This is a genomic window from Sorangium sp. So ce426 (genome assembly GCF_051475585.1).
Lineage (GTDB): Bacteria > Myxococcota_A > Polyangia > Polyangiales > Polyangiaceae > Sorangium > Sorangium cellulosum_B.
The window spans coordinates 9,360,991-10,283,736 of the sequence record NZ_CP150341.1 but is presented as its reverse complement, the minus strand read 5'-3'; the positions used below and the strand labels follow the sequence as shown (position 1 = coordinate 10,283,736).

The window sequence follows — 922,746 nt, the reverse complement described above, 5'->3', positions numbered from 1 at the left end:
CCGCCGTGGAGCTCGATCACCGATCGCGCGTGGCTGAGGCCCAGCGTCAGGCCGCGCCCCCGGGCCGTGGTCTGCCGGCTGAACAGGGCCTCGAGCTCGTCCGGCGGCACGTCGCGGCTGCCGTACTCGATGTCGATGCGGACCTCGTTGTTGAACTCGCCGGCCATCGTCGCCGTGAGGCGCACGAGGCGCGCCGACGGGTCGGCCGCGCCCGTCCGGAGCGCGTGCGCGACGATGACCGCGATCGCGCGCGTCGCGTAGGCTTGATCGACGGGGATCAGCGGCAGGGTGTCGCCGACCTCGATGACGACCTCGCCGCCGGCGTCGCTCGCGAGCTCGCGCGCCTTGCGGAGCGCGCCCGCGATGAGCCAGCCGACGGACGTCGGCTGAGGCTCGAGCGTGAGCTGCCCGGCCTCGACGCGGGCGGCGTCGAGGATCGACTCGATGAGGCCAAGGAGCTCCCGGCCGCGCGTCGCGATGAGCTCCAGGCTCTCGCGCTGCGCGGGGGTCAGATCCTCCTGGCCCACGAGCTCGGCGAACCCGAGGATGGCGTTCAGCGGGCTCTTGAGGTCGTGGCTCACGCTCGCGAACAGGAGGCCGCGCATGCGCTGCGCCGCCTCGCGGGCCTCGAGCGCGCGCTCCTGCGCCGCGGCGAAGACGCGGAAGCGCTCGGCGAGGTCCTCGATGGCGTGCCCGAGCCGGGCGACGACGGCGAACCGGGCGGGGCGCGCGATCTGGGTGGCGCCGCGCAGCACGCTGTCCGTGCCGAGCAGGCGCACCTGCTTCGTGGCGTGCACGAGATCGGCCGCCAGGACGCGGCCGAACAGGTTGCCGAGCGCGCCGGCGACCAGCACCGCGAGCAGCGCGACGAGCGCGCCCCAGATCGCGGCGGAGGGCTCGAGGTCGGCGGAGAACCGGGTGTTGACGCAGCCGTAGTCGAGCGGCGTGATCACGGCGATCTGCCCGTCGGCTTCGCGGCCGAAGGAGGGCTCCGAGCCCACGCAGTCGTGCTCCACGCGCGCGAGGAACCCGAACTCCGCCGCCGAGGCCACGACGTCGTTGCGGCCGGCCGCGTCGATGGCCCCGAGCGACGGGTCGAGCGCCGTGCGCGCGATGAGCCCCGCGGTCGAGCGCCGGCTGCGCTCGATGAACGTCTGGAGGTGCGCGTTCGCGATGAGCACCGCCCCGACGCCGACGAGCAGCACCGGCGTGGCGACGGCCAGGAGCAGCTTGGAGGTGACCCGCCGGCGCGGCGTCTGGTAGAGCTCGGCGGTCTCGAGCAAGGCGCCGATCGCCTCGGCCGGGCTGATCTCGAAGAGGCTGAACGCCGCGGCGCGCGTCAGCACGTAGTGCGGGATCGCGGACGCGCTGAGGATCGTGATCGCGAGGATGAGCAGGCTGACCGCGCGGCCGTCGTCGAGCTTCTCCGGCCTGATCCCGGGGATCATCATGAGGCCGGAGATCGTCGAGCTCGCCAGCACGAAGCGCAGCGCCAGCGAGGTCGGGAGCCCGGCGAACCGCTCGAGCTCCTCGTGATCGATGTCGCGCGAGCCGATCACGAGCGAGCGCAGCAGGTCCTCGTGGGTGCGCAGCCGGAGCAGCGTCAGCAGCGTGGTCGCGCAGATCGCGGCGAGCGCGATCTTGGCGCCGACCGAGAGCACGCTGGCGGCGACGCGCTGCTCGAGGATGAGCAGCTTCGGCGCGAGCGCCGCGATCGCCCCGAACGCGGCGACGCCGACCAGCGCCTGGCGGACGAGCACGCGCCTCGCGAAGTGGATCGCGTCGTCCCTCATGCGCTCCTCGGTCATACGATCCTCCCCTGGGGGCCGCCGGCGCCGGGGTCGTTCCCCGGCGGCGCCGCCACGTCGGGCGCGGGCGGGGTCGGCGCGAACAGGGGCTGCTGCACGATCCACATCGGCAGGGTGATCGTGAAGGTCGAGCCCCGCCCGAGCTCGCTCTCCAGCTGGATCGTCCCGCCGTGCATCAGCACGAGGCGCCGCGCGATCGAGAGCCCGAGCCCCGTCCCGGCCCGGCGCGAGCGCACGTCGCCGGTCTGCCGGTACTCCTCGAAGACCGCCGACGTCTCCTCCGGCGGGATGCCGGGGCCGGTGTCCTGGACGACGATCGCCGCGTAGCGGCCGCGCCCCGTGATGTTGACCGTCACCGAGCCGCGCGCCGTGAACTTGACGGCGTTCGAGACGAGGTTGGTGAGGATCTGCCGCACCCTCCGCGGATCGGCGTGCGCGACGAGGGCGTGATCCCCGGTGACGCGCAGCTGGAGGGGCTTGTCGCGCGCCGCCGCGGACGCCTCCCGCATCACCTGATCGACGAGGGCGCGCAGGTTGACGGCGCGGCGGGAGAGCTGGAGCTTGCCCGTCTCGAGCGCCGACAGGTCGAGGATGTCGTCGATGAGCGTGCGCAGGTGCTCGCCGCTCTGCCGGATGACCGACAGCGCCTCGCGCGCGTCCTGGCTGAGCGGGCCGTCGACCTCGCTCTCCAGGACGTGCGCGAACCCGAGGATGGCGTTGAGCGGCGTGCGCAGCTCGTGGCTCAGCCCCGCGAGGAACGCCGAGCGCTCGCGGTCCATCGCGGAGGCCTGCTGGAGGTCCGCCCGGTAGGTGCGCTCCGCCGCGGCGAAGCGGGTGATCAGCAGGTTGAAGGCCGCCGTCAGGAGGCCGACCTGGTCGAGCGATCGGATCGGAACAGGCTCGGCCTGGATCACGTCCGTGGGCAGCGCGCTCTGGCCCTGTCCGCGCGCCATCGCCGTGATGCGCTCGCGCAGGTAGTCGACATCGTCGCGCGCCGACTTGGTGAACGAGAGCGCGACCGCGACAGCCACGCCGAGCAGCAGCACCGTGAGCGCCGCGACGGCGTTGCCGAGCGCGATCGAGTCGGGCGGCGGGCTCGGCGCCGAGACGAAGGTGAGCACCGAGAGGTGAGAGAGCGGCGGGTGCAGCGGGCGCGCCGCGAACCGGACGCGGCCGAGCGAGGTCGTCGTCTCGCCCTTGCCCAGGGTGAGCATCTGGACGATGCCGGCCCTGGCCGGCGCGCTGAAGCTCTCGTTGATCAGCACGTGGCCGCCCTGATCGACGAGCAGGATCTCCGACCCAGCCCGCCGCGCCGCCTCCCGCAGGAACGCCGCCCGCTCCCCCTCGATGGTCCCGCGGAGCCGCGCCGAGAGCGTCGCGGCCAGCACCTCGGCGCGCAGGCTCGCGGCCTGATCGCTCATCCTCGCGAGCTGGCCGATGCCGATCAGCGCGATCGCCACCGCCGTGGCGATCCCCACGACGATCACGATCGCGGGCGCGAGCGGCACGAGCGGCGTCGTGCCGCGGGGCCAGCGGATGAGGCGACGACGGCGGGCCACGGCGGAGTCAGGATGCTAGCGCGCTTCGGGCGGCGCACGGGCTACCTCGGGCGCGCGGAGGGAACTAGCGAGCGAGCGCCCTCGTGGGCGGCTTTACCTGGGATCGGTCGCCAGGAGCGCGAAGACGGAGTGGTCGAGCCAGCGGCCGTCGCACCACTCGGCCTGCCGGGCGATGCCCTCGAAGCGGAAGCCGAGCCGGCCGATGACCGCGAGGGAGGGATGGTTGTCCGTCGCGGCCGCAACCCGCACGCGGTGCGCGCCCATGTGGCCGAACGCGAACCCGAGCGCGGCCCTCGCGGCCTCGGTCATGAGCCCGCGCCCGGTCGCCTCCTTGCGGAGCCAGTAGCCGAGCTCGCAAGAGCGGTGCAGGTGGACGCACGCCTCGAGCCCGACCACCCCGGCGAGCGAGCGGTGCGCGCGCTCGCGGATGACGAAGCGCAGCGCCCTGCCGTGATCCCAGTCGGCGGCGCACGCCTCGGCGAAGCGCACGCTCGCGGCCGGATCCGTGTGGAACTGCACCCAGGGAAGCCAGCGCTGGAGGGTCGCGCGCGAGCCGTTGACCGCGAGCCAGAGCTCGGGCCCGTCGGACGGGTCGATCGGCACGAGGATCAGCCGCTCGGTCTCGATGGGACGGGCGCGGACCTCGCTTCGAGGTGGGAGGATGAGCATGGGGTCACCGGCACTGGATGCGGGCGGCGTAGGGCTCGAGATGACCCGCCTCGTAGTCAAGCCAGGCGACATACCACTCTCCGGGCTTCGCGCCGGGGCTGATCGAGGGCGCCGGCTGATCCCCGCTGACGCGGGCGAATTTCGTGGGCGCGCCGATGCCGTCGCGGTTGATCGATGCCGTGAGCATGCGGCCCCCCTCGAACCAGACGAGCTGGGCCTGCCCGCTCGGCGCGATCGCGATCGACGGGCGCGCGCCCGACTTCGAGAACCGCTTGCGCCAGAGCGGCTGGCCCTTGGCCGGATCGATGTAAGCGGCCGACGCGCCCCCGAGCGGCGCCTCGCCGTGCCAGACGACGAAGCAGCCGCCCGCGCCGCAGGCGAGCGAGGGGCTGTCGCTCCGGACCCGATCGCTGTTCACGAGCGACAGGTCGCCGAGCGCGCGGTCGGCGCGCTTGCCGGGGCTGGCCGGCGGGAGCCCCTTGCCGGCGTTCGCGAGCGGGAGGCGCATGTACTGGATGACCCGCGTCGGCTCGCGATCGAAGCGGAAGGCGAGGTGCATCACGTCGTTCGTCACCGCCACCGAGGGGAAGCGGGCGCGCGGCTTCGAGGGGCCCGTCGGGGTGACGTCGGTCAGCCGGATGATCTCGCTCGCCGGATCGAGGTTCGGCGAGAGGCGTCGCATGAAGAGGTCCTCGGAGGCGGTGTCGCCGTCGTCCGACCACGTGATCAGGAACCCCTCGGCGGCGCGCGCGAGCGAGGGCCACGAGTTCCCTCCGCGGGGGAAGGGCGCGACCATCACGGCGGGGCCGTCGATCCGCCCGTTGGCGTCGAGCCAGCGCACGTGCACGCCGGCCTCCGGCCCCTTGCCGTCCCAGTACGTGAGCACCAGCCGATCGCCCGCGGAGGTCAGCTCGGGGCGCCCGATCGCGCGGCCCTCGGGCGTCACGTCGAGCGCCGGCGACGACGGCCGCATCGCGCCGTCCAGCGTCGTCGTGTAGGCGTGCTCGGTGCCCTCGTGCGAGTCCGTCCAGGTGACCACCGCGCCGCGCGGCCCGAGCGCGATCGAGGGCCGGCTGGCCCCGACGACGCGCCCGCCCTCGCGCACCAGATCGTGCGTGCGCGGCCTCGCGAGGCCGGTGAGCGCGCAAGGCGCCTTGCCGCTCGCGTCTTTCAGGGCGACCTGCACGTGCTCGATCAGGGTCCGCGGCACGGGGTGGTTGCCCTTGTCCTGAGCGTCTTTCAGCAGCCTGAGCGCGGCCTTGAGATCGCCGGCGGCGACGGCCTCCTGCGCCTGCGCGACGAGCGGCGGCCACGCCAGGGGGGGCGGCTCGACGCGGGCGTCGGTGCGCGCCGGCACGTTGGCCTTGGCGGACGCCGACGCCGAGGGGGCGCTGGTGGCCACCGACGGCGCCGCGCTGCTCGACGAGACGGGCGGCAGGGCCGTCGGCTTGAGGAACTGGCGGTAACCCGCGTAGGCGCCGCCCGCGGCGAGCGCGAGCACGCCGAACACGACGAGCGCGCGCCCCGCGCCGCCTCGCTTCGGCGTTGATGCGTGCGCCAGCGGATCGGGGACCGAGGTCTCGCCCGAGCCCCCGGAGAACGTGATCTGCTGCCCCGCGCCCTGGCTCATGCGCCCGGCCATCGCGGCGCCGGGCGCGCCCGAGATGTCCAGCCCGGCGAACGGATCTCCCCCGCGCTCCGCCGGACCCGACGGGACGGTCCGCCGCGTTTCGTTGGGGGTCACACGGACGACGCCCGGCGGGTCGAACGACAGGTCGGCCGGCGCGTCGCCGCCCGGCATGACGAGCCCCGCCTGCGACGGCTCCGCGCCGCGCGGCGGCGTCGGCTGCGCGACGCCGAGCGCGACCGACAGCTCGTCGGCGAACTCCTTCGCGGTCTGGAACCGGCGATCGATGGAGCGGTCGAGCGCCTTCTCGAACCACGTGGTGAAGCTCGCCGGGAGGTCGGGGCGGAGCGCCGCCGGCTGCGGCAGGGGCGCGTTGGCGATCTGCGCGAACGTCATCGCGACGCCCTGCTCGGTCTGCCAGACGGTGCGGCCGGTGAGGCACTCGTAGGTGATGCAGCCGAGCGCCCAGAGATCCGCGCGGTGGTCGACCGCTCCCTGGCCGCGCACCTGCTCCGGGCTCATGTACGCCGGCGTTCCGAAGACCGCGCCCTCGCGGGTGAGGCGCGCCTGCGCGTCGCCGCCGTCGACCGGCGCGTAGAACTTCGCGAGGCCGAAATCGAGGATCTTCGCGCAGAGCCGGCCCTCCTCGTCCTTCGTGAGGAAGATGTTCTCCGGCTTGAGGTCGCGGTGGACGATGGAGGCGGCGTGCGCCTTGGTGAGCCCTCGACACACCTGGGAGACCACCGTCACGGTGGTCTCGGGGTCGAGGTACCTGATGACGGTCATCCGCTCGTACAGCGACTCGCCTTCGAGGAGCTCGAGCACCAGGAAGGGCCGCCCGTCGTCGAGCTTGCCCGAGTCGTAGACGTCGCAGATGAAGGGGCTGCGGATCGACGCGGCGGCCCGGGCCTCTCGGAGAAAGCGCTCGACCACGACGGCTGAGGTCGTCAGCTCCTGGGCGAGCACCTTGATCGCCACGCGTTTGCCGATGTCGATGTGCTCGGCCTCGTACACGGCAGCCATGCCGCCGCGCCCGATCTCGCGTGTGATGCGGTATTTTCCGGCGAGGACCGTGCCTACCGGGATCTTCGCTTTGTTCGGCAAAGCCATCAGGCAGGGCTGTCCCGCGACTGGATTCGCCAGCGCAGCCTATTCGAGCCGCGTCACAAGAACAATGGCGAGCGCAGCGTGACCCGTCGGGGAGGGGCGGATCCTCGCCCTGGAGCCGCGCGAGCGGGCTCAGCGGTTCCACGAGAGCACCGTGAAAGTGGATTCCACCCGGGGCCGGTCATGGACCAGGGCATGGCCACCGCTCCGGTGGCGCGGTGCGTAGGCAGGTTCTCACCCCCCGGCGCCGCCGCCGCGCAAGCGAGCTCTGCCTTGCACAGGTAGAGCTGTGAAAAAAGTAAGCGGGCTCTGATTTTCGGACGTCCGATGCACTTTTCTCACGCTCGCACGGTGCGCGAAACATTCCGGAAACATGAGCTTGGGTACACCAGCCTGGACCTTCGGTCGCGCGCCAGCGTCCGGGGTGAAGGGTCGCCGATCCGGCTCTGCTGGATGGGTCCCTGAGTCGTTGACAGTGTCGGGCAAGGCTCGGTGGACCGGGCCCCCCGTCACGGATCGGAAGCCGGGCGGCGCCCGGCACATCGATGGGAGGCCGCCGGCGGAGGTGTCCCCCCTTTACCAGCTCTGCTCCGGCGGGGCCTTTCGGGTGAGCGCCCGGGTCTTTTACCCTGGCGGGCACCCGGTCACCACAGGCGTGCGCAATGAAAAAGGTCGAGGCGATCATCAAGCCGTTCAAGCTCGACGAGGTCAAGGACGCCCTCGCCGAGGTCGGGATTCAGGGCATGACGGTGACCGAGGTAAAGGGCTTCGGTCGGACCGGCGGCAAGAAAGAGGTCTATCGAGGGTCGGCGTATGTCGTCGACTTCGTGCCGAAGGTGAAGGTCGACATCGTCGTGCCGGACAGCATGGTCAGCGACGTGATCGACGCCATCGAGAAGAGCGCCAAGACGGGGCGGATCGGCGACGGCAAGATCTTCGTCGTCCCCGTCGAGGAGGCCGTGCGGATCCGCACGGGGGAGCGCGGCGAGGACGCCATCTAGGAGGCGCGCCGCCGGCAGAGCGTCACAGGGCATTCGCGGCGGGTCACAGGCTCGAGGATCGATAGAACGACAGATCGATTGATCGATAGATCGACAGATCGACAGATCGACAGATCGACGACCGAGAAGCGAGCACGAGCCCGCGCACCGTCGAGTCACATACAGCGAGAGCAGCGAGTCAGCGAGGTAGAGAAGATCATGAAGGCGAAAGATGTCGTCGCGTTTGCGAAGGAAAACGACGTAAAATTTGTCGATCTCAAGTTCATCGATCTGCCCGGCATCTGGCAGCACACGACCATCCCGGCGTCCCGCCTGAACGAGGATCTCTTCGAGGAGGGGATCGGCTTCGACGGCTCGTCGGTGCGCGGATGGCAGCCGATCAACGCGAGCGACATGCTGATGACGCCCGATCCGTCGACGGCGAAGCTCGACCCGTTCCATGCCCAGAAGACGCTGAGCATGATCTGTAAGATCAGCGATCCGGTGACCGGCCAGCCCTACGGCCGCGACCCGCGCTACATCGCGCAGAAGGCCGAGAACCACCTCCGCGCGAGCGGCATCGCCGACACGTCCTACTTCGGGCCCGAGGCCGAGTTCTTCGTCTTCGACTCGGTCCGCTACGAGAGCTCGCAGCGCGGAGCCTTCTACGAGATCGACAGCGAGGAAGCGGTCTGGAACTCCGGCAAGGCCGGCCCGAACCTCGGGCACAAGATCCGGTCGAAGGAGGGCTACTTCCCCGTCGCGCCGACCGACACGCTCGGCGATCTGCGCGGGCAGATGATGTCGACGCTGATCGAGACCGGCATCGGGGTCGAGGTCGGCCACCACGAGGTGGCGTCGGCCGGCCAGTGCGAGATCGGCATCAAGTTCTCGACGCTGACGGCGATGGCCGACAACCTCATGTGGTTCAAGTACGTCATCAAGAACGTCGGCCGCAAGAACGGCAAGTCGGTGACGTTCATGCCGAAGCCGCTCTTCGGCGACAACGGCAGCGGCATGCACTGCCACCAGTCGCTCTGGAAGGAGGGCAAGCCGCTCTTCGCCGGCGACGGCTATGCCGGGATGTCCGACACGGGCCTCTGGTACATCGGCGGCATCCTGAAGCACGCGAAGGCGCTCGCCGCGCTCACCAACCCGACGACGAACAGCTACCGCCGGCTCGTCCCGGGCTACGAGGCGCCCGTGAACCTCGCGTACTCGAGCCGCAACCGCTCGGCGTCGATCCGCATCCCGCTGCCCCCCGGCAACAGCCCGAAGGGCCGCCGCATCGAGGTCCGCTTCCCGGACGCGAGCTGCAATCCGTACCTCGCCTTCGCCGCCATGATGATGGCCGGCCTCGACGGCGTCCAGAACCGGATCGATCCGGGCGACCCGCTCGACAAGGACATCTACGCGCTCTCGCCCGAGGAGCTCAAGGAAGTGCCGCACATGCCGGGCTCGCTCGACGAGGCCCTCGGCGCCCTGGAGCGCGACCACGAGTTCCTGCTCCGCGGCGACGTCTTCACCCGCGACATCATCAAGACCTGGCTCGACTACAAGCGCGAGCGCGAGGTCGACGCGATCCGGCTCCGCCCGGTCCCGCACGAGTTCTTCCTTTACTACGACGTCTGATCGCCCCCACCTCCGAGGGCAGCGCAGGGGCCGGCGCACAAGAAAATTGCGCTGCGCCCCTCGCTGCCTGGTCTCTTCCTCGCTCGCCGTCGTGTCCGGCGAGCGCCGGTGACGCCGAGTCGAAGCGTCGCGGCACCGCAAAATCGACGGATCTCTGCGCCCGCGGAGGCGACGAGACGGGCTATCGCCCCCTCGCACCGCGAACTTTTACTTCCTGCTGGAGCGCGCCGCACCGCGGTACCGCTCGTCCATGGCTCGGGTTATCCTCCGGTCCGGCTCCGATGGGGGCGGCGTCAAGCCAGCTCCTCCTCGGTTCCCTGGTCCCGCGGTCCTCCGGCCCGCCTGTTTCCTCGGTTCCTTCGGTTCCTTCAGTTCCCTCGGCTCCCCAGCGACACCTCGGCGCAGCAGTGAACCCCGGCGATCTCATCCAGTCTCGCTACCGGCTCGTGAAGCTCCTGGGCCAAGGCGCCAGCGGGTCGGTGTGGGCCGCGAAGAACGTGCTCATCGACCGCGACGTGGCGCTCAAGGTGATGAGCCCCGAGGTGGCCGGGGACGCCGTCGCGCTCCAGCGCTTCTTCAACGAGGCGAAGGCGAGCGGGCGCCTGCGGAGCCCGAGCATCGTCGAGATCCTCGACCTCGGCCAGGCCGAGGACGGCTCTCCGTTCCTCGTGTTCGAGCTGCTCGTCGGCGAGGGGCTCGACGAGTGGCTGCGGCGCGAGGGCACCATCGAGCCGGAGGTGCTGGTCGAGCTCTTCCTCGGCCTCGCGCGGGCGCTCGACATGGCCCATCAGCAAGGGATCGTCCACCGCGATCTGAAGCCCGCGAACATCTATGTGCATCGCAACCACCTGGGCGAGCTCGTGGGGAAGATCCTTGACTTCGGGATCAGCAAGGTCCTGGAGAAGGAGCACAACTTCTCGCTGACCCGCACGGGCTGCGTCGTCGGCTCGCCGGCGTACATGTCGCCCGAGCAGGCCGCGGGGCGCGAGGACGTGGACGCCCGCGCCGACATCTGGTCGCTGGGCGTCGTCATGTACGAGGCGCTGACCGGGACGACCCCGCATCAGGCGCCGAACTACAACGCGCTGATGGTCCGGATCCTGAGCAAGGACTGCGATCCGATCGCGGCGCGCAGGCCAGGGCTCCCGCCGCGCCTCTGCCAGCTCGTCGAAGCGTGCCTCCGCCGCGAGCGCGACGAGCGGATCGCCTCGGCGGACGCGCTGGCGAAGGAGCTCGAGGCCGTTCTCCGCGAGCTGCGCGCCGAGCGCTTCCGGGGACAGAAGGGGCGGCGCGCCTCGGACGTCGGCCTGAGCGGCGACGTCGGCCTCGCGCCGGAGAGCGCGGCGGCGCGAGGCGGAGACGCCGCCGGGACGCTGGGGCGGCTCGTGCAGCACGGCAGGCGCCTGCCAAAGGCCATGCTCGTTGCGGCGGGCATCGGGGTGGTGCTCTGGGCAATGGCGCTCGTGCTCATCGGCAGGTACTTGATCCGCTGAGCGTAGCGGCGCCGCAGGGCGAGCGAGCGTGGTCGGCTCGCCCACGGCATGCGCGCCAGGTTGCTCCTTGCGGCGGTGCGCGTCGGGGCCCCATGTTGGCCCCACGTCGAGCCGTCACCCGAGCTCGAAGCGAGCATTGATGGAAAGGATGCAAGTCGATGGACGACCACCAGACGCATGAAGCGCACGCCCATGTTCATGGGCAGGGATGTGGACATCAGGCGTTGCGGCATGAAGACCACGTCGATTACCTGCACGACGGACACCTGCATCACCCGCACGGCGATCACTTCGATGAGCACGTGCTCTCGGTCGGCAAGGAGAACCCCGACGCGTGCACGCCGAGCCACGTGTGCGCCGATCACGAGAAGGCGCACTCGCACGGGGCAGGATGCGGCCATCAGGCCGTGCCCCACGGCGATCATTTCGATTACCTCGTCGGGGCGCACCTGCATCATCCGCACGGCGATCACTGCGATCACCACGGCTCGGTCCAGCTAGGGTGAGCTCCTGAAACGACGTTCCGGGGAGCCGGGCGTCACGCGGGCGGCGCGCCGTTGTCGTGAGGTGCGTCGCTCGCGCTTCTGCGATGTGCGTGCGCGCAGGGCGCATGCGGCTCCTCTGGCCCGGACGCACCGGCGCCGCGCATGCCGCCGAGCCACGCGCGAGGGCCGAGCCTCATGAAGCTCGAGAGCAGGAGCGCGCCGAGCGCGGCCGCGCAGATCCACGCGATGGTGGAGTGCTCCTGCGGCGCGAGGTCGTGGAGGTCCGGGATCGCCGAGAGGGGGACGAGGGCGTTCGCGACGAGGCCGAGCGCGACGGCGAAGGCGACGCTGAAGAGCGCGGCGGCGGCGGCGGCGCGCGCTCCGAACGCCCGACGCAGGGCGCCCAGCGCCGCGATGTGGGTCGCGGGCCCCGCCACGAGGAACGCGAGCGCCGCGCCGACCGGGAGCCCCTTGTGGATCATCACCGCGGCGAGCGGCGCCGCGCCTTGCGCGCACACGTGCGCGGGCACCGCGAGGAGCGCGCTCACGAGGACGTCGTCCGGCGCGCCGAGCGCGCGCGCCGCGGCCGGCGCGATGGCCGCCTCGAGGACGGCGGCGAGCAGAAGGCCCGCGACGTACCAGGCGGCCATGTGATCGAGCGCTGGACCGACGGCCTCGGCGACGGCGGCGCGGAGCCGCGCGCCCGGCGACGCCACGGTCCCGGCGTCGACGGGCGGCGCGCCGCCGGAGGGCGCGGTGATCGAGCCTTTCGTCCTGGCCACCCTGGCGACGAGGAGCGCGACAAGCGCGGCGAGGAGCGCGCCGCCCGCGACGCGCGCCGCGGTGAACGGCAGGCCGAGCATCCGCAGCGAGAGCAGCGCGCCGGCGGGATCGAGCGCCGGCGCGCAGAGGACGACGGCGACGGCCGAGGCGACCGGCGCGCTCGCGCGCGGGAGCCGCTGCATGCGCGGCGCAACGCCGCAGGCGCAGAGGGGCAGCGGCGGCCCGGACGTCACGCCGCGGGCGGCCCGGGGCAGCGCCGCGCCGCCGCGCAACGAGCCGGTCGAGCGATGCAGGGCGCTCGGAGAGAGCGCGCGCAGGAGCCCGGCCACGGCGAGCCCGGCGAGCACGGCGGGCGCCGTCTGGATGAACAGCGGGCCGAGCGACTCGGCGATCGACAGCTCGGACGCGTGCGCGCTCGTGAAGGAGCTCTCCGGGTTGGGGAGCGCGAGCGCGACGCAGAGCCCCGAGGCAAAGGCGATCGCGCTCGCCGTCCGCGCGCGCGCGCCCCGAGGCGGCGCCTCGTGCGTGTGGACCACGAGCCGCAGGAGGACGCCGAGGCCGAACGCGATGAACACCTCGAAGGACTCGTGGGGGAGGCGCTCCACGGCGCCCTGGCCGAGGAGGGCGCCGAGGACGGTGAGCAGCCCGAGGAGCCCGAGGCGCGCGGCGAGCTGCCGCCAGCCCCAGGCGGGCAGGAAGCGCGCCGCGAGCGACAGTCCCTCGGGCAGCCGGTGCACGAGGACGGCGCTCGCGAAGAGCACCCCGTCGGCGCTGCTGTCGGCCGCGGCCACGGCCAGCGCGAGCCCGGCGCCGTCGAGCAGCCCGTGCACGGCGAGCGCCGAGAACGCGATCTCCCGCCCCAGCACCTCGCCGGTGTCACGCCGCCGGTGCTCTGTGAGCCCGAGCGCCGCGTACCCGAGCGCCGCCCAGAGGAGCGCCTGCGCCCCGATCTCCTCGACGACGTGCGGCAGGTGGCGCGTGAGGACGAGCGCGGGCACGAGGCCGAGCGTCAGCCCGTCGAGCGCCGACGTCGGCAGCGCCTGGCGCCGGCCGAGCGCCACGAGGAGCGGCCCCGCGGCGAGGCCGGCGATCGACAGGACAACGACGAGCGCGAGCATGGGCGCGGTGGGCTATGCCCGAGCCCCGTAGCCCAATCAACATCAAATTGGTGTTGCAACCAGGATACGGACAAGCCGCCTGTGGTCGCTGAGCGCCGCGAAGCGCCGCGTCATCCACGCGGCCCGGGGCCGCCGGTGGCCGGGGGCGGCCGATGATCGGGGGCTGCTCCGCCGCTCAGGCCTGCACGCACCGATCGCAGCGGCCCTTGATCTGGATCTGGAGTCCCTTGCGCCGCAGCGCGCGCGGCGCGCCGCGCGCCGCCTTGATTTCGATGCTCTCGTCAGGGAGGCAGAGCACATCGCCGCATGTGTCGCACATGAAGTGCGGGTGCTCGTCCGCCGCGTGGGCTCCGGTGGACTCCCGCAGCTCGAACCGCCAGAGGTGGTCGCCCATGTCGGTGCGGCGCACGAGCCCGGCGTTGGTCAAGTCGATCAGGTTCCGGTAGATGGTGGCGCGATCCCACCCTTTCGGGGCGAGCTCAGCGGCGAGCTCCGCGTGGCTGACGGGCGTCCGCGAGCGGCCGAGGCTATGCAGCACCGCGATGCGCGGCGAGGTGGCCCGCAGGCCGGCCGCCCGGATCTGCTCTCGGAGCTCCTCCGCGGACTGACCTGCTTTCGTACGCGCCATGCCAGACATCTACCGTCGCCAGGAGAGTGCCGCAATCACGATGCATCGCGCCCGTCGGCCGCGCAGCGCCCGGGTCGGCCGCGTGCCAGTGTGAGCGAGATCGCAGGATCGCCGCCGAGCCCGCCGCGCCACCGCCCGCGAGAACGCAGCGTCTGCCCCCGTGCGGACCGCGTGTGCGCGAGCCCGGCGCGGCCCCGACGACAGGGCCGGCGGCGGCGAGCGCCGACCCGGCTCCGAGAGGAGGTGGCAGGCGGAGAGCTTGGATAACGTCGTGCGCCTGGCTTCGAGCGTCGCTCGAGCTGCACTGATCAGGCGGATGGGCGCGCGGCGCGGCGCTCCTCGGGGAAGCGCCGCGAAATCGGGGTGAGCTCCGCGGGCCCCGATCCCGAAGGCGCGGAGGACATGGAACAGGCGGAACAGCCAGGTCCCCGTCGTCGTCTGATCTCGAGTCGAGGGGCGCTCTCTCGGTCCGCGCCGCGCTCGACGTGTGCTCCCTCCTAAAGCGATCGATCCACGTTGGAGCAATCGGCGTGTCCGTTCCACACGGGCCGCTGCGCCCCGTCATCGCTCTGCGTGTCCGGGGGCCTGTCGGCGTTCGGCGAGAGAGCGCAAGACTCGTAAGACGACCAGAACGGCCAGAACGACCAAGACATGGAATCTTCCTTTGTCGTCGCGAGTGGAATCGGCCCTTTTGGAATTGAACCGATTGTGATCGCGGATATATATTCATGCTTCCTTTGCGGGGAAATGAACCAAGGAGAGTGTCCATGCGAGCTCGGACGTGCGCGGAAGTATTTGCCTTAGTCTTGATCGCCGCCTTGGGCGTCGCGTGCGGCGCCGACCCCTCGACCCCCGTGGAGGATGCGCCGGCCGTCGCTGACGTCGAGCCCGAGCAGGTCGAGGCGGAGCCGGCGCCCCTGCGGCGCGGCTGCGCGACCGTCGAGCTGAGCGACGTCGAGAAGGAAGCCGTCGAGCAGTTCGTCCGCAGCCGGATGGCGCTCGGGTTCTCGGTGGGCGCGGCGGTCGAGATCCCCGTGCACGTCCACGTCATCAACAAGGGCATCGGCGTGTCGAACGGCGACGTGACGGACGGGATGATCGCGGAGCAGATCGATGTGCTCAACGAGGCGTACGCGAACACCCGCTTCAGCTTCACGCTGGCCTCCGTCGATCGGACGAGGAACGCGACCTGGTACACCATGGCGTCGGGCTCCTCGGCCGAGCGGCAGGCCAAGGCCGCGCTCCGTATTGGTGGGCCAGACCACCTCAATATCTACACGGCCAATCCGGGCGGCGGTCTGCTGGGCTGGGCGACGTTCCCCTCGAGCTACGCGGCCCGTCCGACCGACGACGGCGTCGTCCTGCTCCATTCCACGTTACCCGGCGGCAAAGCGGCGCCATACAACGAGGGAGATACGGGTACGCATGAGGTCGGCCACTGGCTCGGCCTCTTCCACACGTTCGAAGGCGGCTGCAACAAGAGCGGTGATGGCGTCGCGGACACGGCGTCCGAGCGCAGCGCCGCGTATGGCTGCCCGCTGAACAGGGACAGCTGCCGGGGCGGTGGGCTCGACCCGGTCCAGAACTTCATGGATTACACCGACGACTCCTGCATGGATGGGTTCACTGCAGGGCAGGCCGATCGCATGTCGGCTCACTGGAATACGTATCGTTGATCGGTGGGTGATGGGACGGCGGGCGGCGGGCGACTCCGCCGCTCGCCGGCTGGACAGGCGTCCGGCAGAGATCACATCGACTTGATTTGGGCCCGGCGCTCGAAGCTCCGGCTCTCGGCGAGGACGCGCGGCGCGGGATCGGCAGGCGCCGGCCCCGCGCTCGAGTCCCTGTCTCCCTGCGCCAGGCGCTGCTGGCGGCGGGTGCCGGCCTGGACGCCGAAGTACACGCCGAGGAACGTCACGACGCCCCAGCCGAGCAGGCCGATGGCGATGAGGCCGGTCTGGCGCGACGCATCGCCCCCGAGCTGGCTGATCTCCTCCATCGGCGCCGACAGCTTGCTCACCTCCTTCATCGGCTCGCGCAGCGTCGCGACCTGCTCCATCGGCTGCTTCAGCCCGGCGACGTCGCGCATCGGCGCGTCCAGGGCGGCGACGTCGCGCATCGGCGCGTTCAGGGCGGCGACGTCCGTGAGCGGGCCGCGGATGCCCACGAGGCTCTCGTTCATCGCGGCGATGGTGGCCTCCATCTCGCTCAGCCGGTCCATCGACTCCTTGAGGCGCGCGGTCTCCCGCATGCTCTGCTGCATTGCGTCCATCGACCCCTTGAGCTCGGCCAGCCGCTCCATCGCCGCCTGCATCTCGGCGAGCTTCTCCATCGGCTGACGCAGCTCGGCGAGCTGATCGATGCTCTCCTGCGAGCTCCGCAGCGTCTGATTCGAATCCTCGATCGTCGCGCGCGTCCGCCGCATCTCCTCCGTCGTTGCCTGGATGGAGCGCGTGTTCGTGTCGATCATCGTCGCCATGCCGCAGCCCGTCGACACGAGCGCGAGCAGCATCATCGGCGCAATCCGAAGGATCCTTTCGCAGTGCATACCTGATCGTTGGTTCCTCGAAGGCGGCGCGTCAATGTGTGCTTGACGCGGTGCGCTGAAATATGACATAGCCGTGTCCGAGGGGTGAGGCGCTGTGGGACATCGCGCGCGTTCGCCCGCGATCCGCTTGCGCGGCACGTGCTCTCACGGCGCTGTGAAATGTCGGTGTCGGTCCGGTGGATGTGACGCGCCGAGCGCTGGAAACCGGACGCCGGCGGTGGAAGGGGAGAGGCCGAGTGCGCAGCTGCGATGGACGCGGCGCCGCCAGCGCCGATGTCCGGAGCTACAACGCGGGTGCGGCGCGCTTCATGCCGGCGCGGCGGCGAGAGCTCCGTGGCGGCCGCGCGGAGCAGGGACGCTTTACCGTGCTGGACGGTCAGGCTGCAGGGCGCCGGCGCCGGAGGGTGAGCGCGGCGAGGATGGCGAGCACGGCCGCGCCGAGCCAGGCAGGCGGGCCGGAGGCCTGCGTCCCCGCGGCGAGGGCGCCGTCGATCCACGTGGCGTCGAGCAGGGCGCCGCGCAGGCCTGCGCCCGCGAGCGCGGTGAAGCTCGCGTGGACGGCGACCGCCGCGAACACGCCGCGGCCGCGCAGGAAGAGCGCCGCGGCGAGCGCGCCGAGCGCGGTCGCGAGGGCGAAGCTCGACGGGGACGCGCCCGGCGCGAGCCCGAGCGCGGCGCCGTGCGCGAGGGCGGAGAAGACGAGCGCGGGGCGGGGCGAGAGGCCGGCGCGCGCCGCGGCGGCGAACGGGATGCCGGTGAGCAGGAGCTCGTCGCGGACAGCGAGGGCGATCGCGCGCGCCAGGGCGAAGCCGAAGCTCGCCGAGGGCGCCCCGGCCTCGACGGTCACCCACCCCAGCGCCGCGGAGACGCCGAGCGTGATCAGCACGGCGAGCGCGCCCAGCGCAGCGCCGAGCCCGACGCGACGGGCGAGGCGCGCGCGGCGGCCTGGGCCCTCCGGCTCCAGAGGGTCGGTCCACTGCACGCCGGCCCGCGCCGCGACGACGTCGGCGACGACAGCGCCGGCGAGCGCCGCCGCGAGCGGGCTCGACGACAGGATCACGGACACGATCTGCAGGGCCGCGGCGAGGCCGATGAGCCAGGCCGCGCCGAGCGCGAGCTCCGTCAGGCGGCGCCGCGGTCCGGGGGGATCGGGCCGAGGAGGGGCCTCCTCCGTGGCGTTCAGTGGAGCGTGTGCCACTGGCCGTTGTGCTCCACCTTCGGGACGTCCGCGTCGCCGTCGACCTCGTTGCGGTGACGCGCGCCCAGGGTGGCGACGAGCTGGACCGTGGACGGGCGCGCGGGCCGGTGGCGTACCTCCGACGCCGCGCGGAGCCGGCGGCGCGGCGCGGGAGGCGGCGGCGATCTCCGGCGGCGGAGCCGCTGCACGGCCAGCCGGCCGGAGACCAGCAGCGCGATCGCCATCAGCGAGCCGGCCAGCACCGGGACGAAGCCGTAGCGGCGCGCGACGCTGGTGCGCCACGCGAGCTCGATCTCGCGGCCCGTCGAGACATAGGCGGCCCCGAGCGCGGCCTCGAGCGGCACGCCGCCGCGCACCTGAGCCAGCGCGCGCACGAAGCTCTGCCGCCGCTCGTCCTCGACGAGGAAACGGACGACGTCGGCCGCTTGCGCGTGGGGCAGCGAGCCGGCCGTGTCCTCGGCGCCCGTCAGGCTCGCCTCGAGCTCGTCGAGCGGGAGGAGGCGCCCCCGGAGCGCGGCGACCGAGAGCACCTGCGCGCGACGAGCGCTGCGGTCCCCGGCCACGTGGGCGGCGAACCCCTCGTGGAACCAGCGCGGGAGCGCGGCGCCGCCCGTCACCTCGTCCAGGGCGAGGTGCGCGAGCGCGTGACGGAAGGCGCCCTCGAGATCGGGCGCCTCGGCGCCGAGCCGCGGAGAGGCGCTCAGGACCGCGAGCCGCAGCGCGCCGAACGAGATCGCCGTCACGGGGCCAGCGAGGCCCCCGGGGACGAGATCGTCGAGCTCGGCGGGCACATCCGCGATCCGGACCTTCACGGGGGCGGCCAGCACGTCGCGGCCGAGCAGGGCGCCGAGCTCGGCGCGCAGGTCGCCAGCGCGGGCGATCAGCGGGCGGACACGGTCGCGGGTGGACGGGTGATAGGCGAGCTCGATCCAGCCGAGATCCTCGGTGTGGTACGCCGGCGGCGGCGGCGGCACGGGGAGATCGGCGCTGCCGTCGCGCGTCGCGGCGGGCGCGTCGTAGACGCGGGGCGCGGCGCCGGCGAGCCGCGCGGGCGCGGCGACGATCGCGACGCAGAGGAGCGCGGCGAGCCTCAGCCCGAGCCCCGCCGGGTTGCGCCGGGAGGAGCGCGTCATGGCGCGATCCGGCCCCGGAGGTGCACGGTGTCGCCGTCATCGCCGCCCGTCTGGGCCAGCACCAGCACGACGATCCCTGTCGCGACGACGCCGGCGAGCGGCCCCCAGAACCAGGGGGAGCTCCACGTCGAGCGCCGCTCCGACGGCCCCGACGAGCTGGCGTCGCCGCCCGCGAACCTCGGCGCCGCCTGGACGACGTCGGCGCGAGGTCCGCGAGGTCCCGAGGAGCCCTGGGGCGATGAGGCGGGCGCGGGCGGCGTCGCGGCGCGACCCGCCGCGCCTCCGCTCCGCTCGTCTCCAGCGAGCAGCGCGCGCACGGCCGCGCCCGCGCCCGGCCAGCCGAAGGTCGCCCCGGCGGGGGCGGCCGCGCCGTCGGCGGTCCGCTGGACCGTCGCGCCGAGCTCGAGCGGCGCGTAACTCGCGCCCGCGACCCGGAGCACGCGCGCCACGGGGTGGCCGTGCGCGGTGCTCACCGCGACGACGAGCGCCGCGCCTGCGCCCGCGCCGAGCGACGCGAGCAGCCCGCGCGCGACCGGCTCGGACTCGGCGCGCCCGGCGGAGCGGCGCACCTCCGCGAGCTCCTTCACGGCGGCCGGCGCGTCCGGGCGCGGCGGATCGCCGGCGAGCACCTGCGCCGTCGCCTCGTCGATGGGCGGGCGGAGCGCGGGGTCGCCGTAGATCGCGCGGGCGAGCGAGCGAGCCGCCTCGGCGCTCGCGTCGTCCACCGCCACCACGACGGCGCCGCGCAGGGCCGACCGCGCGGCAGGCGCGTCCGGCGCGCTGCCCGCGTCCGGAGCCGCCGCGGCGGCGCCGTCTCGAGGCGGCTCCTGTGCCTGCGCGGGCGCCGCCGTCAGGCCGAGCGCCATCGCGACGAGGCCCGGGGCAACCGGCGGACAGCGGGACATACGTTTACGGTACGGAGGCCGCGGGCGAGCGTCAAACGGCGCGCGGCGCGGCGTCACGTCACAGCCAGCCATGCTCGCGGTACCAGGCGACCGCGCGGCGCGTCCCCTCCGCCCAGCTCACCTCGGGCGCCCAGCCGAGCTCCCGGCGGGCGTCGCTCGAGTCGCAGACCCAGTGCGACGCGGAGAGCTCGTTCAGCTTGTCGCGCGTGAGCATCACGGCCTTGCCGGTGAGGCGGCCGAGCCCCTCGCTCGCGAGCGCGGCGCCGCGCACGAGCGAGAACGGGACGCCGAGACGGACGAGCGCCCGCGCGCCGAGCGCCGCCTCCACGTCCGCCAGCATGTCGCGCCACACATACACGCTTCCGTCGTCGATGAAGTAGGCGCGGCCGCTCGGCACGTCGCTCTCGATCGCACGGATGCACGCGGCGGCCGCGTCGGAGGCGTAGATGACGCTGAGCGTGTTCCTGCCGTCGCCGAGCATCGGGAGGAAGCGGCGCGCGACGCTCTGGAAGAACGCGAACGACTCCTGGTCGCGCGGGCCGTAGATCATCGGGGGGCGCAGGACGACCACGGGCAACGCGCCCTTCTCGGCGAGGACCAGCCGCTCGGCCTCGAGCTTCGAGCGCCCGTAGCGCGTCACCGGGGCCGGGCGCGCATCGGCGGCGATGGGGCGCCCGTCCAGGCTGGGGCCGATGGCGGCGAGGCTCGAGACGAACACGAACCGCCGAATCGCCCCCGCCGCCTTCGCCGCGTCGAGCAGGTTCCGCGTGCCGTCGACGTTGATCCGGAAGAACTCCGCCTCGTCGCGCGCCTTGACCAGCCCGGCCGAGTGCACGATCGCGTCGACGCCCGGCGGCCCGACGACCGCGCGGCGGACGCTCTCGGCGTCCTCGACGGCGCCGTACGCGAGCTCGACCCCGCGCAGCGACGACAGGAACCTCGTGTCCGACGAGCGCCGCACCAGGGCGACGACGCTGTGCCCCTGCTCCACGAGCTGCTCGGCGACGTGCGAGCCGAGGAACCCGCTCGCGCCCGTGACCAGCACCCTCATCGATCCGCTCCTCCTCTCCGGTCCCGGCGCCCGCGTCGAGCCGCCCGCGCCGATCGCCCGGCGGCGCGCGTGTCCATCACAGCGCCCGCTCGTAGACGCGGTACTTCTTGTGGATCCGGCCGCCCATCAGCCGGATGCCCGCGTTGATGGCGGCGTTGTCCTCCAGCGTCCACCCCAGCTCGCCGCCCTCCATGCCGAGCAGGTGCGCCGCGCGGTTCATCTCGACGTAGAGGAAGGCGCTGAGCCCGGCGTAGCGCCGCACGTGGCGCCACTTCTTGCGGATGCCGAGCACGACGAGGCGCCCGCGCTTCGGGCCGCGCACGCGCAGCCGCCACAGCAGCTTGAAGATGCCGCCAGGGAGGAGCTTGCCGTGGAAGTCCTTGATCAGCTGGTTGAGGTCGGGCAGCCCGAGCGACACGGCGGCCGGCTCGCCGTCGATGAACGTGATCTTGGTGAGCTCGGGCATCAGGATGAGCCGCACGTCCTTCGCCCACTTGACGAGCTCCTTCTCGGTCATCGGGACGAAGCCCCAGTTGTCGCTCCAGGCGTCGTTGTAGACGTCCATGAGGATCCGGATGTCGCGGAGCAGGTTCTTCGGATCGCCGCAGCGCGTGTGCACCTCCGGCATCGCCAGGACCTCGGCGTGGGCCTTCTGCGCCCGGGCGGGGACGTTGCCGACCTCGTAGCCCCACGCGTAGAGGTCCTTCACCTTCTCGAGCCCCGCCTGCTCGATGAGCCGGCCCTGGTGCGGCCGGTGGTAGGGCATCATCATCACCGGCGGGAGCTCGAAGCCCTCGATGAGGCAGCCGATCTCCTCGTTGGTCGAGAGCGAGTAGGGGCCCCGCATGCGCTTCATCCCGCGCGCGCGCAGCCAGCCCGCGGCCTCGGCGAGCAGCGCCCCGGCCGCCTCGGCGTCGTCGATCGTATCGATGAACCCGAACGAGCCGGTCTCGTCGCGGTGGACCCGGAGGTGCTCGTGATCGACCTGCGCGGTGATCCGGCCCGCTGGCCGGCCGTCCTTGTACGCCACCCACGCCGTCCCCTCGGCGTGCTCGAAGAACGGGTTCTTCTTCTTGTCGAGCCGATCGGAGATGTCCAAGTCGAGCGGGCGGATATAGTTGGGCTCTCCCTCGTAGACGGTGTCGACCACGTTCAGGAAGTCCTTCAGGACCTTCTTGTCGCCCTTCCGGAGCTCGCGGATCTCGATAGCCATAGGGCTTGAGCCCGTACCTTCCGAGACGCGGCGCTGCAAGGGGCTCGCACCGACGTGGTCTCGGCCCGATCGCGGAGCGCCGCGCGCCGCGCCGAGCCCCCGGCGGCGCGCGCCGCGCTGACCGCCGGACGCCACGCGCCGCGCTGATCGCACGACGCCGCGCGCGCGAAGCCGGTAAGCTCTCGCGGAGGGCCTGTCTGGCCCCCGGCAACTCAGGTGGACGCAGCATGATGACCCCGAAGGAGTTCCAGAGGCAGTTCAAGCGGCTGCTGATGAGCCGTGTGGAGGGCATGGACTGGGAAGACAAGCTCGCCCGGGTCCGGCAGTACCTGCGCCAGCTCGAGGCACGCCAGAGCCCGGAGGAGGAGTCGGCCGAGCTCTCGCCGTCGCTGGAGCTCATCCCGTTCGAGCCCGGCAAGCGGCCTGTCGACGAGGCGCTCTATCCGGGGCACGGGTGCAGCGAGCGCGTCGGCTGCATCAACACCTCCGGCGACCCGTCGGAGCTCGGCGACGAGGTGTGGCTGCTCTATCGGCTGCGCGATATCTACGCGTTCGTCGCCCCCTTCGAGCGCCCGTTCGAGGTGACCCTGTCGGCGTGGTTCCTCCCCGCGAGCCCCGACGGCGGCGAGCCGTGCCCGGTGCCCGGCCTCATGGACGTGCCGCTCAGCCCGCAGATCGTCTCGACCTCGTCCTACCCCGTCCCGAAGCTCGAGCCCGCCCCGTGGAACTCGTTCCACCAGACGGTCTACGTGGCCACCATCGTGCCGGCGCGGCAGCTCGTGCCGCACCCCCCCGGCGAGGAGACCGGCGGCGGCTATTTCTGGGGCGACCTGCCCGAGTCGTTCCGGCGGCGCGTCACCGACGGCTTCGAGCCGTTCACGTTCGCGAGCCTGTTCCGGCAGCAGCTCCGCGTCGAGCTCAAGCTCAGCGAGGCGGGCAGGACGGTGGCCTCCGAGTCGACGGACATCGAGATCTTCGACACCGGCCGCTTCGGCTCGCTCTACGCGCGCCTGCTCGACCGGCTCGTCAAGGCGGACACGGAGATCCAGCAGCGGGCGCTCGGGATCGACGAGCTCCACGTCGGCTATCACCCGTGGTTCCCCGTGCTGACCATCGGCATGGACAAGGCGCTCCTGTACCTCCGGGCCATCCACCAGGACCTCGAGCAGCACCGGCGCAACCTCCCCGACCCCCGCTGGCTGCTCCGGGTGGGCCTCTACCTCGAGCTGCTCACGTGCCTCGGCATCTTCGAGGCCGTGAAGCACGACTACCCGGACATGCTCTCGCCGGGGGAGCGCGAGGCCTTCGAGGAGGGCGCTGCGTTCGCGCCGATCCGCGCGTCGATCGACGTCGCGGCGTGGGCGCAGGTCTGGGACATGCGGCACATCGCGCCGCGCGCGGCCGGCTTCTTCGCGGCCGGGCCCGTGAGCCTGACGAACCTGATGCGCAAGCAGAAGGCCACGCTCGCGTTCCTGCACGCCCACCACGCGGACCTGCAGAAGGCGATCGAGCTCGCCGGCCCCAACCTGTGGAACGCGCAGGAGACGTGGCACCGGGTGTTCCGCGACGCGGAGCGGGCCGTGCTCAAGAACAACGTGCTCGCGTTCCCGGAGCTCGCGCACATCGATCCGCGGTGGCGCGACTTCGCGCTCTGGCACCAGCGGGGGGACATGCGGTTGTTCGGGCTCAGCCTGATGCCCGAGGCGCTGACGGGGCTCTTCGGCGACCAGGACGGCATCTTCCCCGCGGCGTGCCGGCAGTACCGGAAGTCGATGAACGACGTCGCCCGGTGGGCCGCCGAGCGGAACCTCATGGATTACACGGGCGACGAGTGCATCCCGCGGAACGCGAGCCTGCTCGAGGCGTACATGGAGAAGAACCCGTCGCACCTCGCCGCGCTGCAGCGGCGCGACGGCCACGGGGCCGCGCCGTCGATCGAGCTCGAGGAGCCGAGCAAGGCGGCGCGGGAGGCGAGCGCCGAGGACCTCATGATGCTGCTCCGGCGGACGCCGGTCTTCAAGCCGCTGCTCGATCGCGAGCTCCGCAAGCTCGCCACGAAGGCGCGCCGGATCGAGTACGGGCCGCTCGACCGGATCGTGCTGCAGGGGCAGCGGGACTCGTCGATGTTCGTCGTCGCGTCCGGCGCCGTCGAGGTCCTGGTGCGGCACCCCGACGGGCAGGACTCGACGGTCGCCGCGCTCGAGAAGGGCGCCGTCTTCGGGGAGTTCGCGCTGCTCACGGGCGAGGAGCGCACCGCGACGGTGCGCGCCGTCGACGAGGTGGTGCTCTACCAGATCACGAAGGAGGCCCTGCAGCCGATCATCGAGGCGCGCCCGCAGCTCGTGATCGAGCTGAGCTTGCTCATGGCGTCGCGCCAGGCCCACCTGCGCGACGCGGCCGAGCGCTACCTCGAGGCCGAGGAGAAGGTGCGGAGCCTCGCCGGGCGCATCCGGCGGTTCGTCCTCGGCTGAGCGCGCGCGGCTCTTCGTGGCCGGCCTCGCGCTCAGCCCCTCGTGGCCGGCTTCGCGCTCGGCCTCGGCCCCCTCGCGCTCAGCCCTTCAGGAGCCACGCGACGGCGTCGGCCTCCGCGGTGAAGAACGAGTACTCGGGCAGCCCCATGGCGGCCGACAGGCGGGAGATCTGCATCTTCGAGAGCGCGCTGTTCACGAGGTTCGCCGCCTTGCGCATGCCGTGCTCGACGGCGTAGGCCATGGTCTGCTCGACGTACGGGCTCACCTCGGGCTTCTGCGGGGGGAAGTCCGCGATGTCGGCGAGCACGTACCAGGGCTTTCCGAGGTTGAGCAGCGTCGAGGCCTTCTGGCGGAACTCGTCGAGGTACGCCTTGCCCTCGTCGATGTCCCAGAACCCCCACACCTTCACGTGGAGGACCCCCGTCGACGTGTCGGGCCTGACGGTGAAGCGCCGCTGCGGGGCGCGCTCGCGCCTCGAGGTGACATCCGTCCTCCTCGGCGGTTCGCTCCCGGAGAGGCCCGTCCGGCCCGGCGGGTCGAGGGGTGGCGGCGTCCGGGGTCGGGTCTCCGCGAACTTCGAGGCGGCCGACGGCGCGGGCGGCGCGGAAGAGAACGAGGGAGGGACGGAGCGCGAGGGCGGATGGGGCGCCGACGGCGTGACGGAGCGCGAGGGCGGGCTGGGGTAGGAGGCCGGACCGGGGCGTGAGGGAGGCGTCTTCGACGACAGCTCCGGCACGGTGACGGTCGGCACCTCGGCGAAGCCCTTCGCCGTGCCGGGCTTCGAGGGTAGCGTCGGGTCGGTCGGGCTCGGGTTCGCGCTCGGCGCGGGCGCCGCCGGCTCCGGCAGGAGGATGACGCGCGAGGCCCGCGGGATGGCGACGTCGAGCGCGGCGGCGAGCGCGCCGACCGCGACGGAGGCGCGCTCGAAGCGGTCCTCGGCCTTGAGCGCCGTCGCCTTGAGGAACCAGCCGTCGAACTCCTTCGGCAGCGCCGCCGAGGACCGCCGCGCCGCGCGCTCGCTGGGCGCCTCCATCGCGCCGCGCAGGAGCTCCCCCGCGAGCATGTACGGGGACGCGGTCGCCTCGGCCTCCTGGGCCCAGTACGACTCGCCGACGAGGAGCGCGTACGCGACGTGCCCGAGCGCGTAGATGTCGGCGCGCGGGCCGACGTTGCGCTCGGCGCGGATCTGCTCCGGCGCCATGTACACGGGCGTGCCGAGCATCTGCCGCGTCAGCGTGGAGGCGTGGTGCTGCTCGATGACCTTGGCGATCCCGAAGTCGAGGATCTTCACGCACGGCGAGCCGTCGTCGCGGACGGTGACGAACAGGTTGTCCGGCTTGAGGTCGCGGTGGACGATGCTCGCCGCGTGCGTCTTGTCGAGCGCGAGCGCGGCCTGGAACAGGTAGAGCGCGACGTCCTCGGCGGGGAGGGCGCCGCGCTTCTTGACGAGGCTGCCGAGCTCCTCGCCGCGGAGCAGCTCCATGACCAGGAACGGGGTGCCGGTCTCCTCGTCGACCCCGGCGTCCGAGGTCCTGACGATGTGGTCGCTCTCGATGACGCCGGTGATGCGGGCCTCGAGGGCGAAGCGGGCGCGCAGCTCCTCGCTGTCGAGCAGGCTCGGCAGCATCACCTTGAGCGCGCGGCGCGCCGCGGTGACGTCGTCCATCACCTCGTAGACGGCGCCCATGCCGCCCGCCTTGATGACGCGCAGCACCTGGTAACGGTTGCGAAACCGCGTATTCGGCTGCAACAGGCCGGGCGAGGAGCTCATCCTGCGGCCCTCGGTTCAGGCATGGTTTGCACCACGCTACCAGCGCCGCTTCCCGCGTCGCAAGGCGGTCGGGTGAGGAACGTGCTCAGCGCAGGATCGCGCCTCCGCCGGCAGGCTCGCCCCCGGATCGATCGGCGCGGTCGAGGTGCGGCTCCAGCGCGCTCCAGAGCGAGCGGACGTCCTGGAAGCGCTCCTCGGGGGCCACGGCGAGCGCCCGCGCGACCCACGCGTCGACCTCGGGGAGCAGGTCGGGACGGAAGGCGTGCAAGCTCGGCCGCGGGCCGCGGGCGGCGGCGAGCAGGATGTCGACCCGGCTCGCGCCGGCGAACGGCAGGCGCCCCGCGAGCGCGCGGAAGAGCACCGCGCCGAGCGAATAGACGTCGATCCGGTGGTCGATCTCCTGGGGCCGGCCCTTCCATACCTCGGGCGCGATGTAGCTGGGCGAGCCGGGGATCGCGCCCTCGCGGGTGAGGGGGTCGGCCTGCATGACCTTGACAAGGCCGAAATCGAGCAAGCGCACGCGCCCCCGCGCCGCCGTGCCGGCGCGGGCCGGCGCGCTCCCGCGGTGAGGGGAGGTGGAGGAAGGAACGCCCGTGTCGTGGTCGAGGACGAAGATGTTCGCGGGCTTCAGATCGCGGTGGACGATGCCGCGCGCGTGCGCGGCGTCGAGGGTGTCGACGATCGGGCGGAACAGCTCGCGGATCTCGTCGAGCGGGAGCCGCTGGTTCCGCGCCTCCAGCTGGCGCAGCGCGGTCTCGAGATCGCTGCCCTTCAGGAACTCCATGACGATGTAGAGGGTGCCGTCGGGCGCCTCGCTGAACGCGAAGACGTGCGTCGCGCTGGTGCCGGCCAGCTCGCCCATGGCGCGGGCCTCGCGCCGCAGGCGGGCCTTCAGGGCGGGATCGCTGGCGAACTCGGGCCGCAGGTACTTGACGGCGACGTGCGCGCCGGTTTCCTGGTCCAGGGCGCGGTAGACCACGCCGTGGCCTCCCTGACCCACCACCTCGATCAGCGTGTACCGGCCGTCGATCACGTCGTCGATGTCGTGGTCCATCGGCAAGCCCTCGGTGCTTGAGCGCGCTGCGTCAGCGTGCCGCACAGCGAGCCCAGGTTGTAGCCGCTTCGGCGCGCTGGCGGTAGGGACGGTTGGACGCGGACCTGACTCGTCGGCCGGGGGCGGACCGGAGGCGGAGAGGGGCGGGGAAGCGCGAGCGTCCTGGGACGCGGTCCGCGGGAAGGCGCCTGCGGGGGGAAGAGGCCTGTGGCGAGCGAGCCTGCGGGGGAGCGAGCGTGGCGAAGCGCGCTGGGAGGAAGCGCGACCCTGCGCGGAAGGCGAACGCGCCGAGGGGAAAGCGAATGTGACAGGGACGTCACGGATCGGGTTCAGGCGATATCCTAGGAGCGACGGAAATTGCCTGATGATCGATCCCACTCATCATGACGCAGCCACGAATTTGGTTGGTTTGCCGACCCTGAGATCCCGTGTAGAGTGGCGCCCATCCTCCCATGAGATCCGTCCGACAGAACAGCGACCTTCCCCGGGTGAACGGCGCGCTGCCGGTCGCGCTCGACGTGCAGCCGGCCAGGCCCGGCGCGCAGGAGCTGGAGGAGGAGTGGACCTATGAGGTCGCTCACCACGACTCGCCGCCGGATCTCACGCATGTTGTCGGGGAGAACCTTCGGCGGTTGAGGACGCGGCGCGGCCTCTCGCTGGAGCGGCTCTCGAAGATCTCCGGCGTGAGCCGCGCGATGCTCGGCCAGGTCGAGCTCGGCCGCAGCGCGCCCACGATCAACGTCGTCTGGAAGATCGCCCGCGCGCTCGGCGTGCCGTTCTCGGCGCTCGTCAGCGCCCGCTCGGCGAGCGGCCCCATGCTGCTGCGCGGGGATCGCGCGAAGCGGCTGACATCGCACGACGGCAAGTTCACCTCGCGCGCGCTCTTCCCGTTCGATGCGCCGCGAACGGTCGAGTTTTACGAGCTCTGCCTGGCCCCGCTCGGCGTCGAGAATGCCGATCCCCACCCGCCCGGGACGACCGAGAACATCGTGGTCTGTCAGGGGACCGTTGAAATCAGCGTCGACGGACAGCGGTTTCTGCTCGCGACGGGCGACGCGCTCGTGTTTCAGGCGGATGTCCCGCACGTCTACCGCAACCCGGCGAACGTCGACTCGCTGATGTACCTGGTGATGACGTATTCGCTGCCGGCGCCCTGAGGCGGGCGCGCTCCTCGTCGAGGAACGGGGGAGGGGGGAGGGGAAGGGGCGGAGGAGGGGCGCCGCCGCGCGAGGACGCCGGTGAGCGCCGACGCTCCGCTGCTCCGAGGAGGGATTGCGGCCGCGCTACTTGGTCGTTGCGGGGGTGCACATCATCATGGGCATCCCGCCGCACATCATCATCATGGGCATCCCGGACGACATCATCTTCGTCATGGCCTCGCAGCGCTCCTTCAGCACGTCCATCGACATGCCCTCGGGCGGCATCATCTTGCAGATCATTCCGTCCTTGGTCATCTCACACGACATCTTGCACATCATCGGCATGCCCATACCCGTCATACCTGGCATCATGCCCATCATGGGCATCATCGGCATGCCCATGCCCATCATGCCGGGCATCATCGGCATGCTCATGCCCATCATGCCCGGCATCATGCCCATCATGGGCATCATCGGCATGCCCATGCCCATCATGCCGGGCATCATTGGCATGCCCATCATGCCGGGCATCATGGATGCGCCAGCGGCCATCTCCGGCGTCGCCATCATGGGGGACATCGTCTGCGGCATCATGGGCATCTGCATTGCAGTGGTCATGGGGGCTCCTGTCGTCAGCGCTCGTTGCTTCCGGGGAGCCGTTCTAGCCGGTCGGCGTGCCGTCGCAACGCGTTAACATGGGCGCCTGTCGCTTTGCTCCAGTCTAGCGGAGGCGCCTCCACGGCGTTGGAGGCGCCGGCGCCCTGGGCGGACGAGCATCCACGATAGCGACGGCCGCTCCGCCGGGGGCGCGCGCTGGAGTGGCGTCCGGGCGAGGCCGTGTGTGCAGCGGTCACGAGGATCGAGGTGGCGACAAGCGGGGTCGTGCGAGCGTCAGAACAAAGGGCCCGGCGCTGCTCCGGTACCGATGACGCTGTCTCGTGCGCCGACTCGCCTTTGATTTGAATGCAATCCAGCGGACGGGCGGAGTCACGACGGCGCATAAGCGCCACGGTGACAGGACTAGAGCGACAAATGGGTTGAAGCCGCACGCAAACAGCGAGAAGTTGAGACGCCAGAAGACGCCAGAAGACGTCAGAAGACGTCAGAAGACGCCAGAAGACGCCAGAAGACGCCAGAAGACGCCAGAAGACGCCAGAAGACGCCAAGATTTATTGTTTTCTTGGCGTCTCTTGGCGTTTCTTGGCGTCTTCTGGCGTCCTAACGTCTCATTTCTCAAATTTCCAAGCTGTTCGGTGTTCTAGCAGGCTGCGCCATCGACTTCGGAGCACACGTGTGGGAGATAGCTCCTCGAACTCAGCAGCGTTGATCAGTTGATCTGCAGGTTCGGGGCCGCCTTGCCGTCCTGTCCCGCGCCCGCGGCGCCGCCGCTCGGGGTCGTGCCGCCGGCGCCGCCGTACCCGGGGGCGCCGGTCGAGCAGCTGTTGTCTCCGAAACTGAAGGTGGCGCTCCCGGATCGCGCCAGGCAGGCGCTCGGGCCACCCCCGCCGCCCGCGCCCGGGCCGCCGTCGCCGCCATTGCCACCCCTGCCGCCAACGCCGCCGTTTCCAGCGTCATCGGGACCGGGGCCGCCAGGGCCGCCGTTCCCCCCGAGCTGCGGCGCTCCACCGTTGCCGCCGTTGCCGCCGTTGCCGCCCTTTCCGGTCGTGATCTCGTTGCGGGAGACGACCACCCGTCCGGCCGCCGCGAAGACGCCAAAGCTCCCGCCTCCACCGTGGCCAGCAGTGCCGTTGCGGCCGCCGAGCCCGCCGCATCCGCCGCTGCCGCCGCCACCGCCGCGATCATCAGGGCCTACCTCGCACGAGCCGCCGCCGCCGCCGCCCGCGCCTCCACCGCCGCCGCCGTTGGTTCCCGGTCGCCCGTTGGTGCCGTTCGCGGGCTGATAGACGCCCGAGGCGATGCTGCCGAGATTCGCGCCCCCCGTCCCCGGCATCCCCTGCGACCCCGCCATGCCTGGCGTGCCATTTTGTCCTGGCGACCGGGTTCTGAAGCAGCGCAACGGGGCGCCCCCCGCGCCGCCCGCCGCGCCCTGGCTGCCCAGATGGCCCGCCGCTCCGGTGTTCGGGCCATGTCCGCCATATCCACCTCTCCCACCAGGCTCGTCACAGGTGGGCGCCGGGCCGGCATTGCCGAGGCCGCTGCAGTCGTTGCAGCCCTGCTCTCCCGCCTTCCCCGCCGTCGCCGTCCCCACCATGTGCGCCGCCCCGCTCGTCCCCGCGGCGCCGGCCCGGCCCTCCTCCACGTTGATCTGGTTGAACCGCACGAAGAGATCCGCCGTCCCCCCGCCGAGGCGCACTCCATAGGTGCTCGCGCCGGCCGACGACGGGCTCAGCGCTTCTATCGAGAGACCCTCGATGTGCGTCGGCTGCGTGATCGACGGCGCGTGGAACACCGTGCCTGTCGCGCGCACGGTGGTCGTCACCGAGGGCGTCCTCCGGAACTTGAAGTCAGCGTTGGCGTGATCGAACCCACCGTAGATGCTGATGCCGGACACGACAGTGACCGCCTCCTGGTACAGCTCGCCCGACAGGCAGATCGCCGGCACCGCGCCCGCCTCCGCCACCTGGAGGGCCCTGGCGATCGTCTCCACCGGCGCGTTGCGCGTCCCGCTGCTGGCGTCGTCCCCCGTGCTCGCCGAGACGTAGATGCATCGCTCGACGAGCCCGTCGCCGCCGTCGCAGTTGTCGTCGATGAACTCGGCGTCGATCGGATCCTCGCCCGCCTCTCCCGCAGCGGTCGGCGTACACGCGTATTCACAGCCGCACTCGTCCCCCGTGAGGGGATTGCCGTCCACGTCGTGTGTGCCTGGCAAGCATCCCAGCGCGCATCGATCCGCGCCCCCAGCGCCGCCGCCGCCCGCCTCTTCGCTGCCCCCCTCTCCACCCGAGCCGCCCTCACCCCCCCCGCCCGAGCTGCCCTCACTTCCGCCCGAGCCGCTCGCGGCGGCGGCGCTGCTCGATGACGCTGTCGTGGCGCTGCTGCTCGCGGAGGGCTCGCCGCCCGCGCCCGAGCCGCCTCCCGTGCCCGCGACTGGCCCGATGAGGCCGTCGCTCGAGCTGCTCGCCGCGCAGCCGATCACCGAGAGAAATGCGAGCAGAGATGCCGTCTCGAGGAAGAATTGTGCGCGCATGCTTAATTCTGCACCTTCGCGCGCTTCTCGAAAAGACTTTGTCTTGCTCGTTTCCAATCACCATGGGGCTGTGCGCCACATTGCGGCTGGCATCAACAACGCGTCCGCCCACGTCATGATGTGCTGCGCCGGCGCGAGCCAGCTCACGATTCCGTGATTCGCCCCTCGCGCCTGTCACCGTCTCCGGTACTCTGTGTCTGCGCACCCGCTTCCGCGCCGTCCTCGCTGTCCTCTGTTGATCTCATGCGCCTCGAATCGCTCCACCTCACCTCGCTCGCTTCCATGGTTGGGCTCGCCGTCGCCATGGGGCTCCATGGCGCGTGTGCAGCGGACTCAGGAGCTGGCCTTGTCTCGTCCTCGTCCTCTTCCTCCTCGGACGGAGCTGGCTCGGGCGGGACCTTTGATCCGGATGGAGGGCTGTCGACCGACGCGCCTGTCGAAGCCCTCGATCCGGACGCAGCGTGTGGCCTTGTCACCGAGGAGGCGATCGCGGTCCCGCTCAATCTCTACATCATGATGGACAAGTCGTCCTCGATGGCGGGCGACAAGTGGACCAGCGCGAAGGCCGGCCTGACGGCGTTCGTCAACAGCGCGAGGTTCGCCGGCGCGCGCGTGGCGCTGCGCTTCTTTCCGCGGGTCGCGGACGACGTGCCGGCCTGTGACCACGAGGCGTACAGGGAGCCGCTGGTCCCGTTCGGTCCGCTCCCCGACAACGCGGGCGCCATCGTCGCGGCCATCGAGGCCGAGTCGCCGAACGGAGCGAGCACGCCCGTCTATCCGGCGCTGGGCGGCGCGCTGCTCCAGGGCATCGACGTGGCGAAGAACCACCCCGGCGAGGCCTCGGCGGTGCTGCTCGTCACCGATGGGCAGCCCCAGGGGCCGGCGGCCCAGTGCGCCGGGGTGGACCCGGAAGATCCGGACGCCATCGCGGATCTCGCGGCGGCGGGCGCGCGCTACGGCACCCCCGTGCGCACCTTCGTGATCGGGCTCCCGGGCGTGAACCAGCGCTTCGCCAACCAGGTCGCGGCCGCGGGAGGCACCGACGCGGCCGTCCTCGTCGGGGCGACCAACATCGCCGTCGAGTTCCAGAACGCGCTCGCGAAGGTCACGGGGCAGGCGCTCCCGTGCGAGTTCGAGGTCCCTTCCCAGGTGGCCGGCGGACAGGTCGCGTTCGACGACGTCAACGTCCTCTTCGGGCTCGACGGCGCATCGCAGCAGCTCCTGCCGCAGCGCCCCGGCTGCGACGGTCCAGGCTGGCGCTACGACGACCCGGCCTCTCCCGCGGCCCTCGTGCTGTGCCCCGACACCTGCGAGGCCGCCAGGGGCGCTTCCATCGCGAAGATCCAGATCCTCCTCGGCTGCGAGACCGTGATCCTCTGAATGGGTGAGGCGGCTCACCGCGCTGGTGGCGTGGGGGGCGCGGATCCTGGGGCCGGCGCGAAGGCGTCGGACCGGCGCGCGCGGGCGGCGCCCAGCGTGGTGAGCGCGCCGCCTTGCAACTCTGCACTGCGCTTTGTGGACTCCGGGCCCCCAGAGCCGTAAGAGGACGGAACCATGACGAAGGAGTCCTCCCTCGCCGCCGCAGGCTCGCCGCGGCACGCCGCCCCCGCCGCGCTCCATCCCGCCCTGGTGCTGAGCGCCTACCTCGAGCCGCTCGTGCGCGGCCGGCGGGTCGCGGTGGTGGGTGACGCCACCATCGGCCTCGCCGACCGGCTGCTCCAGCGCGGAGCCCGCCTCGTCCATGCCTACGATCCGGACGCCGCGCGCGTCGCCGAGAAGCTCGCGCGGACGGCGCCCACCCGGCAGCCGCACCCGAACGTCGCCGTGTTCGAAGGCGATCTCGGCGTGCGCGACGGCGCCTTCGACACCCTCGTCATCCCCGATCTCTCCCTCTTCGGCGATCCCGCCGAGGTCGTCCGGCGCGCCCGACGCCTCACCGCCGCGAGCGGCGTCGCCGTCATCGCGTCGCCGAACCCGGAGGCCGCGCGGGGCCTGCTCCCCGCGGGCGCGCGCCGGGGCGCGGCGCCCGGCTACTACGCGCTCTACGACCTCGTGGCGCTCCAGTTCAAGCAGGTGCGGATGGTCGGCCAGGCGCCGTTCGTCGGCTACACGGTCGCGGAGTTCGCGCCGAAGGGCGAGCCCGAGGTCAGCGTGGACACGTCGATCCTCGACGCGTCCGAGGAGCCCGAGTGGTTCATCGCCGTGGCCGGCGAGCGCCTGCCCAGGCTCGACGCGTTCGCCGTGATCGAGCTGCCGTTCGCCGACTTCCCGGGCGCGAGCGCCGGCGCGTCGCCCGAGGCGCTCACCGAGGCCGAGGGCCGCGCGCAGCGGCTCGGGGGCGAGCTCGCGGAGCTGCGCACCCGGCACCAGCGCGATCGCGAGGACGCCGGGGTCCGCGCCGAGAGCGCGGTCGCCACGGCCGCGCGCCTCGCGGAGGCGGAGGCGGAGCTCGGGGCCAGGGCGGCGCGCCTCCGCGACGTCGAGGCCAGGGCGGGCGACGCCCACGTCCGGGCCGAGCGCCTGTCCCACCAGATCCGCGACATGGAGGAGGAGCTCCGCAGCCAGCGCGATCGCGCGACCCGGCTCGCCAAGCAGCTCGACGACGAGAAGCGGGTGCGGACCAAGGTCGAGCTCGAGCTCGGCATGATCCGCAACAAGCCGGAGATCGCCGGCGCCCGCGACCGCCTCGACGCCGCGACGTCCGACCTCGAGGCCGCGCGCGCCCGGATCGCCGAGCTCGAGGCGCGGCCCGCCGTGGCGGCGCCCGACCCGGCGCTCGCGGCGCGCGTGGAGGAGCTCGAGGCCGCCGCCGCGGGGGCGCGGCGGGAGCTCTCGAAGCTCATGTCGGAGCGGGACACGGCGCGCAGGCGCGCGCAGGAGAGCGAGCGCGCGCTGGAGGAGGCGCGGCGCGCGGCGGGGAGGGTCGAGGAGCTGGAGGTCGCCCGCGCCGAGCTCGCGCGCGACCGCGACCGGCAGAAGGAGCGGGCGGACCGGAACGAGCGCGAGAGCCGCGCGCTGGAGGACCAGCGGAGCGCCCTCGACGCGCGCAGGCTGCTGCTCGAGGCGCGGATCGTGGAGCTCGAGCAGACCGTCGTCGCGCTGGAGCAGCGGGCGTCGGAGCTCGAGAAGCGCGACGCAGGCGAGGCGGCGGCCGCGGAGATCGCGGGCCTCGAGGAGGCGCTGCGCGACCGGGGCCACGTCATCGCGTCGCTCATGGCGCAGCTGCGCGAGAGCGAGCGGGTGGGCAAGGAGCTCGTCGACGAGCTCGGGACGGTCTTCGCGTCGGCGCCGGCCGACGACGGCGGGCCGGGCCAGGCGGCGGACGGCGGGCAGGGCGGAGCGCTCACGGGGCAGGGCGGGCCGGGCGGCGCGGTGGAGGCGCTGCGGCAGCAGCTCGACGCGCTGGCGCGGAGCGCCGCCTCGAGCGAGGCCGACCTGCGCGCCGCGGGATGGAAGATCGCGCAGCTCGAGCGCGAGCTGACCGAGGCGCGCGCCACGGCCGGCTCTCCGCCGGCGCTCCACGAGGAGCTCGAGCAGGCGCTCGTCGCCGCGCAGGCGGAGATCGCGGCGCTGCGCCGGGCGGCGGAGCGGGACGACGTGGCGGCGGCGCGCGAGGACGTGGCCGTCGTGCGCGAGGACGTGGCGGTGGCGCGCGAGGACGTGGCGGTGGCGCGCGAGGACGTGGCCGTCGTGCGCGAGGACGTGGCCGTCGTGCGCGACGATGTCGGCGTGCCGCCCGAGGTGATCGAACAGACGGTGCTCCTCCAGCAGGTCGCCAGCGCTGTCGAAGCGAGCGTGTGAGCCGCGGTCTGGACCGGGGCGGGCGGCGGCCCCGGTCCACATCCGACTGCGCGGCCTGCGCGCCGCATCGACCCGCGCGTCAGCCGTGACGCCGACGCGGGGTCCCGGGCGCAGCCCGGCGCGCGGCGCGCGACGTCACGCCGGGCCGGACAGGGTCGTGCTCTCGGCCGGCGACGCGCTGGCGAGCGGGGAGCGCTTCTCGCCCGCGAAGGCCTTCTCCACGAGGTAGTCGCCCGGCTCGCCGCTGTTGCCCTCCTCGAAGCCGCGCGACTCCAGGAGCGCGGCGGTGTCGGCGAGCATCTCCGAGCTGCCGCAGAGCATCAGCCGGTCGTGCGCGGGGTCGAGCGCGGGCAGCGCCAGATCGGCGAAGATGCGGCCGGACTCGAGGAGCGCGGTGATCCGGCCCTCGGTCTTGAACGCCTCGCGGGTGACGGACGGGTAGTAGCGGAGCTTGGGCCGCACGATCTCGCCGAGCAGCTCGTCCGCCGCGAGCTCGTGCTCGAGGTAGCGCCCATAGGCGAGGTCCTGCACCCGGCGGCACGTGTGCGTGATGACCACGCGCTCGAAGCGCTCGTACGTCTCGGGATCCTTCACGACGCTGAGGAACGGCGCGAGGCCGGTCCCGGTCGCCAGGAGCCACAGGGTCCGGCCCGGCCGCAGGTTGCCGATCGTGAGCGTGCCCGTCGCGCGCTTGCCGACGAGGATCGTCTCGCCGACGGCGATGTGCTGCAGGCGCGAGGTCAGCGGGCCGTTCGGCACCTTGATCGAGAAGAACTCGAGCGTCTCCTCGTGGTTCGCGCTCGCGAGGGAGTACGCGCGGACGAGCGGCTTGCCCGCGACAACGAGCCCCATCATGCAGAACTGCCCGTTCGCGAAGCGGAAGCTCGGCGAGCGGGTGGTCTTGAGCGTGAAGAGCTTGTCCGTCCAGTGGTGGACCTCAAGCACCGTCTCTTCTGTGTAACCGGGTACCATGTCGTTCATCCTTGTCGGTGCGAAAGCATCGCGGCGAGGTGGTTCGAAAGAGCGCGCTCCCCGATCAGGAAAGCGGGGCGGCGCCGCGGTGCGCGAGCGCGCCGAGCTCTACCGCAAGGTCGTCTTCCATGAGTTCGCCGCTTCACATAGCAATGATGCAAATGATAATCAAGATCGCCATCGACCCGTGGGGCCGTCCTCGGTGGCTCCGCGGAGCGTCGCCACGTTGTTGCGCACGACCTCGTGGCGCGTCGTTCTCTAGGGGCGGCGGCGCTCCTTGACGATGCCCCTGGAGCCGCTGGCCACACGCCGCGGAGACCGCGTGCCGCGGGTCGGGCGGCGACGGCGGGCCGGGCGGGGCGCTCATGGGCCGGGCGGGGCGCTCACGGGCCGAGCGCTGCGCCGCGCGGCGTCTCTGTGCGCACGCGGTCGCTCGCGCTAAGGACCGGGCCGATGCGCGCTCCTCGCCCCCTCTCCACGCTCGCCCGGCTCGCCGGCGCCGCCGCCCTGGCCCTCGCGCTCGGCGCCTGCGGCGCGGTCACCGCGCCCGGCGCGAAAGACCCCATCGCCTCGCTCCGCGACGCCGGCGCGCATTCGGCCGACGGCGAGGTCGTCGGCCGCTGGCTCCTCGGAGAGCTCCTGGTCCCGGGCGGCACGCCCGCCGGCGCCAGGGAGGCGCGCAAGCGCCTGGAGGGGATCGGCGCGAAATCGATGCTCGCGTCGCTCGGGCGCGCGATCGACGACCAGGGGCACGGCCGCAACGCGCGCGCGGCGGCGGCCTACCTCGATGCGCTGGACGCCGCCCGGGTGAGCGCGCACCCCGACGCCCCGCTCGTGGGCTGGTTCGCCGCGAACCGCCTGCTCGGCCTGCGCTCCAGCGTCGCGGGCCTCTGGAAGAAGTCCCGCGAGGTCGTCCTGCGCGCCATCGACCACCCGGGCAAGCTGGGCTGGCGCGCGCGCGGAGAGCTCGTCGAGTGGTGGAGCCTCGACGGGCTGCCCGACGAGGCCGCCGCGGCGCGCCCGGACGGCGCCGCCGGCACCGCCGACGACGCCGCCGACGTCAGCCGCGCGGCGCCCGCCGTGCCGCTCATCGACCGCGCGGCGCGCCGCTACGGGTGCATCGAGAACGCCCGCTTCGCCGGCCCGTTCGGCCGCCTGGCGGCGAGCGATCACCGCGTCCACTACGAGGCGGAGCGCGCCGGCCCCTGGCCGCCCGTGTTCCCGCGCGATCCCCACCGCAGAGGCCCGCCGCGCGTGCTCGGCGCCGAGCGCCGCGGCTGCCAGCTCTCGGCCGTCGCGCCGGAGGGGCCCGGCGAGGGCGGGGCCAGCGGAGGCATCTTCTACGTCGAGACCTTCATCGACCTGCCCGCCGAGCGCGAGATGCTCATCGCCGTCCAGGGGGCCTACGCCATCCTCGTCGACGACGTCGAGGTGCTGACGCGCGACACGAAGCAGTGGGGGATCTGGCCCCGCTTCGGCGTGCGCCTGCGCCTCGGCCCCGGCCGGCACCGCATCCTCGCGCGTGTCGGGGGCCGCGACACCTCCATCCGCCTGCTCGCGCCCGACGGCACGCCCCTCGGCGTGGCCACGTTCGCCGATCCGACGCCGCCCTATTCGCTCGTCGCACCCGAGGTCCTGCCGGATCCCAACCCCATCGAGCCGTTCCTCACGGCGCTCGGCGTGCCGCCGCAGCCCGCGCCGAAGGTGGCGCGCGCGCTCGGCCTGCGCGGCGCGCCCCCCGCCGAGCGCGACGTGGGCGATCCGATCGCCCGCTACCTCGCGGCGACCATCGCGCACCTCGAGGGCCAGGACGACGTGAGCGCCGTGCTGATCGAGCCGCTCGTGGCCGATCCTGCGCGCGCCACCGGCCCCGCGCTCGCGGCCCAGGCGGTCTTCCTCGAGAAGGACCCGATCTTCCCGGCGTCCGACGGGCGAGACCTCGTGAAGGACGTGCGCGCGCGCGCCGCGGAGAAGGACCCGGAGCTCTGGTACCCCCGCCTCTGGCTCGCGCTCGAGGAGGCCGACAAGGTCGGCCTGTCCGAGATGACCCGCACGATCGAGGCCCTCGCCGGCCGCTTCCGGGAGGTGCCCGACCTCCTGAAGACGCTCGCCGCGATGTACTCGCGGCTCGGCTGGCGCGTCGAGCACGTGCGCACCGTGAAGGAGGCCGCCGCGCGCTTCCCGGACGACATCGAGGTGCTGGGCGCGCTCCTCCGGATCCACGACGGCGACGGGCACATCGCGCAGGCCGACGCCCTCGCCGCGCGCATCCGGGAGCTCGATCCCGACGCGGAGATCGAGCTGGAGAGGGCGATCGATCGCCGCGATTACCCGGCGGCGATCAAGGAGCTCCAGCGCCTCGGCTCCGCCCGCAAGGATCGCAAGGACATCGCCGCGCGCATCGCCGACCTCCTGACCCGCGCCGGCAAGCGCGCCGAGTCGTTCGAGCAGCTCGAGCGCGCGCTCGCGAAGTCGCCGGACGACGCCGACGCGCGCCTCGCGCTCGCGGACGCGCGCTTCGCGCGTGGCGAGCGCGACGCGCTCCAGAGGGCGCTCATCGAGGCGATCCGCACCGGCGCCGACACCTCGGGCCTGCGCGACGCGATCGAGCTGCTCGACGGTACGACGGAGCTCAGCCCGTACCGGCTGGACTCGAAGAAGGTGATCGCCGAGCACGAGGCCTCGGGCGAGGTCATGCCGGGCACGGCGGCGCGCGTGCTCGACTATGCGGCCATGTGGGTCCACGAGGACGGCTCGGCGCGGATGCTCCAGCACGAGATCATCCGGATCCAGTCGCGGGAGGCCATCCAGGAGCACGCCGAGCAGCGCATGCCCGAGGGGCTCGTGCTCAAGCTCCGCACGGTCAAGCGCGACGGGTCGATCCACGAGCCGGAGTTCATCGAGGACAAGCCGACCGTGACGATGCCGCACCTCGAGGTGGGCGACTACATCGAGGTGGAGAACCTGTTCGTGCTGCGCGGCGACGGGCAGGGGGGCCTCACGTTCCAGGGCCCACGCTGGTTCTTCCGCGAGGAGAAGGTCCCCTACTGGCGGAGCGAGTTCATCGTCGTGTCGCCGAAGAGCCGGCCGCTCGACGTGGAGGCCTCCGGCCCCGTCCCGGCGCCGGAGATCGTCGAGTCCGGCGCGCTCGTCACGCGCCGCTACCGGGTCGACAAGAGCCCCGCGCTCCCGGAGGAGCCGGCGAGCGCGCCGATCTCGGAGTTCCTTCCGAACATCCGCATCGGCTGGGGCATCCGCCTGGACAGCACCATCGCGCGCATGGTCGACGCGGCCGCCGACGAGACGCCGCGCGATCCGCGGCTCGTGCGCATCGCGCGGGCGATCGCACGTTCGCCGCGTACGCCGGCGGCGGGCGGCGGCGAGCAGGGGAAGGCCGCCGGCGCCGCGCAGGGCGCGCGCGGCGAGGACGGGGGAGCGGCGCCGTCGAAGGACGAGCAGGCGCGCCGGATCTACCGGTGGGTGCTCGCCAACGTGGAGCCGGGGCGCGAGGACGACGGCCGCCGCGTCGTCATCGGCAAGAGCGGCAACCGGACCGAGGCGTTCCTCTACCTGTGCCGCCTGGTCGGCATCGACGCCGGCTACGGCGTCGTGAGCGACCGGCTCACCGCGCCGCCGCGCGGGCCCATGAGCGAGGCCGAGACGTTCAACGCGCTCGCCGTCCGCCTCGACACAGGGGACAAGCCCGGCGCGGGCGGGGTGCGCTGGATGTTCGTGCGCGACAAGTTCGCGCCGTACGGCTACCTGCCGAGCTCCCTCCGCGGGCAGCCGGCGATCGTGCTGAAGCCGGGGACGCCGCGCGAGGTGACGCCCTCGTCCGGCGCGCACGACGGCGTGGTCACGGAGGGCGTCGCCGAGGTGGCGAGGGACGGCTCGGCCTCGCTGGCGATCGAGCAGCGCTACGAGGGCAAGCTCGCGATCACGCTGCGCTCGGCGCTGGAGTCGCTCCCGGACGCCCAGCTCAGGGACGCCGTCGAGTCGCGCCTCCTGCCGCAGATGGTGCCGGGGGCGCGGCTCCAGGCGATCGAGATCAAGGAGCTGAGCGAGATCGACCGGCCGCTCACGCTGAAGATGAAGATCGCCGCCGCGAGCTTCGCGCGCGCGCAGGGAGGGGAGCTGGTCATCACGCCGCCCTTCGGCGTGCGCGTGGCCAGCCTCGCCAGCCTGCCGGTCCGCGAGACGCCGCTCTACCTGTCGGAGCAGATCGCGACGCGCTCGGAGGTGCGGCTCCGCGTCAAGCTCCCCGCGGGCGCGCGCGTGGTCACGAAGCTCGCTCCGTCGACGGCGGACGACGCGGGGCGCGCCGTGCGGGTGAACGATCGCATGGAGGGCGGCGCGCTGGTCCTCGATCGCTTCCTCGAGCTGCCCGCGGGCCGCGTGCAGCCCGATGCCTATACGAAGTTCCAGCAGTTCGCCCGCGCGGCGGACGGCGCGCTCGACCGGGACATCGTCGTGCAGCTCGACCGCGACGGACGCTGAGCGAGGCGCTCCGCTCGCCCCGCGCCGGGCCTCGGTCGCAGGGATTCCTGTGTGTCAACCCACGCGGGATGGATTACTCTTTTGTTCCCTACGGTGAGCGATCTGGATTCCCAGTACGCGCAGGATGCTGGCCGCCAGCCCACGGATCCCGTGAAGGCCCGGGTGGCGCGCGCCTTCCGGCTCTCCTCGCTGTTCGCGCAGGTGGATCGCGAGGTGCGGGAGGCGGTCACGGACGCCGCGGTGCTCGAGGTGGTGGCGTCCGACGCGGCGATCTTCGAGCAGGGGGCCCCCGCGGACACGCTGGTGGTGCTCGGCCGGGGGCGCGCGCGCGTCGAGCGCGTCAACGAGGCGGGGGCGGCGTTCCCGCTCAGCTACCGCGGCACGGGCGACGTGCTCGGCGAGTCGTGCCTCGGCGGGCTGGAGACGCGGACGGAGCGGGCGATCGCGATGGATGAGGCCGAGGTGGTCCGGGTGCCGCTCGCGCTCGTCCGCGAGCTCTGCGCCCAGCACCCGGGGCTCGGGGGCGCGGTGTTCGCGCTGCTCGTCGCGCGGCAGCGGGAGACCGAGGACCGGATCGAGTCGATGCTCTTCAAGAACGTGGGAGGGCGCCTCGCCGAGTTCCTCCTGCACGCGGCGGAGCGGTGGGGCGTGCCGACGCCGCGTGGGACGCTGATCTCGGCGCCGATCACGCACGCGGAGATCGCCCAGGTGATCGGGTCGACGCGCGAGACGGTGACGCTGACGCTCGGGGCGTTCCGGAAGGAGGGGGTGCTCGACGCGGCGGGGCGGCGCCTCATCGTCAAGGACCGCGAGGCGCTCGCCCGCAAACGCTAGGGCCGGTGACGGCCGGGGAGCCGGCCCGCTCCGCGCCGGCGCGCGCGCCGTTCCCAGTTGACGTGGCGCACGAAGCGTCGATACGCCTTCGCGGGTCGACCCCGCAGGAAAGGACCGCTCATGCCGAAGCTCAGCTCCGGGACAGCCATCGCCGTCGCATTTCTTTTCGGTTGCTCCGCGTCGTACGTCGCGCCGCGCTTCCTGGTGCCGCCGGTGCAGGCGGGGACCGATCCGCCCCGGTGGGAGATTCGGTGCGTGGACGTGGAGACCGCGCGCGTCAGCGACAGTCAGGTGATCGAGGTGACCACCACGTCCGGATGGAACCCGGTCCTCAAGCGGTTCGGGCAGGAAGGCTGGGAGCCGGTGCAGTTCCTGCGCAGCGAGATGACCGCGAAGATCGACGCCGTGTGCTTCAAGCGGCCTCTCCTCTGACATTGCGCACGTTGCGCACGCGGCGCGCGTGGCGCGCGGCCGCCGCGCGCCTGGAGGGCGGTCGCGCCGGGAAGGCCGCCCGCGCCGGGGCACGCCGAGACGGCCGCCGCGCGCCGGGAAGACCGCGGCGAGCGGGCGAGCCCGCCGCCTGGCATTCTTGCGGCGGAAGCCGGCCGGAAGGCGTGCTAGGGGGCGCCGATGGAGTCCGCGATCAAGACGTACCGGATCCGCCTTGACGGCATCCGCTTTCGCGCCAAGCACGGCGTGTCTCGCGCCGAGCGCGACCTGCCCCAGGATTTCGTCGTGAGCCTGGAGGTGGAGCTCCCTGTCTCGCTGTTGCCTCGAGCGGACACGCGCGCGCGCGTCTTCGATTACGACAGGCTCGCGAGCCTCGTCGTCGAATCGGGCACGAGCGCGTCGTACAAGCTGCTCGAGACGCTCGCCGAGCGCATCATCGAGCGCGTGCTCGACGACACGCCGGCCCTCCTCGTGACCGTTCAGGTCAAGAAGTTCGGCCCGCCGACGTCGGTGTCGGTGGATGCCGCATCCGTGGAGCTCTCGGGCCGCAAGGTCGGATGAGCTCGCTCTTGCAGGCGTCTGGAGCTCTCGCCATGGTCACGTCATGGGGGACGACGCGGGGCGGCGGGCGAGGTCGTTGATCGAGCGCAAGCAGGCGTTCGCGGCGCGGCAGGCGGCGCGCGGCAAGGGCATCTTCGACGGGCTCGCGCCGATGGGCAGCGGGCCGCCGAACCGGCACGGGATGCCGAGGCTGCCGGTCGGGCAGCGCGAGGTGAAGAGCTGGCCGGTGCTCGATCTCGGCGATACGCCGGACATCCCGGCCGAGCGCTGGCAGCTCGAGGTCGACGGGCTCTGCGAGGCGCCGCGGACCTACTCCTGGGAAGAGTTCATGGCCCTGCCGCAGACGCTCGACGTGTCCGACTTCCACTGCGTGACCACCTGGAGCCGCCTGGACAACCACTGGATCGGCGTCCGGTTCGCCGCCCTCGCGGAGCGCGCGCGCCCGCTCGCGGACGCGCGCTTCGTGCTGATCGAGGCGAGCGACATCGCGCCCGGCACGCAGACCCCCTACACGACGAACCTGCCGCTCGAGGAGGCCATGCTGCCCGACGTGCTGCTCGTCCACACCTGGGAGGGCAAGCCGCTGCCGCGCGAGCACGGGGGCCCGGTGCGGATGATCACGCCGCAGCTCTACTCCTGGAAGGGCGCGAAGTGGATCCGGCGGATCACGTTCACCGCGGCGGATCAGCCGGGGTTCTGGGAGGTCCGCGGCTACTCGAACACGGCGTACCCGTGGTTCGACGATCGGTACGGCCGCCGCTAGGGCGGGGCGCCTCGCGACGAGGAGGGCGAGCCACCATGCCCGGCGAGGAGAGCGAGGAGAGCGCGAAGCGCACGGAGGCCTACGCGAGGGAGCACCTGGCCAACGAGCGGACGCACCTCGCCTACGTGCGCACGGCGATCGCGCTGCTCAGCTTCGGCATCACGCTCAACCGGGTCAGCCTCTACTTCCTGGAGGCGGGGCCGCCGGCCGCGCCGGGAGGGCCGCGGTCGTTGCTGCGCGAGGTCGTGGGCCTCGGCGCGGGGATGGTCGTGCTCGGGATGGCGCTCATCGCGTGGGCGGCGGTGCGTTACCTGCGCGTCGCCCGCGCCATCGATCGTGGGGAGTACCGCCCCGACCGGACGGCGATCCTGATCTTCACAGCGGCGCTCTTCCTGGCCGGCGCGGCGAGCATCGCCTGGCTGTTCGCCTCGTGAGCCGGAGGCGACGCGTCCCGGTGCGACGCGGCGCGACCCGGTGAGCAGGGGCGCGCGGCCGCGGACGTCCCCTCCTCGCGGCCCGGCGGAGAACACGGTGTCCCTCAGCGGCTTTCCGTGGACGAGCACCGTTTTTCCTCCCTTCGACAGCGCGCCTGCCCTGCTGGGAGGCCGCCTCGCGAGCGGCGCATTCTGGCGAAAACTTGCGTGACGGCGGCGGGCCCGACGCGGCATAGTGCGCGCCTCGGATGACAGGCAAACGACACCCCGGCGGATTGGGGCCGCCAGGGTGCCGGCGCCTCAGCCTCGTGCCGGAGGACTGGAGCATGGGTAGGCCCATCGCGCCTTGGTTTGTTGGTTTCATTCTTCTCATCGGCCCAGCGACGTTCTTTGCATGTGGTGACGTGCCCTATATGGGCGGAGACTGCGCGGTCACGGATGACTGCGAGTCGGACCACCAGTACGTGCCGGGCACGGTTTGCGTCGACGAGCGCTGCGTGTGCGGCGAGCCGGGCAAGGTCATCTGTTGCGCGCGCGGCGAGGAGGGCTCGCGTGGCGAGCCGGACTCGGAATGTTTCAAGGAGTGCCTCACCTGCGACGAGTGCGCGGAGGGCACCGAGGAGGGCACCGAGAAGTGCTCCGGGGTGCCCGCGCCGCCCCTCGGTTGCGAGAGCGACGTGGAGTGCCCTGGCCCGCCCGACCCGCGGTGCGGCGCGGGGCGGTGCGTGGACGGCGCGTGCGCGGTGGAGATCCACGAAGGTCCGCTCGAGTCGCAGATCCGGGGCGACTGCAAGATCGAGGAGTGTACAGCCGACGGCCGCGTGGTCAGGGTGGCGGCCCAGGACATCTACGATGATGGCAACCAGTGCACCCTCGATTTCTGCGAGGTCGATGAGCCGCAGCACCTCCTGTTGAGCGAGGTCACCTGCCCCGCCTCGGGCGAGGGGCGGTGCCATGAGGGCGCCTGCGTGCAGTGTGTCGCCACGGACGCCTCGCTGCGCTGTCCCGGCGGGCGCGCGTGTGATGGCGTCTGGTGCGTGCCGGAGCACTGCGTGAACGATGCGCAGGACGCCGGTCTCGGGGAGACCGGCTTCAACTGCGGTGGCCCGTGCCGGCCCTGCCAGGCGGGGGACCGCTGCCGCGCGGCCACGGACTGCATGAGCGGCGTGTGCACGAACGAGACCTGCATGATCCCGACCTGCAGCGACGGGGTGAAGAACGGCCGCGAGTCCGGCGTCGACTGTGGCAAGCAGTATTGCCCGCGCTGCGAGCCGGGCCGGGGCTGCAAGACCGGCGCGGACTGCAAGAGCGGCGTGTGCTGGGCCGGCGTCTGCCAGGCCCCCACCTGCACGGACGGGGTGAAGAACGGCGACGAGGCCGGCGTCGACTGCGGCGGCGAGGGGTGCGCCGGGCCGTGTCCGGAGTGAGGGTGTCGCCGGCGGCCACCTCGGAGACGGCGATGCCGGGGCTCCCCGGATCACTCCCTGAACCGTGAGCGTTCACCCGCGGGAATCCCGGTTGACGTCCAATTTCACCGTCAGTAAAACGGCTCACGTCGCGCGTCCGCTGGGGGAAAGGGGAGGTACCATGGGCACAAGAGGCTGGCAGAAGATCCCATGGGCGGTCGTGGTCGTCCTCCCGCTCCTCGCCGCACCGGCGCGCGCAGGAGCTCCCGAGATCAGCGCCGGGGCGAGCATCGGGTGGATTGAGATCGGCGACGATTATCGCCCCTCGGTGGGTCCACAAGCGGCGATATCGTGGCGCTTCGAGCGAGACTTCGTGTTCACGGTCCACGACCTGTGCACCATCCACCAGGGGCCCCAGCACGGCGGGCTCGGTGTCTACAATCAGACGTCACTCGATGTCGGCGTCGCGTGGGACGAAGGCAATTTCAGTCTGGGGCCATCGGTCGCGCTCTACGACATGCCGTCGTGCGGCGCCGCCTTGTGCGGGCGCGTCGCCGGGGTGGCGATAGGCGGGCATGCGCAGGTCAACTCGTACTTCGTAGGGCCGCTGGGCTGGTCGACGAGCGCCCATCTGCAGTGGCTCGGCGGGGATAGTCCTGTGCTTCCGGGCCACGTGGCCTTCGTCGTCGTCGCTGGTCCCGTGTTTCGATGGATCATCGAATGAACACGAGGAGACCCCTGTCGTTGATGGCGGACGTCATTCGTCCTCCGTCGCGCCGCTCGCCAGCACCGTCTCTCCACCCTTCTTGCGAAGCTCGATGAGCCGGCAGGGCGTCGCCTTCCGGATCCGCTCCGCCAGCGGGCGGGAGTGCGTCGTGATCCATAGCTGGCTCCGGGATGCCGCGTGCACAAGGAGATCCCCGAGCGGCCCGAGCAGATCCGGGTGCAGGCTCGTCTCCGGTTCGTTCAGCGCCATCAGCAGCGGAGGCCTCGGGCTCAGGAGCGCAGCCAGGAGGCAGAGATAGCGCGCCGTGCCGTCCGAGAACTCGCGGGCGTCGAGCGGCCGCGACATCCCGGGCAACCCGAGCTCGACGCGGAACCGCCCCTGCGTCGAGGAGACCTCGAGCGACGCGCCAGGGAACGCGCTGGAGACGGCTTCCTTCAAGGCGACCCTGTCGCCGATATCGAGGATCGTCGCGAGCGCCGCGGCCAGATCGTGGCCATCGGTGCTGAGCACAGGCGTCCGCACCCCGACCTGCTCGACCCGCAACGGCGCGCCGGAGTCGGTGCGGAAGTGGTGATAGAACCGGAAGTTCATCAGCTGTTGCCGCACCACCGAGAGCAACGGAAAGCGGTGCGGCTCCACCACCTGCGCCAGCACCGACTCCGAGCCCCAGAGCGAGAAGGGAAAGGTCACGCGGTGGCCGTCCGCGTCGCGCGCGAAGGCCGAGCCCGCGGCCCGCTCCAGCATCGGCAGGCGGCGGCGCCTGTCGAGCAGCCAGAGGTTCTCTTCCTTGATGTCCGGGTCCAGCTCGAACGGCCCTCCAGGCGGCGGCGTCAGCCCGCACTGGAGCTCGTAGACGAGCTGATCCAGCCGCACCCGCAGCGTCATCCGCACCGGGCCTTTGCTGCGCTGGCCCGCCCAGAGCACCGAGGGCATCCCCCCCTCCTCGGCCAGCGTGCGCGCAAATGTCCCGCTCGCCGCGGAGCCGAGCAGCACCATGGTGCGATAGAGGTTGGTCTTGCCGACGCCGTTCGGTCCGACGATGACGTTGACCTGGGCGAGGGGGAGGGTCAGCTCGCGGATCGAGCGGTATCCCGCGACGTGGAGCTCCTGGACCGTCATCCCGCCCAGGATAGCCCATCGCGGTGACCGGCCTTGCTACCGCAGGCGGTGCTCGCGGAGCACGTCGGCCGGCACCGCCTCGCGCGCGAGCTCGCAGAGCCGCGCGTGGTGCGTGAAGAACAGCACCTGCGTCGTCCCCGCGAGCTCGCCGAGCACCGCGAGGGCAGCCCGGGCGCGGTCGTCGTCGAAGTGGATCAGGATGTCGTCCAGGATGAGCGGCATCGGCTCGCCCGTCCGCGCGTGGTGCTCGAGGCTCGCGAGGCGCAGCGCGAGGTAGAGCTGGTCGCGCGTGCCGTCGCTCAGGCCCGTCACGTCCACCTCGCGCTGCACCGGCGCCCTCGCGGGCTCCGCCGCTGGGTCCGCGGGCGCCTTCGCGGGCTCCGCCGCGGCGTCCGCGGGCGCCTTCGCGGGCTCTGGCGCCGGGTCCGCCGGAGCCTTCGCGGGCTCCGCCGCTGGGTCCGCGGGCGCCTTCGCGGGCACCGCCGCGCCGTCCGGCGCGGGCGCCCTCGCGGCCGCTGCCCCGCCGGCCGCCGCGCCGGACGCCGCCGCGCGGACGCAGCGGAGGATCGCCTGCTCGCTCTCGTCGTAGCCCACCCGGAGGCCGGCGAAGGCGCCCAGCGTCAGGCGGTGGAAGAGCGCGCTCGCGCGCGCCAGGATCGGGCCCTGGTTGCGCTCGCGGTAGCGCTCGATCTCGCGCTCGAGCAGCACCGCGGCGAGGCGCGCCCGCACGTAGCGGCGCACCTCGCCGCGCAGGTGCGAGAGGCAGATCTGCGCCTCTGCGGCGGCCTCCGCGGCGCCCACCGTCGCCCGGAGGTGCTCGCGCTCCTGCTCCAGGCTCCCGAGCGCCCTGTCGATCCGGCGCCGCTCGTCCTCGAGCGCCGCGAGGCGCTCCTCCGCCCGGTCGAGCTCGAGCGCGAGCGCGTCCCGCTCCACTCCCGCGGTCTCCTGCTCGAGCGCCGCGATGCCCGCGCCCTCGCCCGCCTCGAGGAGCTTGCCCTCGTTCTCGACGAGCTCGCGGTCGAGCCGGCGCGCCTCGCGCGAGCGCTCCTCCGCCAGGGAGAGCGCGGCGACGTCGTCGGCGTCGTCACCGCCGCGCGGGACGCCCGCCGCCTCGAAGAGCTTGGCGAGGCGCGCCTCGGCGGCCGCGCGGCGCGCCTCCTGCTGATCCAGCTCGCGGCGCTTGTCGGCCAGGCTCCGCGCGATCTCGCCGCGCTCGCGCAGGTCGGCGCGCGCCTTGTGGTGGCGCTTGATCAGCTGATCGGCGGCCTGATCCGCCGGCAGCGGGGCGAGATCCGGCGCGTGCCGGGACGCGAGCTCCGCGACGTCGGCCGCGAACGCCCGGGCGTCGCGCTCCATGCCGCGCACCCGGCGGCGCTCGTGGGCGGCGCTGTCCGCCTTGCGGAACAGCGCGCCGAGCTCGTCGAGGATCGCCGTGGCCTCGTCCGCGGAGGCGTCGCCGGGCAGGCCGAGCGGCCGCACGCCCTCGGCCCACTCGGCCCGCCACGCCTCGAGCGCGCGCGCGTGCTGCGCCTGCTCGCGCTCGAGGTCCTCGATCTCGCGCTCGAGCTCCTTGCGCTCCCGCAGGAGCTCCTTGCGCTCCCGGGCCGCGCCCTCGATGGCCGCGAGCTCCTGCTCCGCGGCCTCGACGAGCGCCGGGAGGCGCGCCGGCGCGTCCTCCGGCGCTCCGGCAGCGTCGCCGCGCGGGCTCACGCTCGCCGCGTCGCCGCGCGGGCCCGCGCCGGCCGCGTCGCCGTGCGAGGCGCGGGCGCCCTGGAGCGCCGCGTGGAGCTCGGCGGCGTGCGCCTGCATCCGGGCCCGCAGCGCCTCGGCCTCGGCCTCCGCGGCGCGCAGCCGGTCGACCGTGGCGGTCAAGGCCGCGTAGCGGCCGAGCCAGCCGCGCATCTCCTCGGGGGAGCGCGGGGCGACGCCCGCGGGCCGCCACAGCTCGAGCCACGCGGCCTCGGCCTCCTCGGCCCTGCGCGCCAGCGCGGCGCGCTCCGCGGCGAGCTGCGCCTGGTCCGCCTGGGCCCGCGCCTCGTCCGCGAGCAGCCGCGCCAGGCGGGCGACCCGGTCGGCCTCGCGGCGCAGCCGATCGGCGAGGACGTCGGCGGCGCGGACCAGGTCGGCGTAGTCGTCGGGCTTCCCCCGGGCGGCCGGCGGCTCGTCGCGCGCGGCGAGCGACGGCCTGCGCCGCGCCCCGGGCGAGGCGGGCGCGTCCGCGCCGAGGTCGAAGAGCGAGGCGGTGTGGATCGACGCGGCCGCCGCGCGGGCGCCCGCCTTCGCCTGGAGGGCGCGCACCAGCGCCTTGAAGGCGGCGTCCCGGCGCTCGCGCGCCTCCGCGAGGTCGGCCTCCGTGGGGACGGCGCCGGCGCGCTGGAGCGCGTCGATCTCGCGGGCGCTCTCGCGGAGGCGCGCCTCGATCTCGGCGGCGCGCTCGCCGAGCCGCTCGCGCTCCCGGGCGAGCGCGCCCCACAGCGCGGCCGCCTTGTCGACCGTCTCGGGGAGCGGGACGGGCAGGGCGCTCGCCTCGGCCGCGGAGAGCGGCCGGCCTTCGGGCGCGCCGCCCGCGTCGAGGCGCGCCGGCCGCGCTGCATCGTCGACGTCGAGGCGCGTCCGCTTCGCGGCCACGCCGAGCCCGAGCCGATCGCGCTGCGCGTCGGCCTCGCGGGCGAGCTGCGCCGCCGCGGCGGCGGCCTCGCGGAGGCGGTGCTCGAGGTCGCCCTGCTTCTGCGCGCGAGAGAGCGCGCCGCGGAGCGGGGCGGGGTCCTCGCCCGGCGGCAGCTCGGCCAGCCTGCGCGCGCAGGCGTCGCGCCGCGCGCGGTGCGCCGAGAGCAGCCGCTCCACCTCGCGCGGCTTGGCCTCGGCGGCGCCGCGCTCGCGGGCGAGCTTCTTGATGCGCGCCTCGGTCGCGACGTCGACGCGCATCGCCTCCAGCCGCGCGGGGTCGTCGCCGCCGGCGAGCGAGGCGTCCCGCCCGAGCCTGCGGAGGATCGCGCGCGCGTCCTCCTCGACGCCGTGGAGCTCCGCCCGGACGCGCGGCAGATCGACGGCGGCCTTGCGGTGGCTGCCGAGCCGGGTCACGAGGCCGTCGATCGCGCCCGCGTCGAGGTCGGCGAGCGACGCGGGGACCTCCAGCGCGGCGTGGCGGGCCTCGAGCTCCGCGATGTCGGCGCGGAGCCGCGAGGCCTGGGCGCTCGCGTCGGCGGCGCGGTCCTGGGCGTCCTCGCGGTCGCGCTGCGCGCCCTCGGGCAGCAGGACGACGTGGCCGAGGGCGGCGCGCCGGCCGAGGATCGCGCGCCGCGCCTCGAGCAGCGGGAGCACCCGGAGCGCGCGCCGGAGCCGCTTGTCGGTCGACCGGAGCGCGCGCAGCTCCGCGTCGACGCGCTCCTGCTCGGCCCGCTGCTCGTCGATCTCCTGCCGCTTGCGCGTCCAGTCCGCGGGCGGGTGAGCGGCGCTCCTGGCTCCGTTGCGGGCCGCCTCGAAGGCCTTGATCGCCTCGTTGAGGGGGCGGGTCCTCGCCTGGGGTGTGAAGATCTCGTCCGCCTCCTGGCGCAGCGTGGCGAGCAGCTGCTGCAGCCCCGGCCCGCCGAGCCCCGCGCCGAACAGGCTCTGACCGACGTCGCCCTTGCCCTGGAGCAGGGCCTCGGCGCCCTGGCGGAGCGTCTCGTGGGTGAGCCCGAACGAGGTCCGGAAGAGCTCCTCCGTCACGCCGCCGAGCACCGGCGCGAGCGCGGCGTCGTCGAGGGGGTTGTCGTCCGGGTCGCGGAGCGTCTTCACGCGCCCCTTGCGGCGGACGAGCGCGAGCGCGGCGTCGCCCCTGCCCGCGAGCCGGCCGCCGACGCGGAGATCGGTGTTGTGGTGCAGGTGGGCGTCGGGCGTGATGTGCGGGATGCCGTAGAGCAGGCCGCGGATCGCCCGGAGCGCGGTGCTCTTCCCGGCCTCGTTGGGGCCGTAGACGACGTGGAGGCCCGGCGACGGCGAGGAGAAGTCGAGCCGGAGATCCGTGAAGGGGCCGAACGCGAGGAGGTGGAGCTCTAGGATCTTCACGAGATCGCTTGCCGGGCGCAGGGGGCGGTGCCCTCCCCTGAACGGATAGCAAGTGCGGAACCTCCGGGCGTTGTCAAGCCGCACCGCGCGGCGCCGGGGCGCGTTGCGCGGTGCCCGTCCGTCCGATGACGGAGCGGCAGGTCGTGTCGTCCTGGAAACGGCAGGCGGGCGGAGCCGAGCGTCCGCTCAGCGGGGCTGCGTCGCCGGCGTGTGGAGGAAGGCGCTCCACGAGCCGCGCCGGGGCGCCTTGCCGAGCAGCACCTCGGCGAGCGCCTCGCTGATGGGGAGCCCGGGGTTGCGCTCCAGCCAGAAGAACTCGCCGGACGGGTTGACCTCGAGGAAGACGTGCCGGCCGTCCGGCGTGCGGAGGATGTCGATCGCGCCGTAGTTGAGGCCGAGCTGATCCATCAGCCGGAGCACGCCCGTCTCGACGTCGGGCGGGAGCGTGTCCTTGCGCCAGGCGTCGATGAGCTCGATCCCCTGCCGGCGCCAGTCGACCTCGGCGCCGGGCGCCGCCTGCGAGTCGACCGAGGCCGTGAAGACGCGCTCGCCAACGACCGTGACCCGCAGCTCGCGCGCCTTCGGGATGTTCTCCTGGAACGTCATCGGGCAGAGCGAGAGCCCCCGCATGTCCGCGAGGTCCTCGGCCCCGAGGGCGTTCGTGAAGACCACGTGCTCCTCGCCGTCGCGGTAGACGGCGAACGACGAGAGCATCTTGGCGATCACCCCGCCCGGGCAGGTCGCGGCGAAGGCCCGCGCCGCGTCCGCGTCGTTGGTCGTGAGCGTGCGCGGCGTGTCGAGGCCGACCTCGCGCGCGATGTCGAGCTGCACCTGCTTGTTCGACGCGAAGCGCACCGCCGGCAGCGGGTCGACCTGCGGGACGCGGAACGCCGCGAGCATGCCCTCCGCGGTCTGCTTCGCCTCGTTGACCGACGCGCTCCGGAGCTGCGGATCCATCGACGCGGGCAGCCTGGCGCCGTAGGCGACCCGGCGATACCAGACGGCGGTCACCTCGCCGAGGTCGAGCGCGCCGTCCCGGGTTGTCAGCGTGGAGCGGCCCGCCCCGGCCCCCGACGAGAGCGAGAGCCGCGCCCCCGCAGGGAACGCGTCGGTGTCGAAGCGGAAGGCCCGGCCGCCCAGCCTGGCGATCGCAGCGGCGACGCGGTCGATGCACTCGTTGTCTTCGCTGTGCGTGATGATGAGGACTGTCACCGGTTCTCCGTCGGAGCGAGCAGCGCCTCCGCCAGCGCGTCGGCGATCGGCAGGCCGAGATCCCGCTCCAGCATGCCCCACTCGCCGGCGGGGTTCACTTCGAGAAAGACGTGCTCTCCGTCCGGCGTCCGGATGAGGTCGACGGCCCCGAAGACCAGCCCGAGGGCGCGGAGGAGCGCGCCGAGCCGCGCTTCGACGTCGCGCGGGAGGGCGTCCGGCTCCCACCCGATGCCGGCGTCGATGACGTCCGGGTGGCGCCAGTCGACCGCGATCGACTCGTAGCGGGTCGCGTCGAGCGCGCCCGGGAAGCACCGGCCGTCGACGCAGGCGACGCGGAGCTCGCGCGCCTTGGGGATGCGCTCCTGGAAGATCATGGGGCTCTGGCGCAGCCCCGCGAGGCCGTCGAGGTCGGCCTCCGCGACGGCGTGCGTGAAGACGAAGGGCGCGCCGCCGGCGAGGCTGGTCGAGAACGGCGTGAGCATCTTGGCGACCACGTTCCCCCCGAGGCGCGCGAAGAGGCCGCGGACCTCGGCCGGGTCGTTCGTCACCACCGTCTCGGGGACGCGAAGGCCGACCGACGCGGCCGCCGCGAGCTGGCGCAGCTTGTCCTGGGCGCGCTCCTCGGCCGCGGGCTCGTTGATCCAGCGCCGCGCGGGGAGCCCGCGCAGCCAGCCGGTCAGCGCCGCCATCGACTCGCGCACACACGCGCCGCGGTACGCCTCGGGGATGCCCTCGCCGAGGTTCGGCGCCCAGAGGCGCCGGAGCCAGACCGCGGAGATCTCGTCTCCGCCGATCTCGGCCCCGGCGTCCTCCAGGCGGCGGCGCACGCCGCCCGGCCCGAGCGCCGTCGAGAGCGTGATGTCGCGAGGGAACCGGTCGACGTCCAGGCGGACGGGGCGAGCGCCGCGCCTTCGCAGCGCCTCCGCCACGCGCCCGATCCCGAAGTCGTCCTGGGAGTGCGAGACCAGGAGGACGCCCGCGCTCGCCATCGTCACGTCAGGGTACCTCTCTCGCACGGGCGCGGGCGGTCCATGCGGCGCTCAGATCTCGTCGCTGTCCGAGGGGGCCTTCATCGTGGTGAAGATGGGGTCTTTCCCGCCGCCCCCGCCGTCCTCCTGGTCCGACGGGTACTTCAGCGTCTGGAAGGGCGGCCTGCCGGCCTTGACGCCGGTACGGACGCGCTTCTGATCCTCCAGGAAGCGAGCGAAGAACGGCACCGCCTCGGCGTCGTCCTTCTGCTCCTGCTGCTCGGGCTCACGGTTGTCGATATCGGCCATGGGATACCTCCGGATGGTTGCGTTGCCGCGGCGACGGAGCCGCCGAGGGCAAGAGGGCTAACATAGCGAGCAGCCATGCGGGGGCGCAAGCCCGAGGCGTGATCTTTGACGCTTTTCAGCACGATTGCTGCGACTCGACGTCGCAATTCCGCGATCCCGTGATGCTGCGATTCCGCTGTTGCGGCGATCTTTCAATCTCGGGCGCTCAAAGGTGTTGAATCGTGTTGAGCTTGGTTACGCGTGGTCGCGTGGTCGCGTGGTCGCGTGGTCGCGTGGTCGCGTGGTCGCGTGGTCGCGTGGTCGCGTGTTGTTACGGGGTTACGGGATGTTGCGGGCGATTTCGGTGGGTTCCGCTCGGCCGCGGGCGGTTACCCGCCGCGCGGCGTTCGCGGTTCACTTCAGGGCCAGATCTTCGTCGCCGTCGGAGGGGTACTTCATGGTGACGTTCTCATCCCTGTCCGACGGGTACTTGAGGGTCTGGTAGATGCCGCCGGCTTTGACGCCGGTCCGGATGCGCTTCTGATCTTCCAGGTAGCGAGCGAAGAAGGGCACCGTTTCCGCCTGCTCCGTTTGCTCGTTCTGCTCGCCATCACGATCGATATCAGCCATGGGGGACCTCCAATCCAAATGGAATGACTGCCTTGCGGCGGAGCCGCGGAGGAGAGCATTCATTCGATCGGCCCGCGCTGCACGTGAAGTTTTGCCAGGCTCATCGCCTTCCCCGTCGATGGGTGCGACTTCCTGCGCATCCTTCGCTCGTGTACCTTGGCGCGACCCCTCATGCCCGCCGGGTTCTCACGCTCGATCCACGCGATCGCGACCGACGGCCATCGCGGCTCGATCGTCGGCGCCGCGCTCGGCGCGCTCCTGCTCGGAGGCTGGCTCGCGTGGTTCTTCCTCGCGCGCGTCGGGCAGTACGAGGCGAGCGTGAGCGCGCGCCTCGAGGTGGGGCAGGCGGCCCACCGCGTCGAGGCGCCCCTCGGCGGGAGGGTCGCCGCGGTCCGCCTCGACCTCCTCGGGGCCGAGGTCGCCGCGGGCGACGTCCTCGTCGAGCTCGACGTGGAGCCGCTCCGCCGCGACATGGACGACAAGCAGGCCCGGATCTCGGCCATCGCGGGGCAGATGGGGCCGCTCCGGGCCGAGATCGCGGCCCGCTCGCGGGCGCTGCGCGACGGGGCGGAGGCGGCGCGCGCGCGCATCGACGAGGCGAAGGCGCGGCTCAAGGAGGCGGAGGCGGGCGCGCGCTTCCAGGAGCTCGAGGCGGCGCGGGCCGTGCGCCTGCGGCAGGACGGGCTCGTTTCCGAGGCCGAGGCGGCGCGCCTCGCGGCCGAGGCGCTGTCGCGGCGCTCGGCGACCGAGGCGCTCGACCGCGCCGCCGCGCGGGCCGACGTCGAGCGACGCACCGGGCAGAGCGAGCAGCAGGCCGAGCTCGCGCGGCTCGACCGCGAGGCGGCCTCGCTCGAGGGGGAGCGGCTCGTGCTGGAGGCGACGATCGCGGGGCTGCTCGCCGAGATCGAGCGGCGCAAGATCCGCTCGCCCATCGCCGGGCGCGTCGGTGAGATCACGGTGCTGCGCGCCGGCTCCTTCGTGCGCGAAGGGGACGTCGTGGCCGCCGTCGTGCCGCCCGGCGAGCTCAGGGTGATCGCGGAGTTCCCGCCCTCCTCCGTCGGGCGGATCCGCGCGGGGCAGGCGGGGCGCCTGCGCCTCGACGCGTTCCCCTGGACCGAATACGGCACGCTGGCCACCACCGTCGAGCGCGTCGCCAGCGAGGCGCAGGAGGGCCGCATCCGCGTGGAGCTCGGCGTGCGCCCCGATCCCGCGTCGCCGATCCCGATGCAGCACGGGCTGCCCGGCAACGTCGTCATCGAGATGGAGCGCGTCTCGCCGGCGTCGCTCGTGCTGCGGGCGGCAGGGCAGATCGTGAGGGTCCGCGGCGGAGCGGACGGGTGAGCCAGGGGACGGCGGGCGCCGATCGACGATCTTCGCCACGATCCGCGCCGGAGCGAGCCGCGAGCGCCGATCCCCGCCGCCGGCCGCCGAGCCCGCGGCGGAGGCTCCTCGCGCCGGAGGTCGTGCAGACGTCGGCGATGGATTGCGGGCCCGCCACGCTCAAGTGCGTGCTCGAGGGCTTCGGCGTCGGCGTGAGCTACGGGCGCCTGCGCGAGGCCTGCCAGACCGACGTCGACGGCACCTCCATCGACACCCTCGAGGACCTCGCGGAGCAGCTCGGGCTCGTGGCCCAGCAGATCCTCGTGCCGCCGGAGCACGTGCTCCTCGACGAGGCGCAGGCGCTGCCCGCCCTGGCAATCGTGCGGCAGTCGACCGGGCCGCTCCACATCGTCGTGATCTGGCGCCGGCACGGCGGCCTCGCGCAGATCATGGACCCGGGCACGGGGCGGCGCTGGGTCACGCGACGGCAGCTCGAAGCCGAGCTCTACCAGCACGAGCTGCCCCTGTCCGCGGCGGACTTCCGCGCGTGGGCCGCGAGCGACGGGTTCACGCGGCCGCTCGGGCGCCGGCTCGCCTGGCTCGGCGCTGGGGCGCGGCCGATCGAGGCGGCGCTGTCGGACCGGGACTGGCGAGCGATCGCCGCGCTCGACGCCGGCGCGCGCCTGGTCACGTCGCTCGTGCGCTCCGGCGGCCTCGAGCGCGGACGCGAGGCCGCGCGCGTGCTGGGCGCGCTGCTCGACCGAGACGGCGAGGCCGCCCGGGAGGAGATGATCCCGCCCGGCTTCTGGACGGCGCGTCCGGGGCCGGCCGATCCGTCCGGGGAGGCGATGGTCCTCACGCGGGGCGCCGTGCTCGTGCGGATCCGCGGGCGGCGGCCGCTCGGCTTCGCCCGCGCGCCGGCAGGCCGCGACGGCGCGCCGGGCGCCTCCGCCCCCGAGCCTCCGGCGCACGCCGAGGCGGTCGCTCGTGGTGAGGTGGCTGCTCGCGGTGAGGTGACCGCTGGCGGCGAGGCGGCTGCTCGCGGCGAGGCGCGCCTCCCCCCCGACCTCGCGGCCGCCCTCGCGGAGCGCGAGGTCCCGCCTGCGCGCGCGCTCCTCCGGATGATCCGCGAGGACGGCCTGCTGACGCCCGCCGTGCTCGCCGGCGCGCTCCTGCTCAGCGTCGCGACGGTGGTGCTGGAGAGCCTCCTCTTCCGGGGCCTGCTCCAGATCTCGAGCGATCTCGCGCTGTTCGAGCAGCGCCTCGCCGCCCTCATCGCCCTCGCGGCGTTCCTCGCGGTGGAGCTCGCCCTCGATCTCTCGCTGACCACGGGGATGATCCGGCTCGGGCGCCACCTCGAGGTCCGGCTGCGGATGGCGTTCCTCGCGAAGATCCCGCGCATCGGCGATCGCTACTTCCAGAGCCGCCCGGCCTCGGACATGGCGCAGCGCGGCCACAGCTTGCACGTGCTGCGCGGCCTGCCCGCGTTCGGCGGCCAGATCGCGCGCTCGGCGCTCGACCTCGCGGTGACCACGGCCGCGATCGTCTGGATCGATCCCGGGAGCGCGCGCCTCGCCGTGCCGGGCGCCGCGCTCGCGCTGGCGCTGCCGTTCGCGGGGAACCGCGTCCTCGTCGAGCGAGACCTGCGCGTCCGCACCCACGCCGGCGCGCTCACGAGCTTCTACCTCGACGCGCTCCTCGGCCTCGTGCCGATCCGGGCGCACGCGGCGGAGCGGGCCGTGCGGCGCGAGCACGCGGGCCTGCTCGGGGAGTGGGCGCTCGCCGGCCGCGCGCTCCTCCGCGCCGCCCTCGCCGTCGACGGGGCGCAGGCGCTGATCGGCTTCGCGCTCGCCGCGTGGATCCTCGGCGATTTCCTCGCCCGCGGGGGCGCCCTCTCGCGGGCGCTCCTGCTCTTTTACTGGGCGCTCGCGCTGCCCGCCATCGGGCAGGCGCTCGCGAGCACGCTGCTCCAGTACCCGGGGCACCGCAACACGGCGCTGCGCTTGCTCGAGCCGCTCGGCGCGCCGGAGGAGCTGCGCGCCGGCGCCCCCTCGCGCGCCCCCGTCGCAGCGGCGCCGCTCGCGCAAGGGAGCGCCGGCGGCGCGGGCTGCGCGATCACCTTCGAGCGCGTCCGCATCCAGGCGGCCGGCCACGTGATCCTCGACGGGGTGGATCTGAAGATCGCGGCGGGCAGCCACGTGGCGATCGTGGGCTCCTCGGGCGCGGGGAAGTCGAGCCTCGTCGGGGTCCTGCTTGGCTGGCACCGGGCGAGCGAGGGCAGGGTGCTCGTCGACGGCCGCCCCCTCGACGGCGAGCGGGTGCGCGCGCTGCGCGAGGAGACAGCGTGGGTCGACCCGGCGGTCCAGATCTGGAACCGATCGTTCCTCGACAACCTCCGCTACGGCGCGCCCGACGACGCGGCCGACTTCGGCGCCGTCGTCGAGGAGGCCGAGCTGCGCGAGGTGCTGGAGCGGCTGCCGGAGGGGCAGAAGACCCTGCTCGGCGAGGGCGGGGGGCTCGTCTCCGGCGGCGAGGGTCAGCGGCTGCGCCTGGGCCGGGCGATGCTGCGGAGCGAGGCGCGGCTCGCGATCCTCGACGAGCCGTTCCGCGGCCTTGACCGGGAGCGCCGCCGGGCGTTGCTCGCCCGGGCGCGGCGGCGCTTCCGGCGCGCGACGCTCCTGTGCGTCACCCACGACGTCGGCGAGACGCGATCGTTCGAGCGGGTGCTCGTCGTGGACGGCGGGCGCGTTGTCGAGGACGGGGCGCCGTCCGAGCTCGCGGCGCGCCCCGGCTCGCGCTACCGCGCGCTGCTCGAGGCCGAGGCAGCGGTGCAGCGAGGGCTCTGGTCGAGCGGCGGGTGGCGCCGGCTGAAGGTCGCGCGCGGGCGCATCGCCGAGGCGGCGGGGGAGGACGCCGGAGCGACGGGGGAGGGTGGCGGAGCGCCAGCGGAGGGTGGCGGAGCGCCAGCGGAGGGTGGCGGAGCGCCAGCGGAGGGCCAGCGGAGGTGACCGCCGAGGCGCAACCCGGGTGGGAAGCCCGGCCGGACGGGGCGGAGGCGCAACCTGGGTGGGGAGCGCGGCCAGACCACGCGGTCGATCCGCTCGGCGCCCTCGAGTGGCCGGCGGAGCGCCTCGGCGACGCGCTCGAGGCGCTCGCGACGCAGGGCGGCCTCGGCCCGCGCGCGGTCGCGGCGCCCATCCCGGCCGCCGGGCACCTCCGCAGCGCGGACGCGCTCGGGGCGTGGATCGATCAGGCCGCGGCGTACCTCGGCGTCGAGGCGGAGCCGATCGCGGCGCGCTACGACGAGATCGGCGAGGCGCTCCTCCGCGTCGCGCCCGCGCTCGTGTGGCTGCGCGACGGCGGCGCGCCCCGCTTCCTCGCCGTCGTGGGGCGCAGGGGGCGCGACCTCGCCGCGCTCCGCGCCGACCGCTCCGCGGCGCGCGTCCCGGTCGAGGCGATCGCCGGCCGCATCTGCCGCCCGATCGAGGCGCAGGTGCTCCCGGAGATCGAGCGCGTCCTCGCGCGCGCGGCCGTGCGGCCGCGGCGGCGCGGGCGCGCGCGGCGGGCCCTGCTCGACGAGCGCCTCGGGCCCGTGATCATCGACGGCATCTGGAGCCTGCGCCTGCCGCCGGGCGCGCCGCTCGCGCGGCAGGCGCAGGCCGCGCGGATCCCGCGCCGCCTCCTCGGCCTGCTCGCGGCCCACGCGGCGGCCTACACGCTCTGGATCCTTGTGTGGATGACCGTGGGGCGCAGCATCCTCGACGACCACCTCGACGAGGGGTGGCTCGTCGCCGGCGCGCTGCTGCTCGCGACGGTCGTGCCGCTGCGCCAGCTCATGGCGTGGCTGTCCGGCCTCGTCGCGATCGACTCGAGCGCGCTGGTCAAGCAGCGCCTGCTCTCGGGCGCGCTCGCGCTCGACGCCGAGGAGGTGCGCAGCGAGGGCGCGGGGCGCTTCCTCGGCCGCGTGATCGAGTCCGAGGCGATCGAGGGGCTCGCGATGGGCGGCGGCGTCGCGGCGGTCGCGTCGGCGTTCGAGCTCGCGGCGGCGGCGGCCGTGCTCGCCCAGGGCGCGGCGGGCGCGATCCACGCGCTGCTGCTCGTCGCCTGGGCGGCGCTGGTCCTCGCGCTCTGCGTGCGGTTCTACCGGCGGCGCGCGCGCTGGACCGCCGCGCGGCTCGCGATGACGCACGACCTCATCGAGCGCCTCGTCGGCCACCGGACCCGCCTCGCCCAGGAGCGCCACGGCCGCTGGCACCACGGCGAGGACGAGGCGCTCGCCCAGTACCTGCTGCGGTCGCGCGACATCGACCGGAGCCAGATCGAGATCGGCGCGCTGATGCCGCGCGGCTGGCTCATCGCGGGCATCGCCGGCCTCCTGCCGCCGTTCCTCGCGGGCACCGGCTCCGCCGGGGCGTACGCGGTGGCGCTGGGGGGCGTCCTGCTCGCGAGCCGCGCGCTCCAGGGCCTCTCGGGCGGCCTGTCGAGCCTCGCCAGCGCGGCGATCGCGTGGGAGCAGGTCTCCACGCTGTTCCAGGCGGCCGCCCGCGGCGGGCCGCCGCCGCCGCCGCTGCCCCCCGACGCGGGGCGATCGCCGGCCCGCGCGCGGGGGGGCGACGCCGAGGCCCGCGCCGTGGTCCTGGAGGGGCACGAGCTCTCGTTCCGGCACAAGGGACGGGCGCGCCCCGCGGTCGTCGACGTGTCGGTGCGGATCGCGGCGGGCGACCGCCTCCTGCTCGAGGGGCCCTCGGGCGGCGGGAAGTCGACGCTGAGCGCGCTGCTCTCGGGGCTTCGCGCGCCCGACGCGGGGCTGCTGCTGCTCAACGGGCTCGACCGCCACATGCTGGGCGCCGCCGCGTGGAGGCGCCGCGTGGCCGCGGCGCCGCAGTTCCACGAGAACCACGTCCTCGCCGGGACGTTCGCGTACAACCTGCTGATGGGCAGGCGCTGGCCGCCGAGGCCCGACGACCTCGCGGAGGCCGAGGAGATCTGCCACGAGCTCGGCCTCGGCGAGCTGCTCGGCCGGATGCCGGGGGGGCTGGAGCAGGTGGTGGGCGAGACGGGCTGGCAGCTCTCGCACGGCGAGCGCAGCCGGCTCTACATGGCGCGCGCGCTGCTGCAGGGCGCCGAGGTCGTCGTGCTCGACGAGAGCTTCGCCGCGCTCGACCCGGAGACGCTGGAGCGAGCGTTGCGCTGCGTGCTCCGGCGCGCGCGCACCCTCGTCGTCATCGCCCACCCGTAGCCGCGGAGAGCGCGCTTCATCGCCTTCCATCGCAAGGCCGTCAAGCCCACTTCATCGCCTCTCCCCATCTCGATGGGTCGACTCCTGTCTCGCTTTATCTCTTTCGTGTCCTCGAACACGCGCCTTGCGCACGGAGGAAGCCCAGCGGCGCGCGCGCTTCAGAGCGAGCTCACGTCGCGCAATTTCGCCACACAGACAGCGCTGGCCTCGATGTCGGTTTGCTCCTGATCGCTCTCAGGCAGCTCCGTAAGGCACGTTGCGCTCGACAGCTGAGCAGTGATGTCGGTAGCGTCGTCATGTGCATATAGGCGCTGGACGTCATCTGTGTTGCGCCTAGAATTCATTTCAATGCTGGAGCTCAAGACGGAGAGGCGGTTGCCCATCGGCGCAGAGGTGCTCGTCGGGAAAGGAGTCCACTTCCGTGTCTGGGCGCCAGCCAGGCGCAAGGTCGAGGTCGTCCTGGAGGCCGGGCCGGGGAGCGGCGGGGCCGCCCCGCTGCGGCCCGAGGAGGGCGGTTATTTCGCGGGGCTCGTCGCGTCCGCCGCGAGCGGCACCCGCTACCGGTTCCGGCTCGACGACGGCGAGGCGCTCACTCCCGATCCCGCCTCGCGGTCGCAGCCGGAGGGGCCGCACGGGCCCTCCGAGGTGATCGATCCCGGCGCGTTCTCATGGAGCGACGCGGCATTCCGGGGCGCCCCGCTGAAGGGGCAAGTCGTCTACGAGATGCACATCGCGACCTTCACCCGGGAGGGCACATGGGAGTCCGCCGCCCGCGAGCTGCCGGAGCTCGCGCGGATCGGCATCTCCGTGATCGAGCTGCTGCCCATCGCCGAGGTCCCCGGCCGCTTCAACTGGGGGTACGACGGCGTGAACCTCTTCGCGCCGACGCGCCTCTACGGCAGCCCGGACGATCTCCGCCGCTTCGTGGACGCGGCGCACCGCGCCGGGATCGCGGTGATCCTCGATGTCGTCTACAACCACCTCGGCCCGGACGGCAACTACCTCGGCCAGTTCTCCGGGGACTACTTCACCGATCGTCACAGGACGGACTGGGGAGCGGCGATCAACTTCGACGGCCCGCGATCCGAGGCGGTGAGGGAGTACTTCATCACCAACGCCGGCTACTGGATCGACGAGTTCCACCTCGACGGGCTCCGGCTCGACGCGACGCAGAACATCTACGATGGCTCGAAGGACCACATCCTCGCCGCCGTCGCGCGCCGCGTGCGGGAGGCGGCGAAGGGCAAGGAGACGTTCCTCGTGGCCGAGAACGAGTCGCAGGAAGAGTGGCTGATCCGCGCCGCCGAGCGGGGCGGCTACGGGCTCGACGCGATCTGGAACGACGATTTTCACCACAGCGCCAAGGTGGCGCTCACCGGCCGGAGCGAGGCCTATTACAGCGATCACGAGGGCTCGCCCCAGGAGCTCCTCTCCGCCCTGAAGCACGGGTTCCTCTTCCAGGGGCAGCGCTATCAATGGCAGAAGCAGCGGCGAGGGACGCCGGCGCTCGGCGTCGAGCCGGCCCGCTTCGTCCTCTTCCTGGAGAACCACGATCAGGTCGCCAACACAGCGCGAGGCGAGCGGCTCTGTCACATCGTGAGCCCGGGCAGGCTCCGGGCGATGTCGGCGGCCCTGCTCCTCGCCCCGGGGACACCCATGCTCTTTCAAGGGCAGGAGTTCGGGTCCTCCGCGCCGTTCCTCTTCTTCGCCGACCATAGCCCCGAGCTCGCCCCGCTCGTGCGCAAGGGCAGGGCGGAGTTCCTCGAGCAGTTCCCGTCCTGCTCGGCGCCGGAGGTCCGCGCGCAGCTCGACGATCCGAGCGACCCGCGGACGTTCGAGCGCTGCAAGCTCGATTTCTCCGAGCGCGAGCGGAACGCCGCCCTCTACGCCCTCCACGAGGACCTCATCGCGCTCCGCCGGCGCGACCCGGTGATCCGGGCCCAGCGCCCGCGCGGCGTCGACGGGGCCGTCCTCTCGGCCCACGCCTTCCTCCTGCGCTACTTCGGCGACGACGGCGACGACCGGCTGCTCCTCGTCAACCTCGGGCGGGACATCCATCGAGGGTCGTTGCCGGAGCCGCTCTTCGCCCCGCCGCCCGGGCGCCGCTGGGAGACGTCGTGGTCCAGCGAGTCCCCCCGCTACGGGGGCCAAGGCAGCCCACCTGTCATCACCGAGGAGGGCGTCCACATCCCGGGCGAGGCGGCGATCCTCCTCCACCCCGTGGTCGGGACGCCGGTGCCCGAGAAGACGAGCGCGAGTCCGCGCCCAGAGGAGCCCAGGAAGCATGTACGCTGACGAGATCTGCCGGAGGATGGTCTGGTCCCGGGGCGCCGCCCCCACCTCGCAGGACGACGCCGAGCGCGGCTCGGACCCGCTCACGCGGGAATGGCTCGTCACGAACGGACTCGGCGGTTACGCGTCGGGCACCGTCTCCGGCGCGGTGACCCGCCGCTTCCATGGACTGCTGATCTCCGCGCTGCCGGCCCCCCTCGGCCGCACCATGATGCTCAGCGATCTCTCCACCCGGATCTTCACCGCGGAGGACGGGGTGTACCAGGTGGGCGGTCAGGAGCCCTGGCTCGACGACGGCGCCGCGCAGGTCATCGATCTCGCCGAGTTCCGCCTCGAGGCCGGGCTCCCCGTCTGGCGCTACGAGGGCGCGGGGGTGGCGATCGAGCGGCGCCTCCTCCTGCCCCACGCGCAGAACACGGTCCATGTCACGTACACGCTCGTCGAGGGGACGGGCCCTGTGCGGATCGAGCTCCAGCCGTGGGTGAATTTCCGGCCGCACGAGGGCGCGCTCGATCGGCCGGTGGCGGGCCCCTATGCGCTCACCGTGGTCGAGGATCGCTACGAGCTCGCGTCGCCGGGTGACCTGCCGCCGCTCCGGCTGAAGGTCCAGGGCGCTCGGGCCGAGTTCAGGATCGAGAGCGCCCGCCTGCGCAACGTCCGCTACCGGATCGAGCAGAGCCGCGGATACGACGCCGTCGGCGAGTTCTACAGCCCTGGCCTCTTCAGCCTCGAGCTCCCGGTCTCCGGCAGCGCGACCTTGATCGCGTCCACGGAGGCCTGGGAGACGCTCAACGCCCTCTCCACGGACGAGGTGCAGCGCGCGGAGCGCAAGCGCCGGACGCGGCTCCTGCTCGCCGCGGCGCCCGAGGTCCGCACCGGGCCGGCGGCGGAGCTCGTCCTCGGCGCCGATCAGTTCCTCATCAGCCCCGCGGGCCGCGTCGAGGACGCCGCCCGCGCCCGGGCCGCGGGCGACGAGGTGCGCACCGTCATCGCGGGCTATCACTGGTTCACCGACTGGGGCCGCGACACCATGATCAGCCTCGAGGGGCTGACGCTCGTCACCGGGCGCCACACCGAGGCGGGCTACATCCTCCGCACGTTCGCCCATTACGTGAAGGACGGGCTCATCCCCAACATGTTCCCGGAGGGCAAGAACGACGGGCTCTACCACACAGCCGACGCCACCCTCTGGTTCTTCCACGCGCTCGATCGCTACCTGGCGACCACCGGGGATCGCGAGACGCTCCGGCTCATCCTCCCCACGCTGATCGATATCGTCGAGCACCACACCCGCGGGACGCGCTTCGGCATCCGCGCCGACCCGCAGGACGGCCTGATCCGCCAGGGGGAAGAGGGATTTCAGCTGACCTGGATGGACGCGAAGGTCGGCGACTACGTGGTCACGCCACGCCGGGGGAAGCCCGTGGAGATCAACGCGCTCTGGTACAACGCCTTGCGCCTCATCGAGCGCTGGGCGCGCGAGTCCGACGGCGACGGCGCGGCGAGGCGCTACGGCGCGGCCGCCGAGCAGGTCAAGGCCTCCTTCAACCGGCGCTTCTGGTCCGAGGAGCACGGCTATCTCTACGACGTGATCGACGGCGAGCAGGGCGCCGACGACGCCTTCCGTCCGAACCAGCTCCTCGCGATCTCGCTGCCTCACCCCGTCCTCGATCCCGCGCGCTGGAAGGGGATCGTCGATCAGGTGAAGGAGCGGCTCTGGACGCCCGTGGGCCTCAGGTCGCTCGCGCCGGGGCACCCGGACTACAAACCGAAGTACTTCGGCGACCTCCGCGCGCGGGACATGGCCTATCACCAGGGCACCGTGTGGGGGTGGCTCATGGGCCCGTTCATCGACGCCTGGCTGAAGGTGTATCCCACCGATCTCGCCGGGGCGCGGCGCCTGCTCGAGGGCTTCGCGCCGCACCTCGACGAGGCCTGCGCCGGCTCGATCAGCGAGATCTTCGACGCCGAGCCGCCGTTCACGCCCCGCGGGTGCGTCGCCCAGGCGTGGAGCGTGGCGGAGGTGCTGCGCGCCTACGCCAGGACGGCCCCCTCGGGGGGCTGAGCGCTCGCCCGCTCAGAACGCCACAGGCACCGCCGCCGGGCCGCGGATCGTGGGCCATTCGCTCCATACGATGTCGCGGGGCGGGACGGCGAGCTCGATGCGCGGCAGCCTCCGGAGGAGCGTCGAGAAGGCGATCGCCGCCTCGATCCGCGCGAGCATCGCGCCGAGGCAGAAGTGGATGCCGCCCCCGAAGCCGATGTGCCGGTTCGGCGAGCGGCCGATATCGAAGCGATCCGGATCCGGAAAGTGCTTTGGATCCCGGTTCGCGGCCATGAGCCCCGCCGCGACCCCTTCTCCCGCCGGCACGCGGGCGCCGAACAGCTCGATGTCCTCGAGCGACCAGCGGATCATCGAGAGCTCCGCCGGCCCCTCGCAGCGCAGCACCTCCTCCACCGCGGAGCCGACGAGCCCGGGGTCCTCGTCGAGCCGGCGCCGCTCCGCGGGGTGCGAGAGCAGGAGGAACATGCCGCTCGCGATGAGGTGCACGGTGGTCTCGTGGCCCGCGACGAGCAGCAGGAACACCATGCTCGAGAGCTCCGCCGGGCTCAGCTTGTGCTCCTGCTCCTCGGCGAGCAGGAGGCCGCTGATCAGGTCGTCGCGCGGGGCCTTCCGGCGCGCGTCGGCGAGCGCCCGGAAGTACGCCGCGAACTCCTCCACCACGGGCTGGGCGCGCTCCACGAACTCGCGATCTTTCGCTGGCGCGAGGAGGATCTTGGTCCACCGGCGGAACCGGCCGCGATCCTCGACGGGGAGGCCGAGCAGCTCGGCGATCACCGCGGTGGGGAGCGGAAACGCGAAGTCTGCCACGAGCTCCATCCGGCGCCGGTCGATCACCGCGTCGATGAGCCCGTCCGCGATCTCCTGGATGCGCGGGCGCAGCCCTTCCATCATCCGCGGCGAGAACGCCCGCTGGACGATGGCCCTGAGCCGCGTGTGATCCGGCGGATCGGCGTCGAGCATGTGCTGATCCATGAAGGTCGTGCGGTCGCTGAGCGGGAAATAACGCCGGCGCACCTCGTCGGGGAGCTTGCGGAAGTCGCGGAACAGGCGCGGATCCTTGAGGAGGTCCACGCAGTCGTCGTAACGCACGGCCACCCAGATGGGCACGTCGAGGCGGGGGTGAATGAGGCGATGCATGCGCCCCGCGGCCCGCATGCGCGCGTAGATCGCATGCGGCTCGGCGCGGCTGCTCGGATGGAACAGCTCCGGAAAAGCGTCCTGGTCGACCATGATTCCCCCGTTTCATGGCGTCCGGACGTTCGAGGTGATCTCGCGTCACGCCGGATCGCGAGGTGTGCATGGTGGAGAACCGCGCGCCGTCAAGCCGCGGCCGGAGGGCTGCGCGCCGTCGACCGTCGAGCCGCGGCGTCGGAGCTCGAGCGGGCCGCGCCCGACCTTCAGGGCGCGTCGCTCGCGCCGAGCAGCCGCGAGATCAGCGTGTGCTCCACGTCGTCGAGCGCCTCGCGCAGGAACGCCGGGTCGTCGAGGCGGATCGCGTCGTCCCCCTCGCGCGCCTCGACGGGCAGCTTGCTCCTGAGGCTCGCGAACTCGCGCAGCAGCGAGGACAGGCCCGCCTCGTCGTCGCGCAGCGCGCGCAGCGACCGCGTGAGCTGGCCGATCGCGTCGTCCCGCTCCTCGAGCGCGCCCACCTGGAGCGGCGAGATCGTCCGGGAGAGCACGCGCTCGATCCAGAGCGCGCCGCCGAGATCGTTGGCGATCGCGCGGATCTGCCCCGTCCAGCGCTCGAAATCGGCGCGGAGCGCGGCGTGCGCCTTCGTCGCGCCGCACAGGAAGACCCGCGCGGCCAGCGTGCGCCCGTCCGCCTCGGCGAGGCGCCGCTCGAGCTCCTCCCGCGTCAGATCCACGATGTCGTCCGCGCTCGCGGCCGGGGAGAGATCGACCTCGCAGGCGCTCCAGCGCACGACGTCGAGGGGGCGGTGCTCGACCGAGGTGATGCGGCCGTCGTCCACCGCGACGAGGAGGGCGCCCTTCTCGCCGGTCTCGCGGGCGTGGCGGCCCTGGAGGTTGCCGGGGAACGCGATGTACGGATCGCGCGAGAGCACCTCCCGGGTGTGCACGTGGCCGAGCGCCCAGTAATCGTATCGCTTCCCGACGAGGGTGTTCAGGCTGCAAGGAGCGTAGTTGTCGTGGCCCTCGCGGCCGCCCAGGCAGGTGTGGAGCATGCCGATGTTGAAGAGGCCCGCCCGCGCGTCCGGATAACCTGCGGCGAGATCGTCGGTGACGGCCTTGGTCGCGAAGCTCTGTCCGTGGACGGCGACCCCGAGCCGATCGAAGACGATGGATTCCGGGCGGCGGGGATCGAGCCGCCGGGCGTTCTCGGGGAGCTCCAGGTGACGCGTGATGTTGCTCTCGGCGTCGTGATTGCCATAGAGGAGCACGACGTCCACCCGGGCGGCGCGCAGGCGGGAGAGCTGCGCGGCGAAGAACAGGCCCGTGCTGTAGTCCTTCCAGTCGCCGTCATAGATGTCACCCGCGAGGAGCAGGAGATCGACCTCCTCGGCGAGGCAGAGGTCCACGAGGTTCTCGAGCGCGCGGCGGGTCGCCCCGCGGATCTGCTCGACGGGGGCGCCCGGGTAACGGTCGAGCCCGCGGAGGGGGCTGTCGATGTGGAGGTCGGCGGCGTGGACGAACTTCATGGGCAGACGCGGCCCGAGCTTAGCCGCTCGGCGCCGGGAGCGCTGCTCATCCGATGAGGATCGCGCTCGCCTGAAGCGGCCGAGCCGCGCCCTGGCGAGGAGGCAGGCGGAGCGCGCCCGCGGAGGGCGGCTGACGCGGGCGCTGGCCTAACGGACGCACGTGCAGGCGGAGTGCTCGGAATCAGGCGTGTCCTTGCCCTGCTCGCCCGCCCTGTCGACGACCCGGGCGTCCATGCCGAGCTGTTGCAGGAGCTCGGTCACGAGCGCGATGGCCTCCTGCTTGTCCGCCTGCGTGCGCGGAGACGACCACGCGCCGCTCTTCGCCACGAGCGTCTTCACCAGGGCGTCGATCGGCGCGGGGATGGTCCCCGCGTCGAGAGCAGCCGGCGCGCCGGTCGCTTGCGTGTCCGGCGCCTCGCGGATCGTGCCGTCTTCCCGCGAGCCCTCGCCGCTCATCGTGGGAGCGGTGGTCGCGGTCTGCGGGCCGTCGCTCCTGCCGCTCGCGGCGTCCTGGGGCCGGTACCCTGCGCCCACGTCCGCCGGGTTCGTGCCTTCAGCCGTGGGCCCCTCCGCGCCAGGGCTCACCGGGGACGGCGGACCCGAGAAGAGCTCTTCTCGGCCGAACTCTCTCCGGATCTGCTCGGCCGACAGGACCTTGCCGCCGATGCTCTGGAAGCCGCCGGGGACCTTCGCGAGCTTGTTCACCTCGCTGGGCAGCGGGAAGATGAACTCCACGCCCTCGTCGACCTGGATCTTCGTCGTCTTGCGGACCGTCCGCTCGCGCGGGTTGACGGGCGTCATCCTGTCGCGATTGAGCTCGAGGAAGAGGTTCATCAACGCCGGCGTGAAGGTGAAATTGAACCGCTTGCAGTAGCCGTCGAAGACGAGCGTATAAGGCGTTGTGTGCTGCCCCGCGTGCCTGCTGGAAGACGGCCGCGTCCAGCGCAGCACGGCGCGCGACGGCCCTGGGCTCCCGGCCTGCGCGCCGTGCGAGGCGGCCGCGTCCGCCGCGCTGGGCACCGCGCGCACTCCCCACGTCCCGAGCGATCTCTCCGCCGGACCGGGGTCCCACGACTGGAAAGCCCTCCCGTCGAGCTCCGACAGGTTGAGGGTGGCGACGAGATCCGAGGGCGAAAGCGGCTGCTGGAGCGGCTGGCCTTCGAGCGTCTCCCTGAACAGGCGGCGCGCCACGTCCTCGGGTCCGCGCTCGCCGGCTTGCCTGGGCGCTGCGCCGATGTCGGGGTGATCGTGCAGCCTGGCGATGTGGTCCATGCTCGCAGGGGTCAGCGGCATGGCGGCGATCGAATCGAGATCTCCCAGCGTCGGCAGCGCCAGGCTCAGGTCGCGGCGTGAGCCGAGGATCTTCTCGACCTCGGTCGCGGTCGGCGCGTGGTTGAACTCGCTGGCCAGGGATTCTGCAAGCTGCTCCTCGGTCGTCGGGGGCACGCCGAACCCGCTGAACATCTGCTCGCCGGACCCGCCGCGGCGCCCCAGGTACATCGCGTTCTCTCCGCTCCAGAAGCCCTCCGGGTGGCGCCTGACATAGAGCTCGTGGTTCTTGATGTAGTACCAGCCGCCGCGCTTCGCGGGGCGGGAGCCCGGCGCGTTGCGCATGTCCGCCTCGCCGTCGCCGGTCATCTCCGCCCGCTCCTCGTCATCCAGCGTCGCGGCCTCGGGCGCGAAGAAGCGCTGCAGGGGGTTCTGGGCGCTGAAGTCGCGCTGCAGCATCAGGCGGTCCTCGCTCGGGACGCTGGAGCCCTCGCCGCCGAACCTCCTGTCGAAGTCCTCGTCTCCGACCGCGCGCAGGAGGGTGCGGTAATTGATCGCCTGCATCGTCGTCCCGCACTCGGCGATGGTGAGGTGCTCCTCGGGGTCGAAGAACTCCCGCAGCGCCTTGCTCGCGCTCACGCCGGGCTTCAGGCGCCAGGTGAAGCTGCTCTGCTTCTCGAAATGGTCCGGGTTGAGGAAGCCGGTCCGGGCGTCCGCGAGCTCCTCCTGGACGCCGGCGTTCCGCGCGACCGCCGTGAGCGCGTTCAGGCGCGCGCTCGGCACGTTGAACGAGTAGTGGACCTTGCCCGCATGGTGGAGCTGGTCCATCCCCTGGACGTTGGCGCGCGCCAGCCGCGCCGGCTCGGACATCTCCGCGTCGGCGTCCCCGGACTCCGATCGTCCGGGCACGGCGTCCTCGGGCTCTGACGGATCGCCGTCGAGCTGCGCGCGCGCCCACTGGTCGAACTCGTCCTGCGCGCTCTCCCACGCGTCGAGCTGGTCATGGAGGCCGTGGAGCCGATCCAGGTCGAGCGATCCAGCGTCGGACGCCTCGCCCTCGCTCCGGGCCTGCTCGACCGCCTCGAGCTCGGACAGGAGCTCGACCTCCATCAGCTCGGTATCGGACGGCTCGGATTCCGAGAGCCTCTCCAGCACCTCGTTCAGCCTGCGCGTGTCGTTCATGCGGAAGCGGCCGAGCCGGCGCAGCTCGACGCGCGCTGTCTGTGGATGGTCGTCGTAGAGCCGGAGCAAGAGCCTCGCGGCCTCGGGGGAGAGCACGTCGATTGCCCCGCGCAGATCGTGGGGCTGCCGGATGCGGTGGATCTCGCCGAGCCAGGGGCGCACACCCTCGTTGAAGCGGCGCCAGTCCGCCCGGCTGTCGAAGTCCTGCACGCGGGGGGCCATGCCGGTCAACGCGTCATCCGCGCCGCCTGGGGCCTGCGAAATCACCTCGGCGGAGGCGCCCGTCTGCGGTGTTCGCGCCGGGGGATACGTGCCATAGGCGAACGCCGCGAAGAGCTTCGGCATGTCCTGCGTGGACACCCGCACGGGGAACGCTCGCCCCCAGGACTGGATCGGCACGATGAAGGAATCGCCGTGGATCGTGATCGGCCCGTCGATCGCGACCAGGTGGGGGCTCGAGGTATCAACCTCGGCGAGCCGCGGGATCGTCTCGGGATCCCGGGGCGCCGAGGCGCTGGCCTCGTGCTTCGCCGCTTGCTCCCACAGCGCCTTGCCGTTCATCACGGTCGCGAGCGCGAACCCCGCCTGGTCGGTCTTCCCGAGGGCCTCGTTGATGCGCGCGACGTCGTAGCCCCCGGGGGAGTCGGTGGTCATGAGCTTCGCGTTCGCCCCGAGGGCATCGTTCATGAGGGCCGCGGTCGATCTCGCCGAGACCAGCAGATCGCCTTGCGCCGCGGCGACGCCAGGCTCCTTGGCGCCGTCGGTCTGCTTCTCGAGCGCCGCGACGGCCGTCTCCCCGAGCAGCTCGACGAGCCCGCGGGCGAGCAGGTGGTCGAGGAGGTGGCCGTCCAGCTCCTGGGTGGCTGCGCCTTGCCCCTTCAGGCGGTCGCGCTTGGCCTTGGCGGTCTTGAGGCCGTTGAGGAGCGGTCTGTTCGGAGTCGGCCCGTGCGCTGGCAGGACGTCTCCCTTCATCTGGCTCAGGAGGAGCTCCAGGCCGTGGCTGAGCGCCCGAGAGCGCGAGCCTTGCTGTCCGAAGGTGCCAGCGCCGGGCGCGCCCGCGAGCCGGCCGAGCGGCCTGCCGGCGAAGAGCGCGACGACCAGGTGCGATGCCGTGGCGAGGTCGTTCTTGAGCGTCGTGTAAAGGACGCTGTGCAGCGCGCAGTTGGTGAAGGCCGATTGCGACAGCGAGGCAGGGTCCTTGATGAGCGTGCTCAACCGTTCGACGACGGAGCTCCTCACGCCCTGCGCCTGGAGCAGCTGGCTCAGGAGCTGCGCGGCCTCCTCCCTGTGCTCGCCGTCCGCCGGGCGCGGCCATGTGCTGCTCTGCTCCTCGATCGTGCGGATCAGATCCTCGAGGGGGCTCCCCTGGGGCTGCGCGGCTTGCTCGGCGCTGGATGGGCTGCCGGACGTCGTGGCGGCGGTCGGGGCGGCTTCATGATCGCGGCTGTTCGAGGCGCTGTACCCTGCCAGCATGTCCTCCGGGGCATTCCGTGAGGCGCTCGCGGCGGGGTTGAAGCCGGTGGTGATGGCGCTCGGGCTCGCTGCGCTCGCAGCTGTCGGGGTGCCGGTCCCCGCGGTCGCCGTATCGGCGCTGCCAGCGGCGTTTGCCGGCGTAGCCTTCTTCTCCTGGAGGTCGATACCGAACCCGCTGTCCGCGGAGACGATCCGCCAGGGGGTACCCGCCTTGTCGCGAACCACGATCTCCTCGGAGTAGGGGAGATTGTCGACGTAACCAAGGATCTCGTCGGCCGCGGCTTCGCCGAATTGATCGACGATTTTCGATCGTTTGTCGGCTTGGAAGGACACCTCTTTCGGCTTCGCGTTCAGCTTCTCCTTGATGCGCTCGGAGGCTCTTTCGAACGCGGCGTCGAGCTCGTGCGGCGGAAGCGCTGTGGGCGTCACCTCGATCTCGCGGAAGCGCTTGCCGTTGTGCTCCCGGTCGGTGACCCTGGTGATGCGCATGCGCGAAGGCACCAGGAGGACCTCTTTCTGCGCCTGATTGTAGGCGATCGGGTCCCCGTCCCGCTGCTGGTCGGGGTAGGCGAACATGACCGTCGGGTAGTGGCTCGTGGTGTTGATCTTCATCACGAGCCCGCCGTCCTTGACCCATTGATCCAAGGCCAGATCGGGGGTCCATGAGGTCGAGCTCGGGAGGATCTCGTCGAGCGTACCGCCCTCGCTCAACGCGCTGGTGTCGAGACCGTTGATGACCCTGTAGAGGGTGATGTCCTCTTCGTTCAGGTCCTGGGTCGCTGTGAGCAGGTCCTGAGCGACGCGGGAGAAGTCGCCGATCTTCTGGCGAAGGGTGGTAAGCTCGTCCGGGCGCAGATCGGTGCTCAGCTCACCGTCTTCGCCGCGCTTGCTGGTGAACGCCCCTCCGCCGGGGATCCCCCGCATCGTCTGCGCTTTCGGGGTCGTGTTCGACATGTTGCGCATCAGGTCGTGGAGCGCGTCGATGTGCCGGGACGCCAGGAGACCGGTGCCGCTCCTCTCGGGCGGGGGCTGAGCCGCCTGCGACGAAGACGAAGACGAAGCGGAGGGCTGCCCCGAATTCTTGGCTCTCTTGGAGCTCGCCGGGGCGTCTTGCTCGTCGTCGCCGAGCGCCTGCGCGGCTTTCCGCTTCGTCGCGCTGTCGGGCGCGGGGGTCTCGTCGGGCAGCATTCCGGTGACGCTCGCGGCCTGGTCCTGGGCTGAACCGGACGCGGCGGGCGCCGTCGTCTGCCCTTGCGCCGTGGCGAACGAGCCGTAGGTAACGACGGTGAAGAGCTTCGGCATGACCTCCTTCTTCACGTCGATGGAGAAGGTCTGCCCCCAGGAATAGATGGGCACGGTGTAGTGCGTGCCGCTGTCCGTGATCTTGCCGTTGATGACGACCTGGTGCGTGCTCGACGCGTCGAACGTGCCCGCGTCCTCGAACGGCCTGGACTTCGTTGGATCCTTCGCGAACTCCTTCGCACGTTCGGCGAGCGCCTTGCCGTCGAGGACCGTGGCCAGGGCGAACGGGGCCTGGTCGGGCCGCGAGAGCACGTCGTTGATTCGGTCAACGTCGTAGCCGTCACCGGCGACCATGGTCCGGGCGTCGCCGCCCAGGATGTCGCTGAAGAGCGTCACCAGCGAGTTTGCCGACAGCAGGAGATCGCCGCGCTTCTTGGACGGACCGGTGGCGTCCTTGGGCCTCGTGGCTGCCTTGTCGAGGTAGCCGGGGATGGCGCTGGCGGTGGTCTCGGCGTCGGCCTTGTATTGCTCCGGGGCGAGCTTGCTGAGCATCTTGCCCATGCCCCGGGCGAGGAGGTAATCGAGGACGTGCTTGTCGGAGAGGGCGCCGCCCTTGCGCTCGACGTCAGCGCGCTTGGCCCCGGCCTTCTTGATGCCGTTCTGGAGCAGCTTGTTGCCGATGGGGGCCTGGTCCAGCGGGATCTCTCCGCGGATGACACGCTGGATGGGATCGGCGATCTTCGGGCTCGTGGCAGCGCCGTCTTCGCCCTGCGCAGGCAGCGAGAAGTCGGCGCGCAGCTTGCCTTTGCGATCGAAGAGCTTGCCCGAGAACTCGGCCGCGACCACGCGCGCGAACCCGCCCAGATCGGAGGTGAGCAGCGCGTGGAGCACGCCGTTCAGCGCGCAGATGGCGAACTGGGACTGGGAGAGGGAGCCGGGGTTTTCAATGAGCTCCGCGAGCCGCTCGATGAGCGACTCATCCACGCCCTGAGCTCGCATGAGCTCGCCGAGCAGCGCCGCGGCCTCCTGCTTGTTGTCGTCGGTGGCCGGATGGGACCATTGAGCGCTCTTCTCGTTCAGCGCCTTGAGCTGCGCGTCGATCGACGTCTTGCCGTCGGTCGCGGGGGTGCTGCCTGTCGCGGCGAGGCCGTCGGCGGCCGCGGAAGCGGCGGTTTTGCCTGGAGCTGCGCCTCCGGTGAGAGCGGCACCCTGATTCGCCGTGCTCGGAGCGCCTCCGAGCTGCTTGGTGGTGGCGGCGCTGTCGACCTGGGGGGGCGCGTCGGTCCAGCTGGGCCCCGGGGCCCCGGTCACCGTATCGGCGCTGCCCGCGGCGGCGTCCGCCTTCTTCTCCTGGAGGTCGATACCGAACCCGCTGTCCGCGGAGACGATCCGCCACGGGGTACCCGCCTTGTCGCGAACCACGATCTCCTCGGAGTAGGGGAGATTGTCGACGTGACCAAGGATCTCGTCGGCCGCGGTTTCGCCGAATTGCTCGACGATCTTCGGTCGTTGGTCGACCTCGAAGGACACCTCTTTCGGCTTGGAGTTCTGCTTCTCCTTGATGCGCTCGGAGGCTCTCTCGAACGCGGCGTCGAGCTCGTGCTTCGGGAGCCGTGTGGGCGTCACCTCGATCTCGCGGAAGCGCTTGCCCTTGTGCTCCCGGTCGGTGACCCTGGTGATGATCATGCGCGAAGGCACCAGGAGGACCTCTTTCTGCGCCTGATTGTAGGCGATCGGGTCCTCCTCCCGCTGCTGGTCGGGGTAGGAGAACATCACCGTCGGGTAATGGCTCGTGGTCTTGATCTTCATCACGAGCCCGCCGTCCTTGACCCATTGATCCAAGGCGAGCTCGGAGGTCCATGACGTCGAGCTCGGGAGGATCTCGTCGATCGTGCCGCCCTCGCTCAACGAGCTGGTGTCGAGATCGTTGATGACCCTGTAGAGGGTCAGATCCTCTCGGGGCAGGTCCTGGGTCCTTGTGAGCAGGTCCTGCGCAACGCGGGAGAAGTCGTCGACCTTTGGGCGAAGGGTGGTAAGCTCGTCCAGCCGCAGGTCGGCGCGCAGCTCGCCGTCTTCGCCGCGCTTGCTCGTGAACGCCCCTCCGCCGGTGATCCCGCGCATCGTCAGCCCTTCAGGGCTCGTGTCCGACATCTGCATCAAGTCGTGGAGCGCCTTGATGTGCCGGGACGCCAGGAGGCCGGTGCCGCTCCTCTCGGGCGGGGACTGAGCCGCCTGCGACGAAGACGAAGAGGAGGGCTGCCCCGAATTCTTGGCTCTCTTGGAGCTCGCAGGGGCGTCTTGCTCGTCGTCGCTGTGCGCCTGCGCGGCTGTCCGCTTCCTCGCGCTGGAGGGCGCGGGGGGCTGCAGGTCGCCCGCATCGTCCTCGCCGTCCAGAGCTGGATTGTACCCTGTCGGTACGTCCGCCGGCGTCGCCTTCTTCTCCTGAAGGTCGATACCGAACATGCTGTCCGCGGAGACGATCCGCCAGCGGGTACCGTCCTTGTCGCGAACCACGATCTCCCGCTCGCTGGGGTCGGGGAGCTTGTCGACGTGACGAAGGATCTCGTCGGTCACGGTATCGCCGAATTGCGCGGCGATGTCCGGTTGTTCGTCGAGCTCGAAGTGCTTCTCCTTCGGCTTGGTGTTCTGCTTCTCCTTGATGCGCTCGGAGGCTCTTTCGAACACGGCGTCGAGCTCGCGCGGCGGGAGCTGTGTGGGCGTCACCTCGACCTCGCGGAAGCGCTTGCCGTTGTGCTCCCGGTCGGTGACCCTGGTGATGGTCATGCGCGAAGGCACCAGGAGGACCTCTTTCTGGTCCTGGTTGTAGGCGATCGGCTCTCCGTCCCGCTGCTGGTCGGGGTAGGAGAACATGACCGTCGGGTAATGGCTCGTGGTGTTGATCTTCATGACGAGCCCGCCGTCCCTGACCCATTGATCCAGGGCCAGATCGGGGGTCCACGAGGTCGAGCTCGGGAGGAACTCGTCGATCGTGCCGCCCTCGCTCAACGCGCTGGTGTCGAGATCGTTGATGACCCTGTAGAGGGTCAGATCCTCTCGGGGCAGGTCCTGGGTCGCTGTGAGCAGGTCCTGAGCGACGCGGGAGAAGTCGCCGATCTTCTGGCGAAGGGTGGTAAGCTCGTCCAGGCGCAGATCGGCGCTCAGCTGGCCGTCCGTGCCGCGCTTGCTGGTGAACGCCCCTCCGCCGGGGATCCCGCGCATCGTCTGCGCTTTCGGGGTCGTATTCGACATGTCGCGCATCAAGCCCTGGAGCGCGTCGATGTGCCGGGACGCCAGGAGGCCGGCGCCGCTCCTCTCGGGCGCGGGCTGAGCCGCCTGCGACGACGAGGAGGGCTGCCCCGCAGGCTTCGCTCTCTTGGAGCTCGCCGGGGCGTCTTGCTCGTCTTCGCTCTGCGCCTGCGCGGCTGTCCGCTTCCTCGCGCTGGAGGGCGCGGGGGTCTCATGGGGCGGCATTCCGGTGGCGCTCGCGGTCTGGTCCTGGGCTGAACCGGACGCGGCGGGCGCTGGCGCCTGCATCCCCGTGGTGATGGCCGCGGGGTCCACGGGGCGCCCCGCGGGCGTCGCCTTCTTCTCCTCCAGGTCGATACCGAACCTGCTGTCCGCGGAGGCGATCCGCCAGGGGGTGCCGTCCTTGTCGCGAACCACGATCTCCCGCTCGCTGCGGTCGGGGAGCTTGTCGACGTGACGAAGGATCTCGCCAGCCACGGTATCGCCGAATTGCTTGGCGATGGCCGCTCGATCATCGGCGTCGAAGCTCTTCACCTGCGGCTTCGCGTTCAGCCTCTCCTCGATGCCCTGGGACGCTCTCTGGAACACGTCGTCGAGCTCGCTCGACTCAAGCTCTCTCGGCGTCACCTCGACCTCGAGGAAGTCCTTGCCGTTGTGCTCCCGCCGGGTGACCTTGGTGATGGTCATGCGCGAGGGCACGAGGAGGACCTCCTTCTGGGCCTGATTGTAGGCGATCGCGTCCCCGGGCCGCTGCGCGTCGGGGTAGGAGAACATGACGGTCGGGTATTTGCTCGTGGTGTTGATCTTCATCACGAGCCCGCCGTCCTGGACCCATTGATTCAGGGCCAGGTCGGAGGTCCATGAGGTCGAGCTTGGGAGGAGCTCGTCGATCGTGCCGCCCTCGACCAGCGAGCTGGTGTTGAGACCGTTGATGACCCTGTAGAAGGTCAGATCCTCTTGAGGCAGGTCCTGTGTACGTGTGAGCAGGCGCTGAGCGACGCTGGAGAAGTCGTCGACCTTCTGGCGAAGGGTGGTAAGCTCGTCCGGGCGCAGATCGGTGCTCAGCTTGCCGTCCGTGCCGCGCTTGCTGGTAAACGCGCCGCCTCCGGGGATGCCCCGCATCGTCTGGGCTTCAGAGCTGGTGTTGGACATGTCGCGCATCAGGCCATGGAGCGCGTCCATGTGCCGCGACGCCAGGGCCCTCCCCGGCGCGGGCGGCGCCGGCTGCGACGAGGACGAAGAGGATGGCTCCCCCGCATTTTTCGCTCTCTTGGAGCTCGCCGGGGCGTCTTGCTCGTCGTCGCTCTGCGCCTGCGCGGCTGTCCGCTTCCTCGCGCTGGAGGGCGTGGGGGTCGCATCGGGCAGCATTCCGGCGACGTTCGCGGCCGGGTCCTGGGCTGTACCGGAAGCGTCGGGCACCGGCGCCTGGCTCTGGGCGGGGTCGTTCGCGGCCGGCGCTTGCGATGGGAGATAGGTCCCATACGTGAAGACCGGCAAGAGCGACGGCAAGACGTCCTTCTTCACCTTGATGGAGAAGCTCTGCTGCCAGGTGTGAAGGGGCACGACATAATGATCGCCGTCCTCGGTGATCTTGCCGTTGATGACGACCTGGTGCGTGCTCGACGTGTCGATCGCGCGCGCATCCTCGAACGGCCTGGGCTTCGTTGGGTCCTTCGCGAACTCCTTGGCACGCTCGGCGAGCGCCTTGCCGTCGAGGATGGTGGCCAGGGCAAACGGCCCCTGGTCGGGCCTCGCGAGGGCGTCATTGATGCGGCCCACGTCGTAGCCGGTCCCGGCGACCATGGTCTTGGCGTCGCCGCCGAGTATCTTGTTGAAGAGCGTCACCAGCGAATTGGGTGACAGCAGCAGATCGCCGTGCTTCTTGGACGGACCGGTGGCGTCCTTGGGCCTCGGCGTCGTCTTGTCGAGGTAACCGGGGATGGCGCCGGCGGCATTCTCGGCATCGTCCTTGTATTGCTCCGGGGCGAGCTTGCCGAGCATCTTGCCCATGCCCCGGGCGAGGAGGTAATCGAGGATGTGCTCGTCGGAGAAGGCGTTGCCTTTGCGCTCGCGGTCGGCGGATCCGGCCTTCGCCTTCTTGATTCCGTTGAGGAGCAGCTTGTTGCCGAACCCGGCGTTCTGCGCCGGGAGCTCGCCCCGGAGGACACGGTGGATGGGATCGGCGACCTGCGCGCTGACGGCGGCGCCGTTTTCGCCCTGCGCGGGCAGCGAGAAGTCCGCGAGCAGGCCCCCCTGGCGATCGAAGAGCTTGCCCGTGAACTCGGCCGCGACCACGCGCGCGAACCCGCCCAGGTCGGAGGTGAGCAGCGTGTGGAGGGCGCTGTTCAGCGCGCAGATGGCGAACTGGGACTGGGAGAGGGAGCTCGGGTCGTCGATGAGCTCCGCGAGCCGCTCGACGAGCGCCTCATCCACGCCCTGAGAGCGCATGAGGTCGCCAAGGAGCCTCTTGGCCTCCTGCTTGTTTGCGCCCGTGGCTGGATGAGACCACTGGGCGCTCTTCTCGTTCAACGCCTTGATCGTCGCGTCGATCGAGGCGTTGCCGCCGGCCGCCGGCGGGCTCTGGGTCGCGGCGAGGCCGTCTTTGGTGGTGGAAGCGCGGGGTTCACCTGGAGCGGGACCGTTCGGCGTCTGGCCTGTCGCCTGCCTGCCGAGCTCTGTCGCTGGGCGCCCGGGCGAGGCTCCGGTCACCGCCTCGGCGCTGCTCTCGGCGACGTCAGCGGGCGTCGCCTTCTTCTCCTGAAGGTCGATACCGAACCGCTTGTCCGCGGAGACGATCCGCCAGGGGGTGCCGTCCTTGTCGCGAACCACGATCTCCCCCTTGCTGGGGTCGGGGAGATTGCCGACGTAACCAAGGATCTCGTCGGCCACGGTTTCGCCGAATTGCTCGACGATCTCCGGTCGTTGGTCGACCTCGAAGGACACCTCTTTCGGCTTTGCGTTCAGCCTCTCCTCGATGCGCTGGGACGCTCTTTCGAACACGTCGTCGAGCTCGTCGGACTCGAGCTCTCTCGGCGTCACCTCGACCTCGAGGAAGTTCTTGCCGTTGTGCTCCCGCGGGGTGACCTTGGTGATGGTCATGCGCGAGGGCACCAGGAGGACCTCTTTCTGGGCCTGGTTGTAGGCGATCGGCTCTCCGTCCCGCTGCGCGTCGGGGTAGGAGAACATGACGGTCGGGTATTTGCTCGTGGTGTTGATCTTCATCAGGAGCCCGCCGTCCTGGACCCATTGATTCAGGGCCAGATCGGAGGTCCATGAGGTCGAGCTCGGGAGGAGCTCGTCGAGCGTGCCGCCCTCGACCAGCGAGCTGGTGTCGAGATCGTTGATGACCCTGTAGAAGGTCAGATCCTCTTGAGGCAGGTCCTGGGTACGAGTGAGCAGGCGCTGAGCGACGCTGGAGAAGTCGTCGACCTTCTGGCGAAGGGTGGTAAGCTCGTCCGGGCGCAGATCGGTGCTCAGCTCGCCGTCGGTGCCGCGCTTGCTGGTGAACGCGCCGCCTCCGGGGATCCCGCGCATCGTCTGCGCTTGAGGGCTGGTGTTGGACATGTCGCGCATCAAGCCATGGAGCGCGTCCATGTGCCGGGACGCCAGGGCCCTCCCCGGCGCGGGCGGCGCCTGCTGCGACGAAGACGAAGAGGATGGCTCCCCCGCATTCCTCGCTCTCTTGGAGCTCGCCGGGGCGTCTTGCTCGTCGTCGCTCTGCGCCTGCGCGGCTGTCCGCTTCCTCGCGCTGGCGGGCGCGGGGTCCTGGATGGGCGCCATTCCGGTGACGTTCGCCAGCGCGCCTGCATGGTCCGTGGAGGCGCCGTCGACCTGGGCGTCCGCGTGGACCGGGTTGTGCGCCAGGGCCCCGGTTACCGCCTCGGCGCTGCTCCCGGCGGCGTCAGCGGGCGTCGTCTTCTTCTCCTGAAGGTCGATACCGAACCGCTCGTCCGCGTCGACGATCCGCCAGGGGGTACCGTCCTTGTCGCGAACCACGATCTCCCGCTCGCTTGGGTCGGGGAGCTTGCCGACGTAACCCAGGATCTCGTCGGCTATAATTTCTCCGAATTGCTCGACGATCTCCGGTCGTTGGTCGACCTCGAAGGACACCTCTTTCGGCTTCGCGTTCAGCCTCTCCTCGATGCGCTGGGACGCTCTTTCGAACACGTCGTCGAGCTCGTCGGACTCGAGCTCTCTCGGCGTCACCTCGACCTCGAGGAAGTTCTTGCCGTTGTGCTCCCGCCGGGTGACCTTGGTGATGGTCATGCGCGAGGGCACCAGGAGGACCTCCTTCTGGGCCTGATTGTAGGCGATCGCGTCCCCGGGCCGCTGCGCGTCGGGGTAGGAGAACATGACGGTCGGGTATTTGCTCGTGGTGTTGATCTTCATCACGAGCCCGCCGTCCTGGACCCATTGATTCAGGGCCAGGTCGGAGGTCCATGAGGTCGAGCTCGGGAGGAGCTCGTCGAGCGTGCCGCCCTCGACCAGCGAGCTGGTGTCGAGATCGTTGATGACCCTGTAGAAGGTCAGATCCTCTTGAGGCAGGTCCTGGGTACGAGTGAGCAGGCGCTGAGCGACGCTGGAGAAGTCGTCGACCTTCTGGCGAAGGGTGGTAAGCTCGTCCGGGCGCAGATCGGTGCTCAGCTCGCCGTCGGTGCCGCGCTTGCTTGTAAACGCGCCGCCTCCGGGGATCCCCCGCATCGTCTGCGCTTGGGGGCTGGTGTTGGACATGTCGCGCATCAGGCCATGGAGCGCGTCCATGTGCCGGGACGCCAGGGCCCTGCCCGGCGCGGGCAGCGCCTGCTGTGACGAAGACGAAGAGGATGGCTCCCCCGCATTCCTCGCTCTCTTGGAGCTCGCCGGGGCGTCTTGCTCGTCGTCGCTCTGCGCCTGCGCGGCTGTCCGCTTCCTCGCGCTGGCGGGCGCGGGGTCCTGGATGGGCGCCATTCCGGTGACGGTCGCCAGCGCGCCTGCATGGTCCGTGGAGGCGCCGTCGCCTTGGGCGGACGGGCGGGCCGGGCTGGGCGCCGGGGCCCCGGTCACCGTAGCGGCGCTGCTCCCGGCGGCGTCAGCGGGCGTCGCCTTCTTCTCTTGAAGGTCGATACCGAACCGCTCGTCCGCCGAGACGATCCGCCAGGGGGTGTCCTCCTTGTCGCGAACCACGATCTCCCGCTCGCTGGGGTCGGGAAGATTGCCGACGTAACCAAGGATCTCGTCGGCTATAATTTCGCCGAACTGCGCGGCGATTTCCGGTCGTTGGTCGACCTCGAAGGACACCTCTTTCGGCTTCGCGTTCAGCTTCTCCTCGATGCGCTGGGACGCTCTCTGGAACACGTCGTCGAGCTCGTCGGACTCGAGCTCTCTGGGCGTCACCTCGACCTCGAGGAAGCGCTTGCCGTTGTGCTCCCGCCGGGTGACCTTGGTGATGGTCATGCGCGAGGGCACAAGGAGGACCTCTTTCTGGTCCTGATTGTAGGCGATCGCGTCCCCGGGCCGCTGCGCGTCGGGGTAGGAGAACATGACGGTCGGGTATTTGCTCGTGGTGTTGATCTTCATCAGGAGCCCGCCGTCCTGGACCCATTGATTCAGGGCCAGATCGGAGGTCCATGAGGTCGAGCTCGGGAGGAGCTCGTCGAGCGTGCCGCCCTCGACCAGCGAGCTGGTGTCGAGATCGTTGATGACCCTGTAGAAGGTCAGATCCTCTTGAGGCAGGTCCTGGGTGCGTGCGAGCAGGTCCCGAGCGACGCTGGAGAAGTCGTCGACCTTCTGGCGAAGGGTGTCCAGCTCGTCCGGGCGCAGATCGGTGCTGAGCTCGCCGTCCGTGCCGCGCTTGCTTGTAAACGCCCCTCCGCCGGGGATCCCGCGCATCGTCTGCGCTTGAGGGCTGGTGTTGGACATGTCGCGCATCAAGCCCTGGAGCGCGTCCATGTGCCGTGACGCCAGGGCCCTCCCCGGCGCGGGCGGCGCCTGCTGCGACGAAGAGGAAGAGGATGGCTCCCCCGCATTCTTCGCTCTCTTGGAGCTCGCCGGAGCGTCTTGCTCGTCGTCGCTGTGCGTCTGCTTGGCTGTCCGCTTCCTCGCGCTGGAGGGCGCGGGGGTCTCATCGGGCGGCATTCCGGTGGCGCTCGCTGCCTGGTCCCGGGCTGAACCGGACGTGGCGGGCGCTGGCGCCTGCATGCCGGTGGTGATGGCCGTGGGGTCCACGGGGCGCCCCGCGGGCGTCGCCTTCTTCTCCTCCAGGTCGATACCGAACCTGCTGTCCGCGGAGGCGATCCGCCAGCGGGTACCGTCCTTGTCGCGAACCACGATCTCCCGCTCGCTGCGGTCGGGGAGCTTGTCGACGTAGCCAAAGATCTCGTCGGCCACGGTATCGCCGAATTGCGCGGCGATGGCCGATTGTTCTTCGATCTCGAAGTGCTTCTCCTTCGGCTTGGCGTTCTGCTTCTCCTTGATGCGCTCGGAGGCTCTCTCGAACACGGCGTCGAGCTCGCGCGGCGGGAGCTGTGCGGGCGTCACCTCGACCTCGTGGAAACGCTTGCCGTCGTGCTCCCGCGGGGTGACCTTGGTGATGGTCATGCGCGAGGGCACCAGGAGGACCTCTTTCTGGTCCTGATTGTAGGCGATCGGCTCTCTGCCCCGCTGCTGGTCGGGGTAGGAGAACATGACCGTCGGGTAATGGCTCGTGGTGTTGATCTTCATCAGGAGCCCGCCGTCTTTGACCCATTGATCCAGGGCCAGATCGGAGGTCCATGAGGTCGAGCTCGGGAGGTTCTCGTCGATCGTGTCGCCCTCGCTCAGCGAGCTGGTGTCGAGATCGTTGATGACCCTGTAGAGGGTCAGGTCCTGCTGGGGCAGGTCCTGGGTACGTGTGAGCAGGTCCTGAGCGACGCGGGAGAAGTCGTCGACCTTCTGGCGAAGGGTGGTAAGCTCGTCCGGACGCAGATCGGCGCGCAGCTCGCCGTCTTCGCCGCGCTTGCTGGTGAACGCCCCTCCGCCCGGGATCCCCCGCATCGTCTGCGCTTCAGGGGTCGTATTCGACATCTTCATCAAGCCCTGGAGCGCGTCGATGTGCCGGAACGCCAGCAGGCCGGTGCCGCTCCTCGGCGCCGGCTGCGCCGCTTGCGACGAAGACGAAGAGGAGGGCTGCCCCGCATTCTTCGCTCTCTTGGAGCTCGCCGGGGCGTCTTGCTCGTCGTCGCTCTGTGTCTGCTGGGCTGTCCGCTTCCTCGCGCTGGAGGGCGCGGGGGTCTCGTCGGGCAGCATCCCGGTGACGCTCGCGGCCTGGTCCTGGGCTGAGCCGGACGCGGCGGGCGCCGTCGTCTGCCCTTGCGCCGTGCTGAACGAGCCGTAGGTAACGACGGTGAAGAGCTCCGGCATGACCTCCTTCTTCACGTCGATGGAGAAGGTCTGCCCCCAGGAATAGATGGGCACGGTGTAGTGCGTGCCGCTGTCCGTGATCTTGCCGTTGATGACGACCTGGTGCGTGCTCGACGCGTCGAACGTGCCCGCGTCCTCGAACGGCCTGGACTTCGTTGGATCCTTCGCGAACTCCGCCGCACGTTCGGCGAGCGCCTTGCCGTCGAGGACCGTGGCCAGGGCGAACGGGGCCTGGTCGGGCCGCGAGAGCACGTCGTTGATGCGGCTCACGTCGTAGCCGTCACCGGCGACCATGGTCCGGGCGTCGCCGCCAAGGATGTCGTTGAAGAGCGTGACCAGCGAGTTGGCCGACAGCAGCAGATCGCCGCGCTTCTTGGACGGACCGGTGGCGTCCTTGGGCCTCGTGGCTGCCTTGTCGAGGTAGCCGGGGATGGCCTGGGCGGTGTTCTCGGCGTCGGCCTTGTACTGCTCCGGGGCGAGCTTGCTGAGCATCTTGCCCATGCCGCGGGCGAGGAGGTAATCGAGGACGTGCTTGTCGGAGAAGGCGCCCCCCTTGCGCTCGACGTCAGCACGCTTGGCCCCGGCCTTCTTGATGCCGTTCTGGAGCAGCTTGTTGCCGATGGGGACCTGATCCAGCGGGATCTCTCCGCGGAGGACACGCTGGATGGGATCGGCGATCTTCGGGCTCGTGGCAGCGCCGTCTTCGCCCTGCGCGGGCAGCGAGAAGTCGGCGCGCAGCTTGCCTTCGCGATCGAAGAGCTTGCCGGAGAACTCGGCCGCGACAACGCGCGCGAACCCGCCCAGATCGGAGGTGAGCAGCGCGTGGAGCACGCCGTTCAGCGCGCAGATGGCGAACTGGGACTGGGAGAGGGAGCCGGGGTTTTCGATGAGCTCCGCGAGCCGCTCGATGAGCGACTCATCCACGCCCTGAGCGCGCATGAGCTCGCCGAGCAGCGCCGCGGCCTCTTGCTTGTTGTCGTCGGTGGCCGGATGAGACCACTGGGCGCTCTTCTCGTTCAGCGCCCTGAGCGTCGCGTCGATCGAAGCCTTGGCATCGGTCGTGGGGGTGCTCTGGGTCGCGACGCCGTCGGTGGTGGTGGTGGTGGTGGAAGAGCCGGTGTCCCATGGAGCGGGGCTTCCGGTGACGGTTGCACCCTGGTTCGTGGCGCTCGGATCGACCCCGAGCTCCATGGGTGCCCCGGACCGCTGTTCGACACCCCTGCCGTCCCCCTCGGAGTCGTCCTCGGAATCGTCCTCGGAGTCGCCCTCGGAGTCCTCCTCGGAGTCGCCCTCGGAGTCCTCCTCGGAGTCCTCCTCGGAGTCGCCATCGAAGTCGTCCTCGGAGTCGCCATCGAAGTCGTCCTCGGAGTCGCCGTCGTCACTGCTCTGGTCCTCGTTGCCCGAGTCCTGCGCGTCTGCGTTCTGCGCATTGTTACCGAAGAACTTCGCGTCGACGCCACGCTGGATGTCATCGAGGACGGCCTGGATTCCATCCTCGATGAACATCGCTTGCTGCTCCGGAGTGAGCTGCTCGAAGTGCTCTTCCCGCCGGGTCCTCGCCTGGTCCTCCATGGCCTGCAGCCCATCGTGGTAGGCACGGGCTTTGTCTTGATTGAGCGTCTGCCTGAAGCGCTCCAGGTTGACGAGCTCTGACTGGTAGCCCAGCACCTCGAGCGCCGCCTTCTGCTGCGCGAACGCGGTCTCATGCCGATCTCGCTTGCTCGGTGGCAGGCGATTGAAATCGGCCTCTTTGCCTTCGAGGTTGATGAGCTTGAAGGAGTCGTACTGGTTGGCATGAGAGAGCTCATGGGCGATGGTGAGCACGACGCGCAGCTCGACGAGCTCCGGCGGCAAGGTGACGGGCACTCCAAGGCCGGCCGGGACGACGGTGCTCTCGAAGGGCCCTCGGCCGATGTCCGGGTCCTCGCCCGGTTTCGTGAGCCCATCGGTGGGGAGATCGTCCTTGAAGGAGACGAAATAGTCGAAGTTCCAGCGTTCGAGGATGCTGTCGATGCCGTCTTGCGATGGCCTGGGGCTCACGAGGGAGCGTGGCACGTTCTCCAGGGCGAGCGTCACCATCGAGCCATGCACGTACTCGTCGGGGAGCGCGGTCACGACCAGATCGGAGGTGCTCTCGATGTCCTCCTCGTCGCTTCCGTCATCGAGCGACGACAGTGTCCCCGGGTTCGGGGTCGCGGAGGCTGCCGCGGAGCCCTGCGCGCTGGCCGCGGGCGAGCCGGCCTGCGCGATCATCCCGGTGGTGATGGCCGTCGGGTCCACGGGGCGCCCTGCGGGCAGCTGCGGGGCCGCCTCCGGCCGGGGCTGGCCGGGTCTCTCCGGCGCCTTTTCTTGGGCGCCCTGCGTCGGCGAAGCGCCCGGCTGAGGACTCGAGGCCTCCGGCGCCTTGGCTGTCATCTGCGTCGGGGCAGCACCGGGCCGCTCGCGCGGCTCGTTGTCCTTGGGGGCTGGCTCTGCCCCTCGCTTCGGCTGCTCGGGGGCGCGCCGCTCGGGGTCCTCGGCATCTTCCTTCGGTGACGACGCGCGATCCCCGGGCGGATCGCGGGGCTCGCCGTCCCGCGGCTCCTGATCGGGCCCTCCCGACCGCCGCTCGGAGGCACGCTGATCGGTGTCCTGGATGTCGTCCGGCGGCAGGGTGCGCGGGCCGACGAGCTCGTCGATCGCGTCTTTGCCCCTCTCCGCCAGGTCACGCTCGAACCTCTCCGCTCGGTCCTTGAGCACCCCGGCCCAGTCGTCGCCGAGCTTGCCCAGGTCGACGGTGCGAGCATTCTTGATCTGGTCGTCGCCGATCTTGTCCTGCTTGAGGCCGCCGACGCTGGAGATGGGGTTGGCGGTCTTCTCGGTGGAGCGCCAGTTGTGGATGTAGCCGACGGTGCTGGGCGCGCCCGGCCCTGTCGTCTCGATGCCGATCTGGAGGGCGCCCGGCTTGTCCGACCTGGGCGGCCGGTGGCCGATGAAGATGTGGCCGTGAGCGCCGTCTGGCAGGATGACGTCGCCGTTGAAGTCCTTGAGGCCGAGGCCGCCGATGGCGAGGTTCATGCCGTAGAGCTCGGTGTCGTCGAGCTTGGACTTGATGGCGGCGACGTGTCCTCCTTCCTCCTTGAATTTGCCCTTGCTGAGCGCGATGTGGTGCGTCCCGAAGGCGCGCGGGAACACGCCGGCCTTCGGGTTGCCGTGCCCGTCGGTGATGCCGAGGAGCTCGGTCACCGCGTACGGAGGCGTGCCCGCGGGGATCTGGATGTTGACCCGGCCGCCGTGCGACAGGAGCTTGGCGACGGGGACGTCGCGGAGCGGGACATGGCTCTTTGCGCTGTCGTCGTAGATCTCGGCGCCTTCCTGGAGCAGGTGAAAGATGTTCGTGAGCACCTCGATCGACTGGTTGTACCTGTCGAGGACATCGTCGTTCGAGAGGGTGCCGCTTCCCGTCGGGTTCGGCACGGCGCCTTGCGTGATGGCCTTGGTCGCGTCGTCGTTGGGCGTGGTGTGCTCGAGCGTCTTGGCCCATTCTGCCGCGATGCCCTGATCGATCTCCTGCTCGAGCTCCTTCTTCCTCGCCGGGTCGGTCGTGTGCCTCGCCTCCATCGACAGGGCCACCGCGGCCGGAGGCGTGCCCTCGAAGCGCTGCCCGCCCTCGCCGCTGTTCCTCTGTCGCGAGACGTAGCTCGCGAGGACGACCTTGCTCGGCTTGTGGAGCTGGTGGAAGCCGCGAAATTTCTCGGGATTGTCGTCCTTGTCGTCCGACAGGTACTGCTTGACCTGGTCGAGCGTGAGCATGCCGGAGGCGTTGAGCCAGCGCTGTCCCTGAGGGGTCGAGGAGAGCTGCTCGAAGGCGTTCCACTCGGCTTCGTTGAACAGCGGTCCTTTGGGGAAGCGCTTCCCGAGCTCCTTCTTCGCCTGCGCGGGATGGGCGGGGAAGCCGCCGCTGGTCAGCTGGTCGGCGATGCTCGGGAGGCCTCGCTTCGCCTTCTTGCGGCTGCCTCTACTCGTCGGAGTCCGCCATTTGGACTTCTTGACGGCCTTGTCCGCGATCCATGTCACCTTGCCGTCCTGCGCCGGGTCGGCCGTGGTGGACGAGCTTCCCGGCCCTGGTCCCGAGCCGCCGGGCCCCGGCTGCTGGGAGCCCTGCCCCGCGGGCTGTGACGTCGAGGCGGAGGGCTTGGCGGGCGCGGGCTCCGCGGTGGAAGCGGGTTTACCGGTGGGGGCGCTCTTCGCGCCGGTCTCGCCCGTCTTGGGGGAGGTCTGAGCTGACGTGCTGTCCTTTGCGACGGTCTCCTTCGGGGGCGTCCCTCCGGGCACCTCGCCCCCCTTGGGAGCCGTGCTTCCTGGCGCTGTTGCCTTGGTGTTCCCTTGGGGACCCTTGCCGAGGCCCGGAGATGGCTGGTCGGCAGGCTGTGTGGAGCCCTTGGGAAGGCCGCCATCGGCGGAGCGAGGCCTGACGATGGGCTCGGTGGCCTGAGGCTGTGTGGAGCCCTTCGGGGGGCCGCCATCGGCGGAGCGAGGCCTGACGATGGGCTCGGTGGTCTGAGGCTGTGTGGGGGCCTTGGGAAGGCCGCCATCGGCGGAGCGAGGCCTGACGATGGGCTCGGTGGTCTGAGGCTGTGTGGGGGCCTTGGGAAGGCCGCCATCGGCGGAGCGAGGCCTGACGATGGGCTCGGTGGTCTGAGGCTGTGTGGGGGCCTTGGGAAGGCCGCCATCGGCGGAGCGAGGCCTGACGATGGGCTCGGTGGTCTGAGGCTGTGTGGGGGCCTTGGGAAGGCCGCCATCGGCGGAGCGAGGCCTGACGGTGGGCTCGGTGGTCTGAGGCTGTGTGGGGGCCTTGGGAAGGCCGCCATCGGCGGAGCGAGGCCTGACGGTGGGCTCGGTGGTCTGAGGCTGTGTGGGGGCCTTGGGAAGGCCGCCATCGGCGGAGCGAGGCCTGGCGGTGGGCTCGGTGGTCTGAGGCTGTGTGGGGCTCTTGGGGAGGCCGCCATCGGCGGAGCGAGGCCTGACGGTGGGCTCGGTGGTCTGAGGCTGGGTGGGGAGGCCGCCATCGGCGGAGCGAGGCCTGACGGTGGGCTCGGTGGTCTGAGGCTGGGTGGGGCTCTTGGGGAGGCCGCCATCGGCGGAGCGAGGCCTGATGGTGGGCTCGGTGGTCTGAGGCTGGGTGGGGAGGCCGCCATCGGCGGAGCGAGGCCTGACGGTGGGCTCGGTGGTCTGAGGCTGTGTGGAGCCCCTGGGGAGGCCGCCATCGGCGGATCGAGGCCTGACCGGATCCTGCAGGTTCCCGGCGCTGGAGAGCGGCGGCCTCGGCGTCGCGGTCGGGGAGCTTGGCGCGCTGGTGGGTGCTCGGCCGACATTGGGGCTGTTGTTGCCGGTCGTCGTGCTCCCGAACTGGCTCCCTGATGGACTTTGCGGCGCGGCCGTCGTCGTGGTCGTCGGGCCGGGCGAGCTCGGTTTGCTTGTGCTCTTCCGCGTGACCGGATCCCAGCCGGAGAAGGGGTCTGGCTTCGGGGTCGGGCTGGGCGCCGCGGCCTGGTTCACGGCGCTGGGCGCGGCCGCGCTGCTCGACGTGCTGCCGGCGTCGGTCAGGGGATGCGCGAAATTGCCCGAGCTCTTCACCTGGGCGCGCAGCCCGGAGCGGACCCCTGTGGCTTTCGACGGCGAAGGCGAACGGCTGCGCGAGGAGCTGCGCGAGGAGGGCATGCGCCATGAATGACGCGAAATTCATGCGCTGCCAAGCGCCTCGATCCTCGCTTTCAGGCGGGATATGCCGTGCCATGTCGCTCAGCTCGGGGCCAACCGCGAATCTCTCCGGATCCGCCCTGTGGACCGGGAGATCCCGCACGTTCGCGCCATTGTGGCGCTCCCCGCCGGGGCCGAATCCGCGCATGCATCCAGGGCGACGCGGCGACAAGCATCGCGATTGCCGTCGGTCCGCCGAGCAGGTAACCTGGCGCTCTCATTGCACGCACGGATGTGTCAGTTTTACTGGAATGTTCCGCTGTGGGTGAGCGCTTGCTGCCCCTCCGCTCCCGCGTCCGGCGCGCGGCCTTGCGTCGGCGCGCCCGACGAGGTCGAGGTGCTGCCGAGGCGATTCCAGCGTTGAGCCCGCTCGCTGCGCGGCTGCCGCCGGCGCGAGTTGTCTCGCGCGGCGCGCTTGTGTACGAGGTTCCATCTACGGCAGCGCTGGCCCATGAAGCCGTCGCGCAGGGCCAGGAGGACGAGGAGCCATGAGCGTCACGACGATCGACGTTGCCGAGGTCGCGCCTTCGACGGCGCCGCTGCCCGCGTTCGACGAAGAAGCTTCGGTGCAGAGCCTGCTCGTCTCGCCCGTCGAGGCCGCCTACCGCCATCGCCTGCCCCTCGTCGGACGCACCGATGTGCACCCGCTCGTCCAGGCGGCCTATATGGCCTTTACGCAGCGTTATCCACTCGTGCTCTCGCCCGACGTGATCTGGTTCTGCCTTGCCCGGGGGTTCACGCTCCACGTTGCCGCGAACGAGGAGCAGCGGCGTCAGTTCCTCGTCGAGGACAGCGACTTCGAGCTGAAGATCGATGGGCCGGATTTCACGCTGGGTCACGTCAACCCGTGGCCCGTCGTGTTCCCGGATCTCTCCACCCAGATCGCCGCGCGGGTCGGCCGCCTGCGAGAGCTCGTGACCGCCAATTTCTCGACCACGGGACCGGTGGAGCGCGTGGCGTCGGAGCTCACGGTGATGACGCCGTTCGCGCCGCACTTCGCGTGGCAGCCGCCCTTCCCCGCGGACATGAGCTTTCCGGATCGTGGGATCCCGCGCATCTACCTGTTCGGCACGGCGGACGACTGGCGCTGGGTGCGCCACCGCGCGGCGGCGTTCGGCCCCTTCGGGGCGGAGCGCTGGGCTCACGCCCTCCTGCCGGTGCTCGACCAGATCGTCGCTTCGGCGGAGGGCCGCCAGGATCCAGCGTTCTGGCGCGCCTTTTTCCGGTACGAGAACGCCGCGGATGAGCTCACCGGGTGGATCCACGTGCTCTTTCCCTACCTGCGCGCTTGGCCCGCCGACCACTTCGTTCCGAGCTCCTTCCTCGACGGCTGGCTCGAACGGTGGCGGGCCGCGGAGGCCCGGCGCAACCCGCTCTCCGCGCTGGCGGCGCCGGAGGGGCCTGGGCTCGCTCGGATCCCGCCGGGGCTGACCAGCGCGCCCTTGCGGTTCATCGATGCGCAGCGCCGGGAACACCCCCTGGAGTTCATCAGCGGCCTCATCGGCGTCACGCAGGACCAGCACTCGCTCGCGCTCATCCCGGAGTTCGCGTGGGCCGTCGTGCATGGAGAGGAAGAGCCCGGCACCACGGCCGAGCAGCGCGCCGAAGCGCGCTGAGGGGCGGCAGGGCGCTCGGCGAGGGCCGCGCCGGCCCCTCGCAGCCGGGCGAGCCGGCCCATCGAGCTACCCGAACCGCACCTCGAGCCCCGCGCCCCCGCCCGCCACAACGACCTCCCGATCCCTGCACCCCGGATCCTCCGCCATGCGCGCCGCGATCGGCGTGATCACCCGCTCCTCGATCACCCGCTTCAGGGGCCGCGCCCCGCGCCTCGGATCGAACCCCGCCTCGGCCAGGAAGGATCGCGCCTCGGGCAGCACGCGGAGCCTCAGGTTGCGCCGCACGAGCCCGGTGCGCGCCTCGGCCTTGGCGAGCTCGAGATCGACGATCCTGAGCACGCTGTCCCGCCCGAGGCCCCGGAACTGCACGACGTGGTCGATGCGGTTCACGAACTCCGGCCGGAAGTGCTCGCGCACGCCCGCCGGCGCCCCGCGCCGCGCGCCCAGGGGCAGGGCGCGCTCGTCGTCGCCGCCGAAGCCGACCGGCGCCCGGTCGGCGACGCCGATGTTCGAGGTCATCACGATGAGCACCATCCGGAAATCGACGTGGCGCCCGTCCTCGTCCGTCAGCCGCCCCTCGCCGAGGATCGCGAGCAGGAGGTCGAACACCTCGCGGTGCGCCTTCTCGATCTCGTCGAGGAGCACGAGCGACAGCGGCTCCTGCCGCACGCGCTGCGCCAGTGTCGTCGCGTCCGGCCCCGCCGCGAGCAGGCGCGCCGACGAGCCCGGGAGCCTGTACTCGCTCATGTCGAGCCGGATCATCCGCCCCTCGTCGCCGAACATCGACCGCGTGAGCTCCTTCGCGAGCTCCGTCTTGCCCACGCCGGTCGGGCCGACGAACAGCAGCGTGCCGCAGGGGCGCTCGGGGTCGTTCATCCCGGCCTTGAAGCGCGCCAGCACCCGCGCCGCCGTGTCGCACGCCTCGTCCTGCCCGATCACGCGCCGCTTCAGCCCGCGCGCGATCGTCTCGGCGCTCGCGGGGATCTCGTCGGCGATGAGCTCGATCGGCAACCCCGAGTGGCGCGCGTAGGCCTCGGACACGTCCCGCGGGTACAGCACGCGCGAAGGCGCCCCGCCGGCCGCCTCCGCCTCCGCGCCGGCCCGCGTACCGGCCTCCTGCGCGAGCCAGTCGAAGAAGCGGAACGCCTTGCCGGGGAAGAGCACGTCGCGCCGGAACATCGCGAGGTGCTGCACCAGCCGCTTCTTGCCCGCCGGGTGCAGCCGGACGCGCGTGTCCTTCCGCGCCTCGTACTCCGCGAGCAGCGCCGGCACCGCGGCCGCGTCCGGCTCGCGCAGCCGGACGATCTGGAAGCACGCCACGAGCGAGGCCGCGCGGCGCTGGCACGCCTCGAGCTCCGGCTCGGTGCACTCCGCGATGAGGCTCACCTCCCCGGTCCGGAGCGCCGGCAGGAACACGTCGCCGATCGACGCGCCGTCCGGCTGCGGCCGGAGCAGCGGCAGGAGCGCGCCGACGTGGAGCAGATCCCCCTCGTGCGACAGCTCGCTCACGAGCCTCAGGCACCTCGCCTGCCACATGCCGAGGTACTTCATCCCGGCGAGCAGCCTGTCGGCCGACGTGCTGAACAGCCCCGGCGAGCTCGCGCGCGCCTTGTCCCTGCGCCACGCCGCGAACCGCCGCGCCAGCCGGTGGACCCAGGTCGTCTTGCCGACGCCCGGGCCGCCCACGAGCAGGATCGACGGCATCGACGTGGCGTGCGCGGCGCGCGCCGCGTCGAACAGCGGCAGCGCCCGCTCCAGCTCCTCGGACTCACCCACCGCGAGCGGCAGCCGCTGGCGCGCGGCCTTCTCGACGAGATCCTCGGAGACGGCGTGCAGCGTGGGGCGCTCGTCCTCCGGGCGCCGGGCGCTCCGGCCGGCGCGCTCCATCCGGCGCGGCGACCACGGGCGCACGTACTCGTCTCCCTCCCGGCGAAAATCGAAGAGCGACCGCGGGGACTCGCCGAGCAGCGCGCTCGTGACGAGCTGGCGGAGCACGTCGGGCGCGATCGAGAGATCCTCGAGGACCACGGACCAGCCGAAGCGGGGGAGCATCACGCGGACGCCGCCCTCGGCGAGCTTGCTCGCGAGGTACGTGAGCCGCAGCGGGATCTGGCGCCGGCCGACGACGGCCGTCCGCTTGACCGTGGTCTGCGGGTGGACGTCGACGTCCAGCGAGCGGACCTCGAACGACTCGTCCCACAGGTAGCGATCGAGATCGTCCTCGTCCGTGGCGAGCCTCGCGTGGAGCTCGACCTCGATCGCGCGCAGCACCTCGTCCTCGGAGGCGCCATAGGCGGACGGCGCCGGCCGATCGAAGAGGAAAGCCCACGTGCGCAGCAGGATGCCGGTGAAGCGGCCGTCGTGGTGGGCGATGAAATAGACGCGGAGCGATTTCTTGGTCATACGGTGGCGGTGGAAACGCGCAGCCTGACCGCGCGAGCCTACCACACCCGGGCAACACCCCGCGCCGGGAGCGTCGCTGCGTTGATCGGCCGCGCGGTGGGTTGTTTCGTTGCGCGCGCCGTCGTTTCATTGCTCCCCTCTTCCATTGTGCCATTGTGCCGATTCCGCCGCAGTCGTCCGCGCAGCGCCCCGAGGAGGCCTGTCCCGGCGCGAGGTGGAGCGGCGCCGGAATACGCTGGCGGTCAACTCAACGTCAGATCAACTCCATGCGTCGTGGTGACGGCGTGCGTCAAAGCGGCCGCGCGCCGCGACGCAGGAACAACCGTGCTGCATAATTCTCGCCGTGCGGAGATGTGTAATCTCATCCACCCTGGTCTCCTCGGGAGGTGTAGAGTGGTGTTCATGCCGCAAACGCCTTACTTCACGACGCCTCGCCGCCGCGCGGCTCGAGCCGCCGTTTCCTTGTTCCTGTCGCTTGCCCCGCTCGCGGGGGCCGTGCCCGCGAGCGCTGCTGTGGAGCAGCTGGATGGCACGCGCCTGCCCACGGCGGTCAGCGCCAACGAGATTAACCTCGTGACGGGCCGGGGTTTCCCGAGGGACGCCGTCACGCTCGATGGGCTCTTCGGGTACCGGGGAGAGGACATCGATCCCGTGGCCGACGCGAGCACGGAGCCAGGTGTCTTCTCGCCGCTCTGCGGGTTCTCGGGAGAGCTCGTGCTGCGCGGGGGCGGGTGCAAGGTCGCGTTCGGCTGGTACAACGCGAACGCGAGCGGCACGCGCCCGCCGGACAACCAGATCTACGAGCTGATCCCCGCGGACACCTCGACGGCGTTCAATTGCGAGGACAACGACTTCTGCCCGCTGGCCACGATGGAGACCACCCAGGCGGGGCAGCACGACTGGACGCCGCGGCAGTTCTCGGCGGCGGACATCCGGAACGATGCGCGGTACCAGGGTGGCCTGGTCGGCTTCGCGCTGATCGGCAAGGCGGGCACCTACTGCACCCAGACGAAGTTCTCGCAGCGCGAGCTGAACACCGTCTGCACGAGCTGCACGCCGAACGAGCCGTGGGTGACCACGCTGATCTACACGTCGACCGCCGAGCCCGACGCGTTCTATGTCGCCTTCGAGGACCTGCCCGTGACCGCGACGAGCTGGAAGGGGAACCAGGGCGGGTACGAGAACGACGGCGATTTCAACGACTTCGTCTACTACATCACGGGCGTGACCTGCAAAGGCGGCGGCGAGATCTGCGACACGGGCCTGCAGGGCGCGTGCGCCGTGGGCAGGACGGGCTGCGCGACCGAGGGCGAGGTCCAGTGCCTGCCCGTGCTCGAGCCCGGCGAGCAGAAAGAGACCTGCGACAACATCGACAACGACTGCGACGGCGAGGTCGACAACGGCCAGGGGCTCTGCGACGAGGGCTACGTGTGCAACCGCGGGGCGTGCGTGCCGTACTGCGGGCGCGGCGAGGTGGTCTGCGACCCCGGCCTCGTCTGCAACGACGACGGCTTCTGCGTGGAGCAGGCGTGCATCGACAAGGAGTGCACCGGCGGCCAGATCTGCATCGGCGGCAACTGCGTGGGCGGGTGCGACGGCGTCGTCTGCCCCGCGAACCAGGAGTGCCAGCTCGGGCGGTGCGTGGATCTCTGCGCCCACATCGAGTGCGAGGACGGCGCGGTCTGCGAGCGAGGCATCTGCCAGTCCAACTGCGGCTGCCGCACCTGCCCGACCGGCAAGGTGTGCGGGGGCGACGGCCGTTGCGTCGACACCGGCTGCGACGGCAAGACGTGCGCTGCCGGGCAGGTCTGCGTCGCCGGGAGCTGCGCCGACGCGTGCGCGGGCGCCGTCTGCCCCGGCAACGCGCCGTGCGTCAACGGGGTCTGCGGCGAGCCGGTGGTCCACGGCGGCGCCGCCTCCGCCGCGAGCGGAGGGCCGATCGGACCCGACGTGGGGCTCGACGATCCGGTGGATCTGACCACCGGCTCCGGCTCCGGCTCCGGGTCCGGCTCCGGCTCCGGCGGCGCGAGCGGCGGCACGGGCGGCAACAAGCCCGACGCGTCCTGCGCTTGCCGCGCGGGCGCGACCTCGGAGGCCTCGCCGGCCAGGGTCGGCCTGCTCGGGCTCGGTCTCCTGCTGCTCGCCGGCCGCAGGCGCCGCGCGCGCCGCGCCGCGAGCCGCCCGTAGCCGCGCCGTGGCCCGCCGCGCGCCCGCGTCACCCCGCGGAGCGCGCGGCCATCGCCGCGACGAGGCCCCCCACGACGGCCGCCAGGACCCACGCGAGGCGCGCGCCGTACGGTGACGCGGCCGCGGCGCCGGCGGGCAGCGGGAACACCACCGACCGCACCCGCCGGGACTCCGCGTCGACGAGGAGCACGCCGTCGACGTCGAACGCGACGCGGTACTCGAGCAGCTGCCGCCGCGTCGCGGGCGTGTCGATGCGCGGCGCGAGCCGGCCCGTCTTCACCTCGGCGACATACCGCCTGGGGCCGTGCGCCACGAGGTAGTCGGCGCGGAGCCCGACGCTGACCGGCTCGCCGTCGATCTGGACTCCGTACGAGACCGCGACCTGCCGGCCGACGATGGTGTAGCCGAGCTCGCGGAGGAGCGCCTCGGCGCGGGCCTCTCCCGCGGCGCCCTGCTCCCGGCACCGCGAGAGCCGGCGCCGCTGCCATGCGCGCCTCCACGTGAGCCGGAGCGTCTGGACCAACCCGAAGGAGAGCGCCGCGCTGGCCACGGCCAGGAGGAGCTCGGGCGGCATGTCGCGGAAATCCACGCTGCGCGGGTTTGCTCAGGAATCGGGATACCGGGCCAAGTTTTCTGCGCCGGATCGCCTGCGGCTCGGCTGGCGCGCATGTCCACGTGCTCCTATGACAGGGCCGCAAGAGGCATACCGCCTGCTCGTGCTCTTGTGGGGTGGCGCCGTGTTCCAAGAGCGTGCCCGGCTGATCTGGTCAGGGATGCACACCCATCGTCCGCGAGAGTACCCTCATGCTGGAGCCGAGGGTCGTCTGCCTGTGATCGAACACGAGGAGAGGCACCGTTCGCAGATCCGCGCGCTGACCGAGGCCAGCCGCGCGCTCGCGTCGGCGTGTTCGGCGCTCGCGGTTCAAGAGATCGTCCTCTCCGCGGCGGCGCGCCTGAGCGGCTCCGGCAGGGCCGTCCTGATCCTGAACGACGAGGACGGGCGCCCGGTCGTGCGAGCGGCGCTGGGGCTCGATCCGGCGCTGCTCGCCGAGCTCTCTGGCCGCCCGCTCCCGAGCGCCGACGACGGGATAGCGCGAGCGCTGGACGGCGCGGCCCACGTCGCCGCCGCGCCGCTGATCGTCAGCGGCCGTGTCTCTGGCGTGCTCGCGGTCGAGCGCGCCGCCCCGGCCTCCGGCGAGGATGCCTGGCTGATCGAGGCGCTCGCCGACCAGGCCGCGGTCGCGCTCGCAGGCCCCGCCGGCGGCGCCGCGCACGCAGGGGCCAGCGAGCCGCCCGCGCGCCTGGAGGCGGACGTACAGGACGAGCGCTATCGCCTCCTCGGTCGAGCGATCAAGGACCCGATCTGGGACTGGGATGTCCGGACGGACCGGGTCGAGCGCAACGCGACATTTCACGATGTCTTCCGCTACACGCCCGAGCAGACGGCCCCGACCGGCGCGTGGTGGGTGGACCGCGTGCTGCCGGAGGATCGCGACCGCATGGTGCGCGCGCTCGAGGAGCTCCTCCACGGGGACGCCGACACCTGGTCGGCGCAGTACCGCGTCTACCGCGGCGACGGCTCCGTCGCCCGCGTGTTCGATCGCGGCACGGTGCTCCGGGACGCGGGAGGCAAGGCGATCCGCATGGTCGGCGCCTCGGTCGACCTGACCGAGCGGTTCCGGATCGAGAGCGCGCTCCAGGACCGGGAGGATCGGCTCCGGCTGGCCACGTGGGCGGCGGACGTGGGCACGTGGCGAGTCGACCTGGAGACGCGGTACGACACGAGGGACGCGAGCCTGAACCGCATCCTGGGCCTGGACGAGCGCGAGACGACGCAGCCCATCGGCGACTGGCTGACCCGCGTCCACCCGGAAGATCTCGACGCGGTGATCGCCATGCACGAGCGGAGCGTCCGCGAGCGCTGCATCTACGACATCATCCACCGCGTCGTCCGCGCCGACGGGTCGATCCGGTGGGTCCACGATCGCGGGCGCATCGTCGCCGATCGGGACGGCTCCCCGCTGTTCCTGACGGGCGCCGTCGTCGACATCACCGAGCTGAAGCAGCTCGAGCACGAGCGCACGGAGCTGCTCCGCCGCGAGCAGCAGGCGCTCGCCCAGTCGGAGAAGGACCGCCTCCGGGCCGAGGACGCGAACCGCATGAAGGACGAGTTCCTCGCGACGGTCTCCCACGAGCTGCGGACGCCGCTCACGGCAATCCTCGGCTGGGCGCGGCTGATCAAGGACAAGGCCCTCGCCCCGGAGCGCGTCAAGCAGGGCATGGCGTCGATCGAGCGCAACGCCCACGCGCAGGCGCAGATCGTCGACGATATCCTGACGGTCTCCCGGATCATCACGGGCAAGCTGCGGCTCCGCACGATCGCCGTGGATCTCGCCGCGGTCATCGAGGCCGCCGTGGACACCATCACGCCGACGGCGAAGGCGAAGGAGATCGAGATCCGCGTCGAGCCGGGCGAGGGGCTCAGCCACGTGTGCGGCGACCCGGATCGCCTCCAGCAGGTCATGTGGAACCTGCTCTCCAACGCGGTGAAATTCACCCCGAAGCGAGGGCTGGTCGCCGTCCGGGTGGGGAGGAGCGACTCCCAGGTCGCGATCTCGGTCATGGACAACGGCAAGGGCATCGCCACGTCGTTCCTGCCGTATGTGTTCGACCGCTTCCGCCAGGGCGACTCCTCGCCGACGAGGGCTCACGGCGGGCTCGGCCTGGGGCTCGCGATCGTCCGCCACCTCGTCGAGCTGCACGGCGGCACGGTGGAGGCGGAAAGCCCGGGCGAGGGGGCAGGAGCGACGTTCACGGTGACGCTCCCCCTGCCCGCGGCGCCCTCCGCCGCGCACGAGGGGCCGCCGTCCGCGCCGGGGCGCGCCCCGCTGCGGAGCGGGGAGCCGTCGCCGCTCTTCGGCGTTCACGTCCTCGTCGTCGAGGATGAGCCGGACGCCCGGGAGATGCTCGCGTTCTTGCTGGAGGGAGCGGGCGCGCGGGTCACCACGGCCGGCTCTGCGAGCGAGGCCATGAGCATCCTGGAGCGGCTGAGGCCCGATGTCCTGCTCAGCGACATCGGCATGCCGGGGGAGAGCGGCTATGCGCTGATCCACCAGCTCCGCGCGGCGGGCCGGGACGAGATCCGGCGTATCCCCGCCGTGGCCCTGACCGCCTATGCCCGGATCGAGGACCGGAGGAGGGCGCTTTCGGCCGGCTTCCAGAAGCACGTCGCCAAGCCGATCGACCCGGCCGACCTGGTGCAGGTCGTCGCGGACCTCACGGGCCGCTCGAGCGGCGACGGGACCCCCGCCCGCTCCCGGCGCGGCGCCCTCCTCGGTTGACCCCGCGCGCCCGCTCTAGGCCAGCTCGACGCCGAGCAGCCACAGCATGAGCGCCTTCTGCACGTGCAGCCGGTTCTCGGCCTGATCCCACACGCGCGAGCGCGGCCCTTCGAGCGTCTCGTCGTCGATCTCCTCGCCGCGGTGCGCCGGCAGGCAGTGCAGCACGATGGAGTGCTGGGCGGCCTTCGCCATCACCTTGGCGTCCACGGTCCAGCCGGCGAACGCGGCGCGGCGCTTCTCCGCCTCGGCCTCGTGTCCCATGCTCGCCCACACGTCCGTGTTCACCACGTCCGCGCCCGCTGCGCCCTCGAGCCGGTCGTGGGTGATCGTGACGTGGCCCGTCTTCCGCGCGCGCTCGACCTCGTCCGCGGGCGGCATGTACCCCTCGGGCCCCGTGAGCACGAGGTGGAAATCGAAGAGCGGCGCCGCCTCGAGCCACGAGCGCGCCATGTTGCTCGCGCAGTCGCCGAGGAACGCGACGCGCCGGCCGGCGATGCCGGTCCTGTCCCCGCTCGCCGCGAGCGCCTCCTGGATCGTGAAGATGTCGCTGAGCACCTGCACCGGGTGGCCGTCGTCCGAGAGCGCGTTGATCACCGGAACGCTCGCCTCCGCCATCTCGAGCAGGCGCGCGGTCGACGAGGTGCGGAACGCGATCGCGTCGCAGTACCGGGCGAGCACGCGCGCCGTGTCGCGGATCGGCTCGCCGCGGGCGAGCTGGCTGCCCTGGGTGCTCAGCACGACCGGCTGGGCGCCGAGCTGCGCGATGCCGACCTCGAACGACACGCGCGTGCGCGTGCTCGCCTTCTCCAGGACGACCGCGACGGCCCGGCCGGCGAGCATCGTCGTGCGCCGCCCTTTCGGCTCCTCCTTCAGGCGAGCGGCGAGCCTGAGCACGCGGTGCGCTTCGGCCAGGGTCGTGTCCGTGATCTTGAGGTAATCGCGCTTCGCCATTGTCCCGCCTTCCGCGTCGCCGCCGTCCGGGCGCGCCGTCGTGCCGCGGGCAGCCCGCGACGCGGGGCGCGCCGTACGCCCGTCGTGATGTGGCACAACCGGGACGTCGCCGTCAATCGGCGGCGGATCCGCCGTGGACCGCGCTCAGCGCCAGATCTCGATCTGCCACGCCGCGTCCGAGATCTGCGCGACCGACGCGCGGATCCCGAGGAGATCTCGGAGCAGCCCGAGGTGGGTCGTCGTGTGGGACGACGGGCGCACGGTCCGGAAGGCGCCGCGGCCCGCGAGGGCGATCGGCAAGAGCAGCTGATCGGCCAGGTGCTCGCCCACGGGGACGCCCGCCGCGAGGTAGTCGCGCGCCTCCTCGGCCGCCTTCGTGGCGATGGACTCCGCGCGCACGCCCTTCGCGCCGAACCCGGTGAAGACCTCGGTCACGTGCTCGCTCTCGACGGCGATGGTGAGCACGTTGCCCGGGCCGTTCCCGCCCCTCAGCACGCTGGGCTTGAAGCAGCCCGGCTCCCAGCCGAGCACCGCCGCCGCCGCGTCGAGCTCGCGCACCGCGATGGCGCCCGGGAGGTTCGACACCGTCGCGACCGCCCGCCGGGCGCGGATCTCCCCGCGCTCGAGGAGCTCGAGCGGCGCGAGCGCGGGCGCCGGCGCGATCGAGACGCGGGCCAGCCCGCCGCCGGCCGGGTAGAAGCCGGGCGTCACGAGCGTCGCGGTGACGTCCGGCCCCATCCTCCGCACGAGCGGCAGGTAGGCGAGGTCCAGGAAGTCGAACGGCGGCGCCAGCGGGTTGTGCGTGCCGCCCTCGAGCGTGAGCGCCGACGGCGCGGGCGCGCGGAGCAGCGCTGGCAGGACGGTCTGCAGCACGAGCGTCGTGCTCCCCGCGCTCCCGACCTGGAACGTGTGCTCGCCGGGGACGATCGCGGTCGGTCGAAACACGATCTCCTGCGAGCCGAGCGCGGCGCCCGACACCTCGGCGCGGCCGATCTGGGCCGCGGCCCGGACCGAGGTCAGGTGTTGCCGCATCAGGCCCGGGCGCGCGCGGCCCTTGCGGATCGAGGTGATGCGGACGGGCGTCTGGGTGATCAGCGAGAGGCCGAGCGTCGTGCGGAGGATCTGGCCCCCTCCCTCTCCGATGGATCCGTCGATGGTCAGCATGGCGGTCGGCTCTCCCCTGGATCAGCGATATCACGGCGCCGGGGCGCGCGGCTCACCCCTTCACGCAGACGACCTGCCGCAGGGTGTGGACGATCTCGACGAGATCCTTCTGCGCCCGCATCACGTCGTCGATCGGCTTGTAGGCCGCCGGCGTCTCGTCGATCACGTCCTCGTCCTTGCGGCACTCGACGCCCGCGGTCGCCGCCTCGTGGTCCGCGACGGAGAAGCGGCGGCGCGCCTCGCCCCGCGACATGACGCGGCCCGCGCCGTGGCTCGAGCTGCAGAAGCTCTCCGGGTTGCCGAGCCCGCGGACGATGAACGAGCGCGCGCCCATGCTGCCCGGGATGATCCCGAGATCACCCGCCTGCGCGCGGACGGCGCCCTTGCGGGTCACGAGCACGTCCTTCCCGTAGTGGTGCTCGCGCGCCACGTAGTTGTGGTGGCAGTTCACCGCCTCCACGGTCGCGTCGAAGGGCGGCAGCTCGCCCGAGCCGCGGAGCGCCTCGACCACCTGCGCCATCATCAGCTCGCGGTTCACCGCCGCGAAGTCCTGCGCCCACGACACCGCCTGCATGTAGTCGTGGAAGTGCCTCGTCCCGTCCGGCAGGTACGCGAGGTCGGCGTCGGGCAGGTTGATGAAGAAGCGCCTCATCTCCTGCTTGGCGAGCTCGATGAAGTAGCTCCCGACCCGGTTGCCGACGCCGCGCGACCCGCTGTGCAGCATGACCCAGACGCGGTCCTCCTCGTCGAGGCAGAGCTCGATGAAGTGGTTGCCGGTCCCGAGCGTGCCGAGGTGCTCGACGGCGTAGCCGCGCCCGATGCGCGGGTGCTTCTCGACGATCTGCCGGTACCGCGGCTCGAGCTCGGCCCACGCCGCGACCTGGGCCGGGGGCGGCGAGCGCCACGCGCCGCGGTCGTTCTTCCCGCCGTTGTCGGTGCGGCCGTGCGGCACCGCGCCCTCGATGGCCGCCCGGAGCCCGCGCAGCGCGTCCGGCAGCTGCGACGCGGAGAGGCTCGTCCGCGCCGCCATCATCCCGCAGCCGATGTCGACGCCCACCGCCGCCGGGATGACCGCGCCGCTCGTCGCGACAACGCTCCCCACGGTCGCGCCGATGCCCTGGTGCGCGTCGGGCATCACGGCGATCCACTTGTGGATGAACGGCAGCGCGGCGAGGTTCTTGAGCTGCGCCTCCGCGGCGGTCTCGAACGGCACGCCGACCGTCCACGCCTTGATGGGCACGCCCGAGTCCGTGGGGATGACGTTGTAGCTTCGCTCCATGGCAAGATCTCCGGTGAGGGGTCGAGCCCTCCGGCGCGCGCCGCGGCTCGCGTCCGCGGCGGGGTCCGTCGGTCTCTGTCGTTCCGTCGCTCTGTCGTTCCTGTGTCTGCGTATCGCACGGCGCGTGCCACTCGAAATCCAGGCGATCACGGGCCGCTGGTCCTGCGGATTAGATGTATGTATAAGATGGTTAGAGAACATTCTATGGCGCGCAAGACGACCGTGGTCCTCGGCATGCTGGGCCCGACGCTGGACACCGGGAAGACGGCGGAGCGCTGGTCGCGCTGGCGCCCGAGCGTGGCGCTGTGCCAGCACGAGGACCTGATCGTCGACCGGTTCGAGCTGCTCTACCAGCGCCGCTTCGAGGGCCTGGCCGAGACGGTGATGGGCGACGTGCGGCGCGCCTCGCCGGAGACGGACATCCGCGGTCACGTGGTCGATGTGGACGATCCGTGGGACTTCGAGGCGGTGTACGGCGCGCTCCTCGACTTCGCGCGGGCGTACCCGTTCGCGCCGGACCGGGAGGACTACCTCGTCCACATCACGACGGGCACGCACGTCGCGCAGATCTGCCTGTTCTTGCTCACGGAGTCGCGGTACTTCCCGGGTCGGCTCATCCAGACGTCGCCGCCGAAGCGCGACCGTGAGGAGCTCGCGGCCGGGTCGTTCACGATCATCGATCTCGACCTCTCGAAGTACGACCGCATCGCGTCGCGGTTCCAGAAGGAGCAGCGCGAGGGGGTGTCGTTCCTGAAGAGCGGCATCGACACGCGCAACGCGGCGTACAACCGGCTGATCGAGCGGATCGAGCACGTGGCGATCGCGTCGCGCGCGCCCATCCTGCTGATGGGCCCGACGGGGGCGGGGAAATCGCAGCTCGCGCGGAAGATCTACGATCTCAAGAAGGGCCGCCGGCAGGTCAGCGGCGACTTCGTGGATCTGAACTGCGCGACGATCCGCGGCGACGGGGCGATGTCGGCGCTGTTCGGGCACACGAAGGGGTCGTTCACGGGGGCGCTCCAGGACCGCCCGGGGCTCCTGCGCAAGGCGCACGGGGGGGTGCTCTTCCTCGACGAGATCGGCGAGCTCGGCGCGGACGAGCAGGCGATGCTGCTGCGGGCGATCGAGGAGAAGGCGTTCTTGCCTGTCGGCTCGGACAGGGAGGTGAGGAGCGAGTTCCAGCTGCTCGCCGGCACGAACCGGGATCTCGCGCTGGAGGTTGTGGCGGGGCGCTTCCGGGAGGACCTCCTGGCGAGGATCAACCTGTGGACCTTCCGGCTCCCGGGCCTGAGGGAGCGGGTCGAGGACATCGCGCCGAACCTCGATTACGAGCTCGACGCCTCGGCGCGGCTGCTCGGCGTGCGGATCACGATGAGCCGCGACGCGCGCGCGCGGTTCCTCGAGTTCGCGACGTCGCGAGAGGCGGTGTGGCCGGGCAACTTCCGCGACTTCAACGCGGCCGTGACGCGGATGGCGACGCTCGCGCCCGGGGGGAGGATCGGGGTGCCGATCGTGGAGGAGGAGATAGGGCGGCTGGTGGAGGCCTGGCGGCGAGCGCCGGCGGCGGGCGGGCGAACGTTCGCCGGGGGCGGCGCGGCGGGGGAGGGGACCGACGGGGACGATCTCGTGGTCGCGGCGCTCGGCGCGCGCCGGGCGGCGGCGCTCGACCCGTTCGACCGGGTGCAGCTCGCCGAGGTGCTGCGGGTGCTGAAGGGCGCGCGGTCGCTGTCGGAGGCGGGACGGGTGCTGTTCGCCGCGTCGCGCGCGAAGAAGAAGAGCGTCAACGACGCGGACCGGCTGCGGAAATACCTGGCGCGGTTCGACATCGACTGGAGCGAGGTGGCAGGGGGCGCGTAGAGAGGGCTCTCCCTATCACGGGGCCAGGACCGAGCCCCGGACAACGATGTTGCGGCGACGAACCGTCGAGCCCCGCACGCGCCCGATGCGCGACGCTCCCGTGGGCCGCGCCGCGCCGCGGGCCGTGACATGTCACGCCGCGAGCCGTGACATGTCACGCCGCAGCCCGTGACATGTCATGGAGAATGGGCCTCACGGCGCGGCGGGCGGCCCGTCGTCCAGCGCGTGGAGCGCGACGGATCGAGGCCTCTCGCGCTCTCTGCGCCTGGCACATGGAGTGCTACGTGCCAGTCCGAGCGGCCGAAAAACAGCGTTTTTCACAGCGGCCTGTGCTCACGGGATGACAATGGCAAACCACGAGAACATCAATCTACCGGAGCGCATCAGGTTGTGTCCTTCTGCCGCTGGCAGAGGGAGAAGCACGACGAATGACGGTTCAAGGATCCAGGCGCGGCTCTCACGGGCTCTGGCGCTGGCGGCGAGCGTGAGCGTCGTAGCCTGTGGTACGCCGGAGGGGGAGGCCCCCGAGCAGGCCGAGATCTCCACGGCCAAGCAGGCGCTCTTGAACCAGTTCGAGATTGCGCTCGGGTTCCCAGCAGGCTTTTCACAGAGCAACGTCGCCCTCCATGCATCGCAGTCGCTGCGCATCGCCGGCGGGGTCACGCTGCGCGACGTGAACGGCGCGCCAGCGCCGGCGGTGAACGTCGGCACCGGCCTCCTCGAGGTCAACGCCGCGACGAGGACCGGGTCGCTCGTCAGCGGAGGCAATGTCTGGCTCGGGAGTCAGACGGAGGCCACCGGCACGGTCCAGGCGGCAGGCACCATCACCAAGCAAGCCGGCGCAGCGATCGTCGGGACCGAGCTGGCAGCCACGCCCCTCGGCCCGCTCGGGAACCTGCGCTTCACGATCGACTACCCGTCGCTCGTCAGCGTACCGCCCGTCGGACCGGACACGACCTCGTCGCTGGCCCCGGGAGGTTACGCGAGCGTTTCCGTCGGCTCTCGGAGCACCCTGGATCTCAGCTCGGGCACGTACTACCTCGATCAGCTCCAGATGCAGCCTCAGTCGATCGCCCGCCTCGACACGTCGGCCGGCCCGGTGATCGTCTACGTGCGCCAGCTGCTCGACTTCAAAGGGGGCGTTCAGATCGTCGGCCCGGACAGCAGCTTCTTCCTGGCCTACCTCGGGACCGGGACGGTCTCGCTCGAGTCCGCGTTCAACGGGACCATCGTGGCGCCCAGCGCGACCCTGCGCCTCGCGCCCGTCGGGTCGCCCGGACATCGAGGGTCGTTCTTCGGGCAAACGGTCGAGGCCGCCGAGGCGGGCTCCACCATCACGTTCGACCCCTTCGACCACTGGCACGATGTCCTGAACATCCACCCGGTGGTCAAGTGCGTGCGACGCTTCAAGCACCCTGCGGGGGCCGCGCTCTTCGGCTACGAGAACGAGAGCGACTTCCCGGTCACGGTGCCGCTCGGCCCCCAGAACCAGCTCGTCCCCGCGGGAGACGTGGCGCCGCCCACGACGCTCTTGCCCGGGGTGCACGACAAGGTGTTCTTTGCGCCCTTCGACCTGAGCGGCAGCCTCTCGTGGCAGCTCGCCGGAGAGACGGCGACCGCGAGCTCGTCCAGCCCCGCATGCGATCTGGGAGACGCCCCCCCGGAGCCGGAGCCCGCCTCGCCGCCCGCCCTCGTCCCGATCGAGCGCCCGGGCGTGTCGCTCGCGTCCTTGAGCGTGCAGCTCGCGCCGGAGGTGACGACGTCCGCCACGTCCCACCTGGCTTCGGAGGTGTACGGCGACTTCGTGGGCCCGCAGGTGGGCAACACGAGCAACGAGGAGGCTGGCCCCGCCGCCTTCACGTTCACGGTCACCTCGCTCAACTTCGATGAGAGCGAGGTGCTGTGTGGTACGGTCGATCCGTTCGTCGCCAAGCTCGTCATCGACGGCCAGGACATGGGGCAGACGAGCAGCGGCACGGTGCAGGTCGCCCGCGACCGGGCCACGGTCCACGTCTCGGTCGACGTGGACGACGACGATGCATGGTTCTGCCTGGGGGACGACGACCTCCGGGACTACGGGTTCGACGTCGACCTGTACACCGGCGCCACCGGCGCGAACGAGACGTGCATCGACGGCGGCCGCATGTGCTTCACCGCGACGCCGATCGCGAGCCCGGACATCTGCTTCGACTGGAACGCGCAGTTCATCGACTCTGGACCCTGGACCGGCATCGGCAGCGAGGACTACCTTCCCGGCAAGGCGATGCAGCCGGTCCCGGCGAGCTTTGCGCGCTACCAGATCACGATGACGAACTCGACCGGCGTGCTGTTCGACCGCGGCGGCGTGCTCGACGTCAACGGCTGCGTTCCGAGGTCCAAGCTCCCCGTTCGCTCGCACTGGCAGCTGGGCACCGACCTCCAGATCGCGACCCGCGTCATCAGCCAGCACTGCCTGGACCCGTCGGAGACCAACTGCGCCACGAACGGCTCGACGTTCACCGGGGCCAACGTCGTCGTGCGGCAGACCGGGCAGAGCGGCCCGGCCTCCATGTGCGCGATCTACGCGGAGGACGTCGGGAGCGTCACCGACGCGACATGCTCGGCCCGTCCGATCGATTGGCCCACGATGCCCCCGGCGCCCCTCCGCCCGGTCTTCGTCGAGCACAACTCGATCACCCGAGCCGGCGCGGCGATCAGCCAGATGCTCAAACGTGAACACGAGAGCGATGGCGAGCTCGGCATCAAACGCGCCATGATCTTGAATCGCTACGAGGGTAATGGTCGAGTCGAGATCGTCGTCGACGAATATTGCGAGATCGACGACCCCTGCACGGGGGAGCCCCTCCTGACGAGCTGCAGGAGCCAGGACACGTTGTTCCTCGAGCCAGATGGACTGGCCGCTTCGTCGACCCGCTTCAAGTACGTCGTCGCGCACGAGTTCGGTCACTTCATTCAGGGCAGCGGTCAAGGGCTGATGAGGCCGGAGTACGGCTGCGCGGGCGACGCCGACCAGCCCCCGCTCTGCCGCTGCGATGGCGTCCCCCCCGATCAGCGGCTCCATTGCCTGCAATCGCTGGAGGAGCCGAACGCCGCGCAGGTCGAGGGGTTTGCTCAGTACTTCGCGGCCAAGGCCTTCAACGCCGACATGGAATCGGACTGCACGTTCGTTTACTACAAGCCGATATCGAACACGGCGTGCATGCCGGGCGTGACCGATTGCGAGCAGGACCCGGACACCGGGCTCTACATCAATCAGCCGCCGATCCCGGTGAGCTGCAAGCAGGCCGTCCGGTGGCGCAACACGCACTGCATTGATCAGAGCTCGTCCCCCGACCTCCTCTCGTTCGGCACTGAGTACGACTGGCTGGAGTTCCTCTACGGGGTCGACAACCATCCGACGCCGGAGCTGCGCTGGAGGATGAAGGATCTCTTCGACGCCTACGTCGCCGCGTGCAGTGAATCGGTAGAGAACATCGAATCTTGCAAGGGAAAGCGCGTCAGCTGGAATGGCGGACTGGGCCACGAGAGCCTGCTCGGCGGCGTCGCCTTGCTCGTGACGGAGGGGTTCAAGACTCAGCCCGCAGCGGATCGATTCGAAGTCGTGGGTGCGGACCTCGGGGTCAGCGACGAGCCATGAATACAAGCGGTTCGATGACGTGCGCGATCGGTGTCGCTCTCTGGGCTCTCCTGATCGTCCCCCTCGGCTGCCAGCCCGAGGCGGAGCGCCAGGAGCCCTCTGTCGTCCCGGCCAGCAACGTGGATCCGGCCGGTCCGGAGGTGGCTGGCTGGGAAGCCGCCTCCGCCGATGGATCCGTGTGTCGCCATCCGGCGGTGGTGGCCGAGTGCGCGGATGGTTGGTGTCGCATTCCGCCGGGCTGCTTCATCATGGGCTCGCCAGAGAGCGAGCTCTGGCGTGGTGAGAGCTCCGAGATCCCAAGGGCGGTCACGCTCGAGCGCGGGTTCGAGATCGGGCAGTTCGAGCTGACGCGCAAGCAGTGGTCGGAGCTCGTCAGCGTCATGCCGGAGAAGCCGGAGAAGGTGCAGGAAGGTCCGGTGACCTGCAAGGACGACGCGTGCCCGCTCCGCTATGCGACGTGGTTCGAAGCCCTGCTCTTCGCGAACCTGCTCTCCGCACGTCACGAACCGCCGCTCGCGCCCTGCTTCGAGCTCTCCGAATGTCAAGGCGAGCTGGGCCGCGGCGTGATCTGCGGTCGCGTGGAGCTCACGGGCGACGCGACGAGCGTCTACGAGTGCGAGGGCTACCGCCTGCCAACGGAGGCAGAATGGGAGTACGCCGCGCGCGCGGGGACGAGGACGGCATACTACGGAGGTGACATCACCGGAGCGAATCCGGATGCGCGCTACGACCCCGAGCCGAGCCTCGAGCCCATCGCATGGTATGACGTGAATTCGGGAGGGCGTACGCACCCCGTGGGGACGAAGCGGCCCAACCGCTGGCTCCTGTTCGACATGCTCGGCAACGTCTTCGAATGGACCAGCGATCGACCCGTCTTTCACGACGCCGAGGGGCCCGTGACGAACCCTGCCACGGAGATCGCGCTGAGGACCGACGCGGCCGATCTCCGCGTGGCTCGGGGTGGCAACGCCGCGGGCTCGCGGGATATGCTGCGAGTGGCCGGCCAGAATTACCCCGCCTCGGACGCGGTGTCCCGAGGCGTCGGCTTCCGTCTCGTCCGAACCATCAAGTGAGGCTCAGCCCGCCGGGCGCCTCGTGGCGGAGGGCCTCGTCGGGCTGGGCGTCGGCGGCCGCGAGCCGCCGCCGGTACAGCGCGACTCGCGCTGCGGGCACCTGCCCGAACGGTTGATCCCGACCGTGGGCACCGCCCGTCGCGAGGACCTGCCGTGCCCCCGTCGCGACGGGCAACATCTCTGAATATTTACCGTTTCAGTTGACAGTTTCGCTCGCCGAGGCACTTTCCTTAGCTGCCGCGTTTCGTGGCGCATCGAGCTTGACTTTACCGGTTCATTTGTCGGCATGGTTCGATGACGGAGGTGGTTGATCGTGGCGCCGAACTGCCCCAGAGTGCCCGGCGCTGGAGGTCAGTTGCGATGGCTTTGCGTTCATTTCACCGGTCACCTTTCCTGGTTCTCGCGCTGGGGGCGGCTCTGCTCCTGCCGGCCTGCGCGGACGACGACGGCGGCGGCTCGTCGGCGAGCTCCGGGGGCACGGGCGGCTCGTCGGCGAGCTCCGGGGGCTCCGGGAGCACCACCGCGCAGGGCTCGGGCGGCGCGGGCGGTGGTACGGGCGGCGCCGGGGACACGGGGGGCGGCGGCACCGGGGGCGGCGGCGGCGGCGGCGGCGGCACGGGCGGCGGCGGCGGCACCGGCGGCGGCGCGGGCGCGCAGGGGATCGTGCCCAATCCCATCATCTCTCGCGGCAAGCCGGCCTTCGCCTCGGCGGGGACGGCGTCGGTGATCAACGACGGCAAGTACAGGTCGGCAGGGACCTGGATCGCGGGCAAGCCCACCTCGGCCGCGCCCGCCTGGGTCGCCATCCAGGTCGGCACCGGGTACGAGCGGCTGCTCCTGAGCTGGACGGCCTCGTACAACTACAACTACACGGACGTGCAATACGGGGCGCCGGGCGCCTACCGCGTGGAGACGTCGAGCGACTCGACGAACGGCTCGGACGGCACCTGGACCCAGGTCGCGGAGGTGACCGACAACCCGGTCCGCACGCGCGCCCACAGCTTCGATTTCGGCGGCAAGAGCTGGGTCCGGCTCGTCGTGACCGCGGCCCCCGCGACGACCGACGACACCGGCGTGCAGCTCGACGAGATCGACGTGCACGACATCTCGAAGGGCGCGGAGGACACGTGGTTCTTCCTCGGCGACAGCATCACGGCGTACGCCTACGACCGCGACACCCCGGCCACGCAGCCGAGCTTCGCCGAGAACGTGCACGCGGCGCACCCGGCCCACTATCCGGCGATGATCAACGGCGGCATCGGGAGCGAGCTCACGAAGAGCAGCGACAAGCCCAGCGCGCTCGATCGCATCGATGACGTGCTGGAGCTGAACCCCGACTTCCACTACTTCGCCATCGGTTACGGCACCAACGACTCCTGGGGCCAGACCGACCCGAGCACCTTCAAGGCGAACCTGCAGCAGATCATCGACAAGATCGAGGCAGCGGGCCGCGTCCCGGTGCTCGCGCACATCCCGTTCTCGCCGGACGGCAACCACGACGCGGTCCCTGTGTTCAACGAGGCGATCGACGCCCTGACGCAGGAGAACGGCCTCCCTCCTGGGCCGGATCTGTATACGTGGTTCAAGGACCACCCCGACCGGTTCACCGACAAGGTGCACCCGGATCCCGCCGGGCGGGTGGCCATGAACAAGCTCTGGGCCGACGCCGTGGACGGCCTCTACCCGGCCCAGCGGTAGCGCGACAAGACGCCGGACGACACGCGACCACGCGTGACCGAGCGCGCCCGCGGCGCCGGCGCGAGCCTTGACGCCACGCGGCCGCGGGGGCTAGCTCGATCGGGCGCACGAACGGCGGCCCGGGGAGCAGCGCCCTCGGGAGGGCTCGGCCGGCCCGCGCCCTCCAGGGTGGAGCATCTGGTTCGGGATGAACGATCAGCCCAAGCTGGGCGATCGGCTCATCGGCCGGCTGAAGAAGTAGCGGGCGCCGGAGCGGAGCCGTGATGGACGACGATCGGGACGAGCGAGAAGAGGAGGACACGAAGCGGGACATCGCTCCCTACGTGCCGCGCCGCCCCGTGATGGCGGTGATCGGCAACGGCCTCGCGGTGGACGCGGCGACCGAGGTTGTGTGCGTCGAGCTCGGGCGGCGCGCCGTGGAGGCGGGGTTCCGGCTGGTCACCGGGGGGCTGGGGGGCGTCATGGCCGCCGTGTCGCGCGGCGGGCGCGCGGCGACGACGTGGCGCGACGGCGATATCCTGGGGATCCTGCCAGGGTACGAGGCGTCCACGGCCAACCCGTACGTGGACATCGTCGTCCCGACCGGCATGCAGATCGGGCGCAATATCCTGGTCGTCGCCATGGCCGACGTGGTCGTTGTCGTCGGCGGCGGCGCGGGCACGCTGAGCGAGATCGCCGTCGCCTGGCAGCTCGGCAAGCCGGTGCTCGCGCTCGCGGCGAGCGGGGGCTGGGCGAGGCAGCTCGCCGGGGGGCGCGTGGACGACCGGCGCTCGGATCGGATCCTGTCGGTCGCGAGCGCGGAAGAGGCGGTGGCGACGGCGTGGGAGACGGCGGGCCGCGGCCGCGGCCGGGGGGCGTGACAGGGCGCCGCGCGCGCGGCGCGGCCTCCGCGCGGGCCGGCCGCGCGGCAGCCCGTGCTAGCCTCCGCGCCGATGTCGGAAGCGGAAGAGGATGAGATCCAGCGGCTGAGAGCCCGCGTCGGGACGATCCTCCACGGAAAATGGCGGATTGACGCGCTGATCGGGGCGGGGGGGATGGCGGCCGTCTACGCGGCCACCCACCACGTGGGGCACCGCGTGGCCATCAAGATCCTGCACCCGGAGGGCGCCGTGTCCCGGGAGCTCCGCGCCCGCTTCGAGCAGGAGGCGCTCGCCGCGGCGCGGCTCGGGCACCCGGCCGCGGTGCAGGTCCACGACATCGACGTGACCGAGCGCGGAGAGCCGTTCCTTGTCATGGAGCTGCTCGAAGGCGAGAGCCTCCGCGAGCGCGTGTTGCGGCTCGGTGCGATCGATTCGATCGAGCTCCTCGCCCACATGGACACGCTCCTCGAGGTCATCAAGGCGGCGCACGACGCCGGGATCGTCCATCGGGACATCAAGCCCGACAACCTCTTCGTGACCCGCGATGGGCGGCTCAAGGTGCTCGATTTCGGGATCGCGCGCATGAAGCAGGGCGGCTCGGGGCTGAAGACGCGGACGGGGGCGGTGCTGGGCACGACGAGCTACATGGCGCCCGAGCAGATCCTGGGGAGGAACGTGGACGGGCGGGCCGACCTCTACGCGGTGGGCGCGACGATGTTCACCGTCCTCGCGAACCGTCGAGTCCACGACGACGATGGGCTCACCGAGGGAGAGCTCCTCGTGAAGCGGGGCACGACGCCGGCTCCTCCGCTGTCGACGGTGGCGCCGGGCGTGGATCCGCGGGTCGCGCGCGTCGTGGACCGCGCGCTCGCCTTCCAGGTCGAGCGGCGCTACCCGGACGCGCAAACGATGCTCGCCGACGTGCGCGCGCTGCGACGGGGCGAGGAGCCGCCCTTCGCGACGGGGGAGCTGGCCAGGATGGACGAGCGCACGCGCGCGTACGGCCGGGCCATCCCCGACGGGCCGCCGGTGGGGGCGCAGTTCCCGAGCGCGAGCCCGCCGGGGGGGGTGATGCCGGCGGCGGTGGCCGCCTCGACGGGGGCTCCTCCGGGGCAGCCTTATCCGTGGGCGGCGGGGGCGGGGGCCGCGCTCCGGGGGCGGGGGCCGCGCGCGCCGGGAGCGACGCAGATGGCCGTCGTCGGCGGGGTGGGGGTGCTCCTCTTCTGCGTGGGAGTCGGCATGGTGCTGCTGCTCTGGCCCTCCCGCGACCAGGGCGCCGGCGACGCTGGCGACAGCGGCGCGCCGGTGTCCCTCCCAGATGTCGCGCGGGCCCGGAGCGCTGCGGCGCTCGCGGTCGACCCCGCCGGCTGCCCGCCGGGCGTGCCTTGCACCTGCCCGGGCGGCAGTCCTGGAAACGTGCCGGCGAGCTGCCTGCTGACGTGCGGCGACGCGCCCGGCTGCAAGCCGAGCTGCTCCGATCGAGAGAGCTGCGCGAGCCACTGCGCCGGTGACTGCCAGTCTTCCTGCGCGAGGAGCACGGGGTGCAGCACGACGTGCGCCGACGGCTGCTCCACCGAGTGCCGCAACGCGGAGACGTGCCAGGTCACCTGCGGCGCGGGGTGCTCGATCACCTGCGAGGACGTGAACAAGTGCGCCCACGTCGTGGGCGACAGGAGCGTCGTGAGGTGCAATCGGGTCGGAGGGTGCCAGGTGATGTGCATGGGCTCGTGCGCGGTGACGTGCTCCAATGCCGGGGGAGGATGCCCGGTGACCTGCGTGGGGCAGGGGCCCGCGGTGAAGTGCGGCGACGGCCGCAAGGCGTGCGGGGACGGCTGCTCGCTGCCGCGGTGAGACCGGGCTGGCCGGGCATGCGAGCCCTCGCCGCGCCTCAGAGCCGCGCCTTGCGCAGCGCGAGCAGCCAGTCGTTGAGCTCTCCCTGGTTGGGCGGCTCCTCCGGCAGCACGGCGTGGTCGCGGGCCGCCTCGAGGGTCGTGAAGGCGCGGGCGATCTGCTCGGCCCAGCGCTCGGCGACGTCGGGCGCGAGCGGCGCCTGCTCCCCGGCCCGCTTGGCCTCGACCAGCTCGCGCGCGGCGCTGAAACCGTAGAGATCGAGGAGCGAGGTGACGTCGGTTACGATCTCGCCCGTCCGGAGGGCGTGGGCGCCGGTCAACGTGGTCCGGAGGACGTAGAGGAGCTTCTTCGCCGACGCGCGGCCTCCCGCTTCCCAGGCCCGGAGCTGGCTCGTGGCGAAGCCGACGTAGTGGCGGAAGATCCGGCGCGAGAGCGCGGCGGCGACGAGCGGGCGAAGCGAGGCGAGGTCGGGATCGACGTGGAGCTGGAGGGGGCCGAGGATCCGCTCGATGTAGTTGCCGTTGCCCTGGAGGACGCCGATGAGGACGGGGTGGAGCTCGTTCGACGTGTAGTCGATCTCGACGCCGTCGATGACCTGCATCCGCTCGGGGCTCGCGTTGCTGCGGTGGAGGCCGAGCAGCTTCTCGGTCGGCTCGACGTGGACCGCCTTGAGGTCGAGGTCGCTGTCCGGCGAGGGGAACCCGTACGCGTGGGCGCCGCTGAGGGCGATGACGAGGTGCGAACGCTTGGCCTCCTCCTCGGCGATGACGCGCGCCGCCACCTCCTGCTGCTTTGCTTCGAGCACCTGGAAGTTCATCGGTCGTCCTTTCTCTCCTCGTTGCCGGGCGTGGGGTCGTTGCCGGGCGTGGGGGCCGCGTCTCCGTCGTCCCAGGTTGCGACAGGCGCGGGGGGAGCGTCCTTGCCGAGGGGGCCGGGCTCCGCCGCGAGGTGCCGGCGGGCGATCTCCTGGCGGACCCGCCGGAGGAGCACGTCGGCGCGGGGCACGTCGGGGTGCGGCGGCAACCTGGTTGCGAGCCGCGCGGCCTCCAGCTCGGGCGTCATCGCCTCGGCGAGCTCGATCGTGCGATCGAGCGGCCAGGCGCCGCTCTTGATGGCGAGGAGCGTCTCGCGGAGATCGCCCTGCACGACCAGGTCGACCTCGCCGTCGCGCAGCCAGCGGATGGCGGTCGCGATCAGGCGAACCAGGTTGTAGGCGTTCTTGGGGCGGAGGTCGCGGGAGAGGTCGAGCGACGTCCTGTCCGCCCGGGCGAAGGCCGCGAGCGAGGCGAAGTCGCGCGCGGGCAGCAGGCCCTGGTCGTGGAGGGAGCGGTAGAGCTGCTTGATGTACTCCTTCGCCTGGAGCTCCCTGTCGGCCTCGGTCGGCGCGGCGCGCGGGCTGACGGCGGCGAGCTTCCGGGCGACGTCGTCGAGCGACATCGCGGGGTCGTTCGCGAGCCAGTCGAGCACGCGCTCCCGGTGCTCGGCCAGCCGGTGCGCCTGCGAGAGCCGCTTGAGCTGCGAGAGCGCGTAGCGGCCGAAGCTGCCGTAGATGGCCGAGGAGACGAACGCGCCGCGCGCCTCGAGGATCCAGGCGCCGATCTCGTCGCGCGCCTCGGCGGTGCGGACGAAGAGCAGCTCGAGGGTGTTCGGGTCGGCGCGCAGGGCCTGCCGGATGGCCTTTTCGACCTCCCAGTACGAGGCGCTGCCGTCGGCGCTCACGAGGTCCCGCGGCGGCTCGGCGAGACCCGTGGTCCAGGGGAAGGGGAGGGCGAAGACGCCGCGCCGATCGGTGTCGGACCCCTCGTTCGCGAGCCCCCACGCGCGCGACCCCACGACGGCCTCGAGGACGACGGCGGGGAGGAGCGCGTCCCAGGCGGCGCTGCGCCGCTCCGCGTGCCGCACCTGGCCGGTCTTGCGCGGGACGAGCTCGTCCCGGCGGTAGCGGACGACGCCCACGCCGACGAGCATCACGTCGAGCTCGGCGCCCGCCGAGCCGACGACGCGCCCGATGGCGCCCTGCGGGACGCGGCGCTCCCCGAGGACGCGGTCGACCCGGGTTGTCACCTCGGTGCCGTGGGGCAGAGGGACGGCGAGCGGATCGAGGTGGGTGAGGCCGCGCAGGCGGAGCTCCATGCGAGGACGCTACCATGACGTTGACGACCCGACCCAGGTTGGGAGCGACCGACCGACCCGGATCCGACCCAGGTTGGTGACGCGCCGGGTCCGACCCAGGTTGGCGGTGGGCCAGGTTGGCAGACCGAGGTTGGCGTCCCGATCTGGGTCGGACTAACCGCAACCCAGGTCGGGCTAGGAGTAGTCGCAACAGCTCCAGCTCGGGTGGCGGACCGCCAGGCGGCCGCCACCCACGAAGCTTGGTCGAGCCGCGAAATGATTGATGGAAATCCCTGGCACGGCGCTTGTCTTATTGCGCCTGTCATGAGCCAGCCCCGCGAGATCGTTGCCGGAGCCACCTACCTCATCACCCGTCGCGTCCTGCGCCGGCACCTGCTCTTCCGCCCGGATGCGGCAATCACCCAGCTCTTGGTCTACGTCCTCGCGGTGTCGACTCGCCGTTACGACATCGAGGTCCATGCGCTCTGCGCCATGTCAACGCATCTGCACCTGGTCGTGACCGACTCGAGGGGCGTCCTGCCGCGGTTCTTGCAATTCTTCCATCGCATCGTCGCGCTCGGCACGAAGGTGCTTCGCGGGTGGGAAGGCCCGGTATGGGACCACGAGGCCACGAGCGTGGTGCGGCTGCTGACGCGCGCAGCGGTGGTGGAGAAGATTGCTTATGTCATGGCGAATCCTGTTGCCGCTGGTCTGGTGCAGCATGCGCGCGAGTGGCCGGGCGCCAAGGTGGATGTGGACGAGCTCGGTCGCGGCGTGCTGCGCGCGGCACGCCCTTCGGTGTATCTCGACCCGGAAAACCCCCAGTGGCCCGAGGAAGCGACGGTCTCGCTCGCGCTGCCCCCGGCCATCGAGCAGGACAGCGCGGAGGGCTTTCGCCAGGACGTCTCTGCCGAGCTCGAGCGACACGAAGCGCGGGCCCACGCGGAGGTGCAGCGGCGAGGGCATCGTTTCTTGGGCGCCGAGGGGGCCGGCAAGGTGTCCCCTTACGAGCGCGTGACGAGCTTCGAGCCGCTGCGCGACGGCAATCCGACGTTTGCGGTGGGTCGCGAGCAGGGAGATGCGTGGCGAATCGCTGGTGCCGCTGTGCGTGCGTTTCGAGCGTCGTACCGTGCGGCACTGGAGCGATGGCGTGCCGGCGTACGCAGCGCTGTATTCCCCGCGGGGACGTGGTGGATGCGCACGTTTCACGGCGCCAGCGTGGCCGGCGTCGTGCTCACAGTGTAGAGCCACAGCGGTGGGGCGCCGCAGGGAGGTGGGCAGCACGGGCGAGGGCACCAGTGCCTTGTCGTGGGGCGCCTCCGTATGGGGACGGTGTGTGGGCGGCAGATCGTTGTGCGGCGTTGTGCGCAATAGGATGTGCTGAGACGATGCCGCTCCGAATGCGTATGAGTGGGTCCGGAGGGGTTGCGGTCGGCTCTGCGTGATCGAACGGGGAGCTTCGTACCGGAAAACGAACATAGCGATTAGCCCAGCTTGGCTTTAAGCTCGCCTAGCCGGGGTTCGATCGTGCCACGAATAGAATTCAGCTCGGCCGAAATTGCTGCGTTGCCGGCCGCAGATCAACCCGGGTCCGGCGGGTAGGCTCGCAACCTGGGTCGGGTCGCCCGCAACCTGGGTCGGGTCGCCCGCAACCTGGGTCGGAGTGGGTTGCCGCAACCTGGGTCAGGTCGCCGGCGCACCGGTCGGGTCTACCCGATCTGGCCATCACCGTTCGATCAGCAGCACCGGGCTGCCCGAGAGGGCGAGCGTCGCCTTGCCGCCGCTCGCGTCGGCGGAGGTCTTCGCGCCGTCCCACGCGTGGACCTCGAACCCCGTTGCCGTCGCGAGCTCGACGCTCGCGGACGCGTCCTCCGTGCTGCTCGCCGTCACGGCCCAGAGGGCGATCCGGCGCTTGCCGTCCTTCGTGAACACGGCGCCCCGAGCGCCCCCCGGCAGCGCGAGCGCCCTGGTCGCGCTGTCATCGTAGGACGCGCCGAAAAGGACCTCGTTGAGAGTGGTATACGCCTTGCCGAGGTCGGTCTTCGTCGCCTCATCCACGCTGGCGAGGGCGCCGACGTCGTTGTAGAGACCCATGTGCGCGAACACGTCGTCGCTCCCGTCCTCGCCGTTCGATAGAATGAACCAGTCGACGCCGCCGACGCCGTGCGCCTGCGCCATGGTCATCATCTTGATGAGGTAGTTCCGCGCGTACTCCGGGCTCCCCACCTCCGGGTACTCCGGCGTCGGCGCGAGCGGCGCGCCATTCTCCGAGACATTCCACCCCTGCACCTCCGCCGCGGCGTCGGCGAGCGTCGCGGCGAAAGCGTCCTTCGACGCGAGGAAATCGTCGACGGACGCATCCGAGCTCTTCGGGCTGAAGATCGGGTAATAGTGAAAATCGAGCACGTCGATGTAGGCGCCGCCCTTCTCCGGGTAATCTGGCGTGACCGCCCCCCCGTCGGGGTTGTCGGTGTAGCGCAGGATCGCCGAGAGGAACGAGGGGTATCCGATGCCCCCCGTCGCGATCCGCGCGTCCGGATCCGCCTTGCGCGCGGCCTCCTTCGTGACGCGTAGCATTCGTATATAATCGAATATCGATCCATTGAACCGGGGGAGATCGGCGGCCTTCGGCGGTTCGGTCCTCCAGGTCTCCGTGACGCGCCAGTCAGCCACCCAATCGGGCTCGTTCCACACGTGCCACAGCTTGACCCAGGGCTTGTAGGTGTCGACGGTCCGGTACACGTAAGAGGCCCACGCATTGCCCGGATTCACCGTTCCATCGGCCGAGAAGATCGGCTCGTAAAGGCTCTTCGGGATATAGTACTCGTTCTGCCAGTCCTCCGCGTCGGCCGGCGCCACCGTCAGATCGACCGACTCGGAGCCGATGAGAAACCCGATATGGTCCGCCATGCCCAGGGATGCGTACGATTGAATGTCCCCGACTTCGATCTCGTATCCCCACCTCGCGAAATGGGCCGCTGGCAGCTTGATGCGGAGGCTGCGGACGCCTGCTCGCGCCGCGAGCGTGGCCTCCTTGTCGTCGCCCCAGTCCGCGTTGCGGTGGCCGAGGTTGGCGCCATAGCGAAACGCGTGAGGGAGCCAGCCGCTCCCGCCGTTTCCCCCGTCCCCCCCGCTTCCCCCGTCTCCCGCGCTTCCGCCTCCCCCGGAGCTGATGTCGCCGCCGCCCGACTCCTCGTACCCCGGCGAGTCGTCCCCCGAACCACACGCAACGACAGCTGAAGCGCACAGCAGAACGGACCATCGATGCATGAACATTCCTCCTCCAGGTAGATCCCGGGAGGCCAGCGTAAGGGAGTTTCGCGTCCAATATCAGGAAATCTGCGAAGCAGATTGCACTGTGCTCGCCCAGAGGGCCGTTCGCCCGCTCTACAGCGGCGGGCACGGCGAGGCCGAGGAGAGCGCTCTCGCTGCCGGTGTCCGTGGGCGAGGTGCAGGAGCGCGAGGTGCTCGCCTGTCTGGCTCGCGCCGTGGCGCAGGTTGGCGATCCTGGCTGACGCAAGCGCGTCTCCCACCGGGCGCGCAGCGCGCCGGTGGGGCTTTGCTCGATCGCGCAGGAAATTGCGCGTGCGTGTCTTCCAGCCCGCTCGGCCGGTCCTGCGGTGGCCGAGCGAGAATGCCCGCTCTGCTCAGCGGTTCATGGGCCTCGAGGCGAGACAGGGCACACCTTCGCGGCTGGCACATCGCTTGCCATGGTGTCCAGACAGATGTGACCGACGGCAGAGAGGAATCGAACATGGCCGACGACTGATCGAACGATTCCAGGACCTCACGTCGGGAGAGGGCCTCGCCGAGATCCAGCTCGGCGCAGGCGTCCTCGATGTCGAGGCTGTCGGCCGAGCCGTCGTTGACGAAGGTGTGTCGAGCGATCGGCGGCTGAAATCTGGCGAAGCGGGAGACGAGCGCAAATGTTTGAATGGTTGGTCGACGACCTGATGGACCTCACAGTCGATGAGCACGGCGCCGCGAAGTCCGTCGTCTTTGTCGGCATCGCTGCGTGCAGCAGCAGTAGCAGCATCCTCTGTATCGGTTGATGCGGGCGACGCTGTCCGGCCGGACAGGGCTCCTCGTCAGATGAGGAGCCTCGTCCGGCGCTCCATTGACTCCTGACGGGCTCTGCCCCAGTCATCGTTCTGCGTGCCAGCGCTGGCGGCGCGGTGAGGCCTCGCCGCCAGCTCCGCAGCGCGAAGAAGCTGATGAGCGAGTATGAACAAGCTAGACGACGTCCCCGAGTTCCCCTGTGTCAAGACCTGGTATCGGGTCGCGATCACGGATGATGCGGTGATCTTCCAGCACGGAGAGAGGGCGCTCTGCTTTCAAGGCAAAGCCGCGAGCAAGCTGCTGCCGGTGCTGCTTCCGATCCTCGATGGAACGCGTACCGTCGAGCAAGTGATCGAGTACATGGGAAAGTCCATCGAGCCTGCCACGGCGAACGCCTTGCGGTTGCTGGCCGAGAGAGGGGTGCTCACGAGCGGTGCTCCCGTCGGGGCCTCGGCGCCGCGGCCCGTCCGGGAATCGGCCCGCTTCCACGCGGCATACCGCGATGACGAGCCGGAGTCCCTCGCGCAGCAAAGGTTGAGCGACGCCAGCGTGGCGGTCGTCGGTGCCGGCGTTCTCGCCGACGAGATCGCGCGCCAGGTGAGCCTCTCCGGGGTCACCGCCGTGCAGCGGAGGCCGTTCGATGCCGGGGCGGGCGACCTGGCCTCGGCGGACCTCGTCGTGGTCGCTCCGGATCGAGGCGAGCTCGATTGGATGGCGCACTGGAACGCGGAAGCGCTGCGCCGGCGTATCCCCTGGATGCAGGTGCTCGCGTACGACAGCAGGTTCTCCGCGGTAGGCCCGCTCTACCTTCCGCACGCAACCTGCTGCTACGAGTGCTACCGGCTGCGCCTCGCTTCGAACGTCGCGTATCGCGGACACTACTGGGCCCTGGAGCGCAGCACGCCCAGCTTCCCGCTGCCGAGCGCCGTGCTGGCGATCGTGAGCGGCCTCGCCGCATTGCTCGTGGCCCGCTGGATCGTCTCGCGCGACCCGCTCTTGCCAGGGCGGTTTTACGCGGTCAACCCAGGTCCAACCGTCCGCAGCGACACGCACATGGCGTACCGCGTGCCCCGGTGCTCGGCGTGCAGCGCCGCCGTCGCCGCGAGCGCCCCCAGCCCCTGGTACACCCTGCAAGCAGGAACGGAGCCATGAACATGTTTGCTCCGCTCCGCTTCCCAGGCGACGCGCCGGCGCGTTGTCACGGCACGCCGAGGCGTGTGCAACGCACGCCGCTCGCCGAGGTCGCCCGCAGGCTGCGCACCCTCGTGTCTCCCTATACGGGCGTCGTGCGCGACACCGTGGAGCTGCTCCGCGCTCCGGATGACTGCCGCTTCTTCAATTTTGGCGCCCACACGGGCGACCTTTCGGATCTGGTCGGCGCGCCGACCGAGGTCATGTCCAGCGCCGTGCATCCCGATCGCGAGGCGGCCTGGGTGGCGGCGGTCGCCGAGGCCGTCGAGCGGTATTCGTCGTTTTACGCGCCTGCGGAGGATCTCGTGTTGTCTTCGTATGAGGAGCTGGACGGGGCAGCGCCGGAGCCCGAAAGCTTCGCCCTGTTTCATCCATCGCAGCACGCGTCGAGCGACTTCCCCTATGTGCCCTTCACCTCCCGCACCCGGGTGCGGTGGGTGCGTGGCTGGTCCATCCAGGATGGGATGCCCGCGTGGCTGCCGGCCCAGCTGACGTTCATGGGATCACACCTCGCGCGCGGCGAGCCGCAGATCGCCTACTCGACGAGCAGCGGGACCGCGCTGGGCGGTACGCTGGAAGAGGCTGCGTTCAGCGCGCTGATGGAGGTCATCGAGCGCGACGCGTTCATGCTCGCATGGAACAACCGATTGGAGCTGCCGCTCCTGGATTGGCAGGGAGACGGCTCGCCTCGTCATGACGAGCGCATGGTTCCGGCCCCAGCGGGCATTCACCATGCCGCGCTCGACGCGAGCGTCTTCTTCCGCGTGCCGACCGCCATCGGCGTGACGCGATGCGCCCTGGCCGGGCAACCCGCCCTGACCGTCGGCGCTGCCAGCGCGGCGACCGGTCAGGAGGCTGCACGGAAGGCGCTGCGCGAGGCCTTCCAGACCAGGGTGCTGGCGAAGCAGCTCCTGAGCGCTCTGCCCAGGGGACGGCGCGCGCTGGAGGCGCATCAAGTCCGCACGTTCGACGATCATGTGCTCTACCATGCGCTGCGAGAGAGCGCCGCGTCTTCCGCCTTCCTCGATGCAAGCAGAGAGCGGCGCCACCTCGGCGAGGTGCCCCCCCTGGAGGGCACGGACGTGCTCGGTCAGACCGCTTCGGCCGTGCGAGCGCTCGCGCGGCGAGGCGTCGGTGCGTACCTCGTCGACATCACCTCGCCGGATGTGCGCGACGCCGGGCTGTGGGTGGTGCGCGTGATCTGCCCGGAGCTCTGCCGGCTCGACGCGCCCCACACCGCGCGGTTCCTCGGCGGCAAGCGGCTCTATCATGCGGCGTACGAGGCGGGGCTCCGCTCCAGGCCTCTCTCGTTCGCAGACATCAACGTCCATCCGCACCCGTTCCCGTGAGCTCCTGCGAGAGAGGGACGAGCGGGCGTCATCCACGGCGTCCGTCGTCGAACGAGCTGAAGGGGCGGATCGCGCTGGACGGCGGCACGGCGCCGTGCCGCGCTGACGGGGGCAACAGGGGGACATGATGAAATCGAGTCAAGCCGATGTGGCCACGGTCAATGTCGCGGAGCTGGTCTATGGAGACCAGGTGGAGCTCGATGATCCGGCGGAGACATACCATGAGGCTTCCAAGCTCCATCCGGGCATGCTCGGCGAGGAGGCCGCTGGCAGGGCGCTCCTGGAGACGAGCGCGCAGCTCCAGCGCTCGACGGCGAGGTCGACCAAGCGGTATGTGCTCGGCGAGGCGATTCGACTGCCAGGACCGGCGCTGCCCGATGTGGGCCTGACGGCGCTCCTGCGGGAGCGCAGATCGATCCGTCAGTTCAGCGGCGCGCGGATCGACGCGCAGGCGCTCTCGAGCCTCGTGTACGCCGGGTACGGCGTCACCCACACGGTCCCCGCGAGCCCGATGACGATGCGGACCGTCCCCTCCGGAGGCGCGCTTTACCCCCTGGATCTCTACTGCGCCGTCCTCGGGGTCGACGGTGTTGCCTCCGGCGTGTACCACTACGACCCCTTCGAGCACGCCCTGGAGCAGGTGCGGGCTGGCGACTGCCGGGAGGAGATAGGCGGCTCCATGGTCGCTCCCGGGATCGTGATGGGCGCGTGCGTGGTCCTGCTGATCGCGGCGATGTTCAGGCGAAACCGGTTCAAATACGGCCTCCGAGGGTACCGGTTCGCGCTGATCGAGGCCGGGCATCTGGCGCAGAACGTGCTGCTGGCCTCCCAGTCGCTTCAGGTCGGCGGCGTTCCGCTGGGCGGCTACTATGACCGCGGCATCGACGATCTCCTCGGCATGGATGGGGTGAACGAGTCCGTCGTCTACACGCTCGCCATCGGTGTTCCCGCCTGATCAGGCCTCGACCGGCGCGAGCAGCGCTGCCCGGTGGCGCGCAAGGTAGCTCCGCACGTCCTCCGCGGGCTTGCCGGTCAGCTCCTCCACCGCCCTCGTCGCCACATCGAGCGTTCCGCGGGCGATCGCCTCGTCGAAGGAGGCGAGCAGCCCGGCGATCGCGGCGGGCATCCCGGCCTTCTGCATGCCTTGCTCCAGCGCATCACGCGGCACGGGGACGTACTCGATCGACTTGCCTGTGACGGACGAGGCGATCTGCGCGAGCTCGCGCTGGGACACGGCCGCCGGCCCGGTGATATCGAGCACGCGCTTGCCGTCGAAATCGGACGCCAGCGCCGCGGCCGCGGCGCGGGCGCAGTCCTCGCGCGTGACATACCCGGCCTTGCCGTCTCCGGCCGCTGCGACCAGCTGGCCCGTCGCCAGCGCGCGCCGCAGCGATGGCACGAGGAAGTCCGTATAGAGGTTGTTGCGCAGGACGGTCGCGCCGAGCCCGCTCTCCGCGAGGGCGTCCTCGGTGACCTGGTGGTCGGGCGCGATCGTGATCGGCGAGCCGGGCCCGGGGTTGGTCAGCGACGTGTAGACCACGTGCCGCACGCCCGCCTTCGCCGCGGCCTCGAGCGCGCTCCGGTGCTGCGCGATGCGCCTGCCCGGGCGGTCCAGCGCGTCGGTGCTGATGAGCAAGAGGCGCGCCGCGCCGGCGAACGCCTCCGCGAGCGAGGCGGGAGCATCGAAGTCTGCGCGCCGCACCTCGACGCCGCGGGCGCGGAGCTCGCCGAGCTTCTCCGGGTGCCGGGTCGTGACGAGGAGCGGCCCTGCGCCCTGCGCGAGCAAGAGATCGACGACGCGCCGCCCGAGCTGGCCGTTCGCGCCGGTGACGAGGAGAGGCTGAGACATGGTGAGAGCTCCTGGTGAAGAGGTTGGGTGGATACTTGCCGCTGTCTCTAATCTGGTGCAATACGCATAAATTGGCTACTGTGTGCCGAAATGGGAACAATGGATCTGAACCACCTCTCCGTCTTCGCGGCGGTCGCCGAGACGGCGAGCTTCACCGAGGCGGCGCGCCGGCTGGGTGTGCCCAAGTCGACGGTCAGCCGGGGCGTCGCGTCGCTGGAGGCGTCGCTCGGCGTGCGGCTCTTGCAGCGGACGACGCGCACCGTGGCGCTGACGACGGCCGGGCACGCGCTGGTCGACCGGCTCGGCTCGCGGCTCAAGGCGCTGACGGAGGCCATCGAGGGGATCCCGGAGCTCGAGGACGAGCCGTCGGGCACGCTGCGCCTCACCGCGACGGCGGACTTCGCCACCGAGGTGCTGGCGGAGATCCTCGCCGCCTTCTGCCGCCGCTACCCGCGCATCACGGTCGAGATGCACCTGTCGACGCAGCCCGTGGATCTGGTGAAAGAGGGGTACGACGCTGCGTTCCGGTTCCTCACGAAGCAGCCGCGGGACTCGACGCTGGTCGCGCGCAAGGTGGGCGAGCTGCACCTCCAGTTCTACGCCTCGCCCGCGTACCTGGCCGCGCGGGGGACGCCGAGGACGCTGGAGGATCTCGCGGGGCACGATGGCGTGTCGCTCATCAAGACGAGCCCGCTCGGGCGAGACGAGGTGTCGCGGGCCCGCGCGCGGCTCCGCGTCCGGTGGCTCGTGAACGACGGGTTCTTCGCGCGCGAGGTGGTGCGCAACGGCGGTGGGATCGGCCTGCTCCCGACCTTCCTCGTCCAGCAGGACGTGCTCGCCGGGGCGCTCGTGCGCGTGCTGCCGCGCTGGACGGCGCCGACGGGCGGCGTCTTCCTCGTGTTCCCGAGCGGCCAGCACTTGCCGAGGAAGACCGTCGCGCTGCGCGATCACGTGGTCGAGGCGCTGCGGATGCAGCTCACGGCGCGCGCGGGCCGCGCAGGTGAGGGCTAGCGCCCCATCCGGTTGTCGCGAACGTTACACACGTGGTGGACCCACGGCCGCGCCGCGACGAGATGTGATCCGCGCCTCCACGCGGGCGCCCTTAAGGCTTGATTTGCCGGCAGGTCGTGAGGTTAGGCTGCACAGCCGAGGCCGCCGGCGCATCGCGGGCGGGGCACATGAACATGAGCGCACACGTGGACACTCTCGCGCGATCGCCGCTCGCGGTGGTCGAATACGGGCTGGATCTGGCGATCACGGCGTGGAACGAGAGCGCCGCGCGGCAGCTCGGGTTCTCGAGGCAGGAGGCGATGGGTCGATCCATCGCCGAGCTGCTCCCTGTCCCCGAGGGCGCGGCGTTGTGGCGGCGGCTGCTCGACGAGGACAGCGGGGAGCAGCGCCTGCGTCACGCCCGGAGGGGCGGGGGCGACGTGGCCGTCGTGTGGGTTCATCACCGCGTGCTCGATGCGTGGGGCGAGGCGGCGGGCGTGGTGTGCATCGGCCGCGATGTGACGGCCGAGATCGAGGCGTCGAGGCGTCAGGCGGAGCACCAGCACATCCTCCGTGCCCTCGTCGAGAACCTCGATGTCGTCGTCTGGGCCTGCGATGCCAGCGGCGTGTTCACCTACTACGACGGCAAGGCGCTCGCGGCGGCCGGCATGAAGCCAGGACAGCTCGTGGGGCTGAACAATTTCGACCTCTACAAGGAGCACGAGACCGGGGGGTTGCGCAGGGCGCTTCGAGGGGAGCCGATGCACAACGTCATGGAAGCGGACGGAAAGCCCATCGAGAACTGGTTCGTCCCGGTCCGAGGGGAGGGGGGCGAGGTGGACTCGGTGGTCGGCATCACTCTCGATCTCACCGAGGCACGGCGCGCGGAGAGGGAGCTCCGGGAGCGGCTGGCGATCATCGAGCGGCAGCAGCAGGTCATCCGCCAGCTCTCGACACCCATCCTGCAGGTCTGGAAGGGCGTGCTGGCGCTCCCGATGATCGGCGTGGTCGACAGCGCGAGGACGGCGGAGGTGATGGACAGCCTGCTCCAGGCGGTGGTGCGCACCGGGGCCCGCTATGCGCTGCTGGACCTGACCGGGGTCGAGGCCGTGGACACGAAGACCGCGAGCTACCTCGTCGATCTCGTCCGCGCGATCCGGCTCCTCGGCGCGGAGGGCATCATCACCGGGATCCGGCCGAGCGTCGCCCAGACGATCGTCTCGCTCGGGATCGATCTCGCCGAGATCACGACGCTTTCCGACCTCCAGGCGGGCCTGAGGCATTGCATCGGGCTCACGCTGCGCGAGGCGGCCAGAGGCGGGCGCCCCGACCCCGGGCGCCCCGACCCAGGTTGAGGTTGCCGACCCAGGCGGGCGCCCCGACCCAGGTTGAGGTTGCCGACCCAGGTTGGCGTTGAGGTCGCCAACCGAGGTCGCCGGCCCAGGTTGGGGAGACCCGACCCAGGTTGTGGACGACCCGACCCAGGTTGAGGTTGTCGGCCGATCCAGGTTGAGGTTGTCAGGGGTTGGACGACCCGACCCAGGTTGAGGTTGCCGCCGGGCGGGTTGAGGTTGCCGCCGGGCGACCCGACCCAGGTTGAGGTTGTCGGTTGAGGTTGCCGCCGGGCGGGTTGAGGTTGCCGCCGGGCGCCCCGACCCAGGTTGAGGTTGTCGCGCCCGACCCGACCCAGGTTGAGGCCGGACGCAGGTTGAGGCCGGACGACCCGACCCAGGTTGGGGTCGCCGGGGCATGCGCCTGGCATGGGCCTCGCAAGGCTCCTCTCCCGAAGGAGGCCCCTCATGGATTACGACCGCTTCATCGAGGAGGTGCAGCGCCGCGCCGGCTTCGAGGGCCGCGACGAGGCCGAGCGTGCGATCACGGTGACAGCACGGACGCTCGGCGAGCGGCTGCTCGTGGAGGAGGCGGCCGCGGTCGCCGGTGGGCTACTGGGTCCGGTCGCCGCCGCGGTGCGCGGCGCCACGTACCAGGGCGACTTCGATCGCGACGAGCTCTACGACCGCATCGCCCGCCGCGAGGGCGCGCCGCGCGGCTTTGGCATGGAGCACGCCCAGGCCGTGTGCCAGGTCATCGGCGAGGCGCTGCCCGAGGCCGAGCGCGTGCGGCTCCAGCGGCACCTGCCGGACTGGGCGGACCTCTTCGCGCCGCGCTCGGCCGGAGCTCCCCCGCCGCGGCCGGCGCACGCCGCGTCACCGCCCGAGACCGGCCAGGGCTCGACGCTGGCCACGGGGCGGCCTGGCAGCCGCCACCCCTTGAGCGAGGCGCGCCCCGAGGCGGCCCATGCGCAGTCGGTCGCCCGATCAGACGATCCCCACGCGGATACCAAACTGTCGAGCAGCCCGGGGCTGACGCAGGAGCGCCTCCGAGAGACGCTGGCTGACGGGCGCCCCGGCCCCGCGCACCCCGTCAGCGAAACGCAGCGCTGACCTGCTGGACGACGCAGCGCGGACGCCCCACCCGGCGCGGGGGCCTCCGGCGCCTGCTTGACAGCGGCCGTGCTCCCGCGAACACTTCGTCCCACGGGCTGCTCCGGGCCCGGCTCCTCGCTCGCCGCCGGCACGGCTCCGCGAGGGGCGAAGAGGGCGCTGCCCTTCGGCGGTCTTCGCTCGTGATGCTGCCGCTCTTCCGTCGGTGCCGGCCGACAAGGACCGATCTCGGCAGATCACCTGGACAGGGCCGATGGGGAACCGCCACCACCACAAGAAGCTGCGCGCCGACGTCCGCGCCAGGATGGCCCGGACCGGCGAGAGCTACCAGAAGGCGCTCGCGCAGATCCTCGACGAGCGTTCCGCGCCGAAGGCGGCGCGAAACATCGATCTCGTGCCGATCGATTACTTCGGCGCGCCGGCCGCGCTCGCGACCTTCGAGATCGCTGGAAGGCTCGCGTGTCTCGTCGTCTCGAGCCGCCATCGCGCGCGGCCGTTCCCTCAAAACCCCCTCGTCGCCCTGGCGATGCGTGGGCCTCGGGCCATCCATTGAGTGATCTCCGCGATCCCGGGTGTCGCGGGGTCATGATGAGCACGTCAAACAGAGATCGAATCGACGCCTTTCGCGCGCAAGGCTTCTTCATCATGCGCGCTTTCCTCGACATCGCCGAGCGCGCCGAGCTCCGCCGCGCGTGCGACGCCGCGCTCCTCCGCACGCGAGCGCTCTGCCGGGAGACGGGTCACTCGACCCCCAGGATCTCGCTCCTCACGGACGGCGCGACCTGCTTTCAGGACGATCCCTGCGCGCTGGAGCTGATCTCCGCGTTCGTCGGCTCCCGGCGCGTCTGCGAGCTGCTCGCCGGCCTCTCGCGCGCGGGAGCGGCAAATGGAGAGGAAGACGCCCCGCGCCTGAAGGACGCGCATTACTACCACGAGCAGACAAGGCGCGACTGGGACGGGGACTGGCACCGAGACAGCCAGTTCGGCCAATCCGATCCAGAAATCGAGCGAGCGATCGTCGCAACGACGACATCGGTCCACTTCAGGGTGGCGCTGGAAGACGACGATCGGCTCGAGATCGTCCCCGGATCCCACGCCCGCTGGGACACGCCGGACGAGCTCCGGATCCGCAGGGGCGCCGATCGGACCACGCCGCACATGCCGAACGCCGCGCGCGTCGCCTTGCGCGCCGGAGACGCGTGTATCTTCCACGCGTGGTCGATTCACCGCGCAACGTACCTTCGGGCTCCGCCGCGTCGCACGATCGACGCCCTTTACACCTTCGCTCGTCCGACCGTACGTCGGTGGACGCTGCCGGCGATCTGAGGTGCGGCCACCCGGCGCCCGGACACCGTGGCGCCCGCCCCCTCGCGCATGCGGGTGCCGGCGCCGCCGTCGCGGCGGCCCTCTTCTCGCGCGAGGTCGCCTATCCTTGCCGCCCATGGCGCCCCGCCCGCCCCTGCTCCACCGCCTCGCCGACGGGCTGGAGACCCGCCCCGTCAAGGCCGCGATCTCGCTCCTGATCCTCGTCTCGGTCCTGCCCATCGAGGGCCTCGACGACCAGTTCCGCCCGTATTTCCTGGCGATCTTCGGCGTCGAGCTCCTCTTCCGGGCCGTCCTCCTCCACCAGCGCGGGGACGGGCGGTCGCGCCTCGACGTGCTCCTCTTCGCCTTCGACATCATCGCCTGGGTCAGCTTCCTGCCGCTCGAGCGGATCCTCGACGCGCACGCCGCCCACGCCCTCCCCATGCTGCGGCTCTCGCGGCTCTTCCTGCTCCTGCGCTTCACGCGCGAGATCGCGATCGACCTCTACGCGATCCTGACGCGGCGCGAGCTGCTCGAGCAGTTCGGGCTCGTCACGCTCGCCGTCTGGGGGCTCGCGTTCGGCTCCTCCGTGCTGCTCAGCCACCTCGCGATCACGCACGACTACGATGGCCGCGGCCCGACCCCGGACACCGACTTCATCGACCGGATCTGGTGGTCTTTCCGGCAGATCGAGAGCGCCGACAACCTCGTCGAGAACCTCCGGGTCCACCCCGTCGTGGCCGTCGTCTCGCTCGGCCTCACCATGGTGGGCGTCTTCATCACGTCGTTCATCATCGGCATCGGCGCCAACGTGGTCGACCAGGTCGTGCGCGCGGCGCGGCGGCGGCCGGTCCGCTACGCGGGGCACGCGCTCGTGATCGGCCCGGTGCATGAGGCCGAGATGCTGGTGCAGGAGTTCGTCCGGCTGTACGAGCGCCACCGCGCGCTCCGGAGCATCCGGCTCGCGGAGCTCTGGCAGTGGCTCATCCGCCGCGGGCCCCCGCCGACCCGCCACGCGCTCCCGCGGATGGCGCTCCTCGGCACCGAGGACGACCCGCCCGCCTACCTCTACGCGCCCGGGATGCGCTGGGTGACCTACCGCAGAGGGGACAGCGCGCAGCCGGAGGCGCTCGAGCTCGTGGGCGCCGCCGAGGCGAAGCGGGCGCTGATCCTCGCGCGGCCCGACGCGGGGCCCGACGCCGACGCCCTGACGGCGATGACGCTCTCCTCGTTCCGGACGCAGAACCCGCACGGCCACGTGTTCGTCGAGGTGCAGGAGAGCAAGAACCGCGATCTCATCCAGGAGGTGGGCGGACCCGGGACACACCCGCTCGACATGCAGCGGTTCCTCGGCTTCTTCCTCTGCCAGCACCTGCTCACCCCAGGCGTGGAGTCCCTCTACACCGACCTCATGACCGCGGACGGCTCCGAGTTCTACACGCACATCTTCCTGGGCGAGGAGGCGGTCGGCGCCGTCGGCAAGCTCGGCAAGGCGCCGGAGCACGAGCTCTCGTTCTCGGACATGGCGCGCGCCGCCTGCGAGAAGCAGGTGATCCTCGCTGGGGTGTTCCTCGGGGACGAGGCGGCGGTGCCGAAGCGCGAGGAGGGCAAGCTCGTGTCGGTCGAGGGGCTCGTGCCGTGGCTGAATCCGCTGCTCGATCCGCCCGAGGGGTCGCCGGCGTGGGCGCTCGGCGCGCGGGCAGGCCGGGTGCCGGCGCAGCGGCTCAGGGGGCTCATCGGCGTATCGGCGACCTACGCGCCGCTCCTGGACTACGGACGAGAGCTCTACAGGGGGCGGGGGATCGAGCGCGCCGCGGCGTCGGACGGCGCGACGGCGGCGCACGCGTGGGCGGCGAAGCTCTCGCTGCACCTCGGCGAGATCGAGCGGGTGCTGATCGTCGGGTACAGCCCCGCGCTGCCCTCGCTGCTGCACGCGCTCGCGCGGTTCGTGCCGGGCATCGAGGTGACGCTGGTCCTCGGGGAGCGCGGGGACGAGCGGATGCCGCTCCCCGATCGGCTCGCCTCGCTCGGCGTGACGCCCGGCCCTGGCGGCGCGCCGCCGGGCTCGGACGGGGCGATGCTCTCGCTCCCGCGCGGGGGCAGCGCGACGGTGTACACGCAGCACGGGCACGACCTCGCCTCGCTCGCGGTGCGCTGCGTGGCGCGCGGCGCGCCGCTCTCCGCGGCGGTGTTCCTGAGCGAGCCCGAGGGGCTCGATCGCGACGCGCGCACGGCGATGCGGGTCATCCGCTTCGCGCGGGCGCTGGCGAGCCGGGAGCTCGCGCACGGCGGGGCGCTGCACGTGCTCGCCGAGTTCTCCTCGGTGGCGAAGGGCGAGCACGTCCGGAGCCTCCTTGCCCCCGACAAGTGCGGCCTGGCCGTGCGGGTCAGCCTCGTCAGCACCGAGCGCATCAAGAACTATTTCATGGTCCACAGCGCCTTCGTCCCGGGAGTAACGGCTCTTTACGATGAGCTCCTCGGCGAGGGCGGGCAGGACCTCGTCCGCATCGAGGCGCCGCCGCCCGACGGGGCGGGGCAGGCGGGCGGCGAGCTCCGCTTCGACGACATCCGCAGGGCGCTCGAGCCCCGGGGCGCCATCCCCATCGCGCTGGAGGTCGAGGAGCCGAAGGACGAGCAGCCCGGGGGCGCGAGCCCCGTCGCGCGGCGGGGCGAGCCCCGGGGCGCGAGCCATGTCGCGCCGCCGGGCGAGCGCCGGGTCGTGCACCTGAACCCGCCGCCGGAGAAGGCCTTCGAGACGTCGCTCATCCGCGTCGTGTACGCGCTCGCCCGGCGCCAGGATCTCGTGATCCAGGGGGCGCAGCGGCCGAGGCGGGGCGACGCCGGTGAGGCCGCGCTCGGCGAGGAGTCCCCGCGGATCAGCGCGTGAACAGCGCGTAACAGCGCGTAACAGCGCGTAACAGCGCGTAACAGCGCGCCGCCGCGCCTCTTTTTCGCGCCTCGCCCGAAGTCGCGCGATCTTCGCGGCGAGATCTGTATCCTGGAGGCGTGCCCGAGCGCCCGGACCTGGAGTACGTCGTTCCGATCCTCGCGCGCGAGCTCGCGGGCGCCGCCGTGGCCGCGGCGCGGGCCGAGAACTCGGTGGTGCTGCACGTCCTGCTCCCGGAGCGCCTCGACGCGCTCTTGCCGGGCGCGGAGATCCGGCGCGTGGCGCGGCGGGCGCACGCCGTCGTCTTCGAGCTCGGCGGGGCGCGCGCGCTCGATCTCGTGATCTCCCCGATGCTGGCAGGGCGGTTCTCGATCACGCGGCCAGGAGAGACGCGGATTCCAACCGATCTCGCCTTCTCGCTGACCCTCGGGGACGGCCGCGAGCTCAGGGTCCGAGACGACGTGCAGATGAGCAAGGTCTACGTGCTCGCGCGGGGCGATTTCGACAGGATCCCCGGGCTCCAGCGCGTCGGCCTCGACGTCCTCGATCCTCGGGTGTTCACGCAGGAGGCGTTCCGCGCCGCGGCGCGCGGGCGGCGCGACCTCGCCAAGGATTTCCTGATGGACGGGACGGCGCTCGACTCCATGGGAGACTCGTACGCCGACGAGGTGCTCTTCGAGGCAAAGATCCACCCGAAGGCGACGGTCCAGAGCCTCTCCGAGGAGGAGACCGACCGCCTGCACGTGGCGATCGCCCGTGTCCTCGGCGACGCGACCCGGACGATCGCCCGGCGCGCGCCGGCGCTGGACGAGCGGCTGCGCGACTTCCTCAAGGTCCGCGGGCGCCCGGGCCAGCCGTGCCCGCGCTGCGGCGACAAGCTCCGTCGCGCGAGCGTCCACGGGCACGACGCGATCTTCTGCCCGGCCTGCCAGCCGGAGGCGCGGCGGAGCGCAGCGGGGGATCCGCGCCGCGCCAGGCGGGAGCCGGGCTGAGGCGAGGCCGGCGTCACAGCCCTTCCGGCAGCGGCTCCGGCGGCGCGAGCCCCGCGCTCTTCGCCCTGCACGGGATGCTCACGCCCTGACAGCCGCACTGGTTCTGGCCGCCGTCGGTGATCTTGCCCGCCGTGCCGCTCTCCGTCTCGACGTTGAGATCGATGAAGTTGCACTCGATGGTGCTGCGCGCGAGCGCCACCGAGGCGCCGAAGCTCGCGACGGCGGCGCCGTCGCTCGCCTCGATGCGCACGCCGGTCAACGTGGCCTCCGAGTCGCCGGGGTCCTTGACGATCGTGACGCCGTTTCCCTGGAGCCCGCCGGCTGAGCTCCGCGTGCCGCGGACCGTTGTCTCCTCCAGGGCGGCCGCAGATCCGAAGAGGGCGAGCCCCGAATCGACGCTCTCCTCGACGAGCGACGACCGGAGCACGAGGCCGCTCCGCCCGTCCGGCGTGTCGAGCGCGTGGACCTCGATCCCCCGGCCGAAACGCCCGTCCGACGCCTGCGGGAGCGTGCGGCGGACCGCGACCCGCTCCAGCGTCGCGTCGGCGCCCTCGATGAAGACACCCGCCGTGCGGCTCCCCTCGACCACGGAGCCGCGCGCCGTGACCTCGCCGCGCAGCGGGCCGCGGGAGGCCACCGCGAGCCCGACGCCGTGCTTGCCGTCCCCGTCGCGCGGCAGGGTGTCGCGCACGAGCACGCCGTCGAGCGAGGCGCCGGAGCTCAGGATCGCGACGCCCACGTAGCGGCTCTGCTCGACGACCACGCGCTGCAGGGTCGCCTCGGAGCGCAGGCCCTCCTCGAGGTCGGCGGCGATATAGATGCCCCACCCCGTCGCCAGTTTGTCCGGGTAAGGCCGCGTGTCCCGCACGACCGTGTCCTCGACGACGGCGGACGAGCCCTGGACCCAGATCCCCGCCTCCTCGTTGGCCTCGAGGACGCTGCGCTTCAAGGTCACCTGGCTCGGCTGGCCCCGGCTGTTACGGATGGCCAGCACGCCCATCCCGGCGGCGTTGGTGTCGATTCCGGTGCTGTAGCGGATCACGCTGTCCTCGACGAGCGCCTCGGAGGCGATGAGGTACACGCCGGTTCCGTGGCTCTGCTCGATGATGGATGCGCGCACCGTGATCGAGGCCGGCGTGTTGCCCTCTCCCCTGTTCGCGCCGACGCCCGTCCCCTCGACCTCGCCGGACTCGAGGGTCCCTCGCACGACGGACGACTCGAGGGCGAGCTCGGCGCCCGCGCTGTGCACGCCGACCCGGTGGGCACCTTCGACGAGCGAGCCACGGACGGTGAGCGCCGCCGGGCCTCGCTCGTTGTCCACCTTGATGCCCTGGGCGCCCGCGCCGGCCACCCAGACCTCGTCGATCACGACGCCGCTCGCGCCCGAGACCAGGATACCTTGCCCCGCGCTGCGGATCGCGACGCCCCGTATCTCGGCCGCGTCGGCGCCCGCGCCGACGTCGATGGCCGCGGCCGTGTCCGGCCCCGCCCCGGCGATCGCGACGAGCGCCGGGCACCTCCCCCACAGCCGTACTGGCCTGTCGACGATCACGTCCTCTGGATACGTACCCGCGGCGATCGCGACAACCGCGCCGGGCGCGGCCGCGCGGAGGCCCTCGCCGACGGTCGTCCACGGCCTCTCCGGCGTGCCATCGGAGTCGCCCCCTGCATAGGCGCCGTCGACGTGCTGTGTCTCCTCGTCCAGGGCGATGTCGCCCCAGGGCGCCTCACCGCACGGCGCGACCTCGCGACAGGCGGTCTCCCCCGGCACGGCCATCGTCCCCGCAGGGCAGGGGGCATCCGGCAGGACAGGCGCGCACGCTCGGTCGCCCGGCGTGAAGCCGGCGCCGCAGGCCTCGGGCGGGATGCCCGCGGGCTCGCACCCAGAATCGGTCGTGCGCTCGCCGGCCGCGCACCCCGGCGCGGCCGCCCCTCCTCCGCCGCCGTCAGGCGTCGCGTCCGGCCGAGGTGGGGGGGCCTCCCTGTCGCAGCCAGCCAGGAGCCACGTCGCCGTGAGCAGCAGGAGCGGAGCCCCGTGTCGGTCCATGAATCCGTCCATGAACCGGACCACGACGTCGAGCAACAGTCGACTTGTCGTCCTTCACCGTAAAAAAACGCCGACCCGCCTGCGCTCACGGTCTTCTCTTTGCTCGAACGCGACCCAGGAGACGCGGAAGCTTCACAGGAAGGAGAGAGCAGCGAGCGACGGCCATGCACTCCGCGCCTCTTCTTCTGCGCCTCTGTGGTGCATTTTTCTTCTCACTGCATCGGCGCGCCGGCGCGAGTCGAGCCTTCGTGCGAGGCACGGTGACAGGGAGCGGCATTCTGAGCTACGCTGAGCGCCCCGCAGGAAACGCAGCATGCTTTGCAAATTCCATCACTCTGCACATCGCCTGGCCGGCGTCGCCGTCTTTCTTCTGTCGTTGCCGGGCTGCGTCCTCGACACGAAAGGCACAGGCGGGTCAGGTGAATCCGAAGCTCAACCCGGAGGACCTGGCGGCGCTCCGGCGGAAGAACCCGGCGGAGCCATCGCCGGACAGCCTGGCGGCGCTCCCATCGAAGAGCCTGGCGGCGCTCCGGCGGAAGAACCCGGCGGCGCTCCCGTCGAAGAGCCCGGCGGAGATCCGGTCGAAGAGCCCGGCGGGGATCCGGTCGAAGAGCCCGGCGGGGATCCGGTCGAAGAGCCCGATGGCGCTCCAAAGCCGCTGTGCGGGGCGGCGGCTCCATCGCTGATCGCGTGCTTCGCGTTCGAGGGCAACCCCGACGACGCCTCGCAGCATCACTTCACGCCCGAGCGGGTGCGCAGCCTGCACTACGCGCCTGGCCGCGCCGGCCAGGCGCTCTCGGTGACGATGGGGAGCAAACTCTACTTCCGCCACGACGCCGCATGGACCGCCTCCGCGATGACCATCGATGTCTGGATCAACCCCGCCTCTCTCCCCGAGAAGCGGCGATACACCGTGATCGACAGCGGCGGGAAGCCTTCGCTCTTCCTGATGCCGGGCGGACAGATCCGCTGCACCATGGGCGTCGAGCGGAACGTGACTTACCCCATCGTTCCCGGGCAGTGGACGCACGTCGCCTGTCTCTCCGACGGCCAGACGCAGAGCCTCTACGTGAACGGCGTCGAGGTCGACCGGAGCCCCTCTGGCCCGGTGATCGCCTCCGGCGAACAGCCCGTCCACATCGGCTCGGACGAACCCTCGGGGGAAGACGAGTTCAACGGGATGCTCGACAGCCTCCGCATCTTCGGCCGGACGCTCACGCCCCAGGAGATCTGCGCGGCTGCCGGCGGCGGCTGCTGAGCTGCGCCGTCCGGCGCGCACCCAGCGGGGGGCTCTGGCCCGCGGGGCGGCTCATGCCCGTCACCGCAGGCCGACTGGCGAGCCCCGGCGCGACCGGCCAGGGCTGCCCGACGAAGGCGCGCTCTCGGCGCGCTGAAGGAAGAACGGAGGGAGGGAAGAGCGCGAGAGAGGAGAGAAGCCCCTCAGAAGGGGGCGTCGCGGAGCTTCTCCTTGTACTCCGCCTTGTACAGATCGTGGCAGGCCTTGCAGCTCGCCTTGGCACCGTCGATGTCGCCCTTCTTGGCCTTCTCGATGCCGTCGTTCGAGATCGCGACCCACTTGTCCATGCCCTTCGGCGGCCTCGCCGCCACGTACTTCAGCGCTTCCGCGATCTTCGCGCCGTCGCCGCTCGTGGTCGCCGACTGCATCACCGACTTCATCCAGCCCTGCATCGGACAGGCTTTCTGTCCTTTTGCACCGCAGCCGAAATCCTTCTTCTCGGCGACGGATGCGGGGAGGTCCGTGGTCCCGCCAGCGGCCCACGCGGCTCCAGCAAAGCCAATGCCGACGGTCATCAACACGGCACTCATCAGCTTCTTGCTCATCGACATCCGACGTCTCCTGTGGGTAAGGGCAAGCGCAGCGAGAGACATTGCAGTTCCGCGGGTGGAAGTCAACAGCCACCTTGGTCGCCGAGCCGGCTCGCGAACGCCGCCGAGGCGAGACGGCGTCGGGGGACAAGATCTTCATCACAAACGCCGCCGAGGCGAAGATAACGTCAGGAGAGAAAAACTTCATTCATGATGTCCGCCCAGCGCCGTCTCCGTCCTCGCTCGCGCCGCGCGGACGTCCTGACGCCACGCGGCGGGCGGAGGTGCCGGCCCGCCGGCGAGCGCGCCTCAGGGCCGCCCTCCGGGCGCGTGCCGTCTCCGCGCCGCTCCAGCGCTCCCACCCCGGGCGCCCTCGGCGGGGTCTCGCGTTCGGCGATGGCGCAGGCACGTCCCTTCGCCGGCGCGATGGCGAGGTCCGCGATGCGCCAGACCGACCCATCGACATGACGCGACTACGTGGCTTATCGACATGGCGAGATGCGCTCCTCGATGGCTTTTCAGATGCCTTGAAGCGAGCCCGCAGAACATGGCACCCGGCGGCGCCCTCCCGGCGCCGGCGCCGTCCCCCCATCACAGGCGCCCTCGTCGTCGATGATTTACCCGCGCTCGGCGCGCCACCCGGACGGCCTGCGCACACGCACGTATCCGTCGAGGACCCCCGTTCGCGCCGGCGAGCGGCCAGCGCGTGCGCGGCGCCGGTCCTCCCCGAGCGCCCCGGCGTGCTCTTCGTGAGACTCCAGCCCTGACGCGTCGCATCGCGCGTTCGATCCGGTCGCGGTCGCGCTGGAGGTGAGTCGCCCTACCATCCCGGACCTGTATCCAGACCGGGAGGGCGGCGCGCGTGATATCGCTGGATTCACGGCCGTTGATGCGCGTCGGAGAGATCGTCGACGAGCGGTTCCAGATCGAGGGCCTCGCGGGCTCGGGCGGGATGGGGCACGTCTACCGGGCGCGCGACCGGCGAAGCGGCGACACGGTGGCTCTCAAGGTGCTTCGCCGCGCCGAGAAGGGTGAGCTCAGCCGCTTCTCCTGCGAGGTGGAGGCGCTCTCGGCGCTGCGCGTCCCCGGCGTCGTCCGGTACATCGCCCACGGCGTCGCGGCGGCCGGCAAGCCGTACCTGGTGATGGAGTGGCTCGCCGGGGAGACGCTCGCCGAGCGCATCGCGCGGCGAGGGCTCACCCCCGCCGAGAGCGTCGACGTCGTCGCGCGGATCGCCGAGACGCTCGGCGCCCTCCACGGGCAGGGCGTCGTGCACCGCGACCTCAAGCCGAGCAACCTGCTCCTCGTCGAGGGGCGGCTCGATCGCGCGATGGTGCTCGACTTCGGGATCGCGCGCTTCCGGATCGACCAGCAGCTCACCCTGCCGGGCACCGTCCTCGGGACCCCGGAGTACATGGCGCCCGAGCAGGCGCGCGGCGAGCGGCGCGTCGACGCCCGCGCCGACGTGTTCGCGCTCGGCTGCGTGCTCTTCAAGTGCCTCACCGGGCGCGCCGCCTTCCAGGGCGCCGGGGCGCTCGCCGTGATGGTCAAGGTGCTGCTCGACGAGCCGCCGCGCCTCCGCGAGGTCCGCCCGGACCTGCCGGACGAGCTCGACGCCCTGGTCACCAGGATGCTCGCGAAGCAGCCAGACGGGCGGCCCCGCGACGGCGCGGCCGTCGCCGAGGAGCTCCGCGCGATCGACCTCAGCCGCGCCGGCGCGGCGGACGGCGCCTACCCTGCCGCGCTGGCGCCCGTCCTGGAGCTCACGAGCAGCGAGCGGCGCGTCACGTGCCTCGTGCTCGCCCACGAGCGCTCGGCGCCCGAGGAGGTGACGCGCTCGCAGGAGGAGGAGCAGGCGCGGGCGACGGGCCGCGCCGACGAGCTCTACGCGCTCGCCGAGCGCTACCAGGGCCAGATCGAGCTCATCGACGCGAGATCGCCGCTGCTCGTGCTGACGAGCGCCGAGGCGGCCACCGATCTCGCCGCGCAGGCCGCGCGCTGCGCGCTCTCGCTGCGCGCGTTGCTCGGCGGCGCGCAGGTCTCGCTCGTGACCGGCCGGGCCGAGCTGACGTCGCGCATCCCGATGGGCGAGCTCATCGACCGGGCGGTCCAGCTCCTGCCGTCGCGCGGCGAGCCGGGCGCAATCGCCGCGGTCCGCATCGACGAGGTGACGGCGGGGCTCCTGGGCGGCCGGTTCGAGACGAGCTGCGAGGGCGGCGCGCGCTTCCTCCACGGGGCGCGGGACGACCTCCGGGTGACGTCGGCGCCGGCGCTGCTCGGCAAGCCGGTGGCGTGCTTCGGGCGGGAGCGGGAGCTCGGCGTGCTCAGCGCCGAGCTCGATCGGAGCACCGAGGAGTCGACCTCCGGCGCGCTGCTGGTGGTCGCGGCGGCCGGCATGGGCAAATCGCGGCTGCGGCAGGAGTTCCTCGAGACGGTGTCGGCGCGCAACGCGCGAGCGGCCGATCGCGCGCGCGGCGGGGGCGGCGCCGACCTGGCGGACGGCGCCCCCGTGGAGGTGTGGATCGGCCAGGGGGACCCGATGAGCTCGGGCTCGGCGTTCGGCCTGCTGTCGCGCGCGCTGCGGAGCGCGATGGGCATCGTCGACGGCGAGCCGCTGGAGGAGCGGCGGCGCAAGGTGAGGGCGCGGGTCGAGCGCCACCCGGAGCTCGACGTCGGGCGCGTCAGCGCCTTCCTTGGCGAGCTCCTGGGCGCGCCGTTCCCGGACGACGACATCCGGGTCGGCGCGGCGCGGCGCAACCGGCAGCTGATGGGCGATCAGCTGCGGCTGTCGTGGGAAGAGTTCATCCGGGCCGAGTGCGCGAGGCAGCCCGTGCTGCTGATCCTCGAGGACCTGCAGTGGGGCGACCTGCCCACCCTGACCATGGTGGAGGCGGCGCTCCGGAGCCTGCGGGATCTGCCGTTCCTGGTGCTGGGGCTGGCCCGACCCGAGGTGCACGAGGCCTTTCCGGGGCTGTCGCAGGGGCGCTTCGGCAACCAGATGATGCTGCCGCCGCTCACGCGCCGGGCGAGCGAGCGGCTGGTGCGGGCCGCGCTGGGGGACGAGGCGAGCGCGGAGCTCGTGGCCACGCTGGTGGACCGGGCGGACGGCAACCCGTTCTACCTGGAGGAGCAGGTCCGCGCGGTGGCGGCCGGCCACGGCGCGGACCTGCCGGAGACGGTGCTGGCGATGGTGCAGGCGCGCATCGAGGCGCTCGACGCCGAGGCGCGGCGCGTGCTGCGGGCCGCGAGCGTGTTCGGCCAGGCGTTCTGGCCGAGCGCGGTGAGCGCGCTGCTCGGGGGCGCCGAGGTGACGCGCTGGCTCTCGGAGCTGGAGCGCCGCGAGGTGGTCCACCGGCGCGGCCCCGGGCGGCTGCGCGGAGAGGTCGAGTACCGCTTCCGGCACGCGCTGGTGCGCGAGGCGGCGTACGGGATGCTGACGGAGGCCGACCGGCGGCTGGGCCACGCGCTGGCGGGCGCCTGGCTGGAGGGCGCGGGCGAGCCCGACGCGATGGCGCTCGCGGAGCACTTCGAGCGCGGCGCCGTGCCCGCGCGGGCCGCGGCGGCGTACCTGCGCGCGGCGCAGCACGCCCTGGAGGGCAACGATCTCGGCGCCGCGATCGCGCGGGCCGAGCGCGGGCTCGAGTGCGCGCCGGAGCCCGCGGTGGTGGGGGCGCTCCGGCTGGTCCAGGCCGAGGCGCACGTGTGGCGGGGCGACCTCGCGCTGGCCGAGCAGCGGGGGACGGACGCGGCGCGGCACCTCGCGCCCGGCTCGGCGCCGTGGTTCGCGGCCGTCACGCAGGCCGTCGCGGCCGCGAGCAAGCTGGGCGGCTTCGACCGCGTGGAGCGGTGGATGGGCGCGGCGGTCGTCGTCACCGCCTCGCAGGGCGCCGAGAGCGCGAGGAGCACCTGTCTCTGCATGGGCGCCTCGACGCTGGCCTTCGCCGGACGGCCTGCGATCGTCGACGGGCTCATCGCGGAGGTGGAGCGCGCCATGGGCGACGGGGCGTCGACCGGCGCCGGCGCCGGCGCCGAGGTCGCCGCGGGGCTGCACCAGGCGCGCGCTTTCCGCGCGATGAGCGGGGGTGATCCCGGCGCCTGCGTCACCGGCCTGGAGGCCGCGCTCGTGGCGTTCGAGCAGGTCGGCGACCGGCGCAACGCGTGCATCACCCGCGCGAACCTGGGCTATTCCTACGGCGAGCTCGGCGACTTCGGCGGCGCCGAGGCGGCGCTCCGCTCCGTGCTGGAGGCCACGGAGCGGATGGGTCTGCACGAGGTGGCGGCGGCGGCGCAGGCCAGCCTCGGGCAGGTCCTCGCCTACCGCGGCAGGCTCGCCGAGGCGCGGGCCGTCGAGGAGGCGGCCCTCGCCTCGAGCCAGCGGCTGGGCGACCCGCGCGCCGAGGTGGTGTCGCGCTCGTACCTCGCGAAGATCGCCCTGCTCGCCGGCGATCTCGCGGGCGCGGAGCGCGAGGCGCGCCTCGCCGAGGCGCTGGAGAGCGCGTCGCCGTTCCGCGTCACGGCCATGGCGATCCGCGCCCGGGCGCTGATCGGGCTGGGGCGCGCCGCCGAGGCGCTCGCGGCCGCCGGCGAGGCCCTGGCAGCGCTCGAGTCGCTCGGCGGGATCGAAGAGGGCGAGTCGATGATCCGGCTGGTCCACGCGGAGGCGTTCTCCGCGGTCGGCGACGCGGCCAGCGCGGCGGTCGCCATCTCCTCGGCGCGCGACAAGCTGCTCGACCGGGCCGCCGGCGTCCGCGATCCCGAGTGGCGCGGGCGCTTTCTCTCACACGTTCCGGACAACGCCCGCACCCTGGAGCTCGCATCGCAGTGGGTCGGAGCTGTCGGAGCCGGGCGGAACCGCCGGAACTGAATGTGGCCGAACGTCACGGAACGTGGCCGAACGTGACGAATCGTTGCTGTCCCACGGAGGAATCCGCGGAGGACGTGCAATTTAATGGCTGACAGTCGAAGTGGTTTGCCGTACCCTGATCGTTGACGTGGAGAGTTCCCGGCTGTCGTTGTGTTGAGCGACGCGCCGGAGGGCGTGCTGTGATCGGGGAGCGTGGGCGCTCCCCTTGGCTCGCTACCTGAGGTCTCATCACGTGAAAACCAGGGCTGTACTTGGGTGCGCAGGCATCCTTTTCGTGGCTACCGGCTGCGTCGCGCCCGAGCAGGCGCTCGAAGCGGGGGATGAAACAGAGGAGCTCGGCTCGAGCGCTGACGAGCTCGCGACCGGCAATGCGCTGAGCGCGAATGCGCTGAGCGTGAATGCGCTGAGCGCGAATGCGCTGAGCGTCAACGCGCTCAGCGTGAACGCGCTGAGCCCGGTGGCGGCCTCCGCTCTCAGGGATCCTGGCGCGAGGGGCGATCTCTTCCGGTCGCTCGTGAAGTACACGGTCAGCTGCGCGCTCAAGGAGTCCCAGTCGTTCCGTTTCTCCTGGACCGACCGCGCGGGCGCGACCCACAAGGAGGTCTATCCCGGACACCTCGGCCTCGCGCCCCGGTGGGACCGCCGCCCGCTCGACGACGAGGGCAAGCGGATGGTCTCCGCGTGCCTCGCCGCCCACACGAACCGTTATGGCGTCTCGGTCAGCATCTCGATGCGCTCCCGACAGAACCCGCTGCATCACGAGGTCGGGTGCGGCGAGCTCGACGAGTACCCTCATGTCGAAGGGGCCTTCTGGGGGAACCTCTTCACGGAGACGCCGTACCTGCGCGCCTGTTACAACCCGGCGAACGTCGACGTCGCGCGCGCGGCGAAGCGCGACTGCGCCGCGGGCCAGCTCGGCGCGGACGGCGATCTCGAGGGCTGCGGGATGATCGAGATCGTCGGGCGTTGCAAGGAGTACTGCGGCAAGCTCAACCGCTCCGGGGAGTATTACAAGGAGTGCAATGATCCGGAGTTCGGCGAGACGCGTTATGTGATCACCACCGCGCTGCGGTGACCCCCCACGAGGCGCGCGACGTCGCGCTGCCGCGGCCGCGAGCGGGTGTACGAGCGCGCCTGTCGGCGCCGTCCCGAGCGCTGGTTGGGCCGAGGCGCGCGACCGGCTGCCGGTCGGCCCGCGGTACGCCTCGGGCCGCGGAAACGCGGAACAGGGCAGGGCCTGAGGTGTGCTAGGCTCGTCGGCGTTCCAACCATGGTTGTGCACCTCGGCAGCTCGGGCAGCGGAGCGGACCCAGCTCTTGAAGAGCTGCGCCAGGCCTACCGCGGCGGGGACCTCGTGGCCTTCGCGGGCGCCGGTGTCTCGGTCGCCGCGGGACTGCCCTCGCGCGAAGAGCTCATCGAGCGGCTCGCCGCGCGCTGTCGCGCGCGCGGCGCGGCGGTGGCGAGCCTCCTCGAGATCGCGACGCTCGCCGAGCAGCAGCGGTTCATCGACGCCCTCTCCGCCATCAAGGAGTGCCTGGGTCCGGTCGAGTTCGGCGCTGCCGTCGCGCGTGACCTCGACGATCGGGCCATAGAGCGTCTGCCTGACATCGCCTTGGCGATCGGGGCCCTTCGACCGCTCCTCCGCGCCCTGCTCACGACCAACCTCGATGGCCTCCTCGAGCGCGCCTTCGCCGGCGCTTGGCCAGCGGTCGCCCGCGCCACCGCGGATCTCGCCCAGCGGCGGCAGTATATCCTCAAGCTCCATGGCACGCTCGTGGATCGGTCGACCTGGGTCCTGACCCGGCAGGACTACGACCACGCCATGAACGCCGATGAGAACCTCAAGCAGGTGTTCCGAGCGCTCTTCAACACCTGCACGCTCCTCTTCGTGGGCTACCGGCTGTCCGACGATGACTTCGACGCCGTCCTCGCCCGGGTGCGCGCCTTCGCCGGCGATCAGCCGCCGAGGCACTTTGCGCTCGTCCCCTCCGACGCTGCGACACCTTACCGAAGGAGGCAGCTCGAGAAGGCCGGCGTGCGGCTCGTCCTGTATGACAATGTCGATGGACAGCACCGCGAGGTGGTGCGCATCCTCCGGGAGCTCGCGGGCGGCGAGGGCGCTGGGGCCGATCGCGCCGAGCCCCCCTTCCGCGAGGCCGAGGCAGCCGGGGCGGAGGATACGCCGGTCGAGCGGCTGCGGCAGTGTTTTCTCCTCGGGTTCAGGCTCTCGCTGGCGGCGAGGATCAAGGCGTCCAACCTGGCATCGCCGGAGCGGGCCGATGACTTTGTCGGCAGGCAGTTGAAGCGCGCCAACCAGAACGGGAGACGTCTCGGCTTCACGCAGCCCATCGCGTTGGAGTCGCCGAAGCCGGGCGAGGACAAATCTGCTTATCTGAAACGATGCTTCAAGGACGCAGCGCTGCTCCATGGGGAGCTGGGCCGGCGGCATGGAGTGGGGCCGAAGACGGCGTTCATCCTGGCGTTCGACGTCGGCATGACGCCGGAGTTCGTCGAGCACCTCGACGAGCCGTCGCGGCTCGACGTGATCGCGCGCTATCAGCAACAGCTGCGCACGCTCGGGATCTCCGATGCGAGCCTTCGCTCGCTCGAGCAGGACCTGAAGGCTGGTGACAGCGCCCGGGCGACGGACGCCGTCTTCGAGTTCAAACGTCAGGTGACGGACGCGCTGCACGAGCGGCTATCGGGCAGCGCGCCGAAGGCGCGAGAGCTCGACGTGTGGCTCTATGCGAGCAACGCCGCGGCGATCGCGGCGGCGTACAGCACGGGAAAGCTGGGCCCGGCGGACATGCCGGACCTGGTGCGAACGTCGAACGACGCGGCGGAGCGGCTCGGGCTGACCGTACCGGAGCTCCCGCCACGAAAGGGGGAGAAGATCAGCGACACGGCGGATGTCTGGTTTTACCTGCTCTCGACGCTGTGCCGTGAGAACGCCGATGAGGTCCGCGAGCGCTTCGGCCCGGACGCACTGGCGATCCTCGTACTGGCCGCCAAGCTGCACATGCTGCTCATCGTGTACGCCCCGGAGGACGACATCTCCACGGCGTTGGTGGCCGCGCTCACGCGCGCCTGCCGCGCGCTCGAGGTACCCGACGACGTGTGGATGCCGCTCGTCCGGCGGATCGAGCGAAAGGAGGACTATGAGATGATAAAATCGCAGATATTCGCGTTCAAAAGGCGATTCGAGCAGCACCTCGAGTGGCGTGTCGAAGAGGCGAAACAGCGCGCTGCTCGGCACGGATAGGGCGACCTTCCCGTTCAGATCGGCGCAAACCGCAGCACCACCCCGCGCGTCGTCCCCGCCAGGAGCGCCCGCCCGTCCGGCAGGAAGGCGGCGCAGGTCACGGTATCGGAGCTCGACGCCAGATCGAACGTGTCCAGGAGCGAGGCGCCCGGGATGTCCCAGAGCTGCAACGTTCCACGCGCCGTCGCGGTGACCGCGAGGCGCTCATGAGGACAGACCGCGAGGACGCCGTCGGCGAGCTGCGATCCCGGGAAGCGTCGCTGCTCCGCTCCCGAAGGGAGGTCGCGCAGCGCGAGGCATTGCTCGGTCTGGATCGCGAGCACGGTGCGCCCGTCGCGGAGGAGCACCTGAGGCTGCGTCTTGAGCCGGTCCGGCACGGGGTTTTGCGAGAGCGTCGCGCCGCTCTCCGCGTCCCAGATCTCGAGCGTGCGGTGCGCCGTCGTGACGACCAGACGCGAACCATCGGTCGAGAAGGTCGCCCGTCTCGCGCCCGCCTTGGTCCTCCGCCACACCTCCCTCGACGCCTGGAGGTCCCATCGGAGCACCGACCCGTCCGCGTCGCAGAACACCACGCCCGTGGCGTCGGGCGTCGGCGCGACGACGACGAATGCTGCCATCTTGAGCGCCACCCACGACCACTGGACCAGCCGCTGCCGGGTGGACACGTCGTACGCGCTGCCGCCTGCTTCATCGCCCACGAACACGCGGCGCCCGTCGGCCGAGAAGGCCACCGCGTTCACCGACATTGTGGAGAGTACTCCCATCGGTCCGCCGGTCGCGACGTCCCAGAGGCGCGCCGTCCTGTCCCGGCTCCCCGTGACCGCGAGCCTTCCGTCGGGCGAGATCGCCAGGCACGTGATCGTCTCCTCGTGCTCGTAGGGAGGCCGCACCTCGCCGCGGCGGATCATGTCGAAATGGCAGATCCGCTTGTGGTGCAGCTCTATCCCGAACGCGCGCGACGCGTCGGGGGCGTACGTGACCCGCCATGTGCCGTGGAAGCCCGAGCTGCTCACCCTCAGCCCGTTCGCCAGCGCCCAGTGCTGGTGGCTTAGCGTGCTCACCGTGAAGACCCAGCTCCCGTCGTGGGAGATCGCGGCGTGGTCGATGGGACTCTTCTCTCCCCAGGCATTGGTATTCTGCCCTTTCCACTTGGGCGCTGGCGGCGCCGCGGCGGCGAGCTTTGCCGTCTCCCAGCACCAGAGGTTGCCGTCGTGATCGCCGATCACGATATGCGCGCCGTCAGACGAGCACGCCGCGGCGGTAACCCGGCTCGGCCCAGGGATTTCGTACGCCACGGCGCTCGTCGCGGCGTCGATCACTCGCTTGCCGTCCACGAGCAGCTGCTCGCTGGGCAGGAACGCGACGGTCGCCGCCGCGCCTTCGACACGCTGTATCTCCACCCCCCGCGCAACGTCCCAGACGCGGACTGCAGGGGCCAGCTCACCCGCCGCGGCCGTGGCCGCGAGCCTTCCGGACCGCGAGACAGCGATGCAGCGGATGACAGGGACCGTGCGCTGCCCCTGGTCGACAGCGCTCACCTTCCAGAGGCGCGCACCCTGACCGAGGTCGTAGAGGGCGAGGCTGCCGTCGTAGCGGCCCACGAGCAGGCGCGCGCCGTCGGGCGTGATCGCGCCGACGGCCGGGACCGCGTGCTCCTCGGCGCCAGGCGCATCGAGCGGAAAGCGCCGGAGCGGCTCGCCGCTCACGGCGTCCCAGAGGGTACTATGGAGATCGTGCCCGAGCGTCCATACGCCGCTGCCGTCGGGTGTACAGAGGACATCGGTCAGCGTCGACCAGCCCTTCCACGCATAACTGCCCCACACGCTCAGGAGGCGCATCGCTCTGGTCGTGGGGCTCGCTGCAGGCGCCGGCGCGGGCCGTTCGTCCTCCGCTCGCGGAGGTGGGGGCTCGGCGGTCACCTCCGTCTGACGCTCTGTACGTTCGGGAGGCCTCGGGGCGTCGGTGCCGACCTCGATCTTCCCGTCGGCGACGTACACGACGAGCGAGCGCTGCCGCCCGTCCGGGCGTCCGAGGTGCGGCAAGATGACGGGCGTCAGCTCGCCGTCGATCAACCGCTCCCAGCCCTGCGGGCTCGCCTGCGCGCCGGCCTGGGCGATGAGCCAGTCAACGAGCGTCACGTCCCACGCGAGCGAGAGGCCGTGCTCGCTCCAGCGCTCGGCCAGACCGGCGAGCAGCACCGACTGCACATAGCCCCTCTGCTTCTCGCCAGCGCTGGGCAACTCCGAGCACACGAGATCGCACTGCTCCATGAACGCGGCGCCCAGCGCCTGCTCACCCGCGCGCAGATCGGCGAACCTCGCGGCCACGGAGCCGCTGTTCGCAGCGGCGAGCCTCACCCCCCGCACCGGCGGCGCGGTCGCGATGACGACCACGTCGCTCAGGTAGATGCGCTTGCCTCGCGAATCGGTGATGGATCCCTCCGCGAGCATCTGCACGAGCATCTCGCGCACCCGGTCGTGGCAGCCGTGCACGTTGTCCAACCGCAGCACGCACCACGGCATCTCCGCGACCCGGTGGAGCGCCACCGTGTCCGAGTAGCCGATGTAGCCTGGACGCGCGCCGATGAGGGACGCGGTGTCGGCGGGGTGGACGTAGCTCGCGAAGTCGATCGCAACCACACGGTCGCTGGCGCCGAACAACGCCTCGGCGATGACGTCGCTCAACGCTCTTGCGGACTGGGTGGCGTCACCCAGGAGCAGAACGACGGCGTTCGGCCGCGCGGGGCGGAGATCGAGCCCCCGCATCGTGACATCGAGCCGCTCCACGAGCCTGGTGGCGTCCTCCTCGGCGAGCAGCCCGCGCGACAGGAGCGCCTTGTGCAGCTTTCCGGTGCGCGCCGACAGCGCGACGGGCATGCCGATCATGCGCTGGGCGACGGCCTCGGCGTCGTCCAGCTCGACCACCTTCTTCCCCTTGGACACCGTGTATGCGACGCACTGTTCGAGCAGGTCGACGCCTTTGTCGGGGAAGTGCCTGTTGCGGAGGAACTGCTTTGCGAAGCCGACGAGCCATCGTACGACGTCGTCGCCCGCGCTCACGCCGCGGAGCTTCGCGAGCTCATCGCGCGTCGCGAACATCACGTCGAGCGTCTGCTCTGGCGTCATCTCCCTCACGCGAATCGGCTGGAAGCGACGCTCCAGGGCGGGATCTGGCTCGATGAAGCGCCGGTACTCGTCGTCCGTCGTCGCGGCGATGCACGCGATCTCTCCGCGGGCGAGCGCCGGCTTGAGCTGGCTCGCGACGTCATTGCGGCCGGCCGCGCCGCCTGCGCCGACGATCGCGTGCACCTCATCGATGAAGAGCAGGATGCCATCCTGGCTTGCCTCCGCGAGGACGGCCATCACCCGCTTCTCGAGCTCTCCATGCGCCCGGCCCGCCTCGGCGACGAGCGCGCCCAGCGACAGCGCGAACAGCCGCACACCGCGCAGGAGCTCGGGCACGTCGCCGCGCACGATGCGCACGGCCAGGCCCTCGACGATGGCCGTCTTGCCCACGCCCGCGGGCCCGAGGAGCATGGGGTTTCGCTTGGTGCGCCGGCACAGCGTCTCGAGGACGAGCGCGGTCTCCTCCTTCCGGCCGACGACGGGCGGCAGGGTGCCCGCCGCGGCCTCGTGCGTGAGATCGCGCGCGAACGCGTTCAGGACCGGCGTCGGCGATTTCGCGCGAGGACGCCACGCAGGCGTCGCACTGCGCTTCGCCGTGAGGCCGGCGGGCGCCGCCGGCGCGGAGTCGTCTTCAAACCGAGCCTTGGTGTCGCCCAGGGTGATCTCGTCGCCGTGCCTGAGCGCCGCTCCTTTCTGCACCCGCTCGCCATTGACGAACGTCCCGTTCGCGCTGCCCAGATCCCGGATCGTCCAGCCGCCAGCGCTGAATTCGATGACGCAGTGATCCTTGGAGACCTTGCTATCGTTGACGGGAACGGCGTGGGTCTCGTTCCGCCCGATCGAGGTCACCGGGCGCAGCTCGATCGTCCTCTGGCCGTCGGCCCGGTGCAGGATCAGGCGAGCCTTCGGCTGGCGCTGATCGGCGCCGATACCTCCTGGACGGACCGTGTAGCCGGCCGCCCTCAGAATGACGACGACGATGTCGTGCTCGGTCACGACCTCGGCGCATCGCTCCTCCATTCGCGCTGCTGCGCGCTGCGCGACCGCGGCCCTGCTGAGGGGCAGTCCGGTCTCGCCGCGGCGCAGCCAGCCGCGCAGGTGGGACATCGCGGTTGCGGCGACGAGCCCTTCAGCGCTCGACTCGGCCATCCCGCCGTATCGGTCGAGCACGGCGAAGAGCCAGTGAAAGACGCCGAGGACCGTGCCCGCGCGCTCGGCCTCTTCGTTGGCGAGGGTGACGAGGCCCTGCGCGGCGGCGCTCAACGCGGGTTCGGGAGCGTTGCCCATGACGTACAGGAAGCCGCAGAACCATTGCCGGTGTCAAGCGCGCGTGGAGCGCTTCCGCTCGCCCGAGCGGTGGGTATGAACAGCCCGAACCCCGCCGGCGTCGGGCGCCCTGCGCGCTCGTATTTGACCTTGGAGAGCCCTGGATTCTCCGCGCTCGGCGCGTGGTGAGGCGCGACGCCGCCACGCCGACCTCCTCGCCGGAGAGCACGTCGGCGCCGTCGGTTTGCTCGGCGCCAGTGCGGGCGCCGAGCATGATTGCAGACACAAGGAGCGCGCGCGGCGGGATCACCCTATCGGTCTCGTTCATCTCGTCCTCCTTTCTCGATGGCTCGTGACAATCCGCGTCGGTGCTCGGCCGAGGCCCTGGCGCCCATCGCCTCGACGTCGATGATGCGTTTGTGCCACGGAGGCGCGCGCGTGGATGCCATCGCTGCGAGCGATCGCGCCGCCCTCCTTGGCGCGGGCGGCGTCGCCGGGCGAAGATGCGCGGCCATGGAGATGCATCAGGTCCGGTATTTCCTTGCGGTGACCGAGACCCGCAGCTTCACGCGCGCGGCCGAGCGGTGCGCGGTCTCGCAGCCCGCGCTCACGGCCGCCATCAAGAAGCTCGAGGAGGAGCTGGGCGGGCCGCTCGTCCTGCGCGAGCGCGGCGGCGCCAAGCTCACGGCGCTGGGGCAGCGCGTGCTGCCGCGGCTCCAGCGGCTGCGGGACGAGATGCAGGCCGTCCAGGTGATCGCGGACAACCACCGGCGCCTCAAGCAGGTGCCGCTCCGGGTGGGCATCCTCTGCACCATCGGGCCCGCGCGGCTCGCGGGCTCGCTGGCGGCGTTCCGCGCGGAGGCGCCGGGGGTGGAGCTGGAGATCGCGGTGGCCGTGCAGGGGGAGCTCCTGCGGCGGCTGGAGGAGGCCGAGGTCGACGTCATCGTTTCGAACCTCGGTGACGCCGTGCCGGACTGGTGCGTGGTGGCGCCCCTCTACGAGGAGCGCTACGTCGTGGTCCTCCCGCCCGGCCACCACCTGGCCGCGCGCGAGGGCCTGCGGCTCGAGGATCTGGACGGCGAGCCCTACCTCGATCGGCTCGCCTGCGAGATGCGCGAGCAGGTGACGGGCGTGTGCGCCGCGCGGCGCGTGGACCTGTACGCGGCGTACCGCACCGACCGGGAGGACTGGGTCCAGAGCCTGGTGCAGGCGGGGCTGGGGTTTGCCTTCATGCCCGAGCACTCGGTGCTCCTGACGGGCGCGTCGCAGCGCCCGCTCGTCGATCCGGCCCTCCGTCGCACCGTCGCGCTGGTGCGCTCGGGCGATCGCACGCCGGCGCCGGGCTTGCAGCTCTTCTGGGACGCGCTGCTCTCACGCGCTGCGCGGGCGCGGCCGGTCACCCCTTCGCGGCGATGATGTCCACGTGCTCGATGACGGGCGGCGCGGCGAGCAGCTCCGGCGCCTTGGCCATGAGCGCTGCGGCGATGCGGCCCGCGAGGTGCTCCTTGCGCCCCACCTCGTCCGCGAAGGTGTCGAAGATGCCGAACGTCGACGGCCCGATGCGCAGCGCGAACCAGTGAACCGTCCGCGGCTCCTCGGCGGCGAGGCCGACGGCGGAGCGGAGGAGCGCCTCGACCTCGGCCTCCTTGCCGGGCTTGGCCTCGATGCGGGCCAGGAGGGAGAGCGTCACGGCGGTCGGGAAAGCAGCGGTCATGGGATCCTCCTCTTCGGCGGCGCACGGCGCGCCGCGCTTCGGTGAAGAGAGTTGTAATGACGCGCATCCGGCCGACCATTCGATGTTCTGGATGGATCCATCAGCGCCGTGGATGGGCGCTTCACCGGAGGGATGCCGGCGGCCCTCCGCCATGGCGGCGCCACCCCCTGAGCAGGAGCTCTCCTCGGGTTCTCCCGTGTTTTCGCGCCGGCATGGGGTGTGCTCGAGGTCGAGCGTCATGCCGACGCTCGAGCACAACGCCCTCGTCGAGATGTTCCGTGAGCACCCCGAGCTCGCGCCCCACTGGCTCGCGACGCTCTTCCGCCTCGAGGTGCCGCCACACACCTCGGTCGGAGTCGTCGAATCGTCGCTCGACCAGCTCCTCCCGGTGGAGTTCCGCGCTGATCTGGTGCTCGAGCTTCGAGACGCGAGCGGCGCGCTGGTGCTTGCGATCGTCATCGAGGTCCAGCGCGACATGGATCCGGACAAGAAGTTCTCGTGGCCGACGTACGTCACGGTCGTGCGTGCCAGGAAGCGCTGCGGCACGGTCATCCTCGTGATCGCACCGGACGCCGGCGTGGCCGCCTGGGCGGCGGAGAACATCGACCTCGGCCTGGGCCTCGGCCACGTCGAGCCGCTGGTGCTCGGTCCGGCCGTCGTCCCCGAGATCACCGACCCTGCCGAGGCGGAGAAGGACGCCGAGCTGGCCGTGCTCTCGGCGGTGGCGCACGGCAATGGGCCGAGCGGGCTCACCGTGGTCAAGGCCGCGCTCGTTGCGCTTGGGCGGCTCGACCAGGAGCACGCGATGGTCTACTTTCAGGTCATCTGGAGCGGGTTGCGTGAGCCCATGCGGCGGGCTCTGGAGGCGTTGGTCATGGAACGGCAGATCGAAGACGAGGCGAGGTTTCCGTTCGTGCGGGAGCTGATGGATCGCATCAAGCTCGCGAGCCTACGTGAGGGCGAGCTCAAGGGTCTACGTGAGGGCAAGCTCGAGGGCATGCGTGAGGGCAAGCTCGAGGGGCTACGCGAGGGCAAGAGGGACACGCTGCTGCGGCTGCTTGCGCGTGCAGGGATCGCGCTGACCGTGAACGAGAGCGCGCGTATTCACGCATGCACGGACATCGCGACCCTCGACCGCTGGATCGATAACGTCCTCGGGGCGAAGACTGCGACCGACGTGCTCACCTGACTGGAGCGCGCTGACCGCGAAGACAGGCGAGGAGATCTTCTCTCTCCAGCGCGCCGCCGTCGAGGCGGGCACGCGCTACCTGCTCGCCGTGGACCCGAAGAAGGCGAGCCCGTTCGAGCGCGGGCAGCTCGTCCTCGACGAGATCACCGCGACGCTCGAGTGGCTGTTCGACGATGGCGTCGAGGACGAGAACGACGCGAGGCTCGCCAAGCTCGGACAGGCCCACGCGGGCGACCCGTCCACCGCCGACGCGCTCGCGCTGGCCCTGGACGACTACGCCGCCCTCGCGGCGCCCCAGCGCGAGGCGATGGATGGCCTCGGCGGGTTCGACGCGGCCATGCTCGACGAGGCCGCGGAGCTCGCGGCCGCGCTCCGGGAGCACCCCACCCAGAGCGCCGCGCTCGGTGAGAAGGCGCGCGAGGCGCTTGTCCTCCGCAACAAGGTGATCGGGCTGTTGAGCGCGCGGATATCGACGGTGCGCGCGGCGGCGCGGTTCGTGTTCCGGGACCGGCCGGAGATCGTGCGCGAGGCGACAAGCACCTACGAGCGGCGGCGCCGGGCCGAGGCCAAGCGCCGCGCGAAGAAGGTCGACGCGCCGGCGCCCCTGTGAGCTCGCCTTGACGGGGCGCTGTCCAGTGGCCTCGTCCCGCGTTGAGGGCCCGCGGCGTCAGGCGTCGAACCATGGGGGAGCGGATCCATGGGCCATCGGTCTCGCTGGCGTGATCTCGTGATACGGGCATCGATCCCGGCATGATGCCGTCTCGGGCGGAGATGGCCTGATCCTGCGATCCGTGCTCGGAGATTCCGGCTCGACGGCGCGGGGACCGAGGTTATGGTGCGACCCCGCAGCGCAATCGGGCCGACCCGCGGAGGGGAAGATGAACCAGGAAGAGCGGCAGGACGCAGCCACCTATCGCGTCGTCGTCGATCACGAGAAGCAGTACACCGTCTGCCCTGTCGAGCGCGCGATCCCGAGCGGGTCGCGGGAGGCCGGCAAGCAGGGATCCATCATGGAGTGCCTCGCTTATATCGAGCAAGCATGGGAGCGCCTGCGCGCCCCGGAGGAGGGATGCGCCCCGGCGGAGGTCGCCCGTGCGCGCGCGGAGTGGCTCTCCTGATGCCGGCATGAGGCGCGGGGGGCGGCGATGACAGGGGCGACGTGGCCATGCAAGCGGAGTCCGCGCCGTCCGCCCGGCAGCCTGGTCAGGCTGGACCTGGAGCACGCTGGCTGGGCGGAGAGCCTTGCGCCATGGGGGCCTGCCAAAGCGTGCCAACATGGGCCAGCGGGGAACTCCCGCGCTCGAGTAGCCGCATGAAACAAGGCAAGGATGGCCGCGGAACGGCGATTGCTGAGGGCAGGCCCGGAGGAGCGGATGCGTCACCTCTCTCGCGTCGGTGTTGCCCTCGTTGTGCCCCTGTTCATCGGCTGTTCCTCGCACGTGGACCTCGACGCTGAGAGCGCTTCAGCGGGTGGGTCCGGCGGCGCGCCGACCGGGGAAGGCGGCGCGCCGACCGGGGAAGGCGGCGCGCCGAGCGGGGAAGGCGGCGCGCCGAGCGGGGAAGGCGGCGCGCCGAGCGGGGAAGGCGGCGCGCCGAGCGGGGAAGGCGGCGCGCCGAGCGGGGAGACGACGGTTTCGCCCGGGTGCCCGAGCGAGGTGCTTGTCGAGTCGACTGCGTGTCCTGAGATCGGGAAGATCTGCACGTACACGACGGGCGATTGCGCCCTCGTGTTCGAATGCAAAGCCAATGAGGGTGATCCCGACGATACTCAGAGCAGCTGCGCAGCGCGGCCGGCAGCCTGGCTCAAGACGGAGCAATCGGCGTGCGGCGGATGCTCCGGGGCCAACGCGAGCTGCGTTCCGTGCGAGGGCGCCAGCCCAGGCGAACCGTGCGATGCTGTCGGCTATGCTTGCGAGAACGACTCCGGGGGCGGCAACTGTGGTGGGGCGATGCGCTGCAAGCACGACAAGACATGGGTTGTATCAACGCTCTACCCCTGGTGTTGCATCTAGAACACCAATCAATCATGTTGAAACCCGGAGAATTTCACGGGGAGGCGGGGAGGCGGGGAGGAAGAAAAAATGAATTTCTCCCTCTTGCCGTCTCTCGCTCCCCGCCTCCCCGCCTCCCTGTGAAATTCCTGCTTTTCTCGTGGTTTCAGCCCGTTTGTCGCTCTAGGTAACGAGCGCCGCGATCCCGCCCCGCAGAGGTGGATCCGAGTCACGGCGCGATAAGCCCCATCTGCATCTCGAGCGGATCGATCCCGCGCAGCACGGCGGCGCCGTGCGGTCCGGCGCGGCGACAGGCTTCCTCGACGGGGAGGCCGTGGGCGAGATAGTAGGTGAGGGCGCCGGCGAAGCTGTCGCCGGCGCCGTACTCGCCGAGGACGCGGTCCGGCGCGGGCGGTGCGTCGACCAGCGCGGCGCTCCCCGGGCGGAGGACGCGGACGGGCCGCGGCCCGTCGGTGAGCACCAGCGCGCCGGGACAGGGGTCGTACGCGGTGAGCGGGGCGTTCTCGCGCGGATCGGAGGCGCTGCCGATGACCACGTCGGGGGCGATCGCCGCCGCCCGGAGCGCCGCGCCCCTGCGGGCGGTCACGACGAGGCGACGCGCGGCGCGCGCGAGGCGCAGGCTCTCGGGGTCGGCGCCGGTGAAGTACACGGCGTCGCAGCCCGCGAGGATCGACCACGGGAGCGGGTCGGTCGCGGCGGGCTGGAGCGGGGCCCCGGTGACGACGATGGTGCGACGGCCCTCGGCGTCCACGACGACGACCACGCGCGGGTGATCCACGGCGCGCGCCGCCGCGTGGACGTGCACGCGCCCCGGCGCGACGCGGATGCGCTCCCCGACGGCGCGCGCCGCCGCGTCGTGCCCGAGCGCGGTGAAGAGGTGGATCTCGGCGTCGCTCCGGCAGAGCTGCGCGAAGGCGAGGCCGCCGCCCCCGCCGGGCAGGAAGCGCGCGTCGAGCAGGTGAACGATGTCGCCCGGCTGGGGGACGCCCTCGGTGCGGCCGAGCGTCACGTGCTCGACGTGACCCACGACGGCGATGCGCAGCGCTGCCATGCCGCTCGACATAACACGGCGGCGCCGCGCCGCGCGGGCGCCTCTTGGCCGCCGCCCGGCCGGAGCACGCCCACCTCCCCAGCCCCCCGCGCTCCCCGCCATGCCCGGCGACGCCCCTCGCCGGGTAGGGCCGGCGGCGCGCGCGGGAAAAGAGGATCGGTGCCTGTCAGAAGCCGGACGGCCGCGGCGTAGGAACGGGGGTGGCCGTCGAGCCACGCCCGAGCCGCGCCCCCGCGCCCTCCCGCGCGCCAGGGCCAGCCGCCGTCGCGCGCTGGTGAACGGAGACGCACGCGCGACGGCCGCGCGACGCGCGACCCGCGGCGGAGCGCTGGCCGAAGGGCTTTGTCTGCGCGGCTTCTCATCCTCATCAACGATCCATGTCCAGAGGATATCGACACCGTGCTTCATCACGCATTCGACAGATCCATCCGGTACCCTGCGCCATACCTCGCCGCCGCGCTCGTCGCGGGCCGCGGGAGGACGGGCGCATCATGAGGAGGCTCTGCAAAGGCGCGCTCCTCGCGGCGCTCGCCGCCGGGAGCACCATCGCGAGCGCGAGAGACGCGCGGGCTGCAGAGGGCGCCACCGCCTTCTGGAGCAACGCCGTCGAGGTCCATGTGTCGGGCGGCGCCCTCACCCGCGGCCCGGGCTGGGGCTGGAGCGCCGGCGCCTCGTCGGTCCAGCAGATCGAGGCCGGCGACGGGTTCGTGGAGTTCTCCACGAACGAGGCGGACCGGACCAAGATCGCTGGGTTGAGCCACGGCGATGAGAGCCAATCGTTCTGGGACATCGATCACGGGGTGCTCCTTCGCGCCGACGGGGGCGTGGAGATCCTCGAGCAGGGATACGGGAAGGGCTACTTCGGGACGTACCAGGCCGGCGACGTCTTCCGCGTCGAGGTGCAGAGCGGCCAGGTCCGCTACCTGAAGAACGGGGCCGTGTTCCACACGAGCAGCGCGGCGCCCACGTACCCGCTCGAGCTGGATACAAGCCTGTACGACGACGGCGCGACCATCACGAACGCGTCGGTCTCGGGCGCAGGCGGCGGGGGGGACCCGACCACCGGCTGCGGCGAGGTGGGGCCCGGCGACGAGCTCAGCGGCACGAAGGTGCCCACGTTCTGCAATCACCCCACCACGATGCCGAACGGGGATGCGCCGCCCATGGGGCAGTACTTCGGCCATACGTGCACTTCGGTCGTGCTCCAGACCGTCTATTACACGCACACCTCCGGCAACCACAGCGGGCTCGACTTCTCCGTCCCGGCGCGCAGCCCCTTGTACTCGGTCGGTTATGGAAAGGTCATGTGCGCCGGGCCAGACGCCTGCACGGGCAGGTACCCCACCGCCCGGGGCGCGCCCTCCCAGATCGATCTCACGATCCGCTATGGCTCGGTGTACGTCATCTACGGGCACGCCGCGTCGAGCCTTGTCGCCGAGGGTGATCTCGTCGTCCCGGGGCAGGAGATCGGCGAATCGTCGGACTGGCCAGACAACGATCACCTGCACTTCGAGGTCCGCCGCGTCGCCGACAACAAGGCGCCGAACCCGGTGCCCTTCTTCTCGCCGGACATCCGGAGCTATCTCGAGGGCACCGTCACCGACGCGCACTTCTGCACGGGGCACCTGGATGATCAGGCGGACGTGGGTTTCACGTCGACCACCCAGCTCGACGAGCGGCCGTGCACGGACGCGAACGACGGCACGACCGGACCGATCCGCTGCCAGGAGGTGTGCGACTACAGCCCTGCGGACTGCGAGGTAAAAACCTACTCCAACGGGTACAGGGAGGTGCACGAGTACTGCAGCGTCTTCAGCTGCGGCGGCGGCGCCTTCGCCTGCGGGCTCCGCCGGAACACGGCCGCCCAGGCGTGCCAGTGACGCCCGCGCCGTGACGCCGCCCATCCTCGGCCAGCGCTGTTGAGCCGAGCTCGCCGGCGCCGCCGCCGGGCCCGACATCGACGGCCTCCACCCTCCGCGCCCGCGGGCGAGCGCGGAGGGCCGCGCCGCTCGGGGGGCGGCGGTGCGTCCGAGTTGCCTCGGACGCGAAATCGGATCAATCGACGCCATGGACTCCGCAGCGGCGCGGCGCGCGCCAGAGCTCGGCTCCTCGAGGCGGCCGAGCCTGAGCGCGCTCCTCGGGATCGCGACATTTCTCCTCACGGGCGCGGCGATCGCCGTGGTCGCCGCGCTCATGGCCGCCTCGGCGACCATGCAGCAGGCCACCGGGATCCTCGGCGACGCGATCGAGAGCGTCCGCCTGGTGCACAGCCTGCAGATCGACCTCCTCCGCGATGCACATCAGATCCACCGCGGCGCCGGGTCCGCCAGCGGCGGGCCGAGCTCCACCTTCCACGAGTGGGAGATCGAGCTAAGGGAGGGCCTTGCGGAGGCTCACCGTTACGTGAGCAGCCAGGAAGAGAGCGGCGTGCTCGTCGACGCAGAGCGGCGCGTCGACGAATACCTCGTCGGGCGTCGAGCCGGCGATGCCGGCGGCTCACCCCCCTCGCCGGACGCGCCGGCGCTGGCCACCGATTTGCTCGCTTTCGACGAGGCGTTCGATGCCCTCGACCGCCTGGTCGAGATCAACCTCCATCAGGCCCATGCGTCCCAGGCGCTCATCGAGCGCCTGGGACGGCGCGCGACCACCGCCGGCTTCGCGGCCGTGCTCTTCTTCATGGCGGGCGCGTCCCTGGTCCTCATCAGCGCGCGGCGGCTCGTCTACGGCCCCGTCGTCGCGATCCAGGAGGCGATCGGCCGGTACGGCGCGGGGGACCGCGCCGCGCGCGCGCCGCTCGTCGGGCCGCGCGAGCTCGGGGACATCGCGCGGGCCTTCAACGGCACGGCGGAGTCGCTGGAGCGCCAGCGCGAGGCGCAGTTCGCGTTCCTCGGCGGCGTGGCGCACGACCTCAGGAACCCGCTCTCGGCGCTCCGGCTGTCGGTCGGCTTCCTCAACGACGGAGGCCCCCCGTCGGAGCCGCGCGTGCAGCGGACCATGGCGCTCGTCGGACGGCAGGTCGATCGCCTCGAGCGCATGGTCGGGGACCTCCTTGACGCGTCGCAGATCGAGGCGTGCAAGCTCGACCTCCGGGTCGAGGAGCGCGACCTGCGCGAGCTCGTGCAGGACGCAGCCGAGCTCTACCGCCCGGTGTCGCCGGAGCACCCGATCGAGCTCTCGCTCCCCGAGGCGCCGGTCCTCGCCCGCTGCGACGCGACGCGGATCCAGCAGGTGCTCAACAACCTCCTGTCGAACGCGCTCAAGTACTCTCCCGCCGGCGGTCAGGTCGATGTGGCGGTCCACGGCGGCGGCGGCCGCGCCGAGATCGCGGTTCGCGATCGCGGGGTCGGGATCGATCCGGCGGATCTGGCGCACCTCTTCGAGCCGTTCCAGCGCCTCAAGGCGTCGGCGGGCGCGATCCCGGGGACGGGCCTCGGGCTCGCCGTGGCGAAGCGCATCGTCGAGGCGCACGGCGGCCGCCTCCTCGTCGAGAGCGAGCCGGGCGCTGGCTCGGTGTTCCGGGTCGAGCTGCCGCGCGCGTCCTGAGCGGAGAGGCGGTGCTCGAGGCCGCGACGCGCGGCGCGCCAAGGACGACGCCTCCACGACGTGACCCCGCTCCGCCCGGCCGTGCGCTCAGGCGCCCGTCCCCGCCGCGCGCCGCCATCGGTCCTCGCGGCGCGCCACCCGCCCTTCGCGCTCCAGCTTGATCAGGTGAGCCTCGAGGCTCAGCCGCGCGAGCGGCCAGACGAGCGGCGCTGTGTCTGCATAGACGACCGGCAAGAGCGCCTCGATCGACGTGCCGCCTGCCGACGTGCCGCCTGCGCCGGCCGAGCCGGCCTCGCCGGCCGCCTCGAGCGCCGCGACCACCAGCCGCTCCCTTCCCAGCCGGTGCGCGATGTAGCGCCGGAACAGCGCCTCCGGCGCGCCGATCGGCCCGCCGTGCGCCGGCAGCGCGACCCGCGCCCCGAGCCCCGCGAGCCGATCGAGCTGCGCGAGGTACTCCGCCATGTCCCCCTCCCGGGGATCGATCAGGATGGTCCCCTCGCCGGCCACCATGTCGCCGCAGACCAGGGCGCCCTGCGCCTCGTCGAGGAAGCAGAGGTGGTCGGGCGCGTGCCCGGGCGTGTGCAGCACCCGCAGCGCCGTCGGCTCCGGCCCGCCGAGCCGCACCACCTCCCCGTCCGCGAGGCGGCGCGCGAGCGGGACGCCCGGGAGGCGCGGGGCCGCCTCGGCGTGCCCCCAGACCGGCAAGCCGAGCTCGGCCGCGAGGAAGCGCGCGCCCCCGACGTGGTCGGCGTGGTGGTGGGTCACCGCGATCGCCACGAGCGACCGCCCCTGGGAGGCGAAGCCGCGCGCCCAGGCGAGCCACTCGCGGCGCTCGTCCTCGTACGGCGTGGCCGGCTCGACGAGCAGCACCTCGCCGCCGCCGAGCGCGTAGCTGTTCGTGTGGGTCGCGGGCGGCAGGGTCGGCGTGCGCGCGGGGAAGGCCTCCACGCCGCGCACGCCGGGCCCCACGGGCTGCGGGCGGATCACCGCTCCACGACGACCGCGAGCGCCTCGCCGCCGCCGATGCAGAGCGTGGCCAGGCCGCGCTTCGCGTTCCGGTCCTTCATGGCGAAGAGCAGCGTCGTCAGGATGCGCGCCCCGCTCGCGCCGATCGGGTGGCCGAGCGCGACCGCGCCGCCGCGGACGTTGACCTTCTGGGCGTCGAGCCCGGAGAGCTTGTTCACCGCGAGCGCCACCACCGCGAACGCCTCGTTCACCTCGAAGAGGTCGATCTGGTCCGTCGGGATGCCGAGCTTCTTCGTTGTGTTCGCGATGGCCGCGGCCGGCGCCGTCGTGAACCACTCGGGCGCCTGCGCGGCGCCGCCATAACCGACGATCCGCGCGAGCGGCGTGAGCTTGTGCTCCTTGACGGCCCGCTCGCTCGCCAGCACGAGCGCGCTCGCGCCGTCGTTGATCGACGACGCGTTGGCCGCGGTGATCGTCCCGTCCTTCTGGAACGCGGGCTTCAGGGAGGCGAACTTCTCGGGCTTGCCGGCGGGCGGGCCCTCGTCCTCCTTCACGATCACGGCGTCGCCCCTCTTCTGCGGGACGGAGACGGGCGCGATCTCCGCGGCGAAGAGCCCCTCGCGCTGGGCCGCGACAGCGCGGCGGAAGCTCTCCTTCGCGTACTCGTCCTGCGCCTCCCGCGAGAAGCCGTGCTCCCTGGCGCACGCGTCGCCCGCGGTGCCCATGTGGAAGTTGCCGTACGGATCCCACAGGCCATCGTGGATCATGCCGTCCACGAGCTTGCCGTCGCCCATGCGGTAGCCGGAGCGCGCCTGCGGGAGGTAGTAGGGCACGTTCGACATCGACTCCATGCCGCCGGCGACGACGACGTCCGCGTCGCCGAGCGCCACCGTCTTCGCGCCGAAGATCACGGCCTGGAGGCCCGAGCCGCAGACCTTGCTCACGGTGGTGGCCGGCACCTTGCTCGGGATGCCGGCGAAGATGGCGGCCTGCCGGGCCGGAGCCTGCCCGATACCGGCGGACAGGACATTGCCGAGGAACACCTCCTCGACGGCCTCCGGAGACAGCTTTGCCCGCTCGAGCGCCGCCCGGATGGCGACCTCACCCAGGCGGGGGGCGGGCAAGGGCGAGAGTGCGCCCTGGAACGCGCCGATCGGCGTCCGGGCCGCTGCGACGATGTACACGGGGACGGGCAGGGTCATGATCTCCTCCAGCAGCGCTGATGCCATTTCATTCGATGACGCCAGCCATGCGCCTTGCGAATGTGCCTTGGGTACCTCGGTTGGCCTGGGGGGGCAAGCCGGCCCCGGGGACGCTCCGCTGCCTGCGCGGTCGCCTGCGCGGTTCGTTCGGTTCGCGGGTTCACATCGATCCTCGATCGCCCCCCTGCCTCGCTCCGCCGGCCGGGCTCTTCGCGACCGGGCTCCTCGCGTTTCCCTCGAGATCGTGTGTTCCCACCCAGCCGCCGCGCGCCGCGCCTCGCGGGGCGGGCGCCGCGGCTGTGCGCGGGCGCGCGAAACCGGGAGAGGGACGCAGTCGTCGTGCGGGCGCTCTCGGACGGAATCAAGCTCCGCCCGAGCCGGATCCGGGCTGGCCCTGAGCGCCCGCGCCGTCCGGGCCGAGGCCCCGCCGACTCGTCGCCTGGGCGCGGCGCGCGGCGACGCTGGCGCGGGCCGGGGGGCGCTATGTGGTACGCCGGGGACGTCGCGTGATATCGTGCGCGCCGATGGGGAAGGGGGGCTGTGCTCCCTGCGCCCGGGCGGACAAGGAGCGAACGAGCGATGGTGAATGCAGGCGATCGTGCCCCCGATTTCTCTCTCGAAAGCGACAGCGGTAAGACGGTGGGCCTCGCGGATTTCCCGGGCAAGACGGTCGTCCTCTACTTCTATCCAAAGGACGACACCCCCGGCTGCACGCGCGAGGCCCAGGCCTTCTCCGCGGCCCTGCGCGCCTTCGCCGAGGCCGGCGCCGTCGTGCTCGGCGTCTCCCGCGACTCCGTCGAACGCCACCGGAAGTTCAGGGACAAGTACGATCTCGGGGTGACGCTCCTCAGCGATCCGGATCTCGCCGCGCACAACGCCTACGGCGTCTACGGCGAGAAGTCGATGTACGGCAAGAAGGTGATGGGCACCATCCGGAGCACCTTCATCATCGGCCCCGACCGCGCGGTGAAGCACGCCTTCAGCGCCGTGAAGGTCGACGGACACGCGGACGAGGTGCTCGCGCTCGTGCGCGGAGGCGGCAGAGGCGAGGCGCCGCCCGCGCCCGGAGCACGGGCGCCCGCGAAGAGCGCGGCCAAGGCGCCTGCGAAGAGCGCCGCGAAGAGCGCGGCCAAGGCGCCTGCGAAGAGCGCCGCCAAGGCGCCCGCGAAGAGCGCCGCCAAGGCGCCCGCGAAGACGCGATAAAGGACCAGGAACCGTCGGACAACGACATAGCCGACTCGCGGCGTGCGGGCTGTCGATCGCCTGATGGATGGCATCGCGAGGGCCTCCGGCGCGGGGACGGCGGGCTCGCCAAGCTGGACGGGCCCGGCGCTTCATGAAAGAATCTGTACCGTTGCTTGCAAATCGATGAAACTACCACGACACCAGGGCTCATCTCTCGATCCGCTTCGGGGCAGGTGGAGCGATGAGCGCTGGAGCGAGGGAGCGAGGGAGCTGGATCATGATGTTGAAGCATCCGATGCTACGGACTTTTGCTTTGCTGAGCTGCCTCTCAGCGATCGCCGCGTGCGGCGATGACGCGCCGCCGCCCAAGGTGACCGACGGCGACGGCGGCGGAGGCAGCGGGGGGGAAGGCGGCGGCGGCGGCACCGGCGGCACCGGCGGCGTGCCGGTCGAGACGTGGGATCTCGACCGCAGCAAGCCGCTTTCGGACGTCGAGCCGGAGTTCACGGAGGCGGAGCACCCGCTCGCGCCGGGCGCCGTGCTGGCCGATCTCAAGGCCCCGCTCCCCACGAACGCCACCTGGATGAACTTCGCGCTCGGCGAGGGTGATCAGCGGATCAACGCCGCGCCGTACGACCTCAAGGCGGTCCGACAGGCGCTGTCGATCTCCCGGCCCGGCGTCGTGGTGGAGAACACGACCGTCACCTCGGCGGACCTGACGCAGCTCGCGCTCAGCGCGCGCCAGGCCTTCTCCGGCCACACCGTCAAGTCGGCCGATCTCCTCTCGGTCACCGTGGAGTGGGCGGCGCAGGGCGGCACGATGACGGCGCCCATCGTGTACGGGATGCCGTACGTGACGGCCACGTACGACGGGCTCGCCCCCTCCGTCCGCGCCGGCGACGGCGTGGCGATCACCGAGGTCAACGGCGGGTCGACGAGCCCCACCACGGTCACGGGCGACCGATTCGAGATCTCGCTCAACAACGGCCAGAAGTGGGTGCTCTATGCGTTCCCCGAGATCAGCCTCGAGTGGGACGCCCTCTCCATGACGGCGGACGAGCCGTATGAGGGCTCGCTCCGCCTCGCGCTCGTCCCCGGGCCGAACGCCGCGGCCGTGCTCGACGCCCACGCCGCCGTCATCCCGGTCGGCGGCGACATCGAGGCCTCGGTCACCGAGGACACCGCCACGGTGCGCCTCGTCTGGAAGACCGAGGGCGGGGGCGAGGGCGAGGAGGGCGAGGGCGATCTCCTGACCATGGCGCTGCCGCACCATCTGGATCACCTCGATATGTTCAAGGCGGCGGACGTCTCGTACCCGACCGTGATCGGCCAGATGAAGGGCATCTCCGGCGCGAGCTGGCAGCTCGAGTACCCGCTCAGCACGATCGGCTGGGACGCGCCGCGCCGCGTCTCGGACGAGTGGGGCGCGGACATCATCGCGGCCCTCGAGGAGGACAAGGGCTTCATGCCCGACGAGGCGGTCGCCGGGACAGACCCCTATTTCGGGGGCAAGCAGATCGCGAAGCTCGCGCGCCTCGCGCAGATCGCCGAGGTGGTCGGCAAGGCCGATCTCGCGGAGGAGCTCAGGGCGCGGCTCAAGTCGCGCATCAACCCGTGGCTCAACGGCCAGAACGAAAACCCCCTCGTCTACGACACGACCTGGGGCGGCCTCGTGACGACCAAGGGCCTGACGGACCAGGGCGCCGACTTCGGCCAGGGCTATTACAACGATCACCACTTCCACTACGGCTACTTCCTCTACGCGGCGGCGGTGCTCGCCAAGAACGATGAGGCGTGGCGCGAGGAGTACGGGGACAAGGCGCTCTGGCTCGTCCGGGACATCGCGAACCCGAGCGCCAAGGACAAGTTCTTCACGCCGTTCCGCAACATGGATTGGTTCAGGGGCCACTCGTGGGCGTCAGGGCTGTTCCCGTTCGCGGACGGCCGCAACCAGGAGTCGACCTCCGAGGCCGTCAACGCCTGGTACAGCATGCAGCTCCTCGGCGAGGCGCTCGAGAACGAGGACGTGAAGAACCTCGGCCGGGTGCTGCTCGCCATGGAGACGGCCTCGGCGCAGACGTACTGGCAGGTGACCGCGGACAGCACCGTCTACCCCGAGCCGTTCAAGAACAACGGCGCCGTCGGCGTGCTCTGGTCCACGAAGGCGGACTTCGGGACGTGGTTCGGTCCCAACCCCGAGTACGTCTATGGGATCCAGCTGCTCCCGATCACGCCGATCTCGGAGTCGCTCATCTCCAAGGACTGGGTCCAGGACGCGTGGCCCGTGATCTCGGAGACCACCGCGGAGGCGGAGGACCCCTGGAAAGCGTTCCTGATCGCGGCGCACGCGACCGTCGACAAGGAGGCGGCCTGGGAGGACGCGCAGGCGCTCACCGAGCTCGACGACGGCCTCAGCCGGACCGCGCTCCTCTACTGGATCGCCACGCGGCCCTGAGCCCGCCGCCCTCTCCCTGAGGCATCCCCTCAAGCTCTTCGGGAGATTCACAAGGAGGCGGGGAGGCGGGGAGGGACATCTTCAAGACACTCCCTGTCTCCCCGCCTCCCTGTTCAATTTTTCTCGCTGGAAAGGGCTGCACAATGAGGGAGTCTCAGGCCCTCTCCATCGCAGCGCCCCGTCATCAATCGATCGGCTCGACCCGAACGTCGACCGCGAGGCGCTCCGCCCCGCCACCCACGTAGATCGTGCCCGAGGTCGGCGTCGCGTCCACGTAGTTGCGCCCGACCGCGACGCGGATGTGATCGGTCTGCGTCAGGATCCCGTTCGTCGGGTCGAAGCCCTTCCACCCGATCTCCGGCAGGTACACCTGGACCCAGGCGTGCGACGCCTCGCTCTGCCGCTGGTTCTCGTGCTTCGGCCCCGTGTAGATGTACCCGCACACGTAGCGCGACGGCACGCCGAGCAGCCGCGTCAGGCAGATGAACAGGTTCGTGAAGTCCTGGCACACGCCGCGGCGGTTCGCGTACACGTCGAACGCCGTCGTGAACAGGTTGGTCGACCCCTGCTTGTACTCGTACTCCTCGAAGATCGACGCGTTCAGGTCGAGCAGCGTGTCGAGCAGATCGTAGCCGTTCCGCTCCACGAAGGTCATCGCGTACTCGCTGAGCTCCGCGAGCTCGCTCTCGGCCAGCTCCGGCGGCAGGAGGAACGGCTGCAGGATCTGGCGCTGCCACGGCATCCACACGAGCGGGATCGTCGACCGCGCGCGCAGCGGGCGGAAGCTCAGCGGATCGGTGTCGAGCATCTCCACCCGCGACCTCGACTCGATGACGAGATCATGGAACGGCGTGTCGAGCAGCACCCGCCGCGCGCGGTTGCCGAAGACGTCGTCGTACTCGCGCTGCTGGCCCTCGACCGACACGTCGATCTCGTTGTGCAGCAGCGTCTGCAGCCGGTCGTGCGCAGGCGTCAGCCGCAGGAGGTGCGTGCTGCGCTCCACCGCGGTCGCGTAGTGGTACGACGTGCGGTGCACCACCTGGAAGCGGCGGATCGCCGCGTGCACGGGGCGCCGCACCGGGCGCGACGAGAGCGGCGGCGTGGACGACGACGGCTTGCGCCGGTCGGTGCGCGGGGACGCCGTGGCCCGGAGCGCCCCCTGCCGCAGCACAACGAGGTGCCCCGGCGGCACGCGCTTCCAGGACGCCGCCCGCCCGCCCGCGTGGACCTTGAGCTCCTCCGACGAGACGATGACGCCCTTGCGGCTCTTGACCCCCCGGCGCGTCAGATCGACCTCCAGATCGCCGTCCCCGAACGCGAGGCGCTCGTACGGCGGCAGCACCTCCCACAGGAACGCGTCCCCCTCGCGATCGCGATCCGCGTAGACCACCAGATCGCGGCCGTCGGCCAGGACCGTCGTGAGGGGACCGTGCTCGTTCATCTCGTCGAACCAGTCGCGCAGCACCGCCGGATCGATGTCGCCGATGCTCCGGAGGTTCTCCGACGCCATCCAGCGCATGAGCTCGCACAGGATGAGCTCCGTGTCCGTCGAGCCGACCGGCTGGAAGAGCGACTTCGGATCGACCTCGATCCGGTCGACGAGGCTGCCGCTGTGCGCGAACAGCCAGTCGCGCCCGCCCCAGCTCCGGCTGAACGGCTGCGTGTTGGCGTCGTTGACGCTGCCCCACGTCGCCGTGCGGATGTGCAGCACGAGCAGCGACGACTCGAGGTGCTCCCACGCCTTCACGAGCTCGCTGCGGATGCTCCCCTGCGGCGGCGCCGGCTCCTTGAGCACCGAGGCGCTCGGCTCGCCGCCGGGGTAGTAACCGATGCCCCAGCCGTCAGGCAGTTTGCGTCCGGGCTGCAGGCAGGTGAGATCGAAACACGGGGCGAGCTCGCCCTCGAACGACATCGCGAGGAGATTCGGCATGGGTGCGTCGGCGACTCTGGCGGCTACTGGCTCGTGACCGTGGGGCTACTGTCGGGCGGCCCGTAACCGAGCAGCTCGCGACCGATACCGTCGCAGATCATCGCCGTCTCGTCGACCACATGGGTGAGCGCCGCGTGGACCGCCATCGGGTCGAACGCCTCGGTGGCCCTGTCGGCCACCCACTGGTGCAGGAGCTGGAGCCGCTCGAGGCTCTCGCCGCCGGGGAGCGCCACGCTGTCCGGCGGCCGGATCTCGCAGAGGCGCGCGAACGCCGCGTGGATGCAGTGCCGGATCGAGCGCGGGAAGCGCGGCTCGTACAGGAGGAACTGGGCGACAGCCTGCTCGCTCACGTGACCCTGGTTGAGCTTCATGAACGGCTCGAACCCGGAGCAGGCGCGGAGGAGCGAGAGCCAGAGCGCCGTCTCCACGACGCGGTGCTGCCTGCGCAGCGCGCCCTGCGCCTGGGCGCTCATCTCCGACGGCGGCGGCGGCGGCAGGTGGGTCAGGGCGTGGTGGTGCACGTCGAGCGTGCGCGCGGTCTGCCCGACCCGCTCGAGCAGCACGCCGAGCCAGATGAAATCGAGCGGCGTGTCGTTGAGCATCGTGCTCTGCGTGAGCCCGAGGCAGAGCTGTGTGAGCTGGCGTACGCGCCGGTAGAAGGCGTAGCGGCTCGACCTGAACTCCTCCCGCGCCTCGTCGCTGTTCACCCAGAGGTGGAGCTCGTTGACGGTCTCCCACACCTCGAGGCTGACGACCTCCCGGATCGACCGCGCGTTCCAGCGCGCGGCCGAGATCGAGCGGCGGAGGCTCGTCGGGTTGTCCTCGTCGAAGCTCATGTAGCGCTGCACGAGCTCGCCGTCGGCCGCGGCCTCCTCGCCGTGCTCGGCCCCGAAGTGCGCCTTCTGCCCGGCCACGATGATGACCGGAAGCCAGCACTGGTGCGCCGGGATCTCGGCGTCGAGCGCGAGGTTCTGCGTGACGGCGAGGATGCGGGCCATGTTCTCGGTCCGCTCGAGGTAGCGGCCGAACCAGAAGCAGTGATCGGCGACGCGGGAGATCACGGGGCCTCCGGGGGGGCAGGTCCCGGCGCGGCGCCGGGAGGGTCGTTGTTCGCGGCGGCGGGGCTCGCGTCGGAGCCGCCGATCGAGGGCGTGCGCTGCGCGCCCTCGCCTGGGCCCTTCAGGACCCAGGTGTCCTTCGAGCCCCCGCCCTGGCTCGAGTTGACGACATAGGAGCCCGCCACCAGGGCGACGCGCGTGAGCCCGCCGGGCAGCACCCACGCGCCTTCGCGGCCCGTCAGCACGTAGGGGCGCAGGTCGAGCCTCCTCGGGACCGCGGTCTTCGCGGTCGGGTCCCAGGTGGGGCTCGTCGAGAGCTCGACCCGGTGCTGGGCGATGTAGCGGCGCGGCGTCGCCTGGACGCGCGCCCGGAACTCGTCCCGCTGCGCGGCGGTCGACTGCGGCCCCATCAGCATGCCGTAGCCGCCGGCCTCGTCGACCGCCTTGACGACCAGCTGGTCGAGGTGGTCGAGCACGTAGCGCCGGTCGTCGTCGCGCATGCAGAGGTAGGTGGGGACCTGCTCGAGGACCGGCTCCTCGCCGAGGTAGTAGCGGATCATCTCCGGCACGAACGGGTACACGGCCTTGTCGTCCGCCACGCCGTTGCCGGGCGCGTTCGCGAGCGCGACGTTGCCGGCGGCGTAGGCGCGCATCAGGCCGCGCACGCCGAGCAGGCTGTCGGGGCGGAAGGCCTCGGGGTCGAGGAACGCCTCGTCGATGCGGCGGTAGATGACGTGGACCCGGCGGGGGCCGCGCGTCGTCCGGACGAAGACCTGGTCCTGATCGACGAACAGGTCGGGGGCCTGCACGAGCTCGAGCCCCATCGTGCGCGCGAGGAAGCTGTGCTCGAAATAGGCCGAGTTGTAGGGCCCCGGCGTGAGCACGACGGCGCTCGTGCCGCTCGGGCTCGCGGGCGACACCGAGCGCAGCGTCTCGGCGAGCCGGGCCGGGTAGTGGTCGACCCGCTGCACGCGCGCCTTGTCCAAGAGGTGCGGCAGGACGCGCTTGCTGATGAGCCGGTTCTCCAGGACGTAGGAGACGCCGGACGGCGTGCGGAGGTTGTCCTCGAGGACCCGGAAGGTCCCGGCCGGATCGCGGATGAGGTCGACGCCCGCGATGTGGATGCGCACGCCGCCCGGGGGCCGCAGGCCGTGGACCTGCTTCAGGTACTGCCCGGAGCCGAGCACGAGGTCCCGGGGGACGCGCTCCTCCTTGAGGATGCGCTGGTCCCCGTAGACGTCGTCGAGGAAGAGGCCGAGCGCGCGGACGCGCTGCTCGAGGCCCCGCTCCATGTGGGCCCAGTCCGCCGCGGAGAGCATCCGTGGGATGAGGCAGAGCGGGAAGATCTTCTCCGCGCCGCGCTGATCCGCGTAGACCGAGAAGGTGACGCCCTGGTTGAGCAGGGCGAGCTCCGCGAGCTGCTGCGCGCGCGCGAACTCGTTCGGCGCGAGCGCGCCGAGGAGCGTGGCAGTGCGCAGGAACTCGGGGCGAGGAGCGCCGTCTCGACCAAACAGCTCGTCGTAGGCGCCGGGGAGGGGAGTGTAGCCGGCGAAGAGGCCGGCACCCGGGTTCTCTAACAACACTGGAGTGAAGCTACCGCTGGACGGCCCTGGAGGTCCATGGGCCATTTGCGGTTTCTGCCGCGATGGAGGCAGTGGCGCGGGCGGCGCGGGCGGCGCGGGCGGCGCGGGCGGCGCGGGCGGCCGATCGACTCGGCCTACTCGGCGTCGAGGATTTGCCGCTCTCTGGAGCGCGTGAGCTCGTCGACCGCGGCGAGGAAGGCGTCGTAGTCGATCGGCTTGGGCAGCACCCGAGCGACACCGAGGCTCGTCGCGTCATGTTTTGAAGACGCGGATGAAACAATGACTGGTATACGGGCCGTCTTCTCGTTGTGCCGGAGCGCCGTGAGCAGGCCCCAGCCGTCCATCACCGGCATCATGATGTCGACGACGAGCAGATCCGGCGGCGCGATCTGGTCGAGCAACGCCAGCGCCTCCTCGCCGTTCGAGGCGCAGCGCACCTCGTAGCCGCCCTCGCTCTCCAGGATCATGCTCACGACCTCCTGGATGTTCGGCTCGTCGTCCACGACGACCACGAGCTTGGCGCGGCTGTTCGGCGCGCTCGATCGTGTTCGTACTTCTGCGTTGCGCCGCACCGTCCGACCTCCGAGCGTATCGACCAGCATGCCGTTCTCCCCTGCGCTCTCCGGACCCCGAATTCTCCGGATGAACGAGAGTATTCCCCACGCGCTCCGTTCCGTCGCTGCGTGGAATCCAAGATTGAAAGCTCGGGAGACTCCCGAAAGCGGTGGGGGCCGCACGCTTGCGTCATTACGCCCGAACCACGATCGGGCGCGCGGCGCGACCGGGACATCCGCGCGCGCACGCCCATGACACGCGCGCGTCGCGCCGCGTGTCATGGGCGTGCGCGGAAAGCTGGCCATTCCCGAATTTCCAGGGCGAGCGCGCCGAGCGTCCGCCAAGCGTCGTCGTTGGTCGCCTGTTCCGGAGTTCCTACTTGCCCGCGCTCTCCAGCTCCGCCGTCGCGTCGTGGTAGGCGCGCGTGACGTCGGATTCGTCCAGGATGCCGACGATCTTGCCCTCGGCGTCGGTGACCAGGAGCTCTCGCACCCGCAGCTCCAGCAGCACCTGGAGCGCGTGGTGCAGGTCCTCCGCTTCGCTGACCGAGGCGGGGCTCGCCATCATGTCGTGCGCGATCGCGAGCCCCGAGAGCTCGGGGCTCGTCGCGGTGGCGCGGAGGATCTCGGCGTCGATGGTGCCGACGACCTTGCCGTCCTCGGCGAGCACGGGGAAGGTGTCCTGCCACTCGCACGCCGCGATGCGCTCGACGACGATCGAGGCGGGGGTCCGCGCCTCGAACGACACGAACGGGCGGCTGCGGATGACGATGTCGGCGACGCGGATGCTGCGGAGCACGTCGACGATGAGCTCACCCCGGTGCGCCGGGGACTCGCGCTTGGTCGCGACCTGCGCGCGGTACAGGGTGCTGTGCCGGAGCGCCACGAAGGCGATGCCCTCGCAGAGCATGAGCGGCACGAGCAGGTCGTAGCTGCCGGCGAGCTCGCAGACCATGACGAGCGAGGCGATCGGCACGTGCGCGATCCCGCCGTAGAACGTGCCCATCCCGACGAGCGCGAACGCGCCGGGGTCGATGCGCGGGTCGCCGAGGAGGAGCTCCGCCGCGCGCCCGAAGGCCCCGCCCGTGAGCGCGCCGAGCACGAGCGACGGGCCGAAGTCCCCCGCGCTGCCGCCCGAGCCGACGGTGAGCGAGGTCGCGACGATCTTCGTGGCGAGCAGCACGAGCAGGAGCTGCACCGCGGTCCACCCGCCCGGCAGCCACGCGGCCCCCGTGATCGCGATCTGGGCCGCGCCATACCCCGCGCCGAGCATCCCGAACCCCTGCCCCGGCCTGTCGAAGCGCGGCCCGAGGAGCATGAGCAGCGGGGTCACGAGCGCGCCGAGCGCGAGGCCGCCGAGCGCGGGCTTCGCCCAGGGCGGCAGGTTGATCCGGTGCACCGTGTGCTCCACGGCGTGCAGCGTCCGGAGGAAGACCGTGGCCACGAGCGAGACGACGAGCGCGAGCGCGGCGTAGAGGGGGAGGTGGCTCGGGATGAACGGGTAGCGGGGCGCGTGCGCGAAGAGCGTCGACTCGCCGAAGAAGTAAATGAAGACGGAGTACGAGACGACGCTCGCGAGGATGGAGGGGATGAGCGCGTCGGCCTCGAAGTCGTCGCGGTGCAGCACCTCGACGGCGAGGAGCGCGGCCCCGAGCGGCGTCCGGAACACGGCCGCCATGCCCGCGGCCGCGCCGGCGATGAGCAGGATCCGCCGCTCGCGCGTGTCCACCCGGAGGGCGCGCCCGATGATCGAGCCGATCGCGCCGCCGATCTGCATCGTCGGCCCCTCGCGCCCGCCGGCGCCGCCGCAGCCGAGCGTGAAGATGGAGGCGAGCGCCTTCACCACGGGGACGCGGCGGCGGAATTTGCCGTCCAGGTGGTGGAACGCCCGGATGAAGGCGTCGCCGCCGCCTCCGCGGGTCTCGGGCGCGAGCGCCGTCGTGAGCACCCCGCCGACGAGGGCGCCGAACGCCGGCAGGACAAGGACGAGCCAGGGCCGGAACGCCCCGACGCGCGCGCTCGAGAGCACCGCCTCGCCCTTGGCGCGGAGCGGCTCGTAGCCGGTGACCGCGATGAAGAGCTCGTGCTCGGCGAGCTCGAGGGCGGCGAAGAACAGCGAGCCGGCGATGCCGGCCGTGACGCCGACGAGGATCGCGTGGAGCAGCACCCGACCGACGAGCTGGAACGGGATCAGCCCCCGCGCGCGGGGCATCGGCGTGCGCGCCGCCCCCGTGCGGCTGGGGCGTGATGGGGAGTACTCGCGGGACGACATCATGATCTCGTGGCCCAGGGCCTCCCCCTCGAGCGATGGGCCTGGCAGGAGCGGTAGCTTCCCTGATCTTCGGCGGGTTGCCGCCTGAAATCGCCGCCAGGATCGCCGTCCCGGGAGGCGTCCTCGCGGTGCCGGCCTCCGCTCGGTCTTCGCCCGGTCTCCGCTCGGTCTTCGCGCGGTCTTCGCGCGGTCTCCGCTCGGTTTCCGCTCGGTTTCCGCTCGGTCTCCGCCTCCGCTCGGCTTCCGCTCGGGCCTCCCGCGCTCCATGAGCGAGGAAGGAAGCCTGGCGCGGGCGCGGCATCCGGACCCGCCCGAGCCCGGACGAGGTGGAGTCATGACGACCGATCGGAGCACCGTCGAGTACGGCACCCTCATCACCGGAGACGCGAGCGTCACGATGGGCGACGCGGCCGTCCAGACGACGGACGAGAGCGTCCGCACGACCGCCGAGACCGTTGTCACGCCCGTCGTGGCGCTCGAGCTGGCCGCCGAGATCCTGGCGAGCTCGCTCGGTCCGCTGATCGACGAGGATTACGTGCAGGGCAAGACCCGGTTCCGGGACGTGCTCTGCGACCGGATCGACATCTCGCAGCTCGAGGCGGAGGAGCTTGTCGACGACATGGAGCGGTCGGGGCGGATCCGTTTCATCGGCGTGGCAGAGGGGCGGGGGTGGCACATCCAGCAGGGAGCGGGGTTGCGTTGATCGCCGCTGTCTCGCGCGGAAAGAAAGACGGGCTCGCCGGTGGTGCCTGACGAAACAATTCCCTTGCCGGCGTACTCGACTCGTGGCCTACGCTGAGGCGTCTATGGAGGACGGTACGAAGCCGCGCAAGGCCGTGGTCCCGAGCGCTCCGCCCGCTCCGCTCGTGATCGTGGCCGGTTGTCCTGCCGAGCTCGTCGCCGTGTGCCGGGAGGCGGGGGCCCGGCTCGGGGTGACGGTGCGCGAGTGCGATCTGCGCTCGCTCCGGGCGACGAGCGCGGCGTCGCAGCTGTACGCCGTGATCGTGGGGGAGGAGCTGTACCGGTTCGATCGGGAGGTGTTCGACGCGATCACCCGTCAGGCGCCGGCGTCGCTGGTGCGCGTCGATCGCCGGGAAGCGGACGACGAGTCGGCGCGGCGGCTGCTCGTCGATGCCGTCTTCGAGTCGGCGGCGACCGAGCCGAGCAGCGGGATCCGGTCCATCCTGACGTGAAGCGGCGCGGCGCGGCGGCGCACGGCCGCCGCCAGCGGCCGCGTCAGGGCTTGCGCTTCATGCCGGGGAGGGTGGCCTTCTCGGGCGGCGGCTCGAGGTACTCGATCTGCTCCGCGGACAGGATGCCGTACTTGGGGTTGGCCGCCGCGCCGCCGGTCGACTTCGTGAACGTCACGCCGTAGGTGCCGGTGACCTTGACCTTCGCGCCGACGGCCGGGATCGGGTTCGGCAGCTCCTGGCCCCAGAACTCGTCCGTGAGCTTCGCCTCGCCCTCCTTGCCGCGCGGCGCTTTGTCGATCGCCTCGATCATGCTGTAGATCTGCGCGAAGTTCGAGGCCCAGCCCATGACCTCGACCATGTCCTTCGTCTCGCCCTTCTCGTCGGCGATCGCGAAGCTGGGGACCGGCGCCTTGCAGTCCGGCGGGTCACCCTTGCCCGTCTTGTGCACGGCACAGGTGGGGGCCTCCGCGAGGTTCGTCTTGACGATGTAGCCGACGATCGAGAGCTTCTTGCCGTTCACGTCCTCGAAGTGGACGCGGCTCCGGAGGTCGTGCGTGACGCCCCAGACCGTGTAAGCGTCGCCCTGCTTCTTGTTCTTCGCGGGCAGCGTCGGCACCGCGGGCAGGGTCGCTTTGCGGCCGCTGAAGGCGGGCTTTGCCTGGTAGGGCTGCTCGTCCGTTCCGCACCCTGAAGTGCACGCGACGAGGAGGATGGCGGCGAGGAGGGTTCGACCGAATCGGGCGTTCATGGCATCTCCAAGGTCAGCGTGACGGGCACCTCCAGCAGGAAAGATCCAGCGCTGGAATAGCCCTCGGACAGCGGTGCGCCGCGTGCGGGTCAGGCGCCTCTCGCATGCGCGCGCGACGGCGGAAACGGCTAACACGGCCGCGAGTCGATCGTAAAGAGAAACGGAGACGTCCCCCTCTCTTCATCGAGCCTCGTCGCGCATCGGCGCGCGGCGGAGGGCGGGCGGAGGGCGGTAGAGCGCGACGGGCCGCTGCCGGCGCCGCCCGATCGCGGGGGCGGGAGGGCGCGAGAGGCGGGCTCGGCGAGGCGCGCGGCGCGACCCGCCCGGGCTCCGCCCGGCGCCGCCAGGCCGGGTTGCGCGGGTCTCCGCGGCGTTCTCCCGGTCCCGGGGTTGCCTCGAATACGCGAAGGACGTGTTTCCGCTCTTCGCGATGGCAACATCGATCGAGTACCCTCTCCGTCCCATGCGCGAGACGACCCTGCGCACCGCTTTCGAAGCCTCGAAGGTTTTGGTGATGATCCTTGCTGGCGGCGAGGGCCGCCGGCTCGGCCCGTTGACGCACGATCGGGCGAAGCCGGCCGTGCCGTTCGGCGGCCGGTACCGGATCATCGACATCGTCCTCTCGAACTTCGTCAACTCCGGGCTGCACCGCATCAAGATCCTGACGCAGTACAAGAGCGCGTCGCTAGACGAGCACATCGCCCGAGCTTGGCGCCTGTCGCCGATGCTCGACAGCTTCATCGAGACCGTCCCTGCGCAGCAGCGCACGGGCAAGAGCTGGTTCAAGGGGTCGGCGGACGCCGTCTACCAGACCCAGCACGTCATCACGGACGAGTCGCCCGAGCACCTCTGCATCTTCGGCGGCGACCACGTCTACAAGATGGACGTGCGCCAGATGCTGCACGATCACCTGACGCGCGACGCGGAGGTGACCGTCGCCGCCATCCCGGTGACGAAGGAGGAGGCTCGGGCCTTCGGCGTCATCGAGTGCGACGAGTCGGGGCGCATCCTCGCCTTCCACGAGAAGGTGCAGGATCCGCCGAGCATGCCCGGCAGGCCGGGCATGTGCCTCGCGTCGATGGGCAACTACATCTTCAAGACGAAGGCGCTGCTCGACGTCCTCGAGCACGACGCGGCGACCGAGGACAGCGCGCACGACTTCGGGCGCGACATCATCCCGCGCATGGTCCAGAGCGGCAGCCGCGTCTACGTCTACGATTTCCACGAGAACCGCGTCCCCGGCGAGGACGAGGGCGCGGGCTACTGGCGCGACATCGGGACGATCGACGCGTACTGGGCGGCCCAGATGGATCTCGTGAGCATCCAGCCGGCGTTCAACTTCTACAACCCGCGCTGGCCGATCCGGACCGGGATCAGCCACGACCCGCCCGCCAAGTTCGTCTTTCGCGACGAGGCGAACGCGCGCGTCGGCATCGCAACGGACAGCCTGGTCTCGCTCGGGTGCATCATCTCCGGCGGCAGGATCCACCGGAGCGTGCTCTCGAACCGGGTCCGCGTGAACTCCTTCAGCCACATCGAGGAGTGCGTGCTGTTCGAGGACGTCAAGATCGGGCGCCACGTCAAGCTCCGCCGCTGCATCATCGACAAGGACGTCGAGATCCCCGCCGGCGCCGAGATCGGCTTCAACCTCGAGGAGGACCGCAAGAAGTGGTTCGTCAGCGAGGGCGGGATCGTCGTGATCCCGAAGCGCGCCAAGATCGACTCCCCGTAATGCGCCTGACCAGGGCCCCGCGCGGCGCCGTCCGGGTGGCCGGCGCGTAACTCTCCTGAATTGCTTGTAAAATTCCGATCACGGCGCGCGGCGGCGCGTGGCGCTCGCCGGCGGGGCCGCGCGGCCCTGCCGCGTCCGCCGGGACGGGCCAGGGCGCCCCCCATGGAACGGGCGTCCCTGCTACGTTGGGTGTGCGATGCCGCGCACGATCATCATCGGTGACGTTCACGGCTGCCGGGACGAGCTGGCGCGGCTGATCGAGCACGTGGGCCTCGTATCGGGCGATCGGGTCGTCATGGTCGGCGATCTGATCGTGCGCGGGCCTGATCCGTGCGGAACGCTCGATCTGCTCCGGGAGGTCGGCGCGATCTCGGTGCGGGGCAACCACGAGGATCGGCTGCTCCGCTGGCGTGCTGGGCGGAGCGATCCTCGCGGCGAGCCGCTGGGGGAGCTCTCGAAGGAGACCGCGCAGCAGCTGCGCAAGCGGGACTGGGCGTGGCTCGAGACGCTGCCGTACTGGCTGGATCTGCCGGAGCACGGGCTCCGTGTGGTCCATGCAGGGTTGATCCCCGGGCTGCCGATCGAGCGACAGGATCCGCACACGTTGATGTACGTGCGCTGCCTCGGCCGCTACGGCGAGCCGGTCGAGCGCCGCGGGGGCAAGACGCTGTGGGGCCAGACGTACCAGGGCCCGCCGCACGTGGTGTTCGGCCACAACGCGCGGAGCGAGCCGCAGATGCACGCGTGGGCGACCGGGATCGACACGGGCGCGGTCTACGGGGGGCGCTTGACCGCGATGGTGCTCCACGACGGCGAGCGCGTCCCGCCGCCGGCGTCGCGCTCCGAGGTGCTCGTCTCGGTCCCGGCGCGGCGCCGCTACGTGGGGCGTTAAAAATGCTCCGCGTCTTCCAGCGGTTCCGCGCGATCGGCCGCGCCTCTCTGCGGGAATTTCGTTAGGCTCCCGTCCGCGCCGCGGCCGCTCTCCAGGCCGGCGGCCCGTCACGGAGCAAGCCAGGTGGAGCCTCGATACCCGTTCGTTGCAGTCGATGTCCCCGAGCCGGAGGCCGACGAGATCGGCGCCCTGCTCTTCGAGCTGGGCGCCAGCGGCGTCGAGCAGCGCGACGAGCAGACCCTCGTCCGCGGCGCGCGCTCGGGCCAGGTGACGCTCGTCGCCAGCTTCGAGGATCACGGCGAGGCGATGGAGGCCATCGCGGCGCTCGGGGAGCAGTCGCCGCCGCTCGCCGCGCGGCTCGAGGAGGTGGTGGGCGACGCCTGGCGCGACGCGTGGAAGGAGCACTTCGCGCCGTTCGCGCTGACGCCCACGATCACGGTCGTGCCGCCGTGGGCGGAGCGCGCGCCCGAGCGCGAGGGCGAGCGGGTGCTCCTGCTCGAGCCGGGCAGGGCGTTCGGCACGGGGCTCCACGCGACGACGGCGCTCGTGGCGGAGCTGCTCGACGAGCACGCGGCGGAGCTCCGCGGCCGCGAGATCCTCGACGTGGGCACGGGCAGCGGCATCCTCGCGCTCGTCGCGCTGCTGCTCGGCGCGGAGCGGGCGGTCGCGATCGACAACGACGAGGACGTGATCGAGGTGGTGCTCGAGAACGCGGCGCGCAACGGCCTCGAGGGCCGCATCGAGGCGAGCGCCGGCGTGGTCGAGGGGGTGACGCGGCGGTTCCCGTGGGTCGTCGCGAACATCGAGGCGCGGGTGCTGCGGCCGCTGGCGCCGGAGCTCGCGCGCGTGCTCGAGCCGGGCGGCTGGCTGATCCTGTCGGGCATCCTCGAGAGCGAGCGCGACGATCTGATCGCGCGGTACACGTCGCTGCCGCGCCCGCTCGAGCACGTCGCGACCCGGCCGGATCCCGCGTCGCCGGGCGGCGATCGCAGGGCGGGGCGGGGCGACGCGGGCGGCGAGGGCTGGGTGGCGATCCTGTTCCGCGCGCCGGGCGGCGCGGCGTCCTCGCCGGGATGAGCGGCCCGGGGCTCTTGCGGGTGCCGCTCGGCGCGATCGCGGCCGGCGTGATCGCGCTGCCGCCCGAGGCGGCGAGCTACGTCGTGCGGGTGCATCGCCTCCGCGAGGGGGATCGGTTCGTCGTGTTCGATCCGGAGCTCGGGGTCGAGGCGGAGGCGACGCTCGAGTCGATCGGCCGCCGCGGGGCGGAGGCGCGCATCGACGCGCCCCGCCCGGCCGCGCTGCGGCCTGGCCGGCGCGTGACGTGGATCCAGGCCGTGGGCAAGGGCGACAAGATGGACGCGGTGGTGCGCGACGCGACCGAGCTCGGTGCGACGCGGATCATCCCGGCGATCTCGGCGCGGAGCGTGGCGCGGCCCGCGGAGGAAAAGAGCCAGCGCTGGCGCCGGATCGCGATCGAGGCGGCGCGGCAGTGCGGCCGCGGGGACGCGCCCCGGGTGGAGGCGCCGATGAGCCTCGCGGCGGCGCTCGCCGAGGCGGGGGCGGCGCCGTCGACCGAGGGCGGCGCGCTGGGGATGTGCCTGGATCCGTACGCGGAGACGCCGCTCGGCGCGCGGCTGGCCGCGCTGTCGCCGGGCATGGAGGCGGCGTTCGCGGTCGGGCCGGAGGGCGGGTTCACGCCGGAGGAGCTCGGCATGTGCGCGGCGCTCGGGTTCGAGCGGGTGCGCCTCGGCGCGCTGACGCTGCGCACGGAGACGGTATGCGCGGCGGCGCTCGGAGCGCTGATCGCGGTGAGCGACGCGCGCGCGGGGTGATGGGGCGGCGATCGGCGAGCGGCGCGCTGGCCGGCGCTGGTCGCAGCGCCAGCGGCGCGTCGTCGCGAGGCGCGGCGCGGTGGATCGCGGCGTTGCTCGGCGCGCTCGCGGTCGCGGTCTGCGCGTGCGGCAACGCGGCAGACGCGCCGAGGAGCGCGCACGCGCCAGTGGGCGACGGGGCCGCGCTCGGTCCAGCGGAGCCCGACCCTGTGCCGGCAGCGCCGGCCCCGGCCGTCACCGCCGCGACCGCGCCGCCTGAGCCGGCGCCGTGGCCCCGAGCGCGCCCGCCGCGCGTCGAGACGGACTGGTGCATCGACGGCGTCGACGCGCTCGACGAGGAGACCTGCTACGTCCTGCCCGACGCGCCGACCCGGACGCTGTTGCTCTACCTCCACGGCATCGTCCCGCCGGGGAAGGAGAGCCAGCAGAAGACCAACTTCGAGACGGTCGTGTCCCGCGCCGCACGGCGCGCGGGCGTCGCCGCGCTGATGCCGCGCGGCAAGGTCGGCCTCGCGCCGAAGGGCTACGCGAGCTGGCGGGGCTGGCCGACGGGCGGGCGGGCGTACGACGAGCACGCAGCTTCGTTCGTCGCGGTGTTCGCGGAGAAGCGGAGGAGGCTCGAGGAGCTCGCCGGCGCGTCGTTCTCGCGCGTGTACGTCGCCGGCTCGTCGTCGGGCGCGTACTTCGCCGCGGCGCTCGCGCTGCGCGGCGGGATCGCCGCCGACGGGTTCGGCGCGATGTCCGGCGGGGGAGGCCGCGCGACGCCCGAGCTCGCGACGCTCGCGCCGAGGCCGTTCTACATCGGCTTCGGCGCCCACGACACGGTGGGCGGCTCGGCCCGCGCCCTCGCGGGCGTCCTGCGCGGCGCGGGCTGGCCCGTGCGCGTCGCCGAGCACCCGGTCGGCCACGGCGCGAAGGAGGTGTACCTGGACGAGGCGTTCGCCTTCTGGCGCGAGCACGAGGCGCGCTGATCCCGCGCGTCAGAAGTAGATCCCGAGCGCGTCCTCGCCTCACGGCAGCGCGCCATCGAGGTGCTCCGGCGACGCCGTCTCTCACCCCGAGACGTAGGTCACGGTCGTGCGCGCCAAGGAGCGCCACGGCACGGTCGTGCGAGGGAGATCACTCGCGGCGATCGAGGAAGTCCATCAGCCAGGTCATTGCCGGCCGCATCGTGCCGTCCGGGTACAGGAGGCCCGTGCTGTCCCTCCAGGTGGAGCCGACGACGTAGCCCCAGAGGGTGATGCCCTTCACGGCGCTGTGGTTGTAGAACATCGGGAACTGCTCCTCCATCACCCTGCGTTGCTCGTCGTCGTCCGCGAGGTTGATGTCGTACTCGGTGATGTACACGGGCAGGCCCGTGGCGGCGAGCCTGTCGATGTAGCCCTTCACGGTGCTGGTGTCGATCTTGTACGCCTCGTGGGCCTCCGCGCCGAGGGCGTCGATCGGGGCGCCCGCCTCCAGCGCCGCCTTCACGATCTCGACGAAGTGGTTGTGATCGCTCTCGTACTCGATGTTGTTGTAGTCGTTGAGGATCAAGGTCGCGTCCGGGCAGAACTCGCGAGCCCACTTGAAGGAGTTGACGATCCAGTCATAGCCGCTCTCGCCGGCGCCTCCGATGGCGTTCATGAAGGGAGGCACGGTGTGGGGCGGCGGCTCGTTGACGACGACGATGTACTTCGTGTCGGGGTACCGCTCGCAGAACGCCTGCATCCAGTCCCTCACGGCCTGCCGCTGCTCCTCCGCCGGGAGACTCACGAGCCAGGCCGCGTGCGCGGCACCTTGCACGAAGCTGTGCTGCATGAAGGGGATGTCGTTGTCCTGCGCGTACTCGTAGATCGCGTCGAGCCTGCTCCAGTCTCGAACGCCGCGGCTCCTCTCGACAGCGGGCCACTTGCCCTCGACCTCGGGCGCGATCTGGTTCCAGTGCTGGATGAAGCCGTCGCGCACCTGGCCGTTCGTCGTGAGGTTGCCGACGAACTTGCCGGTGCTGCCGCTCGATCCACCCGACCCGTCGCTGGAACCGCCAGCCCCGGAGCTGCTCGGTCCAGCGGCTCCGGCGCCTCCGTTGCCGCCGTCGCCGGAGCCGCCCGTACCAGAGCCCAGAGCGCCCGTGCTGCCCGTGCCGGCGCCGCCGGCGCCCGTTGCGCCGGCGCTGGCGCCATCGCCCCCCGCTCCCGCCGTGCCGCCCGCGCTCGACGAGCCGCTCGGGCCATCGTCAGCCTTGTTCACCTTGCCAGAGCAGCCGGAGAGGGCCGCGATCCAGAGTGCGATCGAGGTCGTGCCGCACAGCCATCGAGAAGAACGGTTCTTGTTCATGCCAACCACCCGCAAGCTGAAGGATCGTGACCGGTGACTCCCGGAGCGGGAAAGCCAAGGGGAGCAGCGCGAGGTAGACCGCCTGCGCCTAGCGCCACGCACGCCAGACAGACCGGCCCCCTCGAGTTCCCCTTGCCTCTCGGATCTATCACGACCCGTGCGGTGGAGCGATCCTCCACGGTCACGAGCGCGGGCGAACAGCGTGAGGAGCGACGCGCCGCGCCGCACCCTCCGGGGGAGCGTCGCGCGGGTGCGGCGCGCCACGCCCGTCGGCGTTCCATCGGGCGTGTGGCTCGGCGCCCGCCTCGTCCGGGGCTCGGCGCACGCCTCGACCTGGCTCGGGGCGAGCGGCATCGCGGTCCTGGCCGCGAGCCTGGGCTGCACGGGCCTCGGCATCTCGGGTCTCCTCGGCGCAGGCGCCGGCCTGGTCCTCGGCGCTGCGTCTGCGAAAGTGCTCTTGCGCGCTCCGACGTAGCGTCCACGGGGGCTTCCATGGGATGGCGCGCTCGGCGTTCTTACATTCGCTCGGGGCTCGCGGTAGAACGCGAGGCCCGTCAGGTAAGACAGCATGATCTACAGCTTCCCAAGCTATGTGCCCGGCATTGCCATTGCCATCGCGGTGATTGCCGCGTCGATCGGCGTGCTCCTCCTGTGGCGGCGTCAGCCGCTGGTGGTCACCTTGATCGCATTCGGGGTCTCTGCGGTAGCGGGAGGCCTCTTCGCGCCGATGCTGGCGATTGATCGGGTCGTCCTCGACGACGAGAAGCTGGAGCAGACCACGGGATTCTGGTTCGCGCCGACCGTGAAGGGATTTCGTCTCGCCGAGGTCGAGTCCGTCGCGATTGGCACCGCCAGGGATAGAAAGAATCGCGAGTACGAGGTGTGGATCGTGAAGGGGAGGGACGGCGAGACGCGAGAGATCGACCCGGGTGACCTCTGGGAGATGAACGGTCAGGACATCCTCCGGCGCCTGAGAGAAAAAGGGATCGACGTCAGGCGATGAGGAGAGGCGTGCTCGCCTCACGCTCGGTGTCGGCGATCGTCGCGGAGGCGCCGAGGTTGCGCGGCGCCTGATGCCTCAGCCGAGCCACGCTTTTGCGAGCGCCAGCAGCCGAGCGTTCCCGGGGACGTTCGATGACGTCGGCCGCGGGGTACGGATCCGAGGTGAGCGCCTCCACGCCGGGCCTGGGCGGTGTCATGCGTGTAGGCGCGACAAGACGATTCGCACCCTCACCTCGCACCACCCGCGGGGCATCCCGCGCTGACCACGCGCACATCATCCGATGACGATGACCGTCAAGTGTCAACGGATGGGAGCGTTGTCGACGTGGTCGATCCGCTCCCAGCGGCTGCCCTCGAGGCGCACGATGTCCTTCGAGCCGACGACCCAGAGCGCGCCGCCGACGCTGTCGACCGTGTGCGCGTCCTCGATCTCGGGCACGAGCCCGGTCGAGACTCGCCGGAGGCTGCCGCGCTCGTAGGTGAAGAGGCCGCGCGGATTGGCGCCGCTTGCCAGGTAGATCCGGCCGTCGTGCCTGGTGATCGACGTGAACATCTGGCGCCGGCCCGAGACCGCGACCGCGCGGAAGCCTTCGCGCCGGTTGCCGCGGAGGAGCGTGCCTTCGCGCCCGCAGATCCAGATGCGCTTCTCGTCCTCGACGAAGATGCTCACCAGCGCCGCGGCCGTGACGGGCGGGAGAGCGGTGAACGTGGCGCCGTCCCAGACGAGGATCGTGCCGCGCGTCCCGGTGACGTAGATCTCGTCCTCGCGTGGACCGTCGACGCAGTAAAAGACCTTGTGCTCCGCGGCCGGCGAGCTCGGCGCGCGCAGGAGCGCCCGGGCCCGCTCCTCGGGATCTTGCAAGAGCGAGCGATCGAGGTGCTCCCAGCGGCCGGCGCCGAAGTCTCCGCCGACACGGCGATAGACCTGCCCGCCGTCGCCGCAGGCGTAGAGGTGGTCGCCGACAGGGCGGAGGCGCGCGAGGCGCCCCCAGCGCTCGGCGTCGGGCGAGGTGATGCCGGCGCCGGGGATCTTCTCGCGCGGGAACGGTGGCCGCACGAGCACGACGTCTCCCTCGGCGGAGAGCACGCAGAACGAGGTCGGCGCGCCGGGCGCGGGGGTGAAGCGGGCGATCGAGGTGACCGCGACCTGGAGGTCGTCGTAGAACCACTTCACCGGCCCCGCATCGCCGGCATCGTAACGGCAGAGCCGGGTGAACGGCGTGAAGGGCTCCTGGCCGTCTGGCACGCCGGCGACACAGAGGAAGTCCGCGGCAGCGGCCTTGGCGCGGGTAAAGGTGAGCGGCGTCGTCATGGTGATGTCTCCCTCGACCTCAGTAGCGACCGCCCGGGCGCATGCCGGTGCTGAGCGCCTCGTACTGCGGGCTCCCGGCCACGCTCGGCATGAGGGTGGTGCGGCCGAGCTGCGCGCGGTCAACCCCGGCGAAGCCCGCCTGCACCGCGGCGCGGATCTGCGCCTCGCACTCCCGGCGGAGGTTGACGACCTGATTCTCCGAGAGGTCGATGATGCTGCCGATGGCGGTCGTCCCCGGCGGCGTGCCGTTCACGCCCAGCTGGGCGATGCTCGCGTCCACGCCGTGCGCCTCCCAGTGCTCCGAGCCGTCGTCGGCGGCGTTGCCCTGGAGGCAGATGGCGGGCCCGTCGCCGAATGACGGGAAGTTGGGGATGCGCTTCATCCCCGCCTCGCCCTCGGCCCTCGTGCCATAACGAAGGGTGTAGTCGGGCACGATGTGGTGCGCCTGGTAGCCGGGTTCGCACGTGCCGCGGATAGCCCTGTATGGGCCGACGTTGCAAGGCCGGTCTCGCTCGCGCGTCACGCGCACGTTGCCCGCTGCGGCGGCGAGCCGCGCATTTTCCTCCTGTCGCGCGCGCTGCGCCCGCAGGCGCTCGGCGTTCTGCCGGATCTTCTCGGCCGAGGGCCACGGCTGCCTCACGAGCTGCTCGAGCTGCTCGGGCGTCATCTGGCGGAAGTCGACGAGGGTGCCCGCCTTGAGCGAGAGCTGATTGTTGGTGCTATCTACCTGGTTCCAGTACCAGCCGCTCGATCCATACGCGGCGCTCCGCTGGTCGGCGCTCATCTGGCCATAAAGGTGCTGATCGATGCTCCGGGCGAACATGCCTTCATCGCCGATGTAATACTGACCGGCCATCTCCCCGAGGCCTGCTCCCAGCGCACCGAGGCCGAGCAGCGTGTTGAGCCTGGCGGCCGCCCCCATGGGCCCCGCGGCGGGCGCGCTCCCCGGCGTCGTGGCCGTGCCCGTGCCCGTGTAGGCCCCCGTCGTGTCGAGAAAGGCGACCTGGACCGGGCGGTCGCTGGCGCTCATCACCCGCGTGTCCCGCACGAAGATGAGCTTCCCCTCGGTGTTGCGGTCGTTCATCCACCAGGCGTCGTCGTGGCGGATCGCGTTCCTGCCCTCGATGCGCACGGTGGGCGAGTAGGTCTTGGGCTCGCAGACGCTGCCCACCGTGCCCGATTTGACCCCGAGCCCGCTGCCCGGCTCGTCACCCTGGCACGTCGTCACCTTCGATCCCATGTTGTGCGACCGATCGCCGGTCTGCAGCACGGTGGTCGCGGTGTCCACGGCCGCCTGGTTCTGCCTTGCGTAGATCGAATAAGGGATGGGGACGAGCGCCGGGCCGACCGGCGTCTTGCAGACATCCGGGCAGGTCGAGACGATGATGCCTTCGCCTATGTCGCGGCTGCCCTCGCGCGGGATGCTCATGCGTCGCTCCCCGGGCTCACGAGCCCTCGCTCGTCGCACCACGGCAGCGCCGCGGCCTCTTCGAGGCTCGCGGCAGCGAGATCGATACGATCGAAGCCCTGCGACATGGCCGCCCAGGCGCGCCAGGTGAGCTGGACAGACCAAGGCGGCTCGCCGCGGACATCGATGTGCATGCCATCGAGGTGGAGGCGCACCGGGACGCGGCGCCCCCGCTCCCACTTGAACCAGGCCCAGAGCGAGCGGCCGGGCAGCGTGAACGCGAGCGGGCCGCCCCCCGGCGTGAGGCCCTGGAGCTCGACGCGCTCGTCGCCGCGGAGATGGCCGGGCAAGACCAGGCCGGGGTGCGCGGTCTGGTAGAAGCGATAGTCGAAATCGGCGGGGAGCTGAGGGTGGCGAGTCGCCAGCCAGGCGTCGTCGTAGGTGCCGGCGAAGCGGCTGCGAAACTGCCACCAGGGCGGCACGGGCCCGAAGCCCTGCGGTTCTGGCCGCGCCGCCGGGTCGCCCACAGGCTCGGCCTCGCTGTCGATGGTGGGCGCGGGGTAGGCGCGATCGGCCGGCGTGTGGCGGCGATCGAGGACGCCCCGGCCGATGGGGTTGCGCGCGTCGACGTTGCCCTCGGGATCGCCGATGACGACGCCGCCGGCGGCCGATCGGTAGTCGATGGACGCGCGGGCCGCCGGCTCTCCCGTGGAAAGCCGAAACCCGCCGGCGTCCGGCTCGAACGCGCGCGGCGCATACGCCCTCAGGAAGCGCGTGTATTCCCCGACGCGCGCGCCCACCTGCCAGACGTGCGCGGCCACGCCCCCGGGGGCGTGGCCATCAGCGAGGAGGGTGACGTCGGCCGCGGGCTTGAACGGGATGAGCAGGCCGACCCGGAGCATCGGTGTCGCATGCGGATCACCCTCGTACTCGTCGGCGAGGATCAAGGGTTGATCGGGGGCGATCGACAGCCGGCCTTCGGGCGAGAGTAGAAGCGTGCCCCTCGCCGCGACGACGGCCATGGCTGCGCCGTCACGGTGCTTCTGCTCGAACCCTAGCGCGGCGAAGGGGGTCGCGTTGGCGGCCAACATGGCTAGCGGCGGTGGACGGCGACGCGGGTGCCGTCGATGAGGTGCGTCGCAGCAAAGGCGGTTCGATTCACGGCCAGCATGGCACTGCTCAGGTAGGATCGATGACGAGCTCGATCTTGGTCCCTGCACGGACACCAAGAAGGACGACACCGGACGGGACGCCGCGGGGTGTGGCTCGGCATGAAGCTCCGGGCTCGAACCGCTCTCTGCGACCGCATTCAGGGCTAGTTGAGATCGATCGGATCGCCGAAGACCTGGACATGCTCGCTCCCATCGACCAGGATCCTAACGCCCTTGAGCGTGATGTTGCCGTCCTTGTCCATCACGAACTTCGATTTGCCGCACGTGATTTCGATCTTCTCCCCGACGTCGATGGTCTGATTCCGGCCAATCTGCACTACCTCGTCGACACCCACGGCGCGGGCGCGGATCATCCCCACCGCTTCGCGCAGGCTGTTCAGCACGCTCTTCGTGGCGTTGTTGCCGACCGTGACGTCCTCGTTGTGGCCGATCCCCGTCGTCCGGTCGCGGCCGATCGTCGTCTCCTGATCGTTCTTGACCAGCTTGTGGAGGTCCTTCTCGGCTTGCATCCTGACGAGCTCGCTACCGGCCTTGTCCTCGAACATGATCTCGTTGTAGCCGTACGTGGACGGGCTCGAGTTGCTCTTCCAGCCGCTCTGCGTCTTGTTCATGGGCAGCGAGTAGGGCGTCTTCTGGAGGTTGGTGTACACGCGGCCGACGATGATGGGCCGGTCGGGATCGCCGCCGAGGAAGTCCACGATGACCTCCTGTCCGATGCGCGGCAGGTTGGTCCCGCCGAAGCCGGCGCCGCCCCAGGGCTGGCTGACGTGGATCCAGCACGACGAGTCGTTGTTCATCTTGCTCTCGCGGTCCCAGTGGAAGTGGGCGCGCACGCGGCCGAACTCGTCGACGTGGATCTCCTCGCCGGGCGGACCGACCACCGTGGCGCTCTCGACGCCCTGCGCGCGGGGCTTGCGCGTGCGCAGCGGCGGTCGGTAGGGCGCGTCGGCGCTCACGGCGACGCAGGAGTGCTCCCACTCGGCCGGTACCTCGCCGGAGAGCCGGGACTCGAGGACGAGCAGCTTCTTGTCGGGACCGAGCTCGCTCTTCGGGTGCTCGAGGAACGAGAGGACGGCGCCCGGTGCGGGATCGATGACGTTGGTCTTGAACACGATCTCCCGTGCCGAGGCGCGCTTCGCCTCCAGCCGACGCTGAGCGAGCGCCTCGCCCTCGGACTCGTCCGCGCGGTACTTGCCCTGATCGTCGGCTGTCGGCGAGCTCTCGCCCTTTTGACTTTCGAACAGGAACGCGCCAGGCACATAATGGAAGCGCTCCAGCTGATCTTCCACGGGGCCCGCGCCGGAGGCGGTGGCCAGGAGCTTGTAGTTCGCGGGCCTCCGGTGGTCGTGGTCGCGCACCGTGTACTTGCCGGGTCGCAGGCGGCGGCCGACGACGACCTTGGTGACGTGCTCGCGGTCGGCGTCGGTCGGGTGATCGCGGTAAGTGATGGGCACGCGGGCGACGTTCGCCTGGGGGCGGTCGTCGAGGACGAGCCGGCTCTCTCCGCCGTTGTCGAAGTAGAAGCTCACCCCGGCGTCCTCCAGCATGCGGCTGATGAAGGTGTAGTCGCTCTCGCCGTACTGGACGCGGTACTTGCGCTTCTTGTACTCGCCGGCAAGCCGCCGCGTGGGGGAGATGCCCCACTCGCCGAGGAGCTGCAGCACGATGTCGACCTCCGACTTGTGCTGGAACATGCGGTAGTTGCGGCGCTGGGTGGCGAGCCAGAGCCGCGGGACCAGGGTCAGCTCGTAGGTGGAGAGGTCGCGCTCCTCGACGGCCACCTGCTGGAGGTGACTGCACAGTCCGGACCAGACGCGGGTCTGATTCGCGTGCGCGGTGAAGGTCATGGGCTGGCCGATGACGGCTTCGAAGTCGATATCCGGGTTGTCCGATACGGCGACGATCTGGACCTCGAAGAGCGAGGACATCCGCTCGGTGACCTGGAAGCGACGCACATCGAGCATGTCGCCCGACGCGATCTGCGCCTCGACTCGGTAGACCCCCGAGCTCAGTCCGGTTCCCTCGTTTCGCATGCTCGGGTGCGTGTCGGCCATGGGCATTCCTAGCCCGGTCTACCCTGCGCTTGTAGAGCGGACAGCCGATGCTATCCGGCAGCCATCCCTGTCCGCAAGAGGGGCCCGCGCGCATCGTACGCTCAGGGCTCCGCCGGTGCGGCCGTTCAGACGGTCGAACGCCCACACATTGACGCCTCGTGTTGATGGTTGCAGTATCGCCGGCGGAGTGAAGGTCGTCTCCCTTTCGCAGCTCCCCGTTGGCCTGGTCGTGTGGCAACCTCATCCAGGCGCCTGGATGCAGACGTTCGTCTGTAAAAGCACGTTCAAGCTGTACCCCGGTGTGTGTGCCCTCGCGGCCGAGCAGGAGCCGCTCCACCTATCCGACCGCCACTGGCGCGACGACGCGTGCTGGAGTCTCTATGCGGTCTCCGACTTCGTCCCCCACCGCGCCCGGGCGGACGTCGTCCTCGTTGGCCACGCCTTCTCGCCCAACGGCACGGCAGTCCGATCCCTCACTGCCCGCGTGATCGTGAATGACATCGACAAGGCCATCGAGGTGTACGGAGCTCGCAGCTTCACGCAGCACGGCGTCCTCGATCAGAGCTCGCGCTTCACCAGGATGCCGCTGCTCTGGGAGTACGCGGGCGGCGGCCCCGGCACCTCCAACCCCGTCGGCATGCCCCCCCATGCTCGCGACATCCACGGGCGACGCAACCTCCCCAACCTCCAGCGTCCAGGCGTTGTCGTCATCGGGCCGGACGACGTCATCGAGCCCGTGGGATTTGGACCCGTTGCCTCCGGATGGCCCGCCCGCCGGCAGAAGCTGGGGCGCTACGCGGCCACGTTCCCCGGCAACGACTGGCACCGCCAGCCCCTGCCCCCGGACCTCGACGTCAGCTACTTCAACGCCGCGCCGGTCGACCAGCAGACCACCGCGCTCCGCAATGACGAGCGGCTCATCCTCGAGCATCTCCACCCCGAGCACCCGCACCTCGTCACGAGCCTCCCGGGGCTCCACCCCCGCGCCTACGTCGACCGCCCCGGCGAGCCCTTGCAGGGCGTCGCCATGTGGCCCGATCTGCTCTGGATCAACACCGACCGCTGCATCTGCACGGTGACCTGGCGCGGCCAGGTCCCGCTCCGAGAGCCGCAAGAGGCCGGGCTGATCCTGGTCGCGCTGGAGGAGCCTTATCAGACCCTCGTAAGTAACGACAGCGAGGGCGTGGCCAGCAGTTCTGGAGTGGGGCTCGCGAGCGGCCGGGCCGGCGGCGGCGCGATGAGCGAGATCGGGCTCCACGCGCCCTACGACCAGGCGCACGATGGCGATAGCGCCGTGCACAACGAGGATGACCCTGAGGCCTGCACCCTGCCGTTGGACGTGAATCATGATCTCGCCGTCTCCCGGCCGGCCCTACCGTTCCCCACAGTGCCCGCGGGCCAACCTGCTCCCCCGTCGAGCCCGGCGCAGCGCCTCGCAGTCCCCCCCTTCGTGCAGTCCGCGCCGCCGGCGGCCGCGGTACCCCCGTCGAGTCGGGCACAGCACCTCGAGGCCGCGGCCGCTGCGTTCGTTCAGGCCGCGCCACGAGCAGCCGCGGTACCCACTCCGGCGGCGGCGGCGCAGCCGCCCGCCGATGCGCCCACTGCCACCAGCGCGGCTTCACTGGTCGCCGCGAAACCCGCGTTGCCATTCGTGCAGGGCGAGCGAGCTGAGCCTGCGCTACGTCATCAAGCAGAGTCTTCGCCGCGAGGGGCGGAGCCGGCAGAGGCTCCTGACAAGGTGCTGCGTCCGCCGCTTGTCGCGATCCCTCCAGCGCTGTCGCCTGCGCTGCACGCGCCGCCTGCGCCTGAGCGCGATGCGAGGTCTCCCCCCCTGATGGCAAAGGAGCCCGCACCTCCTGCCATGCTCGGCCCACTGGCGAGGCCAGACATGGGGGCGATGGAGCCCTCGGCAGAGGAGGCGCCCGGGCCTGACACCCAGGCGGAAAAGCCTGCTCCGCTCCCCGCGCCGGAGGAGCCCGCACCGCCTCTCGCGGCCTACCCCATCGAGCGTTGCGCAGCCATTGCGGCCAAGCTCGCGCAGCGGCCGGCGGACTGCGACACCATCCTCAAAGCGGAGAAGCTCACGCCGAAGAATTGGCAGTCGCTGCACGAACAGCGGCTTGACGAGATCCAGGACGAGATCGCGCGCCGGAAGAAGAAGCTCCTGTCAGCGTACGACGCGGCCTACGTGGCGGCGCTCGAGAAGGAGCGCGGGCCGATCACAGCGGGCGAGTACGCACAGCTTGTGATCTCGGCCGAGCAGGGGCAGGGCCAGGCGGCACTGGCCGAGCTGGGCCTGCCGGATGAGTCGATGATGCGGATCCGGCGGGTGTGGCTGGAGAGGATCGTGAAAGACAAGAAGGCGGCGGCAGCGGTGCGGGCTGCAATGCGGAAGGCGGACGAAGCTTGAAGGCAGAAGGACGCCGAGCTGGCCGTGCTCTCGGCGGTGGCGCACGGCAATGGGCCGAACGGGCTCACCGTCGTCAAGGCCGCGCTCGTTGCGCTTGGCCGGCTCGACCAGGAGCACGCGATGGTCTACTTTCAGGTCATCTGGAGCGGGTTGCGTGAGCCCATGCGGCGGGCTCTGGAGGCGTTCGTCATAAGGGCAAGCTCATGACAGACGAATGCTGCCAAGCTCCCTGGGCAGCTCGATGTCGCCTCAGCGCCAGCGCGCCAGCTCTTTGACGTCGATGCGATAGACAGGGCTGATCCGCCCCCGCTGCTCGGGATTCGGGCAACGCAGACCGGGGACGTGGTCAACCGAAGCCAGCTGGGGGAAGCTGGTCGCCAGCTGTTGGCTGTCCCGGCCGCCCGGCTTGCGGTTGTATTCCCGCAGCAGGAATGTCACGAACTTGGCTTCGGTCCACTCCGGGTCTTGCGAGTCGAACGTGGTGAAGCGCGGTTCGCCGCCGACGTTGCCGAGATAGACGGCATTGGCACCCTGCCAGGTGGCGAAGGAGCTGTCGCGGTGGCGCTTGACGTAGTCCGGATGATTGTAGAAATACACCCAATCGCCGGGGCGCAGCTGGTCGACGGAGTCCACGGCCAGCGCCACCCGCAGCTTGCTCACGCTGCCCTCGTCTCCCGGCGCGACCTGCACGATGTCCTCGGTGACCGTGTCGAGCGCCGCCGTGCCGACCGTCTTCATGAAGGCGCGCAAGAAGCAGATGTGCAGCGCGCTCATGCACTCGATGGCGATGGGATGGTCGTTCCAGGTGAACAGATCCTCGAGGGCGGCGGACGGGCTGAAGTCGTCGGTGTTGGCGAAGTTCATGGTGACGGAGTGGGCGGGGTGGTCGTCGTCGACGGGCGCGTCCGCCATCCATGACCGGTCCGGGAAGCGATAGACACCGCGATCCCATTCGTTGGCGTAGATGAAGCGTCGATCCTGGCCCGGACGTAGCGCGGTGTTGAGCTCGCGGAGGCTGGCGATCATCCATTGGCCGAACAGAGCCTCTCGGTGCTCGACCACGCAGGTGCGGACGATGTCGACAAGGTCGCGTGCCCGGCCTTGCATGGGCTTCGAGCGGGCGTGGTTTCTGGCCAAGCCCACGAGCAACGAGTGGCGATAGAGCCTGGGCCGGCCTGCGTACTGGGGCGGGATTTGACCTTGCTCCACCTTGGCCAGGCGCCGGAGCAGGATGCGCCGTTCTTTCTGGAGCTTTCGCGCCTTGTTGAGCACACGGCGGATGTGCTGGCGCTCGGCGGGCCAGTCGGTGTTGCCGGGCGGGGCCGTGGTGTGGTCGAGACGGACGAGCTCCTCGTCGATCCGGTCGATGCGCCGCTGGCAGCGCGCGGCTGCCCGCAACAACGCCGCCACGCTCACCGGCACGCGCGCACCCGAACCGCAGCGACACTTGCCCACGCAGCCGCGACCGGGCGCCGTCGCATCGCTTACCCGATCACCAGCTCGTCCGCGATGGCCTGCGCCTTGGCCTCGCTGGTCACATTCCGGGCGCGGAGCGTGGCGACGAGCGCCGCGTACTCCGGCTCTTCCTCGAACGAGTCGCCGAGCTCGAAGCACAGATCCACATAGCTGGTCACGTGGGCCTCGAGGTGAAGCCCGTGGCCCGCCGCCCGCTGGAGCTGCGCCTTCAGGCGCTCAATCAGCGTCTCGTCGTTCGTGCTCCAGACCTGCTCCGGATACATCACCCGCACGCGTTCGAGCAGACGCGGCATGAGCTCGGCGTCCGAGCGCCGGGCCAGGAGCCTCATTTGCTCGCGCCGGATGGTCAGCACGGCGCAATTACGACGGCTTCGTCAACCCGTGTCAAGGACGATAAGGCGAGCAAGGCCGATCCTGCAAGCCCGACCCCGCCGAGCGCGCCTCCCTCGCGCCAACGACGGAAGGACCACACCGCCGAGCCCTCCACGTCCGCGCGAGATCGCCCCCGCGGCGCACTTCGTCCCTCGCGCCCTCGCGGGCGACGCCGACACGCGTACCTCGCGCCCGAGGGAAGCCCGGAAGCCGCTTGTCGGCCGGGAGGGCTGGCACGCCGGTTGCTTATCTGTGGCGTTGGCACACATGGGGTGGATGAAACCCGCGATTCGAGCGTCCTTCGGCCTGGGGCCGCGGCACAACGATCCGGGTTTGGCACACCGGCACACCAGCCCCCGTGCCGCCAAAGGAGAAGGAAAATCCGTGCACACCCAACGAATTCTCTCCACCCTGGTCAGCGTTGGCTTGCTGGCGGCGTGTTCTGGTTCCACCGAACCGGGTGGGCCGGGCCCCGCCGGTCCCGGCGACGAGCGTCCCGCGGAGGTCGGAACCCAGGTGCAGCTCGAGCTCAGCTCGGTCGCAGCGACCGAAGTCGAAGCCCAGGTGGCCACCGCCAAACAACACAACGCGGCATCCCTCCAGGAGGCCTACGCGGTCTCGTTCTCGAACGATCTGGGCTACGGGCTCGCGGACGTTCAGAACCTCGATCTGATCCAGCGATCGGAGCTGGGTCTGAATGACGCGGAGCTCGAGGTCCTGGCCGCGAACGGCTTCGTCGTTTCCAGTCGACTTGCCTATCCCAGCTTTCCCTACGCCTACGCTGCCATCTACGTGCACGATCTGCCGGTCTTCGTGAGCGGCGACATGGTGCTCGAAGCCATGCACCGCTCGTACGACGACATCCTGCAGGCCCTGGAACAGGCCGTCTTGATCCCGCGTGTCACCCGCTTGCTCGACGCGATGCGTTCTCGCCTGGCGTCCGGAAATTCCGGGCTCTCGCAGCAGGCGGCAGCCGACGCGGACTTCTACCTGACCGTCGCGCGCAGCCTGCTGATGGGAGCGCCGAGCGAGCCCGTGGCGGGAGCCAGCAAAGCCGACGTCGCGTCCTTCCTGACTCACGCCGAAGCGGCCGACGGAGAACAGATAAAGTCCATGTTCGGCGTTTCGCGCCGCTTCGACTTCTCGCAGTTCAAGCCGCGGGGCCACTACACGGACACGGTGGCGCTCGAGCGCTATTTCCGCGCCATGATGTGGATGGGGCGCATCGATTTTCGGCTCATCGAGACCATGCCCGATGGTTCGCGTGTCTTCTGGCGCCGCCAGCTCGAGGCGGCGCTGGCGTTGCGTGACTTGATGGATGCCGCGGCGCTGGAAGACTGGTCGGGCATCGATCGAACCGTCACCGCGTTCGTGGGCGAGCACGACTACATGATCGTGCCCGAGCTGGACGAGCTGTTGAGAGGCCTGGGCGTGTCCGATGCGAGCGGGCTCGCTGCCATCGACGACTCGACGATCGCTCAGGCGATCATCAACGGGCGCTACGGCGAGCAGCGCATCGCGAGTCACATCATGCGAAAGGACGGCAGCGATTCCACGTTCCCGCTCAACGCGAGCTTTGCGTTCTTCGGGCAGCGCTACGTGATCGACAGCCACGTGTTCTCCAACGTGGTGTACGACCGCACCGCGAAGCGCGTGGTCCCGAACCCGCTCGACGCCGCGTTCGCCGCCCTGAGGAACGACCACGCGGTGAGCCTGCTCGCGAGTGAGCTCGAAGAGTGGAACTACGCCGGCGATCTGGCGGCCGTCCGCGTCATCGCGGACGCCCACCCGCCGTCGTACTGGGAAGGCAGCCTGTACACGTCCTGGCTCGGGGCGCTGCAGACGCTCTCGGCGAACGCCACGACCCTGGGGCCAGCCGCGGAAGGTCTACCCAGCGTGGCGCGCAGCGAGGCGTGGGGGCGCCGTTTGCTGAACACGCAGCTCGGATCGTGGGCGCAGCTCAGGCACGACACGATCCTGTATGCCAAGCAGTCGTACACCGGCAGCAATGGCTGCGACTTTCCGGATGCGTACGTCGAGCCCTACCCCGAGCTGTTTCAGAGGATCGCCAAGTTCGCCGGCCAGGGCCAGGCCTTGGTCGATACCCTCGACTTCAGCTTGAACGGGAACAACGCGTTGGGGGAGCACGTGAGCGCCTACTTCGGCACCCTGTCGCGCATCGCGACCACCTTGAGTGAAATGGCGGAAGCGCAGCGGACGGGCATGCCGCACTCGGAGGAGCATCTGACCTTCATCAAGCAGGCAATTCACATCGAGGGCGGTGGCAGCGGCGACCCCTGGCAAACGGGCTGGTACAAAGATCTGTTCTTCGATCCCGTCGACGGCCTGAAGAGCGACCCGACCATCGCCGACGTGCACACGGACATCGGAGGTGACCTGCCGGTCCCGCGATCGCCGTCGGTGTTGCACGTGGGCACCGGCAATCCACGCATGATGGTCATGACGGTCGATACCTGTCAGGGGCCTCGCGCGTACGCGGGCGCGGTGTTCGCCTACCACGAGCACCTGGCGGAGGGCTTCACCCGACTCACCGACCAGGAATGGGCTCGGAAGCTGCATCAGGATCCGCCGGCCGACGTGCCGTGGATGGCGCCGGTGCTGGCGGAGTAGAGACCTGCGCGGCCAGGCCTCGGCGCGCTCGAACGCCGGCACCCTTCACGACCGCTCTCGCTCCAGGTTCTCGCGCAGCTTGCGCAGCCCGTCGCGCGCTCGGCCGCGCATCACGCGGCGCAGGAGGGGGAGCGCAAGCCAGCGAAACCACCACCGCTGATTGCGGCTGACCATGCGCCACGCGACGCGCGTCTCGGCGTCGGAGAGCGCCGTGAAGTCCACGCTCATGCGGGGCAAGAGGAAGCCCTCTCCTTCGGTCACCAGACGCTCTCCGACCCGCGCCTCCTTCACCTCGATGTCGATCGTGCCGGTGCGCCCGAAGGGCATGCGCACGGTCTCCTGGTAGCGCTTGCCGACCTGCCCGTGCTCCAGCGTGTCGAGCTCGCGCATGGCTGCGACGCCCGGGAACCAGGTCGGGAAGTTCTCCATGTTGGACACGTACGCGAACGTCTCGTGCAGGGGCCGGCCGATCTCCACCGAGCCCTGCGCCAGGAGCTCCGGCTGCGCGCCGCTCACGAGCGCCTCCTCGGTGCCGTCTTGATCACCATCGGCCTGAGCAGGCTCTGCTCCACGATCCGACGCATCGCGCGGACGTAGCGCGGCCGGGACCAGCCCCGCTCCTCGATGAGCTCCTGCCAGTTCCCGATCGACAGGAGGGTGGCCAGGAAGTCCGCCGCATCCGACGCCGACCACTCCTCGGCCAGCGCGCCTTCGGCCTGGAGCCGCGCCACGAAGCCCGCGCAGACGCCCGTGAAGCCGCGCATGCGGTCGCGCCACGCGAGCTCCGCGTCCTCGTCCGTGGCCCGCGCCGCGCGCATGGCCCGCGCCACGTCGGTGATGTGGGCGACGTAGCCCGCCCACGCACCGATGAACTCGGAGAGGATCGCGCGCGCGTCGGGGGCGCGCTCGCACTTTCGGACCAGGTCGGCGAACCCATGCACCTCGTCGACGTGACGCACCAGCGCGACCAGGAGCTGGGTCCTGGTCTCGAAGTGCAGATAGACCGCCTGGCGCGACACCCCGGCCGCCGACGCGATCTCCGCCATCGAGACGCCGCGGCGCCCCGGCTCGGTCACCAGCCGGCGCGCGGCCTCGAGGATCGCAGCGCGGGTTTCCCCGTCCTTGCTTGACATGGTGTCAACATGGGGCATAGTTTACACTGTGTCAAGTTCGACGGGCGCGCCGGCGTCACGGACCCGGTCGCACGATACCGACCCGTGAACGGTCACCGGCGTTTTGGCCTGCTTTTGCGGGCGGGCGCAGGGCGGTCGTCGCATGACATTTCATGCGCGACGTCGCCGTGGCCATTCCAAGCCTCTGGACCTGCTAGAACACCGATCAGCTTGGAAACCCGAGAAATGAGACGCCAAGACGCCAGAAGACGCCAGAAGACGCCAAGAAAACAATAAATCTTGGCGTCTTCTGGCGTCTCTTGGCGTCTTCTGGCGTCTCAACTTCTCGCTGTTTGCGTGCGGCTTCAACCCGTTTGTCGCTCTACTTTGCTTTCGGGTCCGCGCTGGTACGCCCCCGGGGTGCCGCCGGTCACGCGCCGGAAGGCGCGCGTGAACGAGATGGCCGAGTCGTAGCCGACGCGATGGGCGACCTCGGCGATGGGGACGCCCTCCCGCAGGAGCCCGCGCGCGCGGTCCATCCGGATCCGCGTCAGGTACTCGAGCGGCGTCTGGCCCACCGTGCTCCGGAACCTCTCCGCGAAAGCGGAGCGAGACATCCGCGCGCTGCGCGCGAGGTCCTCGATCGTCCAGCCGCGCGCGAGGTCCTCGTGCATGTCGCCGAGCGGGCGCGCGAGCTGCGTGTCCGCGATCGCCGCGAGGACGCCCCTCCTCGGCCCCTCGCCCGTCTGGAGGTAGGCCCGGACCGCGGAGATGAAGAGCGCCTCGGCGAGGCGGCGGATGATCGGGATCGATCCGATCTCCGACGAGCAGACCTCGAGGCGCAACAGCTCGATGAGCGACTGGAGGCCGTGGCTCCGGTTCTGATCGATGCGCAGGTGGATGAAGCGCGGGAGCGCGACGAGGAGAGGCTCGCCCTCCGTCGGATCCACGTCGAAGGCCACGCTCACCAGCGTGGAGCGCGCGCCTCCGCCTCCGTAGCGGATCAGATAGCCGTCCCGGCGATCCTCGAGATCGGCGCAGTCCACGGTCGCGGAGTCCAGCGAATCGGACAGCACGTAAGGTTCGCCATCCAGAACGAGGAAGAGATCGTGTGCGCCGAGCAGCCTCGGCTCCGGGAGCGCGCGCGTGCGCAGCCAGCACGATCCCGCGATGATGAGCACGAACTTGATGGGGCCGCGGTGCGCGACGCGGTGTCCCCAAGGCGCCGACACCTCGAAGCGCGTGCACAGGGCGCTCTCGACGTGCAGCGAATGAAAAAGTCGGCTGAGGGCGTCCATCGCCTCCTCGCGCAATCCTTCCAGAGGTCGCCGATCGACGTCTCCTTCAACACCTTCCTGATCCACAGGAACGGCAGGACGATCCTCGTCGACACCGGGTGCGCAGAGCTCATGGGCCCCACGACCGGCAAGCTCCCCGCGTCGCTCTCTGCTGTGGGCGTGAGCGCCGAGAGCGTCACCGACGTCTTCCTCACGCACGTTCACCCGGATCACTCCGGCGGGCTCGTGATCGGCGGGAAGAGGGCCTTCCCGAACGCCACCGTCCACCTGAACCAGAAGGATCTCGACTACTGGATGGACAAGGCGCTCGCCGCGAAGTCCTCGGGGATGCAAGCCCAGTTCTTCGCCGCGGCGCAAGCCACGTTGCAGCCGTACCTCGACGCCGGGCGAGTGAAGCCTTTCACCGGAGCGGCCGAGTTCTTTCCGGGCTTCCGCGCGGAGCCGGCGTACGGCCACACGCCCGGCCACACGCTGTACGCTCTCGAGAGCGGCGGCCAGAGGCTCCTCCTGTGGGGCGACCTCGTGCACATCATGGCCGTTCAGTTCGACGATCCCTCGGTGGCGGTGGCCTTCGACGTGAACGCGCCGATGGCCGTGGAAACGCGCAAGAAGGCGCTCGCCGACGCTGCCGACAAGGGCTACCTCATCGCGCACGCCCACGCCCCGTTTCCCGGGCTGGGCCACGTCCGGAGAGACGGAGCGTCCTACCGCTGGGTGCCCGCCCCGTACGTCGACGACGCGAAGAGGAAGTAGCGCGACGCCGCGAGGACGCACGGACGGGCTCACCCCCGCGGATGGCTAACGCGCATGGCCCCCTCTCCCGCGGTGACGTCGCTGGCGAGCGCTTCGAGCGCGCTCGCCAGCGACGTCACCGGCTTCGTGCCCCAAGCGGAAGGCATCCTACCGTAGAGCCGTGCCCTACTGAGCTACCGCCGGGAGCCGAAGCTGGTGCGGACGAGGAGCTGCGAGAAGCTCTCGAGGAACTCCTGCTTCGAGAGCACGTCGTCCCGGCTGGTGTCGCTCGTGCGCAGGAATTCGTGGATCTCCGCGTCGCCGTAGCCCATCGCCCTGAACTTCGCCTCGATCTCCGCCCGGTCGAGGAGCCCGTCGTTGTTCGCGTCGATCTCCTCAAAGACCTGGGCCATGGAGTCGCGGAACATCGCCCGCGAGATGGCTCTGCGGAACTCCCGCTCGACCATGTCGAGGAACGTGTCGTCGCCGAAGTCGGTCAACCATGGGTTCATGACCGTCGACCGCAGGACGGTGACCGCGTGCCCCGGCCCTTCGACGCCGAGGCGGCTCTTGTAGCTCTCCATGAACACCGCGCCGTAATGGACATCCTCGAAGTCCGTGGTCGTCACGATCAGCGGGTGCCCGGACGGGTCCTCGCCGGGCTTGAGGCTGAGGACCTCGTAGACGGCCTTGTTCAGGCGGTTCGCCAGCGCGAGGCTCCGGTTCATGCGTCCGTCAGGATGCTTGAAGTTGAAGGCATACGTGAGGATGTTGAGGTCCGGGCCCAGCTCGGTGAGCAGCCGCATCGCCTCGTCGTCGGCGAGCAGCGCGTCGGTGTCGCGTCGATCGATCCGCTCGCGGATGAACTGGATCTGCGCCGCGACGTCGCCTCCGGTGATCTCGGACGGGAGGCGGGGTACGGGGACCACCACGAAGTTGTCCTCCGGGCGCGCCATGCAGAGCAGGCGGGCGTAGACCCGCCGGCAGTTGAACAGCGCCTTGCGGTGGATGCTGCCGTAGCCGGTCTCGTTCGGGCGGATGACCTTGTGGGCCAGGAACACCGCGGCGACCGCGGCGCCGGGCTTCGAGCCCTCCACGCCGTAAATGCCGACGGACGGCTCGTCGTGGGCGTGCAGGATGTACGGCGCCTTGAAGGTGACCAGATCGCGCATCGCGGCGTTGCGGTAACAGAGCGCGCCGGCGGGGTACGGGATGTACCCCGATTTGTGGGGGTCGACGGTGACAGAGTCCACCTCCTGCAGGACGGCGTATTGTTGCGCCGTGTAGCGGCTGAAGCCGACCTCGGCGCGGCGCGTGGCGCCGGCGGTCCGCCCGGCGCTCGAGTCGTCCTCGTCCTCGCGGAGGATGCTGGCGTGATAGCCGCCCCAGGCCGCGTCGGCGTGAACGGTGAAGTCGAGCCCCTTGTGGCGGAGCTGCTCGCGGAGGGCGAGGATCTCCCGCAGGGGATCGACGGCGCTCTCCTCGGTGCTGCCGACCACGCCGACGACGGTGTAGACCGGCCTCCGCTCGGCGAGGCAGGCCCGCAGGACCCGCTCGAGCTCGGGGACGCTCATCCGGGCGTCCTCGTCGAGCGGGACGTCGAGCACGTTCACCGCGCCGATCCCGAGGATCGCGGCCGCCTTGGGGAAGGAGTAGTGCTTCGTCGCCGGGACCACGATCACCGGCGGGCCGCCGAGCTCGCCGGCGTAGCGCCTGAAGAATTCGTGCATGCCCAGGCTCTGCGGCGAGACCCGAGCCAGCGCCCGGGTCAAGACCTCGGGCGAGACGCCGTGTTCGGCGGTGAGCCGCGCCGGGAGGGCGAGGATGTCGTCGCTCCGCAGGTTGCACAGCGACCAGACGTCGAGCTTGCGGAGGGGGACCGCCTCGCCGATGGGCGAGCGCACGCGCAGATCTCTCGCCGCGGCCAGCGACGGGTCTTCCTCCAGCGCCGCCTGCATGGCGATCGGATAGAGCTTGAGGTTGCGCGCCGACCAGATCGCCTCGATGTTCGCGACCGTGCCGCCGGAGGTGATGTGACCCCAGGGGCGGATGGCGCCGGCCTGGCACGCGGCCCTGTCGGGGAGCGGGTAGCCGAGCATGCGGCACAGATCGTCGCCGACGAGCAGCTCGAGGATCGTCGTGGCGGTCGAGGCCTCGAACGCCACGTTGTTGGGGTTGTACAGCATGGCCGCGAAGTAGCCGAGGACGGCCGGTATCGCGGTGTCCCAGTTCATGTGCCCTTGGTAGCGCGTGCTGAAGAACGGCATCGACTTCTTCAGGAAGCCGAGGAGCGAGCGGTAGCTGTCGGTGAGGACGCCCATCGCCTGCACGTATTCGGGCTGGCGCTTGACCGCCTCGGTGACGAGGGCCGGGTCGCCGGGGTGGAAGTTCCGCCGCCAGAACGCCTGATCGCGGATCGCCTCGACGATCAGGCGCTCGAACTCGTCCGCGTTCTCCGCCTTGGATCCCAGGAACCACGCCTCGGGCGAACGCGTGCCCGGCCCGTCCAGGTAGGGGATCTCCACGTGCCGAAGGAATTGATCGACGGCGCCGGTGGAGACCTGGGGCTCGCGGCGACGAGTGGGTCGTTTGGTCATGACTCGCTCTCCTGTCATCGGTTCTGCCCGCCGACGGCATGTTGTTGAAGACCGCTGCGCCTGCGTCGACGGTGTGGGGCCAGGAAACCCAAACGCGATCCGATGATCAAGCTCCTCGTAGCGGCCGTCCCATCGTACAGCCAGGATGCGCGCACTGCTTGACATGTAGCGTTATATGCGATCTTCCTTTCGCCTGAAGAAAGCGACGCCATGTCAATAACTGATCCACGCATCGAGGGGGCCGCCGGCTGGGACGCCCAGCCGGCGGCCCATGTGGTTCAATCCTTGTGCCGAAGCGCTGGGTCAGCACGCCACGTCCATCTCGACCGGCGCTTCGTTCGAGCGCTCTTCGTTCGGACGCTCCTCGAGCAGGCCGCGCTTTCGCAGCCAGCGGGGCGTGCGCTCTCGGATGCGCTGCACGATGTCCTCGAGCTCCTCGTGCGATGGTGCGCCGATCTCGCGGAAGGCCTGACGCCCGCTACGGGCCGCCGCGAAGACACCCACCAGCGCGATCGCGTGAAAATGGAGCGTCAACCTGACCAGCAAGAGCAAGCGCGTCGTCGTCTATCTCGAGGGCGGCGGCGCCTGCTGGGACGAGGGCACCTGTTATACGCCGAGCCATCCTACCGTAGTGCTGTACCCTACTGGCTCTACCTGCCCGGCCCCCGTTTTCTGCACACCCCTTGAGTACGCCCGCGCTGCCCGGGTTTCACCGAGCATCGTCCACGGCGGCACGCCGGGGATCCATGCTTGACGTCCGCCGCTCTCTTCCCAATGGACACGCTGCCCAGCGCTCCCCCAAGGAGGTCCTGTTGAGCTCCACATTCGCGGAGGACGCGTACCCTTCACCCGATGAGCGCGCTCGGTTGCGCGAGAGCCTCACACGATCGCTGCCCGAGATCCCGCCCGTCTACTTCTACGACGATCTCGGGAGCGAGCTGTTCGAGCAGATCACCCGCCTCGGGGTCTACTACCCGACGCGCACGGAGATCGGCATCCTCGAGCAGCGCGCCGGAGACATCCTGCGCGCCGTCCGGCCGCGGCGCCTCGTCGAGCTGGGCAGCGGCGCGGGCCGCAAGATCCGCATCCTGCTCGACGCCTGGCGGTGGGTGGGCGGCGGCGAGACGTGCACGATGCTGGACGTGAACGGGCTCTTCCTGGAGACGTCGATCAGCCGTCTCCGCGCCGACTACCCGGAGTACACGTTCCGCGGCGTGCTCGGTGATTTCACCACCGACCTGCCGCGGCTCGGCCGGGGCGGGGGGCGCCTCGTGGTCTTCCTCGCGGGCACCATCGGCAACCTCTACCCCGACGAGCGGCGCGCCTTCTTCCGCGAGATCGCGCGCGTCATGGAGCCGTCGGACGCGCTCCTCGTCGGCGCCGATCTGGTGAAGGACACGGCCCGGCTGGAGGCCGCGTACGACGATCCGGAGGGCGTGACGGCGGCCTTCAACCGCAACGCGCTCCGCGTGATCAACCGGCGCTTCGGGGCGAATTTCGCGCCCGACGCGTTCGCGCACCGCGCCTTCTACGACGCGGCGCGGGCGTGGATCGAGATGCGCCTCGTGGCCTCGCGGCGGATGCGCGTGCAGATCCCGGCGCTCGATCTGCGGCTCGATCTCGAGCGCGGCGCCGAGATCCGCACCGAGGTGAGCTGCAAGTTCACGCGCGACTCGCTCCAGGCCTCGGCCCGGGCCGGAGGGCTCGTTGTGTCTTCGTGGCACACCGATCCCGACCAGCTCTTCGCGCTGGCCCTGCTCCGGCGGAGCGACGCGTGACGGAGGCCTCGTTCGAGGCGCTGCTCGCCGCCGCGTGGCGCCGCAGCGACGAGCTGTTCGCGCTCGTCCCGGAGGCGTCGATGGGGCGTCGGCCCATCGCGCTGCGACACCCCTTCTCGTTCTACCTGGGGCACCTCCCGGCCTTCGCGTGGAACCAGATCGGCCGGGGCGTCCTCGGGCTCGGGCCCATGCGGGGCGATTTCGACGTGCTGTTCGAGCGCGGCATCGATCCGGCCGACGAGGACGGCGCCCGCGCCGCGTCGAGGGACGCGTGGCCGGCGATCGCCGAGGTGATCGCGTACCGCGACGAGGTCCGCCGCGCCGTGCTGGCGCGCATCCCCGACGTGCTGGCGCGCGCCGAGGACGTGCTCGGCGCGCGGGGGCGGATCCTCCAGCTCGTGCTCGAGCACGAGCGGATGCACCACGAGACCCTGATGTACATGCTCCAGGAGCACGGCGCCGCGCGGCGCCCCGGCGGCGCGCCCGCGTTCGTGGGCGGCGGGGGGCGCGTGGCCGAGCCGCGGCACGTCCCGGCGGGCCGCGTGGTGATCGGCGCGGACTTCGAGGCGATCCCGTTCGGCTGGGACAACGAGTTCGGGCGCGCGGAGATCGATGTCCCGGGCTTCACCATCGACTCGTTGCCGGTGCGGAACGGCGATTACCTGGCCTTCCTCGAGGTGATGGAAGACGGCGCGCGGGCCGCGCTCACGCCCCGTACGTTCGTGCGCCGGGGAGGTGGGCTTTCGGTGAAGACGATCTTCGGGCCGGTCTCCTTCGAGGTCGCGTCGGGCTGGCCGGCGCAGGTCTCGGGCGAGCAGGCGCGCGCCTATGCAGCCTGGCGCGGTGGGCGCCTGGCGACCGAGGCCGAGCTGCGCCGCGCCGCGTTCGGCGAGCCGAGCGGCGGTGTGCGCGCGCGTCCGTGGGGGCACGCGCCGGGCGAGCCGCGTCATGGCCGGTTCGGCTTTCGCGGATGGTCGCCCGTGCCGGCGGGCAGCCACCCGGACGGCGCCAGCGCGTTCGGCGTCGAGGAGCTGGTGGGCAATGGCTGGGAGTGGACGTCCACGCCCTTCGCGCCCTTGCCCGGCTTCGTCGCGTACGCCCGCACGTACCCCGGGTACTCGGCGGATTTCTTCGACGGGGAGCACGACGTCGTCTTCGGCGCCTCGTGGGCGACCGACGAGGGGTTCCTCCGGCCGAGCTTTCGCAACTGGTATCGCCGGGACTATCCCTATGTCTTTTCGAGCTTCCGGGTCGTACGCGAGGCGCCACGCTCTCGGCGGCGATGATCGAGCTCGAGCAGGTGACCAAGCGCTACGATGGAATCGCCGCTGTCGACGGCGTCTCCCTGCGCGTCGAGCCGGGCGAGCTGGTGGTCCTGCTGGGCGGGTCGGGCTCGGGGAAGACCACGACGCTGAAGATGACGAACCGGCTCATCGAGCCGAGCTCGGGTCGCATCCGCGTCGAGGGCGAGGACGTGACCGCCGTGCCGCCGCACGCGCTCCGGCGCCGCATCGGCTACGTGTTCCAGCGGCTCGGGCTCTTCCCGCACCTGACGGTCGCCGAGAACGTGGGCATCACGCCGGCGCTCCTCGGCTGGGACGCGAGGCGCATCCGTGGTCGGGTGGACACGCTGCTGGAGCTGGTCGAGCTGGATCCGGCCGAGGTCCGCGATCGGCGGCCCGACGCGCTCTCCGGCGGCCAGGCGCAGCGCGTGGCCGTGGCGCGGGCGCTGGCGGCCGAGCCGGGCGTGCTGCTGCTCGACGAGCCGTTCGGCGCGCTCGATCCGATCACGCGCGAGCGCCTCCAGCGATCGTTCGCGCGGGTGCGCCGGAGCCTGGGGTTCTCGGCGATCTTCGTCACGCACGACGTCGTCGAGGCGCTGCTCCTCGGCGATCGCGTGGGCGTCATGCGCGGCGGGCGCCTCCTGCAGCTCGCGCCCGGCCGCGACCTGGTGCGCGCGCCGGCCGACGACTACGTGGCCGATCTGGTGCGCGGCCCGCTCGAGCAGGCGCGCGCCGTCGAGGCGCTGATCGCGGGCGCGCCCGCGCGAACGATCGCGGGAGGCGACGCTTCGTGAAGGAGCAGCTCGCCCTCCTGCCGCGCTACCTCGCCGCCCACCTCGGGCTCACGCTGGTCGCCCTGGCGCTGGGCGTGGCCGTGAGCGTCCCGCTGGGCGTGCTGGTCACGCGATCGCGCCGCCTGGAGGGGCCGGTGCTGGGCGTGGCGAGCGTCGTCCAGACCATCCCGAGCCTGGCGCTCCTGGCCTTCATGGTGCCCGTGCTCGCGGCCCTGGGCGCGCGCAGCATCGGTTACCTGCCGGCGCTGATAGGCCTCTTCCTCTACAGCCTCTTGCCGGTCCTCAGGAACACGGCGGCCGGCCTCTCGGGCCTCGATCCGGCGGTGATCGAGGCCGCGCGCGGCGTGGGGATGACGCCCCGCGAGCAGCTCCGCCGCGTCGAGCTGCCGCTGGCGCTCCCGGTGATCGTGGCCGGCGTGCGCACGGCGGCGGTGCTGACGGTGGGCACCGCCACGCTCTCCACGCCGGTCGGGGCGCCGAGCCTCGGTGACTACATCTTCAGCGGGCTGCAGACGCGCAACACCACGGCCGTGCTGATCGGCTGTGTGGCCTCGGCCGGGCTCGCGCTGGTGCTGGACGGCCTTGTGCGTGGCCTGCTCGCCGGCGTCACGCGCCGCAGCCGCCGCCTCGTGCTGCTGTGTCTCGGCGGCTTCGCCGGGCTCGCTGTCTTCGCGGCCACCCCGGTCGTGCGGGCCCTCCTCGCGCGCGATCAGGGGTCCATCACCGTCGGCGCCAAGACCTTCACCGAGCAGTACATCCTCGCCAGTATCGTCGCCGGGAGGATCGAGCGCGTCGCCGGTGTGCCGGCGCGGACGCTGGGATCGCTCGGATCGACGGTGGCGTTCGACGCGCTGAAGAGCGGCGAGATCGACGTCTACGTCGACTACTCGGGCACCCTCTGGGCGAACGTCCTGCGACGGAGCGCGGAGCGCGCGGACCGCGCGTCGGTGCTGGCCACGGTGGAGAGGGAGCTGCGCGATCGGTACAACGTCCACGTGGCCGCCGCGCTCGGGTTCGAGAACACCTACGCGCTCGCCATGCGGCGGGCCGAGGCCGAGCGGCTGGGGATCCGGCGCATCAGCGATCTCGGGGCGCGCGCGCGATCGCTGCGGGTGGGGGGCGATTACGAGATCTTCCAGCGGCCGGAGTGGCGCGCCATCGAGCGCGTGTACGGCCTCGCGTTCCGCGAGGCGCGGAGCATGGATCCGTCGCTGCTCTACGAGGCGCTGCGAGCGGAGCAGGTGGACGTGATCACCGCCTTCTCGACCGACGGGCGGATCATTGCCGACGATCTGGTGCTGCTGGAGGACGATCGCCAGGCCATCCCGCCGTACGACGCGCTCGTGCTGGCGAGCGATTGGCTCGCGCGCACCCGCCCGGAGGTGCTGGAGGCGCTGCGCGGGCTGTCGGGGACGATCGACGCGCGGAAGATGCGCCAGATGAACGCGGCCGTGGACGAGAAGAAGGGCTCGCCGGCCGCGGTGGCCGCCCGTTTCCTCGATGAACTGCGGCGCTGAATTCTCCTGCGCTGGGCCCCCCGCGGGCCGGCCGTCGGGGCTCGCTCGTTTGGCGCGGCGGGCCGGTTGAGTCGAGGCCGCGATGACGCGGGTTCGTCGGCAGCTAGATCGTGACCTCGTCATCCCTCAGAAGCCCGTCAATCTTGCTTAGCAAATCTCGCTTGACCCGCTGCCGGTTCAGTTCGTCTTCGTAACCGGCCTTGACAGATGCCACCTTGACGACGCCCTTGATCATCATCAGAGCGTCGATCGTTCGCTGCGCCTCATCGTCATCCAGGTCGCGCCGAAAGTGGACAACCAGGCCTTTGATGCTCATTGCAATCCTACTCCCCGCACAGAGATCTCGCTGGCTTCCCGAAGAATTATAAGATTACGCAATTCACCCATGGGTCCCTACCCCCGGAGGTGTCGTGTTCAGGGGAGAGCGCTCTATGTCCTTCTCATCGGCAGGCGTTGCGGAACCCGGCCCGCCTTCCTTCGCCTTGTGCTGTCCGAAGACACCACCAAGATCACCGCCTGGGAGCTGCCGAAGGACAGCTGACGATTCAGCGAAGCTGCCGGAGGAGTGCTTCGCGCTCGGCGACGAACCGCCCACGGGGAAACTCCTGCGCGTGGGTGTTCAGCAGCCGGAGAGCCTCGACGTTCGCCGTGACATTGCGGGCCTCGATGGCCCTCTGGGCCTGGTTGATCAGGCTCCGCTCGCGCTCGCTGTCGGGCGGTCGAACGGCGCTCGCCGGAGACGCGGGCCGGCGATCGGTCGTCGTTGAGGGAACGGGCGTGCTGCTCGCAATCGCCTGAACGCGCGCGCTTCCTTGCGCGTTCGGCGACGACATCCCGCGCGCGATCGGCGCGGCCGGTGCTGGGGCGCTGTGCGCGCCTTCTCCGCCGGCGGGCGCTGCGGCGCTGTGCGCACCGTCTCGCGCAGGCGACGCGGCCGCCTCCTGCGCGGCGGGCGGGGTGGCAGGGACCGCCGCCGCCCCGTACCACGATTGCAGGTCGGGCAGGGACGACACCGAGGAGACGAGCACGCCGGTCAGCACGGCGAGCGCTCCCTGAACGACGATCCTCACGGCCAGGCGGCGCAGCCAGGCCACCCACGACGCACGACGGCCGAAGCCCAGTGCGAGCGGCACGCAGAGGCGATCGTCCCTTCCCTGCGAGCGTTGCTGCGCCTGCCACCGCTCCCGCCGCGCCCGGAGCTCCTGGTGCGCCCGAAAGTGTCGCGTCCTCACCGTGTCCAGCGGAAGTCCCTGCTCGGCCGCGATCTCGGCGAGCGGCACCTCCTGGAGATCGTGCTTGATCACGAGCTCCCGGTACTTGGGATCGAGCTGGTCTATCAGCTCCCGCATGAACTTTTCCCGCTGCCGTCTCCGGAGCAGCTCTTCCGGCGTGGGGCACTCGTCCCGGATCTCGCACTCATCGAACGACGTCAGCACCTCGCCGCGGCAGCGTGCGTCACGGACGTGATTGCGCGCCTGGTTGATGGCGATCGTGACGCGGTACGGGGCCGGGTCTCCCCCCGGGTCGATCCGCTTGTCGGCCTCCAGCCCGCGCAGCAGCGCTTCCTGAGCGATATCCTCGACGTTTCGCTCCGGCACGCCGTGGCGCCTGGCGAGGCGCCGGAACAGCTCGAAGCCGGGGAAGACGGTCGGTGGCTTGCCCACGGTAAGCAGCACACTTGAGCGGGCCCAAACGCTTCAAAAAAAAGAACCCACGAGCAACATTGGTCGGATAATGTAGGTCAAGGTGTCATCTTCGGCCACGCGAAGGCGGGTCGAGAGGACGACTGAGCACATTCCGTCATACGACCGCCAATTCTCGCTCAAACGGCCGTGGCGTCGCGATTCCTGGCGGTTGACGCCGAACGGCCGGCGTCAGTACCGTCCCTGGATGCGTTGCATTGCGCATTCGCTCGCGATTCTCCTCACGCTCGGGGCCGCGACAGGCTTCCCGACCTCGGCAAGCGCCGATGATGCCCCCCCGAAGGCGCAACAGACTTCACGAAGTCTGCCAGCGCCGCCGATGTCCCCTCCGAAGGCGGGACCGAGCGACAGCGCATCGGTGAAGGACCATGTTCGCCGTGGTCAGAGAGCGCGCAATGCCGGGCGGTGGAGCGAGGCATACGCTGCCTACAAGGCTGCTTTCGACGCCGCGGACCCGGCGACCAGCACCGAGCGAGAGCGGGCGGAGATCGCCGGCGAGCTCGGCCTTTGCGAGGTCGCGTTGCACAGGTACCGCGATGCGGCCGAGCACCTTGCCAAGAGCCTCGAACAGCGCGAAGCGCTGCCGGACGCGCTCGAGCGGCGATTCCAGGCAGGCCAGCGCGAGGCAGTGAAGCGCGTCGCTACGCTCGTGCTCTCGGTCGATCCGCCGGACGCCGAGGTGCTCATCGACGGCGAGCGCGTCGGACGGACCGCGCGCACCTATACGCTCTTCTTCGAGCCCGGCAAACACGTCATGGTGCGGGGTCGGGCACCGGGCCACGCAGACGCCTTTCAGGGTTTCCTCGGCGTGGTGGGCGCGGAGCACCAGATGACGATGGAGCTATCCCGCGCGGCGGCGGCGAGCGCCACGGAGGCGAGAAGCAGGAGGGACACCGCGCCAGCGACGCCGCCCGCCTTGCGCACGTTGCCCGCTGAGCGCGCGCTGTCCGCTGCGAGCGCGAAGGCGCCCAGCCCGTGGGCCTCCTGGCCGGGGACGCTGCGCATCACGGGGATCGCGGTCACGACGGCTGGCGTGGCGGTGGGCACCATCCTCATGAGCCACGCCGGCAAGCTCGATGACGACCTGAGCGCCCGGCGTGACTGGCTCCAAAGCGAGCCGTCGTCGAGCACGTCGATGTGCTGGCAAGCGCCTCGGAGCTCGCCATGTGGCGAGCTGGCGCGCCTGCAGGACGCGCGAAACACGTTCGGCCGCGCCGGTCTGGCCACGGTGATCACGGGCGGTGTCGTCGGTGCCGTGACCGCCGCGTCCTTCTTCACGGACTTCTCTTTCCTGAGATTCAAGCCGGCTCAGGATCGGGTCAACGTATCGCCCGTGGCGAATGGAAACGAAATCGGCGCGCGACTCGAGGGTGTATGGTGAGCACGCGAGGGGCCGAGAGAATGGGTCCGCTGGCAGACCGAGGCGCCGTGACGTCGGCCGTCGCTCTCGCTGTCTGCGTGTGGGGAGCTAGCACGCTGACAGCTTGTGCTGCCTATCCCGAGGATTGCTCGGAGAAGCTGGCGTGTGCTCCCGATCCGGAACCTCCGCCCGACCTGTGCGCGGGAGAGCCCGGCAACGCGCCAGCGCTCGACAAGTGCGGCGTGTTCGTCAGCGAGCAGGGCAACGACGACAGCCCCGGAACGAAGGGAGCGCCGGTCAAGACGCTCCAGCACGCGATCGGGCTCGCCGCGCACGGGCGAGGGCACGGCGAGGCGCCGACCCGGCGCGTGTACGCGTGCGGCGGGGTGTTCGAGGAGGCGATCTCGCTCCCCCAGGGTGTCGACCTCTGGGGCGGCCGTCTGTGTGCCGGCGGCGACTGGTCCTACGGAGGGCCGCTCGACGGGCAGAGCGCGTTGACCGTCATCGCTCCGCCCGTGGGGATCCCGGTTCGGGTCCTCGGGGGGGAGGATGCGGTCATCGCGACGGACGATACGACGTCCGTGATCTTCGGCGTGCGCGCGGTGGCGGCCGACGCCTCCGCGAGCGACGGCAAGTCGTCGATCGCGATGCTCCTGAGCCCTGGGGCCAGGGCAATCGTGCGGGCGAGCGAGATCTTCGCAGGCGACGGAAAGGATGGGGAGCCTGGCGAGGACGCGCCGAGCTTCCGCGCGAGCGCCGGCGTGGTGGGGAACAACGGCGTAGACGCCTGCACCGCGGACGTGGCGCTGGGCGCCCTTCCGGTCGTGACCGTGTGCGACGACGGCATCGAGTCGACGGGTGGCCAGGGGGGCGATGGAGGCCTCGAGACGGGCGGCGACGGGACGTCAGGATTGCCGGAGCCGATCGGGACTCCGGACAATCGCGGCCTGGCTGGCGGTGGCGCGTCCAGCATGCCGTGCAAGGATGGCGAGAGGGGAGCAGACGGCGCCGATGCGGAGCGCGCTGCCGGAGCGGTTGACCCTGGTCGTCTGGGCCTCGACGGATGGGTCGGCGTCCGCGGGAAGGACGGGGCGAGGGGCGGTGCCGGTCAGGGCGGCGGCGGGGGTGGCGGCGGCAAGGGGCGCGACGACATGAACGCGTGTCCGGCAGGTCGACCCCAGGGCGGTGCGGCCGGCGGATCGGGCGGCAGCGGCGGCTGCGGGGGCAAGGGGGGCCAGGGGGGCGGCTACGGCGGCGCGAGCATTGCGATCGTGGCGTTGCAAGGGAGCGACCTCACGGTCGATGACGACAGCACGGTCCTCGGGGCCAAGGGCGGCAACGGCGGGGTCGGCGGAACGGGCCAGTGGGGAGGCATTGGCGCCGGCGGCGGCCTCGGCGGAAACAAGCTTCTGACCGACACGTCGCGAGGGTGCGCCGGCGGCGATGGCGGCGACGGCGGTCGCGGGGGCGATGCCGGCGGCGGTCTCGGTGGCCACTCGCTCGGCATCGCTTCCGTGGGCGCCGCCGTGACCATCTTGCCGCATGCGACGGTCTCGCCCGGCCAAGCCGGCACCGGGGGGCTCGGCGGCAATGCAACCCCGGAAAGCCACTCCGGCCAGGCGCATGACGGGACTAAGGTGTTCTGGTACCGGTTCGATGCGCCGGCCCCGGAACCGCCTCAGTGAACCGCCCTGTGCCGGTCGGCGCACGTCAGGAGATGCACATGAAAAAGAGCACCGCGGCGACCTTGGTCCTTCTGCTGTCCCCGTGGGCGATCGGCTGCGGAACTGCGCCCGGCGTGAACGACCCTGGCGTGACGCCTTGTGAAGGCTCCTCATGCGTGGGCGAGCCGCCTCCGGAGTCGGTCTGCGTCGAGCACGTCGCTGCCGATATCATCGACGACGGTTGCGGCGTGTTCGTCGCCGGAGCCTTGGGTGGGGGCGACGACAAGAACCCCGGCACGAAGGCGAAGCCGGTGTTCACCGTCGAGCGCGCCGTCGAGCTCGCGCGCACTGGACGAGGGCGCGTGTTCATCTGCAACGACGGATTCGGGGTGAATCAGATCAGGATGCCCTCCGGCGTGGATCTGCTGGGGGGCTTCGACTGCCGGCGATGGAATCGCGACCCCCGAATCCCGCTGTCCTCGTTTACTCACACGACGGTCTTCGGCCCCATGGTGATCGTCGAGCCCGCAGGCCCCGAGGACAGGGGGGCCGCGGACGGGGTGTCGACGCTCGCCGATCTCTACGTCCGCTCGGCGGGCGAGGTCGGCGTGATCATTCAGTCCAACACGGCAGTGGAGATCGTGCGGAGCGAGATCTCCACCCGCGGAGGAAATGGAGGCAGTCCTGGCGCGAAGTGGCAGCAGTACAGCCAACCGGACGGACCGGATGGCATGTTCGGTGGGGACGCGTGCTCGGCGGTCGTCGTCGCCGGCGGGCCTGCGGTCGTGAACGAATGCGAGAGCGGGCTCACGAGCGTTGGCGGCAAGGGAGGGGATGGGCTGCCCGACGGCGCCGACGATGGAGGCGACGGGGAGCCCGCCGACGCTTCGCCCTCGGGACGCGGTGGTACCGCAGAGCAGGACGACGCCAGCTGCTACGTCGGATCCAAGGGGGGCCCGGGGGCTCCGGGGAAGCAGGGCGCGCCCGGCAAGGGTATCGGACGCCTCACCGAGACCGGATGGGAGGGCGACACAGGGGGCGCAGGGACCTGGGGCACGCCGGGCCAGGGCGGCGGCGGCGGCGGCGGCCGTCGGGGCGGGCTCGCCCTGTGCGACGTGGCCTCCAAGGGAGGCCCGGGAGGAGGCTCGGGAGGGGCCGGGGGTTGCGGAGGCCGAGGAGGCCGCGGGGGAGCGAACGGACAGCCGTCCATCGCCGTCCTCGCGCTTCATGCCCGGGTGACCGTGCGCGACACCAAGATCACGGCGGACTTTGGCGGCAGCGGTGGCGACGGCGGGGAACCCCAGCGAGGCGGCCGAGGCGGCCGAGGCGTACGGGGCGGAGCGCTGGGGGACGGGTTTTACTCCTGTCTCGGCGGCCGTGGAGGCGACGGTGGGCCCGGCGGCTACGGCGGCCCAGGGCGCGGAGGCGACTCCATCGGCATCGCCTACCTCGACGAGGATCAGCTCACGCTCGAGGGCGTGACCATCGAGACCGGACAGCCGGGTAAGGGCGGCATGAGCTGGAACCACGATGGCAGCACGACGGTGGGAGAGAGCGGCCAGGCCCACCCGACGCTTCCCTTTCCCGAATAGCCGAAGTCACGCCCTGGCGAGGACGGCGCAGAGCTCCACGACGGCTACGAGGGAGCTTCGGAATCCGAGTCCACGAGCCAGCTATCCAGGAAGCTGGAGGCCCAAGCGACCATGGAGGCCGGCGGCTCGCCTTCACCGTCCCACGAAGCGACCAGCGCTTCGAGCTCACGCTTGGCAGCCATGGCGGGGAGAGTCTCCGGCGATTCGTCGTGCGGGCGCATGCGCGCAAGCTCCTCCAGCATCTTTTCCTTGTGCAGAAAGCCATCCGTCGACGCTGACAAAAAAAACGCCGCCGACTGTCGTTCTGACTCCGGCAATCTTCTAACCATCGCAGGCCACCTGAGAGTCCATCCAATCTGGTGATGCGCCCGGAGCACAGTAAGCACCGCAACAAACCGATCTGTAAGGCTGCTCTCATCGACCTTTGCGCGAGGTGCCGGCACTTCGGACGGCGATGGCTTCACCCATGTGTAGCGATCCGAAAACAGGCAGTCGTATAGCCTGACTTTCCCTGGAATCCGCAGGTTCGTCGCCACCTCCGGCACGAGTACGGTTCCGACCTCTGGCGGCATGCGCTCGCAACCAAACGTTGCTTCGATCTCGTGGGCGATCCAGTCCGCGTACGGCTGCTCGTCAGGCGACAGATCGAAGGTGACGTATCGCCGGGTTATGGTGACGGTCCTTGGGCTTTCATGGTCCGGGTTCGAGATGAGCCAGGGATCGAGCGGGCTTCGAGACACAATGAATAGCATACCCCGAAAGGAGACCGTGAAAGAGTCCCTTAGCTCCTTCACTATTTCGATCGTGCGCGGACTGTGGATGATGTAGTAAGGAGCCAGAAAGCTCACTTCAAACGAGAGCGTTCGGCCGGCAGACTGTGGCAGATTGATCGTGAAGGAATAGCAACCATCGCAGCCGCCGCTGTGGAGATGTAGCGACTGATCCGTGAGCATGCCGGGGAAGCATTCTCCGATCCGACGCCGCATGGCGTGCCAGCGCTCGTCCTTTGAAGCCTGGATCCGCGCGGCCACTAGCCGGGCGTGCTCTTCGGTCTTGTTGCGGAGCTGTTCGTCGACATCGTCGGTGATTCCAACCCCACGGGGGTAGTATCGGTAGACAATATCCAGTAGTTCGGCAAGGCTGTGTTTCATGGATTCTGGAGTCTGGCACCGAGGGGCTTGTAAAAATCGCTCTCAAATTGCTCTGTTATTCTAGCCTTGAACGTCCTACAGAATATGCCAGGAGGGAGGTTCTCGCCGTCATCCTTATTGTATACTTCATCCGCTGACCAATTCGCCACATCAGCGCTGATGGTGGCCGCCCTCTCCGCCGAGATCTTCCCCCAAACCACGCTTTTTAATGGCATCCCAATGTGAACCATGCACGCATCGTCGCCCTCTTGATTGTGGCCGAAGAACAGATATGCCTTTGCCTCCTGCCAACCACCCGCGACTGCCCCATCGTAGGCAACGATGGTAACAAAATCGAAAGCCCGCGGGTCGATCAGTTTTTTGCCTGTGCACCCCATGGTCGGAGTGCCGCTCTGCTGGCAGGGATCTGGCGGGCTCGTCGGGCTAGCTGTCGGCGTCTCCGAGCTGTCGCTCGGGCGTTCGTCCTCGTCCTCGTCCTCGTCCTCGTCCTCGTCCTCGTCGTCCGTTCTGTTGCACTGGAGCTTGCGCTCGCTGCCGTACTCCGGCCCGCTCGGCGGCTCCGCCCCGAAGTCCCCCGACGCGACGGAGGTATAGACAGGAACGGACGGCCCGACCGGTCCACCTGCACCTTCGCCCTTCACCCACTCCTCGCGGGGATAGCAGTCTCCTACCGTCAAGTTGCAGGCCGCCAGCGTGTAGATGGCGACAGCCAGAATCGGAAACAGTATTAACTTCGCGTTCATTTTATACTCCATCGAAGCACGGGACCGACGACGACAAGCACGGACACGTAACCTGGGAGCACGAGGCTGTTCCCGCCGACCCAGTCCACATTGGCGCTCACCGACACGCCGAGGGGTCCTGCAACGTACGCGTTGGTCTGCGCATGCGCGCCTACCCCCATCCCGGCGACGTGCCCACACAATGTGCTTCCGCAAGCCGGCATGAAGTAGATCGCAACGGATGGTCCAGCGCTGAAATTGCCATTCTTCCAACCATATCCGAGAGCGGCAATGGTGCTATTGTAGGCACCGGCCCCGCCTATCTGGACTGGGGGAATAATGCTGAGCAGATCGTGGACGTTTAAAATGATGTCGCCGTTGATGCGCCACGATATTCCCGCGTGCGGACTCACCGCCAGGCGCGTCACGGTGCCGGCCTGGATCCCCCCGAAGCTGATTCCGGCGCTCAGCTCGGATGCGTCTGCCTGCGTCGGAACGACGACACTGAGCAGGAGACCGAACACTGCCGACGCTGAGATCTGCCGGTCTGTCGTCCTCATCGTCTCCCTCACGGCCGTCCGAAACACGCGGGCAGCGTGGCGACGCGAGCCATTCTTCTCATCACAGGATCGGCGTCAAAGGGAATCTAGACGAGGACACCGCCACGGACGTGGGTCGTACCGTCCAGGGCGTGCGCCAGCGCGCAGCGACCTGCGCGGCTCCAGCGCGTGTCGGCCTACTGGCGCCGGCTGCCCGCCCGCGCCGCCGCGAGAGGGCGCTACCGGCCACGCGCCCCGGGCCGCCCACACACACACTTTAAATCACATCCCATTCTTTTGCTGCCATTCGATGAACGCCGCCTCATCAGGCTCATGCTTCAAGCCTTCATAAAAATGAACTCTATCAGCCATCCCTCTCGATTCTATGTGGCCAAAGAAATCCATCGTTTGAGCCGTGATATCGTATTTGTTACAATAGTTTTGGTCTGTAAATTTTTCGTAGTATCCGCTTACCAGACGCTCTGCATCTTCGAGTGAATATCCATAAGACGATTGTAAATGTTTCACTACACGATCAAACAAGAAAATTCCGTCTTCGTCGGCTGAGATTTTCAACGCCATAAAACTTATCCTTTAGCGGATAGGACAATCAAACGCGTTTCGCAAAGTCAAGATTCTCGGAGCCCTTCCTGACTGGCTCGTCCGCGCACCGGTGGCGCCCACCTCGTTCGGTGGGCGCCGACGTGCGGCTGTAGTACTGGACTGGCACCGTGGATCTCGACCTCTCCGCCGGCCGCTGGACGTGGGCGCTCGCCGGCGCGCTTTCGCTCGCCGGGTGCGCGGCCGCGCTCTCGCCCGGCCCTCAGCGCTCGCCGTCGCCTCCGCCCTCGGCGTCGCCCCAGCCCTCGGCGCAGGCGAGCAACCTGCTGCGGCGAGACTACGCAGGCTCCGCGGCGTGCGCGGCGTGCCACGCGGAAATCCACGAGGCGTGGCGCCGGTCGCCGATGCACCGGATGACGCGGAGCGCGGGCCCGCAGGAAATCCAGGCGCCCTTCGACGGTGCGACCTTCTCGTTCAAGGGCGACACGGCCACCATGGAGACGCACGGCGGCCAGCGGTACATCCGGCTCGCCAGGGCGTCGCGCGGGGAGCAGATCTTTCGCATCACCAAGGTCATCGGCGGGCGCTACCGGGAGGATTACGTCGGCGTCGAGGTGACCGGCGTGGGCCCTCACGATCGCCCAGCGGGCGATCCGCGCGCCGAGCCGGTCATGCCGGTGTCGTGGCTGATCTCCGAGAAGACGTGGCGGTACAAGGGCTACTCCGTCATGGTCCCGGAGCGGAGCGAGCTCCGGCCGGGCACATCGTGGCGGCAGACGTGCATCTACTGCCACAACACCGCGCCGTACCTCGCCAGCCTCTACGACGACCTCCTCGACCGGCGCGCGCCCTACCAGGGGGCGGTGCCGGACCGGCTCCTGCCGGCCTCGCGCCGGTGGACGCTGGACGTGACCGATCCGGACGGGCTGCGGAGGGCGCTGGAGGACGAGATCGGGCACGTCCAGGGCGCGGCCCCGCGGCGCGGGACCCCGGACGACGAGCCGCTGCCCGCGCTCATCGAGGCGGCGCGCAAGGCGTCGCTGCGGCACGTGGACGAGGGCGATCTGATCGAGATCGGGATCGGGTGCGAGTCGTGCCACAACGGCTGCGCCGAGCACGCCCGCGACTGGACCCGCCGGCCGAGCTTCGAGGTACAAAGCCAGCTCGTCGCGGTGCGGGAGCCCGAGGGCCGGGCATCGACGCGCGCGGCCGCGCTGAACCGCGCCTGCGCGCGCTGCCACAGCGTGCTCCTCTCGGTGTACCCGTACACCTGGGAGGGCGGCCGCCGCAACGGAGATGCCGGGGGGAGCTCGATCAACTCGGGCGAGGCGCGCGATTTCCTGCTGGGCGGCTGCGCTAACGCGATGAGCTGCGCGGACTGCCACGACCCGCACGCCGAGGACGACCGCGGCGCGCTCCAGCGGATGGGGACCGTGGCGGGCAACGCGACGTGCGTCCGCTGCCACGCCGCCTACCAGGGCGGGGCGGCGCTGCAGGCGCACACGCACCACCCGCCGGACAGCGCCGGCAGCGCGTGCCTCGCGTGCCACATGCCCCGCAAGAACCTCGGCCTCGCCTACGAGCTCACGCGCTACCACCGCGTCGGCTCGCCGACCGATCGCGCGCGCGTCGAGGGCGACCGCCCGATCGAGTGCGCGCTGTGCCACGCGGACCGGAGCGTCGCGAGCCTGATCGGCGACATGGAGCGGTGGTGGGGCAAGCGCTACCGCGCGGAGGCGCTGCGGGCGCTCTACGGGCCCGACCTCCAGGTGAACGCCCTCGAGGCCACGATCGCGCGCGGCCACCCGCACGAGCAGGTGGTCGCCGCGGTGACCCTGCTGGAGCGCATCGGCGCGCCGGCCCTCCCCAAGGTCGCGGGCATGCTCACCCACGACTACCCGCTGGCGCGCTACGTCGTCGGGCACGGGATGGCCGCGGCCGCGGGGCGGCCGCTCGCGATCGACCTCGACGGGGAGCGCGACGCCATCGCCGCGGCGGCCGCGCTCTGGCTGAAGGCCGCGCCGGCCCCTCGGGGCCGCCCCTCGCCCTGAGTAAGCGGTAGCCCCTACGCCAGCGACGACTACCGCGGAGCGCTCGGGTCGCATGGGCTCATCCCGAGCATGAGCCGCGCTGGCGACTGCTGGGACAACGCCGTGGCCGAAAGCTTCTTCGCGACGCTGAATCGATGTCGAGGTGCGACTCTAGTACTAGAGGACCGAACAGGCGGTGGCGATTCAGATCCTGGAGCGGCAGGTCTCGTTCACCTGTCCGGCAGGACAGGTCGAGGTATTCGGACGACTTACGCCGCGGCGGCGAGGCGCGCCACATTGAAATCGCCGCGATCTTCGTGGGTGAGGACGATCGAGCGTACACGATCATTGTCAGGGTATGACCTTGAGGCAGATTTCGGAGAGGAATCATAGATAGCGCGTCGCTCTACAGGACGACGATCGCGGGGCAGGGGGTGACCTTGACGCGCACGCACGAAGCTGATAGGGCTCGGTGTGTGCATGGGGCAGATCTGGCAGCTCGCGTGCGTTCGGGTGAGTTCTGCGATGGGCTGGACCTCGCAGACCAGGATTACTCGGGCGTCGATCTCTCGGGCGGCCTCTTCTCGAAGTGCAACCTGGCTCGTGCCCGCCTGAACGGGGCAAGGCTCAAGGAGGCCGTGTTCATCGAGTGCGACCTCCGCGATGCCGTCCTCGCGGGCGCCGATTGTCACCATACCGCCTTCCACAAGTGCGATCTGTCGGGTGCCTCGTTCGTCGGGGCCAACGTCCAGCTCACCAAGCTCACGGAGAGCCTGGCGCGGGGGGCCCGCTTCGACGAGACGCCTATCCTCATGCTGACGGTCTTCAGGAGCGACCTGTCCGGCGCCTCGTTCGCGCGGTCGGCCATCGATCGGACGATCATCTCCGAGGCTCCGATGGACGGGATGGACCTCCGGGGAGCCGTCCTGAAGCGCACCTTCGTCTCCGACGTCGACTTCCGGACGATTGCCATCGATGGCCTGCGCCTCGAGATGGCTGTCCTCAACAAGTGCGGGTTTCATGGGATGAACCTCGCAGGGTTCGTCTTCGAGCTCTGCCAGCTCCAGGAGTCGGACTTCTCCGGAGCGATCCTGGAGCGGGCGCAGCTCGTCCAGGCGAACTTCAAGGGGGCCAACCTCTCCGGTGCCAGGCTGGACGAGGCGAGTTGCGCGCGCGCCATGTTCATCGAAGCCAACGCCGAGGGTGCGAGCTTTCGCGGCACCTCCCTCGAACAGGCGCTCTTCGACGGCGCGAACGTCTCGCGGGCCGACTTCTCGGGGGCCCGGCTCCGTGAAGCGGCGCTCCGGGGCATCAATGCGCGCGGCGGCTCCTTCGCGGGCGCTGACGTGACCTACGCCGATCTCTCGGGGTCGAACCTCGAGAACGCGAATTTCATGCGAGCGAAGATGTTTCGCGCCATCCTGCACGGCGTCAAGGATGCCGGCGCCACCATCCCCACGCGCGCCGTGGCGCTCGGAACCGACGAAGAGCGCGCGCGGGCCGAGAACTTCACCCCTTCGCTTTAGGCTTCTCGCAAGCAAGAGGAACGACCATGGTCATCGCAGCCGGAACTGTGGAGAGCTCCCCCGTGCATGTCTTGCCCACCGCGCGATCCGCGCGGGCGCTCTTCCCCACCGAGCCGGACGTGACCACGGATCTCGGCACCGTGCTGGCCCGCGCCGGGCAGAGGGTGCGGGTGGCGACGTCGACGGGCGAGCGAGACACCGAGATCGCCCCTTCCTGCATCGTCTCCCCGGCGCCCGGGGATCGCGTGCTCGTCGTGGGCTCGCGGGACGAGGCGTACGTGCTCGCCGTCCTCCGGCGCGGTCACGCCGGCGAGACCAAGCTGGTCTTCGACCGGGACGTGTCCCTGAGCGTGCCCAACGGCCGGCTCCGCGTCCTCGCCAAGGAGGGCGTCGACCTCGCATCGCCCGAGGCGCTCGGGGTGCACGTCGGCGCGGTTGAGGTCGACGCGGCGGAGGTGAGAGTGGCCTTCTCCTCGCTCCTCGATCTGGTCGGGCACTCCATCACGACGAAGACGAAGAAGGTGCGGGTGGTCGCCGAGACGTTCGACACGATCGCCGGGAGGATCTACCAGCGGGCCGTCAACTTCCTGCGCCGGACCGACGAGCTCGACCGGGTGGAGGCGAAGAACATCGACCGTCGGGCCGAGAACCTCGTCCACATCCACGGGGAGAACGCCGTCACCACGGCGGAGCAGCTCGTGAAGTTCGACGCCGCGCAGGTCCACGTCGGGTAACGACCATGTGTTTCGCCAACACGCAGATGATGGGAGTAGACATGGGCTTTCCCGACGTGTGCCTGACGCCCGCGCCCCCGGCGCCTGCGCCCGTGCCCATCCCCTATCCCAACGTTGGCATGGGGCCCACGGTGACGAAGCCCGTGCCCAACGTGCTCTTCATGTACGCCCCCGCGCACAACATGTCGAGCTCCACCGCGATGTCGAACGGCGACAACGCGGGCGTTGCCACCGGCGTCGCGTCGGGCACCGTCATGGGGCCCAACCGGCACGTCACCGCCGCGTTCACGGTCCTCGTGGGCGGCCAGCCGGCGACCCGGCTCACGAGCGTTGGTATCCAGAACAACACCAACTGCCCGGGCATGCGAGCGGTCCCCAGCCAGGTGATGGTCCTCTTGCTCGCCCCGTAGGCTCCCTGCCCTGGAGGCACCGTCATGCCCCGACTCTATGAGATCTCGGCAGGGTTCCTCCCCGGGAGCGCGATGGTGGTCGCGTTCGACGGCCACGAGGCGCTGAACCGACCTTACCGGTTCCAGATCCGGATCTCCGTACCCCTGGCCGATGGCCTCGAGCTCGGACTCGACGCTGCCACGGGCCAGAGGGCCAAGCTCACCATCCATCACGACCGCCCGGGCGCTCCCCACGGCACCTACTCGGGCACGGTGGCCGCCTTCGAGCTCGTCGAGGATCTGGCGCAGCACTCGATTTTCCGGCTCGACCTCGTGCCGAAGCTGTGGGGCCTCTCGCTGGGCGAGCACAGCCGGGTGTTCATCGACATGGCGCTCCCCGACATCCTCGAGAAGACGCTCCAGGATGGCGGGCTCTCCTCCAGCGACTTCGAGCTGCGCCTGACCGGCAAGTACCCGGCGCTCCCGCACGTGTGCCAGATCCGCGAGAGCCGTCTCGTCTTCCTGACCCGGTGGCTCGAGCGCGTGGGCGCGTACTACTTCTTCGAGCAGGGCGACGGCGGAGAGAAGCTGATCCTCACCGACAGCAAGTCGAGCCACTCGGAGGCTCGCACGGAGCCGGTGAGGTTCGTGCCGCAGAGCGAGGACGACGTCAGTGCGGGGGAGGCGCTGCGGACCTTCCGGTGGCGCCACGAGGTGACGCCCCGGAGGGTCACCGTCACCGATTACGATCCGCTCCACCCCCAGCTCGCGGTCACGGGGTCTGCGGACGCCACCCCGGCGAGCGTGGGAGGGGACGTCCACTTCTTCAAGGTCAACGAAGACCGGCCCGAGCGGTCGGAGAGCCACGCCAAGACGCGCGCGCTAGAATACCTTGCCGGGCGCACCACTTGCCAGGCCAGGGGGCGCGTGTTCGGGCTCATGCCCGGGTTCGTATTCGACCTCGTGGAGCACCCGCGCGGCGAGCTCAACAAGGCTTATCTGGTGACGGAGATCGTCCACAGGGGCAGCGAGGCCCGCGTGGCTGGCGGCCCCGTTCGTGCCGGCGGAGGCGAGACCATCTCCTCCGATCGCCCGCCGTACGAGTGCGAGGTCAAGCTGGTCGACGCGAGCCAGCACTGGACCCCGCCGTCGCTGACGCCCTGGCCTCGGATCTCCGGCACGGTGCGGGCGCGCATCGACGGGAGCGCCGAGTCGGAGTTCGCCCAGCTCGACGGGCACGGGCGCTACCTCGTGCGGCTCCTGCTCGACGAGAGCGGGTTGCCCGACGGCGCCGCCTCCACACGCCTGCGCATGCTCCAGCCGCACGCGGGCAATCCCGAGGGCATGCACCTGCCGCTGCGCAAGGCCACCGAGGTGCAGGTCGGCTTCCTGCGAGGCGATCCAGACCAGCCCGTGATCGTCGGGGTGACGCCGAACAAGACGACGCCGAGCCCGGTGGTCCAGGCCAACCACTCGCAGAACGTGATGCAGACCGGCGGCCTGAGCCGCATCGAGATCGAGGACAAGCAAGGCTCCGAGTACGTCGACATCTCCACGCCGCCGGAGAAGACCTTCCTCCACCTGGGCGCGCACGCCGGCCTGGGCTCGCACAACTACGTCCTCTCGACGAGCGGCGATACCTCGATGCACACCGGCGGCACGCGTGACATCACGGTCGGCGGCAAGCAGAACGAGTCCGTGAAGGGCAACGTCAACGAGAGCTACCACGCCGATCAGGAGACGACGGTCGACGGCTCGCTCACGGAGACCATCGACGGCGGCGCGACGCAGACCATCCACGCCGGCTCCACGCAGACCATCGACGGCGGCGTCCAGCAGACGATCTCCGGCGGCGAGCTGCGCACCGTCGACGGGGGTCAGCAGGAGACGCTCTCGGGCGGCCGGACCCAGACGATCACGGGATCGTCGGTGGAGACGATCTCCGGCGACCTGACCCAGACGATCTCGGGGGGCGCCACCATCTCGACCCCCGCGGGTTACTTCATCACCGCCGCCGGGGGCTTCGAGGTCTCGACGCCCGCGAGCATGACCATGATCGCGACCGGCGGCTTCAACCTCCTCGCCCCGGGTGGGCAGCGGCGCCTCGACAGCGAATTCCAGCTCGCCGGAGGCGAGTACAGGGTCTTCTTCGAGAAGCAGCTCACCATCACCGGGCACAAGATCGACGCCATGGGGCTGTACGTCGAGCTCATCGGCGTCAAGGCCGATGTGTTCGCTCTCAAGCACACCATCTCCAACCACATCAGGTCGACGGCCCTCGCCATGCTGACCACGGACGGGATCGGCGTGTCGAGCCACGCGTTCTCCCAGCACAAGGGCGGGTTCCACGCGTGGGGCGGCTAGGGCGGAGGCTGTGAATGGATCTCTTTACCCTCTCCTGTGATGCCATCCCCGGCCGACCCCGCGTGCTCGCGCTGCGCGGCGACGAGGAACTCGGGCGCTGCTTCGAGTACGACGTCTGCTTCCACCTGGAGGCCGACGACAGCCTCGACCTGAGCCCGGAGGGCCTGCTCGGCGAGCCCTGCACGCTCGCGCTCGGCTCGGACGGGACGGGGGGCGTCGCGGACGCCGGCGTGACGGAGATCGCCGGGCAGATCGCGGAGGTCGAGCTGCTCGAGGACGCCCCGAGCCCCGTCTTCCGGCTCCGCCTCGTCCCCGCGCTGTGGTTCCTGCGGCGCTCGGCCCACAACCGCGTCTTCGTCGACAAGGCCTTCCCGGACATCCTCGGGGAGGTGCTGGAGAAGGCGGGCATCGCGGCGAGCACCTACGCGCTCAAGCTCCGCAAGTCGTACCCGAAGCGTGAGCACGTCTGCCAGTACCAGGAGAGCGATCTCGATTTCATCCAGCGATGGCTGGAGCGCGAGGGGATCTACTACTTCTTCGATCACAAGCACCAGGGGAGCAAGCTCACGTTCTGCGACTCGGCCGCGGACCACGAGCCGAGCAGCGATCACCCGATCCCCTACCATCCGACGATCGGGGCCGACGTCTCGGCGACGCGGCACCTCGGCTTCTTCTGCGCCTCGCAGCGGGCGCTGCCCGCCGAGGTGGGGGAGGCCGACTACAACTACCTCACGCCCGACGCGACGATCGGCGCCTCCGAGCCCGTCGCGCCGGGGCTCTCGGCGAAGGTCCGGAGGTGGGCGCCGAACGAGCTGGATCAGGGCGGGGCCGCCCGCGTCGCCGGTCTGCGCGCCGAGCTGGAGAAGAGCCGGCGCCGGCGCTACCTGGGCGCGGGCCGGGTGCTGCTCCTCCACGCGGGCTTCACGTTCGAGATCGACCGTCACCCGACCTTCGCGCTCAATCGAGCGTACCTCGCCGTGCGCCTCCGGCGCCTCGGTCAGATCGGCGAACGGGATGGTCGGCTGATCTCCTTCTTCCAGCCGGAAGAGACGGCGGCGCTCGCGGGGGAAGCTCTCCGGATCGAGGTCGAGGCGATCGAATCGGACGTGCAGTTCCGCCTGCCGCGTATCACCCCTTGGCCTCGGGCCGGCCTCGAGCTCGGCATGGTCGACGGGCCGGGCAGCGACCGCTATGCGCAGATCGACGAGCACGGCCGCTACCTCGTCAAGCTGATGATGGACGAGAACGCGTCGCCCGCGGGCAAGGCCTCGACGCGCATCCGGATGATCCAGCCGCACGGGGGCAAACAGGAGGGTTGGCACCTGCCCCTCCGCAAGGGGACGGAGGTGCTCGTGACGTTCATCGGCGGCGATCCGGATCGCCCGGTGATCGCCGGCGCCGTCCCCAACAGGCTCACGCCCTCCCCCGTGACGCGCGCCAACAACACCCAGAACGTCATCGAGACCGGCGGCAAAAGCCGCCTCGAGATCGAGGATCGCGACGGACAGCAGTACATCGACGTCTCGACCCCTCCCGAGGAGACGTTCCTCCACCTCGGCGCGCACGCGGGCCTCGGCGACCACAACGTCGTGCTCTCCACGAGCGGCGACGGCCTGATCCACACCGGGGGCAACCGCGACATCACCATCGGCGGCGATCAGAACGAGGACGTGAAGGGGAAGCTGACCGAGGCGTACCACGCAAACCAGTCCACCCACGTCTCCGCCGCGTTCCAGGAGACCATCGACGCCGGCGCCACGCAGACCATCCACGCCGGGCTGAACCAGACCATCACCGGCGGGCTCAAGCAGTCAATCCAGGGGGGAGAGAAGCGCACAGCGTCCGGCGGCGTCACCGAGACCATCAACGGCGGGCGCACGCAGACCATCAACGGCGGGACGACCGAGTCGATCAACGGGGCTCAGTCCCAGACCATCACCGGCGGCGCCGTGGTCATGAGCGGCGGGATGTACACGGTGAAGGCCGACGGCGGCTTCACCCTGAAGACGGACGGGCCCATGAACATGCTGGCGAACTCCTGGCTCATGAACGCCCCCGGAGGCCAGACGAACATCGACAACTTCTTCTTCGCGGTCGCGAACAAAGACACCAAGACCTACAACATCCTGTTCCGGCCGAACGCCATCAACATCAACATCGCCGCCATCGCGGCCGCCGCCACCGGCGCGCGGCTCGACAGGGTGTGGAGGAAGTTCGAGGGCGCAGGGCTCGTGCTCCAGAACAACGGCATTCAGTTGAAGTCGGGGGCGAAGATCGGCACGGTCTTTGGGGCCACCTTCGTGCTCGGGTTCGTGACCTTCCTCTGAGGCGATGGAGGGGAGGGGACCATGAAAACCGACTTCCGCTTCGTCTGTGACGCCCTCCCGGGCGGGCCGTATCGCGTCCTCTGGTTCTCGTGCGAGGAGGAGCTCGGCCGCCCCTACAGCCTTTGCGTGATGGTCGAGCCTGCTCCGGAGCAGACGGTCGAGCCCTCCGACCTCGACGGAGCCCTGGGCGAGCCCGGCAAGCTCATGTACGGCGACGGTGTGCTCCATGGGCTCTTGTTCGAGGTCGCACTGCTGCTCGCCCGCGATGATCACCGGGTCTACCGCCTCACCCTGGCCCCGAAGCTCCACGCGCTCTCCTTCGGGCACCACAGCCGTGTCTTCGTCGACAAGTCGGTGCCCGACATCATCGAGGCCATCCTCCGGGAGAACGAGATCTCGTCGTACGAGCTTCGGCTCGGCGCGGCCTACGCCCCGCGGAAGCACGTCTGCCAGTACCAGGAGAGCGATCTCGACTTCTTGCACCGCTGGATGGAGCGGGAGGGAATCTATTACTATTTCCTGCAGGAGGACGGGGGCGACAAGCTCGTCATCTGCGACGGATCCCGCCGGCACGACGACGCGCCCGCGGGGAGAGTCCGCTATTACCCGAGCGGTTTCGATGACGTCTCGGCCGGCGAGCGCATGATCACGTGGCGCCGCGTGCACGCCGGCGTGACCGCGGACGTCGAGTTCGGCGACTACGACTACCTCAAGCCGGCGCTCGACATCCGCGCCACGCAGTCGAACGTCGCCGTCGGGTTCGAGCGGCTGGTCCGGTTCGAGGACAACCTGTACGATCAGGAGGAGGCCGACCGCCTCGCCTCCGTACGCGCGGAGGCGCAGCGCACGGCCCAGGTCCGCTTCCACGGGCGCGGCCGGGTGGGCGGGCTCCACGCGGGGCTCTGCTTCGATCTCGTGGATCATCCGCGCGACAACCTCAACCAGAAGTACCAGATCTGCCGGATCGTCCACGTGGGCAGGGAGTACGGGGCCGATCCCGCGCTGTCTCGCTACCTGGGCCTCCCGGCCGACGACGACGGCTACCACGTCACCGTGGAGACGCAGCCCGGCGACGTGCGGTACAGGCCCGAGCGGCGCACGCCGTGGCCGGCGGTGCGCGGGGTCGAGAGCGCGGTGGTGGACGGGGAAGCCGAGAGCCCTTACGCGCAGATCGACGCCGAGGGGCGCTACCGCGTGCGCCTCCTGTTCGACGAGGCCAAGAACCCGGCCGGGAAGGCGTCGGCCTGGCTGCGGATGGCGCAGCCCCACGGCGGCGCGCCTGAAGGGTACCACTTCCCCCTCCGGAAGGGCACCGAGGTGCTCGTGGCCTTCGTCCACGGCGACCCCGACCGGCCCTACATCGTGGGCGCCGCGCCCGCGCTGACGACCCCGAGCACGGTCACCTCGCGAAACCCTACGCGGAACGTCGTGCAGACCGGCAGCCTGAGCCGGATCGAGATCGAGGATCGCGAGGGCGAGCAGTATATCGACGTCTCGACGCCGCCCGAGAGCACGTTCTTCCACCTCGGCGCCCACAAGGGGCTCGGCGATCACAACATCGTGCTCTCCACCGGCGGAGACGGGCTGCACAACGCCGGCGGCAAGCGGGACCTCTCCGTGGACGGCACCCAGAACGAGGACGTCACGGGCGACCTGACCGAGACCTACAGCTCGAACCAGACCACCCACGTCTTCGGGTCGTTCACCGAGACGATCAACTCGGGGATGAAACAGACCATCTCGGCCGGCTCGACGCAGAGCATCGACGGCGGCCTCGAGCAGACGATCTCCGGCGGCGAGACGCGCACCGTGAACACTGGCCTGACCGAGACGATCAACGGCGGCCGCACCCAGACCATTTCGGGCGGCACGACGGAGAAGATCGGCGGCTCGCTGGTCCAGAGCGTCTCCGGCGCCATCAACGTCTCCACCCCCGCGACCTATATGAAGAGCGCGTCGGCGGGGATCACGATGGTGACCCCCGCGTCAGGGACCGTGACGGGCCTCGGCGGCGTGAAGCTGATCGCGACGGGCGGTCAGATGACCGTGGACGATTGGTGGGAGGGCATCGGCGGGCAGAACGGGTGGGCTTACCTCTGCAAGGTCGGCATCGGCGTGATGTCGCAATCCCTCACGATCAACTGGATCCGGGGCGTGGCCGTGCACGCCGCCGTCTATGGTGTGAAGATCGATGGCAAGGTCTTCGATGCACGAAACGCCGACGCCGACGAGAAGCTTTACGGGGTGCTCTTCGCGCGTCGGACCGCGCTGAAGGCCAAGCAGTCCGGGCAGACGCAGGTGGGTGGTGGTCCGGGCCCCGGCGGCGGTCCGGGCCCCGGAGGGGGCGGCCCCGGCCCTGGTCCGGGTGGTCCCGGCCCCGGCCCCGGTGCGCCGGGTCCTGGCCCCGGCGGTCCCGGCCCAGGCCCCGGCGGTCCCGGCCCAGGCCCCGGCGGTCCCGGCCCAGGCCCCGGCGGTCCCGGCCCAGGCCCTGGCGGTCCCGGCCCAGGCCCTGGCGGTCCCGGCCCAGGCCCTGGCGGTCCCGGCCCAGGCCCTGGCGGTCCCGGCCCCGGTCCCGGCGGTCCCGGCCCAGGCCCCGGCGGTCCCGGCCCAGGCCCCGGCGGTCCCGGCCCAGGCCCTGGCGGTCCCGGCCCAGGCCCCGGCGGTCCCGGCCCAGGCCCCGGCGGTCCCGGCCCAGGCCCCGGCGGTCCCGGCCCAGGCCCCGGCGGTCCGGGCCCAGGTCCCGGCGGTCCGGGTCCTGGTCCCGGCGGTCCGGGCCCAGGCCCCGGCGGTCCCGGCCCTGGCCCCGGCGGTCCGGGTCCCGGCCCCGGCGGTCCCGGCCCAGGTCCCGGCGGCCCTGGTCCTGGTCCCTCATGAAGTCCCCAGCGCTCGATGCGCCTCCAGACAAGGTGACGACGTGCGTGTCGTAAAGCCCAACCAGATCGGCATCCTCTCCCGACCCTTCGACTACAACAATCGTTACAAGCTCGGCGTGACGGGGCTCATCCTGTTTCCGTTCGCCGAGCCCCGGTATCCCTTGACCGAGTCGGCGTTGTGGCTCCTCGTCGGCAAGATCCTCAAGGAGACACCGCTCGACGCCTCCATGCCCAAGCGCAACGGCGAGATCCTGATACGCGCCACCGCCCATGCGCCGCAGGGCAAGCCGCAGCACGTGGTGCGCGCGGCGTTGGAGCTCGACGGGAGGCTCCTCAAGGAGATCGCTGTCGTGGGCGATCGGGTCTGGAAGCGAGGCGTCCCCACCGAGCCCGAGCCCTTCGTGGCCAAGAGCATCCGGTGGGAAGACGCGTTCGGCGGCGAGGAGTTCAAGCCGAACCCCGTGGGGAAGGGGTACCGGCCCAAGGAAGGTACGCCGCTGCCCAACATCGAGAACCCCAAGAGGCTCATCACGTCGATGTCGCAGACGCCCGACCCGGTCGGCTTCGAGCCCTACGACATCACGTGGCCGCAGCGCATGCAGAAGGCGGGCACGTACGACAAGGAGTGGCTCGACAATTACTACCCGGGGCTCGCGAGACACCTCGACTGGAGCTTCTTCAACGTCGCCCCTCCCGATCAGCAGATCCAGGGCTTCTTCCGCGGCGACGAGGAGCTGGTGCTCAGGAACCTCCACCCCGAGAAATCGGAGCTCAAGTTCAAGCTCCCGGAGGTCCAGCTCCGCTGCATGATGCGGCGGAAGCGGCGGAGCGGCGACGAGGTCGACGCCGACGTCCCCATGTCGCTCGACACGCTCTGGCTCTTCCCGGAAGCCGCGCACGGTGTCCTCGTCTTCCACGGCAGCGCGCCCATCCGCGAGGACGACGCCGCCGACGTGTCGCTGCTCTACATGGCGTGCGAGGATCTGGGCCGGCCCAAGCCGGCGGAGCACTACGCCCGCGTCCTCGAGCGGCGGCTCAGCAAGGAGCACGGCACCATCGCCTCGCTCGACGACCGGCCGCTCATGCCCGATCTGCGGGGCGGCATGAAGCGGCCGCCCTCGCCGCGCGACGAGGTGGAGGATCTCGTGGCGCACGAGAACATCACCTACAAGAACATGATGAAGAAGGGTGAGCGGCACGTGGAGGCCGCGCGCGCCCTGCTCGTCGCGTACGGGCTCGATCCGGACCAGCACGGGCCCGTCCCGACCCCTCCCATCGACACCGACGGCCCGATCGAGGAGCTTCTGGAGCGGGTCGAGCAGATCGAGAAGGATCTCCGCGAGAAGCAGAGGCAGGCCGAGGAGGCCCAGCTGGAGATGGAGGCGACGCTCGCGCAGATCTGCGCGGATAACGGTATCGACTTCAAGGAGATCAAGAAGGAGTGGCGCGGGCCGTTCAAGGGGGGGCCGCCCGAGCCGACCGCCGAGAACGACCTCGCCAGGATGCGCAAGCTGGCGGAGGACGGCCGCGCCGCCGGCTTCGACGCCAGCGAAATTGACGGGTACCTGGCCGATCCAGCGTTCGTGGAGAGGATCCGGGAACAGGACCGTGGCCGGCTCGAAGCCTACCGGATGAACGCCCAGGATCGCTCCGAGCCCGATCTGCGCAGCCCCGGGGAGAGCCGCCGCCTGTGGGAGGAGCTCCGCGCCGCGCACGCCCGCGGGGAGAGCCTGGCCGGCCGGGATCTCACCGGCGCGGATCTCGCCGGCATCGATCTCCCGGGGGCCGACCTCCGCGAGGCGCTCATGGAGCGCTGCAACCTCACGGGGGCCAACCTCTCCGGGGCCAACCTGGAGCGCGCGGTGCTGGTGCGCGCGGTCCTCGTGGATACCCGCCTCGACGGGGCCAACCTCACGGGGGCGAACCTCTCCAAGGCGGAGTGCTCCCGGACGAGCCTCGCCGGCTGCCAGCTCAAGGAAGCCCAGCTCATCGCCACTCGGCTCGCGCGTGTGAGCTTCGACGGGGCGAACCTGGAGCACGTGGTCCTGATCGAGGCTACGATCGACGCGTGCTCGTTCCGCGGCGTCCGGGGCGAGGGGCTGATGCTCGACGGCCTCGATCTCGCCGGGACCAGCTTCCGCGAGGCGTTCCTCCTCGACGCGGTGTTCATGAAGTGCGGGCTCGACCGGGTCGACTTCACCGGCGCCGAGCTCGCCGGCGTCACCCTCTTCGGCTGCCGCGCCTCCGAGGCGGTATTCGCGAAGAGCCACGCCAGGAGTTTGCGGGTGGTGGAGGGCACCGATCTCCGCGCGTGCGACTTCCGCGATGCCGCGCTGGAGGAGGCCTGTCTCCGGGGCACGAGCCTTGTCGGCTGCGACTTCAGCGGCGCGCGCGCGCCGCTGGCCGATTTCAGCGATTGCAACCTGGAGGACGCCCGCCTCTACCACCTCTCCGCGCCACAGTCGCGGTTCATCCGCGCCAACCTCACCCGGGCGAACCTGGTCGGGGCCAATCTCTTCGAGGCCATGCTCTCGAAGGCGGACCTCTCCGGCGCCGACGTCCGCGGCGCGAACCTCTACCAGGCCGATATGGCGCTGGCGCACGCGCACGAGCGGGTCCAGTTCGATCAGGCCATCGTCACGCGCATGCGCACGAAGCCGCTCTACGCGACCAAGGTCCAGGACCTCGACTGAAGCGGGCTAACGGGCGAACAAAGCCAACGCGATGCCACCCGCGAGGAGGGAAGCGAGGATGATCGCCGCCAGGCGGATCGCGGCGCGCCTGCGCTGCGTATGTCGCTTTGCCATCCGGAGCCTGAACTGCTGGAGCTCCTCCTCGTCCCGCTCTCGCGTCCCCGGCGGGAGCGCGCCGCGGAAGCCGGAGATGTCCAGGCGGCCCACGTCGGCCCGCTGGCGCCGGGCTATCTCCGACGTGAGCGCGCCGATCCGCGCCGCCAGCCGCACCATGATGGCGGCCTCGGCGGGATCCTCGACCCAGTGGTACAGGTGGACCATCCAGGCGGTCGGGGTGGTGAGCACGTTGTCAGGCTTGAGCGCCAGGAGGTCACGCCGGACCTCCTCGTCGTCGACGATCTCGCGGATCAGCCGCTCCGGCGCGCCTTCCACCACGAAGGCGTCGTCGAACGACGCGTCGCCGGTCCGGTGCGTCACCGTGAGCCCGCGCTGGATCTCCCGCCGGTCCTGGGACGTGAGCGGCCGGATCGAGAAGTTGATGAGGATCCCCTCCTCGACGGGAACAGTCGCCTCGGTCGACTTGAGGTCCAGGTCCCCGTGCTCCTTCTGCGTCAGCACGACCGTGACTTGCTGATCGCCGATGTAGCCCCGGACCGCCGTGTCCGGATCGAGGATCTCGGCGCGCTCGAGGAAGCCGGCGATGTCCTTCACAGCCCTGCGCACGGGTCCGATCGTATCCGAGCGGCGCCGCATCGCCAGGTCGACGCGGCGCGCACCCTGTGGTATCATCGGCGCTCGAGCATGCACCGCGAGACCATCCTCAGCGGACGCCGGCTCTGGCAGCGAGCGCGCCCTTTCCCCCATATCGTCGGGGAGGGCGTGCTCGCACCGGACGTTTACCGCGACGTGGAGGAGGCGTTCCGCAGCGAGCTCTGCCGCGGTCTCGGCGAGGCGGCCGCCACGTCTCCCCCTACCCACCGCTTCGCGAGGACCGTCCCCGGCTACGGCGCCCACGTGAAGGCGCTGACACGGGAGACGACGGGGGCGCTCGCGCTCTTCGTTTCACGAGGCTGGCACGACATGATCGCGGGCCTCTGGGGCATCGAGGCCACGGGCGACGTCGACGCTGCGCTCCATCATCACCCCGTGGGCAGCGGAGACGGCTGGGTCCACAACGATCTCAACCCGGGGTGGTTCGTCGATCAACCGAAGGCCGACGGGGTGAACCTCTCGGATTCCGCGCTCTGCAACTACCAGCATGGGCCTGCGGATCCCCTCGGCTCGTCGTCGCTCGTCCCGCGCGAGACGGTCCGGGCGGCGGCGCTGCTCTTCTATCTGGCCAACGACCCCTGGTCCCCGGGCGACGGCGGGGAGACGGGCCTCTACTCCAGCCTTCACAGCCCGGTGTCGCGCCCCGCGGCGGTGGTGCCTCCTCTCAACAACTCGCTCCTCTGCTTCGCCTGCACCCCTTTCTCCTGCCACGCGTTCCTGAGCAACCGCCGGAGCCCGCGGAACAGCGTCATCCTCTGGCTGCACGTCCCCCGGGCGCAGGCCGAAGCGCGCCACGGCGCGCGGAGCATCGAGCCATGGCGGAGCCGATGAAGCCGGTCTGCCTCCTCACCGGCGCCGGCGGGGTGCTCGGCTCCGCGTTCTGCCGCACGCTGGCGGCCCGCTTCGACATCGCTGCGGTCTATCGCGCGAGGCACCCCGACACGCCCTCGCAGCTCGAGTGGTTGCGCGACCCGCTCGACCCCTCTCTGCGGGTGCCGGAGAACGATCACCCTGTCTTCGCGATCCAGCAGGATCTCTCGCACGAGGACGGCCCGAGCCGGGTCGTGGATCTCGCGCTCGCCCATTTCGGGCGTGTCGACGTGCTCGTCAACGCCGCGGCGGACGTGACGTTCTGGGGCCCGCTACTCGACGCGGAGCGGCAGAAGGACCGGCTGCGATCGCAGCTCGAGATGAACGTGATGGTCCCCATCCGCCTCGCCGCGCTCGTGGCCGAGCGATTCTGGCGCGACCGCCGGGACGAGAACCTTGCCCGGTCGCGGAGCGTGGTGAACGTGTCGAGCATCTCTGGAGTCCAGATCTTCAAGGGGTGCAACCAGAGCATGTACAGCGCGTCCAAGGCCGCCTTGAACTACCTCACGTGCCACATGGCGGAGGAGTTCTCGTTGTTCGGGGTGCGCGCCAACGCCGTCGCGCCTGGCAGCTTTCCGGGCCAGATCGCGACAGCGCGCGTGGTCTCTGCGATCCTCCGGCTCGCAGAGGAAGACATCGCGGGGAAGGTGCTCGTGATCGACGAGCACGGAGAGCGCCTCACGCCCTGACCTCAGCGGCGGGCGTTCTGCTCGCACCAGGCCCGGTAGACGGAGCACGCCTGCCGGAAGGCGTCGATCTGTGCGGGCTGGACAGCGAACAGCCAGCGAAACTGGACGTCGAGGTGAGCATGCTGCTCGGGCGTCAGCCCATAGCGCCGGGCGACGGCGGCGCGGCCCGCGGGATCGAGCTCGCAGTCGACGCACAGCGAAGCGTACTGCTTGAGGGTCAGGGCCATGGGTGCGTGCGGCGCGGAGGGCGCAGCAGGCGCGCCGTCCGGCGGGGGCGTGGGGGGCAGCGCGCTTGCGCCAGGGCTCCTGAACGGCAAGGCGGTCTCCATGCGGCCCTCGTGGGCTCTCGAAGGAGCGGGCCGGGCTGCGCTCGTCCAGGCGGCGGGGAGGGCCTGCGCGAAGGGAGACATCACGCTCCCGGGCAACGTGCCGTTGCCGTTGATATCGTCCGGCCCGGGAGAACGGGGCGCTCCCGTCGCGCGCTCCTCGACCGCGGGCGACAGGGGCCCCGGCGTACCGGAGCCCATGGCAAAGCGCGGCTCGTCCGCGCGTACCGCTGGAGGTGGACCAGGGTCCGGCACGGTGGGCGAGCCCTCGCTGGAGGCTGCGCTCGTCGAGGCGACAGGGGGAGCCTGTGCGGAGGTTGACGTGTCGTACTTCTTCGACGTTTCGTCGTCGTGCAGCTCAAGATGACGGGACCACTGCCCGATGGACGCGAGGTCGGGGCGCTCTGCGTCGAGGCGCTCCTTCGTCCGCCGGTACGCCTTTGCCATGACGAGCGCGAGCGACGTCTCCTCGCGCTCCACGTCGCGGCCGAGGACGTCCGTCCACTTCTTCCGGGCGGAGAGCAGGTCCTCGGGGCGCACGGCGAGCCGGTCGAGGATCACCGCCTGATCGACGCCCTTGAAATGAATCAGGTAGGCCGACACCTCGCCGAAGCGTTCGAGGGAGAGGGGCGGGTCGTTCGTCGTGTCCGGCATGATGGGGCCCTCAGCGACCAGTTCAGGTAGCGGTGGTCACCCTGACCGCGACCACCCCGATCGGCATCCTAGGCCTTTCCAAAGAGCCCGCGGAAGAGCGCGTCGAGCGCCGCCCGGGTTGTCTGCCGACCTGGCGACGTGCCCGTCGGGCTCGCGACGATCGAGAGCGCGAGCCCTTGGATGACGGCCCAGACGTGCTCCGCGGCCTGTTCGACCGGCACACGCAGCGCATCGCTCTTCGCGCAGCGCTCGACGCGGTGCCGCATCAGCGCGTACGCCTGCGAGAACATCGAAGGGAGCTCGACCGCACGCGCCATGACGGCCGCCGTAACTGCTGGATGCGCGACGACAAATTCGAGCACCTGCTCGCAGCTCGCGCGGAGGTCCGCGACGGGATCGGACGTCTGCGCGAGCGCGCGCTTCTTCGCCATGAACTTCTCGAGCGCGACGGCATGGACCGCCGACAGGAGCCCGTCACGGTTGCCGAAGTGATGGTAGAGGGTCGGCATCGTGACGCCCGCTTCCTCGCAGACCCGCCGTGTCGTGAGCGCGGACGCTCCCTCCTCTTCGAGCACGCGGTACGCGACGTCCAGCAGCGTATTCTTCACATCGGCCATCGATGGAGGGTAGCACAGCTACCCTGGCGCCCCATCGGCTATCAACTCCGACATAGCGCCGTCGCGTCCGAGCAGGCGATCGTGGATCGGATGCCCGGTCTTCGATCGCACCGTCGGGCAAGGGCGCCGCACGATGGGCGTGCCCCTTGATTCCGCCTGAATTGGAAATTTGCGCTCGACAGTCTCTTCGCGGCGCTCCCGAGGCGCCCTCGGCAAATAGTATAGCGACGCTATAGACGCGTCGTATAGCTGTGATATATTAACTCTCGCCGGCCGACACCGGCAGGGAGAGTGCAGAGATGGCCGAGCTCATTTTCGTCACTGGAGGTAGCGGCTTCGTAGGCGCCGCCATCATTCGGGCAATGGTCTCCGCGGGGCACCGCGTGCGTGCGCTCGCGCGCAGCGAGGAGAGCGCCCGAACCGTTTCATCGCTCGGCGCCGAGCCGGTCCGAGGCGATCTCGACGACGAGCGGTCGCTCGCGGCGGGGATGCGCGGTTCGACCGTCGTCGTGCACGCCGCCGCATCGCTGACCAGCGGCGTACGCTATCGCGACCACGAACGGACGAACGTGGAAGGCACGCGAAGGGTACTGACCTGCGCGCGCCAGGCCAAGGCTCGGCGGTTCATCTACGTCAGCGCGGCGTCCATCGTCATCGAGCCGGGCCGCCCTACCCACGGCGACGAGACGCTCCCCGTCGTGCATCACCGGTCGATGCCGTACAGCGCGACCAAGGGCCTCGCGGAGAGGATCGTGCTGGAGGCGAACGGCAGCGAAATGTCGACCCTCGCCGTCCGCCCTCCGTTCATCTGGGGCGAGGGCGCACCGTCGATCGGGCACATCGCCCACGCGTTCCACGAAGGACGCTTCATGTGGATCGGTGGCGGCGAGTATGCCTACAGCGTTTGCCACGTCGACAACCTCGCAAGCGCGGTCGCCCGCGCCGTGGACCATGGCGTGGGCGGAAAGGCCTACTTCGTGACCGACGACGACGTGACGAGCATGCGTCAGTTCTTCACGGACGTGATCGAGGCGACGGGCCAACCGGCCAACGCGCGGGCCGTCCCGTACTGGTTCGGAGCCCTGCTGGCGCGGATGATGGGCCTCGTCTTCGCGCTGTTCAGACCCGGCAAGCAACCGCCTCTCAGCCTCGAGACCGTTCGGCTGATCGGCAAGCGCCTCGAGCTCTCGAACGCGCTCGCGAAGCGCGAGCTGGGCTACGTGCCCGAAGTCTCGCGCGAGGTCGGCGTCTCGCGATTGCGAGCAACGGCGTCGAACAAGCTCGTCCGACACGGCTCGACGCACGCCGCGGCACCCAGACGGCTCGGCGAGCCATACGGGGACATCGTCGACGGGACGGCAAAGGGCTAATGTTCACCGCTCGGGTTCGAGTCCGCCAGCCCACGATCGCGATCGCAGCGGCATTTGTGATCGCCTCGATCTTGAATCCTCGAGCGGCCGGCGCGGTCGAGGCGCCATCGGCGCAGCAGCCTTCCCCGCGCGTCCTTCCAGCTTCCGAGATTCTGTGGCCGCTGCTGCAACTGGTGCCCAGTCCTGAGATCACCTTCGGCGACGGGAGAGTGTCCGGAGGCCTTCGGTGGGAGCTCAGTCCATTTCTCTACTCCTTCGGACTTCGCGAGCCGAGGACGCGCGTTCGGGCGTTCTTCGTCCCGCCTTCGGCTCGGTTCACGGGCTCATTCGAGCTCGTGGGATCGGCCGAATACGCACCCGGGCCGCCTGAAACCAGCGACTGGGGCGGCCGACTGGGCGTGCGCGTCAACGTGCCGCTCGTCGATCGAGGCGAGGCGCTGGCCTTGTCCGTGGGCACCGCGGCATTTCTGAACGATGGCCACGTACGCCCGTCGTTCGACGTGGCCTTGTTGACGTTGTTCGGAACGTGCGGAGTGCGCGCCACATTCTCGCCGGAGCTGGCGGGACGCCAGGTGATCGTGACCCTCGCGCTGAGGTTCTTTTGAAGTCGCTGCGCGCCCTGCCGGCCGTCCTCCTGCTCGGTTGCGGCTTCCCTTTCACGTCGACAGCCCGAAACCTCTCGGCGTTGACGGCCACCTCATCGCCAGCGCCCGTGCGCTCGTTGCCCGAAACATCGGCGGCGGGCGTTTCGGTGCTCTGGGTGGGCCATGCGACCGTCCTCATACGAATGGGCGAGCGCTATGTTCTCACCGATCCGGTGTTCTCACACACCGTCGGGATGCTCTCTCCGCGCCTCGTCGAGCCGGGCATGCCAGTGAATGAAGTCCCGAAGCTGACGGCGACCCTTGTTTCGCACCCGCACTTCGACCACCTCTCGTTTTCGTCGCTCGACGCGCTCGGTGAGCGGACGGGCACCCTTCTTGTGCCTCCTGGGATCCTGGACTACCTGCCCAGGTTTCCTTTTCAGGAGCGTGGCCTCGGCACCTGGTCATCCATCGTCCTCGATGCAGTGAAAATTACGGCGGTACCCGTGCTGCATCCGGGCGGGCGATACGGTCTTGACGAATCCTCGTGCGACGACTGCGCGACGGGATTCGTGCTCGAACACAACGGATGGACGATCTACTTCGGCGGCGATACTGCTTACGCCCCGACCCACTTCGAGGAGACACACCAGAGGTTCCCTCGAATCGACCTCGCGATCCTCCCCATCTGCCCCATCGCTCCTCGCGACTTCATGCGCAAGACGCACATGGATCCGGGCGAAGCGCTTCGCGCCTACCGAATCCTTGGCGCCAGGTGGATGATGCCGATCCACTTCGACACCTTCATCAACTCCGACGACGTCAGGGGCGACTGCTTGAACGAGCTTCACGCGAGCATGGACCAGCTGGGCATCTCCTCGGACGCCGTCGTCGAGCTGAAAATCGGAGAGCGGCGCGTTCTTCTGGAGCGGATCGTACCTCGCGACAAGTAGCCTGGAATTATCTGCGCCCGTCGACTTCGCGTGGGTGCACATGGAGCTGCGCCGGCCCGGCGTGCGGGTCGGCCGGAATACGCACTCCGGCACGCCGTGGCGCCTGGCGAGGCGCTGGAACAGCTCGAAGCCGGGGAAGGCGGTCGGTGGCTTGCCCACGGTAAGCAGCACACTTGAGCCGGCCCAACTGCTTCACAAAAGAGAGCCGAGGAGCAACTTTGGTCGGACAATGTAAGCCAAGGTATCATCCCGAGCCGCGCGGAAGCGGGTCGAGAGGACGACTGAGCACATTCCGTCATACGACCGTCAATTCTCGCCCAAACGGCCGAGGCGTCGCGATTTCTGGCGGTTGACGCCGAACGGCCGGCGTCAGTACCGTCCCTGGATGCGTTGCATTGCGCATTCGCTCGCGATTCTCCTCACGCTCGGGGCCGCGACAGGCTCCCCGACCTCGGCAAGCGCCGATGATGCCCCCCCGAAGGCGGAACCGAACGACAGCGCATCGGTGAAGGACCATGTTCGCCGTGGTCAGAGAGCAGGCAAGCTCGATGACGACCTGAGCGCCCGGCGTGACTGGCTTCAAAGCGAGCCGTCGTCGAGCACGTCGATGTGCTGGCAAGCGCCTCGGAGCTCGCCATGTGGCGAGCTGGCGCGCCTGCAGGACGCGCGAAACACGTTCGGCCGCGCCGGCCTGGCGACGGTGATCACGGGTGGTGTCATCGGTGCCGTGACCGCCGCGTCCTTCTTCACGGACTTCTCTTTCCTGAGGTTCAAGCCGGCTCAGGATCGGGTCAACGTATCGCCCGTGGCGAATGGGAACGAAATCGGCGCGCGACTCGAGGGGGTATGGTGAGCACGCGCGGGGCCGAGAGAATGGGTCCGCTGGCAGGCCGAGGCGCCGTGACGTCGGTCGTCGCTCTCGCAGTCTGCGTGTGGGGAGCTGGCACGCTGACAGCTTGCGCTGCCTATCCCGAGGATTGCTCGGAAAAGCTGGCGTGTGCCCCCGATCCGGAACCTCCGCCCGACCTGTGCGCGGGAGAGCCCGGCTCAGCGCCAGCGCTCGACAAATGCGGCGTGTTCGTCAGCGAGCAGGGCGACGACAACAGCCCCGGAACGAAGGGAGCGCCGGTCAAGACGCTCCAGCACGCGATCGGGCTCGCCGCGTACGGGCGAGGCCATGGAGAGGCAGCGACCCGGCGCGTGTACGCGTGCGGCGGGGTGTTCGAGGAGAAGATCACGCTGCCCTCGGGGGTCGACCTCTGGGGCGGGCGCCTGTGTGACGGCGGTGATTGGTCGTATGACGGGTCGTTCGGCGGACCGAATCACCCGACGATCATCGCTCCGCAGGTGGGTATCCCGCTGAGGGTGATCGCGGATGACAAAGAGCACGCGACGTCGACGGTCTTCGGCGTGCGTGTCGAGGCGGCGGATGCGTCTGCGGACGACGGCAAGTCGTCGATCGCGATGATCTTGAGCCCCGGGGCCAGGGCGATCGTGCGGCAGAGCAAAATCCTCGCGGGCGATGGCAAGGATGGAGAGCCGGGCGAGGACGCGCCGAGCGTTCGCGCGAGCTCCGGCGTGGTGGGGAACGACGGCGCGGACGCCTGCACCGCGGATGCGGCGCCGGGCGCGCTTCCGGTCGTGACCGTGTGCGGCGATGGGATCGAGTCGACGGGTGGCCAGGGGGGCGATGGAGGCCTCGAGACGGGCAGCGACGGAGCTTCAGGGCTGCCGGAACCACTCGGGGATCCGGCCGAGCGCGGCCTGGGCGGATCCGGCGCGGTCAGCATGGCATGCAAGGAGGGGGAGAACGGCGCCGACGGCGCTCCTGCGGAGCGCGCTGCCGGAGCGAATGGCGCTGGCCTCCTGGACGAGTACGGATGGGTCGGCGTCCGCGGGAAGGATGGAGCGAAGGGCGGCGCCGGTCAGGGCGGGGGCGGGGGCGGGGGCGGCAAGGGGCGCGAGCCCGTCCCCGTGAACGCGTGTCCGGCCGGTCGGCCCCAGGGCGGTGCGGCCGGCGGATCAGGCGGCAGCGGTGGGTGCGGGGGCGACGGGGGCCAGGGGGGCGACTACGGCGGCGCGAGCATTGCGATCGTGGCGTTGCAGGGGAGCGACCTCACAGTCGATGCCAGCACCGTCCTCGGGGCCAAGGGCGGCGATGGCGGCGTTGGCGGAACGGGCCAGTGGGGAGGCTTTGGCGCCGACGGCGGACACGGCGGGCACGGTGTTGTGATCGACGCGTCGCGAGGATGCCGCGGCGGCTTTGGCGGCCACGGCGGCCGCGGGGGCGACGCCGGCGGCGGTCTCGGGGGCCACTCGCTCGGCATCGGCTCCGTGGGCGCCTCCGTGACCATCACGAAGCTTGCGAAGGTCGAGCCCGGACGAGCCGGCATCGGGGGGCCCGGCGGCAACGCAACCCCTGGAAGCAGGCTCGGCCGGGCGGACGACGGGATTATGCGGTTCTGGTACCGGTTCGATGCACCGGACCTGGAGCCGCCTCGATGAACCGCCCTGTGCTGGCGGCACACGCAAGAACACGCCCATGAGGAAAACCACCGCTGCAACCTGCGTCCTCCTGTTGTCGCCGTGGGCGACTGGCTGCGGAACTGTGCCCGACGTGCTCGATGCCGGCGCGCCTTGTGAAGGCACCTCGTGCGAAAACGAGCCGCCCCCGGAGTCGGTCTGCGTCGAGCACGTCGCCGCCGACATCCTCGACGACGGCTGTGGCGTGTTCGTCGCCGCAGAATACGGTGGGGGCGACGACGGAAACCCCGGCACGAAGGCGAAGCCGGTGTTCACCGTCGAGCGCGGCGTCGAGCTCGCGCGCGCTGGACGAGGACGCGTGTTCATCTGCAACGACGGATTCTTGGTGAATCAGATCAGGCTGCCCTCCGGCGTGGATCTCCTCGGGGGCTTCGACTGCCGGGAATGGGTCCGCAGCGATCGACCCAAGCGGTCCTCATTGCTTCACCGGCAGATATTCGGCCCCCTGGTGCTCGTCGAGCCCGCGGGCCCCGAGGACAGGGGGGCCGCGGACAAGGTGTCGACGCTCGCCGATCTCTACGTCAGCGCGACGGGCCCGGTCGGCGTGCTCGTTCAGTCGAGCACGGTGGTCGAGATCCTGCGGAGCGAGATCTCCACCCGCGGAGGAATAGCAGGCAGCCCTGGCGAGCGGTGGTCGGCCAGGCAACCGGACGGACCGGATGGCATGTTCGGTGGGGACGCGTGCTCGGCGCCCCTCGTCGCCGGCGGGCCTGCGGTCGTGAACCAGTGCGAGAGCGGTCTCACGAGCGTTGGCGGCAAGGGAGGGGATGGGCTGCCCGACAGCGCCGAGGATGGAGGCGACGGGGAGCCCGTCTACACCTCGCCCTCGCGCGGTGGTATCGGCGAGCGGGACAACCGCAGTTGCTCCGTCGGCTCCACTGGGGGTCCGGGGGCTACGGGAACACAGGGCGCACCGGGCAACGGCATCGGGCGCCTCACCGAGACAGGATGGGAGGGCGACACGGGGGGCGAGGGCACCTGGGGCACCCCGGGCCAGGGCGGCGGCGGGGGCGGCGGTCGTCGGGGCGGGCTCGCCCTGTGCGGCGTGGCCTCCAAGGGAGGCCCAGGAGGAGGCTCGGGAGGGGCCGGTGGTTGCGGAGGCCGAGGAGGCCGCGGGGGAGCGAACGGAGAGCCGTCCATCGGCGTCCTCGCCCTTCACGCCCGGGTGACCGTGCGCGACACCAAGATCACGGCGGACTTTGGCGGCAGTGGCGGCGACGGAGGGGAACCCCAGGACGCCGGCCGAGGCGGTCGAGGCGCACCGGCCGGAAAGCTGGGGGATGAGTTCACCGCCTGTTACGGCGGCCGGGGCGGCAATGGAGGGCTCGGCGGATACGGCGGCCCGGGGCGCGGCGGCGACTCGATCGGCATCGCCTACCTCGACGAGGACCAGCTCACGCTCGAGGGGGTGACCATCGAGACCGGTCAGCCGGGCGTGGGCGGCACCAGCTGGAACCACGATGGCAGCACGACGGTGGGAGAGAGCGGCGAGGCCCACAAGACGCTCAGGTTTCCCGAATAGCAGCGGTCACGGGAGGACGGCGCCGATCTCGGCGACGGCTACGAAGAGGCTTTGGGGGCCGAGTCCACGAGCCAACTTGCCAGGAAGCCAGAGGCCCAAGCGACCATGGCGGCTGGCGGCTCGCCTTCACCATCCCACCCGGCGACCAGCGCTTCGATCTCGCGGATGGCAGCTCCGAGCTCGCGCTTGGAAGCGATGCCGCGGGGAGTCTTCGGTGGATCCATGAGCACCCGAATTTCTGCAAGCACTCTCAGTATTTCTTCTTTGCGCAGGACCCCATCTGTCGTCACGCCTCCGAAGAAAGCGCCCCGCGCCTCTGGCATCAGGCTCCACAAGATGTTGTAGAGCGCTGCCAGCACCTTGAGGGCTGCGACGAATCGTCCTGTCAGGCTGTTCGCATCGATCTCTACCCCTGGCGTCCGCACTTCAGACGGCGAAGGGGGCACCCATTCATGACCGGCCGTAAACAGGCAGTCGCACAGTCTAGCTTTCCCGAGAGCCCGTGGGTTCACCGCGACATCCGGCACGAGCACGGTACCGACCTCAGGCGGCATGCGTTCACAACCGAAGGTCGCTTCGATGTCGCGGGCGATCCACTCTGCGTATGTAGTAAGGGACCAGGAAGCCGATGTGGAACCACAGCCCCCGCGCGCGGAGCGCTCGCGGACCTCGATCCTGCGGCCTGTCTGCTCGAGCGCCATCTACGCCGCCCAGAACGGGCGCCAGCTGGCCGACGCGCGCCGTGCCGACTTCGCGCGCGAGGTCATCCAGGTGAACCTCCACCCGGCGACGGCTCCGCGCGCGGCGGCATCCACCTCGACCCCGCGGCTGCTGTCCACTCCGGCGCCAAGCAGCGCGACGCCGGCGCGATCCCGAGCTCCGTGCACCACACGGCGGCTCTGGCCCTCCGCGGCACCAGCCCTCGGCGGCACCACGGTACGGCCGCAGCCCCGGCGGCACCGTTGGCGGAGGCAGCGGTGGGCTCCCCGTCGGGGTCGCCTTCACCGAGACGTCGGTGTCTGACGAAGGGGACCGGGGGGAGGGGGACCGGGGGGAGATCGATGTTCGCCCCGACGCCGGCCGCACCGAGCTCGCGGCACATGCGAGAGCCGAGCCGCTCGGTCGCACCGTCCGACCGCTCCTCTGGTACACTCGCAGGGTGCGTCCCGCTTGCTATCCCTTCTCAGCTGCCGAGATCCTCCGATCCGTCCCGCAGCGCGACCGCGCCCTGCTGCTCCGGCTCGGCCTCGACCTGGACAACCCCGCCGACGCGGAGCTCTTCGTCGAGGGTGTGCGCGCCGCGGACGACGCCATCGCGGCCCAGGTGCGGTGGGAGCGGGAGCGGCTGGGCTGAGGGCCGCCCGTTCCGTTGACTGCGGGAGCCCATCGATCGCCGGCTCGGCCCAGACCTCGCATCCTGACCCGCGGAGCCCCGGACCCGGCGCCGAGGGCGACCTTCGCAGCTCCGGCCGGCACCCAGCCAATCGGGGCCCGATCCTGGGTCCGAACCGGCGTGCTGGCGCGCTGGCACAGCCTGGAACCAAGCGAGCTGACACAACGACGCGGGAAGGCAGGCGGTGGTCGCGCTCCTGATCTGCGGGCCGGCCTACCCTGGGGGGCCCCTGCCGGCCCTGCCGGGAACGCGCTCCACGGAGCGGCTACCTCGGAGTTGGCCGTGTTCCCGGCCGTCTTGGCAGATACCTGTCACTCCTCCGGCCAAGCCCTGCAGTTACCACGCTCTGATTTCAGCGACCCCACCTCATCAGGATCGTTGGAATACCCGAAGGAACATCTGGCCCTCGAAGAGGGGCGCTCCCTATCCGTGATCTCCAGAGAGAAACGATAGTTTCCGGCGGGCTGAGGGATGTCAGCTCCCTGGGAATTTATTGTCACGAACTCCTTGAGCACATCAGCGAAGAGCTGGGGAATGTCATCGGCAGCTCCGCCCTGCACGAAGCTTCCATGCCCGTAGCTGGCTAGATACTCCAGCTCGCTCTCGTCGACCTCGCTGCCGAGCCCGATGACGTGCACCTCCAGGCTGGGATGCCCTAGAAACGCATCCGCGACAGCGGATCGATCGACGCATGGATATCCAACGGAAGTGTACGGCGCTTCTAGTTTGGCCGTGTGACAGAGGCCGTCGGACTCGTTCGGGCAATTCGGAACCAAGGAGCCGTCCTGGCAACGCGGCCTCGTCGGCGGCGAGCAAAACCCAGGACAGGTCGTCGGGTCAGGGCTCTCCGTGTTGTCCAGCGTGCTTATGTTGTCCTGACCATCCGTGAAGGCGATCATCACATGTTTGTCTCGCTCGCCCGAGGCAACCATTGAATCATGCTGCGCCTTCATCCTGGTGGCGGCAAAATGGGTTGCCCCGAGGAGCTTGGTCTCCGTGCCTGCTCCAGGCGGCGGAAAGTCCATGATCTGCGCGTCCGTCCACTCGCCGTCCGCGTGATAGATCCACTTGTCGAAGAGCGTGAGCTCGACGTTCACTGTCGCGTCTTCGGACTTGTTTCTCCAGATCGTGCGTACTTTATCTCGGCTTTCCGCGGCGGTGGACAGCATGAGCTCGAAGGCATTGCTGGCGGTGTTCGTTTTGTTCTTTAGCGGCTGGCTAAGCATCGAAAAGCTGGCGTCGAGCACCAGGTGTAGATTCAGATTTGCCTTGAGTCGTTTGTCGGCCTTGGTGAGCAGGGATTCGACGTCGAGCTTCTTTGAGTCGACAGATAGCACGACGTCCACGTCAGCGGGTTCGAGCGGCGTCCGATCGGCGCGGCGCACGACAAAGTCAACGAGTACGACTGTCCGGCCGTTGGCAGACTGGACCAAAGGCGTCCGCTGGAATTCTACGGTCAGGGACGGGGTCGAGGGCGGCACGGGGTCGTCCGAGCCGCATGCGAGAGCCGAATGTGCGAATGCCGTGAGCGTAATGGAGTAGAGGATGTTTCTTGCGCATCTCATGCTAATACTCCACGCTTGGAGTGTACGGAGCGGATGGTAGATCATTTAACACATCAATTGGGACAACTTGCATCGCGTACAGGACCTGTTCGAAGTCAACGGTTTCCTGGAGAAGCGCGTCACCACCCGATTCAGCACCGTTGGCTCTCCCACACCTCCGTATATATAGCATACCCGACGGATCCCTCGGTTTGTCAAGAGGGCCCATGGGAGCGTGTCGCCGGGCCTGACGAGCCGCGGGAACTGGACTGGCTCCGATTTTGCCTCTCCCCGCGCTCTTGTCACTCGATCACCGGATCATGCCCGAAGAGGGGCGGACGATCGTCGATTTTCACGACAGGAACCCGCTCGATGGCTGCCAGCGCTTCGCGTCCACGATGCGCGACCAGAATCTCATGGTCGTGAGCCCATCCAGGAACGACATGCGGCGCCCTGTCGACGGCCGGGCGACTGGACCGACGCGCTCCCCGCGTCCCACGAGGGCCTCCGCGGTGACGGGAGGCGGCGGTGATCGCCAAAGACAAGGAGGCTCGGGCCGGCCAGCTCCCGAAGCAGGCCCAGCGGCTCCGCGTGGAGAACGGCGCGGCGCACCCACGAGGACCCGAGGTGGTGCGAGACCTTCCGCCACGCGATCCCGTGAAGCCAGCCGCGGGGCGCCCGGCGCGGGTCCTCCCGCGGATCCGGCCAGTACATCCCTCGCCTCACCGAATCCCAGGCGCCGATGAGCACCTGTTGCTCGACGTCGGCGCGGTGGCGAGCCGGCACACCGCTGGCGATGAGCACGGCCCGGATGAGGAGCCGCTCCGCGAAGATCGCCTCCATCGGCGGGCGCCCTGCGTCGCAACTGACTGCGACGTTGGCCGACGGACGCACATCCGAGACGAATATGTCCGAGCCTCTCTTCAGCGACGCTCTCTGGTTCACAATGGGCACGCACTGTCCAGGAAGGCACTACGTGCTGGGAAACCCGCACACATTTCCGGGCCGGATGATGGCGTGGTGCCCAGCGAAGCGGAAGAGCTTTTTCTTTTCTCTGAGCGATGTCGACGAAGCAGCGAGCGCGGCTAGAGCATGGATGTCGGGGTTCCTCGCAGGCAACGAACCGCCCCCGCCATGTGGCCGTGATGGACAGGTCGACTTCGGCAGTGACGAGTACAGGCGATGGCGCCGGCGAGCGGACGATTTTAGGCGCACCGGCCACTGGTCCCCAGAGGAATGACCAACGAGGCCATACCTTGAGAGCAACCATGGTCACCCTTCACGAAGCTCAGGACGTCGTTCAGCGGTATGCGGAGCAGAGGAAAGCGGTCTGGCTCAACAATTCCGTCATTGACAGAGCCACATATTGGTTCTTTGCTGTTGGACATATTGGGTCGCAGGGCGTCATCGTCGACAAGGCGGATGGTCGTCTCCACATCCTAGGATCCGCCTTGTCACTGGAGGACTGCTTTTGGGCACATGAGCACGGGTTCTCGCCCGAGTTCGTCGCGCTGCGCATCACCCGCGTGCACGACCGCGAGCACACCATCGAGCTGCTCCTCCACATCATGGAGGAGGGGCCGCCACGACTTCCCAATCCAAACCCAAAGCGCGCTTGGCTTGCGGAGCGTATTGACCAGCTGCCGTGCGAGTTCCTCCCGCAGCGCCTGGGGCTCTCAGTTCCGGCGCTACGACGCGCGGCTGAGCTGGGCTGGTTCGAGTATCAGGCGGTAGATCCAGCCACGGAGGCAACTCCGCTTCCCCTTTCTGGCGGAGTCGGCTAAATCGCGACGGTTCGGCACCGCAAATTCGTTCCTCCAAGAAAAGACGAGTGCACTCGTCTCCCGGTGGACGCGGCTCCAAGAAAAGACAAGTGGCACCCGTCTCCCGGTGGACGTGGCTCCAAGAAAAGACGAGTGGCACCCGTCTCCCGGTGGACGCGGCTACAAGAAAAGACGAGTGGCACCCGTCTCCTGGTGGACGTGGCTCCAAGAAAAGACGAGTGGCACCCGTCTCCTGGTGGACGTGGCTCCAAGAAAAGACGAGTGGCACCCGTCTCCTGGTGGACGTGGCTCCAAGAAAAGACGAGAGGCACCCGTCTCCGCGCTGGAGGCGGCAGCAAGACGAGAGGGCCGGTACCCGTCTCGTGGTGGACGTGGCCCCGAGAAAAGACGAGCGGCACCCGTCTCCGCGCTGGAGACGCCGCCCTTCGACCCCGCGATCCCTGGCCGGTCCTTCTCGCCCGCGCTCCGGCGTCGGCCTCCCCCCTCAATGCGGCGTGTCCCATTCCCGTCGAGAGATCCAGATCGCCCTTCGCGAGGTGCGCGCAGCGTTCGCTTCGCCCCCGTCGCTTTTGTGAGCCACCGGGACCCGCTCGCGACCACCTAGTCCAGTTCCCGTGGTCTTGCCCAGCGCAGCCCTCGCCCCCCGGCTCACCCTCGTCCGCCCGAGCTCCCTGGCCGGCCTGGACGACGCCGGCCTCGCCCGCGCGGCAGCCGAGGGCCAGCCAGGCGCCGCCGGCGCCGTCTGGGACCGCTACGGCGCCGTGGTGCACGGCCTGCTCCGCCGTGTGCTCGGGCCGGGCGGCGACGTCGAGGATCACGCCCAGGAGACGTTCCTGCAGTTCTTCCGGGAGGTGAAGAACCTGCGGGATCCCGCGGCGCTGCGGCCGTTCCTCCTCGGCATCGCCGTGCGCGTGGCGCGGTCGGCGCTGCGGCGCCGGCGGCTCCGGCGCTGGTTCTCGCTCACCGACAGCGGCGCGCTGCCGGACGAGCCGGCCGAGGGCGTCGACGAGGGCGCGCGCGAGGCGGTCGCGCGGCTCTACGCGCTGCTCGACAGGCTGGACGACAGGGCGCGGCTCCTCTTCGTGCTGCGCCACATCGAGGGGCTGGAGCTCGCGGAGACCGCGCAGGCGAGCGGGATGTCCCTCGCCACGGCCAAGCGCCACCTGGCCAAGGTGACCGCGCGGGTCCACGCCATGGCCGAGCGGGATCCGCTCCTCGCGGCGTACGTCGAGCCCGCGGAGGAGGCGAGCGATGGCTGATCCGAAGCCCGGGGTTCCGCCGGAGGTCGCCCTGCGGCGGCTCGCGGCGCTGGCGCGCGAGGCGGGGGCGCCCTCGCCGGCGGACCGCGCGCTCGCCCGCGGCCGCGCGCGGCTGATCGACGAGGTCGAGCGCCCCGTGCTGCCGCTCGCGCCGCGGCGGCGCTGGCTCCTGCCGGCGGCGCTGGCGCCGCTGCTCGTGATTCTGGGCCTCTGGGCGCTGCGGCCGGCGGCGCGCCTGTCGTACCAGGTCGACGGCGTCGCGCCGGGAGACCGCGCCGAGGGCGCGGCGCTCGCGGACACCTACGTGCGCGGGGGGACCAGCGGGGCGACGGCGCGCTTCAGCGAGGGGACAACCGTCCGCTTCGCGCCGGGGGCGCGCGGGCGCATCGCCGCCGTGACGGCGCGCGGCGCGCAGATCCACATCGAGGGCGGCGCCGCCCACTTCCGGGTCGCGCACCTGGCCGAGGCCGAGTGGGTCGCGGCGGCAGGGCCGTTCACCGTCAGGGTGACGGGCACGGAGTTCGACCTGAGCTGGGAGCGCGAGCGGCTCGAGCTGACCATGCAGAGCGGCTCGGTCGTGGTCCGCGGCCCGCTCGTCGCGGGTGGCGTCGCGCTCCAGGGCGGCCAGCGCCTGGTCGCGGACGTGGTCCGCGGCGAGCTCACGATCGCGGACCTGAGCGCCGCCGGCGCGCGCGCGCCAGGAGGCGGCGCGCTGCGCGAAGCCGGCGCGCCGGCGAGCACCGACATGCTGGAGGACGCCGGGGCGCCGGCCGAGATGGGCATGCTGGAGGACGCCGGGGCGCCGGAAGAGACGGGCGGGGCAGCCGCGGCGGGAGCAATGGCCGCAGCGGGAGCAACGGCCAGTGCGGGGGCGCGGGCCGCGGCGGGAGCGCCGGCTGCGGCGGGAGCGCCGGCCGCGGCGGGAGCACCGGCCGCGGCGGGAGCACCGGTCACGACCGATCCGATGGCGGCGCTCGCGCCAGCTTCGGCTGCGGTCCCTGCGCCCGCGGCGCCCGCGCCCGCCTCGGGGAGCTGCAGCGAGCATGTCGCCCGCGGCGACTTCGCCGGGGCGATCGCGGTGGCGGAGGCGCGGGGCATCGACGCGACGATCGCCGCGAGCCCGCTCCCCGAGATCGCCGCGCTGGCCGACGCCGCGCGCTACACGGGGCGGAACGACCTCGCGCGGCGCGCGCTGCTCGCCGAGCGCTCGCGCTTCCCAGGCTCGCCCGAGGCGCGCTCGGCCGCGTTTCTCCTCGGTCGCATGGCGGAGGCGGGCTCGCCCGCGGCGGCCATCGACTGGTACGATCGGTACCTCGCCGAGTCGCCGGCCGGCTCGCTGGCCGCCGAGGCGCTCGGGCGGAAGATGGTCGTGCTGCGCGCCTCCCAGGGCGACGGCGCGGCCCGGCCGATCGCCGAGCAGTACCTCGCGCGCCACCCCCACGGGGCGTTCGCGGCCGCCGCGGCGGAGATCCTCCGCCGCCCATGAGGCGCAGCGGGTTCGGGGTCGCTCTTGCGCTGTGCGCCGCGCTCTCCGTGTCCCGGGAGGCGAGCGCCGCCGAGGCGATCGGCGTGATCGTGGTCCGCGCGCCGCACGCCGGGAAGGTCGTCGAGGAGGCCACGGTGCGCCTCGAGGGCGAGCTGCGCGCCGTGGGCTTCTCGGTCCGCTCCCTGGAGGGCGCGCCGGGCGTCGACGGGCGCGCGCAGGTCGAGGGCGCGGGCGGCGTGTTCGCGGCCATCGCCATCCTCGAGACCGACGGCGGCGCCGTCGCCGACGCGTGGATCGCGGATCATGCGACGAAGGAGACGCTGGTCCGCCGCGTGGAGCTCGGCGTTCCGGGCGCCAGCAACGCGGCGAGCGATCTCGCCGTGCGGTCGGCGGAGCTGCTCCGGGCCAGCCTGCTCGAGCTGAGCGGCGAGCAGCGGCGCGAGCTGCCCGAGCGGGTGGCGCGATGGATCGCCGATGCGGCCGCGCCGGCGGGGCGCGAGGAGGCCACCGCGCTCGACGCGGCGCTTCTGCAGCCGCGAGCGGCGGTCGCGTCCGCGGATCGAGCCACGGCGGCGAGCGGGCCAGCCGCACCCGCGGGCGGATCCCGGGCGGCGGCGCGCGGGCCGGTCGCGCCCGCGGGCGGATCCCGGGCGGCGCGCGGGCCGTCCGCGCCCGGGCGACCCGACCCCGGGAGCGCCGCGCCCCGGGCGCCCACGGCGCCCAGGTCCGACGAACGCCGGCTGATCGTCGAGGCGGGGCTCGCGGTGCTCGCCGGCGACGTCGGTGTCGTCCCCGGGCCCTACTTCCGCGTCGGGCGCGATCTGACGGCGAGCGTCTCGCTGCGCGGGACCCTCGTGCCGGCCGTCGTGGCCAGGAACCTCGACGCTCCCGGCGGGCGCGTGGCGCTGCGGCAGACCGCGGCCATGCTCGGCCTGGCGTACGCCGCAGGCCCCGAGGCGTGGCGGATCCATCCGGTGATCTCGCTCGGCGCGGGCGTCTACCATGTGACGGTCGCCGGCCGGGCGAACCCTCCTTACCGCGACCGGCGTCAGAGCTGGCTCACCGCCGGCGTCTCCGCAGGGGGCGGCGTCGGCGTCCGCGTCTTACCGTACCTCGCCGTCCACGCGGCGCTCGACGTCTTCGTGCTCGCAAGAGCGCCTGTCTTCACCATCGCCGGTGTGGAGGTGGGCCGCACGGGGCGCCCGGCGCTGCTCCCGAGCCTCGGCCTGCGGGTGAGCTTCTGAGTCGCCGGATCCTTGTGGATCGTTGATTTTGGTGAGCCACGGAGAGGAGCTCGCGCCCACTTACCAGAGCGAGGCACATCCCGGCTTCGCTTCGAGAGGGAGAGTCATGCGTCATCATCTTCTTTCGCGCCGTCCGCTGCTCGCCGTCGCAGGGCTGTTCTTGATGCAGGCCGCGTGCGAGGTGCGCTTCATCGAAGGGGTCGACTCGCCAGAGGAGAGCACGGGCACGGGGGCGTGTGTCGAATGTTGTTCCTCCTCGACGGACTGCACGACCGGAGGTAGCGCCGTTGGCGGGTCGAGCGCCGTGGGCGGGGCGAGCGCCGTGGGCGGGGCGAGCGCCGTGGGCGGGGCGAGCGCCGGCGCGGTGTGCGGAGACGGCATTGTGGACCCGGAGTGGGAGCAGTGCGACGACGGCAACACGGCTGACGGAGACGTCTGCTCGAGCGACTGCCAGCTCCGCGCAGCGGGCGCGGGCGGGGCGAGCGCCGGCGCGGTGTGCGGAGACGGCGTTGTGGACCCTGAGTGGGAGCAGTGCGACGACGGCAACACGGCTGACGGAGACGCCTGCTCGAGCGACTGCCAGCTCCGCGCAGCGGGGAGCGCGGGCGCGGTGTGCGGAGACGGCGTGGCGGAGCCGCCGCGGGAGCAATGCGACGACGGCAACACGGCGGATGGAGACGGGTGTACGAGCGACTGTCAGATCGGCCCGGCATAGCGCCGTGAGCGTCGTGGGGCGGCGCGGCCCGCCGCCTTCACCCGATCACGGCAGCACCACGCGCCTCGGGCACTCGCCGTCGCCCTGGAAGTCGCCGAGCGTGCGCGCCTGCGCGACCACGTAGTCGTACGCCGTCTCGATCGGGCCGCCGGGCGCGCCGGCGAGGTTGTACTCGTCGCCGAACACGTCGGCGGCGTTCACCTGCTTGAGCTCGTCGATCGTCGTCTCGCCGTCGGCGTCGAGATCGCTGTCCGCGATGTACTGCGCGTAGCGCTTGGTCAGCTCCACGCCCGCGGTGATGTTGTCGAAGAACCAGTGGTCGCCGTGAATGGTCGGCTTCACCGCGACCGTGCCGCTGGTCGGCACGCTGAACCCGTTGAGCCCGTCCTCGGTCGCGCAATCGTCGAACGACGTCCCGGCCGAGAGGCCCCAGCTGAAGCGCACCCGGGCCGCGGGGACGCACGCGCCGCCGGGCGGCGGGCACGACTCGCCGCCCTCCTTCTCGATGAAGCCCTCGAAGAACAGCGAGTAGCCGCCCTCGACCATGAGATCGACGTCGGCCGCCGTGGTGGGCGGCAGCGTCTTCACCCCCGCCTTCGCGTTCGGGAGGTCGAACCCGAAGCGGTCCCAGCGCACCGCGCTCACGCCCTGGAACTCCGCGATCACGTACCTCGTCGCCGGGGCGTTCTTGAGGTCGAGCACGAACACCGATTCATCAGCCAGCGTCTCCTTGGCATTGGAGCGCGCCGCGCGCACGTTGCCGATCGTCACGAGGAACCGCTCGTACGTGACCTTCCAGCCGTCCGCGATGTTCTCCTCCCCCGTGCCCGGCTCGAGGCCCTCGGGGATTGTGTCCTCCGGCTCCACGAAGATCTGCACGGCGCCGGTCTCGGACGTCGCGCCGCTGTCATCGCCGCACCCGGCAACGAGCCCGAGCGCGAGCGCGCACGCCGTCACCATGAACCCTGTCACGTTCAGTCTCTGCATGATCAAGCTCCTGAGTCGTCTCGAAGTCCCGACGAGCGCGCACGGGCGCGCCCGGTGAGCGCAGGCCCGCGCTCCTCGCGCGCCCAGCGCCCGCATCACCCTCTGGCCTCGTGAGATGCTCAGACCGCCGGCGGGGAGCTCTTCGGCGCCAGGATCAGCAAGGGGATGGGCCGGACCTCGGGCGAGGGCCGGATCGAGGCGAGGCGGACGACCTCGAGCAGCGTGGCCTCCGCCACGCGGTGCAACGGCGCGCCGAGCTGGCCGCGCAGCGCGAACGCGTCGCAGTGCTCGTCGCCTTCGTGGCGCGGCGCGAGCGCGCCGCACAGGTCGTCTCCCCCGCCGGGCCGCGCCCCGGGCGCGCCGGGCTGGTCGCCGGGAGGACGGCGCTCGGCGTGCAGCGCCGACGCGGCGACGGCGACCGTCGCGGCGTGGACGAGCTCGCCGTGCTCGCAGCGGGCGTGCCGGACGAGCAACGCGTGCGTCAGGCCGCACAGCTGCGCCGCGAGCGCGAGCGCCACGAGCCAGCGCGCTCGCCACCGGCAGGCGGGGCTCCGGCCAGGCCGCCGCCGCGCTGCGGCCATCGCGCGGGCCGGACGGGGGCTCACCGAGACCGCCTCATGGCGGCGCCGACCAGAGGAACTGCGGCCGGTGCACCGCGATCATGTCGTAGCGCAGCCGCTGGTGCGCGGGCGACCCCGGCGCGATGGCCACGCTGGTCGCGCCTCCCTCGGCCAGGGCGTCGAAATCGACGCTCGCGAGCCACTCGTCCACGACGTCGAAGCGGACCGCGAGGCGGACCGGCGCCGCGCCGACGTTCGCGGCGACCGCGAGGCTCGGGACCGCGAGCAGCCCCTGGCGCTGCGGCACGACGTCGACGTCGGCCTCGAAGTCGAGCGCCTCCGCGCCCCGCGTCGCGCGCCCGCGCAGGTGGACGGAGCTGACGCCGGGAGCCTCCGGCGCCGGCGCGGGCGACGACTCCGTCGAGAACCAGTGGATGCCGTAGTTGAACGACACGCTCCGGATCTCACCCTCGAAGCCGTGCACCTGGCCGAGCGGCTGCGGCGCGGGATCGAGCAGGTTCACGCGCGTGATCGTGGTCAGCTCGGCGATCGCGGTCTCGCAGAGCGTCGACGCGCCGGAGTCCGCGGCGCAGAAGTAGGCCGGGCCAAAGGCGACCGTCGCCTCGTCGAGCGCGATCGTCCACGCGCCCGCGGCGATCTCCCCGGGGACGTCGGCCTCGGCGTGCGCGGCGTACGTGACCTCGGGCTGGCCGGTGCCGGCGCAGGCGATCACGGAGGACGCGGGCGACCCGAGGAGGACGGCGGCGAGGAGGCGGCGCGCGGCCGGGGCGAGGTTCGGGGCGTTCATAGCGAGAGCGTCACGTTCGCGAGGAGGGAGCGCGGCGACCCGGCGCTGATGTGCCGGGCCGGCAGCTCCGAGGGGATCGACGGCCGCGACGCGCCCGCGGCGCCCGGCCAAGTCGACTTGAACGAGTACTCGGCGTCGGCGTACTCGGCGTCGAGCAGGTTCTGCGCCTCGACCCCGACCTCGATCCAGGGGCCGCCCTGCTCGGCGTCTCGGCCGACGCGCAGGCTCCGCCGGAGCGAGAGGGACGCGTCCACCACGAAGACCGGCGCGGCGGTCTGCGCGTACGGCAGCGGGCGCGGCGAGAGGAACGTCGCGCCGTAGCCGAGCCGCCCCTCGACGGGCGCGCCGGCGATCGTGAAGAGCGGCCGCTTCAGCGCGAGGTCGGCGCGCACAACGACGGGCGGCACGAACGGGAGCTGCTGCCCCTTCACGTACGGCGGCGACGGGTTCTCGGGCGTCGGCGGGGGCGGCTCGTCCAGCGTGGCGTGGACGAACGTCGCGCTCACGCCCGCCGTGAGCGCGGGGCTCGGCGCGGCCTGCAGGTAGGCGACGAGCCCGCGGCGGGTCGTCCGGCCGATGCGCACGAGCGCGCCCTCCGCCGCGTCGAACGCGAGGTCGTAGGAGAGGCGCGTCTCGTAGGCGGCCGCGGTCACGCTGAGGCCGCCGCCGGGGCGCAGCGTGGCGCCCGCCTCGTAGCTCTTCACGGTCGCGAACGGCGCGTTGTCCCCGTCCTCGAGCAGCCGCGCCTGCGGCGAGCGGTAGCCGTGCCCGTACGAGGCGGAGACGCGCAGCGCGGGCAGCGGGTCGATCTCCAGCGTCACCCGCGGCCCGGCGGCCAGGCCCGCCGCCGTGCGACGGAACCCCTCGATGTGCGTCTCCTTCTGCGCCGCCGGGATGAAGTTGCCGATGCGATCGTCCACGTCGAAGACGAGCAGGTCGGCGCGCAGGCCGCCGCGGAGGCGCGCGTGGCGCGACAGCTCGAGCAGCGCGTCGGCGTGGGCGCCGACCCCGGTCACCTGGATCGACGCGTCGACGCGCTGATCCCACGTCTCGTTCTGCGGCGGCTGGAGGAGGTTCTGCGCCTGGTCGACGCCGCTCGTCTGCACCTCGGCGCCGACGGCGACCTGGCCGGTGAGCCAGGGCGCGATCGGGATCCGCGGCGTGCGGTAGGCGAGGCCGCCGCCGATCGCGGCGTCCTGGTTCGACTGCTCGACGAGGTCGCCCCTGCCGACCCACTCGGGCCGCCGGCGCGAGCGCTGCGTGTAGCCGGTGAAGTTCATCCGGCTCCGGTACCCGGACGTCGCCGCCCAGAGCCAGGCGCTCTTCTGCGAGCCGTCGTCGTCCGATCGTTCGACGCCCAGCGCGAGCTGTAGCCGGGTCGACGCGGCCGACTGCGCGCGGGCCGCGAGATCCGGGTAGGCGTCGTGGAAGCCGACGCGCCCCGCCTCGATGTCGTCGCGCCGGAGCACGCCCGCGAGGTTCGCGCGGCCGCCGTGGGCCGCGACGTGCAGCAGCGCCGAGTACTCGTCCGGCAGCGGCACCCGGTACTGGCCGACGGCGCCCCCGGAGATCGCCCCGCGCGTGCCGTCGCCGAAGCCGTCGGTCGCGCGCACCACGGCGGCCCCGAACGTGTCCTCCGACTGCGCCTCGGGCGCCCAGACCGCGAGCAGCCGCCGCGCGCCGAACGAGCCGAGCGCGCCCTTGAGCTGGAGCCCGCGCTCCTCGACGCCGAGGTCGAAATACGCGCTGCCCGCGACCGCGAAGTCGCCCTGCTGCGGGTCGTAGACGCCCTCGACGACGCGGAGCGACCGCACCACCTCCGGGATGATCACGCCGAGGTCCGCGTAGCCCTGGCCGTGAACGTGCGAGCGCTGGTTCAGCGGGATCGGCCCGACCCGGAGCTCGACGTCCTGGCCGTGCTCCGCGTCGAAGCCGCGGAGGAAGATGCGCTGCGCGACCGCCTCGCCCTCGGGGTGCGCGACGTGGACGCCGGGCGCCGTGCGGAGCAGATCCGCGGCGGTGGTGTGCGGCGCGGCGGCGAGCGCCGCGCGGCCGATCCGGAAGTCGCTCGCGGCGCGGCGCGGCGGGTTCGGGCGGCCCTGCACGTGGATCTCGATCGGCTTGCCGGGCTCGGCCACCGCGTGCGGGCCCGCGACGCCCCCGGCGAACTCCACCGGCTTCGGCGCCGCCGGCCGGGGCGGCGGGGGCGCCGCCGGGTGATCCGCCGCCTCCGCCTCCGGCGCCTCGGCCGGCGCCGGCGCGGGCTCCTGCTCGTGGGGGCCGGGCGCGAAGTGGAACGGCACGCGGATCCGCGCCCGCAGCGGCGCGCCGCCGCGCATCGCCGGCGAGAAACGCCACCGCCGCACGGCCTTCATGGCCGCGTCATCGAACGCCGCGCCCCCGGACTCGGCCACGACCGCGTCGCTGACCGTGCCGTCCTTCTCGACCGTGACGAACAGCGTGACCGTCGTGTCGATGCCCTCCGCGAGCCGCTCGGGCGGGTACTCCGGATCCACGTGCTCGAGGATCTGCGGCGCCACGGGCGCTTCGGGCCGCGCCTCAGGCTGCCCGAGCGCCGGAGGCGCGGCGAGGGTGGCCGCCGAGAGGCAACAGAGGAAGGACAGCCAGCGCATGAGCAACCGAGCTGAACGCGACTACCACGCCGCACAGCGGCGCCGCAAGCGCCGCACCGCCGCGCTGCGCGCGCAAACGACGGTGACGGAAGCGCGCGACGTCGCGCGACGTCCGCGCGCCTCCTTGGCTCCTCGGGTCCTCGGCGACACGTCACGGCGGTGCAGCGGCGGTCTCGCCGCGGGGCGCGGGGCCGTGTATCGTCTCGTCATGCCGAATGAGACGCTCGTCCAGGCGGTCAAGACCATCGTCGCCCTCGCGCGCGGTGGCGACCTCGACGCGGCCTACAAGGGATACCGCGACCTCTTCCAGAAGCCGGAGTTCCTCAAGCAGCGCCCCGAGGATCAGCGCCAGGTGCTGCGGCTCATGATCCTCGCCAAGGGCGTCCCGTCGACGCCGACCGAGGCGATGATCGACGCCCACCGCGCCGCGGTCCCCGCGCTGACCGAGCTCGTGTCGATCCACGGCGATCCCGGCGACCACGAGCTGCTCGGGCTCTGCCACGTCGTGCTCGGCAACGTCGAGAGCGCCGACAAGATCTTCCGCGCCGGCCTCAAGATCGAGCGCGAGCGCAACCCCCAGAGCGATCTGTGCGGCACGCTGATGAAGCGGATCTCGCTGCTCTAGTTCGCGCTCGTCAGGGACGGGACTAGTTCTCAGCAGCACCCGTCCTGGTAGGATGGCCCCGGGCGCCATGACAGCGCGCCGTCAGGGAGTCCATGCACGTCATCGCGGTCGCGAGCCAGAAGGGCGGCGTCGGAAAGACCACGATTTCCCTCAACCTCGGGCTCGCCCTCGGGCGCGCGGGCAACCGCGCGTTGATCCTGGAGCTCGACGCGCAGGGGAGCCTCGGGCTGTCGCTGGGCCTCGCCGACCGCGCGCGGCCGGGCGTCGCGGAGCTGCTCACGGGCGCCGAGCGGCTCGAGTCGGTGCTGCTCCGGACGCGCGAGCCAGAGCTCCAGGTGCTCACCGTCGGCCGGGTCGATCCCACGACCGTCGCGGGCTTCGAGGACGCGCTCGCCCGCGGGCCCGTGCTCCCGAGCGTGCTCGCGCGGCTCTCGCCGGACTTCGACATCGTGGTCGTCGATTGCCCCGCGGGGCTCGGCAAGGTCACGACGCGGGCGCTCGAGGTGGCGACGCACGCGCTCCTGCCGCTCCAGGCCGAGCCGCTCGCGCTCCGATCGGTCGGCCAGCTGCTCGCGGTGATCGACCGCGTCCGCGCCGAGAAGAACCCGCACCTGTCGCTGCTCGGCATGGTGCTGTCGATGTTCGACCGGCAGGCGTCCGCGTCGCTCGACGTCGCCGAGACGCTCTGGACGAAGTTCCCCGACGGGATCATCCTCGACACGGTCATCCCGCGCGACGAGGCGTTCCTCGAGGCGTCTCTCCGCGGGGCGCCGCTCCTGCTCATGCAGAAGCGCCCTCCGCCGCTCGCGCGCGTCTTCGATCAGCTCGCGAACGACGTGCTGGTTCGCCTGGACCCCACCTCGCCGGACGATGACGATGGCCCGATCTCGCTCCTCCTTTGATGTCGACGGCGCCGTCGTCACCGCGGCGGCGCTGGTCAAGCGGTCGAGGTCGCGGAGGCCGCGGGCGGCGTCGGTCGCGCCCGCGGCCGAGCCGCTCGTGTCGTTCGAGTCCCGGCCGCCGTCCTCGCGGGCGGAGCCGGAGCCGATGTCCTCGTCGCCGCTCTCGCCGTCGTTCGAGGAGCTCGCGCCCTCGAGCGACCTCCTGCCCCTGTCGAGCCCCCTCTCGGGCGCGGGCGCGGGCGGCGAGCTCGGGCTCCGGGGCGCGCTGCCCTCGTCGGCCGACGACGTCGACTCGCGGCGCGGCGGGCCGCTCGACCTGCGGCCCCTGGGCTCGCCGCCCTCGTTCGCGGCGGCGCGCGAGCCCCTCGAGGAGCGGCTCGACGGCGCCATCGAGGCGCTCTCGTCGGGCCGCGCGCCGCGCTTCCCGGACCTCGCCGCCGCGGGCGGGCCGGTCGCGCGCTGCGAGCGGGTGATCGAGTGGATCGCCGAGGCGACGGGCGCCACGGACGTGTTCCTCGCGGACGCGGCCGGGCTCCCGTTCGCCGGCGCGATCCGCGACACGGAGGCGAGGCTCGCCGCCTCGGGCCTCATCGCGTCGGCGATCGGCTCGCTCGTCGCGGCGCTGCCCGGCGCCCCGTCGCAGCGCTTCGAGCTCTGCGTCGGCGACGGGCCGTTCTTCCAGCTCATCGGGTTCCAGGTGCGCTCCGCCGCGTACATCGTCGGCCTGATGCGCCCGGGCCCGCTCACGCCGCGCGAGGCGCACGCCGTCCGGATCGCGTGCCGGCACGCGATCGACGCCGCTGTCGGGGTCATCGGGTGAGCGCGGAGCACGGCGAGCCCTCGTTCGGTCGTGGCGTCGCGGCCGGCGCGGGCGCGCTGGACGACGACGACCCGCTCGCGCCGATCGCGCTCGACGGCATCGGCTACGGCGTCGGCGGCCTCGACGCCATCGTCGTGTTCCACCTCGGCGACGCGCGCGTCCACGCCGTGTTCGTCCGCGAGGGCGCGGCCCTCTCCCCGAGCGACGTGGCCGCGGGGCTGCGCGACGCGTACCTCGGGAGCCAGCTCGCCGCGCAGCGGCTCGTCCCGGAGCGGGAGGGCTCGATCCGCCCCGCCCGCAGCCGCGGCGCGCGGTCGTCGAGCAAGCCGCCGCGCTCGCAGGGCCGCGCGGAGGAGCTCCCGGACCCCGTGGTCACGCTGGAGCTGAGCGGCCGGACCGTCCTCCTGCGCCGCGTCCGCGCGTGCGTCGTCGCGAGCCTGTTCGACGGCACGATGCCGCTCGGCATGGCGCGGCTCGTGGCGCAGCAGCTCGCCGCGACGCTCGCGCCCGAGCTGCCGCTCGAGGAGCCGCCCGAGGAGATGCTGAGCGACCCGTCGGGGCTCTTCGAGGAGCCGCTCAGCGCGGACACGGTGGACGATCTCGTGCGGGGCGTCGCGCGATCGGCGCCGCCGAGGGGCTCGTCCAGCATCCCGTCGCGCCGGACGGGCGGGACGCCGCCGCCCGTCGATCCGCCGTCGGCCGAGGCCGCGCGGATCCAGCGGCTGCTCGCGCTGCTCGAGGCGCGCGCGCCGGAGCCTCACGTGGCGCGGCTCCGGCTCGCCCTGCGCACCGGGCTGACGCCGCTCGCGCTCGAGCACCCCGACGGGCTCGGCGCGGAGGCGATGGTGCTCGTCGAGACGGCGGTCGTGGACATCCTCGGCCTGGAGCGCGCCGCGCTGCGGAGGCTCCTGTGACGGCGCTCCGGCACGGCCTGCGGGGCCGCATCGACGGCCCGCTCGGCGATCTGGTCGGCCCGATCGTCCCGCACGGGCTGCTCCACGTGGCCGATCAGCTGGTTGTCGCGCACTCCCACCACTTCGCGCTCTTCCTGGAGCAGACGATCTTCGACGCGCTCGGCGGGGAGAGCCGCGGCGTGCGCCGGCAGGCGGCGTTCGAGGCGGCGCACGCGCTGCTCGGGCCGCTGTACGAGGACCGCCATGGGGCGTCGCCGCGGGAGAAGCTCGAGCTCGCGGGCGAGCTGTTCGCCGCGATGGGGCACGGGCGTCTGCGGTTCGAGGTGAGCGCGGAGGGCGGCGCGGTGCACGCGGCCTCGCTCTTCCACGGGACGAGCTTCCTCGCGAAGTACGGCGGTCGGATCCAGAACCGGCTGGCGGTGGACGCGTTCGCCTCGGGCTACTGCGCGGCCGCGGCGAGCCTCGCGTTCCCGTCCGACTGGGGGCGGCTCGACGCCGACGAGGTGACGTGCGTCGCGCGGGGCGACGCGACCTGCACCTTCCTGCTGACGCGGCGGTCGGAGCGGCCGCGCTTCGGCGAGGCGCTGACGCGCAAGCAGATCGAGGCGGCGCGGGTGCGCTGGGAGACGGACGGCGGGCCGCTCTCGCGGGCGCAGCGCGTCGAGGGCGCGATGCTCGAGGAGCTCGGGGCGCTGCGGTCCGACGAGCGCGGGCTCATCTCGGCGTACGGGGTGAACCTGGCGCTCTTGCCGGTGGGGTACATCGATCAGAAGACGTTCGACACGGTGCACCTCATCGAGCGGCGGACTCCCGAGCTGGTCCCTGTGTTCGAGGCGCTCGTGCGGGAGGCGGCGCAGACGGGCGCGTTCCACCTGCTCGGGGGGATGCTCTCGTCCTCGTCGTTCGAGGCGGCGTGCGGTCCGGTGGGCAGGGATCAGCACGAGCGCCTGGAGCAGCTGCTCGGGCTCACCCGCGCGCTCGGCTGGGGGGCGCTCTCCGCGCCGGAGTTCCAGCCGGGCCGGGCGCTCGTGCTGCGGGCGCCGATCACGCACGAGAGCGCGTATTACGCCATGAAGCACGGGCCCACGGCGCGGGGGCGGCTCCTGTTTCAACAGGGGACGGCGCTCGCGATCATGCAGCTCCTGCACCGCGTCGATTTCGGGACGGTGCGGCCGATCGACGCCGAGACGTACGGTGGGCTGTTCAAGATGGGGACGCGGTTTCGCGCGCAAGAGACGAAGTCGCCGCTCAGGGGGGATGGCGCGTGCGAGGTGCGGGTGGAGGCGGTCGAGGACAGGTGGTGAAGGCGGCCGCTCCCTCCGCTGTCGCTGGCGCATCGACGTCCGAGCCGGCGGGAAGGGCGGCTCGCGCGCCGCGTGACAGCGCGTTAGATTACGAGGAAGGAGGTCGACCATGGCCGAGCCCGCGCGAAAGCTGACGTTCACGTTCGCCGAGTACCTCGCCCGCGAGCAGGCGAGCGAGGCGAAGCACGAACATGTGAACGGCGAGATCTTCGCGATGGCCGGGGGCACGCCGGAGCATGGGCTCATGGCGGTCAACGTGGCCAGCGTGCTCCGCAGCCAGCTGCTCGAGCGACGCTGCCGTGTGTACAACTCCGATGTACGGGTGCGTATCCCGGCGACAGGGCTCGCGACGTACCCGGACGTCAGCGTGGTGTGCGGGGGGCTGGAGCGCGATCCTCAGGACGAGAACAGCATTCTGAACCCAGTCGTGTTGGTGGAAGTGTTATCGCCGAACACCGAGGCCTACGACCGTGGCGATAAGTTCGCTCATTACCAGGCCGTCCCCTCGCTGCGCGAGTACGTGCTCGTCTCGTACCAGAGGAGGCGCGTCGAGGTGTTGCGCCGCAATGACGATGGCACCTGGACGCTCCATGACGTGCGGGAGAGCGGCGTCGCGGAGCTGTCGTCGATCGGGTGCCGTCTTCCGCTCGACGAGGTGTATCGGGGCGTCTTCGAGGAATCAGCGGGAGAGGCGGGGTGAGCGGGAGCCCGGCGACTCGCCCGGCGAGGCTCGTTTTCGGCTGGCTCGGCGCCGAGCTCACGGCAATGCGAATACGATAGAGATGATTGCCGCTCTTGATCACGCAAAGCCCGAGGCGGTCTTCGCCCGCGGGCAAAGCGAAGCATGAGGTTTTGAGCCGCGAGCTCTCCGGGATGGCCGGAGCACCGGCGGGAGGCATGCCGATGTGCTACGAGGTGCGGCCCATGACAGGACTCGTATTCCCCTCAGGCTCGTTTGTCGCTTACCTCTTTGATTGCGACGGGACGATCGCGGACTCCATGCCGCTCCATTACGAGGCGTGGCTCGAGGCGCTCGCCCCGCATGGGTGCGAGTTCTCCGGCGAAGATTTCTACGGCTGGGCGGGGATGCCGACCGACCGGATCGTCGAGCGCCTGAACGCGAAGTACGGGCTGCGGATGCCGGTGGCCGAGGTCTTCGCGGCGAAGGAGGCGGCGTACCACCGCCTGATACCGACGGTGCGAGGCGTGCCTGAGGTCGTCGCCGCGCTGCGCGACGCTCCTCCGGGCGTGAAGCGCGCCGTCGTCTCGGGGAGCCCGCGGGCGTCGGTGGAACGGACGCTCGAGTTCCTTGGCCTCCGCGGGTACATCGACGTTGTCGTCGCGGCGGAGGATTACGCGCGGCCCAAGCCGGCGCCCGACCCGTTCCTCGAGGCGGCGAGGCGCCTGGGCGTCGAGCCCGCGCGGTGCCTTGTCTTCGAGGACGCCACGCTGGGGATCCAGTCCGCGCAGGCGGCGGGCATGCCGTGGGTCTTCGTCGATCCCCGGGCGCTCGCCGCCGAGCGCGGGTGAGCGGGGCGGAGCGGGCCGGCGGGGGATACCTCGCCTGGCTCGCGTGGAGGCCGCGCGTCAGTGGGCCGCCGCGCGCCGCTCGGGCCGCGCGTTCCACACCCGCGTCGCCAGCGCGAAGCCGACGAGCGCGACCGGGAGCATGGCCGCGGGCCATGGCATCCAGTTCCCCGGGTGCTTCGCCGCGTCGCCCGAGGGCAGGATGCTCGCGTAAAGGAACGATTGCGCCGCGGTGCCCAGGTAGACGAAGCCGTCGATGATGCCGGTCGCGACGCCGGCGTTCTTCCTCCCGCCGAAATCCATGCTCGCGGTCCCGGACAGCATGCCGTGGACGCCGATCACGCAGAGGGACATGAACACGACGGTCCACCCGGCGATGGGGAAGCTCAGCGTGAAGAGGACGATGACCGCGCCGAGCACGAGGCCTGCATACAGCACCGAGGCCACCGGGCCCCGGCGCGAATCGAAGACGTGATCGGAGATGAAGCCGGCGAACACGCCGCCCAGGATGCCGGCGATGCAGAGGAGCACGCCCCAGTGCGCCGACACGAAGCCCTGGAGCCCGGTCTTGTCGGCGAAGATGAGGTACCACTTCATGACGGCGTTGCGGAGGAAGCCGCTGCAGAACTCGATGGCGACGATGAACAAGATGACCCGCTGCGAGAACATGCGCCGCGCGACCTGGATTGCCCCCAGGCGCTCGCCGGTGTCGCCCGAGGACGCGTCAGCGGTGTCGAAGTCCTGAAACCCCGCCTGGCCCGGCGTGTCGCGGATGAGGAGGACGTCGAGCGCCAGAAAAACGAGCAGCAGCAGGGCGGGGACGTGGAACACCCACGGCATCGGCAGGTGTTTGGCGACGAATCGACTCCAGTCGTAGGCGAAGTAGAGCCCGAGCGAGATCAGGATACCGAAGACGCCGCCGAGCATCCCGCGCTCGCGGACGTGGAACCAGGGCGCGTTGACCTTGACGATGGATACGGCGCCGAAGCTCTGGAAGTACATGTTGGCCGAGAAGAGCGCCGTCATCGCGGTGATGGCGGCGCCGTGGTCGAGCCGTCCTTCCAGGGCGAGGCGGACGGCCACGCCCATCAGGACGTTCATGAGCGCGGATCCGCCCGCGGCGATCAGGATGGTGGCGCGCCCGCCCCACCGGTCGGTGAGCGGCCCGTTCAGCAGGAAGGCGACCCCATAAACGGCCGAGCCCCAGCCGTCGATGTTCCCGAACTCGTGCTTGCTGACGAGGTGCAGCGCGTCGAGCTCCGGCGCGTTGGCGGAGAGGTTGTACCGCCCCATGTAGAGGAAGGCGTACGTGAGCCCGAGCGGAAACCAGTTGAAGAACCGCCGGCGCCGGAACTCCTCCGAGTGCCCGAGATCGATCTTCGGCAGCCGCCGCATGACGACCGCGATGGCCGCGAGCAGGAGCACGATCGGCAGCAGCTGATTGAGCCACGCAGGCATCGACGCCCTTCGACGATAACGGCCCTCCGCACGAGCGGCCATGCCTTCGCGCTTCCCGCGCGCGCCCGCTCGCTCGAACTCCGTCCGTGAGGTCCCAGCGCATGCAGTGACGTGTCGCTGTCCCGAGATCTGCCTGAGCCGCCGTCAGCTGCCGTGGAGCCATCGGCCCGCTGTCCCGCGAGCTGCCGGAGGGGGCAGGGAGCGCGTGCGGCGCGCGTGGGGACGGGCCGTGTCTGAGCATGGCCGGTGAATCGCCCCTCAGGGGCGATTCACCGGCCATGCGAGTTCGGCGGGGCCCCGCGCGCGCCGCACGCGCTCCCTGCCCCCTCCGGCAGCCCCTGCAGTCTCCAGGGGCCTCTCCCGAGGCCCCTCCAGGATCACCCCCCCCGCCCGCGGAAGATCGCGTGGCGGAAGAAGTTGATCTGGCTCTTGGCGAACTCCTTCGCCGCGTCCAGCCGGTCCCCTTCGCGCGACGAGCTGCGGATCAAGAGCTCCCCGTTCTCGTAGAGCTCCCGCGTCTTGCTCCGCTGGAGCTTCCCGCTCGAGGTCTTCGGCAGGATGCCCGACCCGACCGCCACCACGTCATCGACGGTGAGCCCCATGGCCTGCTGGACGACGCGGCGCACCTCGCCCTTCAGCGCTTGCTTCTCCTGCTCGTCCGACGCCGGGGTCTCGAAGACGATGACCACGCGCTCGCGGTCGTTGTGCGGCTTCATCGTCCCGAACGCGATCACGTTGCCCTTGCGGACCCCGGAGACGCGGCTCGCCTCCCACTCGAGATCCTGCGGGTAGTAGTTGCGCCCGTTGACGATGATGACCTCCTTCGAGCGCCCGCAGATATAGACCTTGCCCTCCGCGAGGTACCCGAGGTCGCCGGTCCGCAGCCAGCCGCCCGCGAACGCCTCCTTCGTGAGATCCGGGTCGTTGAAATAGCCGGGCATCACGCTCGGGCCCCGCAGCCGGAGCTCCCCGACCTCGCGATCGCCGAGCGGGCGGGCGCTCTCCGCGTCGTCCGACGCGAAGACCGCGATCTCGTGCCCCTCGAACGCCGACCCGCACTGCACGAGCGACGACGCGCCCTCGCTGTCGGCCGGGACGGGCGTCGCCTTGCCCTCCTTCCAGAGCGTCTCGCCGTCCACCGGGTCGGTCTGCAGCCCGGCCCCGAGCGCGCTGAACGACACCGCCAGCGTGCTCTCGGCCATCCCGTACGAGCAGACGAACGCCTTCTCGTCGAAGCCGACCGGCGCGAACTTCTCGGCGAACGCGCGCAGGTTGTCGGCCCGGATCGGCTCGGCGCCGCACCCGGCGACCCGCCACGTCGAGAGATCCAGCCCCGCCATCTCCTGCTCTCGGATCCGCTTCACGCAGAGCGCATAGGCGAAGTTCGGGCCGAACGACACGTTGCCCCGGTGGCGCGTGATCGTCTCCAGCCAGCGCACCGGGCGCTTCAGGAACAGGAGCGGCGGCAGGAACGTGATCGTGTTGACGTAGTAGAGCGGCGCGATCACGAAGCCGATGAGCCCCATGTCGTGGTAGAGCGGCAGCCACGACACGCCCGTGTCGACCGACTCGCGCACCCCCAGGCCGAGATCCACGATCGCCCGGACGTTCGCCGCCAGGTTCGCGTGCGTGAGCACCACGCCCTTCGGGCGCGACGTCGAGCCGCTCGTGAACTGGAGGAAGCACACGTCGTCGAGCTCGACCTTGACGGGCTTGAGCTCCTCGCGGGCGCCCCGGAGGCCCTCCACCGCCACGATCTGCTCGAGCCCCGGCGCCTGCGCCTGGATCGTGCCGAGCATCCGCTTGATCTCGGCGCTCGTGAGCAGCACCTTGGCGCCGCTCTTCGCGACGATGTGCAGCGTGTTCTCGAGGTAGCCGGTCAGCTTGCCGAGGCCGGTCGGCGGGTAGATGGGCACCGGGATGACGCCCGCGCGGATCGCGCCCAGGAAGGCGAAGATGAAATCGGCGTTGTCCGGCAGGATCAACGCGACGCGATCGCCCTTCTGGAGCCCGAGCGCCTGGAGCGCGCCGCCGAAGCGCGCGCTGGCCCGCTCGATGCCCCCGTGCGTGAAGAACGGCTCGTTCTCGCTGGACTCCTCGATGAAGCGATAGCCCGTCTTCGTGCTCGCCGCTGCGTCCTCGATCGCCTGCGCGACCGTCCGCGGTTTCCAAACAGCCGTCATCCCGAGAGCCTTCCTTCGTTCTTGAGCCGGAGCTCGATGGCCTTGACGACGTCGGCGACCGTGTCGACCTCGCGCAACATGTCGTCGGGGATCGAGAGGTCGAACTTATCCTCCATATCCGCGACGATCTCCATCACTCCCAGCGAGTCGAGGCTGAGGTCGGCGACGAGGTGGCTCGACTCCTCGATCTTTACCTCGCCGGCCGTGTGTCCTTCCAGGAGCTGGATGATCTCTGCCCGCAACGTCTCCCGTGTCCACGTCATCCTACGCTCCTACCCCAACTGCGGCGTGGCGAGGAGGGGCTTGCTCGGCCGCAAGGCCGCGGAAATTCGGCGTCGCACCCCCTGACCCGACGCTGGCGCGTGCATCAGGGACGGGCGGCGTCGACGATCTCGCGCAGCCGACTGAGCCCCTCGAGCGCCCGCGCGCCGTACCACATGAGGTCCTTGCCGTCGCACCTGATCACGTGGCCACGGCGGGCAGCGGGGATGTCGAGGGAGCGAAATATTGCCGCGTCGGCGTCGCTGAAGGCGTGCGGCTCATCGGGCAGCAGGACGAGCTCCGGGGCGCGGGCGATCACCTCGTCGAGGGTCACGCGGGGGTAGCGGAGGTCGCGGCCCTCGACGCGCTCGGGGGGCAGCGGCGGCGCCTTGCCCAGGTCGGCCGCGAGCGGGTAGCGCCGGGGCCGATCCTCGAAGACGTTCTGCGCGCCCACGAGATCGAGCATGTCGGAGAGGAACGTCTCGCCGTGGACGGTCATCAGCGGGTCCATCCAGATCGGGACGAAGGCGCGGACCGGCGGGCGCTCGCGGCGCCGCGCCTCGGCCGCGGCGTGGGCGCGGTAGGCGGCCGCGACCAGCTCGCGCGCGGCGGCCGGCGGCGGCTGGCCCGGGGCGCCGTGCTCCACGTCCGCTGAGGGGGCGGGCGCGCCGGGCCTCGCCGCGGCGTGCCCGAGCAGGCGCGCCAGCCGGGCGAGGTGCGCCACGCCGTCGGCGACCCGCTTCGGGAACGAGACGAGCACCCGGAGCCCCGCGGCGTCGAGGCGCTCGATGTCGCGCTTGCTGTTCTCCTCCTGGTTCGCGACGACGACGTCGGGGTCGAGCGCGGCGATGCGGTCGACGTCGGCGTCCTTCGTGCCGCCGACGAGCTCGATGCCCTCGACGTCCTCGGCGGGCGCGACGCAGTAGCGGGTGCGGCCGACGAGCCGATCCCGGGCGCCGAGCCGGAGGAGCGAGTACGTGTCGCTCGGCACGAGCGAGACGATGCGCCGCGGAGGGGAGCGCCACTCGTGCTTGCGCCCCCGGTCGTCGACGATGCGGATGAACGACCCGGCAAAGGCCGGTCCCCAGCCTGCGCTGAACGCCATGCGCCGGATGTAGCCCGCCGCCGCGCGCGCTGCACGCGAACTGACGTGAACTGACGTGAACTGACGGTGAACTGACGTGAACTGACGTGAACTGACGGTGAACTGACGTGGACTGCGCCGCGCCTGAGCAGCGCGCCCCAGGGCCTGAACAGCGCCGCGTCCACTTAGTTGGCCCGCCCGGGCGAAGTCTGCGACGACGGCTCGTGCAGATCGATCGCCTCGATGTGCGTCGCGGAGGCACGCTCCCGTACCCGCCTTCCGGCCTGCCTGCTCTCCCCCTCGGCGCCGCGCGCGAGGAGACCCCCCGCCGCCGGGCGGCGCCCCGCGGGGGGCGGCTGCTGCCGTGCCAGATCGGCCGCTACACGCTGTTCGATCACATCGGCCAGGGAGGGATGGCCGATCTCTACCTGGCCCGGGTGCGCACGGACCTCGGCGCCGCGCGCCTCGTCGCCATCAAGGAGGTCGCCCCGAGGTTCGCGCACGACCCGCGCTTCGTCGAGATGCTCGCGAGCGAGGCCAGGCTCGCTGCGGGGCTGCGCCACGCGTCCATCGTGCAGGTCGAGGACCTCTGCCGCGAGGACGGCTCGCTCTTCATCGCGATGGAGTACGTCGAGGGCCTCGACCTGCGCGAGCTGCTCCGCCGCTGCGCGCGCCAGAAGGTGAAGTTCCCGGTCGCGTTCTCGCTGCTCATCATCGCCGAGGCGCTCCAGGCGCTCGCGTACGCCCACCGGAAGGGCGTCGTGCACCGCGACGTCTCGCCGTCGAACGTGCTCCTGAGCTTCGAGGGCGAGATCAAGCTCTGCGACTTCGGCATCGCCCGCGCGCACGAGCGCTGCGGCGCCATGGACGAGGCGCTGCAGGGCAAGGCCGGCTACATGAGCCCCGAGCAGGCCCGGGGCGAGGCGCTCGACGCGCGATCCGACGTCTTCGCGGCGGGCATCCTGCTCTGGGAGCTGCTCGCCGGCCGGCGGATGTACAGCGCGGGCCCCGGCGCCGCGCTCTCCAAGGAAGCGGCGCGGGGCGATCTGCTCGAGCTCGCGCGGCGCGCGTCGATCCCGCCGCTCGTGGAGCGCGGGCTCCCCGACGAGGCGGCGCTCCACGCGATCGTGGCGCGGGCGCTCGCGGTCGCGCCCGACGAGCGCTACCCGAGCGCGGCGGCGATGCTCCAGGACATCGCCGCCTACGCGGCGGCGGCCGAGCTGACGGCGAGCCCGCTGCGCTTCGGGGCGTGGCTGCGCGACAACTTCGGCGCGGAGCTGGTCGCGCCCCGCCGGGCGCGCGAGCGCGCGGTGCGCGCGCTGGAGCTCGGTCCGCCTGCGGTGATCGAGCCGATCGCGACCGCGGCCATCGCGCCGAGCGCGATGGACATCGGCGCGCAGGGCGCGATGGCGATGGCAGCGCCGCCGGTGATGGAGGCCGCCGCGCCGCCCGCGAGGGCGGCCGGCGCGCAGGGCGCAGAGCCCGCCGCGCCGGCCCTGGCCGAGCCCCCGCCCTGGGCCAGGGCGCAGCCTCCGCTCGCTCGCCCGCGGCAGCGCTGGCTCGTGCACAACGCGCTGCTGTTCGCCCTCGCCGCGCTCGTCATCGCGGGCTGCTATCTCGCGGCGCGCTAGAGCGACAAACGGGTCGAAGCCGCACGCAAACAGCGAGAAGTTGAGACGCCAAGAGACGCCAGAAGACGCCAGAAGACGCCAAGATTTATTGTTTTTTTGGCGTCTTCTGGCGTCTCTTGGCGTCTTCTGGCGTCCATTTCTCGGGTTTCCAAGCTGAACGGTGTTCTAGCGCCCGCTCGGGCGAGGAGGACGTCGCATCTCGCTCCCGTCCGGCGCGCCGGCGCCCCTCGCCGTCAGACCGCGTCGGCGATCGGCGCTTCGGGCACGGGCACCTGCATCTCCGGCCTCCGCTCGCACGCGTCGCTGCCGATGCCGACGCCGTAGCGGTAGATGAGCTCTCCGCCGAGCCAGCCGCTCGCCCCCGCGAGGCCGAACCCCGCGGTCGACAGCGCGATCCCGAGCGGCCGCAGCCCGATCGCCCGGGAGGCGAGCGAGGCGCCGTACAGGCCGGCGATCGCGAGGTTCACGGCGCCGTGGACGAAGCCGATCCGCTTCGCGGGGCCGAGGGTGGTGCTCCAGTCGGCGAGCCCGGCGAAGGTGGCCACGAGCGCCCCGCCGAGGCCGATGGCCGCTGTCGCGTCCGCTCCCCGATGGAGACGACGCCGCCTGCGGCCGACGCCGGCGAGATCGAGCACCAGCGCGCAGGACCAGGCGCCGATGGGGATGGTCACGAGCACCGGGTGCAAGGGGTGCCCGAGGAACTTGCCATGCAGCACCTTGGCGACCGTGGGCGCTCGCCTCAGGGCGGACTGGATGCCGCGCTGAAGCGGGTCGGCCATCCGGTCGATCCAGTCCTGCTCCTCGATTCCCCCCAAGACTGCGCTTCCGATCATGTTCCCCTCCTCCGAGGCGCGTGGCTTCGCGGATTTCCAGCGCATGGCGCCCGCCCCGCCGACCGTCCAGCGGTGAACCCCTGACCGGATCCCGAGCAATCGGCGGACCCGCGGGAGCGGGTCGGGCGTTCCCATCCCCTCCCGCGGCGCGTGCCTCTGCGGCGCTCGAGCAGGCCGCGCAGTTCGCTTCTGCAATGATGTTTTGCCGAAATTTCAGGTTCGAAATCAGCGAGCGCCCCATCTGAAGTGAAATACGTTCGAATCGCGGATCCCGCGGATGGCATGGACGGTGCTCTATGTCCGGCCAGCGCTGCCGGCGCGGCCTTCCCCCCCCCGAGGCCCCGGCGGCGCTTTTTTTTGGAGTCTTTCCTTTCCGGGCGCGGCGCCCGCGCGCACGCCCTGCGTTCCTCGTCCCGGGCGGCGTTCTCTGGTATCTCGCCCGTGCCGCGCCGCGCGCGGCCTCCCGGAGCGATGCCCCTCCTCGCCGACGTCGCGGTGCCCGTCCCGCTCTCGCAGGCCTTCACCTACGAGGTCCCCGCCGCGCTCGCCGGCGAGGTCCGACCGGGGGCGCGCGTCCTCTGCGAGTTCCATCGGCGCAAGCTGCTCGGCGTGGTGCTCGCCGTCAGCGAGCGCAGCGCGGCCATCGATCCGTCCAAGATCAAGCCGCTCGCGGCGCTCGTCGACGCGCGCCCGGCGCTGCCGGCGGAGCTGCTCGCCTTCCTGCAGGAGCTCGCCGCCTACTACTTCGCGCCGATCGGCGAGGTGCTCCGCCTCGCGCTGCCGGCGATCGAGCGCGAGCAGGTGCGCGCGCTCAAGGCCCAGGGGGAGCTCGACGGCGTCCTCGACCTCGGCCGCGCCAAGCAGGTCGGCGGCCGCAAGGTCGCGTACGCGAGCGCGACCGACGTCGTCGAGGAGCCCGGCACGCTCCGCGGGCAGGCCGCGGCGGTGCTCGCGCTGCTCCGGGCGAACGGCGAGCAGCCGGTCGCGCGGATCGAGGAGCGCTTCGGCAACGCGCGCAGCGCCCTGAAGAAGCTCGCCGAGCGCAACCTCGTCACCCTGGACGAGCGCGAGCCGCCGCGCGACCCGTTCTTCCGCCGCGCCGAGGAGCGCGACGTGCCCCCCGAGCTCAACGCGGCGCAGGCCGAGGCCGCGGCGCGCATCGACGCCGCGCTCGCGGCGCTCGCGCCGTCCGGGGGAGGGGAGCACCCCGCGATCGCCCAGCAGGAGCCGCGGCCCGCCGGGCAGGAGCCGCGGCCCGCCGGGCAGGAGCCGCGGCCGAGCGCGTTCCTCCTCTTCGGCGTGACCGGCTCCGGCAAGACCGAGGTGTACCTGCGCGCCATCAAGAGCTGCCTCGAGCGGGGCCGCGGCGCGCTCGTCATGGTGCCGGAGATCGCCCTCACCCCGCAGCTCGTCGCGCGCTTCCGCGCCCGCTTCGGCGACGAGCTCGCCGTGCTGCACAGCGGGCTGAGCGACGCCGACCGCCACGCGATGTGGGCGAGCCTCCACGGCGGCAAGGTGCGCGTCGCCATCGGGGCGCGCTCCGCGCTGTTCGCGCCGGTGCCGGACCTCGGCCTCATCCTCGTCGACGAGGAGCACGACGGCTCGTTCAAGCAGGAGGAGGGCGTGCGTTACCACGCGCGCGACATGGCGCTGCTCCGCGCCCACCGCGCGGGGGCGGTGTGCGTGCTCGGCTCCGCGACCCCTTCCATCGAGTCCGTCGCGCTGGTGCGCCGCGGCAAGCTCGCCGAGCTGCGCCTGCCGGACCGCGCGCACCGCGAGGCCAGCCTCCCCGAGGTCTCGCTCGTCGATCTCCGCCGCTTCCGCGCCGGCCCCTCGGGCGATCCGCTGATCTCCTTGCCGCTGCACCGCGCGCTCGAGAAGACGCTCGCGGCGAAGGAGCAGGCGATCCTCTTCCTGAACCGCCGCGGCTTCGCGCCGAGCGTCGTCTGCGGCTCGTGCGGGACGCTGACCACGTGCGACGCCTGCTCGGTCGCGCTGACGTACCACCGCGGGCGGCGCCGCGACGCGCGCGCACCTTCGCCGGGCGACGCGCGCGCGCCTTCGCCGGGCGGCGCGCCCGCGCCCGCGGCGCCGCTCGACGAGCGGCCGGAGGGCGGGCGGCTGCGCTGCCACTACTGCGACTATGCGGGGCCGCTGCCGGACCGCTGCGGCGCGTGCGGCGCGCGGAACCTGCTGCTCGAGGGGCTCGGCACCGAGCGGCTCGAGGCCACGATCGCCGGCTCGTTCCCGGAGGCGCGCGTGGCGCGCCTCGATCGCGACGTCGCCGGCAAGGATCGCTCGCAGGCGATCCTCGCGAGGATGCGCGAGGGCAAGATCGACATCCTGGTCGGCACGCAGATGGTCACGAAGGGCCATGACCTGCCCAACGTGACGCTGGTCGGCGTGGTGAACGCCGACGCCGCGCTCGGGCTGCCCGACTTCCGCGCGGCCGAGCGCGGCTTCCAGCTGCTCGTGCAGGTGGCCGGGCGCGCGGGGCGGCGCGACCGCCCCGGCCGCGTGCTCATCCAGACGCGCAACCCCGAGCACCCGGCCATCGCGTTCGCCGCGGCGCACGACGTGCCCGGCTTTCTCGAGCGGGAGATCCGCGACCGCGAGGAGGTGGGTTATCCGCCGGCCACGCGCCTGGCGCTGCTCCGCATCGACGCGGTCGACGAGAGCGTGGGGCGCGGCGCCGCGGCGAAGCTCGCGGCCCACGCCCGCACCTGCCCCGAGGGGGTCGCCCGGCGCGTCGAGGTGCTCGGCCCGTCGGCGGCGCCGATCGCGCGGCTGCGCGGGCGCTACCGGTTCCGGGTGCTCCTCCGGGCGCGCGATCGCGGTCCGCTCCGTGGGGCGCTCGCGGCGCTGGCCGGGCTGATAAGGGATGGCCTTGACCGGAACGCCCGGGTGATCATCGACGTGGATCCGGTCGCCATGCTGTGACGGGCGATCTCCCTGGGAGACGGGCGCGCTCGCCGCGCCGGCGGCGCTCTCTACCCGGATCCACGCGCGGTGAGCTCGCCGAGCGCGTCGCGCGACGCGCGCGAGAGCCGCTCGAACTCCGCGCCCAGCCAGTCGAGGAACGCCGCGTCCCACGTCGGCCCTTCCGGGCGGGACGCGACCGCCTCGGCGAGCTCACGGTCCCAGCGGCCGTAGACGTCCCGGAGGAGCGCGTGCGCCCGGCGGCCCTCGGCGGACGCAGGATCCGCCTGGCCGTCCGCGCGCTCGGCGAAGGCGTCCTCGCAGAGGAAGTAATTGCATGTCGCGGCCCGCCGCTCGGCGGGGACGGAGCAGCCGCGCGCGCCGTGATAGACGCACTTCGATTGCCGCGGGGCCGTGCGCTCCTCCCGCTTCCGCACGCGCCGGAGCTCGAGTCCGCGGCTCACGGGGAGCAGGTTGCCTGCGGCGATCTGCTCGAGCAGCCAGCCACGGCCGTCGAGGGAGACGATGCGCCCGATGTCCGTCCAGTCGAGCTCGGGCGGGCTGACGCAGCACCCCGCGGGGCCCTGCGGGCACTGGGCGCACAGCGTCGAGTGCAGCCGGGTGTGCTCTCCTGAAAGCTCCAGACGGATCATCGAACCCCTTGCCGTCCCCCGAAGGGGCCGAGACACGCGCTCGCTACAGCGCACATCCTGCCAGCGAACGCGCCAGGAATGGCAGAAGCGCCCCGCGGCTGCAACCGGCGCAACCGACGCAACCGACGCAACCGGCGCAACCGGCGCAGACCCCGCGTCGACCCGAGCGGCGGCCAAGCGCCCCTCCTCACAGGCATAAGCGATCGAGGAGCGCGAGAACTCGCACTCCCGGGCGCTCTTGGAGGAGCTGAATCAGTTATAGTAAGTAACGGACATCGACGTGCGCCCCGCGCGAATGCAGGGAGAAGCGTGCGATCATGCTTTTCCGGTCGCGGCGGGAGTTGATAGGCTGCGCCGGCCATGAGCGATGCGCTTCCCAAGGAGGTCGGTCGGGCCATTCGCGTGCTCCGGCAGCTGCACGGGCTCACTTACGCCGAGTTCGCCGAGAAAGCGCGCCTCTCGGCGACCTACCTGCGGCAGGTCGAGCGCGGCGAGCGCGATCTCGGGCTCGGCGCGCTGGCGCTCATCGCACAGGGGCTCAACTGCGATGCTCGGCTCCTCCTGCCCGGCGACGGGAGGAGCCCGGTCTCCGCGGTCGTCGCCGATCGCTTCGATCGCGCGCCCGAGGCGCTCCAGGAGGCGCTCCTCTTCCTGTTGATCGAGCCCGACGACTCGCCCAAGAAGCAGGCCATCCTCGCGCTCATCAACGAGGATCCGGAGCGCGCGCGGCTCCGCTCGCGGCCTCGGCCCGAGGAGCGCGGGTCGCGCGGCTCGGCCCCCTCGTCATCGAGCCGGCGCGGACGATGAGCCCCTGAGCCGTCACGTCCGCGCGGGCCAGCCCGCGACGCGAGGTGGCCCGGCGCCGGGCTCCGACGAGCCGCCGCCCCGCGCCTCTTCGCCCGGCATCGACGCGAGGCGCCGCGTGGCCAGCTGCTGAAACGCGGCGAGCGCCCGGCTCCGCCGCTTGTACGCCGTCGAGAGGGGGATTCCCGCCCGGCTCGCGAAGGCCGCCATGGGGACGCCCTCGATGTCGTGGGCCATGAGGATCGCGCCGAGCTCGGCGTCGAGCTCGCGCAGGACCGCGCGCGCGAACAGGCGATCGCACGCCGAGATGAGCTGCTCCTCGGCCGAGGGCTCGTCGAGCTCTGCGTCGAAGTCGTCAGGCAACGGATCCTCCTTCCGGCGCCGCTCGCGCAGCCCGTAGTGGGACGCGGCGTGGACAGCGATCTTGTTCAGCCAGCGGTCGGACGGCCCGAGGTCCGGATCGTAGTTCCCGAAGCTCTCGTGCGCCGCGAGCATCACGTTCTGGGCGATGTCCCAGCGATCCCGGCGCGGAACCCCCAGGAGGCGAAGCCATCGCCGCACGAGCACGATCGTTTTCTTGTTGAAGATCCGCCAGTAGGCCCCTTCTCTGTCGTTCGGCGGCCCTGAACCATGGCCTCCACGCCCCGTTCCCGACATCGCGTAACGATCGTTATCACAAGAAACGGAACTTGCAAAAACTGGTCGTGGCGATCACAGGCGAAATTTGATCGAAAAAGTGGTCAGATGTATGTATATGTGGTCATCTCCTGCGCCGGCCTCCGCCTGGCCAACTGCGCGCATGCAGGCCGAATCGCTCGGGAAAGCGCCGAACGACGATGGTTCTCGCGATGTAACGATCGTTCCTCGCCCGAACCTGGGTCAGGGGACCTCCCGGCGACGTCGGCAACGATGGTGCTCCCTCCCGGCTGATGAAGCGCGATCGCCGGGCGGGCGGGCGGGCGGACTCGGCGGCCGCGGCCTGGTGCGCCGCGGGGGGCGGGCGCCTCCTTGCGCGGGTAGGCAGGCAGGCGAGACGCCCCCGCTTTCCTCGCTGGACTCCGCCGCATCGCGCCGGTAGACAGGCGGCGCTCGATGCACAGCTTCCATCGAAGGATGCCGGCCCCACGGCGGAGCGGCGCGCCCTGTGGGGGGCGTGTCGCGACCGTCCGCGCGGGCGCTGGCGAGGCGCCCATCGCTCATGTCGGCTGACGCGGGGAAGCCAGGGACGGCGCGCGGCGACGACGCGGCGCCCGCGGCGAGCGACGCGGCAGGGGCCCCGGCGGCGCGCCAGCGGGTCGCCTACTTCGGGCGGCCCGGGACGTTCAGCCACGAGGTCGCGTCCCGGCGCTTCGGCGCGAGCGCGGACCTCACGCCCCGGCGCACCATCTCGGAGGTGTTCGACGCCGTGGCCGGCGGCGCGGCGACCTACGGCGTCGTGCCGATCGAGAACGCGGTGGGCGGACCGATCTACGACACCGTCGATCAGCTGATCCGCCGCGAGGGCACGGGCGCGGCGCTCGTCGTGTGCGAGGAGCTCTCGCTGCACGTCACGCTGTCGCTCCTCGGCAGGGCGGGCGTGGCGCCGAAGCGCATCTATTCGCACTTCGTCCCGCTCAAGCACTGCGGCGACTGGCTGCGCGAGACCTACCCTGACGCGCAGATCCTCGAGGCCGAGAGCACCGCCGAGGCGGTCGAGCGCGCCGCGCAGGACGGCGAGGCCTGCGCGATCGGCAACAGGGGCGCGGCGGCCATCTACAAGCTGGAGATCCTCGTGCCGAAGCTCGGCGCGAAGGGCGAGAACATCACGCGCTTCTTCATCGTCGGGAAGGCCGCGGAGCCGCCGGCCTCGGGGGGGCGGACGCTGCTCCTGTTCGGGCTGGACCACCGCCCGGGCGCCCTGGTCGCGGCGCTCTCCGCGCTCGGGAGACACCACATCAACCTCACGCGCATCGTCTCTCGCGCGCTGCCGGACAGCCCTGAAGAGTACCTCTTCCTCGTCGAGTGCGAGGGCAGCACGGAGGAGCCCGCGTTCAAGGAAGCCCTCGCGCTGCTCGAGCAGCACGCGACGGGCGTACGCTCGCTCGGCTCGTTCCGCGTCAGCCAGAAGTACGAGTAGGCGCCCCGGGCCGACCCGGTGACGATCGCCGACCCGCGCGGGCCCTGTCCGCGCGGCGCGGCCGGAACGTCGGATGACCGAGAGTCCACCGCGGCGGACGCGCGCCAGCCGCTCGTCGCGTGGGCGCCCCCACGCGCGGGGAGGACAACGCCGCTGCGAAGATGGGAATATCTTTGCGCGGGGTATCCCGCGTGACTCACGCGCTCTTTTCAATAACCAGTTACCCCTCGCCTGTGACTAGAACGCTCGACAGGTGCGCTCTCGCACTCCTCACTAGGCAAGGTGGCATGGATCTACATTGGCGATGGCTCTTCGTGGTGGTGCCGGCGCTCATGGGTTCTCTGGAAGCGTGTGATGTGGGCCCATGGGAATCGGAGTCGACGGTCGACAGCGAGATGCAGAGCGGCGGGGCGAGCCAGAAGCGCCTCCCCGCCGGCGCGAGCTGCAGCTGCGATGCGGACTGCGACGGCGAGGCGGCCGTCTGCATGCTCGGCATCTGCATGCAGCGCGCGGAGGGGCTGTGTACGGCGCCGAACAGCGAGCAGGGCTGCGCGCCCGGCGCGCGCTGCTTCAACACGGACATCCTGACCGACTCGGGGGTGTGTTATCCCCTCTATGATCCAGAGACCTGCGATGGCGTGCAGAGCCGTCATGGCCTGTGCTCTCCCCGGCGCGGCGGCGGGTGCAACGCGGCCTGCGGCGCGGCGTGCGCGGAGGACACGGTCGGCGCCGGGGAGATCGGCGCGGCCTGCGGCGCCGACGAGGCGTGCTCGCTGCGCGGCGCGACCTGCTATCGTGACGAGGATCCCTCGGCGCCGAACGGCTGGGTGGAGGGGTACTGCCTCGCCTTCGACTGCGAGAGCGATGACGAGTGCGGGCCAGGCGCGGGCTGCTTCCCCGCGGCGGAGGGCGGCTCGCCGGTGTGCATGAACACCTGCGGCAGCGATCTCGACTGCCGGCCTGGCTACGTGTGTCACACCGTCGACGGCGACGGCAGGTCGGCCTGCTACGCCGGCTGCGACGGCGCGTCGACCTGCCCGGAGGGCACGACCTGCCTCGGGGAGCTCTGCGTATCGGACGATGTCGCGTGCTCACCCGACGTCCCGTCCGGCTGGTGTCCGGAGGGCAGCTCCTGCGACGGCGGCGCGTGCCGCAAGGGCCCCTCCGCCTGCGGCGCCGAGGGCGACGTCCTCGAGCCCAACGACGACCTGGGAGCAGCTGTGATCGCGCCCATGGGCGTCACGGGGGACCTCACCCTCTGCGAGGGGGACGAGGACTGGTTCAAGATCGTGGTGCCGGAGCGGACCCTCGTCCGCGTGGGCATCCGGTTCCGTCAGGCCGCCGGGGACATCGATCTGGTGGTCTATGACGGCGTGGGCCGCCTGCTCGGCGCGCGCGACGGCGCGCAGTACCCGTACGCGTACCGCGATCAGGAGACGGACACCGAGTTCTACGGGTTCTACTCCGAGCGGGGTGGCGCCGAGTACTTCGTCCGGGTCGTCGGCCACGACGGCGCGCAGAACGTCTATGGCCTGGACGTGACGTCGACTCCGTATGTCGACGGCCCGAGCTGCGTGGACGCCGGCTTCTCGTTCGACGAGTGCGCCGGCTTCGGCGAGCGCGGCGGCGGGCTCTTGCCGTTCCCGTTCCCCGACCTCGACGACTCGGCGGTCGGCGGCGGTTACATCTGGGAGACGTTCAGCAATTACCGCTTTGCTCGGCGCGAGCTCATCATGCTCGTCCGGGACGCCCTCGCGGAGACGCTGCACGCGTTCCCGGGCACGACGCCGCTCTCGCTGATCGACGTCTGCCAGATCAACGGCGTCACGCCCGGCTACGACGTCGACAGCCCGCGTCACCCCGAGTCGACGCACGACCAGGGGGGCAACATCGACATCGCCTATTTCCAGACGGACGGATCGAACGATGGGGAGATCATCTGCGGAGACGGGTCGAAGCACGAGGACGGGTACTGCTCTTCGGCGGCGAAGCGGAAGCACATCGTCGACCTCGAGCGGGAGGCGTTCTTCATGGCCAGGCTGTTCCGCTCGCCCCGCACGCGCGTCATCGGCGTGGACAAGGTCATCGCGCCGTTCCTGTCGAGGACCGCGGCCAAGCTGAACGCCCTCCCGGCGCGGGATCGGCGGAAGATCACCGACGACGAGCTCGCGAGCTTCTCGGACCGGATGGCGTACGGCGCGGGGTGGCCGTATCACCACCACCACATCCACCTCAGCATGGACTGGTGGCCGAAGAAGACCGCGGCCGGCGGCGGCACGCCGGAGGCGTCGTTCGCGGCGCCGCCCGCCATCCATCGTTCGCCCGCGCTCGCGGCCGAGCAGCGGATGGTGTGGCCCCCGCGGCCCGCGATCGTGCGGTGAAAGGTCGCTTGCGCGACTCGCCTCCCTCCTGGAAAAGTGCGCTGTATCCACAACGCACTCATGCATCGAAGGATGCCTCGTCTTGCTCCACAGCCGCTGCCTGCGGGGCCTTCCACCAGGCGACGTGCAACAAGCGACCGATGCCGGCCTGAGCCATGGGATTCCCGGCGTTGATCGAGGTTCTTCGCACGTGGATCCGGGGTGGCGTGCAGGCCCCTGTCACCCTCGATGCCTGACGCGCCGATGCGCGTGAAACAGCAAAGGATAACTACATGAGGGTAGGAATGTGGGATCAGCTCGGGTCCCATCTTCCACGCCCCGCGCCGCCATGCTTTACTGTCGCCGTTCTTGGGAAGATGTTGCCGCCTTTTCGGCGCCTTGTCCGCCGGACGGACAGGTCATCGACCACCTGAGGAGAGCTGCTTTATGAGCAAGGAACGAGATACCGAGACCCAGGGCCCGTTGTTCAAGGTCGTTGACCGGCGGCAGGCGCTCCTGGGGCTGGGAGTGATTGCCGTCACCGTGTCGTGCGGAGATGGCGGCGAGTCGGGTGACCCCAGCGGCGCCGGCGGAGGAGCTGCGAGCTCCGGGGGCAACGGGACCACGGGTCCGGGCTCGGGCTCGGGCTCGGGCTCGGGCTCGGGAGGCGGGGGGGCCGACCCTGCCACCACCACGGCGGGCTCGGGCGGCGCGGGACCGGGCAGCACCAGCTCCACGGCGGGCTCGGGTGGCTCAGGCGAGGGAGGCTCCGAGCCGGGCACGGGAGGTGGTGGTGGCGCCGGCGGCGGCGACAGCATCATTGCGCCGCCGTTCGACGATGTGCCGATGTGCAGGGCGATCAACAAGACGGACGGCGCCGGTCAGGGCCCCTTCTTCATTCACGAGCTCGAGAAGAACGACGACATCTCCCTGATCCGACAGGACATTCGTGGTCGCTACAACGAGAGCGCGCCGGAGGGCGTGGAGATGCACCTCCACCTGCGCGTTGTCGACCTGAGCGCGCCCGGCTGCGATGGCAAGGGCGTCGGCCTGCCCGATGTGGACGTTTACATCTGGCACACGGACGGGCAGGGGTTCTACAGCGGCTTCGGGACGAGGGGTGCTGCCAGCGAACAGAAGCCCGACTCGCCCTATGCGGGCAGGCCGGGTCAGAACGATCTCAACAACACGGACCGCTTCTGTCGCGGCGTGCAAACCACGGACGCGAACGGCGTCGTCTCGTTCCGGAGCATCTTCCCCGGCTGGTACAACGGCCGCGACGTTCACATCCACTTCGTCTGCTTCAAGAAGGGGTCGATGTCGAAGGGGCGCACCACGTACCAGGGTGGAGACCACATCTTCACGACGCAGTTCTACTTCGATCCCGCCTTCACCGACTCCGTTCATACCAAGTACGAGCCGTACAAGGCGCGCACCACCGGCAACCTGGCGACCTACTACCAGGGCGCCATCAAGGCCGACGAGGCGGGCAACAGCGGCCTTCGTGCCAAGGCCGTGATGGACGGGGACATCGTGATCGCCCAGATGCAGATCGCGGTGAATCCGGGCTAGGCAGGGCGGGCTCGCTCCCTTCCCACAGCTGCGTCGACCGACCGGCGGGCGCTCCTCGCCGGTCCACGCCTTCGGCGACGGCGCTCTCACCCGCGAGAACGTGACGTGGCCTGGCAACGCCGGCGACGGCTATGCACGCTTCCTCTATGCACGAAGGCCGCGCAGCTGAAGGGCGAGCTTGCGCATCTCCAGGAGGCCCGATCAGGGCACGACCGTGATCCGGTCGAGCGCGGGCGGGGAGACGGGTGAGCTCGCCGCGAAGTAGTCCCGCAGCGCGTCCAGATCCAGCGCGCCGCCGAGCCGATCGGTGCCGTCGTTGAGCACGGTGAAGCCGTCGCCGCCCGTCGCCAGGAAGCTGTTCACCGTCACCCGGTAGGTCCGCGCCGCCTCGATCGGGACGCCGTTGATCCGGATCGAGGCGATGTCGACCTTCGCGCCGATGGGCGCGCTCTGGCTGTACGTGTACGTGAAGCCGTCCGAGACCTGCAGGATCAGGCTCTGCTGCACGCCCCCCGCGTCCAGCCGGAACTGCTGCTCCAGCAGCGTGTCGATCTGCGCCCCCGTGAGGGTCATCACGACAAGGCTGTTGCCGAAGGGCTGCGCCGTGAACACCTCACCGAACGTGACCACCCCGTCGATGACCTCGGTGGACGAGGCCGCGTAGGTGAGGTCCGCGCGGATGCCGCCCGGGTTCATGAACGCGATCTCGGCACCGCCGGTCCTCGCGTCGCGCGTGGCGGCGAGCTGGGCGTCGGCGATCACCGCGCCCATCGTGAACAGCCCGGCGCCCATGGCAGGGACCGCGCGGTCGAGCGTCGCGGTGATGGTGCCGACCTGCACGTTGGCCAGCGGCGCCGCGAGGTCCTTGTAGCGTGTCACCAGGGTGCTCACGCCCGCGTCGGGCGCTTCGCGCGTCACGATGACGTTGTTCGCCGCCTTCGCCGTCACGTCGCCCGTGCTCTTGCTGATCTCCAGATCGATGTCCGTCACCAGGCGGCCGAACGACGCCGCGCTCGTCACGATCTTGTCGCCGAGGATGCAGTTGTACGCCTGATGGGTGTGCCCTGAGACGATCACGTCCACGGCAGGGTCGATGTTCGTGGCGATGTCGACGATGGGGCCAGAGAGGCCCGGGCACTCGTTGTAGAGGCCGGTGGGGAGCCCTCCCTCGTGGAGCAACACGACGATCGCCTCGATGCCCTGCGCCTGGAGCTCCGGGACGATGTCGTTCACTGTATCGACCTCGTCCATGAACGTCAGCCCCGCGACGCCGATGGGCGTCACGATGGTCGGCGTGTCCTCGAGCGTCATGCCGATGAAGGCGACCTTCACGCCGTCGAACTCGCGGACGTCGTAGCGCGGAAAGAGCGTCTTCCCGGTCGACGGATCCACGACGACGTTGGCGGCGAGGAACTTGAATGTCGCGCCAACGAAGGGGGTGCCGTCGCTGCAGCCGTCGACCGGGCTGCACCCGCCGTGCTGCATCCGGAGGAGCTCGGAGGTGCCCTTGTCGAACTCGTGGTTGCCGACGCCGTTGATGTCGAGGCCGAGCAGGTTCATGGCCTCGATCGTGGGCTCATCGTGGAACAGCGCCGACACGAGCGGGCTCGCGCCGATGAGATCGCCGGCCGAGACCACCACGGTGTTCGGGTTCGTGGCGCGGAGCGCGGCGACGCGGGACGCCAGGTAAGTGACGCCGCCGGCGTCCACGGTGGTGCTGGTGGGTGTGGCAGATACGGTGATCCTGCCGCTGCTGCCCGTGGGGGGCTCCAGGTTGCCGTGGAAGTCGTTGAGGGCGATGATCTGCACGCTCACGGTGTCGCCGCCGGAGCCGCCGGAGCCGCCAGCGCCGCCGGTGCCGTCCGAGCCGCCGGTGCCGCCGGAACCACCGGAGCCGGCAGCGCCGCCGGAGCCGCCGGAGCCAGCCGCGCCGGAGCCGCCCGAGCCGCCGGCACCGGAGCCGCCGGAGCCGGCATCGCCGCCGGAGCCACCCGAGCCGGCAGCGCCGCCGCCCGAGCTGGTACCCGTCGCGCCGCCGCTGCCGCTGGACACCGAGGCGGTGTTCGTCGCCTCGTCATCGCCGCAGCCCGCGCTGGCGACGGGTGGCACGCACAGCGCGGCTCCGAGGAGCGTGACCCGCCACGCTCGTGCGCATCGCCCGAGGACCCACGAAGCTCCGCTCGATCTCATCTCTGCTCCTCCACGCCGCTGCGCTCGCCGTTCCATGGTGCCACATGCTGGATTCCCCTGGAAACGGCCATGTGAACGCCGCGCGGCGGGCTCATGGCCGGCCGCGGCCGCGGCTCCAGAACGCTACGACGTCCTCTGGCAACTCGCGCTCGCGCAGGACCCGGAGGTCGTCCGCGTCGACGCCGAGCACAGCAGGGATGCCGCGGCTGCAATGGCGGGACCACATGCTCAGCGTGTAAGCCCCCGTGTCGCGGATGAGCACGAGATCGCCGGGCGACAGCTCCGGAAACGCGAGCTCGCGGGCCAGCACGTCGCCGCCGAAACAGAGCGGGCCGCCGAGGGTGCACGGCGAGAGCGGTCCCCCCTTGGGTTCGGCCTCGGGATCGAGCGCCATGAAGTCATGGTGCCAGTCGTCCGGGTGATACGCGCGGCGCAGCAGGAAGTCGGCGCCGAGGTGAAGGATCGCGGTGCGCCCGGCCGAGTCCTTCTTCACGTACTCCACCCGCGAGACCGCGAAGCCGCAGCCCGCCTGGATCCAGCGCCCGAACTCGGTGATCAGCGCGGTCCCCTCCTCGAAGAGCGTCGGCACCTCGCGCCGCAGCGCGGCCGCGTAGTCCTCGAGCGCCGGGGGGCGATCCGTGCTCCTGTAGGCGACCGGCAGACCGCCGCCGATATCCATGGTTCCGGCGGCGAGCGGGCCCATCGCGCGCCGGAGCTCCTGGCGCAGCGCCTCGACGCGGCCGATCCCGTCGATGAGCTGCGAGAGCGCGCACCCCTGCGAGCCGACGTGCACGTGCAGCCCGGCGAGCCACGGGTACCGTGCGAAGGCGGCGCGCACCGCGTCGGCCTGTTCGAGGGGGACCCCGAACTTGGAGCGCCGATCCGCGACGCTGGTCAGGGCGATGCTGGAGGCCCCGACCTGCGGGTTGATGCGCAGCCCGATGCGGCTGGCCGCCCCCCCGTGACCGACGAGCTCGTCGATGCGCCCGAGCTCGTCGAGGTTGTCGGCGTTGAGCCGCACGCCCAGGCGGAGGGCCTCCGCGATGTCGGCGCGGGACTTCGCGGGAGAGTCGTAGACGATGCGGTCGGGAGGGCAGCCGGCGGCCAGCGCGAGCTTCACCTCCTCGAGCGAGGCCGCCTCGAGCCCAGCGCCGCAGTCGACCGCCGCCCGCAGGACCTCGACGAGGGGGTTCGCCTTGATCGCGACGGTGTGGAGGGCGCCCGGCGGAAACGCCGCGCCGATCCGTCCGATGCGCGCCCGCATGCGCCCCAGGTCGTGGAACAGGACCGCCGGCTCCACATCCATCCCGCGGCGCCGCGCCTCCCGGAACGCGCGCGCCATGCTCCCGGGATCCAGCCGATCCGTGTCGCTCATGGAACCTCCCTGCCGCAGTCTGGCGCCCCCGAGGGTGATTGTCCGCCCCGCGCCGGCGCGGCGAACGGCAGAGGTGCCCTGTTTCCTCGAAATTTCGTGACGCTCGGCGAGCAGCGGGCAGGCGCGGTCCCGGCTCGCCGAGGGGTGGCCCGGGTCGAGCCGGGGGCGTGACGCACGGCCCCCGGGCGGGACACCCGTGCGCTCAGGCCTCGACGATGATGTCGAGAATGCTGGTGATCAGCCCCGAGGTGTACGTGGCCGGCATGACCACGCCGCCTGGCGGCGGATTGAGGCTGGATGCCGCGAGGTTCGCCGAGCGAGCCGCGTAGGCTGGCTCCTTCTGGAAGACCTCCGCGCTGAGGTCCGCGTCGAAATAGAGCTGCGTCGTGATCAGCCTGGTCGTGGCTCCGTTGATGCGAGCGACCATGTGGACGTGGACCGGCCGCCCCGCGTCCGACCCGGGATAGATCGACTTGAAGCCCACGATCCCGTTGCGGTCCGAGAGCTGCACGCCGCGGCAGAACCGATCCTGGCTCTCCGGGGTGTGATCGGCCGCGCCCGTGGGCGGCGTGGAGGGGCTCGGATGCTCGAAGCCGCTGGTTCGCCCATCCGCGTCACAGTGCCAGATGTAGACCTCGGCGTCGGGGAGGGGCTCGTTGTTGTTCCGGGCGTCGAGCAGGCGGACATAGAGCCGGAGCTCGCAGCCGGGGTGGTCGTCCCGGATGTCGCTGCGAAACAGGCTGATGTCGTTCGGGATCTCGCTGTCGTCGATGAAGAACGGACCCCCGATGTCCGTGGCGGTCAATCGGCAGCTGCCGGCGCCCTTGAAGATCGACGGATCCAGCGCGTCGGCGCCGCCCGCGCCCACGCCGCCGACGGCGCTGCTCGAGCTGGTGGCGATGGGGCCGGCGGTGCAGCTGCCCGAGCTATCAGGGCCGCTCCACGTGCCCCCCCTGCCGCCGGTGCCGCTCCCGCTCAGGTCGCCGCCCCTCTCGTCGTCCTCCCTGCAGGACACGAGTACGGGCCTGGTGATGGCGAACGCCCCGAGCTTGACGAGGGGCTGCCGACGGTTGAAGACCCAGTCGAGCAGCTCTCGCGGCACGGCTCCTTGGCTATTGCGCATACAACGGTCTCCTTCGATGAGTCGCTGATCTGACCCGTGCAATCACCCTGGCTCGACCGGACAGGGAGCGGCGTCCCGCCCCGGCGCTGCCCATGCTGGCGCCGTGGCTGACGGTGGGGCCGTGGTCGACGCCGCCAGCGCCGCCGGTCGCCGGGGAGGCGCTCGTCGACGCCGCGTCATCGTCATCGGGCGCGTCATCGCCGTTCCCGGTCTCGGACTGGCACGCCACCATGACGAGCGGCGGGATGAGCGCGCCGAGGAGGGGTCGGGGAGCACGGGTACCGAAGCTGCCCGAGGACAGGCTGCCCCATCCGCTGTTCACGGTGAGACAGTGCTTCAAGGACATACGGGCTTGGCCCTCCTAAGTAAGAACCGGGCGACGCGCCGAGGTGCGCGGTAGCGGAGCGGCGTACCGCAAATCGTCTCTTTCTCGCCCCGTCCGGCGCTGCCGTCGCAGAACCAGGGCTCTCATCGAAGCAGCCCTGGTGAAGAAATACAGTGCGCACGGTGCGCACAAGGTTTCCTGGGTGACTCAGACGAATTCCCGGAACGCGCCGATGTGATCACGGCACGGGCTCGAGGAGGGGCCAGGCCGGTCCTTGGAGGCCGCCCCGGGGCACCTGACCAGCGCGCAGCCGGGCCTGGAGGGCTCGGGGGCGCCGCCGGGGACGCGCTCTCCTGTCGGAAGACCGACAAACACTTCTGATTTTGCCGTTTGTGGTGTACTAGGCGCCCCCTCGAGAGCTCGATCCGGACCCCCTGCATGACCCGCATCCTCCTCATCGACGACTCCGCCGCGATGCGGACCTACATGCGCGCGGCGCTCGAGGGGGCGCCAGAGCTCGGGCCGGCGGTCGAGGTCGCCGAGACGGCGAGCGGGTTCGAGGCGCTCCGGCGGATGCACGGGGGCGCCTACGACGCGGTGATCCTCGACATCCACCTGCCGGACATCGACGGCCTGGAGCTCATCCGTTTCATCCGGCAGAGCCGGCACCATCGCGACGTCGCGGTCGTCATCGTCTCGTCGATGTCCTCGCCCCGCGAGCGGGAGCGGGCGTTCCGGCTCGGCGCCAATGCGTTCGTCGCCAAGCCGTTCGCCCCGGATACGCTGGTGGCCGCCGTCCGGCGGGGGGTCGCGTCGAGCCAGCTGGGCCTGCGCGTCGCGACGTAGGCGGGCGCGACGCCTCGCGGCGAGGCTTCCGGCGCGCCGCTCCGAGCTGGTAGGGTGCGCGCCATGACGCTCCTGTCCCACCTACGCCGCTTCCGCGTGGCTGCGCCGCTGGCGCTGCTCGTCGCGACCGCCTGCTCTGCCTCGTCTCCCGCGCCCCGCGTCGAGCCGCCGCCCGCGGCCGCGGCGCCGGCGTCGTCCGGCGCGCCCGGTGAAGTCGGCCCGACCGGGCTGCTCTCGGAGGAGGACTTCAAGGCCCTCCACCAGCTCAGGGCGGACAAGGCCCCGCCCGCGCGAGGACAGACGGTCGAGGTGGCTGGCACGAAGGCGTACCTGAGCCTGCCGCGGGACGCGAAGCCGCCGATCGCGGGCGTCGTCGTCATCCACGAGTGGTGGGGCCTGAACGAGCACATCAAGCACTGGACCGATCGCCTCGCGGAGGACGGGTACGCGGCGCTCGCCGTGGATCTCTACGGCGGCAAGGTCGCGACCACGCCGGACGACGCGATGGCGGCGATGAAGGCGGTCGACGAGGCGAAGGGGATCGAGGTCGTGCGCGCGGCGCACCGCTTCCTCACGACGGACGCGCGCGTCCTCGCGCCGCGCACGGCCTCGATCGGGTGGTGCTTCGGCGGCGCGTGGTCGCTCAAGCTCGCGCTGAACGAGCCCGAGCTCGACGCGGCCGTGATCTACTACGGCCGGCTCGTCACCGACCCCGCGCAGCTCAAGGCGATCAAGGCGCCCGTGCTCGGCATCTTCGGCAACCAGGACAAGGGCATCCCGCCCGAGGTCGTCAACGACTTCGACAAGGCGCTCCACGACGCGGGCATCGAGCACGAGGTGCTCCGGTACGACGCCGACCACGCCTTCGCGAACCCGTCGGGAGAGCGGTACGACACGAAGGCCGCGGCGGACGCGTGGGAGAAGGCGCGGCGGTTCCTGGCGGCGAAGCTGAAGGGGGGATGAGCGGCGAGGCTGGCGAGGAGGGCTCAGGCGGCCATCCCCCTCGCCGGCCAGGCGCTCAGCGGGACCTGAGCCGCTCGATCTCCGCGCGCGCCTGCGCCAGCTCCTTCTCTGTCTCCTCGCGCAGGCGCTGCTCCTCCTCGCGCAGGTGCTGCTCCTCCTCGCGCAGGCGCCGCTCCCTGTCGAGCTCCGCGGCCAGCTCCTCGGTGATGCGCTGCGCGTCCTCCTGGTGGGAGATGACCTGATCGAGCATCCCGCCGAGGCGGGCGATCATCTCGTCCGCGTCCTCGAGAGGGGCGTTGCCCGCGAAGAAGCGGAGGCGAGGGCCGTCGAGCAGCAGATCGAGGCCGAGCACCTCGGAGGCGAACCGGCCAGCCTGAGGTACGATGCGCTGGTAGGCGCGCGGGCGTGAGGGATCGCTCTCCTGGGCCGCGGGCAGCCTGTAGGCGTGCAGGCGCAGGCGGGCGCGGTCGAAGAGGAAGTACTCGTGGATGCCGAGCCGGGCGTAGCGGTCGACGTTGAGCTTGTGATCCTTCGTGCGGCTGCCGGCGACGTGGACCTCGATCACGAGATCGAGCCCCTTGCCCTCGTGGTCGACCACCCACCGCATGCGCTCGTGGGGCTCGACGTCGACCACGGCGAGCAGGTCGGGCGCGAACCGCGGCTCGCCGGGGTAGAAGACGGCGAGCTCGGAAGAGAGGTAGATCTTGCGGGCGGTGCGGCGGAAGAAGCCGTCCAGGGCGTCGAGCGCGTCGCGCTTCGCCTTGCGGTGCGCGTCTCCCTCGGGAGGCATGAGCTCCAGCGGGACCTCGGCGGGGAGCATGTCGACGACGCGCGCGCGCTCGGACGGGGTCATCCGCGCCCACTGCTCGCTCGTCGGCGCGCGCGGATCGGCAGGGTCGAAGAGATAACCGGCAGGGAGGGCCTGAACCACACGCAAAGCCTAGCTCAACCGACCTCGCTCGGGGAGGCTCCCAGGGCGCCGCGCGCCAAGGGCACCCCGTACGGCCAGGCATCGTTTTCCGTTCGATTTTCAGGGGCGGTCGTCGCTCATCGCCTCAGCGGAGCTCGCGCAGCGCTGCGATGAGCTCCGCCAGCGACGTCGCGTCGCTCCGATCGAGCGCCACCGAGCCGGCGGCGAGCGCCTCGGCGAGCGCGCGCGAGCCCCCGGCCTCCGGCGCGGCGGCGGCGACGGCCGACTCGGCGCGCGCTATCTCCGTCACGAGCGCGCCGATCGCCGCCGGGTCGATCGCCGCCGCCCTCGCCGTCGCGGAGAGCGCGCCCGCGGCGCTCTCGACCTGCTCGACAGAGGCGCGCGCCGAAGCGTGGAGCTCCGCCAGGCGCAGCCGCTCGAGCAGCGCGCCGTAGGCCGACTCCATCGCGGCGAGCTCGCGCAACGCGAGCGCCGCCGGGCCCTCCGCTCTTTCTGGACCGGTGGCGCCGTCTTCGCCGGGCGCACCGTCTTCATCGGCCGCGCCCGGCGCGCGCCGCTCCGCGATCTCCACGACCTCGGCGCGCGCCGCCCGCACCTCGCCGAGGAACGCCTCGATCGACGCCGCCGCCGGCGCGAGCGCGCCCGCGCCCAGGGTCGCGAGCGCCTGCGCCGCCTCGCGCGGCCGCCGCCGCAGCAGCCGCCGGAGCGGCGCGTTGCACGCGATCCGCAGCGCCGCGGCCTCCGCGGCGGCGAGCACCCGCTGGCCCATCGACAGCTTCAGCGCGGCCTCGTCGCACGCGCGCGCGAGGTCGTCGGCGAGCGCGCTCGCCTCCGGTCGCCGCTCCGACCGCGGCGCGTCCCGCGCGCCGGCGCGCTTCGCCTCGAGCGCGGCGCGCGCGCCGGCCAGCGCGCCCACCGCGGCGCGCAGCCGCGCGACGGCGTCGTCGGCCGCCGCCGTCTCGGCGGCGAGGTCGTCTCCCTCGGCGTACGCGCGCTGGCTCGCCGCGAGCAGCCGGCGCCGCTCGTCGCCCGCCCGCAGCGCCGCGGCGCTCCGGCGGGCCCGCGCCGCCCCGAGCGCGGCCGCGGCGCGCGCGCCGAAGGTCCACGCGCACGCCGCGGTCGCCCCGAGCGCGGCCGCGGCGGCGATCCCCACGGCGGCCGTCGGGACGGCCGCGCCCGCGCCCGCGCCCACGCGCAGCCCGACCATCCCGGCCGCGAGCGCGCAGGCCGCCGCGCCCGTGCCGACCGCGCGCGCGCCGCGCTGGCGCGGCGCGGCCTCGAGCGCCGTCACGCCGAGGTAGGCCACCGAGCCGAGCGCCACGAGCAGCAGGACGAGCGACAGGGGCGACGTCAGCGTGACGAGGAGCCAGCCGAGCAGCGAGACGTCGATCATGGCAGCGCGCCGCTCGCCAGCGCGACCTCCCGGTCCTTCGCGCCGATCGACCCCGGCGCGCTCGTCACCTGGAACGACGCCCCGTCCCACACGATCGTCGTCACCACGAAGCGCACGTCCCTCCCCGGCGGATCGCTGCGGAACCGGACGCGCCACTCGAGGCGCGCGAGCTCCGGGGCGGGCAGCTGCACCGCCGCGAGCCCGACCGCCGGCGCGAAGGTGCCGTCGCCGAGCGCCGCGTCCACCTGGCCGTCCCGCGCCGCGAGGGCGAGCTCCGCGGCGTAGTCCTCCCAGAGCACGACGCGCAGCGCCCCGGGGCCGCTGAAGAGCTGGAGCTCCTTCAGCTTGCGGGCGAGGCTCTCGGCCTCGGCGCCGGCCGCGGGGGCCGCGCCGCCGCCCCCGGCGAGCAGCCGGCCGATGCGCGCCGCCGACAGGAGCCGCGCCCACGCGCGCGGATCGTCGGGCCCCGGCGTGCCCTCCGCGGCGGCGACCTTGCGCTGGATGCGGAGCGCCTCGTCGACGCGCCCGCTGCCCGCGGCCGCCGCGGCGAGCCGCAGCCAGCCCTGGGGCTCGGCCGGCGCGAGGTCCGTCAGCGTCGTGTACTGGCGGTACGCCGCCGCGTACCAGCCGTGCCGGAGGTAGACGTCGCCGAGCATCGCGCGCGACGCGGGGCTCGTCGGATCGAACTCGACGACCTCCGAGTACGTGCGCAGCGCGTCCGCCTCGAAGCCGCTCGACGCGAGCACGTCGCCGAGATCGAGCGCGAGCGCCGGGCTCATGAAGCCGCGGTCGCGCAGCCGCCGCCCGTAGGCGAGCGCCTCGTCCTTCCGGCCCGCCTCCGCGAGCAGGCGCACCCGCCGGATCTCCCCCTCCGGATCGTCGGGCCGCTCGGTGAGCGCCTGCCGCACCAGCGCGAGCCGCTGGTCCACCGCCGGGAGCGCCGCGAGCCGCTCGTCGAGGAGCGCCCAGCTCACCCTGGGATCGACGCCCCCGAACAGCGTGCGCCGCACCGCCGCGGAGATCGCCGGGTCCACGCTCCGCCTGAGGAGCGCGTGCGCGATGAACCGCTGCGCCTCGGGCTCGCCTTCGAACCGGGCGAGCAGCGCCTCGGCGCCGCCCTCGGTGGACACCTTCGCCTGGAGGAGCGAGAGGAGCGCGGCCCTCGATCGCCAGTCCGGCAGCTCGCAGGTCGTGAGCGCGCCCTCGTAGCGCGCGATGAGCTGCTCCGCCGTCGTGGCGCGGGCGAGGCGCTTCGACCAGACGACGATGCGCTCGGCGAGCGGCCGCCGCGCTGTGTCGCTGCACGGCGCCATCGCGACCTGCGGGCGCCTCGGCGGCGGGGAGGTCCGTGAGGCGGGGCGCACCGCCGCCGGCGCTGCCTTGCGGGCCTTGTCCAGGCGCAGGAAGGCGTCGGGCGGCGTGATCGCACCGCCGCCGCCCGCCGCGCGCTTGAGGCCGGTCGCGCCGATCGTTGCGAGCTCGGACGGCTCGCCGGCCGCCGGCGCGCTCATGGGCGCAGCCGGCGGGCGGGGGGCGACCGGCCGGTTCGCCGCGGCCTCCAGCTTCTGCCGCAGGGGCTCTTGCTTCGCCTCCTCGGCCGGGCGCGCCGCCTCGGGCGCGGGGGGCGGGGCCGCCAGCGTGGCGCCGGGCGAGGCGACATCTCCCTTGGGGCTCTGGTCCCGCTCGTTGCCCTGCTCGGCGATCGCCGGCGCCATCGCTGGCGCTGGCGCCGCGGCCTGCGCCCTCGCGCCGTGGCCGCCTTCCTTCGCCGGGCTCTCCTCGTAGCTCGCGCTCGGCTCGCTCCTCGAGCACCCGGCGGCGACGGCCGCGGAGGGCGGCGCGAGCAGCGCCGCGAGCTCGCGCTCTCGCTGGGGCGTGAGCGCCGTCAGCCGCTCGCCCCGGAGCGGCGAGCGCCGCCGCCGGATCCCCTGGTTCACGTAGGCCTGCTCGCTCTCGAGCGCCAGCGTGCTCGTGAACGGCGTGATCAGCCCGTAGTCGAGCCCGAGCTCGACCACCTTGCCCCGGTGCGCCTCGATGTCGTCGCCGTCCGCGAGCAGCCGCCGCACCTTCTCGGCCGCCCAGAAGCGCGGCACCAGCGCCGCGCCGACGCCCCGATCGAGCTCGATGGGGTGCTCGCGGGTGTACTCCTTCCCCGCGAGCCGCCCCTTCACGATCGCCTTCGTGGGCAGCGCGTGGTGCGTGCGCGCGAGCAGCACCACCTCCTCGCCGCGCGACACCTTGCCGCTCGCGGTGAGCATCGGCTCGTCGAGCCCCGCGCCGAGGTCGATCGCGAGATCGGTGATGGTCGGCGTCTTGATGGCGCCGGCGAGGCGCAGCACCTCGGACGTCGAGCCCTCGGCCTCGTCGATCCGGAACGCCTGTCCTCCCCCGGCGCGCGCGAGCTCGCGGAGCAGCGCGTGGTTCGAGTTCTCGCCGACGCCCACGGTGAAGAAGCGCGCGCGCGAGCCCGTGAGCGAGCGCCGGAGCCGCTCCGCGAGGCGCGCGCCCGTCACCTCGCCGCTCGTCGCGAGCCCGTCGCCGATGTAGATGACCGCCGGCTGCTCCTTGCCGTGCACCCGCCCGAGCGCCGACTCGAACAGCGCGCCGAGGTCGGTCGCGCCCCCGGTCGCGTGCTCGGCCAGCCGCGTGAGCGCGGCGGAGATCTCCTTGTCCGACGCCTCGGCCAGCCCGTCCTTCGGGTGCAGGACCGCCGGCGCCGAGTCGAGCGCGATCAGCGCGAAGTGGTCCGACGGCGACATCGCCCGCAGGATCGCCTCGGCGGCCGCCGCCTTCTGCTGCCGCGCCGACTCGTCGGCCGACGCCGACGTGTCCACCACGACGACCAGGTCGGCGGGCAGCTCCTTGAGCTCGGCCCAGTCCACGTCGGGCACGTACCTGGCCATCACGTAGTCCGCGCGGTCCTCGCCCGCAGCGAAGCGCGACACCCGCAGCGGCGACGGCTTCACCTTGACGGAGGCCTCGAGCTGGAAGTCCGCGCGCGGCTCGTAGCCGCTCCGCCGCATGCTCACCCGCCGTCCGCCGTCCTCGACCACCGCGTCGGCCAGCGTCGCGATCTGCAGCCCCTGGCCGGCCTGGCCGAGATCCACGGACAGGGAGAACTCGCCGATCTGCACGGGATCGCTCGCGCGCATCGGATAAACGTAAGCAAGCTTACCTGATGGCGCGCTGAGCATCTCCACGTAGCGCAGCACGACGCGCCGGGAGCCGCTGGCGGGCACGGGGAAGATGCGGGCGCGGTAGCTGTGTCCGTCGACCCACTCGAGCAGGGCCGGCTCGTGGCCGGTCTGCACGGCGGTCTGGTACCGCTGCGCCGCTTCCTTCCGCTCGATGACCTCGCCCTCGACGAGCACGCCGTTGGTTTCCACGGCGAACGAGCTCACGATCGCCCGCTCGGGCACGGTGAACCAGTACCAGCCCTCGACCTGTCGTCCGCCCGGGTTCGAGAAGGTCTGGTCGACCTCGGTCTCGGCGATGCCGTCGCGCAGGACGGCCCGCACGGCCTGCCGGCTGATCTCGAGCGTGCGCGCCTGCGTCCCGGGGGCGCCCTGCAGGTCGACGCCGTAGATCCGGCCCGATCCGCTGCCTTCGCCTGCGAGCGGCCGGTGGTCGCCCATGCCGCCGGTCCAGTCCTCCCAGTAGGCGAGCGGCGCGACCTTGGGCGCGCCGCTGCCGGCGACCGTCGCCTGCTCCCCTGCGTGCACCTCGACGCGCCCGCCGGGGGCCGCGACGACGGCGAGCCCGCGCGCCACGTACACGCTCACGGCGTCGCCCGAGCGCCTCATCGACAGGCCGGCGTCGGCCGCCGAGACGTTGACGTCCCCGAGCGCGTGCGAGAGCCCGCTGCGCCCTTCGGGCGGCGCGTCGAGCCAGACCTCGCCCTGGGTGATCGAGAGCCCCTCGGCGCGGAGCGCGATCTCCGAGTCTGCGCGGAGGAACACCGCCGAGCCGTCGGCGAGCCGGACGAGCGCCCGCGCGCCCTTTCCGGTCGCGAGCTTCGCCCCGACCGGGACCGGGATCCCGGACACCACCGTCGACTTCCTTTCGCCCTGACCGCTCGCCGCGAGCGTCACCTCCCCCGAGGACAGCTCGAGCCGCGCGCCGATGGCGCTGGTCTTCTCGGGCTTCGTCTCGTGGGTCAGGACGAGCGCGGTCACGCTGGCGGCGAGCGCGAGCGCCCCGAGCGCGAGCCGGAAGCGCAGGCCGCGCCTGCGGCGCGCAAGCTCGGCCCCCGCCCTTGCTGCGCCCTCTTCTGCCGGCGTATCGGCCGGCTCTACCTGTTCGTGCGACGACATCCAAGACCTCCTCGCCGCGGTGGCCCTCGCCCCCGGGAGCCCTGCGCGGGGCCGCATGCAGACGTCCCATGCCCCCCGGCGATCTGCCGAAGCGATCGCGCTGGTCATCGTAACGGGAAAGCGCGGAGGAAGCGTAGCCCCAAGCCGGAGCGGGATGGCGAGCGGCGCGCATCCGGCTGCCGCCTGGTGTGGGGACGAACTGCGAGCCGCACAGACGCCAAGAGAAGAAGACTTAAACGCAAAGGCGCAAAGGCGCAAAGGCGCAAAGGCGCAAAGAGAAGAGAGAAAAGCTCGTGAAAACGCCAGGAGGAGATTGCAGCGCCCGCGCTCCAAGGGAACGATGGAGAAAATATTCTCTCTTGTCTTTTGGCGTCTTTGCGTCTTTGCGTTCAACTCTTCCTCTCCATCCGACCGAGGGCCTCACGCCCTGCGCAGAGCGCCCGGTGTTCCGCGAAGCTGGAGGCACCTCCGAAGACGTTGCGGCGGAGCGCCTGCTGGAGATCGGCGAGGATTGCGTCATCGCCACGAACTTTCCGTGCGGCGCTGGGATCGCGGTCAAGTTCGATGAGATGGGCTGCGCCGTCGGGACACAGGATCCTGACATCGACGCGAGAGCGGCGTCCTGCGTCATCGAGGCCATCACGCCTGCGCGAGATAGACCGCATGGCCACCGCCGCGCTGCGCGCGGCGGCACGACGGAAGAAGAAACTCGTCGAGCGTGACGTGATGGCGCGCATCGTCGGCGACCTGGGACGGACGGCAGCTGACGCTGACCGAGACGATGGCCGCCCCTCGGCGCCGGCGGAGGAACACCTCGTCGGCGCCGGTGGCCACGAACGATGGTGGCCATCGCGAGGCGGCCTGCGGCTCGCGCTCGAGCGATGCCGTCAGGAGTCCTGCATGCAACTGAGCACGTCCGCGATGGCCATCAGTGAGCCTGCTCGGCGGACCACAAGCCAGCCTGAGCGTCAACAGTGCTCTACCGCGGAGTACACCTCCCCCTCCGCGGCGGTTTCCCGTGGAGAGTCGCTGTGCTATCGTTGCCTCTCCTTATGAAGGGCCGTCGCGACAAAATGTACTCTACGGCAGCTGCCTGGGTACGGTCCAATCCCCGCGCACGCGCCCCGCTCAGCCGCTCTCTCAGGAGCGACTACAGGTGGATCGCTGCTCTCGGCGACACCTGGGGCGGCACTCTCGATGCCCTCGGCGCCCCGTGCTACCTGGTCCGGTGCGTCGCCGGACCTTGGCTGAGGGACGTCGAGGAGCGCGAGCGCCGCTACCGCGCTGCGTGCGAGGCGCTCCGCCGTGAGGCCCCGTGGACCGGCGCCTGGCGCGCGCTCCAGGCCACCGGGCGGCCGGTACGGGCGGCGGCGCCGCGGCACAAACTGCGGGCGCTCCCAGTGACGCACGAACTCGGCTCTTCTGACTGTCCGCATCGCAACTTTAGCATTTAGGGTGCACATAATGACTCGAGACAAAGCAGCAACAAGACAACACATTGCAACCGACTGGAGGTGTCACATGCCGAGCGCTCGAAGAATGTCGTCCCTGGCTTGGAAGCTTATGCTCTGCACCGTTGGCTCCGGCTGCGAGTCGTTCATCGGCGCAGATTGGGACAGATACCAAAGAGCAGAAGGGGGAAGCGCTGCAACGCCTGGGGAAGGTGGAGGCGTAGCGTCCGGCAGTCAAACATCCGGCAGCGCCGGCGCTGCGGGGTCCGGGGAAGGTGGAGGCGCGGCGTCCGGCAGTCAAACATCCGGCAGTGCCGGTGCTGCGGAGTCCGGGGCCGGCGGAGTCGACGTGCCTGCCTGTCCGGATGGCCTGACAGACTGCTCCGGCACTTGTACTAACCTGGCGTACGATGAACAAAATTGCGGCCACTGCGGGAGCAACTGTCTAGGTCAACCGTGCGTAGACTCGCTCTGCGCACCAATTACGATTGCAACTGACCAGAGTAAGCCAGCGTACATAGCCGTCGACTCCACCCATGTTTTTTGGACCACCGAGGGAACCGGCGCGGACGGCACGGTAATGAAGGCTAGCTTGCTCGAGGGCCCCGCCGTCGTCCTCGCCGATATGCTGCACATCCCGACGGGCATTGCCGTCGATTCCATCAACGTTTACTGGGCTGCGCGTTACGCGACCGCAGTGACAATGGTCCCAAAGGCCGGTGGCCTCCCCGCATCTCTTGACAACCTCGACGAGCCTGGGTCGATACGAGTGGCCGTTCACTCCTCAACCGCATATTACACGACGCCATTTCGCGTGGGATCAATTCTAATAGGCGGAATCCCCTCCGATATGAATGTCATTTACAGTGGCTTCGATATATACGGCATGGCCGTCGACTCCACTTTTGTCTACTGGACGATTCGCAGGGACACCGATCCGGGAACGGGGATGGTAATGAGAAGCTTCAAAGACGGGAGCGCCCTTTTTCCACTCGCCGTCGGGCAGAATTATCCGATTAACGTCACCGTAGACTCTGCCAGCGTTTACTGGGCGAACAGCGGTGAACGGGGCACATCTTTGGGCTCAGTAATGAAGGTGCCGATTACTGGAGGCACTCCCACTGCCCTCGCCACAAATCAGGCTGAGCCGCATGACATTGCCGTCGACTCCAGCGATGTCTACTGGACAAACTCCGGCGATGGTACGGTCATGAAAGTTCCAGTGGACGGCGGTACTCCCACAGCTATCGCTAGGGGGCAAAGTGGACCACGCGGCATCGCCGTTGACAGCACGAGCGTGTACTGGACGAATTACAGTGGCGGTACGGTCATGAAAATCCGGAAGTAGTCGGGTTCGGGTCGCCCCAACCTGGGTTGGGGTGGGGGCGGGGGGACGCTACGCGGCGGGTCGCGTTGTGCTCCGCATGGAAGCTCTCTATGCTCGGTCCATGCAATGGACACATCGATTGCTTGTAGCTTCCGTCGCGAGCTGTCTCGGCTGTGAAGCGAGCCACCCCGAGGGAGGCGTCAGCGCCGGCGGCGCGGGTGTTCCGGACGTCTCGAGCGGCACTGGAGGCTGGGATGACGCCCGGGACCCGGACTTCGGTAGGATCATCGCTTCGGAGGGAGAGTTCGATCCCATCCCGCTCGAGGGCCTCACGCCCTGCGCAGAGCGCCCGGTGTTCTGCGAAGCTGGAGGCACCTCCGAAGACGTTGCGACGGAGCGCCTGCTGGAGATCGGCGAGGATTGCGTCATCGCCACGAACTTTCCGTGCGGCGCTGGGTTAGCGGCCAAGTTCGATGAGATGGGCTGCGCCGTCGGGATACAGGATCCTGACATCGACGCGAGAGCAATGTCCTGCGTCATCGAGGCCGTCACGGCGGAGCGATGGGCTTGCGCCACGGGCATGATCGTGCGCGCGGGCGCCTGGACTTGTGAATGACCGGCGCTCGCCTCGACACGCCATCCAGCGCCGCCAACGCCCAGGAGTGGGGTCAAGCAAGTCGATCCGCCACGGGGTTCCGGGCGCATGATCCGGGATGGCTCACCCGCGACGTGGACATCTTGCTGCGCCACGCCGCTCCGAACGCCGATCGGGCACGCTGCCGCAATGATCACATCCTGGCGATGCGGCCGCAGCGATGAGCGAGGACGCTCCCGGCGCGGCGTTGCCCGAGGGACTCTGCAAGGTCGAGGTGCAGGACGCCCGCCGCGACAAGCGCCGCCTCGGGTCCGTGGTGAACAAGGCGGTCTTCCCACCTCGGCGTGAGCTCCTCCCGACGAACGCGGCCGCCGCCCGCCACGGCGGAGCGGTGAGGCGACGAGGGGCGCCGGCATGATGAGGGACAGCGTGCAATGCAGCACTCGAGCCCGGGAGCGCCGCGCAATGGCGCGGAAGCAGGCACGGCCTGTGCCGGCGCTGGCCGGCGGCGCGCCTGCCCGACGGCGGCCGGCGCGCAGCGCCAGGAGGGCCACGCTGGTCGTGGTGCGACACCAGGGCAACAGCGCTGCTCGTCCAGGAGCAGCGATGCTCGCGAGCCGCTGAGCGGCTCGCCTGCCCGGCACATCGGCGGTATCACCGCCGCGATCCCTGCCGCCGCGGCGGTGACGCGATATCAACCCCGAGCTCGGTGGGCTGGCGTCGCGCTCACGACGCCGGCGCGACAGCCGCGGACGCGACAGCCGCGCACTCACCACGACCTCGTGGTCTGATGTGGTGTGCCTTGCGTCCATCGCGCGGCGCGCTGCGGGGCGCCTGGCCGAGGGGGGTCGACGGCCCGCGGCGGAGGTGATAGGCATGCTCTTCATCATGCCTGAAGCCTCTCGGGTGGACGACCTCGACCGCTTCTTAGAGCTCTCTGTCGACATGGTGGGAATCGCCGGATTCGACGGTTACTTCAAGCGCATCGGCCGGGCGTGGGAGCAGACGCTCGGCTTCTCGCGCGAAGAGCTCATGGCCACGCCCTTCCTCGACTTCGTTCATCCCGACGATCGCGAGCCCACCGTGGCCGCGTCGGCGAAGCTGCTGTCCGGCGACTTCACCGCGACGTTCGTGAATCGATATCGATGCCGTGACGGCTCGTATCTGTGGATCGAGTGGAACTCGGCGATCTACCCGGACGCTGAGCTCGTCTATTTCGTCGCGCGCAACATCACCGAGCGCAGGCGCGCCGAGGAGGCGCTGGTCGCGGCCGAGTCGCGGTACCGGGCGGCGATCGACGGGAGCCTCGACGGGTTCAGCGTGCTTCGTCGCACGTTCGGCGAGCCGGGCGAGACCGTTGATTTCGTGTTCACCGAGGCCAACCTGCTGGTGAGCCAGGTGACGTCGAGGCCGCGCGAGGAGATCATCGGCCGGCGGCTGGTCGAGGTCTTTCCCACGGTCCGCGATTCCGGGCTCTTCGAGAAATACGAGCGCGTCTTTCGGACGCGCGAGCGGCTCCTCGAGGAGACGGAGAGCGTGCTGCCCGGGGGCGAGAGCCTGTGGCTGCAATACCAGATCGTCCCGCTCGACGATGGCGTCGCGGTGACGGTCAGGGACATCACCGCGTCCAGGCGGCTGGAAGCGGAGCTCCGGGAGGCGCTCCAGCGCCGGGAGAGCGACGCCGAGGAGCTCCAGCGGAAGAACCGCCAGCTCGCCGAGGAGAACGCCGAGCGCAAGCGCGCCGAGGCGCTGCTGCGGCAGCAGCAGGAGACGATGCTCGCGATGTCCACGCCGATCATCCAGGCGTGGGAGGGCGTGCTCGTGCTGCCGGTCATCGGCACCGTGGACACCGCGAGGGCGGCGCAGATCATGGAGCGGCTGCTCCCCGAGATCGTCCGGACACACGCGCGCTTCGCGATCCTTGACCTGACCGGCGTCAGCGCGGTGGACGCCGCGACCGTGTCGCACCTGCTCGCCGTGGTGCGCGCGGCGAGCCTCCTCGGCAGCCGGTGCCTCGTCTCCGGGATCTCGCCGGCGATCGCGCGGACCATGACCGAGATCGGCGGCGCGGAGGGGGCGTTCCTGACCTTCGGGCTGCTCCAGAGCGCTCTCCGTCACGCGCTCTCCCGCTGCAGCGCCTAGCGGCGCCTCCGTCGCTTCTGCTGGACCGGGTGGGGTGGGGTCGAGCGCCCTGTTCGCCTCGGCCATGGAGAGGAGATCCCGCGATGGAGAGCTACCAGGCGCCCAGTGTCCGTCGTCGACCCATGAATCAGCTGCTCAGCGCGCTCCTCGTCGCTCTCGGAGTACTGGCTTGGCCGCGTCTCGCTCAGGCGACGTACAGCATTCATTGTTCGAATACGCGCGTCACGCTGATCGTCAACTACGGCGGCGAGGGCGAGCTCGTCGCGATCACCTACTCGGCGCAGGACGCGCCAGCCCCAGCCTACCTGGAGCCGACCTTCTGGCGCATGGCCGGACAGCAAGTGCTTGCACTTCGCAAGCGCGCGGACGCTGACAGGCGGCAGTTTCATCTCGGCATTCGCGGCAGGCACGCGGTATTGATCTTCCGGCAGCAGCGCCATTTCCTGCGCTGCGACTGGGATACCGAATGACGTCGGGGGCGCCGCGGCGGCGTTCCGCGAGCAGCGTCTGATCGCGCTGCGGCTGATTCATGAGCGCGACCAGATCGATCATGGCTCCGTGGAGCTCGCCTCGACACGCCACCGCGGGCTGCCAACGCCCAGGAGTGGGGTCAAGCTAGTCGATCTGCCACGGTGATCCGGGCGCCTGTTCCGGGATGGCTCACCCGCAACGTGGAAATTTTGCTGCGCCACGCCGCTCCGCACGCCGATCGGGCACGCTGCCGTCACGATGGCCGACCGGACGATTCAGAACAGCAGTGCGGCCTTCTTGATATCGCTCGCGCTGGCGGCCGTCGCCGCCTGCGGAGACGACGGCAGCGGAGAGGCGAGCGCCTCGACGACATCTTCCGCGAGCTCGAGCACAAGCGCGAGCGCCGGGACCGGCGGCGGCTCGATCGGCGAGGGCGGTGCCAGCGGCGGCGCGACAGGGGGCGGCGGCGCGACGGGCGGCGGCGCTGGCGGCGTGGGCGGCGCTGGCGGGTCGGCCGGCGGCGGCGGGTCGGCCGGCGGCGGCGGCGCCGCGGTGGACATCCTGGATCAGCTGCGCGCGCTCGACGTCGCCGACGTCACGGAAGAGGCGTCCAGGATCCCCGGCTATCGGTTCTTCGTCATCGAGCTCGAACAGCCTGTCGATCACGATGCCCCGGGGGGCGAGCGCTTCCGGCAGCGGCTCGCGCTGCACCACCGCGACTCGAGCGCGCCGCTCGTGCTCGCCGCGACCGGCTACTCGCTGTTTCTCCCCGAGCAGTACATCGAAGAGCCCACCGCGCTCTTGAACGCAAACCAGATCTACATCGAGCACCGGTTCTTCACGCCGTCACGCCCGGAGCCGGCGGATTGGACCAAGATGACGATCGAAGCGGCGGCCGCCGATCACCACCGCGTCGTCGAAGCGTTCCGCACGATCTACACCGGGAGATGGATCTCCACGGGTGCGAGCAAGGGGGGAATGACCTCCGTCTACCATCGTCGTTTCTACCCCGATGACGTCGACGGCACGGTGGCCTACGTGACTCCGCTCAGCTACGGTGTGGAGGATCCACGCTACATCGATTTCCTGAACGAGGTCAGCGAGGCCGACTGCCGCGAGCGCATCGCCGCGTTCCGGCGCGAGGTGCTGCTCCGGCGCCCGGCCATGCTCGAGCGCGCGGAGACGGAGGCGGGCGCGCTGGGCTTGACGTACGACCTGTTCGGCGTGGAGGCGCAGCTCGAGAGCGCTGTGATATGGCTCCCATTCTACTTCTGGCTCTACTCGCTCGAGGCCACCTGCGGCCAGATCCCGGATGAGTCGGCGTCCGACGACGACCTGTGGCTGGCCCTCGGCCTGATCTCTCCCGTGAGCGCCGGCGCCGATGCTGCGTATCTCGCCTTCGAGCCGTACTACTGGCAATGCTATACAGAGCTCGGCGCCCCCAAGCCCGACACCGCGGATATCGCTGACCTGCTCACGTTCGACTGGGGGTCGGTCGACCGCCTCCCGAGCATCCCCGTCGAGCCGGAGTTCTTGCCTGCCGCGATGGAGGACGTCGCGCGCTGGGTCGCCAGCGAAGGCAGCGAGCTCCTGTTCATCTACGGCGAGAACGACCCCTGGTCTGCCGGGGCCTTCGAGCTCGGCGCGGCGGTGGACTCGTATCGCTATTTCGCGCCGGGCGCCAACCACGGCGCGCACATCGGCGGCCTCGACCCGGTCGACAGGGACGCCGCGGTGGCGACGCTCGCCCGGTGGGCGGGTGTGCCACGCTCGCTCGTGACGGCGCAGCCCTTGCGCGCTGCCGTCCCCCGCGCTCCGCGCATGCTGCGCCCGCGATTCGCTCCCTGATCTCTTGTCTTTTTCGATCGCGACGCTGCTCGCGGACCCGCCGCCCAGCACCGTGATGTCCTCGCCCTCGAAGAGCTTGCTCCGGCGCAGGGCGCCGGCTCGGCCGTGCTTCTTCACCACGACGGCTTGGGAGCAGGGGTATCCGGGGCCCTGGCCCTCACGCTTCCAGGCGACCACGACGATGTTGCCGGCGATCGCCGAGGGCGCTGGTGCGGCTGGATGACCCCGGGTTATCCTCGACCGATGACCACCATCCTGGCGATGCGGCCGCAGCAATGAGCGAGGGCGCTCCCGGCGCGGCTTCGCCCGAGCGACGCTGCAAGGTCGAGGTGCAGGACGCCCGCCGCGACAAGCGCCTCCTCGGATCCGTGGTCATCGCGTCGCTCGTCGGCACGTTCGCCGCGCCGTGGGGGCTAGCCGCGCTCGGGATGGAGAAGGCCTCGCTCGTCGCCGCGCTGATCGGCCTTGGCAGCTACTTCGTCAGCGCTTTGTCGTTCGCCGGCGCGGACCGCGGACCGGGCGAGCGCCGCCTCCGCGACGGCAGGGTGAAGATCGAGGGCGAGCGGCTGCTGATCGCGGAGGGAGCGAAGGAGAGCAGTCTGCCGCTCGCGCGCCTCGCCGGCGGCTGGACGGAGCGGACGCCGAACGGCCACGCCGCGGTGCTGTCGTTCTCGGATGGGCGCGTCGCCGCCGTCGAGCAAGCCTCGGAGGAGGAGGCGATCGACCTCTTGTCGCGGGCCGGGGCGGGGGCGCAGGCGCGCGCGGTGCGGATGCGCACGTACCGCGAGGACTCCAGCGGTCGCAAGATCGCGGGCTGTCTCCTGGCCGTCTTCGTCCTGATCCTCGCCCCGGGTGCGCTGGTGCTGCTGATCCTGCTGTTCACGGCCATCGAAAGGTGGTCTTTCGCGCCCCTCGCTCCGATGGTGGTGGCAATGGGCGGGCTCGCGCCGCTCCTGGGCGTCGCGGCCTGGCTCTGGTCCAAGGTGACGCCGAGCTGGGTGCATATCGGCACCGACGGCGTGATGCTCAAGAGCGCGTTCCGGCGGCGGTTCCTCCCGCACAGGGCCATCGTCCAGGTCGCTCACACCCAGGGGGGAGTTGGCGGCGCCTATCATTTCGTGAAGATCGCCCTGCGGCACGGCGAGTCGATCGCCGTCCCGGCGGCCAGCTCCGCCGAGGCCACGGCGCTGATCGAGCGTATTCAGGCCGCTCAGGCCGCCGTCGCGATGCAGGATCGGGCGCGGCTGCTGGAGGTCATCGCGCGCAATGGCCGGCCGCTGGCCGAGTGGAAGAGAGCGCTGGGGTCGCTGGTGGCCAGGACCGGGTACCGGACGGCGGGGAACGACCTCGAAGAGGTGCTGCGCATCGTCGAGGACGGTTCTGCGCCGCCGGAGCAGCGCGTCGCTGCGGCGCTCGCGGCGCGCCCGCACGGGGGTGCAGCGGTGGAGAGACGGATCCGCGTCGCCGCCGAGGCGAGCGCCGAGCCGACGCTGAGGCTGGCGCTGGAGAAGGTGTCCGCGGGCGAGGACGAGGATGATCTGCTGGAGGAGATCGGCGCCGGCGACGCCCGGAAGGCGGCGGGATGAGCGGTGCTATGAAGAAGAGAAGAATTGAACCCAAAGGCGCCAAGGCGCAAAGACGCCAAGAGAAGAGAGAAAAGCTCGTGATGGCGCCAGGAGAAGATTGCAGCGTCGGCGCTCCAAAGGAGCGAAGGCGGAAATATTCCTTCTTGCCTTTTGGCGTCTTTGCGCCTTTGCGTCTTTGCGTTCGATTCTCCCTCCCCATCCGACCGGCGCCTCAGGCCACCTCGCGCCCCGCGGGTCAGGCGCGGCGAGCGCTTTCCTAGGGTCAGGGCCCTCTCTATATCTTCATGGAACAGGCCGCCTGGGCAGGGCGAAAGTCCCTGCGATGCGCGAACGGCGGTTTCTGTGGGGCTATCCATCATAGGAGGGGGCGATGGCAGGATTGCTTCCGGAGTTCCGGAGGTTCATCGACTACGTGTCTCTTGTCTCCCGGAGGCGGGGGCCGCGCCGGGAGCTGCCGGGCGACAGGTTCCTCGCCGAGGTGGTGAGGACGGTCGACGGCGACACGCTCCGCGTGCGCGACGAGCGCGGCGTGATCCATCCTGTCCGTATGCTCTCCATCGATACGCCGGAGACGCACTTCCTCGGCGCCTCGCAAGGTTACTGGGCCGAGCTGGCCGCCGAGCGGCTCTCCGAGCTGGTCCCCGACGGCGCCGAGGTCGAGATCCAGGCGGACGAACAGCCGTTCGACGCCTACGGTCGCGTCCTCGGATATGTCCTGTCGCGCGGTCGGCTCATCAACCGGCAGATGCTGGAGGAGGGCCTTGCGACGACCTACATCGTCGCCCCGAACCTCCGTCATGCCCGGGAGCTCTCCGAGGCCGCGCGGCGGAGCTTCGCCGAGCGCCGCGGCATGTTCGGCGACGCCAGCATTCTGCTCCCGTACGAGTTCCGGTGGAGGATGCGAGGCCAGTCGAGCGCGAAGCTCGTCGGCAGCCTGTCCCGAGGCGAGGTGTACGATCTGACGGAGCGGGAGCGGGTCCCCGTCTGGGATCGGGTGTTCTTCTTCGAAGCGAAGGACGTCAGGGCGCCGTTCTTCCGCGTCAAGCCGGATCCGGGCGAACAGGGCGGCTGAACGGACCGCCGTGAGGCGTGCACGCCCCGGTCGCGCACACGGCGCGACGCGGGCCATGATGCCACGGATCGTGGCAGTTTGCCTCGCGCCGCCCGCACATCGGCTGGACGGAGCGCGCTCGTGAGCTCCGTGGGCACGGTGATCCGCGATGGCGCGAGGCGTGCTCGTTCGCCGATCCGAGCTGACGACGTACCCCTCGTGAAGGAGCCGCTCGTATGCCTGTGAAGAGAATGGATATCACGTGCGTGGTCGCGTGCACTGCCGCGCTCTCGCTCGGCCTCGTGAACTGCGCCTCGACGCCGGGGGCGGTACCTCTGGCGCCTGACAGCACGCGTGGCACGCCGCCGGGGACGGCCGAGACGGTCGCGCCGACGGGCCCGAGGGCGCCCATGAACGCGTATCCGCCGCCCGGCCCCGCCACGCCGCGCACGAGCTACCTGCCGGTCGACGACAAGGAGCCGTTCGCCGCGCTGATGGCCCGGATGAAGGCCGACAAACCCGCGGTGATGAAGCGCCAGAAGACGCTGCTCGAGGCGCGGTACGACCTCTCGGACCGCCCTGCGCCTGGGGTCACCATGTCGCGCGGAAAGCCCGTCCAGGGCGGCGTCCGTGTGAAGCTCGAGAAGGGGACGACGTGGGAATCGCTGGCCGCGCTCACGCCCGACGCCATCCGGGACCAGGGCCTCTGGCCGCAGGGCTTCCTGCCGCTGCCCCACCCGAACCACCCGGAGGGAGGGATGGTCTTTCCAAAGTTCCAGATCGACGAGGTCAAGCGTCAGGAAGGGCGCGATCTCACGCGCTTCGATCTCGACTTCGACCTGCCGGATCACATCGTCTCCGAGTTCCCGGCGCCGATCTACCTCACCACGCGGCCTGACCTGGGCGACGTCTCCAGGGGGCAGCTCGTCACCATCGCCAATTTCTACGAGCTCTTCAACGGCATCTTGACGCCGAAGCAGCTCGAGGGGCTCCGGCTCCTCGTGACGCCGTTTCCGCAGCAGCAGTTCAACGCGACCTCGGATCGGCGCTCGGAGAGGGCGAGCCTCGGGGTCGCCTGCTTCGACTGCCACGCGAACGGGCACACGAACAACGCGACCCACCCCGTGGGCGACACCCGCCCGCAGGAGTTCCGCCACCGGGTCGACACCCCGACCCTGCGCGGCGTGAACATCCAGCGCCTCTTCGGCTCGCAGCGCGCGCTCAAGACCGTCGAGGACTTCACCGAGTTCGAGCAGCGAGGGGCGTACTTCGACGGCGACATCGTCATCGCCGTGAAGAAGGGGATCAACATCCTCGACCGCGGGCACCAGGTCCACGCGATGTCCGAGTTCCAGGAGATCCTCGACTTCCCCCCGGCGCCGAAGCTCACGTTGAACGGGCGCCTCGACCCCGCGAAGGCCACGCCGGAGGAGCTCCGCGGAGAGCAGATCTTCAACGGCAAGGGCCAGTGCGCGACGTGCCATGCAGCGCCGTACTACACGGACAACCTGATGCACAACCTGCGGGCGGAGCGCTTCTTCAAGCCCGTGCTCATCAACGGACGGATGGCGACCGCGGACGGCCCCATCAAGACGTTCCCGCTGCGCGGCATCAAGGACAGCCCTCCCTACCTGCACGACGGGCGCCTGCTCACGCTGGAGGACACCGTGGAGTTCTTCAACCTCGTGCTCGGCACGAAGCTGACGGCGCAGGAGAAGGCCGATCTCACGGCGTTCCTTCGGGTGCTCTAGAGCGACGGTCACCCGCTTCGGAGACGGGCCCGCCTCGACGTTTTCGGTGCTCAGCGCATAGGAGCGCGCTTGCGCGCCGAAAACGCCGATCTGGGCCCGTGTCCTGTGCGGGAGACCGTCGCTCTGCTCGGCATGGTGCCGAGGTGGGAGCCAGCGCGACCGACGATGAGGCTCGCGAGCGATGGATCCGGAGGACCGGGAACGCCGACGGCCAACCGCTCACTTCACATAGAAGGCGCGCACCGGCGCTGCTACGGGCTGGCGCCCCGATCACCTCAGGTAGTCGGAGATCGCGTCGTACCAGCGGCCCGCCATCCGGGCGTAGCCAGCCTTGTTGGGATGGACCCCGTCGCCGAGCTCGGACGTGGGGAAGTCCTTGAACTGATCGACGAACACGACGTGCGCGCCCTTGCTGGCGCGCGCCTCGACCAGCGCGGGGATCTTCGCGTTGTACGTGCTCACCGCGTTTGCGCCGCTCGGGAAAGGAATGATGTTGCTCACGACGATCAGCGCGTCGGGCGCCTCGGCGATCAGCTCGTCGATGAGCGCGCCCAGGCGGGCGTCGGCGCCGTTCGGCTCTCGATACATGTCGTTGGTGCCGGCGTGGAGCAGCACGATGTGCGGCATCTCCCGGAGCCCCGGGGTCGGGATACGATTGGCGATCTGCTGGATGGTCTCTCCGCTGATGCCCTCGTGATTGCGGGGGAACGGCTTGCCATCGACCATCGCGGGGCCGTTCGCCTGCTGCGTGCCCGTGAAGGTGACCTCGTGGCCGTCCTGCGTGGCAAGGTGGAAGAGCTCGACCCGGTACCCGCCGTCGAAGCCGAGACCGAAGGTGATCGAGTCCCCGAGGGGCAGGATCTTGCAGGCGCCCGTCGCAGGGCAAGGCTGGAACCCTGTATCCGGAGAGCCCCCGCTCCCGCTCGTTCCCTCCGCCGCGCTGCTGCTGCTGCTGCTCGCGCCCCCGGCCCCTCCGGCGCTGCTCGAGCTGCTGGAAGAAGCCCCGCCGCCCGAGCCGCTGGTCGCCGTCGTGCTGCTCGCTCCGCTCGTTGTCGAGGAGACTCCCGAGCCCTCACCCGCGCTCGTCGTCTGGGCGCTGCTCGAGCTGCTGGAAGAAGCCCCTCCTCCGGTGCCGCCCGAGCCGTCGGACGACCCATCGGAAGCGCTGGAGCAGGCCATGGAACCGACCAACAGAAGGCCCACGAGCGGAATCCCGCGGGCAAAGGTGCCGAATGCGCCACGGCGGACGAGCAGCGAAGAGGTCGAGGTAGACATGTGAGCCCCGCTCCCGGTCAGCGACCGAAGAAAATTGTGTTGTAAGCAGAGGGGGCGGGAGCTCGGCGCAATGCCACCACCCGCACAGCCTCTGCGAGGAAGTGAAGGGAACGGTACGTGGCGCTCGCAGAGAGGTCGTTCAAATTCCCGGCGAAGGTTTTCAGGATCCCGACGCGCGGGACCCGATCCACCCGGCGCCAGCGATCCGAGGTGTGTGTGCGCTCACATGCCCGGCGCACGAGGGGCTTGACCCCCGTGTTCCTCGACGCTGACGATGCTCCGGGACGACCCCAGGCATGACCGCGGAGTTCTCAGCAAAGTACGGCGCGGCGCTCACCGGATCGGACTGGGTGGGGGTGCCCCTCCGGATCGGGTATGTGCCCGAGAGCGGCCGGCTCGAGGGGCTCGAGGCGGCGAGCGACGCGGTCCTGGTGTGGACGGGAGGCCCCTCGCAGGTCGACATTCGCTTCGCCGAGCCGACCTCGGGCGAGGTCCGGGAGCATTCCTTCGAGCGGCTCTCGGGGATGATGGACCTCTTGCCGCGGAGGACCAGGCTGTACAGCGTCGAGTGGCGGGGGCGGCCCTCCGTGTGCACGTCGGTGAACTTCCCCGAAGCATCCATGCTGGCTCTCTGTGCGTCTCCGTCCGGCGTGCTGGTGCCGGAGCGGGAGCCGCGGTTCGGTCTTGTCGACGCCCATGTCGTCGACCTGGTCCGTCGCCTGCAGGCGCAGGCCGAGGGGCAGGAGTACTTCGGGGCCGTCTACGTGCAGTCGCTCTGCCTGGCGCTGGCCTCCTACCTGTCGGCGCGGTACGGAGCGGGATCAGGGGCGGAGATCTCGCTGCGCAACGCGAGCCTCTCGAGGAGCCAGCGAACTCAGATTGAAAAATTCGTGGACAGCGAGCTCTCCTCGAACTTCGGGCTCGTCGACCTGGCGGGGCTGGTGGGCTACTCGCCGGACCATTTCTCGCGCCTGTTCAAGAGCGCCTTTCACCAGACTCCCCACCAGTACGTCATCTCGCGCCGCATCGAGAAGGCGATGACCATGCTCCAGGACGAGCGGCTGTCCATCGCGGAGATCGCGCTGGAGTGTGGCTTCTCCAATCAGGGGCACCTCACGACGGCGTTCAAGCGCCGCACGGGGACGACGCCGGGCGCCTACCGAAAGAAGTGAGCGCCCGGCCGCGCCGTCCGCGGCCTGCATGAGCGGCCGCGCGCGGGTCCCGCGATCACTGGATCAGCGGGGCCGGCGGGCCCTCGGCTTCATCCTGAGAGCCATCGAGCATCATGCCCGGATCGACCGGCGCCACCGCGCTTCGCAGGGCGAGCTGCCGCTGCAGCAGCTGCTTGGTCCGCAGGACGCCCGACACCGAGCGGATGAGGCTCCGGTGATCCGCGCCGAAGTCGATCCGCGGCACCGAGAACGGCGCGTCCGCGGAGCTATGGAATCCGCTGGCCGTCGCATGGTCGCCAGGCCAGTTGGTCACGGCGCCCAGGAAGCCGAGCCGGCGAAGCGTCGCGCACTCGCGCGGACCGAAGTCCGTCCCCACGTGCCCGTTCGGATAACAGAAGATGGGGACCGGGCGCCTGGCCTCGGCGCGCAGGCGCGCCCAGGACACGTGGATCTCGTGCCTCGATTGCGCGTCGCTCGTCCTGGAGAGCACCGGATGGGTGACCGTGTGCGGTCCGAACGTGATGCCGCGCGCCTCGCACGCGCGGACGTCATCCCACGACATGGGCGCGTACCGCGCGGGAGGGCGCGCCGGGAGATCGACCTCGGCCGCGGCGGCGAGCCGCTGGATGGCGCGGAGCTTCTCGGTCTCGGGCACGCGCTTGCAGCGCTCCATGAAGCGCCGCGCGAGCTGCGCCCGCGGGACGCCGTCGTCCAGGCGGATGACGTGGCGGAGGCCGCCCAGCATCACGCTGAGCTCGCGGCGCCGCGTCGTCCCGAACACGTGCTCCACGCGGTGCCACCAGCACCACAGATGGCCGTCCAGATAGCCGCTCACCACGAAGATGGTGGCCGGGCAATCGAACTCCGCGAAGATCGGCGCGGCGACCGTCGCCTGGTCGATCGTGCCGTCATCCATCGTGAAGGCGACGGCCCGGTCGATGAGCGGCTCCTCGCCCGCGAGGCCTCGGAACACCCGCTCGAGCGACACGAGCGGATACCGCTCGCTCCTCAGGAACTGCAGCGCGCGCCGGAGGGCGCGCGGATCCAGGCCCTCGATCCCGCGATCCGGGTCGGAGAAGCGATGCATCACGATGATGGTCGAGTGGCCGTGCATCATCGGTGTGAATGGCCGCGTTGCCCACGGCGTGGCCAGGAGATCGGAGAGCCATCGCATTGCGTTCGACATGAGTCGTCCCCCCTCGAGAGCGTTTGAAAGCAGCAGCGTTCGGCGACGGCGGCGCTCCGCCGCCCGATCAGGTCGGGAGCGGCGCCGGCGAGCGCGACGGCGGGTGATCGCCGAGAGCTCGCCCGCCGTGGCGGTGTGGGGCGGCCGCGGTTGCGCGCGGCGTCTGGTCCGCGCCCCAGATCCGGGCGAGCAGGGTGCTCGGGCGGACAGCGGCGACACGCCGCGAATGCCGCAGGAGCAGCAGCGCGTACAGCTCCATGTAGCGCTCGGCCATCCGGATGGCGGAGTAGCGCCGGAGCGCGAGCATCCGGCCGCTCCGGCCCATGTGCGCGGCGCGGGCCGGATTGGCGTGGAGCTCCGAGAGCCTCGCGGCGAGCGGCGTTACCTCGTCGGACGGCACGAGGAAGCCCGTCTCCCCGTGGACGAGCACGGTGGACACGCCGCCCACGTCGGTCGCAACGACCGGAAGCCCCGCGGCCATCGCCTCGAGGAGCGCGAGCGGCAGGCCCTCGGAGAGGGACGGCAGCGCGAACACGTCGAGCGCGGCGAGGAGCGCCGGCACGTCGTGGCGCTCCCCTGTGAACAGCACGCGCTCGGACACCCCGAGCTCTCGCGCGAGGGCGTCGAGCCGCCCGCGCTCGGCGCCCTCGCCGACGAGGAGCACCCGCCCGTTCCGGGGCAGCGACGCCGCGGCGGCGCGCACGAGCAGCGCGTGGTTTTTCACGGGAGAGAGGCGCCCCACGCTCCCGACGACCCAGGCGTCCCGTGGAATCGCGAGCTCGGCCCGCACCCGCGCCCTCGCCGCCGGATCCGGCGCGAACCGCGACAGATCGATGCCGTTCACGACGACATGCAGCTTCGGCGGGTCGACCTCGCGCCGGCCGAGGACGACCGCGGCGGTCGGCTGCGACACCGCGACATGAGCATCGACGAACGCGGACGCGGCGCGGCGCAGCCAGCTCCGTCCTTGCATGTCCTGGGACACGCCGTGCTTCGTGTGGATGACGGGGACCCGGTGCAGCCATCCGGCGGGCGCCGCGTAGACGAGCGAAAGGTGGTTGTGCGCGTGGACGAGCGTGACGCCCTTCGCCGCGAACAGCGCGGCGAGGCGGGCGGTGAGCGCCGCGTCGAACCCCGGGCATTTCGGCGCGAGGTGCACCTCGACCCCGCGCCGCCGGAGCTGCTCGGCGCGCGGGCCGTCGGGATCCTCGGCGATCGCGACCGCCAGCACGTCATGGCCCGCGGCGCGCTGGGACGCGGCGAGATCGACGACCACCTGCTCGGCGCCGCCGGTCTGGAAGCTGCTCACCACGTGCGCGATGGCGAGCCGCCGGGAGGTCCGTCGATCCTTGAGATCACGAGCCTCGATACCGCAATCGGTCTGTACGACCATACCCCTCTCCCCCCATCGAGCAGACTGTCGATCTCTCGACTCGACCGCTCATCGAGCGCCAGGCATGCCTCGCTGTCCTCCCGCCGCGCCGTGGCTCTCCGGTACGGAACACACCGTCCAGGGCATCGCAAGAGCGAAACCGGGACGGATGGGGCCTCGACCTGGCAGATCGACACGAGCGCTGCAACACGCCGCATGATTGCATTGCGGACGGCAGGGGCGCGACTCGAATACACTATACGTCGAATTCGCGAGCTGACAAGCACATCGCACAACAAACGAGAAGACCGGAGTAGGGGGCTGCAAAGCTCAATAAGAACATGGACAGCGGCCCAGGAGTGGTGATCCGTCCCAGTCTTCGACTGGCCACGTCCCCCGCGGGCTCTCGCCGGCCCAGGTGCTCGCCGAGAGCCCGCGTGGGCGGCGCGGTCGCTGGCCCATAAATTCTTTTATTTCGCCAGGTTACAAAAATCGTCGCCGGCCGGTCACGAAAGGTGAGCCGCGCCTGGCTCGCCCGAGCACTGTAGAGGGCGCGCCGCGGCCCGGGCCGGGGGGCGACCTGGGATGGAGCGTGGTTGGCAGCCGTTCGCCCTGCGGCGGCGCCGGGGGTGACTTCGGATCATCGTCTCCTCACGGAGCATGGGAGACCGCGATGGATATTGCCGTACGGAGGACACCTCGATGCAGACCGCGGACGGCGCAGCAGCGCGCGTCTGGGGGGGGCTGCGCCGATCGCGGCCCGCGTCAACGGACGCGCGCCGGTGCTTCTCGGAGGTAGTCGAGCAGCCGCGCCTCGTCGCTGCCGATCATCCGATCGATGCCGTCCTCGCGGAAGTGGCGCTGGATCTGCAGCGCCCCCGCGGTCGTCCGCACGAGGATGGCGACGCGCCGGAAGCGGCCCATCACGGGCGGCCGGATCCGCTGCATCGCCGCCTCGAACTGCGGCTCGTTCCGCCCCACCGCGGCGCGCAGATCGATGAGCAGACACAGCCGATGGCGGTCGACCCGGTCGAGCGCGCGGCTCACCTCCATCCACAGCTCCTCGAACTGCGCGACAGACTCGGACGGCAGCGCGCTCCGCGTCACCCGGGCTATCTGCGAAGCCGGGTCGATCGTCACCGTGTGGTGCGGGTTGCGGAGGAGCTCGAGCATGGCCAACGACCATTCTATCAGACCCAGAGCAGCGGAGCGAGCGAGCCGAGCACCCCGGGCGGAGCTGCCGAGTCCGCCGGCGTGGCCTGGTTGTTCCTTCGGCGCCGCCGGAGGCGCCGCCGGAAGAGACGCCTCGGACACGTACTGGAAACCTGCTCGGCGAGCCCCACCGCGTGAATCGCGCTGACGCGCAGTGGCAAACCCTGGACAGGAGCGGCGAGGGATGCGCTCGGCCGGCGGAATGGTCCAGGGGCCCCAACGCTTCGCCGGGTGACGCGGGCGCGCGCGGCGCCGGCGCGCCGATCCGCTCACCGGATCGCGAGCGGGATGCCCGGTGATCCGGACGCGCCCCGGAGGGGCAGCGGGCTGTAAACGTAGAAGAACTCGTAGGGGCTCTTGTGGCCGTGGGGCCGCTCCTGGAGCTCCGCGGCCAGATCCGCGGCCAGCTCCGAGAGCACCATCACCTCGTGCATGAAGATTCCGCTCTTCACCAGCAGGTGATGGTGCACCGGGAAGACCACCCCCGGCGCCACCGGAGGCTTCGGCGGGGTGACCTCGATGCCGAAATTGTCCGACCCGACGCAGGCGATCCCCTTCGACGCGAGCCACTTCGCGACCTCGATCCCGATCCCCGGCTGGGCCAGCCCCACGCCTGGCTGCGTGTAATAGCCCTCGGTGCCGAGCTCCCAGTTCTCCTCCCAGCCCGTGAAGATCAGCACGACGTCGCCGACGCCGATGTCGCGCTCGTCCATCTTCTGCGCGCGCAGCGTCTTCTTCACCATGGCCAGCGTGATCTCCTGGCCGAACGCGAGCGTCTGCCCGCCGTTCGCGTAGCGCTTGACGTCGAGGAGCACGCCGCGCGTGACGAGCGGCTTCACGTGCTCGACGCCGAGGTGCGCGAGCCCGTCCTCCGTGAGGATCTCGGCGCCGGTGAACTGGTTGTAGAAGAGCGCGTCGGCGGGGTCCGTGCTCCCGGGCGGGATGTAGCCGAAATGGCCCAGCGCGTCGAACTCCGTCCCCATCTGGCCGAACTCCCCGTGCATCACCTCGGAGTTCGTGACCTGCTGCTGGATGACCGAGATCGGCCCGGCCTCCACGGAGAGCCCCTGGTTGCCCGGGAACGTCGGCATCCCCGGCTCGTAGACGTGACCCAGGCGATAGACCTTGCCCTCCTTGATCAGGCGCTTGCCCTCGAGGACCTTGTCCGGCGTCTGCGTGTTGGAGGCGCCCGCCTCGTCGTCAGGGCCCCAGGGCGAGGGACCGGGCATCGGATCGTAACTCTGCAGCATCGGCACGCCGCGGGCCAGCGCTGCCCCCGCGACCAGGCTGACGGCCATGGTCACCACGATCGCGCCACGCAACGGCATCACTCCAGGCTTCATAGGCAACCTCCTGGGTCACATCGCACGTTGTACCGACAGCGCTTCGCGCTCTGTTATGGGCGCGGGCGCATGTCATCACTAGAATACACCGTCAGGGGCGCGAGAAACCTGCTCTTCCGAGGTCCTCCCGGATTCCGCCGATGCCGTGAAGGCCCTGTGCGTATCCGCGTACACCCGGTCGCTCGGTGGGAGCGCGCTCGGTCACCAGCGGAGCCGGCGCCCCAGCGCGTAGGCGATGCCGCTCTCCAGGGTCCCTTTGGTCACGATGCCGCTCAGATCGGCGCCCATCGTCGTGAGCGTCTGCGCGATCTGCGGCTTGATCCCGGTGAGCACGACCCGGGTGCCGAGCAATCTCGCGGCCCGGGCCGCGTCGACGAAGGATTGCGCCACCCGCTCGTCGACGACCTTCACCCCGGTGATGTCGAGGATGGCGATCTTGGCCTGCCGGTCGGCGATCCCTTCGAGCAACGTCGTCAGGATCTGCTCGGCGCGCGCGGGGTCGACGCTCCCGACGATCGGCATCGCGACGACGCCAGGCGCCAGCGGCAGGAGCGGCGTGATGAGCTCCTGGATCGTCGCCTGCTGCATCTCGATGAGCCGCCGCTGCATCTCCGCGCGCTCGGCCTCGGCCTGCTTGGCTCGGCTGATGTCGACCGAGATCGTCCCGACCGCGTAGATCTTCCCCTCGGCGTCGCGGATGGGGAACTTGGTCGACAGGTAGGTGCGCGGACCGTTCGGGTAGACGAGCACCTGCTCGGATGCGCCCGGACGCCCGGCGGCCGCCACCTCTTCATTGGCCTTTCGTATCGAGGCGGCCGCCGGCGCCGGGAGAAGGTCGTAGACGACCCGCCCCAGCAATTCCTCGCGGCTCATCTTGTAAAACGACTCGATTTCGCGGTTCACGAGGAGGAGCCGGCCCGCGGCGTCCACGGCGACCACCATGGACGGCGTGTATTCGAGGAACGCATGGAGCAGGCTCTCACTCCGCTCGAGCATCCGCTCCGTATGCTTGCGCGCGGTGATGTCGTGCGCCGACCCGAGCATCCGCCGCCCCGGTGCCTCCGGATCGCGGCCGAGCGCGACGCCTCGCTCGAGGAACCATCGCCAGCCGCCGTCGCGACCGCGCACGCGGTACTCCACCGTGGCCTGCTCCCCGCTCTCCGAGGCGGCCATGCGAGCCCGGTACTCCTCGATGCGACCGATATCGTCCGGATGGACTACCGGGGACAGGCCGTCGCCGTCGGGCGAGCCTGCCGCGGCTCCGCCGCCCTCTCCGAGGAGATCGGCGAGCTCCCGGTTCCGGTAGACGTACCGCCCCTCATCGAGATCGAGCACGTAAACGAGGCTGGGCAGCGCGTCGAGCAAGCGCTCCGGGGAGCCGCGGCCGGTCGCCTCCAGCTCGGCGACGCGGGAGCGCAGGCGCTGCACTTCCTTCTGCAACGCGTCCAGCTCCGCCTCGAGCGTCACGGTCTTCTGCGCGTCCATCGACCTTCCAGGGCGAGGTTATCTCAGTCTGGGGCTGAGGTGGATCACAATTTTCCTGGGTATCCTGGCTCCAGCACGATCGCGCGCGACGCCTCGTCGAGCGCGATGTCGGCGCGGGGGATCTCGCCCGTCAGGCGGTCGAGCCAGCGGGTGATCAGGTGCACCTCCTTGTCGGAGAGCTCCTTCCCGAGCTGGTGTCTCGCCATCATCCTCACGGCCTCCTCCAGCGAGGAGACCCATCCGTCATGGAAATAGGGGCCTGTCTGGGCGACGTTGCGCAGGCTGGGCACCCGGAAGACCATCCAGTCGACGTCCCGCCGCGTGATCTCGTAGCGGCCCCTGTCCTTCGTGTCGGGCCACGGCAAGGGCCAGCGGCGGGCGAGCTGCGGTGTCAGGTCGGGAGGGCCGTATCCCGGGCCGCCAGCCGCCGGCGGCGCGCGTCGCGGAGGCGCCTTGCCGGCAAGACGGCCAGCGCGAGCGCGAAGGCCATGAGCGTGGAAGCGCTGCGCGTCGGCTGACCTGGACCGCCGATACGGCAGCCGCCACCCCCGCTGGCGTCGGGCCCAGGATTGCCCGTACCAGCGGACGTCGTGCTACTGCCCGCGTTCCCGCCGCCGCCCGCAACACTGCTGCTCGCGCCGCCGCTGCCCGGATCGCCGCCAGCGCCGCCGCTGCCCGCCTCACCGCCAGCGCCGCCGCCGCCCGCAACACTGCTGCTTGCACCGCCGCCGCCGGCCTCACCGCCAGCGCCGCTGCTGCCCCCGGGCGCGCACTGGCCGGCCTCGCAGGAGCCGCTCAGGCAATCGGTGTCGGCCACGCACGCCGCGCCGTCCAGGGACGGCAGCGCGTACACATAGGCCGCGCCGCTTCGGTTCAGAGGGACGCTGTGGTACGGCGCCCCGACGATCACGCTCCCGCCGGCGTATCCCGTGCTCCACCCGAAAAAGTCCAGCGTTTGCCCATCCGACGGCGCGAGCGTTCGCGCCTCCGTCCATGTTCCTTCTCCTCCGTGAAACACGGACACGATCCCCTTGTTGTCAGCCACGCCGACGAACCCGGCGACCACGGCGTTGCCCAGGAGCTGCACCCCTGTCGCCTCGCTCCCTCTCAAGGCGGGCACGAGCTTCGCCTGCTCGGTCCAGGCGCCGCCGCTCCGCGTGTAGATGTACACCGCGCTCTTGGCTCCGATCGCCGCGGTGTCCCCCGCGAGATCGACCGAGAAGCCGAAGGACGCGCGGGCGCTCATGTCATGCGGCAGGAGCTTCGCCTGTTGCGTCCAGCTCTCCCCATCACGCACGAACACGTAGGCCGAGCCGGCGAACTCGCTGCCTTCGGGCGAATCCGCCGCCGCGCCCACGATCGCCGTGTCGCCCGACACAGCGACCGACCAGCCGAATCCCCGAGGGCTGTCCTGAGGCACGAGCTCCACCCGCGGCGACCACGCGCCGCCCGTCCTCGTGAAAGCAAATGCCTTGCCCAGCACGATGTCGATGTCCTCTCCCACCGTGCTCGCGACGACCGTGTCCCCACCGACGTCGACCGCCATCCTCGAGAAGCTCAACGCCGGATCCTCGGGGACGGTCAGCTTCGCTTGCTCCGACCAGGCGCCGTCGCTCCGGACAAACACATAGACGCGCTCTTCGTACGGCCGCGCCTCATAGTTGGCGCTGGCCATGACGGCAGCGGTATCGCCGTCGAGGGCCACCTGACGGCCGAACGCCATGCCGTTCTCGCCGTCGCTGGGCACGAGCGTGGCGTCGAGCGTCGCGGCCCCGCCGGTCACTGTGTAGACGTGCGCAGCGCCGCGGGTCAGGTTGTTCTCGTCGGGCGTTCCGATCAGCGCCGTGTCGCCGCTGCCCGCGACAGCGAACCCGAACACGCGCTGGAGGGCCGGCGCCTCCTCGGTCAGCTTCTGGTCCTCGGTGACGGTGAGCGCCGTGCGCGCGGCCGCGAGCGGTCCTTCGTCGGGGCCTGGTGCGGCGCACGCCGCAGCGCAGAACGCTGTTGGAATCATGAGCATGCGTTCGATTCGCCAAACCTTCATCGGGTGCACCTCGAAGCGCGGAGCGTAGCCGGAGCGCTGCCTCGTGGGAATCGGGGCGGAATCGCAGCGGTCCCGTGCCGGGCGCTGGCGCCGGCGCCTCCTGTGGTCAGCTGGAGGCGAAGACTCGCAGGGTGGGGGGCTCTGCTCCACGTCAGGTGGACGCCTCTCGCGACATGAGAGGCGACCTTCCGCGCCCGACTCCGCCGATGAACCGATGCCGGCAGGGGGGAGCGAGGAGCCCCATGCGGTGGACCTGACGCTTCTCTCCGGGCCGGCGCTGCGCTAGAACAGCGATCAGCTTGGAAACGCGAGAAATGAGACGCCAGGACGCCAGAAGACGCCCAAAGACGCCAGAAGACGCCAAAAAACAATAAATATTGGCGTCTTCTGGCGTCTCTTGGCGTCTTCTGGCGTCCCAACGTCTCGCTGTTTGCGTGCGGCTTCAACCCGTTTGTCACTCTAGTGAGGCAGTATGCAGAGCGTGTTGGAAGCGTTCACTGCGTGCGGGTGGGCGGCGTGGCTCGCCCTCCTGGCCGGGATATCCGGCCTCGCGATCGGCCTCGCGGGGGCGGCGATGCTGGCGACGAAGGCGCGGAGCATGGCATGGATCCCGGGGGCCATCGCCGTGCTGCTGGGGCTCAGCGCCGTCTCGGTGGGGCTGCTCGGCCGTTCCATTGCAATCGCCCGCGTGGAAGCGGCGCTTGGTTATCAAGGCGTCGAGATCGACGCCACGCAGCGCGAGCTGATCCGGCGCGTCGGCACGGAGGAGGCCAATCAGTGCGTGAACATCGGCGCCTCGCTGGGCGCCCTGCCGTTCGTGATCGGCGCGGCCGCGGTCGGGATCGGGCTCGCGCTGCGCAACAGGCCGGCTTGATGGATCCAGGCTACCGAGTACACGCGTGACAGCTCACGCAAGGTGAATACTGCCTGAATGGCCATGACGCCGACGACCGGCACTTGCTGGGACTCGGCACTTCCGGCGCGCTCTGAAGGCCCAGAGCATGAGGTTGAGGAGCGCGAAGCCCGCTCCATCCGGCCGGTGGCCGCCAGGCGTGCTGCACGCGCAGCCGGCCGAGTCGTCGGCGCTGCTCGTGCTCGGATCGGCGCCATCGCCGCCCGTGCCCGAGGTTCCGCCGCTACCGGCGCTCGTCGTGCCGCCGCTGGTTGCGCCGCCGCTGGCCGCTCCTCCGCTTGCGCTCGCGCCGCCCGATCCCGTATCCGCGGTACCGCCGCCGCCCGAGCCAGCGCTCCCCGCGCCGCCGGTGCCGGAAGCCCCGGCGGTCTCGGTCTCGGCCAACCCCGCCTCGAAGCAGCCGAAATCCGGAGCGGAGCCTGCGTAGGGCAGCCCGACGTCGACGCCCTTGTCGATGGCGTCGCTGTCCGGCGCGAGGCGGAAATTCGTGAGCACGGGCAAGCTGCCGTCCGCCTGTCGCGGAGCGTCCAGCCCCATTTCGGACGGATTCTGAAAGTCCGCATCCGAGACCGTGACACCCCCCGCCGTCCAGGAGTTGTTCGCGTCGTCGGCGCCGTTGCGGTTCGAGAACAGCGTCCCGCCGAACGCCAGGTTGTTCCGGTAAACCCCGACGGTGATGTCGTTCCCGTTCGAATCCATCCCCAGCATGTTGAAGTCGGGGCGATTGCCGTACGACGTGTTGTTGTAGAAGTAGAGCGTGCTCGGGTGGTGGTTCGCGTAAAACCCCGCCGCCCTGTTGAAGGCGGCGAGGCAGTTTTGCACCGTGTGCGCGGCGGGCTCGGCCGGGAATCTCGCCGGATCGGCGCCGTAGCCGCCGCCCTTGAAGCCGTTGCCGTTGCCGATGCCGGTCTGCGTCCCCGGCTTGTAGCCGTTGTACCAGGCCCACGAATGCTCGACGAGGCAGGCGGCGCCGGAGTTGATGAAATCGTAGCCGTCGTCCGCGTTCCACCAGGCGCGGCAGCCTCGGAATACATTGCCGGTCTCCCGTGCGCCGACGTGACAGCCGAAGCCGTCCGCGCTCTCGCCCGCGCCGTTCGACGTGAGCTCGTCGAAGTTGTCGTGCGAGTCGCAGTTGAGCACGAGGTTGTTGCTGCCGCGCTGGATGAAGATGCCGGCGCCCATGATGTGGTGGACGTCGAGCGCCTCGAAGATGTTGTTGCTGCCCTGATTCCACACGCCCCAGGACTCGTGGTTCAGGTTGTTGTTCTGGCGAACGCCCTTGATCTCGAGCCCCTTGAGGTGAATGTAATTGCCGGAGACGAGGATGCCCTTGATACGGCAAGAATCCCGGATGCCGTCGAAATCGAAGACGGGCTTCTCGCCGGGCGCCGCCCAGTACTTGATCGGATTGCCGGCGCTCCCGCTCTTGTTCAGCACCACGCCGCTGATGATCGCCGTGCCGCTCGAGCAGGTGGTGGTGCCCTTCGTGTACGTGTACGTGCCGCCCTTGAAGTAGAAGACGTCGCCGGCCTGGGCAACGCTCTGCGCCTTGGCCATCGACGCGAACGGCGCGGCTTCGGTGCCGGCGTTCGCGTCGTCGCCGGCGGGCGCCGGGGCCACGTAGTAGTCCTTGGCCCAGCCGCTCGTCGCGACGAGCAGCGGAGCGCCCAGCGCGGACAGCGAGAGAAGGAGTCGCACGTTCATTTTTCCACCAGCCCGAGGTCGTCGAGGTCGAAGCCCGACGAGGCCGGGGGAAAGCACACCCAAACGTCCTGGAGACGTCAAGCCCAAACTGCAGGACCTCCGGGTTGACAGGTCCAGCGTCTCCGCGATATCGGCTAGCGGTGCGCCGCCGGAGCACACGGGGAGTGGATCCATGCGACGATTCGCGATCTCTCGTTGGCTGATAGCGTGCTTGGCGAGCTGTACGTCGGCGCCGCCGTCCACGCCGGGGGACGGGGTCGTCGAGGGGCCTCCGCCGCCTGCGCCGTCGTGCCCGACCCAGAAGCTCGCGTTCACCCGGGAAACAGGGTGCGTGAACGATGGATCTCTGGAGTTTTGCCTGCCGTCGGACGACGCGGCGCTCCTCGCGCGCGTGCGGGGCATCGCGCCCGCGATCCGGGCCGGCTCGTCGAGGGGGCGCGCCAGGTGCGATGTGCCCGCAGAGACCCTGTACTTCTTCCCCACGGGAGACGCCGAGTGCACCGCGCGCCATGGCGCGCTCGAGGACGCGGCCTGGGACCAGGTCTGTCGTATCGCCGCGCTGCCCGAGGTGCGGGAGATCGTGCCGACGTGGTACGAGTGAGCGCTGGCATGCACTCCTGCGCTGGCTCGCCGGCTGAGCGGCCCGGCCGCGCGGATCGCTGGTAGAACCGCGCCGCGGAGAGGGCCGCCCGCCATCCCCCGGGCGTGAGGGGGTGAGCAACCCGATCACGGACGCGCGAGGCCGGCCGCTCTGGGGTCACTTGACACCGCTCGGGGGCGGCACCTTGTTCGCCGTGCCCCGCCCGGCTCATGCGCTCTCGGCGGAGCGCGTGGCGCTCGTCGCGGCGAGCGGGCACGCCGGTGAGGCGCTGGGCTTCCATTGGCGGTTGCGGTTACGGCGAAACTCCAGCTCCGGGAAGAGGAGGGTGCACACATGGCTGATCGCTGGGAGGACCCTGTTCATACGACGAGCTTCGGATTGCAGCTGGTCGAGCCTCATACCTTGCGGGAGAACCGCGGCTCGTTCATCGGGCTCGGCATCGCCCTCCTGGTGCTCGGCGCGCTCGCGATCCTCATGCCCGTGATCGCCTCGCTGGTCACGGCGGTCGCCATCGGGGCCGTGCTTGTGGCGAGCGGCCTCTTCCAGGGCCTCCACGCCATCCAGCACCGACAATGGGCCAACGCCGGCTGGTCGCTCGCGAGCGCCCTGCTCCAGATCGCCGCGGGTGTCCTGATCGTGGCCTTCCCGGTGACGGGCACGGTCACGCTGACCTTGATCCTCGCGGCCTTCTTCTTCGCGGAAGGCTTCCTCAAGATCGTCCGCGCGCTCCAGCATCGCGAGATGCCCGCCTGGGGCTGGCTCCTGTTCGACGGGCTGCTCGCGCTGGCGCTCGGGGTCCTGATCTGGTGGCGCTGGCCGAGCACCGCGGCGTGGGCGATCGGGCTGCTCGTCGGCGTCAACGTCCTCGTCAGCGGCACGTCGATGTTGCTGATCGGGACCAGCGCGCGACAGCGGCCGGTGGCCAGCATGTGACAGGCGCGCCGGGCCGGAGGCCGCGCCAACGCTCGTCCCTCACTGGCCACCACCGCCCGTGGCGAGCAGCCAGGTCTCCACGGCGTGCGCGAAGCCCTCGTCGGCGTTCGACAGCGTGATGAAGTGGGCTTGCCGCTGCACGACGGCGCGCGCCTGCCCCATGGCGATGCTGAGCCCGCTCTCCCGGAACATGAGCACATGATCGGGCAGCTCGCCGATCGCGGCCATGGCCGCGCCGGAGAGGCCGAGGCGCGCCGAGAGGGTCCTCGCGACCTCTCCGGAGTTGGCCCGCGGGTGCATCACCTCGATGCAATGGGGCACGGCGCATGACGCCGAGAAGAACGCGCAGGCCCCCTGGAGGTCCGACTCGCAGCGCTCCAGCACCCCGGCGTCGTCGCTGACGCCGACGATCTTGACCGCGCTGTTCACGACGCCTTCCCAGCGCTCGACGACCCTGGGGACACACTGCGCGACCGCCTGCTCGCGCGCGACGTGCGGCGCGTCGGCGCGGCGCACAAGCCAGTCGTCGCCCTGGTAGACCCAGACCGCGGCGCCGTGCCGCTCCAGGGTCGCGATGACGACCGCGGCCGCGCCGTTGTCGAGCGGGTGCTGCTCGATCACGGAGAGATCCGGCCGCACCAGCAGGGCGCCGCCGAACGCGGCGACCGGCGTCGCGATCCCCAGCCGCCCGAGCAGGCCGCGCAGGCCGCGCGGCGAGCGCCTGCTCATCAGCGCGAGGTCGATCCCGGCGTCGCGGAGCCGACTCACCGCCTGCTCCGCCCTGCGGGTGAGCACGCCGTCGGGCGTGAGGAGCGCGCCGTCCACGTCGGCGAGCAGCACGCGAATCCCGGTCATGCGGCCTTCCTCGCCACCGGGGTGGCCAGGGCGGGCGTCCGCCACCCGCCGAGGTCGGCGGCGAGGCGGTCGGCTTCCGCTGGACCCCAGCTGCCCGGCTCATAGGGCGAGAGCGGCGTCGCGTGATCGAGCACCGGATCGACAACGGCCCATTGCGCCTCCACTTCGGCCTGGCTCGCGAAAAGGGTCGGATCGCCGGCGAGCGCGTCGCCGAGGAGCCGCTCGTAGGGCCCCAGCGCCTCGGACAGGTCGTTCATCACGAGCAGCTCGGTCGGCTGTCCGGCCATCATCTCGCCGGGCGCCTTGATCCGCACGCCGACGGCGAGCTCCGGCGCCGGGGCGAGCCGGATGCGCACGTAGTCTGGATCCCCGCGCCCGACATCGTCGAACACCGCGTGCGGAGGCCGCCGCAGCAGGACGAGCACCTCGGTCGCCGTGACAGCGAGGCGCTTGCCGGCGCGGATGCAGAACGGCACACCCGCCCAGCGCCAGGTGTGGATGCGCAGCCGCGCGGCGCAGAACGTCTCGACCTGCGACCCTGGCGCGACGCCCGGCTCGCCGCGATACCCCTGGTATTGACCGCGGACGACGTGCGCCGGATCGAGCGGCGCGATGGCCCGCAGCAGCCGGACGCGCTCCGCGCGCACGGCGTCCGCGTCCCCGGACGGGGGTGGATCCATGGCGAGGCACGCGACCACCTGCAAAAGGTGGTTTTGCAGGACGTCGCGGATGCACCCCGTGGCGTCGTAGAACCGGCCTCGGCCCTCGATGCCGAACCGCTCGGCCATGGTGATCTGGACGCTCTCGACATGGTGGGAGTTCCAGACCGGCTCGAGCAGCGCGTTCGCGAAGCGGAAGTAAACGATGTTCTGGACCGGCTCTTTGCCGAGGAAATGGTCGATCCGGAAGATCTCCTCTTCCGGAAAGACGCTCGCGAGCGTGCGGTAGAGCGCCCGAGCGGACTCCAGATCGTGGCCGAACGGCTTCTCGACGACGAGCCGCCCGTGCCGCACGCACCCGGAGCGGTCGAGCGCCTTGACGACCTCTTCGAACAGGTCGGGCGGCACGGCCATGTAGTGGAGCGGCCGCTGCGCGGTGCCGAGCCGCTCGCGGAGGCGGTGGAACGTCGCCGGATCGGCGTAATCCCCGCTCACGTACGAGAGCCGCGCGCACAGCTCGCGATACACGCCGGCCTCGAACACGCCCGCCCGCTCGAGGCTCTCGCGGACGCGGGCGTAGACCTGATCGAGGCTCCACGGGCTCTTGGCCACGCCGACGATCGGCACCTCCAGCTTGCGGCGGCGGATCAGCCCGGCCAGCGCCGGGAAGATCTTCTTGAAGGCCAGGTCGCCTGTCGCTCCGAAGAGCACGAGCGCGTCGGCGGCGTTCATGCCGCCTGCTCGGCGGCGCCGGACATCACGCGCCGCGTGCCCGAGCTCTCCTCACCTTCCATCCATCCAGTGCGCATGCGCTCGGCTCCTCGCGTCTCGCCATGGCCCCGGGGGGCCATGGTCCCGATCCGGCATCGCGTGTGCCACGCTGGATCGGCGCGAGCACGCCTTTCGTCACGCGCGCTGTGACGCCGCGCGCCTGGCCCTGCCTGCCCTGACGGCCCGCCTCTTCAACAGGAGCGGGAGGCTCTCGATCACGTCGACCCGATCCGCGATGAACAGCGCGACCCAGTGGGAGAGCCGGTGATCCGGGACGTTGTAGGCGATGCGGCGCAGCGCGCCGCTCGCTCCTCTCGGCGGCAATGCCGTGCTGAACACCGGCGTCGGGCGGGCGCGCCCGGGGTGCCTGAGCAGCGGCCCCTCGATCGGCTGCTGCTCGGGCTCGAGCCAGTGCGCGCTCTCCAGGAGGCGCGGCGGCACCTCCCTCGGGACGCCGGGCCTGTCCTCGAGGCAAAGATCGACTCCCCAGTACGGCAGCTCCCTCGGCAGCACGATCTCGGCTTCCATGATCGCCCCCTCCTCGATGGCGGAGCTCACTTGGCCCCCCGCGGAATGAGCACGCATTTGAGGATCCCGTCGGTCCTCGCCGCGAACACCCGGTACATCTCCGCGGCCGCCTCGAGCGGGGCGCGGTGGGTGATGAGCGCCCTCGGGTCGATGTTCCCGCTGCGGATGTGCTCGAGCAGGCGGGGCATGTACCGCTTCACGTCGCACTGTCCGGCCTTGATCGTCAGGCCCTTGTTCATGGCCGCGCCCACGTCGAGGAGGTTCCACGGCGGCCCGTAGACGCCGACGATCGAGACCCTCCCGCCGCGGCGGACCGACTGGAGCGCCCAGTTGAGGGCGACGGGCGACCCGGCCTCGAGCTTGAGCGCCTTGCCCAGCACGTCGTGCAGCGCCGAGCCGTTCGCCTCGAGGCCGACCGCCTCGATGCAGACGTCCGGCCCGCGGCCGTCGGTCATGTCCCGGAGCGCGGACACGACATCCGGGGTCTCGCTGAAATCGAGCGTCTCTGCCTTGTTGTGCCGGCGCGCGAAATCGAGGCGGTAACCGACCGAGTCGACGGCGATGACCCGGCGCGCGCCGAGGATCCATGCGCACCGCTGGGCCACGAGGCCGACGGGCCCGCAGCCGAAGACGGCCACGGTGTCCGCGGGGCCGATGTCGCCCATCTCCGCGGCCTGGTACCCCGTGGGGAGGATATCCGAGAGAAAGAGCGCGTCCTCGTCCGAGAGGTCGTCGGGGATCTTCATGGGGCCGACGTCGGCGAACGGGACGCGGACGCGCTCGGCCTGGCCGCCCTGGTAGCCGCCGGTCGTGTGTGAATAACCGAAGATCCCGCTGGCGAGCGTGGTGAGCGGGTTCGTGTTCTCGCACGCGGAGGTGCGCTCTCGCTGGCAGAAGAAGCACGTCCCGCAGGCGATGTTGAAGGGCACCACGACGCGGTCGCCGCGCTTCAGCGTTTGCACCGAGGCCCCGAGCTCCTCCACGACGCCGGTGAACTCGTGGCCGAAGATGGTCCCCACGCGCGTGTCAGGCACGTAGCCATGATAGAGGTGCAGATCCGAGCCGCAGATCGTGGCGCGACTCACGCGCAGGACCACGTCGTTCGGGTGTTGAACCGGAGGCTCCGGGTTTTCCTCGACGCGGACGTTCTTCGGCCCATGGTATGTGAGCGCCAGCATTCGCACGACCTCCCACGCTGCTCGACGGGGCAATGCAAGGGCTGAACCAGGCGCGCGCGCTCGTGGGTGCACCTGGCGTAGGCATCGGCTCTCCGGGCTTCGAGCGCCTTCGGGCGCCCGGCCTCGGGACATCGAGGACATCGCTGCTGGCGCCGGCGGCCCGGGCGCCGCTCGCGCCATCCGCGGTCGTTCGTCCTCTTCTTCTCTTTCTTCGGCAGCGGCGGCAGCTTCAGCCTCTTCGGATCGCCGAGCGCGCAGGCGCGTCCTTGCCGAGGTGATACGCCGCCATCTTGCGCTTCAGGGTGTTCCTGTCGATGGCGAGCGCGCGCGCCGCGCGCGAGAGGTTGCCCTCGTGCACCTCGAGCGCGCGCCCGATCGCGGCGCGCTCGGCCGACGCCACGACCTCCGCGAGCGGCGCGACCTCCTCGCCGCCTGCCTCCGGCGCCGTCGCTCGGGCGATCCCGCCTGCGCCGCCGCTCGCCGGCCGCGCCGCCGGCGACGCGATCTCCGGCGCGAGATCGCCCACGTCGACCGTGTGCTCGCAGAACACGCCCCACCGCTGCACCTCCGCGCGCAGCTCGCGCACGTTGCCCGGCCAGGCGTGATGGTAAAGGCGCCTCAGCGCCTCGCGCGTCACCTCGAGCCCGCGCCCCTTGCGCCGCGACCGCACCTCGTCGAGGAACGCGCCGACGAGCACCTCGATGTCTCCACCCCGCGCACGGAGCGGGGGAACCTCGATGATCGCGCCGCGGAGCCGGTAATACAGATCCTCGCGGAACGTCCCTTCCTCGACCATCGCCGCGAGATCGCGGTGGGTGGCCGCGAGGACGCGGACGTCCAGCTCGATCTTCGCCTCGCCGCCCACCCGCCGCAGCGTCCCGTCCTGGAGCACGCGCAGCAGCGACGCCTGCACCCGCGGGGACAGCTCGCCGATCTCGTCGAGGAACAGCGTCCCGCCGTGCGCCTGCTCGAAGACGCCGCGCCGCCGCCCCGCGGCCCCGGTGAAGGCCCCCGCCTCGTGGCCGAACAGCTCGCTCGCGAGCACGCCCTCGGCGAAGACGCTGCAGTTCTCCGCGATGAACGGCCCTCGCGCGCGCGGGCTGTGCTCGTGGATCGCCCTGGCCGCGAGCTCCTTTCCGGTCCCTGTCTCGCCGACGATCAGCACGGGCACGTCGGTCGCGGCGACCCGGGTGATGCGGGCGCGGAGGAAGCGCATCGGCTCACTCTCGCCGACGAGCACCGTGTCGCGCGCGCGCGCCTCGGCCCGCAGGCGCACGACCTCCTCGCGCAGCGCGCGGATCTCGGGGAAGCCCTCGATATCGAGCCGGACCTCGCGCACCGGCCGCGGGTGCGGGTGCGGCACGAACGCCGCCGGGATCACCTGGAGCATGCGCGCCGGCAGGATCCCCGCCTGCACAAGGATGACCCAGAGCGTCTGCGCCTGCGGCGTGCCGGCCGAGAGCAGGACGTCCGTCGCCCACGCCGCCGGCGGGAAGGCGCGCTTGAGCTGCGCCGAGAGCTTGCCGAGCGCCCGGAAGAGCTTCGCGTGGTCCGACGGATCGTCGACGTCCACGACCCGGAGCTCGATCCGCGGCGCGCGCGCCCGCGCCCGCTCGACGAGCGCCCGCGACGGCGCCTCGCCCGCCGGGATGGTGAGGACCACGATCGCGTCGTAGCGGCTCTCTTCCTGGTCGAGCAGCCGCAGCACCGGCCCGCGATCGCCCTCGGGCCGGCGGCCCTGGTGCGCCGGCGCCGGCCCGAGCGTGCCCGCGTCCGACCACGTGAGGAGGAGGCGATTCACTGGTGCACCGTACACCAGGTGTGGTGCACGATGTACCACTTTATCTGGTGCGTGGCGCACCACATTGAGGCGTTCTGCCGGCGTCGCCGCGGGCCGCGCGATGGCATGGAAGCCGCAAGTCTCCTCCGCATTCCCATGGGCATTCCCGTTCCCCTCCGCGTTTGCGTCCGCCTTTCCCACCTGCCCCGGAGATCTCGATGAAAGCCCCCGCCGACAGCGCAGCCCTTCCCGCCCACGCCCGCCTGGTCGCCCGCGACGACGTCTGGCTCGAGGGCAACGCCGTCCAGCAGCTCGCGCGCGTCGCCGCGCTGCCGGGCTGCGTCCGCGCCGTGGGCATGCCGGATCTGCACGCCGGGCGGGGCATCCCCATCGGCGCGGCCTTCGCCTTCGCGGACCGGGTGGTCCCGGAGCTCATCGGCGGCGACGCCGGCTGCGGCGTGCGGCTCGTGGCGACGTCGATCGGCCGCATGGCGCCGGACGTCCTCGAGCGGCGCGCGCGGCAGGCGATGGACGACGAGCCGCTCGCCGAGTGCGACCCGCGGGCGGTGTTCGAGCGGGTCTGGGAGCGCGGCGCGCGCGGCTTTGCCGAGGTCGACGGCGTGCCCGAGGCGCTCGCGCGGCTCGCGGCGGCGGAGCCGGAGGACGGCCTTCGCCCGAGCGGGGACGCCTCGCCGTACCGCGCGGGCTACGAGGGCGCGCTCGGCTCGGTCGGCGGCGGGAACCACTTCCTCGAGGTCGCCCGGGTCGGCGCGCTGCGGGACCCTGCGTCGGCGAGGGCCCTCGGCCTCTCCGCGGGGGAGCTCGTCGTCGTGGCGCACTCCGGCTCGCGCGGGCTCGGCGGCGCGCTCGGGCAGCGCTGGGGCGGCGCGGTGCTCGAGGGGGACGCGGCCGAGCCGTACCTCGGCGAGCTCGCCGGCGCGTGCCGCTTCGCGCGGGCGAACCGGCTCCTGCTCGCGTACCGGATGCTGCGCGCGCTCGGCGCCTCGCGGGCGTCGACGATCACGGGCGGGCTCGACCTCACCCACAACGACGTCGCGCGTGAGGCCGTTGGCGGCGAGCTGGCCTGGGTGCACCGCAAGGGCGCGGCGCCCGCCCGGGGCAGCGACTTCACCGTGGTGCTCGGGTCGCGCGGCGCGCCGTCGTGGGTGATGCGCTCGTGCGACGCCGAGGCGGGGCTGCGCTCGGTCGCGCACGGCGCGGGCCGCAAGATGGGGCGCAGCGAGGCGCGCGAGAAGATCGCGGCCAGGTACCGGCGGCGCGAGCTCGCCCGCACGGAGCTCGGCGGCCGCGTCGTGTGCGACGACCCGGCGCTGCTGCTCGAGGAGCACCCGGACGCGTACAAGCCGATCGAGCCGGTGATCGAGAGCCTCGTCGAGGCCGGCCTGGCGACGGCGGTCGCGCCGCTCGTGCCGGTGCTCACGGTGAAGCGATGAGCCGCTGGTGGGTGCAGATCAGCGCGGGGAGGGGGCCGGTCGAGGTGCGGCGCTTCGTGGCGCGGCTCGCCGAGCGCATGGAGGCGCTCTGCCAGGAGCGCGGGCTGGCGGTGGTCGACGTCACGCTGCACGGCGACGAGGACGCGCCGGCCTCGGTCGAGATCCTGGTGGAGGGCGACGCGCGGCGCTGCCTCACGGGCGAGCTCGGGACACACGCGCTGGTCGAGCGGAGCGCGGCGCGGGGGAAGGCGGCGCGCAAGCGGTGGTTCGCGGGGGTGGCGGTCCACGCTGCGGGGGCGGACGCCGTGGCGGGCGCGGGCGCGGGCGCGGGCGCGGGCGAGGGCGGGGGCGTGGGCGTCGACCTGCGCGAGCTCGAGATCTCGGCCTGCCGCGCGAGCGGGCCGGGCGGGCAGCACGTGAACAAGACCCTGTCGGCGGTCCGGATCCACCACCGGCCGAGCGGGATCACGGTGCGCGTCGCCGATGAGCGCTCGCAGCGCGCGAACGTCCGCCGCGGGGTGGAGCGCATCGCCGAGCGGCTCGCCGAGCGCGCCGCCCGGCGCGTCGCGGAAGGGGAGGCCGCGCGCTGGAGCGAGCACGACCGGATCGTCCGGGGAGAGCCGGTGAGGACGTACCGGGTAGGGCGGAAGAGCGCGCTCGTGGTGGCGGAGGCGCGGTGAGGGGAGCAGCCTCGCGTCTTGTTGGACAGGCGTAGTCTGTCCCGCTCAGACAACCGTCATTGGCGGGTCGTGCGGAGACGTGTGGCGAGCCGTTCCCGAACAACGTCCCAGGGCTCGACGTTACCCGTGCCACGGTCGACGTCTTGTAGACGTCGCTCGACCTCGGCGAGCCAGGCCGCCTCGACGTCCTCGTCCGCAGGTCCGTCGAGGCTCGCGATCAAGCGCTTCGCGACGTCTGCTCGCTCCTCCGGCGGAAGTTGCAGCGCCTCGGCAAGCACGGCATTCCTGGACGACATCTCAGGATGATAGCAGGATTTTCGCCCACGGGCCTCCCCGACGACCGGACTGCGCAGCATGGGGTGCCGATGGCATCCATGGGATGTGCCGTGCACTGGCAACCAGGAAACCATGAGCCGGTGCAGATTGTCGAGCATGACCCACGTGCGCTGTATCATTCGACCGGCTCCAAACAAGAGAGTCACCTCGGTTGCGGAACCGCGCCGCCCGTGCCCCTCCGCGCCCAATGCACCCAAGCTGCCTCGGGGCGAGGGCGGACCGTCGCCATTGCCAAAAGTGAAGCTATGCAGCGCAAGTTCCGGAAGTTGCAGCAGACCGGGCCAGGATGCGCCGTCGACAAGCGCGACATCGTGTCGCAGGACCTTGGCGGCGGGTCACGCTAGCCTGTTTCGTGATGATGCAGCGAGACCAGGGGTCTGCCAATGACCGGGCCCGTTTTCCTCAGGGCGCGCGAAAGGGAAGCGGACCAGTGGGTTTCCGGTCCCTGCAGAGCTCCCACTGGCGCCGCGTGGCAGCGCTGGCCGTCGCCCTCGCTGGCGTGGCGCTCACCGGCAGCGCCGAACCCGCGCCGCCCAGCCAGGCCGCCTCCGAGCTCGTCGACTCGACCCCGGCGCCCGGCGAGAGGGCGCTCGCGGCGCGCCTGCTCGCGCCTTGTTGCTGGGATCAGACGCTCGATGTCCACGAATCCGAGCTGGCGCGCGATCTTCGCCGCGAGATCCACGCACGTCTCCGTCGGGGCGAGGTGGCCGACGCCATCGAGCAGGACCTCGTGGCGCGTTACGGCGAGCGCCTCCGCGCGGCGCCCTCGTCAGGCGCGCTCGGCCAGGTCGCGCTGGGATTGATGCTGGGCATCGCGGCGACCTTCCTCGGCATCTTCGCCCTGCTGCGATCGTGGCGGAGCAACGCTGCGCAGGCCGCTCCGTCCGGAGGCACCCTCGCGGCTGCTCGCGACGAGTACGACGAGCGCCTCGACGACGAGCTCCGGGAGCGCGACGCATGAGCGCACCCGTCTTTCCGGTTGATTGGAGAGGAGGCTCAGCAGGGACATCTCGTTATGACCGCGGCGCAGCGGCGGCGGAAAACTCTTCACCCGGATACCGCCGGCGCCCCTTGAAAGACGGTCACGAGGTGCGACAAATTGCTGCACCCAGGAGAGCCGAGCTTCGAGTAGGCTCCGCTCCGGTGCGGTGGTGACGACGTTGTGGCTTCGTAGCTTGAAAGGTTGCCTGATGATTTGTTCAATGGCTCGTGTCACGTGCCTCGGCGTGGCCTGTCTCGCGGCTCTGAGCGGGTGCGGCGGGAGCGATGAGGCCGTCATCTCGAAGACGTTCGCGCTGAGCTTCGCCGCCAAGGTCGGCGACAGGCCGTTCTCCTGCACCGACACGTTCGATGGAGTCGGCACGACCGCATCGTCGGTCAACGCGCTCGATTTTCGCATGTACGTCTATGACGTGCGGCTCGTTCGCGGCGACGGGTCCGAGGAGCCCCTCGCGCTCGAGCAGGATGGCCAGTGGCAGCGCGACAAGATCGCGTTCCTCGACTTCGAGGACGGCACGGGCTCCTGTGAGACCGGCAGCCCGGAGACGAGGACCGAGGTTGTGGGCACCGCGCCCGCCGGCGATTACGCCGGTGTCAGGTTCAACGTGGGTTTGCCCCCGGAGATGAACCACCTGGACGCGGCGACGGCCCCGGCGCCCCTGAACATTCCCGGCATGTGGTGGTCGTGGAAGGGCGGCTACAAGTTCGTGCGCCTCGACCTCGTCTCGACGATGAACCCGACCTATTTCTTCCACCTCGGGAGCACGAAGTGCGAGGGGACCGTGAGCGAGGGGTACTCGTGCGCCGCTGACAACCTCGCCGATATACGCATCGACGGGGTCGACCCGGAGTCGAGCACCATCGTCTTCGATCTCGCCAGGTTCTATGCCGGGTCCGACCTCGACCACCAGGTCGACGGCGAGACGGATCGCACCTCCGGTTGCATGTCCTTCGAGGGCGATCCAGAGTGCCCGCCCGTCTTCAGCGCGCTTGGCATGGGCTTCGATGGCGTGAACCCGTCGGCTGCGCAGACCGCTTTCCGGGTGGAGTGAGATGTACATCCTCAGAACGGCGACCTGTCTGCTCGCGCCGCTATGGGTCTGTGCGCTTGCCGGCTGCGGTGCCGCCGACGAGGACATGGACGAGCCGAGCGACGCGGAGATCCTCCCGGGCGACCCTCGCTTCGAGCGCGATCCGGCGCTCGACGTGGAGAACATCAGCGCCGCTGTCGAGAAGCGCAGCCACAACATGGGGCAGAACTGCATCGGCTGCCATCAGCCCCACGGCCCCGGCAAAGGGCTCTTCACCGCGGCCGGCACGGTGTATGCGCCGTCGGGCACGCCGGTGACGGGCGGGACGGTCGAGCTCCGCACGGCCGGCGGAGGCGAGGGAGATCTCGTGCTCTCCGTCGCCATCGACGGGAACGGGAACTTCTTCACGACCGAGCCGCTGCCCTTCCCGGACCAAGCGCTGTTCTTCTTCGTGCGGTCCCAGGACGGCGAGGGGACGAACGAGATGCCGTTTCCATCCATCTCAGGAGCGTGTAATCTGTGTCACAACGAACAGCGCCGCATTCTGCTGGAGTGATCCGCGCAATCGCGTCGGCGGGGCTCGTCGCGCTCGCGGTGGCGTCGTGCGGGGGCGAGACGGAAGCGACCCAGCCGGTCGACGGCTACGAGCTCGCCTTGCCCGTCGGCTTCCCGAGGCCGTGGGTGCCGCCCGACAACCCGATGACCGAGGCGAAGGTCGCGCTCGGGCGCGCCCTGTTCTTCGACGAGCGCCTGTCGGGCAACGGGACCATGGCGTGCGCCTCGTGTCACGAGCGCGACAGGGGGTTTGCCGACGGCAAGCCCACCCCGACCGGCTCGACAGGGGACACGATCCCGCGCAACGCGATGGGGCTGGCCAATGTCGCCTATTTCCCGCTGCTCACGTGGGGCAACCCCACGCTGTCGTCGCTCGAGGAGCAGGCGCTCGTCCCGATGTTCGGCGAGAGCCCGGTCGAGCTCGGGATTACCGGGGCCGAGGACGTCGTGCTCGGCCGGCTCCGCGACGACGAGGCGTACAAGGCCGCGTTCGCCGCCGCCTTCCCCGGCGAGCGCGAGCCGATCACGTTCGATACCGTCGTGAAGGCGATCGCGACGTTCGAGAGGACGCTCATCTCCGGGCGCTCCGCGTACGATCGCTATACCTACGGCGGAGAGGCGGGCGCGATGTCCGAGGCGGCGGTGCGCGGCATGGATCTCTTCTTCTCCGAGCGGCTCGAGTGTTATCACTGCCACAGCGGGATCAACTTCACGACCGCCTTCCGGAGCGCCGAGACGAAGCAGGCGGAGATGGATTTCCACAACACCGGCCTCTACAACCTCGGCCCGGACGGGGGCTATCCCTCCGGCGGAGAGGGGCTGTTCGAGTTCACCGGCGATCCGGCGGACAAGGGGAAATTCCGCGTTCCTTCGCTGCGCAACGTCGAGCTGACGGCGCCGTACATGCACGACGGGAGCGTGGCCACCCTGGAGGAGGTCGTCGATCACTACGCCGCGGGAGGCAGGACCATCGACGACGGGCCGTTCGCGGGCGTGGGCAGCGAGAACCCGAACAAGAGCACGCTCGTCAGGGCGTTCACCATCACGCCGGAGGAGAAGGCGGATGTCGTGGCCTTCATGAAGAGCTTGACCGATCCGGAGTTCGCAGCCGTGGTGGACGGCGCGCAGGCGCCGTAGCCAGGCGGGTGGCAGTTACATCGGTCACATCGGCCGGCCCCCGCTCGCGCGGACGATCTCCCCCGTGACCGCGGTGTTCGCCCGGCGCTCGTGGCCGCGCTGCTGGAGCGGACCTTCGAGCGGCTGGTGGGGCACGTGACCGCGCGCGTGCTCGCCGCGAGGACGGCGCGCTCGGCGGTGAGGGCGCTGGTGGAGGCGCACTTGACCTGGGTGTTCGACCACGAGGCCGAGGCGCGCTTCATGTACCAGGCGCTGGCGCTGGAGCTCGACGGGCATCACCGCGCCGCGCTCCGGGAGACCAAGGCGCGGCTCAAGGCGGAGACGATCGCGCACCTCTCGGAGCTCGGCGTCTTCTCCGGGGCGCGCTCGTCCGAGGTGATGGTCGACGTCGTGCTGCTCGGGCCGGCGCACCAGGCCTGCCGCGCCTACCTCTCCGCGTCCGGCGCCGTGGACCCCGCGTGGATGAAGGCGACCCTGCCCGAGCTCGCATGCGCAGCGATGGGCAAGGTCGACCCGGCGCGACGGGCGGCGCGGACAGGGAAGCGCGCCGCTGGCGTGGAGCCGCGCCAGCAGGCCGGCGGGAGAAGGAAAGGCAAACCAGGTTGAGGAGGTGTCCGCCCTCGAGCCCGAGGCGGGTCGCACCGCTGGTGCGCGCCCTCCAGAGCGGCGATCGTTCGCTCCGCCTCATGGTCATCCACGTCGCGCCGGAAGTGGACAACCTGGCCTTTGATGCCCATTGCGACCCCGCTCTCCGGGCGAAGCCTCCATGGTTGCCCGAAGCCCGAGGATGTCGCGCAGCGCATCGATGGCCTTCGCGCGTCGCTTGTAGAGCGTGGAGAGAGGCAGCCCCGCGTCTTCCGCCACCTGGGCCATCGGGATCCCATTCAGATCGTGTGCCACGAGAACGAAGCGCAGCTTCGGATCGAGCTCGTTCACCGCGTCGATCGTGCCCGCTCGGATGCTGTCGGATTCCAGCGTAGCGGCGGCGTCCGGCGCGGGATCGGCAAACTCGATCAAATCGACGAGCTCCTCCCTGCGGTGCTTCCTGCGCTCGTGATAGTGCCAGGCGACGTGTACGGTGATAGCGTTCAACCAGCGTTCCGGCCTGCCGCGCTTCGGATCGAACCTGGGCCAGCTCTCCCAGGCGGTGAGCCAGACCTGCCCTGCCACGTCGGTACGATGGCACGGTGGGACCCCCAGCCTCCCCAGCAAGCTCGGCACGGCACGAACGAGCGCCGGGCAAAACAGGCGCGCGTGCGCGGCGGCTCGCTCGTCGTCATTCGACGGACGACCCATGGTTTCACCCTCCCCCGACCGCGATGGAGAGCCCGAGCGGTGAGACGAGCCACATCGCACCCAGCATGTCCTCCATGTTCCCTCCTGAACCGTGAGCATTCCTGTCCGACGCACGGCGGACCTCGGCCTCGTGCTGCACGACGACAGCACCGACTCCGCCGCTGGCCTAGGTGTTGATGGACAGCCGACCCGTCAGCGAAGCTGCCTGAGCATCTCTTCGCGCTCCACGGCGAGCCGACCGCGCGGGAACTCCTCCGCATGGGCCTCGAGCAACCGGTGCGCCTCGAGATCCGCCTCTGGGCTGCGAGCCTCGATGGCCGTCCGGGCCCGGCTGATCAGGCTCCTCTCGCGCGCGCTGATCGCCGGCTTCGCGTGCGTCGTCGAGGACGAGGCGCGAGGAGCAGCCGTTACCGGCGGAGGAGGCGTCTTGGTCGCACCGGCGCCATCCTGTCCGGCGCCGCGCTCCACGAGCGCAGCGGCCTGCGCTGCGGGTGATGCGGAGGACGTCCCCGCCTGCTCGGCGCGGCGCTCCGCGGGGAGCGGCGCGGAGCCCTGCCCAGTCAGCTCGGGCCAACCGTCATCGAGAGCTGATCGAACCCACGACTGCAGCGTGGACGAGGAGGTCACGGCAGCGACCATGGCGCTCATGAGCACGACGCTCGCCCCCTGCGCCAGGAGCCTCCAAGTCCAGCGGAGCAGGGAGCCGATCCACCCCTGGCGTGGAGTGAGCCCGAACGGAACGACGCAGGGGGTCTCGTCCCATCCGCGCGAGCGTTGCTTCGCCCTGCGGCGTTGCGCCGCCTCCTCCAGCTGCTCGAGGGCTCGACGGTGCAGCGTCTTCACGGCGTCGGGGTGAAGCCCGAGCTCCGCGGCGATCTGGGTCAGCGGGATCTCCTCGAGGTCATGCTTGATCAAGATGTCCCGGTACTTCGGCTCGACACCGTCGATGAGCTCCCACAACACGGCTTCCCGCTCGCGCCACCTGAGCAGCTCTTCCGGCGTGGGGTGCTCGTCGTGAAGCTCGGCGTCGTGAGACGGCGTCAGCACCTCTCGCCGGCGGTGCGCGCTTCGAAGATAGTCGCGCGCCTGGTTGGCCGCGATCGCGACGCGGTACGGCGCCGGGTCCCCGCCTGCCTCGATCCGTCCCTCCGCGTCGAGCCCCCGCAGCAGCGCGTCCTGCGCGACGTCCTCGGCATCGCGCGCCGGGACCCCGAAGCGCCTCGCCAGGCGCCGGAAGAGCTCGAAGCTGCTGAAGGCCCCCGCTGGCTTGCCCATGCCGGTAGCACGTCTGAGCGGCCCTCCCGGGGTCAGAAAAGTGAACGGCCTGGTCCATTTTGGTAGGACAATACGATCCCGGTATCTCACATACTCGTTAGTTCAGTATCAGGCACCTGGTAAAGATGACGACATTGCTGGTTCGCGCTGAAATTTCTCGCGGTAAATGCACGCGCAGGGCGATTTCACCCCGTCATTGACGCCGAGCAGTTGACGCAACTACCGTCGTGACATGCGTTGCGCTCCACGGTTGTTCTCGATTCTCCTTGCGGTCGGGGCATCGACATGCCTTACGAGCGCGGCGCGCGCCCAGGGCGGCCCATCGACGACAAGGTCGGGAGAGCGCTCGACGGTGAAGGACCATGTTCGCCGTGGCCAGAGGGCGCGCGCGGCGGGTCAATGGTCCGAGGCACACGCCGCCTACAAGGCGGCCTTCGAGGCCGCAGACTCAGCGTCGAGCACGGAGCGTGAGCGCGCGGAGATCGCCGGGGAGCTCGGCCTCTGCGAGGTCGTGTTGGGCAAATACCGCGACGCGGCCGAACACCTCGCCTGGAGCCTCGAGCAGCGCGAGGCGCTGCCGGCCGCGCTGCAGAAGCGATTCGAGGAAGGGCAGCGCAAGGCAACACCGCACGTCGCGAAGCTCCGTGTCTCCGTCGACCCGCCGGACGCCGAGGTGTTCGTCGATGGCAAAGCCGTCGGCCGCATCGCGCGCGTCTATACGCTGTTCGTCGAGCCGGGGCTGCACATGGTGCGGGCCCGAGCACCGGGCGGCGAAGATGCGTTTCAGTCCGTGCGCGCTGTGGCGAAGGCGGAGCACGAGCTCTCTCTTCATGTGTCGCGCGCGCCGGTGAGCAGCGCCGAGGAGGGCGCTCCGGTGTCAACGAACGAAACGCCGCGCGCCCCGCGCTCTCCGGCAGCTGCGCAGGCGCGGCCTCCCAGCCCATGGGCTTCCTGGCCGGGGACGGCGCGGATCGGCGGCATCGTGGTGACGACGGCAACGGCGGCGGCCGGCGCGGTCTTTCTCCTGCGCGCTCACGTCATCCATGGCGATCTGCGCGAGCGAGACGTCACGCGTCGCGCGCTGGGGTGGACGTCCCATACGTGCCGGGATGCCAATGCACCGGCGTCGTGTGCCGGCATTCGTGACCAGGTGAACGAGCGGGATCTGTTCGCGACCCTCGGCACGGTGTCGCTGGCGACGAGCGCCGTGTTCGGCGTGGCGACGGCGGCCTCGTTCTTCACGGAGGTTGCCCTTTTCGGTGGTGCGCCAAAGGCCGCTGGCGTCCGCCTCGTGCCGGTGACGACGAGCGACCGGGCGGGTGTGCTCCTCGAAGGAACCTGGTGAGGGGGAGGCAGGGGTATGCGTTCTAGATCGATGGGTCGCCGTCGAGAGGTCCTCCGCTCGCTGGCGTCGGTCGCGCTCGGTCTGGCTGGAGCGGCCACCAATACGGGGTGCTACTCGGACAGCTGTGCGGACAGCTACTGGTGCGAGGTTCCGGCGCCGGAGCCGTCTCCTTGTGACGGGGATCCGAAGACGGCGACGGCGCTCGACATGTGCGGCGTGTTCGTCAGCGAGCTGGGCGACGACAATAGCCCCGGCACGAAGGACGCGCCGGTGAGGACGTTGCAGCACGCGATCGGCCTCGCCGCGCACGGGCGAAGCCACGGCGAGAAGGCGACCCGGCGCGTGTACGCGTGCGGCGGGTCGTTCGAGGAGGCCGTATCGCTCCCCCAGGGTGTCGATATCTGGGGCGGCCGTCTGTGTGCCGGCGGCGACTGGTCCTACGGAGGGCCGCTCGACGAGCAGAGCGCGTTGACCGTCATCGCGCCGCCCGTGGGGATCCCGGTGCGCGTCCTCGGGGGAGACGATGCGGTCATCGCGGAGGAGGATGCGACGTCGGTGATCTTCGGCGTGCGCGTCGAGGCGGCGGACGCCTCCGCGAGCGACGGCAAGTCGTCGATCGCGATGATCCTGGAGCATGGGGCCAGGGTGATCGTGCAGGGGAGTGAGATCCTCGCAGGGGACGGCAAGAACGGCGAGCCTGGCGAGGACGCGCCGAGCTTCCGCGCGAAGGCCGGCGTTTTGGGGAACGATGGCGTGGACGCCTGCATCGCGAACGTGTCGCTGGGCGCCCTTCCGGTCGTGACCGCGTGCGGCGACGGGATCGAGTCGACGGGTGGCCAGGGGGGCGATGGAGGCCTCGAGACGGGCGGCGGTGGAACGTCAGGACTGCCGGAGCCGGACGGGAATCCGGATAACATCGGCCTGGGTGGTTTCGGCGCGTCGTCCAGCATGGCGTGCAAGGCAGGGGAAGAGGGAGCAGACGGCGCCCCTGCAGACCGCGCTGCGGGAGCGGTTGGCGATGGCCTCTTGGGCTTCGATGGATGGGTCGGCGTCCGTGGGGACGACGGGAAGCCGGGCGGCGTCGGCCAGGGCGGCGGCGGAGGTGGCGGCGGCGCGGGGCGCGGCCCCATGAACGCGTGTCCGGCAGGTCGGCCCCAGGGCGGGGCGGCCGGCGGATCAGGCGGCAGCGGCGGGTGCGGGGGCAAGGGGGGCAAGGGAGGCGACTACGGCGGCGCGAGCATCGCAATCGTGGCCTTGCAGGGGAGCCATCTCACGATCGATGCCAGCACGGTCCTCGGGGCCAAGGGCGGCAACGGTGGGGTCGGCGGAACGGGCCAGCCTGGCGGCGGCGGGTCATTCGGCGGTTACGGTGGAAAGCCCCTTGCGGGTCTAAGTGACATGTTGCCCGCGTGCCGCGGCGGAACCGGAGGCAACGGCGGCCGCGGGGGCGATGCGGGCGGTGGCGCCGGGGGCCACTCGCTCGGCATCGGCTCCGTGGGCGCCTCCGTGGCCATCTTGGAGACGGCGACGGTCTTGCCCGGACAAGCCGGCACCGGGGGGCTCGGCGCCAATGCACCCCTGGAGAGCAGGCTCGGCCTGGGGCAAGGCGGGATTGCGCAGTTCTGGTATCGGTTCGATGCACCAGACCCGGGACCGCCTCAATGAACCGCTCTGTGCTGACGGCGCACATCAGGAGACGCCCATGAGGAAGACCACCGCTGCTGCCTTCATCCTTCTTTTGTCGCCGTGGGCGGCCGGCTGCGGAACCGCGCCCGGCGTGAACGACCCTGGCGTGATGCCTTGTGAAGGCACCTCGTGCGAGGACGAGCCGCCTCCGGAGTCGGTCTGCGTCGAGCACGTCGCCGCCGATATCCTCGACGACGGCTGCGGCGTGTTCCTCGCCGGAAACTACGGTTTTGGCGACGACAGGAACCCCGGCACGAAGGCGAAGCCGGTGTTCACCGTCGCGCGCGCCATCGAGCTCGCGCGCGCTGGACGAGGGCGCGTGTTCCTCTGCAACGACGGATTCATCGTGGAGCATATCAGGGTACCCTCCGGCGTGGATCTCCTCGGGGGCTTCCACTGCCGAAAATGGGTGCGCGACCCCCTGCGCCCGCGGACCACGTTTTCTCACGCCACGGTCTTCGGCCCCATGGTGATTGTCGAGCCCGCGGGCCCCGAGGACACGGGGGCCGCGGACGGGGTGTCGACGCTCGCCGATCTCGAGGTCGCCTCGGCGGGCCCGGTCAGCGTGCTCGTGCAGTCGAGCACGGCAGTGGAGATCCTGCGGAGCGAGATCTCCGCCCGCCAAGGAGATGGAGGCATTCCCGGCGAGAAGTGGCAGTACAGGCAACCGGACGGACTGGATGGCAATTTCGGTGGGCACGCGTGCTCGGCGACCGTCGTCGCCGGTGCGCCTGCGGCCGTCAACCAGTGCGAGAGCGGGCACACGAGCATCGGCGGCAAGGGAGGGGACGGGCACCCCGACAGCGCCGAGGATGGAGGCGATGGGGAGCCCGCCGACCTGTTGCCGCCCGCACGCGGTGGTATCGGGGAGCAGGACAACCGCAGTTGCAGCAACGGATCCGAGGGGGGCCCTGGGGCTTCGGGAACGCAGGGCGTGCCGGGCAAGGGCATCGGGCGCCTCACCGATACAGGGTGGGAGGGCGACACGGGGGGCGAGGGGACCTGGGGCACGCCGGGCCAGGGCGGCGGCGGCGGCGGCGGTCGTCGGGGCGGGCTCGCCGTGTGCGGCGTGGCCTCGAAGGGGGGCCCAGGAGGAGGCTCGGGAGGGGCCGGCGGGTGCGGAGGCCGAGGAGGCCGCGGGGGAGCGAACGGACAGCCGTCCATCGGCATCCTCGCGGTTCACGCCCGGCTGACCGTGCGCGACACCAAGATCACGGCGGACTACGGCGGCGACGGCGGCGACGGCGGGGAACCCCAGGACGGCGCCATAGGCGGCCGAGGCGCAGGGGGCGGAACGCTGGGAGATGAGCTCGTCGCCTGCTTCGGCGGCCAGGGCGGCGACGGAGGGCCCGGCGGCTACGGCGGTCCCGGGCGCGGCGGCGACTCGATCGGCGTCGCCTACCTCGACGAGGACCAGCTCACGCTCGAGGGCGTCACCATCGAGATCGGACAGCCGGGCAAGGGCGGCACCAGCTGGAACTACGATGGCAGCACGACGGTGGGAGAGAGCGGCGAGGCTCACAAGACGCTGCGGTTTCCCGAATAGCCGAAGTCACGTCATGGGAGCTCAGCACGGCCTCCACGACGGCTGCCACGATTGCAGGGAGGCAGGCAGCCAAGCGATCTGCCGTGACGCCAAGAAACCATGGGAGCAGGAGGGGACATGCCGGGATGGCCTTCCCGCTCTCCTCTTGGCGATCTCAGCGGCTTTCCCGCTGATGGGGACACCTTCCAGCAGTCGTGCTACGACGAAGCTACGGGCTCCGAGTTCACGGGCCAATTCGCCAGGAAGCTCGAGGCCCAAGCGACCATGGCGGCGGGCGGCTCGCCGTCACCGTCCCACGACGCGACCAGCGCTTCGAGCTCGCGCTTGGCAGCCATGGCGCGGAGAGTCTCCGGCGACTCGTCGTGCGGACGCATGCGCGCAAGCTGCTCGAGCATCTTATCCTTGTGTAGGAAGCCATCCGTCGATACTGACGCAAAAACCCCCACGGACTGTCGATACGATTCTGGCAGTCGTAGAACCGCTTCGGGCAACGTGAGAGTCAATCCAATCTGGTGATGCGCCCGGAGCACGGTAAGCACCGCGATAAACCGTTCCGTGAGGTTGGTCACGTCGACACTTACGCCGGGTGCCGGCACGTCGGACGGCGAGGGCTTCACCCATTCGTGTTCTGAGAAGAAACAATCGTATACCCTGACCGCCCCAGGAATCCGCAGATCCGTCGCCACCTCTGGCACGAACGCGATTCCAACCTCTGGCGGCATGCGCTCGCAATCGAAGATCGCTTCGATCTCATGGGCAACCCAGTCCGCGTATGGCTGCTCGGCGAGCGACAGCTCGAACGTGACGTAGTTCCGCTTGATGGGGACCGTCCTTGGGCTTTCGTGGTCCGGGTTCGAGATGAGCCTCGGATCGAGTGTACTTCCTGAAACGCGGAAGTGCATGCCCTGAAAATCGACTATGAAAAGGTTCCTTATCTGCTTTACTATTTCGATTGTCTGCGAACGGTGAACAATGTAGTACGGAGCCAGGAAGCTCACTTGGAACCACAGCGTTCGGCCGTTGGACTCTGCCAGATCGAGCGTGAATGAGTAACATCCGTCGCAGCCACCGGAGGGAAGATGAAGCGACTCGTTCATGACCATGCCTGGGAAGCACTCTTTGATGCGACGCAGCAGGGTGTGCCAGCGATCGTCCTTTGATGCTCGGATTCGCGCGGCCACGAGCCGGGCGTGCTCTTCGGTCGCATTGCGTAGCTGAACATCGATATCGTCGGTGATTCCAACCCCGCGTGGATAGTATCGATAAATGACATCTAATAGCTCGTTGAGGCTGTGTTTCATGGGGCCATCATCTTGGCGCCGAGCCCTTTGTACTGGTACCGGCCTGGAGCCATCCGAGGCTCACACCGGCGCTGAGCTCGGATGCCTCTCCTTGCGTCGGTACGACGACGAGCGGGGGGACGACCAGGACCACCCATGGGATCCGCAGGCTCCGTGCGCCCATCGCCCCTTCTCCCCTCTTCGCAACGGACGAGCAACGTGACGACGCGGGCGATTCTTCCGATAATAGGGATCCGGCGTCAAACGGAATCGGGAAGAGAGGACGACAATGGCCGCGGTTCGTTCCGTCCAAAGCGTGCAGCGTTCTCAGCTGCCTGCGCGGATCGAGCGCTCGTCCACCTGCTGGCGCCGGCCGCCGGTCCAGGTCGCTGTGAGAGCGCGCTGGCCGGCACGCGGTCTGGGCTGCACGACGTCGCGTGAGAGCGCAGACAAGGTGGACCGCCCGCCGCGACGGGCTTGACACGATCCGCGTGATTCATGCTACGGTGCTCCCGAAGCCACCCGACGCTGCGATGGCGGCCCGGCCTGCGCCGGTCCGTAGCGCGTCCCTGGTGGCCTGCGCGACCCGAGGCCACCGGGACGACCTTCGTGGTCGCTGAGGCTCGGCGAAACATGGTTGAGACGAAGTCCGGGGCCACGACGCTGCCCCTCCTCACGTTCGTTCTTCGCAATTACAAGAATTTCAACGCCCGCGCGACGCGCGACGCGCTCCTCGCGTACTGGGAGCACATCGAGCGCGGGGGGAAGATGTTCTGGGCCGTGGCCGGGGCGATGTCCTCGGCCCAGCTCGGCATCACGCTGGCGCCGGCCATCCGCGCCGGCCTGATCCACGGCATGTCCGTGACAGGCGCCAACCTGGAAGAGTCGCTGTTTCGCCTCGTGGCGCATGACGGCTACCGTGACTTCCCCGACTACCGTTACTTCACCAAGCAGGACGACACGCGCATCCTCGAGAACCGGATGCGGCGCGTGACCGACACAAGCATCCCCGAGGACGAGGCCTTCCGCGCGGTGGAAAAGCACATCGTCCCCAGGTGGGAGCGGGCGACGGCGAGCGGCGAGCGCCGCTTCTGGCACGAGTACTTCTACGAGCTGGTCCAGGCGGTCGAGCCCGCGCTCCACCGCGGACCGGCCGAGGAGTGCTGGTTGCTCGCCGCCGCGGAGGCCGGGCTGCCGCTGGTCGTCCCGGGCCACGAGGACTCGACCTTCGGCAACATCTTCGCGTCCTACGTGAAGCGGGGCGAGTGCAGCGCGAGCATCGTGAAGTCAGGCATCGAGTACATGGCCGAGCTCTACGACCAGTACCGTGCGCTCAGCGCGGGCGCGGGCGTGGGGTTCTTCCAGATCGGCGGGGGCATCGCGGGGGACTTCCCCATCTGCGTGGTGCCGTCGCTCAAGTACGATCTCGACGAGCCGGCCCGGCCCTGGGCCTACTTCTGCCAGATCTCCGACTCGACGACGTCCTACGGCTCGTACTCCGGCGCCACGCCCAACGAGAAGATCACCTGGGACAAGCTGACCGAGGACACGCCCATGTTCGTGATCGAGTCGGACGCGACCATCGTGGCGCCGCTCCTCCTCGGAGCGCTGCTCGAGTGCAAGCGCCACCCGGCCGAGGCTCGGGCCATCATCGAGGCGCGCGGCGCGTGAGCGCCGGCGGCTCTCCTGATTCCTGATTCCTGTCCCTGAAGCGAGGTTGTGAGACGATGAGCAAGAAGAAGGTCCTGATCACGGGCGGCGCGGGCTTCCTCGGGATCAATCTGGTGCGGCACCTGCTCGAGCGCGGCTATGACGTCACGTCGCTCGACCTCCTGGACTTCGACTACCCCGAGCGGTCGCGCATCCGCGAGGTGCGTGGCGATATCCGTGACGCGGCGGTCGTCGACGCGGCGGTGAAGGGGCACGACTTCGTCGTGCACACGGCGGCCGCGCTGCCCCTGTACACGGCGGAGGAGATCTACACGACCGACGTGATCGGCACGCGCCTGGTCATGAGCGCCGCGCGCCGCCACGGCGTCGAGCGCGCCGTGCACATCTCCTCCACGGCCGTGTACGGCATCCCCGACCACCACCCGCTCTGCGAGGACGACCGGCTCGACGGCGTGGGCCCGTACGGGCAGGCCAAGATCCAGGCCGAGGTCGTGTGCCTCGAGGAGCGCGGCCGGGGGCTCGTGGTGCCCATCATCCGGCCCAAGTCCTTCATCGGCCCGGAGCGGCTCGGGGTCTTCGCCCTGCTCTATGACTGGGCGCTCGACGGCAAGGGCTTCCCCATGATCGGCGACGGCAAGAACCGCTACCAGCTCCTCGACGTGGCCGATCTCTGCGAGGCGATCACCCTGTGCATGACGAAGGAGGCGTCGGTCGCCAACGACACCTTCAACATCGGCGCGAAGGAATTCACCACCATGGGCGAGGACTACCAGGCGGTGCTCGACGCGGTGGGCAAGGGCAAGAAAATCGTGCCCTTCCCGGCGGCGCCGGCGGTGCTCGGCCTGCGCGCGCTCGAGGCGATGGGCGTGTCGCCGCTCTACAAGTGGGTGTACGAGACGGCGTCCAAGGACTCGTTCGTGTCGATCGAGAAGGCCGAGCGGGTGCTCGGCTTCACGCCGAGGTACTCGAACAAGGACGCGCTGGTGCGCAACCTCGAGTGGTACCGGGCGCACAGGAGCGAGTTCGAGAGCCGCTCGGGCGTGACCCACCGCGTGCCCTGGAAGCAGGGCGCGATAGGCCTGTTGAAAGCCTTCTTCTGAGGGCGCGCGGCGCCGGGGCGAACGACATCATGATCACGAGTCGCCCGCAGCGGACCTCGGGATGAGCATCGACGACGACGCCCCTCTGCTGCAGGTGATGAGCCATCTCGGCCTGACCCGGGATGCGCTGCTCGGCATCGGCGGTGAAGCCTGCGTGTTCGCGCTGGGCGGCGAGCGGGTCGCGCGCGTCCACCATCCCGGGACCGTCCGGGAGACGGTCGTTCGGCGAGCCCAGCTGCTCGAGGACTTCCACCATCCCGCGAGCGCGGTGCCGTTCTCGATCCCGCGTGTCCTGGAGATGACCGAGCTGCACGGCCGCCTCATCACCTTCGAGCCGCGGTTGCCCGGGCGGCCCCTCTTGCAGGTGCTCGGCGAGGCGGCCGGCGCCGAGCGGGAACAGCTCATCCTTCGCTTTCTCGAGGCCTCGACGCGCCTGCGAGCCCTGCGCGTGAGCGCTGCGTGGTACGGCGACCTCTGCGAAGCCGAGCCGATCCGGACGCCCTCTTACCGCGCTTACCTCGAGCTGCGCGCAAGGAAGAGCCTGACCTGCGCCGGGAGCGCGTTCGACGGCATCGATCCGGCGCCTCTGGCCGCCGCGCTGCCCGAGCCGGAGCGACCGAGCTTCGTGCACATGGACTTCTATCCAGGCAATGTGCTGGTCGAAGGCCAGGAGGTGAGCGCCGTGATCGACTTCGGGGGCCTACCCATCGTGGGAGACGCTCGGCTCGATCCGCTGTCGGCCGTCATCTACCTCACGCCGTTCATCACCACGACCGCCACGGATCGCGACCGGCGCCTCGCCCGGGAGTGGCTGCTGGCCCAGCACCTCGACGCGCTGTTCGAGCCTGCGGAGCGATGGCTCGCCGCCCGCTGGTCGTTCGCGACCGACGACGTGCGCCTGCATCGATGGTGTCGGCGCGTGTTGCTCGGACACCAGGGAGATCCGTGAAGCGGACCCTTGGACCCACGCGGCGGGCAGTGCTTCCGGCCCTATGCACGGGCCTGCCCGCCTGCTTTGCCGATCGTCCAGACGGGTTGGAATACACCTGGCGAGTCAGGGTGACAGCCTTGCACATGAGGCCGACGCGAAGCCCGGTACGCTCCGGCAGTCGCCGCGTCGCTAGAAAGATACGGCGGAGCGCTTCGCTGACGCGGCCCTTGCTACCTTTGGTAACGTGTGAGGGCCGCTCGCTACTTTTGGTAACATGTGAGCCGCTCGCTACTTTTGGTAACATATGAGCCCTTCGTGCGATGCGTCGACCCGCGTGCGTCGCGCATAATCCTTTGAGCGCCTTCCGGGAATTTGTATCCTCACCCCATGCTGAAATCTGCGCGATTCCTCCACTTCGAGAATTTTCCTGCGTCATCGTCCTTGGCGCTCGGTGCGATGTTGTTGCTGGGCACGCTGCACGTCAGCGGCTGCGGCGGCGATGACGACGGGGGGGAGACCTCCGGCGGCACCACCGGTGGCCAGCAGACGACGAGCAGCAGCGGCGGCAGCAGCAGCGGCGGCACGCCGGGAAGCTCCTCCTCCAGCAGCGGGGATCCCGGTACGACCTCGGCGTCCGGGGGGGGCAACGGTGGCTCGGACCCGGCCGGCACCGGCGGCTCGGACCCGGCCGGCACCGGCGGCTCGGACCCCGCCGGCACCGGCGGAACGGGTGGAGCAGGAACGGGCGGTGGCGGTGATGGAGGAGAGGCGCCCGAATCCGGCCTTCCGCCGGCGCCCGGCGCTGGCAACGTGCCGAAGCCGGCCGGCGCGGCCGGCGGGTTCAAGGTCATCGACTGGGCCGGCTTCGCGGGCGCCGTGACGTACAGCTTCGACGACGTGAACCAGACCCAGATCCAGAACTACGACGCGATGAACGCGCTCGGCGTGCCGTTCACGTTCTACGTCTGGACCGGCAGGCAAGAAGCGAACAATCCGGTGTGGCAAAAGGCGCTGATGGACGGGCACGAGCTCGCCAACCACACGAGGAGCCACTCGAGCATGGACAACAACGGCGCCGATACGGACGCCGCGACGAAGGACCTCAAGGACAAGTTCGGCGTCACGCCGTACACGATGGCGGCCCCGAACGGCGCGGATGTGTACGAGGGCATCGCCCGGACGCGCTTCATGATCAATCGCGGCGTGTCCAACGCCCTGATCGGCCCGAACGACAACAGCAATCCGTTCAAGCTGCCCACCTACATTCCCCCGACCAACGCCTCCAAGGCGCAGATGGACGCGGAGGTCGCGAGCGCGCGAAGCGGCAAGAAGTGGCGCACCTTCTGCATTCACGGCTTCACCGGCGGCAACGACAGCGCCTATCAGCCCATCCCGTTCCAGGCCTGGTCCGATCACGTCAAGGCCGTCAAGGCGTACGGCGACGTGTGGATCGGCACCATGGAGACCATCGGCGCGTACTGGCGCGGTCAGAAGGCGATCACCGACGGCACCAACACCAAGAACGGGAACGACACGACCTACAGCTGGACGCTCCCCCAGAACTTCCCGCCCGGGAAGTACGTGCGCGTGACGGTCACCGGCGGCACGCTCAAGCAGAACGGCACCGCGCTCAAGTGGCATCCGCAGGGCTACTACGAAGTGGCGCTCGACGCGAAGTCCGTCACGCTCTCGCCCTGACGCGAGCCGCCCGAAGCCCCGCGCCGCTGCCGGCGCGGCTTCGGGCGGATCCGTCCCCCCCTTCATGCCAGGATGGCGGCGGAGCCGGGTCACTCGACATGACGCGCCTTCTGCGCGTCGGCCCTCATGCTCCTGCCCCGCCATGGGCGCGGGCGCTTTCAGCGGCGGCGGTGATGCTCGGCGCGCGTGGGATCGTGCGCCGGCGTGGGGAGGGCGCCTGAGCGGCCGGGGGCGCGCGGAAGCGCCGCCCGGCCGCCTCTAACCGCCCTCAGGCGCGTCGAGCGTAGCTTCACGCTCGGCGCTGGCCCGGGCCTCCTCCACGATGATGCGCTTGATGCATTCGGATAGCTCGTCCATGACCGCCTTGACGACCCGGGCCTCCTCCGGGGTCTTCGGATGTGTGCGACCGCTCTTGCCCTTGTAGATCGCGGCGGTGCGATACCAGCACTCCCGGGTCTCGCACCGGCAAATGTCGTCACGCATGCGCTGCGCCAGGGCGACCCCCCGCTCCACCACGGGCTCCGTGGACGGCGCGGAGGACGTCGCCTCGATCTCCGTCGCTTCGACCTCGCCGGCCGGGCGAGGCCGGGGCGCCGCCGCCGTGCTTCGCCTGGCGGCGGTGCCTCCGCCGGTGGTCGGCGGAGCGAAAGACACTGTGTGCGTCTGCCGCGGGGGTGGAGCACCACCTCGCCCGGCGAGGGCCAGGATCAAGGCCACCGCAGCGCCCACACCCACGCTCACGCCCGTGATCATCCGCCTTCGCGTCATGGTCGTCTCCTAGGGATTGCAGACGCCCTCGAAATCGAAGAATCCGAAGAGGTAGGCCCGCGCGGGGCTCTTCCAGAACCGGTCCAGTGTGACCTCGGCGTGGGGCATCTGATGGCTCACGCAGAGGTCGTACATGATGTTACCTTCCTGGCCGCGGAAGGCAGAGGCCGACTCCATTGCGTTAAGGCTCTGGGAGGCGTGACAAGCACGGCAGTACGGCGCGTAGACATCTCGGTAGATCTTCGCGTCCGCCCTCTTGATCCCGTTGACCGTGAAATCCGGGCTGTTCGGGTCGTTCTCCCACGAGGCCGGGATGTACTTGCTGTTCTGCTTCCTGTTCGGCGCGTTCACGTTGCCGCCGTACCAGCCCATGATGAGCTCCTTGGTCCGATCGGAGGCCCCTGCCCCGTAAACCATCGCGTTCAGCTTGCGGAAGTTCTCCTCCTGATCGTCGCGCGTGAAGCTCCCCGTGTCCGGGAACTCGAAGGCGTTGAGGTCGAACGGCAAGAACCGCGCGCCGTTCTGGGTCGCGCTGGCTCCGAGCACGCGGTGGTTCGTGTCATCGTAGTCGGCGCCGCCATGGCAAGCAATGCAGTTGTGCGGGATGGTCTTGTTGAATCCCGTGGTATCGAGCGGCGCCTCATAGAGGAGCCCCTCGGTATGGAGAGGCGGCTCATTCCGGTCATAAACGACGAACCGGACGCTGTTGTTCGCCGTGATCGGCGAGGTGTACCACATGGCGACCGTGGCGAACGCGCCGGAGTGGCCATGACTGAACCCGTACGCCGTATTCGCGAGGATGGTATCCCTGTCCGTCGCGCTCCGGACTCCTGTGAAGAAGGGGGCAGCAGTGTCTACGTCGTAGTTGCTCACGAAGCAGGCCACGCCGGGATCCGTGCCGGTCGTCACTGGGTCGTTCGCGAACGTTTTGCAGTGCATTTCTCGACCGACGGCGAGATCGCCCGCGTTGTAGTAGACGGCGGACACCTCATCCGAGCCCACCGTGCCGAACCCGAATCGCTGCTTGAAGCCAGGGTTGGCTGGGTTCGGGTCGCTGAGCTTGGGCGGCGCGCCTATCGCGGTGTAGTAGGCAGTCGTCTCCCCCACGCTGCCGACCCCTTTCCTCCGGATGTACTCCGGCGGGTTGTTCTGCGTTGGCGACAGAGAAGAGCTGACGAACGAGGCGTTGTTCCACGGGCTCGCGCAATTATCCCTCATCGTAGCCCAGTCATTCACCCCGTTCAGCACCTCCTCGTTGTAGCATTCATTATAGTCCTGACCGGCGGTCGCCAGCGGGCTGCCCGGCGCGATGTTCACACCGTCACCGTCGAGCACACGCCAGCGCAGGATGCCACCCGCGGGCCAGCGGGGGGCGAGATCGGTGCTCGGCACGGTGGCTGACCACGCGTAGGAAGTAGTCCCGAAATCGTCAACACTGGGGGTAGTCCCGGTGGTGATGGAGGAGGGGCCGACGTTCACCCAGTTCGCGCTGAAGCGGTCGATGGGCCCATCAGGGTCGGCCAGCATCTGGATGCGGATCGGATAGTTGGGCTCCGAATGGCTTCCGGAGAAGGTAATGTTAAAGGTTCCGGGGGTGGCGCTGTAGACTTCGCCGTCTTTGTTCTCCACGCACGCCACGGAGGCTGTGCAAAGCGCCGCCAGGAGAACGGAACGCGTGAGGAAGGAAGATCTGCGGTTCAGCTTCATAGACACCTCTTGCTCTGGCTCGTGTACGCGTTTGCCCTTCGGCCTGGGTTCCAGGCGCGGAAGGCGCGGGGGCGCCGGCGCCACTCATGAGGACGATGAGGAGGGGCGGGCGCGCCGGCTCACGCCGTCGCGTGTTCCGGAAGCTCGACGCTGCTGGGCCCGCTCGGAGCCGTTAATGCACGCAACGTGCCGGACGCAGCGGCCGCTCGATGTCTCGAGCGGTCGCGTTCCACGGGCCGGAAAATAAGCCGCCCGCCGCGAAATGCGGCCCCATTCCGTGACGTGTCACGGTGCGCCGTGACATGTCACACCTCGCAGCGTGACATGTCACGGCGCAGCGTGACATGTCACGCGTCCATCGCGCATCGGTCGATGCGCGACGGCGGCTCATCCGTCTCGTCCTCATCTCGCCCGAGCCAAGGCAGCGCCGAGCACCGACCCGAGCGCCGCGCCCAGCGGCAGGCCGAGCCGGCCCGTCGCCTCGCACCCCCGAAGCCCGCAGCCTGTGGAGTGAACGCGGCCCCCTAGATGGGATGAGGCATCATCGGAAGGTGGCGTCCGCAACGTTGCCCCTGCTGGTTCCCGCAGGATTGACCTTGCGGACGCCACGCTTCCATGATGCCTTCGCCTCCAACGAGAGCGCGTCCCATGCCTGACACCAGAGAGAGAACCACGGGGAGCTTCGCTCGGTTGCTCCGCGAACCGGTCCTTCATTTCCTCTTCATCGGCGCGCTGTTGTTCCTCGGCCACCGGCTCGTCGCCGGCGATCCCAGGGAGATCGTCGTCAGCACGGGGCTGAAGGCGGATCTGGAGCGGCAGTTCCGCGACAACATGGGGCGGGCGCCGACGGAGGCCGAGCTGGCGGCGGCGCTCGACGGGTGGAAGCGGGACGAGGTGCTCTACCGTGAGGCGCTGCGGGAGGGGCTCGATCGGCAGGATGCGACGGTGCGGGTCGCGCTGGCCGAGAGGCTGCGGACACGGGCGGCTCAGCCGATGGCGGCGCGGGAGCCGACGGACGCAGAGCTGGACGCGTGGCTGGCTTCTCACCGGAGCAAGTACGAGACGCCGCTGCGGTACGATTTCGAGGTCGTCACCTTTCCCAGGAGCGATCCGGCTGCAGAGGAGCAGCGGTCGACGTATCGACGGGGGCTGGCCGACGGTGCGGACCCGAGGACGCTCGGTCGTCCGATCGTGGGTGGCAACCTCACCCGCGATTCACTCGCAGCCAAGTTCGGTCCCGCGGTCTCCGAGAGCATCTGCAGCTCGCCGCTCGCCGCGTGGCAGGCCGTGGAGACCCAGGACAGCCTGCTGCTCGTGCGGGTCAACCAGACAAGCGGGGGGCTGCCCAGCCGCGAGGCGATCCGCGCGACCCTCACCAGCGACTGGGTCGCCGCAAGGAAGAAGGAAGCCGTCGACGAGCTCGTCGAGAGCCTCCTCGCGCAGTACAGGTTCAAGGAGAGCCCTTGAATCGTTCTCGTCTGCTCCGGCTGGCTCGGTCCCTGCCGTTCTTGCTGGCCCTGCTCCTGGCGCCCGTCCCCGCGGCCGGCCACGCGCTCAACTCTGCGCTCCTTTCGCTGACGGAGGTGGAAGGCCACGACGGGCGGTTCGCCGTACGCTGGGAGGCGAGCTCGTCCGCGCTCCGCTCCGAGCTCGCGACGCCCGCCGTGTTCCCCCCGGCCTGCAAGCTCGACGGTGCAACTCTCGACTGCGGTCCATCCGGCCTCGTCGGCGCCATCGAGCTCCCCTGGCTCGAGGGGACCGAGACCAACGTGATGGTGGTTGTCGAGTGGCGGAACGGAAGCCGGCTTGTCCGGGTGTTGACCGGCGACGACCCGAGCCTTCTGGTCTACGGTATTCCCGCCTCCGCCGGGCTCGGCGCGCTCCGGCCGATCATGGTCGATTACACGTGGCTCGGCGTCGAGCACATCCTGACCGGGTTCGACCATCTCCTCTTCGTCATCGCGCTCACGCTCCTCGTGCGCGGCGGCCGGAAGCTGCTCGGCGCCGTCACGGCCTTCACGGTCGCGCACAGCCTGACGCTGGCCTGCGCCGTGTTCGGCTGGTTGACGCTGCCTGCCCCGCCGGTCGAAGCGGCCATCGCGCTCTCGATCGTGCTGCTCTGCGGCGAGTGCATCCGGTCGACCGACTCGCTCACCCGCCGGGCCCCCTGGGCCGTCACGTTCGCCTTCGGGCTGCTCCACGGGCTCGGGTTCGCGTCGTCGCTGCTCGACATCGGGCTGCCGGAGAGGCATGTGCCGATTGCGCTCCTGTTCTTCAACGTGGGCGTGGAGCTCGGTCAGCTCGGCGTGATCGCGCTGGTGATCGCGCTGCGCCTCCTTGCCGCGCGCGTCCCCACGCAACCAGCGACGGTGAGGCGCGGCGTGGTGTATGCGATGGGCGCAATGGCAGGCTACTGGTCGATCGAGCGCGTCGTGGCGATGCTGACGGACGCCAGCATGTAGCGGAGCCCGCGGGCGGCGGCGTGGAGGTGGCCCCTTCGCGCTGCGCCGCGGGCCCGGCGGGCGCCTCGCCGCTCACCGCTTCTTCTCACCGCTCCCTGGCGCCGCCGGCGCGCCGCCCCCGGGCGTCGCGTCCACGGCGCCCGGCCCGAGCAGCGTGCCGCACATCGTCTTGCACCGGATGTCGGTCGGCTTGCACTCGCACTTGCCCTGCTCCTTGAGCTCGAGCTTCCCGCGCATCTCGTCGACCGTGAACTGCGCCATCCGCTCGACGCGAGCCATGTCCCACCCCTCCTGGACCTGCCGGGGCGTCCGCGGCTCGGTGGCCTTGCCGTCGGGCTCGGCGCAGCAGCGGAAGCTCAGGAAGTAATAATAGAACCCCTCGTCGTGGGTGTAGATCTTCGGCCGGCACTGGTTGCGCACGCCCTTGTACCAGGGGCCGCCGGTGTGGACGCTGTCGAACTTGCCGCGCCAGCCGCCGCTCGTCTCGCTCGCCACCACCTCGTCGGTGTTCGCGGGCAGGTCGGCGACGCCATAGTCGCTGATGCATTCGGGCTGCGACCCGCTCCGCACCCCTTTCCAGAGGCGGGCCAGCTCGCCCGGGTCGCGCTTCGCGACCTTCTTCATGTCGGGATCGTCCCAGAGGTGGTCGCCGTTGCACTTCGTCGCGTCGCGCGAGTACCCGTACGGGAACGGCTTCATCTCGGGGCCTTCGCACGCGAGCGTCCACTCCGACTCGGTGCAGAGGCGCTTGCCGACGGCGGCGCACTTGACCTGCGCCTGGTGGAAGCGGTTCATCACCTCGGGCCGCTCCCCCTTCTTGTTCGGCCACTCGTACGTGTCGATGCAATAGCGCTTCTTCGTCTTGTCGCCCGTGCAGCGGGCCGGGGTGGGGGCGAACTCCTCGCAGACCGTCTTCTTGTTCGACTTGTCGTACCAGCTGCGGAGGCAGCTGTGCTCGACCTCGCTGCAGTACTCGCCTTCCACGAGCTTCATGTCGGCCGGGCACGCCTGCTCCTCGGCGGCGGCGGTCTCCCCGCCGGCCGTCCCCGCCTGGGCGGCGGGCGCGCCGGCCTCCGGGGCGGCGGGCGCCGCGGCCCCGGCCTCGGCGGGGGACGGCGCGGCCGCGGGCGGGCCGCCGTCGTGCGCGCGCGGGGACGGCGCCGTCTGGGCGGGCTCCGGGGGCGCGCCGGAGCAGGCGGCGGCGAGCGTCAGGGCGGGGAGGGAGAGGGGGAGCAGGAGGCGTCGCATGCCCGGCGTCATAGTCGAGATCGCGGCGAGGGGAACCAGGCTCGCGCCGTTGGATCGGCTCCGCGCGCCCCGGCCGAGCCGGAGGCGGTCCGGCGGGGGCCGTGCGCGCTCCGGGCGGCGGCGCGCGGGGCGCGCTCCGGGAGCCCCGGCTCTCCGACTCGACGCTGCTGGATCTCGCCCTCTGCTCCGGCAGGCCATCGACGCGCACAGCTCGCCGTTCCCGCCGGAGGCGCGTGATATCGTGCGCCCGAAGGCAGAAGGAGTATCGCTGATGATGCGTACGGCTCGTTTCGGTTCGCTGGTCCTCGCGTTCGTCTTTGCCGCTTCGGCGTCCGCCGTCTCGTGCGGCGACGACGGCGAAGCCCCGTCCAGCGCGGCAAGTGGCAGTGGCGGTGAAGGCGGCGCGGGAGCGACGGGGGGCGGGGGAGCCGCGGGCGGCGGCGCAGGGGGATCGGACCCCGGCGGCGTGGCGATTCCCGATCTCGACGGGGATGTCCGGGCGGTGACCGACGAGCTCGGGGTCCTTCACCTCGAGTGCGCGTCCGACGACGATTGCTTCGCCGCGCTCGGTTACTTCCACGCTCAGAACCGCTTCTTCTTCATGGATTTCATCCGCAACCTCGTCGAGGGGTCGCTCGGCGGGCTGGTGAAGGCGGGCGCGCGGGTGCTCGAGCAGGACTATCAGAACCGCCATTTCTTCACGACGCGCGACGGCGAGCCGCTCGAGAGGGCGCTCTACGAGCAGGCGAGCCCGAAGGTGAAAGGGCATTTCGACGCGTATGCGCGCGGCGTGAACGCCTGGCTCGCCGACATGCGGAACAAGAGGAACGGCGCGACGCTGACCGTCGAGTACAACCTCGCGCTCATGGTGAAGGACCCGATCCGCGACTGGAGTCCGGAAGACAGCGCCGCCGTCGGCCTCTACGTGCTCAACGACCTCTCGAACAACAGCGGGGAAGAGCTCGAGCTCGCGGCGCAGGTCCCGCTGTTCGACGCGGCGCTCGCCGTCGATCTGTTCTCGCCCGCGCCCGTGTTCGACGCGTCCACCGTGCCCGCCGCGCAGACGGCGGACCTCGTGCGGCCGTTCGCGCCGGTGGCGGTGTCGCGGCTCTCGCCGCGCCGGGCGCTCCTCACGGGCGCCGCGAAGCGCGCGGCGAAGGTCGGCGACGGCCGGCGCAAGATGGCGGGCGACGCCGGGTCGAACAACTGGGCTGTCGGCCCGGGCCGCACCGAGAGCGGCCACGCCATCCTGGCGAACGATCCTCACCTGTTGCTCGGCAATCCCAGCATCTGGTTCCCCGTCGAGCTCGACGCCAAGAGCAGGGGCGACGGCGAATACCACGTCGCCGGCGGCACGTTTCCGGGCATGCCGAGCGTGATGATCGGACAGAACGAGTCCATCGGCTGGGGCGTGACCACCGCGTACTACGACCTGGCCGACGTCTACCTGGAGACGCTCACCGGGGACGGCGCGTCGGTCGATTTCAAGGGGGAAGACGTGGCGATCGTCGAGAAGAAGTTCTCGTTCAAGGACGCGGCCTCCGGCGAGACGATCGAGAAGACCTTCCGCTGGGTCCCGCACCACGGGCCCATCGTGAGCGAGGACGCGGACGCCGGCACCGCCGTGACCATCCGGTGGCGCGGGCACGACGGCGGGACGGACCTCGACGCGTTCTTCGCCCTCGGGCGCGCTGGGAGCGTCGCCGAAGCCAGGAGAGGGCTCGAGGCGGCCAGCTCCGCCAGCCAGAATTTCGTCGTCGTCGACACCGAGGGCAACATCGGCTGGTTCCCGTACAGCAAGGTGCCGGCGCGGCCCTGGGCGTCGCCCGAGGTGCCCGCGTGGCTGCCGCTCCCGGGTGACGGGAGCGCCGAGTGGGGCGACCCGATCCCGTTCGCCGAGCTGCCGCAGCTCCTCAACCCGCCTCGGGCCGCGATCGCGACGGCGAACGGCGACATGACGGGCGCGACCGCCGACGGCGATCCCACGAACGACGGGCAAGGCGCGCTCCAGGCGTGGGGCAAGGCCGACGGGACGCGCGAGCAGCGGATCCTCGATCTGCTCGATGAAGGCGGCGACGCGCATTCGCCGGACACCATGACGGCGATGCAAGGCGACACGTACTCGCTCTATGGCAGCTTCGTCGTGCCCGCCGTGCTCTCGGCGGCGGAGCTGGCGACGTTGACGGACGAGGAGCAGGCGGTCGTCGACGCGCTCGCCGCCTGGGACCACACGTGTCCGACAGGGCTCGACGGGCACGATCCGGTGGACGCGGGCAAGGTGGACGACGCGACGCTCGCCGCCGAGTCGATCGGCTGCACGGCGTTCCACGCGACGTTCTATGCGATCGTGAGCGAGGCGCTGGGTGACGAGGCGGCGGCCGCGGGCCTCGATGAGCCCGGGTTCGGGCTGACCGTCGTGGCGCGCGCGCTGCGCGATCCGGCGCGCCTGAGCTCGGGCCCTCTGCTCTGGGACGACGTGACCACCGAGGGTGTGGCGGAGACGCAGGACGACATCTTGCTCCGGGCGCTCACGAAGGCGGCCGCCTCGCTCGCGGTCATCGGCCCGGCGGACGACTGGCGCTGGGGCCGCGTCCACACGCTCACGCTCCGCAGCATCTTCGATAACTTCAACCTCGCCGTGTACAATGACGGGCCTTACGCCGCGCCGGGCGGGCTCTTCACCGTCAACGTCGCCAACCCGAGATCGCGCGCGCTCCCGCCGGACGGCGGAAAGCCCAGCTTCGCCTTCGCCAACGGGCCGTCGATCCGCCTGGTCATCGACGCGGATCCAGCGGGCCCGAAGATGCGCTTCGGGCTCCCCGGCGGGTCGGACCTCCACCGCGACAGCGCGTTCTACAACAACCTCCTTCCGCAATGGCTCGACAACGAGCCGCTCGAGTTCCACTTCGGGCCGGGCGCGGTGACCGATCCGGCGAGCGTGGTGGACGTCTCGCCGGCGCGCTGACCCCGCGCGATCGCGCGGCGGGCCCCGGCGGCGCCATGTCGCCGGGCGCATCCGGCGCGAGCGCGCGAGCGCGCGAGTCATCGCGGCCGCCGCCCGCGCCGGCGCGTGACCCAGACTCCCAGGATCCCTCGGCTCCGCAGGTTCCTGGGACACCGATGATTCCATCCGAACGCGCAGAGAAGACCGTTGCGCCCAGGGCTATCCCCTGCTCGTATCCGGCCGCGCCTGGCGCCCTTCTCCTGCGCTGCGATGAGGCGCGAATGAGCATTGGCCGTGAAGCGATCCCTGATCCGTGACCTGCGCCGGAGTCTGAATTACTTATCTCCCCATCGCGCGAGACTCTCCGTGTGCCTCGCGCTCACGCTCGTCTCGGGCGGCCTGCCCGCGCTCGAGCCGCTCGCGCACCGCGCGATCTTCGACCAGATCTCGGCGAGCGCTGGTGTCTTCGGCCCCGGGAGCGGGCCGGCCGCGCCCGGGGAGCAGAGCGTCCGGGCCCTCGCCTGCCTGACGCTCGCCCTGTGCGCGCTCGTCGTCCTCCGGCAGATCGCGGAGGGCCTGGGGGCGCTCGCCGTGTGGCGGGTGCGGCTCCGCATCAACCGCGACCTGCTCGACGAGACCACCGCGCGGCTGCACGCGCTGCCGCTCTCGTACCATCAGGAGAGGGGCGTCGGAGAGACGATGACGCGGGTCGATCGCGGCATCACGTCGCTCATGGACTGCCTTGCTTCGGTCGCGTTCCAGCTCTTCCCCGCGCTCGTCTACCTCGTCGTCTCGCTCGGGATCATGCTCCGTCTGAGCCCGCTGCTCGCGCTTGTCGCGGTCGGGTTCATCGTGCCTCCGCTGCTCTTCGGCAGGGCGACGACCGCGCGCCTCGTGGAGCGCGAGCGCGAGGTGCTCGACCGCTGGTGCGGGATCTACAACCGCTTTCAGCAGGTGCTCTCGGGCATCAAGACGGTCAAGGCGTTCGCGCGCGAGGCGGACGAGCACGCCCGGTTCATCCGCTCCGTCGAGGAGGCGCAGGGCGAGGTGCTCCGGAGCATCCGCCTCCAGACGCGGCTCTCCGCGGGCCGGAGCGTCTGCGTCAACATCGGCCGTGTGGCGCTGCTCGGCGTCGGGGGCCTCCTTGTCCTCCGCGGCGAGCTCGGGGTGGGCACGCTCGTCGCGTTCCTCGGTTATGTCGGCGGCCTCTATGGCCCCGCGCAGACGCTCCTCGGCGTCTACGAGACGGCGCGCCGCGCCGAGGTCGGCCTGGCGGCGATCTTCGGCGTGCTCGACGCCGAGGTCGCGGTCGCCGATCCGGAGCGCGCCGTGAGCCCGGAGCACATCCGCGGCGACCTCGAGCTCGACCAGGTGAGCTTCCGCTACCAGGACGCCGCCGGGCGGGCGGTCATCGACGGGGTCTCGCTCTCGATCCAGGCCGGCGAGTTCGTTGCGGTCGTGGGCCCGAGCGGCGCCGGGAAGAGCACGCTCGCCGATCTGCTCCTGCGGCTCCACGATCCGACCTCCGGGGCGATCCGCATCGACGGGCTCGACCTCCGGGCGCTATCGCAGCGCGCGCTCCGGCGGAAGCTCGGCATCGTCACGCAGGAGCCGTTCCTGTTCGAGGACACCATCGAGGCGAACCTCCGCTATGGCTCGCCCGACGCGACGGACGAGGCGCTCCGCGCCGCGGCGCGCGCCGCCTGCGCGGAGGAGTTCATCGAGCGGCTCCCCCTCGGGTACCAGACCCTCGTCGGCCGCGGCGGCGTGGCGCTCTCCGGCGGGGAGCGGCAGCGCCTCGCGATCGCGCGCACGCTGCTCAAGGACCCGTCGGTCGTGATCCTCGACGAGCCCACGAGCAGCCTCGATATCGAGAGCGAGACAGCGGTGCAGCGGGCCATCGAGGGGCTCTCGCGGGGCCGCACGACGCTGCTCATCGCGCACCGGCTCTCCACGACGATGCGCGCCGACCGCGTCGTCGTCATCGAGGGCGGGCGCGTCGTCGAGCAGGGCCCGCCCGCGGCGCTCCTCCGCCGCGGCGGGGCGTACCGCCGGATGATGGATCTCTGGCGGGCGCACGAGCCCTCCGGGGCGAGAGGCCTGGGCCGGGCAGGAGCGCTGGAGCCAGCGCTTCTCGAGGCCGCGGCGGCGTCCGGCGCGGTCGCGTGAGCGAAGCCCGGCGCGATCGGGCGGGCGGAGCCCGAGGCGCCGGGTCAACGCATGATCCAGGAGCCGGGGCGCGGGGCGGCGCCGCGCGCCCGCCCTGAGCCGTCGCGGCGGGGGCCGGCCATCTTAGAGGCTACCCGATGTCCGTGCACCTCCGCGTCGTTCGAAAGCCCCGTCCACCCGACGGCCCTGCCGGCGCGCAGATCACCTCACCCGACTCACCCGACATCCTGCGCGGCCTGCACGCTCGGAACCCCGCGGCGGAGCGCCGCCTGCTCGACACCTACGCGGGCCTGGTCGAGCGGATGCTGTTTCGCATCCTGGGCGACGTCCGGAGCTTGGAGGACCTGGTCCAGGACGTGTTCGCCCGGGTGTTCTCCCGCATCGACGACGTGCGCGAGCCCGAGGCGCTCAAGCCCTTCATCACCAGCGTCACCGTGTTCGTCGCGCGCGAGGCGCTCCGCAAGCGGCGCAGGCACCGCTGGCTCGCGTTCTTCGCGAGCGACGAGCTGCCGGAGGTCGCGGCCAGCGCCGATCCGGAGGCCCGGCAGGGCGTGCGTGCCTTCTACCGCGCCCTGGAGACGCTCGACGCCGACGATCGGCTGGCCTTCACGCTGCGCATCGTCGAGGGCCAGGAGCTCACGGAGGTGGCCGCTGCGTGCAAGGTGTCGCTCGCCACCGTCAAGCGCCGGATCCAGCGCGCGGAGCTCGCGTTCGTCGAGCGCTGCAAGAAGGATGAAGTTCTTTCTTCCTGGCTCGCGGAGGGCGACCGATGGACCTGAGGACCAAAGACGTCGCGGCCGTGGGGCGCCGGGTCGCCGCGCACCAGGATGCCGCGCTCGAGCGGCTGGTGCGGCCGTCGACCGCGGATCGACTCGAGGCGATCTACCGCAAGGAGGCCGCGCTCTCGCTGCGCGCCAGGGCGGCCCCCCGCTCGCGGCGGCTCGGCGTCGCGCTCGCCGCGGCGTGCGTCGCCGCCTCGGTCCTCTGGTTCGTGCTGCTCCGGCCGGGCGACCCGTTGACGTACCGGGTCGCGGAGGCGCCGGGCGCCGTCGGCCGGTGGGTGGCGGCGGATGCGTCGCAGGTCGGGCTCGACTTCTCGGACGGGTCGCGCGTGGACCTCGCGCCCGGGACGCGCGCCCGCGTGACCGAGGTCGGCCCCCGGGGCGCGAGCGTCCTCCTCGAGCGCGGCTCGCTGCGCGTGCGTGTCGTGCATCGCGACGACACCCGGTGGGTGGTGGCCGGGGGCCCTTTCGAGGTCCACGTGATCGGCACCGAGTTCGACATCACGTGGAACACGGAAGCCGAGGAGCTCACGGTCGCGATGATCACCGGCCGCGTGCGCATCCTGGGCCCGTGCGTCGACCCCTCGGGGCGCGCCCTCGCCGCCCCCGAAGCGACGCGGCTTTCGTGCGCGGCGCCTCGGTCCGTCGCGCCGCGGGCGTCGTCGCCGGCGCCTGATCCGGAGGCCACCCCCGCCGCGCAGCCTCCCGCGCTCCTCCCGGGCGCGAGCGCCGCCGCATCCGCCCCCGCATCCGCGCCCGCCCCCGCGCCCGCCCCCGCGCCACCCTCCCTCGGCGCGCCGCGGCCCCGCGCGGGCGAGCCTCTGGCCGAGGCCCCCGTCGAGCGCTGGCGCGCGCACCTCGCCGCGGGCAAGCTCGGCGAGGCGCTCGCGGACGTGGAGCTCCTGGGCATCGACACGGTGCTCGGGCGCGCCGGCGGCGCGGAGCTCGTCGATCTCGGCTCCGCGGCGCGGCTTTCCCGCAAGCCGGACGTCGCGGCCAGGTTCTACGAGGCGGCGCGGCAGCGGTTTGCCGGGAGCGACGCCGCGGCCGCAGCGGCGTACCACCTCGGCCGCATGGCGTTCGACGGGCGCGGCGCCTGGGCGGAGGCCGAGCGCTGGTTCGCCGTGTACCTCGCGGAGCGGCCGCGCGGCGCGCTCGCGCCGGAGGCGCTCGGCCGCTCGATAGAGTGCGCGAGGAACCTCCAGCTCCGCGCGCGCGCCCGCGAGCTCGCCGCGCGCTACCTCGCGGCGTACCCGAACGGCGCCCACGCCGGGCTCGCGGCGACGCTCGCCGACGGGGCCGATTGAGGGTTCCGCTCGGCAGCCTGCGCGCTGGATCGAGCCTCCTCCCGCGGAGGTCGCGGCCGCGGCGCCGGCGCCGCCTCCGCTCGCCGGGGGCGCGCGCCGTGGCGAGCTCGATCGGCTGCGCGCTCGTCGCTTTGCTGGCGTTCGCGGCGTTCGCGGCGTTCGCGGCGCCGTGCTCCGCCGAGGAGGCGCCGCCGATCACGGTCGTCGCCGGCGCGCGCGGGGCGCTGGCGTACCGGCTCTCGCAGGAGCTCGAAGCGGCGGGCCTGCAGGTACACGTCCAGGCGGGCCCGGTGGCGGCTGGTTCCGGCGGGCTGCTCATCGTCATCCCCGAAGGCGAGGACGGAGCCATCGAGATCTGGTCGGACTCGAGCGGGCGCGCGGACCTTGTCGCGAGCGTGGCGCCCGACGGCCCGCTCGACACCCGGGTGCTCCGCGCGGCGGAGCTGGTGCGGGCGCTCCGATCGACGGCGTCGGCGGCCGGGGCCCCCGCCGGAGCCGTCGCACCGGAGCCGGCGGCCGTCGCGCCGGCCCCGGTCCAGCCCTCTCCCGCCGCGCCTCCAGCCGCGTCGCCCGGTGAGGCGTGGCGGAGCCCGCCGCTCCGCGCCTGGGCGCCGCCCTCGCCCCCGTTCGCGGTGCCTGCGGCGCCCAGGGCCCCGCTCGTCGAGGTCGGCGTCGCGATCGCCGTGGGATGGCAGGCGCCTGGCGCCTCGCTGGCGCTCGATGCCTCGCTCCGGATCTGGCCCTCGGCCCGGATCGGCGCCGGCCTCCTGGCGGACCTGCCGATCCTGGGTCCCGAGATCGAGGCGTCCGAAGGCAAGGTGCGCTTTCGTCGCTCGCTCTTCGGCGCCGAGCTCGCCCTCGCGCCCATCGAGAGGAGCCGCCGGTTCGGACTCGTCCTCTCCCCCGGCGTGGGTCTCGGTTACGTGAGCGCGTCCGGCGATGCGAGACCGCCCTATATCGACAGCGATGAGTCCACGTTCACCGCCTTCGTGTACGGGCGAGGCGAGGCGCGTTTCCGGCTCGTCGACTCCGTGGTTCTCACGGCGGGCGCGCTCGGCGGCGCGGCGATCCCGCCTGTCGACATCCGGTTTGCAGGACGGGTGATCTCGACATTCAGCCCGCTCGCGTCGTTCTCGCTCGGTGTCGTCGTCCAGCGGTGAGCCGCCGCCACGACAGGCGGCCATTCATAGGAGCAAGCCACGCGCACTTCTTCAATCGAGATAGGAGAGGCCTCCTTGAAACAGCTCCTCGTACCTGGATGCACCGTGCTCATGACGCTTGTCGCCGCATGCGACAGAATCCCGCTCGATCCCATACGCGATGAGGGCGCCGGGGGTGGCGCGACCGGAGCGGGCGGGGCCGGCAGCGGCGGCGCAGGCGGCGCAGGCGGCAGCGACGCCGCCGTCGGCAGCGGCGGCGCAGGCGGCAGCGGCGGCGCAGGCGGCAGCGACGCCGTCGTCGGCAGCGGCGGCGCGGGCGCCGGCGGCGCCGTCGGCAATGGCGATCCTCTGTGGAGCCGGCACTTCGCCTCGAACCCACGCCAACCCCAGGTGTGGGTGGGCAGCCGCATCGCCGTGGACGAACCGGGCAACCTCGTCGTCGCGACGACGGTCGCCGATGGCGTCGACTTCGGCGACGGTCCGCTCTCGACCGGGGGCGCCCTGGCCTTCTCCCTCGCGAGATTCGACGGCGAAGGAGAGCCCCTCTGGCACAAGGAATTCTCCGGTTCCGCCTACCCGCAGGACGTCGCGGTCAACCAGGCGGGGCTCATTGCCACGACGGGGGTGGTTTACGGGACCGGCGTCGACTTCGGAGGTGGTTTGCTCGTGGGGCAGGAGTCGGGGGGCGACGCCTTCGTGGCCGTCTTCACGGCAGGCGGAGATCACGTCTGGTCGGCTCGGATCGGCGTCGATGGTGATCAATGGGCGGACAGCATCGCCATGGATGCAGCCGGGAACGTCGTCGTGGCAGGGACGTTCATGGGCCAGATCAGCCTCTGCGGCGCCTCGCTGACGAGCGCCGGTGACATGGACTCGTTCATCGCGAAGCTCGACCCTGCGGGGAATTGCCTCTGGAGCAAGCAGCTCGGCTACACGGAGATCCACAACGTCGCGCTCGACGCGTCGGGCAGCGTCGTCCTCGCCGGCAGCTTCGGCGCCTATTTCGCCGAGGCGATCGACCTCGGCGGCGGGCCGCTGACCACCGCGGGCAGCGAGGATATCTTCGTGGCGAAGCTCGACGCGGCCGGTGAGCACGTCTGGAGCAAGCGGTTTGGCGACGAGGCGCTCCAGAGGGCGTACGGCGTCGCGGTCGACGGCGCTGGAAACGTCGTCATCAGCGGGACGTTCCTCGGGAGCGTGGATTTCGGCGCAGGTCCGCTGGTGAGCGAGGGAGGGTACGGTCCTCTCGAGCCCGGCTCTGTCACGTGGGGCGGCAACGCCTTCGTGACCAAGCTGAACCCGGCAGGCGAGCTCCTCTGGGCCAAGCGCCTCGGGCAGTATGGGCCGCAGACGGCGCTGGACGTCGCGGCGACCGCGGACGGCGAGCTCGCGATCACCGGCTTGATCTACGGCGACGTCGACTTCGGCACGGGCCTGATGGACTGCACCTACGGCGACGCCTTCGTCGCGAAGCTCGATGCGGCCGGCACGGTCCGCTGGGTGAAGCACACCGGCGGCAGGGAGCAACAGTACGGCTATTCCACGGCCATGGACGCGACCGGCGACGTGTACGCCGCCGGGCCGTTCCTTGGCACCATCGACTTCGGCACGGGGCCGCTGTCGGCTCCGACGTCGACTACCCGGGCGATCTTCCTCGCGAAGTTCGGCCCCTGAGGCCGCGGGCGGCGGTCCGCGAGGTGGCCCTCAGCGCAGGCAGGCGCCGAGCCATCGCGCGGCGTTCTGTCCGAGGGCGGGGCCGAGGAGCTCGGGGGGCAGGTGAAGGCCTTGATAGGTGCCGATGGTGCGGGCCGGTTGATCGGCGGTTTGACGAAAGAAGCGAAACTTGTCCTCTTTCAAGAGACCCATGTTCGACTCCACCTGCAGGTCCCACAGCTCCATGGACATGGGGTCGAGCCCGCTGGTCACGAGATCGGTCCCGAACAGGAAGCGCTCGGGCCAGCGAGAGAACAGCCCGAGGAGCCGGGCGCGCTCCCGCTCGAGGCTCGCGAACCCCTCCGTCGCCGGGCCGGCGGAGCCATGGCTCGTATCGACGAGGAGGCGCGGAAACGCCTCCATCAGGGACTCCATGCGCGCGAGGTCGGTGCGGCTGCCGCAGAGGTGCGCGCACACGAGCCGCAGGTCGGGGAAGGCGCGCAGGACCGCCTCGAGCTCGCTCCTGTAACGGACGGTGTTGGCATGAAGCAGAACCGGAACCGCCTGATCCGCGAGCGCCTGCCACATCGCGTGGTGCGAGGGGTCGTCGAGGGGACGCTCGTGAAAGAGGTTGTGTCCCTGGTAGAGCTTCACGCCGCAGGCGCCTCGGCTGCGCAGCTCGGCGAGGTACGCGAGGTCGTCGTGACCCAGATCCAGGGTGACGAACGGAATGAGCTTCCCACGGTGAGCCGCCGCGGCGTCGAGGACGATGTCGTTGCCCGCGCGGTAGCCGGAGAGGCCAGCGCCGCCGCGGCCGCTCGTCAGGTCCGGGCTCGCCAGGATGACGGCGCGGTCGACGTGATGCTTGGCCATGTGCGCGAGCAATGGTGCCACCGCGTTGGCCTCGGTCAGGTGCACATGGATGTCGATGACCTCCTTTGGGGCCGGCGGAGGCGGCGGCGAGCGGCACCCCAGGACGGCGGCGAGCGCGGCGCCCCACGCGATGCTCCGGAAGCGAGCGCCGCGATCGGCGCGCGAGCTCATCGAAGGAGGGCAATGAGGGCGGCGGCGACCACGAGAGCGATGAGGGGCAATTGAGCGATGCGGATCCATCGCCGGCAAGGATACGCCTGGGCAGGGATGGCGCCATGAGAAAGGAGGGAGGCATGAAATATGAAATATGAAAACTGATGTGAGCTGATGATTCGCTTCTGAGCCTGCTTTGCGCGAACGCTCGATGTTCGCGCCTCGAGGGCGAGGTTTCGCCCTGGAGGTCGTTGTTCATTTGTGCCCAGTGGAGTTATCTATGTCGCTCATTCGTAGCTCGGTTCGTCTCATGGGGGTCGCAGCGCTCTACGCGTCTTTGTTTGGAACGACGGCTTGCTCGCGCTGGCTGGACGATGGCGCGGGCTCAGGCGCCGAAGGAGGCGGCGGCAGCGATGCCAGCGGCAGCGGTGCCAGCGCCAGCGGCAGCGGTGCCAGCGCCAGCGGCAGCGCCGTCAGCGGCAGCGGTGGTAGCGGTAGCGCCGTCAGCGGCAGCGGCGGCAGCGGCGGCAGCGGCGTTGGTGGCGGCAGCGGCGGCAGCGGCGTTGGCGGGGCTGGTGCAGGCGGGGCTGGTGCAGGCGGGGCCGCGACCGGGGGCGGCGGAGCGTCTGTTTGCGCGGACGACGCCTACGAGGCGAACGACGCGTCCACCTCTGCGGCTCCGCTCGCCTATGACCATACCGACGACAGCCTCGGTCCCAGCGCGTGGTTTTCGAAGATCGACTTCGTCCTCTGCCAGGGCGACGAGGACTGGTACCTGCTCGACACCACCTCTCTCGGGATCGAGGAGGTCAACTGGAGTCTTCGCGTCCTGGCCTCCGGGGCAGGGCTGTGCGGCTCGGGTTGTGAGCAGTACACTCCGCCCCCCGGTCCAGAGAACACGTTGATCGTGGAGGTCTACAGCGCTGCCACGATGGAGCTCCTCGGGGCCGAGGAGAGCGATCATGGACGGGTGTGGCTCGATGGAGGGGGCGCGGGCTCGGCGAACGATCTGCTGCTCCGCGTTTACGGGCCGCCCGAGGCGAACTACCCGTACGACATGAGCTTCGTCGCCAAGTCCTACGAAGGGGAGGACGAGTGCGAGTGCTGATCTTCACCTAGAGCGACAAACGGGTCGAGACCACGAGAAAAGCAGGAATCTCACAGGGAGGCAGGGAGGCGGGGAGCGACAGACAGCAAGAGGGAGAAATTCATTTCTTCTTCCTCCCCGCCTCCCCGCCTCCCTGTGAAAATTCTCCGAGTTTTGACGTGATAGGTGCTCGTGCGCCGCGGCGCCCGCTCAGCCCTGCTTCGGCGCCTTCATCCGCGCCGGATCCACGCTCACGTCCCGCGCCACCTTGCCGAACGCGATGACGCTCCGGTCGCCGTTCCGCTCCTCGATGACCACGCGCCGCACCGACCACAGCTCCGGCCCCGAGGTCATCTCGAGGCTGCGCACGTGCTTCGCGACCTCCTCGGCCCGCGGCCGCGCCGCCAGCGTGATCCCGTCCGCGCGGCTCGGGATCGACAGATCGTAGCGCGCCCGCAGCTTCCCGAGGTCGCCGCCGAGCAGCACCAGGAGGTCCGACAGCACCGCTCCGAAGCGCCCCGCCGCGCCGCGCCCCGCGCCCGCCGCGCCCTTCGGCGTCGCGAAGCCGAACCCCTCGGGCGTGATCCAGTAGGTGATCGCGTCCGGCGGCTTCAGCTCCCACCGGAGCCGGTCGGGCAGCACCAGCGTCATCTCGCCGTCGCTCTTCACCGCCGTCGCCAGCAGGCCGATGCTCCGCTCCTGCGTGAACGGCGCGACCAGCGTCTTCACCGACGCGCGCGCCCGCGTGATCTCGGCGAGCGCGTCGCCCACCTCGTCCGCGCGCGCGCGGCGCGCGTGGCTGCCGATCGACAGCGCCCCGCCGCACGCCGCGAGCCCCATCAAGAAAGATCGTCGCTGCATCCTCGCCTCGTCCTCTGACATGGTCATGTCAGACGAGCGGGCCGCGCTCAATCCGCAATGGGCTTCGGCGTGTTGGGCCCGCTCTCCGGCAGCTCGGGCTTCGCGATGTACTCCTTCGGGAGCTCGCCCGTCAGGCTCTTCAGCCAGACCACGATCTGGTCGACCTGGACCTGGGACAGGTCCTTGCCGAGCTGGTGCTTGCCCATGAGCCGCACCGCCTCCTGCAGCGACGAGACGGACCCGTCGTGGAAGTACGGCGCCGTCATGGCCACGTTGCGGAGCGTCGGCACCCGGAAGACCATGAAATCGGCCTGCTTCTTCGTGATCTCGAAGACGCCGCGGTCCATCGTGTCGGGCCACGACCGCACGAGGCCGAGCTTCTGGAACATCGTCGCCCCGACGTGCGGGCCGAAGTGGCACGTCACGCAGCCGACCTCGACGAACGTGTTGAACCCTTCCTTCTCCGCGTTGGTCAGGGCCTCGGGCTCCCCTTCCAGGAACAGGTCCCACCGCCCGCGCGTGATCAGCTTGCGCTCGAACGCGCCGATCGCCTTCGCTGTGTTGTTGGCGTTGACGGGCCACGGATCGTTCGGGAACGCCCTGCCGAACGCCTTCACGTACTCGGGGATGGAGCGCAGCGTCGCCTCCAGCCGCACCGGCGTCATCGCCATCTCGCTCGGGTTCATCATCGGCCCGTTGGCCTGGGCCTCGACGTTGTCGAAGCGCCCGTCCCACATGAGCGAGAAGAACCCCGCGGAGTTGTACACGCTCGGCGTGTTGCGGCGGCCGCTCTGGTGCGCGTGCCCGATCGACACCTTGGCGCCGTCCGCGCCGTAGCGATCGAGCGGGTGGCACGAGTTGCACGAGAGGTCGTGGTTCTTCGAGATCCGCGTCTCGTAGTAGAGCATCCGGCCGAGGTTGATCTTCTCGTCCGTGAGCGGGTTGCTCGAGGACGTGATGACCGCCGGCAGCGGGTTGAAGCTCCCGAGCCGCTCCGGATCGATCTGCACGGCCGGCTCGACCGGGGCCGCGGCGGCCGCGCCCGGCGCCGCGGTGGCCGCGGCCGGGGCGGCGGCCGCCGGCGCGGGCTGCGTCCCGCCGGTCGCCGGGGCGGACGCGGACGCCGTCGTCTTCTGCACCAGCCAGGCGCCGACGCCGGCGCCCGTCGCCGCGACAAGCGCCGCCGCCACCACGAGCGGGGCCGCCTTGCTGCGGGGGCGCACGTGGGCGGTGGGCTGGTCGCCCGCCACGATGATCGTCTTGTGGAAGGGCACGGAGGTGCCCGAGACCGTCCTCGAGGGCGGCGGGCCGTCCGGGAGCCCGCGGATGAGGAGGCCGTGCGGGGTCGCGTGGTGGCCGCTCTGGGTCGCGTGGTGGCCGCTCTGGGTCGCGTGGTGGTGACCGCTCTGGCCGAGGGCCCCGCTGTGCGTGACGTGCTCGGGCCAGCTGCGGGGCGTGCCCACGGGCGTGGGCGGGCGCCGCGTCGAGATCTCGCCGGGGTCCGGCCAGCTGCGCGACGTGCTCCCGGGCGTCGGCGTGCGGCTGCGGGGCGTGCCCACGGGCGTGGGCGGGCGCCGCGTCGGGGCGTCGGGGTTCGGCGGCCCCTGCGAGGGCGGCGGGATGTCGGCCTGCACCGAGTCGGGGAGGGGCCGCAGCATGCTCTCGTGGATCGAGATGCCGTGCGGCAGGAGCATCCGGCACTCGTCGAGCATCTCCGCCGCGCTCTGGAAGCGCAGGTTCCTGTCGATCTGGAGCGCGCGCGCGACGATCTCGGAGACCTCGTAGGGCACCCAGGGCGCCAGCGTCTGGATGGGCGGCGCCGGGGTCGAGCAGATCGCGACGATGAGCTCGCCGAGCCCCCGCGAGTTCCTGTAGGGGGTGCGCCCGGCGAGCATCTTGAAGAGGACGATGCCGAGCGACCAGACGTCGGTCCGGCCGTCCACGTCCCGCATGTTGCGCGCCTGCTCCGGCGACATGTAGATGGGCGAGCCGATCAGGTTGCTCGTGGCCGTGAGCTCCTGGTGGTGCTCGAACGAGTCGTCGGCCTGGATCTTGGCGACGCCGAAGTCGAGCAGCTTGACCGCGTACTCGCCCCCGTCGCGCCGCGCCAGGAACAGGTTGGCGGGCTTGATGTCGCGGTGGAGGACGCGCGCGTCGTGCGCCTTGATGAGGCCCATGCACGCCTGGGCCACGATGCAGAGCGCGAGCTCGGGCGGCAGGGGGCCGAGCCGCCGGAGCATCTGGTCGACGTCCTCGCCGTTGAGCAGCTCCATCACGAGGAAGGGCAGGCCTGTCGCGCGGTCCCTGCCGCTGTCGAGCACGCTCGCGATGTGCTCGCTGTCGATCGCGCCGGCCGCCCTGGCCTCGCGCTCGAAGCGGGCCATCACCGCCTCGTCCTGCGCGAGCTTGCTCGTGATCACCTTGACGGCGACGCGGCGGCCGGTGCCCAGGTGCCGTGCCTCGTAGACCGCCCCCATCCCGCCTTCCCCGAGCAGCCCGAGGATGACGTACCGTTGATCGAGGGTCGTGTTGATCAGGTTGATGTCCGTCATGGTCTGGTCGACCCGGTCGCCGCTCCGATGCCGCGACCTTGGCGCCCCGAATCGCATTGTCGGACGGAAGGTCGCGCTAGGCAATCTTGCGGTAAGGCCACGCCGGATGAGAGGTGTCCCACCTCCGGTGTATGGGCGTGGGAGAGAGGGGACCCCGAAACCACGCTGAAAACTTGCGATTGCGCGCCGGGTATGTCGCGGCTGCGCTGGCGGGGAGGGCCTTCGTACGCGCGGCGGCGCGGCGTTTTCGTGCTCGCCGTGGCATGAGGCGCGTCCCGGGCGCGGGCTGTCGCGCTCGCTCGCCACGCTCGCCACGTCCGCGTCACGGCATGGAGACGGCGCCGCCGCGCTTGCGCGAGGGACGGAGCGGTTATTAAGTTGCGTCTGTTTATTTAAGGATTGTCGTTGCCGCGCTCCCCGCCTTTGTGGGGTGAGCCGGCGCGCTCCCAGGCGGCGTAGTCGCCGCTCGTGAGCAGCGGGTCCTCGGGCAGGGCGTCGGGCTCGGGGGTGTCGAGCGCCGGGTCGAACGCGGGGTCGAGCAGCCGGGTGAGGTCGAAGCGGAGGAAGCGGCCGGCGAGGTGGGGGCCTTCGCTGACCCAGAGGACGCGCGCCGTGGCGTCCATGACGACCGCGTGGGTGGCGATGAGCGCGTCGATCGCGCGCCGGTCGCCGAGCGGCAGGGGCGCGCCGCCGCGCCCGCGCCGGTCGCGCAGCACGTCGATCGCCGCCTCGACCGTCGCGCCTTCGGGCAGCGCCGCGAGCCGCTCGTCGAGGCGCTCGCGCCGCGGGCGGGTCGAGGTCTCGGCCTGGACGCGGAGGTTGCGCGGATCGCCCGCGAGCGGCCCCTCGAAGTGGTTGGTGAGCGGGACCTTGCCGCGGCCCCGGCGCGCGTGCAGCGGCGCGCCGGGCGCGCGCTCGGCGATCGCCGCCTCGCCGCCCGCGTCGACGAGCATCACGAGGTGGGAGACCATCGGCGCGCGCGCCTCGAGGATCGCGAGCGCCTCGTCGACGCCCCGCGCGCGGCCGAGCACCTCGCGCATCGTGTGGACGACCGGCTCGCCCGCCGCCCGCGGCTCGCCGGCCCGCCCGCCGTGGACGACGAGCGCGAGGCCCGCGGCGTTCATCCCCGTCACCGCGCCGATCAGGCCGGGCCAGGCCACCGAGGCGTACGGGATCTTCCCCTGCTCGTGGACGAGGAACACCGCCTTGCCCTCGTCGAAGACGGGCCCGGCCTCGAAGTCGAAGTTGCGGGCGAGCACCGCGTGCCCGTCCGCCGACGCCGTCCCGGTGAGCGCGAAGCTCGTGCAGCCGATGAGCGGCGAGTGCTCGAACGAGAGCGCGATGTCGTAGAGCGACTGGAGGAAGACGAAGCGGTGGTACGTCGGGAGGACGCCGTCGAACGGGTCGGGCGAGAAGGCGCGCGCCTGCGCGGCGATCTCGCGCCGGACGCCGTCGGTCATGCCCTCGTCGACGCCGCGGAACTCGAGGCGCGACAGGTCCATGATGAGCCACCGGAGCGGGGCGACCGGCACGTGGTGGTGGAACTGCTCGTAGAGGGTCCCCTCGTTCTGGACCATCTCCGGGTAGAAGAGCCGCCCGTGCTGGTGCCCGATCTCCTCCGGCGACCCGGAGAGGCGCGCCTCGAGGATCCGCCCGCGGCGGCGCACGTAGGCCGGGCCGAGCACGCGCAGCCCCCCCGGCCTCGTCTCGGGCTCGCCGGCGGCCGCGCGGATCGGGGGCGGCTCGATCCGCGTCGCGGCGGCGATGCCGAGGTGCGCGAGGACCGGCGCGGCGAGGAGCGCGGCGGCCGCGAGGAGCTTGCGGCGGTGGCGTGCGAGGCGCGGCGGCCGCAAATCAGGGAGGCGCCGTCGCCGGCTGCCGCGGGTGGGGGTCGAGCTCCGTGGCGAGCGCGCTCGCCGCGGCCGGGCGGACCGGGTCGGGGGCCAGCACCGGCTCGGCAGGCACGTGGCGGAGCCCGCGTGTGAGCGCGAGCGTCGCCACCACCCGGCGGATGATCCGCGCCGGATCGCGCACGCTGTCGAAGTGGGTGAGCCGCTCGCCCTCGGGCGGGTAGATGACCCGGATCGGCGCCTCGACCAGGCGGACGCCGGCGGCCACCGCGCGCAGGAGGATCTCCGCCTCGAAGGCGTACCCCTCGTCGCGGGCGCCGAGCGACAGCGTCGTCCGGAGCGGGTAGCGGCGCAGGCCGCACTGGGTGTCCGCGAAGGGGCGGCCGGCGAAGAGGGAGAGGAAGAAGTTCGAGATCCGGTTCGAGATCTGGTTCGCGCGCGGCGCGCCCGCGCCCGCGAGATCCCGGATGCCGAGCACCAGCGCCTCGGGGTCGGCGTCGGCCTCGATGAGGCGCCGCGCCTCCTCCGGCGGGTGCTGTCCGTCCGCGTCGATGGTGACCGCGACGTCGAAGCCTGCGGCGAGGGCGAACTCCATCCCGGTGCGCAGGGCGGCGCCCTTGCCCAGGTTCTCCGGGTGGCCCAGCACCGTGGCGCCGGCCGCGCGCGCCCGCTCGGCCGTCCTGTCGCTCGACCCGTCGTCCACCACGATCACGGTGCCGGCCAGGCCGTGGACCCGGAGCGCCTCTCGTGTGACGTCCCCCACGTTGCGCTCGGCCTGGTAGGCGGGAATGATGGCGCAGATCCGCATGAGACAGAGCGCGATTACCATGGTGTGCCCTGGATGAACAGCGGCAGGCGCCCGGAGCGCCGTCCTGGCCTGCTCCTGCTCCGTTGCCGTCCTGCGTTCCGTCGCGTCTGGATGAGCGAGGTCGTCTCGCTGCTCGGCGACTGGATGAGCTTCGTCGCTGTGAGCCTGCTCGCGCTCGGGGGCGAGGGGGGCGGGGTCGTGGCGCTCGCGCTGGTGATGGTGGGGCATCACCTGCCGATCGCGCTGTTCGCGCCGGTGGCGGGGGTGCTCGCGGACCGGCTGGATCGGCGGTGGCTGCTCGTCGCGACGAGCGTGGTGCAGAGCGCGCTCACGGTCGGGATGCTGGGGGCCGCGGTCGTGGGCAGCGTGGTCGGGGTGCAGGTCCTCGTCTTCGTGCGCGCGTCGGTGGGGGCGCTGCGCTTGCCGGCGCAGACCGCGGTGCTGCGCCATGTCGTCGAGGAGGACGAGCTGCTCGAGGCGAACGCGATCACGTCGGCGACGTGGAGCGTCATGTTCGCGGTCGGGATGGCGTTCGGGGGCCTGATCGCGGGGCTCGGCCCTGCGGCGGCGCTCGCCCTGGACGCGGTGTCGTTCGGCCTGGCGGCGCTGTTCCTCCGGGGGCTCCCCCCGATGGTGGCGGAGGGGCGGCCGGTGGAGGGCGGCATGCTGTCGGCGCTCGCGTCGGTGCGCCGCGACATGGTCCACGCGTGGCGGCACGCGTGGGAGCGGCCGCCGCTGCTCGCCGCGGTGCTCGCGAAGACGCCGGTCCACATGGCGAACGGCGGGGCGCTCCTCTTGCTCAACCTCGTCGCGACGCAGCTCCCCTTCGCGGGCACGGGCGCGCTCACGCTGGGCGTCCTCCAGTGCGTGCGCGGCGCGGGCACCGGGGTCGGCCCGCTCGCCGGCGTCGCGCTGGTCCGCCGCGGCCTGCGGGGCGAGCTCGCGGCGACCGGGGCCGTCTGGGTGACGTTCGGGGCGATCGCGGTGTTCGCGGTGACCCGCCACCCTGCGGCGCTGCTCGCGGTCGTGCTCGTGTGGGGCCTGGGCAGCGGGGCGAACTGGGTGCTGTCGAGCACGGAGATCCAGCGGCTCTCGCCGGATCGCTTCGTCGGCCGGCTCTCGGCCGTCGACAACCTGGCCCTCACGGTGGGCCTGTGCGGGACGTTGCTCGGCGGGGCGTTCCTGGTGGAGCGCGCCGGCGTGCCCGCGGCTTCCGCCTGGCTCGGCCTCGGCGCCGGCGTCGTCACGTGGCTCGGCGCGCAGTGGATGCTGCGCCGGCGGGCCGCGGCGGTCTCGGCGGTTGCGGCGGTCGCGGCGGTTGCGGCGGTCGCGGCGCCGCCTCCCTTGCCCTCCGAGACCGAGCGCAGCTAGCTTCTCGCTCCGATGATCCCGGACGTGTGGGCGCCCCTGAGTGGCCTCTCCGTGCGCCGCTGCGAGGACGAGGGCCTCATCAACGGCACCTGGCTCGCGGGCGACCCTCCGCGGTACGTCGTCCAGCGGGTGAGCCCGATCTTCGCCCCGGAGGTCCACGACGACATCGAGGCGGTGACGGCGCACCTGGCGGCCCGCGGTCTCGCGACGCCGCGGTTGCTGCGCGCAGGCGATGGCGCCCTGTGCGCGCGCGATGCCGAGGGTGCGGTGTGGCGGGTGATGGACTTCGTCCCTGGCCGCACGCACCACCGGGTCGGCTCTCCTGTGCTGGCGCGCGCCGCGGGGGAGCTCGCGGCCCGGTTCCACCGGGCGGTGGACGATCTCGAGCACGTGTACCGCCACGTCCGCGCGGGCGCGCACGACACGGCGCTCCACATGGAGCGGCTGGACGGCGCGGCCACCGGGGGTGAGGGGCGGCGGCTGGCGGACGCCATCCTCGACGCGTTTCGCACGTGGCGGGGGCGGCTCGACCTGCCGGTCCGGCACTGCCACGGCGACCTCAAGATCTCGAACCTGCGCTTCTCGGAGGCGGGGGAGGGGATCTGCCTGCTCGATCTCGACACGCTGGCGCTGCAGTCGATCGACGTGGAGCTCGGCGACGCGTGGCGGTCGTGGTGCAACCCGGTCGGGGAGGACTCGACCGAGACGCGCTTCGATCTCGAGGTCTTCGCCGCCGCCGTGGCGGGCTACCGCGAGGCGAGGCCGTTCGGGGCGGAGGAGCAGGAGGCGCTCGTCGACGCGGCGGAGCGGATCGCGCTGGAGCTCGCGGCGAGGTTCTGCCGGGACGCGTTCGAGGACCGGTACTTCGGCTGGGACCCGTCGCGCTTCCCGACGCGCGTCTCGCACAACCTGTACCGGGCGGCGGGGCAGCTCTCGCTGGCGCGCTCGGCGCGGCGCCAGCGCGCGGAAATCGCGCGGCTGCTCGCGGGGGGGTGAGCGGATCTGTGCGCGGCCACCAACGTGGTCGTGAACGTTTACGTGGTCGTCTGAGGATCCCGCACATTTCTTGATCCGTTTCGGACCCGCCAAGCGTCTGAAATGTCATGGGAAATCCCGATGTGTCGGAAGCGATGCCGTCGATCGTGCGCGAGTTCGAGACGGTGCAGCTGGGCGATGCGCGGCTGCATCAGCGGGTCCGGGCTGTGGTGGCACGGCTGAGCGTCGCGCCGGGCGAGAGCTTCCTGAAGACGGAGGCAGAGCTGGAGGGCTTCTACCGGCTCCTTGGCAACAAGCGCGTGTCGTATGGTGCGCTGGTGCAAGCCCACAGCGAGCAGACCCTCGAGCGGATGGCCGGTCACGACACGGTTCGCGCGGTGCATGACACCACCGCGGTCGCCTTCGACGGCGACGGAGCACGCACAGGGCTCGGTCCGCTCAACGGCAAGGACACCCAGGGCTTTTTGGCGCACGCCACGCTCGCCGTGGTCACCGACGCGCTCAACCAGCCGTGGGCCTTGCTTGCTGGGCCCGCAAAGCCTCCGCCCTCTCCAAGAGCGCACGCAAGAAGAACAGGACGGGCAGCGACTATGCGCGCGTGACCGACAAGGAGTCGACGCGCTGGCTGCGGCAGGTAGAAGCGGCTGAGCAGGCCGTGGGCGACCGCACGTCGCTGCTGCACATCATGGACCGCGAGGCAGACGCCTACCCGCTTCTGTGCGCCATGGTCGAGCAGGGCCACCGCTTCGTCGTGCGCATGGCGCGCGATCGGAATGTGTCGGAGCTGGCCGAGGACGAGGAAGAAACGCTCGACGACAGCGCACGGCTGCGGCTGAGCGAAGCGCTGGTCGAGCTGCCGAGCCGGCTCAGTCGCGAGGTCGTGCTCACCTAACGCCGCGCCGGCCCTGTCCCGGCGAGCAAGCGCGCGCACCCCGAGCGCTCGGAGCGGAGCGCCACGCTGGGCGTCGGCGCCCGGCGCGTGGCGCTGCGCCGTCCGCACTACCTGCCCGAGCTGGCCGAAGAGCTCGCGGTCAACGTCGTGGTTGTGCAGGAGATCGACACGCCAGCGGGCGAGGAGCCGGTCGCGTGGGTGCTGGCGACCAACGAGCCCGTCGACACGCCCGACCAGATCGCAGCGATCGTCGACCATTACCGGGCACGGTGGCTCATCGAGGAGTTCTTCAAGGCCCTGAAGACCGGCTGCGCCCTCGAGACGCGCCAGCTCGAGAGCTTCCGGAGCCTGACCAACGCGCTGGCGCTGTTCGCCCCGATCGCGTGGCAGATGCTGCTGCTGCGCTCGCTGTCACGCCTTGAGCCCAACGCGCCCGCGGAACGAGCCCTCAACCCGACGCAGCTGAAGCTGCTGCACCAGCACCAGCCCAAGAAGTTGCCGGCTCAGGGGGCGACCGTAGTCGATGCGCTCTACGCCGTTGCCGGTCTTGGTGGACACCTCAAGCGCAACGGCGCCCCCGGCTGGCTGACGCTTGCGCGCGGAATGCAGACCTTGCTCATGCTGGAGACGGGCTGGAACGCCGCCCTTGCCAACTCAGCGAAAACTAAGGGGGAAATGTGATCAATCCTCAGTCGTGGTCGTGAACGTGGTCGTGGTCATGGTCGTCGACGACACGAGCGTGGACGTGAACGTTCTGCCGAGCCCTTGGTCGACCATTGTCGCCGCTTCCGTTCGATTCGGCACGACCGGGTTCCGGGTCGCGTCGAAATCCCTGCCATCTTCGGATTCCAACGACTTGACGCCTATCGTTGCGCCATCTCGTTTCTCGCTCTCAGCCGTCCGCTGGCAGCTCGATCCCCTCGCGGGCATGGGGAGCTGGCTGATCAGCTGCGTCGAGCGGCGAGGTGAATCGTGGGAAACGAGAGAGGCGACTTACGGGGGACGTTCACGTTCACGACCGAGCCGTTGACGACTATGACCACGACTACGACCACCACCAGGCCGCGAGGCTCTCCATCATTTACCGTCAATCCGACCTCCTGGACCGCAGGCTCACGCTCCCCTGTCTTCGCGCTACCGTAGAGCCAGCACCTGAGTCATGGCTGAATGCCGGTGGTGGCCGGCGTTGGCAAACGACAAGCGCGCCGTTGTGGCGGTTGACGCGCCGGATCCGACGCCCCAGGGACTACCTTGAAGTGGCAGACAGCGTTGCGATATCCGTGGTCCCTTGATGGGGAGGAGTGGGTATGAAAAATCTCGGATTGTTCACTGTGCTGGTTGCTCTCGCGACGGCGTCCGCAGGATGCGCGATGAGCGCGGTTGACAACGAGGATGCTGCTCCTTCCGTCGGTGAGCCGTCGGACCGGAAGGGAACGAGTGAGGTCGGCGAAGTCGCGCTCGCGGTCGCCAGGAGAACGCTGTGGCAGACTGAGCGCATAGGTTTCTTCAAGCAGGTTCGGGGGAGGACTTGGTTGGAGGAAGGTGCGGGTGGAACGACATACTTCAATGAGACTCAGCGGACGCCGGAGTATATAGAGCTTCACGACCCGAGGCGGAACCTGTACATGCGCCTTTACGACGATCATGCAAAGTACCGCAAGGGCGATCGCGGCCCCTGGCGACTCTTCCAGTATCGGGGCCGCTGGGTCCGATAGACCGGGATGCCCATCGTCTGATTGAACTTCCAGTTGGTCTGGCCAGGCATCGAGACGCGTCCGCGTGCATGCAGACGCGCTCTCGGACCGCACACGTCAGCAAGCGGAGTCTCGCCAGGCAGCACTGCCGACGTTCAGTCGACGCGCCCGGAGAATAGGGTCTCCCGGCCCCCGCCGTACAAGAACCTACGTAGCGCTCCGGGCGACTTCGCCTCCATGCGTTTAGACGCCGCGGGGAGGACCACAACGAGTTCGGCATCGAGTTTCCTCGCCAGCGACGACGACCGCGAGCTCGTCCGTGTGCGCCCGCGGCCGCAACCACCCTGCAGCGCTCGGTACTCAACACGGGCGCATCCTAGGATGCTGGGGCATCCAGGAGAAAGGTGGGATGCGGATCGAAGGCGGCTGCTGTCGTCAGGACACCACCCGACCGAGCGAGCGGGGACTTGTCGGGACATCGGTAGGCGCCTCTCCGGGCAGGCGGCAGGCATGCAGGACATGGGCGGGAGCCCGCTCGAACGCGCCCCGGGGATGTTGGACATGGCCGGGCGCCTGCTGGGCGATGCCCCCGGGGATGTCAGACATGGGCGGGGGCCTTCTGGGCGACGCCCCCCGACATGCCCTCGGCGGCCCGGGAGAACGCTGCCCGAGCGGACGTGCCGATCCGATTTGTTCACGGCAGCTCGTATGAGCTCGGGCCGCACCTCCTGTCGTTCGCGGCCACATGGCACGGCCGGCCGGGGTCTCGCGAGGAAGACTTGGCCGTCGCCCCTCGGCGTTCGTCAGAGCTCCGCCACCGCGTAGGTCATCACCGGCTGCACTCGGCCTTTGACCGTGATCTCGCTGATGGGACGTGTGTTGAAGACGTCCTTCACGAGGAGGTGCGTGTCCTCGCTGAGGAGCACGCTCACGCCGAGCTCCTTGGTCGCGCTCTCCAGGCGCGAGGCGAGGTTCACGGCGTCGCCGATGACGGTGTACTCCATCCGCGCCTCACTGCCGATGTTGCCCGCGACGACCTCGCCGGTGTGGATCCCGACGCCGGTCTTCAGCGCCGGGACTCCCCGTTTGGCGAGCCGCTCGTTGAAGCGCTCGAGCGCGGCGCGCATGCGGACGGCGGCGCGCACGGCGCGCACGGCGTCGTTCGGCCTGGGGACGGGCGCGCCGAACACCGCCATGATCGCGTCGCCGATGTACTTGTCGACGACCCCGCCCTCGTCGAGGATGATGGCCACCATCTCGGTGAAATACTCGTTGAGGAGCCCCACGAGCTCATGGGCGTTCATCTTCTCGCTGATGGTCGTGAAGCTCCGGATATCGCAGAAGAGGATGGAGACGGTGAGCGTCTCGCCGCCGAGCTGCACCTTGCCGGCGAGCAGGTGCTCGAGCACGGATTCGGTCATGTACTTGCCGAAGGTGCTGCGGAGCTTGTCGCGCTCCTTGAGGCCGTCCACCATCGAGTTGAAGCCGGTCGCGAGGTCCTCCAGCTCGTCGCCGGTCTTCACCGCGTCCACATGCACATACCGCTGTTGCTCGAGGTGCTTGAGGGCGACGTTCACGCGGGAGAGCGCGCGCGACATCGTGCTTGCGAGGCGCGCGCCGAGGACCAGCGAGAAGAGCGCCGCGAGGGTGAGCACGCCCGCCGCGAACATCAGGTTCTGGCGCACGATGTTCCGGACGTCGCTCACGTCGAGCGCCATGACGATCGAGAAATCGCCTGCCTTGCCCCGGAGCGATCGGGGCGCGAAGCGGGAGAGGGCCCACAGCGAGCTCGCCTCCTCGACGATCGTGGGGTGGGTCTCGTCGCCGATGACGGCGCCCTGGAGCAGCTCGGTCGGGAAGCGCGCCGTGCCCGTGACCCTCTTGCCCGACGGATCGACGAGCGCGATCTCCACGCCGAGCCTCGTCGCCGCTTCGTCGAAGTAGGTGTGATCGATGGGGATGCAGGCGAGCAGCGACCCGGCGTCGCTCCTCGCGTGCTGGGCGATCATGTACGCGGGCGGCGAGCCTTGCTGTCCATCACACCCATGGACGAGCACGTCCCGCAGGTCGTCCATCTCGGCGAGGCCCGAGAGGCCCTCGGTGAGCCCGGGGACCTCGTCTGTACTGAGGGGCGGCGCATCGAGCCCCCTCGCCGCGACCAGCTCGCCGAGCTCGTCGAAGGCGACGATGGCGACGTTGGGGTGAGCGTCGGTGACGGCCTCGAGCGCCGTCCCCACGGCCGACTCGCTCCGCAGCCGGAGCCCCTCGACCAGCTCGCGCGCACGAGACGCCTGGCGTGAGCTCGCCGAGATGGCGCGCTGCTGCTGCCTGAGCTCCAGCCGGAAGTTGCGGATCGCCTGCGGGACGCGCTCGCTGATCTGCGCGAGGAGCTGCCGGTGCATCACCCAGGAGAGCACGGGGAGGGCCGCGAGGGTCGCGAGCGAGGAGAGCGCGACGAGGACGGTGAGCTTGGCGCGCACGGTGCTGAGGCGGAACATGAAGACCTTCATCAAAGCAAAGTCCGCTGCCGGTGGACAGCGCTTCGTCCGGGTAACGAAGGGGTCGGGACATGGGCGGAGCCTCGCCGGGTGGATTTCCGGGGATGTCGCGAGTTGAGCAGGTGCCTGGCCGGGCAGGCGGCGGGCATATCGCGACATGGCCAGGTGCCTGGCCGAGGGGGGCGCTGTGCCGCGTCGCCTCCTTCCGGGAGAAAGGTGCAGGGGCCGGCGACGAACACCAGCCCCTGCTGGTCAGTTGACGCGACGATCCCTGTCAGAACGACGACAGTACCCCGACGATCGGGGACACGAGATCGAGGGCGAACTTCGTGAGCTTCGTGGCCACCGTGGTGCCGCCGAGTGCTCCGATCCACTTGGATTGGCCCCACGTGATCAGCGCCAGGCCGGCACTCCCGGCGGAGGCGGTGAACTGGCTGCTAGTGAACCCGTACTCGATGCCAGAGAAAAGGGCGCTGAGGCCGGCGGTCCCGATGGATGTGTACGCGGCGCCCACCGCGGCCGGGGCCGCAACGGGAAAGACCGGGGTGAAGAGGCCGAAGACGGCGGAGGCGAACCCGGTGGCGATGCTGGCTGTGTTGAACGCGTCCGCCCACCAGCCGGCGTCCTCCCACCAGTCCTCGTCGCCGTCGTTGCTTCCCTTCGGATTGACCTTGTCGTGGAGGGGGTTGTTGGCCGGGTTGGTCCCGCTCTCCCGGTTCTTCCTCGCCTCCTCGGCTGCCTGCCGCGCGGCCGCCGCCACCTCGGCCTTCCGCTTCTCGGTGGCGATGCGGCGGGCGTCGCTGGCTGCTGCCGCTGCCGCCTTCGCGTCCTGGCCCGCCGCGACCGCGGCCTGACGCGCGCTCGACGCCGACGCCTGGGCGCTGTAGGAGGAGCTCAGGGCGCGGCGCGCCGCGTCGATCGCCTTGTTCGCCGAGTAGTTCGCCGAGCGGGCGGCGCCGCGCGCGGTCGCTGCCGCGTTTGCGGCTTGGTTCGCCGACGCCTGGGCGGCGGCGGCGGACCTGTCCGCCTCCTCGGCGTTCTGTCGCGCCTGCGAGGCGTACTCGGCGGCTTTGTCCGCCGAGGCCTGCGCCCTGGATGCCCACTCCGCAGCCTCCGCCGCCGCGTCGCGAGCCTCCGCTGCCGCCTTCGACGCGAGCGCCGCGTCCTGCTGCGCCTTGTAGGCGATCTTCGCTGCTGCGGCGATCGCCCCACGGATCGCCGCGATGTGGGTCGCAGCGTCGTGGTCGAGCTGTGCCGTCCTGTACTGCACGACCTCGACGAAGTTCCTGCGCATCCACGTCGGGCCCTCCAGGGCGACCACGGCGTGCGCCTTGGTGTAGGGGCCGCCCTTGTCGAGGAGCGTCGCCGTGGTGACGGCGTCGTCCTCCCGTACCGCGTCGGGGTAGGCGTGCTCGAAGAAGTCTTGCAGCGCCTTCGCGGTGCGCGCATCGAGCGCGGCCACAGCGGCTGCCTTGACGGCGTCTCCGGGGTTCTCGTGCAGGATGCGAGCGATCTGGACGCGGTTGTCCTCCGCGGCGGCCTCGATCACCCCTTCGGTGAGGAAACGCGGCACCGCCTGAGGCTCATCGCTCTCCAGCGCTAGCGCGTTCTGTGCCGCCTCCGCGATCGCGGGGGCGGACACCTGGGCGAGGTAGAGGGCGGTTTCCCGGTCGTCCTGACCCTGTGCGATGGCCCGGTCGGCGTCGATCCAGGCGTGTACGTCGGCGTCCGAGCCGGAGAGGGCGAACTGGGCGGCCTCCCGCGTCCAGGCGCCCCTCGCGTTCAGGAGACCTGCAGCGGCCTTGCGGCCCAGCGTGGCGGCCAGCGCCGGGTCGTTGCTCGCCAGCGCCTGCTCGGCCTGGGCGATCAGGTCCCGGATGGCCCGCTCGGTCTGCTCGGCCTGCGTGCGCTTGTTCTGGTATTCCGCCCGCTCGTCCGCTTCGATCTCGGCGAGCTGCCTGGCCTCGTCCCGGCCCCGCTGCATGTCCTCTTCCAGGCGCGCCATCTCCGCGTCCCGCGCCGCCTGCTCCACCGCGATGGCGTCCTCGACGGCCCTGGTGGCGGTGTTGGCGGCCCTCACCGCCGCGGCCGCGTGGGCCGTGGACTTCTTCGCGTGGTCGAGCGCCTCGCCGGCGTGCTCCACCGCCTCCTCGGCCGCGTCCGCCGCCCTGTCCGCATGGTCCGCGGCGGAGTTGGCGGCATCGCGCGCCGCGCGCGCGGCCCTCGCGGCCGAGCTGGCCAGGGCCCGTGCGGTGGATGCGGCGCTGGTGGCCCGGCTCGCGGCGGTGTTCGCGATCGCCGCCTGACGCTTCGCCTCCGCAGCCTCCCGCTGCGCCACGCCCGCGGCTGCTGCGGCCTGGGCGGAGGCGCTGGCGGCGGCGGCGGCGTTGCGGGCGGCGGAGGCGGCTGCGGAGCCGGCGTTGGCGGCCTGCGCGGAGGCGCTCGCGGCGTGGCCGGCGGCCCTGGCGGCCGATCGTGCCTTGGCGGCGGCGTCGCGGGCCGCGATCGCGGCGTTCTTCGCCGACCTGGCCTGGGAGGCGTCCTTGGAGGCGGCGATCGCGGCGTTGTACGCGCGGGAGGCGGCGTATCCGGCGGTCGCGGCGGCCTGGGAGGCAGCGGTGGCGGCCCAGGCGGCGCGGCGCGAGGCGGCCACGGCGGCGTGGGAGGCGTTGATGGCGTTCCGGGCGGCGTCTGCCGCGCCCTTGGCAGCCCTGCCTGCCTTGCGGGCGGCTGCCCCGGACTTCTGTACGTCCTCCTTGGCCGCCTCCGCCTCCGCCGCCGCCGCCTCGGCGGCCTCCTTGGCCTTCGCTGCGGCGGTCTTGGCCCGCTCGGAGGCCTCGACGGCCAGGTCGCTCTCGGCCTGCGCGCGCCTCCCCTCCCGCTCGACCACCGCGACGAGCTCCTCGATCGTCGCCGACTCCTGGTCACGGGCGCGGGCGATGTGCTGGCCGGTGTCGAGGAACCACTGGACGTCCGCCGCGGTGCCGCTGAGGGCGCGGCCCGCGTACTTCTTCACCTCCTGCCCGGCGTTGACGAGCATGCTGGCGACCTGCACCCGCATGTCCTCCTGGCGGGCGGTGTGCTGGCCGTCGGTGAGGAAGTCCTCCAGAGCCTCTTGTGTACCGATGTCCAGGGCGGCGGAGCCCGCCCGCCTGACCGCCGTGCTGCCGGTGTGGATGACGGTGGCGGTGGCCACGCGCAGGTCTTCCAGGAGGGCGGGCTTGAAGCCGTCCTCGAGGAAGGCTGCGATGGCACCATCGCCCTGGCTGAGGGCTTTGACGGCCTCCCGGCGCAGTCCCTTACCGGCGCGCGCGAGGTAGGTGACGATGGCGACACGGTTGTCTTCCACGGTCGCCATCGGCAGCTGTTCGGCGAGGAAGGTGTCGATGTCGGCGTCTGTGCCGTCGAGCGCATCGGATGCGGCTGCCCTGACGGCCCTGCCGCCCGTCATCCACGCCTTGACCGCCTTCGCCCGCCGGGTGTCCGGCAGCGCGAACGGATCGATCACATCGGTGTTGCTCCTCATCATTGGATGCCCCCTGGAAACATGACACTCGCCTGCCCGACGGCGATGGCGTCGGTCACCGAAGAAGCATCACACGAGCCAGCCCCGCGAATTCAGGCAGATCCAAGGCGCGTCTACTTTGCCTGATATACGCGGCGGCGAGGCTGCCTGAAAGCGCGGAGAAGCCGCAAAGAGAGGCAGCCTCACCAGCGGGGCAACCCGGGACATTGCCCCTTTGCCGCTCCTTGCTTGCCATTCGATCGCACGGGTGCCACATCAACCCCGCATCGACGCCGCGCGCGCCACACGACGCCCATGTGGATGTCTGCCTCTCACACGATTTGCACAGGCGAACAAAGCTCGAACAATGAGATTCCAGGACGCAGGCAAAGGGGTCGTCTTGGGCGCTAGGCAAGCGCTCCCACGGTCCTCGTCACCGCTGGGCTCCGCGCTCACTCTCCCCTGTCCCCATCGCGCGTAGCGGGACGCACGACGACCCCTGAGGAACAGCAATTTCATGCGGGTCGTCGAGGATCGCCGACCCGGGGGGATAAGCTCATGAACAAGCCGCTGCGGACCGTCTCCTCACCGTGCATGGCGCCAGTCTTTCATGCTTTCGAATATGCTGCGGAGGCGAAGAGGCCCCCCGTCACTCCGCTCGCTTCAGCTGCCGCGCTCCGCGGCCTTCACACCCGCGCTGTCCCGACGTTCCGGGCAGCCGACCGGGAACGACGAGCAGGACTGTGATGAAGACGACCACCGCGACTCCGCCGCGACCGGAGCAAAGGAGACTCGCGCGGTGCGCTCTGGGCGCCGCAGCGGCCGCCGCCCTGGGTTGGCCCGTGATGACGAGCAGTCCGTCGGACGCCCCCTCACAGCGAGGCGCGTCCGCCGAGGCGGTCGACCCCGTTGCCGACGCAGCCCCCGGCTATGCCGTCGAGGATTTCAACTACCCGCAGGCCGGCAAGATCCTCGCGGAACAGGGCATCACCCTCGAGCGCGGGGACGGCCGCGTCGTCCTCGCCGACTGCGCGAGCCAGACCGGCCTGCTGGAGGTCTTCGCCAGGAAGAGGAAGCACAGCATATGCTTCCGCGTCACCGGCAACTCCGGCTACCTGAGCCTGGAGATCCCCGCGGTCTACGCCATCAGGGGCAACGATTACACGATTCAGGTCGACATAGCCGTCGACAACGAGGTGCGGTCGTACGAGATCCAAAAAAACGAGTGGCTGCCTGTGGGCGAGAGCACGGGCGAGACGAAAGAGGTCACGCTCGTCGAGATCAGGACCTCCAAGTAGCACCTGGCCAACGTCCCTCATCAGCTGCTCGGCCGTCCGGGCCTGCCGGACCCAACCACCTCGCATCGAGGAAGCCATGGTCATCCAACGCACCAGCCCCGTCCGCCTCGTCGCGCTGGCCACTGTCCTGATCGCGGCCCTGCTGGTGCTGAGTGCTGCGCCCGCGCACGCCGTCACCGGCGCCGCCGCGTCCGACACCACCTATGGCTACACCGCGCGCCTGGACATCGGCGACGGCACCCGTGCCTGCTCTGGCGCCCTGGTCGATGCCGAGTGGCTGCTCACGGCAGCCAGCTGCTTCGCCGATGACCCGACGTCCAGCCTCGACGTGCCCGCCGGCACGCCGAAGCTGAGGACGACGGCGATCATCGGGCGCACCGACCTGACCACGAGCAACGGCGAAGTGCGCCGGGTCGTGGCGCTGGTCCCGCGCACCGACCGCGACCTGATCCTGGCCCGCCTCTCCCGCCCGGTCACCACCGTCGCCCCCGTCGCCCTGGCCACCACCGCGGCCACGGCCGGGGAGGAGCTACGCGTCGCCGGATACGGCCGCACGAAGGACGAGTGGGCGCCGCTTTTGCTGCACACCGGTGCATTCTCGGTGGACGCCGCCGACGCCACCACGGCCGCGGTTACCGGCAAGGACGGCGCGGCCATCTGCATGGGCGACACCGGTGGACCTGCGGTCCGCGTGACGAACGGCCAGGCCGAGCTTGTCGCCGTCAACAGCCGTTCTTGGCAGGGCCGTTGTTTCGGTACGGACACGACCGAGACCCGCACCGGTGGCATCGCCACCCGGGTCGACGACCTTGGCGACTGGGTGGCCGCCAAGATCGCCGCGCCGCGCGTGAACGACTTCGACTGTGACGGCGTCGAGGACATCGCGGTTTCCGACCCCGAGGCGACCGTGGGCGGCGACGCCCGAGCGGGCCTGGTCCGGATCGTGTACGGGGGCGGCAAGGGCACCGCCGAGATCCACCAGGACCTGGACTGGGTGCCGGGCGGCGCCGAGGCCGGGGACCGGTTCGGGGAGACCCTCGCGACCGTCGACTACAACGAGGACGGCTGCACCGACCTGGTGGTCGGCACCCCCGCCGAGGACCTCGGCACCGCGAAGGGCGCCGGTTTCGTCGACGTGCTCTATGGCGCGAGCGGCGGTATCGGCACGGGGCAGGCGACCCTGCACCTGCAACAGGGCACCGGTTCGGGGGCAATCGCCGCGTCGTCCCCCGAGGCAGGCGACCGCATGGGCCATTCGCTCGCGGCCGGCCGCACCGCCGCCGGGGAGCCGTGGCTGCTGATCGGCGTGCCCGGTGAATCGCTCGGCACCGTCGCCAGGGCGGGCGCGGTCTTCTACCTGCGCGGCACCACCGTCGTCTCCATCCACCAGGACAAGACGGGTGTCCCGGGCGCCGTGGAAGCGAACGATGGCTTCGGCACCTCGGTCGCGGGCGACGCCAACCACATCGCCGTCGGCATCCCCAACGAGGTCATCGGCAACAGGGCGGCCTCCGGCGCCGTGGTGATCTTCGCCCACAGCTTGAACGCTGGCGGCATCCCCACCCCGGTGGCGGGACTCGACCAGAGCCTCGACATGATCAGCGGCTCGGCGGAGGCCGGCGACGAGTTCGGCGCGTCGCTGTCCATGACCGAGTACCGCCCGGCCGGAGCCACGGCCGCCGCCGACTCCATTCTCGCGATCGGTTCGCCCGGTGAATCCCTGACCGTGAACGGCGCTGACAGAGCCGACGCAGGACGCGTCGTCATCGTCCGCGTCAGTGCGGCCGGCACCTGGAGCCAGCTCGGCGACATCCACCAGGAGATCGACGGCGTCTCCGGCGGCGCCGAGGCCGGCGACCGGTTCGGCGAGAAGGTGACCACCGTGAACACCGCACCGCGCGCCGAGAGCACCGCGTCGACGATGCTGCTCGCGGTCGGCATCCCCGGCGAGGCCATCGGCACGGCCACCAAGGCCGGAGGGATCCAGACCTTCTCGCTGCTCGGCGTGCCCGGCGACTCCGACTTCTGGATCGAGCCGGGCAACGCCTCCAGCCTGCCGGGCACCCCGGGCAAGAACCAGTACGTCGGAGTCAGCATCACCGCCACCGCGACGAGCCTGTATGTCGGCATGCCCTACGGCCCGTCCACGTACGGCGCCGTGCATGTCCTGCCCTGGTCGAACGCGACCGGCGGCCAGGCCGCGGCGGTGACCACGTACGCCCCCGGCACGGGCGGCCTTCCGGCGGCCGGCGTGCGGTTCGGTTACGTGGTAAAATAAGTTCCTGGACACGTACGCACAACAGCGGAGGGGCCCTGCCCGCAGTTGCCTGGAGTACCTCGTCCGGGTCGACGATCCGCGGCGGGATTCCGCTTCGGGTAGTGCGGCATTTTGAGCAAAAGGCTGCACCACCGCTCGGCGAGGCCCCCGGGCATGTCGGACATGGGCGGGTGCCTCGCCGAGCAGGCCGATGGGCATGTCGGACATGGGCGGGCGCCTGCTCCGCCACGGCTCCCGGGATGTCGGACATGGGCGGGTGCCCTGCCGAGCAGGCCGCCGGGCATGTCGGACATGGGCGAGTGCCTGCCAGGCGGGTGGTGCTGCACTTTGGCCCGAAGTGCAGCACTCGCGCTCAAAGTGCAGCACCCTGCGCGGGCAAAGTGCAGCACTCACGGCTCCTCCGGGGGATCGAACAGGGACAGCTGGACCGGACCGCGTGGAGGCGGAGGGGGAGCAGGCTGGACCGGAGGCGATGCCGGGGGGTCGGGATGGCGCGGCGGACGCTTCAGCGCGGGCGTCGGCTCGGTCACGAGGCGCAGGAAGCCCCGGTTGTTCGGGAGCGCCCTCGCTGGCGCGGAGGGCTCGCGATGAGTGAGCGGCTGCGCTTCGGGGGCGGTCCCCTCCTCCTCGGTCGTGAGCGTCTCCAGGAGCTCGTCAAGCGACCACACGTGGTCGGTGATGCCGGCCTGCATCGCGGGCGTGACGCGCAGCGTGCGCACGACGCGGACCAGATTGTAGGCCACGTAGTTCAAGGCGACCGCCGCGGCGTGGTGATTGGCCTTCTTACTGAAGGCCAGACAGAGCCTTCTCATGCGGCCGTTGGTGTGGCGCGTGGAGCCGTTCTGGCGTTCGACGTACGACGTCGAGGCCTTGGCCGGGTCGGGCGCGCCGTAGACCACGGACTTCGTGATGAAGGGGTCGCGCGGCGGCTCGTAGCGGTGGTCGTCATCCCGGCGTCCGCGGCTGCCAGAGCGGTAGTTCTTCACCGTCTGCATGTAGTCAATCGACTTGCCGAACGACGTGCCCACGGCGGAAATGTAAGGCGCGAAACCGTCGCTGGTCAGCTGGGGCATCACCAGCATGCGCGCGCGAAGGTCCTTGATGAAGGCGTCTGTCGTCGCCTGGTCGCGCTTGCCGACACGCCAGCAGATGACCATGCGGCTCGTCGCGTCGATGGCAACGAACGTGTACGCCTCGCCCACGTCGGGCGGGTCGGCCTCGGTCACGCGGGACTGCTTCTTCTGGACGAAGGACCAGACCTCATCGACCTGCACGAGGCTGCACTGCACGTCTCGCACGAGGCGGTCATGCAGGCGCACCGCACCGGCCCCCAGCGCCAGCAGGAGGCGCGTGATGGTGCGGTGGTTGACCTCGGTCATGCGCTCGGCCGCCCGGATGCTGTTGCCGTCCAGGAGCGCTGCGAGCACGCGCAGGCGCTTCTCCGCCGGGAGCACGTTCGCCACGGGACCCTTGCCTTTCCCCGGCGGAGGGCCCACGATCCGGTCTGCCAGGACGTCGGACGGGTCGCACCGCTCGGCTTCTGCCGCCCTGCTCCCAGTTCGCAGCTGAGGGCGGGGCGTTTTCGTCTAAGGTCCTCTGATTATAGCGCTTTTGCCGAGGAAAACCGCTCGGAAGGGCGCGGCAGATGCCGACAGGACGGGGTATGTCACAGCGGCGGCCCGTCGCGTTGGGGATGCCGCGATCATCTGGCCGCGGTTCGCCTGGCCTCCGGACGCTCCCGTTTCTCGCCCTGCCAGATTCCGGGCAAAGGGGCGGGCATGAACGCGCACACGTGCACCGCCACCATCAAGGCCGGCCCGCGCGCAGGCTCCGTACCCGACAGTCCGAGAACTTGGCCCGCTCGCTCACCTTGGCGATCCTTCCGTCCAGATGAAGCGCACATAGCGTGCGAGCGCCAAGCGGTCATGACACCAATCGCCAAGCCACCGTACTGGACCTTCTCCGAGAAGCGTGTTCAGGAAGAGCTTAGTTACGCCTACGTTCACGCCGTCGCATACATGGCAGGATGCAAGTGTGAACGCATGCGAGACGATATCGGCTGGGACGCAAAGCTGTCATACGTACAGAAAATCCGTGGCAAAGAGGACGAGGGGGCGGAGCTGCACCTGCAACTCAAAGCCACGTACAGAGCCAAGTTTCTGAGCGACAGCATCGTCTACGAGCTCGACGCTGGTGCATACAATAGGCTTGTACAGAGGATGCCTTCGGTGAGGCTACTCGTTGTTCTCGCCATGCATCCAGATGTGAGAAAGTGGATGTCATCTACAGAAGACTCGATGTCTCTGTATCGATGCGCGTACTGGATAGACCTGCGCGGCAAAGACGAGACAGACAACGACAGGTCTGTAACAATTACTATTCCACGAGCACAGGTATTCGGTGTTGACGCCATCATTGGCGAGCTTAAGCGCAAGGCCATGCGACTGAGGGAGCTTGCCGCCAAATGATCCCGCAGGACATTCATGCCGTCGACCTTGCCAGATACCTCGCCGATCACGGATGGACGGTAATCCCCGGCTTGTCCGATGAGGATGGGTACGACATCTACGAAGCTCCTATCCAAGACGACAGCGGGGAGCCGATTCAGATTGCGATCCCTACGTTCGACGATCCAGGCGCGGTCGCCGAAGCCATTCCGCGCCTATCCAGGCTTGCTGCCGCCATAGAGCAACGTCCCAGCAACGAAGTCATCGCTGACTTGTCAGCGTCTCGATCGGACACTCTGTCGATTCGCATCATGCCACGGCACAGGCACAGCAAGATTCACCTGAAATCAGCACCAGTAGTATACACGGCAATGTATGGGCTCTTTGCGTTCGCAGCATCTGCCGAGGCACAGGTGGCATCGCGATGGGAGGCACACAGGGCAGCGTTCATGAGGCGACTCAATCGCGTCGGGATCGAGTTCGCGGCAAACCTGTGGCTGATGCCGGCCGAGCAGAAGAGTTTCTCGTTTGATGTCGAGTCCGTACTTCCGGACGATCTTGCACTAGGTGGCCCGGGCTTACTTGGGAGCAGGGAAGTGGCCGCGCGTTTTCGTAGGCAAGTGATGGTACGAATCGTGCGCGGGCTTGTTCGATGCAGGCGCGCCTATGACAACAAGCGCTGGGAGAACCCGTACGAGGAATACATCGAGGGTCTAAATGCGAACATGGCCGACGCATTGGTTGACATGTACAATGGCATTGGACTTGCGGACGTAGATTTTTCGGTTCGTTGGTCTTCGATGCTTCGAGAAGAACTCCCTGACGACGTTCGCGGCGTTGGTGTTATTCACTACACGAACGATGTGGTTAAGTTAGCGTACGGCCTGTCCCGTCTGTTGACCAAAAGCCAAGTCAACGATGAGCCTAGGAATGTCAACATATACGGCCCCATTGTTAGCCTCAAGGACAAGAAGGAGAGTGAATCAGAGGCTGACCGTGGCGACTGGAAGAATGATGTGATTGAGCCGAACCATGAAGCAGAGTTCGATGCCGATCGCGTTGTTACCATCGAGACGCGAGACAAGGGGGCCCCGGCGACCGTGCACTTTTCGCTTGGGGAGAGCGATTACAGGTCGGCCTGCAATGCGCACAGAGACAAGCGAGATGTTTGGGCCCGTGGCCTTCTGCAAAGGAAACGTGGCAAATGGGTCCTCGATCCGTGCGAGGCTTTTGGTCTGATTGGTGGATCTCAGACGTTGTTTGCGTTTTCTTCTCAACCCGAGCCGGCTGAGTTGCCACCTCACAGCCCCGAAGTTGGAGCGGCAGACGCGGGGCCAGAATCCGAGAAGTCCGACGCGGACGAGAATCTCGAAGGGTACGAGATCGCCGTGCCCGATCCGGGGTATACGCCTGATCCGGATGAAGAGTAGGGCGCCACGCGTCTTACTGTTAATGTCGGAGGTCGACGTCCAACCCAACAAGTCAGGCCATGACGACGTTCGGTGCCCTCCGATGCTTCGGCGGCACTGGGTGAGACGGTGTACCGCCGCCGCCTGAGCCTGCGGAGCGAGGCGAGCCCGCGCGAGCCGCAGGCGAGTGCCCGCCGTGCCGAGGGGGATGCGGAGGATGCCGGCGATCTCGGTCGGCCCGTGTCCCAGGAGGGCAACCGTCAAGACGGCGGCTAGCCGGGCCCGGGCCGGGTATGCTGCCCGCGGCATCGATGCCAGAGGAGGATGGATGAACCTCGACGTGAACCGCCCGCGGGATGGCGATGTGGTGGAGTACGTCGCTGTGCCAGGGCTTACCGGCGTTGTCGAGTCAACGCCGGACGAGCGCAGCGGCGGGCTACTGGTCATATGGACCAGCAAGGGAGACCCCTGGTGCAGCTGGGTTCCATACTGCCACGTTCGCCGCCTTCAGCGAGAGCCGTCCGAGGAGGAATACGCAGCCGAGGCTTCGTGGCGGCTTTCTGGCTCAGGTCGGTAGGCCACGGGGCTGACCGATGTGGCCGTCAAGGCGGACCGAGCCCCATTGCTCAAAATTGAGCACTATCGAGGCTTTGGCGTTTCTCCCCTGCTCCGGGCCGATGTACTAGGCAGGCCGAAGTGGCGGTAACTGGATGTCTAAGGCAGTTTGCCCAGCCTTGCCCCCATGCACTTGAGATATGCTTCGTTTTCGCCTGTTGCCGCGTTGTCTAGCTCGGCCCTGGCACTCGAAACGACGTAGTGTAGTTGTTTCTTTTTGTCTAGGTCCAGCTCATCAAGTGCAGTGCGGACTGCAGCGTTATATTTTTCGCGGGCGGCCTCCAGATAAGCCGAGGCCTCGTCGTATTGTTGGCGGAGCTTTTCGTGATTATAGTCACCCATGTAGCCAGGCGTATCACAAGCCGAAGGCCGCCTCACTAACAATGCGCAGGCGTCGCCGTGGCGAACTGGGCGGGTTAGCCTCAACGGCGCCACCTCCGCAGCTTCAAGCCTAGCGCCTCCCGAGCGATCCGGAGCCTGGACGCCGCCGTGTGCGGGTTCATCCGGCGGCGCCTAGCGTACGCGACGAGGCTCTCCGGGTCGTCCACGGAGAGGAGCGCGTCGACCTGCCAGCCCGGCAGGCTGGCCATGGCGTCCAGCACCTCCCGCGCTTCGATCTGGGCGTGCATGTCGATGCCGACGGGCTCGCGCAGCAACCCGAGCGGCGACGGATGAAGCACGGCGCGGCGCACGTACGCGCTGTGGGTGTAGTGCGAGGCGAGGCGCCACGCGATGCCGTGGAGCCACTTCCGGAGCGCGTCCCTGGGCTTGTCCTTCGGGTCGGGACGATAGAGCCCGCGTCGGACGGCGTTCCAGGCGTTGAGCAACACCTCGGCCTCCACGTCGCGGCGGTCGCGCTTCGGGATGCCGGCGAGCGTCGCCATGACGATGCCGCGCTCGGCAAGGATCTCCGCCATCGAGGGGCGCTTCCGGGGATGTCGTGCGGCAGGCGGGCGTCCGGCCCCCTTCCGCGGGCGCTTCACCCGGTTCTCCCGCAGGTTGGGCAGCGGTGGACCGGAGCGAGGTCACCGAGCAGCTGCTCGACGGTGACGCCGGCCGCCTTGGCGGCACGCAGGGCGGTCGCGGGCGAGCCGTTGTACCGCCCGTTGGCGATGCCCTCGATGCTCACCTCGGCCATGCCCATCACCGCGGCGAGGCAGGACCACGAACCGTATGCGGCGCGAAGGTGGCGCAAGGCTGCGCGTAGGCGCTTGCGCTGGGCAGGGGTCAGCGAAATGCACGGGGAAGTACGGCGGCGGCGTGTAGGCACACCTCCGCCTTGCCCGCCGTCGGGTGGGATCAGGTATAGCTGCACTGTCGGACTCCGGGTGGAACGGGGTTCGGCCACGCAGCCCGGGCGACGCCAATCGCCGCGGGCTGCACTACTTCCGGCCGAACTTAGCCCGTCAGCACGAGGCCGGAGTCAAAGTGCAGCACTCAGATCCAAAGTGCAGCACTACCGCCAGGCGAGGCCGCCGGGCATGTCGGACATGGGCGGGTGCCTCGCCGCTCACGCCCCTGGCATGTCGCGGCGAGCGGTCCGGCTACAGCTCGGGCTCGGCGCTCACCACCGGCGCGGCCGGCGCCACCTCGCCGGGCACCGCCGGCGGGCTGGGGGCCGTGGGCGGGGCCTGCTCGGGCGTCGCGCGCCCGCGCAGGGCCCGCTCGCGATCGCTGTTGAGCTTGTCGACGTAGGCGAACAGCCGCGCCTCGTGGTCGGCCGGCAGCTTGCTGCCCTCTTCCTGGATCTCGTCCCGGAGCGCCTCCCGGAACCGCCCGAGCAGCCCGACGGCGGCGCCACGGAGCGGGCCGGTGGCCGAGGCGTTCTCGCCCGTCGCGAGGAGCGTGGCGCGCCTGCGCAGCAGGCCGTCGATATCGTCGCCGGCGGCGACGAACGCCTTCACCCAGTCGTGCAGGGTCCCTCCGCCGGGGGTCGCGGCGGCCTTCAGCTCCGCCTTGAGCCGGGTCAGCTCGGGCCGGTTGTCGAGCGCCGCCGACGCCTCGTCCGCGTACGGCGCGCGGAGCACGTCGAGCTTCGGGACGAACGCCTGCTGCGCGGTCGCCGCCGCTTCCTTGAGCGCCGCCGGCAAGGCGGGGTGCGCCTCGACGGCCTTGCACAGGAAGAAGACGGCCGCCCCGAGGCCGTCGTGCCGGACGTCCGCCTCCGCGAGCTCTCTGGCGAGCGGCGCGTGCGTGCCCGCGGCCTCGGGGATCGCGTCGATCTCCTTCTGCTTCGCCCTGAGCCGCGGCTCATACAGCTTGCCTGTCGCCGACAGGCGCAGCTCATCGGCCTTGTCGGTCAAGAGATCGCGCAAGGCGAGCTTCAGGTCCCCGATCGTGAGATTGCGCAAGGTCACCTCCGTGAATGGCGTGATCGGCCACCCCCACGCCGCACGGGCGGCCGAGAGGGAGAGCCAGGGATTGTTGCTTGAGCGTCACAGGATAATGAACTTCTCCGCATCCGGTAGTCCGAATTCGATGGCTCGGAGACGGAGCGCCCACGGGTGCGCTGAAATCGTGCTGGGAATCGGTCGATTTTGGCGCCTTTCCCAGCGAGAACGCCCCGTCTGTTATCGCTTGTAATTGCTATTTACGATCGCTTTTGCTCCCTTCGCGCCCGCGGAGGCAAGCGATGACGTCCGGGTGGATGAGACGGGTGTGGCGGCGGTGCGCCGGTTGCGTTCTGTTGCTCATGGTGGTGAGCGCGCCCCTCGGCGCGTGGGCTCAAGCGTTGACGTTGCGCCGGATAGGCGATCCCCTGCGCGCGCGGCTCACCGGCGCTCGCGGCGGCGCCGAGCCCGCGGCGGCGCTCGCCGGGGACGCCGCCGTGCTCGCGAGCGCGGGAGACCCCGACGGCGGTCCCGACGGCCTCGCCGTGGTCCCGATGGTGGCCTTGCCAGTGGACGTTCGCGCCGATGGTGCCGGCCCGGGGGCGGACCCGTGGGTCCTGTTCGACGGCCGCGGCGATACGGGGCTTCGCAGCGAGACCGGGGAGAAGGTGCGGATCCGGGTCTCGTTTCCGCAGCCCACCGCGCTCGAGGCGCTCGCGCTGTACGGGCGCAGCGAGGGCGCGCTCACGGTCCGTGCGGAGGACGGCGCCGAGCTTCAGGCCGCCTCCGGCCTCGTCGACGTGCCGCTCCACGACACGGGCGAGCGCTGGACGCGCCTTCCCATGGCGGTCACGGCCCAGCACGTCGTCATCGAGTGGCTTCCTTCGGGCGAGCGCGGGCCGCAGGAGATCCTGTTCTGGACCGCCGGCGCGCCCACGCGCGGCCTCTCCGAGGTGGAGCTCGCCGATCGCGTGCTCGCGGGGCGGCTCGCCGGGGCTTACCAGTTCGCTGCGACGTCCGAGCGGGCCACCGTGACGCGCACGGGCGGCGAGCAATCGCTGTCGCTCCACGTGGATACCGATCCACGGGCGCTCGCGCGCGCGTTCCTCGTCTACCAGCTGGAGGGCCGCGGGCACTGGTCGAGCGTGAACCGGCAGATCAACGGCACAGCGCCGCGCGGCGGCTCCCCGGCGGCAGCGCCGGCGACCGGAGGTCTGCAAGTCGAGGAGATCGCGCCCGCGTGGCTGAGGCGCGGCGATAACGTGGTGCGGTTCCGGCCCTCCGCGGAGCAGGAGCACGGATTCACCGTGAGCGCGCTCCGGGTGGTCGGGATCCCGCACGCCGGTGTGATCGAGGCGCGCTCCGCTGCCGAGGCGCACGCCCGGCCGGCCGGCGGTGAGCGCGCGCCTCGCACGGAGGCGCTGCGCCTCGATTTCGGCGCGCGCGTGGCGCCGCACGCGCTCCTCTTCCAGCTGACCAGCGCGGGCGCCGGGGAGCTCCAGATCGCGCCCAGCGAAGGCGCGAAGGGGCTTCGCTTCGACCTCAAGGACCTGCCGCCGGGCTGGCACCGGTTCGATCTCCCGGAGTCGGCGACATGGCCGGGGGCGGCCTCCGTGCAGATCGCGCGGGCGAAGGGCAGCCACGTCGAGGTGTCGGACGTCGCCGTGGTGGCGAGCCCCGTCCCGTCCCGCGCGCGGCGGATCGCGCTGAGCACGGCGCTGCATGGCGAGTGCGCCGAGGGGAGGGCCCATGTGCGCGGGTTCCTCGATCTGGCCGGCGAGGACGCGTCGAGAGCGCGGCTGTTCGCCGGCCCGGAGCCGGTGGCGCTGGGCGACGACGGCAGCTTCGAGCTCACGCTCCCGGAGCCCGAGGGGGCGAGTCACCGGACGTGGACGGCGCGCCTCGAGGCGCGGCTCGAGGACGGCACGCGCCTCGGTCGCGCGCTCGAGCTCGGTCCGTGCGCCGCGGGCGCCGCCCCGAGCGGGCTCGTCGTGGACCACGGCGCGCCCTATGGCGCGGTGGTGAGCCCGGACAAGGGCGCGGTGCTCTCGTTCGCGGGCGCCACGCTCGATATCCCGCCTGGCGCGCTGGAAGAGACGACGCGCATCACGATCCGCCCGCTGACGCCCGTCCAGGTGCAGCCGATGGGGCGCGCGATGCGCAATGTGACGCCCGAGGGGCGCGCGTTCCGCTTCGGCCCGCACGGGCTCAAGTTCAAGAAGCCGGTGAAGCTGACGTTGCCTGTCGACTCTGCGGCGATCCCGAGCGGCGCCAGGGCCAGGGAGATCTTCGGTTTCTACTTCGACGAGACGGTCCAGCGATGGACGAAGCTCGGGCGCGTCGAGGAGGGCGGGGCCCGGGAGCTCACGAGCTTGACCGATCACTTCACCGATTTCGTCAACGCGGCGATCTCCATGCCGGATCAGCCGGGAGCGCAGTCGTTCGATCCCAACGCGATGAAGGGGTTCCAGCTCGCGAGCCCGTCCGCGGGCGTGTCGTTCATCGAGCCGCCGGAGGCGAACGGCCAGGGCACGGCGCAGCTGTCGTTCCCGATCGAGGTGCCGCCGGGCCGGCACGGCATCGCGCCGGACCTGGCCGTCACGTACGAGAGCGAGCTGGGCAATGGCTGGCTCGGCGTGGGGTGGGATCTGCGCTTCTCGGCGATCGAGATCGACACGCGGTTCGGCGTGCCGCGGTACTCGGGTGACGAGCTCTACACGCTCGACGGCCAGATGCTGCGGGCCATCCCCGATCAGCCGGGCAGGTACGAGCGGCGCGTCGAGGGCGCGTTCGATCGCATCGAGCGCCTCGGGGCCGATCCCGGGAGCTTTCACTGGGTGGTCACCGACAAGGACGGCACCCGGTATACCTACGGCGAGAGCGCGGGCGCGCGCCTTGCGGACCGGTCCGGCGAGGCCGGGATCTTCCGCTGGAACCTGGAGCGGGTGGAAGACACGTTCGGCAACCGGATGCGGATCTCGTACTTCGAGGACGCGCCCGAGGGCGAGGACTGGGTGCAGCTCTATCCGCAGCGGATCGACTACACGGAGCACGAGAGCGGCTTCCCTGGAGCGCACTATCACGTGGTCTTCTCCGTGGACGACGGAGCGCAGCGGAGAGACGTCGTGAGCTCGGCGCGCGCCGGCTTCGAGGTGCGGACGACGCGGAGGCTCACGCGCGTCGACGTGACCATGGGCCAGGCGCCCGACGCCGAGGAGATCATCCGGAGCTATCATTTCGCGTACGACACGCCGGACCCGCGGCACCATCACAAGTCGCTGTTGAAGAGCATCGCTGTCCACGGAAACGGCGGTGAGGAGCCGCTCTACGAGCACAGCTTCGAGTACTTCGGCCTCCAGCAAGAGGGCGGCGAGCTCCAGGTGTTCTCGGCGCCGACGGAGTGGAGCCGCCCCGCGGAAGGGCGCGATGGCCTCGGGGCCACGAGCTCGGTCGAAGGGGGGCTCAGCGCGTTCGTCGGCGTGGGGCCGACGGTGTGTGATCCGCACGTTGGGCTGGGGGTCTCCGTCTCGTTCGGGGCGGACGACGAGGACGTCGCGTTCACGGACATCAATGGCGACGGGCTCCCGGATTTCGTGGGCAGCAACGGCGTCTGGCTGAACTCGCTCCCGGATCGGTCGAGCGGAAACGCGTTCTCGCCGGAGAGCGCGGGCAGCACGCACCAGATCACGGTCGGTCTGCAGGGGGCGATGCACCTGTTCCAGGAGCTCGGAGGTCTCGGTCTCAACCGCGCCTGGAGCACCGCGACCGCGCAGAGCCTGCTGCTCGACATCAACGGGGATGGCTTCCCGGAGCTGCTGGATGGGAGCGGGGCGACGCTGAACCCGAACAACGCGCGGCTGGGGCCGGGCGCCCGCGGCGCCGGGTTCACGATCGACGAGGATTTCAGCGATGGCGAGCAGGTCGAGGCGCTCCGCGACGCGTTCTACCGGACCAGCGCGCTGGTGAAATGGGTGCCGCCGTATGACGGTGTCGTCATCATCGACGGCGGCGTGTCGCTGGCCGGGGGCGGCGCGGGAGACGGGGTGACGGCGTCGATCACGAAGACGACGCGGGCGCCGCGGCCGGACAGCCTGGGGCACCGCGAGCACCAGCTGCTCTGGAAAAAGGACATCGGGCCGAGCGATCCTGCGTGTGTCCCCGAGGGCCAGGCGGGTTGCGGGAGCGGTATCCGCATCCAGGTCCGCCGGGCGGACGCGCTCTTTTTCCGGGTGGACCCGAAGGAGGACATCGAGGGCGACATCACGCGCTGGAACCCGCGCATCCGCTACACGGAGCTCTGCTCGTCGGAGCGTTGCGTACCGCTGTTCCCGGGCGAGACGACGCGCGTCAACGCGCTCGGGCGTCCGGTCTTCATCTTCACCTTCGCGGACGACTTCTCCGTGCTCGATCGGAGCGTGCCGGGCTGGGCCGCGGGGGCGGACGGGCAGGTCACGGTGCAGGCGAGCTTCGTCCGGACCGACGCGGATGACGCGTTCGATGTGCGGCTCGTGCGCCAGGACGTCGACTCGGGGCAGAGCGTCGAGCTCCATCGGACCACGGTGTCGGGCGCGCAGCTCAGCACCGAGATCGCGTGGCCGGTGGCCGTGCTCCAGGGCGATCTCCTGTTCTTGTACGCCGAGCTCGGCGAGAACGTGGTCGACCCGTCGCGCGTGCAGTACCAGGGGTTCGCCCGGTACACCGAGGTGTGTGGCCACGACGCGGATCCTGGGAGCTGCCGCGCTGTGGGCGAGTGCGCGCCCAGGTCCGGTGCTCCGTCCGGAAAGAGGGTTTGCGGGCTCGAAGCGTCGCCCGGCGACGGCGGGCCGATCTCGGTGCCCGAGGAGTCGATCGTGGCGCCCGTGCAGCTGAGCGACAGCACGATCGGCGGGACGGCGCTTCCGCTGTCGCAGCTGGAACAGGTGGACGCCCGCATGGTGGGCGGCTTCCGCGGCTTCAGCTATGGCGAGTGGACGACGGAGTACCCGTTCGACGAGAACCAGCTCCGCCGGAGGCCGGAGGAGAACAGGCCGCCTTATTTCACGCGCGTCGAGCCGCACTGGGAGGGGTACCACGCGGGCTGGTCGCCGGGCGAGGCCGGGTTTCCTCTCGTGGGCAGCGTCAGCGGCCCTGTGTTCCGGGGCTCGGGCGCGGACATGTACATCCGGGCCGGGGAGCTCAAGCCGTCGCGCATCGGCGGCGTCCGGCCGGAGGACGTGGCCAACGTCCCCGGCCTGAGGAAGAGCCACAACGGCTCGTCCTCGGGGGAGCTCGCGCTCATCGGGTCGTTCCAGGTGACGACCGGGACCACCGAGTCGAAGCTGGAGCTCGTCGACGTCAACGGCGATAGGCGGCCTGATGCCGTCACGCAGGGCGGCATGCGCATCCAGACGTGCGGCAGCGGCGGCCGGTGCGACGGGCAGCAGCCGGGGCAGTATGGCGCCCTGACCGTCGACGGGCCGGGGGACATCCGGGTCATCGAGACCATGAGCGCGCGGTTCGGGTTCGGCTTCGGATCCGCGGCGTCCGCGATCGCGGAGAAGATCGAGGCGAGCGCCGAGACCAAGGAGGTGCTCAGCGTGCTGCCCTCTCTCGGCAAGAGCTGGGGCACGTCGCAGACGACGCGCGACCTGCTCGACGTGAACGGCGACGGGCTTCCGGACAAGGTGAGGAGCGCGGGCGGTGTTCTCCATGTGCAGCTGAACCTCGGCTACCGCTTCGGGGACGAGCGCCTCTGGGCGGCGCTCGATCCGAGCGGCGATCCGTTCGAGCCGCTGCCGGAGGTCGGCGGGGATCCGCTGACCGCGCTGAGCCGGGTCTGGTCTCCGGAGCAGCTCGAGTCGGTGCGGGTGCAGGACAACACGACGAACAGCCTGCAGGTGGGTTATGCGGGGATCGGCGGCGGCATCGCGCACACGGTGAGCCGGACGCTCGTCGACTTCGTGGACCTGAACGGCGACAGGCTGCCCGACCGGGTGAGCAAGCAGCCTGGACAGGGTTATTACCGGGTGCGGCTCAACCTCGGCGACCGCTTCGGGCCCGAGGAGAGGTGGAGCGCGCCGGCGGTGAGCGGCGGGCTGCCGTGGGGGGTCGCGCTGGAGAAGGAGTTCACGAAGGAGATCAACGGCAGCAACGACGCGCTGTCGTTCTCGGAGACGACGGCGTTCAACGCCGGGTATGGCGTGCCGATCAAGATTCCGACGCCGTACGTGTGCATCGTGCTCGAGATCGCGGCGCAGCTCGGCTTGAGCGACGGGCGGAGCGAGCTCGGATGGGAGGATGTGGACGGCGACGGGACGGCGGATCACGTGCTGAAGCTGAGCGAGGGGATGCTGCGCGAGAGCGACCCGGCGCTGCGGGCGCGGCTGAACCTGACGGGCAAGACCAACCGGCTGTCGCGGGTGGTCCGTCCGCTTGGCGGCAGCATCCGGCTGGACTATGCGCGTGAGGGGAACAAGGTGGCGTATGCGAGCAGCCCGGACGAGCTGAGCGTGGACATGCCCGGCAGCAAGTGGGTGCTGTCGCGGGTGGAGGTGGACGACGGCATGGGCACGCCGGCCTACGTGCACACGTTCGATTACCACCAGAGCGGTTTTTACGACCGGGCGGAGCGGGAGGACTACGGCTTTGCGCAGGTGACGGCGACGCGCGAGGACGGCTCGCAGATCGTGACGCGTTACCACAACCAGGACTATTACCGGCGCGGGCTCGTGGCCGAGGTGGTCGAGCAGGACGCGGAGGGGCGGCTGTTCAGCCGGCAGCAGGTGGCCTATCGGGTGCCCGGGGCGCAGCCGATGCTGACAGGCTCGTTCTTCCCCAGGGAAGAGCAGCGGACGATGTCGTGGTACGAGGGCAAGACGGCGGACCCGAGCGCGCCTGGCAAACAGACGAGCGAGGAGCGGGACTGGGACGACCGCGGCAACCTCATCGGGGTGATCGAGCACGGCGAGCCAGGCACGCTGGAGGACGACGTCACGACCACGATCCACTACGTGGCGTACGACGGGCCGCACGTGGTGCGAGCGGACAGCGTGGAGGCGCGCGACAGCGCGGGGAGGCTGCTGCGGGAGCGCACCGCCGGGTACGACGAGGTGACCGGGGCGGTCGAGTGGATCACGAACACGGTGATCGGCGGCAAGGATCCGGCGACGGGCGCGCCGTACACGGGAGACGCATCGACGAATCCAACATGGGAGTTTGCCCACGACGCGTACGGCAACCTGGAGCAGGTGATCGAGCCGCGGGCCTTCACGCTGACGTACGAGTACGACGATGTGGCGGAGACGTACCTCTCCCGGGTGGACGACTCGTTTGGTTACTTCTCGGAGACGTGGTCGGACTACCGCTACGGCGCGGTGAGCGCGGTGCGGGACGTCAACGGTCATGAGGTCCACTACGACTTCGACGCGTTCGGACGGCTGCGGACTGTGTTCGGTCCGGACGACCCGCTGACGGCGGCGGAGGCGACGATCACGTTCGAGTATTCGCTCCAGCCGGGGGAGAGCGTCGCCATGCCGGCATGGGCGCGGACGCGGCACAAGGACGTGCAGCACCCGGGGGATCCGATCGACACGGTGACGTTCATCGACGGGCTGGACCGGGTGATCCAGACGAAGAAGGACGTGGAGAAGGATCCAGGGACGGGGGCCGCCCCGACCGTGGGCATGAGCGTGAGCGGCCGGGTGGTGCTGGACGAGCGGGGGCGCGTCTGGCAGCAGGGGCAGCCGGTGTTCGCGACGGGGGAGGCGACGGCGTTTGTGGACGTGGCGCTGAAGCACCCGACGACGTTCGAGTACGACGTGCTCTCGCGCATCATCGAGCGGAGGGAGCCGGACGAGGCGGCCGAGGGCGGCGAGGCGGTGACGACGACGAGCTACGATATCGAGCAGCTCGATGGCGTGGCGATGTTCGTGGCGACGGAGGTCGACCCGAAGGGGAAGGTGCGCAAGGCGTACCAGGACGTGGAGAACGCGATCGTGGCGGTCGAGGAGCGCAATCGGCTGCGCGGGTCGGAGGCGTGGACGACGCTGATGACGCGGTACGGGTACAGCGCGGTCGACGAGCTCGTGCGGGTGATGGACGCGCGCGGGAACGTGACGACGGCGGCGTACGACACGCTGGGACGGATGGTGACGCTGACGAGCCCGGACATGGGGCGTACGGAGTGGCGTTACGACCGGTCGGGCAACGTCGGGGCGCGGCAGACGGCGAAGCTGGCTGCGGAAGGCGCGGGCAAGCTGATCCGGTACGAGTACGACTTCAACCGGCTCAGGCGGGTGAACTACCCGGACTCGACGGACGTGACGTATGTGTACGGCGCGCCGGACGAGGCGGGCGACGAGCACGGCAACCGGGCCGGGCGGCTGGTGGAGGAGCAGAGCGAGGCGGGCAAGAGGACGTTCTGGTATGACCGGCAGGGGAACGTGGCGAAGCTGGCGACGGAGTTCCCCCGGCTGCGGGAGCCGCACCGAGGGCCGTACCAGGCGACGATGGAGTACGACTTCGACGGGTTCGGGCGGCTGCTGTCGCTGAAGTTCCCTGGCTCCGGTGCGGAGGTGGTGACGTACGGCTACGACCGAGGGGGCCTGGTCCGGTCGGCGGTGGGAACGAACACGCAGATCAACCCGCAGCACCCGGACGAGCCGGCGGTGACGCAGTACCTGCAGCACATCGGGTACGAGGAGCTCGAGCAGCGGGTGCGGGTGGTGCACGGCAACGGGATCGCGACGTCGTATCGGTATTACGAGAAGTCGCGGCGGCTTCAGGAGATCAACGCGGACCACCGCGACAGGTACCTCGTGGAGCGCGGGCGGCCGGCGAGGGCGTTCCAGCGGATGCGGTACGAGTACGACGTGGCGGGCAACCTGGAGCGCGTGCGGAACGAGGTGCCGTACGAGCAGGACATGCCGGGCTCGGTGCTTGTGGGGCCGACGACGCAGGAGTACGGGTACGACGATCTGTACCAGCTGCTCTCGGCGCGGGGGACGTACCAGGACCGGAGAGACTGGCAGTACCGGTACCGGCTGTCGTTCGCGTACGACGAGATTGGCAACATCCTGACGAAGGACCAGGCGAGCTCCCGGTACGTGCCGCAGGCGTGCCCCACGCCGGTTCCGGCTGGGTGCGACGGATGGCGCGAGGATCATGCAATCCGGGAGCAGACGTACCGGTCGGAGTACCAGTACCCGGGCCCGCAGCCGCACGCGCCGAAGCGCATCGAGGAGCAGCGCGTGGCGGAGTCGGCCCCGTGGTCGCGGGTGATCAGCTACGACGCGAGCGGCAACCAGACCGGCTGGACGTACCCTGGCTCGGGCACGCGTGCGACGGAGTGGAACGAGGAGAACCGGGTCGCGCGGGTGACGCAGAACGGTCAGGTGCTGTCGCGGATGCTGTACGACGGTGACGGGGAGCGGCGGGTGCACCTGCACCACGTGAGCGGCGAGGAGGAGACGGCGTACCACGACCAGCACCTGACGCTGCGGGACGGGCGGTTCGTCACGAAGCACATCTATGCGGGGCAGACGCGGATAGCGAGCAAGATGGATCCGGACTGGTTCCGTGACCCGCCGACGCTGTACTACCACCCGGACCACCTGGGCAGCACGAGCTTCGCGTCGAACAACGAGCAGACGCTGACGCAGCGGGACGAGTACTTTCCGAGCGGGGAGCTGTGGATCGACGCGTCGGACTCGCGGTACGAGCTGAGGCGAGCGTACGTGTTCACGGGGAAGGAGCTCGATCAGGCGACAGGGCTGTACTACTTCGGGGCGCGGTACTACGACCCGAGGAGCAGTGTGTGGCTGAGCCCGGATCCGATCCTGGACGAGTACATGGAGGGGGGGACGAGCGGCGGGGTATTCAACCCGGGGAACCTCGGGCTGTACAGCTACACGCTGAACAACCCGGTGAACCTGGTCGACCCGGATGGGAGAAGTGCGCAAGGGGCGCATCGGAACTTCCCTCCCGGGGCCAATGGGTGCAGGCACCCGAGCTGCTTCAACGGGCCGGCGGGGCAAAAGTTCCACCAGGAGCAGATGCTGCAGCGGATGAACGCTGGCGCTGCGGCGGCGGGTCGCACGTCTCGCGGCATCGGGGACGGGATGCGCCGGCTGCTGTTCAGGTTCGTGATGCAGCAGCAGGCTGCGCGGCCCGCGGCGCAGCCTGCAGCCGCGCCCGCGCAAGCGGCGCAGCCAGCGGCTGCGCCAGCGCAGCCGCCCCCGGCCGCACAGCCGGCGCCGGCCGCACAGCCGGCGAAGGGCCCGCAACCGGCGCCGCCGGCAAAGCCCTCCCAGGGGGCGGAGGCGGGGAAGCAGGCACCACCATCTACAGGATCTGCTGGGGGCGGCACGAGGACCGCCTCGAAGATCGACCGGGCTGCGTTCAAGGCCGAGCGCAGGGAATTTTGGAAAGCGGAAGCGAAGAACAATCCCCGAAAGTACAGCCCAGAGGATATCGCAAAAATGGAGAAGGGACAGGCTCCCATCGGTTCCGATGGACATCCGATGGAACTACATCATGTGGACAGGACGCCCGAGGGGGGCGTGAAGCCAATGACCAGGACAGAACATCGACTCGGTGAGAACTACAAGAAGAACCACTCGGAGTAATGTGATGGACGAGATCTTTGACAGCGCGGTGCGCCCCGCAGGAGACCTTGCAGGTGTCTTCGAGTACGACGGCGATACAGGCTACTTTTACCTATACGCGACTGGTGAAGGTACGGGACAGAAGGTTCTCGATGCGATACACGTCCTCTCGGGGATGCCAGATTTTGGTGAGACAGATATATCTATACGTTGGGATTCGGAAGAGCAGAAGGTTGGCTTGTTTATCAAAGGAATACTTTGGGCGGTTTACGATTGTGCTCGTCGCGCTAAGTACGGCGGGGCCTACAAGTCCGGAGGCAAACCGTCGCTGCCATCGGGGGCCGACGTTGGGTTCTGACTGACGTTGTCGATCGATCTGAGCCGACAGCGGTCGTCACAGTGGCAGCCTGGCGTTCCTATCCGCATCGCGCGTCACGTGCTTCAATTCTGAAGACGCGCCCCGGCTCATCTCAACTAAGTAAGCTGTGTAGAGGTTGAGATGTTTGCAAGTGATATTGTATCAATTCAGAATAAATGTTCTGGACTTAGGTTTCTCGAGAGAATTTGTATGTTCGGGACTTGGGGCGTGAATTGCTCGAGGTGCTTAAGTCCGAGGTTGCCTTCTAGAGGTGTTGGGATGCATAGGTTAACCCAAAATACGGAGATCCTGAGAGGTGCCTGATAGTGCAGCTAGCGCTGGATGTGGCGAACGACCTACTGCAGCAGGATGAGGGTGTCGATAGCGCGGTATGTAATGATTTGGTTAGTGTCATTTATGTGATGTCTGAACCTTCGTCGAGATCGAGTTGAGTGCTGAGCAGTGGTAGGGGAGCCTCTGGAGGATGCTTTGTATTGACGCGCTTGGTTCGTGGTCTTTGGTGTGAGACCTGCGATTGTGCAGGCGATCGGCGTTTCTCGTGGAGCTTGTGTTGTGGTTCGGTGTGTTGAGTCCCATGTTTCATGGGTACAGCGTCGAGGTGAGCTGCTGCGGGAGCGCACCGCCGGGTACGACGAGGTGACCGGGGCGGTCGAGTGGATCACGAACACGGTGATCGGCGGCAAGTAGCCGCTCCGCAGACCGCGTCTTTCCCCTGGCCAGATTCGGTTACACGCTACGCGACGCCAGATGAGGGCCGTGCCCTCGCCGAGCGAAGAGGAGCGAGCGATGCCAGGAAGCAGGGAGCTGGTACAGCTGCGTGCAGAGCTGTCGAGGTATCGAGAGCAGAAGAGCCGTGGGAAATTCCCGAGCGAGCTGCGGGAGCGAGCCGAGGCGTACGCCAAGGCGCGCTCCCGCTCGGGGGCAACACCGACCGAGATCGCCACGGAGCTCGGTGTCCACAAGATGACTGCCGACCGATGGGTGGCTGACGGTGAGCGCGCACACGAGGGTGCGTTGCCAAGAGCCCCCAAGGCGGCCCAGCATGTTCCGTTCCTACCCGTCGTGGTGCGCCCGGAGCGCCGCGAGGCACCGCCTTTGCGGCTCAACGTCGCGTTTGCCGATGGGACGCGGATGCAGGTATGTGGGATAGGCGCGCGCGAGCTCGTGGAAGCGATCGAAGCGTTGCGGAGGGGACGGTGACCCCCGCGACGATAGCCGTGTATCTGGCGGTCGGTCCAGTGGACTTGCGTGGCGCTTTCGACCGGCTCGCCGCGATCACCCGGCAGGTGCTGTGCTTGGACCCGGCCAGCGGCGCGCTGTTCTTGTTCCTCAACAGGAGGCGTAACCGGCTCAAAGCCCTTTGGTGGGATCGCAATGGATACACGATCTTGTATAAGCGTCTCTCGAAGGGCGCATTTGCTCTGCCTTCGTTCACCGAGGCCGACGGCAGGTGTATCGAGCTGTCAGCACAGGACTTCGCGCAGCTGCTCGCCGGTCTGCCTGTAGAAGAGCTGGCAAGCCGCCGCCGGCTGGTCCACTGAGGCGTCTGCGCCGGCGCTCGTTCACCGCGCTGCCGGCGCCAGCGCGGCCCGATGGCGGCCGGCGCAGCCCGATGCGGAGATGGAGCAGGGCGCGCGCTGCATCGCGCCCGAAGACCTCGCGAGAGCGCGCCGCCGATGGCGCACCATGGCGGTCCTGCATTCCCGTCTTCGACGAGAAATTCTCATCAAAACCAGCGAATTTTTCTCTGCACAAGGTACTTGTCAAGAGCAAGCGCAGGGGGCATCCATGGCGCGCCTTGACCTCGACGACACGCCCCGGTGAGACCGCGCTGCCGCAGTCGACGGAGACAGAGCGCCTTGACGGCGCGGCGCTCGTGCTCGGCTATCTCCAGGCCAGGGGACAAGGACAGGGGAGCCCCGCCGGCCCCGCGTCGGTGGTCGACGCGCTGCTCCGGCGGGTGCAGGAGCTCGAGGCGAGGCTGGGTGAGCTTTCGACGGCGGAGCAGCAGGCCCAAGAGCTCGCTCGCACCGTCGCGTCGCTCAAGGCGTACAATCAACAGCTGCAGGAGACGATTCGGACCCTGGAGATCGGGTTCCGGCGCCACGTCTCCGAGCAGATCTCGCCTGACCAGCTGCGGCTTTCGCTGGCCGGGGAGCCAGATGCCTGTCCGCCTCCGACTTCGTCGCAGGTCGAGAGCGTCGACGCCGCGCCCGAAGTGGACCCGGGCGAGGCCAGCGGCCCGCCGCCGGGCTCCGCGGGACCACCGGAGCACGCGGGGACGGTAGAATCCTCCTCCGGCTCCGATCCCGGAGGTGGCAAGCCAGTCAAGCGCCACGAGCACGGGCGCCGCCGCATCGGTGTCATTCCGAGGGTGATCATCGAGTCGCTGCCGCAGGAGGTGCTGCTCAAAGGCCTCGAGCGCTTCGAGCGTGTGGGCGCCGAAGACAGCTCGAGCATCGGCTACCGGCGTGGCGGCCTCCTCGAGCTCGTCACGCGTCGCCTCAAGTACGTGGCCAAGGCGGAGGCACCGGCGGCGAGCAGCGCAGCTGAAGAGGAGCCGGCTCCTTCGCCAGCCGCCGGGCCGGCCTTGAATCACGAGCGCGGCGAGCCGCTCGTCGTGCGGGAGCACGAGCTCTCGGGGATCCCCGCGGACACGTCCTTCAAGCAAAGCCCCTTCGTCGACGGCGTCCTTGTACGCTACACGCCCGAGTCGGACGCTGCGGAGGACAGCGGACCGGTGAAGATCGCCTCGCTGCCGGAGCGCCCGATCGACAGGTGCCTTGCCGATCCGAGCCTCTTGGCCCATCTGTTCGTCCACAAGCTCGACTACCACACGCCCTACTACCGGCAAGAGGTGGAGTCGGATCGCCACGGCTTCCGCATCGGCCGCGGTAACATGACACGCTGGCAGTACGATTGTGGCGGCATCGCGATGCGCATCGCCGATGCCATCTGGAGCGACGCGCTCTCGAGGTCGTGGTTCGCCATGGATGCGACGGGCACCGCCATCCGGGCCAAGGACAAGCACCGCTATGGGCATGTCTTCGTCCTGGTCGCGCCGGGCGATGGGGTGCTGTTCCGCTATACACCGACGTACGACGGCCTCACCGTCGCGAAGCTCTTCGGCGGCTACCAGGGGACGCTCGTCGCCGATGCCTCGGCCAACCACAACGTGCTGTTCGGGCCGGGCAAGGCGCGTGAGGCCGGCTGCTGGAGCCATGCACGAAGGCGCTTCTTCAAGGCGTTCAAGGCCGGGGCGGGCAAGGAGGCGGCGTTCGCGCTCCAGACCCTCCAGGCGCTCTTCCACGTCGAGGAAGAATGCGCCCTGTGCAGCCCGGACGAGCGCCTCGAGATCCGGCAGCGCGAGTCCGCACCGATAATCGAGAAGCTCTTCGCCTGGGCCGAGGCGCAGCGGCAGGTCGTCCCGGAGCATTCGCCGTTGCGCGAGGGGCTGGTCTATCTGCACAACCAGAGGGAGGCGCTCTGCGAGTTCCTCTCCAACGGCGAGATCCCCATCCACAACAATGCCTCCGAGAGGGCTCTGCGCCGCGTCGTCAAGGGACGGCGCAACTGGCTCTTCCACGGCAGCGACGAGCACGCTGTCCGGTCTTGTGCCATCTCGTCGCTCATCGCGACCTGCCAGATGCACGGGCTCGACCCCGAGCTCTACTTGCAGGAGATCCTGACCGTGGCTCCGAGCTATCCGCTCAGTCGCATCCTCGACCTGAGTCCCAAGAACTGGGTCGCGACGCGACAACGCCTCATTGCCGAAGGGCGGCTCAAGTACCTGGACATGGCTCGGATCACCGGCTCGCGGCTCGCCTTCCGCGACCGCTGATCGCACCGCGTCGCCCGCTTCCGTCGCGCTCACAGCGCTCGTCGCGTCCGGAGCGGCCGAGACCGGCGCGCGTCCTTTCCGCGCCGAGGTGCGTCGGCTCGTCGAGCCGGTGCTGTCGTCGCTTCGCCCGGCCGCCGTCGACCTCGTCGTGGCGGGGCGCCTTCGGGTCGCATCGCTTCGGCGCTGCTTGTCCGCGCCTCGCGTCGGCCGCCGTCCGCCCACTTCCTCCGCGGACGGCTGGGCGGCGCTCTTGCGGCGTCGCACGTCGGCGGCCTCCGCCGCTCCCGAGCGCTCCTGCTGCCCGGCGGCGCGACGCGGGCGCCCCTTCGCGCGGGCGGGGACGTCCTCGCGGCCTTGCCACGCGACATGCGGCGCGGACAGCTTCAGCACCGCCGTCGTCAGGCTCGGGACTTCGACGCCTGCGTCCCCGCTCCGTCGCTCCGTCATCGCACCGCGACTCTACGTACGGGGCCGCCTTCCACAAGCACGCTTCGGAACGCGCTCGGCGGAGCGGCTACACGGCAACGGGATCGCGACGTCGTATCGGTATTACGAGAAGTCGCGGCGGCTTCAGGAGATCAACGCGGACCACCGCGACAGGTACCTCGTGGAGCGCGGGCGGCCGGCAAGGGCGTTCCAGCGGATGCGGTACGAGTACGACGTGGCGGGCAATCTGGAGCGCGTGAGGAACGAGGTGCCGTACGAGCAGGACATGCCGGGCTCGGTGCTGGTGGGGCCGACGACGCAGGAGTACGGGTACGACGATCTGTACCAGCTGCTCTCGGCGCGCGGGACGTACCAGGACCGGAGAGACTGGCAGTACCGGTACCGGCTGTCGTTCGCGTACGACGAGATTGGCAACATCCTGACGAAGGACCAGGCGAGCTACCGGTACGAGGCGCGAACGTGCCCCACTTCGGATCCGTGCGACCCATGGAAGGAGGGCTACGCGATCGGGGAGCAGACGTACCGGTCGGAGTACCAGTACACGGGCCCGCAGCCGCACGCGCCGAAACGCATCGAGGAGCAGCGCGTGGCGGAGTCGGCCCCGTGGCTGCGTGAGATCCGGTATGACGAGGGCGCGCCGCGGGCCCTCCGCCGCTCAGGGCGACGGCTGTGCCGGCACGAAGCGCTCGATGACCGCCCCGCGAAGCAGCTTCGGCGGCAGGATGCCCTGGGCGAGCACGAAGTCGTGGAACCGCTGCGCGTCGAAGCGCGGGCCCATCATGGACTCGGTCTCTCGCCGCAGCTCCATCAGCCGGGTGAACCCGTAGAAGTACGAGGTCGCCTGCCCCGGTGCGCGGAAGGTGTAACGCTCCACCTCGGATTGCGCGAGGGGCGGCGAGAGGATCACCTCTTTCTCCAGGAAGGCCCGCGCGGCGGCCGGCGTGATCTTGCCCGCCTGGAGCTCCGGGTCCAGGAAGCCGCGGGCGGCACGGACCAGGCGGTGTTGCAGGGAGACGAGCTGGCCCTCGGGCGGCATGAACGGGAGCAGGATGGCCTCCGAGTAAAGCGCCCACCCCTCCATGTTGGCGCTGTTCTCCGCGAAGACGGCGCGGGCGAGCGAGACGCCCCGCTCGACGAGCGCGGCGAACTGGAGCTCGTGCCCGGGGCGCGCCTCGTGGGCGGTGAGCGTCCATGACGCCGGGGCATGGGTGAAATCGTCGATCCTCCGCAGCTGGTCAGAGGGCCCTGGCAGGCTGAGCGGAAGCACGAACTCCCCCGCTTCTCCCTGGTTGTCGAGCAGCCGCGGCGGCCGCATGCGCGGCGCCGGCATCTCGGCGCTCTCGGCGGCGGTGCCGAGCCGGACGCGCGCCGGCCGCTCCGGCAGCGTGACGAGGCGCTCCTTCCGGATGATCTCTTCGATCTGGGCGAGCCGCTCCTTGTAATGCGGCAAGATCGCCTCGCCCACGAGCTGCTCTTTCTTCAGGGCGCGGATCACGTCCCGGTAGTCCGCGCTCGGCAAGTTGCGCGCTTTCGCGATGGGCAGAGAGAGCTTCTGCATCTGCGCCTTCAGATCGTCGAAGGCGGCGTGGGCCAGCCGGGCGAGCTCGGCGGGCGGAATGTCGACGCCATGCAGCTCGAGCATGTACGCGTAGAGCGGCGGCGGCAGCGCGAAGTCGGTCCGCGCCTTCGGGAGGACGTCCTTGCGCAGCGCCGCGTCGTACGCCTCGAGCTGACGATTCAGCGCCGCCAGCGGCTCTTCGTGGCCGCTGATGCCGTATTTCCGGAAGAGCTCACCGAGTCCCTCCCGCACGCGGGCGTTGGTGGCGAGGTGCCGCTCGATCTCCATCCTGGAGGGCGCCAGCAAGCCGGGCTTCCCGAGCTCCTGGTCGAGCCTCTTCCTCGCCTGCTCGGCGATGGGCGCGTGGCCCGCCACCAGCCCGGCGTACCGCCGGAGCCGCGCGAGGGCCGTGGCTCGGCGCGGCGGCGGGATGCGGTCGTCGAGCAGGGTCGAGATGCCCTCGAACACGAGCCCCGTGGCGTGCACGTAGGTGACCCGGGTTCTCTCCTCGAGCTCGGACCCGCGGACGGCCCGGTCCGCGGCGTCCAGCAAGATCTGAAGATCCTCGGCGACCGCCGGATCCTTCTCGGCCGCTCGGCGCTTCTCCAGCTCCGCGATGGCCTCGCGGTACGCCGCGCGCAGCCGCGCCTCGACGCCGGGCGACAGATCGGAGACCTCCTGGTCGGCGCGCTCGACCCCCAGCGCGCTGGCGCGCTCCGGCGAGAACCTGGCGAGCACGTCGAGGAGGATCTTCGCATGCTCGTTGCTGCGCTCGACCCACGCCGGCAGCCGCGGCGCCGCGGCTGCCGCGCTCTGGCCCGGCGCCGCGGCCGCGCTCTGGCCCGGCATGGCGGCCGCGGTCTGGCCCGGCGCGGCGGAGGGCGAGGGAAGGGGAGCCGGCGCGGCGGGCGGCGGCGCCCTGACGGTGCACGCGGCGACGAGCAGGGGCGCGAGGGCGCGGAGCGGGCGCAAGGTCATGAGGCACCTCTCGCACAGGCGCCCTGGAGCGCCAACCGGAAGCAGAGGAGCAACGTACCCGCGCACCGAAGATGTTTCAGATGTTTCCCGCAGCCTGCGGCGTGAGCGCGGACCCTTCGGCGCATGGACAAATTGTTGAATTGGCACCGCTTTTCAGGGGACGTCGGAGCGCATGGAAAAGTTTCAGTCAACCCGGGTCAGGTCCCCGCAGCTGGGGCTTGACGTCTTCGGAGACCTTGGATCTCCTTACTCCGCTGGCAGATTTCGGTAGATGAATTCAGGATAGTGAAACTGGCCCCGCGCGGCCGCGTCGGCCGGCACAGCGCTGAGCCGCATGGGAAAGCGAGCGGTGGAACATGGCAGACATTCGTCATCTGGTCATCGTGATGCTCGAGAACCGCTCCTTCGATCACATGCTGGGTTACCTGCGCGGCACGGGCATGGACGTCGATGGGGTGATCGGCGCGACGAACTCGGACGATAACGGCACGCCGATCACTGGATATCATCTCGAGAGCACGAGAGTCCGGATCCGCCCGCATCACCACCGGACGGAGGTCGTGAGGCAAATCAACGGCGGCGCGATGGACGGCTTCGTGAAAGGCTACAGCACGAACAGCCACGTCGCAGAGATCATGAGCTGGTACGACCAGCGCGATCTGCTGACGTACGATAGCCTGGCGCGGCAGTTCGTCGTTTGCGACCGGTGGTTCGCTTCGTTCGCGGGCCCGACGTGGCCGAACCGGTTCTTCGCGCTCTGCGGGACCAGCGGCGGGCGCACGGGCAACCTGCAATGGATCGACCACGCGACGTTCTTCGACCTGTTGCCGGTCGACTCGTGGCGCTACTACTCGCACGACGTCGCGTTCTTGCGGACCGTCGAGAAATACAAGGGCCACCGCGGGCTGCCGATCGCGAAGATATCCTCGTTCTACAGGGCCTGCCGTGAAGGCACGCTGCCCAGCGTCTCGTGGATCGACCCGAACTTCACGCTGGTCGACGTGGACGCGCTGCTGAACTGGGCGAACGACGACCATCCCCCGGCCGACGTGGCGCGCGGTCAGAACCTGATCGCGCGCATCTACAACCACCTGATCGCGAGCCCGTCCTGGCCGCACGTGGCGCTGGTCGTGACCTACGACGAGCATGGCGGGTTCTACGACCACGTGCGCCCGCCGCCGTCGCCCGCGAACGAGGCGGCGCCGTTCGATACGCTCGGCGTTCGCGTGCCGGCCCTCGTCGTCTCGCCGTGGGCTCCGCGCGGCGTGCCGTTCCACGGAACACTCGATCATGCGTGCATCGCGCGCACCGCGCTCGAGCTGTTCGCGCCCGATCGCGTGAACGCGCTGAGCCCTCGGGTCACCGCGTCTCCGAGCCTGCTCTCCGTGCTCAGCGAGCCGAGGCCACGCACCGACCAGCGCAGGCTCGATGGGATCCCGATCCTGGAGACGGCGGTCGCCCCGATCCACATGGGCTCGACCGCCCCGCCCGGCTTTCACTCGATGGAGCTCACCGACGCCCAGCAGGAAATTCTGACGCTGAAGAAGGCCGTGCTCGAGGCCGGCGTGCCCGTCGAGAACCATTGAGCCAGAGCGCGGCCATCCGCGGCCGCGCGCCCCTCCGAGCGACACCGGCGTCGACGCGCCCGGCCTCGACGGGGAGCCCGCTCGCCGGCGAGCCGCGCCAGCTGCGCCGCCCGCGCGGCGACCTCTCCGTTTCGCGTCACGCGCCCTTCAGCGCCGCCGTGCAGTGCCCGCAGCGCACCGCCTTGATGGGGATGCTCATCGCGCACTCGGGGCACTCCTTCGTCGTCACCTCCTCCGCGTGCTGCCTGTGAAGCTTCCCCATGAGCCGCACCAGGAGGAAGACGCAGAGCGCGACGATGAAGAAGCTCACCAGGCTGTTGATGACGACCCCGTACTGGAGGAGCACCGCGCCGGCCTTCACCATCTCCTCGGGGGTCGCGTACGGACCGGGCCCGCTCGGCGACTTCAGGACGATGTAGTGCCGGCTGAAATCGATGCCGCCCGTCAGGAGGCCTATCGGCGGCATGATCAGGTGATCCACGAGCGTCTTGACGATGTTGCCGAACGCCGCGCCGATCACGACGCCCACGGCCATGTCGACGACATTGCCACGAATCGCGAACTTCTTGAAATCCTCCCAGAACATCGCTTCCTCCGGCGTCGGGGGCTCCTGCACCCGCGATCGCACCGCTCCGGTATCGTCTCTCCGCGATCAGGACACTACCAGCCGCCTGTGCGGACCGCGCGGCAGCGGCGGTCGCCGCCATCCGCGCAGCCGCCGCCAGCAGCACGAACGGTGCCACCGGGCTCGTCCGTGGGCTCTCCCTGGCCAGCCGCTCGCGGCCGCCGCCCCGCCCTCCGTGCAAGGGCGCCACACCTGGGGCCAACTGCGCCACCTCACACCGATTTCGCACATGGCGGTTCCCCGGCCCGGGGCGGCTCTCTAGGATGCGCGCCGGAGGAACCACCGAGCCATGGACCCCGACGCCGAGGCCGCCCTGCGCTACCGCGCCAAAGCCGAGCTGCGGAAGCGCGCTCGGGCCGTCCGCAGCTCCATCCCCCTCGACGCCATCCTCGAGCGATCGCGCCGGATCCAGCGCGCGCTCGCGGAGCTGCCGGCCCTCGCCGCGGCCCGGCGGGTCGCGCTCTTTTACCCGATCGAGGGGCGCAACGAGGTCGACCTCCGGGAGCTCGATCCGCTGCTGCGCGCCCGCGGCGCCCGGGTCGCGTACCCCTCCATCGACCCCGAGTCGCGCGCCATGACCTTCCGCTTCGTCGAGGACCCCGAGGCCATGGAGGAGCGCGGCCTCGGCTTCCGCGAGCCCGACGCGACCGACGAGGAGGCCGCCGCGCTCGACGTCATCGTCGTGCCCGCGCTGCAGATCGACGCCCGAGGGCACCGGATCGGCTATGGCGCCGGCTACTACGACAGCACCCTGCCGCGCTTCTGCCCCCCGGCGCATGCGGTGGGCGTCGTGTTCGACTTCCAGCTCGTCGCCGAGGTGCCGGCGACCCCGGGCGACGTCCCGCTCGGGACCATCGTCACCGACGTCCGCGTGCTCGCCGCCGAACCCGCCTAGGATGCCCAGGGCGCAGGTGGGAGAGGACAGCGCGAGCGACAGGCCCGTCCTCCTCGCGGCCATCGCCTCGGGCGCGATGATCGCCCAGCAGGTCGCCGGGCGGGCGACCCGGGACGCCCTCTTCCTCGCCAGCTTCGGCGCGGCCGACGTCCCCAAGGTCATGGCCGCCGGCGCGGCCCTGTCGTTCGGCGCCGTCGTCCTGCTCTCGCGCGCGCTCCTCCAGCTCTCCCCCGCGCGCGTCGTCCCGGCCACGTTCGCTGCGAGCTCCGTGCTCCTCGCCCTGGAGTGGGCCCTCGCCCGGCGCGCGCCCGGCGCCGCCGCCCTCGTCTTCTACCTGCACATCGCCGTCTTCGGCGCGACGCTCATCTCCGCCTTCTGGTCGCTCGTCAACGAGCGCTTCGACCCCCACACCGCCCGCCACTCCATCGGGCGCATCGCGGGCGGCGGGACCGTCGGCGGCGTGATCGGCGGCCTGTTCGCCTGGCGCGCCAGCCGCCTCATCGACGCCCCGACGATGCTCCTCGCCCTCTCCGCGGTGAGCGCGCTCACCGCCTGGGCCACCCACCACCTGGGCGCCGTCCTCGCGCGCGCGGCCGGCGCCACCGGCGGGGCGGGGCGCACCCAGGTTGAGGCAGGGCGCACCGAGGTTGAGGCAGGGCGCACCGAGGTTGAGGCAGGGCGCACCGAGGTTGAGGCGGGGCGCAAGGCGGGGCGCACCGAGGTTGATGCAGGGCGCACCCAGGTTGAGGCGGGGCGCACCCAGGTTGGCGCCGGCGGGTCGGGGCTCGCCGCACTGCGCAACAACAGCCACCTGCGCGACCTCGGCCTGCTCGTCGGGCTCGGTGCCGTGAGCGGCGCGCTGTTCGACGTGGCCCTCAGCGCCGAGGCGGCCGCCGCGATGACCGACCGCAACGCGCTGCTCTCGTTCTTCGCGCTCTTCCACCTCTCGGTGAGCGTGCTCTCGTTCCTCGTGCAGTCGCTCGCCGCCACGTTCTCGCTCGACCGGCTCGGGCTCGCCGCCACCATCGGCATCCTCCCGGCCGCGGTCGTCGCGAGCACCCTCTCTCTCGTGGTCGCGCCGCGGCTCTGGGCCGCCTCCATCGTCCGCGCGACCGAGGCGGTGCTCCGGAACTCGCTGTTCCGGTCGGGCTACGAGCTGCTCTACACGCCCCTTCCCCCGGACCAGAAGCGCTCGATCAAGACGCTCATCGACGTCGGCTTCGACCGCATCGGCACCGCGGCGGGCAGCGGTCTCGCGATGGCCCTTCTCGTGCTCGCCCCGGGCGCGTCGCTCCCGCTGCTGCTCGGCCTCGGCGCGGCGGCCGCGGGCGTCACGCTGCTCTTCACGCCTCGGCTGCACCGGGGCTACGTCGCCGCGCTCGAGGGCAGCCTGCGCTCCGGCGCCGTCTCGCTCGACCCGACGAACGTCGTCGACGCGACCACCCGCCGCACCCTGAGCGGCACCGTCGACGCGCTCAGCCGCGACAGGGTCCTCGCCGAGCTCGCCGCGCTCCGGAACGCCGCGGCGGCGCGGCACGACGCCGGGCGCGCCTCCGTCGACGGCGAGCGCACGTCGCACCCCGGCCCGCCGCTCTCCGGCCGCGCGTCGCTCTCCGGCCCCGCCCCCGGGGACTCGCCGCGGCCTCTGGCGGGTGATCGCAGGGGCGTCGACGGGCCGCTGTCCGCGCGCGCCGCGTCGGCCGCGCTGGCGTCCGATCCGGTGCTCGCCGCCACGGCCGACCTGCGCTCCGGCGATCCCGAGCGGGTCCGCCGGGCGCTCGTCCGGGAGCCGGACCCGGCGCTCGTGCCGCACCTCCTCCCGCTCCTCGAGCGCGAGGGGCTCACCTCCGAGGCGATCCGGGCGCTCCGCGCCGTCGCCCCCCGCGCGACCGGCCAGCTCACCGACGCGCTCCTCGATCCGTCCGTGAGCGTCGCCCTCCGGCGCCGCATCCCGCGGGTGCTCCAGGCCTGTCCCACCCAGCGCGCCGCCGACGGCCTGATCCTGGGCCTCGCCGACGAGCGCTTCGAGGTGCGTTTCCAGTGCGGCGTCGCGCTCGCGCGGCTCCTTCAGCAGCGCGCGCCGATCCACCTGCGGCGCGACGACGTGATCGAGGCGGCGATGCGGGAGATCGCGATCGGTCGCCGGGTGTGGGACGCCCAGCCCCCCAACGTTGCGCCCCCGGTCGAGGCGCCGCTGGCCGAGCGATTGCTCGTCGAGCGGACGAGCCGCAGCCTGGAGCACGTGTTCCGCGTCCTCTCGCTCTGCCTGGAGCGCGAGCCGCTCGAGATCGCCTACAGGGCGCTCCACGCCGACGACGCCCATCTCCGCGGGACCGCGCTCGAGTACCTGGAAAACGTCCTGCCGGCGCCCATCCGCGAGAGCCTCTGGCCGTACCTGGGCGCCCGCGCGCCCGCCCCTCCCGAGCCAGGTGCTGCCGAGCCGCGCGCGCCGCGCCTGCCCGAGCACGCGCTCGACGAGCTTCGCCGCTCTGCCGCCAGCATTCCGCGCGCGTCGATCTCCGCTGCGCGCCGGCGGCGAGAGCCCCGCACGTAGCGCGTGCACCACCGCTCGTCGCTCCAGCGAGCGACAAAAAGAAAAAAGCGTCGCCGGGGCCCAGGGGGGGAGAGGCCGCACCAGCAACGCTCGTCCGTGAATTAGCAGCTCACATGCCACCGCGAGAAGACGGAAATAGATTTAAAATTCGCATAGATGTCCCGGGCACATCCTCCCGGTGTTGCAATCCTGCGATTTCATCCTTGCAGCCAAGCATGGTGCCGTGGACGTCCCCCCATCCGTCTCAAGGCGTTCCCCCCGCCCGTCGTCCCCATCTCCATCGCCCCCTCTCTGCCCCATCCCGAGCCGCCGCTCTAATGGAGGGGTTGGTGGCGGTGGGCGCGCTGGTCGAGGTGCTCGGCGATGGTGAGCCGGTCGGCGTCGCTCATGACCACGAAGCGGACGGCGAGCAGGTTGTCGCGGTCCCAGACCGGGCGGGCGCGCAGCCGGATGGGGCGCCCGACCCCGAGGTCGAGCTCGAACGGGGTCACGGCGGGCAGCGCCCGGCCTGCCAGCGCGGGCGCGCGCTCGACGACCATACCCGTGGGGGAGAGATCGATCGCGCGACACCGGTGCCGGTGGCCATCGACGAGCGCCGAGACGGGGAAGTCGACCTGAGCGCGCGCGCCCTGCCTCCGATCCATGGGAGCCTCCTTGGTGTCCTCGTGACGCGGCGAGCCTAGGTCGCGGGGCTCGTCCGGGCCAAACATCGGGCGGGCGAGCCCCGCGGTCCGCTCGCGGCGCCGGGGCGCGGTCTCCGCGCGGTCCGCTCGCGGCGCCGGGGCGCGATCTCGGCGCGCGCGGGATCGGTGCGATATGCTGGCCCGGCGAAAGGAAGGTGTGGCGATGCCCACGTGCCGGGAATGCGATAACGAGGTCGACGAGCTCAAGACGATCAAGGTCGGAAGCAAGAAGAAGAAGGTCTGTGAGGACTGCGCCGACCGCGCGGCGCAGGAGGGCGCGATCGCCGAGGAGAGCGAGGCGGTGGTGCAGCAGATGATGGGCTTCAAGGGGAGGCGCTGACCGCTCGCCCGCTCGCGCGACCGCCCATTCCCGCCCATTCCCGCCCATCTCCCCCGCGCGGCGAGCAGCGCGATGCCGCGCGGACGCCGCCGATCCCGCCGCCGAACGCCGGCCCGTCGTCCCTCTCCACGATCTCCCGCGAGCCCGCGTCGCGCGCGTCGACCGCGGCAGGCCAGCCGCGACGCGCATGGCTGATCCTCCGACAAGCGATCGAGCAGGGCTGTTAGCTGGCTTCTTGCTTGCGGTGCAGCGGTGTCGCCGAGGAAGCGCGCGACCTCCTCGGGTCACAGGCGCCGCGGCCGAGATAGCGAATGCGGGGGTAAGGTAGGTAAAGGTCGTTGGTCGACATGGAGAACGCTGTCGCATTGGGAGTTCACCCACATTTCCCGGGGATTTCGTCTGCATTCAAGCGAGCGAACGACCACTTCTCTATACCTTCCTTACATCAGCGGACGGACTGCGCATTGCAGTTTTGCATCGAAAATTTGCAACCTTGATGTGAAAAGCGGCCGAGGTGTGCGACCTAATTGGGTGTTCGTTTCGTTTTCGAAAGCATTTCATCTTGACCCGTCGTGTTAATCCGGGAATAAGTTGTTTCACGAGAGCGCCGGTATCCGCCCCTCTGGTGCTGAGTGGTCTGCACCGATGGTTCGCGGCGCGAAGGCACGCAGCGGGAGGCTCCTCTTCTGCCCCCTGATGCTTTCGCCCGTTACGGTCCTGTTCACCACAGGGGTTCGACGACGCCGGGGGAGATAAAGCCATGCATTCAATTTCTCAAGGCTTTGGGTCGCTGTCGATTGCCGCCGGTAAGGTCATCGCTTCCCTGTTGGCGATGTCGATCGTCGGCTTCGGCTGCGCGCCGCTCGACGAGGACGTGACCGCAGAGGAGCTGGACGCGGAGGAGCAGGCAGCCGGCACGAAGTATCAAGTCGGTCCCACGCGCACCTACAAGACCATCGGTGAGGTAGCCAGCAGACTGCAGCCGGGCGACGTGGTGGAGGTCGACGGCAACGCGACGTACTCGGGCAACATCAGGCTCACGAAATGGGGCACGCCCACCTCGAAGATCACGATCCGCGGCGTTCGCGTCGGCGGGAAGCGCCCCGTCCTGAAGGGCGGCACCAACACGATCGAGATCAACGCGAACCACATCGTCTTCGAGGGGTTCGATGTGACGGGCGGCACCTCGAGGTGCATCTTCCAGCACGGGCACGATGTCACGATCCGTGACTCCGTGATCCACGATTGCCCATCGCACGGGATCCTGGGCGCCGACAGCGATTCGGGTACGCTGTTGGTGGAATACGTGGAAGTCTATAAGTGCGGTGCCGGTACGACGAAGCACCCGATCTACATCGCAACGGATGAGACCGCTTACCCGGGCTCCGTGTTCCGGATGCAGCACAGCTATGTCCACGATGCAATCGGCGGCAACGCGGTGAAGACCCGCGCGGAGCGGAACGAGATCTATTACAACTGGATCGAGGGCGGGCTCTACAAGGACCTCGAGCTCATCGGCCCCGACGGGCAGGATCCGAAGCTCGCGCGGGAGGACTCCGATGTGGTCGGCAACGTCTTCCGCAAGACGCATACGCAGTTCGTGGTGCGCGTCGGCGGCGATGGCACGGGCGACACCAACGGGCGGTATCGGTTCGTGAACAACACGTTCCTGCTGATGGCGGGGTCGAGCGCGGCGATTCACCTGTTCGATGGCATCGAGAGCATCGAGCTCCACAACAACATCTTCCATCGCGTCGGGGGCGGGAGCGTTCAGGTCTTCCGTGACGACGCGAGCTGGACGACCGGCAGCCCGCTCATCAAGGGCGTCAACAACGCCGTGCCCGCGGGCACGGCGGTGCCTTCCGGCTTCACGGGGACGCTGATCGTGAGTGATCCCGGCTTCGCGAGCATCGGCAACCGCGACGTGACGCTGCTCTCGACGAGCCCGCTGCGGAACGCGGGCGTCAGCTCGACGACGGGGATCTCGGGGCGCACGTTCCCGTCGCCGCTCGCGATGCCGCTGTTCCACCCGCCGAAGGGGGCGCTCGCGGCCGTCGGCTCCGCGCAGCGGCGGACGGCCGTGGGCGCGGTCGACATCGGCGCGTTCGAGTTCGGGACGACGACCACGACGCCGACGCCCACGCCGACGACGCCCACGCCGACCACGCCGACGCCCACGCCGACGGCGCCGGTGTGCTCGGTCGTCAACGCTGGCAAGTGGTTCAATTCGCAGCTGCCTTCGACCCAGCGGGGCACCTTCACGGCGACCTGGGACGTGACGCCGAGCGCGTCGAAGATCGACGCTGTGGTCGGCCTCTCGAGCGGCTCCGCGAGCCAGTGGACCCAGCTCGCCGCGATCGTCATCTTCGACGAGGAAGGCAATGTCCGCGTCCGGAACGGCGCGAGGTACCAGGCGCTCCGGGTGTTCCCGTACACCGGCGGGACGACGTATACCGTCCGGATGGTGGTCGACGTGGCGGCGAAGCGGTACTCGGTGTACATCCGGCCGAAGAACGGCACCGAGGTGCAGCTCGCGAGCAACTACGCGTTCAGGTCCGAGCAGGCCAGCGTCGCCTCGCTCGCGAACTGGGCGATGACGCAGACGATCGGAACGGCCACGCTGTCGGCCTGCAACTTCAAGATACAGTGATCCCACGGGGGGCCGGCGCGAGGAGCGCCGGCGCTTCCTCGGGGCGGTCGTCCGAGGGGGCCCGGCGCGGGGACCCCGCCGGATTCACCTGAGAAAAAGCTCCTCCGGCTTCGCCGGAGGAGCTTTTTCATTTGGGCTCAGACATCGGCGCCTCCCGGCGCCGCGCGAAGAACACCGTCTCCTCGCGCCCACGGAGGTCGATGGGGCGCAGGCGATAACCACGCTTCGCGCCCTGAGCCTGACCGAACGAGCCTGGGTAACGCCTCACAAAAGCGCCGCTCGGTCACATGGCGAGAGAGGGAGTTGAGGGTGTAGCCGTGATGGAGGCGGCGCCGGGCCGCCCCCGAGGCTCAGGCGAGGCCGCTGCGCTGGAGCAGGGCGTCGAGGGTGGGCTCGCGGCCGCGGAAGCTCCTGTAGAGATCCATCGGGTCCTGCGTGTCGCCGAGCGCGAGGATCTGGCTCCGGAACGCGTCGCCCACCTTCCGGCTGAACAGCCCCTCTTCCTGGAAGCGGGAGAACGCGTCGGCGTCCAGCACCTCGGCCCATTTGTACGAGTAATAGCCCGCTGCGTAGCCCACCGGGCTCGAGAAGAGGTGCGAGAAGCCGGCGATCATGGCGTAGCCCTCGGGCAGCGGGACAGGCGAGTAACGCCCGAGGACCTCGCGCGCGAACTCGACGACATCGCCCTGCTCTCCGGTCCAGTCCATGTGGAGCGCGAGGTCGATCTCGGCGAAGCCGAGCTGGCGCATCGTCGCGGCGCCCGCGCGGAACGTGCGGGCCGCGCGCATCCGCTGGAGCAGGTCGTCGGGGACGGGCGCGCCCGTCTCGTGGTGGCGCGCGAAGAGATCGAGCGCGTCCCGCTCCCAGCACCAGTTCTCCATGATCTGCGAGGGGAGCTCGACGAAGTCCCAGGCGACGTTGGTGCCGGCGAGGCTCCGGATCGGCACCCGGCTCGAGGCGTGGTGCATCATGTGGCCGAACTCGTGGAACAGCGTCTCGACCTCGCGGTGGTTGAGCAGCGCGGGGCGGCCGCCGACCGGCGGGGTGAAGCTGCCCGCGAGGACCTCGAGGTGGCGCACATCCTCGCCGGCCGCGCGCCCGTCCTCGCTCGGCGCGCCCGTCACGAGCCCGTGCATCCAGGCGCCGTCGCGCTTCTGCTCGCGCGGCACGAAGTCGAGATAGAAAGCGGCGCTCTGGGCGCCGTCCGGCTCGACGAGCTGGTAGGCGCGGACGCTCGGGTGCCACGTGGGGGCGGCCTGCCAGGGCGCGATGCGCACGCCGTAGAGGCGGTGGGCGACCTCGAACAGGCCGGAGACGACGCGATCCAGCGGGAAATACGGGCGGAGCGCCTCGTCGTCGAAATCGTAGCGGGCGCGGCGGAGCTTCTCGGCGTAGTAGGCGACGTCCCACGGCGCGAGCGGCGGCGCGTCCGGGCCCTCGATCTCGCGGCGGAAGGCGGCGAGCTCCTCCTTCTCGCGGGCGAAGACCGGCTCGGTGCGCGCCCGCAGCGTGTCGACGAAGCGCCGCGCCGCGGCGCCCGTCTTCGCCATCCGGTCCTCGAGCACGAGATCGGCGAAGCTCGCGTAGCCGAGCAGCCTCGCCTTCTCCCCGCGGAGCTCGAGGATGCGGCGGATGAGCGGCCGGTTGTCGTGGTCGCCCTCCGTCGCCCGCGTGTTGAAGGCGCGGTAGAAGCGCTCGCGGATAGCGCCGTCGTCGAGATGCGTGAGCACGGGGATGTAGCTCGGCGCCTGCAGCGTGAAGCGGTACCCCTCGATGCCCCTGTCCTTCGCGCCCTGACGGGCCGCCTCGACCGCGCTCGGCGGCAGGCCGGCGAGGCGGGCGGCGTCCTCGACCACGAACTCGAAGGCGTTCGTCGCGTCGAGCACGTTCTGCGAGAAGCGCAGGGTGAGCGTGGCGAGCTCGACGTCGATCTCGGAGAGGCGCTTCTTGCCGGCCGGGTCGAGCTCGGCGCCGCTCCTCCGGAAATCGTCGAGGGTCTTCTTCAGGAAGCGATGCCGCGGGCCCGTCAGCGCCGCGGCCTCGGGCGTGGCCGCGTACGCCTTGAGCGCGCCGTAGACGCCCTCGTTGAGGGCGATGCCGCTCAGGAACTCGCTGACCTCCGGCTGGACGGCGTTGTACGCGGCGCGCAGCGCGGGGGTGGTGGACGTCGATTCGAGGTGGGAGACGACGTTCATGGCGCGGTCGAGCCGCTCGGTGACGGCCTCGAGCGCGGCGAGGGTGTTGTCGTAGGTGCGGGGGCCGGGCGCCGCGACGAGCGCGTCGAGCCGGGCGCGGGCGTCCTGGAGCAGCGCGCGCACCGCGGGCTCCACGTGCTCGCTCCGGATGCGATCGAACGGGATCTCGAAGCCGAGAGTGAGCAGGGGATTGTCGGTCGCTTCGGTCATATCGTTCCTGGTTGGGCTGGATGGGGCCGGCGGACGGGCGCGGGCCGGCGACCCTCGGCCGGTCCGCGCAGCCCTACCTTGGTAAAGGCGCCGGCGAGGGTTGGCCAGTAGTTCGTCGTCCAAGTTCGGCTAAGCGCCCAGCCACCGCGCGACGATCGTGGCGAGCACGTCGGACGTCCCCGAATGGATGCTGCCGCCCAGGGCGTCGTCGACGGCGGAGGGGAGGCCGCTCTCCTCGAGGTAGCCAGCGCCGCCGCGGAGCCGGAGGTCGTCGAGCGCGGACGCCACGGCCGAGTCCGCCGTGTGCCACTTCGCGAGCGCGGCCTCGGCCTGGCCGCGCTCGCCCTGGTCCAGCGCCCACGCGGCGCGGTAGGTGAGCAGCCGCGATGTCTCCAGCCGCAGCTTCATCTGCGCGAGGCGGTGCGCGACGGCCTGGTGGCGGGCGATCGCCTGGCCGCCGATCTCGCGCTCGCGGGCGAAACGGACGGCCTCGCCGAGGGCGCGCTCCATGGCGCCGAGGCGGAAGGCGAGGATGAGCGCGCGCTCGAAGGTCATCGCGATCTGGAAGACGGCGAGGCCGGCGCCGGCGCGGCCGAGGAGCGCGTCGTGGCCGACCTCGCAGCCGGCGAACGAGACGGGCGCGAGCCGCGCGCCGCGGAGGCCCGCTGTCGCGAGCGGCGCGCCGGGGAGGACGCGCGCGGCGCCCTCGCCCCCGGCGCGGGGGACGAGCAGCGCGGTGAGGCCGCGCGCCGGGGCCCCTCCGGCGCGGCCGCCGTCGCGCGCGATCGCGAGGTACACGTCGGCCCGGTCGGCCCAGGTCACGTACCGCTTGTCGCCGGTGAGCCGGTAGCCGGCGTCCGTGCGGTCGGCCCTGGCCTGCACCGAAGCGACGTCCGAGCCCGCGCCGGCCTCGGTCGCGGCGACCGTCGCCATGCACGCGCCGCTCGCCATCCGCGGCAGCCACGCGCGCTGCTGCGCGGGCGTGCCCACCCGCGCGAGCAGGAGCGCCACGCCGAAGAGGTGCGCCCCCGCGGCGAGCAGGACGCCGCCGTCGCGCAGCGTCGCGCCGAGGCCCTCGTAGGCGAGCGCCGTCGTGACGAGGTCGAGGCCCTCGCCGCCGAGATCGCGGGCGATCGGCAGGCCGAGGGCGCCGCCCCGGGCGAGGACGCGCATGCGATCGTCCGGGGCCGCGGCGTCGGCCTCGGCGCCGAGGGCGCGCATGCGGTCGTGGACGGCGCGCTGGGAAGGGGTCCACCCGAAGTCCATCGCCGCTGGGATACCAGAGCCGGCGAGGGGCGGGGAGGAGACGAGGACGGCGCGCCGTCCACGACCGCATGCGCGCGCGCGAGCTCAGTAGGGGCGCTCTCCGGCGAAATTGCCGGGAGGATCGTAGTTGCACACCCAGATCTGCCAGGTGCCACCGCCGAACGGCGAGCCGGTCGTGCAATCGGCGACCCCGCAGCCGAGCCGCAGGGAGTCGGCCCATACCACCTGCGTGTAATGGCCGCAGGTGGAGCTGCAGGCATTGCTCGCAAGGTCGTAGTTGGCCGCCTCGTCGACCCACGAGGCGACGACATCCTCCGGTGTGGGTGACGAGCCGGTCGACGCGAAGATGTTCTCTCCATAATCGCTCGCGCTATGGCCGAACATGCACTGGGCAGCATAGGCCTGAGCCACCGCGGCGATCTCGGGCGACCACGAGAGAGGGGGCACCGGCTGATCGGCGGGCGGGTCGACGGCGGCGCGCGCGGCATTGTGGGCCGCCGTCATCCCGGTCATCCTGGGCGGCTCGCCGGCGGCCTGGCCGCTCGTCGGGCCCTCGTCGTCGGACGAGGCGCCGCAACCGGCCGTCAGGGCGAGCAGGAGAGAGAGCTGCACGAACCGGGGGAGCCGTGGGCCGAGCGTCATCACGGGGCCATTGTCCTACGGCTCGGCCGAGCTCTGCAACGGCGATTCGATGAAGGCTGGTTGAACCGACGACGTGCCGTGTCATGGCGCGCCCGCGGCCTCCCCTGGACGGCCGCGACCGGGCGTTCTTCCTACCTCTGCCGTCGGCATGAACATCAACGGATCTCGTCGTGGATGGCTCCCGTGCTGACGGGCTTCGCCCTAGGGTGACGTCGAGACGAGCAACAATTCCGCAGCATGGGCCTTGTCATGTGGGTCGATCTATGAGCTATTGTCGCCCTGCTTCGGAGGCGGCTGCATGCCGAGCTCGGAGGCGAGCGTGCTCCCTCATGGGGTTTCGCCGCTCTCCGTGGCAGTCCCGCACCAGCGGCACGCCCGACAAAGAACCAAGGAGTTTCCCGATGAATATCCGTGTGACGTGGCGAATCGCGGCATTCCCGCTGGCGCTGGCGGGGCTCTCCGTCATCCCGGCGATGGGGTGTGACAAGGTCTCGGAGCTGCAGAATGAGGTCTGCTGTCGCGACTTCACGCCGGGCGCCGATCTCGCCACGGTGAAATGGGGTCTCGAGGGCGAAGCAGAGCTCAATTATGGTGCCTTCATGCAGTCCGTGTCGGACTTCACGGGCGCCGCGGGCGCCATCGTGGCGGACGTGACGAGCGCCTGCCAGGCGATTGCGCTGGACCTCGGCGCGGACGTCGCGACGATCACGGCGACGAAGCCGAACGAACGGGCGGAGCAATGGTGTGAGCTCGCCGTCGACGCGCTCGGGGACGCGACGGCCGGCCTGTCGATCACCTTCCAGCCGCCGAGCTGCACGGTCGATGCGAGCGTGCAGGCGAACTGCGAGGCGAGGTGCAGCGCCAACGTCGAGTGCCAGCTGACCCCGGCGGAGATCGTCGCGCGCTGCGATCCCGGTCAGCTCTCGGGGCGGTGTGAGGGGAAGTGCACCGGCTCGTGCGAGGGCTCGGCCAACCTGGCGGTCCACTGCGAGGGGACGTGCCAGGGGACGTGCGAGGGCACGTGCGACGGCGAGTGCTCCGCGACGACCGCCGGCGGCGACTGCCGCGGCGAGTGCCAGGGCACCTGCACGGGCGAGTGCCGTGGCTCGTGCTCGTTCGCGGCCGAGGCAGAGGTGCAGTGCAACGCCGATTGCTCGGGCTCGTGCGACGTCCAGTTCAAGGCGCCGAAGTGCAGGGCCGAGCTCAAGCCGCCGAGCGCCGAGTGCCAGGGGTCCGCGGAGTGCAGCGGCTCCTGCGAGGCGAGCGCGAGCGCGAAGGCCAGCTGCAAGGAGCCCGCGGTCAACATCGAGGGTGGGGCCGAGGTCGAGGCGGCGATCGCGACGCTCAAGGCGAACCTGCCGCGGCTGCTCGTCGTCGCGCACGCGCGCGGCGAGCTGCTCCTCGCCAGCGCCGAGGCGGTGGTCCAGGCGGGCGGCAACCTCGAGGGCGCGGCCACCGGCAGCGTGAAGGCCGGGGCGTGCCTCATCCCGGCCACCAACGCGATCACGCAGGCGGTCGAGAACATCCAGGCGAGCCTCACGGGCAGCGCCAGCGTGATGGCGAAGCTGGAGATCGCCCCCCCGAGCCCGTGAGCGCAGGGCCCGTGAGCGCAGGCCCGGCAGCGGCGCAGGCCGCGGCCGGGCGCGCGTGAAGGAGCCCGTCAGGCCAGCTGCTGGCGCAGGCCGCTCACGGCGGCGCTGCGCCCCTGGTCCGGGCGCGGAACGCCTCCGGCGTCACGCCGGTCCAGCGCCGGAACGCCCGGTGGAACGCGCTCGGCTCGGAATAGCCGAGCAGATACGCCACCTCCCCGATCGCCATGTCCGCGTCGAGGAGCGCCGCAGCGCGGCCGCGCCGGACCTCGTCGAGCAGGGTGTGGACCGACGTCCCCTCGTCGCCGAGGCGGCGCTGGAGCGTGCGCGGGCTCATCCGCAGGCGCGCCGCGAGCGCGCCCAGGTCGGCCCCCTCGCGCAGTCGCTCGCCGAGGAGCGCGCGCACGCGGTCGGACAGCGCGGGCGGCGCCGCGCCCGGCAGGCGCGCCGCGGCGGCGCTCATGTGGCGCTCGAGGAACGCGGCGAGCGCCTCGTTCGCGTGCGGCAGCGGCCGATCGAGCTCTTCGACCGGCAGGACCAGCTCGGTCGCCGGCGCCCCGAACAGCACCGGCGAGCCGAGCCGCCGCGCCTTCTCCTCCGGATCACCCGCCGGCGCGTGGCGAAAGCGCACCGCGTGCGCCTGGATCGGCGCGCCGCACATGCGCCCGGCGTTCACGAGCGCGTCGAACGCGAACATCTCCGCGAGCTGGCCGTGGGCCGGCCGGTCGGGCCCGAAGGGCACGAACCCGAGGTGCGCGCGGCGCCCGTGGATCTCCAGCGTGTGGCGCTCGCCCTCGTTCCATATCTGCTGGTAGCGGAGCATCCTGCGGAACGACTCGCCGAGGGTCGGGCTGCTCATGGCCAGGAAGCCGAGCGCGTCGAAGTGCTCGGGCTCGAAGCGCGCCGCGAAGTCGAGGCCGAGGTGCGGATCGGCGGTCGCCGCCACGGCCGCCTCGATGAGCGCGTAGAACGCCGCGAGCGGCACGCGGGCGTCCGGATCGGCGAGCGCCGCGCCGGCGAGCCCCGCGGCCTCGAGCAGCGCCCGCCGATCCGCCCCGCGCTCCGCGGCGTGGTCCGCGAGCTGCGCGGCGGTGCGGGCCCAGATCGTCGGGGCGGGCGCCCGCGGGGCCTGGCGCCGCATGTCAGCCCTTGTGGCGCGCGCTGTCACTGCTCCCCGGCCGGGCCGGCCCCAGGCTTCCGGGCGATCGGAGGAGCATCATGCGAAAGCACGGTATCGAGGAAGGGCGCGGCGCGTTCGTCGAGGGCGCCTGGTACATCATCGCGGACGCGGCCTGCGTGGGCAAGCGGCCGGTCGCCGTCGAGCGCTTCGGGACGCGGCTCGTGCTGTTCAGGGACGAGCGCGGCGCCCTGGTCGCGGCGCGGGCGCGCTGCCCGCACCGCGGCGCGGACCTCAGCCTCGGGCGGGTCGTGGACGGGGCGATCGAGTGCCCGTACCACGGCTTCCGGTTCGCCTCGGACGGGCGCTGCGTCGCGATCCCGTGCGAGGGGCGCGGCGCGAGCGCGCGCGGCGCGGGGGATGCGCTCGCGCTGACCCGGTACGAGGCGCGGGAGCACCGGGGCTTCGTGTGGCTCTTCTGGGGCGAGCGGCCGGCCGAGCTGCCGCCGGTGCCCTGGTTCGATGGCCTGCCGCCGGACGAGCGGCACGCCCACACGGCGTCGATGGACTGGGACGTTCCGTTCGCGCGCGCGATGGAGGGCATGCTCGACGTCCACCACCTGCCGTTCGCGCACCGCCCCTGGGTCCCCGGCGTCGGCGCGATGCTCGACCCCTGCGAGGTCCGCGTGGAGGGCGACGTCATCCACGTCGAGGCGGTGCTGCGCCACGACGACGGGGAGCCCTGGGACGGCCGTCGGGGGTGGAGGTTCGAGCTGGAGGTGCGCTTCCCGGGCGTGCTGCGCCTCTCGTTCGGGAAGCGCGTGGTGGGCATGGCGGGGTGCGCGCCGATCGACGCGGAGCGGACGGCGATCGTGGGGCGGTATTACGTGCCGATCCCGGTGATCGGGCGGCTTCTCGCGTGGCTCGGGTTGCGGGCGGAGTTCTGGCTGATCCAGCCGGGCGACGAGCGGATGCTCGCGTCCTCGGAGCCGCGCGACGCGGATCTCGACGCGTGCCGCTTCGTGCGCGCGGACGCGGGGATCCTCGCGTGGCACAAGATACGGCGGGCGCGGCTGAAGGCGCAGCGCGCGAGGGAGCCGCGCCGGCTGCCGGTCGAGGCGGGGTGAGGCGGCGCCGGGCGACTCACGATCGCACGGATCTGCTCCACGACGATGTTGAAAGCCTATCCAACGGTCAACTGGCGCGCTCCTGACAAGGGTCGTGTGTGGGCCAGCTGCTCGTCGATGGGCTCCCACCTGCGCGCCATCTCGTGATGTCCGTGATCGCGAGATGCTCCCCAGCGGCGTGGTGCGTCAGCCGCGCATCGATACGAGGGTCTGGACCACGATCCGCAGATCGTCCACGTCGAGCGGCTTGTCGAGCACGGCGTCGGCGCCCAGGCGGTAGGCTTCCGCGTGCGTCTCCGGGTCGCCGAACGCGGTGATGAGGACCACCGGCGTCGTCCAGTCGTCGCGGCGCAGCCCGGCCAGCAGATCGAGCCCGCTCGCGCCTGGCATCCGGATGTCGCTCACCACGACATCGACCGGGGCGCCGTTCCCGGAGACGAGCGCTTCGCCCATCAACTCGAGGAGGTGCTTGGCGTCGTGCGCCTCCAGGACCTCGTAGCCGTCGCGGCGGAGGGCGGTGGCGAGGAGCAGCCGCAGCTCCCTGTCGTCTTCGGCGAGCAGCACGCGGATGGGGGGCGCGCCGGGGTGGACGCGCGGCACCGGCTCAGGGGGCGTATTCAGGATCGAGGCAAGACCGCGCATCGAGTCGGGGGGCATCGGGCTCTCTCCTTGGTGAGAGGCCTGCATTGCAGGCCGCGTGCCGCCCACCGGCGGCCGCCCCGAACCGACCGGGGTTGGGGTGGCGGGAACCGACCCAGGTTGAGGTGGCGGGAACCGACCCAGGTTGAGGTGGCGGGAACCGACCCAGGTTGGGGTGGCGGGAACCGACCCAGGTTGGGGTGGCGGGAACCGACCCAGGTTGGGGTGGCGGGAACCGACCCAGGTTGGGGGGCTGGCCGGAACCGACCCAGGTTGGGGTGGCGGGAACCGACCGGGGTTGGGGGGCTGGCCGGAACCGACCCAGGTTGGGGTGGCGGGAACCGACCGGGGTTGGGGGGCTGGCCGGAACCGACCCAGGTTGGGGTGGCGGGAACCGACCGGGGTTGGGGGGCTGGCCGGAACCGACCCAGGTTGGGGTGGCGGGAACCGACCGGGGTTGGGGGGCTGGCCGGAACCGACCGAGGTTGGGGTGGCCGGAACCGACCCAGGTTGGGGTGGCCGGAACCGACCCAGGTTGGGGTGGCGGGAACCGACCCAGGTTGGGGGGGCTGGCCGGAACCGACCCAGGTTGGGGGGCCGGGTTGGGGTGGCCGGAACCGACCGAGGTTGGGGTGGCCGGGACTGGCGGCGACCCCCCGTGGGCCATCCAGGGTGGGGCGCCGTTCCCCGCCCGGGGTATTCCTCCGCGCCTCGGCGCGCCTCGGCGTGGGCTTCGAGCTTCAGGTCGCCCGACTCACCCCGCCCACCCTCTCAGCTCCCCTTCGTCCCCCCGGCGCCCGGCTCCCACCGCTCCAGCTTCCGGTGCAGCGTCTTCCGGTCCAGCCCCAGGATCCTCGCCGCCAGCGTCTTGTTCCCGCCCGCCGCCTCGAGCACCCGCAGGATGTACCGCCGCTCCACCTCCTCGAGCGGCACCAGCTCGGACGGGTCGTCCCCCGCCACGAGCACGTGCGACGGCCGGTGCTCCCGGATCTTGGCCGGCAGGTCCTCCACCGTGATCTCCGGGTACCCCGTGAGCGCCACCGCCCGCTCCATGCAGTTCTGGATCTCCCGCACATTGCCCGGCCACGTGTACGCAAGCAGCCGCTCGGCGGCCGCCGGTGACAGGCCGACCACCTCCTTGCCCCAGCGCGTGGCGAAGTCCTCGATGAAGCGCTGCGCGAGCAGCAGCACGTCGCTGCCCCGCGCCCGCACGGGCGGCAGCTCCACGTGGAGCACGTTGATCCGGTAGTACAGGTCCTCCCGGAAGCGGCGCGCCTCGACGGCCTCGTCCAGGTCGCGGTTCGTCGCGGCCACGATGCGCGCGTCGAACGGCACCTCCGCGCTCCCGCCCACCGGGCGCACCCGGCGCTCCTGGAGGGCGCGGAGCAGCTTCGGCTGCACCGCGAGCGGCAGCTCCCCGATCTCGTCGAGCAGCAGCGTCCCGCCGTTCGCCTCGACGAATAGCCCGGAGCGCGCCGCGCGCGCGTCGGTGAACGCCCCCTTCACGTGCCCGAAGAGCTCGCTCTCGATCAGCGACTCCGGCACCGCCGCGCAGTTGATCGCCACGAACGGCCCCTCCTTGCGGCGGCTCCGCGCGTGCATCGCCTTCGCGACGACCTCCTTCCCCGTCCCGCTCTCGCCCGTGATGAGCACCGTCGCGTCCGCGTCGGCGATGCGCTCGATCAGGTCCTGCACGCCCCGCATCGCGGCGCTCCGGCCGATGAGGTCCGGGAACCCCCCGGGCCCGGCCACGGCGCGGCGCAGCCGCCGCACCTCGGCCTTGAGCGCGTGGTGCGCGATCGCCCGCTCCAGCGCCAGCGCCAGCGCCTCGATGTCGACCGGCTTGGTCACGTAGTCGTACGCGCCCGCGCGGATCGCCTGCACCGCGGTCTCGATGCTGCCGAACGCGGTGATCACCACGACCGGCACGTCCGGCCGGATCTCGGCCGCCCGTCCGCAGACCGCGATCCCGTCCATCCCGCGCATGTTCAGATCGGTCAGGATGACGTCGAAGCCCTCGTCCGCCTCGAGCAGCGCGAGCGCATCCGCCGGTGAGGTCCGGGTCGTCGCCTCGACGCCGCGCGACCGCAGGTCCGCCGAGAGCCACGCGCACATCGCCTCGTCGTCGTCGATGATCAGCGCTCGCCTGCCCATCGTCACCTCGATGGCTCGCCCGCCATCTCTCCTCGATAACTCGCGTAGTACAGCGCCCCGCCCGCGGCCAGCCGCGGCGCGGCGGCCGCCCCGCCGAGCGCGCCCTCGCCCTCAACCCGCGGCCGCCTGGCTCGCGTCATCCTGCGTCATCCTGGCCGCTCGGCGGGAGGTACACCGTGAACGTCGAGCCCTTGCCGAGCTCGCTCTCCACGCCGATCCAGCCCCCGTGCTCGCGCACGATCCCGTAGGACACGCTCAGCCCGAGGCCCGTGCCCTCGCCGACGTCCTTCGTGGTGAAGAACGGCTCGAAGATGCGGAGGATGTTCTCGGGCGCGACCCCCTCCCCGCCGTCGGTCACCCGGACGGCGACGTGCTCGCCCTCGGCGCCGCCGTGATCGGCCGGCGGGCGCGCGCGGGCGCGCTCCACCCGCACGGTGAGCTCGCCGCCCCGCTTCATCGACTGCATGCCGTTCATGATGAGGTTCGTGAGCACCTGCTGCATCTGCCCCGCGTCCACCTCGGCGCGCGCCGCCCCGCCGCTCGCCTCGTCGAGGTGGAGCGTCACGCTCCGCTTCCGGGCGAGGGGCTCCAGCAGCGCCAGCGTCTGGCGCGCGATGTGCGCGAGATCGGCCGGCGCCTTCTGCGCGACCCGGCGGCGCGCGAAATCCAGCAGCTGCCGGATGATCTTCGTCATCCGGTCCGCCTGCTCGGCGATGATGCGCGCGCTCTCCGCCGCCTCGTCCTGCGGCAGGCCGCGCGCGATCATCTTGGCGCGGCCGCCCACCACGTTGAGCGGCGTGCCGAGCTCGTGCGCGAGCCCCGACGCCAGCTTGCCCACGGTGGTGAGCCGATCCGCGTGCCGGAGCTGCTCCAGCGCCGCGATGCGCGCGGTCGTCTCGCGGCCCGCGCGCTCGCGCGCCTCGGCCAGGTGCTCGCACATCGCGTTGATCTCGTGGGCGATCCGCCCGAGCTCGTCGCGCTGCGGCAGCAGCAGCGGCCCGCCGAGGTCGCCCTCCCCGATCCGCCGCGCCTTGTCGACGAGCCGCCGCGTCGGGCGCCCGACGAGCACCTGCCCGAAGGTCATCGCCAGGAGCCCGCTCAGCGCCGCCAGGGCGATGATGGTGGCCACGGTGTTGACCACGCTCGCCTGGACGTACGCTTCTTCCTCCTCGAGCGACTCGGAGATCTCGATGGCGCCGACGCGCTCGGGCTCCACCCCGACGGGCGCGTACGTGTAGAAGCGCCCGCTCCTGTCGCCCTTGCGCTCGATCCGGAACACCTCGGTGCCCCGCGAGAGCTCCTCGATCTCGGCGGCGGGCAGCGCGGGCGCGAAGCGATCCCCGGCCGGCGCGTCGAGCCACACCCAGCGGAAGCGCACGCCGTCCTCGCGCTCGCTCATCTCGTCGAGCAGCTGGAGCGCCTGCCCCATCCCGTCCCGGCGCCACGTCTCGACCACCGCCGCGCGGAGCGCGATGCCGATGAGGTGCTCGTCGCGCCGCATGTCCGCCTCGAAGAGCGCCCGCTCGCGCCGGACGGAGAGGTAGCCGTACAGGCCGAGCGCCGCGCACATCACGAGCACGAGGGCGAGGGTGAGCTTGCTGGCGAGTCGCATGAGGTCGCCGGTAGGATGCAGGACGCGTACGCGTTCTCAAGGTGCCCGTCCGCACGTTGACCCGCCCGGGCCCGCCCCGGATCGCCCCGATGGGGCAAAACTCCCCTGGACGGGCCCCGCGGGCCGCGGCGTCACCCGCGCGCCACGTCCTCCCACGAGCCGGTCGCCGCGAGCTGCGGCGCGGGCACCGGCGCCGACCAGCGCAGCGGCAGCGCGTCCTCCCGAAAGGCGCCCTCGGCCACGCGGAACCGCAGGAGCCGCTGGGCGCCGGCGAAGGCCGAGAGCTCCGGCCCGTCCCAGAGCACCTCGGCCTCGCCGGTGAGCGACAGCACCCCGCCGGAGGCGAAGTCGACGAAGAGCACCCCGGCGCGCGGGCAGAGCGCCAGGTTGCCGAGCGTGTTGAACGCGAAATTGCCCGTGAAATCCGGCGAGGTCAGGACGGTGTGGCCGTCCTCCTCGGTCACGCGCACGAAGCCCGGCTTGCCGCCCCGGTGGGACACGTCGGCGCCCTCGATCGCGTCGCCTCCCCGCGCGGCCGGCGCCGCGGTCGCGATGAAGAACGTGTCCGCGCGGCGGATCAGCGCCGCCGCGCCGGCGGACAGCGCCGGCCCTTCCGCCCGCGCCGGGGGCGCGGCGGCCGCCTCCGGCCCCCTGACGAGCTCGGGCTCTCGCGCCTGGATGTACTGCGCGCAGTTGCCGAAGCTCTGCCCGACCTCGACCACGAAGCCTCGCTCGTCGGCCGCGGTGATCGTCCCGTTCATCCGGTTCCGGCGGCGGGTCTCCAGCTGGATGCCGAGGAGGCCGACGGGCGCGCCGGCCACGAGGTGCGGGCCGAGCGCATCGCCGGCTCCCGGGCGAGCGTTCACCGCGAGCGTCCGCGGATCCGGGGACGAGATGAACCCCGGCGGCCCCACGACGATCGAGGCCCACGGCCGGCGCTCGGCGTCGAGGGCCCCGACGAGCAGGAACGGCAGCTGCGCGAACAGCGCGCGGTGCTGGTCGGGCATGAAGTCCCGGATGATCCGGCGCCCGGCCTTCTCGGCGCGCTCGCGCGCCCCGGCCCGCGCCTGCACGGCCATCTCGCCCGGGTGATAGGGCGAGCCCTCCCTGGTCCACCCGGGCAGGGAGGTCACGACAGCGCCTTCTTCATCGGCACGAAGCCGGGCAGCCCCTCCACGCGGGCGAGCCACGCGCGCAGGTTCGCGTACGGATCGAGCGACACGCCGCCCTCCGGCGCGTGCGCCGTGTAGGTGTAGATCGCGATGTCCGCGAGGGTCGGCTCGTCGCCGGCCAGGAACCGCTGGTCCGCGAGGTGCTGGTCGATCACCGCGAAGAGCTGGGCGGCGATCCCCTTGGCCGGCTCGACGTCCAGCTTGCGGCCGAACACGCTCGCGGCGCGCGCCGTCGCGGGCCCCGCCACGAGCTGCCCGGCGGCCACGGAGAGCCACCGCTGCACGTGCGCCGCCGCCACCGGATCGCGCGGGAGCCAGCGCCCCGACGGGTCGTACCGCGCGGCCAGGTACACGAGGATCGCGTTGCTGTCGGCCAGCGTCACGTCGCCGTCCTCGATCACGGGCACCTGACCGAACGCGTTCTTGCTCAGGAACTCGGGCGTCTTGTGAGCGCCGCCCTTCAGGTCGACGTCGATCCTCTCGAACGGCAGCCTCAGCAGCGACAGGAACAGCTCCACGCGGTGCGCGTGTCCCGAGAGCGGATAGCGGTAGAGGCGGATGGGGCTGGCAGGGAGGGTCATCGAGGTGTCCTTTCGGCTGTGGATGTCAGCAGGAGCGGCGCAGTCCGCGTGGGGCTCCCGCGCTCGCCGAGCCAGGATGCCCATTCCCGTGGCCAAGGGTAATGCTCGTCCTTGACAAGGGACCATTCCGGAAACTGGAATAGTCCGATGGACCGCCTCGACTCCATGCGCGTGTTCGTCGCCGTCGCCGAGGAGGAGGGCTTCGCGCCGGCCGCGCGGCGGCTGTCCATGTCGCCGCCGGCGGTGACCCGGGCCATCTCTGCGCTCGAGGAGCGCATCGGCACGCGGCTCCTGCACCGCACCACGCGCGTCGTCCGCCTGACCGAGGCGGGCGCCCGGTACCTCGCGGACTGCAAGCGGATCCTCGGCGAGATCGAGGAGGCCGAGGCGTCGGCGGCCGGGTCCCATACCGCGCTCCGAGGGCAGATCGGCGTCACGGCGCCGGTCCTGTTCGGGCGGATGTTCGTCGCGCCCGCCCTCTTCGATTTCCTGGCTCTCCATCCGCGCGTGTCGGCGTGGACGCTGCTCGTCGACCGCGTTGTCGACATGGTCGACGAGGGGCTCGACGTCGCCGTCCGGATTGCCCATCTGCCGGACTCGTCGCTCAGCGCGATCCGCGTCGGCTCCGTGCGGCGGGTCGTCTGCGCTTCGGCGGAGTACCTCGCCGCGCGGGGCGAGCCTGTGACGCCGGCCGATCTGGCGCGTCACGACACCATTGCTTTCTCCTGGACGGGCTCCCCGGTGGAATGGTCGTTCGGGTCGGGCGCGCGGGTCGAGCGGGTCTCTCCGTCATCGCAGCTCCTCGCCAATACGGCCGACGTCGCCATTGCAGCGGCCGTGGCCGGGCGAGGGCTGGCGCGGGTGCTCTCGTATCAGATCGACCCGGAGCTGCGCGCCGGGCGCCTCTCGATCGTGCTCGCTGCGCACGAGCCCCCGCCGGTCCCCATCCATGTCGTCCACCCGGAGGGCCGGCGGGCGGCGGCCAGGGTGCGCGCGTTCGTGGATTTCCTTGTCGATCGGCTCCGGTCCGAGGCCTGGCTGAGCTCGTGATCGCGGGCGGGCTCGCGCGTCGAACCTCGGCCGGAGGGCGCTCACTCCGCCGGCGCGGTGGCGCGGATGAGGTGCTCGAAGGCCCCGAGGGCGGCCTTCGCGCCGTCGCCGAGGGCGACGACGATCTGCTTGAACGGCGTTGTCGTCATGTCGCCGGCGGCGAAGAGGCCGGGCACCGACGTCTGACCGCGGTCGTTGACGACGACCTCGCCGAGGCCGTTGAGCTCCACCGTCCCCTTGATGAACCCGGTGTTGGGGAGCAGGCCGATCTGCACGAACACGCCCTCGAGCTCGATCTGGTGCTGCTCCTTCGTCTCGGTGTGCTCCCAGCGGAGCCCGACGACCTTCTGCCCGTCGCCCACCACCTCGGTCGTGCGCGCGCGCGTGACGATCTCGACGTTGGGCATGCTCTTGAGCTTGCGAACGAGGACCGCGTCGGCGCGGAGGGCGGGGGCGAGCTCGAGCAGGGTGACGTGGCCGACCACGCCCGCGAGATCGATCGCCGCCTCGACGCCGGAGTTGCCGCCGCCGATGACGGCCACTCGCTTGCCCTTGAACAGCGGCCCGTCGCAGTGCGGGCAGTACGTCACGCCCTTGGTCCGGTACTCGGCCTCGCCGGGGACGTTCATGTCGCGCCACCGGGCGCCCGTCGCCAGGACGACGCTCTTCGCGCGGAGCGTGGCGCCGCTCGCCAGGCGCAGCTCGAACGGTGAGCCGGGGGTGATCGACTCGACGCGCTCGTGCTTGAGGAGCTCCACGGGGTACGCGCGCACGTGTTGCTCGAGGGCCGCCGCGAGCTTGGGCCCGTCGGTCTCCACGACCGAGATGAGGTTCTCGATGGCGAGGGTGTCCATCACCTGCCCGCCGAAGCGCTCGGCGACGATGCCGGTGTCGAGGCCCTTGCGCGCCGCGTAGATGGCCGCCGAAGCGCCGGCGGGCCCGCCGCCGACGATGAGCATGTCGAACGGCTTGCGCTGGTCGAGCGCCTCGGCGCGCTTCTTCACGGCGGAGCCGTCGTCGAGCTTGGCGAGGATCTGCTCGATCTCCATCCGACCCTGGCCGAAGGGCTCGCCGTTCAGAAAGACGGTCGGCACGGCCATGATCTTCCGCTGCTCGACCTCGCCCTGGAAGAGGGCGCCATCGACGGCGACGTGGCGAACCCGCGGGTTCCTGGCCGCCATCAGGTTCAGCGCCTGCACGACGTCGGGGCAGTTCTGGCACGATTGAGAGAAGTAGGTCTCGAACCGGAGCTCGCCGTCGATCCGCGCGATCTGCTCGAGCGCCTCCGCGCTCACCCGCGGCGGATGGCCGCCGACGTGCAGGAGCGCGAGGATCAGCGAGGTGAGCTCGTGACCGAGCGGGAGCCCCGCGAAGATGACGCGCGGCTCCTCGCCGGGGGAGTGGATGCCGAACGACGGCGTGCGCCCTTCGCCCTCGCGCCGCTCGTGGAGCTCGACGAGGGACGAGGCGCTCGCGACGTCGCGCAGGAGCGCGCGCATCTCCTCCGACCCCTGCGAGTCGTCGACGAAGGCGGTGACCGCGACGGGACGGGTCAGCCGTCCGAGGACGTCGCGGAGCTGGGTCTTGATGGAGTCTTCGAGCATGGCTGCTTTCCTTCCGTCGAATACGAGCGGGTCACGAGGCGCGTGACGAGAGATGACGGGCGTCGCCGCGGCACGCGCGGCGACGCCCGAACGCCTCAGATCTTGCCGACGAGATCGAGCGACGGCTTGAGGGTCTTCGCGCCCTCGTCCCACTTCGCCGGGCAGACCTCGCCCGGGTGCGTGGCGACGTACTGGGCCGCCTTGACCTTGCGGAGCATCTCCGCCGCGCTGCGGCCGATGCCGAGGTCGTGGATCTCGTAGACCTTGATGACGCCGTCGGGGTTCACGAGGAACGAGCCGCGGAGCGCGAGGCCCTCCTCCTCAATGAGCACGCCGAAGTTGCGCGAGAGGGTGGCGGTCGGATCGCCGACGAGCGGGTACTTGACCTTCTTGATCGCCGCGGACGTGTCGTGCCACGCCTTGTGCGCGAAGTGCGTGTCGGTGGAGACGCCGTAGATCTCGACGCCCAGCTTCTGGAACTCGCCGTGGAGATCCGCGAGGTCCTCGAGCTCGGTCGGGCACACGAAGGTGAAGTCCGCCGGGTAGAACACGAAGAGCGACCACTTGCCGAGGACCGACTCGTGCGAGACGTCCACGAACTTCCCCTGGTGGAACGCGGTGGCCTTGAACGGTTTGATGCGGGTGTTGATGAGCGACATTCTCTTTTCCTCGTTTCGGGGCGGGGGCGTCTCGTGCCCCCGCGCCGGCGAGAGGCAACGTGGTCGTTCTGCGCCCGCGGTGCAAATCGAACGATTTTATGAAACGTTCACTTTTTGTGATACTCCTCGGCCATGGACCTCGAGCAGGTGACGCTCACGCAGCTCCGCTACGCCGTGGCGGTGGAGCAGACCCGCAGCTTCCGCACCGCGGCCGAGCGCTGCCACGTCTCGCAGTCCGGGCTCAGCATGCAGGTCCAGAAGCTCGAGGAGCTCCTGGGCGCCGTGCTGTTCGACCGCAGCAAGAAGCCCGTCCTCGTGACCGAGGAGGGGGCGCGCGCCATCGCTCAGATGCGCGAGATCCTCCGGGAGACGGAGCGGCTCGGTCAGATCGTCGCCGGCGACGACGCTCCGGCGGGGCGCTACCGGCTGGGGATCATCCCGACCCTCGCTCCCACCGTGCTGCCCCTGTTCCTCGATCCCTTCGTGAAGGCACACCCGCGCGTCGAGCTGTTCATCGAGGAGCTGAAGACCGAGGAGATCATCGAGCGGCTCGCCGCCGACACCCTCGACGCGGGGCTCGCCGCGACGCCGCTCCACGCTCCGGGGCTGAGCGAGACGCCCCTCGGGCACGAGGCGATGGTCGCCTATCTCCCCGAGGGCGACCCGCTGCTCGACCGCAAGACGGTCACGCAGGCGAACCTCAGCGATCGCGAGCTGTGGGTGCTCCCGGAGGGGCACTGCTTCCGGAGCCAGGTGCTCTCGTATTGCAGGAGCGGTCAGGCGAGGCCCCCGCGCGGCGTTCAGCTCGAGAGCGGCAGCTTCGAGACGTTGATCGGCCTCGTCGACACCGGGCTCGGGGCGACGGTGCTGCCCGCGCTCGTGGCGCAAGGGCTGCCCCCGGACAAGCGCCGCGCCCGCGTGCGGCCCCTCTCCCGGCCGATCCCGCTCCGGGAGATCGGGCTCGTCACGTCGCGGACCCAGCTGCGCAGGCGCGTCACCGAGTCGCTCGCGGCCGCGATCCGCGAGCACCTCGGCCGCGCCCTCGGGCCCTCGCCCCCGGGCGGGAGCGTGCTCGATCCGCTGCTCCCCGAGGGCTGACGAGGCAGGCTCGGAGGTCATCGACGCATCGACGATGAAGCTGCCTTCGCCGCACAGCCGGCGGGAGCTCGTCCAGCGGCGGACGCCGGCGCGCGGAAGGTGTTGACCGGACGCACGACCGCTGGGACGTTCGTGGCCGGATGATCCTCCCCGATGCTCCCCGCGGCTCTCCCACGGCGCTCGCGCAGCGCCCGACCGCGGGGCTCGTGCCGCTCGAACGCCCCGGCTTCGGCGCGGGCCTCAAGGCCCTGCTGGGCGGCTACGGTTACCTCTTTCGCACGCCGGACCTCTGGCCGCTCGCGCTCGTCCCCACGGGCATCGCGCTGGTGCTCATGGTCGTGCTCTCCATCGCCGGCGTGGAGCTCGCGCCTTCGCTCGTCGAGCTGATCGTGAGGGAGCCGGGGACGGGGTGGCCCTGGACCGTGCTCATGGCCGTGCTGCGGATCCTCTCGCTCGCGGTGGTGCTCGTGGCCGCCCTCGTCGTCTCGTTCGGGCTCGCGAAGCCGCTCTCGGGGACCGCGCTGGAGCGGATGGTGCGCAGGGCCGAGGCCGATCTCGGGGCGCCCCCGTGGCCGGAGGTCGGGTTCTTCGCGGACATGTGGCGCGCGCTGCAGTCGTCGCTCGTGGCGCTCGCCGTCACGCTCCCGATCCTCCTCGTCCTCGGCCTGGTGGGTCTCCTCTTCGCGCCGGCGAGCGTCGTCGTCGTCCCGCTCCAGCTCGCGGTGACGGCGCTCGCGGGGGCGTGGGACCTCTGCGACTGCCCGCTGTCGATCCGCGGCGTGCCGGTGGCAGAGCGGATCGATTTCGTGCGCCGGAACCTCGCCGCGGTGATGGGCTTCGGCTTCGGCCTCGCGCTGCTCTCGTTCCTGCCTTGCGCGCTGCTCATCGTGCTCCCGGCCGGCGTCCTCGGGGCGGCGCGGCTCGTCGTCACGCTGGAGCGCTGGGAGGCCGCCAAGCGAGCAGCGCGCTGAGCTCGGGCTGCCCGCTGCCCGGGCCGCGGCGCCGGGAACTGGACGGCACGGCGGTCTGCTACGTCGCCCAGAGCACCGAAAGATCCAGCTCGACGGCCTCGAAGGGCGCGACGCGCACGCGCGCAGTGTCGTGGTGGACGGCGGCGGCCCCAAAGCCCCGGCCCGAGACGAGCGAGAAGACCTCCAACGTCCGTGCGATCGGGTCGACCAGCCAGGCGTGACGCACGCCCTCGCGCGCGTAGATCGGCATCTTCTCGTCACGGTCGACAGACGCCGTCGACGGGCTCAGGACCTCGCAGATCCAGTCCGGAGCGAGGGCGAAGTAGGCCGTCTGGGGCAGCTCGGGCATGCGCTCGCGGCGCCAGCCGGCAAGGTCGGGCACGAGCGCGTCGATCTCGCCCGGCGCGTCCGGGTCGGGGAAGTGCAGCTCCGGCTCGTCCAGGATCCACCAGCCGCCTGGCCCACCATCGCCGAGGCCGAAGGGGCCGCCGATCTTGATCCCCAGGACCGAGCTCGTGTTCGCGTGGCGCGGCGCCGGGCGGGGCAGGACGTGGAGCACACCCCTGATGAGCTCCGCCACTTTGTTGGGCGGGACGGCCTCGAGCTCGGCGTACGTGGCGCGGCGCTGCTTCGCGGCGGGCTGACCCATGGGCGAAGCCTGCACGGCGGTGGGCGGCGGGGCAAGGCAGCGAGGAGCAGGGCCAGGTCGGCGCGCCGGTCCAGGCGCTCCTCGGCGCAGGGCCACGCCGGCGACCGCCACGACGAGCCCGAGCGCGACGCCGCGCTTCCGATCACCCGTCGCGCGGGGCGCGCGTCCCCTCCGCGTCGTCCGCGCGCTCGCGCCCCGCCCTGCGCTTGCGCCGCCGCTTGACCGACACCCCGCTCGACTGCATCGCGAAGAGGAGCGCCTCCCGGAGGTTCGAGAGCGTCTTGATGTTCGACAGATCGAGCCCCAGCGACACCACCGTCTGCGCCACCTCGGGCCGGATGCCGACGACGATGCCCTGCGCCCCGAGCAGCGCCACGGCGTCGATGAGCCTCAGCACGTGATCGGCCGTGGCCGCGTCCACCGCGCTCACCCCGGTCAGATCGATGATCGCGTGACGGCAGCGGGTCCGCGCCACGGCCTCGAGCAGCACCTCCATCATCTGCTGGGCGCGCTCCTCGTCGAGGACGCCGAGCACCGGCATCGTCAGCACCCCCCTCCAGACCTCGATGATCGGCGTCGACAGCGCCCGGATCGCCTCCTGCTGCTGCTCGATGATCGCGAGCCGCTCGTTCAGCACGGCCTGCTGGCGCTTCTTCTCGGTGATGTCCGTCGCGCCGCCCGCCATCTGGAACGGCACGCCCTTGTCGTCCCACTCGGCCATGCCGCGGGCGAACACGTCGCGGTACTCGCCGTCCTCGCGCCGCAGCCGGTACTCCGCCTCGAACGGCCGCCGCTCCTCGAGGTGAGCCCTCAGCGCGGCCTGCACCGCCCCCTTGTCGTCGGGGTGCACGCGCTCGAAGAAGCTCGCGAACGTCCCGCCCCACGCCTCGCGGCGGACGCCGAGCATCTGGAGCATGCGATCGCTCCACTCCACCGTGTCCTCGCGGATGTTCCAGAACCAGACGCCCTCGTTCGACGCCTCCGCGCAGAGCCGGTAGCGCGCCTCGCTCCTCCGGAGGGCGGCCTCGGCGCGGCGCAGCTCGGCCACGTCGGTGGTGCCGCCGATCCACCGGAAGATGTTCCCCGCGGCGTCGCGCTGCGGCAGCGCGCTGACCACGTGCTCGCGGTACGTCTGATCGCTCGCCCGCTTCAGGCGGAACTCCGTGTTGTACGGCTCGCCCGTCGTGAGGCTCCGCGTCCACGCCGCCACCGTCTTCGGGACGTCGTCCGGGTGCAGCACCGCGAGCCAGCCCTCGCCGATCATCTGCTCCTCCGTGCGGTCGAAATAGTCGAGGACCGCCCGGTTCACGAAGTTCAGCTGGCCGTCCGGGCGCGCGGTCCACACCTGGAGGGGCATCGCGTTCCCGAAGAACCGGAGCTGCGCGTCCAGGTCGCTGAGCGGCGCGTCCAGCAGCCCAGCCCCGCTCGCCGGGCCGCCGGCCCCGCGCACCCGGCTCGGCGGCGGCGCGTCCCGCCCGTCCGGCTCCTCCGCCTCCTCCTGCCCGGCCCAGGAGGCGTCCCCGAGCGCGCGGAGGAGCGGCTCCTCCAGGTCGAGCGTGCGCTCCGCGCGGCTCTCCGCGATCCGCGCGCGCACGAGGCGGAGCAGCTCCCTCCGCACCTCCTCCTCGATCCGGCCGCGCAGGTAGTCCTTCGCGGAGGCCCGCGACTCGGCGAACCGCACCGACTCCGCCGGCAGCTCCGCGACGTCCAGGAAGATCCCGAGCGGCGCGCAGGGCCTCGGCGTGATGCGCAGCGCGAGGGTCGCGTCGAGCCGGTGCTCCTTCGCCTCTCCCTCCGCGTCGACCCGCACCGTCACGGCGTGCGGGATCGCGACATCGAACGCGCCGCTCATGCTCCGCGTCGCCGCCGGCTCGCCGACCTCGAAGTCCATCGTGAGCCGCGACGGCCTGCCGAGGACCTCGAGCTCCCGCTCCGCGCGGCGCCCGACCGGGAGGAGGGCGATCACCTGGCGGCGTATCACGTCCTCGGTCATCGCGAGATCGACGATGCTCCGACCCAACTCCTCGAGCGTCAGCCCTCCGTCCTTCACCGCGTCTCCTTCCCGATCCTTCCCGATTCCGCTCTCCCCCCGTGTCCGTTAGCCCTCCTCGCGCCCGGAGGGCAATCGTGTGACGTTAACGCACCGCGCCGCTCGCCGGAAGCCCTCGCGAGGCTCAGCTCGACGCCGACGTATACCGGCCGATCGCCCGCTTCCACACGCCGCGCGCGACGGCGCCGAACGCGAGCGCGCCGAGCGCCGCGGCGGCGGCCGTGCGCGGGGCGATGGTGCCGAGCATCGCCTCCGCCGGGTACGTGGTCATCAGCCCGAGCGGGACGATCACGGTGAAGACGACGCGCCAGAAGCCGCTGAAGATCGTGACCGGCCAGCGCGCGAAATCGAAGATGGAGTTGAAGAGGTAGGCCAGGTTGTCGAGGCGCACGACCCAGAACGCGGCCGAGATGACCAGGATGCAGATGGAGTAGAGCACCAGCGTCGCCGTCACGAGCAGGCAGAGCGCGAGCGCGACGTGGGCAGGCGCGGGGGCGCGCCCCATCTGGGCGAACGCGTAGGCGAAGATCGCCACCGCGGCCGCGGCGTCCACGACCTTGCGGATCTCGAACCGGGCCGTGGAGACGAGGAACTGCGCGTCGGCCGGCTTGAGCAGCGTGAAGTCGAGCGTGCCCTTCCGGATCTGGTCGACAACGCTGATGAGCGACGGGTTCACGGCCCCCTCGAGGATGCCCTTCAGCAGCGTGAACCACCCGACGACGACGAGCGCCCGCTCGTACGTCCAGCCCTGCACCGGCGGCCGGGCCGCGAGCGCGATGTGGAGCGGGACCAGCCCGACCACCGTCCACACGACGGTCATCACCGCGCCGAGGAGGAACTCCCACCGGTACTGCATCCCGAGCGCGATCGACACGCGCAGCTGCGTCGCGAGCAACCGGAGGTAACGCACGCCGCTCACCCGCCGAACGCCGAGAACCGCCGGACCCCCGCGCGCCACGCGACGAGCGCGGCGGCGGCGGACGCGGCGGCGAAGGCCCACTGCACAGCGAGCTCGGTGAGCGCGCGGCCCGGGTCGAGCAGGCCGGTGATGAGCTCGACAGGGAACGCGAGGCTGTAACGGAACGGCAGCACCCGCGCGAGATCGGCGAGCCACGAGGGGAACAGCTCGATCGGGACGAGGTAGCCGGCGAGGACCATGAAGGCCGCGAGGTAGACCTCGAACACAGCGGTCGAGCTGTCGATGACGAACGCCAGCGAGCCGATCAGCGCCATGGTGAAGAAGTTGATCGCCCAGGCGCCGACGAGGGAGAGGACCCAGAGCCCGAGCTCGATGGCCGTCGGCTGGAACCGCTCTCCCGACGTCGTGACGAGCGCGACGACCGCGATGGGCAGGCAGAGCGCCGCCCGGAGCGGCAGCGCGGCGAGGTTCTCGGCGGCGTACGAGAAGAGCGGGTGGATCGGCCGGAGCAGGCGCTGCGAGAGGGCGCCGCTCTTGATGTCCATGTTCATCTCCCAGACGAGCCACGAGCCGGTCAGCTGCCGGACGATGAGGATGGCCAGGAAGTACGCGGAGAAATCGCTCGCCCCGAAGCGGCCGACCGGCGCGCTCGCGGCCACCGCCGACCAGAGCGCGAGGCTCACGAGCGGCATCGTCGTCGTGAGCATCCAGATCAGCATCTCGGCCCGGTACGCGAGCGCGGCCGCGATCCCGACGCGGAGCAGCGTCGGGAACGCCCGGGCGGCCCGAGCGAGCCCGCTCACGACGCGGCCCCGCCCGTCGAGCCGGGCGGCCCGCCCTCCGGCGCGCTTTCCGGCTCCGCCGAGGGCTCCGCGCCCGAAAAGAGCTCGCGCATCACCTCCTCCAGGGGAGGATCCTCGACCGTGAGATCCGAGATGTCGGTGTGGCCGAGCAGCCAGGACATGGCCTCGCGCAGCTCCGCCTGCGGCACCTGCAGCACCGCGTGGCCGGGATCGAGCGAGAGGACGGCGCCCACCCGCTCGAGGAGCGCCTGGTCGACCGGATTCTTGAAGTGCAGCGCGATCCGCTTGTGGGGCCGCATGCTGCGGACGAGCGCCGCGAGGTCGCCGTCGTAGCGCAGCCTGCCCTTGTCGATGACGATGACCCGCGGACAGAGCGCCGCCACGTCGTCCATGTAATGAGACGTGAGCACGATCGTCGCCCGCCGCCGCTCGTTGTAGCGGCGGATGAACTCGCGGACGCCGAGCTGCATGGCCACGTCGAGCCCGATCGTCGGCTCGTCGAGGAACAGGATCTCCGGCCGGTGCAGCAGGGCCGCGGCCAGCTCGCACTTCATGCGCTCGCCGAGCGAGAGCTGCCGCGTCGGCTTCGTCGCGATCTCGGCGATGCCGAGGAGGTCTTCCAGCTCACCGAGGGTCTCCTTGAAATCCGCGTCGCCGATCCCATAGATCGCTCGGTTCACCGCGAAGGTCTCGGCGGGCGGGAGGTCCCAGAGCAGCTGCTGCTTTTGCCCCATCACGAGGGTGATCCGCTTGAGGAAATCGGGCTCACGGTGCCGCGGGACGAAGCCGGCGACCTCGACCTTGCCGCCCGACGGGTGGAGGAGCCCGGAGAGCACCTTGAGCGTCGTCGTCTTCCCGGCGCCGTTCGGGCCGAGGAAGCCGACCCGCTCGCCGGGCGCGATCGAGAACGAGAGGTCCTCGACGGCGTGGACGACCTTGGTGCGGCGCCGGAAGAGCGAGCGCACGGTGGCCGAGAAGCCGGCGGCGCGCTCGTGGACCTGGTACGTCTTGGAGAGCGACTCCACCACGATGGAGCTCGACGCCTCGGCCATGGGCGGCGGAGACTAGCACCTCCGTGCTGGGGCTCCCGTGACGGTCGGCGCTCGACCGGCCGATCCCGTGGGCTAATCTCGTGACGCGGGGGGCAACGGCCGCCGGAATTCCCCTATGCCGCAGAGCTTCAAGGACGACACGATCCACGATCTTCCGCTCGCGGCGAGCGGCGCGCGGCAAGCGGCCGACCCCGCGGACGCCGTCGCGACCGGCCCGCGGCAGGTCCTCGCAGGCCGGTACGAGCTCCTCGGGCTGGTCGGCATCGGCGGGATGGGCAGCGTGTACCGCGCCCGCGACCTGGAGCTCGAGGAGCTCGTCGCGGTCAAGGTGCTGCGCCGGGAGCTCAGCGTCGCGCCCGAGGTGACCGAACGGTTCCGGCGCGAGGTGCGGCTCTCGCGCAAGGTCACGCACCCGAACGTGGCGCGGGTCTTCGACATCGGCGAGCACGACGGCGACCGGTTCCTGACGATGGAGTTCGTCGACGGCGAGCCGCTCGCCGCGCTGCTCGCGCGCGAGCGGCGGCTCGGCGTGACCCGCGCGCTGGACGTCGTGGAGGGCGTCTGCGCGGGCCTCCACGCCGCGCACCGGGCCGGCGTCATCCACCGGGACCTCAAGCCGGACAACGTGCTGCTCGGGCGCGACGGGCGCGTCGTGCTGACCGACTTCGGGATCGCGCGCGCGGTCGCGAGCGGCGAGGCGGGCAAGACGCTGGGCGCGGTCATGGGGACGCCGGCGTACATGGCGCCCGAGCAGGTGCAGGGCGCCGACGACGTCGACGCGCGCGCCGACCTCTACGCCCTCGGGGCGATGCTCTTCGAGATGCTCACGGGCGAGCGCGCGTGGCAGGGCGACGCGCCGCTCGCCGTCGCCGCGGCGCGGCTCTTCGCCGACCCGCCGGATCCGCGGCTCCGGCGCCCTGACCTGCCCGACGCGCTCGCGCGCGTGGTGCTCCGCTGCATGGCGCGCGAGCGCGGCGACCGGTATCCGTCCGTCGAGAGCGTCGTGCACGACCTCTCCTCGCTCACCCGCCCGGCCACGGTGACGCCGCCGGCGTTCACGCCGCCGCAGGAGCGGACGGCGGTCTCCGGGGTGACCCCGGGGGCGGGGGCCGAGCACGGCGGCAAGAGCGTCGTGGTCCTGCCGTTCGCGAACCAGGGACCTGCGTCGGACGCGTACCTGGCCGAGGAGCTGACGGACGATCTCGTCGACACGCTCTCCATGACGCCGGGCCTCCGGGTGAGGCCGCGCGGGGCGCTCGGGCGGCGCCCGTCCTCCGAGCTCGATCCGCGCGAGGTCGGGCGTGAGCTCGGGGTGCAGGTGGTCGTCGGGGGCTCGGTGCGGCGGCGCGACGGCACGGTGCGGATCAGCGCGCGGCTCATCAGCGTCGCCGACGGGTTCCAGCTGTGGGCGAAGCGCTTCGATCGCCCCGAGGCGGAGGTGCTGCGGATCAACGACGAGGTGGCCGAGGCGGTCGCGGGGGCGCTGACGCTCGACGGGGCCGCGCCGAGCCGCACGTCGCCGAGCGATCCCGTCGCGCTCGACCTGTTCCTGCGCGGGCGCCACGAGTACCGCAGGTTCTGGCCGGAGCACCAGGAGCGGGCGATCGCGCTGTTCGAGCAGGCGCTCTCGCGCGCGCCCGAGGATCCGATGATCCTGTCGGCCTACGCGCTCGCGCGCTCCCGCTTCTGGTTCTTCACGGACCGCGGCGGGGAGCTGGCCACGGAGGCGGCGTCGCGCGCCGTCGCGGCGGCGCCCGGGCTGCCGGACGCGCGGCTCGCGATGGCGTCGGTGCGGTTCCAGCGCCTCGACGTGGTCGGCGCGATGCGGGAGCTCAAGGCGGCGCTCGCGTGCCGCTCGGGCAACGCCGAGGCGGAGGGCCTCATCGGCCACATCCTGCTCGAGTGCGGCGCCTTCGAGGAGGGCGCGCGGCGCGCGCGGTCCGCGCTGGCGCGCGATCCCGAGGTGGTGCTGGCGGCGCAGGCGCTGGCGCGCGCGTACACGCTGCTGGACAGGTGGTCGGAGGCCGACGACATGATCCAGGCGCATCCGATGGTGGGGAGCGGATCGGGCTACACCGTCCTGCGGATGCGCCGCGTGCTCTGGCAGCGCGACCCGGAGGTGGTCGAGAAGCTCTCTCAGAGGCGGGTGAGCGAGGCCTTCCCGGACCTCCCCACGCCGTTCGCGCAGGTGATCGATGACCTCATGGAGGGGCGGCTCTCGGACGTCCGGCCCGTGCAGGTCGAGGGGGAGCGCCCGCCCGTCACGGCGCTGCGGCGCACGTCGTTCATCCGGCAGCTCCAGGCGGAGTTCGCGGCCTTCCTCGGCAAGCGAGAGCTCGCGCTGGACGCGCTCGAGCTCTCGCTGGCCGACGGCCTGTTCGACCTGATCTGGCTCGAGCGCTGTCCCGTCCTCGAGCCCCTGCGCGACGAGCCGCGGTATGCGGCCGTCCACGCGGCGGTGCAGCGGCGGGCCTCCGCGGTGGTCGCGGTCTACCGCGAGCGCTGAGGCGAGGCGCTCGGCTCGGCGCGCGGAAGAGCGCTCGGCTCGGCTCGGCGCGCGGAAGAGCGCTCGGCTCGGCTCGGCGCGGGAAGAAGCGCTCAGCTCGGCGCGCGGAAGAGCGCGAGCACGCCGGTGTAGAGGGCGAGCCTTGCCTGGCCCCGGGCCCAGGGGGCGATCTCGAAGCTCGAGTGCATGCCGGCGATCGGGAGGTCGGCGAAGCGCTGGCGCAGGATGCGCGCCTCGACGTCGGGCGTCCCGTACAGGCCCTGGCCGCGCCCGGCGCAGGTCAGGTAGAGCGCGAAGCGGGGGGCCGACCCGAGCGCGCTCCGGGACACCTGCCGGGCGATCCCCTCGAGCCCGGCGCGGCCGATGGCGGCGTCGCGCACCGCGAAGGCGAGGCGCGCGCCGGGCCTCGCTTCGTCGCCGAGCAGGAGCCCCCGCCGCGACGGATCGATGCCGCGGACCGGCCGCAGCACGTAACGCACGGAATCCGGCGCCTCCGCCTCGGCGTCGCCGCGGTCGGCGCCCGGCGCGCCCGGTGGATCGAGCGGCGGGTCGGCCAGCGCGGCGAGGATGAGCTGCTGCGCGCTGGGCGGCTCGCCGAGCGTGGCGGTCGCGGCGGAGAGCAGGTCGAGCGCCGGCCGCCCGCCGGCGCGGAGCACGACGCCGCCGCTCGCCTCGTCGATGCGGTGGAAGCCGGAGAGCAGCCTGGCGGCGGGCGAGGCGTCGACGAGCGGCGGGGCGAACCCGGTGATGGCGAGGCCCGTCGCCGGGCCCTCGATGAGCTCGCCCTGCGACGTCACGCCGATGGCGGAGCCGGAGGCCGTCCCGGCGCCGAAGAGGCACGCGTTCGGCGCGGACAAGGCGAGCGCCTCGAGCCGCTCGGGCGCGAACGCCCCGGGCCGGGCGAAGAGGATGGCCGTCGCGGAGCGCTGGCCGACGGTGCGGGCGAGCGCCTCGCGCAGGAGGCGGCTCGGCTCCTCGGCGCGCTCCGGCAGCGCGAAGGGGGTGACCTGCCCGCCGGACCACAGCACGCCGCTCGCGCCGGTGTCCCCCTCGATCTCGCCGCGCTCGCTGAGCACGCCCGCGGCCGGCACGACGCAGGCGGGGACGCCGCGCCAGGCGCCGCGGACGAGCTCGGCGATGCCCGACGCGCGCTGGGCGAGCTGTCCGGAGACGAAGACGACCCCGCCCGACGGCGACGGGACCGCGCTGCGCAGGTCCGCCAGGTGCTGGAGAAGGCCGTCCGGCCCACAGGTCGCGGAGAAGCTTCGTGCCATGGCTGGCTCGCCCATCCTAACCGAGCCTCCGCCCACTCGACAGGCCCCACCCAAGAAGTTTATCGTGCGACAGTCGCGCCGGCGCCTCGGGGATTTCCTCACGGGACGGCGAGCGAAGGACCGGGCAAGCTCGATGAGGATCCAATCATTTGGCCGCACCGATGTCGGGCGCCACCGGCGCGCCAATGAGGATGCGTTCTTCCGGGACGACGAGCTGCGCCTCTACATCGTCGCGGACGGCATGGGCGGGCACGCGGCCGGCGAGGTCGCGAGCGCCGAGGCGGTCGAGACGATCTACGGCATGGTGAAGCGGGGCCTGCCCGCCATCGGCGATCCGAACGAGCCGCTGACGCAGCCCAAGGCGCGCGCCGTGCTGCGCATCCTCGAGGGCGCGATCCAGGCGGCGACGTACATGGTCTTCGCGATCGCCGAGCTCGATCGCGACAAGAGCGGCATGGGCACGACGATCAGCGCGGCGCTCATCGTCGGCGGCGCGCTCGTGACCGGCCAGGTGGGCGACAGCCGCATCTACCAGGTCCGCAACGGGACCGCGGTGCAGATGACCGAGGATCACACGCTGATCGCGTGGCAGATCAAGAACGGCCTCATCTCCGTGGACGAGGCCAAGAGCTCGCCCCACCGCAACGTGATCACGCGCGCGGTCGGCAACCGGGACTACGTCGAGGTCGACACCTCGATCGTCGCCGTGGAGGAGGGCGATCGCTACCTGCTCTGCTCCGACGGGCTGCACGGGTACCTCCACGCCGAGGAGGAGGTCGCGAGCATCGCCTCGAAGGGCGGCGACGTGGCGGTCGACCTCTTCATCGACCTCGCGAATCGGCGCGGGGGGCGGGACAACATCACCGCGGTGCTGGTCGAGGTGGGCTGACGCGCCCGCGCCAAAGTCGGCTACGCTGCCCGCATGGCGCTGAAGGACAGACTGGTCACCGAGGGCATGAGGCTCGCCGCGAACCCGAACGTGGCGAAGCTGATGCAGGACGAGCGGTTCATGCGGCTGTTCATGACGGCGATGAGCGTGCCCGGCCGGGTCTCCTCGTTCACCGCGGAGCAGAAGGAGACGTTCGCCAAGGCGATGGGCCTCGCGTCTGTCGAGGAGGTCCGCGACCTCAAGCGCACGGTGGCCTCGCTGGAGCGCGAGGTAGCGACGCTCGAGCGCGAGATCGCGAAGCTCCGGCGGGACGGGGAGCGCGAGCTCGCGAAGGTCAGGCGCGAAGGCTGAGCTTGTAGGGCGAGGGCGAGCGGCGCGGCGCGCGCTGCAGAAGCGCCGCCGCGCCCCCGCGACGGGTCACTTCGTGTCGCCGCGCGCGTAGATGCTGGCGACGTAGTCGAGCACGTCGCGCGCCGAGACCTCGTTGTACCCGAAGTACTTGATCATCCGGGTCTTGATGATGTCGATCTTCTCCTGCGTCTCCTTGTCGATGACGCTCGACACGAGGGTCTGGAGCTTGATCGCGTCCTTCTGATCCTCGAACAGCTTGAGCTCGAGGGCGCGGCGCAGCCGGTCGTTCGTGTGCCACTCGAACTTCTTGCCGTCGACCGCGAGCGCGCCGATGTAGTTCATGATCTCGCGGCGGAAGTCGTCCTTGCGGTTCTCGGGGATGTCGATCTTCTCCTCGATCGAGCGCATCAGCCGCTCGTCGGGCTCGACGTCCTCGCGGGTGAAGCGGTCCTTCACCTTCTCCTTCAGGGTGTAGGCCTTGATCGAGTCGATGTAGTTCGCCGCGAGCTTCTGGATCGCGTCCTCGTCGGCGCTGATCGCCCGCTGCACCTCGTTCTTGACGATCTCCTCGTACTCGCGCTTCACCATGCCGATGCACTCGGTGTAGCGCTTGCGCTGCTCGTCGTTCGTGATGAGCGAGTGGTGCCGGAGGCCCTTCTCGAGCTCGCTCATGACCATGAAGGGGTTGATCGTCCCCTCGCCGAGGTCGTTGACGAGCGCGTTCGAGATCTTGTCCTGCACGTAGCGGGGGCTGATGCCCTCCATGCCCTCGCGCGACGCCTCCTTGCGGAGCTCCTTCACGGTGTCCTGCGTGTAGCCGGGCAGGACCTTGCCGTCGTAGAGCTTCATCTTCTGGACGAGCGACAGGTTGTGCTTCTTCGGGTCCTCGAGCCGGGTGAGCGCGGCCCACATCGCGGCGACCTCGAGCGTGTGCGGGGCGATGTGCTTGCCGCGGATCTTCTCCTTGTTGAAGTCCTTCTCGTAGATCCGGATCTCCTCCGACACCTTCGTGATGTACGGGATGTCGATCTTGATCGTGCGGTCGCGGAGGGCCTCCATGAACTCGTTGTTCAGGAGCTTCTTGTACTCGGCCTCGTTGGTGTGGCCGATGATGACCTCGTCGACGTCCGTCTGGGCGAACTTCTTCGGCTTGATCTTGTGCTCCTGCGACGCGCCGAGCAGGTCGTAGAGGAACGCGACGTCGAGCTTCAGCACCTCGATGAACTCGACGATGCCGCGGTTCGCGATGTTGAACTCGCCGTCGAAGTTGAAGGCGCGCGGGTCCGAGTCCGAGCCGTACTCGGCGATCTTGCGGTAGTTGATGTCGCCGGTGAGCTCGGTCGAGTCCTGGTTCTTCTCGTCCTTCGGCTGGAAGGTGCCGATGCCGACGCGGTCCTTCTCGCTGAGCACGAGGCGGCGCACGCGCACGTGCTGCATCACCTTCGACCAGTCGCCGCCGTACTTGTCCATCAGGCGGTTGAAGATGAAGCGGCACGCGGGGTCGAGGTCGCCCTCGGTGCGGACGTGGTGCTGCGCGCTCGAGAGGCCGAGCTCGCGGAACGCGCGGTCGCGCCACGCCGGCGGGACGAGGCGCAGCGGCTCCTCGTGCATCGGGCACTTGAAGCGGGCGCTCTCCGTCCCGGCCATGCCGACGTCGTCGAGGTTCACCCAGTCGAACGTGTAGAGCGCGCCGTCGGGGGTCGTCGAGTAGTGCTCGATGCCCTTCTTGAGGAGCCGGGCGATCGTCGACTTCGACGAGCCGACCGGGCCGTGCAGCAGGATGACGCGCTTCTCCGGGCCGTACCCCTCGGAGGCCGCCCGGAGCACGTGGACGAGCCGCATGAGCGGGATGTCGAGCCCGTACACGGCGTCGGCGCCGCCGTGCATCTCGTCCTTGAAGAAGTTGTACCGGATGAGCTTCTTCTTGTTGTCCGTGTACTCCTCGATGCCGTAGCGGATGATCATGTCGTACGCCCGCTGGAACGCGTTGCGCGTCACCTGCGGGTTCTGGCGCACGATCTGGAGGTACTCTTCGAACGTGCCCTCCCACGCGAGATCGCGGTAGAGCGCGAAGTCCTGCATCGCCGCGATCTTCTCAACCATCCCTGTCCGCAACTCGCCCATTTCGCACCCTTTTTCTCCAGGGCGACCGCGGGGCGGCCTTGGCCGCCGGAGGTGCGGGGGACAGATCTCGGCTCGCCGAGCTCCGCCCCCGTCTCGCGTCGCGCGCCCAGGGGGAAGACGCCAAGCTTAACACCGATCTCGGGGAGGCAAGTCACCGCGCCCCGAGGCGCGCCGCATCATCCGGAACGGGAGCGCGCATCCGGAACGAGAGCGCGCGGCGGAGCAGCCGGTCGCGCCGGTGGACGTGCGAGGTGCGAGGGCGACCGCGGGGAGGCGACGTCAGCGAGGCGTGGCCCCGCCGGAGCGCGCGCCCTGCGCGCTTCCCCAGGAGAGCCCGCCGCTCTCGACGACGCCGGGCCAGGAGTCGACGTATTCCGACGGCTCGCCGGGGCCGGAGATGTCGATCCAGAAGACGCGCCCGGCGCCTGGGCGGCGCACGTCGACATGGACGAACTTGCTGTTCGGGTAGAACCCGCAGCCCACGTCGTCGAGCGTGCGGCAGAACTGAAACAGCGCGGTGTTCGGGACGCCCCTCACGAGGATGTCCATGGCGCGCCCTTCGGCGTGCTGGCTGTGGTGGGTGCCGGAGCTCGGCTTGCGCGCGGCCGGCGCGTCGCGCGTCGTCGGCGCCCGCGGCCTGTACCCGCTGAAGATGTAGAGCCCGCGGCGCGGGAAGGCGTCGGCGATCTGCTGGAGCAGCCAGAGCAGGCGTGGGTGGACGAGGCGGACCTGGGGCACCCACTCGAGCGCCCGCTGCCATGTGTCGGCGTCGGGCTCGTCGGGGAGCTCTGCGCCCGGGTCGGGCGCGTCGGGAGGACGGGCCATGATCGACAGCCGATCCAGCGCGCCGGGCGCGACGGAGCCGTCGCAGCGCACGAGCTCGAAGGCGTCGTGCTGGCCGCCGTACCGGGCGAACTGGACCGGGCCTCTGCGGCAACGCCAGTCGACCGGCTGCTTCTTCGGCGGATCCCAGAGCAGATCGAAGCCGTTCGACGAGAGGCTCGGCCCCGTTGTCGCGAGCACCGGCGGGCCGAGGATCGGATCGAGCTGGCGGAACCACGCCGGCGCGACCGGATCGAGGTGGAGGGTGCCGGGCGGCTCGAAGGGGGTGAAGGGGGACCAGGCGCTCGCGAACGCCGTGGAGCCGAGGGCGGGGGAGGCGAGCGCGTGCTCGCCGAGCGCGTGCTCGCCGAGCGCGTCCGGCCGCGCGCTGCCCCAGGCGAGCTGCCACCACGGCTGCTGCCGCCATTTCCCGTAGGCGCTGCTCAGGTAGAGCCGGAACGGCCCGGGGCGCTCGACGGCGGCGTTGTGGAAGGCGCGGAGGAGCGGCAGCTCCGGCGCGACCGTCTCGTTCAGGTTGAAGCTTGCGCGCTTCGGCGGCTCGTCGAGCAGGCTGGCGCCGGCGCGCTGGGGGGCGGCGACGAGCGATGCAGCGAGGCCGAGGGTGGTCGCGAGGCTGAGGACGGCGGCGCGGGACGTTGCCGGCATGGGATCGATGAGGGGCGCGGGTCGAGCGAGGAAGGTAGCTCACCCAGCGGGCGGGCGACCCTGATTTGCCACAAACCGCCAGCTTGGGGGATGAAAACACACCCGCCGGGGGGAACCTTGGGCGTTAACCAAGCCTCGCGCCGCGTTCTCCTACATCCGAACGTTTACGTGGTCGTGGTCGTGGTCGTGGTCGTGGTCGTCAACGATAGGCCGTGAACGACCACGACCACGTAAACGTTCACGACCATGTTCACGTCCACGTTGACGTTGGTGACCCGATGGGCGGGCTTCGTGCCCTGAGCGTGCTGGCGCTCGTTCAGGGCGCCGCGGAGGCGCGCGTCAGCCTGTCGCGCACCGCGTCCCACGCGGGATCCTCGGGCACGGCGGCGATGACGATCACGTCGCAGCCGGCGTCCTCGAGCCGGTGCAGCGCGGCGTAGAGCGCCGCGGCATAGCCGGCGGGATCGCCGGGGAGGAGCTCGGCGTGCGGCCCGGTCGCGGTTCGGCGGCCGTGCTCGACGGCGCCGGCGCGCGACCCGGCCTGCGCGGCGCGAGCGAGCTCGCCGCGGACGGCCTGCGCGGGGACCAGCGCGACCTGCGCGCGGGGGGCGTAATGGCGCGCGTGGGTCCCCGGGGACGGGGCGCGCTCGGCCGGGGCGGTGATCAGCCCGGCGGTCATCTGGAGCGGCGCGAGCGGCACGAGCGCGGCGATGGCCTCGGCCGTGACGTGCCCCGGGCGGAGCACCCGCGCCGGCGAGCGCGTGACGTCGACGATGGTGGACTCGATGCCGACGGCGGTCGGCCCGCCGTCGAGGATCGCGTCGATGCGCCCGCCGAGGCTCTTCTCGACGTGCTCGGCGGTGGTCGGCGAGATCTCGGTGGAGCGGTTGGCGCTCGGCGCGGCGATCGGCAGCCCGACCGCGTCGAGCAGGGCGCGCGCGACCGGGTGGACGGGGACGCGGATCGCGACCGTCGGCCCGCCGGCGGCGACAACGTCGGCGACGCGGTCGGGCCGGCGCGCGACGATCAGGGTGAGGGGCCCCGGCCACATGGCCTGCGCGAGCCGCTCCGCGTCCGGCGGCCAGCCGTCCGCGAGGGCGCGGGCGGACGCGACATCGGGGACGTGGACGATCAGCGGGTTGCCGGGCGGCCTCCCCTTCGCCTCGAAGATGCCCTGCGCCGCGCGCGCGTCGTCGGCGCGCGCGCCGAGGCCGTACACGGTCTCCGTGGGGAAGGCGACGAGCCCCCCGCGGCGGAGGATCTCGGCGGCCCGTGCGATGGATGCCGCGTCAGCGGCGAGCCGCTCGGTTCGCATGCGCCGCGGTCCATGTTGCCCGGGCGCGCGGGAGGCAAACGAAAACCGACGCGCGCTGTGCAGGCCGCTGGGCGCGCGGTGCGGGCGCCGTCGCGCTCACGGCTCGGCCGTGCGGCCGGCCGCCGGGACCGTGCTCGCGGCGGCGATGAGCTTCTTCACCAGCTCGGGGACGCCGGCCAGCCAGTCGTAACCCACGGTCAGCGTCGCGTCGGTCTCGCACGCCTCAGGCGCGCTTCCGGCGCCCTGCTGTCGGCGGGAAGAGCGACGAGAGCTCCAGAATCGGAATCACTCGCTCTCGTCCGTTCACCTCATGGACAATCTCATGCGTGTCGAGCGGGGGCACGAGCGCGCTCTTTGCCCGCTTCCGTAGCCTGCCGATCCCTGCGGAGCTCTCCTCGTAGATGTCTCCGACCCGTCCGACCGACCAGCAGATGATGACGTCGATCGCTTCGAAGAAGTGATGTATGGGGTTGTTCGCTGATACGTCCAGCTTGAACTCCACCCGGACATGCGCTTTCTTGTCGCTCAGCAGCCTCGGCTCCCTGAGCTTGCCGATCGCGTCGACGCCCTCTGTCGCGTCGTACTCGATGATGTGGATCGGCATCTCGAAGCGCCCGGAGATCAGCCCGTACACATAGAAGAGCTCCTGCTCCGAGCGTGGAGCCTTGAGGAGGAGGGAGTGATCCTCGCCGAGCTCGGGCAGCCCTCTGACCTCCATCGGATCGATGCCATCCTTCTTCGAGCTCAGGCCGATCCATTGCTCCACATCGTCGAGCCGCTTCGCCATCTGGGCGATCTCTCGGTCCTTGCGCCGCTCGAGGGGCGCGCTCTTCAGTCGCTCCACCCACTCCCGGAAGCTCGCCTGCCGCAGCGCCTGCTCGAGCACGGCCACGAGCGCATCCTCGATCTTCGCCTCGAGGCTCGCCTTGTTGGAGACGTCGTTCCGGTTGGCGGTCAGGCGGAAGCTCTGGTGGTTGATGAACACCTTCCAATTTCGCAGGTTGGTGATCTCGAACCGTAGCCTGGAGGACGCGGCTCGATCGAGCGCCTTGCGCAGCAGATCGTTCCGCTGGGTGATGGGGATGAAGTCTCGGCACAGCCAGAGGCCGAAGCGCTGCTCGAAGCCGTAGATGCCGGGATGCCCCGACCACATCGCCTCCATATAGGTCTGGAGCTGGCGGCGATGCCCCTCGACGCGCGCCACGATGGCGATCCCGTCCTCGGTCGTCCAGTTGGCGGGCGAGGTGAGCCGGATGGCGCTCGTGTCGTCGCGCACCCGGGTCGCGCCGACGGTGCTCTCGTAGGTGTCTGCGAAGCGGTGGCCATAGGCGAGCAGCCCGGGCTGGCTCCTGAACTCGTCGATGTCGTCCTTCCAGGCCAGCAAGAACTCCTTGTCCCGGTTCGTCGGTCCCAGGCCGATGGGGTAGTATGCCTTTTCCCCGTTGGTCCGGAGTCGGACCTCGATCGGACGGATCTCGCTGTCCTGCGGCCGCAGGTCGTCGAGCATCGGATCCTGCGTGGCGATAGCCCGGTGGAAATCAACTCGCCTATCGTAGAGCCCGGAGCGGATGTCTCCCACGGCGGTGAACCAGTCACAGTAGGATTCCACCCTCGTCCGGTTGAGCAGCTCGGCCCGATCCTCGAAACGAACTTGCTCGATGAGGATGATCGTGCCGGTCGCCTCCTGGAGCCCGATCTCCTCGATCTCCTGGTAAAGGAGATCTTCGGGCCCCAGCGCGTGCTCGGGAATATCAGCTTCGGCCCTCTCGAATGGCATGTCGAGCGTGGTTGCGCACCAGGCATCGGAAGGGCTGGTGCGAGTGGCGACCGAGAGCCGTCGGCAGTCGAAGAAGAGCTTGGTTCCATGCCCTTTGTACCCGATCGGCTGCGTCGACGTCGGTTTCGCCGACGCTCCAACGCCCCAGAACGCCTCCAGGCGCTCTCTGTCCATGCCCTCGCCGTCGTCGGCGATGGTGACCGTCACCTCGTTGCGCTGGTCCTTGGCCGTCTTCACCCAGACCCGCTCCGCGCCGTGATCTTTCGCGTTCGAGAGCGCTTCGCGAAGGATCTCCAGCGCGCTCACCTTGTTCTCGGCGAGCTCGCGAACGAGGTTCCGGATGTCGAAGTTGCGGCGGATGGCCATGCGAGCTCCTCGTGAGCGCCCGATCCTCGGGCGATGTGCACACGACTCCATCCACAAGTCCCCGGCTATGGACGCCAGGCGGAGCGCCTGAGCAGGTCGAACGTCCCAGACCTTCGCTCGTCGACCATCTCGGGCGTGCCGAAGCGCAGCGGCTATCGCGCCTTCGACAAACCGCGCCGAGCTGTTTCGCTGCACCTCTGCCGTCGACGTGCCCGGCGTGCAAAGGCTGGATGAAGCTCGTCACCATGATCACCGAGGCAAGGAGCATCGCCCGCTTCGTCGCCGCGCTCCGCGAGCCGGTCGGCGTACCAGGCACGCGCTGCTCATTGGATCAACCGATGTGCTGCCGAGGCGTCTCGACCCCTCCGGCCGCTCGTTCGGAGGCCCCCCGCGTGGTCTCGACCCATCGCGAGGCTCCTCTTGAGCCGATGGCCTGGTCGAGACCACGCCGTTTGTATGAAAAGATCCATTTCTTTCGATCGGGACCTGTTCCCGGGCCGAAAAGATCCTCCGCGCTCGATCGCGACCTGTCCGCGGCCTCGCGACGAGCGCCAGCGCTGGTCGTGACCTCCGGGACAGCATCTTTTTGACCGGCCGGGTCGGTCCTGCGCCGTCGCGAACCGGCGGGTCGCTTGACGGGCTCTGCAGCTCCGCGATCTCCTGGCCGGACGCTGTACCCCGGTCAAGGAGGTCTTACGCGATGTTGAAGCACCTGATGATCGAAGAGATGGTCGCGCTCGTGTCCCCGTGGGTCGAGAACGCGCAGCGGAAGCGGCTGTTCCTCTCGATCCCCGAGATCGCCGGCCTGCACCCGAAGGCGGTCGCGGCCCACGACGCCGTGCTCGCGGTGCGCCCGACCAAGGCGGGGCCGTCGGGCGAGATGAACGCCTTGAACGATGAGCTCGCGCGGATCGACGAGCGCCACGATCACCTCGCCAAGGCCGTCTGCTGGGGCATCGACGCGCACCGCGAGCACTGCCTCGGAGAGGACCCTCCGGACAGGGAGCGCGCCGCGACCTGCGACCAGGTGCAGCCGAAGCTGTTCCCGAAGGGGCTCACCATCATCAAGGCCTCGCCGACCGCGGAGGCGGGCAACACCGCGCGTGTCGCCCGGCTCCTCGACGAGGAGCCGTCGATCGGCGAGTTCCTGAAGGGGATCCCGGCGCCCGGGAAGACGACGCTGCTCCACACGGCGCAGCGGTGGATTACGACGGGCAAGGAGCTCGAGGCGATCGAGCACCGGCGGGACGAGCTCGCCGCGAAGGAGAAGACGGCGCCGGTGACCAAGGCGACGATCGCGGCGGCGCGCAGCCAGTGGTTCCGGGTCGTGTCCGCGGTGCTCTCCAACCTGGAGCTCTCCGACGCGCCCATCGAGGCGATCGAGACGATCCGCGGGCCCGTGCTGAAGGCCTCGGAGCGGGCCGGCAAGCGGTACGGCGGGGCGCCCGCGGGCCAGGGGTCGAGCGGGCGGGAGACGGAGGAACCGGCGGTGGGTGAAGAAGAGGGACAGGAGGCGGCGCGAGGGGCGGCGAGCTCGTGAGCTGAGCCGACCCCGGCGAGCGCCGCGCGAGGTCAGCTGCCGGCCGGCTCGCAGCAACGCGTGCTGCCCTCCTTCCCACGGGGCTGCGCTGCCGTGCCCGGCGCGCCACGGAGCTCGCCGCGCTCACGGCGCCGCGGCGCGGCCGAGGGAGCGGCCGTCGCCGTCGGCGTCGATCCAGAGCGGCGCCGTCATCGCGAACGGGAGGATCTCGCCCGGGTCCCCGGCGAGCACCGGCTCGAGCGGGCGACGCCCCCGGACGATCGCGACGACGAAGGTGTCCTCGGCGACGGAGATCGCGCCGCGCGCGCCCTGCGCGGGCCCGCGGTCGCCGCGCGCCGCGCCGGCGCGCGCGTCGGGCCGCGGCGGTCGTCGCCCGCCGCCGGCCCCGAGGACGATGGGGATCGCGATCTCGTCGAGGAGCGCGCCCGCGGGCGTCGTGCGCGCGCCCTCCAGCGGGATCGGCGCGCCGCTCGCGACGCCGCCGACGAGCACGTGGAGCTCGCGCGCGTCGACCCACGGGGCGCGCTCGACGCGGATCGAGAGCGACAGCGGCCCGCCGCGGGACCCGCGCCGCACCGAGGCGACGCCGCCCTGGCGGGTGTCGCCGAGGCGCATCGTCACGAACGGGCCGTTCGTGATCACGACGTCGCGACGGCGCCGCAAGCCCGCGACGAGATCGGCCACGTCGAGCCGGCCCGGATCATCGTCGGCCACGGCGACGTACGTGCGCGGATAACCCGCCTCCGCGCCGCGCAGCCCGTGGCTGTCGCTCGTCGCCGTCGGCGTGACCGGGCGGGACGCGCGGAGCAACACCCAGAGCTCCTCGAGCGCGCGGTCCCGCGCGGCCGCGTCACGCCCGGTCCAGACCTCGACGGCATCGGCGCCGTCTCCGACGATCTGCGCGAGCAGGCTCGGGCCCTGATCCGGCGCGGCCTGCGGCGCCCCGGATCCGTGCAGCGGTGAGCCGCCGCCGTGCTGCCGGCTCACCTGGACGACGCGCTCGCCGGGCAGCGCGCGCACCTCGCGGAGGATCTCGCTCGCTGTCTCGTCGACCCACCGCAGCGCGCCCTCGCGGGGCGCGGCCGCCTCCCCGCCGAGCGGGAACACGCCGAGGCTCCCGAGCCCGGCGCCGCTCCGGCCGCTCGTGAGCTCCACGCCCGGGAGCATGCGCAGCCGCGCCTCGAGGCGCAGGGCGGCGACGTCCCGCTGGAGATCCGAGGCGAGGTTGTGCTCGCTCGCCACCGCGCACTCCACGCCTTCCGCCGCGTTCCAGACGAGCCGCGCGGCCGAGGAGACGCCCGCGTCGGCGCTCCGCGCCGTGTGCTGCCGGAGGTCGCAGGCGATGTAGCCCGACGTGTCGACCACCCGCTCCAGCGTGAGATCGAGCCGCGACGTTCCGCCGTCCGCGATGTCGACCGTCGCCTCGGCGAGCGCGTACTCGGGCCCGCGCGAGGCGACGACCCGGACTCGCCCAGGGGGAAGGGCGGCATCGAGCTCGCCCAGGAGCGCGAGCCGGGGCGGCGAGAGGGCCTTGCCGGTCGCGGCGTCGAAGAGGCTGACCTTCGCCGGCGCGAGCGGACCGAGGGGATCGGGGTCCGCGGCGGGCGCGGAGGCGCCGCCCTCGTGCACCCCGAGGTAGAGCCGGCCGGCGCCGGAGAGCGTGAGCCGCACGGGGGCGATCTCGCCAGCGCGGATCCGGATCCGCGCGCCCCCCAGCGCGCGGCGGCCGCTCCCTTCGAAGCCGACGAGGTAGAGGCCGGGCGGCGCCTCGGCGGCGAGCGGCGCGCCATCGCTGGTTCGCAGCCACAGATCGAGCGCGGCGGCGGGCGGCGCGGCGCCGTCCTCGGCCTCGGCGATCGGCGTCAACGTCGCCTTGCCGGCGAGGGGCGGGAGCGGCGCGCCGCGGCCGTCCACGAGCTCGAGCGCGACGCCGCCGGGCGCGCCGCCGCCGAGAAAGAAGAGCTCCGTCGCGACGGCGAGCGCGTCGCCGCGCGGCGCGATCGCGAGGATCCGCTGGTACGCGGCGCGCCCGCCGGGCGGCAGCGCGGCCTGCCGAGCGAACGTCACGTCGCTGAAGCCTTCGCCGCTCCGCGCGCGGACCGCCGCGCCGTCCACCGGGGCGAGCGCGTACGCGACGCCGGCCCCGACGCCGGCCAGGTACGGCGCCTCGTGCTCGCCGCGGAGCCCCGGCGCCATGCCGGGCGCGACGTGCTCCGCCGCGCCCCAGTGGACGACGTCGCCGAGGTCGAGCGCCTCGACCGGGCGGTCGCCGTCGTTCCGGAGCGACGTCGTGATCATGACCGCCCGGTCGCGCGGCCGGAGCGTGTAGCGGGTGGTGACGGAGAGCGCGCCGCCGGCGAGATCGCGCCTGCGCACCTCGCCGCGCGCCTCGATCCAGGCGGCGCCGTCCTCGCCGCCGCCCGTCGTGATGTCGCGGTAGATCACCTGCCGCGGCGGCGCGCCGAGCCGCGTGACGATCTGCCCGAGCTCGTCGCGGCGCGCCCGCGCGTCCGCCGCGTCGACGAGGTTGCCGCCGCTCTCGGCGAGGCCAGCCCCGGGGCCGGGCTGATCGACGACCACGGCGATCTCGTCGTTCTCGAGCACGTAGTCGCCGGGCCGCCCCGCCGCGAGCGGACCGGAGAGCGCGTCCGCGGGCCCCGCGATCCGCCGGACGCGCGCCGGCCGCGCGGCGCCGCCGTCCGTCGGGCAGAGATCACCCTGCTCCGCGCCGCCGCGGCCCCACCGGCAGAGCATGCCGAGGCGCTCGACAGCGCCGGAGGACACGACGACGCTGCCGCCCTGCACGGGCGGCGCGCAGGTCGCGGAAGCGAGCGCGAGCGCGAAGAGGCGCGCCGCGCGGAGGGCGCGGCGCGCCGCGCGCCCCGCGGGGCTTCTGGGGGTGCGGGGGCACTCGGGCGAGCGGGTCATCGATCCTCTTCCGACTCCGATGCGCGGCCGCGGCGCGCCTTGGGTCAGGAGCGCTCGGTGGCGAGGACGAAGAGGGCGGCGAGCCCCAGGCCGACGCCGAGCGCGCGGCGCGCGGTGAACACCTCGCCGAAGAGCAGCGGCGCGAAGAGCGCGGCGATCGCGATGCCGCCGGCGAACACGATCGGCCCCGTCGCGGTCACCGGACCGCCGATGCGGAGCGCCATGAAGGTGAGCGTCGCGACGCCGCTGATGCACAGGCCGGCGGCGCAGGCCCAGAGCACCCCCTGGGCCGTCGGAGGCGTCTCCGCGCCAGGGCGGATGAGGAGGAAGACGAGGATCCCGACGGCCGCCGTGCCCTCGAGGCACAGCGCGCCAAGGACGTCTCCGATCCGGCCTGCCGCCGCGCGCAGCATCAGGTAGTGACCGGCCATGCAGAGCGCGGCGAGGAGGGCAGGGACGTACCAGGCGGTCATGTCGTGCGTCGCAGCCTACTCGTCGTCGACCATCTCCGGGTAGTCGCCCGGCGCGAGGTTGTCGAACCGGGTGCACGACGAGGTGAACCGCGTGAGCACCTTGCCCGTCGGCCCGTTGCGCTGCTTGGCGACGATGATCTCGGCGATGCCTTTGTGGTTGGTCGTCTCCGGGTTGTAGTACTCGTCGCGGTAAATGAAGATGATGTTGTCGGCGTCCTGCTCGATGGCGCCCGACTCGCGGAGGTCCGACAGCTGAGGGCGCTTGTCCTTGGTGGTCCGGGTCTCGACGGCGCGGTTCAGCTGGGAGAGCGCGATGACCGCCACCTTGAGCTCCTTCGCGAGCTGCTTGAGCCCGCGGGAGATCTCGCTGATCTCCTGCTCGCGGCTGGCCACGCCGTCCCGGCCCTTCATGAGCTGCAGGTAGTCGATGACGACGAGCCCGATGCGCCGCCCCGAGCTGCCGTCGCTGGGCGGCCGGTCGTACTCGGCCTGGATGCGCCGCACCTTGGCGCGCAGCTCGAGGAGCGTGATGGCCGGCGTGTCGTCGATCCAGATGGGCAGCGTGGACAGGAACGAGGCGGCCTCGGTCAGGCGGCGCCAGTCGTCGGGCTGGAGGAAGCCCTGGCGGAGCTTGCCGACGTCGACGCGCCCCTCGCTGCAGACCATACGTGTCGCGAGCTGCTCGCGGGGCATCTCGAGCGAGAAGACGGCGGCGCCGAAGCCGGGGTCGTGCCGCTCGACGCCGTGCCCCGACTGGTCCGGCCCGGGGGAGCTCACCGTGCGCGGCGACGCCACGTTCACGGCGAGGTTGAGGACGAACGACGTCTTGCCCATGCCGGGGCGGGCGGCGATGATCGAGAGGTCGCCGTCGTGCAGGCCCGCCGTCTTGGCGTCGAGCTTCTCGTACCCGGTCGAGATGCCGGTGATCCGGTCGCCGCGCTCGGCGGCGGCGGTGATCTGCTCGAACGCGGCCTTGAGCACCTGGGCGATCGGCTGGGTCGCCGTCCCCTGGGGCGTGCGCGCGAGCTGGTAGACCGCCTGCTCGGCGCCGTCGATGAACTCCTGCACCACCCCGACGTCGCCGTACCCCTCGGCCGCGACGCGCTGGCACGTGGCGATGAGCTGCCGCACGCGCCATTTCTCGTAGACGACCCGCGCGTGCGCCGCGACGTGCGCGACCGCGGGCGTCGCGTCCGCGAGCTGGGCGAGGTACGCCGCGCCGCCCACCTGGGCGAGGCGCTCCCGGTCGCGCAGCCACGACGCGACCGAGACGATGTCGATGGGCGTGCCGGCGGCCGCGAGCTCCTGCGCGGCCTCATAGACGCGGCTGTTCGCCTCGCTGTAGAAGTGGTCCGCCTTCAGGATCTCGAGCACCCGATCGAGCGCGTCGCGGTGCAGCAGGATGGCGGAGAGCACCGCCGCCTCGGCGTCGAGGTCGTGCGGCGGCACGCGTCCGGCGACGATGGGAGGCTCGATCCTCTGAGGCCGCTGGCCCCGGCGCTCCATCATTCTCATCATCCGTGCTTCTCCTCCCCACCGATTCCCCCCATCCCGCCCCGAGCTTTTCCACAGGTGCCGAAATGGGCGACGCCCCGGAGGGGAAACGTTCCTCCGGGGCGTCGGGTGCAGGGTCGGTTTCCGTCTACCAGAACATGGGCAGCCCTGAGAAGGGTTTCTGTTTGCATTGCAGTGAGCGTTCGTGCGGTCGGCATCCCAATGCAGGTTCCACGTCGAGGGGGCGCTCTTCCATGATCGGAGGCATCTTCGGAGGCTTGCTCGGAAGCAGGCTCGAAGGCTCGCTCGGACGCTTTCGCGGAGGCCTCCTCGGCGGTCGTTGCCGTGGGGCCTCGCGGCGAGGCGCTGCCGCCGGCGAGGTATGGAAATTGAGCAACCCCGGTCTCATCGCCATTTCTTTTCGCGCTTGACTCAGCTGCGATGACGCTTCGCGCCTCGGCGTGAGCCATCGCGGGGAGCCGCCATTGTGGATCACAAAACACGCCATACAAGGATTGAGCCCGCCGAGGTGGTCTGCGTCGGTGAAGCGCTGTGGGATCTCTATGCGCCCGAAGGCATTCCGCTCGAGCAAGCGAAATTGCTGCGCCGTGTGCCGGGGGGCGGGGCGGTGAACACCGCGACGGCGCTCGTCCGGCTCGGGATACGCTCGGGGCTGTGCGCCGCGCTGGGCGATGACGCGATGGGGCGCGGGCTGAGGGACGAGGTCGCGGCGGCCGGCGTCGACGTGGGACGGCTCTCGCTGAGCGCGGCGCGCACAGGCCTCATGCTCGTGGCGATCGAGCGCGGCGAGGCGCGCTTCGCCGGGTACAGGCAGGGCGAGAGCGAGGCGCAGGCGCTCGCTCTAGCGCTGCCGGAACGATGGCAGACCCGGGTCGTGCACTTCACCGGGATCGCGCCGGTGCGCGGGGCGAGCGGCGCGCTCGCGCGGGCGGCCGCGAGCGCTCGCCGCGAAGGGTGCGCCGTCGCGGTCGACGTCAACGCGCGCCCGCGGATGTGGCCGCGCGCCGAGCGCGCCGCGTCCGTTCCCGGCGCGGAGGCCGGCGCCGCGCCGGTTTCCGGCGCAGGCGTGCGCGGCTGCTTCCGCCTGTTCGGGCAGGCGGACCTCGTGAAGTGCAGCGCCGGCGATCTCGACGTGCTGGGGACGACGGCGCGCGCGCTCCGCGAGCGCCTCCGCCCCGAGGCGACGCTGGTCGTCACCGATGGCGCGCGGGAGACGCTCCTGCTCGGCCCCGGGGGCGAGCGCGCCGTCGCGCCGCGCCCGGTGCGCCCGCACGATCCGACGGGCGCGGGCGACGCCTTCTGCGCCGGGATGCTGGCGAGCCTCGTCTGGGAGGAGCGAGCGCGGTGGGGGGACGGGGCGCTCATGCTGCGCGCGGTGGCGCGGGGGCACGACGTCGCGCGGGCGTGGGTGAGGCGGAAGCGCGGCTGAAGGGGCGCGGGGGCGCGGCCGAACGAGGCGCGGGGGCGCGGCCGAACGAGGCGCGGGGGCGCGGCCGAACGAGGTGCGGGGGCGCGGCCGAAGGAGGCGCGCGGGGGCGGCTGGAGAGGGGAGGGGAAGCGCGGGAGCGCCGCGGGAGCGCGGGCCCTGCCGCGCTCCCTGGCGCCGCGCTACTTGGCGGCGACCGTGACCTCGACCGACGCCGTGATGGACGGGGCGAGGCGGATCACGACGGGGTGGGCGCCGAGCGACTTGATCGCGTCGGTCTCGATGCGGCGCCGGTCGACGCTGAAGCCCTGCGCGGCGAGCGCCTCTTCGATGTCGCGCGCCGTGACCGAGCCGTACAGCTTGTCGCCCTCGCCGACCGGGCGGCTGATCGTGAGCTTGACCTGGTTGAGCTTGGACGCGAGCTGCTCCGCCTCGGAGCGCGTCTTGGCGGCGCGCGACTCGGCGACCCGCTTCTCGTGCTCGATGCGGGACACGTTCTCGGCGGTGGCGCCCACCGCGAGGCCGCGCGGGATGAGGTAGTTGCGCGCGAAGCCGGGGCGAACCTTCACGAGCTCGCCGCTCTTGCCGACGTTGTGGAGGTCCTCCGTGAGGACCACATGGATGTGGGTTGCCATGATCGACCTCCTACGCCGTGACGGTGAACGGCAAGAGCGCGATGTTGCGCGCGCGCTTGATCGAGAGGGTCACCTTGCGCTGGTGGCGCGCGCAGTTGCCGCTGATGCGGCGCGGGACGACCTTGCCGCGCTCCGAGATGAAGTACTTGAGCGCCTGCGGGTCCTTGTAGTCGATGACCAGCGCCTTGTCCGCGCAGTAGCGGCAGACGCGCTTCCGGCCCGTGCGGCGGCGCCCGGGGGCGTCGGCGTTCAGGTCGGGCGTGCGCCCGAAGTCGCGATCGTCGTAGTCAGCGCCGCCGTTGCGGCCCATGTCACTGTTGCGGCCGTTCATAGCTCAGCTCTCCTCCTCGTCGGCGGCGCCTTCCGCCTCAGCCTCTTCGGCATCGTCGAGATCGCCCGCCGGGGCCTGCTCGGAGCTCCGGTCGATGCGGCGCTCCGGCTCGATCAGGCCGAGCTGGCGCTCGCGCGAATCGTCGCGGTCGTCCTCCAGCGGCGTGAGCTCGAGGCGCTCGAACTTCACGTCCTCGTCGGCGATCGTGACGCCCTCGACCTCGACGTCGTTGCGCACGAGCACCGTCTGGTACTTCAGCACGCCGTCGGAGAGGCGCAGGTTGCGCTCGACCTCGGAGACGACCTTCCCGCCCCCGAGGTACTTCAGGTACACGTAAACGCCGCGGCGGTGCTTGGCGATGTCGTACGCGAGGCGGCGGCGCCCCCACGTCTCGACCTTGGTCAGCCGGCCCGACTCGCGCCCGACGACCTCGGCGAGGCGCGACCCGATCCGCTCGGCGCCGTCGGCGTCGATGTCAGGTCGCAGGATGTAGATCGTTTCGTATTCTCTGGCGCGCCCGGGCGCCGTTACCTGTCGGCTCATTCAGTCTTCCCTCTCGGCCAATGGCCCCGGGGCGGCGCCCCGGAGCGAGGAAAGGAACAGCCTGTCGAGCGACGCACCGGCGAGCTCGGCAGGCTGTCCCGTAGAGGATCAGGGCTTCTGCGTCGGGGGGAGGGGACCCTTCCCTTCCTTCGCGGCGGGGGCTGGATCCGTCGACCCATCCCCCTCGCCCTTCTGCCTCTTGCCCGGCTTGGGCCGGGTGTTTCGGACGTTCATCGCGGCCTCGAAGCCGCGGGCGGCGACTTCTAGCACACTTTGGACAGCTTGCTTCAAGCAGTCGGGCAGGCTCGCGCGCTCGACGGCGTCGAACCCCGACAGGACGTAATCCGCGACCTCGCCCCGGAAACCCGCAGGCGGCCGTCCCACCCCGAGGCGGACGCGCCCGAAGTCGCCCGTCCCGCCGTGCGAGATGATCGAGCGAAGCCCGTTGTGCCCCGCGTGCCCGCCGCCGACCTTGAGGCGAACCGTGCCGAACGGCAGGTCGAGCTCGTCGTGGAGCACGATCAGCTCGGAGGGCGCGACCTTGAAGAAGGCCATCGCCGGCTGCACGCTGCGCCCCGACTCGTTCATGTAGGTCATCGGCTTGAGCAGGATCGCCTGCTGCCCGGCGATCTCTGCCCGCGCGTGGACGCCCGAGAACTTCTCGCGGAACGGATCCGCCCGGACCTCGTCGGCCAGCGCGTCGATGGCCATGAAGCCGACGTTGTGCCGGTGAGCAGCGTATTCCTTGCCCGGGTTCCCCAGGCCGACCACGAGCAGCATGACGAGCTGGTTCTGCTGAGTCCCTGGAATGGGGGAGGTGAGGCAGGCGAAGCAGGTGAGGCGGCGGGCAGGGCGGGCCGCGCGCGCCTCGCTGTGCGGAGGCGCGAGGCGGCCCGCTCCCGGATTACTTCTTGTCCTTCTTGTCGGCCGCGGGGGCCGCGCCCTTCGCGGGGGCAGCCGCGCCGGCGGCCGGCGCAGCGGCCGCGGCAGGCGCGCCGGCGGCGGGCTTCGCCTCTTCCTCGGGGCCAGCCTTCTCGGGCGCGTTGACGACGGCGATCGTCTGGTCGTCCGCGAGGAGCGTCTTCACGCCCTCCGGCAGCTTCAGCCCGCTGGCCTTGTACGAGTCGCCCAGGTCGAGCTCGGTCACGTCGATCTCGATGAACGACGGGATCTTCTCCGGCAGGCAGCGCACGGGGATCGTGCGGAAGATCTGCTGGAGCACGCCGCCGGTGACCACGCCCTTCGGCTTGCCCACGCAGCGGAAGGGGATCTGCACGTCGACGGGCTGGTCGAGCTTCACCTGGATGAAGTCGGCGTGGACGAGCTCCCGCGAGATGGGGTGGTAGTCGTAGTCGCGCACCATGACGGTGAGCGTCTGGCCGTTCTCGATGGCCAGCTCGACCACGGAGTTCTTGCCGTGGTCGGAGCCGAGCACCTGAAGGAGCGCCTTCGGCGAGATGGCGACCGACTGCGGCGCGAGCTCGCGCCCGTAGGCGATGGCGGGAATCTGTCCGGCGCGGCGCAGGCGGCTCGACGCGCTCTTGCCGCTATCCTCGCGCCTCGTGGCGTTGAGCTTGATGATGTCCATGACGACGGCTCCAGAAGTGATCCAGGGGTCCGCGGTGCGCGGCTCCACCCCGGCGTAGGGTGCGGCGCTATAGCAGAACGGAGAAGAGGAAGTCGAGCCTTCGTCGCCGGAGGGCGCGTTTTGTGTCTTTTGTGAGTTCTTTGGTGTGTCCTGGCGAGGGGGCGCGGGCGACCTGCGTCGCCGTGCGTCCCGCCGCCGAACGCGCGCGGCCGGTCAGACGAAGAGCGAGCTCACCGAGTCCGAGTGATGGATGCGGCGGATCGCCTCGGCGAGCAGCCGCGCCACCGAGACGACCTTGAATTTACCGGAGGCCCTCGCCTCGTCCGAGAGCGGGATCGAGTTCGTCACAACGACCTCGGTGAGGGGCGAGTCCTTGATGCGCTCGACCGCCGGCCCGGACAGGACCGGGTGCGTGGCGCAGGCGGCGACGCTCCTGGCGCCCTGCTTCATCAGGGCGTTGGCGGCGTTCACCAGGGTGCCGGCGGTGTCGATGAGGTCGTCGAGGATGAGGCAGTCCTTGCCGGCCACCTCGCCGATGATGTTCATGACCTCGCTCTCGTTCGCCCGCTCGCGGCGCTTGTCGATGATCGCGAGCGTGCCCTGGAGGCGCTTCGAGTAGGCGCGGGCCCGCTCCACGCCGCCCGCGTCCGGGGAGACGATGACCACGTCCTTGCCGTAGTGCTCGCGGAGGTGGTGCTCCAGCAGCGCCGGCATCGCGAACAGGTGGTCGAACGGGATGTTGAAGAACCCCTGGATCTGACCGGCGTGCAGGTCGAGCGCGACGATCCGGTTCACCCCGGCGGCGACGATGAGGTCGGCGACGAGCTTCGAGGTGATCGGCGTCCGCGGCGCGACCTTCCGGTCCTGCCTGGCATAGCCGTAGTAGGGGATGACCGCCGTGATGGAGCCGGCCGAGGCGCGGCGGAGCGCGTCGACCATGATCAGGAGCTCCATCACGCTGTCGTTGACCGGCGAGCAGGTGGGCTGCACGACGTAGGTGTCGACGCCTCGGACGTTCTCCTGGATGACGCAGAACGTCTCGCCGTCCGAGAAGCGCGACACGCGCGACTTCCCCATCGGTTGCTCCAGGACCTGACAGATTTCCTGGGTAAGGGGGAAATTGGCGTTGCCGGAGAAGATACTGACTCTCTTGAACACGGCGCGCCTCCAGCCCATTTCGGGGAGCGCGGCTCTATCAGTCGGACATGGGCACGTCAAGCGACTCTGTACAGCGATCGCTTGGCTGTACGTGCGTATCGTGACGGGCGGCGCTGCTCTCGCCTGCGTCCACCCGCATTTCGTTCGGCGCTGCTTCGGGTTAGGTAGCGGCCGTGGAGTCTTTCGCTGCCGCCGCTTCCGGGCAGGGCGGGCGCGCCGCGGCCGGGCCGCGGGGCAGCCTGGTGATCATCGGCAATTTCGACGGCGTTCATCTGGGGCACCAGGCGCTGCTCGCCGACGCGGCGCTGGACGCGGAGCGGCGGGGGCTCGAGCCGGTGGCGCTCACGTTCGCCCCGCACCCCGCGAGCGTCCTCGGCCGGACCCCACCGGCGACGCTGACGGCGCTGCCGCGCAAGATCGAGCTCATCCAGCGCGTGCAGCCGGCGATACGGGTCGACGCGGTGACGTTCGACCGCGCGTTCGCGGCCCAGACGCCGGAGGAGTTCGTGCGGCGCGTGCTGCTCGATCGGCTCGCGGCGCGCGTGGTGCTGGTCGGCGCGAACTTCCGGTTCGGCCGCGGGCGCGCCGGGGACTTCACGACGCTCGGGCGCCTCGGCGAGGATCTCGGCTTCGAGACGCGATCGCACCCGCTCGTCGGCGACGCCGAGGGGGCGTGGTCGAGCACCCGCGTCCGAGCGGCCATCGCGCGCGGGGATCTCGAGTCGGCCGAGCGGATGCTGTCGCGCCCGCACATGCTGTCCGGCGTCGTCGCGCAGGGGGCGAGGCGGGGCAGGACGATCGGCTTCCCCACCTGCAACATCGACGAGATCGAGGAGGCGCTCCCGCCGTTCGGCGTGTACGCGACGCTCGTCGATCGGGTGACCCCGTCGGGGCGCGCGGTCGCGCTCGCGCGCGGCGTGGCCAACCTGGGCGTCCGCCCGACGGTCGAGGCGTCGAGGCAGGCGCGCCCGAACCTCGAGGTGCACCTCTTCGACGTCGATGAGGATCTCTACGGCGCGGCGCTGCGCGTGCACCTGATCGCCCGGCTGCGCGAGGAGCGGCGGTTCTCCGGGCTGCCGGAGCTCAAGGCGCAGATCGCGCGAGACGCCGAGGCGGCGCGCGCGCGGCTCGCGTCGAGCAGCGCGGATCCGGCGGCGGAGGGGGCGTTTCGCTGAGCGGTCCGGCGAGGGTGAGCGAGCGTCGGATGTGGTAGCGTCGGCGGCGATGGAGCGCCGGGAGCTCGACGGGCTGACGCGGGAGGAGCTGATAGCGCGCGCCGAGGGGCTCGGGGTGCCGCGGCCGCGCCTGCTCACGAAGGTCGAGCTCATCGACGAGATCGTGGCGCGCACCGCGCAGAGCGAGCCGGAGCGGGCCCGCCTCCGCGGCTTCCTCGGGCGGGCGCGCGATCTGCTCTCGCGCGTGGTCGAGCGGGGCCTGCACATGCCGGAGACCGCGCGCGCGCTGCGCGGCGAGGCGCCGCCGGAGCAGTGGCCGCCGCCCCCGCCCCCGCCGCCGCCGCGGTCCACCACGACGCTCGCCGAGATCTATGCGTCCCAGGGGCACACGGACCGCGCCATCGCGATGCTCGACGAGATCCTCGCGCGAGCGCCGGAGGACGAGGACGCGCGGCGGCTCCGGGAGAGGCTGATCGAGAGCGCGGCACGCGGGCAGGGGGCAGGCGTGGAAGCGCGGGACGCGGACGCGGAGGATGCGGACGCGGAGGACGCAGCCGCGGAGAATGCGGACGCGGAGGATGCGGGCGCGGAGGAGGCAGCCGCGGAGGATGCGGGTGCAGCCGCGGAGGATGCGGGCGCGGAGGATGCGGGTGCAGCCGCGGAGGATGCGGGCGCGGAGGGCGCGGACGCGGAGGACGCGGACGCAGCCGCCGCGGAGGCTTCCCCTGCTCCGATCGCACGAGACGATGGCGCGACCGAGCCAAGCGGGGCCGCCATCGCGAGCGAGCACCAGGGGGAGCCCGGACCCGTCGCCGGAGCGCCTGGCGGCGTTCCGGTGCAGCCTCCGCGAGATCCTTCGCCTGCAGGTGCCGGAGCGACGGCGTCGCCCGTCGCCGCAGGGGAGGTGCTGGGTCTTGCGGCGGCCTTGCGCGACGAGCGGGCGGAGCTCCCGGCGCGGTACGACGTCGACGAGATCGTCGGCATCGCGGTCGATCACGAGACGATCTACCTCTACTGGGAAGTGCGCCCCAGGACGCTCGCGCGAGCGCGGGCGCGTCGCCCGGAAGGGCAGCTCGCGATCCGCGTCGTCGCGGTGCTCCCGAGCTGGGAGCGGCCCGTGGTCGAGCAGCGGGATCTCGCCATCGACGCGCTCTTCGGGGACATGTTCGTGCGCGACATCCCGTCCGGCGCGAACCTCCGCATGTGCACGGGCTGGCTCGCCGGCGAGGTGTTCGAGCCTTTCGCGGTCGGCCTCGAGGTCGCTGTGCCACGCGCGTTGCCGGCCTCGCCGAGATCGCCCTCGGAGGAGTCGCCGGTCTCTGCGCCAGCGCTGACGGGTGAGACCTCGGGTGAGCCACCGGCCTCTGCGCCAGCGCTGGCGGGCGAGACCTCGGAGGAGCCGCCGGCCTCTGCGCCGGAGCTGACGAGCGAGATCACGCAGGGCAGCCCTACCGCGGCGATGAACGTCGCGGAGCGGCACCTCGAGGGCGGCGTCGGCGATGCGGCATCCCCGGCGCTGATTGCCGCGGGGACGCCGTCCCTGTCGATCCCCGGCACCAGCGGAGAGCACGGCGAGCCTGTCGTCGTGGTCGGCGCGAGCGGAGGCCCGGTGACCACGGCTCTGCTGGCGCCGAGCGCGCCGGTCGCCAGCGGTGACGCAGAGGTCGAGGCGGCTGCGGCGGCGATGGTCACGAGCAGCGACGTGGAGCCTGCTGCGCCGGCCGCGATCGGCGGCGTGGCCGCCGAGGCTGTCCGAGCAGCCGCGCCCCACGACCTCGAGGCGGCCGCGGCTGGGCGCAGCGCGACGCCCGTCGCGGAGCCGACGCTCGCGTTGCCCGATCAGGCGCCGGCGCGCTTCTCCTCGGGAACGGCGCCGACGCCGGAGGCGATCGCGCAGGCGGTCGCGGCGACCCGCGGCGGGGCGAGCGAGGGACCAGCCCGCTTCCCGTCAGGAACGGCGCCGACGCCGGAGGCGATCGCGCAGGCGGTCGCGGCGACCCGCGGCGGTTCGAGCGAGCTGCTCCGAGGAGGCGGCGGGAGCGCGGGACCTCACGCCAGCGAGGCGCTCCGGCGCACGAGCGCGGAGCGGGGCCTCTCCCCGGGCGGCGGGCCGCGCCCTGGCGCGGATCGGGTCCGATCCCTCGGCGGTGGAGCGGAGCTCTGGCGGAGCTTCGCCACCCGGGCGCGCCCGCCTTCCCGGGGCCGCTGAGCGACCTGGTCGACCCGCCGCACGCAACTCGGGACGCGCGGCGGTCGACCCACCTCGCGTGCACCCGAACCACCGATCCATCGCAAGCTCCGCTCTCTTCCTCCTCGGCGCGCTCGCCTGCGCCCTGTTCACCCGGCAGGCGCGCGCCGAGCTCCCCCTCGACGACGAGCCCACGGCGCTCGACCCGCGCGTCGACCGCATCGACACCGCGCCCCACGAGCTCTGGGCTGCGTCCCCGGGCAGCGCGCGGCCGCTCTGGCTCGCGGTGGAGCTCGGGATCGCTCGGCTCGAAGGGGGCGAGCGCTCCCTCACCGGCATGCTGCTCGCGAGCATCCCCCTCGAGCGGCTGTCGGCCCGCCCTGGCGCGCCGTCTCCACCGCCCGCCGTCGCCGAACCCGCGGCGCCTCGGCTGAAGCCTGCCCCGGCGACCCCGAGCCCGCCGCGCGCGGCGCCGGAGATCGAGCTCCCCGAGCCGTCTCCTCCCGCGCAGCCAGCCGAGGCCGAGCCGCCGCTCCCGCTGCCGGTCCGGGTCACGCCGGCGATGGCCCGCGCGATCGTCGAGGCGGCGCTGCGGCGATCCCGCCTCCTCGATCCCGAGGCGCGCATCGACGCGATCGCGTCGCGCGCGCGGACGTCGTCGCTCTTCCCGGAGCTCCGGCTCCGCGTCTCTCGGCTCGTCGATGAGGCGGAGAGCCTGGCCCCCACGGAGTACGATCCGGCGCGAAAGACGGCGTCCGGCGGCGCGAGCCTGTGGCTCGAGGCGCGCGCGACGTGGCGGCTCGACCGGATCGTCTTCGCCGACGAGGAGATCGCGCTGGAGCGCCTCCGCCGCGAGCGCGCCGAGCTGCAAACGAAGCTCACGGCGCGCGTCCTCGAGCTGCTCTTCGCGTGGCAGCGCGCCGTCGCGCTCGCGGCCGATCCGGGCCAGAGCCCCGAGGAGCACCGCGCCGCGACGCTCGCGGCGCTCGAAGCGGAGGCGTCCCTCGACCTGCTCACCGGTGGCTGGATGACGCGGTGGCGCGCTGCGCGCGAGTGAGCCCGCGCGCCTCCGCCTGCGCAGGGCGCCCGCGCGCGGCAGGGCTACAGGATGGTCTGCGAGAGCGTCACCGCGCGCCTGCCGGTGCCGGCGTCTCCGTCGGGATCGGTCACCGTCACCTCGACCTCCACGACCTTCCCGAGCAGCTCCTCGATCTTCCGCTCGCCATCCAGCCGGAACCGCAGCCCGGCGAGCGTGCAGAAGCCGCCTTCGTCGGGATCCAGGGTGAAGATGACCTCGAGCGGCTCGATCGCATAGCCGAGCTCGGGCACGACGCCGTTCACCACGGTGAGCGAGCCGGATCGGCGCAGGTTCTTGAGGCGGATGGCGACGAAGATGTGGTAGCCGCCTTGAGGTCCAGCCTCCACCTGGACCTCGTCGAGGTCATCGAGCGGGAAGTAGTCGGCCTGCCCCTCCCCGACGATGACGACCGGCTCGCCCCCGGCGGCCGGCTTGCAGAGGTCCGGCTCCGCGCCCGCGTTCCACGAGGTGCTGTAGGGATCGAGCTGCCGGGGATCCACGTCGGGGGCGCTGCAGCCGCCGGCCACGCAGGTCTGCGGCGCCGGGCAAGTGGCCGCCCCGGGCGCGACGACGCACTCCCGCTCGAGGCGCACCCGGAGCAGCAGCGTGCGGCCGCCGATCACCCGGGTCGACGCGGTGCGGGTGAGCAGCGGCCTCTCGGCGTCCTCCGCTCCGAACGCCTCCAGGGAGATCTCCACGGCCGTGCCGTCCTCGAGATCGCTGAAGAAGAACTCCCGCGGGAAGAACAGCTGCCCGTTCTTCTGCGCCAGCGCGTCCTCGTGGACCACGTCTCCGCCGGCCCGCAGGACGACGCGCAGCAGGTCGATGTCGGCGCCTGCGCGGAGCTCGCTCGTCACCCCGAACACCACGGTCCCGGTGGTGGGCCCCGCCGCGCCGCAGCCTGCGACGAGCAGGGCGCAGAGCGCGACGGCGGCGAGCAGGAAGGTGCGGGCGTTCGTGGCGGCCTGGCAGCGATGGGCGCGGCGCCCGTCGCTCCCTCCTCGCGGCGTTCGATCCTCTTGAGCCATGCCGGCGGCGTGTGCGGCGCGCTGCTGCCAGGCGCGGCGCGCTACTGGATGCCTTCGAGCGCGGCCAGGAACACGTCCGGGCCGACGAAGTCGTTGAAGCGCTTCCGCTCGGCGCCGGTGGAGTCGTACAGCACCACCGTGGGCAGGCCGACGACCTTGTACTTGCCCTTCACCGCGTCGATCTGCGGATCCTCGTCGTCCGTCGCGTCGACCTTCACCGCGACGAAGTGCGCCGCCTTGGCCATGACGCGGGGATCCGAGAAGGTCTCCTTCGCGAGCTGCTTGCAGGCGCCGCACCACTCCGCGGTGAAGTCCACGAGCAGCGGGCGCCCTTCCGCCTTCGCCTTGGAGACGGCCACCGGCTCCTCGTGCAGCCACGTGAGCTGCGGCGACACGGCCTCGCCGGCCACGGCCGACGGGACGGGCGAGGCGAGCTTCGGCAGATCCAGGCTCGCGACGAGCAGGAAGCTGCTGGCCACCGTGAGCGCGATGCCGACCCCCTTGCGGGCCTTCACGCCGGCGCCGCCGTCGTCCCAGGAGAGGTGCACCGCGCCGAGCGCGAGGCCGACGGCGACGAGGCCCGCCATGATGGCCATGAACTGCGGCGTGGGCTGCGCGAGCGACGACAGCGCCGGGAAGGTCGTCTTCAGGAAATAGAGCGCGACGACCATCATCACGATCCCGAAGAACGACTTCACCCCCAGCATCCACTTGCCGCCCTTCGGCAGCGCGAACGCGAACGCGCCGACGAGCCAGAACGGCAGGCCGAGCCCGAGGGAGAAGGTGGCGCCGACCAGCGCGCCGAGGCCGACATTCTGGGTCTTCCCGATCCAGAGGATGATGCCCGTGAGGACGGGCCCGGTGCACGGCGCGGCGACGAGGCCGCTCACGAGGCCGAGCAGGAAGGCGCCGCCGTAGCCGATGCCCCCGACCTGCGAGAGCCGCTGCATCAGGGTGTCCGGCAGCGTCATCTCGAACGCGCCGAACATCGACAGCGAGAGCGCGATGAACACCGCCGCGATGCCGACGATGACCCACCTGTTGGAGAGCACGCCGCCGAACAGGCTGCCCGTGAGCGCCGCGGCCACGAGCATCGTCGTGAAGAGCACGACGATCCCGAGCACGAAGCTCGTCGAGAGCAGCATCGCCTCGCGCCGGGACTTCGCCTCCCGCGCCCCGAAGATGCTCACCGTGATGGCGATCATCGGGTACACGCAGGGGGTGAGGCACGTGAGCAGCCCGCCCCCGAGCGCGGCGAGCGCGGCGAAGAGCGGGCCAGCCTCCAGACCGCGGGTGAAGAGATCGCGCTCATCGCCGGCCAGCGCGATCGCCGGGGACGCGAGCGCGGAGAGCGCGGCCAGCGCCGGGAGCGCGCGTCCGAGCGCGCCGCGTCGGACACCCGCCGGCGCGGCGCCGGCGCTTGCCTTGAAACGAGTCGAAGCGGTCATCACCAAGGTTCTATAGCAAAGCGATCGGGGTCGTGCGGCAGGCCGCCGTCCGTTCAGGCCGGCATCAGCGTTCCGCGAGGGACGCGAGCGTCCGGCGCGCCGCCTCGATCTCCGCGCCGAGCGCGATCGCGACCGCGGCCCTCCCCGAGGTGCTCCGCTGGACGAAGGCTTCCAGGTATTTCCTGGCCTCGTCCCAGCGCTGGTCGAAGTAGGCCATCTGCCCGAGCACGAACCGGCCGTACCCCTGGCCCGCCGGCACCTCCGAGAGCCGATCGATCAGCGCGCCGAGCCCCTCCACCGCCTTGCCGCTCTCGCACTGCACGACGGCGAGGTGCCCCTGATAGAGCGGCTTGTCCCGCGTGCCCCAGCGCGCCGCGCGTGTGAGCGCGCCGATCGCCTCGTCGTACCGGCGCGCCAGGTGATACACGCTGCCCAGGGTCCACCAGTGGAACGCCCTCCGGCTCGCCGGCCCCGTGCGCGCCGCCAGCCGGAGGTGCCCGACGGCCCCATCGATGTCCCCGAGGGCCTGCTTCGCGCGCGCCGCGTCCTGGTGGGCGACGTCGCTCAGCACGCCGAGCGCCAGGATCTGCTCCGCCACCTCGGCCGCCCGCTCGAAGCGGCGTGTCTCGAAATACGCGAGGTAGAGCTGCCGCAGCAGCATGGCCTGCGTCGTCCTGTCGAGCGGCCCCCGGAGCGACAGGCCCCGCCGCGCCCAGAGCGCGCGCGATCGCGGGGTCGCCGCGCCCAGCGCGCGCCGCAACATCTCCTCCGCGGTCAGCGCCGCCGCGGGGGCGCGCCGTCGCGGCGCCTTGCTGGGCCGTTTCTCTCGTGGAGCCTTGGGGCCAGCGTCATTCCCGCTGCCCGCAACGGACGGCGCCGTCGCTTTCGTGCGTCGCCGCGTACCCCCGGAGCCCGTAGGGACGGATCGAGCGCCGCCCACGCTGTCACCGTGCTCGCTCGCCTTGCGCACAGAAAGCAATCCTAACAGACCTGCACACGCGTTCCAGCAATACGCGACGTTTCCATCTTGACTCGGGCCACATGGCTGGCAGGTGGCCGGTCGTGGACGACGGCGGGGTGCCGGCTGGGGTTGGCCGTGCGCCAGTACGGGCTGTCGGCTTCGGCTGGACCTTGTTGCGCCCCATCGAGCGTGGCGCCATCGTCGCGGCCATGCGTCGCCGTCCTGGCTCAACTTCCCTTCAAAGGAGGCGGTATTCCGTCTCCACGGTTTCCGGCAACCTGGGTCGGGTTCTCAACCTGGGTCGGGTCCTCAACCTGGGTCGGGTCCTCAACCTGGGTCGGGTCCTCAACCTGGGTCGGGTCCTCAACCTGGGTCGGGTCCTCAACCTGGGTCGGGTCCTCAACCTGGGTCGGGTCCTGGTCCTCAACCTGGGTCGGGTCCTGGTCCTCAACCTGGGTCGGGTCCTCAGGCTCGCGCCATGCTTGGCCTTGCTCGCCGGCCTGCCGCTCCTGGCCGGGTGCGGGCACCCGGCCAGCCGCGACGAGTGCGAGGCCATCTTCCGGAGGAGTGCCGAGATCGAGCTCCGGGCGCAGAACGTCGTCGACCCGAAGATCGTTGAGGAGCGCACGGCGGCGGTGCGGGATGCCCGCGGCAAGGAGCTCATCGACAGGTGCGTCGGGCGCCGCATCACCGATGCGGCGATGGTGTGCGTCCGGCAGGCAACGACCCCGGAGCAGGTCGATACGTGTCTGGAGTGACGCGCCCCGCGACCCGCGCCGACGTCCTGGCAACCCTGGCGATCGTCCTGCTGGTGCTCGGTATCCTTGTGGGGCGCGCCGCGCTCCGCCGCGCCGCTCCACGTCCGTCCGCCGAGGCGTGCGCCGCGCTCCTCGATCGGTACGTCGAGCTCGTCCTGCGCGCGGCCAACCCCGAGCCCGCTGCGTCCCAGGTCGCCGAGAGGACCGCGATGGCGCGCGCGGCCGCCGGGGAGCGCGGCTTCGTCCGCTGCGAGGCCGACCTCACGCAGGCGGAGGTGGCGTGCGCCCTCCAGGCGGGAACTGCGGACGACCTGGAGCGCTGTCTGCCCTGACGCGACCAGCGCGCGGTCCGCGGAGGACCAGCCCCGACATGCTCCCCTGCCGAGAAGACGGTGAAGGAGCGGCGGAGGACGGGCGGAGGACAGCGGAAGCGCGGCGGAGGAACGTGAAGGGACGCCGGCGCGCTGCGAATCGTTCCGGGCGCGCCGCGCTGTGATAGTCTCGGCCGTGGCGAGCGCTCCCCGCTGGCGCGATCTCCTCACCTCCCCACCCTCGGATTGCCTGTCGTGAAAGCCCCGTCGCCCTTGCTCGGCTTCAACAACAACGTCCGGCACAAGGGGCGGTTGTTCCACATACAGACTGAGGACTCGGGCATTCGCCATCCTCACATCATCACGCACCTCTTCGCCGACGGCGGGCGCATCCTCAAGACCACGAAGACCTCGTACGCGGAGCACGTCGGTCAGGCCTCGCTCGCGGAGACGGTCCGCGGTCTCATGAAGGAGCAGCACAAGGCGATGTTCATCGCCCTGCGCGACGGTCACTTCGACTACCTCTTCGACGACACCGCCGCCCCGCCCGTGTCCGCAGGCGCCGTGTCCGCAGGCGCCGCCCCCGCCCCGTCGCATCCGGAGGCGAGCAAGCCCGCGCGGGCGTCGTCGCCGTCGTCGCCCGAGGTGACGGGCGCGCCGAAGGCGCCCCCGCCGTCCCGGCCCCTCACGCCGCCTGTCGTGCCGCCTGTCGTGCCGGATGCGTCGCCGCGCCCGAAGCCGGCAGCCGCGCCGACGCCGGCGCCCAGGCCCGCCGCGCCGCCCGCGAGGCCAGCGGCCGCGCCCCTCGCCGCGGCGCCGCGCGCCCCGGCGGCCGAGCCGGCGCCCGCTTCGGCCGGCGGGCGCCCCCGGCTCGAGCTCGATCCCGTCGCGCTCCAGGCGCTCGGCGGCGGGCGCGCGGCCAGCCCGCTCGCCGGCAGGGCCGTACGCCCGGCGTCGCCCGCCGAGATCAAGCCCGAACAACCGTCCATCGATCTCGATCTCGACGCGCTGGAGCGCGCTGCAGCCGAGGCACAGACGCCTTTCTTTCAGCAGATCCAGGACCTCCCGCCGCCGCCTGCGTCGGTGATCGGGCGGCGGGCGGAGTCCGCGGCCTCTGGCGCCGGGGTCTACAGCAATGTCCACCCCGAGCAGGCCGTCGCGCCGCCCGCGCCCCAGGTCGCGGTCGAGCATTTCTCGGGCGGTCCTGGCTCCGGCCGCTACGCAGCCTCGCGCCCGGCCAGCATCTTCGCGACGAACCGGCCGGCGGAGGGCGCCTCGATCTTCGGTGAGGACCTGATCAGCGAGAAATCGCTCGACGAGGTGATCCTCAGCTACCTCGCGGAAGATCTCGACAGCCCCCCGGAGAAGAAATAGCCGGGCTGCCGCCTGGCGTGGCGGACGCGTGGAGCAGGTGCGTGGGGGGCAGCGTGGAGCGGGAGGGCAGGCAGGTCGGCAAGCAGGTCGACCGAGCGGCGGTCACCTGATGAGACCCGATCGGACCGCAGACGACGCCGAACGACAGCGTCGCAGGGGCGCGACCATGGCCCGCATCTGGCTGCGGCCGATGTCGTATCTCCTGGGCGTCAGCGTCGCGACCCTCGCCGTCGTCCACCTGCTCGACGTCGCGCGGCACGAGAACGCGCACCTCTCGCTCTGGGAGGTGTTCGCGCGCATGTCGCCGAGCGACGCCGAGCACATCATGGGCGGCATCGGCGAGGTCATCGCCGCCATCCTCGGTATCGTCATCACGGTCGCGTCCATCATCGTGCAGCTCGCCGCGAACCGTTACACCCCGCGGATCACCGAGATGTTCTTCCGCGACCGGACGAACATGCTCGTGATGGGCTTCTTCGTCGTCAGCGCGGTGTTCTCGCTGTGGGTCAACTTCTCGATCCGCGTCGGCGGGGGCGGCTCGACCGAGGACGCCTTCGTCCCCACGTACGGCGTCGTCGTCACGATGGGGCTGCTCACCGCGAGCCTGCTCATGATGGCGCCCTACTTCGGGTACGTGTTCGACTTCGTCGAGCCCGACAACGTGGTCCGGCGGATCAAGACGAGCGGCGTCGAGCAGGCGCTGCGCCCCGCGGGGGGAGAGAGCGAAGCCGAGGTCGACGAGCGGCGGGTGACGGCGCTCTCGTCGCTGGAGCAGCTCGCCGACGTGGCGCTCAACGCGCTCGACCAGAAGGACAAGGGGATCGCGTCGAAGACGATCGACTCGCTGTCGGAGCTCGTCGTCGCGTACCTGCCCCACAAGGCGACGCTCGATCCGCGCTGGTTCCAGATCCGCGATCGCCTCGCGAAGGACACCGACTTCGTGAGCATGAACGCCGAGGCGCTCGGCAAGCTGTCGACCGCGCGGACATGGCTCGAGTACAAGGCGCTCCGCCAGTTCTTGATGGTCTATCGCGAGGCGCTCACGGCGATGCCCGATCTCATCACGCGCATCGCCATCGACACGCGCTACATCGGGCAGACCGCCATCGCCGCTGGAGATCGGGCGGCCGTCGCGGTCGTCGTGAAGTTCTTCAACACCTACATGCGCAGGTCGCTCAACGCGAAGGACATCGCCGCGGCCTACAACAACCTGAACCAGTACCGCTACCTCGCGGAGGAGCTGCTCAAGGCGGGGTGGGGGGATCAGGTCCTCGAGATCGCGCGTCATTTCAAGTACTACGCGCAGACGGCGCACGCGATGGGGCTCGCGTTCCTCACCGAGACCGTCGCGTTCGATCTCTGCGTGGTCAACGAGCGCGCGTACGACCTGCACGCACCTGCCCGGGACGAGCTGCTCCAGCTCTTCCTCGAGGTGGACAAGGAAGCGGAGCTCGACCAGCAGGAGCCGTCGCTCCGCGGCGTCCGCAAGGCGCAGGTCAAGCTCGCCACGTACTACCTGCAGAAGGGGGAGGAGGCGCTCGCGCGGAAGATCTACCGCGACATGCGCGACGAGCGGCCCGACAGGCTGCGATCCATCCGCGCGGAGCTCCTGGCCGTGACGAGCAACGAGTTCTGGGAGATCAACGACCGGGGCGCCGTGTTCGAGTACATCGAGCCCGAGCGGCGCCAGCTCATCCACCGCTTCTTCGAGTGGTTCCCGGCGACGACCATGCGCGAGCCGATCCGCGAGGAGCACACGCAGGAGTGAGCGAGGCGTGAGCGGCGCCCTCTCGGTGAGGCGGAACCCAGTGCACGCAGGCTGGATCTGCGCCGGGCATCGACGCGGTGATTCCTGCGGCGCGCGGGCGGCGGTAGGATCGGGCATGCCTTGCTTGCACCCTCTCCACCCCGAGCAGGAGGGCTAGCCTCGACGGAGTCGAGATCGAGCGCTGCACACAACGAGATGCCCGCCTCCCGCCCGCGTCGCAAGAACGCCGAGTCCGATCCGCCGCCGGAGCTGTTCGCCGGCAAGTACCGGCTCATCCGGATGCTGGGCAAGGGCGGTATGGGGGAGGTGTGGCTCGCCGAGGAGGGGCCTCCCGACCTCCGGCGCCACGTCGCGCTGAAGCGGCTGGTCGCGAGGCCAGGGCTCGGCGAGAGCGCGAGGGAGTCGTTCTTCGCCGAGGCCCTGGTGATCGCGCGGCTCGATCACCCGAACGTCGTCCGGCTGGTCGAGTTCGGGGAATTCGAGGGCTCGGTGTACCTCGCGCTCGACTACATCGACGGCCCCGCCCTCGATCGCGTGCTCAGGAAGGTGGGCGCGTTCTCGCCGCGCGCCGTGGCCTACATCGGCCGGGAGATGGCGAGGGCGCTCGAGGCGGTGCACGGCCTGTGCGAGGACGAAGGGCAGAGCTACGCGGTCGTCCACCGCGACGTCTCGCCGTCCAACATCCTGATCGGGCGGGACGGCCGCGTCTGCCTGACCGACTTCGGCGTCGCGCGGATACCGGGCCTCGCGGACGAGCAGTCCGAGAGCAGCGTGTTCAAGGGGAAGCTCCCGTACATGCCTCCGGAGCAGGCGCGCGGGGAGCCGTTCGACGGGCGCGCGGACGTGTTCTCCCTGGGGATCACGCTCCTGGAGGCGCTGCTCGGCAGCCGCGTGCGCAAGGCCGAGACGCAGAGGCAGCTGATCATGGGCGTCGCGTCGCTGCCGATCCCTCGCGCGCGCGAGCTCCTGCCCGACCTGAGCGCGCGGCTCTCGGCTGCGCTCGACGCGGCGACCGAGTTCTCCATCGAGAAGCGGACCGCCAGCGCGGGCAAGCTGGCCGGCGATCTGGAGCAAGTGCTCCGCGACATGGGCCACGGCGCCGAGGAAGAGGCCCGGAGCGAGCTGAAGGAGCACGTCGAGGCCTGCATCGCGAAGACGGGCTCGCTGAGCGGCGCCGGTTACCGCGCCTCACCGTCGCTCCCTCCGGAGAGCGCGCCGAGACAGAGCTCGCCGGGCCTCGGGCGAAAGGCGCCGGCGGTCGGGAGCACGTCCGCTGACCGCAGGTCGGTCCGCCCCTCATCGCCCGATGGACGGCACGGCGCTCCTGCGGCGGGCCGCAGCGACGCGCCGCTCCCCCTCGGCGCCGCGACGGGCTCGCTCTCGGTGCAGTACCTCGATTTCGACGGCCCGGACGAGGTTCCGCAGCGCCCGCGCCTGCACGCGATGTCGACCACGCCGGAGGGGGAGCTCCAGCGAGGGCTGGCCGCGCCCCAGGCTGCGAACGGCGTCGCTTCCACGGCGAGCACGCCGCCCGTCGCGCGCAGGCCATCCGGAGCGAGCACGCCGCCCGTCGCGCGCAGGCCATCCGGAGCGAGCACGCCGCCCGTCGCGGGCAGGCCGCCCGGAGCGAGCAGGCCGCCGCCAGGCAGCGAGCCGACCGCGGTGCCGGCGGTGCACGCAGGCGGGGAGGCGGCGCCTGGTGAGGAGCCCGCGTCTACCGGGCTCAGCGCCGAGCAGCTGCGGCGCAAGCGGACGATCTTCTATGCAGGGCTGTTCGTGCTCGGGACGCTGGCGACGCTCCGCCTGATCTTCGTTTCCTCCTGCTAGCGCGGCTCGGGCGGCGCCTGCGCGCCGCGCGCGTCCGGGCGCCCCCGCGAGGGCTCGGCTCGGAGCTGCCTCTCGTCAGCCGCTCTGGATCGCGCGGAGCACGGCCGCCTCGTTGAGCGCGTGGCGGCCGCCCTGGAGCGAGGCGAAGCCCGCGCGGGCGAGCGCGGCGAGCGCGTGCGCGGCGCGCCGGATCTCGACCTGGCTGCGCGAGCCGCCGCGGGCGGCGAGCTCCTCCGCGGTCAGCGCCGCGCCGCGGGCGAGCAGCTTCGCGGCCAGCGCGACGTGCGCCACGGACCGGGGGGATCGGCGCCGCGCGTGGCTCCTCGCCGCGCTCACCATCTGCTTGACGCCGCGCACCTCGAGCATCGTGGCGGCCGGCATCGCGAGATCCCGGAGCGACGGAGAGGCCGGCTTCGCGGTGATCTTCACGGCCGCGCCGCCCGGCGCCGTGGCGGGCGTGAGCGCGGGCGCCCCCGGGACGCGGTCCATGGGCGCGCCGAGCGCGGCAGCCGCGGGGGCGCGCGGAGCGGCAGCCGCCGGCGCCTGCGCGACCTCGCCATGGCCAACGCGCGCCACGATCTCGCTCTGGATCACCACCTTGACGACGCCGGCCACCTGAAGCGCGGTGCGCAGCCGCTCGGCCTCGGCCTCGGCGGCCCTGCGCGCCTCGTCGGCCCGGGCGAGCTGCTGCTGGAGCCGGCGGATCTCGGCCCGCAGCGCGGCGCTCGGATCCGGGCCTTGCTGGCTCGCGCTCTCGGCCGCGAGCGCCTCGCGCAGCTCGTCGAGGAGCGTGCTCAGCGTGGCGTCCGCGACGCGCGGCACGCCGCCGGGCTCACCGGTCCAGCTCGGCGCCTCGCCGCCGTGGGCGGTGTGGCGGGCGCGCCAGCGCTCGAATCGCCCGGCGGCGGGCAGGAAGAACTCGCCGGCCGGGAGCGCGCGGAACTCCTCGAACGTGTGCCCGTCGACGAGCGCCCTCACCGCGTCGTAATCGCGCTCGATCTCGAAGCCGCCGATGGCGGGGAAGTTGAGCTGGCTCATGAGCTCCTTGGAGACCGCCTGCGTGCGCTGGCTGGCGACGACGAGGAGGACGCCGCGCTTGCGGCCCTGCTTCGCGAACCGGTGCAGGATGTCGGAGGTGAGCGACGCGCCCGATTGCGGCGCGAAGATGTGCACCTCCTCGATCACGACGGCCGCCGGGGCGCGGCGCTCCGAGAGGAGGACCCAGAGCCGCTCGAGGAACGGGAGCGCGGCCTCTTGCTGGGAGCGGCTCGTCGGCTGATCCGACAGATCGACGATGAGGCCGAGCCCTTCGTCGAGCACCCTCGCGAGCGCGATCTCCGCCGCGCGCTCGCCGGAGGGCAGCGGCAGGTCCGCGTGGGCGCCGCCGAGGACGAGGACGCGGAACCGCTCGCGCAGCGTGTAGAGCTCCCCCTCGGGATCGATCGCGACGACAGGGATGCCGGCGGCGAGCAGCTCCTCGCAGAGGACCCCGACGCCGAAGCTCTTGCCCCGGCCGGAGGAGGCCCAGATGCCGACCCGCAGCCCGGTGCGCGCGTAGTCGGAGAGGTCGAGCTGGTAGCCGTCGCAGAGGGAGAGGATGGGGCTCACTGGTTCGCTTCGGGCCGGGGGTCGGGTCGGCACGCTCGTGGTGAACTGTAGGCGAGCGCGCGGACGCGCGGGAGGCGGGGGCAGCATCGCGGCGGCGTCCAAGGCCACAGGGCATGTCGCGCCTCGCTGCGATCGGGCGCGACCCGCGCCACGGGCTCATCCGCGCTGTTCGGCTCGCTGCGGCGTACTCTCCTGCGCCTCATTGGCCTGCCCCCGGCCGAATCCGTATCACGCGAGCCGGCACCCCGCTTCACGGAGGAACCGAAACCGTCGGATAGGCGACGTGACCAGCGCCGACATCGCCCACGGTGGTCGTCTCGAAGGTCCAGACCCCGCCGGGCGGAATGTCGGCGGCCGCGCTGCTCGTCGCCATGCCGAGCGGCCGTCCGGCTCGATTCACCGGGAAGACCGTTATCCTGGGATCGCTCACCGCCACATCGAGTCGGTTCTCGAGCGTGCCCGTGTAGGCGCTCCCGGCGCCCCTGCCGACGGTCTTCACCTCGCTGACGGCGACGGCATCGACAGGGACCACGTCCACGGTGAAGGCCGGAAACCTGTGCTTCAGATACCCGAGCTCCTCGATCACGAGCTCACCAGGGAGATCCGCTGAGCCGGTCATCGCGATCTCGCCCGGCGCGATGCAGGGGATCATCACGCCAGAGCCGTCGTCCAGCCGATAGAGCCGACCGCTGAGCAAGCTGCCGCCCCAGGTCGTCACGAGCTGTTCGGCCTTGTCGATGAAGTAAAACATCAGGCCGGCGTCGCAGGACGGGGTCTCCCCGTCATTCCTGACCGCGGCGTAGAGCTCGGGGCCCGTCGCCCCCTGCACCAGGGTGAAGGCAACCAGCTCGAGCCCAGCCCCGTCCTCGTCCATGTCGGTGCTGGACAAGCCCTCCGGCACGAAACGCAGGTCCCCGCCGCTGCCGCGTCCGCTCCCGCCGTTGCCCGCCCCATCCTCGGGGGGGCTCCCCGAGCATGCCAGAGGGAGGGTAAGAGCGGCAGCCCCGATGACGGCCAAGGACTTCGATTGCATCGTTGTGCAGAGGGCGAGGGGCCGGGAAGCTGGCTTCCGAGGGCTCACGCTAGCGTCACACCGCCTCACGGGCAAGCGCCGACCTTCTGAAGCTTGGAGATCGAGTGTTCAAGTCCACGAACCCACGACTCCACGGCGACGACACCGCGTCTTCATCCGCGGCATCCCCCGCGTCCTCGGCGGCCGCCGGGCGAATCTCCTCGACGAGCGCCTCGACGCGCCCGGTCGACACCCGCGCAACATCGACCCAACGCCTGGTCGAGCGGGGCCGCGCGCCCGCTCTCGCGAAGGCGCCCGAAAAAAGAGAGGCCGCGCCCCTCCCATGAACCGCGTCGACGACATCGCGAGCAAGCCCGGCTTTTCGCGCCAGAAGTGACCGCCCTGACCGCAAATGACCCGATTGGCGTGATGGTCCTCACGTTGGGTGATGCGGCGCGTTGCCCACGAATGACACGAGGCTTGGAATGCCATGGTTGCACATTTGGGGACCTGCTGGATTCGTGAGACCCGTGCGCCCGTGCAAGAAGCGCCGGCCTCTCGCGGCCGAGCGAGCTCTCGTCGAGCACTCCTTACCTGTTGGCGATGGGCCGCTCGATCCCGGCGGCAGATGCTCCGTTCCCGTTGGCGCTATGCAGCATGGTTGCATCTCGCGGACGAACTTTTTTTTGTTTGAGATATCGCGTGGATGGAGCTCTATCTGGAGGAAGGTTAAATCGCCCGCGCGCCGCTGGTGCGCGCAGGGCTCGACGTCAACGGCGAGCTGCGGCGTAACCCATGGGCACGGCGAGGCACATCCCCCGACCGTCGACGGCGCCTCGTGCGATGTCGTGGTCCACGCGTTCTCTCCGCTCCCCGGCGCTCGCGCTCGATGAGGCGGCCGAGGAGAGCGTGCTTATGGCTCCGATCGCGCCGCCGCGCCGCGTCGCAATGACGCGCTTGGCGGCCCCTGCAGTGGCCCGCGCGCGCCGCTGTTCCGCGACGAACTCGGCGTCCGCGCGCCAATCGGGCAGCTTCTCGAGGTCGAAGAGGGCATCAGGGCGCCGCTCGTACGCCGGCGTTTCACTATCACGTCTCCAGAGGAAGCGGTCGGCCAGACGCGCGTGATCTCGCGGTTGGCGACCCTCGGGCTGATCCATAACTTTTGATCCGCTCCCATGATCACTTCGGCGCGGACCGGGAATAGTGAGGTCATGCGAACGTTACGGCAACTATCGTACATTGGTACGACAACATTTTTCACCTCATTGACCTTCCTCGCCGGGTGCACCGGCGAGATAGCGCCCGGCGGTGGTGAGATCGCCGGCGGCGGGGAGACGTCGGGCAGCGGCAGCGGCAGCGGCAGCACCGGTTCGGGGGGCACGGACGACCCCGACAACGGTCCCCCCGAGGTCTGCATCCCGGGCATCCCGATCACGAGCCAGATCCCGCGGATGCTCAACCGGCAGTACGACAACACGGTGCGGGACCTCCTCGGCGTGACCAGCGTCGAGGGCGAGCTGCCGTCCGAGAAGCTCGGGGACGACTTCGACGGCGCGATGACCTCTGACGCATGGCGCCTCTATCAAGAGGTTGCCGAGAAGATCGCCAAAGCAGTGATGGCAGGGCCGAACAAGTCCAAGTTCATCAGCTGCGACCCTGCGGCGGCCGGCTGCCTGGAGCAGACCATCAAGACCTTCGGCCGCAAGGCGTTCCGTCGCCCGCTGACCGATCTGGAGGTGGCGCGATTCCAGAAGCTGGGCCAGATTACGCCGGCAGGAACGCCCGCCGAGGTCGCCGAGGCAACGCTGATCGGCTTCCTCGTCTCGCCCTCGTTCCTCATGCTCCCCGAGCTGGCGACCGACCCGGATTCGGCGACTCAGGCCCTCAAGCTCTCCAGCTACGAAGTGGCGACGAAGCTTTCGTACTTGCTCTGGGGCTCCGCTCCGGATGACGTGCTGAGCGCGGCGGCCGACAACGACGAGCTCCAGACCAAGGAGCAGATTCTGGCCCAGGCGCAGCGAATGATCGCCGTGCGCGAGAAGACCGGGCCGCTCGTGACGGCGTTCCACCGCAACTGGGCGCAGATGAACAACGGAAACGCCCACTGGTGGACGATGGATCACGACGTCGAGACGTATCCGTTGTACTCAGCGGCCGCCAAGCCCAGCTGGCAGGCTGAGCTCGACGCCTTCTTCGAAGACGTGGCGTTCGAGGGCGGTTCGTTCAAGGACCTCCTCCTCAGCAACGTCGCCTTCGTCAACAAGGACAACGCGGCGATCTACGGGCTCGATCCTGCGAGCTACGGCACCGAGCTGACCAAGGTGGAGCTCGACGCTACACAGCGGCCGGGCTTCCTGACGCGCGTCGGGTTCTTGAGCTCCTACGCGGGCTACGACGCAACGAGCCCGATCCTGCGAGGCGCGTTCATCTCGGTGTACCTGCTCGGCGTCAACCCGGGTCCGCCCATCCCCGGCGCCACCATGCAGACCGTTACCGGCGACTTCGAAACGCAACGCGCGAAGGTCGAGAAGCTGACGGAGCCGGCCAGCTGCAAAGGCTGCCACTCGGTCATCAATCCTCCGGGCTTCGTGATGGAGAACTTCGACGGCATCGGAAAGTGGCAGACGACCGACCCGCTCGGCGGCGCGATCGACGCGAGCGTCACGACGAACACCATCGACTTCGGCGACGGCAACGTGAAGGAGATCTCCTCTCCGCTGGCGCTCATGCAGGAGATCGCTGAGCTCCAGAAGGCCAAGCAGCTCTACGCTGAGTCGTGGGTCTCCTATGCCTTTGGGCGGGATCCGAACGGGAAAGACAAGTGCGTCGTCGATCAGATCGACACCAAGCTGGCTGAGGGCGGCTACAGCATTCTCAATCTTCTGGCCGATCTCACTCAAGCGGATTCGTTCCGCGTGCGCGTCCGCGAAACGCCGTGAAAGCTGAGGAAACTTGACCATGAGCAAGCAACTGAACCGCAGAATCTTCCTTCGTGGCCTGGGCGGAGCCGCCCTGGCCGCGCCGTTCCTCAGCTCCGTGTGGGAGCGCGACGCAAAGGCCCAGACCGCTTCCGGTGGGAAAGCGTTCATCGTGATGTTCACCCACTACGGGTGCGTCACGAACAAGTGGTTCCCCACGAAGACCCAGGGTGAGCTCACGGCTGCCGACCTCGAGGCGACGAGCCTCGCGGCCCTCGCTCCGTATGCGAAGAAGCTCCTCATGCCGCGCGGCATCCGCTCGATGAACGAGTGGACCGCCAACATGAAGCGTGGACAGGGGAACGACTCCCACACGCAGATCGTGGGGTCGTTCTTCACCTGCCAGCCGGTCACGCCGAACAGCAACGACCCGTTCAGCTTCAACCAGGCGACGAAGTTCAACGCGAAGCCTGTCGGTCCCTCGCTGGATCACATCATGGCCCAGCAGCTCAGCCCGAATGGCACTCCCCTGCTCATCGCCACGGCCGGCCAGAATGACAACGCTCAGTCGGCGATCTCCTACTCCGCCGCCGAGACCATCCACAAGGGCCTCAACGCGTCGCAGGCCTTCAGCAGCCTCACGGGCCTCTTCCAGGCGGGGCAGCCGATGTCCCCGGACACCTACGCGGCGCTCCGCGGCAAGAGCATCCTCGACCTCGTGAAGGACGATCTGCAGACGCTCGAGCGGTTCGACATGAGCCAGGCCGACAAGCGCAAGCTCGCGGCCTGGAAGGAGCTCCTCAACCAGACAGGAACCGTGGTGGCCTCCGCGCAGTGCAACGAGGAGCTCGGCGTGATGCTCGGTGCGACGTCCGCGAACGCCCAGAAGGCGTCGTCGGGTGGCCTGGGCGTCGACGTCCTCACGACCAAGGTCTCCGGCGATCTGGACGGCGCGGATATCAGCTCGGCGATCGCGGCGCTTGCGGCCGCCTGCAATGCCAACCCCGTCATTTTCCTGAAGTACCCGGGAAATTACGGTTTCAAGGGGCTCGGCATCACCATGGAGTCGCACTCCCTCTCGCACCGCCTGGACAATGCAGGCATGCAGGGCAGCTGCCTGCCCAACGCGCTCGAGTGGCTCGTCAAGGTGGACACCTATTACGCGCAGAAGTTCGCGAAGCTCGTCGGAATGCTCGACAGCATCCCCCAGGGGAACGGGCAGACGGTCCTCGACACCAGCGTCGCTATCTGGTTCAACGAGATGTCGGACGGCAACGCGCACAACCTCAACAACGCTCCGATCCTTCAGGCCGGCAGCGGCGGCGGTTACTTCAAGACCGGCCAGATCATCAACGTCGACCCCGCGTCGACCCCGACGGTCGGCAACAGCATGTCGCAGTGCGCCAACGGCACCGGCCAGGTCGACGGTACGAGACAAGGCACCGGGACCGATCCGAAGGTTGGCAACGCGCCGATCAACAAGTACTTCTGCAACATCATGAACGCCATGGGCGTGAAGGCGGGTTCGGACGGCTTCCCCGCGAAGAACGGCTCCTCGGAGGTGACCCACTTCGGCTATTCCGACAAGACGGAAGAGTTCATCGGTGGCAAGGGCGCAGTCTCCGGCGCCAAGATCAGCAATCCGGGCGGGTTCACGGAGCTCAAGGCCTGAGCACTCTCGGGCCCAGGTCCTGAACACCCCGACGAGCTCGGGTCCAAAGACCCCTTCTTACCGAAGGGGTCTTTGCGTTTGTGCGCCGTCGGTGACCACCGGCGCCCCGAGATTGCCGTTCCTTGTGGTGCGCCTTACTTCATGGCTCCGTGCTGTCCAACGATGGCGGGCAGCGATAGGCTGGGCATCTCTTCTCATGTTCATGCTGGCGAAGCGCTTCCTCCTCCCTGCCGCTGTGCTCCTCCCGCTGGCCTGCTCGAGCGAGGCGAGCGACGGTGGCGCGGCGGGCGGGGACACGGGTGACGACGCGCTCGTCGTCCCGGAAGACCTCACCATCATGGCGCTCCCCGGCGGGAATGGCGTGCTCAACGTGATCGCGCTGACTCTCCGCAAAGGTCCGACCAACACCGAGCTCTACGCCGCCCTGAGGAACGACGGGGATACCCCGGCCTGCAGCGCCGCCCTCTCCGTCGAGCTCTACAACAAGGCCCAGCAGTCCGTGGCATCCGGGATCAACGGGCTGCTGACTCAGCATTTCTATCGCGTCACGGATGGCTCGGACGCGATCGCTGCGTGTGTGGGTCCAGGCGACGTGACCATGACCGCGGTGACGGATCTACCCTCGGATATCGTGATCGAAGATGTGGGGTACGTCGTCTACCGGTGCCCCTACTTCGCTCTCGACGTCGTTCCCATCGATGGCCTCACCGCCAGCGAGGTGAAGGCCGTGACGGGCGGCGCCGGCACGATGTACACGGGCACGCTCTTCAACGGGCTCGACGTGGCGGTGAGCGATCCCTCCGTCACGGTCTTCTCGGTCAATCGCGTCGGGCGTCCGCTCGGCGTGGCGATCGCCAGCGGCACGGTCCAGATTCCGCCGGGTGGCAGCTGGGCCTTCGAGACGAGCACCGTGGACACGCCCGGCGCTGATCAAGCCGCATATCCGGCAGGCGCGATGGCAAAGCAGTAGACCATCCGACGGGTCGCTCGGCTATCCCCTGACACGATGCGCCCGTGGGGCGCCGCGACCCGTCGGCGGCTACCCGCCAAGCCCGGCTATTCCTGCGCGCCGTCCGCGATCCACTGCGTGAGCGCTTCGAGGTAGTCGGCGGGTATGCACGCGGCATCCCCATCGCTGACGCATTCAAGGGGCATTCGCGGAGTTGCGCCGCACGGCCCCTTCAGGATCTTGATGAGCCCGCTCTCTTCCGGATTATCGATATTGATGAGATCGCCGCAGTTCTTGGTGATGTGGGAGCTCACCCTCGTGTGAAGCTCTTCGTCGATCATCAAGTCCAGGGGGTTCATCTCGTCGTTATGGCAACCCGCCCCCCAACAAGCGTTTTGTACAACGTACTGGAACGTCTCGAACGTCGGTGCTTGCTCGCTGCCGCTGCCGGTCGAGCCGCCGTCGCCACCGGTGCTCGCGCTGCTCGAGCTAGCTCCGCCCGCACCGCCGGACCCGACCGCGCTTGACGTAGACACACTGGCGCTCGTGCTTCCGGCATCCGTGCCGCCGGCGCCTCCAGCGCCGGTATCGTCAGGGTCGTCGGAGCAGCCTGGGAGCGGTGACAGGATGGCGACGAATGCTGCCGCGATGAAGCTTGAGAATCGAAGGTTCATGGTTCACGACGAGGATGGTGAGAGAGAAGGTTGAGCTCTCGTTCCCGTGGATCGAAGCAAAAGGCTTCGAGCTTCGGATTGCGGAGGCGACGCGCGATCCACGTCGCCCGCAGGCAAGAGCAGTGCGAGACGTGGAACGTCCTCTTGTGCGGGTAGAATGAGCAAACGCCATCCGAAAATCAAGCGGTTCGTGGAGGCCATCCTGGCGTACAGCCGTGCTGTACGCGTCGATTGGCACTCGTGCCTTGTGCGCTCAAGCCGGTCTCACGTGCCCTGAGCGCCTCTAAAAACCTCCCGTCACCAGGCAGACGAGGGCGGGCGCTTCGCGTCGTTGCGCCTCGTCGTACCATGTCAGCAGGGCTCTTCGCCGCGCCAGGCGTCGCGCCCGAGCTCGGCTGCTTGGCTTGGTCCGGCTCGATCGACGTCGGGAGCGGCGAGGAGCTCCAAGCGCGATCCGAAAGTCAAGGTCCTCGAAGTGGCCCTTCCATCGTACAGCCATGCTGGACGCGCCGGTCGACGTGAGAACCGGCTTGCGCTCAGCGCCCGGGCGCAGCCATCCTGCTCGGCGAGATCCCGCACTCTTTTGACAAGGAACTCCCCGTGACCGCCGCTTCGCTCTTCGAATTGGCAGTGCAGTTTCATCGGGCCGGGCAGGTCGATCGCGCAGAGCTCCTCTATCGCGGCGCGCTCGAGCAAGCGCCCGGGCATGGCGATGCGCTGCTTCTTCTCAGCGTGATCACCGTCCAATCCGGTCGGCTCGCGGAGGCCGCCGCGCTCCTCGAGCGAGCCGTCCGCGTCGCCCCGAACAACGCCCTCTACCTGTCGCATCTCGGCGACGTGTATCGCTGCCTCGGCCGGAGGCCCCAGGCGGTCGCCGTGCTGCTCATGGCCGTCGCGCGGAAGCCCGACTTCGCCGAAGCGGTGTTCAACCTCGCTCTCACGTTCGAGGAGCAAGGGGACCTGGACGCGGCTGCGGCGTGCTACGAGCGCGCCCGCGATCTCGAGCCTGGGTTATTGCAGGCTGGCGAGCGCCTCGCGAGCCTGAGGGACGGACGGGGTGCTGCCGCCGGAATCGGTCCGGCGGCGGCGCGCGGCCCCGAGTCGAGCTTGAGCGCATCCGATGCCCTGGCGGCCCTCGGCGAGACATTGCGCCTCGGCGGCCGGTCGGACGACGCCGCGGTCTGGTACCGCGTGGCGCTGAAGCTCAATCCGCGGATGGCCAACGCGTACACTGCGCTCGGCGCGATTCACGCGGACGCCGGCCGCTTCGACGAAGCGATCGACGATCTGCGTCGAGCGCTCGAGATCGACCGAAGCTTCCATGTCGCTCGGGATTATCTCGCCGCGGCGCTCGGCGAGTCGGGGCTCCTCGACGAGTCCCAGGCGATGTACCGCGAAGCGGTCGCCCTGTGCCCCGACGACCCTGCTGCGCACAGCGCTCTTCTCTTCAACATGCCGTTCTGGCCGAACGTCACCGACAGCGACATCCTCGCCGAGGCGCGCGCGTGGAATGCCCGGCATGCCCGCCCCCTCGCCGCGCAGGCTCCCCCTCACAAGACCGATCGCTCGGCCGACCGGCGGCTCCGCATCGGTTACGTGTCACCCGATTTCCGGACGCACGTCCAGTCGCTCTTCACGATCCCGCTGTTCCAGAACCATGACCACCGGCAGTTCGAGATCTTCTGCTACTCGAGCACGGACAAGCCGGACAACCTGACGGATCGCATCCGCGGTCACGCCGACGTCTTTCGCGAGGTCGCGGCGCTGGACGACGCTGCCTTGGCCGAGGTCATTCGACGGGATCAGATCGACATCCTGGTCGATCTCACCATGCATATGACCGACCGCCGCGTCCTGGTCTTTGCCCGCCGGCCCGCTCCCCTTCAGGTGTGCTGGCTGGCGTACCCCGGGACGACGGGCCTCGAATCGATGGACTATCGCCTGTCCGATCCCTTCCTCGATCCCCCCGGCGCAAACACGGGCGTCTACACCGAGGAGACCCTTCGGCTCCCCGACTCCTTCTGGTGCTACGACCCGCTCACCGACGTGCCCGACGTGCCCGACGTGAGCGCTCTCCCCGCGCTCGCGGAGGGGAGGGTCAACTTCGGCTGCTTGAACCATTTCAGGAAGGTGAATGAAGGGGTGCTTCATGTCTGGACGAGGGTGCTGGCCGCGGTGCCCAGGTCGCGGCTCATGCTGATGGCGCCTCAGGGAAGGGCGCGGGACCGGGTGCGCTCGATCTTCGAGGCAGGGGGCGTCCAGCGCGATCGGATCGAGCTCGTCGATCGGTGCGGGCGGCTCGACTATCTGCGAAGGTACCGCGAGATCGACATCTGTCTCGATACGTTCCCTTCCAACGGCCACACCACGAGCCTCGACGCGCTGTGGATGGGCGTCCCGGTGGTGACCCTCGCAGGTGAAACCGTGGTCGGCCGCGCCGGCGTCTGCCAGGCGATGAACCTGGGTCTGCCGGAGCTCATCGCGACGACGCCGGAGCACTACGTTCGGGTCGCCAGCTCGCTCGCCGAGGACCTCGAGCACCTGGGCGAGCTTCGCCGAACGCTGCGCGATCGCATGAAGCAGTCGCCGCTCATGGACGGCCCGCGCTTCGCCCGCAATCTCGAGTCGATCTACCGCGACATCTGGCGCCGTTTCTGCGCTCGAGCCTGAGCGAAGGCCGCTCGACGAGCGCGCCCGGCCGAGCGAAATACAAATACGTTCGCGGGTCTGCGGGCATTGTAGGGTGATGGAGACGCGGCAAACGCGGGCATTCGGAGGGCGTTCCGAGGGGCAGCCGGGCGTTTGTACTCACTGAGGTAGGAAAAATTCGACCATGGCAAAGCGCGTGAACCGAAGAATTTTCCTCCGGGGGCTGGGCGGGGCTTGCGTCGCGGCGCCGTTCCTCGGCTCGCTCGCCGACCGCACCGTGATGGCGCAGCCGGTCACGCCGCCGAAGCGGCTTATCGTGATGTACACGCACTTTGGTTGCATCACGACGCGGTGGTTCCCGAAGAAGTCGCACGGCCCGCTCACCGCTGCGGACCTCGAGTCGACGACGCTCAAGCACCTGGCGCCTTACGTCGACAAGCTCCTCATGCCCCGAGGCATCCGCGCGATGAACGAGTGGACGGTGCGCATGGATCGGGGGCAGGGGAACGATCGCCACTTGCAGGTGAACGGGTCGTTCTTCACGTGCCATCCGGTCACTCCCAACAGCAACGACCCGTTCAGCTTCGACCAAGCGACGAAGTACAACGCCAGATCGACCGGTCCCTCGCTGGACCACGTCATCGCACGACAGCTCAGCCCGGACGGCGAGCCCCTGTTCCTTCGCGTGGGGAATTCCAGCGACATCCCTATCTCGGCGATCTCGTACTCGGCGCCCGAGACCTTGTATGCGGGTCTGGGCGCGCCGACGGAGATCCTGGCCAAGCTCACGGGCCTGTTCACGGACCCCCTCCCGTCTCCGGACACGTACAAGGCCATGCGGGGCAAGAGCATCATCGACATCGTGCGGGACGATCTCGACACGCTCGCGCGCTTCGACATGAGCCGGGCGGACAAGAACAAGCTGGAGGCCTGGAAGGCGCTCCTCGACGAGTCCGTGAAGACCGTCGCTTCCGCGCAGTGCACCACGTCCCTCGCCACGGCGCTCGGCGCGACGCAAGGGAACGTCGACCTGGTGAGCAACACCCCGAGGCGCGACGACGTGCTGACGCAGCGAATCTCCGACGGTCTGGACGGCGCGGACCTCTGGTCGAACCTCGCCGTGCTCGCGGCGGCGTGCAACGCGAACCCCGTCATCTTCCTGAAGTATCCCATGAACTACGCTTTCACGGGGCTCGGCCTGACGATGGAGAGCGGCAGCCTCTCGTATCGCGTGGGCAGCGCCAGCATGCAGGGCACCTGCGTCCCGGGTGTGATCGACATGCTCCTCAAGATCGACGACTACTACGCGAGGAAGTTCGCCCACCTCGTCGAACAGCTGAACCGTATCGACGAGGGCGACGGGACGCTCCTCGACAACAGCGCGGCCGTCTGGTTCCAGGACGCGTCGGACGGCTGCGCCCGCAACCTCAACAACCTGCCGATCGTCCAGGTCGGCAGCGCCGGCGGCTATTTCAAGACCGGCTGGGCCGTGAACGTCGAGGATGGCTCGCCCGATCTCACGACAGGCAACAGCGAGATCCTCTGTGCCGACGGCGCTCTGGACGAGGTGGACGCGACCACCCAGTCCACGGGGACCGATCCGTCGCTCGCCAACGCGCCGATCAACAAGTACTTCTGCAGCTTGATGAACGCCCTCGGCGTCAAGGCAGATACGGATGGCTTCCCGGCACCGGGCGGTTCGGAGCCGGTGACCCACTTCGGCAGGTACGACCGGACGGAAGACTTCATCGGCGGCGGGACCATGCCCCCCGCCATCCACGATCCAGGGGAGTTCGCCGCGCTCAAGGCGAACCCCTGAGCGGCCTCGTTCCCGAGCCTGTCGCGCGCTCGAGTGATGAATGCGCCGCGTGGGCCCGGTGCTCCGGCGCTCCGCGCTCATGACACGTTCTCATAAAGCCATGCGCGAAGATTCCACCGCGCGAGCGGCCTCCGCGGCGCTTGCGGGCGCCAGCTCCCCGAGCGGGGGCTCGCCGGTTGGACCCGCGTTGGAATCATGCGCTGGGGGATCAGCTCGGCGCAGGTCGGGGATAGTCACATTATGCGAACGCTGCGGCAACTAGCGTACATCGGTACGGCAACATTTTTGACGTCATTACCTCTTCTCGCTGGTTGCACTGGCGAGATAGCACCCGGTGAACCTGGGGTCTCCTCCAGCGGTGGGGAGTCCTCTGGCACCGGTACGGGGGGCGGGCCGGAGGAGCAGGACCCCGGCAACCCAGGTATCTGTACTCCCGGGATCTGGGCCACGTCCCAGAGCCCGCGGCTCTTGAACCGGGAGTACGACGCGGTGGTGAGGGATCTGCTCGGTGTGACGAGCGTGCCGAACGCTCCCACGGGCAACCCGTCCTCGCTCCTCGTGTCCGACTTCGAGGGCAGCATGACGGACATCGCCTGGAACTCCTACCTCGTGGCCGCCGAGAGCATCGCCGCCGAGGTGATGGCCGGGCCGAACAAGTCCAAGTTCATCGCCTGCGATCCGGCGGCGGCCGGGTGCCTCGAGTCGACGATCCGCGATTTCGGCCGCAGGGCCTTCCGGCGCCCTGTGACGGACGAAGAGGTGCAGCGCTACATGCGGTTCAACGCGCTGGAGCCCAAGGGCACGCCCGCGGAGGTCGCCGAGGCCATCCTCTTCGCCATGCTCGCTTCGCCCTCGTTCATCACGGTCCCCGAGCTGACGGACGACACGGAGAACGGCGCGATCAAGCTCTCCAGCCACGAGGTGGCGACGCGGCTCGCGTTCCTGCTCTGGGGATCCATTCCGGATGACGCCTTGAACACCGCCGCTGACGCGGGTCAGCTCACCACCAGGGAGCAGATCCTCGCGCAGGCGGAGCGGATGGTTCAGGACCGCGCCAAGACGGCGCCGATCGTGGCCCTGTTCCATCGTGCTTACGCGGACATCCGCCAGGGATCGCACTGGGGACAGGTCGAGCACGACACGACCAAGTTCCCCGACTACTCCCCGGCCATCGTCGCTCCGATGCTGGCCGAGATCGACGCCTTCTTCGAGGAGGTGGCGTTCGAGGGGGGGTCGTTCAAGGACATCTTCCTCAGCAACGTCGGTTACGTGAACAAGGACACCGCTCCGATCTACGGGCTCGACGCCGCCGACTATGGCGCGGAGCTGACGCGGGTGGAGCTCGACCCGAACGAGCGGCCGGGGTTCTTGACCCGCGTCGGGTTCCTGAGCTCCTACTCGTCCTTCGGCGCCACGAGCCCGATCCTCCGGGGCGCGTTCGTCGCCAACAGGCTGCTCGGGCTCACCCTGAAGCCGACGCCCGGCGCGGACCAGACGCCGCGGCCCCCGGGCCCGTTCTCCACGGAGCGTGAGGCCATCGAGGCGCTGACCTCCCCTGCGGGGTGCGTCGACTGCCACAGCAAGCTCGTCAACCCGCCGGGCTTCGTGCTCGAGAGGTTCGACTCCGTTGGCAAGGTGCAGACGAAGGATCCGCTCGGCGGCGACATCAACGCGACGGGCGACGTCTACTTCAGCGACACCAACACGAAGACGATCACGACACCCCTCGAGATGATGACCGAGCTTGGCGCTGGTGCGATCGCCAAGCGTCATTATGCCGAGCAGTGGGTCTCCTGGGCCCGCCGGAGGGTGCCGAACACGAACGACGCCTGCACCGTCAACGAGCTCAGCGACAAGCTGTCGAGCGACGGCTATACCATCATCAATTTGCTCACGGATCTTACCCAGGCCGATTCGTTCCGCCTGCGCACCGTCCTCGGGGATTGAGAAGGAATACGACCATGATGAAGAACCTCAACCGAAGAGTATTCCTCCGAGGCCTGGGTGGAGCCGTCGTCGCTGCACCTTTCCTGGGCTCCGTCGCCGAGCGTGACGCCGAGGCGCAGTCGGCCGGCGGCGGCGCGCCGAAGCGGCTGATCGTGCTCTTCACGCACTATGGCTGCCTGACGAACCGGTGGTTCCCGAAGAAGTCCCATGGCGAATTGACCGCCGCCGATTACGAGGCGACGACGCTCAAGCACCTCGCTCCCTTTGCAAGGAAGCTCCTGATGCCGCGTGGCATCCGGGCGATGAACGAGTGGAGCTTCGGGCGGACCCACGGCCAGAACAACGACCCCCACGGTCAGGTCATGGGGTCGTATTTCACCTGCTACCCGGTGACGCCCGAGAGCGACAAGTTCAACGCGAAGTCGACCGGGCGGTCGCTCGATCACATCGCCGCGGAGCAGGTCAACCCCAACGGCGCCGCTCCCCTCGTCATGCAGATCGGCGGGGTGCGGCAGGACTCGTTCTCCAATTTCTCGTACGACAAGCCCAAGCAGATCTTCCCCGGCATCGGCTCTCCGACGACGATCTACAACAACCTCACGGGCCTCTTCGGCCAGGGCCCCGTGTCGCAGGATACGTACAAGGTGGCCCGCGGCAAGAGCGTGATCGACGTTGTGCGGGAGGACATTGACAGCCTCGCGAGGGTCAGGATGAGCCAGGCGGACAAGCAGCGGCTCTCCGACTGGAAGGACCTCCTCCACCAGACCACGAACACGGTCAGAGCCCAGTGCAGCGCCGACCAGGCAGAGGCGCTCGGCTTGACGGCCCAGTCCGTGCAGGCGGCCTCGCAGGGGGGGGGCCTCGGCGTCGACCTGTCGAAGTCGACGAACGTCATGATGGACCTCGCGGTGCTTTCGGCCATCTGTGACCAGAACCGCGTCATCTTCATGAAGTTCCCCGGGGGCATCACGTTCAAGTGGGACGGCATCAATCATTCGAAGGATTCCCATGGCATCTCCCACCGCGTCGGCGACGCCAACATGGGTGGTGATTGCGTTCCTGGTGTCATCGAGATGATTCAGCAGATCGACGACTGGTACGCGAAGAAGTTCGCCTACCTCGTCGGTCGGCTCGACAGCATCGAAGAGGGCGACCGGAAGCTCCTCGACAACACCGCGACCGTCTGGTTCCAGGAAGACTCCGACGGCAACAGCCACAACCTCAACAACCTGCCGATCCTCCAGGCAGGGAGCTGCGGCGGCTACTTCAAGGTGGGTCAGGCCGTGAACGTCGAAGGTGGCAAGGCTGACCTGGCCGGCGGTAGCAGCGAGGCTGCCTGCGGGCCGGGCCAGACGAAGCTCGAGTTCGGCGAGATCGATGGCACGGGGACTCCGCCGGATGTCGCCACGCAGCCGATCAACAAGTACTTCTGCAACCTGCTGAACGCCATCGGGGTGAAGGCCGGCGCGGACGGCTTCCCGGCGATCGGCGGCTCGGCAGAGGTGACCCACTTCGGCAAGCACGACGACACAAAGCTCTTCGCCAGCGAGAACAATCCAGTGTCCATCAAGGACGCTGGCGAGTTCAAGGCGCTTCGCGCGAACGGCTGATCGTCGCTCGCGCCGGGGCTGCCGGATCGAGCGAAATGAAAAAAAAGGCCCCTCCACTCAGGAGGGGCCTCTTGCCTGGCGCTGGGCTGCAGCGACCGCGATGACCTCGTGTCATCAGCACAACGACGCGGAGCTCCGGGGCGGAGCCCGCGTCGTTGTCATCGGCCGCTCACCGCTGCTGCTGCGCGCCGTCGGCGACCCACTGCTCGATCGCGTCGATGTATTCCGGGAACAGGCACGTATATTCCGGGCCGGGAGTGCTGACGCATCCATTGGGCATGCGGGCGATATCCCCGCAGGGGCCTTTGAGGATCTTGACGAGGGCGCTCTGCTCTGGATCGCCGGGAGTGACGAGCGGAATGTCTCCGCACGCCTCGGAGATGTGCGTCGTCAGGGTCGTGTAAAGGGTGTCGTCGTCCACCAGCGTCGGTCTCGCCTCGCCGTTGTGGCAGCTCGCGGTGGAGCAGCCAGCTTGCGCGACGACCGCCCGGACCGTTTCAAAGGTTGGCTCGACCGCTGAGCCGCTACCACCGGTTCCAGCCGAGCTCGAGCTCGAGGACGTGGCCCCTCCGCCGCCATCCCCGCCCGAGCCCTGCCCGCCGGACCCGGATGCACTCGAGGTAGACCCTCCACCGGTCGTGCCGGCTTCCGAGCTGCCGGTGCTTCCATCATCGGAGCAGCCTGAAAGAGGTGACAGGAGGGCGACGAACGCTGCGGCGGCGAAGTTCGAGAGTCGAAGTTTCATGGATCATAATTAAAATGGTTGGAGAGAAAAGTATAGCTCTCTCGCCGGTCGCGACAAAGGGAAAGGCTTCGATCCGTCGGACGTTCGAGGTGAGGCGTGATCGATGAATGGATCTTGTGAAGCCGAACTTTTGTGAGCACGTCGCCAGGGGTGTCCTCCGGGGTGGGTAGGTGCTGCGGCGGGTCGGACGAGCCAATGCGTTTCAAAATCAAGCGGTTTGAGGCGGCCATCCTCGCATGCAGGGATGCTGTACGCGCCGATTGGCATTCATGCCTGATGCCCTCGAGCCCGATCTCGACTGTCAAAAGTGCTTGCAAATGCCGTCACTCTGGGGTGCTCCGTCGAGCGCCGGAGTCGCGTGCGGCTCCACAGCGCCATCGGGTACAGCCGAGCACGTCGAGCATGGCGAGGACGCGATGTGGCCGGGCGCGAGCAGGGTGGGTACCCTTCGCCCATGAGCGATCCCTTCCTCGTGCCCCCCGGTCCGCTCGTCGATGTCGCCTGGCTCGCGGCGCACGCGGGTGATCCCCGCGTCCGCGTCGTCGATTGCCGCTGGTACCTCGGCGGTCGCCGCGGCGCCGACGAGTACGCCCGCGGGCACATCCCGGGCGCTGTCCACCTCGACGTCGATGCCGATCTCTCCAGCCCGGCGCACGGCGGACCTGGCCGCCACCCGCTGCCCGACGCGGCGGCGTTCGCGCGTGTCCTCGCCCGCATCGGGGTCACCCCAGGCTCGGTGGTCGTCGGCTACGACGACGCCGGGGGCGCCATCGCCGCCCGTCTCTGGTGGCTGCTGCGCTACTTCGGTCATCCAGGCGGGCGCGTGCTCGACGGGGGACTCCAGGCGTGGACCTCCGCGGAACACCCGCTCTCGATCGAGGCACCCACGATCGCGGAAGCGCCCGCCATGGATCTCGCCCCCGGCGGCGCCCCGGTCGCGGACAAGGCGGCTGTCGACAGGCTGCGCCGCGATCCGGCGGCGGTGATCCTCGATGCGCGCGCCCGCGAGCGCTACGAGGGGCAGAGCGAGCCCGTCGATGCCCGCCCGGGCCACATCCCCGGCGCCCGCTCCGCCCCCTTTGTCGAGAACCTCGGCGCCCCCGGGGGCGCCTTCCGCGAGCGCGCGGAGCTCGAGCGGCGCTACCGCGACCTCGGCGCGCTCGATGCGGCCACCGTGGTCTGCTACTGCGGCTCCGGCGTCACCGCCTGCCACGACCTGCTCGCCCTGATGACGCTCGGCCGCGAGGACGCGATCCTCTACGAGGGGTCCTGGAGCGATTGGGCCCGCGACGCCGCCCTGCCCGCGGCCAGAGGCCCCGAGCCCTGAGCGGCGTCAGGCGAGCGCGCGGCCGACCGTGGCCTCGATCGTCTCGCGCAGGTAGCGCGCCGCCAGCGCGACCGTGCGCGCCGCGCTCTCCGGCGTCGGCTGGAGCGCCGGCGCGACCTCCATGACGTCGCCGCCGATCAGGCCGACCTCGCGCCCGAGCCGGCGGATGAGCGCCACGACGAACTCGGGCGACAGGCCGTCCGGCTCCGGCGTCCCCGTGGCGTCGGCGTACGCGGCGTCCGTGCCGTCGATGTCGTTCGAGAAATACACGCCCTCGACGCCGGTGCTCTTCACGTGGGCCACGATGGCGTCGAGCGCCGCCGCCGGATCGGCGCGGCACTCGGCCGCCCAGAACTGCCGCACGCCGTAGCGGCTCTCCCAGTGCTCGCGCGGCTTCTGCGACGCGCGGACCCCCACCTGCGTCAGCCGGCCGCCCCGCCCGACCAGCTCGTTCGCGTGGTACGACCACGTGGCGAAGCAGTACGCGATCCCGAGCCGCTCCTCGAGCAGATCGGTGTGCGCGTCCGGCTGGACGATGCCCCACGGCCGCTTCCGCGCGCGGGCGAGCGCGCGCGCCACCGGCAAGGCCGTGGAGTGATCGCCGCCGAGCACGATGGGGGCGACGCCCGGGTTGATCGAGAAGACGAGATCGAGCGCGCGCTCCGCGATGGAGAGCGGCGAGACCGGCAGCCGCGACGCCGCGGGCTCGGGCACGCCAGGGTAGAGCGCGCGGCGCGACGCGGCCCTCTGCGCCTCCGAGAGCATGTCGTCGTGCAGGAGCTGCGGCACGACGAAGACGTCGCCGATGTCGACGAGCCCGACCTCGCGCGCGCGCTCCGGGAAGTCCGGGAAGGCGTCGAGCAGCGCGGTCCGGATCGCCTGCGGGCCCATGTTGGAGCCGCGGAGGAACCCCGCGCCGACGTCGGACGGGATGCCGAGCAGGACGGCGCGCGCGCCGGCGATGCGGTCGAGCGACGCGCGGAACCGCGCGAGGACCTCCTCCTCGGTCGCGGCGCCGTAGAGCCGCCGCTGGACCTCGAGCTGCTGCGCGCGGCCGGTCGAGACGAGGTAGAGGCCTCCGGCCGCCGGGCGCAGCAGGAGCGCGAGCTCTTCTTGCGGGGTCATGCCCGACGAGGGTACGCGCCCCTCAAAGGTCCGCCAGCGAAAGGGCGGACGCAGGGAGAGGGAAGCGCTCGGCCGTGAGGTGAGGGACCGGCGCGCTCATCGCCGCGGGCCAGCTGGCGCCGCACGCGACGACCCGGAGCGCGCGCAGTACCCCGGCGTGCGCGACAAGGAGGTGCGGGCGCGCGCGGGACGCGACGTCCGCGACGTCAGCGACGTCAGCGACGTCAGCGACGTCAGCGACGTCCACGCCGGCCGCGCCGGCCGCGCCGCCGAGCTCGCGCCAGAACGACCGCACCCTGGACTCGACCTCGAGCGCCGACTCGCCCCCGGGCGGCCCGACGCGCTCCCAGCCGTCGAGCCACGCGGCGTACGCGGCCGGGTCGTCGCGCTCGATGTCCGCAAAGGCGCGCCCCTCCCACGCGCCGTAGGAGATCTCGAGGAGGCGATCGTCGATCGCGCGCGGCACCCCGAGGCGCGCCGCGAGCTCGGCGGCCGGGAGCGCGCAGCGGGAGAGCGGCGACGAAAAGACCACGCCGGGGCGGACGCGGAGCTCGCGGAGCGCGCGCTCGATCGCGGCCGCTGCAGCCTCCGGGGGGAGCTGCGCGGCGACGTCGAGGCGGCCGTAGCAGACGCCGGAGAGCGCGACGGGGGCGTGGCGGAAGGCGATGAGGCCGTGGGCGAGGGGATCCACGCGCGGGCCCGCGGCTCAGCCGCCCCGCACGAGCGCGAGGGCGAGCAGCGCGGCGCACTCGGCGATCTGCTGCGCCGCGCCCAGGAAGTCGCCCGTGAGCCCGCCGGCGCGGGCGCGGAAGCGGAGGCCGCAGATCGCCGCGGCGGCGGCGGCGGCGACGAGCATGCCCGCCGCCTCGGCCGCCGTGAGGGCTCCGGCGGCGTGCGCCGCGGCGAGCGCGAGCGCCGGCCAGAGCGAGCCGAGCAGCGCCTGCGGGAGCGCCGCCTGCGCCACCGGGCGGCTGCGCGAGCCGCTCTGGGTCACGTAGGGCAGCGCGACCATCAGCCAGATCGGCGGGGTGCGCGAGAGGCACTGCGTCAGCACGAGGGCGACGGGCGCCGCGGCGTCGAGCCGCGCGAGCAGGGCGACGCGCAGCACGAGGACCACGATCAGCGCCGCCGCGCCGAACGCGCCGATGCGGCTGTCCTTGAGGATCTCGAAGATCCGCGCGCGGTCGAAGGCGCCGCCGAGCGCGTCGGCCGTGTCCGCGAGGCCGTCCTCGTGGAACGCCCCGGTCAGCAGCAGCCCGAGGGCCACGGTGACGCTCGCCGCGACGAGCGCGCCGCTCCGATCGACGAGCAGCCACACCGCGGCCTGGACGGCGCCGAGCGCGGCGCCCACGAACGGGAACCAGGCAGAGGCCCAGCGCCAGTCCGCCTCGGCGTAGGGGAAGCCGCCGACCGGGACGCGCGTGAGGAAGGTCGCCGCTGCGCGGGCGCCGCGCAGCACCGGCGGCGCCGTCATGGAGTCCCGGGCCGCGCGCGATCCGGCACGCTCGCGCTCGCGAACGTCGCCATGCCGGCGTGGAGGGCGCAGGCCGCGTCGAGGAGGGGCAGCGCGGCCAGCGCCGCGCTCGCCTCGCCGAGCCGCATCCCGAGGTCCAGCAAGGGGCGCGCGTCGAGCGCCGCGAGGACGTGGGCGTGGCCGCGCTCGGCCGAGCGGTGGGCGAAGAGCATGCCCGACCGCGCCTCCGCGCACATCCGGACGAGCGCGAGCGCCGCAGTCGAGACGATGAAGCCGTCGACGAGCACCGCCATGCGCAGCTCGATCGCCCGCGCCATGGCGCCCACAAGCGCGGCGATCTCCTTCCCGCCGACCGCCTGCACGACGCGGTGCGGATCGGTGCGCTGGACGCCCGAGACCTCCTGCGCGCGTCGCGTCGCGTCGCGCACGACCTCGATCTTGCGCGACAGCGCGTCGCCGGAGACGCCGGTCCCCGCCCCGACGACATCCTCCGGCGCGATCCCGAGGAGCAGCGCCGTGATGGCCGCCGCCGCCGTTGTGTTGCCGATGCCCATGTCGCCGAGCAGGACGACGCGCGTGTCGCCCCCGAGCGCGTCGATCTCCGCGGCGCCCGCGCGGAGCGCGCGCTCGTAGACGGCCTCCGAGAGCGCGTCCTCGATCCGCAGGTCGCCGATGGGATCGTCGGCGACCGGATCGCGCCGCAGCCGCGCGCCATCGCCGCCGTCGACGCGCTCGTACGGGTGGGCGACCCCGACGTCCACGACCCGCAGATCGACGCCGAGGTTCCGGCAGAGGACGCTGGCGGCGGCGCCGCCGCGCACGAAGTTCGCCACCATCGCCGCCGTGACCTCTGGCGGGTACGCCGACACGCCGTGCCGGGCGACGGGGTGATCGGCGGCGAAGAGCACCGCCGCCGCGGGTCGGCTCGCGGGCGCCCCGCCCTGGATGCCGGCGAGCGCCACGGCGAGATCCTCGAGCACGCCGAGGCTGCCGCGCGGCTTGGTCAGCGTGTCTTGCCGCGCACGCGCCGCGCCCACCGCGCTCGCGTCGAGCTCCGGGAAGACCCAGTGAGGCAAGAGAGCCATGTCCGGGTTCTCTACTCCGACACGCCGGCGAGCGGGCACGGCGATGCGGACTCCTTACGGGAACTTACAGGAACAGGAGTCCTTCGGTCCTATCGGTGGAGCTGAGGGGGATCGAACCCCTGACCTCATGACTGCCAGTCATGCGCTCTCCCAGCTGAGCTACAGCCCCGGTCGTTGGGAGCGGCATATCTACAGCCTCTCGCGCCGCTTGTCTCTACTTTTTTTCGACCGGCGCGCTTTTGTGTCCGAGGGCGTCGGTTCGCGGCTGAGCCGCCGGGCCGCGGGGGCGCTCAGAAGTTCATCAGCTTTGCCAGGTAGTACTTCATCGTCTCGGTCGTCCCGCCGCCGATGCGGAGGAGCCGCTGATCGCGCCAGGCGCGCGCGATCGGGAAGTCCTCGATGTAGCCCCAGCCGCCGTGGAACTGCAGGCACGTGTCCACGACGTCGTTCGCCACGTCGCCGGCCAGGATCTTCGCCATCGAGATGAGCTTCACGGTGTCGAAGCTGATCGGCACCTTCCGCACGTACCGCTCGTCGTTGTAGTGGTCGACGCACTTGTAGGCGAACGCGCGCGCCGCCTCGCAGCGCGTGTACAGGTCCACGAGCTTGTGCTGCCACGACTCGCGCTTGATGATCGGCTTGCCGAACGCCACCCGCTCGCGCCCGTACTCGACCGTGCCGTCGAGCGTCATGAACGAGCTCGCGATCGCGCTCACCGCGGCGACCAGCCGCTCGGTCTGGAAGTTCTGCATCAGGTACGCGAAGCCCTGATCGGGCTCGCCGAGCAGGTAGCGCCCCGGCACCCGCACGTCCTCCAGGAAGAGCTCCGCGGTGTCCGAGGACTTGTTGCCGATCTTCTTCAGCTTCTTCGCGACGTTGAAGCCGCGGAGCGCCGTCGGCACGAGGAAGAACGAGCAGCCGTGGGCGCCCCTGTCCGGCGACGTCTTGGCGAGCAGCGTGACGAAATCGGCGCGCGTCCCGTTCGTGATGAACGTCTTCTGCCCGTTCAGCACGTAGTCATCGCCCTCCTTGCGCGCGATCGTCCGGATCCCGGCCACGTCGCTGCCGGCCGCCGGCTCGGAGACGCCGAGCGCGGCGATCTTGTCGCCCGCGAGCGCCGGCTTGAGGAACTCCTCGATCTGCTCCTTCGTGCCGATGTCGCTGATCACCGGGGTCGCCATGTCGCTCTGCACGAGCAGCCCCATCGAGACGCCCGCCATCGTGCAGCGCACGAGCTCCTCGGCCTTGGCCGCCGAGAACCAGTAGTCGAGCCCGGCGCCGCCGTGCTCCTCCGGGAAGTGCGCGCCCAGGATCCCGAGCTCGCCGGCGCGCTTGAACACCCAGCTGGGAAAGCACTCCGACGACTCCCACTCCTCCACATGAGGAGCGAGCTCCTTCTCTGCGAAGGCCCGCACCGTCTTTCTGAACTGCTGATGTTCTTCCGTGAACGGCTGCCACATCGCGAACCCCTCCTCGCCGGCACGACCGAGATGATTCGTACACGAAACATTTTTCAGCGCAAGCGCCGCACCTCGGCGTCTCTGCCGCGCCTGGTCCGCCGCACGGCCGCGCGGGGAACCCCGCGGAGCGCGCGGCGTCCCGCGGGGCGGGGGACGCGCGGAAATGCGCGGCGTCCCACGGAGACCGCGCAGGGCCTCATGGAAAACGAGGGCCGATGGCGCGGCGCGCGACCGTGCGGGGCGCGGCGCGAGCGGCGCGAGCGTCAGAAGAACCGCCGAAGAGCGAAAAATGAATCGGCACGCGCATCCATCCACGCAGTCTGCGGGCTCTGCTAGCCTCCGGGCCACATGCGACTCCTCGTCCTGTCCCGCAACGCGTCCCTCTATTCGACGAGCCGGATCGTGCTCGCGGGGCGCGCGCGTGGTCACGACGTCAGCGTCATCGATCCGCTCGATTTCCAGATCGTCGTGTCGCGCGGCCGCCCGTCGTTGCTCGTCGGTGGTTCGGCGGTGCCCCGCTTCGACATCGTGATCCCGCGCATCGGCGCCAGCATCACGAACTACGGCCTCGCCGTCGTCCGTCAGTTCGATCTCATGGGCGTCCCCGTCCTGAACGGCGCCGTCTCGATCGCGAGGAGCCGCGACAAGCTGCGCGCGCTCCAGCTGCTCACGCGCCGCAAGCTCAACGTGCCGATCACCGTGTGCGCCCGGAGCCCGGCCGGCGTCGAGGCGGCGCTGTCGCTCGTCGGCGGCTGCCCCGCGATCGTGAAGCTCCAGCAGGGGACCCAGGGCATCGGCACGATGCTCGCCGAGACGCCCCACGCCGTGCACGCGCTGCTCGAGACGTTCTGGGCCATGGGCCAGGACATCGTGCTCCAGGAATACGTGCGCGAGTCGAAGGGGCGCGACATCCGGGTCATCGTCGTCGGCGGCCGCGTGGTCGCCTCGATGCGCCGCGTCGCCAAGCCGGGGGAGTTCCGCTCGAACCTCCACCGCGGCGGCAAGGGCGATCGGGTGAAGCTGCCGCGCGCCTACCGGAGCGTCGCGATCCGCGCCGCGAAGGCGATGGGCCTCGAGGTCGCCGGCGTCGACATGCTCGAGGCGCGCTCCGGGCCCAAGATCCTCGAGATCAACAGCTCGCCCGGCCTGGAGGGGATCGAGCGCGCGAGCGGCGTCGACGTCGCGGGCGCGATCATCAGCTACGCCGAGCGGTACGCGGCGGAGCAGCGCGGCCTCAGCCGCCGCACGCTCGAGGCGCGGATCGCCGAGGTGATCCACGACGAGCGCATGCCGGCGCCGCGGCGGCTCAGCCGCGCGGCGGCCGAGAACGGGGCGGGCGCGAGCCGCCGGAAGGCCGCGGCGCTCACCGGCGGGAGGGGCGCGCGGAGGGCGCTCTCGTGACCCTGCGGGTCGAGGCGGCCGGCGATGCGGTCGTCCTGACCATCGATCGTCCCGAGCGCAGGAACGCCATCGACAGCGGCTTCGCGGGCCGCCTCGGCGAGGCGATCCGCCGCGCCAGCGCCGACCCGCGCGTTCGCGGCGTCGTGCTCACCGCGGCGAGCAGCGACGTCTTCGTGGCGGGCGGCGACATCCGCGAGCTCCACGCGCTCGCCGCCGGCGGCGCGGAGGGGGGCGAGGTCCTCCGGCTGTTCGAGGGCCTCGCGGCCTTCGAGGAGAGCGAGGTGCCGATCGTCGCCGCCGTGCAGGGCGACGCGCTGGGCGGCGGCTGCGAGCTCTTGCTGCTCTGCGATTTCGTCGTCGTCGAGGAGCACGCCGCGCTCTCGTTCCGGCACGTCAAGATGGGCCTGTCCCCGGCCTGGGGCGGGCTCACGCGGCTCTGCGAGCGGGTGGGGCCGCTCGCGGCGGCGCGGCTGCTCCTGACGGCGGAGAGGATCGACGCCGCCGAGGCGCTCCGCGTCGGCCTCGTGAGCGAGGTCGTCCCCACCGGCGCGGCGCGGAGCCGGGCGATCGCGCAGGTCGGCCGCATCGCCGAGGGCCCACGCGCGTCGGTCGCGGCCATGAAGCGGTCCCTGCACAAGGTGCGCGAGGCGCTGCGCGCCTCCGCCGCCGAGGTCGAGCGACGGGCGTTTGCCGAGCAGTGGAACGGCCCGGAGCACCGGCGTGCGATGGATGCGTTCCTGAGCAAGAAGTGACGGTGGCGCGGCGTGGAGAGCGCGGAGCGGCAGGACCCTGAGGGCGCCGAGCCCCCGCTGCAGGGCGCGGAGCCCCCGCTGCAGGACGCGGAGCCCGCGCCTGCGAGCGCCGAGGCCGCGCCTGCGAGCGCCGAGGCCGCGCCTGCGAGCGCGCTGCTCCCGCCCGCGCCGCCGACGATCGAGCACTTCATCGGCCGCCGCCCCCACCTGCGGGCGCTCCAGCGCGCCGCCGAGGCCCTCGTGCTGGAGCGGCCCGTCGCCGTGCTCGTTCACGGCGCCGCGGGCATGGGCAAGAGCGCGCTCATCCACCACTTCTTGATGGGGCTCCGCCGCGACAAGGGGCCGATCGTCCTGCGGGGGCGCTGCGCGCTCGCGGCGACCGAGTCCTACAAGGCGTTCGGGGGCGTGATGGAGGCGCTGAGCCGCTTCCTCCGGCGGGTGTCGGACGACGAGGCGGAGCGCCTCCTGCCGCGCGACGTCCGCGCGCTCGCCCGGGTGTTCCCGGTGCTCTCGCGCGTGCCGGCCGTCGCGTCGGCGCCGCGCCCGAGCGAGTCGCCCGACGCGCAGGAGCTGCGTCAGCGCAGCTTCGCCGCGCTCCGCCAGCTGCTCTTTCGCATCGCCGAGCGCAGCCCGCTCGTCGTGGCGATCGAGGACCTGCAGTGGAGCGACATCGACAGCGTGGCGCTCCTGCTCGAGCTCACGCGGCCTCCCGACGCGCCCGCGATGATGTTCCTCGGCAGCTTCCGGGACGAGGACGTCGCCACGAGCGCGCCGCTCCGCGCGCTGCTCGACGGGATGGGCCTCGAGCGCCGGGACGCCGAGGCCGAGGCCGCCGCCGCGCGGGGGCGGATCGAGCCGGCGCGCCGGGACGGCGAGCTGCGCGAGCTCGAGGTCGGCCCGCTCTCGCCGCTCGAGGCCGAGGAGCTCTCGCTCGCGCTCCTGTTCGCGCGCGACGACGTCACCCGCGCGCGGGCGGACGCGATCGCCCGCGCCTCGCGGGGCAACCCGCGGCTGCTCGGCGAGCTCGCCCGCGACGCGCAGGAGCTCTCGGGCGAGGACGGCGCCCGGGGCGACGCCGCGTGGGGCAGGGCGCTCGACGCGCGTCTGCGCCGCCTGCCGGCGCAGGCGCTCCGGCTGCTGGAGGTGATCGCGGTCGCCGGGGAGCCGATGGACGCGGCGGTCGTGGCGCGCGCGGCGAAGCTCCGCGACGACGAGCGCGCCCCGGCGATGACGCTGCTGCTCCTGGAGGACCTGATCTCCGCGCGGCGCGCCGGCGAGGGCGAGCTCGTCGAGGCGTCGCACGACAGGGTGCGCGCGGCCGTTGTCGGCCGGCTCGGCCCGGAGCAGCTCGCGGCGCGGCACCGGAGGCTAGGGCGGGCGCTCGAGGCGCTGGGGACGGCGGACGCGGAGGCGCTCTCGCGGCACTGGCTCGGCGCGGGGGACGCGGCGCGGGCGGGGCGGCTCGCCGAGCGCGCGGCCGAGGAGGCGGCGGAGGCCCTCGCGTTCGAGCGCGCGGCGCGGCTCTACGAGCTCGCGCTCGGCCTGCGCTCGCGCGAGGCGGATGTCCCCGAGGCCGAGCGGCGCGCGCTCGGCGTGCGGTGCGCCGACGCCCTGGTCAACGCGGGCAAGAGCGCCGAGGCGGCGAGGATCTACGCGGCGGCGGCGGAGGGGGCGGACGGCGCGCGCTCGCTCGAGCTCCGCCGGCGGGCCGCGGAGCAGTACCTGCGGAGCGGGCACATCGACGAGGGGATCGAGCTCGTCCGCGCCGTCCTCCGGGCGGTTGGCCTTTCGTTCCCGGAGACGCCGCGGCGCGCGCTGGTGGCGCTGCTCCTGCACCGGGCGGAGCTGCGCCTCAGGGGCCTCCGGTTCCGCGAGCGGTCCGAGGCGGAGGTGCGGCCGGAGGACCTCGCGCGCATCGACGCCTGCTGGACGGTGACGGTGGGGCTGTCCGGCGTCGACATGGTCCGGTCCGCCGAGTTCTCGGCGCGCGCCCTGCTGCTCGCGCTGCGGGCCGGCGAGCCGTACCGCGTCGGCCGCGCGCTCGCGTTCGAGGCCTCGTCCGCGTGCATGATGGGGGCGCCGGGCCGGGCGCGCGCGGAGGAGCTCGTCGCCGCGGTGCGGGCGCTCTCGGAGCGGCTCGACAGCCCGCACCTCCTCGGCCTGTCGATGATGGTGTCGGGCATGCTCGAGGCGTTCACGGCCGGGCGCTGGAAGGCGGCGTCCGCGTGGTACGAGGTCGCCGACGAGCTCCTGCGCGACCGCTGCGCCGGCGTGTCCTGGGAGCTCGCGACGACGCAGCTGATGGCGTCGTGGGCGCGGTACTACCGCGGGCAGATCGACGCGCTCGCGCGGACGACGCCGGCGGTGCTCCGCGCCGCCGAGCAGCGGGGGGATCTCTACGCGGCGGCGATCTTCAGCGTGCAGGCGACGTGGGTGGCGCTCGCGTCGGACGACGTGGCGGGCGCGCGCGGCGCGATCGCGGGGGCGCTGTCGAGGTGGACGACGTCGGGGTTCCACCTCGAGCATTTCGTCGGGCTGCTCGGCGAGACCTACGTCGACCGGTACGCGGGCCGCGCCGGCGCCGCGATGAAGCGCCTCACGGACGCCTGGCCGAGGATCGAGGGCTCGATGCTGCTGATGATGCAGAACAGCCGGGTGATGGCCCACGTCGAGCGCGCGTGCACGGCGCTCGCCGTGGCCGAGGCGGCGCCCGAGCCGGAGCCGCTGATCCAGGCGGCGCTCCGGGACGCCGCGGCGCTCGCCCGGGAGAAGACGGCGTGGTCGGACCCGTTCGTGCCGCTGATCCGCGCGGGCGCGGCCGAGCTGCGCGGCGACAGGGAGGCGGCGATCGCGCAGCTGGAGGCGGCGGCGGCCGGGTTCGACGCGGCGGACATGCCGCTCTATGCGGCGGCGGCGCGGCGCCAGGCGGGCGAGCTGCTCGGCGGGGAGAAGGGGCTCCAGCGGCTCCTCGTGGCGGACGCGGTGATGGCGCGGGAGCGGATCAAGAGCCCGGCGCGGTGGGCGGCGATGCTGGCGCCGGGGTTCGGAAGGGGCGAGCGGGTCGGCTGGGGATGACCGTGGCGGCCGGCGGCCGCGTGGTCGCTAGCCCGAGCTGCCGCCGGGCAGCGGACCGAACTGCTTCTCGTACGCCGCGAGCCGGGCGGCGAGCTGCTTCGCCTCATCGCTGGCGGCGCGAGCCTGCTCCTCGGCGGCGCGGGCCTGCTCTTCGGCGGCGCGGGCCTGCTCCTCGGCGGCGCGGGCCTGCTCTTCGGCGGCGCGAGCCCGCTCTTCGCCGGTCTGCAGCACCCGTCCATGGGCATCGATCCAGCGCAGCCAGTCGACGGCGAGGCCGCGGTACGTGCCGCGGCGCACCCCGAGGCGCAGGCCGAGGCACGCGCTCACGACGTCGCCGTTCGCCTCGGGCGGCATCGGCAGGTAGGACCGCGTGGCTCGATCGAGCACATACGCCTCGAGCACGCCCGAGAACGGATCGAACAGGTAGTACTCCGGCACGTGCAGGAGCTTCGCGTAGATCCGCATCTTGTCGCCGCGATCGACGGCCTGGGTGCTCTCGGAGAGCAGCTCGATCACCACGTCGGGCGTCCTCCCGTCCTCCTGCCAGACGACCCAGGATTTGCGCTCGCGCGTGTTGGTGTCGAGCACCACGAACACGTCGGGGCCTCGGAAGTCGTTCTTCTTCGCTTGCAGCTCGCTGAAATAGATGGCCATGTTGCCGCCGACGTACACGTCGTCGCGGTCGCGCCAGGACAGCTTCAGCACCTCGATGAGCAGGCCCATCTGCGCGCGGTGGCGCTCGGATTCCATCGGCTCTCCGTCGTCGTACGGGAGCTCGTCCTCGCCGGGCGGGGGAATCGGGATGAAAGAATTCTCGCTCTGGAAGGGCATACGTCGCTCCAGGCGCAGCGTACCCCATGCCGCGCGCGGGCGCAGCCGGGCGGCTCGTGCCGCTCCATCCGGCGGCTCCGGCACGAGGGCAGGCGACGTCAGGCGTCAGCGCACCGCCAGCACCACCTCGTGGGCCTCGGTCCTCGCCGGGATCTCCCAGCGCTCGATCATCCGGCGGATGACGGCCTCGGGCACCGCCGCCTCCCGCGCCCGGTTCTGCGCGAACAGCGTCGATGCAGGCACCTCCACGTAAACGACGCGGATCCTCGCCCCGTAGTCGGCCGCCATCTGCAGCAGCGGGCCGCGCCGCTGCCGCGAGAGGTTCGTCGCGTTCCACACGAACCGCTCGCCGCGCCGCAGGTATTCCTTCGCCCGCTCGCGCGCGGCCTGGACCACCTGTCCCTGCGTGTCCGCCGGATCGATCTCCAGCTCGCTCCGCAGCGCGTCCAGGGAGACGACCGGCCAGTCGGCGAGGTGGTGGCGAACATAGGTATCCTTCCCGGCGCCCGGGAGCCCGCTCATCACCACGACCTCGGAGCGCGTGTCGTCGTAGACCTCGACGTCCGGGTGGCGCCCGCCGGCGGGATCGGAGCGGAAGTACACGAAGCGCGTGTGAGCCGAGGCGAAGGACCGCGGCGCGGTGTAACACCCCTCCTCGCGGCAGAACTCGCGGAAGAGCTCGATGTTGTCGACGACGCGCCCCATGTCCGCGCAGACGCGCCCTCGGATGTCGGCCTCGGCCACGAGCGCGAGCAGGTCGCAGCGCGCGTGGAGGCTGATCTCGGCGGCGACGCGCCGCGCGTCGTCGCGCTCGATGAGATAGAACGGGATCTGGTGGTAGCGCACGAGCGCGCACACATGCTCGCGCAGCGCGAACGGCGCGCCGAGCTCCCAGAGCAGGCGGCGCGCGAGGAGCTCCCCCGCGCGTGAGTGGCCCTTCGCCGTGATCCGCCCGTCCTCCTCGCGGGTGGTCGCCGGCTTCGCCACGTCGTGGAGGAGGCACGCGAGGTACACGACGCGCTGCTCCTCGGCCGGCAGCGCCTGCCACTCGGGCAGCCCGAGGAGCGTCTCCAGCACCATGCGGGTGTGGATCCAGACGTTGCCCTCGGCGTGGTGGATCGGGTCCTGCGGGCACGCCTCGAGCGCGCGGACCCAGTCGAAGACCTGGAGCTCGTCCCAGGGGACACGCCCCGGATCGGGCGTGAGCAGGTCGAGGAGCGAGGACGCGGAGGACATGACGGAGGACCCCTGGCGAGCGCGCAGTCAACGCCGCGCGACGCGCAGCGCGCGTGAGGGCCGTAGCATGTCCGCGAAACGACGCCGGTGCTACCCTGGCGCCGCCATGTCCGCCAAATACCCTCGCTCGTTCCACCTGCCGTGGTCCCCCGGCGGGACGTCCGACGACAAGAGGATGGCAGACGTGTCGGGGCTGCTCGGCGTCGAGATCGTCATCACCGAGAAGTGCGACGGGAGCAACCTCACGTACACGCGGGCGAGCGTCTTCTCCCGCTCGCACTCGGGCCCTCCGTCCCACCCGAGCTTCGACCTCGCGAAGGCCACGCACGCGAGCATCGCGCACCTGCTCTCGGAGGGCATGTCGCTCTTCTGCGAGTACTGCTATGCGATCCACTCGATCGAGTACGAGGCGCTCCCGGGGTATTCGCTGGTCTTCGGCGTGCGGGACGACGTGCGGGGCCTCTTCTGGGAGTGGGACATGGTCGTGGCCCAGGCGAACGATCTGGGGCTCCCCACGGTGCCCGTCCTGTTCCGGGGCACCGTCGAGGGCGAGCGCGAGCTCGAGGCGCTGACGACCGCGCTCGCGCGCGAGCCCTCCGCGTTCGGCGGCCCGCGCGAGGGCGTCGTGGTGCGGGCCGCCGGCGAGTTCCCGGACGCGGCGTTCCAGCGGCGGCTCGCCAAGTGGGTGCGGCGCGGGCACGTGCAGACGGACGAGCACTGGATGCACCAGGAGATCCGGCCCCAGCGGCTCGCGCCGGCGCCGGCGCCGGCCGACGCGTCACCGCCGTGAGGCCAGCGCCGCGAGCCGATCGCAGAGGCCCTCGCGGATCGGGCCGTAGGCCCTGCGGTACTCCTCCCAGTCGAGGCGCTCGTCCGCGGCGATCTCGCGCCAGTACGGGTTCGCGGCGCCGTAATCGTGGAGGACGCCGGACTCGGCGATCTGCACGGCGAAGAGCGGCACCCGGAGGGCGTGGAAGAGCTTCTTCTTCGAGGCCTCCGGCTCGTCGTCGAAGCGGGCGCCGGCCTTCTTGAAGTCGGACGCGGAGCGGCTCGCGGCCGACGCGGCGAGCTTCTTCCTGTCGAGCTTGAACGGGAAGGGCGGCCTTCCTTCCTTGAGCCGGTGCTCGGGCGGCAGGAACAGGCACTCGAGCGCGAAGACGCTGTGCTCGGCGATGGCGTCGCGGAAGGTGTCGAGGCCGTGGACGACGACGTTGACGCCCGGCGCAAAGGCGAGGTCCCGCCGCGCGTCGCGCCGCGCGAGGACGGCGACGAAATCCTCGTCCGACGTCGCGGACGCGGTGCCGTACACGCGCGATCCGGCGCGGAACACGCTGTGGACCTCGCCGTCTTTGCGGCCGAGGACGCGGAGCACGGTGGAGAGGCTCATGGCAGCGGCCTCGCTCGAGGGACGGCGAGCATCGCGCCGTTCCCACCCCCGCGCAACGGGCGGCGCGCCCTCGACCACCGCGACGCCCGCCCGCCCGCTCGCGAGCGCGAGCTCTCGGCGACCGTGACTCTCCTGTGAACCTGGTGTTTCCTCGACCATGGTTGTCCCGTGCGCGGCGCCGCCTCGCCGGCGCCTCCGCGCTTCCAGGAGGGTTCATGGCCGTCGCTGACTCGCGCTCCGCTCGCCCCCAGAAGACCGATCTCCTGCCCGAGGCCGTCGAACGGCGGGTGGCGGACGCCCTCGCCGCGCTGTCGCTCGAGCAGAAGGTCCGCCTGCTCACGGGCGCCGACTTCTGGAGCACACACCCCGAGCCCGCGATCGGCCTGCGCCGCATGGTCGTCTCGGATGGCCCGGTCGGCGTGCGCGGCGAGCGCTGGGACGAGCGCGACCCCTCGGTGTGCCTCCCTTCCTCCACCGCCCTCGCGGCCACGTGGGACGAGGCCTTGCTGGAGCGCGTCGGCGCCGCGCTGGCGTCGGAGGCGCGGCGCAAGGGCGTCGACGTCGTCCTGGGGCCGACCGTCAACCTGCACCGCAGCCCGCTCGGCGGCAGGCACTTCGAGTGCTTCTCGGAAGATCCGCTGCTGACCGGCCGGATCGGCGCCGCCTACGTCCGAGGGCTGCAGGCCCACGGCGTCGGCGCCACGCCCAAGCACTACGTCGCCAACGACTCGGAGACCGAGCGGTTCACGGTCGACGTCCGGGTCGATGAGCGCACGCTGCGCGAGCTCTACCTCGCGCCCTTCGAGCGGATGATCACCGGCGCGGGCGCGTGGCTCGTGATGGCCTCGTACAACGCCGTGAACGGGGTGACCCTGACGGAGAGCGCGCTGCTCGCGTCGCCGCTCGGGGACGAGTGGGGCTTCGACGGCGTCGTGGTCTCCGACTGGACCGCGACCCGCTCCACCGAGGCCGCGGCGCGCGCGGCGCTGGACCTCGCCATGCCGGGCCCGGGAGGGCCGTGGGGCGCGGCGCTCGTCGCCGCCGTCCGCCGCGGCGCGGTGCCCGAAAAGGCCATCGACGACAAGGTCCGCCGCCTGCTGCGCCTCGCCGCCCGGGTCGGCGCCCTCGAGGGCGTCACGCCGGCCGCGCCCGCCCCGACCCCGCTCTCCAGCGCCGAGGCCGGGACGCTCGCCCGCGAGGCCGCCGCGGCCGGCATGGTGCTCGTGCGCAACCAGGGCGACGCGCTCCCGCTCGACGCGGCCAGCCTGCGGCGCATCGCCGTGATCGGCCCGAGCGCCGCGGCGGGGCGGATCCAGGGCGGCGGCAGCGCCAGCGTCCACCCGCACTACGCGGTCTCGCCGCTGGACGGGCTGCGCGCCGCGCTCGGCCGGCGCGCCGAGGTGCTCCACGCCGTCGGCGCCCGCATCCACGAAGGGCTCGTACCGGTGGCCGGCGACCAGGTCGTCGACCCCGTGAGCGGCCAGCACGGCGTCCACGTGCGGCTCCTCGACGCGAAGGGCGGCGTCCTGCACGAAGAGCACCGCGACGTCGGACGCCTCACGTTCATCGGGGATCAGCGCGCGAACGAGGCCGCGACGATCGAGGTGACGGCGCGGTTCCGCGCCGCCGGGGCCGGGCTCTACCGGATCGGCGTGGCCGGCGTGGGCGTCTACCGCCTCGCCGCCGGCGGACAGGTCCTCTTCGACGAGGCGATCTTGCCGGACAAGGACGACATGGCCGCGGCCCTGCTCGCCCCGCCGCAGCGGGCGGCCGAGCTGTCCCTGGCCGCCGGCCAGGAGATCGATCTCGCCCTGACGCACACCGTCCCCGTGGGCACGCTCGCGGTGGCGTTCTCCCTGGGCGCCGAGGTTCCGGCGCTGTCCGACGAGGAGGAGCTGGCGCGCGCCGTGGAGCTCGCGCGCTCCGCCGACGTCGCGATCGTGGTCGTCGGCACCACCGAGGCGATCGAGAGCGAGGGCTTCGACCGGAGCACGCTCGGGCTCCCCGGCCGCCAGGACGAGCTGATCCGCGCCGTCGCGGCCGTGAGCCCCCGGACGATCGTGCTTGTGAACTCCGGCGGGCCGGTGACCATGCCGTGGCGCGACGAGGTGGCCGCGGTGCTCCTCACGTGGTTCCCGGGCCAGGAGTTCGGCGCCGCCGCCGCCGACGTGCTGCTCGGCGCCGTGGAGCCCGGCGGCCGCCTGCCCACGACCTGGCCCGCGCGCGCGGAGGACGTGCCCGTGCTCTCGACGAAGCCCGAGAACGGCAAGCTGGTCTATGCCGAGGGCCTGCACATCGGGTACCGGGCCTGGGCGCGCGCAGGCGTCACCCCGGCCTACCCGTTCGGGCACGGCCTGGGCTACACGCGGTGGGAGATCCTCGACGTCGAAGCGCCCAGCGTCGCCGCCGGCGCGGCGCTCGAGGCGCGGGTGCGCGTGCGCAACGTCGGGACGCGCCGCGGGCGCCACGTGGTCCAGCTCTACCTGTCGCGGCCGGTCTCCGAGGTCGAGCGCCCCGCGCTCTGGCTGGCCGGCTTCGCGTCCGTCGAGGCCGAGCCCGAGCAGACGGTCGACGTCGCCGTCACCGTCGAGCCGCGGGCCTTCGCGCACTGGGCGGCAGGCCGATGGCAGGTGGAGCCCGGCGTGTACACGCTGCATGCTGGACACTCGGCCGCCGTCCTGACGAGACAGATCGCGGTGCACCTGCACGGGTGAGAGCGCGGCCGCGCGGCCCCGTGGTGCAAATTGCCCCAGCGTGACCGATGCGCGCGGCCGATTCCCGGCCGGAAAGGGGAATCCGTGCTCGTCGTGTCGTCTCGCCCCGAGGGCGCGCGGGTGAGCGTCGAGCTCGCCGGACGCTGCGCGCGGCGGACGTGGTCTGGGTGTTTCGCCGCGCAGGCGCCGGCGGAGGTGAGGAGACGGCTCCTGGTTCGCCGCTTGCTTTCCAGGAGGGCGACCCATGATGGACGAGCACCATGTCCCCGGCCAGAGCGGATGGCTCGCGCTCGCCGGGAGAGGCGATGAGAGCACGGGCGGCGTCTCGTCGAGCGTCCGTGGATCGCCGCAGCGGGAGCGCGCCGTGGGCGAGGTCCTCGCGGGCAAGTACCAGATCGTGGGCCGGCTGGGCGCGGGGGGCATGGGCACGGTGTGGCGCGCGCGCAGCCTCTGGCTCGACGTCGACGTGGCGATCAAGGTGCTCCACGAGGAGCAGCTCGACGGCCACGCCGCCGAGCGGTTGCTCCGCGAGGCGCGCGCGACGGCGAAGCTCGGCCATCCGGCGATCGTGCGCGTGTTCGATTTCGGCGAGACCGACGCGGGCGAGCCGTTCCTGGTGATGGAGCTGCTCGAGGGCACGCCGCTCTCGAGCTGGCTGGAGGCGAGGGGCCGGGTGCCGGCGGAGCAGGCGGTCCAGATGCTCTTGCCGGTCGCGTGTGCGCTCGCGACGGCCCACGCGCAGCGCATCGTCCATCGCGACATCAAGCCTGCCAACATCCTCATCGTGCCCGACGGCGCGGGCGGCCACGTCCCGAAGGTCGTCGACTTCGGCATCGCCAAGCTCGCCAACGCGGCGAGCCCTGCGATCACGCAGCGAGGGATGATCGTCGGCAGCCCGGAGTACATGTCGCCGGAGCAGGCCGACGGCCAGCTGGACGTCGGGGAGCAGACCGACGTCTGGGCGTTCAGCGTGGTGATGTACGAGCTGATCACCGGGCGGCGGCCGTTCAGCGGGGAGACGCTGAGCGCGGTGATCGTGGCGATCTTCAGCAAGGAGCCGGTGCCGACGACGGAGCTCGGCGCCGGCGACGAGGCGCTGTGGGCGATCCTCCAGCGCGGGCTGGCCAAATCGCCGGCCGATCGATGGCCCAGCATGCGCGCGCTCGGCCGCGCGCTCGCTGCCTGGGCCGTCGAGCGCGGGGTGACGGCGGACGTGGCGGGCACGTCGCTCGCACACCAGTGGCTCGCGCGAGGGGCCGAGCCGCCGCTCGCGGCGGAGAAGGCGGCTCCGATCGCCGCGCCTGCGGGAGCGGCCTCCGGGGCGGAGGTGGCGGCGCAGCGCCCGGCCGGCGCGCGGGAGGCGCCGGGCGCGCTGCCGGCGCTGCCGGCGCCGGTGGCCACGCCCGTCGCGCGCCGGGGCGGCACCATCAAGATGGCCGAGGCATGGCGCGGAGCTCGGCTCGGGCTCACCGCCTCGCCGTGGCTCCAGAAGGCGCTCGTGGCCGGGGTCCTCGCCTTCGCCGCGCCTCTGGTGGTCGTCCTGGGGCTGGGCGCGCGGGGTGGGAGCGCGAGCGCGGGCACCGCTCGGCCGGCGGTCATGGCGGCTGCTCCTGCCGTCGCCCTGGGTGCGTCGGAAGCGCTGCGGGGGACGGCGTCCGCTGCGTCCTCCATCGGCGTCGCGCCCCCCGATGCCGGCGCGCGGCGCGCGGCTGCTTCCGAGGCGGCCATGAGGGGTGCGGCGGCGGACAGCGCGCCTGTCGAGCGGGACGAGCCGAGCGATCCGTGGGAGGAGCCGAGTGATCCATGGGATGAGCTCGTGCCGGCGCCTGCGGAGCCGCGCGCTCAGGTGGCCGAGCCGGCCGTGCAACGGATCGCGCCGCGCGCTCAGGTGGCCGAGCCGCGCGCTCAGCGGGTCGAGCCGCGCGCTCCGCGAGCGCGCCCGCGGCCTGATTCCACGTCCATGCCGCTGCCGGCGGCGCCCGACTTCTGAGGTGGTCATGCGCACTCCCGGGGTGAAGCACCGCTCCCTTCGTGGTTCTGGCGATCTGATGCTCCTCCTGGTCACGCTCGCTGCAGCGGCGCTCGGGCCGGGAGGCTGCTCCGCTCTGATCAGCGAGGAGCTGTCCGACAAGGCCGACGAAACAGAGGGCGCTGGAGGGCTCGAGGACCAGGTCGGCGACGGGCGTGGCGGGGGCGACCTCATCGGGAGCAGCGGCGCGAGCACGAGCAGGACCACCGTGGGCAGCGGTGGCGACGAGAGCGCGACAAGCAGCGGAGGCAGCGGAAGCGCAGGCAGCGGGAGCGGCGCTGTCCCGAGCAGCGGGAGCGGCGCTGTCCCGAGCAGCGGGAGCGGCGCTGGCCCGAGCAGCGGAAGCGGCGCTGTCCCGAGCAGCGGGAGCGGCGCTGTCCCGAGCAGCGGGAGCGGCGCTGTCCCGAGCAGCGGGAGCGGCGCTGGCCCGAGCAGCGGAAGCGGCGCTGGCCCGAGCAATGGGAGCGGCCCTGGCCCGAGCAGCAGTGCAGGCGAGGGCAGCGGAAGCGGCGCTGGTACGAGCGATGGGAGCGGCGCTGGCGCCGGGGGCGGTAGCGGTCCTGGCGCGAGCGTCGGCGTAGGCGAGGGCAGCGGAAGCGGCGCTGGTGGGAGCGGCGCGGGAAGCGACGGCAGCGGAAGCGGCGCTGGCGGGAGCGGCGCGGGAGGCGACGGCAGCGGAGGCGGCGCTGGCGGGAGCGGCGCTGGCGGGAGCGGCGCGGGAGGCGAGGGCGCGAGCAGCTGGAGCGGCGCGGGAGGCGCTGCAGCGAGCAGCGGTGCAGGCACCGAGACGACCTGCAATGGCCATTACGCCGATTGCGACGGGGACCCGGCGCGTCATTGCGAGACCAACCTGTGGAACAACGACGATCATTGCGGCGCCTGTGGCAACCGATGCCCCGCCGGTACGAAGTGCCGGCGAGGAGACTGCTCATGAGCGCGCGCCCCGCACAGCGCTCCCCGCGCCTCGGCCTCGCGCTCGCCGCGGCCTTGCTCATGGCCGCGGCCCCGCTCGCCGCGTCGGCGCAGGGCGCGGGCGATGTGGAGTCCGCGCGCGTGCTGTTCGTCCAGGGGGCCAAGCTGGCGAAGCAGGGGCGCTGGGAGGAGGCGCGCGCGCTGTACGCCCGATCGCTCCAGATCAAGGCGGCTCCCCTCACGCGCTACAGCCTCGGCGTCGCGCAGAAGGAGACCGGGCACCTCGTCGAGGCGCTCGGCAGCTTTCGCGCATTCCTGGCCGAGCCGCCGACGCCGACGACCTCTCCTTACGTCGGGCCGGCGCGCGAGGCGGTCGCGGCGCTCGAAGGGCGCATCGGCCGAGCGACGATCTCCGTCAGGCCCGCCGAGATCGGCGGGCTGACGCTGACCATGGACGGGAGGCCGCTGAGCGCGGCCCCTGGTCAGGTCATCGAGCTGGATCCGGGCGCTCACGAGATCGCGGCGAGCGCTCCGGGGTTCCGCGCCGCGGTCGCCCGGTTCAGCGTCGGCGCGGGCAGCTCGGTCGAGGTCCCGATCGCCCTGGCGCGAGCCACGACCGAGACGAAGCAAGCCTCGGCTGCTGAAGGCGCTCTGCCTCCCGTGGCCGGCGCTGCCGAAGCATCATCGAGCCGGACGCTCCCGCTCGTCGTCCTGGGCGCGGGCGGCGCGCTCTTCGCCGGCGGAGCCATCCTCGGGCTCTCGGGCCTGAAGCAGGCAGGCGACGCGCGCTCGAGCACGGGCGCGGACGCGGGCGCCGCGCGGGCCAAGGGGATCGCCGGCGACGTCCTCGGCGTCGCCGGCGTCGCGACGGTGGGCGTCGGGCTCTACCTGCTGCTGAAGGAGCCCGCGCCGAGCACGACCAAGGCGGGCTCCGTGACGCCGTGGCTGAGCGCGTCCGGCGCGGGCATCGAGGTGCGGCTCTGACGCCGCGCGGCTTGCGCTGACCCACCGCCGGCGGCGAGCGCTCGACGCCAGGACGCGGGGCAAAGACGCAGAAGAGAGGCGGCGAGGGGTATTCCCGGCGGAAGCGCGGACATGGTACTGCGCGCCCATGCGCTCGCTCGTGACGGTGCTGTCCCTGGCCGCGCTCCTGGCCGCGGGCGCATCCGCCTCGGCCAACGGCGACGGGACCAGCTCGCCGCCTCCCGCGGCCGCGCCCGTGGCGAGCGCTCCTTCCACAGCAGCACCCACGGCGAGCGCGCCCCCTGCGGCCGCACCCGCGGCGAGCGCGGCCGCGTCCCCGCAGGATCCGGCGGCGGCCCGCTGGTGTGCGCCCGAGCTCGCGTCGCTGCCCGGTGAGGTGTGCGCCTTCCTGCCGGCCAGGCCGGCGCCTGGCCCGCGGGTGCTCGTGATCTTCCTGCACGGCGTCGTCCAGCCCGATTCCGGGTGGCAGTGGGCGCAGCAGCGGGGCGCGGCGCGGGCCGGCGCCCGGCACGGGGCCGCCGTGATGATGCCGCGCGGCCGGCGCGGGATCGGTCCAAGAACGATGCCAAATTCGATGGAAGACTGGTGGTGCTGGCCCACCGCCTCCGCCGCGCAGGCGGCCCACGAGGACGCCCTGCTCGCCGAGTGGGACGCGGCGCGCGCGGAGCTCGAGCGGCGCGCGGGCGCGCGCTTCGAGCGGGTGCTCGTGTTCGGCTTCTCGAACGGGGCGTACTACGCGACGTCGCTGGCGATGCGCGGGCGGCTGCCGGTCGACGGCTACGCGGCGTTCGCAGGCGGATCGGCTGCGCGCTACCTGCAGCGGGCGGCCGCGCAGACGAAGCTGCGCGCGCCGGTGTTCGTCGGCTGGGGCGGGAAGGACCCGGCGCACAAGGACCAGGTGGCGCTCGCGAAGATGCTCCGCAGGCTGAAATGGCCATCGAGATCGCTCGGCAAGCCGCGCGCCGGGCACGCGATGACCGACGAGCAGGTCGACGAGGCGTTCGCGTTCCTGAGCGGCAGGCGACGCGGCGACAAGGCGCCCGGCAGAGGGCGAGGAGCGCGGGCGCGATGAAGGACCCGCTGACGACCGCGCTCTCCCCCGATTTCCTCGAGCGCGAGGCGGCCCGCCTGGGCGCGCTGCTCGCGGATCACGTGCGCAGGGCGCAGCGCCGGGAAGGGCCGGTGCTCGTGCAGCGATCGATCGAGGAGATCCTCGCCGCGCTCGACTTCGATCGCACGGTCGCGCACGGCGGCGCGGATCTCGCCGCCCTCGTCGCCACCGTCCTCGACAACAGCAACCGGCTGCACCACCCCCGCTACTTCGGCCACCAGGTGGCCGTGCCCATGCTGTCGTCGTCGCTCGCCGACCTCGTGCACGGCGTCCTGAACAACGGCATGGCCGTCTATGAAATGGGGCCTGCCGGCACCGCGATCGAGCGCGGGCTCCTCCGCTGGATGCGGGGCAAGATCGGCTGGGGCGCCGAGGGCGACGGCGTCATCACCCACGGCGGGAGCCTGGGCAACCTGAGCGCGCTGCTCGCGTGCAGGGAGCGCGTCGCCCCGGGGAGCTTCAAGGCGGGCGTCCCGCCCGGCCTCGTCCTGCTCGCCTCGGAGGCGGCGCATTATTCGGTCGCGCGCGCCGCCGCCATCCTGGGCCTCGGCGTCGATGCCGTCGTGAAGGTCGCCGTGGACGACGCGCTCCGGATCGTCCCGCGGGCGCTCTCGCGGGCGTACGAGGACGTGAAGCGGGCGGGCAAGCGGGTGCTCGCCGTGGTGGCCAACGCGGGCGCGACGCCGAACGGGGCCTTCGACCCGCTGCGGGAGATCGGCGCCTTCTGCCGGCGGGAGGGGCTCTGGCTCCACGTCGACGGCGCCCACGGCGCGGCGGCGCGCTTCACCGAGCGCTACCGGGACCTCCTCGACGGCGTCGAGCTCGCCGACTCGCTGGTCTGCGACATGCACAAGATGCTCGGCACATCCACGCTGGCCTGCGCGGTCCTCGTCAAAGATCCCGCCGCGCTCGCCGGCACCTACGAGCAGTACGCGCCGTACCTGCACGGCGACGACGAGCGGCAGGGCGTCGATCTCTCCAAGCTCACGTTCGAGTGCACGAAGGCGCAGCTGTCGCTCAAGCTGTTCTTCAACCTCGCCCTCGTCGGCGAGGCCGGCCTGTCCGCGCACGTCGAGCGCCTCTTCGACGCCGCCCGGCGCTTCCACGGCCTGCTCGCGCGCCGGCCGGCGTTCGAGTGCTTCGGCGCCCCGCAGGCCAACATCCTCTGCTTCCGGATCGGCCGCGACTCGGCGACGCAGGATCGCGTCCGGCGGCAGATCGTGGAGGAGGGGAGCTTCTACATCACGCGAACCACGCTGCGCGGCGAGTCGTGGCTGCGCCTCGTCATCATGAACCCGCAGACGACGGACGGGGACATCGAGGCGCTCGCGGCGCGCATCGAGGCGCTCGTCGCCGAGCGCGCGCCGCCGCCCTGACGAACGCGCGCCGGGCCGGGGCCGCGGGCGGACGCGAGGCGGTCAGCCGCCGCCTCTGGACCTGGTCGCCGCGGCTGACGGGGGCGCCGGAGCGTCGCCGGTCGGCACCTGGAGCATCGCATAGTTGATCGTGGTCTCGTTGCGGAGCACGGTGAGCACCACCATGTCGCCGGGCACGCGGGCGCGCAGGTAGCCCTCGAGGCCTGCCAGCGAGTGGACCGGCTGCCCGTCGACAGCGAGGATGACGTCGCCCGGCTCCAGGAGCGGGGACGTGAAGCTGCGGATATCCATGCTCGCGATCCTCGCGCCCTCCCCCGTCGTCGGCTGGATGGTGAGCAGCCAGGGCGCCGGGACGGAGGTGGCTGTCGTCGCGCGGCTCGACCGGTTGTCGCGTTTCTCTGGCCTTGCGGCCGCCGCCGGGCTCGCCGGCGCGCCGGCGGGTTGCTGCGTGTCCTCGACGCGCTGCTGCGAGGCCTCGACGCGCGGGCAGTCGCCGCGGCACGCGCTGACCGCCAGCGGGACGAGCGGCGTGAGCACCCCGGAGAGGCGTCGAGCCCACCCGTACGCGCCTCGCGCACGGAGGGGCTGATCCCGCTGTCGACTGCCATGCATGGCCCCGGCGTCCTCCGCGTGTTCGCCACGCGTCCGCACGCGTGCTCACATCGCTCACGTCAGCTCACGTCGCTCATGTCGAGAGCTGCAAGATCCCAACCACCGATTCCCCGCTGCTGTCCGGGCCGTTGTTCGGCGCGCGGCGAAGACCGGGGCGAGGCGGGCGCGAAGAGCGTTCTTCTCTCTCTCTCTCTGCGCCCTCGCTGTTCCGTCTCTCGTCAGCCCGAGCGGCGTCCTCGCGCCTTGAACTCACCGGAAAGCAGGGAGGGTGTCCGTCCCTCGGCGCGCCGTGCTCACGGGCTGGCGGGCCGTGGCGCCGCGCCGAAGTGCGCGGGGAACACCCGCTCGAGGAACTCGTTGCGCAGGAGCCCGTCGGGATCGACGAGCCGCTTCAGGCGGACGAACTCCGGGAGCGCGTGCGCGTACATCGCCTGGAGGTCCTCCGCTGTCGCGTGGACGTTCTTCACCAGGTAGACGCGGCCGCCGAGCTCGAGCGCGCGCGCGCTGAGCTCGCTGAGGCGGAGGCCGATCCGGTGGGCGCTCTCTTCCTCCGAGGCCTCGAACGCGAGCGTCACCGCGAACCCGTCGGTCCCGTGGTTCGCCGAGAGGAGGAACTGATCGCCCTGGATGTGGAGCACGTCGAGCAGGAGCGGCGGTATGCCGTCTCGGCTCGCGATCTCATCCACCTTGCCCAGGAAATCGACGAGCCGGCGCAGGCTGTCCTCCTGGTCGCCCGGGTCGTAGGGGATCATGAACGCTTGCTGCACCGTGAGCATGGGCATCCCGAGGGTCTGCGCGATGCGCTTCGCGCGGACGTTGCCGTCCATGAAGAACAGGTAGCCCATGAGCTCATCGACGTAGGGGCGTGAGACATCGAAGAGGAAGCGGTCGATGAGCGTCCAGAGGCCCCGGCTCACCACGGAGGCGCGCATCAGCCACTCGATCGGGACGCGGAGCGCGTGCCGGGGGCGATGGATCAGCAGCGGGCGGAGCTCGTGCGAGGTCCCCGGGACGTACCGCGACCGGAGGACCATGCTCCTGCTCCCCTCCAGGGTGTGGAAGGCGATGGAGAAGAGCGCCTCCGGGATCCACCCGTCCTCGTCCGCGGTGCCGCCCTCGGACTGCAGGAGCTGCTCCGCGCGCGGGAGGAGCGCCGTCGCGAGCTCCTCGAGCGAGGCGCAGCGCGTCGCCTCGGTGACGACCCGGATCGGCGTCCCTGCCGGGGCGACGCGCGCGACGCGGTAGGTGACATCGATCACCGCGCCGAGGTAGCCGAGCCCGCCGATCACCGCGTGGAACAGCGCGCTCGTCGCCTCATCGCGGCTGAGGGAGAGCAGCTGTCCGTCGAGGGAGAGGAGGGAGAGCCGCTCGACGTAGTGTCCCTCTTTGCTGGCGATGCCCGAGAAGCGCGAGAGGCAGTCCCCCGAGACCGTGCCTCCCGCGGTGGCGTGGCTCGTCGAGACGACCGTGTAGGGCACGAAGCCGCGGGCGGCGAGCGCGCGGGCGATGGCTCCCCAGGTCGCGCCGGCGCCCACGGTAATCCGCGCTCCTTGCGTGTCGATCTCGATGGATCGGAAGTGGTGCATTGAGATCACGATGTCGTCGTTCAGCGCCTGACCGTCGAACGACTGCCCTCCGGCGCGGAACGTGATCCTGCGCCCTGTCCGCCTCGCCATGCGGAACAGCACCCTCAGCTCCTCGATCGACGCCGGGAAGTACACGTCTCCGCACGATCGGTGGAGCCCGCTGTAGCCCTGGAGCCCGAAGAGCGGTCTCCGCCGGATCTCGTCGAGCCGTGGCGTAAGAATCTCGCCCGTCGTCCTGGCCCGATCGAGAGCAGCGCGCATCCGACCAGCTTCGCTCGAGGCGGCTCGGCGGTCCAAATTAGCCGCTGTTTTCGCGCGCCCCCGGGGAGGGGGCTCGTCGCGCGGGGCGGGGACGTGCAGGTGTCTGGGTGTCTCTAAAAGCCGCGGAGCTCGACGTGGATATTTCGCCGATGCGCCGATTGCTGGAAGCGCCGGATCAGCTCCGCGACGTCATGGTCGATGTAGGAAACCCCCTGGGCGTCCACGACCACGTGGGTGTCGCTCGGCAGGCGCTCGAGCAGCGTGACGAGGTTGCCCTGGGTGAAGAAGTAGGCCGCCTTGTTGAACCGGATGGTCACGCGAGCGCCCTCGTGGATCACGTCGAAGACGCGGGACATCTGGGTCCTCAGCACGAAGAGGACGCCGACCGCGAGGCCGATGGCGATGCCCTTCAGGAGATCGGTCAGCACGATGGCCACGATCGTCACCACGAACGGGATGAAGTGGTTCCAGCCGAGCTGGCGCATCTCGGCGAAGATCTTGGGCTTGGCCAGCTTGTAGCCGGTCACGAGCAGGATCGTCGCGAGGCACGCGAGCGGGATGCGCGAGAGCAGCCCCGCCGCGAAGACCACCGCGAGCAGCAGGAGCGCGCCGTGCGCGAAGGCGGAGACCCGCGTCCGCGCGCCGGCGTTCGTGTTGGCGCTGCTGCGGACGATGACCGACGTCACCGGGAGACCGCCGGCGAACCCGGAGAGCATGTTGGCGAGGCCCTGCGCGACGAGCTCCCGGTTCGGCGGCGACTTGCGGTGCCACGGATCGATCCGATCCACGGCCTCCAGGTTGAGCAGCGTCTCGAGGCTGGCCACGATCGCGAGCGTCACGCCCAGCACCCACACCTCGGGCCGCAGGATCGCCGACCAGTCCGGGAACTGGAGCGCGCTGATCAGGTCGCCCGTGGGCAGCGTCACGAGGTGCTTCTGCTCGAGGGCGAGCGACGGGATCGCCACCTTGAACAGCTCGTTGCCGAGCGTCGCGACGACCACGGCGATGAGGGGCGCGGGGAGCCAGGAGATCTTCGCGAAGCGCGACTTCTCCCACCCGACCAGGATGGCGAGGCAGACGGCGCTGAGGAGGAACGCGCCCCACTCGATGGCCTGCGTCGCCTGGCCGAGCATCGTGAAGGTGTTGCCGCCCTCGGCCTGGAACGACTCGGAGGCGAAGTTGTCCTTGTCGAAGCCGACGGCGTGGGGGAGCTGCTTCAGGATGAGCAGGACGCCGATGGCCGCGAGCATCCCCTTGATGACCGAGGAGGGGAAGAAATGGCTGATCGCGCCGGCCCTCAGCACGCCGAGCCCGAGCTGAAGGACGCCGCCGATCACCACGGCCATCGCGAAGGCCTGGAAGCTCTGCAGGCTGGTGATGCCCGCGAGCACGATGGCGGCGAGCCCCGCCGCCGGGCCGCTCACGCTGAGCTGAGCGCGGCTCACGAACGGGATGACGAGCCCGCCCACGATGCCGGCCACGATGCCGGAGAGGAGCGGGGCCCCCGACGCGAGCGCGATGCCCAGGCAGAGCGGCAGGGCGACGAGGAAGACGACGAGGCCGGCGGGGATGTCGTACTTGAGGTTCGCGGTGAGGCGCGGGTCGAGCGGCGGCGCGCTCTCCGCGGGCGGCGACTCCGGGCTCGCACCCGGGCTCTCGGAACTAAGCGTCACGGCGCCGGCGGGACTCACCCCGGCGCCTGCATGGATGGTATTCGGAAGCTGCATCGAACGGGCCCTCTCGATTCGAGTTAAGACGTGGATCGGCGACGAACCGGCGCTCAGACGGCCCGCCGGTAGACCGTCGACTCCGGCAGCGCCGACGGGGGCGCCGCCTCACAGATCAGCCCGAACTGGCCGGTCGAAGCCTCGAATTGAAAGACCTGTCCGGTCTCGATCTTGAAGACCCAGGCGTAGAGAGAGAGCTCGCCGCGCGCGAGCCGCGCGCGGATCGTCGGGTGCGTCCGGAGGTTCTCGATCTGGGCGAGCACGTTCTCCTCCACCGTGATCGTCAGCCGATCCTCCCCCTCGATGTGCGGGTAGTTCTCCTGCACCAGGCGGCGCGTCAGCTCCGCGTGCTGGAGCCACCCTTTGACCGCCGGCAGCTCGTCGAGGCCCCCGGGATTGAGCAGCCCGCGCATCGCGCCGCAGTGCGTGTGGCCGCAGACGATGATGTGCTTGATCCCGAGGTGCGCGACCGCGAACTCGATCGCGGCGGACTCGCTGCCGTTGCTGGCGCCGTACGGCGGCACGATGTTGCCGACGTTGCGCACGATGAAGATATCGCCCGGCTGGGTCTGCGTGATGAGGTTCGGGTTGATGCGGCTGTCCGAGCACGTGATGAACAGCGCCTCGGGCCGCTGACCCCTCGCCAGGCTGCGAAAGAGGTCTTGATGTGTACCGCACACCTCGGCATGGAACTTGTGCAACCCGTCCGCGAGCTTCTGCATGGAATAAACCCTCTCGTTGACCGCGCCGTTCCGGCGCGGTGATCGTCGTGAACACCTCCGATTCCAGCGACTCCGAGCCGGACCGCGAGCGGCCTCAGCCACGGAGCTAGCCTGTCAGTTCAGGAAGCGTGGTGGAGGACGACGGAGGGGAGGGTGGGGGACGGGGGAGGGGACGCGGACGGGCCGGAGATCGGCGACGAGGACGGCGCGCGGCCGCGCCGCGCCGGCGCGCGGCGCCGGTCGCGAGGCGACCGAACGATGGGCCCCGTCGCGGAGCGGCGGCTGCAAGGCCTCGAGGCCCCCCGCCTCGTTCTCGCTGGCCCCGGTACGAAACGATCCCGAAACATCGGAGTTGCCGCCTTCGATGATGCTGATATTCGCCCGTCCCAGCGCAGCCGGGGCGAGGATCAGCATGAAGAGCAGCGCGATCCGAGGGAAAAATGACCGGAGAGCCAGCATCGTTCGAGGAGTGAGAGGCTGTCGGCCCCGGGAACCAGGGAGGCGCCCTGTCTATTCCCTAACCTGGCAGCGGTCTCGGTTCGTCGCAAGACACAACGAGGTGCAGACCGTGTGTGGCAGAATGTCCCGATCTGGGACGGACGTCTCGCGCCTGAGCCAGCACGGCCCCACGTCCAGATACCCGTACCAGCGACAGAATTCAACCTGCCGTCAATGCCGTCACGATGGCGTCGCGGAAGCCGCGCATCTCGTGCTCACCCGCATATTTATAACGAGGCCAGAAGAAGCCCTTGAGACCGTCCCTCCGACGGCGCGGGACCACGTGGATGTGCACGTGGGGGACGCTCTGACTGACGCGGTTGTTGATGGCGACGAAGAAGCCCTCAGCAGAGCATGCGGACTCAACAGCGCGCGCGAGGCGCTGCGCGGCCGCGAAGAGCGGACCGACGAGCGACGCCGGAACGTCGGTGAGCACCTCGTGATGGGCGCGCGGGACGAGCAGGCAGTGGCCGGGGAAGAGCGGATGGTGATCCAGGAACGCCATGACCTCCGGCTCGTCGAGCACGACGTGGGCCGGCGTTTCGCCCCGGGCGATGCTGCAGAACACGCAGGGGCGGGGCGGCATGGCGGGCCTCGCGCTCTTCGATGACGCGCCACCTGCCTGTCGTCAATGCCGGGGCGCGGGGAAGCGCGGGGAAGCGCGGGGAAGCGCGGGGAACGGAGCGCGTCCGCGGTCACGCCGGGAGCGCGCGACCGCGGTCACACAGGACGGGCACGGGTGCGCAGGGGGCGCGCGATCAGTGATCAGCGGTGATCAGTGGCTAGCGAGGATGTCGTCGATCGAGCCGTGGGCGGCAGGCTCGCGCGTCCAGTAGTCGAGGAGAAGGCCGCCGGCCGTCATCCACGCTCGGTCGAAGCGGCCGTCCTGCGACGTGACGCGCACGACGTGGTCGCCGCCGTGGAAGGCCCAGTGGCGGCCCGTGTGGTCGAAGTGGTCGATGAGGGCGCCCTGCCGCGTCTTGACGTGGAGCGCGTCGGAGGGATCGTCCCACGAGGTGTCGATGATGAGCTCGTAGACCTGCCAGATGTTGCCGGACGGGAGCACTCCCCAGTCCACCTGGACCCCGGAGTCGTTCGGGAGCCCGAAGACGAAGCAGCGGGGCATGCGCCGCGCCGCGTGCCAGAGATCGCCGTTGCGGCTCGGCTCGTGGTGGAGCGTGACCAGCGTGTCGCGCGCGAGGCCGAACGCGTCGTTGTCGCCGGGGCTGTCCCACACCCGGCGGAAGAGGTGCTGGCAGAGCTGGTCGGCCCCGGCGGAGAACCCGACGGTGAGCAGGCCCCGCTGCCGGCGCTCGTGCAGGAGGCGCCCGAACTTGCCGGGCTCTCCGTCGAACATCGCGCCGAGCTGCTTGTAGCGCCAGAGCCCTGTCGTGCTGTAGCCGCCGCCGAGGATCACCACCTCGGACGACGCGAGGTAGCGCCAGAGGACATCGACGTCCTCCCTGCGCAGGTCGCTGCTCCAGTAGAACGGCACGTGCTCGAGGCCGAACCGCTCGTAAAACCGGAAGAACCAGCTGAAGTTGCCGTACGCGAACTCCTGCCGCTCGCGCTCGTTGCCGTCGCGGGGCGCCTCGGACATCGGCAGGAACAGGATGCGCTTGTTGTCCCGCCCCGACAGCGCCCGCTGCGCGATGTAGTGATCGTGGATGAAGTTGCAGCGGTTATGGGAGCTGTAGAGCAGCGCGGTTCCTCTCATGAGGGCGCGCATCTGAGCCGCTCGCCGCGCCCCGCGTCAAGGGGCCGCTCTCGGCGGGCGGGCTCGGCGCGCCGACGGCGAGGCGCGGCGCTGGTCGGCCTCGGCCGCTCGTCGATCGACCACGCACCACGCACCACGCACCACGCACCACGCACCACGCGCGGCGCACCGCGCGCCGCGCGTCAGCCGCGCCGCACCTGCTGCATCTTGCGAGGGATGGCGCCCGAGCGCATCAGCATCTCGAACGCCTCCTTCTCGAGCATCGGGTGGACGCCGCGCGGCGGGACGCCCATGGGGCTCTTCTTCTTCGTGACGAAGCCGCTCAGGTACTGCGGGTTGAGCGCGCTCAGGCTCCGCAGCGTGGTCTTCATCTGCTTCGTGTTGTTCGCCCACGCATAGGCGAACGCGCGCGAGCGGAGCAGCTGCGGCTTGAGCTCGGCGAACGCCTCGTCGTTCGGATCGAAGGTCTCGAGCAGCTCGACCGCCTTGCCGGCCTGGCCGGTCCGGGCCCACGCCTCGCCGACGATGGCGGCCATCATGGCGCGGATCCTCGGCTCCTTGTGGCGGGTCATGTCGATCTTGTCGACGAGCGCCCGCGCCTCGTCCGTCTCGCTCAGGATGAGGTGGATCATGCCGCGCTGGGCGCGCGCCTCGTCGGCCATCGGGGCCATCACCTTGTCGAGGTTGATGGTCTCCAGCGTCCGGAGCGCGGCCCGCGGGTCCTCCTGCATCTGGAGCTGCGCCTTCGCGAACGTCGCGGCCGTGTCGTCCTTCTTGAAATCCGTGTCGAGCTTGGCGATCGCGTCCTTGCGGGCCTCGGCCGAGTCGGCGGTCTGCACGATCTTCGCGACGGCGCGCGTCCGGGTCGCGAAGCGCAGCGCCCACACGATGACGCCGCCGACGATGACCGTCAGGACGCCGGCGACCGCCTTCGGCCAGATCCCCGGGATGGCCAGGGCGATGGCCCAGACGATGAGCGCCGGGATGCCGACGCGGATGGCGAGCGAGCGCGGGTTCAGCTGGGAGAGCGGGTCGGCGGGGGGCTTTCCGCCGCTGCGGAGGGCGGCGATGGCCTGCTCGCGCTGCTGCTTGGGGCTCTGCTTCTTCGGGGTGGGTTTGCCGGGGGTCTTCATCGAGGTCGTGGAGCTGATTTCCTGCGCGGGGCGCGGGGTCTCATAGCCGGCTTGCGGGGGAGCGGCCAGCGGAGGCGGACGGACGGGCCGATCGGCCCCGGGGAGGGGGCACGGGCGGCGGAGGAGGGTGATGAAGGGCTAGCTCGCGGCCGTGTCGGGGTCGCTGCTGCGGGCGCTGGGCTCGCCTTCGGGCTCGGGGGCGGGGACGGGCGTGGAGGCCGGGCGGGCGGGCTCGAAGCCGCGCAGCGGCGGGAGCGGCTCGATCGCGGGGGCGATGATCGGGACGCCGCGCTGCGGCGGGATCGTGGCCGTCGGATCGGCGAGGCCCAGCGTCGACTCGCGGAAGTGGAGGAAGATCGTCTGCGCGAGCGAGAGGCAGGGCACCGCGAAGAGCGCGCCGGTGATCTGGAAGAAGTGCTCGCCGACGAGCAGCGCGAGCACCACGAGGACCGGGTGGATCTTCGCCGCGTCGCCGATGATCTTCGGGTTCAGGAAGTTCGCCTCGAGCTGGTGGATGCCCACGATCCACGCGAGCACGCCGACCGCCGTGCCGAACGACTGCGTGAGGCCGATGAGGACCGCGGGGATCGAGCTCAGGATCGAGCCGAAGATCGGGATGAGCGACATCACCGCCGCGAGGACGGAGAGGATCGGCCAGTACTTGAGGTCGAAGAGCCAGAAGCCGATCGCGGAGAGGACGCCGTTGACGAGGCAGATCAGGAGCTGCCCGCGGACGACGCCGGAGAGCCCCCGGTCGAGCCGGCGCAGGAACCGATCGAACGAGTCGCGCGAGGTCGGGTGCCAGAGCTCGCGGAAGAAGCGCAGGATCTTCTCGTGCGTCAGGATGATGTAGCCGGCGAGCATCAACGTCATGAAGAGGTTGAAGATGCCGCGCGAGATGGCCGTCGCGATGGCCTGCCCGATCCGGAGGACCGCGAGCGAGTTCTCCTTCAGGTAGGCGGCCCCCTTCTCGTAGCCCTCCTGGAGCATGTTCGCGCTGGAGAGCCCGCGGCGCCTCGGGCGCGCCTGCGCGATCTGCCAGACGCCGTCGCGCGTCTCGCGGACCTCGACGTCGTCGGCGATCTGCACGTCGAACGAGCCGTCCGGCCCGGGCAAGATGCGGATCGGCGGGCGATCGACGCCGTCGTCTCCTCCAGGGGCCTCGATGGATCCAGGCGGCCGCGCGGCCTGCTCGGGCTCCTGGTCGGGCGCGATCGCCGGCGGCGCCTCGGGCTCGCGGCCCGACCAGCGGTTGAGCCGCGCGTCGAGCGCGGGCAGGTACTCCTCGCGCAGGCGCGCGGCGAGGCGCGGGGCCTCGGCGGTGAGCGCCTTCCCCTCGGCGATGAGGCGCGGGACGCTGAGGGCGAAGAAGCCCGCGATCCCGGAGAGCACGAGCGCGTAGACGACGAGGATCGCCGCCCACCGCGGGACGCGCGCGCGCTCGAGCCGGAGGACCGCCGGCGTGAGCACGTAGGCGACCACGAGCGCGAGCACGAACGGGAGCAGCACCGCGTGGGACACGATGAGCAGCGCCGCCGTGAGGACGGCGCTGACCGTCAGGAACACGGTGCGCTGCGTGGGGCCTTCGCTCACAGCGCCTCGCCGCGCGCGGCCCGGCCGTGGGTGCCCTCGTCGACGAGCGACGCGGGGAGGTCGGCGAAGAAGCCGAGCAGGTGGTCCCGCGTCGCCTCGAGCGCCTGCGGGACGACGCGGGCGTCGGCGATCACCGGCATGAAGTTGGTGTCGCCTGGCCAGCGCGGGACGACGTGGACGTGCAGGTGCTCGGCGATGCCGGCGCCCGCCGCAGTGCCAAGGTTGATCCCGACGTTCATGCCCTCGCACTTGAGCGCGGCGCGCAGGCGGGTCGTCGACTCGCGCACGAGGCGGAAGAGGGCCTCGTGATCGGCCGGATCGAGCGCGTCGAGCGAGGCGACGTGCGCGTGCGGGACGATGAGGAGGTGGCCCGACGCGAACGGGTAGCGGTTGAGCATGACGAACGCGCGGCGGGTCGTCGCAACGACCAGCCGGTCGCGCTGTTCTTGCTCGGATGCGCGGGGGATGCCGCAGAAGATGCAGTCGGCCTGGCCCTTCGGCGCAAGGATGTACTCGATGCGCCAGGGCGCCCACAGGGGGTTGCCCATGTCGCGGAGACGCTAGCACGGCGGCAACGCGCGCGGGACCACCGCTCGCTCGTCGCCGCGCCGCGCTCTCACCGCACAGGCGCCGCTCCGTCGCAGTGCCGCCGATGCGGGCTCAGAACTGGATCGGCGTGGCCGCGAGGTCGAACCAGAGCGAGAGGCCAAGCCCGGCGGAGGTGCCGAGCGCATCCCAGACGACGTCGCGGACCGAGGGGGTGCCGTGCCCGGCGGCATCGTAGACCTCCTTCGCCAGCCCGGCGCCGAGCGCGAGCGCGGCCCCCAGCGCGATCCGCTGCCGAACGTCGTTCGTCGCGAGCGAGCCGAGCGCGTACCCGCCGCCGGCAAGGGCCATTGACGCGCAGAAATGGCGCGCCTTGTCATCGCCGAACCACGGGTCGGCGGCCGCGGCGCGGGGGCCGTCGGCGCGGGCAGGGAGCGCGCTGAGCACCAGGGCGGCGAGGATGGGCGCCCCGAGGGCGGAGCGCGCGAGGAGGCCTCTCATCGCGGCATCGTCCGCGGCCTCGCGGAAAAAGCAAGAGGCGAGGCCCTGGGGGAGGGCCTCGCCTCTCGTCGACATCGGGTCCACACGGCGAGCCGGGGGCACCGGGGCGCCCTCGGCCCGCCGCACCTGACGTGCGGCGGGTGAGCGCCTGGCGCGCGGCCGCCTCAGCGACGCCGCGCGCCGATCCGCGTCACTTCAGGTCCAGCTTGGCGCCGAACTTCTCCTTGATGAGATCACCGATCGTCCCGGCCACCGGCTTGTCGTCGTCGTCCTTGCGCTTCTGCTGCTGGCGCTGGACGGGCGCGGGGCGCTCCATGCCGATGTTCTTCATCGTCAGGAAGAGCCTGCGGTCGACCGTGTCGAGCGAGGAGATCTCGGCCTTCACCTTGTCGCCGACCTTCAGCTTGCCCTCCTCGGGCTCCTGCACGTCGCTCTGCGAGATCAGGCCCTCGACGCCCTCGCGCAGCCGCACGAACACGCCGTAGTCGACGATGCTCACCACCTGGGCGTCGTCGAGGACGCGGCCGGGCGGGTACTCCGTCAGCATGCTCGGCCACGGGTCGTCCCAGAGCTGCTTGATGCCGAGGGAGACCTTCTTCTCGTCGTGGTTGATCGAGAGGATGATCGCCTCGACGTCATCGCCCTTGTGGTAGAGGTCGCTCGGGTTGTTGACGCGCACCGACCACGAGAGATCGCTCTTGTGGACCATGCCGTCGACGCCCTCCTCGATCCCGACGAAGACGCCGTAGTCGGTGAGCGACCGGACCTTGCCCGCGATCTTGTCGCCGGGGTGGTACTTGTCCGTGAACAGCATCCACGGATCGGGCTCCAGCTGCTTGAGGCCGAGGCTGATGCGCTTCGCACGCGCGTCCACCTCGAGCACCTGGCACTCGAGCTCCTGGCCCACCTCGAGCAGCTTCGACGGGTGCTTGACCTTCTTGGTCCAGCTCATCTCGCTGACGTGGATGAGGCCCTCGACGCCCGGCTCCAGCTCGACGAACGCGCCGTAGTCGGTGATCGACATGACCTTGCCGCGGACCTTCTTGCCCGCCGGGTACGCCTCCTCGGCGTGGTTCCAGGGGTCCTCCTGGGTCTGCTTGAGGCCCAGGGAGACGCGCTCGGTGTCGGCGTTGTACTTGAGGACCTTCACGAGGACCTCGTCGCCGACCTGGAACACCTCGCTCGGGTGGTTCACGCGGCCCCACGACATGTCCGTGATGTGCAGGAGGCCATCGATCCCGCCGAGGTCGACGAACGCGCCGTACTCGGTGATGTTCTTGATGGTCCCCTTGACGGTCATCCCTTCCGTCAACGTCTCGAGCGTCTTGGCCTTCATCTCGTCGCGCTCGCGCTCCAGGAGCACGCGCCGCGAGAGCACGATGTTGCCGCGCTTCTTGTTGAACTTGATGACCTTGAACTTGTAGGTCTGGCCGATCAGCTTGTCCAAGTTGCGGATCGGGCGGAGATCGACCTGAGAGCCCGGGAGGAAGGCCTTCACGCCGCCGCGGATGGTGACCGAGAGGCCGCCCTTCACGCGCTGGCTGATCGTGCCCTCGATGAGCTCGTCCGCCTCGCAGGCGTTCGAGATCTCATCCCAGACCTTCATCTTGTCGGCCTTCTCCTTCGACAAGGTCACGAGGCCGTCGTCGTTCTCGCGGCTCTCGATGTAGACGTCGACCTTGTCGCCCGCCTTGACGGCGCTCTGGCCCGCGGCGTCCGCGAACTCGCGGAGCGCGATCACGCCCTCGCTCTTGCCGCCGATGTCGACCACGACGGAGTCGCGGTTCACTGCGACCACGGTGCCGGAGATGATCTCTCCTTCACGCGCGAAATCGCCCCCTTCCACGCTCTGTTCGAAGAGCGCGGCAAAGCTCTCCATGCTCGCCCCGGACGAGCCTGCCTCCATATGGATGTTACTAGTCATGTTGTTCGTTCTTGTTTCCTTTCCTTCCCTGGGATTCGCCGCGCGGGCGCAGGCGTGGACCCTAGGTGCCACGCACGAGCGGCGGAGGGGCAGGCACACGCGTACCGATGCACCCGGGCCCCTCGGGAGAGGCGAGCCTGTAGTCTGAGGAGGGGCCTCTGTCAATGCAACGACCGAGCCACTGGAGGTTTTTGTAGGTCCGGTCCGTTTTGGTGGGAAGGATGTGCCCGCCCGCCCAAAGCAGCGTGATCTCAGGGCGCGCCGCCCGGCGCGCGCGTTCCGGCGTCGAGCGCGTCGAGCGCGTCGCGCGCGGCGCGGGCGCGGTGTGCGAGCTCTGCGCAGGCGCGATCGAGGCCCTCGTGGGGCCATTTCGTCCGGATCTCGACGCGATCTCCCTGCGCGAGCGCCTGGGATCCATCGAGCGCGGCGCGAGCGCCGGCGATGTCGGGGAGCAACGCGAGGGCGAGCTTGAGGCTGCCGAGCAGCGCCTGGGTGTCCGGGACGAGCGCGGCGGCGGCCTCGCCCGACGCCGGCGCAAGGAGCATCGAGAGCGCGGGCTCCGCGCCGAGCGTGAGGGCGCCCGAGGCGTGGTCGATGCGGCGGAACAGCGCTCCGGCCCGCGGCAGCACGCCGGAGACCGCGGTGGCGGCGCCGGACCACGCGGCGCTGGTGAGCGCGAAGGTGACGGCGCCCTGCTCGGGCAGATCGAGGCGCCGCCACTCGTCTGCGTCGGGCGACGCGGGCAGCGCGGCCTTCACGATCTCGACGTCCGTGCCGAGGACGATCGTGCCGTCGTCGGCCTGGCCGAGCACGGCGCGCGGCCCGACGAGGAGGAGCTCGCCCTCGCGGCGGACGCCGGTCCAGCCCTCGTCGCGGGCGACCTTCTCCATGCCGGCGACGAAGCGGCCCTTCGAGATGCGCCCGCCCGCGAGCGCGACCCAGCTCGCGGCGTCGGTCGACGCGACGACGATCTCGCGCAGATCCGACGGGAAATCGAGGCCGGTGGCCGCCTCGATGCGCGCCTTGCGCGACGCGGTCCGGGGCGCGTCGTCGAGCAGCGGGAGGAAGTGCTGGCGCACGGGGCCGAAGAGCGCGAGGTCGGCGGTCTCGAGGCGGACCACGATGTTCGCGTCGCCCGGGATGTGCTGCCGGGCCGTCGGCACATAGCGCCAGAACAAGAAGTAGACGCCGAGCGCCGCGCCGGCGAGCAGCGCGGCGAGCGCGATCGCTGCCACGAGGCACGCGGCCCCGCGGGGGCGGCCAGGGCGCTGCGGGGCGGCTTCGCCGGGCGGCGCGGGGCGCGCGTCCGCGGGGGCGGCGTCGCCCTCGGGCGCCGGCGCGGGCGCGGCGAGGTCGTCGGTCACGGTCGGTCGGATCGGTTCTTCGATCAGGGTGTCAGGCATCGGCTAGAGCGACAAACGGGTTGAAACCACGAGAAAAAGCAGGAATTTCACAGGGAGGCGAGGAGGCGGGGAGCGAGAGACGACAAGAAGGAGAAAATCATTTTTTCTTCCTCCCCGCCTCCTCGCCTCCCTGTGAAAATTCTCCGGGTTTCAACGTGATCGTTGTTCTAGCCCGGGGAGCGCCCGGACAGCAGGGCGAGCACGAGGGGCGCGGGGAAGAGCCAGCGGAGGCGCACGGAGCTCTCCACCTGCTCGATCGAGAGCTCCTTCATCAGATCTGCGTAACGACCCTCCTCGACGTTGTCGCGGAGCACCTCGAGGAACCGGCGGGCGCGCGCCGCGCCGGCCGCGTCGACGCCGACGAGCTCCACGTCGAGGCGCACCCCTTCGTCGTGGAGGGACGCCACGGCGCGGACGCGCGCGACGCCCGCGACGAGCGCGCCGATCGACGGGAAGCGCCGCGCGAGGTAGGGGGGGAGCCGGCGCGCGCGCAGGTCGAGGCTCACGAGCCCCTCGGCGGCCGGGTCGCCGCGGCGCGCGTCGGGGCCGTCGCGGAGGAGGCGCGCGACGCTGCTCACCTCGACCGCCGACACGAGCGCGACCGCGCGATCGCCGAGCGCGATGATCCGCGCCGTGTCGGCGCGCGATCCCGCGACGCCGCCGCGGCGGTCGAAGACGGCGACGCGGTTGACGGCGCCGCCCTCCTGCGCCGCCGGCGCCGGCTCCCAGCGGCCGGGATCGGGCGTGAGCCCGGCCATCCTGCCCTCGAGGACGACCACGCGATCACCCTCCTCGAGATCGGCGAGCCGCAGGCCGAGCCAGACGACGTCGGCGCGCTGGAGGGCGCTCTCCAGCGCCTCGTCGGGCACCTCGTCGAGCGCGCGCCGGGCGAGCTCGTCCGAGGCCGCCTGGCCCAGCCCTTCGCGCATGCGGGCGACGTCGACGCGCACGACGAGATCGAGATCGGCCGGGAGCAGATCGGCCGGCTCGATGCGCCGGACGACGCGCGGGCCTGCAGGGCTCGCGGCGCGCGTGGGGTGGCCGCCGCCCGCGAGCCCCGGCGCGGCGTCCCCGCAGGCCGGGAGCCCGAGCGCCATCAGGGCGGCAGCGGCGGCGACGGCGGCGCGGACCTCAGCCGCCGCGCGCACGGAGCTCCACGAGGGTCGCCATCTCGTCGATGATCTCCTGCGGGCTCCTGTGCCCGGAGTCGACGAGGATCGCGTCGTCGGCCTTGCGGAGCGGCGCGACGGCGCGCTCGCTGTCGGCCTTGTCGCGGCGGAGCACGTCGGAGAGCGTCGCCTCGAAGCTGACGGGCATGCCGCGCGCGACGAGCTCGTCGTACCGCCGCTTCGCGCGGATCTCGGCCGGCGCCGTCAGGAAGAACTTCACCTCGGCGTCCGGGAACACCACGGTGCCGATGTCGCGCCCCTCGAGCACCACGCCGCCGCCCGCGCCGGCCTGCCGCTGCATCGCGAGCAGCGCCTTGCGCACCGCGGGGATGGCCGAGACCCGGCTCGCCCCGAGGCTGATCTCGGGCGCGCGGATCGCGCTGGAGACGTCCTCGCCGTCGAGCAGCACGCGCATGCCGCTGCCCCCCAGGCTCGACTGGGCCGGGGCGTCCGCGGGCGGGGGGGCGGAGGAGTCGGGCGGCATGCCGTGCGGGCTGCGCTCCAGCGCGATGCGCCCGCCGCGCGCGAGATCCTCGGCGAGCGCGCCGATCTCGCCCTCCTCTTCCCACGTGAGGCTCGCGCGGCGGGCCGCGAGCGCGACGGCGCGGTAGATCGCGCCGGTGTCGACGAGCAGGTAGCCGAGCCGCTCGGCGAGCCCGCGCGCGACAGTGCCCTTGCCGGCGCCGGCCGGTCCGTCGATCGCGACGCGCAGCCGCCGGGGCTCGCCCCGGGTCGGGAGGTGGTGCGCGTCGTCCTGTCGTTGTCGTTCGGTCACCTGCGCTCCTCCTCTCGACTCGCTTCTACTCGCTCACCGATCCGCGGGCGCCCTCGACCTCGATGCGCGCGCCCAGGGCGCGCAGCGTCCCGACGAAGAGGGGAAAGCTGGTCGCGATGCAGCCCGCGTCGCGGACGCGCGTGGGCCCGCTGGCGGCGAGCCCGAGCACGGCGGCCGTCATCGCGATGCGGTGATCGCCGCGGCTGTCGACGTCGGCCGCGTCGAGCGGCCGGTCGGGCCTGCCCTCGACGAGCAGCCCGTCGGTGCGCTCCTCGCAGCGCAGGCCGAAGGCGCCGAGCACGGACGCCATGGCCGCGATGCGGTCGGTCTCCTGCGAGCGCAGCTCCCGCGCGTCGAACACCTCGGTGAGGCCGCGCGCCCGCGCGCCGAGGCCGAGCAGGATCGGCAGCTCGTCGATGGCGCGCGACGCGAGCTCGCCGCCCGCGCGCCCGGCGCGGAGGCCGGCGCCGGAGGAGGCGGGCGCGACGTGGACGTCGCCGGTGGGCTCGCCGAGGGCCTCTCCCTTGATCTCGACGGCGACGCCGCCGTCCATGTCGCGCAGCACCTCGAGCAGCCCGGTGCGCGTCGGGTTGAGGCCCACGCGCCGCGCTGTCACGCGGCTCCCCGGCACGATCTGCGCGGCGGCGACGAGGAACGCGGCCGCGGAGAGGTCGCCGGGCACGTCGAGCTCGAACGCCGGGAGCGCGCCGGAGAAGCGGGCCGCGTCGAGGCAGACCATCGCGCCGACCGAGTCGATCGGCACGCCGAGCGCGGTGAGCATGCGCTCGGTGTGATCGCGCGAGACGATCGGCTCGCGCACGAACGTGGGGCCGTCGGCGTAGAGGCCGGAGAGGAGGAGGGCGCTCTTCACCTGGTCGCACGGGACGGGGATCTCGTGCTCGATCGACGAGAGCACGTGCGGCTCGGGGAGCGGCCCTATGTCGAGCGGCGCCGTGATCTCGCCGATCTTGCGCGGATCGAGCTGCCCCTCGATGCGCCCGCCGCGGAGCCGGAGCGGCTTCGCGACGCGCTCCATGGGGCGGCGCGAGAGCGACGGGTCGCCGACGAGCCGCGCGGCGAAGCGCTGGGCGACGAGGATGCCCGCGAGGAGGCGCATCGTGGTGCCGGAGTTTCCGCAGTCGATGGGGCCGTCGGGGGCGCGGAGGCCGGAGAGCCCGGCGCCGTGGACGACGAGGTCGCCCGGCGACGGCTCCTCGACGCGGACGCCCATGGCGCGCAGCGCGCCCACGGTCGAGAGGACGTCGCCGCCGAGCGTCCCGCCCCGGATGCGGCTCTGCCCGGTGGCGAGCGCGGCGAGGAGGAGCGCCCGGTGGGCGATGCTCTTGTCCGCAGGGACCGGCACGCTCCCGATGAGCGGCCGCTCCGCCGGGTGGACGATGAGGTCGGGCACGGGTTGCCGTGTAGCAGAACGGCGGCCGCAGGCACAGCGGGCGGGGCGCCGAGGGCGGGGCGCGCGGGGTGGGACGACGCGGGGTGGGACGACGCGGGCGCCTCGATGTTAGCGTCGCCGCGTCGCGGTGGGGATCGACAGGAGGAAGCGGCATGGACGAGGCAGTGGACGTGGCGGCGCGCGTGGCGGCTCGGCTCGGCGCGATCCCGGGCGTTGTGGCGGTCGTGCTGGGCGGATCGCGCGCTCGCGGCGCGGGCCACCCGGACTCGGACGTCGATCTGGGCATCTATTACGAGCCCGAGAGCCCGCCCGACCTCGCGGCGCTGCGCGCGCTCGCGCGGGAGCTCTGCGCGGGCGGCGCCGAGGGCGACGTGGCGCCGCTCGCGCGGGAGCTCCACGGGGGCGCCGCCGAGGACGTCGTCACGCCGCCCGGCGCGTGGGGGCCCTGGATCAACGGCGGCGCGTGGCTGGAGATCGAGGGGCACCGGGTCGACTGGCTCTACCGGGATCTCGCGCGCGTGCGGCGCGTGATCGAGGAGTGCCGGGCGGGGCAGGTGACGTGCGACTACCAGCCCGGTCATCCGCACGGCTTCCTCAGCGCCAACTACCTGGCCGATGTCCACGACTGCCGGCCGCTCTTCGATCCGGAGGGCGCGTTCGCTCCGCTGAAGGCGCTCGTGACGCCGTATCCGCCGGCGCTGCGGAGGGCGCTCCTCGAGAGGTTCCTGTGGGAGGCCGGCTTCGCCATCGACACCGCGAGGAAGGCCGGGCGGCGCGGCGACGTGTTCTACGTGAGCGGCTGCCTGTTCCGCGCCGCGGCCTGCCTGGTGCAGGCGCTGTTCGCGCTGAACGAGCGCTACCTCTCGAACGAGAAGGGCGCCCTGCCGAGGACGCGTGCGCTCTCGCGGTGCCCCGAGGGCTTCGCCGACAGGGTGGAGGCGACGCTCGCCGCGCCCGGCGAGGGCGCGGACGCGCTGCTCGCGCGCCTCGGGCGCATGGCGGCGATCGCGCGCGAGGTGCGCGAGCTGTGCCGCGGCGGCGAGCCGAGCTGGTAGCATCCGCCGCGACGATCGCCGAGGGCGCCGCGGGGGCGGGCCCGGCGGCGGCCGCGCATGAAGCGAGGACGAGGAGCCATGGAGTCGATCAAGCTGGAGCACGGTCCGTCGGAGGAGCAGCTGGCGAAGCTCGGGGCGCGCGGCTGGCCCATCTGGACGAAGGAGGTGTCGACCTTCTCGTGGCACTACGACGAGCGGGAGATCTGCTACCTGCTTGAGGGCGACGTGATCGTGACGCCCGCGGAGGGCGGCGGCGCGCCGGTGCGGATCCAGGCGGGGGATCTGGTGACGTTCCCCGCGGGGCTGAGCTGCACCTGGGAGGTGCGCTCGCCGGTGCGCAAGCACTACCGGTTCGGCTGAGCGGCGGTTTCACGGCGCCGGGGCGCCCCCGCGATCGCGCTCCTGTGCGCACGGCCGAGGGAGGCCGGGGAGGGGCCGGGGATGAGCTGGGAGCGAGGAGCGCAAGCGGACTGCGGGCGAGCGCTGCCGGGTGGCATGCCGCTCGGATCCATGTAGTTGAGCGCGTTGTCGAGGACGAAGCTGTACGGATTCCAGCTCTGCACGGGCAGCATCGGCCCGTCTCCAACCCCGCGCGAGCTGCTGTCGAGTCGCGACGCCGGCATTACCCGCCGCCTGCGGCCGGCGGGGCCGCCTCGTCGTCGCCGAAGAGCACCCCTACCTGCAGATCCAGCTCGGGAAAAGGCTCCGCGTGCCCGCGCTCCCCGCGCTGGGCGACCAGGATCTCCAGATACCCCCGGGCAGTCCATTGCAGCACTGTCAGGCTCTCATCACGAGGATCGATGAGCCAGTAATAAGGCACCTGGTGCGCGTGATAGATTCGCTTCTTGCGGATCCGATCGTGGGCGGCATGGCGAGGCGAGATGATCTCGCAGACCCAATCGGGCCGCACCCGCACCACCGCATCGTCGTCCTCCGGCGGCTCGGACAGCCGCTCCCTGTGCCAGCCGGCCAAGTCGGGGCGGAGAATCTGGCTGGGCGAGAAGCCGACGAGCTGCTCGGTCAGGAACCACCAGCCCCCGGAGCCAGCGCCGCCGCCTCCACGGCGATACGGCGAGAGCAGGCCCGCCAGATTGAACTGGGCGCGACCGTGGCGGAAACCGGCCTGTTTCTCGACCAGCTCGCCGTCGACCAGCTCGAACCCCCGCCCCTGCTCGGGCAAGCCCAGCAGGTCGGCCTCGGTGGCAGGCGCCGGCTCGTGCTTGCGGGCCGTGGTGCTCATGCGGCATCTTATCACGACGCCGGTGCGGTGTTGCGAGTACCTCGCCGCCCGCGCTCGCCTTGTGCCCCGCACCTGGGTGGTGCGGTCACTTGCCCCGACAGGGGACCTACGAAGACGGGAAGATCATTCAGGTTTCTTCCGGCCTTCCCGCCTTCATGTTCAAAGGAGCGCACTGCCCGACCGCCCAGAAGGGCGATTTGGTGAGAATTTGGGGCGCAATTTGCAATGCGTTCGTGAGGGCAAATTCGACGTGTGGGGGATTCAAAGCGTGGAAGAACTTGAACCACGGAGGCCCCGAGGAGGGAGCGGGTTCTGACCCGCGAGGCCGTCATCGGAGTGGCTGCGGAGAGCCTGACGGCTGAAGACGCACCCTCTTCGAGGTGCCTACCGGTGCCCTGCCGACGAACGATATCGCCCCTCCGGCGTCCACAGCCCGTCCTTGGGGAAGTGGAGCTCATCGACGCTCTTCACGATGCCGGCGCGCTCATAGCGGACGAACGGCGGGTCCTCGAAGGAGCCGTCCTCGCCCATACCCGCGCGGAGCTTGCCACCGAGCTTCCGGTCCTCCTCGATGGTGACGAGCACTGGCGGACAGCGATCGAGCACCTCGGCGCTCTCCGCGACGGCCTCATCCTCGGCGACGTCGCTCCATCGGGCGTGGCGCGACGTCAGGTGCTTTCGCACTATTTTCCGCGGGACGGCGTGCTCATGACGGAGCTCGCTCGGGCTCTTTGCCCTGGCCGCGGCCTCGGTGTGCGGGAGTGCGCTCAATTCGCGTTTTACCGCATCACGGACGTACTCGCCCTTCACCAGCGCGTCCGCCGTCCAGAACCAGAGCGTTCGATCGAGCAGAAAATGACCGAGCCTCCGGAGGTGCGGCGTGTCGGCGAGGCGAAGGCCGCGAAGCGCGAGCAGACAGATCTCCCGTCGTGCGACTAAGTCCAGCGGTTCAAACGCAGCGGGACCGTTCTCCGCGAGGGCCGTCGCGGCGTTCGGTATGCCGGCCTGTTCGACGATGCGCTCGCCGGCCTTGAGGCGGAACTTCTCCACGAGGTTCGTGGCGGTGGGAACGGCGCCCGCGGCACGCGCGTGCGACCAGGCGATCCGGCACGCCTCAGTGAAGTCGTTCGCTTGAAAACGATGGATGACCGTGTCGGTCGGGGTCTTCAGACGGGTGAAGTACTCGGGCATTCGCGGCGTCCTTGCACTGCTGAGTGAGCTCGTGGGGCCGTTCGAGGAGGCGTCGTGAGCTCAAATCGCCGCTCCCCCTCCATGTCGCCGGACGGCAACGCTCCGACAGCGGGGCGGTACGTCGCTCTCGCGAAGGATCCGCCACGCACGGGAGGAGCACATCCTATGCCTGTACCCTTTCGCGGGCTTCGCCGCGCAAACAAACTCGCCACACTCGCTGCCAGGTGGCGGTTCGATGTAAGGCAACTTGCCAAGGGTCGCTGGTCAGTGGCAGCGTAATGTAATTGTTATTACTTTTTATGGCAGATCGGCCGCGGTCGATAGTAATAAATCTTACGATAGATCGCCGCCTGCCACCGGTTCGACGCAAATGAACTATCGCGCAGCGCCAGAAGGCGGCGGATCAAGTAACGTATATTACTTTCTGGGGGGTGGAGGGCGACGGATCGAGCAAGTTGCCTTGCTCCGCCGCCGCGCGGTCCGGTGCGGGAGGTGGATCGTGGAATGGGGGGCAGGAGCGCCCGGCTCAGGCGCCGTCGAAGGAATCGTCGTCTTCGCCGGCAGCGAGCGGCGCGGCGTCGTCGACTGGCGCGGGCTCGGCCGCGCCGACGGCGCCGCCCTTGCGACCGCGCCGGTCGGCCCGGGCGGACTCGCGGCGGAGCCGGCCGAGGAGGCGCTCGGCGATCTCCCCGGTCGCCGCCTTCTCGAGGGCGAGGTTCGTCTCGACGGCCCGGACCACGCGGATCCACGCATTGCGGGCGTTCAGCACCTCGCGGGGCGAGGCGCCGTCGGTGCTCGATGACGCGTTCAGCGCGAGTTGCTCGCGCTGCGCCTCCACCTTCTCGATCTCGAGCGCGGCAGCGACCCAGGCGTCCACCACCTGCGCGAGCGGCCCCTCGGGCGTCTTCAGCTTCTTGAGCAGCTTCTCCGACGCGTCGTCGAGCCGTGACGGGAGCAGCTTGGCGTCGCCCGCCTGGTCGCCGTAGCTGCGCGAGACGGCCCTGAGCCCCGCCGGCGCGAGCCGGTCGCGCAGATCGAGGACCGCCGCCGCGAACGCGGGGTCGTCCGTCATCTCGGCGAGCGCGCCCAGGTAGTTGTACGCCCCGCGGAGTTTGCGATCGTGCGTGGCGTCGAGCGTGAGCGCCTTCTCCATGAGCGCCTTCGCCTGCTGCTGAAGGCTGGAGCCGAGCCGCTGCGTGGTGAGGATCCGGCCGTGCGCTTCCTCGACCGCGGGCAGGAGCGGCGCGAGCAGCGGCAGCGACGTGAAGATCCTCCGATCCTGCTCCGGATCGAGCCAGGGGCCCGAGATGTTGACCATCGCTTGCGGGGTGAGATTGCGATAACCCATGAGATACCCTCCTTCGTCAGGGGCGTCCCGAATCTCGATCCGGGTTGGCTGGATGCAACCTCCCGCGCGCTCGGGCAGCCGTCGCGTTCGTGCTCCGCGGCCGGAGGATCGCCGGTGGCGCTCGGCCCGCTCCGGGAAGCCAGGATGGGCGGCCTGGACACGTGCTCAGCTCCTGAGAGAGGCCCTCTCCTTCCAAGAGAAGCCCTCTCCCTCATCAGAGAGGCGCGCTCCGTCTCACCAGATGCGCCCCGTCCCATCAGATGCGCGCTCCGTCTCGCCAGATGCGCCCCGTCTCGCCAGAGGCGCGCTCCGTGCCGGTGCACTCCGACGGGCCAGAAGGACGATTTGATGAGAAATTTGGGGCGCGATCTGCAATGCGTTCGTGAGGGGAAATTCGGCGTGTGGGGGATTCAAAGCGCAGGCAGACCTGTGTTAAGGCATGTCTGCCCGAGGGATGGACGCCGCTCCGGCCGAGGCCGAGGCTGAGCTGAAAGGCGGTACCGCGCCGGATTGGGCCGGCGCGGCACCGGTCCCCTTGGTAGGGCTGAGGTGCGCTTTGCTGCGTTCTGCGCTGGTCATCTGTTGGTCGCACGTGGCGGCCGTCGCGATGTTCCTCCTCGCGCTCGAGCCAGCGTTCGCCGCGCAGCCGCCGCCACGGTCACCGCGCGTGACAGCTATGATCAAGGAGGCAGAGGCCGCCCTGGACCGACTCGACATCGCGCGCGCACGCGACCTGTGGGCGCAGATCTACGATATCGAGCGTTCCACGGTGGGGATCTGCCAGCTCGGGCAGCTCGACCGCCGGCTCGGGCGCTGGGTGGACGCCGTGGTGGAGCTCACGCGGTGTGTGCAGGAGATGCGCCCGCCGTCCACGCTCAGGGAGCGGCGGCTCCACGACACGCGGCATGCGGACCTGGCGGCGGCGCGGCTCGAGGTCGCGCAGCTCCACGTGTTCGCGCCCGCCGGGGCGGCGCCCGTGATCGTGGACGGGCGCCTCGTGGACGAGAGCGGCCAGATCTACGTCGCGCCAGGGCAGCATGAGGTCACGGCGATGTTGCCGGACGGGCGCAAGCTACGCTCCACGGTGCACGTCACCGCGAGAGAATCGCGCGTCGTCCTCCTGAGCGTCGAACCGGCGAGCGTGCGCTCGGTCGCTCCGTTGAAGGCGACGCCGGCGGGCGCGCCGGCACCACCGGCAAGCCCACCGGCGCCGTGGCTTCTTTATACGGGCTCCGCTGCGTCTGGCGCGCTCCTGGTGTCTGGGATTGTGCTGCACATCGTGGCATCGATCGAGGATACCGCCTTGAGGGACGAGATGTGCAAGCCCAACTCGGTTGAGAATCAGAAGTGGACCGAGGACTTGCATGCTATCGAGGCACGACAGCACATCAGCACGGCAGCGCTCGTTGCCGGGACCGCGCTGGGCGCCGCGACGCTCGCGGTTGCGGTGCTGCCGAACGGCGCCCAGATCCGCGCGCGCAGGGCTGGTGCGGAGGTGAGTTTCTCGTGGTAGAGCCCGGTACCGTCTGGGAAGGCCACCGGATCCTCCGCGAGGTTCACGACGGCATGGTCCGCACATTCCTCGCCCAACAGGTCGGCGGTGAGGGCGCGACCGTTTGGCTGTACGTGCGCGAGGGCCAGCAGATCGACCGGACGGCCTTCGCATCCGAGCTCCAGCGCTTGCAGGACATCGCACAAGCGGTCCCGCAGGTTGAGCCCGTGCTCTACGGAGATGCGGGTGGCCTCTCTGCCTGGGTCGCGTGCAGGCGAAGCCACGGGATCAGCATCAGAGATGCGACGCGCGGTGCCGATCTCGGCGTCACCGCGCTGCACTTGGCGATCGAGATTGCCCGGGCGATCGAGCGATGTCACGCGCTGGGCGGGTGCCATGGAGCGCTCGGGTCCGACCGCGTGTTCATCACGTCGAAGCGGGATTACAGCATCAGCCAGTTCGGCCTGGTCCGGCTGTTCCGGATCGAGCCGCACGAGGCCGCGCGGGAGTCGCTGGTGGTGTCTCCTGAACTGCTGCGCGGCGACCGGTTGGGGCCAAGGACGGACGTTTATGGTCTCGGGACGCTGTTGTACGAGCTGGTCTGCCGCCGCTCGCTCGACGTCGGCCAGCCAGGTGCGCTGGGAGCGCGGAGGGGTAGGCCTGCGATCCCCATCGACACACCGCCCGCTGTGGCTGCCGCGATCGAGATGGCGCTGGAAGAGGATCCGCGCCGCAGATACAGGAATGTGGACCACTTCATCACGGTGCTCGAGTGCCTCGTGGACGCCTGGGACACGCTGGAGCGGGCACCGAGCCGGCGCGATAACCACGCTTTCGTCGTCGGCGTGGCGCCGTCGACCTTGCGCAGCTCCCAGATTCAGAGTCGGCGTTTGCCCGCGCCAGTAACGGAAGGTCCGGATACCCGGCCGTCCGAGCTGGCGCCGGTGGTTGCGCCGTCGAGCGACGATAAGCTTCCGCTGCCGCAGATTCCTCCCCTCGGCGAGCCATTGCGGACTGCTTCCGCGCGGAGGGAGCCGAGCTTCCCACCGCCGCCGTCCCTCCGTCGAGAACCTGAGCTAAAGTCGATGGCGGTCCGGAGCACCCCTGTCGGCATGCCGCCTCGGAAGCTCACGAACAGCGTCGCCGTTTGGCTCGCTGCGACGGTCGCGCTGTGCCTCGGCGTTCTCTGCCTGACGCGTCCAGCTGCGATCGTTCTTCGCGCGGAGAAAGCTGGGGCGGTGCTGGTGGAGCAGGTGTCGTCGCGGCGTGAGCAGCAGCGTTTGCCGTCGCCGGCGGGTCTGGTGACGATCGCCTCGAAAGAAGCGGGCAGCCGATCGCTTGCTGCGCTCTCGCAGCGAACGCGCGTGACGGTAAGAGCCGAGCCGCGTCGGCCGTATTGCGATGGCGGCGATTTCAGCTGTGGTCCTGCGATGTACTAGGAGGGCTTCTGTAGATGCGATACGTTCTGCTGCTCGTGGGCGCGAGCGTCGGGCTAGGTTGTGTCTCCGATCGCGGCTGCCCCGCCCCAGGCCCCCACAAGGGAAACCCGGCGGTCTGGCTCTGGGAGGGCACGCAGAGCGAGGCGCCTGGCTGCGCGGAAGACACGGATCTTCTTTGGGACGGCTGGAGGAAAGGAGCCTCCACGACCCCAGAGTCGCCGGCGTTCGCGCGTGCTTGCGCCGGCGTTGTGCGAGATGATATCCCCGAGGGGTATACCCTTTGCGTGATCCCGAGCTTGGTGGATGATCTCTGCTGGGAGGGGTACGAGGACAGCACGACGTATGTTGAAGAGGATGGAGAAGAGCACGTGATGTGCTGCACGCCCGCGGGTAACCCGCCGACGGTGATCCCTCAGAGCTACGGTGCATGCACGACATGAGCGAGGCAATGGCAAATGCGATAGCACGTGTGTTCTCATCTCTGTGCTGGGCCGCCGTGTGCGTCTCGTGGGGTGGATGCATCGCCCATCCCGAGATCTCGGGCAAGGCGACTGTGACGCGGGATGGAGAAGAACTGGCGATCGACACCGGCGGCAACGGAACCAAGGTCGTGGATGCAAGCGGCGAGGTTGCAGGCGGGTGCATCGTACCCAAGCAGGGGGAACTCGCCGTTGCGGTGCAGAAGAAGGGCGCCGTCTTCTCGTCTTTCGATATGATGGACGAGGCCGGGTGGCCCTATGCGTCCGTGACCATCGAAGGATCGCGGTACCAGGGTGCATGCGAGATCATCATCCAGGAGCAGCCAACCGACCCGTACGAGGCCGATGTATCGGCGGGGCCGTGTGATCTCGTCCGGCTCTTCGATGGTGCCAAGGTGCGCCTCGAGACGGCGGTCTTTCACGTCTCGGACTGCAGCGGGGCCGACTAGCCGGGCGGCCTCTCCTGGCGCACTCCCCATCGAGGACGTCACACATCATCTCCTCTGGGTTGAGCACGCGGCGTGCCTACGCTCCGGACGGTACGACCCTATGTCCATTGCGAGGCTCTCCTCTAGGTTGCGTTTGACATCCAATCCTGACATCAGAAGAATCGGTTGCATCGCCATATTCTCCCAGCGGTGCCGAAGGGGGAAGGAGCCGATGAGAACGGAATGCCGAGGTGGCGAACAAACTTCCGCGTGAGGTAATGAGGGCAGGCCACCCCTGTTCTACAAGGGGCTTCTGCGCTAGGTAAAAGATGGGGTGGGCATCAGCCGCCGCAAGAGCGTGGATGGATCCAGAGTCACATGGCCATGAAGCATGCGGTCGAGGAATTGCTCGACGTCGTACATCGCTACTACCCTCGACGGGTTCCATACGAGGATCTTGGCCGTGTCCGAACAGAAGAGGATCGACGGCTGGTGGAGGCTCGTCGCCGAGCCGGTGCCGATTGCGAACGGTGGCTTCGTATGTTGCGGCGCCTGCGTGAGCAGTTTCCCGAGAACGAGATCGACAATTTCTCTGCTCATTTTGCGACGGGGACTCACGATGCCTGTTATTCTGGTTCCCTCTGTATGGCGAAGGTTGCCGGGGGATGTCGGCATGCAATTGAATTGAGGGTGAGCTTCCTTGTTCCGTATTGTATCGTCTACAGCTCGCGCCTCGTTGATGATCTAGAGCGGTTTTCAGCTGGGTCTGGTACAAAAGCTGCTGCTCGGGCTCACTGATTCCCTATGCTGCAGGGCATCCCCGCTGGCGGAGCGCGAGAGCGCTCGCCGGGCGGCGCCATCCTCCGGGTTGCGCCGGCACGCGAGGGAGGCGGGCGACGCGGTGGACGGATGTAGCCGGCGTGCTGAAACCAACCTTTGGCGTCGCGATCAGTTACCAGACCGATGGCTCGGCCCATGGCTCGGTATACCTGCGGAACCGAGCGCGGGGCGGCGGCGCGGGTGAGCTCCTTGACTTTGCTGCCGCAGCCTTCCACCGGCGACAGGTCAGGCGAATAAGGCGGCAAAATCCAGAACTTTGCCCCGCGCTCCTCGACGGCAGCGCGAGCACCGGGAGCACGGTGTGCACCCAGCCCGTCGACAACGATCACATCGCCGGGCTGCACTCGAGGAGCGATCCGGTCGCGGATGTACGCCTCGAAGATGGCGCCGTTCATGGACCCCTCGAAGGCCATCGGTTCTACAGCGCCGCCGAGATTCAGCCCGACGATGAGCGTGATCTTCGGGTCGGTGTTACACGGCACCCTGCCGTGCGCCCGACGCCCGCGACGCGCACGACCGTACCGCCGCGCCATCCCGCGATGCAGACCGAACTCGTCGAAGAAGGTGATGTGGCGTGCGCCTACTCTTCGTGCTCGCCGCCGGAACTGAGCGCGGCGCTTGCGGACGGCGGGCCGATACTGCTCGCTCGCTCGAAGCGTTTTTTTTTCTCGTGATGCCCAGCCGCTGCAGCGCCCGATGCATCGTCGGGATGCTGACACGCACCTCCTGCCGCTGCTCGAACTGCTCAGCCAACTCGGCCAGCGTCCGGTCGTTCTTTTCCTCGACCAGCTTGCGCACCTCATCCAGCCCCGCCCGGTCGATCTTCGGCCCCACTCCACCACCGTGCGGCAAGGGCGCAAGGCTGCCTGTCGCGCGCACCTGGGTGAGGTAATTCTGCACAGTGTTCGGCGCGACCGAGAAACGCTCCGCTATTTCCCGAATGCTCCCCTCGCCGTTGACGTAGGCATCGACGATTCGCCGGCGCAGATCGAGACTGTACGGGCTCATGGGGCAGACCTTGGGCAGGTCCTGTGCCACGATCCGGTGCGGTCGAGCTCGGGCTGTAGCAGACTCGGCTGAAAGCCGCTCTAGAGGAGATCGAGAAAGAGAGAGCGCTCTGCGCGACGCGGTCTCCCGCCGTCACGATCTTCGTCCATGACACGGTGTACATCCTGCCCGCCTGGGTTGGCAAGCTGCTCAGGCTGTTCGGTTCCGAGCTCGTTGAGGCACCTTCGATGGAAGATAAACCTACGCAGCGGGTCGTCTCCTTCGATCTGTCGCCCGATGAGCAGCCGTACGCTGCGGTGATCGCGCAAGAGATTGAAGCGACGTGGGGATACGAGCGCATGCCGCCAGAGGTCGGCAACGTGGTTGTACCGGACGTGGCGACGAATCTGCGCCGCTTGGGAGAGGCCAGGCTATACGATTGCCTTTTTTCAGACGCATGGTAGGCGGGGGATGCTCTCGACGTGGGCGCTCACCGGCACCCTGAGCGTTCTGGCAGAGCATGAAGCACAGCGGATCGGGCTCGAACCATCCAGAGCGAGCCGAACCCGCCGACGTGACCTTCGGCCTTCGCCCGCAGCCGGTGCTCTCTCTTCCGCCAGCGCCCGTGGGCGCGAGCGGCGGCGCGGCGATTCCGGCGCACGAACCCGTCCGAGCGCCACCCGCGCATCGCCAGCGGATCCTACCAGAAGATTCGGCCCGCCGCTGCGGGCTCCACGCTGACACCAGACCACGCGAGCGTCCTGATGAAGCGGACACCGCACGTCGCCACGATCGCGACATGCTGCGTCGATAGATAGGCCGCGCCGGCCTCCATGGCCGGGAAGAATCCAAGATACCTCAGGCACAACCCCCATGCGTTGCACACAGGGATGCGCCCGAAGTCGAGCCGCGCCGCGAGCTCGAACGACAGGGGCACACGGAACGGCCTGCCCCGGACGGCCGCCGTGGGGCCGGTCAGCACGCCGAGCCAGCGCGCGTCGCCGCCCAGACCGAAGAGGCCCACGTCGGCACCGATGCCGATGTCCACGGCGTCGCGGACGGGCCATCGGCGCAAGCCGGTGACCGACGGCATGATGCCGCCCGTCGCGCGCGTGGCACGCGACCCCAGCACGACGTAGGCCGCCTTGACGTCGATCTCCCAGCGCGACGGCGCGCTCTCTTCCGCCCGCGCGACCGCGGGCAGGATCGACAGCGCGACGAGCCCGGCGCACGACGCCGTCAGCGCGCTATCTGCCCATTTCTGGCGGACCATCGTCGGCCTGCGCCTTCCTTCGAGCGGCGCGGACCGCCGCGAGCCAGTGCGACTGGGCCGGGTCGCTGTCCCACGGCGGGGCCGCCTGGTAGAGCGTGTCCCAGTATTCCCAAACTGCTGCCTCGGCCGTTGCCGGCTCGCTCTCGCCTTCGGGGGCGTCCTCGATGCGGTCCACGAAGGAACACCATGGCTCCACGGCGCGAACGCTCAGCTCCCGCCACGGCCGAGCGGGCTCGCCGTCAAAAAGGCCATCGCTGCTCTGGAGATAGCCCTCGTAGGCGCACTGCGCGATGGCACTCCGCCGGCGGTCGTTGACCGACAGCGTGCATATGTCGCGGTACGCCGCTGCCCATTCGCGGTCCTCCGCCGGCACGTCCTCGCGCCATGCGCTTGCATACAGCGCGCGCAGCTCCTCCTCACGGGCCGCCAACTCCTCTCGATTGGCCGGAGGCGGCAGCGCCTTGATTGCTCGCTCACGCGCGGCGCTCGGTCCGGGGTACTCAGGAGACCCTGCTCCGCCCCAGTAATAGGGCGGCTTCAGCACCGGGGGGATGGGCCTCGTCAGCGTTCTCGGCTTTCCGCGGCGCCCGAGCCGAAACCCCCTCCGGAAGGCGCAGAGCGCCGCTGCCCGGTGTTTCTCGGCTGTCTCGTCAGACGTTAGCGTCCGCCAGAGATAGGTCCTGTGGAGGCGCGACGTAGAGTCAGCCGAAGCGCGCTCGTTCGTGCCGGTACGCTCCTTCTCGAAACCCTCGATCATGGCAAAGAACGCGCTCTGCACGGCCTCCAGAAGCATCGGCCAGGGTGGCGCTGGCTCCCGGTCGAGGCGCAGATGTCGGGTATGAAGAGCTCCAGCGTTCGCCTTAGAGCCGACGACAGGGCACCCCGAATCGTCAACCCACTTATGAAATTTCTTGCGGTACGGCTCGGCCCATCCGCGGTCCTGGTCGGGCAGGCCATCGTCCCATGCCTCTGCGCACAGCTGGCCGAGATTCTCGAGGTGCCATTTCCACGTATCGGGATTTTTGGTGGTAAACAGGCCGTGCCCGAACGCTGCCTCGCGCAGTTTGAGTGTTCCGGGGGGAAATCTTGCCCACTGCTTCATGGCCAGTCTCCCGGTTGACCGCCCGTCGGGTCGGTTGGTTGACCGCCCGTGGGGTCGTTGGGCCTAGGCGGGCATCCCCAGCCCTCTCCAGCACCGAGCGGACAGAGGAGCGGGACGAGTCTAGGAAAGGCCCATCCAGGGGGCGGCGCGGGTAACGCGATCAATGCATTGATGACGTCGTTCGTGTCGACTTTATCGGGGTCCGTCAGCTCGGCTGGTATCTTGTCCGGTTCGTAGCGGAAATCCCATACGAACCGGCACTCGACGGTCGCCCCGCCCGGGATCGGTAGGCTGTTCATGAGGTCGGTTTCTCTGATTTGACGCTGCAGGGATTCCCATTGATCCTTGCACATTAGGTAGGTTACTTCGAAAGGGTCCTCGAGGAGACAGTAGCGCATGTCTTGGACAATGTACGACGGCTCCTGGTCGGCCCACTCGGTCCACACACCGCCAGCCTGGTAGCGGCACTGGAGCTTGCCCATTTGATCGCCCGGTGGCCTTCCCTTAAGCCAGTCGAGGGCGCCGGCGTTCATGGTCAACCTCTTGAGCCTCGATATGTCATCGAGAGGCATCGACGCGATCTGGTGTCTCAGCTCGTCGCGATCGCTGGGATCCACGATGGAGCAGCCGCAGGCAAACACGACGAGCAGAACGCCGCGCCGATGGTTCATCGGTTCCCCCCTGATTTACCGATCCACGTATCCGTAGACGGTGGCCGACCTTACCAGCGATCGCCGCCGCCGGTCAAGCCGCGACGAACCACCTGGAGGACGGTGACCGGCGCCCAGGCGCCGCCACTGGCCGGGGCTTCGCCTTTGAAGAAGTGGCAGTGACGGTGCCGAACGATTTGCCGAACATCGCCGGGTCGAGGAAGCCCGCCCGAACCGCCCTTCACCAGCAGCGCAGAGTTGCGCCGTTCTTTCGAGCGGGGCTCTGCGAACGTTCGAGCGGCTCGACCCGGGTTGAGAGGGCACGAGCCCGGGGCCGTCCACCGCGGAACTCCGGCTCCCTCCGCCCCGGGTCTCGATTAAAATGTGACCCCATGGACATTTTTCATCGATTCGGCCTCTGGCGATATCGTCCCAGGCGTAAGTGTCGGGTTTGGGGCGGTGGCGCCTCTCTGGCGCGGCGGTGAAGCGCGGTCCTCTCGCGCACGTGTGAGCTCGTTCAGGAACAGCGGCGCCCGCAGGCGCGCATCGGGAAGGCACGGCGCGGGGACCGGGCGCGCGGATGGCTTGATGCTCACCGCGTGTCCATGGGATTCTGCGGGCGAGCAACCCACCGACCCGACGGGCGGTGAGCCAGGGGATCATCCATGAAGCTGAAAACCTCGCGCGTATGGTTTCTCATGCGGCGCATCGATGTCGAGGCGGGCACGGCGAGTTGCCTTTTTGCGCCCCAGGAACTTTGGGGTCGGAACATGGACCTCGAGACCCTGGGCAGGCTGTGCGCCGAAGCATGGCACGACGACCTGCCCGAGGCGGACCGCGCATGGGCCGAGGCGCATCGTGAGAAATTCGGGAGGTGGGTCGACGGTTCGCGGCTCGAGGCCATCCGCCCGAGGGTGGACGCGGGCTCTCCCGAGAGCCTCACGGGCAGGTTCGGCAAGGAGCCCGCTCCGCCGTGGCCGATGCTGCTCGAAGCCGTCAAGAGCGCGTTTTTTACCTTCGTCGTCGACTTCGGGCAGACGGTCGCGGGCGAGGGCGAGGGCGCGACGGGCGATCCGACAGCGCGCCTCCACCGGACGTCCGTCTGGCGGGCGCTGGCGGTCGACGACGCCCCCGAGGTGGACCGGCCCTCGGCGCTCCGCGCCTTTCAGAGGGGGTTTCGGCGCGGGCGCCGCGGGCTCCCGAACTCCATGACGAGGCCCATCCGCCCGGTGGTGGAGGTTGCGCGGTCCTGGACGTTTAGGGCGCATCCTCTCCCCGGACCGAGCGCGGCGCGCAACCGAGCCCTCGCGGACGCGTTGCGTCACACAACGGTTCTCAAGGAGTCGGCGGTGCTGCTGCAGGAACTGCGCGATCTCTATGCGAGCGCCTGGCGAGACGACGTGCCGGAGGAGGACCGCGAATGGGCCGAGTCCTACCGCCACTCCTGCGTGAACGAGGTCAACCGTCGCCGGCGAGACGCCGTGGCCCAGAGCGCGTACGAGGGCTATCTCCAGAGCAGCGACGGGCTCTTCGACGGAGAGCCCGCAAGGCCGTGGCCGAACCTGAGAGGCTACGACTCGGACCCATGGCGCGCTCTCGTGGATGCCGTCGAGGACGCGCCCGAAGGCGAGAGCGAGCTCGCGACCGCCGAGGCGGCAGCGCGCGAATTCTGGGACTCGCTCTACCGGGAGGCCCCGCCGTGGGACAGCGACCCGGCCAAGGAGCACTGGCTCGCGGCGGTCCGCGCCGCGCGACGAAAGGGGCTGTCCAGCGATGCTCCGCCGGACGGAGGGGCGTAGCGCTCACGGGCTCCCGTTTGCCTTTGGCACGGAACTGCCGCTCCCTCCGCCCCGGGTCTCGACTAAAATAAGACCCCATGCGCTTTTTTCATCGCTCCGGTGGGATCGTTTTCTTCATGAAGAGCGCTCGCACGCTCGCGCGCGCCGCCGGGGTGCTCGGCGCCGTGCTCTGCGCGGCGTGTGCTGCAGACCCCGAGGCCCCGCCGCCCGAGATCTCGGTCGGCACGGTCGACGGCACGGACGCCGTGCTCGCCCTCGTGCGCGGCGAGGGCACGGTCACGCTCTACGTCTGCGGCGGCGTGAGCAGCTACGCGACCATGACCCGGTGGTTCGAGGGACCCGAGGACCCGAGCGGCGCGTTCTCGCTCGCGAGCGACGGGTGGACGGCGACCGCCGATCCAGGCGGCGAATCCGGCCGGCTGCGCACGCCCGGCGGCGCGGAGCTCGCCTTCCGCGCGCGCCCCGCGGCGCTCGACCGCATCGAGGGCCTCTACGCGGCGGTCGACGGCGGATGCCGCACCGGCGCCGTCGTCTTCACGCCCGACGACGCCGAAGCGCCAGCGCTCCAGGGCACCTGGTGCGGCGCCGGCGATCTCTATGCCCAGGTGACGCCGATCCGCCCGCTGTCGGTGCTCGATCGGCGCGGGATCGAGGTGCAGGTCGAGCTCAGCGGCGCACGGAAGAAGCTGCTCGTGACCCCGCTCGTGCGACCCTGAGCCCCGCCACGCCTCCGCCGTCCCGCCGCAGCTCCGCCGTCCGCCCGCTCTGGCGTTGAATCCAGCCCCCGTCCGATCGAAGGTCGGCCCATGGCGGACGCAGCCCGGTCGCGGAGGCGGCACCTTGCCCTGCCCGCGTCGCGCTTCATCGGCCGGGAGGGCGAGCTCGTCGCGATCGCCGAGCTGTTCCGGCGCGGCGAACGGCTCGTCACCCTCTGGGGCCCGGCCGGCATGGGCAAGACGCGGCTCGCCCTGGAGCTCGCCAGCCGCTGGGCCGAGGCGCACGCCGGCGAGGCCGTGTGGCTCTGCGAGCTCACCGCGTGCCGCGACCTGCGCGCCGTCTGCGGCGCTGTCGCGCGCGCGATCGGGGCGCAGGTCGCGGCAGGGCGCCGGGAAGCGACGCTCGTCGAGCGGATCGGCCGCGCCCTCGCGACCGAGGGGCCGGCGCTGCTCGTGCTCGACAACCTGGAGCACGTGCTCGAGCAGGCCGCGCCGGCCCTCGACGCGTGGGTGCGCGCGGCGCCCGAGCTCCGCTTCCTCGCGACGTCGCGCGAGCGCACCCGCCTGGCGGGGGAGATCAGCTACGAGCTCGGCCCCCTCGGCCTCCCCGCGGAGGGCTCGACCGAGCGCACCGCGGCCGTGGCGCTCTTCCTCGATCGCGCGGCGGCCCACCGCGCTTCCGCGCCGCCGCCGCCGCCCGGCGGCGAGCACCTCGCCGATGTCGCCGCGCTGGTGCGGCGGCTCGAGGGCATCCCGCTCGCGATCGAGCTCGCGGCGGCGCGCGAGGGCGTGCTCGGCGTGCGCGGCCTGCTCGCGCGGCTCGGGAGCCGGCTCGACCTGCTCGCGGGCGCGGCGCGCGGCAGGGAGGCGCGGCAGGCGACGCTGCGCGGCGCGATCGAGTGGTCGTGGGACCTCCTCGACGACCGCGAGCGACGGGCGCTCGCCTGCTGCTCCGCCTTCCACGGGCCGTTCACGCTCGCGGCGGCCGCCGCCGTCCTCGTGGAGCCCGACGCGGCCGCGATCGATCGGATCGAGGCGCTGCGCGACAAGTCGCTGCTCCGCGCGGCGCCCCCGAGGAGCGACGGGGCGACGCGCTTCGCGCTCTACGAGGTGGTGCGAGAGCTCGCCGCCGAGAAGCTCGCCGAGCGCGGGGAGCGCGAGGCCGCGATCGAGCGGCACGCGGCGTTCTACCTGGCCGCCGGCGAGGCCGCGGCCGCGGACTTCGAGCGGCGCGGCGCGCTCGACGCGCTCAACCGCATCGCCGGCGATCTGGAGGAGCTGCTCGCCGTCGCCGAGGGCGCGCTCGCCCTGGCGACGGCGCCCCGCGCCGGCGCCGAGGCGGCGGCCGAGCGCGCGCTGCGGGCGCTCTGCGCCGTCGAGCCGGTGCTCAGCACCCGGGGGCCGTTCGGGGCGCAGCTCGAGCTGCTCGACCGCGCGCTCGCGGCGGCCGAGGCGCTCGCGGCCGATCCGCGCGTCGTGGCCCGCGCGCTCGCGGCGCGGGGGCGCGCGCGGCGGCTCCGAGGGCAGGCGGAGGCCGCGCTCGAGGACCTCGAGCGCGCCCGCGCGCAGGCGGCGGCGCTCGGCGCAGAGGCGCTCCTCTCGGGGATCCTCGCGGATCTCGGCGTGCTCCACCACGGCCGGCGCGACATGGAGCGCGCGCGCGACCACTACACGCAGGCGCTCGCGCTCCACCGCGCCCTCGGCGACCGCCGCGCCGAGGGGCGGGTGCTCGGCAACCTCGGGGCGCTCCACCACGACGAGCGCCGCGAGGGCGAGGCCGCCGCCTGCTACGCGCAGGCGATCGCGATGGCGGCGGAGATCGGCGACGGCCGGATGGAGGGCATCTTCTCGACGAACGCCGGCCTGCTCGAGCAGGAGCGCGGGGCGCCCGCGCAGGCGCGGCGGCGCTACGAGCGCGCCGCCGCGATCCTCGGCGAGGTGGGCGACCTCCGGCTGCTCGCGATCACGCTCGGCAACCTCGGCGCGCTCCACCACGAGGAGGGGCGCCTCCCCGACGCGCGCGCGTGCCACGGCCGCGCGGTGGGGCTGCTCCGCGAGGTGGGGGACCGCCGCTCCGAGGGGATCGCCCTCTGCCGCCTCGGGGCGGCGCTCGCGTCGGTCGGCGAGGTGGAGGAGGCGCGGCGCGCGATCGAGCCCGCGGAGCGGCTGCTCGCGCAGCTCGGGGACGAGCCCGACGTGGAGCTCGCGCGGGTGGCGTCCGGCTTCGTCGACCTCGCGCTCGCCCAGGCGGCGCGCCGCGCGGGGCGGGGGGAGGAAGCGGCGGCGCACGCGGGCGCGGCGCGGCGCAGGATCGGGCGCGCCCGGGAGGGATCGCCGTCGAGCGCGAGCCGATCCGACGACGTGCGGCTGCTGCTCCGGATCCTGGAGCGCAGCCTGGCGGCGCTGGGCGGCCTGCCCGAGGCGCGGGCGGAGGGCGAGCTCCTCCTGACCGAGGGGGCGCGCTTCGTCCGCCCGCCGGGCGGCGGCTGGCACGACCTGCGCGAGCGCCACGCGGCGCGGCGCCTGCTGCACGCGCTGGCCGAGCAGCAGCGGTCTGCGCCCGGCCGAGGGCTCTCCCTGGCCGCGCTGAAGGAGGCGGGGTGGCCCGGCGAGCGGATCTTGCCGGACGCGGCGGCGAACCGGATCTACGTGGCGATGAACCAGCTGCGGAAGCTCGGGATGAAGCCGTGGCTCCGGAGAGACGCAGACGGGTACTCGCTGGATCCAGCGCTGCCGGTCCACTACGTCGCGGTGGAGCCGGCCGCGGGGGGAGGGGGCGAGTCGCGCGGGGGGGAGACGGGCGAGGGCGGGGGGGAGCGGCGGTAGGGGGCCTGCAGAATGGATGGGAGAGCAAGGGCGGGGGAGCCGCGGGAGGGCGCGCGAGTCGGTTTAAGGGGGGATTAAGGGGTGGTCCTGCGGCGGGGACGTAGCCTGTTCGGCGGAGGTCGCGCCATGCGTATCATCGCTTCTGCTCTGCTGCTCTTTGCCCCTGCCATCACCCTCGCCGCGTGCGGTGAGATCCGTGTGCTCGATCCGGAGGTCGATTCGAGCAGCGCCCCAGGCGCGGGATCGGGAGGATCCAGCGGCGATGGCGTGGGGGCCGCAGGCGCGGGTGGCGGCGGGAGCGCGGGTGGCGGCGGGAGCGCGGGTGGCGGCGGGAGCGCGGGTGGCGGCGGGAGCGCGGGTGGCGGCGGGAGCGCGGGTGGCGGCGGGGGCGCGGGTGGCGGCGGGGGCGCGGGTGGCGGCGGGGGCGCGGGTGGCGGCGGGGGATCGCCGCTAGCGGAGGCCTGGCACCAGCAGATTTCGGGACCCGGGACGGAGGAGGCCACGGCCCTCGCGATCGATAGCGAGGCAAACGTCGTCCTGGCCGGCTGGTCGGGGGGAGCAGCCGATTTCGGCGCCGGCGCCACGCCGCTCGTCGGCGACGCGGACATCTTCGTCGCCACGTATGCAGACGACGGCGCCTTGCGCTGGGTCCGGCGCTTCGGCGGCGGCAGCCGCGTGATGGCCACGGGGGTCGCGGTCGACGGAAACGACGGCATCGCCGTCATCGGCCACTACGCGAACGGTCCGCTCCAGGCCGGCGACCTCGTCCTGGAAGAGCTGGAACGAGACGACCCGAGGACCTCCTCGAGCGACATCTTCGTGCTCGCGCTCGATCGGGACGGCGCCCCGCGCTGGATGCACCGCCTGGGCGGCGGCGGCTTCGACTTCGGAGGCCGCGTGGCCGTCGGTCCCGGAAACAACGTCAGTGTCGCCGCTCAAGCCGGGGGCCGCCTTACCCTCGCCAGGTTCGCCGCCGACGGGACGACCCGCTTCGCGACGGACGTGGGAAACCTGAGCGGATCCATCACGTACGCGATCAGCGGGATGGCCGTGGATCTCCACGGCGACATCCTCGTCGCAGGGACTTTCTCTGGTGACGCCGACCTCGGCGGGGGCTCCACCACCGGGCTGAGAGGCGCTCAGGCCTGGGTGGCGAAGTACTCGGGGGAGGACGGCGCCCACCTCTGGTCGAGGCACTTCGGCGCCCCCCAAGACAGTAGTGAAATCAGCGGCGACGTGGCGAAGGCGCTGATCGTGGACGAGCACGGCGACGTGCTGATCGCCGGTCAGTTCGCGCGGGGCGCCGATCTCGGGGAGGGGCGAATCGACGGTATACGGGGCAATTTCCTCATGAAGCTCGCCGGCGAGGACGGCGCGATCCGCTGGGTGAACGCGCTCCCGGGCGCACAGTACTTCGGCTCGACCAGCCTCTCGTTCGCGCCCGACGGCAGGGTCGCGCTCATCATCTCGCTCGCGCCACCCTTCGACTCCTTCGACCTCGGCGGCGCCTCGGTGAACACGCGGGGAACCTACATCGCCACCTACGAGCCAGGCACCGGGGCGTTCGTCGCGCAGCGTCGGATCGTCGAGCTCGGCGAGGAGTTCGGGAACATCAGCCTCGCCGCCTCCGTGCTCGACGCGAAAGGACACCTGTCGTTCGTGACGAGCTTCAGTTTCTCCGGGCCGACCGGCTTCGGCGTCCTTGAGAGCGAGGGCTGGGCGACCGACATCCTCCTCGCGCACGTGCCCCTCTGAGACGACATATCCTGCTGCGCGGCGCTGGCGCTCCGCTGCGCGGTTCAGGCGCCGCTGCGGCCCGGCACTGGCGCTCTGCTGCGCGGGCCCGGCGTTCTCCTGCGCGGCCTCCGCACCCCTCCTGCGCGCCCCTGGCGCCCTTGCTGCGCGGGCCCGGCGTTCTCCTGCGCGGCCTCCGCACCCCTCCTGCGCGCCCCTGGCGCCCTTGCTGCGCGGGCCCGACGCTCTGCTGTGCGGCCTCCGCACCCCTCCTGCGCACCCTCTTGTGTGTCCTCTGTTACGATCGCGCGGGTCCTGCGCGGCTCCGCCGCCCCTCCCGCGCGCCCTCTTATGTGTCCTCTGTTACGATCGCGCGGGTTCTGCGCGGCCCCGCCGCCCCTCCTGCGCCGCCTCAGCGCCCTCCTGCGCGTCCGACGTGCCCTCCTGCGCACCCCCATCCCGCCCGGCGAACACGCTCTCCGCGGGCCTGCGGAATGGATGAGAGAGCAAGGGCGATGGCGCCGCGGGAGGGGCGCGCGAATCGCTTTAAGATGGGATTAAGGGGCGATCCTCGAGCGGGGACGTAGCCTGCTGCGCGGAGGTCACGCCATGCGCATTATCGCTTCTGTTCTGTTGATCCTTGTCCCTGCCATCCTCCTCGCCGGATGCGGTGAGGGGGAGGGCCGTGACGCCGATCCAGCCGTCAATTCGAGCGGCGCTTATAGCGCTGGATCGGGAGGATCCGGCGGTGACGGTGTGGGGGGTTGGGGCGGCGGTCCGGGGCAGGGCGGTGGTCCGGGTGAGGGCGGCGGTCCGGGTGAGGGCGGTGGCCCGAGTGAGGGCGGTGGCCCGAGTGAGGGCGGCGGTCCGAGTGAGGGCGGCGGTGGAGCAGAGCCGTCCGGCGAGCCGGTGGAATGCGCGAAACCACCCCACTTCGCGGCTGGCAAGCAGCCGGTGGTGTTCCTCCACGTGGCTCCCGGAGGGACGGACGCCGCGGGCTGCGGGACGGAGGAGGCGCCGTGCTCGACCGTCGCCGCGGCCGTGAGCGCGGCGACTCCGGGGACGGCGGTGCGGATCCACGCCGGCACGTACGAGCCCGAACAGATCAGCGACGTCGCCGGCACCGCCGAGGCGCCGATCTGGATCGGCGGTGCGCCGGGGGAGGAGCGGCCGGTATTCGCCGGTGGGACCCCGATCCTGCACTTCTCGCGGCTGCGCCACGTGGTGGTGCACGACCTCGAGATCGCTCATATCGCACCTTCGGGAGAGGATATCCCCGCGTTCATCGTCGATGACGGCGAGGTGTACGCCGATCCGACGGCGACGCAATTCGTCGCCGTCGAGCGCGTGTCAGTGCGCGACGTCGACACATATAACGCCGCGGCTGTGCGCTTGGCCGGGGTCCACGACTTCTGGCTGCTGGACAGCGAGATCGTCGCCCTGGACACGTCTGACGGGCTCGAGATCATCGGCTCGCACCGCGGCGTGGTCGCCGGCAACGCGGTCAACGGGACGAGCGGCGCCGCCGTCGTGCTCGGGGGCGGAAGCTCGGACGTCGAGATCCGCAACAATCGCATCTTCGATACCATCGGGGGCTACGGGGTCAGGCTCGGCACGATCGTGTCGCCCGAGGAGTTTCGCCCGCCGCTCGTGCCGGGGGTCGACAACATCGAGGTGCAGGACGTACGCGTGCTCGGAAACCTGATCGTGGCGCCCGGCGTGGGGGTCTCTTTCAACGGCTGTGTGGGGTGCCTGGTCGCCAACAACACCATCGTGTTCCCGAACCACAGCCTGCTGTCGTACTTCCGCGGGATGGCGGACGAGCTCGGAGGGTACGTGTTCCGGACGACGGAGGACAATCGCTTCGTCAACAACATCACGTACTATCGCCGCAGCGACGTCGGGGCGGTGGAATTTATCCCGTCCTCCACGCCGTTCCCGACGCTGATGACGAATTCATTGCAAACGAACCTATGGTACGCCGTCGACGATCCGAAGGCGTCGAGTCCGGTCGGGTCGCCGCTGACGGAGGAAGGCTCGATCGCGGGGATCGATCCGGGGTTCGTCGACGTCGCCGGCGGGGATGTTCACCTCAAGCCGGACAGCCCCGCCGTGAGCAGCGGGACGCCGCTCGCGGCGCTGTCGACCGATCTCGACGGAGCTTGCTTCGACGACCCACCTTCGCGCGGCGCGCTTCAATAGCAGCAAGGGCGAACCTCGCCCGCAGACGATCGAGAGCCCTCAGAAACGATGGGAGGCGCGGTTCCCCGGAGGCGCCGGGTACGGACGCGAAAGGACACCTGATGACCGTGATGAGCCTCACCGAGGCACAGGAGCGTGAGGGCTGGCTCGGCTTCCTCCTCGCGCGCCTGCCGCTCTGAGACGGACGGCTCGCCTCGAGCGTCACCCGTCCTCCTCCAGCTCCTCTCCTCCACCCTCCGCCTGCCCCTTCTCGGCAGCCTCTCGCGCGAGCGCACCCGCATGAATCGCCCGCACCTCGTCGATCGTGCTGGCCTCCCCTGCAGCCTTGTCAGGCCGGTATCTCCTCACCCGCGCAGACCGCAGCGCGACCCCCCCAGGGTACCGCGGACTCGCCTGCACGCCGTCGAAGGCGACCTCGACGACGATCTCCGGCCGCACGTACACCGTGTCTGCGTCGCGGCCGATCTCGAGCTCCAGCAGCCGCTGCGTCTGCCACGCGAGCACCTCGTCGCTCATGCCCTTGAACGTCTTGCCGAGCAGGACGAAGCCCCCGGCCGCGGGATCGCGCGCCCCGAGGTGGAGGTTGCTGAGCAGCCCCCGGCGCCGGCCGGTCCCCCAGTCGGCCGCGAGCACCACCAGGTCGAGGGTGCGCGCCCGCTTCACCTTGAGCCACGAGCCGCGGCGCCGCCCCGCCTCGTAGGGCGCGGCGAGCGACTTGGCGATCACGCCCTCATGGCCGCGGGCGAGCGCGTCGGCGAAGAACGCCTCGGCCTCGGCCGCCGTCGGCAGCTCGATGCGCGGGACCCGCAGCGACCGGTCGAGCACCTGCCGGAGCGCGGCCGTGCGCTCGCTGCCGGGCCGGTCGAGCAGATCCTCGCCGTCGAGGTGCAGCACGTCGAAGAACAGGGCGCGCAGCGGCAGCTCGGCGCGCAGCGCGGCCGCGTCGTGCGCGCGGCCGAAGCGGCGCATCGTGACCTGGAACGGATGCGGCCCGCCGTCCGCACGAAAGGTGAGCGCCTCGCCGTCGAGCACGACCGAGCGGACCGGGAGCGCCCGGACGATCTCGACAATCTCGGGGACCGCCTTCGTCACCGGGCCGAGGCCGCGGCTGAAGACGCGCACCTCGTCGCCGGCCTTGTGCGCCTGCACGCGCACGCCGTCGAGCTTCCACTCCAGCGCCATCGCGCGGAGCTCGCTCAGCGCCGTCGCGACGTCCTCGGCCGACTGCGCCAGCATCGGCTGCACGGGGCGGAGCAGCTGCAGCGAGAAGCGCTGGAGGCCGAGCGCCCCCTCGAGGAGCGCGGTCTTGGCCACCTCCGCCGCGTCGCCGGCCAGCATCACCGCGCGCCGCAGCGAGGCCGGCGGCACCCGCGCCGCGCGCGCCACCGCGTCGACCATGACCGGCTCGAGCCTCTCCTGGCGGAGCTCGCCGGCGAGGAGCCGCGCGAAGAAGTCGCGCTCGCGATCGGTGGCGCGCGCGAACAGCCCCGCCAGCGCCGCGCGGCGCTCCCCTCCGGCCCCCGGCCCCGAGGCGCGCGCGATCTCCGTGAAGACCGCGTCGGCGTCCCCCAGGGTGAGCGCAGGCTGCGCGACGGAGGGAGAGGCCCGGCGGGCCTCGGCGAACACCGAAGGCCCGAGGCCGAGCCGCCCCTGGCGCAGCCGACCGGTGAGCCAGTCGACGCCGATCTGCACCTCCGCGGGCGAGAGGCGGCGCAGGAGCGCGGCGAACGCGCCGATCTTCTCGACACGGCGAGAGAGCGCGGCGACACGCTCGGTGGTGGCGACAAGGTCGGAAACGAGCACGCGGGCAACCCTACCCTGGCACCTCGAGAGCTCACGCTCGACGGGTCTTTTGACGAGGCCGCTGCAGGTGTCCTCCGCAACCGAGCCGGGGAACTCCGCAGGATCGAACCTGGCCCATGGGCGCCAAGTGTTCTCCGCATGGGCCGAGACAGCCTACCAAAGGGTGTAACGCGCCGGAGCAGAAAAGCGCTCTCCCGCGCCGGAATGACGGTCACTCCCGCTTGCAACCACTTGCGGGGAGGGGCGAAGAATTATCATGTCATCTGCAGGCGAGTGCCTCGCTCGGTCGCCGCCGGCGCCGCGAGCAGGCGAGAGCGCGATCGCCTTTCATGAGGATCTCGCGCGCCGGATCTCGGGTGCTGCGCGCCGTCGATTCGCCAGGTGCGAAGCGCCCGACGCGCCTGCGCCGCCGCGCGGGGGGGAGAGCGCGCGCGGGGCTGCCCCGCCGTGGCCGCGGACTGCCGAATACGCCGCGAGATGGCCCCAGCCGCGCCCGTCTCCCTCGACGGCGCGATCGCTCCGTTTAGTTGACCTCCGCCGCGGGCCTTGATACCGGGTTGGCGGTCGGCACGCCGTGGGCAGGTGAACACGGCGGGCGGGCGCGGTTTTCCTCAACCACAGCTCAGGAATAGCGCCCTCCACTGACAAGGCCGCGGATTTTGGCCTTGGGAGCAGCTGGCTTGGTTTTTGCGCAGCACCTCTCCGGCAGCTGGACTGTACTGGAAGGAGCTGACGTGGTGTTGGTGTCCGCACGGGAAGGCGACGGAGGTTCTTCGATGGTGGAGCGGCAAGTCCGGAAGCGGGTGGGCGTCGTGATGGGCGGCTCGTCGGGTGAGCGCGACGTGTCCCTGCGCTCGGGCGCGGCCGTCGCCGAGGCGCTCGAGGCCCGCGGGTACGATGTCGTGCGGATCACACTCGGGGACAGGTTCGGCGCGGAGCTCTGCGCGACGCTGCAGCGCGCGCGGCTCGACGCGGCCTTCCTGGCACTGCACGGACGTCTCGGTGAGGACGGGTGCGTGCAAGGCGTCCTGGAGCTGGCCCAGGTCCCGTACACCGGGTCGAGCGTGCTCGGGAGCGCCCTTGCGATGGACAAGCTGAAGGCCAAGGAGATGTTCCGGCTGCACAACGTGCCGACGCCTCCCTACTACACTGTGGGTGCGAATCAGGACCTCGAGGAGCTCGATGCCGTCCATGGCTCGTTCGGGTTCCCCGTCATCGTCAAGCCGCGCGGCGAGGGGTCGAGCCTCGGCGTGACCAAGGTCGGGTCGCTCGAGGAGCTGAAGTCGGCGCTCGCGCTGGCGTTCGAGTTCGACGACGCCGCCATCGTGGAGCGGTTCGTGGCGGGGACCGAGGTCAACGTGGGGATCCTGGACGGGAAGGTCCTTGGCGCGATCGAGATCGTCCCGAAGAAGGGGCTCTATGACTACGAGGCCAAGTACACGCCGGGCATGACCGAGTACCACATGCCGGCGCGCCTCCCGCCGACCCGCTACCGCGGCGTCCTGAACCTTGCGGAGCGGGCGGCGCAGGCGCTCGGGTGCACGGGGGCGGTGCGGGTGGATCTGCTCGTGACCGGCGGAGAGAACGAGTACGTGCTCGAGGTGAACACCCTGCCGGGCATGACCCAGACAAGCCTCCTGCCGAAGATCGCGGAGGCCGCAGGCTACGAGTTCGGCGATCTGTGCGAGGCCATCCTGGCGAGCGCCAGGCTGCACCAGCCGGTGCGGCGCCGCGCGCCCGCCGCCTCGGAGCTGCGGCTCAGCGAGCGGGGACAGGCCGAGAAGCGGCTGCGCCTCGTGAAGTCGGCGATCTGAAGCGCCCGCTCGAATTTTTTCGGGAAAATTCACAGGGAGGCGAGGAGACGGGGAGTAAAATCCCACCGATCTCCCCGTCTCCCTGTTCAATTTCCGCAATTACAGCGAGGACTCCTCGCCGCGTCTGGCGCTGCACCCGACCTCGGCCGCCTGGCTCGGTCCGCCCTGCCCCGGGACAGGCGCTAAGGCACGCGCTTCATCGTGATGAAGTCGGTCGCCATGCCCTCGACGATGGGCTTGAGCTTGAACACGTCGCCTTCACAGCGGTACTCGAAGAGGGTTCCGGGGCGGTCCATGCCTGAAAAGGCGTTGGTCGCGGGCACGGGCATGTCGCGGCCGCCGAGCGTGGCCTTGGTCTCGACGCGCAGCCCGCTCATGTCGGCGCGCGTCGTCTTCCAGCGACCGGGGCCCGCGGGCTCGTAATCCGCGCTGGAGCGGCCGTTCATCTTGAGCGTGATCCTCAGGGCCATCCCGGCCGTGGGCGCCTCGAATACGTTCTCGACGCCGCCCTCGCTCGTCTCGCACACGTAGCTGCCACGCTCGTTGCCGTTGAACGTGCAGATGTACTTCCCGCGCTCGCTGACGACGCGCGCGCCCGACGAGCTGCGCGCCAGCGTCTCGAGGAACATATCGGCATAGTCGTATTCCCACTTGCCTGTCGGGCAGCTCGCCGCCGGCGCCGCGGCGGACGCGCCGCTCGGGGCAGGCGCAGCCGCGGCGGTCGCGGCGGTCGCGCCCGCGGACGCAGGCGCGCTCGCGGACTCGGAGCGGTCACAGGCTGCGAGCGCAGCGATCGACACCAAGGTGAACGGGAGCAGGTGCGGACGTGCCATGCGCCGAGGGTACGCGTCCAGGCGCTCAGTTGCACGCATCCTCCCCGGCGGGGCCCGATAGCGCGCGCATAGACGATGGCGTGAAGCTCGCTCTTGCCCTCGGGGCTCACGCCGCGGCTCGTGCCGTCCATGAGGCGATCGGCTGATTGCTCGGGCTCCACCGCCCGTCAACTCCGCTACCCAACATGATAAAAATCGCGCCGATGACATCGACTTGTTTCCGCTCCACCGCCCCGTCACTGCGACGCACCGCCCTGGCCCTCGCCGCCGCCCTGACCCTGGCCGGTTGCTCGTCGGGCGGCGACTCGGGCGGCGACTCGCCGGCGCCCGCCGATCCCGTGCCCCTGACCGCGTTCTGCGCCGAATGGTCCGCCGCCCGCTGCGCCGGGGTGCAGCGCTGCTGCACCCAGACGACCGGCAAGTACGCCGACGACGCCGCCTGCGCCGCCGGCGAGACCGCTCTGTGCGAGGCGACGATGCTGCCCGCCCTCGGCAACCCCCAGTACATCTACGACGAACAGGCCGGCGGCGACCTCATCGCCCGCCTGCGCCGATCCGGCGACGGCTGCCGCGAGCCCGACGGCGGCCTGGCCATCACCGGCCTGCTGAAGCCGGCCCTGGAGCCGGGCAGCGCCTGCGACCTGGCCGGCGCCGCCGCGCTGGGCGGGAACCCCTGCAAGGGGACCATCTGCCAACCGGCCAGCTCCGAATCGACCGCCGGGACCTGCCTGGTGCTGCCCGCCGAGGGGGAGCTCTGCCCCGACCTGCTCTGCGCCGCCGGGCTGGCCTGCACCAGCGAGACGGACGGCCGCCGTTGTCGCCCCGCTCCGCCCTTGCCAGCCGAGGGGAGCCCTTGCGACAGCACCACGGACCTGTGCGCGCCCGGGCTCCGCTGCATGCCGACCGCGGCCGCCCTGCGCGCCTACTTCGCCGGCGGGGACTATCCCGAGGAGCGCACCTGCCAGCCCCTCCACAAGAACGGCGAGCTGGCCCTGGACCCTGGCGACTGCGCCAGCGGCCTCATGAAGATCACCTCCCAGGCCAGCCTGGCCGCCACATGCACCGCCTGCCGCAGCCACCAGGACTGCTCCAGCGTGAACACCGATACGTTCGACGGTCTGGTCAGCGTCGACACGTACAGCGGTTACTGCGACCAGGGCGTCTGTCACGACGGCCTGAACGACGTCGCCCCCGGCAGCAAGTCCGAAGGCGCCATCTGCTTCGACGTTGCGGAGTGCCGGTCCCTCAGCTGCGACCGCACTCCCAGCGCCTATGGCCACTGCCAGAAGGCGAATGTCGAGGCGCTGTTCTGCACGGCGCCGTTCACGGGCGGGGGCGCCGCCGCCGACGGGGGGACGGCGCTCACCAACGCCAGCTCGGGGTCCCGACCCGCAGCTCGCCCGTGAGGCCGGCGGCGCGGGGGCGGTGACCCGGCGGGGTTTGCGGGACTGCGCCGGGACCTCGCCGCCGCTGCTGATCGGGTGTGGCCCGCGAACGCCTCTTCGTTGGGGCCGCGTTGGGCCACGCGGGAAGAGGAGCCTGCCGCCCGTGTCCCGTGAAGCGACTGAGGTTGTCGACCATTCGGTCGTCCGCTCCTCCGCACGAGGGACGATGCCCAAGGACGAATTTGCGGTGGCGAACCGGTGCGATCGGTCGTTATCGACGGCATTTCGGCGGGGCATGGCGACGGATCGCAGCCCCTCGGAAGGTGTGGGCCCAACGCGGGCCCAATCACCGAGCTTGGCGCCTGGCGAACCCGGGATGACCGAGATGTCGCCTCGGGCCGCCGTCGTCGCCTCGCTCGCCAGCACCCTGAGCCGCGCCGTCGCCCTCGGGGACGTCGCGGCAGCCCGGGTCGTTCACGAGGCGATCGCTCGGCTGCTCGGGCTGCCGGTGGTCGAGCTCCGCAGGGTCTGAACTGCTGGCTTGTCTCCGGGGGGACGTTCAAGCGAACCTCAGAGTATGGCGCGCACGGCTCCGGTCCCGAACATCCCGGCCATTCCCGGCATGAACCCCGGCGTCTTCGTGATGGGCGGCGGCGGCGGCGGCGCCGGAGCGGGAGGACCCGGCGGCGGCGCCGGAGCGGGCCGGCAGGGCGCTGGGGGCGGGAGCGGCGGGAACCAGGCGCAGGGCGGCGGCAAGGGCGCCCCGGATCCGCAGCGCTTTCCGCTCTGCGGCACGAAGTCGCACCCGGTCGACGTCGCCACGGGGCGCGCGTTCACCCATCCCATCCTCATCGTCGAGCTGCCCGGACCCTTGCCGCTCCAACTGACGCGTAGCTACAGCGCCCAGGCGCACTGCCGCGACGTCGGCCTCGGGTGGGGATGGGCCCACAGCCTCGGCTGGCGCGTCGAGGAGCGCCGCCGCTCCATCGACGTCTGGACGGACCAGGGCACGCGCGTCTCCTTCCCGAAGTCGCTGCGCACGGGCGATGACGTGGTCTCCTCATTCGGCTTCCGCCTCCGCCGTGAGCCGTGGGGCTATGTCGTCGACCCGAACGACGGGCGACTCTACGCCTTCTCGGAGAAGCTCGGCGAGCACCTCTACCTGCTCACGGCGATCGAGGACAGGAACAAGAACCGCATCGCGCTCGTGTACGAGGATGGCCAGCTCGTCGAGGTGACGGACAGCGCCGGCCGGAAGCTCCGCGTGCGCAGGGACGGCGCTGGGCACATCGCCTCGATCGAGGTGAAGAACGCGCTGGAGCAGGGGCGGTGGATCGCCCTGGAGAGATACGATTACGACGCGCGCGGACGGCTCGTCACGGCGACCGACGCCGACGGCTTCTCCGCGCGCTACGAGTATGACGACGAGGCCCGGCTCACCGCCGACGTCGATCGGACCGGCCTCTGCTTCCATTTCGTGTACGACGCCCAGGGGCGGTGCATCGAGTCCTGGGGCGACTACCTATGCCGCCCCGATCCGAGCCTGGACCCGGACGTGCCCTCGGTGCTCGCCTCGGGCCGCCACCCCGCCAGGGGAGTCCACCACTGCGTCTTCGAGTACCTCGACGAGGACTACACGCACGTCATCGACTCGACGCACGTCGGGCATTTCGCGCACAACGCGTTCGGCCTGCTCACCATGGCGCACGACGCCGGGCCGTCGCCCGTGCGCGCCGTGTACGACGCGCGCGGGTTCCTCGCCGTCCTCGAGTATCCGGACGGCGGCTTCGAGCGCTTCGAGCGCGACGGGCGCGGGAACCTGGTTGGCTACACGAACCAGCTCGGCGCCTGTACGTCGATCATCCGGGATGAGGCGGGCTCCCCCGTCAAGATCACCGATCCGCATGGAGGGGTGACTCAGATCTTTCGCGACGCGCGGGGGAACCCGGAGCACATTGCGAATCCGCTGGGGCAAACCACCACCTACCGCCCCGACCAGCGGGGCCTGCTGCGCGAGCGGATTGATCCGAACGGGGCGAGGACATCGTACCAGGTTGACGCGCAGGGGAACCTGATCACGGTCGCGTCGCCGAACGGCGCGGTATGGCGCTTCCGGTACGACGCGCTCGGCCGGGTCACAGGGCGCACCGATCCGGCGGGCGCCGAGACGCGCTTCGTCTACTCCGATCGCGGCGACCTCATCGCGGTGATCGACCCCCAGGGAGGCGTCTCGCGGTATCAGTACGACGGGGAGCGGCACCTCGTGCGGGCCCAGAACCCGAGCGGGCATGTCACCGAGTGGGGGTGGGGCGGGTATCACCGGCTCTGCTGGCGCAAGGACGCGAACGGCCACGTGTCCCGCCTGCTCTACAACCGCGAGGGCGAGCTCACCACGGTCGTGAACGAGATCGGGGAGAAGCACCAGCTCCTTTACGATATCTATGGTCGGTTGATCGAGGAGCGCACGTTCGATGGGCGCGTACTGCGCTATCGCCTCGACGCGGCGGGGCGCCCGACGCGGGTCACGACGGGCGAGTCGATGGCGGCCGAGGCGGCGGGGCCGGCCGTGCATACCGATCTCGCGTACGATCTGGCGGGGCGCCTCGTCCAGCGGACGACCCCGGCGGGCGACGAGCATTTCGAGTACGACATGCTCGGCAACCTGGTCGAGACGCGCTGGCCCGGCGGGCGCATCGAGCTCGAGAGGGATCCGCTCGGCCAGATCGTCAAGGAGATCCAGGTCCTGGGGAGCGAGGCGCACGCAGTCGAGGCGCGGTACGACGCGCTGGGCAACCGGATCTCGCGACGCACAACGCTCGGGCACAGCGAGGCGATCGCGCGCGACGCGATGGGCTCGCGCGTGCGCACAGTGCTGGACGATGCGGCGTTGATCGAGCACGGGCTGGATCCCTTCGGTCGCGAGGTCTTCCGGCGTCTCCCGGGCGGCGGCGCGATCGGGACCTCGTACGACCCGCTGGGCCGCCTCTCGCAGCAGCGCCTCACGCGCCCTGGGGAGCGCCCGCCGACCGCGCCGGGCCATCCGGCGTGGGTGGGTGAGCCGCCCGACGCCGTCGTGGCGCTGATGAGCTACCGCCATGATCCGACCGGCGAGCTCGTGGCGCGGAGCGGCGGCGCGCGCGGGGTGACGGAGCTCCGCTACGATCCCGTGGGCCAGTTGCTCGCGATGACGCCCGAGGTGGGGCGGCGCGAGGTGTTCCGTTACGATCCCGCGGGCAACCTGCACGAGGGAGACGGCGCTCCGGAGCGCAGGTACGGCAGGGGCGGGAAGCTCCTCCGGAAGGGGAACGCGGAGTACCGCTGGGACGCCGAGGGGCGGCTCGTCGAGCGGCGCGAGGACGCAGGAGGGGACGAGCCGCGCGTCTACCGCTACGGCTGGAGCGGCGCAGGGCTGCTCGAGCGCGTCGATGCGCCGGACGGCGCCCGCGTCGAGTTCGAGTACGATCCGCTGGCGAGGCGTGTCCGGAAGCGAGTCCTCGCGTGGGACGAGGCGGCAGGCGCGCTGCGGCTCGCGCGCGAGACCCGGTTCGTGTGGGATGGAGACGTCCTGGTGCACGAGATCACGCGCTCTCCGGGCCAGAGCGCGGCCGCGCCTGGGGGCGCTGCGGCCTCGGTGCGGACCTATTGCTTCATGGACGACTCGTTCGTCCCGGCGGCGCACCGCGAGGCAGACGGGCGATGGATTCATTACGTTAACGATCCTGTCGGTACGCCGGAGCACCTCCTCGACGACGCGGGCGAGATCGTGGGCTCGCTGGATCGGCAGGCCTTCGGGCTCGAGGCACCGCGCGACGGCGACGCCAGCACCCCGCTGCGGTTCCCGGGGCAGTACGAGGACGCCGAGACCGGCCTCTACTACAATCGCTATCGCTATTACGACCCGGCCGATGGCATGTTCGTCTCCCCGGATCCGCTCGGCGTGGCCGGGGGGTCGGGTTACTACGGTTATGCGGTCAACCCGTTTGCATGGATCGATCCTTTCGGCCTCGCGTCGCTGCGCGAGGCCGAGCGGCTGCTGGAAGACTCCGAGAATCGCAGCTTCGGGAACAACGTGGGGCACGCGCGCGCGCACGTGCCGGGCCCGGGACAGGATCCGTCCGCGCTCGCGACCTCGCGGCCGACAAAGCAGACGAACACGGTCTTCCGCTCGCGCAACCAGGCGCTGCGCTCGCTGCGGGACATCATGACCCGCGACGACGCGGCCCTCCGCTCCCTCGCGCCGGGGCAGGTGCACTCGGGCTCCTACACGCCCAGGGAGACGCTAGAAGGGCTGGAGTCCCAGTCAGGGCAGCCTGCGCAGCGCGCGTGCGTGAATCGCGTCACCTACTCGATCGGGCGCCTTCCGAACGGTCAGCTCCACCTGCTACATTTCGCTCCTCGCCAATCATGAGCTCATCCAGCCAGCGAACCCTCGTCATTCTCGACGAGCGCGGCGCCGCCGCGCGCCTCCCGTCGCAGATCGCGTCGCTCGTGCAGGGGTACCGGATCATCTACCTCTCCGACACGCGCCACGCCCCCTACGGCACGCTTTCGCGGGTGTCGGCGGCCCGCCTCGTGCTCCTGTGCCTCGACCTGGTGCGGGGATACGGCATCTCCGCGGTGCTGCTGGCCAGCGCGGCGGCGTCCCGCGCGGCGCTCCCGGCCGTGCGGATAGCGTGCGCGCGGGCAGGAATCGCGCTCCACGAGGGCGCCTCGCTGGCCGCCAGGGAGGTGGTCCGCCGGCACCGCTTTGGCGACGTCGCCGTGCTCGGAGGCGAGATCGTGGATGAGCGCGCCGTCGCCAAGGCGCTCGCCGAGGCAGGGCTCTCGGCCCGCGCGCGGGCGGTGCCGCTCGATCTCGCCTCGCTGGGCGAGGCGGGCAAGGACGTGCTGGGCCGGCTCGTGGAAGCGCAGCGCGCGCAGGTGGGGACGTACGTGCTCGGCTCGTCGGGAGCCGCGAGCGTAGCGGATCTGATCCGCCGGTCCGATCCAGACGCCGTGATCGTCGAGACGGACACGGCGCTCGCGACGGAGGTCGCCGTGGAGCTGGAGGCCGAGCCGGCGGCGGGGAAGACGGCGTCCTCGGTGATTCGCTGCGCGACCGAGGCGTCCGAGCACTGGCAGGAGCGCATCGCGGAGCTCGCCGGTGTCGCGCCCGACGCCGTGGCCGGCCGGTGGGTCATGCCGGCGGGACCGGGCGAGGGGCCCTTCGCCGTCGCCATGGATGAGGACGGGGATCCGCTCGACTGAGGCGGCCGCGCGACACTGCCCGGTCTCAATGAGCTGGGGAGTCGGGACCTGGCCCGGGTCGCGCACCTCATCCCAGCAGCTTGTCCGTGAACGCGCCGGAGAACCGCGCTTCGCTCTTCCCCTCGCCTCGGCAACGCCCCGTCTGGCGCCGTCCCCGAGCGACCCGAACCGCCCGGGAGCCTGCCGGACGCGCACGACCCGCGAGAACTCGGTGCGCGGTGGTGGATCAGGCTGCCTTGCGGAACCCCCTGGAGCGCGCGGCGAGCAGCGCGGCGAGGAGGAGCCAGGGCGCGGACGAGCCGCCCGGGTCAGAATCGGCGCTGCGGGCCACGGCGCAGCCGTTGCCGTGCGCGCGCGGCGGGGCGCTCCCCTCCGGAGCAGGCGCCGGAGGCGCGCCGCCGGCGTTGCCGCCGGTGCCGCCGGACCCGCCAGAGCCGCTCGCGGCGTCGTCGCCGCCCTGGCCTCCGCCGCCGTCACCCTTGCCGCCCTGGCCCTCGCCCCCCGCGCCGCCTCCGGAGCCGCTGGCGGCCTCCGCGAGCAAGCAGCCCCCGGCGATGCACTCGCCGCCTGGACAGGGCGCGCCGTCGAGCTTGTAGCGCCTCTCGCAGGCGCCGGTGGCCGGCGCGCAGACGGCGCGCCTGCAGGTGGAGGTGTCGGGCTGCGGGCACACGAAGCGATCGCCGCCGACACAGGCGCCGTTCTGGCAGGTATCGGTCTGCGTGCAGGCGTTGCCGTCGTCGCAGGGGCTGCCGTCGGGCTTGCGCGGGCTGTCGCAATCGCAGGCGTCGCCGACCCCATCGCCGTTGACGTCGGCCTGGTCGGGGTTCGCGACGAGGGGGCAGTTGTCCACCGTATCGGCGACGCCGTCGGCGTCGTCGTCGTCGTCGCAGGCGTCGCCGAGGAGATCGCCCGCCGGCAGGCCACTATCGGTGTTGGCCTGGAGCGTGTTCGGGACCAGAGGGCAGTTGTCCTCGCTGTCGGCGATGCCGTCCTCGTCGGTGTCGAGCTCGCAGGCGCCGGCCCTGCACTGCCCGCTGAGGCACTCCTTCGGGAGCGAGCACGCGGCGCCGACGGGCTTCTTCGGCAGGCAGTCGCCGCCGGTCGCGGCGCAGTAGGCCGAGTCGGCGCACTGGGTGTCGAAGGTGCAGCCCGTGAGGCAGGCGCCGGCGACGCAGCGGTACTCGGCGCAAGAACGCGTGTCGCCCTCGGCGCAGACCCCGCGGCCGTCGCAGAGGGGGGCCTCGACGAGCTCGGAGGCGTCCCTGCACGAGGCCGCGCCGCAGGGGGCGCCTTGCGCCTGCAGCTGGCAGCCGCCGCGGCCGTCGCAGAAGCCGGTGGTGCCGCAGGAGGAGACGGGCTCCGCGGCGCACTCGTCGTCCGGATCGGCGCCGGCCTGGATGGGCCCGCATGCGCCGTCGGGGCCGGCGCCCTTCTTCGCGGCGGAGCAGGCCATGCACGCGCCCGCGCAAGGGGTGTCGCAGCAGACGCCGTCGACGCAGGAAGCGCCGGCGCAGTCCTTGTCGGTGTCGCAGGGAGCGCCGGGGAGGGCAGGGACGAAGAGCTCGCCGCCGGCGAGGATGCCGCCGGGCCCGTCGCCGCCGGTGACCAGGACCCTGCCATCGCTCAGCAGCGTCGACGCGTGGCTGGATCGCTGGAAGTACATCGTCTCTGCCGGAGACCAGCTGTCGGTGGTCTGGTCGTACACCTCCGCCGTCGCGCTACCCTCATAGCCGTAAGTGCCGGCGATGCCCGCCACGATGAGAACCCGCCCGTCCTGGAGCCGCGTCGCCGTGTGGTTCTGGCGCGCGGTGCCCATGGGAGCCCGCGCCGTCCAGCGATCGGTCGCCGGATCATACGTTTCCGCGGCCGCGATGTTGACGTAGTCGGCCCCATAACCGCCTGCGACGAGGACCTGGCCGTCATCGAGCAGCGTGGCCGTGTGGCTCTGGCGCGCGTCGTTCATCGGCTCCGTCGCCGACCAGGTGCCCGCGTCGGGGTCGAAGATCTCCGCGCTCGAGAGGTTGGAATAGTCGGCGCCGACGCCGCCTGTGACAAGGACCCGCCCGTCGCGGAGCAGCGTGGCCGTGTGGCTCTGGCGCGCGGTGCGTAGCGGCTCTGTCTTCGACCAGGTGCCCGTGTCGGGGTCGAAGATCTCCGCGTTTGAGATGTTGGTATAGTCGGCCCCATAACCGCCCGCGACGAGGACCCGCCCGTCGCTCAGCAACGTCGCCGTGTGAAGCTGGCGCGCCGTGATCATCGGCTCTACCGCTCTCCAGCCGCGCGTGTCGGGGTCGAAGATCTCCGCGCTCGAGAGGCTGACATAGTCGATCCCTTGGCCGCCCGCGACGAGGACCCGCCCATCGTTCAGCCGCGTCGCCGTGTGCGCGCTGCGCGGGTCGCTCATCGCCTCCGCCCCGCCCCAAGCTTCCCGCGCCGGGTCGAAGAGCTCCGCGCCCGAGAGGCTGACATAGGAAGTTCCGTAGCCGCCCGCGACGAGGACCCGCCCGTCGCTCAGCAACGTCGCCGTGTGGTCGTAGCGCGCGTCGAACATCGGCGCTGCTTCCGACCACGGGCTCACGCCCGTCAGGTCGTAGAGCTCTGCGCTCACCTCGGACTCCTGGTTGCCGCCCGTCACGAGCACCTCGCCGCCCGGGAGCAGCGTCGCGGTGTGAGCGCTGCGGCCCGCGACCATCGCCGGCACGTTCTTCCACGAGCCTGCCGCCGGATCGTAGATCTCCGCGCCCGCCAGGGGCCCGGACTCGGACGACGCGGACCCGCCCGTGACGAGGACCGATCCGCCGTCCAGCAGCGTCGCGGCGTGGCGAGTGCGCCCGACGCTCATCGGCGGCGTGAGCGCCCAGCTGTCGCTCGCCGGGTCGTAGATCTCCGCGCTCGAGCGCTCTCCCTCTTCCTCCTCCTCCTCCTCGCCCTCGCCGTACCGGCCGTTCGTTGAGCGACCCGTGACGAGGACGCGTCCGTCGTTCAGACGCGTCGCCGCGTGCTCCTGGCGCGCGACGCGCATCGGCGCCGCGGCGGTCCAGATGTCCTCGGCCGGGTCGTAGATCTCGGCGCTGGCCAGCGCGCCCTCCCACTCGGCTCCGCCTGTGACGAGGACCCGCCCGTCGCCGAGCAGCGTCGCCGTGTGCTGGTAACGGCCAACGCTCATCGGCGCCGCGGCGGTCCAGATGTTCTCGGCCGGGTCGTAGATCTCGGCGCTGGCCAGCGCGAGCTCCCCGTCGAGGCCGCCCGTGACGAGGACCCGCCCGTCGCGGAGCCGCGTCGCCGTGGGCCCTTCGCGCGGGGCGCTCATCGGCCGCGTCGGCGTCCAGCGGTCCTCCGCCGGGTCGTACAGCTCTGCGCTCATCAACACGCCGTCGCTGCCCCAGCCACCCACGACCAGCACCTGCCCGCTGGCCAGCAGCAGGGCGGCGTGCCGGCTGCGCGCCTCGCTCATCGGCTGCGCCGGCGCCCAGCTGTCGTCCGCCGGGTAGTACAGCTCCGCGCTCGCGAGATAGCTCTCGCCGCCATAGCCGCCGGCGACCAGGACCCGCCCGTCGTCGCCGCCCAGCAGCGTGGCCGTGTGCCCGGCGTCCCGCCTCGTGCCCATCGCGCCGATGGGGCGCCACAGCGGATCCACGAGCAGGAGCTCATCCGACGCCTCGACAAGCAGCGCGATCGCCGCCCCGCGCGCCTCGAGGCGCGCCGCGATCGGCCGCCCGCTTTCCGCGAACGCTCGCGGCGCCGTGACGCGCAGCCGCGGCGTGCCTGCGGCGTCCAGCACCTCGACGGCCTCGCCGCGCTGCCGCAGCGCCGCGCCGTCGACCTCCCAGACGGCCGCGGGCTCACCCGCCGGCACGTCGCCCGGCGCCACGGTGAGCCATTCCTCGATGCCCCCGGCGGCCGCCCGCCAGAACGACGCGCCGCCCGCGCGGCCGTAGATCACCGCGCCGTCGACCACCGCCCCCGGGCCGGACGCGCCGGCCTCGCGCACCCGCACCTCGAAGCCAGCGGCGACCGAGAGCCGCATCCAGCCGCCGCCGTCGCGCGGCAGCTCGGCCTGGAGCCGCGGCGCGCGCCCCGAGAGGCCAGGCGCGCCCAGCGCGAAGCCGCCGCCGGTCGCCACAGGCGCGCCGGGAGCGCCGCTGCCCAGCACCTCGGCGGCCTGCGCCGGGAACCGGCGCTGCACGAGCGCCGCTGCCGCCGCGCCGTCGTGCCCTGCCGCGCACCCGAGCGCGCCAATCCACCCCACAACGGCCAGCACCAGGACGGCCATGACCAGCACGCGAAGACCCACGCGAAGACCCGACCCAGCTCGCATGCTGGTGAATGTCTCACGCGGGTACGCCCGCAACAACAGCGCCGCGAGCGCGGCTCACACGAGCGACGTGCAGATCCCGAACCGGGGATGATAGACCCCGATTCGGCGCTTGCCGCTCCGCGTCTCGGGCGTCACGAGGACCACAACGCTCTTGTCGAGCGGCGCGTTCGCGCGAATCCGCACGTGCTGGCCGGCGACGACGACGTGCCAGATGTTCACCGTCCCGTACCTCGTCACGACGGCTCCCTCGTAGATGTGCGCCGCCGACGGCGCGCCGCGGAGCGCCAGGCGGCACGCGGCATAGCTGCCCAGCGCCTGATACAGGAGCACGACCGGCATGACGGCGTACGAGAAGCCGAGGAGCATCGCGACGAGATCGATGTGCCGGAAGAACGAGCCGATCCCGACGAACCCCGCCCAGAAGAGCAGCGAGTACCCCACGCCAGCCAGCTGATGCCGGACGTGCCGCAAGGCCGCCCAGGGGCGCGGGGGCGGCGCGCGGAGCTCCTCGGGCAACTGGCTCGCGTCGGGCGGCTGCATGTCGTACCGCTCCGACATACCCGGGGCGGCCGCGGAGCTCAATCGGACAGCGCGGGAGTCGCCGCGTCCTCCCGCGCTCGTCCAGGCGCCTGGCCGCTCCCGCTGCGCCCGCGCTCGCCGCCGCAGCCCGCTCCCGCCGGCCTGCCAGCGATCACGGCGCGAAGATCACCGCCCCGCCCGGCGGGACGCTCATCGAGAGCACGCCGGTCGCGGAGACGACCTCGCTCGCGCCGCCGAGCGCGTCCCTGAGCTCGGTGCCGGGCGGGAGCCCGAGCGCCTGAGCGACCTCGACCGAGATGAGCTGCTCCGTCCCCGCGCGCGTCAGCGCCACCACGGCGGACTCCCCCCGGCCGTGCCGGCGGCCGAAGACCAGCGTGTCCTCCGTGGCGGTGAGGTTCACGTAGGCGCCGCGGCGGAGCGCGGGGATGTCCCGGCGCGCGGTCCCGAGCGCGCGCACGAAATCGAGCGTCTCCAGCTCGTCCGCCGTGAGATCCTCCTCCGGACGCCACAGGCTGCGGTTGTTCGGGTCGGCGCCGCCCCACTCGCCGTACTCGTCACCATAATAGAGCAGCGGCGCGCCCGGGAGGCCCAGGAGCCACGCCATCGCGAGGCGCGCCCGCGCGTACACCTCGGGCGACTCGGGCGCTCCCGCGGTGTCCGACCACTGGCGGCCCGGGACCTCCCGGCCGCGAGGCCCCGCCTCGTCGCGGTAGTCGGCGATCGTCGCGAACCGGGCCGTGTCGTGGCTGCCGAGGTACGGCGTCATGATCGCGCCCTCCGGCCACCGCCGCTGCCCGTGCTCGACCCAGTACGCGGCGTGCAGCATGCCCTCCTCGCCCCAGCCGAACGTCCGGTACGAGACCCCGTGATAGAGGACGAAATCGAGCTGGCCGTCGAGCCCATGAGGGCCGATGTACCTCGCGATCGTCCCATAGTTCTCGTCGTTGCACGGGTCGGCGCAGTCGCTCCAGCCCATCGCCGTCTCGCCCATCAGGAAATAACGTGTGCCGGCCGGCTCGAACGCCTCGCGGACCTCCGCGGCGAGGTTGCGCGTCGCGATCTCCTCCACGTGTTTCACGGCGTCCACGCGGAGCCCGTCGAGATCGAACGCGTCGAGCCAGTGGATCGCGTCCGCCACGAACGCGGCGTTGGCCTCGGGGACCGTGTGGTCCACGTCGGGGAGGTAGCTCGCGAACATGCAATCGAGCGCGTGCGACGTCCAGTCGCACCCGTCCGTCCCGCAGACACACCCCGTCCTGAACCAATCCGGGTGAGACGAGACGTACTCGTGATCTTCGTGGACGTGGTTCACCACGAAGTCCTGGAGGACGCGGATCCCGTGGCGGTGCGCCTCGGCCACCACCGCGCGGAGCGCCCCGGCGCCGCCGAGCCGCGGATCCACCTCGCGCGCCTTGATGGGCCAGTAACCGTGATATCCGGTGACCTTGTGGACTCCATCGCTCGCCAGGTAGGCCCCGGCGGGGTTCTCCTGGAACGGCGTGAGCCAGATGGCCCGCACGCCCAGCGCGTCGAGCGTGCCGTCCTCGATCGCCTGCCGCAGCCCCTCGAGATCTCCGCCGGCCCAGTCGCCCCGCGGATCGGCGCCCGGCGTGGCGGGCGGGTTCAAGGCCGGATCGCCGTCGCGGTAACGATCGGTGACGACCATGTAGATGAGTGCGTCCTCCCAGGAGAACGGCTCGGCCTCGACCCAGAACACAAGCCGGAGCGGCTCACCGGCGCGGCCGCTCCGGGTCGCCCCGCGGAGGGTGACGCGGTATTTGCCGTCGCCGAGGCCTCCCAGCTGGATCCGCACGTCGCCGCGCGCGTCGACCGAGAGCTCCTGATCCGTGAGCGGGCGCGCCTCGCCGTCCTGGTCCTGCAGCACCGCCTCGAACGCGGCCGCCTCGGGGCCCGCGCCCTCGATGCCGTCCCGGTAGACGAGCCGGGCCTCGAAGGCGCCCTGTCCGGCGGCAGGCCGCGTCGCCTGGCTGGACGCGACCGAGAACGACGGGAGGCGGCAGTCAGGGACCTTGACGGCCGAGTTCTCGACCCCGTCGACGTACTTGCGGCGCCCCTCCGCCGGGTCGAGCACCCACGAGATCTCGCCGCCGGACCGATAGACGATCTTGTAGCCGTGGAGCCCCGGCGGCAGGTCGACGGTGGCCGTGAGCCGGCCCTGCGTACCGCCCTGCAGCTGCGGGGCAGCGCCGAGATCGAAGCCGCTCCACTCGCCGGCGACGCGGACATCCGTGGCCCCGGGAGGCGCGTTGAACGTGAACGAGGTCGGACAGAGCACGTTCACGTACTGCGCACCGCCGCCCGCCCCGCCAGCGCCTGCCCCGCCAGCGCCTGCGGCCTCGCCGCCAGCGCCTGCGGTATCGCCGCCAGCAGCACCGGCGCCTGCCGTCCCGGCGCCGCTCGTGCCCTTCCCCTGGCCCGCGTCGAGCGCGCGATCGCCCCCACACGCGAGCGGGACGGCAGGGAGCATGACGGCGGAGACAGCGGCGATCATGACGGCAGAACGGCGGCGCGACATGGCCTCGAGCAGTATCCGATCGCGAGAGGCATGTCAGCGCGCGCGTCGCCCTGAACCACCGCAGCCGCTGCGGAGAACAGCGATGCTCCGCCCATGTTGTCGCGTCGCTAACAGGCGCGCGCAGGTTCCGTCGGGGCTCCGCCCCGCACCCAGGCGTTCGCTTCGCGCCTTCTCGGGTCGAACCGCGTGAGCTCACGCGCTCGGAGCGGCCTGGTCTCGCGACCCGATCAAGGCGTGTACCGATAGAGCTCGATCCAATCGTAGGTCGCGCTCGCCGTGCCCGTCTCGGCCGTCACGGCGCCGGCCCAGGCCGCGCTCGACGACGCCCAGATCGTCATGAGCACGTTCTGCGGCAGCACCATGAGGTCGATGCGCTCCGTCCACTCGTGTCGGAGCACGTCGTCGACCGAAAAGCGGGCGCCGGACGGTGTCCATTCGATCTGGTACGTGTGAAAGTCCTCGCTCGGATCGAAGCCGAGGTCCACCTTCTGCGGATGCTGGGTCGGACTGACGGATTGCGTCACCGGGGGCCGTACCGGAGCGCCGGTGTACACCATGGCGTTGAACTGCACGTCATTCGGATCGGCCCCTAGGCACTCGACGTCGAGCTCGTTCCAGTTGTCCGCTGGCCAGGGGGTGTAGATCGTGACCAGGGACGAGATGACCGCCGACCCTCGGGCCAGCTTGACGCGAGCGCGCACGCGCCCGTACGTGAGCGAGTCGACGGAGCGAACCTCGGCGCCCAGGAAGGACTTGGTGGCTCCGGAGCTGTCGGTGGTGCCCTGAGGGGCCGGCGTGAGCCGGAGCACCAGCTGACCACGTTCGATGGTCGCGGCGGATCGCGAGAACAGCGCCAGATTCTCCGTCCAGGAATGTGTCATCAGCTGCCAGCGCGCTGCGTCCAGCCGATCGAAATCGTCGCGGAAGAGCAGCGTGAAGGCCTCTTCGGCCGGGGGAGGGCCGCCCGCTGAGCCGCCGTTCCCCGTGGCGCCTGCCGCTGCTGTGCCACCCGCCGTTCCGCCTGCGCCACCCGCGCCGCTTGCGCCACCCGCGCCGCTTGCGCCACCCGCGCCGCTTGCGCCACCCGCGCCGCTTGCGCCACCCGCGCCGCTTGCGCCACCCGCGCCGCTTGCGCCACCCGCGCCGGCTCCGGCGCTGGAGGCGCCATCCGCAGCCCCAGCCCCCGCCACGGAGCTACCCGTTCCGGCGCTGGAACCACCGCCAGCCCCCGCGCCGGTGCCGTCCCCACCAGCCCCCGTCGCCGAGCCCGAAGGCTGGCTGGAGTCGTCACAGGCCAGCGCGGTGAATGCGGAGAACAGAAGCAAAGCGACCGTGCAGCGCGTCGAAGACATCATGAGCTCCACGTGGCGCACCGGGTGCGAGAGCGCTTCGCATTTTTTGCTTCCTGTCCGCGTCCCCGCTGCCGCACACTGACCTGGCCTTGAGCGCTCGGCCCGCGTTGTTCCAGCCCTTTCCGATGCTCGCCGGCCGGCGCGCCCAGGTCTTCCGTCACCAGCCGCAGTACCGTCGGCCCCGACATTTTCACGAGGAGCCGGAGATCAACCTCGTCGCTCGCGGCACGGGCATCATGGGCGTGGGAAAGCGCGTGGTGCCGCTCGTGGCGGGCACGCTGCTCTATTTCGCGCCGGGGCAAGATCACGCGCTCCTCGAGGAGAGCAGCGATTTCGTTCTGTACGTCGCGGCGCTCCGCCCCGAGCTGGGGGCTCGCGTCGCGGGGGCCGCGTCGAAGGTCGCGCTCGACGCTGTGCAGCTCGCGCCGGCCGTGCTCGCCGGCGAGCTCGCGCTCCTCGGCGCGCTCGACCGAGCGCGCGACATCTCGGTCGTGGAGCATCGCCTCGCGGAGCTCTTCGAGCGGTCGCTGTCGAACGTGCCGCTCCCCCACGTGGTAAGCCGCCGTATCTTCGAGCTCTTGCGGCTCGATCCGAATCTCCCCGGGGCGGCCCTCGCGGCGCGCCTGCGCACGGGCGAGAGCGGGATCAGCCGGCGTTTTCGCAAGGACGTGGGCGTGAACGTCGTCGAGTACCGCGCGCGGCTCAAGCTGATGCAGTTCATCGCCGAGGTGGATCGCGGCGCGAGCTTCGCGCGCGCGGCGTACGCCGTCGGGTTCGGGAGTTATGCGCAATGCCACCGCGTCTTCACGCGCGCCCTCGGCTGCGCGCCCCAGGACTATTTCGGCGGCCAGCGCGCGGTGCTGACCGAAATGACCGTGTAGATGCACGGAGGGTAACGGTGATATGCCAGGTGACCTGGCGGACTCCATCGCTCGCCAGGGTTGCGCCGGCAGGTTCTCCTGGAACGACGTGCGCCCGATAGCCCGCACGCCCGGGGCGTCGAGCGTGCCGGCCTCGATCGCCTGAGGCGCGTTGAACGCAGCGGCTCTCGGCCGAGGCGGCCTGGCGGCGGCGCCTCGGGCCCGCGCGCGGCCGAGCCCGCCGGCTGACGCGGATCCGCGCCGGATCGTCCGCGACGCTAGCCATGATGCGGGGGCGGGGAATGGTATACGTTGTCCGGGAGAGGGCTTCTGCCGCCGCTGCCGAGGCTGCCTTGCCCATCGCCCGCATGACGAGCCCGTCCCCTCCCTTTCCGTACACGATCTCCGAGACCATTCACGAGGGCCGCGGCACCGCCGTGTACCGCGCTGTTCGAAACGCCGATGGCCATCCGGTGGTCCTCAAGGTGCTCGACCCGAGGAGCTGCCGGCCGAAGGACCTCGCCCGGCTCAAGAGGGAGTACGAGACGGGCAAGATGCTCGACGTGGCCGCCCTCGTCAGGCCCCTCGCCCTCGAGATGTACGACGGGGCGCTCGCCCTCATCATGGATGACCCAGGCGCTGAGCCGCTCGATCGCCTGCTCGGCGCGCCGATGGCGATCGGCAGGTTCCTCGAGCTCGCGGTCCGCATCGCGGATGCCGTCTTCGACATCCACCAGCGAGGCGTCGTCCACAGAGACCTCAAGCCCGCGAACATCCTGGTCATCCCTGCCACCGGCGAGGTGAAGATCGCCGATCTCGCGCTCGCCTCGTGGCTCTCACGCGAACAGCACGCCGTGGGGCCGGCGCGCCTCATCGAAGGGTCCCTCCCTTACATGTCGCCCGAGCAGACAGGGCGGATGAACCGTGGGATCGACAGCCGCAGCGATCTTTATTCCCTGGGGGTCACGTTCTACCAGATGCTCACGGGGAAGCTGCCCTTCGACGCCCGCGACCCGCTCGAATGGATCCACTGCCACGTCGCCCGCGCGTTCGCGGCGCCGTCCGAGGTGGTCCCCGACGTGCCGGAGGCGGTCGAGCGCATCGTGATCAAGCTCCTCGCGAAGATGCCCGAGGAGCGCTACCAGACGGCCCGCGGCCTCGGCCATGACCTGAAACGGTGCTTCGACGCATGGCGCCGCGACGGCAACGTCGCGCCCTTCCCGCTGGGCGAGCAGGACGCGTCGGGCCGCCTGCGCATCCCGCAGAAGCTCTATGGGCGCGACGAGGCGATCGCGGCGCTGCTGCGCGACTTCGAGCGCGTGGTCGACGCCGGATCCCCGCAGCTCGTGCTCCTCTCGGGCTACTCCGGTATCGGCAAGTCGACGCTGGTCCACGAGCTGGACAAGGTTGTCGCCGGCGAGCGTGGGTTCTCCGCCTCGGGGAAATTCGATCAGCACAAGCGCGATATCCCTTACTCCACCATCGTGCAGGCCGTTCAGGAGATCGTGCTCGAGCTCCTCGCCGACAGCGAGCGGATCGCGGCCTGGAAGCAGCGGTTGCTCGAGGTCCTCACGGTCAACGGGCAGCTCATCGTGGACTTGATCCCGCAGCTCGAGCTGGTCATCGGCCCGCAGCCGCCGGCTCCCGAGGTGCCGCCGGTCGAGGCGCAGAACCGGTTCCGCACCGTCTTCCGGCACTTCATCGGCGTGTTCGCCCGGAAGGAGCACCCCCTCGTCCTCTTCCTCGACGATCTCCAGTGGGCCGACTCGGCGAGCCTCGCGCTCTTGCAGGATCTGGTGACGCACCTCGACACGGGCCACCTCCTCGTCGTCGGCGCGTACCGCGACAACGAGGTGACCCCCTCGCACCCGCTCATGACGGCGCTGCACGAGGCGAGGAGGGAGGGCGCGCACGTCCAGGAGCTCGTGCTCGGCCCGCTCTCCCGCGAGCACCTGTCCATGCTCGTCAGCGATATGCTCCAATGCCGCCCCGAGGACGCCGCGCCGCTCTCGGCCCTGGTCCACGAGAAGACGGCCGGCAACCCCTTCTTTGCGATCCAGTTTCTCCTCGCCCTCCACGAAGAGCAGCTGATCGAGCTCGACCCGCGCGCGGGCGCCTTCCGGTGGGACATGGCGAAGATCCGCGCCAAGGGCTTCACCGACAACGTGGTCGAGCTGATGGTCGACAAGCTCGCGCGGCTCCCCGCTGGCACCCAGGAGGCGCTGAAGCAGCTCGCCTGCCTCGGGAGCGCCGCGGAGGTCGGCGTCTTGACGATAGCGTGCGACCGCTCGGAGGAGGCGCTGCACGCGGAGGTCTGGCAGGCCATCCTCGCGGGGCTCGTCCTCCACCACGAAGGCACCTACAAGTTCCTCCACGACCGCGTCGAGGAGGCGGCCTATTCGCTCATCCCGGAGGCCCGGCGGGCCGCCGTGCACCTCGAGATAGGCCGGCGCCTCGTGTCTCGTCTGCCCGGCGGCGCGGTCGAGGAGCGAGCCTTCGACGTCGCGACCCAGCTCAATCACGGCGCCCACCTCATCACCGATCCACGCGAGAGGGAGGCGCTCTGCCGGCTCAACCTCCTGGCAGGGATCAAGGCGAAGGCCTCGGTCGCCTACGCCTCCGCGCGCAGCTACCTGGCGCAGGCGACGTCCCTCTTGCCGCAGGACGCCTGGAGCGCGCGGTACGAGGACACGCTCAAGCTCCACCTGGAGCTCGCCGAATGCGAGTCCATCGCCGGCAATTTCCAGCCGGCCGACGAGCTGTTCGATCTGATCCTCCAGAACGCCCGCTCCAGGCCCGACCGGGTCAGGGCCCACCGGCTGCGCATGCGGCTCTACCAGATCGCCGGACGGCACCGCGACGCCATGACGATCATGATCGAGGCCCTGCGGCTCTACGGGGCGACGCTCCCGGACGCTGACGAGGAGATCCAGGCGGCCATGGAGGCCGAGATCCGGCAGGTCCCGATCTCCCTGCGCGGGCGGCGCATCTCCGATCTCGTCGACGCGCCCGTGGCGACCGACGAGGACGTGCGGGCGTTCATCGCGCTTGTCGCCGAATCGAGCCCCCTCGTCTACGGTGTGCGACCGGCGCTCTGGCCGCTGCTCACCGCCAAGGGGGTGAACGCCTCTCTGCTGCACGGGCACGCCGAGGAGTCCTCGTTCGTCTACAGTTGTTACGCCGGGGTCATGGTGTCCATCCTCGGGGACGCCCCGTGTGCGTTCCAGTTCTCCGAGATGGCGCTCAGGCTGAATGAGAGATTCAAGAGCGTCACCGCCGTGCTGAAGGGGAGGCTGCTCTTCCACCACGCGGGCGTCATCAGCATCTGGCACAGGCACTACGCGACGAGCCTGCCGCTCATGGACAGGGCGTTCCTCGATTGCCTTGAGGTCGGAGACTTCATCTTTGCCGGCTACCTGACGTACAACATGGTGTGGGTCGTCCTCGAGAACGGCGATCCGCTCGACCGCGTCATCGAGGTCGCGCGGAAATACACCGCCTTCGCCCGCCAGACCCACAACGACGTGGTGTACAACGTGGTCCGGCTCGAAGAGCAGCTCGCCGCGAGCCTGAAGGGAGCGACGCGGGCGCCCACGAGCTTCGACGGCGGCGACTTCGACGAGGCGAGCTCCCTCGCGGTCCTCCAGAAGGCGGGCTTCGGCCTCGGGATCGCGATGGTTCATATCATGAAGCAGGTCGCCGCGTTCACGCATGAGCGTCACGCCGAAGCGCTGGAGTCCGCGGCCACCGCCGCGCTGATGCAGGGGCAGGCGGCGTCTCTGGTCATGGAAGCGACGCACTGCTTCTACCACGCGCTCACGGTGACGGCGCTCCACGCGGAGGCGCCGGCCGAGCAGCGGCAGCGGTTCGCCGAGACGCTCGAGCAGGCGCTCCGGAAGCTGAGGCGCTGGGCCGAAAGCTGCCCCGAGAACTTCCGGAGCCGCTATGTCCTGGTGTCCGCCGAGGCCGCCCGCATCGAGGGCCGGGACCTCGACGCGATGCGCCTCTATGAAGAGGCCATCCGCGCGGCGCGCGAGAGCGGCTTCGTCCACGTCGAGGCGCTCGCCTACGAGCTCGCGTCTCGGTTCTATCGAGCGCGAGGGTTCGAGCGCTTCTCCGATGCGTACCTGCGCGAGGCCCGCTCGTGCTACGTGCGCTGGGGGGCCGACGGCAAGGTGAAGCAGCTCGAGCAGCGGTATTCGCAGCTCCTCGAGCGGCGGCCGCTCGAGCCGACCGCCACCTTCGCGGCCCGCACGGAGCTGCTCGACGTGCTCGCGGTCGTCAAGGCGTCGCAGACGATCTCGGGCGAGATCCTCTTCGAGAAGCTCCTGCGAACCCTGCTCGAGTTCGTCCTCGAGCAGGGAGGCGCCCAGAAGGGCTGCCTCATCCTGGTGCGGGACGGCGACCTGACGATCGAGGCGGAGGCCGCGATCGAGGAGCGACAGGGCACCGTGACCAGGGTCCTCCAGTCGTTGCCGGTGTCGTCCTCTCCGCTCCTCCCTGCCTCGCTCCTCCATTATGTGCGGCTCACCAAGGAGCGCGTGCTCCTCGATGACGCCGCCGCGAAGGCGGGCAGGTTCTCGGGGGACGAGTACATCGTCCGGCACACTCCGAGATCGGTCCTCTGCGTCCCCATCTTGCGGCAGGCCGAGGTGCTCGGTCTGCTGTATCTCGAGAACAACGTCACAACACACGCGTTCACGCCCGAGCGGCTCCTCGCCCTCGAGCTGCTCGCCACGCAAGCGGCCATCTCCCTCGAGAACGCGCTCTTGCTCGCCAGGGAGCGCGAGGCGCGGGCGGCGGCGGAGGCCGCGGAGCGGCGCACGGCGTTCCTCGCCCACGAGCTGAAGACGCCGCTGACAGGCCTCCATCTGAAGCTCGACGCGCTCGCGCGATCGATCAAGCAGCAAGAGACGGTCTCCTCGTCCTGGCTGTCGTCGTCCCTCACGTCGTTCAAGCGCCAGCTCGGCCGGCTCAACCTGCTGATCGACAGCCTGCTCGACCTCTCGCGCGTCCAGAAGGGGCGGCTCGCCCTCACGCGTGAGCCGGTGGACCTGGCGGCCCTCGTGCGGGACGTCGTCGGGCGGCTGACCGAGCAGGCCGAGCTGGCTGGGTGTGCGCTCCACGTGCAGGCGGAGCGCGCCGTCGTGGGCCAGTGGGATCGGCTGCGGCTCGAGCAGGTCGCGACGAACCTGCTCACGAACGCCATGAAGTACGGCGCCGGAAAGCCGGTCCTGATCGTCGCCGACGGGGACGGGGCCGTCGCTCGCCTCTCGGTCTCCGATCAGGGCATCGGGATCTCCGAGGCCGACCAGCGGCGCGTGTTCGAGGCGTTCGAGCGCGCGACGGGGCTTCATCAGGCGCAGAGCCTCGGTCTCGGGCTGTACCTCGTCCGGGAGATCGTGCGAGCGCACGGAGGGCGCGTGGATCTGCGCAGTCAGCTGGGCTCAGGGACCACGTTCATCGTGGAGCTGCCCGTCGATCCGGAGGGAGAGCTCGGCCCCGCGCAGCCGTCCTGAGGAGGGAGGCGCGCGGGACGAGGGATAGCTGTCGCGCATGAAGATCGACTCGCTTACAGGCACGCTCGAGCTGGAAAGTGGTCTGGTGTTGTCGCCGGCGCTGAGTCGCTCCCAGTTCCTTGCGTCATGCTCGGCGCCCACGCGTGTCCAGAACACCGATCCGCTTGGCAACCATGAGAATGGGACGCCAGAAGACGCCAAGACACGCCAGAAGACGCCAAGAAAACAATAAAATTCTGGCGTCTTCTGGCGCATTTTTGGCGTCTTCTGGCGTCCCAACTTCTCGCTGTTTGCGCGCGGCTTCAGCCCGTCCGTCGCTCTAGCGATCGCTCAGCGGCTCCTTGTCGCGCGCGTCCGCGGCGAGGTACTGGCGCAGGTGCCGGCGGAGGGAGACCCGCGTGATCCCGAGCGCGCTCGCCGTGCGGGTCACGTTGCCGTTCTGAGCCGCGTAGACCGCGAGGATGTGGCGGCGCACGGCCTCCCCGAGCGACGCGCTGCCGCGCGCGGGCGGCGACGGCCGCGGCGCGCCCGGCGGGCCCGAGCGCGGCGGAGCGCTCGCCGGCCGCGGCGCCGCGATCTCCGGCGGCAGGTGCTCCAGATCGAGCGGCGCGCCGTGGGCCCGGAGGAACGCGCGCTCGACGACGCCCCGGAGCTCGCGGACGTTCCCCGGCCAGGGGTACGCCTCGAGCTGCGCGAGCGCGCGCGGGGCGACCCCGGCGCTCGCGAGCCCCGTCGCGCCGCTCTGGCGCTGGAGGAAGTGCTCGACCAGCCTGCGCACGTCGCCGTCGCGCTCGCGCAGCGGGGGGAGCGAGAGCGCGAGCCCGCCGACGCGCCGGTGGAGCGCCTCGTGGAACGTTTGCCCGAGGACGCGCGCGGCGAGATCCTGGCTCGTCGCGGCGATGACCCGCACGTCCGCGACAAGCGCCTCCCCGCCGCCGATCCGGCAGAGCGGCTCCCCGTCGAGCACGGCCAGGAGCCGCGGCTGGAGCTCGAGCGGGAGCGCGCCGATCTCGTCGAGGAACAGCGTGCCCCCCCGCGCCAGCTCGAGCAGCCCGGGGCGCGCCGCAGGCCGCCCGTCCGCCCCGGCCGCCACGCCGAAGAGCTCCTCCCGGAGGCGCTCGGCCGGCAGCCGCGCCGCGCTCACCGCGACGAAGGGGCCGCCCGCGCGCGGGCTCGAAGCGTGGAGGCGCCGCGCGCAGAGCTCCTTGCCCGTGCCAGGCTCGCCCGTGATGAGCAGCGGCGCGCGCTCGTGCTCCGAGAGCCGGCGCAGCTGCTCCATCGCGCGCGCCCAGCGCTCCGAGGCGCCGATGAGCCGCACCTCGCTGTCGTCCTCGACCCAGACGACGCGCGTCATCCCGCCGCCGGACGAGCAGAGGTGTTCCGTGCGCCGGGAAGGGGCCGCGCTTTCTTCCACATCGCATCTCCTCGATTCATGGGCAGACGGCGAGCGACGCGCCTGCCGTTGTCTGGATTACCGAGCTTTCCTCGGCGCAGGCGGCGACCGGGGATGGGCCGCCATGAGCGAAAATGGGAACGACGGTGGGAACGACAGATGGACGATGGATGGACGATGGCGGATGAACGTCGGCCACGAGGTGGCGACGAACAACGAGGGATGATGGCTGACACATGCCGGGTGATCTCACCCGGTCAGCGACATCGACTCTACCGCGAATCACGGTCTCTTGGAAGGGAGATCCCGACCGGCGGCGGGGAGGGCGCCGAGGAACTACGTGCTCAAAATTTGTGCGTACGCGCGGACCTGGGTTAGTCGACCCGTGTACCCGAAAGGAGAGACGACGAGATGAGCTCGAAGCGCAAGACCCCGGCCCGCACGAAGACCACCCGGGCCACGAGCCCGGTCGCCTCGGCGCAGCCCGAGAGCGCGGTCTCTGCCCCCGTCGCCGTCGAGATGCCCTCTGCGGCCGTGGAGCGCGCCGCAGAGCGCGCGAGCGCCGGCGCCCCGAAGGCCGCGCCTCCGCGCCCGCGGCTGTCGCGCGAGGAGCGCCACGGCCTGATCGCCAAGGTGGCCTATGGATATGCCGAGAGGGCCGGCTTCCGGAACAACCCCGTTGAAGACTGGCTGAACGCCGAGCGCGAGGTCGACGCGCGGCTCGAGCGCCTCGCCAGCTGAGGTCTCCGCCGCGGCGGCGCGGGCGGCGCGAGGCCGCGTGCCCCTGCGAGCGCGCCCCTGCGGGCGCGACAGGCGCGCTCGCGCGGGCGTGAGCGGCCCCGCCGGCCGGCGAGGGCGGGCCGCGGCCGCGCTCCCGCCGCTCCCGCCGGCCCGGCGGCTGCGCCCGCGGGCCTTCGAGGCTCGTAGCCGCGCCGCGGGATGAGTATCCTCGCGCTCCGCGTGGGCGGTGGGCCCACGGTTCGCGGTCCACGCGCGCCCCGGCCGCCTGGACCGCGGAGGTCTGCACACCGATACTTGCGCCATGCATTCAGGTCACGTCCTCGCCAACCGCTTCCAGCTGGAACGCCTCGCGGGCTCCGGCGGGATGGGCGCGGTGTGGCGGGCGCTCGACCGGCAGAGCGGCCACGTGGTCGCGCTCAAGGTGATCTTCAACCAGGGCAGGGAGCACGTCGTGCGCTTCCAGCGGGAGGCGCGCCTGCTCGCCGAGCTCGAGCACCCCGTCGTCGCTCGCTACATCGACCACGGCGTCACGGCGGACGGGCTCTACTACCTCGCCATGGAGTGGCTCGAGGGCGAGGACCTCGGCGCGCGGCTGTCGCGCGGGCCGCTCGGGATCGAGCACAGCCTGATGCTCGTCGGCCGCGTCGCCGAGGCGCTCGCCGCCGTCCACGCGCGCGGCATCGTGCACCGCGACCTCAAGCCGACCAACGTGTTCCTGCCCGGCGGCGACATCGGGAGCGCGAAGCTCATCGACTTCGGCATCGCGCGCCAGGCCGACGCGACGTACGAGCTCACCCTCACCGGATCGGCGATCGGCACGCCGGCTTACATGGCGCCGGAGCGCGTCCGCGGCGACGTCGACGTCGACGCGCGCGCCGACCTCTACTCGATCGGGTGCCTCCTGTTCGAGTGCCTCACCGGGCGCTCGCCGTTCGTCGCCCAGCACCCGCTGTCCGTCCTCGCCAAGGTGCTCTTCGAGGCCGCGCCGCGCCCGAGCACCTTCTGCCCGAACATCCCGCCGCCGCTCGACCTGCTCGTGGCCCGGCTGCTCGCGAAGAACCCCGCGGAGCGCCCCGCGGACGCGGGCGAGGTCGCCGCCGAGCTCCGGATGCTGAGCGTCGTGGAGGGCAACATGTCCACGGGCAACGGCCTGCCGACGCCCGCGCTGACGAAGAGCGAGCGGCGGCTCGTCAGCGTCGTGCTCGCCGCCGAGATGAGCGCCGGCAGGCGCGGCCCACCGTCGGCCCGCCCGCAGGCGATCGCGGGCCCTGAGCGGGCGAGCGACACGATGCTGTCGGGGCACCACGCGACCGTCGTCTCCGGCAGCAAGGACGCGCTGCCCGAGGGCCTGCTCGCGCCGGCGCCGCCGGCGAGGCCCCGGCCCGCGCCGCCGCCGACCACGCCGTTCCACGAGGTCCGGCAGGCCGCGCAGGCGCACGGCGCGGTCCTGGAGGTGCTCGCCGACGGCTCGGTCGCCGCGGTCGTCGCCGGCGCGGGCTCGCCGACCGATCTCGCCGGCAAGGCCGCCCGCTGCGCGCTCTCGATCCACGCGCTGCTGCCCGGGGCGTGGGTGGCGCTGGCGACGGGCTGGGACGTCATCGCCGGGACGCAGGCGGTGGGGCAGGTCATCGACCGCACGGGCGCGCTGCTCGACGCGCGGGTCCGCCACGCCGCGGAGGATCCGTCGTCGGGCCGGCCGGTGCTCATCGATCAGATGACGGCCGCGCTGCTCGGCGATCGCTTCGAGATCGCGGCGGGCAGCCAGGGCCCCACGCTGCTCGGCGCGCGCGAGCCGCAGGACGGCGGGCGCAAGGTGCTCGGGAAGCTCACGACCTGCGTGGGGCGCGAGCGGGAGCTCCGGGCGCTGGAGGACGTGCTCGACGAGTGCGCGACCGAGGGGGTGGCGCGCGTGGTGCTGGTCACGGCCGGGGCGGGCGTCGGCAAGTCGCGCCTCGCGCACGAGCTGCTCCGGCGGGTCGAGGCGCGCAGCGAGCCGGTCACCGTGTGGCGCGCGCACGGCGATCCGATGTGCGGCGCGGCGCCGCTCGGGCTGCTCGCGCAGACGGTGCGGCGCGCGGCGGGCCTGCTCGACGACGAGCCCGCGGAGGCGCGGCGGGAGAAGCTCGCGGCGCGGGTCGCGCGGCACGTCGGCGAGGCCGCGCGGGAGCGGGTGACGGAGCTGCTCGGCGAGCTCATCGGCGCGCCGTTCCCGGAGAGCCCGGCGCTGCGCGCGGCGCGGCAGGATCGCGCGGTGATGGAGGAGCAGGCGCGGCGGGCGTGGCTCGATTTCCTGCGGGCCGAGTGCGACGCGCGGCCGGTGCTGATCGTGCTGGACGACCTGCACTTCTGCGATCGCGCGACGGTGGACACGCTCGACGCGGCGCTCCGGTTACTGCGGCACCAGCCGCTCATGGTGCTGGCGCTGGCGCGCCCCGGGGTGCGCGAGGCGTTCCCGGGCCTGTGGGAGGATCGCGAGGCGACGGAGATGCGGCTCGGGGAGCTGTCGCGCCGCGCGTGCGAGCGGATCGTGCGGGAGGTCCTCGGCGACGCGCCGCCGGAGGCCGAGCTCGCGGCGCTCGTCGACCGGTCGGCGGGCAACGCGTTCTTCCTCGAGGAGCTCGTGCGCGCGACGGCGGACAGGCGGGCGGGGGAGGTGCCGGAGACGGTGCTCGCGATGATGCAGTCGCGGATCGCGGCGCTCGAGCCCGAGGCGCGCCGGGTGCTCCGGGCCGGGGCGGTGATGGGCGAGGTGTTCTGGCGGGGCGGTCTGGAGGCGATGCTCGGCGGGGGCGCGCAGGTGCCGCAGCTCGAGTCGTGGCTCTTGACGCTCGAGAAGCGGGAGCTCCTCGAGCCGCGGCCGGAGTCGATGTTCCGCGGGGAGCCGGAGTTCGCGTTCCGCCACGCGCTCGTGCGGGACGCGGCCTACGAGATGCTGACGGACGCGGATCGGGCGCTCGGCCACTGGCTCGCGGCCGAGTGGCTGGAGCGCGTGGGCGGGGACGATCCGGCGGTGCTCGCGCTGGTCGACTGCCACCTCGGCCGCGCCGTGGACGGGGCGCTCTCGCTCGGGAACGCGGACGGCGCGGCGGGGCACCTGGCGCGCGCGGCGGGGGTCCGCGTGCGCCGCGGCGAGTTCGACGCGGCGATCGCCGCGATGACGCGGGCGTTCGAGCTCGCGGACGTCGCGCGGCGCAATCCCGACGAGCTCGCCCGGTGGGTGGAGATCCTCTCGAAGGCGGTCGGCCACGCGCGCCGCGCGCCGTCGCTGCCGGCGGCGTCGGACCGCATCCTCGCGCGCGTCGATGCGGTCGGCTCGCTGGAGCTCCGGGTGAAGTTGCGCATCGAGCTCGCGCGCGCGCTCGGGGCGACCAACCTGTTCCGGCTGTCGCACGACCTGCTCGACGACGTTGTCGACATGGCGGTGGGGCGCCGCGAGCTCCTGCAGGAGGCGCTGACGGTGGACGTGGAGGTCTCGTGCCTCCAGGGGCAGCTCGCGCGCGCGCGGCGGGCCGCGCTCGACCTCGCCGCGCTCGGGCCGCTGGACGATCCGCGGGCGCTCCAGTCGGTCGTGCTGGCGCGGGCGACCTCGGGGGATCGGGCCGGGGCGCTGGAGGCGCTGTCGCGCTGGGAGGCGGCCGCCCCGGGCGATCGGGTCGCGGAGGCGGTGCGGGCGAAGCTGCTCGTGACGATCGAGCTCTACGCGGGGGATTTCCGGGCCGCGGCGGCGGCGTGCGAGCGCGCGATCGCGCTGGACCGGGCGCTAGGGCTGCGGTTTGACGGGGTTGTGAACCTTCACAACCTGGCGTACGCGTGTGTGCGGCTGGGCGAGCACGAGCGGGCGCGGTCGCTCTTCGCCGAGTCGCTGGAGCGGGCGGACGAGGCGGGGTACGATCGGGTGGCCGCCTCGAACCGGATGTACCTGGCGTACCTGGACGGGGTGGCGGGGGCGGGGGACGCGCGGGAGCGGCTGCAGGCGCTCATCGCGCGGGCGGAGGAGCAGGGCTACTGGCACGACGTGCTGCAGGGCCGCTGGGCGGCGGCGATGCTGCTGAAGAACGCGCGCAATGACGCGCTGGCGCGGCGGGAGTTCGAGGACCTTCTGGAGCTGTCGGTGCGGCTCGGGGATCCGCTGCTGGAGAACGACGCGCGGGCGTGGCTCGACCGCGTGGAGCGGTGAGGGGAGGGGGCGCGGCATTGGTGTTAACCAAGCGCGTTCAGGCCCCCAAGCCGCGCCCCCAGCAGTCACCAACGCCGTCGTGGTCGTGAACGTGGTCGTGGTCGTGGTCGTGGTCGTCAACGGCTAGGTCGTGAACGTGAACGTCTCGCTCCGGCGTTCCTCCGCCTTCCGCGATGTCGAGCAGAATGGAAAGCGCTGCTCGACGCAGCTGAGCAGCCAAATCCGTCAGCACGCGAGGAGCTCGATGTTGCGACAATCGTCGACCACGGTACCGGACGGAACGTCCACGTCTACGATCGTGTCGTCGACGACCACGACCACGACCACGTTCACGTTCACGTTCACGTTCACGTTCACGTTCACGTTCACGTTCACGTTCACGTTCACGTTCACGTTCACGTTCACGTTGGTTACCGTCTTCAGTGCGACATCGGGAGAACCGGACAGTCTCCTATCTCTCTCCTCCCCGTCTCCCTGTGTACTCTCGCTCTGTGGTGCTAGCCTCCACTCCCGCCGCACGCGTCGCCGGTGGCGACCCACTGCCCCTGTACGCAGTCATAGAACTGGTAGTCGGCGCCGCAGACGCTCTGTCCGCACGAGGCCGACACGGGGTTGCCGAGGTAGTCCGTGCCGCCCGTACACTGGCACGAGCCTGCGCACGCGATGCCGGCGGCGACCCACTGTCCCTGTACGCAGTCATAGAACTGGTAGTCGGCGCCGCAGACGCTCTGGCCGCACGAGGCCGATCATGATGGCAGGTGCACGGATGGGGCCGCGCTTCGAGCCTCCCCCTGTCACGTCCAGCGGGCCCACGCGCACCACCAGCCAGGAGTGCCGACGCGCCCGCGCCCGCCCGCGAGCAGCGGCAAGGCGACGGTGAGCCCCGCGGCCCCCTGGCCGCGAAGGCCGAGCTCCGCCTCAGGATTCGACGAGGATCGCGGTCCGGGAGCGTCCCGGCGATTTGTGACGGCTGGCGGGGGCGCCGCGCAACCTGAGGGAAAGAAGCTTGGCTTCCATCACCCGCAGAGGAACCATGCCCCACGCGTATCGACTCGCCTCCTTCTCGATTCTCGGCTTGCTGATCGCTTGCAGCTCGACGGATCCCGACGTCACGCCCGGCGCAGGCGCGAGCTCTGGAGGAACCTCCGGCGCGGGGGCGACGACCAGCGGCGGCGGGGCGACGGCGACGGGCGGTTCCGGTACCACAACGGGTGGAGCAGGCGGCGCCGGAGCCACCACCGGCGCAACGGGCGGCGTCACCGGGGGCGCGGCCGGCTGGGGTGACGCGGGCGCTGGCGGCGGGGATACGGGTGGAGCGGGCGCTGGTGGAGGGGACACGGGTGGAGCGGGCGCCGGTGGTGAGGGTACCGGCGGGTCGACCCCGGTTGGGGACCTCCACATCACGGATCCCGTTCCGGGCTTCGCGAGCGTCGCTGGCGGCACGACCGGCGGCGGCACGGATCTGAGCTCGGCCATCACGGTGGCCTCGATGAGCGAGCTCCAGGACGCGGCGAAGGGCTCGACCCCGGCGATCATCCTCGTGAAGCCCGGGAACTACAGCGGGACGCTCGCGCCGGGCGCCAACAAGACGATCATCGGCATCGGCCCCGGCGTGACCATCACCGGCAACATCCGGATGAGCGGCGCCGGCGTGAACAACATCATTATCCGCAACCTCGCCGTGCGGGGCGCGCGTTGCGCCAGCTACGACGAGTGCAAGGCCGGAGCAGACGCCGTCTACACGGGGAACGGCGCGCACCACGTCTGGCTGGACCATCTGGACATCTCCGACGGCCAGGACGGCAACTGCGACATCACCCAGGGAGCCGACTACGTCACCGTCTCCTGGTCGCGCTTCTACTATACATACGACAAGGAGCACCGGTTCTCGAACCTGATCGCCGGCAGCGACGACGAACCGGCGAGCCAGGGCAAGCTGCGCATCACGTACATGAACAGCCACTGGGGCGAGCGCGTCGATTCACGCCAGCCTCGCGGGCGGTACGGCAACGTCCACATGCTCAACAACTACCACAAGACCGGCGGCGGGCAGATCCACGGCGTGGGCAAGGACATGGCGCTCATCGCCGAGAACTGCGTCTATGATGAGAACAGGTCGATCTGGACGGACATGGGCAGCCCAAGAGGCTGGAAGGGGATCGGCAACCAGGGGACCGGCGACGACTTGAACGACTCGAGGGGCACCGTCTTCGAGATCCCGTACCGCTACACGCCGATGCCGGCGTCCCAGGTCGTCGCGGCGGTCACCTCCAAGGAGTGCGGAGCCGGCAACACCTGCACGTTTGCTTACTGAGAGCTCCCCCCGGCGGGTAGGCCGGAGAGGGCCTCTTCGATTTCGGTTCGATTCCGGTTGGTCGAAAAGAGCGATGTCCTCGGTCTGAAATATCCATGCAACAAGGGGCGTCCGCCTCAGCCCGGCCGCGCTCTCCACGCCAAGGCGAGCCCGGCCGTGAAGCGCGGGAAGCGAGGCGTCCAGGTGAAAAGAAGCCAAAAAATCGCGCATGAGCACGCTGCACGCGCGATTTTTTTGTCATCATTCCCTCAGGAAGGGGATGACCATGGATAGCATTGGCGAAATCCTCAACAGGAAGGGTCGGAACGTCTACACCATCTCGCCGGACGCAACCGTCTTCGAGGCCGTGCAGTCGATGTGCGTGCGGCGCGTGGGCGCGCTGCTCGTGAGCAGCGACGGATCGCCGAGCGGGATCATCAGCGAGCGGGACGTGATGACGCGGGTGATCCTGGCCCGGCGCGATCCGGCGGACACGCCCGTCGCGGAGGTGATGACGTGCGGCGTCGTCTGCGTCGAGCCGAGCACGCCGGCGCGGCAGGCCATGGCGGTCATGACCGAGCGACGCTGCCGCCACCTTCCCGTGGTCCAGGACGGGCGGGTGATCGGGATGATCTCGATCGGCGACCTCGTGCACTGGGTGAGCCGCGAGCAAGAGGCCGAGATCAAGATGCTGACCGAGTACGTGCAGGGGGTCTACAGCTGAGCGCCCGGCAAGCGGCTGCCTCCCCTCCGGGCTGCCTGTGCCATCGTCCCGCTGGATGGCCCCGGACGGAAAAAAAGATACGCTGTCCGCATGCGCCAGCTTGCTTCGTCCCTTGCCGCCCTCTCCCTCCTGCTCTCGTTCACCCCGCCAGCCCTCGCCGAGGAAACCGTCACGGAAGCGCAGTGGGCGAAGTCCTACGGCTTCCGTCTCGGCGTGGAGGCGGACGTGCTCACCAGCACCATCGAGGCGAACCTCCCCGACTGGGAGACCGTGAGCAGCGACGGGGCGAGCGGCGCGTGGGAGGGGAACTCCTTCGTGGCGTCCTTCGCGGCGGTCGCCCAGATCAAGCTCATCGGGGGGCTCCACCTCGACGCCGAGCTGCCGTTTGCGTACGGGAGCAGCCAGGCGAGCACGTCCGGCCCGGCGGAGGGCGACGCCGCGACCGTCGCGCCGGAGCTCGAGGGGTTCTTCTTCGGCAATCCCTCGATAGGACTTCACTACGCCGGGAACATTTCTACCATGCTGATGCTCGTCGGCGGGCTCTCGGCCTCCATCCCCATCACGCAGGATCCGTCCGACGACACGAAGGCGGCCGCGGCGGCGGCGCTGGCCGTGCGGGGGTACTTCGACACGCAGCGGGCGCTCCTGGAGCACGTCCCGCTGCGGGCCCGCGGCGGCATCGAGCTGCGCCCGATCGAGGCGCTCTATGTGCGGAGCGATCTCGTGGCGATGTTCGCCATCCCCACGGGCGGCGGCGAGACCGAGTTCTTCATCGAGCAGAGCAACGAGGCGGAGCTGCGCAGCGTGGGCGGGTTCGGGGTCGGCGCGCGGCTCCAGGCCGCGTTCCCGCTCACACAGACCGACAAGATGCAGCTCGCGGCCGAGCCCTTCGTCGGGGTGGAGCCACCCGCGTCGGGCCTGTACTTCCGGGCCGGGCTGCTCGTGGCGCTGGACGAGCCGCTCGGGTTCGGCCTGGAGCAGGGCAAGCTCGCGACGCTCCGTCTCGCCGTGGGGGCCAGATTCTGAGTTGGCTTCGGCCGCGTGGCGCGAAGGGACAGGGCCTGCGGGACGGACCTGTGCTGGCGCGGGGGGTCTGCTAGATATCCCTGTGAATGAAGCGACGGACAGCAGAGCTCAGCGCCGAGGATCTGCAAGCGCTTGCGCGCTCCCCCAGCGAAAGTCTGCGCATCAAGGCGGGGCTGCACCCGCGCACGCCGCTCGCGACGCTGCTCTCACTCGCCACCGACCAGGCCATCAACGTTCGTCGCGCCCTCGCCCGCCGCACGGGCGCTCCTCGCGAGGTCCTCGCGCAGCTCGCGCGTGACGCCTCGCGCGCCGTCCGGTGCGCTGTCGCCGCCCATCCAGGCTGTGACGAGCCGCTCCGCCGCTTGCTCTGGACCGACGGCGACGGCAACGTGCGCGCGATCGCGAGACACGCCGCGGCGATTCCGCGTCACTTTGGCGAAGACCTCGCGCGAATCTCGCGCAACGAGCCGGTGGCCGCTTCCGTGCTCGCCGAGTTCGCCGAGCTCGGAGGCCAGGCACGCCGCGCCGTCGCTTCGCATCGCGAGTGTCCGCGCGACTGGCTCGAACGCTTCCGTCACGACGCCGACGCAGCCGTGCGGCTCGTCGCCGAGACGCGCATGGGTCTCTCGCTCGACACACTGCGTGCCTTCGCGCAGCACCGACTGGCTTCTTATCGCGCCATCGCCGCCGCGTCGCTGCCTTGGGACGACGCGAGGATGCCCGAGCTGCTCGCTGATCGGAATGAACGCGTCTTGCTCGCGCTCTTGCGACGGCCGGACTTCCCCGCCGCGTTTTACCCCCAGATCACAGACAGTCCGCCGCCCGCCGTGCGTCTGCTGCTCGCAACCCACGAAGCGCTCGATGCCGCGCACCTGCAGGGCCTGCTGCGCGACCCGCTCTCGGGTGTTCGTCGACGTCTGGCGCGGCGCCGCGCGCTGAGCGCCGAGCAGTTCGAAGTGCTTGCGAGCGACGACGACACCTGGGTGAAGCTCGAGCTCGTGAAGCGCCCCGATTGTCCCGAAGCGTGCCTGCGCCAATGGAGCCGTGCCTCGAGCGAGCTGTTGCGTCGCGCCGTGTTCGCGCATCCAGGCGTGACGCCCGACATCCTTGTCACCGCGAGCGCCCTGCGCGACAACCACTGCGAGATCGGAAAGCACCCGCTCACACCGGAGCATATCCTCGTCCAGCTGGCCGACTCCGCCGACCTCTTCGTCCGTGGCGCCGTCGCGCAGAATCCGAGCACGACCGAGCGCATGCTGTCGCAGCTCGCGCGCGACCCCGACTCGTATGTGCGCTTGCTCGTTGGCAGAAACGAGGCCTGTCCACTGTCCCTGCTGCTCGATCTCGAACACGACCCAGACTTCGTCGTGCGCCGTCACATCGTATGGCGCGCGGACTGTCCGCTCGATACCCTGGAGCGGCGCGCCACCGACGAGAACGCGCATGTCCGCTACGCCGTCGCGGACCACCCGCGAGCCACCGCCGCGGTGCTGTCGGTGCTGGCGCGTGACGGAGCGATGTTCGTGAGTTCGCGCGCCAAGGAGCGTCTCAGCGGCTCCTGACGACGCGGCTGGAGCGGGGGTAGGACGATTCGGAGGGGGCGCGTGCTGATTCGATCGGGGCGAGCGGGACGGGGGGAGCGCGCCTCGGGGAGGGGGCGGGGGCGCGGACGGGCTCGGATGCCGGTGCCCGCCCCCCTTGAACCCGGCGAGGTTCGCCTCCACGCTCGTGCCCACACCGCGCGGCCGCTGAGCGCGGCCGCTTTGCTCGGAGATGATCATGCCCCTCGAACGCCCTGCCCTGAACCCCAGCGATCTCGAGCCCCGCACCGGCTCGACGTACCCCGAGCCGTTTCCCGCGCGCGTCACGCCGCGCGAGAAGCGCGCGCTCGGCGACGCGCTCGGCCTGACGAAGATCGGCGTCAACCTCACCACGCTCTTCCCGGGCAAGGAGTCGGCGCTGCGGCACTACCACTCTGACGAGGACGAGCTCGTCTTCGTGCTGGAGGGCGAGGTGGTGCTGCGCACGGACGACGGCGAGCAGGTGCTCACGGCGGGTCAATGCGCGGGCTTTCCGGCCGGCGCGCGCAACGGGCATCACTTCGTCAACCGCAGCGCCGCGCCAGCGCGTTACCTCGAGATCAGCAACCGCGATCCCGAAGACGGTGTCGAGTATCCCGACGAGGATCTCGCCTTCCGCAAGGTGGGCGGCGAGTACGTCTACACGCACAAGGACGGAACACCTTACTGAGTGGATGAGGTGAGCACGCCTCCGAAAAGCGCGCTTTACACAGGGCTTGTCTAGAGCGACAAACGGGTTGAAACCCCGAGAAAAAGCAGGAATTTCACAGGGAGGCGGGGAGGCGGGGAGGGAGAGACGGCAAGAGGGAGAACTTCATTTTTTTTTTTTCTTCCTCCCCGCCTCCTCGCCTCCCTGTGAAAATTCTCCGGGTTTCAACATGATCGCTGTTCTAGATCTCCAGCTGCGGTCCGTCGTCGAGGACCAACAGGTCGAGATCGCGGAGCTGCTCGCGGTCGCCCACGACGTCGATCCGGGCGATCTTGCCCTGCGCGAGGGTGAAGCGGAGCACCCGGAAGAGCCGCCCCTGCGGGGCGACGACGATGCCCACCGTGCCGTCCACGAGGGCGGGGCGGGCGAACCTGGCGCCGCGCGCGGCGGGGATCGCCTGCTTGGCCCAGGCGCGCGCGCCGCGGACCTCGCTCCCGGCCGGGGGCTCGGCCGTGGCGTCGGTGTGGATCACGACGTCCGGATCGAGGATCGCCACGAGCGCGTCGAAGTCGCCGCCGCGCATGGCCGCGATGAAGGCGTCGACGACCTCGCGCTGGCGGCCGACGTCGGCGTCCGGGGACGGGGGCGCTCCTTGCACGCGGCGGCGGGCGCGGCTCGCGAGCTGCCTCGCCGCGGCCGGGGAGCGGCCCACGATGGCGGCGATCTCCTCGAAGGGCACCGCGAACAGGTCGTGCAGCACGAAGGCGAGCCGCTCGGCGGGGGTCAGCGTGTCGAGCACCACGAGCAGCGCGAGGCCGACGGAGTCGGCCAGCACCGCCTCGCGCTCGGGGTCGGTCCCGGCCTCGCGGTCCGCGGCGGGGTCGGGCGCGGCTATCGGGTCCTCGCGCCGCGCCTTGCGCGAGCGCAGCATGTCGAGGCACACCCGCGCCACGACCGTCGTCAGCCACCCGCCCAGGTTCTCGACGCCGCTCGTGTCGGCGCGGCTCAGGTGGAGCCAGGACTCCTGCACGGCGTCCTCCGCCTCGCTCAGGGAGCCGAGCATCCGGTACGCCACGGCCTGCAGATGGGCCCGGTGGGCCTCGAACCGCCCGGCCAGCCAACTATTTTCATCCATCGGTCACACTCCCTCGTCGTGCTTCGTCATGGCTGTGACGGACGAACTCTAGCCGATGTGACGACGCGAACGGACGTTCAGCGCCTCGTCACGGTTGGCGAGCACACCCGAACGCCTCGGAAGGAGCACGAACATGCTGAAAGCACGGATGAAGAACCCCGCGATGGTCATCCCCGACGTCATGCAGCCGATCTACGCCCTGATCGGCGCGGTGAAGAAGAGCGGCGTGCCGGCGCGGACGCTCGAGCTCGTCCACCTGCGGGTGAGCCAGATCAACGGGTGCGGCTTCTGCGTCGACATAGGCGCGCGCGAGATGAAGAAGACGGGCGAGACCGACGAGCGCATGTTCGCCGTGGCGGCGTGGCGCGAGACGCCCTATTTCACCGAGGCGGAGCGCGCCGCGCTCGCGCTCGCCGAGGCCGCGACGAGGCTCAGCGACCGCGCGGATCCGGTGCCCGACGCCGTCTGGGAGGAGGCCGCGCGGCATTACGACGAGCCGGCGCTCGCGGCGCTGACCCTGCACATCGGGCTGATCAACCTCTTCAATCGGTTCAACGTGACAACGAGGCAGATCGCCGGCTCGATGAAGTTGGATACGCGCGCGGACAACCGCTGACGGGGAGAAGCCGTGGGATTAGCGTCCTAGGAGCGACCAGAAAGGGCGCTCATGTCCCGGCGCGCGGTGAGCCATGCGGTCCCGGCGGCGGCCAGAAGCGCGGCGGCGCCGAGGACATAGAGCCGGCGCAGGGCGACCCTCGTCTCGTCCGGATCGAAATCGGTGAGCGAGCTCCGCGCGCCGCGCGGCAATACCCAGGCGTCGCTCCCGCCGCCGATCGCGCGCACCGCGCGCCCGAGCGTCTTCTCGGGCGCCATCCGGCTCTGAACGTACAGGATCCAGCGGCCCAGCGGCGTATGCCCCTTCGGCTTCTGCTCCATCGACGTGATGACGCGGCGGAGCTCGGCGGCCGTCTCGGCCGCGCTCCCCTCGCCCGGCAGGCGGGCCCACTCCCCGTGACCCGGCAACACCCACGCGAACCTCAGCCAGCCGGCCTCGGCCGCCGCGAGCAGATACCGCACCGAGCGGATCTGGCGCTCCCAGTCCTCCCAGCATTGCAATCGATGCGCCACGAGCTGACCCAGGAAGCGCGAGTAGCTCAGGTGATCGCCGGTGAACAGGAAGCGGCGTCGGTACAGGAGGCATAACGAGCCCGGCGTGTGCCCGGGCTGCGGCAACAGCATGATCTCGGCCTCTTTGGCCGCCTCTCTCGAGAGCGACTCCCCCTCGAGCGAGAGCGGGCCGAGCTCGTTCCCGGGCTTGATCTCCACGTCGCCGGTCGAGGGCATGTACTTGTTCTCACGGAGGTTCACGTCCGCGGCGCCGAGGATGCGGCGGCAACCCGGGAAGCGGCTGGCGAGCTCGGCGTGGTGGTTCGTATGGTCCCGGTGCGTCAGAAAGAGCCATCGCACGCCGCCGTGCTTCGCGAGCCAGCGGTAGTCGGCGGCGGCTCCGGGCCTGAGGCCCCCGAGGTACCGCGCCTCCCGGCCGTTCCGGCTGGCGATGGCCGAGAAGCCGCTGGTCTCGATGCTCCCGCAGGTTCCGGCCAAGACGGGCGCGAGCGCGAGCGAGAGCGCGAGGACGCGACCGACATGATCTGATGAATCCTTGGCGGCCCCCTTTCATACCAAGGATGGCGAGGGATGCGGGATGCGCCCGCGACGAAATCACCTCAGCGCGCCTGGGCGCTGCGAGGTGCCGCGGGCCGCGATTGTGGACAGGCGAAAACCGGGCCAGCGTCCGGCGGGCGAAGCCGGCGGTCGGCGAGACGCGACATGGTTATGCCTCGGCCCGGCGAGGGCGACTAAGGTAGTATTGATGGCCGCCGTGACGAGCTCCAAGCCCATGTCTGCCACGGAGAGGGATCATGGATCGTTCCGTCTACATCACCAGCACTGGCGCCTTTTTGCCTGGCAAACCGGTCCCCACCGAGGAGATGGAGCAATACATCGGCAAGATCAACGACAGACGCTCCAGGCTCGGGCGCCTCGTCCTTCGGCAGAACGGCATCAAGACACGTCATTATGCGTTGACACCGGAAGGCGTGCACCTTCACAGCAGCGCAGACATGGCGGCTCGCGCGATCCGGGACGCGCTTTCGCGCAGCGAGATCGCCGCGGAGAGGCTCTCCTTCCTGGCGGCGGCCACCACCCAGGGCGACCTCCTCGTCCCCGGTTTTGCCAGCGCGGTCCACGGCGAGCTCGGCCTGAGGCCCATGGAGATCGCGAGCTTTCAGAGCGTCTGTGCCAGCAGCATGATGGCGTTCAAGTCCGTCTACCTCCAGCTGAAGGCGGGCGAGCACGACTGCGGTGTGGCCTGCGCCGCCGAGTTCTCCAGCCGCTTCTTCCGCCCTGGCTTCTATGCCGGTCGGGAGCAGGAAGGCGAGGACTCCTCCGCCTTGATGGAGACCGAGTTCCTCCGCTGGACCCTCTCCGACGGGGCCGGTGCCTGGCTCCTGGAGTCCCGGCCGAACGAGGGGCGCCGCTCCCTGAGGGTGGAATGGATCGATCTCTGCTCCTACGCCGACCGCTTCGACCCCTGCATGTACGCGGGCACCTCCAGGAACCGGGCGGGTGAGAGGAAGCCCTGGAGTCACTACGACAGCCCTGCGCTCGCGGCGCAGCAGGGCGCCGTCGTCCTCAGGCAGGACTTCGATCTGCTTTACCGCATGTTCCCCGTGTGGGCGAAGCACTACCTCGAGCTCGTGGATCGGCGATGTCTTAGGCCCGAAGCCATCGACCACTTCCTCGCGCACTACTCGTCCCACTCTCTCCGCGGAGAGATGGTCAAGCTGCTCGCCAAGACCGGGGCGATGGTGCCCGAGGCTCGCTGGTTCACGAACCTCTATTCCCAGGGGAACACGGGGGCCGCATCCATTCTCCTCATGCTGCACCAGCTGATCGAGGAGCGGGATCTTCAGCCGGGCCAGCAGATCCTCGGCTTCATCCCGGAGAGCGGCCGCTGCGTCATCGCCTTCATGCTGCTCACGGTCGTCTGATCCGCCGTCATCACCAGGGAGGTTCAGGATGCTTCCAGAACGTACATCGCCTCGAGACGAAGATTCACCGCAGGCCGTCCTGCGCGGGCTGTCGTCCATCTGGCTGGATTTCGAGTCCCAGGTGCATCACATCCCGATCGTGCGGCGCGTGATCGATCGTCGCGTTCGCCTGGCCGATTACCACGAGCTCCTGCTGAACCACCGGGCGCAGGTCATGAACGGGGCGCTCTGGATCGCGCGCGCCGCCTCCAACGTCGGCCACGAGTTCGCCGAGCTGCGCTCGCGCTTCATCCGCCACGCGGCCGCGGAGCATCGCGATTACCTCATGCTGGAGCAGGATTACCTGAAGAGCGGCGGCGACCCGGCCGGGCTCGCGCGGCACGAGCTGAACATCGGCAGCGAGGCCCTGTCTGCCTGGATCTTCCATCGAGCCGATCAGCCGAACCCCTTCGATCTCCTCGGCGCCATGTACATCATCGAAGGCCTCGGCAAGCGGGTCGCGGCCCAGTGGGCCGAGCATGTGCAGTCCGCCCTTCGCCTGGAGGCGCAGGCGGTCAGCTTCTATCTCTATCACGCGAAGGCCGACGAAGATCACCTGGGCCAGCTGGAAGAGGCGCTCCGCTGTGGCATCTTGAACCTCCCGCGGATGGCGCCGAGAATCCTCAAGACCGCCCGGATCACCGCGCGACTCTACCGCCTCCAGCTCGAAGAGATCGGGAGCTACTGACATGGATTTTCAGGGCTTTTTCAGGAAGATGAAGCACGACCCCAGGGATCCCGATCCGTGGCTGGCCTTGTACCTGGACCGGTCCTTGCTGATCGACGAGAGGGCCAAGGCCGCCTTGCTGAAGAGCCAGCGCAGCTACGCGCGCAGGGTCGTGATGCCGATCGTCAGGCCGTTCGCCCGCCTGTCGATCTCCGGCATCAAGCTCATGAAGATTCTTGTCCCGACGAGCTGGCAGTCTCCGTGGTTGTTGCACCGGTCCATTTACTGGGGTCTGAGGCTCTTCGTCGCCCCGGAGGCCAATTATCTTATCCTACGTCACTTCACCATCGGTACGGAGATCTTGAAATTCATCGAGGACAACGTCCCGGGCATCGATATCGAGACGACCACGCCGCTGAGGACCAGGAGGCTGGAGGACCTCTTGAACAACACGTTCACGGTCCACGATCTGACCTTCTACAACTTCATCATCGAGCTGAACGAGAAGCTTCGCGCAGAGGGGCGTGAGATCGAGCCCCGGAAGGAGGTCGACCTCTCTGCCATCACGGACGACGACGCGAGCATCGACGACCTCCCGAACACCTGGCTGAACGTCGTCGACCTGCAGACCGCCATCGAGATCTACACGCCGCTCTATGCGCTGTTCCTGTCTGACCACCATTTCTGGCGGGCGAGCAACTCGCTGCAGCTGGACGAGATCATCGCGCTCTACATCGGCAAGATCCTGAACGACCCGCTGCCTGTCGCCCTGGTGCACAACCATCATCCCATGGTGCCCAGATCGACGCTCGACGCCGGTTTCCGGTTGACGCTACACGGCCTCGACTCCGAGACCCTGCACGGACACCTGAGGAAGCTGAAGGCAGAAGCGAAGAGAGCGGCGGCCCAGGGAACCCTCGCGCCGTGACGATCTCCTGAATCCTCCTCCTCGAACCGAGGCTTCTTCGGTCGGCGCGAGCTCTCGATGCACATGACGCTCGGCCCGGGTGCAGCAGGAACCCGCTCGGTCGCCGGGAAGCGCTGAGGCGACCACGGCCTCGTCGTGCAGCAGAGGTCGTCCGAAATAAATTCCAGAGGCAGGATCGCTGGTCGCATTCCGTCCTGCTCGACACTACGATGAGGCTCCGACAGCAGCGCCCCTGCGAGGGGGGCAACGATGGAGCTGCGGGATTACACGCTGGAAAAGGTAATCTACGACGGCAACGAGACGCGGGTATGGCGCGCGGTTCATGCCCCCTCGGGGGCGCGCGTGGCAATCAAGATCCCGGTGGCCGAGGTGGCCAGTCCGCGCGTGATGGGGCGGCTGATCCACGAGCACCAGGTGCTCATGCAGCTCGCCGAGGTGCCCGGGGTGGCGCGCGCGCGGGCGCTGGAGCAGCGGGGCGGCACGGCGGCGCTGGTGCTCGAGGATCCCGGCCTCGGGTCGCTCGATCGCCTGCTCGCCAGTCAGGGGCGCGTGCCGGTCGGGGCGGCGCTGCGGCTCGGCCGGCTCCTGTCACGGGTGCTCGAGGGCGTGCACGCCGCCGGCGTGATGCACAAGGACATCAAGCCGCAAAACGTGCTGGTGGACGAGGCGTGCGAGAGGGTCACGCTGCTCGACTTCGGCATCGCCTCGCTGCTGTCCCAGGAGGCGACCGAGGCGAGCATCCCCGAGGCCCTGGAGGGGACGCTGGTCTATATTTCCCCGGAGCAGACGGGGCGCACGGCGCGCGCGCTCGATACGCGCACGGACCTTTACTCGCTGGGGGTGACGCTCTTCGAGGTGACGTCGGGGCGGCTGCCGTTCACGGAGCGTGATCCGCTCTCGCTGGTGCACGCGCACCTGGCCAAGGACCCGCCTCCGCTCGATGCCGTCGCCCCGGAGGTGCCGAGGGCCGTGGCGGCCATCGTGGCGAAGCTCCTGGCCAAGGATCCCGAGCGGCGCTACCAGACGGCCCGCGGCGCGGCGGAGGATCTGGAGGAGGCCCTCCGTCAATGGGACGAGCGGGGCACGGTGGAGCCGTTCGGCCTGGGAAGAAAGGACTTCTCGCGCAAGCTCCGGTTGCCGCAGGTGCTCGTGGGGCGGGAGCGCGACGTCGAGCGGGTGGGTGAGTCGTTTGCGCGCGCCGCGCAGGGCATGACGGAGCTCCTGCTCGTCGGCGGCCCCTCGGGCATCGGCAAGACGGCGCTCGTGCGCACCGTCTACAGGGATATCGCGCAGGCGGGGCGCGGGCTCCTGATAGCGGGAAAGCACGATCAGCTCGCGCGGTCGACGCCCTATGCGGCGCTGGCGCAAGCGTTCGGGGCGCTGATGCGCCAATGGCTCTCCAGCTCGGAGGCGGTGCTCGAGGCCTGGCAGGAGCGGATCCGGCGCGAGGTCGGGGACAACGCGCGGCTCATCGCCGACGTCGTGCCGGAGCTCGATCTGGTCATGGGCAAGCTGCCGCCGGTGCCGCCGGTGGAGGGCGAGCAGGTGCTCAACCGGCAGAAGCTCACGTGGCTGAATTTCGTGCGAGCCGTCACGGCGCCGAACCCGCCGCTCGTGATGTTCCTGGACGACATGCAATGGGCCGACAGCGCCACGCTGATCATCCTGCAGACCTTGCTGACGGACGTGGAGCGCAAATCGCTGCTGGTGATCGCGGCGTACCGCGATAACGAGACGCCGCCCGAGCACCCGCTGTGGAAGCTCGTGGAGGCGGTGGAAAAGAGCGAGGCCAACGTCTCGCGGATGACGGTGGGCCCCCTGTCGGCAGAGCAGGTGCAAAAGTGGTGCTCGCGGACGCTGGAGAGCGAGCCCGCGCGGGTGGAGCCGCTGGCGCGCGTGCTCTCGCGCAAGACCCGTGGAAACCCCTTCTTCCTGGAGCAGCTGCTGCTCTCCCTGCACCGGCAGAAGCAGGTGGTGAGGGACCCGGAGACCGGGGCGTGGCGGTGGGAGCAATCGTCGCTGGAGAAGGCGAGCGTCACCGACAACGTGGTGGCGCTCCTGACGAACAAGGTGCGTGAGATGCCCGAGCCGACGCAGCAGCTCCTGGGGCTCGCGGCCTGCGCAGGCCACACGTTCCACCTGCACGACCTGGAGCGGCTCAGCGGGTGGGAGCGCGCCCGCGTGACAGGGGCGTTATGGCCGGCGCTGGACACAGAGCTGGTGGTGCCGGTCGATGGGGCCTACCGCCCCGCGCAGGCGCTCGGGGTCATCGGCGCGGCGGCGATGGACGCCGCCTACCGGTTCCTGCACGACCGCGTGCAGCAGGCGAGTTACGAGCGGATCTCGCCGGAGCAGCGGGTGCTCGCGCACCTCGAGATCGGCCGCCGGCTAGAGGCGCGCCATCACGCCGAGGGGGGGACGGCCCAGCAATTCCTGGAGCTCGTGCGGCACCTGAACCTGGGCGCGGCGCGGCTCGAGTCCGTGGAGGAGCGCAAGGAGCTCGCGCGGCTGAACCTGGAAGCAGCGCGCGCCGCGATGGCGGCGAGCTCGTACCGGTTGATGACCAACCTGCTGGACAGCGCCCAGGCGCTCCTCGGCGAGCGGGCCTGGGAGCAGGAGCGCGCGCTGTCGGTGGAGATCGGGCTCGAGCGCCTGGAGGCCGCCTATCTGCTGCGGGAGTTCGACGACGTCGAGGCGCGGGCGCTCGCCTTGCTGGAAAGGCCTCTGCCGGAGGTCGCCTGGCTCTCGGCGCAGGAGATCCGCACGCGCTGCTGCGTCGCCACGGGCCAGTACACGCGGGGAATCGGGCTCGGGATGGCCGCCCTCGCGAAGCAGGGCATCACGTTCCCCGACACGGACGAGGCGTGCCAGGTCGCGCTCCTGCGCGAGTCCACCGCGCTGGATCGATGGCTCGATCGCGAGCCGGACGGGTTCGATCGAATGCAGGTCGATCCGTCGCTGGAGCACCGGCTCATCGATGCCCTGATGACGCAGGCGCAGCTCTGCGCGATCTACGGTGGCCGGCCGATGCTGTATTCGCTCGTCATCGCCCGCATCGTGTCCGAGGCGATACGGCGGGACGCGCTCACGCCCGCCGCCACCCTCATGATCTGCAGCTTCGCCAACGCGTGGTCGGTGGCGACGGGCATGTACCGCCGCACCATGCGCTGGCTCACGCCCGGGGTGCGCGCCGCAGAGCGCGTGGGCTCCGCGATGCTGCCCGAGTGCCTCGCGCTCAAGGGGATCTACCTCGGCCACTCGAGGCCCATCGATGAAGCGTCCCCCGTCTATGAGCAAGCCATCGCGGCCGGCCTGAAGATCGGGTCGTTTCAAGGCACGAGCTGGGGGCTCCTGTGCGACTTGCTCTACTACCGGCTGTGGCGCGGCCTGCCGCTCGGCCAGGTCGACGCGCAGCACAAGGCGCGCTGGGAGCTGGTGCAGCGCGCGGGGGACGCCGTGGGGCGACACCACTTCGAGCTTGTCGCGTCCTTTTGCGAGGTCTTGATGTCCCCTGACGGCGAAGGGCGCCTCCTGGAGGAGGAGCCGTTGCCGCGAGGTTCTCGCTCTCTCCTTGCCGACGGGGACAGGTACACCGGAGGGTTCGCTCGTACCCTGGAAGGGTATCTGTTCTGCGCCGTCGGGAAGTGGGAGCGGGCGCTGTCGAGGATGCGGGAGGCGGAGCAATTCCAGGCGGACCTCCTCGGCATCCCGATGGTGACGGACATCGCGCTCTTTCTCGCGCTCGCGGCGGCGAAGCGCTGGCCCGACGCCGTCACGGACGAGGAACGGGCGCGGCTGCGGCAGCACATCGAGCGCAGCCTCGCGCGATTGCGCTACTTCACCGAAGGCTGCGAGGCCAATTTCCTCCACAAGCTGCGCCTCGGCGAGGCGGAATACGCCCGCGTCCTGGGCAAGCGCGACGAGGCAGCGGCCAGATACGACGAGGCCATCGAGCTGGCCCGCGAGCACCGCTTCCTGCACATCGAGGCCCTGGCAGCCCAGCTCGCCGCCGAGTCTCGGCTGGAGGAGGGCAAGGGCCACGTCGGGGCGATGTACCTGCGCGAGGCGCGCGAGGCCTACGCGCGCTGGGGTGCTGACGCGGTGGTCGCCCATCTGGGCGCGAGGTATCCCGCCGTGCTCAAGGCGTCCATGCACGAGTCGGCCTCCGAGCGCACGACCGTGACGGCGACCACCACGACCACGGGCGGGTCCACGGGCGCGCATTTCGACGTGAAGACCGCGGTGCGCGCGGCGCAGGCGCTCTCGGGCGAGCTCGACCCGGGGCGCGTGGTCGGACGGCTGATGGAGCTCACGCTGGAGAACGCGGGGGCGCAGCGCGGCGCCCTGGTGCTCAGCGAAGGGGAGGCGCTCTCGGTCGTCGCTCGTTTATGGGTGGAGGGGACCCGCATCGAGGCGGGCCTGTCGGAGCCCCTCGGGCAGAGCCACGACGTGCCGGTGGCGGTGGTGCAATATGCGGCCCGCACGGGCGAGCCGGTGGTGACGGGCGACGCGCGGTCCGACGCGCGCTTCGCCGGCGACCCGTACCTGGCATTGCACGCGGTGCTCTCGCTGCTGGCGCTGCCCTTGACGCATCGGGGCCACGTGGTGGGCGTGCTGTACCTGGAGCACCGCGACGTGCCGTCGGCGTTCCCTCCGGCGCGCGTGGAGCTCCTGTCGGTGCTCGCCTCGCAGGCGGCGATCGCCGTCGAGAACGCCGTGCTGTACCGGGACCAGGAGGTCAAGATCCAGGAGCGGACGGCGGAGCTGCGGATCGCCAAGGAGGCGGCCGACCGCGCCAATCGCGCGAAGAGCGATTTCCTCTCGAGCATGAGCCACGAGCTGCGCACGCCCCTCAATGGCATCCTGGGATACGCCCAGTTCCTCATGCGAGCGCCCGAGCTCTCGCCGAAGAGCCGCGAAGGGGTGCAGATCGTGAAGAGATCGGGCGAGCACCTGCTGGCGTTGCTCAACGACCTCCTGGACCTGGCGAAGATCGAGGCGGGCAAGATGGAGCTCGTCCCCCGGAGGTTCGACTTTCCCTCCTTCGTGCGCAACGTGGTGGATCTCTGCGGCGTGCGCGCCGAGCAGAGGGGCATCGCCTTCACCCACGAGGTGCGGGGCCCGGCGCTCGCCGCCGTGCACGCGGACGAGAAGCGCTTGACGCAGGTGCTCCTGAACCTGCTCGGCAACGCCATCAAATTCACCGAGCGCGGCGCGGTCACCCTGCTCGTCGACGTTCTTGATGAGGGAGGAGCTGGTCCGCGCGACGTGCGCTTCCGGATCGAGGACACGGGCACCGGCATCGCCCCGGAGCACCTCGCGCGCATCTTCGAGCCCTTCGAGCAGGTGGGAGACCAGCGGGTGAAGAGCGAGGGCACGGGGCTCGGCCTCGCCATCAGCAAGAGGATCATCGAGCAGCTGGGCGGGACCATCCATGTCGAGAGCGAGCTCGGCAAAGGCAGCGCGTTCACGGTGACGCTCGCGCTCGCCGAGGCGCCCTCTCCCGCGGCCGCCGACGAGGCCCCGGCGTGGGCCACGATCACCGGGTATCGCGGCGAGCGCCGCAAGGTCCTCGTCGTGGACGACAACCCTCGCAACCGCGCCTTGTTCTGCGATCTGCTGGTCCCCATCGGCTTCGACCTCGTCGAGGCCGACAGCGGCGAATCCGCGCTGCGGCTCGCCCTGGAGCACAGGCCGGCGCTGATCCTGATGGACCTGGCCATGCCAGGCCTGGACGGCTATGAGACCACGCGCCGCCTGCGGCAGATGCCCGAGCTCGACGGGGTGGTGATCCTGGCCTCGTCGGCGAACGTCACCGCCGCCGAACAGCCGAAGGGGGCCCACGCCGGCTGGGACGATTTCTTGCCGAAGCCGGTGCATGCCAGCCTGCTCTTCGAGAAGATCGCGCGTTTTCTGCGCGTGGAATGGACGCATGAACCGGTGAACGCCGCCGCCCCCGCGGTGGTGAAGGGGGATGACGCGCTGGCGCCGCCCTCGGCCGAACAGCTCTCGCTGCTGTCGCGGCTGGTGGCGTCGGGCCGTATCCGGAAGGTGCTGGCGGAGGCGGAGCGGATGCAGCAAGTCGAGCCGCGGCTCGGCCCCTGGCTCGATCAGCTCCAGACGCTGGCGCGGACGTACCAGATGCGGAAGCTGCAGGAGTTCGTCGAGGAGCACGCCGCGGCAGGCCAGGTGGCGGCCGACGGTCGGCGATCATGAGCAGAGCCTCCGCGCCCGGCGCTCGTGAGCCCACGATCCTCATCGTGGACGACATGCCCACGAACCTGGCCCTGCTGGTGGATCATCTGGAATCCGCGGGTCATCAGGCGCTCGCCGCCGAGGACGCGGAGGCGGCCCTGAAGCGAGCCAGCCTCATGAAACCCGACCTGATCCTGCTGGACGTGGTGATGCCCGGGATCGACGGGTTCGAGACCTGCCGGCGCCTGAAGGCGGCCGAGGGCACCCGAGACATCCCGGTCATCTTCATGACCTGCCTCGGAGAGGTGGCGGACAAGCTCGTGGGGTTCGAGGCGGGCGGCGTCGATTACATCACCAAACCGTTCGAGATCGAGGAGGTGCTCGCGCGGATCAGGACGCATTTGAGCTTGCGCGAGGCGCAGAAGGAGCTCGAGGCGAAGAACGCGCAGCTCCTGCGTGCTCACCAGGAGCTCGAGCAACGGGTGCGAGAGCGCACGGCCGAGCTGGCGAGCTCGAACGCCGCCCTCGAGGCGGAGAACGCCGAGCGCCGGCGCGCGGAGGTCGCTTTGCGCGAGAGCCAGCGCCTGCTTCAGGCCATCATCGACAATTCCACGGCGGTCATCTTCGTCAAGGACCTCGAAGGACGGTATTTGATGATCAACCGCCGCTACGAAGAGCTGTTCCATGTGACCGCGCGGTGGATCGCCGGCAAGACCGACTATGATTTGTTCCCCGCGGAGTGCGCCGACGCGCTCCGCGCCTTCGACCGGCAGGTGGTGGCGGCCGGGGGGCCGCTGGAGATGGAAGAGATCGTGCCCCACGACGATGGGCTCCACACGTACATCGCGATCAAGTGTCCGCTCTTCGACGAGTCGGGCCGGGCGTATGCGGTCTGCGGGATCTCCACGGACATCAGCGATCGAAAGCGGACCGAGGCGGAGCGGGAGGTGCTCCTCTCTCGGGAGCAGGCGGCGCGGGCGGATCTCGAGCGTACGGGGAGGCTGAAGGATGAGTTCCTGGCGCTCTTGAGCCACGAGCTGCGGACGCCGCTCACCGCGATCCTCGGCTGGTCGCAGCTGCTCCGCCTGCGCGGCCCATCGGACGAGATCCTGGGCCGGGCGCTCGGGACGATCGAGCGGAACGCGCGGGCGCAATCCAAGCTCATCGACGATCTCCTCGACATGTCGCGCATCATCGGCGGGCGGCTGAGCCTCGACGTGGAGGTGGTCGATCTGGGCGAGATGCTCGAAACGCTGCTGGAATCGGCGGAGCCGGCGGCGAAGGCGAAGGGGATCCGCCTCGAGCTCAGCGTCGAGTCGGCCGGAGAACAGGTCATGGGGGACCCGAACCGCCTCCAGCAGATCGTGTGGAATCTGGTCAGCAACGCGATGAAGTTCACGCGGCAAGGCGGGCAGGTGAAGGTGTCGCTGCGCCGCGAGGGGTCGTATGCGCGCCTCGCGGTGAGCGACACGGGGATCGGCATCGCGCCGGAGTTCTTGCCGTACGTATTCGAGCAATTCCGGCAAGCAGACGCCTCGACCACGCGCGAGTACGGCGGGCTGGGTCTGGGTCTCTCGATCGTGCAGCACCTGGTGGGGCTGCACGGGGGGACCGTGGAGGCGGCCAGCGCAGGGAAGGACCTGGGGGCGAGCTTCACGGTGACGCTGCCGCTTTCGGCCAAGAACGCCGAGGCGCTGGCCAGAGGAGAGCCGCCGTCGATGCCGCAGCGCCGGCCGTCATGGCACCGCGCCGGGGAGCTCTTGAGCCTGAAGGGGGTGCGGGTGCTCGTGGTGGACGACGAGCCGGACACGCGAGAGCTGCTCCTGCGGATACTGACGGAGTGCCAGGCGGAGGTGCGGACGGCGGGTTCGGTCGTGGAGGCGCTGGCGGAGCTGGAGCGGGACCAGCCGACGGTCCTGGTGAGCGACATCGGTATGCCGCACGAGGGCGGGTATGAGCTGATCCAGAAGGTGCGGCAGTTGCCGGAGGAGCGTGGGGGGAGCGTGCCGGCGCTGGCGTTGACCGCCTTCGCGCGCGCCGAGGACCGCGCGCGGGCGCTCATGGCCGGATACCAGATGCACCTGGCCAAGCCGGTGAAGCCACCGGATCTGGTGGCGCACGTGGCGACCCTGGCCGGGCGAATCCATGGCGGGGCCAGATGAGGATCGACGCCGCCTGCTCCGATCCGTTCGCCGCGCACGCCGGGCACGGCGCGCTCCGAGATCAGCTTCACGCCCGCACATTGTGGACGGGCTGCACCCGGGTTGGAGAGCACGGCGGCGCCGCGGCGGATTTCCCTCGAATGGCCGTGCGGACCGCTTGATACAGCGCACAGAAGGGCTCTACAACTGGTCCATGATCGGTATCCCCGGGTATACCCTGACAGGCATCATCCACGAATCCGCTGCGTCGACCGTGTACCGAGGATACCGCAACGAGGACCGGGCCCCTGTCGCGGTCAAGCGCCTCAGGAACGAGCGCCCAGCGCCGGCCGAGGTCGCGAGGCTTCGCTACGAGTACGCCATCGCCAAGGAGCTCGCGCTGCCCGGCGTGGTTCACGTCCTGGGCATCGTGAAGATCGGGGCGAGCCTGGCGCTCATCATGGAAGACGCCGGGGGCTGCACGCTCCATGAGCTCATCACGGCACGCTCCCTCACCCTCGAAGACGCGCTCCGGATCGCGGTATCCATCGCGAGCACGCTCGAATCCATTCATCGGGGCGGGGCCGTTCACATGGACATCAAGCCGCAGAACATCATCGTCGAACCGTCCACGTGGAACGCCAAGATCATGGACTTCGGCAGCGCCACCCGCCTCTCCCAGGAGGCGCAGCGGCCGAGGAGCCCCGCCGCCTTCGAGGGCACCCTGGCGTATATGTCGCCGGAGCAGACCGGGCGGATGAACCGCGTTATCGACCTGCGCACGGACCTCTACTCCCTGGGGGTCACCCTGTACGAGATGGTGACGGGCAAGCTCCCTTTCCCGACGAAGGACCTCCTGGAGCTCGTGCATTGCCACATCGCCAGGCTCCCGCCGCCGCCGGCGCGGGTCTCGCCCGACGTACCGCGCTCCGTCTCTGACATCATCATGAAGCTCCTGGCGAAGAGCCCCGATGATCGGTACCAGGGCGCCTACGGGCTCCGGATGGATCTCGCCGATTGCCTCACGCAGCTCGAGGCGGCGTCGGCGATCGAGCCGTTCGTGCTCGGGCGCCACGATTACGTGGACGCGCTCCGGATCCCGCAGAAGGCCTACGGCCGCGAGGCGGAGCTCGCGGTCCTCGAAGGCGCGTGGCGGCGCGTCAGCCAGGGCGCGAGCGAGCTGCTCCTCGTGTCCGGCCACGCCGGTATCGGCAAGTCGCTCCTCGTCGGCGAGATCCAGAAATCGATCGCGCAGGGCAAGGGGTACATCGTCGCTGGCAAGTTCGACCAGATCAACCGGACCGTCCCCTACGCGGCCGTGGCGCATGTCTTCCGGGAGCTCGTCCGAGCCCTCTTGACCGAGCCCGCCGAGGCGCTCGCGCTGTGGAAGGAGCGCATCGCGAACGCCGTCGGGCAGAACGGCCAGCACCTCGTCGACCTCATCCCCGAGCTCGAGCTCCTCCTCGGCCCCCAGCCCGGCGTCGAGCCGCTCGGACCGACCGAGGCGCAGGCTCGCTTCCACCTCGCGTTCCGGAAGTTCTGCAGCGCCATCCCCGCCCAGGAGCACCCCCTCGTCGTCTTCCTCGATGACCTGCAATGGGCGGATCCGGCCTCGCTCAAGCTGCTCGAGCAGCTCCTGATCGAGCCGGAGATCAAGCATTTCCTCGTGATCGGCGCGTATCGCCACAACGAGGTCGACGAGAGCCACCTGTTTTCGATCACCCTGGGGGAGCTGCGCAAGGCCGGGGTCGCCGTCGGCGACATCGACCTCAAGCCGCTCGAGCTCCCCGTCGTGACGCGGCTCCTCGCCGACACGCTCTCCTGCGATCCCGAGCGGGCCGAGCCGCTCGCGCGCCATGTGATGAGCAAGACGCACGGCAACCCGTTCTTCATGAACCAGTTCATGAGGGCGCTGCACGCCGAGAAGCTCGTCTCCTTCGATCCGGCCCGGCGCGAGTGGACCTGGGATCTGCCGCGCATCCAGCGGATGAAGGTCACGGACAACGTCGTCGACTTCATGGCGGGCAGGCTCCTGGAGCTCGACGGACGCGCGCAGCGCACCCTCACGCTCGCCGCGTGCATCGGCTATCGCTTCGACCTGAAGACGCTGGCGAGGGTGGCCGACAGGCCGCGCCGCGAGGTGGCAGGCGAGCTGTCGGCGGCGCTCCGCGAGGGGCTGATCCTCGCCGTCGGCGCCGACTCCAGGTTCTTCGACGCGGCCCTGGGCGGCGCGATGACCGGCGAGGCGGACGAGCCGGAGCTCGCGCTCGACGCCGCCTACCGGTTCTTGCACGACCGGGTCCAGCAAGCGGCCTATCGGCTCCTCGACGAGCCCCGCAAGCAGGAGATCCACCTCCAGATCGGGCGGCTCCTGCTCGCGGACAGCGACCCCGGCGGCATGGAGGGTGAGGTCTTCGAGGTCGCGACCCACATGAACCTCGGTATGCCGCGGATCACCGATCCGGAAGAGCGCGTCGCGCTGGCGCGCCTGAACCTCGAGGCGGGCAGGAGGGCGAAGGCCGGCGCGGCGTACGAGGCGGCCGCGAGCTACTTCGAGGCCGGCACGAGCGCGCTCGGCCCGGAGCGCTGGGACGAGCGGCACGAGCTCACCTTCGCGCTGACCACCGGGCTCGCGGAGTGCCTTTGCCTGACAGGCCGGTTCGACGCCGGCGAGCGGCTGTTCGACGTGCTCCTCGAACACGCGAGATCCCCGCTGGACGGCGCGCAGGTCCGCAACCTGCGCATGTCGTTCCACCTGATGCGCGGCGACCTCTCCGAGGTCGTGCGGTGCGGCCTCGAGGCGCTCGCGCTGCTCGGGGTCGACATCCCCGCGGCGGCCGAGGAGCAGCGCGCGCTGCTCGGCAGAGAGCTCGAGGCGATGCAGGCCCACCTCGCGAGCCGCCCGATCTCCGCTCTCCTGGGGCTGCCCACCGTCGCCGATAAAGAGAAGCTGACCATCCTCCGTCTCCTCGCCGACCTGACGCAGCCCGCCTCCGCGCTCGGGCTGCCGGTGCTCGGTCCGCTCACGCTCATCATGCAGATCAACCTCGCGGTGGAGTGCGGCACCTCGAGCACCACGGCGTACGCGTGCGTGCTCTATGCGGCGCTCCTGATCGACGGCGTCTTCGAGCCGAGGACCACCGGCGACCGGTACAAGGAAGCCTACCAGTTCGCCAGGGTCGGTATCGAGCTGAACGAGCGCATCCCCAACCAGCGCATCACGTGCATGCTCCTCATGACCTTCGCGTGCATTCTCCATTTCTTCGAGCCGCTCCGGGACACGGTGAAGCTCCTGGCCCGCTCCCGGCAGGCCGGCCTCGAGTCGGGCGATCTGGCGTACGCGTCGTACTGCTGCATTCACATGATCTCGGCGAGCCTGAGCCTCGGCGACGATCTCGGCGCGGTGGCCGGCGAGATCGAGCAGGATCTCGCGCTCATGCGGAAGACGAACGACAAGCTCACGACGCTCATCCTCACGTGCGCAAGGCAGGTCGTCGCGAACCTCACGGGGGGCACCGCCGGGACGCACACCCTGAGCGACGACACCTTCGACGAGGCCGCCTTCGCCAGCACGGTCTCGGTCCCGGAGCTCAGCTATGTGGCTGCGTGGTACCACACGCAAAAGGTCCAGCTGGCCTATCTCCACGGCGACCACGGCGCCGCGCGATCGCTCATGGCCGCCGCGGAGAAGATGACCGCCGGCTGCGTGAACAACTTCTGGGCGACCGAGCTCGTCTTCTATTCGTGCCTGATCCTCGCCGCCTCGTGCGACGGCGCGCCGGCCTCCGAGAAGGAGCGGCTCGTGGCGGCGCTGTCGGCGCACCGGGAGAAGCTCGCCCGCTGGGCCGAGCTCTGCCCCCGGAGCTACGCGCACAAGCATCTCCTCGCCGAGGCGGAGATCGCGCGCATCTCGGGCGGCGACCGGCACGCCGTGGCGCAGCTCTACGACAGGGCGATCGAGGGCGCCGAGGAGGCCGGGTTCACGCGCGACCAGGCGCTGGCGAGCGAGCTCGCCGGGAAGTTCCACCATGCGAACGGCCTCACCCGGAGCGCGCGCGCCCACCTGACCGACGCCCACCACGGTTACATGCAGTGGGGGGCGATCGCCAAGGCGGAGCGCCTGGCGGCCGAGGCGCCGCAGCTCGTGCAGAAGGTCGCGCTCACGTCGGCGCCGCCTGGCATGCTGGAGCACGCCCGGGCCGCGGTCCAGACCACCTCGACGACGAGGCTCAGCACCAGCGTGCTCGACGTCGAGGCGGTCATCCGGGCCGCTCAGGCGATCGCCGGCGAGGTCGTCCTCGAGAGCGTTGTCAGCCGGCTGCTCGACATCGCGATCCAGAACGCCGGCGCGAAGAAGGGGGTCCTCGTCCTGGAGCGCGATCATCAGCTGATGATCGAGGCGTCGATCACCGTGGATCCGAGCGCTGTGCGGGTCGGCCTGCTGCTCCCCGTCGAGGGCAGCGACGAGGTCCCCGCCTCGATCGTGCAGTACGTCGCGAGGACGATGCAGCCGGTGGTCCTCGCGGACGCGAGCCATGAGCCTCGCTTCGCCGCGGATGCGTACGTCGCCGCGCACAACCCGAGATCGATCCTCTGCCTGGCGATGGTGCACCAGGGGCGCGCGAACGGCGTTCTTTACCTGGAGAACGACACGGCGACCAACGTGTTCACGCCGGCCCGGCTGGAGCTCTCGAAGCTCCTCCTGGCGCAGGCGGCGACCGCGGTGGAGAACGCCGTGCTCTACGCGAACCTGCACAGGCGCACGGAGTCGCTGCGCCTCGCCGAGGAGCAGCTCAGGGTCGAGTTCTCGGCGCGGGAGCGGAGCGAGCACGCGCGCGCCGAGCTCCAGGAGGAGATCATCCGCGTGCAGAGCGCCCGCCTGGCGGAGCTCTCCACGCCCATCATCCCGATCACCGACCGGATCATGGTCATGCCGCTCATCGGGATGATGGACCGGCAGCGGGCGGAGCAGGTCCTCTTCACGGCGCTCCAGGGGGTCGAATCGAGCGGCGCCGAGGTCGTGATCATCGATATCACCGGCGTGAGGACGGTCGACGGCGACGTCGCGTGCACCCTGATGAACGCCGCCGTCGCCCTCCGGCTGCTCGGGGCGCAGGCGGTGATCACGGGCATCCGCCCGGACGTCGCCCAGACGCTCATTCGCTTGCAGATCGACCTCGGCGCGGTGGTCACGCAGGGGACGCTCCAGAGCGGCATCGCCTACGCCCTGCAGCGGGTGGGGGGCCGCGGCGCGCCCCTCGGAGCGCGCGCGCGGTGAGGAGCGGCCGGGGGGCGTGATAGCGCGTTGCCCCATCCAGGATCGATTTGGTGCCAAACCGGCGCGCTCGTGCGGATCCCCGGGATTTGGAGGGGCGTGACGGCGTATCGCATCGCCTCAGAAGGCATCGCCCCAACGTGCGCCCAACCGGCGAACCCGGGTGCCGGGGAGCTCGCGCCGGCCGACCCATCGCCTCGCCGTTGTTGGGCCGCCTTTGCGCGACTTCAACCTCCTACAAACTGCTTCTGCGCTTCCGCGATAAGTGCAGAGATATGCGCAGCATCCGTCGCTACACCTTTTGGATCCGGAGACGTTGGAACGCGACCACCGGACGTCGCATAGCGGTAGGTCGTCGCATAAGGCGTATACTTATGCAAAGGTGCCAGTTTGGTCTTCCGGGGCTCGGTCTCCGGGAGCTTGGCGACGAGGACATCGAGGTGATGATCGAGGCCAGGCTCAATGTTGTGGAAGAGGAGGAGCACGCGGATAAGTTTCTCGGCCGCCTGCTGGCAGTGGTAGGCCGCATAATGGTTGTCATGCGCGGCGAGGAGCTTCGCGGCCTTCGTATCCTCCTCCGTGAGGTGGAGGAGTGCCTTGAGCCTCTCCTTCTTCCGGTCCGTGCCGCGACTACGCTCGCCGCTCATAGATGCGCCTACCTCGATGATATGCTGCACGTGCGAGCGTGCCGACCTCGTCCTTATCCGCCTCGAAGTCTGATCTGGTGCAGGGGACGAGATCAGCCGGGACCCCCAGCCCGCACGTAAGCTCCCATGCCTTCATGAGATCCAGGGCCGAATCGGGCGCGTCATCGGAGAGCACCGCGAGCAGATCGTAGTCGCTGTCGGGGCGCGCACGCCCCTCGGCCCGGCTGCCAAAGAGCCAGATTTCTTCGGGCGCCAAGCGGGCGATGATCCGCTCAACCAAGGGCACGATCGGGCGGAGGTCGGTCGCGGCAGCAGGCTCACCGGCGCGAGGCAACGAACCCGTCGCCCCGGCGCGGCGTTTCTTGCTCTGCAACGTCCTCGGTGCCATCGGATTCCCCTCAGATGTGAGGCTCCTACCAGCTCGCCGCGCGCCACGCAACCGCCTGACAGCACAATGCGGGCCACGGCGCCGGTTCAGGGTCACTCGTCATCGGCGGCGTCGTCATCAGGACCAACGTTGGCCGGGATGGTCTCGCCCGCCTTCTTCAGCGCGGCGTACGTAGGCGGACTCTCGATGGCCGCGCCGAGCCTGCTCATGTCCTTCTCGAAGTAGGGGACATAGTGCTTCCGGATCGCATGGTAGCTCGATGGCGGCAACGGACGTTCGTTGACCTCGCGCAGTAGTTGGTTGACGCGCTCGTTGCTCATGCCACCCAGGATGCCGCCGTAGATGATGGCGCGATGGGCGGGTTGTCGTCGTTTTCCAGGCATGGTCTACCTTCCGGGTCTACGTGACATGACAGATGAGGCGCCACCGCGCATCGTGCGGTGATGCCTCGTCCGCCCAACGGCTGGGGGCTGTGCCGCCCGTGGGTGCGTGAAGCGCACCCACGGGTCGGTCACCAGCCCCTTGTTGGGCAGAGATGCCTCCCGTTTCATGGTAAATGGCCGGTCGGGGTGAACCCGCATTGCGAGTATGCGCGCAGAAGGCGAATGGTGTCATACCCATCCACCACGCAGTGTCGTCGCAGGCGGGCAATTTGGTTCGCGAGAACGCGCAGAAATTCACGCACCGGCAGGGTTACCTCGTCGCAGTGCTGTAGTACGAGCAGTTCTGCCGGCTCGGTGGAAAGTCGAAGAAGTTGATCGCCGTTCTTGCCGAGGTGGGCGAGCGTCATAGGTCCAGGCTTAGACGGGCCCTTGAACATGAATGCCGCACTTCGGCGCGCTCCACGTATGATGACGTGCGCAGAGTACAGGTCACTCTTTTTCCCACCCCAGTCCTTCGGAACCGTCGGCTCGTCGAGGATCTTCCCAAAGGCGGCCTTTACTTCAGCTTCTGGAACGGCAGCCAGCGCGCTCAAGGCAGTTTGTGGCGGCCGGGGTTCACGCCGCACAAGACTGAACGAATCAATCGTATCCACGTGCTCTTCGAGGATTACAGGCAAGATGTCGAGCCCGAGAGGAGAGGTGCACGCATCGATCGCGGATGCGACCACGCACGGGAGAATAGTTACAGTAGTATCATTGACCGATCCGACGAAGCCGGCAACAAAAAGATACGTATCGCGTCGATGGAAATGTGAATATGCAGAGTCCGCAGTAAAGCGCGCGGGGTCGATCGGTACCTCGACGACGTATTCGCCCGTGCCGCGAAGGCGGAGCGAGGTATAGAGAATGGGAGGTCTCGTGGTATGTCGCCGCCGCATTGCCGCCTGGTTCAGCCCACGGGAGCGGAAGCGCTGATAAATGGTACAGGCCGCGCCCGCGGTTACAGACCTGCTCAACTATCAGTCGATTGGCCAACCGAAGCCGCCGGACAAGGTCTGTCTAGCCCGCCGCCCACCGTGATCCACCCCACGAAACCTCTCACGGATCGGCTCTGCGCCGCAAGGCCCAAAGGCTGTCCAGCGCCATAAGGTAGATCCGTCCAACACCGGCGGCAGTCGCCGCTTTCCGGGGGGCCGGGGGGCGGCGGACGCGCAGCCGGAGGCGTCGCGCATGGGTGACGCGGCGTGGGCCGCCTCATCGGAAGGTTGCCGGACACATACCGAGCCGGGCGGCTCGGCAAGACCTCCTGCCGAACTCGGGACGAGCCCAGGCAACGCGGTACAGCTCAGTGCGACGGCGGCCCGCTCTCGGGCCCGCTCTCCGCGCCGAGCGGCCTGGCCCTCGACCTCCGGAGCGCCCGCCCCTCCAGCGGGTCGGCGAGCGCGGGCCTCACCGTGGCCGCGATGCGCTGCTGGATCGCGCGGGCGACGTGCGCGACGTGGGGCGGATCCATCATCGTGAAATGGTTGCCAGGCACCACCTGGAGCGCAAACTCCCCTCGCGCGAGGTCCATCCAGGCATGGACGGCGACCGCGTCTTCCGGGCTGATCTGCTCCCGCGCGCGCAGGAACAGGACGCTGGCGTCCGTCGGCTGCGGCGCGTAGCTCGTGAGCGCCTGCCACGTGCCCGTGACCTCGGCGCGGAGCCGCGCGTCGTCCTCCATGGCCGCCATGAAGCCGCGGTATCTCGGCGACGCGATCGCCTGGATCTTCGCCATCTCGTGGGCCAGGGCGCTCGCCGGAGAGCGGTCGCTCGCTCCCTGCACGCCGCCCGTGTCCAGCAGCAGCAGCAAAGGCACCTTGCGCCCCTGCGCGAGCAGCTGCTGCGCCATCTCGTACGCGACGACGCCGCCCGCCGAATGCCCGCCCAGGAGATACGGCCCCTCGGGGCGAACGCTCAGGATCTCCTCCACGTACCGGGCGGCGATCGCGGGGACGGACATTGCGCTCGCGAAACCCGGCTCGCTCGGATCCGCCCCGGTGGGTTGAATCCCGTGGACGGGCTGCTCGCTGCCCAGGCGCTGCACCAGGGGGCGATAGAGGTGGACCGTGCCGCCGAGCGGCGGGATCAGGAACAGCGGCGTGGCGTCCGGCGCCCCCGCCTGCAGCGAGACGAGGAGCTGTCCGGCAGCGCGCCTCGCCGTGAGGACCGCCGCGCTCCCGCTCCGCTGCGTCATCGCGGGGCTCAGGGGCGCCTGCGAGCTCGGAGGCAGCGCTTCCCGGACGCGCTCGGTGAGCACCGCGACCGAGGGAGGACCGGAGGACGCCGGCGGATTCCAGATCTTCGGCGGCAGGGATCGCACCGTGGCCGGGCCCACGGTGCAGCGGGTGTCGAGCACGTGAGCGACGCGCTCGAACGGGTACGTGGGGAGCGGCACGCGCCTCCGGCGCTCGTCCCGGGAGAACGCGGCCCAGTCCACGTCGACGCCGGCGCACCAGAGCCGGCCCACCGCGGCGAGCAACACCTCGAGGTCGCCGGCGCCCTCGCCAGGGCCCGCCAGGGTGGTCGCCACCCGTCGCTCCGCGTCCGGGTGCCGCGACGCCACGGAGGCCAGGGTGGAGCCGGGCCCGACCTCGAGGAGGGCGCGGTCGGCCGACGCGAGCAGCGCGGTGATGCGATCGTCGAGTTCAGCGGAGCTCGTGGCCTCCTCCTCCGCGCGCCCGCGCAGCGCGACCCGCGCGACCGCGTCGTCGAGCGAGAGCGCGCCGCCGACGCACGCGGCGGCGACCTCGCCCACGCCATGCCCGAACAGCGCGGCCGGGCGGATCCCCCACGACATCAGGAGCTGCGCCAGGGCGACCTCGGTCGAGAAGAGGGCGGCCGCGGCCGCGCTGAAGCGCGGAGCGCCGATCTCCGCGTCGCGGCGGGCGCGCCCCTGCGCCTCGGGAAAGAGCCAGTCGCGGAGGTCCACCGACAGCTCGCGGCGGAAGAGCTCGGCGCATTCGTCGATGCTCTCGCGGTAGGCGCGCTCGTGCAGGTAGAGCTCGCGCCCCATGCCGGCATGCGCCGCGCCCGCGCCGGGGAACATGAAGACGACCTCCGGCGGCCGCTTGCCGGCGACCTGCGTGAAGACGCGGGCGGGGTCGCGTCGATCGAGGCAGGCCGCGCCCGAGGCCGGATCCGCGCACACCACCGCGCGGCGGTGCGCGAAGGGCACCCTGCCGCGCTGCAGCGTGAACGCGACGTCGGCGAGCGAGCTCTCCGGCGCGCGCCGCAGGTGCTCGGCCAGCCGATCGGTGCTCCTCTCGAGCGCGGCGTGCGTCTTCGCGGAGACGACGAGCAGCTGGCAGCGCCTGGACGGGCCGGACGGCGCCCTCTCCGGCGCCTCCTCGAGAACGGCGTGCGCGTTCGTGCCGCCGATGCCGAAGGCGCTCACCGCGGCGCGGCGCGGGGCTCCGCCGCGCTTCCACGCGCGCGGCGCGGCGTTGACGAAGAACGGGCTGCTCGCGAGCTCGATCTCGGGGCTCGGCCGGCGGAAATGGAGCGTCCCGGGGATGAGCTCGCGCTCCAGCGAGAGCGCCGCCTTGATGAGGCCGGTCACCCCGTTCGCCGCGCGGAGGTGGCCGAGGTTGCTCTTCACCGAGCCGAGCGCGCAGAAGCCGACCTTATCGGTCGCCTTCCGGAACACCCGCGCCAGCGCGGCCACCTCGATCGAATCGCCGAGCCGCGTGCCCGCGCCGTGCGCCTCCACGTACGTGATGCTCTCCGGGCTCACGCCGGCGGCGGCGTGGGCCCGCGCGAGGGTCTCGATCTGCCCCTCCAGGCTCGGCGCCGTGTAACCCACCTTGAGCGCGCCGTCGTTGGTGACGGCGGAGCCGCGGATCACGGCGTGGATCGTGTCGCCGTCGTCCAGCGCGTCCTTCAGCCGCTTGAGGACGACGAGGCCGACACCGCTGCTCGCCACGATGCCGCTCGGCTCGGCGTCGAAGGGCCGGCAATGGCCGTCGGGCGAGGTGACCCGGCCTTCCTCGTAGAGATAGCCGATCCGTTTCGGCGTGAGGATGCCGACGCCTCCCGCGAGGACCATGTCGCTCTCCCTGGTGAGGAGGCTCTGGCAGCCGAGGTGCACGGCGACGAGCGACGTCGAACAGGCCGTCATGACGCTCACCGCGGGCCCCCGGAGCCCCAGCTTGTAGGCCACGCGCGTGGTCAGGGAGTCGGTCACGTTCCCGGTATAGATCCGGTGGTGCTCCGAGTTCGGCGCGGCCGGAAGCGGCCCGACCTGCTCGATCCAGTAGCTCGGCGCGTCGCTCCCGGCGAACACGCCGATCGGCTTCGGGTAGGCGAGCGGGTCGTAGCCGGCGCTCTCCATCGCTTCCCAGGCGCATTCGAGGAAGACGCGCTGCTGCGGGTCCATGAGCACGGCGTCCTGCGCGCTGTAGCCGAAGAACGCGGCGTCGAAGCACATGGCGTCCTCGACCACGCCGGCCGCAGGGATGAACCCGGGCGACCGGTAGAGCTCCGACTCCACGCCGAGCGCCTTCAGCTCCTCGGGTGAAAGGAAGGAGATCCCCTCGCCCCCGCCCTCGAGCATCGACCACAGCGCGTCGACGCTGCGCGCCTTCGGGAAGCGACCCGCCATTCCGATGATGGCGATGGCGTTCTCGGGGAGCGCCTCCCGCGCGGGCGCTTCGGTCGCGGAAGCCGCGGCGCCGCGCCCGCGCCCGGAGGCCGCGCTCTCTCCCGGGGCGGCCGCCCGAGAGCCCCTCTTCAGACGTGCAGAGAGGCTGCGGATCGTCGGGTACTGGAACAGCTCCATGAGGGGCACGTCCTCGCCGAGCCGCGCCCGGATCCCCGCGCGGACCCGGGCGAGGAGCAGCGAGTGACCGCCGATCTCGAAGAAAGGATCGTCGAGGCCGACCTCGTCGGCGCCGAGCACCTGGCGCCAGATCTCGGAGACGATCACCTCGATGTTCGAGGCGGGCGCGGGCGGCTCCGCCCGCGGCTCGGGTCTCGCGCGATCGTCGGCCGGGAGGGCCGCGATATCGACCTTCCCGTTCGCCGTGAGCGGCAGCCCGTCGAGCTTCACGAAGGCGGCCGGAACCATGTAATCGGGGAGCTTCGCCGCGGCGAGCTCGCGCAGGCCTTCAGGCATGACGCGCGCCTTCTGCCTCCGGAGAGGGCTGTTCGCGAGCGACAGGGTCGGCGAGATCTCCCCGGGCCGCGCCTGGACCCAGACGCGCGGCCGCGGCGCGCCGCCGCCGCCCTCCGAGCGTTCGACCGAGCGTTCGACCGTACGCTCGAAGAGCACGTCCATGCAGCCTGGGCCCGAGGTCCTCGACGCGGTGATCCGGACCGAGCAGCCGAGGCGCGCGCCGAGCGCCCACAGCGCCTCCGGCTCGATCGCGGCCGCCGCGCTCCGAGCAGCGATAGCGGCGCGGTCCAGCTCGGCGTCGCCCCCTTCCCGCAGCCGGCTCGCGGCGACCACGTCGGCGACCACGCGCGCGTTCGGGATCCCCAGGACCAAGAGCGCGCCGGAGCCCGCCTCGCGCAGCGCTCGCTCGACGCCCGCGAGGCCCTCCGAGGGCGCCCAGTCCAGGGATCGGCCGATGGCGATGGGCTCGGGCGCCACGCCCACGTGCAGGACCACGTCATAGCGAAAGCGCGTCATCTCGTCGGCGCCCGAACCCCGCTTGAGCCAGCACTCCACGTGCTCCACGCCCGGGACCTGGCCGGGCAGCGCGTGAAAGAACTCGGGCGCGAGGACGAGCTCTTCCTCGCCGAGGGCCGCCCGCCGCACCCGGGCAACGAGCTCGGCCGAGGTCACGCTCGCGGGCGCGCGGTGAAGCTGCACCGAGGTGTGAAACGCCTCGAGCAGGGGAAGGCTCCTGATGTCGCCAAGGAACACGACGCCGCCGGGCGCCGCCGCGCGCACGGCGCCCTCGATCACCGCGCGCAGGTAATCGGCGCTGGGGAAATACTGGACGATCGAGTTCAGGACGATCACGTCGAAGCTGCCCGGCTCGACACCGCCGAAGTCGTTCGCCTCCCGGCGCTGCAGCGACACATGCGAGAGCGTGCCGCGCGTGAGCTCGGGGCGGAGCAGCGAGATCGCCTTCTCCGAGAAATCGGTCCCCAGGTACGCGGCGCACTGCGGGGCCAGCTGCAGGAGCAGGAGCCCCGTCCCACAGCCGATCTCCCATGCCCGGCGCGGCTGGAACGAGAGGATCCGCTCGACCGTGTGATCCCGCCATGCGCGCATCGCTCCGGCGTCGATGGGCTCTCCGGTGTAGCTGCTGTTCCAGCCCGTGATGTTGAAGTCCGGATCCACGCCGGCGCCGGCCTTCCCGTAGGTGCCGTCGTACAGCGCCTGCCACGCCGAGACGTGCTCCTCTTGCAGGGCCGGGGCCTGATCCGCGGCGCCGCCCTCATCGAGGCGAGGGATGACGTAGGCGACGAGCCGCTTGTTGCCCGGCGCATCTTCCCGCGCCACAACGACGGCCTCTTCCACGGCGGGGTGCTCTCGCAGCACGGCCTCGATCTCGCCGAGCTCGATACGGTAGCCGCGGATCTTCACCTGGTTGTCGACCCGCCCCAGGAACTCGATGTTTCCGTCAGCGAGCCACCGGGCGCGATCGCCGGTGCGGTACATGCGCGCGCCCGGCTCGTCCGCGAATCGGTCGGGGAGGAACCTCGCTTCGTCGAGCTCGGGCCGGTTCAGGTACCCGCGGGCGACGCCGGCGCCTCCCAGGTAAAGCTCGCCGGGGACGCCCACCGGCACGAGCTCGCCGCGCGGATCGAGGAGGTAAACCCGCATGTTGTCGATGGGGCGGCCGATCGACGGGTCGAGGGTCGCAGCCCCGCCGCTCGGCCGCGCCCTCGGCACGACACAGGCGGTCGCGACGACGGTCCCCTCGGTCGGACCGTAGTTGTTCACGACCTCGAAGGGGAGCCCCGCGCCTGGCCAGACGCGGAGCTTGTCTCCTCCGGTGAGCAGGCACCGGAGCGCGGCGGAAGCAGGCCAGTCGAGGCGCAGGAGCTCCTCGGCCACCGGCGTCGGCAAGAACGAGACGGTGATCCCTCGCGCGAGGAGCCACGCCTTCAGCTCGTCCGGGGAGCGGCGGAGCGGCTCCCCGGGGATGAACAGGCACGCTCCCGCGCACAGGTACGGCCAGAGCTCCCATACCGACGCGTCGAAGCCAGGGCTCGCGACGAGGGTCGCGCGATCCGCGGAGGTGACGGCGAAGCGCCGCACGTGCCACGCGACCAGGTTCATGAGGCTCCGGTGCTCCACGAGCACGCCCTTCGGGCGGCCGGTCGAGCCCGACGTGTAGATGGCATAGGCCAGATCCCGGGGGCCCGCGCACACCGGAGGGGGCGAGTCGTCGCGCGCCGCCATCTCCGGCCAGTCGGCGTCGACGCGGATCACCGCGCCCGCGAACGGCGGGAGGCGATCGGCGATGTGCTCCTGCGTGAGGAGCACCGGCGCCCCGGAGTCCTCGAGGAGGAACGCCAGCCGCTCTCTCGCGATCTCCGCGTCCACAGGGAGATACGCCGCGCCCGCCTTGAGGACCCCGAGGATCCCGACCACCATCTCCAGCGAGCGCTCCGCGCAGATCGCGACCAGGGTATCGGGCGCGACGCCCAGCTCGAGAAGGCGGCGCGCGAGCTGGTTCGCCCGGCGATCGAGCTCCCCGTACGTGAGCGAGCCGCGATCGGAAACGACAGCGGCGGCGTGCGGCGCGCGCGCCGCCTGCTCCTCGAACAGACCCAGGACGCAAAGGTCGCGAGGGAAATCGGCGCCGGTGTCGTTCCAGTCGACCAGCAGCCGGCGCCGTTCGCGCTCCGGGAGCAGCGGCATCGACGAGACGGAGCGCGCGGGGTCCGAGGTCGCGGCGGCGATGAGCGTGAAGAGGTGGCTCAACATCCGCTCCATCGTCGCCCGCTCGAAGAGGTCGGTGCTGTACTCCAGCATCCCGGCGACGCCGCCGGCGCTCTCCCAGGCATAGAGCGAGACGTCGAAGATCGTCTTCCTCGTGTCCGTGGCGATGGCGCGCGCCTCGATCCCGCCGAGGTGGAGCTCGCGCTCCGCGGGCGGCTGCGGCGCGAACACGATCTGCACGAGCGGGCTGTAGCTCGGGTCGCGCTCCGGCTGGAGCTCCTGGACGAGCCGCTCGAACGGGAGCCCGTCGTGCGCGTAGGCGTCCAGGCACACGCCCCTCACGCGGCGGAGCAGCTCCTCGAACGACGGCCCGCCGGAGACGTCGATCCGGATGGGGACCACGTTGACGAAGAAGCCGATCGCCGCCTCCAGATCGGCGTGATCCCGGCCCGCGCTCGGCAGGCCGACAAGGAGGTCGTCGCGTTGCGTGGTGCGGTGGAGCAGGACGGCGAACACGGCCAGGAGGACCATGTTCACGGTCACGTCGTATCGCGCGCCGAGGTCCCGGACCGCCCTTCCGACCTCCGGATCGAGCTGGAACGGGAGGGTCGCGCCGCGGAAGGTCTGGACCGCCGGCCGGACGTGATCGCTCGGCAGCTCGAGCAAGGGCGGCACGTCGAGGAGCCTCTTCTTCCAGCCGGCGAGCAGCTCCGACAGGACCTCTTCGGTCATCTGCTCGCGCTGCCACGAGGCGAAATCGGCGTACTGGAGCGGCGCGTCCGGCAGCGCCGCCGGAGCCCCCCGGCAGAAGGCATCGTAGAGCGCCGCGATCTCACGGTAAGCGACCTCGAGCGACCAACCGTCGACGGCGATGTGGTGAATGTGCAACCAGAGCACGTGATCCCGGGGCCCGAGCCGGAGCAGCCCTGCGCGGAAGACGGGGCCGCGCTTCAGATCGAAGATCCTCTGGGCTTCCGACGAGAGGTGCTGCTCCGCCTGGGCCTCGCGCTCCTCCCCGGAGAGGTGCTGGAGATCCGCGACCTCGAGCCGGAAGGCGGCGTCCTCGGCGACGATCTGGACGGGCTGGCCGTCGAGCTCCGTATAGACCGTGCGCAGGATCTCGTGTCTGCGGACGAGCTCACGGAGGCTCCTGTCGAGCGCAGGGACGTGGAGGTCTCCGGCGAGGCGGAAGGGACAGAAGCAATTGTAGGCCCTGCTCTCCGGCGCGAGCCGGTGGAGGAACCACATGCGCTCCTGCGCGAACGACAGGGGGATCGCTCCCGTTCGGGCGCCTCTCGGAATGGCCTGATCGCCCCGAGCCGCGGCGCCCTCCTCTCCGCTGATCAGCGCCGCGAGCGCGGCGATGGTCGGGTGGGCGAAGAGCTGCTGGAAGGTGACGTCGATCCCGAAGGCACCGCGCAAGCGGGAAAACAGCCGGAGCGCGTGCAGCGAGTCGCCGCCGAGCGCGAAGAAGCTGTCGTGCACGCCGGCGTGATCGACGCGCAGGAGCTCCTTCCAGAGCTGCGCCAGCTCCTCTTCCAGCTCGGAGCGCGGCCCGAGGAGCGCGCGGCGGAGCTCCGGACGAGCGCCGCTCGGCGCGGGCAGCGCCTTGCGGTCGAGCTTCCCGTTCGGCGTGGTGGGGAACGACGCGAGCAGCACGATCGCGGAAGGGACCATGTAGCTCGGCAAATGGCTCTCGAGAAAGGCGAGGAGCGCCGGAGCCAGCGCGCGCTCGTCGCTCGCCGGGTCGCCCTGGCTCGTCCGGTGAGGGACCGCATAGGCGACGAGCGTCGTTTCCCCGGGCGTGTCTTCGCGCGGCACAACGACGGCCTCGCGTACCTCGGGGTGCTGGGCCAGCACCGACGCGATCTCGCCCACCTCGACGCGGTGGCCGCGGATCTTCGCCTGGTCGTCGACCCGACCGAGGTACTCGAGGTCTCCCGACGGGAGGTAGCTCGCGAGATCACCTGTCCTGTACAGGCGAGCGCCTGGGTCGTCGCTGAACGGGTGCTCGATGAACCGCTCCTGCGTGAGCTCGGGCCGGTGGAGGTAGCCGCGCGCGAGGCCCGCGCCGCCGACGTAGATCTCTCCGGGGACGCCGACCGGGACGAGCGCGCGGTTGCGATCGAGGAGGAGCACCTGCGTATCGGGGACCGCGCGGCCGATCCTGCTCGACCAGGGCCGCTCGAGATCGGACAGGCCGACAGGGCGGTAGGTGACGAACATGGTTGTCTCGGTGGGTCCGTAGAGGTTGAGGATCGCGGGCACCCTGTCGCCGTGGCGCTCCCACCACGGCTTCAGCGCGGTCACGTCGAGGGCCTCGCCGCCGCAGATCACGAGCCGGAGCGCGAGTCGCTCTCTGGCCTCCGGCTCGATCGTCTCCTCGGCGTGGACGAGCAGGCGGAACGCCGACGGCGTCTGGGTGAGCACCGTCACCCCCTCCTCGCCGAGGAGCCTGTAGAACAGCTGCGGCGCGTGGATCACCGGCCGCGGCACGACGACGAGGCGGCTGCCGTGGAGGAGCGCGCCCCAGATCTCGAAGACGGAGATGTCGAAGGCGAACGAATGGAACGTCGTCCACACGTCCTGATCGCCGAAGCGGAACCATCCGGCGGTGGTGTCGAACAGGCGAAGGACGTTGGCGTGGCTGACCATCACGCCCTTGGGCTTCCCGGTCGATCCCGAGGTGTAAATGATGTACGCGAGGTTCTCCGGACCCTCGTTCGGCGCGGGCGCTACCTTGTTTACCGGCTGCCGGTCGATCATGGCCTGATCCGCGTCGAGGCACACGACCCTCGCGCTCCCGCTCCGGAGCCGGGAGGTGAAGCGCTCCTCGGTGAGGATCACGGGGACGCCGGCATCTTCGAGCAGGAAGGCGAGCCGGTCCGCCGGATAAGAGGGATCGAGCGGGACGTAGGCGCCGCCGGACTTGAGGACGCCGAGCAGCGCCACGATCATCTCGAGCGATCGTTCCAGGCAGATGCCGATCGGGACCTCGGGCCCCGCGCCGCTCTCCCGGAGGAGGTGGGCTATCTGGTTGCTCCTTCGATCCAGCTCGGCATAGGTGAGACGCTGCCGCTCGAACACCACCGCCACCGCGGACGGGATGCGCCGGGCGTGCGCCTCGACCCGCTCGTGCACCCGATCGCGCGGCGCATCGAACACCTCGCCGCGGTTCCACGCGAGCAGCGTGCGGCGCTCCTCCTCGGTCAGGACCGGCAACTCCGAGACGCGCAGCTCCGGGTCGCCCGCCGCCCCGCGGAGCAGCACCGCCCAGTGCCCGAGCAGCCGCTCGACCGTCGCGCGCTCGAAGAGGTCCCGATTGTAATCGACGCGCGCGAAGAGGCCCGCGTCGTTCTCGTCGACACGGACGGCGAGCTCGAAGGCGACCTCGGTCGCCTCGAGCGGCACCTCCGTCAGTGTGAGCAGCGCGCCTCGCTTCGGCTCCAGCGTGCTCGGCGCGCTGGAGAAGATGACCTGGACGAGCGGTGCGCGGCTTGGATCCCGCGGCAGCGAGCGCTGCTCGACCAGAGACGTGAAGGAGAGATCCCCGTTCTCGCTCCCCTCCTGCAGCGAGCAGCGCACCTGGCGCAGGAGCGCGCGAAAGCTCGGATCCGCGCCCAGCCTGCCCCGTACGGTCACGAGATTGCCGAATGCCCCGATGAGGCCCTGGGTCTGCTCGCCTCGTCCGGACAGCGGAACGCCGATGAGGATGTCGTCCTGGCCGGTATGGCGGTGGAGCACGGCGTGCATTCCCGCGAGCAGGACCGCGGACAGCGCCACGTCCTCCTCCCGGGCCAGCGCGCGGAGCTCTCGCACGAGCTCCCGATCGAGCGCGCGCTCCACCGAACCTCCGGCGAAGGTCCGCACCGCGGGCCGCGGCCGATCCGTCCGGATCTCCAGCGCTTCGGGGGCTCCCGAGAGCTCGCGGCGCCAGCGCGCGAGCTGCTTGTCGAGGAGCTCGGCGGTCCTGTGCTCCCGCTGCCGCCGTGCGTGGTCCTGGTAGCTTATCGGCGGCGCCGGCAGCTCGACGCCATGATAGCCGTCGAATAGCTCTGAAAAGAACAGCGCCACGCTCGGTTTGCCATCCGAGAGGAGGGGATGCATGGCGAGCGCGATGAGGTGGCGCCCTGGATGCACCCGGATGAGGCTCACGCGCCAGAGGGGGCCGCGCTCAAGATCGAGGGGCCGAGCGATCTCCCGCCGAGCCATCGCAAGCGCGGCTCCATCCGAGGCCGGCTGCCCTTCGGCGCCGAGATCCACCTCGAGGAAGGTGATGTCCGCCCGCGGCGAGACGACCTGCACCGGCTGCCCCTCGTGCTCTGCAAAGGATGTCCTCAGGATCGCCTGACGCCTCGTGAGCTTCTCGATGGCATGGACCAGCCTGGGCACATCCAGCTCGCCGTCCAGCCACGCCGCGCCCCCTTCGTTCAAGCTCGGCGTGGCGTCTCGGCCCCGGGCGAGCACCCACGCACGTTCTTGCTCGAGAGAGAGCGGGGAACAGGAAATTTCGTTCATCGCGGATGACCTCCTTGTTGCTGATAGGGGTCGATTGCATCGATGCGCGTGGAGCAACCGCGCGCCGCGTCGGACGTTCGACGCGTGCACACCTGCGCGCACACCGTGCTTGCTGATCTGTCGTACGCTCTTCAGACATCAGGGCCGCCTGGTCACCTGGGCACGAGGAGCAGGCGCCAGGCTGGGCCAAAGCTTGTAAAATGCAGAAAAACGCTAAATCGATGTCGGCCGCATCGCGAGGGGCGCGGTGCACGCGCTACGCAGTATGAAGTATGGACACCACCACGCCAGTTTGTATTTGGGAGGATGCGGGTGCTGGCGATTGATGGACCTTGTCTGGATTCCGGGATCCCGACCTCGCGCCTGCTCTTGTGGGCCGATAGACAAATCCGGCTTCCGTCTCACGCTGAGTTGGTCCTCTTCCCCACCTTCGGGGTAGCTTCCAGCGCATCACGTCAGAATCGTGCTCGCGGCAGCCGTCGACAGGCTCGGTCCTCTGCTGCACCGCTGCCTCTCAGGGAGCCAGGGACGGACATGACTGGACGACGCGCGTGGGACAGGCAGGGCGCAATCCAGTCATCCCGCACCGTGAAGGCCTGTCATGCCTCCGACCCGCCGATGCTCGCAGCCTGGCGGGAGCGCCCCCGTCAAGGGTAGCGGAACGCCTTGCCGGGCTTGAACAGGTTCACGCTCCACGCTCCGATGCCCGTGAAGCCGTAGCTCGTGGCCGTGTTCCACTCCGTGGTTGCCCACGGATCGAAGGCGCTGAAATTCGCCCAGCCCAGCGGATCGATCGAGTTGTGGCCGCCCGTGTTGGTGCCGGTATCGTCGTTGTTCGCCTGGAAGTTCACGTGATAACCGAGCTCGGGCGCTGCGGCCGTGTGCGCGTTCGTGTTGCTCAGGCGAAATACGCCGGTGTGCAGGTGGCCGAACCCGCCGGTGCAGCCGCCCGCCCCGACATAGCCGAGGATCTGGCCCGATTTCACCGTCTGCCCGTCGACGACGAGCCGCTTGCGCACGTGCGCGTAATACACGACGAACGATTCGCGGTACGTCGCGCTCGAGCCGACGCTGTATTTCACGTAGAGCTCGCCCTGGTTCGGCGTGCCTCCGCAGCCAAACTGGCTGACGTCGCGCACGCGCGAGCCGTTCGTGATCACGACGCCATTCGCGGGCGCGTACAGCGGGCGGCCCTCGTCGAGCGGGTTATCGTACGCGGGCTCGCGCGGTCCGCCCATCTTGGCGCCGAAGCGGTCGACGAACCCCGTGCCGGTGTCCCCATTGCCGAACTGCGCGAGCGGCACCGCCGTGCGGTTGTGCACAAACGGATTCGCCAGGCGCGGCAGCGGCAGCTCGTGGATGAACATCCTGTCGAACAACGGCAGCGCGCCGGCCGACACCTGGAAGATGCACGCGTTCGTGGTCTTGCCGACCGCGCTGTACACCGCCTGGAGCGGCGCCACGCCCGCCGAGCCCGACGGACCGACCCACCCGTCGTTGCACGCCGCGAACACGTGGTTTGCCGCGTTCGTCGAGTACAGGCCCGCGCGCACGATCTTGCCGTTCGGCTTCTGGTTCAGGAGCGTCGTGCACGGCGTCGAGCCGGTCCAGTTGAAGCCCCACGAGCCATCTGGCCAGTGCACGTTGCAGTAACGGCCGGTGTTCGGCGGGTCCGCAGGTGTAAGCGACGCGAGCGACGGCAGGCTGTCCGCGTTGGTGATGGACGTGTTGGGATTGCGCCTGCACACGCCCGGCGTGATCGACGTGGCGACGCCGCCCGAGCAGTGGACGAGCGACGCGTTCTGGTTCGACTGATCGAGGAAGAAGCTCGGCTGGAAGCGGTCGGCGCAGTAGTCGCCGGCGGAGCGCGTCGAGCAGAAGGTGTTCGCCACGGTCTGCACGCACGCCGGATCCTCGCCGTCCGTGAGCCCGTTCCGATCGTTGTCCACGCCGTCGGAGCAGCTCGTCTCGTCGATGCGGATCCGGTTGATCTGCTTCACGCCGTTCCTGTCCTGGATGCCGAACAGGATGTTCGGCGCCGCGGCCGTCAGCGTCAGGTAGCGCTCCGACCCGGTGTTCATCCCGGTCCACAGGTTCTGGCCGTCGAGCAGCGTCGGGTTGGTGCTGATCGTGCCGTTCGTCTCGAGCGCGAACGCGCGCCGCGACCACGCGAGCGTGTTCCCGATCGCCCAGTCATCGGTCCCCGTGCGCGTCAGGCCGGTTCCCGTCACCTGCGTCGCGCCGATGTTCGCGATCGGCGACCCCCAATCGAGGGGCGCGTTGATCGACCTCGCCGACGCCACATAAACATCCTTGCCCGACGCCACGACCTTCACTCCATAGATCGAGCCGTCGCCGCCCTGGATGCGATCGACCTTCACGCTGGTCAGCGCCTGCGACCATGCGCCGATCACCCCGTTCGCCTGCAGCGGCGCGACCCACAGGTTCTTGCTCGCGTCGAGCGTCGCGATCTGCGCGTGGTCGCACGCGATCTCCTTGCTCTTGCCCGCCGTCGCTTGCTTCTTCCAGCTCTGGCCGCTGTCGTTGCTGAACCACAGCGCGTACGTCGGGCCGGCGTTCTGCTCCACGGCGTAGAGCGCCTTCGGGTCGCACGCGGTCAACCCGACGATCTTCGTCATGTCGATGCCGGTGATGTTCGTGATGTTCTCGAACGAGACCAGCGTGCCGTTCTGAAAGATGTTGCCGAGCAACACGACCGAGCGCTGCGTCGCCTCCGACGTGGTCTCCTCGCCCGCCTCGCCGCTCTCGGCCGCGCAGCCGCTCGCCGCGATCGTCCCCAGGGCGAGAGTCATCAGCAGGCCACCACGGCCTTGTCTTCGCGTCGTCATCGATGTTCTCCTTGACCATTGCGCTCCGGCGACCTCGCGGCCTGCGCGTCGCCAGCGCGCTGCGGTGACGGGCGCCACAGCAACGCGTGTGCCGGAGCAATGGGTCGCGAGAGCAGCGCTCCTTCAACGCTCGTCGCAGGATTGCTCGTTTTTTCGAGGAGATTTCGTTGTTTGCTCAGGGGGCCTGGCGCGGCCGGCACGCATATCTCTTCTACCGGAAGCAAATTGGTATCGTCCAACGCGAATCAGGTAGGGTCAAGCTGTATCCGGCACGGGAGAGGTCGCGAACCTCGCCGAGGATCGAGCCCGCCGTTCGCTCCGATCTGCCGGGCTGTCGTGTCCGGTTCCTACCGCGCAATCCCATGGAAGCGGCGACCGCCGGCAGGTGGAGGCTGCAACCGCCGGCAGGTGGAGGCTGCAACCTCCGGCAGGTGGAGGCTGCAGCCTCCATCACGCACTGCCGTGGAGCTGGATTCGTTGCCGTCCCATGGAAGGGCTCGCTGGCGGCACGGAGCGCTTCTGTGAAATGTCGCTTCAAATCAGCACGGCCCTGTCCACCGCGGCGGACAGGATGCCCGCATTGATGAAGTGACGTGCTCCCGTGCCATCCCTCTTCGACAGATGGCCGCCGGCGTGGTGAATCGCGGCCACCTCCCAGCGGTCGTCGAGCACCGGCGAGCCGCTGGAGCCCGGGAGCGTGTCCGTCGTGTACTGGGCGATCTCCTCCTGGACATCCACGACCTGGTTCTCGCTCAGTGCTCCAGCTCGTTGCCCCCGATCAGATCCCTGAGTTCGTCGAAGAATGTATTATCCATGGGTCTCATCCTTCCTCGAAGGGAAGATCGCGATACCGGCCCGCGAGCCATCGATGCGCGATGGTGACCGCGGCGAGCCATCCGCCGATCACCGCGTAGACGATGCTCATGTGCGACGAAGAATCATCTGCGTTTCTAGATCGATGCGGGTTCCATCCAGAGTTTTATCTCTCTGATCTGGTTAAATGAAAGCTCCATCCAGAGTTTTTCCTCTCTGATCTGGCCAAACAAGGACTATGTCGAGAGAATCATCTCAAAGAACCAGATAATCGCACCCTGAATCCAGAGAATCAGCTCAGAAATCAAGCGAAACGGGCGGGGCGGCGTGCCCGCTCGGTGGCGCGCACGGTCCGCCTCGACTTCCGGTGGCCGGCGTCCCACCACGCGCCTGTCGACGCGCCGCAGCGGCGGTGCTCGAAATCCTCGCGCGCGGCTCTTCGGTCACGGTGAGGCTGGATGGCGCCAGGGAGAGGGCGTACCCGGGCGATTCGGGGCAGGTCGGGGTCGCCATGAACACCGAGCCGGGGCAACGTGTGCTCTCGGCCGATCGACGCACCGCGTCTCGCGCGCTGCGCCGCCTCCGAATGCGCTCCAGCGCCTTCACGACCTCGCCATCCGACGCCCGCGACGCCGCCCGATCCGCGCGCCGCGCACACCTCATCGCGCAGCGAGCCGGCTCCTTCTACTTACGCGCTGCGCCGCGCTCCGGCCGCGGCTCGGCCACGGCCCGCCGCGCGTGCATCCGGCGGGCCAGGTTGGCGGCGCCTCGGCCCGGAGCCAGGGGCTTGCGCAAATTTCGGTGCCAGGCATTGTGCCGGTGCGACGGGCCCTTGGCACCGGGCGAAACCTTCCCGACAATCCCGACCCGTTCAACCCTCGAGAAAACAGTGGAAACGCAAAATTCTACCCTCATCTACACGAAGACGGACGAGGCGCCGGCCTTGGCCACCTATTCGCTCCTCCCGATCGTCGAGGCGTTCACGAAGGCCGCCGGGGTCCGGGTCGAGACGCGCGACATCTCCCTGGCGGGCCGCATCCTCGCCAACTTCCCCGAGCGCCTGACGGACAGCCAGAAGCTAGGCGACCACCTGGCGGAGCTCGGCGAGCTGGCCAAGACGCCGAACGCCAACATCATCAAGCTACCCAACATCAGCGCCTCCATCCCGCAGCTCGTGGCCGCCATCAAGGAGCTGCAGCAGCAGGGCTACGCCGTGCCGGACTATCCCTCCGAGCCGAAGACGGAGGAGGAGAAGGCGATCAAGGCGCGTTACGCCAAGGTGCTCGGCAGCGCCGTGAACCCCGTCCTGCGCGAGGGCAACAGCGATCGTCGCGCCTCGCCCGCCGTCAAGGACTACGCCAAGAAGCACCCGCACTCGATGGGCGCGTGGAGCCGCGACTCGAAGAGCCACGTCGCTCATATGTCGAGCGGCGACTTCTACGGCAGCGAGAAGTCGGTCGTGGTGGACAAGGCGCAGGAGCTGAAGATCGAGCTCGTGGCCGGCGGCAAGACGACCGTGCTCAAGCCGAGCGTCAAGGTCCAGGCGGGCGAGGTCGTCGACGCCAGCGTGATGAGCGCCAGGGCCCTGCGCGCGTTCTACGCCGAGCAGGTGGCGGACGCGAAGAAGCAGGGAGTGCTGTTCTCCCTGCACCTCAAGGCCACGATGATGAAGGTCAGCGACCCGATCCTCTTCGGGCACGCCGTCAGCGTGTTTTACGCCGATGCGCTCGAGAAGCACGCGGCCACGCTGGCCAAGGTCGGCTTCGACCCGAACAACGGCATCGGCGACCTGTACACGAAGATCCAGGGCTTGCCGGCCGACGAGAAGGCGGCGATCGAGGCGGACATCAAGGCCGTCTACGAGCAACGCCCGACGCTGGCCATGGTCGACTCCGACCGCGGCATCACCAACCTGCACGTGCCCTCGGACGTGATCATCGACGCCTCGATGCCGGCGGCCATCCGCTCCAGCGGCAAGATGTACGGCACGGATGGCAAGCTCTACGACGCCAAGTTCACGATCCCCGATCGCTGCTATGCCGGCATCTACCAGGCGACGATCGAGTTCCACAAGCAGCACGGGGCGTTCGACCCGCGCACGATGGGCACCTCGCCGAACGTGGGGCTCATGGCGCAGGCCGCGGAGGAGTACGGCTCACACGACAAGACCTTCAAGATCGCCGAGAGCGGCACGGTGCGTATCGTCGACGCCTCCGGCAACGCCCTGCTGGAGCAGCAGGTCGAGGCCGGCGACGTCTTCCGCGCGTGCCAGACGAAGGACATCGCGATCAAGGACTGGGTCAAGCTGGCCGTCTCCCGCGCGCGCGCCACGGGCGCCCCGGCGGTGTTCTGGCTCGACGAGAACCGCGCTCACGACAAGAACCTGATCGCCAAGGTCAAGGTCTACCTGTCCGAGCACGACACCAAGGGCCTGGAGCTCCCGATCAAGAGCCCTGTGGAAGCGATCGAGTTCACGCTCGGCCGCATGAAGGAGGGCAAGGACACCATCAGCGTCACCGGCAACGTGCTGCGCGACTACCTGACGGACCTGTTCCCGATCCTGGAGCTGGGCACCAGCGCCAAGATGCTCTCCATCGTGCCGCTGCTGGCCGGCGGCGGCCTGTACGAGACCGGCGCCGGCGGCTCGGCGCCGAAGCACGTCCAGCAGCTGCAGAAGGAGAACTACCTGCGCTGGGACTCGCTCGGTGAGTTCCTGGCGCTGCAGGTGTCGATCGAGGACCTCGCCACCAAGACCAACAACGGAAAGGCCAAGGTGCTCGCCAAGGCGCTGGACACGGCGATCGGCCTGTTCCTCGAGAACAACAAGAGCCCGGCGCGCAAGGTCGGCGAGATCGACAACCGCGGCAGCCACTTCTACCTCGCGCTCTACTGGGCGCAGTCGCTCGCCAAGCAGACCGAGGACAAGGAGCTGGCGGCCAAGTTCGGCAAGCTCGCCCAGACCCTGACGGACAACGGGTCCACGATCGACGCCGAGCTGATCGGCGCGCAGGGCAAGCCCGTCGACCTCGGCGGGTACTACCATTTCGACGACAAGAAGACGTTCGCCGCGATGCGGCCCAGCGCCACGCTGAACGCGGCCATCGACGGCTTCTCCTGAACCCTTCACGGCTTCGCGGCGCTCCCCAGCTCGGCCGGGAGCGCCGCGTCGAGCCAGGCCTCGAACGTGCTCGACAGCGCGCAGGTCGCCGCGCCGCCGCAGAGGTCCGCGCGCTTGGCCGTGAGCTCGCCCTCGAGCGCCTCCCGCGTGGCTCCGAGCGCGCGCGCGCAGACGAGGTTCTTCGCCGTCTGAGCGACGTTCACGCCGCTGCCGGCCGTCACGACGATCGCCGCGGGCTTCTTGCCGCACGCGCGGCCGAGCGCCCCGGTCGCGCTGGCGTCGGTCGCTGAAAACGAACCGTCCTGCACCGAGTGAAAGTAGAACTTCGGCCCGGTCACGCGCGGCGGGCAGCTCTTCACGCCGCAGTCCGCGCCGAGCCACGCGACGAAGGGGCCGTAGCTCCCGATGTCCGGCCGCATGTCGTGATCGAGGTGCTCGATGCCGAGGCCGCCGGAGACGCTCGGGGCCTTCGCATAGGCGGACACCGCGCCGTTCGAGAACGTCCAGACAGGGGTCGGCGCCGCCGGCTTCGCGCCCGCGGCAAGCGCGTTGAGCTCGTAGGGGACGATGAGCTCGTCGTTGCCGTCGTCGTCGAAGTCATAGACGCTCAACGCGGAGATCGCGAGTCCGCCGGGCGCGACCTCGATCGTTCCGAGCGGCGCCGCGGAGCGCTTGCCTTCGAGGTCGATCCGCACGACATCGATGTCGAAGGCGAGCGCCCGCGCCGCGCCCTCGCCGGCGCCCGCGAAGCGCGTCAGCGACAGCGCCCAGGAGCCGAGCCCCGCGGGCTGGCAGACCCCGAACTTCGGCAGGCGCGTCGCCTCGGCCGCCGTGACCTTCTCGGGGCCTTCGAGCTTCTGCGCGCCGGAGATGCGCGCTCGGTTCTGATCGAGGAGCTCCTGGCAGGCGCGCCGGTGCGACACAACGGAGCCGGCCCAGTCGAGCCTCGCGCTCGTCCCGTCGATCTGGAGCTCGTAGCGCGTGTCGGTCCACTCCAGCGTGACGCGCTGCTTGGCCTCGGCCCGGAACGGCGCGACGAGCCGGAGCTCGCCGCGCTCGTCGGCGAGGACCTCGTTCGACGGGCCCGCGTCGGGCCCCTCGCCGGCGCCGTCGGCCACCGCCGGCTCGCTCGGCTTCTCGGCCGCGGCCTCCGCGCTCGGATCGTGGATCACCGCGCGAACAGGGTGCCCTCCGGTCCCGTTCTTCTTCCGGCAAAGCAGCTCGAGCCAGCCGTCGAGGCTCTTCGCCTCGCAACCGAGGCCGACGGCCGCCGCGATCGACTCGCTCCGGCCGTCCTTGAAGGACGCCGGCGCACCAGGAGACGCCGGCGCGGTCGGCGGCGGAGCCGGCTCGGTGGGCGCCGCGGTCGCGGGCGCGGGGGCCGACGAGGCCGTCTCCGCCGAGGCCGGCGACGCTGCCTCCGCGGCGGCCGCCGCCGGTGCGCTCGATCCGGCGCTCGGCCCCGAGCTCGCCGCCGGCAGGCCGGCCTCCTCGGATTTCTGACAGCCAACGAGGATCCCCAGCAGAAAGCAAGCGCTCAATGTCTTCATGGTCCGGTCCCTGGATCCAGCAGCCTGCGTACCAGCTCGGAGGCACGGGCGAAATGTCGCGGCCCGTCGCTGCCCGTCGCTGCGCCCGTCCAACGAGCGGCCGCGGCGCGTGTCGGGGCGGCCACGGCGTCGTGTTCCGGGCGCGCCGGGCGGACCGAGCTCGATCCTCGCCGGCCAGATCGGATAGGCTAGCATCCCATTCCATCGCGGCGTCAGGCGCCTGGAGAGAGCAGATGAGCGAGTCCAGCATTCACGGGGGTTGCCTTTGCGGGGCGGTGACATTCGAGGTCGAACCGCCGTTCATGTTGATGGCCCATTGCCATTGCTCGCGGTGCCGCAAAGGCACGGGCACGGGCCACGCCACGAATCTGGCCGTCGATCCCGGCCAGCTCCGATGGCTGTCAGGGGAAGAGGCCATCACACGCTATGAGCTGCCCACGGCGAAGCGCTTCGGGAAGTGGTTTTGCAGTCACTGCGGGTGTCCCGTGCCGCGTCTGAGGCGCGACGGCAACATCGTGGTCGTCCCTGCCGGTTCGCTGGATACAGCGCCGCCCATCTCTCCGACGGATCACATCTTCTGGGGATCGAGAGCGCCGTGGGGGTGCGCCAGCGGAGGGCTTCCAACCCACGACGAGCTTCCAGCGTCGTGGTAGGACGACCGGGCGTGTCGTCCCCTCGAGCGCGGCGCACGGTCAGCGGGTCACGCTGCTGTCCGGCCCGGCGCCCTTGGGGGGCTCGTAAGGCTCGGGGCTCTTTCCGACGGTCCTGAGGTTCACGAGCTTGTTGAGCAGGTCGAACCAGAACGGCGCGCCGAGGGAGGCGGCGACCGCGGTGATGAGGATGCCCGGGGTCAGGAGCCTGTCGAGCACCCCGCGGATCCAGCCGACGATGCCCTGACCGAGGATCGCCGCGATCGCGCTCCAGAGCTTCGGGACGCTCGTGTGCTCGGGGGCCTTCACGCCCCAGGTGATCTCGACGTCGAGCCCGGTGAGCCGGGAGCGAGCGCCGCTTCCTTCGGCGATCGCGGCCATGATGTCCTCGTTCTGGTCGACGCCGCCGGCCTGGGGCGCGGGGCGGGGCGGGGACTTCGCGATCTCCTGCGCCGCCGCGATCAGCCGGGCGCGCACCACCGCGTCGCGCGAGAGGGCGCCCGCGAGGCGGATGCTGTCGACGTTGAACCCGACGCAGAGGACGAGCGCCGTCGCGCTGATGATCAGCTGCGCGCGGCGCTTGTACCGGCCGGCGGCCCGGTCCATGGCGTCATTGAACCAGCGCTCCAGCCGGATGTTGGCCTCGCGCATGTCCTTGACCGTGGAGTCGACGATCGTGGTGAGGGCGCGCCGGAGGTCGCTCTTCGGCGGCATGCTCCGGATGATCTGCTTCAGCTCGTCGAGCGGGTCCTCGTCGCGGCTCGGCGCCGCCGCGATCTCGCCCGGCGCAGGCGCGGCGGCGCTCGCCTGCGCCGGAGGGACGCCGTCGCTCGCCTGCTGCAGGGGCGCGGAAGCGGCGTCGCCCGCCGGCGCAGGCGCGGCGCCGGTCTGCGCAGGTGCGGCGCCGGCCTGCGCGGGCAGCGCCGCGGCGCTGTCGGGCCACGGGACCTGCCGCAGGGTGTCGATGAGCGCGGCCACGAACGCGTGCGACGGGATGTAGGACGGCCCTACCCAGCCGTACTTGAGATCCTTGATCAGCGGGTGCTCGCGGAGCTTCGCCGCGAGCGGGCTCGGGAGCGGCCCCGGCATCACCCGGGTGCGCACGAGCTCGACAGCGCGCCGCGCCGCGCGCCTCATGACCTGCTCCGGCGGAGAGCTCTTGGGGGCGGCGGTGTCGGCGGCGCCGGGCGATTGCTTCACGTGCGCGTCGAGCTCGCTGTCGGCCAGCATGATCTCGATGCTTTGCGCCAGGTTGAGCGCGCGCAGCCGGAGCACGCCAGCGAGCGCCTCGTGGATGGCCGAGCAGAGGACGCTGAGCAGGAAGAAGACGCTGACGAGGCCGATCGCGATGTCGAGGGTCGTTCCCATGGGCATCCGGAAGGGCAGGGCGCGCGGCGGCGCGAGGCGCAGGCCGGCGCGCGCCGCGCGCTCCCCCGGCCAGCAGGGACAGGGAGGAAGAGGCGGCCCTGCGAGCGCCCGCTCCCCGCCGCGGCCCGACCAGCATCTCCCCTCCGCGGCCCGATAAGCATACGCCACCCGGCGCCGCGGAGCGAGCGCGAGCGCGCTCGATCCATCGCGTCATCCCGTGCTCGATACCGCGGGATCTTGATCTACCATCACGCCCCCGTGACGAGCTCCACGCTACCCCCCGAGTCGCGGCGCAGCAGCGCGCCGCAGCAGCGCGCCTCCTGGGTCCAGGAGAAGGCCGACCTCGACCGGCCGACGCTGCGGCCCAGGCGCGACAGGCTCGGGCACGAGCCGCCGCCGGCGTCGCCGCCCGGGACGCTCGTCATCGAGGACACGCGGCGGCCGAAGATCTTCGTCATCGACTACGACGCCGAGGTCGTGTCCGAGAAGGAGATCCAGAGCGTCGACGGGTGCATCCCCTACCTCACGGACGACCGGCCCTCCATCACGTGGGTCGATGTCCGGGGGCTCGGGCACAAGGCGACGTTCGAGCGGCTGGGCGAGATCTTCCATGTCCACCCGCTCGCGCTGGAGGACATGGTCAACGTGCCCCAGCGGCCGAAGGCGGACGTCTACGGCGGCGAGCACGTCCTCATCATCGCGCGGATGGCGCAGGTCGACGAGCGCTGCGTGCTGCGCACCGAGCAGCTGGCCATCCTGGTCGGCAAGAGCTTCGTCCTGACGGTGCAGGAAGAGGCCGACTGGGACGTCATGGAGGCCGTGCGGGAGCGAATCCGCACCGGCCGGGGCTCGATCCGGGAGCGGGGCGCCGATTACCTGGCGTACGCGCTGCTCGACGCGGTGGTCGACGGCTTCTTCCCGGTGCTCGAGCGGCTCGGCGAGCACATCGAGGACCTGGAGGTCGAGGTGATCGACGCGAAGCGCCGGATGTCGAAGCCGATCCACGATCTGAAGCGGGATCTGCTCACGCTCCGGCGCGCCATCTGGCCGCAGCGCGATCTCGTCAACGCGCTGCTCCGCGAGGACAACCCGCTCATCTCCAAGGACACGCGGCTCTACCTGCGCGACACGTACGATCACGCGGTGCAGCTGATGGACATGGTCGAGACCTACCGCGAGCTGAGCTCGGGCCTCATGGATCTCCACCTCTCCGGGATGTCGAACCGGATGAACGAGATCATGAAGGTGCTCACGATCATCTCGACGATCTTCCTCCCGGTCACCGCCATTGCGGGCATCTACGGGATGAACTTCCACCACGAGAGCTCGCCGTACAACATGCCGGAGCTCGACTGGTATTACGGCTATCCGTTCGTATGGTGCCTGATGCTGGCGAGCGTCGTCGGGCTGCTCACGTACTATCGCCGCAAGGGCTGGATCAGGAAGGACGACGACGGCGCCTGAGCGGCGGCGAGCGCGGCGCGTCAGCGCTCCTTCGCGGGCGCGTAGAACGCGAGGTTCCCGAGCAGGCGCGGATCGCCGGGGCGGCGCGCGAGGGCCTTGCGCAGCGCCGCCTCGCCGGCGGCGAGCTCGCCGACGTGGAACGCGCTGGTGGCGACGAGGTCGAGCAGCTTGTGCTCGTAGACCTCGGCGTCCACGAAGAGGGTGGCCTGGGCGGGGAAGGGGAGGGCGGCGCCGCGGGAGGCGAAGAGGTAGGTGAGCGGCCAGCACCGCTGTCCGTACCAGTGCCAGGCGACGGCGAAGAGCGGCTCGGCGCGGTGCGGGCTGTGGGCGTGGGCGTCGAGGTAGCGCTGCTGCACCTCGGGCCAGGGGCGCCCGAGCGCGGCGGCGGTGCGCGCCATGCGGAACAGCGATTCGTAGACTTCCTCGTGCCAGCCGCCGAGCGCGGCGCGCCGCTCGTAGGCCTCGAACGCCTCCGCGTGCCGGCCGAGGCACTCCAGCGTCTGCGCGAGGTAGAAGGCGGCGCGGCCGTCGCGGGGGGATCGGGCCAGCGCGGCGGAGAGCAGCTCCAGGTCGCGCTGCCACCTCCGGGTCTGGGCGGCGGCGTCGCGGCGAGAGAGGTCGTGGACGATGTGGGCGTCGGGGACGCGGATCGAGGGGGGCGGCTCGCCCTCCTTGGAGAGCACCTCGTGGGTGGCGCCGACGTAGCGCCACCCGGCCGAGGCGCGGGCGAGCCGGGCGGAGTCGTAGACGGAATCGCCGTAGCGAACGCGGACGTGGTAGGCGCCGTGCCCCGGGCCCGACGCGTCGCGGCGCTCCTCGCAGAAGCGACGGAGCGCGCCGCCGGCGACGAGGCGCTCGTCGCCGCTCAGCATGAGGGTGAACACGGCCGCGTCGCCCGCGAGGTCGAGGGCGCGGCTGCGCGTCGCGCCGAAGTCGACGAAGGGCTCCTCGACGAGATCGCCGGGGACGCCCGCCATGGCGGAGCGCGCGAGGGCCTGTGTGCCGTCGGTGGAGCCGGTGTCGAGGAGGGTGAACCGGTCGACGTGGGGCCTGGCCGAGGCGAGGGTCTCGCGGATGGAGGAGGCCTCGTCCTTGACGATCATGACGAGCGCGAGGAGGGAGGGCGTCACGGGAGCAGTATGCTGCCGGACACCGGTGCACCGGGGTAATCAAAAAGTGAAGAAGAGGCGGCGCGCGCATGCGTGCGCCACCTCGCGCGCGCCGGAGAGCGCGAGAGGTGACGCGCGGCGGCAGAGGTGTGGCGCTCTTTGCGAATTGGTCGCGGCCCTTTCGTTCTGTATACTCTGCTTGTCGTCTCAATGAGCATGCGCGGACGCTGGAGTGCTCTCCTTTTCATCGGCTTCATCGGCGCTGCGGCGGTCCTCGCGCTCGCCGGGAGCGCGGAGCGCGCCTCGCCCGCTTCGGGCTCTGCTCCCGGAGGGCACGGATCGCCGGGCCGCCCGCGCTTCGAGAGGGCGCTCGACGTGGAGGTGTTCCAGCGGGGGAACATCCACACCCACACGTCCCTGAGCGACGGGGACAGCGAGCCGCGCGACGTCGTCCGCTGGTACCGCGAGAACGGGTATTCCTTCGTGGCGCTGACAGACCACAACCAGCGCGTCGATCCTGCGGTGTTCCAGGACCCGTCGTCGGCGTCGAATTTCGCCGTGATCCCCGGCGAAGAGGTCACGATGTGGGCCGAGGGGAAGGCCGTGCACGTGAACGCGCTCTGCACGCGGGCGACGATCGGCGGGGGCGCCTTCCTGACCAAGGGGGAGGCGCTGAAGTGGGCGATCGGGCGTGTGCGGGCGGAGGGGGGCGTGGCGCTCATCAACCATCCGAATTTCGACTGGTCGTTATCCGCCGGTGACCTCCTGGCGGCGCCTGCGGCGGAGCTCCTGGAGATCCACAGCGGGCACCCGTACGTGTACACGGACGGCGACGCGACGCGCCCGTCGCACGAGGCGTTATGGGATGCGGTGCTGACGGTGCGCGGCGCCGCGGGAGGGGGGATCGTCGGCGTCGCGGTGGACGATCTGCACCAGCTCACGGCCGGGTCGGGCGCGCCGCCCGCGGGGCCCGGCCGCGGGTTCATCGAGGTGTTCTCGCGGGAGGCGTCGCGCGCCGCGATCTGCAGCGCGCTCGCCGGGGGACGGCTCTACGCGTCGTCCGGGGCGAGGCTGCGGAGGATCGCGCTCGCCGGGGACGCGTTCTCGGTCTGGCCGACGGCGGCGGGCGCGGTCGTCGAGTTCGTCGGGCGCGGCGGGCGCGTGCTGGAGCGGCAGCAGCCCACGGCGGGGCGGGCGACCTACCGGCTCCGCGGCGGGGAGCGGTACGTGCGGGCGCGGATCACGCGGCCGGACGGGAAGCGGGCGTGGACGCCGGCGTACGCGACCGTGGAGCCGTGAGCGCCGCGGGCGCAGTGGACGCCGTGGACGCCAGATTGCCCTCCGCAGCGGCTCACGCCCCCCCGCGCTTCCCGTCCAGCCGCGCCAGCACCGCCCGCGGCGACATCGTCGCCCGGTAGACATAGATCTCCCCGGCCTCGTCGTCGCCCAGCACCTCCTCGCTCACGCGGAGCTGCTTGCCGACCGCGAGCAGGATCCTCGCCGGAAACCCCTTCCGGATCAGCTCGACGCGCCGCCACACCGCGTCCCGGCTCCAGAACCCGAACGCCTCGAGGTACACCTCCTCCCCGGTCTCCGCGTTCAGGAACACCAGGTCGGGGACGCACACCACCTCTCCGGGCAGCGCGAACAGCCGCTCGTTCGGCGACACGGTCCAGGGCGATCCGAGCTTCCTGAACCCCTCGCAGAACGCGTCCAGCTCGGGCGTCGTCTCCGCGAGCTCGCGCCCGTGGTACAGCAGGCCGTCCGCCGGGCCGATCTCGACGGCGAGCGGCTCCTTGTCGCGCCCCCAGCGCAGATCGGCGCGCAGCCGGAACGAGGCGCACGAGAGCACCGACGGCAGGAACATCGCGAGCCGCAAGCCATACCGCTGCACCGCGTCGAACAGGCTGAACGGGCCGTCGAGCGCGATCGTGTAGCCGGAGACCGGATCGCCCTGGACCACGTGGATGAGCCCGTGAAAGCGCGCCGCCCGGAAGATCCGCCGGTAGCGCTGGGCGCTCTCCCCCTCGACGCGGATCGTCACCTGCGTCGCCCGGAGGAGGATCGACTGCGCCAGCGCCAGGTTGTACCGATCCAGCAGGATCTCGGGCGCGTCCGCGGCCGCGCGCCGGAGGATCTCGGCGCCGCGCAGGTCGGCATAGAGGCCCGCCTCGATCGCGGCGGGCGTCGTGCCGAGCCGGGCGGCCACCTCGTCGAGCACGGCGGCCCGGTCGAAGCGGGCGCGGACGTCGAGGGCGCGGTGCGCCGCCGCCGCCGCGTGGAACAGCTCGCGCCGGAGCGCCTCGGGATCGACGCCCTCCTGCACCTCGTACTCGCAGCCGTCCTCGAGCACCTTCCTCAGGCCGAGCGAGGCCACGCGATCCCGCGCGGGCACCTCGATGGCGTCGAGCGCGGCCTCGACGTCGTCGCGGCGCTCGCCGACGCGCTGCGCGAGGATGTCGATGTACGCCCGCGCGACCGGCAGCAGGCGCTCGGCGGCCGCCCCGCGGAGGTACTGCGGGACGACGAGCCCGCCCCGGCGGCGGACGCGGACGAGGTCACTGGTAAGCAATGTGCTCCCGGCGCTTGTCGCTCACCCGCTGCTCGCTCGTGCCGAGGGCCACGAGCTCGTAGAGGATCGCCGTCTTGTTCTCGCTCCGGCGCAGGATGCGGCCGAGCCGCTGGACGTGCTCCCGCACCGAGCCGCTGCCCGACAGGACGATCGCCACGTTGGCCTCGGGCACGTTGACCCCCTCGTTCAGCACCTTCGAGGTGACCACCGCCGACAGCGCGCCGCGGTTGAAGGCGTCGAGGATGGCGCTGCGCTCCTTCACCTTGGTCTGATGGGTGATGGCCGGCAGCAGGAACTGCCGCGAGATCTGGTAGACCGTGGCGTTGTCCTCGGTGAAGACCAGGGTCCGATCGGCGCGGTGGGCGTGGAGCAGCCGGGCGAGGACGTCGATCTTGCCGGGCGCGCACAGCGCGAGGCTGCGCTGGCGGCGGTACGCCTCGAAGGCGCGGCGGCCGGCGTCGGACTGCGAGCTCAGCAGGATGAACTGGCCCCACCCCTCGGGCATGCGGATGCCGTTCGCGCGCAGAAAGCCGATGTACACGGCGCGCGCCGCCTCGTACGCGGCGCGCTCGTCGTCCGAGAGCGGCACATCGAGCCGGACGACGTCGTAGGCCGCGAGGTACTGCCCGGAGAGCTCGGTGATCTCCCGGCGGAAGACGATCGGGCCGATGAGGTCGTCGTAGCCCCGGCCGTCGGCGCGCTCGGGCGTGGCCGTGAGGCCGAGGCGGAAGGGCGCGAGGCACATCTTCGCGGCGAGCGCGTACGACGGGCTCGGCAGGTGGTGGCACTCGTCGAAGATCACGAGGCCGAACCGGGCGCCGAGCCTGTCCATGTGGGCGTGCGCGGAGTCGTACGTGGTCACCGTCAGGTCGAGGACGTCGTGGTAACCGCCGCCGAGCAGGCCGATCGGGACGCCGAACGCGGCGGAGAGCCCGTCGTACCACTGGTTCAGGAGATCCAGGGTGGGGACGACGACGAGCGCGCTGCGCTGCCGCGCGGCGATGGCGAGCGTCGCGACGAACGTCTTGCCCGCGCCCGTCGGGAGCACGACGACGCCCCGGCTGCGCCGCCCGGCCCAGGCGTCGAGCGCCTCGCGCTGGTAGGGGAACGGGTCGTGCTTGGCGAGCGGCGCGAGCGGGAGCGCCTCGTACTTGCGGGCGGCGTCGGTGAACGGGACGCCGCGGGCGCGGAGCCTCAGGACGAGCTCGGCGTAGTCGATCGCCGGCACGCGGTAGACGCGCTCCCGCGCGTCCCAGCGGCAGGACGCGGGCAGGCACGCGGGGTCGAGCGGCGCGCCCTCGGCGGGGTCGCCGGCGTCGCCGCCGTCGGGCTCGCCCGCGCGCTCGTCTGCGTTCGATGGCAGCGCGCTGCTGTCGAGCGCGGGCGCCGCAGCGAGCGCCGGGCGCGGGGCGAGGCCTTCGATGCGGAGGGTGCCGCCCTGGAAGCTCAGGACGATCGGCGCTGTGCGGACCGGCTCGGTCATCGGCGCGCTCTTTTGCCGCGGGCAGGGCCGCGTGCCAAGCGGAGACGGCCGGCGATCAGGCCAGCTCGGTCGGCATGACCGAGGCGCCCCGGAGCGGCGCGCGGTAGCGCACCCAGACGAGGGGGGACTCGTTCAGCGTGATCGTGAGGGCGCTGCCGGCGCTCACCGGGAGCTTGCGGCCGAGCTCGCGGTGGATGTAGCGCGCGATGAGCTCCGGCGTCGAGCGCTTGCCCTCGAACGCGGGGTGCTCGTCGAGGTTCCGGTAGTCGATCTCGGCGAGCACGGCGCGCAGGCTGTCCCGCAGCGCGCTCGTCTCGACCACCTGGCCGAGGGGCGAGAGCTCCTCGCGCTCCACCTCCACGCTGACCGTGTACGTCGCGCCGTGCAGGCGCTGCGCAGGGCCGAACTGCACGCCCTTGAGGCTGTGGGCCACCATGATGTGATCGCGGACGCCGACGGTGTACATGGCTCCACTATACCCGCCGCGCCGGCGCTGGAGGGAGATCCCAATCGCCTGTCACGGCCCACCGGAGTAAGGTGGGGGCGACCCCCCGTCCGGCTCCCGCCGCGGCGGACGGGTTCGTGCGGGACGCAGTGACCGGTTGACCGTTGCGAGGGAGGATCGCCGATGAACAGCGAAGCGAGCGTGCTGGCCCCAGGGTTCCTCATCGCGTCGCCGCCGCTCGGCGATCCGAACTTCGACCGGACGGTCGTGCTGCTCGCGGTGCACAGCGAGGGCGGGGCGCTGGGGTTCGTGGTGAACAGGCCGGCGCCGATGACGCTGGGGGAGCTCCTGTCGTTCGCGGGTTATGGCAACGACCTGAAGGACCCGGCGCCGGTTTACCTCGGCGGGCCGGTCCAGCCGAGCTCGGGGTGGATCCTGTGCCTCGATCCGGCGCTCGGGGCCGAGGAGACGGGGGTGATCCCGGTGGGCTCCCGGGTGCGTGTCACGTCGTCCCGGAGCGCGTTCGACACGCTCGCGGCCGACGCGGTGCGCGGCACGGCCGCCGCCGACCCGCGGCGCAGGACGGTGCTCCTCGGCTACAGCGGCTGGGGGCCCGGCCAGCTCGAGCGAGAGATCGCCGCGGGGGCGTGGCTGCCCGTGGCCCTCGACGAGGGGATCCTGTTCGACGTGGCGGCGGACCAGCGCTGGGAGCAGGCCTATGCGCTGCTCGGCCTGCGCCCCATCGAAGTGATGTCGATGCGCAGCATCGGCGAAGCCTGAGAGCACACGACACGAGAGGAGTCCTATGGAGATCAATATCGGAATCGACGCCAAGAACCGCGAGCTGATCGGCGCGGGGCTGGGACGCGTCCTCGCTGACACGTACACGCTCTATCTGAAGACCCACAACTTCCACTGGAACGTCACGGGGCCCATGTTCCAGACGCTCCACCTCATGTTCGAGCAGCAGTACAACGAGCTGGCGCTCGCCGTGGACCTGGTCGCCGAGCGTATCCGGGCCCTCGGCCTCCCCGCGCCGGGGACCTACAAGCAGTTCGTCGCGCTCTCGACCATCAAGGAGGACGACGGCGTCCCCAAGGCCACGGACATGATCAAGCGCCTCGTCGAGGGCCACGAGACGGTCGCGCGCACGGCGCGTGAGCTCTTCCCCGTGGCCGAGAACGCCAACGATCAGCCCACCTGCGATCTGATCACCCAGCGCCTGCAGGTCCACGAGAAGACCGCCTGGATGCTGCGCAGCCTGCTCGAGTAACCCCCGCGTCGCGGCCGCCGAGCTGCGGAGAGGCGAGGCCTCGATGCAGCCGGCCGGCCGGGAGCGGCTTGACAGCGGTGATCGAAGAGGGAGACGCTGTCGGGTCATGGGTGGAACCTGGGCGAAAGCTGGTTGGATCGGCGGGGTGGGAGCGCTCGTCGCCGCCGGATGCTCGGACCTCATCGGCGCGGACTGGGGACGATACTCGCGCGGCGGCGGAGAGGGCGCGGCGGCCGGGGGCGGCGGCGGCGTGGCGGCCGGGAGCGGCGGAGAGGGCGCGTCGGCCGGGAGCGGCGGCGGCGTGGCGGCCGGGAGCGGCGGTGAGGGCGCGTCGGCCGGGAGCGGCGGCGGCGTGGCGGCCGGGAGCGGCGGTGAGGGCGCGGCGGCCGGGAGCAGCGGTGAGGGCGCGACGGCCGGTAGCGGCGGAGAGGGCGCGGCGGCCGGGAGCGGCGGTGAGGCGGGGGGATGCGGGCTGAACGGCGACGGCGGCGGCGGCGCGGGCGCAGGGGGCGGTCCAATCTCGTCGATGACCCCGAGCTGCCTGACCCTGGCGACGCGGTGCGGACCCGACGGGATCAGCTGCTGCGACAGCAGGCCGGTGGACGGCGGCGCGTATACGAGGAGCTATGAAGACGCGACGGGCTCCGCCGAGCAGAGGCGGGCGATCGTGAACGACTTCTGGCTGGATACCTACGAGATCACGGTCGGCCGGTTCCGCGAGTTCCTCGAGGCGGGGAAAGGAACGCGGAAGAGCCCTCCCGAGGCGGACGCCGGCGGGCACCCGGCGCTGCCTGGCAGCGGGTGGAAAGACAGCTTCGTGCGGTACCTCGAGCCGGACGCGGACACGCTGATAGAGGAGCTGTGGAAGTGCACTCCTCCCGATCGCGACACGTGCAGCGCTCTCGGGGAGCGCTGCTCGACGTGGACCGACGTGGTCGTATCGGATTACGACGAGCGCCTCCCCATGAACTGCATCACCTGGTACGAGGCGATGGCCTTCTGCGCGTGGGACGGCGGGCGATTGCCGACGGAGGCCGAGTGGAACTACGCAGCGGCGGGCGGCGACGAGGAGCGAACGTTTCCTTGGGGCAATACGGACGACGAGGACCGTGCGGTCTTCGGCTGCCATGGGTACACCGAAGCGTCAGGCAGCCCCCCCTGCACGATCGCCGATCTCCTGCCGGTCGGATCGAGATCGAGCGGTGATGAGGCGACCTCCGGGGATGGAAAGTGGGGCCAGGCGGACCTGGCAGGGAGCCTGTGGGAGTGGACGCTGGACGGGTACAGCGACGAGTACCCGATCTCATCGCAGCGCTGCGAACTCTGCGACAACTGCGCGAACCTGACCGCCGGCTCCGAGCGCGTCATGCGCGGCGGGTGCTTCGACGACGATATCAAGAACCTCACGACATCCCATCGCCTCCCCGGCAAACCCGCCGAGCGCTACTACGGCCTTGGCGCCCGGTGCGCGAGGGACAGGTAGCGTCGCCCGCGCGGCGCTCCGGACACCGCGCCCGCGGCGGGCGTGGCGCCTTCATTCCGCTTCCGCCTTCGGACCGGCTCAGCGCGCGCTCTTGACGAGAAACCCCTCGCCGTCGATCGCCACCGCGCGCTCCTTCAGCAGGCGGCCGACGGCCCGCTTGAACGCCTTCTTGCTCAGGCCGAAGAGGGCCCGGATCTCCTCGGGGCTCGAGCGATCGCCGACCCTCGGCGCGCCCGGGCGCGAGAGCCGCGCGAGGATCTCCTGCGCGTCGCTCTCGACCTCCTCGTGCGCGTGACCGCGGAGCGAGAGATCGATCCTCCCGTCGGGCAGCACGCTCGCCACGCGGAACCGCGCCGCCTGGCCGCGGGAGAGCGCGTGCGGCTCGTCGGCGGGGAGCAGGCCGACGAACCTGCGCTCGACGATGACGAAGAGGCCGATCCCCGGCTCGTTGCGCCACGCCTCCCCCTCGACCCACTCGTCGAGATCGAACTCGCCCTGGTCGCGCAGCATCTCGCTCACGCGCATCGTCCCCGCGAGGCGCCCGGTCCTGTCCACGAGCAGCCCCACCGGGTGCCGCTGGCCGACCTGCGGGTCGCGGGTCTGCTCCGCGCGGGGGACGAGCAGCTCCTTGGGCAGGCCCCAGTCGACGAAAGCGCCGAAGGGCGCGACGTCGGTGACCGCCAGGAAGGCGACCTCGCCGAGCGTGACCTTCGGCCGGCGCGTGGTGGCGATGGGGCGATCCTCCGAGTCGAGGTACACGAAGACCTCGAGCTCGTCCCCCTCCCTGGCGCCCTCGGGCACCTCGCTGCGCGGCAAGAGGAGCACCGGCGCGTCCGGGCGCAGGTCGTCTGGATCGGCCGAGAGGAAGGCGCCCGGCGGGCCGAAGCGCCGCACCGGCAGGGTCACCACGCGCCCGAGGAGATGGTCGTACGGCATCGGCGCGCAGTCTTGCACAGGGCGGGGGCGCGCGGTCGGCCGGTCGCGTCTCTTTGGGCGCGATGACCTCCGATCCCACAAATCGGTTGAAGCTGCCTGAAAGACGCTGAATGGTGAGATGCCGAGGCGCCAGAACGCCAGGAGTTGGAACTCCTCCTGGCGCGCTCGATGGTTCGTTTCTCGCTTGAACGACGTGATCGATCGTCCAGGAAGCCGAACGGGGTGAAGCTCCTCCAGGTCCTTCGGCGCGCGCCGCCCGCCGTGGCTCCGCGAGCGACGAACGCGCCCCGCCGGGCGTGGAAGCGACTCGCGGCCGCCGCAGGTCTCCTGCTCGTCGCGCCCCTCGTCGTGGCGCACGGCCGCGTCTGGCTCGACGGCGAGGCGCCGTCCGAGAGCGTCGGCAGCCCCGCGCGCGGCCGGCTGCTGCACGGCCGCCCGCTCCGCCCCTCGGGGCCCGGTCATGTGACCTACTCCTACCTGGGCGCCAGCCTCGGACGCCAGTACGTGCACGGCGCGGTTCGCGACGCGCTGGAAGAGGCGTTCGCCGCGTGCGCGGCCGCCAGGCCAGGGCGGCGCTTCGTCGTGGGGGAGACGGGCCACCGCGATGGCGGCCCGTTCTGGCCTCACCGCACGCACCAGAACGGGCTCAGCGTCGATATCTTCGTCCCGCTGCGCGACGGCGCGGGGCGGCCCGCGGAGGTGTCGGCCTATCCCTGGAACAAGCTCGGTTATGGCCTCGAGTTCGACGCGCAGGGCCGGTCGGGCGAGCTGACGATCGATTTCGACGATCTCGCGCGGCTCCTGTCGGCGCTGGAAGAGAAGGCCAGGTTAAGGAAGCTCCGGATCCAGCGGATCATCCTCGTGCCGGAGTACGTGCCGCTGCTGCTCGCGAGCCCCGCGGGCCGCAAGCTGGGCTCGCTCGCAGGGGCGATCTCCCGCGGCCCGGTGTGGTGGCGGCACGACGAGCACGTGCACATCGATTTTGCGTTCGCGGCCGGCGGCCCGCGCTGAGCGAAGGTATCGACGGCGATGGCGCCGGCGCCGCTCGCGCTGCCGCCCCCAGCCACGACCGAGTCAGGCCCGTCGCTCCCCTCCACGCACGAGGCCGATGGCTTGACGAGCCGGTTCCATGACGTTACCGCTGGGGAGGCCCGCGAGCGGCGCGGGTCGCGCGTCGCGCAGCGGTGAGGCGCGGAGCCCGCCATGGACGACAGCTCCGGATACCGCATGTACGTGTTCCGCAGCGGCCGCCGCGACGTCCCGGGGCGGCGGCTCGTCGACGAGCTGGCGGCCGACCTCCGGGCGATCGCCGGCCCCGGAGGCGCGGAGCGCCCTCGCGACCTCGTGCTCGGCGCCTTGATCCGCGCAGGCGAGCTCGAGTCCCTCCTCGCCGACACCGGCGCGGAGAGCGCCTCGGCGCTGGCGCAGCTCACCGACGATCTCGCCGCCGCGCTGATCCGCGGCGACGGCGCGGGCGCGCTCGCGGTCGCGGGCGGCCAGCCAGCTGGCCACGGACAGCCAGACGTCGGGCCACGGGCGGCCAGACGCCTGGCCACGCCCGAGGCCCTCACGGCCGTCGAGGTCCCGGCGATCGTCTCGACGTCGCCGCCCGAGGGGTTCTCGTTCTACGCGCTCCACCCGCTCGATTTCGCCCGGCTGGCCGAGCGGCTCGCGTCCCCGCCGGCGCCGGTCCGGGTCGTCGGTATCCGCAGCATCGGCACGACGCTGAGCGCGGTGACGGCCGCGGCGCTCCGCGAACAAGGGATCCGGGCCGGCCGCACCACCGTGCGCCCATCAGGTCACCCCTACGACCGCCGCGTCGAGCTCGACGCCGGGCAGATCCGCTGGGTCGAGGACGGCATCGCCGAGGGAGCGCGGTTCTGGGTCGCCGACGAGGGGCCGGGCCTCAGCGGCTCCTCGTTCCTCGCCGCCGGAGACGCCCTGGTCCGCGCGGGCGTCCCGCGCGCCAGCATCGTTTTCCTCGGCTCCCGCGCGCCCGATCCCGACGCGCTCGTCGCGCCGGACGGTGCCCGCCGCTGGCGGTCCTTCCGCTCGGAGCGCGCCGAGGGCGCGGCGCGGCTCCCCGGCGGCGCGGGCGAGCCCATCGGCGCCGGGGCGTGGCGCCGCCGCTGCTATGAGGACGAATCGCGCTGGCCGCCCTCCTGGACGTCCATGGAGCGCCTCAAATACCTCTCCCGCGACGAGCGCCGGATCCTCAAGTTCGAAGGGATGGGCCGCTACGGGGCGGAGTGTCTGGAGCGGGCACACGGCGTCTTCCGGGCCGGCTTCGGGCCGGAGCCGCGCGACGAGGGCGAGGGCTTTCTCTCGTATCCATGGCTCCCTGGGCGGCCGCTCCAGGCCGATGACCTGTCCGCCGCGGAGCTCGAGCGCCTCGCCGACTACTGCGCCTTTCGCGCCTCGGCCTTCCCTGAGCCGAGCCCTGCGGCCGACGAGCTCATTGCGATGGCACGCACCAATTTCTCGCTGGAGATGCGGAGAGAGCTCCCGGGTGAGCTCCACCTGGAGCTCGCGCATCCGGTGATCGTCGATGGCAGGATGGATCCCCACGAGTGGCGCAGGTCCGCCGCGGGCGAGCTGGTCAAGGTGGACGCCTGCGGGCACGGCGACGATCACTTCCTCCCTGGCCCCACGGACATCGCCTGGGATCTCGCCGGCGCCATCGTCGAGTGGCGGATGTCGCGAGGCGCCCGGCGCGCCTTCCTGGAGCGGTATCGGCGCCGCTCCGGCGATGATCCCGAGCGGCGCCTGCCTGCGTATCTCCTCGCCTACACGCTCCTGCGTCTGGGTCACGCCGCGATGGCCGCGGCGTCGCTCGCGGACGAGGGCGAGGCGCTGCGCCTCTCCGCGGCGCGACACCGCTATCGCGCGGCCCTGATCGAGGGCCTCCGCCCCGCGGCCGCCCCGGGGGCGTTTGGCTAGCGCCGCGTGCCGGAGATCGCGCCACGATTCCTGCGACGGCGAGGCGGGCGCCGATGACGTCTCAATGAATCCCATGCTGTTCCGAGTGAGTCACAGCCGAGCGGCTCTCCGGCGTGGCCCAACGCGTCGCCGGCAGCCGTCCGGTTAGCCGCCGCTCTCTCTCGAAGTCATCTTTGCGCCTTGATCGGCTCTCCGGGAGCGGAGCGCGGTGCCGGAGAGCGTCGGCACCGCGACGGTGAGCGCCGGGGAGCTGTGCTTTGCGGTCAGCTCGCCTTAAGAAAAAAGTAGCCACGCAGGGTCATGTGGGAGGGTCGCCATGAGAAATACGCTCGCAAGTCAGGTGCCGGTCTGCATTCCCAAGCTGCCGCCGCCGGAAAAATGGAAGGAGCTGGCCGCGCAGGCGAAGGCCATTCGCCCGGACAACCTGCCGCCGGGCTTCGATCCCGAAGACATCGATCTCACCGAGCAAGGCAAGCTCGCGCTCGTCATCAGGCTGCGGTGGCCGAAGAGGGGGGTGAGGCTCACCGTCGGGTTCCTCGACAATCCGGAGCCCGCGCTGCGGCGCAAAATCCTCGCGTACGCGAACATGTGGAACAAGACTGGCAATATCGAGTTCGTCGAGACGCAGTCCTTCGCGGAGAGCGCGAACGTCCGCATCGCGCGTGGCGCAGGCGGCTACTGGTCGTGGCTCGGCATCGATATCCTCAACCACCCGGGTCAGCCGACGATGAACCTCCAAGGGTTCACGCTGCGCACGCCGGAGTCCGAGTTCAGACGCGTCGTTCCTCATGAGTTCGGCCACACGCTGGGGTTTCCGCACGAGCACCTCCGCGCGCAGCTCGTCGAGCTCCTCGATTTCGAGAAGACGGTCGACTACTTCATGCGGACCCAGGGCTGGAGCCGAGAAGACGTGATCTTCCAGGTGCTGACGCCGCTCGAGGAGAGCTCGTTCTTCGGCACGACCATGCCCGACCAGGAATCGATCATGGCCTACCAGATCCCTGGCGAGTGCACGAAGAGCGGCATACCGATCCTCGGCGGAGAGACGATCAGCGAGACAGACTACGCCTTCGTCGCGCGCGAATACCCGAAGCCCTAGCGCTGAGCCGCGCCGAGCGCTAGGGCCACAGGCGTCCGCCGCGCGCGACCGTCGCGCGCGGCGGATTGATGCTCAGCAGTCTCCGACCGTGAAGGCTCGCCATGAAATCCAGGAAGACCAAGCCAGCTGCTCCCCGCGCTCCCAGGGGAACGAGGCAGCCTGAGATCCCGTCCTCTTCGCCCGTGGAACGCGCCGCGGCGAGCTACCACGTCGTGCTGATCGGTATCGACGTTTACTCCGGCGGAGTCTACCCGCTCCGCGGCTGCGTCAATGACATCGACGAGATCCAGGAGTTGCTGCTGAATCGGCTGGGCGTTCCGGCGGACCGGATAAAGCGGTTCGCCGCCCCTCTGCGCGGCGGCCCGCCACGGCCGACGACGGTGCCGACGCAGAGGCCGACCCGGGCGAACCTGATCGCGGCGCTCACCGCGCTCGGCGATGAGGTGAAGCCGGGCGACCGGGTGTTCATCTATCACTCCGGTCACGGCACGCGGAGCGAGGTGATCGATCCGAGGGACAACGGTCGCTACTATCGCGAGGCGCTGCTGGCGACGGACAGCAATGTGGCGGAGGGGGAGAGGCTCGTCTTCGATTGGGAGCTGAACAGGCTGCTCGGGAAGATCGCGGAGCGAACGCCGGCCGTGACGGTGGTGCTCGATTGCTGCTTCTCCGCGGGGGCGACGCGCGCCGCGCCGGAGAAGGGGGCACGCCCGCGGTACGTGAAGTCGCCGCGGCCGATCGTGCTTCGGCCCGAGATCGCGCCGCCTCCGGCGACGGGGGAGCGAGGTGCAGCGAGGAGGCTGGGCGTCGGTTCGGGTGATTTCATGGTGGTAGCGGCCTGCCTCGACGACGAGCGGGCCCGCGAGTCGGACGGCAGCGGCGGTGGGCCTCCCGCGCCGGGCCGGCAGCAAAAGACGCATGGCCTGCTCACGCGGGCGCTCGTCGAGCAGCTGAGCGCGCTCGAGGATACCACGCTGTCGGAGCTGCGCTGGGGCCAGATCTGGCGCACGGTGGCCGCCAGGGTGGAGGCGATGAACGCGTACCAGCACCCGTGGCTCTCGAGCAACCCGGTGAGACGGGTGTTCGGCGGGCCGCCGGAGGCGGGCGACATCGGCTATTCCGTGACCTTCGACGCGGCGAGCGCGACCTATCGACTCAACGCGGGATCCCTGGTGGGCGTGACCGAGGGCGCGGTCGTGGCGCTCTATCCAGAGCTGGGGTCGCCAGGGGCGGCGGCCGTATTCCCGCCGGTCGGCACGCCGGAGGATCTGAGAGAGCGAATCGGCCTCGTTCGCGTGATTTCGACCGGCCGCGCGACGTCGGATGCGAAGGCCGATCCTGCGATGCCACCGCCTTCGTCGCCTCCGAGCGCGGTCTTGCGCGGTCGATTGATCCGGCCCGGAGTGGGAGCGAAGCTCGTGGTGGCGCTCGCACCATACGACGAAGCGATGGCGAACCGGCTCGCCGCCTCGCCGTTCCTGGAGATCGCGAAGGCGGGGGACAAGGGCCAGATCACGCTGGTGCAGCGCTCCGACAAGGCGTGGGCGATCACCGACGACATCTACGGGACCGGGGAGGAGCCCGGGCCGCCCGTGCCCACGCTGCCCTTCCTGGCGAACACCGCGCCGGCGGCCGGCGCCGCGGACATCGCGGTCGCTCTGGTGGAGCACTATTACCTGTACGCCGCGCCCCTGCGAATCGCGCGCAACTGCACCGATCTGGCCGATTGCCTCGAGATGAGGCTCCTCGATTGCAACGAGCAGCGCGGAGTGCTGCCACCGGAGCTGGTCCACAATCCGCCGCTGCCGGAGCTGCAGCCGGCCAAACAGCCCAATTACGAGGTGAAGGCGGGGCGCTTCGACGCGGTGAACGACAGGTGGATCGCGCTCGGGGACTGCTACTGTATCCAGATCGAGAATACATCGGACATTGACCTGTGGCTCACGCTCGTCAATTGCGACAGCGAGGGGCGGGTGAACATCCACGCGAGTCGCTACCCCATCGCGAGGAAGAGCCGGAAGACCTTCTGGTCTTCCTCCGGCGTCCTCGGGGATCCGATGTGCGCGACGCTCTCGGCGGGACAATCGCTCGGGGTGGATCGCTTCGTGGCGATCGCGACGACGAACAACACAGCGTCGCTCGATTATCTCAAGCGTGATACGTCCTTCGCCGAGATAGCGAGCGGCGTCGGGGAAAGGGGCGAGCACCCGCGCGGCGCATCGGAGCGCTGGACCGCGGCCGTCGTGGTGGTGCGAATGACAGCGACATAGAGCCACTTCGGATCGGGGGTCGAGCGGTGAAGATGGCAGGATGGATCCCCACGAGCAGCGCAGGTCCGCCTCGGGCGAGCTCGTCTCGCCTACGCGCTCCTGCGGCTGGGTCACGCCGCTATGGCTGCGGCGTCGCTCGCGGACGAGGGCGAGGCGCTGCGCCTGTCCGCGGCGCGCCACGCCATCGCGCGGCCCTGATCGAGGGCCTCCGCCCGGCGGCCGCCTCGGGGGCGCTCGGCTAGAACAACGATCACGTTGAAACCCGGAGAATTTTCACAGGGAGGCGGGGAGGCGGGGAGGAAGAAAAGAATGATTTTCTCCCTCTTGCCGTCTCTCGCTCCCCGCCTCCCCGCCTCCCTGTGAAATTCCTGCTTTTTCTCGTGGTTTCAACCCGTTTGTCGCTCTAGCGTCGCGTGGCAGAAATCCCGCCAGGGATCGGGGACGCCGGGAGGACGCCCGGAACCAAGGCGCGCGCGAAGCCCCGCACGCCTGTCATGGGCGCGGCGTTTCGGCACCGGACGGAGTGACACGACGTGTGCCCGGATGTTTACAGGGGAGCATCCGAAATGACACTGCGTGTGCCCGGACGTTTACAGGAGGGCATCCGAAATGACACGACGTGTGCCCGGACGTTTACAGGAGAGCATCCGAATCCTTGGCGGCGTGGCCGAGCACGAGGCGGAAGGCGCGCGCCGGTGGACAGGGGGAGCGGTGCGGCAGTAGGACTGAGCATGGCGAAGCGGAAGGGCGCGAGATGGCTGTGGGCCGGGTGGGCGCTCACGGCGGGCGGGTGCGGGTGGTTGGCGGGGCTGGAGCCCAGCTACTCCGTGGTGGCGGCGGGCAGCGGCGGGAGCGGAGGAGCCGCAGGCGCAGGCGGCGAGGCAGGCGGCGCGGGAGCGGCGGAGACGGCGGGAGCGGCGGAGACGGCGGGAGCGGCGGAGACGGCGGGAGCGGCGGAGACGGCGGGAGCGGCGGAGACGGCGGCAGCGGCGGAAGCGGCGGAGTCGGCGGGAGCGGCGGAAGCGGCGGCAGCGGCGGAGGCGGCGGCAGCGGCGGAGTCGACGGGAGCGGCGGGAGCGGCGGAGACGGCGGCAGCGGCGGAGACGGCGGAGACGGCGGAGACGGCGGGGGCGTGGAGGTGGAGTGTACGCCCGGGGGAAAGGAGTGCGTGGACCAGGCGTGCGTGGAGGGGAAGTGCCGCGGGGAGTGCGGGCCGGAGCAGGTGCGGTGTACGGCGACCGACAACCGGCCGCAGCGCTGCGATGAGCGCGGGGAATGGGAGGATGCGGCGCCGTGTGGAGCGGCAGCGCCAGCGTGCGACCGAGGGATGTGCGTGCCGCGGAGCTGTGTCGGGCTGACGGAGACGTGCGGTCCTGGGCGCAACGAGAGCTGCTGCGCGACGGGTGCGGCGATACCTGCGGGAACGTTCAACCGGAGCAACGACCCGGCGTATCCGGCGACGGTGAGCGGCTTCCTGCTGGACAGGTACGAGGTGACCGTGGGACGGTTCCGGAAGTTCGTGGAGGCCTATCCCGGGAGCAAGCCCAGGGCAGGAGCAGGAGCGCACCCGAAGATCCCGGGGAGCGGGTGGAACGCGGCGTGGGACAGCAGCCTGCCCGCCGGCGCAGCGGCATTGAAGACCGCGGTGAAGTGCGAGTCGACCTACCAGACATGGACGGATGGCTCCGGCGCGAACGAGCACCTTCCGATGAACTGCCTGGACTGGTACGTCGCGTTCGCGTTCTGCGCGTGGGACGGAGGCCGGCTGCCGACGGAGGCGGAGTGGAACTACGCGGCGGCGGGAGGCGGCGGAGCGGACGGGCAGCGGGTATATCCGTGGTCGATGCCGCCGAGCTCGACGACGATCGACAGCTCGTACGCGGTGTATGGCTGCGGGCCCGACGTTTCGTGCGCGTTCAGCGATGTTCTGGCGGTCGGGTCGAAGTCGCCGAAGGGCGATGGAAAGTGGGGTCAGGCGGACCTGGGCGGGAGCCTGTGGGAGTGGGTCCTGGATTGGTACGAGAACCCGTACGACCCATCGTGCAATGATTGTGCAAATCTAACCCCCTCCTCGGACCGGGTGATCCGGGGCGGGGGCTTCTACGTCGGTGCGTCGGAGCTGGTCTCGTCCTTCCGCGTCGACTTCGACCCGGCGTTCCGCGCCCGCGGCGTCGTGGCCCGGTGCGCGAGGACGCCGTAGATCCGCGAGCCGCGCGCCCCGGCGCCGCCGCTCGACATCGACGGCTGGTACTCCGTCGAGGAGCTCCTGGCGACGGGCGTGACGGGCTCGGGCTGGTAGGAGCGAGCGCGCGGAGCGGCCAGCGCTCTCGCGTCGCGCGGCTCACCCTTCCGGTGTCACCGGTGGCCCGCGCAGGCGACCGATCGTCTCGTGGACGACCCGGGCCGCCACCTCGTCCACCTCATCCCCTTGGAGCGACGGCGTTCGTGCCGGCACGGGGTGCTCAGAGCCGCTGGGGTCGCGACAGAAATCCCCGCCAATCGGATCGAAACCCCCGCCCTGTCGAGGCCGCAAGAGGGGTGATACTCCTCTGCTGAAGGCGGCCCGGGCGACCCGTCCGCCGAGGAGAAGGCGTGATGAAGACGGACGAGCACGGGAAACACGCAGCGAACTTCGGGCGCGAGCGAGCGTTGAGCTACGACGACCAGGTGCGCCGCTTCTGGCCGGCTTATGGCGTCATGCAGCAGGTCATCGCCGAGGTGATCGCCGCTGCGCTCCCCGACGAGGAGGCCGCGTCGCTGCTGATCGTCGGCGTCGGGACCGGGAGCGAGGTGAAGCCGCTCGCGCGTTATGCGGGGGCCGGCGTTCGTTTCACGGGCGTCGACCCCGCGCCGGAGATGGTCGCCGTCGCGAGAGAGAAGCTCGCGGCGGAAGGCCTCCTCGAGCGGACGAGCCTGCATGCCTGCGAGCTGCGCGATCTCGCGCGCGGGCCCTTGTTCGACGGCGCCCAGATGATCGGCGTCCTGCACCACGTCCCGGGCGACGAGGCGCGCCTCGAGCTCCTGCGGGAGGTCGCCGGGCGCCTGAAGCCGGGGGCGCCGTTCGTGATCGGCTGTCGGACTGGAGACGATCCGCTGCTGAGCGCCGTCGAGGACCGGCGGGCCCTCGCGGAGGGGCGGCCGCCCGAGGCGGCGGAGCAACGACGGAAGGCCATGGCGTCGTTGAAGATGCCGGCCTCGGACGCCGAGGTCTTCGCGCTCCTCACCCAGGCAGGCTTCATTGCGCCTCGCCTGATCTTCTGCGAGCTGCAAATCAAGACCTGGGTGACGCGCTACGAGCCATCCACGCTCGGCGCGTGACGCGGCGACACGCGGGGCATGCTGCTCTGGCGGGCTTCGGGCGCCGGTCCGACCGTACGGCCACGCTGCGCGCGCTGGTTGACATAGAGAACCTTACATGACCGCCTCTGCCGGCGGGATCACACCGGCCCAGCACGGACGGACGCGCGCGGCCGAGGCGCAGGCCGTGGGTGGCTCGGCCGCGGCGGGATCCAGCCCCGTGGAATCAACCGTTCTCTGGCCACCAAGCGCCCCGGCGCGCCGCCGCACGGCGCCGTTGCGCTCCACGAACCCGCTCGGTACCCTCGGAGGGAAAAATGACGTCCACCGCGCCGCGGGGCTGCTGCGAGAGGAGCCGTGTCGACCGTTCGGCTCCCCCTTTGACCGGAGCCCTGCCTCCCGCCGCCGCTCCCTCCGGCCCGATGAACAAACGGCGCGGCGCCCCGTCCGCCCTCCGAGGCATGTCGCGCTCAGCGGCGCGCACCGACATGCGAATCAAGCACCACGCCAGGGCCGAACGCCGTGGCTTCGCCGACCGATGAAAGGAGTTGTGACGACATGAAGAGGTTCTTGGGTCTTTTTGCCGCCCTGGGCTGCTCCCTCGCCACCTCGCTCGCGCTCGCGGATCCTCTCCCTGTGACCGGCCAGTGGCGGACGATCGATGAGCAGGGGGTCGAGCAGTCGGTGGTCGAGATTTACGAGAGGGGCGGGAAGATCTTCGGCAAGATCGTGAGCCTGAAGCAGCCGCTCGACGAGAAGGGGAAGCCGAAGATCTGCACCGCCTGTGAGGGGGCCGACAAGAACAAGCCCATCGTGGGGCTCGTCATCATCAGGAACATGGTCCGCGATGACGACGAGTACGACGACGGTACGATCCTGGATCCGAACAACGGCGAGACCTATAGCTGCAAGCTCGAGGCGATCGAGGGCGGCAAGAAGCTCAAGGTGCGCGGCTTCCTGGGCATCTCCCTCCTCGGCAGGACCCAGACCTGGCTGAAGAAGTAAGATTTTTCATCGACCAGCCGTCGGCCGCGCGCGGGCGGCGTGGGGGCGGCGGCCGCCGCGCGACGTGCTACACCGCGGGCTCACGCTGGACCTCCGGGGCGATCGCCCCCCGAGCATCGGTATGACTCAGCCCCAGCCCGGCAATCCTCTTCACGGTGTCACGCTCCAGATGATCCTCGAGCACCTGGTCGCGCAGCATGGCTGGGAGCAGCTCGGGCGCATGATCGACATTCGCTGCTTCAAGTACGATCCCAGCATCAAATCGAGCCTTCACTTCCTGCGACGGACCCCGTGGGCCCGGCAGCAGGTGGAGGCCCTCTACCTGCGGGACAAAGCCAAGCCCATCCCGTGACCGGCCCGCTCGATCGCACGCCGAGCACCGGGATCCGGGAGCGGCGCTGTGTCGTCAGGCGCCCGGGGCGCGCACGAACTGCTCGTAGACCACGAGCGTGACCGGCTTGTCGGTGGCGACCTTGACGAGGATGCTCTTGACGCGCAGCCATTCGAGGCCGGTCTTGCCGGCGCCCACGCGCGGCACGCCGATCCGCGCGATCCCCGCTCCGGCGGCGTGCGTCACCATCGCGGCGAGCGAGCGCTCGAGCGCGGCGAGCGAGGGCCTCTTCGTCGCGTTCTCCTGGATCGCGAGGGTGTACACCGTGTCGCCGCCCTCGCTCCAGACGAAGGCCTCCCCGAGCTGGAGCTTCCGCTCGGCGCTCCGCTGCTCGAACGCCGGGAGCAGGCCCGGCCAGCGCTTCTTGAAGGTCACGGAGATCCCCGTGTCCATCGTGCCCACGCAGCTCACGCCGTGCGCGTACGCGTGGAGATCCGGGGTGTTGAGGAGATCGCCCTTGGTGAAGATCGTCGGCACGCGGCGCACCCTAGCACCGCCGCGGTCGGCTTCGTGAGATCCCGACGGGCCCGCGAACGCGAGGCGAGCAGCCGCCTGTGCCCCCGCCACCTCGAGCGCGCCGTCCCGGCCCGCCCGGTACGTCCGCACCGGCATCCCCCGTGCCACGGCGAGCTCCCCAGGCGCGGCCCTTGACCGCTGGGCCCGGGTCAGGGCCATGCCTTCCGACGGGGTGCGATCCGAGCTCGGCTGCCGGGGCAACTCTACCGGGATCGCGAGCGCCGGCGCCGCACGCCGAGCGCGGCCGCCGCGATCGTGAAGAGCGAAGCGTACGACGCGCCCCGCGGCGACTCGCCGCCGGTCACGCGGCAGCCGCAGCCGCCGTCATCCTCGCTGCCGCCCGCGCCGCCGGTACCGGTCGTGGCGGCCGTTGTCGCGGATGTCGTGTCGCCGCCAGTGCCCATACCGCCGGTGCCATCGCCGCCGGTGCCGCCGGTGCCATTGCCGCCGGTGCCATTGCCGCCGGCGCCGCCGCTGCCATTGCCGACGGTGCCGCCGCTACCATTGTCGCCGGTGCCGCCGGTGCCATCGCCGCCTGCGCCGCCGGTGCCATCGCCGCCTGCGCCGCCGGTGCCATCGCCGCCTGCGCCGTTGCCGCCGGCGCCACCCATGCCACCCCCGCCGCCCGCGCCGGACGCGTCGCAGGCATCGCCCATGCCATTGCCATTGGAGTCCGCCTGGCCGGGGTTCGGTGCGGTCGAGCAGTTGTCGCAGGCGTCGCCGACGCCGTCCGCATCCACATCCGACTGCGCCATATTGGCCACGATCGGGCAGTTGTCGCAGGCGTCGCCGACGCCGTCGGCGTCGGCGTCGATCTGCGCGGTGTTGGACACCGTGAGGCAGTTATCCATGCTGTTGAGGACCGTGTCGAGGTCGATGTCGGCGGCGCTCGGCACGGCGCACGCGGTCCAGGTCGTCGCCCAGGGCTCGCTGGTCTCGTCGCGGCCGTTGACGCCATTGCTGTCCATCATGACCTGGCCGGTCTCCGCGAGGTCCACGCGACACGTGTTGACCGTTGTCGCATTCATCGACAGGGGCGCGTGCAGCGCGGGAATGTCCGCCGTATCCGGCAGATACGTCGAGTCGTTGACCGTGACGCCCGTCTTGTTCACCGGTGCCTGGGTCCCCGCCGTTCCATAAAACACGTAATCGACGTCGGTCACGAGGTTCGTCATGCCATCCCAGTAAAACAGAATGACCGGCTCGCCCCCGTTGGTGAACCCCCACGCGGTGCCGACCCCGTTCATGACCGGTACGAGCATGTCAGGGACAGCGGGGCTCGTCGTGGTCGCGTCGCCCGTTGCGATCTCGTACGTGGGATAGACCCCGTACCCGGTGAACGCGCTCGTCGCGCCGCACGAGGTCCGGAAGCACTCGCCGCCGGCGATCGACACGTACTGGGTCTCACCCGGCTGGATGACAGCACCGGCGGGGAATCGCACGATGAAGTCGCTGGTGCCGGCGGGTGCCCCGGCGATGACCACGTTGTGGTAAGTATTGTAATCGGCGAGATAGTAATCGGTCAGGACGATCGGCGTGTCTCCGGGGTTCCGGATGGCGACGGACTCGGCCTGTGTCGGAGAGACGACGACCTCCATCAGAAGGAGCTTCTCCGCCGCGGCGTACGCCGCCGCTGGAAGCAAGACCATCGTGGAGAAGGAGAGAATCGATGCGAGGCGCTTCATGGGGCGTACCCTAGACCAAACCCGGAGAGAGTGAAAGGCCCAGGGGCCGCCCCGATGCGGGTTAACCCGGCGGATCTGCTGAATTATCCAGGGCGTTTGGGGGGCCCGACGGAGATCCCGTATCCAGCCGCGGTCCGGGTCGGACGCGACGAGAAGACGGCAGTGGGTGGACCGTCATCTAGACGACGTTGTCGAGCAGCCGCTTCGCAGCTGTCTCGATGACGTCACACAGATTCAAGACCAGGACCTGGGAACAGCCGACTCGACCTCCGGCGCGCTGCAGCGATGTCCGACGCGCAGGAGGTCGTCGTGCAGTAGCCGCTACCTGCCTGCACGATCGCGGGCGCAAGCTGGAGAACCGCGTACCCTTTGGCCGGGTCAACGTGTCACTGGATCGCCTCCAGTGCGTGCAATCTGTGTTCGGGGCTCACCATGGCGGGTTCGCCCGTTAGCTCGATCTCCGCCCAGTGCACCTTGCCGGGGAAGCGGTTGTTCCCGCTACCCGCAAAGTCGGGGCACAACGGGCCGCCGGTCTTCTTGCCGACCATCAGGAAGGCGTCCACGTTGAAGATGATCGGATTGGTCTTGAGGATATGGCCCGGCGGCATATCCTTCGGTGTATAGTTGAGCGGGTCCTCACCGATGGCCGGGAACGGGACGAGCGTGAGCGTCTTGAAGTCGTTCTCCCTGGGCCACTTGATGAGGAGCTCCACCCTGCCGCCCTCGCCAGTATCCGTGCCTGTGTAGGTAAACTTCATGCGGACCTCGTACGCTTCGGACAGAGGCAGCAGCAGAGATTCGGCTTGGACGTAGTACCGTTCGAGCCCAAGGTAGTTGTAGACGTAAGTAAGCCTTGCGTTTTTGACATAGAGGCCAAAGCCGCCGAAATCGTTGCCCCGGGCGAGGATCACGCCGTTCGGCGCTTCCCCGTGGGGGCCCTCGATCTTTGCCGTGATCATGAATGAGCGGTTGAAGTTGTTGATCACGCACGGGTCGGAGACGAAACTGCCGTCGACGTACCTCTGCTTCGCGTCGACCGGAGGGGGCGACTGTTCTAGGCGCTCTGTCTTTTCGTCGTTGAGGGGAAAGACGTTATATCGGGCCGCGGTGATCTCAAAAAGGTTCTTCAGCTGCGCTAGCCTTTCGGGCTCCCTTTGGGCGAGGTTGTTTGCCTGGGTCCAGTCCACCTTACGCGGCGACTTCTCGCCCCACGGGTACGTGTAGTAGAGCTCCCACGTATCCTTCTCGTAGTCCGGGTTGGATTCCCAGTCCCAGGGTTTCGAGTGGAGGGTGACGGCGGTCCAGCCGTTATGGTAGATGCCACGGTTGCCAAACATCTCGAAGTACTGGGTCGTGCGGAACTCGGGCGCATTCTGCTCCCTGAACGTCCGGAGGAAGCTCGTACCCTCGATGGGCATCTGCAGCACTCCGTCGACGCTCAACGGCTCCGGCAATCCGGCCGCTTCGAGGATCGTCGGAAGTACATCGATCACGTAAGTGAATTGGTGGCGCAGCCCCCTGTCGCCCCGGTCGATGTGGCCTGGCCAATGGACGATCATGCCGTTGCGCGTGCCGCCGAAGAAGCTGGCGACTTGCTTGGTCCACTTGTACGGCGTGCACATGGCCTGGGCCCAGCCGATGGCATAGTGATTGTACGCTTCCTTGGTGCCGAACTTGTCTATGTTGTCCTTGATGATCGTCTTTTGCTCGTCGAGCGATTTCTGGATGCCATTGAAGCCGATCATCTCGTTGAAGGTGCCCATGAAGGTGCCTTCGGCGGAAGCGCCGTTGTCGCCGAGGATGTAGATGATCAGCGTGTTATCCATGAGGTGGAGGTCCTCGAGCGTCTTGATCACCCTGCCGACCTCCTCGTCGGTCTGTTGGAGGAAAGAGGCGTAGAGCTCCATCTCGCGGCGCAGGGAATCCCTCATGCCGTCGAACATTTCATCGTCCCACTTTGGAACGTCTTCGTTGACCGCCGCCTCCGCGTCCTCTGGAATGACGCCAAGGGATTTTTGTTTCTTGCAAATCGTCTCGCGCAGCTCGTCCCAGCCCTTGGCGAAGTCCTCGTTGTCCTTGTACTCGTCAAGCCAGTCGTCCGGGATCTGGTGGGGCGCATGGGTCGCGCCGGGCGCGAAATAGATGAAGAAGGGCTTGTCCGGCGCCATGGCCGTCTGCTGCTCGATCCACTTGATGGTCTGGTTTGTCAGATCCGTGGTCAGGTGGTAGTCCCCGTCGTGAGGCGTTTCGATGTAGGTCGTTCCATCGTAGAGGGTAGGGTAGAACTGGTTGGTTTCGCCTGCCACGAAGCCATAGAACTTCTCGAAGCCCATGTAGGTGGGCCAGTGGTCGAAGGGCCCCGATGGGCCGGTCTCCCAGACGGGCACCTCGTGGCACTTGCCGAAGTGAGCCGTCGAGTAGCCGTTGTACCTGAGGATCTTGGCGATCGAGGCGGCGGTGTTGGGGATCATCGAGGTGTAGCCAGGCGCGCCGGTATACAGCTCGGTGATGCAACCCATGCCCACGGAGTGGGGGTTGCGGCCAGTCAGCAAGGCGGCGCGCGTCGGGCTGCACAGGGCTGTCGTGTGGAAACGGGTGAATCTGAGTCCGCCTTCGGCGAGCCGCTTGGCTGTCGGGGTATGAATGACCCCCCCGAAGGGCTCCGCGGCGCCGAAGCCGACATCGTCGAGCAGGATGAGGAGCACGTTGGGGGCTTTCGAGGGCGGTCTGATCGGCTCGATGGGAGGGAAGTGGGAAGCTGGGTCCTGGGCGTTGTACATCACCGGGCCGACATAGGGACGATCCGGAATCGGCAGGATTTCGCGCTTCAGAAGGTCTCGATCCAACGGCATGGGTGACTCCTTTCGATGGGAAGTTGCCAAGGAATATATGAAATGATTGAAGGTATGGAAAATGGTACTGGATGAAGCTCTCGGAGCGCTCAGGAAGAATAGCTCGCTGATTTCAGGAACACGATACGTCCGAGACGTCCATCAAAGGCGGCGCATCAGGGCCTTCAGCGGCGTCCTCCCTCTGATCCACCCCTCTAACCTCATCCCGATCCACGGCGCTATATCGTGAGGACGTATTCCTGGCCGACATGACGGCCGATTCCGAGCGCACGTGACGGCTCGTCCCGAGGGGACGTGACGGCCGTTCCGACGGGGGTGACGGCCCGCCGGCGGCGCTCGCGGTCGCGGCCTCATCGCGACCATGAGCGCGATATCGGAGCGGCTATCGATGCGGCGCGCGCTTTTTATTGCGTGGTGGAGACGGATGGAGTCCTCCGCAACGAGGGGTTGATGGACGCGCTCGCGACGATCCGCGTGCTCCTTGAGCCGCCGATGACTCCATGGGGCATCGCTGCTCATTCAGCAGGGGAACGTGAGGCATTGCCACAAGGCCGTTCCCGTCTCCGGATTCAGCGCGCACGTGCAGCGCACGGAGGTGCAGCCGGGCGCCTTGGGGCGCTCGAGGCCGACGTGCTCCGGACACGCCGCGCCGTCCAGCATGAGCAGCGCCTCGCTGTCCGTGGGGCACACGGGGGGCTGACATGCGGCCGGCGTCGTGCAGGACCACACGCCGCCCTGGCAATGACAGACCGGCCCGCAGTGGCGTACACGCGCCGCCCGCGCTGCCGGAACCGTCCGCCGCGCCCGCGCCGCCCGGCCCGCCGGCGCCGCCGGAGCTGGCCGTCATGCCCGCGCCGCTGGAACCGCCCGCCGCGCCCGCAGCGCTTGTCGCTTCACCGCTGAGATTCGAGGATCCGCAGGCCGCTGAAACGCTCAACGCAAGGAGGAGCCAGGTGCCCATGCCCCTGGCACAACAAGCGGAGCGCTCCGCTCCGAACGCAACATGCGTTGCTACCCAGAGGACCCACGATTGCGTCGCTAGGGCGCGCTTGCTTTCCTGACAGCGCTGACGTTTCATGCCGTCCGATCCGCGATCGATCCTGGAGGCGAACCCCCCATGCCCCGCGCGACTCACGAGGACGTGCCCCGCCGGTTCGAGATCCACACCCGCGACCACCACACCGCCGTATCCATATGGGAGGGGCTTTACGGGGAAGTTGACCCCACGCTCCCGCGCGGTTTCGAGTGGCGCGCCCACGCCGTGGACTTCGGCCCCATCCTCTTCGTCCAGGACCATACCAGCGACGCGATCTACCTGGACGCCCAAGTGGACGCGCCGATGCTCGTCATTCCCGTCCGCGGCAGCGGACGCGCGGCGCTGGGACGCGACAGCGCGACCCTGGGACACGGCGGCGGCCCAGCCATCTTCTCGGCTCATGGCCGCTCGAAGGTGAACTACGACAGCGCGATGGACGTCATCACGGTGCGCTTCGACCGAGGCTATCTCTGCGCTCAGCTCGAGTCGATCACCGGCGAGGTCGTCCGCGAGGACTTCCAGTTCCAGCTCTCGCTGGACTCCCGCGCCGGAAGCGGATCCTACGTTGAGCGATTCTGCCGCTTCATGGCCGCCGAGATCAACGCGGGCACGGACATCGATCACCCCCAGCTGTTCGCCGGGCTGACCGAGTCGCTCTCGCGCGCCCTGCTGATGGGGCAGCCTCACAACCTCGCTCACCTGCTGGAGCGGCCCGCGCCGCCGTCGAGCCGGACGGTGCTCCGGCGGGTCGAAGAGTACGTGGACGCGCACGCCGCCGGGCCGATCAGCGCGATCGATCTCGCCGCCGTTGCCGGGACGAGCGCCCGCTCGGTCGAGGCGGCGTTCCGCGCGCACCGCGGGACCTCGCTCGGGACGTTCCTTCGCGATCGGCGCCTTGTCCGCGCGCAGCGGATGCTGCTCGCCGAACCGCACCTCGCCGTGCTGCATGTCGCGCGCGCCGCCGGCTTCGCCCGGCGCGAGGTCTTCGAGTCGGCGTACGTGCGCGCGTTCAGAGAGCGCCCGGAAGAGACTCGCCGGCGCGGTCTCCTCGCCGCCGGAACGGCGCCCGGCGAGGCCGAGCCGAGCCGGTGCACGGCGCCATCCGCGGCCATCGAGCCTGCCACCCTCGCGGCGCGGATGGCGCTCCTCTCCGCGCGAGAGCGCGAGGTCTGCGAGGCCGTCGCGCGGGGGCTGCTCAACAAGCAGATCGCGGGGGCGCTCGGGATCACCGAGCGGACGGTCAAGGAGCACCGGGCGCGCGTGATGGCCAAGCTGGGGGCGAGGTCCGCGGTGGAGCTGGGGATCCTGCTGCAAAAGGCACATGGATAGCCTCACACCTACGTCTCCTCGGCGCGACGACCCGTGACGCTGCCCAGAGGCTGAGGTCGCCACCGAGCCCGTTCAGCGTCTCGACGGCCGCCGCGCGCAGCTCGCCGAGCGTCTCGCGCGCCTCGCCGGAGACGGCGCCGCCCCCGGGAGCGCGATGCCGCCCTCGATGGCGGCGGGCCATTTCCAGTCGCCTGTCCTCCGTGGCAGGTCGCGCCCTTCTGCTGTGCCCAGCTCAGGATCTCCGCCTGGCAGGCCGAGTTCTCCGCCGGGGTCACCGGGAGGGATATTTCAAGATGCCCGTAATAGGAGCAGTAGGTGTTGGTCAGAATGTCGTAGATGCCGCAGAAGGAGGAGCTGCCGCCGTGAGGACACCCACTGTAGAGCGTCCAGGCCGCCGACCCGTCCCCGGCGTTCAGGTAGGCCAGGTTCGACCCCGGCTCGACGTTGGCGACGCTGCCACAGGGACCCGGCCAAGAACTGGCGCTCCCCAGGTGGTCATCCTCTGCCGGTGTGGGGGTACACCCGTTGAGCGTGGTCACGGACTTCGCGCCCAGGAGCGTGAAGCGGGACATGAGGACGAGCGGCGTCTTGCGCTTCATCGGCGATACTCCTTTCCGGTGGAAGGTGCCGCGCGCAAGCTAGCGGTACGAAGTGGGATCGACCATCCGTACCTTGGTACGACTTGTGGACCCCGGCGAGATGTGGTTCAATCGCGAAGGCGCCGACTTCGTCTTTTCGTCGCTCGCTGCCCGGGTGAACACCGCGCAGCGCTCATCGACGAGACATGTACACGTCGATCACCGTCCCCCGGCGCCCCGTGCCCGCGGCGTCCGTGAAGGCAAAAGCGCTCCGCTCGCCCTCGCAATTGCCCCGCGCGTCGCAGCGCATGTCGCGGAAGTCGCGGAGATCGATCGACGTCACGCCGAGCGCCTCGAGGGGCGTGATCTCGCTCGGCGCGCTGTTCCGGTCGAGGTTCTTATCCGACCAGACGACCACCCTGGCGAACGCCGGATCCTGCCTGTCGAAGACGCCGTTGTTGTCCGCGTCGAGCTCCCGCAGCGCCTCGAAGCCGTTCTTCGCGAACCCCCCGCTCCCCAGCCGCGTGGCCGAGCCGAACAGCTCGCCTCCATCCTGGATGACGCCGTCGCCGTCGCGATCCGACCCCAGCCGCTCGCTTTGCCACGCCTGGCCGGAGCGCGACGGTGGTTCCAGCTCAGCGCTTCCTTGAACGCGAGAGGCCCTGGGCGATGGAGCCCACCAGGGTGATGCCCGTCCCGTCAAAGCCCGATGCCACCAGGGCGCGGGCCAGCGCGGGCTGGATGCCCGTGATCATGGCGGACGCGCCGAGCAGCCGGATGGCGCGCACCATCTCGATCAGGTGCCTGGCGCCGGCGTCGTCGAGCGCCGCGGCGCCGGTCATGTCGAGTATCACGCGGTCGACCCCGCCGCCGGCGATCGCAGGCAGGAGCCGCGCCGCGAGCTCCGCGCTCCGCTCTCGGTCGAGCGCCCCGATGATCGGCAGCGCCAGCGCGCGCTCGCCCACGTCCAGGATGGGCGCGGAGAGGGCGAGGATCTCACCGCGCTGCTGCTCGACGAGCGCCAGCGTCGCGTTCAGCTCGTCCAGCAGGCGGCCGCGCTCCTCGGCGGAGCGCTCGGCGCCTATCCGCGCCGTCTCGTCCGTGTGGTGGAACAAGACCCCCAGGGCGCCCGTCACGGGATCACGCACCGCTCTCCCCTCGATCGCGTGCAGGCGCTCCCCATCCACGGTGCGGACGAGCATCTCTCGCGTCACGATGTCGCCGTCGAGCGCCGCCCTGAGCATCGCGACCGCCTCGCCGGGCTCACCCAGCCAGGCGCTCCACGTCCCGGTGCGGCCGAACGCCCGCAGCGCCGCTGGGTTCTGCATCAGGAGGTCTCCGCTCGGGTCGACGAACGCGATCATCACGGAGGTGTGGCGCAGCGCCTCGATGCCTCGGACGAGCTCCGGCTCAGGCGCTCCCGCCATGGGAAGCGCCTGGCTCAGGATCGCGAATCGCCCATCGTCGAGCGCGACGCTCGAGGAGTGGAGCGTCACCGTCACCGGCACCCCGCTCGGGTAGAACGTCCAGCTCTCGCGCACGACGCCCCCCTCGCGCACCTGCGCGGCGAGGGCCTGGAAGCGCGTCCGGATCGGCGCCGGCACCGTCGAGAAATCGCGCGCGAACAGCTCGTCCCGATCCTGCGCCCGCCACAGGTCCAGGCCGGCCTCGTTCACCCAGCAGACCCGCGAGCTGTCCACGTCGAGGACCCACACCGGGATGGCCGACAGCTCAAGCCCGGCCAGGCGCTGCGCAAGCTGCATCGGCACCACACTCGCTTATCGGGCTGCGGCACGCAATAAAAGCCGGTGAGCCGCGTGATGCTCCTCGTAAATTCGGCGTACGTGTTCGTGCTCAAGAGGGGGGCAGACGGCAGTGAGCGGGAGATGGGGTATCGGGGGCGGTGGGCCACGCCCGGGCGACCCCGGCCGGCGCGCGCGTAGCCCCGGCGGACCAGGTACGGCCGTCGTGGCAGGGCGGCCGCGGAGCGGACGCCGGGGCTCGCGGCGGAGCATCGAGGGGAGATGGCCGCGGCTGGCGCGGCTACGGCGATCCCACGTCTCGCGCTCATTTCTTTCCCGACGTTGCTCTACGGAATTTCCGCGATGGTGCGGTGAGGACCGCGGCGATAGGTTCCCCACCTGCGATCCCGGTTCGTCCGCGGCAGCCGCGCGCGGCAGCCGTGTCGAGCTCCATCCCGGTGGCCGGAGAGCGCACGCTCATGCTCAAGCGCCTCATCCTCATCGACGGCCCCTCTTCGAGCACCGATGGACGCTCGATCCGCGGGACGCCGCTCCTCTCCCGGTCCGACAGGGCGGCGCTCTCCAGGGAGTTCCCCGGCGTGGAGGTGGAGAGCGGCGCGCCCGGCCCGTCCGGGGGGGCGCTCCACGCCGTCGTCGACGCCCGCGCGTGGCGCGCGTCGGCGCTCGACCTGTGGGCGCTCGACACCCGCCTGCACGCGCTCGACGCCGGCGGCCTCTTCGACCTCCGGATCGAGGGGCTCGAGCGAGCGGGCGCCGCGCGCGCCGCCTACGAGGTCCTCACACGGTGCCAGCGCTTCCTCCGCAGGAGGAATCTCGCCTCCGCGACCGAGGTGTTCGACCGGATCCTCGGGCGGCACCGGGAGCTCCACGATCTCGACAGGCCGCTCGTCCGCGCCGACCACGATCATGCGATCGACGTCTGGCAATGGATGCTCCGCCTCGAGCCGCGCGCCGGCGTCGCCGTCCAGGTGGCGGCGCTCTTCCACGACGTGGAGCGGCTCGTGTCCGAGGCGGACGTCCGGAGGGAGCACCGCGCCCCGGACTACCAGGCGTTCAAGGACGAGCACGCGCGGCGCGGGGCCGCCCTGACGCGCGCCGCGCTCGCCGGCGTCGGGCTCGCGCCGGAGGTCCTCGACCGGATCGGCGCCCTGGTGGCGTCGCACGAGCGGCCGGGGGACGACGCCGAGCTCGCCTTGCTCAACGACGCCGACGCGCTCTCGTTCTTCTCGCTGAACAGCGCTGGGTTCCTCGACTGCTACGGGCCCGAGCACACCCGCGCCAAGGTGGCGTACACGCTCCGCCGCCTCCGGCCCGAGGCAAGGGCGCTCTTGCCGCGGATCCGCTGCCGCCCCGAGGTGGAAGCGATGATCCCCGGCGAGCCGGGCAGGCCGCCGGAGACGCAGGCATCGAGGAGGTCCGCTTCGCCATGAGGCTCGTCATCTTCGGTCTGACGATCAGCTCGTCCTGGGGCAACGGCCACGCCACGCTGTGGCGCGGCGTCGTCTCCGCGCTCGGGCGGGCCGGGCACCGCGTCACCTTCTTCGAGCGCGACGTCCCGTATTACGCCGCGCACCGGGATCTGACCGCGCTCTCGCACGGCAACACGCTCCGGCTCTACACCTCGTTCGAGGACGTCCTCCCCGAGGCCAGGCGCGCCGTCCGCGAGGCCGACGCGGCGATGGTCACGTCGTACTGCCCCGACGGCGGCCCCGCGACCGACGTTGTCCTCGAGTCCGGCGCGCTCAAGGTCTTCTACGATCTCGACACGCCGGTGACGCTGGATCGCATCCAGGCCGGACAGCCGGTCGGCTACATCGGCCCTCGAGGCCTCGTCGATTTCGACTGCGTGCTCAGCTACACCGGCGGCGCGGCGCTCGATCGGCTCCAGGCGCAGCTCGGCGCCCGGCGGGTGTTCCCGCTCTACGGCAGCGCGGACCCGGCGGTGCACCGCCCGGTCCCGCCGCGGGACGGCTTCCGCGGGGATCTCTCGTACCTCGGCACGTACGCCGCCGACCGGCAGGCGGCGCTCTCCCGCCTCTTCCTCGAGGTGGCGAGGAGGCTGCCCGAGCGGCGGTTCGTCCTCGGGGGCTCGCTCTATCCCGAGGACTTCCCGTGGGCGCAGAACGGCGACAACATCCATTACCTGCGCCACGTGGCGCCGCCGGATCACCCGGCGTTCTATTGCTCCTCGCGGCTGACGCTCAACGTGACGCGGGGGGCGATGGCGGCGATGGGCTATTGCCCTTCCGGGAGGCTCTTCGAGGCCGCCGCCTGCGGGACGCCGATCCTGAGCGACGGGTGGGAGGGGCTCGACCGGTTCTTCACGCCGGGGAGGGAGATCCTCGTGGCGGCGACGACGGACGAGGCGGTCGCGGCGCTCTCGCTGCCGGAGGGCGAGATCGCGGCCATCGCCCGCGCGGCGCGGGAGCGGGCGCTCGCGGAGCACAGCGCCGCGCGCCGCGCGGCGGAGCTCGTGGCCATTCTCGAGTCGGTCTCGGCTCATTGAACGGAGCCGAGGTCGGCTCATCGAACGGAGGGACGGCGCGATGTGGGGAGTGATTCCGGCGGCGGGCCTGGGCAGCAGGATCCAGCCGCTCGCGTTCTCGAAGGAGCTGCTCCCGGTGGGGACGCGCAGGGACGGCGACGTGGAGCGGCCGCGCGCGGTCAGCGAGTACCTCATCGACCGGATGGTGCTCGCCGGCGCGACCCGGCTCTGCATGGTGATCTCGCCGGGCAAGTCGGATATCGTCGAGTACTACGGCGCGAGCGTCGGCCCGGCGCACATCTGTTATGTGGTGCAGCCGGCCGCCGCCGGGCTCTGCGACGCCATCTTCCGGTCGCTCCCCTGGATCCGGCCCGAGGAGGACGTGCTCGTGGGGCTCCCCGACACGGTGTGGTTCCCGGAGCACGGGCTCTGCTCGCTCGGCGGCGGGGGGCTCTCGTTCCTGCTCTTTCCGGTCGAGCATCCGGAGCTCTTCGACGCGGTCGTCACCGACGAGGAGGGCCGGGTTCTCGAGATCCAGGTCAAGCAGCGCGCCGCGCGCTCGCGGTGGGTCTGGGGCGCCTTCAGGCTCACGGGGGCGGTGATGCAGGAGCTCCACGACCTCTGGCGCGAGCGCGGGCGGGAGGACCCGTACATCGGGACGCTCGTGAACGAGTACCTCGCGCGCGGCGGCACCGCGCGCGCCGTGCGGGCCGGAGAGGCCTATGTCGACGTGGGGACGCTGCACGGCTACCACGAGGCCATCCAGCTCCTCAGCCGCGCCGCCGCGTGAAGGGAGGAGCCATGGAGAGGTGCGTCGAGGGAGCGGCGAAATGGACGCGGGAGCAGATCCAGGAGCGCGTGCGCGGGCTCGGGCCGTGGTTCCACAACCTCGATCTCCGCGGGGTGAAGACGGCGCCCGACCATTTCCTGGGGGATTACCCCGCGTTCAAATGGAGGGGCTTCGCCGACGCCGTCCCGGCGGATCTCACGGGCAAGACGGTCCTCGACATCGGCTGCAACGCCGGCTTCTACTCGCTCGAGATGAAGCGGCGCGGGGCGGCGCGCGTCCTCGGGATCGACAGCGACGACGACTACCTGGCGCAGGCGCGCTTCGCCGCGGAGGTCTCCGGGGCGGACATCGAGCTCCGGAACCTCTCCGTGTACGACGTCGGCAGCCTCGGAGAGCGCTTCGATCTCGTGCTCTTCCTGGGCGTCCTGTACCACCTCCGCCACCCGCTCCTGGCGCTCGATCTGCTCCACGAGCACGTGGTCGGACACACGCTGATCTTCCAGAGCATGCAGCGCGGCAGCGCGGAGGTGGCGCCGCTGGAGGAAGATTTCCCCTTCTCCGAGGAGGCGATCTTCGACGAGGCCGGTTATCCCCGGCTCCATTTCGTGGAGCACAGCTATGCGCACGACCCGACCAACTGGTGGGTGCCCAACCGCGCTTGCGCCGAGGCGATGCTGCGGAGCGCCGGCTTCGAGATCGTGAACCACCCCGAGCCCGAGGTCTACCTCTGCCGCCGGCGCGAGAGGGCCGCCGGTCGCCCGCCGGGCGCCGTCTACCCGGCGAGGCGCGCTTTCGTGAAGGGAGAGCAGGCGTGATCGAGGCGGTGATGCTCTGGAACGAGCCCAACAACAGGTCGCACTGGGATTTCGAGATCGATCCCGAGTGGACGACGTACGGAACCATGGTGAAGCTCGCCGCGGACGCGATCCGGAGCGAGCGCCACTGGCTGCTGCGCGTTCTGGGCGGCATCTCGCCGATCGATCCGGGGTTCATCGCCAACATGGGGCGGCAGGGCGTGCTCGAGCACGTCGACGTTGTCGCGGTGCACGGCTTCCCTCTCGACTGGAATCACTGGCAGATCCACGAGTGGCCCGCCAGGCTCGAGGAGATCCGCGTGGTGACCGACAGGCCGCTCTGGATCACCGAGATCGGCGTCTCCACGTTCGGCGCCGAGGAGGTGCAGGAGTTCGGTCTCCGGCGGAGCGCCGAGCTGCTCCGCGGCAAGGTCGAGCGGATCCACTGGTACAGCCTCTACGATCTGCCGCGCGCGTGGCCGGCGACGACCCGGCACCGGGAGGCCGAGGGCTCGTCGTATTACCGGCATTTCTACATGGGCCTGCTCCGCGAGGACGGGACGCCCAAGCGCGCGCTCCGGCTCTTCCCGGAGTACACCCCTGAATTCGGTCTATGCCAGTGGTTCCACTTCGAGGACCACCGGCTCGACGACGCGGTGACGTGGCTGAAGGAGCTCGGGGTGCGCCACCTCCGCACGGGCCTCAGCTGGGCCGACAGCTTCCGCCCCGGCGCGGAGGCCTGGTTCGACCGGCAGATGAGGGCGCTCGAGCCGTTCGAGGTGACCCTGACCTACTGCTTCACCCCGGAGCACGCCGGCGTCCGGCCCCACCACACGAGCCCTCCGCAGCGGATCGAGGAGTTCGCCGACTTCTGCGCCCGGATGACGCGGCGCTACGCATGAGACGACGCCGTGCGTAACGTGCGTGACGCGCACAAAGAGGCGAGGAGCGGGTACGCGTCGGCTCGTCTGTCCGCGCTTCACGCGCCGTCTGGCGCGCCGCGTCGCCGTTTGGTAGTGTGGAGATCGCTGCGTTTTGCGCCAGGACGACCTGACCGCATGCGCTCCAGGTGGCTCATGTCCCACATCGCGAGCACGCCGAAGCGAAAGAGGAGACCCGAGGAGCACCGCGGCATCCCGGTGGGGCGACCGGGGCCGCGGGTCGAGCTGCGCCGCGGGCGCGCGGAGGTGCCGTCGTGAACCTCGCCGTGCTTCGCCGTCAGGGGCCCTCCGCCCAGGAGCTCGCGTGGCCGCCGTTCTCGTGGCTCTCGTCGGGCCGGGCGCCGCGCTGTCTCGTCGTGCTCGCCCATCCGGACGACGAGACCATCGGGCTCGGCGCGCGGATCGGCCGGCTCAGCCCGATCGAGGTGGTCCACGTGACCGACGGGGCGCCGCGCGACGAGCGCTTCGTGCCGGCGGGCCTCGCCGGCATCGGGCGCGAGCGCTACGCCGCGCTCCGGCGCGAGGAGGTGACCCGCGCGATGGCGGCCGGCAACGTGCCCGCGGGGCGCCTCAGGTGCCTCGGCGCGGTCGACCAGGAGGCGATCGAGGAGGCGCCGAGCCTCACCCGGCGGCTCGTCGAGCTGTTCGCCCGGACGCGGCCCGAGGTGGTGTTCACCCACCCCTACGAGGGCGGCCACCCCGATCACGACGCGGCGGCGCTCGCCGTCCACGCGGCGGCGGTGCTCGCCCTCTGGAACGGCGTCACCGCGCCGCTGATCTTCGAGGCGGCGTCGTACCACGCCGCGCGCGGCCGCCTCCTCACCGGCGAGTTCATCGCGCACCCCGGCGTCCCCGAGATCGCGCTCCGGCTCTCGGACATCGAGGCGTCGCGGAAGCGCGCCATGCTGGCCTGCTTCGCCAGCCAGCGGGAGGTGCTCGCCCCGTTCGGCGCGGAGGTCGAGCGCTTCCGGCCTGCGCCCGCGTACGATTTCCGCAGGCCGCCGCACGATGGCCCGCTCCACTACGAGCGCCTCGGCTTCCCGATCGACGGCGCGCGCTGGCGGCGGCTCGCCGCGAAGACGCTCACGCTGCTCGGCCTCGAGCGCGAGCTGTGCCTCTGACGGTCCTGCTCGTCGGTTATCCGCTCGCGCCCGTGGGTCCGGACGCCGTCGGCGGCGCCGAGCTCGCCGTGCTGGAGGATGCAGGGCGACGCTCGCGGCCTGCGGCCGCGCCGCGGGCATCACAAAGGCCCCTCAGCGAGCGTTGCAGGCGAAGACGTGCTCGATGGCGTCCACGCACATCTGCTCCGCGACCTCCCGGGTGACCCGAGCCAGCACCCGGAACCGCGTGAGCTCGGTCAGGGTCTGGTAGACGTTGACCTCGGCGATCACCTCTCCGTCGCCCGCGGCCTCGGCGCTGTAGAAGAGGCGGATCAGGTTGTTCGCCTTCGCCGGCACGCCCCGGAGCAGGAGGTGAAGCTCGATGCTGGGCGTCTTCTCGCCCACGTCCTGCTCGATCCGGTAAGCGTGGCCTGACGAGGCGAGCTCACGGCCGATGGCCTCGAACGTGGGAACGAAGATATCGGCCAAGATCCGCCGGAATTCATCGATGAACAGCTGGCGCCGGTCCGGCGGGCTATCGCCGTTCGTGCTCCGGGCCAGGCGATCGCCGTATTTCTTTTGAATGATCCCCAGGCGGATGCGGGTAGTTTCATCGATGGCCACGTGGGTGTCCCTCGGCGGTCAGAACGGGGCGGGATCTCGGGGCGCTCTCGCGGGCGGCTCTCGCGGGCGACCGAGCGGATGTCATTTGAGGAGCAGAACCTTGAACTGGCTCGGGACAATGGTCGTCCCGTTCGTATTGATCTGATTCTGAAGGCCGGTGCAGCTGAGCCGCACCGCCGGTTTTCCCTGAAGAATCACCCCGCGAACGGGGACGAGGTGCCTCCGGGGGCCCATGTTGCGACGGGAGACCACGCCACCGAGGATCCCGGGGTTATCGCCGGAGGATAGGGGAATGCTGGTTGTCAAGGTGTGGGCGAAGCCGCGCCCCAAAATCACCTTGTACGCGACGCCCGTCGCCATGTTATTGGATGCAAAGTTTGGATAGGGGACGGGGATGTTCGGCGGATTGAGGCAGACATCCGGCATGCCAAAGTTGAGCCCACCGCCCGACGTCGTGGCAAACATGTCCGGTCACCCTACCTGGATCTGGTCGCCATCGATTTTCACGAGGTGCGACGCGGTGATCTTGGCGTTCTCGCCGTGGATGGCGAGGTTGCCCTTCGCCGCATAGTCGATGCGCTCGGCGCGCACATGGTCGGCCTCCTCCACGATGCGGTAGGAGCGCTTCACCCTCTGCGACAGCCGGTCGAGCGCCGAGTCGAGGCTCCGGCCGATCAGCTTGGCCCGGTCGACCTCCCCGCGCGCCATCTTGCTGAGGAACGAGAACACCTCCAGCGCGACATGCCCCTCCTTGGCCTCGACGCGGAAGGTCGACGCGGCCATCGAGAGGTCCTTGCCGGCTACCACGTGTACACCGTCAGGCGCCGCGAGGCCCAGCGAGCCGCTCCGCAAACGGATCTGGAGATCCCCTTCGGCGACGAGGCGCGAGGGAGCGCCTTCCTCCCGCTCGAGAACGGCGAGGATGTACTGCGCGCCATTCACGGCGGTGAGGAGCACCAGATCTCCGATCGCAGGCTCCAGCAGGCAGCTCGTCGCGCGCCTCGCGCGGACCTCGCCATGCTCGGTCTCGACGATGTACGCGGGGCTGTCGATCCGGAGCACGGCGCCGTGTTCACCGTAGGACTCGCGCTGGTATTGTCTCGTTCTTGCTGCGCTCTGCATGGTTTCCTCATCCGTGAGGGGTGCGGTGACTGCCGGCAGGCCTCCCAAGCACGTTGGCCTGCCAGTCTTCTGCTTCCTTGAGCTCCTGGTCGTCGCCGTATGCTAGCGCCTTGTCCGCCGGCCAGATCGTGTCCTTGTCCGTCACACGATGGAGCCGCGCGCGCGCCAGCGTCGCACCGGAAAAATCGGCGAGAGATACGTCGGCGTGGGAGAGGTCCGCATGGCGCAGGTCTGCCTGGCAGAAGCGTGCCCCCGCGCAGAACGCCCGGTGCCAGACGCTCATCTCGAGCCGCGCGCCTGAGAGGTTCGCGGCGCCAGCGCGCGCGTCGACGAAGATCGACTGGCTCAGGTCGGCCTGGGTGAGGCTCGCGTTCATCAGGATCGCTTCGACGAAGTCGGCCTGCTGGGCGATGGCTCCATCCAATCGAGCCCCGGTCAGGTCGGCGCCCTTGAAGCTGCAGTTCGTCAGCGTGGCCCCTGAGAAGTCGCAACCGTGCAGGTCGGCGTTGGTGAAGAGCGTCCTGCTGAGGTCCATCCGCCGGAAGTCCTTGGGGCCCAGCCGCGCCTGGACGAGGATCGCCTCCACGAGGGTGATCCCCGTGAGGATGGCCTGGGACAGGTCCTGACGGAACAAGACAGCCTTGGTCAGGTTGGCCTGGGAGAAGTCGGCGCCTTCGACCTCGGCCTCAAACAGGCTCGCGTCGGTCAGGTTGGCACGGACCAATCGGGCGTTCTTGAGCGTGGCATGGTCGACGGTGGCCGACGAGAGGTCAGCTCCCGTCAGATCGGCCGATTCAAGGTCCACGCCCGCGAAGCTCGCTCCGACCAGCGAGGCGTCGGCGAGCACGGCCCCAGCGAGCGTACAGTCCATGGTGGTGCCAAGGTGAAGATCCAATCCCTTCAGGTTGGCTCCCGTGAGATCACAGCGGTGAAAGATCGCCTCGCGCACCTTGACGCCCGCGAGGTTGGCGCTCTTGAAGCGGACGTCCTCGAAGATCCCGCCGGAGAGGTCGAGGCCCGAGAGGTCGAGGCCCGACAGGTCCAGCTCCGAGACGACCTCTCCTTGTTCAATCAGCTTGCACAGCGCTTCCCTATCCATGCTGCCTCTCGGCCGGTACCACCCTGAGTCGCTTGAGGTTGGCGCCGGCAAAGCTCGTGTCGTCATCTCCGACCATCCGGTCGGCGCACACGCCGAACAGGTTGGCCTTCACGAATCTGGCCCCCCGGACGCATGCATGGTTCATGATGCTCAGCCTCAGGTCGGCGGCGTAGAGCGACGCCTTGGTGAGGTTGGCTCGGGTCAGCATGGCTTCGGCGAGGTTCGCGCGATCCAGGCTCGCCTCCGTCAAGTCAGCCTCATCGAGCAGCGCGCCGCGCATGTCGGCGTCGGAGAAGTCGCTGCCGACGAGGTTCGTCCCCATCAGGTTCGCGCCGGTGAGCGTCGCGCCGGCGAAGTCTGCGCCCGCGAAGGACGAGCCCTTCACGCTGACAATGTCCTTCGCGATCGCGTTTCGGAAGACGGCGCGGTCGCCCTGGGCGGCGATGAAGGTGGCGGCGCTCAGATCGACGCCGGTGAAATCGACCTCGGTCACGTTCACCTCGTTGAAGGTGCACTCCGAGAGCCGCGCGCCCGCGAGGCGCGTCCCCGTGAGGTCCACGTTCTGGAACGTCGCCTTTTCTGCGACGACGTTCTCCAGGTTGGTGTCGCAGAGATTGGCCTCGGAGAGGTCAGCGCCCGAGAGGTTGGCGCCGGAGCAATCCGCGCCCCAGAGGTCGGCCTTGACGAGCACGGCCTCGCCGAAATTGACGCCTCCCGTGGCCTTCACGTCCCGCAGGCACGCCGAACCAAAATTGGCTCCGTCGAGCTTGGCCTCCGAGAGATCCGCCGCCTCCAGGTTTGCGTGCGCCAGGATGGCTCTTGTGAGCTTCGCCTTTCGCAAGATGCTCCCGGTGAGGAAGGCGGACTCGAGATTGGCGCCCTCGAGGTCGATCCCCTCGAGGTCGAGGTGAGAGAGGTCGGCGCCCGCGAGATCGCACCCCGCAAAGCTCCGCCCCTCCTTGTGCCCGGCCTCAACTTCGCGGCGAAGCCGCAGGGATTCTTCGCTGTCGAGGGGCGCGGAGGCCGCCAGGAGGTGCGCGAGCCGCGGCCCGTCTTCGCCCCACTCGTCGAAACGCGAAGCCTTCTCGTCCAGCTCCTCCGCAAACGCGAGGTCATCGTCGTCCGCAGGCTCACCGCCCCAGGCCTCGTCCTCTGGCAGGGGGTCCCCGGCTGGCTCGTCGGGCAGCGCGTCGGCGACCTCGGGCGCCTCGTCGGGGATATCGGATGTGTCGTCGAGGTCCGCGTCAGCGGCGGCCTGGGTCTCGTCCTCGAATGCTTGCCAATCGAGCGACGACACCAGCTCTTCGGTCTTCTCCGGCGTGAAGCCCTCGCTCGCCAGCGACTGCCGCACGCGCTCGCGGACCTCCGATATCCCGATCTCGCTCGGATGCTCGGCGGGGTTCTGACGCGCCTTCGAGAGCAGCGCACCGACGTCGACCCCGTGCGCCGTCAGCGCGCTGCTGAGCTTGCTCTCGACCAGGCTGACCAGGGCCTCGTCGGACTCGTCCGATTCGGCGAGGGACGCGAGATCGTCGGCGGGTTCTTCCTGGCCGAGGTGCGCCGCTGGGTCGATGCCATGGTCCCGCAGCTGCTTCCTGCCCCACTCCATCAGGGCATCCTGCTGGCGAAGCGCTCCGGCCTGCTCGGTGTCGTCTTCCAGGGTGGGGGTCGCCGCCGAGGCCGCAAACGCGATGCCCTCCGGGTCCTCCTCGTGGCTCACCCCCGTGTCCGCCTGGGACCACGCGGGGCTCTCCTCTTCCTCCGTGCCCTCTGGGACGTCGTCCGCGGCTTCCTCGTCCTCGTCGGCCGGGGCGGCGAGGCGCTCGGGGCCGATCCCCATCTCGGCGAGCTCGGCTTCGGTGGCCTCGACGTCGAGGTCCCCCTCGAGCTCGGCCTCGAGCGCTTCGACGTCGAGGTCCCCCTCGAAGTCGGCCTCGGTCGGTTCGGCGTCGAGGTCCGCCATGGCTTCGGCTTCGTGGACGCCCGTAGCGACGACGCCGGCGCCGGCCGCAACGGCGGCCGCGCGCTTGACGGATCGAGCCGGGGTACCTCCCAGAAACCCTTGCCGCCTTAGCCTTGACGCAAGCCCGGAGAGCTGGTCATCGGGCAGCGGCGGCGCGTCCGGATCCTCGGGCTCGGGCATGAGCACGTCATCTTCGTCATCCGGGAGGTCCGGGTTCCGGGGGCCGAGCCGGGGGGCCAGGTAGTCATGGTAATACGCGACGGGCCTGGGAGCGCCCATGGCTTCGCAGGCGACCAGCACGGCCACCACGTCCTTTGCGTCGTCCTCGGAGATCTCGATGCCGCCGCGAAAGAGAACGACCCCCCGTTCGCGGTGCGGGAACAGGCGCACCGTATCGAGCTTCATCGCGGGCTCGCGGACTTCCACGCCGTCGTTCGTCTTGAGGCAGACGAAGCATCGGGTGGCGACCCCGGGAAGGGAGCTCTCGATCCGAGGCTCGTCGGGGTGCATGTTCTCGACCACGAAGGCCTCGTCGCCCCGGAAGAAGCCGTCGATCTGCTGGTCGTCCGGAGCCATGCTGAAGAACGTTGGGTCCAGATCCCGCGCGAAGCCAGGGAAGCACTCGTTACGCCACGCTGCATCGTGGGTGCCGATCTTGGAGAACCTCTGGGGCCAGGTCAGGTCGTAGCTGTCGAGACCGGCGGGCACCGGGCAGTCGCTGCGTGCGTGGATGAGGTGCTTGGGCGACTCGATGTTGGGGAGCGCTGCGCTCTTGTCGCCGTGGCCCTTGCCCAGCGGGTTCCTGGCAAAACCGCTCCCGCCAAAGGCGTTCTTCCAGGTGACGGGCATCTCGGTGAAAGGCGCCGGATCCGACATTCCGAGCAGACCCCACGTTCGGTCGCCGATGACATAGAGGCTCTTGTCGATGGGTCCGAGCTGGACGCGGACCGAGCTCGCGGGGCGAGCGATGCGCCCCGGCGGATAGCAACGGCCCGTGACGAGGAGCTCGCCCCGGGTCTTGGGATTGAACTCGTCGAGGAGGCCATCGTCGCCGAGGTCCTCCGTGACCATCTTCCAGACCGACGGCTCGTAGAGCAAGCGGGCCGGTCGGTCATAGGAGAAGCCGACGAAGGTGGTGACCAGGAGGTGCGGGGTGCGCTGGTTCATGAAGACCCTCGGCACCACCCCGAGGCGCATGGGTTTGACAATTTTCATCCGGCGGGCTCCAGGGTAGCGGGCTCAATGGATCCATGACTCGGCGGCGAGCGCGAGCCTGTTCCACGCTCGATGGGTGGACTACTTCAGGATGTGCAAGTCCGCGTTCGAGAGGCCGAGCCGAGTCTTGATCGTCATTATCTCGGCTGAGGCCTTGTAGCCCTTTGCCGAGATTTCCGCTGCGTTCAATTTCTTTATCTCCAAGGGGGCGCGTTTGAACGCTAGCCCCTTGATGTTCTCGTATTTTGTTCCGTTGATGATCTCGACGCGCGACCCGATCTTGGTCGTGTAGAGGCCTGTTATCTTGCTCTCGGCGGGGCCATGGATGGCGCTCGAGCTCGGTCCATAGACCGTGGTTTTTCTGGGGCCATAGATCTTGGCGGTGTTACCGCCTCTGATCGTCTTCGAGCTCCCCCCCGCGTGCACGGTGGTCGTTCGCCCTGCGTAAAAGTTGCCGGTGGCATGGCCGCGGACGTCTGTGCGTCGGGTCCCGGTGACATCGGTCTCGCTGGTGCCGTTGATCGTCGTTTTGTTCGATACGAAGACCGTCGTCTCTCGCCCGTTGAAGAAGGTGCTGTCGTCCTTGCCTCTGATCTGGGTGTTGCGCTTCCCCATGATGCGCAAACTGCTGTTGCCCCTGATGGTGGCGACGCGATCGCCCACGAGCGTGAACGTGTCGTCGCCCCCGATCTTCGTGCTCCGATTCCTCGTGATGGCGGTCTTTCGGTTGCCGCGGAGGGTCGTCTTTTCATTGCCGAGGATGGTCGTGTGGCGATAGCCCAAGATCACGTTCTGTGAGTATCCAGCGATGAAGCTCCCGGCGTATCCTCCGACGGCGCTCAAGCTGAAGCCCCCGATCACGCTCTCGGAGATGCCCACGGTGATCGCCGTTCGGTTGCCAGTCACGATGTTCTCGGAGCTGCCTCCGATCCACACATAAGCGTGGCCTTGCGACTTGACCTCGTACGAGGCGCCGCCGTTGGGCGCCCCCATCCGGAGGTAGGTGTTGTCATAAGGCGTCGACAGCGTGATCCGCTCTTGCCCGGCCTGGTCTTCGAGCTCGAGCCGGTTCCGCCCGCCCGTCTGGATCACGTTCCGCGTGTTGTTCCCCGACGTGACCGGGCTCGGCGTCAGCGCGTTGGGCGCGACGCCGACGATGGCCGGCCGGTCGGGATCGCCCCCCTCGAAGGCGCACATGACCTCGACGCCGGCGCGCAGCGGGAAGTGGAAGCCCTCGATGCCGCCGCCGTGGGGCTGCAGCATCCGGACCCAGGTCGACGCCTTCCCCCCGCTCAGGTCGCTCTCGTCGAAGTGGAACTTGATCCGGTAGCGACCATGGGTGTCGATCTGCGCGTACTCGCTGACCGCCGCGCCCTCGACGATCGCGATCTCGGTGCCGTAGATGCGCGGCCACGCGGTGGCCTGCGGCGCGCGGAACTGCGTCGTCACGGGGATGGCCCTGGCCTCCATGCGGTAGTTCTCGGTCCACGTCGCGAAGTCGCGGAGCTCGGGCATGTCCGGGGCCTGGTTGGACCAGTGCTCGACCTCGATGGTCAGGTACTTCGTGTTGAACGCGGCCCGCGGGTGGTCCTCGATCTCGAAGGTGAACCCGGGGACCACCGTCGCCGCCTTGCCCATCGCCTGGTAGACGACGCCGGTCGCGGAGAGGCTCTCGGCCTTGATCCGCGCCAGCCGCGCCCCGTCGCCCGACGAGAAGAACCGCGCGCCGTACAGGCTGACCTCGCCGAAGCCGCTGGGGCTGACCGACGCCTGCCCGGTGACCGGTACGGCCGGCGTGGCGTAGTTGTAGTCCTTGAGGCGGACCGTGCCGGGCATGGCGTCATGCCGGCAGGTGAAGGCGTGGAACGTGTCCTTCGCTGTGTTGGCGCCGCCTGGCTGCGGATAATAACGAATGGGCTTGCCGCCATGGGGCTGATGGGCCGACTTGTCATCGACGAGCACCAGCGTCTCCCCGCCCTCCCCGTGCTCGAAGTGATAATAGATGCCTTCGCGCTCCATCCACCGGGCGACGAAGGCATAGTCGGTCTCGCGGTACTGACAGACATGCTCTTCGACGGTGTAGGAGCCCTGGAGCTGGAGGGAGCAGTCCGTGACGCCGCCCTTCTGAAGGACGGCTCGAAGGATCGCCGGGATGGCCTGCGCGGTGAAGATCCGGCTGTGGAACGACATGGCGAGCAAGGCGAGGCGCGGGACCATGGTGGCCCGGAAGACGGACCGGCCGGCGAACTCGTTGATGAGCTCGATGCTGCCGAGGACGCCGCTCCGCAGGAATGGCTCGCCGCCGTCGCTCCGCTCCAGGGAGATGCTCACCGGCTGCCCCACGGCCGCCGCCATATCGAAGCTCTGGCCGACGTCGTTCGTCATCACCAGGTAGAGCTCGAAGCGATAGGGCCTCGAGATGCCCTCGGTGCCATGAAAAGCTACGAGCTTGGTGGAAGAGGGCAGGGCGCTGGATTGGACGACAAAATTGTCGGGCATGGCGAGCCTCACGGGTGGGAAACAGCGGCAGGCGCAGACGCGCTGGAGAGCCTAGACGGAATTTGTGTCAATTGTGTGGCGGGCTACCTGCTTGTTGTTGTCTATCGATGACGATGAAGTGACGGACTCGTCGCAGGCGACGTCGTCCGCTTGACGACATCCTGCTCGCGCCCATCGTCACGCGGCAGTGGTCGGCGATCTGCGCCGGCTCGCCTCTTTAGCTTCCAGCGGCGCAGGACCGCCGTCCTCTCGGCGCGCTACATCCGGATCAGCGGTCGCCCTGCGAGGGCCGTCAGGAAGAGCGCCAGCGCGACGGCGCCGTAGCCGATGGCGAACGCGATCACCCATCGCGTTGCCCGCCGCATGCGCGGCCCTGAGCCCGACGCCCTCGCCGACAGCCAGTAGCCGACCAGCGGGACGGCTTGCAGCGCGTGCATCCCGAAGAAGTGGGCGATGCGCAGGTCGCCTCCGCGCGTGCTCCAGTTGACGACGGGGAGCCCTGGCCCGCCGTCGGCGACGCCCACGCTGTGCGCGGGCTCAGCGAGCGGGCGCTCATGTCAGGCCTCCCCGGCGGGGCGCGGCGCCGCGGTCGCGACGACGGCGCGCGGCGATCGAGCGGCGATCGCGCGGACGGCGAGGTAGAGCGAGAACCCCAGCGGCCCGAGCATCAGCGTCAGATAGAGCACCGGGGCCATGAGCCACGGCGAGATGTCGCGATCGCGGCTGTCGAGGTACACCCACCGGCCCACGAAGAGATCGAAGGCGAGGAAATGAACCCAGCCGATCGTGGCGCCCGCGGGCGAGCCGAGCAGCTGGGCGACCGCCGCGAGGCTCGGCTGGTTGACGATCGGGAACACCTCGCGGATGACCGGGAGGACGAGCGCCGTGTAGAGCAGCGCGGGCGCGACGATCACGAGCGGCGACTCCATGATCCGCCGCGTCCATCGAGCGCGGGGCAGAAAAATCATCAGGAACCAGAACGGCATCACGAGGAAGCCGCTCAGTCCAAAGACCCTATCCATCATACCCTCCACCGGCTGCTGGTTGTAACGATGAAACTATTCGTAACAGTGTTAACTTTGAGGGAAAAAAAGAGAGCGATCAGGGGCGCACCCCCGCCGGCCCTCACGCCTCGCGCCTCGCGCCTCGCCGACACGCGGCGGATGCTTGCGCGCGCCTGGTGGGAGCAGCGGGCGGGCCGCCCTCGCGGTACACCCCTTGCGGCAGGCGTGATAGGCTCGGTTCATGGTCCAGGCTGCGGCTCGTTCACCCGCACCCGCGTCAGGCCGGCGGATGTCGCTCGTCGAGTGGGCGGCCCTGCCCGAGGATGAGCCGGGCGAGCTCGTGGACGGGTTGCTCGTGGAGGAAGAGGTGTCCGGCTACGTTCACGAGGTCGTGGTCGGCTGGTTGATCCACATGCTCCGCGCCTGGATCACCCCCCGCGGCGGGCTGGTGGGCGGCTCGGACGCAAAATTCGCGGTGAAGCCGCAGCGGGGCCGGAAGCCCGACGTGACCGTCTTTTTCCCCGGAAGCCGGAGGCCACCAGCGCGGGGGCTGGTGCGTATCCCGCCCGATATCGCCGTCGAGGTCGTCTCCCCCACGCCGAGCGACGGGCGCCGCGATCGTGTCGAGAAGCTCCGCGAATATGCCGCCTTCGGGGTGCGCTGGTACTGGATCGTCGATCCGCAGCTCCGGAGCATCGAGCTCCTCGAGCTCGGGGCGGATGGGCGCTACGCGCACGCGCTCGACGCGACCGATGGGAGCATCGATGTGCCTGGATGCGAAGGGCTCCGGCTGGAACTCGATGCGTTGTGGGGGGAAGTCGAGCAGCTCGGCGCCGACGAGGGCGAAGCGCCGGAGGAAGACCAGGAGAGCTTGCCGCGGTAGCCTGCCGGCGGCGCCTCACGGCGCCGCCCTTCGTCAGTTCATCGTCAGTTCACGGTGGGCACGAACTCCACACACGCCTCTTCGATCGCCGCGAGGGCGCTCGTGAGGCCGTCCTCGAGGTGCCCTTCGCAGAGATCCCAGAAGAACCCACGGCCATCGGCGGCGAACAGGTCCACGAGCCTCTGCATGTCCTCGGCCTCCTCCGCGTCCCCATAAGCGCCCTCGCACTGCCGCCTTCCGCCGATGCCGAGGAACACCACGTTCTTCGCGTCGCCCTTCGCGGCGACCAGCCGATCGTGGATCTGCTGCGGCGTCTGGCGCGGGGCGGGCTGCTCGTCCTCGTCGGTGATCGCCACGACCACCAGCAACGCGTCGTTGCGGAGGAACCCCGCGTTCTCGCCGGTCGAGAACGGCGGCTCCAGCGCGGCGGCGATCGAGGACACGGGCTGCTCGTCGTCATTGGTTTCGGTGCACTCGATGTCGTCCACATAGAGATCTGCAGCGCACTGAAACTCGCCCGTGAGGTCGGTGCTCGAGCTCTCCATCCACGCCTTGCCGCTCTGGAACGAGCACTCACCCGCGGCGCCGCGCGTGTGGAAGGTGGCGGGGAGGGGGCAGGCGTCCATCACGGCCGCGCGGAAGTCGCGGATGCCGTCGATATCGAGCAACGCCTGCGCGAACGCCGGGAACACGACGTCGCGCATCGACGCCTTCTCCTCATCCATGCTCGAGGAGTTGTCGAGCGCGAACACGACATCGACGTGCTCGCACCCCGAGGAGCCCGCGCCGCTGCCGCCTCCCCCGGTCGTCCCGCTGCCGGATCCGGACCCGATCCCGGAGCCGACCCCCTCGCCGAAGGAACCCCCTTGGCCGCTGGAACCACTCCCCTGCCCGATGCCCGAGCCCGAGCCGTCCGACGAACCGCCGGTATTGCTCGTTCCCGAGTCCCCGCCGCAGCCCACGAGACCCACCGTCGCCGCGCAGAGCGCCGCGCACCATGCCCTGAGATCCATGCCGCTCTCCTTCGCTCTAAGTTAAGGGCGCAGTGCCCCTGCCGTTCGCCGCACGGCCCTGTGCGACAATCGGGCGTCAGAGAGCTGACGGTATCATGGGCGCCGCAGCGACTCTACGGTCGGCTCGGCTCAGCCGTTCGCCGCACGGGGCAACGGTGCGTCATCGTCCGACATCGGGAGCCCAGGTGCGCGATGGCCCAGCCCGAGCGCGCTCCGGAATCCCTCGATCGTGCGGCGCAGGCCCGTGCGCAACGGCACCTTCGGCTCGAAGCCGAGCACCCGCCGCGCGCGGTCGATCACCGGCTGCCGCTGCCTCGGATCGTCCTCGGGCAGCGGACGGAACACCACCCGACCCCGGCTCCCGGTCAGGTGAAGCACCTCCTCGGCGAGCTCAAGTACGGTGAACTCCTCGGGATTGCCCAGGTTCACCGGGCCCGTCTCGGCCGGGTGCTCCATCAGCCGGACGATCCCGTCGATGAGGTCCTCCACGTAGCAGAAGCTCCGTGTCTGGGAGCCGTCGCCGTACACGGTGAGGTCCTCACCCCGGAGCGCCTGTACGATGAAGTTCGACACCACCCGACCGTCATCGAGCGCCATGCGCGGACCGTACGTGTTGAAGATCCGCGCCAGGCGCACCTCGACGCCGCGGCGGTGGAAGTCCATCATCAGCGACTCGGCGCACCGCTTCCCCTCGTCATAACAGGAGCGGATCCCGATCGGGTTCACCGCGCCCCGGTAGCCCTCCGGCTGCGGGTGGACCTCGGGATCGCCGTAGACCTCGCTGGTCGACGCCTGGAAGACGCGCGCCCCGCAGCCCTCGGCGAGCTTCAGCGCGTGGAGCGCGCCGAGCACGTTGACCAGCGTGGTACGGACCGGATCGCGCTGGTAATGCGGCGGGCTCGCCGGCGAGGCGAGGTTGTAGATGCGGTCGACCTCCCGCTCGTACGGCTGCATGACGTCGTGCTCCACCAGCCGGAAGCGCCGGTGAGAGAGGAGATGGGCGACGTTGTCCCGGGAGCCCGTCGAGAGATCGTCGAGCGCGACGACCTCGTGGCCCTCCCGGATCAGCCGATCACACAGGTGGGAGCCGACGAATCCGGCGCCCCCGGTCACCAGGATGCGGAGCGCTGCGCTCATGTCTCTCTGACCTCCTCTCCAGGTCGACTCCCCACGTCGACGTCATCGTCCCCGGCCCCCCGGGCGCTCCGGCGCTCCGGCGCGCCCTGCTCGTCGAGCAGCTCCCGGGTGTACCTCTCCAGCGCCTCGGCGCGGTGCGCCGCCGTGTGTCGGGCGAGCACGCGCTCGCGCGCCCGCTGGCCGATCGCGATCCGCTCCCGCTCGGGGAGCTCGCGGATCAGGTGGAGCACCTCCTCCGGGGAGCGGGCGACCAGGATCTCCTTGCCCGGCTCGAAGAGCTCGTCGAGGCCCGGCCAGTCGTCGCTGATCACCGGCACCCCGCAGGCCGCGGCCTCGAAGAGGCGCACGCTCGGCGAGTACCCCGCCTCGATCATGTCCCGGCGGGTGACGTTGAGCGTGAAGCGCTGCGCGCCGTAAAAGCCGCGGTGCGCGCCCGGCGGGACGTGATCCGTGCGCTCGACGTTGGTGGGCCAGCCGATGTCCGCCGGGTACTGCGGGCCGGCGACAACGAAGCGGCCGCGCCCCCAGCGGCGCGCCGGCGCGACGAGGAGCCGGTCCAGCGTGGGCTGGCGATCGGCGCTGTACGTGCCGAGGTAGCCGAGATCCCACCGGGGCGGCGCGCGCTCCGGGAAATACTCGTCCGGATCCACCGCGCAGTAGAGCGGCCGCGCCCGCTTCGCCCCGTGGCGGCGCTCGAGCCGCTCGAGCGTCGGGCCGCCGGTGAACGAGAGGTACAGGTCGTACCGCGGGATGAGCGCCGGAGACAGGTACCCGGCGCCGCCCCGCTCGATCTGCTTGAGCGTCACCGGCGTGTCGATGTCGTAGAACGCGGTCTTCCCGCGCGCCGTCTCCGTCACCCAGGCGCCGACCTCGGCGCCGTCGGGCACGTAGGACCCGACGACCACCAGGTCCGCGTCGCGCACCGCGCCCCCGAAGCGCGCGCGGAGATCGTCGAGCCCCCGGTAGAGCTCGGTCCGGCCGTAGGGCGGGCTCGGGAGGTCGCGGTTCTCGGCGTAGAACGAGAGGTCCCGCTCCAGGAACAGCACGCCGTGCCCCCGCTGGGCCAGCCGCCGGAGCAGCCCGCGGTACGTCGTCGCGTGGCCGTTGCCCCACGACGAGGTGATCGACAGGCCCAGGAAGACGAAGGAGATGGGCTTCACGGCGGCGCGATCGCGGTGAGGGTTGCGCCGTCGGGGCGGGCCAGCAGGGCCTCGACCTGCCTGGCGCGCTCGGCGTAGGTGTGCCCCGCCAGCACGCGCTGCTTCGCCGCCCTGCCGACGGCGCGGGCTCGCTCGGGCGTGAGCGCCCGGAGGATCTCCACGACGTCGTCGCCGCTCCTCGCGACAAGCACCTCGCGCCCGGGCTCGAGGAAGAGCTCGATCCCCTCCCACGCGTCCGTGACGAGGCACGCGGCCGCGCCCGCGGCCTCGAAGACCCGGGTCGCCGGGGAGAAGCCGACCGACGCCATGCTGTCGCGGGCCACGTTCAGCACCGCGCGGGCGCTGGCGTTGAAGGCGTTGTGGTCCGCCGTGTAGACGTGCCCGACGTACCGGACGTTCGGGGGCATCGCCTTGTCCTGCCAGCCGCTGCCGCCAAGGAGGAACCGGAGCCCGGGGAGCGCGGCCGCGGGCCGCAGGAAGAACTCCTCCACGCGCCGTTCCCGGTCCGGCAGGCGGTTGGCGAGCAGCGCAAAATCGCAATGAAATCGAGGGTCTGGCTGGACCTCGAGGTGGGTCTCGGGGTCGAGCGCGTTGTAGATCGGCGCGCAGCGCCGCGCGCCGAGCGCCTCGTAGCCGCGCACCACCGGGTCGCCGCCGCCGTAGGTGAAGACCAGGTTGAAGCGCGGGATCTGCGCGCGGAAGGGGTCCGACGGCGCGGCGCGGACCCGCTCGAGCGTGGCCGGGGCGTCGACGTCCCAGAAGATCGTGGTGAGCCCCGGCCGATCGAGCGCGGCGACCTCGGCCTCGAGCAGCTCGTCGAAGACGCCGACGCCGCTGGCCTTGACGACGACGTCGGCGCTCCGGGCCTGCTCGACGAGCCGCCTGGGCTCCGCGGGGTCGGCGCCGGAGTAGACGACGACGCGGGCCCACGGCGGGTCGTCGATGTCGCGGTGCTTCTGGCGATCGTAGGCGTCCGGCTCGTGGAAGGTGATGCGGTGCCCTCGCGCCGCGAGGGCGCGGAGGATGCCGCGGTAGTAGGTGGCGGCTCCGTTCCAGTAGGCGGAGACGAGGCTCGATCCGAAGAAGGCGATGTCGAGCGATCGGCTCGCGGTCGGGCGTGGGCTGGGTCGGTTCATGACGTGGCTCGCTGGGGTGGGGCGGCGGGCGCGGGGCGGTCGACCTCGACGCCGAGCTCGGCGGCGATGGCGAGGAGCTCGTCGACCCGGTGGGCGCACGTGTGGCGCGCGAGGATCGTCGCGCGCCCCCGCTCCGCCAGCTCGGCGGCCAGGGCGGGCTCGGCGAGCAGGGCCGCGAGGCGCCGCTTCATCTCGTCGCCGTCCCGGGCGACGAGGTAGTCGCGGCCGGGCGAGAACAGCCCCTCCGCGTCGCTCCACGGCGAGCAGACGAGCGGGATGGCGCAGGCCATGGCCTCGAACGGCCGGATGGTCGGGATCCCCGGGAGCGAGGCGACGTAGGGCCTCCTCGGGACGTGGACGGTCACCCTGGCCCGCGCGAACGCCTCGGGAGCGCGGTAGTTGGGGAGCCAGCCCCGGTGCTCGATGCCGGCCGCGTCGAGCGCGGCGCGGGCGTGGTCGGGGTAACGCACCCCGTGCACGCGGGCGGAGAGGCCGAGATCGCGCGCCGGGCCGATCAGGAACGCGTCGAGCTCGCGGGTGCGCTCCTCGTCGCCCCAGTTGCCGATCCACACGAGATCGCGCTCGGGCCGGGCCCCGCGGCGCGGGCGGAACACGCGGACGTCCGCGGCCTCGTGCCAGACGAAGGCCCGGCGGGCCCAGCGGCGCGCGAGGTAGAGGTCGCGGATCACCCGGCCGAAGGCGAGGACGCCGTCGTAGCGGGTGAGGTCGTAGCGGGCCATGGCCCCGGGATCCGTGACCGACCGGTGGTGTGTGTCGTGGAAGAGCAGCCGGTACGACGCGCGCGACGCGTGTGCCCGGTGCGCGCCGATGCGGGCGACCAGCTCGGGCTCGCTCCACTCGTGGACGAGGACGAGCGAGGTGCCCTCGAGCGCCTCGTCGAGGTCGAGCGAGGCAAGGTCGTACCGGATGGGATCGACGCGCGGGTAGACCTCCCTCACCTCGCGCAGCGGCGCCTCGCCGTGATCGGCGACGAGGTTCTGGAGGCTCCAGGCGTCCCTCGGCTCGAAGGCGCGGACCTCGTGCCCGCGCTCGGCGAGCTCGGTGACCACGCCGCGGAGGAAGTGCGCGTTCCCGTGGTTCCAGTCGGAGAGCAGGGAGTGGCAGAACAGGGCTATGCGCATGGCGCGTGCTCCCCTCTCCTCCACGGCGAGCGCTCTTCTTCGCCAGGCCCGCGCTCGAGGAGCTCGCCGTAGAGGCGCAGGTAGCCCCGGGCCATCCGCCGCGGCGAGAAGCCGAGGGCGCGGGCGCGGGCGCGCGTGGCCATCTCGCGCCGCGCGCCGGGCGCGTCGATGAGCGCCCGGAGCGCGCGCCGGAGGGCCTCCGTGTCGCCGGGATCCACGTAGAGGGCCGCGTCCCCCCAGACCTCGCGCAGGCTGGGGATGTCGCCCAGGACGAGGGCGCACCCGGAGAGCGCAGCCTCCAGGACCGACAGGCCGAACGGCTCGTAGCGGGCCGGGTGAGCGTAGATCGACGCGCGGCCGAGCGCGGCGGCGACGGCGGACGGCGAGAGCACGCCGAGGTGCTCGAGCGAGGGGAGGTGCGAAGGGAGGGGTGTCGCGCCCGCGCCCGCGCCCGGGCGGACGTCGCTCCCTGCCACCTGGATCGGCCAGGGCAGGTGAGGGGCCACCTCGCCGAGCGCCTCGATGTTCTTGGCCTGGTCCCAGAGCCGCCCGACCGCGAGGACGAGCTCCTCCTTGGGGCGCGGGGCGAACCGCGCGGGGTCGGCGGCGTTGGGGATCACCTCCGCCCGCGTGCCCCCGGGGAGCGGGCCGTGGTGGCGCAGGAGCGCGTCGAGCATCGCCCGGGTCGGGGCCACCACCGCCGACGCGGCGGCGAGCCCCCGGGCCACCTCGCGCCGGTAGCGATCGTACCGCGGCGGCGCCTCCCCGCCGAGGACCGCGGCCCACCAGGAGAGGACGCACGAGTGGGCCACAACGAGCTTCGGGGCGCGGAAGCCGAGCGCGCCGTGCGCATAGCCGTTCAGGTGGATGAGCGCCGGCCGGACGCGCTCCTCGAGCTCGAGGAGCCAGTCCCCGGCGCGCGCGACGTCGTCCCAGGGATCCTCCATCCACTCGAGCCGGAAGGAGCTCTCGAAGACGGCGAGCCCGGGCACGCGGCCCGCGGCCTCGCGCTGGGGCGCGGAGAGCGGCCCGCCGAGGGTGGCGAGCGACGTCCGGACCCCGCGCGCCGCGAGCGCGCGCGCGAGCGCGAGCGCGTAGGAGAAGACGCCCCCCACCGTGTCGGCGGTCATCAGGACCGAGCCGGGGGCGCGCGCTGCGTCAGCCATGGCCGGGGGGCGCGATCTCCAGCGCGGAGAGCGGGAGAGGGCGGCTGTCCTGGAGGTCGCTGAAGCGCTCGAACTGATCGAGGTAGTGCGCGACCGAGCGCTCCCACGCTTCATCGTCGGGGGCGCCCCAGCGCATCGTGTACTCGGGCGAGCCCGGGTAAGGGAACATCGGCACCGGCTCGTTCGCCCACACGCCGTGCTGCCGGAGCCGCTCCCGGAAGGCGGCGACGTCCGCTGGATCGTCGGTCGGCGACTGGATCAGGTTCGCCTGGACGAAGGGGACGCTCTTCTTGGCGTGGATCAGGAGATCGCCGAGCTGCTCGGTCGAGAGCCTGCAGCGCTTGGCCAGGAGGCTCCTGCCCTCCCGGGTGACGCTCTCCACCCCTGCCTCGATCGAGACGCACCCCGCTCTCCCGAGCAGGTCGAGCATCTCCCGGCTCCAGTTATCGACGCGCATCTGGACGCCGAACGACACCGGGCGATCGACGAGCGCCTCGAGCAGCGGGCGATCCGGCAGGAAGATCTCGTCGATGAAATAGACGTAACGAACCCCCTGGGCGACGAGCCCGTCGATCTCGTCGAGGAGCACGCCGAGGGGGCGCTTGCGGTAGCCCTCGCGGAAGTTGTCCTTCGCGCAGAAGGTGCAGTGGTACGGGCACCCTCTCGACGCCTCGACCTCGGCGCCGGGGCCGATCGGCGTGGTGTCGAAGCGGTGGTGGTGGTGGGCGTGGCGCGCCACCGTGGCGTCGTCCCAGCGCAGGGCCGGCAGCCGGGCCATGTCCGACGCGCGCGGGCCGCCCTGCACGCGCGCCTCGTCGCCGTCCAGCCAGGCGATCGCGTCGATCTCGCCCCAGCGCGATCGCGGGCGATCGGCGAGCTCCACCAGCACGTCCTCGCACTCGCCCATCACCACGGCGTCGACCCCGAGCTTGCGCAGGGTGGCGCGGGGGGTGGTGGAGGCGTGGGGGCCCACCGCGAGCCGGAGCCCTGGCAGCCCGTGGAGCGCGCGGAGCGCCTGCTGCGGGACGCGGAGCTCGGGCGGGGCGCAGCGCCAGAAGAGGTAGCTCGGCGCGGTGGTCACCACGATGGCGTCGGCGCGGAGCGCGGCCACCTCGTCGCGGAGGGCGCCGTCGGCGAGGCCCCGGGCCTGGGCGTCGACGAGGGTCGCCTCGTGGCCCGCGGCCTCGAGCAGCGCCCTGGCGTAGCCGTATTCGAGGGGCAGGTGAGGCTCGCGGCAGCCGAAATAGATGCTCCCCTCGAAGCTCCAGGCCGGGTTGACGAGCGCGAACCTCACCGGACGCCCCCCGCGCACGGCTCCTTCGCGGGCTGGCCGGCGCCGGCGGCGGCCTTCGCGGCGCCGGTCGCCTCCGTCATCTCCCGCAGCCAGCCGTGCAGCCTGCGCACCCCCTCGCGGACCCGGACGCGCGGCCACCACCCCGTGGCCGCGGAGAGCCGGCGGCAGTCGGAGACGTAGTACCGCTGATCGCCCGGCCGCCACCCCTCGAAGCCGATCAGGGGGCGCTTGCCGTCGAGCTCCTCGATGAGATCGAGCAGCTCGAGCAGGCTGAGCGTGTTCTCCGGGCCCCCGCCGACGTTGAACGCCGACGCCGAGATCTGCCGGATGTCCCTGCGGGCGAGGAGGAGCGCGTCGACGAGGTCGTCGATGAAGAGCACGTCACGCACCTGCATCCCGTCGCCGTAAAGGGTGATCGGCTCCCGCCGGAGCGCCTGGAGGAGGAAATGCGCGACCCACCCCTGGTCCTCGGTCCCGAACTGCCGAGGACCGTAGATACAGCTCATCCGGAACACCGCCGCGGGGAGCCCGAAGGTGCGGGCATAATCGATGACGTACTGGTCCGCCGCGCCCTTGGAGCAGCCGTAGGGGCTGTGGAAATCGAGCGGGCGGGCCTCGGAGACGCCGGAGGCCCGGAGCTCCGGATCCGCGGGCTCGTAGCGCCGGCCGCCGCACGAGAGCGGGACGTCGGGGAGGCCGCCGTACACCTTGTTGGTGGACGTGAGGAGGAGCGGCGGCGGGGCGCTCTCGGCGCGGATCGCCTCGAGCACATTGAGCGTCCCGCGGGCGTTGATCTCGAAGTCTTCCACCGGCTGGACGAGGCTCGTCGTCACGGCCACCTGGGCGGCGAAGTGGAAGACGCTCGAGGCGCGCCGGACCGCGGCCGCGACAGCGCGGGCGTCCCTCACGTCGCCGGTGATCAGCGTGACGCGGTCGCCGTGGGTGCGCCTCAACCACTCGACGTTGCGCGCCACCGAGGGGCGGGAGAGGTTGTCGAAGAGGATCACCGCCTCTCCCGCCTGGAGCAGGCGGTGGGCCAGGTTGGCCCCGATGAAGCCGGCGCCGCCGGTGATCAGCGCCGGGCGCCCCGGCGCTGCGGTCGCGCCGCCCGGGCCATCCGCCGCGGCGCTCATACCGTGAGCCCCCTGGACTCGAGCTCGGCGCGGGCCTGGGCGACAGCGTCCTTCGCCACCTGCCCCTCGAGCCAGCCGGCGAGATCGCGGAGCCCCTCCTCGAGCGAGACCCGGGGCGCATACCCGATCTTCTGCTGCGCCGCGCCGATGTCGGCGAAGCAGTGCCGGACGTCGCCCAGCCGGGATTTTCCGACGATCTCGGGCTCGATACCGCTCTTCCCCATCACCTCGCGGACGCGCTCGGCGACCTCACGCACGGTGTACGACCGCCCGCTGCCGATGTTGAGCACCTGGCCCACCGCGGCGTCGGCGCCGAGGGCCCGGACGCAGGCGCGGGCGACGTCGGTGACGCTCACGAGATCGCGCCGCTGCAGCCCGTCCTCGAAGATCACGGGCGGACGGTCGTTGAGGAGCCTCGCGGCGAAGATGGCGAGGACGCCGGTGTACGGGTTGGAGAGGGCCTGACGGCGGCCGTAGACGTTGAAGAAGCGGAGGGCGACGGTCGGGATCTGGTACGCGCGCCCGATCATCAGGCAGAGCCGCTCCTGGTCGTACTTGGAGAGCGCATAGACCGACTCGAGCGACGGGGGCTTGGACTCGGGCGTCGGGATGGGCACGAGCGCCTCGCCCGCCTCGCTCCGGACCTCCCAGTCGCCGCGCTTGAGCTGCTCGAGCGGCCGGCTCGCGCCGGGGACCACCGCGCCGGAGGCCGCCCGGTAGAGCCCCTCGCCATACACGCTCATGCTCGAGGCGACGAGCAGCCTCGAGACAGGCTTCGCGGCGAGCTCCTCGAGCAGCACGGCGGTGCCGAGGTTGTTGATCGAGGTGTACTCCGCGATCTTGTACATGCTCTGTCCGACCCCGACCGCGGACGCGAAGTGGACGACCGCGTCCACGCCGCGGAGCGCCGATTTCACCGCGTCCCGGTCGCGGACATCACCCACGATGAGCTCGACCTCCGGGTCGAGGTACGCCGGGCGGTTGCGGTCGGGGCCGTGCACCTGAGGGACCAGGCTGTCGAGCGCCCGGACGCGGACCCCCTGGCGCAGGAGCTCGTCGGCCACGTGAGAGCCGATGAACCCCGCTCCACCGGTGATGAGGACGTGACTCGTCATATCCCTCTGGTTCGATGATCAGCGCGCGGCGGAGGCGCCGCGAGCCCGGGCAGAACAGGCGAGGCGAGCGAGGCTGGATGAGTCCGGAGACCGAGGTTCCCTTGCGATGACATCGTGCTCCGGCGGATCGCTGCGCGTCGTGTTCGGCTCCGTTCGTTGCAAACAGGGCATGATCGTTGCCCCGGACGCCATCCGAGTATCATGCGACTCACGATCACGCAACACGGTTTGTGAGGTATTCAACAAGGGGCCGCTCCGTGCGATTTTCCGTGCTCCGCTGGGGAATGCTCGAGTCTGGCGAGCCCATAGGGGCTTTCCCGTCTGTCTACCGGGCCAGTCTGTACCGTTCGAGTGCGCGAGATCCGCTGACGTCGGAGCGGTTCGGGTGAATCCGTAGCGATGCTCCTGATCGCTTGCGTGTCGCCAGCGGCATTGCGTTGAGCTCCGGGGGATTCCCAGGCATTCTGCCGGCGCGCGAGCGGCGCCAGCGCGGGAGCGCGCGGGCGGCGCCAGCGCCGCGCGGCCCCGGCCGGGCACGGGCGCTGCTAAGCTTGCCGCCGCCCGCAGCGCGGGCCTCCCGCACGAGCAAGAAGCAAGAAGGAGAGGAGCGATGATCGTCGTCACCAACCGCATTCCCGTCGCCGAGGGCCACGAGGCCGATTTCGAGGATCGCTTCAAGAACAGGGTCCACCTGGTCGATCAGGCGCCCGGCTTCATCCGGAACGAGGTCCACAGGCCGAAGCCGATGAAGCTGGACCACGCGACCGGCGCGTGGAGCCCGGACCCGGACGCGCAGGGGTTCTACGAGGTGAAGACCTGGTGGCGGTCCATGGACGATTTCATCGCCTGGACGAGGAGCCCCGCGTTCGCGGAGGCGCACCGGAACCGCGCGCCGAAGGAGATGTTCGCGGGCCCGAGCAAGCTCGATATCCACGAGGTGTTCCTCAGCACCGATCTGAAGGGGTAGGGAGCGCGCCGGCGATCGAGCGCGCCGCCTGCCGGGACGGTAGACCCGGTCCGGGGCCTCTGTTATAACGGATCCACGTCGACGGTCTGATTGAACCCGGCCCGACGCGCGGAGCCGCCCGGGGAGGAGGCGCATCGGCCAGGTCGCCTGCCGCCCTTCACGGCCTCGCGCCGCGGGCAGCGCGCGCCGTCCTCGCCGGCGGCGCCTGGAACGACACGCGAACGCCCAGAACCAAGGAGACGCAGCGCATGCGGTTTCGTCCGGATCCCACCTTTTACCCGTCGCCGCGCCTGGCGATGGAGGCGCCGCCCGAGCGGCTGGCCTACGTGACCGCGCTCGACGCGGGCGCCGCGCTGAAGCGCCCGGGCGAACTGCGCCATGACGCGCTCACGGTCGTCGATCTCGATCCGCGGTCGCCGGCCTACGGCACCCTGGTCTCGGTCAACGAGCTGCCGACCTACGGCGACGAGCTGCACCATTCCGGCTGGAACGCGTGCAGCGCCGCCCTGTGCCCCTACGCGCCGCACCCCCACGTCGAGCGCCGCTTTCTCCTGCTCCCGGCGCTCCGCTCGTCGAACATCTTCGTCTTCGACGTCAAGCCGGACCCGCGCCGCCCCGAGCTCGTCCACACGGTGCGCGCCGAGGAGATCGCGAAGCGGGCCGGTTACTCTCGCCCGCACACGCTGCACTGCGGCCCCGACGGCATCTACGTGAGCGCGCTCGGCGGCCCGGACGGCGACGGGCCCGGGGGCATCTTCGTGCTCGACTGCGAGAGCTTCGATGTGCTCGGCCGATGGGAGATCGATCGCGGGCCGCAGTTCCTCCACTACGACTTCTGGTGGCACCTCGGCCACGACACCCTCCTCACGAGCGAGTGGGGGACGCCGAAGATGATCGAGGACGGCGTGAATCCGGAGCTCCTGCTCGGCAAGAAGTACGGTCACCGCGTTCATGTGTGGGACCTGCGGAAGCGCAAGCACCTCCAGGCGCTGGATCTCGGCGATGAGCACCAGATGGCGCTGGAGCTCCGCCCCGCCCACGACCCGACCAAGGCCTATGGCTTCGTCGGCGTCGTCGTGAGCGTCAAGGACCTCTCCGCCTCGATCTGGCTCTGGCATCGCGACGGCGACCGATGGGCGATCCGCAAGGTGATCGAGGTGCCGGCCGAGCCCGCGGATCCCGACCTCTTGCCGCCGCTGCTCAAGGGCTTCAAGGCGGTGCCGCCGCTGATCACCGACATCAACCTCTCCCTCGACGACCGGTTCCTCTACGTGTCGTGCTGGGGCACGGGTGAGCTCCGCCAGTACGATGTCTCCGACCCGTTCCACCCGAAGCTGGCCGGCTCGGTGCACCTCGGCGGCCTCACGCGACGGGCGGCGCACCCCCGCTCCGGGCCGCTGCGGGGCGCGCCGCAGATGGCCGAGGTGAGCCGCGACGGCCGGCGCGTCTACTTCACCAACTCGCTGTATGCGTCGTGGGACGAGCAGTTCTATCCCGAGGGCGTGGGCGGCTGGATGGCCAAGGTCGATGTGGCGGCGGGCGGGGGCCTCGCGGTCGATCCCGAGTTCTTCGTCGATTTCGGCGCGCTGCGCCCGCACCAGGTGCGGCTCGAGGGGGGCGACGCGTCGTCCGACTCGTTCTGCTACCCCTAGCCGGCCATGACGCCCTGGCTCACGCTGGCGCTGCTCGGCGCCTATCACGGCATCAGCCCGGGTATGGGCTGGCTGTTCGCTGTCGCCCTGGGCCTGCAGGAGAAGAGCAGCGGCGCGGTGCGGCGGGCGCTCGTCCCGATCGCGCTCGGCCACGCGGCGTCGATCGGCCTCACGGTCGCGCTGCTCGGGGTCGGGCTCGCGAGCGTCCCCGCCGCGGCGCTGCGGTGGCTCACGGCGGCCGCGCTCGTCGCGTTCGGCGTGCTCAAGCTGGTGAGGCCGCGCCACCCGAGGTGGGTCGGGATGCGCGTCGGCTTCCTCGACCTGACCTGGTGGTCCTTCCTGATGGCCACCGCGCACGGCGCGGGGCTCATGCTGCTCCCGGTCTTCCTGCTCGGCGAAGGCAGCCCCGCTCCGTGCCACGGCGGCGGGTGCCACAACGCGGCTGGCCTGTCGCTCGCGAGCCCGCTGGGCTACCTCGCCGCGGTCCTCGTCCACACGGCCGCCATGATGGCGGCGGCGGCCGCTGTCGCGCTCGTCGTCTATCACAAGCTCGGCGTCGCCATCCTTCGCACCGCCTGGTTCAACCTCGATCGGGCCTGGGCCGTCGCGCTCATCGGGGCCGGCGTCATCGCGGCGCTGCTCTGACGTCGTGACGGGCGACCGGGCGACAGCCTAACTCCCGAGCTCGCCCGCACCCACCTCGACACCCCGACAGTCGACGGCGGCCCGCCTGCGCACCTCTGCGCGATGTGCAACCGTGCCCGACAACTCTATAGATTGGGCGCCCATCGCGCTGACCCAGTCCGATCGTCGTCAGAGGCTCTCGCATGGCCAGGGATTCACATTATGTCAAGCTCGAGCTTCTCCACGAAGGGGCAGATACCCTCGTCTTTCGAGCGCGTCGGGAAGAAGACGACCGGCCGGTGGTGCTCAAGGTCTTGCGACGCGACCACGCCGACCCCCGCGCTCTCGGTCGGCTGCTCCACGAGTACGAGATCGCCGGTGCGATCGACGCTCCGGCCGTCGTCAAGCCTTACGCGATCGACGCGTTCAACGGCCAGTCTGCGCTGATCCTGGAGGACTTCGGGGGCCGCCCGCTCGATCTCCCCCTCCATGAGCCGATGCCGCTCGAGCGCTTCTTCCCCCTCGCCCTCCGCATCGCCGCGGCGCTCGCCGAGCTGCATCGACATCACCTCATCCACAAGGACATCAAGCCTCACAACCTGGTCTACAACCCGGACACCGGCGAGGTCAAGATCACCGACCTTGGCATCGCCTCCCGGGCGCCTCGCGAGTCCCAGAACCTCACCCACGCCGGTCTCATCGAGGGGACGCTGGCCTATATGGCGCCGGAGCAAACGGGCCGGATGAACCGCTGGATTGACCAGCGGACCGACCTGTACTCCCTCGGGGTCACATTCTACCAGATGCTCACGGGCCGCCTGCCCTTCGAGGCGCGCGATCCCCTGGAATGGGTGCATTGCCATATCGCCCGAACGCCCCTCTCGCCCCACGCGATCGTGCCCTCCGTTCCCCCGCCGCTGTCCGCCGTCGTGCTCAAGCTGCTGGCCAAGGCCGCCGAGGAGCGTTACCAGAGCGCGCTCGGCCTGCGGCGCGACCTGGAGGCGTGCTTCGCGGCGTGGCGGGCCACCGGCACCATAGAAGCCTTTGCGCTCGGGCGGCGTGACCTCTCCGACCGCTTCCAGGTCCCGCAGCGGCTCTATGGACGCGAGCGCGAGGTCGAGGCGCTGCGCGCCGCCTTCGAGCGGGTGGTGGCGCAGGGCCGGACGGAGCTCGTGCTCGTGTCGGGGTACTCGGGCATCGGCAAGACGTCGCTCGTCGCCGAGCTGCACAGCCCGGTGGTGCGAGAGCGGGGGTTTTTCCTCTCCGGCAAGTGCGATCAATACAACAGGGATATCCCCTACCGCCCCTTCCTCCAGGCGTTCCGCTGCCTTTTGCAGGAGATCCTCTCCGCGAGCGACGACCAGGTCGCGCGCTTCCGGCAGCGTCTGCGGGAGGCCCTCGGCCCGAACGGCCGGCTGCTCGCCGACGTGCTGCCCGAGATCGAGCAGCTCGTGGGCCCGCAAGAGCCCATGCCCGAGCTTCCGGCCACCGAGGCGCAGGGCCGGCTGCTCGCGACGGTCCAGCGCTTGGTCGCGGCGACGGCCCAGAAGGAGCACCCCGTGGTGCTCTTCCTCGACGATCTGCAATGGGCCGACGCGGCGAGCCTGGAGCTCGTCGAGCGGCTCGTGACGTACACCGAGACCGCGCACCTGCTCCTGCTCGGCGCCTATCGCGACAACGAGGTCGGCCCCGCGCACCCGCTTCCGCGCATGCTGGCCGGGGCGAAGAAGGGCGGCGCCGCCGTCGCCGACATCGTCCTCGCGCCGCTCTCGGCCGCTGACGTCGGGGCGCTCGTGGCCGAGGCGGTGCACGCCAGCGCGGAGCAGGCCGAGCCCCTCGCGCGGCTGGTCTACGAGAAGACCGGCGGCAATCCGTTCTTCGTGCTGCAGTTCTTGATCGCGCTGCATCGAGAGGGGCTCATCGTCCTCGACGCGGAGGCCGGCGCGTTGCGGTGGGACATCGCCGCGATCCGCGGCAAGGGCTTCACCGATAACGTCGTCGAGCTGATGACGGGGAAGCTGAAGCGGCTCTCGCCCCCGGCGCTCGACGCGCTCAAGCTCGCCGCGTGCCTCGGCAGCCGCCTGGATCTCGACACCCTCGCGGTGGTCGCGAAGCGGCCGGCGGCAGAGCTCCGCGAGGCGCTCGAGGAGGCCATCCAGGAGGGGTTGATCGTCGGTCACGGCGGGACCTACAGGTTCCTCCACGATCGGGTGCAGCAAGCCGCCCACGCGTTGATTCCGGCGGAACGGCTCGCCGAGGTGCACCTGGGGATCGGCCGGCTGCTCTTGGAGCGACAGCGCGCGGAAGCGCGTGACGACATGATCTTCGACGTCGTCGGTCACCTCAACCGCGGCGCGGCGCTCGTCCGTTCCCGGGCGGAGAGGGAAGAGCTCGCCGCGTTGAACCTCCGCGCCGGCAGGAAGGCCAAGGCCGCGGCGGCGTTCCACGGCGCGGCTGCCCTCTTCTCCGCGGGCATGGCGCTGCTCGCGGCGGACCGCTGGGAGACGCAGTACGAGCTGACCTACAATCTGACCTTCGAGCGCGCGTACGCCGCGTACGTCACCGGCAGCTTCGAAGAGGCTGAGCCGCTCTTCGAAGAGCTGATGTCTCGAGCGCGGACCGAGCTCGAGAAGGCCGCGGTCGTCGAGCTCGCGGTCGGCTTCCATGTGACCCGCAGGCAGAGCGCCCGCGCGCTCGAGCTCGGGCTCCGGTGCCTCCGCGCCCTCGGCATCGATTTACCGGTCCATCCCACCGACGCCCAGGTCGAAGAAGAGACCGAGCGCGTGTGGCAGATGCTGGGGGACCGGGCGATCGAAGATCTGATCCGCCTGCCCCCGATGACAGACCCGGAGATCAACGTCGCGATGGGGGTCCTGCGAGGCGTGGCCCTCGCCGCCTATTTCGTGGACGCGAACCTGATGTATCTCGTCGCTGTGCAAAGCATCGAGCTCAGCCTGCGCCACGGCAACGCCGAGAGCTCCGCCCACGCGTACAGCAGCTTCGCAGTGGAGATCGGCCGGAGGTACTGGAGATACGAGGATGCCTTCCGCTTCGGCGAGCTCGCCTGCGGCTTGACGGACGGGAGCAGCCTCCTCACGAAATCCTTTGTGTTTACCATCTTCGGAAATCACCTCAGCTTCTGGCGGCGGCACTACCGAGAGGCTTCCTCCTATTCGCGTGTTGGCTTCAATGCCGCGATCGAGTCCGGTGATCTGCATCTGGCATGCAGCAATTGCCAGTTCTCTCCGGTGTTCCCGCTCGCCTGCGGTGAGCCTCTGGGGGACGTCCTTCATGAGGTCGAGGATCGACTTGGCTTCGTGCGCAGAGCCCGTCACGCGTTCTCTCATGATATCCTCCTCGGTATTCATTGCCTGATCCAGACACTGCGAGGGAGGCCGGTCCGCCTCTCGATGCTGGATGGATCGGCGCTGGATCAGGCGGGCTTCGAGGCGCGGCTGGATCCGAAGGATCTGGAGGGGGCTCATTGCTTCTACTACATATTGAAAGCACAGGCGTTGTTCGTGCTCGGCTACCCGAGGGAAGCGGTCGCGGCGACGACCGCCGCGAGCGCCGGGCAAGCCTGGCGGTTCGGGGGGGGCCCATTGCTCGTCGAGTTCGTCTTCTATCGCACGCTCGCGCTCGCCGCCTGCTGCGATGAGTCGCCGTCGCCGCCTCGGGAGCTCCCGGACGGCCTTCTGGCGGGCGAGAGGCAGCTCGGCGTGTGGGCGGACAACTGCCCCGCGAACTTCCTCCACAAGCACGCCCTGGTGCGCGGCGAGATCGCCCGGCTCCTGGGGCACGACGTCGAGGCGAGCCGGCTCTACGAGCAAGCCATCTCGTCGGCGCGGGAGCACGGCTTCGTCCAGCACGAGGCCATCGCGTGCGAGCTCGCCGCGGGGTTCTCCCGCGCGCGCGGCCTCCCCATCGCCGCCGACGCCTACCTGCAGATGGCCCGCGCCGGCTACTTCCGCTGGGGCGCCCATGCCAAGGTGGAGCAGCTCGACCAGCGCTACCCCCACCTCGTGGAGCGCAAGCCCATCGCCCCCACCGTCACCTTCGCGCTGCGAGCCGAGCAGTTCGACGTCCTTTCGGTGGTCAAGGCCTCCCAGAGCATCTCCGGGGAGCTGAAGCTGCCGCGCCTGCTCGAGACATTGCTGCGCGTCGTGGTCGAGCACGCAGGCGCCGATGACGGGCATGTGCTCCTCGTCCGCGGCGAGCGCCTTTCGACGGCGGCCGCCATCGAGGCGAGCGGGGGGACGGCGCGATCGCTCGATCTGGGCGAGGCGTCGACGGCGGCGCTCCCGCGATCGATCCTCAACTATGTTCGCCGGAGCCGCGAGCGCGTGCTGCTCGACGACGCCACCGCCCCTCACCCGTTCCTGGAGGACGAGTACTTCACGCGCAGGAGGCCGAGGTCGTTGCTATGCCTCCCCATCGCGCGCCAGACCCGGCTGCTCGGCGTCCTCTACCTGGAGAACAGCCTCGTCACCGGGGCGTTCACCCCCGGGCGGCTCAACGTGCTCGAGCTGCTCGCCTCGCAGACGGCGATCTCGCTGGAGAATGCCATGCTCTACTCCGATCTCGAGGAGGAGAACTCCGAGCGGCGGAGGGCGGAGGAGGAGCTCAAGGCCAATCAAGAGATCCTCCAGGGCATCGTCGACAACTCGGCGGCGGCCATCTACCTCAAGGACCGCGAGGGCCGCTTCCTCCTCGCCAATCAGCGCGTGTGCGACCTGTTTCGCGTGCCGAGAGAGCAGCTCCTCGGGAAGACCGACGCAGAGTTCGTCCCCGGTCCGATCGCGGAGGCCCTTCGCGACCACGACCTGAAGGTGCTCGAGACGGGAACGCCCATGGAATGGGAGGAGGAGCTGCCGCTCTCCGATGGGCCGCGCACCTTCCTGTCGGTCAAATTTCCTCTCGGCGGGGGCGCCGCGCCGCGCGCGCTCTGCGGCATCTCCACCGACATCACCGAGCGCAAGCAGGCCGAGCGGGCCCAGCGCTTTCTGGCCGAGGCGAGCCGCAAGCTGATGGCGCTGGGCTACGACGCCACGCTGGCCAGCGTGGCCGATCTCGCGGTGCCCGAGCTCTCCGACCGGTGCCTCGTCAGCGTCCTCTCCGAGGACGACGCGGTCTCCGGCGCCGCCGCCTCGGGGGTGTGCCTCGAAGGGGGAGAGATCCAGGCGCTGCGCAAGGCGCTGACGCCCCCCGCGGCGGCGATGTCGACCGAGGCCGAGATCGGGGACGCCCGCGCCCTGCCCTTGATGCAGCAGATCGGCGTCCACGCCTACCTTCGCGTTCCGCTCAGCGCGCGCGACCGATGCCTCGGGGTCATGTTCCTGCTCGCGACCGCGCCGCAGCGTCGTTATGGGCCCGCCGACCTGGCGCTGGCCGAGGAGCTGGGGCGCCGTGCCGGCCTCGCGCTCGACAACGCCCGGCTGTACGCGCTGGCCCGGGAGGCGATCGGGCGGCGGGACGAATTCCTCACGATCGCCTCTCATGAGCTCAAGACCCCGCTCACGTCGCTGCAAATTCAGATTCAGAGGATCGAGCGGCTCGTGCGCCGCGACCCGTCCGCGCACCTCAACCCTGCGCGGATCGAGGCCATGCTCCACGTCCTCCATCGGCAGAGCGCGCGGCTCGGGAACCTGGTGAACGAGCTGCTCGACGTCTCGAGGCTGAACGCCGGACGACTGACGCTGGCGTGCGAGCCAATCGAGCTCACCCGCCTGACCTGCGATATCGTCGACCGGGTGGCGCCGCAGCTCGCGGCGGCCGGCTGCCGGGCAGAGCTCGACATGGACGAGCCGGTGGTCGGGTTCTGGGACAGGGCCCGCCTGGAGCAGGTCCTGCAGAACCTCCTGTCGAACGCGATGAAGTACGGCATGCATCAGCCCATTCACGTGGGCGTGCGCAGGCAGGGGGGCTCGGCGTTGATCACCGTCCGAGATCAGGGGATCGGGATAGCCGAGGAGGATCAGGCCAGGATCTTCGATCACTTCGAGCGCGCGGTGTCGGTGCGGAATTTCGGCGGCCTCGGCCTCGGCCTGTATCTGGTGCGCTGGATCGTGACGTCGCATGGCGGGACCGTCCGGGTGGAGAGCAAACCGAACGCTGGAGCGACATTCGTCGTGGAGCTCCCCTTGCGTTCCCCGGCGGTGGGCAACCAGGACGAAACGTCATGCCACAGGGCTGACGACGACGGCGTGGAACGCATCCCAGGAAACGCTTGAACGCGAGCTGCCTCGTGTATTACGAGGCCGGCCGGGCGCGCTCATCGGGCAGCGGCCTTCCGCCGCGGCGCCCCTGTCCCGCGGGATCGCCACCATGTCAGAACATCCTCGAGCAGCGTGGGACACCGGCGTCGGGCCGTTGTGTCCCGCGGGCCCGGGGCAGGCGGCGAGCGCGCGCCCCGAGCGCCCTCGCGGCGAGGTGTCGCTGGAGCGGCCGCGGCCCGCGCCAAGGCGGGCCCTGTACCTCCTCCCCAACCTGATCACGTTGTCCTCGGTCTTCTGCGGCTTCGACGCGATACGGCGCTCGGCCTCCGCGCGGTCCGACGACGACCTCCAGCGCGCCGCGCTCCTCATCCTCGTCGCGATGCTCGCCGACACGCTCGACGGCCGCGTCGCGCGGATGACCCGGACCGAGAGCGCGTTCGGGGTCCAGCTCGACTCGCTGGCCGATCTCGTCTCCTTCGGCGTGGCCCCGGCGCTGCTCGTGTATCAGGGGTCGCTCCACCGCCTCGGTCTCGCCGGCGTGCTCGGTGGGTCCGTGTTCGCCGCGTGCGGCGCGATCCGGCTCGCCCGCTTCAACGTCCTCTCCATGGGCGAGGCGGGCGGGCCGCCGTCGCCCGCGAGGTACATCGTGGGCCTCCCTGTCACGGGCGCCGCGGGGATCCTGATAGCGATCGTCATGACCCGCCACGGCGCGGGCGGGCAACTGGGCGGCGCCGGCGTCGCGCCGGCGGTCCTCGCGATGACGCTGCTCCTCTCGATGCTGATGGTGTCGACCCTCCGGTTCCGCTCATTCAAGGATCTCCGGCCGGGCCCCCGCACGCTGCTGGCCATCGCGCTCGCGCTCGGATCGAGCGCGCTCCTCTCCGTCCGCTGGGGGCTCGCGCTCGTCCTCGCCTGGGGGCTCGGCGTCTATGTCCTGCTCGGCGTCGTCGAGTCGCTCTGGCGGCTCCCGGCGCTGCGGCGCGGCGCTCCGGCTGCGCTCGAGGCGCGCGCCGGGGGAGGCGAGGAGCGGCCGTAGCCGGCTCGCCGATCACGGCCTCCCCGACTGCCAGTACCCGTTCCCCTGCTGCTTCCACCACTTCACCTCGGCGCTCGGGGCCCCCGGCCACGCGCGATAGGTGTAGATCCCGTCGTCCAGGAGGCAGATCGGGGCCTGGTGCTCGTGGCTCAAGCAGACCTTCCCGGGCCCTCTGTCGTACTCGAGGTAATAATCCACCTGTTCGGGGTCCTGTAGCCCATCATTCCAGACATTTTTCGTTCGTGCTTCCCATTTGCCCATCGACACATAGGTAAACGTTCGATGGGTGGTCCCGGTGACCCCTCCGTCCCTGGTGATCGGCCCGGAATACGCATAGATCATCATCTGCGCATAGGCGGCCGCCGACGTGAGCGACACGACGGCCAGGGTAGCGAGACCGCGGCGTAGCCTGCTCATGGATCACCCCTCCTGCCATTGAGAGAACGATGCTTGTCCCGGACGACCGGCTGTACGTCAGGCCTCTCTCCGGCCTTGACGCGCTCCACCATCTAGAGCCCTGGTGGTTCCCGTCAACCCTGGGTGCCGGCCTCTGGCGTGGCCCTCGCGCGGCCGCGAGCAGGCTCGTGCTGGTGGCGCACTTGGCACTTCAGCGCTCGGCCTCGACCTCGATGGGTTGTGTCCGGGCGGCGCCTCAGAACGCCGAGCCGTCCGCGCGACGGCTTGGAGAGGCGCTCGCGCCAAGGGTGCTGTGCAGGACGAAGGGCGCTCCCGGGGAGGCGTCGGGGCTGCGGTTCATCGAGACGCCGTCCTGCGACGCGAGCCCGCTCGCGTAGGTGACCTTGTCCACGGTCGCGCCCGAGGCGTTTCGCAGCGTGACCGTGTCCCCGCTGTTGCCGAGGTTCAACGACCCCGTGGACGCCGCGACGGCCCCGCTGCCGCTCGGCACGGCGGAGGCGCCGCCATACACCACGATGGCCGTCGAGGGCGCGAGCGACGCGCCTGTCGGGAAGGTGTGCCGCGTCGACGTGCCGTCAGAGAGCGTCCAGCCGGCGAGGGCCGCCGCTGCCGTGCCGACATTGACGATCTCCACGAGCTCGCCGGCCGTGTTGCTGCCCGCCTCGTTCGCGAGGACCTCGTTGATGATCACGACGGCGGTGCCCGTGCCCCCGCCGCTGCCGCCGGCCCCGCCGCTGCCGCCGGTCCCGCCGCTGCCGCCGGTCCCGCCGCTGCCGCCGGCCCCGCCGCTGCCGCCGGCCCCGCCGCTGCCGCCGGCCCCGCCGCCGCCGTCGGGGACCAGGAAGTCGCGCACGACGCCCATGTGCTGCATGTTCGAGGCGCCGCTGTCCGGCGAGAGCGCGGGGCTGATCTCGGAGAGCGGCGAGTAGACGCGCGTGTCCGCCACCAGGCCGTTCGCGAAGCTGCTCCCGCCGATCACGACGGCCGTCTCGTACGCCTCCAGGTCGCCGTCGACGAGCACCCAGTCATAGGGCTTCGTCCTGCCGGCGTTGGTGTTCGCGTTCCCGTTCCGGTCGGCGGGATAGGGCCCGGCCGTGACGACGACGTCCGAGAGGCTCGAGACGCACGCCTCGGTCCGGCTCCCCGTGTTGAAGTCGCCGCCGATCACCAGGTAATCGCCCTGGGCCACGTTCGCCTCGATGAACGACACGAGGTTCTGCGCCTCCGTGTTGCGCGCCGCCGCGCTGGACGTCAGGAGGTGGACGCTGATCGCGAACACGTGGCCAGGGCCGGGGATATCGATGCGCGCCCACGCGAAGTCCCTGTTGCTCACCGACGTGTCGTCCCACTCGCCGGACGCCACGATCGGCCACCGGCTCACGATCCCGTTCGGGATCTGCGCCCCGCTCTCGCGGTAGTAGCTGAACCCGGCGCCGAACGTCGCGTCGACGAAGGCGCGGATCTCGGAGGTGGTGTTGCTGCCGTAGTTGAACTCTTGCAGCAGGGCGATATCTGGCTTGATTCCCTGCAGGATGCGCTTGCCGTGCCCGGGATCGTAGCTCTGGTAGTTGCCGCTCGTGATGTTGGCGGCCATGAGCCGGACGCGCGTCGACAGCGCGTCGCTGTGCTCGCCGAGGAGCTCCGCCTCCGCGCCCTCGTCCACGTCGAGCGGCGGATCGGCCGCGCACGCGGCCATGGCGAGCGCCGAGGCGAGCAGAGGCAGCCGAACCCATAAGGATCGCTTCAAGAGGGAAGACGTCGATCGCATAGCGCTGCACCGGACCTTTCTGGGGATCGTCTCCTGAAGCATCCCCTCGAATTTTTCGAGAGAATTCACAGGGAGGCGGGGAGACGGGGAGGACAATGAATTTCTTTTCTCCCCGACTCCCCGCCTCCCTGTTGAATTTTTTTCTCTGAAGATGCCAGCAAAACGAGGGGTTTGTCAGGAGCGTCTCATTACAGCATGGAAGGAGGGCGCGACGGTGTCGCATTCGTCCCTGTTCCATGCAGTGATGATGCCGTTCCGGTCACGGACGGACGACACCCGACGTCGGGCGCGCTGGTCGGCTCAGCGGCTCGCCATCGCGAACGCGATCCCGCTCTGGAGGGAGCTCTTCACAGCGCAGCGGCCCATGTCCGCGCCGCGCTCGGCGAGGCGCTGGGCGACCTCGGGGCGGATCCCCGTGAGGACCACCCGCGCGCCGAGGAGCCCCGCGACCCGCACCGCCTCGAGCAGCGCCTGCATCGCCGGCGGATCCATCTCGTCCACGCCGGTCAGGTCGATGATGGCGATCCGCGTGCGGCGGTCCGCGATGCCGCGCGACAGCGCCTCGATCATGCGGCGCACCCGCCCGGCCTCGAGCGGGCCGATGAGCGGCACGACCACCACGTCGTCGCAAATGGGGATGAGCGGCACGGACAGCTTCGCCAGCGCGGCGTCCTGGGCCTTGATCACCTCCTCCTGCAGCCGCGCGCGCTCCTCCTCGGCGCGCTTGCGCTCCGTCAGATCGATGCCGGTCATGATGACGAACCGGAGCCTCTCGTCCCTGCCACGCAGGACGGCGCCCGACCACGCCGTCACCCGGCGGGCGCCGTCTGCAGCCGTCCACGGCACCTCCACCTGCTTCTTCGACCCGCCCGCGCCGAGCTGCTCGAAGAGGCCTTTGAGCTGCGCCGACGCGCGCGGATCGGGCGTGAGATCCCAGAGGAACCGGGCCTCCCGGAGCCCCCGCGCGCTCCCCAGCGCCTGCTCGGCGGCGCTGTTCATGCGGACGATGCGGCCCCGCGCGTCGAGCACCACGATGAGGCCGTCGACGAGATCCATGACGGCCGCCATGAAGTCCCGCTCCCTGCTCAGCATCTCCTGCCCGTGCTTGCGCTCGAAGATGCGGCCGAGCTGCCGCGCGATGCGGCCGATGGTCGCCGTGAACTTCCCGTCGTCCGCGTGCTCGGCGTCGGAGAAGAACTCCAGCACGGCCACGACGTCCGCGCCGACCACCACGGGGAACGCGAACCCCGCCTTCACCCCCAGGTTCCTCGCGAGCCTGGCGCGCGGGAAATTGGCGTCCACCGTGACGTTGCGCACCCACGCCGGCTGCTTCGAGGCGAGCACCCTCCCGGGGAGACCGAGCCCCGCGGTGAACTGCGTCGCTTCCGTGACCGCCTTGAAGGTCGCGAACTTTGCTTCATCGTTCAGGTGCCAGAGCGCCGTGGGAAGGAGCAGAGACGGATCGTCCGCGGCCGGCACGTACGCATGCCCGACCGGCCAGCCGAGGTGATTGCAGATGTGCGTGATGGTGCGATGCAGCGCCTCTTCGACGCTCGCTGCCTCGTGGACGTCGACGGTGACCACCCGGAGCAGGTCCACGAGCGACCGCTCATCCGTCAGGACATTGTCGAGCCTCAATCGAGCTCGCGCCGCCAGTTCATCCGAGCGTTTGAGGGGGCAAGTCATGCATGACGCCGTACCATGCGCCATGTATCGAATCCGTTTCGACGCGGCGTCGTCGGCGGTCCCTTCGTTTCGCTCGTTCGCCATGGACCGGCGCGGCGCGCGCGGTCGCCGGCCAGCGCCGCGGCGCCGCGGTGACCTCGCCGGGCGGGCGGCGGGCGCGCCGGGGATCCTGGGAGATCACGGCGCTCGCCATCCGAGTCGTCCGAGTCGTCGGAGTCGTCGCTGGACGGTGGTGCGCTCTTCCCCTTAAGGTGTCGGCCGCCGCGGCGAGGCGGCGCGCGCGGGGCCGTGACGCAGGCGACGGCCGCGGCGCCCTGTCCGGCTTCTGCTCCAGTCTCTCACCGCTTCTGACCGCTTCTGACCGCTCTGACGGCTTCTGACGGCTTCTGACGGACAAGGATGATGATGCTCTCGAACTGTCTTCGCCGGTGTGCGTTCGCTGTGACGTTGCTGGCTGCCGTGCCGGCGCTCGGGGCGCCTCCGCCGGACGGCGCCGTCGCCGAGGCGCAGCAGGCCGCCCGGACCAAGGCGCACGAGGGGCTCAAGCTGTACGGCGCGGACCGCTGGCAGGAGGCGTTCGACGTCTTCCAGGAGGCGGATCGCCTCTTTCATGCGCCGACGCTGGTGCTCTACATGGCGCGGTGCCAGCGCAAGCTCGGCCGCCTGGAGGCCGCGCGCGACCTGTACGAGCAGGTCCTCGGCGAGCCGCTCCCGGAGGATCCGCCGACCGCGTTCCTCGAGGCGCGGAAGGACGCCGAGACCGAGCTCGCGGCCGTGCGCGCCGCGCTGGACGCGGCCGCGGTGAAGGCGCCCCCTCGCGCCGAGCCCGCGGCGCCGGCCGGGGTGGAGGGCGGCGGCTCGCTGGTCCCCGCCGGCGTCGCGTTCGGGCTCGGGGCGGTGGGCATCGGCGTCGGCGCCGTGACCGGCCTCATGTCGCTGTCGCAGGTCTCGGACATCAGGTCGCGCTGCGAGGGCCGGCGCTGCCCGGCCGAGCTGCAAGGCGACGCGGACGCAGCGGCCACGCTGGGCCATGTGTCCACCGTGAGCTTCGTCGTGGGCGCGGCGGCGGCCGCGGCGGGCGTCGTGCTGCTCGTTGTCCGGCCCGGCGGCGGCAGCGCGTCCGAGGCCGCTGGCGCGCCTGCGGCTGCGGGCGCGCCGCCGCGAGCGCCGCGCGGCGTGGTCTGGAGCGCCGGGGTGGGCCTCGGGCGGATCGAGCTCCAGGGGAAGTTCTGATGCGAGCGCCGGCGCCACGCGCGCCGCCCCGCGGCGCCTGTCATCGCGACGTCAGTCGCACGTCGCGGTCTGGCAGGCCTCCATCTCCGCGGCGCACGCCTCGCCCACGCACGTGTTGCAGGCCTCCGCGTCCTCGCCGCTGCACGCCTCGATGCAGGCGCCGTTCCCTGCCGTCATCTGGCAGCCGAGCGCCGCCGAGAGCTGGGGCCCGACGCTCTCGCAGCTGTTCACCACGCAGCCGAAGACCTCGGCTTCCCCGTTGCCGTTGTTGATGCATTCGAACGTCTCGGCGCACGTGGCCGTCCCGTCGCCGTACCACGTCGCCGCGTTCAGACCTTCCTCGGTGGCGCAGTTCTCGTAGGCCGGCGAGCGCGGGAAGTACGGTCCGATCAGCATGCACATCTCGTCGCGGCTGGTCAGGCCCTGCGCGATGGTGCGATCCTCGACGTTGTTGTACGCGCAGCGGTAGTCCAGGGACTCTCCCGCCTTGAGCTCGAGGAACGGCGTGAACTCCTGGGACGGGACCCCCTCCCACCGGTCGTGGGCATAGAGCTCCGTCATCTCGCCGTCGAGACCGACCTTGTGTGCGACGTAGCCGACGCCGCGGCGGTGCATGTGCGACTGGATCCTCACGACCGAGATGTCGTTCTCGGTGACACAGCGCATGCGCGCCGTGGACTTGCCGCGCGCCGGCACGTTGATGAAGGGGTTGTAATGGAAGAGCATGCCCGCCTCGACCTTCACCTCGTCGTCCGCGATCGTGTAGAGGTTGATGCGCGCGTCGGTCTCGATGGCCTCGGGCGACGCGTTCACGTAATGGGTGTTCATGAGGAGCACCGTGCCCGGCGCGACCTTGAGCGCCACGCCCTCCGGGAGCCCGTCGAGGAAGGAGTTGCCGTCGGGCGACTGGGAGCCGGCGACCACGCCGGTGACGTCCCAGTCGGCCTGGGGGCCGTCGTTGCAGTCGTGGACCTGGGCCGCGTCCAGGGCGACGCCCCGGCGCGTCTCGGTCGGGATCGACGTGTACGGCGTTGCGTAGAGGAGCACATGGTGGCTCCCGCCGGAGTACCGCACCAGCTCCCGGTTGACGTTGAGCCCCTCCGGCGGCGCGACGAAGAGCTGGCAGCGCTCGATCTCCTGCCCCGGCTCGAGCGTGGAGACCATCCGATACTGCACTCCGGTGCCCTCGGCCGGCGGCGCCAGCAGCTCGTCCTCGGAGGGTTGAGGGCCGGAGTCCGAGGAAGAACAGCCGAAGAGCGCGGCTGCGCCGAGGAGAGCAATGAGTGAGGTCGTTGTTCGCATGCGTTGATCCCTGCCGTGTGTTGGTATCGCATCTCGCGCGCGCCGGTCGTGTCGCGCGCACATGGCTCCCGGGGGCACGCGGAGGGGTGCGCACCCGGGGAAATCGATCGAAGTCGGCCGGTCCGCGCCGGCATGTCCGCGGCCGACCTCATCCCATCGAGGGCGGAGGCGGACGGACGATGAAGTCATCTCCAGGATCGAGGGCGGCCGCGCCAGCTCGGCCGGTCCCGCGAGCCCCATCTCGGGGGCGGCCGAGCAGCGTGTCCATGGCGAGCCGCGCCTCGAGGCGAGCCAGCGTCGCCCCGATGCAATAGTGATCGCCGCCGCCAAAAGCAATGTCCTCGTCGGCGCCTCGCTGCAGATCAAACGCGGACGCGCCGGGGACGATGATCGTACCGCTCACCATGTCGACACGTACGCTCGGCGCCGCGCCGAACTCCCCACTGTCGTCGCTGCCGCCCGCCGCGGCGAGGGGTGCATGTGGCGACTTGGCGGTTCCCTCATGCCGGCGGGATGGGGGAATCCCCCTGCCACCCACACGTGACTCTGTCGCGAGAGCGAGGACAGGCTGTGCTCGTGCAGCCGCTCGCGGCGCGCGGTTCAAGGCGCGCTGCGGGTCGTTCGCCGTGAGCGCCCACGCTGAACGATCGGTCGTCAGGCGGCCATCGCGCAGCAAGGATACGACGTCCTCTGCGCCGCAGGACGAGCCACGCGCCCCGCCCTCGTCCGCGTGCCATGGCATATCGAAGGCCTCGGCCGACAGTGCGTACATCCTTTCGCTTCGCTGTGAGTTGTGACCAGGGCGCTCGACCGCGGTTGATTCCGGCGTCGAGCATCGCTGGATGCCATGCGGACGAGCGCCTGTCGAGCCTCGATCCCGGCGCCGATGGGTCACCCGGAGCGGCATTGGCGGGCTGTTTTGCAGCTGTTTTCGCGCTGGTGCCGGTCAGATCATGTGTTGAGTGAAGAACTGTAAAGACGTTTTCATAAGCGTGATGTCGCGAGCGTGGCGCAAGGCAGCGAGGTGGTGGCGCGCGCCGGCGCACCCGCTCTTCCGGCGGGGCGAGGGCGATCCGGGCGCCCACCGCCGCTCGGTCGGCTGCGCCGCTCGGGTCGCCGCGAGCGCACCTCGGCCGCGCTCTCTGGTAGCGTGGGCCCGTGCAGCCTCGCGCCACCGCCTGCCGCGTCCTTCCTGCGATCGTCCTCGGGGCCGCTGTCGCCCTCCTCGCCCCGGCCTCGGCGCAGGCCGCGGATCCGGCGCCCGCCGTCGCGATCGACCTCGGGGGGGTGCAGCTCGATCTCGTGCTGGTGAAGGCGGGGCGCTTCCGCCAGGGCACGCCGCCCGCGGAGGCCGGGCGCGGCGACGACGAGGCGGTCCGGGACGTGACCCTCGGCCGCGACTTCTACCTGGGGAAGTTCCCGGTCACGGTCGGGCAGTTCGCGCGCTTCGCCGCGGAGACCGGCTACCGCACGGAGGCCGAGGTCGGCGCCTCCGGCGGGTTCGGGTTCGACGGCAAGGGCCTCTCGCAGCGCAAGGAGTTCACCTGGAGGACTCCCGGCTTCCCGCAGACCGACGTGCACCCGGTGACGCTGGTGACCTTCAAGGACGCGGGCGAGTTCACCCGCTGGCTGACGCAGAAGACCGGCCGCGCCTTCGACCTGCCGACGGAGGCGCAATGGGAGTACGCCGACCGCGCGGGGACCCGGACGCGGTTCTACGCGGGTGACGCCGACAGCGCCGCGGCCGGCATCGGGTGGTTCAAGGGCAACGCGGGGAGCGGGACGAGGCCTGTCGGGCAGAAGCAGCCGAACGCCTTCGGCCTGCACGACATGAGCGGCAATGTCTACGAGTGGTGTCGCGACTGGTACGGCCCCTATGCGCCCGGCCCGGCGGTCGACCCCGAGCAGACGGCGCCCCCGGCCGGCGACAAGCCCCGCCGCGTGCTGCGCGGCGGGTCGTGGCTCAAGGACGCGAAGCACCTGCGCGCCGCGGCGCGGTACCGCAACGATCCCGGCAGCCGCAACGCGGACAACGGCTTCCGCGTGGTCGCCGCGCTCTCGGCGAGCGCCCCCGCCGCGGCGCCTGCGCCGACCCCGCCGCCGGCGGCGACCGCGCAGGCGCCTCGCTCGAGCTCCTGGTCGACCGCGGCGACGGTGGGGTTCGTCGGCGGCGGCGTCGTCCTGGCCAGCGCCGTCATCGGCCTCATCGGCCTGCTCGTGCACCGCGCTGTCGGCCGCAGGCCCCTGCGCGGGGCGCCGCCCGGCGTGACGTTCCGGCCGCAGGGCGACGGCTTCTGGCTGCACGCGCCCCCGCACCTGCACGGGTCGATGCTCCACTACCGCTGCCTCGTGAAGGGCGCGATCCGGCGCGCGTCGGTCCCGATCGAGCCGGGCCCGCGCGGGCAGTTCGTCTACACGGGCGGCGTCCCGTCCGCCGTGGAGGTGGAGCAGATCGGCGCGGCCGCGTGGGCCGCTCCGCGCGCGGCCGGGTGGGCCGCGGCGCCGTCCGCCGCGCCGCGCGCGGCCGCCGGGGGGTACCGGTCGAGGGACCGGATCTCGAGCGCGCCGGACGTGGCCACCGCCGCGCCGTTCCGCGGCTATCCGTCGGCCTACTGAGCCGCGCCGCTCGCTCTCGCATGTCTCGCATGTTCCGCAGCTCCCGCATGCGCCGCCCGCTCTGCGCCGTCTTTGCCGAAGCGCCCGCGCACCGCGCCCGCGCCGGCCGCACGCTGCGCGCGCTCCGGCTCGCCGGGCTCGCGCCGGTCGACCTCACGGCGGCGCCGCTCGCTGCCGCGGCGGAGGCGCTCGCGGCGGGGCCTGTGTGGCTCGTGCGCGGGGGCGCCTGGCCTGCGCCCTCCGCGGCGCTCGAGCCGGACCCGTTCCCGCCGCCGAGCGACACCGGGCTGCCGCTCTGCGCGCTCGGCGCCGTCCTTGCGCCGATCGACCTCGCCGCGCCCTCTGTGGCCGAGCCGGACGCCGCGGCGTGGGCCGAGCTGCTGCGCGCCACGGGCGGCGAGCTGAGCCGCGCCGCGCGCGCCCGCCGCGCTCCGGGGCTGCCCCGCGCGGCGAGCGTGTACCTCGACGGGGCGCTCGCCGCGGGCGTCGCGGCGCGGCTCGGCGCGGGCGAGCCGCTCGACGCCGCGCTCCAGGGCGAGCTCGGGGCGCGGCGGGCGCGCGTGGTGCGGCACGCGCCGCTCGACGTGTGCGACGACGCGGCGCCGCGGGTCGCGCAGGTGGTCACCAGTCTGCAGCAGGGGGGCGCCGAGCGGATCGCGATCGACCTCGCGAGGGAGCTGCCGCGGCGCGGCGTGCGCTCGCTCGTCTGCGCGGTGTACCGGCCGACCCGCGCCACGTTCGCCGCGCCGCCGGGGGCGCTCGATCTGTCCGATGCGCGCGGCGATCGGGAGGCGCGCTTCGACGCGCTCGCCCGCGGGCTCGCCGCGTGGGGCGCGGATCTCGCGCACGCGCATCTGTTCGACGCCGAGGATCTCGCGCGGCTGTCCGCGCGCGGGTACCGCCCGCTCGTCACAGTGCACAACGTGGCTGCAGGCTGGCCGGCGGGGCTCGATCGCCTCGCGCCGGACGACGCGGCGCTGCTCGTTGCGTGCGCGCGCGCGGTCGAGGCGGAGCTCGCGGAGCGCGCGCTGCCGATCCCGGCGCGCACGGTCTGGAACGGCATCGACCTGGCACCTGCGGAGGCGGCGCGCCGGGCCGAGGCGGCGGAGGCGCATCGGTCCGGCGGGGCGGAGGCGGTGCGCCGAGCCGGGGGGGCGGAGGCGGTGTGTCGGTCCGGCGGGGCAGAGGCGGTGCGCCGAGCCCGGTCGGCGGAGGCCGCGGCGTGGCGGAGGCGCCTCGAGATCGGGCCGGACGACCTCGTCCTGCTCGCCGTGGCGAACCCGCGGCCGCAGAAGCGGCTGCACCTGCTGCCTGGAATCCTCGCGGCCACGCGGGCCGCGCTGGCGGTGGCCGGCGATCCGCGGGCGGCTCGGCTCGTCATCGCCGGGAGCGCATCGCCGGGCAGCGAGCAGGCGCTGGCCGCGGAGGCGGAGATCCGCCGCGAGGTCGACCGGCTCGGCCTGCGCGCCGAGGTGCGCTTCGCGGGCGCGGTCGGCGACGTCGCCGGGCTACTCGCGGCGGCCGACGTCCTCGTGTCGCCGAGCGCCCACGAGGGGCTGAGCCTCGCGCACCTGGAGGCGCTTGCGGCGGGCCTCCCGGTCGTCGCGACCGGTGCCGGCGGCACCGCGGAGATCGCGGCCGAGACGCCGGCGATGGTCCACCTGCCGCTCGACGCCGCGCCCGAGCGGTTCGCCGGGGCGATCGTGGCGGCGGCGCGCGCCGGCGCCGCGGGCGGCACGCGCGACGCGTCGACGAGCGGCCAGGAGGTCGTGGCGGAGGCGCGTGCCGACGCAGGGCCGCCGAGCGGCCGGGAGGTCGTGGCGGAGGCGCACGCCGGCGTAGGGTCGCCGAGCGGCCGGGAGGTCGTAGCGCGGCACTTCAGCCTCGCGCGGATGGCCGAGGGGTATGCGCGGCTCTATCCGCGGGCGATCGCGCGGAACCGCGGCCTGCGCCGGCGAGACGGGCTGCTCCTCGTCACGAACAACTTCTCGATGGGCGGGGCCCAGTCGAGCGCGCGCCGGCTGCTGCTCGGCCTCGCGGCGGCGGGCGTGCGCGGCCGGGCGGCCGTGATCGAGGAGCAGCCGGAGTACCCGACGCCGGGGCGGCGCGCGCTCGTGGCCGCGGGCATCCCGGTGCTGGCGGTGCCGCCGCCGGCCGACATTGAGCCGGCCGAGGCGGTGGAGCGCCTGCTGCGCGCGATCGAGGAGGACCCGCCCGAGGCCGTGCTGATGTGGAACCTGATCGCCGAGCACAAGGTGCTCCTGGCCGACGGGCTGCTCGACGTCCCGCTCTTCGACATCAGCCCGGGCGAGATGTACTTCGCCTCGCTGCGCCGCTATTTCGCGTCGCCGCGCCGGGGGCTGCCGTACCGCGCGCCGCGCGACTATGGCGCTCGCCTCGCGGGGGTGATCGTCAAGTACGGGGCCGAGGCGGCGCTCGCCGCCGAGGTGCTCGGGGCGCCGGCGCACGTGGTGCCGAACGGCGTGGCGCTCGGCCCGCGCCCGATTGCGGCGCCGCGCTCGACGCAGCCCGAGCCGCGCGCGTCCGGCGGCGGGCGCGCGTTGCTCGCGATCGGGACGGCGGCGCGCATCCACCCGCACAAGAAGCTCGACGAGCTCCTCGCCGCGCTGCGCCTCGCGGCGCCGCGCCTGCCGCCGCACGTGCTGCGCATCGCGGGCGGCGTGGAGCGCGGCGCCGAGGCGCACGCCGAGGAGCTGCGGCGGATGGCGGCGGGGCTGTCGGTCGAGTGGGTCGGCGAGCTCGCCGACACGCGCGCGTTCCTGCGCGAGCTCGACGTGTTCGCGCTGATCGCCGAGCCCGCCGGGTGCCCGAACGCGTCCCTGGAGGCGATGGCCGAGGGGCTGCCGGTGGTAGCCACGGCGGTCGGCGGCATGTCCGAGCAGGTGGACGACGGCGTGACAGGCCGGCTGGTGCCGCCGGGCGACGCGGAGGCGCTCGCCGCGGCGCTCGTGGAGCTTGGCGCGGATCCGGCGCGACGGGCGCGCATGGGGGCGGCGGGGTGGGAACGCGCGCGGGAGCGGTTCTCGCTGGAGAGGATGGTCACCGACTACGTGGGCGTGTGCTTGGGCGGGCGGAAGGTGCGGGGGAGGTGAGGTGAGGCGCTAGCCCCGTGGAACGTTCTTCGTGTCGATGCTCTGGGCAGGCTGGCACGCGCTATGATTCCTCACGAACGAGGGCGAACGGCAGATATTTACGACGATGATCCTCGGCGCTTTCCTGTTCGGCCTGGCGTGCGGCGAGATCGTGCGCTCGTTTGTCACGTGCCGATCGGTGAGAGCATCGCCGCCGCCCTCATGTCTCTGGATGCGCTCCGGAACAGGGCGGCGTTAGCTGTTCTCGGCGCATTTACGCGGACTCAACAGCATGACCCGCATGTCGCGCGCGAGCTGCATAGTATAAGTCGCGTTCTCGCGCACGAAGTCGTCGAGCCCGCGAACCGGCGCCGTCAAGGGTCGCAGCCGCAACTTCCCTTTCACGACGGCGAGGCGCCGGACGCTTGTGGGAGGCGCGCCCACGAACTCGAGCAGGGACTCCGCAAGATGATGCCGGGCAAGGTCTACCTGATATTCCATCTCCCGCGGAGCGAAGACGTTGATGATCCCCGGCTCACGAAACGCCTCAGCAGGGGCGACGGTCATCGGCGCGCCGCTCCATTCGAGAATGCCATGGACGCTCGCGACATACGACCCATCAACGACGAAGAGCTCGAGGAAAGGCGGGTCCGCGCCATTCTCACGCAACACCGGATGGATCGCCGGGATGATGTTCAGCGGATTGAAGATGTAGAGCGAGATCGTCGCGTTGTGGCGCTTCGACGCAACAGCGCCAAGGTACTGCAGCAACGGCTCGGTCCAGGCAGAGCGCCTCCCGAGAAAGCACCTCAGGGAATCGATGGCGTGCTCCCACGACCGAGCATGCCGCGGGCTCCCGGAGAACTGGAACGAGAACCGGTTGTCTCCGTCGATGTCCATGATGCGGCGATGGATGTCGACATCGGTGAAGACGACGTCGTTCGCGACCCGTCTTCCGACGCGGATCGTCCTGCTTACCTGCCACTCGTTCAGTATCTCGATGGACTTGCTCGGGGTGCCCCGCTCCCAGTCGGCATACTTCCCGCGCAGGTGCCTGCGGATCTCTTCGGCGAGCGCGTCGGCCAGCCGCCACGGACCATCGGCGTACGCGTCGGGAGCGTGGATGGGATGATCAGGATCGAGGCTCTCGAGGACCTGCTCCTCCATCTCGTCCGAGAGCGCCGTCATCACCAGGTAGAGCCCGAAGGGGAAGATGCCGTGCCGTCGCTGATTGTGATCGACGACGAGCGCCACAAACTCCACAAATTCGTATGTCTCGAGCTTCGGCAGCAGGGCTGAGATGAACTCCGTCCGGTGGCGCTCGCTCTCGAAGAGGAAGAGCTCGTGCTCACTATCGAACTCAAGCTCGGCCGGCTCCTCCGACAAGGGCGGGACTTGCTTCGCCTTCAGCACCTGGCCATCGGGGCTCACGTCGATCTCGAACCCACAGATTTCGTAATCTCCGATCCGAGCAAGCTCGGAGAAAGGGACGAGCAGTTCGTGCCAGACCGTCGAGACCAGAAAGCAGCGGATGCGGTGCTGTGGAACCCCGAGGCTGACACGGAGCAGGTAAGTGTACTTGATGAGTTCGTGAACCGCCTGCCGTGCGGACTGGTCGCTGCGCTTGACCTCGATCACGACGAGGTTGTTCGATGAATCGCGCGCGAGGATATCGAGGCGCCCGCCAGCGCCATGGGGGCTGGAGAGCTGCACTTCCCTATCGCGCTCGCTCACCGTCAGCCCAGGCTCGAGCAGATCGAGCCTGGTTGCCAAGCTGTCGCGGATGTGCTCTTCTCGCATCGTGCTCCTGGATGACACTCAGGTCATGCGCGTGGAGGGGTAGCCTACTCTCCAGCGGCCCTGCCCTGTCAAGCGCCCTCAGGTGAAGCTTACGTTCTGCACGGAGGGCGCTTGCCCCCACCGAGCTGGGCTGGTGCCGGCTTCCCTTCAGCTCTCGAGCAGCAGTGAATTTGCCTATGTGTGCGCGAAGTACGTACCGTGCTCGAGGTCGGCGAGCCTGCGTTCTCGGGCTTCCAGCCGAACCGCGCCTGCGTGAGCGCGCTCGCCGCTGGGCTGTCGAGCGCGAAGAACCCGCCGAGCCAGCCGAAGCGCTCCTCGGGGACCGATTCGACCGGCAGCTCGAGCTTGCGGCCGATCACGCCGGCAATGTCGCGGATCGGGATCCCCTTGTCGCCGATCGCGTGGAGTCGCGCGCCGGCCGGCGTCTTCTCGGGCGCGAGGACGAACAACCGCGCGGCGTCGAGCTGATGCACCGCGGGCCACGGGGTCTCGCCGCCACCGATGTACCGAATGAGGCCTCGGAAGGCGGATCGCCGCCCAGCCGGCGTCACTTCAGGCGCAGGTAGAACTCCGCCACGTCGAGGCGGTTCATCGAGCCGGCCGGGCCGGCGGTGATCGCATGTTGACCGGCGACCAGCAGACCGGGCGCGGACAGCGCCTTCATGCCGCCTTCGATCTGCGTCGCCGTGGCCCCGGACGCGGACAGATCGAGGCCGTCGAGTGAACCGCTCAGGTTGGTGTTCAGGCTGTGCTCGGAGAAGGAGGGACAGGGATACGTCACGCACACGATCCCGCTGCTGTCGACCCGAGAAAAGTGGCCCTTCGGCGCATTGCCCGTCGCCCCGAGCCAGATCTCGCTGGCGATGAGGACGTCGGCCGGCCGCGACCGCAGGTCGCCGAGCTGGACCTGCTTCAGGCCGCCGCGGACCAGCGCCTGCCCGGCACCGAACGCCTCTCTGGCTTTGGCCTCGGTCGAGCGATCGAGCCCGAGCCCGGATAGATCCAGCTCGAACATGTGGCATTCTTCTTGCCAAGTTCCATCGGCGCAGCGGGTCACGCTTGTGTTGACGCGGGCGACGAAATGGCCGCCGCACATCGGCGCGGCGCATCTGCGGTAGTCAGGATGGGTCGCGATGAAATAGTCCGCCACGGCGACCTCGGCCGCGGCCAGCGCGCCGACATCGTCCTCGACGTCGAGCTCGGCCTGGGCGAGGTCCCCTGCGACGCCGCCCTCGCGCGGGGCTTCGCAGGCGAGCGCTGGCGCGGCCAGCACGCCGAGCAGGGAGAGCAGCGAGAGGCGATGATGGGTGAGATTGAACATCGGTGTTCTCCAGGAGCGGACACGGGTCAACGTGGATGCGAGCGCCTCGGCCGGTCCGCTAGCTCGGGGCGCCTTCATGGGCTTCCACGCGTCGAGGGGGGCGAGCTGTCGCGAGCACGGTTCGCCCCTGCCGCCCTGCCATCTGCTCGTCGTGCTTCGCCCGGAGACGATCGCTTCCAACGAATGAATGTAGTGTGCTAGCAGGCCTGCCGAGTGAAAAGCTGGTCGGAGCAAGAATTCGACGAGCGGCGAGGCGTCGCGAAGTTGGCCTGACTTTAATTCTTCAGAATAAATTCACAGGGAGGCGGGGAGGCGGGGAGGGAAATCTTTGAAGTTACTCCCTGTCTCTCGGCTTCTTCGCCACGACGAACGCAACCATCTTCCCGCCACCAACCTCCCGCTCCTCGATCTCGACGAACCCTGCCTCGCGCATCTCGCGGAGGATCGTCTCGCGATCGTAGCTGTGGACGGCCGGCGCTTTCCCGAACCAGCGCATTACCGTGATGATCGCGCTGTAAGGTACCCAGGTGCCGCCGAGGCAGACGTTGGACGAGATGAACGAGCCGCCGGGCTTGAGGAGCTCGAAGATTGTCTTGAGGGTGCGCCGCCGATCGGGGACGAGGTGGAGGATGGAGTAGGCCCAGGCGCTGTCGAAGTGCTCGGGCTCGTACGGCGTAGGTCCGTCCAGCGTGCCCTGGCGAAAGGTGACGTTGGTCACGTTTTGGGCCTGCTTCTTCTGGTTGGCGATGCGGATCATCTCGCCCGAGACGTCCATCGCGTGGATGTGGCCGGCGAACGGCGACATCTCCAGGGCGAGCGAGCCGGTGCCGCAGCCGATCTCGAGGACCGTCGAGCCCGGGCGCAGGTGCTCGCGGGTGATGGCCTTCTTGCGCTCGAAGGCGGTGACGTTCTCCACCGGCTTGGCGGCGTACTTCTCGGCGATGTCGTCCCAGAATTTGGCGTCGGCGGTCGTGGTCGTCATGGTCGACGAATCTACGCACGCGGCGCGCCTGCGCCCGGTGCAAGTTCGTGACGCAGGGGCGCAGTTTCGCGCCACCCCTCGGCCTCGCCGCGAAACAGCGCCGCGCGCTCCGTCATCGCCGCGGTGATGCCCTCGCGCGCGGCCCGCAGGCGCGCGTTGTCCCGGAGATCGCGGTGGCTGAGGAGCCAGAAATCGGCGACGTGGCGGAGGTCCGGCCTCGCGAGGCGCTGCAGCCCGGGCTCCGGATCACCGGCGTACGTGGGTAACATCACCCAGCCGAGGCCCGCGTGTGCGGCCTCGATCATGATCGCCATCGACTCGAACGTGCCCCAGAGGGGAACCTCGGGATAGCTCGACGAGGCGACGAGCTCCCTGGCGAGCCTGTTCACGGTGGATCCGAGCCAGCGCGCGGGGCGCGCGCCGCGCTCGGGATCGAGCTGGGCAGCGTGCGCGGTCGCGACGTAGTTGCAGAGGGTGATGGGGACGAGCCGCCGCCCGATCAGGTGCTCGGGCGGGGACGCGCTGGGCAAGAGCGCGCGCACCGCGACGTCGGCCTCGCGCTTCGACAGATCCAGGTTCTTGGCGTCGGCATCCAGCTCGAGCTCGATGCCGGGATGCTGCTCGCAGAGGCCGGCCAGGGCGCGGAGGAGGATCTTCGCGATGAACGGGTCGGTGCACGTCACCCGCACGGACCCCTCGAGCCGCGCGTCTTGCCCGGCGAGGCCGCGCTCCAGCGCGGCCATCTCCCGCTCGACGCGCTCCGCCCCCGAGACCATCTCGTTGCCCGCGTCCGTCAGCTGGTACCCGTCGCGGTGCCGGTCGAACAGCTTCACGCAGAGCCGTGCCTCGAGGGCCTCGACCCGCCGCGCCACGGTCGAGTGGCTCACGCCGAGCATCGAGCCCGCCGCGCGGACGGAGCCCGTCCGAGCGAGCGCGAGGAAATGGCGCACGTCATCCCAGTCCACGACGCCGCTAGAAGCCCTGGTAGTCGACCTTCATCTGATCATACGGAGCGATCATGCTCTCGATGATATCGCCGTTCGGCGAGAAGATGCGCTCATGCCACTCGGTCGGCTCCCAGATGAAGGTGCCGAGCCCGCGCTTGTCGGGGATGTTGAACATCAGGTCGTTGGCCGCGCGCTTCTCCCACGAATACTCCGCCACAACGAACTTCAGGTCGGGATAGCGCTTCACGAGATCATCGAAGTTCGCCTTCCACCCCGAGGGCGGCCCCTGGTACTCCGTGTAACAGGACTGGCCGAGCACGTCGAACTTGACGCCCTGCCCGAGCACCCCGTCGACCCACCAGCGCGTCGCCGCGTTGTCGTCGCAGCGGTCGAGGTGCAGCATGACGGTGATCGTGTCGTCGGCGTCCTTCACGCCCTGGATCCCGGCCTTCAGGAGCGAGCCGAGCCCCTGGAACGCCTGCCCGGTGACGAACCCGTCAGGCCACAGCAGCCCCTGCGGGATCTCGTTGCCGATCTGGACCATGTCCGGGCGCGCGCCGGCGGCGCTCAGCTGCTCGATCGCGTCCCGCGTGAACTCCCGCATGGCGGTCGCCAGCGCGCCGCCCTCGAGATCGGTCCAGGCGACGGGCTTGTGTTGATCGTCGGGGTCGGCCCATACGTCGCTGTAGTGAAAGTCGAGCAGGAACCCCATGTTCGCTCGCTTCACGCGCCGCGCCATCTCGATCGTGTGCTCGAGATCGCAGAAGCCCTCGCGCGAGTAGGGGTCGTCGTCGACGGCCGCGTCGGCGTATACCGCTGTCGGGTCGTTGAACAGGCGCAAGCGGATCCAGTTGAACCCGTGCGCCTTCAAGATCTCGAGGATGTCCTTCTCGACGAGCTCACCCGTCCGCGGATCGATGTCGCGGAACACCTTGCCTCCGGCCTCGCGCTCCTGCACCCAGGAGATGTCCGCGCCGAGGATGAAGCCCTGGGGCGCGCCCGGCGTCCCGTCGCCACCGCTCCCGCCCGTGCCCGCGCTGCCCGCGCCCGCGCCGCCCGCGCTCGCGGAGGTTCCACCCGCGCCGCCGGTGCTCGCGGACGTTCCACCCGCCCCGGCTCCGCTGCCGCTCGTGCTGCCGCTCGCGCCGCCCGCTCCGCTCCCCGTGGACGCCTCGGCGCCCGTCGACGCGGCCTGACCGGCGCCGCCCCCGCCGGCCGCCCCGGCCCCCGAGCTCTCACCGCACGCGGCGAGCGCCGGAAGCAGCGTCACCACACCCATCCTTCTCAGCTTCTGTCGCAGCATCCCTGACCCCGGCCAGGATCCTACCATTGGCCATGCGCGCGATCACGACGCACGAAGAGGGCGCGCCCACGATCGCGGCGCTGCCGGTAGAAAGATCCGCTGTCGATAGGTGCCAGGGCGCAGAGCGCCAGGGCGCAGAAATGACGAGAGCCCGCCGCACAGCGTGTGCGCAGCGGGCCCTCGGACTGCTCACAGACGATGGTTGATTGCTATTCCGGTCCCTTGCCCATCCAGTAGCTCTCGGGCGGGCCCAGGAGGCTCTCCTTCACGCCACCGGCGTCCACCACGATCTTCTGGACGATCACGCCCGGATGGACCATCCACACCTTCAGCGTGTGGTCACCCGCCGCGGCGATCGTGTGCTTGGTGCGCATGATGTTGGCGTTGTCCGAGGTGTGCCGCTCCCAGATCTTGTTGCCGTTGCCGTTGAGCTCGACGGCGTGGCTCGTGTTGACCTTCTGGACCGGGCCGTTGTCGAACGACACGGCGTACTGCAGGCCCTCGGCCCAGTTCTGGAAGTTGTTCCTGGGCGACACGTAGACATAGACATCCACCGGGCCGCTGCTCGTGAGGTGCATGTCATACTCGAGGCGAGGCGACGCGCCGCCCGGCTCCTGGGGCTCGGCCGTCACAGGGAACGGCGTCACGCCCGACCCGGTGCGCCCGATGTCCGGGAGCAGCTTCCACTCGACGTCATCCGTGCCGATCGCGCGGCTGAAGTGGTCCGCTTCCATCGAGACATAGCCGTTCGCCTCGATGAAGCGGTTCGGCTTCCAACCGACCTGCCGCGGGTCCTCGACGCGGGCCGTGACCACCACCGAGCTGCCGTCCGAGCCGGTGACCGTGATCGGGACCTCGACCGGGAACGTCTGGTTCGTGGGGATCATGACCCAGTCCACCCGCACCGTCGCGCGCACCTCCTTGTCGACGACACCCTGGCTCGGGTAGACGTTCAGCCACGGCGGGCACGGCGTGTTCGCGGCCCAGCCGGTGGGGCACTCGACCGGGAGAGCGACGTCGATCGTGTACTCGAGCGGCGCGCTGCCGCGGTTGAACACCTCGATGTACTGCTCGGGCTGCGTCTGATACCGGCTGAACGCGGGCAGCACGGGGGCCGTGGTGCTCCCGTCGCCTGCGCCCGTCCAGAAGTCGCTCGATCCGTCGATCGCCACGCCGAGCTCCGCCGCTTCGGGGACATCGATCGAGACGAGCTCAGGCCAGATGAACTCCTGGATGTTGTTGTACTGGTGCTCGGGCTGCTGCCAGGACGGGTTCCCCGGCGCGCCGTAGCCGATGTGCGGCTGCGTCTGGAAGCCTTCCCACTTCCCGTCGGCGAGATCGTGATTGTAGTAGTAGGAGAGCGCCAGATCGTCCTGGAGCCGCGCCTCCGCGACGGCCGCCATGTCGTTCGTGGCCGCGCGCCCCTGCGCCGCGTAGAGCTTGTTCTTGAACCCTGCCAGGCGCAGCGCGTACAGGTTGGCGGTCGCCTTCACCTGGTAGAGCACGAGCTGGAAGTAGGCGTCGTGCGCCTCCTCCGGCAGGAGCCTCTCCACGAACTCCGCCTGCGACGCCAGCGCCTCCCACTCCTCCGTGACGCTCTCGAGCTCACGGTAGTTCGTGAGGCTGAACGGGCTCGCGCCGTCGTCGTACGTGATCGCGGCCGTGTCAGGATCCGGAACGTCGGTCGTGGGCGCGCTGACCATGAGATCGTAATCGACCGTGATCTTCCGGTTGGTCAGCTCCGGTTTCCGATCCGACTGCAGCAGCGAGTAGCCGTGCAGGATGTCGGCGATGATGTCCGCGTGCTCGGAGCCGAACTGCTGCTCGGTCCACCGCCGCTCCCAGTCGCCGATGCGCTCGACCGGCCAGCGGTCCGGGTTCCACGCGTAGTCGAGGAAGAACTGGAGCGGGAGCTCCTCGTTCTTGAAGTCTCCGACGTTGACGACCCAGAGCCGATCCACGCCGTAGTTGTAGGCGAGGTGGAGCTGCTCCCAGACGTTGGGCAGGAGGATCGTGTCGACCCACTTGTAGTTACGGCCGCCGCCGACGTAATCGAAGTGGTAGTAGAGGCCGTAGCCGCCGGCCCGCTCCTTGCCGAGCTCCGGCAGGCGCTTCATGTTGGACCAGTTGTCGTCGCAATAGACCACCGTGACGTCGTCCGGCACGGTGATGCCTTCGTCCCAGTAGCCCTGGATCTCCTTGTACAGCGTCCAGACCTGGGGGATGGTCGTCACGTCCTTCCCCGTCACGTCGGCGAGGATCTTCCGCTGGGACTCGACGATGTTCTTCATGAGCGGGATGCCGTCCGCCGGGGGCAGGCTGACGTCGCCAGGGCCGCGCATGCCGAGCGTGACGACGCCCTCGATCTTCTCGTCGACCATCCGCTGGATGCCCTTGGTCCAGTGCTTCTTCAGCGCATCGGAGTTCACCGAGAAGCGCCACTCGCCGGTGCCGCCGTACGGATCGCTCCCTGCCTTGGTGATGGTGCCTGCCGCATCCCTCTGCGCCGCGACCACGTGGCGATTCCACTCCTCGATACCCTGCATCATCGGGGCCTCGTGCGAGGTCCCCATCACGATGCCGTACCGCGTGGCCGTCGCGTGGTTCTCCGGGTCGTCCTCGCCGAACGCACGGCCCCAGACGGCGGGCCAGATGTAGTTCGCCTTCATGCGGAGCGCGACCTCGAAGATCTTCTCCCAGTAAAGGTGGTTGAGCCCTCCGGGGAAGCCCTCCGCCTTGCCCGGCCCGAACATCTTGGCCGCCCAGTTGCCCGTCGCCGGGTTCTCGTCGTTGATGAAGAACCCGCGGTACTTCACCTTCGGCTCGCCCTGGGTGTGCTGCCCGGGGAGCACGAAGAGCGCCTGCTTCTTCTGGGCCGGGACGTCGTCCCACCAGTACAGGGGCGACACGCCGATCTGCGAGGAGAGGTCGTACGCGCCGAAGATGGTGCCGCGCTGGTCGCTGCCCGCGATGACGAGCGCTCGGTCCACGCCCTCCACCGGTTGCTCGACGATCTGCGTGACGAACGTCTCCCACTTCCCCGTCAGGCCGGAGACGTCGAGCCGATCGTCCGCCACCAGCTGATCGATGATCGGGCTGTTGCCCACCGTCCCGACCAGGACCACTTCCTTCGCCGACGCCGGGATCTCGTTGCTGACGGCCGCGGCAGCGCCGGTCACCCGCTGGATGTCCGTCGCGAGGTCGTCCACGACGCGGTTCACGCCCGCATAATCGCTCTCGCTGACGACCAGCGGAGCGACCTTGCCGCCCACGGCGAGGGGGAAGCGACCCGCTCCATCTTCGGTTGAAACGTACTTCTCCAGGGAGCCCGTCACCGGGTCGACCGGCGACACGGGCGTCTCGCCGGGCGGGCCCTCGGGCCCCGGCGCTCCGGGCGTGCCGGGCGCGCCCGGCTCCCCCGGATCGCCCTTCGCTCCATCCGACCCGCAGGCGGTCAACGAAGCGAGCGACATGGGGAGCAGCAAGCAGAGTAGCGAGGATCCGATTCGACCCTTCCTGATGACCATGCGTGCGTAACTCATAACGGTGTTTCCCTCGTTGATGCGGCTGACCGGCGTCGTCGACGCGCCCGCGCTGGACACGGGCCGTGACCTCCGGCGCTGAGGCCGGGCGCTCCTATGCAATCGTCCAAATCCCTGCGGCGATCCGCGCGATCGTGATCGCGATCCCGGTGATCACGAGGCGCTGTTCCGAGCGAACACGCGGTGGCGATCCGGGTGATCACCAGAGCGTGACATGCACACCGACGGTCCCGAGGCCCGCAGCGAGGCGCCCTTGACGCGCGGACACGGTCCGGCGCGGAAGGCCCCTCGCTGCACGCCGCGTCGCCTGCGGTCGGGCTGGGTTCCGTGGTCGATAAGTTGTTGACAGATGAAGCTCGGAGGCAGAGTACGCCTTCTCTGCACAAGTTGGCTGGGTGTCACCCAGGTTGCACCTCGCTGGTGTGGCCCGGGAGAATTCCCGCAGCACGCCGATCTGATCACGCAATCGCCTCGATTTTTAGGGTCGGCATCCGTTTTCGTGATCGTGGCGCACGGGGGACGCTGCCGTGCGTCGCGGTGGCTGTGGCCCGGTGCGCGCGTTTCCTGGCGTACCGCAGCGGTGATGAGTGACAGTGTTTATGAAGTTCCGCTCGTCGGTGGGGAAGAAGGCGTTGTCCTGGTAAACGATGTTTCCCTGAGCATCTGCAACCGTCGAGAGCGACGGCGCAACGACATTTAAAACGCCAAGATGCCGGGTCAGCCACGCTGCCTCGAAGTGAACAGAGATAAGTAGGACTCGTTACAAATAAACGAAGAGAGGGGTAAAGCCAGGTTGGCCCGTTCCGCCGCGATACTGCTTCGAGAACAGCGCCATTGCAAGAGGAGGCTTTGGGGCGCTCCAGCAGAGCTTCGAGGCACGGGATTGCGTCATTGTGTGCCGGGTGGTGGGTACGATGGCCCGTTTGTGCCATGGTGGGTCAGCGGCAAGCGCTGAAGGCGCCGCGTCAATTTCGTGGCGCTTCGGGTTGCGACGTCGCTTCCGCGCTGTCCGCCTGCGGATGGAGGCTGGAGCCGCGGAGCGCAACGGCGCCGCCGCGATGCGAGGACGGTGTGGCGCGCCGCTTGCTTTGCGCCATGCATGGCACGGTCTCCACAGGCTCGTTGGGAAAGGGCAATACCATGAGAGCGCATCGCGTCATCCAGGGAGCGCTCCTGCTGGCAGCGGCACAGCTTCCTTTCATCGTCGCTTGCGCGCGCGTCGAGGGCTCGGACCGCGCCGAGGCCGAGGCGGAGCCGGACAGGGGCGACGACACGGATCCCAGGCCGGAGTCGTCCGACACCACGTCGGGCGGCGGCGCGGACGCGCCCGATCCGGCTCTCGATCTGTTCGCTTGCGGCTTCGAGCCGAGCTGTGAGCCGGTCACGATGCACGCCTATCCGATCCCGCCAGAGGCGCTCCCGTGCGCGGCCAAGCTGGTGACCGGAGGCGGCACGGGCGTCCTCAGCTCGCTGCTCGCGCCTGGCCCGTACATCGACGAGACCGAATCGCTGATCTTCGTGCTGGGCGACGGCTCCGCGCTGGTGCAGACGCGCGAGAGGCACTGCGGGCGCGAAGGGATGGAGTGCGGGCCGACACCGGTGTGGGAGGCGCCGTCGCCGCATCGGATCTGCGACCTCGTCGTCTCTCCGGACGTCGAAGCGGCGTGCGAGGAGGACGCCGAGGGGTGCGGCTGGCGGCCGTGGGCCGACGTGGCGAACTGCCGGGCCGTCGAGGAGCACTCCTGCGAGGACGTCACCGCCCTGCTCGCGGCCAGGTGACCGCGGCGGGGCGCGCCGGCCGCGAGCCGCGCTCGCCGGCAGTGACCGGTAGATCGTGCTTCAGAACGGCCAGATCGTCTGTTCCAGCTCGGGCAGCGAGGAGACGCGGGACTCCCATCCTTCGAGCCTGAGCTGGAACCTGAGATGGCTGTACCGGTGCAGCAGCGCGAGGGCCATCAGCTTGCGGCTCAGCGCTGGGCCCAGGTCGGCAGGCGCGTATCCGTAGGCGCCGAGAAAGCCGCGCTGGAGGTCCGCGCTGCCGGCCGACAGGAAGAGGCACGGGCCCAGGAGATCGTACTCGGGTGCTCCGAGGCACGCGTCCGCGAAGTCGATCATGCCGGTGACGCTCCACCTCCCGCCCGCTCGGGTCACGAGGAGGTTCTCCGGCGTGTATTCGCCGGTCAGCAGGACCGGGACCACGGACGTCGGCAGGAGAGCGCGGGCGGACTCGAGGTAAGCCGGGATCTGCGAGACGAGGCGCTCGGGCAAGCCCATCCGCCGGTGCCGGCCCTCGCATCCGGCGATCTGGCGCTCCAGGAACGCGTCCCAGCCGAGATCGATGCGCTCCAGTCCAGAGGTGGGCAGCGCGTGGGCGGCCCTCATGATCTCGGCGACGCGGGCGAGCGCCTCGGCGCGCTCCGCGCCGCTCATCGCGGGCCAGGCCTCTTCGAGCGTGCGCCCCGGGAGGCGCGAGATCACGAGATAGGGCCAGCCTTCGAGCTCCGCTTGCCAGAGGAGCTCCGGCGTGGCCACGGGGACGTTCCCGTGGAAGCGCCCCAGCGAGAGGCGCTCGGCCTCGAACTGGTGCCGGAGGAAGGGCGGGAACAGCTTGATGATCTGGCCTGCGTCGTTCGAGACGACCACGTTGGTCCCGCGCGCGAAGGCGGAGAGCCCGCCCGACGAGAGCCCGTGGCGCTCGCACACCGCGCGGATCGCCCGGAGAAAGGCCGGGAGGTCGGCGCGGATCCGGTCGAAGCCGCCGGGGCCGTCGAACGATGGGAACAGGGAGCGATCGCCGGGGGGCGCGCTGGGATCGGGCGGCATCGCGGTGGCAGGCACCGTAACCCGCGCGCGCCGGCGCGGCCATCGCGGAACCGGGGCGCGCGCTCCTGGTGAGCGTGCGACCTGGCCGCCCGACCGAGGTCCAGTATGCTCCCGGGCCGCCCGTGAGACCCTGGCCGCCACCATGCCGCTGATCGTCGTCGAGGATCTGCGCAAGGCGTACCGGGTGGCCGAGCGCCGGCCGGGCGCCCTGGGCGCGCTCGCCGGGCTCGTGCGCCCGCGCTACCGCGCCGTCGACGCGCTGGCGGGCGTCTCGTTCTCGCTCGATCGGGGCGAGCTCGTCGGGTACATCGGGCCGAACGGCGCAGGCAAGTCGACGACGGTCAAGATCCTGGCGGGCATCCTCGTGCCGGACTCGGGGCGATGCGAGGTGGCCGGCCGCGTCCCGTGGCGCGAGCGCATTGCGCACGTGGGGCGCCTCGGCGTCGTGTTCGGCCAGCGCACCCAGCTCCTGTGGGATCTGCCGGTGATCGACTCGTTCGAGCTGCTCCGGGACATCTACCGCGTCGGCGCGGCCGATCACGCCCGCGCGCGCGACGAGCTCGTCGCGATGCTCGACCTCGGGCCGCTGCTCGACACGCCGGTGCGGCAGCTCAGCCTCGGCCAGCGCATGCGGTGCGATCTCGCGGCCGCGCTGCTCCACGCGCCCGACCTGCTCTTCCTCGACGAGCCCACGATAGGTCTCGACGCCGTCTCGAAGCTCGCGGTGCGGCGCTTCGTGCAGCGGCTCAACCGCGAGCGCGGCGTCACGGTGATCCTGACGACGCACGACATGGACGACATCGAGGCCCTCTGCTCGCGGGTCATCCTCATCGCCGGGGGGCGGGTGCTCTCGGACGGCTCGCTCGAGGCGCTGCGCGCGCAGGTCACCGCGGAGCGCTGGCTCATCGTGGACCTGGCGGACCCGGCGGCGGAGATCGCCGAGCCGCGCGCCGAGGTGATCCGCCGCGAGGGCGCCCGCGTGACGCTGCGCTTCGACCCCGCCGCGATCTCGACGGCGGAGCTGGTCGGGCGCGTCACCGCCCGCGCCCCGGTGCGCGACCTCCTGGTGCAGAACCCGCCCATCGACGAGATCGTGGCGCGGCTCTACGGCGAGGGCGGCGAGGGCGGCGAGGGGAGCGCGCCGCCGTGAGCGCGCCGTTCGAGGGCTTTGCGGCCAATTTCGCCGCCTGTGTCGCCGTGTTCCGGGCGCGCTGCCGCGCGCTCCTGCAGTACCGCGCCGCGGCCGCGGCCGGGTTCGGCACGCAGCTGTTCTGGGGGTTCATCAAGGTGATGGTGCTCGAGGCGTTCTACGGGAACGCCGTCTCGGGCGCGCCGCCGCCGATGGCGCTCGGACAGGCGATCACGTACACGTGGCTCGGACAGGCGTTCTTCCAGCTGCTGCCGTTCTCGACGAACCCCGACCCCGAGGTGCGCGAGCTGATCCGCACCGGCGCGGTGGGCTATGAGCTGGCGCGCCCGCTCGATCTTCACGCGCTCTGGCTCGCCCGCGCGCTCGCCGCGCGCGTCGCGCCGACGCTGCTGCGCGCGATCCCGATGTTCGCTGTCGCGGTGCCGCTCCTCGGGATGGGGTTGCCGCCGTCGCTGGCCGCGGCGGGCGCGTGGGCGGCGGCGATGGTCGGCGCGGCGGCGCTCGTGGGCGCGTTCGCGACGGCGGTGACGTCGACGATGCTGTGGACGACGTCCGGCGACGGCATCGCGCGCATCGTGCCGTCGCTCGTGCTCGTCGCCTCCGGCATGATCGTGCCGCTGCCGCTGTTTCCGGCGTGGATGCTGCCGTGGCTCGACGCGCTGCCGTTCCGGGGCATGGTCGACGCGCCGTTCCGGCTCTACCTCGGGCACCTGCCGGCGGGGGCGCTCCCCGGCGTGCTGCTGCACCAGGCGCTGTGGACCGCCGTGTTCGTGGCGCTCGGCAGGGCGATGGTCGCGCGCGGCCTGCGCCGGCTCGTGGTGCAGGGCGGCTGAGGGACGAGGGCGAGGCGAGGAACAGACGAGATGTCGCTCGATGCAACGAGGCTTTACCTCCGGCTGGCCGCCGCGTCGCTGCGGGCGCAGATGCAGTATCGCGCGTCGTTCGTGATGTGGTCTGTCGGGCAGTTCATCACGGTGGGCATCGAGCTGCTCGGGGCGTGGGCGCTGTTCGACCGGTTCGGCGCGGTCCGGGGGTGGCGCTTCGCGGAGGTGGCGCTGCTGTTCGGCCTCGTCAACGTCTCGTTCGCGCTCGCCGAGTCGTTCGGCCGCGGGTTCGACACCTTCTCCGCGATGGTGAAATCGGGCGATTTCGACCGGCTCCTCCTGCGCCCGCGCTCCACGGCGTTCCAGGTCGCCACCGGGGAGTTCCAGTTCCTGCGCGCAGGGCGGCTCGCCGTCGGCCTCGTGATGCTCCTGTGGGCCGGTAGCGCGCTGGGCGTGGCGTGGACGGCGGCCAGGCTAGCGCTGCTCGCCGGCGCGATCGTCGGCGGCGCCTGCGTGTTCTACGGGCTCCTCGTGCTCCAGGCCACGCTGTGCTTCTGGACGGTCGAGTCGCTGGAGATCATGAACGCGTTGACCTATGGCGGCACGGAGGCGGCGCAGTACCCGCTGACCCTGTACCGCGACTGGTTCCGGCGCTTCTTCACGTTCGTCGTGCCGCTCGCGTTCGTGAGCTACATCCCCGCGGGCGCGCTGCTCGATCGCCCCACGGTCCCGGCGCTGCCCGAGGCCGCGCGCTGGGCGTCGCCGCTCGTGGGCGTGGCGTTCCTGCTCGTGTCGCTGCGCATCTGGCGGTTCGGGGAGCGGCGGTACCAGTCCACCGGATCCTGAAATACCGGTCACGTCGTTCAAGCGAGAATGAACCGTCAAGGCACCATAAGACGCCATGAGAATAACAAAATGTCTTGGCGTCTTGTGGCGGTTCGGTAGCAAAAAAACGAGCTGCCGCGGGACGTTCGCCGCTTGCTGAACCAGCGAATATCACAGATCGTGCTCTGTGGGCGCCCGTTCTCTGCGCAATAAATACAGGACGGTGGCGCCCTCGTCCCGGGTGTCCACCTGGATCTCCATCGTCGCGAGCGATCCGCGGCTCAATGTAAACTGGATGAACTTGTCGCTGGGAATGCGTGGCCATCGGGGGTGGGCCAGCTTCGCGCGGCAAAGGCTGGAGGAACAGACGACGTCGTCGACGCTGACCTGTGGACCCAGCTGCTCGGAGATCACCCGCGTGAGCACCGGCTCTGTCTCACGACGCCATGCTGGGTCGGGCGGCTCGGTGTCGACTCGAGCGCTCAAGCCGTCCCAGAACGCGATTCGCGCCTCGTGCACCGAGCGCTCCTCTTCCTCGGGATCGAGCGGCTCGCGCACGTCCGCACCGTCGAGCTCTTCGCCGTCCTCCGCGCCGGCCGAGCCATGCCGCGAAGGGATGGTAGCCTTCCATGTCGGAGCTCGCGGCCGACGAGCTCCGCGTTCCAAGGCCGCGAGCCGCTGACCGTCCTTCGCGCTCGGGACGCCCGCGCGTTCGCTTGCCGAGGGGGCCGAAACGCGCCCCAGAACGTATGCACCCGCCAGCGCTGCAATGCCGGCTAGCAGGATGAACAGCCGGTGCGGTCGTCGTTCAATCACTGGTCACCACGTGGACGCCCCGAGCTCGTGGCCTGCATGGCTCGACTCGGACCATTCGACTCAAGCTAGAAGACGCGCGCGGTAAATAGGCCAGACGAACCGCCTCCTGGGATCGCGCAGCTGACGGAGTACATGTGTGAGGCGCTCTGCGGCGAAACGGTGAGTGTGGCCGTCCTTGTTACGGTCCCGGTGAAGGTCCCCGTCCCTGACACCATGGCTGACGTCGAGCCGAGATCGTTGCCGTCCTGGTCGTGCGCCAATCCAACGCACGTCGTGTTCATGCCGTCCAAGTCGTTGCCATCAGACATCCGGACCCGAAAGGTCACCGTGCCTCCGAGTTGGTGGTCTATCGGAATCGCGCAGTGGATGGTGATCGGATTGCTCGATTGGTTCAATATGGCGTTGGATGCGCGCAGCACATCGATGCCGTTGACCAGGTGACACGCGGCGCCGTTCATCGTCGCCCCGGCCGACACGTCGCCCGGGCTCAATACAAGACCCAATGCGGGGAGGATTGCAAACGTTGCGAGCTTCTTCATGTGTCCGTCCCACTCTCCCAAGATTGACCAACGATCGGCTTTTCCAAACGATTGGTGTGTATGCTCCAGTGCGGCGCGCTCACGGTTATCGCTCTGCGAGGCGGCTTCGGCCCGTGGATCTGTTGATCCTGCAAAGCTCGGCGCATACGCGGCGTTGCTCCGCGTCGTCGCCTGTGCGCTTCATGTTCGCTCGTCTGGGCGCAATTGCGTGTCGATTGCATTCAGTGGCGTTCAATCGCATTCGATTGAGTTCAGTTGCATGTCGCGTGCCACATTCGGGGATCGCCAGAATTCTCTGCAAGCCGCGCCCGGCACGCCAGTCATGAGACTCCTGGCGCGACATGGGGCCCGATCTTGTGTGACATGTCACGGTTCACGGCGTGACATGTCACGGTCCTCGGCGTGACATGTCACGGTTCACGGCGTGACAGAGATGAAAATGGCAATGGATGCGAGATCGCGGTACCCAGAGTCGGGTCCGCTTGACGCTCGTGCCCGGTGCCTCTATAGCCGCCAAACCCTCGCCGCCCAAGGATCTCAGCGTGTCGATCAAGGACTATCTCTCCATCTCGCCCGAGGTCAGGAAAGCGCTCGCTGACGGCCGGCCGGTGGTCGCGCTGGAGTCGACCATCATCACGCACGGCATGCCGTATCCGCAGAACCTCGAGATGGTGCGGCGCGTGGAGGCGGTAGTCCGCCGGAACGGCGCCGTGCCGGCGACGATCGCCATCATGGACGGCAAGCTCAGCGTGGGCGTGAAGGGGGAAGATCTCGAGCGGCTGGCCAGGGGGGGCGGCAAGGCGGCCAAGGCCTCGCGGCGCGACGTGGCGGCGCTCCTGGTCCTGGGCGGGATGGCCGGGACGACCGTGGCGACCACGATGATGGCGGCGGCCTGGGCCGGTATCCAGGTCTTCGCCACCGGGGGCATCGGCGGCGTGCATCGCGGGGCGGAGACGACCTTCGACATCTCCGCCGACCTCGAGGAGCTGAGTCGGACGCAGGTGGCGGTGGTCTGCGCCGGGGCCAAATCGATCCTCGACATTCCCAAGACGCTGGAGACGCTGGAGACCCATGGCGTGCCGGTTTTGGGCTACAAGACCGAGGATTTCCCGGCCTTCTGGGCGCGGCAGAGCGGGCAGAAGGTGGACCACAGGATCGAGAGCGCCGAGCAGGCGGCCAGGGTCATCGCGCTGCAGTTCGAGCTCGGCATGGGCGGGGTCCTTGTGGCCAACCCGATCCCCGAGAGCCATGCGATGGACGCCAGGGCGATCGAGGCGCGGATCGAGGAGGCGATCCGGTGCGCCGAGGCAGAGGGGGTGAGCCGCAAGGACCTGACGCCGTTCCTCCTGAAGCGCATCTTCGAGCTCACCGAGGGCAAGAGCCTCATCGCGAACATCGCGCTGGTCGAGAACAACGCGGCGGTGGCGGCGGAGATCGCGGCGGCGATGAGCGAGCTCGGGGCCAGGCCGAAGTCGAAGTCGAAAGCGAAGTCGAAGTCGAAGTCGAAGGCCAAGGCATGAGCGCGGCCGACCGCGTGCTCGTGGTGGGCGACGTGATGACGAACGTGATCGTCCGCCCCGAGGGGCCGCTGGTGCGCGGCTCGGACCGGCGCGCCAAGATCGAGAGCCGCCCCGGCGGCTCGGGGGCCAACGAGGCGGTGTGGCTCGGCGCGATGGGAGCGAAGGTGTCGTTCGTCGCCCGGGAGCAGGCGGCAGCCTGGGCGGCGATCAGCTCGCCTGCGCCTCCGCTGCGGCCGCGGCCTCGTGCGCCGCGGCGAGCTCTGCGTCCTTCGCCGCGATCCGCGCGAACGCCGGCCGGCTGCACACCCGCGCGACGTAGTCGGTCACCTCCGGCAGCTCGGGCACGAGCTTGAACTTCACCATCCACTCGAGCGCCTTGCCCCAGAGGACGTCGGCCGCCGAGAATCGATCGCCGAGCAGATACGGCCCCTTCCGGAGCGCCTCCGCGACCACGCCGAACATCGTATCGAAATCTCCGTACGGAGACGTCGCGGCCGGGGCCGGATCGCGCTTCATCGCCCGATCGACGACGGCCGGCTCGAAGCACGACCCGTAGTACGCGATCCACCGGAGGTACGGCCCGCGCAGCGGATCCCCGATGGCCGGGGTCAGGCCGGCCTCCGGGAACAGATCGGCGAGGTAGATGACGATCGCGACCTGCTCGGTGACGAGCGCGCCGTCGTGCAGGATCGCGGGCACCTTGCCGAGCGGGTTCACGGCGAGGTAAGGGGCCTTGCGCTGCTCGCCGGCCTTCATGTTCAGCACGCGGAGCTCGTGGGGCGCGCCCAGCTCCTCGAGCAGGATGCGCGTGCCCACCGAGCGCGAGTTCGGGGAATGGAACAAGACGAGGTTGCCCCTCGGGGTCGTGGTCGAATCTGCCATGTTGCTGCCTCCGGGGCGGACGTTACTGCCGCGGCCAGGCCCGGTATTGTAAAAGAGCGCCACGCGCGATCATGAGCCCGACCATCACCCCCGAGGACCCCACCCGCGGCATCCTGAACCCCGCCGCGGGTCTCCAGCGCTTCGAGCTGCACCGCCACGCGCCCGCGCCGGACCTGGCCAGGCTCGTCGACTGGCACTGGGTCGTCCGCTGGTCGCTCACCGCGCCGTTCGAGCAGGAGGTCTTGCCGCACCCCTGCGTCAACCTGGCCGTCGAGGCGCCGGGCTCGGCGGTGCACGGCATCGGAACCCGGCGCGAGGTCGTCCGGCTCGAGGGCGCGGGGCGCGTCGTCGCGACGAAGTTCAAGCCAGGCGGCTTCTTCCCGTTCGCGCCCCTCCCCATGCGCCGGCTGGTCGACCGTGTGGTCCCCCTCGCCGAGATCTTCGGCAGCGCGGCCGGGCCGCTCGAGCGCGCCGTGCTCGACCAGCCGGACGACGCCGTCGCGATCCGCGCCGTGGAGGCGCTCCTGCGCGCGCGCAAGGGCCCGGAGGACGCCGGGCTCGGCGAGGCGATGGCGCTCGCCGTCCGCGCGCAGGAAGACCGCGAGATCCACCGCGCCGAGCATCTCGCCCGGGTCGCGGGCGTCTCGGTGCGCACGCTGCACCGCGCGTTCGAGCGGTACATCGGCGTCGGGCCCAAGTGGATCATCCGGCGGTCACGCGTGCAGGAGGCCGCGGAGCGCGTGGCCACGGGCGCGCCCGTCGCGTGGGCGGCGCTCGCGCAGGAGCTCGGATATCATGATCAGGCGCACCTGATCCGGGAATTCAAGGCCCAGGTCGGCTTCACACCGGCCGTCTATGCAGAGCGGTGCGCGGCAGCGAGGTCGAGAGGCGGCCCGCCCGGCGTGAACGGGTGAGCTGCGGGTTTACGGCCATTCACAGCGCGAGAAGGCTCTATGACGCGCGAGGTCGTGGTTCAATTTTCGCGGACTGGAAGAACCCATAGCGGCCTGCGTCAAAGTTCCTCGCTTGCGTCAAAGTTCCTGTATCGATAGCATCCACGCGCCAATCGCGCGCCGTCGTCGGCGACGCCAGCTTTAGAGGTAATCGAACATGCGTCGATTTCAGAATCGTGTTTTCGTGGTCGCGTCGTTCTCTTTGGGGCTGTTCGCGGCCATGCCCGTGTACGCGGCGTCGGTGCAGGCGGTGAGCCAGGCGACGTGGGGAGCGAACGGCGTCCCGAGCTACGTCAACATGAACATCTACGTCCCGGACAAGCTGGCCGAGAATCCGCCCATCGTGGTGGGCTGCCACTCGTGCAGCACGCCGGTGAGCTCGTTCTTCAACAGCATCTCGGGTATCAAGGCGGGCGCCGACAAGAACGGCTTCATCATCATCCTTCCGGAGGCCACCGGCCGGAACTGCTGGGACGTGGGCACGGCGAAATCGCTGACCCACGACGGCGGCGGCGACACGCAGGCCGTCGCTCAGATGGTGAAGTACACGCTCGAGAAGTACAAAGGCGACCCGAAGCGCGTCTACGTGATGGGCGGCTCGTCCGGAGCGATGATGACGCAAGCCATGCTGGCGGTGTACCCGGACATCTTCCGGGCCGGCGCGGCGCGGGCGGGGGTGGCGGCCGGGTGCTGGGCGGACGGCTTCGACGCGGGCCAGCAATGGAGCAACAACTGCGCGGGGGGCAGGACGAGCAAGTCGGCGCAGCAATGGGGAGATCAGGTTCGGGGGATGTTCCCCGGGTACACGGGGCATCGCCCGCGCCTCCAGATCTTCCACGGCACGGCGGACGCGACGATCAACTACAAGAACCAGGCCGAGGCGATCAAGGAATGGACGAACGTGCTCGAGCTGAGCGAGACCCCGACCTCGACCGACATGATCACATCGGGCGGGACCACCTATGATCGCCAGTTCTGGAAGAACGAGTGCGGCTACACGGTGTTCGAGGCCTGGTCGGGAAGAAACGGCGCGCACTCGATGCCGTACGACAGCGACGCCATCCTCGCGTTCTTCGGGCTCGACAAGGCCGGTGGTGCCGATCCGGAGACCGACTGTTCCGAGGCTGCCGGCAGCGGCGGCACCGGTGGCTCGGGCGACGGCTCCGGGGGTGATCAGAACGTCGGCGGCGCCGGGCCTGCTGCGGGGAGCGGCGGCGCCTCGGGGGACGGCGGAAGCACCGGCGAGGGCGTGACCGTCGGCTCTGGCGGGCAGCCCGCTGGCGGCGGCGAGGTCACCACGACGGGCGGCAGCGACCCGAGCGGGGCGAGCGGCACGAGCGGTACGAGCGGCGCTGCGGACAGCGCCACCACCGGCGCGGGCTCGGAGTCTGCAGGTGAATCGGGCGAAACGGGCGGGTGCGCCGTCGTCGCCGGCGATGCCAGGCCGAAGAGCTCGTGCGCAGCGGTCGTCGCCATGGGCCTTGCGCTGTTGGCGCTCCGTCGCCGGCAGCGAAACGCCCGGAGCTGACACGTGTCTTGTCGATGAACTGAAGCAACCCCCCGGCACTTTCGAGAGAATTCACAGGGAGTCGGGGAGACGGGGAGCGAAATCCCATCACTCTCCCCGTCTCCCCGCCTCCCTGTTCAATTATTCTTTTAATAATGCCAACAAGGGGTCTCCGCGCTAGAAGGGCACCTCCGGAATGGGCGCGCGGTCGTGCCCCGGCGCCGTCGTCGGCGGGATCGGCGGCCTCCTCGAAGGAGCGGGGACACCCGTGTGCGGTGTCCTGGGTGTGGCGCTCGACGGCGGCCGTGCTGCCTTGGTGGACGTCGGGGGCGCCGGCGGCGCCGCGGTCTCGCCGGCCGCGTCCGCTGCAGAGCCCGTCGCCTCTGCAATGGGCGCCGCGGGCGTCACGCTCTCCAGCGGCTCCGAGGAGCGCTCGACCTCTGCCGACGCGCTGGCGGCGACCTCCTCCGACGCAGGCGCGCCGGCCGAGGCGACCTTCGCGCCCGCCTCGCCCCCGGCGCTCGATCCGCCCCGACGCAGCGCGATGGTGACGCTGGCGCCGACGAGCATCGCCATCGCGATGCCGATCGCCTGCCTCGCGCGCTGAGGCTTCTGAAGTCGGGCCTCCTGCGCCGTCGATCCGGCGCCGGTCAGGGTGCCTGGCCTCGCCGAGCGGGGCGAGGCCGCCGGCTCGTCGAGCTTGGCGACGTCGAGCGCTATCGTCCCGCTGAGCCTCGGCCGAGCGGTGCTCGGCACGCCGGAGCACGGGGATTGCAGATCCGGAATCGACGGCGACGCCATGCCCGCGACACGGCGGAGCTCGGCTATCATCTCTCCGACCGACTGGAAGCGCTCCGCCCGCTCGCGGGCCAGCGCCCGCGCGAAGAAGGCATCGATCTCCGGCGGCAGGTCGGGCGCGATCAGGGACGCGCTGGGCACCGGACCGACCAGGATGTTGGCGAGCACCGCGCCGAGCTGGGCCCCCTGAAAGGGCAGCTCGCCGGTGACGCCATAGAAGAGGATGACCCCGAGCGACCAGAGATCGCTGCGCTGATCGATGTCCTTTTCGCCCCGGACCTGCTCCGGGCTCATGTAGTGAGGCGAGCCGAGCAGCTCCCCGGTGCGGGTCACCTCTTCCGTCAGCGCCGCGCCGGTGTCCTTGACGATGCCGAAGTCGAGGATCTTGACGACCTCGTCCTGCTCTCCCTCCACGCGCACGAGGAACAGGTTGGCAGGCTTGAGATCGCGATGGACGAGGCCGGCGTCGTGCGCGCGACGGATGGCCTTGCCGGCCTGCACCAGGATCAGGGTGGCGTCCACGAGAGAGAGCCGGCCGACACGCAAGAGGCGCGTGCCCAGGTCCTCGCCCTGAAGCAGCTCCATCACGAGGTACGGAGTGTCGTCGTCGACGCCAAAGTCCTGGACGTAGACGACGTGTGGGCTCTGGAGGCTCGCCGCGATCCTGGCTTCACGCTCGAAGCGGGCGAGGAACGTCGATGACGCCGCATAGGTCGGGTCCATGAACTTGACCGCGACGAGAGAGCCCAAGTTGACGTGTCGCGCCACCCACACCGAGCCCATCCCGCCGTGCGAGAGAGGTCGTTCGAGACGATACTTCCCACCTACGACGGAATCCGGAGCGAACTGCATGGCGATGGCTTCCTCCTGATAGCCGAGGGAGGCGAGGGGAGCGTACAGGATAGGAAAGGCGCCGGCCACGACGAGGCGGGAGATGTCAGATGGATTATCCTTCTGTGCGCCACGTTCCGGGCGCCTCGGGCTCGACACGGCCGCGAGATGGCTCCCCGGATCGCCGTGGCTGGTCCGGGTCCGGCGCGGGCGTCGAGAGCGCCATCGGTGCGTGACGTTCCTGACAGCGGCGGTGTTCGGCGAGGGGATGCGCTCGGGACGACGGCGAGCGCGGACGCCGCGCGCGCCGGCGCTGCGCGTTCGCGCGCGGGGCACCGGGGGCCTTGCTTGCGCAGCGCAGCGCACCGGGCCTCCGCGGCGGTCCGCCGGAGCCCGCGCCGGCGCCGGCGCCGCGAGAGAAGACCACGACGCCCCCACCTCCGAACCCCCGCGCCGCAGCACGAGACCGCCCGCGAGAGCTATTGCGATCCCCTTGCCTCCGTCTAGAATCCACACTGCAATGAACAAATTATTTTGCAATTCAACTATCATCGCATCTGGTCTCTCCCTCGCGCTCGGCGTGCTGGCCTGCGGAGAAGACGACAGCCCGGCAGACCAGAGTGGAACGGGCGGCGGGGCGACCACCGGATCGGGCGGCGGGGTGACCACCGGGTCGGGAGGCGGGGCGACCACCGGGTCGGGCGGCGCGTCGACGTCGACGTCGACGTCGGCGTCGAGCGGCGGGGTGACGACGGCGTCCGGCGGCGATCCCAATCCCGATCCCGCGAACGCGCGGACCTTCGACCACCGGCACGCGAGCCTGGACGGTATCCCGGCGAGCTGCGCCGAGGCGCTCAAGTCGGGGGACTTCGTCTTCCACTACGCCCACCGCTCGCACGGCTTCCAGATCATCGTCGGCGCCGAGAGCATCGAGGCGAAGACCCCTACCTACGCCTTCGCGAAGGAGTATTGCGACGTCCCGCAGCAGGAAGGCGCCTTCCTGATGTGGGACGGGATGATCGGCACCGACCTCATCCCGGGCGAGCAGTACTGGGCGACCGAGGCCGGGATCAACGACGTGCGCACCATCCTCGGAGGGCACCCGGAGATCCGGTACTCGATGTGGGCGTGGTCCTCGGAGATCTCCGAGCAGACCGAGGAGGACGTGCAGCGGTACCTGGACGTGCTCGACGCGCTCGGGCAGGAGTTCCCGGAGGTGACCTTCATCTACATGACGGGGCCCGGTGACGAGGAGCACAACGGCGTGAACCGCGCGGAGCGCAACCAGCAGATCCGCGATTTCTGCCGGGATCATGGGAAGATCCTCTATGACTTCGAGGACCTCGACGTCCACGCGGACGGCGAGCGGCACACCACGACGGTGGGCGACGTCGAGATCCCGATGCAGCACCCGCGTTACGACGTGGAGACGTCCGGCAACACGGAATACGAGTACACCCACACGACCCAGGGCGCCTGCGAGAACAAGGCCATGGCGTTCTGGCGCATGATGGCCGAGCTCGAGGGGTGCGCGCAGTAGCCCCCGAGGCCGGCGGGCGCGCGGGCTGGCGCTCGGCCGCGGCGCGCCGCGCCGGCCGGCGCGCGGCCCCACGAGCCGCTGTCTTTCCTGTCGGTTAAGTCCCGGTTTCCGGCGGAGGACTCCGCCGGATCGCGTCGCTCACGTCTTGCGGGCCTCCTTGCGCCCATGCTACTCGGCTGTCGCACGGGCATGCTCCCCCGCGCGCCTCCCGCGCAGGGGCGCCGCCTGGCAGCCGATCGGAGGCGGGCTATGGAAAGCGCGATACCGCTCGGGAAGAAGCAGATCATCGACGGCCAGCTGCGGGTCTACTACTACGGTTACTGGATCAAGGCCTACGAGGCGCCGGCCGACACGCTGCTCGCGAAAAGGCGCCTCATCGAGGCGCTGACGCGGCGCCTGTTCAACCACGTCGAGCACGGCATCAACGTCCCAGGGAAGCGGCTGGACGAGGCGCGGCTCGCCTTCGCGTCGGAGACCGATCCGCAGCGGAAGCGCGTCAAGGCCGCCATGCTCGCGGGCGCGATCTTCAATCGAGCGGCGGATATCTTCACCAAGCTCGTCGAGATCCAGGAGCTCGGCGTCACCATCGAGCCCGACAACGCCCTGATGCGCGAGTGCGGAGAGCACCTCCTCGAGGCGCTGACGCTCGGGAAGATGGTGCTCCACCGCAGCGGCGAGGAGGGGCTCGACGAGCTCTGGGGCGAGCCCTTCAAGGCGTTCTCGTTCCCGATCGAGGCGTTCTACAACAGCCGGTATGTCAAGATCGCCCAGAGCATGAGGGCGATCGACGGCATTCGCGACGCGATGATCGCCACCTTCGCGGGCTCGCCGACGTTCGCGGGGCTCGACCGCCTGGCCCGCGAGTTCGCGCACGCGGCCAAGATCAAGTGCGAGACGCTGCGCACCGACGACGACATCTTCGAGGTCTGGACGTCGTTCGTCGTATCGGCGGAGAAGCTCGCCGGCTTCCAGCCGCTGCTCGGCGCGGACGCCTCGCCTCACGAGCGGGAGCAGGCCGCCCGGGGCGTCGAGCTGATCGTCCGCGGCAAGAACGTGATCTCGTACATCACGCGCGCGCGCGTGCCGATGCCCAAGACCACGGGCGAGCTCCTCGAGCGGTACGAGCGCTATCGCGCCACGTACGGCGCCGCGCCCGCGTCCGGGCCCGCGCGCAGCGTCGCCTGAGCGCCCGGGTCGCGGCCGCGCTCACCGATCCGGCCGGCAGCGGCGCCACGGGGGGCGGTGGCGGCGGCGGCTCCGCGGAGGGCAAGGCGCCTCGGGGATGGGCAGGGCCATGACAGCGCCGTGGCCGCTCCTCTCCGGCGAGCGGTCATGGCATAGTCCGTTCATGAGACATGCACTCCTTGGCTCCGTGCTGTGCGGACTGCTCCTCGCCGCCTGCGGCTCTGATGAAACCGTGTCCCCGATCGGAGCGGGCGGCAGCACGAGCAGCAGCGCTGGCGGCGGCACGACCGGCGACGGCGGAGGCGGAAGCGGAGGCGCAGCGCCGGTCGTCTGCGGAGGGGACGCGGGAGCGACCTGCGGCGAGGCGGAGTACTGCGCGACGCCCGACCTGGCGTGCTCCGCAGAGGCGCAGGGCGAATGCACGCAGAGGCCGCGGGTCGGGGAATGTCCGGACGAATGTCAGGGGGTCTGCGGATGCGATCAGCGCACCTATTGCAATGAGTGCATGGCGCACGCGGCCGGGGTGAACGCGTCGAGGGATACGGCCTGCGCAAGCGCAGATTACGTGATCGCCGATCACGACCGTGTCTACGTGCACCACGCGGACCTGCGAGAGGATCGGTGTCTGGTGATCTCGATCGCGGCGTTCGCCGACAGCGATCCGCTCTATGCCGGTGTCGAGCTGGAGGACTTCTGGGGCGTGCTGGACGTGGCGCTCACCGACCAGATGGGCGATTGCACCGACACGGGCATGCCGCCCGCCGACGAGCGCACGTACACCGTGACCGGGGCCACCGGGACGATGTCGTGGGAGGCTGAGCCGAACACCGGCATCCCGTGCATCATCGACATGGATATCACCGTCACGCTCGACGGGGAGCCCGGGACCGTGCGCTTCCGGGAGACCGGCGTGGTCGTCGACAACACGTGCCTGTAGCGTCTAACGCGCCTCCAACGCTAGCTCCGCTCGTCGTTCCTCACCGGGGTCATTGACCATCGATCGGTCAACGAGCGACTTCTGGCGCTGCTCGCGTCGGTTGCGGGTGAGCCTGCGAGCCGTCCACAGGCCGCCGTGTCCCGGAACTACGCCGCGGATGGCAAAGACACTTTTTTACCCGCTCTCCTTGCCTCGATGATGTGAGCGGTGTTGACGAGCCCGATGTGAGAGAACGCCTGGGGAAAATTGCCGAGCTGCCGGCGCAGCTCGGGGCTGTATTCCTCGGCGAGCAGCCCGACATCATTGCAGAGGGAGACCAGGCGATCGAGGAGCGCCTCCGCCTCGTCGAGGCGACCGACCATCGCGTAGTTGTCGGCGAGCCAGAAGCTGCAAATAAGGAACGTCGCCTCGTGCCCCGGCAGGCCGTCCACCCCCGTCTCGGTCGCGTAGCGCAGGACGAGGCCATCCCGGGTGAGGCCCTTCTCGATCGCCGCGACGGTGGACAGCATGCGGGGATCATCGGCGGCCAGGAAGCCCATGTGCGGGATCAGGAGCACGCTGGCGTCGAGGGCCTCCGAGCCGTACGATTGAGTGAAGGCCCCGACGCGCGTGTTGAATCCGCGCTCGAGCAGGTCGATGCGGATCTCCTCCCGCAGCGCGCGCCAGCGCTGGAGCCGCTTCTCCAGTCGATGCTGTCCGCCAAGACCGAACTCCTCGACCATGCGCACGGCGCGATCCACGGCCACCCAGGTCATCAGCTTCGAGTGCGTGAAGTGCAGCAGCTTCGCCCCGCGTATCTCCCAGATGCCTTCGTCCGGCCTCTGCCAGGACCTCTCGACGAAGTCCACGATCTCCACGATAGGGTCCCAGGTGTGCGGCAGATCCGGCAGGCCGTGCGCGTGGGCATCGTAGAGCGTGTTGAGCACCTCGCCGTAGACGTCGAGTTGAAATTGATCGTATGCGCCGTTGCCGATCCGCACCGGCCTCGATTCCTCGTATCCCGGGAGCCACGGCAGCTCGATCTCGGTGAGCCGATGCTCCCCGGCCACGCCGTACATGATCTGCAGCTGCGCCGGAGCGCCGGCGACCGCGCGCATGAGCCAGTCGCGCCAGGCCTGCGCTTCCTCGAGGTACCCGCCGCGCATCAGGGCGTCGAGCGTGAGCGTGGAGTCACGCAGCCAGCAGTAGCGATAGTCCCAGTTGCGAACGCCGCCGAGCTCCTCCGGCAAGGACGTTGTCGGCGCCGCCACGATCCCGCCCGTGGGCGCATAGGTGAGCGCCTTCAGCGTAAGGAGCGACCGCACGACGGCGTCACGCCAGCGGCCCTGATAGCGGCAACGACCCGCCCACTCTCGCCAGTGACGCTCGGTCCGCGCGAGCTCCTGCTCCGCGTCGACGGGGTGCGCCGGCGCGTGTTCATGCGACGGGTAGAACGTGAGGGTGAACGGCAGGCGCTGGCCCGCGCGGACGACGAAGTTCGTCTCCAGTCGGGCGGCGTGCCAGTCGGGGTCGAGCGACGCTGGGCTGCTGAACGCAAGCGCGGCGGGCCCGGACGTGAGCGTGGCTCGGCCTCCGTCACACTGGATCCACGGGATCACGCAGCCGTAGCCGAACCGCGCCCTCAGGTCGGAGTGCATCGGGACTTCGCCCTCGATTCCCTCGACGATCCGGATGACGTCGTGGGCTCCGTCGACGAGCCGGGTGGCGTCGTGCGGGGCGACGCCCGGGGGCATGAAGTCGATCAGGCGCACGCGGCCGCTCTCACAGGCGAACTCGGTCTCGAGGACCAGCGTGTCGCGCCGATAGCGCCGCTCCAAGCTTCGTATCGCCGTGGCTGGCCGGATGGTCCAGTAGCCGTGGTCGTCGCGCCCGAGCAGCTTCGCGAAACACGCGTCGGAGTCGATGCGTGGCAGGCAGAGCCAGTCGAGCGAGCCGTAACGCGAGACCAGACCGACCGTGGTCGTGTCACCGATGAGACCGTAGTGTTCGAGCGGAGCTGACATCGCTACACTATGCGTGTCCATGCCTGGACCGCAATCCTGGAGCTGATCGTTCTCCGCCCAGACTGGCTGATCCGATCCGCGCCCGCAGCGCCGTGCCCCGACGCGCTCGCTCGCTCATGCCGCAAGCAAGAAAGCTCATCAAGGCCCTCGTGGCGGGCGGCACGACGCTCGTCTGCGAGGAACATCCAGCGGCGAGAGGTGATTGACCTTCAGGTTGAGCCGCGTCGTGGGTTGCCCCTGTTCTGGACCACGGCATCTCGCGGGCATCCTCGCGCCCCTTCCCACGTGCGTATCAATCTACAGCACGCGGGTGGTCCTGGCCGACGAATGAATTGTGCCTGCCCGCCGCGTCACGACGGAGGCTTTCGGCCGCCCGCCGGCGGTGCAGGGGCCTCGGTCACGGCAGCCACGCCGGCCGCGGCGGCCACGCCGGCGACGATGCCGTCCCAGTGGCTGCCCTTCCACAGGACCTTGCCGCATCGATCGCACCGCCAGAACTCGTCGTGGCGATCCGCCACCACCGCCGGCACCGCATCGCGGACGCTGTCCTTCGGGGCGGCCGTGAGCGCGCCGCCGCACGCCATGCAGCGGGGGTCCCGCACGGGCAGCCCGAGCTCCCGCAGCACGAAGCCGGCCTGCTCCGTCGGCCGCAGCCCGCGCGGCACGTAGAGCCCGCGCACGGCCGCGGTGCGCAGGGAGCGCCGCTCGAATACGCCGGCGTCGGAGCTCAGCAGCACCCGGCCGGTCTGCTGCGCGAGGCGCACGAGATCGCCGTCGTCGATGCCATGCTCGAACTTGGCGTCGTAGCCCGCGCCGCGCAGCCAGCGCGACAGGCCGCCCAGCATCGCGTCGCACAGGAAGCTCGGCGCCGCCGCGCCGCCCTGCGCCGGGGCCACGCTGTCCTGCGCCTGGGCCGCGCTGTCCTGCACCGCTGCGCCGCCCTGCGCCGGAGCCGCGCCGCCCTGCGCCGGATCGGCTCCGCCGCCCGCCTCACCCACGAGCATGCCCCATCACACTCAGGATGGCGGAAGGCCAGCGGGCGGCAAGGGCGCCGCCTGCGAAATCCCCACGCGCCCGGCGCGCGCTGCTACCGTCGCTGCAGGGTCAACCGATCGTGGAGGAGTCGATGTCGATGAAGCGTGCCAGGTGCTCCTGCGTGGCGGCCGCCCTCGCCGTGCTGGCGAGCGCGCAGCAGGCGTCGGCCTACTGCCGCTCGAACACCTGCAAGAGGTCGGAGCTCTGTCTGCAGGACGACCAGCCCGTCGGCGATTGCAAGCCGCTCCGCTGGCCGGGCGATTGCATTGGCTTCAGCATCCAGGAGGACGCGTCCAGCGAGATCTCCTACCAGGAGATCTCCGACGTGCTCGAGGCCGCGTTCGACACGTGGATGCAGGCGCCCTGCGACGGGGGAACGCCGGGGCTCCGCGTCCAGAACCTCGGGCCCGTCGCCTGCGGAGCGGTGGAGCTCAACGCGAGGGACGGCAAGACCAGGATCGTCGATGGCCTCGTGCCGGGCAACACCAACGTGGTCGTCTTCCGCGATCTGGAGTGGCTCGCGGCCGCGGGACACAACACCGAGATGCTCGCGCTCACGACGGTGCAGTTCGACAGGAAGACCGGTAATCTCTGGGGGGCCGACATGGAGATCAACACCGATCTCTACGATTTCACCGTCGGGGACGACTCCGCCGCGCCGAGGGAAGATCTGCTCGCCATCGTCACGCACGAGGCCGGCCATTTCCTGGGCCTCGATCACACCATGGCCGGGCCCGAGGTGACCATGCACTCCAGGTACGACAGGGCGGACCCGATGAACTTCCGGACGCTGCACGAGGACGACATCGCGGGCATCTGCCAGATCTACCCCCCTCGGGATCTCTCCACGTCGACCTGCAACCCCATCCCGCCGCACGGGTTCTCGCCCGAGTGCGCCGACGACCAGCTGGTCCGCTGCAGCGCGGCGCCGCCGGCCGCCGGGGGCCCAGGGTGGAGCGCCCCGCTGGCCGCCGCCGCGATTGGCGCGATCGCCTGGCTCCGCGCCGCCGCGCGCCTCCGCGCCGGCGAGCGCGGCCGGCCGAACCTCGGTCGGGATCGTCCCACGAACGGGAGAGCGAGGTCGTAGGCCAGCTACTGGTATGCCCTTCTCAATACATCGACCAGACCTTCGATCAGCGCCGCGGCGTCGATTGCACCAGCATTACTTGCGTATCGCGAGCGAATTCGCTGGGCCTCATCCACCAATTCCATGATGCGGCGGAACGCATGCTTCCGATCCTCCACGTCGCGGAGCATGTCATACAGGGTCTTTTGCCACGCATCCAGACGCTCGGCGTCTGAACGGCGGTGCATCCTTGCGCTATCCGCGAGCGCAATATCACCGCTGGCCTCGTCAACCTCGGCATCCCGATCCCACTGCGCAATTTCATCGGTCAGAAGACCAATCGCGGCTTGCATCCGGTGTGAGCGTGCCAGGCGGATGGCAACATCTTCCTTGTAGTCTTCGGCGAACTTCTCGATAGCGACGACACACCGAGCCAAGATTTCTGCGTTCAAATTTGCCTTGTCGCTCTGATCCATCAGGCCCTCGCGAGTCTGGTCGTACCACCGCTCCACGTTCACGTCTGCTCGATGGGGACGAAGCGGTCAAAAAATCCTTCCTCGGCGAGATGCTTTATCGCGTTCTCCATGTTGGTGCGGGTCACCTCGTCGAGGACAATCATCCCGGGCTCGGCGACGTGAAGTTTATCCACGGGCATCGGCTTCGCCGGGAGGATCTCGACGTGAGCCGGGCGCTCGTCACGCTGGATAATTCCAGCCCCGGAGGGCGATGCTCGGCCTGGTACGCGCCCCCGGCTCTCTACCTCCGCCGCCGCTCCAGCACGACATCGAGCCGGCGATCTGATAAATTCGACGAATGAACCTGCGTCGCGCGATCCCATACCTCTGTCCGCTGGCCCTGCTCGCCGCGTGCACGGATGAACAGCGCTCTGACGCGGGCACCGGCGGAGGCGCCGCGACCTCCGAGAGCAACGGGAGCACGAGCGCAGCGACCGGGACCAGCGCAGGCAGCGGCGGCACGGGCGGCGGTGGCGTTGCGGCCAGCGGCAGCGGCAGCGGCAGCGGTGGTGGCAGCGGCGGCAGCGGCGACGAGCCGTCCGGGGAGCCCGAGGAGGTCCCGGTGCTGGAGGACATCACGTTCTACGACGGCTACGCCGAGACCGTCGACGAGCCGATCCCGGCCGGCGTGATCCGCCACAACAACTCGCTGGTTGCGACCAGGTTGACCGACGAGCTGCTCGCCAAGATCCAGACCACCCTGAAGGTCCGCGTGATCGTGGGAGCGCTGTGCGACAACTACGACCGGCTCGGCTCGGTCAACCTGGCGCTGGTCCCCAAGGGCGCTCAGACCTACGTTCCCGGCCAGGTCGACCGGATCGAGGTCGCACGGTTCGTCACGCCGTTCATGGACATGAACAAGCAGCCGAAGGCGGTCCCCTACGAATGGGAGGCCAGCAACCTCGTGCCGATCTTGAAGGACCCCGACCTCCTGGCCGAACACGATCTCTGGTTCGAACTGGGCATCTTCGGCGTGCCTTACGCCGCGAACGACGAGGTCCCCGGGTGCGCTGGTCGCAACGACACGCAGCTCGGATCGCTGCTGCTATACACCGACAGCACGCGGGAGGCCCAGGACTTCAACGTCCTGTTGCCGCTGGCGATCGGCGAAGAGTTCAACAACTATGCGACGGGCGCCAGCGACAAGGTCGGCACGACCCGCAAGACCGTCAGCTTCGAATTGCCCGCGGATACACAGGACGCACAGCTCGTCTTGATCACGTCGAATCACGGCGCCAACCAGGGCGGCGAGGAGTATGTTCGCCGCGAGCATTACGTGTACGTCGACGGCGAGCTGGCATTGCAATACAAGCCAGGGCGTACGTCGTGCGAGCCATTTCGCAAGTACAACACCCAGGGCAACGGCATCTACGGGGCGTCCCCGCGGTCGGACAAAGAGTGGCAGTCGTTCAGCAACTGGTGCCCTGGCGACGTGATCGACACCCGGATCGTCCCGTGGGGCGCCGCGAGCGCCGGCATGCACGAGTTCGTGATCGACGTCCCCGACGCGGCCTTCGCCGGCGGGGAAGGCAATATCCCGTTCTCGCTCTACGTGCAGGCGCGTTAGGGGCTCCAAACGCCAGCACCCGACGCGGGAACGGCCCGGGCCGTCACCGCGCTCCCGGCGCCTGAGCGCGGCGGCGTCCGTGTCGCCGCGCTCGCAGGAGCGCGCCGCCGGCCGCGGCGAGGCAGCTCAGCAGCGCCCCGGCGCGCCCCCCGCCCGACGCCCCGCAGGAGCAGCCGCCGCCGGCGCTCGGCTCGGCTGCGCCCGCCCCGGCCTCGCCCCCGCCTGCCTCGCCCCCGCCGGCGCTCGCCGCGCCCCCGCCCGCGCCCGCGGCGCCGCCCGGGCCGGCGCCGGCCTCGCACGAGGCCCCGGCGCCGACGAAGCGCGCTGTCGCCCGCCAGAGCCCGGGGCAGGTCCGGCCGGTCGAGCTGTCGCCCCCGCAGGCCTCCGGCGGGCCGCACAGCCGGTCGAGCGTCATGAGCGGCGAGAACGTCCTGCCCCCGTCCGTGGAAACGCCGGCGGAGAAGCCGTCCACGGGCTCGTCGGCGCAGGCGAAGAGGCCCCGCGCCGTCCAGGTCAGGCAGCGGACGCCGAGCTGCGCAACCTGGGTGAACTCCAGCGTATCCGTCGGCGCCACCCACAGGCCGTCCAGATCGCTGCCGGCCGCGATCTCGGTCCCGTCGGGCGAGAGGGCGAGGCCGAGCAGGCTCGCCGCCTGGAACACCTCGCGCCACGTGGCGCCCCCGTCCCGCGAGACAAGCAGGGCGTCCGCGCCGTCGCCGTCGCGGCGCACGTACACAACGTCAGGGTCTTCCGGGTCCACGGCGCCGAGGTACGGCAGGTTGCGATCGTCGCTGCCGGGGACGTCGAGCTCCTCCCACGTCGCGCCGCGATCGTCCGAGCGCCACACGATCCCCTCGAACGTGGGGCCGTTGCGCCGCCCGCTCACGTAGATGCGCCGCGGATCGCTCGGCGCGCTGTCCAGGGTCACGCCGAGGAACGTGCTCGGGAAGTCGACCCCGGCCTGCGTCCAGGTCCGTCCGTCGTCCTTCGATTCCCAGACCTGCGTCAAGATCGCGTCGCCGGCCATGACGCTGGAGCCGAGCAGGAGGACGCTCGCGGGATCCGCGCGATCGATCGACAGATCGACGATGTTGCGCTCGGCGAGCGCGCCCTCGGCGATATGCCAGTCGCAGCCGCGGTCGTGCGTCGCGCTGAGCCCGTCGAAGAGCCCGGCGAGGATCGAGCCGTCGGCGGTGACGACGAGCATCGGGTCCTCGAAGCCGCTGTAGCCGATGGCCGCTTCACAGATCCACGACCAGCGCTCGCCGCCGTCGTGGGTGGTGAGGACGCCGTAGGTCGCGCGGACGACGATGTGCTCGGGATCGGCGGGATCGACGAGGATCTGGCCGGCGGTGGGGTATCGGCCGTTGGCGCGCGCGGGCGTGGCGGCGGAGAGGGCGAGGCCCGCGGCGGCGGCCGCGAGCCCGAGGGTGATGCGGTTCATCGAAGCGAGGTTCGCTACTGCCGCCGGAACTGCTGGTTCGTCCCGTTGTTGCACGTGTACTGGGCGAGCCTGGCGCCGTCCGCGGTGCTGGCGCTGTAGACGTCCACGCACTTTCCGCTGTTGACCGAGCGCAGCGAGACGACGCCGTTGCCGCGATCGATGAGATCCCACTTCTGGCTGTTCTTGCCGCTGTTGCAGTCCGCCTGCGTGATGTTCGCCCCGTTGTACCGGCTGGACCCCTGCACGTCGAGGCACTTTCCGCTGTTCACGTTCTTCACGGTCGCCGTGCTGCCGCTGATGATCTCGACTTGCCACTGCTGGTCGCCCGCCCCGGTGCACGGCCGCTGGACGACGCTGGCGCCGCTGTTCAGGCTCGCCGCGTTGACGCTCATGCATTTGCCGGAATGGAGGGCCGAAAGGCTCTGGCCAGTAGTTCCGCCGGGGTCGCCGCCCGGATCGCCGCCGGGGTCGGTCGTGCCGCCCCCCAGGCCGGAGATCTGGATCTGCGCGCCCGTGGCCGACACGGAGAGGAGCTTCAGCGTCGCGTTCGTCCCGAAGAGCTGATGAGAAGCGCCGACGGCGAGCGGCGCGTCCCTGAAGTTCCCGCCGGGGATCATGTCGAGCAGGTGCGCCCGGCCGCTCTCCCGCGACTGCGTGAAGAACGCATGGATGAGCACGCCCTTCGTGGAGAGGTTGCGCGAGTCGACGACGTTCGTCGCCGCCGGCTGGCGGAACTCGATCTGGTACATGATGTCGTTCGGGCCCTTGACGCGGAGGAGCTGGGTCCCGGTGCTCGCCTCGGTCATCGGGGCGAGCGTATACGTCCCGTCGGCGGTGACCGTCTGGGCCTGCGACGACGGGATCCACCCGAGGTTCACCTTGTAGTTGGCGTTGAAGTGCTGCTTCCCGCCGTTGCCCATCGGGTCGAACGGATCGCCGTACTCGTCGAAGGTGCAGTCGTTGCTCATCGTCACCGTCGCCCCGGCGTTGCGGCACGTCCGCGACGAGGCGTGCCACAGGCCGAAGTTGTGGCCGAGCTCGTGCACGACGACCTCGGGCCAGAGGCCGGCGATCCAGGTTGCGTTGCCGGGCTGCGCGCCCATGCCGGCGTACCCGCAATCCATCTTCCCCCAGATCATGTAGTGCTGGTACGCGTTCAGATCGAAGCCGGCGTTCCGCGCCGCGGTCCTGGCCTCGTTCTGCCATCGGTTGTAGTCGTCGCACTTGCCGAAGGTGATGTTGAACGGGCCGGCGACGTCGTACTCGAGCTGCATCTTGCCGAACGACGAGCCCGCCAGGTGGGTCGCCGCGCCGGCCATGGTGTTGCGCACGTCCTGCTCCGTGCCCAGCGTCTGGCCGCCGTCGAACTGCACGCGCAGCACCAGGACGCGCTTGGTCCCGGTCGTGACGAGCGCGTTCGTCAGCTCGCCGATGCCCTCGGCAGGCCGCATCGTGGCGACCACGATCGTGCCGTCGCCGCTCTCGGTGCCGAACACGTCCACGGGGGAGCCGCTCGCCGTGCGCCAGTCGATCGACGGCTCGGCGCCCGGCGCCGCGTCCGCCATCGAGCCCAGGTCGAGGCGCACGAACACCCCATCTTCCCGCTCCAGCATGTACCGCGCTTCGCCATTGGCGACGGCGACGGTCAGCGTCCCCGAGGCGGTCGGGGCCGGCCCCGCGCCCTCGTCACCGGCGTCGAGGATCAGACAGCCGGGCGCGAACGCGCACGCTGCGGTGAGGGCAGCCGTGGTGAGGTGTGACTTGAAGCGCTTCATTGGATCTTCCTTTCCTGGCTCGGTCCGATGCGCCCATCTCCCCCGATGTCGGAGAGCGCCGCACCATCCCCCCTCAGGAGCCAGGGCGCGGCGCGACGGAGCGCTGCCAAGGAGAGGCCGCAAGCGCCGCCAGCCTCTCCGCTGCTGATGTAACTTGACGGCCAATCCGCGCGCGGATCCGGGCGACGATCGCTCGCGATCGCCGCGCCGTGCTGCCGTCCTCGCACCCTCGCGAGTGTCTTTGCCTTCAGAGCAAATCCGCGGCCACAGTCGTGCTACCGGCTTGACACGGGCAGCGCGCCTCTCCGGGTGAAACAATCACGTGAGGACGGCCCGTGATCCAATCCGATATGATGTTTGCGCGACTGGCGTGGATCGCGAGGGATCCTGAATGGACATGAAAACACCACCCCAGTGAGACCACGTGAGTTGGTGGATGAGCTCTTGTGCTCGGCGGATCGAGCGAACTCGGCCAACGTTCTGCACGATCTGCTGCGAGGGTGGCAATTCGTGGTCGCGGGTGAGCGCGTGAGTTCTCCAGTGAGGGCGCGGGCGGCGATGTGGGTAGATTGGCGCGCTCGCGGCGCTCTCTGCCGGCCGTCGCTTCGTCCGGAGCTCCGCGGGGCGGGCTTCACGCGGGGACGATCAGCTCGGCGAGCGGGAGCAGAGCGTAATCGGCGGCCGCGGTAACCCGCATCTCCCCGTCGATCAGGTAGAGGTCGGTCGCTCCGGGTCGGTCGTCCAGGATCCCGAGGTCGTACACGACGACGTCGCCGTCGACGCGCAGCGTGCGAATTCCTCCGATCTCCTTCTGGTGCGCTGCCGCCGTGAGCCAGTCATGACCGAGCTCCGCCTTGCACTTCCTGTGACCGGTGTGACCGGCGACCTGCCGCAGGTCGCGCGGGAGCGAGCGCGGCTCGAAGCGCCGCGGCCGCGCCGGATCGAGCTCCCATGCCGGATCGCCACCCGCGCGATCGACGCACGCAGGTCGATGGTAGAGGAGGCCGCCACCTTCGTTGCCTGCGGCGCCCGCGACGTGGAGAGGCTCGAGCGAGAGCGGCGTGCGCGCGCCGCTCTGCCATTCCGTGCGCCGCGCGTCGACCGCGGCGCGCAACTGTCGATCGAGGGCCGCCGCCAGCCGGTGCGGGTCGCGCTCGTCCGGCATGCCCAGCATCGCGAGCTCGCGCGTGGTCACGCCCGCGTGGGTCAGGAGCACAGCGCGGCCGTCGGGCAGCACGCCTGAGAGCGCGAGATGAAAGCGGCCGCGGAGCAGCAGCTCGATGACGAGCTCGCGCTGGGACTCGCTGAACGACGCGTAATCGCGCGCCGCGAGCCCCGGGGTCGCCACATCGGGAAACCGCGCTGCGAACTCGTCGCGCTGGCGCCGGGCGGCGGCCTCGGCGCCTTCACGCCGCCTGGTCTCCTTGATCGAGCGCCCGAGCGCGCGCGCCGCAGCGAACCGGACGTCGTCGAGGCCGGCGAGCTCCATGACCCGCGCCGCGTCATGGTTGCCGAACAGGAGCCGCACCTGCGCGGGATCGTGGCTGGCCAGCCAGCGCAGCGTGCGGAGCCCCTCCGCGCCCGCGCCCACCGGATCATCGAGGTCATAGTCGAAGTGATCACCGATCGACACGAGCACGACGTCGTCGGCGAGCCGGCCGCCCGCGCCGAGCAACGCGTGCGACGCGAGCACGGCCATCACCTTGGCCATCGGCGCCTGCGGGTCGCCCATCACGAAGATGCGCCGGGGCGTCACCATTTGCTGAGGCGCGGCCATGGCGCGAATTTTAGCATGTTTTCAAGTTCGGGCAAACGCTCGTTGATTGTCACGCTGTACGGCCGCCTCCCGCTGCTGGCCTTGAGCATCCGGAGCTCAGCCGCCTCGGCCATGGCCTGGGTGAGGAGCCGCTCGTGCAGCGTCAGGCGCTCGGGCGTCGGCTCTCTCACCCGTCTGGTGCAGCGGGCGAAGGAGGGGAGAGCAGTGACCATCGGGTCAACGGATCTCTTGTGCGTCATCGGCTTAAACGCCATTGCGCGCCGCTTTCGTCACGCATGAGGACACCTTGGCCGTCGCGGGGCGGCGCGTCACCGGATTCTCTGCTCGGCGTGGACAACGGACTCCTTCACGCCTTCGCCGTCAGTCCCTGGCCTCGACGCGAAGATCCTATTCGTCCGCCTCGGCTCGGCCCAGCAGCTGGCAGTCACGGCAGAAGTGTCGTTCCACCTTGAGGAGGGTCGCAAAGAATTCATGGCGGAAGCTCATCGGGCCGATGGCGATATGAAGCGGCACCTCGCGGCCTTCGGAGGGCTCGGCTCGCGTCCCGAGGAGATCGAGCAACGTTGCGAACGAGAGCGCATCGCCGGCGATGAGATGCGCCGGCTCGCAAACTAACACGAGATGACCACGTTGGAGTTGGCTCGGCGACCGCGGCCGATGCGGCCGACGCATGTTCATGATATAATCTGCGGTGCCATCCCAGTTTCGCTTGAAGCCCGGGTCGTCATGGTGAGGCAACTCGAACGCTCGAGCGATCTCTGTCAATGCTTCCGCTTCATTCGTCATTCGATCGCCGCGAAGTGCGATGAAATGATACGCTAGATCGCGCGCGATCTGCCGCAGCGCTGTCTCCACGTGCTCGAGCCGTGTGCCATCGCGGAATATATGAATGTCCCGCTCAGCGGAACCTTGAAAATGGGTGAGATCCATGGGCGTCGAATCGTCTCTCTACGCTGATGTTCATCAGTCGCCTGGAAACGTCGTTCACCGCAGCCTCGTCCATGCCAGCCACACGCACCCAGGCTGTCTCGCCGGCGATCTGACGGAAGGCGAGCGTCGCTGAAGAAGATTCCGCGCAGATCGTCACGGAGTCAGAGAAATCGAGCTCGAGGAGCCCGGCCGAGCGCACCACCGCGCGAACATCCTCTGACAGGTTCGTTTGATCGGTGCTGTTGTGCATGATCGCGTGAGGTAGCCAGCGCTGGCGATGCGCCATGTAGGCGTTTTGATAAAGGAGGTTCCTGAAGGATTTTGCCCAGAGCGAGGACTTCTCGCCCTCGCCCCCTTCGAAGACGCGGCCGAGCCCGTCATGCTCGAGATAGACCTGTTCAATGACGGCGCAGCCTACCGCGATGACGATGCAGTCCTCCGGTACTGAGTTCTCTCCAGTCGCCACGCTCTCTCGATAGAAGGAGAGGAGACTCGGGACGTCCGTGCTGATGCCCTCCTGGCCGAAGAGTTGACCGTCGTCGTGGCCCATGACGGAGAGAAAATACCTGTAATCGGGAGGCAGCGGATGGCCGGCGGTCTGCTCAAGGGAATCGATCTCGTCTGGCGTCGCGCCACGGATGCGTCGAGCAAATCCGGGGTTGTGCTGCTCGATGTAGGAAATGATCTTTTCCATCGGCGCGCGCAGCCTGAGCTAGGCCGCCCTGGAGCGATCCACGCGGAGCTCGATCCACGGAGAGGTCTGCTCGGCCAGGGTGCGGTAGGTGAGCGCCGCAGCGCCGACGAAGAAGAGCGCGAGCGCGGCCGGCCCGATGTCGATGCTCCCGGCCGAGTCGGCGGCGCCGAGCATGCTCGCGTGGAACGCGCGGAACAGGCCGAGGTGAAGCGCCGCGAGCGCCCCGCCGAGCGCGAGCGCCCAGGAGCGGTGGAACCGCGCGCGCTGGGCGTGGTGGGCGATGACCGTCTCGGAAGCGACGCAGAGGCTGCCGTGCGCGGGCGCCCGGAGCACCCAGGCCCGCGCGGCGTCGCGGTAGCCCGTGCCGGCGGCGCTCGCGTCGATCTCGCGGCGCACCGAGCCCGCGATGTAGATCGTGTCGCCGGGGCGGACCTCGGACACGTAGGCGGGCGCGCCGCCACGTCTCGTCGGGACGAAGGTGGTGTCCAGGGTCAGCCTGCTGCTCGCCGGCTCGACCCGCACGGTGGCGCCCGAGGCGAGCCGGAGCGAGAACGCGCGCGCCCGCGTCTGCCACGCGCTCGGCGCGGCGCCCGCCTGGCCGCCGCACGGGATCTCGACCGCGATCACCGCGTCTCCCGGCGCGGCGTCCTCCGCGCTCACCTCGCCGCGCAGGAGCGCAAACCCCTCGCGTATCGCGCCGGGTGACGCCGAAGGGCTCCGCGCATACGCGGCGATCTGCGAGCGCCGCCGGTGGTGGAGGCAGCGCCCGATCGCGATGGCGACCGCGACACCCAGCACCACCCCGGCGACCCCGTAGACGATGAAAAGGCTCGCGACAAAACCCATCGTGACAGCGTAGACGTGCGGCGTCGGGGCGTCGAGACAGGGTGTTGGTCCCGGGAGCCCCTGGAGCGCAAGGCGCGCATCTCGCACCCTGGCCGCGGCCCCGCGCCCCGCGCCCCGCGCCCCGCGCCGACACAGACAGCGCCGCACAGCGCCGCAGGCACCCATCCCACCCCGTGTGTGGCGCGGAGCCCACCTTCCGCCTGCTCCATCGCGCGGATCGGTGATTGGCACTTCCGCCGTCGCGCGGCGCCGTCGTTCGGGATCGCTAGTTCGATAAATGCTTATACTTTCGATATCTTGTGGCGGTTTCCCTCTGCTCGCTCCGCTCCGGGGCCATCGCTGGAGCGATGCGCCGGTGCGCCAGCCAACGGACGTGAGGCCCGCCGCGCGCTTCGAAGGCCCGAGCGCCGCTGCACGCCAGGGAGCGCACAGCCACGGGTGAGGCGCAGGGGGCACAGCCGCGCGGTGCATTGCGGTCTGGACGGGCAGATTGCCACGGCGGGAGGCGATTTCGATACGAAGCAAGCGCCGCTCCAGGGCCGGGCGCGAGGCCGCATCCTGCATGTCGGGCGCGGGTGGCGCCGCGCGTCAGAAATAGGCGATAGAACTTCAACGCGACGCCGGAAGCGTGTTAAGGAGACGCCGTGTCCGACCAGCTCAGCTCGGATCTCGCCTCGCTGCGGATCCAGCGGGACGTCGATCCCGATCGGCGGAGCCCGCTCCGCACCGTCCTCGTCGCCGTGGTCGTGCTCGCGGCGGTCGGCGGCGCCGCCGCGTTCGCCGTGCCGAAGGCGCAGAGCGCGCTCTTCAAGACCGAGGTCACCACCACGGAGGTCGCGCTGGTCTCGCCGGCGCAGGCGTCGATCTCCGTGACGTCGACCGGGTACGTGGTCCCGCAGGTGGTGTCCAAGGTCGGGGCCAAGTTCCCCGGCCGGATCGCGCGGGTGCACGTCAAGGAAGGCGATGTGGTGAAGCAGGGCGACCTGCTCGTGGAGCTCGACGACGCCGACCAGAAGAGCCTCGTGGCCGCGGCCCAGGCCAAGGTCGCGGCGGCGCGGGCGCGCGCCTCGGCCTCCCGGGCGAGCATCGGCGAGGTGGAGCAGCAGCTCGCGCGGGAGCGGCTGCTCGTCGAGCGCCAGGTGACCGGCCGCGCGTCGATGGATGACCTCACCGCGCGCATGCACTCGCTCACCCAGTCGGCGGCGGCGGCCGACGCCGAGGTCAAGGCCGCCGCGGCCGACGTCGAGAGCCTCCGGGTCACGCTGGCCGACCGGAAGATCGTCGCGCCGATCGGCGGCACGATCATGTCGAAGCCGCCGGAGGTGGGCGAGGTCGTCGGCCTCGAGCTGCCGCACCTCGTCGAGATCGCCGACTTCTCGTCGCTCGTCGTCGAGACCGATGTCCCGGAGACGCGCCTCTACCTCGTCGAGCCCGGCAAGCCGTGCGAGGTGGTCCTCGACGCGTACCCCTCGAAGCGGCACCGCTGCACGACGCTCGAGATCGGCAAGCGGGTGAACCGCGCCAAGGCGACCGTCCCGGTGAAGGTGAAGTTCGTCGGAGAGCCGAAGGAGGCGCTGCCGGAGATGAGCGCGCGGGTCAGCTTCCTCGCCGAGGCGCTGTCCGAGGAGGCGATGAAGGAGCCGCCGAAGCGGGTCGTCCCGGAGGCCGCGGTGGTCGAGCGGGGCGGCGCCAAGGTGGTGTTCGTGGTCAACGAGGGCCAGGTGAAGATGGTGCCCATCAAGGTGGGCGGCCCCGCGCCCGGCGGGCTGGAGCTGCTCGACGGCCCGACCCCGGGGGCGCGCCTCGTGGCGAGGCCGTCCCCCGAGCTCGCGGACGGTCAGAAGATCAAAGAGAAGGAAAAGGGGAGCGAATGACCGAGGGGTATCGCGACGGGAAGCCGAAGCCCATTGTCGAGCTGCAGGGGGTCGGCAAGAGCTATTTCCGCGACAAGGAGCCGATCGTGGTGCTCGACAACATCACGCTCGACATCCCGGAGGGGTCGTACGAGGCGCTGATGGGGCCCTCGGGCTCGGGCAAGTCGACGCTGCTGAACCTGATCGCCGGGCTCGATCGCCCGACGCGCGGCTCGGCGCGCGTGGCGGGGCAGGACCTCACGCGGATGAGCGACGGCGAGCTGGCGCGCTTCCGCTCCAGGACGATGGGCTTCATCTTCCAGGCCTACAACCTGATGCCGGTGCTCACCGCGGTCGAGAACGTCGAGCTGCCGCTCCTGCTCACGAACCTGTCCTCGTCCGAGCGGCGGAAGCGCGCGCAGACGGCCCTGCGCGTCGTCGGGCTCGAGGAGCGGATGGGCCACTATCCCCGGCAGCTCTCCGGCGGCCAGGAGCAGCGGGTCGCGATCGCGCGGGCGATCGTGAACGACCCGACGATCATCGTGGCGGACGAGCCGACCGGCGATCTCGATCGCAAGAGCGCCGACGAGATCCTGGCGCTCCTGGAGAGGCTCAACAAGGAGTTCAAGAAGACCATCCTGATGGTCACGCACGATCCGCAGGCCGCCGAGCGCGCGACGGTGACGCGCCGGCTCGACAAGGGGAACCTGTCATGAACCTCGTCTCCGTCGCCGCCAGGAACGTCCTTCGCAACAAGTTCAGGACGCTGCTGACCGTGATCGGCGCGGTGGTGGCGGTGCTCGCGTTCGTGCTCCTCCGGACGGTGCTCTCGGCGTGGAACGTCGCCGCCGACCACGCCGCGAAGGACCGGATCGCGACGCGGCACAAGATCTCGTTCATCCTCCCCTTGCCGAAGCGCTACATGGACACGGTCCGCGAGGTCCCCGGCGTGACGGAGGGGTCCTTCATGAGCTGGTTCGGCGCCAAGGACCCGCGCGACGCCAACAACTTCTTCGCCTCGATGGCCGTCGAGTCGAAGACCTTCTTCAAGGTCTACGACGAGATGGTCGTCTCGCCCGAGGACATGGAGCGGTGGCTGGGCGACAGGAAGGGCGCCATCGTGGGCGACGTCCTCGCGACCCGGCTCAAGGTGAAGCCGGGCGACACGGTGACGCTGGAGGGGACGATCTACCCCGGAAACTGGCAGTTCACCGTCTCGGGGATCTACACGGCGACGCGCAAGTCGATCGACAGGTCGCAGTTCATCTTTCACTACGACTACCTGAACGAGTCGCTCCCCGAGCGGCAGCGTGACCAGATCGGCTGGATGACCGCCCGGATCGACGACCCGTCGCGGAGCGCGGACATCAGCGCGGCGATCGACAAGATCTTCGACGAGAAGGACGTCCAGACGGCGACGATGAGCGAGCGGGCGATGAACCTGTCGTTCATGGCGATGATGTCGGCCGTGCTGACGGCGCTCAACGTCGTGTCCATCATCATCCTTCTCATCATGATGATGATCCTCGGCAACACGATCGCCATGGGCGTCCGGGAGCGGACGCGGGAGTACGGCGTGCTGCGCGCGCTCGGGTTCGAGCCGAAGCACGTGAGGATCTTCATCATCGGGGAGGCGGCGACCATCGGGCTCCTGGCCGGGTTCCTCGGGCTCGTTGTCTCGTATCCGATCGTCGAGCTCGGGCTGGGCCGGTGGCTGGAGGAGGACATGGGCGCCTGGTTCCCTTACTTCCGGATCGAGCCTTCGACGATGGTCATGGCGGTGCTGCTCTCGATGGGGCTGTCGCTCGTCGCGTCGCTCATCCCGGCGTACAACGCATCGAAACTCTCGGTCACCGACGCGCTCCGGCGCGTGGCGTGAGCGACCCACGCAGCCTGTCTTCGACACCCTGAAAGCGGGAGAGAGCGCTCATGATCCCCGTCGCCTACAACGTTCGAAATCTGGTGGTGCGCAAGACGACGACCCTCGCGACGGCGTCCGGTCTCGGCCTCGTGGTGTTCGTGTTCGCTTCGGTGCTGATGCTCGCGAACAGCGTGGAGCGCACCCTGGGGCGCACCGCGCGGGACGACGTCGCGATCGTGATGCGGAAGGGCTCCGACGCCGAGATGGTGAGCAGCATCGAGGAGCAGCAGATCGGCGTGATCCTCGCGAGCGCCGAGGTGGCGAAGCGGCAGGACGGCAAGCCGGACGGGGTGGGGGAGGTGGTGGCGGTCATCCTCCTCGAGAAGCTCGGCACGGACGGCATCTCCAACGTGCAGGTGCGCGGGGTGCCCGACGACGTGCTCGCGTTCCGCTCGCAGGTGAAGATCATCGAGGGCCGGCCGGCGCAGCCGGGCACGGACGAGGTGATCGTGGGCAAGGCGATCAGCGGCCGCTTCAAGGGCCTGTCGATCGGCCAGTCGTTCGAGCTGCGAAAGAACCGGCCGGTGAAGGTCGTGGGGGTGTTCGAGGACGGCGGCTCCTCGTCGGAGTCCGAGGTCTGGGCCGACCTGCACACGACGCGCTCGGCGTTCGGCCGCGAGGGGGGCGTCTCCGCGGTGCGGGCGCGGCTCGCCTCGGCCAGCAAGTTCGACGCGTTCGAGGCGTCGATCGAGCAGAACCGGAACCTCGGGCTCGAGGTGATGCGCGAGAGCGTCTATTACGAGAAGCAGTCCGAGGGGACGAGCATGTTCATCAAGGTGATGGGCGTGCTCATCGCGGTGTTCTTCTCGATCGGCGCGATGATCGGCGCGATGATCACGATGCACTCGTCGATCGCCAACCGGCAGCGCGAGATAGGCACGCTGCGGGCGCTCGGCTTCTCGCGGTTCAGCATCCTCGTGTCGTTCCTCATCGAGTCGGTCCTCCTCGCGCTGGCGGGCGGGGCGCTCGGCGTGCTCGCCGCGCTCGGGATGAGGTTCGTGCGCTTCTCGACCGTCAATTTCGCGAGCTGGTCGGAGGTCGTGTTCACGTTCGAGCCGACGCCCGGGATCCTGCTGACGTCGGTGGCGATCGCGGCGGTGATGGGCCTGCTCGGCGGGTTTTTCCCGGCGCTCCGCGCTGCGCGGATCAGCCCGATCCAGGCGATGCGGGGGTGACCCGGGGCGCGGGGGGCGAGGCATCTCCCGCAAATTCTTCGGAAAGTTCACAGGGAGGCGGGGAGACGGGGAGGTAAATCCTCAAATACTCCCTGTCTCCCCGCCTCCCTGTTCAATTTCCCCGCTGAAAAGGGCTGCGAAGGGTGTTCCGGCGCTCCCTTGGCCGGGGACGTGCTCTCCCCTCGCCGGGGGGAACAGCATGCCCATGGTCACCAAGGCGATTTACGTGAACTTCGCGGCCGGGAGGAACGTGGAGCGGCTGAATCGGCTCTCCTCCCTGGTCCAGCGGACAGAGCTGAACTCCCTGGTGATCGACATCCGGTCGGAGGGGGGCGCGCTCCTCTTCGAGCGTGACGAGGTGACCAGGGCCCAGCTGGGCGCCCTCCGCGACGCCGGCATCTACCTCATCGCCCGGCTCGTCGCGTTCAAGGGCGGCCCGCGGGGCTGGTACGACCCGGGCTCGCAGCCGCGATGGCACGAGATCGCGGAGATCTCGCTCCGGGCGTACGACGCCGGCTTCGACGAGGTGAACTACGATTATGTGCGTTATGGCGCCGCGCGCGAGCCGCGGTCGCGGACGCCGATCGAGGAGAGGGCGCCGACGATCCGCGCTTTCTTCGAGTTCCTCCGCGCGGAGGTCGGCAATGCCGCGTCTCGCCCGATCTCCGCGGATGTCTTCGGGTTCACGCTGCTCGGGCCGCAGGACGGGATAGGCCAGCGGCTGGAGGACGCCGTGGAGCTCTTCGACTACGTGATGCCGATGCCGTACCCGTCGCACTGGGGCCCTGGCAGCTTCGGCTTCGCGAACCCCGCGCATCACCCCTACGAGACCCTGTATGCCTCGCTCTCGGCCGGCTGGCGCAGGGTGGCAGCGCTCCCCGGGCGCATCGGGCTGCTGCGCAGCTGGATCCAGGCGTTCGATCTGGACAGCTCGCGCCCCATGCAGCGGTACGAGTACACGCCGTGGCACATCCGGGAGCAGATCCGCGCGAACGACGACACCGGCTGCGCGGGCTACGCGGCGTGGAACCCCCGCAGCCACTACGACGAGAGCGCGTTCGTCGGCGCGCCGCGGGACACTGTGTGAGAGCGCGGCCGCGACCGCCCTCGCCACGCCCGCAGCGGGGCCATCCGGCGGCTTTGCCGCGGCTGGTCACGCGAACGGCTGGACGAGCTGCTGCCCGACGCGTGGGCGAGAGCGTCGCTCGCGGCTCCGGCCGCCGGCGACGCCGACGCGCCCTGAACGACGCGGACCTCAATCCTCGCCGCCGGGGTTCCGGGGGAGAGCACCTCGCCGGCCCTCTCGTGTCCGCCCGCGTCTGCCCGGACCATCGGTAGGCGCCGCCCCGCGCCCAGCATCGTCGACCCCGGTGAGAGCCGCAAGGGGTCGTGCCCATGGCGATGGCTGGGCGCTTACGGCGTGGCAGCGGCGGTGCCGGACCTCCACCGCGCCTTCGAGCGCGCTGTGCGTAGGCAAATCAAGCCGGATCGCAGCGCGAGGAAGTGTAGCGCAGCAAACCGAAAGGGTGGGACCGCGAGCGTCGTGATGGCTCGGTCCTGGGTCGAAAGAGCGTGGTCCGGGCGGCACCGAGCGTGCTACGGGGGCGCATCGGCGTGCTAACCCGATTGATATTCTAGAAGAAAATGCTAGCAAGTTCAAAGCAACTGATTCCATTGAGGATCAATTGACAAAATCGGACTTAATTGACAAAAACGAAGGCAGAGGCATCGAGATGTAGAATCATAAAAATCCGCTAATATACGTACCCAAGCTGGACGCTCCGAAAGTTGTCCCTACATGTAGATCATTAAATTATGAGAATTTTCAGCGCAGCACCTGATGGCAATGAGTCGGCAGACTTGGAGCCCGCACGTTATTTTAATTTAGCAATTGAACAAATCAAGCAGATCACGGAGTGGATGAAAACGGCTGACAGGGCAGCTCAGCCGCTGTTAGTGCACCTGGACATATTCCTCTACCTTGCCAAGAAATACCCAGACATGGCAGAGCACCGTGTACTTAGCCTAAATATGCCCGATATCAAAACCACTTTTTACGATTGGTATGAACGCTGCCATAAAAAGATTCCAAAGCAATTCAGGGAAGAAATCAAGCTTTCCGCAGACGATCTTTTCAAAAGCATTGAAAGTCTCGCGGCCTAACGATGTGGGACACTAATCCCTGGGATAACGACAGGGCAGCAGATTGGTTCGCCAATCTAATGCATCTCACGCGCTTCCCCGACCAAATAAGAGCAACCCTGCTTCTTTGTGAACAGGAAGATGCTTGTGGCGAAAACACTGCATTGCTAAGGGCTGCGGTCTATTGTGTTTTGCAGTTTTGCCGCGTCTACATTTGGCCCATTGAACATCTTGATAATGATTTAGAGTTAGCTATAAAGGCTACTCATAAAATACTATCAGACGAAAGATATTGTTATTCTGAAAAGATTACTGTCCAGATCCAAGCAGAGCTCAAAGAGTTGGAGCTTCGAAGAAAAGTATAGCAGCTTTGCAGGGCGGGCTACGCTTCAAGCCAACCCGCACTATAATTACGATCTCGCGTGGTCCGGGCGGCGCCGAGCGCGCTAAGGGGCGCATCGGCGTGCCGTGCGCACACGTGTCCGTCCGGGCATTGGTCTGGCCCGGGAGGCGCGTCGCGAGACGCTATGCGGCGTCACCGGGCGCCTTGCGGCGCAGAACGGTGCTCTTCCAGTACGGCGGTCCTCGGTTGGGAGAGCGTGCTGGAACATCGGTCGGCTCGCCGAGCGCGGAGAGAAAGCGGGCGATCTTCCTTGGCTCGGTCACCACGGCGGTAGCCGCTCCGCAGACCGTGTCTTTCCCCTGGCCAGATTCGGTTACACGCTACGCGACGCCAGATGAGGGCCGTGCCCTCGCCGAGCGAAGAGGAGCGAGCGATGCCAGGAAGCAGGGAGCTGGTACAGCTGCGTGCAGAGCTGTATTGCCGCGCACTCTCGTTGATGCCGAAGCTCCTCTCATCGAGCATGCTTCTTGATGGCGAGGAGCCCTGCCCGGCGAAGCTGGCCATCATGGATCGTGCTCGCTCCGCACGGGCAACGGGGGCGATGGCGTCCGGCGAGTCGCGGCGCCGTGCATTACGTTCAGCTGCTCAAAATTCTCACCATGGACCCCTCCCAGCACATTTGCGTCGGCCGAAGACGCCATTGATGCCCGATCGCAGCCCCTTCCGTTCAGCCATCGAAGATTTCCAGCTATCGTTGCTCGCACGCCCGACTCACGACGGGGTAGGTCCACCCGAGGAGCGGAGCAGCGGCGCGGGGCCGGCCACAAAATAGGCGACGAGGAGACCTGATCTTGGCCGACAGTCTCCTCGTCGTGCTCCGGTTCCCGTGCCCAGGAATCGAAGCGGTCGCAGTGTCGTCCAGAGCGCCATCGACATCAAGCGCTGGCAGCAGCAAACGCCCACGGTCGTCGAAGCGCGACCTGCGCGGTGCCCAGCCTGCGGCGTCGCCAGCTGCCCCCTCGGCGGCGCCATCCGGCTCCAGGGCCACGGCAAGCGCGAGCGGCAGGTCTGGGGCCCGTCAGGGCCGGACCAGCGGCCCGAGATGCTCACGGTGACCGCCCGCCGCTATCGCTGCGTCTCGTGCGGCGCCGTGCTCCTCGTCGTTCCTCGCGGCGTGCTCGGCCGGCGCCTGTACAGCGCCTCCGCCATCGGCTTCGCCCTCGCGCTCTGGGGCCTTGTACTCGCGACCGCGGCCGAGGTCCGGCGCCGCGTGGCCCCCGCGGGGATCGTCGGCGACAGCGCGGTCACCGGCTGGACCACGCTGCGCAGATGGGTGCGCGATGTCGCGCAACGACGCCTCTTTGCTGAAGCCCCCGACCCCGTTCCACGCGCTTCGCTCCGCCAGCGCGCAGCCAGCGCCGCGGTAGCGCTCGCGGCGAGCGCGGACCCGACGACCCGGGCGCTGCCGATCGAGCACCGCGCCTTCCTCGGCGCCGCGCACGCGGCGTGACGGCATCTGCCCCTTCGGAGCCCGAATCGTAGCGCCCACCTGAGAGGATCGCTGCCGAAAGCGCGGCGGATCCCGGACAAGGACCGCGCGCCGGCAAGGCGCAGAAAGGACCCCTTGCAATGGCCCTCGGCCCCACCGATCACGCCGAGACCGTGGCGATCTATCGCGCCACGGTCATCGGCCCTCTCATGCACCGCGTGCTCACCCACGGCCAGCTCGCCGTCGAGCTGCGCGCGCTGAGCGAGCAGCGGTTTCGACCGCCGGGCGCGCACAGCACGCGCACCTACGCCGTGCCCACGCTCGAGCGCTGGCTGTACGCGTATCGCTCCGCTGGCCTCGACGGGTTGCGCCCGCAGCCACGCAGCGATCGCGGCTTCGCGCAGGAGCTGTCGGAGGAGCTTCGCTGTCTGCTGCTCGACATCCGGCGCGAGCACCCCGACGCCTCGGTGCCGCTCATCCTCAAGACACTCGTCGACGAGGGGCGGCTTGAAGCGGGCAAGGTCTCCGAGCCCACCGTGCGGCGATTGTATGCGGCGTACGGCCTTCGTCGCCGCGCCGCGCGCGCCGAGGGGGAGCCCAAGACGCGGCTTCGCTGGCAGGCCGAGCGTCCCGGCGCGCTCTGGCACGGCGACGTCTGCCACGTGACGGGCTGCACTGTTGGAGGCAAAGCGATGCCGATCCGCATCCATGGGCTGCTCGACGACGCCTCTCGCTACGTCATCGCCCTCGAGGCGCACACGACCGAGAAGGAGGTCGACATGCTCGGCATGACCGTCGACGCCCTGCGCCGCCACGGCAAGCCCGACGCGCTCTACCTCGATAACGGCTCCACCTACCGCGGCGATGTCCTCAAGACCGCATGCGCGAGGCTCGGCATCGCGCTGCTGCATGCAAAGCCCTACGACCCGCAGGCGCGCGGCAAGATGGAGCGTTTCTGGCGCACGCTGCGCGAAGGGTGTCTCAACTATCTCGGCGCCGTGGCGTCGCTCGTCGACATCAACACGACGCTCCGCGCCTTCCTCGACAGGCGCTATCACCCGGCGCCGCACGCGGGCCTGCTCGGCAAGACCCCGGCCAAGGTCTACGCGGCCCGCCCCGCCGCAGAGGGCGTCGTCGACGAAAAGGCGCTGCGCGTCGCGCTCACCGAGCGGAGCCGGCGCCGCGTCTCAGGTGACAACATCGTCTCCGTCGACGGCGTCGCCTGGCAGCTCGACCAAGGCTACCTCGCCGGCCAGATCGTCTCCGTCGCCCGGTGCTTCGTCGCGCCCGGCGAGCCGCCGTGGGTCGAGCACGAGGGCAAGCGCCTGGTACTGCATCCGGTCGACCCGCAGCGCAACGCGCGGCGCAAGCGGCTGCCGTGCGGCGGGCCTGCGCTGGACAAGCCGACACGCCCGGTGGACTTCAACCCCGCGCGGACGCTCGGCCTGTCCACGGGCTCTGGCGAGGACACGAGCGAGCGCGGAGGTGCAACGTGAGCGAGTCCTACGTCCGCTTCTTCACCCTCTCCGCCGCCCCCTTCTCCAAGGAGATCCAGGACGGCGACCTGTGGCTGCCGCCCTCCAAGGAGCAGCTCGTCGAGGAGGTGTGCGAGGCCGTGCACGAGCACGCCCAAGTGCTGCTGGTAGGCGAGCCCGGCGCCGGCAAGACGTGTGTGCTGCGGGCCGTGCGTCATCGGCTGCCTCAGGCAGGCTTCCGGCTGACCTACTGCCACAACGCTACGCTCGGCCGCCGCGACTTCTATCGCCAGCTCTGCCACGCCCTCGGCCTCAACCCCGCTGCGACCGCAGCGGCCGTCTTCTACGCGGTCAGCGCCCATATCGAGACTCTCGGTCGCGAGCGCATCCATCCGGTTTTCCTGCTGGATGAAGCGCACCTGCTCCACCAAGACACGCTCGATTATCTCCATATCTTGTTAAATTATGAATGGGACAGCCGCGCTCTATTGTCGCTGATCCTGGTAGGACTCTCTGACCTTCAAGACCGGCTCGAGCTGCGCAAAAATCGCTCGCTGTACTCGCGTATCGAGCGGCGTCTCTCGATCGGCGCGATGGTCCCCGACGATACCGGCGAGTACGTCCGGCTACGGATGAGCCGTGCCGGCGCCGACCGCGACGTCTTCACCGCGGACGCTCTGACGCTGCTCCACGAGGCGGCTGGCTCGAGCCTGCGCGAGATCGACCGCATGGCCACCGCCGCGCTGCGCGAGGCGGCGCGACGGAAGAAGAGACTCGTCGAGCGTGACGTGATGGCGCGCATCGTCGGCGACCTGGGGACGGACGGCAGCTGACGCTGACCGACACGACGGGCGCCCCCCTCGGCGCTGGCGAAGAAACACCTCGCCGTAACCGCCCGACCAACGCCATCGTGATCAGCCCGTCGGGGCCGGTTACCAGTTCCCATCGCGACGAAGGAGGAAGCGATGGCGACGAGGGTGGAGTGGGCCGAGCGGGTGGAGCGATGGGAGCGCAGCGGGCTGAGCGCCGAGAAGTTCGCGCGGCGCGAAGGGTACAAGCCGAAGCAGCTGTACTGGTGGCGCTGGAAGCTGCGAGCTGACCAGCCCTCGCCGTCGTCGTTGACCGAAGCGCCGCGCTTTCTGCCGGTCCACGTGGTGACGGACGCATCGGTCGTCGCGCCGGAGCCGATCGAGATTGCGCTGCCCAACGGGCGGGTGGTGCGGGTCCGGCCGGGCTTCGACCCGGCCACGCTCGAGCGGGTCCTGGCGCTCGCGGCCGAGGAGACGCCGTGCTGACGCTGCCGCCGTCGGTGCGCGTGTACATCGCAGCCGAGCCCACGGACCTGCGCAAGAGCTTTGATGGGCTGTCAGCCTTGGTCTCTCAGCGCTTCGGAGCCGATCCGATCTGTGGGCATCTGTTCGTGTTCAGGAATCGGCGAGGTGACCAGATGCGCGTCTTGTTCTGGGACCGCACTGGCTACATGATCGTGGCGAAGAAATTGGCCCGCGGGCGATTCCATCTCGCCCGCGACCTGCCCAAGGGGACCACCCACGTTGAGGTCGATGCGGCCGAGCTGTCGCTGATGCTCGAAGGGTTCGACCTGTCCGAGGCCGTGCGGCGCAAGCGCTGGAGGCCCAGCGTGAGAAAAATTGCTCCGTCGAAGCAAAGCTTGATGGATGCGCGGGGGATAGCTATCCCCCGCGCCACGTGACCAGTCCTCTTCAGTCCCAGGCACAACTGCCCGCCGATCTGGCGGATGTGCGGCGCAAGCTCGAGCAGCTGGCGGCCGCCGGGCAGCTTCCGGAGCTCATCGACCTGGTGCTCGGGCTGCTGGTCCAGCTACGCGACAAGAACACCGCGCTCTCGGCGAGGCTCGCGAGCGCGCTGCGCGAGCTGTACGGCCGCAAGAGCCAGCAGGTCTCGACCGAGCAGCTGATGCTGATGTTCGCCGAGCTCGGGGCGGAAGCGCCGCCGGGGGCGGCGGGCTCGGAGCCCGGCGCGGACGCTCCGCCGCAGCCGGAGCAGGGGCTGGTGCCGCAACCCCCTGAGCCGCCGAAGCCGCCGCGAGGACGGGGCGGGCGCGCGCCACTTCCCGAGCACCTGCCGCGTGAGACGCGCGTGGTGCCCGTCCCCGAGGCGGAGCGGACGTGCCCGCAGTGCGGCGCGGACAAGAAGTGCATTGGCCATCGCACGAGCGAAGTGCTCGAGTTCGTGCCGGCGCAGTTCAAGATCATCGAGGAGAAGCGGGAGAAGCTCGCCTGCCCGCGTTGCCCCGAGCAGGGCGTAACGACGGCGGACAGCGAGAAGGTGATGGACCGAGGGCGCCCAGGACCGGGGCTGCTCGCCAGCATCCTTGTCGAGAAGTTCGAGGACTCGATGCCGCTGTACCGGCAGACGCAGCAGTACGCGCGCTTCGGCGTGTCGCTGTCGCCGTCGACGCTGGGAGACTGGTCCGCGTTCGCGCTCGATGTGCTCGCTCCCGTGGCCGAGAGGCTCGGGGAGCGGGTGCTGGACTCGTTCTATCTGCGCGCCGACGACACGGGGATGCGGGTGCTGGATCGAGATCATCCGTCGGGGGTGAAGCGAGGCCATATCTGGGCCTTTGTCGGCGCGGATCTCGTCGCGTTCCTGTACGCACCGGACTGGAAGGCGAAGCATCCAGCCGCGCTGCTGCAGGGCTTCACCGGCTACTTGCAGGGCGATGGATACGCGGGCTATGGCGCGATGCTCCGCGGAGGCGACGACGGCGAGATGATCGTGCCCGAGGAGCGTCGGCTCGGCTGCGGGATGCACATCCGCGCCAAGTTCGAGAAGGCGGCCAAGGGCGGCGACGCGCGAGCGGCGGTAGCGCTCTCGTACTTCAAGGCCATCTACCGAATCGAGGCGACCTGCAAAGATGAGGCGCTGTCCACGGAGGCGCGCCTGGCGCACCGGCAGGAGCGGTCGCTCCTCGTTGTGGACGAGCTGTATCAGTGGATTCACGAGCTGCACCTGCGGCTCGTGCCAGGCACATCGCTCTACATGGCTACCCAGTATGCCATCAACCAGGAGGCAGCGTGGCGGCGCTGCTTCACGGATGGACGCTTTGAGATAGACAACGGCGAGGTCGAGCGGCAGCTAAGACGTGTAGCCCTCGGAAGAAAGAACTATCTATTCGCGGGCTCCGACAAGGGCGCTCAGCGCCTGGCCATCGGCTACACGATCTTCGGCTCGTGTCGGATGCACGGAGTCAACCCGCTCGCCTGGGCGACAGACGTCATCGGCAAGCTGCAGGCGGGCTGGCCGCGCGACCGGCTGGACGAGTTGCTGCCCGACGCATGGGCGAGATCGTCGCGTGCCGCTCCGAGCGCCGGCGACGCCGACGTGACCTGAACAACGCCAGCTTCGGCCGGCCACGCAAGCGGATGCCGCCTCGCTGGGCCTTCTTTCAGGACCGCCTGTGCCCGCTCCGAGTCGTGGGCCGACGCCGCCCCGCGCCCAGCATCGTCGACCCCAGCGAGCGCCGCAAGGGGCCGTGCCCATGGCGATGGCCGGGCGCTTACACCTCGCCGGCGCCGACGGCCACCAACCATGATGGCCATTGCGAGCTGCCCTGCGGCGCGCGTCCGAACGATGGCCATCGCTCTCCTTGACCGCAACCGCGCACGCCCTCGATGGCCATCAAGCTGCCTGCTCGGCGGACCATCGGCCAGCCTGAGCGTCAACAGCTGTCAGCTTCCGAAGTCGGCTGCATGGGTGTCCGTGGTCCCCCGCGCACCGATGTGTAGCTGATTATCCGGATGTCTGACCTCAATTCAGCGGGGTACTGGGATCAGGGCCCCACTGAGGCATGGGATCGGTCTTCGCAGCTTCGGGCCGCCGGTTAGACGCGGCATTGGCTCTAGGGTTAGTCGGGGGCGCCGACTCGCTTCCACCGCTGGTTGGCGGTGTCCTTGCAGGTGTTCTGGATGGCCTTCGGGCCCTCGGTGGCCGGATCGTAGGCCATGGTCAGGCACTTGCCGCTGTGCCGGGCGGTGAGCCGGAAGTAGCCTCCGGGGAACTCGGTGATCTTCCACTGCTGGTTATCGCCGGTGCCGCAGGGCGCCTGTGTCACCCGTACGTCGTTGGCGGTGGACGACGACGGCACGGTGAGGCACTTGTGGCTGTGCCGGGCGACGATCCGGTGGTAGCCGGCTCCCAGGTGGAGCACTTGCCAGTGCTGGTTCGAGGCCGCGGCGGTGCCGCAGGCTCGCTGGATCACCCCTACCCCGTCGTCCCTCGAGCGGTCGTCCTTGAGTATGGGGCCATCGGTAAAGCGCCGCACAGCCAGGCACTGGTCGTTGTGCTGGGCTCGCAGCTGCTCGTACGCGTGTCCGGAGCCGACGCCGCTCACCTCGCCGGTTGTGGTGTTGATGGAGACCCGCGGGTGCCAGCGCATCGACAGCGACCTGTCGGTCGGGAACTGGAGCGGCAGCCAGACGTGCTCGCTGTCTTTGATGCTGCCGTCCCAGGCGTCCCCATGCCGGTCGCCCATGTAGAGATAGGAGGTCGTGTTGCTGCCCTGGATCGGCAGGATGTACGTGGGCTGCGAGCCGTAGGTGATGCTGTCGCCGAGGTTCGCCATGTCGCTCCAAGGGCCTTTGATGCTGGTCGCGGTGGCGTACTTGGCCTGGTTGGGCTGCCAGGCGGTGATGCCCGAGGTCACCAGGAAGTAGACATCGTTGCGCTTGAACATCGTCTGCGCTTCCCGTCTGACGTTGGGAAGAGTGAGCTCCCTGGCGTCGACATAGAGGTAGTCGGGTTTCAGGCGGTAGATGGTGAGGTCCTGCTGCTCTTTACCGGTCGTCGAGATCAGGTACGCCGTGCGGTCGCGATCATTGTCCTGGAACACGCTCACGTCGAAGGATCTCTCCCCGAGGGGTCGGAAGTGGCGCCGGTATGAGTAGTCCCCGTCCACCGTGGGCGACGTGGCGATCGCGACCTGGTTGTCGGTCAAGGGCGCTGGGTGGTTCTCCTTGCGCATGAAGAGTACGTATTGCCTGGTGCGGGGGTTGTATATGACCTTGGGCCGCTGGAGATTCTCCACTCCGGGGGCCGAGGTCTCGGTCAGCACGTGCCTGCGAAACTCCCAGCTATGCAGGTCAGTCGAGCGGTACACCGAGATGTACTTGAAGCGGTTCTTGGGGTAGGGGTTCGCGCCGAACCAGTAGTAGTAGCTGCCCACCTTGATCATGCCGCCGTCGTGCCCACGCACCACGTTGCCGGCCAGGTCGGTGAACTGCACGCCGTTGGTGACCGTGACCGGGGCGGCGACGGCCTCGCGGCCAGCGGCCTTTAAGAGAAATAACAGGCCGACGCAAGCTGCAACGGCCAATCGGACCATCATGTGCGGTGCTCTACGCATAGGTACGTCCCTTCATTAAGTCTCTTTGACAAGCGCGTGGCGCAGGGTTCCTTCGCATAGGATCTTCTTTTCTCCTTGCATGAGACGATAACCCGAACAGGTGACGTCCCGCCCGGGGGGAGTGGATGTGTCGGCTCGTCATCGAGGGGGTTCCGAGGGAGCGGCGCCGTCGCGTCATCGGAGTCGACGCCGTGCAAGCGCTGGGCCCGCCAGAGGAGGATGAGCGGGCTCAGGGCTGAACGCGCCGGACCCGCTCTGCGCGATCGGGGCCCTGCGTCCCCAGGAGACCCAGCGCTTGCTGGAGAGACCCACCTGTGGGCTCCGGAAAGGCGCTGGGTACCTGTACCCTGTTACAGCGCCCCGGGGCCTCGGCGCCTCGCGCGCCCTCTCCGCCGGGCGCCTTTGCGGAACGCAGGCATGCGCGATCCCGGGCCGCTGCGCCCCGCGGCTTGGCGAGGCAGGTCGCCCCTGCTTCGGCCTTCAAGGGGGGCCCGGTGCATGCCGAGGCGCAGGATCCGGCAGCGAACGATGGGCGTCCGGTGATGCCTCCACGCCTCATCCTGTTGCCCTCGACGACGACTTTAGTCCTCATCTGTGCGCCTCGAGACGTAGCTATCTCCCTGGTATGACCCCTCCGCAGCGTGCCCCGAGGCGACGGGGCGGCTGGAGGACGTCCCGACCACCAACGAGGGGACAAATGAGCTTCTTGAACAGGATCAGGCTGGCATTCTCCGGCACATTCCAGGCAGATGTATCGACGGTCAACAACGACGTCGGCCACTTCGACGACGCGAAGTTCAAGTCGTCCTACCAGAGCCAGCGGATCGTGAACCTGTCGGACCCGCAGGACGTGAAGCTCCACGCCAAGGTCCTGAAGCTCGCCTTCTCGCTCCCCGTCACGGACCCGAACTACATGCCGGTGACACAGGGTCATGGGGCCACCCAGGCCCCCTGGTAGGCTCTGGCGGAGAGGAGGGGCCACGACGTTCACGAACAGGTCCCGCGGCACCGGCGGTTACCTCGACGAGGGCGGGCCAGGCGCGCCGCGGGGAGCGAGGGGGTCAGAGGCGGCGCGGCCCCGGGTGCGACGTCTTCGCCGGGACCGCAGCGGTCATCGACGCTTGGTGCGTGGATGGGTGGGCGGCTTGCCGTAGGCGACGTGGTTCTCGACACGCGCCTTGTCTTTGGGCGACCTGACGCGTGCGGCATCGACGAACAGCCCGCGCGTCTGTGTGTAGTCGAGGAAGGCCGGCACGAGCACGACGGCGAGCTCGTCGGCGCGCAGCACGATGGCCTTCATGTTGTCCGGCAGGATCACTCGTGCCATCGCACCGAAGAACTTCCACGCCGTGTCCAGGCCCGCGCACACCGCCGTGGTGGTCTGCTCGAACGACGGCCACACGAACTGGTAGCGGCTGTACGCGAGCGTCACCACGAGCACCCACAGATTGCGAACCCGCTGCGTTGCTGGGTCGAACAGTCCACCCATCAGGCCGAAGTCGACCTGCGCGATCCCGCCGGACTCGGTGTCCGCGACGCGAACCGTCGGCGTCTTCTTGCGCCACGCGAGCTCCTCCATGGCAAAGCGCCGGAGCGTGCCGTAGCTCGCGCTGACGCCGTGATCGCGCTTGAGCAGCACGTGGATCTTCGTCAGCTTCAGCGGCCGGGGCTGGGCGAGCCAGGCCTCGATACGTGCGCGATGCGTGCCGTTCTCTTTCCACTCCTCGCTCGTGTCGGGCACGGGGCGCGCCTGCACGCGCTGGGCGATCGCGTGGATCTCCTCGTCCGTCGGCTCGCGGTCACACGGCAGTGGCAACGTCGTTGCAGCCTCGAAGTACCTGCCGACCGTCTTGCGATCGAACCCTGTCGCGCGCGCCACATGACGCGCGCTCTGCCCCGCCGCACGACGGCGGAACATTTCCTTGATGTCAACCATGATCAGCTCTCGGTAGGGCATCGGCCTCCTTCCGACGGCGACCCGCGCCGTCATCGGAAGGAGCCCGTCTCAGATCCCGACCTCGGCGTCCCGAGCTGGCCCCATGAGGCTGCAAAAAACCTCGGAAGCTGGCCCCATGACCCTGAAAAAAACTGGGTCACGCCCCCGCGCGGGTGGCCCCATCCTCCTGGATTTGGGGTGGCCCCATGACCCTGAAAAAAACGCCGGCAGGTGGCCCCATGAGGCTGAAAACTGGCAGGCTGAGGGTGATCATCGAGCAGGGCGAGGGAACGAGCACGTCGCCCGACGAGCCGGACAGGGGCCTCGCGCACTACTACCGTTCGAGGAGATCGTCTATGCGCGCAAGCTCGTGGCCGACCCTTCCGAGCCCGCCGGCTACTCGTACTCGGGCGCCCCCGTGCCGCTGGATCCGGCCGGAATCTGGGACATCTACCCCAGCTCACCCGTCCGGTGCGGCCGGCACCCCGAGCAGCAGTCCGATCGCCTCGTGAACGACCCGAGCCGCCACGTCATCCCCGAGGGTGACGGCACGGCTCAGGGTGCTGGCGAGCGAGGCGATCACCGCAGCCCGCCGCGACGACTCGGTCACGGCGAGCTCCCCATGCCCGGGGCTTGACACTTGGGCCCGGGTTGGGCCCACGCCTTCCGAGGGGCTGCGATCCGTCGTCACGCCCTCCCCAAATCCCGGGGCATCCGACGGATCGCGACGGTTCGCCCCCGCGGAATCGTCCCGCCAGAGAAACCGGTCGATGACGAGCGGTCGCCGGAAACCTCCGGCGGCAGGCGCACAGGGGCGGCGATCACCGCCCGTCGGACGCGTTGCGCGCCCGGTAAGCGCGCTGCTGGCACGCCCGCGAGCAGTAAGCCCGCGGCCGCCCCGTGGCAGGCTGGGCGATCTCGCGGCCGCACTGCGCGCACGTCGGCCCCTCGTCACGCCGGGGGGCGTCGCCGGGAGTTTCGTCACCAGCGCGCGCCGGGGGTCGTGACGTTTCGGGACTTTCGTCACACCGACCGGAGCGCGACCGGACGAGCGCCTCGATGCCGTCGAGCACGCGCTGGAGGCCGAACAGGAACACGTCCTCCGTGAACGGGTGGTCGTCGAACGCGCCCGAGCGCATCAGCTTCGCCATCGTCGGGTGGCGCCCCGGGTCGAAGAGCTTGTCCCAGAAGTACGCGCGCTCGGACCACCACTGCTCGTCGGTGACGCCGGTCTCCTGCTCGGCCTCGACCGCGTCCACCGAGAGCCTCGCCGCGCCTCGGACGTACCCGTCGACGAGGTGGACGGCGGCGAGCACCTCGCGGGGGGTGAGGCCGATCCCGCAGACCGCGCGGAGCTCCGCGTCGTACGCCGCCATCCCGTTCGGCCCCATCACGGGGCGCACCGGCGTCACGTGCAAGAACCACGGGTGGCGGTGGTAGAGCGCCCAGTCGGCGAGCGCCGCCGCCTCGAGCTTGGCCCGCCATCCCCCGGGGACGCTGTCCACGAGGGGCAGCTCCCCCGCCACGGTGTCCAGCATGAGATCCAGGAGCTCGGCCTTGCCCGGCACGTACCGGTACAGCGACATCGTGGTGAACCCGAGCTTCCCGGCGACCCGCTGCATCGACAGCGCCGAGAGCCCCTCGCCGTCGGCGAGCTCGACCGCGGCCCGCACGATCTGATCGAGGCTCAGGCCGGGCCTGGGCCCCCGGCTCGGCCGCTTCCTGACCCCCCAGAGGAGCTTGAGGCTGCGCACGGCGTCGCCGCCCCCGCTGTACTCCGTCGCAGTTTTTCGCCGTCTCTTTGGTTTGACAGCCATCCTTCAACTGCGTATACCACACACAGTACAGTGTACGACGTAAACAGTTGCTGGAGGTCCGCTTGAAGCAGCACGACGAGAGGCCATCGAGGCGAACGACGCGAACGACGCGAACGACGACCCTGCTCCTCCACGCGCGTGGCCTCGCGGCCTCCGTGCCGCTCCTCGCGCTTTCCCTCGGATGCGCGGCGCAGGAAGCGGAGACGGCGCAGGAGCCGACGTTCTGGCAGGACGTCGCGCCGATAACGGCGTCCAAGTGCACCGCGTGTCACCAGGAGGGCGGGCTCGCGCCCTTCCGCCTCGACGACTACATCTCGGCGAAGGCGCGCGCCGGCGCGATCGACGACGCGGTGCGGGGCGGCCATATGCCCCCTTTCCTTGTGAAGCACGACGGCTCGTGCGGCGACTTCAAGGACGACGAGACGCTCACCGACGAGGAGCTCGACGTCATCCATCGCTGGGCGACCGGGGCGCGCGCCGAGGGCGATCGCGCGGGCGCGCCGCCCACCCCGCCCGTGCCCACGCTCGAGGGCGGGGTCGACTACATGACGCCGCCGATCACCCCCGTGGTCGACCCCGCCGATCCCCTCGCGGCCCACGACGAGTGGAGGTGCTTCCCCGTGGACCCGAGCCTCGACGCGGACCGCTTCATCACCGGATATCAGGTGACGCCCGGGGTCCGGTCCATCGTTCATCACGTCACGGTCTATCGGGTGACCCCCTCGGAGGCGTCGCTGGCGGAGGGCAAGACGAACCAGGACGTGATGACGGAGCTCGACGAGGCCTCGCCGGACCGGCCCGGCTGGGAGTGCTTTGGCGGACCGGCCGACGAGTTGCCGTTCCAGCCGCTGTTCGCCTGGGCGCCCGGGCAGGACGTGGTCGAGTTCCCCGGCGGCACCGGGGCGCCGGTCTCCGCGAAGGACGTCTTCGTCGTCCAGGTGCATTACAACATCCATGACCACGCGGGCGCCTCCGCCGAGGACTCGACGCGCCTCCGGCTCCGCTACGAGGACACCGTGGAGCGGCGCGCCGTGTTCGTCGGGGACGACGGCTTCATGACGACCCTCTTCGAGCCGGACGGCCCGGACACGCTGCCGCCCGGCCAGCAGGACGCCGCCTACACATGGCGCAGGACGCGGGCGGAGCTCGCGCTCGACCCGGCGCTGCCCTCGATCGAGGTTCTCGGCGTGATGCCGCACATGCACGAGCGCGGGCGCACCTTCGACCTGCGCGTGGGGTCGGGGACGCAGGAAAGCTGCATCGCGCGCGTGGACGACTGGGACGTCCACTGGCAGAGCGTCTATTGGTATCGCAAGCGGCCGCTGCTCGACCCGAGCTCCTCGCTCGAGGTGACATGCACCTTCGACACGCGCGACGCCGAGGCCCCGGTGCTGCCGGGGTGGGGCACGCAGAACGAGATGTGCAACCTGAACCTCCTGGTCGCGCTGCCGATGACACCGTGACGTCTTTCTGCGGCTTTGCGTCTTTGCGTTGAAATCTCTCCCCGGATCCCTGGCAGGACTCCTGGTGGGTGAAACTAGACCCCGTAGACTTGCTCCACGATCGACGCGATCAGCGCCACGGAGAGCGTCACGCCGCGCTGCTGGCGCCACGCGACATGCCCGTCCGGCCGGATCAGGAGCGCGCCGTCCTGCTCGATCTGCGCGAGCGCGTGCACCGCGGCCTGGTGACAGGCAGGGATGTCGGCCGCGCCGAGCCTGAACAGCCGGACGCCGTGGCGCGCCTCGACCTCCTCCAGCGCTTCGAGGTCCGCGGGCAGCGCCTCGACGGCCGCGCCGAGCAGCAGGATCGAAGCGCCGTAGTCGATCATGGAGCGGCTGCCGCGCTGTCTCCTGTTGCCGTCCAGCCAGAAATGGGGGAATCGCGCGCCCGGCCGCGTCGACGGGAGGTACGAGGACACCCGATCGTCGACCTCCGGCGGCCTCGTGCCGTCGCCGAGGAGCGCGCCCTCTTCGTACGTGTAGCCGAGGTCGAGCCCGATCCGGTCGAAATGGGACCGCTGCTGCGCGATGGCCGCGAGGACGCGCTCTCGCACCGAGGGATCGCGATGGTACCGCGAGAGGATGCTCTCGCCGTAGTGCTGGACCTGCCGCTCGGTCCAGGCGCGGAGCGGGGCAGGCAGCGCGCGCATCGTGGAGCTCGCCAGCTTCTCGTTGACCCACTGAGCTTCCTCGACCTCGATCCCGAACGCCTCCGCGACCTCGCTCATCCTCTCGAAGTTGAGCCGGCTCTCGTCGCAGTTCGTCTCGATGACCGGGCGGCGCTCGGCCTCGTAGCTGTCGAGCAGGCCGGGCGCGGCCCGCCGCTCGATCACCATGGCGAGCTTCCAGGCCAGGTTGTGCGCGTCGCCGATGCCGGAGTTCATGCCGAGCCCGCCCGTGGGCGGGAAGCGATGGGCGGCGTCGCCGACCAGGAAGACGCGCCCGCTGCGGAAGCGCTCCGCCACCTGCGCTGTCATGCGCCAGTGGCTCATCGAGGTGATCTCGATATCGACGTCGTCCCGCCCGAGCGCCGCCTTGATCTTCTTCTGCATCACCTCGGGCGTGTACTCCTCGATCTTCTCGTGCGGCGTCGCCACGGGGAGGTGAAAGACCCAGCGCTTCTCGACGTGGTGGGCGATGAACACGCTGCCCGGCGCCTTGGGGGAGAAGATGAAGTAGAGCTTGCCCCGGGTGCGGACCACGCGGCGCAGATCCGCCTGAAAATAGGCGTTGACGACGTCGAGCAGCTTGTCCGGGCCCTTCATCTCGATCCCGAGGGCCTTGCGGCTCCGGCTCCCCGCGCCGTCGGAGCAGATGACGTACTGGCTCCGGACAGCGAAGGTCTCGCCCGTCGTCCGGTCGGTGATCCGGCTCGTGACGCCGTCCGCGTCCTGCTCGAAGGACTCCCACTGGTGGTGATGGAGCGCCTGGATCCGCGGCGAGGCCGCGACGCGCTCGCGGAGGAGCTTCTCCAGCTCGACCTGCGAGAGGTTGAGGTAGGGCATGGGCGCCTCGAGGTGCTCTCGGTACTTGCGCCCGACGCCGTTGGCTCGCAGATCGATGCAGCCGAACTCCTCGCCGATCGTGCCGCAGAACAGGATCTTGGCGGCGTCCTCCTCCGGCGACGCCTCCGCGGACAGCTCGCCATGACCGAGCCCCAGCTCGTGGAGGATCTCGATCGAGCGCGCCGAGAGCTCGTGGGCCTTGGGGTGATTCTCGAGGCCCGGCCGGCGCTCGATGAGCACACAGTCGACGCCGCGCCTGGCGAGGCACAGGGCGCTCACCATCCCCGAGGGGCCAGCGCCGATGATGAGGACGGGAGCAGAGACGGTGCGATGGCTCATGTGGCGGCCCCTTTCTTGTGACACAGCGAGACCCCGGCGAAGAGCAGGGCTGCGGACGTGCCCAGGTGCAGCAGGTTCGGCGGGAGGAAGCCGAGCAGGACCCGGCCACCGGCGTCGAACTCGGCGTCGGCGGCGCTCGTGAAGGCGGCGGCCAGGATGAATCCGCCAATATGGAGGGCACCCAGGAAGGCGCCTGTCCGGACACGCTCCACGGTGCGCGGCGTGGCCGTCCAGAAGAGGTAGATGGAGGCGAGCGCGCCGAGGGCGCCGGCGCTGATCTGCCAGAGCAGGTGGAACCTCGCGTGTCCGGGCCAGTCAGGGTTCCCGAGGTGATGCGGGTCGAGGATGTCGATCAGCCCGGTCAACAGGCCGTAAGCGACGGCCGACACGATGCAGAGGGCCTTGCCCACGGCCCACGCCGTGGAGGATGGCGCGTGTTCGGAGCTCATGGCAGAGGGATAAAGCACGGGAATCACGTGCACAATGGCCATGAGTGGCCATGGGGTGGCCGGAAGTGGCCACGCCCGTAGAGCGACGGTCACCCGCTTCGGATACGGGCCCACCTCGGCGTTTTCGGTGCTCAGCGCACCGGAGTGCGCTTGCGCGCCGAAAACGCCGATCTGGGCCCGTCTCCTGTGCGGGTGACCGCCGCTCTGCTCGGCATTGTGCAGAGGGGGGGAAACCGCTGGAGGAGGGGGGAAGCTCAGGTCATCGTCGGCTGTGCGGGCGCGCCAGGGCGAGCCGTGAGAGGCCGGCTCGTCTGGCTTTCATGACCCCTCAGAAGCGCACCACGGCGTCGTAGGCGGGCTTGGGGTTGTGGTTGACGTCGAAGAGCAGGGGGAAGTCCTTGCGCCCCGAGCTGAACTCGGAAAGCCATGTGTTGTCGTCCGCGATGCCCCAGAAGGTGACGCCCGTGATGACGGACTTGTACTTCCGGAACAGCTCGAAGAACTCCCGGTAGCGCGCGGCCTGCTTGGCCTTCAGCGCGTCGGTGAAGGTCGCGGTCGTGTAGAACGTGCTCTGGTTGTACGTCACGCCGGGGATGTACAGCGAGAGGTCGAGCTCCGTGACCTGCACGTCCAGGCCGAGCGACGAATAGAGCTTGATCGCCTCCTCCATGTTGGCCACGTTCTGGTGATACGCCTGGTTCGTGGTCACCGTGGAGGGCTCGATGTTGAGGTGGGCTTGCAGCCCGACGCCGTGGACCGGCACGCCCTGATCGAGCAGGCCCTTGAGCATGTTGTAGATGCCCTGCTGCTTCGCGGGGATGTAGTTGTAAAAGTCGTTGTAGAACAGCTTGGCGTCTGGATCGGCCTCGTGCGCGGCCTTGAAGGCCTCCGCGATGTAACTCTCGCCGAGGATCTCGTGCCAGCGGCTCCTCTGGCCATCGGCCAGGTTGCCCGTGCGGTACGAGCCGTCCTCCATCATGGCCTCGTTCACGACGTCCCACGCGTAGACCTTGCCCCGGAAGTGACGCACGACGTTGCTGATGTGGTTTTTCATGCGTGTCAGCAGGGTCTGCCTCGACACGGTGCCGCCAGAGCCGTTCGAGAACAGCCATGCCGGGTTCTGGCTGTGCCAGACCAGGGCGTGCCCGCGGACCTTCATCTTGTTCGTGACCGCGAAGTTCACGATGCGATCCGCCGCGTCGTAGGTGAAGCTGTTCTCGTTCCTCTGGAGCGACTCGAACTTCATCTCGTTCTCGGCGGTGATGCTGTTGAAGTGCGTCTTCAGCAGCGCGGCGTGCGTCATGTACGACTGCGAATCCACCGCTGCCCCGATCGGGAAGAGGCTCGCGTACTTCTCCGCGAGGTTCTTGGGGGGGCCTTCATCGGGCATGCCGCCCGTGCCCTCGCCGCCTGTCCCCGCGCCGCCCGTGCCTCCGGACGTAGCGCTGTCCGTGCCGCCGCCTCCACCCTCGTTCGTCTCACCCCCACCGGCCGACGTGCCGCCGCTGCCTCCAGCGTTGCTGCCGCCCGCGCCACCCCCGGCGCTCGCCGATGTTCCGCCCGTTTGAGCCGTGCTCGCGGTGCTGCTGGTGGTGGTGGCGCCCGTGGTCGCATCGTCGTCCGGAGCCGACGTGGACGAGGTGCAGGACCAGAGCAGGCAGCTGAGCAAACCAATCGAAATCAGATTCTTGCGCATCGGTGCGATCCCTCGGACGCGCACCTTACCCGATTGATGCCGGCGACAGCGAGTCAGGGCGTCCAGTACCGTTTGTTTGGTAATTCTAATTACAAAGTGTCTTGGTGTAGGTGTTCTTTTCTCCTTCCGCGCGCGGGTGAACCCGGACGGGATCCAGCGTTCTCGTGAATGTGCTGTCGCGCTGGCACAACAGAGCGGGCTGGGTGGAGGAGGCATGCGCGCGAGGGATGAGTTGCGAGGACGATGGCGATCGGTCCGCGGCTCGCGCCTGCTGACAACGGCAGCCGTCGGCGGCCTGAAGCATCCCCTCGAATTTCGGGAGAGCTCACAGGGAGGCGGGGAGAAGGGGAGTGAAATCCCACAAATCTCCCCGTCTCCCCGCCTCCCTGTTCAATTTTTCGCAAAGTGCCAATAAAGTGAGGGATTTGTCAGCTGGCGACCTCATCTCCTGGCCTTCGCCCGCGCCGCAGGCGCCTTCGCGGCTCCACCGCTCTTCGCCTTCGCCCGCGCCGCAGGCGCCTTCGCGGCGCCCGCCTTCCCGAAGCGCACCTCGAACGTGCTGGCGTCCTCCTCCATGAATCGGAGGAGCGCCTCACCTTCCTCGGCGAGCTGCTCGCGCGCCGCCTTGCCGAGCGCCTCGAACGGCTCGAGCACGAGCGCGGCCGTGGCCTTCTTCCGCTCGATCGTCCATGTGCCGGCCACGAACCCGTCCACGAGGAACGTCGGCAGGATGCGCAGGTTGGCGGACAGGACGATCCGCGGGCGATGCTCGTCCGCGATGACCCGCGTGCGGTCGTCGTGCGCCAGCAGGAGGTTGTCGTAATCGGGGAGAAACCGGGCCGGCGCGGCGGTGTCCGCGGGCGGCCGCGGCGCGTCGGGCAGGTCGAAGAGCTCCCGGCCGCGCTCGTCGCGGAACACGCAGAGCTGCTCTCGCAGGGCGTGGAGCACCTCCTTGACGCGGGTCAGGCCGGACCACGTTTGCACGTCGGCCGCTGTCGCCGGGCCGAACGACGCGAGGTAACGGAGCACGAGCGCCTGCGGCGCGCCGCTGTCGCGGAGCGGTTTGCCGAGCCAGGACACCGCCGGGGCGAAGTCCGCCGTTCCCGGATATCCCCACGGGGTCTCGCCGGGCACCTGGACGACCGGCAGGTGCATGCGAACCGCGAGCGCCATGGCCCGCACGTCGCCGCCGGCGTGGAGCTCGGCCAGGTGATCGCGCAGCTCGTCCATGGTCCGCGGCTCCGCGTCGAAGTACGCGCGCGCCTCGGCGACCAGCCCGGCGATGTCGAGGGCGTCCGCGCGCTCGCGGAGGACCGACCGCATCCCGGCGTGGAGCACCGGCGCGATGACCGGGTGCAGAGCCAGGTAGTCCCTTGCGCTCACGAGGTGCAGCGTGCCGCGCAGGAACGGCGCCCGGACGACCTCGCGGCGCACGACGAGCTGGACGAGCTGCTCGCGCCGGAACGCCGCGATCCGGGACCAGAGCCCGATGAACGGCGGCCGAGCCAGCTGGGCCTGGAGGGCGATCAGCCGCTCGATCCCGTGGACGGTCGAGGTCTGCTCCCGCGCGAGCAGCATCTGTCGCGTGAGCGTGGCCCGGTTGAGGTCTCTTCGTGTCAGCGTCGGGGCGGGCATGCAGCCCGCGAGCTTACTCGAAACGAGGTTCGCGCTCCACGGGCCGCATGGGGCTATCCGCCACCTGGAGGACCTGGCCCGTGATGGAACGGTGTCGTCAGGGATTGAACGTGGCGACGAAGATATCGTCACGCCCCGCGTAAGGGATCGGGCCCGTGCCGAAGTCCACTGGCGTGTCCGTCGAGCCGACGATCGCGACCGTGCCGTTCGGAGACAGGACGATGTCCTCCACTGTAATGTGGGAGATACTGCCCGAAAGCGGCTCGAAGTCGACCGACCAGAGCTCTGTCCCGCTCTCGTCGAGCTTCGCGAGCCCGCCGGCCCCTGCGACGAACATTCCGCCGGAAGGATCGAGCAATATCCTTTCGTAGAAGGGAACCGAGCGGCTGAAGACAACCTCCCCGGCAGCGTCCAGCTTGAGCAGCACGGTTGTCAAACTCTCGCCGTCGCCAAAGTCGACGGTTCCATCCGTGATACCTGTCACGAGGACTTCGTCCGCCGCATTGACCGCCAGTGAGTAGGCCCACCGCACTGGGTCAAGCGAACTGGAAGCGAACTCCCGTCGCCACAGCAGAGCGCCCGTCGGATCAAGCTTGGACACGGTAAAATCCCCCCAGCCGAGGTTCATGCCGTTGTGGAATGTTCCGGTCGACACGAGCACATTGCCGGCGCTGTCGACCGCGAGGCCGCCCCCTCCCCGCCCGGTGTCGTAGTATCCTGGCAAGCCTGTTGTCCATAGGAGGGCGGCACCTCCGGCGCTCACCTTTGCCAGATGGTAGAACTCCTCGATGAGGTAGAGCATGTACACATTGCCCGCGCCATCGACGGCCGTCCGCTGCACTCTCCAAGGAGTGAATACGGGGACTCCGACAAAAAAGCCGTTGCTCCACACGTGATTGCCTTCGGGATCGAATTGGGCCGCGAACAGCGCGGAGCCTTCGGCTGGCGGAATCCGGCCCCCGCCGAAATCCGGGCCTGGCTTGAAGGGCATTAGATCGCCGCCGTAGACGCCGGTAAGAAAGATGTTTCCGCTTCCGTCGACGGTCATGGTTGCGCTTCCATCGAAAAACTCGGTCCCGAAGCGCCTGCTCCAGAGCGCCGCGCCAGCGGGATCGAGCTTGAGGAGGAAGATGTCCGATCCCCCTGCGCTCGTGAGAGGTCCGGCGCCGAAGTCGACCGTTCCTGCGAAGTCACCCGAAACGTGGTAGTTGCCCGAGGCGTCGCTCACGATGGACCTGCCATGATCGTAGCCAGGGCCGCCGTATCCCCGTGCCCACGGCGGGAGCCGAGGGCAATGAGGCACACCGTCGCAGCTCTCGTCCACGGGCGTGGCGCAGCGCTCTGCAGCGGGAGTCATGTCACCTGTGCAGGGGCCGTACCCGAGACCATCGGAGCGACAGGCCTGCGTCCCGGTAGCGCACTGGCCGATGCCAACGGTCCCGGCGGGGCCGGTGTAGCAGACGAGGACCGAGCCCGGCGTGCACGAGCCTGGCATGCCGCCGCCGCCGCCCTCACCGGAGCTGCCACCCGCGCCGCTGCCGCCCGCGCCGCCGCCGCCGCCCGCAGCTTCGCAATCGCCCTCGCCTTCGTCGCAGACATGGTTGAACGTGGCGACGAAGACATCGCGACCCGCCGTATAGGGGATCGGGCCGGTCCCGAGGTCCGCCGGTCCGAGCATGCTTCCGGTGATCGCGACCGTGCCATTCGGTGAGATCGCGACATCCTCCACGAGAGGATCGAAGTCGACCGACCACAGCTCCGTTCCGCTCGCGTCGAGCTTGGCAAGGCCGTGCCCGGCGGCGAACAATCCACCCGCGTGATCCAGGCTGATCTTGTCGCCGAAGCGAACCGAGCGGCTGAGGAGATGCTGGCCTGCAGCATCCAGCTTCACGAGCACGGGCCCTTCGGGAAGCACGCCGCCGCCGAAGTCGATGGTCCCGTCCGTGAAGGCCGTCACGACGACCTCGTCCGCCGCGTCGACCACCACCGAGGCGGCCGCTGCCACCGCGGATCCGCCGGTCGAGCTGGACGCGAACGATCGTCGCCACAACAGGACACCTGCCGGCGCGAACTTGGAGACGGTGAGCTCGAGCGGACCGGGGTGCAGCTCGGTCGTTGGGCTCTCGTTCGCCACGAGCACGTTGCCGGCGCTGTCGATCGCGAGGCTCGCTGCTCCATTGACGACGTCTCCTGACAGAGTCTCTCGCCAGGAGAGCGCGACACCTCCGGCGCTCACCTTCGCTAGATAGGTGGTATCGTGGAGAGTGTAGGTGTGATCGGTGAGGCTGTAGAGCACGTATGCATCGCCGGCGACATCGACGGCGACCTGCGCTACCTTCCCGGGGAAGGCGCCAAGTACGCCGGCCTGGAACCCGTTGCTCCAGATGTGGTTGCCTTCGGGATCGAATTGAACGATGAAGAGCGCGACGCCCTCAGCGGCCGTGATGGGATTCCCTCCGAAGTCTGGGCCTGGTTCCCAAGGATATACATAGCCGCCGTAGAGGCCAGCGAGGAAGATGTTTCCGCTTGCATCGATGGTCATGGCGGCGCTCTCGTCTTCGAACTCGGTCCCGAAGCGCCTGCTCCAGATCACCGAGCCAGAGGGATCGAGCTTGAGCAGGAAGATGTCCGACTCCCCTGCGCTGGTCAGAGGTCCGGCGCCGAAGTCGATGGTTCCTTCGAAGTCGCCCGAGACGTAATAGTTGCCCGAGGCGTCGCTCACGATGGACAGGCCGTTGTCCTGACCTGGACCGCCGTATCCCCGCGCCCACGGCGGGAGCCGAGGGCAATGGGGCACGCCGTCGCAGCTCTCGTCCACCGGCGTGACGCAACGCTCTGCGACGGGCGTCACGTCACCTGTACAGGGGCCGTAGCCGAGGCCATCGGAGCGACAGGTCTGCGTTCCGGTTTCACATGCCCCGATGCCAACGGTCCCGGTGGGGCCGGAGTAGCATGCGAGGACCGAGCCGGGGACGCACGTGCCTGGCACGCCGCCGCTGCCGCCGTCACCGATGCTACCGCCCGCGCCGCCGCCGCCTACGCTGCCACCGCTCTCACCGGTGCTACCGCCCGCGCCGCCGCTGCCCGCCACGCTGCCGCCGCCGCCCGTACCGTCGCTTCCGCTGCCGCTCACGGAGTCGCAGCCGCCTGCGCTACCATCGCGGAGCGCGCCATGAGCGCTTTCCGCTCCAGCGCCGCCGTCGTCCACCGCGCCTCCACGCACAGCCGGCTCGCACGCCGTGGAGGCCATGACGGCCGCGATGATCGAGGCGGTCGAAGCGCCTCGGTTGGGCTTGAATGACACTGAAGCCATTCCCTCAAAGTCTCTTGTCATGCCCTCTTCGTTGCTCGGCGGAGGCCGCTCGTTCATGCTGGACGAGCGGCTCGCGCCGGAACGCCGCGAGCCGCGATCAGAGCCCGATGAAAGGCGGCCGCGCCACGTCAGAATCGATAAAGGACGTTGTCCTTGTCGCCAGCGACATAGATCGTCCCGGACGGGCCCACGGCGACGCCGCTCAACGCATAGGTCGGCACCGTCCCCGTGATCGCCTCGAGCCCCACCTTGAGGTGCTTCTTCACGATCCAGGTGTCCCCCGTCGACGGGTCGACGCGCAGCAGGCGGCGCTTCCCGACCTCCACGACGAGCAGGGTGCCGTCCAGATCGACCGCCATCCCCTCCGGCTGATCGAGGCCGTCGGCCACCACGAGCGGCGGAGAGAGCGTCACGCCCCCTGCCGCCACCTGGAGGATCTGGCCCGTGGCCCAGTCGGCGGCCCAGAGGTCGCCTCCCGACACCGCGAGCCCCGAGGGCACGGTCATCGGCGCGAGCGTCACGGGGCCGCCAGCCGTCTGGCGGGCGACGCGCGCCGCGCCCGGCCCCGCGCCGAGCTCGGCCACCACGAGATCTCCCTGGAACCGGACCGCGTTGAGCGGCGAGACGAAGTTGCTGTACGTCTCGAGGACCGTCGCCGTCGCCGGGTCGTAGGTCTGAACCACGCTGCTGAACCACGCTGTCAGGATCAAGTTCGAGCCGTCCGCCGACACCGTGGCAGGCGCGTGAAACTCCGACTGTCCGAGGAACGACCGCTCGACGCTCAGCAGAGCGCCCGTGTCTCCATCGAACTTCCGCAGCGACGCCAGATCGCCCACATAGACCGACTCGACTCCTCCTTCGGTCGTCACGGCCACGCCGCCGGGCATGATCATGCCGCCCGGCATGATCGTGCGCTCCTGGCCGTTCGGCCTGATCCGGACGATGAAGCCGTCGCTGGCGCTCGACACGTAAAGATTGCCCTGCGGGTCGAAGGCGAGGTTGTCGAGCCCGGGCGTGAGCTCCGCGATGACCTCCGTCTCGCCCGTCTCGATGTCGACCCGCACCACCTCGCCGTTCTGATCGACCACGTGGAGCCGGCCGAGGCCGTCGAACTTGGCCGCCGCGGGGATGAAGAAGCCGTCCGCGACCGTCTGGAGGTCGCACTCCACCTCCGGGTCGACAGCGCCGGTGCAGGAGTCCACATCGATGCTGATCACCCTGCCTTGCGTCCAGATCGGCCCGTACAGCCTGCCGTCGGGCCCCCAGTCCATGCCGTTCAGGAAGCCGAGGTTGCTCGCGATGTGGCGCGGCGGATCCGACAGCTCCGGATCGACCTCGTAGAGCCCGTCACCGAAGAAGTCGAGCGCCACGAAGAGCCGCCCCGTATCGGAGAACGTGATGGGGTTGACGCCCGGCGCGACGAACTGCTGGGTGATCTGGCCGGACGGCGCGTGGCGCACGACATTGCCAGGGATGAGCGACGTCCAGTAGAGCGAGCCATCCGGGCCGAACGTGAGGTCGTCCGGGCCATCGATCCCGTCCGACGCGTCGAGCCGATCCACGATGGCTCCGCTCTTGCGGTTCACGATGGCGATCTCATTGCCAAGGAAGCTCGCGACGTACAGCCGACCATCCGGCCCCACATTCATCCCATTGGTGCCGTGCATCGGCGACCCCTCGGCGAGGACCGGCCGCTTCGCATGCGCCGGCGGCGAGGCTCCCAGAAGCACCGTGCCAGCGAGCACGAACGCAAAAAGCCTGTGCATAAGCTCTCCCTTCAGCGCCGCACCTGGACCGGCACACCCAAGGATCACGATGACGTCGGGCGCGAACCCAGCGCGACGGCGCGAACCTCCGGCGGACTTTGTAGTCACGCGGGGCTGTTCTGACGCTAACATAATCAAGAGACTTCCCCAAGCATAAAATTCGAGCAATGGATGCGGGCGCGCCGGCATCGTCAGCGTCGTTGGCGTCGCCGGCGTCGCCGGCGTCGCCGGCATCGTCGGCATCGTCGGCATCGTCGGTTCCCGGGCGGCCATCCCGCGCGGCGCGCGCCGCGTGACACCCGAGCCGGCGTGGTGGTATGCGTCGGAGTCGATGGCTGCCAGCATCTGCCTGCCGGCGTACAACGAAGTCCGCACCATCGAGGCGACCCTCACCGAGCTGTCGCGGCTCGGCCCCGAGGTGGACGAGATCCTCGTCTGTCTCAACGGGTGCACGGACGGCACCGAGCGCGTCGTCGAGGCGTTCCGGGGGCGGGAGCCACGGCTCGCCGTCATCGAGAGCGAGCTCGGAAAGAACAACGCATGGAACGCCCTCGTGGCCCGGGCGCGCAACCGTCGCCTCGTGTTCACGGACGCGGACGTGCGCCCCGCCGAGGGCTCCATCTCGGCCCTGCTGCGCGCCCTCGGGCGCTCGCCACACGCCGCCGTCGCCGCGGCCTTCGAGCAGCCGCGCGGGGCGCCGCCGCCGCCGCTCGGCACCGTCCTGCGCCTGCTGACGACCAGCCTCGGTCAGGACTACATCTCCGGTCGCCTCTATGCCATCGATCGCGATCGGCTGGGCGCGGTGATGGCCGATCGTGGGCTCCTGCCCGCCGGGGCGCTCCCTCGGCTGCCCGTCGACCTCGTGACCGAGGACTCGTGGCTCACGGCGCTCGTCGCCGGCGACGCGCTGGTCGTGGTCCCCGAGGCGCCCATCCACTTCGAGGTGGACAGCATGGCCGACGTGGTCCGCGCGCTGGCGCGCAATGCCGCGGCGAGAGAGCAGCTCCGCTCGAGCTACCCGGAGCTCTACCGGCGCGACGGCGCCCGCCTGCTCTCGGCGCAGTCGGCGCCAAGGATCCTCCTGGACCGGCTGAGAGCGGCGCCGGGGCCTTTCGCTGTCACGCGCGGGCTCGGAGGGATGGCCCTCAGGGCCGCGATCCACCGCGTGCTCGGAGAGCGGATCCGGGCGCAGCGCGATCGCATCCTGGCGGACGTCAGCGCCGGCCGCGGCGGGCGCGTCATGGCCACCTCCGGCCGCCTCCCGTCGAAGGGCGGCTGAGCGCCCGCCCCGGCAGGGCGCCCCACCGGGCGTCAGACGCGCGGGCGGAACCAGTCGATCGTGCGATCGAGGCCCGAGTCGAGATCCACCACAGGACGCCAGCCGAGCAGCTCGGTGGCCCGGGAGATGTCGGGCCTGCGCCGATGGGGATCGTCGATGAGGGCATCCGTCATCGTCAGCTTCGCGCGCCCGCCGGTCTTGCGGATGATGAGCTCGGCGAGGTCCTGCATCCTCGTCTCGGCGGGATTCCCGAGGTTGACCGGCCCGGTCAGGTCCTTGGCGTTCATCACGCGGACCAGGCCCTCGATGAGGTCGCTGACGAAGCAGAACGAGCGCGTGCGGTGGCCTCCGCCGTACAGCTCCAGCGCCTCGCCGCGCAGCGCCTTCACCACGAAGTTGGCGATGACCCGGCCGTCGTTCCGGTCCATGTTCGGACCATAGGTATTGAAAATGCGCACGATGACGGTATCGACGTTGCGGGTCTGGCGGTACTCCCAGAAGTACGTCTCCGCGACCCGCTTGCTCTCGTCGTAACAGGCCCGAGGCCCGATGGGGTTGACGTTCCCCCAGTAGTCCTCGTGCTGCGGGTGGACGAGCGCGTCGCCATAGACCTCGGAGGTGGAGGCCTGCAGGACCCGGGCCCCCAGCTCCTGCGCCAGGCGGAGGACGTTGATCGCGCCGAACACGTTCGTGTTGAGCGTGTGCACCGGATCAGCCCGGTACTTCACGGGCGACGCCGCGCAGGCCATGTTGTAGATCTGGTCGACCTCGAAGCGGAGCGGCTCGCTCACGTCGCAGCGGTGCAGCTCGAACCGCGGGTTCTTCTGCAGCGGCCCGAGGTTCTCGTCACGCCCCGTCACCATGCTGTCGACGCAGATCACGTGGTGCCCGTCCGCCAGGAGCCGCGCGCAGAGGTGCGACCCGAGGAAACCAGCCCCACCCGTGACCAGGATTCGCTTGCTCGCACTCATCGGAAAAATACCTCCTTGACGCGCTGTTCGGTAAAGCTCTGGGCCGTGGCGCCGTGATTGGTCGAATTCCTCTTACCATAGGAAATAGGTATTACAAAGACCGGATGACATCTGGAGGCGAGTTCCTTATCATGCAGCCCGTGCACCGCTCACCTCGTTACCTGGGCTCGCTCGTCCGCGCAAAGCTCGCCCGCGAAGCGCGTCCCATCTGGGTGGATGTGTGCGTCACCAACCGATGCCACCTGAGCTGCGAGTACTGCTACGGCGACTACCACCACCGGCACGACGACATCGGACAGCTCAAGGTCGAGCAGCTGTTCGCGATCGTGGACGAGGCGGCGGCGCTGGGGACGGCGGTCCTGACGCTCACGGGCGGCGAGCCGATGCTGCACAAATCCATCGGCCGCATCGTCGAGCGGGCGGTGAGCCGGGGGATCTCGGTGGGAATGGTCACCAGCGGATTCCGCGTCAAGGAGCGCGTGGATGAGCTCGCCAGCCTGAGCTCGATCGTCGTGAGCGTCGACGGTCCGGAGCCGATCAACGATCTGAACCGCGGTCAGGGGACCTTCGCCGTGGCCATGGGCGCGCTCGAGGCGTGCCAGGCGCGCGGCATTCCGCGCATCGTGAAGGCGGTGCTGAACCGCCGGAACAAGGACCAGGTGCCCTGGCTCCTCGATCTGGCGGGCCGCTTCGGCGCGCGGCTCGAGGTCGTCATGACCTACGCCCCGCAGTCCGATCGGCAGCTGCGCATGCACGGCGACAACTCCCTCGACGCGGGCGAGCGGCAGGCCCTGGCGGACGCGCTGCTCGAGCACAAGCGCCGGGGGGCGCCGATGGTCTTCCGCGAGCGCGTCTGGGAGAACATGGCGCGCTGGTGGCAGCACCACGGCGGGGATCGCGTCACCCCGGAGGAGCGGCGGGAGCGCTTCGAGTACCTGCCGTGCAGCGCGGGCCGGTACTACGCCTTCATCGACGGCGACGGCCGCATGTACCCGTGCAACCAGCGGCTCGCGGACTTCCCCGCCAGGAGCGTGCTCGAGGTCGGCGTCCGGGCCGCGTGGGAGCACCTGCGCGATCACGGCTGCTTCGCCTGCGCGGCGCCGTGGCTCAACCAGCAGCACCTCGTGAGCAGCGAGCGGCTCCTCGCGCGCAGCCTGGGGCGCGATCTGCTGGCGCGGGTCGCGCGTGCCTGAGCGGACGCTCGCCATCGTCGTGCTCGGCGGCTCGCGCGGGATCGGGCGGGCCATCGTCGCGCGCGCGCTCGCGGAGGGGCACCGGGTGTTCGCCGGCGCGCGGGACGAGCGCGCGCTGCTCGCGCTAGAGCAGAGCGCCGCGCCCGAGGACGCCGGCCGGCTCGGCACGGGCGCGGTGGACGTCGGCGACGACGCCTCCCAGCGCGCCTTCTTCGGCGCGGCGCGCGCGTTCCTCGGCGGGATCGACGTCGTCGTCAACAACGCCGCCCGGGAGGGCTACGGGCGCCTCGACGAGATGGCGCTCGAGGAGGTCGAGGCGATCGTCCGCACCAACCTCCTCGGCGTCATCCTGGGATGCCGGCACGCGGCGCAGGTGATGGGGGGCGGCGGCGGCCACATCATCAACGTCGGCTCCGAGGTCTCGTTCCGCGCCGTGCCCATGAAGAGCGTCTACTGCGCCACGAAGTTCGCCGTCCGCGGGCTGAGCGACGCGCTCGAGCTCGAGCTCGCGCCCCGGGGGATCCGGGTCTCCCAGGTGCACCCCGGGTGGGTGGACACGGGCCTGCACGAGGACGAGCGGCGGCGCCGGGGCTCGGTGTCCCGGCCGCACGACGGCGGCGTCCCGGTGGAGCGGGTCGCCGAGAGCGTGGCCGCGCTCTGGCGCGCGCCGCGGGCGCAGGGCGGCGCTCCGCTGCGGCTCCGCCTCCGCAGCGTGGTGGGAGAGCTCTTTCCGGCGTGGGCGCGGTGGCGGACGCGCCGGGCGTTCGGGGAGCAGCTGAGAGAGGGCTGAGGCGAGACGGCAGGGCGGGGGAGCCGCCGCGACGCCGGACCGGAGACCACCAGGAGGTTTTCTTGACCTGTGCAACGACGTCCTTCCCTCGAGGTGCAACCGCGCCGCCTGCTCCGCTCGATCCGGGCGCGCCCGTCGTCGTCGAGGGCCTCGACGCGGTGGGGGAGGTGCTGCGGCAGGCGCGCGGGCGGGCGCAGGCGGTCGCGATCGCCTCGCGGGACCTCGAGTGGCTCGCGGCGCGCCTCGGCCTGTCGGAGCGGACGGCGGAGGGGCTCCCGGTGGTCCGGTTCGGCTCGGGCGAGCGGGGCGGCCTCGACGCCGCGGCCACCCGGGCCGTCGAGCGGCTCGTGGCCCTGTCGGTGCTGCTCGGGGGCGCGCCGCTGTGGCTGACGATCGCGCTGCTGATCCACCTCGAGTCCCCGGGCGGGCCGTTCCACATCGCCCCGCGCGCAGGGCTGCGCGGGAAGCCGTTCCGGTTCTTCAAGTACCGGACGATGCGGACGCAGCGCCGGGACGGCGAGGACCGGGGCGACGCCGCGCGGCTCTCGGTCATCCGCGGCGAGATCCCCGGCTTCGTGCGCGACGACGGGGTCGTCATCCCCAAGGACCCGAGGGATCCGCGCGTCACGCGGCTCGGCGGCGTCCTGCGCTGGCTGTGCCTCGACGAGATCCCCCAGCTCCTGCACGTCCTCACGGGCGACATGGCCCTCGTGGGGCCGAGGCCCTACCCGACGGCGGAGTTCGACGCGCTCAAGCCGTGGCACCGCCTCCGGACCGAGGGCCGGCCCGGGATCACCGGCCTGTGGCAGGTCGTGGCGCGCAACCAGGTGACCTTCGACCAGAGCGTCATCCTCGACATCTACTACCTGACCAACGCCAGCTTCTGGGGCGACCTGAAGATCATGGCGATCACGCCGCTGCGCATGCTCTTCGGCGTGGGGAGCTACTGACGCCGTGCGCCGGGCGATCGACGACGCCGTGGCCGTGAGAGGACCGCTCCCCGGCCGCTCAGGAGGCCCCGAGGTGGTCCCTGACGCGAAAGAGGACGATCACCTCGCCGGCCACGAGGCCGAGCGTGACGACGAGCTTCACCGCGGCCGCGCCGGCGGCGCCGTGCGCGGGCACCGCCCACAGGTCCCCGGCCGCGATGAGGAGCACGGTGGCCGTCCAGAGGGCCGCGTAGGGGCGCTGCTGGCCCGCGGCGAAGAGCATCGGGCCGATGGCGAGCTCCGGCACCATCCACACGAGCGCCGTGGTCAGGAGCTGCAGCGGCAGCACGGCGCTCGCGTAGTCGGGGCCGAACACGAGCCGGACGAGCGGCCCGCCCATCCACCACACAACGGCGCTCATGAGCGCGCCCGCGGCCATGAGCCCGACGAAGGTGAGCGTGGCGAGGCGCCTGCGGGCGCTCGCGGAGCGGCTGGCGACGAAGGCGGGGAAGACCGCCGCGCGCACGACGCCCGGCAGGATCATGGCGCCGCCGATCATGCGCTGGACCGCGCTCATGTCGCCGACCGCGTGGGGGGTGCTCATCCAGCCCAGCATCAGGAGATCGAGCTGGAAGTAGAGGGGGCTGGCGAGCATCACCACCGCGAGCGGCCCGGCCTCGCGGAGGAAGCCCTGCGGCAGCGCCGCGCCCTCGCTGGACCACTGCCGGCGCTCGAGGAGCTGGGCGGCGAGGGCCAGGGCCAGCGCGAGGGCGACCAGGTGGCCCGCGACGAGGGCCCACGCCAGGCCGAGCGCGCCGAGCCCCGAGAGCAGCGCGCCCGTCCCCAGCCCGAAGGACGTGACCGCCATGGTGATCGCCACCAGCACCTCGCGCTCCATCCGCTGGTGCCCGCGGAACACCTGGTTGAGCATCTCGACGAACGAGGCCATGAGCCACGCGGCCGTCAGCAGCCACACGAGCGTCCGGCGCGGCGAGGCCGCGCCCGCGACGAGGCCGACCACGAGGCCGACGGCGCCGGCGGCCAGCGTCACGGCGAGCTTGAGGCGCACGAGCGGGCCGATGGGAGCGCCGGGATCGCGGGCGACCTCCCGCGCGATGAACAGGTGAAGGCCGAGGTCCGCGAGCTCGCCGAGCAGGAAGCCCACGGCGAAGGCGTAGCTGTAGTCGCCGAAGCCCGCGGGCCCCAGGTGCCGCGCGGCGACGACGGCGAGGAGCATGCGGACGCCGCGCGAGACGAGATCGCTCGCGGTCTTCAGCGCCATGCTGCCCGAGACGCTTCGCCTCGCCGGCGGCGGGGCGTCCTCGCGGAGCGCCGACGACGTCATGGATGGAGGAGATCCTTCACCGGAGGTCGCCGCGCGCGCATGCCGCTCCCCTATCGCCCCGATCGCGGTGCGGTTCAACTTCCCGTCGGCGGTCACGTGGAGCGGCGGGGCGCCGCGCCGCGCGTGAAGGATCCAAGTCAGGAGAGGACCACGTGAAGACCAGCACGGATGGCAACGTTTCGTTGGTGCAGCTCAGGCGGAAGGAGTCGCTGATCTCGGCGGACATCGAGCCGCCGGAGATCCTGCTCGAGCGAGCCCGCGCCCTTTCGGTGCCGGCCGAGCGCCCGGCCGCCGCGCCGCGGCCCCACGGCCGGACCCGGGAGCTCACGCGCCGCGGCGTGCTGTGGCTCGGGCAGACGTGCAACCTGCGCTGCCACTTCTGCTACTTCCTCGACCGGATCGAGGACAAGGAGCACCCCGAGCACCCGTTCATGTCGCTGGAGAAGGCGCAGGAGATCTGCCGGACCCTCGTCGAGTTCTACGGGAACGACGCGATCGACATCCAGGGCGGCGAGCCGACCATCTGGCGCGACATCCACGCGCTGATCCGGTACTGCGCCGGGATCGGCCTCGCGCCGACGCTCATCACGAACGCGCTGGTGCTCGACAAGCGCGACAAGGCGCAGCAGTTCAAGGACTCCGGCGTCGCCGACTTCCTTGTCAGCGTCCAGGGGCTCGGCAAGGCGCACGACGTGGCCGTGGGCGTGAGCGGCGCGCACGTGCGCCAGATGCGCGCGCTGAACCACCTCATCGCGCTCGACGTGCCGTTCCGCGTGAACTGCGTGATGTCGAAGCTCGCGGTGCCGCAGCTCCCGGCGATCGCGAAGCTCTCGGTGGAGCTGGGGGCGCGCGCCGTCAACTTCCTCGCCTTCAACCCGTTCGCGGATCAGCGCAAGGAGGGCGCCCGCACCGCGGAGAACGTGCCTCGTTATGGCGATCTGCGGGGCCCGCTCGACGAGGCCCTGGACGTGCTCGCGCAGGCGGGCGTGGAGGCGAACGTCCGGTACCTGCCCCACTGCATCGTCCCCGAGCGCCACTGGCCGTCGGTGTACAACTACCAGCAGCTCTCGTACGACCCGCACGAGTGGGATTTCGCGAGCTGGACCTGGACCAACAAGGGCCCGCAGCGGATGCGGGCCGGCGCGGTGTCGCCGCCCGTCCCGCTCGGCGCGCGGCCGCGCCTCGGCCGGCTCCGGCAGCCCCTCCTCCGTCTGGCGGACGCGATCGACCTGCGGGGCCGGATGCTGCGCGCCGACACGGACCCGCGGCTCGGCCCCGTGATGAGGAAGCTGGAAGGGCTGTCCTACCAGCTCTTCCGCCGCCGCGGGGATCGCGACGCGGCCTACCGCCACGACGCGCTGAACCGCGTCGAGCACAACGGCTACCAGAAGGGCGCGGGGTGCCAGCGCTGCGCGCTCCGCGACATCTGCGACGGGTTCCACGGCGACTACGTCGCGATGTTCGGCACCGACGAGGCGCGGCCCGTCCTCGATCGCGAGCCGGTCAGCGATCCTCGCGCGTTCATCAGCGCGCAGGACAAGGTGGCGCCGGCCAGGGGCGACGCATGACCGTCGCTCCGCCCTCGATCGCGCCCCGGGTCGACGTCCTCGGCGTCCCCGTCACGCGGCTCTCCTTCGAGCAGCTGCTGCGCCGCCTGGACGAGGCCTTGCGGGCGGAGCGCGAAAGGCCCGACTACTACACCTACGTCAACGCGTACTGCGCCACGCTGGCGGCGCGCGAGTCGCCGTACCGCGCCTCGGTCTCGCAGGCCGACGTCGTGTACGCCGACGGCATCGGGGTGGTCTGGGCGGCGCACCTGCTGGGCGGGCCGTGCCCGGAGCGGATCAACGTGGGCCCGATCGAGCTGGGCCGGATCGTCGACCTCTGCGCCGAGCGCGGGGCCTCGGTCTTCCTGCTCGGCGGCGCGCCCGGGATCGCCGACGAGGTCGCGCGCCGCCTCGTCGCGGAGCGCCCGGGGCTCCGGATCGCCGGCGTTCACCACGGGTACTTCGCCCCCGACGAGGAGGCGGCGGTGGTCCGGCAGATCAACGGGTCGGGCGCCGCGTTGCTCATCGTCGGCCTCGGCCCGCCCAAGCAGGAGCTCTGGGTGAGCCAGCACCTCGCGGCGCTCCAGGTGCGCGCCACCTGGTGTATGGGGGGGCTGCTGGATCAGGTGGCGGGCGCCGTCGCGTACCCGCCCGAGTGGGTGCGCCGGAGCCACGTCCAGTGGCTCTACCGCCTGGCGGTCGAGCCGCGGCGGCTCTGGCGGCGGTACCTGCTCGGCATCCCGGAGTTCATCGGCCGCGTCGTCCACCAGCGCCTTCGCCCGGAGAGACAAGCATGAGCGACCAGCGACCCTTCATCCCCATGGTCTCGCCGCAGGTGGACGAGCCGGACGCGATCGCGGCGCAGATCGCCGACGTCCTGCGCTCGGGGCGGCTGAGCAACACCGGCCCGCTCGCCGAGGGCTTCGAGCGGGCGATCGCGGCGTTCCTCGGCGTCGAGGAGGCCGTGGCCGTCTCGAACGGCGCCGTCGCGATCAGCCTCGCCATCGAGGCCGCGGCGGTGCGGCGGGGCAAGGCGATCCTGCCGGCCTTCACCTTCATCGCGACGCTCAACGCCGCGGTGCACGCCGGCTTCGAGCCGGTCTTCTGCGACATCGACCCGGAGACCTGGACGCTGGATCCGGGGCACCTGCGCCGCCTGCTCGCGGAGCACGGCGCGACGCTGGTCCTCCCGGTCAACGTGTTCGGCGTCCCGCCCGATCTGGCCGCCATCGCGCGCGAGGCCCGCGGCGCGGGCGCGGCCGTGATCTACGACAACGCGCACGGCATGGGCACCGAGACCGCGAGCCGGGAGGCCGAGGCGCTCCTCACCGCGACGACGTACTCGCTGCACGCCACCAAGGTCCTCGTGGCCGCGGAGGGCGGCGTTGTCGTCTCCCCGGACCGCGAGGTGAGCGCGGCGATGCGCCGGCTGCGCAACCACGGGCTCGCGCAGCCGCTCTCGGCGTCGGTCCCGGGGATGAACGCCAAGCTGGACGAGCTGCGCGCCGCCCTGGCGCTCTCGTCGCTCCGCCGGCTCCCGGAGGCGCTGGCCCGCAGGCGGACGTACCTCGAGCGGCTGCGCGCGGCCCTGTCCCGGCACCCGCAGCTGTACCGCACCCAGCGCATCCCGCCGGGCGTGAACCCCAACGGGCAGAACCTCGGCGTCGGGTTGATCGACGCCCCGATCGACGACGTCATCGCGGCCTTCGCGCGGCGCGGCGTCGAGGCGCGCCGGTACTTCTACCCGCCGCTGCACGCGCTGGACTGCTTCCCCGCGGGCGCCGCCCTCCCGAACACGGACCGGCTCTGCGCGGGCCAGGTCTGCTTGCCCCTGCACGGCCGGATGAGCGAGGAGACGCTCGAGCGCGTCGAGGCCGCCATCCACGGCGTCGCGGAGGAGCTGGAGGCGCGGCGGCTGTCCGCGCGCTCCTCGAGGCCCGCGCTCCTGGGCGCCACGTAGGGGCTCTTCCAGGGATCCGACGCCATGCGCAGGGAAGGAGCGTGGGACCGCGTGAGCACCGCGGCCGGCGTGATCGGGCTCATGGCCTTCGCCGTCGCCGCGTTCACCCCGGCCGCCGCGCCGCTCGATCGCTGGATGGCGTCGGCGGCCGACGCTGGGCAGGCCGACGCCGTGGTCGCCCTCGGCGCGGACGTCGATCCGGACGGGCGGCTCCCGGAGGATTCGCTCCGGCGCGCCGTCGAGGCCGTCGCGCTGTACCGTGAGGGGCGAGCGCCGCTCGTGCTGATGCTCGGCAGCCGCAACGGGCCGGCCAGCGAGGCCGAGTCGCGCGCCCGCCTCGCGCAGGGCCTCGGCGTCCCCGCGTCGGCCCTGCTCACGGAGCCGCGCGGGCTGACGACCGCGGTGGAAGCCCAGCGCAGCGCGGAGCTCCTGCTGCCGAGGGGCGCAAGGAGGATCCTGCTCGTCACCGGCGCGCACCGCATCGCGCGCGCGCGCCGGCTCTTCGAGCGCGCGGGCTTCGAGGTCCTCGCCGCGCCCGTCCCGGAGGGGTCGCCGACGTCGAACACCCCGGGGGAGCGCCTCTCGGCGATCGGCCGGCTGCTCCAGGAGCTCGCGGCGCGCGCGCTGTCGCGGCTCCGCGGGGAGGTGTAGCGGTGCCCGACACGCTCTACATCCTGGGCGTCGTCGCCGCCACGTCCTGCGCTGTCTATGCGGCGGGGCGCCGCCGGGGGATGCGCGCCGGGCTCCTCCCGCCCGCGCTCCGGCGCGCGATCCGCTGCGTGGGCGTGTGCCTCCTTTTCTGGGGCGGCAACGTCGCCGTCGGGGCGGCGGTGGCCCTGCTCGTGCGCGGCCTCGGGCTCGGGTTCATCTGGCTCTACGTCAACACCGACGTCTCCGTCCTCGTCCTCTCCGCGCTCCAGGCGCTGGCCTTCGAGTCGTGGCGCATCGAGCACGAGCGGGAGCGCGCGGCCAGCGCCTCGCGCGCAGACGATCTCCCCGGATCCCCTGCCGCGCCGGGGCCGGCACATGAGTCCCCGCATCGGGTAAAAGGAGCGAAGTGATGAGCACTGCAGCCGTGGAGGAGCGTCCGGTCTCGAGCCGGTGGAGCGACAGGGCGCTGCGCCAGACGGCCGGCTACTACGGGCTCTTCATCTGCCTGGGCCTCATCACGGCGATCACCGGGCCGACCCTGCCGGACCTGGCGCGGCAGACGGGCTCCAGCGTCGGGGACATGGGCTCGCTGTTCCTCGGCGGGGGGGTCGGTTACACGCTCGGCACGCTCTGGGGAGGCAAGCTGTTCGATCGCGTGCACGGGCACACCCTGCTCGGGGGAGCGCACCTGATCGCCGCGGCGTGCCTCGCTGTCATCCCGGCCGTCCCGTGGTTATGGCTGCTCGTTGTCGTGGCGTTCTGCCGGGGGCTCGCGGAGGGGCTCGTCAACACGGGCGCGAACGCGCTGCTCCTCTGGACGCACGGGGAGAAGGTCAGCCCTTACATGAACGGGCTTCACTTCTGCTTCGGGCTGGGCGCGTTCGTGTCGCCGCTCCTTGTCGCGCGCGTCCCGGGCGCCTGGGGCGGTTACCACGCGGCGTACTGGGCCGTGGCCGCCTTCTCGGCGCTCGTCGCCCTGGGCGTGCTCTCGATGCGACACTGTCCCGAGCCTCAGGAAAAGGCCGGGAAGGACGCCGCGGCGAAGGGCGCGGATCGCGCGTTGCCCCTCCTTCCGGTGCTCGTCGCGGTGCTGTACCTGTTCGCCTACGTCGGCGGGGAGATCTCGTTCGGGAGCTGGATCTACACCTATGCCCTCACGCTGGGCGTCGTCTCGGCGACCGGGGCCGCGTACCTCACCTCGGGGTTCTGGCTCTCGTTCACGATCGGGAGGCTGCTCTCGATCCCTGTGGCGATCCGCTTCACGCCGCGCCAGGTCATCCCTGTGGGGCTGGGCGGCTGTCTCGTGCTGTCCGCGATGATGCTGCTCCTGCCGCCCTCGAGCGCGCTCCTGTGGGTTGTCGCGCTCGGGCTCGGGCTCTTCATGGCGCCGCTCTGGCCCAGCGGCTTCACGCTCACGGGGCAGATCGTGCCCATGACGGCGCTCGTGACAGGGCTCGTGCTGGTCGGCGACAGCCTCGGCGGCATGGTCCTCCCGGCCCTCACCGGCAAGCTGATCGAGGGGGTGGGCCTGGAGCAACTGGCGTACTCGCTGCCGATGCTCGTGTTCGGGAGCCTCGTCGTCTGTGCCTTTTCTTATCTCGTGCTGCTCGCCCTCGACAACAAGCGAGGAGCGGAGGCGGCGAGCGCCGCGCGCGACGGCGCTTTGCCCTGAAGCCTGCGGCGCGGCTCATGGCGCGCGGTATCCCTGCGCGGGGTCGCGCAGGGCGCCGCAGATGCCTCCGAGCGCCTCTCCGACCTCCGGCGACCAGCCCAGGCCGCGCAGCCTCGTCGCGTCGAGGGCGGCGTCCATGGCCAGGAACCCGGCGATGGGGCCGTGTGCAGCGAGGGCTTCCGTGAGGCTCCACGAGCCCACGGGGACGCCGGCGGCGTCGCCTATCGCGGCGAAGAGCGCCGCCATGGGCTCGGGCGACGCCTCGGCGGCGTGGAACACGCCCCTCGCGTCCGACTCCAGCAGCATCGCGTAGGCCACCGCCAGATCCCGCACGTGGACGGTGGACCAGCGGTTCTCGCCATCGTCGATATAACGTGCGACCCCCGCGGCGCGCGCGCCCTGCACCAGGCCCGCCACAGGACCTCCGCCGTCGCCATAGACGATGGGCGGCCGCACGACCAGGCCGCGGACGCCCTTCGCGCCGAGCACGCGCGACTCGGCCGCCACGAGCCACTCGAGCGCTCCGCCGGGGTTGACGCTCTCCTCTTCCGGCACGGGCACCCGCGAGGAGCGCGCGCGCGGCGCCCCGGTCGTCGTGATGAAGACGCCGCCGCTCATGGCCGAGAGCATGGCCGTGACCGCCGCCTCGTCGGTGGCCGGGCGATCCTCTCCTGTCGTCGCCGCGGTGTGCACAACCCCGTCGCCGGCCGCCGCCGCGCGCGCGAGCACGTCGACCTGCGACAGATTCCCCCGGATCGGCTCCGCGCCAGCGGCCCGCACCTTCGCCGCCGACGCGTCGCTGCGCGCGAGCCCGCGCACCCGGTGGCCGCGCGCGACAAGGGCGCGGGCGACCGCAGATCCGATGAAGCCGCTCGCGCCGGTGATGAAAACGTCCATGGTTGCCTCCTCGTGACTCGGTGGCGGAACCATGGCGACGGACCGGGGGACCCTCCATGTGATAGCGTCCAGCGCTCTTTTGTGATCGTCCAATGCCCGATGTCCTGACAGCGCTGCTCCGCCACGTGCGCATCGAGACCAGCCTCTTCGGCCGCGTCGAGCTCGGCGCGCCGTGGGGGGCCCGCATCGGCCCCCGAGAGATCGTGCTGCTCCACCACCTCCTCGAAGGCGAGATGTGGCTGGAGCTCGGCGGCCGAGAGATCCGCGTCGGCCAGGGCGATCTGCTGCTCATGCCGCACGGCGTCCCCCACTGCCTGAGGCACCGGCCGGGGGCGGCCGTCGTCGACGAGGAGCGCTGGCTCTCGCCGCCTCGGCCGGGCGCGCAGACGGTGCGGCGCCGGCTGGGCGGCGACGGCGCGAGGACGGTGGTGCTCTGCGCCGCCATGCACGTCGCGGGCGCCGGGCGGTCGCTGCTGCTCCGCGCGCTGCCCTCCGTGGTGCTCCTCGACGGCGGGGCCGGTGAGCCGGTGCCCGGCCTCGGCCGGCTCCTGGACGGCATCCGCGACGAGGTGAGCGGCCGGCGGCCGGGCGCGCCGGTCATGGCCGCTCGCTTCGCGGAGCTGCTCCTCCTGCAGGCCATCCGCGCGGAGCTCGAGCGCCCCGCGCCTCCTGGCTCCTTCCGCGCGGCGCTCGCGGACGAGCGCGTCGCCCGCGCCCTGGACGTGCTCTACAAGGCCCCGGCCCGCGCGTGGACCGTGGCCTCGCTCGCGCGGGAGGCCGGCATGAGCCGCTCGGGCTTCGCCCTCGCCTTCCGCGAGCACGTGGGAGAGGGCCCCCTCCGTCACCTGACGCGCTGGCGCATGGAGCTGGCGAAGGAGACGCTGCGAGAGCGCCCCGGGCTCGCGCTCGCCGAGGTGGCGTCGTCCGTGGGGTACCAGGACGAGGCGGCCTTCAACGTCGCGTTTCGCCGGGAGGTCGGGGTCCCGCCGGGGGCGTACCGATCCGGAGGCGGAGAGCCGGGATACTGAGCTTCAGAGAGCGCTGCGTCTCTTTGGTCGACCGCGCTATCTGGTGAGCCGATGTCCTTGGAGCCACGGCGTCATGGCTCGGCAGCCGTGGAGCGAGCGGATGGATCGGGACGCACACGCGATGAGCTGTGGAGAGACTGAGAATTTCCCTCACTTGCAGCCCTCTTCAGCGGGCAAATTGAACGAGAAAACGAGAAGGGCGGGGGCGATTTGCCGTCGAGCGCATTGTGGTGCTGTTCGCTGCCCAGAGATATTTGCAGGGATGTGAAAAGATTCTTGCACTTGCAAACGTGTCCTCGCTTTACCGCCTTCCTGTCGAGCGGACAGCACGTCGGGCGCGATCGTTTCCGATCTGGACAGGGGGGGCCGGTCGGGTAGTGTAGGGTGTCGTGCGTATCGCATCGAGAGCGGACCTGACGCAGGGCCTCGAGGCGACCCAACCCGCTGCGGGAAAAGACGCTCCGCCGGGTGAGGGCGACGAGCGCGGCGAGGGCGACGAGTGCGCACGGCCTACGTGGCGTCCAGGCGCCGTCGTCGCCGGCCGGTACCGGCTCGATCGGCTGCTCGGTGAAGGGGGCATGGGCGTGATCTGGGCCGCGAGCCACACGCTGACTGGCAAGCCGTTCGCGCTCAAGTTCGTGAAGGGCGGGGCCGTGCGCGGCGCGGTTGGCATGCGCCTGATGCGCGAGGCGAAGCTCGCGAGCAGCGTCCGCCACCCCAACGTCGTCGAGGTTCACGATCTCGAGATCGAGAGCGGGGCGCCCGTGATGGTCATGGAGCTCCTGTCCGGCGAGTCGCTCGCGAGCAGGCTGCGTCGCGAGCCGAGGCTGCCCCTCGGCGAGGTAGCCTCCATCTTCCTGCCGGTCATCTCCGCCGTCGGGACGGCGCACGCGCTGGGCATCGTCCACCGCGACCTGAAGCCGGAGAACATCTTCCTTGTCGACGGATCGAGCGAGCGGGTCAAGGTCCTCGACTTCGGCATCGCGAAGCTGACGGCCACGAGCGGACAGGACGCCCAGACAACGGGGCTCACCGAGAGCGGGACGAGGCTTGGCACGCCCTGCTACATGTCCCCGGAGCAGACGTTCGGAGACCGACAGATCGATCACCGTACCGACAACTGGTCGCTCGGCCTCATTCTTTACGAATGCCTCTCGGGCGTGCTCCCGACCCGGGCCGACAACGCCGGCCAGGTGTTCAAGATCATCGTGACAGGCGCGATTCCCCCGCTGGAGAAGGTCGCGCCCGACGTGCCCCGGGAGCTCGCCAGGGTGGTCGGCCGGTTGCTGTCGACGGACCGCCAGGCTCGGCTCTCCGACCTGGGCGAGGTCGCTCGCGCGCTCGCGCCGTTCGCGCAGGGCGCGGCGCCGAGCTTCGGCGCGCTGGAGCCGCCCGCATTAAGCATCTCCGAGCCGCCCAGGGCGCCGGGCGGCGAGGCGGCGGATGGGGACGTGGTGGACCCCCTGGCCGCGACCGAGCGCCTCGGCGCCGCGGCGCGCCGCGATGAACTCCGCTCGACCGGAAGACGCCTCGGCCTGCGGGCGGCCTGGAAGATCGGCCTCGCCATGGCGCTCGCGGCCGTCATCGCTGGGGCGCTCGCGCTGCGCGGAGGGCCTCGTCCGGTCGCGGCGACCACCGTTCCCGGGCCGCGCTCCAGCTCTACTTCGGCGCTCGCCCTGTACAGCGCGGCGCTCCAGGCCGCTCGCGATGCCAACGAGGGCAAGGCGGTGGACGGCCTGCGGCAGGCGATCTCCATCGATGACTCCTTTGCCGATGCGCACCTTCGCCTCGCGATCTACGCGCCGGAGCTCACCGAAGCTCGGGATCACTATCGGCGCGCAGAGGAGCTGAGCGCCGCGCTCGACCCCCGCGATCGAGCGCTCCTTGCGGCCATGGAGCCCGCGCTCGGCCGCGACCCCGCGGATACGGCGCGCTGCGCGGAGCGGCTGACCGCGCTCACGGCGCAGCACCCGTATGATCGCGACGCGGAGCTGCTGGCCCTCCTCGCGCGCTGCGCGCTGCGATCGGACGTCCATACGAGCGTCGCTGCGGCGAGGCGGGTCATCGGGATCGACCCCGAGTACGCGCAGGGATGGGCCACGCTGGCGCAGTCGTTGTGGCAGCTCGGGAGCTTCAACGACTCCGCTGCCGCCATCGACCGGTGCCTCGCGATCTCGCCCACGGCGGCCAGCTGTTACGAGATCCGGAGCGAGCACCACAGCGCGCTCGGCCGCTGCGCGGACGTCGAGGAGGACCTGTGGCTCACGCGGCCCATGACGAGCGGAAGGAGCCGGCTGATCTTTCGCAGGCTTGCGTGGTCGAGCTATGCGCAGGGGCGCTCTCTCGACGCGGTCCGCGAGGCGATGCGGCAGAGCCGGGTCTCGCTGCCGCACAAGGAGCGGCGCTTCACCGCGCTGCTCGACGAGTCGAACCTGAACGCGATCCTGGGCAATTTCTCGCAGGCCGAGGGACAGCTACGGCAGGCGCGCATGTACATCAGCGCGGAGTCCACGGGGCACGCCGATGTCGTCCGCGCGCTCATCGATGTCTGCCTCGAGACCGATCGCAGGCGCGAGGCGGCGGACATCGCCAAGACGTGTCTTGACAATTATAGCGCCTGCGCCGGCGGCTCGCCGGACCTCTTGCGGGTCATGCTGCATGCCGGCCTCATCACCAGGGCCGAGTTCCAGGAGAAGGTGGCCGAGCTCCTGTCGCGGCCCCGCGTGCAGGGGGCGGCCGACCCTGCGCGCTCCGCCGTGGTGCAGGCCTACGCGCGGTGGATCGAGCACCCCGAGGAGGCGGCGGAGGCCGTCCCGGTGCTGCCGCTGACCGCGCTGATGAGCAATCAAGTCGGGCAAGAGGTCCAGGCGGACGTCGGCGCGGTCTTTTACCTCGCGGGCATGCCTCTCCATGCGATCCCCACGCTTCGCAAGGCGGTCACGACGTGCGATATGCTGGGCTGGCCCGTGAGGTACGTCCGCTCGTTCTGGTTTCTCGGCCAGGCCCTCGAGCAGATGGGCGAGATCTCCGGCGCGTGCGACGCCTACGCGAGCGTGATCGCGCGCTGGGGGAACGCCAGCCCGCGCTCGGTGACCGCCGAGCAGGCGCGGGCGAGGATGAAGGCGATCGCCTGCGGACCGGTCGAGTGACCGGGCGCCATTGTTCTGAATTTCGGTTCAATGGTGTGCGGAAAATGCAGATTCTCTTCGCTGTGCCGCGCGCCTACACTGGTCCACATGGGCCGAGTGCTCGGCCCGCGCCGCGCCCTGCGGCAAACAGCCTATTTAACTGGAGGAGAGCTTATGCGTGAGGAGACGAGACGGGCAGCATTGCGTGCAGCAGCGAGGGTCGCGCTGGGAGCGCTGGCCTGTGGCGCCCTGGCGGGCTGCAGCGGACGTTACGTCTCTGGCGGGCAGTCGTCACCGCTGGATCCCGACGAGGAGATCCCGGCGGAGGAGCCGGACGCCCCGGCTCCGGCCGGCGGCGGGGCGACGGCCGGAGTCGGCGTGACGGCCGGAGTCGGCGCGACGACCGGAGTCGGCGCGACGACCGGCGGCGGTGGGGAACCTTCGACGGGGAGTGGGGTCATTCCGACGCCCGATGAGGGCGGCGCGGGCGGCGCGGGTGGCGCGGGCGGCGCCGCCGGCGCGGGCGGCGCGCCGCCCACGCCGACCGGGCTCGCGTGCGCCGAGCAGGTGAGCCTCGACGACACGGAGGCTCGCCCTCGCGCGGAGCTCGACTGCTGCGTCGACTACACGGCGCAGCGCATGCCTGCCCCCGGGACGGGGATCTCCGAGGAGCAGTGGGCGGCCCTCGCTGGAGACGCCTCCTTCGTGAACTGCTGCACGGCGCTGATCGTGGGCGTGGACGCCGACGCGATCTCCTACAGAGAGGCCGAGCCCGTCCGGCACGGCTGCTGTTTCGGCGACGTCGTCGCTCCCGAGGCGGAGCTCTATACGCGGACGCTCTGCACGCCCTGGGGCCCCCCTGTCCCGCCGGCGCTCGACGCCTATGATGCCCCGTCGGAGGTCGCATGAACGCCGCGACGCTCGATCTCCGCGGCGAGGCGCGCGCGCGCGCCTTCGACGTGAGCGGGTATCCCGCGGCGCTGTTCCCGTCGGCGATCGGCACCTGGCACGCGCGCATGGTGAACGAACACACGTCGTCGGCCGTGTTCGAGGCGCTCGCGAGCCAGCTCGCCTCGGCGAGCTTCCCGCCGGAGCTCGCCGAGGCGTGCCGGGGCTTCGCCGACGAGGAGCGCCGCCACGGGATCCTCTGCGGCGCCGTGGTCGAGGCCCTCGGCGGGACGGCGACCGCGAGCGTCCCGGAGCGTCCGGAGTTCCCCCTGCACCGCGACGCGCCCCCCCGCGCGGCCGCGCTCCGCAACGTGATCCACATCTGCTGCATGAGCGAGACGGTGGCCGTGGCCCTCATCGGCGCGGAGCGGCTGGAGATGCCGCCCGGGCCGCTGCTCGATCTGCTGACGCGCATCTACGCCGACGAGGTCGGGCACGCCCGCTTCGGCTGGCGCCTCCTCGAGCAGGTCGCGCCGGAGCTCTCCTCGGCGGAGCGGCAAGCGATCGAGCGCTACCTGCCCGTCGCGTTCCGGCACCTCGTGGAGCACGAGCACGCGCACCTGCCGGCTCACGACGCCCCGCCGCACGGGGAGCAGCTCGGGCTGTGCAGCGGCCTGAAAGCCCGGGTGTTGCTCGATGAGACCATCGAGGAGGTCATCCGCCCCGGGCTTCGCCGTTTCTTCGATTGCTGATCTCCCGCGTGCCCGCCCGCGCCGCCGGGACACCCCCACCGCCGACGGCCCGCCCCTCCAGCGGGTCCCCGCGACCCTCCGCGGGTCACCCGCGCTTCTGCGGCCTGCCGCGGGGCGCGGGCGCCGCCGGCTCCGGGACAGCGGCGGGCGCCAGCGTCTGCCGCGCCAGCTCTCGCGTGTAGGCGAGGCGGTCGGCCGGCGAGCCGAGCGCGCTCAGCCCCTCGTAAAGCCCCGCGAAGAACGTCGGGAAGAAGACCGCCGAGAGCGCCGCCACCACCCGGCGCGCCGCCGCCCGCTCCTCGAGCCCGGGCACCGCCGCCCGGACGAGATCGCGCAGGCGCTCCATCACCGGCGCGAAGAGCTTCGGGAAAGGACCGCTGTAGTCGTCCGCGTGAAACGCGTCGTGCAGGAGCGCCCTGCCCACGTTCGGGTACCGCATCCCGCCCTCGAGGTAGTAGCCGAGCAGCCCGCTCAGCGCCTCCAGGGGATCGCCCGGCATCCGGGCGAGGAAGTCCTCGGTGTCCGACAGCATGTTCCCGATCGACCCCTCGAGCGCCGCCGCGACGAGCGCCTCCTTCGACCGGAAATAGTAGTTCACCGCGGCGATGTTGACGCCGGCCGCCGCCGCGAGCCTCCGCACCGTCAGCTGCCCGATGCCGTGCTTCTCGATCTGATCGATCGCCGCGACGACGAGCCGCTGCCGTGGATCGAGATCGTCCGCAGGGGCGAGGGGGTCACGGTCGTTCATACGATTGTTTGAAACACACCTTGACGACGCGCCTACCAGGCGTCAACTGTTAAAACATATGTTTCAATCACTTGTTTCATCAAGCGCTGGAGGTGCACCGATGCTCGATCGGCGGAGGTTTCTCACCCACACGGCGGTCGCGGGGGGCGCGGCGGCGCTCGGGTTCGCGTCGGGCCGCCGCGGGGTCGATCAGGAGGTCGCGTCCGCCCGGTTCCACGGCGACGACACGCTCGGGCAGGGCCAGGCGGCGCCCGTCTGGCACCGGTTCAAGTTCATCGGCCAGCCGGTGATGGACGCGCAGATCGTGTTCTGGCTCGGCCTCGCGTCGATGGGGCTGACCGACGTCGGCGAGGTGCTCGACACAGCGATCCGCATCCGCCCGGGCGACGAGCGCTCGTGGTTCGAGCAGTGGCTGGCCACCGCGAAGCGGGTGCAGGGCTACGGCGAGGAGGCGGAGGCCCGCGGCCACGCGCGCAGCGCCGCGTCGCACTTCCTGCGCGCGGGCGCCTACTACCGGGCCGGGCTGATGCGCTACGCGGATCGCTCCGACCCGCGCCTCGTCGAGGCGACGATCGCGGGGCTCGACCTGCATGACCGGGCGCTCCGCATGCGGGGCTACGACTCCCGGCAGGTCGAGATCCCCTACGAGAGCGGCGTGCTCCACGGCCGCGTCCACTACGCGCCCGGGGCGGCGCGCGCGCCCGCGATCGTGCTGCAGCAGGGCCTCCACGCGTGGCCCGAGGACACCATGTGGGTCATCGACGGCGCGCTCGAGCGGGGCTACCACGTCCTCTCGTTCCACGGCCCGGGCCAGGGCGCCTCGCTGCGCCTCCACGGGCACCCCTTCCGGCCCGACTGGGAGGTCCCCGTGGGGCGCGTGCTCGACTTCGCCGAGCGCGACGAGCGGCTCGACGCTGGCAACTTCGTCCTGATGGGGCTCTCGTTCGGCGGCTACCTCGCGCCGCGGGCGGCCTCGCGCGAGCGCCGCCTGCGCGCCCTCGTCGCCAACCCGGGCGTCGTCAGCTGGCGGGACGCGATGCTGCGCCACTTCGCGTCGATGCCCGGCCTGCTCGAGCTGCACGCGCGCGGCCCCGCGGCCTTCGACCGCGCCATCGACGCCGCTTCGGTTGTGCTGCCCGACGCGCGCTGGTACTTCGACGACGTGACATGGAAGCACGGCGTCTCGACGCCGCACGAGGTGATCGACGAGCTCCGCAAGTACGACAACGCTTCTGGCGTCGCGAGCATCCGCTGCGAGACGCTGATCATGGAGGGCAGCGCCGAGGACGCGTCTCCAGGCGAGTCGGAGCGCCTCTACGGCGCGCTCACGTGCCCGAAGCACATGATGGTGTTCGACGCGGGCACGGCGTCGCAGGTCCACTGCCAGGGCGGCAACCAGCTCCTCGCCCAGGCGCGGCTGTTCGACTGGCTCGACGAGCGGGTGGCGCGATGAGGCCCGCCGATCGCGCCGCCGCGCGCGCCACGGACGAGCGCCGCGGCGGGGGCCGCTCCCGCCGCCGCGCGCGCCCCCCGCGGCTCCTCGCCCTGGCGCCGCTGCTCGCGGTCGTCGCGGTCGTCGCGGCCCTCGCGCCGGGCGCGGCGTGGGCCCAGCTCCCCGATCTCGTGGACCTGAGCGCGCAGTACATGCCGGGCGCGGCGATCGAGGACCCGCGCCCCGTGCGGGCGCAGATCTCGTCGTACGAGCTCAACGCCAACGCGCCGATCCCCCTCGGGGAGAGGACGTTCCTCATCCCGGGGGCGACGTACCACGTCGAGGCGATCTCGTACGCCGGCGCCCCGCCCGGCTTCGACGAGCTCCGGGCCTTCCACGCCGTCGACGTCCCGGTGCTGTTCGTCCAGCTGCTGCCCAACGACTGGTCGCTCTCGCTGCGCGTCGCGCCGGGGCTCGCGGGCGACTTCGAGGCCTTCGACGGCGGGCTCGTCCGCGTCAGCGCGCTCGGGCTCGTGACCCGCACGCTCTCGGAGAAGCTCGTCCTCGGCGGCGGCGCGCTCGCGTCGTACAGCTTCGGCTCGTTCCTCCCGCTGCCGGCCGCGTACGTCGAGTGGACGCCGAGCCCCCACTTCCGCGTCGAGGCCTTCCTGCCGGGCTTCGCGTCGGCGAAGCTCCTGTTCTCGGATCGCGTCGAGGTCGGCCTGCGCGCGGACGTCGCGGGGAACGCCTACGCCGTGCGCGACCCGCGCGTCACCGGGGTGTGGCCGTGCGCGGCCCAGCCGGCCGACGACCCGGCGACCGAGCAGGACGAGCGGGCGGCGCGGCCCGAGCAGTGCCTCGATCACGTCGCCTACTCGGTCGTGACCGCGGGCGTGACGCTCGGCGTGCGCGCCTTCTCGTCGGTGTGGGTGACCGCCCAGGCGGGACACAGCCTGTTCCGTCGCTACGAGCCGATGAACGACGAGGACGATGCCATCCCCGGAGGCGGGCAGAGCATCCCGAACGTGCTCTTCTTCCGCGCCGGCGTGACATGGCGCATCCCGAAGAGCTGAAGCGCGACTCACCGCCTGGCGCGCCGCGCGAGCGTATAGCCCCACACCGACGGGCGGGTGCCCGCCGGACCGTTGAAGACGGCTCGACGCCGGTGCATCCTCCGCCTTATGCGCCCGGGAGAGGTCATCGACAGCCGCTTCCAGCTCGAGCGCGTCGCGGCCTCCGGTGGGATGGGGACGGTCTACCGCGCCGTCGATCGGGCCACGGGGGCGCAGGTCGCGCTCAAGCTCCTCGGCCAGCCCGACCGGAGCGCCGCGCACCGCTTCGAGCACGAGGCGCGGATCCTCGCCGAGCTCGATCACCCGCGGATCGTCCGGCACGTGGCTCACGGCATCACCCCCGACGGGGTGCCCTACCTCGCCATGGAATGGCTCGAAGGGGAGAGCCTGGCGCAGCGCCTCGCCCGGCAGAAGCTCGACCTCGAGGAGAGCCTCGCCCTGCTCCGCGCGGCCGCCGAGGCGCTCGGGGCGGCGCACGCGCGGGGCATCGTCCACCGCGACGTCAAGCCGAGCAACCTGCTGCTCGTCGGCGGCGAGGTCACCGGCCTCAAGGTGCTCGATTTCGGCATCGCCCGGATGAAGCGCACCATCGGCGCGCTCACGCAGACCGGCTCGGTGATGGGGACCCCGGGCTACATGGCCCCGGAGCAGGCCACCGGCGAGCGTGACCGCCTCGACGCGCGGGCCGACATCTTCTCGCTCGGCGCCGTGCTCTTCGAGTGCCTCACGGGCAGGCCCGCGTTCCAGGGCCAGCACGTGATGGCCCTGCTCGCGAAGCTCCTCATGGAAGACCCGCCGCGCGTGCGGAACCTCCGGCCCGAGCTGCCGCAGGAGCTCGACGAGTTCGTCGCCCGCATGCTCGCGAAGGATCCGGAGCAGCGGCCGCGCGACGGCTCGGCCGTCGTCGAGGCGCTCGACGCCCTCGAGCGCGATCCGACGAGCGGCCTGGCCGCGCCCCCCGTCCTGTACGAGGCGATCACGGCGTGCGAGCTCCGGCTGCTCTCGCTGGTGGCCGCGCGGGAGCCCCGCTTCTCGGCCTGCGACAGCGCGGCCAGCACGCTCGTCGCCGCGGAGCCGAGCGACCTCACGAGGAAGCTCTACACGAGCGCGCAGCCGTTCGGGGCGCGCGTGGACGCGCTCGCCGACGGGACGATCGTGCTCTCGATCGCCGGCGTGGGCGACGCCGCCCTGCAGGCCGCGCGCGCGGCGCGGTGCGCCCTCACGCTCGTCGAGCTCGTGCCGGAGGCCTCCGTCGTGCTCACGACCGGCCGCGCCGAGCACACAGGCAGCCTCCCGGTCGGCCCGGTCATGGACCGCGCGGCCGCGCTCCTCGCCTTCGCGGAGCGCGACGCGCGCCCGGAGCGGAGGCCCGCGCCCGTGTGGATCGACGACGTGACGCGGGCGCTGCTCGACGCGCGGTTCGAGATCGAGCCGGCGCGGCCCGGCACGTTCTTCCTGCTGCAGGAGCGCGAGGTCGGCCGGTCGGCGCGGACGCTCCTCGGCAAGCCGAGCCCCTACGTCGGCCGCGACAGGGAGCTCCGGAACCTGCGCGAGCTCCTCGAAGACAGCTTCGGCGGGCCCGAGCCCCGCGCCATCCTGATCACCGGGCCGCCCGGGATCGGCAAATCCCGCCTGCGGTACGAGCTCATCGAGATCCTGCGGGAGCGGCACCCCGAGCTCACCGTCGCGGTCGGCCGCGGCGACTCGCTGAGCGCGGGCTCGCCGTTCTCGCTCCTCGGCTCCGCGCTCCGGGGCGCGGCCGGCATCACCGGCGGCGAGCCCGCCCCGGCGCAGCGGGAGCGGCTCCTCTCGCTGGTCGCCCGCGCCCAGGCGCTGACGCCGGGCGAGAGGACGCGGATCGCCGCGTTCCTCGGCGAGATCGTCGGCACGCCGTTCCCGGGCGAGGCGGATCCGAGGTTCCTCGAGGCGCGGCAGAGCCCGGCCCTGATGGCCGACCAGATCCCGCTCGCCTACCTCGATTTCATGGAGGCGGCGTGCGCGGCGGGGCCCTACCTGCTCGTGCTCGAGGACATCCAGTGGGGCGACGCGGCGTCGCTCAAGCTCATCGCGCGGGCCCTCCGGGAGCTCCACGACAGGCCCTTCGCGGTGCTCTACCTGGCGCGGGTCGAGGTGCGGAAGGTCTTCCCCGTCCTCTGGGAGGGCAGCGAGGTCCACGAGATCACGCTCGGCGCGCTGCCGCGCCGCGCGGCCGAGGAGCTCGTGCGGCAGATGCTCGGCGACGGGCTGCCGCCCTCCGAGGTCGCGCGCCTCGTCGAGCGCGCGAGCGGCAACGCCTTCTACCTGGAGGAGCTCATCCGGGCGGTCGCGGAGGGGCGCGCGGACAGGCTGCCGGAGACGATCCTGGGCATGGTCGAGGCGCGGCTCGAGGCCATCCCCGCGGAGGCGCGGCGGCTGCTGCGGGCGGCGAGCATCTTCGGCGAGGCGTTCTGGAAGACCGGGGCGCTCGCCCTGCTCGGCGACGCCGGCGGGTCGACGCTCGCGGTGGACTGGCTGCCCTGGATGCTCCAGCGCGAGCTGCTCGAGCGCCGCGAGCAGAGCCGCTTCTCGGACGAGGAGGAGTACGCGTTCCGGCACGCGCTCATCCGCGACGGCTGCTACGCGATGCTGCCGGACCACGATCGCGCGCTCGGGCACCGGCTCGCCGCCGAGTGGCTGCTGCAGGCGGGAGAGCACGACGCCAAGGTGCTGGCCGAGCACTTCGAGCGGGGCGGCGAGCCGCGGCTCGCCGTGGAGTTCTACCTGCACGCGGCGGAGCAGGCGCTCGCCGGGAGCGACCCGGCCGCCGCGCGCGCGCTCGCGGACCGGGGGCTCGCCCTCGGCGCGGAGCGGGACGTCGAGGCGGTGCTCCGCGGGATCCGGGAAGGGGCGTCCCGCGCGCTGGACGCGGCGGACGAGCGCGCCGCGCGCTCGTGAGCGCTCGTGAGCGCTCAGGGAGGCCGCTTGATCTCGGGGGCAGCCCCCTCGAGCGCCGCGATGCGGAACGGATGGAACTCCAGCGAGCTTAAGGCTTGACGCAGCCCGCGGACGGGCGCTCAGGGATCGAGCGCGCCGCGGCCGCCTCCCCGCCCTGGCTCCGGAGAGGCACTCTGCCACAGCCCGTGAACGAGCTGCCCGGGATCGAAGGAGGCGACCGCGCCACCCCGTATCCACGGCCGCAGGCCACGGCACGTGCGCGAGGTTGAATGCGAGCAGACCTGCAAGCATCTCAGTCCCCGTAAGGACTTACGTTTCGGTAGGGCTCCTGTCCATGCAGGGAACGACGACGATGAAGGCGACTCACGCGCTGACATCGCCGGAATGACGTGCACGAACGGCGAAATCCTCGAGCGACCTCGATCTCCGGATCGCCGGCGCTCGAGCGTCGAGACCACACCACCCAAGAGAAGAACCCAGGAAGGTGATAGGATGACAAGGGGACGAAGAGACTTCGCGCAAGGATCGACGGCCATCGCGCTCGCGCTCGCGTTGCCGGCGTGCGGCCAACAGGGGATCGACGGCGGTGACGCCGCGGAGACCGGGGTTATCCGTGCCGCCCTCGCGATCCGGGGCGATCGGCACGACGTGACGGCGGTTCACTACAAGATCGTCGGCGCCAGCAGCACCTGCAGGGACACGGCGATCGCGGAGGCGACGAGCGCCCTCGACATCGACGTGCCCCTCGCCGGCGACGTGCCCTACGACGACCACCTCGTCACGGGCTCCGGGACGCACGCGGCCGCGGAGGGCACGTTCGTGCTGCCTCGCGGCAATTACCGCGTCTGCGCGACGCCGATGCACGACGCTTCGCCGTCGGAAGAGTGCGCTCCCGCCGAGACGGTGGTGGATGTCCCTGGGCAGTGGACGAGGGAAGTCATGCTCGTGTCCCAGTGCCGCGGGGACACCGACGGCCTCCTCGACGCGGTGGTCGCTCTGAACTCCCCGCCAAAGATCAAGAGCCTCGACATCGCGCCCAGCAAGTTCATCACCCTGTGCGAGACGGCCACGATCACCGTGGACGCAGACGATCCCGATGGCGACGCGATCTCGGTCACCTGGCAGATCGGCTCGAAGGTGAGCGGGTCCTCCCCGGTCCTCGGCCTTCCTGGGCCCGTCGGCACGTTCTCGACGGACACGCCGGGCGTCTACACCCTTCAGGTCAAGGCCACCGACGTGCACGGCGCGTCGACATGGCTGTACTTTTACATCCACGTATCGGCCGAGCGCTGCGACTGCACCTGCCCTGACGGCTCCATCCAGCTCCCCGACGGGGAATGCGCGACGAGCTACGACATCGATGCGGACCGCCTCATCAACCAGGAGGAGCGCTGCGATGACACGGACACCCACCGCTACGGGTGCGGCGACCACGGGTTCCAGTGGCACGATCTCGGGCGCGGGCTCTCCTCCGTGCGCCGGGTCGACGTCGCGCTCGAGAGCGGCATCGACTGCTCCTTCGAGGCCGGCGTCCGCGCCGTGTCGCTCAATGGCGCCGCGATTGGCAACTTCGACCCGATCGGATCGTGCACCTGTGACTCGGAACACGGGCTCGCCTCGTTCCCCGACGTGAACTTCAGCTCGTACGTGCTCGGCGGGGTGAACTCCGTGACTATTTCCGCGCCGAGCTGCGACGGGCTGAGCCGGAGCGCGGAGCTCGGCGGGGCGTTCGCGCGCGTCACGGTCGTCTACAGCTGCGAGCCGAGCCTCTGCGCCGGCGTGACCTGCGCGCCGCCGGACGCGTGCCACGTCGCGGGCGCGTGCGACCCGAGGACGGGGCTCTGCACGAACCCGAACGCGCCCGACGACACGGCGTGCGACGACGGCGACCCGACCACCGCGGAGTCGATATGCGTCAGCGGCGCGTGCGTCCCCGAGTCCCCCTGCGGCAACGGCAGGGTCGGTCCGGGCGAGGAGTGCGACGATGGCGGCCATGTCAACGGCGACGGCTGCTCGGCGAGCTGCCAGATCGAGGGCACGCGCCGGTTCCTCTACACCGTGCGCGAGGAGGACGACGTGCTTCGCCGGTTCGACCTGCGGACGCGGAAATTCGAGGACGTCGGTCCGCTCGGCGTGAGCTTCGATATCGGCGAGCTCGCCTGGGAGGAGGCGACCGGCACCCTGTGGATGATCGACGGGCGCGCCAGCAATGGACTCTACACGGTCGATATCGCCACCGGGGCCGCCAGCCTGGTGGGCATCCACGGCGTCGACAAGATGTTCGGGCTCGGCCTCGATCCGAGGACTGGCAACCTGTATGGCAGCGCGCGCGGGAGCCAACCCGGGTTCTACCAGCTGGACAGGGCGACCGGAGCCGCGACCCTCCTCGGGACGCCCCCCAGAAACTACGACGGCATGGCCTACGACACCACCCGCGACCAGCTGGTCGGGTTCGTCGCCGGTTATGGAGCCCTCCTCGCCGTCGACGTCGCGAACGGCGCCGCGTCGTTGCTGGCATACCAGGAGCCCACCAACGCCGGCGGCTTCGCGTACGATCCGATCGCCGACCAGTTCTGGGAGATCGATCAGGACGGGTTCCTGTACACCTACGACCCGACGTATGACTATATGCAGACCATCATCACGTCGCAGCTCGGCGCGCACGATGGGCTGACCCTGGTCATGCCCGCGCCGTGACGTTCGAGCGTCCGAGGGAGACGCATGGGGCCTCCGGGGCCAGCACGCGGCTCTGATGTCGCCGCGGTTCGCCCCATTCGACCGGCGGGCCCGCGACGTGGCGGAAGCGGCCGGGGTCAGGAGGCGGTCAGTGGAAGCACACCTCGAGCGAGGGGCGGTCGGTGAGAATGCCGTGCTCGCTCGAACGGTAGCTGGTGAGCGCCGTCAGGTCCTCCTCCAGGAGGAAACCGTGGTTCGGGTGCACGCCGTCGACCCACGCCTGGACGAGCGCGGTCAGGTCGACGGTCGTGACGCCGTACGACGTCCCGAGGAACGTCGCCTCGACGGCCGGCTCGAAGCTGTCGGCGAAGCTGCTCCAGGTCACCGTGGACTCCGCCCAGGAGGCGTTGATTCGGTGCACCCGGATCTCGCCCGCGCCGGAGCTGTAGAGCGCGGTGCTGAACGTGGCCGACGCGACGGTGGCCCCGTACGGGATGGAGTCGAGCTCGAAGCGGTACAGCGCGTTCTTCTCCGCGCCGTTGCTCAGGCCCGTGTGGACATAGGAAGAGCTGCCCTCGTTGTAGCTCGGGTACAGCGCCCAGATCGCCGTGTCCGCCACCTGGCCGAAGGTGCCCCGCTGGATCGTCACGCAGGGGTCGCATGCGTCGCCGGCGCCGTCACCGTCGCTGTCGGCCTGGCCGGGGTTCGGGGCGGCCGCGCAGTTGTCGCAGGCGTCTCCGACGCCATCACCGTCGCTGTCGGCCTGGCTGGGGTTCGGCGTGGCCGCGCAGTTGTCGCAGGCGTCGCCCGCACGGTCACCGTCGCTGTCGGCCTGGCTGGGGCTCGGCGTGGCCGCGCAGTTGTCGCAGGCGTCGCCCCGGCCGTCGCCATCGGCGTCGGCCTGGTCGTAGTTCCGCGTGGCCATGCAGTTGTCCGCTCCGTCGCAAACCCCATCATAGTCGTAGTCGTACCACCCTGGGCCTCTGCATTCGTCGCAGAAATCGCCGTACCCGTCGCCGTCGCTGTCGTCCTGCCTGGGGTTGGGGAGGCCCGGGCAGTTGTCCACCGAGTCGCAGGCCCAGTCGGCGTCGAAGTCGGTGTCCCCGGACGCGTAGCAGGGGTCGCACGCGTCGCCGAGGCCGTTCGGGTCGTAGTCTTCCTGGCCGGGGTTCGGCGTGTCCACGCAGTTGTCGCAGGCGTCGCCCACGCCGTCGCCGTCTGCGTCGCGCTGATCCGGGTTGTAGGCGTAGTCGCAGTTGTCCGCCCCTTCGCAGAGCCCATCCCAGTCGAAGTCGTCCGATCCTGGGCCTGCGCAGTACTCGCATGCGTCGCCGAGCCCGTCACCGTCGCTGTCTTCCTGGCCGGAGTTCGGCGCGGCCGCGCAGTTGTCGCAGGCGTTGCCGAACCCGTCGCCGTCGACGTCGCTTTGGTCCGGGTTGGCGGTCGCGATGCAGTTGTCCGCCCCATCGCAGAGGCCATCACCGTCGCTGTCGGCGTCGCCTTGGTCCGGGTTGACGGTCGCGATGCAGTTGTCCGCCCCATCGCAGAGGCCATCACCGTCGCTGTCGTCCGACCCCGGGCCCACGCAGCGATCGCAGGCATCACCAATCCCGTCGCCGTCGGCGTCGCTCTGGTCCGGGTTGTAGGCGACAAAGCAGTTGTCGCACCCCGAGCCCGCTCCCGCCGCGACGCCGTCGCCATCTCGGTCCCCGCTCCCCATGACGGGGGTGTAGGACACGGAGCCGTCGCAACTATTCCGGTCGCCGCAGCTCACGCCGGTGCGGGTCGGGTTGGCGTCGAACAGACACGCTGACGCCGCCCCCTCGTCCGACGCGACGTCGACGCGCACGTAGCCCCACGAAACGAGCTTATCACCGACCAACGCGACCTGGAAGTCGTTACAGCTCGCGGGGTTGTAGAGCTCGAGCAATGCCGGATCGGTGATGCTCACCCGGAGCGGCGAGGCGTTGCACTTGCAGCCGTTCGAGCTTGGCACGGTGTCGAGCAGCGTGCCGTTCATGTACAGCGCGAAGCTGCTCTTCGCGCCGCAATCGGCGTGGCCGATGGTGTACGTGATCGCGGTGGTGGCCGCGTGCGCCGCATCGGGCAGCAGCGCGAAGCCGAACAACAAGCCAAGCGTACGGAATAGCAAAAAGCCGATTTTGCCTGGAAGGCGCATCGTTCCTCCTCGGTTTCGGGGCGCTCGCACCGGAGTGCACGGGGCAGGGAGCACATCCGATCTGCCCGGAGACCCGCCGGGCCGCGCTGCGCCCGTCGCGCTGCACGGTCCAGAGCTCGTCGCTTCCCCCCTAGATGCGACAGCGCTTGCCAAAATTCACCGTCCGGTGAGGATCGCCGCGGCGGGGTCGCTGGAGGCTCGAGCGCCACCGTCATGACGATGGCGGCCTCGACTCCTTCCGCTGCCGCGCGCGGACAGACGACGGTGTCGCCCCGGTCTCGCGCCGAAACGCGCGCTGAAACGCCTGCACCGTGGCGAACCCGACGGCATGGACGATCTGCTGGTTCGACAGCGTCGTCTCGTGGAGCAGGCGGCGCGCGTGCTGGGTGCGCCGCGTCGCCCGGTACGTCGGTCGCCCACGCTGCTCACCGGCCTCACGCTGTGCTTCATCGGCGGCCGGCGGGCCTCGCCAGGCACAACGATCGAGCGCCGATGGGCCTGTGGTACGCTACGGTCAGGCCCTTGTGTCGAAGCGCAGCGTACAACCGGAGGCCCGCGGCACCCGTGTGATCGAGGTGGCAGGCGGTCCGCGGCTCGTCGTCCCCCGCGGCCGCCTCACGGCCGTGGACGGGCCGAGCGCGGGCCACACGATCGCCGTCGAGGCTGCTCCGGTGGTCGTCGGCGCGGGCGATGACGTCGATTTCACGCTCGCGGATCCTGCGGTGAGCGCGCGCCACCTCGAGATCGCTGCCACGCCCCTCGGCTTCCGCTTGCGCGATCTCGGGAGCACGAACGGGACGTTCGTCGACGGCCGGCGCACCGGCGAAGTCTGGATCGACGAGGCCACGGAGATCCGCGCCGGAGAGACGCGCCTTTCCTTCACCCTCGAGGAGGGGGCGCGGGAGCTCCCGCTCTCGCGTGCCATGAACTTCGGCGCTCTCCTCGGCCACAGCCCGCCGATGCGCGCCGCCTTCGCGATCCTCGAGGGCGCGGCCCGCAGCGACGCGACGGTGCTCGTGCTCGGCGATTCGGGCACGGGCAAGGAGCTCGCCGCGCGCGCCATCCACGAGCGTTCTCCGCGGCGCGATGGGCCGTTCGTGATCCTCGACTGCGGCGCGGCCAGCCCGACGCTGCTGGAGGCGCAGCTCTTCGGCCACGCGCGCGGGGCGTTCACCGGCGCCACCGAGGCCCGTGAGGGCCTCTTCGAGGCGGCGCACGGCGGCACGCTCGTCCTCGACGAGATCGGCGAGCTCCCGCTCGAGCTCCAGCCGAAGCTGCTCCGCGCGCTCGAGGGGCGCACCGTCTGCCGCCTCGGCGAGCCGAGGCCGCGGCACATCGACGTCCGGTACATCGCCTGCACGCACCGGCTCCTCGAGGCCGAGGTCCGCGCCGGGCGCTTCCGGCAAGATCTCTATTTCCGGCTCTCTGTCGTGACGGTCCGCCTCCCGCCGCTCCGAGAGCGAAAGGAAGAGATCCCGCGGCTCGTCAGCCACTTCCTCGGCAAGCTCGCGCCGGGCGCCCCGATCGATCTGCCCAGGGCCATGCTCGAGCTGCTCGCGAGCCACACATGGCCGGGCAACGTGCGCGAGCTGCGCAACGTCGTCGAGCGGTTCCTGACGCTCCCAGGGGTCCCGGCGGCGTCGTTGCTCGGCACCTCGAGCGGGGCTCCGGGCGGCGCCGAGCTCGGCGGCCTGCCGATCCCCGTCGGCGAGCCGTTCCACGAGGCGAAGCGCACATGGACCGAGCGCTTCGAGCAAGCTTACCTCGAGCACCTCCTCGCGCGGGCGCAGGGCAATGTCTCCGAGGCCGCGCGGCTCGCCGGGCTCTCCCGCCAGTCGTGTTATCGGCTGATGCAGAAGCATGGCCTCCGGGTCGAGTGAGCCGGCCGCCGAGGGCGACCTCCATGTCCCCGCCGCCCCCGGCTGGCTCGTCGTGCGCCGCATCGCCGTGGGCGGGATGGCCGAGGTGTTCCTCGTGCGCGGCGAGCGGGCCCCCCGCGCGGTGCTGAAGCGGATGCTGCCGCAGCACCGGGGCGATCCCGAGCTCGTCCGCGCCTTCGTGCACGAGGCAGAGCTCGGGCGCGCGCTCGCGACGCCGGTCCATCCGGCCCTCGTCCGTACGCTGGAGCACGGCGAGGACGCGATGGGCGGATGGATCGTCCTCGAGCACGTCGAAGGGGCAACGCTCGCCGAGATCCTCGCCGCCGCCCGCCGCGCCGGGGAGGCCGTGCCGCTCGGCGTCGCGCTGCATGTCACCGCGACGCTCCTCGACGTGCTCGCGTTCGTGCACGGCGCCACGGACGCCTCGGGCCGCCCGCTCGGGATCGTGCACCGCGACGTCACGCCGGAGAACCTCCTCGTCTCGCGCGGTGGGGCCGTCAAGCTCGGCGACTTCGGCATCGCGCGCTCGCGCCTCCGGGACGCGCGCACGCGGACCGGTGTCATCAAGGGCAAGCTCGCGTATCTCGCGCCCGAGCAGGTGACCGGATCGAGCGTGGACGCGCGCGCGGATCTGTATGCCGCTGGGATCCTCCTCTGGGAGCTCGTGACCGGCCGGCCCTGGCTCGACGCAGCCGACGAGCTCTCGCTGCTGCGCGCAGCGGAGGATCCGCCGCGCCGGTCGCCCTCGTCGCTCGGCGGCGACCCGCGCCTCGACCCTGTGCTCGCCCGCGCGCTGGCGCGCTTCCCCGAGGAGCGATTCCCAACCGCCGCCGCCTTCCGCGGCGCGCTCGCCCCGCTGCTCGAGACCGAGCTCCGGGGCGACGAGCGGGCCTGGCTGGCCCGCGGCGCGCAGGCCCTTGCCCTGCCCGGACCGGCGCCCTGCGCGCCCGACCCTGCCCCGGCGCCGCCGCCGGAGCCGCCGCGCGCCGCGCCCTCCTCCGAGACGGGGCAGCCCCGCGCCGGGAGCCCGCAGCCCGCCCGCGCGGCGTGGTCCGCCGTCGCCGCGCTCGCCGCGACGCTGCTCGCCGGCGCGCTGGCTGGAGAGCGCATGCTGCGCGCAGGCGGAGCGGCGTCGCGTGCGATCCCGATGCGGGTCGCGCCGGTCGCGACGGCGGCGAGCGGAGGCACGGCCGCCGAGGTCCCGTCCGCGCCCGCGGCAGGGACCGCTCCGGTCGCCACGGCGGCGAGCGGGGGCAGCGTTGCCGGCGTCCCGTCTGCGCCCGCGGCCGGGGAGGTCGCGGCGAAAGCGTCCTTTCCGAGCGCGTCATGGCCCCTCGGCGGCGTCCCGCCGGCCCGAGGGGCAGCCGCCTCCGCGCCTTCCGGCGGCGCCTCCGCGCCGTCTGCCGCCGACGGTGGCTTGCCCGCCCGCGCTGAAGCCGGCGAAGCCCTCGCTGCGCCACCGGCCAGGCTGGAGGGCACGCCGGTCGACGAGCGCGCGGCCGCGCTGCGCGCTCGGCTCGACGCCGCCCGCGCCTCGCTCGCGAAGCGCGGGATCGAGGCCGCGGACCTCCCTCCCGGCCTGCGCGCCGCCGCGGCGCGCGCCGAGGCTGCCCTCGCCGAGGGGGACGTCGCCGCGGCGGCCTCCGAGGTCGACACGTTCGTCGCGACCACCGCCGGGCTGCGGCTCGACCAGGAGATCCTGCGCCGAAAGCTCGATCGGGTGGGGGCCCTGCTTCGCGCCGCGCGCGCGCGCGGCGCCGACACGCGCGCCGCCGAGGGCCGCGCCGCCGCGGCGCTGCAGTCGTTCCTCGACAGGCGCTACGAGGCGACGAACGCCGAGCTCGACGCCCTCCTCGCGGAGCTCGCGCGATGAGGGTGCGCCGTCAGCGGCAGAGCCCGCTCGTGGCGTCGCAGCGGTGCTCCGGAGCGCACGGCGAGAAGAGCGCGTCGGCGCGACAGTCGTCGACGCACAGGGCGCGCAGCCGATCGCACACGCGCCCTCCCGGGCACGGCACGGGGCAGTCTCTGGGGAGGCAGACCCCGCCGACGCACGCGGCGCCCAGGGGACACGCGTAGTCCAGCGCGCACGGGGGCTCGGTCGGCTCCATCGGGGGCGGCTCGCAGGACAGGGAGAAGTCGCCGAGATACCCCTGCGCGCCCGCTTCTGCCGCGACCTGATCGAGCGGCTGCCCTGCCAGATCGCGTACCGCGCTGGCGATGGCGACGCGATACGCGAGCCCGCCGACCCCCACGAGCCTCGGCGTGGCGACGTTTGCGACGAGCCCTGACGGATCCATGGCCACCGAGATCGGCCCTGGATCTGGCGTGATCGCGACGGCGCCCGGCGCGCGCAGGCTCGCCTCGTCGATGGGGCGCGAGAAGGAGATGACGAGCGAAGGCACGGCACATCGGAGCGCGACGCCTCCATCGTCGGGCAAGACGCGCTCGACGCGAGGCGGCCTCACCTCCGGCCGCAGGTTGAAGGGCACCGTCATCCTCGGCGGCGGCGCCGCGAGGCGCGCCCCCATCAGCTCGCCGCGCGCGACGAAGCTGCCCGGCGCCGGGCTCGCCTGCAGGCCGAGCACCCGGATAGTGAGCGAGACGTCGGGTAGACCGCCCTGCTCGATGCGGATGATCGGGAGCCGCTCCCGCTCGATCGAGAGGGTGAATACGAGCTCGAGCGCCGCATCCACGTCGGCGTTCTTCACCTGCACGCCGCCCTGCGACCGCTCCTCGCCCGGGGCGTAAAGGCCCTCCTCGGCGTCGACGACGAGCACGGCCTGCTGGACGTGCGCGAGGAGCTGCTCGGTCGTGTTCACGTTCGGATCGGGCACGAGCATCAGGTCGAGCGCGGGCGGCTCCGCGCACCCTGCCGCGCCGAGCGCGAGCCCGGCGGCGCCGAGCGCGAGCGCGCGCCGGGGGGCGGGAGAGGCTCCCCTCGCGGCGTCCTGCCCAGGCTCGCGCGCCGGAGGATCGCGCCGGCGCCGGCTCATGGCGGGGTGAGCACCACGTCGGGGTCGCCCTCGCCGCTGCTCAGCGCGACGCCGATCCCGGCCGCGGCGCCGGCCGTCGCCGCGGCGGCTACGCCGACCCAGAGCCACGGCTCCTCGTACCAGGCGCGGCGCGGCCCCGGCGGGAGGGGCGCCCAGGGCTTGGCGAGCCGCTCGCCCAGCCGCTCGATCGCGGCGCGGACCCGCGCCGGATCCGCGTCGTGCACGACCTCCTGCATGAGCTGCTCCCTCATCTGAGTCTCCACGTCGACGATCGCGCCGCGCACGAGCACGGTCGCGCCGAGCCCCGCGAGCTCGGTCCGGACGATCTTCGAGGCGCCGAGCGCGCGGGCCGCCTCCCGCACGCACGCGGCGTCGTCGGCGCAGCCGGGGCTGCGCGACAGCCGCGCCGAGAGCAGCGAGACCCGCGCGCCCCCGCGCCGCGCGAGCGCAGACGCCATCGCGCTGTCGCCGTCGACGCCCTCGACGCTCGCCTCGGTGGCCCATGCGGCGGGCATGAGCGCGACGTGGACGCCGGGCCGCGGCGTGCGGGGCGCCTCGCCGGTCGCCCCGGCGCACCCCGCGACGAGCGCTGGAGCGCCGGCGAGCAGCGCGATCAGCGCGAGCTCACGTCCGGAGGGCACGCCGGGAAAACCCAGCTGCAGGAGTCCCCGTCCGTCGGCGTGCATGCAGGGTAGATGCGGGTTCCGTCCGGGCATGTCCAGTATTCCGCGGGCGGCGGCTCACCACACGCGTCGACGCCGCAGACGTCGCTCACGTCCGGAGGGCACGCCGGGAAAACCCAGCTGCAGGAGTCCCCGTCCGTCGGCGTGCATGCAGGGTAGATGCGGGTTCCGTCCGGGCATGTCCAGTATTCCGCGGGCGGCGGCTCACCACACGCGTCGACGCCGCAGACGGGCTGCCGGCACTCGCGGACTTCCCAGCCGCAGGTGCCATCCGGGTGAGGGATGCACCGGCCCGTGTTCCCGCCGATCGAGCCGTCGGCGCACTCCCAGGACGGCGTCCCGAGCGCGGGCCCGCACGCGTCGACATCGCACGTGAGGGCGCCGTCCGCGCACCTGACGAACGTGGTGTCCGAGCCCGCGCCGTAGAGCGGAGCGCAGTCGTCGCGCAGGAGACAGGCGGCTTCGTCGAGCCCATCGCACGCGATCCACGATGGGGTTGGGCCTGTCGCGGAGCCGCCGTTGACAGAGGTGCAGTTCACCATCGCAGCGAGCGCGGTGAGCGAGAGGAATGCGGTGGCGAGTCGATTTCTCATGATCGTGTTCTCCTCGTCCTTTTAGGGTTGCTGGTCCCTGTACGCTTTACGCTTTGCCTTGTAGCAATGGCCATTCCACCCCTTCCGACGCGCATTCCTCGGGCGATCGCGCCGCTGGATCCGGCGCCGATCGTCACGCGCCGTTGACACCTGTCCACCGCCCGTGACAGGGGGCCCGTTGCGGCGTGCGCGAACAGGGGCTCCCGGACGGGCCATGTCCACTTCTCCACCATGGATGGCAACTGCACTGGTGTCGGGATCGGGCTCGACCTCGGTCAAGTCACGGTCTCGGAGGCGACGCTCTCTCGTTCCAGCACGCTCTCCCAGCGTCCACGCGGCGAGGAGCGGCGTGACGAAGATCTGCGTGAGCAGCGCCCCGCCGGCCCTCCTGGACAAGCCCCGGCGCTCCTGCGCAGCGCCTCGGCCGTCCTGCGCAGCGCCGCCGGCCGTCCTGCGCAGCCCATTGGCTCTCCTGGACAAGCCCGGGCGCCCTTCTGCGCAGCGCCGCCGGCCGTCCTGCGCAGCCCATTGGCCCTCCTGGACAAGCCCCGGCGCCCTCCTGCGCAGCGCCGCCGGCCGTCCTGCGCAGCCCATTGGCCCTCCTGGACAAGCCCCGGCGCGCTCCTGCGCGGCCCCGGTGGGTCTCCTGCGCAGCCCCGCAGGCCCTCCTGCGCGGCCTGGGCGCTCTCCTGTGCACCCACGTTGGTGTCCTGCATTGCACTTGTCCTCGTCCTGAGGGGCCCTGGCGCCCCTCCTGCGCGCCCACGTTGGTGTCCTTCGTCACCATCGTCTGGCTCCTGCGCAGGCCCGATGGGTCTCCTGTGCAGCCCCGGCGTCGTCTCGCGCGCCACTCGTGGTTGCAGCGCGCTTCTTTTTCTTTCGCTCACCTCTTCCGGGCCCGCTGCCCGCGGCGCCGGGGCTCCCCGCGCCGTAGGGCCGGCCCGCCGCCCCCTCGATTCGATGCGCGGCACACCGCCTCTCCCCGCCCCCCGCCCGAGCGCTTCTTCGCGGCGCGACCGACTCGCGCTCTCCTCTGGCCAAACCCTTGTTCGCCGATACCCTCGTCGATCCTCCGGCCCCTCATTCCGAGGGGCGCTGGCCCCGACAAGGAGGCGTATCTTTGCCATGGCGAAGGCGTCCACCACCACGTCGTCCAGGACCTACGAGGCCGCAACGAGGCGCGCGTCGCGCGAGACACGGGGCGCGCCTCGCTCCTCGTCTTCGAGAACGACCCCCGCATCACCTTTCCGCCAGCCGCCCATGCGAGCTCGCATCTTCGCCGTGCGCGCGGCTCGCGACCCCGCACGTGCTCGCAGCTTGCCGCGCCGCCCCCCCGCTGATAGCTCGCTGGGCGCAATCAGGAAGCGAGGGGACGTATGAGCGAATACCGAACAATCGCGGCGGCGCCGGTGCTGGTGGCGGCGTTCCGGGATCAGATCTTCGGCGTCGACCCGGCCACCGGGCGCGTGCTCTGGGAGTACAAGCAGGCCGGGGTCGGTTTCTCTTCCACGGCGCTCCTGATCACGCCTGCGGCGATCTACGCGGCGAGCTTCAGCCACGTCGCCTGTCTGCATTACCCGACGGGCGAGCTGCTCTGGGAGGTGAAGGCCGCCACGCAGGGCCGCGCCACGCTCCTCCTGGAGGGAGACCGGCTCTTCGTCGCCAAGCAGGGCGAGGTGGAGTGTTTCTCGCTCACCGGCAAGAGCCTCTGGCACAACCAGTTCAAGAGCAAGGGGATGGGCCCGGTCGCCCTGGGCGTGCCGGACAATGTGGCGCAGCCGGACGACAAGGACTGACGCCCCCCCGGCGCTACGCCGCCCGCGCCTCCCAGTCGATCCGGTACGCGTGCACGCGCGCCTGCGCCGCCGCGCCGAGCCGCAGGAACAGCGGCAGCGCCCGGTCGCGGAACCACTCGGCCACCGGACCGGCGAGCGCCTTGCGGCTGCCGTGCCGCCGCGCCTGGCGGACGATCGCCTCGACGCGCGGCCGCCGCCTGAGACACCGCGCGATCCCCGGCGTCCGTCGAACAACGGCATTGTCCGGGGGCATCGGCCGGGGCATCATCCGCCCCCGGACACCCTCCGGCCGCGTGGGCGCCCCCTGCGCTCCATGCGAGCGCGGGGCCGTGCCCGGACGGGGATCTCCGGCCGATCCGCTCATGATCAGGCTCCTCTTCCGCCGCAGGATCGCCGAAGGCTACCGCAGGGAGCTCCTGCGCGTCTGGACCCCGTTCCTGCTCGTCGGCCTCACCGCCCTCGTCGCGACGTACCTGCTGTTCGTCGAGCCCCCGCCTCCCCGCCGGCTGACGATCGCCACCGGCCAGCCCACGGGCCGCTATCACGCCTTCGCCGAGCGGTACCGCGCGTACCTGGCCGGGTTCGACATCGCGCTCGAGATCCGCGAGACGGCGGGCTCGGCCGAGAACGTCGCGCTCCTGCTCGATCCGGCGAGCGGGGTCTCGGTCGCCTTCGTGCAGGGCGGCGCCATGCCGCCCGACGCGCGCGACCGCCTGAGCAGCCTCGCCAGCGTTTACCGCGAGCCGCTCTGGATCTTCCACCGCGGCGACCGGCCCTACGACCGCCTCACGGATCTGGCGGGCAAGCGGCTCTCGATCGGCCCCGAGGGGAGCGGCACGCGCGTGGTCGCGCAGCGGCTGCTCGCGGACAGCGGCGTCACCGCGGCCGGTCAGGCCGCGGCCGGCGCGCCCTTCGAGGGGCTGCCGGACCGGCAGGCGGCCGAGGCGCTCCAGGCCGGCCGCATCGACGCGGCCTTCTTCATCGTCGGCCCCGGCTCCGAGCAGGTGCAGCAGCTGATCCGCGCCGATGGCGTGCGCCTCATGACGCTGCGCCAGCACCAGAGCTACGCGCGCCGCTACCCCTATCTGACGAGCGTCGTGCTCAGCGAGGGGCTGCTCGACCTCGAGCGCAACATCCCGCCCGCGCCGAGCCCGTTGCTCGCCCCGCCGGCCGCGCTGGTCGCCAACGCGACGCTCCACCCCGCGCTGGTCCCGCTCCTGATCGAGGCGGCGCGCGCCGCGCACGAGCCGGGCAACCTCCTCGACGCGCCCGGCGAGTTCCCGTCCGCGCGGTTCGTGGAGGCGCCGCTCCGCCCCGAGGCGCGGCGTTACCTCGAGGAGGGGCCCTCGCTCCTGCAGCGCGTCCTGCCGTTCTGGCCTGCGTCGATGGTGAGCCGGCTGAAGCTCATGCTGCTGCCGCTGGCGACGGTGATCTTCTCCATCTTCAAGATCGCGCAGCCCCTGTACAACTGGCGGATCAGCGCGCGGATCTACCGCCATTACGAGATCTTGCGCCGCGCGCAGCGGGAGCTCGCCGGCCCGCCGGATCCGGCGCGGCGCGCGGAGATGATCGCGACGCTCCGTCAGCTGGAGGAGAAGCTCGCCACCGTATCGGTCCCGCTCGGGGCGATGGCGGCTCTCTACCAGCTTTACCTGCACCTCGGGTACGTGCGCCGGCGCCTCGAGGGCGAACAGCCCTCGCTACCGCCGCCGCCGCCGCCGCCCGTCGCGTGATGTGTGACGCGTCACGCCGACGTTCCTGCGCGGTGATTCAGCCGTGCGCGGCGCGCAGCTTCGCGCGGACAGCCGACGGTGTCGCCCCGGTCTCTCGCCGAAACGCGCGCTGAAACGCCTGCACCGTGGCGAACCCGACCGCGTGGGCGATCTGCTGGTTCGACAGCGCCGTCTCGCGGAGCAGGCGGCGCGCGTGCTCGGTGCGCAGCGTCGCCCGGTACGCCATGGGCGGCGCGCCGGTGGCCTCGAGGAACCGCCGGGCGAGCGTGGCGCGCGAGACGCCCACCGTTCGCGCCAGGGTGTCGACGTCCCAGGCGCGCGCCGGGTCGTGCACGAGCTCGGCGATCGCGCGGGCGACGACGGCGTCCTGCGTGGCGCCGAGCGCGGCGAGCTTCGCGGGCTCGCGGTCGGCGAGCAGCCGCACGAGCTCGATGAGGATGAGCTCGAGCCAGCGACAGCGAGCCAGCCCCGCTCCCGGGCGCGCCTCGCGCAGCTCGCTCCGGAGGCGCGCCAGCGCGCCGGCAAACGAGGGCCGCGCCTCGATGGCCCGCGCGCCGGCGTGGATCCCCGTCGGCAGGACCTGCAGCAAGGGGGCGAGCGCGTCGTGCTCGAACCGGAACACGCCGCACAGCGCACGCGCCGTGGCGGCGCCGCGGCCGAGCACGCGCTCGCCGTCCTCCTCTCGCGCGACCTCGAGCCACCGGTCGAGGAGCACGGGCTTCGCCCTCGCGTCGCCGTGGTCGACGCGGTGCCCCACGTTCGGTAAAGGGGTTGAAGCCGCACGCAAACAGCGAGAAGTTGAGACGCCAAAAGACGCCAAGAGACACCAAAAGACGCCAAATTTTATTCTTTCTTGGCGTCTCCTGGCGCCTCTTGGCGTCTTTTGGCGTCTCATTTCTCTGGTTTCCAAGCTGATCGGTGCGCTAGGAGCGCCGATGGCGGACGCGTCCTCTGCGCCTCGCGGGCGAGTCCGGCCGCGCCCCATCGTCGTCCTCGTCCTCGTCCTCGTCTGCGTCAGCCGACTCGCGCTGCTTGGGCTGCTTGCGGATCACCTTCGTCCCGGCGATCATGTCGTGCAGGCAGCGGCGATCGCCCCGGAAGATAAAAAGAGCATCGATGATGGCGACAAGCCCAGCCAGCTGCCTCAGGCCCGGCACGTAGCCGAGCAGCCCGACCAGCCAGGTGCGCAGGAGGACCCCGTCGGCGAAGCCAGGCAGGCTGCCATTCTTCTTCACGATCTGGATGCCCGTCAGCCGCTTGCCGATGGACTGACCGCTGGTGCAGATAAGATAGGCCTGCACCGCCATGAGCGAGATCCATGCCGCTGTCGAGACGAGCTGCGCGGGGCTCGTGCCGAACATCCAGTACGGCGAGATCTCTTTGCCCTGCTTTGCCTGCTGCAGGAGGCCGCTGCTCGCAGCCTCCACGAGCGCCGGGAGAATCGCAATCATGGCGAGCACGCCGTCCACCATCGCGGATGCGAATCGCGTGCTTCGATTCGCCAGCTGCTCTGTGACCTCCGCCTCTCCTCCCGCTCGGATATCGGCGCTCGCGGTGGGAGGAGCGTAGGGATTGAGCGCCCTTCCGGGGACGTTCCTGCTGGCCATAGAGCATGGGAGCACGCGCCAGACGCGCATGTCAACTCCGCGCGGCGCGAGCCATACGTGCGGAGCAGGGGCACCGATCACGTTGACCTGGCGTGAATAAGCCGTCTCGGACGTCCCAATTCGTGTCCGCTGCTTGGCGTCCGCGGCGCGCTTGGCGGTCCGAAATTCTGCTCGTGTCAGGTGGGGTCAACGCGTCTGTCGCTCTGGCTGCTTGATTCGTCCCCAGGAGTCGTCCGGCACCAGCATCGTCTCGCGGCCAGCGTCCCGCCGCTCAGGGCGACCGCTTCCGCGGCCGCGGGATGCCGTACTCGTCGATTCGGTTGATCAGCGTGCGCAGCGAGACGCCGAGGAGCTTGGCGGCGCGCGTCTGGTTGCCCGCGGACCGCTCGAGGGCCTCGACGACGCGCTGCCGGTCGGCGGCCTTCATCTCGAGCCGGAGCCTCGCCAGGGCGTCACCGCTCGGCGGCGGCGCGTCGGCCGGCGGCAGCCCGGCGCCGCTGGGCGGAGGCGGCGGCAGCGCGGCGCGGCCCGACGGGGGGGCGTCGCCGCTCGACGGGGGCGCGGCGCCGGCGGGCGGCAACGCGGCGCCGCTCGGCGGCAACGCGGCGCCGCTCGGCGGCAATGGCGGCGGCGGCGGCATGGTGCCGCTCGGCCGCGACGCGGCGCCGCTCGACGGGGGCGTGGCGCCGTTCATCAGGTGCGGCGGCAGATCGGCGGGCAGGACCGACTCCCCCGCGCACAGGACCGCCGCGCGCTCGATCACGTTGCGCAGCTCGCGCACGTTCCCCGGCCAGGCGTACGCCTCGAGGGCGGCGAGCGCCTCCGGCGAGATGCGCGGCGCGCCGCGCTGGTCGAGCTGCCGGCACGCCTCCTCGAGGAACCTGCCGGCGAGCGGGCCGATCTCGGCGACCCGCTCGCGGAGCGGCGGGACGACGAGGGAGATGCCGTTCAGCCGGAAGTAGAGGTCCTGGCGGAAGGCGCCGCGCGCGATCTCCGCCTCGATATCGCGGTTGGTCGCCGCCACGAAGCGGAGATCGAGCCGGCGGGGGGTGCGGCCCCCGATGCGGAGCACCTTCCGGTCCTCGAGGACGCGGAGCAGCTTCGCCTGGAAGGCCAGGGGCAGCTCGCCGATCTCGTCGAGGAACAGCGTGCCGCCGTGGGCCGCCTCGAGCAGGCCGGGGCGCGCGTGGCTGGCGCCCGTGAAGGCGCTCTTCTCGTGGCCGAAGAGCTCGCCCTCGAGGAGCGACGGCGGCAGCGCGGCGCAGTTCAGCTCGACGTAAGGCCCGCTCGACCGCGGCGAACGCGCGTGGAGCGTCCGGGCGAGCACCTCCTTGCCCACCCCCGTCTCGCCCAGGATGAGCACGCTGATGGGGCTCCGCGCGGCGCGGGCGGCCTGCTCGTAGAGCGCCAGCATCGCCGGGGCCAGCAGCACGATGTCCGCGGGCGGCTTTCCGCGGTCGGGCTCCTCGGCCGCCCCCGCGGGCGCGCGGCCGACGACGACGGTCGTCGCGCCGAGGTTGAAGCGCTCGCCGACGCCGATCTCGGCGCTCTCCCGCGAGAGGCGCCGCAGGCGGTGCGTGCGCGCCGTCAGGGCGCGGGCCTGCGGCTCGCCGACGAAGGTGCCGTTGGCGCTCCCGAGGTCCTCGATCCGGAGCGGCGGGCCGACGTGGAGGGCCGCGTGCCGGCGCGACACCGAGCGATCGTCGATCCGCACGTCGCACCCCTCGTCGCGCCCGAGGACGACGCGGCCGTGGGGCGGCAGCGGGGCGAAGGTGATCGCGCTGCCGGCCACGATCGCGAGCCGGAGCGTCGTCGCGCAGGAGCCCCGCACATCGCTGCCGGGAAAGCCTTCGTCCACGAGCACATCCTACGCGGCGCCGCGCGCCGCCGTGCGCTGGTTTGGCGTTGATCTGCACGAAGATTTGCACGAATCGTGCAAGACCGTGCAGAGCGCCGGGACCGCGCGGGCGATCGCGCGGCCGATCGTGCAGGCGGGTGCACGATCGGCGCACCGGTGCGCCGGCGCTCTCGCGCGGCGGCGCCGCGAATCGCTGGGTCCGCTGCCCGGCACGCCTCCTGCTGTCCAGGAATTCGGGCGCTCGCGAGCGTCGATGGCGACCCCGGCGACGGCGCGCGAAAGCGCGCACGAGCGGGCTCTGCAGCGGCGCGACCCGGCCCCCCACGGATCACGGATCAGGAGCGAGCATGTGCACCGAGCATGGATTTTTTAATCGCAGGCGCCTTCTCCAGGGGCTGGGCCATACGGCGGCGGTGGCCGCGTTGGCGCCGGCGGTCCTGTCGGCCAGGGTGGCTGAGGCGCACGTCCAGACGACGTACGAGCAGCTCGTCCCTGGGCTGCCCGAGCGCGTCGGCCTGTGCTCGGAGCGCCTCGAGGACGTCTTTGCGCGCATCCAGCGACGGGTGACCGACGGCCTGTTCCCGGGCGCGGTCGCCCTGGTGGCGCGGCGGGGGAGGATCGTCGGGCACCGGGCGTTCGGCTCCCGGGTCCGCGGCGCGGACGAGCCGATGACGCTCGACACGCTGTTCGATCTGCTCTCCATCACCAAGGTCCTCGCGACGTCGACGTCGGCGGTGATCCTCGTGGAGGACGGCGTGCTTCGGCTGAACGATCGGGTGGCCGATTTCATCCCGGAGTTCGCGGCCAACGGCAAGCAGGCCATCACGGTGCGCGACATGCTCCGGTACACGGCCGGCTTGCCGCTGGACACCCCGTTCCTGGACGACCCGGACGCCGAGAGCGTCTGGCAGCGCATGGCGGAGGCGCCGCTCGAGTACGTCCCTGGCGCGCAGGTGCTCTACAGCGATCTCACCTACCGCCTCCTCGGGCGGGTGATCGAGGTCGCCTCGGGCATGGATCTCGACGCCTTCGCGAAGGCGCGCATCTGGGGCCCGCTCGGCATGAGCGACACGACCTTCAACCCGTCGGCGGCGCTCATCTCGCGGACCGCGGCCACGGGCTACTCCGAGCTCCGGGGGAGGGAGCTGCGCGGGGAGGTGCAGGACGAGCAGGATCACGCGCTCGGCGGGATCGTCGGCTGTGACGGCGTCTTCTCGACGGCGCGGGACATCGCGGTGTTCTGCCAGATGATCCTGAACGGCGGCAGGTACGGCGGCGCCCGCGTCCTGAGCCGCCAGGCCGCCGCCGCGATGGTGAGCAACCAGACGCCCCACGTGAAGGCGTCGGAGACCGACGTATCGCCGATAACGAACCTGCTGATGACGCCCAAGGGCTATGGCTGGGAGCTCGCGACCCACCGCTTCTCCAACGGCGGGTCGCGCCTCTCGAGCGGCTCTTACGGCAAGGCGGGCGGCACCGGGTGCTTCCTGTGGATCGATCGCCGCCGCGAGCTGATCGGGGTGATCTTGACGAACCACGGCCTGCCGACGCCGTTCGACGAGATCGGCTGGAACCGGATGCTCGACGCGGTCGGGAACGGGGAGTTCTTCGACGGGATCGTCAACGCCGTCATCGACGACTGATCCCGGCGCCGGTCGGTACGGGGGGCGCCGTCACACGGTGATGACGATCTTCCCGCGCGCTCTCCCCTCGCCGAAGTAGCGGAACGCGTCGGGGACCTCGTCGAGCCGAAAACAGCGATCGATGACGGGGCTCAGCTTGCCCGCCTGGAACAGCTCCCCCAGGGCGGCGAGGTCGTGGTTCGCCTTCGCTGCCAGGAGGCGCATCTTCTTTTGCTCGCTCCTCGATATCCACGGCCCGACGAGCAAGAGCTGAAAGATTCGACCGATGGAGCCCCCGAGCATCACGTAGGTCCCCCCTCGGTTCAGCGCGCGCGCGTAATCGAACATCGAGCGGTGCGCCGCGGCGTCGAGGATCAGATCGTAGGTCTTCCCGCCGGCCGTGAAGTCCTCTCTCGTGTAGTCGATGACCTCGGCCGCGCCGGCCGAGCGCATCGTCTCCAGCTTCTCCGTCCGGTCCACGCCGGTGACCTCGGCGCCGAGCGACGTGGCGATCTGGATGGCGAAGGTGCCGACGCCGCCGCCTGCGCCGTTGATCAAGACCTTCTGCGCGGGCCGGAGCCCTCCCTCGTCGCGGAGCCCCTGGAGGGCCATCGCGCCTGCCTGAGGGAGGGCCGCGGCTTGCTCGAACGTCATCCCGGCCGGCTTGGGCGCCAGCGCGCTCTCGCGGGCGCGCGCGTACTCGGCGAAGCCGCCCCAGCCACACTGGCAGAGATCCCCGAACACCTCGTCGCCGGGCCGGAGCCGGGTCACGTTCTTGCCGACCGCCTCCACCCGACCCGCGATGTCCGCGCCCGGGACCTGGTGCCTGGGCCTGAGCAGCCCCCAGAAGCGAAACAGCACCGGCGTCCCGGTCACGAGATCCCAGTCCCACGAGTTCACGGAGGCCGCGTGGACCCTCACGAGGACGTCGTCGTCGCCGAGCTCGGGTTTCGGGATCTCCTCGAGCCGCAGGACGTCGGGTGAGCCGTATCGGTCGTAGACAATCGCCTTCATCTCGTCTCCGCGGCGTCCCCGCGGCCCCTCAGGCTCACCCGAGCGCCGCGCGGCGCGGCCTCACTTGCCGCAGCCGACGCGCTCGGAGTGGAGCGCGAGGTCGTCGTACCACATCGTCTTGGCTCCGCCGTGGTACTTCTCGAACCCGAACTTGAAGAGCTTGTAGTCGTACGGGCCCCAGTCCGTGACGTGCAGCGCGTTGACCTCGGCGCCGTCCACGAACACGCTCACCGAGCGGCCCGGCCCGTCGTAGTGGAACTCGAGGCAGTACCAGGTGTTCGCGACGAGCTTCACGCCGCCGCTGCACATGTACATTCCGCCGTTCGAGAGCATCTCCTTGTCGTCGCTCCTGCGGTTCAGCTCGAGCTGACACTGGTGCTCGCCGATGCGGATCTGCTCCCCGTTGTTGGGATCCCCGTTGCCTTCCGCGGCCGCGACATACGTGTTGTGGCCCATCTGGATGTCGGTGGCGCTCTTGAGGTAGATCCTGCCCCAGAAGTTGCTCGGCACGGCCACGCCGAGCATCTGGCTGAAGTCCGTGCCCGTGACCTTGACGGAGCGCGTGCCGCTGTGACCGGTGCTGTCCAGCGTCACGAACTCGCCCATCCTCTCGCGCAGGTACTCCGGGAAGAACTGGACCTCGGAGGGCAGCGAGCCGCCCTCGAAGTCGGAGCAGAAGATGCTGCACCCGCCGGGATCCGTGCCGCCGGTCGCCGCCGTGCTGGTCGTCGTGTCGCCGGCCCCGGTGCTCGTGGCGGTCGTGGTGACGTCGCCTGAGCCGCTGCTCGTGGCGCTGCTGCTGGCGGCGCCGCCCGAGCCGTTGCTCGTCGTCGCGCTGCCGCTGCCGCTCGTGGCGCCGCCGCCGCTCGTGGCGCCGCCGCTTGTCGCGCCGGGGCCGGCGGAGGTGCTCCCGGGGCCCGGGCCCGCGGCGTCGTCGCTCGACCCGCCGGCGCCGCCGGCCCCGGAGCTGGATTCGCCGCCGCACGCGGCCACGGACGCGAGCGTGTACATGGCAAAGAAGGCAAAGGAACGAGCCGAGAAGGACATACGGGGAGATCTCCTCAAGAAACGGGCGCAGAACGGCCCAAGCGATGCGCGCGATTCTATCAGTGAACGCCGCGCGTGTCAGGCAGAACCGGAGGAGTGCGCCGAGGCCAGCTCAGGCCTGCCGGAGCCCCATGGCGCGCGCGACTCCATCCCGGTACGAAAGCCAGGCCGCGTGCGCCGCGGCCACCGCCGACGCGACAGCGTCCGCCGTCGGGCCCTCGTCCGGCGCGTGCCCCAGCACCATCTCCCACGCGTCCCGCCGGTGCCCTCCTTCGACCGCTCGGTGCGCCCTCGCGAGGCGCATGCGCTCGGGCGGACACCCGTAGTGCCGCACCATCGGGTGCGCGCGCAGCGCCTCCTCGATCGGCGGCGCCTCGCGCTGCCCGAGGAGCTCCGCGCGCTCGTGCACGCTGCCCTCCACGAAGATCGTCAGCACCGCCGCGCCCACGACCCACGGCGGCGCCGCGCTCGCGCGGTCGAGCAGCGCCCGGTAGGCGTGGGCCTCGGGCTCGAGCGGGATCGACTCGTCCTCGATGGCCGCGCGCGGGATGCCCAGGCCGTCGATCATCTCCAGGAAGAGCGCCGGGTGCGACACGCCCAGCGAGAGCTTGCCCGTCTGCTCTTCGAAGAGGTTCTCGGCGAGGGCGCTGCGCACCGCGGCCGGCGGCGACTGGCCGAGCACGCGCGCGAGCAGCACCGGGAAGTCGCGCACGTAGACCCGGAATTCGTGCCTGAAGTGAACCGCGAGCTGGTCTCGCGTGAGGCCGGGGCCGGTGAGGTGCGCCCAGGCCCAGTGGTTCTTGCGGTCCATGATCGCGAGCAGGCGTTCCTGAAGACGACGCGTCATGCGGCAGCTCCTCGGCAAGGGGTGAGCCTTGGTTGTACAGCACCGACGGCGTCTGCCCAGCGCCGTCGTCGCAGGTCGCGCGGAGGGCGGCGCGCCGCCAGGGCGGGGCGGGGAGGGGAGGGGAGGGAGAGATCGAGAGCCTGGCGCGCTCGTGCGCCGTCCTTGTCACAGATCGCCGGCTCCGGCCGATGACGCGCCATGAGCTCACGTTCCTGGGGATTCGTCGCCGCGGTCACCCTCCTGGCCTGTGGCTCGCAAGGGCCTGCTCCGCGCGAGAGCCGCCACGCGTCGGCCGCTGGGCCTGGACGCGCGGAGTCGCCCGCGCCGCTCCCCGCGCCCGCGCCTGAGCCTGCTCCGGCGCCTCCTGCCGAGCCCGCCATCGCACCCGCGTCCGCCGATTCGATCGTTGCCCGCGCGCGCCTCGAGGTCGCCCGTGGCGTCACCTACGATCCCGCGTGGGTCGCGATCGGCTACCCCAACGGCGATCCGGCCCCCGATCGCGGCGTCTGCACCGATGTCGTCGTCCGCGCCGTGCGCGCCGCGGGCGTCGATCTCCAGGAGAAGATCCACCAAGACATCCTCGCGCGCCGGGCGGTTTACACGACGGTCGAGCGTCCCGATCGCAACATCGATCATCGCCGCGTCGGTCCGATGCTTACCTACCTGCGCGCCCACGCCACGTCGCTCCCCAGGACGTTCGACAAGGCCGCGATGAGCACCTGGGAGCCTGGCGATATCGTGGTCTGGGCCCTCAAGCCGTGCCCTTCGTGCGCGCCGGATCACGTGGGCATCGTCAGCGATCGCAAGGGGCCGCGCGGCCTCCCGCTCGTCCTCCACAACATCGGGCCGACGCCGAGCGAGGATGATGTGCTCGACGCCTGGACCGTGCTCGGCCACTTCCGGATCCGCGGGGCGGCGACGCGGGAGGGGGTCGAGCAAGCTCGTCTCGGCTCCGGCCCGTGAGCGGTGCACGGCGGGCCGAACCTGGGTTGGCTAGCTCAACATGGGGTCGGGTCGCTCCGCCGTTGTGTACGCCTGTGCCGGATGCGTTGGCTTCTCCGGGTACAGCTGCCGCATCTTTCCGCCCGCTACTAGCCTTGTTAAGTAGTGGATCCGGAGCGTATCCGCCGTTCGTCCCGCGAGGTCTGCTAGTTCTTCCAGGGTCAGTGATCGTCCACGGCAGAGTTCAAGCAGTACGGCCTCCATCTGGGAAGGCTCGACGCGCCGCTTCGTACGTATTGGCATGGCAATTTTCTGTAGGTCCTGGAATTCAGTGGCGCTACGTTCGGAGCTCGTGGCGCTATGTACGGAGCTGGCGTCGCTATGTACAGAGCTAGCGTCGCTATGTACGGAGCTGGCTTTGCGGAGCGATCCGAACCTGGGTCCGGTCGCCCCGCCCAACCTGGGTCGGGTCACCTGACACATCGAGCCTCGTCCCTGCCGACGATCCCGAGGCGTGAGTTCACGTTGTTATCGGTGAAGGGGGGCGGATTCGATGGATTGCCGCTCGAGGGCTTCGCTCCGTACCCCCGGCGAGGCATCCTCACCTGGAGCAACAGCGATTGTCCGTGCGGCGTGACGCTGCCTGACGGGAGTATCGTTGGGCGGGCGCGCCATGGATCGGGGCATGGCAGCGGCCGCCGTCCGCCATGGCGCCGCCACCCCCTGAGGTGGATCTCTCCTCGCGTTTTCCCGTCGTTTCGTGTCGGCACGGGGTGTGCTCGAGACCGAGCGTCATGCCGACGCTCGAGCACAACGCCCTCGTCGAGATGTTCCGTGAGCACCCCGAGCTCGCGCCCCACTGGCTCGCGACGCTCTTCCGCCTCGAGGTGCCGCCACACACCTCGGTCGGAGTCGTCGAATCGTCGCTCGACCAGCTCCTCCCGGTGGAGTTCCGCGCTGATCTGGTGCTCGAGCTTCGAGACGCGAGCGGCGCGCTCGCGCTGGCGATCGTCATCGAGGTCCAGCGCGACATGGATCCGGACAAGAAGTTCTCGTGGCCGACGTACGTCACGGTCGTGCGTGCCAGGAAGCGCTGCGGCACGGTCGTCCTCGTGATCGCACCGGACGCCGGCGTGGCCGCCTGGGCGGCGGAGGACATCGACCTCGGCCTGGGCCTCGGCCACGTCCAGCCGCTGGTGCTCGGTCCGGCCGTCGTCCCCGAGATCACCGACCCGGCCGAGGCGGAGAAGGACGCCGAGCTGGCCGTGCTCTCGGCGGTGGCGCACGGCAATGGGCCGAGCGGGCTCACCGTGGTCAAGGCCGCGCTCGTTGCGCTTGGGCGGCTCGACCAGGAGCACGCGATGGTCTACTTTCAGGTCATCTGGAGCGGGTTGCGTGAGCCCATGCGGCGGGCTCTGGAGGCGTTGGTCATGGAACGGCAGATCGAAGACGAGGCGAGGTTTCCGTTCGTGCGGGAGCTGATGGATCGCATCAAGCTCGCGAGCCTACGTGAGGGCGAGCTCAAGGGCAAGCTCGAGGGCAAGAGGGACACGCTGCTGCGGCTGCTGGCGCGTGCAGACATCGCGCTCACCGAGAGCGAGAGCGCTCGCATCCAGGCGTGTACGGACATTGCGACCCTCGACCGCTGGATTGATAACGTCCTCGGGGCGAAGACTGCCACCGAAGTGCTCTCCTGACCGTTGACGGATGCGGCCCAAACAAGGCGATGCGTCCGACGGGCTCTGCACGCTGACGATTGCCAGGCTGTGAGGGGCCTATCGTACCGGGCGCGGCTCTCCTCGATGGGATGGCGCACCCGCGAGGTCATGCCCGTTCGGGTCGGGTCGCCCCGGGTCGGGTCGACTCGGGTCGGCGCGATCATTTTCGCCGTCCCCCGTATCCTTCCGGCCGCGCCGTTCGTCGGTGGGCCATGACGACGACAACCCCGACCGAACGACGCCTCTACGTCTCCATGATCACGTCCCTCGACGGCTACATCGAGGGCCCGGGCCGCGAGCTCGACTGGTTCCAGGACGGCAACCCGCAGTTCGAGCGGTACTGCGACGAGATGATCGACTCCGTCGGCCTCGCGGTCTACGGGCGCACCTCCTACGAGCTCATGCTCCAGTACTGGCCCGACGCCGAGGCCCACCCGCGCTCGCCCCAGGACCTCGCGTTCGCGCGCAAGATGAACGCCCTGCCCAAGGTGGTGCTGTCCCGGACCCTGACGCACGCCGCGTGGGCCAACACCCGCGTGGCCCGGGATCCCGAGGAGATCGCCGCGCTCAAGCGGCAGCCCGGCAAGCCGATCGTCGCCTGGGCCGGCGCCGCGCTCGTGTCGACGCTGATCGAGCACCGCCTCGTCGACGAATTCCGCCTGATCGTGCACCCCGTGGTGCTCGGCGGCGGTACGCCGCTGTTCGCGCGCCGCGACACGCGCCTTTCGCTGCGGCAGATCCGGACCCAGAACCTGGGCGGCGGGCTGTCGGTCCTGTGCTACGAGCCGGTCTGGTCATGAGCGACGAGCCGCGCGACCTCGGCGAGCTGAGCAATGACGTGAAGGCGTCATGGCAGCGGTTCCTCGACGTGTTCGAGCCGCTCCGGCCCGAGCTGTACCGCTACTGCCGCTACCTGACCCGGAGCCCGTGGGACGCCGAGGACCTGGTGCAGGACACCATGGCCCGCGGCTTCGTCACGCTCGGCACCCTGTTCCACGAGCTGCCCAACCCGCGCGCGTGGCTGTTCCGGGTGGCGTCGAACCTCTGGATCGACCGCGCCCGGCGGCAGCGGCTCGAGCGCGACGCGCTCGGCGAGCCCGCGGCAGCACACCCAGCGCCAGGGCACGCGCCCGACGAGCGGGCGTCGCGCGAGGCCGCCGGCACCCTCGTCGCGCACCTGTCGCCCCAGGAGCGCGCGGCGGTGGTGCTCAAGGACGTGTTCGATTTCTCGCTCGAAGAGGTCGCCGCGTCGCTCTCGACCTCGGTCGGCGCCGTCAAGGCGGCGCTGCACCGCGGCCGCGGCAAGCTCGTGGCGCCCGAGGCCGACGAGCCCCGGGCGCCCGCGCCGGGTGTGCTCGACGCCTTCTGCGCCGCCTTCAACGCCCGCGACCTGCCGGCCCTGACGTCGCTGCTCCTCGACAGCTCGATCACCGAGATCGTCGGCGTGGTGACCGAGTACGGACGCGAGCCCCCGGCCGATCCGCGCACCGGGTCGTTCGTCGGCAGCCTCTCGCCGATCACGACCACCGACGCCGGCGGGGTCGATGCCCGTCACCTGGTCGGCTACCTCGGCGGCCCGCCGCGCTGCGAGGTGCGCGCGCACCGCGGCGAGCTCTTGCTGCTCTTCTGGTTCGATCACGACACAGGACCGGCGGTGCGCACCGTCTGGACCGTCGAGACCGACGGCGAGCACCTCGCCCGCATCCGCAACTACTTCTTCACCCCCGATGTGATCGCCGAGATCTGCCGCGAGCTCGACGTGCCTTTCCGCACGAACGGCTACCGCTACTGGATCCACGGTTAGCGACCTCGCCGTAACGTGCTGGAGATCGCCCCGACAAAGGGCGCAGAATGGCCCTGGCGATGGGGGCGACCTCCGGACCTGCTTTCGAGTTCACGAGCTGCCGGCTCGCGGCGCGCCACGAGGGCCTCGGCCGCATCTTCGCGGGCCTCGCGCTGCTCGCGGTCGCGGGGCCTTTCCTGGCCAGCGTGCTCGCCGTGATCCTCGCAAGCGCGCTGGGCGAGCCGAGCCTCCGCGGGTTCGCGCTCAGCGCCCTCGCCATGACCGTGCCCGGCGTGGTCGCCGCGCTGGGCCTCTCCCTCGCGAGCGCCCTGGCCCTCACCACCGGCATCCGCTGGAAGCGGCCGGTCCGCGTGACCGCGGACGCGGCCGGGCTGCGCTTCGCCTTCGGCTCCGTGGAGCGCTCGATCCCGCGCGCCGAGATCCGCTCCGGCATGGTCCTGTCGGATCTGCGCGTCCGCGTCGAGCTCCGCCTGAGCCGCGGGCGGGTGATCGATGTGCAGGTCGCGCGGGAGGAGGAGGGCGCGCGCCTGCTCGCGGCCCTCGGGATGGGCCCGACGGAGCGGCGCGTCGCTGTCTCGCTCGGCAGCGTCCACCGCGAGCTCGCGGCCGGCTGCGTCGGTCTGCCGGTCTTCATGATCCTCTGGCTCATCGTGATCGCGGCGATCGCCCTGCCGCTGCAGGCCTCTCGCAGCGCCGGGCCGATCGTGGCGTGGTTTGCCCTCGCCCTGGCGTCGACGTGGCTCCTCCGTCGCGCAGCGCGCCGCACCCAGGTCGTGGTGGGCACCGACGGCGTGCGCATCGATCGGCCCTTCTCGTCCGTCTGGGTCCCTTACGCCGAGCTCAACTCGGTCGGGATGCGCGGTGATCGGCTCGTTCTCTCTCGCCGAGGCGGCGGCATCCCGCTCGTGCTCCGGACGGGGGAAGCCCTGACCGAGGCGCTCGCGCAGCGCATCCGCGATGCGCACGAGGGGGCCGCCGCCGCCGGCGCGGCGCCGCGCGGCGCCGAGGCGCTGGAGCGGCGCGGCCGCGACCTCGCGGCCTGGCGCGAGGACCTCCGCAAGCTGCTCGCCGCCGGCGACTACCGCGCCGCCAGCCTGACCCCCGAGGACGCGCTCCTCGCCCTCGACGACGTGAGCGCCCCGCGGGATCGCCGGGTGGGCGCCGCCCTGCTCCTTCGCGTCGCCGGGCACCCCGAGGCGCAGGAGCGCATCCGCGTCGCCGCCGGGGCCACCGCGGACGATGCGCTGCGCGCGGCGCTCGAGCGCGCCGCCGAGGACGAGGTCGACGAGGCGGCGCTCGCGCGGGCCTTGCGGTGAGCCGCGCGCTGCTGAGCCACTCTGGGCCACGCGCGACGGGTGCGTCGGTGGGCGCTGTAGAAGGCGAGATCTTCAGGGAGTTCCGGCGGTAGTGAGATGGCACATGTCCTGCACGCTGCGCTGAGCGGAGGTGTTCATGTCACGTGACTTTCTTTCGGACGATGCAGCCTTGTTATCGCCGCTGCCCACGCCGCCGCCTCGGACGGCGGCCCTGGTGCAGCGGGTGTCTCGAGCGGCTGTAGCGGCGGCTGCCGTCTTCGTTGTCGCCTGTGGTCCTCCGGGCGTCGACGAGGGACACGACCCGGGCGATCAAGGCGAGATCATCCCGCCGATGCCGCCGCCGCCTCCGGACGAGGAGATCATCCCGCCGATGCCGCCGCCTCCGGACGAGGAGATCATCCCGCCGATGCCGCCGCCGCCTCCGGACTGCGAGGGCGGCGAGATTGTCCCGCCGATGCCGCCGCCGGACGGGGAAGAGGGGGAGATCATCCCGCCGATGCCGCCGCCGCCGGACGGGGAAGAGGGGGAGATCATCCCGCCGATGCCGCCGCCGCCGCCGCCTCCGGGCGAGGAGATCATCCCGCCGATGCCGCCGCCGCCGCCTCCGGGCGAGGAGATCATCCCGCCGATGCCGCCGCCTCCTCCGCCGTGCAAGTGAGGCGTTCGATCGTCGCACCGTTGCGCTCCCCAACATCGTGAGGTCGAAGATGGGCGAACAGGAACGTGAGCTGGAGGTTGCGCCCGAGTGGTGGCGCTGGGCCACGGAGAACCTGCTGCGCGGCGTGCCCGAGGGCCAGATCTCGGAGCAGCTCCAGGCGGCCGGCGTCAGCCGCGCGCAGGCCGGAGAGCTGCTCTCGGCCATCGTCCGTTCGCCCATCTTCGTCGCCGCTCGGCCCTTCGCCAGGTCGGCGCGGCGGCACGAGATGCTGGCGCGGCTCCAGCAGAGAATGGCGTCGGTCGCCTGCGATCCGACGGGGATCCCGCGGCGCTCCGGCGTGTCTGGCGAGGAGCTCCGCGACGTCTATGTCGCCGGCAACATCCCGGTCGTCCTGACCGACATCGTGACCCGCTGGCCCGCCTTCGGCCGGTGGACCCCGGCGTACCTCTCCCAGCGCTTCGGCGATGTCGTCGTCGACGTCACGACAGGACGCCAGAGCGATCCCGACTACGACATGCACGCGGCGCGGCACACCGAGAGCACGCCGCTGCGCGACTTCGTCGCGCGCATCGCCGGCGCCGCGCGCGAGGAGACGAACGACTTTTACATGGTCGCCAACAACCGCGTCCTCGAGCGGACGAGGCTCGGCGCGCTGCTGGACGACGTGGTGCTCCCGGACGGGTACTGCGCCGCGCAGCGGCTGCTGGGCGCCTCGGCGCTGTGGCTCGGCCCTGCCGGGACCGTCACGCCGCTGCACTACGACACGTCCAACATCCTGTTCGGGCAGGTGTACGGCAGGAAGCGTTACCGCATGATCGCGCCGTTCGAGACGTCGCTGTTCGACGGCGCACGCGCGATGTACGCCGATCGGGATCCGGAGAAGGACCCGATGGCCCCGGTGCTCGTGAAGGACGTCGTGCTCGAGCCGGGCGACGCGCTCTTCATCCCGGTGGGCTGGTGGCACCACGTCCGCGCGCTCGACGCCAGCATCAGCCTGGGGATCAACAGCTTTCCGTTCCACAACAACTTCGACTGGTACCGGCCGAGCAACATCGGTTAGCGAAACGCTCGGAAATTCTGCGAAATGTGGATGCTCGAGCTCGGCGAGCGTCGCCGTGGCGCCGTGCCTGCCGAGCAGTACACTGCACGGTGAAGGCAAAGGGGGGTGGCTCGAGGAAGCCCTCGGCGCCGCCGATGGGTACACGTGCCGCCCAACGCGAAATTCGCTCTTGCGGCCGAGACGCCCGGGCAGGCGCGAGCCGGACACGCGCACCTGAGGATCCTGGCAAAAGCCGCGAGTCGGCTCGTCCTCTGCGACGAGCCTTCGGCGCTCCTCGGATCCCTCTTCGAGGAGCTGGCGAGCGACCTCGGCGTCGAGCTCTACTTCAATTACATGATCGGCGACGAGCCGAACACCCTCGTCCTCGAGTCGGCCGCGGGCATCTCGCCCGAGGACGAGCAGCGATATCGGACGATCAGGTTCGGCCAGTTCATGTGCGGGACCGTGGCGGCGACCCGGATGCCCCTCATCGCCTTCGATCTCCAGCGCTCGACCCTCGAATGCGGGTCGGAGCTGAAGAAGGCGGGCGTGCAGGCCTATGCGGGATATCCGCTCATCTCGCACGACCGGCTGCTCGGGACCCTGGCCTTCGCCACCAGCAAGCGCTCGCACATGAACGCCGACGAGCTCTCGCTCATGCAGACGCTGAGCGTGCAGGTGGCGGCCGTCCTCGAACGCAATCGCCTCTGCCGGAGCTTGCGGGCGAGCGAGCAGGCCGCGCAGCGCCACCTCGCGCTCCTGCAGAACGTGTACTCGACGGCCCCCGTCGGCCTCTGCTTCCTCGACCGGGATCTCCGGTACGTCAGCGTCAACGAGACGCTCGCGCGCATCACCGGCCGGCCCATCTCCGAGCACCTCGGCCGCGCGCTCGGCGAGTTCATCCCCGAGGCGACGCCTTTCAAGGACCTCTGCGAGCGTGCCCTCGAGACGGGGCAGGAGGTGACGAACTGCGAGCTCCGGGTCGCGCGGCCCGAGGGGGACCACGATTGGCTGGTCAGCGTCCACCCCGTGCGCGACGAGGCGGGTACGATGCTCGGCATCAACGTCGTGGTGCAGGAGGTGACCGAACGGAAGCGGGCCGAGCAGGCGCTGCTCGAGAGCGAGCGGGCCCTCCGGGAGGCCGATCGCCGCAAGGACGAGTTCCTGGTGATGCTCGCCCACGAGCTGCGCAATCCGCTCGCGCCCATTCGCACGGCCATTCAGGTCCTCGACATCACCGGCAGCGACGCGCCCGAGGCCGCCCGGACGCGCGAGATGATCGCGCGCCAGGTGGCGCACATGGCCCGGATGATCGACGATCTGCTCGACGTGTCGCGGGTCGCCCAGGGCAAGATCGAGCTGCGAAGAGAGCCCTGTGATCTCGCGCGGATCGTCCGTCAGGTCACGGACGACTATGCGCCGGTCTTCGGGGGCAACGGCATCGAGCTTCTGGTCTCCCTGCCGGACGAGCCGGTCTGGACGTCAGGCGATCAAACGCGCCTCGCGCAGGTCATCGGCAACCTCCTGCACAACGCGCTCAAATTCACGGACGCGGGGGGCCGCGTGGTCGCCTCCCTGGAGACGGATCCGGCGACGAACATCGCGGTGATCGTGGTGGACGATTCGGGGATCGGCATGGATCCATCGATGATCCCGCGCGTCTTCGAGACCTTCAGCCAGGCCGACAGCAGCCTCGATCGACGGCGCGGCGGCCTCGGCCTCGGGCTCTCGCTCGTGCACAGCCTGATCGCGATGCACGGCGGATCCGTCGAGGCCCACAGCGAGGGCCCAGGGCGCGGATCGACCTTCCGCGTCCGGTTGCCGCTCTGCACCGCGCCAGCTCGTTCCACCCGGCGGCAGGAGCCCGTCCGGCCCGCGACCGCGTCGCGGGAGGGGTCGCTCCGGGTGCTCGTGGTCGAGGACAACCACGACACGGCGGACATCCTCAAGCAGTTGCTGGCCCTCCTCGGGTATCAGGCCGAGGTCGCGTACACGGGCCCCGCGGGGCTCGCCATGGGGCGCACGCTCGCGCCCGACGTGGTGCTCTGCGACCTCGGATTGCCGGGGATGGATGGGTATGCCCTCGCGCGGGCGCTGCGCGCCGATCCCGCCACGGCGCGGGCCTACCTCATCGCGCAGACCGGGTACGGCCACGCGGACGATCGCCGCCGCGCCCGGGAGGCGGGGTTCGATCTGCACATGACGAAGCCGATCGATCCCATCGAGCTCGAGCGGGTCCTGTCCTCCGTCGGCGCCCGCGCTTAGCCAAGACGTCTGCAAGCCAGTCGTGACGCCGGGCGCTGTTCCTACTCCGGAAACCGAAGCGTCTTGACGGAGTTCCCGTCCTCCCCCGTGATCTCGTCGCCAGACCAATCCCAGCTCACGCCGCCCTTTCCCGGCGGTCCGAGGGCGTACGTGACCCCCTCGAGTGTGAGCTGGTCCTCGTCGAGGTAGGCGATGCCGATCGAGTCGCCGCCGCGCCCGGGGCCGCCGTAGCCGCCGTCGCCTCCTCGGCCGCCGTTGCCCCCTTCACAGGACCACGTGCCGTCCCCCACGGCGCCGCCCGGCGCTCCTCGACCGCCTTCGCCTCCTTGCTCGGGCGGCCCACCGTCGCCGCCAGGCCCCCCGGCCTCCGTCGTGATCATGCTGTCGCGCACCGTCAGCTTGGCGTGGAGCGCAACGATCCCGATCGTCGGGTAACCGTTCTCGCCCCCTCGGCCGCCTCGACCGCCACACCCGCCGGCGGCTCCAGAGCCGCCGGCGGCGCCTCCCTTGGAGGCCTTGCCGCACGCGGAGAGCCCCCCTCGACGGCCGCCCCCTCCGCCGCCGCCTTGGCCCGGCATGCCCCTGCTGCCGTCGCCTGCCCAATCGCCCTCCCATCCCGTCTCGCCTATGCGCCCGATGCCCTCGCCGGCTGCTCCGACCGTACCCGAGGCGCCGTAGATCCCGTAGAACCCCGGCTCGCAGTTGATCCCTGGGACATCCCCGTCGCCTCCACGTCCGTCGATCGGGTCTGATGTCGCGTTCGGTTGCCCGTCGTCCCCGTCGCCAGCGCCGTCGGGAAGCCCGTCCCCTCCCTTCCCGCCGATGCTCGGGATTCCGCCGTCGCACGGATTCACCACCGCCGGGCCGCCGGCGACGGTGGTCGCCGAGCAGGCGTCTCGCCCATACTGCCCATCAGGTCCTGCCGCTGCCTCATTCAGCCCGGACCATTGCTTGCCATCTTGGCCTTCCCCTCCACCAGACGAGCTAAGCTCGCTCCGGAGGAGCTCCACGGCCGTGTTGGAGCGGAGAAGCATCCCGATCCGCCTGCTCGCCCACAGACGCATGTCGATGATCGTCGATACCCCGTCCGCGGCGCCCGTGTCTCCGTCGCTCGCCGGTACGACGGTCAGGAGGATGTCGCTCTCACCCGAACGCTGAAGGACGGAGCGCGTGTCGGGCTGACGCCTCCAGCTCACGCAACCGAACCCACCGATGAGATCCACGCCGGAAGGCAGCGTCAGGGGCCCGAAGAACCCATCGGCGCATGCGAACACACGCCCTCGGCCGGTACGCGCGAGCTCAACGCCGCGCTGCAGCGTGCGGACCGGCTTGTCTTTCGTCGTTCCGGGGTTCGCGTCGTCGCCGCTGCCCCAGACACCGCCCACGAACACGCCGCAGCCATCTTCCCAGACATCGGCGGCGAGACGCTCGAGACAGAACGACTCTGACGGCGGTTCGTCTTGACACGATGAGCTGCCGTCGCACGCCGTTCCGCCAGGCTCGTTGGGGCCCGGTGCGGTGCCGCAGCCGGCCACGACGAGCAGCAGCGCAGGGGACAGATAGGTCACTCGTGTGGTTCGCATCGTTCTTCCTCGATGGTTTGTCGGACGTGGGGCGGCCATTCAACGGGGCGGTTCGGGATTGGGCACATCGAATTGACGATAAGGCATGGAGTCGCCGTTCTCGCCCTTCCCCACGTCGAAACCAGGTACTGCATTGCCTGCGAGGCCACCCTTGCCGTAGCCTCCGAACTGTACAGGGACGTCCGGCCCGAAGGCCACGTAGGCGCTGTGAGCTGCGATGCCATAGGAGGACCCCCCGAGGCCGCCGCCGGCATCACCGCCGCGTCCGCCGTCGCCTCCTGCTCCCCCGTCGCACGCGGGCCACATCTCACTGTCACCCGGAGGGCGCTTTCCACCATTGCCACCCGCTCCACCGCCGCCGCCAGGTTGGCCCGTTCCGCCGACCCCGCCGTTGCCGCCGTTGCCGGTAGTCACCCGAGTCGCCCCGAGCGTCACCGCGCTCCCCTGCAGCGCAACAACGCCGATGCTCGACCCGCCGTAGCCGCCGCCTTTGCCCCCAAGGCCACCGCAGCCGCCACTGCCCCCTGAGCCGCCAGCCGCACCGGCCTGAGGGCGGTCAGCTGGACACGCCGCCATCGGGCCGAGCGAGCTACTGCCGCCGCCACCGCCACCTCCTTGACCTATGCCGCCCTTCTTCCCGTCCTCTCCGCGAATGCCAATCCAACCGTCTTCGGTGAGGTACCCTATGCCAGCCGCTCCGCCAGCGCGACCACCGTCAGCACCCGTTGCGCCACGTTTCCCTTCGCTGCATCTCGTCATGTCCGCGCCGAGCCCTGCGCGGCCCCAATCGTCATCATTCCCCATGGGCGCCGGCTGCCCCGGAGCGCCATCGGCCCCCGACTCTAGCCCACCGTCGCCCCCGTAGCCTCCAGTGGACTCGATGCCGTCGTCGCACGCGGTCACGACTGGCAGCGCCCCCGTCGCGGAGTCCGCAGTGCAGGCGGACGCGCCGTCGTTCCCCTCCAGGCCGTCCTTTGCCCGGACGCTAAGAGCGTCATCTCCTGGCTCCCCGTCCTTGCCGTTGCCTGCGACGAGCGCGCTCGCCCGCACTGTCGCCCTAGCCCCAGGGCTCACGATCATCGCGATCGACGACTTGCCATCGTCCGCGGACGCATCCGCTGCCTCGACGTGCACGCCGAAGACCGTTGACGTCGCGCCCTGTGCTTCTCCCGTGATCACCCGCAGCGGGATCCCCATCGGCGGAGCGATGATCGTCGGGTGATTCGGTCCGCCGAACGATCCATCATACGACCAATCGTCGCCAAGTTCGCAGAGACGCCCGCCCCACAGGTCGACACCCGAGGGCAGCGTGATCGCCTCCTCGAACGCGCCACCGCACGCGTATACGCGTCGGGTCGGCGGCTCGCCGTGGCCTCGTCCGTGTGTGGCGAGGCCGATCGCATGTTGCAAGGTCTTCACCGGCGCGCCCTTCGTACCGGCGCTGTTGTCGTCGCCCTGCTCGCTGACGAACACCCCGCATTCCTCGAGCGCCATCGCCGTGGCTGGGTCGCCGTCACAGAGAGACTTCGGTGGTGTGAGGCAGAGGCGTTCGTCGTAGCAGCTATCGTCGTAAGCGCACCCGGAGAGGGCGCCCGCGCCGACGGTGGAGAGGATGCCTACGGTGAGAAGCAGCCGCATTCGTCGCGGACCGTCGCCGTGCTTGAACATCGTCCGCGCTGGCCGGGCGCGTGGGTGCTGTCGCGACCCCGAGCGCAAGAACAATCGAGAGTGAATCGCGATGCGACGCATCCAGTCACGCTAGTGATGCCGTCCGCTTGGCGTCAACCGACAGAAATCGCCAGATTCGATTCGTTTTGGTGAGAATTTTCGGTCGGTCGATTGAATGTGCTCAGCCGTTTGGTAGGCCTGGCCAAATGTGGCCAATAGTCCTACTTTTGGTTATGGTATCCGACCGAAATTGCGCGTCGGCTCATTTCTGTGAAGCGTTTCGACCCGCTCAAGTGTGCTGCGTACCGTGGACAAGTCAGCGACCGTCTCCCCCGGCTTCGAGCTCTTCTGGCGCCTCGATCAGCGCCGCGGGGTGCCGGCGCGAAACGCCGAGGATGTCGCGATCCGATGCCCAATGAGCGCGGATATCGCCGGGCAGAGCGGCAGCTCGGTCCCGCGGGGATCGTGGAGACGGGTCGAGTCCGCCCGCTTCAGGCTGCGGGGAAGCGAACGCGCAGCGAGCTCGGCCCGCGGTCCTGCAGGTTCGAGCCGGCGTAGCTCAACGTCGGTTCGGCGAGCTCCCAGCGCGGCAGCGAGAGCAGGGCGCGCACCGACTCCTCCACTTCCATCCGGATGAGCGGGGCCCCGGGGCAGTAATGAGCGCCGCTCCCGAAGGTCAGGTGCCGGCTCTGCTGCCGGGTGATATCGAAGCGGTCCGGCTCGGCGAACAGCCCGGGATCGCGGTTCGCCGCGGCGATCATCGCGAAGACGAACTGCCCCTCGGAGACCCTGGTGCCCCGGATCTCCGTGTCCCTCGCGCACATGCGGCTGAGGGAGAGCACGGACGGCTCGAAGCGCAGGCTCTCCTCGACCGCGCCGCGGACGAGGCCTGGCGCCTCCCGGAGCTTCGCGAGCTCGGCGGGGTGGTTGAGGAGCGCGAGCACGGTGTTCGCGATCTGGTTCACGGAGGTCACGAACCCCGCGGCGACCATCTGGAAGCATTGCAGGGCCGCCTCGCCCGCGAGCTCGGTGTCTCCGCCTTCTGCCTCGATGAACCTGCTCGCGACGTCTTCGCCCGGCGCCTTCCGGCGCTCCTCGACGAGCCGCATCATGTAGTCGACCATGTCGCAGCAGCTCTGCTTCACCGCCCGCTTCTGCTCCTCCGAGGTGACCCCGCCGCCGGCGAGCTTCAGGAGGTCCGTCGACCATCTCATGAACTGCGGCCGATCGGCCTCGGGTATCACGAACATCTCGGCGAGCGTGTTGAGCGCGACCGCCTCGGAGAACGCCGAGACGACATCCATCTCGCCGTCGCGCCGCGCCTTCTCGGCGGCGCGCTGCACGAGCCCCACGACCCGCGGGCGCATCCACTCGACGGCCGACGGCGAGAACCCCTTCATGATGAGCTGTCGAAGCTTCGTGTGGCGCGGCGGGTCCTGAAAGAAGGCGAGCCGCGACAAGGAGTCGAATGTTTTCTTCGAGAGATCGTCCTCGCCGAGCATGCCGAGGCTGCCGAGGATCGCCGTCGCCCGCCGCGCGGTGAAGCTCGGGTCCTTCACGAGCCCCTCGATATCGGCAGGAGCGGTGATGAGGAAGCACTGGAGCGGCTCGAAGAAGTAGACCGGCGCCTCGGTGCGGAGGCGATCGAGCGTCGGGAAGGGATCGGCGAAGAAGCGCTCGCTCGTGAGGTCGAAGCCAGAGGTGACGGCCATGGTCCTTCTTTCCTTAGTGGCGCTCGTGGCGCGGCGGAGATCCACGGCCAGGCTAGGGTATCGCCACGCCGCCGTGAAGCGCCCCGCCCGCGCGTCGATCGCCGCGCGGCGGCGGCCGAGGTGGGCGCGCGAGGCTCCGTGTAGAGCGCCCTGCCAGGCGTTACCGGTGGCAACGCTGCCGACACGGCGCGCAGAGCCATCGCCGAGCTGAGCAGGGAGCTCGGCGCGGATCACCCGACCACGGTGGACGCCACTTTCAAGCTCCAGGCCCTCCTCGAGCGGCCGAGCTGACGCAGAGCGGCCGAGCCTCGACGAGGACCAGCACACGTTGGCGGGCCTCCCGTTCGACGTTTGGCGCGCTGGGGATCAGGCGCAGAATAGGCCTGAAGCGGTCGAGGACGCGCCCGCGCGCAGCGCCGGGAACGGAACGGCGGCCGCGCTCACCAGTACGGCCACACCTCCACCGGGACCCCCACGGACGACCCGGTGTGGTGGTCGCCGAGCTGCCCGCTGTCGTTGTCGCCCCAGGCCCAGCGGGTCCCGTCCGCGCGCAGCGCCAGCGCGTGCGCGTCGCCCGCGGCGATGGCGGTGATCTGGTCGAGGAGCACGGGCACGGGGGCGGCCTGCGGCTGCGACCACGGAGGATACGTCGGGTTGCCGAGCTGCCCGCTCGCGTTGCTCCCCCAGGCCCGGGCGGTGCCGTCCGAGCGCAGCGCCAGCGAGTGCCACCTCCCCGCGGCGATCGCGGTCACGCCGTCGAGGCTCGCGACGGGCACCGGCACCGGGCTGCTGGCCTTGGCGCCCTGGCCGAGCTGCCCCTCGGAGCCCTCGCCCCAGGCCCGCACGGTGCCGTCCGACCGCAGCGCCAGCGAGTGCCAGGTCCCCGCGGCCACCGCGATCGCCCCGTCGAGCCCGGAGACGGGCACCGGGACCGCGCTGTCGGCCGACGCGCCATCGGCCGAGCTGCCCCTCGGAGCCCTCGCCCCAGGCCCACACCGTGCCGTCGGCGAGCACGGCCAGCGAGTGGAGGTCGCCCGCCGCAATGGCGACCACGCCGCTCAGGCCGGGCACGGGCGCCGGGGTCGCGCGCCAGCCCAGCAAGCCGTCCCCGAGCTGGCCGACGGAGCTATCGCCCCAGGCCCACACGGTGCCGTCCGACCGCAGCGCCAGCGAGTGATATTGCCCCGCCGCCACGTCGATCACCTGGTCGAGGCCGGGCACCACGACGAGATCGGGAAGGGTCGTCATGGTCCCGAGCTGGCCGCTGGTGTTGGTGCCCCAGGCCAGGACGGTGCCGTCCGCGACCAGGGCCAGCGAGTGCGCCAGGCCCGCAGCCACGTCGGTCACGCCGCTCAGCCCGTCGACGAAGAACGGATCCGGATACAGCCCGGCGCTCTGGTAGGCGCTGATCTGGTAATCGGCGTTGTCGCCCCAGCCCCAGACCGTGCCGTCGGAGCGCAGGGCCAGCGAGTGCGCGCTCCCCGCCGCCAGCGTCACCGGCGCGCAGGCGGGGTTGACCAGCCCGTCGCAGTTCTCGTCCTGGGGGCTCGTGCACCACTCCACCTCGTCAGGCACCTTCTGGCCGGTGCACCAGCCATAGCTCGTGCCTTGCGCGTTGCAGGTTGTTGAAAGTCAAACTGGTTGATGCTTTCTCGCTCGGGCTGGCTGATGGCCATCGCGACGGTGAGCGGGTGTCGGTCACGGGCGTGATGGTCGGCTCATCGCGTCCTGAGCGCGAGCTTCACGGGCCTCCTGGAGCTCGTTCGCGAGGCCGACCCCGAGAAGGTGATCGCGAAGGTGACCGCCCCCAGGGCTGTCGCCGACGCCGTCGAGACGAGCCCGCTGTTCGAACGGGCCGAGCGGGACCCCGCGCTCCAGGCCGTCCTCGAAAGCTTCCACGATCCCAAACGTCTTGGGGGCCTCGGTGCCAAGGTTCAGACCCCGCCCGACCTGGTGGAGCGCATCCCCGAGCTGTCGCGCTACGCCACCGTGGGAGAGGTTCGCGACGCCATCGAGCAGGAGAAGGTCTGGGCCAAGCGGTCGGCGCTGCGGAAGCAGGACCCCCTTGAAAGCGGCGTTGGGCTCGTGCGGCTCGGCGTCAGGATCCATCCGGGCGAGTGGACCAAACTTGAGCTGATGCATGGCCGGAAGAGGTGCCGTCACCAGATCCGTGTCCTGAGCATCCGCGTACCGCGTGCTGCGCTGGAGGAGGCGCTCAAGTCCACGGAGGACAAGGGTGACGACGAGGGGGCCAGCCACGGATATCTCCAGGTGCTCGATGGGATTGTCTACTTCATGATCCAGTGATCCCGGCCCTCATCCGAGACCCGACGATCGACATCCGCGGTCACACCGACCGCACCGAGCACTGGCTCTCCCATGGGACCCGTCAGTGAGCTCAGTCGCCAGCGTACTGGGCGCAATAGTCGTGTTTGCCGGGTCCGGCATTTACACACCCCAGAAGACATACCTGCTCGGAAATGACCTTACAGCCACCATTTGTTTTCTGCTGCCACGTCAGAAGAACCTTGCCGACACAGTAATATCCGGAACCATGTTCGCATAGCGCCTGCGCCGTCTCCTCGTACATTTCGACGTCACCGTTCACGTTGGTGTCATCCACAGGTGCACCAACGCACGCTGCGAACGTAAGGAAGGTGCCCAGACTGAGCGCAACGATTGACGTCAGCTTCATAGCTATCTCCCGGCTGTTTCGGAGAGCGTAGCTCCCCCTTGTGCACGTGGAGCTGCAAGCGGGCGTGAGCAATCAGGGGATCCCGGGGCCGTTCGAGCAGGCCGTCAGCCCGCAGGTCCCTGCCCCCCGCTCGCCTTCTTCTCATCCACAAGCGTCTGGATCTCCTCGTCGATGAGCTGCTCCATCCTCTGGGAGAACGCGAACCCGAAAGCGTAGTGCATCAGCTTCGGGAAGCCCGTATCCCCCGGCTCCCCTCCCTCCCAAGAAACGCGAACCCCAGAAGCTTCGAGCGCATGCCGGATGGCATGGAGGGCGTTGAGCACGGCTGAAACGCCATCGACGCCGAGACCTCGATCCGACCGAGGCTCGGGGATGCCGACGATGGTGAACGGGCACGCCCATTCTCCGGGCTGCGCCTCCACAGGCCGGCCGATCGTCACAGTTACGGAGCGGCCGGGGTCGTCAACGACGGTGAGGCGACGTTCCGCGATGGGGTCATCTATGGGGACCATGGGACGCAGCTTGCCGCTGGTTCCTGGGACTGGTCAAGCGGCAGCCCTCCGCTAATCCCCGAAATGCCAGTTGCACCAGTTGATGCAGGCGATCATGCCCCCTTTTGCAGCCAACCAGCATGTCGCTCTCATGCGTGGGTCAGGTAACCCCCGGCAAAACTGCTCCATCGCGAGCTGGCCGTTCCTACAGGCAGCAACGCACTCGCTGTAGGACGCGGCCATCTCAGCTTCCTCAACCGGCTCTCCAGGCTCATCCACCTCTGGCGATGCTCCACATCCCATCGTCGTCGCCATCCCCGCAACTCCCAGCAGACCCAGCACGCACAGCAGCCGCCTCATGTGCTCCGCCCGAGGAGCACGTGGAGTCCGGCCCCTGGCCACGTCAAGGACGAGCCTGCCAGGCTGTTCAACGCCCTTCTTCTCGTCTCTTCTGCGTGAAATCTTGACGCAGGTACGCTGTAATTGCCTGGTTGTTCGATTTCATACGTCATACTTCTTGACGTACATGGCTTGTGCTATTTGCAGTCACCCCGATCGCCTTGAGATCGAGCGGACGATTCGCAACGGGCTTTCCTACCGGCGTACTGCCCGGAAGTATGGCTTTCGGACCATAACATCGTCGGCAAGCACAAGCATGTCTGCATGCCGGGTGCCCCCGTCGTCCCCATCTCCCAGTACGAGGGCGAGGAGGACGAGACGCCCATCGTACGGAAGAAGCGTGCTCCCCTGACGTCCACGCCTATCAACCTTGAGGGCCTGACAGCCAAGCAGCGTCTTGAGGTGCTCCTGGGGGCCACCGTCGCGGTGATCAACGAGGGCCCGACGTTCGTCCGCCTCCAGGCCATCAAGGACGCCAAGGCCCTCATCTCGGACATCGACCAGTTGGACAAGGTCGAGCAGCCTGCGGCCCAAAAGGGTCCTGACGCCTCGGCCCTAACCGCTTCGATCCTGGACAAGCTCGACAAGCTTCAAGGTTCGGCGTCCCAGACCGACGCCGAACCGACTTCACTTCCTTCAGAGAGCGCCGCCCCCGCGGTTCATTGAGGTCCTTGGCCTATGTCGTTCATGTAACTACCCCAGCGGCACGAGCAACCTGGTCGACAGCCAGGGGCGGCAGCAGGTGATGCCAGCCGTCGCGGCTGACCGGTCCCTTCGAATCACGGTCCAGCAGCCGACCGCATCCCCGAAGCCCGCTCGGATCGCTAAATAGCCGATCCTGATTCGGGAACGCCAGCAATTCCAAGTACTTGAACGTAAAGCTTGCAGGTCGGCCTCTCCGTGCGCTCGTGGGCGTTGTGAACGAACCCACTACGAGGAGGAGAGGCCGATGGGGAGAATGTTCGTAAGCGCTGCACGAAGCGCCGTCTCCCCCTGGCCGCGCTGTCCAGTTCATGATGGCGTGCATGACAAGGACGAAGGCGACCGAAGTGATGTGGTCCGAGCGCGTTCGGGCGTGGCGCGAGAGCGGTGAAACGGCGGAGGCGTTCGCACGGAGCCGCGGATTTGCGGCCTCGACGCTGCACGGCTGGTCGAGCCGGCTGTCGCGGACCGAGCGGCCGCGCTTTCTGCGGCTGGTGCCGAAGGCGCCCGCCGTGACGAGCAGCGCTTCGGAGCTCGTCGTCGAGGTCGGTGGCGCGCGCGTGCGCGTGGCAGCGGGCTTCGACGCCGCGCTGCTGGCCGACGTGGTCCGGGCCCTCGGCGGAGGCGCGCGATGATCCCGGCCGGCGTGCAGGTGTTCGTCGCGCTGGAGCCGGTGGACATGCGCTACGGCTTCGAGCGGCTCTCGGGGCTGATTCGCGAGCGTGTGGGGTATGAGGCGCGCTGCGGAGCGCTGTTCGCGTTCATCGGCAAGCGGCGGACCAGCATCAAGATTCTCTTCTTCGACGGCAGCGGACTCTGCCTGTTTTCAAACCTGCACAAGCGCGGCGTAGCACTCGAGCAGCGCGACGGCGGCCGAGGTGGGCGCGCGGTGCGGCCTGCCAGGCGCTGGCCCGGGGTGACGCGTGGGTGACGAGCCGCTACACATCCGGAGCTCGTCTTGGGTTAGGGTAGCGATCGCTGGACCGAGGCGACGCCCCGCGCACCCCCGCCCAGCGCCGCGAAGGAGCCCCCGATGAGCCGTTACGCCGACCATGAACCCGCCTGCGTGGACTCGCCCGCGAACGCGATCGAGCTCGTCATCGACGCGCGCGCCCGCGATCTGGGCGGCTTCTCCGTGCGGCGCGTGCTGCCGTCGGTCCGCCGCCGGCTCGTCGGCCCGTTCGTCTTCTTCGACCACATGGGCCCTGCGCGCTTCGCCGTGGGACAGGGCATCTCGGTGCGCCCGCACCCGCACATCGGGCTCGCGACGCTGACGTACCTGTTCGAGGGGGAGATCCACCACCGCGACAGCCTTGGCACGGCGCAGCCGATCCGGCCGGGCGACGTCAACTGGATGGTCGCCGGGCGCGGCATCGTCCACTCCGAGCGCGGCGACCTGGCGCGCGAGACGCACCTCCACGGCGTCCAGTGCTGGCTCGCGCTGCCGATCGAGCACGAGGAGGACGCGCCCCGCTTCGAGCACCACCCGGCGGCGACGATCCCCGTCGTCACCCGGGAAGGCGCCGTGCTGCGTGTGATCGCGGGGGAGGCCTACGGCGCGCGCTCGCCGGTCGGCGTCCTGTCGCCGACGCTCTACGTCCACGCGGAGCTCGACCCGGGCGCGACGCTCCCGCTGCCCGAGGAGCACGCGGCGCGCGCGGCCTACGTGATCGATGGGTCGGTCGGCTGCGAGGGCCAGCGCTTCGGCGAGGGGACGATGCTCGTGTTCCGCGCCGGAGCGCAGCCGGAGCTCCGCGCGCTCTCGCAGAGCCGCGTGATGCTCCTCGGCGGCGCCCCGCTCGAAGGCGACCGCCACATCCTGTGGAACTTCGTCTCGAGCTCGCCGGAGCGCATCGAGCGCGCGAAGCAGGACTGGAAGGCAGGGCTCTTTCCGAAGGTGCCGGGCGACGACATCGAGTTCATCCCGTTCCCCGACGGGTGAGGGGGCGCGAGCGCCGGAGCGGCGCGCTCAGGCGCCGCGTTCGAGGGAGCCGGAGCGGCGCTCCCAGGCGCCGCGTTCGAGGAAGGTAGTTGGGCCATGCTGAACGGAGCTTGTTACTGCGGTGCCGTGCGCTTCGAGGTCGACGACGCGTTCGGCTACGCCTTTTACTGCCATTGCTCGAGGTGCCGGAGGCGCACCGGCGCCGCCTGCGCCGCCATCGGCGGGATCGAGATCGACAGGCTCCGCGTCACCGCGGGGCGGGAGCACCTGCTCCGGGTCGGCGAGTCCGAGGACGGGTACCGCTGCGTCTGCAAACAATGCTTCTCGCCCGTGTACGACGTCGTCCGCGAGCAGCGGTTCGCGCACGTGCAGCTCGGCACGCTCGACGGCGCGCCGGCGAAGGGGCCCGATCACCACATCTACGTCGGCTCGAAGGCGCCCTGGCATCAGATCACCGACGCCCTCCCTCAGTTCGAGGAGCTGCCGGCGTAGCCCGCGGCCCGACCCGGCCCCGGGATCCCGCCGGCCGCCGCCCCGGAGCTCACGCGACTACATTTGTAGTTGACGGGCGGCCGCTCATGAACGACACTTGTCGTCGTGGGAACCGAAGCGCTGACCGATCTGCAGCTCGCGGTGATGAAGGCCCTCTGGGCCGTCGGGGAAGGCTCCGTCGGGGACGTCGTCTCGGCGATGGCGGAGGACGGGCGGGAGCTCGCTCCCACGACGGTGGCGACCTTGCTGCAGCGGCTCAGCCAGCAGGGGTGGGTGGAGCGCAAGCGGTCTGGCAGGCAGTTCGTGTACCGCGCGTCGGTCGATCAGAAGGAGGCGGCCAGGGGCGTTCTCCACCGCGTGCTGCGCTCGTTCTTCGGCGGCAGGGCCTCGGCCCTCACCGCGCAGCTCCTGGAGTCGGAGCAGCTCAGCCCTGAAGAGCTCGAGGAGATGCAGCGGCTGATCAAGGAGAAAGGCGCGTGATCCTGGCGCTCCACCTGCTCGCGGGGCCGGGCGCCTGGCCCGGCATGGCGGCCCTCTGGCTGGCGCTGCTGCTCACCTGTTCGGTCCATGTCGCGGTGTGGACCGGGGCGGCGGCGCTCGTGGCTCGACGGAGAGCCCTCTCGTCCTCCACGCGACACCTGCTCTGGAAGATGGCGCTGTTCGGTCCGCTCGCGACACTGCTGCTCGCGGCGGTGATGTCATGGGCCTTCGAGCGCGCGCCCGGAGACACGGCATCTCCTGGAGAGATCGCCGTCCTGTCGCTCGAGGACGCCCCCGCGCCGGCGGTCCTCGATGCCGCACGAGAGATCAGCGGCTCAACCAGGGAGAGCGCCGGCGCCGGCTCACCGGCGTGGCGCGCCGGGGGAAGCCAGGCGTGGAGCCTGCTCGCCGCGTGCACGGCCGGAGCGGCCGCGCTGGGGCTGCTGCGGTTCGCCTCGTCGGCGCTGCTGCTGTGGCGTGGGCTCCGCGGGCGCAGGTCGGTGCAGGACGCGCGGCTGCTCCAGCGGCTCGATCGGCTGCGCGCCCGGATCGGAATGCGCCCGGTCGCGCTGACCGAGAGCGCCGGTGTCGGCAGCCCGCTCGTCATCGGAGCCTCCGAGATCTGCATTCCGCTGGCGAGGCTCGCCGCCCTCACCGACGCCGAGGTCGACGCCGTATTCGCGCACGAGCTGGCGCATATCGAGCGCCGCGACGGGCTGTGGTTTCCGGCCGCTGGCCTCGTGCAGTCGGTCCTGTGGGTGCATCCGCTCGTCCACTTGGCGTCGTCCCGCTTCCGCCAGACAGCGGAGCTCGCCTGCGACGATCGCGCCGTCGAGCTCACGGGGGATCCCCTCGGTCTGGCGCGCGCGCTGGTCCAGGTCGCGTCGGGCGCGTCGCTCGCCCCGCGGCGCGCGCTGGTCCCGGCCATGGCGCGCTCGGCGGGCGCGCTCCTTCCGCGCGTCAGGCGCCTCCTGGATGCGGGGAGCCGGGCGCGCTCCACGCCGAGCCCTCGGGGCCGGCGGCGGGCCATCGCCAGCCTCGCCGCGGCCGGCATTGCGGCTGCAAGCCTGAGCGTCCAGGTGGCGCGCGCGCGGCCGCCGCTGCTCGCGTCAGGCGCGGGCGGCGTGCTCGCCCGGGATCGCGGCGCTGCCCTCGACGCGACAACATCGCCGCCCGACGCAGCCGCGGCGAGCGAGCAGATGGCCGAGCTCGCGCGCCGTGAGCGGGAGATCGAGGCGCGGCTCGAGGAAGCGCTGCTCCTCCCCGACGCGCAGCGCGCGGACACCCAGGCTGCCGTGCGGGTGCTCGAGCTGCGCCAGGAGCTGAGGCACGCGCGCGCCGCGAAGGCCTGGATCGAAGAGCGATTCGTCGACGATTGGACAACGTGGGAGAGGCGCCCGCGGGCGTCCGGCAGCGCGCCTCGGTAGCGCGCTCCGCACACCGCACGGGCCTGTCCAGAACAGGCCGAGGAATCCCCCTCATTTTGCCGCCGTTTTTCAGCGGAAATATTGAACAGGGAGGCGGGGAGACAGGGAGTATTTGAGAATTTTTCCTCCCCGTCTCCCCGCCTCCCTGTGAATTTCCCGAAATAAACTGAGGCGATGCCTCGGCAGAACAGGAGCTGACATGTCGATCATGAACAGGACGCCTCGCGCGCGGCGCACGGCTGCGCGCGCGGCGCGTGCGGGGTTGACCGCCCGGGCTCTGTGCGCGGTTGCGACGATCGGGTTGACGGCCGCCGGCTGCGCGCGCGCGGAGGTCGTCACCCTGGAGCGCACGGGACAGCCCATCACCGTCCACAGGCCAGCGCTGTATCCGGAGACGATCGAATACGACGGCAGCCGAGGCAAATTCCTTGTGAGCTCGTTCAGGGAGGGCGCGATCTACGCGGTGGACGCCGATGGCGGCGTCTCCCGTGTCGTCGACGACCCGCGCCTCTGCTCGGTGCTCGGCATCGCCGTGGACGTCGAGCGGGGGCGGCTCTGGGCGGTGAGCTCCGATCTCGGCGCGAGCATCAAGCCGTCTGCCGCGGGGCCGAAGAACCTGGCCGCCGTGGGCGTCTACGATCTCTCCACGGGCAAGGCCATCCACTACGTGGATCTCGCGCCGCTGTCCCCCGGCGCTCATCTCGTGAACGGAATCGCCCTGGACTCGGCCGGCAACGCCTACGTGACCGACAGCTTCTCGCCGACCATCTACAAGGTCGATCCGCAGGGGAACGCGGCCGTCTTCCTGCGGGACGAGCAATTCACCGGCGATGGGATCAACCTCAACGGGGTGGTCGTCCACCCCGATGGCTATCTGCTGGTCGTCAAGAAGAGCGATGGCACCTTGTTCAAGGTGCCCCTCGCGAACCCGTCGCGGTTCACCAGGGTCGATGTCGCCGAGCGGTTCGTGGGCGGCGACGGGCTGACCCTGGTGGGGAAAAAAGATCTCGTGGTCGTCGCGAACCAGGCCGCCGGCGTCGCGTCGAACGCCGCGTTCTCGCTGTCGAGCGAGGACGGCTGGAGCACCGCGAGGTTGCGCGCGGTAGAGCGGCTCGGCGACGTCTATCCGACGACCGGCGTGCTCCGGGACGGAAAGCTCTATGTCATCCACAGCAAGCTGAACGAGCTCATCCAGTCGTCACCGGAGCAGCGAGAGCGGCTGCGGGTGGAGGCGACGATCCAGCAGATCGGGAGCGCAGCGCTGTAGCCGCGGCGCGCCTCGCGGCCGGATCGAGGCGGGCGGGTCCTGCGGGGCGCGCCTTGCGGCGGCGTCAGGGCTGGTCTTCGCCCTGGCCCTGGCCGTCGTCGGTGTTGCCGAGGTCGGGGCATTTCTGCGCGATGACGTCACACGCCGCGACGGGGGCCTCGAGCGCGCTCATCGCGGAATCGCAGCTGAGCGCCCGGACCTTCTCGGCGTTTGCCAGCATGCACGCCTCGTACTCGGCCACCGTCGCGGTGCAGCCGACGCGCGACTCGGCCGGCGGCAGACAGCTCGGCGTGGCCGTCTCGTCCGCTCGCGCCGCCGGCTGCTGGCCATCGGCCAGGCATTTGTCCCTCACGACGGTGCACGCCTGCCCGACCGTGGACCACAGGAGCCCGACGAACTCGCAGGTATCCTGCCTGGTGAGCACGAGGTTCGGCGTGAGCGATTGACACGTGGTGTCTTCGTCCGCGGTCGTCAGGTCCTTGAGCTGCTTGCTGCTCAGCGCGGCGGGGATCGGAGCGGCCGCCACATCCTTGCCGCCCCAGAGGACGAGCGACAGGAAGGCCGAGAGTGCTCCGAGTCGAATCAGTCGATTCATTCGTTCTCTCCCTTGTACGAGCGGCCGGCTCCGGCCGCGGACCGGCTCGGAGCAACCGACGTACCCGGGGCCGCGTTGTGCACGACGGGGCCGCGCGGGCCTCCGCCGCCGCCCGCGGCGCGACGAACAAGGACCAAGCGCTCATGGGTCTTCCAGGCTTCCCTCCTTCACGACCGCGCGCTCTGGCGAGATCCCATCCAATCCACCCTGGCCGCCCGCCCTTCGGTGTGTGTGCGCGCGCGCTCGCCGGCGCGGGCAGGATGGGTACAGGGCCGCTCGCCCCACCATGGCGTCGGTGGGCTCACAGGGGACGGCGCTCTGGCGCTCGGACGAAGCGGATCGGACGACGTGAAGTCGAGCCATCCGGCGCAAGGACGAAAGGGAGAGAAAATCCTGGCTCTCCTGGCGGCCTTGGCGTCCCGGTGAACCCCCGGCACGCGCCGGCCGCGGCGGGCGCCGCGCCGGCGCGAAGGGCGGCCGGGGGCGGGGCCGTCAGAAGAGGTCCCGCTCTCCGCCCGGATACACGAAGGAGCTGCGGGGCGAGTACCACGAGGCGCTCTTCACCACCTGGATCGGGCTCCCGGGCCGGAGCGCGTACACCGGGTGATCCTTCGCGAGGAACTCGACGGCGAGGAGCTCGTACGGGTCGGCCATGTCCGCGATATAGGGGTAGTTGCCGGCGACGAGCCGCCCGTCGACCTTCGTCACGTAGGCGAGGTGGCCGCGCGCGACCACGCCGATCTTGTTGCCGACGAGCGCCCTCGTCCGGATGATGGGCACGCCGTCGACCGAGGTGGTCGCCACGAGCTCTCTGCCGTGCAGCTCGAGCGTCGTCGCCCCGGGCGACGCCGGCACGCCGCGCTCGCGCACGTACCGGCGCACCGTCTCGGAGGAGTTGACGTAGTGCGTGAAGAACCGGGCCGGGCTCGCGCCGTCGGGCGTCGTGTGATCCGCGAGATCCAGCCCCAGGTAGGTGAGCGAATAGGCGCCGAAGCCGGAGGTCTGCTCCGGTTTGTCGACCACGTACTGGTTCATGTAAATGGCCTTGTTCTCCGCCGGCCTGATCCCGTCCGGCAAGAGCGCCGCGGCGGCGGCCGGATCCGCTGGGACCCAGCTCGAATAGAGCATACGGCTGTCGACGACCATCTGCGGCGCGGCGAGCTTCGACTCCGACATGGTGCTTTCCTTCTCCCCCCGGGGAGACGAGCAGTATCACAACTCGACGCCCCGCGACGCACGAGCCGCCGGGCCGACCCCGCGGCGAGCGCCGCGGCGCCCGGGCCGCTACTGGACGAGCGAGCAGACGTAGAACCGCTTGTTGTCGCAGTAGTCGCCGCTGCACTCCACCGCCGTGATGAACCGGTTCGTGCCGAAGTGTACGTACCACTCCTCCTCCGACAGCCAGTCCGACCAGGAGCAGCCCGTGAGGCGCCCGACCGCGGGTTTGGTGCACTCGAGCGAGATCTCGTCGCAGTAGCTGTCCGCGCAGTCGATGCCCGTCACGATGCCCTTGCTCCCGCGGCCGCCGAAGCAGTAGCGCACGTTGTCGCCGAGCTCGAACGCCTCGCAGCTGCCGCCGCTCGGGCCGTCCGAGCACACCACCTCGCCGAGATCGCTGTCCCCCTCCTCGGAGAAGTAGCTCGTCCAGTACCTGCTGTAGATGTCCAGAGAGCTCCAGGAGGGCAATCCGTTGCAGTGCAGCGCGACCTCGTCGCAGTAATCCCCCCAGCACGCGAAGCCGGTGGCGGCCTCGGGGCCGGGACAGTACGCGGGGACGTCTTCTTCCGAAACATAGCTGGTCCAGCCAGCCTGAGCGGGAGAGGCCGCCGCGATCGACGCAAGCGCAACACAGCCTCCGAACAGCAGGGCGATCTTGTTCATGACAGCAAGGCTCCTTTCTCAGTCGTGTCGGCAGGGCGTCGTCGGGCGGGCATCGGCCGGAGGATTCCGGCCAGGCGTGCGTAGGTCGGGGACCTCCACGCGGCCTCGCCGTCTGCGTTCGAGCGCCTGCTGGAGACGTGAGTTAGCAACCGACGCGCCACACGCCGCGAGCGCGCCGGGCGCCGGCGTTCACGGGGGTGCAGGAGGAGATGCGCGCGGCGCGCGGCGAGCGGCTTGAGCCAGCTTCGCGCAACTCGAGCGGCGTCGGCCCGAGCTGGTTTGGTTGGATGGTGGAGGAAGAAAAGTTTGTTTGTACTGTAAAAATGAACAATCGACATCGACCGTGCCCAAACCGCGACCCCTGCGGTCTCTCCAGGTCGAAGGGGCCAGCGAAGGCGGGTCTTCCTCCGGGGCGCCGCGCTGCACGGAACGGCAGGCGCCAGGCCACGCATCCAGGAGAGCTCCGTGGGCGGCGCGACCGCACCACGGCGGCGAGGGCGCGCGCTGCGCCCTCTCGCGGATGGCTGGTTTGCTCGTTCACCGTTGCTTGTTGTTCTTTTTTCAAGGAGAAGTGTCATGAAGCATCGTTCGATCGTCTCTTTTGTGCTCCCGCTCCTGCTCGCCGCGTGCGGCGACCCCCACGTGGGCTCCGACTACCCCGGCGAGGCTCTGCTGACGGTGCGAGGCACGATCGCCAATGAGCTCGACGAGGCGCCGGCGGGGCCGGTCGACGCCGTGCTGGTCTGGAACATCGAGCAGGTCGGCAGCGGCAGCGAGAACTTTCCCGTCCGGGCGACGGCGGTCGGGAGCTTCCCTGCGAGCTTCACGCTGTCGATCCATGAGCCCCCTCCGGAGAGCGGGCTCAACGATCTCAGCGAGGTCGGCCTCGAGGACACCAGGGTCGGCATCGGCATCATCGTGGCCGCGCCGAGCGAGGTTTATGCCGACTCGGAGAGCAGCTGGCTCGGCGTCGATGAGCACCACGTGATCGTGTACGTCGAGAGCGAGATGGACGAAGACGGCGCCTGGTCGAACCTCTTCGGCGGGCCGCTCGCCCCCGGGTACCACGTCATGGATGCGGTCCCCCGCACGCCCGGGAGCGACGTGGATGCAGAGATGCAAGCGGCCTTCGACGCCTGCGACGCCGCGGCGACGACGGAAGCGGAGCACCTGGCCTGCGGGGGGTATGACGTGAAGCTCAAGATCCGCCCCGCTGCGGGCGGCGCGAGCTCGGCGCTCACGGTCCGCATGGCGCCGCAGGAAGATTTGGAGTTCCCGGACTGGCACTGATCGTGGTACACGCTCGGACGTGGAGGATCGCGAGGCGCTGGTGTCGCTGATCGAGGCGGCCTACCGGCAGCATGGGCACCTCGTGCTGCGCCGGGCGCGGCGGCTCCTCGGGAACGAGCAGGAGGCGCGGGAGATCCTCCAGGATGTCTTCGCCTCCCTGCTCGGCGAGCCCGGGCAGCTCGACGGCAAGGGCCCGATGGTGGGCTGGCTCTACGGCGCCACCACGCACGCATGCCTGAACCGCATCCGCGATCACAAGAACCGGCTGCGGCTCCTCGACACCCACGTCGCACCCCTGCAGCAGGAGAGCGCGGCGGCGTCCGCCGAGAACGCCCTCCTCACGCGGGAGCTCCTCGCGCAGCTCCCGGGCGACCTCGCGCAGGTCGCCGTCCACTATTACTCCGATGAGATGACCCACGAGGAGATCGCGCGCGTGATGGGCTGTTCCCGCCGGCACGTCGGCAATCTGCTGGAGCGGCTGAAGGCCACGCTCTCCGACCGGATGAGAGAAGGGAGTTCGAGTCCATGACGCCAGCGCGACCCGAAGGGTGCCTCTCGGAGCTGAAGCTCGACGAGCTCATGGCGGGCCAGCTCGACGCGGCCGCGGCGCAGGAGGCGAGCGCGCACGTGGCTGGCTGTTCGCGGTGCTCGGCGCGGCGCTCCGAGATGGAGGCGGCGCGCGCCTCGTTCGCGGCGTCGGCGCCGCCCCTGCGGCTCGCCCGCGGCGCCTCCATCCCGGAGCGCCGCGCCAGGGAGAAGATCCGCCCGCCGCGCCGGTGGCTGGCGCCCGCGGCGGCGAGCGCGCTCGCGGCGGCGGCGGCGGCGCTCTTCTTCTTCCGCTTCCATGCCGGGCCGGAGGGACGAGACGCGGAGATCCCCGGAGAGCGCATCAAGGGCGCGGAGCACATCGGCTTCTACGTCAAGCGCGGCGGGAGCGTCCTGCCCGGCGGGGCGGGCGAGAGGCTGCATCCAGGCGACGCGATCCAGTTCACGTACTCCAGCGCGGAGGCGCGGTATCTCGTGATCCTGAGCGTCGACGGGGCCTCCCAGGCGAGCGTCTATTACCCGAGCGGTCCTGTCGCGGCGCGGATCGAGCCTGGCCGGGAGGTCCTCCTCCCCCAGAGCACGGTGCTCGACGAGACGCTCGGCACCGAGCGGATCTTCGGGCTGTTCTGCTCGGAGGCGATCGCGGTCGAGCCGCTCCGGGCCGCGCTCGCGGCGCACCCCGGCGCGCCGCCCGCCCCGCCGGGCTGCGACGTCGACGCGCTCACGGCGGAGAAGGTCGCGGCGTCGCCGTGATCCGCCGTCGCAGAGCGGCGCTCGCCGCCGCGGCGTGCGGGCTGGCCGCGGCCGCCGCTGCGGCCCCGGCCGAGGCGCGCATCGAGCGCTTCGCGGTGCTCATCGGCAACAACGCCGGAGAGAAGGGCGAGGTCGAGCTCCGGTACGCGGAGGACGACGCGTCGAAGATGTACGACGTGCTCAAGGACCTCGGCGGCTTTCCCCCGGCGAACCTGGTGCTCCTGCGGAGCGAGGGCGCGGAGACGGTCCGGCGCACGCTCATCACGATGAACGACCGTGTCCGCGCGGCCATCTCGAGCCCGGACACCGATGTCCTTTACCTCGTTTATTACTCCGGCCACGCCGACGCGAACGCGCTTCACCTCGGGCCGACGCCCCTCTCGCTGACGGAGTTCGAGCAGCTCGTCCGCGGCTCGGCGGCCTCGGCGCGGCTCTTGATCGTGGACTCGTGCCGCTCCGGGGCGCTGACGCGCGTCAAGGGCGGCACGAGCGCGCCCCCCTTCGTCATCAAGCTCGATCAGCGGCTCGCCGGGCAAGGGATGGTGACGCTCACGTCGAGCTCTGGAAACGAGGACGCTCAGGAGTCCGATGAGCTCAAAGGGTCGTTCTTCACCCACGCGCTCGTCTCGGGGCTGCTCGGGACGGCCGACGCGGATCGAGACGGCGCCGTCTCGCTCGAGGAGGCGTACCGCCATGCGTACGAGAGCACCTTGCGCGCGACGAGCCGCACGTGGGCCGGGGCGCAACACCCCACCTTCCGTTACGACCTCCGCGGCCAGGGCAAGCTCGTCCTGACCGAGCTGCCTGTCCATGCGTCGCTCCGGGGTGTGCTCCGCTTTCCTGCCGGCAGGGCCTACCTCGTGATGCGAGACTCCAGCGAGGGCGCGGTGGTGGCCGAGGTGGGCGCGAGCGACGCGACGCGGACCGTCAGCCTGCGCCCTGGCCGTTACTTCGTGCGGGGGCGAGGCCCCGACTTTCTCCTGGAGGGGAGCGTCGACGCCGGGGCAGGGCAGACGATGGATGTCGGCGACGAGCGATTGAGCCGCGTCATGTTCGCCCGGCTCGTGCGCAAGGGCGGCGGCGTCCGCGAGGTCGCGCACGGGCCGGTGGCGGGTTATCAGCTCAGGACGCCTCTTGTCCCGGGGGATTCGCTCTGTCACGGCGGCTTCGTCGGCTATGGGATCGAGCTCCAGCACCTCGGCGTCGCGCCCCGGCTCAGCGCGTGCCGCAGCGCCTTCCAGAACGAGCACCTCACGGCGAGCAATGATGAGCTCGGCCTGGACGTGCGCCTGTCCCGCTCCCTGGATCTGCCCGTGATCAGCCTCGGCGTCGGGGTGGACGTCGGCCTCGCCGTCATGAGGCAGCGGTTCGAGACCGCCGGGCGCGCGCCCGACCGCCATGGCCTGGCAGGGGCGTTCGGCGTCGATGCAGGGGTGAACATCGATCTGGCGGAGCGCTTCTACCTCGGCGTCGAGGCGGCGGCGCAGACGTACGTCTTCAATCAGCGACGCGCGGGAAGCGACGAGGGCGAGGTCGGCGCCGCGGTGGCCATGCGGCTCCGCGTGGGCGTGGGCATGAGCCTTTGACGCGGGCCGCGCTCCTGCAAAATTGCCGCGTCGCGATTGCGCACTTTCGGCGTTGCCCCGGGGTCTTGACGCAGGATCGGAGTGAGCTCAACGTCGTGGCATGGGGAAGCCGTGGCGGATGGGCGTGCTTGCGCTGATGGCGCTCGCGCCGGCTTGTGATGGCCGGATTGTGCGTGACGTCGAAGAACCGCCGGCGGGAGGAGGCGAGGTCGGATCGACGGCAGGAACTGGCGGTGCCGGCGCCACGTCATCCAGCTCGGGCGACCCCGCGGTCGTCGCGAGCGCCAGTTCAGGCGGTCAATCCTCGGGAGGTGGGCCGAGCGAGCCGGACGCAGGCGCAGGCGGGGACGGAGGCGCAGGCGGGGACGCAGGCGCGGGGGGCGCTGCGCAGGGGTGCGAGCCGGGCCGTTCACTCGGCGGCGTCTTGAATGCCAATGGCCAGGAGGATCTCGAGAAGCTGCGCGGTGTTTCCGTGCTCAATGGCAGCCTCACCATCGGCGGGGAAGTCTCCGATCTGTCCCCGCTCGCGTGCCTGACGACCATCACGGGCCGCCTCGATATCAACGACACATTTCAGCTGTCTACCCTGGACGGTCTCGACGCCCTTTCCTCCATCGGGATGCGGCTGGAGGTGATGCGGAACCTATCGCTGCTCAGCCTCAGCGGACTTTCGAGCCTGCGACAGGTCACGGGAACCATCGACATCCGTGAAAACCCGCTCCTCGAGAGCATCGCCGGCGTCGGGGTGAACGTACGTGAGCTGCACGTGATCGACAACGATTCGCTCGAGTCCTTGGCAGGCCTCGAAACCATGGAGGAGGGGGAGCTCTGGATCGAGGGCAATGACCGGCTCGCGACGCTGGACGGGCTGGGGAACCTCCGCCGAGGGAGCCTCACCGTCATCGACAGCGACGCGCTGACCAGCCTCGAGGGCCTCGGAGCCGTCGAGGAGCTCGATGAGCTCGCCATCTCCGAGAGCGACGGGCTCGCCAGCCTGGAAGGTATCGAGCGGCTCACGAGCGTCGAGCACCTCTTTTTGTGGAAGAATCGGCAGCTGAGCTCGCTGCGCGGCCTCGACGGCCTCGTCCAAGCGGGGTTCATCGAGATCGGGTTGAACGAGCGTCTCGTGGACCTGACCGGGCTCGCGGCGCTCGAGACCGTCAACTCTCTCGAGGTCAGCGGCAATCCCTCGATGGTCAGCCTCGACGGCATGCTATCGCTCCGCGGTATCCAGTATCTCACCGTCAGTGGGAATCCCGAGCTCGTGAGCGCCGGCGCTCTCGCGCATGTTCCCTCGGGCGAGGACCTCATGCCGGCGCTTTACTTCTCGGGCAACCCCAAGCTCACGCGCATCGATCTCGGCGGTGTAACGCACCTGCAAATGTTCTCCGTCTCCGGCTGTGACTCCCTGTCGGATCTGTCCGATCTCGCCGGCGTCACCCAGCTGGCGGCTCTCGGCGTAAGCGATAACGCCGGACTCATGAGCCTCACGGGAGTCGAGCAGCTCTCGGAGCTCGATCAGCTGTCGATCAGCCACAATCCTCGGCTCACGGATCTCCGACCCCTGCGCGGCCTCCGCAACATATACGGGATCGGAATCACCGGTAATCCTGCGCTCACCACCCTCGACGGGCTCGGTTCGCTCAGCGAGGGCAACGGCGTGACCGACAGCGTGACGCTCGAGGACAACGATGCGCTCGTGGACATCGACGCTCTGCGTGGCCTGGTCCACGTGCGCCAGCTCACCATCCAGGACAATGACGCATTGCCTGCGCTGACCGGGCTCGAAGACCTGGCCGAGCTCTCCTGGCTCTTCGTCGAGGGGAACCGGTCGCTCGCGACGCTTCGCGGCCTGGGAGCTCGAACGATCGCTGCTTGGATGCGGATCGCGCACAACGACAGCTTGCCGAGCTGCGAAGTCGAGGCATTCATGGATGGCCTCTACTGGCTGCCCGAGAGCACGATCGAGGAGAACAACGGTACCGGGACCTGCTCGCCCTGAGCCGCGGGGAGGTCAACGCCGCTGTTGACGCTCGACACCGACGCGCACCCATCTCTGTGTCAGGATGTGCCGGCTGTTCTGGCACAGAAGCGCTGAATCCCCAGGGATCTCGTGTCTGGCATGCTTGCTGCTCACAGGCGGCGCCATGACAATGACATCCTTCTCTTCGGCTCAATTTCGGATCGCGCTCGCTCACCAGCTGACCCGCGCGATACTCACCTCGGCGACGCTCGGCATGGTGGCTGGAGGCGCCGCGTGCAGCGGCGATGTCGTCCGGGACCGCACGTCGGGCGAAGGTGGCGGCGGCCTCGCCGCGGGAAGCGGCGGCCGCGCCTCGGACGACGCGAGCTCGGGATCGCGTGGAGAGGACGACGCGAGCTCGGGATCGCGTGGTGAGATGGACGGGCAAGGCGGCGGCATCGACGGTGGCCCCGTGTCGACGAGCTCGGGTGGTGTCTACTATGACACCGTCGAAGGCAGCCATTGCATTCCGCGGGAGGAGGTCAGCGGGCAGGGCGGTGCCGGGGGGGTTGGCGGCGCGGGGGGCCAGGGCGGCGCGCCCGCGAGCCCGTGCCCGCCTGTCGATCCTTTTGATAGTAAATATCATTTCCCGCGCAGCGGCTGCGGAGCCTACGAGATTGGCGAGGGCGTCCTTCGAGATGGCCAGTGCTGCTACGAGTACATTGCGGAATGCGCCTCCGTGGGCCGGCCGTTCGTCGTGGGCGAGCGCGCCCGCACCGCGCGGGCAGCGCGGCGCGAGGCGGGCGCGTGGGGCGCAGCGGCGCGCCCGGACGTCGCGCAGCTGACGCCGGCAGACCGCGCCGCGCTGGCCGATGCGTGGCTCCGCGACGCCTTGCTCGAGCACGCATCCATCGCCTCGTTCTCGCGATTCGCCCTGGAGATGATGGCCGTCGGCGCCCCCGCCGCGATGCTCGCCGCCGCGCACGAGGCTGCTCTCGACGAGGTGCGCCATGCGGCGCTCTGCTTCGGGCTGGCGAGCGCGTACGCGGGAGCGGCGCTAGAGCCCGCGCCGTTCGACTTCGGCGGCCTCGTCGAGGTCAGCTCGGATCTCCCCGAGATGGCGGCGCGCGCCGTCCGTGAAGGCTGCGTCGGCGAGACGCTCGCCGCCGTGCAGGCCAGCGAGCAGCTCGCGCACGCGAGCGACGCCGCGGTCCAGAGCGTCCTCGCGATGATCGCCGAGGATGAGGCCAGGCACGCCGAGCTCGCGTGGCGCTTCGTGGCCTGGGCGCTCCAGGCGGGCGGCGATGCGGTGCGCCGGGCGGTCGCTGCGGCGTTCGATGCCGCCCTCGCCGCGCCTCCGCCGGCCGCCCCGGCACAGGCCGCTCCAGCCCTGGCCGCGCACGGGCGGCTCGAAGGCGCCGCCCTGGCCACCACGTGGCGCCGCGCGATCGCGGACGTCATCACGCCGGCCATGCGCACGCTGCTTTCGGCCCAGCACCGCGGGTGAGAAATCCTGCGAGAAAAGCCGATTGAGAATGAGCCGTCGCCGGAAATTCAGGCGCCACGGGCCGGGAGAGTTGCGCCGCTGGAGACGCTCAGCGTAGTCCCGGCGGCCCGTCGGGCGGACGGCCCAGGGTCATTCGGCGGGCACGTGCAGGACGAATGGGTCCGACGTGGTAAAGAACACGCCGGTGTACCCGGCGACGTACAGATCGCCGTCGGCGTCTGCGGCCGCGGCGAGCGCCGTGTCGCTGCGCGGCGTCCCGATCTCCTTGGTCCATTGCGCTGCGCCGCTCGCGTCGAGCTTGCGCACGTAGACGTCCTCTTCGCCGCTGCTCGTGGATCCCACGAGGTAGACGTCGTTCTTGCCGTCGATGGCCAGGGCAAAGCCGTAGTCGTAGGACGCATTGCCGGCGTGGTGAGTCCATGACGTCGCGCCGTCTGCGTCGAACTTGCGCACGAAGGCCTCCGGGGAGCCCTCGCTCGGGCCGCCGACCTCGCCGGCGGTGCTGCCCGCAACATAGAGGTTCCCGCTGCCGTCCACGCGCGCGGCGAAGACGAAGTCGTTCTCCGTCGAGCCGAACTGCCGAGTCCATGACGTCGCTCCGCTCGAGTCGAGCTTGCGGACGAAGGCGTCCCGCTGTCCTCGGTCCGAGTCTGCGACGACGCCACCGGAGGTGTATCCGCCGACGTAGGCGTTGCCGCTGCCGTCGACCGCCACGGCCATGGCTTCGTCCTCGTCTGGCCCACCAAACAGCTGAGTCCACGCTGGCGCGCCGTTCGTGTCGATCTTGGTCACGAACGCCTCACCCGTGCTCTGGTCGCCGCCGTAGCTGGTTCCGGCAACATAGGCATTTCCTTGGCCATCGACCGCCAAGGCGTTTGCCGACTCCGAACGCCACGTGGCAAGTTGCCGCGTCCACAGCGTCGCGCCGCTCGAGTCGAGCTTCCGCACGAACGCGTCGCCGAGGCCTCCGCTGGCACCTTCGAGCCCGCCCCCCGTGGTTCCAGCCACGTAGACGTTGCCGCTGCCGTCGACCGCCACGCCCTTGGCGTGGTCGTCGCTCGATGTCCCAAAATGCTGAGTCCACACAACGGATCCATGCGCATCGAGCTTGCGGACGAAGGCGTCCGACTCACCGCCGTCCGCGAGCGCGCCGTAGGCGTTTCCCGCGACGTAAACGTTGCCGCCGCCGTCGACCGCCATGGCAAAGGCCACGTACCAGCCCTCCGAACCGAATCTGTAATAAGGGTCGGCGCATACGGCATCGGCGGTTGCTGTTCCGGGGGTCGCCACACCGCCCTGTGGCCATGAGCTCGAAGCCGGCGCGCAATCCGTGAAGGGCGTGCACGCGCGCACGTTTTGCATCGTCGAAAAGGTACCATCGCCGCAGATCACGCACTGGCGGTCGCTGGTGTCGGTGCCTTCCTTCGCGATGTACTGACCCGGGGGGCATCGCGACCACGCCTTGCAGCTGTTGCTGGGGTCCCCGTCATGATCGAACGAACCATCAGGACAGATCTTGGGTCTGTCGTCCGGCGCGCCACCTGCTCCTCCGTCGCCGGGCGTTCCGCCTTCACCCGTGGCTCCGCCCGGCCCCACGCCGCCTTCGCCGGTTGCTCCGCCCGACGCCCCTCCGCCTTCGCCGGTTGCTCCGCCCGGCGCCCCTCCGCTGCCGACCGAGCTACCCGCGGCGGCGGTCGTGTTCCCTGCGTCGTTCCCGAGGCCGTCGCTCCCGCCCGTTCCTCCGCTCGATGTTCCGCCGCCTGTCGCTCCGGTGCCTTCCGAGTGGCCTGTGCCTCCGGAAGAAGGGTGGGTGTCCTCGTCGTGGACGATGCTTCCGCAGCCGGAAAGGACGATTCCGCCGAGGAGCAAGCCGCTGACCTGGCGGTACGCTGGCCGCTGGCGATTGCGCATTGAATGCATACTGACCCCACTGCCCCCGCGCAGCGCGAGCGCTGAAGTATCGTACGCCACTCTGCTGAGGAAGTCGGCGAGTTCTTCGAGCAGGATCGCGCTTTCAGTGTGATTGACAGGTTGTGGCACTGCTGCTCGCGGCGATCTGCGGGTGTCATGGGGCGAGCGCCCCTGCCTTCCGCGATCCAATGCGAGGGTGGGAGGCGGCTGCCGCCGCCTGACGCCTTCACGCTGAGCGCAGCGCTCGGGCTCTCGGGGAAACCCTCCCCCCTCGAGTACACCTGCGACGGGAAGGACTTTCCTTTCAGCGGCATGCCACGACCTCCGACGCTCAGCCGGCGGCGTTCGCCGTGCCGCCCGCGGCGCCCTGAGCCGCCCCACGCTTCGCGGTGGGGCGCGGCGCCCTTCACGCCCACCGCGAGCACCCGAAAGAGCTACGAGACACGCTCTGGTCGTCCGCGCGGGGGCACGCCGGCCCTCCTGGAACAACGGCGCTGGTTCAACAACCAATCCGCGTCGCCACCCGAGGCGGCGCCGTGCCGCTGGACGGCGCGCGCGGATACGGTTAGCTCCAGACCATGAACCTCACCGACGTCCTGCGGGAGCTCGCCGCGCTGAGCAACGAGAAGATGCGCGAGGTCAACGCCCGCGCCGGAGACGCCCACGGCGTGAACCTCACCCAGCTCCGCGCGCTCGCGAAGCAGCTGAAGACGGACCACGCCCTGGCCGGCGAGCTCTGGCGCACCGGGGACCCCGACGCCCGCCTCCTGGCGACGCTCGTGTTCAAGCCAAAGACCTTCTCGGTGGACGAGCTGGACGCGATGGTCCGGGAGATCGACTATCCCAAGCTCCTCGACTGGTTCATCGTCAACGTCGTCAAGGCGTCGCGGCACGTCGAGGAGCTGCGTGTCCGCTGGAAGGACTCCGCGAGCGAGCTGGTCGGGCGCGCCGGCTGGAGCCTGACGACGGACCGCGTCGTGAAGAGCCCAGCCGGGCTCGATCTCTCCGCGCTGCTCGACCAGATCGAGGCGGAGATGAAGGCGGCGCCAGGCCCGAAGCAGTGGTCGATGAACCACTGCCTCGCCGAGATCGGCATCCACAACCCCGGGTCGCGCGCCCGCGCGGTGGCCATCGGCGAGCGGCTCGAGGTGCTCAAGGACTACCCGGCGTCGCCGGGCTGCACGCCGCCGTTCGCGCCGCTCTGGATTGCGGAGATGGTGCGGCGGCAGAAGGCGGCGAAGACGCGGGGCAAATGAAGGGGGGCGGCGCGCCCCGCTCCCGATGGCGTGAAATCGGCATGCTCGCGCGCCTGCGCTCGGCCCGCCGCGAGGCGAGGCGCGACGCGACGGGGGACAGCAGAACAATCCAATTGCAACAGGAGCAGACTGCGCCGGGGGTAAGGTCAAGCGCGCACTCCCGTGCTGGATGATTTCATGATGGTCTGTCAGACCATCGCGCGCCGGCATCGGGTGCACCGAATTGGCGCGGACAGATCTTGCGCATTGCGATGCAGCACACTAGACTCCGATCAACGAGATGCAGTCACGGGATAGGTGACTTGAAGCGCCGTCTGTGACGAGCTGATCGCGTGCTCATCGTGACTGGTGCGACGCTCGCGCTGGCGTTCGCGGCCGGGCTCGCTGCCGGAAGGATCGGACGAGGCACGCGAATGGGCGGCCAGCTCGATGTCCAGGCACGACAGCTCGACATCCATACAAGGGAATTCAACTTCTACACGTGAGGGGCCGAGCGAGCGCTCGCGCCGCTGCAGCGGTGCATGGCGCCATCCGACTTGGTATCAACCGGCGCGCGTCGCGGCGTGCCGTTACAGGCGAGTCGACATTCCCCGATCGGTTCACCCTCCCTTCTCCCTCGACGCGGACAAGCCGCATCCATCGAAGCGGACGGGCCGCTGGCAGGCATCACACCCACAACAGCAAGAGGATGTAGACTATGCGAACACGGTCATTAGCAACAGCTTTCCTCGCGTGCGTCGCCCTCGCCACTGCGAGCTGCGCGATGGACGCGTCGGACGGAGATGAGTCGGACGGCACCGAGGAGACCGGTGACGCGACGTTGGCCTCGACGGTGTCGGGCTGGACGGGGTGGTCGTCGGGGAGCTGCGGAATCCATGGATGCACCCCCTTCGTCGAGCCCGCGTGCGCGAACGGCAGCTTCGCGACCCGCTGGGAGAGCAATTCGGCTCGCACCAGTTTCCGGATCTACTGTACGCCCGGTCCATCGTCCACGTCGAACCACGGCTGGACGACCGATTGCCCGAGCAACAAGGTCGCGACGGCGGTCCGGTGCATCACGACGAGTGCCGGGCTATACTGCACGCCGGAGGTCCGGTGCAGCACGCCCGGGGGGGATTGGGGTACCGGCTCGCCGTCGCCCCTGAGCCCGACCACGATAGGCACGAATCGATACCAGTGTCCCGACACCCCAATCACGGGGTATGGATACGTGGACCGCATCAACTCCACGGGTGGGGTTTGCGGCACGCTGTGGGGGCCGCTCCCCTGATGCGGCCTCCGGCCGTTCCCGTCGAGCAGGTGCCGGCCGCGTTCACGGCTGACCGGCGCGCCCGCCGGTAAACGCTGCTGGGGCGCAGCGCAACCAGCCCTCGACCTCCGGCAACGACGGCGGGCCTCTCCTGGCCGAGCCGATCCGCCGCTCGACCCGTCTCTTCCCGCTCGATACCGGCGCACGTTCCCGCCGCTCGGTGAGCGCCTCGCCGGCTGATAGGATCGCGGGCCTCACCGTGAACGATCGCCGCGAGAGCTTCCAGGCCATTCCCCACGACGAGATCCAGCGCGCCGAGGACCGGTCGTGGACCGAGCGGCTCCTCGGCTGGCTGGTGCTGCCCGAGCTCCCCGAGGCCGAGCGGGACGAGATCGCGACGACCCTGGCGCGCGTCGAGGACCCCCGCGCGGCGGCGCGGCTCATGCGCATCGTGGAGGCGCGTGAGCTGCCCGAGGCGGCGCGCGAGGCCGCGGGCGCGATCCTGAGGAGCGCCGGGAATCCGCCGAGCGGCGCCTGGCTCAGGGCCGCATGGGCGGAGGGCGACATCGTGCTTCGCCGTCACGCGCTGCTCTTCATGGAGCGCGCCGAGGCGGACCTCGTCGAGCCGGTCGCGCGGGATTTCGCGCACCCGCTTCACAAGGAAGCGATAGAGGCCATCGCGCTCGGCTTCTCGGAGCCGCGCTTCCAGGCGCTGAAGATCGCCGCGCTCGGGCACCCCGACGCGGGTATCCGCAAGGTCGCCGCCGACGCGCTGCTATGGGACGAGCCCGTCGCGGCGGAGGCGCCGCTCCTGCGCGCCGCTGCGGATCCCGCGGTCGACGTCGCCGTCGCTGCGCTGGAGACGCTCCACTATTACCCGAGCCGGCGCTGCCTCGATGCGGTCGCCGCGCTCCGCGGGCACCCTGACGAGCGGGTGCGCGCCGCAGCGGCCGCCTGCGCTTTCGAGATCCGCGAGGGGAGGTTCCGGTGGGCGCTCGAGCGCGCCGAGCCGGCCGAGCGACGGTATCTCCTCGCGTGGATGGATCCGGTCCGGCATCTCCTTGGCGTTCTGGGAGACGAAGACGCGTCGGAGGCGGACGATCCCGCCGCGCGCGGCCGGATCTCCTCGCCTGGCGGCGATCGCGGGTCGGGGGCAGATCTCGAGATGACCGAGCTCCTTGCGCTCTATGCCGATCTCGACGGCTGCTGGGCGGAGAGGAAGCATCGGTTCGCGGACCGCTTCCGAGCAGCGGGAGTCGCGGCGGATCGCGGCGCAGCGGCGGCGTTCCTGGCGGGGCATCCGGATCCCTGGATCCGCGAGCAATCCGGGTCGCTCCTCGCCGCGTGGGACGAGCAGGAGGCCCTGCTCGGGCTCACCCGCGATCCTGCCTTTTACGTCAGGAAGAGCGCGATGTACTGGCTCGGCCAGCTCCCTGCGAACCGGGCCCTCGCGGGGCCCGCGTGGGAGCACCTCGGCGAGCTCGGGACGACTGGCACGCATGCGCTCGAGACCCTGAACACGTACGCGACCCATGCGCTCAAGGAGGAAGCCATCCCCCGGCTCCTCGCGCTGGCGCGCGGCGACGCGCGCGAGCCGGTCCGGTGCGGCGCCGTCGACGCGCTCGCGAAGCTCGGCGCGCATGCCGAGGTCGTGGCGCTCCTCCCCTTGCTCGCCGAGCCGCCGCAGATTACCTGGGCGGTTCACGTCGCGCTCCTCTCCGCGTGCGAGCGCCTCGGTCTCCACCCGGGACGGTGCGACGCGCTCAGCGAGGTCGACAACATCGATGTTCAGCTCGCGCTCGCGCCCTGGGCGGCGGGGTCATCCGTCGCCGATTGGCTTCCAAGGAGAGCGCTGGACCGTCGAGCCACGAAGTGATTCCACCACAGACTGCGAGGCGGCGGGGCGCTCGGCGACTGGCGCGCTCAGGAGCGCGAGCGACGGCCCTCGTGCGCCGAGCGCTGCGCGTTCATGCCGGCAGAAAGGCCTGCTTCGAGGAGAGGAGCGCGTCCATCAGGGCCTCCCGCTCCGCGGGCGGCTGCGCCGCGACCCGCTCCCACGCGTCCCTGCGGAGGCTCGCCTTGGCGAGGCGGAACGCCGCGGCGGGGCGGCCGCACGCCGTGGCGAGGAAGCGGCGCGCGTCCTCGAGCGGCTCGGCAGAGAGCGCGTCGCCGACGCCCATGTCGAAGAGGCTCGCGGGGGAATGGAGCTCCGCGCCGAAGACGAGCCTCCGGAGCGCGCGGGCGGGAGAGGCGGTCCGGGCGATCTCGAAGGCGACGCGCGGGAAGGCGATGCCCACGGCGAGCTCGGGGAGACCGACCTTGTAGTCGCCGGCGCCCAGGGCGAGGAAGTCAGCGCACATCGCGAGCAGGAGGCCGCCCGCGATCGCATGGCCGTGAACGGCGGCGGCAAGCGGCTTCGGAAAACGGAAAGCGGCGCCGAAGGCGGCGTCGAAGTCGTCGAGGAAGCTTCCGAGCCCCTCTCGATCGAGCGACGCGACCTCGCGGAGATCGAGACCCGCAGACAGGCAGTTGCCTGCGCCGCGGACGAGCACGCCGCGCGCGGCGTCGTCCTCCGCGAGCCGCTGGAAGACGTCGGCCAGCTGGCGGAGCACCGCCTGGTTCATGGCGTTGACCTTCGGTCGGCTCAACGTGACCTCGGCGATGCCGTCTCTGGTGAGCACCTCGACGAATTGCATGGCGAGACGATCGCGCAGAGACGAGCGCGGCGCAAGCTCGCGCGCCCTGGTTTCCGGGCCGCGCCCCGCGGTGATCAGGCTGCGTGTGCGAGATCGCAAGCGACCCCTCCTGCAAACGCGGCGCTCTATCAACAGATGATCCATGCGCCGAACGAACAGCTCTCACGCCACAGCCACCCTGAGCGGACCTGTCAGAGGTCCCAGACGAGCGAGACGGGCACGACGCGCTCCGCATCTCCTGCAAAATTTCCGTGCTGTAACGGCACAGTTCCAGCGCCCGGTCGTTCTTGACGCGGGATCGCGGTGAGCCCAACCTCGCGGCATGCGGAACCCGTGGTGGGTGGGCGTGTTTGCGACGATTGCGCTCGCGTCGGCCTGTGGGGCCCGGGATGCGCTCGACATCGAGGGACCGCAGCCGGAGGAAGGCGAGGTCGGATCGACGGCAGGGGCTGGCGGTGCCGGCGCCACGTCATCGAGCTCGGGCGACCCAGCGAGCGGCGCGAGTGCCAGTTCAGGCGGTCCATCCTCGGGCGCTGGGCCGGGCGTCGGGGGCGCGGGGGTCGGGGGTGCGGGTGCGGGGGGCGCGGGCGCCGGCGGCGCGGGTGCCGGTGGCGCGGGGGGCGCCGAGCCGGGGTGCGACCCGACCCGCGTGGAGAGCGGCACCTGGAATGTCAATCGCCAGGAGGCTCTCGAGAAGCTGCGCGGCGTCACCGTGCTCAATGGCAGGCTCAACATCGGCGGCGAGGTCTCCGATCTGTCCCCGCTCGCGTGTCTGACGCGCATCTCGGGCCACCTCGTGATCAGCGACACCTGGCTGTTGTCGAGCCTCGACGGCCTCGACTCCCTCTCCGTCGTCGGGGCGCAGCTGGAGGTGGCGCGGAACGCGTCGCTGCTCCGCCTCGGCAAGCTTCCGAACCTCCAACAGGTCAAGGGGCTCATCGAGATCCGTGAGAACCCGATCCTCGAGAGCGTCGCCGGCGTCGGGCTGAACGCACATGAAGTGCACGTGATCGACAACAATCAACTCGATGCGTTGTCAGGCTTCGAAAGGTTCGAGGAAGGGGTGCTCTTGATCGAGGGCAATGACAACCTCGTGTCGCTGGACGGGCTGCAGGGCCTCCGCCGGGGGACGCTCCGCCTGGTCGACAACGATGCGCTCCAGTTCTTGCCAGGCGTCGAGAATTTCGAGGAGGGGGAGCTCTGGATCGAGGGCAACGACGGGCTTTGGTCGCTGCGCGGGCTGGTGAGCCTGCGCCACGGGCAGATCAGCGTGATCGACAACGACGCGCTGATCAGCCTCGACGGCCTCGAGGCCGTCGAGGAGCTCGATGTGCTCGACATCTCCGGGAACGACGGGCTCCGCGAGCTGAACAGTGTCTCGCGGCTCTCGACCGTCCAGAACCTCGTGTTGGCGGAGAACCCGCAGCTGACCTCGCTGTACGGCCTCGACCAGCTCCGTCACGCGGGATCCATCTCCATCGCGCGGAACGAGCGTCTCCGGCACCTGGTCGGGCTCGGGGGGCTCGAGACCGTCGACGGTCTCGTCATCACCGGCAATTCATCGATGGGCACGCTCACGGGCATGTTCTCGCTCCGTGGTGTCCAGTATGCGGTTATCGAATCGAATCCCGAGCTGGTGATCGCCGACGCTCTCGCGCACCTCGGCTCGGACTCGAGCGAAGTGCAGTCGATTTATTTCACCTCCAACCCCAAGCTCACCGAGATCGATCTCGGCGGCCTGACGCGCCTGCGAGAGCTGGTCATCACCGATTGTGGCTCCCTGGCGGACCTGTCCGACCTCGCCGGCGTGACCGAGCTGTCGGTGCTCTCCCTGGGCCATAACGCCGGACTCATGAGCCTTGCAGGCGTGGAGCAGATCTCGGACCTCTTTCTGCTCGCGATCGCGAACAATCCCCGGCTCACGGATCTCCGGCACCTGAGTGGCCTCCGCAACGTCCGAAACGGGATCGAGATCGCCGCTAACCCCGCGCTCACCAGCCTCGACGGGCTCGGCTCGTTGAGCGAGGGCGACGGCGTGACCGATGTCGTGAGGCTCGAAGGCAACGAATCGCTCGTGGACATCGACGCGCTGCGTGGCCTGGTCCGCGTGAGCCAGCTCGTCATCCAGGACAACGACGCGCTGCTCGGGCTGACCGGACTCGAGGGCCTGGCTGATCTCGATAGCCTCATCGTCGAGGGGAACCGCTCGCTCGCGACGCTCCGCGGCCTGGGCGCCCGAACGGTCAATGGTTGGATCGAGATCATGGGCAACGAGAGCTTGCCGAGCTGCGAGGTCGAGGCGTTCGTGGAGCGCCTCGACTGGGTGCCCGACAGCGTGCGCGCGGAGGACAACGGCACCGGGACCTGCTCGCCCTGAGCCCGCGGTGGGCCCGCCGCCGCGCGCGAACGACGCGAGCGCGCGCCGGGCTCGGGCGCGCGCAGCGGCGCTTCGCTGCGGCGCTGGGCCGGCGGGCTCAGCGGGGCGCGAGGCTCCGCATGCAGAGCTTGAGGGCGTCGCGCAGGGTGGCGTGCGTGCCGAGGGAGCGCAGATCGACGTCGAGAGAGGTCATGGTGCGCGCGACCGCGGGGCGGATGCCGGTGACGATCGGCCGGACGCCCAGGAGCTCGACGGCGCGCATGATGCGGACGAGGTGGTCGGCGACCGCCTCGTCGATGGTCTCGACGCCGGTGATGTCGAGGAGGGCGAAGCGCACGTCGCCGCGCGAGACCGCGTCGAGAAGGCTCTGCATCAGCTCGCTGGCGCGCTCGCCGTCCAGGGCGCCGATGAGCGGCACGGCCAGGACGCCATCCCAGACCTGGAGGATAGGGGCGGAGAGGGCGTGGATGACCTCGCGCTGCTGCTCGATGAGGGCGCGCTGCTCCAGCATCCGCTCCTCCTGCTCGCGCTCCCGCGTCGCGTAGAGCGCGCGGAGCTCGGCGTGCGCCGCGCGGAGCTCGGCCGTGCGCGCCTCCACCTTCTCCTCGAGCTGGGCGAAGAGGCGGGCGTTCTCCAGCGAGACCGCGATCTGGGCGGAGAGAAGACGGATGAGCTCGACGCGATCGCGCGTGAACGCAGCGCTGGCAAGCGCGTTCTCCAGGTAGACGATGCCGATGACCCGCCCCTGGTGCGAGATGGGCGAGGCGAGCAGCGATCGCGGCCTGGCGGCCCTGACATAAGGGTCCTGGGCGAAGGACGGATCGCTCGGCGCATCGTCGATGACGACGCTCTCCTCGGTGCGCGCGACATACTGGATCACGCTGGCGGCCAGATCGGAGCGGGAGCCCAGCGGGACCGAGGCCACCCGCTCGATGCGCTCGCCCGCGACATCGCCGGCGGCCTCGATGGTGAGGCCGCCGTCGGTCTTCAGGATCAGGAAGCCGCGGCGCGCGCCCGCGTTCTCGAGCATGATGCGCATCAGCGCCTCGAGCAGCCGCGGCAGGACGATCTCGCCGGAGAGCGCCTGTGAGGCCTTGAGCACGCTCCGCACGTCGAGGTCGTCCCGGGCGACGACCGGGGGAATCGTGCCGGGCGCGGCAGGCATGGCGGGCGCGGCGGGTATGGCGGGCGCGGCGGGCATGGCGGGCGCGACGGGCAGCTCGCGGCGCAGGAGCTCGGGATAGGCGCGCTCGAGGCGGACCATGGCGCTCGCGGCGCCCCAGCGCGCATAGGCGGCGTGGGCCTCCATCATGTAGGCGCGCGCGAGCGTGGCCCGCCCGAGCTCCAGCGTGCAGCGCGCGCAGAGCTCGTTGCCGAGGGCGGTGTCGTGCAGATACCCGCCCTCCTCGGCCGCGCGGATCCCCTCGTCGTAGAGGTCCAGGGCGACGCGAGAGTCGCCGCGCACGCGCGCGAGCTCGGCCGAGAGCAGGAGGTGGCGGTGCCTCAGGTTGTCGGGAGCGTGGCTCGCCCAGAAGGCGACCTTCTCGCCGAAGGCATGGGCCTTGTCGAGGTACCTCTCCCGCGTCTCCGGATCTGCGCTGTCGGCCGCCAGGATCAGGGCGACGCCGCCGTAGAAGTGAAACGCAGGGTTCCCCTGCCAGCCCGCGATGCCCATGATGCGCGGGTTCGCCTCGAACGCAAGCGCCGCCGCCGCCGCGTGGTCGCCCTGGAACAGGCGCAGGAGCAGGCGATAGAAGATGGTGAAGAACAGCGAGGCCTGGTTGTTGACCTGGATCGCGCCGTCGACGAGCTCCTGGATCTGGACCCACTCGCCCGCCAGCTCCGTCGGCCCAGGATCCGGGCTCATGAGGTTCTCGCAGATCTGGCCGACGCAGCAGACCATCCAGGTGATGAAATTCCACCTGTCGAACTTCCTGATGGGCAGCAGCGACCGCGACTCGGCCTCGATCTCGGCGAGGGGGCGGCCGAGGAGGAGGGTCGCCGTGTTCGCGTTGGTCATGCAGTAGAAGGTCCAGACGTACTGTCCTGTCTCCAGGCCGGCATGGATGCCGGAGAACAGGAGCTCTCGTCCCTTCTCGTAGCTCACCCTCCAGTGCATGACGAAGGCGCCCCACATGCAGGCGAGGATCGGATCGTTCCGCTTGTCGTTGTAACGCCGGTGCAGCTCGACAGCGGTCTCGCCGAAGGCGTAGCCGAGCTCGATACGGCCGCTGACGCAGAGCATCTGGCCGAAGAGGACATACGCGAAGACCGAGCTCTGCGAGACGCCGTATTGCACGGTGTCCCGCAGGATCTTCATCACGCAGAACCCGAAGTTGTTGCTCGCGAGGAAGTAGCAGGACGAGATCATCTCCTCCAGCACGCCGTGGAGGACCGCGAGCTCCGGGTCGGCGAGCCGAGGCAGATCGCAGAGCGACTCCATCGGGCGGCCCTCGAGGAACCGGAGGGTCGCGTCGAGGTCGCCGGCGACCGCCTCGTCGGAGGGGAAGGGCGGGAGATCGATCCCGAAGGCGCGCAGGGCCACGAGCCCCTGTTCGAGGGCGGCGTGCAGGTCGGCCTTGAGGATATGCACCCTCACCTTGAGCCCGTGGGCCCGCGTCCTGTCGATGCGGCTCCTCCCGCGCGCGAGGGGCTCGTCCAGCGTGGCGAGGGCGTCGTCGGGCCGGCCGCAGAGCGCCTGAAGGAGGCCCATCTTGGTGGTGAGCGCGAACGTGAGCTCGTACTCGGACTCCCACGGATCGGCGGGGAGCCGCGCGATCCCCTCGGCCAGGTACTTGAGCGCGGCGTCGAAGGCCGAGCTCTCCTCGGCCCGCTCGGCGGCGCGGAGGTTCATCCGCGCGAGATCGAGGCGCGCGCCGGGGTCGCTGAGCAGATCGCCCGCGCGGTTCAGGTGGTTCACGACGTCGAAGAGCCCTCGCGCGTCGGGCCCGAGCGCCTCCTTCAGCAGCGTCCCGATGCGGTGATGGAGCGAAGGCCGCTCCTCGACAGGGATCATCGAGTAGGCGGCCTCCTGGATCTTGTCGTGGACGAAGCGGTGGAGCGCGCCGTCGCTCGTGATGAGCTCCTCCTTGAGCGCCGGCTCGACGCGCGCGTAGAACGCGTCGACGGAGCACGCGCTGACGGTCGCGAGCGTGCCCAGATCGAAGCGGTTGCCGATGGCCGCCGCGAGCTTCAGCGCGTCCTGCGCGGGCGCGGGCAGGCGGCGGATGTTGCTCGCCATGAGGTCGAGCACGTTGTCCGTGTACTCGAGGGCGCCTATCGCCGCGAGGTCCCACGAGAAGCGGCCCGCCTGATCGAACGACATCGCGCCGCTGTCGTGGATCGTCTTGAGGAAACGCTTGATGAAGAACGGGTTTCCCCCGGTCTTCTTCAGCACGAGCGCCGCGAGCTGCCCGACGTCGGAGCGCCCGAGGCTGTCGCCGAGGAGCGCGGTGACGTGCGGGAGCTCGAGCGGGGTGAGCACGATGGGCTCGATCTCGACGCCGCCCTTCCGGAGGTCCTCCACGGCGCGGATGAACGGGTGCGCGGAGCTCACCTCGTTGTCGCGGTAGGCGCCGCAGAAGAAGAAGGCCCCGAGGCCGTCCGCCTCGAGCAGCGCGTTGACGAGGCTCAGGCTCGCGGCGTCGATCCACTGGAGATCGTCGAGGAAGAGGACGATGGGGCGCTTTTGCGACGTGAAGACCGAGACGAAGCGCTGGAAGGTGAGGTTCAGGCGGTTCTGCGCCTCGACCGGGCCCAGCGAGGGCAGGGGCGGCTGCGCGCCGACGAGGTGATCGAGCGCGGGGAGGACCTCGCAGATGACCTGCGCGTTGCTCCCGAGCCCCTCGATCATCGCCGCCCGCCAGCGCGCGATGCGCTCCTCGCTCTCCGAGAGGATCTGCCGGAGCAGCGCGTCGAACGCCTGGAGCACCGGGCCGAGCGGTCTATCGCGGTTGTACTGGTCGTATTTGCCGCTGATGTAATAGCCCTTCTCGCGCGCCAGGGGCTTCAGGATCTCCTGCACGAGCGACGACTTGCCGATCCCCGAGTAGCCCGAGACGAGGACGACCTTGCGCGCGCCGCAGAGGACCGCGTGGAACGCCTCGGTCAGGCGCCGGATGCCCTCCTCGCGGCCATAGAGCTTCTGGTGGATCTGGAGCCCGTACGCGGCGTCGCGCTGGCCGAGATCGAACCGCTCGATGCGCCCCCGCTCGATGCGCCGATGGCACTCGCGGAGATCGGCGACGAGGCCGCTCGCCGACTGATAGCGGTCCTCCGCGTTCTTGGAGAGCAGCTTCATGACCACATCGCCGAGCGTGGCGGGCACATCGGCGCGGTGCGCCGCGGGGTGCTCGGGGACGAGGGCGATGTGGGCGTGGATGAGCTCGAGGGGGTCGCTCGCCTCGAACGGGAGGGCGCCGGTGAGCATCCGGTAGAAGAGAACGCCGAGCGAGTACAGATCCGAGCGGTGATCGACGCCGCGGTTCATGCGGCCGGTCTGCTCGGGCGAGAGGTAGGGGAGCACGTCGGACAGGACGGCTTCGCTGTAGAGCGACTCGCCCTCGTGGGTGATCGCGGCGTCGACTCCGTAGTTGAGGATGCGGGCCTGTCCGCCGCCGGCGACGAGGAAGCTCTTCGGCCTGACGGCGCCGTGCACGATCCCGTGCCCGTGAAGCACGCGAACGGCCTCGGCCATGGAGATGGCGAGATCGAGGCACGCACCGACATCGAGCCTGCCGCGCGCCGCGAGGTAGCTGCCGAGCTCATCGCCGGCGGTGTCCTCGAGGACGAGGACGAGCTCGCCGTCGTGCTCCTCCACGCCGTAGACCTTGACGACGCGCTCGGACTCGATCTGCGCGATGTGCTTGTATTCGTGCTTGACGCGGGCGCGGTCCACGACGCGCGACCCGCCCGAGCCGAGGACCTTGAGCACCACGGGGGCGCCGTCGCTCGCGCGGATGGCGCGGTATCGGGCCGAGTCGCCCCCTGGATCGAAATGGCTGACGGAGTGGTAGCTGGGTAGAGTGAGCATCACCGGGTTCGAAGAGGCGCCGTGCTGGCCGGGAGGTGCTCGGAGGAGACTGCGGCCCTCCCTCTCCGTGATGGCTCCGTGCTGGCCGACGCCGGGGCAGTGGCGGTCGTGCGACGACGTGAGCCGAAGGTGGCTGACGGGTCGGAGCCACGAACGAGCCATACCTGCCTCGGCGTGCACCGGAGCCCGTCGACCCCCCCGAACTCCGGGTCATCGAAAAAATTACCATGGCGTCGTCGAGCCGGGCAAGGGGGACGGAGCGATGGAGGAGGTGCGCGCGAGCTCGCCTGCTCCGGTCACCCTCGTGGGGCAGCGTGCGCAGCGGGCAGCTCGGGGTGGGGCTGAGCCAGCTGACGGCCTGCCGGCAATCCAGGTTCTCCCCACCTTGCAGCGTCTCGGGGAGTGAGGAAGCGGCGGCGCGGAGCCCACGTGACGCGGGCGACCGCCGCTCTAGGGAACGGCGCAGGACGGATCGCCCGCGAGCACCTTGGCGAGCAGACCGCGCACCTCGAAGCGCTCGCGGCACAGGTCGAAGGGGAAGTTGAGATCGCCGGCGCGGCAGACCGGGATGCCGATCGCGGCGTCGGCTTCGGGGCCGAGGAGCTCGATCAGGGAGGCCAAGCCCGGTGTGTGTAGGCGTAGGAAGCGTCGCGGTGCGAGACGGCTCGGAGGAAGAGCAAAGGGGCGCCGGCAGACCAGAATCGAATGAACCCGTCCTCCGAGGAGGAGGCGAGCGCCTTGCCGTGCGGCGAGAACGCGACGGCCGTGACGGCGCCCGTGTGCCCCTCGAGTAAGCTCATCTGCGCGCCTGTCGCGATGGTCCAGAGGCGCACGGTCTGGTCGTCGGAGCTCGAGGCAAGGGTCTTTCCATCGGGCGAGAACGCGAGAGAGGCGACCGTGTCGGTGTGCCGGCGAGCTGCGCCGTCTCTCGAAGGTTCAGGGCCTGATCCCTGATCGACACGAACGTGCCGGTCGCGATGGGGAGCCAGCGCCCATCCCTGCTCCACGCGACCGCCAGGGTGCCGTCCAGAGATCCGATCGGCAGGTACGGGACGACCATCTTTCCAGCCACCTCCTCCAGCTCCACGAGCGCCCTGTCGAACAATCGCTGTGCCCCCGCCGCATCCCCGGTCTCCTTCGTCACGAGCCCCGCGGACCAAAGCGCTCGCCCGTTCGGCCTGTACAGCGACCAGGCCTCCGGGAATCCCGCCCTCGCCGCCTCATACTCCTTGCTTTCCCACGCCGTCGTTGCCGTGGAGTAGGACTTGCGCATCGCCTCTTTCGCCTTGTCATCGAAGGTCTTGCCCTCCTCCTCGGCGATCGGCCTGCGCGCATGCTGCGCCGGGCGGCCGCGAGACACGCCAGGACGGTGGGCGCCAGCGCGCGAGTCGGGCGAACCACGCTGGCCAGCGTAGACCCCCCGGGGCACACGCCGTCGAACAAGCTGCCAGCGCGGGAGCCCCATGCAAGGGCCGAGCACCCCGCTGTCGACCTGGCCACCCTCCCTCGATGCGATCATCGCGCCGCGCAACCGACCCCAGCAGTTCCGTGAGCCCGTCCCTCCCGCAACGGGCGCAGCAGCGCGGCCGTGCAGCCCGCCGCGGTCCGCCACCAGGACGAACGCGCGTGACACCGCTGTCGCATCTCCTCCTCTCTTCTGCTCCGCCAGTGCTCGACTCCACCCTCCCTCACGATCACGCGCCTCCCGCGCCGCGCAGGGCCGCCGCCCGCGACGATCTGGCCTCCCGCACGCGCCACGGCCCCGTCCCCGAGCCCATTTACCCAATTTGGGAAACGCTCCTGTTACCTTGGGCAGCGCTCCGCAGCGCACTGCGGGCGCAGGTTCGACGGAAGCGCCGGCACGCCGGCCCCTTGCTCCACCGCCAGCCGAGGTCCGGATCCACATGCAGCAGGACACGAAGAGCGCGCGCGTCTCGTTCCGTATCGACAACCTCGAAGCCGCGCTCGAGCAGGGGATCGACAACGAGGCGGCCGCGCTCGACGTGCTCGTGGCCGCGGCGGCCAAGGGGAGCCTGCACCCCGAGCTCTGGGCGAAGCTCCACGAGGCCTCCGCCCGCCACGACCGGTTCTCCGAGCTCGCGTTCGCCTACGAGCGCCTCGTCGGCGAGCGGCGGTTCGGGATGCTCCCGCAGGCCGCACAGGCCGAGGTCCTCGTGCGCGCCGCCGAGTTCCTCGCCGACTCCTTCGGCGACCCCGGCGGCGCTCGCCCCTACATCGAGCGGGCGCTCTCCGTGCTGCCCTCGCACCAGGAGGCGTTCTTCCGGCTCGAGCGCATCCTCCAGGAGGCGAACGAGCCGGCGAAGCTCGCGGACCTCTACGCCCTCGCGGCGGGCCACCGCGCGGACCGCGCCGAGCAGCTGTCGCTGCTCCGCCGCGCGTTCGAGCTCGTCGACGTCACCGGAAGCGGCGCGAGCGACGAGGAGCGCGCGATCAAGCTGCTCCAGCAGATCCTCAAGGTCGACCCGGGCGACGCCTCGGCGCGCCGGGAGCTCGAGGCGCGCTACGCGCGCGCCGGGCGGCACCAGGAGATCGCGAGGATGCTCGAGCAGGCGCTCACCGCGGAGGGGCCGCCGGACGGAGCGCTCGAGATCCGCGGGCGGCTCATCGACCTCTACAGCGGCCCGCTCAAGGAGCTCGAGCGGGCGCTGCCGCACGTCGAAGAGGTGCTCGCGCAGAGCCCGGGCCACGAGGCCGCCCTCCGCGCCGGCGAGGCCCTGCTCGCGCGCAAGACCGTGCTCGTGCGCGCGGCCGCGGCGCTCGAGGCGGCCAACGCGCGCCGCGGGGACGACCCGGAGGCGGCGCGGATGATGGCCCTCCAGATCGAGAACCTGCGCGGGCCGCGCCGCGTGGAGGTGCAGAAGCGGCTGGTCGAGCTGCAGTTCCAGCGGCTCGGCGATCTCGCGTCGGCGTTCTCGCTGTCGGAGCAGATCCTCGCGGTCGACCCGTCCGACGAGGCGGTGCGCGAGCGCTTCGTCGCGCTCGCGTCGGCGCTCGACCGCCAGGCCGACGCGGCGCGCGTGCTCGTGCGCGCGTCGGCCGGCGCCAAGGACAAGCCGCTCAAGGCCCGCATCGCCGCCGAGCTCGGCGAGCTGTACGAGGGCCTCGGGGACGGCAGGAAGGCGCGCGCGTCGTTCCAGCAGGCGCTCGACGGCGAGCCCGACGACGCGGCCGCGCGGCGCGCGGCCCGCGGGCTCGCGAAGCTCTGCGAGCGCGAGCGCGACGCGCGCGGGCTCGCGGGCGCGCTCGAGCGGCTCGCCGAGGCCGAGCCGGAGGCCGAGGCGCGCGAGGCCGCGGCGGAGCGGCTCGCGCGGCTCTACGAGGAGGAGCTCGGCGACGCCGCGGGCGCGATCGCGGCCTACCGCAAGCTCGCGGAGTCGGGCTCCTCGCGCGAGCCGGGCGCGCTCGCCGCGCTCGAGCGGCTGTACGAGGCCACCTCGGCGCACGAGGGCCTCGCGTGGGTCCTCGAGCGGCGCGCCGAGGCGGAGCCGGACCGCCGCGCGGCGCGGGAGCTCGCCTTCCGCGCGGCCGAGCTGCGCACCCGGCTCGCGGATCTGCCCGCCGCCGTCGCCGCCTGGCGCCGCTACCTCGCGGCGTTCGGGGCGTCGCGCGAGGCGCACGCGCGGCTCATCCCGCTGCTCGAGCAGGAGCGGCGCTGGGCCGAGCTCGAGGCGCTCCTCGAGGCCGAGGCCGAGCTCGCGGCCGGGCAGGACCGCGCCTCGGTGCTCGCCCGGATCGGCGCGATCCGCATGGCGCGGCTCGACGATCCGGCCGGCGCGATCGCCGCGTACCGCCAGGCGCTCGCGCTCGATCCGGCCGACCGAGCGAGCCGGCTCGCGGTCGAGAAGATGCTGGGCGCGCCCCCGGGCAACGGCGCCGCCGGCGCGGAGTCGTCGCGGCAGAGCTCCCACCTGCTGCTGACCGACGATCAGCGGCTCGCGGCCTGCGCGGTGCTGGAGCCGATCGCGCGGGCGGAGAAGGCGGCGCCGCTGCTCGTGCGCGTGCTCGAGACGAAGGCGGAGCTCGGGCCCGTGGTGTGGGCCCCCGGCGCGCCCGCGCCGGCGCCGGCCGACGTGTCGGGCAGGCTCGCGGCGCTGGAGGAGGCGGCCTCCGTGGCCGAGCGCGAGCTCAGGGACCCGAAGAAGGCGCTCGATCTCTCGGCGCGCGGGCTCTCGCTCGCGACCGCGTGCGCGCCGGAGCGGCTCGCGCGGTGGGTCGCCGAGGTCGAGCGGCTGACGGAGCACGGCAGCGAGTCCGCGCGCCGCGCGCCGGCGCTCGCGGGGGCGCTCGGGGATCGCGCGGTGGACAGCCCGGCGCTTTCGCACCTCGCGCGGCGCGCGGGCGAGGCGCTGCTCGCGAGCGGCGACGTGACGCAGGCGCTCGCCCTCTACCGCCGCGCGCTCGCCTTCGAGCCCTCGTCGCTCGATCTCATCGCGCGCGTGGACGCGCTCCTGCGCGAGCAGGGCAGCCCCGAGGAGCGGCTCGCGCTCTACCGCGAGGCGCTCGCGCAGCCGTGCGCGCCCGCGCGGCGGCGCGAGCTCCTGCACGCGATCGGCACCATCCAGCGCCGCGACGTCGGCGACCTCGCCGGCGCGGCCGCGACGTACCGCGCGGCCATCGAGGACGACCCGGGCGACGACGCGGCGTACGAGGCGCTGCTCGAGACGTACGCGGCGGGTAGCGCGTGGGGCGCGCTCTACGGCGCGCTGGCCGAGCGGCTCCCGGGCGTGGCGCCCGACGCGCGCGTCGCCCACGAGCTGCGCATGGCGGACGCCGCCGCGAGGGGCGGGGAGGTCCCGAGCGCGGTCGCGCACTACCGCGCGATCCTCTCGAGCGGCGCGGCGCTCGACGGCGCCGCGCTCTCCGCGATGGAGGCGCTCGCGCTGTCCGCGGGCGACCCGGCGCTGCTCCGCGAGGTGCTCGAGCGGCGCGTCGCCGCCGCGGGCGATCCCCAGGACGAGGCGCTCTGGCTGGAGCGCCTCGGCGAGCTGGCGGCGTTCGGAATCCACGCGGCGGACGCGGCCGACGCGCCCGACGCCGCGCGCGCGGCGGACGCCCCGGCGGCGCAGGCCGCCCCGGGCGACCTCGACGCCGCGGTGACGGCCTGGCAGCGCGCCGCCGGGCTCGCCGAGGGGCCGCTCGCGGATCCGGAGCGGGCGCAGAAGCTCTACGAGCGCGTGCTCTCCGTCGCGCCGAAGCACCGCGACGCCGCCGCCCGCCTCGCGGCGCTCTACCGCGGGCAGGGGGCCTGGGCCCAGCTCGCGGCCGTCTGCGAGGTCCTGCTCGACACCGCGGCGTCCGACGACGATGCGCTCGCGGCGCTCGCGGCGCTCGAGGACGCGGCGATCCGGGCGCGCGCGACGTCGCGCTTCGTCGACGCCGCGCTCGATCTCCGCGATCGCATGAGCGCCGAGGGGGAGGGGGGCGCGGCCGCCGGCAGGGCGGCGGCGCGGGTCCGGGCGATCGAGGCGGCGCTCGCGCGCGTGCTCGCCGCCGATCCCGAGCGGCAGGACGACGCCGCGTCCGTCTACCGGCGCCTGCTCTCGCCGCAGGACGACGGCGACGCCGCGCCGGGCGCGCTCGACGCCGCCGCGCTGGAGGCGTTCCGCGCGTTCCTCGCGCAGAGCCCCGACACGCTCGCGCGCCGCGTGGACCGGCGCTGGCTCTTCACGCTCCTCGTGGAGCGCGGGCACGAGGGCGAGCGCCCGAGGGCGCTCTCCGCGTGGGCCGCGTGGGAAGAGGAGATCGGCAACCGCGCGGCGGCCGCGGCGCTCTACGCCCGGCTGCTCGAGGCGGATCCCGAGAACGACGACGCGCTCGCGGCGCGGGGGCGCCTCCTCGCCGAGGTGGGCGATCACGAGGGCGCGGCGGAGGTGCTCGCGGCGCGCCGCGACCGGAGCCAGGGCAGCGCGCGCGTCGCGCTCGACGTCGAGCTCGCGACGCTCCTCTTCGAACGGCTGGATCGGCCGGCGGACGCGCTCGACGCGGTCGCGCCCGCGATCGAGGCCGGGACGATCGAGCCCGCGGTGGTCGAGATCGTGCAGCGCGCGCTCGGGCGCCCCGAGACGCAGGCGCGCGCGGCGCTCCTCCTCGAGCGCGCGTGCGACGCGCTCGACGACCCCGAGGCGCGCGTCGCGCTGCTGGAGGCGCTCCTCGCGAGCTCGCCGGCGGACGCCGCGCCGGGCGCCCTGCGCGACGCGGGCAGCCTCGCGGCCGCGCAGCGCGCCGCCGTCCGCCGCGGCTGGTTCGAGCGCCTGCTCGATCACCACGACCACGACGCGCCGCGCGGCCTCGGCGTCGCCCTGCGCGCGGTCTCCGAGATGCCGGGCGAGCTCGCCCTCTGGGATCGCCTCGAGGAGCTCGGCCGCCGGGCGAAGCAGCCCGAGCGCGTCGCGGCCGCGCACGCCGCGGCGCTCGACGCGGGCGCGGCGCTCCCGCCCGACATCGTCGAGGAGATCGGCCGGCGGGCCGTCGAGCACCACGAGGAGTGGTTCGACGCGCCGGAGGCCGCCCTCGCGCTGCTCCGCCGGCTCGTCGAGCTCGTGCCCGGCTCGCTCTGGGGCTTCGAGCGGCTGAAGCTCGCCTACAACGCGGCCGAGCGCTGGGAGGACCTCTTCGCGCTCTACGACGCGATGCTCGAGCGCACCTCGGCGGCCGACGAGCGCGTCTTCCTCCTGGAGGACGCCGCGGCCGTCGCGCGCGATCTCGCCGGCGACGGCGAGCGCACGATGCGCTACCTCGAGCAGCTCCTGCCGCTCCAGGACGACGCGCGCACCCGCGCCGCGCTCGAGCGGCTCTACGAGCGGCACGGCAGGCACCGCCCGCTCATCGATCTCCTGTCGGCCGAGCTGCCGAGGCTCTCCGGCGACGCCGCGGATCGGCTCCGCGAGCGCGTCGCGCTCCTCTGGATCGAGGGCGTCGGCGACGCCGCGTCGGCGCTCCCCGTGGTCGAGCGGCTCCTCGACGCGCCCCCGGAGCCGCGCGCCGCCCGCGCGGCGCCGCGCCCCGTCGATGCCTTCGCGCTGCTCGAGCGGATCCTCGGGGCGCTGCCGCCCGAGCAGGCGCCCGCCGGCGAGGCCGGCGCGCTCGCCGCGCGGCAGCGGTCGGCCGCGCTGCTCGCGGAGCACTACCGCGAGGAGGCGAGGCCCACGGACCTCGTGCGCGTGCTCGAGATCCAGCTCGCGGGCGCCGACGACGGCGGCCGCCCGGCGCTGCTGCGCGAGATCGTGCGGCTCCGCCGCGACGCCCTCGGCGACGAGCCGGGCGCGTTCGCGCGGCTCGCCGAGCTCGTCGAGCTCAGGCCGTCGGAGGCCGGCGATCGCGCGGAGCTCGCCGAGCTCGCCGAGCGCCTCGGCCGGCACGACCGCCTCGCCGAGGTCCTCGCCGCGGCCGAGCCGCGCGCCGGCGACGCGCGGCAGGCGCTCTCGCTCGTGCGCGACGCCGCGCTCCTCCGCCGCGACCGGCTCGGCGACGCCGACGGGGCGATCGCGCTCTTCCGCCGGCTCTTCTCGCTCGCCGAGGCGAGCGGCGACGCGGAGGCCGCGCGGGACGCCGCCCGCGCGCTCGATCGGCTCTTCGCGGAGGCCGACCGCGTCGCCGAGCGGTGCGACGTGCTCGACACGCTCGCCGCCATCGAGACGGACCCGGCGGCGCGGCGCGAGGCCCTCGGCGAGCTCGCGCGGCTCGCCTCCTCGCGGCTCGGCGACGAGGCGCGGGCGATCGCGGCGTACTCGGCGCGCCTCGTCGACGACCGCCAGGATCTCGCGGCGCTCGACGGCCTCGCGGCGCTGCTCGAGGAGGGCGGGCGGTACCGCGAGCTCGCGGCCGTGCTGGAGCGCCGCGCGGCCGTGCGCGGCGGCGCGGGCGGCCGGCGCGATCTCGGGCGCGTCGCGCGGCTCTTCGAGCGCGAGCTCGGCGACGCCGACGAGGCCATCGCCACCTGGCGCCGCATCCGCGAGGAGCTCGCGCCCGACCCGGAGAGCGGGGACGCGCTCGCCGCGCTCTACACGCGCGCGGAGCGCTGGGGCGACCTCGTCGCGCTGCTCGAGGTCGAGGCGTCCGCGGCCGGCGCGCTCCCCGGCGGGGCGGGCGCGGCGCGCAGCGTGGAGCTCTTCCAGCGCCTCGGCGACACGCACCGCGATCGCACGCTCGCGTGGGAGCTCGCCGTGAAGGGCTACCGCCGCGCGCACGAGGCCGAGCGGGACGCGCGCCGCGCGGGCGTCGAGGGCTCTGGCGGGGAGGGCGAGTGGGGGGCGGCCGAAGGGGGCGAGCGGGACGCGCGCTCGCCCGCGCCGCGCGCGGGGCTCGAGGAGCTGCTCCGCCGCATCGACCCGGCGTCGGCCGAGCACCGCGGCGCGCTGGTCGCCGCCGTCGGCGCGTTGCTCGAGATCTGCGCCGACGCGGACGACTGGCGCGGCCAGATCGCGCTGCTCGAGCCGCGGCTCGCCGCGGCCGGGACGGACGCCGAGCGGGTCGCCATCCTGAAGGCCTCCGCGGCGCTGCTCGAGGAGCGAGGCGACGACCGGGAGGGCGCCTTCGAGCTCGCCTTCCGCGCGTTCCTCCTGTCGCCCGGCGCCGAGCCGCCCGAGGGCCTCCTTCGGCTCACGGACCTCGCGGGCCGCTGGCACACCATCGCCGACGCGCTTCCCGACCTCGAGCGCCGCGGCGACGTCCCTGCCGCCACGCTCCGCGACCTCACGGCCCGCGTGGGCCGCTGGCACCGCGACGCGCGCGCCGACGAGGACGCCGCCGAGCGCGCGTTCGAGCGCGCGCTCCTCCACGATCCGGCGAACCGCGCGATCCTGCTCGATCTCGCGGAGCTCCTGCGGCGGCGGCGCGGGCCCTCGCTCGTCCCGACGCTGCTCCGGCTCGCCGCGGCGACCGGGCACGACCTCGCCCTCTACCGCGAGGCCGTGGAGGCGGCGCGCGACGCGGGCGACGCGGCGCGGGCCCGCGAGATCGCGGCCGAGCTCCTCGAGATCGCCGTGCAGCGCCTCGCCGACGAGGAGGAGCAGCCCCCTCGGCCCGGCGCGTGGCCGGCCTCGCGCGCCGCCCTCTGGGCGATCGACGCGCTCGTCGGCATGCTCGCGGGCGCGGGCGACAGGCCGCAGATCGTCGCGCTGTGCCGGCGCGGCGCGGCGCTCCCGTTCGCGCCGAGCGAGCGGCGCCGGCTGCTGCGCGTCGCCGCCGAGGCGGCGGAGCCCGGCGAGGCGATCGCCCTCTACGGCGGGCTGTTCGCGGACGATCCGACGGACGAGCCGGTCGGCGAGAGCCTCGCCGCGCTGCTCCGGGCGGCCGGGCGGCGCGAGGAGCTCGTGCGCCTGCGCGAGCTGCAGATCGAGGTCTCCGGCGATGTCGATCGCCGCGTCGCGCTCCGCTACGACGCCGCGGAGCTCCTCGCGGACGCCACGCGCGCGTCCGAGGCGATCGCGCTGCTCCGCCGGAACCTCGCGGAGAGCCCGGGGCACGGCCCGTCGATCGACAGGCTCGCCTCGCTCCTCGAGGCGGGCGGGCTGCACCGGGAGCTCATGCTGCTCCGCGAGGAGCAGGCGGCGGCGCGCGGGTCGGCGGACGCCGGCGCGGCGGCCGCCGATCTCTGGCTCCAGGCGGCGTCCCTCGCCGAGCACGAGCTCAACGAGCCCGAGCGCGCGATCGCCAGCTACCGCCGCGCCGCGGACATCGGGTCCATCGAGGCGCTCGACGCCCTCGCCCGGCTGCTCGCGCGCCGTGGCGAGCACGCGGCCGCCGCCGAGGCGCTCGAGCGGCTCTGCGCCGGCGCGGCGCCCGAGGAGCTGCACCAGGCGGCGCTCCGCCTCGCGGATGCGTACCTCGCCGCCAGCGAGCCCGATCGGGCCCGCGCCGCCCTCGAGCGAGCGCTGCCCCGCGCCGCGCAGCCCGCGCCGCTGCGCGAGCGGCTCGCGTACCTCTACCGCGCGTCGGGCGCGTGGAGCGCCCTGGCCGCGCTCATCGCGGGCGACGCCGCGCGCGCCGACGAGGCGCCGGCCCGGCTCTCGCTCCTCCGCGAGGCAGCGGACCTCTACCTCACGCGCGGCGGCTCGCCCGCCGCCGCGATCCCGCTGTTCGACGAGGCCATCGCGCTCGCGCCGGACGACCTCTCGCTGCGCCTCGCGCGGAGCCGCGCCCTCTCCGCCGCCGGCAGGACCGACGACGCGACCGCGGCCCTGCGCGGGATCATCGCTGACTTCGGCACCCGCCGCCCCAAGGAGCGCGCGCTCGTCCACTACGAGCTCGCCCGCGTCGCGCTCGCGACGGGTGATCGCGCCCGCGCGATGGCGGAGTTCGACCTCGCGCTGCGCGTCGACCCCGCGCACCCCGACGCGCTCCACGGCCTCGCCGGCCTCGCCCTCGAGGACGGCCAGCTCGAGCGCGCGCACCGCGCCTACCGCGCGCTGCTGCTCGTCGCGCGCCGGCCCCGCGACGAGGGCGATGGGCTCGTCGGCGTGCGGCGCAGCACGATGCCGCCGATGCGCTCCAGCGTGGGCCTCCCGCCTTCCACCTCGTTCAGCCGGGCCGAGGTACTGCTCGCGCTCGGCGAGATCGCGCGCCGGCAGGGGGCGCCCGACCGCGAGGCGGAGTACGTCGAGTCCGCCTTCGAGGCGGCGCGCGAGAGCGACGCCGAGCACGAGAAGCTCCTCGCCGCGCTGCGCGCCCGCGGGCGCCACGACCTGCTCGCGCGCGCCCTCGAGGCGCGGCTCGCCGGCCCTGCCCTCGAACCCGCAGAGGACGCCGCCGCGGCGCTCGGCGAGCTCGCGTCGCTCTACGAGGGCCCGCTCGATCGCCCGGAGCTCGCGCTCTCGGCCCGCCTGCGCGCCCTCGATCTCACGCCGGGCGCCGGCGCCGCGCACGACGCCGCCCTCGAGCTCGCGCGCCGCTCCGGCCAGACGCAGCGGTATGTCGACCTCGTCGAGCGGCTCGTCGCCCGGGCGGCCTCCGAGCCGTACGAGGTCGCGCTCCTGCTCCGCTTCGGCCGCGCCCTCGAGCTCTCGCCGGCCGATCAGGAGCGCGCCGCGGCCGTCTACCGCCGCGCAGAGGCGAAGATCGCGGCCGGCGCGCCCTTCCACGCCCGCGCGGGCCGCGACGCGGGCGCCGACATCGAGCAGCTGTGGAGCTCGCTCGAGGCCATCTACGCGCGCCTCGGCGACCGCGCCGCGCAGGCGGACGTCCTCCGCAAGCGCATCGGCCTCGCCGACGCGCCGGCCGCTTCCACGGGCGGCGCGGATCGCGCCGGGCCGCGGTACCGCCTGGCCGCGCTGCTCGCCGCGGATCCGGCGGACGTCGATCAGGCGATCTCGCTCCTCGAAGAGGCGCTCGACCTCCACGCCGATCCGGACCGGGCCGAGGCGATCCTGCGCGACGCGCTCCGCACCGATCCGAGGAACCCGCGCGCGATCCGCCTCTTCGAGCGCCTCGCCCGCCAGAGCGGGCGGCCGCGCGCCCTCGTGGACGCGCTGCTGCTCCTCGCCGAGATCGAGGGCCCCGGGGTCCTCGAGGAGGCCGTCCGCACCGCCCGCGCGCTCGGCGATCGCGGGCTGGCCGAGTCGATCCTGCTGCGCATCGTCGGCTCGGGCGCGCGATCTTCGTCCGATTCGTCCGATTCGTCCGATTCGTCCGACCCGTCCGGCTCCGCGTGGGCCCTCGTCGCGCTCGCGGAGCTCCGCGAGGAGGCCGGCGATCTCGCGGCCGCCGCGTCGCTCTGCGAGCGCGCCGCGCGCGCCTCGGCGCCCGAGGAGGAGCGCGCGCTGCTCCTGCACGCCGCGGAGCTCGCCGCCGGCCCGCTCGCCGACCTCTCCCGCGCGGCGCGCCTCTACGAGGAGCTCCGCGCCCGCGAGCCCGCCGAGCGCGAGATCTGGACGCCCCTCGCCGGCGTGTACCGGCGGAGCGGCGACGCCGCGCGCCTCTCCGCGCTGCTCGAGGAGACGGCGCCCCTCGTCGACGATCTCTCCGAGCGCTGCGCGCTGCGCCTCGAGCGCGCGCGCCTCCTCGCGCGGGAGTCGCCGGAGGAGGCGGCGGCCCTGCTCCGCGACATCCTCGACGAGGATCCGACCCAGGTGGAGGCCGCCATCCTCCTCGCCACCATGCTCGAGGAGGCCGGCCGTACCGACGAGCTCGGCGAGCTCTTCGCGCTGCAGCTCGACGCCGCCAAGGATCGCGCGGACGTCGCGTCGATCGCGTCGATCTCGATGCGCCTCGGCGCCCTCCTCGAGCAGCGCGGCGACGATCGCGGCGCGCGCGACGTCTACCTCGGGGCCGCGGACTGGGACGGCGCGAACCGCGACGTGCTCCGCGCGCTCGTGCGCCTCAGCCGGAAGCGCGACAACGCGGACGACCTCATCGACGCGCTAGAGAAGCTCCTGCGCACCGAGCAGGGCGGGGAGGCGGCCCAGCTCGCCCTGGAGCTCTCCGAGCTGCACGGCGCGCGCGGCGACGACGCCGCGGCGGAGGCCGCCCTCAAGGCCGGGTACGCCGTCTACCCCGCGAACGACCGGCTCCGCGAGGAGCTCGCGTCGCGCTACGCGGCCCGCGAGGCCTGGCACGCCCTCGCCGAGCTCCACGTGCTCACGGCGCACGGCGCTGACGGCGACGAGGCGCGCGTCGCGTCGCTCTGCCGCGCCGCCGAGATCCTCCGCGATCGCGCGGGCGACGCCGCGGCGGCGGCCGAGCTCCTCGAGCGCGCCCTCCGTGTCGCGCCCGGGGATCGCGACGTCTTGATCGCGCTCATCGACGCGTGCGGCGCGGTCTCCGACCACGCCCGCGCGGCCCGCGCGCTCACGGCGACGCTCGAGGCGAGCCCGGACGACCCGTGGCTTTACCGCGCGCGGGCCGAGGTCCACGGCGCGCTCGGCCAGGGCGACCGCGCCCTCGCCGATCTCGAGCGCGCCTACGCGCTCGGCGGCGCCGAGTACGGAAGCGAGCTCGTCGCCGGGCTCGAGCGGGCGCTCGCGCGCGCGGACCACGCGGGCGCGCGGTCCGCCGAGGCCGCGGGCGCGCCCGGCGAGGCCGCGGCGGAGGCGGCGGGCGCCGCCTCGCCGCGCGCGCTCCGGCTGCGCCTCGCCGAGATCCTGGCGCGCTCGGGCGACGTCGAGCGCGCGCGCGCCCACCTCGGCGATCTGCTCCACGCCGACTCCAAGGACCGCGCCGCGCTCAAGGCGCTCGCCGGCCTCGAGGAGTCCGCCGCGCGGTGGGACGCCGCGAGCGCCGTCTACCGCAGGCTCATCGCGCTCGAGGAGGGCGACGCCCTCGTCGCCACGGCGCTCCTCCTGGCCGGCACGTGCGCGCGCGCGGGCCACCTGGGCGACGCCCGCGGCGGGCTCGAGCGCGCGCTCCGCGCCGCGCCGGGCAATACCGAGATCCGCGACCGCCTGCGCGCCCTCTACGCGGAGATCGGCGCGAACCGCGAGCTCGCCGCCATCGCGCTCGAGGACGCCGCCGCGGCGTCCGACGTGGCCGGCCGCTTCACGCTCCTCGTCGCCGCCGGCCGCCTGCTGCTCGACGTCGGCGACGCCGCGCAAGCGGCCGCGGCGCTCCGGGAGGCGCGCTCCCTGCGCCCTGAAGATAACGAGGTCGCCCTCCTGCTCGTGGACGCGCTGATCGCCGCGGGCGACTCGAGGGAGGCGCGCGCGGTCACCGCCGAGCTCATCGTGGCTGCCAAGGGGCGCCGCTCGCGGCACCTCGGCGCCGTCTACCACCGCGTCGCGCGGATCGAGGACGCCGAGGGCAATCTGCACGAGTCGCTCACGGCGCTCACGAGGGCGCTCGAGAACGATCCTCAGAACGGCGAGATCGCCATGGAGCTCGGCGAGAGCGCGCTCGGGCTGGGGGAAGAGGACATCGCCGCGCGCGCTTACCGCGCGGTCACCCTGATGAAGATTTCCCCCGAGCCCGGCGAGGGAGGCACGACGCCCGCCGCGCGGGCGCTCGCCTATTACCACCTCGGGGCGATGGCGCTCGCGGCCGGCGACCGCCGGAAAGCGCGCCTGATGCTCGACAAGTCCGTCTCGGAGGACGGCTCGCTCGAGGCGGCCCGGGCGCTCCTCGACGAGCTACGCGCCGGCTGAGGGCCTGTCCCGCGCGTCTCCGCGGGTATGCCCAGGTCGCGGCGGCCGCCTCCGCGGCCGCCCCAGGCGGCGCGCGCAGGGGCGTGGAGCGCGCAAAACCGCGCGACTCCAGGTGTTTTTTGACGCTCTCTGGCCCGCGACGGCGCCGCGCCGCCGCCCTTCCCGGCGGCTGGTTGCCCCTCTGGCGCGCCGCTCCGGCGCGGTCTTTCAGGGGTCCGCGCGATGCCCCGTCTCAGAAATCGCTATTTCTCCCCGCAGTTTTGTCTTTTTTTGTCCTGAGTCGTGTGTAAGGTTCACTGAGGCTGTGCGCGGCGAGGTGTCGCGCGCGAGCTCATGTCCGAGGAGAGTGCCATGGCAAGTAAGAAGACGGCCGGGGGCGGCGCGAAGAAGACGTTGAGCAAGAGCGGCCTGATCCAGGCCATCACCGAAGCTGCCGGTGATGAGCTGAGCCGCAAGCAGGTCAAGAACGTTCTCGAGTCCCTCATCACGATCGGTCATCGCGAGCTGAAGAAGTCCGGCGTGTTCACGCTGCCCGGCTTCGCGAAGTTCCGGGTGGTCAAGCGCCCTGCGACGAAGGCGCGCCAGGGGATCAACCCGTTTACCAAGCAGCCGATGACCTTCGCCGCGAAGCCGGCGAGCAAGTCGGTCCGGGCTCGGCCGATCAAGGCCATCAAGGACGCGCTCCTGTAGTCTTACGGGATCTCCCAGCGGAGCGCAGGGCGGCCACGGCGACGTGGCCGTTCTTGCTCCATGGCCTCGGCTTGCCGTCGCCGGGGCGGCGGAAGGGCGGCCAGCGCGCGCGCCGCGGAGCGGAGCGGCCCGCGCGGGGCCGGCGAGGCGCGCCGCCTCCGGGGGGGCCGGGCGGCTCGGGGCCGCCGCCGCCCCCGCGGCGAGGTCAGCTCACTTCTTGCGGCTGTAGGCCTGCGCCGCCACCGGTCCCGAGCCGGTGCGCGCCTTGACAACCAGCTTGGCCGTCGCCGCGATGGGGAACGGCCATTGGTAGCAGCTCTGCTTGGCTCCGATGGCGGCAGTCGGGCCGGTGTCCGAGTCGACTGCGAGCACCGGTTTCAGGTTGAACGCAGCGAGCCCTGGCTGTCCTCCGGCGTTCAGGTCGAGCTCCAGCTGGACGTCCACCTCGGTGACGGTGGGGAGCGCCTGCGCCAGGAACGTGTAGCAATTGCCCGGCTGGAGCATGAAGGTCTGCCCAGAGGCCGTCTGTCCCTCGGGCACCACGCTGCAGACGGGCGCCCCTTCCGGCTGCATCTTCGGCGCCTCGCCGGCGGCGCGGCCCTGGAACATGGTGGTCATCGCGAGCGACTGGACTCCATCGCAGGGCGCCACCGTGGGTACCGCGACCGGGGGCAGGCCGGCGTCCGGTGGCGGCACGGACGCTGTCGGCTGCGGGGGCGGCGGCGTCCCCGCGTCCGGGGCGTCGTCCGCGAACTCCGACTCCTTGCTGCTGCCGCCGCAGCCCAGCGCTGCCACCGACAGCGCCAGGAGCACTGCTGAACCCAACGACCTACCCGTCACCGTCATCTGCGGCCTCCTCGCGCACAGCCCTGCCGCACGCCGCGGCCCCTCGTTGGGACAGCTGTGCTCGCGGCGCTCATACACCCGCCAGGGGGCGGGGGCTATGTGCGAGCGTCTTGCGCGGCTGCGCCGCCGGCGCAAGCCTGCAGGCAAGCCGGCGCGGGCGTTCGGGGGTTCGCGCCGTCGCGCCGCTCAGCCGCCGGACTCGCCCACGAACTCGCGCAGGATGCACATGCGCGCAATGAGCAGCGCCTCGGGTCGGATCGCCTGATCGAGGTACGCGGCGGAGTTCGCCTCCACCAGCGACTCGCGCAGCATCCCCTGCTCCAGGAACGTGACCGCGCGTCCGAGGTGCAGCCGCGCCCTGTCGGCCGCGAGCCCCATGCCGGCGCTCGCCAGCATTTCTCGTTCCAGGAACCACTGAGCAAACTCTCCGGGACGATCGAGCTTCGCTCGGGAGCCGTGATCAGTCATGCCGTAGGCTACCTCACTTTTTGGCCCCGGCCAGCCGCGCCTGGCCGCAATAACCCGGGAAATCATGGCAGAAGCAGCATCAATCCGTCGGATGGGCGCGATGAAAGCGAGGGCGTACCACGTCCAAAGCGACATCCGGCGGATGGACCTGGAGCTCGGTTGAGCGGGCTTCGGGGGCGCGTCGGGGAGCTCCCGCGAGCGACCCGTTGCGTCGCGAGCCCGTCAGTGAGATTGAACGCGGCGTTCTGCCGGAAATTCGAGGAGGTTCTTTTGCTCCGTACGATTGGCGTCCTGTCCGCCCTGGTCCTCACCGCCGCCCTCGCTGCTGGTTGTCAACAGCGGGAGGCGTCCACGCCGCCGAGCTACGCGAACCAGCCCCCGCCCGGCTACTACCAGCAGCCCGGTTACCAGCAGCCGGGGTATCAGCAGCCCGGTTACCAGCAGCCGGGGTATCAGCAGCCCGGCTACCAGCAGCCCGGCTACCAGCAGCCGGGGTACCAGCCTGCTCCGACGCAGCCTGCCCCCACGCAGCCCGCCCCCACGCAGCCTGCCCCGACGACGACGCAGCCTGCCCCGACGGCGCAGCCTGGCGGCTTTCCCTGGCCGTTCCCGCTCCCTGGCCAGCAGACCGGCGGGCAGCAGCCGGCCCCGAGCGGCGGGAGCAGCTCCGGCAGCGCGTCGGCGATCGATCCGAACCTCGCCTCCGCCGCGACGATCCCGCTGAACAACCTCGCCGCGACCGAGGCGCCCGGCATGACGAAGGAGGGAGGGCCGATCGCGGGGCAGTTCAGCGCCGGACAGACCCTCGAGCAGCAGATCCAGCTGATGCCCGGCAAGTGCTACACGATCGTCGGTGTCGGCGCGGGGATCACCGAGCTCGACATCAGCCTGGTCGCGCTGACCCCGATCCCGATGGGCTCATCGGTGCTGGCGCAGGACAACTCGAGCGGCGCGAACGCCGCGCTCGGCGGTCGGGGCAACTGCTACCGCTGGTCGCTCCCCGTCGGCATCAACGCCAAGTACATCGTGAAGGCCACGTCCGGATCGGGCGTCGCCGCCGCGCAGCTCTACGTGAAGTGACGCCGCCAGGACGCCGGGGACGCCAGGAGATCGCTCTCCCCGGCGTCCTCGGGTACCGGCCACAAAAGCGCCGAAGACGCCAGGAGATCGCTCTCCATGGCGTCCTCGGTCGCGGCGCTGCGGCTCGCCGCAGCGCTGGCTAGAGCCGGATGCCGGGCGCCGGGAAGCCGCGGCAGAGCTCCGCGACCTCGGCGGCGATGCGCGCGATGCGCGCCTCGTCGTTCACGTTCTGCGCCACCTCATCCATCCACGCCGCGAGGCGCTCCATCTCGGCGACGCCCATCCCGCGCGACGTCACCGCCGGCGTGCCGATGCGGAGCCCCGACGGGTCGAACGGCTTGCGCGGATCGAACGGGATCGAGTTGTAGTTCGCCACGATGCCCGCGCGATCGAGCGCCTGCGCGTACGGCTTGCCCGCGATCCCCTTCGGCGTCATGTCGATCAGCAAGAGGTGGTTGTCGGTCCCGCCGGTGATGAGCCGGAAGCCGCGCGACTCCAGCGCGCGCCCGAGCGCCTGCGCGTTCACCACGATCTGCTTCGCGTAGGCCCGGAACCCTTCCTCCGAGGCCTCCTTCGCCGCGACCGCGATGGCCGCGGTCGTGTGGTTGTGCGGACCGCCCTGGAGGCCGGGGAACACCGCCTTGTCGATCGCGCCCGCGTGCTCCTTCTTGCAGAGGATCATCGCGCCGCGCGGGCCCCGGAAGGTCTTGTGCGTCGTCGACGTCACCACGTCGGCGATGCCCACCGGCGACGGGTGCACCCCCGCGGCCACGAGCCCCGCGATGTGCGCGATGTCCGCCGCCAGGATCGCCCCCACCTCGTCGGCGATCGCCCGGAACGCGGCGAAGTCGAGCGTGCGCGGGTACGCCGTCGTCCCGCACCAGATGAGCTTCGGCCGGTGGGCGCGCGCCAGGTCGCGGACCTGATCCAGGTCGATGCGGTGATCGCTCTCGCGAACCCCGTACGGCACGCTCTTGAAGTACTTCCCGGTGATGCTCACCGACCAGCCGTGGGTCAGGTGACCGCCCGCGGGCAGGCCGAGGCCCATGATCGTGTCGTTCGCCTGCGCGAACGCGAGGTAGACGGCCAGGTTGGCCGGGCTGCCGGAGTAGGGCTGCACGTTCACGTGGTCGGCCCCGAACAGCTTGGCCACCCGCGTCCGCGCGAGCTCCTCGACCACGTCGACCTGCTGCTGACCCTCGTAGTACCGCTTGTGCGGGTACCCCTCGGAGTACTTGTTCGTCAGCACCGAGCCCGTCGCCTCGAGCACCGCCCGAGACACGTAGTTCTCGCTCGCGATGAGCCGGAGCGTGTCCGCTTCCCGCCGCTCTTCCAGGCGGATCAGCTCGGCGATCTCCGGATCGACCTCGTCGAGCGCCCGCAGGCCCTGCACTTCGCTCGTCGCGCTCATACCTCGAACTCCCCGCGTGTGAGGATGTCGGTGACGCGCCAGAGGAACGAGTTCGCCAGCACCCCGTCGATGATGCGGTGGTCGTACGACAGCGCGAGGAACATGACCGGATGGATCGCGATCGAGTCCTCCTTGTCCTTCGTGACCACCACGACGCGCTTCTTGATCTCCCCCATCCGGAGGATGCCCACGTTCGGCTGCGAGATGATCGCGCCGCCGAAGAGGTTCCCCTTGAGGCCGGGGTTCGAGACCGTGAAGGTCGTGTTCGCGAGATCGTCGGCCGTGATCTTGCCGGACTTCGCGCGCCCGGCCAGCTCGTCGATGCTCCTCGCGATGCCCCGCAGCGACAGCTCGTCCGCGTGCTTGATGCTCGGGACGATGAGGCCGCCGGGCGTGTCCACCGCCACGCCGAGGTTGACGTCGCGCAGCACCACGTACGAGTTCTCGAGCACTCGAGCGTTGAACTCCGGGTGCTCGCGCAGCGCGCGGACGGCCGCGGCGCAGATGAAGGACAGGAACGTCAGCGACACGCCCGCCCGCTTGAACTCGTCCTTGTGGAGGTCGCGCAGCTTCGACGTCTCGTGCAGGTCGACCTCGGCGACCGTCACCACGTGCGGCGACGTCACCTTGGAATAGACCATGTGGTCGGCGGTGATGCGGCGGCGCCGGCTGAAGGGCACCACCTTGTCGCCGGGCTTCGGGGCGTAGGGCGGCACCTTGTACGCGCCGTACCCGACGCCGGGCACCGGCGGCACGAACCCGCCGCTCGCCTGGATGAGCTGCGAGAGCTCCGCGGCCGCGCTCGCCGGCTGGGCCGGCGCGCTCGGCTGGGGCGCCGGCTCGGCCGGCGCGCCGTGCGCCGCGCGCATCACGTCGTCGCGGGTGATCCGGCCGTGATCGCCTGTCCCGTGCACGTCGCGCAGGTCGACGCCCGACTCGCGCGCGAGCTTCTTCGTCGACGGGCTCGTCAGGGGGCGGGCGCTCTCGTCGTGTCCGTTGCTGCCGGGCGCCGGCGCGGCGGGCCGCGCTTCGGACGGCGCCGGCGCCGGCGGCGCGCTCGCGCGCTGGGCCGTCGCCTGGGCCTCGCCCTGCGCCGTCTCGTCGATCCGACAGAGCAGACCTTCCTTGGCGACGACGGTGCCCTCGGCCACCGCGATCTGCGAGACACGACCCGCGACGGGCGCCGGGATCTCCGTGTCGGCCTTGTCGGTCGCGACCTCGAGCAGCGGCTGCTCGCGCTTGACGAAATCGCCCTCGCGCACGAGCCATCTCGAGACGGTTCCCTCGACCACGCTCTCACCGAGCTGTGGCATGCGGACTTCGACCATCGCTTCTCGCGCCTCCAACGCGCGCCGCCGTGAGCGCCCGTTTCACCTCTCCGGGCAAGGCGGCACGGTCGTATACGCCGCCCGCCCTGCGAGAGCAACGACACAGTGTTCGTCCGGTGTGTATCCTTTTTGGGCCCCAGCCGGTACAAGGGCCCCGTGCGTGACGCCGCGCCGGATGCGACCGCAGCCCCCGCCCCCCTGGCTCCCTCGAGCGAGAGCGCGCGCGAGATCCTCGCCGCCGGGCCGCCGCGCGTCGTGGGGGCGCGGGCGATCCGGGCGGCCTCGCTCGGCGCCATCGCGTTCCTGCTGCTGCAGGTGCTGACCTACGGCTACGGCCGCGATCAGGGCATCTACGCCATGGTCGCGCGCGCGGTGCTCGACGGCGGCATGCCGTACCGCGACGCGTTCGACTTCAAGCCGCCCGGCATCTTCCTCATCTACGCGCTCGCCCGCGCCCTCTTCGGCCCCGCGCAGTGGGGCATCCGCGTCCTCGAGGTCCTCGGCCTCGCCGGCATGTGCCTCGCGATGGCGTCGCTCGCCGCCCGCCTCTTCGGCGACCGGCGGATCGGGGTCGTCGCCGCGGCGCTCGCCGTGCTGGTGCACGCCCAGCTCGATTTCTGGCACACGGCGCAGCCCGAGTCGTTCGGCGGCATGCTCACCATCGCCGCGCTGCTCGTGGCCACGCCGCGCGGCCGCGACGGCGCGCCCCGCCCGGCGCAGCGCGGCGCCGCGCTGGTCCTGTCGGGCGCGCTCTTCGGCGCCGCCGGCCTCCTCAAGCCGCCCCTCGCCGGGGGCGGCGTCGTGCTCGCCGTCGCGCTGGCCGCGCCCGCCCTCGCGGAGCTCGCGCGGCGCGGCGCGGCGCGGGCCGCCGTCCAGCGCTGGAGCGACGCCGGTCCGAGCGCGCCCCAGGGCGAGCCGGCGCGCCCTGCGCCGCCTGCGTCCGGGCCGGTCCGTTCGACGGCGGCCGCGCTCCTCTGGGCGGCGCTCCGGCCCGCCTTGCTCATCGCGCTGGGCGGCGTGCTCCCCGTGCTCGCCTGCGCCGCCTGGTTCGCCCTGAGGGGCGCGCTCGGCGATCTGTGGGAGGTCCTCTTCGTCTTCACGCCGCACTACACCGCGCTCGGGTGGCGCGGCGCGAGCGTGCTCGGCATGGCGTGGTACGGCGCCTGCGAGTGGCTCGTCCACTACTCCGGCCCGCTCGCGTTCGGCCTCGCCTGCCTGGTCGCGCTGCACCCCGAACGCCACGAGCGGGCGGGCGTGGCGCTGCTCTCGGGCGTGATCGCCATGCACCTCGTCGGCGTCGTGATGCAGGCGAAGTTCTTCCCCTACCATTACGGCGCGACGTGGCCGCTCACCGCGATGCTCGCCGCGCTCGGCCTCTGGAAGGCGTGGCAGCGGTGCACCCGGTCCGGCGTGAAGGCGGCCGCGGCGGCGCTCCTCGCGGCGCTCGTCGCGACCGCCTTCGCCCGCTCCGCGACCAAGGACGTGGCCGACGACTACATCGAGCGCTGCGCCAAGCGGATCGCGGTGCTCGCCACCGGCGCGAGGGACCAGGCGCGCCTCGATCGCCTCGCGTCGGTCGCCGACGTCAACGCCGCGGCGAACCGGGAGGTCGCCATGTGGCTGCGCGAGCGCGTCGCGCCGGGGCGCCCCGTGTTCGTGTGGGGCTTCGAGCCGGTGATCTACGACCTCGCCGATCGACCGCCGGCGACGCGCTACCTCTACAACGTCCCGCAGCGCGCGGCGTGGGCCCGGCAGGAGGCGCGCGACGCGCTGATGCGCGACCTCGCCGCGAGCCCGCCGGCCGCGATCGTGGTCGAGCGCCGCGACGTCTTCCCCTCGGTGACCGGCGACGTGATCGACTCGCGCGACACGCTGAACGGGTTCCCTGAGCTCGCGGGGCTCATCGAGGAGCGCTACGAGCTCGCCGTGAGCATCGAGGATTTCGAGATCCACCTCGAGCGCTGAGCCCCGGAGCCCAGCGCCGGGCGGCGGCGGCGGCGCGGCGCGCTGCCAGCTGCGCCGCGTCTTCTTCTTCAGTTCAGGGGCAGGGGAGGGTGTTGGGCCTGCGCGGGGTGGGCGCCGCCGCCCCGAAGCGGCGGCCGTCGCGGAGGCCGTTGGCGCAGCGCTGGATCGACTGCGCCTGCGACAGCGCGGAGGTCGCGCCCTCGCTGACCTGGACGCGCCCCGGAGCGCTGGAGATCAGGGCGTTCAAGAGCTGCGTGTCCGGCTCGGCCGCCGGTCCGTAGACAAGCGCGTCGATGAGGCGCGCCGCCGTGGCCGGCGTGGACGAGGGGAACGCCGCGGGCAGCCCCTGGTACAAGGCGACCGCGGCCGGGCCGTTCTGCAGGGTGTTGGTCGGGAAGACGAGCGCGGGCGTCGGTTCGACGCCGCTGGTGCCGACGAGCAGGAGCCCGCCCACGTCCGCCGTGCCGTCGAGCTCGATCGCGTGGTAGGAGCCGTCGGTGGCCCCGTCGTAGAGCACGAGCGTGTACCCGGCGAGGCTCGCGTACCGCCAGCCCGTGCTGATCTCGATGAACTCGAGCAGGTCACCGCTGTCCGGCGTGTCGGCGTCGACCTCGTTGATCTGGAGCCGGATCACCGTCACCGGGAACGACGTCCACCGCGCCCCCGGCCGGTTCACGACGATGTCCGCCGGGCCGATCGGCGTCGAGCCCGAGAGCGCGGGGATCGTGATCTGCGTGTCGGAGTCGATCGTGAAGGGCTGCGGCACGAAGTCCACCGTCACCTCCGTCGCCCCGGTGAAGCCGGAGCCGGTGAGCACGAGCGCGCCGCCGACGGCGATGACCGGATAGTCGACGGAGGTCACCCTGGCCGGCGCTCCGCACGCAGGGCAGGCGCTGCCGCCGCAGTCGATGCCGCCCTCGTTGCCGTTGTGCAGGCCGTCCTCGCACGAGGCGACCTGGCAGACGTAGTCGACGCAGAGCTCGGTCGGGCAGTCCCAGTCGACAAGGCACTCCACGCAGACCCCGGCGGGGTTGCACAGCCCGCCGTCGGCCAGGGAGCACCAGGTGCCGGCCTCGACCGGGTCGTTGATCGGCGAGCCATCGCGGCAGGAGTCGACCGTGCACTGGCTGTGGTCGTCGCGCACATCGTCGTCGTCGGCGACCTCCGTGACCGCGCCCTCACCGTCGCAGACGCGCTCGCGACAGTCGCCGGCCATCTGGTCCTTCACGGGCGTCCCCGAGGCCACGGGCTCGGTCGTGCATCCACCGTCGACGCACCTCGCGGTCGCGCACTCGCTGTCGGGCGCGGGGCAGTCGGTGTCGCCGGTGCACGGGACGTCGCCGCCGCCGCCGGAGCCGTCGATGCCGCCCGCTCCGCCGTCCCCTCCGCCGCCGCCCGCTCCGCCGCCGGCTCCAGCGTCGCCTCCATTGCCGCCGTTGCCATCGACTCCGCCGGCGCCTCCGTCGCTCCCGCCGTTGCCACCGCCGGAGCCACCATCGCCACCGCCGGAGCCGCCATCGCCACCGCCGGAGCCGCCATCGCCACCGCCGGAGCCGCCATCGCCACCGCCGGAGCCGCCATCGCCACCGCCGGAGCCACCTCCGCCGTCGCTGCTCCCGCCGCCGCCATCGCTGCTCCCGCCGCCGCCGTCATTGCCGCCGGAGCCCCCTCCGCCCGTTCCTCCCTGTCCGCCGCTCCCTCCCGTGTCCTCATTGATGAGGCTGCGATCGGGCATCGTGACCATCTGGCAGCCCGCCGTGGCCGCCAGCGAAATGCTCAACGCGAGCGCGGATCCGTAACGATTCGATCTCCAAGTCATTGACCACCTGTGTGCAGATTGGCCGGGGCGCTCGGGCTCGCGACGCTTCCCGCGCTGCCCCGCGCGCAGGAGCGAGCGGGAGGGCGCATCCTAGACGCATGAGACGCTTGAAGAAAGCGCCGCACCGCCGCGCGCCGGTCCGGCTCGCGCTGGCCTGGCGGGCGCCGCGCCGCGCTGCGCTGCGTCTGCTGCGCAGCGGCTGTCCTCGCGCGCTCCCTCGGCCGGGCAGGTGGGGAGCAGTCCGCTGGCATGCTCGTTGATGGGTCCCGGGCGCGGGGTTGCGCTCCGCTGCGAGCGGGGGCGAGCATGGCCCCGGTCGCGGCGCGGCGACCGAGGAGCAAAGAGCATGCGGATCGCGATCGTTTCCACCCCGTTCATCCGGGTGCCTCCCTCCGGGTACGGCGGGACCGAGCTGTTCTGTCACGAGCTGGCCGAGGGGCTGTCGGCGCGGGGACACGAGGTCACGCTCTTCGCGACGGGAGATTCGGTGGTCAGCTGCCGTCGCCGGTCCCTTTACGGGAGCCCGAGCTGGCCTCCGGTGCCGGAAGACGAGGTCAACCACGTCGCCTGGGCCTTCTCGGAGATCGCGCGCGAGGACGGGTTCGACGTGATCCACGTGAACAGCCCGATCGCCGTCCCGTTCACCCGCTTCGTCCGCGTCCCGGCGGTGCACACCCTGCACCACGCGCCCTGCGGCGAGAGCTCGCGCATCTACGCGCGCCACCCGGAGGTCGCGTACGTGGCGATCAGCGCGCGGCAGCGCGCCCTGGAGATCCCGCTGCCGCGCTCGTGCGTCATCCATCACGGCGTCACGCCGGCGCGTTATCCGCCGAGCCTGAGCGACGAGGGCTACCTCGCCCACCTGGGCCGCTACGCCGAGGAGAAGGGGACCCACCTGGCGCTCGACATCGCGAGGGCCGCGGGCCTGCCGATCAAGCTCGCGGGCCGCGCGCACCCCAAGGACCAGATCTATTATCTCCAGGAGGTCGCCCCGCGCCTCCGGGAGAGCGGGATATCGGACCTCGGGGAGATGGGCCACGACCGCAAGGTCGCGCTCCTGCGCGGGGCCCGCGCCGTCCTCTGCCCGCTCCAGTGGGAGGAGCCGTTCGGGCTGATCGCCATCGAGGCCATGCTCTGCGGCACCCCGGTGCTCGGCTTTCGCCGCGGCTCCTTCCCCGAGATCGTCGACGAGGGCGTCACCGGCTACCTGGCGCCGCCGGGCGACCTGTCGCGCCTCGCCGCGCTCGCGGCGGGCCTGGCCCGCTTCGACCGCGCCGCCTGCGCGCGCCGCGCGCGCGAGCGCTGGAGCAGCGCCGTGATGGTGGGCAAATACGAGGAGCTCTACCGGACCGTGACCGGCCCGCGGCGCGCCGAGGGCTCCCGGGCGGCGTGATCGCCGCGCGGGAGGTCGAGGGGCTCAGTTGACCTGGGGAGGGATGGCCACCTGGCACTCGTTGGCTGGCGTCATCCATTTGATGGCGTTCAGCCAGAAGCGCTCGACCTGATACTCGGGATGATCGACCCACTCGCTGTTGTAGGTGATCCACTCGTCGCCCCAGACCAGGACCCGGCCATCGCCGACCTCCAGCGCCTTCAGCACGTCGTGGCCGTCGCCGGTCGCCAGCGTGGTGCCCTCGCCGACCACCGGGTAGCCGGTGTCCACGCCGACAGCCTCGATCCCGTCGAGCACCGGATGCTCTCCGCTCCACTCCGTGATGGGGACCGTGGCGCCGCCTCGCCTCGGGAGGATCTGCGCTGCGTCGTAGCTGACGCCGAGCGGAGCGAGCAGCGTGTTGACGTTCTCGCGCTCCCGGGTCTGGCCGTACCCGATCAACGTCATGAGGCCGCCGCCCTTCGAGATCCAGTCGCGGAGCGCCTCGACCTCGGCTTCCGAGTACGTGCGCCCGATGTCGCTCACGTCCTGGATGACGATGACCTGGTGCTTCGCGAGCTCCTCCGCGGTGAGCTCGGCGCCGCTCAGGCCGAAGGCGCCGTTGATGCTGCGCTCGTTCAACCAGGACTCGAAGACGTCGCCGTCGCCCCACTGGCCCGGCTCGCCCAGCGTGGCGATGCGGAGGCAGTCGCAGACGCCGTCGCCGGCGACGTCGACGTCGTCGACGATGCCATTGCCGTCGTTGTCCAGGCCATCGCAGGCGTCCTCGCTGCTGGGCGCGCCGCTCCCCGAGCTGCTGTTGCCGCTGCCGGCGCCCGTGGTCAGGCTGCCGAAGTCGTCTCCGCCGCTGCTCGCGGCCACGCCGCCGAGGTCGTCGCCGCCGCTGCCCGTGCTGCCCGCGCTGCCCGCGCTGCCCGAGCTCCCCGTCGTGCCGCCGCTGTTCCCGGCGTTGCTGGGGCCGCCAACGCTGGAGCACGCGGCCGCTTGCAGCGCCGCAGCGATGCACGCGACCCGCAGCAGATGTCCGACCGGAACCCGACCGAAGGACGACAGGCGAGATCTCGAGTTCATGGCTCTCTCCAAGAAGTCAGGCGTTGATGGCG

The 922,746-nt window shown here is 70.8% G+C and carries 670 protein-coding genes, 1 tRNA gene and 9 pseudogenes (1 of these 680 only partly in view); 356 read left to right on the top strand and 324 right to left on the bottom strand.

The window, feature by feature from the left end; translation table 11 throughout:
- The 4 genes from WMF44_RS38430 to WMF44_RS38415 all read right to left on the bottom strand — a co-directional run.
- A protein-coding gene (locus tag WMF44_RS38430; RefSeq protein WP_437295018.1) for a sensor histidine kinase crosses the window boundary here: on the bottom strand, nt 1–1,808 show its 5' portion. It extends 112 nt beyond the left edge of the window; the window shows 1,808 of its 1,920 coding nt (coding positions 1–1,808); it begins with the start codon at nt 1,806–1,808; its stop codon lies off the left edge, out of view.
- On the bottom strand, nt 1,805–3,367 hold the full coding sequence (locus tag WMF44_RS38425; protein WP_437295017.1) for a sensor histidine kinase: 1,563 nt from the start codon (nt 3,365–3,367) through the stop codon (nt 1,805–1,807). Before WMF44_RS38425 ends, WMF44_RS38430 begins: the two co-directional genes overlap by 4 nt.
- A gap of 93 nt (nt 3,368–3,460) precedes the next feature.
- Nucleotides 3,461–4,036, bottom strand: a complete 576-nt coding sequence (locus WMF44_RS38420) for a GNAT family N-acetyltransferase (RefSeq protein ID WP_012239821.1) — start codon at nt 4,034–4,036, stop codon at nt 3,461–3,463.
- Between the two features lie 4 nt (nt 4,037–4,040).
- Nucleotides 4,041–6,773: a serine/threonine-protein kinase gene (locus WMF44_RS38415; protein WP_437295016.1), complete on the bottom strand. Its 2,733-nt coding sequence runs from the start codon at nt 6,771–6,773 to the stop codon at nt 4,041–4,043.
- A gap of 659 nt (nt 6,774–7,432) precedes the next feature.
- On the opposite strand from WMF44_RS38415, the gene WMF44_RS38410 reads away from it, so the two are divergent.
- From WMF44_RS38410 to WMF44_RS38395, 4 genes are all read left to right on the top strand, one after another.
- Nucleotides 7,433–7,771: a P-II family nitrogen regulator gene (locus tag WMF44_RS38410; protein ID WP_012239819.1), complete on the top strand. Its 339-nt coding sequence runs from the start codon at nt 7,433–7,435 to the stop codon at nt 7,769–7,771.
- Between the two features lie 198 nt (nt 7,772–7,969).
- Complete coding sequence (gene glnA, locus WMF44_RS38405) at nt 7,970–9,382, top strand: type I glutamate--ammonia ligase (RefSeq protein WP_437295015.1); 1,413 nt, start codon at nt 7,970–7,972, stop codon at nt 9,380–9,382.
- A 407-nt stretch (nt 9,383–9,789) separates the two neighbouring features.
- Nucleotides 9,790–10,875, top strand: a complete 1,086-nt coding sequence (locus WMF44_RS38400; protein WP_437295014.1) for a serine/threonine-protein kinase — start codon at nt 9,790–9,792, stop codon at nt 10,873–10,875.
- A 158-nt stretch (nt 10,876–11,033) separates the two neighbouring features.
- Nucleotides 11,034–11,381 carry a hypothetical protein gene (locus WMF44_RS38395; RefSeq protein WP_437295013.1) on the top strand — a complete coding sequence of 116 codons (348 nt, stop codon included), beginning with the start codon at nt 11,034–11,036 and terminating at the stop codon, nt 11,379–11,381.
- Nucleotides 11,382–11,413: 32 nt separating this feature from the next.
- Here the strand turns inward: WMF44_RS38395 and WMF44_RS38390 are convergent, their stop codons facing one another.
- Together WMF44_RS38390 and WMF44_RS38385 are read right to left on the bottom strand one after the other, a co-directional pair.
- On the bottom strand, nt 11,414–13,261 hold the full coding sequence (locus WMF44_RS38390) for a permease (RefSeq protein WP_437295012.1): 1,848 nt from the start codon (nt 13,259–13,261) through the stop codon (nt 11,414–11,416).
- 175 nt (nt 13,262–13,436) lie between these two features.
- Nucleotides 13,437–13,889 (bottom strand): Fur family transcriptional regulator, encoded by a 453-nt coding sequence (locus WMF44_RS38385; protein ID WP_437295011.1) that lies wholly within the window; start codon nt 13,887–13,889, stop codon nt 13,437–13,439.
- Nucleotides 13,890–14,656: 767 nt separating this feature from the next.
- Between WMF44_RS38385 and WMF44_RS38380 the strand changes: the two genes are divergently transcribed.
- Nucleotides 14,657–15,565 carry a zinc metalloprotease gene (locus tag WMF44_RS38380; protein ID WP_437295010.1) on the top strand — a complete coding sequence of 303 codons (909 nt, stop codon included), beginning with the start codon at nt 14,657–14,659 and terminating at the stop codon, nt 15,563–15,565.
- A 71-nt stretch (nt 15,566–15,636) separates the two neighbouring features.
- On the opposite strand, the gene WMF44_RS38375 is transcribed toward WMF44_RS38380, so the two are convergent.
- From WMF44_RS38375 to WMF44_RS38350, 6 genes are all read right to left on the bottom strand, one after another.
- On the bottom strand, nt 15,637–16,404 hold the full coding sequence (locus tag WMF44_RS38375) for a hypothetical protein (RefSeq protein ID WP_437295009.1): 768 nt from the start codon (nt 16,402–16,404) through the stop codon (nt 15,637–15,639).
- 409 nt (nt 16,405–16,813) lie between these two features.
- The gene (locus tag WMF44_RS38370) at nt 16,814–17,635 is read right to left on the bottom strand and encodes a CPBP family glutamic-type intramembrane protease (protein WP_437295008.1); all 822 of its coding nucleotides are present in this window, start codon (nt 17,633–17,635) and stop codon (nt 16,814–16,816) included.
- Nucleotides 17,617–18,768: a peptidase MA family metallohydrolase gene (locus WMF44_RS38365; protein WP_437295007.1), complete on the bottom strand. Its 1,152-nt coding sequence runs from the start codon at nt 18,766–18,768 to the stop codon at nt 17,617–17,619. The genes WMF44_RS38370 and WMF44_RS38365 overlap by 19 nt, the downstream gene beginning before the upstream one ends.
- Nucleotides 18,765–19,673, bottom strand: coding sequence for a hypothetical protein (locus tag WMF44_RS38360; RefSeq protein WP_437295006.1), 909 nt, complete (start codon nt 19,671–19,673; stop codon nt 18,765–18,767). The genes WMF44_RS38365 and WMF44_RS38360 overlap by 4 nt, the downstream gene beginning before the upstream one ends.
- A gap of 58 nt (nt 19,674–19,731) precedes the next feature.
- Entirely contained in the window at nt 19,732–20,724 is a 993-nt protein-coding gene (locus WMF44_RS38355) for an NAD-dependent epimerase/dehydratase family protein (protein WP_437295005.1), read from the bottom strand.
- Between the two features lie 76 nt (nt 20,725–20,800).
- Nucleotides 20,801–21,937, bottom strand: a complete 1,137-nt coding sequence (locus WMF44_RS38350) for a hypothetical protein (protein WP_437295004.1) — start codon at nt 21,935–21,937, stop codon at nt 20,801–20,803.
- A gap of 227 nt (nt 21,938–22,164) precedes the next feature.
- Between WMF44_RS38350 and WMF44_RS38345 the strand changes: the two genes are divergently transcribed.
- The gene (locus WMF44_RS38345) at nt 22,165–24,408 is read left to right on the top strand and encodes a cyclic nucleotide-binding domain-containing protein (RefSeq protein ID WP_437295003.1); all 2,244 of its coding nucleotides are present in this window, start codon (nt 22,165–22,167) and stop codon (nt 24,406–24,408) included.
- Nucleotides 24,409–24,487: 79 nt separating this feature from the next.
- Here WMF44_RS38345 and WMF44_RS38340 read toward each other — a convergent pair whose 3' ends face one another.
- Entirely contained in the window at nt 24,488–26,179 is a 1,692-nt protein-coding gene (locus WMF44_RS38340; protein ID WP_437295002.1) for a serine/threonine protein kinase, read from the bottom strand.
- An 85-nt stretch (nt 26,180–26,264) separates the two neighbouring features.
- Nucleotides 26,265–27,233, bottom strand: a complete 969-nt coding sequence (locus tag WMF44_RS38335) for a serine/threonine-protein kinase (protein WP_437295001.1) — start codon at nt 27,231–27,233, stop codon at nt 26,265–26,267.
- 452 nt (nt 27,234–27,685) lie between these two features.
- On the opposite strand from WMF44_RS38335, the gene WMF44_RS38330 reads away from it, so the two are divergent.
- Nucleotides 27,686–28,390 carry a helix-turn-helix domain-containing protein gene (locus tag WMF44_RS38330; protein ID WP_437295000.1) on the top strand — a complete coding sequence of 235 codons (705 nt, stop codon included), beginning with the start codon at nt 27,686–27,688 and terminating at the stop codon, nt 28,388–28,390.
- A gap of 126 nt (nt 28,391–28,516) precedes the next feature.
- Here WMF44_RS38330 and WMF44_RS38325 read toward each other — a convergent pair whose 3' ends face one another.
- Both WMF44_RS38325 and WMF44_RS38320 read right to left on the bottom strand, forming a co-directional pair.
- Nucleotides 28,517–28,990 carry a hypothetical protein gene (locus tag WMF44_RS38325; protein ID WP_437294999.1) on the bottom strand — a complete coding sequence of 158 codons (474 nt, stop codon included), beginning with the start codon at nt 28,988–28,990 and terminating at the stop codon, nt 28,517–28,519.
- Nucleotides 28,991–29,699: 709 nt separating this feature from the next.
- Nucleotides 29,700–31,520, bottom strand: a complete 1,821-nt coding sequence (locus WMF44_RS38320) for a PE-PGRS family protein (RefSeq protein WP_437294998.1) — start codon at nt 31,518–31,520, stop codon at nt 29,700–29,702.
- A 243-nt stretch (nt 31,521–31,763) separates the two neighbouring features.
- On the opposite strand from WMF44_RS38320, the gene WMF44_RS38315 reads away from it, so the two are divergent.
- Nucleotides 31,764–32,900 carry a vWA domain-containing protein gene (locus tag WMF44_RS38315; RefSeq protein ID WP_437294997.1) on the top strand — a complete coding sequence of 379 codons (1,137 nt, stop codon included), beginning with the start codon at nt 31,764–31,766 and terminating at the stop codon, nt 32,898–32,900.
- A 174-nt stretch (nt 32,901–33,074) separates the two neighbouring features.
- The gene (locus WMF44_RS38310; RefSeq protein ID WP_437294996.1) at nt 33,075–35,321 is read left to right on the top strand and encodes a hypothetical protein; all 2,247 of its coding nucleotides are present in this window, start codon (nt 33,075–33,077) and stop codon (nt 35,319–35,321) included.
- A gap of 135 nt (nt 35,322–35,456) precedes the next feature.
- Here the strand turns inward: WMF44_RS38310 and WMF44_RS38305 are convergent, their stop codons facing one another.
- Complete coding sequence (locus WMF44_RS38305) at nt 35,457–36,293, bottom strand: ferredoxin--NADP reductase (RefSeq protein ID WP_437294995.1); 837 nt, start codon at nt 36,291–36,293, stop codon at nt 35,457–35,459.
- A gap of 453 nt (nt 36,294–36,746) precedes the next feature.
- On the opposite strand from WMF44_RS38305, the gene WMF44_RS38300 reads away from it, so the two are divergent.
- The 8 genes from WMF44_RS38300 (at nt 36,747) to WMF44_RS38265 (ending at nt 45,962) form a co-directional block, all read left to right on the top strand.
- On the top strand, nt 36,747–40,790 hold the full coding sequence (locus WMF44_RS38300; RefSeq protein WP_437294994.1) for a hypothetical protein: 4,044 nt from the start codon (nt 36,747–36,749) through the stop codon (nt 40,788–40,790).
- 93 nt (nt 40,791–40,883) lie between these two features.
- Nucleotides 40,884–41,624: a Crp/Fnr family transcriptional regulator gene (locus WMF44_RS38295; RefSeq protein ID WP_157907166.1), complete on the top strand. Its 741-nt coding sequence runs from the start codon at nt 40,884–40,886 to the stop codon at nt 41,622–41,624.
- 120 nt (nt 41,625–41,744) lie between these two features.
- Nucleotides 41,745–42,056, top strand: coding sequence for a hypothetical protein (locus tag WMF44_RS38290; RefSeq protein WP_437294993.1), 312 nt, complete (start codon nt 41,745–41,747; stop codon nt 42,054–42,056).
- Between the two features lie 198 nt (nt 42,057–42,254).
- Nucleotides 42,255–42,635, top strand: coding sequence for a dihydroneopterin aldolase (locus tag WMF44_RS38285; protein ID WP_437294992.1), 381 nt, complete (start codon nt 42,255–42,257; stop codon nt 42,633–42,635).
- A 43-nt stretch (nt 42,636–42,678) separates the two neighbouring features.
- Nucleotides 42,679–43,398, top strand: a complete 720-nt coding sequence (locus tag WMF44_RS38280; RefSeq protein ID WP_437294991.1) for a molybdopterin-dependent oxidoreductase — start codon at nt 42,679–42,681, stop codon at nt 43,396–43,398.
- Between the two features lie 35 nt (nt 43,399–43,433).
- The gene (locus WMF44_RS38275; RefSeq protein WP_437294990.1) at nt 43,434–43,832 is read left to right on the top strand and encodes a YidH family protein; all 399 of its coding nucleotides are present in this window, start codon (nt 43,434–43,436) and stop codon (nt 43,830–43,832) included.
- 326 nt (nt 43,833–44,158) lie between these two features.
- Complete coding sequence (locus tag WMF44_RS38270; protein ID WP_437294989.1) at nt 44,159–45,259, top strand: hypothetical protein; 1,101 nt, start codon at nt 44,159–44,161, stop codon at nt 45,257–45,259.
- Nucleotides 45,260–45,419: 160 nt separating this feature from the next.
- Nucleotides 45,420–45,962, top strand: a complete 543-nt coding sequence (locus tag WMF44_RS38265; protein ID WP_437294988.1) for a hypothetical protein — start codon at nt 45,420–45,422, stop codon at nt 45,960–45,962.
- Nucleotides 45,963–45,995: 33 nt separating this feature from the next.
- Here WMF44_RS38265 and WMF44_RS38260 read toward each other — a convergent pair whose 3' ends face one another.
- From WMF44_RS38260 to WMF44_RS38235, 6 genes are all read right to left on the bottom strand, one after another.
- Nucleotides 45,996–47,084: an AAA family ATPase gene (locus tag WMF44_RS38260; protein WP_437294987.1), complete on the bottom strand. Its 1,089-nt coding sequence runs from the start codon at nt 47,082–47,084 to the stop codon at nt 45,996–45,998.
- Nucleotides 47,085–47,120: 36 nt separating this feature from the next.
- On the bottom strand, nt 47,121–51,131 hold the full coding sequence (locus WMF44_RS38255; protein ID WP_437294986.1) for an AAA family ATPase: 4,011 nt from the start codon (nt 51,129–51,131) through the stop codon (nt 47,121–47,123).
- Between the two features lie 186 nt (nt 51,132–51,317).
- Nucleotides 51,318–52,343 carry an MvdD family ATP-grasp ribosomal peptide maturase gene (locus WMF44_RS38250; protein WP_437294985.1) on the bottom strand — a complete coding sequence of 342 codons (1,026 nt, stop codon included), beginning with the start codon at nt 52,341–52,343 and terminating at the stop codon, nt 51,318–51,320.
- Nucleotides 52,340–53,332: an MvdC family ATP-grasp ribosomal peptide maturase gene (locus WMF44_RS38245; RefSeq protein ID WP_437301661.1), complete on the bottom strand. Its 993-nt coding sequence runs from the start codon at nt 53,330–53,332 to the stop codon at nt 52,340–52,342. Before WMF44_RS38245 ends, WMF44_RS38250 begins: the two co-directional genes overlap by 4 nt.
- A gap of 51 nt (nt 53,333–53,383) precedes the next feature.
- A complete protein-coding gene (locus tag WMF44_RS38240; RefSeq protein ID WP_437294984.1) occupies nt 53,384–53,620 on the bottom strand; it encodes a microviridin/marinostatin family tricyclic proteinase inhibitor in 237 nt (78 codons plus the stop codon).
- A gap of 393 nt (nt 53,621–54,013) precedes the next feature.
- Nucleotides 54,014–54,229: a microviridin/marinostatin family tricyclic proteinase inhibitor gene (locus WMF44_RS38235; protein WP_437294983.1), complete on the bottom strand. Its 216-nt coding sequence runs from the start codon at nt 54,227–54,229 to the stop codon at nt 54,014–54,016.
- Nucleotides 54,230–54,400: 171 nt separating this feature from the next.
- Between WMF44_RS38235 and WMF44_RS38230 the strand changes: the two genes are divergently transcribed.
- The 5 genes from WMF44_RS38230 to WMF44_RS38210 all read left to right on the top strand — a co-directional run bounded on the left by WMF44_RS38230 (nt 54,401) and on the right by WMF44_RS38210 (nt 65,145).
- Nucleotides 54,401–55,570: an HlyD family secretion protein gene (locus tag WMF44_RS38230; protein WP_437294982.1), complete on the top strand. Its 1,170-nt coding sequence runs from the start codon at nt 54,401–54,403 to the stop codon at nt 55,568–55,570.
- Nucleotides 55,567–58,557 (top strand): ATP-binding cassette domain-containing protein, encoded by a 2,991-nt coding sequence (locus tag WMF44_RS38225; protein ID WP_437294981.1) that lies wholly within the window; start codon nt 55,567–55,569, stop codon nt 58,555–58,557. Before WMF44_RS38230 ends, WMF44_RS38225 begins: the two co-directional genes overlap by 4 nt.
- Nucleotides 58,554–60,788 carry an ATP-binding cassette domain-containing protein gene (locus tag WMF44_RS38220; protein ID WP_437294980.1) on the top strand — a complete coding sequence of 745 codons (2,235 nt, stop codon included), beginning with the start codon at nt 58,554–58,556 and terminating at the stop codon, nt 60,786–60,788. The genes WMF44_RS38225 and WMF44_RS38220 overlap by 4 nt, the downstream gene beginning before the upstream one ends.
- 348 nt (nt 60,789–61,136) lie before the next feature.
- Nucleotides 61,137–63,083 (top strand): malto-oligosyltrehalose trehalohydrolase, encoded by a 1,947-nt coding sequence (treZ, locus tag WMF44_RS38215; protein ID WP_437294979.1) that lies wholly within the window; start codon nt 61,137–61,139, stop codon nt 63,081–63,083.
- Entirely contained in the window at nt 63,073–65,145 is a 2,073-nt protein-coding gene (locus WMF44_RS38210) for an amylo-alpha-1,6-glucosidase (RefSeq protein ID WP_437294978.1), read from the top strand. The genes treZ and WMF44_RS38210 overlap by 11 nt, the downstream gene beginning before the upstream one ends.
- 12 nt (nt 65,146–65,157) lie before the next feature.
- On the opposite strand, the gene WMF44_RS38205 is transcribed toward WMF44_RS38210, so the two are convergent.
- From WMF44_RS38205 to WMF44_RS38195, 3 genes are all read right to left on the bottom strand, one after another.
- The gene (locus WMF44_RS38205) at nt 65,158–66,375 is read right to left on the bottom strand and encodes a cytochrome P450 family protein (RefSeq protein ID WP_437294977.1); all 1,218 of its coding nucleotides are present in this window, start codon (nt 66,373–66,375) and stop codon (nt 65,158–65,160) included.
- A 167-nt stretch (nt 66,376–66,542) separates the two neighbouring features.
- Nucleotides 66,543–67,802 carry a metallophosphoesterase family protein gene (locus WMF44_RS38200; RefSeq protein WP_437294976.1) on the bottom strand — a complete coding sequence of 420 codons (1,260 nt, stop codon included), beginning with the start codon at nt 67,800–67,802 and terminating at the stop codon, nt 66,543–66,545.
- A gap of 147 nt (nt 67,803–67,949) precedes the next feature.
- The gene (locus tag WMF44_RS38195) at nt 67,950–87,905 is read right to left on the bottom strand and encodes a hypothetical protein (protein WP_437294975.1); all 19,956 of its coding nucleotides are present in this window, start codon (nt 87,903–87,905) and stop codon (nt 67,950–67,952) included.
- Nucleotides 87,906–88,953: 1,048 nt separating this feature from the next.
- Here WMF44_RS38195 and WMF44_RS38190 point away from each other — a divergent pair.
- The gene (locus WMF44_RS38190) at nt 88,954–89,304 is read left to right on the top strand and encodes a hypothetical protein (protein ID WP_437294974.1); all 351 of its coding nucleotides are present in this window, start codon (nt 88,954–88,956) and stop codon (nt 89,302–89,304) included.
- A gap of 514 nt (nt 89,305–89,818) precedes the next feature.
- Complete coding sequence (locus WMF44_RS38185) at nt 89,819–90,946, top strand: DUF4419 domain-containing protein (protein ID WP_437294973.1); 1,128 nt, start codon at nt 89,819–89,821, stop codon at nt 90,944–90,946.
- A 66-nt stretch (nt 90,947–91,012) separates the two neighbouring features.
- On the opposite strand, the gene WMF44_RS38180 is transcribed toward WMF44_RS38185, so the two are convergent.
- Complete coding sequence (locus WMF44_RS38180; RefSeq protein ID WP_437294972.1) at nt 91,013–93,349, bottom strand: AAA family ATPase; 2,337 nt, start codon at nt 93,347–93,349, stop codon at nt 91,013–91,015.
- A 573-nt stretch (nt 93,350–93,922) separates the two neighbouring features.
- Here WMF44_RS38180 and WMF44_RS38175 point away from each other — a divergent pair.
- Nucleotides 93,923–95,536 (top strand): hypothetical protein, encoded by a 1,614-nt coding sequence (locus WMF44_RS38175; protein ID WP_437294971.1) that lies wholly within the window; start codon nt 93,923–93,925, stop codon nt 95,534–95,536.
- Between the two features lie 28 nt (nt 95,537–95,564).
- Here WMF44_RS38175 and WMF44_RS38170 read toward each other — a convergent pair whose 3' ends face one another.
- Nucleotides 95,565–96,125: a hypothetical protein gene (locus WMF44_RS38170; protein ID WP_437294970.1), complete on the bottom strand. Its 561-nt coding sequence runs from the start codon at nt 96,123–96,125 to the stop codon at nt 95,565–95,567.
- 241 nt (nt 96,126–96,366) lie between these two features.
- Between WMF44_RS38170 and WMF44_RS38165 the strand changes: the two genes are divergently transcribed.
- Nucleotides 96,367–98,877, top strand: a complete 2,511-nt coding sequence (locus WMF44_RS38165) for a PAS domain-containing protein (RefSeq protein ID WP_437294969.1) — start codon at nt 96,367–96,369, stop codon at nt 98,875–98,877.
- Between the two features lie 15 nt (nt 98,878–98,892).
- Here WMF44_RS38165 and argF read toward each other — a convergent pair whose 3' ends face one another.
- The 3 genes from argF to WMF44_RS38150 form a co-directional block, all read right to left on the bottom strand.
- Nucleotides 98,893–99,828, bottom strand: a complete 936-nt coding sequence (gene argF, locus WMF44_RS38160; protein WP_437294968.1) for an ornithine carbamoyltransferase — start codon at nt 99,826–99,828, stop codon at nt 98,893–98,895.
- 144 nt (nt 99,829–99,972) lie between these two features.
- Nucleotides 99,973–100,992, bottom strand: a complete 1,020-nt coding sequence (gene rtcA / locus WMF44_RS38155) for an RNA 3'-terminal phosphate cyclase (RefSeq protein WP_437294967.1) — start codon at nt 100,990–100,992, stop codon at nt 99,973–99,975.
- Nucleotides 100,993–101,044: 52 nt separating this feature from the next.
- Nucleotides 101,045–102,271, bottom strand: a complete 1,227-nt coding sequence (locus WMF44_RS38150; protein ID WP_437294966.1) for an RtcB family protein — start codon at nt 102,269–102,271, stop codon at nt 101,045–101,047.
- Nucleotides 102,272–102,475: 204 nt separating this feature from the next.
- On the opposite strand from WMF44_RS38150, the gene rtcR reads away from it, so the two are divergent.
- From rtcR to WMF44_RS38120, 6 genes are all read left to right on the top strand, one after another.
- Nucleotides 102,476–104,128 carry an RNA repair transcriptional activator RtcR gene (rtcR, locus tag WMF44_RS38145; protein WP_437294965.1) on the top strand — a complete coding sequence of 551 codons (1,653 nt, stop codon included), beginning with the start codon at nt 102,476–102,478 and terminating at the stop codon, nt 104,126–104,128.
- A gap of 484 nt (nt 104,129–104,612) precedes the next feature.
- Nucleotides 104,613–107,765, top strand: coding sequence for a hypothetical protein (locus WMF44_RS38140; RefSeq protein WP_437294964.1), 3,153 nt, complete (start codon nt 104,613–104,615; stop codon nt 107,763–107,765).
- A 14-nt stretch (nt 107,766–107,779) separates the two neighbouring features.
- Nucleotides 107,780–108,838 carry a formylglycine-generating enzyme family protein gene (locus WMF44_RS38135; protein ID WP_437294963.1) on the top strand — a complete coding sequence of 353 codons (1,059 nt, stop codon included), beginning with the start codon at nt 107,780–107,782 and terminating at the stop codon, nt 108,836–108,838.
- Nucleotides 108,839–109,198: 360 nt separating this feature from the next.
- Entirely contained in the window at nt 109,199–110,536 is a 1,338-nt protein-coding gene (locus tag WMF44_RS38130) for a GDSL-type esterase/lipase family protein (RefSeq protein WP_437294962.1), read from the top strand.
- Nucleotides 110,537–110,799: 263 nt separating this feature from the next.
- Nucleotides 110,800–111,396, top strand: a complete 597-nt coding sequence (locus WMF44_RS38125) for a TIGR00725 family protein (protein WP_437294961.1) — start codon at nt 110,800–110,802, stop codon at nt 111,394–111,396.
- A 72-nt stretch (nt 111,397–111,468) separates the two neighbouring features.
- Nucleotides 111,469–113,247: a protein kinase domain-containing protein gene (locus tag WMF44_RS38120; protein WP_437294960.1), complete on the top strand. Its 1,779-nt coding sequence runs from the start codon at nt 111,469–111,471 to the stop codon at nt 113,245–113,247.
- A 37-nt stretch (nt 113,248–113,284) separates the two neighbouring features.
- On the opposite strand, the gene WMF44_RS38115 is transcribed toward WMF44_RS38120, so the two are convergent.
- Nucleotides 113,285–114,064, bottom strand: coding sequence for a nucleotidyltransferase domain-containing protein (locus tag WMF44_RS38115; RefSeq protein WP_437294959.1), 780 nt, complete (start codon nt 114,062–114,064; stop codon nt 113,285–113,287).
- Nucleotides 114,061–115,380: a DNA polymerase beta superfamily protein gene (locus tag WMF44_RS38110; RefSeq protein WP_437294958.1), complete on the bottom strand. Its 1,320-nt coding sequence runs from the start codon at nt 115,378–115,380 to the stop codon at nt 114,061–114,063. Before WMF44_RS38110 ends, WMF44_RS38115 begins: the two co-directional genes overlap by 4 nt.
- A gap of 303 nt (nt 115,381–115,683) precedes the next feature.
- Here WMF44_RS38110 and WMF44_RS38105 point away from each other — a divergent pair, with 303 nt between their 5' ends.
- Nucleotides 115,684–116,604, top strand: coding sequence for a transposase (locus WMF44_RS38105; RefSeq protein WP_437294957.1), 921 nt, complete (start codon nt 115,684–115,686; stop codon nt 116,602–116,604).
- Between the two features lie 480 nt (nt 116,605–117,084).
- Here the strand turns inward: WMF44_RS38105 and WMF44_RS38100 are convergent, their stop codons facing one another.
- Entirely contained in the window at nt 117,085–118,629 is a 1,545-nt protein-coding gene (locus WMF44_RS38100; protein ID WP_437294956.1) for a hypothetical protein, read from the bottom strand.
- A gap of 954 nt (nt 118,630–119,583) precedes the next feature.
- On the opposite strand from WMF44_RS38100, the gene WMF44_RS38095 reads away from it, so the two are divergent.
- The 3 genes from WMF44_RS38095 to WMF44_RS38085 all read left to right on the top strand — a co-directional run bounded on the left by WMF44_RS38095 (nt 119,584) and on the right by WMF44_RS38085 (nt 122,913).
- Nucleotides 119,584–120,570, top strand: coding sequence for a TOMM precursor leader peptide-binding protein (locus tag WMF44_RS38095; RefSeq protein ID WP_437294955.1), 987 nt, complete (start codon nt 119,584–119,586; stop codon nt 120,568–120,570).
- Nucleotides 120,567–121,958 (top strand): YcaO-like family protein, encoded by a 1,392-nt coding sequence (locus tag WMF44_RS38090; RefSeq protein ID WP_437294954.1) that lies wholly within the window; start codon nt 120,567–120,569, stop codon nt 121,956–121,958. Before WMF44_RS38095 ends, WMF44_RS38090 begins: the two co-directional genes overlap by 4 nt.
- Before the next feature lie 124 nt (nt 121,959–122,082).
- Nucleotides 122,083–122,913, top strand: a complete 831-nt coding sequence (locus WMF44_RS38085) for a SagB/ThcOx family dehydrogenase (protein WP_437294953.1) — start codon at nt 122,083–122,085, stop codon at nt 122,911–122,913.
- On the opposite strand, the gene WMF44_RS38080 is transcribed toward WMF44_RS38085, so the two are convergent.
- A complete protein-coding gene (locus tag WMF44_RS38080; RefSeq protein WP_437294952.1) occupies nt 122,914–123,807 on the bottom strand; it encodes an SDR family oxidoreductase in 894 nt (297 codons plus the stop codon). It lies immediately after the preceding gene.
- A gap of 90 nt (nt 123,808–123,897) precedes the next feature.
- On the opposite strand from WMF44_RS38080, the gene WMF44_RS38075 reads away from it, so the two are divergent.
- The 7 genes from WMF44_RS38075 (at nt 123,898) to WMF44_RS38045 (ending at nt 132,425) form a co-directional block, all read left to right on the top strand.
- Nucleotides 123,898–124,818: a LysR substrate-binding domain-containing protein gene (locus tag WMF44_RS38075; RefSeq protein WP_437294951.1), complete on the top strand. Its 921-nt coding sequence runs from the start codon at nt 123,898–123,900 to the stop codon at nt 124,816–124,818.
- A 185-nt stretch (nt 124,819–125,003) separates the two neighbouring features.
- Nucleotides 125,004–126,152, top strand: coding sequence for a PAS domain-containing protein (locus WMF44_RS38070; RefSeq protein ID WP_437294950.1), 1,149 nt, complete (start codon nt 125,004–125,006; stop codon nt 126,150–126,152).
- A 444-nt stretch (nt 126,153–126,596) separates the two neighbouring features.
- A complete protein-coding gene (locus WMF44_RS38065; protein ID WP_437294949.1) occupies nt 126,597–127,241 on the top strand; it encodes a DUF2267 domain-containing protein in 645 nt (214 codons plus the stop codon).
- 253 nt (nt 127,242–127,494) lie between these two features.
- Nucleotides 127,495–127,794 (top strand): hypothetical protein, encoded by a 300-nt coding sequence (locus WMF44_RS38060; RefSeq protein ID WP_437294948.1) that lies wholly within the window; start codon nt 127,495–127,497, stop codon nt 127,792–127,794.
- Nucleotides 127,795–127,826: 32 nt separating this feature from the next.
- Entirely contained in the window at nt 127,827–128,567 is a 741-nt protein-coding gene (locus tag WMF44_RS38055; protein WP_437294947.1) for a phytanoyl-CoA dioxygenase family protein, read from the top strand.
- A 115-nt stretch (nt 128,568–128,682) separates the two neighbouring features.
- Complete coding sequence (locus tag WMF44_RS38050) at nt 128,683–131,433, top strand: hypothetical protein (protein WP_437294946.1); 2,751 nt, start codon at nt 128,683–128,685, stop codon at nt 131,431–131,433.
- Nucleotides 131,434–131,552: 119 nt separating this feature from the next.
- Complete coding sequence (locus WMF44_RS38045; RefSeq protein ID WP_437294945.1) at nt 131,553–132,425, top strand: DNA-formamidopyrimidine glycosylase family protein; 873 nt, start codon at nt 131,553–131,555, stop codon at nt 132,423–132,425.
- Between the two features lie 13 nt (nt 132,426–132,438).
- Here WMF44_RS38045 and WMF44_RS38040 read toward each other — a convergent pair whose 3' ends face one another.
- On the bottom strand, nt 132,439–134,472 hold the full coding sequence (locus WMF44_RS38040; RefSeq protein ID WP_437294944.1) for a hypothetical protein: 2,034 nt from the start codon (nt 134,470–134,472) through the stop codon (nt 132,439–132,441).
- Between the two features lie 419 nt (nt 134,473–134,891).
- Here WMF44_RS38040 and WMF44_RS38035 point away from each other — a divergent pair, with 419 nt between their 5' ends.
- Together WMF44_RS38035 and WMF44_RS38030 are read left to right on the top strand one after the other, a co-directional pair.
- Complete coding sequence (locus tag WMF44_RS38035; RefSeq protein ID WP_437294943.1) at nt 134,892–135,158, top strand: hypothetical protein; 267 nt, start codon at nt 134,892–134,894, stop codon at nt 135,156–135,158.
- A gap of 65 nt (nt 135,159–135,223) precedes the next feature.
- Complete coding sequence (locus tag WMF44_RS38030) at nt 135,224–135,730, top strand: LamG domain-containing protein (protein ID WP_437294942.1); 507 nt, start codon at nt 135,224–135,226, stop codon at nt 135,728–135,730.
- 182 nt (nt 135,731–135,912) lie between these two features.
- Here the strand turns inward: WMF44_RS38030 and WMF44_RS38025 are convergent, their stop codons facing one another.
- A complete protein-coding gene (locus tag WMF44_RS38025) occupies nt 135,913–136,284 on the bottom strand; it encodes a hypothetical protein (protein WP_437294941.1) in 372 nt (123 codons plus the stop codon).
- Nucleotides 136,285–137,188: 904 nt separating this feature from the next.
- On the opposite strand from WMF44_RS38025, the gene WMF44_RS38020 reads away from it, so the two are divergent.
- From WMF44_RS38020 to WMF44_RS38010, 3 genes are all read left to right on the top strand, one after another.
- Nucleotides 137,189–141,163, top strand: a complete 3,975-nt coding sequence (locus WMF44_RS38020) for a protein kinase domain-containing protein (RefSeq protein ID WP_437294940.1) — start codon at nt 137,189–137,191, stop codon at nt 141,161–141,163.
- Between the two features lie 274 nt (nt 141,164–141,437).
- Nucleotides 141,438–142,238, top strand: coding sequence for a hypothetical protein (locus tag WMF44_RS38015; protein WP_437294939.1), 801 nt, complete (start codon nt 141,438–141,440; stop codon nt 142,236–142,238).
- Between the two features lie 195 nt (nt 142,239–142,433).
- Nucleotides 142,434–144,425 (top strand): SIR2 family NAD-dependent protein deacylase, encoded by a 1,992-nt coding sequence (locus WMF44_RS38010; protein ID WP_437294938.1) that lies wholly within the window; start codon nt 142,434–142,436, stop codon nt 144,423–144,425.
- 14 nt (nt 144,426–144,439) lie between these two features.
- Here the strand turns inward: WMF44_RS38010 and WMF44_RS38005 are convergent, their stop codons facing one another.
- A complete protein-coding gene (locus WMF44_RS38005; protein ID WP_437294937.1) occupies nt 144,440–148,837 on the bottom strand; it encodes an FHA domain-containing protein in 4,398 nt (1,465 codons plus the stop codon).
- 417 nt (nt 148,838–149,254) lie between these two features.
- On the opposite strand from WMF44_RS38005, the gene WMF44_RS38000 reads away from it, so the two are divergent.
- A complete protein-coding gene (locus tag WMF44_RS38000; RefSeq protein ID WP_437294936.1) occupies nt 149,255–150,232 on the top strand; it encodes a LysR family transcriptional regulator in 978 nt (325 codons plus the stop codon).
- On the opposite strand, the gene WMF44_RS37995 is transcribed toward WMF44_RS38000, so the two are convergent.
- A complete protein-coding gene (locus tag WMF44_RS37995) occupies nt 150,213–150,530 on the bottom strand; it encodes a putative quinol monooxygenase (protein WP_437294935.1) in 318 nt (105 codons plus the stop codon). The two genes, WMF44_RS38000 and WMF44_RS37995, sit on opposite strands and share 20 nt — an antisense overlap.
- Between WMF44_RS37995 and WMF44_RS37990 the strand changes: the two genes are divergently transcribed.
- The 3 genes from WMF44_RS37990 to WMF44_RS37980 all read left to right on the top strand — a co-directional run bounded on the left by WMF44_RS37990 (nt 150,529) and on the right by WMF44_RS37980 (nt 152,837).
- Nucleotides 150,529–151,719: a hypothetical protein gene (locus tag WMF44_RS37990; protein ID WP_437294934.1), complete on the top strand. Its 1,191-nt coding sequence runs from the start codon at nt 150,529–150,531 to the stop codon at nt 151,717–151,719. The genes WMF44_RS37995 and WMF44_RS37990 overlap by 2 nt on opposite strands.
- A gap of 88 nt (nt 151,720–151,807) precedes the next feature.
- Complete coding sequence (locus tag WMF44_RS37985; RefSeq protein ID WP_437294933.1) at nt 151,808–152,329, top strand: hypothetical protein; 522 nt, start codon at nt 151,808–151,810, stop codon at nt 152,327–152,329.
- 268 nt (nt 152,330–152,597) lie between these two features.
- Nucleotides 152,598–152,837 carry an MbtH family protein gene (locus WMF44_RS37980; RefSeq protein ID WP_012239717.1) on the top strand — a complete coding sequence of 80 codons (240 nt, stop codon included), beginning with the start codon at nt 152,598–152,600 and terminating at the stop codon, nt 152,835–152,837.
- Nucleotides 152,838–153,939: 1,102 nt separating this feature from the next.
- Here the strand turns inward: WMF44_RS37980 and WMF44_RS37975 are convergent.
- Entirely contained in the window at nt 153,940–154,782 is an 843-nt protein-coding gene (locus WMF44_RS37975; protein WP_437294932.1) for a PfkB family carbohydrate kinase, read from the bottom strand.
- Between the two features lie 491 nt (nt 154,783–155,273).
- On the opposite strand from WMF44_RS37975, the gene WMF44_RS37970 reads away from it, so the two are divergent.
- Entirely contained in the window at nt 155,274–156,662 is a 1,389-nt protein-coding gene (locus WMF44_RS37970) for a M23 family metallopeptidase (protein WP_437294931.1), read from the top strand.
- A 187-nt stretch (nt 156,663–156,849) separates the two neighbouring features.
- Complete coding sequence (locus WMF44_RS37965; protein WP_437294930.1) at nt 156,850–158,325, top strand: ATP-binding protein; 1,476 nt, start codon at nt 156,850–156,852, stop codon at nt 158,323–158,325.
- Nucleotides 158,326–158,412: 87 nt separating this feature from the next.
- On the opposite strand, the gene WMF44_RS37960 is transcribed toward WMF44_RS37965, so the two are convergent.
- Together WMF44_RS37960 and WMF44_RS37955 are read right to left on the bottom strand one after the other, a co-directional pair.
- Nucleotides 158,413–159,312 carry an MBL fold metallo-hydrolase gene (locus WMF44_RS37960; RefSeq protein ID WP_437294929.1) on the bottom strand — a complete coding sequence of 300 codons (900 nt, stop codon included), beginning with the start codon at nt 159,310–159,312 and terminating at the stop codon, nt 158,413–158,415.
- Nucleotides 159,309–160,493 carry an acetyl-CoA C-acyltransferase gene (locus tag WMF44_RS37955; protein ID WP_437301660.1) on the bottom strand — a complete coding sequence of 395 codons (1,185 nt, stop codon included), beginning with the start codon at nt 160,491–160,493 and terminating at the stop codon, nt 159,309–159,311. The genes WMF44_RS37960 and WMF44_RS37955 overlap by 4 nt, the downstream gene beginning before the upstream one ends.
- Nucleotides 160,494–161,072: 579 nt before the next feature.
- Between WMF44_RS37955 and WMF44_RS37950 the strand changes: the two genes are divergently transcribed.
- Nucleotides 161,073–161,696 carry a peroxiredoxin gene (locus WMF44_RS37950; protein WP_437294928.1) on the top strand — a complete coding sequence of 208 codons (624 nt, stop codon included), beginning with the start codon at nt 161,073–161,075 and terminating at the stop codon, nt 161,694–161,696.
- 259 nt (nt 161,697–161,955) lie between these two features.
- On the top strand, nt 161,956–164,133 hold the full coding sequence (locus WMF44_RS37945) for a glucan endo-1,3-beta-D-glucosidase (protein WP_437294927.1): 2,178 nt from the start codon (nt 161,956–161,958) through the stop codon (nt 164,131–164,133).
- 184 nt (nt 164,134–164,317) lie between these two features.
- On the opposite strand, the gene WMF44_RS37940 is transcribed toward WMF44_RS37945, so the two are convergent.
- The 5 genes from WMF44_RS37940 to WMF44_RS37920 form a co-directional block, all read right to left on the bottom strand.
- Nucleotides 164,318–166,063 carry a class II glutamine amidotransferase gene (locus WMF44_RS37940; RefSeq protein WP_437294926.1) on the bottom strand — a complete coding sequence of 582 codons (1,746 nt, stop codon included), beginning with the start codon at nt 166,061–166,063 and terminating at the stop codon, nt 164,318–164,320.
- Nucleotides 166,064–166,086: 23 nt separating this feature from the next.
- A complete protein-coding gene (locus tag WMF44_RS37935; RefSeq protein WP_437294925.1) occupies nt 166,087–167,124 on the bottom strand; it encodes an alpha-E domain-containing protein in 1,038 nt (345 codons plus the stop codon).
- Nucleotides 167,121–168,749 (bottom strand): circularly permuted type 2 ATP-grasp protein, encoded by a 1,629-nt coding sequence (locus WMF44_RS37930; protein ID WP_437294924.1) that lies wholly within the window; start codon nt 168,747–168,749, stop codon nt 167,121–167,123. The genes WMF44_RS37935 and WMF44_RS37930 overlap by 4 nt, the downstream gene beginning before the upstream one ends.
- A gap of 89 nt (nt 168,750–168,838) precedes the next feature.
- Nucleotides 168,839–169,306 (bottom strand): response regulator, encoded by a 468-nt coding sequence (locus tag WMF44_RS37925; RefSeq protein ID WP_012239707.1) that lies wholly within the window; start codon nt 169,304–169,306, stop codon nt 168,839–168,841.
- A gap of 328 nt (nt 169,307–169,634) precedes the next feature.
- Nucleotides 169,635–171,533 carry a chloride channel protein gene (locus WMF44_RS37920; protein ID WP_437294923.1) on the bottom strand — a complete coding sequence of 633 codons (1,899 nt, stop codon included), beginning with the start codon at nt 171,531–171,533 and terminating at the stop codon, nt 169,635–169,637.
- 331 nt (nt 171,534–171,864) lie between these two features.
- Here WMF44_RS37920 and WMF44_RS37915 point away from each other — a divergent pair, with 331 nt between their 5' ends.
- Both WMF44_RS37915 and WMF44_RS37910 read left to right on the top strand, forming a co-directional pair.
- Entirely contained in the window at nt 171,865–172,233 is a 369-nt protein-coding gene (locus tag WMF44_RS37915; RefSeq protein ID WP_437294922.1) for a hypothetical protein, read from the top strand.
- Between the two features lie 103 nt (nt 172,234–172,336).
- Complete coding sequence (locus WMF44_RS37910; RefSeq protein WP_437294921.1) at nt 172,337–172,723, top strand: hypothetical protein; 387 nt, start codon at nt 172,337–172,339, stop codon at nt 172,721–172,723.
- Nucleotides 172,724–172,766: 43 nt separating this feature from the next.
- On the opposite strand, the gene WMF44_RS37905 is transcribed toward WMF44_RS37910, so the two are convergent.
- Nucleotides 172,767–173,471, bottom strand: coding sequence for a hypothetical protein (locus WMF44_RS37905; RefSeq protein ID WP_437294920.1), 705 nt, complete (start codon nt 173,469–173,471; stop codon nt 172,767–172,769).
- A 463-nt stretch (nt 173,472–173,934) separates the two neighbouring features.
- On the opposite strand from WMF44_RS37905, the gene glgC reads away from it, so the two are divergent.
- The 5 genes from glgC to WMF44_RS37880 all read left to right on the top strand — a co-directional run bounded on the left by glgC (nt 173,935) and on the right by WMF44_RS37880 (nt 178,898).
- The gene (glgC, locus tag WMF44_RS37900; protein WP_437294919.1) at nt 173,935–175,203 is read left to right on the top strand and encodes a glucose-1-phosphate adenylyltransferase; all 1,269 of its coding nucleotides are present in this window, start codon (nt 173,935–173,937) and stop codon (nt 175,201–175,203) included.
- Nucleotides 175,204–175,399: 196 nt separating this feature from the next.
- Nucleotides 175,400–176,095 carry a metallophosphoesterase gene (locus WMF44_RS37895; protein ID WP_437294918.1) on the top strand — a complete coding sequence of 232 codons (696 nt, stop codon included), beginning with the start codon at nt 175,400–175,402 and terminating at the stop codon, nt 176,093–176,095.
- Nucleotides 176,096–176,218: 123 nt separating this feature from the next.
- A complete protein-coding gene (locus WMF44_RS37890; RefSeq protein WP_437294917.1) occupies nt 176,219–177,172 on the top strand; it encodes a 50S ribosomal protein L11 methyltransferase in 954 nt (317 codons plus the stop codon).
- Nucleotides 177,169–177,927, top strand: coding sequence for an RsmE family RNA methyltransferase (locus WMF44_RS37885; RefSeq protein ID WP_012239699.1), 759 nt, complete (start codon nt 177,169–177,171; stop codon nt 177,925–177,927). The genes WMF44_RS37890 and WMF44_RS37885 overlap by 4 nt, the downstream gene beginning before the upstream one ends.
- Nucleotides 177,927–178,898 (top strand): alpha/beta hydrolase, encoded by a 972-nt coding sequence (locus WMF44_RS37880; RefSeq protein ID WP_437294916.1) that lies wholly within the window; start codon nt 177,927–177,929, stop codon nt 178,896–178,898. The genes WMF44_RS37885 and WMF44_RS37880 overlap by 1 nt, the downstream gene beginning before the upstream one ends.
- A 148-nt stretch (nt 178,899–179,046) precedes the next feature.
- Here WMF44_RS37880 and WMF44_RS37875 read toward each other — a convergent pair whose 3' ends face one another.
- A complete protein-coding gene (locus tag WMF44_RS37875; protein WP_437294915.1) occupies nt 179,047–180,243 on the bottom strand; it encodes an endo-1,4-beta-xylanase in 1,197 nt (398 codons plus the stop codon).
- Nucleotides 180,244–180,445: 202 nt separating this feature from the next.
- Between WMF44_RS37875 and WMF44_RS37870 the strand changes: the two genes are divergently transcribed.
- Nucleotides 180,446–180,718: a hypothetical protein gene (locus WMF44_RS37870; RefSeq protein ID WP_437294914.1), complete on the top strand. Its 273-nt coding sequence runs from the start codon at nt 180,446–180,448 to the stop codon at nt 180,716–180,718.
- Between the two features lie 93 nt (nt 180,719–180,811).
- Nucleotides 180,812–181,246 (top strand): hypothetical protein, encoded by a 435-nt coding sequence (locus WMF44_RS37865; protein ID WP_437294913.1) that lies wholly within the window; start codon nt 180,812–180,814, stop codon nt 181,244–181,246.
- A 300-nt stretch (nt 181,247–181,546) separates the two neighbouring features.
- Here the strand turns inward: WMF44_RS37865 and WMF44_RS37860 are convergent, their stop codons facing one another.
- The 4 genes from WMF44_RS37860 to WMF44_RS37845 form a co-directional block, all read right to left on the bottom strand.
- A complete protein-coding gene (locus WMF44_RS37860; protein ID WP_012241027.1) occupies nt 181,547–182,557 on the bottom strand; it encodes a hypothetical protein in 1,011 nt (336 codons plus the stop codon).
- Between the two features lie 19 nt (nt 182,558–182,576).
- On the bottom strand, nt 182,577–183,986 hold the full coding sequence (locus WMF44_RS37855) for a DUF4150 domain-containing protein (RefSeq protein ID WP_437294912.1): 1,410 nt from the start codon (nt 183,984–183,986) through the stop codon (nt 182,577–182,579).
- Nucleotides 183,983–185,056, bottom strand: coding sequence for a DUF2169 family type VI secretion system accessory protein (locus WMF44_RS37850; protein ID WP_437294911.1), 1,074 nt, complete (start codon nt 185,054–185,056; stop codon nt 183,983–183,985). Before WMF44_RS37850 ends, WMF44_RS37855 begins: the two co-directional genes overlap by 4 nt.
- A 224-nt stretch (nt 185,057–185,280) precedes the next feature.
- Entirely contained in the window at nt 185,281–187,191 is a 1,911-nt protein-coding gene (locus WMF44_RS37845; RefSeq protein WP_437294910.1) for a type VI secretion system Vgr family protein, read from the bottom strand.
- A gap of 256 nt (nt 187,192–187,447) precedes the next feature.
- Between WMF44_RS37845 and WMF44_RS37840 the strand changes: the two genes are divergently transcribed.
- On the top strand, nt 187,448–189,601 hold the full coding sequence (locus WMF44_RS37840; protein WP_437294909.1) for a DUF2169 domain-containing protein: 2,154 nt from the start codon (nt 187,448–187,450) through the stop codon (nt 189,599–189,601).
- 24 nt (nt 189,602–189,625) lie between these two features.
- On the top strand, nt 189,626–189,808 hold the full coding sequence (locus tag WMF44_RS37835; RefSeq protein WP_437294908.1) for a hypothetical protein: 183 nt from the start codon (nt 189,626–189,628) through the stop codon (nt 189,806–189,808).
- Between the two features lie 42 nt (nt 189,809–189,850).
- On the opposite strand, the gene WMF44_RS37830 is transcribed toward WMF44_RS37835, so the two are convergent.
- Together WMF44_RS37830 and WMF44_RS37825 are read right to left on the bottom strand one after the other, a co-directional pair.
- Nucleotides 189,851–191,023 (bottom strand): hypothetical protein, encoded by a 1,173-nt coding sequence (locus WMF44_RS37830; protein WP_437294907.1) that lies wholly within the window; start codon nt 191,021–191,023, stop codon nt 189,851–189,853.
- A 62-nt stretch (nt 191,024–191,085) separates the two neighbouring features.
- Nucleotides 191,086–191,406: a hypothetical protein gene (locus WMF44_RS37825; protein ID WP_437294906.1), complete on the bottom strand. Its 321-nt coding sequence runs from the start codon at nt 191,404–191,406 to the stop codon at nt 191,086–191,088.
- A 427-nt stretch (nt 191,407–191,833) separates the two neighbouring features.
- Between WMF44_RS37825 and WMF44_RS37820 the strand changes: the two genes are divergently transcribed.
- Nucleotides 191,834–194,080, top strand: a complete 2,247-nt coding sequence (locus WMF44_RS37820; RefSeq protein ID WP_437294905.1) for a DUF3160 domain-containing protein — start codon at nt 191,834–191,836, stop codon at nt 194,078–194,080.
- Nucleotides 194,081–194,125: 45 nt separating this feature from the next.
- On the opposite strand, the gene WMF44_RS37815 is transcribed toward WMF44_RS37820, so the two are convergent.
- The 3 genes from WMF44_RS37815 to WMF44_RS37805 form a co-directional block, all read right to left on the bottom strand.
- On the bottom strand, nt 194,126–194,596 hold the full coding sequence (locus tag WMF44_RS37815) for an SRPBCC family protein (protein WP_437294904.1): 471 nt from the start codon (nt 194,594–194,596) through the stop codon (nt 194,126–194,128).
- On the bottom strand, nt 194,593–195,213 hold the full coding sequence (locus tag WMF44_RS37810) for a TetR/AcrR family transcriptional regulator (RefSeq protein ID WP_437294903.1): 621 nt from the start codon (nt 195,211–195,213) through the stop codon (nt 194,593–194,595). Before WMF44_RS37810 ends, WMF44_RS37815 begins: the two co-directional genes overlap by 4 nt.
- A gap of 344 nt (nt 195,214–195,557) precedes the next feature.
- A complete protein-coding gene (locus WMF44_RS37805) occupies nt 195,558–196,490 on the bottom strand; it encodes an AraC family transcriptional regulator (protein ID WP_437294902.1) in 933 nt (310 codons plus the stop codon).
- Here WMF44_RS37805 and WMF44_RS37800 point away from each other — a divergent pair.
- Nucleotides 196,464–197,243: an MBL fold metallo-hydrolase gene (locus WMF44_RS37800; protein ID WP_437294901.1), complete on the top strand. Its 780-nt coding sequence runs from the start codon at nt 196,464–196,466 to the stop codon at nt 197,241–197,243. The two genes, WMF44_RS37805 and WMF44_RS37800, sit on opposite strands and share 27 nt — an antisense overlap.
- Before the next feature lie 173 nt (nt 197,244–197,416).
- Here the strand turns inward: WMF44_RS37800 and WMF44_RS37795 are convergent, their stop codons facing one another.
- Complete coding sequence (locus WMF44_RS37795) at nt 197,417–199,819, bottom strand: pyridoxal-dependent decarboxylase (protein ID WP_437294900.1); 2,403 nt, start codon at nt 199,817–199,819, stop codon at nt 197,417–197,419.
- Between the two features lie 303 nt (nt 199,820–200,122).
- Entirely contained in the window at nt 200,123–200,371 is a 249-nt protein-coding gene (locus tag WMF44_RS37790) for a hypothetical protein (RefSeq protein ID WP_437294899.1), read from the bottom strand.
- A gap of 260 nt (nt 200,372–200,631) precedes the next feature.
- Here WMF44_RS37790 and egtD point away from each other — a divergent pair, with 260 nt between their 5' ends.
- Genes egtD through WMF44_RS37770 form a run of 4 tightly spaced genes read left to right on the top strand, consistent with a single transcriptional unit; the run spans nt 200,632 to nt 205,191 of the window.
- Nucleotides 200,632–201,597, top strand: a complete 966-nt coding sequence (gene egtD / locus WMF44_RS37785; RefSeq protein WP_437294898.1) for an L-histidine N(alpha)-methyltransferase — start codon at nt 200,632–200,634, stop codon at nt 201,595–201,597.
- Nucleotides 201,594–202,883 (top strand): SUMF1/EgtB/PvdO family nonheme iron enzyme, encoded by a 1,290-nt coding sequence (locus WMF44_RS37780; protein WP_437294897.1) that lies wholly within the window; start codon nt 201,594–201,596, stop codon nt 202,881–202,883. The genes egtD and WMF44_RS37780 overlap by 4 nt, the downstream gene beginning before the upstream one ends.
- Nucleotides 202,880–203,674: an ATP-binding cassette domain-containing protein gene (locus WMF44_RS37775; RefSeq protein WP_437294896.1), complete on the top strand. Its 795-nt coding sequence runs from the start codon at nt 202,880–202,882 to the stop codon at nt 203,672–203,674. The genes WMF44_RS37780 and WMF44_RS37775 overlap by 4 nt, the downstream gene beginning before the upstream one ends.
- Nucleotides 203,671–205,191 carry a glycine betaine ABC transporter substrate-binding protein gene (locus WMF44_RS37770; RefSeq protein ID WP_437294895.1) on the top strand — a complete coding sequence of 507 codons (1,521 nt, stop codon included), beginning with the start codon at nt 203,671–203,673 and terminating at the stop codon, nt 205,189–205,191. Before WMF44_RS37775 ends, WMF44_RS37770 begins: the two co-directional genes overlap by 4 nt.
- Before the next feature lie 103 nt (nt 205,192–205,294).
- Here WMF44_RS37770 and WMF44_RS37765 read toward each other — a convergent pair whose 3' ends face one another.
- Nucleotides 205,295–205,507 (bottom strand): hypothetical protein, encoded by a 213-nt coding sequence (locus tag WMF44_RS37765; RefSeq protein ID WP_437294894.1) that lies wholly within the window; start codon nt 205,505–205,507, stop codon nt 205,295–205,297.
- Nucleotides 205,508–205,736: 229 nt separating this feature from the next.
- Nucleotides 205,737–206,855, bottom strand: a complete 1,119-nt coding sequence (locus WMF44_RS37760; RefSeq protein ID WP_437294893.1) for an RNA polymerase sigma factor — start codon at nt 206,853–206,855, stop codon at nt 205,737–205,739.
- A 190-nt stretch (nt 206,856–207,045) separates the two neighbouring features.
- Here WMF44_RS37760 and WMF44_RS37755 point away from each other — a divergent pair, with 190 nt between their 5' ends.
- From WMF44_RS37755 to WMF44_RS37745, 3 genes are all read left to right on the top strand, one after another.
- Nucleotides 207,046–208,275, top strand: a complete 1,230-nt coding sequence (locus WMF44_RS37755; protein ID WP_437294892.1) for a hypothetical protein — start codon at nt 207,046–207,048, stop codon at nt 208,273–208,275.
- A 221-nt stretch (nt 208,276–208,496) separates the two neighbouring features.
- The gene (locus WMF44_RS37750; RefSeq protein WP_437294891.1) at nt 208,497–209,939 is read left to right on the top strand and encodes a hypothetical protein; all 1,443 of its coding nucleotides are present in this window, start codon (nt 208,497–208,499) and stop codon (nt 209,937–209,939) included.
- Nucleotides 209,940–209,977: 38 nt separating this feature from the next.
- Nucleotides 209,978–211,510, top strand: coding sequence for a hypothetical protein (locus tag WMF44_RS37745; protein WP_437294890.1), 1,533 nt, complete (start codon nt 209,978–209,980; stop codon nt 211,508–211,510).
- Nucleotides 211,511–211,554: 44 nt separating this feature from the next.
- Here the strand turns inward: WMF44_RS37745 and WMF44_RS37740 are convergent, their stop codons facing one another.
- The 4 genes from WMF44_RS37740 to WMF44_RS37725 form a co-directional block, all read right to left on the bottom strand.
- A complete protein-coding gene (locus tag WMF44_RS37740) occupies nt 211,555–212,661 on the bottom strand; it encodes a hypothetical protein (protein WP_437294889.1) in 1,107 nt (368 codons plus the stop codon).
- Entirely contained in the window at nt 212,658–213,404 is a 747-nt protein-coding gene (locus WMF44_RS37735) for a hypothetical protein (protein WP_437294888.1), read from the bottom strand. The genes WMF44_RS37740 and WMF44_RS37735 overlap by 4 nt, the downstream gene beginning before the upstream one ends.
- A complete protein-coding gene (locus WMF44_RS37730) occupies nt 213,401–213,943 on the bottom strand; it encodes a hypothetical protein (protein WP_437294887.1) in 543 nt (180 codons plus the stop codon). Before WMF44_RS37730 ends, WMF44_RS37735 begins: the two co-directional genes overlap by 4 nt.
- 261 nt (nt 213,944–214,204) lie before the next feature.
- Nucleotides 214,205–214,504 carry a hypothetical protein gene (locus WMF44_RS37725; protein ID WP_437294886.1) on the bottom strand — a complete coding sequence of 100 codons (300 nt, stop codon included), beginning with the start codon at nt 214,502–214,504 and terminating at the stop codon, nt 214,205–214,207.
- Between the two features lie 149 nt (nt 214,505–214,653).
- Here WMF44_RS37725 and WMF44_RS37720 point away from each other — a divergent pair, with 149 nt between their 5' ends.
- From WMF44_RS37720 to WMF44_RS37680, 9 genes and pseudogenes are all read left to right on the top strand, one after another.
- Nucleotides 214,654–216,534, top strand: coding sequence for a cytochrome c3 family protein (locus tag WMF44_RS37720; RefSeq protein WP_437294885.1), 1,881 nt, complete (start codon nt 214,654–214,656; stop codon nt 216,532–216,534).
- A gap of 6 nt (nt 216,535–216,540) precedes the next feature.
- Nucleotides 216,541–216,663, top strand: a pseudogene (locus WMF44_RS37715) (IS3 family transposase); the annotation flags it as partial.
- Between the two features lie 353 nt (nt 216,664–217,016).
- The gene (locus WMF44_RS37710) at nt 217,017–218,039 is read left to right on the top strand and encodes a pentapeptide repeat-containing protein (protein ID WP_437294884.1); all 1,023 of its coding nucleotides are present in this window, start codon (nt 217,017–217,019) and stop codon (nt 218,037–218,039) included.
- Nucleotides 218,040–218,065: 26 nt separating this feature from the next.
- Nucleotides 218,066–218,773, top strand: a complete 708-nt coding sequence (locus WMF44_RS37705; RefSeq protein WP_437294883.1) for a DUF3540 domain-containing protein — start codon at nt 218,066–218,068, stop codon at nt 218,771–218,773.
- 5 nt (nt 218,774–218,778) lie between these two features.
- Nucleotides 218,779–219,183 carry a DUF4150 domain-containing protein gene (locus tag WMF44_RS37700; RefSeq protein WP_437294882.1) on the top strand — a complete coding sequence of 135 codons (405 nt, stop codon included), beginning with the start codon at nt 218,779–218,781 and terminating at the stop codon, nt 219,181–219,183.
- A 24-nt stretch (nt 219,184–219,207) separates the two neighbouring features.
- A complete protein-coding gene (locus tag WMF44_RS37695) occupies nt 219,208–221,526 on the top strand; it encodes a type VI secretion system Vgr family protein (RefSeq protein ID WP_437294881.1) in 2,319 nt (772 codons plus the stop codon).
- Between the two features lie 14 nt (nt 221,527–221,540).
- Nucleotides 221,541–223,853, top strand: a complete 2,313-nt coding sequence (locus WMF44_RS37690) for a type VI secretion system Vgr family protein (RefSeq protein WP_437294880.1) — start codon at nt 221,541–221,543, stop codon at nt 223,851–223,853.
- A gap of 21 nt (nt 223,854–223,874) precedes the next feature.
- Complete coding sequence (locus WMF44_RS37685) at nt 223,875–226,727, top strand: type VI secretion system Vgr family protein (protein ID WP_437294879.1); 2,853 nt, start codon at nt 223,875–223,877, stop codon at nt 226,725–226,727.
- Nucleotides 226,728–226,767: 40 nt separating this feature from the next.
- Nucleotides 226,768–229,419 carry a DUF2169 domain-containing protein gene (locus WMF44_RS37680; protein WP_437294878.1) on the top strand — a complete coding sequence of 884 codons (2,652 nt, stop codon included), beginning with the start codon at nt 226,768–226,770 and terminating at the stop codon, nt 229,417–229,419.
- Between the two features lie 6 nt (nt 229,420–229,425).
- Here the strand turns inward: WMF44_RS37680 and WMF44_RS37675 are convergent, their stop codons facing one another.
- Nucleotides 229,426–230,142 (bottom strand): hypothetical protein, encoded by a 717-nt coding sequence (locus tag WMF44_RS37675; RefSeq protein ID WP_437294877.1) that lies wholly within the window; start codon nt 230,140–230,142, stop codon nt 229,426–229,428.
- Between the two features lie 78 nt (nt 230,143–230,220).
- Here WMF44_RS37675 and WMF44_RS37670 point away from each other — a divergent pair, with 78 nt between their 5' ends.
- A complete protein-coding gene (locus tag WMF44_RS37670) occupies nt 230,221–231,021 on the top strand; it encodes a 2OG-Fe(II) oxygenase (RefSeq protein ID WP_437294876.1) in 801 nt (266 codons plus the stop codon).
- Nucleotides 231,006–231,749 carry an SDR family NAD(P)-dependent oxidoreductase gene (locus tag WMF44_RS37665; RefSeq protein WP_437294875.1) on the top strand — a complete coding sequence of 248 codons (744 nt, stop codon included), beginning with the start codon at nt 231,006–231,008 and terminating at the stop codon, nt 231,747–231,749. Before WMF44_RS37670 ends, WMF44_RS37665 begins: the two co-directional genes overlap by 16 nt.
- 2 nt (nt 231,750–231,751) lie before the next feature.
- Here the strand turns inward: WMF44_RS37665 and WMF44_RS37660 are convergent, their stop codons facing one another.
- The gene (locus WMF44_RS37660) at nt 231,752–232,729 is read right to left on the bottom strand and encodes a hypothetical protein (protein WP_437294874.1); all 978 of its coding nucleotides are present in this window, start codon (nt 232,727–232,729) and stop codon (nt 231,752–231,754) included.
- A gap of 68 nt (nt 232,730–232,797) precedes the next feature.
- Entirely contained in the window at nt 232,798–233,346 is a 549-nt protein-coding gene (locus WMF44_RS37655; protein ID WP_437294873.1) for a TetR/AcrR family transcriptional regulator, read from the bottom strand.
- A 299-nt stretch (nt 233,347–233,645) separates the two neighbouring features.
- On the opposite strand from WMF44_RS37655, the gene WMF44_RS37650 reads away from it, so the two are divergent.
- From WMF44_RS37650 to WMF44_RS37625, 6 genes are all read left to right on the top strand, one after another.
- Nucleotides 233,646–234,716, top strand: a complete 1,071-nt coding sequence (locus WMF44_RS37650; protein ID WP_437294872.1) for an NAD-dependent epimerase/dehydratase family protein — start codon at nt 233,646–233,648, stop codon at nt 234,714–234,716.
- Nucleotides 234,716–235,321 (top strand): hypothetical protein, encoded by a 606-nt coding sequence (locus tag WMF44_RS37645; RefSeq protein WP_437294871.1) that lies wholly within the window; start codon nt 234,716–234,718, stop codon nt 235,319–235,321. The genes WMF44_RS37650 and WMF44_RS37645 overlap by 1 nt, the downstream gene beginning before the upstream one ends.
- A complete protein-coding gene (locus tag WMF44_RS37640; protein WP_437294870.1) occupies nt 235,318–236,253 on the top strand; it encodes an MBL fold metallo-hydrolase in 936 nt (311 codons plus the stop codon). The genes WMF44_RS37645 and WMF44_RS37640 overlap by 4 nt, the downstream gene beginning before the upstream one ends.
- Nucleotides 236,254–236,638: 385 nt before the next feature.
- Nucleotides 236,639–237,106: a hypothetical protein gene (locus tag WMF44_RS37635; RefSeq protein WP_437294869.1), complete on the top strand. Its 468-nt coding sequence runs from the start codon at nt 236,639–236,641 to the stop codon at nt 237,104–237,106.
- 20 nt (nt 237,107–237,126) lie between these two features.
- On the top strand, nt 237,127–238,758 hold the full coding sequence (locus WMF44_RS37630; protein WP_437294868.1) for a hypothetical protein: 1,632 nt from the start codon (nt 237,127–237,129) through the stop codon (nt 238,756–238,758).
- A 37-nt stretch (nt 238,759–238,795) separates the two neighbouring features.
- Entirely contained in the window at nt 238,796–240,319 is a 1,524-nt protein-coding gene (locus tag WMF44_RS37625; protein ID WP_437294867.1) for a hypothetical protein, read from the top strand.
- 38 nt (nt 240,320–240,357) lie between these two features.
- Here the strand turns inward: WMF44_RS37625 and WMF44_RS37620 are convergent, their stop codons facing one another.
- Nucleotides 240,358–241,020 (bottom strand): hypothetical protein, encoded by a 663-nt coding sequence (locus WMF44_RS37620; RefSeq protein WP_437294866.1) that lies wholly within the window; start codon nt 241,018–241,020, stop codon nt 240,358–240,360.
- A 458-nt stretch (nt 241,021–241,478) separates the two neighbouring features.
- On the opposite strand from WMF44_RS37620, the gene WMF44_RS37615 reads away from it, so the two are divergent.
- Complete coding sequence (locus tag WMF44_RS37615; protein WP_437294865.1) at nt 241,479–241,673, top strand: hypothetical protein; 195 nt, start codon at nt 241,479–241,481, stop codon at nt 241,671–241,673.
- A 350-nt stretch (nt 241,674–242,023) separates the two neighbouring features.
- Here the strand turns inward: WMF44_RS37615 and WMF44_RS37610 are convergent, their stop codons facing one another.
- Together WMF44_RS37610 and WMF44_RS37605 are read right to left on the bottom strand one after the other, a co-directional pair.
- The gene (locus tag WMF44_RS37610; protein WP_437294864.1) at nt 242,024–243,322 is read right to left on the bottom strand and encodes a hypothetical protein; all 1,299 of its coding nucleotides are present in this window, start codon (nt 243,320–243,322) and stop codon (nt 242,024–242,026) included.
- 348 nt (nt 243,323–243,670) lie between these two features.
- Nucleotides 243,671–244,099 (bottom strand): hypothetical protein, encoded by a 429-nt coding sequence (locus WMF44_RS37605; protein WP_437294863.1) that lies wholly within the window; start codon nt 244,097–244,099, stop codon nt 243,671–243,673.
- 425 nt (nt 244,100–244,524) lie between these two features.
- Here WMF44_RS37605 and WMF44_RS37600 point away from each other — a divergent pair, with 425 nt between their 5' ends.
- From WMF44_RS37600 to WMF44_RS37580, 5 genes are all read left to right on the top strand, one after another.
- A complete protein-coding gene (locus WMF44_RS37600; RefSeq protein ID WP_437294862.1) occupies nt 244,525–245,040 on the top strand; it encodes a hypothetical protein in 516 nt (171 codons plus the stop codon).
- A 614-nt stretch (nt 245,041–245,654) separates the two neighbouring features.
- The gene (locus WMF44_RS37595) at nt 245,655–246,299 is read left to right on the top strand and encodes an RNA polymerase sigma factor (RefSeq protein WP_437294861.1); all 645 of its coding nucleotides are present in this window, start codon (nt 245,655–245,657) and stop codon (nt 246,297–246,299) included.
- A complete protein-coding gene (locus WMF44_RS37590) occupies nt 246,292–247,785 on the top strand; it encodes a tetratricopeptide repeat protein (protein ID WP_437294860.1) in 1,494 nt (497 codons plus the stop codon). Before WMF44_RS37595 ends, WMF44_RS37590 begins: the two co-directional genes overlap by 8 nt.
- The gene (locus WMF44_RS37585) at nt 247,782–249,029 is read left to right on the top strand and encodes a hypothetical protein (protein ID WP_437294859.1); all 1,248 of its coding nucleotides are present in this window, start codon (nt 247,782–247,784) and stop codon (nt 249,027–249,029) included. The genes WMF44_RS37590 and WMF44_RS37585 overlap by 4 nt, the downstream gene beginning before the upstream one ends.
- A 106-nt stretch (nt 249,030–249,135) precedes the next feature.
- Nucleotides 249,136–249,744 (top strand): DUF4215 domain-containing protein, encoded by a 609-nt coding sequence (locus tag WMF44_RS37580; protein ID WP_437294858.1) that lies wholly within the window; start codon nt 249,136–249,138, stop codon nt 249,742–249,744.
- Between the two features lie 45 nt (nt 249,745–249,789).
- On the opposite strand, the gene WMF44_RS37575 is transcribed toward WMF44_RS37580, so the two are convergent.
- The 4 genes from WMF44_RS37575 to WMF44_RS37560 form a co-directional block, all read right to left on the bottom strand.
- The gene (locus tag WMF44_RS37575) at nt 249,790–250,731 is read right to left on the bottom strand and encodes a hypothetical protein (protein ID WP_437294857.1); all 942 of its coding nucleotides are present in this window, start codon (nt 250,729–250,731) and stop codon (nt 249,790–249,792) included.
- Nucleotides 250,732–250,850: 119 nt separating this feature from the next.
- Nucleotides 250,851–251,336 carry a hypothetical protein gene (locus WMF44_RS37570; RefSeq protein ID WP_437294856.1) on the bottom strand — a complete coding sequence of 162 codons (486 nt, stop codon included), beginning with the start codon at nt 251,334–251,336 and terminating at the stop codon, nt 250,851–250,853.
- Between the two features lie 10 nt (nt 251,337–251,346).
- Entirely contained in the window at nt 251,347–252,099 is a 753-nt protein-coding gene (locus WMF44_RS37565) for a hypothetical protein (RefSeq protein ID WP_437294855.1), read from the bottom strand.
- The gene (locus WMF44_RS37560) at nt 252,096–254,732 is read right to left on the bottom strand and encodes a TonB family protein (RefSeq protein WP_437294854.1); all 2,637 of its coding nucleotides are present in this window, start codon (nt 254,730–254,732) and stop codon (nt 252,096–252,098) included. Before WMF44_RS37560 ends, WMF44_RS37565 begins: the two co-directional genes overlap by 4 nt.
- Before the next feature lie 208 nt (nt 254,733–254,940).
- On the opposite strand from WMF44_RS37560, the gene WMF44_RS37555 reads away from it, so the two are divergent.
- The 7 genes from WMF44_RS37555 to WMF44_RS37525 all read left to right on the top strand — a co-directional run bounded on the left by WMF44_RS37555 (nt 254,941) and on the right by WMF44_RS37525 (nt 260,827).
- A complete protein-coding gene (locus tag WMF44_RS37555) occupies nt 254,941–255,357 on the top strand; it encodes a hypothetical protein (RefSeq protein WP_044966617.1) in 417 nt (138 codons plus the stop codon).
- Nucleotides 255,358–255,449: 92 nt separating this feature from the next.
- Nucleotides 255,450–256,259, top strand: coding sequence for a ParA family protein (locus WMF44_RS37550; protein WP_437294853.1), 810 nt, complete (start codon nt 255,450–255,452; stop codon nt 256,257–256,259).
- A complete protein-coding gene (locus WMF44_RS37545; RefSeq protein WP_437294852.1) occupies nt 256,234–257,079 on the top strand; it encodes a hypothetical protein in 846 nt (281 codons plus the stop codon). Before WMF44_RS37550 ends, WMF44_RS37545 begins: the two co-directional genes overlap by 26 nt.
- Nucleotides 257,076–257,993, top strand: a complete 918-nt coding sequence (locus WMF44_RS37540; protein ID WP_437294851.1) for a hypothetical protein — start codon at nt 257,076–257,078, stop codon at nt 257,991–257,993. Before WMF44_RS37545 ends, WMF44_RS37540 begins: the two co-directional genes overlap by 4 nt.
- Entirely contained in the window at nt 257,990–259,297 is a 1,308-nt protein-coding gene (locus WMF44_RS37535) for a hypothetical protein (protein WP_437294850.1), read from the top strand. Before WMF44_RS37540 ends, WMF44_RS37535 begins: the two co-directional genes overlap by 4 nt.
- A gap of 109 nt (nt 259,298–259,406) precedes the next feature.
- Nucleotides 259,407–259,997 (top strand): Uma2 family endonuclease, encoded by a 591-nt coding sequence (locus WMF44_RS37530; RefSeq protein ID WP_437294849.1) that lies wholly within the window; start codon nt 259,407–259,409, stop codon nt 259,995–259,997.
- A gap of 224 nt (nt 259,998–260,221) precedes the next feature.
- Nucleotides 260,222–260,827, top strand: coding sequence for an HAD family hydrolase (locus tag WMF44_RS37525; RefSeq protein ID WP_437294848.1), 606 nt, complete (start codon nt 260,222–260,224; stop codon nt 260,825–260,827).
- 57 nt (nt 260,828–260,884) lie between these two features.
- Here the strand turns inward: WMF44_RS37525 and WMF44_RS37520 are convergent, their stop codons facing one another.
- The 4 genes from WMF44_RS37520 to WMF44_RS37505 form a co-directional block, all read right to left on the bottom strand.
- Nucleotides 260,885–262,282 carry an MFS transporter gene (locus WMF44_RS37520; protein ID WP_437294847.1) on the bottom strand — a complete coding sequence of 466 codons (1,398 nt, stop codon included), beginning with the start codon at nt 262,280–262,282 and terminating at the stop codon, nt 260,885–260,887.
- A gap of 377 nt (nt 262,283–262,659) precedes the next feature.
- Nucleotides 262,660–264,465 carry a fatty acyl-AMP ligase gene (locus WMF44_RS37515; RefSeq protein ID WP_437294846.1) on the bottom strand — a complete coding sequence of 602 codons (1,806 nt, stop codon included), beginning with the start codon at nt 264,463–264,465 and terminating at the stop codon, nt 262,660–262,662.
- On the bottom strand, nt 264,462–264,728 hold the full coding sequence (locus WMF44_RS37510) for an acyl carrier protein (protein WP_012239660.1): 267 nt from the start codon (nt 264,726–264,728) through the stop codon (nt 264,462–264,464). Before WMF44_RS37510 ends, WMF44_RS37515 begins: the two co-directional genes overlap by 4 nt.
- A gap of 104 nt (nt 264,729–264,832) precedes the next feature.
- Nucleotides 264,833–265,831, bottom strand: coding sequence for a helical backbone metal receptor (locus WMF44_RS37505; protein WP_437294845.1), 999 nt, complete (start codon nt 265,829–265,831; stop codon nt 264,833–264,835).
- 203 nt (nt 265,832–266,034) lie between these two features.
- On the opposite strand from WMF44_RS37505, the gene WMF44_RS37500 reads away from it, so the two are divergent.
- Entirely contained in the window at nt 266,035–267,441 is a 1,407-nt protein-coding gene (locus WMF44_RS37500) for a serine/threonine-protein kinase (protein ID WP_437294844.1), read from the top strand.
- A gap of 233 nt (nt 267,442–267,674) precedes the next feature.
- On the opposite strand, the gene WMF44_RS37495 is transcribed toward WMF44_RS37500, so the two are convergent.
- Nucleotides 267,675–268,274, bottom strand: a complete 600-nt coding sequence (locus tag WMF44_RS37495) for a DUF2231 domain-containing protein (RefSeq protein ID WP_437294843.1) — start codon at nt 268,272–268,274, stop codon at nt 267,675–267,677.
- Nucleotides 268,275–268,745: 471 nt separating this feature from the next.
- Between WMF44_RS37495 and priA the strand changes: the two genes are divergently transcribed.
- On the top strand, nt 268,746–271,214 hold the full coding sequence (gene priA, locus WMF44_RS37490; protein ID WP_437294842.1) for a replication restart helicase PriA: 2,469 nt from the start codon (nt 268,746–268,748) through the stop codon (nt 271,212–271,214).
- Nucleotides 271,215–271,264: 50 nt separating this feature from the next.
- On the opposite strand, the gene WMF44_RS37485 is transcribed toward priA, so the two are convergent.
- Nucleotides 271,265–271,846, bottom strand: coding sequence for a hypothetical protein (locus tag WMF44_RS37485; RefSeq protein WP_437294841.1), 582 nt, complete (start codon nt 271,844–271,846; stop codon nt 271,265–271,267).
- 360 nt (nt 271,847–272,206) lie between these two features.
- On the opposite strand from WMF44_RS37485, the gene WMF44_RS37480 reads away from it, so the two are divergent.
- Nucleotides 272,207–272,653, top strand: a complete 447-nt coding sequence (locus WMF44_RS37480) for a helix-turn-helix domain-containing protein (RefSeq protein ID WP_012239654.1) — start codon at nt 272,207–272,209, stop codon at nt 272,651–272,653.
- A gap of 12 nt (nt 272,654–272,665) precedes the next feature.
- Here the strand turns inward: WMF44_RS37480 and WMF44_RS37475 are convergent, their stop codons facing one another.
- Entirely contained in the window at nt 272,666–273,307 is a 642-nt protein-coding gene (locus tag WMF44_RS37475) for an RNA polymerase sigma factor (RefSeq protein ID WP_437294840.1), read from the bottom strand.
- A gap of 541 nt (nt 273,308–273,848) precedes the next feature.
- Between WMF44_RS37475 and WMF44_RS37470 the strand changes: the two genes are divergently transcribed.
- The 3 genes from WMF44_RS37470 (at nt 273,849) to WMF44_RS37460 (ending at nt 278,698) form a co-directional block, all read left to right on the top strand.
- The gene (locus WMF44_RS37470; RefSeq protein ID WP_437294839.1) at nt 273,849–274,766 is read left to right on the top strand and encodes a prephenate dehydratase; all 918 of its coding nucleotides are present in this window, start codon (nt 273,849–273,851) and stop codon (nt 274,764–274,766) included.
- 287 nt (nt 274,767–275,053) lie between these two features.
- Nucleotides 275,054–277,147, top strand: a complete 2,094-nt coding sequence (locus WMF44_RS37465; RefSeq protein WP_437294838.1) for a PPC domain-containing protein — start codon at nt 275,054–275,056, stop codon at nt 277,145–277,147.
- A gap of 426 nt (nt 277,148–277,573) precedes the next feature.
- Nucleotides 277,574–278,698, top strand: a complete 1,125-nt coding sequence (locus WMF44_RS37460) for a hypothetical protein (RefSeq protein ID WP_437294837.1) — start codon at nt 277,574–277,576, stop codon at nt 278,696–278,698.
- A gap of 201 nt (nt 278,699–278,899) precedes the next feature.
- Here the strand turns inward: WMF44_RS37460 and WMF44_RS37455 are convergent, their stop codons facing one another.
- From WMF44_RS37455 to WMF44_RS37445, 3 genes are all read right to left on the bottom strand, one after another.
- On the bottom strand, nt 278,900–280,888 hold the full coding sequence (locus WMF44_RS37455; RefSeq protein ID WP_437294836.1) for a bifunctional metallophosphatase/5'-nucleotidase: 1,989 nt from the start codon (nt 280,886–280,888) through the stop codon (nt 278,900–278,902).
- A gap of 91 nt (nt 280,889–280,979) precedes the next feature.
- On the bottom strand, nt 280,980–282,263 hold the full coding sequence (locus tag WMF44_RS37450) for a diaminopimelate decarboxylase (RefSeq protein WP_437294835.1): 1,284 nt from the start codon (nt 282,261–282,263) through the stop codon (nt 280,980–280,982).
- 202 nt (nt 282,264–282,465) lie between these two features.
- A complete protein-coding gene (locus WMF44_RS37445) occupies nt 282,466–283,386 on the bottom strand; it encodes a protocatechuate 3,4-dioxygenase (protein ID WP_437294834.1) in 921 nt (306 codons plus the stop codon).
- 763 nt (nt 283,387–284,149) lie between these two features.
- Between WMF44_RS37445 and WMF44_RS37440 the strand changes: the two genes are divergently transcribed.
- A complete protein-coding gene (locus tag WMF44_RS37440; protein WP_437294833.1) occupies nt 284,150–284,557 on the top strand; it encodes a response regulator in 408 nt (135 codons plus the stop codon).
- A 63-nt stretch (nt 284,558–284,620) separates the two neighbouring features.
- On the top strand, nt 284,621–285,520 hold the full coding sequence (locus tag WMF44_RS37435) for a dienelactone hydrolase family protein (RefSeq protein WP_437294832.1): 900 nt from the start codon (nt 284,621–284,623) through the stop codon (nt 285,518–285,520).
- Between the two features lie 55 nt (nt 285,521–285,575).
- Here the strand turns inward: WMF44_RS37435 and WMF44_RS37430 are convergent, their stop codons facing one another.
- The 4 genes from WMF44_RS37430 to WMF44_RS37415 form a co-directional block, all read right to left on the bottom strand.
- A complete protein-coding gene (locus tag WMF44_RS37430; protein WP_437294831.1) occupies nt 285,576–286,451 on the bottom strand; it encodes a Uma2 family endonuclease in 876 nt (291 codons plus the stop codon).
- Between the two features lie 124 nt (nt 286,452–286,575).
- Nucleotides 286,576–287,844 carry a hypothetical protein gene (locus WMF44_RS37425; RefSeq protein WP_437294830.1) on the bottom strand — a complete coding sequence of 423 codons (1,269 nt, stop codon included), beginning with the start codon at nt 287,842–287,844 and terminating at the stop codon, nt 286,576–286,578.
- Nucleotides 287,841–292,157 carry a VIT domain-containing protein gene (locus WMF44_RS37420; RefSeq protein WP_437294829.1) on the bottom strand — a complete coding sequence of 1,439 codons (4,317 nt, stop codon included), beginning with the start codon at nt 292,155–292,157 and terminating at the stop codon, nt 287,841–287,843. The genes WMF44_RS37425 and WMF44_RS37420 overlap by 4 nt, the downstream gene beginning before the upstream one ends.
- Before the next feature lie 639 nt (nt 292,158–292,796).
- Nucleotides 292,797–292,991, bottom strand: a complete 195-nt coding sequence (locus WMF44_RS37415) for a hypothetical protein (protein WP_437294828.1) — start codon at nt 292,989–292,991, stop codon at nt 292,797–292,799.
- A 1,197-nt stretch (nt 292,992–294,188) separates the two neighbouring features.
- Here WMF44_RS37415 and WMF44_RS37410 point away from each other — a divergent pair.
- From WMF44_RS37410 to WMF44_RS37370, 9 genes are all read left to right on the top strand, one after another.
- Nucleotides 294,189–294,956 carry a hypothetical protein gene (locus WMF44_RS37410; protein WP_437294827.1) on the top strand — a complete coding sequence of 256 codons (768 nt, stop codon included), beginning with the start codon at nt 294,189–294,191 and terminating at the stop codon, nt 294,954–294,956.
- A 331-nt stretch (nt 294,957–295,287) separates the two neighbouring features.
- Complete coding sequence (locus tag WMF44_RS37405; RefSeq protein ID WP_437294826.1) at nt 295,288–295,551, top strand: hypothetical protein; 264 nt, start codon at nt 295,288–295,290, stop codon at nt 295,549–295,551.
- Nucleotides 295,552–295,750: 199 nt separating this feature from the next.
- Nucleotides 295,751–295,948 carry a hypothetical protein gene (locus WMF44_RS37400; RefSeq protein WP_437294825.1) on the top strand — a complete coding sequence of 66 codons (198 nt, stop codon included), beginning with the start codon at nt 295,751–295,753 and terminating at the stop codon, nt 295,946–295,948.
- Between the two features lie 470 nt (nt 295,949–296,418).
- Nucleotides 296,419–297,672 carry a PAS domain S-box protein gene (locus WMF44_RS37395; protein WP_437294824.1) on the top strand — a complete coding sequence of 418 codons (1,254 nt, stop codon included), beginning with the start codon at nt 296,419–296,421 and terminating at the stop codon, nt 297,670–297,672.
- 122 nt (nt 297,673–297,794) lie between these two features.
- On the top strand, nt 297,795–298,142 hold the full coding sequence (locus WMF44_RS37390; RefSeq protein WP_437294823.1) for a hypothetical protein: 348 nt from the start codon (nt 297,795–297,797) through the stop codon (nt 298,140–298,142).
- Between the two features lie 259 nt (nt 298,143–298,401).
- Nucleotides 298,402–299,991: a S28 family serine protease gene (locus WMF44_RS37385; protein WP_437294822.1), complete on the top strand. Its 1,590-nt coding sequence runs from the start codon at nt 298,402–298,404 to the stop codon at nt 299,989–299,991.
- Nucleotides 299,992–300,266: 275 nt separating this feature from the next.
- Nucleotides 300,267–301,577: a hypothetical protein gene (locus tag WMF44_RS37380; protein ID WP_437294821.1), complete on the top strand. Its 1,311-nt coding sequence runs from the start codon at nt 300,267–300,269 to the stop codon at nt 301,575–301,577.
- 370 nt (nt 301,578–301,947) lie between these two features.
- A complete protein-coding gene (locus tag WMF44_RS37375) occupies nt 301,948–302,649 on the top strand; it encodes a thermonuclease family protein (RefSeq protein WP_437294820.1) in 702 nt (233 codons plus the stop codon).
- Between the two features lie 389 nt (nt 302,650–303,038).
- Entirely contained in the window at nt 303,039–304,379 is a 1,341-nt protein-coding gene (locus WMF44_RS37370) for a cytochrome B6 (protein ID WP_437301659.1), read from the top strand.
- A 270-nt stretch (nt 304,380–304,649) separates the two neighbouring features.
- Here the strand turns inward: WMF44_RS37370 and WMF44_RS37365 are convergent, their stop codons facing one another.
- The gene (locus tag WMF44_RS37365; protein WP_437294819.1) at nt 304,650–305,558 is read right to left on the bottom strand and encodes an SGNH/GDSL hydrolase family protein; all 909 of its coding nucleotides are present in this window, start codon (nt 305,556–305,558) and stop codon (nt 304,650–304,652) included.
- A gap of 392 nt (nt 305,559–305,950) precedes the next feature.
- Here WMF44_RS37365 and WMF44_RS37360 point away from each other — a divergent pair, with 392 nt between their 5' ends.
- The gene (locus WMF44_RS37360; RefSeq protein ID WP_437294818.1) at nt 305,951–306,826 is read left to right on the top strand and encodes a helix-turn-helix domain-containing protein; all 876 of its coding nucleotides are present in this window, start codon (nt 305,951–305,953) and stop codon (nt 306,824–306,826) included.
- A gap of 55 nt (nt 306,827–306,881) precedes the next feature.
- On the opposite strand, the gene WMF44_RS37355 is transcribed toward WMF44_RS37360, so the two are convergent.
- The 7 genes from WMF44_RS37355 to WMF44_RS37325 all read right to left on the bottom strand — a co-directional run bounded on the left by WMF44_RS37355 (nt 306,882) and on the right by WMF44_RS37325 (nt 315,468).
- On the bottom strand, nt 306,882–308,012 hold the full coding sequence (locus WMF44_RS37355; RefSeq protein WP_437294817.1) for a polysaccharide deacetylase family protein: 1,131 nt from the start codon (nt 308,010–308,012) through the stop codon (nt 306,882–306,884).
- A 67-nt stretch (nt 308,013–308,079) separates the two neighbouring features.
- Entirely contained in the window at nt 308,080–309,405 is a 1,326-nt protein-coding gene (locus WMF44_RS37350; protein ID WP_437294816.1) for a glycosyltransferase, read from the bottom strand.
- A 744-nt stretch (nt 309,406–310,149) separates the two neighbouring features.
- Nucleotides 310,150–310,557, bottom strand: a complete 408-nt coding sequence (locus WMF44_RS37345; protein WP_437294815.1) for a hypothetical protein — start codon at nt 310,555–310,557, stop codon at nt 310,150–310,152.
- A gap of 308 nt (nt 310,558–310,865) precedes the next feature.
- A complete protein-coding gene (locus tag WMF44_RS37340; RefSeq protein ID WP_437294814.1) occupies nt 310,866–311,939 on the bottom strand; it encodes a cyclase family protein in 1,074 nt (357 codons plus the stop codon).
- Nucleotides 311,940–312,140: 201 nt separating this feature from the next.
- A complete protein-coding gene (locus WMF44_RS37335; protein WP_437294813.1) occupies nt 312,141–313,424 on the bottom strand; it encodes a PAS domain-containing protein in 1,284 nt (427 codons plus the stop codon).
- Between the two features lie 44 nt (nt 313,425–313,468).
- Nucleotides 313,469–313,789, bottom strand: a complete 321-nt coding sequence (locus WMF44_RS37330) for a hypothetical protein (RefSeq protein WP_437294812.1) — start codon at nt 313,787–313,789, stop codon at nt 313,469–313,471.
- A 26-nt stretch (nt 313,790–313,815) separates the two neighbouring features.
- Nucleotides 313,816–315,468 carry a hypothetical protein gene (locus WMF44_RS37325; RefSeq protein WP_437294811.1) on the bottom strand — a complete coding sequence of 551 codons (1,653 nt, stop codon included), beginning with the start codon at nt 315,466–315,468 and terminating at the stop codon, nt 313,816–313,818.
- 472 nt (nt 315,469–315,940) lie between these two features.
- On the opposite strand from WMF44_RS37325, the gene WMF44_RS37320 reads away from it, so the two are divergent.
- Nucleotides 315,941–316,342: a hypothetical protein gene (locus tag WMF44_RS37320; protein WP_437294810.1), complete on the top strand. Its 402-nt coding sequence runs from the start codon at nt 315,941–315,943 to the stop codon at nt 316,340–316,342.
- Between the two features lie 33 nt (nt 316,343–316,375).
- On the opposite strand, the gene WMF44_RS37315 is transcribed toward WMF44_RS37320, so the two are convergent.
- Nucleotides 316,376–318,079, bottom strand: coding sequence for a right-handed parallel beta-helix repeat-containing protein (locus tag WMF44_RS37315; RefSeq protein ID WP_437294809.1), 1,704 nt, complete (start codon nt 318,077–318,079; stop codon nt 316,376–316,378).
- 217 nt (nt 318,080–318,296) lie between these two features.
- Here WMF44_RS37315 and WMF44_RS37310 point away from each other — a divergent pair, with 217 nt between their 5' ends.
- Nucleotides 318,297–318,686, top strand: coding sequence for a hypothetical protein (locus WMF44_RS37310; RefSeq protein WP_437294808.1), 390 nt, complete (start codon nt 318,297–318,299; stop codon nt 318,684–318,686).
- 333 nt (nt 318,687–319,019) lie between these two features.
- Nucleotides 319,020–319,619 carry an HdeD family acid-resistance protein gene (locus WMF44_RS37305; protein WP_437294807.1) on the top strand — a complete coding sequence of 200 codons (600 nt, stop codon included), beginning with the start codon at nt 319,020–319,022 and terminating at the stop codon, nt 319,617–319,619.
- 39 nt (nt 319,620–319,658) lie between these two features.
- On the opposite strand, the gene WMF44_RS37300 is transcribed toward WMF44_RS37305, so the two are convergent.
- The 5 genes from WMF44_RS37300 to WMF44_RS37280 form a co-directional block, all read right to left on the bottom strand.
- The gene (locus WMF44_RS37300; protein WP_437294806.1) at nt 319,659–320,474 is read right to left on the bottom strand and encodes an HAD hydrolase family protein; all 816 of its coding nucleotides are present in this window, start codon (nt 320,472–320,474) and stop codon (nt 319,659–319,661) included.
- Nucleotides 320,471–321,865: a glucose-6-phosphate dehydrogenase gene (gene zwf / locus WMF44_RS37295; protein ID WP_437294805.1), complete on the bottom strand. Its 1,395-nt coding sequence runs from the start codon at nt 321,863–321,865 to the stop codon at nt 320,471–320,473. Before zwf ends, WMF44_RS37300 begins: the two co-directional genes overlap by 4 nt.
- Before the next feature lie 174 nt (nt 321,866–322,039).
- On the bottom strand, nt 322,040–322,432 hold the full coding sequence (locus WMF44_RS37290; RefSeq protein WP_437294804.1) for a hypothetical protein: 393 nt from the start codon (nt 322,430–322,432) through the stop codon (nt 322,040–322,042).
- Nucleotides 322,433–322,458: 26 nt separating this feature from the next.
- The gene (locus tag WMF44_RS37285; protein WP_437294803.1) at nt 322,459–323,610 is read right to left on the bottom strand and encodes a zinc-dependent alcohol dehydrogenase; all 1,152 of its coding nucleotides are present in this window, start codon (nt 323,608–323,610) and stop codon (nt 322,459–322,461) included.
- A gap of 229 nt (nt 323,611–323,839) precedes the next feature.
- Complete coding sequence (locus WMF44_RS37280; protein WP_437294802.1) at nt 323,840–325,411, bottom strand: sigma-54 interaction domain-containing protein; 1,572 nt, start codon at nt 325,409–325,411, stop codon at nt 323,840–323,842.
- 197 nt (nt 325,412–325,608) lie between these two features.
- Here WMF44_RS37280 and WMF44_RS37275 point away from each other — a divergent pair, with 197 nt between their 5' ends.
- Entirely contained in the window at nt 325,609–326,844 is a 1,236-nt protein-coding gene (locus tag WMF44_RS37275) for an RtcB family protein (RefSeq protein ID WP_437294801.1), read from the top strand.
- A complete protein-coding gene (locus tag WMF44_RS37270) occupies nt 326,841–327,524 on the top strand; it encodes a peptide chain release factor-like protein (protein ID WP_437294800.1) in 684 nt (227 codons plus the stop codon). The genes WMF44_RS37275 and WMF44_RS37270 overlap by 4 nt, the downstream gene beginning before the upstream one ends.
- Before the next feature lie 56 nt (nt 327,525–327,580).
- Here the strand turns inward: WMF44_RS37270 and WMF44_RS37265 are convergent, their stop codons facing one another.
- On the bottom strand, nt 327,581–327,820 hold the full coding sequence (locus WMF44_RS37265; protein ID WP_437294799.1) for an addiction module protein: 240 nt from the start codon (nt 327,818–327,820) through the stop codon (nt 327,581–327,583).
- 470 nt (nt 327,821–328,290) lie between these two features.
- On the opposite strand from WMF44_RS37265, the gene WMF44_RS37260 reads away from it, so the two are divergent.
- The 5 genes from WMF44_RS37260 to WMF44_RS37240 all read left to right on the top strand — a co-directional run bounded on the left by WMF44_RS37260 (nt 328,291) and on the right by WMF44_RS37240 (nt 332,188).
- Entirely contained in the window at nt 328,291–328,821 is a 531-nt protein-coding gene (locus WMF44_RS37260; protein WP_437294798.1) for a cytochrome c-type biogenesis protein, read from the top strand.
- A 241-nt stretch (nt 328,822–329,062) separates the two neighbouring features.
- Nucleotides 329,063–329,911 carry an MbnP family copper-binding protein gene (locus tag WMF44_RS37255; protein WP_437294797.1) on the top strand — a complete coding sequence of 283 codons (849 nt, stop codon included), beginning with the start codon at nt 329,063–329,065 and terminating at the stop codon, nt 329,909–329,911.
- A 1-nt stretch (nt 329,912) separates the two neighbouring features.
- Nucleotides 329,913–330,446, top strand: a complete 534-nt coding sequence (locus WMF44_RS37250) for a hypothetical protein (RefSeq protein WP_437294796.1) — start codon at nt 329,913–329,915, stop codon at nt 330,444–330,446.
- A complete protein-coding gene (locus WMF44_RS37245; RefSeq protein WP_437294795.1) occupies nt 330,443–331,582 on the top strand; it encodes an MbnH family di-heme enzyme in 1,140 nt (379 codons plus the stop codon). The genes WMF44_RS37250 and WMF44_RS37245 overlap by 4 nt, the downstream gene beginning before the upstream one ends.
- 90 nt (nt 331,583–331,672) lie before the next feature.
- Entirely contained in the window at nt 331,673–332,188 is a 516-nt protein-coding gene (locus tag WMF44_RS37240) for a TetR/AcrR family transcriptional regulator (RefSeq protein WP_437294794.1), read from the top strand.
- Nucleotides 332,189–332,272: 84 nt separating this feature from the next.
- Here WMF44_RS37240 and WMF44_RS37235 read toward each other — a convergent pair whose 3' ends face one another.
- Nucleotides 332,273–332,878 carry a sigma-70 family RNA polymerase sigma factor gene (locus tag WMF44_RS37235; RefSeq protein ID WP_437294793.1) on the bottom strand — a complete coding sequence of 202 codons (606 nt, stop codon included), beginning with the start codon at nt 332,876–332,878 and terminating at the stop codon, nt 332,273–332,275.
- Nucleotides 332,879–333,070: 192 nt separating this feature from the next.
- Nucleotides 333,071–334,153 carry an RNA polymerase sigma factor gene (locus WMF44_RS37230; RefSeq protein WP_437294792.1) on the bottom strand — a complete coding sequence of 361 codons (1,083 nt, stop codon included), beginning with the start codon at nt 334,151–334,153 and terminating at the stop codon, nt 333,071–333,073.
- 352 nt (nt 334,154–334,505) lie between these two features.
- Here WMF44_RS37230 and WMF44_RS37225 point away from each other — a divergent pair, with 352 nt between their 5' ends.
- From WMF44_RS37225 to WMF44_RS37215, 3 genes are read left to right on the top strand one after another with little or no spacing between them, the layout of a single operon-like run.
- The gene (locus WMF44_RS37225; RefSeq protein ID WP_437294791.1) at nt 334,506–335,498 is read left to right on the top strand and encodes a PEGA domain-containing protein; all 993 of its coding nucleotides are present in this window, start codon (nt 334,506–334,508) and stop codon (nt 335,496–335,498) included.
- A gap of 15 nt (nt 335,499–335,513) precedes the next feature.
- Nucleotides 335,514–337,163: a hypothetical protein gene (locus WMF44_RS37220; RefSeq protein WP_437294790.1), complete on the top strand. Its 1,650-nt coding sequence runs from the start codon at nt 335,514–335,516 to the stop codon at nt 337,161–337,163.
- 37 nt (nt 337,164–337,200) lie between these two features.
- Nucleotides 337,201–338,730: a hypothetical protein gene (locus tag WMF44_RS37215; RefSeq protein ID WP_437294789.1), complete on the top strand. Its 1,530-nt coding sequence runs from the start codon at nt 337,201–337,203 to the stop codon at nt 338,728–338,730.
- A 197-nt stretch (nt 338,731–338,927) separates the two neighbouring features.
- Here the strand turns inward: WMF44_RS37215 and WMF44_RS37210 are convergent, their stop codons facing one another.
- Nucleotides 338,928–340,031 (bottom strand): hypothetical protein, encoded by a 1,104-nt coding sequence (locus tag WMF44_RS37210; protein WP_437294788.1) that lies wholly within the window; start codon nt 340,029–340,031, stop codon nt 338,928–338,930.
- Between the two features lie 612 nt (nt 340,032–340,643).
- On the opposite strand from WMF44_RS37210, the gene WMF44_RS37205 reads away from it, so the two are divergent.
- The 4 genes from WMF44_RS37205 to WMF44_RS37190 all read left to right on the top strand — a co-directional run bounded on the left by WMF44_RS37205 (nt 340,644) and on the right by WMF44_RS37190 (nt 345,410).
- Nucleotides 340,644–341,681: a deoxyhypusine synthase family protein gene (locus tag WMF44_RS37205; RefSeq protein WP_437294787.1), complete on the top strand. Its 1,038-nt coding sequence runs from the start codon at nt 340,644–340,646 to the stop codon at nt 341,679–341,681.
- A 56-nt stretch (nt 341,682–341,737) separates the two neighbouring features.
- A complete protein-coding gene (locus WMF44_RS37200) occupies nt 341,738–342,781 on the top strand; it encodes an NAD-dependent epimerase/dehydratase family protein (RefSeq protein WP_437294786.1) in 1,044 nt (347 codons plus the stop codon).
- Nucleotides 342,782–342,842: 61 nt separating this feature from the next.
- Complete coding sequence (locus WMF44_RS37195) at nt 342,843–343,730, top strand: phosphotransferase family protein (RefSeq protein WP_437294785.1); 888 nt, start codon at nt 342,843–342,845, stop codon at nt 343,728–343,730.
- Between the two features lie 369 nt (nt 343,731–344,099).
- Nucleotides 344,100–345,410 carry a polysaccharide deacetylase family protein gene (locus WMF44_RS37190; RefSeq protein ID WP_437294784.1) on the top strand — a complete coding sequence of 437 codons (1,311 nt, stop codon included), beginning with the start codon at nt 344,100–344,102 and terminating at the stop codon, nt 345,408–345,410.
- 258 nt (nt 345,411–345,668) lie between these two features.
- Here WMF44_RS37190 and WMF44_RS37185 read toward each other — a convergent pair whose 3' ends face one another.
- Nucleotides 345,669–346,178: a hypothetical protein gene (locus WMF44_RS37185; RefSeq protein WP_437294783.1), complete on the bottom strand. Its 510-nt coding sequence runs from the start codon at nt 346,176–346,178 to the stop codon at nt 345,669–345,671.
- 9 nt (nt 346,179–346,187) lie between these two features.
- Entirely contained in the window at nt 346,188–347,885 is a 1,698-nt protein-coding gene (locus tag WMF44_RS37180; RefSeq protein WP_437294782.1) for a hypothetical protein, read from the bottom strand.
- 648 nt (nt 347,886–348,533) lie between these two features.
- Between WMF44_RS37180 and WMF44_RS37175 the strand changes: the two genes are divergently transcribed.
- A complete protein-coding gene (locus WMF44_RS37175; RefSeq protein ID WP_437294781.1) occupies nt 348,534–349,352 on the top strand; it encodes a hypothetical protein in 819 nt (272 codons plus the stop codon).
- A complete protein-coding gene (locus WMF44_RS37170; protein ID WP_437294780.1) occupies nt 349,349–350,347 on the top strand; it encodes a HupE/UreJ family protein in 999 nt (332 codons plus the stop codon). Before WMF44_RS37175 ends, WMF44_RS37170 begins: the two co-directional genes overlap by 4 nt.
- A gap of 72 nt (nt 350,348–350,419) precedes the next feature.
- Here WMF44_RS37170 and WMF44_RS37165 read toward each other — a convergent pair whose 3' ends face one another.
- Complete coding sequence (locus WMF44_RS37165) at nt 350,420–351,595, bottom strand: SUMF1/EgtB/PvdO family nonheme iron enzyme (protein ID WP_437294779.1); 1,176 nt, start codon at nt 351,593–351,595, stop codon at nt 350,420–350,422.
- A 271-nt stretch (nt 351,596–351,866) separates the two neighbouring features.
- Here WMF44_RS37165 and WMF44_RS37160 point away from each other — a divergent pair, with 271 nt between their 5' ends.
- From WMF44_RS37160 to WMF44_RS37135, 6 genes are all read left to right on the top strand, one after another.
- Nucleotides 351,867–354,560, top strand: a complete 2,694-nt coding sequence (locus WMF44_RS37160; protein ID WP_437294778.1) for a penicillin acylase family protein — start codon at nt 351,867–351,869, stop codon at nt 354,558–354,560.
- A gap of 345 nt (nt 354,561–354,905) precedes the next feature.
- Complete coding sequence (locus WMF44_RS37155; RefSeq protein ID WP_437294777.1) at nt 354,906–356,708, top strand: ABC transporter ATP-binding protein; 1,803 nt, start codon at nt 354,906–354,908, stop codon at nt 356,706–356,708.
- A gap of 137 nt (nt 356,709–356,845) precedes the next feature.
- Nucleotides 356,846–357,487: an RNA polymerase sigma factor gene (locus WMF44_RS37150; protein ID WP_437294776.1), complete on the top strand. Its 642-nt coding sequence runs from the start codon at nt 356,846–356,848 to the stop codon at nt 357,485–357,487.
- Nucleotides 357,478–358,797 carry a FecR domain-containing protein gene (locus tag WMF44_RS37145; RefSeq protein WP_437294775.1) on the top strand — a complete coding sequence of 440 codons (1,320 nt, stop codon included), beginning with the start codon at nt 357,478–357,480 and terminating at the stop codon, nt 358,795–358,797. Before WMF44_RS37150 ends, WMF44_RS37145 begins: the two co-directional genes overlap by 10 nt.
- Nucleotides 358,798–358,895: 98 nt before the next feature.
- Entirely contained in the window at nt 358,896–359,957 is a 1,062-nt protein-coding gene (locus tag WMF44_RS37140; RefSeq protein ID WP_437294774.1) for a hypothetical protein, read from the top strand.
- Nucleotides 359,958–360,032: 75 nt separating this feature from the next.
- A complete protein-coding gene (locus tag WMF44_RS37135; protein WP_437294773.1) occupies nt 360,033–361,631 on the top strand; it encodes a hypothetical protein in 1,599 nt (532 codons plus the stop codon).
- A gap of 30 nt (nt 361,632–361,661) precedes the next feature.
- Here the strand turns inward: WMF44_RS37135 and WMF44_RS37130 are convergent, their stop codons facing one another.
- Nucleotides 361,662–362,654, bottom strand: a complete 993-nt coding sequence (locus tag WMF44_RS37130) for an amidohydrolase family protein (protein WP_437294772.1) — start codon at nt 362,652–362,654, stop codon at nt 361,662–361,664.
- Nucleotides 362,655–362,946: 292 nt separating this feature from the next.
- On the opposite strand from WMF44_RS37130, the gene WMF44_RS37125 reads away from it, so the two are divergent.
- Complete coding sequence (locus WMF44_RS37125) at nt 362,947–363,744, top strand: hypothetical protein (RefSeq protein WP_437294771.1); 798 nt, start codon at nt 362,947–362,949, stop codon at nt 363,742–363,744.
- Between the two features lie 189 nt (nt 363,745–363,933).
- On the opposite strand, the gene WMF44_RS37120 is transcribed toward WMF44_RS37125, so the two are convergent.
- From WMF44_RS37120 to WMF44_RS37105, 4 genes are all read right to left on the bottom strand, one after another.
- Nucleotides 363,934–364,584 (bottom strand): LolA family protein, encoded by a 651-nt coding sequence (locus tag WMF44_RS37120; protein WP_012239600.1) that lies wholly within the window; start codon nt 364,582–364,584, stop codon nt 363,934–363,936.
- Between the two features lie 47 nt (nt 364,585–364,631).
- Nucleotides 364,632–367,136, bottom strand: coding sequence for a cytochrome c peroxidase (locus WMF44_RS37115; RefSeq protein WP_437294770.1), 2,505 nt, complete (start codon nt 367,134–367,136; stop codon nt 364,632–364,634).
- A 392-nt stretch (nt 367,137–367,528) separates the two neighbouring features.
- Complete coding sequence (locus WMF44_RS37110) at nt 367,529–368,989, bottom strand: C45 family autoproteolytic acyltransferase/hydolase (RefSeq protein WP_437294769.1); 1,461 nt, start codon at nt 368,987–368,989, stop codon at nt 367,529–367,531.
- Between the two features lies 1 nt (nt 368,990).
- The gene (locus WMF44_RS37105) at nt 368,991–369,815 is read right to left on the bottom strand and encodes a glycosyltransferase family 2 protein (RefSeq protein ID WP_437294768.1); all 825 of its coding nucleotides are present in this window, start codon (nt 369,813–369,815) and stop codon (nt 368,991–368,993) included.
- A gap of 12 nt (nt 369,816–369,827) precedes the next feature.
- On the opposite strand from WMF44_RS37105, the gene WMF44_RS37100 reads away from it, so the two are divergent.
- The 6 genes and pseudogenes from WMF44_RS37100 (at nt 369,828) to WMF44_RS37075 (ending at nt 374,768) form a co-directional block, all read left to right on the top strand.
- The gene (locus WMF44_RS37100; protein ID WP_437294767.1) at nt 369,828–371,165 is read left to right on the top strand and encodes an MFS transporter; all 1,338 of its coding nucleotides are present in this window, start codon (nt 369,828–369,830) and stop codon (nt 371,163–371,165) included.
- Nucleotides 371,166–371,177: 12 nt separating this feature from the next.
- Complete coding sequence (locus WMF44_RS37095; RefSeq protein ID WP_437294766.1) at nt 371,178–372,161, top strand: phosphotransferase enzyme family protein; 984 nt, start codon at nt 371,178–371,180, stop codon at nt 372,159–372,161.
- Between the two features lie 107 nt (nt 372,162–372,268).
- On the top strand, nt 372,269–372,763 hold the full coding sequence (locus WMF44_RS37090) for an IS4/Tn5 family transposase DNA-binding protein (protein WP_437294765.1): 495 nt from the start codon (nt 372,269–372,271) through the stop codon (nt 372,761–372,763).
- The gene (locus tag WMF44_RS37085) at nt 372,760–373,053 is read left to right on the top strand and encodes a hypothetical protein (protein ID WP_437294764.1); all 294 of its coding nucleotides are present in this window, start codon (nt 372,760–372,762) and stop codon (nt 373,051–373,053) included. The genes WMF44_RS37090 and WMF44_RS37085 overlap by 4 nt, the downstream gene beginning before the upstream one ends.
- 42 nt (nt 373,054–373,095) lie before the next feature.
- Nucleotides 373,096–373,734: pseudogene (locus WMF44_RS37080) on the top strand (transposase); the annotation flags it as partial.
- 626 nt (nt 373,735–374,360) lie between these two features.
- Nucleotides 374,361–374,768 (top strand): hypothetical protein, encoded by a 408-nt coding sequence (locus tag WMF44_RS37075; RefSeq protein WP_437294763.1) that lies wholly within the window; start codon nt 374,361–374,363, stop codon nt 374,766–374,768.
- A gap of 782 nt (nt 374,769–375,550) precedes the next feature.
- Here WMF44_RS37075 and WMF44_RS37070 read toward each other — a convergent pair.
- Both WMF44_RS37070 and WMF44_RS37065 read right to left on the bottom strand, forming a co-directional pair.
- On the bottom strand, nt 375,551–377,245 hold the full coding sequence (locus WMF44_RS37070) for an adenylate/guanylate cyclase domain-containing protein (RefSeq protein ID WP_437294762.1): 1,695 nt from the start codon (nt 377,243–377,245) through the stop codon (nt 375,551–375,553).
- A gap of 274 nt (nt 377,246–377,519) precedes the next feature.
- Nucleotides 377,520–380,774: an ALF repeat-containing protein gene (locus tag WMF44_RS37065; protein ID WP_437294761.1), complete on the bottom strand. Its 3,255-nt coding sequence runs from the start codon at nt 380,772–380,774 to the stop codon at nt 377,520–377,522.
- 722 nt (nt 380,775–381,496) lie between these two features.
- Between WMF44_RS37065 and WMF44_RS37060 the strand changes: the two genes are divergently transcribed.
- A complete protein-coding gene (locus WMF44_RS37060; RefSeq protein ID WP_437294760.1) occupies nt 381,497–382,048 on the top strand; it encodes a hypothetical protein in 552 nt (183 codons plus the stop codon).
- A 76-nt stretch (nt 382,049–382,124) separates the two neighbouring features.
- The gene (locus tag WMF44_RS37055) at nt 382,125–384,326 is read left to right on the top strand and encodes a trypsin-like serine protease (protein WP_437294759.1); all 2,202 of its coding nucleotides are present in this window, start codon (nt 382,125–382,127) and stop codon (nt 384,324–384,326) included.
- A gap of 389 nt (nt 384,327–384,715) precedes the next feature.
- On the opposite strand, the gene WMF44_RS37050 is transcribed toward WMF44_RS37055, so the two are convergent.
- Nucleotides 384,716–385,789 carry a transposase gene (locus WMF44_RS37050; protein WP_437294758.1) on the bottom strand — a complete coding sequence of 358 codons (1,074 nt, stop codon included), beginning with the start codon at nt 385,787–385,789 and terminating at the stop codon, nt 384,716–384,718.
- A 462-nt stretch (nt 385,790–386,251) separates the two neighbouring features.
- On the opposite strand from WMF44_RS37050, the gene WMF44_RS37045 reads away from it, so the two are divergent.
- Both WMF44_RS37045 and WMF44_RS37040 read left to right on the top strand, forming a co-directional pair.
- Nucleotides 386,252–386,794: a DUF4365 domain-containing protein gene (locus tag WMF44_RS37045; RefSeq protein ID WP_437294757.1), complete on the top strand. Its 543-nt coding sequence runs from the start codon at nt 386,252–386,254 to the stop codon at nt 386,792–386,794.
- Nucleotides 386,791–388,203: a hypothetical protein gene (locus WMF44_RS37040; RefSeq protein ID WP_437294756.1), complete on the top strand. Its 1,413-nt coding sequence runs from the start codon at nt 386,791–386,793 to the stop codon at nt 388,201–388,203. The genes WMF44_RS37045 and WMF44_RS37040 overlap by 4 nt, the downstream gene beginning before the upstream one ends.
- A 693-nt stretch (nt 388,204–388,896) precedes the next feature.
- Here the strand turns inward: WMF44_RS37040 and WMF44_RS37035 are convergent.
- The 4 genes from WMF44_RS37035 to WMF44_RS37020 all read right to left on the bottom strand — a co-directional run bounded on the left by WMF44_RS37035 (nt 388,897) and on the right by WMF44_RS37020 (nt 391,154).
- Nucleotides 388,897–389,139: a hypothetical protein gene (locus WMF44_RS37035; protein WP_437294755.1), complete on the bottom strand. Its 243-nt coding sequence runs from the start codon at nt 389,137–389,139 to the stop codon at nt 388,897–388,899.
- Nucleotides 389,140–389,219: 80 nt separating this feature from the next.
- Nucleotides 389,220–389,780, bottom strand: coding sequence for a sigma-70 family RNA polymerase sigma factor (locus WMF44_RS37030; protein WP_437294754.1), 561 nt, complete (start codon nt 389,778–389,780; stop codon nt 389,220–389,222).
- Nucleotides 389,777–389,992: a transcriptional regulator gene (locus WMF44_RS37025; protein WP_437294753.1), complete on the bottom strand. Its 216-nt coding sequence runs from the start codon at nt 389,990–389,992 to the stop codon at nt 389,777–389,779. Before WMF44_RS37025 ends, WMF44_RS37030 begins: the two co-directional genes overlap by 4 nt.
- Before the next feature lie 349 nt (nt 389,993–390,341).
- Nucleotides 390,342–391,154, bottom strand: coding sequence for a hypothetical protein (locus WMF44_RS37020; protein WP_437294752.1), 813 nt, complete (start codon nt 391,152–391,154; stop codon nt 390,342–390,344).
- Between the two features lie 341 nt (nt 391,155–391,495).
- Between WMF44_RS37020 and WMF44_RS37015 the strand changes: the two genes are divergently transcribed.
- The 6 genes from WMF44_RS37015 to tnpC (WMF44_RS36990) all read left to right on the top strand — a co-directional run bounded on the left by WMF44_RS37015 (nt 391,496) and on the right by tnpC (WMF44_RS36990) (nt 405,930).
- Nucleotides 391,496–401,731 (top strand): SpvB/TcaC N-terminal domain-containing protein, encoded by a 10,236-nt coding sequence (locus WMF44_RS37015; protein WP_437294751.1) that lies wholly within the window; start codon nt 391,496–391,498, stop codon nt 401,729–401,731.
- Between the two features lie 4 nt (nt 401,732–401,735).
- The gene (locus tag WMF44_RS37010; RefSeq protein ID WP_437294750.1) at nt 401,736–402,068 is read left to right on the top strand and encodes a DUF2251 domain-containing protein; all 333 of its coding nucleotides are present in this window, start codon (nt 401,736–401,738) and stop codon (nt 402,066–402,068) included.
- 573 nt (nt 402,069–402,641) lie between these two features.
- Nucleotides 402,642–402,776: a hypothetical protein gene (locus WMF44_RS37005; protein WP_437294749.1), complete on the top strand. Its 135-nt coding sequence runs from the start codon at nt 402,642–402,644 to the stop codon at nt 402,774–402,776.
- A gap of 60 nt (nt 402,777–402,836) precedes the next feature.
- A complete protein-coding gene (locus WMF44_RS37000; RefSeq protein ID WP_437294748.1) occupies nt 402,837–403,289 on the top strand; it encodes a helix-turn-helix domain-containing protein in 453 nt (150 codons plus the stop codon).
- Nucleotides 403,286–403,630, top strand: a complete 345-nt coding sequence (tnpB, locus tag WMF44_RS36995; protein ID WP_165373740.1) for an IS66 family insertion sequence element accessory protein TnpB — start codon at nt 403,286–403,288, stop codon at nt 403,628–403,630. The genes WMF44_RS37000 and tnpB (WMF44_RS36995) overlap by 4 nt, the downstream gene beginning before the upstream one ends.
- Before the next feature lie 257 nt (nt 403,631–403,887).
- Nucleotides 403,888–405,930, top strand: a complete 2,043-nt coding sequence (gene tnpC, locus WMF44_RS36990) for an IS66 family transposase (protein ID WP_437294747.1) — start codon at nt 403,888–403,890, stop codon at nt 405,928–405,930.
- A 570-nt stretch (nt 405,931–406,500) separates the two neighbouring features.
- Here the strand turns inward: tnpC (WMF44_RS36990) and WMF44_RS36985 are convergent.
- Entirely contained in the window at nt 406,501–406,794 is a 294-nt protein-coding gene (locus tag WMF44_RS36985) for a hypothetical protein (protein WP_437294746.1), read from the bottom strand.
- A 238-nt stretch (nt 406,795–407,032) separates the two neighbouring features.
- Nucleotides 407,033–408,913, bottom strand: coding sequence for a DUF885 domain-containing protein (locus WMF44_RS36980; protein WP_437294745.1), 1,881 nt, complete (start codon nt 408,911–408,913; stop codon nt 407,033–407,035).
- A 356-nt stretch (nt 408,914–409,269) separates the two neighbouring features.
- On the opposite strand from WMF44_RS36980, the gene WMF44_RS36975 reads away from it, so the two are divergent.
- Nucleotides 409,270–410,499, top strand: coding sequence for a phospholipase C (locus tag WMF44_RS36975; RefSeq protein WP_437294744.1), 1,230 nt, complete (start codon nt 409,270–409,272; stop codon nt 410,497–410,499).
- A 136-nt stretch (nt 410,500–410,635) separates the two neighbouring features.
- Here the strand turns inward: WMF44_RS36975 and mscL are convergent, their stop codons facing one another.
- On the bottom strand, nt 410,636–411,085 hold the full coding sequence (gene mscL / locus WMF44_RS36970; protein ID WP_437294743.1) for a large conductance mechanosensitive channel protein MscL: 450 nt from the start codon (nt 411,083–411,085) through the stop codon (nt 410,636–410,638).
- A gap of 328 nt (nt 411,086–411,413) precedes the next feature.
- Between mscL and WMF44_RS36965 the strand changes: the two genes are divergently transcribed.
- Nucleotides 411,414–412,019 carry a 5-formyltetrahydrofolate cyclo-ligase gene (locus WMF44_RS36965; protein ID WP_437294742.1) on the top strand — a complete coding sequence of 202 codons (606 nt, stop codon included), beginning with the start codon at nt 411,414–411,416 and terminating at the stop codon, nt 412,017–412,019.
- A 16-nt stretch (nt 412,020–412,035) separates the two neighbouring features.
- Nucleotides 412,036–414,573 carry a hypothetical protein gene (locus WMF44_RS36960; RefSeq protein ID WP_437294741.1) on the top strand — a complete coding sequence of 846 codons (2,538 nt, stop codon included), beginning with the start codon at nt 412,036–412,038 and terminating at the stop codon, nt 414,571–414,573.
- Between the two features lie 314 nt (nt 414,574–414,887).
- Here WMF44_RS36960 and WMF44_RS36955 read toward each other — a convergent pair whose 3' ends face one another.
- Entirely contained in the window at nt 414,888–415,217 is a 330-nt protein-coding gene (locus WMF44_RS36955) for a PilZ domain-containing protein (protein WP_437294740.1), read from the bottom strand.
- 202 nt (nt 415,218–415,419) lie between these two features.
- Here WMF44_RS36955 and WMF44_RS36950 point away from each other — a divergent pair, with 202 nt between their 5' ends.
- Together WMF44_RS36950 and WMF44_RS36945 are read left to right on the top strand one after the other, a co-directional pair.
- A complete protein-coding gene (locus WMF44_RS36950; protein ID WP_157907138.1) occupies nt 415,420–415,596 on the top strand; it encodes a hypothetical protein in 177 nt (58 codons plus the stop codon).
- An 832-nt stretch (nt 415,597–416,428) separates the two neighbouring features.
- On the top strand, nt 416,429–418,246 hold the full coding sequence (locus WMF44_RS36945; protein ID WP_437294739.1) for a hypothetical protein: 1,818 nt from the start codon (nt 416,429–416,431) through the stop codon (nt 418,244–418,246).
- A gap of 350 nt (nt 418,247–418,596) precedes the next feature.
- Here the strand turns inward: WMF44_RS36945 and WMF44_RS36940 are convergent, their stop codons facing one another.
- The 3 genes from WMF44_RS36940 to WMF44_RS36930 all read right to left on the bottom strand — a co-directional run bounded on the left by WMF44_RS36940 (nt 418,597) and on the right by WMF44_RS36930 (nt 422,559).
- A complete protein-coding gene (locus tag WMF44_RS36940; RefSeq protein WP_437294738.1) occupies nt 418,597–420,651 on the bottom strand; it encodes a M3 family metallopeptidase in 2,055 nt (684 codons plus the stop codon).
- Nucleotides 420,652–420,780: 129 nt separating this feature from the next.
- Entirely contained in the window at nt 420,781–421,917 is a 1,137-nt protein-coding gene (locus tag WMF44_RS36935; protein WP_437294737.1) for an acyl-CoA dehydrogenase family protein, read from the bottom strand.
- 84 nt (nt 421,918–422,001) lie between these two features.
- Complete coding sequence (locus WMF44_RS36930; protein WP_437301658.1) at nt 422,002–422,559, bottom strand: CAP domain-containing protein; 558 nt, start codon at nt 422,557–422,559, stop codon at nt 422,002–422,004.
- A 401-nt stretch (nt 422,560–422,960) separates the two neighbouring features.
- Here WMF44_RS36930 and WMF44_RS36925 point away from each other — a divergent pair, with 401 nt between their 5' ends.
- Complete coding sequence (locus WMF44_RS36925) at nt 422,961–424,151, top strand: hypothetical protein (protein WP_437294736.1); 1,191 nt, start codon at nt 422,961–422,963, stop codon at nt 424,149–424,151.
- Nucleotides 424,152–424,245: 94 nt separating this feature from the next.
- On the opposite strand, the gene WMF44_RS36920 is transcribed toward WMF44_RS36925, so the two are convergent.
- Nucleotides 424,246–425,289 (bottom strand): AraC family transcriptional regulator, encoded by a 1,044-nt coding sequence (locus WMF44_RS36920; RefSeq protein ID WP_437294735.1) that lies wholly within the window; start codon nt 425,287–425,289, stop codon nt 424,246–424,248.
- A 77-nt stretch (nt 425,290–425,366) separates the two neighbouring features.
- Here WMF44_RS36920 and WMF44_RS36915 point away from each other — a divergent pair, with 77 nt between their 5' ends.
- The gene (locus tag WMF44_RS36915) at nt 425,367–426,392 is read left to right on the top strand and encodes a Rieske 2Fe-2S domain-containing protein (protein WP_437294734.1); all 1,026 of its coding nucleotides are present in this window, start codon (nt 425,367–425,369) and stop codon (nt 426,390–426,392) included.
- A gap of 186 nt (nt 426,393–426,578) precedes the next feature.
- On the opposite strand, the gene WMF44_RS36910 is transcribed toward WMF44_RS36915, so the two are convergent.
- The 6 genes from WMF44_RS36910 to WMF44_RS36885 all read right to left on the bottom strand — a co-directional run bounded on the left by WMF44_RS36910 (nt 426,579) and on the right by WMF44_RS36885 (nt 432,550).
- Nucleotides 426,579–427,049 (bottom strand): response regulator, encoded by a 471-nt coding sequence (locus tag WMF44_RS36910; protein ID WP_437294733.1) that lies wholly within the window; start codon nt 427,047–427,049, stop codon nt 426,579–426,581.
- Nucleotides 427,050–427,802: 753 nt separating this feature from the next.
- On the bottom strand, nt 427,803–429,185 hold the full coding sequence (locus WMF44_RS36905; RefSeq protein ID WP_437294732.1) for a sigma-54-dependent transcriptional regulator: 1,383 nt from the start codon (nt 429,183–429,185) through the stop codon (nt 427,803–427,805).
- A 2-nt stretch (nt 429,186–429,187) separates the two neighbouring features.
- A complete protein-coding gene (locus tag WMF44_RS36900) occupies nt 429,188–429,325 on the bottom strand; it encodes a hypothetical protein (protein WP_437294731.1) in 138 nt (45 codons plus the stop codon).
- A complete protein-coding gene (locus WMF44_RS36895; protein WP_437294730.1) occupies nt 429,322–430,797 on the bottom strand; it encodes a sensor histidine kinase in 1,476 nt (491 codons plus the stop codon). Before WMF44_RS36895 ends, WMF44_RS36900 begins: the two co-directional genes overlap by 4 nt.
- Nucleotides 430,798–430,928: 131 nt before the next feature.
- Nucleotides 430,929–431,930 carry a flavin-nucleotide-binding protein gene (locus tag WMF44_RS36890; RefSeq protein ID WP_437294729.1) on the bottom strand — a complete coding sequence of 334 codons (1,002 nt, stop codon included), beginning with the start codon at nt 431,928–431,930 and terminating at the stop codon, nt 430,929–430,931.
- Nucleotides 431,927–432,550 carry a glutathione S-transferase family protein gene (locus WMF44_RS36885; RefSeq protein ID WP_437294728.1) on the bottom strand — a complete coding sequence of 208 codons (624 nt, stop codon included), beginning with the start codon at nt 432,548–432,550 and terminating at the stop codon, nt 431,927–431,929. Before WMF44_RS36885 ends, WMF44_RS36890 begins: the two co-directional genes overlap by 4 nt.
- Before the next feature lie 147 nt (nt 432,551–432,697).
- Between WMF44_RS36885 and WMF44_RS36880 the strand changes: the two genes are divergently transcribed.
- Nucleotides 432,698–433,600, top strand: coding sequence for a LysR family transcriptional regulator (locus WMF44_RS36880; RefSeq protein WP_437294727.1), 903 nt, complete (start codon nt 432,698–432,700; stop codon nt 433,598–433,600).
- 41 nt (nt 433,601–433,641) lie between these two features.
- Here the strand turns inward: WMF44_RS36880 and ahpF are convergent, their stop codons facing one another.
- Nucleotides 433,642–435,204, bottom strand: coding sequence for an alkyl hydroperoxide reductase subunit F (ahpF, locus tag WMF44_RS36875; protein WP_437294726.1), 1,563 nt, complete (start codon nt 435,202–435,204; stop codon nt 433,642–433,644).
- Nucleotides 435,205–435,299: 95 nt separating this feature from the next.
- Nucleotides 435,300–435,863: an alkyl hydroperoxide reductase subunit C gene (gene ahpC, locus WMF44_RS36870; RefSeq protein ID WP_012239567.1), complete on the bottom strand. Its 564-nt coding sequence runs from the start codon at nt 435,861–435,863 to the stop codon at nt 435,300–435,302.
- 132 nt (nt 435,864–435,995) lie between these two features.
- On the opposite strand from ahpC, the gene WMF44_RS36865 reads away from it, so the two are divergent.
- Together WMF44_RS36865 and WMF44_RS36860 are read left to right on the top strand one after the other, a co-directional pair.
- Nucleotides 435,996–436,961 carry a hydrogen peroxide-inducible genes activator gene (locus tag WMF44_RS36865; RefSeq protein WP_437294725.1) on the top strand — a complete coding sequence of 322 codons (966 nt, stop codon included), beginning with the start codon at nt 435,996–435,998 and terminating at the stop codon, nt 436,959–436,961.
- A 140-nt stretch (nt 436,962–437,101) separates the two neighbouring features.
- A complete protein-coding gene (locus WMF44_RS36860) occupies nt 437,102–437,932 on the top strand; it encodes an EI24 domain-containing protein (RefSeq protein WP_437294724.1) in 831 nt (276 codons plus the stop codon).
- Between the two features lie 58 nt (nt 437,933–437,990).
- Here WMF44_RS36860 and WMF44_RS36855 read toward each other — a convergent pair whose 3' ends face one another.
- The 5 genes from WMF44_RS36855 to WMF44_RS36835 form a co-directional block, all read right to left on the bottom strand.
- Nucleotides 437,991–438,581: a Uma2 family endonuclease gene (locus WMF44_RS36855; RefSeq protein WP_437294723.1), complete on the bottom strand. Its 591-nt coding sequence runs from the start codon at nt 438,579–438,581 to the stop codon at nt 437,991–437,993.
- 142 nt (nt 438,582–438,723) lie between these two features.
- Nucleotides 438,724–440,631, bottom strand: a complete 1,908-nt coding sequence (locus tag WMF44_RS36850) for a PAS domain-containing protein (RefSeq protein WP_437294722.1) — start codon at nt 440,629–440,631, stop codon at nt 438,724–438,726.
- A 124-nt stretch (nt 440,632–440,755) separates the two neighbouring features.
- The gene (locus WMF44_RS36845) at nt 440,756–441,541 is read right to left on the bottom strand and encodes an ABC transporter permease (protein ID WP_437294721.1); all 786 of its coding nucleotides are present in this window, start codon (nt 441,539–441,541) and stop codon (nt 440,756–440,758) included.
- Between the two features lie 5 nt (nt 441,542–441,546).
- Entirely contained in the window at nt 441,547–442,353 is an 807-nt protein-coding gene (locus WMF44_RS36840; RefSeq protein WP_437294720.1) for an ABC transporter permease, read from the bottom strand.
- On the bottom strand, nt 442,350–443,405 hold the full coding sequence (locus tag WMF44_RS36835) for an ABC transporter ATP-binding protein (RefSeq protein WP_437294719.1): 1,056 nt from the start codon (nt 443,403–443,405) through the stop codon (nt 442,350–442,352). The genes WMF44_RS36840 and WMF44_RS36835 overlap by 4 nt, the downstream gene beginning before the upstream one ends.
- Before the next feature lie 115 nt (nt 443,406–443,520).
- On the opposite strand from WMF44_RS36835, the gene WMF44_RS36830 reads away from it, so the two are divergent.
- Nucleotides 443,521–445,911, top strand: a complete 2,391-nt coding sequence (locus tag WMF44_RS36830) for a protein kinase domain-containing protein (RefSeq protein WP_437294718.1) — start codon at nt 443,521–443,523, stop codon at nt 445,909–445,911.
- Between the two features lie 92 nt (nt 445,912–446,003).
- On the opposite strand, the gene WMF44_RS36825 is transcribed toward WMF44_RS36830, so the two are convergent.
- On the bottom strand, nt 446,004–447,185 hold the full coding sequence (locus WMF44_RS36825; RefSeq protein ID WP_437294717.1) for an FIST signal transduction protein: 1,182 nt from the start codon (nt 447,183–447,185) through the stop codon (nt 446,004–446,006).
- 133 nt (nt 447,186–447,318) lie between these two features.
- Here WMF44_RS36825 and WMF44_RS36820 point away from each other — a divergent pair, with 133 nt between their 5' ends.
- Together WMF44_RS36820 and WMF44_RS36815 are read left to right on the top strand one after the other, a co-directional pair.
- A complete protein-coding gene (locus WMF44_RS36820; protein ID WP_272104357.1) occupies nt 447,319–448,074 on the top strand; it encodes a PP2C family protein-serine/threonine phosphatase in 756 nt (251 codons plus the stop codon).
- Between the two features lie 33 nt (nt 448,075–448,107).
- Complete coding sequence (locus WMF44_RS36815) at nt 448,108–448,425, top strand: hypothetical protein (protein ID WP_012239557.1); 318 nt, start codon at nt 448,108–448,110, stop codon at nt 448,423–448,425.
- A gap of 66 nt (nt 448,426–448,491) precedes the next feature.
- On the opposite strand, the gene WMF44_RS36810 is transcribed toward WMF44_RS36815, so the two are convergent.
- The 4 genes from WMF44_RS36810 to WMF44_RS36795 all read right to left on the bottom strand — a co-directional run bounded on the left by WMF44_RS36810 (nt 448,492) and on the right by WMF44_RS36795 (nt 455,495).
- Entirely contained in the window at nt 448,492–450,549 is a 2,058-nt protein-coding gene (locus tag WMF44_RS36810) for a PrkA family serine protein kinase (RefSeq protein ID WP_012239556.1), read from the bottom strand.
- A gap of 279 nt (nt 450,550–450,828) precedes the next feature.
- Nucleotides 450,829–452,037 carry a YcbK family protein gene (locus tag WMF44_RS36805; RefSeq protein WP_437294716.1) on the bottom strand — a complete coding sequence of 403 codons (1,209 nt, stop codon included), beginning with the start codon at nt 452,035–452,037 and terminating at the stop codon, nt 450,829–450,831.
- Between the two features lie 316 nt (nt 452,038–452,353).
- Nucleotides 452,354–453,352: an L-threonylcarbamoyladenylate synthase gene (locus WMF44_RS36800; protein WP_437294715.1), complete on the bottom strand. Its 999-nt coding sequence runs from the start codon at nt 453,350–453,352 to the stop codon at nt 452,354–452,356.
- A 223-nt stretch (nt 453,353–453,575) separates the two neighbouring features.
- Nucleotides 453,576–455,495, bottom strand: a complete 1,920-nt coding sequence (locus tag WMF44_RS36795; RefSeq protein ID WP_437294714.1) for an ATP-binding protein — start codon at nt 455,493–455,495, stop codon at nt 453,576–453,578.
- A gap of 700 nt (nt 455,496–456,195) precedes the next feature.
- On the opposite strand from WMF44_RS36795, the gene WMF44_RS36790 reads away from it, so the two are divergent.
- Nucleotides 456,196–457,035, top strand: a complete 840-nt coding sequence (locus WMF44_RS36790) for a hypothetical protein (RefSeq protein ID WP_437294713.1) — start codon at nt 456,196–456,198, stop codon at nt 457,033–457,035.
- Between the two features lie 123 nt (nt 457,036–457,158).
- On the opposite strand, the gene WMF44_RS36785 is transcribed toward WMF44_RS36790, so the two are convergent.
- From WMF44_RS36785 to dnaB, 3 genes are read right to left on the bottom strand one after another with little or no spacing between them, the layout of a single operon-like run.
- The gene (locus WMF44_RS36785; protein ID WP_437294712.1) at nt 457,159–459,963 is read right to left on the bottom strand and encodes a hypothetical protein; all 2,805 of its coding nucleotides are present in this window, start codon (nt 459,961–459,963) and stop codon (nt 457,159–457,161) included.
- A 44-nt stretch (nt 459,964–460,007) separates the two neighbouring features.
- Nucleotides 460,008–460,436, bottom strand: coding sequence for a hypothetical protein (locus WMF44_RS36780; RefSeq protein WP_437294711.1), 429 nt, complete (start codon nt 460,434–460,436; stop codon nt 460,008–460,010).
- A gap of 15 nt (nt 460,437–460,451) precedes the next feature.
- Complete coding sequence (gene dnaB / locus WMF44_RS36775) at nt 460,452–461,954, bottom strand: replicative DNA helicase (RefSeq protein WP_437294710.1); 1,503 nt, start codon at nt 461,952–461,954, stop codon at nt 460,452–460,454.
- 505 nt (nt 461,955–462,459) lie between these two features.
- Between dnaB and WMF44_RS36770 the strand changes: the two genes are divergently transcribed.
- Nucleotides 462,460–463,380 (top strand): PfkB family carbohydrate kinase, encoded by a 921-nt coding sequence (locus tag WMF44_RS36770; RefSeq protein ID WP_437294709.1) that lies wholly within the window; start codon nt 462,460–462,462, stop codon nt 463,378–463,380.
- Nucleotides 463,381–463,559: 179 nt separating this feature from the next.
- Here the strand turns inward: WMF44_RS36770 and rplI are convergent, their stop codons facing one another.
- The 6 genes from rplI to WMF44_RS36740 form a co-directional block, all read right to left on the bottom strand.
- Nucleotides 463,560–464,012, bottom strand: coding sequence for a 50S ribosomal protein L9 (gene rplI, locus WMF44_RS36765; protein WP_012239547.1), 453 nt, complete (start codon nt 464,010–464,012; stop codon nt 463,560–463,562).
- 10 nt (nt 464,013–464,022) lie between these two features.
- On the bottom strand, nt 464,023–464,343 hold the full coding sequence (gene rpsR / locus WMF44_RS36760) for a 30S ribosomal protein S18 (RefSeq protein ID WP_272104372.1): 321 nt from the start codon (nt 464,341–464,343) through the stop codon (nt 464,023–464,025).
- A gap of 3 nt (nt 464,344–464,346) precedes the next feature.
- Nucleotides 464,347–464,886: a 30S ribosomal protein S6 gene (rpsF, locus tag WMF44_RS36755; RefSeq protein WP_437294708.1), complete on the bottom strand. Its 540-nt coding sequence runs from the start codon at nt 464,884–464,886 to the stop codon at nt 464,347–464,349.
- Nucleotides 464,887–464,994: 108 nt separating this feature from the next.
- A complete protein-coding gene (pth, locus tag WMF44_RS36750) occupies nt 464,995–465,666 on the bottom strand; it encodes an aminoacyl-tRNA hydrolase (RefSeq protein WP_437294707.1) in 672 nt (223 codons plus the stop codon).
- Nucleotides 465,667–465,790: 124 nt separating this feature from the next.
- Complete coding sequence (locus WMF44_RS36745) at nt 465,791–466,474, bottom strand: 50S ribosomal protein L25/general stress protein Ctc (RefSeq protein ID WP_437294706.1); 684 nt, start codon at nt 466,472–466,474, stop codon at nt 465,791–465,793.
- A gap of 213 nt (nt 466,475–466,687) precedes the next feature.
- Nucleotides 466,688–467,650, bottom strand: a complete 963-nt coding sequence (locus WMF44_RS36740; RefSeq protein WP_044966563.1) for a ribose-phosphate pyrophosphokinase — start codon at nt 467,648–467,650, stop codon at nt 466,688–466,690.
- A 155-nt stretch (nt 467,651–467,805) separates the two neighbouring features.
- Here WMF44_RS36740 and ribF point away from each other — a divergent pair, with 155 nt between their 5' ends.
- Genes ribF through WMF44_RS36725 form a run of 3 tightly spaced genes read left to right on the top strand, consistent with a single transcriptional unit; the run spans nt 467,806 to nt 472,052 of the window.
- Nucleotides 467,806–468,807: a riboflavin biosynthesis protein RibF gene (gene ribF, locus WMF44_RS36735; protein WP_437294705.1), complete on the top strand. Its 1,002-nt coding sequence runs from the start codon at nt 467,806–467,808 to the stop codon at nt 468,805–468,807.
- 49 nt (nt 468,808–468,856) lie between these two features.
- A complete protein-coding gene (locus tag WMF44_RS36730) occupies nt 468,857–471,016 on the top strand; it encodes a hypothetical protein (RefSeq protein ID WP_437294704.1) in 2,160 nt (719 codons plus the stop codon).
- A 58-nt stretch (nt 471,017–471,074) separates the two neighbouring features.
- Nucleotides 471,075–472,052 carry a hypothetical protein gene (locus WMF44_RS36725; RefSeq protein ID WP_437294703.1) on the top strand — a complete coding sequence of 326 codons (978 nt, stop codon included), beginning with the start codon at nt 471,075–471,077 and terminating at the stop codon, nt 472,050–472,052.
- A gap of 44 nt (nt 472,053–472,096) precedes the next feature.
- Here WMF44_RS36725 and WMF44_RS36720 read toward each other — a convergent pair whose 3' ends face one another.
- The 3 genes from WMF44_RS36720 to WMF44_RS36710 form a co-directional block, all read right to left on the bottom strand.
- Nucleotides 472,097–473,101: a hypothetical protein gene (locus WMF44_RS36720; RefSeq protein WP_437294702.1), complete on the bottom strand. Its 1,005-nt coding sequence runs from the start codon at nt 473,099–473,101 to the stop codon at nt 472,097–472,099.
- A gap of 41 nt (nt 473,102–473,142) precedes the next feature.
- The gene (locus tag WMF44_RS36715) at nt 473,143–474,549 is read right to left on the bottom strand and encodes a protein-disulfide reductase DsbD family protein (protein ID WP_437294701.1); all 1,407 of its coding nucleotides are present in this window, start codon (nt 474,547–474,549) and stop codon (nt 473,143–473,145) included.
- A 64-nt stretch (nt 474,550–474,613) separates the two neighbouring features.
- The gene (locus tag WMF44_RS36710) at nt 474,614–475,312 is read right to left on the bottom strand and encodes a tetratricopeptide repeat protein (protein WP_437294700.1); all 699 of its coding nucleotides are present in this window, start codon (nt 475,310–475,312) and stop codon (nt 474,614–474,616) included.
- A gap of 407 nt (nt 475,313–475,719) precedes the next feature.
- Here WMF44_RS36710 and WMF44_RS36705 point away from each other — a divergent pair, with 407 nt between their 5' ends.
- The 5 genes from WMF44_RS36705 to WMF44_RS36685 all read left to right on the top strand — a co-directional run bounded on the left by WMF44_RS36705 (nt 475,720) and on the right by WMF44_RS36685 (nt 481,548).
- Entirely contained in the window at nt 475,720–476,268 is a 549-nt protein-coding gene (locus tag WMF44_RS36705; RefSeq protein WP_437294699.1) for a hypothetical protein, read from the top strand.
- The gene (locus WMF44_RS36700) at nt 476,265–476,600 is read left to right on the top strand and encodes a hypothetical protein (protein WP_437294698.1); all 336 of its coding nucleotides are present in this window, start codon (nt 476,265–476,267) and stop codon (nt 476,598–476,600) included. Before WMF44_RS36705 ends, WMF44_RS36700 begins: the two co-directional genes overlap by 4 nt.
- Before the next feature lie 234 nt (nt 476,601–476,834).
- On the top strand, nt 476,835–477,953 hold the full coding sequence (locus tag WMF44_RS36695; RefSeq protein WP_437294697.1) for a hypothetical protein: 1,119 nt from the start codon (nt 476,835–476,837) through the stop codon (nt 477,951–477,953).
- Nucleotides 477,954–478,119: 166 nt separating this feature from the next.
- Nucleotides 478,120–479,721 (top strand): DUF2254 family protein, encoded by a 1,602-nt coding sequence (locus WMF44_RS36690; protein ID WP_437294696.1) that lies wholly within the window; start codon nt 478,120–478,122, stop codon nt 479,719–479,721.
- Between the two features lie 195 nt (nt 479,722–479,916).
- On the top strand, nt 479,917–481,548 hold the full coding sequence (locus tag WMF44_RS36685) for a serine/threonine protein kinase (protein WP_437294695.1): 1,632 nt from the start codon (nt 479,917–479,919) through the stop codon (nt 481,546–481,548).
- A 75-nt stretch (nt 481,549–481,623) separates the two neighbouring features.
- On the opposite strand, the gene WMF44_RS36680 is transcribed toward WMF44_RS36685, so the two are convergent.
- From WMF44_RS36680 to WMF44_RS36670, 3 genes are all read right to left on the bottom strand, one after another.
- Nucleotides 481,624–483,156 carry a helicase HerA domain-containing protein gene (locus WMF44_RS36680; RefSeq protein WP_437294694.1) on the bottom strand — a complete coding sequence of 511 codons (1,533 nt, stop codon included), beginning with the start codon at nt 483,154–483,156 and terminating at the stop codon, nt 481,624–481,626.
- Between the two features lie 250 nt (nt 483,157–483,406).
- On the bottom strand, nt 483,407–484,057 hold the full coding sequence (locus WMF44_RS36675; protein ID WP_437294693.1) for an FxLYD domain-containing protein: 651 nt from the start codon (nt 484,055–484,057) through the stop codon (nt 483,407–483,409).
- A gap of 187 nt (nt 484,058–484,244) precedes the next feature.
- On the bottom strand, nt 484,245–484,421 hold the full coding sequence (locus tag WMF44_RS36670) for a hypothetical protein (protein ID WP_437294692.1): 177 nt from the start codon (nt 484,419–484,421) through the stop codon (nt 484,245–484,247).
- A gap of 1,198 nt (nt 484,422–485,619) precedes the next feature.
- On the opposite strand from WMF44_RS36670, the gene WMF44_RS36665 reads away from it, so the two are divergent.
- The 3 genes from WMF44_RS36665 (at nt 485,620) to WMF44_RS36655 (ending at nt 489,728) form a co-directional block, all read left to right on the top strand.
- Nucleotides 485,620–487,107: a DUF1592 domain-containing protein gene (locus tag WMF44_RS36665; RefSeq protein WP_437294691.1), complete on the top strand. Its 1,488-nt coding sequence runs from the start codon at nt 485,620–485,622 to the stop codon at nt 487,105–487,107.
- 19 nt (nt 487,108–487,126) lie between these two features.
- On the top strand, nt 487,127–488,758 hold the full coding sequence (locus tag WMF44_RS36660; protein WP_437294690.1) for a DUF1552 domain-containing protein: 1,632 nt from the start codon (nt 487,127–487,129) through the stop codon (nt 488,756–488,758).
- A gap of 196 nt (nt 488,759–488,954) precedes the next feature.
- Complete coding sequence (locus WMF44_RS36655) at nt 488,955–489,728, top strand: FxLYD domain-containing protein (RefSeq protein ID WP_437294689.1); 774 nt, start codon at nt 488,955–488,957, stop codon at nt 489,726–489,728.
- 86 nt (nt 489,729–489,814) lie between these two features.
- Here WMF44_RS36655 and WMF44_RS36650 read toward each other — a convergent pair whose 3' ends face one another.
- Nucleotides 489,815–490,381, bottom strand: a complete 567-nt coding sequence (locus tag WMF44_RS36650) for a hypothetical protein (protein WP_437294688.1) — start codon at nt 490,379–490,381, stop codon at nt 489,815–489,817.
- 600 nt (nt 490,382–490,981) lie between these two features.
- Here WMF44_RS36650 and WMF44_RS36645 point away from each other — a divergent pair.
- The 4 genes from WMF44_RS36645 (at nt 490,982) to WMF44_RS36630 (ending at nt 498,406) form a co-directional block, all read left to right on the top strand.
- A complete protein-coding gene (locus tag WMF44_RS36645; protein WP_437294687.1) occupies nt 490,982–493,051 on the top strand; it encodes an O-linked N-acetylglucosamine transferase family protein in 2,070 nt (689 codons plus the stop codon).
- A gap of 163 nt (nt 493,052–493,214) precedes the next feature.
- Entirely contained in the window at nt 493,215–494,849 is a 1,635-nt protein-coding gene (locus tag WMF44_RS36640; protein ID WP_437294686.1) for a DUF1552 domain-containing protein, read from the top strand.
- A gap of 492 nt (nt 494,850–495,341) precedes the next feature.
- Nucleotides 495,342–496,796, top strand: coding sequence for a DUF1592 domain-containing protein (locus tag WMF44_RS36635; protein WP_437294685.1), 1,455 nt, complete (start codon nt 495,342–495,344; stop codon nt 496,794–496,796).
- Nucleotides 496,797–496,810: 14 nt separating this feature from the next.
- The gene (locus WMF44_RS36630) at nt 496,811–498,406 is read left to right on the top strand and encodes a DUF1552 domain-containing protein (RefSeq protein WP_437294684.1); all 1,596 of its coding nucleotides are present in this window, start codon (nt 496,811–496,813) and stop codon (nt 498,404–498,406) included.
- A gap of 169 nt (nt 498,407–498,575) precedes the next feature.
- Here the strand turns inward: WMF44_RS36630 and WMF44_RS36625 are convergent, their stop codons facing one another.
- On the bottom strand, nt 498,576–498,827 hold the full coding sequence (locus WMF44_RS36625) for a hypothetical protein (RefSeq protein ID WP_437294683.1): 252 nt from the start codon (nt 498,825–498,827) through the stop codon (nt 498,576–498,578).
- Nucleotides 498,828–499,605: 778 nt separating this feature from the next.
- On the opposite strand from WMF44_RS36625, the gene WMF44_RS36620 reads away from it, so the two are divergent.
- On the top strand, nt 499,606–500,478 hold the full coding sequence (locus tag WMF44_RS36620) for a sulfurtransferase (RefSeq protein ID WP_437294682.1): 873 nt from the start codon (nt 499,606–499,608) through the stop codon (nt 500,476–500,478).
- 6 nt (nt 500,479–500,484) lie between these two features.
- Here the strand turns inward: WMF44_RS36620 and WMF44_RS36615 are convergent, their stop codons facing one another.
- The 6 genes from WMF44_RS36615 to WMF44_RS36590 all read right to left on the bottom strand — a co-directional run bounded on the left by WMF44_RS36615 (nt 500,485) and on the right by WMF44_RS36590 (nt 505,622).
- A complete protein-coding gene (locus WMF44_RS36615; protein ID WP_437294681.1) occupies nt 500,485–501,603 on the bottom strand; it encodes an arginase family protein in 1,119 nt (372 codons plus the stop codon).
- A 22-nt stretch (nt 501,604–501,625) separates the two neighbouring features.
- A complete protein-coding gene (locus tag WMF44_RS36610) occupies nt 501,626–502,294 on the bottom strand; it encodes a histidine phosphatase family protein (RefSeq protein WP_437294680.1) in 669 nt (222 codons plus the stop codon).
- 15 nt (nt 502,295–502,309) lie between these two features.
- Nucleotides 502,310–503,077: an adenosylcobinamide-GDP ribazoletransferase gene (locus tag WMF44_RS36605; RefSeq protein ID WP_437294679.1), complete on the bottom strand. Its 768-nt coding sequence runs from the start codon at nt 503,075–503,077 to the stop codon at nt 502,310–502,312.
- The gene (gene cobT / locus WMF44_RS36600; protein WP_437294678.1) at nt 503,074–504,162 is read right to left on the bottom strand and encodes a nicotinate-nucleotide--dimethylbenzimidazole phosphoribosyltransferase; all 1,089 of its coding nucleotides are present in this window, start codon (nt 504,160–504,162) and stop codon (nt 503,074–503,076) included. Before cobT ends, WMF44_RS36605 begins: the two co-directional genes overlap by 4 nt.
- Nucleotides 504,163–504,258: 96 nt before the next feature.
- Nucleotides 504,259–504,331: transfer RNA gene (locus WMF44_RS36595), tRNA-Ala, on the bottom strand.
- A 121-nt stretch (nt 504,332–504,452) separates the two neighbouring features.
- Nucleotides 504,453–505,622 (bottom strand): acyl-CoA dehydrogenase family protein, encoded by a 1,170-nt coding sequence (locus WMF44_RS36590; RefSeq protein ID WP_437294677.1) that lies wholly within the window; start codon nt 505,620–505,622, stop codon nt 504,453–504,455.
- Between the two features lie 348 nt (nt 505,623–505,970).
- On the opposite strand from WMF44_RS36590, the gene WMF44_RS36585 reads away from it, so the two are divergent.
- Genes WMF44_RS36585 through WMF44_RS36575 form a run of 3 tightly spaced genes read left to right on the top strand, consistent with a single transcriptional unit; the run spans nt 505,971 to nt 510,850 of the window.
- A complete protein-coding gene (locus WMF44_RS36585; protein ID WP_437294676.1) occupies nt 505,971–507,023 on the top strand; it encodes a RimK family alpha-L-glutamate ligase in 1,053 nt (350 codons plus the stop codon).
- Complete coding sequence (locus WMF44_RS36580) at nt 507,020–507,775, top strand: enoyl-CoA hydratase/isomerase family protein (RefSeq protein ID WP_437294675.1); 756 nt, start codon at nt 507,020–507,022, stop codon at nt 507,773–507,775. The genes WMF44_RS36585 and WMF44_RS36580 overlap by 4 nt, the downstream gene beginning before the upstream one ends.
- A gap of 12 nt (nt 507,776–507,787) precedes the next feature.
- Nucleotides 507,788–510,850, top strand: a complete 3,063-nt coding sequence (locus tag WMF44_RS36575; RefSeq protein ID WP_437294674.1) for an ATP-binding protein — start codon at nt 507,788–507,790, stop codon at nt 510,848–510,850.
- A gap of 27 nt (nt 510,851–510,877) precedes the next feature.
- On the opposite strand, the gene WMF44_RS36570 is transcribed toward WMF44_RS36575, so the two are convergent.
- Both WMF44_RS36570 and WMF44_RS36565 read right to left on the bottom strand, forming a co-directional pair.
- Nucleotides 510,878–511,681, bottom strand: coding sequence for a Uma2 family endonuclease (locus WMF44_RS36570; protein ID WP_437294673.1), 804 nt, complete (start codon nt 511,679–511,681; stop codon nt 510,878–510,880).
- 105 nt (nt 511,682–511,786) lie between these two features.
- Nucleotides 511,787–512,917: an AAA family ATPase gene (locus WMF44_RS36565; protein WP_437294672.1), complete on the bottom strand. Its 1,131-nt coding sequence runs from the start codon at nt 512,915–512,917 to the stop codon at nt 511,787–511,789.
- Between the two features lie 106 nt (nt 512,918–513,023).
- Here WMF44_RS36565 and WMF44_RS36560 point away from each other — a divergent pair, with 106 nt between their 5' ends.
- On the top strand, nt 513,024–513,707 hold the full coding sequence (locus tag WMF44_RS36560; RefSeq protein ID WP_437294671.1) for an RNA ligase family protein: 684 nt from the start codon (nt 513,024–513,026) through the stop codon (nt 513,705–513,707).
- Here WMF44_RS36560 and WMF44_RS36555 read toward each other — a convergent pair.
- Nucleotides 513,696–514,304, bottom strand: coding sequence for a hypothetical protein (locus WMF44_RS36555; protein ID WP_437294670.1), 609 nt, complete (start codon nt 514,302–514,304; stop codon nt 513,696–513,698). The two genes, WMF44_RS36560 and WMF44_RS36555, sit on opposite strands and share 12 nt — an antisense overlap.
- Nucleotides 514,305–514,519: 215 nt before the next feature.
- Here WMF44_RS36555 and WMF44_RS36550 point away from each other — a divergent pair, with 215 nt between their 5' ends.
- The 6 genes from WMF44_RS36550 to WMF44_RS36525 all read left to right on the top strand — a co-directional run bounded on the left by WMF44_RS36550 (nt 514,520) and on the right by WMF44_RS36525 (nt 523,430).
- A complete protein-coding gene (locus tag WMF44_RS36550; RefSeq protein WP_437294669.1) occupies nt 514,520–517,018 on the top strand; it encodes a beta-glucosidase in 2,499 nt (832 codons plus the stop codon).
- Nucleotides 517,019–517,262: 244 nt separating this feature from the next.
- A complete protein-coding gene (locus tag WMF44_RS36545; RefSeq protein ID WP_437294668.1) occupies nt 517,263–519,008 on the top strand; it encodes a protein kinase domain-containing protein in 1,746 nt (581 codons plus the stop codon).
- 7 nt (nt 519,009–519,015) lie between these two features.
- A complete protein-coding gene (locus WMF44_RS36540) occupies nt 519,016–519,981 on the top strand; it encodes a hypothetical protein (protein ID WP_437294667.1) in 966 nt (321 codons plus the stop codon).
- Nucleotides 519,978–520,943 (top strand): PEGA domain-containing protein, encoded by a 966-nt coding sequence (locus tag WMF44_RS36535; protein ID WP_437294666.1) that lies wholly within the window; start codon nt 519,978–519,980, stop codon nt 520,941–520,943. Before WMF44_RS36540 ends, WMF44_RS36535 begins: the two co-directional genes overlap by 4 nt.
- A 127-nt stretch (nt 520,944–521,070) precedes the next feature.
- Nucleotides 521,071–522,015 carry an alpha/beta hydrolase gene (locus tag WMF44_RS36530; RefSeq protein WP_437294665.1) on the top strand — a complete coding sequence of 315 codons (945 nt, stop codon included), beginning with the start codon at nt 521,071–521,073 and terminating at the stop codon, nt 522,013–522,015.
- Complete coding sequence (locus WMF44_RS36525) at nt 522,012–523,430, top strand: pyridoxal phosphate-dependent decarboxylase family protein (protein ID WP_437294664.1); 1,419 nt, start codon at nt 522,012–522,014, stop codon at nt 523,428–523,430. Before WMF44_RS36530 ends, WMF44_RS36525 begins: the two co-directional genes overlap by 4 nt.
- 42 nt (nt 523,431–523,472) lie before the next feature.
- Here the strand turns inward: WMF44_RS36525 and WMF44_RS36520 are convergent, their stop codons facing one another.
- From WMF44_RS36520 to aroA, 15 genes are all read right to left on the bottom strand, one after another.
- Nucleotides 523,473–524,042, bottom strand: a complete 570-nt coding sequence (locus tag WMF44_RS36520; RefSeq protein WP_437294663.1) for a PDZ domain-containing protein — start codon at nt 524,040–524,042, stop codon at nt 523,473–523,475.
- Nucleotides 524,043–524,335: 293 nt separating this feature from the next.
- A complete protein-coding gene (locus WMF44_RS36515) occupies nt 524,336–525,889 on the bottom strand; it encodes an FAD-binding oxidoreductase (protein WP_437294662.1) in 1,554 nt (517 codons plus the stop codon).
- 113 nt (nt 525,890–526,002) lie between these two features.
- Nucleotides 526,003–527,562, bottom strand: coding sequence for a SulP family inorganic anion transporter (locus WMF44_RS36510; RefSeq protein ID WP_437294661.1), 1,560 nt, complete (start codon nt 527,560–527,562; stop codon nt 526,003–526,005).
- Between the two features lie 107 nt (nt 527,563–527,669).
- A complete protein-coding gene (locus tag WMF44_RS36505; protein ID WP_437294660.1) occupies nt 527,670–528,338 on the bottom strand; it encodes a carbonic anhydrase in 669 nt (222 codons plus the stop codon).
- Between the two features lie 658 nt (nt 528,339–528,996).
- Nucleotides 528,997–529,422 (bottom strand): HIT family protein, encoded by a 426-nt coding sequence (locus WMF44_RS36500; RefSeq protein ID WP_437294659.1) that lies wholly within the window; start codon nt 529,420–529,422, stop codon nt 528,997–528,999.
- 189 nt (nt 529,423–529,611) lie between these two features.
- The gene (locus tag WMF44_RS36495; RefSeq protein ID WP_437294658.1) at nt 529,612–530,553 is read right to left on the bottom strand and encodes a hypothetical protein; all 942 of its coding nucleotides are present in this window, start codon (nt 530,551–530,553) and stop codon (nt 529,612–529,614) included.
- A 182-nt stretch (nt 530,554–530,735) separates the two neighbouring features.
- Nucleotides 530,736–531,686, bottom strand: coding sequence for a hypothetical protein (locus WMF44_RS36490; protein ID WP_437294657.1), 951 nt, complete (start codon nt 531,684–531,686; stop codon nt 530,736–530,738).
- 138 nt (nt 531,687–531,824) lie between these two features.
- A complete protein-coding gene (locus WMF44_RS36485; RefSeq protein WP_437294656.1) occupies nt 531,825–533,279 on the bottom strand; it encodes an AI-2E family transporter in 1,455 nt (484 codons plus the stop codon).
- The gene (locus tag WMF44_RS36480) at nt 533,276–533,827 is read right to left on the bottom strand and encodes an HIT family protein (protein WP_437294655.1); all 552 of its coding nucleotides are present in this window, start codon (nt 533,825–533,827) and stop codon (nt 533,276–533,278) included. Before WMF44_RS36480 ends, WMF44_RS36485 begins: the two co-directional genes overlap by 4 nt.
- A gap of 112 nt (nt 533,828–533,939) precedes the next feature.
- Entirely contained in the window at nt 533,940–534,326 is a 387-nt protein-coding gene (locus WMF44_RS36475) for a YfiM family protein (protein WP_437294654.1), read from the bottom strand.
- Nucleotides 534,327–534,516: 190 nt separating this feature from the next.
- The gene (locus WMF44_RS36470; protein WP_437294653.1) at nt 534,517–536,619 is read right to left on the bottom strand and encodes a 30S ribosomal protein S1; all 2,103 of its coding nucleotides are present in this window, start codon (nt 536,617–536,619) and stop codon (nt 534,517–534,519) included.
- Complete coding sequence (locus WMF44_RS36465; RefSeq protein WP_437294652.1) at nt 536,502–537,653, bottom strand: hypothetical protein; 1,152 nt, start codon at nt 537,651–537,653, stop codon at nt 536,502–536,504. The genes WMF44_RS36470 and WMF44_RS36465 overlap by 118 nt, the downstream gene beginning before the upstream one ends.
- A gap of 167 nt (nt 537,654–537,820) precedes the next feature.
- The gene (locus WMF44_RS36460) at nt 537,821–538,801 is read right to left on the bottom strand and encodes a hypothetical protein (protein WP_437294651.1); all 981 of its coding nucleotides are present in this window, start codon (nt 538,799–538,801) and stop codon (nt 537,821–537,823) included.
- Nucleotides 538,785–539,597 (bottom strand): (d)CMP kinase, encoded by an 813-nt coding sequence (gene cmk / locus WMF44_RS36455; RefSeq protein ID WP_437294650.1) that lies wholly within the window; start codon nt 539,595–539,597, stop codon nt 538,785–538,787. Before cmk ends, WMF44_RS36460 begins: the two co-directional genes overlap by 17 nt.
- A 25-nt stretch (nt 539,598–539,622) precedes the next feature.
- A complete protein-coding gene (aroA, locus tag WMF44_RS36450; RefSeq protein ID WP_437294649.1) occupies nt 539,623–541,008 on the bottom strand; it encodes a 3-phosphoshikimate 1-carboxyvinyltransferase in 1,386 nt (461 codons plus the stop codon).
- Between the two features lie 152 nt (nt 541,009–541,160).
- Here aroA and WMF44_RS36445 point away from each other — a divergent pair, with 152 nt between their 5' ends.
- Together WMF44_RS36445 and WMF44_RS36440 are read left to right on the top strand one after the other, a co-directional pair.
- Nucleotides 541,161–542,063 (top strand): nucleotidyltransferase domain-containing protein, encoded by a 903-nt coding sequence (locus WMF44_RS36445; RefSeq protein WP_437294648.1) that lies wholly within the window; start codon nt 541,161–541,163, stop codon nt 542,061–542,063.
- Between the two features lie 78 nt (nt 542,064–542,141).
- The gene (locus WMF44_RS36440; RefSeq protein ID WP_012239482.1) at nt 542,142–542,423 is read left to right on the top strand and encodes a cupin domain-containing protein; all 282 of its coding nucleotides are present in this window, start codon (nt 542,142–542,144) and stop codon (nt 542,421–542,423) included.
- Nucleotides 542,424–542,685: 262 nt separating this feature from the next.
- Here WMF44_RS36440 and WMF44_RS36435 read toward each other — a convergent pair whose 3' ends face one another.
- The 3 genes from WMF44_RS36435 to WMF44_RS36425 form a co-directional block, all read right to left on the bottom strand.
- A complete protein-coding gene (locus WMF44_RS36435) occupies nt 542,686–543,303 on the bottom strand; it encodes a Uma2 family endonuclease (RefSeq protein WP_437294647.1) in 618 nt (205 codons plus the stop codon).
- 384 nt (nt 543,304–543,687) lie between these two features.
- On the bottom strand, nt 543,688–544,494 hold the full coding sequence (locus WMF44_RS36430; protein ID WP_437294646.1) for a hypothetical protein: 807 nt from the start codon (nt 544,492–544,494) through the stop codon (nt 543,688–543,690).
- A 526-nt stretch (nt 544,495–545,020) separates the two neighbouring features.
- Entirely contained in the window at nt 545,021–545,842 is an 822-nt protein-coding gene (locus WMF44_RS36425; protein ID WP_437294645.1) for a hypothetical protein, read from the bottom strand.
- Between the two features lie 454 nt (nt 545,843–546,296).
- Between WMF44_RS36425 and WMF44_RS36420 the strand changes: the two genes are divergently transcribed.
- The 3 genes from WMF44_RS36420 to WMF44_RS36410 all read left to right on the top strand — a co-directional run bounded on the left by WMF44_RS36420 (nt 546,297) and on the right by WMF44_RS36410 (nt 549,701).
- Nucleotides 546,297–547,355: a hypothetical protein gene (locus WMF44_RS36420; protein ID WP_437294644.1), complete on the top strand. Its 1,059-nt coding sequence runs from the start codon at nt 546,297–546,299 to the stop codon at nt 547,353–547,355.
- Nucleotides 547,349–548,773: a protein kinase domain-containing protein gene (locus tag WMF44_RS36415; RefSeq protein ID WP_437294643.1), complete on the top strand. Its 1,425-nt coding sequence runs from the start codon at nt 547,349–547,351 to the stop codon at nt 548,771–548,773. Before WMF44_RS36420 ends, WMF44_RS36415 begins: the two co-directional genes overlap by 7 nt.
- 427 nt (nt 548,774–549,200) lie before the next feature.
- Nucleotides 549,201–549,701 carry a hypothetical protein gene (locus tag WMF44_RS36410; protein ID WP_437294642.1) on the top strand — a complete coding sequence of 167 codons (501 nt, stop codon included), beginning with the start codon at nt 549,201–549,203 and terminating at the stop codon, nt 549,699–549,701.
- A 297-nt stretch (nt 549,702–549,998) separates the two neighbouring features.
- Here WMF44_RS36410 and WMF44_RS36405 read toward each other — a convergent pair whose 3' ends face one another.
- From WMF44_RS36405 to WMF44_RS36395, 3 genes are all read right to left on the bottom strand, one after another.
- Nucleotides 549,999–550,280, bottom strand: a complete 282-nt coding sequence (locus WMF44_RS36405) for a hypothetical protein (protein WP_437294641.1) — start codon at nt 550,278–550,280, stop codon at nt 549,999–550,001.
- Between the two features lie 191 nt (nt 550,281–550,471).
- Entirely contained in the window at nt 550,472–551,053 is a 582-nt protein-coding gene (locus tag WMF44_RS36400) for a transposase (RefSeq protein WP_437294640.1), read from the bottom strand.
- Entirely contained in the window at nt 550,992–551,528 is a 537-nt protein-coding gene (locus WMF44_RS36395) for an IS630 transposase-related protein (protein WP_437294639.1), read from the bottom strand. Before WMF44_RS36395 ends, WMF44_RS36400 begins: the two co-directional genes overlap by 62 nt.
- Nucleotides 551,529–551,683: 155 nt before the next feature.
- Between WMF44_RS36395 and WMF44_RS36390 the strand changes: the two genes are divergently transcribed.
- Nucleotides 551,684–551,971, top strand: coding sequence for a hypothetical protein (locus tag WMF44_RS36390; protein ID WP_437294638.1), 288 nt, complete (start codon nt 551,684–551,686; stop codon nt 551,969–551,971).
- 236 nt (nt 551,972–552,207) lie between these two features.
- On the opposite strand, the gene WMF44_RS36385 is transcribed toward WMF44_RS36390, so the two are convergent.
- From WMF44_RS36385 to WMF44_RS36375, 3 genes are read right to left on the bottom strand one after another with little or no spacing between them, the layout of a single operon-like run.
- Nucleotides 552,208–552,780, bottom strand: a complete 573-nt coding sequence (locus tag WMF44_RS36385) for a hypothetical protein (protein WP_437294637.1) — start codon at nt 552,778–552,780, stop codon at nt 552,208–552,210.
- Nucleotides 552,755–553,882 (bottom strand): hypothetical protein, encoded by a 1,128-nt coding sequence (locus WMF44_RS36380; protein WP_437294636.1) that lies wholly within the window; start codon nt 553,880–553,882, stop codon nt 552,755–552,757. Before WMF44_RS36380 ends, WMF44_RS36385 begins: the two co-directional genes overlap by 26 nt.
- Complete coding sequence (locus WMF44_RS36375; protein WP_437294635.1) at nt 553,879–554,553, bottom strand: hypothetical protein; 675 nt, start codon at nt 554,551–554,553, stop codon at nt 553,879–553,881. The genes WMF44_RS36380 and WMF44_RS36375 overlap by 4 nt, the downstream gene beginning before the upstream one ends.
- A 644-nt stretch (nt 554,554–555,197) precedes the next feature.
- Between WMF44_RS36375 and WMF44_RS36370 the strand changes: the two genes are divergently transcribed.
- The 5 genes from WMF44_RS36370 to WMF44_RS36350 all read left to right on the top strand — a co-directional run bounded on the left by WMF44_RS36370 (nt 555,198) and on the right by WMF44_RS36350 (nt 563,809).
- Complete coding sequence (locus tag WMF44_RS36370) at nt 555,198–556,331, top strand: hypothetical protein (RefSeq protein WP_437294634.1); 1,134 nt, start codon at nt 555,198–555,200, stop codon at nt 556,329–556,331.
- A gap of 116 nt (nt 556,332–556,447) precedes the next feature.
- Entirely contained in the window at nt 556,448–557,047 is a 600-nt protein-coding gene (locus WMF44_RS36365; RefSeq protein WP_437294633.1) for a hypothetical protein, read from the top strand.
- Nucleotides 557,048–557,137: 90 nt separating this feature from the next.
- On the top strand, nt 557,138–559,873 hold the full coding sequence (locus WMF44_RS36360) for an ATP-binding protein (protein ID WP_437294632.1): 2,736 nt from the start codon (nt 557,138–557,140) through the stop codon (nt 559,871–559,873).
- 126 nt (nt 559,874–559,999) lie between these two features.
- The gene (locus WMF44_RS36355) at nt 560,000–561,628 is read left to right on the top strand and encodes a hypothetical protein (protein ID WP_437294631.1); all 1,629 of its coding nucleotides are present in this window, start codon (nt 560,000–560,002) and stop codon (nt 561,626–561,628) included.
- A gap of 936 nt (nt 561,629–562,564) precedes the next feature.
- Entirely contained in the window at nt 562,565–563,809 is a 1,245-nt protein-coding gene (locus WMF44_RS36350; RefSeq protein WP_437294630.1) for a hypothetical protein, read from the top strand.
- A gap of 201 nt (nt 563,810–564,010) precedes the next feature.
- Here the strand turns inward: WMF44_RS36350 and WMF44_RS36345 are convergent, their stop codons facing one another.
- Entirely contained in the window at nt 564,011–565,612 is a 1,602-nt protein-coding gene (locus WMF44_RS36345; protein ID WP_437294629.1) for an ATP-dependent DNA ligase, read from the bottom strand.
- Nucleotides 565,613–566,388: 776 nt separating this feature from the next.
- Here WMF44_RS36345 and WMF44_RS36340 point away from each other — a divergent pair.
- Nucleotides 566,389–567,426 carry a D-alanine--D-alanine ligase gene (locus WMF44_RS36340; RefSeq protein ID WP_437294628.1) on the top strand — a complete coding sequence of 346 codons (1,038 nt, stop codon included), beginning with the start codon at nt 566,389–566,391 and terminating at the stop codon, nt 567,424–567,426.
- Nucleotides 567,427–567,608: 182 nt separating this feature from the next.
- Here the strand turns inward: WMF44_RS36340 and WMF44_RS36335 are convergent, their stop codons facing one another.
- Nucleotides 567,609–568,259, bottom strand: coding sequence for a hypothetical protein (locus WMF44_RS36335; protein WP_437294627.1), 651 nt, complete (start codon nt 568,257–568,259; stop codon nt 567,609–567,611).
- A gap of 203 nt (nt 568,260–568,462) precedes the next feature.
- On the opposite strand from WMF44_RS36335, the gene WMF44_RS36330 reads away from it, so the two are divergent.
- From WMF44_RS36330 to WMF44_RS36315, 4 genes are all read left to right on the top strand, one after another.
- Nucleotides 568,463–569,665 (top strand): hypothetical protein, encoded by a 1,203-nt coding sequence (locus WMF44_RS36330; protein ID WP_437294626.1) that lies wholly within the window; start codon nt 568,463–568,465, stop codon nt 569,663–569,665.
- 364 nt (nt 569,666–570,029) lie between these two features.
- On the top strand, nt 570,030–570,176 hold the full coding sequence (locus WMF44_RS36325; protein ID WP_437301705.1) for a hypothetical protein: 147 nt from the start codon (nt 570,030–570,032) through the stop codon (nt 570,174–570,176).
- 45 nt (nt 570,177–570,221) lie between these two features.
- Nucleotides 570,222–574,052: an RHS repeat-associated core domain-containing protein gene (locus tag WMF44_RS36320; protein WP_437294625.1), complete on the top strand. Its 3,831-nt coding sequence runs from the start codon at nt 570,222–570,224 to the stop codon at nt 574,050–574,052.
- The gene (locus tag WMF44_RS36315; RefSeq protein ID WP_437294624.1) at nt 574,049–574,891 is read left to right on the top strand and encodes a hypothetical protein; all 843 of its coding nucleotides are present in this window, start codon (nt 574,049–574,051) and stop codon (nt 574,889–574,891) included. Before WMF44_RS36320 ends, WMF44_RS36315 begins: the two co-directional genes overlap by 4 nt.
- 226 nt (nt 574,892–575,117) lie before the next feature.
- Here WMF44_RS36315 and WMF44_RS36310 read toward each other — a convergent pair whose 3' ends face one another.
- The 4 genes from WMF44_RS36310 to WMF44_RS36295 form a co-directional block, all read right to left on the bottom strand.
- On the bottom strand, nt 575,118–579,185 hold the full coding sequence (locus tag WMF44_RS36310; protein WP_437294623.1) for a kelch repeat-containing protein: 4,068 nt from the start codon (nt 579,183–579,185) through the stop codon (nt 575,118–575,120).
- A 78-nt stretch (nt 579,186–579,263) separates the two neighbouring features.
- Nucleotides 579,264–579,749 carry a hypothetical protein gene (locus tag WMF44_RS36305; protein WP_437294622.1) on the bottom strand — a complete coding sequence of 162 codons (486 nt, stop codon included), beginning with the start codon at nt 579,747–579,749 and terminating at the stop codon, nt 579,264–579,266.
- A 151-nt stretch (nt 579,750–579,900) separates the two neighbouring features.
- Nucleotides 579,901–582,285 (bottom strand): alpha-amylase family glycosyl hydrolase, encoded by a 2,385-nt coding sequence (locus WMF44_RS36300; protein WP_437294621.1) that lies wholly within the window; start codon nt 582,283–582,285, stop codon nt 579,901–579,903.
- Nucleotides 582,286–582,512: 227 nt separating this feature from the next.
- A complete protein-coding gene (locus WMF44_RS36295) occupies nt 582,513–583,094 on the bottom strand; it encodes a glycoside hydrolase family 16 protein (RefSeq protein ID WP_437294620.1) in 582 nt (193 codons plus the stop codon).
- A gap of 650 nt (nt 583,095–583,744) precedes the next feature.
- Between WMF44_RS36295 and WMF44_RS36290 the strand changes: the two genes are divergently transcribed.
- The 3 genes from WMF44_RS36290 (at nt 583,745) to WMF44_RS36280 (ending at nt 590,248) form a co-directional block, all read left to right on the top strand.
- A complete protein-coding gene (locus WMF44_RS36290) occupies nt 583,745–584,518 on the top strand; it encodes a helix-turn-helix domain-containing protein (protein WP_437294619.1) in 774 nt (257 codons plus the stop codon).
- Nucleotides 584,519–584,850: 332 nt separating this feature from the next.
- Complete coding sequence (locus WMF44_RS36285; protein WP_437294618.1) at nt 584,851–590,016, top strand: AAA family ATPase; 5,166 nt, start codon at nt 584,851–584,853, stop codon at nt 590,014–590,016.
- A gap of 37 nt (nt 590,017–590,053) precedes the next feature.
- Nucleotides 590,054–590,248, top strand: coding sequence for a hypothetical protein (locus tag WMF44_RS36280; protein ID WP_437294617.1), 195 nt, complete (start codon nt 590,054–590,056; stop codon nt 590,246–590,248).
- A gap of 87 nt (nt 590,249–590,335) precedes the next feature.
- On the opposite strand, the gene WMF44_RS36275 is transcribed toward WMF44_RS36280, so the two are convergent.
- Nucleotides 590,336–591,430 carry a sigma 54-interacting transcriptional regulator gene (locus WMF44_RS36275; protein WP_437294616.1) on the bottom strand — a complete coding sequence of 365 codons (1,095 nt, stop codon included), beginning with the start codon at nt 591,428–591,430 and terminating at the stop codon, nt 590,336–590,338.
- Between the two features lie 390 nt (nt 591,431–591,820).
- Here WMF44_RS36275 and WMF44_RS36270 point away from each other — a divergent pair, with 390 nt between their 5' ends.
- Together WMF44_RS36270 and WMF44_RS36265 are read left to right on the top strand one after the other, a co-directional pair.
- A complete protein-coding gene (locus tag WMF44_RS36270) occupies nt 591,821–592,150 on the top strand; it encodes a DUF2934 domain-containing protein (RefSeq protein ID WP_437294615.1) in 330 nt (109 codons plus the stop codon).
- Between the two features lie 301 nt (nt 592,151–592,451).
- The gene (locus WMF44_RS36265; RefSeq protein ID WP_437294614.1) at nt 592,452–596,327 is read left to right on the top strand and encodes a protein kinase domain-containing protein; all 3,876 of its coding nucleotides are present in this window, start codon (nt 592,452–592,454) and stop codon (nt 596,325–596,327) included.
- Nucleotides 596,328–596,552: 225 nt separating this feature from the next.
- On the opposite strand, the gene WMF44_RS36260 is transcribed toward WMF44_RS36265, so the two are convergent.
- Nucleotides 596,553–596,732 (bottom strand): hypothetical protein, encoded by a 180-nt coding sequence (locus tag WMF44_RS36260; protein WP_437294613.1) that lies wholly within the window; start codon nt 596,730–596,732, stop codon nt 596,553–596,555.
- Nucleotides 596,733–597,360: 628 nt separating this feature from the next.
- Here WMF44_RS36260 and WMF44_RS36255 point away from each other — a divergent pair.
- From WMF44_RS36255 to WMF44_RS36235, 5 genes are all read left to right on the top strand, one after another.
- Nucleotides 597,361–598,641 (top strand): pectate lyase family protein, encoded by a 1,281-nt coding sequence (locus WMF44_RS36255; protein ID WP_437294612.1) that lies wholly within the window; start codon nt 597,361–597,363, stop codon nt 598,639–598,641.
- Between the two features lie 265 nt (nt 598,642–598,906).
- Complete coding sequence (locus tag WMF44_RS36250; RefSeq protein WP_437294611.1) at nt 598,907–599,344, top strand: CBS domain-containing protein; 438 nt, start codon at nt 598,907–598,909, stop codon at nt 599,342–599,344.
- A gap of 90 nt (nt 599,345–599,434) precedes the next feature.
- Entirely contained in the window at nt 599,435–600,370 is a 936-nt protein-coding gene (locus WMF44_RS36245) for a hypothetical protein (protein WP_437294610.1), read from the top strand.
- An 86-nt stretch (nt 600,371–600,456) separates the two neighbouring features.
- Nucleotides 600,457–601,932, top strand: a complete 1,476-nt coding sequence (locus WMF44_RS36240; protein ID WP_437294609.1) for a hypothetical protein — start codon at nt 600,457–600,459, stop codon at nt 601,930–601,932.
- Between the two features lie 217 nt (nt 601,933–602,149).
- Entirely contained in the window at nt 602,150–602,620 is a 471-nt protein-coding gene (locus tag WMF44_RS36235; protein WP_437294608.1) for a cupin domain-containing protein, read from the top strand.
- 220 nt (nt 602,621–602,840) lie between these two features.
- Here the strand turns inward: WMF44_RS36235 and WMF44_RS36230 are convergent, their stop codons facing one another.
- Entirely contained in the window at nt 602,841–603,734 is an 894-nt protein-coding gene (locus tag WMF44_RS36230) for a sigma-70 family RNA polymerase sigma factor (protein ID WP_437294607.1), read from the bottom strand.
- Nucleotides 603,735–603,870: 136 nt separating this feature from the next.
- Here WMF44_RS36230 and WMF44_RS36225 point away from each other — a divergent pair, with 136 nt between their 5' ends.
- Nucleotides 603,871–604,350 carry a carboxymuconolactone decarboxylase family protein gene (locus WMF44_RS36225; protein WP_437301657.1) on the top strand — a complete coding sequence of 160 codons (480 nt, stop codon included), beginning with the start codon at nt 603,871–603,873 and terminating at the stop codon, nt 604,348–604,350.
- A gap of 26 nt (nt 604,351–604,376) precedes the next feature.
- Here the strand turns inward: WMF44_RS36225 and WMF44_RS36220 are convergent, their stop codons facing one another.
- Nucleotides 604,377–605,339 (bottom strand): hypothetical protein, encoded by a 963-nt coding sequence (locus WMF44_RS36220; RefSeq protein WP_437294606.1) that lies wholly within the window; start codon nt 605,337–605,339, stop codon nt 604,377–604,379.
- Nucleotides 605,340–605,656: 317 nt separating this feature from the next.
- On the opposite strand from WMF44_RS36220, the gene WMF44_RS36215 reads away from it, so the two are divergent.
- From WMF44_RS36215 to WMF44_RS36190, 6 genes are all read left to right on the top strand, one after another.
- Complete coding sequence (locus WMF44_RS36215; protein WP_437294605.1) at nt 605,657–606,787, top strand: beta-ketoacyl-ACP synthase III; 1,131 nt, start codon at nt 605,657–605,659, stop codon at nt 606,785–606,787.
- Between the two features lie 28 nt (nt 606,788–606,815).
- Nucleotides 606,816–607,514 (top strand): iron-containing redox enzyme family protein, encoded by a 699-nt coding sequence (locus tag WMF44_RS36210; protein ID WP_437294604.1) that lies wholly within the window; start codon nt 606,816–606,818, stop codon nt 607,512–607,514.
- A 1-nt stretch (nt 607,515) separates the two neighbouring features.
- A complete protein-coding gene (locus WMF44_RS36205; protein ID WP_437294603.1) occupies nt 607,516–608,421 on the top strand; it encodes a DUF6999 family protein in 906 nt (301 codons plus the stop codon).
- A 249-nt stretch (nt 608,422–608,670) separates the two neighbouring features.
- Nucleotides 608,671–614,637 carry an AAA family ATPase gene (locus WMF44_RS36200; RefSeq protein ID WP_437294602.1) on the top strand — a complete coding sequence of 1,989 codons (5,967 nt, stop codon included), beginning with the start codon at nt 608,671–608,673 and terminating at the stop codon, nt 614,635–614,637.
- Nucleotides 614,634–616,778, top strand: coding sequence for a response regulator (locus WMF44_RS36195; protein WP_437294601.1), 2,145 nt, complete (start codon nt 614,634–614,636; stop codon nt 616,776–616,778). The genes WMF44_RS36200 and WMF44_RS36195 overlap by 4 nt, the downstream gene beginning before the upstream one ends.
- A 193-nt stretch (nt 616,779–616,971) precedes the next feature.
- Nucleotides 616,972–622,035 carry a protein kinase domain-containing protein gene (locus tag WMF44_RS36190; protein ID WP_437294600.1) on the top strand — a complete coding sequence of 1,688 codons (5,064 nt, stop codon included), beginning with the start codon at nt 616,972–616,974 and terminating at the stop codon, nt 622,033–622,035.
- A gap of 224 nt (nt 622,036–622,259) precedes the next feature.
- On the opposite strand, the gene WMF44_RS36185 is transcribed toward WMF44_RS36190, so the two are convergent.
- The 7 genes from WMF44_RS36185 to WMF44_RS36155 all read right to left on the bottom strand — a co-directional run bounded on the left by WMF44_RS36185 (nt 622,260) and on the right by WMF44_RS36155 (nt 639,503).
- The gene (locus WMF44_RS36185) at nt 622,260–622,679 is read right to left on the bottom strand and encodes a HEPN domain-containing protein (RefSeq protein WP_437294599.1); all 420 of its coding nucleotides are present in this window, start codon (nt 622,677–622,679) and stop codon (nt 622,260–622,262) included.
- Nucleotides 622,663–623,067 (bottom strand): nucleotidyltransferase domain-containing protein, encoded by a 405-nt coding sequence (locus tag WMF44_RS36180; protein WP_437294598.1) that lies wholly within the window; start codon nt 623,065–623,067, stop codon nt 622,663–622,665. Before WMF44_RS36180 ends, WMF44_RS36185 begins: the two co-directional genes overlap by 17 nt.
- A 92-nt stretch (nt 623,068–623,159) precedes the next feature.
- Nucleotides 623,160–623,450, bottom strand: a complete 291-nt coding sequence (locus WMF44_RS36175; protein ID WP_437294597.1) for a hypothetical protein — start codon at nt 623,448–623,450, stop codon at nt 623,160–623,162.
- A 164-nt stretch (nt 623,451–623,614) separates the two neighbouring features.
- A complete protein-coding gene (locus WMF44_RS36170; protein WP_437294596.1) occupies nt 623,615–624,466 on the bottom strand; it encodes a hypothetical protein in 852 nt (283 codons plus the stop codon).
- A 329-nt stretch (nt 624,467–624,795) separates the two neighbouring features.
- On the bottom strand, nt 624,796–635,850 hold the full coding sequence (locus WMF44_RS36165; protein WP_437294595.1) for an amino acid adenylation domain-containing protein: 11,055 nt from the start codon (nt 635,848–635,850) through the stop codon (nt 624,796–624,798).
- A 647-nt stretch (nt 635,851–636,497) separates the two neighbouring features.
- Nucleotides 636,498–638,699: a peptidoglycan DD-metalloendopeptidase family protein gene (locus WMF44_RS36160; protein ID WP_437294594.1), complete on the bottom strand. Its 2,202-nt coding sequence runs from the start codon at nt 638,697–638,699 to the stop codon at nt 636,498–636,500.
- A 534-nt stretch (nt 638,700–639,233) separates the two neighbouring features.
- A complete protein-coding gene (locus tag WMF44_RS36155) occupies nt 639,234–639,503 on the bottom strand; it encodes a trypsin-like serine peptidase (RefSeq protein ID WP_437301656.1) in 270 nt (89 codons plus the stop codon).
- Between the two features lie 898 nt (nt 639,504–640,401).
- On the opposite strand from WMF44_RS36155, the gene WMF44_RS36150 reads away from it, so the two are divergent.
- Nucleotides 640,402–642,630 carry an NADP-dependent isocitrate dehydrogenase gene (locus WMF44_RS36150; RefSeq protein ID WP_437294593.1) on the top strand — a complete coding sequence of 743 codons (2,229 nt, stop codon included), beginning with the start codon at nt 640,402–640,404 and terminating at the stop codon, nt 642,628–642,630.
- A gap of 5 nt (nt 642,631–642,635) precedes the next feature.
- Here the strand turns inward: WMF44_RS36150 and WMF44_RS36145 are convergent, their stop codons facing one another.
- Nucleotides 642,636–644,180, bottom strand: coding sequence for a hypothetical protein (locus tag WMF44_RS36145; RefSeq protein WP_437294592.1), 1,545 nt, complete (start codon nt 644,178–644,180; stop codon nt 642,636–642,638).
- Here WMF44_RS36145 and WMF44_RS36140 point away from each other — a divergent pair.
- Nucleotides 644,171–644,833 carry a GFA family protein gene (locus tag WMF44_RS36140; protein ID WP_437294591.1) on the top strand — a complete coding sequence of 221 codons (663 nt, stop codon included), beginning with the start codon at nt 644,171–644,173 and terminating at the stop codon, nt 644,831–644,833. The genes WMF44_RS36145 and WMF44_RS36140 overlap by 10 nt on opposite strands.
- A gap of 39 nt (nt 644,834–644,872) precedes the next feature.
- On the opposite strand, the gene WMF44_RS36135 is transcribed toward WMF44_RS36140, so the two are convergent.
- A complete protein-coding gene (locus WMF44_RS36135) occupies nt 644,873–646,198 on the bottom strand; it encodes a hypothetical protein (RefSeq protein WP_437294590.1) in 1,326 nt (441 codons plus the stop codon).
- A 258-nt stretch (nt 646,199–646,456) separates the two neighbouring features.
- Between WMF44_RS36135 and corA the strand changes: the two genes are divergently transcribed.
- The gene (corA, locus tag WMF44_RS36130) at nt 646,457–647,662 is read left to right on the top strand and encodes a magnesium/cobalt transporter CorA (RefSeq protein ID WP_437294589.1); all 1,206 of its coding nucleotides are present in this window, start codon (nt 646,457–646,459) and stop codon (nt 647,660–647,662) included.
- 20 nt (nt 647,663–647,682) lie between these two features.
- Here the strand turns inward: corA and WMF44_RS36125 are convergent, their stop codons facing one another.
- Entirely contained in the window at nt 647,683–648,792 is a 1,110-nt protein-coding gene (locus WMF44_RS36125; RefSeq protein ID WP_437294588.1) for a hypothetical protein, read from the bottom strand.
- A gap of 195 nt (nt 648,793–648,987) precedes the next feature.
- Between WMF44_RS36125 and WMF44_RS36120 the strand changes: the two genes are divergently transcribed.
- Nucleotides 648,988–650,070 carry a PHP domain-containing protein gene (locus WMF44_RS36120; RefSeq protein ID WP_437294587.1) on the top strand — a complete coding sequence of 361 codons (1,083 nt, stop codon included), beginning with the start codon at nt 648,988–648,990 and terminating at the stop codon, nt 650,068–650,070.
- A 52-nt stretch (nt 650,071–650,122) separates the two neighbouring features.
- Here WMF44_RS36120 and WMF44_RS36115 read toward each other — a convergent pair whose 3' ends face one another.
- From WMF44_RS36115 to WMF44_RS36105, 3 genes are read right to left on the bottom strand one after another with little or no spacing between them, the layout of a single operon-like run.
- Nucleotides 650,123–651,343, bottom strand: a complete 1,221-nt coding sequence (locus WMF44_RS36115; protein ID WP_437294586.1) for a DUF790 family protein — start codon at nt 651,341–651,343, stop codon at nt 650,123–650,125.
- Nucleotides 651,330–652,826, bottom strand: coding sequence for a DEAD/DEAH box helicase (locus WMF44_RS36110; RefSeq protein ID WP_437294585.1), 1,497 nt, complete (start codon nt 652,824–652,826; stop codon nt 651,330–651,332). The genes WMF44_RS36115 and WMF44_RS36110 overlap by 14 nt, the downstream gene beginning before the upstream one ends.
- A 55-nt stretch (nt 652,827–652,881) precedes the next feature.
- Complete coding sequence (locus WMF44_RS36105; protein WP_012239418.1) at nt 652,882–653,292, bottom strand: 6-pyruvoyl trahydropterin synthase family protein; 411 nt, start codon at nt 653,290–653,292, stop codon at nt 652,882–652,884.
- Between the two features lie 162 nt (nt 653,293–653,454).
- On the opposite strand from WMF44_RS36105, the gene WMF44_RS36100 reads away from it, so the two are divergent.
- The 3 genes from WMF44_RS36100 (at nt 653,455) to WMF44_RS36090 (ending at nt 656,027) form a co-directional block, all read left to right on the top strand.
- Nucleotides 653,455–654,051 carry a YqgE/AlgH family protein gene (locus tag WMF44_RS36100; RefSeq protein WP_437294584.1) on the top strand — a complete coding sequence of 199 codons (597 nt, stop codon included), beginning with the start codon at nt 653,455–653,457 and terminating at the stop codon, nt 654,049–654,051.
- A gap of 25 nt (nt 654,052–654,076) precedes the next feature.
- On the top strand, nt 654,077–654,544 hold the full coding sequence (locus tag WMF44_RS36095) for a Dps family protein (RefSeq protein WP_157907930.1): 468 nt from the start codon (nt 654,077–654,079) through the stop codon (nt 654,542–654,544).
- Between the two features lie 145 nt (nt 654,545–654,689).
- A complete protein-coding gene (locus tag WMF44_RS36090) occupies nt 654,690–656,027 on the top strand; it encodes a formylglycine-generating enzyme family protein (RefSeq protein ID WP_437294583.1) in 1,338 nt (445 codons plus the stop codon).
- Between the two features lie 78 nt (nt 656,028–656,105).
- Here the strand turns inward: WMF44_RS36090 and WMF44_RS36085 are convergent, their stop codons facing one another.
- Entirely contained in the window at nt 656,106–656,963 is an 858-nt protein-coding gene (locus WMF44_RS36085) for a CvfB family protein (protein WP_437294582.1), read from the bottom strand.
- A gap of 222 nt (nt 656,964–657,185) precedes the next feature.
- Between WMF44_RS36085 and WMF44_RS36080 the strand changes: the two genes are divergently transcribed.
- From WMF44_RS36080 to WMF44_RS36045, 8 genes are all read left to right on the top strand, one after another.
- Nucleotides 657,186–657,974 carry a penicillin-insensitive murein endopeptidase gene (locus tag WMF44_RS36080; protein WP_437294581.1) on the top strand — a complete coding sequence of 263 codons (789 nt, stop codon included), beginning with the start codon at nt 657,186–657,188 and terminating at the stop codon, nt 657,972–657,974.
- Between the two features lie 192 nt (nt 657,975–658,166).
- Nucleotides 658,167–659,903 (top strand): hypothetical protein, encoded by a 1,737-nt coding sequence (locus WMF44_RS36075; RefSeq protein ID WP_437294580.1) that lies wholly within the window; start codon nt 658,167–658,169, stop codon nt 659,901–659,903.
- Nucleotides 659,904–660,219: 316 nt separating this feature from the next.
- Entirely contained in the window at nt 660,220–661,002 is a 783-nt protein-coding gene (locus WMF44_RS36070) for a M12 family metallopeptidase (RefSeq protein WP_437294579.1), read from the top strand.
- Nucleotides 661,003–661,184: 182 nt separating this feature from the next.
- Nucleotides 661,185–663,272, top strand: a complete 2,088-nt coding sequence (locus tag WMF44_RS36065) for a caspase family protein (protein ID WP_437294578.1) — start codon at nt 661,185–661,187, stop codon at nt 663,270–663,272.
- A gap of 754 nt (nt 663,273–664,026) precedes the next feature.
- A complete protein-coding gene (locus tag WMF44_RS36060) occupies nt 664,027–665,472 on the top strand; it encodes a formylglycine-generating enzyme family protein (RefSeq protein WP_437294577.1) in 1,446 nt (481 codons plus the stop codon).
- A 395-nt stretch (nt 665,473–665,867) separates the two neighbouring features.
- Nucleotides 665,868–666,590, top strand: coding sequence for an SAM-dependent methyltransferase (locus WMF44_RS36055; RefSeq protein ID WP_437294576.1), 723 nt, complete (start codon nt 665,868–665,870; stop codon nt 666,588–666,590).
- A 537-nt stretch (nt 666,591–667,127) separates the two neighbouring features.
- Nucleotides 667,128–667,574, top strand: coding sequence for a DUF2147 domain-containing protein (locus tag WMF44_RS36050; RefSeq protein ID WP_437294575.1), 447 nt, complete (start codon nt 667,128–667,130; stop codon nt 667,572–667,574).
- Nucleotides 667,575–667,695: 121 nt separating this feature from the next.
- On the top strand, nt 667,696–667,926 hold the full coding sequence (locus WMF44_RS36045) for a VF530 family DNA-binding protein (protein ID WP_437294574.1): 231 nt from the start codon (nt 667,696–667,698) through the stop codon (nt 667,924–667,926).
- A gap of 54 nt (nt 667,927–667,980) precedes the next feature.
- Here WMF44_RS36045 and WMF44_RS36040 read toward each other — a convergent pair whose 3' ends face one another.
- The 4 genes from WMF44_RS36040 to WMF44_RS36025 all read right to left on the bottom strand — a co-directional run bounded on the left by WMF44_RS36040 (nt 667,981) and on the right by WMF44_RS36025 (nt 673,708).
- Entirely contained in the window at nt 667,981–668,442 is a 462-nt protein-coding gene (locus tag WMF44_RS36040; protein ID WP_437294573.1) for a macro domain-containing protein, read from the bottom strand.
- A 242-nt stretch (nt 668,443–668,684) separates the two neighbouring features.
- Nucleotides 668,685–670,166 (bottom strand): thrombospondin type 3 repeat-containing protein, encoded by a 1,482-nt coding sequence (locus tag WMF44_RS36035; protein WP_437294572.1) that lies wholly within the window; start codon nt 670,164–670,166, stop codon nt 668,685–668,687.
- 386 nt (nt 670,167–670,552) lie between these two features.
- Nucleotides 670,553–673,018, bottom strand: a complete 2,466-nt coding sequence (locus WMF44_RS36030) for an arylsulfatase (protein WP_437294571.1) — start codon at nt 673,016–673,018, stop codon at nt 670,553–670,555.
- A 519-nt stretch (nt 673,019–673,537) separates the two neighbouring features.
- A complete protein-coding gene (locus tag WMF44_RS36025) occupies nt 673,538–673,708 on the bottom strand; it encodes a hypothetical protein (protein WP_437294570.1) in 171 nt (56 codons plus the stop codon).
- Between the two features lie 427 nt (nt 673,709–674,135).
- On the opposite strand from WMF44_RS36025, the gene WMF44_RS36020 reads away from it, so the two are divergent.
- Nucleotides 674,136–675,383 carry a LuxR C-terminal-related transcriptional regulator gene (locus WMF44_RS36020; RefSeq protein WP_437294569.1) on the top strand — a complete coding sequence of 416 codons (1,248 nt, stop codon included), beginning with the start codon at nt 674,136–674,138 and terminating at the stop codon, nt 675,381–675,383.
- A gap of 771 nt (nt 675,384–676,154) precedes the next feature.
- Here WMF44_RS36020 and WMF44_RS36015 read toward each other — a convergent pair.
- Nucleotides 676,155–676,664: a hypothetical protein gene (locus tag WMF44_RS36015; RefSeq protein ID WP_437294568.1), complete on the bottom strand. Its 510-nt coding sequence runs from the start codon at nt 676,662–676,664 to the stop codon at nt 676,155–676,157.
- Nucleotides 676,597–677,724, bottom strand: coding sequence for an STAS domain-containing protein (locus tag WMF44_RS36010; protein WP_437294567.1), 1,128 nt, complete (start codon nt 677,722–677,724; stop codon nt 676,597–676,599). The genes WMF44_RS36015 and WMF44_RS36010 overlap by 68 nt, the downstream gene beginning before the upstream one ends.
- A 458-nt stretch (nt 677,725–678,182) precedes the next feature.
- On the opposite strand from WMF44_RS36010, the gene WMF44_RS36005 reads away from it, so the two are divergent.
- From WMF44_RS36005 to WMF44_RS35975, 7 genes are all read left to right on the top strand, one after another.
- Nucleotides 678,183–679,154 (top strand): DUF4202 family protein, encoded by a 972-nt coding sequence (locus WMF44_RS36005; RefSeq protein WP_437294566.1) that lies wholly within the window; start codon nt 678,183–678,185, stop codon nt 679,152–679,154.
- A complete protein-coding gene (locus WMF44_RS36000; protein WP_437294565.1) occupies nt 679,151–680,230 on the top strand; it encodes a CgeB family protein in 1,080 nt (359 codons plus the stop codon). The genes WMF44_RS36005 and WMF44_RS36000 overlap by 4 nt, the downstream gene beginning before the upstream one ends.
- A gap of 40 nt (nt 680,231–680,270) precedes the next feature.
- Nucleotides 680,271–680,999: a sugar phosphate nucleotidyltransferase gene (locus tag WMF44_RS35995; RefSeq protein WP_437294564.1), complete on the top strand. Its 729-nt coding sequence runs from the start codon at nt 680,271–680,273 to the stop codon at nt 680,997–680,999.
- Nucleotides 681,000–681,010: 11 nt separating this feature from the next.
- Nucleotides 681,011–681,814: a TIGR04290 family methyltransferase gene (locus WMF44_RS35990; protein WP_437294563.1), complete on the top strand. Its 804-nt coding sequence runs from the start codon at nt 681,011–681,013 to the stop codon at nt 681,812–681,814.
- Nucleotides 681,811–682,695, top strand: coding sequence for a beta-xylosidase (locus WMF44_RS35985; RefSeq protein WP_437294562.1), 885 nt, complete (start codon nt 681,811–681,813; stop codon nt 682,693–682,695). The genes WMF44_RS35990 and WMF44_RS35985 overlap by 4 nt, the downstream gene beginning before the upstream one ends.
- 174 nt (nt 682,696–682,869) lie before the next feature.
- Nucleotides 682,870–682,992, top strand: coding sequence for a hypothetical protein (locus WMF44_RS35980; protein WP_437294561.1), 123 nt, complete (start codon nt 682,870–682,872; stop codon nt 682,990–682,992).
- Nucleotides 682,989–683,855: a PIG-L deacetylase family protein gene (locus WMF44_RS35975; protein ID WP_437294560.1), complete on the top strand. Its 867-nt coding sequence runs from the start codon at nt 682,989–682,991 to the stop codon at nt 683,853–683,855. The genes WMF44_RS35980 and WMF44_RS35975 overlap by 4 nt, the downstream gene beginning before the upstream one ends.
- Nucleotides 683,856–683,987: 132 nt before the next feature.
- Here the strand turns inward: WMF44_RS35975 and WMF44_RS35970 are convergent, their stop codons facing one another.
- From WMF44_RS35970 to WMF44_RS35935, 8 genes and pseudogenes are all read right to left on the bottom strand, one after another.
- Entirely contained in the window at nt 683,988–684,458 is a 471-nt protein-coding gene (locus WMF44_RS35970) for a hypothetical protein (protein ID WP_437294559.1), read from the bottom strand.
- A gap of 81 nt (nt 684,459–684,539) precedes the next feature.
- A complete protein-coding gene (locus tag WMF44_RS35965; protein ID WP_437294558.1) occupies nt 684,540–684,923 on the bottom strand; it encodes a DUF4150 domain-containing protein in 384 nt (127 codons plus the stop codon).
- Between the two features lie 6 nt (nt 684,924–684,929).
- Nucleotides 684,930–685,580 (bottom strand): DUF3540 domain-containing protein, encoded by a 651-nt coding sequence (locus WMF44_RS35960; protein WP_437294557.1) that lies wholly within the window; start codon nt 685,578–685,580, stop codon nt 684,930–684,932.
- A gap of 7 nt (nt 685,581–685,587) precedes the next feature.
- Complete coding sequence (locus tag WMF44_RS35955; RefSeq protein WP_437294556.1) at nt 685,588–686,679, bottom strand: pentapeptide repeat-containing protein; 1,092 nt, start codon at nt 686,677–686,679, stop codon at nt 685,588–685,590.
- The gene (locus tag WMF44_RS35950; RefSeq protein ID WP_437294555.1) at nt 686,672–689,857 is read right to left on the bottom strand and encodes a DUF2169 domain-containing protein; all 3,186 of its coding nucleotides are present in this window, start codon (nt 689,855–689,857) and stop codon (nt 686,672–686,674) included. The genes WMF44_RS35955 and WMF44_RS35950 overlap by 8 nt, the downstream gene beginning before the upstream one ends.
- Nucleotides 689,858–689,938: 81 nt before the next feature.
- The gene (locus tag WMF44_RS35945; RefSeq protein WP_437294554.1) at nt 689,939–692,356 is read right to left on the bottom strand and encodes a type VI secretion system Vgr family protein; all 2,418 of its coding nucleotides are present in this window, start codon (nt 692,354–692,356) and stop codon (nt 689,939–689,941) included.
- A 257-nt stretch (nt 692,357–692,613) separates the two neighbouring features.
- Nucleotides 692,614–692,898, bottom strand: a pseudogene (locus tag WMF44_RS35940) (hypothetical protein); the annotation flags it as partial.
- 15 nt (nt 692,899–692,913) lie between these two features.
- On the bottom strand, nt 692,914–693,381 hold the full coding sequence (locus tag WMF44_RS35935; RefSeq protein ID WP_437294553.1) for an ABA4-like family protein: 468 nt from the start codon (nt 693,379–693,381) through the stop codon (nt 692,914–692,916).
- Between the two features lie 268 nt (nt 693,382–693,649).
- Here WMF44_RS35935 and WMF44_RS35930 point away from each other — a divergent pair, with 268 nt between their 5' ends.
- Nucleotides 693,650–694,243: a Uma2 family endonuclease gene (locus WMF44_RS35930; RefSeq protein WP_437294552.1), complete on the top strand. Its 594-nt coding sequence runs from the start codon at nt 693,650–693,652 to the stop codon at nt 694,241–694,243.
- A 44-nt stretch (nt 694,244–694,287) separates the two neighbouring features.
- Here the strand turns inward: WMF44_RS35930 and WMF44_RS35925 are convergent, their stop codons facing one another.
- From WMF44_RS35925 to WMF44_RS35885, 9 genes are all read right to left on the bottom strand, one after another.
- Nucleotides 694,288–695,256, bottom strand: a complete 969-nt coding sequence (locus tag WMF44_RS35925) for a hypothetical protein (protein WP_437294551.1) — start codon at nt 695,254–695,256, stop codon at nt 694,288–694,290.
- A 129-nt stretch (nt 695,257–695,385) separates the two neighbouring features.
- Nucleotides 695,386–696,393 (bottom strand): UDP-glucuronic acid decarboxylase family protein, encoded by a 1,008-nt coding sequence (locus WMF44_RS35920; RefSeq protein WP_437294550.1) that lies wholly within the window; start codon nt 696,391–696,393, stop codon nt 695,386–695,388.
- Nucleotides 696,390–697,553: a CgeB family protein gene (locus WMF44_RS35915; RefSeq protein WP_437294549.1), complete on the bottom strand. Its 1,164-nt coding sequence runs from the start codon at nt 697,551–697,553 to the stop codon at nt 696,390–696,392. The genes WMF44_RS35920 and WMF44_RS35915 overlap by 4 nt, the downstream gene beginning before the upstream one ends.
- Entirely contained in the window at nt 697,550–698,689 is a 1,140-nt protein-coding gene (locus WMF44_RS35910) for a CgeB family protein (protein ID WP_437294548.1), read from the bottom strand. Before WMF44_RS35910 ends, WMF44_RS35915 begins: the two co-directional genes overlap by 4 nt.
- The gene (locus WMF44_RS35905) at nt 698,686–699,831 is read right to left on the bottom strand and encodes a CgeB family protein (RefSeq protein WP_437294547.1); all 1,146 of its coding nucleotides are present in this window, start codon (nt 699,829–699,831) and stop codon (nt 698,686–698,688) included. The genes WMF44_RS35910 and WMF44_RS35905 overlap by 4 nt, the downstream gene beginning before the upstream one ends.
- Nucleotides 699,822–700,997: a glycosyltransferase family 4 protein gene (locus tag WMF44_RS35900; RefSeq protein ID WP_437294546.1), complete on the bottom strand. Its 1,176-nt coding sequence runs from the start codon at nt 700,995–700,997 to the stop codon at nt 699,822–699,824. The genes WMF44_RS35905 and WMF44_RS35900 overlap by 10 nt, the downstream gene beginning before the upstream one ends.
- The gene (locus WMF44_RS35895) at nt 700,990–702,291 is read right to left on the bottom strand and encodes a TIGR04295 family B12-binding domain-containing radical SAM protein (RefSeq protein WP_437301655.1); all 1,302 of its coding nucleotides are present in this window, start codon (nt 702,289–702,291) and stop codon (nt 700,990–700,992) included. Before WMF44_RS35895 ends, WMF44_RS35900 begins: the two co-directional genes overlap by 8 nt.
- The gene (locus tag WMF44_RS35890; RefSeq protein WP_437294545.1) at nt 702,288–703,424 is read right to left on the bottom strand and encodes an SDR family NAD(P)-dependent oxidoreductase; all 1,137 of its coding nucleotides are present in this window, start codon (nt 703,422–703,424) and stop codon (nt 702,288–702,290) included. Before WMF44_RS35890 ends, WMF44_RS35895 begins: the two co-directional genes overlap by 4 nt.
- Nucleotides 703,421–704,539: an NAD-dependent epimerase/dehydratase family protein gene (locus tag WMF44_RS35885; protein ID WP_437294544.1), complete on the bottom strand. Its 1,119-nt coding sequence runs from the start codon at nt 704,537–704,539 to the stop codon at nt 703,421–703,423. Before WMF44_RS35885 ends, WMF44_RS35890 begins: the two co-directional genes overlap by 4 nt.
- A 610-nt stretch (nt 704,540–705,149) precedes the next feature.
- Between WMF44_RS35885 and WMF44_RS35880 the strand changes: the two genes are divergently transcribed.
- The 5 genes from WMF44_RS35880 (at nt 705,150) to pssA (ending at nt 715,033) form a co-directional block, all read left to right on the top strand.
- Complete coding sequence (locus tag WMF44_RS35880; RefSeq protein ID WP_012239378.1) at nt 705,150–705,506, top strand: antibiotic biosynthesis monooxygenase family protein; 357 nt, start codon at nt 705,150–705,152, stop codon at nt 705,504–705,506.
- A gap of 248 nt (nt 705,507–705,754) precedes the next feature.
- On the top strand, nt 705,755–707,158 hold the full coding sequence (locus tag WMF44_RS35875) for a selenium-binding protein SBP56-related protein (protein WP_437294543.1): 1,404 nt from the start codon (nt 705,755–705,757) through the stop codon (nt 707,156–707,158).
- Between the two features lie 6 nt (nt 707,159–707,164).
- Nucleotides 707,165–707,803 (top strand): hypothetical protein, encoded by a 639-nt coding sequence (locus WMF44_RS35870; protein ID WP_437294542.1) that lies wholly within the window; start codon nt 707,165–707,167, stop codon nt 707,801–707,803.
- Between the two features lie 182 nt (nt 707,804–707,985).
- Nucleotides 707,986–714,012 (top strand): AAA family ATPase, encoded by a 6,027-nt coding sequence (locus WMF44_RS35865; protein WP_437294541.1) that lies wholly within the window; start codon nt 707,986–707,988, stop codon nt 714,010–714,012.
- 94 nt (nt 714,013–714,106) lie between these two features.
- On the top strand, nt 714,107–715,033 hold the full coding sequence (pssA, locus tag WMF44_RS35860) for a CDP-diacylglycerol--serine O-phosphatidyltransferase (protein ID WP_437294540.1): 927 nt from the start codon (nt 714,107–714,109) through the stop codon (nt 715,031–715,033).
- A gap of 12 nt (nt 715,034–715,045) precedes the next feature.
- Here pssA and WMF44_RS35855 read toward each other — a convergent pair whose 3' ends face one another.
- From WMF44_RS35855 to WMF44_RS35845, 3 genes are all read right to left on the bottom strand, one after another.
- Nucleotides 715,046–715,450, bottom strand: a complete 405-nt coding sequence (locus WMF44_RS35855) for a hypothetical protein (RefSeq protein ID WP_437294539.1) — start codon at nt 715,448–715,450, stop codon at nt 715,046–715,048.
- A gap of 235 nt (nt 715,451–715,685) precedes the next feature.
- On the bottom strand, nt 715,686–717,197 hold the full coding sequence (locus WMF44_RS35850; protein ID WP_437294538.1) for a lamin tail domain-containing protein: 1,512 nt from the start codon (nt 717,195–717,197) through the stop codon (nt 715,686–715,688).
- A 321-nt stretch (nt 717,198–717,518) separates the two neighbouring features.
- On the bottom strand, nt 717,519–718,856 hold the full coding sequence (locus tag WMF44_RS35845; RefSeq protein WP_437294537.1) for an STAS domain-containing protein: 1,338 nt from the start codon (nt 718,854–718,856) through the stop codon (nt 717,519–717,521).
- A gap of 489 nt (nt 718,857–719,345) precedes the next feature.
- Between WMF44_RS35845 and WMF44_RS35840 the strand changes: the two genes are divergently transcribed.
- Complete coding sequence (locus WMF44_RS35840) at nt 719,346–720,137, top strand: tetratricopeptide repeat protein (RefSeq protein WP_437294536.1); 792 nt, start codon at nt 719,346–719,348, stop codon at nt 720,135–720,137.
- A 51-nt stretch (nt 720,138–720,188) separates the two neighbouring features.
- Here WMF44_RS35840 and WMF44_RS35835 read toward each other — a convergent pair whose 3' ends face one another.
- Nucleotides 720,189–721,439, bottom strand: coding sequence for a hypothetical protein (locus tag WMF44_RS35835; protein WP_437294535.1), 1,251 nt, complete (start codon nt 721,437–721,439; stop codon nt 720,189–720,191).
- Nucleotides 721,440–721,587: 148 nt separating this feature from the next.
- Nucleotides 721,588–721,845 (bottom strand): hypothetical protein, encoded by a 258-nt coding sequence (locus WMF44_RS35830; protein WP_437294534.1) that lies wholly within the window; start codon nt 721,843–721,845, stop codon nt 721,588–721,590.
- Nucleotides 721,846–722,597: 752 nt separating this feature from the next.
- On the opposite strand from WMF44_RS35830, the gene WMF44_RS35825 reads away from it, so the two are divergent.
- Both WMF44_RS35825 and WMF44_RS35820 read left to right on the top strand, forming a co-directional pair.
- Nucleotides 722,598–724,055, top strand: coding sequence for a formylglycine-generating enzyme family protein (locus WMF44_RS35825; protein WP_437294533.1), 1,458 nt, complete (start codon nt 722,598–722,600; stop codon nt 724,053–724,055).
- Nucleotides 724,056–724,084: 29 nt separating this feature from the next.
- The gene (locus WMF44_RS35820; protein ID WP_437294532.1) at nt 724,085–727,168 is read left to right on the top strand and encodes a glycosyltransferase; all 3,084 of its coding nucleotides are present in this window, start codon (nt 724,085–724,087) and stop codon (nt 727,166–727,168) included.
- Between the two features lie 234 nt (nt 727,169–727,402).
- Here the strand turns inward: WMF44_RS35820 and WMF44_RS35815 are convergent, their stop codons facing one another.
- The 7 genes and pseudogenes from WMF44_RS35815 to WMF44_RS35785 all read right to left on the bottom strand — a co-directional run bounded on the left by WMF44_RS35815 (nt 727,403) and on the right by WMF44_RS35785 (nt 736,973).
- Complete coding sequence (locus WMF44_RS35815) at nt 727,403–728,947, bottom strand: endonuclease NucS domain-containing protein (RefSeq protein ID WP_437294531.1); 1,545 nt, start codon at nt 728,945–728,947, stop codon at nt 727,403–727,405.
- Between the two features lie 174 nt (nt 728,948–729,121).
- A pseudogene (locus WMF44_RS35810) lies at nt 729,122–729,468 on the bottom strand (3-beta hydroxysteroid dehydrogenase); the annotation flags it as partial.
- 26 nt (nt 729,469–729,494) lie between these two features.
- The gene (locus WMF44_RS35805; RefSeq protein ID WP_437294530.1) at nt 729,495–730,268 is read right to left on the bottom strand and encodes a DUF6748 domain-containing protein; all 774 of its coding nucleotides are present in this window, start codon (nt 730,266–730,268) and stop codon (nt 729,495–729,497) included.
- Nucleotides 730,269–730,602: 334 nt separating this feature from the next.
- A complete protein-coding gene (locus WMF44_RS35800; RefSeq protein ID WP_437294529.1) occupies nt 730,603–731,250 on the bottom strand; it encodes a class I SAM-dependent methyltransferase in 648 nt (215 codons plus the stop codon).
- Nucleotides 731,251–731,261: 11 nt separating this feature from the next.
- Nucleotides 731,262–732,215 (bottom strand): LysR family transcriptional regulator, encoded by a 954-nt coding sequence (locus WMF44_RS35795; protein WP_437294528.1) that lies wholly within the window; start codon nt 732,213–732,215, stop codon nt 731,262–731,264.
- A gap of 7 nt (nt 732,216–732,222) precedes the next feature.
- Nucleotides 732,223–733,467 (bottom strand): glycosyl hydrolase 53 family protein, encoded by a 1,245-nt coding sequence (locus WMF44_RS35790; protein WP_437294527.1) that lies wholly within the window; start codon nt 733,465–733,467, stop codon nt 732,223–732,225.
- A 242-nt stretch (nt 733,468–733,709) separates the two neighbouring features.
- Nucleotides 733,710–736,973, bottom strand: a complete 3,264-nt coding sequence (locus WMF44_RS35785) for a glycosyl hydrolase 115 family protein (protein WP_437294526.1) — start codon at nt 736,971–736,973, stop codon at nt 733,710–733,712.
- 1,209 nt (nt 736,974–738,182) lie between these two features.
- Between WMF44_RS35785 and WMF44_RS35780 the strand changes: the two genes are divergently transcribed.
- Complete coding sequence (locus WMF44_RS35780; protein WP_437294525.1) at nt 738,183–738,821, top strand: hypothetical protein; 639 nt, start codon at nt 738,183–738,185, stop codon at nt 738,819–738,821.
- Nucleotides 738,822–738,881: 60 nt separating this feature from the next.
- Here WMF44_RS35780 and WMF44_RS35775 read toward each other — a convergent pair whose 3' ends face one another.
- The gene (locus tag WMF44_RS35775) at nt 738,882–739,865 is read right to left on the bottom strand and encodes a phosphotransferase family protein (protein WP_437294524.1); all 984 of its coding nucleotides are present in this window, start codon (nt 739,863–739,865) and stop codon (nt 738,882–738,884) included.
- Between the two features lie 142 nt (nt 739,866–740,007).
- Here WMF44_RS35775 and WMF44_RS35770 point away from each other — a divergent pair, with 142 nt between their 5' ends.
- From WMF44_RS35770 to WMF44_RS35760, 3 genes are read left to right on the top strand one after another with little or no spacing between them, the layout of a single operon-like run.
- Nucleotides 740,008–741,015 (top strand): ABC transporter ATP-binding protein, encoded by a 1,008-nt coding sequence (locus WMF44_RS35770; RefSeq protein ID WP_437294523.1) that lies wholly within the window; start codon nt 740,008–740,010, stop codon nt 741,013–741,015.
- On the top strand, nt 741,012–741,848 hold the full coding sequence (locus WMF44_RS35765; protein ID WP_437294522.1) for an ABC transporter permease: 837 nt from the start codon (nt 741,012–741,014) through the stop codon (nt 741,846–741,848). The genes WMF44_RS35770 and WMF44_RS35765 overlap by 4 nt, the downstream gene beginning before the upstream one ends.
- Before the next feature lie 30 nt (nt 741,849–741,878).
- Entirely contained in the window at nt 741,879–742,685 is an 807-nt protein-coding gene (locus WMF44_RS35760; RefSeq protein ID WP_437294521.1) for an ABC transporter permease, read from the top strand.
- A 150-nt stretch (nt 742,686–742,835) separates the two neighbouring features.
- On the opposite strand, the gene WMF44_RS35755 is transcribed toward WMF44_RS35760, so the two are convergent.
- Entirely contained in the window at nt 742,836–743,480 is a 645-nt protein-coding gene (locus WMF44_RS35755) for a hypothetical protein (protein WP_437294520.1), read from the bottom strand.
- A 65-nt stretch (nt 743,481–743,545) separates the two neighbouring features.
- Nucleotides 743,546–744,019 (bottom strand): hypothetical protein, encoded by a 474-nt coding sequence (locus WMF44_RS35750; protein ID WP_437294519.1) that lies wholly within the window; start codon nt 744,017–744,019, stop codon nt 743,546–743,548.
- A 548-nt stretch (nt 744,020–744,567) separates the two neighbouring features.
- Here WMF44_RS35750 and WMF44_RS35745 point away from each other — a divergent pair.
- Nucleotides 744,568–745,539 (top strand): pseudouridine-5'-phosphate glycosidase, encoded by a 972-nt coding sequence (locus WMF44_RS35745; protein WP_437301654.1) that lies wholly within the window; start codon nt 744,568–744,570, stop codon nt 745,537–745,539.
- Between the two features lie 207 nt (nt 745,540–745,746).
- On the opposite strand, the gene WMF44_RS35740 is transcribed toward WMF44_RS35745, so the two are convergent.
- On the bottom strand, nt 745,747–746,421 hold the full coding sequence (locus tag WMF44_RS35740; RefSeq protein ID WP_437294518.1) for a glutathione S-transferase family protein: 675 nt from the start codon (nt 746,419–746,421) through the stop codon (nt 745,747–745,749).
- Between the two features lie 71 nt (nt 746,422–746,492).
- On the opposite strand from WMF44_RS35740, the gene WMF44_RS35735 reads away from it, so the two are divergent.
- Nucleotides 746,493–747,335 (top strand): AraC family transcriptional regulator, encoded by an 843-nt coding sequence (locus WMF44_RS35735; RefSeq protein ID WP_437294517.1) that lies wholly within the window; start codon nt 746,493–746,495, stop codon nt 747,333–747,335.
- A 196-nt stretch (nt 747,336–747,531) separates the two neighbouring features.
- Nucleotides 747,532–748,902 carry an extracellular catalytic domain type 1 short-chain-length polyhydroxyalkanoate depolymerase gene (locus WMF44_RS35730; protein WP_437294516.1) on the top strand — a complete coding sequence of 457 codons (1,371 nt, stop codon included), beginning with the start codon at nt 747,532–747,534 and terminating at the stop codon, nt 748,900–748,902.
- Nucleotides 748,903–749,058: 156 nt separating this feature from the next.
- Here WMF44_RS35730 and WMF44_RS35725 read toward each other — a convergent pair whose 3' ends face one another.
- Complete coding sequence (locus tag WMF44_RS35725) at nt 749,059–750,531, bottom strand: protein kinase domain-containing protein (RefSeq protein WP_437294515.1); 1,473 nt, start codon at nt 750,529–750,531, stop codon at nt 749,059–749,061.
- A 640-nt stretch (nt 750,532–751,171) separates the two neighbouring features.
- Here WMF44_RS35725 and WMF44_RS35720 point away from each other — a divergent pair.
- From WMF44_RS35720 to WMF44_RS35710, 3 genes are all read left to right on the top strand, one after another.
- A complete protein-coding gene (locus WMF44_RS35720) occupies nt 751,172–752,050 on the top strand; it encodes a hypothetical protein (protein WP_437294514.1) in 879 nt (292 codons plus the stop codon).
- 249 nt (nt 752,051–752,299) lie between these two features.
- Entirely contained in the window at nt 752,300–753,235 is a 936-nt protein-coding gene (locus tag WMF44_RS35715; RefSeq protein ID WP_437294513.1) for a hypothetical protein, read from the top strand.
- A 232-nt stretch (nt 753,236–753,467) separates the two neighbouring features.
- The gene (locus WMF44_RS35710) at nt 753,468–754,172 is read left to right on the top strand and encodes a hypothetical protein (RefSeq protein WP_437294512.1); all 705 of its coding nucleotides are present in this window, start codon (nt 753,468–753,470) and stop codon (nt 754,170–754,172) included.
- 146 nt (nt 754,173–754,318) lie between these two features.
- Here WMF44_RS35710 and WMF44_RS35705 read toward each other — a convergent pair whose 3' ends face one another.
- Together WMF44_RS35705 and WMF44_RS35700 are read right to left on the bottom strand one after the other, a co-directional pair.
- Complete coding sequence (locus tag WMF44_RS35705; protein ID WP_437294511.1) at nt 754,319–756,175, bottom strand: glycoside hydrolase family 15 protein; 1,857 nt, start codon at nt 756,173–756,175, stop codon at nt 754,319–754,321.
- 350 nt (nt 756,176–756,525) lie between these two features.
- On the bottom strand, nt 756,526–757,179 hold the full coding sequence (locus WMF44_RS35700) for a Mut7-C RNAse domain-containing protein (protein WP_437294510.1): 654 nt from the start codon (nt 757,177–757,179) through the stop codon (nt 756,526–756,528).
- Nucleotides 757,180–757,307: 128 nt separating this feature from the next.
- On the opposite strand from WMF44_RS35700, the gene WMF44_RS35695 reads away from it, so the two are divergent.
- Nucleotides 757,308–758,297 (top strand): matrixin family metalloprotease, encoded by a 990-nt coding sequence (locus WMF44_RS35695; RefSeq protein WP_437294509.1) that lies wholly within the window; start codon nt 757,308–757,310, stop codon nt 758,295–758,297.
- Nucleotides 758,298–758,302: 5 nt separating this feature from the next.
- On the opposite strand, the gene WMF44_RS35690 is transcribed toward WMF44_RS35695, so the two are convergent.
- Nucleotides 758,303–758,752, bottom strand: a complete 450-nt coding sequence (locus WMF44_RS35690; protein ID WP_437294508.1) for a hypothetical protein — start codon at nt 758,750–758,752, stop codon at nt 758,303–758,305.
- 38 nt (nt 758,753–758,790) lie between these two features.
- Nucleotides 758,791–758,925: a hypothetical protein gene (locus tag WMF44_RS35685; protein WP_437294507.1), complete on the bottom strand. Its 135-nt coding sequence runs from the start codon at nt 758,923–758,925 to the stop codon at nt 758,791–758,793.
- A 164-nt stretch (nt 758,926–759,089) separates the two neighbouring features.
- Between WMF44_RS35685 and WMF44_RS35680 the strand changes: the two genes are divergently transcribed.
- Entirely contained in the window at nt 759,090–760,358 is a 1,269-nt protein-coding gene (locus WMF44_RS35680) for a peptide-N-glycosidase F-related protein (RefSeq protein WP_437294506.1), read from the top strand.
- A gap of 43 nt (nt 760,359–760,401) precedes the next feature.
- On the opposite strand, the gene WMF44_RS35675 is transcribed toward WMF44_RS35680, so the two are convergent.
- The 7 genes from WMF44_RS35675 to WMF44_RS35645 form a co-directional block, all read right to left on the bottom strand.
- Nucleotides 760,402–761,802, bottom strand: a complete 1,401-nt coding sequence (locus WMF44_RS35675; protein WP_437294505.1) for a WD40/YVTN/BNR-like repeat-containing protein — start codon at nt 761,800–761,802, stop codon at nt 760,402–760,404.
- 14 nt (nt 761,803–761,816) lie between these two features.
- Entirely contained in the window at nt 761,817–763,577 is a 1,761-nt protein-coding gene (locus WMF44_RS35670) for an RICIN domain-containing protein (RefSeq protein WP_437294504.1), read from the bottom strand.
- A 631-nt stretch (nt 763,578–764,208) separates the two neighbouring features.
- A complete protein-coding gene (locus WMF44_RS35665; protein WP_437294503.1) occupies nt 764,209–765,354 on the bottom strand; it encodes a metallophosphoesterase in 1,146 nt (381 codons plus the stop codon).
- Nucleotides 765,330–765,566 (bottom strand): hypothetical protein, encoded by a 237-nt coding sequence (locus WMF44_RS35660; RefSeq protein ID WP_437294502.1) that lies wholly within the window; start codon nt 765,564–765,566, stop codon nt 765,330–765,332. The genes WMF44_RS35665 and WMF44_RS35660 overlap by 25 nt, the downstream gene beginning before the upstream one ends.
- Before the next feature lie 175 nt (nt 765,567–765,741).
- Complete coding sequence (locus tag WMF44_RS35655) at nt 765,742–766,284, bottom strand: barstar family protein (protein ID WP_437294501.1); 543 nt, start codon at nt 766,282–766,284, stop codon at nt 765,742–765,744.
- Nucleotides 766,253–766,978 (bottom strand): SMI1/KNR4 family protein, encoded by a 726-nt coding sequence (locus WMF44_RS35650; RefSeq protein WP_437294500.1) that lies wholly within the window; start codon nt 766,976–766,978, stop codon nt 766,253–766,255. The genes WMF44_RS35655 and WMF44_RS35650 overlap by 32 nt, the downstream gene beginning before the upstream one ends.
- Before the next feature lie 18 nt (nt 766,979–766,996).
- Nucleotides 766,997–767,824: a hypothetical protein gene (locus WMF44_RS35645; protein ID WP_437294499.1), complete on the bottom strand. Its 828-nt coding sequence runs from the start codon at nt 767,822–767,824 to the stop codon at nt 766,997–766,999.
- A 644-nt stretch (nt 767,825–768,468) separates the two neighbouring features.
- On the opposite strand from WMF44_RS35645, the gene WMF44_RS35640 reads away from it, so the two are divergent.
- The 12 genes from WMF44_RS35640 to tnpC (WMF44_RS35585) all read left to right on the top strand — a co-directional run bounded on the left by WMF44_RS35640 (nt 768,469) and on the right by tnpC (WMF44_RS35585) (nt 781,594).
- Nucleotides 768,469–769,698, top strand: coding sequence for an efflux RND transporter periplasmic adaptor subunit (locus WMF44_RS35640; protein WP_437294498.1), 1,230 nt, complete (start codon nt 768,469–768,471; stop codon nt 769,696–769,698).
- Entirely contained in the window at nt 769,695–770,393 is a 699-nt protein-coding gene (locus WMF44_RS35635) for an ABC transporter ATP-binding protein (RefSeq protein WP_437294497.1), read from the top strand. Before WMF44_RS35640 ends, WMF44_RS35635 begins: the two co-directional genes overlap by 4 nt.
- On the top strand, nt 770,390–771,556 hold the full coding sequence (locus WMF44_RS35630; RefSeq protein WP_437294496.1) for an ABC transporter permease: 1,167 nt from the start codon (nt 770,390–770,392) through the stop codon (nt 771,554–771,556). Before WMF44_RS35635 ends, WMF44_RS35630 begins: the two co-directional genes overlap by 4 nt.
- Nucleotides 771,557–771,606: 50 nt before the next feature.
- Nucleotides 771,607–772,773 (top strand): ABC transporter permease, encoded by a 1,167-nt coding sequence (locus tag WMF44_RS35625; protein ID WP_437294495.1) that lies wholly within the window; start codon nt 771,607–771,609, stop codon nt 772,771–772,773.
- Nucleotides 772,774–772,972: 199 nt separating this feature from the next.
- Nucleotides 772,973–773,860 carry a putative glycoside hydrolase gene (locus WMF44_RS35620; protein ID WP_437294494.1) on the top strand — a complete coding sequence of 296 codons (888 nt, stop codon included), beginning with the start codon at nt 772,973–772,975 and terminating at the stop codon, nt 773,858–773,860.
- A 728-nt stretch (nt 773,861–774,588) separates the two neighbouring features.
- Nucleotides 774,589–774,936, top strand: a complete 348-nt coding sequence (locus WMF44_RS35615) for a hypothetical protein (RefSeq protein ID WP_437294493.1) — start codon at nt 774,589–774,591, stop codon at nt 774,934–774,936.
- 1,208 nt (nt 774,937–776,144) lie between these two features.
- Nucleotides 776,145–776,768, top strand: coding sequence for a hypothetical protein (locus WMF44_RS35610; RefSeq protein ID WP_437294492.1), 624 nt, complete (start codon nt 776,145–776,147; stop codon nt 776,766–776,768).
- Nucleotides 776,769–776,887: 119 nt separating this feature from the next.
- Nucleotides 776,888–778,243, top strand: coding sequence for a DDE-type integrase/transposase/recombinase (locus WMF44_RS35605; RefSeq protein WP_437294491.1), 1,356 nt, complete (start codon nt 776,888–776,890; stop codon nt 778,241–778,243).
- Nucleotides 778,240–779,055 carry an ExeA family protein gene (locus tag WMF44_RS35600; RefSeq protein WP_437294490.1) on the top strand — a complete coding sequence of 272 codons (816 nt, stop codon included), beginning with the start codon at nt 778,240–778,242 and terminating at the stop codon, nt 779,053–779,055. The genes WMF44_RS35605 and WMF44_RS35600 overlap by 4 nt, the downstream gene beginning before the upstream one ends.
- Before the next feature lie 132 nt (nt 779,056–779,187).
- A complete protein-coding gene (gene tnpA / locus WMF44_RS35595; protein ID WP_437294489.1) occupies nt 779,188–779,517 on the top strand; it encodes an IS66 family insertion sequence element accessory protein TnpA in 330 nt (109 codons plus the stop codon).
- The gene (gene tnpB, locus WMF44_RS35590; RefSeq protein ID WP_437294488.1) at nt 779,511–779,933 is read left to right on the top strand and encodes an IS66 family insertion sequence element accessory protein TnpB; all 423 of its coding nucleotides are present in this window, start codon (nt 779,511–779,513) and stop codon (nt 779,931–779,933) included. Before tnpA (WMF44_RS35595) ends, tnpB (WMF44_RS35590) begins: the two co-directional genes overlap by 7 nt.
- Nucleotides 779,930–781,594: an IS66 family transposase gene (gene tnpC, locus WMF44_RS35585; RefSeq protein ID WP_437294487.1), complete on the top strand. Its 1,665-nt coding sequence runs from the start codon at nt 779,930–779,932 to the stop codon at nt 781,592–781,594. The genes tnpB (WMF44_RS35590) and tnpC (WMF44_RS35585) overlap by 4 nt, the downstream gene beginning before the upstream one ends.
- A gap of 514 nt (nt 781,595–782,108) precedes the next feature.
- Here the strand turns inward: tnpC (WMF44_RS35585) and WMF44_RS35580 are convergent.
- Nucleotides 782,109–783,587, bottom strand: coding sequence for an RICIN domain-containing protein (locus WMF44_RS35580; protein ID WP_437294486.1), 1,479 nt, complete (start codon nt 783,585–783,587; stop codon nt 782,109–782,111).
- 140 nt (nt 783,588–783,727) lie between these two features.
- Here WMF44_RS35580 and WMF44_RS35575 point away from each other — a divergent pair.
- A pseudogene (locus WMF44_RS35575) lies at nt 783,728–783,844 on the top strand (hypothetical protein); the annotation flags it as partial.
- Nucleotides 783,845–784,302: 458 nt separating this feature from the next.
- Nucleotides 784,303–784,563, top strand: coding sequence for a hypothetical protein (locus WMF44_RS35570; protein ID WP_437294485.1), 261 nt, complete (start codon nt 784,303–784,305; stop codon nt 784,561–784,563).
- A gap of 153 nt (nt 784,564–784,716) precedes the next feature.
- Here the strand turns inward: WMF44_RS35570 and WMF44_RS35565 are convergent, their stop codons facing one another.
- Nucleotides 784,717–785,595 (bottom strand): DDE-type integrase/transposase/recombinase, encoded by an 879-nt coding sequence (locus WMF44_RS35565; RefSeq protein ID WP_437294484.1) that lies wholly within the window; start codon nt 785,593–785,595, stop codon nt 784,717–784,719.
- Nucleotides 785,596–785,747: 152 nt separating this feature from the next.
- On the opposite strand from WMF44_RS35565, the pseudogene WMF44_RS35560 reads away from it, so the two are divergent.
- Together WMF44_RS35560 and WMF44_RS35555 are read left to right on the top strand one after the other, a co-directional pair.
- Nucleotides 785,748–785,870, top strand: a pseudogene (locus WMF44_RS35560) (hypothetical protein); the annotation flags it as partial.
- A gap of 41 nt (nt 785,871–785,911) precedes the next feature.
- The gene (locus WMF44_RS35555) at nt 785,912–786,178 is read left to right on the top strand and encodes a hypothetical protein (protein ID WP_437301704.1); all 267 of its coding nucleotides are present in this window, start codon (nt 785,912–785,914) and stop codon (nt 786,176–786,178) included.
- 184 nt (nt 786,179–786,362) lie between these two features.
- Here the strand turns inward: WMF44_RS35555 and WMF44_RS35550 are convergent, their stop codons facing one another.
- Complete coding sequence (locus tag WMF44_RS35550) at nt 786,363–787,295, bottom strand: TetR/AcrR family transcriptional regulator (protein ID WP_437294483.1); 933 nt, start codon at nt 787,293–787,295, stop codon at nt 786,363–786,365.
- A 125-nt stretch (nt 787,296–787,420) separates the two neighbouring features.
- Here WMF44_RS35550 and WMF44_RS35545 point away from each other — a divergent pair, with 125 nt between their 5' ends.
- Nucleotides 787,421–788,821 carry a hypothetical protein gene (locus WMF44_RS35545; RefSeq protein WP_437294482.1) on the top strand — a complete coding sequence of 467 codons (1,401 nt, stop codon included), beginning with the start codon at nt 787,421–787,423 and terminating at the stop codon, nt 788,819–788,821.
- Between the two features lie 74 nt (nt 788,822–788,895).
- On the opposite strand, the gene WMF44_RS35540 is transcribed toward WMF44_RS35545, so the two are convergent.
- The 6 genes from WMF44_RS35540 to WMF44_RS35515 form a co-directional block, all read right to left on the bottom strand.
- A complete protein-coding gene (locus WMF44_RS35540) occupies nt 788,896–790,704 on the bottom strand; it encodes an FAD-dependent monooxygenase (protein WP_437294481.1) in 1,809 nt (602 codons plus the stop codon).
- Nucleotides 790,701–791,153 carry a hypothetical protein gene (locus WMF44_RS35535; protein ID WP_437294480.1) on the bottom strand — a complete coding sequence of 151 codons (453 nt, stop codon included), beginning with the start codon at nt 791,151–791,153 and terminating at the stop codon, nt 790,701–790,703. Before WMF44_RS35535 ends, WMF44_RS35540 begins: the two co-directional genes overlap by 4 nt.
- 328 nt (nt 791,154–791,481) lie before the next feature.
- Nucleotides 791,482–792,849, bottom strand: coding sequence for an endo-1,4-beta-xylanase (locus tag WMF44_RS35530; RefSeq protein ID WP_437294479.1), 1,368 nt, complete (start codon nt 792,847–792,849; stop codon nt 791,482–791,484).
- Nucleotides 792,850–793,290: 441 nt separating this feature from the next.
- A complete protein-coding gene (locus WMF44_RS35525; RefSeq protein ID WP_437294478.1) occupies nt 793,291–794,484 on the bottom strand; it encodes a winged helix DNA-binding domain-containing protein in 1,194 nt (397 codons plus the stop codon).
- A gap of 97 nt (nt 794,485–794,581) precedes the next feature.
- Entirely contained in the window at nt 794,582–797,206 is a 2,625-nt protein-coding gene (locus WMF44_RS35520) for an outer membrane protein assembly factor BamB family protein (RefSeq protein ID WP_437294477.1), read from the bottom strand.
- A gap of 719 nt (nt 797,207–797,925) precedes the next feature.
- Nucleotides 797,926–799,563 carry a hypothetical protein gene (locus tag WMF44_RS35515; protein ID WP_437294476.1) on the bottom strand — a complete coding sequence of 546 codons (1,638 nt, stop codon included), beginning with the start codon at nt 799,561–799,563 and terminating at the stop codon, nt 797,926–797,928.
- Nucleotides 799,564–799,894: 331 nt separating this feature from the next.
- On the opposite strand from WMF44_RS35515, the gene WMF44_RS35510 reads away from it, so the two are divergent.
- Nucleotides 799,895–800,842, top strand: a complete 948-nt coding sequence (locus WMF44_RS35510) for a glycosyltransferase family 2 protein (protein WP_437294475.1) — start codon at nt 799,895–799,897, stop codon at nt 800,840–800,842.
- Nucleotides 800,843–800,874: 32 nt separating this feature from the next.
- On the opposite strand, the gene WMF44_RS35505 is transcribed toward WMF44_RS35510, so the two are convergent.
- The gene (locus tag WMF44_RS35505) at nt 800,875–801,813 is read right to left on the bottom strand and encodes a UDP-glucuronic acid decarboxylase family protein (protein WP_437294474.1); all 939 of its coding nucleotides are present in this window, start codon (nt 801,811–801,813) and stop codon (nt 800,875–800,877) included.
- Between the two features lie 104 nt (nt 801,814–801,917).
- Here WMF44_RS35505 and WMF44_RS35500 point away from each other — a divergent pair, with 104 nt between their 5' ends.
- From WMF44_RS35500 to WMF44_RS35490, 3 genes are all read left to right on the top strand, one after another.
- Nucleotides 801,918–803,006 (top strand): radical SAM protein, encoded by a 1,089-nt coding sequence (locus WMF44_RS35500; RefSeq protein ID WP_437294473.1) that lies wholly within the window; start codon nt 801,918–801,920, stop codon nt 803,004–803,006.
- Nucleotides 802,999–803,796 carry an SDR family NAD(P)-dependent oxidoreductase gene (locus WMF44_RS35495; protein ID WP_437294472.1) on the top strand — a complete coding sequence of 266 codons (798 nt, stop codon included), beginning with the start codon at nt 802,999–803,001 and terminating at the stop codon, nt 803,794–803,796. The genes WMF44_RS35500 and WMF44_RS35495 overlap by 8 nt, the downstream gene beginning before the upstream one ends.
- 62 nt (nt 803,797–803,858) lie before the next feature.
- Complete coding sequence (locus WMF44_RS35490) at nt 803,859–804,746, top strand: sugar transferase (RefSeq protein ID WP_437294471.1); 888 nt, start codon at nt 803,859–803,861, stop codon at nt 804,744–804,746.
- Nucleotides 804,747–804,804: 58 nt separating this feature from the next.
- Here WMF44_RS35490 and WMF44_RS35485 read toward each other — a convergent pair whose 3' ends face one another.
- Complete coding sequence (locus WMF44_RS35485; RefSeq protein ID WP_437294470.1) at nt 804,805–806,070, bottom strand: oligosaccharide flippase family protein; 1,266 nt, start codon at nt 806,068–806,070, stop codon at nt 804,805–804,807.
- A gap of 152 nt (nt 806,071–806,222) precedes the next feature.
- Between WMF44_RS35485 and WMF44_RS35480 the strand changes: the two genes are divergently transcribed.
- Genes WMF44_RS35480 through WMF44_RS35455 form a run of 6 tightly spaced genes read left to right on the top strand, consistent with a single transcriptional unit; the run spans nt 806,223 to nt 811,900 of the window.
- Nucleotides 806,223–807,638 (top strand): radical SAM protein, encoded by a 1,416-nt coding sequence (locus WMF44_RS35480; protein ID WP_437294469.1) that lies wholly within the window; start codon nt 806,223–806,225, stop codon nt 807,636–807,638.
- A complete protein-coding gene (locus WMF44_RS35475; protein WP_437294468.1) occupies nt 807,635–808,414 on the top strand; it encodes a WecB/TagA/CpsF family glycosyltransferase in 780 nt (259 codons plus the stop codon). Before WMF44_RS35480 ends, WMF44_RS35475 begins: the two co-directional genes overlap by 4 nt.
- Nucleotides 808,411–809,577, top strand: a complete 1,167-nt coding sequence (locus WMF44_RS35470; protein ID WP_437294467.1) for a DegT/DnrJ/EryC1/StrS family aminotransferase — start codon at nt 808,411–808,413, stop codon at nt 809,575–809,577. The genes WMF44_RS35475 and WMF44_RS35470 overlap by 4 nt, the downstream gene beginning before the upstream one ends.
- A gap of 24 nt (nt 809,578–809,601) precedes the next feature.
- A complete protein-coding gene (locus tag WMF44_RS35465; RefSeq protein WP_437294466.1) occupies nt 809,602–810,228 on the top strand; it encodes a YdcF family protein in 627 nt (208 codons plus the stop codon).
- 2 nt (nt 810,229–810,230) lie between these two features.
- Nucleotides 810,231–810,638 (top strand): hypothetical protein, encoded by a 408-nt coding sequence (locus WMF44_RS35460; RefSeq protein ID WP_437294465.1) that lies wholly within the window; start codon nt 810,231–810,233, stop codon nt 810,636–810,638.
- Entirely contained in the window at nt 810,638–811,900 is a 1,263-nt protein-coding gene (locus WMF44_RS35455; RefSeq protein WP_437294464.1) for an MFS transporter, read from the top strand. Before WMF44_RS35460 ends, WMF44_RS35455 begins: the two co-directional genes overlap by 1 nt.
- A gap of 15 nt (nt 811,901–811,915) precedes the next feature.
- Here the strand turns inward: WMF44_RS35455 and WMF44_RS35450 are convergent, their stop codons facing one another.
- Entirely contained in the window at nt 811,916–812,797 is an 882-nt protein-coding gene (locus WMF44_RS35450; RefSeq protein ID WP_437294463.1) for an NAD-dependent epimerase/dehydratase family protein, read from the bottom strand.
- A 92-nt stretch (nt 812,798–812,889) separates the two neighbouring features.
- On the opposite strand from WMF44_RS35450, the gene WMF44_RS35445 reads away from it, so the two are divergent.
- The 4 genes from WMF44_RS35445 to WMF44_RS35430 all read left to right on the top strand — a co-directional run bounded on the left by WMF44_RS35445 (nt 812,890) and on the right by WMF44_RS35430 (nt 818,593).
- Nucleotides 812,890–813,825, top strand: a complete 936-nt coding sequence (locus WMF44_RS35445) for an AraC family transcriptional regulator (RefSeq protein WP_437294462.1) — start codon at nt 812,890–812,892, stop codon at nt 813,823–813,825.
- A 389-nt stretch (nt 813,826–814,214) separates the two neighbouring features.
- Entirely contained in the window at nt 814,215–816,974 is a 2,760-nt protein-coding gene (locus tag WMF44_RS35440) for a protein kinase domain-containing protein (protein WP_437294461.1), read from the top strand.
- 153 nt (nt 816,975–817,127) lie between these two features.
- On the top strand, nt 817,128–817,862 hold the full coding sequence (locus WMF44_RS35435; protein ID WP_437294460.1) for a hypothetical protein: 735 nt from the start codon (nt 817,128–817,130) through the stop codon (nt 817,860–817,862).
- A complete protein-coding gene (locus WMF44_RS35430; protein ID WP_437294459.1) occupies nt 817,859–818,593 on the top strand; it encodes a ferritin-like domain-containing protein in 735 nt (244 codons plus the stop codon). The genes WMF44_RS35435 and WMF44_RS35430 overlap by 4 nt, the downstream gene beginning before the upstream one ends.
- A gap of 85 nt (nt 818,594–818,678) precedes the next feature.
- On the opposite strand, the gene WMF44_RS35425 is transcribed toward WMF44_RS35430, so the two are convergent.
- A complete protein-coding gene (locus WMF44_RS35425) occupies nt 818,679–819,341 on the bottom strand; it encodes a TetR/AcrR family transcriptional regulator (protein ID WP_437294458.1) in 663 nt (220 codons plus the stop codon).
- 100 nt (nt 819,342–819,441) lie between these two features.
- On the opposite strand from WMF44_RS35425, the gene WMF44_RS35420 reads away from it, so the two are divergent.
- The 4 genes from WMF44_RS35420 to WMF44_RS35405 all read left to right on the top strand — a co-directional run bounded on the left by WMF44_RS35420 (nt 819,442) and on the right by WMF44_RS35405 (nt 827,477).
- The gene (locus WMF44_RS35420; RefSeq protein ID WP_437294457.1) at nt 819,442–820,794 is read left to right on the top strand and encodes an alpha/beta hydrolase family protein; all 1,353 of its coding nucleotides are present in this window, start codon (nt 819,442–819,444) and stop codon (nt 820,792–820,794) included.
- Nucleotides 820,791–821,846 carry a DUF6268 family outer membrane beta-barrel protein gene (locus tag WMF44_RS35415; RefSeq protein ID WP_437294456.1) on the top strand — a complete coding sequence of 352 codons (1,056 nt, stop codon included), beginning with the start codon at nt 820,791–820,793 and terminating at the stop codon, nt 821,844–821,846. Before WMF44_RS35420 ends, WMF44_RS35415 begins: the two co-directional genes overlap by 4 nt.
- Before the next feature lie 108 nt (nt 821,847–821,954).
- Nucleotides 821,955–824,780, top strand: a complete 2,826-nt coding sequence (locus WMF44_RS35410; RefSeq protein ID WP_437294455.1) for a serine/threonine-protein kinase — start codon at nt 821,955–821,957, stop codon at nt 824,778–824,780.
- A 492-nt stretch (nt 824,781–825,272) separates the two neighbouring features.
- Nucleotides 825,273–827,477, top strand: coding sequence for a PKD domain-containing protein (locus WMF44_RS35405; RefSeq protein ID WP_437294454.1), 2,205 nt, complete (start codon nt 825,273–825,275; stop codon nt 827,475–827,477).
- A 127-nt stretch (nt 827,478–827,604) separates the two neighbouring features.
- Here the strand turns inward: WMF44_RS35405 and WMF44_RS35400 are convergent, their stop codons facing one another.
- The gene (locus WMF44_RS35400) at nt 827,605–829,587 is read right to left on the bottom strand and encodes a thrombospondin type 3 repeat-containing protein (protein ID WP_437294453.1); all 1,983 of its coding nucleotides are present in this window, start codon (nt 829,585–829,587) and stop codon (nt 827,605–827,607) included.
- A 259-nt stretch (nt 829,588–829,846) separates the two neighbouring features.
- A pseudogene (locus WMF44_RS35395) lies at nt 829,847–830,032 on the bottom strand (helix-turn-helix domain-containing protein); the annotation flags it as partial.
- Nucleotides 830,033–830,159: 127 nt separating this feature from the next.
- Between WMF44_RS35395 and WMF44_RS35390 the strand changes: the two are divergent.
- Complete coding sequence (locus tag WMF44_RS35390) at nt 830,160–831,515, top strand: sigma 54-interacting transcriptional regulator (protein WP_437294452.1); 1,356 nt, start codon at nt 830,160–830,162, stop codon at nt 831,513–831,515.
- The gene (locus WMF44_RS35385) at nt 831,496–833,388 is read left to right on the top strand and encodes a serine/threonine-protein kinase (protein WP_437294451.1); all 1,893 of its coding nucleotides are present in this window, start codon (nt 831,496–831,498) and stop codon (nt 833,386–833,388) included. The genes WMF44_RS35390 and WMF44_RS35385 overlap by 20 nt, the downstream gene beginning before the upstream one ends.
- A 10-nt stretch (nt 833,389–833,398) precedes the next feature.
- On the opposite strand, the gene WMF44_RS35380 is transcribed toward WMF44_RS35385, so the two are convergent.
- From WMF44_RS35380 to WMF44_RS35370, 3 genes are read right to left on the bottom strand one after another with little or no spacing between them, the layout of a single operon-like run.
- Nucleotides 833,399–834,508 carry an Ig-like domain-containing protein gene (locus tag WMF44_RS35380; protein WP_437294450.1) on the bottom strand — a complete coding sequence of 370 codons (1,110 nt, stop codon included), beginning with the start codon at nt 834,506–834,508 and terminating at the stop codon, nt 833,399–833,401.
- Nucleotides 834,505–835,149, bottom strand: coding sequence for a hypothetical protein (locus WMF44_RS35375; protein WP_437294449.1), 645 nt, complete (start codon nt 835,147–835,149; stop codon nt 834,505–834,507). Before WMF44_RS35375 ends, WMF44_RS35380 begins: the two co-directional genes overlap by 4 nt.
- Entirely contained in the window at nt 835,122–835,784 is a 663-nt protein-coding gene (locus WMF44_RS35370; RefSeq protein ID WP_437294448.1) for a hypothetical protein, read from the bottom strand. Before WMF44_RS35370 ends, WMF44_RS35375 begins: the two co-directional genes overlap by 28 nt.
- A 1,376-nt stretch (nt 835,785–837,160) precedes the next feature.
- Between WMF44_RS35370 and WMF44_RS35365 the strand changes: the two genes are divergently transcribed.
- Nucleotides 837,161–837,580, top strand: coding sequence for an outer membrane protein assembly factor BamB family protein (locus tag WMF44_RS35365; RefSeq protein ID WP_437294447.1), 420 nt, complete (start codon nt 837,161–837,163; stop codon nt 837,578–837,580).
- 13 nt (nt 837,581–837,593) lie between these two features.
- On the opposite strand, the gene WMF44_RS35360 is transcribed toward WMF44_RS35365, so the two are convergent.
- Entirely contained in the window at nt 837,594–837,833 is a 240-nt protein-coding gene (locus WMF44_RS35360; RefSeq protein ID WP_044966436.1) for a hypothetical protein, read from the bottom strand.
- A gap of 109 nt (nt 837,834–837,942) precedes the next feature.
- On the opposite strand from WMF44_RS35360, the gene WMF44_RS35355 reads away from it, so the two are divergent.
- A complete protein-coding gene (locus WMF44_RS35355; RefSeq protein WP_437294446.1) occupies nt 837,943–839,313 on the top strand; it encodes a TAXI family TRAP transporter solute-binding subunit in 1,371 nt (456 codons plus the stop codon).
- Between the two features lie 37 nt (nt 839,314–839,350).
- Here the strand turns inward: WMF44_RS35355 and WMF44_RS35350 are convergent, their stop codons facing one another.
- From WMF44_RS35350 to WMF44_RS35340, 3 genes are all read right to left on the bottom strand, one after another.
- The gene (locus WMF44_RS35350) at nt 839,351–840,070 is read right to left on the bottom strand and encodes a helix-turn-helix domain-containing protein (RefSeq protein WP_437294445.1); all 720 of its coding nucleotides are present in this window, start codon (nt 840,068–840,070) and stop codon (nt 839,351–839,353) included.
- Nucleotides 840,071–840,236: 166 nt separating this feature from the next.
- Nucleotides 840,237–840,920 carry an RDD family protein gene (locus tag WMF44_RS35345; protein WP_437301653.1) on the bottom strand — a complete coding sequence of 228 codons (684 nt, stop codon included), beginning with the start codon at nt 840,918–840,920 and terminating at the stop codon, nt 840,237–840,239.
- A 271-nt stretch (nt 840,921–841,191) separates the two neighbouring features.
- Nucleotides 841,192–842,778: a sigma 54-interacting transcriptional regulator gene (locus WMF44_RS35340; protein WP_437294444.1), complete on the bottom strand. Its 1,587-nt coding sequence runs from the start codon at nt 842,776–842,778 to the stop codon at nt 841,192–841,194.
- Nucleotides 842,779–843,191: 413 nt separating this feature from the next.
- On the opposite strand from WMF44_RS35340, the gene WMF44_RS35335 reads away from it, so the two are divergent.
- Nucleotides 843,192–844,421 carry a serine hydrolase domain-containing protein gene (locus WMF44_RS35335; protein ID WP_437294443.1) on the top strand — a complete coding sequence of 410 codons (1,230 nt, stop codon included), beginning with the start codon at nt 843,192–843,194 and terminating at the stop codon, nt 844,419–844,421.
- 30 nt (nt 844,422–844,451) lie between these two features.
- On the opposite strand, the gene WMF44_RS35330 is transcribed toward WMF44_RS35335, so the two are convergent.
- The 3 genes from WMF44_RS35330 to WMF44_RS35320 all read right to left on the bottom strand — a co-directional run bounded on the left by WMF44_RS35330 (nt 844,452) and on the right by WMF44_RS35320 (nt 847,308).
- Nucleotides 844,452–845,414: an NAD(P)-dependent alcohol dehydrogenase gene (locus tag WMF44_RS35330; RefSeq protein ID WP_437294442.1), complete on the bottom strand. Its 963-nt coding sequence runs from the start codon at nt 845,412–845,414 to the stop codon at nt 844,452–844,454.
- 60 nt (nt 845,415–845,474) lie between these two features.
- Nucleotides 845,475–846,461, bottom strand: coding sequence for a hypothetical protein (locus tag WMF44_RS35325; protein WP_437294441.1), 987 nt, complete (start codon nt 846,459–846,461; stop codon nt 845,475–845,477).
- 112 nt (nt 846,462–846,573) lie between these two features.
- Nucleotides 846,574–847,308: an iron-containing redox enzyme family protein gene (locus WMF44_RS35320; RefSeq protein WP_437294440.1), complete on the bottom strand. Its 735-nt coding sequence runs from the start codon at nt 847,306–847,308 to the stop codon at nt 846,574–846,576.
- Between the two features lie 198 nt (nt 847,309–847,506).
- Between WMF44_RS35320 and WMF44_RS35315 the strand changes: the two genes are divergently transcribed.
- From WMF44_RS35315 to WMF44_RS35280, 8 genes are all read left to right on the top strand, one after another.
- Nucleotides 847,507–848,271: a DUF1287 domain-containing protein gene (locus WMF44_RS35315; RefSeq protein ID WP_437294439.1), complete on the top strand. Its 765-nt coding sequence runs from the start codon at nt 847,507–847,509 to the stop codon at nt 848,269–848,271.
- Between the two features lie 773 nt (nt 848,272–849,044).
- Nucleotides 849,045–849,947 (top strand): hypothetical protein, encoded by a 903-nt coding sequence (locus WMF44_RS35310; protein ID WP_437294438.1) that lies wholly within the window; start codon nt 849,045–849,047, stop codon nt 849,945–849,947.
- A gap of 233 nt (nt 849,948–850,180) precedes the next feature.
- Nucleotides 850,181–850,768, top strand: coding sequence for a dihydrofolate reductase family protein (locus WMF44_RS35305; protein ID WP_437294437.1), 588 nt, complete (start codon nt 850,181–850,183; stop codon nt 850,766–850,768).
- Nucleotides 850,765–851,772, top strand: coding sequence for an RNA polymerase sigma factor (locus WMF44_RS35300; protein ID WP_437294436.1), 1,008 nt, complete (start codon nt 850,765–850,767; stop codon nt 851,770–851,772). Before WMF44_RS35305 ends, WMF44_RS35300 begins: the two co-directional genes overlap by 4 nt.
- A gap of 47 nt (nt 851,773–851,819) precedes the next feature.
- On the top strand, nt 851,820–853,088 hold the full coding sequence (locus WMF44_RS35295) for a hypothetical protein (protein ID WP_437294435.1): 1,269 nt from the start codon (nt 851,820–851,822) through the stop codon (nt 853,086–853,088).
- 136 nt (nt 853,089–853,224) lie between these two features.
- Complete coding sequence (locus tag WMF44_RS35290; protein ID WP_437294434.1) at nt 853,225–853,746, top strand: hypothetical protein; 522 nt, start codon at nt 853,225–853,227, stop codon at nt 853,744–853,746.
- Nucleotides 853,747–853,795: 49 nt separating this feature from the next.
- Entirely contained in the window at nt 853,796–854,806 is a 1,011-nt protein-coding gene (locus WMF44_RS35285; protein WP_437294433.1) for a cupin-like domain-containing protein, read from the top strand.
- A gap of 144 nt (nt 854,807–854,950) precedes the next feature.
- Nucleotides 854,951–857,050, top strand: a complete 2,100-nt coding sequence (locus WMF44_RS35280; protein ID WP_437294432.1) for an ATP-binding protein — start codon at nt 854,951–854,953, stop codon at nt 857,048–857,050.
- A 41-nt stretch (nt 857,051–857,091) separates the two neighbouring features.
- Here WMF44_RS35280 and WMF44_RS35275 read toward each other — a convergent pair whose 3' ends face one another.
- The 5 genes and pseudogenes from WMF44_RS35275 to WMF44_RS35255 all read right to left on the bottom strand — a co-directional run.
- Entirely contained in the window at nt 857,092–858,633 is a 1,542-nt protein-coding gene (locus tag WMF44_RS35275) for a hypothetical protein (protein ID WP_437294431.1), read from the bottom strand.
- Nucleotides 858,634–858,672: 39 nt separating this feature from the next.
- Nucleotides 858,673–860,301, bottom strand: a complete 1,629-nt coding sequence (locus WMF44_RS35270) for a hypothetical protein (protein ID WP_437294430.1) — start codon at nt 860,299–860,301, stop codon at nt 858,673–858,675.
- Between the two features lie 491 nt (nt 860,302–860,792).
- Nucleotides 860,793–862,013 carry a cytochrome P450 gene (locus WMF44_RS35265; RefSeq protein ID WP_437294429.1) on the bottom strand — a complete coding sequence of 407 codons (1,221 nt, stop codon included), beginning with the start codon at nt 862,011–862,013 and terminating at the stop codon, nt 860,793–860,795.
- Nucleotides 862,014–862,453: 440 nt separating this feature from the next.
- Nucleotides 862,454–862,939 carry an RCC1 domain-containing protein gene (locus WMF44_RS35260; RefSeq protein WP_437294428.1) on the bottom strand — a complete coding sequence of 162 codons (486 nt, stop codon included), beginning with the start codon at nt 862,937–862,939 and terminating at the stop codon, nt 862,454–862,456.
- 49 nt (nt 862,940–862,988) lie between these two features.
- Nucleotides 862,989–863,510: pseudogene (locus WMF44_RS35255) on the bottom strand (RCC1 domain-containing protein); the annotation flags it as partial.
- Between WMF44_RS35255 and WMF44_RS35250 the strand changes: the two are divergent.
- On the top strand, nt 863,437–863,613 hold the full coding sequence (locus WMF44_RS35250) for a hypothetical protein (protein ID WP_437294427.1): 177 nt from the start codon (nt 863,437–863,439) through the stop codon (nt 863,611–863,613). The pseudogene WMF44_RS35255 and the gene WMF44_RS35250 overlap by 74 nt on opposite strands.
- 185 nt (nt 863,614–863,798) lie before the next feature.
- The gene (locus tag WMF44_RS35245) at nt 863,799–864,320 is read left to right on the top strand and encodes a hypothetical protein (protein ID WP_437294426.1); all 522 of its coding nucleotides are present in this window, start codon (nt 863,799–863,801) and stop codon (nt 864,318–864,320) included.
- Nucleotides 864,321–864,411: 91 nt separating this feature from the next.
- Here WMF44_RS35245 and WMF44_RS35240 read toward each other — a convergent pair whose 3' ends face one another.
- Together WMF44_RS35240 and WMF44_RS35235 are read right to left on the bottom strand one after the other, a co-directional pair.
- Nucleotides 864,412–864,708: a hypothetical protein gene (locus WMF44_RS35240; protein ID WP_437294425.1), complete on the bottom strand. Its 297-nt coding sequence runs from the start codon at nt 864,706–864,708 to the stop codon at nt 864,412–864,414.
- A gap of 104 nt (nt 864,709–864,812) precedes the next feature.
- Complete coding sequence (locus WMF44_RS35235) at nt 864,813–865,220, bottom strand: DUF6968 family protein (RefSeq protein ID WP_437294424.1); 408 nt, start codon at nt 865,218–865,220, stop codon at nt 864,813–864,815.
- A gap of 642 nt (nt 865,221–865,862) precedes the next feature.
- Here WMF44_RS35235 and WMF44_RS35230 point away from each other — a divergent pair.
- The 8 genes from WMF44_RS35230 to WMF44_RS35195 all read left to right on the top strand — a co-directional run bounded on the left by WMF44_RS35230 (nt 865,863) and on the right by WMF44_RS35195 (nt 871,908).
- Nucleotides 865,863–866,264 (top strand): hypothetical protein, encoded by a 402-nt coding sequence (locus WMF44_RS35230; protein ID WP_437294423.1) that lies wholly within the window; start codon nt 865,863–865,865, stop codon nt 866,262–866,264.
- A gap of 359 nt (nt 866,265–866,623) precedes the next feature.
- Nucleotides 866,624–866,935 carry an IS66 family insertion sequence element accessory protein TnpA gene (gene tnpA / locus WMF44_RS35225; RefSeq protein WP_437294422.1) on the top strand — a complete coding sequence of 104 codons (312 nt, stop codon included), beginning with the start codon at nt 866,624–866,626 and terminating at the stop codon, nt 866,933–866,935.
- Nucleotides 866,932–867,231 (top strand): IS66 family insertion sequence element accessory protein TnpB, encoded by a 300-nt coding sequence (gene tnpB, locus WMF44_RS35220; RefSeq protein WP_437294421.1) that lies wholly within the window; start codon nt 866,932–866,934, stop codon nt 867,229–867,231. The genes tnpA (WMF44_RS35225) and tnpB (WMF44_RS35220) overlap by 4 nt, the downstream gene beginning before the upstream one ends.
- Before the next feature lie 102 nt (nt 867,232–867,333).
- On the top strand, nt 867,334–868,242 hold the full coding sequence (locus tag WMF44_RS35215) for a pirin family protein (RefSeq protein WP_437294420.1): 909 nt from the start codon (nt 867,334–867,336) through the stop codon (nt 868,240–868,242).
- A gap of 96 nt (nt 868,243–868,338) precedes the next feature.
- Nucleotides 868,339–868,734 (top strand): GFA family protein, encoded by a 396-nt coding sequence (locus WMF44_RS35210; RefSeq protein WP_437294419.1) that lies wholly within the window; start codon nt 868,339–868,341, stop codon nt 868,732–868,734.
- Between the two features lie 105 nt (nt 868,735–868,839).
- A complete protein-coding gene (locus WMF44_RS35205; RefSeq protein WP_012239228.1) occupies nt 868,840–869,214 on the top strand; it encodes a BlaI/MecI/CopY family transcriptional regulator in 375 nt (124 codons plus the stop codon).
- Nucleotides 869,211–870,641 carry a M56 family metallopeptidase gene (locus WMF44_RS35200; RefSeq protein WP_437294418.1) on the top strand — a complete coding sequence of 477 codons (1,431 nt, stop codon included), beginning with the start codon at nt 869,211–869,213 and terminating at the stop codon, nt 870,639–870,641. The genes WMF44_RS35205 and WMF44_RS35200 overlap by 4 nt, the downstream gene beginning before the upstream one ends.
- 301 nt (nt 870,642–870,942) lie before the next feature.
- Nucleotides 870,943–871,908, top strand: a complete 966-nt coding sequence (locus WMF44_RS35195; RefSeq protein ID WP_437294417.1) for a hypothetical protein — start codon at nt 870,943–870,945, stop codon at nt 871,906–871,908.
- 64 nt (nt 871,909–871,972) lie between these two features.
- Here the strand turns inward: WMF44_RS35195 and WMF44_RS35190 are convergent, their stop codons facing one another.
- From WMF44_RS35190 to WMF44_RS35180, 3 genes are all read right to left on the bottom strand, one after another.
- Nucleotides 871,973–872,503, bottom strand: coding sequence for a hypothetical protein (locus WMF44_RS35190; RefSeq protein ID WP_437294416.1), 531 nt, complete (start codon nt 872,501–872,503; stop codon nt 871,973–871,975).
- Nucleotides 872,504–872,995: 492 nt separating this feature from the next.
- Entirely contained in the window at nt 872,996–873,679 is a 684-nt protein-coding gene (locus tag WMF44_RS35185; RefSeq protein WP_437294415.1) for a hypothetical protein, read from the bottom strand.
- Between the two features lie 108 nt (nt 873,680–873,787).
- On the bottom strand, nt 873,788–874,384 hold the full coding sequence (locus WMF44_RS35180) for a hypothetical protein (protein WP_437294414.1): 597 nt from the start codon (nt 874,382–874,384) through the stop codon (nt 873,788–873,790).
- Nucleotides 874,385–874,960: 576 nt separating this feature from the next.
- Between WMF44_RS35180 and WMF44_RS35175 the strand changes: the two genes are divergently transcribed.
- The 6 genes from WMF44_RS35175 (at nt 874,961) to WMF44_RS35150 (ending at nt 882,029) form a co-directional block, all read left to right on the top strand.
- Nucleotides 874,961–875,674: a hypothetical protein gene (locus tag WMF44_RS35175; protein ID WP_437294413.1), complete on the top strand. Its 714-nt coding sequence runs from the start codon at nt 874,961–874,963 to the stop codon at nt 875,672–875,674.
- A 19-nt stretch (nt 875,675–875,693) separates the two neighbouring features.
- Nucleotides 875,694–876,203 carry an RNA polymerase sigma factor gene (locus WMF44_RS35170; protein WP_157907086.1) on the top strand — a complete coding sequence of 170 codons (510 nt, stop codon included), beginning with the start codon at nt 875,694–875,696 and terminating at the stop codon, nt 876,201–876,203.
- Nucleotides 876,200–876,973, top strand: a complete 774-nt coding sequence (locus WMF44_RS35165; protein WP_437294412.1) for a DUF4384 domain-containing protein — start codon at nt 876,200–876,202, stop codon at nt 876,971–876,973. The genes WMF44_RS35170 and WMF44_RS35165 overlap by 4 nt, the downstream gene beginning before the upstream one ends.
- On the top strand, nt 876,970–878,559 hold the full coding sequence (locus WMF44_RS35160) for a caspase family protein (protein WP_437294411.1): 1,590 nt from the start codon (nt 876,970–876,972) through the stop codon (nt 878,557–878,559). The genes WMF44_RS35165 and WMF44_RS35160 overlap by 4 nt, the downstream gene beginning before the upstream one ends.
- A gap of 424 nt (nt 878,560–878,983) precedes the next feature.
- The gene (locus tag WMF44_RS35155) at nt 878,984–880,561 is read left to right on the top strand and encodes a leucine-rich repeat domain-containing protein (protein WP_437294410.1); all 1,578 of its coding nucleotides are present in this window, start codon (nt 878,984–878,986) and stop codon (nt 880,559–880,561) included.
- Nucleotides 880,562–880,706: 145 nt separating this feature from the next.
- Complete coding sequence (locus WMF44_RS35150) at nt 880,707–882,029, top strand: ferritin-like domain-containing protein (protein ID WP_437294409.1); 1,323 nt, start codon at nt 880,707–880,709, stop codon at nt 882,027–882,029.
- A 129-nt stretch (nt 882,030–882,158) separates the two neighbouring features.
- Here the strand turns inward: WMF44_RS35150 and WMF44_RS35145 are convergent, their stop codons facing one another.
- Nucleotides 882,159–883,229 (bottom strand): SBBP repeat-containing protein, encoded by a 1,071-nt coding sequence (locus WMF44_RS35145; RefSeq protein ID WP_437294408.1) that lies wholly within the window; start codon nt 883,227–883,229, stop codon nt 882,159–882,161.
- 1,289 nt (nt 883,230–884,518) lie between these two features.
- Between WMF44_RS35145 and WMF44_RS35140 the strand changes: the two genes are divergently transcribed.
- Entirely contained in the window at nt 884,519–885,196 is a 678-nt protein-coding gene (locus WMF44_RS35140; protein ID WP_437294407.1) for a DNA alkylation repair protein, read from the top strand.
- A gap of 272 nt (nt 885,197–885,468) precedes the next feature.
- Here the strand turns inward: WMF44_RS35140 and WMF44_RS35135 are convergent, their stop codons facing one another.
- The 3 genes from WMF44_RS35135 to WMF44_RS35125 form a co-directional block, all read right to left on the bottom strand.
- Complete coding sequence (locus WMF44_RS35135; protein WP_437294406.1) at nt 885,469–885,654, bottom strand: hypothetical protein; 186 nt, start codon at nt 885,652–885,654, stop codon at nt 885,469–885,471.
- A gap of 208 nt (nt 885,655–885,862) precedes the next feature.
- The gene (locus tag WMF44_RS35130) at nt 885,863–886,150 is read right to left on the bottom strand and encodes a hypothetical protein (protein ID WP_437294405.1); all 288 of its coding nucleotides are present in this window, start codon (nt 886,148–886,150) and stop codon (nt 885,863–885,865) included.
- Between the two features lie 12 nt (nt 886,151–886,162).
- Nucleotides 886,163–886,360, bottom strand: coding sequence for a hypothetical protein (locus WMF44_RS35125; protein ID WP_437294404.1), 198 nt, complete (start codon nt 886,358–886,360; stop codon nt 886,163–886,165).
- Nucleotides 886,361–886,704: 344 nt separating this feature from the next.
- On the opposite strand from WMF44_RS35125, the gene WMF44_RS35120 reads away from it, so the two are divergent.
- A complete protein-coding gene (locus WMF44_RS35120) occupies nt 886,705–888,321 on the top strand; it encodes a hypothetical protein (protein ID WP_437294403.1) in 1,617 nt (538 codons plus the stop codon).
- Nucleotides 888,322–888,412: 91 nt separating this feature from the next.
- Here the strand turns inward: WMF44_RS35120 and WMF44_RS35115 are convergent, their stop codons facing one another.
- Entirely contained in the window at nt 888,413–889,141 is a 729-nt protein-coding gene (locus WMF44_RS35115; protein WP_437294402.1) for an enoyl-CoA hydratase/isomerase family protein, read from the bottom strand.
- Between the two features lie 649 nt (nt 889,142–889,790).
- Here WMF44_RS35115 and WMF44_RS35110 point away from each other — a divergent pair.
- A complete protein-coding gene (locus tag WMF44_RS35110) occupies nt 889,791–891,518 on the top strand; it encodes a leucine-rich repeat domain-containing protein (protein ID WP_437294401.1) in 1,728 nt (575 codons plus the stop codon).
- 97 nt (nt 891,519–891,615) lie between these two features.
- Here WMF44_RS35110 and WMF44_RS35105 read toward each other — a convergent pair whose 3' ends face one another.
- The 4 genes and pseudogenes from WMF44_RS35105 to WMF44_RS35090 form a co-directional block, all read right to left on the bottom strand.
- On the bottom strand, nt 891,616–896,550 hold the full coding sequence (locus WMF44_RS35105; RefSeq protein WP_437294400.1) for an AAA family ATPase: 4,935 nt from the start codon (nt 896,548–896,550) through the stop codon (nt 891,616–891,618).
- 450 nt (nt 896,551–897,000) lie between these two features.
- Nucleotides 897,001–897,171: a hypothetical protein gene (locus WMF44_RS35100; protein ID WP_437294399.1), complete on the bottom strand. Its 171-nt coding sequence runs from the start codon at nt 897,169–897,171 to the stop codon at nt 897,001–897,003.
- Nucleotides 897,159–897,350: a WD40 repeat domain-containing protein gene (locus WMF44_RS35095; protein ID WP_437301652.1), complete on the bottom strand. Its 192-nt coding sequence runs from the start codon at nt 897,348–897,350 to the stop codon at nt 897,159–897,161. The genes WMF44_RS35100 and WMF44_RS35095 overlap by 13 nt, the downstream gene beginning before the upstream one ends.
- A 60-nt stretch (nt 897,351–897,410) precedes the next feature.
- Nucleotides 897,411–897,557 (bottom strand): annotated as a pseudogene (locus WMF44_RS35090) (hypothetical protein); the annotation flags it as partial.
- Nucleotides 897,558–898,454: 897 nt separating this feature from the next.
- Here WMF44_RS35090 and WMF44_RS35085 point away from each other — a divergent pair.
- A complete protein-coding gene (locus WMF44_RS35085; RefSeq protein WP_437294398.1) occupies nt 898,455–910,643 on the top strand; it encodes a tetratricopeptide repeat protein in 12,189 nt (4,062 codons plus the stop codon).
- A 351-nt stretch (nt 910,644–910,994) separates the two neighbouring features.
- On the top strand, nt 910,995–911,333 hold the full coding sequence (locus WMF44_RS35080) for an HU family DNA-binding protein (RefSeq protein ID WP_012239209.1): 339 nt from the start codon (nt 910,995–910,997) through the stop codon (nt 911,331–911,333).
- A 210-nt stretch (nt 911,334–911,543) separates the two neighbouring features.
- Here the strand turns inward: WMF44_RS35080 and WMF44_RS35075 are convergent, their stop codons facing one another.
- A complete protein-coding gene (locus WMF44_RS35075; protein WP_437294397.1) occupies nt 911,544–912,179 on the bottom strand; it encodes a hypothetical protein in 636 nt (211 codons plus the stop codon).
- A gap of 186 nt (nt 912,180–912,365) precedes the next feature.
- Nucleotides 912,366–912,647, bottom strand: a complete 282-nt coding sequence (locus WMF44_RS35070; protein ID WP_012239207.1) for a hypothetical protein — start codon at nt 912,645–912,647, stop codon at nt 912,366–912,368.
- A 270-nt stretch (nt 912,648–912,917) separates the two neighbouring features.
- On the opposite strand from WMF44_RS35070, the gene WMF44_RS35065 reads away from it, so the two are divergent.
- Complete coding sequence (locus WMF44_RS35065) at nt 912,918–913,727, top strand: hypothetical protein (protein ID WP_437294396.1); 810 nt, start codon at nt 912,918–912,920, stop codon at nt 913,725–913,727.
- 139 nt (nt 913,728–913,866) lie between these two features.
- Here the strand turns inward: WMF44_RS35065 and glyA are convergent, their stop codons facing one another.
- Together glyA and WMF44_RS35055 are read right to left on the bottom strand one after the other, a co-directional pair.
- The gene (gene glyA / locus WMF44_RS35060) at nt 913,867–915,138 is read right to left on the bottom strand and encodes a serine hydroxymethyltransferase (protein WP_437294395.1); all 1,272 of its coding nucleotides are present in this window, start codon (nt 915,136–915,138) and stop codon (nt 913,867–913,869) included.
- A complete protein-coding gene (locus tag WMF44_RS35055; protein WP_437294394.1) occupies nt 915,135–916,451 on the bottom strand; it encodes a dihydrolipoamide acetyltransferase family protein in 1,317 nt (438 codons plus the stop codon). The genes glyA and WMF44_RS35055 overlap by 4 nt, the downstream gene beginning before the upstream one ends.
- 171 nt (nt 916,452–916,622) lie before the next feature.
- On the opposite strand from WMF44_RS35055, the gene WMF44_RS35050 reads away from it, so the two are divergent.
- The gene (locus WMF44_RS35050) at nt 916,623–918,431 is read left to right on the top strand and encodes a glycosyltransferase family 39 protein (RefSeq protein WP_437294393.1); all 1,809 of its coding nucleotides are present in this window, start codon (nt 916,623–916,625) and stop codon (nt 918,429–918,431) included.
- Between the two features lie 73 nt (nt 918,432–918,504).
- Here WMF44_RS35050 and WMF44_RS35045 read toward each other — a convergent pair whose 3' ends face one another.
- Nucleotides 918,505–920,211: a hypothetical protein gene (locus tag WMF44_RS35045; RefSeq protein ID WP_437294392.1), complete on the bottom strand. Its 1,707-nt coding sequence runs from the start codon at nt 920,209–920,211 to the stop codon at nt 918,505–918,507.
- Between the two features lie 385 nt (nt 920,212–920,596).
- Here WMF44_RS35045 and WMF44_RS35040 point away from each other — a divergent pair, with 385 nt between their 5' ends.
- Nucleotides 920,597–921,643, top strand: coding sequence for a glycosyltransferase family 4 protein (locus WMF44_RS35040; protein ID WP_437294391.1), 1,047 nt, complete (start codon nt 920,597–920,599; stop codon nt 921,641–921,643).
- Between the two features lie 24 nt (nt 921,644–921,667).
- Here WMF44_RS35040 and WMF44_RS35035 read toward each other — a convergent pair whose 3' ends face one another.
- Nucleotides 921,668–922,714: a hypothetical protein gene (locus WMF44_RS35035; RefSeq protein WP_437294390.1), complete on the bottom strand. Its 1,047-nt coding sequence runs from the start codon at nt 922,712–922,714 to the stop codon at nt 921,668–921,670.
- Nucleotides 922,715–922,746: the final 32 nt, after the last annotated feature.

Bases quoted from the DNA above. Each gene is read 5' to 3' on its own strand.
- WMF44_RS38420 (WP_012239821.1), bottom strand. From the start codon at position 4,036: ATGCTCATCCTCCCACCTCGAAGCGAGGTCCGCGCCCGTCCCATCGAG.
- WMF44_RS38415 (WP_437295016.1), bottom strand. From the start codon at position 6,773: ATGGCTTTGCCGAACAAAGCGAAGATCCCGGTAGGCACGGTCCTCGCC.
- WMF44_RS38410 (WP_012239819.1), top strand. From the start codon at position 7,433: ATGAAAAAGGTCGAGGCGATCATCAAGCCGTTCAAGCTCGACGAGGTC.
- glnA (WP_437295015.1), top strand. From the start codon at position 7,970: ATGAAGGCGAAAGATGTCGTCGCGTTTGCGAAGGAAAACGACGTAAAA.
- WMF44_RS38395 (WP_437295013.1), top strand. From the start codon at position 11,034: ATGGACGACCACCAGACGCATGAAGCGCACGCCCATGTTCATGGGCAG.
- WMF44_RS38390 (WP_437295012.1), bottom strand. From the start codon at position 13,261: ATGCTCGCGCTCGTCGTTGTCCTGTCGATCGCCGGCCTCGCCGCGGGG.
- WMF44_RS38385 (WP_437295011.1), bottom strand. From the start codon at position 13,889: ATGGCGCGTACGAAAGCAGGTCAGTCCGCGGAGGAGCTCCGAGAGCAG.
- WMF44_RS38380 (WP_437295010.1), top strand. From the start codon at position 14,657: ATGCGAGCTCGGACGTGCGCGGAAGTATTTGCCTTAGTCTTGATCGCC.
- WMF44_RS38375 (WP_437295009.1), bottom strand. From the start codon at position 16,404: ATGATGCTGCTCGCGCTCGTGTCGACGGGCTGCGGCATGGCGACGATG.
- WMF44_RS38365 (WP_437295007.1), bottom strand. From the start codon at position 18,768: ATGACGCGCTCCTCCCGGCGCAACCCGGCGGGGCTCGGGCTGAGGCTC.
- WMF44_RS38360 (WP_437295006.1), bottom strand. From the start codon at position 19,673: ATGTCCCGCTGTCCGCCGGTTGCCCCGGGCCTCGTCGCGATGGCGCTC.
- WMF44_RS38355 (WP_437295005.1), bottom strand. From the start codon at position 20,724: ATGAGGGTGCTGGTCACGGGCGCGAGCGGGTTCCTCGGCTCGCACGTC.
- WMF44_RS38350 (WP_437295004.1), bottom strand. From the start codon at position 21,937: ATGGCTATCGAGATCCGCGAGCTCCGGAAGGGCGACAAGAAGGTCCTG.
- WMF44_RS38345 (WP_437295003.1), top strand. From the start codon at position 22,165: ATGATGACCCCGAAGGAGTTCCAGAGGCAGTTCAAGCGGCTGCTGATG.
- WMF44_RS38340 (WP_437295002.1), bottom strand. From the start codon at position 26,179: ATGAGCTCCTCGCCCGGCCTGTTGCAGCCGAATACGCGGTTTCGCAAC.
- WMF44_RS38335 (WP_437295001.1), bottom strand. From the start codon at position 27,233: ATGGACCACGACATCGACGACGTGATCGACGGCCGGTACACGCTGATC.
- WMF44_RS38330 (WP_437295000.1), top strand. From the start codon at position 27,686: ATGAGATCCGTCCGACAGAACAGCGACCTTCCCCGGGTGAACGGCGCG.
- WMF44_RS38325 (WP_437294999.1), bottom strand. From the start codon at position 28,990: ATGACCACTGCAATGCAGATGCCCATGATGCCGCAGACGATGTCCCCC.
- WMF44_RS38320 (WP_437294998.1), bottom strand. From the start codon at position 31,520: ATGCGCGCACAATTCTTCCTCGAGACGGCATCTCTGCTCGCATTTCTC.
- WMF44_RS38315 (WP_437294997.1), top strand. From the start codon at position 31,764: ATGCGCCTCGAATCGCTCCACCTCACCTCGCTCGCTTCCATGGTTGGG.
- WMF44_RS38310 (WP_437294996.1), top strand. From the start codon at position 33,075: ATGACGAAGGAGTCCTCCCTCGCCGCCGCAGGCTCGCCGCGGCACGCC.
- WMF44_RS38305 (WP_437294995.1), bottom strand. From the start codon at position 36,293: ATGGTACCCGGTTACACAGAAGAGACGGTGCTTGAGGTCCACCACTGG.
- WMF44_RS38300 (WP_437294994.1), top strand. From the start codon at position 36,747: ATGCGCGCTCCTCGCCCCCTCTCCACGCTCGCCCGGCTCGCCGGCGCC.
- WMF44_RS38290 (WP_437294993.1), top strand. From the start codon at position 41,745: ATGCCGAAGCTCAGCTCCGGGACAGCCATCGCCGTCGCATTTCTTTTC.
- WMF44_RS38285 (WP_437294992.1), top strand. From the start codon at position 42,255: ATGGAGTCCGCGATCAAGACGTACCGGATCCGCCTTGACGGCATCCGC.
- WMF44_RS38280 (WP_437294991.1), top strand. From the start codon at position 42,679: ATGGGGGACGACGCGGGGCGGCGGGCGAGGTCGTTGATCGAGCGCAAG.
- WMF44_RS38275 (WP_437294990.1), top strand. From the start codon at position 43,434: ATGCCCGGCGAGGAGAGCGAGGAGAGCGCGAAGCGCACGGAGGCCTAC.
- WMF44_RS38270 (WP_437294989.1), top strand. From the start codon at position 44,159: ATGGGTAGGCCCATCGCGCCTTGGTTTGTTGGTTTCATTCTTCTCATC.
- WMF44_RS38265 (WP_437294988.1), top strand. From the start codon at position 45,420: ATGGGCACAAGAGGCTGGCAGAAGATCCCATGGGCGGTCGTGGTCGTC.
- WMF44_RS38260 (WP_437294987.1), bottom strand. From the start codon at position 47,084: ATGACGGTCCAGGAGCTCCACGTCGCGGGATACCGCTCGATCCGCGAG.
- WMF44_RS38245 (WP_437301661.1), bottom strand. From the start codon at position 53,332: ATGGCGAGCGCGGGCGTCCTCCTGGTCTCGCACTCCCAGGACGACTTC.
- WMF44_RS38240 (WP_437294984.1), bottom strand. From the start codon at position 53,620: ATGGCCGATATCGACAACCGTGAGCCCGAGCAGCAGGAGCAGAAGGAC.
- WMF44_RS38235 (WP_437294983.1), bottom strand. From the start codon at position 54,229: ATGGCTGATATCGATCGTGATGGCGAGCAGAACGAGCAAACGGAGCAG.
- WMF44_RS38230 (WP_437294982.1), top strand. From the start codon at position 54,401: ATGCCCGCCGGGTTCTCACGCTCGATCCACGCGATCGCGACCGACGGC.
- treZ (WP_437294979.1), top strand. From the start codon at position 61,137: ATGCTGGAGCTCAAGACGGAGAGGCGGTTGCCCATCGGCGCAGAGGTG.
- WMF44_RS38210 (WP_437294978.1), top strand. From the start codon at position 63,073: ATGTACGCTGACGAGATCTGCCGGAGGATGGTCTGGTCCCGGGGCGCC.
- WMF44_RS38205 (WP_437294977.1), bottom strand. From the start codon at position 66,375: ATGGTCGACCAGGACGCTTTTCCGGAGCTGTTCCATCCGAGCAGCCGC.
- WMF44_RS38200 (WP_437294976.1), bottom strand. From the start codon at position 67,802: ATGAAGTTCGTCCACGCCGCCGACCTCCACATCGACAGCCCCCTCCGC.
- WMF44_RS38185 (WP_437294973.1), top strand. From the start codon at position 89,819: ATGAGCGTCACGACGATCGACGTTGCCGAGGTCGCGCCTTCGACGGCG.
- WMF44_RS38180 (WP_437294972.1), bottom strand. From the start codon at position 93,349: ATGACCAAGAAATCGCTCCGCGTCTATTTCATCGCCCACCACGACGGC.
- argF (WP_437294968.1), bottom strand. From the start codon at position 99,828: ATGGCGAAGCGCGATTACCTCAAGATCACGGACACGACCCTGGCCGAA.
- rtcA (WP_437294967.1), bottom strand. From the start codon at position 100,992: ATGCTGACCATCGACGGATCCATCGGAGAGGGAGGGGGCCAGATCCTC.
- WMF44_RS38150 (WP_437294966.1), bottom strand. From the start codon at position 102,271: ATGGAGCGAAGCTACAACGTCATCCCCACGGACTCGGGCGTGCCCATC.
- rtcR (WP_437294965.1), top strand. From the start codon at position 102,476: ATGGCGCGCAAGACGACCGTGGTCCTCGGCATGCTGGGCCCGACGCTG.
- WMF44_RS38135 (WP_437294963.1), top strand. From the start codon at position 107,780: ATGACGTGCGCGATCGGTGTCGCTCTCTGGGCTCTCCTGATCGTCCCC.
- WMF44_RS38130 (WP_437294962.1), top strand. From the start codon at position 109,199: ATGGCTTTGCGTTCATTTCACCGGTCACCTTTCCTGGTTCTCGCGCTG.
- WMF44_RS38125 (WP_437294961.1), top strand. From the start codon at position 110,800: ATGGACGACGATCGGGACGAGCGAGAAGAGGAGGACACGAAGCGGGAC.
- WMF44_RS38120 (WP_437294960.1), top strand. From the start codon at position 111,469: ATGTCGGAAGCGGAAGAGGATGAGATCCAGCGGCTGAGAGCCCGCGTC.
- WMF44_RS38115 (WP_437294959.1), bottom strand. From the start codon at position 114,064: ATGAACTTCCAGGTGCTCGAAGCAAAGCAGCAGGAGGTGGCGGCGCGC.
- WMF44_RS38110 (WP_437294958.1), bottom strand. From the start codon at position 115,380: ATGGAGCTCCGCCTGCGCGGCCTCACCCACCTCGATCCGCTCGCCGTC.
- WMF44_RS38105 (WP_437294957.1), top strand. From the start codon at position 115,684: ATGAGCCAGCCCCGCGAGATCGTTGCCGGAGCCACCTACCTCATCACC.
- WMF44_RS38100 (WP_437294956.1), bottom strand. From the start codon at position 118,629: ATGCATCGATGGTCCGTTCTGCTGTGCGCTTCAGCTGTCGTTGCGTGT.
- WMF44_RS38095 (WP_437294955.1), top strand. From the start codon at position 119,584: ATGAACAAGCTAGACGACGTCCCCGAGTTCCCCTGTGTCAAGACCTGG.
- WMF44_RS38090 (WP_437294954.1), top strand. From the start codon at position 120,567: ATGAACATGTTTGCTCCGCTCCGCTTCCCAGGCGACGCGCCGGCGCGT.
- WMF44_RS38085 (WP_437294953.1), top strand. From the start codon at position 122,083: ATGATGAAATCGAGTCAAGCCGATGTGGCCACGGTCAATGTCGCGGAG.
- WMF44_RS38080 (WP_437294952.1), bottom strand. From the start codon at position 123,807: ATGTCTCAGCCTCTCCTCGTCACCGGCGCGAACGGCCAGCTCGGGCGG.
- WMF44_RS38075 (WP_437294951.1), top strand. From the start codon at position 123,898: ATGGGAACAATGGATCTGAACCACCTCTCCGTCTTCGCGGCGGTCGCC.
- WMF44_RS38065 (WP_437294949.1), top strand. From the start codon at position 126,597: ATGGATTACGACCGCTTCATCGAGGAGGTGCAGCGCCGCGCCGGCTTC.
- WMF44_RS38060 (WP_437294948.1), top strand. From the start codon at position 127,495: ATGGGGAACCGCCACCACCACAAGAAGCTGCGCGCCGACGTCCGCGCC.
- WMF44_RS38055 (WP_437294947.1), top strand. From the start codon at position 127,827: ATGATGAGCACGTCAAACAGAGATCGAATCGACGCCTTTCGCGCGCAA.
- WMF44_RS38050 (WP_437294946.1), top strand. From the start codon at position 128,683: ATGGCGCCCCGCCCGCCCCTGCTCCACCGCCTCGCCGACGGGCTGGAG.
- WMF44_RS38040 (WP_437294944.1), bottom strand. From the start codon at position 134,472: ATGGACCGACACGGGGCTCCGCTCCTGCTGCTCACGGCGACGTGGCTC.
- WMF44_RS38025 (WP_437294941.1), bottom strand. From the start codon at position 136,284: ATGACCGTCGGCATTGGCTTTGCTGGAGCCGCGTGGGCCGCTGGCGGG.
- WMF44_RS38020 (WP_437294940.1), top strand. From the start codon at position 137,189: ATGCGCGTCGGAGAGATCGTCGACGAGCGGTTCCAGATCGAGGGCCTC.
- WMF44_RS38010 (WP_437294938.1), top strand. From the start codon at position 142,434: ATGGTTGTGCACCTCGGCAGCTCGGGCAGCGGAGCGGACCCAGCTCTT.
- WMF44_RS38005 (WP_437294937.1), bottom strand. From the start codon at position 148,837: ATGGGCAACGCTCCCGAACCCGCGTTGAGCGCCGCCGCGCAGGGCCTC.
- WMF44_RS37990 (WP_437294934.1), top strand. From the start codon at position 150,529: ATGGGATCCTCCTCTTCGGCGGCGCACGGCGCGCCGCGCTTCGGTGAA.
- WMF44_RS37995 (WP_437294935.1), bottom strand. From the start codon at position 150,530: ATGACCGCTGCTTTCCCGACCGCCGTGACGCTCTCCCTCCTGGCCCGC.
- WMF44_RS37980 (WP_012239717.1), top strand. From the start codon at position 152,598: ATGAACCAGGAAGAGCGGCAGGACGCAGCCACCTATCGCGTCGTCGTC.
- WMF44_RS37975 (WP_437294932.1), bottom strand. From the start codon at position 154,782: ATGGCAGCGCTGCGCATCGCCGTCGTGGGTCACGTCGAGCACGTGACG.
- WMF44_RS37970 (WP_437294931.1), top strand. From the start codon at position 155,274: ATGAGGAGGCTCTGCAAAGGCGCGCTCCTCGCGGCGCTCGCCGCCGGG.
- WMF44_RS37965 (WP_437294930.1), top strand. From the start codon at position 156,850: ATGGACTCCGCAGCGGCGCGGCGCGCGCCAGAGCTCGGCTCCTCGAGG.
- WMF44_RS37955 (WP_437301660.1), bottom strand. From the start codon at position 160,493: ATGACCCTGCCCGTCCCCGTGTACATCGTCGCAGCGGCCCGGACGCCG.
- WMF44_RS37950 (WP_437294928.1), top strand. From the start codon at position 161,073: ATGGTGAATGCAGGCGATCGTGCCCCCGATTTCTCTCTCGAAAGCGAC.
- WMF44_RS37945 (WP_437294927.1), top strand. From the start codon at position 161,956: ATGATGTTGAAGCATCCGATGCTACGGACTTTTGCTTTGCTGAGCTGC.
- WMF44_RS37940 (WP_437294926.1), bottom strand. From the start codon at position 166,063: ATGCCGAATCTCCTCGCGATGTCGTTCGAGGGCGAGCTCGCCCCGTGT.
- WMF44_RS37930 (WP_437294924.1), bottom strand. From the start codon at position 168,749: ATGGCCCATGGACCTCCAGGGCCGTCCAGCGGTAGCTTCACTCCAGTG.
- WMF44_RS37925 (WP_012239707.1), bottom strand. From the start codon at position 169,306: ATGCTGGTCGATACGCTCGGAGGTCGGACGGTGCGGCGCAACGCAGAA.
- WMF44_RS37920 (WP_437294923.1), bottom strand. From the start codon at position 171,533: ATGATGTCGTCCCGCGAGTACTCCCCATCACGCCCCAGCCGCACGGGG.
- WMF44_RS37915 (WP_437294922.1), top strand. From the start codon at position 171,865: ATGACGACCGATCGGAGCACCGTCGAGTACGGCACCCTCATCACCGGA.
- WMF44_RS37910 (WP_437294921.1), top strand. From the start codon at position 172,337: ATGGAGGACGGTACGAAGCCGCGCAAGGCCGTGGTCCCGAGCGCTCCG.
- WMF44_RS37905 (WP_437294920.1), bottom strand. From the start codon at position 173,471: ATGAACGCCCGATTCGGTCGAACCCTCCTCGCCGCCATCCTCCTCGTC.
- glgC (WP_437294919.1), top strand. From the start codon at position 173,935: ATGCGCGAGACGACCCTGCGCACCGCTTTCGAAGCCTCGAAGGTTTTG.
- WMF44_RS37895 (WP_437294918.1), top strand. From the start codon at position 175,400: ATGCCGCGCACGATCATCATCGGTGACGTTCACGGCTGCCGGGACGAG.
- WMF44_RS37885 (WP_012239699.1), top strand. From the start codon at position 177,169: ATGAGCGGCCCGGGGCTCTTGCGGGTGCCGCTCGGCGCGATCGCGGCC.
- WMF44_RS37880 (WP_437294916.1), top strand. From the start codon at position 177,927: ATGGGGCGGCGATCGGCGAGCGGCGCGCTGGCCGGCGCTGGTCGCAGC.
- WMF44_RS37875 (WP_437294915.1), bottom strand. From the start codon at position 180,243: ATGAACAAGAACCGTTCTTCTCGATGGCTGTGCGGCACGACCTCGATC.
- WMF44_RS37865 (WP_437294913.1), top strand. From the start codon at position 180,812: ATGATCTACAGCTTCCCAAGCTATGTGCCCGGCATTGCCATTGCCATC.
- WMF44_RS37860 (WP_012241027.1), bottom strand. From the start codon at position 182,557: ATGACGACGCCGCTCACCTTTACCCGCGCCAAGGCCGCTGCCGCGGAC.
- WMF44_RS37855 (WP_437294912.1), bottom strand. From the start codon at position 183,986: ATGAGCATCCCGCGCGAGGGCAGCCGCGACATAGGCGAAGGCATCATC.
- WMF44_RS37850 (WP_437294911.1), bottom strand. From the start codon at position 185,056: ATGTTGGCCGCCAACGCGACCCCCTTCGCCGCGCTAGGGTTCGAGCAG.
- WMF44_RS37845 (WP_437294910.1), bottom strand. From the start codon at position 187,191: ATGGCCGACACGCACCCGAGCATGCGAAACGAGGGAACCGGACTGAGC.
- WMF44_RS37840 (WP_437294909.1), top strand. From the start codon at position 187,448: ATGCAGACGTTCGTCTGTAAAAGCACGTTCAAGCTGTACCCCGGTGTG.
- WMF44_RS37825 (WP_437294906.1), bottom strand. From the start codon at position 191,406: ATGAGGCTCCTGGCCCGGCGCTCGGACGCCGAGCTCATGCCGCGTCTG.
- WMF44_RS37810 (WP_437294903.1), bottom strand. From the start codon at position 195,213: ATGTCAAGCAAGGACGGGGAAACCCGCGCTGCGATCCTCGAGGCCGCG.
- WMF44_RS37800 (WP_437294901.1), top strand. From the start codon at position 196,464: ATGAAAAAGTCGGCTGAGGGCGTCCATCGCCTCCTCGCGCAATCCTTC.
- WMF44_RS37805 (WP_437294902.1), bottom strand. From the start codon at position 196,490: ATGGACGCCCTCAGCCGACTTTTTCATTCGCTGCACGTCGAGAGCGCC.
- WMF44_RS37795 (WP_437294900.1), bottom strand. From the start codon at position 199,819: ATGACCAAACGACCCACTCGTCGCCGCGAGCCCCAGGTCTCCACCGGC.
- WMF44_RS37775 (WP_437294896.1), top strand. From the start codon at position 202,880: ATGATCGAGCTCGAGCAGGTGACCAAGCGCTACGATGGAATCGCCGCT.
- WMF44_RS37765 (WP_437294894.1), bottom strand. From the start codon at position 205,507: ATGAGCATCAAAGGCCTGGTTGTCCACTTTCGGCGCGACCTGGATGAC.
- WMF44_RS37745 (WP_437294890.1), top strand. From the start codon at position 209,978: ATGAAAAAGAGCACCGCGGCGACCTTGGTCCTTCTGCTGTCCCCGTGG.
- WMF44_RS37740 (WP_437294889.1), bottom strand. From the start codon at position 212,661: ATGAAACACAGCCTTGCCGAACTACTGGATATTGTCTACCGATACTAC.
- WMF44_RS37735 (WP_437294888.1), bottom strand. From the start codon at position 213,404: ATGAACGCGAAGTTAATACTGTTTCCGATTCTGGCTGTCGCCATCTAC.
- WMF44_RS37730 (WP_437294887.1), bottom strand. From the start codon at position 213,943: ATGAGGACGACAGACCGGCAGATCTCAGCGTCGGCAGTGTTCGGTCTC.
- WMF44_RS37725 (WP_437294886.1), bottom strand. From the start codon at position 214,504: ATGGCGTTGAAAATCTCAGCCGACGAAGACGGAATTTTCTTGTTTGAT.
- WMF44_RS37705 (WP_437294883.1), top strand. From the start codon at position 218,066: ATGGTCATCGCAGCCGGAACTGTGGAGAGCTCCCCCGTGCATGTCTTG.
- WMF44_RS37700 (WP_437294882.1), top strand. From the start codon at position 218,779: ATGTGTTTCGCCAACACGCAGATGATGGGAGTAGACATGGGCTTTCCC.
- WMF44_RS37695 (WP_437294881.1), top strand. From the start codon at position 219,208: ATGCCCCGACTCTATGAGATCTCGGCAGGGTTCCTCCCCGGGAGCGCG.
- WMF44_RS37690 (WP_437294880.1), top strand. From the start codon at position 221,541: ATGGATCTCTTTACCCTCTCCTGTGATGCCATCCCCGGCCGACCCCGC.
- WMF44_RS37685 (WP_437294879.1), top strand. From the start codon at position 223,875: ATGAAAACCGACTTCCGCTTCGTCTGTGACGCCCTCCCGGGCGGGCCG.
- WMF44_RS37670 (WP_437294876.1), top strand. From the start codon at position 230,221: ATGCACCGCGAGACCATCCTCAGCGGACGCCGGCTCTGGCAGCGAGCG.
- WMF44_RS37665 (WP_437294875.1), top strand. From the start codon at position 231,006: ATGGCGGAGCCGATGAAGCCGGTCTGCCTCCTCACCGGCGCCGGCGGG.
- WMF44_RS37660 (WP_437294874.1), bottom strand. From the start codon at position 232,729: ATGCCGGACACGACGAACGACCCGCCCCTCTCCCTCGAACGCTTCGGC.
- WMF44_RS37655 (WP_437294873.1), bottom strand. From the start codon at position 233,346: ATGGCCGATGTGAAGAATACGCTGCTGGACGTCGCGTACCGCGTGCTC.
- WMF44_RS37650 (WP_437294872.1), top strand. From the start codon at position 233,646: ATGGCCGAGCTCATTTTCGTCACTGGAGGTAGCGGCTTCGTAGGCGCC.
- WMF44_RS37645 (WP_437294871.1), top strand. From the start codon at position 234,716: ATGTTCACCGCTCGGGTTCGAGTCCGCCAGCCCACGATCGCGATCGCA.
- WMF44_RS37635 (WP_437294869.1), top strand. From the start codon at position 236,639: ATGCGTTGCATTGCGCATTCGCTCGCGATTCTCCTCACGCTCGGGGCC.
- WMF44_RS37630 (WP_437294868.1), top strand. From the start codon at position 237,127: ATGGGTCCGCTGGCAGGCCGAGGCGCCGTGACGTCGGTCGTCGCTCTC.
- WMF44_RS37625 (WP_437294867.1), top strand. From the start codon at position 238,796: ATGAGGAAAACCACCGCTGCAACCTGCGTCCTCCTGTTGTCGCCGTGG.
- WMF44_RS37620 (WP_437294866.1), bottom strand. From the start codon at position 241,020: ATGGCGCTCGAGCAGACAGGCCGCAGGATCGAGGTCCGCGAGCGCTCC.
- WMF44_RS37610 (WP_437294864.1), bottom strand. From the start codon at position 243,322: ATGATCTACCATCCGCTCCGTACACTCCAAGCGTGGAGTATTAGCATG.
- WMF44_RS37605 (WP_437294863.1), bottom strand. From the start codon at position 244,099: ATGGAGGCGATCTTCGCGGAGCGGCTCCTCATCCGGGCCGTGCTCATC.
- WMF44_RS37600 (WP_437294862.1), top strand. From the start codon at position 244,525: ATGGTCACCCTTCACGAAGCTCAGGACGTCGTTCAGCGGTATGCGGAG.
- WMF44_RS37590 (WP_437294860.1), top strand. From the start codon at position 246,292: ATGGCTGATCCGAAGCCCGGGGTTCCGCCGGAGGTCGCCCTGCGGCGG.
- WMF44_RS37585 (WP_437294859.1), top strand. From the start codon at position 247,782: ATGAGGCGCAGCGGGTTCGGGGTCGCTCTTGCGCTGTGCGCCGCGCTC.
- WMF44_RS37580 (WP_437294858.1), top strand. From the start codon at position 249,136: ATGCGTCATCATCTTCTTTCGCGCCGTCCGCTGCTCGCCGTCGCAGGG.
- WMF44_RS37575 (WP_437294857.1), bottom strand. From the start codon at position 250,731: ATGCAGAGACTGAACGTGACAGGGTTCATGGTGACGGCGTGCGCGCTC.
- WMF44_RS37565 (WP_437294855.1), bottom strand. From the start codon at position 252,099: ATGAACGCCCCGAACCTCGCCCCGGCCGCGCGCCGCCTCCTCGCCGCC.
- WMF44_RS37560 (WP_437294854.1), bottom strand. From the start codon at position 254,732: ATGCGCTGGCTGTCCTTCCTCTGTTGCCTCTCGGCGGCCACCCTCGCC.
- WMF44_RS37555 (WP_044966617.1), top strand. From the start codon at position 254,941: ATGCCGAATGAGACGCTCGTCCAGGCGGTCAAGACCATCGTCGCCCTC.
- WMF44_RS37550 (WP_437294853.1), top strand. From the start codon at position 255,450: ATGCACGTCATCGCGGTCGCGAGCCAGAAGGGCGGCGTCGGAAAGACC.
- WMF44_RS37545 (WP_437294852.1), top strand. From the start codon at position 256,234: ATGGCCCGATCTCGCTCCTCCTTTGATGTCGACGGCGCCGTCGTCACC.
- WMF44_RS37530 (WP_437294849.1), top strand. From the start codon at position 259,407: ATGGCCGAGCCCGCGCGAAAGCTGACGTTCACGTTCGCCGAGTACCTC.
- WMF44_RS37525 (WP_437294848.1), top strand. From the start codon at position 260,222: ATGACAGGACTCGTATTCCCCTCAGGCTCGTTTGTCGCTTACCTCTTT.
- WMF44_RS37520 (WP_437294847.1), bottom strand. From the start codon at position 262,282: ATGCCTGCGTGGCTCAATCAGCTGCTGCCGATCGTGCTCCTGCTCGCG.
- WMF44_RS37515 (WP_437294846.1), bottom strand. From the start codon at position 264,465: ATGACGGCTGTTTGGAAACCGCGGACGGTCGCGCAGGCGATCGAGGAC.
- WMF44_RS37510 (WP_012239660.1), bottom strand. From the start codon at position 264,728: ATGACGTGGACACGGGAGACGTTGCGGGCAGAGATCATCCAGCTCCTG.
- WMF44_RS37505 (WP_437294845.1), bottom strand. From the start codon at position 265,831: ATGGCGTTCAGCGCAGGCTGGGGACCGGCCTTTGCCGGGTCGTTCATC.
- WMF44_RS37495 (WP_437294843.1), bottom strand. From the start codon at position 268,274: ATGATCGGAAGCGCAGTCTTGGGGGGAATCGAGGAGCAGGACTGGATC.
- priA (WP_437294842.1), top strand. From the start codon at position 268,746: ATGCCCCTCCTCGCCGACGTCGCGGTGCCCGTCCCGCTCTCGCAGGCC.
- WMF44_RS37485 (WP_437294841.1), bottom strand. From the start codon at position 271,846: ATGATCCGTCTGGAGCTTTCAGGAGAGCACACCCGGCTGCACTCGACG.
- WMF44_RS37480 (WP_012239654.1), top strand. From the start codon at position 272,207: ATGAGCGATGCGCTTCCCAAGGAGGTCGGTCGGGCCATTCGCGTGCTC.
- WMF44_RS37475 (WP_437294840.1), bottom strand. From the start codon at position 273,307: ATGTCGGGAACGGGGCGTGGAGGCCATGGTTCAGGGCCGCCGAACGAC.
- WMF44_RS37470 (WP_437294839.1), top strand. From the start codon at position 273,849: ATGTCGGCTGACGCGGGGAAGCCAGGGACGGCGCGCGGCGACGACGCG.
- WMF44_RS37465 (WP_437294838.1), top strand. From the start codon at position 275,054: ATGGATCTACATTGGCGATGGCTCTTCGTGGTGGTGCCGGCGCTCATG.
- WMF44_RS37460 (WP_437294837.1), top strand. From the start codon at position 277,574: ATGAGCAAGGAACGAGATACCGAGACCCAGGGCCCGTTGTTCAAGGTC.
- WMF44_RS37455 (WP_437294836.1), bottom strand. From the start codon at position 280,888: ATGAGATCGAGCGGAGCTTCGTGGGTCCTCGGGCGATGCGCACGAGCG.
- WMF44_RS37450 (WP_437294835.1), bottom strand. From the start codon at position 282,263: ATGAGCGACACGGATCGGCTGGATCCCGGGAGCATGGCGCGCGCGTTC.
- WMF44_RS37445 (WP_437294834.1), bottom strand. From the start codon at position 283,386: ATGCGCAATAGCCAAGGAGCCGTGCCGCGAGAGCTGCTCGACTGGGTC.
- WMF44_RS37440 (WP_437294833.1), top strand. From the start codon at position 284,150: ATGACCCGCATCCTCCTCATCGACGACTCCGCCGCGATGCGGACCTAC.
- WMF44_RS37435 (WP_437294832.1), top strand. From the start codon at position 284,621: ATGACGCTCCTGTCCCACCTACGCCGCTTCCGCGTGGCTGCGCCGCTG.
- WMF44_RS37425 (WP_437294830.1), bottom strand. From the start codon at position 287,844: ATGATCGACGTCTCGCTGCTCGGCTGGCTCCTCGTCACGCTGACGTCG.
- WMF44_RS37420 (WP_437294829.1), bottom strand. From the start codon at position 292,157: ATGTCGTCGCACGAACAGGTAGAGCCGGCCGATACGCCGGCAGAAGAG.
- WMF44_RS37410 (WP_437294827.1), top strand. From the start codon at position 294,189: ATGAAGGCTAGCTTGCTCGAGGGCCCCGCCGTCGTCCTCGCCGATATG.
- WMF44_RS37400 (WP_437294825.1), top strand. From the start codon at position 295,751: ATGAGCGAGGACGCTCCCGGCGCGGCGTTGCCCGAGGGACTCTGCAAG.
- WMF44_RS37395 (WP_437294824.1), top strand. From the start codon at position 296,419: ATGCCTGAAGCCTCTCGGGTGGACGACCTCGACCGCTTCTTAGAGCTC.
- WMF44_RS37390 (WP_437294823.1), top strand. From the start codon at position 297,795: ATGAATCAGCTGCTCAGCGCGCTCCTCGTCGCTCTCGGAGTACTGGCT.
- WMF44_RS37385 (WP_437294822.1), top strand. From the start codon at position 298,402: ATGGCCGACCGGACGATTCAGAACAGCAGTGCGGCCTTCTTGATATCG.
- WMF44_RS37380 (WP_437294821.1), top strand. From the start codon at position 300,267: ATGAGCGAGGGCGCTCCCGGCGCGGCTTCGCCCGAGCGACGCTGCAAG.
- WMF44_RS37375 (WP_437294820.1), top strand. From the start codon at position 301,948: ATGGCAGGATTGCTTCCGGAGTTCCGGAGGTTCATCGACTACGTGTCT.
- WMF44_RS37370 (WP_437301659.1), top strand. From the start codon at position 303,039: ATGAACGCGTATCCGCCGCCCGGCCCCGCCACGCCGCGCACGAGCTAC.
- WMF44_RS37365 (WP_437294819.1), bottom strand. From the start codon at position 305,558: ATGGCCTGCTCCAGCGCTTCCGATGGGTCGTCCGACGGCTCGGGCGGC.
- WMF44_RS37360 (WP_437294818.1), top strand. From the start codon at position 305,951: ATGACCGCGGAGTTCTCAGCAAAGTACGGCGCGGCGCTCACCGGATCG.
- WMF44_RS37355 (WP_437294817.1), bottom strand. From the start codon at position 308,012: ATGTCGAACGCAATGCGATGGCTCTCCGATCTCCTGGCCACGCCGTGG.
- WMF44_RS37350 (WP_437294816.1), bottom strand. From the start codon at position 309,405: ATGGTCGTACAGACCGATTGCGGTATCGAGGCTCGTGATCTCAAGGAT.
- WMF44_RS37345 (WP_437294815.1), bottom strand. From the start codon at position 310,557: ATGCTCGAGCTCCTCCGCAACCCGCACCACACGGTGACGATCGACCCG.
- WMF44_RS37340 (WP_437294814.1), bottom strand. From the start codon at position 311,939: ATGAAGCCTGGAGTGATGCCGTTGCGTGGCGCGATCGTGGTGACCATG.
- WMF44_RS37335 (WP_437294813.1), bottom strand. From the start codon at position 313,424: ATGGACGCGCAGAAGACCGTGACGCTCGAGGCGGAGCTGGACGCGTTG.
- WMF44_RS37325 (WP_437294811.1), bottom strand. From the start codon at position 315,468: ATGAAGGTTTGGCGAATCGAACGCATGCTCATGATTCCAACAGCGTTC.
- WMF44_RS37320 (WP_437294810.1), top strand. From the start codon at position 315,941: ATGCAGAGCGTGTTGGAAGCGTTCACTGCGTGCGGGTGGGCGGCGTGG.
- WMF44_RS37305 (WP_437294807.1), top strand. From the start codon at position 319,020: ATGGCTGATCGCTGGGAGGACCCTGTTCATACGACGAGCTTCGGATTG.
- WMF44_RS37300 (WP_437294806.1), bottom strand. From the start codon at position 320,474: ATGACCGGGATTCGCGTGCTGCTCGCCGACGTGGACGGCGCGCTCCTC.
- zwf (WP_437294805.1), bottom strand. From the start codon at position 321,865: ATGAACGCCGCCGACGCGCTCGTGCTCTTCGGAGCGACAGGCGACCTG.
- WMF44_RS37290 (WP_437294804.1), bottom strand. From the start codon at position 322,432: ATGGAAGCCGAGATCGTGCTGCCGAGGGAGCTGCCGTACTGGGGAGTC.
- WMF44_RS37285 (WP_437294803.1), bottom strand. From the start codon at position 323,610: ATGCTGGCGCTCACATACCATGGGCCGAAGAACGTCCGCGTCGAGGAA.
- WMF44_RS37275 (WP_437294801.1), top strand. From the start codon at position 325,609: ATGAAAGCCCCCGCCGACAGCGCAGCCCTTCCCGCCCACGCCCGCCTG.
- WMF44_RS37270 (WP_437294800.1), top strand. From the start codon at position 326,841: ATGAGCCGCTGGTGGGTGCAGATCAGCGCGGGGAGGGGGCCGGTCGAG.
- WMF44_RS37265 (WP_437294799.1), bottom strand. From the start codon at position 327,820: ATGTCGTCCAGGAATGCCGTGCTTGCCGAGGCGCTGCAACTTCCGCCG.
- WMF44_RS37255 (WP_437294797.1), top strand. From the start codon at position 329,063: ATGGCTCGTGTCACGTGCCTCGGCGTGGCCTGTCTCGCGGCTCTGAGC.
- WMF44_RS37250 (WP_437294796.1), top strand. From the start codon at position 329,913: ATGTACATCCTCAGAACGGCGACCTGTCTGCTCGCGCCGCTATGGGTC.
- WMF44_RS37235 (WP_437294793.1), bottom strand. From the start codon at position 332,878: ATGGGTCGTCCGTCGAATGACGACGAGCGAGCCGCCGCGCACGCGCGC.
- WMF44_RS37230 (WP_437294792.1), bottom strand. From the start codon at position 334,153: ATGGGCAAGCCAGCGGGGGCCTTCAGCAGCTTCGAGCTCTTCCGGCGC.
- WMF44_RS37220 (WP_437294790.1), top strand. From the start codon at position 335,514: ATGCGTTCTAGATCGATGGGTCGCCGTCGAGAGGTCCTCCGCTCGCTG.
- WMF44_RS37215 (WP_437294789.1), top strand. From the start codon at position 337,201: ATGAGGAAGACCACCGCTGCTGCCTTCATCCTTCTTTTGTCGCCGTGG.
- WMF44_RS37210 (WP_437294788.1), bottom strand. From the start codon at position 340,031: ATGAAACACAGCCTCAACGAGCTATTAGATGTCATTTATCGATACTAT.
- WMF44_RS37205 (WP_437294787.1), top strand. From the start codon at position 340,644: ATGGTTGAGACGAAGTCCGGGGCCACGACGCTGCCCCTCCTCACGTTC.
- WMF44_RS37200 (WP_437294786.1), top strand. From the start codon at position 341,738: ATGAGCAAGAAGAAGGTCCTGATCACGGGCGGCGCGGGCTTCCTCGGG.
- WMF44_RS37195 (WP_437294785.1), top strand. From the start codon at position 342,843: ATGAGCATCGACGACGACGCCCCTCTGCTGCAGGTGATGAGCCATCTC.
- WMF44_RS37190 (WP_437294784.1), top strand. From the start codon at position 344,100: ATGCTGAAATCTGCGCGATTCCTCCACTTCGAGAATTTTCCTGCGTCA.
- WMF44_RS37185 (WP_437294783.1), bottom strand. From the start codon at position 346,178: ATGACGCGAAGGCGGATGATCACGGGCGTGAGCGTGGGTGTGGGCGCT.
- WMF44_RS37180 (WP_437294782.1), bottom strand. From the start codon at position 347,885: ATGAAGCTGAACCGCAGATCTTCCTTCCTCACGCGTTCCGTTCTCCTG.
- WMF44_RS37175 (WP_437294781.1), top strand. From the start codon at position 348,534: ATGCCTGACACCAGAGAGAGAACCACGGGGAGCTTCGCTCGGTTGCTC.
- WMF44_RS37165 (WP_437294779.1), bottom strand. From the start codon at position 351,595: ATGCGACGCCTCCTGCTCCCCCTCTCCCTCCCCGCCCTGACGCTCGCC.
- WMF44_RS37160 (WP_437294778.1), top strand. From the start codon at position 351,867: ATGATGCGTACGGCTCGTTTCGGTTCGCTGGTCCTCGCGTTCGTCTTT.
- WMF44_RS37150 (WP_437294776.1), top strand. From the start codon at position 356,846: ATGTCCGTGCACCTCCGCGTCGTTCGAAAGCCCCGTCCACCCGACGGC.
- WMF44_RS37145 (WP_437294775.1), top strand. From the start codon at position 357,478: ATGGACCTGAGGACCAAAGACGTCGCGGCCGTGGGGCGCCGGGTCGCC.
- WMF44_RS37130 (WP_437294772.1), bottom strand. From the start codon at position 362,654: ATGAGCTCGCGCGCCGATCGCGGCGCTCGCTTCCGGAGCATCGCGTGG.
- WMF44_RS37125 (WP_437294771.1), top strand. From the start codon at position 362,947: ATGGGGGTCGCAGCGCTCTACGCGTCTTTGTTTGGAACGACGGCTTGC.
- WMF44_RS37120 (WP_012239600.1), bottom strand. From the start codon at position 364,584: ATGCAGCGACGATCTTTCTTGATGGGGCTCGCGGCGTGCGGCGGGGCG.
- WMF44_RS37115 (WP_437294770.1), bottom strand. From the start codon at position 367,136: ATGACGGACATCAACCTGATCAACACGACCCTCGATCAACGGTACGTC.
- WMF44_RS37105 (WP_437294768.1), bottom strand. From the start codon at position 369,815: ATGGTAATCGCGCTCTGTCTCATGCGGATCTGCGCCATCATTCCCGCC.
- WMF44_RS37100 (WP_437294767.1), top strand. From the start codon at position 369,828: ATGAACAGCGGCAGGCGCCCGGAGCGCCGTCCTGGCCTGCTCCTGCTC.
- WMF44_RS37095 (WP_437294766.1), top strand. From the start codon at position 371,178: ATGATCCCGGACGTGTGGGCGCCCCTGAGTGGCCTCTCCGTGCGCCGC.
- WMF44_RS37090 (WP_437294765.1), top strand. From the start codon at position 372,269: ATGGGAAATCCCGATGTGTCGGAAGCGATGCCGTCGATCGTGCGCGAG.
- WMF44_RS37075 (WP_437294763.1), top strand. From the start codon at position 374,361: ATGAAAAATCTCGGATTGTTCACTGTGCTGGTTGCTCTCGCGACGGCG.
- WMF44_RS37070 (WP_437294762.1), bottom strand. From the start codon at position 377,245: ATGTTCCGCCTCAGCACCGTGCGCGCCAAGCTCACCGTCCTCGTCGCG.
- WMF44_RS37065 (WP_437294761.1), bottom strand. From the start codon at position 380,774: ATGATGAGGAGCAACACCGATGTGATCGATCCGTTCGCGCTGCCGGAC.
- WMF44_RS37060 (WP_437294760.1), top strand. From the start codon at position 381,497: ATGAAGACGACCACCGCGACTCCGCCGCGACCGGAGCAAAGGAGACTC.
- WMF44_RS37055 (WP_437294759.1), top strand. From the start codon at position 382,125: ATGGTCATCCAACGCACCAGCCCCGTCCGCCTCGTCGCGCTGGCCACT.
- WMF44_RS37045 (WP_437294757.1), top strand. From the start codon at position 386,252: ATGACACCAATCGCCAAGCCACCGTACTGGACCTTCTCCGAGAAGCGT.
- WMF44_RS37040 (WP_437294756.1), top strand. From the start codon at position 386,791: ATGATCCCGCAGGACATTCATGCCGTCGACCTTGCCAGATACCTCGCC.
- WMF44_RS37035 (WP_437294755.1), bottom strand. From the start codon at position 389,139: ATGGGTGACTATAATCACGAAAAGCTCCGCCAACAATACGACGAGGCC.
- WMF44_RS37010 (WP_437294750.1), top strand. From the start codon at position 401,736: ATGGACGAGATCTTTGACAGCGCGGTGCGCCCCGCAGGAGACCTTGCA.
- WMF44_RS37000 (WP_437294748.1), top strand. From the start codon at position 402,837: ATGAGGGCCGTGCCCTCGCCGAGCGAAGAGGAGCGAGCGATGCCAGGA.
- WMF44_RS36985 (WP_437294746.1), bottom strand. From the start codon at position 406,794: ATGTTGCCAATCTCGTCGTACGCGAACGACAGCCGGTACCGGTACTGC.
- WMF44_RS36980 (WP_437294745.1), bottom strand. From the start codon at position 408,913: ATGACCTTGCGCCCGCTCCGCGCCCTCGCGCCCCTGCTCGTCGCCGCG.
- WMF44_RS36975 (WP_437294744.1), top strand. From the start codon at position 409,270: ATGGCAGACATTCGTCATCTGGTCATCGTGATGCTCGAGAACCGCTCC.
- mscL (WP_437294743.1), bottom strand. From the start codon at position 411,085: ATGTTCTGGGAGGATTTCAAGAAGTTCGCGATTCGTGGCAATGTCGTC.
- WMF44_RS36965 (WP_437294742.1), top strand. From the start codon at position 411,414: ATGGACCCCGACGCCGAGGCCGCCCTGCGCTACCGCGCCAAAGCCGAG.
- WMF44_RS36955 (WP_437294740.1), bottom strand. From the start codon at position 415,217: ATGGATCGGAGGCAGGGCGCGCGCGCTCAGGTCGACTTCCCCGTCTCG.
- WMF44_RS36950 (WP_157907138.1), top strand. From the start codon at position 415,420: ATGCCCACGTGCCGGGAATGCGATAACGAGGTCGACGAGCTCAAGACG.
- WMF44_RS36945 (WP_437294739.1), top strand. From the start codon at position 416,429: ATGTCGATCGTCGGCTTCGGCTGCGCGCCGCTCGACGAGGACGTGACC.
- WMF44_RS36940 (WP_437294738.1), bottom strand. From the start codon at position 420,651: ATGACCGAAGCGACCGACAATCCCCTGCTCACTCTCGGCTTCGAGATC.
- WMF44_RS36935 (WP_437294737.1), bottom strand. From the start codon at position 421,917: ATGGACTTCGGGTGGACCCCTTCCCAGCGCGCCGTCCACGACCGCATG.
- WMF44_RS36930 (WP_437301658.1), bottom strand. From the start codon at position 422,559: ATGACGCTCGGCCCACGGCTCCCCCGGTTCGTGCAGCTCTCTCTCCTG.
- WMF44_RS36925 (WP_437294736.1), top strand. From the start codon at position 422,961: ATGAATATCCGTGTGACGTGGCGAATCGCGGCATTCCCGCTGGCGCTG.
- WMF44_RS36920 (WP_437294735.1), bottom strand. From the start codon at position 425,289: ATGCGGCGCCAGGCCCCGCGGGCGCCCGCCCCGACGATCTGGGCCCGC.
- WMF44_RS36915 (WP_437294734.1), top strand. From the start codon at position 425,367: ATGCGAAAGCACGGTATCGAGGAAGGGCGCGGCGCGTTCGTCGAGGGC.
- WMF44_RS36910 (WP_437294733.1), bottom strand. From the start codon at position 427,049: ATGCCCCCCGACTCGATGCGCGGTCTTGCCTCGATCCTGAATACGCCC.
- WMF44_RS36905 (WP_437294732.1), bottom strand. From the start codon at position 429,185: ATGGGCAGGCGAGCGCTGATCATCGACGACGACGAGGCGATGTGCGCG.
- WMF44_RS36900 (WP_437294731.1), bottom strand. From the start codon at position 429,325: ATGACGCGAGCCAGGCGGCCGCGGGTTGAGGGCGAGGGCGCGCTCGGC.
- WMF44_RS36895 (WP_437294730.1), bottom strand. From the start codon at position 430,797: ATGCGACTCGCCAGCAAGCTCACCCTCGCCCTCGTGCTCGTGATGTGC.
- WMF44_RS36885 (WP_437294728.1), bottom strand. From the start codon at position 432,550: ATGACCCTCCCTGCCAGCCCCATCCGCCTCTACCGCTATCCGCTCTCG.
- WMF44_RS36880 (WP_437294727.1), top strand. From the start codon at position 432,698: ATGGACCGCCTCGACTCCATGCGCGTGTTCGTCGCCGTCGCCGAGGAG.
- ahpF (WP_437294726.1), bottom strand. From the start codon at position 435,204: ATGCTCGAAGACTCCATCAAGACCCAGCTCCGCGACGTCCTCGGACGG.
- ahpC (WP_012239567.1), bottom strand. From the start codon at position 435,863: ATGTCGCTCATCAACACCCGCATCAAACCGTTCAAGGCCACCGCGTTC.
- WMF44_RS36865 (WP_437294725.1), top strand. From the start codon at position 435,996: ATGGACCTCGAGCAGGTGACGCTCACGCAGCTCCGCTACGCCGTGGCG.
- WMF44_RS36860 (WP_437294724.1), top strand. From the start codon at position 437,102: ATGATCCTCCCCGATGCTCCCCGCGGCTCTCCCACGGCGCTCGCGCAG.
- WMF44_RS36855 (WP_437294723.1), bottom strand. From the start codon at position 438,581: ATGGGTCAGCCCGCCGCGAAGCAGCGCCGCGCCACGTACGCCGAGCTC.
- WMF44_RS36835 (WP_437294719.1), bottom strand. From the start codon at position 443,405: ATGGCCGAGGCGTCGAGCTCCATCGTGGTGGAGTCGCTCTCCAAGACG.
- WMF44_RS36830 (WP_437294718.1), top strand. From the start codon at position 443,521: ATGCCGCAGAGCTTCAAGGACGACACGATCCACGATCTTCCGCTCGCG.
- WMF44_RS36825 (WP_437294717.1), bottom strand. From the start codon at position 447,185: ATGGCACGAAGCTTCTCCGCGACCTGTGGGCCGGACGGCCTTCTCCAG.
- WMF44_RS36820 (WP_272104357.1), top strand. From the start codon at position 447,319: ATGAGGATCCAATCATTTGGCCGCACCGATGTCGGGCGCCACCGGCGC.
- WMF44_RS36815 (WP_012239557.1), top strand. From the start codon at position 448,108: ATGGCGCTGAAGGACAGACTGGTCACCGAGGGCATGAGGCTCGCCGCG.
- WMF44_RS36810 (WP_012239556.1), bottom strand. From the start codon at position 450,549: ATGGGCGAGTTGCGGACAGGGATGGTTGAGAAGATCGCGGCGATGCAG.
- WMF44_RS36805 (WP_437294716.1), bottom strand. From the start codon at position 452,037: ATGCCGGCAACGTCCCGCGCCGCCGTCCTCAGCCTCGCGACCACCCTC.
- WMF44_RS36800 (WP_437294715.1), bottom strand. From the start codon at position 453,352: ATGCGAACCGAGCGGCTCGCCGCTGACGCGGCATCCATCGCACGGGCC.
- WMF44_RS36795 (WP_437294714.1), bottom strand. From the start codon at position 455,495: ATGGCCATCCGCCGCAACTTCGACATCCGGAACCTCGTTCGCGAGCTC.
- WMF44_RS36790 (WP_437294713.1), top strand. From the start codon at position 456,196: ATGTTGAAGCACCTGATGATCGAAGAGATGGTCGCGCTCGTGTCCCCG.
- WMF44_RS36785 (WP_437294712.1), bottom strand. From the start codon at position 459,963: ATGACCCGCTCGCCCGAGTGCCCCCGCACCCCCAGAAGCCCCGCGGGG.
- WMF44_RS36780 (WP_437294711.1), bottom strand. From the start codon at position 460,436: ATGACCGCCTGGTACGTCCCTGCCCTCCTCGCCGCGCTCTGCATGGCC.
- dnaB (WP_437294710.1), bottom strand. From the start codon at position 461,954: ATGATGAGAATGATGGAGCGCCGGGGCCAGCGGCCTCAGAGGATCGAG.
- rplI (WP_012239547.1), bottom strand. From the start codon at position 464,012: ATGGCAACCCACATCCATGTGGTCCTCACGGAGGACCTCCACAACGTC.
- rpsR (WP_272104372.1), bottom strand. From the start codon at position 464,343: ATGAACGGCCGCAACAGTGACATGGGCCGCAACGGCGGCGCTGACTAC.
- rpsF (WP_437294708.1), bottom strand. From the start codon at position 464,886: ATGAGCCGACAGGTAACGGCGCCCGGGCGCGCCAGAGAATACGAAACG.
- pth (WP_437294707.1), bottom strand. From the start codon at position 465,666: ATGCTGCTCGTGGTCGGCCTGGGGAACCCGGGCAAGGAATACGCTGCT.
- WMF44_RS36745 (WP_437294706.1), bottom strand. From the start codon at position 466,474: ATGGACATCATCAAGCTCAACGCCACGAGGCGCGAGGATAGCGGCAAG.
- WMF44_RS36740 (WP_044966563.1), bottom strand. From the start codon at position 467,650: ATGGGCTGGAGGCGCGCCGTGTTCAAGAGAGTCAGTATCTTCTCCGGC.
- WMF44_RS36730 (WP_437294704.1), top strand. From the start codon at position 468,857: ATGGAGCGCCGGGAGCTCGACGGGCTGACGCGGGAGGAGCTGATAGCG.
- WMF44_RS36720 (WP_437294702.1), bottom strand. From the start codon at position 473,101: ATGGCTCAAGAGGATCGAACGCCGCGAGGAGGGAGCGACGGGCGCCGC.
- WMF44_RS36715 (WP_437294701.1), bottom strand. From the start codon at position 474,549: ATGACCGCTTCGACTCGTTTCAAGGCAAGCGCCGGCGCCGCGCCGGCG.
- WMF44_RS36710 (WP_437294700.1), bottom strand. From the start codon at position 475,312: ATGTTGCGGCGCGCGCTGGGCGCGGCGACCCCGCGATCGCGCGCGCTC.
- WMF44_RS36705 (WP_437294699.1), top strand. From the start codon at position 475,720: ATGCGTCGCCGTCCTGGCTCAACTTCCCTTCAAAGGAGGCGGTATTCC.
- WMF44_RS36690 (WP_437294696.1), top strand. From the start codon at position 478,120: ATGGCCCGCATCTGGCTGCGGCCGATGTCGTATCTCCTGGGCGTCAGC.
- WMF44_RS36685 (WP_437294695.1), top strand. From the start codon at position 479,917: ATGCCCGCCTCCCGCCCGCGTCGCAAGAACGCCGAGTCCGATCCGCCG.
- WMF44_RS36665 (WP_437294691.1), top strand. From the start codon at position 485,620: ATGCTCAACCGGCAGTACGACAACACGGTGCGGGACCTCCTCGGCGTG.
- WMF44_RS36660 (WP_437294690.1), top strand. From the start codon at position 487,127: ATGAGCAAGCAACTGAACCGCAGAATCTTCCTTCGTGGCCTGGGCGGA.
- WMF44_RS36655 (WP_437294689.1), top strand. From the start codon at position 488,955: ATGTTCATGCTGGCGAAGCGCTTCCTCCTCCCTGCCGCTGTGCTCCTC.
- WMF44_RS36650 (WP_437294688.1), bottom strand. From the start codon at position 490,381: ATGAACCTTCGATTCTCAAGCTTCATCGCGGCAGCATTCGTCGCCATC.
- WMF44_RS36640 (WP_437294686.1), top strand. From the start codon at position 493,215: ATGGCAAAGCGCGTGAACCGAAGAATTTTCCTCCGGGGGCTGGGCGGG.
- WMF44_RS36630 (WP_437294684.1), top strand. From the start codon at position 496,811: ATGATGAAGAACCTCAACCGAAGAGTATTCCTCCGAGGCCTGGGTGGA.
- WMF44_RS36620 (WP_437294682.1), top strand. From the start codon at position 499,606: ATGAGCGATCCCTTCCTCGTGCCCCCCGGTCCGCTCGTCGATGTCGCC.
- WMF44_RS36615 (WP_437294681.1), bottom strand. From the start codon at position 501,603: ATGACCCCGCAAGAAGAGCTCGCGCTCCTGCTGCGCCCGGCGGCCGGA.
- WMF44_RS36605 (WP_437294679.1), bottom strand. From the start codon at position 503,077: ATGACGGCGCCGCCGGTGCTGCGCGGCGCCCGCGCAGCGGCGACCTTC.
- cobT (WP_437294678.1), bottom strand. From the start codon at position 504,162: ATGGCTCTCTTGCCTCACTGGGTCTTCCCGGAGCTCGACGCGAGCGCG.
- WMF44_RS36590 (WP_437294677.1), bottom strand. From the start codon at position 505,622: ATGTGGCAGCCGTTCACGGAAGAACATCAGCAGTTCAGAAAGACGGTG.
- WMF44_RS36585 (WP_437294676.1), top strand. From the start codon at position 505,971: ATGCGACTCCTCGTCCTGTCCCGCAACGCGTCCCTCTATTCGACGAGC.
- WMF44_RS36570 (WP_437294673.1), bottom strand. From the start codon at position 511,681: ATGCCCTTCCAGAGCGAGAATTCTTTCATCCCGATTCCCCCGCCCGGC.
- WMF44_RS36565 (WP_437294672.1), bottom strand. From the start codon at position 512,917: ATGTCCTCCGCGTCCTCGCTCCTCGACCTGCTCACGCCCGATCCGGGG.
- WMF44_RS36560 (WP_437294671.1), top strand. From the start codon at position 513,024: ATGTCCGCCAAATACCCTCGCTCGTTCCACCTGCCGTGGTCCCCCGGC.
- WMF44_RS36555 (WP_437294670.1), bottom strand. From the start codon at position 514,304: ATGAGCCTCTCCACCGTGCTCCGCGTCCTCGGCCGCAAAGACGGCGAG.
- WMF44_RS36550 (WP_437294669.1), top strand. From the start codon at position 514,520: ATGGCCGTCGCTGACTCGCGCTCCGCTCGCCCCCAGAAGACCGATCTC.
- WMF44_RS36545 (WP_437294668.1), top strand. From the start codon at position 517,263: ATGATGGACGAGCACCATGTCCCCGGCCAGAGCGGATGGCTCGCGCTC.
- WMF44_RS36540 (WP_437294667.1), top strand. From the start codon at position 519,016: ATGCGCACTCCCGGGGTGAAGCACCGCTCCCTTCGTGGTTCTGGCGAT.
- WMF44_RS36535 (WP_437294666.1), top strand. From the start codon at position 519,978: ATGAGCGCGCGCCCCGCACAGCGCTCCCCGCGCCTCGGCCTCGCGCTC.
- WMF44_RS36530 (WP_437294665.1), top strand. From the start codon at position 521,071: ATGCGCTCGCTCGTGACGGTGCTGTCCCTGGCCGCGCTCCTGGCCGCG.
- WMF44_RS36525 (WP_437294664.1), top strand. From the start codon at position 522,012: ATGAAGGACCCGCTGACGACCGCGCTCTCCCCCGATTTCCTCGAGCGC.
- WMF44_RS36520 (WP_437294663.1), bottom strand. From the start codon at position 524,042: ATGCATGGCAGTCGACAGCGGGATCAGCCCCTCCGTGCGCGAGGCGCG.
- WMF44_RS36515 (WP_437294662.1), bottom strand. From the start codon at position 525,889: ATGCGCGCTGCTCTCGATCGGGCCAGGACGACGGGCGAGATTCTTACG.
- WMF44_RS36505 (WP_437294660.1), bottom strand. From the start codon at position 528,338: ATGCAGAAGCTCGCGGACGGGTTGCACAAGTTCCATGCCGAGGTGTGC.
- WMF44_RS36500 (WP_437294659.1), bottom strand. From the start codon at position 529,422: ATGCCGCCCCGCCCCTGCGTGTTCTGCAGCATCGCCCGGGGCGAAACG.
- WMF44_RS36495 (WP_437294658.1), bottom strand. From the start codon at position 530,553: ATGAGAGGAACCGCGCTGCTCTACAGCTCCCATAACCGCTGCAACTTC.
- WMF44_RS36490 (WP_437294657.1), bottom strand. From the start codon at position 531,686: ATGAAGACCCCCGGCAAACCCACCCCGAAGAAGCAGAGCCCCAAGCAG.
- WMF44_RS36480 (WP_437294655.1), bottom strand. From the start codon at position 533,827: ATGGGCAACCCCCTGTGGGCGCCCTGGCGCATCGAGTACATCCTTGCG.
- WMF44_RS36475 (WP_437294654.1), bottom strand. From the start codon at position 534,326: ATGAGAGGCCTCCTCGCGCGCTCCGCCCTCGGGGCGCCCATCCTCGCC.
- WMF44_RS36470 (WP_437294653.1), bottom strand. From the start codon at position 536,619: ATGGCCCCACGAGGGCCTCGATCGCGCCTGCGCAGAGCTCGCACACCG.
- WMF44_RS36465 (WP_437294652.1), bottom strand. From the start codon at position 537,653: ATGCCTGACACCCTGATCGAAGAACCGATCCGACCGACCGTGACCGAC.
- WMF44_RS36445 (WP_437294648.1), top strand. From the start codon at position 541,161: ATGGACGAGGCAGTGGACGTGGCGGCGCGCGTGGCGGCTCGGCTCGGC.
- WMF44_RS36440 (WP_012239482.1), top strand. From the start codon at position 542,142: ATGGAGTCGATCAAGCTGGAGCACGGTCCGTCGGAGGAGCAGCTGGCG.
- WMF44_RS36435 (WP_437294647.1), bottom strand. From the start codon at position 543,303: ATGAGCACCACGGCCCGCAAGCACGAGCCGGCGCCTGCCACCGAGGCC.
- WMF44_RS36430 (WP_437294646.1), bottom strand. From the start codon at position 544,494: ATGCCCGAGTACTTCACCCGTCTGAAGACCCCGACCGACACGGTCATC.
- WMF44_RS36425 (WP_437294645.1), bottom strand. From the start codon at position 545,842: ATGGGTTATCGCAATCTCACCCCGCAAGCGATGGTCAACATCTCGGGC.
- WMF44_RS36420 (WP_437294644.1), top strand. From the start codon at position 546,297: ATGGACGCCGCTCCGGCCGAGGCCGAGGCTGAGCTGAAAGGCGGTACC.
- WMF44_RS36410 (WP_437294642.1), top strand. From the start codon at position 549,201: ATGCACGACATGAGCGAGGCAATGGCAAATGCGATAGCACGTGTGTTC.
- WMF44_RS36405 (WP_437294641.1), bottom strand. From the start codon at position 550,280: ATGAGCAGAGAAATTGTCGATCTCGTTCTCGGGAAACTGCTCACGCAG.
- WMF44_RS36400 (WP_437294640.1), bottom strand. From the start codon at position 551,053: ATGGCGCGGCGGTACGGTCGTGCGCGTCGCGGGCGTCGGGCGCACGGC.
- WMF44_RS36395 (WP_437294639.1), bottom strand. From the start codon at position 551,528: ATGAGCCCGTACAGTCTCGATCTGCGCCGGCGAATCGTCGATGCCTAC.
- WMF44_RS36385 (WP_437294637.1), bottom strand. From the start codon at position 552,780: ATGGTCCGCCAGAAATGGGCAGATAGCGCGCTGACGGCGTCGTGCGCC.
- WMF44_RS36380 (WP_437294636.1), bottom strand. From the start codon at position 553,882: ATGAAGCAGTGGGCAAGATTTCCCCCCGGAACACTCAAACTGCGCGAG.
- WMF44_RS36375 (WP_437294635.1), bottom strand. From the start codon at position 554,553: ATGAACCATCGGCGCGGCGTTCTGCTCGTCGTGTTTGCCTGCGGCTGC.
- WMF44_RS36370 (WP_437294634.1), top strand. From the start codon at position 555,198: ATGAAGCTGAAAACCTCGCGCGTATGGTTTCTCATGCGGCGCATCGAT.
- WMF44_RS36365 (WP_437294633.1), top strand. From the start codon at position 556,448: ATGAAGAGCGCTCGCACGCTCGCGCGCGCCGCCGGGGTGCTCGGCGCC.
- WMF44_RS36360 (WP_437294632.1), top strand. From the start codon at position 557,138: ATGGCGGACGCAGCCCGGTCGCGGAGGCGGCACCTTGCCCTGCCCGCG.
- WMF44_RS36355 (WP_437294631.1), top strand. From the start codon at position 560,000: ATGCGTATCATCGCTTCTGCTCTGCTGCTCTTTGCCCCTGCCATCACC.
- WMF44_RS36340 (WP_437294628.1), top strand. From the start codon at position 566,389: ATGGTGGAGCGGCAAGTCCGGAAGCGGGTGGGCGTCGTGATGGGCGGC.
- WMF44_RS36335 (WP_437294627.1), bottom strand. From the start codon at position 568,259: ATGGCACGTCCGCACCTGCTCCCGTTCACCTTGGTGTCGATCGCTGCG.
- WMF44_RS36330 (WP_437294626.1), top strand. From the start codon at position 568,463: ATGACATCGACTTGTTTCCGCTCCACCGCCCCGTCACTGCGACGCACC.
- WMF44_RS36325 (WP_437301705.1), top strand. From the start codon at position 570,030: ATGTCGCCTCGGGCCGCCGTCGTCGCCTCGCTCGCCAGCACCCTGAGC.
- WMF44_RS36320 (WP_437294625.1), top strand. From the start codon at position 570,222: ATGGCGCGCACGGCTCCGGTCCCGAACATCCCGGCCATTCCCGGCATG.
- WMF44_RS36315 (WP_437294624.1), top strand. From the start codon at position 574,049: ATGAGCTCATCCAGCCAGCGAACCCTCGTCATTCTCGACGAGCGCGGC.
- WMF44_RS36305 (WP_437294622.1), bottom strand. From the start codon at position 579,749: ATGCAGCCGCCCGACGCGAGCCAGTTGCCCGAGGAGCTCCGCGCGCCG.
- WMF44_RS36300 (WP_437294621.1), bottom strand. From the start codon at position 582,285: ATGTCGCGCCGCCGTTCTGCCGTCATGATCGCCGCTGTCTCCGCCGTC.
- WMF44_RS36280 (WP_437294617.1), top strand. From the start codon at position 590,054: ATGAAGATCGACTCGCTTACAGGCACGCTCGAGCTGGAAAGTGGTCTG.
- WMF44_RS36270 (WP_437294615.1), top strand. From the start codon at position 591,821: ATGAGCTCGAAGCGCAAGACCCCGGCCCGCACGAAGACCACCCGGGCC.
- WMF44_RS36265 (WP_437294614.1), top strand. From the start codon at position 592,452: ATGCATTCAGGTCACGTCCTCGCCAACCGCTTCCAGCTGGAACGCCTC.
- WMF44_RS36255 (WP_437294612.1), top strand. From the start codon at position 597,361: ATGCCCCACGCGTATCGACTCGCCTCCTTCTCGATTCTCGGCTTGCTG.
- WMF44_RS36250 (WP_437294611.1), top strand. From the start codon at position 598,907: ATGGATAGCATTGGCGAAATCCTCAACAGGAAGGGTCGGAACGTCTAC.
- WMF44_RS36245 (WP_437294610.1), top strand. From the start codon at position 599,435: ATGCGCCAGCTTGCTTCGTCCCTTGCCGCCCTCTCCCTCCTGCTCTCG.
- WMF44_RS36240 (WP_437294609.1), top strand. From the start codon at position 600,457: ATGAAGCGACGGACAGCAGAGCTCAGCGCCGAGGATCTGCAAGCGCTT.
- WMF44_RS36235 (WP_437294608.1), top strand. From the start codon at position 602,150: ATGCCCCTCGAACGCCCTGCCCTGAACCCCAGCGATCTCGAGCCCCGC.
- WMF44_RS36230 (WP_437294607.1), bottom strand. From the start codon at position 603,734: ATGGATGAAAATAGTTGGCTGGCCGGGCGGTTCGAGGCCCACCGGGCC.
- WMF44_RS36215 (WP_437294605.1), top strand. From the start codon at position 605,657: ATGGATCGTTCCGTCTACATCACCAGCACTGGCGCCTTTTTGCCTGGC.
- WMF44_RS36210 (WP_437294604.1), top strand. From the start codon at position 606,816: ATGCTTCCAGAACGTACATCGCCTCGAGACGAAGATTCACCGCAGGCC.
- WMF44_RS36205 (WP_437294603.1), top strand. From the start codon at position 607,516: ATGGATTTTCAGGGCTTTTTCAGGAAGATGAAGCACGACCCCAGGGAT.
- WMF44_RS36200 (WP_437294602.1), top strand. From the start codon at position 608,671: ATGGAGCTGCGGGATTACACGCTGGAAAAGGTAATCTACGACGGCAAC.
- WMF44_RS36195 (WP_437294601.1), top strand. From the start codon at position 614,634: ATGAGCAGAGCCTCCGCGCCCGGCGCTCGTGAGCCCACGATCCTCATC.
- WMF44_RS36190 (WP_437294600.1), top strand. From the start codon at position 616,972: ATGATCGGTATCCCCGGGTATACCCTGACAGGCATCATCCACGAATCC.
- WMF44_RS36185 (WP_437294599.1), bottom strand. From the start codon at position 622,679: ATGAGCGGCGAGCGTAGTCGCGGCACGGACCGGAAGAAGGAGAGGCTC.
- WMF44_RS36180 (WP_437294598.1), bottom strand. From the start codon at position 623,067: ATGGCACCGAGGACGTTGCAGAGCAAGAAACGCCGCGCCGGGGCGACG.
- WMF44_RS36175 (WP_437294597.1), bottom strand. From the start codon at position 623,450: ATGCCTGGAAAACGACGACAACCCGCCCATCGCGCCATCATCTACGGC.
- WMF44_RS36165 (WP_437294595.1), bottom strand. From the start codon at position 635,850: ATGAACGAAATTTCCTGTTCCCCGCTCTCTCTCGAGCAAGAACGTGCG.
- WMF44_RS36160 (WP_437294594.1), bottom strand. From the start codon at position 638,699: ATGACGACGCGAAGACAAGGCCGTGGTGGCCTGCTGATGACTCTCGCC.
- WMF44_RS36140 (WP_437294591.1), top strand. From the start codon at position 644,171: ATGTCTTCATGGTCCGGTCCCTGGATCCAGCAGCCTGCGTACCAGCTC.
- WMF44_RS36145 (WP_437294592.1), bottom strand. From the start codon at position 644,180: ATGAAGACATTGAGCGCTTGCTTTCTGCTGGGGATCCTCGTTGGCTGT.
- WMF44_RS36135 (WP_437294590.1), bottom strand. From the start codon at position 646,198: ATGGGAACGACCCTCGACATCGCGATCGGCCTCGTCAGCGTCTTCTTC.
- WMF44_RS36120 (WP_437294587.1), top strand. From the start codon at position 648,988: ATGCGCGGACGCTGGAGTGCTCTCCTTTTCATCGGCTTCATCGGCGCT.
- WMF44_RS36110 (WP_437294585.1), bottom strand. From the start codon at position 652,826: ATGACCGAGCCGGTCCGCACAGCGCCGATCGTCCTGAGCTTCCAGGGC.
- WMF44_RS36105 (WP_012239418.1), bottom strand. From the start codon at position 653,292: ATGTACACCGTCGGCGTCCGCGATCACATCATGGTGGCCCACAGCCTC.
- WMF44_RS36100 (WP_437294584.1), top strand. From the start codon at position 653,455: ATGAACAGCGAAGCGAGCGTGCTGGCCCCAGGGTTCCTCATCGCGTCG.
- WMF44_RS36095 (WP_157907930.1), top strand. From the start codon at position 654,077: ATGGAGATCAATATCGGAATCGACGCCAAGAACCGCGAGCTGATCGGC.
- WMF44_RS36085 (WP_437294582.1), bottom strand. From the start codon at position 656,963: ATGCCGTACGACCATCTCCTCGGGCGCGTGGTGACCCTGCCGGTGCGG.
- WMF44_RS36075 (WP_437294580.1), top strand. From the start codon at position 658,167: ATGGACGACAGCTCCGGATACCGCATGTACGTGTTCCGCAGCGGCCGC.
- WMF44_RS36070 (WP_437294579.1), top strand. From the start codon at position 660,220: ATGAGAAATACGCTCGCAAGTCAGGTGCCGGTCTGCATTCCCAAGCTG.
- WMF44_RS36060 (WP_437294577.1), top strand. From the start codon at position 664,027: ATGGCTGTGGGCCGGGTGGGCGCTCACGGCGGGCGGGTGCGGGTGGTT.
- WMF44_RS36055 (WP_437294576.1), top strand. From the start codon at position 665,868: ATGAAGACGGACGAGCACGGGAAACACGCAGCGAACTTCGGGCGCGAG.
- WMF44_RS36050 (WP_437294575.1), top strand. From the start codon at position 667,128: ATGAAGAGGTTCTTGGGTCTTTTTGCCGCCCTGGGCTGCTCCCTCGCC.
- WMF44_RS36045 (WP_437294574.1), top strand. From the start codon at position 667,696: ATGACTCAGCCCCAGCCCGGCAATCCTCTTCACGGTGTCACGCTCCAG.
- WMF44_RS36035 (WP_437294572.1), bottom strand. From the start codon at position 670,166: ATGAAGCGCCTCGCATCGATTCTCTCCTTCTCCACGATGGTCTTGCTT.
- WMF44_RS36030 (WP_437294571.1), bottom strand. From the start codon at position 673,018: ATGCCGTTGGATCGAGACCTTCTGAAGCGCGAAATCCTGCCGATTCCG.
- WMF44_RS36020 (WP_437294569.1), top strand. From the start codon at position 674,136: ATGCCCCGCGCGACTCACGAGGACGTGCCCCGCCGGTTCGAGATCCAC.
- WMF44_RS36010 (WP_437294567.1), bottom strand. From the start codon at position 677,724: ATGCAGCTTGCGCAGCGCCTGGCCGGGCTTGAGCTGTCGGCCATCCCG.
- WMF44_RS36005 (WP_437294566.1), top strand. From the start codon at position 678,183: ATGCTCAAGCGCCTCATCCTCATCGACGGCCCCTCTTCGAGCACCGAT.
- WMF44_RS36000 (WP_437294565.1), top strand. From the start codon at position 679,151: ATGAGGCTCGTCATCTTCGGTCTGACGATCAGCTCGTCCTGGGGCAAC.
- WMF44_RS35995 (WP_437294564.1), top strand. From the start codon at position 680,271: ATGTGGGGAGTGATTCCGGCGGCGGGCCTGGGCAGCAGGATCCAGCCG.
- WMF44_RS35990 (WP_437294563.1), top strand. From the start codon at position 681,011: ATGGAGAGGTGCGTCGAGGGAGCGGCGAAATGGACGCGGGAGCAGATC.
- WMF44_RS35980 (WP_437294561.1), top strand. From the start codon at position 682,870: ATGTCCCACATCGCGAGCACGCCGAAGCGAAAGAGGAGACCCGAGGAG.
- WMF44_RS35965 (WP_437294558.1), bottom strand. From the start codon at position 684,923: ATGTTTGCCACGACGTCGGGCGGTGGGCTCAACTTTGGCATGCCGGAT.
- WMF44_RS35960 (WP_437294557.1), bottom strand. From the start codon at position 685,580: ATGCAGAGCGCAGCAAGAACGAGACAATACCAGCGCGAGTCCTACGGT.
- WMF44_RS35955 (WP_437294556.1), bottom strand. From the start codon at position 686,679: ATGGATAGGGAAGCGCTGTGCAAGCTGATTGAACAAGGAGAGGTCGTC.
- WMF44_RS35950 (WP_437294555.1), bottom strand. From the start codon at position 689,857: ATGAAAATTGTCAAACCCATGCGCCTCGGGGTGGTGCCGAGGGTCTTC.
- WMF44_RS35945 (WP_437294554.1), bottom strand. From the start codon at position 692,356: ATGCCCGACAATTTTGTCGTCCAATCCAGCGCCCTGCCCTCTTCCACC.
- WMF44_RS35935 (WP_437294553.1), bottom strand. From the start codon at position 693,381: ATGATGGATAGGGTCTTTGGACTGAGCGGCTTCCTCGTGATGCCGTTC.
- WMF44_RS35930 (WP_437294552.1), top strand. From the start codon at position 693,650: ATGTCGCTCGTCGAGTGGGCGGCCCTGCCCGAGGATGAGCCGGGCGAG.
- WMF44_RS35925 (WP_437294551.1), bottom strand. From the start codon at position 695,256: ATGGATCTCAGGGCATGGTGCGCGGCGCTCTGCGCGGCGACGGTGGGT.
- WMF44_RS35920 (WP_437294550.1), bottom strand. From the start codon at position 696,393: ATGAGCGCAGCGCTCCGCATCCTGGTGACCGGGGGCGCCGGATTCGTC.
- WMF44_RS35910 (WP_437294548.1), bottom strand. From the start codon at position 698,689: ATGAACCGACCCAGCCCACGCCCGACCGCGAGCCGATCGCTCGACATC.
- WMF44_RS35905 (WP_437294547.1), bottom strand. From the start codon at position 699,831: ATGCGCATAGCCCTGTTCTGCCACTCCCTGCTCTCCGACTGGAACCAC.
- WMF44_RS35900 (WP_437294546.1), bottom strand. From the start codon at position 700,997: ATGGCTGACGCAGCGCGCGCCCCCGGCTCGGTCCTGATGACCGCCGAC.
- WMF44_RS35890 (WP_437294545.1), bottom strand. From the start codon at position 703,424: ATGAGCGCCGCGGCGGATGGCCCGGGCGGCGCGACCGCAGCGCCGGGG.
- WMF44_RS35885 (WP_437294544.1), bottom strand. From the start codon at position 704,539: ATGACGAGTCACGTCCTCATCACCGGTGGAGCGGGGTTCATCGGCTCT.
- WMF44_RS35880 (WP_012239378.1), top strand. From the start codon at position 705,150: ATGATCGTCGTCACCAACCGCATTCCCGTCGCCGAGGGCCACGAGGCC.
- WMF44_RS35875 (WP_437294543.1), top strand. From the start codon at position 705,755: ATGCGGTTTCGTCCGGATCCCACCTTTTACCCGTCGCCGCGCCTGGCG.
- WMF44_RS35870 (WP_437294542.1), top strand. From the start codon at position 707,165: ATGACGCCCTGGCTCACGCTGGCGCTGCTCGGCGCCTATCACGGCATC.
- WMF44_RS35865 (WP_437294541.1), top strand. From the start codon at position 707,986: ATGGCCAGGGATTCACATTATGTCAAGCTCGAGCTTCTCCACGAAGGG.
- pssA (WP_437294540.1), top strand. From the start codon at position 714,107: ATGTCAGAACATCCTCGAGCAGCGTGGGACACCGGCGTCGGGCCGTTG.
- WMF44_RS35855 (WP_437294539.1), bottom strand. From the start codon at position 715,450: ATGAGCAGGCTACGCCGCGGTCTCGCTACCCTGGCCGTCGTGTCGCTC.
- WMF44_RS35835 (WP_437294535.1), bottom strand. From the start codon at position 721,439: ATGCGAACAACGACCTCACTCATTGCTCTCCTCGGCGCAGCCGCGCTC.
- WMF44_RS35830 (WP_437294534.1), bottom strand. From the start codon at position 721,845: ATGGTGAGCGGTACGATCATCGTCCCCGGCGCGTCCGCGTTTGATCTG.
- WMF44_RS35820 (WP_437294532.1), top strand. From the start codon at position 724,085: ATGTTCCGCAGCTCCCGCATGCGCCGCCCGCTCTGCGCCGTCTTTGCC.
- WMF44_RS35815 (WP_437294531.1), bottom strand. From the start codon at position 728,947: ATGCGAGAAGAGCACATCCGCGACAGCTTGGCAACCAGGCTCGATCTG.
- WMF44_RS35805 (WP_437294530.1), bottom strand. From the start codon at position 730,268: ATGTTCAATCTCACCCATCATCGCCTCTCGCTGCTCTCCCTGCTCGGC.
- WMF44_RS35800 (WP_437294529.1), bottom strand. From the start codon at position 731,250: ATGACGACCACGACCGCCGACGCCAAATTCTGGGACGACATCGCCGAG.
- WMF44_RS35785 (WP_437294526.1), bottom strand. From the start codon at position 736,973: ATGTCGCTCGCTTCGTTGACCGCCTGCGGGTCGGATGGAGCGAAGGGC.
- WMF44_RS35780 (WP_437294525.1), top strand. From the start codon at position 738,183: ATGAGAGCGCATCGCGTCATCCAGGGAGCGCTCCTGCTGGCAGCGGCA.
- WMF44_RS35775 (WP_437294524.1), bottom strand. From the start codon at position 739,865: ATGCCGCCCGATCCCAGCGCGCCCCCCGGCGATCGCTCCCTGTTCCCA.
- WMF44_RS35770 (WP_437294523.1), top strand. From the start codon at position 740,008: ATGCCGCTGATCGTCGTCGAGGATCTGCGCAAGGCGTACCGGGTGGCC.
- WMF44_RS35760 (WP_437294521.1), top strand. From the start codon at position 741,879: ATGTCGCTCGATGCAACGAGGCTTTACCTCCGGCTGGCCGCCGCGTCG.
- WMF44_RS35750 (WP_437294519.1), bottom strand. From the start codon at position 744,019: ATGAAGAAGCTCGCAACGTTTGCAATCCTCCCCGCATTGGGTCTTGTA.
- WMF44_RS35740 (WP_437294518.1), bottom strand. From the start codon at position 746,421: ATGGCAGATTCGACCACGACCCCGAGGGGCAACCTCGTCTTGTTCCAT.
- WMF44_RS35735 (WP_437294517.1), top strand. From the start codon at position 746,493: ATGAGCCCGACCATCACCCCCGAGGACCCCACCCGCGGCATCCTGAAC.
- WMF44_RS35730 (WP_437294516.1), top strand. From the start codon at position 747,532: ATGCGTCGATTTCAGAATCGTGTTTTCGTGGTCGCGTCGTTCTCTTTG.
- WMF44_RS35725 (WP_437294515.1), bottom strand. From the start codon at position 750,531: ATGCAGTTCGCTCCGGATTCCGTCGTAGGTGGGAAGTATCGTCTCGAA.
- WMF44_RS35715 (WP_437294513.1), top strand. From the start codon at position 752,300: ATGGAAAGCGCGATACCGCTCGGGAAGAAGCAGATCATCGACGGCCAG.
- WMF44_RS35705 (WP_437294511.1), bottom strand. From the start codon at position 756,175: ATGTCAGCTCCGCTCGAACACTACGGTCTCATCGGTGACACGACCACG.
- WMF44_RS35700 (WP_437294510.1), bottom strand. From the start codon at position 757,179: ATGCTCGTGGGTGAGGCGGGCGGCGGAGCCGATCCGGCGCAGGGCGGC.
- WMF44_RS35695 (WP_437294509.1), top strand. From the start codon at position 757,308: ATGAAGCGTGCCAGGTGCTCCTGCGTGGCGGCCGCCCTCGCCGTGCTG.
- WMF44_RS35690 (WP_437294508.1), bottom strand. From the start codon at position 758,752: ATGGATCAGAGCGACAAGGCAAATTTGAACGCAGAAATCTTGGCTCGG.
- WMF44_RS35680 (WP_437294506.1), top strand. From the start codon at position 759,090: ATGAACCTGCGTCGCGCGATCCCATACCTCTGTCCGCTGGCCCTGCTC.
- WMF44_RS35675 (WP_437294505.1), bottom strand. From the start codon at position 761,802: ATGAACCGCATCACCCTCGGGCTCGCGGCCGCCGCCGCGGGCCTCGCC.
- WMF44_RS35670 (WP_437294504.1), bottom strand. From the start codon at position 763,577: ATGAAGCGCTTCAAGTCACACCTCACCACGGCTGCCCTCACCGCAGCG.
- WMF44_RS35665 (WP_437294503.1), bottom strand. From the start codon at position 765,354: ATGGCCGCGCCTCAGCAAATGGTGACGCCCCGGCGCATCTTCGTGATG.
- WMF44_RS35660 (WP_437294502.1), bottom strand. From the start codon at position 765,566: ATGGTCACTGCTCTCCCCTCCTTCGCCCGCTGCACCAGACGGGTGAGA.
- WMF44_RS35655 (WP_437294501.1), bottom strand. From the start codon at position 766,284: ATGGATCTCACCCATTTTCAAGGTTCCGCTGAGCGGGACATTCATATA.
- WMF44_RS35650 (WP_437294500.1), bottom strand. From the start codon at position 766,978: ATGGAAAAGATCATTTCCTACATCGAGCAGCACAACCCCGGATTTGCT.
- WMF44_RS35645 (WP_437294499.1), bottom strand. From the start codon at position 767,824: ATGGGTTTTGTCGCGAGCCTTTTCATCGTCTACGGGGTCGCCGGGGTG.
- WMF44_RS35635 (WP_437294497.1), top strand. From the start codon at position 769,695: ATGACCGAGGGGTATCGCGACGGGAAGCCGAAGCCCATTGTCGAGCTG.
- WMF44_RS35630 (WP_437294496.1), top strand. From the start codon at position 770,390: ATGAACCTCGTCTCCGTCGCCGCCAGGAACGTCCTTCGCAACAAGTTC.
- WMF44_RS35625 (WP_437294495.1), top strand. From the start codon at position 771,607: ATGATCCCCGTCGCCTACAACGTTCGAAATCTGGTGGTGCGCAAGACG.
- WMF44_RS35620 (WP_437294494.1), top strand. From the start codon at position 772,973: ATGCCCATGGTCACCAAGGCGATTTACGTGAACTTCGCGGCCGGGAGG.
- WMF44_RS35615 (WP_437294493.1), top strand. From the start codon at position 774,589: ATGAGAATTTTCAGCGCAGCACCTGATGGCAATGAGTCGGCAGACTTG.
- WMF44_RS35605 (WP_437294491.1), top strand. From the start codon at position 776,888: ATGGCCCTCGGCCCCACCGATCACGCCGAGACCGTGGCGATCTATCGC.
- tnpA (WP_437294489.1), top strand. From the start codon at position 779,188: ATGGCGACGAGGGTGGAGTGGGCCGAGCGGGTGGAGCGATGGGAGCGC.
- WMF44_RS35580 (WP_437294486.1), bottom strand. From the start codon at position 783,587: ATGATGGTCCGATTGGCCGTTGCAGCTTGCGTCGGCCTGTTATTTCTC.
- WMF44_RS35570 (WP_437294485.1), top strand. From the start codon at position 784,303: ATGAGCTTCTTGAACAGGATCAGGCTGGCATTCTCCGGCACATTCCAG.
- WMF44_RS35565 (WP_437294484.1), bottom strand. From the start codon at position 785,595: ATGACGGCGCGGGTCGCCGTCGGAAGGAGGCCGATGCCCTACCGAGAG.
- WMF44_RS35540 (WP_437294481.1), bottom strand. From the start codon at position 790,704: ATGAGCCATCGCACCGTCTCTGCTCCCGTCCTCATCATCGGCGCTGGC.
- WMF44_RS35535 (WP_437294480.1), bottom strand. From the start codon at position 791,153: ATGAGCTCCGAACACGCGCCATCCTCCACGGCGTGGGCCGTGGGCAAG.
- WMF44_RS35530 (WP_437294479.1), bottom strand. From the start codon at position 792,849: ATGCGCAAGAATCTGATTTCGATTGGTTTGCTCAGCTGCCTGCTCTGG.
- WMF44_RS35525 (WP_437294478.1), bottom strand. From the start codon at position 794,484: ATGCCCGCCCCGACGCTGACACGAAGAGACCTCAACCGGGCCACGCTC.
- WMF44_RS35515 (WP_437294476.1), bottom strand. From the start codon at position 799,563: ATGCACAGGCTTTTTGCGTTCGTGCTCGCTGGCACGGTGCTTCTGGGA.
- WMF44_RS35510 (WP_437294475.1), top strand. From the start codon at position 799,895: ATGGCTGCCAGCATCTGCCTGCCGGCGTACAACGAAGTCCGCACCATC.
- WMF44_RS35505 (WP_437294474.1), bottom strand. From the start codon at position 801,813: ATGAGTGCGAGCAAGCGAATCCTGGTCACGGGTGGGGCTGGTTTCCTC.
- WMF44_RS35500 (WP_437294473.1), top strand. From the start codon at position 801,918: ATGACATCTGGAGGCGAGTTCCTTATCATGCAGCCCGTGCACCGCTCA.
- WMF44_RS35485 (WP_437294470.1), bottom strand. From the start codon at position 806,070: ATGACGTCGTCGGCGCTCCGCGAGGACGCCCCGCCGCCGGCGAGGCGA.
- WMF44_RS35475 (WP_437294468.1), top strand. From the start codon at position 807,635: ATGACCGTCGCTCCGCCCTCGATCGCGCCCCGGGTCGACGTCCTCGGC.
- WMF44_RS35470 (WP_437294467.1), top strand. From the start codon at position 808,411: ATGAGCGACCAGCGACCCTTCATCCCCATGGTCTCGCCGCAGGTGGAC.
- WMF44_RS35465 (WP_437294466.1), top strand. From the start codon at position 809,602: ATGCGCAGGGAAGGAGCGTGGGACCGCGTGAGCACCGCGGCCGGCGTG.
- WMF44_RS35455 (WP_437294464.1), top strand. From the start codon at position 810,638: ATGAGCACTGCAGCCGTGGAGGAGCGTCCGGTCTCGAGCCGGTGGAGC.
- WMF44_RS35450 (WP_437294463.1), bottom strand. From the start codon at position 812,797: ATGGACGTTTTCATCACCGGCGCGAGCGGCTTCATCGGATCTGCGGTC.
- WMF44_RS35445 (WP_437294462.1), top strand. From the start codon at position 812,890: ATGCCCGATGTCCTGACAGCGCTGCTCCGCCACGTGCGCATCGAGACC.
- WMF44_RS35435 (WP_437294460.1), top strand. From the start codon at position 817,128: ATGCGTGAGGAGACGAGACGGGCAGCATTGCGTGCAGCAGCGAGGGTC.
- WMF44_RS35430 (WP_437294459.1), top strand. From the start codon at position 817,859: ATGAACGCCGCGACGCTCGATCTCCGCGGCGAGGCGCGCGCGCGCGCC.
- WMF44_RS35425 (WP_437294458.1), bottom strand. From the start codon at position 819,341: ATGAACGACCGTGACCCCCTCGCCCCTGCGGACGATCTCGATCCACGG.
- WMF44_RS35420 (WP_437294457.1), top strand. From the start codon at position 819,442: ATGCTCGATCGGCGGAGGTTTCTCACCCACACGGCGGTCGCGGGGGGC.
- WMF44_RS35415 (WP_437294456.1), top strand. From the start codon at position 820,791: ATGAGGCCCGCCGATCGCGCCGCCGCGCGCGCCACGGACGAGCGCCGC.
- WMF44_RS35410 (WP_437294455.1), top strand. From the start codon at position 821,955: ATGCGCCCGGGAGAGGTCATCGACAGCCGCTTCCAGCTCGAGCGCGTC.
- WMF44_RS35405 (WP_437294454.1), top strand. From the start codon at position 825,273: ATGACAAGGGGACGAAGAGACTTCGCGCAAGGATCGACGGCCATCGCG.
- WMF44_RS35385 (WP_437294451.1), top strand. From the start codon at position 831,496: ATGGCCTCCGGGTCGAGTGAGCCGGCCGCCGAGGGCGACCTCCATGTC.
- WMF44_RS35380 (WP_437294450.1), bottom strand. From the start codon at position 834,508: ATGAGCCGGCGCCGGCGCGATCCTCCGGCGCGCGAGCCTGGGCAGGAC.
- WMF44_RS35370 (WP_437294448.1), bottom strand. From the start codon at position 835,784: ATGAGAAATCGACTCGCCACCGCATTCCTCTCGCTCACCGCGCTCGCT.
- WMF44_RS35365 (WP_437294447.1), top strand. From the start codon at position 837,161: ATGAGCGAATACCGAACAATCGCGGCGGCGCCGGTGCTGGTGGCGGCG.
- WMF44_RS35360 (WP_044966436.1), bottom strand. From the start codon at position 837,833: ATGCCCCCGGACAATGCCGTTGTTCGACGGACGCCGGGGATCGCGCGG.
- WMF44_RS35355 (WP_437294446.1), top strand. From the start codon at position 837,943: ATGATCAGGCTCCTCTTCCGCCGCAGGATCGCCGAAGGCTACCGCAGG.
- WMF44_RS35345 (WP_437301653.1), bottom strand. From the start codon at position 840,920: ATGGCCAGCAGGAACGTCCCCGGAAGGGCGCTCAATCCCTACGCTCCT.
- WMF44_RS35330 (WP_437294442.1), bottom strand. From the start codon at position 845,414: ATGAAGGCGATTGTCTACGACCGATACGGCTCACCCGACGTCCTGCGG.
- WMF44_RS35325 (WP_437294441.1), bottom strand. From the start codon at position 846,461: ATGTCCTTCTCGGCTCGTTCCTTTGCCTTCTTTGCCATGTACACGCTC.
- WMF44_RS35320 (WP_437294440.1), bottom strand. From the start codon at position 847,308: ATGACGCGTCGTCTTCAGGAACGCCTGCTCGCGATCATGGACCGCAAG.
- WMF44_RS35315 (WP_437294439.1), top strand. From the start codon at position 847,507: ATGAGCTCACGTTCCTGGGGATTCGTCGCCGCGGTCACCCTCCTGGCC.
- WMF44_RS35310 (WP_437294438.1), top strand. From the start codon at position 849,045: ATGCCGACGCTCGAGCACAACGCCCTCGTCGAGATGTTCCGTGAGCAC.
- WMF44_RS35305 (WP_437294437.1), top strand. From the start codon at position 850,181: ATGACGACGACAACCCCGACCGAACGACGCCTCTACGTCTCCATGATC.
- WMF44_RS35300 (WP_437294436.1), top strand. From the start codon at position 850,765: ATGAGCGACGAGCCGCGCGACCTCGGCGAGCTGAGCAATGACGTGAAG.
- WMF44_RS35295 (WP_437294435.1), top strand. From the start codon at position 851,820: ATGGCCCTGGCGATGGGGGCGACCTCCGGACCTGCTTTCGAGTTCACG.
- WMF44_RS35290 (WP_437294434.1), top strand. From the start codon at position 853,225: ATGTCACGTGACTTTCTTTCGGACGATGCAGCCTTGTTATCGCCGCTG.
- WMF44_RS35285 (WP_437294433.1), top strand. From the start codon at position 853,796: ATGGGCGAACAGGAACGTGAGCTGGAGGTTGCGCCCGAGTGGTGGCGC.
- WMF44_RS35275 (WP_437294431.1), bottom strand. From the start codon at position 858,633: ATGCGAACCACACGAGTGACCTATCTGTCCCCTGCGCTGCTGCTCGTC.
- WMF44_RS35270 (WP_437294430.1), bottom strand. From the start codon at position 860,301: ATGTTCAAGCACGGCGACGGTCCGCGACGAATGCGGCTGCTTCTCACC.
- WMF44_RS35265 (WP_437294429.1), bottom strand. From the start codon at position 862,013: ATGGCCGTCACCTCTGGCTTCGACCTCACGAGCGAGCGCTTCTTCGCC.
- WMF44_RS35240 (WP_437294425.1), bottom strand. From the start codon at position 864,708: ATGAAGCTGACGTCAATCGTTGCGCTCAGTCTGGGCACCTTCCTTACG.
- WMF44_RS35235 (WP_437294424.1), bottom strand. From the start codon at position 865,220: ATGGTCCCCATAGATGACCCCATCGCGGAACGTCGCCTCACCGTCGTT.
- WMF44_RS35230 (WP_437294423.1), top strand. From the start codon at position 865,863: ATGCCGGGTGCCCCCGTCGTCCCCATCTCCCAGTACGAGGGCGAGGAG.
- tnpA (WP_437294422.1), top strand. From the start codon at position 866,624: ATGACAAGGACGAAGGCGACCGAAGTGATGTGGTCCGAGCGCGTTCGG.
- tnpB (WP_437294421.1), top strand. From the start codon at position 866,932: ATGATCCCGGCCGGCGTGCAGGTGTTCGTCGCGCTGGAGCCGGTGGAC.
- WMF44_RS35215 (WP_437294420.1), top strand. From the start codon at position 867,334: ATGAGCCGTTACGCCGACCATGAACCCGCCTGCGTGGACTCGCCCGCG.
- WMF44_RS35210 (WP_437294419.1), top strand. From the start codon at position 868,339: ATGCTGAACGGAGCTTGTTACTGCGGTGCCGTGCGCTTCGAGGTCGAC.
- WMF44_RS35190 (WP_437294416.1), bottom strand. From the start codon at position 872,503: ATGAATCGACTGATTCGACTCGGAGCACTCTCGGCCTTCCTGTCGCTC.
- WMF44_RS35185 (WP_437294415.1), bottom strand. From the start codon at position 873,679: ATGTCGGAGTCGAAGCTCGCCGCGCCGCAGATGGTCGTCGACAGCCGT.
- WMF44_RS35180 (WP_437294414.1), bottom strand. From the start codon at position 874,384: ATGAACAAGATCGCCCTGCTGTTCGGAGGCTGTGTTGCGCTTGCGTCG.
- WMF44_RS35175 (WP_437294413.1), top strand. From the start codon at position 874,961: ATGAAGCATCGTTCGATCGTCTCTTTTGTGCTCCCGCTCCTGCTCGCC.
- WMF44_RS35165 (WP_437294412.1), top strand. From the start codon at position 876,200: ATGACGCCAGCGCGACCCGAAGGGTGCCTCTCGGAGCTGAAGCTCGAC.
- WMF44_RS35150 (WP_437294409.1), top strand. From the start codon at position 880,707: ATGACAATGACATCCTTCTCTTCGGCTCAATTTCGGATCGCGCTCGCT.
- WMF44_RS35145 (WP_437294408.1), bottom strand. From the start codon at position 883,229: ATGGCGGTCGACGGCGGCGGCAACGTTTACGTCGCGGGAAACGCCTAC.
- WMF44_RS35140 (WP_437294407.1), top strand. From the start codon at position 884,519: ATGAACCTCACCGACGTCCTGCGGGAGCTCGCCGCGCTGAGCAACGAG.
- WMF44_RS35135 (WP_437294406.1), bottom strand. From the start codon at position 885,654: ATGGATGTCGAGCTGTCGTGCCTGGACATCGAGCTGGCCGCCCATTCG.
- WMF44_RS35115 (WP_437294402.1), bottom strand. From the start codon at position 889,141: ATGCAATTCGTCGAGGTGCTCACCAGAGACGGCATCGCCGAGGTCACG.
- WMF44_RS35105 (WP_437294400.1), bottom strand. From the start codon at position 896,550: ATGCTCACTCTACCCAGCTACCACTCCGTCAGCCATTTCGATCCAGGG.
- WMF44_RS35095 (WP_437301652.1), bottom strand. From the start codon at position 897,350: ATGAGCTTACTCGAGGGGCACACGGGCGCCGTCACGGCCGTCGCGTTC.
- WMF44_RS35085 (WP_437294398.1), top strand. From the start codon at position 898,455: ATGCAGCAGGACACGAAGAGCGCGCGCGTCTCGTTCCGTATCGACAAC.
- WMF44_RS35080 (WP_012239209.1), top strand. From the start codon at position 910,995: ATGGCAAGTAAGAAGACGGCCGGGGGCGGCGCGAAGAAGACGTTGAGC.
- WMF44_RS35075 (WP_437294397.1), bottom strand. From the start codon at position 912,179: ATGACGGTGACGGGTAGGTCGTTGGGTTCAGCAGTGCTCCTGGCGCTG.
- WMF44_RS35070 (WP_012239207.1), bottom strand. From the start codon at position 912,647: ATGACTGATCACGGCTCCCGAGCGAAGCTCGATCGTCCCGGAGAGTTT.
- glyA (WP_437294395.1), bottom strand. From the start codon at position 915,138: ATGAGCGCGACGAGCGAAGTGCAGGGCCTGCGGGCGCTCGACGAGGTC.
- WMF44_RS35055 (WP_437294394.1), bottom strand. From the start codon at position 916,451: ATGCCACAGCTCGGTGAGAGCGTGGTCGAGGGAACCGTCTCGAGATGG.
- WMF44_RS35040 (WP_437294391.1), top strand. From the start codon at position 920,597: ATGCGGATCGCGATCGTTTCCACCCCGTTCATCCGGGTGCCTCCCTCC.
- WMF44_RS35035 (WP_437294390.1), bottom strand. From the start codon at position 922,714: ATGAACTCGAGATCTCGCCTGTCGTCCTTCGGTCGGGTTCCGGTCGGA.